The following is a 922,746-nucleotide window of genomic DNA, read 5'->3' as shown; positions in this document are numbered from 1 at the left end:
GATCGCCGACACCGCCACCCTGGTCGCCGACTCGGCGGCCACGATCCGGGGGCACCTCGACGCGTTCGTGAAGACGGCGCCGGCCGCCGCCACCGGCACCCGTACCGCCTCCGACACCCTGGACGACGTCCACGAGCGCCGCTGCGAGAAGGCCGTCGTGCCCGATGCGGCCTGTGCGGACCTGAAGAAGGCGAAGGACGCGGCGGCGGAGGCGGCCACGCTCGCGGAGGACGTCGACACCGTGGTGAAGAACTACGACGGTGACATGAAGGCCTTCGACAAGGACCTGCGGAACCTGGAGAAGCAGGCGCGCGCCCTCGCGAAGGCGGCGCCCACCCTCTCCACCGACCTCGACAACGCCGTCGCCAAGATCGACGCGCTCGACAAGGGCGCCGCGAAGGTCGCCAAGGGGGCGAAGACGTTGCACACCGGCCTCGGCACGGCCAGGACCGGCGCGGAGCACCTCGACACCGGCGTCGGCGATCTGAAGACGGGCGCGGTCGACCTCAAGGGCGGCATGTACAAGCTGGCCGACGGCTCCGGCAAGCTCGCGGGCGGTCTGCACGAGGGGGCCGAGCGGATCCCCGACTACGACGAGCGGGACCGCGACCAGCGCACCGAAGTGATGGCCGATCCCGTGCAGTTGGCCACCAGGGACCTGCACAAGGCGCCCAACTACGGCACCGGCTTCGCCCCGTACTTCATCCCGCTCTCCCTGTGGGTGGGCGCGATGGTGGCGTACATGCTGATCCAGCCGCTCAACCGGCGGGCCCTCGCGGCGGGTGCCTCGGCGTGGCGGATCGCGCTGGCGGGCTGGCTGCCGGTTGCGGCGCTGGGTGTGCTGCAGACGGTCGCGCTGATGGCGGTGCTGCACTGGGCGGTCGGCCTGCAGATGGCGCGGGCGGCCGGGACGGTGGGCTTCCTGTTCCTGGTGACGGCGTGCTTCGCGGCGATCGTGCAGTGGCTCAACGCGCGCTTCGGGGCTGCGGGCCGGATCCTCGTCCTCGCCTTCCTGATGCTCCAGTTGACGTCCGCGGGCGGTACTTATCCCGTGCAGACCAGCCCCGACTTCTTCAACGCGGTGCACCCCTTCCTGCCGATGAGCCATGTCGTGGACGCCCTCAGGCGGTTGATCACGGGCGGCGGTCTGGGCCCGGTGTGGCAGGCGTGCGCGGTGCTGGTGGCCTTCACCGTCGGCGCCCTCGCGCTGACCGCGCTGTCGGCCCGCCGCAAGCAGGTGTGGACCCTGGACCGGCTGCACCCGGAGTTGAGTCTGTGACACCGCACCGCAATGTTCCCCGGCACGGCATTGTTCCCGCGCACGGCACGGTTCCTGTGACAATCAGGGCCATGGAAAGCAGCAACGCCCCCGGCGGCGCAGGCGGGGGCCGCCGCGAGGCGACCCGGCAGAAACTCTACGAAGCGGCCGTCACCCTCATCGCGGAGCAGGGGTTCTCCGCCACCACGGTGGACGAGATCGCCGAGCGCGCCGGAGTCGCCAAGGGCACGGTCTACTACAACTTCGCGAGCAAGTCGGTCCTCTTCGAGGAACTGCTGCGGCACGGCGTGGAACTGCTCACCGCCTCCCTCCGCGAGGCGGCCGAGCGGACCGCGAAGGAAGGCGGCAGCAGGGTCGACGCCCTGGACGCGATGGTCCGGGCCGGGCTCGTCTTCATCGACCGCTACCCGTCCTTCACCCAGCTGTACGTGGCCGAGCTGTGGCGCACCAACCGGGCCTGGCAGTCCACGCTGATGGTGGTCCGACGGGAGGCGGTCGCCGTCGTCGAGGGGGTGCTCCGCGACGGCGTCGAGGGCGGCGAGCTGAGCGACGAGATCGACGTCGGCCTGACGGCGTCGGCCCTGGTCGGCATGGTCCTCGTGGCCGCGCTGGACTGGAAGGCCTTCCAGCCGGAGCGCTCCCTGGACGACGTCCACGCGGCGCTGTCCCGGCTGCTGCAGGGCCGCGTGAGCGGGAACGGCTGACCGGGCCGGAGCGAAAACGAGAGCGCCGGTCCGAACTGGCCGCGTCCCCCGCGGGCCACCTCGAACCGGCGCTTCCCTGTTCCCCCGTACTCCCCCGTGCCTCGCTCCCGCCGACTCGCGTCGACGGAAGGAGCGGTAAGAGCGCGAGAGCCGTTCCGCCGCCCCGTGTCGGCGGTACCGCGGCCGCGCCCCTTCCCGTGCCTCCACTCTCTCGTTCCCGCAGGTGGGAACCCATCCGTACGGGTACTCATCTCACCGGGTGAGTACGGGTACTCAGCCCTGCGCACTTCCCCCAGGCCCGCCCCCGCGCCCCGTCAGGGGCGCGGGGAACTGCGCGACAAGCCACGACCAACCCGCACCCGCCGAACGACCGCACTCCCCGAGCTCGACGGCGAACAAGCGATGTCGGCGGCGGCCGATAAGGTCGCTCACATGGCAAGAATCGCGGTGATCGGCGCCGGTCTCGGCGCGATGGCGGCCGCTGCCCGGCTGGCCGTCGCGGGCCACCGCGTGGTGGTGCACGAGAGCACGACGACCTACGGCGGCGCCGTGGGCCGTTTCGAGCGCGACGGCTTCGCGTTCGACACGGGACCGGGACTGCTGCCGCTCCCCGCCGTGCACCGCGATCTGTTCCTCAAGACCGGCAAGGAGCCACTGGAGAAGTGCGTCGACCTGGTCCAGGTCGACCCGGCGGCCCGGCACGTCTTCGCGGACGGCACCGACCTCCTGCTGCCGGGCACCTCCCGCGCGGGCGTGGTCGCCGTCCTGAACTCCGCGCTCGGCCCGGGCGCCGGCGACCTCTGGGGCGACTTCCTGGTGCGGGCCCGCGAGGCCTGGGACCGCACCCGGCGGCCCCTCCTGGAGGAGCCGCTGTGGTCCGACTGGAAGGTCCTGGCCGAGCGCGAACCGTACCCCTCGGTCCCCCACAGGCGGCTGCTGCGCACCCGCCGCGCCGCCACCCTCGCCGAGGTCGGCGCGTGGGAACTGCGCGATCCCCGGCTGACGGCGCTGCTGGAGAGCCACGCCCTCGCGTACGGCCTGGACCCGAGGAACGTCCCGGCGAGCGCGGCGGTTCTGCCCTACCTGGACCACGCCTTCGGGACCTGGTACGTCCGGGGCGGTCTGCGGGAGTTGGCGCGGGCACTGTACGAGCGGTGCCTGGCCCGCCGGGTCGAGTTCGTCTTCGGCGCCGAGGTCACCGGGATCGTCGAGAAGGACGGCCGGGCGGCCGGGGTGGAGTCGGCGGACGGCGCGGTGGCCGAGGCCGACTTCGTGGTCGCCGGGGTCGCGCCCGAGGTGCTGAGCCGCCTGGCGCGGCGGTCGGTCCTGCGGGATGCCGGCGAGGTGCAGGCCCAGCGCGGGGCGACGAGTCGGCTGACCGTGCTGCTGGCGCTGCGCGGGGGCCGGCCCGGGGGCGCGGCGCACCGGACGGTGGTGCACGCGGAGGATCGTGACGCCGAGCTGGACCTGCTCTTCGGTCCATCGCACGGGACGTTCGCCCGACCCACGGTGACGGTGCTGCGCCCCGACGATCCGGCACTGGTCCCGGACGCCGACCACGAGGCGGTCACGGTCACGTGCGCGGTCCCCGCCGGACCCGAGCGCAGCGGCGCGGAGTCGGAGGACTTCGAGGTGTCGGCCGAGCGGCTCGTCGACGCCGCCGAGCGCGCCGTCCCCGATCTGCGCAAGCGTCTGCTGTGGAGCGAGGTGCGCACCCCGGCCGACATCGCGCGGACGACCGGTGCGGAGGGGGGCGCGGTCCCGGCGCCGGCGCTCGCCGCGGCGGACGGGCGATGGCTGCACCCGTCCAACACCACCGCTCTGCCGGGCCTGTTCACCGTGGGCGGCTGGTCCCATCCCGGCGGCGGTCTTCCGCACGCCGGGATGTCGGGCGCGCTGGTGGCGGGACTGCTCGTCGAGGGACCGGACTTCCGCGGCTCCCAGTGAGGCTCACCGGGGCCGGAGCGGGGGCCGGACGGATCCTTCAGAAACGGTACTGCTGCTCGTCGTAGCCGTTCTGGCCGTTGCCGTTGCCGTTGCCCTGGTACGGGTACTGCTGGTCCGACGGGAGGTCCGAGCCGAACGGGTCGTCGGTGTTGCGCTGCTGGGGGACCCAGACGCCACCGGGCGGGGTCTCGCCGCCGTAGCCGCCGTTGCCGTACTGGTCCTGGCCGTAGCCCTGTTGCCCGTACCCCTGCTGCCCGTAGGACTGGTCGTAGGAGGCCGTGGCGTCGTACGTCTGGGTGCCGATGTACGGGTCGGAGTAGGCGGCGTACTGCTGCTGCGACGGGTCGTAGCCGTACTGCTGCTGGTCGTAGCCGTAGTAGGCGAAGGCCTCGTCCTGCGCGGCCTGGTCGGCGGTCGCCTGCCGCTGGCCGGTGGCGCCCGCGTAGGCGTTGTCGTCGCCGTAGATGCCGTAGGTGCTGGTGTCGTCCGGCATGGGTTCCGGGGAGTAGACGGGGGCCGGGGAGGGCGTGGACTGCGGGCGGACGAACACGTCGTCGTCGCGGTCGTCGAGCAGGTCGTCGCCCTGGGCGTAGGTTCCGGCGGCGGTGGTCTCCAGGTCCGTGACCTCCAGGGTCGGGTCCTGGCGGTCCGGTTCGCCGCGCCGGCGCTTCTTGGCCTTGGGCAGCCGGCCGCCGTCCTCGCCCTCGCCGGAGCGCGGGCGGACGGCCCAGCCGGCCTCGAAGCCGCGCCGGAACGACAGCGTCACGTACGTCTGCCCGACCGCGAAGGCGATCGCGCCCAGCCCGATGACGATCACGTTGGGGATGAGGACACCGAGGACGACACCGAGGAAGCCCGCGAAGGCGAGCAGACGCCAGCGCAGACGCGCCTTGTACTGCAGCAGCACCTCACCCAGCAGCCACAACGCGACGACGCCGAACGCGATGTAGAGGACCGCCCAGCCCATGTACGCCCCTCTCCCTGTAGCCGCTACGCAGTGTGTCGTACGCGAGTGCGACCGGTCTAGGCCCGTGGTGGATGGTGCAGGCCCAGGTTCTCGTGGATTTCCAGAGTCGCGGTGGAGTTGTTCAGGGTGATGAAGTGAAGTCCGGGGACTCCCTCGTCCAGCAGCCTCGCGCAGAACTCCGTGGCGAACTCGATGCCAATGGAGCGTACAGCGGCCGGATCGTCTTTGGCTGTGACGATCCGCTCTTTCAGGGCGTTCGGGATGGCGGCGTTGCTGAGTTTCGGCAACCGTTCCAACATCTTCACGCTGGTGACGGGCATGACCTCGGGAATCACGGGGGTTTCGCAGCCGGCCCTCGCGACCGCGTCCCTCAGACGCAGATACGAGTCGGGGTGGAAGAACATCTGCGTGATCGCGTAGTCGGCGCCCGCCCGGCACTTGTCGACGAAGCGCGCCACGTCGCTGTCCCAGTCCGGGGAGCGCGGGTGCATCTCCGGGAAGGCCGCCACGCCCACGCAGAAGTCGCCCGACTCCTTGATGAGGTGGACGAGTTCGGCGGCGTAGGTCAGACCCTGCGGGTGCGCGATCCACTCGCCCATCGGGTCACCGGGCGGGTCGCCCCGGACGGCGAGGATGTTGCGGATGCCGGCGTCCGCGTACTGGCCGATGATGTTCCGCAGTTCGGCGACGGAGTGGCTGACCGCGGTGAGATGGGCCACCGGCGTGAGGGTGGTGTCGGCGGCGATCTGCTCGGTCGCCTTCACCGTGCCGGCCCGGGTGGAACCGCCCGCTCCGTACGTCACGGAGACGAAGCTGGGCGCGACCGCCTCGATCCTGCGGAGGGCGTTCCAGAGGTTCCGCTCACCCTTCTCCGTCTTGGGTGCCCAGAACTCGAAGGAGTAGGTGGTTTTGCCCGTGGCGAGCATGTCACGCACGGTCCGTGCGCGGTCCGTGCGGGTCGAAGCGGTTCCTAGGGCCATACGGGCAGGTTAGTCAGGTCGGGGCCGTCCCCCAACCAGACCAGGTGCTTTTGCCCCCTTTGTCGACCTGGTGTCCACGCCTTGGACAGCCGTGGACCGCAGGCCACCGCGGGCGCGGCCGGCTAGAAGCGTCCTGAAGATCTTGAAAATGCGCCCGGCTTGCCCTACTTGATGGCGATTGATATTTACCGGCAATCCAGGGTGAGTCGGGCGGCCAGAGCAAGATCTTCAGCGGTCTCCTAGTGACCTGAGTCAGAGATTCTCTGGCAGTAGGTGGCGACTTTGTCGAGGATCTCGTCGGCGGTCTTCGTCCAGACGAAGGGGCGGGGGTTGTCGTTCCAACCGGCAATCCAGGACCGGATGTCGCGCTCGAGTGCCTGGACCGAGCGGTGGACACCGCGGCGGAGCTTCTTCGCTGTCAGCTCGCCGAACCATCGCTCCACCAGGTTCAGCCACGATGAGCCGGTGGGCGTGAAGTGCAGACGGAAACGGGGGTGTGCCACCAGCCACTTCTTGATCGCGGGTGTCTTGTGGGTGGCGTAGTTGTCCAGGATCAGATGCACCTCGAGGTCCGCAGGCACCTCCTTGTCGAGTTTGGCCAGGAACTTCTTGAACTCTGCGGCCCGGTGCCGGCGGTGCAGTGAACCGATCACCTTGCCGGTTGCCACCTCCAGTGCCGCAAAGAGCGTGGTGGTGCCGGCGCGGACGTAGTCGTGGCTGCGGCGTTCGGGCACCCCGGGCATCATCGGCAGCACCGGCTGTGAGCGGTCCAGGGCCTGGATCTGGGATTTCTCGTCCACGCACAGCACCAGTGCCTTCTCCGGCGGGTCGAGATACAGGCCCACCACGTCGCGGACCTTGTCGATGAACAGCGGATCCGTGGAGAGCTTGAACGTCTGCGAGCGGTGCGGGGCCAAGGCGAACGCCCGCCAGATCCGCGAGATCGCCGACTGCGACATGCCGGTGGCCGCGGCCATCGACCGGGTTGACCAGTGGGTGGCGTTGGCCGGCTTCTCCTCCAGGGTCTTGACGATCACCCGCTCGACATCGGCATCGGTGATCTTCCTCGGGACACCGGGCCTCGGCTCGTCGCACAGGCCGTCCAGGCCGTGGTCAAGGAACCGCCTTCGCCAGGTGCGGACCGTGTCCGGAGCGGCCTTCAGCCGTCGTGACACCTCCATGATCGAGTGCCCCTCGGCGCACTCCAGCACGATCCGGGATCGCTGAGCCAGAGCTTGCGCGGTCGACCGGCGACGCACCCACCCCTCAAGCACCTCACGCTGGGCATCGGTCAACGACAACGGCGGGATCTTCGGGCCAGGACGACTCATACCGAACCAACGACGAACCTCTGACTCAGGTCACTAGGCCCTGTCGTCACATTCCCGCCTGCCCCGCGACGCCATGCACGTGCTCTCGACGCACCGGGCACCGACCCGAGTACGTCCGGTACGCGGGTCAGTGCCCGGTGTGTCGAGAGCACGCTCCCCCGGTCTCGGCTGCGCTCGACCGGGAGGTACCCCCACGACGCCGCCAGGCCGCCCTCCGGGCGACGACGGGAATGTGACGACAGGACCTAGAGGGCACGCAGCCGCTTGGTGAACTCCGCCGCGGCGGCTCCCGGGTCGTCGGCCTCGGTGATCGCCCGGACGACCACCACCCGCCGGGCGCCCGCCTCGACGACCTCGTCGAGATTGCCGAGGTCGATACCGCCGATGGCGAACCAGGGGCGGTCGGTGGCAAGGGCGGCGGTGTACCGGACGAGGTCCAGGCCGGGGGCGTGACGGCCGGGCTTGGTGGGGGTGGGCCAGCAGGGGCCCGTACAGAAGTAGTCCACGCCCTCCTGGACGGCCGCGGCGGCGGCCTCCTCCTCGGCGTGGGTGGAACGGCCGATGAGCACGTCCGTGCCGAGGACGGCGCGGGCGGCCGGGACCGGGAGGTCGCCCTGGCCGAGGTGCAGCACGTCCGCGCCGATGGCGTGGGCGACGTCCGCGCGGTCGTTGACGGCGAGCAGCTTGCCGTGCCGACGGCAGGCGTCCGCGAAGACCTGGAGATGCTCCAGCTCCTCGGCGGCCTCCATGCCCTTGTCGCGGAGCTGCACGATGTCCACGCCGCCCGCGAGGACCGCGTCCAGGAACCGCGGGAGGTCGCCCTGGCGCTTGCGGGCGTCCGTGCAGAGGTAGAGCCGGGCGTCGGCGAGCTGTGCGGCGGCGTCGGGCATGGGTGCGTCCCCCGTTGGCGTGCGTGATCGGTGCGGCGTACGGGACGCGACCCTGGCGGGCCCCGTTCCCGTACGCCGTACAGGCGGCTCTGCTGCGAACTTCCGGGGGGTGTCCCCCGGAGTCTCCGGTCAGTCTGTGTGTCTGGTGCCTCAGGTGTTTCCGGTCAGACGGCGAGCGCCTGGGCGCGGCGCTTCACCTCCGTGCCGCGATTCTCGCTCAGGGCCTGGGCCGGGGTGCCGGGCAGGCTGGGGTCCGGAGTGAAGAGCCACTCCAGCATCTCTTCGTCGGTGAAGCCGTCGTCCCTCAGCAGGGTCAGGGTGCCGGTCAGGCCCTTGACCACCTTGTCTCCGTCGATGAAGGCGGCGGGGACGTGCAGTGCGCGGTTCTCACCACGGCGTACGGCGATGAGCTGGCCTTCCTTCACCAGCTGCCGCACGCGGGTCACCTCGACGTCCAGCATCTCTGCGATGTCGGGGAGGGTCAGCCACGCGGGGACGAGAGCATCGATCTTTGCGTCAATCTCGGTCACGTCTCCAAGACTGCCATCTGGGACTGACAGTGGGTAGCCGAGCCGCCTCCGGCCTACGCCGTCGCCGCCTTCAGCGGCCTCGCCGGGTCCCCCAGCAGCAGCGGGTCCATCGCTGTGCCCGCCTCGATCAGGCGGCGGCCCTGGGCCAGGTCGCGGGGGCGGCCCACGGCCAGCAGGGCGACCAGCCGGGTCTCCCGGAGCCAGCACACCGACCAGGCGGCTCCGGTCGGGTCGCCGCGCCGGACCATGGTGTCGGCGGAGGCGTGGTCCCCGGCGTACTGGACGAACCGGCCGAACTGCTCGGACCAGAAGTACGGGACGGGGTCGTAGGGCTCGGGGGTCTCGCCGACGATGTTGGCCGCGACCGTGCGGGGGCCCTGGAGGGCGTTGTCCCAGTGGTGGACGAGCAGGCGCCGGCCGTACCTGCCCGAGGGGAAGGAGGCGCAGTCGCCGACGGCGTAGACGTCCGGTGCGGAGGTGCGCAGATGGTCGTCGGCGACCACCTCGCCGTGGGCGCCGAGCTCGATGCCGGAGTCCTTCAGCCAGGCCGTGGCGGGGCGCGCGCCGATGCCGACGACAACCGCGCCCGCCGGGACCCGGGTGCCGTCGTCCAGGACCACCGTCCCGGGCTCGACGCGCGCCACGCGCGCGTGGGTGCGCAGGGTGGCGCCGCTGTCGGCGTACCAGGCGGTCATCGGGGCGGCCACCTCCGCGGGGAGCGCGCCCGCGAGCGGGCGGTCCGCCGCCTCGACGACCGTCACCGCGCAGCCCGCCTCGCGCGCGGCGGTGGCGAACTCCGCGCCGATCCAGCCCGCGCCCACGACCACGATGTCGTGCTGCCGTGCCAGCACGGGCCGCAGCCGCTCGGCGTCGTCCAGGGTGCGCAGCAGATGCACCCCGGGCACCCCCTCGGCACCCGGCAGCCGGACCGGTTCGGCGCCGGTCGCGACGACGAGGACGTCGTACGGGACGGGCCCGGAGGCCGTGTCGAGTTCGTGGTCGGCGGGGCGCAGGCCGGTGACCTCGCGGCCCAGCCGGAGGTCGATGCCGAGCGCCTCGAAGTCGACGTCGAAGGCGGAGCCCTCGGCGTTGCCGAGCAGGACGGCCTTGGAGAGCGGCGGCCGGTCGTACGGCTGGTGCGGCTCGGCGCCCAGGAGGGTCACGTCGCCGGTGAAACCCTGTTCCCGCAGGGCGACCGACGTCTGCACGCCCGCCATGCCCGCGCCCACCACGACGACGCGCCGCGCCGGTGATCCGCCCCTCAGCTGCGTCTGCTCGCTCACCCGATCACCATAGACAACTGATATTCGGTCAGTCAGGGGGTGGGATCCGACGGCTCGACCTGCTCCACCACGCTCGTCCCGCTGCCGGGCCGTGACTCCCACTGCCAGGTCTCCTCCAGCCGGACCCGCCCGTCGGGCAGTTCGACGACGAGGGACACGCAGTGCCCTGAGGCGGTGGTCCCGTCCGTCTTCAACTGCACGTAGCGGAAGTCCAGCCGGTCCCCCGCGCGCGTGCCCACGAGCCGGCCGCGCACGACGTCGCCGCCCGCGTAGTCGGCCCAGATCTCGCCGTCCTCCTCGTGGTACGTGAACCGGGTGCGGGTGCCCACCTGACCTGGGGCTTGGTCGGCGACGGGGGCGAGGACGAGACCGTCGAGCGAGCGGGCCATGGGCACGGGCTCCCTTACTGGGACGAACGGCGGGGGCTAGGGTGGGCCACCGTAGAGCACTCGCGGGAGCCCGGACGCACCGGGCTGAGAGGGAGGCTGGCGGCCTCCGACCGTACGAACCTGATCCGGGTCATGCCGGCGAAGGGAGGGGCTGGACGCCCATGTCGCGTACGCACACGTCAGACGTCCTCGTCGTGGGGGGCGGAATCATCGGTCTCGTCACGGCGTGGCGGTCCGCGCAGCGCGGGTTCGCCACGGCCGTCGTCGATCCCGAGCCCGGCGGCGGGGCCGCGCGGGTGGCGGCCGGGATGCTCGCCGCCGTGACCGAACTGCACTACGGCGAGCAGACGCTGCTGGGGCTCAACCTGGAGTCCGCGCGCCGCTATCCGGACTTCGCCGCCGAGCTGACCGAGGTCACCGGCCTCGACCTCGGCTACCGCCGCTCGGGCACCCTCGCCGTCGCGCTCGACGCCGACGACCGCGCGCATCTGCGCGAACTGCACGCCCTGCAACGCCGCTCGGGCCTCGACTCGGAGTGGCTGAGCGGACGGGAGTGCCGTCGCCTGGAACCGATGCTCGCGCCGGGCGTGCGCGGCGGACTGCGGGTCGACGGGGACCACCAGGTCGATCCGAGGCGGCTCTCCGCGGCCCTGGTGGCGGCCTGCGAACGCGCCGGGGTGGTGTTCCACCGGACCTGGGCCGAGGAGCTGTCGGTGGCCCGGGAGCGGGCCACGGGCGTCCGCACCGGCGCGGGCGACCGGCTGGACGCCGAGCACACCGTCCTCGCCGCGGGCAGCCTCAGCGGGCGGCTCGCCGGGGTCCCGGCCGAAGTGCGGCCGCCGGTGCGACCGGTGAAGGGGCAGGTGCTGCGGCTGACCGTCCCGAAGCCGTACGCGCCCTTCCTGAGCCGTACCGTGCGGGCCGTGGTGCGCGGCAGCCAGGTCTATCTGGTGCCGCGCGAGAACGGCGAACTCGTCGTCGGCGCGACCAGCGAGGAGCAGGGCTGGGACACGACGGTCACCGCGGGCGGGGTGTACGAACTGCTGCGGGACGCCCACGAACTCGTCCCCGGGATCACCGAACTGCCGCTCACCGAGACCCGCGCGGGACTGCGCCCCGCCTCCCCCGACAATGCCCCGCTCCTCGGCCCGAGCGGGCTGGACGGCCTGCTCCTCGCGACGGGCCACTACCGCAACGGCGTGCTTCTCACTCCGGTCACCGGGGACGTCCTGGCCGAGGTGCTGACCACCGGTGAACTGCCGGCCGAGGCGCGCGACTTCACCCCCCTGCGGTTCCGCGCCGGCGCGGCCCGCGAACTCCTGGAGCAGCCCGTATGAGCACCGCCGGAACCGTGACCGTGTCCGTCAACGGGGAGCGGCGGCAGATCGCCCCCGGCACGGCCCTCGACGCGATCGTGCGGACGCTCACTCCGTCAGTCTCCGGTGTCGCCGCCGCTCTCAACGAAACCGTCGTCCCGCGCGCGCGGTGGACGACCACCGCCCTCGCCGAGGGGGACCGCGTCGAGGTCCTCACCGCCGTCCAAGGAGGCTGATCCCATGGCAGACGACCCCTTCGTCCTCGGCGGTACGACCTACGCGTCCCGCCTGATCATGGGCACCGGCGGAGCGAGCGGCCTGGACGTCCTGGAGCGCGCGCTGGTGGCCTCCGGCACGGAGCTGACCACGGTCGCGATGCGCCGGGTGAACGCCGACGTGCACGGCTCGGTGCTGTCGGTGCTCGACCGGCTCGGCATCCGGGTGCTGCCCAACACGGCCGGCTGCTTCACGGCGGGCGAGGCCGTGCTGACGGCCCGTCTCGCGCGCGAGGCGCTCGGTACGTCCCTGGTCAAGCTGGAGGTCATCGCCGACGAGCACACCCTGCTGCCCGACCCGATCGAACTGCTCGACGCCGCCGAGACGCTCGTCGACGACGGTTTCACGGTGCTGCCGTACACGAACGACGATCCCGTGCTCGCGCGGAAGCTCCAGGACGTGGGCTGTGCCGCGATCATGCCGCTCGGGTCGCCCATCGGCTCCGGGCTCGGCATCCGCAACCCGCACAACTTCCAGCTGATCGTCGAGCACGCGCGCGTGCCGGTGATCCTGGACGCCGGCGCGGGGACGGCATCGGACGTCGCGCTCGCGATGGAGCTGGGGTGCGCGGGCGTCATGCTCGCCTCCGCCGTGACCCGGGCGCAGGAGCCGGTCCTGATGGCCGAGGGCATGCGGCACGCGGTGGAGGCCGGACGCCTGGCGTACCGGGCGGGCCGTATCCCCCGCCGTCACTTCGCGGAGGCCTCGTCCCCCGGCGAGGGACTGGCGCGGCTGGATCCGGAGCGCCCGGCGTTCTGAGGCGGAGCTCACGCCTCTCCACCCTCACTCGAACAGTCGAACGAGTTCCGGTCGAAGACCCGCTCGTCACAGCCCTCCGGTCTCGGTCACAGCTCTGCTGCAGTACGTCTCTCGGGTCCCGGGGCCCATGGGCCTGTCGGCGGCGGCTCGTACACTCACCTGCGTGGACACGACCCTTCAGGACCCGCTTGTCGGCCAGGTGCTCGACGGCCGGTATCGAGTCGAGGCGCGGATCGCGGTCGGCGGGATGGCCACGGTCTACAGGACCGTGGACACCCGCCTCGACCGCGTGCTCGCACTCAAGGTGATGCATCCGACGCTGGCCGCGGACCGGACGTTCGTCGAGCGCTTCATCCGGGAGGCGAAGTCGGTGGCCCGGCTCTCCCACCCGAACGTGGTGGGGGTCTACGACCAGGGCACCGACGGCTCGTACGTCTACCTCGCGATGGAGTACGTCGCCGGCTGCACCCTGCGCGACGTGCTGCGCGAGCGTGGGGCGCTGCAGCCCCGCGCCGCGCTGGACATCCTGGAGCCGGTGCTCGCCGCGCTGGGCGCCGCGCACCGCGCCGGGTTCGTGCACCGGGACATGAAGCCGGAGAACGTGCTGATAGGGGACGACGGCCGGGTCAAGGTCGCCGACTTCGGGCTCGTCCGGGCCGTGGACACCGTCACCAGCACGACCGGCGCCGTCCTCGGCACCGTCTCCTACCTCGCCCCCGAGCAGCTGGAGCACGGTACGACCGACACCCGTGTCGACGTGTACGCGTGCGGCGTGATGCTCTACGAGATGCTGACCGGCGGCAAGCCGCACGCCGGGGAGTCCCCCGCACAGGTGCTCTACCACGCGCTCCACGACGACGTGCCGCCCCCGTCGGCCACGGTGCCGGGGCTGCCCTACGACCTGGACGCGCTGGTCGCCTCGGCGACCGCCCGCAATCCGGAGCTGCGACCGTACGACGCCGTGGCGTTGCTTGCGCAGACCCTGGAGGCGCGGGCCGCGCTGAGCGCCGAGCAGCTGGACGCGGTGCCGCCGCAGGCGATAGCCGACGGCCACGACACCGCGGAGGACCGGACGAGCGTGATCCCGCGTTCCCTGTCCGTGTCGCGGTCGGTGGGACTCGATCCCGACGAGCGGTTGCACCGCACCAGCCGGTTCGACGCGCCTCCGCCGCCCCGGCGCACCCGCGCCTCCGCCGCGCCCCGGCGCGGGCTGTGGGCGGTCGTCGTCGCCGTGATGCTCGTCCTGGGCGTGGGCGGCGGCGTCTGGTACATCAACTCGGGTCAGTTCACGCAGGTCCCGGCCGTGTTGCAGCAGAGCGAGGCGGACGCAACGAAGCGGCTGGAGGGCGCCGGGCTGGGCGTCGACGTCGAGCGGGCGTTCAGTGACACCGTCAAGCGCGGCAGGGTGATCGGCACCGACCCGGCGCCCGGCGAGCGGATCCGGGACAACGACACGGTGACGGTGACGATCTCCAAGGGTCCGCAGACCGTGAAGGTGCCGGATCTCCAGGGTTATCGGCTGGATGTCGCGAAGACCAAACTGAAGGACGCCGGGCTCGAACCCGGCGTGGTGACACAGGAGTTCAGCGACGAGGTCATCAGGGGGCAGGTGATCAGCACCCAGCCGGGGACGGGCACCGAGATCTCGTCCGGCGCGGCGGTCAGGATCGTGGTCAGCCGGGGCGCCCCGGTGGAGGTGCCCGACGTGTCGGGCTCGTCGGTCGCGGACGCCACCGCCGAGCTGGAGCAGGCGGGCCTGAAGGTGAAGTTCGCCTCCGGGCGGGTCAACTCCGAGTTCGACAAGGGGCTCGTGGCCGAGCAGGCCCCCGGGGTGGGCAAGCAGGTCGGCCAGGGCGACACCGTCACCCTGACGCTCTCCAAGGGGCCCGTGATGGTCGAGGTCCCCGACGTCGTGGGCGACAGCGTCGACGAGGCGACCCAGCGGCTCGAGGACGCCGGTTTCGAGGTCGAGGAGGACCGGGGGCTCCTCGGGCTCTTCGGCGACGAGGTCAGGAGCCAGTCCGTGGACGGCGGGGACACGGCGCCCAAGGGCTCGACCATCACCATCGAGATCCGCTGACGGACCGGCCCGGCCGTCGCCTCGAACCGGCGGCCGGGCACCTCGGACCGCATGACACCCTGGTGCGGTGAGCACTCAGCAGTCCCCCGGCCTCCCGGCCCCCACCCCCGGGCTCCCCGGCACCGCCACCGGCCTCCACGGCACCGCCACCGGTCCGTCCAGAACCACCCCCGGTCCCGTGGGCCCTTCCCGCAACCCCGTCGGCGGCCATGTGCCCGTCGCCGGGGGCCTGAACTCCGTCGGGCTGACCTACGCCCGTGATCTGAAGGCCGAGACCGTCCAGGTCTTCGTCGCCAACCCGCGCGGCTGGGCGACCCCGGCCGGCAACCCACGACAGGACGAGGAGTTCCGCGCGGCCTGCGCCGAGGAGTCGATCCCCGCCTACGTCCACGCGCCGTACCTGATCAACTTCGGTTCGCACACCGAAGCGACGGCGGAGAAGTCCGTGGAGTCGATGCGGCACTCGCTGCGCCGGGGCCGGGAGATCGGCGCGCTCGGGGTGGTCGTGCACACGGGCAGCGCGACCGGCGGACGGGACCGGTCGGTGGCGCTCAAGCAGGTACGGGAGTATCTGCTGCCGCTGCTGGACGAGTTGACCCACGACGACGACCCGTATCTGCTGCTGGAGTCGACGGCCGGCCAGGGAGCCTCGCTCTGTTCCCGCACCTGGGACTTCGGGCCGTACTTCGAGGCCCTGGACGCCCACCCGAAGCTGGGGGTCTGTCTGGACACCTGCCACATCTTCGCCGCGGGCCACGACCTGACCGGGCCCGACGGCATGCACCGGACGCTGGACCTGCTGGTGGACACGGTCGGCGAGGGCCGGCTGAAGCTGATCCACGCCAATGACTCCAAGGACGTGGTCGGCGCCCACAAGGACCGCCACGAGAACATCGGCTCCGGACACATCGGCGAGGACCCGTTCCGCGCCCTGATGACCCATCCCGCCACGGAAGGCGTCCCGCTGATCATCGAGACGCCGGGCGGCAAGGAGGGCCACGCGGCGGACGTGGAACGCCTGAAGAAGCTCAGGGACGGCTGACGCCGACCGGGACGGTCCGAGCGATCCGGGGAAGGCCGAGGCACCTCGTCGACGTCAGAGCTCGGGGCCGTCCCCCGGTTCCTCCTGGTAGGAGTAGCGCTGCTCCTGCCAGGGGTCGCCGAGGTTGTGGTAGCCGCGTTCCTCCCAGAAGCCGCGGCGGTCGGCGGTCATGTACTCGATGCCGCGGACCCACTTGGGCCCCTTCCAGGCATACAGGTGGGGGACGACGAGGCGGAGGGGGAAACCGTGCTCGGCCGTCAGGAGTTCGCCGTCCTTGTGGGTGGCGAAGATCGTGCGGTCGTCGGCGAAGTCGGCGAGGCGGAGGTTGGAGCTGAAGCCGTACTCCGCCCACACCATCACATGGGTGACCTCGGCGGCGGGCGGCGCGGTGTCCAGGATCGTCCGGGCCGGGATGCCGCCCCATTCGGCGCCGACCATGCTGAACTTCGTCACGCAGTGCAGATCGGCCACGACCGACGCGTACGGCAGGGCGGTGAACTCGTCGTGGGTCCAGGAGTGCTTCTCGCCGTCGGCGGTGGCGCCGAAGACCCGGAAGTCCCAGCGCTCCGGACGGAACTTGGGGACGGGCCCGTAATGGGTGACCGGCCAGCCGCGCTGGAGCCGCTGTCCCGGCGGAAGCTGCGACGACGCGGCGTTCTCAGATGCGCGATCTCCTGATTCGCGTTCCACCGGCTGACCCATGACTCCATCCTGACAGACCCCGAGTGGTGCACATGACCAGGGCCCGCCCGACCCGGACATTTAGAACTAAGGCTGCACTTACTTACTAAGCTTGCACTTACTGGACGATCTTCGACAGCGGTGCAATCATCGCGGCGCAACCTCCCAGTTCCCCGCTTGGAAGGAGCCTCTGCGATGCAGGGCGACCCCGAGGTCATCGAATTCCTCAACGAGCAGCTGACCGCGGAGCTCACCGCGATCAACCAGTACTTCCTGCACGCGAAGATGCAGGAGAACTTCGGCTGGACGAAGCTCGCGAAGTACACGCGTCACGAGTCGTTCGACGAGATGAAGCACGCGGAGGTGCTCACCGACCGGATCCTGTTCCTGGACGGGCTGCCGAACTACCAGCGGCTGTTCCATGTCCGGGTGGGCCAGACGGTCAAGGAGATGTTCGAGGCCGACCGGCAGATCGAGGTCGAGGCCATCGACCGCCTCAAGCGCGGCATCGAGGTGATGCGCAACAAGGGCGACATCACCTCGGCGAACATCTTCGAGTCGATCCTCGAGGACGAGGAGCACCACATCGACTACCTGGACACCCAGCTGGAACTGCTGGAGAAGCTCGGTGAGGCGCTCTACATCGCGCAGCTGATCGAACAGCCCGAGAGCTGAGCCGGGCGGCAGCCCGGGAACCGGGTCAGGCCGCTTCCTCGAGCTCGGAGAAGACCGACTCGCCCTGGTCGGCCGACTCACGGCGCAGGCACGCGCCCCGGCCGAGGATCGCCTGGATCCGCCGGACGCAGGAGCCGCAGTCCGTGCCCGCCTTGCAGGCGGACGCTATCTGGCGAGGGGTGCAGGCGCCGTCCGCCGCATGCTTCTTGACCTGCTGCTCGGTGACGCCGAAGCAACTGCAGACGAACACGCGGTTCACCTCCCGCCGGGATCGATAGAGGGCGCCGTCCCGATGATCGGTGAGGCTAACCTAACCTTACCCGGCGGACAGGAACCGCAAAAGTGGAGTGGGGCGCGGATCGTATGTGATCCGCGCCCCACGTCATGCCCTGTCACGCACCCGTAACAGGCGCACCCACTGTTGATCTCCTACTAGTCCCGGTACAGCTCCGCGACCAGGAACGCCAGGTCCAGCGACTGGCTGCGGTTGAGCCGGGGGTCGCACGCGGTCTCGTAGCGCTGGTGCAGGTCGTCGACGAAGATCTCGTCGCCGCCGCCCACGCACTCGGTGACGTCGTCGCCGGTGAGCTCCACGTGGATGCCGCCCGGGTGGGTGCCCAGACCCTTGTGGACCTCGAAGAAGCCCTTGACCTCGTCGAGCACGTCGTCGAAGCGGCGGGTCTTGTGGCCGGAGGCGGCCTCGAAGGTGTTGCCGTGCATCGGGTCGGTCACCCAGGCCACGGTGGCGCCGGACGCGGTGACCTTCTCGACCAGCTCGGGCAGCTTGTCGCGGACCTTGTCCGCGCCCATGCGCACGATGAAGGTGAGGCGGCCGGGCTCGCGGTCCGGGTCGAGGCGCTCGATGTACTGCAGCGCCTCCTCGGCCGTGGTCGTCGGGCCGAGCTTGATCCCGATCGGGTTGCGGATCTTCGAGGCGAACTCGATGTGCGCGTGGTCCAGCTGCCGGGTGCGCTCACCGATCCACACCATGTGCGCCGAGACGTCGTAGAGCCGACCGGTGCGCGAGTCCACGCGGGTCAGCGCCGACTCGTAGTCGAGCAGCAGCGCCTCGTGCGAGGAGAAGAACTCGACGGTGCGGAACTCCTCCGGGTCGGCCCCGCAGGCGTGCATGAAGTTCAGCGCGTTGTCGATCTCCCGGGCGAGCTGCTCGTAGCGCTGGCCGGACGGGGACGACTTCACGAAGTCCTGGTTCCAGGCGTGCACCTGGCGCAGGTCGGCGTAGCCGCCGGTGGTGAAGGCGCGCACCAGGTTGAGCGTGGAGGCGGAGGCGTTGTACATCCGCTTCAGGCGCTCGGGGTCCGGGACGCGGGCGGCCTCGTTGAAGTCGAAGCCGTTGACGGAGTCGCCGCGGTAGGTCGGCAGGGTCACGCCGTCGCGGGTCTCGGTGCCCTTGGAGCGGGGCTTGGAGTACTGTCCGGCGATGCGGCCGACCTTCACGACCGGCACGGAGGCCGCGTACGTGAGGACGGCGCCCATCTGGAGCAGTGTCTTCAGCTTGTTGCGGATGTGGTCGGCCGACACGGCGTCGAAGGCCTCGGCGCAGTCGCCGCCCTGGAGGAGGAACGCCTCTCCCTTGGCGACGGACGCCATCCGGGCGCGCAGCTGGTCGCACTCGCCCGCGAAGACGAGCGGCGGATACGACTCGAGCTCCGCAACGACTGCGCGCAGAGCCTCGGTGTCGGGGTACTCGGGCTGCTGCGCCGCGGGCAGGTCTCGCCAGGTGTTGCCAGCGCTCGCGCTGGACTTAGCGTTCACGGTCACGACGTCCACATTACGGGGTCATGTCGGGCGTCCATCCCCTTGCTCATCAAGTGAGACGGACCCCGCTCGATCTGAGCGGGGTCCGCGGGCGCCTCAGTGGAGGTCCATGACCGCCCACGGACCCCGCTCGATCTGAGCGGGGTCCGCGGGCGCCTCAGTGGAGGTCCATGACCGCCGGGTCGTCGAAGCCGACGGCGAAGACCGTGCGCAGGGAGAGGTTGGCCTCGCCCTGGTAGCCGTCGCAGGCGTTGCGCCGCTCGTCGGCCTCCTCGACGGCCTTGAACTCGTGCGGGAAGCTCGCCCGCAGGGCGGTGCCGGCGCAGATGTGTTCGGTGAGTCCCCACAGCTCGTCCACGCGTGCCGTGCCGAGCCTCGGCCAGTGGCTCAGCGCCTGCGGTGTGCCGACCGCCCAGTTGCCGCTCGCGTGGGGCCGTCCGCCGACCGTGACGTTGCAGGCCGTCGGGGCGCGGGTGTCGCCGGCCCAGGTGCGGGAGAACACGGCGGGCTGGAGGGCGCAGCCCTTGTGGAAGGCGAAGTTCAGCAGCCCGGTGTCGCCGGTCCAGGTCATGCCGCCCTGCAGGCCGACGTAGCGGGTCGCGGCGTACGCGTCGTGGATCACCGTTCTGCCGCCGGACATGTTCAGCAGCCCCGGATATGTGGAGGCGCTGGTCGGATTGAGCTGGTAGCGCACGATCCGGGCGCCCGCGACACCGCCGTACCACTCGCCGGCGACCAGCTTGTACGGGCCGCCGCCGGTCTTGTCGAGGGAGAGCCACGAGTAGCAGAGCGAGTCGGGGTCGGGGGCCCCGTCGACGGCGCCGCTGTCGCAGCCGCCGGAGGGCGGCGGGGAGGCCTGCTTGTAGTAGTGGGTCTGCGGCAGGACGTACGGAAGGCCGCAGGCGCTCGACCGGCCGGAGACGCCGTCGATGCCGTACGTGTTGAGACCGGATCCGTAGGTGTCGACCTTACTCAGCTTGTTGACGTCGAAGACGCGGATGCCGCCGGTGGTGTCGGTGACGTAGAGGTGGTTGGCGTACCAGACGATGCCACCGCCGTGGCCGGTGACGAACTTGAAGTTCTGGCCTCCCGAGGTCGGCTCGACGAGCAGGACGTGGCGGTACTTGAGCGTGGCGCGGTCGATGAGGGAGAGCCTGAGCAGGTTGTTGGTGCGGCACTTGTCGGCCGCCTCGACCGTGCCCGCGAGGTCGGTCCGGAAGGTCTTGTAGTGCCAGGCGACCGCCGTGACGCTCCTGCCCTGGATCGCGCCGTCGGCCCCGTCGGCGGTGCCGGTCGTGCTCATGCCCTGGGGCCACCAGCGGGGGGTGGTGTCGTCGCCGAGCGCGGAGGACCAGCACCAGGCGACCTTGCGGTCCACCGGCGGCAGCGCCTTGGTCTCGTCGCCGGCGCAGGCGCGCATCGAGCCCAGGTTCATACCGGGATCGGGCGCTCCGGCGGAGTCCGTCGTGTACTCGGTGGTGACGACGTCGTCGAGGTCGGCGTCGGCCAGCCGGTCGGCGAGGGTGGTGGCGGCCGCCGCGGTGCTCGTGTCGGTCATCCTGAACAGGTCGCCGGTGAGCGTCAGCCGGGTCGTGGTCGGCGCGTCCGCGGCCGTAGCGGGGTGTCCGGTCAGCCCGGCGAGCAAGGCGGCCGTCGCCGTCACGAGGGCCAGAAGTCGCGTTCTCGGTATGTGGGGCACGCGTGATCCTGAGCCGACCACCAGGTGTCGATCACGTGAGTTCCCGGGGTTTCTCCGGTAGGGTGCGGCGCATGTTCGCGCACTCGACCCAGAACTGGTGGTGGACCGCTCATCCGGCGGCCCACTGACTGCGCGTACGCAAGACTTCGCGAAGGCCGCCCGAGGGGCGGCCTTCGGTGTTTCCAGGGCCTGGCCGCTCCTCCCTGATCACGATCACGATCACCTCAACGACGGTGATCCCCAGGGAAGAGGAACCCATGGACCTGACCCGGCTCCTGTCCGACGACCGCCCGTTCGCCCTGCTGCGACGCCGCACCCCCGGTCTGCACGACCGCGACACGGTGGAGCTGCTGATCGGCTCGGTGACGACGTACGAGCGTCTCGCCGACCTCCCCGACGAGGGGCTGGCCCTCGTCCCCTTCCGGCAGATCCGTGAGCGCGGTTTCGACGTCCGCGACGACGGGACGCCGCTGTCGGTGCTGGTGCCGCAGGAGTCGTACGAACTGCCGCTGGAGCAGGCCCTCGCGGAGCTGCCCGCGCATGACGTCCGGGTCGAGGGCGGTGGCTTCGACGTGGGCGACGAGGAGTACGCGGAGATCGTCGGCCGGGTGCTGCGCGAGGAGATCGGACGCGGCGAGGGCGCCAACTTCGTGATCCGGCGGACCTACGAGGGCACGGTCCCCGGCTTCGGCCGCGCCGACGCGCTCGCACTGTTCCGGCGGTTGCTGGAGGGCGAGCGGGGGGCGTACTGGACGTTCGTGGTGCACACCGGGGAGCGCACGCTCGTGGGTGCCAGCCCCGAGGTGCATGTGCGGATGTCCGGCGGGACGGTGGTGATGAACCCGATCAGCGGGACGTACCGCTATCCGGCCGGAGGCCCCACCCCGGAGGATCTGCTGGCCTTCCTCGGCGACGGCAAGGAGATCGAGGAGCTGTCGATGGTCGTCGACGAGGAGCTCAAGATGATGTGCACGGTCGGCGACATGGGCGGGGTCGTGATCGGACCCCGGCTGAAGGAGATGGCGCACCTGGCGCACACCGAGTACGAGCTGCGCGGGCGGTCCTCACTGGACGTGCGGGAGGTGCTGCGGGAGACGATGTTCGCCGCGACGGTCACCGGCTCGCCGGTGCAGAACGCCTGCCGTGTGATCGAGCGGTACGAGCCCCTCGGGCGGGACGGTGTCGGGCGCGGGTACTACGCCGGGGCGCTGGCGCTGCTGGAGCGTGACGCGGGCGGCGCGCAGACCCTGGACTCGCCGATCCTGATCCGTACGGCCGACATCGCGGCGGACGGGCGGCTGAAGGTGCCGGTCGGGGCCACGCTCGTCCGGGGGTCGGACCCCGCGGGCGAGGTCGCCGAGACCCATGCGAAGGCGGCGGGGGTGCTGGCGGCGCTGGGGGTGCGGCCCGGGCGGCCGGAGCGGGAGCGGGTGCTGCCGGGACTGGCCGAGGACCCCCGGGTGCGGGCCGCGCTGGACGGGCGGCGGGCCTCGCTGGCCCCGTTCTGGCTGCGGATGCGGGAGCGGACAGGTGAGCTGACCGGGCACGCTCTCGTCGTCGACGCCGAGGACACCTTCACGGCGATGCTCGCGCACCTGCTGCGGTCGTCGGGGCTGGAGGTGACGGTACGGCGGTACGACGAGCCGGGGCTGCGGGAGGGGGTGCTCGCGCACGAGGGCGTGGTGGTGCTGGGGCCCGGTCCCGGGGACCCGTCGGACGGGGACGACCCCAAGATGCGGTTCCTGCGGTCGCTGACCGCCGAAGTGTTGCGGGGGCACCGGTACGGGGTGCTCGGGGTGTGTCTCGGGCACGAGCTGATCGCGGCGGAGCTGGGCCTGGGGATCGTACGGAAGGAGGTGCCGTACCAGGGGGCCCAGACGGAGATCGATCTGTTCGGGCGGGCCGAGACCGTGGGGTTCTACAACAGCTTCGTGGCCCGGTGCGACGACGAGACCGCCGGGGAGCTGGCGGCGCGGGGGGTCGAGGTCAGCCGTGGTGGAGGCGGGGAGGTGCACGCGCTGCGGGGGGCCGGGTTCGCGGGGGTGCAGTTCCATCCGGAGTCGGTGCTGACGCTGGACGGAGTGAGTGTGGTGCGGGAGCTGGTGGCGGGGGTTCTGTCGCTGCGGGCGGTTTAGGGCCGGGGAGTGGGTGGGTCTGGGGGTGCGTTGTCGGGTGCGGGTGGGTGGGGGCTGGTCGCGCAGTTCCCCGCGCCCCTGAAAAGCAGGGGCTGCGCCCCGTGCTTTTCGGCCTGAAGGGCCGTAGGCCCTCAGGGGCGCCGGAAACCGCGCGAGAAGCCCCCACCCACCCGCACCCGCCGACGACACACGCACCCCCGACCCATTAGGCGCCCTCCGACACCCTCCGACGCCTTCAGCCGAAGAAGACGCCGACCTCCTCGTACAGCTCCGGGTCGACCGTCTTCAGGCGGGCCGTCGCGTCGGCGATCGGGACGCGGACGATGTCGGTGCCACGGAGGGCGACCATCTTGCCGAAGTCACGGTCGCGCACGGCGTCGATCGCGTGGAGGCCGAAGCGCGTAGCGAGCCACCGGTCGAACGCCGAGGGCGTCCCGCCGCGCTGGACGTGGCCCAGGACGGTCGTGCGGGCCTCCTTGCCCGTCCGCCTCTCGATCTCCTTGGCCAGCCACTCGCCCACACCGGAGAGACGGACGTGGCCGAAGGAGTCGAGCGAGCCGTCCTTGAGGACCATCTCGCCGTCCTTCGGCATGGCCCCCTCCGCGACGACCACGATGGGCGCGTACGAGGCCTTGAAGCGGGACGTCACCCAGGCGCACACCTTGTCGACGTCGAAGCGCTGCTCGGGGATGAGGATGACGTTGGCGCCGCCCGCGAGACCGGAGTGGATGGCGATCCAGCCGGCGTGACGGCCCATCACCTCCACCACCAGGACGCGCATGTGCGACTCGGCGGTGGTGTGGAGGCGGTCGATCGCCTCCGTGGCGATGCCGACCGCCGTGTCGAAGCCGAAGGTGTAGTCCGTGGCGGAGAGGTCGTTGTCGATCGTCTTCGGGACGCCCACGCACGGCACGCCGTACTCGTCCGACAGCCGCGCGGCCACCCCGAGCGTGTCCTCACCGCCGATCGCGATGAGCGCCTCGACGTCCTGCTTGACGAGGTTCTCCTTGATCCGGCGAATGCCGTTCTCCTCCTTGAGCGGGTTGGTGCGCGAGGAGCCGAGGATCGTGCCGCCGCGGGGCAGGATGCCGCGCACGGCGGGGATGTCGAGGCGGACGGTGTCGTTCTCCAGTGGTCCCCGCCAGCCGTCCCGGAAGCCGACGAAGTCGTAGCCGTACTCCTGCACGCCCTTGCGGACGACGCCCCGGATGACGGCGTTGAGCCCGGGGCAGTCGCCGCCTCCGGTCAGTACTCCGACGCGCATGGAAATGTCCCTTCGCCGCGGTTGCCTGGTGAGGGTCACGCTAATAGTGATCCAGGTCACTTCGGCATGCACGAGAAGGCAATTTCGGCGAATTACGGCCGATTGAGGGGGAGTTGATCGCAGTTGATCAAATCGCCATCACTCTATGGGGTGATTCGAGGCGTTTACTCGTCGTCGAGACCACGCTCTATGGCATAGCGGACCAGCTCCACCCGGTTGTGGAGTTGGAGCTTGCCGAGGGTGTTCTGGACGTGGTTCTGGACCGTGCGGTGCGAGATGACGAGGCGCTCGGCGATCTGCTTGTAGCTCAGCCCCTTGGCGACAAGCCGCAGCACCTCCGTCTCACGGTCGGTGAGTTGCGGGGCCTTCGGCTCGTCGGCGCCCGGCGCGGGAGCGGGTTCGGAGGCGAGGCGGCGGTACTCGCCGAGCACCAGGCCCGCCAGGCCGGGGGTGAAGACGGGGTCGCCGGCGGCGGTGCGGCGTACGGCGTCGATCAGCTCCTCCGTGGACGCCGACTTCAGCAGATAGCCGGTCGCGCCGGACTTCACCGCCTCCAGGACGTCCGCGTGCTCCCCGCTCGCGGACAGCACGAGGACACGCAGAGCGGGGTTGGCCCCCACGAGTTCCTTGCAGACCTGCACACCCGGCTTCGCGGGCAGGTTCAGGTCCAGGACGAGGACGTCCGGTGCGGCGGCGTGGGCGCGCCGGACCGCCTGCTCGCCGTCGCCCGCCGTCGCCACCACGTCGAAGCCCGACTCGGACAGGTCACGGGCGACGGCATCGCGCCACATGGGGTGGTCGTCGACGACCATGACCCTGATCGGGCCGCCACCGCCGCCGCCTCCGCCGGGTCGCGCCGTTCCGTCGGCCGCCCTGACGCCGCCGCCCAGGCTCGCCGGGCTTTCCACGCCCGCCACGCTCGCCGCGCTTTCGAGGTTCTCCGTCACCGCTTCTCCGCCTTCCCCCGCACGCCCTTCGGCCCCTCTGCGGCCTTGGGTACCTTCAGTTCGACTTCCGTGCCCTGGCCCGGGACCGAGATCAGCTCGGCCGTGCCGCCGATGTCGCGCAGCCGCCCCCGGATGGAGAGGGCCACCCCGAGCCGCCCCTCACCCTCGGCCTGGGCGAGCCGCCCCTCGGGGATGCCGGGGCCGTCGTCCCGTACCGTCACGATGATCTCGTCCGGCCAGTCCTCGACCAGGATCCACGCCCGGGCCCCGTCGCCCGCGTGCGCGCGTACATTGTCCAGGGCGGCGCCGACCGCCGCCGCCAGCTCCCGCGCCGCCGCCGGAGCGAGCGGCACCGAGCCGCCGGGCTCGGAGAAGGTGACCTTCGCGCCGGCGTAGGGGGCGAGCAGGGCCCGTAGGTCCACGGGATCCCCGGCGCCGTCGGACGGGTCCGGTGCGTCCACCGCGCGTACGAGGGCTCCCTGGGCCGCGTCCTCCGAGACCCGGGAGACGGGGACCAGACCGCCGGAGACGAGAGTGCGCAGCGCGACCTCCTGCTCGCCCGCCATCCGGCCCAGTTCGGCCGCCTCGCCGCCGAGGGCGGTGCCGCGCCGCTGGACCATGGCGAGCACCTGGAGCACGCTGTCGTGGATGTCCCGGGCCAGACGCTCCCGTTCACGGGTGGCGGCCTCGATCTCCAGGGCTCGGGCGAGGGTGCGCTCGGAGGCCCGGGCGACCTCGACGACGTAGCCGATGGCGATGGAGGCCACCCAGACCAGCAGGACGTTGTGGATGGTGTCGCGGGTGGGGGCGCCCCGGTGGATCAGATTGGCGACGGCGACGAGCGTGGAGGCGAAGGCCGCCCAGCGCCAGCCGCCCTTGATGGCGAAGGCCAGTACGGCGCCGGCGGTCCATATCGACGGCAGCGTGGGGCCGCCGGCCTCGATCCGCGCGGTGGAGTCGGCGAGCCGGGTGAGCAGGATGCCGGTGATCGCGATGGTGAGGTCGGCCGCGAGGAACCGCTTGGTGCAGCTGGCGGCGCCCGCGACCTTGGGCAGGGTCACCAGCGTCCAGCCGGCCAGCACCGCGAAGTAGGCGACGGCCAGCCAGGGGCGCTCGAACCTGTCGTACGCGCTGATGAACAGCCCGACGGCGTAGATCATCGTCAGGACCCGGTAGCCGGTCAGAGCACGCCACAGCGGCTGCTCCACCGACATCGCCATGACCCGCTCGAGCTTCGGCACGTCCCCCACCCCCTGCTGACTCGCCCCCGGACACCCCGGCCCACGCGTCCGGAACGCGACCGTACCCGGGAACCCGGCGGTCACGAAGCCGGGCGGTCCTCTCCCGCGCCGTCCTTGTCCGCGCGGGCCTTCTCGGCCTGTTCCCTCAGCTCCTTGGCGGCCTGTTCCTTCTCGGCCTTGGCGAGGGCGGCCCGGGCGGCCTTGTCGGCCTCCTTCTCGGCCTTGGCCGCGTCCGCGATCTGCCGTTTGGCGGCGGTCGCGTACATGTCGACGTACTCCTGGCCGGAGAGCTTCATGATCTCGTACATGACCTCGTCGGTCAGCGCCCGCAGGACGAAGCGGTCGTGCTCCATGCCTTGGTAGCGGCTGAAGTCGAGGGGCTTGCCGATGCGGATGCCGGGGCGCATGACCTTGGGCAGGACCTTGCCCGGGGGCTGGATCTTCTCCGTGTCGATCATGGCGACGGGGATGACCGGCGCACCGGTGGCGAGGGCCACCCGGGCCAGGCCGCCGGGCTTGCCCCGGTAGAGCCGGCCGTCGGGCGAGCGGGTGCCCTCGGGGTAGATGCCGAAGAGTTCGCCGCTCTCGATGACCTGTATGCCGCTCCTGATCGCGGCCTCACCTGCGCCGCGCGCGCCCGAGCGGTCCACCGGGAGCTGGCCGACGCCCTTGAAGAAGGCGGCGGTCAGCTTGCCCTTGACGCCGGGAGTGGTGAAGTACTCGGCCTTCGCGATGAACGTGACCTTGCGGTCCAGGACAGCGGGGAGGAAGAACGAGTCCGAGAAGGAGAGGTGGTTGCTCGCGAGGATCGCGGCGCCCTCGGCCGGAATGTTCTCCAGGCCCTCCACCCAGGGCCTGAAGGTGACCTTGAGCGGTCCCCCGATAGCGACCTTCATCGCGCCGTACAACAACCGAGTGCCTCTCTGTGATCCGTGGATGAGACCTTAACCCGGACGCCCGGACAGGAGTCCGACAGGTCCGCCCGGTGTCGAGCGAAGCCCCTGGTCGGTGTCAGTGCGGTCGCGTACGGTGAACCACATCCGGACTTTCACACCCTTCTCATGAACAGGAGACCGAACCGTGCCGGTCCTTCCCGGAGCCGAGCCGTACCACCACGAGGGCGGGGAGGTCGGAGTCCTCCTCTGCCACGGATTCACCGGGTCACCGCAGTCCATGCGTCCCTGGGCGGAGTATCTCGCCGAGCGTGGGCTGACCGTCGCGCTGCCCCTGCTGCCGGGCCACGGCACTCGCTGGGAGGACCTGCGCCCGACGGGCTGGCAGGACTGGTACGCGGAGGTGGACCGTGAGCTGCGGACCCTGCGTGAGCGCTGTACCCGGGTCTTCGTGGCGGGGCTGTCCATGGGCGGCGCCCTGGCGCTGCGGCTGGCCGCGAAGCACGGGGACGCGGTCGCCGGCGTGATGGTCGTCAACCCGGCGAACAAGGTGCACGGCCCGGCCGCGCACGCCCTCCCCCTGCTCCGGCACTTCGTCCCCACCACGAAGGGGATCACCAGCGACATCGCCAAGGAGGGCGTCGAGGAGCTGGGGTACAGCCATGTGCCGCTGCACGCGGCACACTCCCTGCGCAATTTCCTGCGCCTCGTCGACGGGGAACTGCCCCAGGTCACCCAGCCGTTGCTGCTGCTGCACAGCCCACGGGACCATGTGGTGCCGCCCGTCGACTCCGAGCGTGTCCTCGGCCGGGTGTCGTCGACGGACGTCACGGAGATCCTGCTGGAACAGAGCCACCACGTCGCGACGTTGGACCACGACGCGGACCGGATCTTCGAGGAGAGCCACGCGTTCGTCACCCGGCTGGTGAAGGGCCCCGACGGACCGGGCGCGACGGAGTCCGAGGCGGCGGACGTGAAGAAGTCCGACGCGGAATCCGTACAGCAGTCTGATTCGGGGTCCGTGGAGCAGATCGGTCCGGGATCCTTGGAGCAGAGGGAAGGGACGGCCACTGGTGGCTGAGCACGACTCCGAGCGTGAGCCGGAGGAGCAGGGAGCGCCCCTGGGCGCCTCCCCCGGTGACTCACGGGGGGACTCCTCGGGCGGCTCCGCGGGCGGCACGGCCGGAGGCGCCGGGGGCGCCCCGTCCGGCGATGCGCCGAGCGAGGAGCAGCACGCCGGCGAGGAGCAGCACGTGCCGTTCGACGAGGACGCCGCCTGGCGGGCCATCGTCGCAGGGTTCGGCGAGGAGCCGCCGGACCCGCCGGGTGCCAAGCCGTTCCGGTCCGTGGAGGACCTGGCCCTGCTGGAGGCCGAGCCGGAGGACTCCGCGGACAAGGCTCCCGACGGCGCCGCGGGCCCCTCGGCCCCCAGGCCGCTCGGCAGCTCGGTCGCGTTCGCCCCCGGTGTCGGGGCGGGCCCGCGCGACTACAGCGTGCCCGACCCGGTCGGCGAGGACACGGGCGAGGAGGACTCCGAGGACGACGAGGACGGCGAGGGCCACTTCGTGCCGCCCGAGCCGCCCCCACTGCCGGAGGCCGACGCGACCGCCAAGTTCGCCTGGCTGGGCGTGATCGGCGGTCCGGTCCTGCTGCTGCTCGCGGTACTGCTCGGCTGGGACATGACCTGGTGGCTCACCACCCTGGGCATCGGCGGCTTCCTCGGCGGCTTCGCCACGCTGGTGATGCGGATGAAGAGCGACGACGAGGACGACGACGATCCGGGCCGGGGCGCGGTCGTCTGACCCCACCATCGCCGACGTCATGTCGCGCACGAGGGCCCGCCCGGGAACGTTCCGGGCGGGCCCTCGCCGTCGCCGCGGCGTCGCGGGGCAGGCGGGAATTCGACGACAGGGCCTAGGAGACCGCTGAAGATCTTGCTCTGGCCGCCCGACTCACCCTGGATTGCCGGTAAATGTCAATCGCCATCAAGTAGGGCAAGCCGGGCGCATTTTCAAGATCTTCAGGACGCTTCTAGGCCTCGGCGGGGACTCTGAGGGCGGCCAGGACCGGCAGGTGGTCCGTGGCCGCCCTCAGGTCGTCGTCGGTGACGCCGGGGAGGTCTACGGGGACGCCGCAGCCGAGGACCTCGATGCCGGACGTGGCCAGGATCGCGTCGATGCGCTGGTGGGGGTCGGTGGGGGTGGAGGTGTACTCGCCGCCCCACGGGGTGGTGGTCCAGCAGTCCTGGAGCTCGTCGGCGAGGCGGCGGAACGTGCGGCCGTGCGGGCGCTCGTTGAGGTCGCCGCCCGCGACCGCGTGCTGCACGCCCATGCCGGCGAGGTGGTCCAGGAGCATGCCGCCCTGCTCGTACCGCTCGTCCTGGTGGAGGGAGAGGTGGCAGGACAGGACGCCGAGACGGGCGCGACCGAAGCGGACCACCGCCGTGGCGAAGCCGCGTCGGTGCAGGCCCGGGGTGAGGGGCAGGAGGACGTCCTCGGTGTGCTCGACCGTGGCGCGCAGGCCGCACAGCAGCGCGGGCCCTGAGGCGGTGGCCCCGCCGGAGAGGGTGACCAGGCCGGAGGCGGCGGCGAGCCTGGCGAGCTTCTTGCGCCAGCGGAAGAACCGGGGGGCTTCCTGGATCAGGACCAGGTCGGGGGCGCAGGCGGTGATCACTCGGGCGAGGGCGTCCGTGTCGTCACGCATGGAGCGGATGTTGTAGCTGAGGACCCGGATGATTGCCGAACCGTCGGAGTCGGTGCGGGAGTTGGGCAGCGGGGTGGTCGCCATATGGATCAAGATACGCCCAGGAGCTCGGGGCATTTGTCCGTTTGCGACTACAGGTGGGTCGTGGTTTTTCGCGCGGTGCCCCGCGCCCCTGAAGGGCGCGGGGTCCGCTGACCGGCGTCTACATGATCGGGTCGGGTTCTCTCGCCAGGTCCGCCGCGCCCACCAGGCCCGCCTCGTTGCCCAGTTGGGCGGCGATGACGTCGGCGACCGGGCGCCAGTTGCCGCCCACGAGCCAGCGCTTGTACGACTTGCGGATGGGGTCGAGGACCAGTTCGCCCTCGTCCGACAGGCCGCCGCCGACGATGAAGGCGGAGGGGTCGAAGAGGGAGGCGAGGTCGGCGAGGCCGGCGCCGGCCCAGCGGGCGAGTTCGCGGTAGGAGTCGACCGCGACGGGGTCGCCCTGGCGGGCGGCCATGGAGATGTGCTTGCCCTCGATGCCGTCGGGGGTGCCGTCGCCGAGGCCGAGGAGGAGCTCCGCGTTCTCCGGGGTGGCGTTGGCGCGCTGCTTGGCGTACCGGACGAGGGCGCGGCCGGAGGCGTACTGCTCCCAGCAGCCCTGGCTGCCGCAGCCGCAGAGCAGACCGTCGGGGACCATCCGGATGTGACCGAACTCGGCGGCCACGCCGTAGTGCCCGCGGCGCAGCTTGTTGCCGATGATGATGCCGCCGCCGAGACCGGTGCCGAGGGTGATGCAGATGACGTTGCGGTGGCCCTTGCCCGCGCCGAACTTGTACTCGCCCCAGGCGGCGGCGTTGGCGTCATTCTCCACGACGACCGGCAGGCCCACGCGGGCCTCGACCTTCTCCTTGAGCGGCTCGTTGCGCCAGTCGATGTTGGGGGCGAAGTAGACCTGCGACCGCTGCCGGTTGACGTAACCGGCCGCGCCGATGCCGACACCGACGATCTCGTGTCCGGCTCGCGCGCCCTCGACGGCGGCGGCGATGGCGTCCACGATCCCCTCGGGCGTGCCCGGGGTCGGCACCTTGTGGGTCGAGAGGATGTTGCCTTCCTCGTCGACCACACCGGCCGCGATCTTGGTACCGCCGATGTCGACGCCGATGGTGAGTCCCATGAATCCCTCAGTTTCGGTCGAGCCCCGCTACGGCCAACCGTACCCGAGGCCCTGCCCCGGGACTCCCGACGTCCGCCCGGCGGACGGGCCCGCCGTCAGTCCAGGTCGATGCGCTCGCCGGGGCCCTGGTCGTCCCCCTGGTCACGGCCTCCCTGGTGGCCGGTGTCCCGGTTGGTCCAGCGGCGCTCCTGGGCCTCGACGGCGGAGCGGTACGCGGCGAGGAGTTCACCGCCCGCGGCGGCGAGATGGTCGAAGACGTCCGGGTTGCGTTCGATGACGGGTTCGACGGCGGCCTTGGCCTGACGGACGACCTGGTTGACCATCTGCTGCGCCGCGCCGCCGGCGACGGCGCCGAGCAACGGCGACTGCAGTCCGGACAGCTTGTCCGCGACGGTGTCGACCAGCTTGCGCAGTTCCTCGGCGGCCGAGCCCGGGGGCGGCCCGTACTGAGCGCGGCGGCGGGCCTTCTCCGCGTTCAGGTCCTCCTCGCACGCCGTCGCCCAGGCGTCGGCGTCGGTGGCGCGGGCACGGTCGCTCTCGCGCGCCTGCTCGGCCGTCCGCGCCTCGTCGGCCGCGTCCCTGCGTGCGGCCGCGTCCTCGCCGGCGGCGTCGGACGTGGGGCGCTCTTCGCTCATGGCGGGCTCCTGCCTACGGTTCGTACCTTCGACGTTACCCGAACGGGCGTATACGGTTCACCGGGTCCGGGGCCACAACCGCGGGTCCGGCGCGAATCGGATGCTCAGCCGGCCGTCGCGCAGGGCCGCGCCGCCGACCGTGCAGCGACGCAGTGCCGACGGCAGCGGAACGATACGGCGGAACTGGCCCGCCGTGACGACCAACTCGTCGCCGCGCCGGATGAGATCCAGCTCGTCCCGTATCGCGCCGGGCAGCGGGATGTGCCACACCAGCACGCCCTCGGCCCCGAGGTTGTCGGTGACGGGCCAGGTGACCCGGGCGGGAGCGTCACCCGTACCGGGGACGCCCAGAGCGGCGAGGTCGTCGAGGCCGCGGGGGTCGCGTCCGAGGTGGGCCACTCCCTGTACGGGGCGGGTCCCGCCCTGCTCCCCCCACTCCTCCAACGCCTTGCGCTGCTGCGCGACGAGGCCGGCGAGCCAGGTGTCGTGGGTGCCCTGGGGAAGGACCCGGTTGGCGATCAGCAGGTCGACGGGGAGGGCCCGTAGGGCGAATCCGACGCCCGCGAGGCGCGTGTGGTCGGCGCCCGCCGGACCGGGCTCCGCAACCAGACGCACGCTGGTGCCAGGGTCCTCGACGATCGCGGCGACGGCGGCCAGTTCGACGTCCCAGCGGGCGGCCGTCTCGTACAGCCACTCGGCGGGCATCGGCACCCCGGCGAGACGGCCGAGGACCGGCCGCAGCGCCCGGGCCGCCTGCCGTTCCGGCGGGAGCAGCCGGCGCAGATACCGCCGCAGTTCCTCCGGGAGGCCGAGCAGGGCGAGGGCCTGCGGGGCGGGGGGCAGGTCGACGACGAGCAGGTCGTACGCCTCCGACAGTGCGGCGTCGCGCAGCGCCCGGAGCAGGGCGAGTTCCTCGGCGCCGGGCAGGGGCGTGAGTTCCTCGGCGTCCAGGCGTCCCGCGCCCAGCAGGTCGAGGACGGACGCGGCGCGCTCCTGGAACGCGACGAGGTCCTCCCGGAAGCCGGCCGCGGCGTCGGGGCGCCAGGCGGTGAGGTGCGGCGCGACGCGCACGGGCTCCGGGCCCGTGGCCGTGCCGAGGGCCGCGCCCAGCCCGTCCGTGCGGTCGGCGCTCAGGACCAGCGTGCGGGTGCCCGCGCGGGCCGCGTCCAGCGCCGTGGCCGCGGCGACCGTCGTACGGCCGCTGCCGCCTTGCCCGGTGATCAGGATGGTGCGCATGGGGGTGAACGGTAGCCCAGCGGCGGGCTGTCCCTCGCCGCGTCGGCACCCGGCACCCGGGCTGAGCGGGGGCGGGAGGCGCTCACCGGCGCTGACAGGGTGCCGCCTGCGCCACCCTCCCCCCTCTCGGCTTCGCTCGAGCGGGAGGTGCCCCCATCGCCCCAGCGGCACGACTGCCCGCAGCTGGGACGGGCGGGGGACGGAGCGAGGGGGAAGAGGGCGAAGCCCGATTCCCCACGGGCGCGGGGAACTGCGCGACCAGCCACGAACGACCCGCGGTCGCGCCCCCAGCCCAGCCCACCGACCCCGTGGGCGCACGACGGCACCCTCCACCACCAAGACGAGTCGGGCGGGTGGGTGGGTGGGCAAAAAAGGGCTACGCCCCCGACTCCACCCGCTTCTTCAGGCCCGCCAGCGCCCGGTCGATGATGACCTTCTCCGCCTTGCGCTTGATCATGCCGAGCATGGGGATCTTGACGTCCACGGTGAGCTGGTAGGTCACCTCGGTCACCGAGTCGCTCACCGGCTTGAGGATGTAGGACCCGTCGAGGGAGCGGAGCATCTGGGACTTGACCAGCGTCCAGGACACCTCGTTCGCCCCGGTCCAGGTGTACCCCAGCGTCTGGTCGTCCTTGATCGCGCCGGCATCCATGACCAGCCGGACCTGCTCGGCCCGCCCCTGGTCGTCCGTCCGGAGGACCTCCGCCTCCTTCACCTCACCCGTCCAGTCCGGGTAGCGGGCGAAGTCGGCGATCACTGCCATGACATCGGCGGCCGAGGCCTCGATCGTGATGCTCGAACTGGTGAATTCCGCCATCGCCGTGGCTCCTCCAGAGACGGTCCGGTGAGGGAGGTGGGTGCGCACGTATGTGCAGCGTGAAGGCTACCGCGCGCCCGCCGAACCCTCGCCACCCCACCCGGCGTTCACCACTCCAACGCCCACGGCTTCCCGCTGCTCGCGAAATGCCCCACGTTGACGCACTCCGTCGCCCCGATCCGCATCCGCCGGGCCAGCGGCTGGTGGACGTGCCCGAACAGCGCGTACCGGGGACGGGTCCTGCGGATCGCCTCCAGCAGTGCCCGGCTCCCCCGCTCGAAGCGGCGTGCCACCGTGTCGTAGACCAGTTCGGGCACCTCCGGCGGGATGTGGGTGCAGAGCACGTCCACCTCGCCCACCGCCTCGATCTTGGCCGCGTACTCCTCGTCGCTGATCTCGTACGGCGTCCGCATGGGTGTGCGCAGGCCGCCGCCCACGAAGCCGAAGACCCGGCCGCCGATCTCCACCCGTTCGCCGTCGAGGACGGTCGTCCCCGGTCCCGCGTACTCCGGCCACAGTCGCGGCATGTCGACATTGCCGTAGGTCGCGTACGTCGGGGCGGGGAAGGCCGCGAACAGTTCGGCGTACTGCTTGCGCACGGCCTTCTCGATCACGGCGGAGCGGTCCTCGCCCACGCCCGCCCAGAGCCGGACCCCCAGTTCGCGCGCCTCCTCGAACCGCCGGGCGGTACGCAGTTCGACGAGCCGGGACGCGTTCTCGGCGCCGAAGAGGTCGGGGAAGATGCCGCGGGAGTGGTCGGCGTAGTCGAGGAAGAGGACCAGGTCGCCCAGGCACACCAAGGCGTCGGCGCCCTCACCCGCTCCGGCCAGATCGTGCGCGTTGCCGTGCACGTCGCTGACCACGTGAATGCGCGTTCTGCCGTTACCGTCCGGTGTGCGTGCCATGACGATCAAGCGTAGGCGCGTGCGGCATACGTGAACAGAGCCGGTCGCACGTGCGGTTACTGGCCAGTCAGCAAGTGAGGGGATTATTCTTCCCGGGGAGAGCCCCCAATGTGTGACGCGGAGAACATCTCACCGGACCCCCCTCGCGGAGAGGCCATACCGACGGGTAACGTCCGGGCAGTCCAGTTGTGCTCAGGTTTTCAACCAGTAAGGCCCAAGGAACCACGTGGGGCCTGAGCGCTCGCCCAGCCTTGGACCGCACCGTCGCAGCAACACAGAGTCGTGGCGCCGGCGCCCTATGAGGAGCAGCAGTCTTGCGCGAGTTCAGCCTTCCGGCTTTGTACGAGGTCCCGACGGACGGCAATCTGACCGACATCGTCCGCAGAAACGCCGCGCAGCATCCCGATGTCGTCGTCATCGCCCGCAAGGTGGGCGGCGCCTGGCAGGACGTGAACGCGGTCCAGTTCCTCGCCGAGGTGCGGACGGCCGCGAAGGGGCTGATCGCCTCCGGCGTCCAGCCCGGCGACCGGGTCGGGCTGATGTCCCGTACCCGGTACGAGTGGACCCTGCTCGACTTCGCCATCTGGACGGCCGGCGCGGTCACCGTCCCGGTGTACGAGACCAGTTCGCCGGAACAGGTGCAGTGGATCCTCGCCGACTCGGGCGCGACTGCCATGATCGTGGAGCTGGACGCGCACACGGCCGCCGTCGAGTCGGTGCGCGACTCGCTGCCGGCGCTCAAGCACGTCTGGCAGATCGAGGGCGGCGGGGTGGAGGAGCTGGGCCGCCTCGGCCAGGACGTCACCGACGCGGCCGTCGACGAGCGCAGCTCGCTGGCGAAGGCGGACGACCCGGCGACCATCGTCTACACCTCGGGCACCACGGGCCGCCCGAAGGGGTGCGTGCTCACCCACCGCAGCTTCTTCGCCGAGTGCGGGAACGTGGTGGAGCGGCTGCGACCCCTGTTCCGTACGGGCGAGTGCTCGGTCCTGCTCTTCCTCCCGCTCGCGCACGTCTTCGGGCGGCTGGTGCAGGTCGCGCCCATGATGGCGCCGATCAAGCTGGGCACCGTACCGGACATCAAGAACCTCACCGACGAGCTGGCCTCCTTCCGGCCGACGCTGATCCTCGGTGTGCCGCGGGTGTTCGAGAAGGTCTACAACTCGGCGCGGGCCAAGGCGCAGGCCGACGGCAAGGGCAAGATCTTCGACAAGGCCGCGGACACGGCGATCGCGTACAGCAGGGCGCTGGACTCGGCGTCGGGCCCGGCCCTCGGTCTGAAGATCAAGCACAAGGTGTTCGACAAGCTCGTCTACAGCAAGTTGCGCGCGGTGCTCGGCGGCAAGGGCGAGTTCGCGATCTCGGGCGGCGCTCCGCTGGGCGAGCGTCTGGGCCACTTCTTCCGGGGCATCGGCTTCACGGTCCTGGAGGGCTACGGCCTCACCGAGTCCTGCGCGGCGACCGCGTTCAACCCCTGGGACCGGCAGAAGATCGGAACGGTCGGGCAGCCGCTGCCGGGCTCCGTCATCCGGATCGCGGACGACGGGGAGGTGCTGCTGCACGGCGAGCACCTGTTCAAGGAGTACTGGAACAACCCGGGCGCGACCGAGGAGGCGCTGGCCGACGGCTGGTTCCACACCGGTGACATCGGCACCCTGGACGAGGACGGCTACCTCAGCATCACCGGCCGCAAGAAGGAGATCATCGTCACGGCGGGCGGCAAGAACGTCGCCCCGGCCGTGATCGAGGACCGTATCCGCGCCCACGCGCTGGTCGCGGAGTGCATGGTGGTGGGTGACGGGCGGCCGTTCGTGGGCGCGCTGGTCACCATCGACGAGGAGTTCCTGGGCCGTTGGGCCGCCGAGCACGGCAAGCCGGCGGGCTCCACCGCGGCGTCGCTGGGCGCGGACGCCGATCTGAACGCGGCCGTTCAGGCCGCGATCGACGACGGCAACGCCGCGGTGTCGAAGGCGGAATCGGTGCGGAAGTTCCGCATTCTGTCCTCACAGTTCACGGAGGAGTCGGGCCACCTGACGCCGTCCCTGAAGCTCAAGCGCAACGTGGTGGCGAAGGACTACGCGGACGAGATCGAGGCGATCTACCAGAAGTAGCAACGCATACCGGCCGTACGGGCCGGTCGGCTCATGGCGCGGTGTCCTCCACGAGGACCCGCGCCATCGTGCGTTCGGCGAGCGCGGTGATCGTGACGAACGGGTTCACCCCGATCGAGCCGGGAACCAGCGAGCCGTCGGTGACGTACAGCTTCGAGTACCCCTTCACCCTTCCGTAGCCGTCGGTCGCCTTCCCCAGCACACAGCCGCCCAGCGGGTGGTACGTGAAGTCGTCGGCGAACACCTTGCTGGGCGAGCCGAACAGGTCGTACCGGTACATCGTGGAGTTGGCGGAGTTGATCCGGTCGAAGAGCTTCTTGGCCATGGACGAGGAGACCGCGCTCTGGGCGGCGCTCCAACCGAGTTTCGCCGTGTCGCCTGCGGCGTCGTAGGTGAAGGAGGCGCGTTCGGTGTTCTTGGTGATCGCCAGATAGAGGCTGACCCAGTGTTCGAGGCCGGTGGGCAGGGGGGCGATCTCGGCGAAGACGGGGTTGGCGGTGTTGGCCCAGTCGTCGATGCCCATGACCGGCATCGTCGACTGGTTCGCCCCGACCGTGTCCCACAGGTGGTTGGCCCGGCCTAGCATCACATTGCCGTTGGGGCCCCAGCCGGCGCCGACGCTCGCGTCCAGGGCGGGGAGGGTGTTCCTGGCCCGTGCGCGGACGAGGAGTTCGGTGGTGCCGACGCTGCCGGCGCCGAGGAACAGGTAGGTGCAGCCGTACTCCTTGGTCTCGACGACCGCGCCCGTGCCGTCGATGCGGTCGACGGTGACGACGTACGTGCCGTCGCTCAGTCGGCGGATGCCCCGGGCCCGTTCCAGGGTGTGGATGGTGACGTTGCCGGTGCCGAGGGCGGCGGCCAGGTACGTCTTGTCGAGGCTCTTCTTGCCGTGGTTGTTGCCGTAGATGACCTCCCCCGCGAGAGCCGACTTGGTCGCGGTGCCCGCCGCCTCGCGCTGCATGTAGCCGAAGTCGTAGACGCTGGGCACGAAGGTGGTCTTCAGGCCGGTCTTCGCCGCGTGGGCCCGGGAGATCCGGCTGAAGCGGTACCACTCCGTGGACTCGAACCAGGCGGGGTCGACGGTGTTGACGCCGAGCATGGCGCGGGCGCGCGGGAAGTACGTGCCGTACATCTCGGCGGTGTCGACGGTCGGGAACTGCTCGGCGAAGTACGACTGGAGGGGAGTGACGGCCATGCTGCCGTTGACCAGGGAGCCACCGCCGACGCCGCGGCCGAGGAAGACCGACATGTTGGCGTAGCGCACCCGGTCCAGCACCCCTGGATACAGGCTGATGTCCTTGTTGACGACGTCCAGCCAGAGGAACGTGGCGAGCGGGGCCTCGGTGCGGGTCTTGAACCACATCGACCGCCCGTCCGGTTCCCTGGTGGAACAGAAGATCTTGCCGTCGGAGCCGGGGGTGGTCCAGGCCTTGCCCATCTCCAGGACGAGGGTGCGGATACCGGCCTGGCCGAGGCGGAGGGCGGCCACGGCGGCGCCGTAGCCGGAGCCGATGACGATCGCCGGGGCGTTGTCGACGGCGTCGGGCTCGGCCGCCCGGGCGGACTGGAGGCCGATGCGGGTGAGGCCGAGGGTGGCCGCGCTCTGGAGCGCGGCCATACCAAGGATGTGACGTCTCGTCAGCTGACGTTGCATCAGTTTTGCTGTCATGTGCGCAGCATGTGCGGATTATTCGGCTCCGGCTAGGGGGTTGGCCGGTTTTGGGACGCCATCCGGGGTGCCGCCTGTGCATCATGGCCGGCTGCGGGTCTGCTGTGGCTGGTCGCGCAGTTCCCCGCGCCCCTGGGTCGGCTGACCTACAACAACGCCTTCAAGTGTTCCGCCAACAGATCCCAGCGCCATTTCTCCTCCACCCACTCCCGTCCCCGCTGCCCCATGCGGGCCCGGAGTTCCGGGTCGCCGAGGAGGGTGGTGACGCGCTCCGCGGCCTCCGTCGGGGAACCGCCCCGTACGACCCAGCCCGTCTCGCCGTCGAGCACGGCGTCGGGGGCGCCGCCGGAGTCGCCCGCGACGACGGGGAGGCCGGTGGCCGAGGCCTCCAGATAGACGATGCCGAGGCCCTCCACGTCCAGGCCGCCCCGGCGGGTGCGGCACGGCATGGCGAAGACGTCGCCGGCGCCGTAGTGGGCGGGCAGCTCGGACCAGGGGACGGCGCCGGTGAAGCGGACGGACCCGGCGACCCCGGTCTCCCGGGCGAGCCGGCGCAGCTCCTTCTCGTACGGTCCGCCGCCGACGATCAGCAGCACCGCCTCGGGCTCCGCGGCGAGGATGCCGGGCATCGCGCGGATCAGCGTGTCCTGCCCCTTGCGCGGCACGAGCCGGGAGACACAGACGACGACCGGGCGGTCCGTGAGGCCCAGCCGGGCGCGGACCTCCGCGCCGCCGGAGCCCGGGTGGAAGGTCTTCTCGTCGACCCCGGGCGGCAGCTGGACCATCCGTCCGGCCGCCTGCGCGGTGAGGGCCGTGGCGATCCGGGAGCGGGTGTACTCGCCCAGGTAGGTGATCGTGTCCGTGCCCTCGCCGATCCGCCGCAGCAGTTGCCGGGCGGCGGGCAGCTGCGCCCAGCCCGCCTCGTGGCCGTGCGTGGTGGCCACCAGCCGCTCGGCGCCCGCCCTGCGCAGCGCGGGGGCCATCAGGCCGAGGGGGGCCGCCGCGCCGAACCACACCGACGTGCAGCCGTGCTCGCGCAGCAGCGAGACCGCCCGGCGGGTGACGGCGGGCGTCGGCAACAGCATGGTCGTCCGGTCGCGTACGACGGTGAAGGGCTGCTCGGCGTCGAAAGCGGCCGTCGCCTCGGCGCCCTCGCGGCCGCGCTTCCACGTCGACGCGTAGACGACGAGGCGCTCGGGGTCCAGCCGCAGCGCCATGTTGTGCAGGAACGCCTGGATGCCGCCGGGCCGGGGCGGGAAGTCGTTGGTCACGATCAGGGTCTTGTGCATCGCCGCCGACCCTACCGAACGGGCCCGGACGCGCCGCCGCCAGGCACATCCCCACGGCCCGGGGCGGTCTCCGCCCACCAGGGCCCACCAGGGCCCGCCGGGCCCGGCCGGGCTTCACGGCCGTCTCACAGCCCGGCGGGGGATCATGTCCCTCACCGACGAACCGGTGCGCGGACGACAGGGACAGGGACTCACGTGGTGCGGATGGACATGACGGGCTCTCGACGGCTCCCGGTCGGGCTGCTCACACTCTGGGGCGCGACCCGGCTGCTCCTGCTGCTGTTCGTCTTCAAGGTGTTCGTGTTTCCCGGGCCGGACGTCACCGGCGACGTCTCGGTGATCTACCAGGGCTGGTACGAGACCCTGCGCACGGGCACGTATCCGCACAACGACGTCACCTGGCAGTACCCGCCCGCCGCCGCCCTCGCGATCCTCTCCCCCGCGCTGCTGCCCTTCCTGGACTACGCGTCGGCCTTCTTCGTCCTCGCCTTCCTCGCCGACCTGGCGGTCCTCGCCCTGCTCCTCCACGCGGGCGCGCGTCCCGGCAGGAGCCGGCGCGGCGCCCGGGTGTGGGTGGTGGGCCTGCCCCTGCTCGGTCCGACCGCGTACGCCCGGTACGACGTGATGGTGACGGCGGTGGCGGTCGCGGCCCTCCTGGCCGGCAGCCGCCATCCGCGCGCGATGGGGGCGCTGACGGCCTTCGCGGCCCTGCTCAAGGTGTGGCCGGCGCTGCTGCTCCTGGGTGCCCGTCGCCGTGCCGCATGGGTCTGGGCGGCGGCCACCGGCCTCACGCTGGCGGCCGGCCTGGCCCTGGCCATGCCCGGCGCCTTCGCCTTCCTGACCTTCCAGCGCGACCGGGGCACCGAGGTGGAGTCGTTGGGCGCCCTGGTCTTCCATGTGGCCCGGCAGTTCGGCTGGGACGGGGAGGTGCTGCTCAACTACGGCTCGGTGGAGTTCCTCGGCCCGCACGTCGACGTCGTCAGCGATGCGGCCCTGCTGCTCAGCGGGGTGGCGTTCGCGTGGCTGTTGCTGTGGCGGGTGCGGGCTCGGCGGTTCGCGCCGCACACGCTCGCGGACGCGGCGTTCGTGGGGGTGCTGATGTTCACGGCCACGAGTCGGGTGATCAGCCCGCAGTACATGGTGTGGCTGGTGGGGCTGGCCGCCGCCTGTCTCTGCTTCCGGGCGAGCCGTATGGGGCTGCCGGGGGGCATGGTCCTGGTGGCGTCCTTCGTGACCGTGCTGGAGTTCCCGATCTGGTTCGGCCATGTCGTGGCGAGCGACTGGCTGGGGGTGACGCTCCTGTTCGTCCGCAACGGGCTGCTGATCCTGGCTGCGGTGCGCTCCGCGTGCGTGCTGTGGCAGGACACGGTGCGCGGGGCTGCCCCTGAGCCCCACCCGGGCCGGGCCACTCGTACGAGGGAGCCGCTGAGTTCCTGAGCGTTGGTCGGGGTGCGGAAGGTTCGTTGTCGGGTGCGGGTGGGTGGGGACTGGTCGCGCAGTTCCCCGCGCCCCTAAAGGAACAGGCCCCTGCGGGCCTGGAAGAGACGCCGCGGGATGAAAGGCACGGGGCGCAGCCCGTGCTTCTCAGGGGCGCGGGGAACTGCGCGAGAAGCCCCACCGGACCCGCACCCGGCAACGCGCCCCCCCAACCGCCCTCCCCCACCCCTCACCCTCCCCCCAGCTGCGCCCGCGCATACTCCCTCCACTCCCCTGTGAACCCCTCCACCGTCGTCCCCAGCACCTCCTCCAGCGCCCCCTCCACCGCCCCCTCCCGCTCCCCATGCGCACCCACCGCCCGGTAGAACTCGTCCAACCGCATCTCACCCCACCGGTCGGCGATCAGACGGCACGCCAGCCACCCGCTCTCGTAGGCCTGCGCGAGCTTCCCGGAGTCGTCGGCGAAGCCGAAGTCCTCGTCGGCGGGGAGCGCCGCAGGCAACCGCCCCTCCCCCGCCGCCCGCTGCAGCTCGGGCGCCACATCGGACGCCGCGCGCCCCGTGCCCCGGTAGCCGACCCAGTCCGCATAGCCCTCGGAGAGCCACAGCGGCGTCGCGGCGTTGGTGTGGGCGCGCGTGGCGACATGGGTCGTCTCGTGGGTGAGGACGACCTGCTTGCCGAAGTCACCGAGGACCGCGTACGCGTCGGGATTGACCACGATCCGGTCCGCCGGCGCCTTCGCCGAACCTCCCGATTCCGCGGTGGTGACCGCCGCGATCCCCCGGTACCCGGCCGCGGGCGCCCCCAACAGCCCCGCCATCTCGTCCAGCGACTCCGGTACGACGACCACGACCCGCCGCGCCCAGTCCTCCCCCCACGCCTCCGTCACGGCGGGCACGGCCCGGTCCGCCAGCGCCGCGTACCCCCGCAGGGCGTCCGCCGACCGCCCGACCCCCAGCACGAGGCTCCGCTCCCCGCGTACCGCGACGATCCGCCCCTGTTCCCAGAGCTGTTCGGTGCCCTTCCTCGAGGGCTCGTCGGCGGCCACCCGCCACGCCCCGTCGTCGTCCCGGACGAGGGTCAGGGTCCGTACGGCGGTGACGGGCGACTCGTCGTAGCCGCGGATCCGGTAGCGCAGGGCCGCCTCGGCGGTGGCCCGGTCGCCGGAGCGGCCGAAGGAGTTGAGGTCGTAGGACCACGAGGACAGCGGAAGGCGCCGGAGGTTGGCGAACTCGGCTGCCCCGGTGGCCAGTTGACCGGCGACTGGGGAGGTCGGCGCCTCGGTGGCTCGGTAGGCCGCGCCGTCCCGTTCCAGGACCGCCGTGGCCCGCCGGTCGAGCATCCGCTCGACGTCGGCGCGGGCGGCGTCGGGTTCCGCGTCGCCGCCGCAGCCGACGAGGACGGCGAGGGCGAGGGCGACCGCCGAGGGAACGCCTCCGCGTCCCGGGAGCCCGTGCCGGACCCCCGACCCGGACCGGGAACGCGTCGCGCGCCTTCGACCAGCCACGTTCCCGATCGTACGGGGACCCAGGCGCCGTACGGCAGGGTCGGCCGGTCCCGCCGGCCCGGGTACGGCGGCGGGGGCGACTGCCGTCGCGACGTGCGGCTCCCGGCCGCCGTCGCCCCAGGGCGGCCGGGGACCGGAGCGGCGCTCAGGGGCGTGTGACCGAGGCGATCGGCATCATGCCGACGGGGTCGTAGCGGACCGGGGCGCCCGGGTAGGGGGCGTGGATGACCTGCCCGTTGCCGACGTACATGCCGACATGGCTGGCGTCGGGCCGGTAGGTGACCAGGTCGCCGGGCCGGGCCTGGGAGAGCGGGACCTGGGTGCCGGCGTACCGCTGGGCCTGCGAGGTGCGCGGCAGGCCGACGCCCGCCTGGCCGTACGACCAGACCATGAGCCCGGAGCAGTCGAAGCCGTCGGGACCGGCGGCCCCCCACACGTACGGCTTGCCGAGGGCCGAGCGGGCCGCGGCGACGGCGGCGGCCGCGCGGCCGTTGGGGGCGACGGCGCCGGCGGGGCCGGGCATGTCGGTGCGGCCCGAGGCGGTGGAGCGGGAGGCGCGTTCGTACTCGGCGCGCTCCTCGTCCGGGAGGGAGTTGAGCAGCTGCCGGGCGGCCGCGAGCTTGCCCTCCACGGTCCGCTTGTGCTGGGCGACGGCCTTGCGGCTCTTCTCCAGCTCGGTCAGCTTGCCGCCGGCCTCCGCGCGGTTCTGGTCGAGCTCGCGCATGGCCTGCTGGAGGTCGTGGAGTTCGCCCGCCTGCTGGGCGCTGATGCGGTCCAGGGCGGACGCCCGGTCGAGGTAGTCGTCGGGGTTCTCGGAGAACAGCAGGGCGATCGAGGGGCCGAGGACGCCGGAGCGGTACTGGGCCCCGGCGAGCGAACCCAGCGCCTCCCGCATGGTGTTGATGCGGTCCTGCTGCCGGGCGATCGAGTCCTGTGCGGTGCCGACCTGCTCACGCAGCTCGTCGGCGCGCTCGTCGGCCTTGTTGTACGCCTCGGTGGCTTTCTCGGCCTCCTCGTACAACCGGTCCACTTCGGCGCGGGTGGTGTCGTGCGGCGCGGCGGCGGCCTGCTGGACGGGGATGGCGCCGAGGGCGGCGGCAGCGGCGGACAGCGCACCGAGGGCGGCGGCAGCGCCCCGGTCGAATCCGGACGGTACAAGGCGACTGTGGGACACCACGGGAAGCCGCACTCCCTTCGACGGTGGACAGGGCACTCCCCGGGCCGGAAGTCGCCCCGCGGAGGGGTTCGCTCACGGCGGGTGAGGGAAGCGCGGCCGACAGTAGCCGCGTGACGGTCTCCCAGCCAAAGACCTCCGCGGCAACGCAGCGTGACGTCCGGCCTGGGGCCCAGGTCACCGGCGGGGGAAGGGGTCAGCACGAGGTGCGGGAATTCGCCCGTTCGGGCGGCTCTGTGTCCTGATCTTGAAGCAGAACGGGGCCGACCGTCACGTTGTGTGACGGTCGGCCCCGTTCGAGGCGGAGCGGGTGTCAGCCGACGACGCGGACACCGAACTGGAAGCTGCCGATGGTGCCCATCGACTCGTAGCGGACGACCTTGCCCGGGTAGGGGGCGTGCAGGACCATGCCGTTGCCCGCGTAGAGGCCGACGTGTCCGAGGTCGTTGAAGAACACCAGGTCGCCCGGCGTGAGCTGGTCGCGGCCGATCTTCGTGCCGTCGTTCTGCTGCGTGTACGTGGTCCGGCTGATCGAGACACCGGCCTGGGCGTAGGCCCACTGGGTCAGCCCGGAGCAGTCGTAGGAGTTGGGGCCGCTGCCACCGGAGACGTACGGCTTGCCGACCTGGGTGTCGGCGGCGGCGAGGGCGGCGGCGCCGTAGCTGGAGGCGGGCGCCTCGTTGCCGAGTTCGACGCGGTCCCCGGCGTCGCGGCTGGCGCGGGTCTCCTGCTCGTCCAGGGCGGCCTTCTCCTCGGCCGTCAGGGTGTTGAGGAGCTTCTGCGCGGCGGCCAGCTTGCTCTGGACTTCCTTCTTCTTGTCCGCCAGGGTCTCGCGGGTGTCCGCGAGGTCCTCCAGCTTCTCCGTGGCCTCCTGGCGCTGCTGCGCGAGCGTGCGCTGCTTCTCCTGGATCTTCTTGAGTGCCTCGACCTGCTGACCGGTCAGCTGGTCGAGCGTGGCGGCCTTGTCCAGGTAGTCGTCCGGGTCGGCGGAGAGGAAGAGCTGGATCGAGGAGTCGATGCCACCCGAGCGGTACTGGGCGCTGGCCGCCAGGCCTATGCCCTCACGGAGCTCGTTGAGCTCCTCCTGCCCCTTGGCGACGTTGTCCTGGATCGTGGAGATCTCTTTTTCGAGCTTCTCCTGCTTCTCCTCGGCTCCGTTGAGCTTGTCGGTGGCCCGCCCGGCATCCTCGTAGAGCTTGTGGACCTTGGCCTGGACGTCGTCCTTGCTCGGCTTCTCGCCGGGGGCGGCGTTGGCGGCCTGCGAGGTCAGGGCCACGGCAGCGGCGGCAGCGGTGGTGAGCACGGTCACACGCGTACGGCTCGGCTGCTTGGGTCGACGGTGGGACGCCACGGTAGGTGAACTCCTTCATGTGAGCGACCGACCGGCGGGGACTCCGGCGACGATCACCCGTTCAGAGGTTTGAGCCCAGACCCTAGTGACCCAACGGTGATCACTTCAAATCCCCCACAGGAAAAATCCCGCCCCAGGGCGCACAATTTACACTCAACACACACCCCGTAGCGCTCGGTTGACGCTACGTTGCGCAACAGTTCCGTCAATTCGGTCATAGCGCCCGTACGTTGCGCTTGGGGCGCACGGCATCGAATGGTCAGGAAAGGCGCTTGAGGAGCACCGCGGAGGCGACCGGCCGGGCCCCCGCCTTGGCGATCCCGTCGGCCACCTCGCGGTCGGTGGAGACGACGATGACCGGCCGGCCGGGGGGTTCGGCGCGCACCAACTGGCGGATCAACTCGTCGGCGGTGACACCCGGTTTGGAGAACAGCACCCGCACGCCGCGCGGCGGCGCGAGCAGCACCGGCGCGGCCAGCTCAGCCCCGTCGAAGACACAGGTCACCTCGGCTCCGGTCTGCGCGGCGAGCTGGGAGAGCTGGCCGAGGAGCCGCAGCCGCTGCTTCTCCAGCGGCATCTGCGGATAGCCGGTCTTGGTGACGTTGTAGCCGTCGACGACGAGGTGCGCCTGCGGCAGCGCCAGCAACTGGTCCAGGATCGCCGGGTCGTTCTCCGACAGCGCGCGGGCGGCGATGTCCTTCGGGGTCATCCGGCCCGGCTCGACCGCGTCGACGGTCTCGGCGGGCCGTACGGAGACCGGGGGCAGCGCCAGTTCACGCCTGAGGCCCTGGGCCGCGTCCAGCACGGTGTCCAGCAGCAGCCGTACCCGCATGTCCTCGACGCTGCGGCCCTCGCGGGCGGCCCGCCGGGTGGCCTCCAGGGCGGCCTCCGCCTCGCCGAGCCGGGCCTTGAGCCGCCGGGTCTCGCTCTCGGCTGCCGACACCTGGGCGTGGCTCTCGGCGCGCAGGGTCTCCATCTCGGCGTGCAGCTTGCGCAGGGCGGCCTCGCCGCGCTTGACGTCGCTGAGGGCGGCCCGGAGCTTGCGGTGCAGCGAGTCGGCGTCCTTCTTGGCCGATTCCAGCTCCGCGCGCAGCCGTTCCGTCTCGGTCCTCGTGTGGCCGCGGGCCTCGGCGAGCTGCTCGCGCAGCCGCTCCAGCTCGGCCCGACTCTCCTCGTCGGCGCGCTCGGCGTCGGCCCGCAGCGCCTCCTCACCAGCGGCGGCGACCAGCTTCACCCAGCCCGTGGGGCGCAGCACATAGGCCGCGGCCGCCACGTCCAACGGATCCGCGGCCGGGGGCGGCGCGCCCGTGTCGAGGGCGCCGGCCAGCTCCGGATGGGCCTCCCGGAACCGCTCCCCGATCCGCTGTCTGAAGAGCGTGTCGCTCTCCACGGCGGCCGCCATGGCGTTCCCGGCGAACTTGACCCGGCGGTTCGGGGCGAACCGGGCGTACTGTCTGAGCTGGGCGGGCAGTTCGGCGACGGTCAGTCCGCCGAACCCGTCGGAGACGATCTGCACGACGCGCTTGCGGACGCCCTCGGGCAGCGGACGGTCGAGCACCTCAGCGGCGCCGTCGCCCGGCCCCCCGCCTGAGCTCTCCACCATCCGTCACACCCCATCTCTTCGCGGGGCCGTCCCCCGCTCCCGGCGTCGCCGGGGCGGGGGGACCCCCATCCTCAGGAGCCGGCGCCCGGCCTGTCGACGAGTTCCACCTGGTCCACGGCGTTGCACCAGCGGCAACGGACCGACTCGATGGTCTCACTGACCACGTTGCGCTCCTCGACCTCGGGCTTCCCGGCGAGATCGAGGTGAACGTACTCGACGACCTTCGACGAGCGGGTCACGTCGAACCTCGTGAGGTTGCCACAGAGCGTGCAGCGCCAGCGGGTGGTGTCCGTCGGCAGGGGAACCGTCATCGTGGCTGCTCTTCCTTCTTCCGTCTCCGTGTAGCACCGGCGTCCCGGTGCGTGTGGCTCGTAACCCTACGGCCTGACCGGTCCTGGACGCCTGTTCGCCTGCGGTGGCGCCGCGGATTGCCCGCGGGGGCGGGGCCGATCGCCGCCGGCGGCGAGGCGGTCTGTGCGGGTGGGTCCCGTTACGTCATGCTCTGCTCATGATCGGCAAGTGGAGCACCTCGGCCGCCCGGGCCGTACGAAACGAGTCGGCGCCGGTGACGTACGGGCTGATCGCCGTGTGCTGTGCGCTCTTCCTGATCGGACCGGCGGCGGGCCTCAACCCCGTGTACGGCACCGGGGACGAGCTGCTCGCCGCGCAGCGGGCGTACTTCCGGCGCTGGGGTGTCGTCCCGGTCGAGCTGTTCCACGGCACCGGGCGCGCGGCGCTCACGCCCCTCACGGCGCTCTTCGTCCACGGCAGCTGGCTGCATCTCCTCGGCAACATGCTCTTCCTCTTCGTCTTCGGGGCGATGGCCGAGGAGCGCATGGGCCATGTGGAGTTCGCCCTCTTCTACGTGGGCTGCGGCTATGTCGCGCTGGTGGCGTACGCGGTGGCGCACGCCGGGTCCCCGCAGTCGCTGGTCGGCGCGTCGGGGGCGATCTCCGCGGTCCTCGGCGCGTTTCTGTTCCTGTTCCCCAGGGCGCGGGTGACGAGCCTCCTGCCCTTCCTCTTCTTTCTTCCGCTGCGGTTCCCGGCGTGGGTCACCCTGCCGTTCTGGGTGAGCCTGCAGTGGCTGGCCGCGGGCCGGCAGACCTCGGGGCCGGGGGTCGCCTATCTGGCACACCTGGTGGGGTTCGGACTGGGGTTCGCCTACGCGTGGGGGCGCTACGGGCGTGGGGCTAGAGTGAAAGCGCCCGTGGATGTTCCGTCGGACGTCCCAGCTCCGGCCCCCGAGGGAGAGAAACAGCCGTGATCACCGCGATCGTGCTCATCAAGACCAGCGTGGACCGGATCCCGGAGATCGCGGAGTCGATCGCCGCCCTCGAATCCGTGAGCGAGGTGTTCTCGGTGACCGGTACCTACGACCTGGTCGCCATGGTCCGGGTGAAGGCCCACGACGACCTGGCCGATGTGATCCCCGGGTCCATCAGCAAGATCCCGGGTGTGCTGGGCACCGACACGCATGTGGCGTTCCGGACGTATTCGCAGCACGACCTGGAGGCCGCGTTCGCCATCGGTCTGGACGGCTGAGCACCCGCGGAGCCGCCCCGAGACGCCCACTCAACGTGCTGTGCGGCGAGCGGGGTGTGGCCCGGGTCTTCGGCTCGCAGAAGGGGTCGACGCCGGAGCAGGCCGAGGAGCCGTCCGCGGGCTGCCCACGGCTCTGGAGAGCTGGGCGTACGCCCTGGCCCGCGACCTGCCCGACGCCGATGGCGGGATCGATCTCCGGCACGGCCCCGGCACCGGTGCCTCCGGCGGTCCCGGGGTCGGACTGGCCGCCCTGGGCGCCCGCGCCGAACTGATCATCACCGCCGAGGTCGCCCGGCGTGCCAAGCTGCACGGCCGCCCGGTCCTCGCCCTCGCCCTCGCCCTCGCGGAGGCCGTACTCCGCGCGAGCGAACTCCTCGCCGACGCCACGGAACGGGCCCTGCGGATGATCGTCCTGGGCGCACGGGTGACGGCGGGCGACCGGACGGCCGACCTTCAGACGGCCGGAACGCAACGCCCGTCCTCTGTACGGTAGTTCCACTGCGCGCCGTCCAGTACGAGCTCCTTCACCGCGCCCAGGAACCGCTCCACGTGCTCGTCGGGGGTGCCCGCGCCGAAGCTCACCCGGATCGCGTTCAGGGAGCGCTCGCCGGGCGCGGCCTCTGGGGCGCCGCACTCGCCCTGGGTCTGCGGGTCGCTGCCGAGGAGGGTACGGACGAGGGGGTGGGCGCAGAAGAGGCCGTCGCGTACGCCGATGCCGTACTCGGCGGAGAGGGCGGCGGCGAAGTGGGAGCTGTTCCAGCCCTCGACGACGAAGGAGATGACGCCGACGCGCGGGGCGTCGTCCCCGAAGAGCGAGAGGATCCGCACCTCGGGCACCTCGGCGAGCCCGGCGCGCACGGTGTCGATCAGGTGCCGCTCACGGGCGACCAGGGTGTCGAACCCGGCCTCGGTGAGCGCCTTGCAGGCGGAGGCGATGGAATAGGCGCCGATGACGTTGGGCGAACCGGCCTCGTGCCGGGCGGCGGTCTCGTGCCACTCGACGTCCACACCGCCGTCGGTGCGCCGGGTCACCTTGCGGCTGGCGCCGCCGCCCGCGAGGTACGGGTCCGCCGCGCGCAACCAGTCGGCGCGGCCGGCGAGGACCCCCGAACCGAAGGGCGCGTACAGCTTGTGGCCGGAGAAGGCGACCCAGTCCACGTCCAACTCCTGCACGGAGAGGGGGTGGTGGGGGGCCAGCTGGGCGGCGTCGAGGACGATCCGCGCGCCGTGCGCGTGCGCGGCGGCGGCCAGCTCCCGCACCGGCCAGATCTCACCGGTGACGTTGGAGGCGCCGGTGACGCAGACCAGCGCGGGCCCGTGCGGGTCGCGGTCGGCGAGGGCGGCGTCCAGGGTGGCGACGGCCTCCCTCGGCGTGCGGGGCGCGTCCAGGTAGGTGACCCGCGCGTTCCGCCAGGGCAGCAGCGAGGCGTGGTGCTCGGTCTCGAAGACGAAGACCTGGCAGTCGGCGGGGAGCGCCTGGGCCAGCAGGTTCAGCGATTCCGTCGTCGAACGGGTGAAGATCAGCTGGTCGTCGGCGCGGCAGTCGAGGAACTCCGCGACGGTCCTGCGGGCGTTCTCGAAGAGGTCGGTCGACAGCTGGGAGAGGTAGCCGGCGCCGCGGTGGACGCTGCCGTAGTAGGGCGCGTACGCCACCACGTCGTCCCAGACGCGTTGCAGGGCCGGGGCGCTGGCCGCGTAGTCGAGCGCGGCGTAGGTGACCTCGCCGCCGGTGACGAGCGGGACGGTGACATCCCGGCCCAGAACGGGCAGTGGGGCACAAACGGACTGGTCGGCGGCAAGGATGGAGACAGACATGGGGGTACTCCCGTGAGGAGGCATGCCGAAAGAAGGCATACGGAGGAAGAGAAGAAGAGAAAGGGGTGCGCGGAGGCGGGGCTCGGCGGCCCTATCGCATTCGCTTGCTCACGGGAGACTCCCTCGAAACCGCGCTTGCCGTAGACCTCGCTGCCTACGACCCGGTCTTCACCCGGGGCACCCCGCCACGGACGGAGGGTTGCCGGACAGCCAGCCGGGGCTATGGGCTGTCACTCATGACCTGAATCAGAACCTACGTGAGGTGATCGTCGCGCCGCAACTCGTGTCCGGATGGCGCGATGGGGCGCCTCATGACTCGGGGGTGCGGATTCGTCGGCGGGTGCGGGTCGGTGGGGCTTCTCGCGCAGTTCCCCGCGCCCCTGAAAAGCCGGGGCTGCGCCCCGTGCTTTTCATCGAGCCACGCCGCTTCCAGACCCGCAGCCCCGCCGCTTTCAGGCCCGCAGGGCCTGGTCTTTCAGGGGCGCGGGGAACTGCGCGACCAGCACCCACCCACCCGCACCCGACCGACTACCTGTTCGTGGCGGCAACCCACCGCTCGAGGACCCGCCGCGCCGACCCGGAATCGATCGACTCCGCCGCCTTCTCCATCCCGCCCCGCAACTGCTCCGCCAGCGGCCCGGACGTCGGCTCCAACGCCACCAGCGCCGCAGCCGAGTTCAGCAGCACCGCATCCCGCACGGGCCCCGTCTCCCCGGCCAGCAACCGCCGCGCGACATCCGCGTTGTAGGACGCGTCGGCCCCCCGCAGCGCCTCCACCGGTACCAGCTCCAACCCCACGTCACGCGGGTCGAAGCCCTCCTCGGTCACCTTGCCGTCCCGCACGACCCATACCCGCGACGTCGCCGTGGTCGTCAGCTCGTCCAGCCCGTCGTCCCCGCGGAAGACCAGCGAGGAGTTGCCGCGCTCGGCGAAGACACCGGCCATGATCGGCGCCATCCGGGGGTCGGCCACACCGACCGCCTGGGCCCGCACCTTCGCCGGATTGGCCAGCGGACCGAGCGCGTTGAAGACGGTCCTGATGCCCAACTGCCCCCGCGTGGCGGCCACATGGCGCAGCGCCGGATGGAACTTCACCGCGAAGCAGAAGGTGATCCCGGCCTCCTCGGCGACCTCGGCGACCCGCTGCGGCGTCAGCTCCAGATTGACGCCCAGTTTCTCCAGCACGTCGGACGCCCCGGACGCCGACGACGCGGCCCGGTTGCCGTGCTTGACGACCTTCGCGCCCGTACCGGCGACGACGATCGACGACATCGTGGAGATGTTGACCGTCTTGGCACCGTCCCCGCCCGTACCGACGATGTCGACGGTCCTCCCGGACACCTCGATCACCTTGGCGTGCTCGTACAGCGCCTCGACGAGACCGGTGATCTCCTCGACGGTCTCCCCCTTGGCCCGCAGCGCGACCACGAACCCGGCGATCTGCGCGTCCGTCGCCTCACCGCGCATGATCTGGTCCATCGCCCAGAACGTGGCACCGGCGTCCTGGTCGTGCCCGGACAGCAGCGCGTTCAGCACGGCGGGCCAGGAACGGCCCGCCGCGGTGTCGCCTCCAGCGGGGGTCACAGCGCTCATAGCCGCTCCTGGGTGTCGTAGCCGCGGGCAGGGGGTGCCACGCGGACCGCGAAATCACTGATACGCCCACCCTATCCAGGTCGGGGCACGGCGAAGGGCCCCCGTCCGAAGATCGGACGGGGGCCCTTCGACCGTGTGTGGCGAAGCGAAGCGATCAGTGGTGGCCGTGGCCGCTCGTGATCTCCTTGTACTCCTCGACGGTGGGCTTGGCGATCTGGCTGTCCTCGCCGTAGTAGCCCCGGTTCAGCTTGACGCGGACCTTCTCCAGGCGCGACACCTTGCGGGCGACACCGTTCTCGTCGACCGCGGGACCGAGCTCGGCCGGCTTGTACTGCTCGTGCGCCGTGAGCGTGTGCAGCTGCTCCTGGCTGAGCGGCTCGTGGACCTCGATGAACTCACCGTGCGGCAGGCGCTTGATGATGCCGGTCTCGCGACCGTGCAGGATCTTGTCCTTGTCGCGGCGCTGCAGGCCGAGGCAGATGCGCTTGGTGATGATGAACGCGAGGACCGGGGCCACGAAGAACGCGATCCGGACGAACCAGGTGATGGCGTTGATCGACAGGTGGAAGTGGGTCGCCCAGAGGTCGTTTCCACCACCGATCAGCAGGACCATGTACCAGGTGATCCAGGCGACACCGAAACCGGTCCGTGTCGGCGCGTTGCGCGGGCGGTCCAGGATGTGGTGCTCACGCTTGTCGCCGGTGACCCAGGACTCGATGAAGGGGTAGACCGCGATCGCGGCCAGCACCAGCGGGAAGATGACCAGCGGAATGAACACGCCCAGGACGAGCGTGTGACCCCAGAAGTTGATCTCCCAGCCCGGCATGACACGGATCAGACCCTCGGAGAAGCCCATGTACCAGTCGGGCTGGGCGCCGGTCGACACCTGGTCCGGACGGTAGGGGCCGATGCTCCAGATCGGGTTGATCGTGGCGATCGCCGAGATGGCCGCGATGACACCGAAGACCAGGAAGAAGAAACCGCCGGCCTTCGCCATGTACACAGGGAGCAGCGGCATGCCGACGACGTTGTTGTTCGTCTTTCCGGGGCCCGCGAACTGGGTGTGCTTGTGGTAGAAGACCAGGATCAGGTGAGCCACCACGAGGCCGAGCATGATGCCCGGCAGCAGCAGGATGTGGACCGAGTAGAAGCGGGCCACGAAGTCGCCGCCGGGGAACTCCCCGCCGAAGAGGAAGAACGACAGGTACGTGCCGACGATCGGCACGGACAGGACAGCGCCCTCCATGAAGCGGACACCGGTGCCGGAAAGCAGGTCGTCCGGGAGCGAGTAACCGGTGAAGCCGGTGAACATGCCGAGGACGAACAGCAGGAAGCCGAACAGCCAGTTGACCTCACGCGGCTTGCGGAACGCGCCCGTGAAGAACACACGCATCATGTGCACGAACATGCCGGCGAGGAAGATCAGAGCCGCCCAGTGGTGGATCTGCCGGATCAGCAGACCACCGCGCACCTCGAAGGAGATGTGCATGGTCGAGTTGAACGCCTCGGACATCAGCTGGCCCTGCAGCGGGACGTAGCTGCCGTGGTACTCCACCTCGTTCATCGACGGGTGGAAGAACAGGGTCAGGTACACACCCGTGAGGATGATGATGATGAAGCTGTACAGGCAGATCTCGCCCAACATGAACGACCAGTGGTCGGGGAAGATCTTGCGCATGTTGGCCTTGGCCAGGGAGTAGATCCCGAGCCTGCCGTCGGCCCAGTCAGCGACGCGCTCGCCGGCCGGTGCCTTGCCGCGCGGGTCGCGCGCTTCGGTGCTGGTCGTGGTGCTCATCCGCGCTCCCAGAAGGCAGGGCCGACGGGCTCGTCGAAGTCGCTCACGGCTTCGAGGTAGCCGTCTTCACCGACGGTGATGTGCAGCTGCGGCAGGGCGTGCCCCGCAGGACCGAAGATCACTCGGGCGCCATCGGCGAGGTCGAAGGTGGACTGGTGGCAGGGGCAGAGGGCGTGGTGCGTCTGCTGCTCGTACAGGGAGATCGGGCACCCCACGTGGGTACAGATCTTCGAGTACGCGAGGATGCCCTCGTGCGACCACTCCAGTGACTGCTTGTCCTTGATGTCGTTCGGCTGGATCCGAACGATCATCAGGGCGTCCTTGGCGATGTTCTTCTGGAAGTCGTGGTCGTGCTCGTCCAGGCCTTCCGGCATGGCGAAGGTCAGCGACCCGACCGCGACGTCGGAGGGACGCAGCGGCTCCATGGTGTTCATGTTGATGAGCTTCTTGCCCTTGGCCCACTGGGTGTGCCGCAGCTTGGTGCCCGGCAGCGGACCGAGGTCGCGCAGCAGGACGACGCCGGAGAGCGGGAACAGGGCCAGCGCGCCGAACATCGTGTTGCGGATCAGCTTGCGCCGGCCGAGCGCGGACTCCTTGGCACCCTGCTTGAAGTCGGCCAACACCTTGGCCTTGACCTCGGGGGCGGCCTCGATCGGGTGACGCTCGTCGGCGATCTCCACGTCCGACATCAGCGTGCGGGCCCAGTGGACCGCGCCCGCTCCGATGCAGAACAGGGCCAGCCCGAGGGTGAGCCCCAGCGCGAAGTTCAGCGCGCTGATGTGCCCGATCGGCCAGACGTAGATCGCCTTGTCGACGGGGATCGCCACGTAGGACGCGATGAAGCCGACAGTCGACAGCATCGACACCGTGAACAGCAGGGCGACCGTGCGCTCGGACCGCTTGGCGGCCCGCTCGTCGATGTCCTGGACCCGGTGCTGGTGGGGCGGCAGGCCCGGGTCCGCGAAGGGGTTCTCCTCGTCCGCGACCGCGACCGCGCCATGCGCGTCGTCCTGCTCTACGGGCAGGTTCTCTTCTGGAATCTTTTGGCTACTCATGACTTCTTGGCCTTTGCGGTCCGAGCGGCGACCCACACGGCGACGGCGATCAGCGAGCCGAGCCCGAACACCCAGCCGAAGAGGCCTTCGCTGACCGGGCCGAGCCCGCCGAGGCTGAGGCCACCGGGCTCCACGGTGTCGTCGCTGTTGACCGCGTCGAGGTACGCGATGATGTCCTTCTTGTTCTCCTCCGACAGCGTGGTGTCGGGGAAGGACGGCATGTTCTGCGGGCCCGTCTGCATGGCCTCGTAGATGTGCTTCGGGTCGACACCCTCAAGGGACGGCGCGTACTTGCCCTCGGACAGCGCACCACCCTTGCCGGTGAAGTTGTGGCACTGAGCGCAGTTGGTCCGGAAGAGTTCGCCGCCCTCGGCGATGTCCGCGCCCTCGGGGTCGTACTCGTTCTCGGTCGGGATCTCCGGGCCGGCGCCCAGGGAGGCGATGTACGCCGCGAGCTGGTCGATCTCGGCCTGCGAGTAGACGACCGGCTTCTTCGGGACCTGCGCGCCCGGCTGCTGGGCCGGCATACGGCCGGTGCCCACCTGGAAGTCGACGGCCGCCGCGCCCACACCCACGAGGCTGGGACCGTCGGAGGTGCCCTGACCGCCAGTGCCGTGGCAACTCGCGCAGCCGACGGCGTAGAGCTTCTTGCCCTCCTCGATGGTGAGGGTCTGCGCGGTTTCTTCGGCCACCGCCTTGTCCGCGGGCGCGAAGGCGGTGTACAGCCCCGCGCAGGCCGCCAGCGCGATGGTTAGGACGACGAGCGCCGCCAGCGGATGGCGTCGTCGTGCGGAGAGCTTTTTCACGGATTACCCCGGTGTCAGGATCTTCTGCGTCGGTGCTTCTGGAAGGGTCGTTCTCGGTGCGAGGCGGGCGCGTCAGTCGCCCGGCCCGGCCGCCGATCTACTTGATCATGTAGATCGTGGCGAAGAGGCCGATCCAGACGACATCGACGAAGTGCCAGTAGTAGGACACGACGATGGCCGCGGTCGCCTGCTCGTGGGTGAACCTCTTGGCCGCGTAGGTGCGTCCGAGGACCAGCAGGAAGGCGATGAGACCGCCCGTCACGTGCAGGCCGTGGAAGCCGGTGGTCAGGTAGAAGACCGAGCCGTACGGGTCGGACGAGAGCGACAGGCCCTCGTGCTTGACCAGCTCGGTGTACTCGAAGACCTGACCGCCGATGAAGATCGCACCCATCACGAACGTGACGATGAACCACATCCGGAGCTTCTTCACATCCCCGCGCTCGGCGGCGAACACGCCGAGCTGGCAGGTGAGGGAGGAGAGCACCAGGATCGTGGTGTTCGTCGCCGAGAACGGGAAGTTCAGGGTGTCGGCCTTCTCCGACCAGAACTCCGGACCGGTCACCGATCGCAGGGTGAAGTACATCGCGAAGAGGGCCGCGAAGAACATCAGCTCGGAACTCAACCAGATGATGGTTCCGACGCTGGTGAGGTTCGGCCGGTTGACCGACGGGTGCGCGTGCCCGGTTTCTACTGTCGTTGCTGTCGCCACGACCGACATTATGTCGGTCGCTTATCCCGCCCTCACTCCGGGGGGTGCCGTTCGGAGTGTTGCTCCCTTCCGTACCGGTGCTGACGTGGGGTTCGAGGGAGTAGCATCCGCGCATCGGGCCCTGTCCTTAAGACGCTGACGTCACGGAGGAACAATGCAGCCGACCGCCACGGTGCTGGTCTACAGCGACGACTCCAACACCCGGGAGCAGGTGCGGCTCGCGACCGGGCGCCGCCCCGCTCCGGACGTGCCGGCCGTGGAGTTCATCGAGTGTGCGACCCCCGCCGCCGTCATCAAGGAGCTGGACAGGGGCGGGATCGACGTCTGTGTCCTCGACGGCGAGGCCGTGCCCATGGGGGGCATGGGGGTCTGCCGGCAGATCAAGGACGAGATCTTCGAGTGCCCGCCGGCGCTGGTGCTCATCGGGCGGCCGCAGGATGCGTGGCTCGCCACGTGGAGCCGGGCGGACGCGGCGGTGACCCTGCCGGTGGAGCCGGTGGAGTTCGCGGCGGCGCTGGCCTCCCTGCTCCGCAGCCGGCAGGCGCTGAGCGCCTAGATCTCGCCTACACGGACTCGGGCCTCAGGCGAGCCTGCACCTGAGGCCCGGGGACTTCCTCCGTGCCGCCCACCAGGGCGCTGCCCTCGCGCCAGTTCTTCCAGTCGAGGTTCCAGTCGCCTGCCCGCCGGCGCTGGTGCTCATCGGGCGGCCGCAGGATGCGTGGCTCGCCACGTGGAGCCGGGCGGACGCGGCGGTGACCCTGCCGGTGGAGCCGGTGGAGTTCGCGGCGGCGCTGGCCTCCCTGCTCCGCAGCCGGCAGGCGCTGAGCGCCTAGATCTCGCCTACACGGACTCGGGCCTCAGGCGAGCCTGCACCTGAGGCCCGGGGACTTCCTCCGTGCCGCCCACCAGGGCGCTGCCCTCGCGCCAGTTCTTCCAGTCGAGGTTCCAGTCGCCGTAGCCGTTGCCGAAGGGGGCCATGGTGTCACCGGCGGAGTTGACGACCTCGACGATGTCGCCCTCGTTGATGGTGTCGTAGAACCACTGGGCGTTGTCCATGCTCATGCCGGTGCAGCCGTGGCTGACGTTGGCGTATCCCTGGGAGCCGGTGGACCAGGGGGCGGCGTGGACGTACTCACCGCTGTTGGTGACCCTGACGGAGTGGTGCACGGTCAGGTCGTAGAAGTCGGACGCGCCTATGCTGGCGCTGGTCATGCGAACGGTGCCTTCCTTGGCCAGCACCACCTTGACGCCGTTGCGGGTGTCGTAGCCGGGCATGCCGGTGGTGACCGGTATCCGCTTGACGACCTCGTCGTTCTTGTAGACGGTCATCTGGTGCGCGGCGGCGTCCGTCACGGCGACTATCTTGGCGCCGGTGGTCAGCTGGATCGGCTCGGCCTTCCCGCCCCAGAGCCGGTCGCCTATCTTCAGGCCCTCCAGGTTGCTGTGCACCCGGATCGTGGCCTCGGCCGGCCAGTACTCCTTGGGCCGGTAGTGCAGCTTCTTGTCGTCCACCCAGTGCCAGGCGCCCTCCGCGGCGGGCGTGGAGTCCACCTTGAGCGCCCGTTCGACGACGGACCGGGCGGCCTTGTCCTTGACCGGCCGACTGAGCTCGGCGGTGACGGGCTGGCCGACGCCGTACCGGCCCTCCTTCGGTCCGAAGGTGACGTTCAGGCGCTTCTTGGTGAGCGGGCGGCCGGTGTCGAAGGCGACGGTCTCACGGCCGGGGGCGCCGTCCTCGTCCTCGGTGCTCACGTGGACCGTGTAGCGGGCGTTGGCGGCGAGCGGTGACGTGGAGCGCCAGCGACCCCCGTCCTCGGAGAGTTCGCCCGCCACATAGCGTCCAGCGGCGTCCACGGCGGTGACGTCGGTGATGCGTCCCTCGTCCTTGGCGGTGACTTCCAGCGGCTTGTCCGGGTCGGCCTTCTCGCCGTCGCCGGAGGGGGTGTTGAAGGAGACGTGGTCGGCCGCGTCGTACGGCGTGCCCGAGAGGGGGTGGCCACCGGAACCGCAGGCGCTGACGCCCGCTCCCAGGGAGACCACCAGCAGGGCGCCGCTGACGACCGTGCGGTTACGGGGTGAGGTGTTCATGGGTTCAACGTAGGAACGCCCGGCGGGCGTGGCGCGTCGGGTGAGCCGAGTGGGCTACGCGCGGCGTGGCGAAAGGGGGAAGCCCGGACCTCCACTCGGAGTGTCCGGGCTTCCGTGCGCGCGGTGCGTGCTACAGGCGCGTGCTACTGGTTCTGGTTCTCGCCGCGGTAGTACTCGAAGACCCAGCCCCACAGGCCGATCAGGATGATCGGGGTGGAGAAGTACAGCAGCCACCAGCCGAAGACGACGCCCATGAAGGCGAGCGCGCCGCCCACGCCGAGGGCGAGGGGCTGCCAGCTGTGCGGGCTGAAGAAGCCCAGCTCACCGGCGTCGTCCGCAACGTCGGCCTCCTTGTCGTCCTGCGCGCCCACGTCGACCCGCCGGGCCGTGAAGGCCAGGTAGTAGCCGACCATGATGCACAGGCCGAAGGCCAGGAAGAGCGCCGTGGTGCCGGCCGGCTCCTTCGACCACACGCCATAGACGATCGCCATGGCGAGGACGAAGACGCTCAGCCAGATGAACATCTTGCCTTGGACCTTCACTTGCCGGCCTCCTTGCCGCTGGCAGCGAGCTCGCCTGCCGCCGGGCCGCCGTGCGCGAGCTGTTCGAGCGCGGCGATCTCCGGGTGGTGCAGGTCGAACGCCGGGGATTCACTGCGGATCCGCGGCAGGGTGAGGAAGTTGTGCCGCGGCGGCGGGCAGGAGGTCGCCCACTCCAGGGAGCGGCCGTAGCCCCACGGGTCGTCCACGCCGACGGGCTTGCCGTACTTGGCGGTCTTCCACACGTTGTAGAGGAACGGCAGGATCGACAGACCGAGCACGAACGAGGCGATCGTGGAGATCGTGTTGAGCGCGGTGAAGCCGTCGGCCGCGAGGTAGTCCGCGTACCGGCGCGGCATGCCCTCGGCGCCCAGCCAGTGCTGGACGAGGAAGGTGCCGTGGAAGCCGATGAACAGCGTCCAGAAGGTGATCTTGCCGAGACGCTCGTCGAGCATCTTGCCCGTCATCTTCGGCCACCAGAAGTGGAAGCCGGAGAACATCGCGAACACCACGGTGCCGAAGACGACGTAGTGGAAGTGCGCCACCACGAAGTACGAGTCGGAGACGTGGAAGTCCATCGGGGGCGAGGCCAGGATGACACCGGTCAGACCACCGAAGGTGAAGGTGATCAGGAAGCCGGTCGCCCAGAGCATCGGTGTCTCGAAGGACAGCGAGCCCTTCCACATCGTTCCGATCCAGTTGAAGAACTTCACGCCGGTCGGTACGGCGATGAGGAACGTCATGAAGGAGAAGAACGGAAGGAGCACGCCACCGGTGACGTACATGTGGTGTGCCCACACCGTGACCGAGAGGCCGGCGATCGCGATGGTCGCGCCGATCAGGCCCATGTAGCCGAACATCGGCTTGCGGGAGAAGACCGGGATGACCTCGGAGATGATGCCGAAGAACGGCAGGGCGATGATGTACACCTCTGGATGGCCGAAGAACCAGAAGAGGTGTTGCCAGAGCAGCGCGCCGCCGTTGGCCGGGTCGAAGATGTGCGCGCCGAACTTGCGGTCCGCCTCCAGGGCGAACAGCGCGGCCGCGAGGACCGGGAAGGCGAGCAGGACCAGGACACCGGTCAGCAGCACGTTCCAGGTGAAGATCGGCATGCGGAACATCGTCATGCCGGGCGCGCGCATACAGATGATCGTGGTGATGAAGTTGACCGAGCCGAGGATCGTGCCGAAGCCGGAGAAGGCCAGACCCATGATCCACATGTCGGCGCCGATGCCCGGGCTGCGGACCGCGTCCGACAGCGGGCTGTAGGCGAACCAGCCGAAGTCGGCCGCGCCCTGCGGGGTGAGGAAGCCACCGACCGCGATGAGCGAGCCGAAGAGGTACAGCCAGTACGCGAACATGTTCAGCCGCGGGAACGCCACGTCGGGCGCGCCGATCTGCAGCGGCATGATCCAGTTGGCGAATCCGGCGAACAGCGGCGTCGCGAACATCAGCAGCATGATCGTGCCGTGCATCGTGAACGCCTGGTTGAACTGCTCGTTCGACATGATCTGCGTACCCGGGCGGGCGAGCTCGGCGCGCATGAAGAGCGCCATGACGCCGCCGATGCAGAAGAACGCGAACGACGTGACCAGGTACAGGGTGCCGATGGTCTTGTGGTCGGTGGTGGTCAGCCACTTGACCACCACGTTGCCGGGCTGCTTGCGCCGGACGGGCAGCTCGTCCTCGTACGAGCCCTCGTCTGCGGCGGTGCCCTGGGGTTCGTTGACGATGCTCACAGCTGGTTCACCTCCCGGTCCTTCTCGTGCTGCGTCTGCTCGATGCCCGCCGGGACATAACCGGTCTGGCCCTTCTCGGCCAGCTCCTTCAGGTGCTGCTCGTACCGCTCCTGGGAGACGACCTTCACGTTGAAGAGCATCCGGGAGTGGTCGACGCCACACAGTTCGGCGCACTTGCCGAGGAAGGTGCCCTCCTGATTGGGCGTCACCTGGAACACGTTGGTGTGGCCCGGGATGACGTCCTGCTTCATCAGGAACGGCACGACCCAGAAGGAGTGGATGACGTCACGCGAGGTCAGCACGAAGCGGACCGTCTTGCCCTCGGGCAGCCACAGGGTGGGGCCGGGGTTGCCGGTCTGCGGGTTCTTGTCGCCGGGGATGCCGCAGGTGTAGACGCCGCCCGCGTTGTCCGGGAACTGGTTCTTCCACTTGGTGGGAACCGCTGCCAGGTTCTCGTCGGTCTTCGCATCGCCGGTGGAGCCTTCGACGTTCTCGATGTAGTTGAAGCACCAGCTCCACTGGAAGCCGACCACGTTGACCGTGAGGTCGGGCTTCTTCGACGTGTCGAGGAGCTTCGACTCGTCGCGGGCGGTGAAGTAGAAGAGCACCGAGACGATGATCAGCGGGACGACCGTGTACAGCGCCTCGATGGGCATGTTGTACCGGGTCTGTGGGGGAACTTCGACCTTGGTGCGGCTGCGCCGGTGGAAGAAAGCACTCCACAGGATCAGGCCCCACACCAGCACGCCCGTGGCGAGCGCGGCCGCCCACGACCCCTGCCACAGGGAGAGGATCCGCGGAGCCTCTTCCGTGGTCGGGGTGGGCATACCCAGGCGGGGGAAGTCCTCCCATGTGCAACCGGTTGCGGTTGCCAGGACCAGGCCTGCGGTCATTGCCTGCAGCAGCTTCCGCCGCATCGGGCGCCGCGGCGAGCGGTCGGAGCCGTTGGGACTCACGTAGCGCCTTCCCGAGAGTCTCGCCCGCGCGGTATGGCTGCGGCCTTCTCGCTGGTCGGTCGCCGCCCTGCGACGGGCAGGGGTTTGGATGTTTATGCGGACCAAACCCTACTGGACGCGTTTTGGGGTCGCGCGGGGAGGGGGGCCCAACACTCCGCGGGTCATGCCGAGCGCCTAATAGCTCGGGGGTTCGGGTGATTTGGCGGGTGCGCGCGCGTTGTGGCCGTTCGCGCAGTTCCCCACGCCCCTTTGCTGCCGGCCCGAGGCTTTAGCGTTGGGGTGTGGCCTACTTCGACTCCGCTTCCTCCGCTCCCCTTCATCCCGTCGCCCGGCAGGCGTTGCAGGCCTCGCTGGACGAAGGGTGGGCCGATCCCGCGCGGTTGTACCGGGAGGGGCGGCGGGCCCGGCTGTTGCTCGACGCCGCCCGGGAGGCCGCGGCCGAGGCGGTCGGATGCCGGGCGGACGAACTGACCTTCACCTCGTCGGGGACCCGGGCAGTGCACTCGGGGATCGCGGGGGTGCTGGCCGGGCGGCGACGGGTGGGCCGCCACCTGATCGTGTCGTCGGTCGAACACTCTTCGGTGCTGCACACGGCGGAGGCGCACGAGGCCGACGGCGGGACGGTCACCCGGGTGGCGGTGGCCCGCACGGGGTCGGTCGCCGTGTCCTCCTACGCCGAAGCCCTGCGCCCTGACACGGCGCTCGCGTGTCTGCAGTCGGCAAACCACGAGGTGGGAACCGAGCAGCCGGTGGCCGAGGTGGCGGAGGTCTGCCGGGCGGCGGGCGTGCCGCTGCTGGTGGACGCGGCGCAGTCGCTCGGATGGGGGCGGGTGAACGGGGACTGGTCGGTGTTGACCGCCAGTGCCCACAAATGGGGCGGACCCTCCGGAGTCGGGCTGCTCGTCGTCCGCAAGGGGGTGCGGTTCGTGGCGCATGGGCCCGCCGACGAGCGGGAGTCGGGGCGGGCGGCGGGCTTCGAGAACATCCCGGCGATCGTGGCGGCCGCCGCGTCGCTGCGGGCCGTACGGGCCGAGGCCGACGAGGAGGCCGTGCGGCTGCGGGAGTTGACGGAACGGATTCGGGCGCGGGTGCCGTCGCTGGTGCCGGACGTGGAGGTGGTGGGCGACCCGGGGCGCCGGCTGCCGGGGATCGTCACCTTCTCCTGTCTCTATGTCGACGGGGAGACATTGCTGCACGAGCTGGACCGCGAGGGCTTCTCCGTCTCCTCCGGGTCCTCCTGTACGAGCAGCACGCTGACGCCGAGCCATGTGCTGCGCGCCATGGGGGTGCTGAGCGAGGGGAACGTCCGGGTGTCGCTGCCGGCCGGGGCGGCGGCCGAGGACGTCGAGCGGTTCCTGTCGGTGCTGCCGGGGACGGTCGCGACGGTACGGGAGAAGCTGGGGGCGCCGGTGACCAGCACCGTCACGGCCGTCCAGGAGGACACCCTTGTCGTGGACGCCCTCGGCAAGCGGTGCCCGATCCCCGTCATCGAGCTGGCCAAGGCGATCGGGGACATCCCCGTCGGCGGCACCGTCCGCGTCCTGTCGGACGACGAGGCGGCCCGCCTGGACATCCCGGCGTGGTGCGAGATGCGGGGCCAGGAGTATGTGGGCGAGGAGCCGGTGGAGCGGGGGGCGGCGTACGTGGTGCGCCGGGTGAGCTGACGAACGCCCCGCGCCCCTGCGGATGAGGCCGCAGGCCTCTCTTCAGGGGCGCGGGGCTGTGTCTTATACGCGGCTCCGCCGCGTGGGCGCGACCAGCCACATCGGACCCGCGGCCGACAACGCGCCGACCACGGCAACCCGGTGGTCGCCCCGGCCCACCTCAGCTCAGGTGCTTCTTCACCTCCGCCGCCGCCTCGTCCCCGTAAGCCTTCTCGAAGCGGTCCATGAAGTGCGCCCGGCGCAACGCGTACTCCTGCGTACCCACCGTCTCGATGACCAGCGTGGCGAGCATGCAGCCCACCTGCGCCGCCCGCTCCAGCGAGACATCCCAGGCCAGGCCCGAGAGGAACCCCGCACGGAACGCGTCCCCGACACCCGTGGGCTCGGCCTTGCGCTCCTCCTCGGGGCAGCCGACCTCGATGGGGTCCTCGCCGTCCCGCTCGACGCGGACACCGCGCGAGCCGAGCGTGGTCACCCGGTGGCCCACCTTCGCCAGGATCTCCGCGTCCGACCAGCCGGTCTTCGACTCGATGAGGCCCTTCTCGTACTCGTTGGAGAAGAGGTACGTGGCGCCGTCCAGCAGTATCCGGATCTCGTCGCCGTCCATGCGGGCGATCTGCTGGGAGAAGTCCGCGGCGAACGGGATGTTCCGGGAGCGGCACTCCTCGGTGTGGCGGAGCATCGCCTCCGGGTCGTCCGCGCCGATCAGGACGAGGTCGAGGCCACCGACCCGGTCGGCGACGGTCTTGAGCTCGATGAGGCGGGCCTCGCTCATCGCGCCGGTGTAGAAGGAGCCGATCTGGTTGTGGTCGGCGTCCGTGGTGCACACGAAGCGGGCCGTGTGCAGCGTTTCGGAGATGCGCACGGAGGCCGTGTCCACCCCGTGCCGGTCGAGCCACGCGCGGTACTCGTCGAAGTCGGCGCCCGCCGCGCCGACCAGGATCGGCCGCGTGCCGAGCTGTCCCATGCCGAACGCGATGTTCGCGCCGACACCGCCTCGACGTACGTCGAGCTGGTCGACGAGGAAGGAGAGGGAGACCGTGTGCAGCTGATCCGCGACGAGTTGGTCGGCGAAGCGGCCCGGGAAGGTCATCAGATGGTCGGTGGCGATGGAGCCGGAGACTGCGATACGCACGGCGAGGACACACTCCTGCGAAGGGAGAGGGGATTGACAGTTCACGCTACCGGGTCGTCCAGCCGACCCGAAGCAGGCAAAACTCCCGATAGTAGGTCTTTCTTCGTGAGGTTTCCGGTGCGTACGGTGCCGTTATGACGAACCCCAAGATCCACGGCACCGTTCCGTCCGACCTCGACGGCGACCTCGCGGCGCTGCGTGGCGACTGCGCCAGGATGGTTCCGCACTGGGCGGCCCCCGCCAAGGTCATTACGGCCCCGGTGTCTCCTTCGCTCATTCACGGGGTGAGGGTGCCGGTGACGTCAGCGCGGCTGGTGGACGCGATGCCGGTGTACGGCGACTGAGGGAACCATCGGCTCCTCCGCCGCGTCCCATCGCTGTCCCCCGTATAGGGGAGGCGGTGTACGACCTGCCGAAGGAGCGATGCGGTGAACCCCGAGCGACCCGACAACCCCGAGAACCCGGACGAGGGCCCCGAGCCCGACGCCCCGGAGGAACTCGGGGCTGCGGGCGCGCCCGGGAAGACCGCGAAGCCGGAGAACCCGGAGAACCCGGAGAACCCGGAGAACCCGGAGAAGCCGGAGAAGCCGGAGGGGACCAAGCAGGCCGAAGGGACCGAGAAGGCCGAGAAGGCCGAGGGGACCGAGGAGGCTACCGATGCGGTGTCGGCCCCCGCTTCGGATGCCAGTCCGGCTTCCACCGCAGCCCCGGCTTCAGCTTCCGCTCCGGCTTCCGCCTCCCATACGGCCCCCGATACGGATGCCGGTCCGGCTTCGGCTCCGAATCCCGCCGCCGCGCACAGTGACCCCGGCACCCGCCCGCGGCCCCCGCGTTCGCGGCTGGTCGTCGCCTCCGTCGCGGCCGCCGTGTTGGTGATCGGTGGTGGCGGGGCACTCCTCGCCTCGTCCTCCTCCGGCGGGTCCGGCGGTGCCGATGGGCGCTCCGGCTCGCCCGGCAGTGACGGCACTCCCCCGCCCCTCGCGCTCGACGGGTACACCGGCGACGGTTCGAACGGCATCGCGCCCGGTGAACCCGACCCCAACGGGGTGACCTATCGCGCGGACGGCGACCTGCCCGAGGGGCCCGGCTCCGCCGCCGTCCACGTGGTCAAAGGCGAGGTGACGGCCGCGGAGGTCGCGCGGCTGGCGAAGGCCCTCGGGATGGCGGGCAAGCCGACCGCCGAGGGTGAGGCCTGGCAGGTGGGGGCGGCCGGGGACGGTTCGGGACCGGTGCTGCGGGTGAACAAGCAGGCGCCGGGGACCTGGACCTTCAACCGGTACACGCCGGGCACCGACAACTGCCAGAAGGTCGACGTCTGCACCTCGGGCACCGTCGAGGGCGGGGGCCCAGTGAGCGAGGCGGTCGCCAGGAAGGCGGCGGCACCCGTGCTCAAGGCCGTCGGCCAGGACGACGCCAAGCTCGACGCCGGTCAGCTGATGGGCGCCGTACGGGTGGTGAACGCCGATCCCGAGGTGGGTGGGCTGCCCACGTACGGCTGGTCGACCGGTGTCCAGGTCGGCGCCGACGGTCAGGTGGTCGGCGGCAGCGGCAACCTGAAGTCGCCGGTGAAGAGCGACACGTACCCCGTCGTGGACGCGGAACGGACGCTGGAGCTGTTGAACGGCTCGGGCCAGGGCGTCGGCGCCGAGCGCGGCGGCATCGGCGGCTGCACCGGCCCCGTACCGCTGGAGGGCGAGAACGGGACGGCCGGGGAGAAGGGGACGGTCGCCGCCGACGAGACGCCGTGCGAGCGGATGACCGAGCTGCCGAAGCCGGAGCCGGTCACCGTCGAGAACGCGGTGTTCGGGCTCGCGTCGCATCCGGTGGACGGTCGCCCGGCGCTGGTGCCGTCGTGGATGTTCGAGGTGCGACCGGCGGGTGCCGGGGACAGCTACACCGTGACGCATCCGGCGGTCGACCCGAAGTATCTGGCCTCCCCCGAGCCGCGCTCGGAGCCGACCGAGCGGCCCGGCGAGCCGGGTGACACCCCGCCGACCGGCTCGGACTCGCACGACGTGAAGGTGCAGGGCTACACGGTCGACGGGAACGAGCTGACCGTGTCCTTCTGGGGTGGCGTCTGCAGCGACTACTCGGCCTCGGCGAGCGAGGAGTCGGGCGAGGTGAGGGTCACCGTGACCGACACCCCGTGGGAGGGCAAGGTCTGCATCATGATCGCCAAGGTGGTGGAGCGGACGGTGCCGCTGGAGAAGCCGCTGGGCGACCGGAAGGTGGTCGGGTCGGACGGCAGGGAGATCCCCGAGGGCGGGATCGCGGAGTCGCAGCCCCGGTAGGCAGCCCCGGTGGCCCCGTCGGCCGCGGACGACGAAGGCGGCGACCCCCTCGGAGGGGGTCGCCGCCTTCTCGTACCGACTGGCGCGTGTGGCGCGCCACCGCGCGGGCGGGGTTCAGCTGAAGGAGTCGCCGCAGGCGCAGGAACCCGTCGCGTTCGGGTTGTCGATGGTGAAGCCCTGCTTCTCGATGGTGTCGACGAAGTCGATGGTGGCGCCGCCCAGGTACGGGGCGCTCATGCGGTCGGTGACGACCTTCACACCGTCGAAGTCCTTCTCCACGTCGCCGTCGAGCGAGCGCTCGTCGAAGAAGAGCTGGTAGCGCAGGCCGGAGCAGCCGCCGGGCTGGACGGCGACGCGCAGCGCCAGGTCGTCCCGGCCTTCCTGGTCGAGCAGGGCCTTGACCTTGGCCGCGGCGGCGTCGGTCACGATGATGCCGTCGGTGACGGTGCCGGTCTCGTCCGATACGGACATCTACATCTCTCCCGGGTTGTACGGAGACTGCTTGCCGACGATTGCAACCGCCGGGGTCCCGGATTCATTCCGGGGCGCGCGGATTCGTTCGTGTCTCTCTTCATGCTCGCACATGGCCGCCGGAGTGGGCACGAGCCGCTGACGGCCGTGGACAACGCCACGCCGGGATTCATGTCACATCGACGCTATGGGCATCGTCAAAGTGACGTGAAGCGGTTATGATAGATAGCGTCAATTCGACGAAAAGGATAGCCCGAATGTCCCGCCGACCCTCCCCCGGGCGGCGAGCCGCAGAACAGAAAGGGTGCGTGTCGTGACCACCGCCCAGACCCAGGAGCTCGACGTACAGCCGACGCCCCTCGCCCTGCTGCTGCTCGGCCGCGAGGCCGACCCGAGGAGCGAGCGCGGTGTCGAGTGCCCGGGCGACCTTCCCTCCCCGTCCGACCCCGACCTGGTGGAGCGCGCCCGCGCGGCCAAGGAGAAGCTCGGGGACAAGGTCTTCGTGCTCGGCCACCACTACCAGCGCGACGAGGTCATCCAGTTCGCGGACGTCACGGGCGACTCCTTCAAGCTGGCCCGCGACGCGGCGGCCCGCCCCGAGGCCGAGTACATCGTGTTCTGCGGTGTGCACTTCATGGCCGAGTCCGCGGACATCCTCACCGGCGACGACCAGAAGGTCGTGCTGCCGGACCTGGCCGCCGGGTGCTCGATGGCCGACATGGCCACCGCCGAGCAGGTCGCCGAGTGCTGGGACGTGCTGACCGAGGCCGGCATAGCCGAGCAGGTCGTGCCCGTCTCGTACATGAACTCCTCCGCCGACATCAAGGCCTTCACCGGCAAGCACGGCGGCACGATCTGCACCTCGTCGAACGCGAAGCGGGCCCTGGACTGGGCCTTCGAGCAGGGTGAGAAGGTCCTCTTCCTGCCGGACCAGCACCTGGGGCGCAACACCGCCGTGCGGGACATGGGCATGTCGCTCGACGACTGCGTCCTCTACAACCCGCACAAGCCGAACGGCGGCCTCACGGTCCAGCAGCTGCGCGACGCGAAGATGATCCTGTGGCGGGGGCACTGCTCGGTGCACGGCCGCTTCAGCCTGCAGTCCGTGAACGACGTACGGGAGCGGATCCCGGGCGTCAACGTGCTGGTCCACCCCGAGTGCAAGCACGAGGTCGTGGCGGCGGCGGACTACGTCGGGTCGACCGAGTACATCATCAAGGCGCTGGAGGCCGCGCCCGCCGGTTCCAAGTGGGCGATCGGCACCGAGCTGAACCTGGTGCGGCGGCTGGCGAACCGTTTCGCGCCCGAGGGCAAGGAGATCGTGTTCCTCGACCGCACGGTCTGCTTCTGCTCGACGATGAACCGCATCGACCTCCCCCACCTGGTGTGGACCCTGGAGTCCCTCGCCGAGGGCACCCTCGTCAACCGCATCGAGGTCGACAAGGAGACGGAGGCGTTCGCCAAGCTGGCGCTGGAGCGGATGCTGGCGCTGCCGTAACCCTTCTCCGGCGCCTGCGTACCGCGCCTTCGGCACCTCCTCGTGGGCCTCGGCCCCGCGCTCACCCCGACACGGGCTCCCGGTCGGGGTGAGCGGGGTCGAGGGAGAAGAGGGTGCCGTCCGGGACGGCCACGGCCACCGTTCCCTCGTGGGGCAGTGCCCACGGCTCGCCCTGGACGGACGAGATGGGCGTGGCGCGGGGCAGCGTCTCCCAGAGCAGGGTGCCCTTGAGCCTGTCGAGGGCCGCGACCCTTCCGGTGGCGCTGGCCAGGTAGAAGGTCTCCGAGGACGCGTCGTACCCGGGCGCGCCCGGACGTTCCAGGCTGGTCCTGGTCCGCCACAGCACCTCGCCCGTGTGCGGTGACACGCCGGTCACCTGGCCGCCGGACCGGACGAACACCAGCACGCCGCCCACCAGGGCCGCTCGGCCCCGCCCGTCCTCGCCCTGCTTCGTCATCACCCTGGACCCGGTCCCCAGATCCAGGAGCATGATCGTCTCGTACATCGGGTCGCCGCCGCGGGTCGCGTCGGTGTAGTCGGTGGCGTCCACGACCAGGACCAGATCCCCCTGCTTGACGCCGAGGAGTTCGCTGTCCAGCGGCACCTTCACGGTCCTGGCCGAACCGTCGGCGCGGTCCACGACCAGGACCCGGGATTCCGAGTTCGCCGCCTTGGCGTCCCGGGCCACCGGCCGGCAGTGCGCGTACGTGCCCGCTCCGGCCGTGGTGAACGTGCAGTGGTGGCCGGCGGGCATCGGCAGGGACCAGCGCTCGGCCCCGGTGCGCGGGGACCGCGCCGCGACCGTCACCCCGTCGGGTTCGGGGGTGAGGACGAGGTCCCCGGTCAGGGTCGTGTCGATGTCGGAGATGTCCACCCGCCGGGTCCACAGCTGCTCGCCGGTGCCCGCGTCGAGGGCGACGACATCGACCGGGTCCACCACGGGTTCGCCGCTGAAGACGGTCTGCTGCACGAGGACCGTGCCGTCCCTGACACCGAGGACCGAGGCGTAGTACCGGTCCTGCTCGGTGGTCGCCGGCGCGATGTCCGCGCGCCAGACCGTCCTGCCCGTACGGCCGTCGACGCGGACCGGGAGGGCTCCCGCGCCGCCGCAGTAGACGTCGCCGCCGTGCACCTGGCAGGAGGGAGCGCCACCTACGCCGCCGTCGCCCGAGGGCAACGGTCGGCGTGCGCCCGCCGCGGCCTTCGCGAACACCGTCGTCTGCCAGGGCTTCCAGGCGCCGGGCGGTGGCGTCCAGCGGGAGGTCGGGGTCGGCGCGGGAGCCGCCGTGTCCGTCGTGTCCGCGCGGCCCGGCCCCAGCAGGTAGGCGGTCAGCCCGAGGACCAGCGCGCCGACGGTACCGGTCGCGGCGAGCAGGGGACGGAGACGGCGCCGGCGGGCGGGGGGCGGCTCCGGATCCGGGCCCATCTCCAGGTGGAACTCCGTGGCGGCAGCCGCGACCTCCTCGCGCCGGGGCACCACCGGCTGGGACCCCGGCTCCGGCTCCGGCAGGGCGGCCTCGAACTCCCGTGCCAGTTCGTCGAGTCCGGGGCGGTCGGCGGCCTCCTTGGCCAGGCAGCGTTCCAGCGCGGCCCGCAGGGGCGGGTCCACCCCGTCCAGCACGGGTTCGTCGTGGATCACCCGGTAGGCCGTCAGATAGGGGCTGTCCGCGTCGAAGGGGCCCCGGCCGGTGGCGGCGTAGACCAGCAGGGTGCCCAGCGAGAACACGTCCGAGGCGGGGCCCGCCGTGCGGGCGTCGGTGAGCTGTTCCGGGGACATGAACGGCGGGGTGCCGATCATCTGGCCGGTCTCGGTCAGGGCGAGGTTCTCCGCCGCGCGCGAGATACCGAAGTCGATCACCCGGGGACCGTCGTCCGCCATCAGCACATTGGCCGGCTTCAGGTCCCGGTGCACCACACCGGCCCGGTGGATCTCCCGCAGCGCCTCCACCAGCCCCAGGGCCAGGACGCGCAGCTCGGTGCCGTCGAGCGGGCCGTGGTCGCGGATACGCTGGGCGAGCGAGCGGCCGGGCACGTACTGGGTGGCCATCCAGGGGCGCTCCGCCTCCGGGTCGGCGTCGACGACCGCCGCGGTGAAGGCGCCGCTGACCTTGCGGACGGCCTCGATCTCCTGGCGGAACCGGCTGCGGAACACGGCGTCCTGCGCGTACTGGGCGTGCACCACCTTCACGGCGACCTCGCGCCCGGAGCGGGATCTCGCCCGGTAGACGACACCCATTCCGCCGGTGCCGAGCCGGTCGACCACCTTGTACCCGCCGACCGATCCGGGGTCGTCGCTGCGCAGCGGCACGCCCTGGTCCCTCCCCCCGCCAAGCTGCCCGAGTAGCCGTTCGAGGCACAGGATACGTAAGGGCGACGCGCGACGGCCGGGTCGCGGAACCATGTGGTTCCACGACCCGGCCGCCCGGGACCTTCGGGGGTTGCCAACTGCTTGTCGGGAAGTGCGCACGAGGGCGAATTGGCTCGATCGTGTGATGGTCGGCTTCCGGGCTTGCAACAGTGTGGGCTGTTCGGGCTACGGTGACCGGGCGATCTGGGACGCCGGGTACGGTGCCGGCGTGCGGGGCCCCCGCTCCACCGGAGTGATGGTTCGGGGCCTCCCCGTCGCCTCTGGCCGTACCCATCTGGCCAGGTCGTGAGGGAACTGGCCTCCCGGGCCCGGACCACGCACAGGATGCGTGTCGCCGCCCCGGGGCTGAGTACGCCGGGGACCAGTACGCCCAAGACCGTTCGGGGCGTGCGGCTGAGCGGGCTCACTCCTGCTCAGTCCCCAGGAACGGTGTCAGACCCCGGCGGGTTCCGGCTTGCCCGCCTCCGAGTCCGAGTCCGGCTCCGGCTTCGTCGGCTCGGACGGGGTGCCGGACCGCTTCAGGGCCTTCTTCTTCGCCCGGCGCTCCTTGCGGATCTCGATCATCGTGTAGAGGGTCGGGACCAGCAGGAGCGTCAGCAGCGTCGACGTGATCAGACCGCCGATGACGACCACGGCCAGCGGCTGGGCGATGAAGCCGCCCTCACCGGTGATGCCGAGGGCCATGGGCAGCAGCGCGAAGATCGTCGCCAGTGCCGTCATCAGGATCGGGCGCAGGCGGTGACGGCCGCCCTCGATGACCGCCTCGACCGTGCCGTAGCCCTGGCGGCGGTACTGGTTGATCAGGTCGATCAGGACGATCGCGTTGGTCACCACGATGCCGATCAGCATCAGCATGCCGATCATCGCGGGGACACCCATCGGCGTGCCGGTGACGATCAGCAGGCCGATCGCGCCGGTGGCCGCGAACGGGATCGAGACCAGCAGGATCAGCGGCTGGACCAGGGACCGGAAGGTCGCCACCAGCAGCATGAAGACGATCGCGATGGCCGCGAGCATCGCCAGGCCGAGGGAGGCGAACGCCTCGTCCTGGTCCTCGGAGACGCCGCCGATGGAGGCGGTGGCGCCCTCGGGCAGGTCGAGCGCGTTCAGCTTGGTGGTGAGGTCGGTGCTGACCGCGCCGGTGTTGTCGCCCTTGGGCTTCGCCGTGATCGTCGCGGCCCGCTGGCCGTCGATGCGGGTCATGGAGACCGGGCCGTCCACCAGCTTCACGTCGGCGATGTCGCCGAGCTTCACCGCGCCCAGCGGCAGGTCCCGCAGCTCCTTCAGGGTCTCGGCGGGCTTCGCCGACTTGATGACGACGTCCCGCTCGGTGTCGTCGAGGATGGCCCGGCCGCTGGTCGTACCGCGCACGGCCTGGGTGACGGCAGCGCCGAGGGTCTGGTCGTCGAAGCCCGCGGCGGCGGCCTTGTCGGTGGCCTTCACCGAGATGCGCGGCACGCTCTGCGCCAGGTCACTGGTGACGTCGGTGACGTTGTCCATGGTGGAGACGGCGTCACGGACCTGCTCGGCGGCCTTGCGCAGGACCTCGGCGTCGGCGGCCTTGACGACCACGCTCAGGTCCTGGCTGCCGAAGGCGTCGCCGACCGCGACGGTCGTCGTACCGACGCCGGAGAGCCCGGCGAGGCCCTTCTCAATGGTGTCCTGGACGCCGGCGGCGTCGGCCGAGTCGTCCAGCATGACGCTGTACGAGGCCTGGTTGGTGTCGGTGCCCCCGCCGAACGCGGCCATGAAGCCGGACGAGCCGACGGTGACCTGGTAGTCCTTGACGCCCTCGGTGTCGGCGAGCAGCTTCTCGACCTTCTTCGTCTGCTCGTCGGTCGCCGTGAGACTGGTGCCGGGCTTCAACTCCTGCTTGAGGCTGAGGACTTCCTGGTCGCCGGGGTCGAAGAAGTTCGTCTTGAGCAGCGGTGCCATGCCGAACGTGCCGATGAGGACGACGGCCGCGACGGCCAGGCTGGTCAGCCGGCGGCGGGTGGCGAAGCGCAGGACGGGGACGTAGAGGCGCTGGAGGCGGCTCTTCGCCTCCTTCTCCTCAGCCTTGCGGCGTGCCTCGTCGGCGTCCTCGGGTGTGCCCTTCGGCGCGCGCAGGAACCAGTACGACAGCACCGGGACCACAGTCAGCGAGACCAGGAGGGAGGCCAGCAGGGCCGCCGTCACGGTCAGCGAGAAGCTGCCGAACAGCTCGCCGACCATGCCGCCGGTGAGGCCGATGGGGAGGAAGACGGCGACCGTCGTCAGGGTGGAGGAGGTGACCGCGCCGGCGACCTCGCGGACCGCCTTGAGGATGGCCTCCTCGCGCTCCTCGCCGTAGCCGAGGTGCCGCTTGATGTTCTCCAGCACCACGATCGAGTCGTCGACGACGCGGCCGATGGCGATGGTCAGCGCGCCGAGGGTGAGCATGTTCAGGGAGAGGTCACGGGTCCACAGCACGATCAGCGCCAGGACCACCGACAGCGGGATGGAGACCGCGGTGACGAGGGTCGAGCGGACCGACGCCAGGAAGACCAGGATGACCAGGACCGCGAAGAGCAGACCGAGGGCGCCCTCGGTGGTCAGCCCGTCGATGGACTTGGAGACCGCCGGGCCCTGGTCGCTGACCACGGTGACGGTGGCGCCGGAGCCCAGGTCACGGCGCATGTCCGGCAGCTTCTCCTCGACGGCCTCGGAGATCGCGACCGCGCTGCCGTTACGGTCCATGGTGACCATGACCGCCAGGCTCGGCTCACCGTTCGTCCGGGTGATGGAGTCGGCCTTGGCCTGCTCCTCCTCGACCGCGGCGACGTCGGCGAGACGTACGGGCTTCTTGGCGCCCTCGCCGCGCACCATCAGGTTCTCGATCTGCTCCAGCGAGGTGTAGCCGCCGCCGACCTGGACGGTGCGGTTGGCGCCGTCCTCGTCGAAGGAGCCCGCGGGGACGGTGACGCCGCCCGCCTGGAGGGCCTGGGCGAGGGCCATCGTGGTCAGGCCCGCCTTCGCCAGCTTCGCGTCGTCGGGGGTGACGGTGACCTGGAGGTCCCGTACGCCGTCGACGGTGACCTGGCCGACGCCGTCGATGCCCTCCAGCGTGGGCACGACGGTCCGGTCCAGCTCGTCGGCGAGGGCCTGCTGGTCCTGGTCCGCGGAGACGGCGAGGACGACGGTCGGGATGTCGTCCGTGGAGCCAGCGATCACCTGCGGGTCGACGGCGTCCGGCAGCTGCGCCCGGACCCGGTTGACGGCCTGCTGGACGTCGGCGACGAGTTGCTCGGTGCCGGGGCCGTAGTCGAAGGACGCCATGATCAGGGCGTTGCCCTCACTGGCGGTGGAGGTCACGCCCGTGATGCCGTCGACGGCTTCGAGGCTGTCCTCGATGGGCTCGACGACCTGCTTCTCGACCACGTCCGGGGAGGCGCCCTGGTAGGGAGCGAGCACGGACACCACGGGCAGTTCGATGGTGGGCAGGAGCTGCTGTTTGAGCTGGGGTATCGCGATCGCTCCGAAGACGAGCGCGATGATCGACATCAGACCGACGAGGGCCCGTTGTGCGAGGCTGAACCGGGACAGCCAGGACATGGGTCAGTGTCTCTCTTCTGTGGCGTGAGCGGGTGACGAACGCCCCTGCCACATGCGGCTGTTGCCCCCCATGTGTCGCTCGTGTGAAGCGATGGTGAGCGCTCACCTCATACCCTGGGCCACGGAAGCGCCCGTTCCCTCGCTCCCCAGGGCCATTTCCATACGCCGCGCATACTCCGAGTGGAGTAGTCCCCGGCGGCCCTCAGTCCACCCTCGGTCGTACCAGGCCCGACTCGTACGCGAAGACCACCAGCTGCGCGCGGTCCCGGGCGCCCAGCTTCGCCATGGCCCGGTTGACGTGTGTCTTCACGGTCAGCGGGCTCACCTCCAGCCGCTCGGCGATCTCGTCGTTGGAGAGCCCGGCGGCGACCTGGACGAGTACCTCCCGCTCGCGACCGGTCAGGGTGGCGAGCCGTTCCGAGCGGGCGGCGCCCCCGCCCTCGCCGCCGGCCGAGTCGTCGGGCTGGGCGAGGAAGCGGGCGATCAGACCCTTGGTGGCGGTGGGCGACAGCAGCGCCTCTCCGCCGGCGGCCACCCGGATCGCGTTCAGCAGCTCGTCGGGCTCGGAGCCCTTGCCGAGGAAGCCGGAGGCGCCGGCGCGCAGCGACTGCACGACGTAGTCGTCGACCTCGAAGGTGGTGAGGATGACGACGCGGACCTGGGCGAGCGCCGGGTCGGCGCTGATCATGCGGGTGGCGGCCAGCCCGTCCGTGCCGGGCATCCGGATGTCCATCAGCACGACGTCCGCCCGCTCCTCCTTCGCGAGCCGCACCGCCTCCGCCCCGTCCGAGGCCTCCCCGACGACCTCCATGTCCGGCTCCGAGTCGACGAGCACCCGGAAGGCGCTGCGCAGCAGGGCCTGGTCGTCGGCGAGCAGGACACGGATCGTCATACGGGGTCCCCCGGGGCGCTGGTCACGGTCGTACGGCCGCCGCCTCGACCGTGCGGCTCACGGTCGTACGTCTTCCGCGGTGGTCGTTCGGGTCTTGAGCGGCAGGATCGCATGGACCCGGAAGCCGCCGCCGTAGCGGGGGCCGGTGGTGAGGGTGCCGCCGAGCGCGGCGACGCGTTCGCGCATACCGAGCAGGCCGTGCCCGCCGCCCTCGGGGTTCTCGGGATTCGTGTCGCCCGCCGCGGTCCGTCCGGTGCCGTTGTCGAGGACGGTGATCTCCACGTCCGGGCCGACGCGTACGACGCTGACCTCGGCCTTCGCCGCCTCACCGGCGTGCTTGTGCACATTGGTGAGCGCCTCCTGGATGACGCGGTACGCAGCCAGGTCGACGGCGGCCGGGAGGCTCACCCCCTCGTCGGCGCGGACCACCTCCACCGCGAGGCCGGCGCTGTGGAAGGTGCCGACGAGTTCGTCGAGCCGGACCAGGCCCGGGGCGGGTTCGGTGGGTGCCTCGGGGTCGCCGGACTGGCGCAGCAGCCCGACCGTGGCGCGGAGTTCGCCCAGCGCGGAGCGGCTGGCCTCACGGACGTGGGCGAGGGCCTCCTTGGCCTGGTCGGGCCGCTTGTCCATGACGTGCGCGGCGACTCCGGCCTGCACATTGACCAGGGCGATGTGGTGGGCGACGACATCGTGCAAGTCGCGGGCGATCCGCAGCCGCTCCTCGGCGACCCGGCGGCGGGCCTCCTCCTCGCGGGTGCGCTCCGCCCGTTCGGCGCGCTCCCTGATGGCGTGCACGAAGGCGCGGCGGCTGCGGACCGCGTCCCCGGCGGTGGCGGCCATGCCGGTCCAGGCGAAGATGCCGATGTTCTCCTGGGCATACCAGGGCAGCGGGCCGACGAGCATGGCCGTGCCCGTCAGCACGGTCATCGTGAGCAGGCCGACGCGCCAGGTGGTGGGGCGGTCGGTGGTGGAGGCGACCGTGTAGAGGGCGATGACGGCGGACATCGCCACGGGGGCACGGGGGTCGCCGGTCACCAGTTCGGCGAGGGTGAGCGCGCAGGTCGCGGCCAGGACGGCCATGGGGGTGCGGCGGCGGGCGACGAGGACGGCGGCGGCCGGCACCATGAGCGCGAGGCTGAGCGCGTCGGGGGTGCGGGCGCCCCACTTGTCGCCGTGGTCGGCGTTGGGGTCCACGAAGGAGCCGGCGACCATCGCGACGAGGACGCCCGCGGCGAGGGCGGCGTCCAGCGCGAGGGGGTGCGCCGTCAGCCAGGTCCTGGCTCGCTGGAGGGTGCTCACGGTTGATTACGGTACGGGGCGGTTGTGGGGGGCGGAACTGGTGGTGGCGGTACCTGTGGGGCTGGGCAGAGGTTTCCCGCCCCCCGCCGCCCCCACCCGTCCCGTCACCAGGGGCGCTGCCCCTTCGACCCCGAAACCGTGCGTTGTCGGGTGCGGGTCCGGTGGGGGCCGTCGCGCAGTTCCCCGCGCCCCTGCTTTTCAGGCTCCTCACCCCGGGATCAGGCCGTCGTCGCTCAGCATCTGCTTGACCTCCTCCAGTGTCGCGTCCGGCGACGGGAGGATCAGTTCCGAAGGTTCCAGGGAGTCGTCGGGCAGGGGGGTGCCCAGTTCGCGGACCTTGTCCAGGAGGGCGTGGAGGGTATGGCGGAAGCCCGGGCCGTCGCCGACCTCCATCTCCGCCAGGAGGACGTCGTCCAGCTTGTTCAGTTCGGCGAAGTGGACGTCGTCCAGCCTCACCTGCCCCTCCCCCATGATCCGAACGATCATGTCGCCCTCCTCCGGGACGGGAGTCGCCTTACTTGTCGAAGCGCGGGGTGTCCTGGCGCTGGGACTGCTGCTGCGGCGCCGACTGGCCGGTGCCGCCCTCGATGGCCTGCTGCTGCGCGGACGGGCCGCCCGCCAGCTCCGCCTTCATACGCTGGAGCTCCAGCTCGACGTCCGTACCACCGGAGAGGCGGTCCAGCTCGGCCTGGATGTCGTCCTTGTGCATCCCGGACGGGTCGTCGAGCGCGCCGGAGGCCAGCAGTTCGTCGATGGCACCGGCCCGGGCCTGGAGCTGGGCCGTCTTGTCCTCGGCGCGCTGGATGGCGAGACCGACGTCGCCCATCTCCTCGGAGATGCCGGAGAACGCCTCGCCGATCCTGGTCTGGGCCTGGGCGGCGGTGTACGTGGCCTTGATCGTCTCCTTCTTGGTGCGGAACGCGTCGACCTTGGCCTGCAGGCGCTGCGCGGCCAGGGTGAGCTTCTCCTCCTCGCCCTGGAGCGTGGAGTGCTGCGTCTCCAGGTCCGTCACCTGCTGCTGGAGCGCGGCACGGCGCGAGAGCGCCTCGCGGGCCAGGTCCTCTCGGCCGAGCGCGAGCGCCTTGCGGCCCTGGTCCTCCAGCTTCGAGGACTGGGACTGGAGCTGGTTGAGCTGGAGCTCCAGGCGCTTGCGGGAGGTGGCGACGTCGGCCACGCCCCGGCGCACCTTCTGGAGCAGCTCCAGCTGCTTCTGATACGAGTAATCAAGGGTCTCGCGCGGGTCCTCGGCCCGGTCAAGGGCCTTGTTCGCCTTCGCGCGGAAGATCATCCCCATACGCTTCATGACACCGCTCATGGGCTTCGCGCGCCCCCTTCTGACGGACTCCAGCTCACAGGTCTGCGACAGAACCCACAGTACGGGCCCTGCATCCATTACCGCACTGTTCGGGGACGGATGCGGTCATCCCCAAGGACGACTGTGTGCGGCACCGCTCCGGCGTAGGGAGTAGGTGGCTCCCGGGGTTGCGTACGGGCCGCTCCCCGAAATACCTCAGCTCCGCTACGGGCGAACCGTCACCGCGCTCCCCCTTTTCCGAACTGTCGCCCCAGCTCTGTCTCCAGTACGGACGCCGGGTGTTGCCGGATCGTTCCCCACTCGGCTGGGGTCCATGCCCCGGCACCCCGTACCCTTGGGTTTTGTGTTCCGTAGCCGCGCCAAGAGCGAGAAGGAATCGGTCGCCGACAAGGCGCTGGTGACCGACTCCAAGCAGACCCGTGACCCGCAGGCCCCCAAGGGGCGCCCCACTCCGAAACGGAGTGTGGCCCAGGGGCAGCGCCGAAGCGTCGCCAATACGCCGACGACGCGCAAGGAGGCCGCCAAGCGCTCCCGCGACGAGCGCCGTGCCGCGATGGAGAAGCAGCGCCAGGCGCTGGCCACCGGTGACGAGCGCTATCTGCCGGCGCGGGACAAGGGCCCGGTCCGCCGGTTCGCCCGTGACTACGTGGACTCTCGGTTCCACATCGCGGAGTTCTTCCTGCCGCTGGCCGTGATCATCCTCGTGCTGAGCATGGTGCAGGTGCCGTCGCTGCAGAACATCGCGCTCCTGCTGTGGCTCTTCGTGATCGTGCTGATCGTGGTCGACTCGATCAGCCTCGGGTTCCGTCTGAAGAAGCAGCTGCGCGAGCGCTTCCCCGACGCGAACACCAAGGGCGCCGTGGCCTACGCCCTCATGCGCACGCTCCAGATGCGTCGCCTCCGGCTGCCCAAGCCGCAGGTCAAGCGCGGAGAGCGGCCCTGAGCACCACCCCTTTCTCACAAGGTGCCGCGCAGGCATGGCTGGACCGACTGGGCACCCTGCGTGAGGTCGTGCGACAGGAGCTGGTCTCGCGCCAGGTCGACGAGCAGATAGCGGGACGATTCCCGGTCGGGCAGCGGCTCCGGGTGCTCGACGTGGGCATGGGGCAGGGCACGCAGGCGCTGCGGCTGGCCCGGGCCGGACACGCGGTGACCGGCATCGAGCGCGAGTCGAAGCTGATCGCCGTGGCCCGGGAGGCGGTCGCCGCCGAGCCCGAGGGCATCCGAGGGCGGATGCGGATCGTCGAGGGCGACGGCCGGGACACGGGTGTGCACTTCCTGCCGGGCAGCTTCGACGTGGTGCTCTGTCACGGGGTGCTGATGTACGTCGAGGAGCCCGACGCCCTGCTGGCCGGGCTGGCGCGGATGCTGGCGCCGGGTGGGCTGCTGTCGCTGCTCGTCCGCAACGGGGACGCGCTCGCGATGCGGGCGGGGCTCGCCGGGGACTGGGCCGGGGCGCTGGCCGCGTTCGACACCACCGCGTACCGGAACCGGCTCGGGCTGGATGTGCGGGCGGATCGGTTGGAGACCTTGACGGACGCGCTCGCGGGGATCGGGGCGCCGTTGCACGCCTGGTACGGGGTGCGGGTGTTCACTGACCTCGCCGCGGACGACGCGGGACTGCCCGACGGGCAGGGGGACCTCGATGCGCTCCTCGCGGCGGAGGAGCGGGCCGGGCGGACGGATCCTTATCGCCAGGTGGCGGCGTTGCTGCACCTGTGCGGCGTGCGGGGCTGAGCCTTCTCGCCCCCGGCGCCCCTACCCGTCCCATCCTCAAGGGCCGCGCCCCTTCGACCCCCATCTGCCGGTCCGGTGGGGGCTGGTCGCGCAGTTCCCCGCGCCCCTTGAGGGCCTTCGGCCGCTCAAGGGCGAAAAGCACGGGGCGCAGCCCCTGCTTTTCAGGGGCTCGGGGAACTGCGCGAGAAGCCTCACCGGGCCCGCACCCGTGCACGAACCACACCCCCCGCCCCCCTTACACGGGGATCGGGGCGGAGCCCCGCACAGGACCCCGCCCCACCCGCGGAGCGCTACGCGTCCTGCGCGTGCAGGCTCATCGGCCCGTAGATCTCCGTCGTGTCCTCGAAGAGACGGACCTGGTCGGCGCCACCCTCCAGCAGCGCTTTCCAGTGCTCGCCGATCCACGACTCGGCATCCCCCTGGGTCGTGAACTCCTCGGGCTGGACCGCGGGCTGGACCTCCGTCCCGTCGGCCTTCTCGAACCGCCACGTCCATGCCGCCATGTGAGCCTCCGTAAGTACCGGCCCGGCACCGCACCCGGCACCGAGCAAGATCCGGTTCCCCCTGAGCCTAGGGCCTGTCCGTCGGATCATGTCCCAGACGCGGGGTCCGGCACGCACGTCTGCCGCGTGTCGTCGGTCTCCGCCACTCTCGGCTTCGTTCGAGCGGGAGGGGCCCCCATCGCTCCGCGTCGACTACCTCCTCCGCCTTGCAGCCGCACGCACCGGACCACGCTCACCGGCGGTCATGAGGCGCCACGGCCCCCTGTGACCTGATCCGACGGGCAGACCCTGGTCGGACGCGCAAGATCTGCGAGTACTCATCGGGACGCGGGAAAATCGCCTACGTGGAACTGACATTGCTCGGCACCGGCGCCCCCGCGGGGCTGCCCCGCCCCGACTGTCCGTGTGCGGTGTGCGCGACCGCGCTCGGTGTGGCCGCGCGCGGGGCGACCGCGCTGCTCGTGGACGGCACACTGCTGCTCGACCTCACTCCGGGCGCCGCCCTCGCGGCCGCGCGCGCCGGGCGCACGCTCACCGGAGTGCGGCAGGTCCTGCTGTCGCACCCGCACGACGGGCCCGCCGTGGAGGTGCCGACGGGGTTGCCGCAACCCGTGCGGGTGCCGGACGGGCGGGAGCTGGCGCTGCTGAGCGGACACCGGGTGCGGGCACGGGCCCTGGACTCGCCCGGGACCGGGTACGCGGTGACCGGTCCGGGCGGCCAGCGGCTGCTGTATCTGCCGCCGGGGGCCGCGCCCGCCGGTGTGGAGGAGCCGTCGGAGCCGTACGACATGGTGCTCCTCGACGTGCTGGGGCGGCCGGACGCGCTGGCCCGGCTGCGGGCGGCGGGGGCGGTGGGCCCGACGACCGATGTCGTGGCCGTGCACATCGACCACGACGTGCCGGCGGACGGCGAGTTGCCGCGCCGGCTCGCGGCGGCGGGCGCGCGCACCGTGCCGGACGGGACGACGCTGGTGGTGGGCGCCTACGAGGACGTCCCCGATGTGCCGCGGCGCACGCTGGTGCTCGGCGGGGCGCGGTCCGGGAAGTCGGTGGAGGCCGAGCGGCGGCTGGAGGCGTTCCCGGACGTCCTGTACGTGGCCACCGGCGGACTGCGGGGCGGTGACGGGGAGTGGGCCGAGCGGGTCGCCGCGCACCGCGAGCGGCGGCCCGGTTCCTGGCGCACGGTCGAGACCTGCGACCTCGTCCCGCTGCTGAAGGACGACGACGGGGCGCCGCTGCTCCTCGACTGTCTCTCGCTGTGGCTGACGGACGCCATGGACGCGGTGGGGGCGTGGGACGACGCGGAGTGGGCCGGGGGCGGGGAGCGCGCACTCCGGGCGCGTGTCACCGAGCTCACCGAGGCCGTGCGGCACACGCGCCGCACACTGGTCGCCGTCTCCAACGAGGTCGGCTCCGGCATCGTCCCCGCCACCGCTTCCGGCCGCCGCTACCGCGATGAACTCGGCCGTCTGAACGCGGCCTTCGCGCAGGAGTGCGAACACGTGCTGCTGGTGGTGGCGGGGCGGGCGCTGCCGCTACGGGGCTGAGGGATCCGCCCGTTCGACCATCGGCGCCCGGGGGGCTGCGGGGGCGGCCGGCGGTGTGGCGCGGCGCGCGAGGATGCGGTGCGCGCGGGGCGGGAGGGGGGTGCACGGGCGGGCCGTGAGGACCTCGAAGCCCAGGGAGCGCAGTTCGGCGAGCAGGTTGCGCAGGGGCACGAGGTGCAGGGGGCGGGGGCGGTCGCACGGCTTCCACAGGCGTCGGTTCCTGGCGGGCAGCGGCCCCAACGGGCGGGCCGGATCCGGGACTTCGAGCAGCAGCAGGCCGCCGGGGCGCAGCACGGCGCGGGCGGCACGGAGCTCCTCGCGGGGATCGGCGGTGTGTTCGAGGTGGTGGAGCATGCTCACCACGTCGTAGCGGGCGCGCAGTAGCGTGGTGATCTCGGGGTCGGTGAGCAGGCCCCGGTACGCCTCCTCCACGCGCCCCGCCTCCCAGGCCCGGTCGACGCGCGGGGTCGGGTCGAGACCGTCGAAGGAGGTGTACGGGTGGATCGCATGCGCGGTCTCCGGGAAGTGGCCGTGTCCGGTGCCGACGTCGAGCCAGCTCTCCGGTTCGGGATACCTCAGCAGCGCGCGGGCGGCACCCCGCAGGTGCCGGCGGCGGCGCCGCCCGAGGGGGTGCGTGCCGAACTCGTCCTCGGCGGCGTGCTGGTGGTACCGCAGCAGCAGCCCGTCCGTCGTGAGCCGGGGGTTCTGGAAGGCGTGCGCGCAGTCCCGGCACTCGTCCACCACGAACGTGCCCGGCGTACGCCGCCGCCCCTCCGGCGCGCGCAACCGCGTACGCAACTGCCGCGAGCCGCACCAGGGGCAGTCCTCCCGGCGCGGTTCGTGGAAGGGGTCGACTCCCGGCGCGAGTGGGCCGGGCTCCGGCCGCGGGGTGGGGGACATGGCGGCTCCTGTGGGCGACGTAGAGACATTCGCCCCAAAAAGGTACGTACGTGAGCCCCGTTCCCGGTGCAATGACGTGCCGTTGGCGCGGTGGGACGTACATGCGTCGCGGGGTCATGGTGTGGCGCGGTCGTGTTCGATCCCTGCCGGTACTGTTCGGCGAATGAGCTCGCTTAATCTCGACGACTTCACCGATCTGATCGAGCGCCCCGACGGTGGGGTGCGCCGCGACGCCGAGGCGCGTCGGGAGAGGCAGATCGTGCCGCCCGGGGCGCTGGGCCGCCTCGACGAACTGGGTGAGTGGCTGGCGGCGGCGCAGTCGGCCGTGCCGGTGCGGCCGATCGAACGGCCCCGGGTGCTGCTGTTCGCGGGCGACCACGGGATCGCCGAACTCGGCGTCTCCGCGCGGGCCGCGGGCACGGCGGTGGAGCTGGTGCGGGGCGTCCTGGACGGCAGCAGCCCGGTGGCGGTGCTGGCCCGGCAGCTCGACGTACCCGTCCGTGTGGTGGACCTCGCGCTGGACTGCGACCCGGAGGCGTTGCCCGTCGAGGTCGTACGGCATCGGGTGCGGCGCGGGTCCGGGCGTATCGACGTCGAGGACGCGCTGACGGCTCAGGAGGCGGAGGCCGCGTTCCGGGTGGGCGTCGCCCTCGCGGACGAGGAGGCGGACTCCGGGACCGACCTCGTCGTCCTCGGTGATGTGAGTGTCGGGGGAACCACGGCGGCGGCGGTCCTCGTCGCCGGGCTGTGCGGGACCGATGCGTCGGTCGTGACCGGGCGCGGTGGGCGGGCGATCGACGATCTGGCGTGGATGCGCAAGTGCGCGGCCGTACGGGACTCCCTGCGGCGGGCCCGGCCGGTGCTCGGGGACCAGTTGCAGTTGCTGGCGACCGTGGGTGGGGCGGATCTCGCCGCCATGACCGGGTTCCTGCTGCAGAGCGCGGTGCGCAAGACGCCGGTGATCCTGGACGGGGTGGTGTCGGCGGCGTGCGCGCTGGTCGCCCAGCGGGTCGCGTTCCGGGCGCCGGACTGGTGGCTGGCCGGGCAGGGCAGCGGGGAGCCGGCGCAGGCCAAGGCGCTGGACCGGATGGCGATCGAGCCGCTGCTCGACCACGGGGTGAAGGTCGGCGAGGGGGCGGGCGCGCTGCTGGCGCTGCCTCTGGTGCGGGCGGCGGCGGTGTTGGCGGCGGAGCTGCCTGAGCGGGAGGCCGGCGGGGTGGTGGGGCCGGGGAAGGCCGAGGAGAAGAACGTCGCGGAGGAGTACGACGCGACGTAGGTGGCCTCGGGGGTTGCGTTGTCGGGTGCGGGTGCGTGGGGCTTCTCGCGCAGTTCCCCGCGCCCCTGAAAAGCAGGGGCTGCGCCCCGTGCTCTTCAGGCCCGCCGCCGGTCGCCCTTCAGGACCGCGGAGACCTGATCATTTAGGGGCGCGGGGAACTGCGCGAGAAGCCCCGCCGGAGCCGCACCCGACAACGCACCCCACAGGAACCCGACGAGATCAGCATCACTCCGACCCCGCTCAACTTCACACTCCCCCGTCCTGTCTTCTGACGGCGTGAGGGTGAAGCAGACGCGTACGGGCAGGGCCACCCGCTGGGCCCGCGCAGAGTGGGGGCTCCTGTACGCCGCCGTGCGCCCGCCCCTGGCCCGCCGTCGGCTGCGCGCGATCTGGATGACGGTCACGGCCGTCTGTCTCGCGGCCGTCGTCCACGTCACGCACCAGCAGTCCTGGGGCTACCGGTTCGTCGAGAACGTCGGCGCCGTACGGGCGGAGGACCCGCTCTGGACGGCCCTGGCGCGCACCCCGCTCTCCCTGTTCGTACCGGCGCTGGACCTGCCGGTGTGGGGCGCGCTGGCGCAGATCCTGATCGTGTTCGGTATCGCGGAGATCTGTCTGGGACGGCTGCGGACCCTCGCGGTCGCGTACCTGGCCACGCTGGCCGGCACGTTGTACGCGCGCGTGGGCGTCGCGCTCGGTCCGGACGTCCCCCTATTGGGGCTGCCCGCGTCGGACGCGCAGGTCGTGGACACCGGCCCGTCGGCGGCCGTGGTCGGGCTCGCCGTGTACGCGGGCTGGCGGTACCGGGCGTATGTCACGGCGGGCACGGTGGTCGTGGCGATGGCAGTCGAGGTGCTGGTGAAGGAGAACCTCGCGGGCAAGGAGCATCTGGCGGCCATCGCGGCGGTCCTGGTGGTCTGCGCGGCGCAGGCAGTCCGTCAGTGGCGCTCGGGGGTCGCGTCCGGGGTGCCGCCGATCCAGTCCTGAAAGCGGCGGCTGGGGCCCGCCCAGCGGCGGTCGTGGCGGTAGGCGCGCTTCCAGGCGCGGGCGCGGGCGCGCGGTCTGCGGCGGTAGAAGCGGCGGGCCCAGGCGGATGTGGGGCGGGCCAGCCGGACGGCTCCGACGACGGCGACGATCGGGATGATCACGCCGAAGATGGCGGTGCGGGCCTTGCCCTTGGCGAGGGCGATCAGGGCGACGAGGAAGTTCGTCCCCATGCTGACCATGACGGCTCCCCGGTCCTGGAGTTCCTCCTCGCTGAGGTCGTTGACGCCGAAGGGCAGGAAGCCGACCAGCATCAGCCCCACCAGGGCGGCCGTCAGCACGACCATCTCGACGCTCTTGCGGCCGGCCTCGCTCCAGTACACGTCGTCGAGGTGCAGGATCAGCGCGAACTCGTCCAGCACCAGACCCGCGCCCATGCCGAACAGCACGGCGGAGATCAGCGCGCCGAGACCGTGCCCGTCGCTGGCCACCGCGCCGAAGCCGCCGGCGATGGTGAGGAGGACTCCGGGGACGACGTGGTGGATGTGGACGCCACCGCTGCCGCTGATGTTGCGGAACGGCCCCTTGCCGGCGCGGATGAGCCGGGTGACGACCCGGGTGATCAGGAACGTCAGGATGAACGCGGCGAGCGCGAACAGCAGCGGCAGTTTGCCCGGCTCGATGACGTTCCGCTCCCACCAGTAACCCATATGCGAACTCTATCCAGTACTGCTCCCGGGCGCCGCCGAGCCGGTCCACCGCGACGGGTAGCCTGCGCCGGTGTCCACGACCCCCGAGCCCCCTGCCCCGTCCCGTCCGACGCCCGCCGACGGCCTGCGGTTCGCCTTCGGCACCCTCACTGTGCTGCCGGTGACCGTGCGCCGCTGGGACCGTGAGGCGGCGCGCGCCGGGATGCTGTGCGCGCCCGTCGCCGGGCTGGTCGTCGGCCTGGGCGCGGCCCTGCTCGGCGGCCTTCTGCTGTTCCTGGGGGCCGGGCCGCTGCTCGCCGCCGTGGCCTCCGTCGCCGTACCGGCCGCCCTCACCCGGGGCCTGCACCTGGACGGGCTCGCCGACACCGCCGACGGCCTCGGCAGCGGCAGGCCCGCCGAGGACGCCCTGCGGATCATGAAGCAGTCGGACATCGGGCCGTTCGGTGTCGTCACCCTCGTCCTCGTCCTGCTGGCCCAGGTCGCCGCGCTCACCGAGGCGTACGGCGAGTCCTGGGCGCTGGGCGCGCTCGCGGCGGTGGTCGGCGCGACCGCCGCCCGGCTGGCCCTGACCCTGGCCGCGCGGGCCGGGGTGCCCGCCGCCCGGCCGGAGGGGCTGGGGGCGGCGGTGGCCGGGGTGGTGCCGGTGCGCGGCGCGCTGCTCGTGGCCGCGTTGACCGGGTGCGTGGCGGCGGGCACGGGCGCGTTGCTCGGGCCGTACGACATCGGCCGTACGGTCCTCGCGGTCGTCCTCGCCTGTGCGGCCGCCGAGGTGCTCCTGCGGCACTGCGTCCGGCGGTTCGGGGGCGTCACCGGTGATGTGTTCGGCGGTCTCGCGGAGACGGCGACGACGGCGGCGCTGGTGGTCTTCACCCTCGGCTGAGCTCCCTGCCCCTCCTGCCAGGGGTCAGCAGGCCTTCCGCCACACCCCCAGCTCCCACTTCTTCAGCAGCGAGCTCAGCTCCAAGCGGCGGGCCTCGGGGCAGAAGTCGCCCGTCTCCATCTCGTACTCGACGTGGAAGACGGCCTTGTCCGCCTCGATGAACGGGGTGAGGTCCTCGCACTCCTCGAACTGGGCGCACTGTTCGTTGACCGCGAAGTCGAAGTCGTCGACGAGTTCGGGTATCTGGTCGAGGTCGTTCTTCAAGCCGACCGCGAGGCCCCGTTCATGGGCGAGACGGGCGACGAGGCGGTTGTAGCGGAGCTGGTCGGCGGCCGTGAGGGGGAAGCTGGTGTCGTTGCGGTAGCCGTCCATGTTGTCGGGCTCGACCGCGTCGAAGCCCTTCTCCGCGCACATGTCGATACGGGCGGCCATCAGCGGTTCGAGGACGTCGGTGGCGCGGATGTCGAGCCAGCGTTCGCCCTCCCAGCCGTTGCCCTTGCCTATCACCGCCTTCGGGAAGTCGCCGGCGTCCGGACGCCAGTCCTCCCAGGCCCCGGTGGAGAGGTAGCAGATGACCTTGCGGCCGTCGTCGTGCAGCTCGGCGACGGTGTCGGCCGACTGGTCGAAGCCGTCGATGTCGTACACGGGGACGTCGACGGAGGTGTCCAGGCGCCCGCTGAGCTGCCACTGCCACTCGGTGCCCGGCTCCGGTCGCCAGCGGGCGGTCTCGCCCGTCGCCCGTCCGGTGCCGGGCCGGTCGTCGGAGGCGCTCGTGCACCCCGCCATCAGCAGGAGGAGGGGCAGCAGGGCGCTGCGGGCGAGGACGCGACTCATCGTGGGGGCTCCAAGGCGTGCGGCAACGTACCGTTGCTGAGACCGTAGTCGGGTCTCAGCGCTCCGGGCATTTCGGCCCGGAAGGCCCGTCTCATCACCAGAGCGTCAGGGGCTCGGCATGAGTACGGTCTCTCGTTTCTGTCTGCCGCTGGTGCGGCAGGGTTGTGCCACCTGCCCGCCCCGTACCGGCCTTGCGGCGGGTACGGGGTGGTGCGGGTCTTCTGGTCGGCTCCACGAGGCTTCGGCACCGCCGGGGCGGTGTCCTGGTCTCCGGCCACTCCGGTACCAGTTACTGCGGAAGATCGCAGAGACGGCCGGAGCGGGCTCAGCGACCAGCCACGTTCCGGACGGCGCCTGGCGGGCCGGAACGGGCATCTTCCCGTCCCTCACCCATCGAGACGTGACGTCGATGCCCGGCGGCACCCCGTGCACCAGATGGCACACCGCGCCCCGAGCCCTCCGCGGTTGAGGGCGAGGGTGTCGGCGCCGGCGCCCCGGACGGCTGCGGCGAGCCGTCGTTGGTGCTCGAACTCGCTTGGTTCGGAGGCCACTTGGTCGATGCTGTGCACCATGTTCGCCCTTTCCCCGAGAAGTTCCCCCGGGGCCGGACTGAACGGCCGCACCGAGGGGAAGCTGTGGAAACGATGCAGACCGATGAGATGAGTTGATCACTCACCGGCGGGACGAGTCTCACCCAGGTCAGGCCACACGAGGGCACGAAAATGACCATGAAGCCACATAGGGGTGAACGCCCGCAGGGATGATCGAAATCGGGCTCCGACGCTACGCGCGAAGACGGTCGCCACCACGCGCGAGGACCATGGACGCGCGCCCCGCGCAGCCGCGATAAGGGATCCCCCTATCCCTCAGCCATGGGGATCTCCCTGCACGTCCGGGAGGCAAAGTCGGGGAGGCTGGTCGCAGCGGACGCCATACGAACGGCGCGGCGCAACCGGCCGACGCTCCAGGTCCGATGGGCCGAACAAGGGCCTAGGCTCGTTCCCGGCACGTCGACCCATCCGTTCGGCCACCGAAACTCAATCGGAAGCGAGATTTCACCACCGTGACTGCTCTCACTCTCAGCACCGCCACCGCGTCGGGCCTCCGGGTCGACGCGCTCGTGGTCGGTGTCGCGAAGGGCCCTGCATCCCGGTCCGGGGACCTGGTCGTAGCGCCGGGTGCCGAGGCCGTGGACCAGGCGTACGACGGCAAGCTGGCCGGCCTCCTGGAGACCCTCGGCGCCGCGGGCGCCGAGGGCGAGGTGACCAAGCTGCCCGCGCCGTCCGGCTTCAAGGCTCCGCTCGTGGTGGCGGTGGGCCTGGGCACGGTGCCCGAGAAGGACGGCTCGTTCGACGCGGAGACGCTGCGCCGCGCGGCCGGTGCCGCGGCCCGTGCCCTGACCGGCACGAAGAAGGCCGCGTTCGCGCTGCCCGTGGTCGACGCCGCCGCCGTGGCCGCCGTCGCCGAGGGTGCGCTGCTCGGCGCGTACTCCTTCGACGCCTACAAGGAACAGGGCAAGGACGCGAAGGCGAAGAACGGCAAGGCGCCGCTCGCCGATGTCGTCCTGCTCGGCGCGAAGCCTCGCGACAAGGCCCACAAGGCGGCCGTCGAGCGCGCGGTCGCGGTGACCGAGGAGCTGAACCGCGCCCGCGACCTCATCAACACCCCGCCGAACGACCTCGACCCCGAGGCCTTCGCCGCCGTCGCGCAGACCGCGGCCAAGGAGCACGGCATCAAGGTGACCGTCCTCGACGAGAAGGCGCTCGCCAAGGGCGGCTACGGCGGCATTCTCGGCGTCGGCGCCGGCTCGGCTGCCACGCCCCGGCTGGTGCAGCTGTCGTACACCAGCTCCAAGGCGAAGAAGCACCTGGCGTTCGTCGGCAAGGGCATCACGTACGACTCGGGCGGTATCTCGCTCAAGCCCGCCGGGCACAACGAGACGATGAAGTGCGACATGAGCGGTGCCGCCGCCGTGTTCGCCGCGGTCGTCGCCGCCGCCCGGCTCAAGCTGGAGGTCAACGTCACGGGCTGGCTCGCCCTCGCCGAGAACATGCCGTCCGGCTCCGCCACCCGCCCGGGTGACGTGCTGCGCATGTACAGCGGCAAGACGGTGGAGGTGCTGAACACCGACGCCGAGGGCCGCCTGGTCCTGGCCGACGCGCTCGCCAAGGCGTCCGAGGACAAGCCGGACGCGATCGTCGACGTGGCGACGCTGACCGGGGCGATGATGCTGGCGCTGGGCAACCGGACCTTCGGGATCATGGCCAACGACGACGCGTTCCGCTCCGCGGTGCACGAGGCCGCCGAGGAGTCCGGCGAGCCGGCGTGGCCGATGCCGCTGCCGGACCACCTGCGCAAGGGCATGGACTCGCCGACCGCCGACATCGCGAACATGGGCGAGCGGTACGGCGGCGGCCTGGTCGCCGGGCTGTTCCTGAGGGAGTTCGTGGGCGAGGGCATCACCTGGGCGCACCTGGACATCGCGGGGCCGGCGTTCAACGAGGGCGGGCCGTTCGGGTACACGCCGAAGGGCGGGACCGGGACCGCCGTGCGGACGCTGGTGCGGCTGGCCGAGCGGGCCGCCTCCGGCGACCTGGGGTGATGTCCGCCTAGGAGCTCGATCCGGTCGGCAGTACGGCGAGTGCGGGGGCGTGGGGGCTGGTCGCGCAGTTCCCCGCGCCCCTGAAGGGCGCGCTGCCCCACTCCTCCTTCTCAAGTGAGCGTGTGGTGTCTCACACCCCGGCCCGGCGTCTCGTTCGCCCGCGACAAGTGCGAAGATGGGGCTCGGCAGGACAGGGCCCCCACCACAGGGCCGAAGAAGAGCGGCCGGACACCAGCCGCCGCGCGGGTCTCGGACGACCGGCGTACGGCGCACATGCATGGAGGACGTGACGTGGCGAACGACGCCAGCACCGTTTTCGACCTAGTGATCCTCGGCGGTGGTAGCGGTGGTTACGCCGCGGCCCTGCGCGGGGCTCAGCTGGGCCTGGACGTCGCCCTGATCGAGAAGGACAAGGTCGGCGGCACCTGCCTGCACCGGGGATGCATTCCCACGAAGGCCCTGCTCCACGCGGGCGAGATCGCCGACCAGGCCCGCGAGAGCGAGCAGTTCGGTGTGAAGGCCACCTTCGAGGGCATCGACATCGCCGGTGTGCACAAGTACAAGGACGGCGTGATCTCCGGCCTCTACAAGGGTCTGCAGGGTCTCGTCGCCTCCCGCAAGGTCACCTACATCGAGGGTGAGGGCCGTCTGTCCTCCCCGACCTCCGTCGATGTGAACGGCCGCCGCGTCCAGGGCCGTCACGTCCTGCTGGCGACCGGCTCCGTGCCGAAGTCGCTGCCGGGCCTGGAGATCGACGGCAACCGCATCATCTCCTCGGACCACGCTCTCGTCCTGGACCGCGTGCCCAAGTCCGCGATCATCCTGGGCGGCGGCGTCATCGGCGTCGAGTTCGCCTCCGCGTGGAAGTCCTTCGGCTCCGAGGTCACCGTCATCGAGGGCCTGAAGCACCTCGTCCCGGTCGAGGACGAGAACAGCTCGAAGCTTCTTGAGCGCGCCTTCCGCAAGCGCGGCATCAAGTTCAACCTGGGCACCTTCTTCTCGAAGGCCGAGTACACCCAGGACGGTGTCAAGGTCACCCTCGCCGACGGCAAGGAGTTCGAGGCCGAGGTCCTGCTCGTCGCCGTCGGCCGTGGCCCGGTCTCCGCCGGTCTCGGCTACGAGGAGCAGGGCGTCGCCATGGACCGCGGCTATGTCCTGGTCGACGAGTACATGCGCACGAACGTCCCGACCATCTCCGCCGTCGGTGACCTGGTCCCGACGCTCCAGCTCGCGCACGTCGGCTTCGCCGAGGGCATCCTGGTGGCGGAGCGTCTGGCCGGCCTGAAGACCGTTCCGATCGACTACGACGGTGTCCCCCGGGTGACGTACTGCCACCCCGAGGTCGCCTCCGTCGGCATCACCGAGGCCAAGGCCAAGGAGATCTACGGTGCGGACAAGGTCGTCGCTCTGAAGTACAACCTCGCGGGCAACGGCAAGAGCAAGATCCTGAACACCTCGGGCGAGATCAAGCTCGTCCAGGTCAAGGACGGTGCCGTGGTCGGCGTCCACATGGTCGGCGACCGCATGGGCGAGCAGGTGGGCGAGGCCCAGCTGATCTACAACTGGGAAGCCCTCCCCGCGGAGGTCGCCCAGCTGATCCACGCCCACCCGACGCAGAGCGAGGCGCTCGGCGAGGCCCACCTGGCTCTCGCGGGCAAGCCGCTGCACTCGCACGACTGACCCCTCGGTCGACGAAGCGACGATCCAGACTTCCGCAATCGTTAAGGAGCAACAGAAACCATGGCGGTTTCCGTAACCCTTCCGGCGCTCGGCGAGAGCGTCACCGAGGGCACTGTCACCCGCTGGCTGAAGGCCGAGGGTGAGCGCGTAGAGGCCGACGAGCCGCTGCTCGAGGTCTCGACCGACAAGGTCGACACCGAGATCCCCTCCCCCGCCGCAGGCATCCTCGCCTCCATCAAGGTCGCCGAGGACGAGACCGTCGAGGTCGGCGCCGAGCTGGCGCTGATCGACGACGGCACGGGCGCGCCCGCCGCCGTCCCCGCTCCGGCCGCCGAGGAGGCCCCGGCGCCGGCCCCCGAGCCCGCCGCGGCCCAGCCCTCCACCGAGCAGGAGGCCCCCGCTCCGGCCCCGACCGCCGAGGCGGCCACCGGCGGCGGCTCCGCCGAGGGCACCGACGTGGTCCTCCCGGCGCTCGGCGAGTCCGTCACCGAGGGCACCGTCACCCGCTGGCTGAAGGAGGTCGGCGACTCCGTCGAGGCCGACGAGCCGCTGCTCGAGGTCTCCACGGACAAGGTCGACACCGAGATCCCGGCGCCCACCTCCGGCGTGCTGCTGGAGATCACGGTCGCCGAGGACGAGACCGCCGAGGTCGGCGCCAAGCTGGCCGTCATCGGCGCCCCTGGTGCCGCTCCGGCGGCTGCCCCGGCCCCGGCACCGGCACCCGCCGCCGCTGCCCCGGCGCCGGCCGCCCCGGCGCCCGCCCCCGCCGCTCCGGCTCCGGCACCCGCGCCGGCCGCCCCGGCACCGGCACCCGCCGCCGCTGCTCCGGCCGCTCCGGCTCCCGCCCCGGCCCCGGCAGCCGCCCCGGCGGCGCCTGCGTCCGCCGCCACCAAGGCCACCGACGAGGGCGCCTACGTCACCCCGCTGGTGCGCAAGCTCGCCGCCGAGAACGGTGTCGACCTGGGCTCCGTCAAGGGCACCGGCGTCGGCGGTCGTATCCGCAAGCAGGACGTCATCACCGCCGCCGAGGCCGCGAAGGCCGCCGCTGCCCCGGCTCCGGCCGCCGCAGCCCCGGTCGCCGCCGCGAAGAAGGCGCCCTCCCTGGAGGCGTCCCCCCTCCGTGGCCAGACCGTCAAGATGCCGCGCATCCGCAAGGTCATCGGCGACAACATGGTCAAGGCGCTGCACGAGCAGGCGCAGCTGTCGTCGGTCGTCGAGGTCGATGTCACGCGTCTGATGAAGCTGCGCGCCCGCGCGAAGGACTCCTTCGCGGCGCGCGAGGGCGTCAAGCTCTCCCCGATGCCGTTCTTCGTCAAGGCCGCCGCCCAGGCGCTGAAGGCGCACGCGCCCATCAACGCCAAGATCAACGAGGCCGAGGGCACGATCACCTACTTCGACACCGAGAACATCGGTATCGCGGTGGACTCCGAGAAGGGCCTGATGACCCCGGTCATCAAGCACGCCGGTGACCTCAACATCGCCGGTATCGCCAAGGCCACGGCGGAGCTGGCCGGCAAGGTCCGCGCCAACAAGATCACGCCCGACGAGCTGTCCGGCGCGACCTTCACGATCTCCAACACGGGTTCGCGCGGCGCGCTCTTCGACACGATCATCGTGCCGCCGGGCCAGGTCGCGATCCTCGGCATCGGTGCCACGGTCAAGCGCCCGGCCGTCCTGGAGACGGAGGAGGGCACGGTCATCGCCGTCCGCGACATGACCTACCTGACCCTCTCCTACGACCACCGTCTGGTCGACGGCGCCGACGCTGCCCGTTACCTGACGGCCGTCAAGGCGATCCTGGAGGCGGGCGAGTTCGAGGTCGAGCTCGGTCTGTAGCCCCTGGGTGCACGCGTGACGACGGTGCCCCGTCCGGAGTTCTCCGGGCGGGGCACCGCTGTGTTCGCGCCGCGCCCCTGACGAGGCCCTTGAGCCTGGCCGGTACGGGTCTTTACAAATCGGTCCTCGGTGGGACCGTGTAAGTCTCGTCTCACCTGCGCGAAAGCACCCCCGTGAGCCTCTCCCTCGAACGGCCACGGCTTTATTGTCTAGAGGTCAACGCCCTTGGGGCTCTGTCCCCCGCCGAAGGAGCCCGCATGACCACCGCGCCCGTCGTCCACTCGCTGCGCGAACAGATCCGCGAGCACATCGTGGAGGGGATCGTGAGCGGACGGTGGAAGCCGGGTGAGCGGATCGTGGAGCGGCGGATCGCGACGGAGCTGGAGGTCAGCCAGACTCCCGTGCGGGAGGCACTGCGCGAGCTGGAGTCGCTGCGGTTGATCGAATCCGCGCCGAACAAGGGCGTCCGGGTGCGGAACCTGACGGCGGCCGACCTGGAGGAGAGCTACCCGGTGCGGGCGGGCCTGGAGGCGATCGCGGCGGAGCTGGCGGCGGAGCGGCTGGCGGAGGACTGCTCGGCGCTGGAGCCGCACGTGGCCGCGCTGTACGAGGCCGACCGGAACGCCGACGGTACGTCCCAGGTGCGGCACACGGTGGCGTTCCACCGCGAGCTGGTGCGGGCGGCGGGCAACTCGGTGCTGCTGCACACGTGGGAGGGGCTCGGGATCGAGGTCTTCACGGCGCTGTCGATCCGGTGGCTGGGGACGGTCCAGCAGTCGTACGCCGAGGAGCACGAGGAGTTGGTGGCCGCGTTCCGTCGCCGGGATCCGCGGATCGCGGACCTGGTCAAGGCCCACGTGTTGGGCTGCGCCCCGCACACGGACGACGATCCGGCGTAGCGGTGGGGTGCGCTATCGGCTGCGGGTGAGTGGGGGCTGGTCGCGCAGTTCCCCGCGCCCCTTGGTCACCCGGGCTCACCCCATGCTTTCAAGGGGTGCGGGGATCTGCGCGAGAAGCCCTACGCACCCGCAGCCGCCAACGCGCCGCAACCCACCCACCCCCTGAGCGAACCCCCGCTCAAACGCCGCCCCACCTGCACAAACCCGGGATCACCAAGGCACCCGGTGTCGTTGCCGAAGGCACCCCGTGCCGACTTTCTCGTGATCAAGATATTTTGCCCGCAACCCTTTGATCGATCATCGATCAGCGGGTTACAGTCGCCGACGGGCTTCCACCGAAGCCCCAGCCCTGTCCTGCCAAAGACCAAGGGCACCCCCGAACCCTTACCGATGAGGGAACCCCCTTCGACTGAGGAAGGCGGCGCAATGACCGACTCCCACGCCATCCAGCCGAGCGCGCTCGACCAGCTCCCCGACCGCGACCCGGAGGAGACCGCCGAATGGCAGGCCTCGCTGGACGCCGTCACCAAGGCGGCCGGCCCGCACCGCGCGGCCTACCTGATGCGCCGCACCCTGGAGCGTGCGGAGGGCAACGGCATCGCGCTGCCCAAGCTGCTCGAGACGGACTACGTCAACACCATCCCCACCGCCGCCGAGCCGGGCATCCCCGGTGACGAGGCGATGGAGCGCCGTATCACCGCGTGGAACCGCTGGAACGCGGCCGCGATGGTCACCCGTGGCTCCAAGTACGGCGTCGGCGGCCACATCGCCACCTTCGCCTCCGCCGCCTGGCTCTACGAGACGGGCTTCAACCACTTCTTCAAGGGCAAGGAGGCCGATGGCTCGGGCGACCAGCTCTACATCCAGGGCCACGCCTCCCCCGGTATCTACGCCCGCGCCTTCCTCGACGGCCGGCTGAACGAGTCCCACCTGGACAACTTCCGCCGTGAGTCGGGCGGCGAGGGCCTCCCGTCGTACCCGCACCCGCGCCGGCTGCCCTGGCTGTGGGAGTTCCCGACGGTGAGCATGGGCCTCGGCCCGCTCTCCGCCATCTACCAGGCGCGCTTCAACCGCTATCTCACCAGCCGCGGCGTCAAGGACGTCTCGAACTCCCACGTCTGGGCGTTCCTCGGCGACGGCGAGATGGACGAGCCCGAGTCCACGGCGGCCCTCGCCCTGGCCTCCCGTGAGGGCCTGGACAACCTCACCTTCGTCATCAACTGCAACCTGCAGCGCCTCGACGGCCCGGTCCGCGCGAACTTCAAGATCGTGCAGGAGCTGGAGGCCCAGTTCCGCGGCGCCGGCTGGAACGTCGTCAAGACGCTCTGGGGCTCGGCCTGGGACGAGCTGTTCCAGCTGGACACCACCGGCGCGCTCGTACGCCGTCTGCGCGAGGTCCCCGACGCCCAGGTGCAGACTTACCAGACCCGTGACGCCGCCTACATCCGCCAGGACTTCTTCGGCAAGGACCCGGCGCTCGTCGAGATGGCGAAGCTGCTGAGCGACGACAAGATCCTGGAGTGCTTCCACCTCTCGCGCGGCGGTCACGAGGCGCGCAAGGTGTACGCCGCCTACAAGGCCGCCGTCGAGTTCGAGGGCGCGCCGACCGTCATCCTGGCGCAGACCGTCAAGGGCTTCACCCTCGGCGAGGGCTTCGCGTCGAAGAACGCCAACCACCAGATGAAGAAGCTGTCGACGGACGAGTTCAAGCAGATGCGTGATCTGCTCGAACTCCCCATCAAGGACAGCGACTTCGTCGACGGTGTCGTACCCTACGGCCACCCGGGCGCCGACTCCCCCGAAGTCCGCTACCTCCAGGAGCGCCGCGCGGCCCTCGGCGGCCCGGCGCCCGCCCGCCGTACGCACGCCCTGGCGCCCCTCCCGGCCGCCGCCGACAAGACCTTCGCCTCCTTCGACAAGGGCTCAGGCTCACAGAACGTGGCGACGACCATGGCCTTCGTCCGGCTCGTCAAGGACCTGGTCCGCGACAAGCAGACCGGCCGCCGCTGGGTGCCCATCGTCCCCGACGAGGCCCGCACCTTCGGTATGGAGTCGCTCTTCCCGTCCCTCGGGATCTACTCCCCCAAGGGCCAGACGTACGAGCCGGTCGACCGTGACCAGCTGATGTACTACAAGGAGGCCAAGGACGGACAGATCCTCAATGAGGGGATCACCGAGGCCGGTTCCATGGCCGACTTCATCGCCGCTTCGACGTCGTACGCGACGCACGGCGAGGCGATGATCCCGTTCTACATCTTCTACTCGATGTTCGGCTGGCAGCGGACCGCCGACCAGATGTGGCAGCTCGGCGACCAGCTCGGCCGCGGCTTCCTCGTCGGCGCGACGGCCGGCCGCACGACCCTGACGGGCGAGGGCCTGCAGCACGCCGACGGCCACTCCCCGGTGATCGCGGCGACCAACCCGGCGGCGCTGACGTACGACCCGGCGTTCGCCTACGAGGTCGCGGCGATCGTCAAGGACGGTCTGCGACGGATGTACGGCGAGGCCCGGCCGGGCGAGGACCCGAACGTCTTCTACTACCTGACCGTCTACAACGAGCCGCTGCCGCAGCCCGCGAAGCCGGCCGTGGCGGGCGTGGACGAGGGCATCGTCAAGGGCCTGTACCGCTTCAACACGGCCGAGTCGGCGGGGCTCTCCCCGGTGGCGAACGCGCCGCGCCTGCAGCTGCTCGGCTCCGGTACGGCGATCCACTGGGCCCTGGAGGCGCAGAAGCTGCTCGCGGAGGAGTGGGGGGTGGCGGCCGACGTCTGGTCCGCGACGTCCTGGAGCGAGCTGCGGCGGGACGCGCTGGAGGCCGACGCGGCGCTGCTGCGCGGGGAGGAGCGGGTGCCGTTCCTGCGGCAGGCGCTGCAGGGGGCCGAGGGGCCGGTGCTGGCCGTCTCGGACTACATGCGGCAGGTCCCGGACCAGATCGCACAGTGGGTGGAGCAGGACTACTCGTCGCTCGGGGCGGACGGGTTCGGCATCTCCGACACCCGGGAGGCCGCGCGGCGCCACTTCGGCGTCGACGCCCAGTCCGTCGTCGTCGCGGCGCTCGCGCAACTCGCGCGGCGTGGTGAGGTGAAGGCGACGGCAGTCAAGGAAGCCCGGGAGCGGTACGGGCTGTAGGGGCGGCGCCTCACAGCTCGGGGGCGCGGGTTCGTCGGCGAGTGCCGCCCGGTGGGGGTTGCTCGCGCAGTTCCCCGCGCCCCTGAAGGATGAAGAGCACGGGGCGCGGCCCCTGCTTTTCAGGGGCGCGGGGAACTGCGCGAGAAGCCCCCACGCACCCGCACCCGCACCCGCACCCGCACCCGAACAGCGCACCCGACAACACACCCCCTTTTGTCACCCCGGCCCGGCATCATGGCCCCATGCGTGCTGCCCGGCTGATCAAGATGGTGTTGCTGCTTCAGTCCCGGCCCTCCATGACCGCCGCCGAACTCGCGCGGGAACTGGAGGTGTCGGAGCGGACGGTGACCAGGGACGCCCAGGCGCTGTCGGAGGCGGGCGTCCCGGTCTACGCGGACCGGGGCCGGGCCGGCGGATACCGGCTGATCGGCGGGTACCGGACGCGGCTGACGGGGCTGGCCCGCACGGAGGCCGAGGCGTTGTTCCTCAGCGGTGTGCCGGGCGCGCTGCGGGAGATGGGCCTGGAGGACGCCGCCTCCGCCGCCCGGCTGAAGGTGTCGGCCGCACTCCTCCCCTCCCTCCGCGACGCCTCCCGCACGGCCTCCCAGCGGTTCCACCTCGACGCACCGAGCTGGTTCAAGGAGCCGAAGACCCCCGAGCTGCTGCCCACCGTGGCGGACGCGGTCTGGGACGACCGCCGGATCGTCGCGCGGTACCGCAAGGGGCACACCGAGGTCGAGCGCGGCCTGGAACCGTACGGTCTCGTGCTCAAGGCCGGCGTCTGGTACCTGTGCGCCAGGGTCCCCGACGCGGGCGCCCCTTCCGGCCCGGGCACCCGGCCGGGTCCGGGGGTCTTCCGTACCTACCGCATCGACCGCTTCACCGGCGTCGACACCGGCGACGACCGCTTCACCCGTGACGAGGAGTTCGATCTCCCGGCCCACTGGGACGAGCAGGCGGAACGATTCGCCCGGTCGATCCTGCGCGCCGAGGTCGTCGTACGGCTGTCGGCGGAGGGGGTGCGGAGGCTGCCGTACGTCGTGGACCCCGTGTCGGCCCGGGACGCGCTGAGTGCCGTGGCCGACGCCCCCGACGAGCACGGCCGGGTGACCGTCGCCCTCCGCGTGGAGTCGGAGGAGGTGGCGCACACCCAGCTCACCGCGCTCGGAGCGGAGGTCGAGGTGCTGGCTCCCGAGGGGCTGCGAGAGCGCTTCGCGGAGGACGCGCGCCGGCTCGCCGGGCTGTACGAGGCATTGTGAGGCAAGAAAGGGTCGTTCTCCACGTGCGTCCCACCCTCCCAGGCACGATGCTGGACCAGTGATGGACGAGACGGAGTTCTGGGAGTTGGTGGACACGGCCCGGGAGGACGCCGAGGGCGATCCCGAGGACCAGGCCGACCTGCTCGTGGAACGGCTCGGCCTGCTGGACCCGGAGGCGGTGCTGGACTTCGCCCGGCACTTCGAGTCCCGCTACAACCGCGCCTACACCTGGGACCTTTGGGCCGCCGCCACGGTGCTGCTGGGCGGTGCCAGTGACGACGCGTTCGACTACTTCCGGTGCTGGCTGATCGGCCAGGGCCGGGAGGTCTTCGAGGGGGCGGTGCACGACCCGGACGCGCTCGCCGATCTGCTGGACGACTTCGACGAGGAGATCGACGGGGACGGCGAGGAGCTGGGGTACGCCGCGGACGAGGCGTACGAGCAGCTCACCGGTGTGGTCGCCCCGGACCTCGGCATCCCGCCCCCGCCCGGCGAACCCGAGGGCACGCCGCTCGACTTCGAGGACGAGTCCGCACTCGCGGAACGCCTCCCCAAGCTCTGGGAGCGTTTCCGGGCGTAGGTCGCGGCACCGGGGAACGGCGGGTTCAGGCGCGCAGGCCTCGGTTCGTCGGGCGCGGCAGGTAGACGTGCTGCTCGGTGGTGTACGGCCCGCCGTGGTGGCGCCGCTCCTTGCCCGGGGCCGGGTGTGCGGGGGCCGAGGCCCCGTGCAGGGGCGCCGAGTTGGCGCGCTCCAGCGCGGACGCGGTGACGGCGGACGGGCCGAGCACGACGACGGCGGTCGCGCAGGCCACCGTCCACGGGCTCCGCAGGGCCGAGGACCAGGACGTCCTCGGCGCGCGGGACGTGTGCTTCGTACGGCTCTGCTTCGTACGGCTGCTGATCATTTTCCCCACCTCCGGTCGGCGTGACACGACGAAGGTAGGGCGCGGATCTTGGAGAACTCTGTGAGCCGGCGGCGCGCTGTCTGTGAACGGTGAACGGATGAACGGTCGTGCGGGCTAGGCCCTGTCGTCACTTTCCCGTCGTCGCCCGAAGGGCGGCCTGGCGGCGTCGTGGGAGTACCTCCCGGTCGAGCGCAGCCGAGACCGGGGGAGCGTGCTCTCGACACACCGGACACTGACCCGCGTACCGGACGTACTCGGGTCGGTGCCCGGTGTGTCGAGAGCGCGTGCATGGCGTCGCGGGGCAGGCGGGAATGTGACGACAGGGCCTAGTAGTGCTTGGTCAGGTCGGTATCGGTTCTGGCATGTTGCGGTGACAGGTGGGGCAGGCGCCGGTCCAGACCGCGAGGAGTAGCTGCAGTTCGCGGGCGACCTGGTAGAGGCTCAGGCCGGCGCCGTCTCTTTTGGGGACCGGGTGATGCGCTGAAGGGTGCAAAAGGCGTGTGCGACGGAGACGAGGGTGACGTGGTGGTGCCAGCCTCGCCAGGTGCGGCCTTCGAAGTGGGCCAGGCCCAGGGTCTGCTTCATCTCGCGGTAGTCGTGCTCGATGCGCCAGCGTAGTTTCGCGGTGCGCACGAGGGTGGCCAGCGCCGTGTCGGCGGGAAGGTTGGACAGCCAGAACTGGACGGGTTCGGGCTGGTCGGCGGGCCATTCGGCCAGCAGCCAGCAGACGGGCAGTTCCGGGCCGTCGCAGGCTTTGCGGATCTCGCGTCCGGCGGGCCGCACGCGCAGGGCCACGAAGCGGGAGTACATGCGCTTGACGCCGCTGCGGCCGCTGCCCGGGCGGGAGCCTTCCCGCCACTGCACCGGCCGGGCTGTCTGCTTGCCGGCCTCGATGACCAGCTTCTTCACCGTCCTGGCCGCCTCGGGATAAACCGGCTGGGGCCGAGGGCCGCGACCGCCGTAGGGCGGGGTATGCGGCCGTGCCGTTTCCGGGTGGGCGGTGGTCGTGGTGGAGATGCCGACCGCGTAGCCGAGCCCGCGTTCTTCCAGGCCCAGCCGGAAGGCTGCGGTATCGCCGTAACCGCCGTCGGCGACGACGATCGGGACGTCGATGCCCCACGACCTGGTCTCGTCGATCATGTCCAGGGCCAGCTGCCACTTCTCGACGTGTCCGACGTCGGTGGGGATGCCGCACGTGGTGCGGCGGGCCACCTTGCCCGGATCGGCCTTGGACGAGGCGGGATCCCAGCTCTCGGGCAGGAACAGACGCCAGTCGACAGCAGCCGACGCGTCGTCGGAGGCCAGGTGCAGGGACACCCCGGCCTGACAGTTGGTGACCTTGCCCGCGGTGCCGGTGTACTGCCGGGCCACACACGCCGAGGCGTCCCCGTCCTTGAGGAAGCCTGTGTCATCCACGATCAGCGCGGTCGGCTTGACCACCTGCTGCATCCGCCAGGCCAGGCGGGCGCGGACATGCGCCGCGTCCCACGGGCTGGTGGTGATGAAGTTCGCCAGGGCCTGCCGGTTGCCGTCCTCGCCCAGGCGGGCGGCCATCGGTTCCACCGACTTGCGCCGCCCGTCCAGCAGCAGGCCCCGCAGATAGACCGTTCCCCACCGGCGTTGATCCGCCCGCGCGAACGGCTCGAACATCTCTGCCGCGAAGTCCTCCAGATCACACCGGACCGCGGCAAGCTCCCCACCCATCACAACAGGTCAACGGAACAAGCGATCAAACGGACACGCCACCGGCGAGTGAACCTGACCAAGCACTACTAGGAGCGGCCCTGGAGGCGGGCCGCCTGTTCGCGGATCGCGGGCAGGCGCTCGGCGAGGGCCGCGCCGGGGCAGCTGGTCATGAAGCCGTCGCTGTGGCCCGCGAGGGTGGGCAGCAGGACGGTGGTGCCGGCGGCGTAGCGGCTGAGGCTGTTGCTGGACGTGAGCCGGACGCTGCCCCGGGGGTCGCTGTCGGAGAGGCCCAGTTTCCAGGCGGCGAGCGCGGCGATCGCGTCGGTCATGGCCTGCGGGACGGGCACCCCGGCGGTGAAGGTGCCGAGGGCGGCGATCCCGGTGGTGCGGTGGTTGAAGCCCTGGGTGTGGGCGCCGGTGACGGCCCGGTCGACGCCGCCCGCGCGGCCCTCGTAGATGGTGCCGCAGCGGTCGACGAGGAAGTTGTAGCCGATGTCGTCCCAGTGCTTGGCACCGGTCTGGCCGGTGTAGAGGCCGCGGATGATGCGGGGTGCGTCGGCGCAGTCGTACCCGTTCGGGGAGTCCGTGTGGTGGATGAAGACGGCGGCGACCTCGTCGTCGTAGCGAGCGGGCGGCTGGGTGGGCGCGTCCTTCTCCAGCCAGCGGGACCTGGGCACGATGGGGGGCCGGGGCGCCTGGTGCGGCAGCGCGGGCCGGGTCGTGGCGGGCCCGTCGGCGCGCTCGTCCGTACGGTCCGCGCCGATCGCGAACAGCACCAGGGCGAGCACGGCCGCGAGCCCCGGCAGACAGGCCAGCAGCAGGAGGACCGGCCGGGGCAGGTCCACCCGCTCCCGGGCCAGGCGCATACGCTCCCGCATCCGGCGCATACTCTCCCGGGCCGGGCGCCTGCGGCCGTGGGACCGGCGCGGCCGCTGCCGGGCCGGGTCCGGGGCGCGCGGCGTCCGTGTGCGGCGGCGCCACACGCGCGGCAGCCGCCGTATTCGCGCCCCCCGCGACATCCGGAACACACGCATGGCCCCACAGTCACCCGGATGCGCGCCGGCCGCGATGTGGAGTGGGCCACCCGGGGGAAGCGGAAGGAACCAACGGCGTGGTCCGGGGCGTTTTTACTATTCGGGGCGGAGACGGCGCGCCGATGGCCGGTTCGCGAGGGCCCCCGGGGTGCCGCGCGGGCGGAGCTGATCACTGTCCCTGTGCCGCGCGTACTACAGGGTCCCTAGAGAGAGGCGGTCGCAGTGGACGTGCTCGACATCCTGCTGATGCTGGTGATCCTGGCCTACGCGGCGTCCGGTTACCGTCGCGGCCTGGTCGCGGGATGTGTGTCCCTCGCCGGTTTCGTGGGCGGCGCGGCGATAGGCGTCTGGGTGCTGCCCTGGATGATGGAGCTGGTGGAGGCGGGCACCCCGGCGGCGACGATCACGGCGGTGCTGACGGTTCTGGTGCCGGGCGTGATCGGGCACGAGCTGGCGGGCCGGCTGGCGCTGCGGTTGCGGCGGGAGATCGACCGCAGTCCGCTGCGGGTGGCCGACGGCGTCGGCGGGGCCGCGGCCAACACGGTCGCCGTGCTGATCGTGGCCTGGGTGGCCGCGAGCATCCTCGCGGCCTCCTCGTCGGCGGTGGTGACCAACTCGATCCGGAACTCCGTGCTGCTCGGCGCCGTGCAGGACACCATGCCGGAGACCACCCCGGCCTGGTTCTCCAACGCCACCTCCGCGCTCACCGAGGCGGGCTTCCCGCAGGTCTTCAACCCCTTCGAGAACGAGGCGACGGCCGAGGTCGCCAAGCCCTCCGGCGACAGCGTCACCCCGGCCGCGACCGACGCGGCCAAGCGCAGCACGGTGAAGATCGAGGGCGTCGCGGGCACCCAGGGCCGCGAGGGCAGCGGCTTCGTGTTCGCCACTGAGCGGGTGATGACCAACGCCCACGTGGTGGCCGGCATCGACGAGCCGACCGTGCGGGTGGGGGGCGTGGGCAAGGCGTACGAGGCGAAGGTGGTGCTGTTCGATTCGGACAAGGACGTGGCGGTGCTGTACGTCCCGGGTCTGAAGGCCCCGCTGCTGCGCTTCGACGACAGTGCCGGGCGCGGTGACGCGGCGGTGGTGGCCGGGTATCCGGAGGACGGCGGTCTGGACCTCCAGGCGGCCACGGTCGCCAGCCGTATCGACGCCACCGGCCGGAACATCTACAACACCGACTCGGTGACCCGCGACATCTACTCCATCCGTTCCACCGTCCGTCCGGGCAACTCCGGCGGCCCCCTCCTCACCACCGACGGCAAGGTCTTCGGCGTCGTCTTCGCCCGCTCCACCTCGGACGCGGAGACGGGTTACGTGCTCACCGTGGACGAGGTCGCCCCCGACGCGGAGCGGGCCGCGAACGCAACGGCCCCGGTGGACACGGGTGACCTCGTGACCTCGTGACGGCGTACGCCTCAGAGGCGACGGCCCATCACCACGTCGTCCACATAGGCCCCGTCGATCAGGAACTCCTCCGGCAGCACGCCCTCCACGACGAAGCCCTCGGACTCGTAGAGCTTCCTGGCGGGCGTGTTGTGGCCGAGGACGCGCAGGGTGAGCCGTCGTGCGCCGCGCCGCCGGGCCTCGTCCTGCGCGGCGCGCAGCAGGGCGCGGGCGACGCCCGAGCCGCGTGCCTCGTCCGCGACGGCGAGACCCTGGATCTGGCGGACGTGCGCGTGACAGGCGAGGTTGGAGGGCAGGGCGAGGCGGACGTAGCCGACGACTGCGCCGCCGATCTCGGCCACCAGGTGGTCGTGGGGGCCGTACCGCTCGTTGAAGAACGGCTCGTACGGCTGCGTGGGCCGTTCCTGGACGGAGTGCAGCGTGGACCAGGTCTCGCGGTCGAGGCGACCGAGCATGTCCTCGTCGTCCGAGGTCGCCAGGCGTATGTGCGGAACGGGCATGGCGGCCACTGTACGGCGGGCAACCGGCCGTCGGGCGGCAGGTTCGGGCTGGTTCGCGTGCCCGGGCCGCCGTTCGCTCCGCCCGCCGGGCAGGATGGTGGGCATGACCCTTGAATCACCCGTTCCGCCCGGTTCTCGTATCGCGATCGCCGGTGCGTCCGGCCTGATCGGTTCGGCGCTGGCCCGTTCCCTGACCGAGGACGGCTACGAGGTGCTCCGGCTCGTGCGACGGGAGCCCCGGGCGCGCGGCGAGGTGCGCTGGGACCCGGACGCGGGACGGGTCGACCGGGCGGGGCTCACGGGGTGCGCGGCCGTCGTCAACCTCGCCGGCGCGGGGGTGGCGTCCCGCCGCTGGACGGACGCGTACAAGGCGACGATCCGCGAGAGCCGGGTGCGCGGCACCCGGACGCTCGCCGAGGCCGCCGCCACGCTCGACACCCCGCCGAGCGTGTTCGTGAACGGCAGCGCGATCGGGTTCTACGGCTACACCGGTGACCGGGTGGTGGACGAGTCGGCGGAGCCGGGGTCGGAGTTCCTGTCCGCGTTGTGCGTGGAGTGGGAGGGGGCGGCCGGGGTCGCGCGGGAGGCCGGGATCCGTACGGCGTTCGCCCGTACAGGGCTGGTGGTGGCGCGGGGCGGGGGTGCGTGGGGTCCGCTGTTCCCGCTGTTCAAGGCCGGGTTGGGCGGGCGGATGGGGGACGGCCGCCAGTACTGGAGCTTCATCTCCCTGCACGACGAGGTCGCGGCGCTGCGGCATCTGCTGTTCACGCCGTCTCTGTCCGGGCCGTTCAACCTGACGGCGCCGACCCCGCGTACCAACCGTGAGATCACGGCGGCGATGGGGCGTGTGCTGCACCGGCCCACCCTGTTCACGGTGCCCGCGCCCGCGCTGCGGCTCGCGCTCGGGGGTGTCGCCGGTGACGTCCTGGGCAGCACGCGGGCGGTTCCCTCGCGGTTGCTGGAGTCGGGGTTCACGTTCAGGTATCCGGAGATCGAGGACGCGATTCGAGCTGCGCTCGGCTGACCGGGGGGGTTCGTTGTCGGTATGGAGCGTTATCGGGTGCGGGTGCGTGGGGCTTCTCGCGCAGTTCCCCGCGTCCCTGAAAAGCAGGGGCTGTGCCCCATGCTTTTCAGGCCCGTAGGCCCGTAGGCCCGTAGGCCCGTAGGGCCTTCAGGGGCGCGGGGAACTGCGCGAGAAGCCCCACCGGGCCCGCGGTCGCCGACGAACCCGCACCCCCCGAACGCCCGGCGCACACGCACCCCGCCCATGCCCCCGTGCGAGGTCACACGCTCCTTCCCCGGGACCGGGCCCCGCCTTCACTCTCGTGCCGAACTCAGGTATTTCAGATGGGTGTTGGGGGCATAACGTCCCCGCAGCCGCGCGACCTCGGGAGGGGCACGTGCTTGAGTCGGTGCACCAGTCGGCGTACCAGGCGGACACGGAGAACCTGGACGTCATCGTCGTAGGAGCCGGCGTGGCCGGCCTCGCTGCGGCCGGACATCTGACCAGGGCGGGCCTCAGGACCCTCGTCCTGGAGGCCGCCCCCGCCGTCGGCGGCCGTATGTCCACCGAGAAGATCGACGGCTTCCGCCTCGACCGGACGACGCATCTGCTCTCCACGTCGTACCCGGAACTGCGCCGCACCCCGGGCTTGGACACCCTGGCCCTGCGCCCGTTCGCCCCCGGCGTCCTGCTGCACTCCGACGGACGTCATCGGCGGGCCGGCGCCACCCCCGTCCTGCGAAGCGCGAGGGGCGCACTCACGGCCGCGCGCGCCCTCGCAAGCGCCCCTAGGCTCCCCCGGAACCAGGGCCGTCCCCAGGCCCGTTCCACGGGCACCCGGCCCGGTCGGCTGGGCGCTCCCGCCGATCAGTCGCGGCTGGCCATGGCCCTGGCCCGGCTCGCCGCGACCGCGCCCGAACGGCTGCTCACCCGGGCGGAGGTCCCGGCCTCCCAGGCGCTGGCGACCCGGGGTTTCCCGCCCCGGACGATCGACGGCTTCGTCCGTCCCCTGCTGACCGCGCTGCTCGCCGACCCGACGCTGGCGACCTCCAGCCGCTGCGCCGACCTGGCCCTGCACACCTACGCGACCGGCCGGCTCTGCGTCCCGGAGGGCGGCGCCGACACCCTGCCGGAACTCCTCGCGGCCGCGCTGCCGCCGGGTTCGGTCCGTACCGGAGTACGGGTGACCGCCATGAGCACGACCTCGGTGACCACGGCGGACCACGGTGAACTCGGCTGCCGGGCCGTGGTCCTGGCCACGGACGCCCGGTCCGCCGCCGCGCTGCTCCCCGGTCTGCGCGTGCCGGGGTTCCACCCGGTGACGGTCCTGCACCACGCCACGGACGAGCCTCCGTTGACCGAACCGGCGCTGCTCCTCGACGCCGACCGCAGCGGGCCCGTCTCGCACACGGCGGTGATCAGCCAGGTCGACCCGAGCCGGGCACCGGCGGGCCGCACCCTGATCACCTCGACGGTTCTCGGCACGCCCCCGGACGCCGCGCACCTCGACGCCACGGTCCGCGCCCAACTCGCTCGTCTCTACCGCACGTCCACGACCCGCTGGGAACTGCTGGCCGCCTACCACGTCCCCGAGGCGGTCCCCGCAATGCCCGCGCCGCACGACCTGCGCCGCCCGGTGCGTCTCCTCGCCGGCCTCTACGTCTGCGGCGACCACCGTGACACCAGCACCGTCCAGGGCGCCCTCCACTCCGCCCGCCGGGCCGCCCACGCGGTCCTGACCGACCTGGACGCCCACCCGACGTTCCTGGAGGAGCCATTGGAAACAGCCGCGTGAACGGCTTGGGGGCGCCCGGAGTTGTTCCGGGCGCCCCCTACCGTGTGCCGCACGCCTACATCAGCGCCGCCACCTTGTCCCGGTAGCCCCGCACGGGGGCCGCGTCCCGGTACGGCTCCAGTCGGCGTTCGAAGTCGCGGACGTACTCCACGGCCCTGACCGACCGCATCTCGGCTGCCTGTCCCGCGGCCTCCGCGCCGAGCTGGCAGGCCTGGTCGAGTTCGCCGAGGCCGAGGCGGGCGGAGGCGAGGACGACACGGGAGAAGAGGCGGCTGCGGGCGTACGCGGGTGCCCGCAACTGCAGTGAGCGTTCCGCGTGTTGGGCGGCCGCCCGGTACTGCTGGAGGTCGCGGTGGCTGTGCCCGAACTCGTCGGCGAGCTGCGCCTCGTCGAAGAACCTTGCCCAGTACGGGACTTCGTCCCCGGGGCGGGCCGTCTCCAGGGCGCGTTCGGCGCGGACCAGGGCGGCCGTGGAGGCCCGCACCTCGCCCAGTACCGCGTGCCCGCGCGCCTCGACGGAGTGCAGCAGCGACTGCACCACCGGCGGCACGGCGGACCCGACGCCCTGCTGGGCGACGCGCGCGAGCTGCACGGCCTCCCGACCGTGCCCCAGGTAGACCGCCTGACGGCTCATCGTGACCAGCACGTACGCCCCGTACGCCCGGTCCCCCGCCGCCTGCGCCAGCCTGAGCGCCTGCACGAAGTACCGCTGGGCGAGCCCGTGCGCGCCGATGTCGTACGAGGTCCAGCCGGCCAGCCGGGTCAGGTCGGCGGCGGCCGCGAACAGCCGTCGGCCGATCTGTTCGCCGTAGGCGCCGCGCAGCATGGGCTCGGCCTCGTGCTCCAGGTAGCGCACGAGGGCCTGGCGGGCGTGGCCGCCGCCGTACGCGTCGTCGAGGGCGCGGAACAGCTCCCCCACCGAGCGGAGGGCGGCGATGTCCCCGCCGGTGACCTTCTGGCCGGGGCCGCGCTCGGTCTGGCTGCGCTGCCGGGGGACGGCCGGACGGCCCTGCGGGGGGACCCGGGTGGCTGCCGGGTCACCGCGTCCCACCCGGTCGTCGGCCCGCCCGATCAGCCAGTCGCGGCTGGGTACGACGAGTCCGGCGGGGGTGAAGGCGATCTTGCGGAGTTCGGCGTGGCTGCCGGAGTCCTTGCGCCACAGGCCGCCGACGATGTCGATGGCCTCCTCGGGGGTGGCGGCGAACTCCAGGCCCGCGTAGACGGGGGCACAAGCGTCCAGGCCGAGGTCCTGGGCGGTGAGCCGGCGGCCGAGGCGGCGGGTGAACACCTCGGCGATGAGTGCGGGAGTCGTCCCCCGGGGCTGCTGACCGCGCAGCCAGCGGGTGACGGACGTCTTGTCGTATCTGAGGTCGAGGCCGTGTTCGAGACCGAGCTGGTCCACACGGCGCGCTAGTCCCGCGTTCGAGAACCCCGCTTCTGCGATGAGGGCGGCGAGCTGGCGGTTGGGGGTGCGCTGCGCGGGTCGTTCCGTCATCTGCGGTGCGGTCTCCTGCCTTCCGGGTGTCGGCGGGGTTTCCCGGATTGCCTGGTGAGAAGCCTTTTGCGGCCTGGTGAACGGCGCGAATGTAGCGGAGAGTAAGCGCCCGATCGCACACTTCCGCATCCATTCATCCGATCGTGTGAGGATTTGCCGCACGGCTGACGCGGGTGGCCTCCGACACGCGCCGGCTGGGCTCCTCGTACGCCCGGCGGCCGCGCCGTACGACGAGCGTCGGCCCGCACTCCCGCGCCGCGTACGACGGCCGTCGGTCCCCGGCGCGCACGCGTACGGCGGCTCCGTCGGTGCCGGAGGCCGCTCGAACAGTGCGCGAGCCCGCGGTCGTACAGTGGCTTGGGCGCGTCACGCGCCTGACAGAGCCACAGGGCTATCGCGGTGCCGCCGTCCCGGCGGCATCGCCGAGGGAGGCGCTTGCCGTGAGTGGGTTGCGGTTCGTCCGCATGGGGTTCGGCACGGAGGCCGTCGAGTACCAGGAGGCCTGGGACGAGCAGCGCCGGGTGCACGCGGCGCGGTTCGCGGACGAGGTCCCCGACACCGTGCTGCTCCTGGAGCACCCGCCGGTCTACACGGCCGGGCGGCGCACGGCCGACAACGAGCGCCCCCTCGACGGCACCCCCGTGATCGACGTCGACCGCGGCGGCAAGATCACCTGGCACGGCCCCGGTCAGCTGGTGGGCTACCCGATCCAGAAGCTGCCCCGCCCGGTCGACGTGGTGGCACACGTACGGCGCCTGGAGGAGGCCCTCATCCGTACGTGCGCGGAGTTCGGCGTCGAGACCACCCGGGTCGAGGGCCGCAGCGGTGTGTGGGTGCTGGGCGATCCGGTCGAGCAGCGGCTCGGCGGGCTGTCGCTGGACCTCGACCCCCGGATGACCGACGACGAGTTCGATCCCCGGATGAACGGGCCGGAGTACGCGCCGTCCAACGCGGGCCAGCGGCGTGAGGACCGCAAGATCGCGGCGATCGGGATCCGGGTCGCGAAGGGGGTCACCATGCACGGCTTCGCGCTGAACGTGAACCCGGACAACAAGTGGTTCGACCGGATCATCCCGTGCGGGATCCGTGACGCGGGGGTCGCCTCTCTCGCGGCCGAACTGGGCCGCGACATCACGATCGCCGAGGTGTTGCCGGTGGCCGAGCGCCACCTTCGGGATGTGCTGGAGCACGCGGATCTGAAGCCGCGGGTGGTGGAGCGGGCGTCGGCGTAGTCCGCGTCAGGGGGCGGGAGGTTCGGTCCGTTGGCGGGTGCGGGCAGCTGGGGGCTTCCCGCGCAGTTCCCCGCGCCCCTGAAAAAGCGGGCTGCGCCCTGCATTTTCGGGCCGAAAAGCACGGGGCGAAGCCCCTGCTTTCAGGGGCCCGGGGAACTGCGCGACCGGCCCCCACCGGACCCGCGCACACCCACCCACCCCGAGCGGAGCGCGACGGCGAGGGAATGGCGCCGCGAAGCCGAAGGTTGACCACCCCGGGGACCGAGAACCGTACGGGCGTACCCTGGTGGACGCCGAAGAATCGAAGCACAGGGAGCCGATGTGTCCGCAGTCGCACCCGACGGACGCAAGATGCTGCGCCTGGAGGTCCGCAACAGCCAGACCCCCATCGAGCGCAAGCCCGAGTGGATCAAGACCCGGGCGAAAATGGGCCCCGAGTACACGAAGATGCAGAGCCTCGTGAAGAGCGAGGGCCTGCACACCGTCTGCCAGGAAGCCGGATGCCCCAACATCTATGAGTGCTGGGAGGACCGCGAGGCCACCTTCCTCATCGGCGGCGACCAGTGCACCCGGCGCTGCGACTTCTGCCAGATCGACACCGGCAAGCCCGAGGCGCTGGACCGCGACGAACCCCGTCGCGTCGGCGAGTCCGTGGTCACCATGGACCTGAACTACGCCACCATCACCGGCGTCGCCCGCGACGACCTGGAGGACGGCGGCGCCTGGCTGTACGCCGAGACCGTGCGCCAGATCCACGAGCAGACCGCGCACCGCGCGGACGGCCGGACCAAGGTCGAACTGCTGGCGCCCGACTTCAACGCCGTCCCGGAGCTGCTGCAGGAGGTCTTCGCCTCCCGCCCCGAGGTGTTCGCGCACAACGTCGAGACGGTCCCCCGGATCTTCAAGCGCATCCGCCCCGGCTTCCGCTACGAGCGCTCCCTGAAGGTCATCACCGAGGCCCGTGACTACGGTCTGGTCACGAAGTCGAACCTGATCCTCGGCATGGGCGAGACCCGCGAGGAGGTCAGCGAGGCGCTCAAGCAGCTGCACGACGCGGGCTGCGAGCTGGTGACCATCACGCAGTACCTGCGCCCGAGCGTCCGGCACCACCCCGTGGAGCGCTGGGTCAAGCCGCAGGAGTTCGTCGAGCTGAAGCAGGAGGCCGACGAGATCGGCTTCTCCGGGGTGATGTCCGGACCGCTGGTCCGCTCCTCGTACCGCGCCGGCCGCCTGTACCAGATGGCCGTCGAGAAGCGGGGTTCCTACGTCGCTTCGCAGGCCGTCTGACCCTTACGCCAAATGGCACGGAGTGCCAGCCGATTCGTGTGAATCTGAGCACAAGAGGCTACTCGTCGGTAATGGCCGATTGACCGCGGTCCTGACCGTCCTCGCAGATGAGGGCAGCGTCAGGGCCGCGTCGGGGTTTAAAAGCCGCGTATCAAGGCTTCACTGGCGTTTGACCGGTCGGTCACGCCCTGGTAACACCAATCAGTGACCCTGGTTTCACGCCCGGTACAGGGTCCTAGCCAGAGCAGCCATTCCGAGGGGACCTCCCATGCAGGCCGCACCCGTTCGCGCCACAGCGATCCCGTCGTTCACCGTTGCACTCCGTGCCGTCGAGTCGCTGCTCATGAGCAGCGGCCAGCGCACCGCCCGTCGCAACGCCTGGACCTCCGTCCTGGAGGACCGCCGCCGCGCCAAGGACCGTGTCGAGACCGAGCGTGTCCTCGAAGCGGTCGTAGCCTCGCGCACCTCGTAACACCGCACGACGAAACACCGCTCCGCATGCACGCCGCACCACACCGGCACCGCCGCCGCCCGGCGCCGCTTCCCCAGCGCAGCCGCCGGTCTCCGGTCCCCACCGGCACCGCCGTCGTCCTCGCTTCCCCGGACACGTAGACTTCGTGCCATGGCGAGGAAGGAACCCGCAGCGGACGCTGCGAACCCCGGGCGACTCAAGCAGATCGCTCTCACGTACAAGATGACCCGCAGGGCCGACAAGAAGATCGGTCTTGTACTCGCGGCTGTCGGAATCATCACCTTCGGTGTCTTCCTCGCGATCGGTTTCTTGATCGGTCACCCCATCTATCTCGGCATCCTGGGCCTCCTGCTCGCCTTCCTCGCGACGGCGATCGTGTTCGGACGGCGTGCCGAGCGGGCCGCGTTCGGGCAGATGGAAGGCCAGCCGGGTGCCGCGGCGGCGGTCCTGGACAACGTGGGCCGTGGCTGGACCACGACGCCCGCGGTGGCGATGAACCGCAGCCAGGACGTGGTGCACCGGGCCGTCGGCAAGGCCGGCATCGTCCTGGTCGCCGAGGGCAACCCGAACCGGGTGAAGAGCCTGCTGGCCTCCGAGAAGCGGAAGATGGCCCGCATCGTGGCGGACGTCCCCGTGCACGACCTGGTCGTGGGCACGGGCGAGGGCCAGACCGAGCTGAAGAAGCTCCGCACGACCATGCTCAAGCTGCCGCGCGTCCTCTCCGGCCCCCAGGTGACCGCGACCAACGACCGGCTGCGCGCCATGGGCGACCTGATGAGCAACATGCCGCTCCCCAAGGGCCCGATGCCCAAGGGCATGCGCATGCCGAAGGGCGGTCCGAAGGCCCGCTGACGACCCGAGTACGTCGGTACGACGATGGGGGCGCCCGGATCACTCCGGGCGCCCCCATCGTCGTACTCGGCTCGGGAGCCTCAGATCCGGACCTCGACCGTGCGCGCCAGCCGGTCGTGCAGGCCGCGGCCGTCGCGGTCCCAGACCAGGGCGGGGATGGCGAGGCAGAGCAGGGCCGAGCGGACGGCGGCGCGCCAGGGGCTCACCGTGCCGGTGTCCTGGGAGACGACGCGGAGGCCGAAGAGGCGCTTACCGGGGGTGAAGCCGACCGTGCCCAGGGTGAGGACGTGCAGCAGGAAGAAGATGAGCAGGGCCCAGTTGCTGGTGGCCTGGTCGTAGCCGTCGGTGATCAGGCCGTATGCGATCAAGAGGCAGAGGCCCCAGTCGACGGCGAGTGCGCCGAGACGGCGGCCCGGGCGGGCGATGGAGCCGGGCCCCTCCTCCGGCAGACCGAGCTGTTGGCCCCTGTATCCGAAGTCGACTCCGGCCGCCTCCGCGGCTTCGCGGGGGCCGGAGAGCCACGATCCGATTGCTTGCCTCTTGTCCACCCGACCACGGTACTGCGACCGTTCTGCCATACGGACAGGTGGGGTGCGGGGCGGGATGTCCGGTTAACTTGTGCGAAACAAATGGGTCACGCACGAGAAATCACCCGTCCCTAGTGTCGAGAACAGCGTGTGCCACCGCACTGGCCGCACGAACGAACTACCACCCCGGCAGGAGACGTCGGGAGTAGGAGGAGCTGGATGTTCCAGAACGCCGACGAGGCCAAGAAGTTCATCGCGGACGAGGACGTCAAGTTCGTCGACGTCCGTTTCTGCGACCTGCCGGGTGTGATGCAGCACTTCACGATCCCGGCCACGGCCTTCGACCCGGCCGAGGAGCTCGCGTTCGACGGCTCCTCGATCCGCGGCTTCCAGGCCATCCACGAGTCCGACATGGCGCTCCGCGCCGACCTGTCCACCGCGCGCGTCGACCCGTTCCGCCGCGACAAGACGGTCAACATCAACTTCTTCATCCACGACCCGATCACGGGCGAGCAGTACTCCCGTGACCCGCGGAACGTGGCGAAGAAGGCCGAGGCGTACCTCGCGTCCACCGGTATCGCCGACACCGCGTACTTCGGCCCCGAGGCCGAGTTCTACGTCTTCGACAGTGTGCGCTTCAAGACCTCGGAGAACGAGTCCTTCTACCACATCGACTCCGAGGCGGGCGCCTGGAACACCGGTGCGCTGGAGGACAACCGCGGGTACAAGGTCCGCTACAAGGGCGGCTACTTCCCGACCCCGCCGGTCGACCACTTCGCCGACCTGCGCGCGGAGATCTCGCTGGAGCTGGCCAAGTCCGGCCTCCAGGTCGAGCGCCAGCACCACGAGGTGGGCACCGCCGGCCAGGCCGAGATCAACTACAAGTTCAACACGCTGCTCGCCGCGGCCGACGACCTCCAGCTCTTCAAGTACATCGTGAAGAACGTGGCCTGGCGCAACGGCAAGACCGCGACCTTCATGCCGAAGCCGATCTTCGGTGACAACGGCTCGGGCATGCACGTCCACCAGTCGCTGTGGTCGGGCGGCTCCCCGCTCTTCTACGACGAGGCCGGTTACGCGGGCCTGTCGGACACCGCCCGCTACTACATCGGCGGCATCCTCAAGCACGCCCCGTCGCTGCTGGCCTTCACCAACCCGACGGTGAACTCGTACCACCGTCTGGTCCCGGGCTTCGAGGCCCCGGTGAACCTGGTCTACTCGCAGCGCAACCGCTCCGCGGCCATGCGTATCCCGATCACGGGTTCGAACCCGAAGGCCAAGCGCGTCGAGTTCCGCGCGCCCGACTCCTCCGGCAACCCGTACCTCGCCTTCTCGGCCCTGCTGCTCGCGGGCCTCGACGGCATCAAGAACAAGATCGAGCCGGCCGAGCCGATCGACAAGGACCTCTACGAGCTCGCCCCCGAGGAGCACGCGGGCGTCCCGCAGGTCCCGACCTCGCTCCCGGCCGTCCTCGACTCGCTGGAGCGCGACCACGAGTTCCTCCTCCAGGGCGACGTCTTCACGCCGGACCTGATCGAGACGTGGATCGACTACAAGCGCGCCAACGAGATCGCCCCGCTGCAGCTGCGCCCGCACCCGCACGAGTTCGAGCTGTACTTCGACGTGTGATCGGCGCATGATCGACGCGTAGTCCGTACGTCTTCACGGCGGCGCCCCCGTTCCCGTTTCCCGGGACGGGGGCGTCGTCGTTTTCGTTTCTCGCCGACGGGGCGTCGTCGTATGGTTCTTGTACGACTGTTCGAGAGGTCGAGAGAGACGACGGGGAGACACGGGGATGCGCGAACAGGACGACGAGCGGGAGTTCGACATCAAGTGGGCGGACGGCGCCGAGCACAAGGAGCCCTCCGCGCGGGCCCGGATGCTCGCGGCCCGCTGGAAGGAGAACCCGCCCGCGCCCCAGCCCTTCCGCGCCGACCCGGGGCCGCGGGAGCCGCGCCGGTCGTCCTGGGTGTCGACGCTGATCGTCTTCGGGTGCGTGGCAGGGCTGATCGCCCTCATCGGGTACGTCAACTATCGGTCTTCGTACTGAGCCTTTGCCCTGCTGAGGGCCGATCACGACCACCGCATGACCGCTTCGTGGGATGCGCGGGCGCACAATGGAAGCGGAACGAGCTGCTGCCTGAGTGTGGGGTGGTACGGATGTCTGAGCGGTTCCGGAGTGATCCTCGGTTGGCCCTGCGGATGACGGTCACGTTGTTCCTGCTCGGGTTGCTGTACGTCGTGTTCGTGGCCGTGCTGATCGTGCTGCTGAAGTCCTGGGTGCTGGTCGTGGTGATCGCCGCCGGGCTGCTGGGGGCGCAGTACTGGTACTCCGACCGGGTCGCCCTGTACGCGATGCGCGGGCGGATCGTGGAGGCGGAGGAGTACCCGCTGCTGCACGGGGTCGTGGACCGGCTGTGCGCGGTGGCGGACGTGCCGAAGCCGCGGGTCGCGGTGGCCGATATGGACATGCCGAACGCCTTCGCGACCGGGCGGAACGCCGATCACGCCGTGGTGTGCGTGACGACCGGGCTGCTGCGGCGGCTGGAGCCGGACGAGCTGGAGGGCGTGCTCGCGCACGAGCTGTCGCATGTGGCCCATCGCGATGTCGCCGTCATGACGGTCGCGTCGTTCCTCGGGGTGATCGCCGGGCTCGTCGTCCGGGCCGCGTTCTACTCGCACATGTTCGGCGGACGGCGGGACCAGAACACCGCCGTGGTCTTCAGTGTGATCATGGGCGTCTCCGCCGCCGTGTACGTCCTGAGTTTCCTGCTGATCCGGGTGCTGTCCCGCTATCGCGAACTGGCCGCCGACCGGGCCGGCGCGCTCCTCACCGGGCAGCCCTCGGCGCTCGCCTCCGCCCTCACCAAGGTCACCGGTGACATCGCGCGCATCCCCACCCGGGACCTGCGCACCTCGCAGGCCTTCAACGCGTTCTACTTCACCCCCGCGCTCGGCGACCACCCCCATCTGGCCCGCTTCTTCGCCACCCACCCGCCGCTGGAGCAGCGGCTCGATCAACTGGCCCGGATCTCGGCGGAGTTGGATGCCGCTGCCCGGCCGGGTTCCGGTGGGTCCGTGGAGCCCGGGAAGGCGGGCTGAGCGGGCATGGGGCTGCTGGACATCCTCCTCGGCCGTACGAAGCCGGTCGCACCCGACCTGGACCGGCTCTTCGCCCTCCCCTCGGCCGCCGTCGCGCTGGAGGCCGCCGCCTCCCTCACCCCGACCGGCACGGGCGCGGTGTGCTTCGCGACGGTCGAGGGCGCGGCCTTCGACGGCGTACGCCGGGAGGTGCGGGCCCTGCTCGACGCGGACGCGGGGCGGACCGGGCCGCCGGTCGGGATCGAGCGGGACGAGTACGGCTACTCGTGGCTCGTCTCCCGGCGGGATCCGCGGGACCTGCCCGCGCTGGTGAGCGACCTGCACGCGGTCAACAGCGCCTTGGAGGGCGGTGGGTTCGGGCCGCAGCTGCTGTGCTCGGTCGTCGGGTTCCGGCGTCAGGGCGCGGGCGGGGACGCCAATGCGTCCTCCGGTGCGGATGCCAGTGACGGTGACGGTGACGGTGACGGTGTGCGGCTCGGGATCGTCTATCTCTACAAGCGCGGGACGTTCTATCCGTTCGCTCCGCTGCCCGGTGGCGGGCAGCGGCGGGACAACGCGCTGGAGCTACGGGTCCGGGCCGTGCTCGGGGAGGAGTTGCGGATCGAGCCCGAGCTGAGTCGGTGGTTCCCGATCTGGGGCGCCCCGGGGCTGTGACCCCGACCCCGGGGACGCCGTCACTTGTTGCTCTTGTCGCGCTCCTGCCGACGGGTCTCGAAAGGCCGTTCACGGCGGTAGCGGCGCTCCCACTTCGCCTGCTGGTCACGGCGATCGCGGTACGCGCGGTAGGAGGAGGGCTGGGCCGCGCCGCCGCCCGCCGGGGGCCCGGCGAGGACGTCGCCGAGCCACCCCCCGTGCGGCCGTAACGGACGTACAGGTAGAGCAGGGCGACAGCGGCCAGCCAGAGGACTTGGTTGGAGAAACCCATGACGACCAGGACCACGGTCGCCGACAGGATCAAGGTGCCCATGACGGGCCTCCTCGGGGCGTGGCGTGGGTGATGACTAGTGGCCCCGGGGCCGGAAAGTGGCGCCCGTCGTGCACGGGCCCGGTGTTCCGGGGGCCTTCGCTCCGCCGTTCCAGGATGCTCGTGCGACGGGTGCGGGGGCATCCCATGTATCGGCGATCTGCGGGGGCCCTCGGGGATACTGGCTCCATGGCGTTCGATGATTTCGATGATCAGGAATGGGCGGCGACCCGTGAGTGGGTGGCCAAGCAGCTCCCCGAGGGCCGCGCCGTACGGAACTGGACCGATCTGCGCGGAGGTTGGACGTCGCGGATGCGCCGGCTGACCCTCGACGACGGGACGGATCTGGTCCTGCGGTCGTTCGTGAAACCGTTCTTCCGGCAGCACGCGCCGGGGCTGTTGAGCCGCGAGGCCGAGATACTCACCCTGCTCGCCCCGTACGACGACATCCCCACACCCGTCCTGCACGCCGTCGACCCGACGGCCGACCTCACCGACCACCCCTCGCTGTTGATGTCCCTGCTGCCGGGGTCCGTGCGGGTGGCGGAGGACGCCGACCTGGAGGAGCGGCTGGACCTGCTCGCCGGACAGCTCGTCCGGATCCACGCGGTCGTGCCCGACGAACGGCCTCGCACCTACCAGGCCTGGACCTCGCCCGACCGGGCCACCACGCCCGGGGGCCCGCTGTGGGAACGGGCCGTGGACGTGATCCGGCGGGAGGCTCCCGCGTACGAGGGGTGTTTCCTGCACCGGGACTTCCATCCGGGGAACGTGCTGTTCACGGGTGCGGGCGCGGGCGGGCACGGGGAACTGCGGATCGGCGGGGTCGTGGACTGGGTGGAGACCTCGTGGGGGCCGGCGGATCTGGATGTGGCGCACTGCTCGACGACCGTGGCGTTGTTGTACGGCGCCGAGTACGGGCTGGGGTTCCGTGCGCGGTACGAGGCGCGCGGTGGGCGCCGGCTGTCCCAGGACCGGGACCACCTGTACTGGCTGCTGCTGGACGCCCTCGGGTACGCGCCCGACGCGGAGAAGCTGGCGAGGCCCTGGCGGGAGCTGGGCCGGACGGATCTGACGCCGGAGGTGCTGGCGACGCGGCTGGAGGCGTATGTGGGCGGGGTGCTGGAGCGGTACGCGTAGGGAAGGGGCCGGGGAGGGGCCGTGTCACACGGCCGTGCGGGGCTACGGGCCGCGTCTCGCGGTCGTGCGGGGCCTTCGGTGGGCCGGGATTGTCAGTGGGGTCCGGCAGGATGGCCGGCATGGGTGACGTACGGCGGTACATCGTGGTGGGCGAGCGGCGCGTGCGGTTGGGGCTGCGGCAGCGGTTGGCCGGATCGGTGCGGTCGGCGGGTCCCGAAGAGGTCGCCGACACGCTCGTCGCACTGCACGGATCGGATCCCGCGACCGTGTTCCTGGCCGTGGGCGCACGGCTCGCCGACGCCACGCGGACGGTGACCGAGACCGAGCGGGCGCTCTACACGGACCGGACGCTCGTCCGGATGCACGGCATGCGGCACACCGTCTTCGTGTTCCCCACGGAGCTGACCCCCGTGGTGCACGCCTCGACCGGTCTCACGGTCGCCGCACGGGAGAGGGCCGCGCTGCTGAAGGACATGGCGGCGGCCGGGGCCCCCGACGCGGCCTGGCTGAAGGACGTCCAGGAGTCGGCGCTGACCGCGCTGGCCCGCCGGGGCCAGGCCACGGCGTCCGAACTCGCCGAGGACGAGCCGAGGTTGCGGGAGCGGTTCGTGTATGCGGCGGGCAAGAGCTACGAGGGGACGCACACCGTCTCGACCCGGCTGCTCAGGGTGCTGGGCGTGGAGGGCAGGGTCGTCCGGGGACGGCCGCTCGGCTCCTGGACGTCGAGCCAGTTCCGTTGGGCCCTGGCCCCCGCGCACCCCGAGCTGGATGTGGCCGAGGCCCAGGCGGTCCTGCTGGGCCGGTGGTTGGCGGCCTGCGGCCCGGCGACGGAGGCGGATCTCAAGTGGTGGACGGGGTGGCGTGTCACCGAGGTGCGGCGGGCGCTGGCGGCGATCGGGGCGCGGGCCGTGACGCTGGACGAGGGCACGGGGTTCGTGACCGCCGATGACGAGGAGCCGGTCCCCGACTCCGGCGAGCCGTGGGCCGCGCTGCTCCCGGCGCTCGACCCGACGGCCATGGGGTGGCGCGAACGCGACTGGTACCTCGACCCCGGGATGCGGTCCGCCCTCTTCGACTACAGCGGCAACGTCGGCCCGACGGTGTGGTGGAACGGCCGGGTGGTGGGCGGGTGGGCCCAGCGGGCGGACGGGGAGGTCGTGTGGCGGTTGCTGGACAAGGACGGGGTGGGGCGGGAGGCCGAGGAGAGGATCCACGAGGAGGCTGCGCGGCTCGCGGGGTGGTTGGGTGACACCCGGGCCACGCCTCGGTTCCGGACGCCCTTGGAGAAGGAGCTGGTGGGCGGCGCGTGATGGGGTGCCGGGCGCCTGATGACTCGGGGGTGCGTGTTTCGTCGGCGGGGGTGCCGGGCGCCTGATGACTCAGGAACGCCTGATTCGTCGACGGGGGCGGGTGATTCGTGGTTGCTCGCACAGTTCCCCGCGCCCCTGAAAAGCAGGGGCTGCGCCCCGTGCTTTTCAGCCCTGCCCCGGCCGTCTTCTCTCAGCCGGCCCCGGCCGACGCTTCCAGGCCCGCAGGGCCTGGTCTTTCAGGGGCGCAGGGAACTGCGCGAGACGCCCCGCCGGCCCGCGGGCGAAAGACCGACCCGAGCGCCGGGTGCCCTCGGAGAGAGGCGCACCCGGCACCACGACTCACTTGTCGGGGCACTCCTTCCAGGCCAGGTGATAGATCGTGCTGATGTCCCCGTCCGTCGAGTCCATCGTCATGAAGCTCGTGCTGCCCGCCGGCGACGTCCCCCGGTTGACCCGCAGCTCCGTGTTGATGTTGAAGTTCCGCTCGACACCACAGGGCGCCCACACCAGTTGGGCCCAGTCGGTCTCGTCCGTGGCCTGCCAGTTGTCCTCGTAGGGGCCGTTGAACGTGTGGGTCCGGGACGCCGTGTCGGGGGACCCCTGGAAGTAGTACGAGGCCTTCTCCACCCCGCTCGCGCCGCGCTGGAGCGAGGCGAAGCCGCGGTAGTCGACGCTGGCGATGGCGTAGGTGAAGCCACCGGGCACATGGACGATCAGGTTGAGCTGGCAGTTCTTGCGGAACGCGGTGGACGGCGCGCCGCCGCCCACCTGGGCCAGGTAGTCGCTGTAGGTCACCGTGAACGCCGTGTTGTCCGGTGCGACGGCGACCGCGGCCGTGCCCTGGGGACAGCCGGAGCCGTTCACCGTGGCGACCTTGATGACGATCTTGTCCGGGGGCGGGTCCTCGAAGGGGGACTCGGCCTGCGCGGGTAGCGCACTGGCGAAGAGAGCGGCTACGGCGCCGCCCAGGAGGAGACCACGAACCATGGGGGGTTCTCCGATCATAGGCATGCACATGCCAAGAGACATGCGCGAGAACCCCGCGATCCTTGAAGCAGCAACATGTGAAGCAGCTGTGAAGACCGAGGGGCGACCGCATCGTATGGACCCCGGACGGGCAGGACTAGGGCGATCTCCGGCCAACCCTGGCGGCCGGAGATCGCCCCTTTTCGCTCAGCCTCAGCGGCTGTAGCGCATCAGGGCCCGCACCATGTGGCACGTGGTGTCCGACGGCGGGTGCACCCCGATGACCTCCGCCGTGCTCCGGATCGTCTCGTTGCGCGCCTGGTTCGGCATGTAGACGCCGGAGTCGAGCAGGGCGATCGCGAGGCGCATGGCCTTCAGGCGCCGGTTGTGGGTGATGTACCAATCGCGCGGCCGGCCCGGCGGCAGCGTGTGCTTCACCACCGGCTCGTAGGGCAGGTCGAGCAGAACGGGGTGCTGGACGGTGGACTGGGTGGGCAGCGGCTTCGACTTCAGTGCGGCAGCGGGCAAGACATCCTCCTGTCGCGGTCTGGGCGCCGCCGGAGATCCCCCGTCGGCAACCCTCGAACACTGCTTCTATTTTACTACCCCCCACTGACAATCGCCCCTGGCCAGAAGGGATCTGACGGGTCCTGTGACAGGGGTGAGACACGGGTTCGCGGGCCCCGTTGGCTACGGTGGTCGGCATGGAGATCTGGATCAATCCGGCCTGTTCCAAGTGCCGTCGCGCGATCAGCCTGCTCGACGCCGAGGGCGCGGACTACACCGTCCGCCGCTATCTGGAGGACGTCCCGAGCGAGGACGAGATCCGTGCCGTACTCGACCAGCTCGGGCTCGAACCGTGGGACATCACCCGTACCCAGGAGGCCGCCGCCAAGGAACTCGGCCTCAAGGAGTGGGCCCGGGACGCCGAGACGCGCGACCGATGGGTCAAGGCGCTCGCCGAGCACCCCAAGCTCATCCAGCGGCCGATCATCACCGCGGACGACGGCACCGCGGTGGTGGCCCGCACGGACGACGCGGTACGGGACGCTCTGTCCAGTTGACTTGCTCCTCGGTCTCGCGGTTCCGGCAGCCGGGCTCTCAACCGTCGTGTGACGTGCGTTACTTGAGAGTTCGCTGTGACCGTTGAGTAGCTTCGTTCGGGATCTCGTACATAGCGGCGTACTCGTCCGATCCGGTGACCCGACGACGGTCCACCGGGAACAGGAGGCGCGCATGTCGCGTAGGAGAACGCTCAGCACGAAGAAGAAGGTCGCCCTGTTCGTGACCGCGGCGGCGGTGGCGGGAGGCGGGGCCTTCGCCATGGCGGCCACGTCGAACGCGGCGCAGTCCGCGGCGGATTCCAGTGTCTGCCGGGGGCTGGCCACCGCCCTCGGCAACAACGAGCGGTTCATCGCGGACCAGAAGGCGAACCCCGACGCCCAGTCGGCGGCCCGGATCGCCAACCGCGAGGCGGTCATCGCCCAGATCAAGGTCCAGCAGGGCGCGTCGGACTGCGTCGTCGGGGAGTCGGCTCAGGGCTCCCAGGCCGCGCAGCCCGCACAGCCGTCCGCGCCGGCCGCGGAGACCGGGGGGTCGGCTCAGGACCCCCAGGGCGACGAGGCCGCGGGCAACGCCGGCGGTGCGGACGCAGGGGACACGGGGAACGCCGGGGCCGGCGAGCAGGTCTGCAACGGCTCCACCGTCACTCTCTCCGGCGAGGGCGGCGCCCCGGCCGCCTCCAGCAACGAGTTCCCGGCGGGCACGAAGCTGCGGGTGACCAACCTGGACAACAACAAGTCCACCACCGTGGAGGTCACCTCCGTCTCCGGCAGTTGTGTGCTGCTGAACAACGCGGCCTTCGAACAGGTCCGGGAACCCGGCAAGTTCCTGATCCGCCGCGCGCTGATCGAGAAGGTGGGGTGACCCGGGACCGGACCGGCGGGGCGGACCCGCTCGTTACGGTGACGTGAAGGGCAGGCGATCGTCGTCCGGGGTGGCCGGGCACCGCGCGCAGCGGCGCCCGGCCACCCGCGCGTGCACGAACAGCGCGTCCACCGGGACCTGCCGGGTCCGGGCCGGCCGGGCGCGCCAGGGCGTGAATCGCGCCACAGAGTCACCAGGTAACACGGGGTTCACATTCGAGCAATGATCGGGAAATCGCAGGTTGACAGGCTGCCCGGCATCAGCGCGGCGTTTCAGTGCCGCAGCGCCGCAGCACCCGCACATGCGCCTAGTGACCCACCCCGAAGGATGTGTCCCGTGACCTTCAAGGCTGAGTACATCTGGATCGACGGCACCGAGCCGACGGCCAAGCTCCGCTCCAAGACCAAGATCATCGCGGGTGAGCCCGCCGGTCTGGACGCGCTGCCGATCTGGGGCTTCGACGGGTCCTCCACCAACCAGGCCGAGGGGCACTCCTCGGACCGTGTGCTCCAGCCGGTCTTCACCTGCCCGGACCCGATCCGCGGCGGCGACGATGTCCTCGTGCTCTGCGAGGTCCTCAACATCGACATGACGCCGCACGAGTCCAACACCCGTGCCGCGCTGCGTGAGGTCGCCGAGAAGTTCGCCGCGCAGGAGCCGATCTTCGGCATCGAGCAGGAGTACACGTTCTTCCAGGACGGCACCCCGCTCGGCTTCCCCAAGGGCGGCTTCCCGGCCCCGCAGGGCGGCTACTACTGCGGTGTCGGCGCCGACGAGATCTTCGGCCGTGACATCGTCGAGGCCCACCTGGAGAACTGCCTGACCGCCGGTCTCGGCATCTCCGGCATCAACGCCGAGGTCATGCCCGGCCAGTGGGAGTTCCAGGTCGGTCCGCTGGCGCCGCTGGACGTCGCCGACCAGCTGTGGGTGGCCCGTTGGCTGCTCTACCGCACCGCCGAGGACTTCGACGTCGCGGCCACCCTCGACCCCAAGCCGGCCAAGGGTGACTGGAACGGCGCCGGTGCGCACACCAACTTCTCCACGAAGGCGATGCGCGAGGGCTACGACGCGATCATCACCGCGTGCGAGTCGCTGGGCGAGGGCTCGAAGCCGCTCGACCACGTCAAGAACTACGGCGCCGGCATCGACGACCGTCTGACCGGTCTGCACGAGACCGCCCCGTGGAACGAGTACTCCTACGGCGTCTCCAACCGCGGTGCCTCGGTCCGTATCCCGTGGCAGGTCGAGAAGGACGGCAAGGGCTACATCGAGGACCGCCGTCCGAACGCCAACGTCGACCCGTACGTCGTGACGCGCCTGATCGTCGACACCTGCTGCACCGCGCTCGACAAGGCCGGCCAGGTCTGATCCACCCCGCTGCTCCTGGAGGGCGCCCACCGTCACGGTGGGCGCCCTCCGGCGTTGTCGGTGGGGCGTGCGACCGTGGGGACATGAGGCGTCCAAGCAGTGAGAGGAGGCTCCTGCGACGGGCGTGTGTCTGCTTCAATGGGGCCATGGCCAGCTTCCAGAACCGACGTGCGACGGGTCGCCATGACCTCGAGCCCTTCTGGCCTTCCCGTCAGCACCACGACTTCGACCGGGTGTGTTGCCGCGCGATGAACGCGCCGGCTCTCTAAAGCCGTACACCCCGGCCTTCGGTCGGCGCGGAACGACGTACGCCCCTCGGCGGGTCCCGACCACGAACTCGGTCGCCGAGGTCTCCCGGACGAACTTCTCGTGCGAAAGAGCTGACCTCTCATGGCGAACACCCGTTCTCTGTCGACCGCCACCCCGCTGACCGCCGCGCCGGGCTCCGCCCCCGTGGCCGTCCCCTCCCCCGGGCCCGCACCACGCCACCGGCTGCGTGCCGTGGGCCGGGACGAGGTCGTGGACCTCACCGACTTCCTGCCGCCGGGCGCCACCTGGCTGCCCGCGCCCCAGCACACCCTGCCCGCGCTGCCGGGCCGGCCGCCGATGGTCGGCTACCTGGTGCTGGTGCCGGCCGACCGGCAGCCGCCGCTACTGCCGTTCGCGGTCGCGGACGACACCGCTTCGGCCTCCGCCTCCGCTTCCGTCGAGGTCGGGGACGAACTCGTCCACGTCGACACCGCGCAGCGCACCGCGCGCGTCGACGGGCGGCCGCTCGACCTCACCTACCTGGAGTTCGAACTCCTCGCCCATCTGGTCGCGCACCCCCACCGGGTGCACACCCGGGACCAGTTGGTCACCACGGTCTGGGGCTACGGGCATGTGGGCGACGGACGGACCGTCGACGTCCACATCGCCCGGCTGCGCCGCAAGCTCGGCGCGGAGTTCCGCCAGGCGATCCAGACGGTCCGACGGGTCGGGTACAAGTACACGCCGCCGCTGGGCCGTTGACGGCGGGTCTGCGCCTCGGGGCCCGATGGGTCTCCTGAGCGTGGATCTCCCGAGAGCGGATCTTCTGAGAGCAGATTTCCGTGCCATGGCGGCTGCCCTGCGGGCAGAGTTCGGCGGTATGAGACTTCTGATGCTGGGAGGTACGGAGTTCGTGGGCCGCGCCGTCGTGGAGTCGGCGCTGGCCCGCGGCTGGGAGGTGACCGTCTTCCACCGGGGACGGCACGCACCTCCGGCCGGGGTGCGGTCGTTGCTGGGCGACCGCACCGCACCGGACGGGCTCGCGGCGCTCGTCGAGGCCTCCACCGCCGGTTCCGGCTCCGGCGGGGGCGGGTGGGATGTCGTCGTCGACACATGGTCGGCGGCGCCGCGAGCCGTCCGGGACACCGCGCGGCTGCTGGCCGACGTGGCCGAGCGGTATGTGTACGTGTCGAGTTGCTCGGTGTACGCCTGGCCCCCGGCCGCCGGCTACGACGAGGCGGCGCCCGTGGTGGAGGGCGCGTCGGCCGACGCGGGGCAGACGGACTACGCCCGCGACAAGCGGGGCGGCGAGCTCGCCGCGGTCGAGGCGTTCGGTGCCGACCGGTCGCTCCTGGTGCGCTGCGGGCTGATCCTCGGGCCGTACGAGAACATCGGCCGGTTGCCCTGGTGGCTCAACCGGGTCGCCCGGGGCGGCCCGGTCCTGGCGCCCGGTCCCCAGGACCTCCCCCTGCAGTACGTCGACGTCCGCGATCTCGCCGACTGGATGCTCGACGCGGCGGAGCAGAGGTTGAGCGGCCCCTACAACCTGGCCGGTCCCCCGGGCGCGGCCACCATGGGCGCGCTGCTCGACGCCTGCGTACGGGCGACCGGCGGACCGGCCGAACTCCGTTGGACCGCACCGGAGTTGATCCTCGACGCTGGGATAGCGCCGTGGACGGGACTGCCGGTGTGGGTGTCCGAGGGGAGCGACCTGCACGACGCGCTGCACCGGGCGGACGTGTCACGGGCCATGCGGGACGGACTGCGCTGCCGGGACGTGACGGAGACCGTGCGGGACACCTGGGAGTGGCTGACGGGGCTCGGCGGGGTCGCCCCGCACCGGCCCGACCGGCCTCCGGTGGGTCTGGACCCGGCGGTGGAGGCGAGGGTGCTGGGTCTCTAGGAGCGGGTGCGGTTCGGCGGCAGAACGGGCAATCGGCTCGCGGGCGGCGGTTCTCGCGTATCTTGACCAGGGCCGCCGAAACGATCCCTTCACGGACCCCGCCAGGGGACTTCACCGCGCACACCGCGTAGACGGGCGACAACTCCTGGTATTTCGTGGGGTGTTGAAACCACTTTGTCCCACGGATCTCTCAGCAATTTCTGAGTCGTCTGAACACTCCTGGGACTCGCCGCGTATGTGATGGAGCCGCTTCACTCCTGTCGGGCGCCTCGATGCCCCGCAAGGAAGTCAGAGGAGTTCCATGGGACGCAACACACGCAAACGACGTTCGCCGCTGGCCGTCCGGGCCATCGCCGCATCCGCGGCGCTCGCGGTCGCGGGCGGCGGCCTGGTCTGGGCGAACTTCTACGCCTCAGCGGGCGAGTCGAAGTCCGGGCAGAACAGCACGCTGGCCTCCGCTCAGGTGGCCACGATCGACTGCCCGGACGTCGGTCAGAAGCTGACGAACGTGCCCGAGAGGGCACGCAAGGGCGTCGCCAAGGAGCTGGCGCTGCTGGACCAGCAGATCACCGAGGCCTACAAGCGTCTCGCTGACACGCGCCAGGCCCAGGCGGGAGACGCCGGCTTCGTCAACAACGCCATCATCGGCCCGCTCAAGTCCAAGCGAGTGGCCACCCTCGACCGGATCGGCATCAACATCCGGAACGCGGGCGGGCAGGCTCCGCAGGGCATGGACCAGCTCGCCGGCTGCAAGGGCGTCGCCGACCCGAACCAGACCAACGCGGGTGGCGGCCAGGGCCAGGGCGGCAACAACGGCGGCCAGGGCCAGAACCAGGGCGGCGACGGTCAGAACCAGGGCGGTGACGGCCAGGGTCAGAACCAGGGCGGTGACGGCCAGGGCCAGGGCCCGGTCGCCAACGGTCCGGTCGCGGCCGACTTCCAGGACATCACCCAGGTCCAGCCGAACGGCGGCCCGAAGGGTGTGAACGGAAACGGTCTCGCCGCGAACGGCAACGGCGGTTCGACGGGCAGCTTCACCACCAGCTGTGGCACCAACTCGAACGACAACCACAACTCGGACAACATCATCGTGGCTCCGGGTGTCGACAACGGCGCGCAGCACACGCACGACTACGTCGGCAACCAGAACAACAACGCCTTCACCAGCGACCAGCAGTTCCTCCAGGCCGGCACCAGCTGCCAGAACCAGGGCGACAAGTCGTCGTACTACTGGCCGGTGCTGCGTCTGCAGGACGGTACGCAGGAGTTCGACGCGAACGACCTCGGTGGCGGCGCGGAAGGCAACATCGGCAAGATCCTCGAGGCCAGCCAGGCGGAGCTGAAGTTCGTCGGCAACAAGAAGGGCAATGTCGTCGCGATGCCGCAGGCCCTGCGCATCATCACCGGTGACGCCAAGGCCTTCAACAACGGCCTCGCCAACGCCAACACCAACTGGAGCTGCACCGGCTTCGAGGACCGGCAGCTGACGGACAAGTACCCGATCTGCCCCGAGGGCAGCTCCGTGGTACGGACGTCCTTCTTCCAGAGCTGCTGGGACGGCCAGAACATCGACAGCGCGAACCACCGCACCCACGTGGACTTCGTCGAGGCGGACGGCAGCTGTCCCAACGGTTTCCAGGCCATCCCCCAGCTCCAGGCCCGTCTGGTCTACGACGTTCCGGCCCCGCAGATCCAGAACGGACAGGTCGTGAACCCGTTCGCGGTGGACGGCTTCCCGACCGAGCTGCACAAGGCGATCACCGACCACAACGACTTCATCAACTTCTTCGACGAGAACACGATGAAGCAGATGGTCGACTGCATCAACAGCGGTCAGGACTGCCAGTAGTCCTGAACCGGTCACCAGTCACCTGAAGCGGTGATGAGGAAGCCGGCGGTGGATCCATCACCGCCGGCTTTCGTCGTCCCCCGGGGCCGCGGGCCCGCGCGGTCAGCCCTCGTGACTGCCGCTCTTGTTGTGGCTGCCACCGGGGTTCATGTGCTCGGACCCCTCCTGCAGCTCCCCGCCGAGCGTGCCCTGCAGCCCGGAGACCGTCGTCTCCTTCCCGATGGCGACCCACTTGCGGCCGACGAGGTAGTAGCCGCCGTAGTCCTTGGCAGCCGCGAGCCACTCAGCCTGGCCGCGATCGGTGGCGAAGGTCGCGAGGACGAACTTGTCATCGAACTCGCCGTCGCTGTTCTTGCAGACTGCCTGGCGGATCGTGTCCTCGTCCGTCTGCATGTCCGGCTTGCAGCCCACCTCGCCCGCGATGTGCTCCAGCGTCCCGGTCGCCGTCTTCGGCACGGCGGCCTCGGTGTCGTCGCCCGAGCCGCAGCCGGTCAGCAGCAGCAGAGCGGCGACCGTGCCGGCCGCGCTCCCCGCAAGGCTCTTCCTCGTCAAACTCATCCGTACCTCCGCGTCCATTCCGGCGACGTGAACTCGCCAGCTCCGTGCGCACCGTTGTTCACGGACGGTCGCCCAGTTAGCGTGCCGCCACTGTCGACACAGGGGGCACACAGACATGAACAGTCCGTCGCGACGCACGGTGCTGGGCTCGGCCGGTGTCATCGGCCTCGGAACCTACCTGCCGTGGTCGGCCCCGGCCCACGCCGCAGGGAGCCCCGGCGAGGGCCCCGTCTTCGATACGGCTCCCGCGCGCTCCGCGCTCAATCGGCTGCTGCCCGGCCACGCCGGACAGTTCCGGCTCAGTCTGCTCGACCGCAGCGGCACCGTCGACCGCTTCCGGGTCACGGGCACCACCGGAAGCATCCGGGTCCGGGCCACGACTCCCGCCACGCTGCTCATGGGCGTCCACTGGTACCTCAAGTACGTCTGCGGGGCGCACCTCGCCTGGAACGGCAGCCGGCTCGACCTTCCCAAGCGCCTCCCCGCACCCGCCCGCCCCCTGGAGAGATCCACCGCGCTCCCCCACCGCTTCGCGCTCAACGACACCAACGACGGCTACACCGCCCCGTACGCGGACTGGTCGTACTGGGAGCACCAGATCGACCTGCTGGCGGCGCACGGCTGCAACGAGGTGCTGGTCATCTCGGGGATGGAGGCCGTCTACCACCGGCTGCTGAAGGACTTCGGCTACTCCGACGAGGAGTCCCGGGCCTGGCTGCCCGCGCCCTCGCACCAGCCCTGGTGGCTGCTGCAGAACCTCTCCGGCTACGGCGGCCCCCTCTCCCCCGAGCTGATCGCCCGCCGGGCGGCCCTCGGCCGGCGGATCACCGACCGGCTGCACGAACTGGGCATGTCGCCGGTGCTGCCCGGCTACTACGGGCACGTGCCCAAGGAGTTCGTGGCACGCAACGGCGGTGACGCGCACGTCGTCCCGCAGGGCATCTGGCACGGCTTCGAACGCCCCGACTGGCTCGACCCGCGCACGGACACCTTCGCCCGGGTCGCCGCCTCCTTCTACAGGCATCTGGAGGACGTGTACGGGGAGGCGTCCCACTTCAAGATGGACCTCCTGCACGAGGGCGGCACGGCCGGCGACGTGCCGGTGCCGGACGCCGCACAGGGCGTGGAGAAGGCCCTCCAGAAGGCCCACCCCGGCGCCACCTGGGTGATCCTCGGCTGGCAGGAGAACCCGCTGCCCGCACTCCTGGACGCCATCGACCGGTCGAAGATGCTGATCGTGGACGGCGTCTCCGACCGCTACACCAGCGTCACGAACCGCGAACGCGACTGGGGCGGCACCCCGTACTGCTTCGGCACGATCCCCAACTTCGGCGGCCGTACGACCATCGGGGCCCGCGCCCACCTGTGGAACGACAAGTTCTTCGCCTGGCGGGACAAGGCGGGCAGCGCGCTGGTGGGTACGGCGTTCATGCCGGAGGCCACCGATCGCGACCCCGCGGCCTTCGAACTCTTCTCCGAACTGGCCTGGACGCCGAAGAAGATCGACCGGGCGGCCTGGTTCTCCTCGTACGCCGACTTCCGCTACGGCGGCCGCGACGCGAACGCCCGCAGGGCGTGGCAGGCGCTGCACGACACCGCCTACCAGCAGCGGGCCGTGGAGCGCAGCGACCCGCACGACTCCCTGTTCTGCGCCCGCCCCGACCTGGCCGCGGACCGGGCCGCCGAGTACGCGCCGAGGACCCTGACGTACGACCCGGGCCGCTTCGACGCGGCCCTCGCCGGGCTGCTGGGCGTCGCGGACGTGCTGCGCCGCAACCCGGCGTACCGGTACGACGTGGTGGACGTGGCCCGGCAGGCGCTCGCGCACCGCAGCCGTCAGTATCTGCCCCAGCTGCGGGCGGCCTACCGACGGGGCGACCTGGCGACCTTCCGTGCGCTGTCCACGCTCTGGCTGCGGCTGATGCGGCTGTCGGACGAGGTCACGGGGACGAACACGGCGTTCCTGCTCGGTCCGTGGGTGAACGACGCGCGGCTGATGGCCACGAACGACGCCGAGCGGGCGGAGTTCGAGCGGACGGCGAAGGTGCTGATCACGGTGTGGGGCGGGCGGGCCACGTCCGACACGGGGAATCTGCACGAGTACGGCAACCGGGAGTGGAACGGTCTCATGGCCGACTTCTACGTGCCGCGCTGGCAGAAGTGGCTGGACTCGCTGGAGGACGCGCTCGTCACGGGGACCTCTCCGGCGGCCGTGGACTGGTTCGCGTTCGAGGAGCCGTGGACACGGGAGCGCAAGGACTATCCGGCGCGGCCGGTGGGGGACGCGTACCGGGCGGCGGTGCGGGTGCGGGACGTGCTGGCGCGGGCGCCGTACCAGGGGTCGCTGACCGTCACGGCCGAGCCGCCGGTGCTGCCGCCTGGCGGGAGCGCGCGGCTGTCGGCGGTCCTGCGCAACGTCAACGGGCTGCGGGCGACCGGGCGGGTGGACTTCGCCCTCGGCGGTTTCGCCGGGACGGCCGAGCCGGAGGGTCCGACATCGTTGGCGAGCGTCGCTGCGGCGGGCTCGGGGACGGTGCGCTGGCGCGCGGACGCGCCGGACGTTCCGCTCGACCGGCCGTTGCGGCCGCTGCCGTACACGGTCACGGCGAAGTACGGGCCGCGCGGCGAGAAGCGGGTCGAGGGGCGCTTCGACGGAACGCTCTTCGAGGCGGGCCCGCTGGCCGCCGGGTGGCGGACATACACCAACAACGGGGCTGTCTTCGGGCAGTTGGGCAGCCGCTTCGGGATCGACGGGGGCGGGGCGGACCTGTGGCGGGGGACGACGGAGTTCGGGTCCGTCTACCGGGCGGGGGCCCTGCGCGACGGTACGTCCGTCACGCTCCGGGTCGACTCCCAGGCGGCGACCGGGAACTGGGCGCGGGCGGGGATCGTGGTGCGCAACAGTCTCGGTACGGCGAGGGCGGCGGGGTTCCTGAATCTGGCGGTCACTCCGGCGAACGGGGTGGTGCTGTCGTACGACAGCACGGGGGACGGGACGCTCGACACGTATCGGCGGATCACGGGGGTGAAAGCACCGGTGTTGTTGCGGCTGCGGCGGACGGGGGTGGGGGCGTACACGGGGGAATGTTCGGTCGATGACGGGGTGAGCTGGCGGGTGGTGGCTTCGGTGGGGGTGCCGGGGGCGGTGGTCCGGGGGCAGGATGTGGGGATCTTCATGAGTGCGACGAACGGGGGGAGCGGGGTTCGGGGGTTGGTCGAGTTCAGTGGGTGGTCGCTCACCTGACCTTTTCTCGCCCCCGCCTCCCCTACCCGTCCCATCCCAGGGGCTGCGCCCCTTTGACCCCCATCCGCGGGTCCGGTGGGGGCTGGTCGCGCAGTTCCCCGCGCCCCTTGAGGGCCTACGGCCGCTCAGGGGCGAAAAGCACGGGCGAAGCCCCTGCTTTTCAGGGGCGCGGGGAACTGCGCGACCAGCCCCACTCACCCGCACCCCGCCCACGAGACACGCACCTCCACCCCCCTGGGCGCACCGGCCGACCCCAGTGGAGCGGTGTGGTGACCATCGGACCATTCCGCTCGTTCTGTTGAACGTGCAGTCACAGGATGTCGCCCCGCGCCCCACAGCTTCCCGCGCTCAGGAGTCGGTCGTGGACGTCGAGCAGGCGGAGGCCGCGCTCGTCGAGCACTATCCGCGTCTGGTGCGGCTCGCCTACCTGACGTTGCCGTCGAGCCTGGGCCGGAACCGTCGTGTGCTGACGGCGCACGCGCTGACGCAGCGGGCGCTGCCGAGGGGGCGCGCGTCGGCCTCCCTTATCCCGGCCCAGGCGACGGGCACGGGAACCGTGGCGGGGCGGGAGCGCAATCCGGGGTACGCCTATGTCCGGCTCCAGGTGGTCCGCACCGCCCTGGAGGCCGGACTCCCGCTGCGGCGCAGGGCGTGGCCGAAGCGGTCCCAGTTGCCCCCGCTGCTCCCGCGCGTGTGGGGGCTGCGGCTCTTCCCCCGCTCGGGCGGCGCCGACGAACTGGCCCTGGACCAGCGGCTGTCGGCGCTCTCCGGACCGGCTCGGGCCGCCTATGTCCTGCGGGGCCTGGAGAGGCTCCCGGACCCGGCGGTCCGCACGCTCCTGGAAGAGGCCGGGGTCGGTGATCCGGCGGCCGCGCTGCGGGAGGCCGACTCGGTGCCGACGCAGCAGCAGGCACTGCTCCTCTCCCCCGAGTACGACCCCTGTTCGCTGCACGCCCGCCCCACCGATCTGGTGCGCCGCCGCCAGCACACGAAGGCCGCGCTGGCCGCGACGGCCGCCGTGGCGGTGTGCGGGGCGTTCCTCGGCCTGCCCGGGGACGGGTGGGGCCCGGACGGCGCGGCGGCACCGTCGTACGCGCGCAACCCAGCGGCCCAGGCGGCCCTGGATCCGGGCAGGTTGACGACGGCGACGGCCACGGCGTGGCGGGCGACGGGGCGAGCCGACTTCACCACCTGGCCCGCGCGCGGCGATCTCGTCAAGGACAAGGCCCTGTTGCGGCGGGCGCTCGCCGTGTGGGCCCGGCCCGGTGAGTCCGTGCAGGTCGCGGTCACCCTCGGCACGCAGGCCGGTCCCCCGCCCGGCCCGCCGCAGCTGCTGTACGCGGGCGAGGTCGACAACCTCCGGGTCGTCCTGCTCCACGACGGCCTGCGGATCGCCCGGTACGCGGAGCCCCTCGACGATCCGGGCATGGCGGCCCTGGACCTGACCCGGGTGGACGGGGCGACCGGCGCCGGCGCGAGCGCCCTGGTGCTGGGCCGGGTCGACGGCAACGTCCGCTATCTGACGGCGCCTTGGGTGCGCGAGGCGGCCGTACGGGAACTGGCGAAGGCCGACGGCGGGGTGCGGAGGCTGGCGCTGGCGAAGGACGGGACGACGGCTCCGTTCGCGAGTCCGGCGGTGCGTGCCGGGAAGTGCGAGTCGTGGGACGTGCTTCAGCTGACCGATGCCGAGGGAGGTACGCGGCTGCTGAGCGATCTGGCCGAGGTGATTCCCGCGCATCTCACCGTCGGCCGGCCGTCCCGCGCGCCCGCCCGTGACGCGTCCGCCGCTCCCGAGGTCTGGGCGCCCTTCGCCTGTTCCCTCGCCGCCGTGCGGTCGCAGGGGGTGCGGAGCGTCAACGCCTGGCGGTTCGCGCGCCAGCCGTTGCCCGACGGCAGTGGCACGGCCGACTGGGTGTGCACCCGCGCCGAGACCTGGCGGGGCGCGGGCACCCGGGCGATGACGCAGTTCGTCACCCCGGCCGGCGCGTATGTCACGGCCGCCGCCGACGAGGTGCCCGTCTGCGGGCCGGCCGACCCCCATGTCCTCGCCGGCGGCCCGTGGAAGTCCGCGGCCGGTGTCTCCTATCTGCTGGCCGCCGGGAGCAGGGACACCGTCTCCGTGGAACTGGGCGGCGGGGCGAGCGGATCGGCGCAGGGCAACCTTCTCGCCGTAGCGGTCGAGGAGGGCGCGCGGGCGGAGTTGACGGGCACGCTGGCGAACGGCCGGAAGATCAGCACGCTTCAGCCCGCCCGGACCCAGTGAGGCGAGGCCGGTCGGCGACAGACCGGTGACCGGATGGGTCGAACGCCTATACGCTATCCAGCCGATGAACGGCTGGAATCGATCGGTAAGGTGTTCGTATGCGAACCGGTGTGCGCCGCAGGATGGGTGTGGAGGAGCGGCGGCAGCAGTTGATCGGGGTCGCCCTCGAACTGTTCAGCCGGCGCTCGCCCGACGAGGTCTCCATCGACGAGATAGCCTCGGCGGCGGGTATCTCCCGTCCACTCGTCTACCACTACTTCCCCGGCAAACTCAGCCTGTACGAGGCCGCGTTGAAGCGTGCCTCCGACGATCTCGCGAACCGTTTCGTGGAACCCCGGGAAGGTCCGCTCGGCGCCCGGCTGCTCCGTGTCACGCACCGGTTCTTCGACTTCGTCGACGAACACGGCCCCGGGTTCTCGGCCCTGATGCGGGGTGGCCCGGCCGTCGGCTCGTCCCGTACCAACGCCCTCGTCGACGGCGTACGGCAGGCCGCCTATGTCCAGATCCTTTCGCATCTGGACGTCGACGCCCCGCCGGCCCGGCTCGAACTCGTCATCCGCTCCTGGATCTCGCTGGCCGAGTCCACGGCCCTCATCTGGCTGGACGGCCGCCGTATCCCGAGACAGGAACTGGAGATCCAACTCGTCCACGGCTTCGCGGCCCTGGCGGCCGTGAGCGCGGCGCAGGACGCGGAGATGGCGGACCTGCTCCGCGGCATGCTCGCGAACGAGCCGCACGACGGCCCGTTCAGCGACCTCGCGGGCCGCCTGGTGGCTCTGGCCCGCGGCTGATCCTCCCCTAGACGTCGAACTTCCGGTACGACGGATCGAGGTCCCGTACCTCCGCCGACGCGTGGAACGCCAACCCCTCCCCCACCTTCACGTGCTCCCGCAGCAGTTCCAGCACGTTCTCCGCCAGCGTCACCTTGGTCTCGTCGGTCCGGCCCGCGAGCAGCCCGAGCGTGACGTGGACGATCGCGTGACCGTCGGTGTCGGGCCCGACGACCGTGTCCTCGGTGGCCCGGAACTGCGTCTTGCAGGCCGCCGGCTTCGCAGCGGCCGTCCGCACGACCTCGTCGTGCAGGGCCTTGGCGAACGCGGGCCGGTCGAAGCCCTCGGAGAGGACGGCGGAGTAGTCAACAGTGATCTGCGGCATGAGGGTCACCCTAACCGCAGCCGTAACGCCAGCATCGCGATGTCGTCCTCCCGGTCCTGGCCGAAGCAGTGCAGCAGGGTGTCGCACAGCGCGACCGTCCCGGTCGGCGCGTCCGCGGCGGCGGCCCGCAGTTGCTCCAGGGAGAGCGACAGGTCGATGCCCCGGGTCTCGACGAGCCCGTCCGTGACCATGAGCAGCCGGTCCGTCGGCCACAGCACCGTCTCCGTGGGCTCGGGCCGTTCGAGGCCGAGCCCGAGGAGGGGGCCAGCGGCCTTCACATAGGCGGCCTCGCCGGAGTCACGGACGATCAACGGCGGGATGTGGCCCGCGTTGGCGATCCGCACCCGCTCGCTGCCCGGATCGACGAGGGTCAGACAGACCGTGGCGGTCACGTCCGGGTGGTAGTGCTGGAGCATCCGGTCGAGCCGGTGGGCGAGCGCCGCCGGGTCGGACTGCTCCACGCAGTAGGCGCGCAGGGCGTGCCGGATCTCCACCATCACGGTGGCCGCTTCCAGGGAGTGCCCCACGACGTCGCCGACAGCGGTGAGGACGCCGCCTGGAGTGGACAGTGCCGCGTAGAAGTCGCCGCCGATCTCGGTCTGCCGGGAGGCCGGCACGTACCGGACGACGACTTCCAGGCCGGGGAACTCGGGCACCCGCTTGGGCAGGAAGCTGTGCTGGAGGGTGAGCGCGACATGGCGCTCGACCTGGTACATGAGCAGGGGTTGCGCGGCCAGCGCGGTGGCCTGGGCGAGGCGGGCGACCAGGCCCGTGGTGTCGGAGGCCGTGCCCCGGGTGCTGTGCACGGGTGTGGCGACGCAGACGAGCGTACCGCTCTCGGTGCGGGCGAGGGCGAGACGGGCGTCCTCGGTGACGCCGGGCCGGAAGAACCCGGCGGGCCACAGGGGCGCGGGGACGACCGTGTCGTGCGGGCGGGGGTCGCCGTCGGTGACGCGGCGGATGAGCCGGGCCACGGCGTCGTGCGCGCCGGCGTCGGGGAGGGTGGTGCGGGCGCGGGCCCGGGAGGTGCCGCTGTAGAGGTGGCCGTCCTCCCCGAGCACGAACACGGCGGCGGGCGACCGGGTGAGCCGGGCGGCTCCCTCGGCGGCGGCCCCGGCCAACTCCTCCAGGGTGCGGGCGGCCTGGACGTCGACGATGGTCTCGGAGAGCAGCGTGAGCCGTCGTACGAGGGCCTCGGCGCCGGTGCGCATCCGGGCGCCGCGGACGGCGGCGCGGACGACCGCCTGGATCTCCTCCGGTTCGGCGGGGACCGTCAGATAGGCCTCGCCGCCCGCGTCCAGGCCCCGGCAGCGGTCGCTGGGGGCGACGGCCGCGGCGAAGAAGTGCACGACGGGCAGGGCGGCCGTCGGGGACTGTGCCTTGAGCCGGCGGCAGAGTTCGAACCCGCTCATGTCGGGGAGGCCGACGTCGACGAGGGCCACGTCCGGCAGGACGCCCGAGCGCAGCCGCACGTCGAGCTCGGTGAGGGCCTCACCGGCGCTGGCGACGGGGACGACACTGTGTCCGGCTCTGCGCAGCACCGCACCCATCGCGTACCGGCTGGCGGCGGCGTCGTCGACCACCAGGACCGTGGTGCTTGCTTCGTCGGCCATCAGGCTCATGAGGCTCTCGTCGTCGCCGGCGCACGGATGGTGCGGACCGGATCCTCGCTCCGGCCGCACCACCCAAGCTAGCGTCCTACCGGCCGGATCGTGCGAAGACCGCCACGGTCCGTCCCGGAACGACGAAGGTCCCCGATTCCGCTTCGTACGACGCCGTACGGACGATAGGGTCCGCCCCGGACGCCTGCGCCTGGTGCAGCGCGTACGCCGTCCCGGCCAGGTCGTCCACGGTCTGCTTCCGCTCCTCGGGGGTGGCGTTGAAGACGACGACGAGGTCACCGAGTTCCATGGTGATCACGCCCGGGGTCTCGTCCTTCCCCGACAGCGGGAACGACAGCTTCGACTGGACCTGTCCGGTCGTGTCGAGGGAGAAGACGTCCTCCGTCGTACGGATCCTCAGCAGGTCGCGGTAGGCGGCCGAGGCGCCCTCGATCTGCTCGCAGCCGACCTTCACCATGCTCAACAGGGGCTTGGCGTAGGGCCACTTGGACTGGTTGTCGGCCGCGAGGGGCAGGCCACGGCCGAAGCCGTTGCCGTCCCGGCAGTCCCAGTGGATCGCGTTGAACCAGTCGCCGCTGTCGTAGGAGTTGCGGTCCAGGGACTTGGACCGCAACAGGTCGGTGCCCGCCTGGGAGAGTGCCGGGCCCTGCGAGAGGACGGCCGTCGCCATCGCGAGGACCTGCATACGGGCCCGGTGGGCGGCGTTCGTCGAGGCCGGCAGCTTGAAGGCGAGCGCGTCGAACAGCGACTCGTTGTCGTGCGCGTCGACGTAGGCGAGGGCGTCGCCGGGGGCGTCCGCGTATCCGGCGGGGGCCCCGTTGTAGTCGACCTCGGAGCCCTTGACCTCCTTGCCGTCGGTGTCGGTGAACCGGTAGTTCGCGAGGTTGCCGCTCAGGCCGACCTTGATGAGGTCCTGGTAGTGCAGCAGCCGGGCCTTCTGCTCGGCCGGGGTGCCGTTGTCCTCGGAGGAGTTGGGCTCGGTGTGCAGACCGGAGGCGAAGCCCTGGACGCCCGGGTCCTCGTCGAAGGGGCCGCCGCCGCGCACGGCGTCACGGGCCCGGTCGGAGAAGGTGGCGATGCCCGTCCCCGCCATGTTCTTCTGGGTGGCCTGGACGAAGCGGGCGTCGTCGGCGACCTCGCCGAAGTTCCAGCCCTCGCCGTAGAGGATGATCCGCTTCCCGTCGACGCCGTCCTTCTCGATCGTGAGCGCGTCGAGGGCCTTGCGCACCGCCAGGATGTTGGCCTTCGGGTGGTGCCCCATCAGGTCGAAGCGGAACCCGTCGACCTTGTACTCCTTGGCCCAGGTGACCATGGAGTCGACGACCAGCTTGCCCATCATGGTGTTCTCGGGCGCGGTGTTGGCGCAGCAGGTGGAGGTGGCGACCGAACCGTCGGCGAGGAGCCGGTGGTAGTAGCCGGGGACGACCTTGTCGAGGACGCTCTTGTCGGCCTGGCCGCTGGCGGGGGTGTGGTTGTAGACGACGTCCAGCACGACCCCGAGGCCGTCGTCGTTGAGGGCCCGCACCATCCTCCGGAACTCGACCGTGCGCCGTGTCCCGTCCGGGTCGGTGGCGTACGAGCCCTCCGGGACGGTGTAGTGGTACGGGTCGTAGCCCCAGTTGAACGCGTCCTTGGCCGCGACCTTCGCCACGCACTCCTGCTGCTTGTCGGAGTCGGCGGCGTAGGAGCCGAGGTCGCAGTCGACGGTCGCCTGGTCGGCCTTCCTCTCGGGGATGGTGGCGATGTCGGCGACGGGCAGCAGGTGCACGTACGACGTCCCGGCCTTCGCCAGTTCCCGCAGGTGCTTGGAGCCGGTGCTGCCCTTGTCGGTGAAGGCGAGGTAGGTGCCCTTGTCCTTCGCGGGCACGGTGCCGTCGCCGATCGAGAAGTCCCGGACGTGCAGCTCCTGGATCTGCGCGCCCTTCAGCGGTACGGCCTTCGGCTTGGTGTACGACGACCAGCCGCTCGGCGCCAGGGAACTGTCCGCCAGGTCGACGACGAGGCTGCGCTCGGAGTCGGCGGTCAGGGCTACGGAGTACGGGTCGGTGACCTTGTTGGTGACGAGCTCGCGGACGCTGGGCGCCCACACCTTCACGACGTACCGGTAGGGCTTGTTCTTCCAGGACCTCTCCCCCGTGACGGACCAGACGCCGGTGGTGTCGTCCCGCTTCATGGGGAGGGTCCTCCCGTCGAGTTCGAGCTGCACCGACTGTGCCGTGGGGGCCCAGACGGCGAGCGTCGGACGGCCCTTGCGGAACGTCGGGCCGAGGTCGGCGGCCGATCCGTCGTAGAGGTCGTCGAGCACGCCGGCGATCTGGACGCCCGTCGCCGCGAGCACGGCGCCGTTGGCCGCGCGCTGGGAGGCGACCAGCTGGCCGCGCAGGGCCGCACGGACCCGGTCGCGGTCGCGCGGGTCGACGGTCCACGCGGTGTACGCCTTCAGGTGCGGGAACTTCGCCTTCTGGGCGTCGGTCAGGGCCGACCTGTTCAGCCGCAGCCATCGCTCGTCGGAGCTGGTGAGGGCGCCGTCCTTCGCCGTGATCGAGCCGGAGCGCGAGTACAGCAGCTGGGTGGAGGCAGCGGTGTCGTTGCCGTTCCAGGCGAGAGTGTCGCGGTCGATCCAGATCGCCTTGGAGGTGGTGAGGTCGAGGGCGGCGGCGGAACCGGCCGGCTGCGGGAGCAGGTACTTCTCCTGACCGTTCAGCAGCCACACCTCGTGTCCGTCGGTCCTGAGGTCGAGTGCCTGGTCGGTGGGGAGGTCCTTCTCGTCGCCCTTGTGGATGATGTAACTGAGGCTGGTGGCCCCGTCGGTGAGGGGCACCTCGAAGACGGCGCCGTAGGCGTCGGTCCGCACCGGCTCCAGGGGCTTGGCCCAGTCCGTGGGGTGCGCGGCGCCGGACCAGACGTGCAGGCCCCAGCCGTCGTAGTCGCCGTCGGCGCGGTGGTAGTGGAGGACGGCCTCGGTCTTGTCCTGCTCGGGGTAGTCGCCGGCCGGCTTCTCGGTCCGCACGGCCTCCTTGCCCTGCTCGACCCAGATCTCGCCCGTCCTCGTCACGTCGATCGAGCGGTCGGCGGAGACGTCCTTGGTGCCGTCCTTGTCGATGACGAGGTAGTTGACGCTGGTGGCACCGGGCTTGAGCTTGACGTACGCGAAGGCGCCGTACGCGTCCCGCCCGATGAAGTCATGCCCGTCGGGCCAGGTGGTCCCCTCGCCCTCGGCGATGTCGCCCCAGGCGTACAGCCGCCAGTCGGTGTAGTCGCCGTCGGCGCGCTTGTAGTGGACGATCGCGTGGTCGCGCGAGGAGGCGGTGGGGACCTCGGGAGCGGGTGGGGTGCCCGTGGTGGAGGTCGCGGTGGCGCTCGCCGTACGTCCGGTTCGGTCGATCACCACTGCTTTGTACCGCAATGCGGTGCCGGTCGGAACGTCCTCGCCGAGGGTCTGGGTGACCTTGTAGGGGGCGTGGTCGGCGGAACCCAGCGTCTTCCACTTGCCGTTGCCGACCTGGGCGGCGAAGACGACCCGGTTGAGCTGTCCGCCGTCCACGTCCGCGCCGATCTCGACCGTGCCGGTGGCGCCGGTGGCGGGGGCGTCGAGCGTGAGGGACGGCTTGGTGGCGGGCTTCGCGAGGGAACGGGCGGCCTTGAGGACGATCGCCGAGCGGGCCGGGACGGTGACGGTGACCTTCTTGTCCGCGGCGCTCGTCACCTTGCCGTCGGTGCCGTGGACGCCCTTGAAGGGCATGCGTGCCGAACCGGTCGCGAAGGTGGCCGACTCGGCCTCGGCCGCGTTGTTGAAGGCGACGACGTACTCGGTGCCGGTCGCGGCGTCCGTCCGCGAGAAGGCGTACACGCCGGCCCCGTCGGCCGCGTAGCGCTCGGTCTGGACGCCGTCGGCGAGGGCCGGGTGGGCCTTGCGGAGCCCCGCGAGCGCGCTGATCTGCCGGTAGAGCGGCGCACCTGTGTCGTACGCGTCCTCGGCGTGCGTGCGGTCCGTGCCGAGCAGGTCGTCGTCCAGGTAGTCGGCGGTCTTCGAGGCGAACATCGTCTGGCGGGCGTCCTTGTCGCCGCCCGCGCCGGTGAAGCCCTGCTCGTCGCCGTAGTAGACGACGGGGTTGCCCCGGCTGAGGAACATCAGCTCGTTGGCGAGCCTGTCCTTGGCGAGCAGTTCGGTGTCGGACGCCTCGGGGTCGTCCTGCTTCAGGAAGGTCCCGATGCGGCCCATGTCATGGTTGCCGAGGAACGTGACCTGCTCGTAGGCATTGGCCTTGTCGGTCGTGTACTTGTAGTCGTCCCCGAAGACCGACGCCAGCTTCTTCGCGCTGCCGCCCTGGGAGGCGTACGACCGTGCCGCGTCCTGGAAGGGGAAGTCGAGTGTGGAGTCGAGGCGGCCCTGGGTGACGTACGGGGAGGTCACGGCGGTGTCGGCGGAGTAGACCTCGCCGAACATGAAGAAGTCGTCGCGGCCCTTCTTCGCGGCGTACGCGTCGAGCGCGGTGGCCCACTGCGTCCAGAACTCCATGTTCACGTGCTTCACGGTGTCGATCCGGAAGCCGTCGATGTCGAAGTCCCGCACCCACTTCTCGTAGATCTTCTCCATCCCGGAGACGACCTCGGGGCGTTCGGTCCACAGGTCGTCCAGCCCGACGAAGTCGCCGTACGTGGCGGACTCGCCGGCCCAGGTGGAGTCGCCCCGGTTGTGGTACATCGTCGGGTCGTTCAGCCAGGAGGGGACCTTGGTCTTCTTCTCGGCGGCCGGGACGACGGGGGTGCGGGGGAAGGAGTGCCGGTCGACGGACGGGAAGTTCTTCCTGCCGTCCGCGTAGTCCGCGTCGTCGAAGGGCTTCCCGTCCTCGGTCAGGTAGGGGAAGGCGCCCTTGGAGAGGTAGTCGTAGGATTTCTCGTCGTAGTCGACGACGTCGGCGGTGTGGTTGGTGATGACGTCGAAGAAGACCTTCATGCCCTTGGCGTGCGCCTTGGAGATCAGGGTCTGAAGGTCCTTGTTGGTGCCGAAGTGCGGGTCGACCTGGGTGAAGTCCGTGATCCAGTAACCGTGGTAGCCGGCGGAGGCGTCGGCCCCCGTCCCCTGCACGGGCCGGTTCTTGAAGATCGGGGCCATCCAGATGGAGGTGGTGCCGAGGCCCTTGATGTAGTCGAGCTTCTTGGTCAGGCCCTTGAGGTCACCGCCCTGGTAGAAGCCCTTGTCGGTGGGGTCGTAGCCGGTGGCGAGGCGCGAACCGGTCAGCCCGCCCTTGTCGTTCGCCCTGTCCCCATTGGCGAAACGATCCGGCAGGACGAAGTAGAACTGCTCGCGGGTGAGGTCGTGACGTGCGGCGCTCTTCGCCAGCTTCGCGTCGGACGGGGGTGCGGGCGGTGTGGCGGCCCCGGCGGCCAGGGGCTGGACGAGCGCCGCGGTCAGCGCGGTCACGGTGACCGCGCCGACCACGGCGGTCCGTCCGGCGCGGGTTGTTCGGCGCCTCGACGGCGTCGGCCATCTCGGTATCACAGATGGGCTCCTTGCGATGACGGCTCTGGTGGGTCCGACCGTTCCTAAAGACCGAGCGGGAGTGAGTCCTGTTGCCAGGTCTCATGCTCGGCCGAACGCCCCGGACGGTGTTGGGCGTTCTGGTTGCCCGCGTTCGCTCCGCGTCCGGGCGGCACGGATCGTGTCCGTGGTCCGGGGATGCGGGGGCGGGTTTCCTCACGCCCGGGAACACCTGGTCGGGCCTGGACGGTCCGATGCCCCACCACATCTCTCCGGTGCCGTGGGGGCGGTGCCGTCCGTCGCCGGACCGGGTGTTGCTGGGCGCGCCTTCCGATCGCCACGGCAGCAGCCTCATGGCGAGTGGTCTTACGTGTCGTGGTGGTGAGGGACTTCTGCCAGTGCTGAGCGCCCCACTTCGAGGTGTAGGCCGGGTCAACCGCGATGACGGCGACCCCCGTGGCGTCGGCCATCGAGGCCAGCCGGGCGCGGAGTCTGCCGGTGGGCATGCCGGAGACAAGCTGCCGGAAACGTGTGCGGCGGCCGTGCTTCTCCCGGGTCTTCTCGGCGGTGAAGTCCAGGTCCTCGACCGCGATCGCCTTCACACCGCAGGCGCGGGCCCAGTGCAGGAGGCGGGTCAGGGCGTGGCGGACCTGGGCGTCACGGTGCTGGGCGGTGCCGGTCAGATCGTAGGAGAAGCGGCGCGGGCTGCCGGTCGGGTTGCCGTGAGTGTCCAGGCGCCAGGCGGCCAGGTGGTCGGCGTTCATGTCGACACCGATCACCCCGTGGGCGAGCGCGGCCTCGATCGGGAGGGTGGGGGTGGGTGGGATCTGCCAGGACGCGGTCAGGTACCAGCGGCCACGGCCGGTGTCCAGGTGGACGCGGTAGGCGATGGCCCGATCGGCTACGACGCGGTCCGCCCAGTCACCGTCCCGGTGCGCGAACGCGACCCGGCCGGTGAGGACGTACCGTCCGTGCGGGGCGTTCGCCAGATACACGAGCGGCGCGGGCAGTTTGATACTGACCTCGCCCTCGGGGCTGATGCGGATGGTCTCGTTGCCGTAGCGCTTGCCGGACTCCCCGTCCGCCTGGCAGAACCAGCGCTCCGCCTCCCACCGCCCACGCCACGCGGACTCCGTCAGCCCGGCCTCCTCCAGATGGCGCCGGGTACGGGCCAGGCGCTTGCCGCCCCGCACCACGTGCACGATCCCGGCCTCCCGGTCGGCCCTCGCGACAGTCAGCCGGTCCCGCAGCACCCGCAGCCGCCGCGACTTCGCATGCCACTCCCGTCGCGACCGGTAACCCCCCGGCGCCTTCCGCGTCCCCTTCTGCCCGACCGGCAGCGCCAGCCGGGCTTCGATCGTGCGGATCCCCGCTTCCAGATTCTGGATGTGCGCGAGCTGGCAGCGACGGGCGAGCGCCCACTGGTCGTGCGTGGCCTTGGTGATACTGCCCGCCCACCGCGACGACGACAGCGGCGTCAGCTCCCGCTTACGCACCGCCCACGCCTGCCCGGAATGCTCCAGACCGTCCCAGCAGCGCGCCTTGAGATCCTTCGAGGCCAGCGACCCCCGATGCCCGCCCACCAGACGCAGCACCTTCTCATCACCCGACGTCAGCTGCTTCAGACGCGTGCGGACAGCCACACCGGACGGCCCGGACGCGACGAACGGCGCCGCAATGCTCCGCAGCTCACCCACCCCGCCACCTCCGCCAGGCCCGACTCGAATACACCGTCGCCCTGGAAACGAGCACCACCCATGAAGGTCACGCATTCGATGAGAGAACGTCAGTTCTCCACCGAAAACCGGCATCACAAGCCAGGTGTGCGGCTCGACACAGGCCATCCACACTCACCCCCGCTCACCCGAACACTCTTGAACCACTCCAACGCCAGCAGTTCCAAACCCCGCGCGACCGTATCGCCGCCCGAAAGCGTTTCAGCAAGAGGCTTGAAAGTAACGGTAATTACTTACAGGACCGTCAGCAGCTGCTCTTGCCCGTGTAGATCGCGAGGGCCGTGTTGGAGCCGAGGGTCGCGGCGAGCCGGCCGGAGCTGTTCACGGTCACGGTCGTGTTGTTCTGCACGTTGCAGTAGGTGCCCGCCGCGAGGGAGGTCTGGTACGTGCGACTGAGGCTGCCCGACTCGTGGTTGATGGCCACGAAGCCCTTGCCGCCGCGGCCGAAGGCGATCGCGTCGCCCCCGTTGTCCCACCAGTCGGTGACGGCCTCGCCGCGGGTGGCGTTGCGGAAGGGGACCATGCGCATGATCTCCGGCCAGGCGTGCTGGCACTTCCAGCCGCTCTGCCAACAGGCGCTGACGGCACCGCCGTTGGGCGGTCCGGCGTCGTGGTCGGTGAACTCGTAGCCGGAGTTGATGTCGGGCGCGCCGTACGGGTAGGCCAGCATGAAGACGTTGGCCAGGGTGTAGTTGGCGTTGTCCTTGTAGCTGAGGGTGGAGCCGTTGCGCTCGGTGTCGTGGTTGTCGACGAAGACCCCGGCGACCGAGCTGTTCATGTACCCCCAGCCCTCGCCGTAGTTCTTCAGGTAGGCGAGGTTCTCGTTGTTGAAGACCCGCTTGAGGTCGAAGGCGTACCGGAACTCCTGGACGTCCCCGTTGCCGGTGTACTCGCTCGGCTGGACGGCCTCCCCGGAACCGTAGATGGCCTCCTGCTTCCAGTACACGGACGGGTTGTTCAGCCGTGACTTGATGTTGGCCAGGTCGGCGGCGGGGATGTGCTTGGCGGCGTCGATCCGGAAGCCGTCGACGCCGTAGCCGAGCAGGCTGTTCATGTACCCGGCGATGGCCGACCGGACGTACTCCTCACCGGTGTCGAGGTCGGCGAGCCCGACGAGCTCGCAGTTCTGGACGTTGGCGCGGTTGGAGTAGTCACTGATGGTGGCGGTGCAGTCGTCGAAGTCGAACGACGAGTACAGGCCGGGATAGGTGTACTTCGAGTACGACGAGCCGCCGGTGCCGGTGCCGCTCCCCGCCGACATGTGGTTGACGACCGCGTCGACGACGACCTTGACGCCGGCCGCGTGACACGTGTCGATCATGTTCTTGAAGGCGGTGGCGTCCCCGAGCCGCCCGGCGATCCGGTAGCTGACGGGCTGGTACGACGTCCACCACTGCGAGCCCTGTATGTGCTCGGCGGGCGGCGAGACCTGGACGTAGCCGTACCCGTTGGGGCCGAGGGTGTTGGTGCACTCCTTGGCGACGGAGGCGAAGTTCCACTCGAACAGGACGGCGGTGACGTCCTTGGTGCCGGGCGGAGAGGCGTACGCGCTCCCGGCGGGCATCGCGAGCGCGATCGACGCGCCGGCCGCGAGAGCGAGCGCGCCGGAGAGGGTTCTGCTGGCCATGTGTGGGGTCCTTCTCCGTTGAAGGGGTCCGAAGATCGACTGAAGGGGCCCTGAGGATCGGCAGGGACTGGGGACCCGAGACGATCCACGCAAGATTCGTTGCCGCTTCTTGCTGCAAGATGACTGAAAACTTTCAACCGAGAGGAAAGTACGAGCCCACTCGGCGGACGGTCAACCCTCCGGACACACCTTCTTCACGCGCGCGAAATCTCTTCACGGGGCGGGGTGTTGGAGCGAGGCCTTGAATGAAACGGGGGCTTCGAAGGGCACAGCGACGAGGTCGGCTCGAATGCTGAGGGTTCCTGTCCTGTCTCGGATAAGTCCGGGCATCATGCCGCGTTGACCTGCGGTGCCCGGACTTGACTGAGACGGGATTCGTCGGCGTGTCTCACTCAAGCCTGGGCAGAGAGCCGCGTTCTCGCAGTCCGGCGGGTTGTGCTCGCCGGGGCCGTGGTGGGCTCAGGCTTCGAGAGCGGCCGGGTCGAAGCCGGCCGCGGTCAGGACGTCGGAGGCGACTCCGCGGCCGACCTGGGCGAGGCCGATCAGCAGGTCGTCGCAGTCGATGTGGTCGGAGCCGTTCCGTTGAGAGCGCGCCTCGGCGATGGCGATGGCCTTGCGGGAATAGGGCGTCCAGGCGATGCGCTGGGCCGCCTGGGAAGCTCCCATGCTCAGCCTGGTGCCGACGGATCGGTGGACCGTTTTCGGCGAGAGCCCGGCGGCTTGCAGGAGGCGGGTGGCGCTGTTGTCCTCCGCGGTCAGTCCCCAGAGCAGGTGCTCGGTGCCGATGTAGTTGTTGCGGTGGTGCACCGCCGCTTCCTTGACGTGGACCATCGCCTGTCGGAGGTCGTCGGTCATTGTGTCGGGGCTGTAGCGCTTGTGCGGCGCATGGAAACGCTGCTGGACCGCCTGCCGGGTCACGCCCAGGGCGGTGCCGATGTCGGTCCATGAGGAGCCGTGCATCCGGCAGTGCTCGACGTAGTCTTCCACCAGATCGTCTGCCAGCGCCTGCATCTGGCCTGCAAGTTGGGCGGCGACGGTCAGCAGAGCGAGCCAGTCGGGCTGCTCTTGTCCGCTGGTGCTGCGGTGTGCGGTGTCGCAGCGTCGGTCAACTTCCGCGATGAGATCGTCCAGGTCCGGGAGAGCCATGAGGCAAGTACGCCTTGACAATTTAGAATTGTCAAGGCGTACTTGCCTCGCGCTGATGGTCGGCGACGATCACCCCCTGAACTCGGCAGCTTCTATGGATCGCTCGATGCACAGCTCACTTGCCCGGAGATCTCCGAGACTGCCCGGACATCACAGAGGCAGGACAGTTCGGCGCGCATCAGCGATGAGCCGGTGTGCGTCGGCTCCGTGCACGGCCGACTCGCGAAGCGTCCGCCACGTGCGGAGGTACAGGGCGATCGGGTCGGCGTCGTCGATCCACAGTTCCGCGTGCCATGTCTCGACCATGACGAGGCGATCGTCATGGATCCAGAACCCGCCCGTGGGCGGGATCTTCAGCGATGCGGTCAGGGGGATGATCCCAAGGGCAACGGTGTCCAGCCCGACCAGTCCGGCAAGACGATCGAGTTGCGCGGCGAGAACGGCGGGCGGGCAGATGAGCGCCCGGAGCGCGGTCTCGCCGATCAGGATGTTGAACCGCTTGGTCCCGTCGTACAGCAGTTCCTGCCGCCTCAAACGAGCACGCACGGCGTCCTCGGTATCACGGGGCGAGCGCTGGAGTTCGGCATACCGGGTGAAGACCGACCTCGCGTAGTCAGCCGTCTGGAGAATGCCGGGCACGGTGACGCTCTCGAAGCCGTGTACGACAGCCGAGCGCTCGTACTCAGCGGCGATGGCCTGCTGAACAGGCTGGTGCCCGGCAGCGAGCCGGCGGCGCCACGAGCGGATATGCGACTCGAACCCCTTGAGCCGGGCGAGAAGTTCTCCGTACGCGTCGGGGTGACCGGTCGCGTCAGCCCAGGCTTGGAGATCTTCGGGGGTCGCTGTCTGCTTCCCGTTCTCCAGCTTCGAGATCTTGGGTTGTGACCAGCCCAGGAGCAGGGCGAGGCGGGCGCCGGTCAGACGCCCGTCCCGCGCGGACATACGCAGCTCACGCAGCCGCACCCCGAGCGCTTCGCGTGCCTGCTGGTAGTCCGTTGTCACCGATGGCCGCCCGCACTTCTAGCTGGTGGCCGCTGCGAGTCGCCGGAACGGGACGGCGTGATGCCAGGCGGCATCTCGCAGCATCGAGTACCGGATCACTTCGGACGGCTCGGTGGTCAGCTCCACGTCAGTCAGCTCGTCCGCTTCGGTGAAGTTGAGCCGGGCGACAAGCCGGGAGTCGAAGATCCAGAAGTCCTCGTTACCGAGCCGCAACCGCTCGGCCTCCGCACGGCGCAGGATCCGGATGTCCTCACCGAGTTCGGTGTTCCGCACGGCGTTGATCATGAGGTAGCGCTGCCCCTCTGTGGGCGGTTCGTCAAGCAGTCGAACGCGGCCAACGGTCTTCCCGGCCGCCGTCTGGCGCCTGATCGTCTCGCAGTACCAGGAGCGCATGTCCCAGTCGACGCGACCCTCGTCGAGGTACTGCCTGTAAGTCTCGGTGGCCTCGTCGGACGCGTAACGGCGCCTGGTCTCCACCCTCCAGGCGGTGTGCTCGAAGTTCTCGAACAGCCGGTTGAAGGCCGCGAGATCGATAACGCGGGCCCGCCTCGTCGCGTCCTTGGGCGCCCAGTCGGTGATCAGCTCACGAGGTACGACAATGGCGACCTCACCGGGCCCGAGGTGGTGGAGCTGGGCAACGTCCCCAGGGTCGGTCAGCAGTGGACCATGCACGATCACTTCACCGGTGCCGGCGTCCTCGTGGATCGACGGGCAGCCGGTATCTCCGCTGCCGGTGCCGTTGAAGCGGATGTTGCGCGCCATGCGCCTCCCTCATCCGGTCCTGCTCGGTGCACTGATCTTGCCGCCGTGTGTCAGCTCCGGCTATGGACCGCCGGGCACCTCACGGGAATCATTGCTTATATGTCGTAACTACCCACGAATATCGGTGAATATCTGCCATCGGCTCATCGGCCCCTCCGCAAGGCTCATTTCATGGTCACAGCACAGGAGCCGGGCACCACCGCCGCTGAAGCGGTCGAGGTGCTACGTGAAGCACTGACGGCGGCAGGCATCGTTCTGCCGTCCCCGGGGGCGGACCTGGCGTCGCCCGGACTGAACCTGATCACCCTCGGTCGCGTCCGCGCAGGCGTCGCGCTGCGGCTGGCCGATGCCATCCGGTGGGGACGCTCATGAACGGCTACACCCCGGGGATCGGCGATCTGGTCTACGACGAGGTATCGCATCGGATTGGCGAGGTGATGGGACAGACGGGGCCGTACTGGCAGCTGCGGCCTGTCGGTGGCGGGCGGGAATGGGACGCACGGGCCACCCTCCGGCCAGCCACGGCGGCGGAGAAGTTGTCGGCGGGCGTGGCACTGGCCAACGCCCAGAGCCGAGGCAAGGTCGCCGTGAGCGCGGTGGACGGCCAGCAGGAGGACGCTTCCGGGAGCACAAGGCTCCTCCGAGCCGTCACGAAGGATGCGAGGTTGCTCCGGATCGACGAGGCGGCGTACGACATGGCGGCGTATCAGCGGCTGCTGGAGCACGGACAGTCGTGTCCGGAGTGCGCGGAGGGAGTGTGCCCCGAGGCCCGCGCCCTGTGGAGGACGGTCAAGCGACGAGAGCCGTAGGCGCCCGGGGCACGGAGTGCGTCCGGTGACGCGACACGGCACAGGACTCCGGCGTGTGCCGAGACGGGGCGTTCCTGCCCGTCGACGGTTCTGTTGGCGCCGGAGCTGCATCGTTCGGCGGGCTCAGGCCACCGTCGGCCCGTCACCGTGGCGTTCGTGGATTCGCTTCACCTGCCTGGCCCAGAACATGAACTTCTCGTCGGCCGACGCGCTCATGGGGAGTAGTCGCAGTTCCTTGGCCAATTGATAGAACCCGGAGCCCGCGTTGTTGGCGCCCAGGTAGTTGACCAGGGCCGAGAGCATGAGTGGTGGGTCCGAAGGGGCGATCTCCTGGTCTCGCTCCACGATCAATCCGAGCAGATGCCCCATCGCGGCCCGCTCGTCGGCACGGTCGAAGTCGAAAGGACGACAGCCTGTCCGCCTGGCGAGGGTCACGTTCAGCTCGGTGTACGAGGTCAGCCTTCCCAGCTTCGCCCGTTCGACGAGAAAATCGTGCCCGACGTCTGCCAGCTCCGCCCATTCACTGTCCGCGCGACCGTATCCAGACATCCCGCCCCCTGCGTCGAGTCGATCCGTGAGCGAGAACGTACGGGGTCGGAAGCCGGTCAAGGCCCGTCCGCCGAGCATCCGCACAAGAACTTGCCCCGACAGCTCTACAGGTGGTCACGGCCAGCCGAAGATCTGTTCGTGCGTGACGACGGCTTCGGGCCGTGGGAGGTGGTGTCCCTGACCTGCACCCGCTCCTGGTTCAGCGACCGTGCCACATGGCGGAGGTATATGGACGCTGGTCGACTTCGGGACGGCCGACGGACAGGTGTGGGACTGGGACCCCCACGCATGCTGCACGGACCGCGCCCTGGCGCCGCTTGGACGGTCCCTGGACCAGTTGCTCTTCGACTGATCGCGCGCGGCGGCATGGCCGAGGGGATCGCCCGTCATGACGGATTCGGTGGAGTCGCGTTGTCGGGCGTAGTCGGAAGGCTCGCCACCCGGCCGACAGGGGGTGGCGAGCTCAAGTCCCGTCGGACGGGACCGCGTCTCCTCGAACGGTCCGTCAGCCGGTCGTCCACCACACCGTCGTGTCGCCCGGCAGCTTCGCCTCGTCGTCGGCCACCGTCACCTCGCCGCTCGCGACCAGGACCCGGCCGTACGCGGGGATGCGGACCGCCTCGCCCGTGGTGTTGGCGACGCACACGAAGTCGCCCCGGCGGAAGGCCAGGACGCCGCCGGGGGCCTTCAGCCACTCCACCGAGTCGCCCGCGCCGAGGCCGGGCTGTTCACGGCGGACGGACAGGGCCGTGCGGTACAGCTCCAGGGTCGACTCCGCGACGCCCGTCTGCGCCTCGACGCTCAGGTCGGCCCATACGGCGGGCTGCGGCAGCCAGGAGCCGCCGGTGCCGAAGCCGTACGAGGAGCCGGCGCGGGTCCACGGGATCGGCACCCGGCAGCCGTCGCGGAAGCCGTCCTGGCCGGCGCCCCGGAAGTACGCGGGGTCCTGGCGGACCTCGTCCGGCAGGTCGACGACGTCGGGGAGGCCGAGTTCCTCGCCCTGGTAGACGTAGGCCGAGCCGGGCAGGGCCAGCATCAGGAGCGAGGCGGCGCGGGCGCGGCGCAGGCCCAGCGCTCGGTCGCCCGCGAGGCGGATCTGCGTGCCGAGGCCCGGTTCGTTGGCGAAGCGGGTGGCGTGGCGGGTCACGTCGTGGTTCGACAGCACCCACGTCGCGGGGGCGTTCACCGGACGCATCGCGTCCAGCGTGCGGTCGATGACGACCTTCAGCTCGGCCGCGTCCCAGTCGGTGCCCAGGTACTGGAAGTTGAAGGCCTGGTGGAGCTCGTCCGGCCGGACGTAGTTGGCGGTGCGTTCGACGGTCGGGGTCCAGGCCTCCGCGACGAAGATGCGGTCCCCCGCGTACTCGTCCAGCACCAGGCGCCATTCGCGGTAGATCGCGTGGACGCCGTCCTGGTCGAAGAAGGGCATGACATCGTTGCCCAGCAGCTTCAGCTGGTCGTGGGCGCCGAGGTCCGGGAGGCCGTCCGCCTTGACCAGGCCGTGGGCGACGTCGATACGGAAGCCGTCGACGCCCATGTCCAGCCAGAAGCGGAGGATGGAGCGGAACTCGTCGCCGACCGCCGGGTGGTCCCAGTTGAAGTCGGGCTGCTCCGGGGCGAAGAGGTGCAGGTACCACTCGCCGGGGGTGCCGTCCGGTTCCGTCACCCGCGTCCACGCCGGGCCGCCGAAGATGGACTCCCAGTCGTTGGGCGGGAATTCACCGTCCGCGCCCTTGCCGGGGCGGAAGTGGTAGCGGTCGCGCAGCGGCGAACCGGGACCCTCCGCCACCGCCCGCTTGAACCACTCGTGCTGGTCGGAGGAGTGGTTCGGGACCAGGTCGACGATGATGCGCAGGCCGAGCCCGTGGGCGTCGCGGATCAGGGCGTCCGCGTCGAGCAGCGATCCGAACATCGGGTCCACCGCACGGTAGTCGGCGACGTCGTAGCCGGCGTCGGCCTGCGGGGAGGCGTAGAACGGGCTGAGCCACACGGCGTCGATGCCGAGGTCGCGCAGGTACGGGAGTCGGGAACGTACGCCCTCCAGGTCGCCCATGCCGTCGCCGTTGCTGTCGGCGAAGCTGCGCGGATAGACCTGGTAGATCACCGCGTCGCGCCACCAGTCCCTGCGCGGGGCGGTGGCGACGTCGGAGGTCGGGGCCGGGTCGGCGGCGGAGTGCTGCTGGCTCATGGCGTCCTTGCTACGTAACGGGTTCATCGGTTCGGAAGATCAGAAGCAGCTGTGGGGGCGGGGGACAGAGGCGGCCACGATGCCGGCGGGGTCGGATGGACACCGTGGCCGCCACCCGCGCCCCGAAGGGGCGCGGGGAACTGCGCGACCAGCCACGACGAGAGCCGCAGAGGAACGACGGCCCCTCGCGGCGAGGCCGGGCGGTCAGCCCTTGGTGCCGCCCGCGGTCAGTCCCGTCACCAGGTTCTTCTGCACGAGGTAGAAGAACGCGGAGACGGGGATCGCGACCAGCACGGCGGTGGCCGCCATCAGGTTGCGCTGGGCGTCGTGTTCGCTGACGAAGCTCTGCAGACCGACGGCGAAGGTGTACTTCGTGTCGGACAGCATGAACGTCGAGGCGAAGGCGACCTCCCCGAACGCGGTGATGAAGCTGTAGAACGCGGCGACCGCGAGGCCCGGCTTGGCGAGCGGCAGGATCAGCCGTGCGAAGGTGCCGAAGGGGGTGAGCCCGTCGACGCGTCCCGCCTCGTCGATCTCGAAGGGTATCGTGTCGAAGTAGCCCTTGAGCAGCCAGGCGCAGTAGGGCACGGCCGTCGAGCAGTAGACGAGGACGAGGCCGAGGTAGCTGTCGACGAGCCGCAGTTCCGAGAGGATCTCGTACATCGGCACCATCAGGACGGCCACCGGGAACATCTGCGTGACCAGGAGCACCCACATGAACTTCCGGTAGCCCGGGAAGCGCATGCGGGAGACGGCGTAACCGGTGGTCGCCGCGATCAGCACCCCGAGGACGGTGGTGCCGAGCGAGACGACGAGGGTGCTGATCAGCCAGTCGAAGAACGGTGTCTCCTGAAGCACGTGCGAGTAGTTGGCAAAGGTCATTTTGCCGAAGATGCGCCCGGGATGCAGGTAATCGTCCTTGTCCGGTCCGAGGGACAGGAAGACCAGCCAGGCGATCGGGAAGAGTGCGGCCAGGCTCGCGACGATGAGGATCGCGTGGGAGGCGAGGGAGCCGGCGCGGCTGTTCTCGCCGCGTCGGCGGCTCCGGGGCGCCGAGGGGGCCGGCGCGGTCGGCCGGTCCGCGGCGGCCGTGGCCGTGCCGGTCGTCGTGGGCGTCGTGGTGCTCATGGGGGCTCCTGCCTCAGATCGCGAGCTGCTGCTCATCGCGGTTCAGCCAGCGGCGGTAGACGGAGGTGAAGACGATCAGGATGGCCAGCAGCAGGATGCCGTAGGCCGCCGACTGCGCGAAGTCACGCGGTTGCTGCCCGAAGCCGAGGTAGTAGGCCCAGGTCACGAGGATCTGCGCCTCGGGCGCGGTGTCGCCGAACAGCAGGAAGATGACGGCGAACTGGTTGAACGTCCAGATGACGCCGAGGAGTACGACGGTGGAGCTGACCGAGCGCAGGCCCGGCAGGGTGACGTAGCGGAAGCGCTGCCAGGCGCTCGCGCCGTCCATCTCCGCCGCCTCGTACAGCGAGGAGTCGATGGACTGCAGGCCGCCGAGCAGCGAGACCATCATGAACGGCACACCGCACCAGGTGTTGACCATGATCGCGGCGAACCGCTGCCAGAAGGTGTCCTCCAGCCACAGCGGTGCCGGCAGGTGCAGTGCTTCGAGGCCGGCGTTGATCACACCGCCGTCGGCGAGCATGAACCGCCAGCCGAAGACGGTGACGAAGGTCGGCACGGCCCATGGCAGGACCAGGATCAGCCGGTAGAAGGTGCGGCCGCGCAGCTTCTGGTTGAGCAACAGCGCGAGGCCGAGGCCGATGAAGTAGTGCAGGGCGACGCAGAGCGCCGTCCAGACGATCGTCCAGATGAAGTGCGACCAGAAGCGGTCGTACGACGTCGGGCCCCAGAGGATGTCGGCGTAGTTGTCGAAGCCGATGAACTCGTAGGTGGCCTCGATGTGGTTGGCGCCGATCGTGCGCGCCGAGTTGAGGCTGTTGGCGTTGGTGAGGGTGAGGTAGAGCCCGCGCGCCAGCGGATACAGCACCAGGACGCCGAGCACGACGACCACGGGGGCGATCATCGCGTACGCGTACCAGTACCGCTGGTACGACTGCTTCAGGCGCGACAGCGGGCCCGGGCGCCCGCCCGGTTCACCTCGGCGTTGGCCGGTCGCTCGGTCGATGGCGACTGTCATCGTTCGACACCTTCTGGAAGATCACTGGAAGATCGGGGGCCGGGCTGCCCGGGGACCGGGCCGGTGGCCGCCGCCTCCGTCTCCCGGCCGCGGCCGGGAGGGTGGGACACGGCGGCCACCCGGGATCACTTGCTGTAGTCCGGGACCAGCTTGGCGATCGCGGTCTCCGCGTTGCCCAGGCCCTTGTCCAGGGACTCCTTGCCGCCGGCGATCGCGAGCAGCTCGGTCTCCAGCGGACCCCACAGGGAGCTGTACTCGGGCAGCTCGGGGCGCGGCTGGGCGGCGGCGAGCACGGTCTGGTAGCCGGCGATGCCCGGGTCACCCTTCACCTCGGCGGTGTAGGCGTCGTCGCGCGTGGGCAGCGTGGAGTTCTTCAGGGCGATGGTCTCCTGGGACTTCGCCGAGGTCATGAAGTTGACGAACTTCAGCGACGCCTCCTGGTGCGCCTTGTCCGAGCCGGCGTAGACCGAGAGGTTGTGGCCGCCGGTCGGGGCGCCCGCCTTGCCGGTGGAGCCGGCCGGGACGGTGGCGATGCCCAGGTTGGCCTTGTCCTTGAAGGCCGAGCCCTTGTAGAAGTTCGTGATCTCCCACGGGCCCTGGATGATCGAGGCGACCTTGCCGTTGACGAAGGCGTCCTGGATGTGGGCGTAGGCGTCGGCGGTGGTGTCCGCCTTGTGCAGGCCCTTGCCGTCGAAGAGGTCCAGCCAGGTGCCGTACGCCTTCTTGGCCTCGGCGGAGTTCACGGTGATCTTCTTCTGCGCGACGTCGACGGTGTCGGTGCCCTCGCCGTAGAGGAAGGACTGGGCGTAGTAGGCCTGGGTGGAGCCCCAGTAGCCGTCGACGCCGGTCTTGTCCTTGACGGTGGCGGCGGCCTTCTTCAGGTCGTCCCAGCTCTTCGGGGCCTCGGTGATGCCGGCCTTCTCGAAGAGCTCCTTGTTGTAGACCAGCGCCAGGGTGTCGGTGACGAACGGGACGCCGTAGGTCTTGCCGTCGTACTGGGCCTGCTTGATCAGGCTGGGCTGGAACTTGTCCTGGTCCTTGAGGGCCTCGGTGCCGTCCAGCGGCAGGAAGAAGCCCTTCTTGGCGAAGGCGGGCGTCCAGCCGACCTCGGAGCGCAGGATGTCCGGCGCGCCCGTGGCGCCGGCGGCGGTGTCGAACTTGTTCTGCGCCTGATCGAAGGGCACGTTGACGTACTTGACCTTGATGTTCTTGTTGGCGGCCTCGAACTCCTTGACCAAGGCCTTGTACGTCGGCGCCTCATTGGTGGCGTTGGAGGTGTCCCACCAGGTGATGGTGACCGGACCGTCGGCCGATTCGCCGCTGTCGCTTCCGCCGCAGGCCGTCGCCGTGAGGGCGATCGACGCCACCAGCGCGGTGGCCGCTATGCCACGCCGCATGAGATCTCCTTGAGGGTGAAAGCCCGTGTACCGGGCAGAGGGCCCCGTCTGCCGCTCCTGCCGGGTTCCGGCCGCGCCGTCGCCGCCGCCGGGCGAGGCCGAACGTAACAGCGTTGTAAGCGCGACGAAAGACCTTGCTGCAAAAAATTGCAACCACGGGGGATGGTTATCGGCCCGTAACCTGCACTCGACTTGGCCGAAACCTGCCATCAGAGCCGCTCAGCGGGGGTTCAAGGAGCTGTGCAAGACTCTGCAAGCTCTTGCCACCACTGGCCAGGGCGGCCATCATCACCCTGTCAGCGCCTTGCGAAGTCCACCCCTTCCGCACACGGGCGCCCCCACGGACACCGACCAGAATCACGAGGGACCGCGATGACGCAGCAGCCCGCGCCGGGCCGCATCCCCGCCCGCCCCCGACGCCGGGCCGGTGGGCAAGCGCAGGTCCGGCCGGTACAGTCCAGTGCTGTGACCACACGGCTTGCCGATATCGCAGCCCAGGCGGGGGTCAGCGAGGCGACTGTCAGCCGCGTCCTGAACGGGAAGCCGGGCGTCGCCGCGACCACTCGCCAGTCCGTTCTGGCCGCCCTCGACGTGCTGGGCTACGAGCGGCCGGTCCGGCTCCGGCAGCGCAGCGCGGGCCTGGTGGGCCTCATAACCCCGGAGCTGGAGAACCCCATATTCCCGGCCCTGGCGCAGGTCATCGGCCAGGCGCTGACCCGGCAGGGGTACACCCCGGTGCTCGCCACCCAGACCCCCGGCGGATCGACGGAGGACGAGCTGACGGAGATGCTGGTCGACCGGGGGGTCGCCGGCATCATCTTCGTCTCCGGTCTGCACGCCGACACCTCCGCCGACATGCAGCGTTACGAGCAGCTGCGCGCCCAGGGCGTGCCGTTCGTCCTCGTCGACGGTTTCTCACCGAAGGTGCAGGCCCCCTTCATCTCGCCGGACGACCGGGCGGCGATGTCCCTCGCGGTGACGCACCTGGTCTCGCTCGGTCACACCCGGATAGGTCTGGCGCTGGGTCCGAAGCGGTTCGTGCCGGTGCAGCGCAAGATCGAGGGTTTCGTCCGCACGATGCAGGACCAGCTGGGGCTCCAGGCGGCAACCGTCGAGTCCGAACTCGTCCAGCACTCCCTCTACACGCTGGAGGGCGGCCAGGCCGCGGCCATGGCGCTCATCGACCGCGACTGCACGGCGGTGGTGTGCGCGAGCGACATGATGGCGCTCGGCGCGATCCGGGCGGCCCGGCAGCGGGGGCTGGAGGTCCCGGACGACATCTCGGTCGTCGGCTTCGACGACTCCCCCCTGATCGCCTTCACCGACCCACCGCTGACGACCGTCCGCAAGCCGGTGCCGGCGATGGGACAGGCGGCGGTGCGAACGTTGCTGGAGGAGATCGGGGGGACTCCGGCGCCGCACAGCGAATTCGTGTTCATGCCGGAACTGGTGGTGCGGGGGTCGACCGCCTCGGCGCCTGGGGACCGCTCTCGTACCTGAGGCGGAGATATGGGGGAACGATGCGGTACGTACGGAGGACAAGGCCCTCGGCGCTACCCCGACGAACGTGCGTGACGAACCCGACCAGAGGATGATCGGTGGGGTACCGGATTTCTGGCAGACTCTGTGCCCATGGGTGAAACGACCGTGACGACACTCGAGGAAGGCCGGGAGCAGGCCGCTCCGCGGTCCGTCACGGGCGCGCCGGAGCAGCAGAGGTTCCTGCACCGGCTGCGGGTCCCGCGCAGGCCGCGTCTGTGGTTCGAGATCCTGCTGATCGCGGTGAGTTACTGGACGTACTCCCTGATCCGCAACGCGGTCCCGGAGCAGAAGACGCAGGCGCTGAAGAACGCCGACTGGATCTGGAAGGTGGAGCACCACCTCGGGATCGCGGTCGAGGAGACGATCAACCACTCCGTGAACTCGGTGACATGGCTGATCGTCGGCATGAACTACTACTACGCGACCCTGCACTTCATCGTCACGCTCGGTGTCCTCGTGTGGATCTACCGTAGTCATCCGGGCCGTTACGCGGCGACACGTCTGGTCCTCTTCGCGACCACCGCGGTGGCCCTGGTGGGCTACTACCTCTACCCGCTGGCCCCGCCCAGGCTGATGACCAACGAGCACTTCATCGACACGGTCGTCGTCCACCAGACCTGGGGCTCCATGGCCTCGGGCGACCTGAAGAACATGTCCAACCAGTACGCGGCGATGCCGTCCATGCACATCGGCTGGTCGCTGTGGTGCGGGCTGACGATCTTCGCGCTGGCGTCGGTGCCGTGGGTGCGGGTACTGGGCCTGCTCTACCCCACGCTGACACTCGTCGTCATCGTCGCCACCGCCAACCACTTCTGGCTGGACGCGGTCGGCGGCATGCTCTGCCTGGCCTTCGGCTACGGCGTGGCCCGCGCCTGGTACGGCACCCTGCCGTACGCGCTGCCGCGCCAGGTGACGGGGGGCATCCGGGAACCGGAACTGGAACCGGTCAAGGCGTAGGCCCGGCCGGGGCGCCGGCGGCTTCCCGCAGGGACTGACGAAGGGTGCGCGGAGCGGGCCGAAGGGTGCGCGGAGCGGGCTGTGCGTTGTCGGGTGCGGCCCGGTGGGGGCTGGTCGCGCAGTTCCCCGCGCCCCTTGAGGGCCTACGGCCACTCAGGGGCGAAAAGCAGGGGGCGCAGCCCTGCTTTTCAGGGGCGCGGGGAACTGCGCGAGAAGCCCCACCGGGCCGCACCCGACAACGCACCCCGCCGACCACACACCCCGCCGGCCCGCAGCGCGTCACCCCGCGTCGGCCGTGTCGAGCGACCGGACCAGCACGGCCACACCAGCGGGCATCCCGACGACATAGCCGACCACGAGCCCGAAGCCTTGGCCGGTGGTCGCGGGGAGGGCCCAGTTCGTCGCGGCGGCCACCGTCAGGGCCACCGTCGCGAGCGTCAGGAACGCGGTACCGCTCGGCCGCGGGCCCGAACGAGGCCATACCGATCAACGCCGCGACGAGAGCGGGATCGGGCAGCCACCCGAAGAACCACCCCACCAGCGTGGCGACCCTGGCGACGGCGAGACCGGCGAGTTCCAGGTACACGGTGTTGACCACCGGCTCGGACGCCACCACCGCCCCCCAAGAGGGACGCCCCACGGCCCCACCGCTGCCGCCCTCAGGATCCCTTCTTCACCCACACGCGCAGACTAGCCGTGGTCAGGGTGGATGCGGCCGGTCCGGACGGTGGCACCGATCCCCCGGTCCGGGCTATGGCGCCGGCCGCCGGCCGCCGGTCCAGAGGATGACACCGATCAGCCCACCCGGGCTGCGGCACCGACCCGCCCACCCGGCCAGCGGCATCGACCCGCCGACCCGGACGAGGGCACGGACCCATCGCTCCGGATGGTGGCCCCGAACCGCCGGTCCGGACGGTGACACCGACGCACGGGACCCTCGAATGACACCGATCGGCCCCGCCCGGCCAGCGGCACCGACGGCACCGACCCGCCGACCCGGACGAGGGCGCCGGGCTGCGGCACCGACCCCGGCCCGGACGGCAGGATCGGCCCGCCCCGGCCCGGCTCGTCCCACGGCCCCGTCGTCCTCCCTCGAGAACGCCGACGCCCGGGCCGCCCCCCGGCCGGCCGGCGCTTCTCGCAGGTACTGCGGCTAGGCTCGTGCCCGTACGGTCTTGATCGGCGGAGTCGGGCGATCGGGTGGGCGGACGTGTGGACGAGCGGGCTTGATCCGACGGGAGGCCTGGGATGACGGCGCCGGGGCGCAGGAGCAGTACGTACTCGCGACTGCTGCGGCACGGTTTCACCGATGCCGGCGCCGCCGAGCGGCTGCTGGAGAGCGAGGAGCTGTCGGCCGTACGGAGCGACCCGGTCCTGCTGGACGCGCTCGGGGCGACCGCCGACCCCGACCTCGCCCTGCTGGGCCTCGTACGACTGCTGGAGGCGCAGCCGGACCGTACGGCCCGGCGGGCGGTGCTGGACACGTTGATAGCGGCCAAGCCGCTGCGGGACCGGCTGCTGGGGGTGCTCGGCGCGTCCGCCGCGCTCGGTGACCATCTGGCCCGGCACGCGCAGGACTGGCAGGCGCTCGTGACGTACGAGCCACGGGATCTGCACCCGGGCGTCGAGGAATTCGAACGGGGGCTCGCGGAGGCCACCGACCCCGTCTCCCTGCGGGTCGCCTACCGCCGCTGCCTGCTCTCCATCGCCGCCCGCGACGTCTGCGGTACGACGGACGTCGCCCAGACCGCCGCCGAGCTGGCCGACCTCGCCACCGCCACGCTGCGCGCCGCCCTCGCGATCGCCCGCGCCGCCGCACCCGAGGACGCGGAGCTGTGCCGGCTCGCGGTGATCGCCATGGGCAAGTGCGGCGGCCACGAACTCAACTACGTCTCCGACGTCGATGTCATCTTCGTCGGGGAGACGGCGGACGGGGCGGACGAGCAGAAGGCGATCCGGGCCGCCACCCGGCTCGCCTCGCACATGATGCGGGTCTGCTCCGAGACGACCGTCGAGGGCAGCATCTGGCCGGTCGACGCCAACCTACGGCCGGAGGGGCGCAACGGCCCGCTCGTCAGGACGCTCAGCAGCCATCTGGCTTACTACCAGCGGTGGGCGAAGACCTGGGAGTTCCAGGCGCTGCTCAAGGCCCGGCCGATCGCGGGGGACCTCGAACTGGGCGAGGCGTACGTCGCCGCGCTCGAACCGCTCGTCTGGAAGGCGGCCGAGCGGGAGAACTTCGTCACCGACGTGCAGCGCATGCGGCGCCGGGTGGTGGAGAACATCCCGGCCGCCGAGGTCGACCGGCAACTCAAGCTGGGGCCGGGCGGGTTGCGGGACGTCGAGTTCGCCGTCCAGATGCTCCAGCTGGTGCACGGGCGCGGGGACACATCCCTGCGCAGCGGGACCACCCTCGACGCGCTGGGCGCGCTGGCCGCCGGCGGATACGTGGGGCGGGCGGACGCGGCCCAACTCGACGCGGCCTACCGCTTCCTGCGCTCCATGGAACACCGCATCCAGCTCTACCGGCTGCGCCGCACCCACCTCGTCCCCGAGGGCGACGACGACCTGCGGCGGATCGGCCGTTCCCTCGGCCTGCGCACCGATCCGATCGCCGAGCTGAACCGCGAGTGGCGGCGCCACGCGGCCGTCGTACGACGGCTGCACGAGAAGCTCTTCTACCGGCCGCTCCTCGACGCCGTCGCCCAACTCGCCCCCGGCGAGATCAGGTTGAGCGCCGACGCGGCCCGCGAACGCCTCGTCGCCCTCGGCTACGCCGACCCGGCCTCGGCCCTGCGCCACCTGGAGGCCCTGGCCTCCGGCGTCTCCCGCAAGGCGGCCATCCAACGCACGCTGCTGCCCGTGCTGTTGGGGTGGTTCGCCGACTCCGCCGACCCGGACGCCGGCCTGCTCAACTTCCGCAAGGTCTCCGACGCGCTCGGCCGAACCCCCTGGTACCTCCGGCTGTTGCGGGACGAGGGCGCGGCGGCGGAGAACCTGGCGCGCGTGCTGTCCGCGGGGCGCCTGGCACCCGACCTGCTCCTGCGCGCCCCCGAGGCGGTCTCGCTGCTCGGTGACGGGGACGGGGTCGCCGGTGGCGCCGGCGGTCTCGAAGCCCGTGAGCGCGCGCACCTGGAGCAGGAGATCCTCGCCGCCGTGGGCCGGGCCGACGGCGCCCAGCAGGGCGTCACGGCCGCGCGTGGCGTCCGCCGCCGGGAACTGTTCCGTACGGCCGCCATGGACATCGTCGGCTCCTACGGCACCGAGTCGACGCCGGCGACCGCCGACCAGGGTGCCCTCGTGGACCTCGTCGGCGGCGCGGTCTCCGACCTCACGGCCGCGACCCTCGCGGGCACCCTGCGGGCCGTGGTCCGCGAGGGCTGGGGCGACACGCTCCCCACCCGTTTCGCGGTGATCGGCATGGGCCGCTTCGGCGGTCACGAACTGGGCTACGGCTCCGACGCCGACGTCCTGTTCGTCCACGAGCCGCGCGAGGGCGCCGACGAACAGGAGGCGGCCCTCGCCGCGAACGCGGTCGTCTCCGAGATGCACCGCCTGCTCCAGCTCCCGAGCGCCGACCCGCCGCTCCTCATCGACGCGGACCTGCGCCCCGAGGGCAAGACCGGCCCGCTCGTACGGACGCTGAAGTCGTACGAGGCCTACTACCGCCGGTGGTCGCTGGTGTGGGAGTCGCAGGCGCTGCTGCGCGCCGAACCGGTCGCCGGGGACGCGGAGCTGGGCCGCCGCTTCATGGACCTCGTCGATCCGCTGCGCTACCCGGCGGACGGACTCGGCGAAGACGCCGTGCGCGAGATCCGGCGTCTCAAGGCCCGCATGGAGTCGGAGCGGATGCCGCGCGGTGCCGATCCGACCCTCCACACCAAACTCGGCCGCGGCGGCCTCTCCGACGTCGAGTGGACCGTCCAGCTCCTCCAACTCCAGCACGGCCACCGCGAGTCGGGCCTGCGCACGACCCGCACCCGTGCGGCCCTGGCCGCCGCCCGCGAGGCCGGCCTGGTGAGCGCCGGGGACGCGGCCATACTGGACGAGGCCTGGGTCCTGGCCACCCGCGTCCGCAACGCGGTGATGCTCGTACGGGGCCGCGCGGGCGACACGTTCCCCTCCCACGGCCGCGAACTCGCCGCCGTGGGAAGGTACTTGGGGTACGGCCCCGGCCATGTGGGCGACATGCTCGACGACTATCGCCGCATCACACGACGGGCTCGGGCGGTGGTGGACGAGCTGTTCTACGGGGGGTGAGCCCCGCCGGAGGAGCACGGGCTTCGTGGCCGTGGGCGGCACGACGGCACCCCGGTTGCGGCGGGCTTTCGGTTCTCGGTGGCGCCCGGCGCGGTTTTCGGCTTCGGTAGGGGGAGCCGTGCCTCCGGACGCGATGGCGGTACGGCCCAGGCGAAAAGTCGAAGGCGACTTGGAGGACGAGGGATGCAGTACACGCTCGAAGTGATTCCGCTGCCGGTGAGCGACATCGACCGGGCCCGGGACTTCTACCGGGACAAGGTCGGTTTCCACGTCGACATCGACCAGGAGGTCATGCCGGGCATGCGCATCGTCCAGCTGACTCCCCCGGGCTCCGGCTGTTCGATCGCCCTCGGCGACGCCATCTGGGACATGGCCCAGGGCGAGACCACGCCGGCCCCCGGCTCCTACCAGGGCCTGCAGCTCTGCGTCGCCGACATCAAGGCCGCCCACGCCGAGCTCCGCGAACGCGGCCTCGACGTCTCCGATCCCGTCCAGTACACCCCCGACGACGGCGCCACCTTCATGTACTTCAAGGACCCGGACGGCAACGGCTGGTCGATCCAGGAGTACCGGCGCAGGGCCACGGAGCCGCTGCACCAGGTGCTGGCGGAGCTGGCGGAACGGCAGTAGTCCGGCCGCGGCCGCCGGGCCGGGATATTCGCTCGCGGCCGCCAACCGGCGCCTGGCAGGGTGCCGGGCATGGCTTCCCCGTACGAGATCCGTGCCGACTACGACGCCCGCACGATCGTGGTGTACCAGGCGTACGCACCCGCGATCGCCGACGCGTCGCTGGGGGCGGGCCGGTTCGTCGAGCCGTTCTCGTTCCGCCGGATGACGTGGATCAAGCCGTCGTTCCTGTGGCTGATGCACCGCAGCAACTGGGCCGGCAAGTCCGGCCAGGAGCGGGTGCTCGCGGTCCGGATCACCCGCGAGGGGTGGGAGGAGGCGCTGTCACGGGCGGTGCTGACGACGGCGGACCCGGCGGCGGTGGCCCGGGCCGCCGTCCATGTCCAGTGGGACCCGGAGCGCTCGGCGCGTGGGGCCGCGCTGAACCACTACAGCATCCAGGTCGGCATCGGCCGCCATCTGATCCGGACCTTCACCGACGAGTGGGTCGTCGGCCTCACGGACCTCACCCCGCGGGTCCACAGAGCCGCGGCCCTGGTGCGGTCCGGACAGACCGCGAAGGCCCAGCGTCTGTTCCCCGCCGAGCGCGTCTATCCACTGCCCCCGGCGCTGGAGGGCCTGCGCACTACGCGCAGAGCCCCGGCGCGACGCGACGACGGCCTTCGCGGTCGGCAGCCTTCGCGGTCGACGACCTTAGCGGTGTGCATCGCCGTGTGCATCGCGGGGGGGGGCGTCCGCCGGCCGTACTGTCGGATCCGTCACCGAGGAGGACTCCTGATGCGCAGCGTGACCTATTCGATGAACATCTCCCTGGACGGCTACATCGTCGGGCCGGACGGCAGCTTCGACTGGTCGGGGCCCGAACCGGAGGTCTTCCGCTTCTGGATCGACGAGATCCGGGACGTCGGCGTCCACCTGATGGGACGGCGGCTGTACGAGACGATGCTGTACTGGGAGACCGCCGACCAGGACCCCGCGCTCGGCGACGCGGAGCGCGAATGGATCGCGCTCTGGAACCCGCTCCCCAAGGTGGTCTTCTCCACGACGCTGTCGGCGGTGGAGGGCCAGGCCCGCCTGGCCTCCGGCGGTGTGGCGGAGGAGATCGAGCGGCTGCGGGCCGAGCCGGGCGAGGGCGACATCGCGATCGGCGGCGCGACACTCGCCGCCCAGGCCGCCGAGGCGGGCCTGATCGACGAGTACCGGGCCATCGTCTACCCGGTGCTGGTCGGCGGCGGCATCCCCTTCTTCCCCCGGGACGAACGCCAGGTGGACCTGGAACTCGTCGAGACCCGCCCCCTCGCCGCGAAGGTCGTCTACCTCCGCCACCGCGTGCTCCGCTAGCCGGTGCGTCCCACGGCAAGGGGCCGACGGTCCATGACCGTCGGCCCCACGTGCCGTCACAGCGGGAAACCCGCCCTGACCTGCCCTTACAGCACCGGCAGGTTCTTCCGCAGCTCGAACGCGGTCACCTCGGAGCGGTACTCCTCCCACTCCTGGCGCTTGTTGCGCAGGAAGTGGTGCTCCCCTGGAGTGGCCTCGCAAGAGCGGCATTCTCCTAGCCTGGATGGACGGTGGCACGGTTGTTGGCAGTCGTCGTTGGTCGCTGTGGGCCGCTCTTCGACGGCCCACAGACGGCCCAGCCTCTCGCAGCGTTGCAAGCCCTTCCCACCCAGCACGACGCATGCCGCGACAGGCTCCAACAACCAAATTCTTTATCCATCATTCTCGAGATTCATCAATAGGACACGCGCCAATTCACCAACGGCAGAATTACCCTCGTCACCCACAAGGGATCGCAGAAGGATCTGCACTTGCTCTTCACGCATCCATCTCCGCACTAGACCCTTAAGCGCCGCAACTCGAACATTTTCATCTTTCTCTTTTGCGCAAACCTGACTCTCCACAAAAGATCGAGCTTCAGGCATTTCTGAAAAATGAGCGATTCCATCAATTGCGGCGATACGAACTTCCGCTGCAGGGTCATCCATCGCTTGAGTAAGTGCAGCATACGCGGTCGCGTCACTCCGCCAATTCACCGCAAGCAAATACATTAGATATGCCCTGACGTATTCATCAGATTCATTCGTTGCCCCATCAACCAAGAGGCGCAGCATCTCTTCATCGGTACGGGATTCGGCAAGAACTTCCCAGCAGGCCAGTCGAACGTTCGAATCTTTGTCGCTAACAGCAAGGAGTCGCACAAAAGAAAGTGCCTTTGAGTTGTCGGGCACCTCAGAGGCTAGAATGCGCATAGCCATATCACGAACTTCGTCTGATTCGTCCAGCTCCACCATGCGCCAGGCTATGGAATAATCGAATTCACTAGGCCACAAGTTGGCATAATAACCAAGCGCAACGGCGCGAATTTCAGCACATTCGTCTTGAAGAGCATGCTCGCGAATTAGGGTCAAAACATCTGAGTCCTTGATCCAATTATCACATATGGCCCTGAAGGCCACAGCTCGAACAATTTCATCGGAATCCTCAAGGAAATAACTTCTGAGCTGAGAATATAGTGAGGAATCTATTGGGCTCAGGTTCACGATTCCTCGTAGAGCAGCTCCCCGAACTTCAGATTCCGCGTCTGACTGGAGATGTTCTAGTAGGGTGGCAAGAGCCTGCGAATCGACCCTACCGAGGAGGACCAGAGCCCTCACTCGAACCTCTACGTCCTCGTCGCTTTTAGCGCGACTCTTCAGGAACGACGCGGTTTGCTCTGAGGCCGGTCGGATCTTGGCAAGGACCCGCAGTGCTTCAGCCCGCACATCGGCACTGTTATCCGCAATTGCTCTTTCACACAGAAAGGCAGCAGTATCGAGTCCAGAGGCCCCTTCACCAGGGAGAGATTCCAATGCAGACGCGCGAACGAGATGGGACTCATCTTCAGAAGCAATTTTCCGCAGCATCTCTACTACGGTCACATCCACGGGATACCCCTCACCGAGCCTCTCCACAGCCACTGAACGAACAGTCGGAGATTCACTCTCGACGGCGAGAGTACGCAGGGCAGTCGATTCTTCGGGTTGCATCAAGGAAACCAACATGCGCGCCGCGATCCGATCGAGAGAGTTACTAACAGCGTATTCATCATCCTCAAAGCGGAGCACTGCATGACGAGATGAATGCCAGTCGATGAAAGGATTCCGGCCCGCCCAATTCGGCCCCAAAGAAGTCAGAACGGGGAGGATTTTGCTGATTCCCTCATCAGGGTAAATGTAGGGCAAATTCAAGGCAGCGTGCATTTCGAAGGCGCTAACAACGCGCCGTATCACTGCTCGGCTTTGCTGAGCGACCTGCCCGAGACGACGAATCTCCCCCAAGAAATGGATGCATAGCGTCAAGGGGTCCCATGTTTCGCTAATCTTGTAGGTCACAGCGACTGGAACCTTGTCAAGAATCGCATCTAGAGCAGCGGCAGAGAAACGTTCGTCAACCAACCCGACAAGAAGAAGAAGCACCTCCCGCCAAGACGAATCCTGCCACCTTCGAGCAAATATCCCCTCTAGAAGATCTTCCTCAGATAGTGCACGCTGAACGTTGAACCGATACGCGATGTCTGCTGCAGCCAAGTACTCCAGAAAAGTCCGGTGAACAAACCCATACACTTCACCCCCAAAACGACTCAGGATAAAGTTGCGCTCCCTAAATTGCTGCAGCATGATTCGAGCTGCCGCTGTGGCCCGATCCGCCGGCAGGTCATAGCGACCCTGCAAATACATCTGGAAAGTTTCTATAAGATCGGGCCCAGCTATATGGTTCCCTGCAATCCCCCCATGGCCTTCTTGCATCCTGCGAGCAACCAACCTCAGCAATTCATGCTTATCTTCAGAACCTAGGTAGGGGAGGTGCTCCTCTACCCTGCGGTCCTTTAGATACTTACTCGGATCCCAGTGCTCGACGAGTACGGCTACCGCATGTTCGTAAACAGTCCGGCGGTCTCTGGGGAGTTCCCTACGGCGTCCAATAATTGCAAGGATCGTCAAGGTGAGTGGGTTTCCAGCGAGTTCGCGCACACTTGGTGAATCAGTTATCGCTGAAGTAACGCGCTGGGCCAGTTTGCGAGCCTGCTGCAGATCACTCGGGCAGGAATTAGTAAACCACTTGTGCGCGAACTTTCTAATCTGATCATTGCTTAGATCCTGCAGCATATAGTGAGAGAACCCTGCTGCATCGAGAGTAGCCCTCTGGTAGCCAATTCTCCTGGATGTTACCGTGATGCGAATATGAGGATACTTCTCAGCGAAAGCCGCAATTCGTTGTGTGACACCTCCTCGCACCTCTGGCTCAAAGATCTCGTCCAGCCCATCAAAGAACAGCCAAAGCTTCTCCGCTTGGCTCCCCGTAAGGTATGAGCCAAGCAAATCGCTTGGCAGGGACAGCCCCTCGGTCTCCTGAAGGTGTGCCAGGAAGGACTCGAACGTCTCTTTACGCCAGTCAGCTTCCGCATAGCTCCGCAACTCAATGATTAGCGGCAAGTACGAGTTTAGATCTGGCAGCAGCGTGTCAGAAGTCGTCAATGCAAGCGCAATATATCGAGCCAATGTGGACTTGCCAGCGCCTGGGTCGCCTAGTAGAACCATTCGTTGTGCCGCATCACTCGTCAGCACTTTCATGATAGGTAGCTGAGGTGCCTTCAGGTAGGCTTGGCGGATCCTCTCCAAGGCTTCTCTATCTACGCCTGGCGGTAGAGCGAGTGAGTGAATTTCCGAGCCCGCAGACAGTCGTTGCAGAAGCTCACGGGGAAGTTCAATAGGCGGCGGGTCTGCGCGGACGGACTGAGGAATGAAGACCTCGCGCAACTCAATAGTGGGATGCTCGTCCTGATCTTGGAGCGGCGTCAATACTTCCAGATCCAGACGCCCATAGCGCTGCTTCAGCCTACTGGCATACTGCTCACGGGCTGAAGCAATCCTATCCGGGTCCGCCTGAGGAGATACTGGTTTCTCCGGCGACTGCTGATAGATAGTGACCGGCCCACCAACGTTCTGGATAAGCGTCACGTCCCGCCCGGCTTGAGCTCCGTCTGCAGATATCTGCGAGACATCACCAACCGCAGGTCGTGCCACCTGTCGAGGAGGGGCTTCTGCGGGTAGGTTCTTTCTCTTTCGCAGCCAAGTAAACAATTGTCACGGTCCTGAGATCGGAGTAGGGCCGCTAGGAGAAGTTGGCGGCTCCCCGAGGTGCACAGACCCGCCCACGCCGTCCACTTGATTTATGTCACCGCCTACACGGGCGTTCTGAGCCGTCTGCCCTTCAGTAGGTGTCGGCTGACCTGGGGATGCGATCGAAGGCCCGGATCGGTTCGCTGGAGGCACGGCAGAAGGTGTTGGATTGCGCGAGATAACGACGTCTCCGCCGACGTTGCGTATCAGATGCACGGATCCCCCGGCTGTGGCGGAGTCAGCCGACTGCCGCCCCCGAGCCCTCGGCGAGGCAGGGACAAAGCCTGCTCCACCGATCAAGATCCCGAAAGCCGTGAGGAACAAGCTGAGAATGCTGCTCCATTGATCCGCTCGCTCAAGCCCCTGCAGCCAGAGAAAGACACCAATGCCTCCCAGAGCCAGGAAGCCCCCGCAAGTCACCAAAATCGCGCGCCTCATCCTCGCATGATGTCCCAACGGAGGCGCTCTGCGTGAGCGTTCTGGCAAAGTAACCGGGCACAAGTGGCATCTGCTGGGTCACAGGCAGACTCAAGCCGCCGGCTCCGAGCAGACCGTGGGAAGCTTGAGTCACATGGCGAGAGCCTAGGAAGGGGAGCGTGTGTCTCAGCAGGTCAGCCCTCGGGGAACCTTTCTGAAGATCGCAGAAGCGGTGAAGGCTCAAATCGAGTCCGATCCGTCGCTGACGGAGCTTCCGTCAGCCGCAGACCTCATGCGCGATCACGGAGTCTCGCGCGGTGTCGCACTCCGCGTGTTCGGCGTGCTTCAGAAGGACGGGATCGCTGAGCCAGTACCCGGCGGCCGGTGGCGTGTGGTGCGCGAAGGTCAACCTGAGGATCGCCGACCTCTCGCCGACCGCATCGCGGCCATCATCGCGGATGACGGCCTTGAGGTGGGGGCAGAGTTCCCGAGCGCGTCGGCGTTGAGCACGAGGTTCGACGTATCGCGCCCCACAGTGAGCAAGGCTCTAGACAAGTTGGAGGCGGCCGGGTGGCTGTCGGAGGGAAGACAGGGGAAGGTGCGAACGGTGCGCGCCGTACCGAGTCGGGAGGGACAGGCCCAGCAGTGAGCAATACAGGACTGCCAGAGTGGGCCTATCCCCTCGCAGAGTCACTGCTCGCTGAGCCGCTGCCGCGCCGATGGAAGCACTCCCTGGGAGTCGCAGAGCGAGCGCGAAGCATCGCGGCCGCGCTGGGCCCGGACGCTGAGCTACTGGAAGCTGCGGCCGTGCTCCATGACATCGGCTATGCGCCGGACCTGGCCAAGACCGGCTTTCACCCGCTGGACGGCGCCCGGTATCTCCGCGACGTGGAGCAGGCAGACGAGAGGGTCGTACGGCTGGTCGCGCACCACTCGTGTGCGTGGATGGAAGCCGAAGCGCGAGGGCTTCGCGATGAGCTGGAGAGCGAGTTCCCGCGCGAGACCCCCGAACTCATTGACGCGCTCTGCTTCTGCGACATGAACACCACGCCGGACGGCACCCCGACGAATCCCGTGGACCGGGTGAACGAGATCGCCGGGCGGTACGGGCCCGACAGTCTCATTGGCACGTTCATCCGCCGCGCCGAGCCTGAGATCTTGGCCAGCACGGCTCGAGTCCTCGGTCGGCTCGCCGCCACCAAGCTTCAGCCGACGTAGGGCGCCGTTCGCGTCCGGTCCATCGCATGCTCGATCCTGAGCCGCATGGTGGGGTGGATGTCGTAGTCGGACAGGTCCGTTGGGTCGACCCAGCGGACCTGTGTCGTCTCGTTGCTCGTACGGACGTCGCCGCCGACCGGACGGGCGCGGAAGCACATGCTGAACTGCTGTCGCACCTCGCCGTCGTCGTACTGAAGCACATGCGCGGGGTCGGTGTAGATCCCGCATAGCTCGATGACTTCCACCTTGATGCCGGTCTCTTCCCAGACCTCCCGCACCACGGTGTCGCTGATGAACTCGCCCGCGTCGTGCCCCCCGCCGGGAAGCGCCCAACGCCCGTTGTCGGACCGCTTGATCAGGAGCACCTGTCCCGCAGCGTTCTGCACGAAGGCCACGACGGACGGAACGACCGAGTTGGCCGGCGGGGCGTCGGGGTTGTGGAAGTGGTCGATGCGACCCATGCTCAGGCTCCCTTGAAGTCGTCTTCTGTCGCCTGGCGCGCGCCTCCCCAGGTCTGTTCGATGCTATTCGCATAGGTATCGAACAACCCGCCGCCCGGCAGTCGCCGCAGGTGAAGAACGGGAGCCATGTACGCCGCGACGCCGTAGACGTGGGTGTTCACCAGGATCTCGTCATCCGCGCGGTACAGGGAGTTGTAGAGGGTCGCCTGATGCAGCCGGAACCGTATCTCGGGATGACTCTCGAAGAGCGGCCGGTAGTTGATCAGGGCGTTGCGAACCTTGCCGTCCATGAATCCGTGGCCCTCATCAATGCCGCGCTGCTTCACCGCTGAGCAATCAGGGTCCCCCAGCAGGATGCGCACCTGCGTCTGCCCCATGTTTCCCCCCAACTCCACCTTCTTGCGGAGCAGGGCAAGGAACTGCGGGTCCTCGGACAGGAACAGTCCCGAGTACACAAGGACATCGAGGTACTTCTCTGCGCGTCCGTACATCTCGCGCCAGAGCCCGGCCGGGACCATGTGACGGTGCGGATAGACGTTGACGATCTCCGCTTTGCTGAGATCTGCAGCGCTGTCGACGGCACGGTTGTCGTCCCACAGGGTCGTCACGTCCACCTTGAGCACCGACGCCGCCGCGTACTGATGCCTCCGGTACGGCACCTTCCCCTGCGTGATCCAGCGTTCGACCGTCTTCGGGTTCACCTCGATCTTCTCAGCAAGGTCGTGCACCGACAGACCGCGAGCCAACAGGGCCGACCGCAAACGCTCGTTGGACATCTTCACCCCCGGCGGGACTTCTAGGGACTTCTTGAAGGTATCCAGAACTACTTGAGCTGTCCACGGATGGGGTGACCAACTCCCCTGACCTGGGCCGATTCTGATTGTGCGCCAAGAAGTCCGGGCGCAAAGCCAAGAAGTCCCGTCGGCTGACTTGACGGGCAACCCATGCAGTACCTGTAATACAGGTACTGCATCACGCGAGACCAGTGAGCGGCCTCCAAGGCCGTTCCCTTGCAGAGGGCGGGGACGCTGCAATCCCGCTAAAGGCCAGGTGGAACAGGGTTCCGGCCCGTACTGGCGAGGTGGCCCGGTGACCGCGAGCAACGGCCGGCGTGTGGGGACGTGATCCCCCTTGCAGTGCTTCATCCCTGTTGATCTCGACTGAGAGGACCCCGGTGTACCGACGACCTCTGTGGGCACCGCCGCGATGGAGCGGCCGGCGGCGCCCGCACGACATTCCCGGTCCGCTCTCCTCCTGGCATCGCAGCGCCTAGCGCTGCGGCCGGCTGCCTCTCCCGCCCGTCCGACCGCGCTTGGCGTGCTGGTCGTACGGACGGGAGCGCAGGGAGCCGGATCGTCCGACTTCAAACGGCGGGCGGCCCCGGTGCTGGAACACCGGGGCCGCTGTTCGGGCCGTTCCACCCTGTGAGAGGAACCACGACCCATGAAGCACATCGGTGCTGTTCAGACGGCCGTTACCCGCGACGAATTCGACGGCGGTCCGACGGCCGCTGAGCTGGACGCGATCGAGCGGGAGCTCCCGCTGATCGAGGCGGAAGTCGAGTTGCTGGACGTACAGATCAGCCTGCTGGACCAGCCGGTCACCACGCTGGACGGCCGCCGTCTGCGCCGGGCCCGGCGCAAGGTGCTCGCCGCCCGCCGCGACCTCACCAACCAGGCCGTGGCCGGGACGGCGGTGGCCGCGTGAGCGAGACCCTGACCCTGGACGACCTGATCGTCCCGCTGCGCACGCTGCGGCTACTGGTGACCGACTTCGGGCACCTGCCGGCGCCGACCGTGCGCGTCTCTCCGATCTACCCCGACCGGCTGGAGCTCTCGCTCCACTCCGGTCTGCCCGACTTCGAGGCATGGCGCGAAGCCCTGGGCCTCCCGGCCGACGGCGTCACCTGCCACGTGCAGGGCGACGGCCAGACCCGCGTGCTGCGCACAGTCGTCGCCTACGCGGGCGCCGAACTGGAACTCGTCGGCTACGGCGACGTTGACGCCCCGGTCCTGGTGGAAGCGGGTGCGGCATGACCGCCGTGGAGGCCCGGCTGGCGACCGCGCACGCCGAGGTGAAGGCGGAGATCGCGCGGACCGATACCAAGACCGGTCTGTTGCTGGCGTTCATCGGTGCGGTGCTGGCCGGCGCGTGGACCGTGGCCAAGGACGCGCCTGTGACGGTTGCTGTCTGTGTGGTGGGCGGCATGGGCATGAGCCTGCTCGTCGCGGCGGCGGGTCTGCTGCTGCGGGCGGTGCGCCCGAACCTCGGTGGCCCCCGCCCGCTGGGCTTCCCGCTGTGGGCGACGCTCACGCCCGAGGAGATCGGCTCGGTGCTGGCCGAGGACCGGTGCGCGCAGGACATCGCGAACCTGTCCCGTATCGCGGTCGCCAAGTTCACGAACCTGAAGCGCGCGGTCGACCTGACCTGCGCCGGCGGCACGCTGCTCATCCTTGCTGGGCTGTGCGCGGCGGGGGGTGCGGCGTGAACCGGACCGGGAAGACACTGCTGGTGCTGGCCCTGGTCGCGGTGGTCGTCATGGCGTTTCGGGTGTCGTGGAACGCGCTGCGGGACGTGGCCCGTGTGGTCGGTGCGGATGCGACCGCAGCGACCTTGTACCCGTTCGTGGTCGACGGCCTGATGGCGCTCGCCCTGGTCGCCACGCTGGTGCTGACCGACCAGCGGGACAAGGCGTTCGCGCTGCGGGTGCTGGCCGTCTACACCCTCGCCTCACTCGTCCTCAACTACGTCCACGGACTCGTGCCCGAGCTCCACGGCAAAGCCGTGGACTGGGGACGGCTGGCCGACTGGGACCCCGCGAACTGGGCCCTGGTACTGCTGGCCACCTCCCTCCCGGTCGGGTCGATCTACTTCGGTTCCGACCTGGTGGCCAAGGTGCTGCACCACCAGCCCACCGCCGCCGTGCGGGCGCCGGACGGGAAGCGTGCGGATGAATCCGCACACCTTCCGCACACCCCCGCCGACACCCCGCACGCCCTCCCCGACACCACCCCCACCGACATCCGTCTGGACGCTGCTCCGGCCGTATCGGCGCAGATGGAAGACCGTGCGGATGCCGTGCGGACGGACGATCCGCACACCCCGCACACCGCCCGCACGGCGGAGCTGAGTGCGGAGGAGGAAGCCGCACGGCAGGCTCAGTTCGAGGATGCGGAGCTGGAGCGTGTGCGGCAGGACGCACGCCGTACGTACGCCGAATCCGTACAGGCCGCACGCCCCCTGTCCGCCCGTGCGCTGGGTGAGGCGTACGGCATGAGCGAGTCGTGGGCACGTAAGCAGATCCTCGCCGTCCGCGACGCCGACGAGGCCGACCGGCCGCACCTGGTCGCCGTGGGCGGTCAGTAGTGCCGACCGCCTACAGCAAGTGCTTCGACCCGACCGGGGCCCGCTACGGCATCCCCACCTACCCGTGGCGGATGGCCCCGGACGGCTACGCCACCCGCCGCCAACTGCGGGCCCTGGGCCTGCGTCCGGGCGGTCAGAGCGTGGCCGCTCAGGTGATGCGCTACAACCGGCGCGCCGGAGGCCCCCGCGTCTCCTACCTCTACCGGATCGACCTGGCCCGGCCGGTGCGTCCGATGACCTCGCGGAAGTGGGGCGCGCTCGCGCTGGCCATGCTCGCCCGCCGCACCTGCCACAAGTGCCAGGTCATCTACAGCTACTGCCTGCCGACCTCGCTGGGCATGTGCGTGCTCTGCGCCTACCCCGATGAACAGCGCGCCGCCTGAACACCACGACTGAGCAGGGGAGTTCACGAGTGAAAGACCCACGTCACCGCATCCTCACCACCGGCGCGGTCGCCGTCAGCGCGGCCCTGTCCGCCGCGATCGGCATGCGGCTGTCCGCCTACGGCGTGCCGCTGTCGCTGCTGGTCGCGTGCACCGCTTCGGGCCTGGCCACGTTCTCCAGCCTGCTGTTCCGGCTGATCGAGGCGTGGTCGACGACCACCCACCGCTGCACGCGCCCCGGCTGCGACTTCCGGGTGAGCCTCACCCGCCCCACCCCCGCGGACAGTCGGCGCTGGCAGGAGATCGCCGCCCACCACCCGCACCGCACCTGACCTGCCGCATTCGGCGGGCCCGGCCACAACTTCCTACGGTCCCGGCCGGGCCCTACTCCCGCAAAAGGAGTGCTCTCAGCATGACGGAACTCAGCACCGAGCCGGTAGCCGTTCAGCCGGTACCGGCCACCCCGCCCCCGCCGCCCGACACCCCGCCCACCCCGGCACCGGTGGTTGAGGAGGTGGAACACACGCCCGGCGGCTGGCCGATCGTGCCGCTGGCCCTGTCCGGGGCGAACAGCACGGTTGGCACCGTCGCCGCCGCCTCCCTGGTCGGCGGGCCCATCGCCGCGATGGTGGCCGCGACCGGCATGGTCGTCCTCGGCACCGTCGCCGCCGCCCGCTCCCGCACCCCCAACCCCCGCCGCGACGCCCGCCGGGCCGCCGCCCGCACGGCCGGCCGCAACGCCGCCGCCCGCAGCGCGGGTCTGCGCAGCACCGGCACCGGTACCCGCGGTGCGGGTGGTCGTTCGGCCGGTGCTCGTGCCGGTGGCACTGGTGGCCGGTCAGGCAAGGCTCCCGGCCAGCACCGTCGCCCCACCGGCCCTGCCGCTGGTCATGCCAGCACGGCGACCGGCGGGAAGACTCGCAGCAAGACCGGCACCAACCCCGCCAAGCGCATGCCCGGCGACGCATCGAAGGCTGCGGGCAAGGCGGTGGGGCAGGTCAAGGCGCTGCGCGCCGCGCAGAAGGCTGCCGCTGGCTCGCGTGCGGGGCAGCGGGCGCAGACCACCACCGCCCGGCGCGCGGTCGCAGACGCCCGCCGCAACGCCAAAGCCGCCGCCGGTAGGTCCGGTTCGGCCAAACGGGCGGGGCTGACCGGGCGACTGATGGGCGGCGCAGCGAGGAAGGCGCGGGCCGCGCGGGATACGGCGGTCGCCAAGCAGCGGGCCCAGCGTGACGCGAAGACCGGCGCCGCCGTGAAGGCGCAGCGTGCTGCCGTGCGTAAGGCGCCGGCTCGCAAGGCCGCACGGCAGGCGCTGCGCCGGTCGGCGGCCCGGTTCCAGGGCCGCCGGCTGCTCGCCGCGCTGCTCGCCTTCCCCGTCGGTCTGCTTGGACTGATCACCACGCCGATCGGCCGCAGGTTCGGCATCGGGTGGTTGATGCACCCCGGTCGTCGGCTGTATCGGCGGATGGTCGATGCGGCTGCCGAGCAGGCCGCGGAGCGCGACGAGAACACCCGCAAGACCCTCCGCGAGCAGGAAGCCGCCGCCGACGCCGAAGCCACCGAGGACGGCACCGGCGGGATCGCCGACAGCGTCGAGCGGCCGGCCGCGAATGTTCCGACCCCTGCAACATCCCAGGTCAGTGAAGGAGAGAACGTGTCGATCAACACCGGTTTCAAGTTCGAGGACCACGCCATGGACATGTGTGCCGCCGCCAACACGTATGAGCCGGATGGCTGCATGGAGATCCTGGCCATGGTCGAGGGACTCCCCACCGCGCTGACGTTCGTGGCCGACGTGATGAAGATCCTCGCGGAGCGTTCCGACTCGGAGTTCCCGCTGGAGAAGGAAGTCGCGGACGGCTTCAACGACATCTTCGGCGCCCTGATGAGCGCGGTCGCGGTCGCGGAGGACATGGGGCCGCTGTTCCGGCAGGCGCACGAGCAGGACATCGCCCGGCACGAGGACCCCCGCAACGGACCCGAGGCTGAGAAGGGCTGGAACGTCTGAGATGAGCAGCACCGCCACCGCAAAGAAGCAGCACGTCAGCAGTGGGCCGGTGCTGGACTGGGCGGCCGGTCACGGACCCGTGACCGGCGCTCTGTCCGCCACCACCGGAGCTTTCGCCGTCGCCACCACCGGCGCCGCCACCGCCATGCCGCCCGGCTGGGCGCTGGCCGTCGGCGCCGCCGGCGCCCTGGGCCACACCGTCGCCGGTCTGCGGGTGCGCAACGCCGGCCGCACCCTGGCCACCCGCGCCGCCTCCTGGCTCGTCGGCGCCGGATGGACCACGTGGGTCATGACCCACGGCCCCCTCACCTGGGCCGCCCTCGGATCCCTCGCCACCATCGGCGTCGGCATCGGGGCCGCCTCCCGCTCCGCCGCCCTCTACGAGGAAGCCGGCGAGGAGGAAGCGCTCGCCATCGAACAGCGGCAGATCATGACCGAACTGTCTGCGGAGCGGCGCGAGATCGCCGCCGAATGGATCGAGCGGATCCAGCGGATCTGCCACATCAGCGTGCGGGTGCTGGGTGTGGAGAAGTGGGAGACCGGGGCCGGGTACTCCCTCGACCTCGAACCCCAGGGCGGCATCACCTACGACCGCATCGCCCAGCACTCCGTGGCGCTGTCGGCGGATGCCCAGCTGCCGCACGGCTGCACAGCAACCGCGGGGCCCGGTGTCCACCAGGGCCGCACCATCCTGGACGTCACCACCGTCAACGTCCTCAAGGACGACTGCCCCTACCCCGACGACTACGGGCCGCTGTCCGTCCTCACCGGTCTGCCGTGGGGGGTGCGGACCAACGGCGAGACGGTGGCCGCCTACCTGCGGGAACAGTGCGCGCTGGTCGTCGGGCCGACCGGGTCGGGCAAGACGAACATGGTGCACACGATCCTGGCCGGGTTCGCCCGCGCCGAGGACGTCCTGACCTGGGTCATCGACCTCAACGCCGGCAGTGCCGGACTGCCCTGGGTCCTGCCCGCGTTGAAGGGGGAGATCGAGGGGGAGGACGGCAAGCCGGTGCGGCCCGGTATCGACTGGCTCGCCGGCACCCACGAGGAAGCCCTCACCATGCTCGACGCGGCCCTCGCGGTCGGGCTGCACCGCAAGAAGGCGTACCAGGATCTGCTGGCCAGGGCGAACACCGACCTGTTGCCGGTGAGCGCGAAGATTCCGCAGATTCTGCTGGTGATCGACGAGGGTGCCGAGATCCTGGTGAGCACCGACCGGCAGATGAAGGAACTGGCGAAGAAGATCCTGGAAGTCATCCGGATGCTGCGCGCCATGGGCGTGCGCACCGTGCTGACCGCGCTCGGGGCCACCGGAAGCGTGCTGGGGAACCTGATGATCCGCCGGGAAGGCAAGGTGCGCGTCGCCCTCACGGGTGGTGAGACCGAGGGCATGGACCTGGGCAAGCTGTTCCCCGGACGCAGGGGTCTGCGGGTGGAGCAGGCCCCGTACAAGGGGGCCGGGTTCATGGGGACGCCGGAGTCTCCGGCGGCGCTGTTCAAGGCGTGGCGGATCCTGCCCAACCAGATCCGGGAGATCACCGCCGCCACCTCCGAACGGCACCCCCGACTCGACGAGGTCTCCGCCAAGGCGGCAGGGCCCGCCTACGCCCGCCGGTGGGACACCGGCCGCACCGCGTGGATGCTCGACCACACCCCCGACGAGGACCACGCCAACCAGTCCTCGGGGTCCGCGTCGGCGCCGGGTCTGCGGCTGTCTGCGCTCACCGGGCGGGAGGCGGAGCAGGTCTCGCCGGAAGACGAGATGCTCGCTCGCTTCCGCGCGGAGATCGACGCGCAGTTCGCCACCGCCCCCGACCCGAACACCCCCACGACCGAGGAGCCGTCGGCTCCGTCGGGTGGGTTGAATCTGTCGGCGCTGCGGGGCGAGCAGGACAGCCCCGCGCAACAGGCCGCGCTCGCCGCGCTGCTCGCCGCCGGCCGCACGGGCACCGGAGCATCCGCGATCGCCCGCGCGCTCGCCGACACCTACGGCACGACCCGTCAGACGGTCGTCGGCTGGCTGAAAACGTGGATGCGGGACGGCACCTGCGTCCGCGTCGGAGAGGGCACCAAAGCCCGCTACGTCCACCGCACCCACGTCACCGACGACTGACCGCTTGTCGCTTGTCGCCCCCGGCTCCCCGCATGCCTCTCAGCGAGTCTGTGGGGCCCGGAAACGGCTTGTGAGCTGGGAGGCGACAAGCGACAAGACAAGACAAGCGACAAGCCAGACGACAAGCACGCGACAAGAGAGACGACAAGCCACGCGACAAGCAACCCATCCATCCGCACGGGCCCGCGCCACCTTTCGGCGCGGGCCCGTGGCACGCCCCGAGGGAGCCTGAAATGAGCCAGCACACCCCGCCCGGCCAGATGGCCCCGCACGTCCCCGCCGACGACTACCGCCGCGCTCAGGCGACCGGACAGCCGGTCGTCATCGTCGTCCCGACCACCGCGCCCGGTGTCCCGTGGCGGCGCCTGCTCATCCCGTTCGCCATCGCCGGCGCGACCGTCGCGGGCGGGTGGGGACTGGTCGCCGCGCTCTGCTTCCTGCTGGACGCCGCCGCCCACACCGCCACCGTCATCGCCGCCGCGGCCGGGCCCATCGGGATCGGTGGGATCACGCTGCGTCTCGCCCGCTCCAAGAACACCTAGCTACGCCAAGGGCGGCCCCCATCGTCTCGCCAAAGCCGCGGGGCCGCCCTTGCCAACCAGTCCGCAACAGACCTGTTGGAGGTCTCCAGCATGACCCAATCCGCCGACATCCGGCGAGCCTTACCGGTGGGAGCTCCCGCCGTGGGCCGAATGCGGTTCTACCTGACCACCCACAAGCGGCACTGGCTGCGCCTGACCGACGTGCCGCTGTTCCTGAAGTCCGAGCACTGGGATCGCGCCGTCAAGTGGGACGAAGCCCGCGGCCCCTACGCCGTCGACTCCGGCGGCTTCATGGAGCTCAAGGACAAAGGCACCTGGACCCGCCCGCCGGGCAAGTACGTGCAGGATCTGCGCCGCATCTGGGAACACGTCGGCCCCTACGACTGGGCCGCCCCACAGGACTGGATGTGCGAGGAAGCCATCATCAAGGGCGGCTGGTTCGGCGGACAGTACTTCGTCGGCACCCACCTCAGCGTGGAAGAACACCAGCGCCGCACCGTCGCGAACTTCCTCGAACTGCGCTCCCTCGCCCCTGACCTGCGGATCGCACCCGTCCTCCAGGGCCGCAGCATCCCCCAGTACGAGCACTGCGTGGAGCTGTACGAGAAAGCCGGCGTCGACCTGCGTGCCGAGCCGGTCGTTGGCCTGGGTTCGGTGTGCCGCCTGCAGTCCACCCGCGAGGGCGCCGCGATCGTCACCGCCATGGCCACCCACGGCTTCAACCTCCACGGCTTCGGCTTCAAGACCCTCGGCCTGGAACGCGTCGGCCACCTCCTCGCCTCCGCCGACTCCGCCGCCTGGAGCTCCCACGCCCGCCACCGGCCCCCGCTGCCCGGCCACACCCACAAGAACTGCGCCAACTGCATCGACTACGCCCTCGGCTGGCGCGAGCGCGTCATCAACGTCATCCCCACCCACCAGCAGATGCTGCTGACCGACCGGAGCGCAGCATGAACGACCATCTTCGTACCGCACTCGACCTGGCCGTCTCCCGGATTCCCGTGCTGCCGCTGCGGGTGGGCAAGGTCCCGTTCGGCAACTGCCGCCGCTGCCAGGACAACGCCTGCGGCGGCCGGCCGAACATGAAGACCCCCGGACCGTGCACCTGCCCCCGACCCTGCCACGGCTGGGCAGCCGCGACCACCGACCCGGACGTCGTCAACTCCGGTCTCTGGCGTTGGGCTTGGCTGCGCGCGTGCGCGGTCGCCTATCACCCGGGCGGGGCGGGGCTGACGGTCGTGGACCTGGACAACGCCGACGCGATCATCTGGGCCCGCGAGAACCTGCCCGCCACACAGACCGTGACCACCACCCGGGGCGAGCACTGGCTCTACCTCGGCCGGATGCAGTCCGCGAACGCCGTCCGCCCCGGCGTGGACATCAAGTCCACCATGGCCTACGCCCGCTGGCTGGGCTTCGGCACCGGAACCATGGCCGACCTCCCGGACGCCGTGCGCGCGCTGGCCGTGGACAAGCCCGCCACGTTCCGGCCGGCGCCGCCCACCGTCACCGCGCCCGCACCGGCCGGGGGCGGGCAGTGCCCGCACCGCACGCCCGCCTACCTCGACCGGGGGATCGCGATGGCGGAGCAGCGCATCACTGCGGCTTCCGGCGCGGTGCACGCGACCGTCTACCGCACGTTCCTCGCGGTGCTGTCCAGGCACGGCCGGTGCGGCTGCCTCACCGAGGCGCACACCGCGCGGCTGTTCACCGCCGCGCAGGCCAAGGGCGAGTCGCCCCGGCACTGCACCGACGCGTGGACGAACGCCCTGAACACGTTGGGACTGAGCCATGTCTGAGGACGACAAGACTCCCGCCCGCGAGATCATCGCGGCCTACGCGCAAGCGCACTTCCGGTACTTTCGCACCGCCGAAGGGACCGTGTACGCGCAGAAGAACGGCCACCCCGTCGCTCGCCCGATCCGCTCCCAGGGCACCACCGGCAGCCACCGCCAGGAACTCATGGTCGGCCTCTACAGGGACGGGCGCGGCGCGTTCAACGGCTCGGCCCTCAAAGAGGCGTTGGACCTGATCGAAGCACTGGCCCTGTCCGAGGACGTCCAGTCCGTCCACATCCGCGTCGCTCCGGGATTCGACGGGGCGACGTGGCTGGACCTGGGCCGCGACGACGGCAAGTCCGTCCGTATCCACCCCACCGGATGGGACATCCTCACGCCCGACCCGCGCGAAGTGTGCTGGCGGCGCACGCAGCTCACCGGGGAACTGCCGCTGCCGGCCAAGGACACGGGCGGCAAGGGCATCGACCTGCTGATGCGGCTGTGCAACTTCGCCAATGCCGAGACAGAGTGCCTGGCCATCGTGTGGCTGATCGGCTGTCTCGGTCCGTCGGTGCCCGTGCCCGCGCCGTTCCTCACCGGCCCGCAGGGCGCGGGCAAGTCCACCGGCGGCCGGATGCTCGTGCGGATCATCGAGGGAATGAGCGGTGACCTGCGCCGGGCGCCGAAGGATGAGGAGAACCTGGTCGCAGCGGTGGCGGCTGGGTGGGTCACCGCGCTGGACAACCTCTCCCACGTCACGCCGGATCTGTCGGACGCGATGTGCTGCATTGTGACCGGGGTCGAGAGCGTCAAGCGTGCGCTGTTCACCGACGGGGACGTCTTCCGTGTCGGCTACCGCCGGCCCCTGCTGCTGACCGGTATCGACGTCGGTGTCATCCGGCCCGACCTCGCGGACCGACTTCTGCCGCTGCGGTTGGAGCGGCCCCGCGTCAGGCGTACCGAGGCGGAACTGTGGGCGGACTACGCGGAAACCCTCCCTGTCGTGCTCGGCTCGCTCCTGGACCTCACGGTCAAGGTCCGCGCCGCCGAGGCAGAGACTCCGACCGACCTGCGGATGGCGGACTTCGCGCACCTGTGTGCGCAGTTCGACGCGGCGACCGGCCTGGGAGCTCTCCGCGCCTACCGGGCCAGCCTGGACGACCTCAACGACGACGTGATCGAGGGCGACCTGTTGGCGCAGACCGTCCTCCAGCACGCCGAGACCATCGAGCCGGGCGGGGCGCAGCGGATGACGTCCACTGAGTGGCTGGCCTGCCTCAGTCGCCTCTACAGCGGCGACGACTGCCGTCCCCTGCCCAAGGGGTGGCCGACGACCGGCAAGGTCCTCTCCGACCGGCTCAAGCGCCTCCAGCCGACGCTGGCCGCCCGGCGCGTCCTCGTCGATGCGGGCCGCACCAGCACGGGCCGCTACCTCGAAATGACCCGCACACTCCCCCCGGCCCGACACGAGCAGGCAAGGGCATTCTGACCGCGATCCGCAGGCACAAGCGAACAGCAAGAGGAGCACGTGCTCCTCTTGCTGTTCGGCGGACGCCGCCTCAAGGTCGCGCCGCGCAGCGGCTCCTTCTTCACGCTCTGAGGCGCACCGCACTACAACAGGCAGCCCCTTCTTTGTCCTAAGAAGGAAGACGCTGCGTCATGCGCGTCATACGAGCCGGGAAACGGCCGCTGACCTGCAACGAAAGGTATGACGCAGACGGCTGGCTCTGCGTCATCCTGCGTCACCTGCGTCATTGGATGACGCACCCCATGACGCCGGGATGACGCACGCCCTAGCCGATGCGACGGGCAAAACCACTGGCCAGAGCCCTACGTGACGCTCATGACGCCATGACGCAGAAATCCACACCTCGGACAGGACCGCCGATTCAACACCCTCGCCCGCGCACGGAGGACACGCCATGAGCACCGCACGTGAACAGCCGGACCCGCGCGCCACGCTCCGCGGCGGGTTGCCGGACCGCTACCTCACCGCCGACGACATCGCCGAAATCTTCGAGGTACCCAAAGAGACCGTCTACCAGTGGCGCAAGAAGCGCATGGGACCGCCCGGATTCCGCATCGGCAAGTACATCCGCTACGACCCCGCCGACGTCCTCGCCCACGTCGCCGAACGCAAACGCTCCGACCAGTACGCCGCCTAACCGACACCCACGGCAGACAGCAGGGAGAGCCGCTACCAGCGGCTCTCCCTGCTGCATGTGTGAGAGGACCGCCGCCACATGGCAGGCCACATCCAAGACCGCTGGTTCAAAACCGAGACCAACCCCGACGGCAAGACCGCCCGCGTCAAGAGCGACCGCCACGGAAGCGGCCTGCGCTACCGGGCCCGGTACATCGGCCCCGACGGAACCGAGAAGTCCAAGAGCTTCCCCGACGGACAGAAGCGCCTCGCCGAGAAGTGGCTCACCAACATCGAGGCCGACATGTCGCGCGGCCAATACGTCGACCCCGCCGCCAGTCGCGTGACCTTTCGGCAGTACGCGGAAAAGTGGCTGAGCACGCAGACCACCGCCATGACCACTCGGGAGTCCGTCCAATCCTCCCTCAGGGGTCACGCAATCCCTTACCTCGGACCGCGCCCACTCGGCTCCTTCAAGCCGGAACACATCCGGGACTGGCTGAGCAACCTGGAGTCCGCGGTACCCGCGTCGTCGTACCGGCGCGTGATCTACAACAACGTCTCGACGGTCCTCAACGCCGCTGTCGACGACGGTCACCTGTCGAAGAATCCGTGCCACGCGCAATCTGTTCGTCCCCCGGCACCCGGGACCGGCCGCATTGTGCCGTGGGATGCCGAGCGCGCCTTCGCCATACGTGCGGCCCTCCCAGAGCGCTTCCGCGCGACGGTCGATGTCGGCGGCGGATGCGGCCTGCGACAGGGCGAGATCTTCGGCCTGCCTGTCGAAGCGGTCGGGTTCGACACTGGATGGCTGCACATCGCCAATCAGGTGAAGGTGGCCAGAGGCCATCTCGTGTTCGCCCCGCCCAAGCGAGAAAAAGAGCGCGATGTCCCCCTGCCGGACCGCGTAGCGCAGATCCTCAAGCAGCACATGGAGGACTTCCCGCCGGTCGACGTCACCTTGCCCTGGCTGCGGCCAGATGGTCCGCCTGTCACGAAGCGGCTCGTGTTCACCCGCCTCGACGGGGCCGGCGCAGTCCGACGGACCGACTTCAATCTTCGGGCGTGGAAACCTGCGCTCGTCGCCGCTGGCGTCATCCCCGCGCCCAAGCCTGGCGAGCGTCACCAGGCCGCCCGCGAGCACGGCATGCACGCCCTCAGGCACTTCTACGCATCCGTTCTGCTGGACGCCGGAGAGAACGTCAAAGCACTCAGCGCCTACCTCGGACACAACGACCCAGGGTTCACGCTTCGCGTCTACACGCATCTCATGCCGAGCAGCGACGCGCGGGCCCGCAACGCCGTGGACAGCCTGTATGACGGCACCGTTCCGGGGCCGGACGGCCCACAGACGGCCCAGGACCAGTGAGACGCCGTGGGGCCGACGGTCCATGACCGTCGGCCCCACGTGCCGTCACAGCGGGAAACCCGCCCTGACCTGCGCCTACAGCACCGGCAGGTTCTTCCGCAGCTCGAACGCGGTGACCTCGCTGCGGTACTCCTCCCACTCCTGGCGCTTGTTGCGCAGGAAGAAGTCGAAGACGTGTTCGCCGAGGGTCTCGGCGACGAGGTCGCTGCGTTCCATGAGGGAGAGCGCCTCGCCGAGGTTCTGCGGGAGGGGCTCGATGCCCATGGCGCGGCGCTCGGCGTCCGAGAGGGCCCAGACGTCGTCCTCGGCGCCGGGCGGCAGCTCGTAGCCCTCCTCGATGCCCTTGAGGCCGGCGGCCAGGAGCATGGCGTAGGCCAGGTAGGGGTTCGCGCCGGAGTCCAGGGAGCGGACCTCGACCCGGGCCGAGCCCGTCTTGCCGGGCTTGTACATGGGGACGCGGACCAGGGCGGAGCGGTTGTTGTGGCCCCAGCAGATGTACGAGGGGGCCTCGCCGCCGGCCCCGGCGGTGCGCTCGGTGCCGCCCCAGATCCGCTTGTAGGAGTTGACCCACTGGTTGGTCACGGCGGCGATCTCGGCGGCGTGCTTCAGCAGGCCGGCGATGAAGGAGCGGCCGACCTTGGAGAGCTGGTACTCCGCGCCGGACTCGTAGAACGCGTTCCGGTCGCCCTCGAAGAGGGAGAGGTGGGTGTGCATACCCGAGCCCGGGTGCTCGGAGAACGGCTTGGGCATGAAGGTCGCCTGGACGCCCTGCTCCAGGGCCACCTGCTTCATGACCAGGCGGAACGTCATGATGTTGTCGGCCGTGGAGAGCGCGTCCGCGTAGCGCAGGTCGATCTCCTGCTGGCCGGGGGCGCCCTCGTGGTGGGAGAACTCGACCGAGATGCCCATGGACTCCAGCATGGTGATCGCCTGGCGGCGGAAGTCCATGCCGACGTTCTGCGGGGTGTGGTCGAAGTACCCGGAGTTGTCGGCGGGGGTCGGGCGGGAGCCGTCCGTCGGCTTGTCCTTCAGCAGGAAGAACTCGATCTCCGGGTGGGTGTAGAAGGTGAAGCCCAGGTCGGAGGTCTTGGCCAGGGCCCGCTTCAGCACGTACCGGGGGTCCGCGAAGGACGGGGAGCCGTCCGGCATGAGGATGTCGCAGAACATCCGGGCGGTGCCCGGAGCCTCCGCGCGCCACGGCAGGACCTGGAAGGTCGACGGGTCCGGCTTGGCGATCATGTCGGATTCGTATACGCGTGCGAAGCCCTCGATGGCCGAGCCGTCGAAGCCGATGCCCTCGTCAAACGCCTGTTCCAGCTCGGCGGGGGCCACGGCCACGGACTTCAGGAAGCCCAGCACGTCCGTGAACCACAGGCGTACGAAACGGATGTCGCGCTCCTCCAACGTACGGAGCACGAACTCCTGCTGCTTGTCCATCTTCCGCTTCCACCCATTCCTTGCTGGTCAGGCCGCCTTGCTCCCGAGCCACGGGAGGCGGTCGGGCACCTGAGCATCCCACCACAACACCATTTCGTGCGCGTTGCGCACCTTGATCCACCGAGCGGCCTCCGGTCGAACGCCCGGCGTACGGCAGGTGTACCGCTCGCGCCGCAGCTCAACCGCTCTGCCGCCCATCTTGCCTGCTCGCGCCGACATCCGTAACGCCCGAGTGGGCCGACATCCGCCGGACGCCCGTCACGCGTGCCCCGAAAACCGCGCGGCATCCGTGGCCGGCGGGCAGCATGGGAGACGGGATCCCTCGTTTACGAGAGGGAGCGGATCAAATTACGATCAGTCGATCCGACCGTCCCATCCGACCCATCCCCCACTAAGGACACATCCCATGGCCGCCAAGACCAACAGCAGCGGGGACCGCAAGGCGCGCATCGAGGCGATGCGCCGTGCCGAGCGTTCCCGTGAGCGCCGGAACCGGATCCTCACGATCGGCGCCAGCGTGCTGATAGTCGCCGGCCTCGTCGTGGGCGGGACGGTCCTGATCCGCTCGCAGTCCGACGACAACGGCAGCGACAGCGTGGCCGGTGACTCCAAGTCGACCGGCAAGTGGGAGACCGGCTCGGACGGCGTGAAGACCTGGAGCACCAAGCTCGCCCAGAACCACGTCACCAAGACCGTGAAGTACCCGATGAAGCCCCCGGTGGGCGGCGACCACAACCCGGTCTGGCAGAACTGCAACGGCGACGTCTACGACAAGGCCATCAAGAACGAGAACGCCGTGCACTCGCTGGAGCACGGCGCGGTCTGGGTGACGTACAACAGCAAGGCCTCCGAGGCCGACGTCAAGGCGCTCGCGGAGAAGGTCAAGAAGACCCCGTACACGCTGATGAGCCCGGTCGAGGACCAGAAGGACCCGATCATGCTCAGCGCGTGGGGCCACCAGCGCACGGTGACCGGAGCGAAGGACCCGAACGTCGACAAGTTCTTCGAGACCTACGTCCAGGGCCAGCAGACGCCCGAGCCGGGTGCCGCCTGCACCAACGGCGTCTCCTGACGGCCGGCGACCGGCGAGTGACGAGCGACGACCTACGAGTGAGTGACGACAGCGGGCCTGGCACAGTGGGAAGCATGAAGCACATCGGTTGGATCGCCTCCGGGGCCGCGGCGGCACTCGTCGCGGCCGGGGCGATCACGTACGCAGTCGCCGACGGTGACGACTCCGGGCTGAAGGCCCCCTCCGCCGACTCCGCCGACGCGGGGTTCGCCCGGGACATGGCCGTCCACCACCAGCAGGCCGTGGAGATGTCGTACATCGTGCGCGACCGGACGGACGACGAGGAGGTCCGGCGGCTCGCCTACGACATCGCGCAGACGCAGGCCAACCAGCGCGGCATGATGATCGGCTGGCTCGATCTGTGGGGCCTGCCGAAGGTGTCGTCCGAGCAGCCGATGGCCTGGATGGGCATGGGCGACATGGCCTCCGGCGAGGACGGCTCGCTGATGCCCGGGATGGCGACCGACGCCGAGATGGAGAAGCTCGGCAAGCTGAACGGCAAGCAGGCCGAGGTCTTCTTCCTCCAGTTGATGACCGACCACCACAAGGGCGGCGTCCACATGGCGGAGGGCTGTGTCTCCAAGTGCACCGTCGATGTCGAGAAGAAGCTCGCCCAGGGCATGGTGAACGCCCAGGAGTCCGAGATCTCCTTGATGACCGGCATGCTCAAGGAGCGGGGCGCCGCGCCGCGCTCCTGACGGCCCATCCGTGCAGCTGCGGTGGTGGGGCGCCCGCGAACGTGGGGCGCCCCACACCCCATTGCGTCGCTCTGACGATTACACTGGCCGCGTGCCTCAACTTCGTCTCGCTTTGAATCAGATCGACTCGACCGTCGGCGATCTCGCCGGAAACGCCGAGGCGGTGGTCCGCTGGACCCGGCACTCAGCCGAGCAGGGAGCGCATCTGGTGGCGTTCCCGGAGATGGTGCTGACCGGGTACCCCGTCGAGGACCTGGCGTTGCGCCAGTCCTTCGTGGAGGCGTCCCGTGCCGCGCTGAAGGCGCTGGCCGCGCGGCTCGCCGACGAGGGCTTCGGGGAACTGCCGGTGATCGTCGGCTACCTCGACCGTTCCGAGTCCGCCGCGCCGAAGTACGGCCAGCCGGCCGGGGCGCCCCGGAACGCGGGCGCGGTGCTGCACCGGGGCGAGGTGGCGCTCACCTACGCCAAGCACCACCTCCCCAACTACGGCGTCTTCGACGAGTTCCGCTACTTCGTGCCCGGCGACACCATGCCGGTGCTGCGGCTGCACGGCGTCGACATCGCCCTCGCCATCTGCGAGGACCTCTGGCAGGACGGCGGCCGCGTCCCGGCCGCCCGGTCCGCCGGGGCCGGGCTGCTGCTCTCCATCAACGCCTCGCCGTACGAGCGCGACAAGGACGACACCCGGCTCGAACTGGTGCGCAAGCGCGCCCAGGAGGCCGGCTGCACGACCGCGTACCTGGCGATGATCGGCGGCCAGGACGAGCTGGTCTTCGACGGTGACTCGATCGTCGTCGACCGGCACGGCGAAGTGGTCGCACGGGCGCCGCAGTTCGCGGAGGGCTGTGTGGTCCTGGACCTGGACCTTCCGGCGGCCGCCGCCGAACCCGTGACAGGGGTCGTCGACGACGGGCTGCGCATCGACCGGCTCGTCCTCTCCGAGGAGCCGCTGCCCGCGTACGAGCCGGAGCTGACCGGCGGGTACGCGGAGCGCCTCGACGACGACGAGGAGGTGTACTCGGCGCTGGTGGTGGGCCTGCGGGCGTACGCTGCGAAGAACGGCTTCTCGTCGGTCCTGATCGGGCTCTCCGGCGGTATCGACTCGGCGCTCGTCGCGGCGATCGCGTGCGACGCGCTGGGCGCGCAGAACGTGTACGGCGTGTCCATGCCGTCGAAGTACTCCTCGGACCACTCCAAGGGTGACGCGGCGGAGCTGGCGAGGCGGACGGGCCTGAACTTCCGCACGGTCCCGATCGAGCCGATGTTCGATGCCTACATGGCGTCGACCGAGCTGACGGGCCTGGCCGAGGAGAACCTCCAGTCGCGCCTGCGCGGCACGCTGCTGATGGCGATCTCCAACCAGGAGGGCCACATCGTGCTCGCGCCCGGCAACAAGTCGGAGCTGGCAGTGGGGTACTCGACTCTCTACGGCGACTCGGTGGGCGCGTACGGCCCCATCAAGGACGTGTACAAGACGTCGATCTTCCGCCTCGCCGAGTGGCGCAACCGGGCGGCCGCGGAGCGGGGCCAGACCCCGCCGATCCCGGAGAACTCCATCTCCAAGCCCCCGAGCGCGGAACTGCGCCCCGGGCAGGTCGACACGGACTCCCTCCCGGACTACCCGGTCCTGGACGCGATCCTCGCGCTGTACGTCGACCGCGACCAGGGCGCCGACGCGATCGTCGCCGCCGGTTTCGACCGGGAGCTGGTCACCAAGACCCTCCGCATGGTCGACACTGCGGAGTACAAGCGGCGCCAGTACCCGCCGGGCACGAAGATCTCCCCGAAGGGCTTCGGCAAGGACCGCCGGCTGCCGATCACGAACCGGTGGCGCGAGGGGGCGTAGACACCGGGGTTCCGGGCCCCGAGGCGCCGGGGCGAGGCCTGAGGGCGGGCCCCTCAGGCCTCCGGCTCCGTCAAGAATTCAGGTCCCTCAGGCCTCCGGGTCCCTCAGGCCGACGCAGTCGAAGGCCCAGAAGACCTCCGAGTAGACGAAGGTGCCCGTCATCCACGGCTCGTGCGCGGACAGACGGGCGACCTGGAACGCGGCTTCGGGGATGCGCAGCGATGGCGGACGGAAGCCCGCCGCGACGGCGCCCTCGAAGCCGCGCGCGCCGTAGTAGTGCGGTGCCCCCTCCAGGAAGACCAGCGGCACGCCCCGGCCGTCCGCCGCCGCGAGGGCGTGCGCGACGAGCCGGGTGCCGATGCCCTGACGCTGGAACTCGGGGAGCACGCCCAGCGGCGACAGGGGGAGGACGTCCATGATCCGCCGCGGGGCGTCCAGGCGCGCCGCGCTCAGCAGCACGTGCCCGACGACCCGGTCGTCCACGGTGGCGACGAACGACATCGGCGCCACCGAGGCCTCCGCGACGCGCAACGCCTCCACGAGCCCGGGAATCCGCTCACCGTCACCGAACGCGCGCGCATGCACCTCACGCACGTCCCGGTGATCGCCTACAGCCTCCCGCCGGATCATCAGCCTCTCGCCCCGGGAAGCCGGCCGTACATGTCCGGTCGTGTCGTGTGCCGTCATGGTCGTGAGGGTGGACCGGGAGCGGCTCGGGGGCGAGGCGTCTACGCACTCACCCGTGCGCTTCAGACCCGTACGGTCTCCGGCTCCCCCGGCACATGGGACGCCACCACGCGGCCGCGTCCTGGGGCGGGGGTGGGCGTGCGGAGGGTGTCGACGGCGTAGGCCGCCGCCGCTACCGCCAGGCCGATCAGTGCGAGAGCCGCGCCCGCGCTCGCCGGGGCCGTGGTGCCGAGGCCGGCGGTCAGGGTGAGGCCGCCGATCCAGGCGCCGCCCGCGTTGGCGAGGTTGAAGGCGGCCTGGTTGGCGGAGGAGGCGAGGGAGGGGGCGCCGGCGGCCTTCTCCATGACCATCAGCTGGAGGGGCGAGCCGGTGGCGAAGGCGGCGACGCCGAGGAGGACGACGGCCAGTGCGGCGCTCCACTGCGCGGACATGAGCACCGGGAAGAGGGCCAGCACGAGGATCAGGGACGCGAGGCCGCCGAAGAGGGTGCCGCGCAGGGAGTGGTCGGCGAGGCGGCCGCCGGCCAGGTTTCCGATGGTCGCCCCCACACCGAACAGCGCGAGCAGCATGGTCACGCTGGTCTCGGCGTACCCGGCGGAGTCCGTGAGCATCGGCGTGATGTAGCTGTAGGCGGAGAAGAGGGCACCGAAGCCGGCGACGGTCGTGCCGAGGGCGAGCCAGACGGGCAGGGAGCGCAGGGCGCCCAGTTCGCCGCGCAGGCCGGCGGAGGGGGCCTCCGTGCGGTCGTCCGGCAGCAGGAGCGCGAGGGAGGCGATGGCGGCCAGGCCGATCGCGCTCACGCCGAGGAAGGTGATCCGCCAGCCGAAGTGCTGGCCGACGAGGGTCGCGGCGGGGACGCCGGCGACGTTGGCGATCGTCAGGCCCAGGAACATCAGCGAGACCGAGCGTGCCTTGCGCTCCGGCGCCACGAGGCCGGTCGCGACGACCGCGCCGACGCCGAAGAAGGCACCGTGCGGCAGACCGCTGAGGAAGCGGGCGGCGAGCAGCCAGTGCTCGTCGGGGGCGAGGGCGGAGAGCGCGTTACCGGCGACGAAGAGGAGCATCAGCCCGATCAGGACCTTGCGGCGGGGCAGCCGGGCGGTGGCCGCCGCGAGCAGCGGGGCGCCGATGACGACACCGAGCGCGTACGCCGAGACGAGGTGGCCGGCGGCGGGGATCGAGATGCCGAGGTCGGCGGCGACCTCGGGGAGGAGACCCATGATGACGAACTCGGTCGTGCCGATTCCGAAGGCGCCTACGGCGAGAGCGAGCAGGGCCAAGGGCATGGCGGAGAGACCTTTCGAAGGGTGCGGTAGGACAAGGGGAAGGAAAGGAAGGAATCGGTTCCGTTCCATCGTATGTTCACTGACGGAACAAACTCCAGCCAGACGTGTATTCCCCTGTCCCGCCCGCTCGCCCCACCTGCGCCGTCAGTCTCCGGGCGTGTCGATCGTCACCCGTGCCGCCACCGGCAGATGGTCGCTGCCGGTCTCCGGCAGGGTCCAGGACGCCTTCGGCTCCATGCCCCGGACCATGATCTGGTCGATACGGGCCATCGGGAACGACGCCGGCCAGCTGAAGCCGAAGCCGTTGCCCGCGGCGCCCTGGGTGGAGCGCATCTGGGCGGTGACGGCGTTCAGGGCGCGGTCGTTCATGGTGCCGTTGAGGTCGCCGAGGAGGACGACCTGCTGGATCGGCTCGTCGGCGATGGCCTCGCCGAGGGCGTTGGCGCTCTTGTCGCGCTGGCGGGCGGTGAACCCGGCCTCCAGCTTCACCCGCACCGAGGGGAGATGGGCGACGTAGACGGCGACCGGCCCGTCCGGTGCCGCAACCGTCGAGCGCATCGCGCGCTCCCAACCGAGCTTGATGTCGACGGGCTTGGTGTCGCTCATCCGGTACTTGCTCCACAGGCCGACCGTGCCGACGACCTCGTGGTAGGGGTACGTCGCCGCGAGCGCCTTCTCGTACACCGGCACCGCGTTCTCGGTGAGTTCCTCCAGCGCCACCACGTCCGCGCCGGAGGCGGCCACCTCGCCGGCCGTGCCGGACGGGTCGGCGTTGTCCGCGTTGACGTTGTGGGTGACGACGGCGAGGTCACCGCCGGTGCCGGTCTTGCTGGTGACCAGTCCGCCGAAGGTGTTCAGCCAGACGACCGTGGGCACCAGGAGCGCGACGAGCGCGGTGGCCGATTTGCGGACCAGGGCGAGGATCAGCAGCAGCGGGATCGCGAGACCGAACCAGGGCAGGAACGTCTCGGTCAGACTCCCCAGGTTGCCCACGGTGTTGGGGACCTGGGCGTGCAACACCATCACCAGGGCGACGAGAACAGCGAGGACCGCGAGGACGATGCCGCGCCGCCAGATCCGCCGGTCTCCTCTCCACTCGCCGAAGAGGCGGCCGAACAGGCGCCGGAACCGGGATTGTTCGCGGCCCTGACCCGTGCCGCCGCCGCCCGTCTCCGTCATGTACGCCTGCGCCATACCGTCGCCTCACTGCCTGCCGTGCACTTCTACCCCCCGCGCTCTGAAGACCCTAGGGGATGATTACCTTCGCTCCCGCCGTCACCGGGCGGCCGTACGGGCACAAGGACGCACAACCCGCTGTTCGGAGTTCCGAACCGGTGGACAGGGCCCGACGTCTGTAACGAAACGCGCACATCGATGTGACTCACTTCGCAGCCGGACGCAGCCCTTCGAGCACCGTGTCGACGATGTCCTCCGCAAGGCTCTCGGGGAGCGGGGCGTCCGGGCGCATGACGGTGCGGACCAGCATGGGGCCGAAGACGAGGTCGCCGACGAGGTCGATGTCGACGTCGGGGCGGAGTTCGCCGTTGTCCCGGCCCCGGCGCAGGACGTCGGCGAGGGCCTGGCGGCGGGGGGCGACGACGTCCGCGTGGTAGGCGTCCCAGATCTTGGGGCTGCTCTTCATCTGGGCGATGACGTTGTGCAGGATCGCCGAGGGCCGGTTGAGCAGGCCTCGCCTGCGTGCCGCATCCAGGAAGACGACCAGGTCGTCGCGCATCGAGGTGCCGGGCAACACCGGGTCCGGGGGTTCGGCGGCGCGCAGTACGTCGACGAAGAGGGCCTCCTTGCCGCTCCAGCGGCGGTAGATGGTCGCCTTGCCCACGCCGGCGGTGCGGGCCACCCGCTCGATCGACAACTCGGCGAGCGGCACGCCCTCTTCGAGGAGCTTCATCACGCCCTCGACGATGGACCGCTCCACGGCCTCGCTGCGGGGCCGTCCGCGTACGGGGCTCCCGTCCCGGACCCGCCCCTCGTCGGCGTGGCTCTCGGCGAGGCTCAAGGTCGACTCCGTCTCTCGTGTGCTGGTTCGGTCCGCTCGTGGGCCGATGTGGCTCACTCGCGCGCCGGTTCGACCCGGTCGCGCGCCGGTCCGATTGTCCGTCAGTGGTCGGCGGCCACCAACTCCGTCTCCTCCTTGCCCTCTTGGCCGCCTCGCGGCCGTCCCGGCAGGAACACCGCCATGGCCACCGCGCCGAGCAGGGCGACTCCGGCCCCGCACAGGGCGGTCACGTGCATGGCGTGCAGGAACGCGTCGTGGGCCGGGGTGACCAGGGCCTCGCCCCGTTCTCCGAGCCGGGCGGCGAGAGCGAGGGTGGCCTCGATGGACTCGGCGGCGGCGTGCGGGGCGCCGGCGGGCAGTTCGTCCTCGATGCCGCCGCGGTAGGCGGTGGAGAGCACCGAGCCGAGGACGGCGATGCCGAGCGCGCCGCCGACCTGGCGGAAGGTGTTGCTGAGCGCGGACGCGGAGCCGGCCTTCTCGCGTGGCAGGGCCTGCATGATGACGACGCTGAGCGGGGTCATCACATGGGCCATGCCGACGCCCATGAGGAAGAAGACCACTTCGAGGATCCAGATCGGGGTGTCCGCGTCCAGCACGGCGAACGCGGCCAGCATCGCGGCGATCAGCGTCATGCCCGCCGTGCACACCGCGCTGTTGCCGAACCGGTCGACGGCGAGGCGTGCGCGGGGCGCGAAGACGAGCTGCGCGACGGCCAGCGGGAGCATCAGCAGACCGGTCTGGAGCGGGGAGTAGCCGCGTACGGTCTGGGTGTAGAAGACGGAGAAGAAGGTCACGCCCATCAGCGCGAAGAAGACCACGCCGATGACGCCGATGGCGGTCGAGAAGACCTTGTTCCTGAAGAACGACATGTCGATGGACGGGTGGTCGCTGCGCTTCTCGTAGACGACGAAGGCGGCGAGGACCGCGAGGCCGGCCGCGCTGGTCGCGAGGACCGTGACGTCGGTGAAGTCGGCGAGCTGACCGCCGCGGATGATGCCGTAGACCAGCAGGACGAGACCGACGACGGAGAGCAGGACGCCGATCGGGTCGATCCGGCCGGGGTCCGGGTCGCGCGAGTCGGGGACCAGCCAGAGCATCAGGCCGAGGGCGAGGACGACGATCGGCACGTTGATCAGGAAGACCGAGCCCCACCAGAAGTGGTCCAGCAGGAGGCCACCGGTGATCGGGCCGATGGCGATGGCGAGGCCCACGCCGCCCGCCCAGATGCCGATGGCCTTCGGCTGCTCGTCGCGCTCGAAGACGTTCATCAGGACGGCGAGGGTGGCGGGCATCACGAAGGCGGCGCCGAGGCCCATCACCGCGCGGAAGGCGATCAGCTCGCCAGGGGAGCCCGACAGGGCGGCCAGCGCCGAGCCGACGCCGAAGACGACGAGTCCGCCGAGCAGCACCTTCTTGCGGCCGAGGCGGTCGCCGAGGAGACCGGCGGAGAACAGCAGCCCCGCGAAGACCAGCGTGTAGGCGTTGATCGCCCACTCCAGCTCGCTCTGGGTGGCGCCCAGCCCGGTGGGAGCCGGGGTGGAGATCGTCTTGATGGCGACGTTGAGGATCGAGTTGTCGAGCACCACGATCAGCAGGCTCAGCATCAGTACACCGAGGATCACCCAGCGGCGCCGGTGCACGGCCGCCGGTATGCGGGAGTCAGGGACTGCGGTAGTCATGTCGTCGACTCTAGACCTATTTCGATACGGGACCGTCTCGTATCGAAAATCTTGTACCCGGCTCCCGCGTGCCGCCATGCGGCCGCACCTGTGCCTGAACGGTCACATGTACCCGCCCTAGCCCTCCCCCGTCCTAGGTGCCACCATGGATGTGGTCCGGGGACGCCGTCAGGGTGCCTCGAGATGACATGAAGGAGCTGGAGCGATGACGCAGCTTTCGGCTGCCCAGACGAAGCCCTCCGACGGCAGCAAGGCGCTGTACGGAGGCAAGGGCACACGCCGTATCACCGTCCGGGACATCGCCCTCGCCAAGGAGCGCGGCGAGAAGTGGCCCATGCTCACCGCCTACGACGCGATGACCGCGTCCGTCTTCGACGAGGCCGGCATCCCCGTGATGCTCGTCGGCGACTCGGCGGGCAACTGCCACCTGGGGTACGAGTCGACCGTGCCCGTCACCCTCGACGAGATGACCATGCTGTCCGCGGCCGTCGTACGGGGCACCAGCCGCGCCCTGATCGTGGGCGACCTGCCCTTCGGCTCCTACCAGGAGGGCCCGGTGCAGGCGCTGCGCTCGGCGACCCGACTGGTCAAGGAGGCCGGCGTCGGCGCGGTCAAGCTGGAGGGCGGCGAGCGCTCGCACCGCCAGATCGAGCTGCTGGTCGAGTCGGGCATCCCCGTGATGGCCCACATCGGCCTCACGCCGCAGTCCGTCAACGCGATGGGCTACCGCGTGCAGGGGCGCGGCGAGGAGGCCGCGCAGCAGTTGCTGCGCGACGCCAAGGCCGTCCAGGACGCGGGCGCGTTCGCGGTCGTCCTGGAGCTGGTCCCGGCGGAGCTGGCGGCGGAGGTCACTCGGGTGCTCCACATCCCGACGGTGGGCATCGGCGCGGGTGCCGAGACCGACGCGCAGGTGCTCGTGTGGACCGACATGCTCGGGCTGACGGGTGGACGGGTGCCGAAGTTCGTCAAGAAGTACGCGGACCTCCGGACGGTCATGGGCGACGCGGCGAAGGCGTTCGCGGAGGACGTCGTGGGTGGGACGTTCCCGCTGGAGGAGCACTCCGTCCACTAGGCCGGAGACTTCACTGAGCCATAGCGGTACGACTGCGGCCCGCCGATCTTCCCCCGTCGGCGGGCCGCGGCTCTGTTTTGGGCCGGGGCGCCCAGTGGGGTGAGGGTGCGGGTTCCTTGTCGGGTGCGGGTGAGTGGGGGCCGTTCGCGCAGTTCCCCGCGCCCCTGAAAAGCAGGGGCTGCGCCCCGTGCTTTTCCCAGGCCCGCAGGGCCTGGGCTTTCAGGGGCGCGGGGAACTGCGCGAGAAGCCCCACCGGAGCCGCACCCGACAACGCACCCCTCGCCCCCATCCCCCATGTCGGCGACCTGTCGGTGGTTTGTCGGTGAGGGCTGGGACCGTCGTCCTCATGACACGAATCGACAAGAACGCCAGCGGCGCGAAGGGCGCTGTCGCCGTGCGGGGGCTGGTCAAGCACTACGGGGAGACCAGGGCGCTGGACGGTGTCGACCTGGATGTGCGGGAGGGCACGGTGATGGGCGTGCTCGGCCCGAACGGGGCGGGCAAGACCACGCTCGTACGGTGCCTGTCCACGCTGATCACGCCGGACGCGGGACAGGCGACCGTGGCCGGGTACGACGTCGTACGGCAGCCGCGCCAGCTGCGTCGGGTGATCGGCCTGACCGGCCAGTACGCCTCCGTGGACGAGAAGCTGTCCGGCTTCGAGAACCTGTACATGATCGGCCGCCTGCTCGACCTGCCCCGCAAGGAGGCCAAGAGCCGCGCGACCGGTCTGCTGGAGCGGTTCTCGCTGACCGAGGCCGCCGGACGCCCGGCGGGGACGTACTCCGGCGGTATGCGACGGCGGCTCGACCTGGCCGCGTCCATGATCGGCAGCCCGGCCGTGCTGTACCTGGACGAGCCGACGACCGGTCTGGACCCGCACACCCGCAACGAGGTGTGGGCCGAGGTGAAGCGGATGGTCGGTGACGGTGTGACCGTGCTGCTGACCACCCAGTACATGGAGGAGGCCGAGCAGCTGGCCTCCGAGCTGACCGTGATCGACCGGGGCAAGGTGATCGCGGGCGGCCGGATCGAGGAGCTGAAGGCGCAGGTCGGCGGGCGTACGCTCCGGGTCCGGACGGCCGACCCGGTGCACCTGCGTCCGCTGGCCGAGGAGCTGGACGGCCTGGGGATCACCGGGCTCGCCACCACCACCGTGGACACCGAGACCGGCACCCTCCACGTGCCGATCCTCAGCGACGAGCAGCTGACCGCCGTCGTCGGCGTGATCACCGCGCGCGGCGTCACCATCGCCTCGATCAGCACCGAACTGCCCAGCCTGGACGAGGTGTTCCTGTCGCTCACCGGTCACAGTGCCAGTGCGCTCCAGGACGCCGCCACGTCCCCCGCCCATGAAGGAGTCGCCGTATGAGCGCCGCCACCACCGTCCCCACGACCGGTGAGATCGTCGAGACCGACGGCCGAATCGGACCGCGGGCGCACGCCCGGCACACCGGCGCGCTCGTCCGGCGCAATCTGCTGTGGATCCGGCAGGACCCCGAATCGATGTTCGACGCGGTGCTCCTGCCGATCATCCTCACACTGCTGTTCGTGTACGTCTTCGGCGGGTCCATCGGCCAGTCCCTTGGCGGCGGCCAGGACGCGTATGTGCAGTACGTGGTGCCCGGTCTGATGGCGATGCTGGGCATGAACATCGCCATGGGGGTCGGTACCGGTTTCAACGAGGACTTCCAGAGAGGGATCATGGACCGTTTCCGGTCCCTGCCGATCGGCCGTTCCTCCGTCCTCCTCGCGAAGATCGGCGTCGAGCTGATGCGGATGCTCGTCGCCACGGCGATCCTGATGGCCGTCGCGACCCTCGTGGGCTTCCGCGTGGCCGACTGGGCCGGGCTGCTGACCGCCGTCGGTCTGGCCGTCGTCTTCGGCTCCTCCGTGATGTGGATCTTCCTCGTGCTGGGCGTGACCCTCAAGAACGCCCAGTCCGTGCAAGGGATGGGCATGATGGTGCTGATGCCCCTGCAGTTCGGCTCGTCGATCTTCGCGCCCACGCAGACGATGCCCGGCTGGCTGCGGGCCTTCACCGACTACAACCCGCTGTCCGCCCTCGCGGACGCGGCGCGCGGCCTGATGGTGGGCGGCCCCGTCGCCCACGGCCTGTGGGTGACGCTGGCCTGGTCCGCGGTACTGACGCTGGTGATGGCGCCGATCGCGATCCACAAGTTCCGTACGAAGAGCTGACGAACGTCACGCGAGGCGAGGCTCAGATCAGGGCGGCGGCCTCCTCCAGCGTGAGGGCGCCGCCCTCGGTGTACGCCGTCTCGTACGCCAGGTCGTCGAGGACCGCCCGGACACCGGACTCGGCCAGGGCGCGGTTCTCGGCCTCCGTCGGGCTGGGTTCGCGGCCGGTCGGCTGCAGCGCGTCGGCGGCGCCCAGGAGCCGCGCCGCGTCACGGGCGCGGACACCACCGTCCAGGCCCACGAAAGCGAGGGCGGCGACGACGAGATGCTGGGCGGGCAGGTGCGGCGCGATCATCCGGCTCATCGGGTCGCCGATCTGCTCCATCGCCTGACGCATCAGGTCCAGGGACGCGGCGTGGCGTCCGTCCAGCGTCTCCAGCCATGCCTCGACGCCGAGCACGAACCCGGAGAACACCACGAAGTTGATGGCGGCGAAGGACTCGCGCAACCGTCGCATCTCCTCCCGCGCCTCGCTCGTGCGTCCTGTGCGGGCAAGTTGGATCACCAGGAAGAGACGGGCCGCTGCGGCGGCTTCGTCGGCGGTGTCCTGCCCGTCGGCCAGCACGTCACGCAGCATGCGCTCGCCCCGCTCGGTGTCACCGCACTCCAGGAGCAGTCCGCCGAGCCGTGCGCCGAGGACGCCCTGCTGGGCACGGACGCCGAGCCGTTCCGCGTACTCGATGGCCCGCTCGAAGTCCGCTGCGGCACCCGCGTAGTCGCCCTTGCGCTCCCGGGCCTCGCCACGCGCCGAGAGCGCTTCCGCGGCGCCCCACGCGTCCTGGACCCGCTCGAAGATCTCCAGGGCTTCGTCGGCGTCGTGCGTGGCGTCGCCGACCCAGTCGGTCCGGTTGGCGAGGATGCCGGCCCGCGTCTGCAAGGCCTGGCCCAATTCCCAGGTGTAGCCGAACTCCCGGCAGCCGCGGACGGTCGCGTCGCTGAGCTCGCGGGTGCGGTCCATGTCACCGGACAGCAGTACGGCGTAGAACCACAGGTAGCCCGGGTAGCGGCAGGTCTGCGGCTGACCGGGGCGGTAGGTCTCACCGATGACGCGCAGTCTCTCCTTGGCCTGCGGGGTCTCCCAGGCGGTCAACTCCATGTCCATACAGGCCATATGGACGAGATGCACTCCGCGCCGGGCCTCTTCGAGCAGTTCGGGACACATGGGCGGCGGGTTGTCGGTGCAGCGTTCGAGCAGGTCGGGGACGTGGCGTGCGGGCGCGGTGAAGGGGTTCGGGCCGAGTGCCCTGACCTCGGTGGACCAGTGGCGGGCCTCCAGTCGCAGGTCGCGTATCTGCCAGTACCAGCACAGCGAGAGGGTCAGACAGAGTGCCTCCTGCTCGTCCCGCTCGGCGACGGCGCGCCTGAGCGCGGTACGGATGTTCTCGTACTCCAGCTCCAGCAGCTCGATCGCGCCCCGCTGGCCGGAGCCGCGCAGCAACGGGTCGGTGACGCGGGCGAGTTCGCGGTAGTACGTGAGGTGCGCGCGCTCGGCGGCTGGGCGGGTGCCCGTCTCGTCGAGCCGTTCACCGGCGTACTCGACGACGGTCTCCAGGAGGCGGTAACGCATCTCGCCGCCGGAGCCGCCGGAGCTCCCGGAGCCGTCGGTGGCGGCAGAAGGGGCGGCCACGACAAGCGACTTGTCCACGAGGGAGCCGAGTGCCTCCAGTGCGGCGGGACCGCAGACGGCCTCGGCGGCGGCCAGGTCGCAGCCGCCGGCGAACACCGACAGCCGCCGCAGGACGTCCCGTTCGTCCTCGTCGAGGAGCTCCCAGGACCAGTCGACGACCGCGCGCAGGGTCTGCTGCCGGGGTAGCACGGTACGGCTGCCGGAAGTGAGCAGCCGGAAGCGGTCGTCGAGACGGTCGGCGATCTGGCGGGGCGTCAGCATCCGCAGCCGGGCCGCCGCCAGCTCGATCGCGAGCGGCAGGCCGTCGAGGCGCCGGCAGATCTCGGCGGCGGCCTCCGGGTCGGCGTCGACGGTGAAGCCGGGCCGGGCGGCCGCTCCCCGGTCGGCGAGCAGGCGCAGCGCGTGGGGCTGCGTCAGCGGTTCCACCGGGCGCAGCAACTCCCCCGGTACGCCGAGGGGTTCACGGCTGGTGGCCAGGACGGTCAGCCCCGGACACCGTCGGAGGAGCTGGTCGACGAGGTGGGCGGCGGCGTCCACGACGTGTTCGCAGTTGTCGAGGATCAGCAGCATGCGACGGCCGGCGCAGTGCTCGGTGAGGCGGACCAGGGGGTCGTCCTGGCGGTCCGCCGCGACGCGCATCTCCTCGGCGCCGGCGCCCCTCAGGACGGTCTCGCGGGCACCGAGGGCGGTCAGGACGGCCTCCGGGACGTTCGCGGGGTCGTCGACGGGGGCGAGTTCGGCGAGCCAGACGCCGTCCGGCAGGGCTGGGGCGAGCGCCTCGCCGGCCTCCTGGGAGAGGCGGGTCTTGCCCGCGCCGCCGGGGCCGAGGAGGGTCACGAGGCGGCTGGTGGTGAGGTCGTCGCGGATCGTGTCTATGTCGGTGTCCCGGCCGACGAAGGAGGTGAGGCGGGCGCGGAGGTTGCCCGGGGGGCGGGTGGGGTGGGGGGACTGGGCCCGATTTTCGCCCCCGCCGCCCCTACCCGTCCCATCCCCAGGGGCGCTGCCCCTTCGACCCCGAGGCGGTGCGTTGTCGGGTGCTGGTTCGTGGGGGTTCTCGCGCAGTTCCCCGCGCTCCTGACGGGGCACTGGTTGGTCGGATCTCAGGAGTTCCGCGTGGAGTTTGCGCAGGGCGGGGCCGGGGGTCGTGCCCAGGCGGTCGGCCAGGAGGCGGCGTACCCGTTCGTAAGCGGCCAGGGCCTGCGCCGTGCGGCCGGTGTCGCGGAGGGCGCGCAGGCGCAGGGCCTGCAGGGGTTCGTCGAGGGGGTGGATGTCGCAGAGGGCGGTGAGGTCGGGGAGGGCGGTGTCGGGGCGGCCCAGGGCCAGGGCGGCGGTGAGGCGGATGCGCTGGGCGTCGAGGCGGCGGGTCTCCCAGCGGGCCGCCTCGGCGGCGCGGTCGGGGAGGTCGGCGAGGGGCGGGCCCTGCCAGAGGGCGAGCGCGTCGTCGAGGACGTCGGCGGCCTTGGCCGGGTCGCCGCCGGCGAGCGCGCGGACGCCCTCGTCCGTGAGGCGCTCGAAGCGGTGCAGGTCGACGTCGTCCCGGGTGGCCGTGAGCCGGTAGCCGCCGTTCACCGAGGCGACCGCTTCCGGGCCGAGCGCCCTGCGCAGCCGGCCGACCAGCGCCTGCAGTGCGCCGGGCGCGTCGGCGGGCGGATCGTCGGACCACACCTCGTCGACGAGGAGGGCCGCGGGCACCGTACGTCCCGGCCGCAGCGCGAGCACGGTCAGCAGGGCACGCAGACGTGCGCCCCCGACGGGGACGGGGGTGCCGTCGGACTGCAGGGCCTGGGTGGTGCCGAGGATGCGGTAGCGCACGGGGCCATTCTCACTCGCCCCCCGGTATTGACGAACTCACTTTTGACGCACCCCAGGGAAGCGAGGGCTGACGTGTGAAACTCTCAGCTCCTTAGATACAAACACGCTAGCTTGGCCTGCATGGAGAGATCACCTAGAGCACTCATCACCGTCCGACTGACCGTCCGAACCGAGTCGACCACCAGCCCCGAGCGGCAGATCGAAGAGTGCAGGTCCTATTGCGAGGCGCGCGGCTGGGAGGTCGCGGGCATCGCCAGAGATCTCCCCGTCTCCGCCACCGCCGTTCCACCATGGCAACGGCCGGAGCTGTCCCGCTGGCTCGACGAACGCGCCCCCGAATTCGACGTCATCGTCTTCTGGCGACTCGACCGGTTCGTTCGCCGGGTTGGTGACCTTCACAAGATGATCGAGTGGGCGAGGACCCACGGCGGAAAGGGCCTCGTATCCGCCACCGAACCGTTCGACCTCACGAGTCCGACCGGCAGGGCGACAGCCGCCATGATCGCCACCTTCGCCCAGATGGAAGCGCAGGCCGGGGCCGAGCGAGTCGCATCTGCGCGTGCGCGCCTGCTCATCTCCACACGGTGGGGCGGGAGTTCGCCGCCCTTCGGTTACAGGACGTACGCGAGAGACGGGGCCCGTTACCTGGAGATCAATCCCGAGACGGCGGCTGTCGTACGGGAGGCCGCTCGGCGCGTCATCGGCGGCGAATCCGTCAACGCCGTCTGCCGAGACTTCGAGGCACGAGGGGTACCGGCGCCTGCGGACACGTACCAGCGCAACAAGTCGGGGAAGGATTTCATCTGGTACCCGCGCACACTGAAGGGGATCCTCACCTCGCCCACACTGCTCGGCTGGAAGACACGGAGCGAAGTCGTGCCCGGCAGGAAGTACAGGAAACGTGTACTGGTTCGCGATCAGGAGGGCGACCCGGTGCGCGTGGCCGAAGGAGTGCTGGAGCAAGAGACGTTCGACCGTCTGCAGAGCGCCCTGGCCGCTGCAGCCTCACCGTCGAGCCGCCGTCCCGTGACACCCCGGACCCCGCTCCTCGGTGTGATCAAGTGCGGCGGGTGCGGCAAGAACCTTCGACTCCACACCACCAGGAAGCGACGCAAGGACGGTACGTACCGGATCACCGAGAAGATCCGCTGCCTCTCGCGCGTCGGCTCCCCGGCGTGCCCCGGCTATGTGTTCGTGCCCGCCGACGACATCGTCACGCCGATCCTGGGCATGCTGGTCGAGGCGGCCGGGCACACACCCGTCGTCCGCCGTGAATACGTCCCGCGAACCAGGACCAGCAGTGAGACCGACCCGCCGCCCCATGCCGTCGACGAGGATCACTGGCAGTTCGTGCCACTCGGTTCAACCTTCGCCGAGCGGTGGCTGAGCATGGAGATCGCGGATGTCGGTGAGGACCTGGTCCGTGCCGGCATCACGATCAGATGCCATCCCCGAGAACGCGGCGGTCACGTTGCCGAGATTCCCGGAGACTTCCAGCAGCGCCTTGCCAGGTTCCTGGAGTGAGCCGGGGTCCCACGGCGGGTGATCAGGTGCCGAAGGGAGAATCGCCTCGGGAGAGCAGCCGCCTCTCAGGACGTTGTCCTCGTGTTCACCATCGCAGTCGATTCTCCTCGCCCATGCGGGCGGCCGTCTCTCAGGAGCCCTGACACATGACCCTCACCTCTCGCGCCAGCGACCACCGGATCAGCCCGGTCTTCCTAGGGATCGTCGCCGTCATGGCGGTCACCGGGTGGGCGGTGTGGACAGGCTTCGCGTCAGGTCCGGGGCTCGCCGTCTTTCTCTTCGTCACCTCGGCCTGGGTGGTCTCCCTCTGCCTGCACGAGTACGCGCACGCCCGTACCGCGCTGCACGGGGGCGACATCACCGTGGGCACGAAAGGCTACTTGAGCCTCAATCCACTCGCCTACACACACGCCCTGCTCAGCATCGTGCTGCCCGTCGTCTTCGTGATCATGGGCGGGATCGGTCTGCCCGGTGGTGCCGTGTTCATCGAGCGGGGCCGGATCCAGGGCCGCTGGAAGCACAGTCTGATCTCTGCGGCGGGACCGCTGACGAACGTGCTGTTCGCGGCCGTCTGCACCGCACCCTTCTGGCTGGGCGTCACCGACGGCGTGCCGAGGGCCTTCCTCTTCGCCCTCGCCTTCCTGGCGATGCTCCAGGTCACGGCGGCGATCCTGAACTTCCTGCCGGTGCCCGGCCTGGACGGCTACGGCGTCATCGAGCCCTGGCTGTCGTACAAGATCCGTCGCCAGGTGGAGCCGCTGGCGCCCTTCGGGCTGCTGCTGGTCTTCGCGGTGCTGTGGATCCCGGCGGTGAACGGCGTGTTCTGGGACGTGATCGACGCGTTCATGCGGGGCCTCGGCATCGAGGACCAGCTCTCCGACTGCGGCTACTGGCTCTACCGCTTCTGGCGCGAGGACAGCGACATCTGCCTCACCGGGATGTGACGGCCTCGCGCCCCTGCCTGGCCTTGCGGACGTAGTACCAGGTCATGTTGGACGACAGCCCTGCCATCAGCACCCACACCACACCCAGCCAGCTGCCCCGGCTGAAGGAGACCACGGCCGCGGTGATCGCGAGGAGACAGACGACGAGCGCGTAGAGGGCGAGGCGCCGGGCCGGGTCGGGAGGGAGCAAGAGGGGCATGGGGGTCGGCTCCTGGGAAGGCGGTCGGACGAGGTGGTGCGCCGTCCAGTGTCCCCCATGCACCGGGGCCCGCGTGCGGCGGCTACACGTCCGTGAGGCGGATGCCCGCGTGGGCCTTGTACCGGCGGTTCACGGAGATCAGGTTGGCGACCAGCGACTCGACCTGGTGGGCGTTGCGCAGCCGGCCGGCGAAGATGCCGCGCATCCCGGGGATGCGGCCGGCCAGCGCCTGCACGATCTCGACGTCGGCACGCTCCTCGCCGAGCACCATCACATCGGTGTCGATCTCCTCGATCTCCGGGTCCTCCAGGAGGACGGCGGAGAGGTGGTGGAAGGCGGCGGTGACCCGCGAGTCCGGCAGCAGGGCGGCGGCCTGCTCGGCGGCGCTGCCCTCCTCCGGCTTCAGCGCGTAGGCGCCCTTCTTGTCGAAGCCGAGCGGGTTGACGCAGTCGACGACGAGCTTGCCGGCCAGTTCCTCGCGCAGCGATTCGAGGGTCTTGCCGTGGCCGTCCCAGGGCACCGCGACGATCACGATGTCGCTGCGGCGCGCGGTCTCGGCGTTGTCGGCGCCCTCGACGCCGTGCCCGAGTTCCTCGGCGACGCCCTGGGCGCGGTCGGCGGCCCGGGAGCCGATGATCACCTTCTGGCCGGCCTTGGCGAGACGGTAGGCGAGGCCCTTGCCCTGCGGACCGGTGCCGCCGAGCACGCCGACGACGAGCCCCGAGACATCCGGCAGGTCCCAGGGGTCCTTGGCAGGGGCCTTCACGGGGGTCTGCGCTGCGGACTGCTGTGCACTGTCAGTAGAGGTCATGGGCCGACTTTACGTGCGGGTCCGGCGTGGACGACGGTCAGGTGAGCGCGGTCAGGGGGATCCGGCGGAACGTGATCGTCTCGTACGCGCTGAAGTCGCCCGTCTCGTAGAGCAGTCCGACGGTGTCCCGGTCGGCGCGTACGAGATCGGAGTACGCGGCGGGCAGCCCGTCGACGGTGTGGACGGAACGCCAGGTGACGCCGCCGTCGTCGCTGGCGCGGACGGTCATCAGGGCGCGGAAGCCGGGGTCGGCGGGGCCGGAGTGGAGGAGCAGGTCGGGGTCGCTGAGCTGGAGGACGCTGCCCTCGACGACCGGGCCGACGATGCCCGCCTGCGGCCGGAACGGCTTGACCAGGCTCTCGCCGCCGTCCGTGGAGTGGGCGTCGGCGCGGGTGCCGGGGGACGGAGAGTCGTTGCGGGTGTTGAAGTAGACCCGGCCGTCGGGGAGTTCGGCGGCGGTGGTCTCGTTGACGTTGATGTATCCGTCGATGTTGTCGTCGACGTATCCGATGCGCCAGCCGGCGCCCGCGTCGTCGCTCAGCAGGCAGTGTCCGCCGTTGTACCTGCCCTCCGTGCCGTTGTCCGCGCCGGTGGGCGGGAGGGAGTGGTTGGCGGGGACGACGACACGGCCGGTGGTGAGTTGGAGCGCGTGGCCGGGGGTGGTGGCGTACCACCGCCACTCGGGCTTCTTGGTCTGCCGGGTGATCTCCCTGGGGTCGGACCATGTCCGTCCCTCGTCGTCGCTGTGCTGCACCCAGACCCGACGGCCGTCCGCCGCGCTCACCTCGCCGCGCCGGATGGCGTCCTCCGTGGCGTGCGCGGCGTTGCGGACGTGGACCAGCAGGATCCGGCCGGTGTCGAGGACGACGGGGGCGGGGTTGCCGGCGAGGTCGTCGCCGTTGCCGGCGGCGACCTGGAGCGGGCCCCAGGTCCGGCCGCCGTCCGTCGACCGCTTCACCACGATGTCGATGTTCCCGAAGTCCTCCCGTCCGCCGACCCGTCCCTCGCAGAAGGCGAGCAGGGCGCCGGAGGGGGTGGCGACGACCGCCGGGATCCGGAAGCTGGCATAGCCTTCGCGGCCGGCCCGGAAGGGGACGCTGGACTGGGGCGTGGGGGTCATGAGGGGCTCCTGGGGTGGGGGGCGGCTCGTGGCGTGGTGGTGCGGTGCGCCCGTGGCGGTCGCTGTTCGGCCTGCGTGCCCGGCTCGGGCCAATTCGGGGTGAACACCGGGTCACGAGTGTCCGGTTGCGGCAGGATGCGGGCGCATGGATGCCGTACGGGTCGCGTTGCTGCGTGAGGTGCTCGCCGGGGCGGAGTGGCTGGGGGCCACGCGGCGGTTCGCGGGGGCGCTGCGGGGATCCGTGGTGTCGTACGGCGGTGGGCTGCTGCTCGTCGGTACGGCCGAGTACGAGCCGTGGCATCTCGCGGCGCATCTGGTCGACGAGGCGGCCTGGTCCGGCACGCCGGAACTCGCCCCGACGCTCGTACGGCACTCCGCGCGGCCCTCGGACCCCGCGCACCTGGCGGTGGGGCTCGGCCGGGTGTCGGCGGCGCGGCGGGGCGAGACCCTGCTGGTGGTCGCGCCGTCCGCGCCGGGGACCGCTCTGCTGGAGCGGGTGCACGACGCGCGGCGGGCCGGGGCGACGGTGCTGTCGCTGAACACCGGCGACCGGGATCTCGACGCGCTGGCCCACGAGGCGTTGGCGGCGCCCGCCGAGCCGGTCGTCGACCTGGACACCGTGCAGCACCTGGTGAGCGCGGCCGCCGGGGAGGACGCGGTGCCGGAGCCGAGGGGGCGGCGCCGCTTCCGTGAGCGCCTCTCCCGTCTCACCGACCGGCTGACGTCACCGCCTCCCACCCACTGGTGACGCCGGTCGCCACTCCCGCCTCCCCCGCCTCGGTCATCCCTGTTTCAACGAAACTTCACTCCTGTGTAGGAAGCGTGAGCAGAGTGTGATTGAATCGCGCCATCTCGGCCAGGTGGCTTGTTTCAGCCTCTTGGCCCCTGCGCCCCGCCCTCGGCAGAACGGGGGTGTCGTCCGCGCCCTCACGCGCACCGGACCGAGGCGCATCTCATGTACGCCAGGGGAGGGCCCTACATGAACGCCACCGTCTCCAACTTCCATTTCGGCGCCACGACCCCGGTCGCCGCGTACCTCATGGCGTGCCTCGGGGCGGCGCTCGGGCTGCGGTGCGCGACCCGGTCGCTGCGACGCCCGCACCGCAGAGCCGGGTGGCTGACCCTGGGGGCCGTATCGATCGGCTGCGGCATCTGGACCATGCACTTCATCGCCATGATCGGCTTCAATGTCCAGGGCGCGCTCGTCAACTACGACATGTCGAAGACACTGCTCAGCCTCGCCGTCGCCATCGGCGTCGTCGCGGTCGGCGTGTTCCTCGTCGGCTACCGGGGCGGCTCCGTGCCGACCCTGGCGACGGCCGGCACGATCACCGGGCTCGGTGTCGCGGCCATGCACTACCTCGGCATGGCCGCCGTGCACACCAACGGCACCCTCCACTACGACATCCCGACGGTGATCCTGTCCGTCGTGATCGCCGTCCTGGCCGCCACAGCCGCCCTGTGGGCCGCCGTCTCCATCCACACGCTGTGGGCCAGCATCGGGGCGAGCATGGTCATGGGTGTGGCCGTGACCGGGATGCACTACACGGGCATGGCCTCGGTCTCCGTCCACCTGACGGGCCGGTCCGACGTCTCACAGTCCTCCGCCGACCTGCTGTCGTTCCTCCTGGCCATGCTCGCCGGCCCGCTCGTCGTCCTCCTGGTCGCCGCCGTCATCGTGATGTTCGACCCCGACATGGTGCTCGGCGACGCAGAGTGGGAGAACGCGGCTCGCGCGCCCCGCGAGGGCGGCGCCGGCACCCCCGAACCCCACCGGGCCCCGCACGACGGCAGGACCTCCGCCCCCGCCGAGTGGTGAGGCGAGTGGGGAGGGGGGCCGCGGGATCAGGCGTCGGGCCCCGGGGACGGGGTGTCGTGCCAGCGCGGGTCCGTCTCCCACTCCTCGTTGCGCTCCCGGGCCGTCTCCATGGCCCGGGTGGCGTCCTGACGGGAGGCATAGGGACCCATGCGGTCCTTGCCGGGGCAGTCGGGGCCCTCCTCGACCTTCTTGTGCTCCAGGCAGTAGAACCACTCACCGGGCTTGCCGGCCGTACGCCGTTTGAACAGGGGCATGAGCTGAGTTCCCTTCGCCAGTCCTCACCGACATGGTCCCCCACCACCGCTGGTTAAACTCGCTGGCATGTCTGGCCAGTCGCTGCTCGCACCGGGGAAGCTCTCCCCCGCCCGCCCCGTACCGGGGAACATCCGCCGTCCCGAGTACGTGGGCAAGCCCGCCCCGACTCCGTACACCGGGCCGGAGGTGCAGACCCCGGAGACGATCGAGGCGATGCGGATCGCCGGCCGGATCGCGGCCCGGGCGATGGCCGAGGCCGCCAAGCACATCGCCCCCGGGGTCACCACGGACGAGCTGGACCGGGTGGCGCACGAGTACATGTGCGACCACGGGGCCTATCCCTCGACGCTCGGCTACCGCGGCTTCCCCAAGTCGCTGTGCACCTCGGTCAACGAGGTCATCTGCCACGGCATCCCCGACTCGACCGTGCTGCACGACGGCGACATCGTGAACCTGGACGTGACGGCGTACATCGGCGGCGTCCACGGCGACAACAACGCCACCTACCTGGTCGGCGAGGTCGACGAGGAGTCGAAACTGCTCGTCGAGCGGACCCGGGAGTCGCTCGCCCGTGCCATCAAGGCCGTCAAGCCGGGACGGCAGATCAACATCATCGGGCGCGTCATCGAGTCCTACGCGAAGCGGTTCGGGTACGGGGTCGTGCGCGACTTCACCGGGCACGGGATCAACTCGTCGTTCCACTCCGGGCTGATCGTCCCGCACTACGACTCCCCGCACGCCACCACCCTGATCCAGACCGGGATGACCTTCACCATCGAGCCGATGCTGACGCTCGGGTCGTACGACTACGACATGTGGGACGACGGCTGGACGGTCGTGACGAAGGACCGCAAGCGGACCGCGCAGTTCGAGCACACGCTGGTGGTCACGGAGACCGGCGCGGAGATCCTCACGCTGCCGTAGAGCCACCGGACCCAGCTCCGCTGCGGCGGCCCCGCCCCCGCTTCGCCCTGCCACAACCCGCCGTCGGCCTCCCGCCGTGCGGCGGGTTCTCTCTTGCGCGGATTCCATGTGGAGGTGGCGGGGATCCGGGGTAGCGTTTTTACCGACAGGGAGTCGGGAACCTGTTGACTTAGGTAAGCCTAACCACAGAAACTGGCAACAGGTTCGCGCTCATCCCCATCGGCACCGGAGGCCTCCATGAACGCGTCGGTCACATCGGACACGGCGTTCTCCACGCTCATCCGCACCGCCTCGCACGAGCAGCACACCGAGGCGGAGAGCACGACGTTCATGGCCGACATGCTGGGCGGCAAACTCGGTGTCGAGGCGTACACGCGCTACACCGAGCAGCTGTGGTTCGTGTACGAGGCGCTGGAGAGCGCCGCCCCCGGGCTGGCCCACGACCCGGTCGCGGGACCGTTCGTGCAGCCCGAGCTGATGCGGCTGGGCGCGCTGGAGCGGGACCTGGAGCATCTGCGCGGCCCCGGCTGGCGGTCGACGCTCACGGCGCTGCCGGCGACCGAGGAGTACGCGGCACGGGTCGCGGAGTGCGCGCGCACCTGGGCCGGCGGGTATGTGGCCCACCACTACACGCGGTATCTCGGGGACCTGTCGGGTGGGCAGATCATCCGGGACCGGGCCGAGAAGACGTGGGGCTTCGCCAAGAAGGGCGACGGGGTGCGGTTCTACGTCTTCGAGGAGATCACCAACCCGGCCGCGTTCAAGCGGGGGTACCGGGAACTGCTGGACCAGGTGCCGGCCGATGAGCTGGAGAAGCAGCGGATCGTGGGTGAGTGCAAGCGGGCGTTCGCGCTCAACACCGCGGTCTTTCTTGCCTTGGGTGACGAGTTTCCGTTGAGTGCGTGAGCGCTGCGCCCGCTGGGGCGGGGGTGTGGGGGTCGTGGGATCAGTGCGGGTGCGTGGGGGCTGATCGCCCTGTTCCCCGCGCCCCTGACGGGCACGGGATGCCGCCCCCTGTTCCGTAGGCGCCCTCAGCGTTCCAGGAACACCCTGCCGCCGACCTCGACCCAGCCGTGCGGCTGCGGGGCCGTGAGGAGTTGGGAGCCGGTGCCCTGGGTGATGTTCAGGGCTCGGCCGAGGTGGGCGGTGAGTTGGAGGGCCGCCGCGCCGGTGGCCTCGTCCTCGTCGATGCCGTCGTCTCGGCCGGGGAAGGCGCGGGCGCGGATGCGGCCGGCGGCCTCGTCCTCCCAGGCCCAGGCATAGATCCACTCGCCGGGCGGCGGGACGCGTAGGTCGTCGACCTCGGCGGCGGAGGCGTACTGGCGGAAGGTGCGGGGCGGGGCCCACTCCGGCTGGGCCTCGATCCAGCTGAACTCGCCGTCCAGCCGGGCGCCCACGAGACCGGCCTGGGTGACCAGTTCGGGCGCGTCGAGCAGCCAGGCCGCGCCCACGCAGGGGTGTCCGGCGAAGGGCAGGCGCTGCGAGGGGGTGTAGATGTCGATGACACCGCGCTCGGGGTCGTCCACGAACACGGTCTCGCTGAAGCCGAGTTTGGCGGCGAACTCCTGGCGCTCGGCGCGGTCGGGCATGACGGAGCCCTCACGGACGACGCCCAGTTCGTTGCCGTATCCGCCGCGGGGTCCGCAGAACACCCGCAGCACATCGAAGTCGGTCACCCCCGCATTGAAACATCAACCGGGCCCCGGGTCGTACCAGGTCACCGCACCGCCGCCGACCCGACCGGCAGCCCCGAACCCACCCATGAGAGGACCACGTGACCTTACTGAGCAAGCCGGTTGATCCGGAGAGAGCCGACGACACCGACGACATTGACGACTCGGGCGGGGCCACAGGGGCCGACGGGGTCGGCGTCGGCGGGCCCCTCTTCTGCTGACCGTCGGTCTCGTCGTCGCGCTGTTCGTTCTGGTGCCGGTCGCCGGTGGGCTCGGGGCCTATCCCATCCCGACCGGTGACGTGATCTCCTCGGTCGCCCATCGGATCGGGCTCGGCGGGGCGGAGCTGGCACGCGTGCCCGAGTCGGTGCTGTGGAACGTCCGGTTCCCGAGGATCGTGCTGGCGTTGCTGATCGGCGCGTCGCTCGGGTGCGCGGGGGCGCTGATGCAGGGCGTCTTCGGGAACCCCCTCGCGGAGCCGAGTGTCATCGGGGTCTCGCTGGGCGCGGCGGTGGGCGCGGTCGCGGCGATCGCGTTCGGGATCACGTTCCTCGGGAACTGGACGGTCTCGGTCCTCGCGTTCGTCGCCGGGCTGATCACCGTGTTCGTGGTGTACGCGATGTCGCGGTCGGGGGGCCGGACCGAGGTCGTGACGCTGATCCTCACCGGTATCGCGGTGAACGCGTTCGCCGGCGCCACGATCGGGCTGTTCATCTTCCTCGCGGAGGACACGGCGGCCGTCAACCAGATCACGTTCTGGCAGTTGGGCTCGCTCGCGCAGTCGACGTGGCCGAAGGTGCTGGCCGTGCTGCCGTGCGCGGTGATCGGGCTGGCCGTGGCACCGTTCCACGCCCGCAAGCTGGATATGCTCGCGCTCGGTGAGCGGCCGGCACGGCATCTCGGGGTGGACGTGGAGCGGCTGCGGGTCGTGCTGATCCTGGTCGTCGCGCTGCTGACCGCCGCCGCCGTGAGCGTGTCGGGCGTCATCGGGTTCGTGGGGCTCGTCGTGCCGCATCTGCTGCGGATGGCGGCGGGGCCGGGGCACCGGTTCCTGATCCCGGGCAGCGCGCTCGCCGGGGCGGTCGTCCTGCTGGCGGCGGACCTCGCGGCCCGCACGATCGTCCAGCCGGCGGAGCTGCCCCTGGGCGTCCTCACCGCCCTGATCGGCAGCCCGTTCTTCTTCTGGCTGCTCCGCAGGACCCGTCGCAAGCAGGGAGGCTGGGCATGAGGGCGACATCGGGCGCGGAGGCTCTACGTCGGCTCCTCCAGGGACGTTTCGGCCCGGGGGCGCCCACTCCCCCGCCCCCGTCCCGCCCCGGTGACGTCCTCGCCGAGGCCGACGGTGTCACCGTCCGCCTCGGGGCGCGCGAGGTCCTGCGCGGCGTGTCCGTCGCGGCCCGCGCGGGAGAGGTGCTCGCGCTGGTCGGGCCCAACGGCGCGGGGAAGTCGACGCTGCTGGGCGCGCTGGCGGCGGACCTGCCGGTGGCCGGTGGGGTCGTACGGGTGCACGGGCGGCCGGTGCGTGAGTGGTCGGCGCTCGAACTTGCCCTGCGCCGGGCCGTGTTGCCGCAGTCCGCCGCCCTGTCGTTCCCGTTCACCGTGGCGGAGGTCGTCCGCATGGGGCGGGCCCCCTGGGCGCGGCAGCCCGGCGGGGTCGGCGAGGAGGACTCCGACGACGTGGCCGTGGCGGAGGCGATGGGGGTGACCGAGGTCGCCGGGTTCGCGGCGCGGCCCTTCTCCGCGCTGAGCGGCGGCGAGCGCGCCCGGGTGACGCTGGCGCGGGTGCTCGCGCAGCGGGCGCCGCTGCTGATGCTGGACGAGCCGACGGCCGCGCTGGACCTCCGGCACCAGGAGTTGGTGCTGCGGGTGTGCCGGGAGCGGGCGGGGGCCGGGGACGCGGTGGTCGTCGTCCTGCACGACCTCGGACTGGCGGCGGCGTACGCGGACCGGGTGGCCGTGCTGCGTGACGGGCGGATCGCGGCGGACGGGCCGCCGGCCGACGTCTTCGAGGAGGGCCTGCTGTCGGAGGTGTACCGGCAGCCGGTGGAGGTGTTCCCGCATCCGCGGACCGGTGATGTCCTGATCACACCGAAACGGGGTTCCCTGCCGCTCGCCGGGGAGCGCACGAGGGCGGTTTAGCTCGACCGTGCGATGGTCGGCTTCCGGGCCAGCACTGGCAGAAACCCCTCACCACCACCAGCCGCACCACCACCCGCCACGACGCTGCTGCCGTGGCGATCGGAAGGCGCGCCCAGCAACACCCGATCCGGCGACGGACGGCACCGCCCCCACAGCACCGGAGAGATGCGGTGGGGCATCGGACCGTCCAGGCCCGACCAGGTGTTCCCGGGCGTGAGGAAACCCGCCCCCGCATCCCCGGACCACGGACACGATCCGTGCCGCCCGGACGCGGAGCGAACGCGGGCAACCAGAACGCCCAACACCGTCCGGGGCGTTCGGCCGAGCATGAGACCTGGCAACAGGACTCACTCCCGCTCAGCCCCTGGGAACGGTTCATCCCGGTGCAGCGCGATCTGGCCACGGACGCGCTCAGCGTCGGACCGGACCTCGCGAAGTTCTTCACCTGGACCGGCGGCATGCTGGTCGTGGTCGTGGTCGCGGCCAGCGTCCTCGCGTACGGCTTCCACGACCTCCAGGAGGCCGACTTCGTGCCCGGCCTGACCGACACGGCGTTCGACATCACCGGGACGATCCCGCCGGACAGCTGGTACGGCACCCTCCTGAAGGGTGTGTTCAACTTCCAGCCCGACCCGACGGTCCTCCAAGTCACGGTCTGGGTCCTCTATCCGGTCCCGACGCTCGCGCTGTTCCTGGCCCCGGTAGGGTTCGCCTCCGGGAAGGGGAAGGTGAAGATTCCTGATGAGCAGGGTGCGCGGGGTTCGGAGCCCACTGAGGCTTCGTGAGGTTCGTCCGGTTCGCACGGTCGGGAGGTTCCTCGGGCTTCGTCTCCGGGGCGGGCTTCGTCGCCGGGGCGGGCTTCGCGCGTACGGGCGTGGCGCGCTGGTGACCACGGCGGTGACCGCGCTGTCGTTGACGGCGAGCGGGTGCGTGGTGGTCCGGGGCGACCTGGAGATCCTTCCCGCCGCGACCCGGGCGGAGGCGGAGCGCGCGCTGCAGGACTTCACCACCGCGTACAACAAGGCGGACCAGGCCAACGACCAGTCCCAGGACGCCTCCCGGGTCACCGGCGCGCTCGCCGACATCGACGGCGGCAAGCTCCGTTCGGGCGCGAAGCTCAACCCGGGCGGCAACCCGAACCATGTGCCGCTGAAGCTGGCCGACGTCACGTACACGATCCCGGAGAAGGCGGCGTGGCCGCGCTGGTTCGTCGTCGACGCCACCGCCAACAAGGGCAACGCGACGGACCGCTGGCTGTTCGTCTTCACCCGGGACGGGCTGACCGATCTGTGGGAGGTCTCCTTCCTCACGATCGTGCCGGCCGCCGACATGCCCGAGTTCAAGAAGGACGAGGACGGCTACGCCCAGGTGGTGCAGCCCGACGACGCCGAACTCTCCGTGGAGCCCGCGCAGTTGCCCGACCGGTACGTGACGTACCTGGAGGAGGACAGCGCGCTCTTCGCGGACGGGCCGTACACCTCCGAGGAGCGCGCGCGGCGCCGGCGGAACGCGGAGAAGCCGGGCCTGGCGCGGCAGTACATCGACGAGGCCCTCACCAACGGTGACTACGCGCCGGTGGGACTGCGCACCACGGACGGCGGGGCGCTGGTCTTCTTCACCACCCGCACCTACCAGAAACAGACCGCCGCGCCCGGGGTGAGCATCCCCGTCAACGACGCGGCCGTGCGCGCCCTGATGACGGGCGAGCCGAAGCAGTCCCTGACCCTGGAGTTCGTGTACAACCAGGCAGTGCTCGACCCGGCGAAGACGGAGTCCGACCAGCAGGTGCGGGTCGTGAGCCAGGTGGGCGGACTGACGGGCGCCAAGGGCGAGTGACCGCCGGGGTGCGGTGGCGCCCGGCCGGGGGCGGAGTTCAGCCGTGGCGGACCGGGTCAGCCGCGGGAGGGCCAGGCCGCGTTCGTGTGGTCCGGCTGCTCGCCCACATGGCGTGAGCAGGCGTCGGTGAGGATCTCCAGCAGGCTCAGCGGGTCCGGCAACGGGTGCTCGGGGCCGCGTACCCAGTGGACGCCGAGGTCACCGGGGAGCCGGGCCGGCGGGACGAGAACGTAGGACCCGCGGCAGTGCCAGCGCAGGCCCGGGTGCTCGTCCATGGTCTCGGGGTGGCAGTCCAGCTCGCAGGGCCACCACTCGTCCTCGTCCTCGGGCGTACCCCGGGTGAGGGTGAAGAACAAGAGCCGTCCGTCGTCGGACTCGGACTCGAACTCCGCGACGGGGCCCACCTCGATCCCGGCGGCGAGCAGCCGCTCCAGGGCTTCGCGTCCGGCGGCGAGCGGGACGTCCAGCACGTCGTGGACCATGCCCGTCGCGGTGATGAAGTTGGCCTGCGGCTGGTGCCGGGCCCAGCGCTCGATCTGGCCGCGGTCGGTGGTGGACTGCGTCTGCCAGGCGAACGACACCGGGTGCCGGGCGGGGGTGGGACAGCCGACGCGGTCGCACGAACACCGATAGCCCGAGGGGTACGCGGCGGGCGCGAGCGGGAGTCCGGCGGAGGCCGCGGCGAGCAGCAGCTCCTCACGGCCGGTGTCGTCGGCGGCCGGGTCGAGCGGGCGGCCGGTACGACGGGCACGCAGCCACTCGGAGAACCTGCCCTGCCGACCGGTCCGGCCGCCGAACGTCGCGCTCATCTATCGCCTCGCCTCGCTGTGGTGCGGACAGCATGTCCCCATGGTCCCACCATCCTGCGCCGCGGGTGGCCGGAGCCCACATCCGGGGTACGTGGGGCGATGCCGGAGCGCGGACAGGGATGGCGGGTTATCCCGTGCTTTGAGGTGATTTACCGGCCACGCTCCGGTCCCGCTCGATCGACACCGGGTCGCCTTGGTCACACCCGCACGGGGTCGTCGGCTCAGCGGGGCGCGAGGCCGTGCAGGGCGTACTCGACGAGGGCGTCCGTGTACGCGTAGGAGATGGGGCCCGTGTGCTGCAGCCAGCGCTGGGCGAGCGGGGAGACGAAGAGCTCCAGGGCGATCCGCGGGTCGATGTCGGGGCGCACGGCGCCCTGTTCCTGGGCCGCGCGCAGGCGCTTCACATACAACTGGAGCTGGGGTTCGAGCAGTTTGCCGACGAACTCGACGCCGAGTTCCCGGTTGACCACCCCCTCGGCGGCCAGGGCGCGGGAGGGGACCTCGAACTTGGGGTCGAGGAGTTCGTCGACGGTCGCGCGCAGGACGGCCTTGAGGTCGGCTTCGAGGTCCCCGGTGTCCGGGATCTCGTACTCGGTGTGCTCGCCGATCACCTCGGGCCGGGCGGCCGCCTCCGCCGCCTGGTTGCTCAGATCGAGGAACGCCTCCAGCAGGACCTCCGCCTTCGAGGACCACCACCGGTAGATCGTCTGCTTGCCGACGCCGGCGCGGGCGGCGATGCCCTCGATGGTCGTCTTCTGGTAGCCGACCTCACCGACGAGGGCGAGGGCGGCGTCGTAGATGGCGCGACGCGACTTCTCGCTGCGCCGGGCGGAATCAGGGGCGGTCTTCTTGGCCATGACGCGAATTTATCAGGTTGACAAGACGATGCGTCTCGCCGCATGGTGGTGAACATCGACGAGACGCATCGTCTCGCCACTGGAAGGGAGACCGTCATGACCCGAGGTGGAGCAGGAAACATGCTGGGAGTGGGCGGCGCCCGCCGGCACCTGGGCCGCGAGGCCCTGCGCGGCGGCCCCGCGGGCGGCCGCGTCGGCGGTGGCCTCGACCCCCAGGCCCAGAAGCGGGAACTGCTGCGCAAGCTGCAGGAGAAACGGCAGGAAGGACGGGCGGCCACGGCTACGGACGGTACGGCGGCGGACCGTACGGCCGGCGAGTCGTCGTGAACCGGCCGGGGGCCGCGGGCTTCAGCGGTCCCCGAGGCGGTGGTGGTGGAGCTGGACCACCCGGAGGGCGAGTCCTTCCGGGCTGGTCAGCCGCAGTGCGGGGCGACCGGCGTCCGCCGACGACGAGACCCGGCCATGGACTCGGGCCGCGACGGCCTCCAAGTCTTCGACGCCGACCATGACCTCCCACTGCGGCGCGTCGCCCACGACGAAGTCGGCGCGGGCGAACGTCGTGCCGGTCACCACCCGGTAGAACTCCCTTGCCCTGTCCGGCTGTTGACAGGTCAGAACCATGCGCTGCGGGGTGCCGGGGGCACGCGGCGGGAACTCCCATCCGCGGAACCGGTACGGCTGCCAGAAGGAGACGGCCGCACCCACCGGGTCCACCAGCGTGGCCATGCGCCCCTGGTCACCGGCGTCGAACGGCGGGACCACGAGTCGTGCGCCGGCGGCCACCGCCATGGCCGCACGACGGTCGACGACGTCGACCGTCAGGTAGGAGGCGATGTGGGGCGGGGTCTCCGGCGGGTAGACGGGATTCGCCAGGTCGCTCACCCCGCCGATGAGATGACCGTCCGCCGTGGTGATCTTCGTGGACCGGCGCCAGTCCTCCTCGTCCACGGCGAGGTGCCAGCCCAGAGCGGCGGCGAGGAAGGCGGTGGTGCCGGCCAGGTCACGGGTCTTGAGGTCCATCCAGCAGAAGCCGCCGGGGGAAGCAGGGTGGGCGGTCATCCGGCCGGCTCCGATGCGGTCGACTCCGATCCGGTCGACTCCGTTGCGGTCGACTCCGTTGCGGTCGACTCCGATCCGGCCAACTCCAGCATGCCGACCGTCTGCCCCCCGCTGGTCTCCCCCGTCGTGCGGAAGCCGAGGCCGAGGTAGAAGCGCTCCGGGCCGTCGGGGCCGGGGTGCCAGGTGACGTGGACGCGGTCTCCGCCTCGGCGGCGGATCTCGGCGGCCACGGACTCGACGGCGAAGCGGCCGTACCCCCTCCCCTGCTCGTCGGCGGCGATGTTGAGCCGCCAGAGCCCGGAGCGGATGTCGGTGCCCGAGCCGTCGCCCTTCCAGTCGATGTCGAGGAAGGCCATCAGGAAGCCGACGGCGCGGTCGTCGTCCATGATGAGCCGGGGCCAGGCGACCCCGGGGTGGACGTACGCCTCCGCCAGAGACTGCACGACCGGCTCCACCAGGTGTTCCTGGTCGGGGCGGACGCGTACGGCGAGCGCGGCGTCGAGGTTGGCGGGGGATATCTCGGCCAGGTGCGGGGTGGTGGACATGATCGAAGACATAGCCGGAGGCCGCGGGGGCGGCGCAACTGCTTTTCGATCGCGGCGCCCCGGCGGCGGGCCTCAGGACACCTGGTCGTCGTCGCCCACGGCCGGTGGCCAGGCATCGCCCCAGTCCGCGTCGCGGGCCGCACGGTAGAGGAGGCCGTGGCGTTTGGTGACGGTGGTGCGGCTGAGGGACGGCTCGGTCTCGCAGAGGTCGAGGAGGACCTGGCCCTTGCGGATCTGGGGCCTGCGGACGACGCGAGAGGGGGCCGGTGCCGGCGGGAAACGGGTGGCGGCGACGTAGCTGAACTTCTCGTCCTCGTAGGGCAGGGAGCCGCCCTTGACCTGACGGTGCAGGGAGGAGCGGCTGACCCGGGCCGAGAAGTGGCACCAGTCCTCGCCGGGGACGATGGGGCAGGCGGCGCTGTGCGGGCAGGGCGCGGCGATGTGGAAACCGGCGGCGATCAGCCGGTCGCGGGCCTCGATGACCCGGGCGTAGCCGTCGGGGGTGCCGGGCTCGATGATCACGACGGCCCGGGCGGCGGTCGCGGCCGCCTCGACGACGGCCGTGCGGTCGGACGCGGTCAGCTCGCCCAGGACGTAGGAGACGGTGACCAGGTCGGTGTCCTCGATGGTGAGCGCCGAGCCGATGCGGGAGCGCCGCCACTCGGCGGTCTTCAGTTCCGGGTTCGCCGCGGCGATCTCCCGCCCGAGCGCGAGCGCCGGTTCCGCCCAGTCGAGCACGGTGACCGGCCGTGCGCCCTCCCAGGTCGCGTTCACCGCCCAGGTCGCCGCGCCCGTGCCCCCGCCGACGTCCACATGACCGCCGGGCGCCCACCCGGGCACCGCCGCGGCGAACTCCTCCAGCGCCGAGCACACCGCCTCGAACGTCGCCGGCATCCGGTACGCCGCGTACGCGACGACGTCCGAGCGGTCCCGCAGCACGGGCGCGTCCGTCGGCGTGCGCCCCCGGTAGTTCGCGATCAGCCGCTCGACCGCCTGCGTGGCCGACCTCGGCGGCAACCCGTCGAGCAGGCCGGCGAGGGCGGTGCGGAGGGCGTCGGCCGAGGAGGACGGCGAGGAGGGGGCGGAGGCGGGGACGTTCACGGGGTGATTCTACGAGGGGCCGCGAGCCCACCGGGCGCCTCGGCGCCGGCCCTCACCCGCCTCCTCCGTGCCCCTCTGCCCGCGAGGTCCGCCCCGTCACATCCCCCGTACCGCGCGGGCCAGGTGGGTGCCCGCTGTCGCGCGGGTTTTGTTGATGGGGGCGTGGCGGCGGGGGTGGACCGCGTTGGTGAGGAGGATGAGGAAGGTGTCCGTCGCCCGGTCCAGGACCAGGGACGTGCCCGTGAAGCCGGTGTGGCCCGCCGCTCCCCTGCCCGCCAGTTCGCCCATGAACCAGGGCTGGTCGAGGGCGAAGCCGAGGCCCGGTGGGGTCAGCATCAGCTCGACGAAGTCGGGGCCGAGTATGCGGGCGGGGCCGTAGGAGCCGCCGGCGAGCAGGGTGCGGCAGAAGACGGCGAGGTCACGGGCGGTGGAGAAGAGACCCGCGTGACCGGCGACCCCGCCGAGGGACCAGGCGTTCTCGTCGTGCACCCGGCCGCGGATCATGCCCCGCTCCGCCTTCGCCCAGGGCAGGCGCTGGTCCTCCGTCGCCGCGGCGGCCGGGCAGGGGCCGAAGGTCGTCGACGCCATGCCCAGGGGGTGGGTGATGCCGTCGCGGATCAGCACGTCGAGGGTCCGGCCGGTGAGGCGTTCCAGGACGTGTTGGAGGAGCAGGAGGTTCAGGTCGGAATAGAGGTGGGTCGTGCCCGGGGTCGCCGTCGGGGCCTCCGCGCGGAGCATCGCCAGGCGGGCGGTCGGCGACGGGCAGTCGTACAGCGGGAGTTCGGGGCGCAGCCCGGAGGTGTGGGTGAGGAGGTGGCGGACGGTGAGGCCGTGCGCGGCGGCCCCCGTGAAGTCGGGGAGGTACGCCGCCACCTTCGCGTCGATGCCGAGGGTGCCGCGCTCCAGCTGTTGGACGGCGGCCACGGCGGTGAAGAGCTTGGTGAGGGAGGCCAGGTCGAAGGGGGTGTCGGGCCGCGCCGGGACCCGGGAGTCGGGCGGCAGCTCCACTCCGGCCTCGGCGCGCTCGTCGTAGGCCTCGTAGCGGACGGCCCAGCCCGCGGCCTCCTCGACGGCCACGACGGGGCCGCGTCCGGCGAGGACGACGGCGGCGGGGGCCCGGGGGTTGTCGCCCTCCGTCAGCGCGCGCACCTCTCGTGTGAGATGGCGCAGTTCCTCCGGGTCGAGTCCGGCCCGTTCCGGGGTGTCCGTGCGCAGTCTCGGCGCGCTCAGCTCTCCGCTCCCTCCACCGTCGAACCCGTCGTGCCCTTCGAGCCCTTCGAAGTACCCACCGTCGTACGCCTGTTCCAAGGACGGCACAGTGCCACGAAGCAGACCGCGGCCACCAGTGTCGCGGCCACCTGGACGACGGCCATGGGGACGGCCGTGTCCTCGCCGGCGACGCCGACCAGGGGGGACGCTATCGCGCCGATCAGGAAGGACGAGGTACCCAGCAGGGCCGACGCGGAGCCCGCGGCGTGGCGTACCCGCATCAGGGCGAGGGCCTGGGTGTTGGGCAGGGTGACGCCCATCGCGGACATCAGCACGAACAGGGCCACCGCCGTCGGCGCGAGGCCGACCTCGCCGAAGACGCCCAGGGACATCAGCAGCAGCGCGGTCGCGGACACGGCGACGACGGACAGGCCCACCGCGAACACCTTGTCCAGGCTGACCCGGCCGACCAGGATCTTGCCGTTGATCTGGCCGACGACGACCAGGCCGACGGAGTTGACGCCGAAGAGCAGGCTGAAGGTCTGCGGGGAGGCGCCGTAGATCTCCTGGATCACGAACGGGGAGGCGCTGATGTACGCGAAGAGGGCGGCGAAGGCGAAGCCGCCGGCGAGCGTGTAGCCCATGAAGACCCGGTCGGTGAGCAGGCCGCGCATGGCGTGCAGGGTCTCGCCGATGCCGCCGCCGTAGCGTTCGGCGGGGGTGAGCGTCTCGGGGAGCTTCGCCCAGACGATCGCGAGCAGGGCGATGCCGATGGCGGTGAGGACGACGAAGACGCCCCGCCAGTCGGTGACGCGGAGGACCTGACCGCCGATCAGCGGGGCGACGACCGGGGCCACTCCGGAGATGAGCATCAGCGTCGAGAAGAACCGGGCCATCGCGTCGCCGTCGTACAGGTCGCGGACGACCGCCCGCGCGATCACGATCCCGGCGGAGCCGGCGAGGCCCTGCACCAGGCGGAAGGCGATGAGGGTCTCGATGGTGGGGGCGAGGGCGCAGAGCGCGGTGGCGACGATGTAGACGGCGAGGCCGAGCAGGAGGGGGCGTCTGCGGCCCCAGCGGTCGCTCATCGGACCGATCAGCAGCTGGCCGAGCGCCATACCGGCGAGGCAGGCGGTGAGGGTGAGTTGGACGGTGGTGGCGGGGGCGTGCAGGGAGGTGGTGACCTCCGGCAGGGCCGGGAGGTACATGTCCATCGCGAGGGGCGGGGTGGCGGTGAGCCCGCCGAGGATGAGGGTGACGAGGAGACCGGTGCGGCGGAGGCCGGCGCCGCGGAGGGCGGTGGAGGCCGGGGCGGTGGAGGCCAGGGCGGTGGGGCTCGGCTTCGGCTGCGACTGGGGCCTCGGGTGCGACTGGGGCTGCGGCTGTTCCGGCGAGCCGGGCCGCCCTGGCGACCCTGGCCGTCCCGCCGGTCCCGGTCGTTCTGCCGGTCCCGGGCGTCCCGCCCGGTGTTCCGCCCCCGTGCCCGGCCCCGCGTGCTCGTCCGTCGGCGCCGCCGTGTTCGACTCGGCCGGTGCCGAGCCCGGTATGTGCCCCTCGGGCATGTGCCCCTCCCTCTGCGTTCGCTCCGCCACCTATGCTCTCAGCTCGTACGACGTGGGCGGGGTCACATCCCGTCCCGGGGCCGAGGACAGGGGTGGCGATGTCGAACGACGGACGTGTGCGGTGGGGAATCCTGGCTACCGGAGGGATCGCCGCGGCCTTCACGGCCGACCTCGTCGACCTGCCGGACGCCGAGGTCGTGGCGGTGGCCTCACGCAGCGAGGATTCCGCGAAGGCCTTCGCGGAACGGTTCGGGATACCGAGGGCGTACGGCGACTGGCGCGCGCTCGCCGAGGACACGGACGTGGACGTGGTGTACGTCGCCACACCGCACTCGGCGCACCGCACGGCGGCCGGAATGTGCCTGGAGGCCGGGCGGAACGTGCTGTGCGAGAAGCCGTTCACGCTGAACGTGCGCGAGGCGGAGGAACTGGTCGCGCTGGCGCGGGAGCGCGGGCGGTTCCTGATGGAGGCCATGTGGACGTACTGCAACCCGGTGGTGCGCCGGCTCGCGGCGATGGTGCGGGACGGCGCGATCGGTGAGGTGCGGACGGTGCACGCCGACTTCGGCATCCTCGGACCCCTCGCGTCGTCGCATCGGCTGCGGGACCCGGCGCAGGGCGGGGGCGCGCTGCTCGACCTGGGTGTGTACCCGGTGTCCTTCGCGCACCTGCTGCTCGGGGAGCCCTCGGAGATCATGGCGAAGGCGGTGCTCTCCGAGGACGGCATCGATCTCCAGACGGGCGCCCTGCTCTCCTGGGAGAACGGCGCCCTTGCCTCGCTGCACTGCTCCATCGTCGGCGGTACCGCCACCAGCGCGTCGGTCACCGGCTCCGAGGGCCGGATCGACGTCCCGGACGGCTTCTTCTTCGCGGACCGTTTCGTCCTGCACCGCGAAGGACGCGACCCGCAGACCTTCGCGGCGGACCCGGCCGACGGCCCCCGCAACAGCTTCCGGCACGAGGCCCGGGAGGTCATGCGGGCCCTGCGGGCCGGCGAGACCGAGTCCCCGCTCGTCCCCCTCGACGGCACCCTCGCCGTGATGCGCACCCTGGACGCCATCCGCGACCGTATCGGGGTGCGCTATCCCGGCGAGGCCGACTGCCGGGGCGACGCGCTGGTCACTACACCGGCGTGAGCCCCGCGGCTACGCCGGAGTGAGCCCCGGCGTGCCCGCCTCCACCGCGAAGGACGCCACCGTGGAGATGCCGGCCCCGGGCGTCGTCACGTAGGGCACGGCCTTGAAGTCGGCGCGGGCGGCCTCGCGGTCGAGGGCGACCGTGAGGTACCCCCGTCGGCCGTGGTAGAAGCGCATGTGGGGGTTGGCGGTCATGTAGGTGTCCCAGTTCGCGGGCTTGTCGGTGCCATTGCCGCCGCTGCTGATCGAGGTGGCGACGAGCTCCGTGCCGACGGTGCGGGACGAGCGGTCGTCGAAGTCGCGCTTGATGTCGAAGGCGTAGCCGACGTGGACGTCACCGGTGAGGACCATCAGGTTCTCCACTCCGGCGGCCTCCGCGCCGGCGAGGAGGCGTTCGCGGGAGGCCCGGTAACCGTCCCAGGCGTCCATCGCCACCCGGTAGACGTCGCCCACGGCGTTGCGGCGCTGGGAGAAGGTGACCTGCTGCGGGACGACGTTCCAGACGGCGTCGGACCGGTCCCAGCCGTCCAGGAGCCAGCGCTCCTGCGTGGCGCCGGTCATCGTGCGGGCGGGGTCGGCGGACTCCGGGCCCGGGATCTGCCAGCCGTCGCCCTGCGCCTGGTTGGAGCGGTACTGGCGGGTGTCGAGTATGTCGAACTGTGCGAGGCGGCCCCACCGGAAGCGGCGGTAGAGCCGCATGTCGGGCCCGTCGGGGCGCTGGGGGCGGCGCAGCGGCTGGTTCTCCCAGTACGCGCGGTAGGCGGCGGCGCGGCGCAGCAGGAACTCCTCGGAGGGCTCGCCGCCGTCGGGGTGCTCGCCGGCGTAGTTGTTCTCGGTCTCGTGATCGTCCCAGGTGACCACGAAGGGGTGCGCGGCGTGGGCGGCCCGCTGGTCGGGGTCGGTCTTGTGGAGGGCGTACCGCAGCCGGTAGTCCTCCAGGGTGACCGTCTCGTGGTTGAAGACGTCGGGCAGGACGCGGTCGGTGTAGTTGCGGGCGCCGCCGACGGAGTTCACGGCGTATTCGTAGAGATAGTCGCCGAGGTGGAGGACGACATCGATGTCCTCCTCCGCGAGGTGCCGGTAGGCGGTGTAGTAGCCCTGGTCGTAGCGCTGGCAGGAGACGGCCGCGAAGGTGAGCCCGGTGGCGCCGGTCAGGTGGCCGCGGCCGGGGGCGGTGCGGGTGCGGCCGGTCTCGCTGATCCACGCGCCGGCGCGGAAGCGGTAGTGGTAGACGCGCCCGGGGGCGAGGTGGCCGACCTCCACGTGGACGGTGTGGTGGAACTCGGGGTGGGCGGTGACGGTGCCACGTCTGACGATGCGTCGGAATCTCTGGTCGAGGGCCAACTCCCATTGCACGGGGATGCGTTGATCGGACAGACCGCCGTCCGGCTGGTACGGGGCCGGGGCGAGCCGGGTCCACAGGAGCACGGAGTCGGCCAGCGGGTCGCCGGAGGCCACGCCGAGGGTGAAGGGGTCCTCGGTGATCTGCGCGGGATCCAGCGAGGCGGCGGCCGCGGCGCCCGCCGCGGGGAGGTTGGTGGCGAAGGCGAGCGCGGCGGCGGCACCCGTGACGGTGAGGAAGCGGCGGCGGTCGAAGTGACGTGCGGCGGCGCGGAGTTCGGCCGCGTGCGACGAACGGGGCCGGGTCGGCCCCTGGGGGTACTGGGTGTTCCGGGCGTTCGGGCTGCTGTTCTGGGCTGTGGGTGTCATCTGGCCCTCGTCTGAAGGTAGTTGTCTTTTCGGCATTGGAGTGGCCAGGTTCGACGATCTTCTGTCACGTACACAACACTCAGATGGCGGACGGATGAGTTCCGGATGGCGGACCCCGCCTGCGCGGCCGGGCGCACTCCCCTCCCTTACGCTGCGAGGCCATGAACGCTATGCGAACCAAGATCGCGATCGTGACGGGCGCGGGCTCCGGCATCGGCCGCGCCGCGGCCGTGGAACTGCTGCGCACCGGCTGGTCGGTGGCGCTCGCGGGCCGCCGCGAGGACAAGCTCGCCGAGACCGCGGCCGAGGCGGGCGCCACGGCGGACACCGGCGCGGGCGGGGCCGGGGGCGCGGGCACCGCCGCGCGTGCCGGCGCCCCGGAGGCGCTGTGCGTCCGTACGGACGTCTCGCGCCCCGGTGACGTGGACGCGCTCCTCGCGGCCGTGCGCGACCGGTTCGGACGGCTGGACCTGCTGTTCAACAACGCGGGCACGTTCGGGCCGGGCGGGGTGCCGGTGGAGGAGCTGGACTACGCGGCCTGGCGGCACGTCGTGGACACCAACCTCAACGGGGCGTTCCTGTGCGCGCAGGCGGCGTACCGGCAGATGAAGGAGCAGGACCCGCAGGGCGGGCGGATCATCAACAACGGCTCCATCTCCGCGCACACCCCCCGCCCGCACTCCGTCGCGTACACCGCGACCAAGCACGCCCTGACCGGCCTCACCAAGTCGCTCTCGCTGGACGGGCGGCCGTACGGCATCGCGGTCGGCCAGATCGACATCGGCAACGCGGCGACGGACATGACCGAGCGCATGCCGGCCGGCGTCCTCCAGGCGAACGGGCAGCTCGCCCCGGAGCCGGTGATGGACGTGGCCGACGTGGCCCGGACCGTGCGACACATGGCGGAGCTGCCGCTGGAGGCGAATGTGCAGTTCGCGACGGTGATGGCGACGGCGATGCCGTACGTGGGGCGGGGCTGAGAGAGGCGACGCGAGGCCCGAGACACTCGTCCACGGCTCAACTTACACAAACGGAAGCTGATGCTCCGGTCCATAAGAGCACGTGACAGTCATATGCTCAGGACGCGTCTCCACGAGAGCTTCACACTTGGAGGCGGCGGCTTCCGTGGCCAACCCGAGGGGGAGGTGGCAGCCGTTCCGCGGTCCGGAAGGGGGCGGACCTCGCGTGGGACCGCGAGGTGAGCACCGGAGCACGGAGCGGCTGCCCACACGTCCGGGCCGTGGCGCCCGGGGGCGCGGCGGTCATCCTGGACCTGGAGCCGCGCAGGGCGCGGTGCAGGGCCAGGCCACTGGCCGCCCGGCGTGCCAGGGCCTCATCCGCCGTGGCACGCGTCGTCGTCAGTCGGCGGCGGTCCGGATCGCCGCCCGCTCGGGGCCGATGCCCGCTGCCCGGCCCTCCCGTACCGCGTGCGGAGCGCCGGGCGGGCCTGGCCCGGCGCCGAGCGATTCGGGCACCGGCTCTCACCTCCCCAGGAGCCGGTCGATCTCCGTCACCTGGGCCGCGGTGAGCGGGCCCTTCGCGAGGGCGCCCGCGTTCTCCTCGGCCTGGGCGACCGAGCGGAAGCCGGGGATGGGCACGGTCCGGGGGCTGCGGGCCCAGATCCAGGCGAGGGCCCCCTGCGCGAGCGTGCGCCCCTCGCTCGTGAGGACCTCGCGCAGTGCCTCGACCCGGCCGAGCCACTCCGGGTCCGCGCCGCCGTCCGCGCTGAAGCCGGGCAGCCAGGCCGGCGGCGTACTGCGGATGTCACCGGCCTCCAGGGCACGCCCACCGGTGTGCTTGCCGGTGAGCAGACCCATGGCCAGGGGGCTGCGGTTGATGCTCGCGAGCTCGAACCGCTCGCACAGGGCCAGGAGTTCGGGCGCGTCCTGGAGGATGTTCAGGCGGTGCTGCACGGCCGCGCAGTGCGGCCCCTCCGCGAACACGGCCGCGCGGTCCGGGTCGTCGGTGCTCCAGGCGTACGCCCGGATCAGACCCTCCCGCACGAACTCCTCACAGCTGTCGCGGAGTTCGGCGGCCCGCTCGGGTTCGGCGTCGGAGAGGTGCAGCTGATACAGGTCGACGTGGTCGGTGCCGAGACGGTCGAGGGACGCGGTGAGGGCCCGGCGGGCGTGGGCCGGGGTGTCGTCCTGGCCGGTGCGGGTGCGGGTGGCCTCGTCGAAGAGGTTGCCCCACTTGGTGGCCACGACGACGTCCGCGCGGCGCCTGCCGAGGGCCCGGCCGAGGACGCGCTCGCTGTGGCCCGCGCCGTAGGTGTCGGCCGTGTCGAAGAAGGTGACACCGAGGTCGAGGGCGCGGCGGACCGCCCGTACGGACTCCTCGTCGTCGACCTTGCCCCAGCCCAGCGGCTGCCCGTCGGTGTCCTGCCACTCACCGCCGATCGCCCAACAGCCGAAGCCGAGGGCGCTGACCTGGATACCGCTGCGACCGAGCGAGCGGGTGTGGGTGTGGGGCTGCGGGTGCGTTTCGGCGGTCGTGCTCGTGTGCGAGGTCGCGCTCGTGTGCGAGGTCGTCTCCATGCCCAGGGACGTTAGAAGTTGGAGTGCACACGAACGCAAGGCCCCAATGCCCTCGACCGTGCGGTCCCTCCAGGACGTTACGCCTGGCCCGTCTCGAACCGGCTGATCCTGCCGTCCTCCGACACCGTGAAGCGCCACGCGGTGCGCATCTCGCCCCAGGTGTCGTTGCGGTAGTTGGCGACCAGCGCCCGGCCGCCCGCGGATTCGCGCTGGACCTCGATGTGGCCGTGGGAGGAGAAGATCTCCCGGTCGGTCCAGTCCGCGAGGTCGCGGTCGGAGCCGTCGTCCGACATCGTCGCGTCCTCCGTGAGGAGCGCGAAGAAGGCGTCCTCGTCATGGGCGTTCACCGCGGCGACGAAGGCCCGGACGGCCGGGTCGCTGAGTTTGGCGGGTGCGATCGTCATGGCGGCCAGCCTCACACCGTTCCCGGGGGCGCGCCACCGGAGGCGCACGGCGGATCCGGGGCCACCCGAACGGCGGCCCGCACGGGTCGGGCGGGTGTGGTCGGTGCGACGGTGGATACGCGGGAGGGGACCCTACGTACCGGCTGCCCGGGAGTGCTCATGACCTCATTCGACCGACGTGATCTGGGACTGCTGCTCCTGCGGCTGAGCACGGGTGGTGTGCTCGCCGCGCACGGGACGCAGAAGCTGTTCGGCTGGTTCGGCGGACACGGCATCGAGGGCACCGGCGCCTTCATGGAGTCCGTCGGGTACGCGCCCGGCAAGGCGAGCGCCACCGCCGCCGGCCTCGCCGAGACGGGCGGCGGCGCGCTGCTCGCGCTGGGGCTCGCGACGCCCGCGGCCGGTGCGGCCGCGGCGGGCGCGATGGGCGGCGCGGCCGCGATCCACACGCCCAACGGGTTCTTCAACACCGAGGGCGGTTACGAGTACGCCGCGACCCTGGGCCTGGCCGCCGCGGGCCTCGCCGTCGCCGGGCCCGGTCGGCTCTCCCTGGACCACGCGCTCCGCCATGTCGTCGACCGGGGCTGGATGGTCCCGGCGGCGCTCGCCGGCACGGCCGCGGTCACCGCGGTGGTCGTGGGCCTGCGCAACCAGCGGGTGCGCAAGGAGAAGGAGGGCGAGCAGGAGGCGCTGTTCGAAGAGTGACCTCGGCTGTCAGAGGGGCGTGACAAGCTGCGGCCATGAGCGAGCATCCCCGGCATCCCCACGCCCCCGACGACCTCTGGCGGTCCGTCACCCGCCTGTACGCCTGGCTGGAGGCGGACCAGCCCTACGGCGGCCAAGAGGGCCTGCTGCTGCGGATGTTGAAGCTCCAGGAGGAGGTCGGCGAGGTCGCGCAGGCGGTGATCGGCGCGACCGGGCAGAACCCGCGCAAGGGCACCACCCACACCTGGGACGACGTCCAGTCGGAGCTGTGCGACGTCGTCATCACGGCTCTGGTGGCGCTGCGCACCCTGACCCCGGACGCCCGCGCGGTCTTCGACGCCCATCTGGCCGGGGTCACCGCACGCTCGCTGGGCCCCCGCCATGGCTGACAACGCGTTCTGGATCGCCGCGCTCACCGCCGCCACGGCCGTGCTGGCGAGCTGGGTGACGAGCCGGGGGACCGCGCGGGCGGCACGCATCCAGGCGGACACGACGGCGGGCGCGCAACGGGTGGAGCGGCTGCGGCAGGCGCGGCGGACGGCGTACGCCGGGTTCATCGAGCAGGCGCAGCGGCTGAACGACGTGCACTGGAAGGTGTCCGACGTGGTCCGGGGCGCCGAGGGCGGGCTCGACCCGGAGCAGGTGGAGGAGCTGCGGCGGCTGCGTGAGCAGCAGCGGGACGAGTACGCCACGCTGCGCAATCTCACCTGGATCGTCTCGCTGGAGGGGCCCGAGGAGGTCGCCGACCTCGCCAACGCCGTCCGGCGGACGACGAACCCCTTCCACAAGGCGATCGAGGCGATGATCGAGGGCGACACCGGTGCCGTGGCGCGCTTCGACGCCTGCTACACGCCGTTCTGGGACGCGCTGAAGGTCTTCATCAGGGCCTCCCGCGACACCCTGCACACCATGTAGGCGCACCAGGTGGGCCGACGGTACGTCCTCCCCCTGCCGTCCCCCGGTCATACCCCGGGGTGACCCGGCGACGGTGTCGTACTGCGTTCTGAGTACCCGCGATTGTCGGCAGCCGCACGACGACGGGACAGGGGCCGCGACGGGAGTCTTGGCTGACATCCGAGACCTCTGACGTGGAGACCTGCGACCCATGGCAACCTTCCTTCATCGGCTGGGCCGGCTGGCCTTCCGCAAACGCTGGTACGTCATAGTGATGTGGCTGGCGGTACTGGGCGCCGTCGGTGTCGGCGCCCTCAAGGCCCCGGGAGCCTCCGACGAGGAGTTCTCCATGCCGGGCATCGAGTCCCAGAAGGCGTTCGACCTGATGGAACAGCGCTTCCCGGGGGTCACCGCGGACGGCGCCACCGCCCGGGTCGTGTTCGTCGCCCCGAGCGGCGAGAAGGTCACCGGCGCCGAGAACAAGAAGGCCGTCGAGGAGACGGTGGCGGATCTGGCCGACGGTTCCCAGGTCGCGAGCGCCGTCGACCCCTTCCGGGCGGGGGCGGTCAGCAAGGACGGCACCACGGCGTACGCGACGGTCACGTACAAGGTGACCGCGAACGACCTCACCGACGCGAGCAGGACCCACCTGGAGGGCGCGCTCCACGCGGCGCAGGACTCGGGGCTGACCGTCGAGGCCGGCGGGACCGCGATGGACGAGCAGGGCGGCGCGGGCGGCGCGGCCGAGGTGATCGGTGTCGCCATCGCCTCCGTCGTGCTGCTGGTCACCTTCGGGTCGCTGGCCGCCGCCGGACTGCCGCTGCTGACCGCGCTGGTCGGCGTCGCCTTCAGCATGGCCTCGGTCCTCGCCCTGTCCGAGGCGTTCGGCCTGTCCACCACGACGGGCACCCTCGCGATGATGCTGGGCCTCGCGGTCGGCATCGACTACGCCCTGTTCGTCGTCTCCCGCTACCGCGAGGAGCGCGCCAAGGGCCGTTCGCCCGAGGAGGCGACCGCCCTCGCCACCGGCACCGCCGGGTCGGCGGTCGTGTTCGCCGGACTCACCGTCGTCATCGCGCTGGCCGGACTGTCCGTGGTCGGCATCCCGATGCTGACCAAGATGGGGCTGGCCGCGGCGGGCGCCGTCGTCGTGGCCGTGCTGATCGCGCTGACCCTGGTGCCGGCCGTCCTCGGCTGCTGGCCGAACGCGGTGCTGGCCCGCAAGGCGCGCAGGAGCGGCCGGATCGAGGAGAGCCCCGCGGACAACGGCGGCACCCGCTGGTCGCGGTTCGTGCTGCGCCGTCCGCTCCCCGTGCTGGTCCTCGGCGTCGTCGGCCTCGGCGCGCTCGCCGTCCCGATGACCGACCTCCAGCTGGGCATGCCCGGCGACGAGGCCAAGTCGACCTCGACCACCGAGCGCCGGGCCTACGACGCGCTCGCCGAGGGTTTCGGGCCCGGCTTCAACGGGCCGCTGACGATCGTCGTGGACGCCGAGGGGACCGACGACGCCAAGGGTGCCGCCGACACGATCATGAAGGAGATCGGCGCCACCGAGGGGGTCGTGTCCGTCTCCCCCGCGCGCTTCAACGAGGCCGGTGACACGGCCGTCTTCTCGGCGGTGCCCGCCACCGCGCCGACCGACGAGAAGACCAAGGACCTGGTGACCACCATCCGCGACGAGCGGCCCGGCCTGGAGTCCGAGACGGGCGCCACGTTCGAGGTCACCGGCACCACCGCGCTGAACATCGACATCTCCGACAAGGTGCAGTCCGCGCTGGTCCCGTATCTGCTGGTCGTGGTCGGCCTGGCGGTCATCCTGCTGCTGGTCGTCTTCCGCTCCCTGCTGGTCCCGCTCAAGGCGGCCGCCGGCTTCCTGCTGTCGGTGCTCGCCTCGCTCGGTGTGGTCGTCCTGGTCTTCCAGCAGGGCCACGGCGCGGAGCTCCTGGGCGTGGAGCAGACCGGCCCGATCATGAGCCTGATGCCGATCTTCCTGGTGGGCATCGTGTTCGGTCTGGCGATGGACTACGAGGTGTTCCTGGTCTCCCGGATGCGCGAGGCGTACGTCCACGGCGACCGGGCCGACGAGGCGATCACCAGTGGCTTCCGGCACAGCGCCCGGGTGGTCGCGGCCGCCGCCCTGATCATGATCGCGGTGTTCGCCGGGTTCATCGGCGAGAGCGACTCCATGATCAAGATGATCGGGTTCGGGCTGGCCTCCGCGGTCCTGTTCGACGCGTTCGTCGTACGGATGGCGATCGTGCCGGCCGTGCTGGCGTTGCTCGGTGACAGGGCGTGGTGGCTGCCGAAGTGGCTGGACCGTGCGCTGCCGCACGTCGATGTGGAGGGTGAGGCGCTGACCCGCCGCGCCGACACGGAGCTGCCCGCCCCGGCCGACACGGCTGAGCTGGAAGTGACCCGCGCCTGATCCGACCGCCCCACCCCCACGGGGGGCCGTCCGTGGCGAAGGACACGGGAGGCCCTCGGGGGCGTTCCCGCCGAAGTCGACGACCATCGAGGGGGACACCACCATGGTCCCCGCCCACCGACCGGAGCCCCGATGACCACTCTGCGGAGTCCCGATGAGCACCACCCTGCGGAGTCCCCGATGAGCACCGTTCGGCCGGAGCCCCCGACGGGCACTGTTCGGCCGGAGCCCCGATGAGCACCGCCCTGGAGCGGCACACCGCGGACCGTCTGGGGGACTTCTACGGCCGTTACGCCCACCTCGTCGACCTGGTCCTGGCCCTCGCGCTGATGGGCTGCGCCACCCTCGGCAGCGCGCTCACCCTGCCCGGCGCCGAACCGCCGGACCAGGACAGGGTCGGGGTGGCCCTCATGGGTGTGTCCTGCCTCGCGCTGCTCAAGCACCGCACCCACCCGCGCGCCGCCCTCGTCGTGACCGCTATCTGCACGACGGTCGCCGTCGCCCTCGGCTATCTGCTCACCCCCCTGCTGCTCGCCCCGCTCATGGCGGCGCTCTACTGGCTGGCCACGCTCACCGACCGCAGAACCACCCGCGTCTACGGCTGCACCACCATCGTGGTGATGAACGTCGCGGCCGTGTTCGCCGACTCCATGGAGCACCTCTCGCTGGTGCTCAGGACGATCGGTCCCATCTTCTGGCTGCTGCTCCCCCTGGCCGCCGGCCGGGGCACGCTGGTGCGGCGGGCCTATCTGAAGTCGGTGCAGGCCCGCGCCGAGCACGCCGAACGCACCCGGGAGGAGGAGGCACGGCTCAGGGTCACCGAGGAACGGATGCGCATCGCCCGGGATCTGCACGACGTGGTCGCCCACCACCTGGCCCTCGCCAACGCCCAGGCGGGAACCGCCGCGCACCTCACCCGTACCGACCCCGAGCAGGCCCACCGCATCCTCACCGAGCTGACGGCCACCACGTCGGCGGCGCTGCGCGAGCTGAAGGGCACGGTCGGGGTGCTGCGCCGGCCCGACGACCCCGAGGCGCCGCTGGCCCCCACCCCCGGTCTCCACCAACTCCCCGAGCTGACGGCGGCCTGCGAGTCCGCCGGTCTCACGGTCACCGTCACCACGGACGGCGTCCCGGGGCCGCTGGACCCCGGTGTGGACCTGACGGCGTACAGGATCGTGCAGGAGGCCCTCACCAACGTCAGCAAGCACGCCGCCGTGGACGCGGCACGAGTCCGCCTCGTGTACGAGGAGGCGCACCTGACGATCACGGTCACCGACGACGGCACACCGCGCCCGCGGGGCACGTCACCGCGGGGCACGTCCGAGCCCGGCCGTGGTTTCGGCCTCATCGGCATGCGGGAGCGGGCCCAGTCCGTCGGGGGCTGTCTGAGCGCGGGTCACCGCCCCGAGGGTGGCTTCGAGGTCACCACCGACCTGCCACTACGGCCGTACCCCTCTCGCGCCACAGCCCCGGTGCCGGCCCCGGCCCCTGAACAGCGGAACTAGCCGCCCACGAGCAGTGGAAGAAACGCAACGCCCATGACCATTCGCGTCCTGCTCGCCGACGACCAGGCCCTGCTGCGGGCCACCTTCCGGATCCTCATCGACTCCTGCCCGGACCTGGAGGTGGTCGCCGAGGCCACCGACGGCCGGGAGGCGGTCGACCTGGTCCGGGTGCACCGCCCCGACGTGGTCCTCATGGACATCCGGATGCCCGGCACGGACGGGCTCACCGCGACCGCCGTGATCTGCGCCGACGAGGAGCTGGCCGACACCCGTGTCCTGATCCTCACGACGTTCGAGATCGACGAGTACGTGGCCCAGGCGCTGCGCTCCGGCGCCAGCGGCTTCCTCGGCAAGGACGTCACCGCCGACGCGCTCCTCGACGGCATCCGCACGGTGGCCGCCGGCGACACGCTGCTCTCCCCCGCCGCCACCCGGACCCTCATCACGCGTTTCCTCGCCACCCCCACCCCCGGCAACCGGCTCGCCGCCCCCGACCGGCTGACCATCCTGACCACGCGTGAGCGGGAGGTCATGTCCCTGGCGGCCGAGGGCCACTCCAACGACGAGATCGCCGAGAAGCTGTATGTGAGCCCGCTGACGGTACGGACCCATGTCCACCGGGCGATGACGAAACTGGGTGCCCGCGACCGGGCCCAACTGGTCGTGATGGCGTACCAGTCGGGCCTGGTGCGGGTCACCCCGCCGGAGTGAACCTCGTTCTTTACTCGGCTAGCGCATGCCTGACCACTCCTTCTACTCCTGCTACTCCTTGTAGAACGTGGCGTCCTGACGGTCGAGGGTCGTGCTGACCGGCTGGGTGTGGAGCAGGTTGTTGTAGTGGCGGATGTAGCGGCCGGGGAAGTTGAACGACTCGTACGAGACCCCGGCCGCGGTGTCGGCGAGGCCGGCCCGCTGGAAGAAGGACGCGTCCGCGTCGAACAGGGCCGTGCCGTCGTCCTTCTCCACCCAGAGCTCGTTGTTCTTGTGGCGGAGGTAGTAGCCGGGGAAGTTCGCCGACTCCAGCGAGACCGTGCCGCTGCCCGTCAGCCCGGTGACGATCCGGAACTGCGAGTCGGCGAGGTTGGTGACGTCGCTCTCCAGCTTGGCGCGGTACTCCCAGTGCCGGATGAACTTGCCCGGGAAGTTGAACGAGGAGAGCCGGACCGGCGTCGCGCCGTCGGCGACGGGGATGCCGAAGTTGGGCGTGCCGTCGGCGTTCCAGTACAGCTTCTGGTAGCGGGTACGGCGGTTGGGGTCGTTGAGCGGGTCGCCGCTGATGTCCTTGTAGTTGCGGTCGTGGTAGACGAGGATGTCGGACTTTCCGTCCTCGGACGTGGTGAAGGTGTTGTGGCCGGGGCCGTACTGGCCGGTGTTTGCGTTGCTCTTGAAGACCGGCGTGGAGGTCTTCGCCCAGGACGCCGGGTTCATGAGGTCGGCCGTGTCGGAGGCGGTCAGCAGTCCCAGGCAGTAGTTGGCGTCGGTGGCGCTGGCCGAGTAGGCCATGAAGACCTTGCCGTTCCGCTGGATGACGGCCGGGCCCTCGTTCACCCGGTGACCGACGGTCTCCCAGGAGTACTCCGGCTTGGAGATCATCACCGGACTGCCGCTGATGGTCCAGGGGTTGGACATCCTCGCCAGGTACAGGTTGGTGCCGGTGCCCACCGCCGGGTCGTTCTGCGCCCAGCTGAGGTAGCGGGTGCCGCCCACCGTGAAGGTGGTGGCGTCCAGCGAGAACGTGTCCAGCGGAAGGGCGATCCGGCCCTTCTCGGTCCAGGTGCCGGTGATCGGGTTGGCCGCGCTGGTCTCCAGGACGTACGGCCGGATCTTCCAGATGTCGTTCGAGGCACCGGCCGCGAAGTACACGTACCACTTGCCGTCGATGAAGTGGATCTCCGGCGCCCAGATGTGGGCGCCCATCTCACCGCTGGCGTGCTTGGTCCAGATCGTGGTCTCCGTGGCCGTGGCGAGGCCCTGGAGGGTGGTGGACCGGCGCATCACGATCTTGTCGTACGCGGGGACGGTGGCCGTGAAGTAGTAGTAGCCGTCGGTGTGCTTGTAGATGTGCGGGTCGGCCCGCTGCTCGGCTATCGGGTTGGTGAAGGTGACGGCCGGGGACGCCGGGGCGGCGGCCTGGGCGGGGGTGGTCACGGTGGTGAGCACGGCGAGCGCGGCTGCGGCGGCCACCAGAACCCGTCTGACGAGTCGTCTCATGTCTTGTTCGCGGCCCTTCGAGGTCAAGGATGTGGGAATCAGGCGGTCGTGGGGACAAGCCGCCACTGCTGGCAGTTGTTGTCGAGCCAGGACCACTGGCGTACGTCGGTGCCGTTGGCGGTGCCGCAGTCGGCGACGTCCATGACCTTGCCGGTGGAGGCGTTGACGATCCGGACGTAGTCGCCGCCGAGGTAGACCAGGCGGTACTTCTGGCAGTTGTTGTTCAGCCAGGACCACTGCCGGATGTCGGTGCCGTCGGCGCTCGCACAGTCGGCGACGTCGGCGACCTTGCCGGTGGCGACGTTCACCAGGCGGCTGGTGTCGTCGGCGCGGTCCTCGATCCGCCACTTCTGGTTGGCCCCGCCGTTGCAGGTCCACTGGAAGATGTTGGTCCCGTCGGCCGTGTTGCCGCCGTTGACGTCCAGGCACTTGCCGCTGTTGCGGTTGACGATGGTGTACGCGGTCGGGGTCGTCGCGGTCTCACCGGAGGGCCCGGCGATGGTGGTCCCGAGGGCGACGGGGGTGCCGAAGTTCGGGGTGCCGTCGGCGTTCCAGGTGAACTTCTGGGCGCGGGTCGTACGGCCGTTGTCGCAGCCGTCGCTCGCGGCGTCGTTGGCGTGGTAGACGATCCAGTTCTCGGTGCCGTCGGGCGAGGTGAAGAACCCGTTGTGGCCCGGCGCGTAGACCCCGGCCGCGTCGTTGCGCTGGAAGACGGGCGTCTGCTTCTTCGTCCAGGAGGAGGCGAGCAGCGGGTCGGACCCGGTCAGCTCCAGCTGCCCGAGCTTGTAGTCGGGGCCCCAGCAGGCGCTGGCGGAGTAGATGAGGAAGGTGCGCCCGTTGCGGTAGAGCGGCTCGGGGCCCTCGTTGACCTCGCCGCTCTGCGTCTCCCAGCTCAGGGTCGGGCTGGAGATGACGGTGAAGGTGGAGCTCGCGAGGGTGTACGGGTTGCTGAGCGGCGCGATGACGAGGCTCTGCTTGCTGCCGCTCGCCGAACCGCTGCCGACCAGGTACAGCTTGTCGTCGTGCTTGAGCACGCTGACGTCGATCAGCCAGCCGTTGGGGTTGAGGTTGGCACCGGTGAGGGTGTTCTTGAAGGTGTACGGCCCCATCGGGTCGGACCCGGCGCTCTCCAGGACGTGGGTGCGCTGGTCGTCGCAGCAGGCGGAGCCGCGCGGCCCGGCGGAGTAGTAGAGGTACCACTTGCCGTCGAAGAAGTGGATCTCCGGGGCCCACATGTTCCAGTTGCGGGTGGAGGTGCTGTCCGACCACACCTGCACGCTGGGCGCGGTGCTCAACCCCGCCAGCGTGGGTGACTTGCGCATGGTCAGCTCACCGGTGAACGAGGTCGTCACCAGGTAGTAGTTGCCGTTGTAGTACTCCAGCCACGGGTCGGCGCCCTTCTGCGACTTGACCGGGTTGGTGTACGGCCTGCCGTCGGCCGCTGCGGCGGGCGAGGCCGGCTGGACGGCGAGGAGTGACGCGAACAGGGCCAGCAGGGCGGCACCCAGCGTCACCCCGTGACGGACTTGAATGCGGAACACGGCAAGTCCCTTCGGGGGCGGCTCTCGGGGAGGGGATCAAGAGGCAGATTGTTCGATATTGCGAACGTTGTGCGTAACTTCGGCCAGAAGGTAAAGGTGAGGCAGGAGGGGCGTCAATGGATGCGACACGATTTGATGCCGAGGCGGCCGTCGGAATAGATCCCGAAGGCGGCCGGGTTGGCGATGGCATGGCGAAACAGAACCTGGGTCGACACGGCATCTGGAGCATCGGACTGCGAACGGAGGATCCCGCTCGACACGGTGAAGTCGCAGAAGCGGCGGCCGAGTTGGAGGAACTCGGCTTCGGCGCAATCTGGCTGGGCGGCAGCACGTCGGTCGACCACGCCGCCCCCCTGGTCGAGGCCACGTCCCGAATCACCGTCGCCACCGGCATCCAGAGCATCTGGCAGCACGAGGCCGCCGAAACGGCCGCGCGCTTCCGGGAGCTGGACGCCGCCCACCCCGGCCGCTTCCTCCTCGGCCTGGGCGTGAGCCACGCGAAGCTCGCGGAGCAGTACCGGCGCCCGTACGCCGCGATGGTCGCCTACCTGGACGCCCTGGACGCGGCTGGGGTCCCCGCCGACCGTCGGGTGCTGGCCGCGCTGGGCCCGCGCATGCTCCGCCTCTCCCGGGACCGGGCGGCCGGCTCACACCCGTACCTGGTGACCCCGGAACACACGGCCGAGGCGCGCGAGACGCTGGGCACGGGCGCTCTCCTGGCCCCCGAACTGAAGGTGATCCTGGAGCCCGACGCGGACCGCGCCCGGTCCGTCGCCCGCGCCCACCTCGCCTTCTACCTAGGGCTGCCGAACTACACGAACACCTTCCTCCGTCTCGGCTTCACCGAACCCGACCTCGCGGACGGGGGCAGCGACCGCCTGATCGACGCGGTGTACGCATGGGGTGACGATGATCGAATCCGGGCACGGGTGGACGAGTTCCACGCGGCCGGCGCGGACCATGTGGCTCTCCAGGTGCTCGACGGGCGGGAGGGCGACGCGCTGCCGAGGAAGGAGTGGGGGCGGTTGGCGGAGGTGGTGGGGTTGGTGGGGTGAGGGGCGCGGGCGCAACGGGGCGGCTCACCCGAGCCGACCGGAAACGCCGTGGGCGGCTCGGCTCAGGCCGAGCCGCCCACGTACGCCTGGAGCGAGCGACGCTCGCCGGTCAGCCCCCGACGTACCAGGTGAAACCGCCATTGGACGCGGCCACGGCGATCAGCACCGCGAAGATGACCAGGTCCACGACGCCGAGGGCGATGCCGGCCCTGGCGACGCCACCGCCGCCCTTCACCCCCGCCTGCCGCAGGCCTACGACACCCAGCACGATGGCCAGCGGGCCGAGGATCACGTTGAAGAAGAAGATACCGATGATTCCGCAGACAAGGCTGGCGATGGCACAGCCCGTTGGTGCGTGATCGGGAAGTGAAGAAGAAGAATCGCCGTAACTCGTCATCACATTCCCCTGATATAGGCGTACTTGATGATGGAGCCCCACGTCTCGGCGCACGTCGCGCCCGTGCTTTCCGGCAATCCGAGTGCCCCCGCACACCGGCTCTACTCCACCGCGGCGACGCCTGGGCCGCGGACCCGTTGCGAGGATCGGTCTGCACACAGGGCTCTGCCCGCGAATTACGACTGCGGCGACCGAATCGGCCGACCCAGCCGAACCAGCTATGGCTGGACTCCGCCGACCCTCTCGAACGAGGCATCCCCTTCAATGATCGGGATTTCCAGTTCGCCGCTCAACGCCGACCACAGAAAATCCGTGAACGACATATCCAGCCGAGCCCACTCCCCCATTTCCACAACCACCGACCAACCATCCCCTCTTTTCGCCGGAGGCTGGATGAACACGTGATTACCCGAGATCGAGCGACATACCGGAAGGCATCCACCGCGGGCTGGATAGATCGCAAACGGATAGAGCTCAGGATAACTGCTGGAGAGGTCTCCAAACGCCTGAGAGGCCTGCTCCCACAACGATTCGAGCCTCAATCCCTCTTCTCCTCCCGCCGCTCGCGGGTGAAAGAGGTAGAGCTGATCATTGATACAGCCCGGCCCGTAAGCCGTCACGAACTCCTTGTAATCCTGAGGAAGCTGCTCCGCCAGGCCTGCTTCCAGAGCTCGCCAGTCACGGCTGATGTCTCCGTTGACCTGCGGCTGCCCCAGGAATTCACGGAACCGAGAGAGTTCCACCGGACGACCTTTACTCGTCAGTCGTCGAACGACAGGTTCACGTAGGGGTCAGGTTCCCCGGTCCAGGGGTTCAGCCCCTCGTCGAGGAGTCGTTGTTCCTGACCGACGCTGACGAACCTCGGTGTCGAGTTCCCCCACAGGGTCGTATCGCTCAGTGGGCACTCGTCGAAGTCACGAGAGAAGAGCCCACAGAGAAATCCACTCATGCCCCGGTCGTACTCGGCCCACCGAGGGGACGATTTCTGGCGCCGCCAGACGACAACCGGCCAGCGGTCCGGATCTTCGTGCTCCGTCTTCCAGCAGACGATGTCCGCTGCCACGGTCAACCCCCAGGCCAGGAGAGGAGCAGAACCCTCATCCCACAGGCCCGCCGCATTGCGTGTCTCCCCTGCCATGCCACCTTCCACGGACCGGTCCGGCGTGTTCGGCACCAGGATCGAGAAGGAGTCGTCGATGGCTCCCGCTCCGTAGTGCGACATGAAAGCCATGTAGTCCGAGGGAAAACCCCGCCCCCAGGCCGTTCGGAGCGCAGCCCAGTCGACCCCTTGGTCCTCACCCAGATCGGCCGGCATGACGGCCAGGAGGCGGGCCATATCGTCGCCGGAAAATGAAGTCATGGCATCGATCCAATCGGCTGGGGCACACCGTTGTGTGTCACGAGACCCAGGTTTCTCCATTGCTGTCGCGACGGACTGTAGAGCGAGTTCGGCACGACCGTGTCGAAGTCGATTCCTGGCGCCCCATTCTTATACACGCCCGAGGCAGCGATCTGGAATGCCACCGGAACAGTCCGCGCACCATCATACTTGGGTGTAACAGAGTAACGCACGACCTGTCCACTCTCGATCGCCCTGTTCGTCCGCGATTCGAAGTTGTACATGTTGTGCTCAAGCCGCCCGTCACCCCGCACCCAGGTGTTCGCCTGCCGGGAGCAGGTGGATAGATTCCTGAGGTCGGTTCCCGAACCACCCAGGTCTCTGCCAAGCAAATGGCAGTTGTTGATCGCTTCTCTGGGGACCAGACCGAGGTGACGAGCGAAGCGGCCAGCCCATTCATACCCCGGTGGCCGGATATCACGGCTCACGTCGCTACCTGGGTTGCTCTCCAGATAGGCGGTGTCAAGGCAGGCCTCGACACCGCTGGCCCGGTTGCCGTACGCAGACTCAGCCTCGCCGTATTCCACCCAACCGCGACCACTCCGTCGACAGTCCTGGGCGTCATCACCAGTGCTGTCACGGCCCTGTGAGGGCGCCCCGTCAAGGGCTTCCTGCAGCTCGGGGGTGTACTCCTCGTCGCCGTCGAAGGTCGCCGCGATGACCGCTCTCTGGTCCACCACGACAGCGCGCTGCAGCGCCTGCTGCTTGACGCGTCCCACGTCGACCCTCGGTCTGGGCACCGGCCGAGTAGGAGCCGTCGTCGGGTTCTTGCCGCGGTTCGGGTTCTGCGGGGTCGGGGGCTTCGGGGGTCGAGTGTTTGCGGTACCACGTGAGGAGCCCGTGCCACGGGTCGCGCCGGTGCCCCTGTACGAGGTGGTCGAGCAACCGTAGGTGCATCCGCGGTAGGAGTTGCCGGTTCCCGTCGAGCGTCCCGTGACGGGCCTCCTCGTGGAGAACCGTCGGTCCAGGCGCGCCATCTCCTGGGCGTTCTTGCGGGCCTGGGCCCGGCTGATCCCCAAGTTGCGCTTTGTGCTTCCGGGCGTACTCCTACGGCCGGACCTTCGGTCGGGTATGTGCCTCTTCGGTGCGGCGTCGCCGTACCTGGTGCCCGGCCCGGATCCGCGCCGGAGGCCGCCCACACCCATCCGTCCGCTTCCGCCACCGCACGCGCACGCGTGTCCGGTCGGGTCCGTTCCGTTGACCGGGTCGTCGTTGGCGTATCCGTACCGGTTGCCCTGGGCCGATGGCACGGGATCGAGCTGCCAGGTGTCCCGGGAACCGAAGGAGCCCGTACCCGGCTGGTACCAGCGGGCCGCCATGTTGACGTCACCCGACGTCGGGTCGGTGTAACCGGACTGGTAGCCGACTGAGGGCGTCGTCCCGTTGGTGGCGATCTCCACGCCGAAGGGGTCGTAGGCCGTGGAGCCGTTGACCGTCTTGCCGTCAGCAGCAAGGCCCGCGACGAGGTCGGTGTGCTGGTCGGTGAGAGCCCACAGTCCGGTGGTGCCGGTCGAGGCGGAGAGCAGGGTGCCCTCCGGTGTGCGGTTGTACTTGCTGTCGCCGTCGGTGGCCAGGTCGCCCGAGCCTCCGTCGTAGGCGAAGGTCGTCGAACCCCGCGTCTGGATGCGGTCCAGCGAGTCGTAGGAGTACGCGACCCCGCTGTCGGTCGTCTTCCGTTCGAAGGCGTCGAAGGTCAGCGACCGCTTAGTGCCGGTGCCGCTGTTCACCGCGGAGAGCGTGCCGCGCGGGGTGTACGTGAAGGACTTCGTCCCGTCCGTCAGTTGGCGGTTGCGGTCGTCGAACGTCGCGCTGACGGAGCCGGACTTGGTGCGGTTGCCGGCGTCGTCCCACTCGTATGTCGTCGTGCTGCCGCCGTGGGCCCAGGAGGTCAGGCGCCCGGCGTCGTCGTAGCCGTAGGTGTTGGTGGTGGCTCCGGCGGTACCCGTGGTCTTCTTGGTCTTCACCTGATCGTCGAGGTCGTAGGTGTAGTCCGTCGACGCGATGCCGCCCGTGCCGTCGGGAAGGGTGACCTTGTCCCCGGTGAGGCGGCCGAGGTCGTCATAGCTGTACGTACGGCGCGTCGACTCCGTCCAGGCCGTGGAACCGTCCGGCTTGACCGCGTAGCGCTCCAGCTTCGGCCGGCCGGCGGCGTCGAAGTCGTACCAGATGTCGTTGCCGGTGAGGGAGTCCCAGACCCAGTCGAGCCGTCCGGCGCTGTCGTATCCGTAGTCGGTGCTGCCCGCAGCGGTCTTGCGGTGCGTCATGTTGCCGTCGAGGTCGTACGTGTACTCGGAGACGCCGCCCGCACCGGCCGCGGTCAGGAGCTGACCCCGGTCGTTGTAGGTGTACGTGTTCCGAGTCGCGCCGCCGGCGACGCCGACGACGGTGAGCCGGCCGGCCAGGTCGTACTCCAGGGTGCGGGCGGTGGTGGCCGCCTCCGCGCCGGAGCCGGTCTCGCCGATCAGCCTGCCCAGGCCGTCATAGGTGCTCTCGCGCTTCACACCGCCCGGGAGCAGCTCGGTCACCGGCTGCCCCGCGCGGTCGTAGACGGTGGTCCAGGTACGGTCCGCCGCGTCCGGGGTGGCCGTCGTGACGGGTTCGATCGTGGACTGCGGCAGACCCCAGCTGTTGAAGGTGTAGACCGTGGTGTTGCTCCGGCCGTCCGTGAAGCGGGTGCGGTTGCCCGCGGCGTCGTAGCCGAAGGTGGTGGTGAGGGACTTGGTGGAGGTGACCGGCTCCAGCTGCTCGGTCATCCGGCCGAGGGCGTCGTACTTGAACGTCGTGCGGACCTTCTTCTCCGCCGAGATCAGAGCCGTGCGGTTGCCGTCGGCGTCGTACTCCTGACCGACGGTGCGCAGGGCTGTGGTACCGGTGCCGTAGTCGGTCGTCGCGGTGACGTCGTCGAGTGCGTTGTACGCGGTCACCGTCCTTCGCCCGGTGGCGTCGACGAACTCGGTCTGGCGACCGAGGCCGTCGTAGGCGAACCGCGCGGTGCCCACCGCGTCGGTCACCGACATGGTCTCTCCGGCGGGGTTGTACGTGGACGAGGTGATCCGGCCGGCAGGAGTCCGCGACAGCGTCTGGTTGCCCGCGTCGTCCCATGTGTAGTGGCTGGTCAGGTTCTGCACGCTCGGGTAGCGCTCGACGACCGTCGAGGTCAGCTGGCGGCCGAGTTCGTCGTACGTCGCCTCGGCGCGGGCTCCGGTCGGGTCCGTCGCCGACAGTTGGAGGCCGGTGGGTGTCCAGGTGAACCTGGATATTCCTCCGCCGTCGTCGGCCGTGACCGGACCGACCTGGATCTCTGAGCTGCCGCCGTCGAGGAGCGCGCCGACCGGGTCGGCTGGCGGGTCGGTCCTGTCGATCACCCTGCCCAGCTGGTCATACCCGTAGCTGGTGACCCGGCCCAGCGGGTCGGTGAGGGATTCCTGGAGTCCGAGCGGGGTGTAAGTGGTGCGAAGCGTGGCCGTGAGCTCGGTACCTCCGGGCGGGGTGTAGCCGGGCAGGGTCACCGCGGTCGTACGGCCGAGCCTGTCCGTCTCCGTACGGGTCACCTGGCCCCGGGTGTCCTTGACCCGGGTGACGTCGCCGAAGGTGTTGTAGCCGGTGCGGGTGACCGGCTGCACCGCCGTGGCGGAACCGCCGTTCTCCTCGGCCTGGACCTGCGGTGCCGTCTCCTGGACGAGGCGCCCCAGCTCGTCGTACCGGTAGGTGGTGGTGTGGGCCGCGGCGGTCGCACCCGGCTCGTTGCCGCGCGGGGCGACCGAGGTCAGTTCCAGTCCACGCCGGTCGTAGGTGTGGGTCGTGGTGTGGGTGCTCGTGCCGTCGGTGACCGTCTGCTTCTTCACGTTGCCCGCCGAGTCGTACTCGGACTTCGTGCTGAGCGTCTTGCCTCCGGTGATGGTCTGGGTCTCCTCCTTGACCCGGTCGTCGGCGTCATAGCTGTACGTGGCTGTGCGGTCCAGGCCCCCCCGGGTCGAGCACGCTGCGTTCGGTACGGCCCAGCGCGTCGACGGTGAACGTCTCGGTGGTCTTCCCGCCGCCGGTGACCTGTTTGATCAGGTTGCCCGCGGCGTCGTACGTGTTGCTCTCCAGCACGATGTCGCGCTTGCTCGCGTCGGACTGGGTGACCTGCCTGGCCGTGGTCGTGGCCGGCAGACCGTCGTCGTAGTAGGTGTACGCGGTGGTCGCGCCCATCGCGTCCGTGGTGGAGGCGAGACGGCCGGCTGGGTCGTAGGCGTTGGAGACCAGCACGAGGTCGCGAAGCGTCCCGGAGGGGTCTCCTCGCCAGTCGTCGAGGACCGTCTCGGAGTGCTGGCCTCGGGCGGTGTAGGAGTATGTGAAGTGGGAGTTCGCCGCGTCCGTCATGCCTTCGACACGGCCCAGTCCGTCGTGCTGGAAGCGGGTCGTGTTCGCCTCGGCGTCGGTGACGCTGTCGTTCAGGCCGTGTTCGTCGTAGTGGTAGGTCGTCACGCGCTCGGTGTCGCCACCTGTGGTGTCCTTGACGGTTTCGGACAGGACGTTGCCGTCCTCGTCGTAGGTGCGCTTGATCTGCGCGGTGTGGGTGGTGTCGGTGAGCTCGCTCTTGACCCCGGCGCCGGTCTCGGTGACGACATGGGAGGCCGTGTCGTAGGCGTAGGTCGTGGTCACGCCGTTCGGGTAGGTGTCGGAGACCTGGGTCTCGGAGATCTTCCGTCCCAGCCCGTCGTACGTGTGCTTGGTGACGAGCCCGGAAGGCGAGGTCACCTCGGCCAGGTCGCCGTTGGAGAAGTAGCGGTAGGCGGTGACGGCGCCGCCGGCGGTGGTCTCCTTGTCGACGAGCCCCGCCGGGACGGTGCCGCCGCCGACCGCGGCCTCGGTTCCGGCCGTGTACGTCGTCGACGAGGCGGTGCCGTCGGCGCGGACCGTGCTGGTGGGCAGGCCCAGGGAGTTGTAGGTGAACGAGGCGCGGTAGCGGTCGTCCTTGTGGTCCTTGGACCGCTGGTCGCGGACGGTCAACGGCTTGTCGTTGCGCAGGTCGAGCGGGTCGGCCTCGTTGACGTGGTACGAGCTGAACGAGGTCCAGCAGGAGTCGGCGTCCCGGCAGGTGGTGGTCGACACCGTGTTGCCGCGCTTGTCGTGCCCGGTGATCGTGGCGTGGCCGTTGGGGTCGGTGACGGTGTGCAGGTTGCCGCCGGTGTCATAGGCGTAGCCGGTGACCGCGCCGGTCGCGTCGGTCCGTGACAGCACCCGCTGGCCGCGCAGCGCGTCGTAGGTCGCCGAGCTGGTCTTCTGCTTCGGGTCGGTGACCTTCACCGTGCTGGTCAGCGTGGAGTCGGCGGGCTCGGCCTGCGCCCGGTAGTGGGCGGAGACCTGCTCGGCGGTGAGCGGGTGCCGGTAGAGGGCGACCTCGTCGAGGGTGCCCTGGTAGTGGTACGGGTCCGGGTCCACGCCCATCCAGCTCTCGCTGGCGTATCCGGCGCCCAGGTAGGCGTACGGGCGGGACTGGTCGGAGACCGCGCCGGTGATCGAGCCGACCTTGACGCCGTCCAGGTAGAGCGTCTGGGCGGTGGCGTCAGCGCTGAGCACCACGTGGTGCCACTGCCCGTCGGTCACGGCCTGGGCAGAAGTGAGGGGACCGGTCGCTCCGGTCACGCCGGCCCGGCGGAACTCGCCTCGCAGCTTGCCGGCCTCGTCGATGTTGAGGACCGGACGGAACGAGCCGGGGACCTGGTTGATCGGCGCGTCCTGGAAACCGAGCAGGACGCCGGTGGGCGTGGAGGTGTTGAACCACAGTTCCACGGCGAGTTCCGTGGTGCCCGCGAGGAGCGATCCGGGTAGTTCGGTGTAGGTCGTGCCGTCGGCGCTCAGCGCGCTGTTGCCGGACGGGCCGAAGATTCCGTCCACGTCGAGCCCGGTGTCCGCGGCGCTGGTGTCCGGGTGGAAGGTCGCGGTCGCGTCGGATCCGCCGAGTTCGCTGGCGAGCGCTGTCCCGGAGGCCTCACCGAGCCGCCAGTAGGCGGCCGGGGTGTCCGCGGTGGTCACGCCCTGGTACTGGGTGTCGCTACCGCTGGTGAGGTCCTTACGCGCCTGGAAGTGCGCGGCCGGGGCGGACGAACGCGAGGTGCTCGCCACCCAACTGCTCCCGGACAGGGTGAAGGGGACGATCGCCTTGTCGTAGAAGGCGACCTCGTCGATCTGCCCGGTGAAGTTGCGGTAGCCGCCGGCCTGACCGTCCCAGCCGGTCGAGGCGTAGCCACCGCCGATGAGGACGTGGGGGTGGCGCAGCGTCGGCACACCGTGCTGGTTGTACGCCTGCCGCCTGCCGTCCAGGTAGAGGGCCTGGGCCTGGGCGTTGCCGGTGAGGGTGACGTGGTGCCACTGGCCGTCGATGACGGTCTTCGTGGACAGCAGGCTGGTGGCGGCGGGGTCGAACTTGCCGCGCAGTTTGCCGTCGGCGTCGATCAGCAGCATGGGCCGCCAGCCGGTGGGGGTCTCGCCGAACTCGGCGTTCTGCATGGTGGCCAGCACACCGGGCTCGGTCGTCTTGAACCACAGCTCCACCGACATCGCCGTCGCGGTGCCGAGGGCCTCGGTGGGCACCTCCACGGCGCCGCTGCCGTCGAATTCGGCGGCCGTGTCGTCGCCGCTGGTGAAGATGCCGGGGCTGCCGGGGCGTGCGCCGTCCAGGTAGCTGCCGTTCAGCTCCTCGCCGAGCGGGCTGGCGGCCTCGGCTCCGCTGCGTTCACCGAGCCGCCAGTAGCCGGTGGCCCCACCGCCCTGGATCGTCCGCGCGTAGGAGGACGAGGCGTTGGAGTACGAGGGGGCCGAGACCGTCCACGTACCGCCGTTGGCGTCCGTGTGCTCCTTCAGCCGTCCGGAGCCGGAGTCGTACACAGCGGTGGCGTGTGTGCGGCCCGACGGCAGCGTGACCTTGGTGATCTGGCCGACGGAGGCGCGGGCCGCGTAGTGCTCGGCGATGGTCGCGGCGTTCAACGGGTGTGCGTAGAGGGCGACTTCGTCCAGCTGCCCGGCGAAGCGGTACTCGCCGGTGGCCACACCCATCCAGCTGGCGCTGGCGTATCCGGCGCCCAGGTAGGCGTAGTCGCGGGACTGGTCGGCCACTGCGCCCGCGATCGAGCCGACCTTCTTGCCGTCCAGGTACAGCGTCTGTCCGGTCGCGGAGGCGGTGAGCACGGCGTGGTGCCAGGCGCCGTCCGTGACGGCCGTGGTGGAGGTGATCGGTCCGGTGGCGCCGGTGACGCCGACCCTGCGGAACTCGCCACGCAGCTTGCCGGCCGCGTCGATGTTCAGGACCGGACGGTAGGAGGTGGGCTTGTCACCGAGTTCCTCATTCTGGAAGCCGACCAGGACGGCGGTGGCCTTGGTTGTTTTGAACCAGAGCTCGATCGTCGGGTACGCCGTCGACTGGAGGGTGTCCGAGGGCAGTTCGACTGCGGAGTCGGTGCCGTCGAAGCCGCCGGAGGTGTCGGTGGTGCCGGCGATCGCCGAGGCGCCGCCCAGCGTGACGTCCCGGTACGCGGCGTCGTTCAGGCCGGTGCGCGAGGGGGCGTCGCTGGCCGCCGTGGCGCCCTCGCTCTCGCCGAGCCGCCAGTAGGAGGTCGGGGAGGCGTCCAGGACACCACTTCGATAGACCGAACCGGTGTCGTACGCGTACTGGGTGCACTTGCTGGTCGAGGAGGGCGGGCACACCTTCGTCAGGCGATCGCCGTCATAGGAGTACGACCAGGCCAGACCGGGGGCCTCGGGGCCGACCACGCTCGTGGTCACGGTGTCGACGTGGTCGCCGGACCAGGTGAAGATCAGGGAGCGGCCGGAGAGTTCGTCGATGACCTTGATGACGGGACCGCCGGTCTCACTCTGGTGCTGGACCTTCTGACCGCGTCCCGCGGAGTCGACGATCCGGGAGAGCACGCCACCGGCCAGGAAGTGATAGACGCTGCCGGAACGTTCCCGCAGCTGCCACGCCCCACCCTGGTTCTGCAGAGTGAGCGAACCGCCTGCCGGGCCCGCGTAGGTGCCGTCGGCGTTCTTGCCGAACCTGACCTGCGAGCCGTCGGCGAGGGTCACCAGGACCATGCCGATCTCGGTCTCCTGGCGCAGCCGCATGTCCCAGGGGGTGGACCAGCCGGCGCCGAACGCGCCGTCCGAACGCGGGTCGAGGGAGTTGTAGGTACGGGTGACGGCCAGCTCCGGACCCACGGTGGTGATCGCCGCGTCCGTGGCGGCGGTGACGTAGTTGCCCGCGCGGGTACCGATCTCCTTACCGCTGTCCGCGCCGCCCAGATGACTGGTCACCGTCGGCTGCGGCACCTCGGTGCTGATCAGCGCGGCGCCCGGCCGGGCCGAGGTCTCGTCACCGTCGTACGCGTAGGCGTACCACGCGTAGGTCTTGCCCCAGGACAGCCACCCGGACGGCACCGTCCACTGCGTCTCGTCGCTGCGCGTGCCCTTCCTGCAGTTCTTGCGGAGGTCACTGCCCTCGACCTCGCACACCTCGAAGGTGTAGTGCAGCGTGGCCTTGGGATAGCCGTCGATGTCCTTGCCCTTGGCCCACAGGGTCGGGGTCAGGGTGTCGACGACCGCCCCGCTGCCGGGCGACGCGGCGGTCAGCTGCGGTGGGATGTTCACCGCGGAGAACTTGATGGCGGGGCCGGGAACACCGGCGGTGGTGAAGCGGCTGACTCCGTAGTCGGTCATCGTCCACTGCAGGGTGTATGTGGCGGGCGCCAGAGGTGCGATCTTCGCGTCCACGGTCACGCTCTCGCCGGGCGAGACCGCCTCCGGCATCTCCGTGTACGCGATCTTGTCGCTGTCCTCGATCTCCTTGCCCTTGGAGTCGTACAGGTTGTAGCGGAGCTTGTAGTCGCCACCCTTGGGCCAGGTCTCCTGCCCCTGGTTCTTGACGGTGAGCTTCTGCACGCCCTGGGAGGTGGCGGTCACCGGGGCCGTGAAGTCACCCATCGTGTAGGTGGCGCCGTACTTCGTCCAGGTCACGTCCAGGCTGGGCTTGCCGCTCGGGTAGTCGTCGGAACCGAACTGCTTCCACCCCTTGGAGTCGCTCGTGGACGCCTTCACGGCCAGGCCGTAGTTCTTCTTGCGGGCGTGAGTCCAGTCGTTGACCAGCTTGCGGCCGGCCGAACCGAGCTTGATGCTCTCCCAGGCCGGACCGCACGACCACGTCTCGGTGCCCGAGGGCCGCCAGCCGTGCGCGAAGCTCTTCGAGGCCAGCGACGAACCGGTGGACGGGCCGGGGTACTTGGTGGTCGTGGACTCCGACCAGTTCGAGGTGATGGGGTGGACCGTCACCGGGCGGGCGGTGCACGACTGCGACCAGGTGTTGTAGAGCGCGAGGTTGGTGTTGAGCACCCACGCGTTCTTCAGCGTGCTCTCCACACCGGTGAACCTCAGGAAGGCCGCGGCCTTGTGGCTGCCACCGTCGTACGTGCCCACCTTGAGCACACTGTCGCTGGAGAAGTTCTGGTTGTACGGCGACTGCACATAGGTCCCCGAGGTGGAGTCGAACGACTTGACCGACGGGTCGACCCGCACGGGAAAGACCCGCTCCGGATCCGACAGCCACGCCTCGTCCAGCTTCACGACCAGCACCTGCCGACCGCTCGCCTCGTCCAGGCTGAAGGTGACGCCGGAGGATATGGAGCCCTCGTTGGCGTCCTCGGCGAGGTTGGAGTCCTGCATCCACCCGGCGGGCATCCAGGCGCGCCCGTTGCCGTCGGCATCGACGAAGACCACGCTCCCGTGTTCGTCGATCCGCGCGGTCAGCCCCTGCAGCTCCAGGGGGAAGCGCCAAGTGGTGGGCGCGTCCGCGTCCTTGAGGACCAGCGTCTCCTTCACCGAGTCACTGCCGGAGATGAGCTCCAGGTCGGCGTCACGACGAACGTCCGGGTAGATGATGACACTGCCCTCGGCCTGCCCGACGGCAGCGCTCGCACCCTCGACGGCGTACCCGATGGACAGACCGTCACCGACCTGCATCCGCACCAAAGGGTCACCGTCGGCGGAGCCGGCGAACTCGATCGGCGTCTCGGTGGAACGGGTCTCCCAGTCCCCCTCCTCGGCGCTCATCGTCCTCGGGCCGGACTCCTCCTGGGGCACCAGCGTCGTGTCGACGTCCTTCCAGCTCCCGTCCTTCGCACGGAAGTTGACGGGCTCACTGTAGAAGCGCGTGGTGTAGGTGCCATCCTCGTTCAGGAACGTGCGCTCCCGCTCCTTGCGCTTGTCCTTGACCTCCTTGCTGTCCTCGTCATCGAAGCCATCGGCGGCGGGCGCGTCAGGCGCCGCCACCTCCTTCACCGATCCCGGCTCCGGCGGCTTCGACGTGGCGCGCAGCTCGGTCGTCCCCGACTGACCCTCGACCGGAAGCTCACCGCGTCCCCTGAGCGGCCCGTCGTTGCCGCCCTTGGCGGCCGCGTCCGTGGCTTCGGCGGAAGCCTTGTGACTGCGCCCGTCCGCGCTGCCCCACCTCTGGTCGGGGGCGCTTCCCGTGGAAGCTTCCCCGGAGCGGTCGGCTGCAAGGACAGCGCGCTCGGTTCCCGTCAGCACGGCCATCAGGAGAACCACAGAAACGACAAGCGGACGTGCCGGGCGCACGGGACCCCCCCACTCAATGATCAAAAATAGGAGGCTTTATAGACATGTCCACAGAGCGCGCACAAGGGGCTCATGCCGTATCGCAATGATGAAGTGATAATGAACACGTCATAATTGGCTGCTTATCAACTTGTAACGGGCCCTTGAGGCTTCTGTTTCTGCCCTCATGGCAACAGCCACTCACACTCCGGCAGGAGAGCACGCCACGTCGGCTCACCGAGCATCGAGCGGGCTCTGTCGAAGTCGACCAGTCAGCCAATCGCCCCGTCGAAGATCCGGGATGCGGCGACTACGCGACCGTGCCCGAACGAACCCACCTTGTCCTACCCGCGTGGGATCATGCCGCGCATGACCGACCGAGCACTGACACTGGAGATCCTCACGGACCGGGGATTCACGGGATTCGTCCCCTTCTCGGAACTGCCGGAGGCCGGGGTGCCCCTGGATGCCGGCATCTACGTCGTCGTGCGCCCCGATGTGTCCGCCCCGGAGTTCCTGCCCCTGAGTCCGGCTGGGCATTTCCAGGGCCGTGATCCCTCCGTTTCTCGCGACACATTGGCTGAGGCCTGGGCCGGTGGGGCCATGGTGCTGTACGTAGGCAAGGCGACCACCGGCAGAAGCGGTCGGCGCGGACTGCGGAAGCGGCTCGACGAGTACCGGCGTCACGGCGCCGGAGAAGCGGTGGGTCACTGGGGTGGGCGCTATGTCTGGCAGTTGGCGGACTCGGGCTCGTTGCTGGTCGGATGGCTGTCGACGCCGGAGCGGGACCCCGGCGACGCCGAAGCCCAGCTGATCGCCGAATTCATCGGGGTCCACGGCAAGCGGCCCTTCGCCAACCGGAACAGGGGCCGCCTGATCAAGTAGCTCCAGGGGGGACCAGCCAGGCCCGTCAGCGCGTTACACCCTGTATCGGCACTCCTCGCCCGGCCGCCCCGGCAAGACCGTACGGTCGGAGCTGCGCGTGCCGACCGGAGGCCACCCACCCTGCGGCCCCGGCCGGATGCGAGAATGCGGTCCCTGGGTGGGGAAGCGCTCGCTCCGGGCGGGCGCGAGCACCGCGTGAACGGGGGTAGCCATGGCGGTGGTCATGTGTCCACTGTGCAGCGACGACGAGGACATCGAGGTGGTGCGCACGCTCGACGGCGGACGTCGGCTCGTGAAGCACCGCTGCGGCTATGAATGGGAGCACAAGGAGCCCACCGTCCCGCAGAGGAACCTCCTTCGCTCCTTCGACGACCTCAAGGCCCGTTTCCCGAAAGCCGAGGACGTCGATCCCGAGCAGGTGGAGCGGGTGGCCCGGCTGAAAGAGCAGTACCTCGCCGACAAGCCGGACTTCGACCCCGACGTGGCGGCCTACTGGTCGAGGTACCAGCGGATCTTCTCCCCCGACGGGCTGTGGACGTGCGACCCCAGAGCCCTCAAGGACTTCGCCAACTCCGAGGTGGGAGCACGCCCCGGTAATCAGGCCACGTTCAACTCCGCGTGGAACGACATGGGCGATGCCGCGGCCGGGGAGTCGACCCGCAGGACGATCGAGTACCTCCTGCACGGACCCGACGACGTGCCGCTCGAAGACCGGCTCCAGCGCCTGCTGTCCGGCACCGAGCCGTTCGCCATGACCGGTTTCAAGGAGGCGCTCCTCACGAGGGTTCTCTGTGTGATGTACCCCGACCGGTTCCTGACGATCCTCAAGTACACGACGGAGGCCGGGGGCAAGCGCGAGGTCGCGCGACTGGTCTACGGACTGGAGCTGCCGACACCCGAGTCGGTGAACTGGACCCTCGGCCGGCTCATCCTCTGGAGCAATGATCTCCTGCATGCCCTCGTCGGCGAGGGTTTCGCCAACCAGCAGCACTCCGCGGCGTTTCTGTGGTGGGCCAAGGACCAGGTCGGCGGATTGCGGTAGGGGCGTCGGACTGCCCCCGCCTGTCCTGTGTCCGGCATCTTCGCTGTGACGGCTGTGACGTCTTCGGTCACGTCGGGACTCACTCGCCCCGCTGACGCTCCCGTCACTCGAACGAGTGGCGCCCCAACTCGCGCACGAACGGGCTGGGTTCGGAGGGGTTGGTAATTTCCCCAAAGGCTCTTGAGAACATCGCGCAGGACCGAGTCACGGGGTCCCGCGTCCCGGTGCCGACCTGGGCGAACAGCCGGCCACACGGCCGTACGACGCCCGTCTCGACCACCCGGGAATCCGCACGAAAGCGCACCCCTCCCCACCCGCCACCGGCGAGCGGCTCACGTCCCTCAGGGTCGCTCTTGGCCCTGCCGCGCGCGTGGGACAGACCCCACGGCTCACTACGATCCATCGACCCGAAAGCGGTCCGGTCGGTCGTACAGATGGCTGCTGCAGGGATCAACTCCGCTCTCCGAAAGGCCCCCTGGCCATGTCCCACCCCACACCCGCCCCCGGCCCTCCGCCACCGCCATCCTTCGGCCCGCCCCGCACTGCCTGGTGGCGAACCGGGCGGGCTCGCGTCGGCTTCGTCATGGCCGTACCGGTGCTCGGCGTCCTCAACGAGTTCCTCGGGATTCTCGCGCTGATCGTCGCGCTCTTCCTCCTGTGGTGGGGCAACGCCTGGCCGAAGGGGTGGAAGGTGACCGCGACCGTCGTGGCCGTACTCCTGCTCGGGGCGGTCCTGCCCCCGGCACCCCAGGACAGGACGTCGGACACAGTGGCGGAGGCGGACGTGAAGGCCCGGAACGCCGGAAGGCCCGCCACCTCCGCCCACCCAAGGGGTACGGCGGAGCAGGCGCAGGGGTCTGAGCCGACAACCGACCCGGAGATCCCGGACTTCCGCGGCCTGCGGCTCGACAAAGCGAAGAAGAGGGCACAGGCGGAGGGGTTCACCGTCGGCGACCACGACGCGTCCGACCAGGGCGACGGCATCTGGATGCGCTCCGACTGGACCGTCTGCTTCCAGGAGGCCGGCACATCACCGGGCGGCACGAGGACGATCGACTTCGGAGCCGTGCGCACCGGGACTCCCTGCCCCGCGCGGGACGGCGGCCCCATCCCCTGGCCGAGGATGCCACATCTGATCGGCGCGACGTGGACGGCAGCTCAGGAGAAGCTCGCCGCTCTCGATCCCTCGCCCGATCACGTGTACGCAGACACGATCTACGGAAACGACAGCCTCCCCGACGAGGGCGAGTACGACGAGTGGAAGGTGTGTGCGCACGATCCGGACCGAAGGGAACGGATCACCGACAGCACGTGGGTGAGGCTGTGGCTGTCCGCACCGGAGAACGACTGTCCTGCCCAGGCAGAGGAGGACAACGGATCCGCCCAGCTACCCGACCGCGATGACGACGGGGACCCGGACTATCACGACCCGTTCCCTGGTGACCAGAACCGCAACAGCACCTTCCCGGACGGCCTGACCGGAAGCTCGGGTGGCTCAGGTGGATCGTCGAGCGGCTCGTCCGGTGGAGGTGGCTGGGGCGGCTGCCGCTCCCGCTGGTGCTGAGCAGAAGGCGCGGCGGGCTGCTGGACCCCGCTCAAGCACCGTCCGCTGCGGACGCGGCTTTGACCACTGTGGTCGCGTAGACCGGGAGGCCTTCGCCTTTCCGTAGTACCGAAGCAGTCACAGGGACGGGGTAGCCTCAACCGTCCGGATCGAAGCAGCCTTGGCGGCTTTCCGATTCAGCCTTCGTACTGAAAGCGCGTCAGCTCGCCGAGCACCGAACGGGCGCTCTCGAAGTCGGCCAAGCGGGCCGCCACCGTGGCCACGGCGAGGCGTTCCGGAAGGGCGGCGGAGAACTTCAAGCCGCGTACGGCCCTGGGGTCCACGTCGGGCAGGACGAGGTTCTCGCCGACGTTCTCACGGGCCGTACGCCAGGCGGCCGGGCTGAGATTCTCGCGAAGGCGCAGCCAGCTGTCGGTGGGCCGTTGCAGGGGGTCGGTGACGGACTGCAGGGTGGCCGCCAGGGTGGCGTTTGCCCGGTAGCCGGCCCAGGTCCACCAACGGACATCGGAGCCCACGCGCGTGATCAACGTGCCGCCCGGGTGAACGGTGTCAGGTGCGTCGGTTTCGCGCTGTTCGGCGAGGCACGCCTCCGCCCGCCGGGTAAGGGAGACGGGCGGGCTCGCGCCCAGCAGCACCTCGCGCATGGCACGCGTCAACGCGTACGACAGTCCGGCGACGCCACCGTTCATCCACTTGGCGACTCCACCGCCGTCGGCCGGCTCGACGAAGGCGCGTTTGCGCAGCCAGTCGATGTAGGTGACCTGCCAGCTGCGTCCACCCAGGAGCAACCTCCGGGGGCCGGGGCGTTCCTCGGTGAGCACGCTCGGGTCGGTGCGACCGATCTCCGTGCGTCCGGACAGGACAGTGAACTGCGGAGGTGCGGTGAAGGAGGCGGTGAGTTCGATGAAGTGCCTTCTACCGAAGCGACGTTCCGCCTCGGGGCCGACGAACAGCATGCCGCCGTCGTTGTCGAGGAAGCCCTCTTCAGTCAGGAAGCGCAGGATCGGGGCAGCCGACTTGTCGAAGGGGGCGAGGCCGTTCCACTGTCGGTCCCACAGCCGGTCGCCGAGCTTGTGCTGTTGCAGGGTGACGGCGAGCAGTTGCTGGGCCACCAGGTGACGCGGTACCGGCGGAGGCTCGACCGGTTCGACCCAGCCCCGCGACCACAGCAGCAACAGGCCCGCCGCCTGCAGCAGTGTGTTCTTGTGGGTGGTGAGGAACAGACAGTTCCGCAAGGTCCCGGCACGTCGGCCGGTGCGGCCGATGCGCTGCAGGAACGAGGCTACGGAGGCCGGTGAGTCGATCTGGATCACGCGGTCCAGGTCACCGACGTCGATGCCGAGCTCAAGGGTCGACGTGGAGACGATGACGCAATCGCGTGCCTCGGCGAACGCTCGCTCGGAACGGGTGCGTTCATCGACGGAGAGCGAGGCGTGGGACAGGAAGACCGTCACCTCGCGGGCGCGGAGCGCCGCGCCCAGCTCCTCGACCTGGCGGCGCGAGTCGCAGAAGACGAGCCGCTTCTCCCCTCTGTGCAGCGCGGCAATGAGTTTGGCCGCGTTGTCGAGGGAGCCGACGTAGTCGAGTTCCACATCGCCCGCCGGCCTGTTGGACGGCTCTGGGCTCGCTTTGGCGCTGTGGCCGCTGCCGTCCGTGGTCGGCAGGTGCACTCCGGGGGCAACCACCTGACCAGTGCGACTGCGGACGCCGGCCCCTTGCAGCCAGTGCAGCAACTCGGCCGGGTTGCCGACAGTCGCCGAGAGCCCGACGCGCTGAATGGGCCGTCCGGTGACCCGCTCCAGCCGTTCCAGCACGGCGAGCAGGTGCCATCCCCGGTCATCGCCTGCGAACGCGTGCACTTCGTCGACGACGACGGCCCGCACGCTCCCCAACAGGCGTGCATGGTCGGTCTTCACGCCGATCAGCATCGCTTCGAGTGACTCGGGCGTGGTCAGCAGGATGTCCGGCGCCTCTGCCCGGATGCGCTGCCGTTGTGATTCCTTGGTGTCACCGTGCCAGAGCGCAGCCCGCCGTCCCAGCCACTGGGCATAGGAGTCGACACGGACGACCAGGTTGTTGAGAAGCGCCTTGAGCGGGCACAAGTACAGCACGGACGTACCGGTCCACCCCTGCTCGGCCATCGCCGACAGCAGAGGAAAACAGGCCGCCTCGGTCTTGCCTCCCGCCGTCGGAGCCAGGAGTACGGCGTCCTGTCCCTCCATGAGCGGTGTGATCGCCGCACGCTGCAGAGGGCGCAGGTCGGGCCAGCCGAGTGTGTTGACGATGTGATGCAGGACAACGGGATCGAGCCGCTCCAGCACATCGGCGTCCTCGCCACCCGAGCCTCTCCCCGCCGGAAGTCCCGCGTCCGCCGCCATCACAGCTCCAGGTCGATGTCGTCGGCCGACGCGGAGCCGCCGGCGACCGCGGCGGCGAGGTTTCGCTCCACATCGGTGAGTTCGCTGCCCGCGACCGTCAGCCGGTAGTGCTGCCGGGGATCGAAGTCGTCGAACTGGTCCACGCGGTCGAGCACGTCCCCGACGAGTTTCTTCAGGAACAACCGGGGAGCCACCCCGACCTTCCCGCCCAGCGCTCCGCCGACGGCCACCGCGAGGTCGGCGACGTAGGCGTCGTCGACGACCGTCCGCACGCGTTCAGGCATGGCCGCGGCATCGGCGTACAGGTCACGGATGGTGAGGCCGAGTCCGACCAGAGACTCCTGGTTGAACCCGGGGAGCCTGATCTGCACGGCCCGGGGGTTGTCGAAGCGCGGGTCGGTGGTGAAGTCCGTGGCGAGCCTCTGGGCGAGCGGTGCCAGGCGCTGCACGCCTTGCTGCCCGTCGTAGAAGGCGGGTGTGCCGGTGATGACGAGGTACAGGCCGGGGAAGCGGCCGGAGTGCACCTCGTCGATGAGCTGCCGCAGCGAGTTGAGCGCCTTGTCCCGGGCGTCCGACCGGACCCGCTGGAGCGTCTCCACCTCGTCGAGGACGACGAAGAGCCCGGTGTGCCCGGAGTCGCGCAGCACGGTGAGGAGGCCCTGCAGGAAACCGAGGGCACCGAAATGGTCGAGGTCGCCGCGCACCCCGGCGAACCTGCGGGCGGAGGCCGCCACATGCGGCTGGCCGCCGAGCCACGCCAGGACGGCCGAGGCGGTCGCCTCGTCCCCGTCCGCGAGGGCGGCCCGGTAGCCGCGCAACGCGGTGGCGAAGGACGGGGCGTGCCGGGACACCTCGGCGAGCCGCGCCACGAGCAGTTTCTCCACTTCGCCGGGCAGCTCCTCCTCGGTCGCGCCGGCTGCGAGGGCGTCCTCCTCCAGGGCGTAGAACCAGGCGTCGACCACGGGCCGCAGGGCGCTGGGCGGGAAGCTGGACGTGGTGAGCCTTTCGGTGAGCCGCCGGTAGACCGTCTCCAGCTTGTGCAGCGGCGTCTCGTTCTCCGAGATCTGGATCTCGGCCACGGCGAAGTTGCGGCGCTTGGCCCGCTCGCCCAGCCAGCGCGTGAAGAACGTCTTGCCGGACCCGTACTCACCCCGTACGGCCTTGAACACGGACCCCCCGGACGACACGGCGTCCAGCTCGGCGTCCAGGGCCGTCTCGAACCGGTCGAGGCCGGTCGCGAGCAGGTCGAGCCCGCTCTCGGGCACGGCTCCACGGCGCAGGGCGTCAATGACGGTACGGCGGCGGGCCGCGCTGACCTGGGCGGGGCGCTTGGATCCGGTGGTGCTCACGAGGACCAGTGTTCCATCTCCCTGTGCGCCGTGGCCTCGAGGAAGTTGTGTCCTACCCGGTTCGTGACTCTGTGGGCCCGCTGTCTCCCTCCTCATGGCCCCGTCCCTGAAACCTGATCCGGACGGCGCCCGCGGTCATCTCGTTGTTCGGTGAACCAGTTGACTGTCACCGGAAAGCGCTGATGAAATCACTCTCCGTACAGGCATCAGGGTGGGAAGTGGAGTCACATGGCGGCCCTCGACAACGTGAAGCTGAAGGACGTTCTGGCGGATGTCGCCTCGGGGTCCTTACAACTGCCCGACTTCCAGCGGAACTGGAAGTGGGACGACGACCGGATCCGGGCGATCATCGCGACGGTCACCCTCGACTACCCGCTGGGCGTCGTGATGACGCTGCAGACCGGCGGCGCCACCCGGTTCCGTTCGCGGACCCTCACCGGTGCGCGGCCGGACGGGGACCCGGCGGCCGACCTCCTGCTGCTGGACGGACAGCAGCGCCTCACCTCCCTCTTCCAGGCCCTGTGGCTCGACGCCCCGGTGGAGACGGCGGACTCCCGGAGCAAGCCCATCCAGCGGTGGTACTACGTCGACATCGCGAAGGCCGTCGGACCGTCCGCGGACCGTGACGAGGCCGTCGTGTCCGTCCCGGCCGACAAGGTGCTCAGGACGGACTTCAACCGCACCGTGGTGCTGGATCTGAGCAGCACCGAGGCCGAGTGCGCGGCCGGTCTCTTCCCGCTCCACTTCGTCTTCGACGCCCAGCGCGTGAACGAGTGGAAGAAGGCGTACATCAAGGCCGACGAGGACCGGAACTGGGACCTGTGGGGCCAGTTCGACGAAGCGGTCCTGCAACAGGTCCGCGCCTTCCAGGTCCCGATGATCCGCCTGGGCGCCTCCACCTCCATGGACGCCGTCTGCGCGGTGTTCGAGCGAGTCAACACGGGCGGCGTTCCCCTGAACGTGTTCGAACTGCTCACCGCGACGTACGCCGGGGACCGCGACTATGTGGACCAGACCGGGGACTACTACCAACTCCCCGAGGTGTGGCGGGAGATCAAGCAAGCGCTGGCGAGCAAGTACCCGGTCTTCGGCCGCGTCGACAGCGGTCTCGAGAACGGGCTGAGCAGCATCGACTTCCTGCAGGCCATCGCCTTGGTGCGCACCTGGGAGCGCAAGCAGGCGGGCCTCGGGGCCACGGTGTCCTGCAAGCGCCGCGATCTGCTCGACCTCCCCCTGGCCGACTTCGTCCGTCTGGCGCCCAAGCTCGCCGACGCGTTCGCGTGGGTTGGTGACTTCCTGGAACGGCAGTGCATCGTCCGCCCGGCCGACCTGCCGTACAAGACGCAGCTCGTCCCGCTCGCGGCCGTCCGCGCCATCCTCGACACGGCGATGGACGGTCTGGGGGCGGAGGAGAAGATCGAGCAGTGGTACTGGTGCGGGGTGCTCGGTGAGATGTACGGCGGCTCCACGGAGACGCGCTTCACCAAGGACGTCGAGCAGTTCGTCCCCTGGATCGCGCAGGATGAGAGGGCACCCGAGACGGTCACCGAGGCGTTCTTCTTCGCCGAGCGCCTCGACACCCTCACCACCCGCAACAGCGCCGCCTACAAGGGGATCTACGCCCTGCTGATCAGGCAGGGGGCGGTGGACTGGCACCACACGGACGCCCCGCTCAGCCCCGGCCGACTGGACGAGTACGGCGTGGACGTCCGGCAGATCTTCCCCAAGGCCTGGTTCCGGCGGGGCAACAGCCAGGGTCTGCCAACGAGTTCGATCGTGAACAAGACCCCCCTGTCGTACCGCGCGGCCATGGACATGACGGGGGCGCCGTCGTCGTACGTGTCAACGATGATCGCCGCGTCCGACACCCGTCCCGAGTGGTTCGACGATGTCCTGACCACCCACCTGATCGACCCGGACGCCTTGCGCGAGAACGACTACGAGCGCTTCTACCGCGACCGCTCCAAGCAGTTGCAGGACCTGGTGCACTCCGCCATGGGCAAGAAGACGATGCTCCGCGACCTGCCGGAGGACGACGCCCGATGACGACCAGGCCGCAGGAGCCGGACCTCGCCTCGCTCAAGGGCAGGACCGTGGCCGTGCAGGAGATCCTCGACCTGTTCCAGGTCAGGGTCCGAGATCACCGGACGGTGCACCGGATCTCGCAGGCCCTGACGGACGCCGGGCTGACCACACTGCCGGACTTCGCCGTCTGCGCACTGCGCACCACAGTCGACGTCGTGCCGCTGGCGGCCGTGCCCGCGCAGCGCACACCGGCCGACACGGACGACGAAACCGACGCGACGGACGAGGCCCTGCCCTCGCACGCCCTGCCCCAGCGGCTCCTGCTCGGCGACATCCCGTCCGCGCGGCGCGGCGTGGTGTCCGTGGGCCCTGGCACGCCCCTGTCCCAGACGACCTTTCTGATGCGCACGAAGGGCCTCTCCCAGATTCCGGTGACCACCGGCATGGCACAGGTCCACGGCGTGGTCACCTGGGGGGCCGTGGCCAAGATGTACGAGGCGGGGAAGGAGGCCACCCTCGACAACGCGATGGAGAAGGACTCGCTGCCCGTCGCCGACGCCCGGCAGGAGTTCTTCGCCGCCCTCCCTGTCATCCGCGAGCACGGCTATCTGCTCGTCCGCGGGGACGACGGCTGCCTCTCCGGCATCGTCACCGCCGCGGACGTCACGGACCGCTTCGAGGGGGCGGCACGTCCTTTCTTCATCGTGGGCGACATCGAGTCCCTGCTGCGCCGCTGCCTGGGCGCGGCTCTGGACACGGAGACCATCAAGGCGGTCCAGACGAACAAGAGACCGGAGCACCGCACCGGCCAGGTGTCGGACCTGATGTTCGGCGACTACCTGAGACTCCTGGACGGAGACCAGACGAGGCAGTCCTTCGCCGAACAGGCCGACCGCAACTGGGAGGCCCTGAAGTGGCCCAACATGCCCCGGGAGCAGTTCATCGGCCTGCTGAGGCGGGTGAAGGACATCCGTAACCGGATCGCCCACTTCGACGAGAAGCCCCTTCCGCCGGAAATGATCGACGAGCTGACGACCTTCGCGAAGGTTCTGAGGGCGTTCGCGTCATGAGGTAGCGAGCGACGCGGGAGGACCGCTCAGGGGTGTCTCGGGGCCAAGGCCCCGAGACACCCCGAGCCATGTCCTCAGCCGCCTCCGAGGGCGAACTGCTCTCGCAGCAGTGCCTCGTGGAGCCGCAGGGTACGGCCGTCCGGCAGGGTCTCCAGTACCTGCACGCCGTCGTAGTTGAGGAGTTGCCGCAGAACGGCGGCGAAACCGTCGCTCCGGGTGACGGGCATGCCGGCGCGCTGGGCGAGCGCGGTCACGGGCAGGGTGCCGCCCGCGTCGAGCAGGGCGGCGAGCGCCTTGTGGACCTGCTCCTGCTGCGGCTTGCGGGCGAGCCCCCCGAGCTGACCCTGGTACGTCTCCGAGCCGAGCAGGGCCGTCACCAGCGCCTCCGTCCGGGAGACGAGGGTCGGGGTGAGAAGGGAGTCGTCTCCTCCGGTGGTCAGCTCCACGTCGAAGAGCGCCTCGTGTGTGCGCGCGAGTTCCGCCTGCTTCTTCTGGGACTTCCCCGTCGGCTTCTTCGGCACGGCGGAAGTCGTCCCGACGAGCAGCTGAGTGGTGGCCTCACTCGGCAGCGGTGCCCTCCCCACCTCCTCGGGAGCCCACCACAGGGGCCGCTGGTCGCCCAGCTCCCGCCATTCCTTCGGCGGTTCCGCCCCGAACGGCAGGAAGGCGAGCACGGGGATGGTGAACTCGGCGAGCGAGGCCCCGCCGTGGTAGCCGGCCTTGAGGGCGGTGTAGCGGGAGTCGGCGTCCCACAGCGCCACGATGGACGCGCCGGGCTCGGGCCACACCACGCGCGGTCCGCTGAGGGCGATCTCCCGGTCGGCGAGGGGACCGCCGACGGGCAGGCGATGTCGGGCGGACGCGGGCTCGACAGCGGTGTCGACCTTCTTTCCGTGCCGGTCGACGACGTGGCCGTGGTCACTGGTGAGAACGACGGCCATGCCCTGGGCCGCCGCCACCCGCAGCAGGTCTCGCAGGCCGGGCACGTCGTCGACCCGCCAGGCCCCGTCGCCGAGCTTCTGTTCCTTGGCGAGACGGTCGTCGATGGCGTTGAGGACGACGGCGACATGCGTCCGGCCGTCGGTGAGCGCCTCCGTGAGCGCCGGGCCGAAGGTGTCGCCCGCGGTCTCGCCGCGCAGGTCGTCCTTGTGGAAGACGCCGGCCGGGGCACCGCCCCACAGCTTGAGCGTGGGGAAGAGCCGCTTCTCGTCGGCCTGGGTGCCCTTCATCAGCGTTCCCGCGAACAGTGAGGTGCGGGACACGGCCGTCACGGTGGGCAGGGCGGCGGCCATCGCCCGACGCTGTGGAGCGCCCTCGGGCAGGGGGTCGAACTCCGCCCAGGATGCGCGTAGTTCCTCGCCGAGTTCGTTCGCTATGGCCACACTCATGCCGTCGAGCACGAGCAGCAGTACCCGCCGTTCCACCCCGCGCCGGGCGACCTGTCCGACCACGCGGTCGAGGAAGGTCTCGACGGTGAGCATGCTGCCGGGCTGGGTGCCAGCCCGCGTCCAGGCGGAAAGAGAGCGCGCGAAGAACGCGTCGATCTGCCGCCGCCGGTCCCGGACTCGGGTGGCGAGGGTGTCGTAGGCGGCCTTGAGGACGGGGTCCGGGTCGCCGCCGGCTTCGATGTGCTCCAGAGCGAGGTCGGCCCAGCCGGTCTCGGTGACGTGCCGCTGTATGGCGTCGGCCACCGTAGGGCTCTCGGCGGGCGTGTCGGTCAGCAGCCAGCGGGCGAGGCGCTGTCCCATGCGGGCGCGTTCGATGCGGGCGGAGTCCTCCGGTTCGGCGGCGAGCCGGTGGTCCGCCAGGCGCCGTACGGCGTCCGCCACCGCGCCCCTGTCACCGGCTGCGAGCGCCCGTCCGACGGCCGTGAACCGTGCCTCGAGTCCACCGCGCAGGACGGGGCTCGCCGCGACGGCCTGTTCCGCACCGAACTGGCTCGCCAGCGCGCCCGCCCTGTCGAGCACGGTGCCGGACGTCCGGCGTGCCTCGCGGGCCTGGTCTCCGTCGCCGGTACGGTGTCCGGCTGCCAGCAGTGTCGTGACGTACTCCTCGGCAGCCCGGCCGAAGACGGTCACCAGGGCGTCGAGCTGTTCGCCGACCGCCGGGGGCTGGTCGCCGAAGTAGCGTTCGGCGCGGCCCCGGGCCTGGTACGTCTCGGGGGCGGGCTCGGCATGCTGCCACAGTGCCGCGCAGACGAGTCCGAATGCGGCGGCGTCCGCGCCCCGCTCGGCGTCCACGAGGGCGAGCAGGGCGCGTCCGGCGAGGCCGGCCTGGTCCTCCTCTCCGAGGAAGGCGGTCAGCCCGGTGCGCTCCGGGCCGCGCAGCCCGAGGAGTCGCTCGGGAGCACCGGGGCGGGTCGACCAGTGCAGCAGGGTCTGGGCGTCGAGCCGGTCGTCACCGGGGCGCCGTGCGCCGCCCTCGGTGTCGTAGCGGCCGAGGCGCAGGCGGCGCTGGGTGAGCGCGGTGAGCGCGTACTGGCGGGACAGCCAGCCGCCGGGCACGGGTGGCCAGCCGCCGGGCGGTGTGGCGTCGAGCAGGGCTTCGGCCGCCCAGTTGACGTCCTTGAGGCGCGGGTCGATCTGCCGGGCTCCGAACGCCTCCCGGACGACGTCCCAGCTGTCGACGGTGTCGATGCGCAGTTTGTGGACGCGCGCGAGGATCGCCGGGTCGAGTTCGTGCTGCTCCCGGTCGGTGAGGACGACCAGCACGGCCGGGCCGGGCCTGCGGCCCGCGAGGTGGTCGAGGACGAGTTCGTGGACGGCGAGCGGCGAGGGCGCCACCGCGACACCGGCCGTCCGCCCCTCGGCCCAGGCAGGTTCTGCGGGACCGTCCCACTGGGGCGCGGACCTCAGCAGCACGACCCGGCGCCTGCCCCCGCCGTCTCGTGTCAGGGAGGCGGCGAGGGACGACTGCGAGGACAGGTACTGGGTGACGGTCGCGGTGTTCAGCCGGACGGCGCCCGGAGCGACGGTGGCGGTGTCCGTCATTCGACGACCTTCCAGGTGATCTCGATGGTCGCGTCGGGGTGGCGGGCGACCAGTTCGGACAGCTCCGCCTGAAGGTCGGCGGCGGCCCGGGCCACGGTCGTACGGCGGCCACCGGACGTGCGCGCGGTGCCGCTGCCGGAGGAGGCCGGTGTGGGGTTCTCCTGCGGGGCGTACGGGATGCGCGGGTCGCTGGTCGGCGTGTCCAGGGACAGGTCGCCCGCCGTGGGCTGAGGCTGGACGACGGGTGCGGGCGGCTGGGCCGCGGCCTGGGTGCGCTTCACCAGGGCGACGACCTCGCGCTGCGTACGGGCCAGGGCGTCACGCAGGTCCGCGGTGCGCTGGTCGTCGCGGGCGACGTTGCGCAGCGAGTCGAGCAGGGCCGCGCCCTCGGGGCCGAGTCCCTTCGCGAGTTCGAGGGTGCTCCAGGGCGCTGAGGCGACGGCCTCCGCGACACCGCGGGCCTGCTTGATGGAGGTGCCGTACCGGTCGGCGCTGGTCTCGCCCAGGTCGAAGGCGGCGAGGGCCTCCACGGTCTTCTTCGCCCCGGCCGCGCCCTTGCCGGCCTCCGCCGTGAGGGCGTCCAGGAGTTCCAGGGAGCGCCGGGCGAGCGGGAGCCGCCCGGTGTCGGCGGTCTGGTCGAGGCCGAGGAAGGCGGCGTGGGCCTCCAGCTGGTGCACCAGGTCGGCCGTGTGGTCCCGGTGGGCGCGGGCGGCCTCGATGATCTGGCGGGCGAACTGGTTGACCATCCGGCCGCGCCGCAGGGCGGGGGCCTTCTGCCCGAAGACCGTCTCGAAGCGCTGCCGGGCCGTGTCCCAGTCCGACTCGGCGGGCAGCGGCTGGCTGCGCAGCGCGTCATGGTCCTTGATCGCGGACAGCTCGGGCGCGGGGTCGAGGACGGTGCCGACGCGCACCCACACCCGGTCGTCCATCTCGGCGAAGGCGGCGACGACGAGCCGGGCGAGGAAGTCGGGCAGGCCGCGCGGGTCGGGCTTGTCGGTCCAGTCGGTGAGCGTGATCAGGGACAGGTCCCCGGTGACGCCCTGGGAGCTGGCGAGCTGCCGGAAGTGGTCGGCCCAGTAGCGGGACAGCTCGAAGTACGCCTCCTTCTGCTGCCCGAGCCGCAGCGGCCCGGCGATCCGCTGCATGAGCCTGCGGTCGGCGGCCGGGACCTCCACCCGCCCGTCGCGCGCCTCGGCGGCGGCGCGGACGTGGGCGAACACCTTCTTGGTGTCGGCCGGCTTCACGGCGGTGCCGGTGGCGTCGGGATCGAGGTCGGGATGGGCCGGGTACTGGTGGGCGAGCAGCCTGCCCGCGACGTGCCGGATGCCGTCGTGCAGGCTCTGCCCGAAGGACAGGGTGAGACCGTCGACGTCGGGCAGCGCGACGAGGTGGTCGTCGAAGTCGGGGACGACGTCGGCGGCCTGCTTCTGGGCGAGTCCGTACGCCTGCTTGAAGGCGCCCTTGACCTGCTTGAGCAGTGCCTCGCGCTGGGTCTCCAGGAGACCCTTGGCGCGGCTGCGGTTGTCGGCGTTGAGGTGGCCGGCGTACTGGGTGTCGAAGCGGTGCTCGTCGGCGAGGGCCTTGTCGATGACGACGAGGCGCCGGAAGTCGGCGAAGCGCTGCGCCGACAGATGGGCCGGCAGCCAGGCGACCACACGGGACCGCTCGCCCTGCTGCCGCTCACGCAGCCGCCGGATGCGGTTGACGTCCTCGACCGGGCCCCACTCGCCCTCGTCGAAGGGGAGGTCTATGGCGATGCGCCAGCGGCCCTCCTCCTGCGGCATCAGGTCGTGGTCGGGCAGTTCGTCCTCGTCGGCGACGTTCCCGAAGACGATCTCGGCGGTGCGGGCGGTGCCGCGCCAGGTGAAGCTGAGCTGGTCGCTCAACTGGCCGTGTTCGACGCTCAGTTCCTCGGACAGCAGGCGGCGGGCGAGCGCGACCCGGTTGCCGGGGTTGTCGTTGACCTGGGCGTTGGCGATGACGGAGTCCACGTCGACGCCGGACAGCTCCAGCCGTACGCCGGGGTTGGCGTCGGTGCCGGTCTCCTTGATCTCGGGGAACCTGGCAGCCCACTCGGCGACCTTGTTCTTGATGATGCCGACCTCGGCACCCGGGATGGGAGCGAGGACCGACCCGTAGTTGAGCGCGCCGAGCCGACGGATGGTCAGCTCGGACAGCGCGGGCACGCTGGGCGCGAGTGCGGACAGCAGCAGCGTGCAGACGAGCCGGTTGTCGCCGACGAACATGCGGCAGCCGCCCAGCCGCTTCGGGTCGGTGAGGGACTCGGGCCGGTTGCGGTACTGCTCGACGTCGTCCTCGGTGATGTCGTACGAGCTGAGCAGGTAGGGGCGCAGCTTGGTCTTGTAGAGCTTGTCGGCGGCCTCGAAGACGACCTTCAGGCTGTCGGTGAACGGCTTGTCGCCGCCCTCCGCGATCACCGGGTAGAGGTCGCCGACGGGGACGAGCTGTCCGAGGCGGATCTCGTCGCGATGGTCGGCGAGAAGCTGCCCCATCAGCTTCAGACCGGTGCGGGAGCGCTGCAGCGCGGACGAGATGTGGACGAGGGTGTCCATGAATGCCGGCGAGAACGGGTACGTCAGCCGGAACGACTCCGCGTCCGCGCCGGTGGTGCCCTTCTCCGAGCCGAGCAGGGTGTCCCAGACCTGCGGTCCGACCCGCTTGGTCTGCTCGAAGGCGGCGTCGACCTGCTGGGCCGCCTCGTCGTTCTTGGGCTTGAGGAGGCGGGCGTGGGCGATCTGCGGGAGGTTGCGGTCCTCCAGGGTGATCTTGTCGAACCGGCCGGAGGCCAGGTTCAGGGTGTCCTGGATGGACGACTCGGCCGCGCCGGACACCTCCTCGCCGACCAGCTCGCGCAGGTCGCGCTGGCGGGCGATGAACGACACGACGGGGATGGCGCGGCGGGCGTCGCCGCCCTCCACGAAGTTCGTGATCTTGCTGGCCTCGCGGGCCACGAACTTCTGGTCGTGGATGAGGGTGGCCAGCCACAGGATCAGCTCGTCCATGAACAGGATCAGCCCGTCGTAGCCGAGCGACTTGGCGTGCTCGGCGATGACGGACAGACCGGCGTCCAGGGAGATGAAGCCGTGCTCGTCCTCGGCGGCGTTCCTCGTGAAGCCGGGGAGGAGGGTGGTGCCGGCGTCGTTGACCAGCTTGGCCCGCAGCTCGGCCGGTGCGGAGGGGTTGGTGAGGTTGAGCGCGGTGCCCGCCTCGTGGTTCTCCTCGGCGGCGAGCGCGGTGTCCAGGAGCTGCGGGGTCCAGGCGAAGCCCTCGCCCCACTCGTCCTCGTCATCGTCGCCCACGCCGGTGCCGAGCCCCCGGATGACGGCCTCGTCGCCCATGTTGGCGCGCATGGCGCGGATGTCCGCGAAGAGGGAGTCGGTCCGGTAGACCTGCGGGGTCGGGGCCTCCGGGTGCAGCTTCTTGACGTGGTGCACGTACCCGCCGAGGACGCGCTGCTCCAGGGCCTTCGCGCCGAGCATGTGGTACGGCACGAGCAGGAACCTCTTGCCGTCCGTGCTCAGCCACTCGTGCTTGGTCAGCACCGGGTCGAACTCGGTGCGGGAGCGGGCGGCCGGGTCACCGCTGAGCAGTGCGTACAGCACGGCCATGAAGTGCGACTTACCGGAACCGAACGAGCCGTGCAGATACGCCGCCTTGGAACGGTGCCCGTCCAGCGCGGACTTGATGAGGGCCAGCGCCTCGTCGAAGTTCTCCAGCAGCCGCTCGGTGACGACGTAGTCCTTGAGCGCGTGCCGGGCGCCCTCGGGTGTCGTCGCCTCGGCGAGGGACAGCACGAAGTCCGAGGTGGAGATGGACTCCTTGATGTCGATGACATCGCGGAGGAGGGGCGGCTGCTGGGCCATTACCGGTCACGCTCTCCATCTGGCGGCTTCCGCCGCCGCTTGTACTCGATCGTGCGGGATGTCTGTCGCTGGCTGGCTGCCCGATCAGGCTCTCGGTATGGTCGACGGTATGGCAACCAAGAAGTACACCGTGACGCTTCCCGAGGAGCTCGCCGAGGCCATCCGGGCCGAGGTCGGCCCCGGCGGGTTCAGCCGCTATGTCACGCAGGCCATAGAGCGCCGACGGGAGCAGGAGCGGCTGCACGAGGCCGTGCAGTGGTGGGAGTCCGAGTACGGGGAGATCGCCGAGGCGGAACTGGCCGAGGTCGAGGCCGAGCATCGCGACCTGGAGCGGCAGCACGCCGAGCGGACCCGCGCCCGCGAGGTACGTGAGCAGCCGCACAAGCACAAGCGAGATGCCGCATGACCGGAAACCGGGTCTACGTACTCGACAGCGAAGGACTTTCGCGGTGGGTGCGCGGGGAGCGTCGCATGGGCGCCTACCTGAGGCACGCCGACGATGCCGGCATCCCGGTCGTCACCACCTCGATGACGCTCATCGAGGCTTACGACCCCACCCGCTCCCACCCCAAGTGGCACTGGGCTCTCTCCAAGATCCGTGTCGAGCCGGTGACGGAGGAAATCGGCAAGGAAGCCACCGGCCTTCTCAAGGAGACGGGTCTGCACGGCCACAAGTACGCCATCGACGCGGCCCTCGCCGCCGTCGCCCTGCGGCAGCCCGGCCCGGTCACCGTGTTCACGTCGGACGAGGACGACCTGCGCAGGCTGTGCGCCGACCGCGTGGTCGTCGTGAAGCTCTGAGCCGAGCACGTCCCGTCCCCCTTCGCACGTCGTTTCCTTCCGTTGCCGCCCTCCTCCCCCGTACCAGCCCGGGGGACACCGGCTCGACCCACGTGGTGCGGCTTCGCCACCCCGGTCCGAGGGCGTCCACGGGTGCAGATCGTAGGGGGAAATCCGGAAACACGGGTAGGCGGTGACAAGTGCGACATGCCAATCCTACGGTCGTCCGAACGCCGAACGCCGAACGCCGAACGCCGAGCACCGCCCTGCTCCCGGCGGAGGCCGACGCCGTGAGGACCCGCTCCGGGCCCTGCCGCTCACCCTCCGCAGGAGCCTCTGTCGACACGGAAGAACCGGCCACTGCCCCAGCGGCACAGCCTGACCCCGACGACGATGCCCGCGATGGTGACCAAGGCGGGCAGGTAACCACTGGCGACCTGAATGAGGGGGATCGCGGGGCATCCACCGGAGATCGCCCAGCCGATGCCGAACAGGACCGCGCCCGGGACGACGCCTGCGTGGAGGCGCCCCGCCCCCCGGCGCACCCGCAGCAGGGCGAACACGCTCGCGATGATCACGATGGCGCCGAAGACGGCGAGGAGCATCCGCGAGTCCTGGAAGGTGAGCATGCGGTTCAGCTCGGCGTAGTCACCGAACCCGATACGGGTCACGGTGAAGCCGAGAGCGAGCCCCGTGAGGAGGTTGGCGAGCAGGACTCCGCCACGGCTACGCATCAGATCACCTTCCACAGGAGGAACGACACCGCGACGGCGGTACCGAAGAACGTGGCCGTCGCGACGAGACTGACGGGGCTGAGCCGACCGCAGCCGTTGAGCCCGTGCCCCGAAACGCAGCCACCGGCCAGCCGGGTGCCGAAGCCGACCAGCACGCCTCCCACGAAGAGCAGGGCGACCATGGCGACCGGGTTGCCGGTCACCAGATGCCGGTAGCCCGCGCCCATGTCGGAGCGGACGTGGAACTGCCCGGAGGTGACGGCGGCGATCAGTCCGCCCACGAAGATCGAGACCAACAGGACGGCCTGGGTGACCAGCGGAGCGGGACGCGGGTGCGCGCCTCGGCGGCGTCCGTCCCTGGCCGGTGCGTCGGACGGCTCCGGGGACGCGGCGGGCACGGGCTGGGCGGCCACGGGCCCGGCCGGCACGGGCGCGGCGGGCACGGTGCCGAAGTGTTCGGCGGTGGCCGCACCGAGAGCGGCGACAAGAGCTCGTTCGTCGGTGAACTCCGCCTCCTTCCGCTCCAGTTCGGCTTCACGCCGCCAGTGCAGCACTCGCTCCCACGCCCCCGACACCCCGAAGGGCCGGTCGGCGGCGAGGGTGTAGCCGATGGTCAGTACGGCGAGTCCGACAGCACCCGCCCACCAGGGCCAGTAAGCGGTCATGCGTTGCCTTTCATCCACTCGGCCAACCGGGCCCACCAGCCCCGTTCGGGCTCGTCGGGGGCCGCGGACGGCTGTTCGGCGGGGCCAGGACCGCGCCTCTCGGAAGCGGTGGGCGCGGGACTCGGCGCCAGATATCGGGCGTGCCGTCCGTTGGGCAGCAGGGTGATCGGCACCCGCTCACCGGTGAGTGACACCTGGTAGCGCGCACAACCGCGCCAGTTGTCCTCGTTGTCGCAGTAGTAGGTGCGCCAGCCCGCCAGGCTCTGGTTGAGATGGGGGAAGAGAGGACACGTCGAAGCATGTAAGCAACCCACAGCGTGATCCAATCACCATCCCAACCAACCGACAAGCGCGGCCAGTTGAAGGATCATGCGCCGTCTTCACACGGTGGGCCTCACGGCGCGTGCGCCCAGTCCCGGACGAACTCGTCCGGCTCACTCCGGCAACCCGGGCATGGCGCGGGGGCGTCGGCGGGTGACGTGACGACGCGCGAGCCCGCACACTGCCACACTGCGCGCGCGGCGGACTGCCCCGACGCAGGCGATGACGGGTTCGCGGCGCCTGCGCACTTCGTCCTCCTCGCGCACCGTCCGTACGACCCGCTCCCGTCCCGCCGTGAGCACCACGGCCGCCATCGCCCTGACCGGTGGCGTCCAACAGTTGCCGGCTCGCGACCGTGAAGGGTCACTGTCCGAGGTCCGCCACGCGTCAGGCGGTCTCCCAGGCGGAGAGGTGGCCACCGGTCCGGTGCAGGCCGACCGACAGTCGCGTCCCGACGGCCAGGGCGTCGGCCGGAGCCGACGACGTGCAGCGTGCCGACCGCGCCGGGCGCAAGTGACCCATCCCTGCGGCAAAGACTTCGGCGTTGCAGCTCGCAGTGCGTCGATGCGATGATCGCGCGCATGTCCGATCATGGGGGAGGCGGTGGAGCGGCGGAGGGTACGCGCCGGTCCAGAATCTACGACTACCTGGAGCCGACCGCCCCGGCGGGGCCGGCCGAGGCCACTCCCCCACCCCCTCCTGAACGCGTTCCGGATGCCGCTCCTGAGCGGCCTGCCACGGACCAGGCCGCCATCCACCACCGCCGTCGGCGGCGCGAAGCCGCCGCTCTGCTCGGTGAGTTCCGGCGTACGGCGGTCCTGGTGCCCCTGTCAGCTGACGGCGACCCGCTCACCGGGGAATTCGGCGGTATCCGCTGGATCTATGCCTTCTCGGACGAGCCCTCCCTGGCACGATTCACCATCGCAAGGGGCGAAGGAGCGCGGGAGTGGACGTACGACCGTGTCCTGGGCGCCCGGCTGCTGGACGTGGCGATCCCGGCGATGCCGGTGCCGTACGGAGTGGCGCTGGACGTAGGCAGCGAGGGTCAGGGCGCGCTGTTCCCGCCGGTCATGGGAATCGTGCCGGACGCGGCGGCACTGGACGCGGACGTGGACGCAGGCGCGAACGACATGAACGGGATCGCCCCGAACGGGGAGGAGTTGACTCGATGAACGACGGTGGAGGTGGCGGGGGCGGCGGAGGCGAGGGCAAGGACCTTCAGGTGGAGGGCCTGTCCCTGATCACCGAGGGCATCAACCTGGCCCTGTCGGAGCTCCGCGAACTCGGCATGGTCGGCGAGGCGAGCGTGGGCCGCGGCTTCTCGGACCTGGCCCTGTCCGGCCTGGAGTTGGGACACGGCGGACTGACGTCGGCGCTCGACACCTTCTGCGAACGCTGGGAGTGGGGAGTCCGTGCGCTGATCCTGGAGGGCAGCAGGTTCGCGGACGCGGTGGGTCTGGCTGCGGGGACGTTCCACGAGACCGAGCAGTACATCGACGGCACCTTCAAGATCGCGGCGAACTCCGTGATGGGCAACCCGCACCTCACCGAGGACCAGGTCACCCGGATGTCCTGGGGCGAGATCGGCGACAACCACATGTTCGCCACCTCCGACTGGAGCGCGGAGTCCTGGGAGCGGGCCCAGGAGAACACCGATCAGGCCTGGAACGACGCGCAGCGTGACGTGCTGACGTCCCCCGTCCTCCAGAACGGGCCGGTCGACCCGCAGGAGTCGATGGGCATGACCGACCAGCGGTACGAGGCGTGGCTGGACCAGCGGTACGGCCCCTCGCGCGAGGAGCGTGAACAGGCGGCCCAGTCCGGGGCGGACGAGAACCAGCGAGGCGGGGACGCGGGCTGATGGGCGGCTGGATCCCGGACGGCGTGGGCGACAAGCTCAAGGGCGCCGCCAACACGGTCGTCGGCAAGGCCGAAGAGGTGTACGACGACGGCAAGAAGCTCCTCGGCGAAGGCATCGACGCGGGCACCGACTACGCCGGTGAGCGTTTGGAGGACATGGGCCTCCGGGGCGTCGCGGACAAGGTGGAGGACTGGGGCGACGGCACCGCGTCCGCCCTGGGCGCCACCCCCGGCGAACAGCAGCTCGGGCAGACCGAGCAGGCCAACGAACTGATCCACGGGAATGTCGGCCGCATCCAGGAGAGCGCCAAGCACCTCAAGGACTTCCACACGGCCTTCGACAAGGTCGGCGACGGCATGCGCAAGCTGGACTCCTCCCACTGGAAGGGCCAGGCCGCCGACACCTTCCGCGAGAAGTTCGCCATGCACCCCAAGAAGTGGCTGCACGCGGCGGACGCCTGCGACAAGGCCGCGAAAGCGCTCGACGCGTACGCGGACACGGTCAAGTGGGCCCAGGGTCAGGCCCAGGACGCCATCGACGCCTACAAGGCGGGGATGAAGGCGTCCAAGGCGGCGGTGGAGGCGTACAACACCAAGGTCGACGCCTACAACGCGAAGGTGAAGGCCGGTGAGGACCCCGGCCCCAAGCCGGCCGAGTTCAGCGACCCGGGCAAGGCGGACATCGCCCGCGCCCACGAACTCCTCAGGGAGGCCCGCCGCCAGCGCAACGAGGCCGCCCGCTCCGCCACCGCCTCGGTCAAGGCGGCCCTGGAGCACGCCCCCGCCGAACTGCCGCCCGCCCTCAAGCTCGCCGCCAACTTCGTCGACCAGGGTGCGTCATCGGCCGTGGAACTCACCCATGTCGTCGGAGGTGTGGTCAAGGGCGGCGCGGGCATCATCAACTTCGGCCGCGGCATGAACGCGCTCGACCCGTACAACCTCGCCCACCCCGCCGAGTACTACCAGAACGTCAACATGACGCTCGCGGGGCTCACCTCGACGGTCGCCCATCCCGACCGGGCCCTCAAGGACGCCTGGCAGTCCGCCAAGAAGGACCCGTCCGAATTCGGGGGCCGCGTCGTCCTCGACCTCCTCGGAACCAAGGGGGCGGGGGCAGCGCGCGGGGCGGTGACGGGCGGCATCAAAGGCACGCTCAGACACACCGCCGAGGACGTGCTCAAGACGGGAGAGAAGCCGAATCTTTCGGCGCGAGAGAGGGTCAGCGACGGTCCCGGCCGGGACTCGCGTCAGCCCGACGCGGTGGAGTCGCGGGGCTCCGACCCGATCGACTTCGCCACCGGCCGGATGTACCTCCCCCAGACAGACGTGAGCCTGCCCGGCGCCCTTCCTCTGGTGTTCAGGCGCCGCGTCGAGTCGGGCTACCACCTGGGCAAGTGGTTCGGCCCGTCCTGGTCCTCCACCGTCGACCAACGCCTGGAGATCGACTCCGAGGGCGTCATCTTCATCACCGAGGACGGCCTGCTCCTCAGCTATCCCCACCCCGCGCCGGGCGCCCCGACCCTCCCGAGCCACGGCCCCCGCTGGCCCCTGGCCCGCGAGGACGGCGGCTACACGGTCACCGACCCCGCTACGCGCCGCACCTGGCACTTCACCGACCGCCGGGACGATCTCGCCGTCCTCGAACAGATCGACGACCGCAACGGCAACTGGCTCACGTTCGAGTACGACACCGAAGGCACCCCGCTCGGCATCGTCTCCAGCGCCGGATACGACGTCCGCGTCACCACGGAGGCCGACCGGGTCACCGCCCTCCACCTGGCCTCGACCGGTCAGGAACTGAAGCGCTACGGCTACACGGACGGCAACCTCACCGAGGTCGTCAACTCCTCCGGCCTCCCCCTCCGCTTCACCTACGACGAGGCCGGCCGCGTCACCTCCTGGACGGACACCAACGACCGCGCCTACTCGTACGAGTACGACGACCAGGACCGCTGTATCGCCGAGGGCGGCACGGACGGCCACATGACCCTGCGCGTCTCGTACGACGACACGGACCCCGACACGGGCCTGCGCGTCACGACCACCACGACCGGCGAGGGCCACACCCGCCGCTTCGTCATCAACGAGGCGTGGCAGGTGGTCGCCGACGTCGACCCCCTGGACGCGGTCACCCGCTACGAACGGGACCGCTACAACCGCCTGCTGTCCCTGACGGACCCCCTGGGCCACACGACCACGTTCCGCTACGACGAGTCCGGCAACCCCACGGTCGTCACACGCCCGGACGGCCGCGAGACGAGGGCCGAGTACAACGACCTCGGCCTGCCGACACGGGTGGTCAACCCGGACGGCACGGTGACCCGCCAGACGTACGACGAACGCGGCAACCGCACCTCGGTGACCGCCCCCACAGGCCTCACCACCCGCTTCACCTACGACGACACGGGCCGCCTGACCGCCGTCACCGACCCCCTCGGCCACACGACGACCGTCCGGTGCGACCCCGCCGGTCTCCCTCTGGAGATCACCGACCCGCTCGGCGCGGTCACCCGCTACGAACGTGACCCCTTCGGCAGACCCGTCACCCTCACGGACCCGACGGGTGCGGTGACCCGGCTGGAGTGGACGGTGGAAGGCCGCCTCGCCCGCCGCACGGCCGCCGACGGCACCACGGAGTCGTGGACGTACGACGGTGAGGGCAACTGCACCACCCACACCGACCCGATGGGCGGCGTCTCCCACTTCGAGTACACCCACTTCGACCTGCTGACGGCCCGCACGGGCCCGGACGGCGTACGCCACGAGTTCGCGTACGACCTGGAGCTGCGGCTGACGAAGGTCACCAACCCGCAGGGTCTGACCTGGAGTTACGAGTACGACCCGGCGGGCTCGCTGATCGCCGAGACGGACTTCGACGACCGCACCCTCACCTACGCACACGACGCGGCGGGCCGCCTGACGTCCCGCACGAACGCCCTCGGCCAGGTGGTGTCGTTCGAACGCAACGCCCTGGGCCGGCTGCTCCGCAAGAACGCGGGGGGCGACGTCACGACGTACGCGTACGACATGACGGACCAACTCGCCCAGGCGACGGGCCCGGACGGTACGACGCTGACGATCCTGCGCGACCGCTTCGGCCGGGTGCGCTCGGAGACGGTCGACGGCCGCGAACTGACGTACACGTATGACGATCTGGGCCGTCGAACAGGCCGCACGACGCCGACCGGCGTGACGACGACCTGGACGTACGACGCGGCGGGCCGCCGCACGGGGATGACAGCCGCGGGCCACACCATCGACTTCACCTACGACGAGGCCGGCCGCGAACTGACCCGCCGGATCGGCGAGACGGTCACCCTGGCGCACACATTCGACCCCGTGGGCCGCCTGACCACCCAGTCGGTCACGGACGCATCCGGCCGCCCGATCCAACACCGCGGGTACACCTACCGCGCCGACGGCAACCTCACCGGCATCGACGACCGACTCTCCGGTACCCGCCGCTTCGACCTCGACGCGGCAGGCCGAGTGACGGCCGTCCACGCGGCCAACTGGACCGAGACATACGCCTACGACGAGGCTGGCAACCAGACCTCGGCGTCCTGGCCGTCGGACCACCCCGGTCAGGAGGCCACCGGCCTCCGCGCCTACACAGGCACCCGCATCACCCGCGCGGGAGGCGTCCGCTACGAACACGACGCGTTGGGCCGCATCACCCTGCGCCAGAAGACCCGCCTGTCCCGCAAACCGGACACCTGGCGGTACGAGTGGGATGCCGAGGACCGCCTGACGTCCGTGACGACCCCGGACGGCACGCGCTGGCGGTACACCTATGACCCGCTGGGCCGCCGTACGGCGAAACTCCGCTTGGCGGACGACGGCGAAACGGTGGTCGAGCACGTCGTCTTCACCTGGGACGGCACCACCCTCTGCGAACAGACCACCACATCCACGGCCCTGCCCGACCCGGTCACCCTCACCTGGGACCACCAGGGCCTACGCCCCATCACCCAGACCGAACGAATAACGGCGGCGGACGCTCCCCAAGAGGAGATCGACTCCCGCTTCTTCGCCATCGTCACGGACCTGGTGGGCACGCCAAGCGAACTCGTAGACGAGGAGGGCGAGATCGCGTGGCGGACCCGCAGCACGCTGTGGGGCACAACGGCCTGGGCGGCCGACAGCACCGCCTACACCCCTCTCCGCTTCCCCGGCCAGTACTTCGATCCGGAGACGGGCCTTCACTACAACTACTTCCGGCATTACAACCCGGAAACCGCCCGCTACCTCACAAGCGACCCCCTCGGACTGGCCCCTGCACCCAATCCCGACATATACGTCGATAATCCTGTCATCTCAACCGATCATCTCGGGCTCGCGCCCGATTACCCCAATGCACATCTCGCCGACCTGCCAATTCACTCCCTTCTCGACAGATTCTACGTTCGAGCCGATGAGCTACTAGAGAATCGAATAGCAAGCCATCCACTCACAGAGGCTCAAATGTTTGGCGGCGATACAGTCGGCCATGGGGGAGTCAGAAATCTTCCAAACGAAGACTTGATTCGCTTCGGCGGCCCTCAGGGCGATGATCCAATTAGTGGATTCCGAGACTGGTCCTCCAGTGATTCAATCCAATATCCTGGATCACAGATACACATAACGGGCGGCCACCACCGAACTGCGGAGATTGTACGGAGAATAGGAACAGGAGAGATGGATCCGAGCATCCTGATAGAATTTGCCATCCGGAGGTAAGCACATGGAACGGGTTCGACTGGGCGGCCCCCATGCCCTGATTGCAGAAATTATCCACGGCGATTCCGAGCAGCACGACCGAAATTGGGTTTGCATAAGGACTGAAAGCCCAACCAGTGCAGCCTGGATCAACTGCTGGTCCCAGTCGCCGGGCCAACAGGCCGAGCAAGGAATACAGAACCTACTGAGAGAACTGGCAGGAGTTTCTGACAACTGCGTCTCCATTGGCCCGCTTGGCCCTGTCCTCGGCGAACACCTATTCTTCCCCGGCTGGCAGTCATGGGGCCCCGGAACCCCTCTCCCTCTACAGGGACTGAAATTGGATGAGTAAAGGCGTCACGTCACCGAAATGGAGCCTCGATGGACTATTCGAAAGATCGAGAGTATCGATACGTAGGACCTGAAGAGCTTAATATTTGCTCAATCCCCGCAGGGGCCTCCATTTCCACGCTCCGCGAGCTGGATTCGTGGATCACCAGTAACTCACGGGACGAGCAGTGTGAGCCGTTCACCTATGTGGTCCACAGAGTCGGTGGTCTTGGACTGGCTCCCCGCCGGAGCGAGCACGTTGCGTGCGCAGGGGGGAAGCCGGTTCTCGGCGCAGGAGAGGTAACCTTTGGGAGATCGAACGGCAAGTGGGAGGTCCGCAGAGTAAACAATCTCTCCACCGGCTACTGTCCGGACGTCACCTCTTGGTCGCCAGTGAGGAAGTCCTTCAGAAGGATCAACATTCGCCACCCGGATAATTTCACAGAGACCTTCACATTCCGGCGTTGTCCCGCATGCCTCGAAACCAATCTTGTGAAGGATTCTTACTTCATTTGTGTCTTCTGCGGAACCAACCTTCCTCAACAGTGGAATATTGACACCTGTAGAGGGTCGAACTGACCGCATGGAAATGACTCGAACGGTCAAGTATCGCTTGCGCAGCCATATCGGCGGACTGGCGGCCGACCTCACAGCACATGCACGACCTTCCACCGAATCAGACCCCCCGGACGTGCAGATCCACGGCAACGTACGCCTAGCCATGCCATCCGGTGGACTGCACTGGAAAGATCTCGCATGGCTGTCCTTCGGCGTCGCTTTCAACGCACCGGAGTTGACCAAGAGATTTCCTCGCGGAATCACCATCCAAGTCATCTCGATCGAAGCGCCGTTGAGCGACTACCGCTCCGAAGTTTCGGCGCTGGCAATGAACCTCTGGCTGCGTGAAGAGTTCAAGCTTCCCTTCAACGACGTCGGCGCTGAATTCAATACATCGTCCGGAGATTACGAATTCAGATGGGGCCACGAAGGAGACCCCTTCTCCGACTCTTTGATTGAGCCGCAATAACTGGAGGATATGATCTGCTGGGCGCCGGCCGAAGCAGTCGACTGTCCAGGACCGCACCGCCTCCAACGCTCTCACCAAATTCGAAGACCCGCCCACCACCCAAGACGGAAGGTATTCAGGCCTCTCTGCTGACGGTTTGAATGGATTTCACATGTCGACCCGAAGTACGCATGCGATGCAAGTACTCAGCAGGTTTGGAGAACTCTCCTGGTTTTCTCTGCCTGCGGAGAAAAACCCTGTTTATGGATACCCACAGGTACCGTATATGGGGTGGCGCTACACATCTGCCCAAGAAGACGTCGCACGCCTCATCGAAGATGCCGTAGGAGCACTGCCAACAGAAATCGAATGGACACTCGACAGGACAAGAGGAAATTGGCTCCTGGTTCCAACCCGGATTCTGCGCGAATCACATGGGCTCGACAGCCCGGCATTCACCAACGTTGTCCACTCCGTAAACACCCAGGACCACGAATTTTGTTTCAGGGCGCTATCGGATCTCGACCTCATCCTCCAGCACCTGCAGCAGGTCCCGATCCCGAAAGAATGACGTCGCTACCGCACTGGCCCACCCCCTGGGCATCATGGAAAGCCAACGGGAGAGATCATCGAGAGCCCGGGATATGCGTGCGATGGCTGAAGAAATCAAGATCCGCGTCGAAAAAGGTGGCCGGGAGAACCAATGGAAGATAGTGGTCGAAGGGGAGGGCCCATGGACTCTTCGCCTCGAATCACCCAACAGGGTTGAGTCGACGGCGAGCGGCGACAACATCTTTGAAGCTTTGCGATCCATGCGAAGAGAACTCTCGTCAAGAAACATCTTGCTCTGCTGCAACGGAGCACGCGTTAACGTGAGACCTTCAGGCCTCTCTGCATCACACGGCGCGTGGATGGTTTACGTTCTCCACATGTGGCGCCCTTCAACAGTTCGAGATCTGGTTCCCGTCTTCGGATACGCCCCGCCCCACAAAATCGGCACCGTGGAAGAGCAGGATGCCTACTGGGAACGCCACCTCAAGAACAGAATGAATTGGCTTAACTTCATCAACCCGCTTTGGTGGATCTATTTTTTCACAAGTTCCTGGGGGAAGCCCAAGAGGCACGATTTCTGAGCTTGACATCCGACTCGGGACCCAAACGCCGGATTCGATGCGCTTGATGAGCGTGGTGAGGGAATCCACGACTCCTTCGCCCAAGAGATCGTCTCCCTGGCCCGCCCCAGGTGTCCGGTGCTCCAGCAGGTTCTCGCGGTTCGCGGTGACCAGCGAGGCAGGAGGACGAACGAGCCCTCACGCCCACAGATCACCGCCCCCGGCGGCGATGACGAGAACACCCGTCGCATCGGGCGCCCTTCGGCACTCGGGGGTGCGTTTGCGGCATCAAGGCTGAGGTTCCTCCAGCTCGACTTCGGTGACCTCTGCGCCGTGCTGTTCAGCACGGGGTGTGGGGAAAGGCGCCTGGTCTTCCACGACTTCCCCTTCCATCACCCGGCCCGACGGTTGCGCCAGCGGCAGGCCGGCGAGGTGCCTCTTCAGCCTCTTGGCCATGGGTAGGTAGGTAGCGAGGGTGAGCCCGCCGGAGACAGCGGCCCCTACGAGGGGGATGGCCTTCGAGACGGTCGTCGCGAAGGACTGCGTCGTCATCCTGACACCGAGGTAGCCCGCCACTCTCTTCACCATCGGGTAGACGACACCATGGGTGAGTGCCTTCTGCGGCAGCTTCTTGGCGACCTGCTCCGCCATCATCCCGGCGACCTTCCCCACCGCGACGTTCGCTGACTTGGTACCGAACATCACGCCGAAGAACAGCGTGAGCACTCCCTTGGTGGCGTCATCGACGTCATCACCCTCGTCGGAGAACAGATCGGGCCAGCTGTAGAGGTAGGCGAGTTTCTGCGCGATGCGCAGCATGTGGCCGACGTACTGTGCCGTGTCGGCGGGCACCGTAGCGGGAAGGGCCATGATGCCGGGAATCCCGGCAGCCGCGGAGAGTGCACTGACCTTCGCCGTCTCATAGCGGATGGAGTCGTTGGCCACCCTGTCGAGAACCTCGCCAGGGATGCCCGCCGCGGCGGGGGTCTCCTCTACCGCCCGGCGGATGTCGTCCTCGGAGCAGCGGCGAGACAGCGCACTTCGGAGATACGCCTCCCTGTTGATGCGCACTCCCGGAAGCTTCGCTGCCGCCAGCAACAGCGCGAAGAAACGCGACTCGGGGTTCTCGACCTCTTTACCCTGCTTCATGGCAAGAACGTACAGTAGCTCCGCATCCCAAGGGTTCAACTCTGCAAGTCCGTTGAAGCCTCATCTTGTGAGTGACGCTGACGCGTGGGCCGACTTCCCTCGCGATGTCGATCGACTCCCGGGAAGGCGACCTCCGCCGGGAGTCGGCCGTCTCACAAGGGTCCCTCAGGGAACGACTCCGCGTACGAGTAGCGTCCCGATGTGTCCAGGGTGAGGAGCGTCAAGGACCCGCGCGTCGGCTGTGGCGAATCCGGCCCGCGTGAGCAGGCGCTCCCACACAGCCGGGCGATAGCTGTAGCGGTAGGTGAACATCGCTTTTCCGGCGAAGCCTCCCTTGTACATGCCCTGTGGCCCGTACGCACCCGGAATGGCCGGCGGCTGCGAGAACACGAAGACGCCGCCGGGCCGGAGCCTTCGGCGGACCAGGGGGAAGAGACGGCCCGGGTCGGTGAACCAGGCGGCTCCGAAGATCGAGTAGACGGCGTCGTACCCGCCCTCGTGATCGCTCAGGTACTCCAGCACCTCGGAGCACACGAACTCCGCTCCGGTGCCTGCCCACTTCGTGGTGGTCTTCTCGACCATGACGGGAGACAGGTCCACGCCGCGAGCGGCGATGCCGCGCTCAGCGAGGTGGGCCAGGGCGCGGCCGGTGCCACAGCCGATCTCCAGGACGGAACGCGGGTTGCCCAGCAGCTCCGGGCCAGGTCCGTGACCGGCGTATTGGGTCCAGCAGAAACTCGGCTCCGCGTCGTCCTTGAAGGCGGAAGCGGCGAAAGTGTCCCACAGCTCCGTCTCAGCGGCGATGTCGTGTTGTGCGGGCAAGTCGATTCCTCTTCACAGGGGCTGGCCCCTGTCCTCCGGGGCCGAGGGCAGGGGCCAGGGTAGGGCCGCTCAGTGGCTGTCGGGGACCTTGTTGTCGCACGGCGAGCAGTCCGTGCCGTCGACCGCCCACAGCTCCTCGTCGATGTCGAAGTCGATGGACTTCAGGAAGTCCGCTGTGCGCAGGCACAGACCGTCACGGCGGCGCTGGATGAACGGGGCGTGGTGCTTGTAGCGGCCCTCGTTGTACGCGTCGCAGAGGGCCCACCACACAGGTGGGGGCCGGCCGACGGCCGGGCGGCGCACCGAGTCCGGCCCGCCGCGCCCCGGCCCCCGGCAGTACAACCCCTCGGCGCCCGGGGATGGACTCCTCTCAGGCTGTGATGACCTGCTGGGCGAGCAGCAGCGCCAGCGGTCCCCCCTGAAGCAGGAAGCGTCCCTCGGTGGCGGCCCGGATCGCGTCAGGCATCGGCCACCACATGAGCTTGAAACTCTCTTCACTGGGCGTGAGCTGCTGCGGGCCGCAGGTGAGGCCCTCTGCCAGGAAGAGGTGGATTCGGGCAGTGGAGTTGAGGGTGATGGCGTACGAGCCGAGGGCCTGCCAGGTCTGGGCGGTGACGCCGGCTTCCTCGCGCAGCTCGCGCCGCGCGCACTCTTCCGGTGTCTCGCCGTCCTCCCGGCGTCCTCCGGGCAGGAACACGTACTCGCCGCCGTGCTGGGGGAACTCGGCGGTCAGGACGGCGACCGTGCCGTCCGCGTCTCGGGCCACGATGACGGAGGCGTCGCGCACGGCCCCTCGTCGGGATGTGTCGCTCATGGCCGGGGAGCGTAGCCACCTACGCTGACAGCCAGGCCGCGAACGGCACGTTCAGCACGGTCGGGTGAGCGATGCCACGGCCGTGGTAGCCGTCCTCGCCGAAGGCGTCACCGTGGTCGGCGCACATGATGATCAGCCATCTCTTCCTGCCGGTGAGCCCGTCGACCAGGCGGCCGAGGTGTTCGTCCGCGTAGGCGAGTGCGGCGGCCTGGGACTGCCAGGAGTCGCCACTGTCGCCGATGTAGTGGCCGTGGGGGACGTGGGTGGCGGAGACGTTGACGAACAGGAACAGCGGCCGGTTGGCGTACTGCTCGGCGACGGTCAGGGCACGGTCGACCTGGTGGCGGGTGGAGTCGGGCTCCGGGGAGCAGAACTCGGGCCGCCAGTGGTCCTCGTCGAACATGTCGGGCAGCACCGACCCGAGCGGTGTCTCCCGCGAGAAGTAGGTCACGCCGCCGATGCACACGGTGCGGTAGTCGTGCTGGGCAAGCCCGGTGAGGAGGTTCGACGCGTCGAAGACGAACGTGCCCGCGTCGACCGTCTTGACCGCGGGCGGGCGGCACTCCCACAGCCGCGGCGGCTGTACGGGCTGCGGGAGCTTGGGCAGGAAACCGGAGAAGAACGCGATGTGCGCGGGGAGGGTGAACGTGCCAGGGGTGCGGCGTTCCTCCCACGCCCCGCCCGGCAGGATCTTCGCCAGACGCGGGGTCTGCCCGGCGTGCAGGGCCGCACGGGCGACGTCATAGCGCAGGGAGTCCAGGGTGACGAACAGGATGCTGGTGCCGCTTCGGATGACCTCGGCAGCGTCGATCACAGTGCCTCCACCAGATCTCGACGTTCGGTGATGCGGCCCTTGGCCTGCTCGTTCACCGGGAGGGGGACACGGTCAGAGGCGATCATCTGCCGCACTCTGGCGAGGCCGGTCTCCTCGGTGTCGTCTGGCCGTCCGCGTCGTAGAGGCGGATCGTGACGGTCCGCCGCCCACCGCCGTCGGTCGTGGTCAGCAGGGCGCCGGGGACGCCCCCGAGTTGTTTCATGGCGTGCAGGAGCTGGGCTTCGTCGGCCGTGCCGAGGCTGGAGACCTGGCAGCCGAAGTGCTCGGCGTTGATGGCCCCGCGGCAGAACCGCTGGTGGAACTCGGCCGTCGTGGGGTGGCTGTCGTGGGCCACGGCCATCTGCCGAGCCCGGCTGATCACGACGAAGCAGGCGGCGACCCACCAGGCGACGCCCTCGTGGATCTCGTCCGGGAACGCGCCGGCGACGCGGCCGTCACGGATGACGGCGTCGGTGTCGATCGGGTTGAGCACGCCTGCCCTCCAGGTGCTTGACGATGATGTCGGCCAGGTCGTCCGGGCTGCGGCCGTCGGTGGGGAGAACGACCATGCTCGGATCGGTCTCGGCGACGGACTGGAAGTTCTCCCGGAGCCGGGCAAGGCGGCCAGGGACGTCGTACAGGTCGGTGTCGTCCTGCTTCACGTCCGTCTTGGTGCTCATCCGCTCCTTCAACGAGTTGTCGGAACTGATGAGGTAGAAGGTGACGTCCGGCGCCACCAGGTAGGGCAGGAACGGGGCGATCAGCTCGCGCACCTGATCCAGGCCCACTTGGTTGACAGCGGCGTGGCAGGCCATGACCGAGGAGGCGTACCGGTCCGCGACCACCGGCCCCCTGCAAAGGTGCTGCCGTACGGCGTCGGAGACGTGCAGGAGATTTGCTCGCTGCTCGCCCAAGATTGCGGGAGTTTTCTCCTGAACCCTGCCCGGCTCTGTAGTGCCTGGCAGGCCCCCCGACCATGCTGAGGGGGTCAACACCCCGAGGAAGGGAGAGCGTCCATGGTTCGTCGGTTGCGCTTCACCGGCACGGACAGCAAGGTCGACGGTTGCCCCGCCCTGCACACGGACGAAGGCACCGGCGAGATCATCGTTCAGGGCACGCCCGTCACCGACCCCGAAGACCTCGCACAGCTCCGGCACTTCGGAGTCGACGAGGCAGCGGTGGCCGTGCCGCGCGAACTGCTTGTGAACTGGGGGCCGAAGGAGATGGAGCGAGTGCCGGAACTCGTGGACCGGGCCACCTTCCGCCGCCTGTTCGAGACCTTCGAGCACACCGCCTGGCGGCTGGAGACGCGGCGCGGTTACGCGTCGGACCGCCAGGACCCCGACTTCCAGGCGTTCCTGGCCACCGGCTCGGCACCCTGCGACCCCGACGAACCCTGGTTCCTCAATATCAAGGCCCAGACGGACGCCGGAAAGACAGTCGGCCGTGTACGTGTCGCCGACAACCCGCCCACCACGGAACAGCTGTTCCTGCTCGACTACGCCCGGCACAACGCCACCTTCGGCGAGGACATCCGGTACCTGTGGCGCGAGGACGCCGCGCGGGCCGGCCTGCCCGGCGAGGACTTCTGGATCTTCGATTCACGGCTGGTCGCCCTGCTGCACTTCGATGACGAGGACAACCTGCTCGACATCGAGCTGATCACCGAACCGGCTGAGGTCGTGCGGTACGCCATCGCGCGCGACGCCGCGATGCACCACGCGATCCCGCGCGAGCAGTTCGCCGCACAGGTGGCCACCACCGAATAGCACGTGACCGGTGAGCACCGACTACCAGCAGGCACGGGCGGCGTTGGGGGCGCGGCTGCGCGAACTCCGTTTCACGTGCCCCGGTGGTCGGCTCACCGGTCAGCAGCTCGCGCAGCGGCTCGGCTGGCCGGGCTCCAAGGTCAGCAAGCTGGAGAACGGCAAGCAGACGGCCACCCCCGAGGACCTGCGGGCGTGGGCCGACGCGACCGGGCAGCCGGGGGTGTACCCCGAACTCGCTGCCCGGCTGGCCGGGTTCGAGTCGCACATCAGGTCATGGCGTCGAGCGCTGGCGACCGGCTTCAAGCCCCTTCACGAGGGGCTGAGTGCCGAGATCGACCGCACCAGGGACATGTGGATCTGGGAAGAGTCGGTGATCGCCGGATTACTGCAGACCCCGGAGTACGCCCGGCACGTCATCCAGCGGTATGCGGAGCTGCTGGACGGACCCGGCGACATCGAGGCAGCCGTCCGTTCCCGGGTGCAGCGCCAGGAATGGCTGTACCGGTCCGGCCGCACGCTGCACGTGTTGATATGGGAGGCCGCGCTCCGGTCGCTGATCTGCCCGCCCTCGGTACTGGCGAGCCAACTCGACCGCCTCAACGGCATGATCGGTATGGACACGGTCGAGCTGGGTGTCATCCCCTTCACCGCGTCCGTCAAGATCGTGCCTGCCAACGGCTTCTGGGTGCTCGACGACCGGCTGGTCGTCGCCGAGGACTGGCACGCCGAACTGTGGCTGGACGACGCCGACAACATCACCCTGTACAAGAAGGTCTGGAAGACCCTCAGCGAGTCGGCGGTGCACGGGGCCGACGCCCATAACCTCATCAACTCGGCCCGCCGAGCACTGAATGCGCGTTGACGAGGTTGTGCGCAGGGCCCCTGGGCAAGCACCCGCCTGCCCAGGGGCCCTGCGCCTGTCAGAGTGCTGCGAACTCTACGAACGCGGTCCACGCCGTGGGGTCTACGGCAAGTGCGGTGCGGGTTGTGTCCTTTGAGTCGCGGACGTGGACGGTGCCCATCCCGGCCGCAACCTCAACACACTGGCCGCCGTCACCGGCACTGTAGCTGCTTTTGAACCATTTCAGGCCATCAGCGTCCGGCCCGGCCTTGTCCCCGCTCATCTCTCTCCCAGCAACTTCTCGATCAACGCCAGCGATTCTGTCGGAGTGTGGGCCTGCGCGCGAAGGATCCCGTACGAACGCTCAAGTTCTCGCACCTTCAGACGTTCCGTGTGGACACGGCTGTCGCTTTGTACCTCCGTGTACGCCATCCTGCGCCCATCCTTGGTCTCCATCAAGGTGAACGGGCCAGCGAGTCCCGCATGTTCCTGACGGGACAGCGGCATCACCTGGATCACGATGGTGCGCTTCTCCGCAGTCAGCCTGAGGTGCTCCAACTGGCCTCGCCAGACAGCCACCCCGCCGAGCGGCCGGAGCAGTACAGCCTCCTCGATCACAAAACTCAGATGGGGCGCCGGACGTCGAGAGAAGATCTCCTGCCGAGCCAGTCGCGCGGCCACCCTCTGCTCGATCAGCGCCTCGTCCAGAAGTGGCTGCCACATGGCAAACACCGCTCGCGCGTACTCCTCGGTCTGCAAGAGACCATTGACCAACTGAGTGTCGTACACATGAAGCTCAACCGCTTCGGACTCCAACTTGGCCGCGTCCCGGAAGAACGCCGGGTACTGAGCCCGAGCCACCTCCTCCTTGCTCGCACTCAACACGCCATCAGCCGCCAGCACTTCATCAGCGCGGTCGATGAACTTCGGCGGCGGGATACGTCTCGCCTGCTCGAACGACGCGATTGTCGAGGCCGAGTACCCGGTCAGCGAGCCGAGCGCCGCGCGGTCCATTCCCGCCCGCTCCCGGAACAGCTTCAACTGCCTCCCGAACACGCACAGCATGCCCGTTCCGACCTCGTACTCCGGCTGCTGAACCTCGTCGTCCACGCCGCAGCTCCTCTCGTACCACCGCCCGGTCGGCCAACTCGGGGCCCGGGAACCGGTCACGCCCACCACCACGTACAAGCGCACCGCCCGCGTGTACAGCCCGTACCCGTCAGCGCATCGCCCCTGGTCAAGCTACGCAGAGTCCGCGACCGTCTACCCCATGAAGTCAGCAACTCCCCCGAACGGGCATATGCCACGACGCCTCGCACCCGAACGCGAGTTCACCATGCGCTTCACCTCAACGCCACGCGGCGCCCGTCTCGCCCGCCGACTCGTCTCACACCGCCTGGACGACTGGGGCCACCCCTACACCACCCCGACCAACGGGACGCTCAGCCCGCACAGTACGAGCGTGGCTGCCTGCCCTGCGGCCGGAGCGGGAGGCCGGCTCGTTACGCGACTACGCACGGCACTACCCACGTCTGGATACGGCGCACCGAGAACGGAACGCCCCGGCCGTTTCCGCATACGGGAGGGCGCCCCGATCCGTAGTACCGTTTCGATTGGTAGAACGCGCCGTCACGAGAACCGGAGCCCAGCATGCCGGCGACAGGAGAGACCGAACGCGCCCCCAACGTCGGGAAGGCCGTATGGGAAGGGGCCGGCGAACGCGCCAAGAGCGAGGGGCTGCCTCTCATCTGGGTCATGAGCCGAGCCCTCACCGACTACGCCTCCGGAACCCTCCCCCTGCCCCACACCACCACCGGCCCGGAGGCCGGACCCCGCCGCGGCCGGACCGTCTTCGCAAGCGACATCATATGGAACGAAGCCGACAAGCGCCGCTCAAGGGACAAAGTCCGTTCGATGTCCGCGCTCTGCGAGATCCTTCTGAGCGCCTACGCCCGAGGTGAGATCCACCCGTACGCCCGCATGGTCACCACTGCCCAGCGTGACGGACTCAAGCAGACCACACCCACCCCCGCAGCCGCCTGACGGACGCCGTCGCCGCAAAGGAACACCCCTCATGACCACGCTCACCGACACACCGGCGGGGCCGCTCATCCCCATGCCGGACAAAAGCCCCGCCGCCCTCCGGGTCGCCGTCGCCCGTCTCAGTCCCGAGGCCCTGCCCAAGTTCGACGCGCACTGGGCCGAAGCCATGAACCAGGCACGCGACGAGTTCAGCCTCCTGCCCGGCCGCCACTTCGTCGATCACTGGTGGGCATGGGTCGCTGTCCAGCGGTGGCCCGAACGAGCCGCCCGCTTCCACGCATGCGAACACATCGTCGCCACCAGCGACGACAAGGACGCCCGCCGCGCCGCCTCCGCCGAACTCGGCCGCATCCTCGCCGACGCGGAGGCCGACGCCGCGTGAGTGACTGGACCTGGGAGTACAACCCCGACGCCGAACACGTCGTCGGCGACCTCCCCGAGGCCTACAGGCGAGACGTCGAAGACTTCGCCCGCCGCATCGCCGAAGCTGTCGGCGTCCGCCGCATCGGCCACCCTTTCGACATCCAGGAATCCGCCTCCGGCGTCAAGACGCACGCCGAAGGACCCGTCATGGTCTGGTACCAGGAGGACTACCGCGACGATGTCGTACTGATCCTCCGCGTACAGCACTACCTGGCCCCCGCCACGGACCCGAACGGCGAGGGCTGACGGGCTCGCACCGCGTATGCGCCCCCGCTCCAGGGTTGGAGCGGGGGCGCCTACGCGTGACGGGAGTGCGCGCGGAGTCCCCCGTCGATCACGCCACGGGTGAAGCTGGCCTACCCGTACGGCCACAACGCTGAGGCGGGCCTGTCGCGCCCGTCGGCGGTCCGGCCCCTGTCAGAGCGCCGCGAACTCTACGAACGCGGTCCACGTCGTGGGGGCCACGGCGAGGGCGGGGCGGGTTGTGTCCTTTGAGTCGCGGACGTGGACGCTGGCGAGGGAGGCGGCTACTTCGACACACTGGCCGCCCTCAGCGCCGCTGTAGCTGCTCTTGACCCAGACAAGCGCACGCGCGGGACCGCGCTTTGTTTCAGCGTTCATCTCTCTCCCAACAGCTTCTCGATGAAGGCCAGGGACTCACTCGGGGTGAGGGCCTGCGCTCGGATAATCCCATAGCGTGCGGACAGTGCATGGACCGCATCTCGCTCGGTGACCAGCGTGCTCCGACCTTGAGCCTCCATGTAGCCGACCTGCTGGCCCTGCCTTGGCATCAGCAAGGTGAACGCGCCATCCACACCAGCATGGTCCTCACGGTCGAGCGGCATTACCTGAAGCTCGACGTTCCGCTTCTGGCCGAGCAAGAGGAGCTGCTCAAGCTGTCCGCGCCACACCTGCTCACCGCCGAGCGGCCGCCGCACAACCGCCTCCTCCATGACGAAGCTCAGCAACGGAGCGGGCCACCTGTCGAAGATCCCCTGTCGTATGAGCCGCGCAGCAACGCGCTGCTCGATGGTCGCCTCGTCCAGCAGTGGACGCCGCATCCCCAGCAGAGCCCGCGTGTACTCCTCTGTCTGCAACAGGCCGTTGACCACGTGGGTCTCGTACACGTAGAGCTCCACCGCCTCGGCCTCCAACTTGGCGGCGTCCCGGAAGAACGCCGGGTACTGAGCCCGAGCCACCTCCTCCTTGCTGGCGCTCAACACCCCACCCGCATCCAGCACTTCATCAACCCGGTCGATGAACTTCGGCGGCGGGATACGTCTCGCCTGCTCGAACGACGCGATTGTCGAGGCCGAGTACCCGGTCAGCGAGCCGAGCGCCGCGCGGTCCATTCCCGCCCGCTCCCGGAACAGCTTCAACTGCCTCCCGAACACGCACAGCATGCCCGTTCCGACCTCGTACTCCGGCTGCTGAACCTCGTCGTCCACGCCGCAGCTCCTCTCGTACCACCGCCCGGTCGGCCAACTCGGGGCCCGGGAACCGGTCACGCCCACCACCACGTACAAGCGCACCGCCCGCGTGTACAGCCCGTACCCGTCAGCGCATCACTCCTGGTCAAAGCTACGCAGAGTCCGCGACCGTCTACCCCATGAAGTCAGCAACTCCCCCGAACGGGCATATGCCACGGCACCTCGCACCCGAACGCGAGTTCACCATGCGCTTCACCTCAACACCGCGCGGTGCCCGCCTCGCCCGCCGACTCGTCTCACACCGCCTGGACGACTGGGGCCACCCCTACACCACCCACGTCAACGAAACACTCACCCTCATCACGGCGGAACTCTCCGCCAACGCCGTACGCCACGGCCATGTCCCCGGCCGGGACTTCCACCTTCACCTCGTCCTGGGCGAGGGCATCGTCCGGGTCGAGGTGACCGACACCCGCGCCGAGAAGCAGCCTCCGTCCAGCGCTCCGGTGACCGACTCGCTGTCCGAGTCGGGCCGGGGCCTGCTCCTCGTCGCCGCCCTTTCGGACGACTGGGGCGTCACCCCTCGCCATGCCGCCCCGGGAAAAACCGTGTGGGCGGAGCTGCGCGTGCAGCAAGAGGGCCACCCGCGCACGCACCGGGTGGCCCCTGAACCGACGGACGTCGAACTACTCCTGGCTACGGCTTCGCTGCTGCGCGACGACCTCGGGTCGCGGCCGGAGGACGCCAGGCACGGAGGTCGTCGTCGGTGAGGCCGTGCTCGCCCTGCTTCTGCTGGCGGTAGCCAGCGAAGAAGTCGGCCGGGGAGCCGCTGTAGAGCATGTCGAACTCGTTGTGCCATTGGGACAGCCACGGCTGGAGTTCCAGCAAGCCGGCGAGGAAGGGCGTGATCTCCTCGGTGGACAGTGCGGTGTTGGTGAAGTAGGTGGCGAGGGCCTGCGCCTGCTCGCGGTGGTCCCAGCCGGCCCACCCATACAGCTCGGGGGTGGCGGCGTTGGCCTGCCCGTAGGAGATGAACCGCTCCTTGGGCACGTCGAGCTTGCCGCGCGCCCTCCAGTAGGAGGAGCGGAGGAAGTCGGCCGAGGTGTACTTCGGCGGTACGGGGATGGAGTCCCGGATCTTCCGCTTGGCGGGCTCGTCGGGAGCGGCGTCCTCCTTGCGCTGGAGGTCCCACACCTCTTCCCAGTCGGTGCGCTTCTTCAGCCCGGAGGGCTTGTAACGCAGGGCGGAGAGGAACGGCACGTGCTCGTCGCTGATCAGCTCGGCGACGACCTTCGCTAGTTCCTTGCGTGGCGCGTAGAGCTTTGCGACGGAGACGAAGTCCTCGTCACGGGAGAGTGCGTCGGTGAGGCGGGCCAGGGTGAGGATGGTTGGCTGACCGTTCTCGTCGAACCAGTGGTCGCGGTTCTCCATACGGTCGAGCAGCCAGGAGCGGAGGGCCTTCTCCTGGAGCGCGTCCCAACCTTCAGTGGCCCAGCGGCGCTTGTACTCGGGTCGCTCGACCATACCGATGGCACGGTTCGACTCAATGACGTCGATGCGCTTCTGGACGATCTCGCGGTAGGGGGCGGGCCAGTGAGCGGGGATCTCGGTGACGGGCACAAAATTGTGGTTGTGATGTGCAAACCACGACGTGTTGACCTCACCGCGTTCCACCTTGCGGGCCAGTACGATAGCGAAAGCTCGTTCAGCAGGGGCAAGTACAGGAATATTCTCAACGGGCGCAGTGATCTCCTGGTCGAGGAGACCGTAGAGAGCGTAGACCTGCCAGTCGAGTTCTTCTTGGGCGGCAACCATACGGCCGCGGATAGTCTCCCACTTCTCCCGACCTTCCCTCAATGAAGCCGCACTGGGTACACCCCCTGACACAATCACGGAGGGGCTAGTCGCAGCCAGCGCCGAAGAAAGGCCATCCAGGGCAGCCCCAGGTTCTGAGGGCGCCTCAACGGGAATAGGAAACTCCTCCAGCTTGGTTGCCGTGAACTCGAATCGGTGCTCCCACGGCTCATCGGCGCCTGCCACGTCCGCACCAGGGCGCCCCTTGTCGTGACTGACCTGCCTCAGCCAGAATCCGGCGGTGGAGCTATTGAGCAGCCCGAGCAATCGCTGGTACCCCTCTTCACTCACCCCCTCCCGCAACTTGATCACCGGGGCAGTTCGAATGAAGCCGCTTCGGTCACGACGCAGAGTGAACTGATTGTGTGTGGCAACAAACGAAAAGGCGATCAGAAAGGGGGACCAGTAACGTCTGCGGTTGAAACTGGAAAACTCGAACCATGTCAGCCCCTGCTCCTCTTGAGTTCCAGAGAGGGCCCTGCGCCGCCGAAGAAGCACACGATTGCACCAGAGAAGCCGCTCAGTCGCATCATCAATTTGCGCGGTCTGTGTGGCGTCGTCATAGGGGAACAAAGTGCCAGTGCCCTCTTGTACACCCCACTCCCTGACGGATGCACCCCCATAGAACGATCGGATAGACCTGGACGGGACGCCCAACCGCCGTGCGGCAGTCGCCCCGATCATGTAGGCGTCATCTTCTCGGGTTACGGCACAGAACCCAACACTCTCTGCTTCGGAAGAGAGTTTAGCCACCTGCGCACTCTCAATTTGAGCGTTCAACTCCAGACCGCCGTCAGTCAAGATCCACGGCTGGCGCGCGAAGTACCGCATTCGATCAAGGTCGTCCACGGATACCCACTGGCTTACTGATCCTGGCTTGTCGATCTGTTCAACGATCGCCTGCCAAACCAATCCCTCTTCGGCGTTCTCCGGCGCAGACGGCTCCCCTTGCACGCTGCGGACCGTACGAATCGTCGTTGACCGGCCACTCCCGGCACGGCGCTTGCCAACCAGAATGACCGTGGGCGTGCCGTGCCCGGGGATGTAGGCGCCAGAGGTATCAATGACCTCGGTGAGCTCGACTTCGTGGGCGAAGTAGTTCTCGATGAGCTTGGTGCCGAACTCCCGCTTCATGAATGAATTCGCGGTGATCTGTCCGACCAATCCGTACCCATTACCGTCGGCCTGCCCCCTCTTCGCCAACTCATAGAACCGCTGAGCAAACGGCACCGACAGCGCATACTGCATGGCACACGCGTCGTACAGATCCTTGTACAACGCATTAAGCTGCTTGTCCTTCACGGTGATGTAGGGCGGATTTCCCACGACCACGTGGTACCGACCTTGCTGCAGAATCCCGGAATGCTCATGCACGTCCTCCGTGGCGTACGCGAACCTAGCCAGCTCGTCCGTCTCCTGCCCCTCCAGTCCGTCGAACAGCCCCAGTTGCCGAGCCTTGATAAGCGAGTCCCCCACCGCCAGATGTACCGGCCACTCGTACTTCGCCGCCTCCCCCAGCGTCCGCACCCCACTAGCCGCCATAGCCGCAACCAGCAACCGGAACCGCGCAATAGCCACCGCAAACGGGTTGATGTCCACCCCATGCACAGAGTCCAGCGCAGCCCGCACCCGCTCATGCACATCACGCCCCGGCTGCCCCTCCCCCCAAAGCCGCACCAGGCGCCGAAACGCCCCCAGCACAAAGTGCCCCGACCCGCACGTAGGGTCGATCATCTTCAGTTCCTCGTACCCGAACTCCCGAACCGCAGGGTTCATCGTCCGGTCGAGGATGAACTCCTCCACGAACTCCGGCGTCTGGAGCAGCGCGTACGTCTTCCGCGCGGCCTCGCTCAGGTCCTGGTACAGGTCGCCCAGGAACCGCGTGTCCCACCCCTCCGTACCGTCCTCGTTCAGCGGGTCGGTGAAGTCGTGAACGAGGACGCCCGCCTCGTCCCTCCCCCGCCAGAACTCGACCAGCTCCCGCGCACCGTCATGCGACAGCGGAACCTGGTACAGCGGGTTGTGCCGCTTGTCGAAAAGCAGCCGTCCCGCCTGCCCCTGCCCCAGTTCCTCGAACGCCTTCTCCAGCCACCCCCGGTACGTCGGATCCTCGTCCGACTCCACGTACGCGTCGTACCGAGACTCCGCCAGCTCCCGCCGGTCACCGTCCGGCCCCGTCAGGTACGGCTCCGGGATCAGCCGGTTGTCCTCGCAGAACCGTACGAAGACCGTCCCCAGCACCCACGCCACCGCGACCTGCGTGACCCGCTCGTCCAGCCACGAGGTCCACGTCGCCGCCGTACGCCCCAGCTTGCGCGCCTGGTCGTACTCGGCCCTCAGCCGCGCACCGACCTCCCCCAGCGCCTTCACCTGTCGCCCGAGGTCGGTCTCGACCGCCTTGACCTGCTGCTTCAGGTCGTTCAACAGAGCCTTGCGGTCGATCACTTGACGTCTCCCTCGACACCACTGGCACTTGCACCCGCACTTGCCACGCCCTCGCCGGACCCCCGATGAGCGTTGCCCACCCACGTGTCCGGAAGCTGAATCCACTCCCCCAGGCCGGCCTGATACGGCACGGCCACCTGCCCGAGCCGGGGCTCACGCGACGGGTCGGCCTGCGGGACCAGGAGCCACAGCCCCCGCCCGCCCCGCCGGGCCGCCGACGCCAGCCGGTCCAGGACGCCCATCGCGTCGTACCGCGCGAACACCCCGGCCTCCGTCAGCAGCACAGGACCGGCAGGGCCAACAGAACCGGCCCCGCCCCCACCCCCGTCGCCCAGCAGCTCCGCCACCCGGGGCTCCACCGCGCCCCACGCCGTCCGCACGTACTCCGCGAACTTCACGGCACCCTTCGACCCCGGCTCGGCGGCGTCCGCCTTGAGCAGGGTCTCCCAGGTCGGCTTCGTACCCGGCGTGACCTGCGCGTGTAGCGCCTCCAGGAACAACTCCGTCACCGACACCGCGCCCGCGCCCAGCCGCTCCGCGCCCAGCTCCCGTACCGCGTCCCGTACCAACTGCTGCCGTACGGTCAGCACCCGGTACCCGTCCCGGCGGGCCGACGCGAGCAGCCGTTCCTCCGCGCGTACCGCGCCCGCGAGCTGCGGGTCGTCGGCGTACCGCGTCACCGCGCCCGCACGCGTCGACTGGCGCCACGCGCCCGTCGTGAGGTAGCTGGACGCGTCGTCCACCCGCGTCGGCAGGTAGCGCAGCGTGCCCGTGTCCTCGCGTGTGTTCAGCGACAGTTCGAAGCCCGCGTCGCGCAGGGCCTTGGTGAGCGGGCCGCCGGTCGGCAGTTCGTGGGAGGCGCCGCTCCGGCCGTCGACCACGACCAGCTCGGGGAAGCGGGCGCGCACCCGCTCGTGCACGTCCTCGCCCGTCAGGCCGGGTTGCCGCCCCTCCGGTACGCCCGGAATCCAGCGGACGAGCCCCGCCTGCGTGAGCCGCAGCGCCCGGACCAGCGGCAGGTCGCGCGGGTAGATCTCCAGACGCGGAGTGGCCGCGGCGTTCACGGAGGCCGCTGCCGCCAGCTCGACCATGCGCCGCTCGTCCCAGTTCACCGCGCCCGGCGGCACCGTCAGCGCGCCCAGCTCGGCCAGGACCGTCGCCGCCGTCGGCAGGGTGTCCAGCTTGGTCAGCCGGTCCGCCGTACGGCCGAGACGGGTCGCGTACTCCAGCAGGCCCGGTGCGGTCGGAGTGTCCGGGCCGTCGTCCTCCCGTACGTCGAGGGCGAGCAGGCCGGCGCCCAGGGACTCGTCCGTCGCCTTGCGGTTCGGCTGGTGCTGGAACTCGGCCTCCTGCGGGACCAGTTGCTCCACCTCGACCACGGCCCGTACGGCCGCCAGCGCCATCGCGCGCCGCTGCTCACGCCCCGCGAGATGCGTGCCGCGCCGGACCGCCAGGGCGTCCGCGATCTCCACCGCCGAGGCGACCCGCCCCATGCTCACCAGCAGGTCGATGATCTCCTCGCGCAGCGCCTGGACGGCGGGCTCCGCCTTCCAGCGCTTGCGCTCGTCCTTGAGTATCTGCGGGATACGGCCCTGGCTCAGCCCGAGAGCCTCCGCGACGTCCTTCTGCTTCGGCCAGACGCCGATGTCCGGCAGGACGCCGTGCTCGTCGGGCAGGCGCAGCAACAGCCGTACCATCTCCGCCTTGTTGCGGTTGGAGCCGTTGTTGTTGACGGCGGGTACGAAGACGGTGGCGAGGGTGTCGAGGCTGACCGAGCGCAGTGTGCGGGCGGGCAGCGCACCCGCCGACTCGCCCGTCGCGAGGTGGCCGACCAGGGCCGACTCGGCGGCCGTGAGCTGCTCCAGCTCCTCCTTGGCCTCCGCGCGGCCCTTCGGCGTGAGCGGCGAGACGGGGATCTCGCGCAGCCGCTCGCCCCACTCGCGCTGCCGCTGCTGGACCTCGTTGCGGGTCTTGGCGCCCAGGCCGGGGGCGTTGACGAGCTTGCGGCGGCTGTAGTCGAGGAGTTCGCCGACGGTCGTGATGCCCAGGCCGTACAGGAACGACTGGGCGGCGAGCGTGAGGCCGGAGACGGTCAGCGGGGTGTCCCGGGTGACCTCGGCGGCGAGCCGGTCGCGCTGCTGCTCGGCGCTCTCGGGTTCGGCGTCCGCGATCCCCGCCGCGGCGGCGCCCTGTGCGGGCAGGCCCTCCCCGGTGGTCGTGGGCGCCGGGGCCGACGCGCGGGCGCGGTGGCTGGACGGGACCGTCTGCGAGGCGTCGAGGAAGACCTTGCGCCAGGCGTCCCGCATCGGCTTCAGCTCGGGGTACCGCTGGGCCGCGTCGCGGTGCAGGGCCTTCTGGAAGAAGGCGACGAGGCCGTCCCGTACGGCCGGGTCGAAGGCTTCGGCCGCGATGGTCGGGTACGGCCAGTCCTTCGCCTCGGTCATGCGGGGCAGGACGCTGCCGTCGCCCCACTTGGGCAGCTCGCCGGAGGCCATCTGGTGCAGGGTGACGGCGACGGCGTACCGCTCGGCGTGCGAGTCGTACGAGCCGCGGGTGATGACGTCGACGAAGGGGTCGAGGTAGCCGTCGGTGCCCGCGTCGGTGCTCTTCGCCGGGTAGCCGGCGAGGGAGAAGTCGATGAGGACGAGTTCGCGGGTGCGGTTGGGGCGGATGCGGATGGCGATGTTGTCGGGCTTGATGTCGCGGTGCCAGACGCCCTCGCCCTCCAGGAAGTCGACGGCGCCGAAGAGGTAGTCGCCGTACGCCTCCAGCTGGTCGACCTGGAGGCGGCCGTTCTCGCGGAGCTGGCGGGCGACGGTCTCCTCGCGGCGGCGCGGGCGGGACCCGGCCTCGCCGCCCTGCCCGGTGTCGTCGCGTTCGTCGCCGACGTACTCCAGTGCCAGGACCGTACGGCCGCCGATGTGCAGCGGCTCGGGTTCGACGAGGCGGATGATGCCGGAGTGGGGGCGCAGGCGGCCCATGGCCTCGGCCTCGCGGGCGAGGATCTCGCCCCGGTTGTCGGAGAGGGCGACCTTGAGCACGGCCAGCGGGCGGGTCTTGCGGGCCTCGGCCTGGAGGTCGCGGACGAGGAAGGCGCGGCTGGTGGAGCCGGTGCCGAGGCGGCGGCGGATCGCCCACCGGCCGGCCAGCACGTCACCGGCTACGGCCTCCAGCGGGTCCTTGTCGGCGGGGGTCCCGTCCTCCTCGCCGGGCGCCTCCGTGGCGGTGGCCGCCGAGGCGGGGGCGGTGAGGGAGTCCTCGACGACCTCCAGCAGCTCCAGGAACTCGTCCACGCTGGACAGGCGCTGGCCGGGGCGGTAGGCGGTGGCGGCCTGGACCAGCTCGTCCACGTCCTCCGACAGTCCGTCCACGAGGGAGCTGGGGCGCAGGCCCTCCCCCGCCTCCAGGCGGGCCAGCAGCTCGGCCTGGCCGGCGGCCGGGGCCTTGCCGGTGACCAGGAGGTAGGTGAGGACGCCGAGCCCGTACACGTCGAGGTGGACCGGGTCGGGGTTGAGGGCGGTCAGCTCGGGGGCGAGGTAGGCGTCGGCGTCGTCGGCCAGGTGCATCGCGGACAGGGCGGTCGGCGCGAAGCGGGTCATGCCCTGGCCCTGCGAGGAGTCACCGCTGCGCTGGGTGGCGATCTGCCAGTCGGAGATCTGCAGCTCCGGAGTCAGCCAGGCGGCCTCCTCGCCGACGGCCCGGCCCTTGCGGCCGCGCGGGCGGGGGACGACGTGCACGGAGCGGGCGGCGAGCGCCCGGTGGTGGATGCGGCTGGCGTGCGCGGAGCGCATCGTCTCGGCGAGCTGGCGGACCAGCGCCATCCGGCCGAGGATGTCCAGCTTCTCGCCGTACTGGACCAGGTACTCGTCCAGCTTCAACGTGTCCGGGTGGTAGTCGAAGATCAGCGCGGGGCCGGCCGCATGCCCGGAGGGGAAGTACTGCTTGAGCTGGACGGCGCCCGGGTGCTTGAAGCGGCCCAGCACCGCGGCCTCGCGGCGGGCGGCGTTCTCGACGGACTGGCGCAGGGAGGCGTCGGAGCCGCGCTCGCTGAGGTAGATGCGGACGCGGGCGGCCTCGGGCAGGTCGCTGTGGCGGGCGAGGTAGTCCGCCCAGGTGGGCCCGGAGTCGAAGGACTTCCGCTGCAGCTCGTACGGGCCGACCTTGTACTGCGCGTCGCTCTTGCGGATGCCGATGCTCTTGAGGGCCGCCTCGATCTCGCGCGAGCCGATCGCCGTGACGCGGCGCCGCTCGTCACGCGGGGGTGCCTTGAGCATCTCGACCAGCTGGTGGACGGTGTAGACGCCGTTCTGGTCGTGGGCGGGCAGCCGTACGCGCAGGCCGTTGTCGGTGAAGCAGACGGCCTCGGCGACCCAGACCCGCTTGTGGCCGGGCAGCGCGAGCAGGCCGGCCAGTTCCTTGGCCTTGCGGTTGACCAGGTGCAGCGGGTTGCCGTGCGTACGGCGGCGGCCGCCGGGCGTGGTCTGCACCCAGGTGCCGTTCTCGGAGGTGACCGAGCCGTGCCAGTCCTTCAGCTCGATCATGCAGACGCCGCCGGGGGCCACGACGAGCAGGTCGACCTCGCGGACGTGGCCGGTGTTCGCGGTGAAGGTGAAGTTCGACCAGGCACGCCAGGGGTCGGAGTCCGGGAGCTTCTCCCGGATCGCCTCCAGGCCGCGGCGTTCGTGATCGAACTCGGACTCGGTGACCGTGACCCACCGGCCTTCCCGCATGCCTGTTCCCCGCTCGTCGTGTCCTGCAAGGGCCGCCGTTCCCCATAGTCAGACCCAGGGTCCAAATCCTAGTGGCCAGCCGTGCCGCGAAAAGAGACGGTGAAGGACGGGAGTACGGGACCTTCCGCCTTTATCACCCGAATTCGGCGACTTGCGGCGTGCGGACCACCCGCATTCTGGAGCCTCACCCATCCCCTCGGGTGGACATGCGCAGAATCCGCACAGCCGAGGCCATCGCGATCTACGCTGTCCGCCCGTCCGACGCCATCGCGTCCGGCGCCATCGCGTCCGGTGTCCGGACCGGACGCAGGAGCGTCCGAAATCGATCTGCTTCAACTGGCGCGTGCACTAACGTGGTTACCCGCTGCGCACCTTCCCGGAGGGTACGTCGGCGGTGTTCCAGGTGCCGATCCTCGGCGATGAGCGACGAGTGGTCTCCATCGCGTGCCTCACGCGGTGTGACTGCGGATGCCCGGTAGGGCGATCCCTGCCATTCCCAGCTCACGCTCTGGAGTGGAACCCGATGAACCCCGTTGAGTACAACCTTGCACGTCGTGACCGGATTCGTCAGATTCTGGTCGACGTCACGGTGGGAGTCATCACCAATCTGCTGGTGACGGCCCTTCTCGTGGTAGCGCGCCTGGTCTTCTGACCGGCAGGTGGCGGGCCCGGGAGCCCGCCACTCCACCTGTCGGGCCGCCGTTTCAGAAAAGACGCAGCTCTCCGGGCGGAGTGTCCTTCTTCCGACGCCGCCTACGGCGGCGGCTTCCTCGAGCGGGACGTGGCAGATGCGGCTGTCGCGCCTGCTCCGGCAGATTCTCCCAGGTGGGGCGCAGACCGTGGATCTGGACGTCGCCGACCAGCCCCTTCAGGTAGTCCCGGGTTTCCTCGTCAGTGGAGTAGAGCACGGTCGCCCGGCTCGCCCGGGTCATCAGCACGTGGTAGGCGTGCCGGACGAGGCGGGCGAACTCGTCGTCGTCCACGCTCTTCGGCTTCACCTTGGGATCGAACGACCCGGGAACGTCCACTCGCTTGACGCCCGCTTCCTTGTCCGCCGTCTCCTTGCCCCGGCGGAACACCCAGCGATCGCCCCGGCGGACCATGTCCTCGCCCATGATCACGCCGCACCAGTCCCACTCCAGGCCCTGCGCGGTGTACACACAACCGATCTGGCCGAGGCCGTTCTCGTGCACGGACCAGATCTTGGACGGGGGGACGGTCTTGTTCTCGCAGAAGGACTCACTGTCCGCGTTCCACGGCCGGTGCCAGTCGCCGATCCGGACGTCGGGTTCGAGCCGCTTCTCCTTGCCCAGGGGTTTCGTCCAGGGCCAGCAGTATCCGGCGACCATGCGCGCGGACGCTCCCGCCGCTGCCTCGGAACGGATGATCCGTTCGAGTTCCTCCGGGGTGTCGACGACCTCGACGTGCATCAGGCCGTCCGGGGTCCACGGCTCCGGCTCCGCGCCGGACACCCCCAGCGCGCCGCGCACCCAGCGGATGTAGGCGTCGCTGCCGCCGCACCGGAACTGTTCCCGCAGGCTGCTACGACGCAGGACGGCGCCGTAACGCCGTGCCGCGTCCTCCACGAGAGCGACGGTGCCGACCTCCTGCGGGCGCACGGACTGCCCCTCGTCGAGGAAGAACACGGTCAACCGGGAGGCGTCGAGGAGTTCGTCCACCTGGGGCTTGGTGCCCCAGTCCTCGGGTTTCCAGAAGCGGTTGGTGGAGCGGTCGCGCAGACGGTGTGCCTCGTCGCAGATCAGCACGTCCAACGGCGGGTCGGGCGGGGTGACGAAGTTGCTGAAGTAGGTGAACGCCTCCTTGAACTCCCGGTCGCCGAAGCCGACGTGCTCCTGGAGGGCGCCGTTGAAGGCCCTGCTACCGCTCGCGTACTTGACCGTATGGCCGTCCGCCTCCAGTTCGGCCTTGAGTTGGAGACCGATGGCGCTCTTGCCCGTACCGGCACCACCGGTGACGAGGAACACCACGCGACGCTCGTCGGGGACGAGGGCGGGCCGCCGGGGATCGGGTAGCACCTTGGCGGCGGTGCCGAGTATCTGGTCGGCGACCTTCTTCTGTCGGCCACGCAGGGTGAAGACCGTGTCCTCGCCGCTGGAGCGGATCATGGCGTCGAGCAACGGGGTGTTGCGCAGGCCCATGCTCCGTAACAGGATCTCGGCCGCCGAGTCGGCACCGTCGGCGGCGAAGCTGCTCCGCAGATCCGACAGCAGTTGGGGGCGGCGGTCGCTGGTGTAGACACGGGCGTAGGAACCGGTCGGCGCGTCCACGCCGACCAGGGGGAGCACTGCGGCGTCGGTGGCGTTGTGCAGATAGGCGAAGCCGCCGCACTCGTAGTCCAGCCCGTGCAGCGGTCCTCTGGCGCTCGTGAACGCCTCGTAGTACTCGCGCAGTTGCAGCGCCGGATGCTTCTTCCTCCCCATACCGGGCACATGCACCAGCTCCGCGGTCGCCCGCTCCACCCGGGTGACCGTCGACCAGCGCTTCAGTTCGACGAGTTGGACGGACAGGCCGTTCTCCTCGGGATGGTGGCCCACGAGGACGACGTCGATGAGCCGCGGGTCCCCGGCCCGGTCGGTCTCGTCGAGCGTGGCCGCGCATTCGACGACCATCTCGACGTTCCCACGGTCGGCGGCGACCAGGTCCTCGGCGAGATGCACCAGGCTCTCCGCCCAGGCGGAACGTTCAGTCAACGAGGCGTCGGTGTTGAGGAAGTGCTTCCACCTCGCGGCGAGGTGGGGCACCATACGGCGCCTCGAGTTCAGGTTCAGCAGATCCCGCGCCGCCAGTTTCAGCAGGAGCATGGACACGAGGTGGATCCCCCAGGGCACGAGTGACTCGTGCGGATGGGGGCATGTCCACGTGGGAAGCCCGTCGGGCCGCAATGACGCCTGGGATCTTAGAGAAGTGATCGTCTCCCCCGGCGCATATGACACGTCGGTCGGCTGGAAGCACAGCCTTCATGGCCGGATACAACGTGCTCACCGACGCTGAAGGGGCTCCTCGAACGCCGCAGGTCGTGACTCCGATCGGCCGGACACCAGTTCCCGGAGCTTGTCCCGGGTCTCCGGGTCGGTCGAGTAGACGATCGTGCCGACCATGCCCCGCGTCAGCAGGACCTTGTACGTGTTCCGGATGAGACGGTCCACGTCGGCGTCCGATGTGGACTTCTTGAACACCGGGTCCTTGGACGCGGTGCGGTCGGTGATCCAACGGTCACCCCGCCAGACGAGGTCCGGGCCGATGATGACGCCGGACCAGTCGTACTCGAAGCCCTGGGCCGTGTAGACGCAGCCGATCTGTCCGAAGCCCGCGGGGTCGGTGGCCCACAGCGCGGACGGCGGCGCACCGGAGACCGACCGGTCGCCGCGCAGGTTCCATGGCCGGGCCCAGCCCCCGATGACGACGTCGAGAGGCAGGGGATCGCCGGGCTTGGGCTCGGGGGACCACCGCCAGCAGTAGCCGGCGGACATCCGGGCACCGTACTTCTCGGCGCGGCGGGCGTCGAGGAACGCCTCCAACTCCTCGGGGCTCTCCGCGAGCAGCAGTTGCATACGGTCGTCGGGCTCCCACACGACCGGCCCGCCGGGCTCGAGGCCGAGGAGCCGCACCACCCAGCGCAGGTAGGCGTCACTGCCCCCGCAGCGGAACTGGCTGTCCAGGGGCACGACACGGCAGACGATGTCCCGTCTGGCCGCGGCCGCACGGATGTCGTCCACGGTACCCATCTCACCGGGCCGCACCACTTGATGTTCGTCGAGGAAGAAGACCGGTACGCGTGCGACGTCGATGAGTTCGTCGATCTGTGCCCGGCCGGTCCGCAGTGCCGCGCGGGTGTAGCGGTTGGCGGACGTCTCCCGGATGCGGTGCGCCTCGTCACAGATCAGAGCATCCAGGCTGTTCTTCTCCGTGGTCATGAAGCTGTTGAAGTACTTGAAGAGATCCTGGACCTCACGTTTCCGGGAGCCGGCCACCTTGCGCATGGTCTTGGTGAACGACTGCGAGCCGGTCGCGTGGACCGCGGCCACGCCCCTCCGGTAGAGCTCGCCGAGCAGTTGGAGCGCGATCACGCTCTTCCCGGTACCGGGGCCGCCGGTGACGATGACGACTTCCTTGCGGTCGGCTCGCTTCGCCCTCTCCACCGCGTTGAGCACCATGCGGTAGGCGACCTGCTGCTCGTCGAGAAGCACGAACTGCTGACGCTCGCGTACTTCCTCGGCGGCCACGGCCATCAGCTGCTTCGACGGCACCGTGGCACCCGAGAGCAGTTCGTCCGCGGCCCGTGCGCCCGAACGCTCGTCGCTCAGCCTCGAACGAAGGTGGTCGAGGAATTCACCACGGCGTTGCCCCGTGAAGAGCAGCCCGCGGCCGTCGCACTCGATGTCCCGCAGACCGGCCACGTCGAACTCCGTGGCGTTGTGCAGGAACGCCACTCCGCTGATCCGATGTCCGTGTTCGGCCACCGCTCCGTTGAAGTTGACCAGGTAGTCGCAGTAGCGCCGCACCTGCTCGACGGGGTTGAGGACCGGGTGGCTGTAACGCTCCACGTGACACAGGGTGGGATCGTCCTCGTGGGGCAGGACCTGGCTCCACTGTTTCAGCTCCACCACGACGTACGACGGCTCGCCCGTGACCGGGTGCACTCCCGCGAGGACGACGTCGGCGCGCTTGCTGTTCAGCGGGAGCGCGTACTCCAGCATGACCTCGACATCGCCCAGGCCGGCGTCGTTGAGCGCGGCGGCCAGCACGGGGATGCTGCGCTCCCAGGAACGCACCTCCGAGGTGCCTGGCCGATAGCCGTGCAGGTGCACGAACTGCTCGGTGAGGTGCAGGAACAGCGAACCGTCGAGTGCCATGACGGCGACCGTTTTCGCGGACGCGCGGAACAGCAAGGACTTCCCCCAGGCAGCACGAAATGACTCGTGCGGGTGGGGGCATGTCCTTCGAGACTCCACCGGGGTGGAGCGGAAGCCCGTCGGGCCGCGTTGACGTTGTGCCTGAGGGTACCTGGCGGTACTGGCAGTCGTGCTGTCGGTCGCGGCGGCAGCAGAAGCCCTACCTGGTCTCCCCTGCCACGGCCCGGATATCCACCGACGATGCGCTGGGGTGGACCCGGACCCCGTGCCGGTTTGCCGTTTCTGGTGCCACCCGGTGAACGTGGCCCGTGGAAATGTGAGGCTGCAGAAGAGTCAGGACTATTCACGCGGGGAGCCGCGCGGTGCGCTCAAACAGCTGCCGCCTCCTTCGCCTCTTCACCCCCCGGTTCGGCCCCGACCCCCGCCATACCGCGCCTCACTTCCCGAAGGGAGACCTGTCGTTCCTCGACGCCGTCCCGGCCATCGGCGCCAAGTTCGACGCACCGTCCGCGCTCGGCCCCAGCGGCGGCCCCACCGGTGCGACGGGCGACTACGGTCGAACCCTGTACCTCTCGTTCTCCCAGCAGCGCCTCCACGCCCTCACCGACGCCTCACCATGCGGCAGGGCCCCCTGCCGACCGGCGCTGCACACAGGTGCTCGACCTCACTTTCCCGAGGCGTGCGCCTGCTCCCACGACCGTGACGGCCGGTGCCGACATGCGCCTGGTTCGCCGAGGAGGAGCGCGACGGGCTGGTCTTCCGCTGCGCGAGGGTGCCCTTTCGGCGCGTCTCCCTCGCTCTCCCGGACGGCTTCCGCTTCCAGGAGAACTTCGTCGCACCGGACAGACCCTGACGACCCGCTCGCGCGCGCCCGCAGCAACACGATGGTCCAAGAGCGCCGAGATCGACTCTGCGCACAGTCGTACGATGCTTGGCCTCGCTGTCCTGCCATGTGTGAGCCGACCGCAGCCGGTGCCGTCCCCAGCGGGACCCGGCACCGGTGTCCTCCCGGGATCTGAGCCAGGACAGGCCCAGATCCTCGGGGGCGGGGTTCATCCGGCGGTCAGGGTGGTCCACTTCTGGTTGGAGCCGCCGTTGCAGTCCCACAGCACGAGCTGTGTGCCGTTGGTCGTGGAGGAGCCCGGAACGTCGAGGCAGCGGCCGGAGGCGGGGTTGCGGTAGCCGCCGTTGTGTGGCTGCCAGACCTGGTTGGCGCCGCCGTGGCAGGCCCAGAGCTGCACCTTGGTGCCGTTGGCGGTGGCCCCGCCGGCGGCGTCGAGGCACTTGCCCAGGGAGCGCAGGGTGCCGTCGGTGTAGGCGGACCAGTACTGGTTGGCACTGTCCCCGCAGCTCCACGTCTGAACGGCGGTCCCGTCGGCGGTGTTGGCGCCGTTGACGTCCATGCACTTGCCGGCGATGCCGGACTGCACACGGGAGGGCGCGGGGGCGGGGTTCTTCAGCCACCCGGCGCTGTCCGCGGCCTGAACGCCGCGGTGGAAGGCGTCGGCCATCTTCTGGTAGCCCGAGTCGTTGGGATGCAGGGGGTCGGCCAGGTCGGCCGTGGTCAGACTGCTCATGTCGACGAATGCGACGTGTTTGCCCGCCCCCTGTGCCTCGCTGACGATGTGGCGGATGGCCTGGTTGTACGTGCCCCGCCACTGCTCCTCCGAGCTGCTGGTGGACACGACCAGGGAGGCGACGAGGACGGTTGCGTCGGGGACGTCGGCGGTGATCCGGTTGACCAGCGACCTCAGCCGGGCGATGGCGCTGTCGACCTCGGAGGCCCCTTGGAGGTCGTTGGTGCCGATGTGCAGCGTCACGACGTTGGGCCGGTAGCGGGTCAGTGAGGCGTCGGCGAGTGCGGCGATCTGGTCGATCCGGTATCCGGAGTGGCCTTCGTTGTCGGGATCGGACATCGAGCCGTTCCGTACCGTGCCGACGAAGTCCAGCGGATGTCCGTCCGCCGCAAGCTGGTTCCACAGCGGACTCCGGTAGCCGTTGCCCGTGCTGCTTCCCACACCCCAGGTGATCGAGTCGCCCAACGGCATGACCCGCAGAGGCGTGTCGGAGGCGGCGGAGGCAGGGGTCACACCTGCCGCTGTGCCCCCGAGCGCGGTGGCGACAAGCGTGATCAGGGGTAGAATCCAAGACTTTCTCATGCGGTTTCCTCTGTTCTGCGAGTGATTGCTCAATCAGCGGGGCTGATCGCCGCCCGTCCGTACCAGGGCGTGATGCGTGACGACGCCTCTCTCGGCTTCCGGCTCTCCGAACACGTGCAGCCGGCCCATCCAGGGCGGGGCGTTTGAGGTGGGGTGGCGAGGACCACGCCGATGCCGCCTGCCTGCATCAGCTCCTTGGGCCTGCCCAGCCAGCCGAACTCCCGTGCGCCTGGGTGAGGTTCGCGCTTCGCCCAGGTCGGGTATCAGGCGGGCTCCCCGTACTGCACTCCGCGTCCATTGGTGGAGACGTAGACCCGGCCGTACACGCGCGGGTCACCGGTGATGGCGGCTCCGGTCCAGCCCCACTGGTGCTGGTCGTCGTTGATCCGCGTCCAGGTCTTGGCCTCGTCGTCGGAGCGGTAGATGGCGTTGAAGCTCTCGACGGCGCCGACCATGTAGATCGCCGGGTAGGAAGCGCCCCTGGCGGCCTTGCCGAAGCCCAGGGTGTGTGCGGCGTGGCAGCTGCTGACCTTGGCGAAGGTCACGCCTGCGTCGGTCGAGCGGTACAGCCCGTTCGCCTTGAGGCTGAGCCACAGGTCGCCGGTGCGGCCCGGAGCAGCCGTCAGCTGGAACTCGCTGTCGCCCGTGCTCAGGCCGGTGGCCCGCGCGGTGAAGGTCCGGCCGCTGTCGGTGCTGGCGAACACCGTGCCGGTCGTGGTGTCGAAGGCGTAGAAGCGGGTCGGGTCGACGGGGTCCGCGATCGGGGCGGCGCTCTTCGGGAAGGAGGCGACCTCGGACCAGGTGGCGCCGTTGTCGGCAGAGCGGTATCCGGGGTTCGCCGTGCCGAAGGACCACAGCAGCACGCTGCCGTCGGCGTTGGTGGCGATCGGCCCCGGCGCGTCCTTGGCGACGGCGGGCTGCGCCTCGAAGGGTGCCCAGGTCTTGCCGCCGTCGTTCGAGCAGGCGCCGTTGCCGTCGTTGCCCCAGCCCGCCCGGACCACATACGACGGCTTGGCCGCGGCCAGCGACAGGCCGGTGGAGGTGCCGAACACCGGGTTCGACGCCATGCCGCGCGACGGCGACGCCGTGAGCCGCTCGTGGTACATCACACCGATGTCCCCGGACCCGCTGAGCAGGTGCGCCTCACCGGTCGGCGGCGAGACCAGCTGGCGGATGGACGCCTCCTCCAGGCCGCGGATCTGCGGGGCCCAGTTCTTGAGGTCGCGGGTGCCGTAGATGGTCGCGCCGGTGCCGTGGACGACATGCTTGGAGTCGTACGGGTCGAGGGCGAGGGCCTGGATCCACCAGCCGAACTTGACCTTGTCCCCGCCCCACTTGAGGTAGGGGGTCTCGGAGACGTCGAAGACGGCCCTGTCCTTCAGGGACGTCCAGGTGCGGCCGCCGTTCGTGGATCGGAAGACGGTGTCGATCTCGGCCCACCGGTTGTTCGTGGAGACGACGAGCGTGCCGGGGCGGCGGGCGTCGACTGCGACTCCGCCGTAGCCGAAGGAGTCGGTCGACCCGTCCGTCGCGGTGCCGCCCGGCTTCACCGGGGTGACCTCGGTCCACTTGCCGTTGACGGTACGCAGTTTGTGCACGCTGCCGTCCGACTGGCCGTTGGGCCCAGGCGCGTCGGCGTACGTCACATACAGCTCACGCGTGTGCCTGTCGTAGGCGGCGCGGATCGGCACCTTGGCCGCGGTGCCGGTGGGCTGCCCGGGGACGGCCTCCCAGGTCGTGCCGTCGGAGGTGCGGTACAGGTTGGGCCGGCCGGCGGTGCCGTCGGAGTCGCCCCAGCCTGCGTAGACGGTGCGCCCCCCGGCGACGAGGAGCGTGACGCCCTGGCCGGTGGCGCTGGGGGCCGCCGGGAAGCCCACGGCCTGCCAACTGGCGCCCCGGTCGGTCGACTTGAGCAGCCCGTCATGCCGGGTACCCAGCCACAAGGTGTCACTGTCCCGCGGATCGACGAGCAACCGCTCCCCCGCACCCCGCCCGTCCTCGTTGCCGCCCAGTCTCACGGTCAGGTCGGTGCGCTTCCAGGTGGCACCGCGGTCCTCGGACCGCAGCACGGCCCCGTTACCGGCCCAGGTCTGGGTGTACGCGCCGAGGGTCAGGTACAGCCGGTTCGGGTGGGCCGGGTCGACGGCCATCGCCTCGACGCCGAGCAGGTTCCAGTCGTCCCAGCCGAGGTGATCGGTCAGCGGGATCCAGCGGTCGGTACGGTCGTCCCAGCGGTAGGCGCCGCCGATGTCCGTGCGGGCGTAGGCGAGACCGCGGCAGGACGGGTGGAAGAGGATGCCGGTGACGAATCCGGTGCCGCCCTGGACGGCGTTGCGCCAGCGGTAGGTGGGGGCGGCAGTCTCGGCGTCGTTACCGTCGGCATGCGCACGTCCCTGGAGGACCGGCAGGGTGGCGATCGCGGCGGTGGCAGCGGTCCCGGCGAGCACAGCTCTTCTTCCCAGATGGAACGTGCGCATGACATACCTCTTTCTTGTGCAGGACAAAGGGGAAGGTGACGCCCTCAGGGCGCGGGGCGGTATCTCTGTGCGGCTGCGCCGCGTGGGCGCGAACAGCCACAACGAAGCCACGGACAGGCGACCGACGGCTCTACGGCGCGGGCCGGGGCAAGGGCGTCACCCCTTGATCGCCCCGGTGAGCATGCCCTTCTCGAAGTGCCGCTGGACGAACGGGGAGGCGACCGCGACGGGGATCAGGGCGAGGACCAGGACGGCCGTCTGCAGGCCCGGCGCGGAGAGTTCGCCGGTATGGACCGCCTGCTGGAGGCCCCCTCGGGGCCTCGGCGTTCTAGTTGAAGATCAGGAGCAGGACGGTGACGGGCAGGGTCATCAGGATGAGCGTGCGGTCGCGGCGCAGCCGGATCCGCCAGGGCACCTTGCCCGCCTTGCCGGCCTTGCTCGTCCTGCGCGGCACCCGGTCCTTCGCCGCCGCGGCGGCGACCGCGGCTCTCCGTTCCTCGACGGCGGCGGGGGGACGTGTCCCGTCGGGCCTGCTCCCGGCCGTGAGAGACATCAGTCGCCACTGCCGTTCTTGTCGAGGAGCTCCTCGTACCAGTCGCGCAGCTTGTCGCTGCCGGAGGACTTCCAGGTGGAGATGGCGGCCTGCACGTCGGACAGCTTCTTGTGGCCCCGCACGTATTCGAGCTCCAGCTGCTCGAACTGGCTCCGGAGATTGGCGTAGCGGCTGGGCTCGACGATGGTCATGCCGTACGTGGACGTCTTCTTCATGAAGGCACCCATCCGCTACTGCCACTCGACCTGCTTGCGGGCCACGTCCGGGAAGTCCGGGTGGGCGACGTAGGGAGCCGGCGCCGCCGGCGACGACCAGGCGTTGATCACCTCGGAGTTGCCCCGGTCGTTCTTGACCGGGCCGCCGTCCTTGACCGTGTAGTGGGTGCCCTCGACGCCGTAGTGGACGAGCATCCGCTCCTTGGTGCCGTGGGGCGCTGCCGCGAAGTCGGCGGCGGCCAGCGCGTTCTCGATCGTCTCCTTGGAGGCGCCCTTGTGGATCAGCGACCAGAGGTCGGCGGGCCGGGCCGCCCACAGCGGTCGGATCGCCGCCGTCGGCACCGAAGTGATCCATGGCATCGATCTGGAACTCCGGGTTGGACTGGGCCTGTTCTGCGGTCTTGGTGTACCAGGCGGACATGTCGCTGTTGAAGACCAGGACCTCTCCGGCGGTGAACCGCCGGCTTACGTCGCCGGAACGCGCCTTGTTGTCGGGATGGACCACCCCGGCGTCGAACAGCTTGCCGACGCACGCCAGGGCCTTGGGGAACGCGGGCTCCTCGATGCGGTAGGTCAGCCTGCCGTCGCCCCCGATGTTCCAGCCGAGCGTCCCGGCCGGGCGGACGGCTGAGATGGCCTGCGAACTCCAGCTCATGTCACCGCAGGCGTACACCTTCGCCTTGGCGCCGGTGACGTCCTTGGCCCAGCTGAGTAACCAAGGAGGGACGGCGCCGAGTTTCTCGCCGTAGGTGTTGCCGTCCTGGTTCTGCCAGGTGACCTTGGTGCCCGCCGCGGCGTCCAGCACCGTGCAGTAGGGGTTTCCGGGCTTCGGCGGGGCACCCCGGAACGGGGACATGATCTTGAAGGGGGCGCCGGTGCCGAGCTTGTCCGGCACCGATGTGGCGAGGGCCGCGAGATCGACCTTGCCGGTGCGGCCGGCCGCCGAGCCGTTGCCGTCCGACCCACCGCAAGCGGTGAGCAGCGGCATCCCACCAGCCACGGCTGGGGCGGCGACCGCCGTGGAGGCGAGGAGGCTTCTCCGGCTCGGCACTGAGGACATGGAGGCGACGTTCGGCGTCATTGCGTCAACCCTTCATGGCGCACCCGGACACCCGGCGGTGGGCCGTCGGCTGCGGTGGCGTGACTTGAACCAGCTGACCTGAAAGCGGACATCCCATCACTGTCGACGCAGTATCAGTCGAAGCGCTTCGATGCTCTGCGAGGTTAAGTGAAGGCCCATGGGCACACAAGGGTCGCTTCAAAGATTCCTCCGAGGCACTGGAGGAGATCCTTCATGTTCTCCACTTGATGAAGGGTGTAGATCTCTTGACGCTCTCCCGGCGCCCTGACATGCATCGAAGCGCTTCGAAAGCAATCTCCGCTCCACCTCAGGCGAATCCCACATGTCTGCACGCACGACGCACACACCACCGCCGTTCCGCGATCACAGCCGACGTTCGCGAAGCGCATCGACGACTTTCCGGCGCGGCTCACCCTCGACGAAAGGATGGGATGCCTGCATCCGTTCACGCCCGCGGTCGGGCACCTGGGCATCGCGGCCTTGCACACAGGCCAGGAGGCCCCGCATCGCGTCGCCTGGATGGGCCAGGCCACCGTTCTCGCCCAGACGGTCGGCCTCGGTACGACCGGGAACACCGATCTCGTACGGTGTGCCGGCGAGGCCGTCTCCACGGAGACCCGCGCGATGCGTGCCCGCGACGACCGGGGGGCCTGAAGCTCAGGCCCCCGGAGACACCCTCGGTCGGCCTCTTCGTGGGTGACGGTCCGGTACTGCTGTCGGCCTGCTGCTCGGCGGCGCCCCCCTGAGTGGGGGAACCGCCTGCTATGCCCAGCACTTTGCCACTGTTGCGGTTCACCAGCTCGTAGTAGCCGTCCCCGGTGGGCTTCAGCTGCCGGCGGGGCGGCGAGTGTGGACGGTGGCCGCGGGTTCGCGTGCTGGTTTCCGATGTGTTTCATGAGGTTTGCGCGAGGCATTGACACCCGCACGGTCAGCTCCTACTTTTCCTTCACGCGAACCGGTTCGACGCCGGTAGCGAGCATTACTCCCACCTCTGCCTCTAACCGGTCCCCCTCTCCTCTGGAAGCATCGAACCGGTTCGATGAAGGAGTTCCGTGAACATCGGTGAAATTGCCAGACGGGCCGGTGTCTCGCGCAGCACCGTCTCCTATGCGCTGAGTGGCAAGCGTCGGGTGTCGGACGACACCCGGGAGAAGATCCAGCGGGTCATCGACGATTTGGGCTACCGGCCCAACGCGAGTGCACGTGCCCTGGCCAACGGCCGGACCAGCACCATCGCTCTCGTCTTCCCTCCAGCCGGGGAGCACTACACCGGGATGCAGCTCGACTTCATCGGCAGTGTGGTCGAAGCCGCGGCGGCGTACGACTACGACGTGCTGCTCTCCCCGAGCGGCGTGGACAGCGACCGCTCGTTCCAGCGACTGCTGGGGGAACGGCGGGTCGACGGCGCGATCCTGATGGAGATCAGGCTCCAGGACGACCGGGTCGACCACCTCCTTGCCGAGAGTTTTCCCGCCGTCTGCATCGGCCGCACCTCGCGGCCGGAGAGTGGCTGGTGGGTGGGCCTGGACCACACGGCGCTGGCGGCGGCCTGTGTCCACCACCTCGCGGACCTGGGCCACGACAGGGTCGCCTTCGTCAACCGGCCCGAGCGGCTGCTGCGCACCGGGTACGAGTCCGCGCACCGGGGGCTGGACGGCTTCACCAAGGCCGCCGCGGAGCGTGGGCTCACCGTCCGCACGTACAACTGTGAGGACGACGCACCGTCGGGTCAGGCCTGCCTGGAGCGGATCCTGTACGACGATCCCGACACCACGGCCCTCGTCACGTTGAACGAGGCCGCGCTCGGAGGTCTCTACCGGGGCCTGGCCCATGCGGGCCGCCATGTGCCGCGCGACTTCTCCATCACCGGTGTCGTGGCCGCCCGGTGGGCCGAGACGGTGACCCCGCAGCTCACGGCGGCCGACGTGCCATCGGCGCAGATGGGGCACCTGGCCGTCGACCTGCTCGTCGAGCGGCTCGACCACCCTGACGCGCCACCTCGCCACCAACTGCTCGCCCCGCCGATCTCGCTCCGCGCCAGCACCGGGCCCGCAGGCCCCCGCCCTCCGGGGGACACGCGCGGGATCCCAGGCACCGACTCGACCGCCTGACAGGCCGCCCTCCGCATCCCCTGTGGATCGGGAGCCCTGCTCCTCCCCCTCCTTCACCTCCCGTCCCGTCACCGTTCAACCGGCCGCTCCGCGACTCCGCCGCGCTGTTCAGCCTGCCCTGCTCTGCCATCCGTCCACCTCCCCTGGCATGCCCATGCCTGACACATACAAGGAACGCCCGATGAACAGATCCACCAGACACCGTCTCACCGCCACCGCCATGACCGTCGTCGCCCTCACCACCGTCACCACCGCATGCTCCTCCGGCGATGGCACCACGTCCGCGAAGGCGACAGACGGCGGCAGCTACACCATCTGGGACCCCTACCCGCAGTTCGCCAAGGACTCGGACTGGGTGAAGCTGCTGGACGGCTGCGGCAGCAAGGCCGGGGTCGAGGTCAAGCGAACGGCCTTCGACACGAGCGACCTGACGAACAAGGCGCTGCTGGCCGCTCAGCAGGACAACTCCCCGGACATGCTCATCCTCGACAACCCGGTGGTGTCGACGCTCGCCGAGGCGGGTGTGCTCACCACGACCGACGAGAACAAGGTGGACACCTCGAAGGTGGACCCCAACCTCCTCGCGGCCGGTCAGTCGGGCGGGAAGACCTACGGCACGCCCATCGGCGCGAACACCCTCGCGCTGTACTACAACAAGGACGTCCTCAAGGCCGCGGGCGTGGACATCGCCTCGGTCAAGGACTGGAAGTCCCTGACCGCGGCGCTGGCGAAGGTCAAGAAGGCGGGGAAGAAGGGCATCACCTTCTCCGCGATCGGCACGGAGGAGGGCAGCTTCCAGTTCCTGCCGTGGTTCTGGGGCTCGGGCGCGAAGCTGACCGAACTCGACTCCGCCCAGGGTGTGGCGGCCGTGTCCTTGTGGAGCGACTGGTTGAAGAAGGGCTACGCGCCCAACTCGGTCATCAACAACACGCAGACCACCAGTTGGCAGGAGTTCGCGAGCGGCGACTATGCCTTCGCCGAGAACGGCACCTGGCAGCTGGCCAATGCCGAGAAGGCCGGCTTTGGCTACGGCGTCCTGCCCATCCCCGGCGCGGACGGAGGAAACGCCGCTGCCCCGACGGGCGGTGAGTTCGTCACCGTCCCGGTCCAGAGCGACACCGGCCGCTACGCCACCTCGCAGAAGCTGGTCTCCTGCCTGACCAGCACCGAGAACCTGTACGCCACCGACACCACCCTGTCCTACGTGGCCCCCACCAGCGAGGTGCAGGACAAGCAGGTGGCGGAGAACGCCGAACTGAAGCCCTGGGTCGAGGCGGTCAAGGCGGCCAAGGGACGCACCAGCGACGACCTGGGCACCAAGTACCCGAAGATCTCGGAGCAGTTGTGGAAGGCGGTCCAGTCCGCCCTCAGCGGTTCCAAGTCGCCGAAGGACGCGCTGACCGCGGCGCAGGCCGCCGTCAAGTAAACCGTCAGCCAACCGCGATCCGGGGCTCCTTGATGAAGCACACGACACACCTGCCGGACCGCCGAGCGGTGCGTGATGGGAACGGGGCGGCGGCCGCAGCCGCCCCGCCCCCGGCCCGTACCGCGAACCGGCGCCGCCGTCCCGCTTCCCAGCTGGGGGTCCCCCCGGGCGAAGCCTGGGGGAGGGCCGCTTGGGCGTTCCTCGCCCCGGTCACCGTCTACCTCGTCCTCTTCTACGCCTATCCGCTCTACCGCAACCTCGACCTGAGCCTGCGCAACTACACCGTCCGCTCCTTCGTCCAGGGCAACGCGCCGTTCACCGGACTGGACAACTACCAGAAGGTCTTCGACGACCCGACCTTCGGTCCGGCACTCACGCACACGGTGGTGTTCACCGTCGTGTGCCTGGTCTTCCAGTACGCCATCGGCCTGGCCCTCGCGGTCTTCTTCCACCAGCACTTCCGGTTGTCGGTGACCTTGCGGGCCCTGTTCCTGGTGCCGTGGCTGCTGCCACTCATCGTGTCGGCCTCCACCTGGTCATGGATGCTCAACAGCGACTCCGGTGTCGTCAACGCGGCTCTGCATGCCGTCGGCGTCGGTCCGGTGAACTGGCTGACCTCACCGGAGTGGTCGCTGACGTCGGTGATCATCGCGAACATCTGGATCGGTGTCCCGTTCAACCTGGTCGTCCTCCACAGCGGCCTCCAGTCCATCCCGCACAGCCTCTACGAAGCGGCCGCCCTCGACGGCGCGAGCGCCTGGCGACGTTTCTGGAGCATCACCTTCCCCCTGCTGCGCCCCGTGTCCGCGATCACCCTGCTGCTGGGGCTGGTCTACACGCTCAAGGTCTTCGACATCATCTGGATCATGACCAAGGGCGGCCCGGCCGACTCGTCCACCACCTTCGCCACCTGGTCCTACCAGCTCGGCTTCGGCAACCTGCTGCCCGCCTTCGGCCCCGGCGCGGCCGTCGGCAACCTGCTCGTCGCCGCCGCCCTGGTCTTCGGTCTGGTGTACCTGAAGGTCCAGCGAAAGCAGTACGCCTCATGACCAGCCTCCGGACCACCCCGGCCACACGCCGCCCGAGACGCGGACGGACCACCTGGTGGAAGACGGCAACGGGCCTGATGTTCACCGCCGTCATGCTCTTCCCGGTCTACTGGATGCTCAACGTGTCCTTCACCCGCGACCAGGACATGCGCAAGTCACCGCCCGACATCTTCCCCGTCCACGGCACCCTGGACGGCTACCGCGCCGTCTTCGAGCAGCAGTTGCCCTATCTCGGCACCAGCCTGGTCATCGGGCTGGGCACGGTCGTACTGACCGTGGCGCTGGCAGCGCCCGCCGGATACGCGCTGGCGAAACTGCGCCCACGCGGCGGGGGAGTCCTCGGTTTCCTCTTCCTGGTGGCCCAGATGATCCCCGGCATCATCATGGCGATGGGCTTCTACGCCATCTACCTCCAGCTCGGCCTGCTCCAGTCCGTGCCCGGCCTGATCGTCGCCGACTCCACCCTGGCCGTCCCCTTCGCCGTCCTCATCTTCACCGCGTTCATGTCCGGCATCCCCGGCGAACTGCTCCAGGCCGCGCAGATGGACGGAGCCGGGCCGTGGCGCACCTTCCGGTCCGTGGTGCTGCCGATGAGCCGCAACGCGGTCGTCACCGTGTCGCTGTTCGCGTTCCTGTGGTCATGGTCCGACTTCGTCTTCGCCAGCACCCTCGCCAATGGCGGCGCCCACGAGCCGATCACGCTCGGCATCTACCAGTACATCGGCAACAACAACCAGGAGTGGAACGCCATCATGGCCACCGCCGTCGTCGCCTCGCTGCCGGCCACGGTGATCCTCGTCCTCGCCCAGCGCTACGTCGCCGCCGGCGTGACGGCCGGAGCCGTCAAGGACTGACCACCTCACGACCACCGCCGGTGACCCCTGCTGAAGAAACGAGTACCACGTGATGACCGCCGCCCGATCCGGCCCGGCCTTCTCCCTGCACGACATCCCGTTCAGCGCGCACGGCTCCTGGTTCGGCATCTCGCCCGTGCTCGCGGAGGAGACACGTGCCGAGGACCTCCACCTCGTCTCGCACCAGAACGGCATGCACGCCGTCCTGCGCTTCACGCCCCTCGACGCGATGACGGGCGAGCGCGCGTGGACCCGCGTCGAGGCGACTCCGGGCCTGCTCAGCTGGACCGGTGAGCAAGGGCGCATCCGCCTCGCCTACGCCTCACCGGAGACCGTCCGCCTGCGCGGCGAAGGACTGGGCCTGCGCATCAACGCGGCCGCCGACACGCTGACCCCCTTCACGGGCACCTACTTCTACCGCGACCCGGTGGACGGGGCGTACCTGTTCACCTCGTACGAGACCGGGCGCCGCTACCGGGTCACCGTGCTGTCGGGCACGGTCGCAGAGGTGTCCGGAAGCCAGACCCTCGGTACCGGCGAACGAGGCGTCGCCGTCACCGCGGCTCCCGGCGGAGTCTGGGAAGCGGCCATCGAGGAACTGGACAGCGCACGCCTGCCCTACACCTCCTCGGAGACGTTCGACACCATCGTGGCGACCGCGGAGCATGCCTTCACCGCCTTCGCCGACGCGGTCGCCCCCTGGCGCTCGTCCGGCACCCCGGCCGCCGAACTCGCCGCGTACGTCCTGTGGTCGGCAACCGTCCGCCCGGCGGCCCTCGTCACCAGACCCGCGGTGCTGATGTCCAAGCACTGGATGGACAAGGTCTGGAGCTGGGACCACTGTTTCAACGCCCTCGCCCTGGCACCCGGGGCCCCCGCCCTGGCCTGGGACCAGTTCTCCCTGCCTTTCGACCACCAGGACAAGACCGGCGCCCTGCCCGACTCGGTGACCCACTCCGAGGTCCTCTACAACTTCGTCAAACCGCCCATCCACGGCTGGACCCTTTCCCACCTGCGCAGACGTCTCCCCGAGCCCCTCAGTCGGACTGAACTCGCCGAGATCTACGGCAGATTGGCACGGTGGGCGGAATTCTGGCTCACCGCCCGCCGCGCACCGGGCGCCACCCTGCCCCACTACCAGCACGGCAACGACAGCGGCTGGGACAACGCCACCACCTTCGATCCCGAGCGCGTGGTTGTCACCGCCGACCTGGCCGCCTTCCTCGTCCTTCAGCTCCGCGAACTGTCCGTCCTGGCCAACGAGCTGGGCCTTGCCGACGAGGCCCGCCGCTGGACCGTCACGGCCGAGGCCACCCAGGCCGCGATGCTCGACGAGCTGTGGACGGGGGAGCGGTTCGTGGCACGTGGCGTGGACAGCGCGCAGACCTGGGAGAGCTCCAGTCTGCTGGACCTGATGCCGATGGCACTGGGCGAGCACCTGCCCGAGCACATCGGCAAAGCCCTGGCCGCCCGGATCGAGACCCACCTGACCCCGCACGGCCTGGCCACCGAACTGCCCACCTCACCCCACTACCTCGCCGATGGCTACTGGCGCGGCCCCATTTGGGCCCCCGCCACCGTCCTCATCGAGGACGGCCTACGCCGAGCCGGCCACCACCGCCTCGCCGACGAGATCAGCGCCCGCTTCCGCGCCCTGTGCGAAACCCACGGCTTCGCCGAGAACTTCGACGCCCTCACCGGCACGGGCCTGCGCGACCGCGCCTACACCTGGACCGCCAGCAGCTACCTCCTGCTGGCGGAGGCGCACGCACACCGAGACAGCCGCTGACCGGCCGTCTCCCCACAGCCCCGGGGACGTTCCAACCCCGGTCCTCCTCCCCGCTCACGTAGGAGCCGCAGCATGAAATCTCGCTGGACACTTCCCAGCCCCGCAACCCGCGCCGGACGCCGAGCGACCTCGTCCGTAGCCGTCCTCCTGGCTGCCCTGGCCGCGACTCTGGTGCCTGCCGGCCCGTCGCAGGCCGCGGACACCAGCGTCACCGTCGATTTCGCGACCGCCAAAGGCGCCCCCAGCTACCGCGCCTCGGGCATGATCTACGGGCTGTCTCCCGACGGGTCGCTGCCGCCGGACCACTTCTTCAAAGACATCAAGTGGCACTTGATGCGGGCCGGCGGTGCGCAGCTCAACGGTGGCGGCTACGCCACCAGCCTCGCCGACTACCAGACCCGCTGGAAGGCCACCCTCGCCCAGTACAAGCGCACCGTCGCCCTCGGCGGCACGTTCGTCATCCTGCCGCACGACCTGTGGGGCGCCGACGGCACCACCAGCCAGCCCTTCCCCGGCGACAACGGCAACTGGACGCAGTTCGACAACTTCGTCAACCAGCTCATCTCCGACGTCAAGGCCAACAACATGACGGTCCAGTGGGACCTGTGGAACGAGCCGGACCTGAGCGGCTTCTGGGACCGGTCCCAGAGCCAGTACCTGCAGATGTGGTCGCGGTTCCACGCCGCCGTGCGGGCCGACCTCCCCGGGCAGCTCATCGTCGGCCCCAGCACGGCGAACCCGCCCAACTCTTCCAACACCTGGTGGACCACCTACCTGAACCACATCAAGGCCAACAACGTCGCCCCCGACATCTACAGCTGGCACGCCATCCCACACGACCCCGTCCAGGCCGTCAGCAACGCCAACTCGGTCCTCGCCGCCGCGGGCCTGACCAACACCCGCCCCTACCAGATCAACGAGTACGCCGGGCGTGAGCAGCAGAACCCCGGTGGCGGCGGCTGGTTCATCAGCCGCCTGGAGCGGGCCGGCGCCGACGGCATGCGCGCCAACTGGGGATGGGGCCCCAACCTGCACGACTACGCGGCCAACCTGCTCACCAAGAACAGCTCCGGCCAGTACCTGCCGCTCGGCGAGTGGTTCCTGTACCGGTACTACGGCTCCCAGACCGGCAACATCGTCAACCTCACGCCCGGTACGAACACCGACGGGCTGGCGACCAAGGACAACACCGCGCGCAACGCGAAGATCCAGCTGGGCAACAACGGCAACACCGGCAACGTCACCGTCAACCTCAACCGCCTCGACACCACCTCCGTGGTGGAGAACAGCCGGGTCCGCGCGATCGTCCAGCGCATACCGAACAACAGCGGAGACGCGGTGACGGGTCCGGTGACGGTCTCCGACCAGACCCTGACCGTCAGCGGCAACTCGTCCTCGGTGAACGTGCCGTGGACGGACGCCGCGGACGGCTACACCGTCACGCTGCTGCCGCCGTCGAACACCACCGTCTCCACCGTCGCGGTGGTACAGCACAGCGGTCAGTGCCTGGACGACACCGACCTCAGCACCGCCGACGCCACGCAGTACCAGCAGTACCACTGCGAGGGCGGCTACCAGCAAATGCTCGACTTCAAGCCGGTCGCCGGACGGGCGAACACCTACACCATCGTGAACGAGCACAGTGGTAAGTGCCTGGACGTCTCGGGCGCTTCCACGGCCGACGGTGCCGCCGTCATCCAGTGGACCTGCAGCGGCAGCACGAACCAGATGTTCACCCTCAACCCCGTCACCGCGCTCGGCAACAGCAAGGACTACCAGCTGGCCGCCGTCCACAGCGGCAAGTGCGTCGACGTCAGCGGGATCTCGACCGACCCCCGCGCGAAGATCCACCAGTGGCCCTGCGACCCTGCGACCGACCTGACCTGGAAGAAGAACCAGATCTGGCGCCTGCAGGGCATGAGCTGACCCGCGTTTCTTCCATGGGGTCTCCCAGCACCGGCAGGAGCCCCCATGGGCTGCCGTCTCCCTGTTCCCGGACAGCCGCCTGAGCTTCGCAGGCCTCCTGCCAGGCGAAGCTCCCTGTGAACAGCGATCGGGGGCGGGCACCCCTTACGGGGGCCCGCCCCCTCCGTCGCTCCCGGGAAAGCCTGCCTCGGGCCTGGCAGCACCTCCCGCCGCGGAGGTCGGTGATCCGGGCGGCAGCCGCCAGTACGCGGTCTTCGCCGTGAAGGTGGTGCTGCTGCTCGCCCGGGGCTTGCGCGCGGCCCGCGCCGCCGGTCGCACGTAAGGCTCCGCCTTGAAGGCCGGCATCGTGGCGCATTGCGCGGGCTTGTCGTCGTGGTGGCCAACGCCCTCATCAAACCGGTCGGCGGGGGCGTCACCGAAGCCTGTCGGATGTTCCGCCTCCGGACGGCACCGAAGGATTCTGCGTATGACACAGACAAAGCCGCCGCAGGAGACATCGGCTCCGCAGGAGCACTCGCCTCCACGGCCACCGCGGCCTCGTCCGAGTCCGCCGGGCAGGTCTCGGGCGGCCCCTCGATCAGGTTCTCACTGAGCGAGAAGAGAAGAACAGCATTTCGATCGCCTCCAACGAGGCGTTCACGGGCTGGTCCAAGACGTTCACCGATCCGCGGCTCTGTGCGGCGATCGTGGACCGGCTCACCTTCAACCCCACCCTCATCGAGACCGGCACCGAGTCCTACCGCCTGGCCCGCACCAAGGCCAACAGGACCAAGTGAGCAGGCCGAGGCGCCGGCGACGAACGGGTCCGCATGATCCACGTGTCGCGCTGTCGGCGCGGTGGACAGCCTCTGCGGGTGACGAACGAGGACGTGCTGCAGGATCATGCTCACCGGCAGGTCGTGCGGATCGGTGACACCGTCCGCCGACCCGTCCAGCCCTGGACCGAAACGGTGCACGCACTGCTGAGCCATCTCGAAGCAGTGGGCTTCCCCTACGCTCCGCGGCCCTTGGGGATCGACGAGGAAGGCCGCGAGGTCCTCAGCTATATCGACGGAGAGTCGGGGCCGCCGGGGTGGACCAAAGTCGTGGAAGACGACGGCTTGACCGCCTTCGCCCGGCTGCTGCGCGAGTACCACGACGCAACCGCGGGCTTCACCCCGCCCGACAACGCCGCCTGGGCCGTCGGCGCGACGGAGTCCACTGACGGTGAGGTGATCTGCCACGGCGACTTCGGCCCATGGAACGTGATCTGGCGGGGACAGCAGCCGGTGGGCCTCATCGACTTCGACTTCGCTCGCCCGGCAGCACGCCTGCACGACATCGCCTATGCACTGCAGTACGTGGCACCGTTCAGGGACGACACCGAGTGCACCCGTTGGCTCCGCTATCCGCAACCGCCCGACCGCCGTCGACGCCTGCAGCGGTTCTGCACCGCCTACGGCCTCCTCCCCACCGCCGACATCGTCGACGCCGTCATCCGCGAGCAGCGGGAAAACGCCGAACGAGTACGCCGGCTGGCCGATGCCGGGCACGAACCCCAGGCAACCTGGGCAGCCGATGGCTACCTGCAGGACCTCGAAGACAAGTTGGCATGGAGCCAAGCCCACCGACACCTGTTTGAGTAACGCCTCACCTTTCCACTGCCCACCCGCAACCGAGCATCCCGGCACCGCCATGGGTGGTCCCAAATCAAACCGCCTACAGGAGCCGCATCACGACGCCTGATCTTCACCAATCACCCACAAATTGGGGCCTGCTGGAGTCGCCCTCGCGGGGCCGAAGGTGGACGCCCTAGCCAGGCGAAGGCCAGTTCCGCGGCGATGTCCCGGGACGTGGTGGTGCGGGTGGCCATGGCGTCACTCCTCTCCTCCTCCGCCCTCGATCAGATGGAAGACGCGGTCGTAGGCGGGCAGATCCGGCTGTGCGACCTCCGCTGCCGCGGCGACGGACCCGCTCCGGTGGTACGGGTGCCGCATCACGGTGGCGGCATCGGCGTGGTCAGGGTCGGTCAGCGTCTGGTGGCGAGCCCAGCAGCGCGCATGCTCGGCGACCAGGCGGCCGTCCAGATGAGCCCGCAAGGAGTGCCGACCTCCCAGGGACATCCAGCAGCCCCGCCACCAACCTCGCCTACAGGTGGTTCTGGGAAGAGTCTCCACACGCTCAGCCTGGTCCCCGGCAACCGTTCCGCCTGAGGGACGATGGTGGACATGCAGGCCGAGCACAACCATCTGCGCTCTGCATCAGACCTGCTCAACCACCCCAAACCAATATCATTTCTGGGACTTACAGCTCCGTCCGAGGGACATTCGAGGGACGTTTTGCCGCCTGACGTGGCAAGCCCGCGAAAGATCGGAAAGGGCCTCCGACGCAGGTCAGAGGCCCTTTCCAAGGCAAAGCCGCAGGTGGCGGCAGACGAGTCGGGCTGTACGCCAGGGAAAGTCATCGCAGCGCTACGACCTGCGCAAACATGTAGTGAAATCGCTTCTGTGGCTACCTAGACGGCTACGTAAGAAGAATCCCAGCCCATTGGAGCGGTCCGGGGCTGAGGCCACTGAGCGGTCGCCGCGCAGGTTCCAGGGCCGAGCCCACTCACCGATGACGACGTCCAGCGCGAGTGGGTCACCGGGCTTGGGTTCCGGAGACCAACGCCAGCAGTAACCTGCGGAGATACGGGCGCCGTAGCCCTGTGCCCGACGGGCTTCGAGGAACGCCTCCATCTCACGCGGGCTGTCGGCGACCAGCAGTTGCATGCGGTCATCGGGTTCCCAGACCGTTGGCCCGCCGGATTCGAGGCCGAGGAGCCGGACGACCCAGCGCAGGTACGCGTCGCTGCCGCCGCAACGGAACTGACTGTCCAGGGGAACGACATGGCACGGGATATTCCGCTTTGCCGCCGCAGCCTTGATCTCGGCCACGGTGCCCATCTCACCCGGCCTCACCACCTGGTGCTCGTCGAGGAGGAAGACGGGCACGTGCGAGACATCGATGAGTTCGTCGATCTGCGCCCGGCCGGTCCGGTGCTCGGCACGCGTATAGCGATTGGCCGAGGTCTCCCGGATCCGATGGGCCTCGTCGCAGATCAGGACGTCCAGGCTGTTCTTCTCGGCGGTCATGAAGCTGTTGAAGTACTTGAACAGGTCCTGCACCTCCCGCTTGCGGGAACCGGCGACCTTCCTCATCGTCTTGGTGAACGACTGTGAGCCGGTGGCGTGCAGGGCCGGCATCCCGCGCCGGTACAGCTCGCCGAGCAGTTGGAGGGCGATCACACTCTTTCCGGTGCCCGGGCCACCGGTGACGACGACAACTTCCTTGCGGTCGGCACGCTTGGCCTTCTCCACCGCGTTGAGCACCGTGCGGTAGGCGACCTGCTGCTCGTCGAGGAGCACGAACTGTTGCCGTTCGCGTACCTCTTCAGCGGCCACGGACATCAACTGTCTCGACGGAACCGTGGCGCCCGAGAGCAATTCGTCCGCAGCCCTTGCGCCTGAATGCTTGTCGCTCAGCCTCGAACGGAGGTGATCGAGGAATTCACCGCGGCGTTGCCCTGTGAAGAGCAGCCCGCGGCCGTCGCGCTCGATTTCCCGCAGACCAGCCACGTCGAACTCCGTGGTGTTGTGCAGGAACGCCACTCCGCTGATCCGGTGTCCGTGTTCGGCCACCGCTCCGTTGAAGTTGACCAGGTAGTCGCAGTAGCGCCGCACCTGTTCGATGGGGTTGAGGACTGGGTGGCTGTAGCGCTCGATGTGACACAGCGTGGGATCGTCCTCGTGGGGCAGGACGTGGCTCCACTGCTTCAGTTCCACCACGACGTACGACGACTCCCCGGTACTGGGGTGCACTCCTGCGAGGACGACATCTGCACGCTTGCTGTTCAGCGGAAGCGCGTACTCCAGCATGACCTCAACGTCGCCCAGGCCGGCGTCGTTGAGTGCGCCGGCCAGGACGGGGATGCTCCGTTCCCAGGAACGCGCCTCCGAGCCCCTGGGCTGATAGCCGTGCATGTGGACGAACTGGTCGGTGAGGTGCAGGAACAGCGAACCGTCGAGTGCCATGACGGCGACCGTTTTCGCGGACGCGCGGAACAGCAAGAACTTCCCCCAGGCAGCACGAAGAGACTCGTGCGGGTGGGGGCATGTCCTTCGAGACTCCACCGTGGTGGAGCGGAAGCCCGTCGGGCCGCGTTGACGACGTGCTTGAGGGTACCTGGCAGTTCTCAGGCTCGTGTCGGTGGTCGCCGGTGGCTACGGCGGGGATGATGACGTCGCGTTAGTCGCCCTGGACGGTTTCGAGGTTCTTGACGAAGAAACCGTCGAGTCGGCCTTCCGTGAAGTGGTGTTCGAGGTCAGGGCGGGCTGCCCTCGCCTTCTGAAGAAGACGCAGTGGCCGAGCGCGGCCGGAAGAGAAAAGGAGCGCTCCCACCGAACACTCTTCGGATGGCCCGAAACGGATATGCCCGACGGCCGGAATAGGTGCCCCCCCCTGGGACCGTTGGGATTGAGCGCGCCGGGACCGCCATGGCTACCCTCAAATCTTTGCTGGCTCCTGCGGAGGATTCGGTGCTCAATCAACCGGATCACCGCCCTCGCTCAAGCAGTCCTCACTCTCCATCCGACTACCGCAGACGGATGACGAAAGGGCCTCAGTAGAAGACTTTTTCATTCCCATTGGGCGCCTTCCGGGAATTACCCATAGGCTCGACCGCTACTTGCCGGTGTACTCGGTGAGGACGAGGAGGTTGCCCTCGCTGTCGGTACCGACTACCTGGGTGTAGCCGGGGAACCGTGAGATGCCGGCTTTCCCTTCGTTGATGGATGGGATTTCCGGAAAGCGTGAGCCTTCGCTGCGCATCCACTCATAAGTCCTCCTGGCGGAATGCACCCAAAAACTCACGTACCCGCTCGGCACGCCGCTGCGGGGGAGGCCGTCCTGGTCGGGGTCGGCGGTGTAGATGCCGAAGACTGATTCCGTACGGCTCCACCATCCTCGCCAGCCGTCGTCCTGGTAAGGCGACCCCCAGTCAAGAGTTTTACGGTAGAAGCGTTCGGCGGCTTTCAGCGAGGTCACCGGGTAGCCGGTGTAGTCGAGTTGTCTGGCCATGGCCTGAGAATTCTCGTCGGCAGTGGCGGGGGCAATGATGGTGATCAACGGTCTGTTGTCGGCGTCCAGGAGATGGGTGACCAAGGCGGTGTCTCGGAAGGGTTGCGGCCCCGTACCTGTCAGTCGCATCGTGTGCGTGACCACGGATCGCCGTCCGGCTCGCTGAACATGCAGGTTGTCTGCATGCAGTTCGGCGCTGAGGCCACGCGGGGAGCGGTCATAAGAACGCCAGTAGTAGGCATCGAGGGTGTGAGGCAGTTCCTGCCCGTCCTCCAGACCCCGCACGGCCGTACGGGTGCTGTCGAGCCATCGCCCGTTCCTGCCGTACAGGGTGCCGAGCGTGTGGGCGTCGGTGTGCAGCCATGCCTTGGCGATGCGCTTGGCCATGGCAGCCGCGGCGCCGGTCTCAGTGAAACCGCTCAGTTCGCCGGGTGCCGGGCCGTCAGTTGCGTAGTGGCGCTGAGCCAACACGAAGGGATTCGCCGATGAGCTGTCCAGGCCGATGGCGTACCGGTCAGGCCCCTTCTTGAGGAGTTCGGCGTCCGTGCCGTCGACGAACCGCACGCCGCGCCGGGCGAGCCGGTCCCGTTCTGCTGCCACGTCCCCGACATAGGTGACACCCCAGCCGTTGGGCAGCCCGGCAGCGAGGCGGGCACGCCCGCCCAGACGGTCGGCGTCGAGCACGAACTGCCCTCCTGGCATCTGGAAGCGCGCCGAATCGTCACCGACATGGAACGGCGCTCCGAGGAGCGGCGTATAGAACCGCACGGCCCGGCCCAGGTCGCGGACGGGGTAGACGAAGTCGAAACTGAAGACGTCTTGGCCCGGCTTCTGACGTTCCAAGTCGTAGTTCAGATCCCATACATCGGTGTGGTGGGCGATGCGCCACATCCCGCGGTGCTTCTTGAAGGTCTGCAAGACGAGGCCTTGGTCGTCGTAGGACCAGCGGGCATTGGTCGACGCGACCTCGAGCCAGTACAGAGCCGTCGCATGATCGCCCGTCTCGTCCACCCATAGTTCGACCCGCCGAGGGGTGAAGCGAGCGCTGATGGCCCCGTCCACTCTTTCGTAGGCCTCCCATTCCCGGGGAAGCGCTGCGGACACCGCCTTGGAGCCCCGCTGCGGCCGTCCCAGGCGGGAACTCGCACGGACGTGATCTGGATCGAAAAGCTCCAGGTATCCGCCGGCATCGAGTTTCCGGTAGCGCCGCCAGGACAGGGCGATGACTTTCAGCAGCGCATCCCGCTCAGACGGCGGGCCATCACACACCACGACGTCGTCCCCCGAGCACGAAACTGCCTCGCGGCTCCCACCAGTCACCCACGACTGCCTCAAGCCGTATGCCGCCACGCCCCCCGCTGCGACTGCTGCCGCGCCTGCAAGCATGTTCCGGCGTGTGAGGCTCTTGCTTTGACGCACTTTCGATTCCTTACTTACGACGGGTTTCCGCATCGATGCGGACGTTCTGCTACAGCTGGGGGAACTGGCAGCTCTGGGTCTGCTTGCGACCGGGGCATGTACATCTGGGACGTCGCGCAACCCGGCACTGAGGGGGCCTTCCACCTCGTTGCCGTCGATGAGGTAGTCGGTGACGCTCCCCAACCGGTCGCCATCGTCCGAGCCTCGGCTACCCGCGGCCAGGGCGGTGATCGGTCCTCTTTGACACCGTGGATACGGGATGCGCCGACCGACCGGCGCGCCGCCCCATGCATCGCTGTGAACCGTTCCGGGTTCCGTAGAGAGCTCAGATGTTGGGCGTGACCTGGGGTTTCGTGGTGCTGAGGTAGTGGTTTGCTTCGTACTCGACGGGCGGGATGTGCCCTATCTCACCGTGGAGTCGACTGTGGTTGTACCAGTCGACCCACTCGGCGGTGGCGAGCTCGACCTGGGAGAGCGTTCGCCACGGCCGCTGGGGCTTGATCAACTCGGTTTTGTAGAGTCCGATCGTCGATTCCATCAGGGCGTTGTCCAGGGCGTCCCCGACCGAGCCGATGCTCGCCGCGATGCCGGCGGCATCCAGATGGTCGGCCAGCTTGAACGACGTGTATTGCGACCCGGCGTCCGAGTGATGTATCAACTCGCCTCGAATGTGGGGGCGTTGGTCGCGGTCGCGTTGCCACAAGGCCATCTCCAGCGCGTCCAGGACGAGCCGGGTCTCCTTCGTGGTGGCGGCCGACCAGCCGACGATGCGGCGCGAGAAGGTGTCCACGACGAAGGCGACGTAGACGACGCCGGTCCAGGTCGCCACGTGGGTGAAGTCTGCGACCCAGCAGCGGTTCGGTGCGTCGGCGACGAAGTCGCGGTCGACCAGGTCCGGTGCCCTGGGTGCGATGGGGTCGGGGATCGTGGTGATCACCTTCTTGCCGCGGACGGCGCCGGTGATGCCGAGTTCGCGCATGAGGCGTTCGACGGTGCAGCGGGCCACGGAATGGCCTTGTCGGTTCAGGTGGCGCCAGATCTTTCTGGCACCGTAGACACGGTAGTTGGTGTCGTACGCCTCCTTGATCAGGGGCTTCAGTTCGGTGTCGCGGACGGTGCGGGCCGCGGGGGCGTCCTGGCGTTTGCGGTGTGCGTAGTAGGTGGAGGGGGCGATCTTGCAGTCGTGGTCGGTGAGGACCCGGCAGATCGGCTCGACGCCGCCGAAGCGGCCCTTGTGCTCGTCGATGAACGCTACGAGCGTGTGTGTGGCCGGTCGAGCTCGGCCGCGAAGAAAGACGCTGCTGCCTTGAGGATGTCGTTCGCCCTCTTCAGCTCAGCGTTCTCCTTCCTCAGCCGCTTCAGCTCCGCCGACTCATCCGTCGTCGTGCCCGGCCGGGCGCCGGCGTCGATCTGGTCCTGCCGCACCCACTTACGCAGCGTCTCGGTCGTGCCGATGCCGAGTTTCGACGCGACGGCTTTCATCGCGGACCACTCGGTGTCGTACTCCGGCCGCACCTCGGCGACCATGCGGACAGCTCGCTTGCGCAGCTCAAGCGGGTACTGGGAAGGGCGTGCCATGACTCGATCCTCTCAAATGATCGAGTCCCTACCGAACCCGGAACGGTTCACTGGTCTAAGCAGCTAGCGATCTGGTAGGAGCTTCAACGACCAGGACGTCCTGCCCTGGGGTCGACCAAAGTGGGGTGGTTCCGCTGTTCCTGACCAATGACGACCACCCCCAGTGGGGCTGGCGGGGCCGACGCGGCGAGGGTGCCGACGCCGTCCCCCGCAGGCTGATGCGGCCGCGGGAATGAGGAGAAGCGGCGTGTCTCGGTCTTGACCGCACAGCGGGGCGGTGCTTCCAGGCAATGGATGGCACCTCCTCGGCAGTACGATGTTGACGCCTCAAAGAATAAATTGAAACATCAATGTGTCAATAGAGGCACGGGAAGTTCTCTCGGATGCGCACAGACGCCACACTGGTACTGGACTCAGCGATCGCGGTGCTCGCCAAAGACAGGGGGGCGTCGATGCAGGCGATCGCCGCGCGCGCGGGCATCAGTCGCGCGACCTTGGTTCGCCTGTTCCCCACCCGTCAGCATCTGCTAGAGGCGATGGCCGGGAAGATCTTGGACGACTGCGAGCAGGCCCTCTCCCGGGCGGAGGTCGAAACCGCCCCCATGGAACAGGTTCTGGCTGCACTGGTGAGCGATTACGCCTCATTCGCCCAGTTGTGGAACTTTGTCTACGTCGAGCCGGACGTCCTAGGCGTGCCAGAGGCCAGCGCCCGGGCCGATGCCGTCTTCGACCGAACGGTCTCCATTGTTGAACGTGGTCAGACGTCTGGGCTGCTACGCAAGGACATGCCGGCCACGTGGCTGGCCTCGACCTACTGTGGCCTGGCCGAGACAGCATGGGAACTGGCACTCGAAGGGCACATGGGCCCCCGACAAGCCCCAGACTTCATTACCACCATCCTGCTGCACGGCGCGGCTGGCTGATGTCACTGAGGCGAGGGTGGACCGAGGGGGCCGAGTCAAAGGGAGGCGGCTTCTCGTCTCACGCAGACCAGGGCGCGGAGTCAGTTCCGGTCCCGAAAATTCGTGCGCGGGCTTGATCGCCACCGGATGGCCGGATCGATAGGGCGAGTCGGGGCAGCCGGTGACAACGCAGCCATGGAGTCCTTCTTCAGCCTGCTGCAGAAGAACGTCCTCGACCGCCGGAGCTGGACCACCCGCAAGGAACTGCGGATGGCGATCGTGACCTGGATCGAGCGGACCTATCACCGCCGCCGCAGACAAGCCTCACTCGGCCGGCTGACCCCCGTCGAATTCGAGACCGTCATGACCACGCCGGCCCTCCAGGCCGCGTGACTGACGCAGGTCAGAGGCCCTTTCCAAGGCAAAGCCGCAGGTGGCGGCAGACGAGTCGGGCTGTACGCCGGGTTCTGTTCCACTCAGGGAGCGATCACGCTCTGACCTGCATGTTTGTGGATATCCGGCGGCTGGTTCAGCCCTCTGGGACTTCTCAGGGACTTTTGGCCGAGTCCGTGAACCAGGCCTCGATGGCGGACAGTCCCCGCGCGCCGGCCTGCGGCATGAAGTGCGTGTACGTCCGGAGCGTGAACGCTGGGTCGGAGTGCCCCATCCACTTCGCGAGCGAGACGATCGACTCACCGGCTTCGAGCATCACCGAGGCGTACGTATGGCGCAAGACGTGGAAGCCGTGCTCGCGGCTGGGCTCCCAGACGCGCGACGGTTTCTCCCCCGGCTGTCGCTTGGGCAGCGGCGGAATGACTCCCGCAGCCGCGAGCGCGGGCTTCCACGCCTTGGTGTTCCAGGTTGTGCGGTTGATCGCGCCGCGCCGCCCGGTATAGGCAAGCAGCCGGACCGTCACCTTGCGCCGGTCCTCGCGCGCGAGGTCGGGTTCCTCGGGGTCGAGCCACGGCAGGGTGACGTCGATCGGTTCGAAGCGTTCCTGGTGCGTGAGGAGCCGCTTCGCGAGCACCTTCGGCAGAGGCACGTCGCGTTCCTTGCCGCCTTTGGGTGGGCCGAAGTACAGCTGCGACTTGTACATGAGGATCTGCCGCTCTATGTGCACGAAGTCGCCATGGATGTCACCCGGGCTGAAGCCGAACACCTCACCCTGCCGGAGTCCGCATCCGACGCCGAGGTCGAGCATGATCCGGTAGCGGTCGGCCAGTGCCTCCCGTACGGCGTCGACACGATCCTGCTCCCAGGCGCGAGCCTTGCGCTCCGGCTTCTTCGGCGGCTTGATCGAGCTGTTGCCCTTGCACGGGTTGCGGTAGAGCCGCTTGTCCTCGACCGCGGCCTGCATGATCGCCTTGAGGTACACCCACGCGACATAGGCCGTGCTCGACGCCACCGCCCTCTGCACGTCGGCCGACCACTTGCGCAGCTCCGCGACGCCGATGTCCCTGAGCGCCAGGTCTCCGAGCTGCGGCAGCACCTGCCCCCAGATCCGGTGCCTCATGCTTTCCAGCGTCTGAGCCGGATGCACCTGGGACGGCCACCAGTGCTTCTCGACGTACTCGCGAAGGCTGATCGCACCGTCCCGCGCGTCGACGAAATCCCCTCGACGTGTGTCGGTCTGTGCCTCGGCCAGCCACGCCTTGGCGTCCGCCACCGTGTCGAACGAACGGTCACGGACGCCCGGTATCCCCTTGACGCGGTAACGCGTGCACTTACCCCAAAGCGCAGTACGTTCACGCTTGCCCGTCTCCTTGTTCGGCCGCTTCTTGAGCCACCGGTCCTCGATGTAACCCGCCATGCGCATCTTCTCCTCGGCCTGGGCGCGGTTCTCTCGGCGCGACCTGCGCCGCGATCAGACACACAGACGATCTCCGTGTGCATGAAATTCCGAGTGCTGCTGAACTCTTCCGACCCGTTTTCCCAGGTCAGGCAGCCCGGCGACGCTCACGCTGCCGCGGGGCCCTGTTCAGCGGGTCGAGGGCCGGGTTCGACCGCGAGTCCGCCTGCTGCTGTTCGCTGAGCCACGCATCGAGCAGGTCCCGGCGGTACATGACCCTCCCGCCGGGCCCCATCCGGAAGCTGGGCGGCCCTTGTCGGCGATGGCGCCAGACGTAGAGGGTGTTCACCGAGATACCCATGTATTGCGCAGCGTTCTGAACGTTCAGGAACGCAGCCTTCACGGCGGGCTTGGACTGGTTGCGCATCGTGTGTCTCCGAGGTAAGGGCTGCCGAAGCAGCGGGTGTTACGCCCTCCCGCCTTCCGTATGGTGAAGACGTTCACCCTGCGGATAGAGGCTGGCGAGCAGGCTCAGAATCCGGAGAATCAGCGATTTGGTGCAGCCGTCCCGGCGTGATAGAGCGAGTAGACATTCATCCAGCGTCGCGCTGTCCCGTCTCGAGCGCTTTGCCACTGCGGGCTCTACTGGCGAACGCGTCCCAGGCCCGGTTACTTGAGCGGCCCAAGGTGAGCGGCCCGTCTGGTTCAAACTGTTGGCCGGGGCCTGCAGCCCTCCCCTTCTCGGTCCTCCTGAGGTTCCCCACGCCGGAAGTCGACCTCATGGTGTCCAGAGGGGGGCCGAACGAGGGTCCGGAGGAACTGACAACAGGGATGACACACCCCCGGGGACGCCGAGCTTCGCCAGAGCCCAGTTGAGCGAGACTGCCTCGGCATCGCACATGCGGGCGATTGTCAATGGCCTTGAAGTTCTCCCCGTAGGCGGCCAGGCTCGTCTGCTCGGGCAAGACGATCCTCCGGGAATCACGATGGTCTCGCGGACCCTGTCGAGGGGCAGTCCGCGCTGGAAGCCCTGTCCGGCGCTCGACGGGGCGCGTCCTCGTCCGGCGGGAGAGGCAGGCGTTCGGTGGGCTGCGTTCGAGACGACGATTCCAGCGACGTGGGTGTACTCCTTCAGAACGGGTCCAAGCAGGTCCGCGAGCGCGTCGGTCTTCGCAGCGAGCGTCATGTCGGCGAAGGGCGTAGGGAAGTGGAAGAAACCGCCCCTCGTGCCTTCCGGTTTGGGAATTCCTTCTGAGTAGCGACCCCGGCAGCATGATCAAGACAACGTGTTAATGATCTGCAAGCCCTTAGCCAGCTGCGTTATGGACCGTCACCCTTCCGCCAATTCACGCAAAATCGCCGATGAGCCACGCGAGTTGACGAGTACAACTGGGCGCATCCCCCGCTTAGCAGTGATGAAGTCAGTGGCGGCATGCTTTGCCGATGCCGTCACCACGACAAAAACGTCAGCATTGGCTGCCTGTGCGGCAAGTTTGCTGCTGCCGTCGTGTTCGGCGCTCGTCTCGATGTCGATCTTGGGTACCAGGATGCGCAGTATCTGTGCAGCCCGGGTGGTGGCCGACTCGGTCAGGGAGTACAGCACCACCTTTGAGTCCTGCAGGTAGCGGTACGGCGCTCCAGGGTCGGCGTCCTGTACCTGGTCGGCAAGCAAGTCTTCCGGGACGCCGACTCCCAGTTCGCCGGCTATGAGCTTGATGGCCTCAATGCCGGTTGGGTCCAGGGCCGTCTTAAACGGCCTCACCAATTTGGTGGTCTTGTAGAAGAAATCAACAGTGGCAGGGCTCGTTGCCGCTGCCGCTGTAGCTGTCGCCGTCTGCAGTATGTCGATCGCCCACGTCGTGGTCACAGCTGAGACGTTTGCGGAGACGATGAGATCGGTCCACTCGAGCGCCGAGGCGAACACCGCGGAGGCGGGGTTGGCAGACAGCAGATAGTCCAGCAAGGCTTGGGTCTGCACCCGAACGCCGGCCGAGTTCTTGCCGCTGAGCGCGAGACCGGCGAGGACACGTTCACTGAGTTCGGCCGCTCCGTCTTCAGTGAAGATGTCGCGGTGCGCTGCCATGAACTGGCCCCCGAGCTCACCGAGTTTGCCGAGTGTCTCGTCGGAGGCGTCGTGAAGCCATGCTGTCAGCGCACTGCTGCTCAGCGGCGTCCAGCCGTCAGTGATTTCGGGGCCGGCAGCCAGCGCTGCGCCGCCATGGTCCCCGTCCAGAGCATCCAGCCAGGTGCGCCAGTCCGGGTGTGGTCCGTCCTGGGTGAACTGCTCCAGCCAGGCAAGATCATCGCGCAGGCGTGCACTCGCTCCCTCGATCAAGTCGTGCAGGTGATGCGTGGAGATGTACTCAAGTGCCAACGTTGCTTGCTGCGGTGACTGCAGGTCGCGTGCACAGGTCAAGAGCAGGTATGCCGCGTGGAGGCTCGGTTCGAGCGTCAGTACGAGTTCGATGGCTGCCTGAAGTTCACCCCGGGCCATCATCCCGGTCGCGCGCTCGAGGGGTGATTCGCTCGGGGCGCCGGGCTGATCCAGGAGGGCGGGTGGCTCCGACGGGGCCGTGAGCTGAGGGGTTTGTTCCCGGTGCAGGTGCAGCACATTGCGCAGGTGGGCGGGGAGGCCGGGTTCGATCGTGCCGGCTTCGTCGAGGAGTCGGTTGAGTGTGTCGTCTCCCGCGTCTCCTTGGACCGCGATGAGGAACTCCACGACAGCCTGCGCCCGACTCGTTGTCGGTGTGCCCGAGAACAGCGGCCGCAATGCCGCGGGGAGCGCGGCAACGGCACCGAGTAGTTCCTCCTCTTTGCCTGCTGCGTCGTGCGGGGCGAACCATCTGGCGTAGACCGCCTGCTGGATCACTTGAGTGACGCTCAAGGGGCGACGCATGGCGAGGACGTGGTCGAGATCCCGGTCCCCGAGAACGGCCTTCCAGTCCTCGAGTCCAGCGAACAACCGCAGTCGCAGGAAGGCCAGGTTCGACCGGTCGAGATCGGCGGTCGCCTCAAGTTCGCGCAGGCAGGCCAAGGCGACCGTACGGTCGCGGGCAGCGATGGCGTGTCCGAGGTCGTCGAGGACCTCGACGGTAGTTCGGGGGGCGTCGAACTCCGAGGGCGGCCGACCGTTGAGGAGTTTACTGAGAACCAGCAGGGCGTCGCGTACCTGGCCTCGCGCGCGTTTCCAATCCTCCGAATCCGCTGTCGGGCGGGGCAGCACCTCAAAGCGTAGTGGCTTGACAGTTGCCTTTGCCAGTGCGGCATCGAACGGATCAGCCGGGTTGAGGGCACCACGGTGGCGGGGCAGGTCGCTGAAAGTGGGGCCGATCCAGCTGTCGAGGATGGCGAGTGTCTCGCGTTGCTGGCGTGCGGTGGGCGCAAAGCCGTACCACCACAGACGGCCGCCGGAGCTTCGCGGCAGGAATCCGATCTGGCGCTGCTGGATGCCTGCCATGAAGTTCTCGAGGATGAGTTGCAGGTTCGGTTCTACCCGTGTGGGCGTGATGTCGTTGCCTGGACCGAAGAATTCCTTGAAGTCGATGCTCATGGCAATTGGTACCTGTTCTGGTATTCGACCCAGGCGCGGGCGATCTGGTCGGGGTCGGATACGACGGTGACGCCTTCCTGGTTCACTTTCTGGCCGAAGAAGGTGAAGTTCATCGAGCCGTGAACGTGGAATCTATCGCTCACCATGCCTTTGTCGTGCAGTGTGTTCCGGATGAGTAGGGTCGGCCGTGGCCCCACCGGGGCGAGGTCGTTGAGGCGTTGTCCTGTGATGGCGTTGCGTGGATCGTCGCGCATGATCACTCGGACGTCCGAGCCACGGCGGGCGAGTTCGATGAGTACTTCCGTCAGCCGGATGGGCCGGGCCGGCAAGGCGGGGAGCACGCTCTTGAACTGTCCGGCTGCATTGTCGATGACGGCAATGTCGGAAATCCACGGGGACAGTACCCACAGGCGACTTGACGGAGCCAGCAACTCGGCCACCAGAAGGTTCTGCAGCAGATCGGTGAGCTGTCGGGTCTCGCCGGCCCCGACGGTGGTGATCCTTCTCATGCGGACACCTCGGCAAGTTCGAGGGTGGCCACGACGCTGCCCTCGGAGCGGTGGTCGATCTCGACGACTCGTGGGAACACCTGGAGGAAGTCCGTTTCGATGGCGCGGATCGACAGATCCACCAGCATGCCCGCCAAAACGGTTACGTCCTCGGGGAGTGCGATGAGTTGGGCGGATCCCTGTTGGGCCAGGCGTGTGCGCACCAGGTTGTCCGCGTCGGGATCTGTCACACTGATGAGGTCGTCTGTGGACGTGAACAGCCCCCGAAGCAGATCGGGTGCAGCCGGCCAATTGTCGAAGTAGGGGTTCCACGACTGCAGAGCTCCGGAGCGTATGGCCCATCCGCGTGGCCACAGTGCGCTTTGGATGGCGTCGATACGTTGGCGGTCTGAGGAGTTCGCGGACAGGTTCAGTCCGGCGTCCAAGTCGTACCTATGACGCATCAGATAAGCCCAGGTACGCGGCGAGATTTCAAGGCCCAGACGCTGCTCTTGGATCTCCCACTCGTCGATAAGGGTGTGAAGTGCCTGGTCCGTCTGTGCGGTCGATCCGGGCCGGAGCAGGCGGTTTGCCAGGCTCGAGACGACAGCCTGTTCCGCACCATGGATGCCTGAGGCGCGCAACTGCGCCCGTATGCGGTCGAGGTTTTTCACACGGTCTGCCTGCGTCGCCGAACTTCGGTACTGCGCAACGAGGTCGAGCCAGTCGCTGCGCTCAGTGGTGTAGCGCACGATCCGCCGCATGTGCGCGTCGACCAGTTCGCTGGTGGAGGGCTGGACGGCTCTCATGATCAGCCGCAGGAACCGCCGCGGATCGGGGCGGACGCGCGTTGCCAGCGCTTCGATGATTCCGCCGCCGCCGATCGAGGCTTCGGTGAGCCAGACCTGGCCGCGGCGCCATGTGCCGTCGGCAGCGTAGCCGGGCTCTACGTCGACGATGATGCCTTCAGGGTCGTGCTCGGGACAGATCTCCCGGGCGGCCCACAGGGCCGCCTGTCCAAGCGTGGCGAGGACACGCTGGCGCAGCCAGGCCTGGAACTGTGCAGGATCAGGGTTCCAGACCTGATCCGTAAGGTGGTCCAAGCGGGCGACGATGTCTTTGTCGGCGAGGAGTTGGCGCAGTCGCTCACCCACTCGACCGAGTGTGGCGGACTCGCTCTCCTCGACGTCCGAACTGCGGAACATTGCCCTCAGGGTGTCCGTCAGTCGGTCAGCGAAGGTGTCCCGCACCGTCTCGTAGGCGTGGGGAAGCGGCGTGCCGTCGGTCACGGCGGACATCAGCAGCATGCACTCGATGGTCTGGTGCAGCCATTCCAACTGGAACTTGTTCATCTGTTCCAGCAGTTCGGGGTCATTCGTCAAAACGTGCTGGAACCAGGCGCTGCGCAGGGCTGGGTCGAGGTCTCCCGGTGGAGTAATCACGTCTGGCACCGTGATGGTCAGGCGCAGGCCGTCCACGTCGTAGGTGGCTCCGAGACCGACCCGCTCGTCATCGAGCGAGAACTGTGCTTTGACGCGGGCTTCGCCGCCCCGGGCAAAGACCAAACTGGCCTCGCTCTGGACTGCAAGACGGCGGACCTCGACGTGGGCGTTTTGAGCGTGAAGGAAGAAGCGCGCTTCACCGATGAGGCCGCCGATGGGGTCCGACAGGGGAAGGCGGGCGACCAGGCCGAGGCCCCTCTCCAGGAACTGGGATCGCCAGACCAGGGCCGCGTTGGAAGCATCCTTGAGTTCTGGCGGTGCGAGTTGGAGTTCCACCCTGTCGGGACGGACGATCGGGATGGGGGTGGGGACTCCGCTGACTTCGACGGTGGCCGTCTCCTCCCGGTGGTGCGCCTGGAGGACAGGGGCGAGATCCATGACGGTCTCACGCTCCCCGTAGGGAATGGGGATCCAGTGCCGGTGCTCGAGGTTGCGGGTGGCGAAGCGCCGTGACACCCGTCCAGGTGCGTATTCGCGCAGCATCTGAGCCAGGCCCATCGCCTGGAGTTCAGGCTCCTTCTCCCACGGCTGCTGCGGGGGTATGACCACGTACCCTTCGGGAAGTGCGAGTTCGCTGAAGAGGTTCTCGGGGAAGAAGTCGGGCAGCGGGTTTCTGCCCATCATGTCCTTACCCTTGACGTACGTGTGGTCCTCGGCAATGGCCCACTCGTTGTCCAGTCGTCGTGCCAGGGTGGGCACGGCCGCCATTATGAGGGGGCGAGGGGGGTGCCACAGGATCTCGGCGGCCAACTCCTCCGGGACCTGGAGTGCGCCTTCGATCCACAGACGGAGGCTGCGCTGGCGGCCGGGGTCGCGCAGCAGGTCGCGCAGAATGGCGACGGCAGTCTGCTGAACCTTGCGGTTGTCCGGGTAGTCCGGATCGGCGAGATCCTTCAAGTCCCGCCACAGCTTTGCGTACTGGTGAACGGGTTGCAGTTGTTCTGCCAGCCAGTCAAGCATCGCCAGGGTGGCTTGTATGCGGAGGACCGCGCGGTTGCGGATGGGAAGCACCAGTTCGGGCAGGACGGGATCGAACAGTGCATCCCAAGCCTCGTAGGTGGCACGGTCACGCCCGTAGTCGGAGAGCACAACTACGGTGTACGGGCGCATGCGGCGGCTTCGGCCGGCTCGGCCCTTGCGCTGCAGGAATGCGGCGACGCCGCGGGGCGCCTTGTGCTGCAGCACGGCACCGACGTCTGGATCGTCGAAGCCGACCTCGAGCGAGGCCGTTGCGACGACGAGTTGGGAGGCTGTGTCGACTCCTGCGTCCTGCGAGGTGGTCCGGCTCACGTTCAGGCCCGGGCGGCCGAGTGCGTGGCCCAGTTTCACCGGCAGGTCCCAGACCTGGCCGGCGCGCCGCTGGTCGGTGAGGCCGTCTTGGCCGGGACGGCGCATGGATGCCAGGGGGTCTTTGAACTGCTGGGTACGGGGGCTGCGGTAGCGCTGGCCTTCCGCGTCGAGGAGGTAGAAGAAGAGCCGGTTGGTGACATCGAGGTCATCGGTGAAGACGAACGCCTTGGTGCCCAGAAGTCCCTGGGATGTGCGCTCTGCCGGGTGGTCGAGGACGCGCGGGAGGAGCATCGCTGTCTGGATGGTGGTGGACAGCACGGAGGCGCCGCTGGTCGGGTCGCTGCGCACTGCGACCATGTATTCGGCGCCCTCGTACTCCATTTCGTCTGCGCCCGGTTCGATGTTGGTGACGAGTCCATCGTCAACGCCCGTCAGATCGGCCATGTGGCGAACGGCGTTCGACAGCGTCGCGGACAAGCCGACGAAGGTGACCGGACTGCGCAGAGAGTGGTGCCAGCGCCGCAGGACGAGGGCTGCCTGGGCGCCGGTGGTGCCGCTGTAGGTGTGGATCTCGTCGAGCAGCATCAAGCGGGGTTTCTTGGCCGCGCCGACACCGAGCAGTTTGCCCAGCGACAGGTCGGACAGACCGCGGTTGAGCATCTCGGTGGTGGTGAACAGCACGTCCGGAGGCCGCTGGCTCATCCGCTGCCGGGTCAGGACCAGCACGGAGTCGTCGAACACGCGCGTGCAGGTGCCGCAGGTCAGGCGTTCCGTTCTGGTCCTGGCGTCCTGCTCGGACCAAAACAGTGTTCCCCCGCACACGGTGTATCCGTTGCCGGGACAGGTGAAGTGAGGGCACTGAAAGCCTTCAGCCCGCTTCGTCCATGCGGAGTAGGAGGCTGTCAGGCTTTTCATGCTGGTCGGGGTGTCCTTGTTGAGCACCCCGATGGTCATGGGCCGGCCGTTGGTCTTCGTCCACAGGTGGTCGAGTCGCCGGGCGTTCGCAAAAGCGGTGTTGAGTTGGTCCTTGAGGAGTTCATTGCGCGGGTAGACGGCCAGCGCGCGCGTCCATGCCGACTTGTCCTTGAGTCCCGTCAGGTAGGCGAAGGCCGGCAGGTAGAAGGCGAGTGTCTTGCCGCTTCCCGTGCCGGCACCCACGACTGTGGCGGTGGTGATGTTGGACTGCAGGGCCGTGAAGATCTGACGGCTGGCGCGGACCTGGAACCCGCTGAGGTCGGCGTGTTTGGGCCCTCGCCGGGTCATGGCATCGATGACCTGGCGGTAGAGGTCGTGGAGCGCATCGGTGCCGTCGATGACTGCGTGTCTGGCCTGGTCGCGCCGGGGGTAGGCACGGGGGCGCCGTGCGTAGCGGAAGTCCGAGACGAGAGCGGCACCTTGGCGCCAGGCCGTCGCCGGGTCGCCGGAGGGGAAGATCTGGCGCAGTCGGGCCAGCAGACGCAGCGTCTCGCCGTTACGGGTACGCCACCGTGACGGCGTGACCGAATCATCACGGATGATCAGGCCCTTGTCCTCGAGGTCCTCGATTGCCTCTTGGGCGGTGTCGAGTTCGCCGCACTTCATGAGGATGTCATCGATATGGGTGTGGAGTTCGTCGTCGGTGAATCCGCCGTCGACAACGCCCCAGGACAGCAGGGGGTCCTCATGTGCTTCGAGAACGTCGAGGATTTCACTCTCGGTTTCAGGAGTCACCGCAGCCTCACCCAGAAGCGGTCCAGGATTCCCAGCCTTGACAGCCCGGCAAGAACCTCGGGGGTAAAGGAGTTCAAGGGCGCCCCGGCTGCTTCCTGGGCACCGGTGATCACTCGGGCGAGGACCGGGTCAACGAGTTCGGAGATCTGCTTGCCGCATGCCTGGAGGCTCTCCAGCGCCGCGGCCAGCCTGGCGACGTCGCCCAACTCGGGGACGGCGCGGTTTTTCAGGACATTGAGCACGCCATGCGCCTTCTCGATCTTGATGCGGATCTCCTCCACGTCGATTCCGCTCTTGCCCAGCGTAGCGACGAGATCCTCATTGATCACCGGTACTTCACGGTTGCGTTCAGCAGTCCATGCCTGCTCGACGGACCCGCGGAGTCCCTTCACGAAACCATCGGCTGCTTTGACTTGCGCCTTCAGTGCTTGCGATGGGGTATCGGCGTCCTGACCGGGCAGCGATTCAGCGAGCGCGTGCAGGGCCGCGGCCAGTTGGGCGGCCTGCGGAGCGAGGTCTGCGTCCAAGGCTGCGTGGGCTGCGCGCAGTGCAGCCACGCCCTTTCTGAGGCGCTGGATCGTCGCAATGAGAGTCTCAACGCTCTCGGCCTGCCCAGCCAGCTCGCCGGTACGCCGCTTGATCTTGTCCTCGTCGTGGGCAGCGACTGCTGCCACACGCAGACGCTGAACTTGTTCGACGAGCGTCATACGTCCCCCTCGGGTCCGGCCACGTCCATGACCTCACGGCTCAAGGTCTCCAGCCCGGTAACGAGCCTCTCGAGGGTCTCGTCGTACTCACGGCGAGCTTCCGAGGCAGGTCCGGCCTGGAGCTTTTGCTCCAGTACCTTCACGGCGTCCAGCGCAGGGTCGAGCCAGGCTCGGATGCGCAGGGCCGGCCCTTCATCCAAAGTCACCAGGCGCAGGCGCTGATCGGCGGTGAGGGTGGGCCAGGCGTCAAGGCCCTCACTCAGGTCCCTCACCTTCTTCAGATCACCGGCTTTCACCGACTTCGCCGCGCCCTGGAGGGCGGGCGCGTTGATCGAGTTGGCTGACTGGCCAAGCGACGCCAGGTCGGAGAGCAGGGTGGTCAGGGCATGGGCCACCTCGGCGACGTCACCGCCGAGATCGCTCACGTCGGGTACCAGCCGTCGGGTTTCGTCGAGCAGCGGATCCAGCGTGGTGACGCGCTTCTCGATACCGTCCGCCAAGTTCCTGATCTGCTCGGGGACATGCTCAGGCCAGGGCGCAGCAGCCGCGTCATCGCGCACTACCCGCACAAGGCGCGGCAGATCAACGGCCAGCGGCTTGCCGGTGCCTTGGCGGTAGGACGTCAAGCGGAGCAGCCGCCGCTGAAGGAGGTTTCGATCCGCCTTCGGGTCAGCGTTGGCGAAGCGGTCCTGCAGTCGTCGCGTGTAGGGCCGTTGCGTGGCATCGGCCAGCCTCGGCGGGCTGGCGAAGAGCGCCTTAACCCGGCTGAGTGCGTCGCTCTTGTACGAGTCGGCGATCCCCAGGGCCCTGCTGACGGACAGAAGGGCGTGCGCAAGCCGGGCCAGTTCGGCGTCGTCACCTTGCGGAGGAAGGAGGAAAGCGGACACGCTGTCCGCCCATTCCTGGACCTTGTTCACGCACAGGCTCTGCAGTGCATCGCCCTGTTCCACGTTCTCCCAGGACTCCTTCGCGTTCACCCAGGCGAGGGCACGAAGAACGCGGACGTCCTCCACATTGCGGTGGTCGATCGAGATCAGCGCGGTCTGCAGGCCACTGCCGTCCAGCGCGATCGAGGTGTTCGCATCAAAGCTCGGCGCGAGTTCCGCCCTTCCCTTGGTCCAGTCTCCGCTGTCGCCTCCGTATCCGTCTTCGAGTCCCAGACAGCCGATGACGGCAGTGTGCACGATCTTCCGGAGTTCGTTGCGGTGGCTCTGAAGAAGCTTGCCGCTGTTGTGCCATTCGTCGACCGCCTGGACCAAAGGCGGCTTCGAAGCCGCCGGGGACGGGGGCGGCGGGGGAGGCGGGTCCGCCACAACGGATGCCTGACGCGTTTTATCCACGGGCAGGCTGGGCTTCTGCCGTGACGACTGATGCGGGAGAGTCTGCTGCTCTGTAGTGAGGTCAGGCAGGGGCGGGACGGCGAATGCTTCGTGGATCGCCGGGTGAAGGTTCTGCGGTCCGTGGCCTGTCCCCCAAAAGCGGACCATCCGGACGCGGCGCTCGGAGAGTGCGGGGTCACCTGGCGTGCGCAGCCGGACGTGGTCCTCGACGTTGTCGAGGATGTCCAGCGCGCCGATGTGGAAGTCGTTCTCGAATCCGGCGCTGGGAAAACGGCCTTCGTCGAGTTCGGTCTGGTCACGGTGGAGGACGGGGCGCAGGACGCGGGTCAGCACGTCGCGCGCGACAAAGGCATCACCCTTGGACTGGCTGCGGATGGCCCGGTCGAGTGCCGTCCTGCTGAACGGGAACAGACCGACGCCTTCAACCTCCCCGAACGCCTGGTGGCACTTGTCCCGGACGGGGCATTGCAGACAGTGGTTGGGCTCCGGGCGTTCGTCCGTGCGGTGCCTGTCGATCTCTTTGGAGCCGACGCGTACCGCGTTTAGGTACCGGGCGGCGAACCCTGCGGGGTCGAACGGGGCTGTCTTGTCCGCGGGGAGTTCGAGATCGAAGACCTTGTAGGTCCGCGTGTACACCGTCTCCGGCATCTGGTTGACGAAGTAACCAGTGGTGACGGCCATGACGACACGCATCGGGCACAGGGCAAGCGTCTCGGTGGGCAGCAAAGTGATCGCGTCGATAAGACCGCCCTGGATGCCTTGGAAGATCGAAAAGTCCTCGATCAGGAGGAGGAGTTCCAGCCCCTGCTTGTGCAGGTCGAGGCGTAGTTCGACGAGGAGTTGCTTGAGGTCGTCTCCCCCGATTCCGAAGACCTCGCTGACCGCCGGTCCGAGTTGCTCGTTGAGCATCTTCGCTGCCAGGTCCCGCAGGGGAGCATCGCTGGCGAGTGCGCTGGCGACACTGGCAGCGTCGGCGCCGGCCTTGCTGACATCATCGACCGAAAGGTCCAGGTCTGCTGCGCTGAAACCGAACGCGTCCTCCTTGTCCTCCGAACCCTTGCCGGAGAGCTTTTCCCGGACCAGACGCGCGATGGGACCGTTGTCGGCGAGCAATCGCCTGCGGAAGACGGGGTCGCCCAGCAGGGCGGGCAGGCCCTCCGCAGAAGCAAGGAAGGCGCGGAGATCGTTCTCCTCGGGCGTGCCGTCTTTATCTGCTCCGCGGGTCTCGACCAGGACAGCCAACTCGTTGCGCAGGCGAAGCTGTGCTGTGGTTTCGTCCGCGGCAGCATCCGAAGCAGCGGCAACCTTGGCACGCAACTCCTCGGCGCGTTCGCTGGTGGCGTGTTCCAGGATGAGTTCGAGGATCCCGCGCAGCGACATGCGGTGTTTGGGGACAAAGATCAGCCGCGTCGCGTCGTTGGGCTTCAGGTTGATGCGAAGCCAGCGGATCAGGTGCGACTTCCCTGTGCCCGACTTCCCGAGGATGGGGATGATGGGCTGGTCCGCTGGCAGTTCCTCGACGGCGCGCCGCAGGCTGTGCTCGTCGACGACGGTGCCGCCTATCGCGCTGTCCACCTGGTCGCGCAGGAGGATCGGGATCGAGCTGTGCGTGGCGAGGAACACCCCGTTAGAAGTGCTCTCTGCCTCAACCGGAATGATGGCCGGGGCCTCGCGGGCCTCCCAGCAGGCGGCAGGAAGAGTGCCCCGCCAAGTCATCGCTTTCCTCCTTGAACCAGCGTGACGTGCGTTTGACGTTGGCTGTCGAATCGCGACAGCCGAATGCCGTCGGCGTCCGGCAGGGTGTCGAAGACAAGCCGGCCGCGGTCCTGCAGGATGCGCAGTGCCTGACCTACCGAACTGTCGGCGCAATCTTGCGCGATGCCCGGGTCAGGGTCTCCGTCGGGAAGGGACGCCACGAGGGAGGCGCGGACCAGACCGCCATGCAGCACAGGCAGTTTGGTCGCCAGCTGGCCCAGGAAGTCACCGATGGGCACCTGTCCGGCAGGCAGTTCGTCCAAGACGTCGTTGATCGCCACGACGGGGAGGGGCACAAGTCCCGATCTGGCTTGCACAAGCGAAGGCGCCGTGAGGCCAAGTGCCGGTCCCCATCGGGTGACTGCACCCCATCGCGTGTCGTTGGTGATGCCCCAGGTGTCATTGTCCAGGTCCGGGAACTGCGCCTGCTGGAGGGCCTGAACGCCGCTGGTCCACGCCAGGGGACGCCCGAGCGCATCCTGCGCAAGGAACCACGACATCGCCCTCAGCAGATCACGCGCCCCACCGGTGAGGCTCTCCCCCGGGCCCGTCTGCCACGGGTCACCGTCGCGGTCCAGATCGAGGGCATGCCTTTGAAGCGCGCGGCGGAACGCCACAGGCGACAGTGTGCCTCCCCGGACAGCGACGCTGTCGCTCACGGTGATCACACCGTCCGTGTCACTGCAGAGCATCCCGATCGACCGGAAGGTGTAGAGGGTGTGCGCGACGCCTTCAAAAGAGGAGCTGTCCTCGTTCAGGCCCGGCGGTCTGAACGCCTCGATCAGCTCTTCCTCGGTCCAGGCCCGTCGGGATCCGGTGAGGAAGTTGATGATGGCGCGGCCAAGGGCCGGAAGGCTTCGCGGGGGGTTCAAGACAGCCATCAGAGTCTCCTGAGGAAGTCGTCAATGGTCCAGTGAGGGCTGCGGATGCTCTTGATGAGTGCATCTGGATAGGCCGGGTCGGGCATGTCTTCCGGGACGACTACGACGCGAAGTGGTCCACTGGTGGGGGCGAGCCATGAGATGGGCGGCGTCTCCCCGTGGTCCATCAGGATCAGACTCGGCACCGAAAGGCGCGCAGGTACCCCGCCGGTCCGCAGGGGGTCCACGGCAACCATGCCCTCGTCGGCGAACCGCGAGGCCGTACGGATGGCCGGGAGCCCGAGCAGCGAGGCCGAGGCGGCAATGCCGCGTACGCCGTTGGTGACGCATGACTGGATGAGGTTACTCAGGGCTGTTCTGAGACGTCCGTTGGGGTAGGTGACCACGATGCTGCGGTGGCCGGCGGCCAGGTTCGCCAGGGCGGTGCTGGGGCTTCTGCCGAGGTCGGGCATGAGCGCTTCCCCGACGAGCGGGCGCGCGGTGTGCAAAACGGGCTGGTGCACGTGGGCCTCTGCGGGGCATCCGGAGCACGCGGGCGCCACGTTCTGGCTGGCCCGCATCGCACCTACGTCCGTGTAGGTGTACTCCTCGCTCAGTACGCGTCCCCAGCATTCTCTTCTTGCCAGCAGGCGGGTGATGCGCGCCGTTGAGGCGGCTTCGGCGTTCTTGATATCCGCGCGGGTCCGCTGCAAGGCAGCCTCGAGGGTTTGCCGGTCCAGGTTGGCCACGTGCGATCTGAGCCGTACAGGAACGTGGCTTACGAAGGCAGTCCACTCCTTGCTGAACCGTGCTCGCCACGCCTGCTCGGACTCGCCGGGTATGCGTTCGACTACCGGCGGGTCCGGCCTCTCGATGGTGATGAGGTTGGCGCGTTCCATGAGGACGAGCGTGTTGCGGTTCCACAGTTGGTTGGCGTCCGAGGGCTCTTCGCCGTGCCCGGGTACGACTGTGGTGTCCAGGATCAGGCCCTTGCCCTCCTGCGGCGGAGGGAGGCAGTGATCGCGCATGGCTTCCCATCGGTTCCACGCCTTGGTGTTCCCGATCACGGTCGCGTTTTCGACTTGCTGGCCTTCGGCCGCGTCAGGCACGGCAGGAAGCCAGACCGACAGCGCCGCGTGGCCGTCGCGTCCCGCGCGGCCGACTTCTTGGTAGAAGCGGTCGACCGAAGCCGGGACGCACGCATGCACCACGGTACGTACATCGCTCTGGTCTACCCCCAGACCGAAGGCGCTGGTGCCGACCACGATGTCGGTCGTGGTCGGCCCGTCGTCGCCGGACCATCCATGCATGATGTCAAGACGCTCGGCAGAACCGAGGTCTCCGTGGAAAACGGCGGTGCGAGCAAACCCGGCGGCCCGCAGACGCTCAGCGATGATCCTGGCGGGCTCCTTCTTAGTGGTGTAGATGATCGCCGGCCGCGGGAGGTGGTGCATCGCTTCAATGAGGCGTTCGATCCGGACGCCGGAAAACGTGGTGGCGCCCAGGAAGTACCGCAGTTCGGAGCGCAGGAACGTCGACCCGACGAACAGTGACTCGGCGCTGCCTGCGAAGAGTTGATCGTTGAGTTGGAGGCTGGGCGCCGACAGCGTTGCGGACAAAAGTGTGACACGCGGCGGGGGGTGCCCGGCCCCGGTGGCGAGTTCTCGCAGTTCGCCCACGAGCGAGGCGACGATCTGGAACTCGGGACGAAAGCTCAAGCCCCACAGGCGCACCAAGTGCGCCTCGTCGATGACCAGGTTGGTGAGTTGGCCGGACGTCGCAAGGGTGCGCAGCGTCGCGGTGAATCCGCGTACGAGGGCTTCGGGTGACGTGAGAAGGATCCGCTGAGTTCCCTCGCGCAGGCGTTCCTTGATGGCTGCGCGTTCCTCGCTGAGGCGGCCACTGTGATAGGCCAATTCGCGAGGGAGCACGGACGTCGGGAAACGTTTGCGCAGGTGGCGTTCCTGGTCGAGCGCCAAGGCGATGGTGGGCAGCACCACGATGGTGGTTCCGCGTGCACGAAGCAGCCCAGGGGCCAGACCGACGAGAGATTTGCCCGTGCCGGTGGGCAGGACGACATGCAGGGTGGAGGCCGGATCGGCCAAGCAGGCCGTCCGAACTGCGCTGGCTTGGCTGCGTGAGCGGTAGCGGTCGATGTCGGGAGCGATCGCGTGCAGGGCTGGATCGACTGGCACCGGGCTGTTCGGGCGAGCGCTGGTCTCCACCGTCGTGTTGTCGGTGCCTACGAACGGCCCGGGGCTTGCGCAGGCGAGATCGATCCAGCGGGGGTCGCCGTGGAGCCAGTCAGGCGTCCAGGCGTCGCCGAGCCGCACGGTGTGCCGTGTGGCGCCGAACCGTTCGACACGCAGGTGCGCTCGCTTGAGCGCCTGCAGGTCGATTCCGCGTTCGTGGAGGTTGATCTCCAGTTCGTGGTGGCGCTGGCCCGTCACGCCCGCTTGATGGCGAAGCATCTGAGCCAGCAGAGCGGCAATGTCGCCGCTGAGGGCGGGCCCGGCAAGGCCGGAGCGCCAGGCGTCGGCGAAGCGCCGATGGGGGCCAGTGAGCTGATCCGCCGATGCCTCCCTTCCCAAAACAATGCGCTGAACGATGTCAAGTTGAGCGGTCACGCGCGACCGTCCTGCTCCAGGCTGCGGCCCGAGATCACGACCACACCGGTGCTGTCCAGGCGGAGCGAAGGCGTTTGGAGCGCTGTCATCAACTCCTGCCCCGCCAGCGCTTCCGTTTCCACTTCTTCCTCCAGTTCAGCGCGCTCGTTTCCCTCTGACCGCGCGGCACGCAGTCGCAACTGCCGTAGTCGGGTGGCTATATCGGTCTCGGCGAGGGCCAGGGCCCGTGTGCGGGTCTCGCTTACGGCGTCGTCGTTGTGGGCCAGGTGCTGAGCACTGTGCTCAGCAGCACGCCAGCGCGCCCCCCATTGGCTGGCCGGAATGAGTTCGTATGCGTGTTTGATGCGCTCTGAGTTGAGTGCGTAGTCGCCTCCAAGCTGCCCGGGTGCGGGCTTTGCATAGCGCGCCTGCAGGGCGTCGAGATGGCGCTCGTCGGTGATCGGTGTGCCGTCTGCGTCTGTCCACACAGTCACGATGAGCGGCGGGAAAAGCGCGTCGGCCCGGCGTCGCAGCGACGGCAGGTCCACCAGGTCGCTACTCCAGGCTGCAGCCAACTGGTCGAGTAGGTCGCTTTCCGGGCTGGCCTGCAGCGGTTGCGCTTCGACGGCGTAGTCGAAGCGGTAGGCGAAGCGCTCTGCGTAGGGCCAGGCGGGGATCCACCGCCACATGCCGAAGGCTCTCCCCCGGTCGTCGTTCCACAGGAAGTCGGACACGGCATCGATGAACTGATCGCCGTAGCGGTAGAGGCGGACGTCTTCGTGCTCGACGGCCACTTTGCGCACGAAGGTGCCGCGGTGTCCTGCAAGCGGCACAAAGTCACGCTGCAGTCTCGCAGCGGGTACCAGCGGGATTTGAACCTGTCCGGCGGTCGGCCGGCTGACGGGTTCGTAGCTGCCGATCGCATGGGCGGGGTCGCCGGCGGGTGCGAACCGAAGGTTCCCCGCCTCCCGCCGCGCGGACAGCAGCGCATCTGTAACGTCGGCAAACGAGGCTGCCTCGCTCTCCGAGGCCATCATCCGGCCGTACACGGAGCGCTCATCAGCAGGTGCTTCGATGCTGTCCAGAGCGTCCTGTTCCTGTACGCGCTTGACCTCGTCCTCGAGCATGGTGCGGACCGTGCGGATGGCCTCGGGTGCCACCTCAACACCGTGCTCGAACAGCATGTCCCAGGCAGTGTCTGTGGCGGCGTCCACCGCGTGCTGCAGGCTGGCTACGGACTTGTCGAAGACGGCGAACCCTTCGCTGAGGATGCGCATCCACGCTGCAGCAAACGAATGCGTGTCGTCCGTCTCCGCCACCCAGTAAGAGCGCCAGGCGCCGCCTTCGCGATGCGCGTCCCAGCGGTCGCATCGGCCGATACGCTGCTCGAGACGGTTTGCCCCGGGCGGCAGGCCCACGTGTATGAGGAGATCGGCGAACTGGAGGTTTCGTCCTTCTTCCGCTGAGTGGTCAGCAACGAGGACGGCTGCCGTCCGGCTCTGCTCAAAAGTCCGCACCGCCTGCTCGGACACTGCGGGCGAGTCGCTCGCCAGGTGCTGGTAGACAGTCTCCGGAAGCAGTTCCCTGAATGCGCCGGCCAACTCCCCTGCCAGTTGCGGTGTCGGGCAGAAGACGACCACCCGTTCACGTGTTTTGAACAGATAGGTCAGTGCATCGGCCAGCGGGCGTGCGATGTCGCGGCGGCGGCTGACGAACCGCAGGTCGCTCTCGATGCGGTCGAGCGCTTCCTGCTCGCCTTGTGCGGCTGCCGCCCGAGACTGCGTCCACGCGCGCAGGGCATCCGGGTCCAAAGACAACGCGACTGCCGTCGCGAAGGCGGACGCTGCCTCTCGGCGGGCTTCCCTGTCGAACTCACAAGCAGCAAGAGCCTCCTGGCGCCAGTTGTCCAGGAGGGAGGCAAGGCCGGCAAACGCGGACGAGGGAAGAACAACCTGCTGGGGGCGCAAACGCCCGGTGACCCTGTACGACTCGTGCAGCGCAGCGGTACGGCGGGTACGCAGCATCCGCCGGTGGACCCGGTACACCTCGGAGACATAGGTGCGCAGCGAGCCGATCGCGCCGGCCAGTGCATGCCGGTCCGGTCCTCCGACTGCCTGCCTGACCTCACTGATCAAGGCGGCGACTTCAGCGTCTTCAGGAAACGTGGCACCGATCTCAGTGAGGCGCTTGTTCAGCAGAACGCCAGGAAAGTGGGGCTGGAGTCCAAGGAACAGTCGGCCCAGCCCCGAACGCGCCTCCATACGCTGGCGCAGGTCCTCGGCCGTCGTATCCCGGTAGACGGCTGGGTCGAGCAGTTTGAGCATGGCCAGGAAGGCGCGTTCGTTGTGCAGCGCCGGCGTCGCCGACAGCAGCAGCAGGCGCGGGCTGGCTGTGGCAACCTCAGCAAGGCGCGCGTAGCGGCTGGACAGTTCGGGCTGCTCGCTGTACGCGAGGCGGGCCAGATTGTGCGCCTCGTCGACCACGACGAGATCAGCCGGTTCCCACGTGTCGGGTGCGTCATCGCGGGAGTACACGATGCGGGCGCCCGGGAAGTCACCCGTGCGGAACTTGCCCGACAGTTCGCGGCGCCACTGCTCCACGAGGAACGGCGGGAGAATCAGCTGCACGGTGAGGTCGGACTGGTCCAGCAGGAGTTCCCGGATGATAAGGCCGGCCTCGATCGTCTTGCCGAGACCGACTTCATCTGCTAGGAGGTAGCGCTGCACCGGGTCCTGCAGCACGCGCCACACGGTCTCCACCTGGTGCTCATACAACTCGATACCACTCGAGAGTGCTCCGCGCATACCATGGGCCGCCGAACGCTGCGTCAGGGTGCTCTGCAGGAAGGGGCGCCGCATGTCGGCCAGCAGAGGCGATTCCATCAGTCCGGCGCCGGCAAAGCCGACGGGGTCGGTCAGCGGCTGTGCCCAGCGGACATACAGGTCCTCTTCAGGGAGGTATCCCTCCCAGTTGCGCGCCCGCACGTAGATGTCCCGCTGAGCCGTGGTCTCGATGACACGCCCTGAACGCCACGTGGCGCCCTTCAGCCAGAACACCCGCATCTCTGGGGTCAGGGTGAGCCGCCCGAGCCCCTCCCTGGGGACGGTGTGACGACGGCGCTCACCCGCATGCTGTCCGGGGGTGTCGAAGTACTCAAGGACCAGGCCATCGCCGTCCTTGCCTACGAGTTTCCCGGCCCCGAGCATGTTGGCACTGGATACCAACAGGTCGCCCCGGCGCAGCGACAGGCCGCGGGAGGTATCGCTGCTGAGCATCGGACGGCTCACCTTCGGCGTGCGGGGCCGGGCCGGCGCCGCCTTGCCCGCGCCGCCGTCGATGGCCCGTGATCCACGGCACGCCGGGAACCGCGAACAGCCCCAGAAGCAGTTGCCTGCGTTAGGTCCCCGCGATGCGAATTGCATGACCATTTTGGCGCCGCACCGAGGGCACGCGGCAGGTTCGTCCGTCATGCCGCAGCCCCTTCCCGGTCGGCGATGCAGAGCGACAGTACCGGCAGGTAAGCTCGACCCCAGAGGCTCAGGGTGCTGCCTGCGGACCGCGACGGCAGGGCCGTTGAGCACGGGCCGACCCTGCCGTGCAGCCTGCCGCCTGACGCGGCACACAATGGCGCCTCCGGGCACAGCGGCATGCGGCGGCTCTGCACCGCCAATCCCCCATAGAAAACCGCGTGCCGCCACCGCCTCAGATATTCCGCCATCACCTCAAAGCGGATGAATATGACCTTCTCCCCCTCGGGCATTGCGTCGCACTCGCACGCCGAACAGCTGGCAAAGCGGATGAAATCCCCCACCCTCAGCCCCGACATTGCACTTCCTTCACAAGATGCTCACATCCAGCCGGTTGAAGCGTAAACCGCACCACCGACAACGCCCCCGCCAGGTGGACAATCTTGGGCGATCACGATTCGTCGACGCTAGGTCACCGCACCGAAGCCGCAACCCGGGCGGCCCGTCACCACTCCGTCCGGCACCGTCCTGCCGCCGCCCCACCACCCTTCCACGCCACCCCGCCGGGACACCGGGTATGGGATCACAATAAAGATGATCATTTAGCTTCATAACCCATGCAGTCGGTCCGGTCAAGACCGAGCACAAGCGATCAGTACCTGACGCTGCGGGAACACCGCGATGCCCGCGGTGCCAGGACGCTGCAGGCGCTGCGGGCCGAGGAGGAGACCTAACCTGCCCCGCCTGACGGGACCGGAAGGAGAAGGAGCGGCGCAGGACCTGCCGCACGGATAGATGCAAGCGTGGCGAGACGAGGTGTCAACCGGCCGGCGGCTACGTTCGAGTGACCCCGCTGCCCGTCATCGGGTTGACGACTGTTACCGAGTACTGCCGCAGGTTCATCAACACCAGCAACCAGGGCCTCGGTCCCGCGAGCGGCCCGGGCCGACACTCACCGGGGTCAGTCGGCATCCTCATGGGCTGGTGTACGACGGTGGAGCGCCGGCGGCAGCACCGCACGTGCAGCCGGCTGCTGCAGCCCTGAAAACGGATTTGCCCGCCACCGGATGCCGGCGGCGGGCGAATTGCCGTCATTCGCGGTGCCCCGGAGCTGGGGCACCGCGAACGGTCAGGTCAGCTGTGTACGGCGCGAACCAGTAGGTCGGTCAGGAGGCGGACGTCGTTGGGGGTGTTCTGCAGGCCGTTCCAGCGGCGCTGCTCGCCGTCGGCGAAGCGCCACATGCCGGAGGTCCAGGCGGTGATCGGCATCAGGCCCAGGACGGCGTTGCGCACTGCGTCGCAGTCGACGTCTTCGGCAGGCAGGCCGTCGGTGAGGCTGTCCATAACGAAGCCCATGGCCTGGATGCCGGCGCCGTGGGTGAGGCGGGACTGGCGAGGCGGGAGTTTCCAGGCGTCGCTGAAGGTGTCCTTGACGATGGTCCAGAAGGAGCGCAGGTGCAGCAGCATGCGGTCGACGTCGCCGGAGCCGTCTTCGGGGTTGCGGTACTGGTAGAGAGCGCCCTCGAAGAGGCTGTGCTCCAGCATGCGGAGAACGGCAGTGTCTTTGATGTTGCCGTCGGGTGAGGTGGGGCTGGCGATGCGGCCGTAGAAGGGGCCGTGGCCGTCAGTGTTGAGGCGGGTCATCAACTGGGCGGGCAGGCGCTTGCGGGCATAGGTGGGCGGGAGGTGGCCGCTGGTCTCGGGCAGAAGTTCGTGGATGAGGCCCTTGGGTAGCGGCTTGGTGGAGTTGACCAGGATGAACTGGGAGCGCTGATCGTCGTGGTTGTCGGCGATGAACCCGACGGCGGCGACGGGGAATTCGACCAGGTCAGCGTCGCGGATGGCGGCGCTGCGCTGCTGGCCGTCGACGATCAGGGCGGGCTTGTCCTCATCGGTAAGGGACTCGTCGACAGGGATCACCAACTCGCCGGGGACGGAATAGTCGACGCCGGCGGCCCGCCGCGCCCCACTCTCGAACCTGACGCTTTCGTCGAAGGCCAGGACCAGGGCGTTCGGGAGCATGGCGTTGTCGGACTCGAGGTAGCGGCGGATGCCGCGGATGTGGCTGAGGACCTCGGGGCGCTGGTAGCCCTGGAGGTTGCTGTCGCCGTCGCGGCGCACACGGGAGACCGCGGCGAAGCTGTGAAGTTTCTTGCCGTCGACGGCGAAGCAGTAGATCTTTCTGTCGCCCTGGCGGATCTCGAGCGCCGGGAGCCTGAGTTCGTATCGGTCGGCCATTGCATCTCCAGACATGTCAAAAGAAGAAAAGTGGGGGGTCACCCGAAGGTGAGGGAGCGCATTTTGGCCTCGAGCACGGTCAGATTGTGGAATCCTCGGCGCTTGTTCCGCTCGGTTCCCCGGAATATTGCGATCTCGATGCCATGTTTCTTGCACAGGGCGCAGGGGCAGGTGCGCCAGGGCGCGCCGCTGAGGGTGCGTTCGTAGTATGCGAGATAGCTCTTCTTCTTCGGGTCGAGGACGAGTGACTCGTAGGCGGCGAGGGCGCCCAGCACTTCTTCGAGCGAGTTCTCTCCGCGGTCGAATTCCCGCAGTGCGCGCAGGCAGGCCCGTTCCGCGGTGATGGCCTGGGCCTGGGAGACGCTTCCGGACAGGATGAGGCGTTTGAGTGCGGGGTTAGCGTCGACTTGGGGGACTCTGATGGCGGTGTAGGCGCCGGTGGCGGTGTGGTAGTTGTTGCGATCGTCCATGAAGGCCTGGCGGAAGGCGGAGGTGCTGTCGAAGCTGGTCACGCCGTGGCGGGCGAACTCCTCCATGCTGTCGACGCGGTTGATGCCGAGCAGGTGTAGTTCGGTGTCGTGGTTGCGTACTTCGTCGATGGCTCGCAGGCAGGCCAGGATCTCGTGGGACTTGAGGGGGACCATGCCGCCGAGGGCGATACGCCCGTATCCCATTTTCTGCAGTTGCGCGACGGAGTGGGCGTAGCTGTCGGGTCCCCATCCCTGGGCGGCGCCAACGGGTTCGAAACTGGCGCCGTGCTTTTTGGCCGTGGCGAGAAAGTTCTCGGCGAGTTCCAGGGAGATCTGTTGGCGTTCCACCCACGCCGCTTCAGGTTCCGTGTCGGATTCTTGAGGGATGTAGCCGAAGATGATGTGGTCGATGCTGATGCCGGCGTCGAATCCGCATCGGCCGTAGAAGTCAAGGACTTCGTCGACATCGTACGGGGGGCGTTCTTCGTCAATGTAGTTGAAGGCGCCACAGTCGCCGATGGTGGAGCAGGTGTCGGGGAGGCGGAAGAAGTTCCGCACACCCAGGCGGTAGAGCCGCTCGCGTTGTGGGGCGGAGTATTTCCCTGCACCCTTCATGGATCCGTCGACAACCGCCTTGCTGACGAGGATCCCGTCATACGGGATCGGCGTCACGGCCTGGTGGGCGTAGACGTCATCGCGCTGACGGACTCGGTAGGGCGAGTACTCGTCGTTGACGAAGTCATAGGTGGGGCTCACCAGGTCCTGACTGTCAGGGAAATAGAATTTCACGCGGCTTTTGCCTTTTCCTGCACATAGATACGGAGGAGGTAGTTCGACAGGGTGCTGATGTGGCGGGGGTTGTTCTGGAGTTCGTTCCAGGGGGTGTTCAGGTCGGGCCAGCGTCCCTGGGTCCAGCGGCAGTGCGGGGCGATCAGGGCGAGTTCGGCCCGCGCCAACGCCACAGCATGGGGTGAAGCGGGGTCGATGGCCATCATGACGCGGTCCATCAGGCGTCCCATGGAGCGGATGCCGACGCCGTGCATCAGCCGACTCCTGGTCGCCGGCAGCCCCCATGCGTCGGGGAAGGTGTCCCGCACCGCGGTCCAGTAGACGACGAGAATCTGACGGATGGTGGCCGTGTCGACCGTACCGTTGGACAGATTCTTGTAGGGAAAGAAGGCGCCTGACGGAGAGTTGAGGGATTCCTGGATCGCCATGGTGAGGCTGTTGTCCGTGACAACGGCGTCCGTCTTCTGCTCGGCCGTGGTGGACGGGCGGCGCACCAGGCCTCGAAAGGGTGAGTCCTTGTCGTGGTTGAGAGCCTCGACCAGCACGGCGGGGAGTTTGCGGGCGGAGAGCTTGGTCGGCAGCAAGGTGCCGACTTCCGGGAGGAGTTCGGTGACGAGGTTGGTGGGGAGCGGGGAGACCGTGTTCACCCGCAGAAACTGGTCGCGCTGGGTTTCCAGGTCTTCGGCAACGAAGCCGGCGATGGTCACGGCCAGGCGGGTGTTGCGGGTGCGGGCCAGGGCGAGGCTGCGCTGCTGGCCGTCGACGATCCAGGCCGGCCGCGGGGCATCGGGGGCGTCAGGCAGAGGGATTTCCAGCGTGCCCGAGGTGCACAGGCCGTCGCTGCTGCCCGGGCCCGGGCTGGACTTGAACCGCACGCTCGAGGGCAGCGCCATAATCAGCCCGTTGGGAAACAGGACCTCCTCGCCGTCGAGGTACTCGAGGATCTGCTTTACGTGCTGCTTCTTCTCGGGACGTTGATAGCCGATCAGTTTGCCGGCCTCGTCCCTCGAGATGCGTGCCACGTCGGCGACCTGGTGGACCTCTTCTGCTGCCAGGGTGAACACGTACAAGGGGATCGTGGGGTGCTGCTCGATCCGCAGGGCCCGGCGTTTAAGCACAAGGGAGGTCATCGAGGGCCAATCGTCGCTGTGTACAGGTTGGCGAAGCGCTTTTGTTCACAGGCCATTCCCTGGTCTCGCAGCAGGCGCAGCAGGCGGGTGCGGGAGTAGCCGGGGTGGCTGTCCTTCGACTGTTCGATGAAGTCGATCACGGCTTCGTCCGTCATCGGCCGGCGCTCGTAGCGTTCGGGGCGGGCGACCTGGGCGACCCAGTCTTCCCAACGCTGCCGTGCGCTGGGGGTGATGAGGTGGCCGGGCGTGCAGTGCTCGAGCCAGGAGGCCGCCATGCGGACGTTCAAGCTGGTGCGGGTGCCGCCCAGGGCGTGGCGCAGGGCGGCGTTGGCCGGCACGCGCACGATGCCGTCCAGATCGCCGGCGCCCCCAACCAGCACCACCTCGGCTCCCGTGGTCGCCAGCGCGGCAAGGTCGCGGTGCATGGCCCCTGCGTAGGTCTCGGACAGCACCACCAGCGCCCGGCCGGCAGCGGCTGCGATCTGGGGCAGTTGGCAACTGGCGTCCATGCGTTGCAGACGATCCCACCAGTCAGTGGCCTGCACGCTGGAGGAAGCCACGGAATCTGCGTGTCGGGGCAGGAAAGTCGCCGCGTAAGAGGGCGCAAGGCTGGAGACTGGCCGCAGGCCCAGACCGGCCGAGGCCACGTAGAGGCGGGGAACAAAACCAGCCCGAGATGCGGCTTTTGTGAGGACTTGGGCGCGCCGCCACTGGTCCCCCTGATACAGGTCCCCTAGCGCGATGCGCGGCCCTGGCACGGCGTGAAGGCGGCGGGCCCATTCCGCGGCCCGCTCCTCGAGGCCCGTCGCGGGCAGGGCGCGGGCCTGCAGAGCGGCCTCGGGGGGTGAGGCCTTCCGGTCCGTGCACGTAACCACGATGGGCAACTCGTTCACTGCGGTTCGACCTCTAGCTTCCGTAACTCGTATCTTGTTGTGGTTACTGTAGCCGGTAGTTAAGACGGTAGGCTGCACCTGTCTCAACGGAGGCAACTGGACTTCAGATTAGGGAGTGACAGCATGGACCGTCCCGCGATCGTGTTGCTGAGCGGCGGCCTGGACTCGACCACGGCGCTGGCCATCGCCAAGGACCAGGGATTCACTCCCTACGCGCTCAGCTTCCGCTACGGGCAGCGGCACTCCATCGAGTTGGAGGCGGCCCAGCGGGTCGCCAAGGCCCAGGGCGTGGCCCGGCACGTCATCGCCGACATCGATCTGCGGGTCTTCGGCGGCTCTGCTCTGACGGCCGACATCGAGGTACCCAAGCACGAGTCGCTCGCGGACGTGGAAGAGGCGGGGGTGCCGATCACCTACGTGCCGGCCCGCAATACTATCTTTTTGTCCTTCGCGCTCGCGTTCGCCGAGACGGTCGGCGCCAGCGACATTTTCACCGGGGTCACGGCTGTGGACTACAGCGGCTACCCCGACTGCCGCCCCGAGTACATGGAGGCGTTCGCCACCATGGCCAACCTGGCGACCAAGGCCGGCGTCGAGGGCACATCCAAGATCACGCTGCGCTCCCCCCTGATCGCGCTCTCCAAGGCCGACATCGTCCGCGAGGGTCTGCGCCTGGGCGTGGACTACTCCCTGACCTCCTCCTGCTATGACCCCGACGAGCAGGGCCGGGCCTGCGGCAAGTGCGACACCTGCCTGCTACGCCTGAAGGGCTTCGCCGAAGCTGGCGTCAGCGACCCCGTCCGATACCAGAGCGCCTGAGCATGACCTACCTGATCAAGGAAATCTTCTACACGCTGCAGGGCGAAGGCGGCCATACCGGCCGCCCGGCGGTGTTTTGCCGGTTTTCCCGCTGCAACCTGTGGACCGGCCGGGAACAAGATCGCGCCCGCGCTATTTGCCAGTTCTGCGACACCGATTTCGTGGGCACCGACGGCGAAGGCGGCGGCCGCTTTCGCACCGCGGAGGAGCTGGCCGATGCCGTCGAGGCCGCCTGGCCCACCACCGACCAAGCGCACCGGTTCGTGGTGTGCACCGGCGGAGAACCCCTGCTGCAGTTGGACGAGGCCGCCATCGAGGCCCTGCACGGCCGCGGGTTCGAGATCGCGGTGGAAACCAACGGCACCCGGCCCGCTCCCCGCGGTATCGACTGGCTGTGTGTGAGTCCGAAGATCGGCTCCACCCTGGCCCTCACCAGCGGCGACGAACTCAAACTGGTCTACCCCCAGGCCGGCGGCGACCCCGCCCAGTTCGAGCACCTCGACTTTCACCACTTCCGCCTGCAGCCGCTGGATGACGCCGACCGCGAGGCCCACACCCGTGCTGTCGTCGAGTACTGCATGAAGAACCCGCGCTGGACGCTCTCCCTCCAGACGCACAAGTATCTGGGAATTCAGTAATGGAAATCTTCCGCGAGTTCACCTTCGAAGCGGCCCACCGCCTGCCGCGCGTGCCCGAGGGCCACAAGTGCGCCCGCCTGCACGGCCACTCCTACAAGGTCACCGTGCACGTAGAGGCACCCGTCGATCCGGAGGCGGGCTGGGTGATGGACTTCGGAGACATCAAACAGGCTTTTAAGCCCATTGATACACAACTCGACCATTACTACCTGAACGACATCGAAGGCCTCGACAACCCCACCAGCGAGAACCTGGCCCGCTGGATCTGGGACCGGATGATCGCTGAACTCCCCGCACTGTCGGCAATCACCGTGCGCGAGACCTGCACCTCCGGTTGCACCTACCGAGGCGAGTAGCGGCATGCACGACATCCAAAACGAGGCCGACTCCCGCAACATCACCATCGACGAAGTAGGGATCAGCGGCTTGCGCTATCCCGTCACGTTCGATGACGGTCACACGCGCCAGCATGGCATCGCCGACATCAGCGTCACCGTCGGCCTGCAGGCCGACCGACGCGGCACCCACATGAGCCGCATGATCGCCATGGTGCATGAGGAAGTGGCCACCCTCGCCCCGCAGGACTTGCCCATCGCGCTCAAACGAGGGCTCGCCCTGCTTGAAGCCCCCACCCTGGCCATGACACTGTCCCTGCCCATCGCCACGACCGTGACCGCGCCCGCCAGTAAGCGGCAGTCGTGGCAAACCCACGACGTCACCATCACCGGCCGCATCACCGCCGACACCTGCACCGTCGCCACCACGGTGACCACCGACGTCACCAGCCTGTGCCCGTGCTCCAAGGCCATCTCCGACTACGGTGCCCACAACCAGCGCAGCGAGGTCACCCTCACGGTGACCGGGACCACCGACGCGCCCTACCCCTTGGCGATCCACGAAATCGTCGACCTGCTGCGCAGCGTCGGCTCCGCCCCTGTCCTCCCCCTCATCAAGCGGCCCGACGAACGCGTCGTCACGATGCAGGCCTACGACCATCCCGTCTTCGTCGAAGACATCATCCGCGACATAAGCCTTGCATGCCGCGAAAAGGGCCTGAAACACGCGATCCGTGCGAAGAATCTGGAAAGCATTCACAGCCACGATGCCATCGCCAGCTTGACCTACATCGACTGAAGCCCCGCACACGCCCTTGGCCGGGAAGGGGATGCCATCCCCTTCCCTACGCTGTGCCTGCGGCGGAGGTGTGCACGGCTCCGCCCGAGCCCGCGGGAGGCGTGGACGCAGACGTCCCCTCGCTCTGACTCGTTCTGCAAAGACGGCGACTACTGGGCACGGCCTGCTCCCGGAGTACCGCGAGGATCCCCGGGTTCGCGGAAACATGGCCAACGACGCCTACTGTCGGCGTACACGTGAACGTCCCCACCCGCGTACGGATGAAAAGGGACAGTTGCTGATGCGTTGAGGCCTGCTGCTCGGCACTCTGTGCTTGGTCGGTGAGAGGCGGCGGTGGGAGGTCGACGGTGGTCCTGGATCCGCATCGATGGTTGGAACTGCGGCGTTTCCGGAGTCTGCTGGAGTCCGGGGCGATCAGCCTGTCGGAGGTGGCCCGGGAGACCGGGCTGGACCGGAAGACGGTCCGCAAGTATCTGTCGGCACCGGGTCCGGCGACCCCGCCGCGCCGGTCGCCGAACGGGCGGTCGAAGGCGAGGGTGATCGACGAGTTCGCGCCACTGGTCGACTCGATGCTGCGGGCCGAGATCCTGATGAAAGCCGCGGTGATTCACGGGCGGCTGACCGCGGAGTACGGGTTCACCGGCAACTACCAGCGTGTCAAGCTCTACGTTCAAGAAGCCCGGCCTCGCATCGCCGAGGAACTCGGCATCACGCCGAAGGAACTTGCCGGTATGCACCGCCGCTTCGAGGTCATCCCCGGCGCCCAGGCCCAGGTCGGCTGGGGCGACGAGGGCAAGATCCTCGCCCACATGGGCATCCCGAAGGTCTACTCCTTCCACATGACGCTGTCGTACTCGCGCGACCCGTTCTGCTGCTTCACCACCAGCCAGGACCTCCAGACGTTCTTCGACTGCCACCGTCGCGCGTTCGCCCACTTCGGCGGCGTCCCGATGACGATCGTCTACGACCGGACCAAGACCGTCGTCCGCCGCCACGTTGCCCCGGGCGAGGCGGTCCCGCTGCATCCGGAAGCAGTCGGTTTCGCGGGCCACTACGACTTCGACATCGACGTCCTGGCCGCTTACCGGCCCACCGGCAAGGGCCGGGTCGAGCGGCAGGTCCTCATCGTCCGCGACCACGTCCTTACCGGCCGGTCCTTCTCCTCCATCGAGGAGATGGACGCCGCCTTCGCCACCTGGGTGCCGCAGCGACGAGCTCAGGCCCACAGGACTCACCAGCAGATCATCGGCGAGCGGGCCGCCCGCGACCACATGGCCCTCAAACCGCTGCCGGAGACTCCCTATCTGGTGGCCGAACGGCATCTGCGGCCGGTCGGCAAGGACTGCCTGGTCGCCTTCGGCGGCAACCTCTACTCGGTGCCCGCCCGCAAGGTCCGCCCGCGCCAGCTGGTCGAGATCAGGGCCACGAAATCGCAGGTCATGCTGCACTCCACCATCGCGGACACTGCTGGACAGACGCTGCTGGCCACCCACCCGCGGGCGATCGGCCGTGGGGCCCGCGTCGTCGAAGAGGCCCACTGGGACGGTCTGCCCACCGGCAAGGGACGCCGCACCACCACAGGCGATGTCCTGCCACGGCCTCGCCATGAGCGCCCTCTCGGCGAGGAGACCGGACCTCTGCAGGCCCTGCTGAGCCGGGCCGCAGCCACCCGCGTCGAGGTCGGCCGCCGTCCGCTGTCGGTCTATGACGAGCTGACCGGCACCCGTCCCTTCACCACCCGTCCGAGCACGAGGGAAACGTCTTGAGTGAGCTGGTCTCCACCCGCATCCGCAACACGGCCGGCAAGCTCGGCCTGCCTCACCTGGCCGAAACGATCAACGAGTACACGCGGCGGGCCGACGAGGGAAAGATGGGCTACCTCGACTTCCTCGACCTGGTCCTGTCCGAGGAACTCGCCGTCCGTGACGACCGCCGATTCCGCCAGGGACTGCGGCTCTCCCGGCTGCCGCACCACAAGACGCTCGACGAGTACGACTTCGCCTTCCAGCCCGAACTCGACCCGCGCAAGGTCAAGGACCTCGCCACCCTCTCGTTCGTCGACGGCAAGGCGAACGCCGCCCTGCTCGGGCCGCCCGGGGTCGGCAAGACCCACATCGCCGTCGCTCTCGCGGTCGCGGCCTGCCGGGCCGGCTACTCGATCTACTTCACCAGCCTCGACGACATGGTCCGCAACCTCAAAACCGCCGAGGCTGCCGGGCGGTTGACGAACAAGCTCGGCACCTACCTGCGGCCCAGCGTTCTCGTCGTCGATGAGGTCGGCTACCAGCCCCTCGAACGCGCGGAGGCGAACCTGGTCTTCCAGGTCATCTCCAAGCGCTACGAAAAGGGCTCGATCATCCTGACCTCGAACAAGACCTTCAGCGAATGGGGACAGGTCTTCGGCGACGAGGTCCTCGCCACCGCCATCCTCGACCGACTCCTCCATCACTGCGAAGTGATCTCCATCAACGGCCCCAGCTACCGGCTCAAGAACCGCCTCAAGGCCATCGAGCATGACACAGACGTGGCGTGATCAGGCACTTCGCGCTCCAGACCGAACTGGCTGGAGCGCGACAGCCAGAATGAGGGTGTGTTCAGACACGAGTTGCCGGAGCCACCGGCCGATGCCCGGCTTGACCGATACCGCCGAGCTGCCGCACATCTCATGGACGGAGACGAACAGGTCGGCGTGCTCGTGATCCGAGTGACCACCTGGTGGTGGAGAGAAGGGCCCTTCTGGCGGAGGCGGTGGGGCAATCCGCGAGAGCTTCCCGAGTGGGCGTTGTCCTGCGTCGCCCCAACCCAGCAGCTGCCCAACTTCGACGACGGGATCATCTCGGCCGACGAGCTCGACGAGGAGCTCGCCGACTGGTCAGAGGGGATCTTCCGACTGCGGGGCCAGCAGTTCAGCCTCGCCTGGCTTGGCGAAGAAGAAGCCGACGCCGCCCACCAGGAGCACGGCTGGACGATCGACTGATCATCCCTGCCTCACCGCGACGGAACTGGGGACGTTCATCCGTACGCAGCTGGGGAGGAAAGTCCGTACGCCGACACCTACCAGGACCGCAGGCTCTCCGAGGCCGGTTGGACCGTACTACGGTTCTGGGGATCCGACTTGATCGGGAACCTCCCCGCGTGCACCGAGCGTCTGCACACGGCCATCGCAGGGCGCTTGAAGTAGGTACCGCCTCCCACATTCCACTGGTATTTTCACTCACCCCTGCTGTCAGGAGCACGAAGCTCCCGACGAGGCATCATGCACAGGTACCCACTGTGGAATACCCACCGGCTGGTTTCGATTGCTCCTCCTGCAGTGATCGTGCGAGGGGGACGCTGGTGACCGACCTGAAGCTGTTCCGGCTGGATGCCGATGGCCGGGACGTCGAACTGCGGGGCTCGACGGTGGCGCTGGAAGTGGAGCTTCAGCGTCGGATCGAGGCGGGCATGGAGTCGATGCTCGGCATCCGCTTCTTGGCATCGGAGTACCCAACGGGGCCGTGGCACCGGGGCCGGATCGACTCGCTCGGCTTGGACGAGAACGGCACACCTGCGCTGATCGAGTACAAGAAAGGCGCTGACAGCGGTGTCCTGTCCCAGGCGGTCTCCTACCTGTCGTGGTTGGATTCCGCGCGTCACGAGTTCGAGGCACTGGTCAAGGAGAAGCTGGGCTCCGAGGCCGCCGAGTCGATCGACTGGCGGAACCCTCGGATGGTATGTATCGCCGCTGGCTTCTCGCACCGCGACCGAGTCGCGGTGCACCGTCTGCGCGAGCGGGTCGACCTGGTGCGGTACCGCGTCTTCGAGGGTGGGCTGCTGAGCCTGCTGCTGATCGAGTCCACTCCCGGATCCACGAGACCGGTCTCGGATCGTCGCCAGAGCCGCGAGCGGGAGGTCACGGCTGGCGCCGTCGGCGAAGGCGGGAAGACATCCGCTCAGGCAACTGCCACCGCGGGTGCGGTTCCCGCCTGCCTGCAGGACCTGTACGCCGAGCTGGACGAGGCCCTCACCGCCTGGGGCGAGGTCGAGGTGGCTCAGCTTCGGCACTACATCGCCTACCGCCGGATGGTGAACGTCGCCTCCGTCATCTTCCGACCGAAGCACGAGGCGATCCTGGTCTACCTCAAGGTCGACCCGGACACGGTCGAGTTGGAGGAGGGCTTCTCGCGCGACATGCGCGGTATCGGCCACCTGGGGACCGGCGACCTGGAGGTGCGTGTCGCCTCGGCAGCCGACCTGGAGAAGGCCGGGCCGCTGATCCGGCGGGCGTTCGAGGCGGCCTGAGGCAAGAGGAAGGGCGGCTGGTGCGTCGGTTTCTCGATGCACCAGCCGCCCTCATCCGTCTGCGGTCCGTCGGCCCCGGGCCTGTCGCTCTCACGCTCATGCCTCCGGTCCTGCCAGGGCGAAGTCGTCCTGGGTCAGCTCCGCGCGGAGCCTCGCCTCGGCGACGTCGGCGTAATGCGCGGAGAGCTCGACCCCCACGAACTGCCGGCCCTCGCGCAAAGCGGCGACGCCTGTGGAGCCGCTGCCGGTGAAGGGATCGAGGACGGTGCCGCCTTCGGGGCAGATCTGCACGAGCTGCTGCATGATCTCGACCGGCTTCTGGGTGATGTGGACGCGGTCCTTGCGGGGCTGGGAGGCGATGAAGTGGCCGGGCAGGTAGAGGTCCCGGTCCTTTTCGAGGCTGCCCTTGACGCCCCAGACGATGAACTCGGCCGACTGCTTGAACCCGCCCTTGCGGGGCCGGCTGGCGGGCTTGATCCAGGGGATCGTGCCGCTCCAGGTCCAGCCCGCCATCTGCAGGGCGTCGGTTGTGGTGGGCTCCTGGCGCCAGTCGGAGAAGACCATGGCGACGGAGTGCTCGGTCGCGGCCCGGTACGCCTCGGTGAGCAGTGCGGTCAGCCAGCTTCGATAGCTCCGCTGGTCGCGGTTCTCGCCGGGGAAGTTCTGCAGGTCGTGGGCCGATCCGGCCGTGACGTACTTGGCTCGGGCGGTGCGGCCGGTGCGGTCCGAGCTGGTGCGTCCGCCGGAGTTGTACGGGGGATCGGTGATGACGGCGTTGACGCTCTCGTCCGGGAGGGTCTTCAGCACGGTGAGGGCGTCGCCTCGGTGCAGCGTGTAGCTCATGTGCGGGGCCTCTTTCAGGGCACGGCGGGACTGGGCCAGCTCCGGAGGGCGGTCAACAGCACGCGGTCGGAGCGGGGTTGCGCCGGAGGTTAGCCGCGATTTCCGGCCGCTCCTAACGAGCCGGTGCCGTGGTTCGGGCCCGGTTCGGCGGTCGTTTGGTGCGGCCGGAATCTCGGTCTACTGTCTCGCCACGTCACCGAGGCGGGGTCCGGCTCCACCCCCGCTGACCTGTGCCGATCTGTGCTTCCGCGTCCAAAAACGCGGAGCGGAAGGCACGTTGACTCCCCGTTCCCGAAGCCGTGAGGAGACCCGGTGCACCGCCTGAGATTACGAGCGCGGCTGGCTGCCGCGCATGACCTGAAACCGGCGTCCGGGAGCTACCAACTCCCCTGACCCGGGCCCGCCCTGAGAGGCGGATGCACATCGGCGCGGTGCCGGCGGCTTTGCACGAGAAGTCGGCACCGCGCCTCCTACGAACCGAGGAGCCGCTGCGATGCAGCACGCCCTGATACGCCCACGCCCTGACCCAACACCGTTGCCTGGCCGGGTTCTCCGCGCCGGCGAACGGCGGCGGCGATGAAGAAGACCACCGGAGCGGTCGTCGGTCTCTTCGCCTCCGGTCCGCTCCTGCTGGCCGTTCCGGTCCTCGCCGTCGGGGCCGGGACTGCTACGGCCTCCTGCTCGACCGGCGGTACACAGGCTGTGGATACCTCGGCCGTTGCCGCTCAGGTGAAGGCGATCCTGAACGGCGGGGGCAAGGGCACGGTCTCCGTGCCGGGCCTGGCCGACCCGGCCGAGCAGATCCCCAACGCCAAGACCATCCAGGCCACCGGCGTCGCGATGAACATCCCGGCCCGGGGCCAGATCGTGGCCCTGGCGACCGCCCTGCAGGAGAGCGGCCTGCGGAACCTGACCTACGGCGACCGCGACTCACTGGGCTTGTTCCAGCAGCGGCCGTCGCAGGGCTGGGGCACCGCGAACGAGATCCTCGACCCGGTGCACGCCTCGACGAAGTTCTACGAGGCGTTGGAAAAGGTCTCGGGCTGGCAGTCCCTGTCCGTCACCCAGGCTGCCCAGGCGGTGCAGAGGTCCGGTTTCCCCGAGGCTTACGCGAAGTGGGAGCCCTTGGCCACCGCCTTGCAGCAGGCGATCGAGCCGCTGCTGTCGAAGGCCGGCGGCACGTCGCCGAGCCCTTCGCCGTCCGGCTCGGACAGCACGGCCACTGCTGCGTCGAGTACCGCGGGCGGCTGTACGGCCGGCGGGGACGGCACCGGCTTCGGAACCATCCCGCCCGGCGCGGTGCCGACCGGATACAAGATCCCGGCAGACGCTCCGCCGAAGGTCCAGACGGCGATCCGCTGGGCGCTCGGCCAGCTCGGCACCCCGTACCAGTGGGGCGGGAGCTGCACCGACTCCCACGGGAGCGACCCCATGGGCCGCTGCGACTGCTCCTCGTTGATGCAGCAGGCGTACAGGGCCGCCGGGGTCACCCTCACGCGGACGACGTACACGCAGGTCAAGGAGGGCAAGCCGGTATCGGTCGACGCTCTCCGGCCCGGTGACCTCGTCTTCACCGAAGGGACTGCCAAAGTCCCGGAACACGTCGGGATGGTCGTCGGCCAAGGCCTGATCGTGCACGCCCCGCGCACCGGGGACGTGGTCCGCCTCGCGACCCTCGCGTCCTGGAAGCCGCAGATTCTCGCGGCCCGCCGAGTCGTCTGACCGGCGCTTCTCCCTCTCCCCCTCCTGCACTGGCGCTTCGCCCCCTCGGGCCTTGGCGTGCACTAAATCAAACTGGAGTTCACAACTATGTACCTCGTCGACACGGTCGTCCAGCTCGCCTACGACCCCGGGATCAAGCCGAACGAGGGCGGGCTGCCGGGTCTGTCGGTCCTCAAGCAGGTGATGGGCTCGATCAACCTCTTCGGGATCATCGCCGTGGTCGGCGCGCTCGCCGTCAGTGCGGGCGTGTGGGCCTGGGGCCACCACTCCGGCGGCCACCAGGCCGAGGCCAACGGCAAGAAGGGCGTGCTGGTCAGCGCTGGCGCGGCCCTCCTGCTGGGTGCCGCGAACGGCGTGGTGGCGTTCTTCAGCACGCTGGGGAGCCAGGTCCGCTGATGTCTTCCCGCTCCACGAACCCCGGCGGCGCTTCTCGCGTGCGCCGCCGGGCGCTGCTCGGCACCGCTGTCCTGGCGGTGCTCGTCGCCCTCGCCGGCCTGGCCGCCTACCTCACCCGCGACGGCAGGACCTCATCCAAAGCTCCCGCACCACAGGTGAGTTCGGCTTCCCCCTCCGCCCCGACCGCTTCTGCTTCCGCCTCGTCACGACCGCACGGCAGCCGCGGCGAACTCCCCGTTCCCCCGTCCACGCACGACCCGATCGCCTTCGGCAAGGCGGCAGCCGCGGCGCTGTGGTCCTACGACACCCGCGCCTACTCCCAGCGCGAGCTGCTGGCTGCCCTGCGCGGGTGGCTGACCAGCGAGAGGAAGTACGCCGACACCGCCTCGGTCGACGCGCTCGTCCCCTCACGCGTGCTGTGGAAGGAGATGGCCGCCAACGGCCAGTTCGCCACCGCCAAGGTGAACGAGGCGCACTTCCCCGACTCGTTCACCCAGGCCCTCCAAGCGGACCCCGGGGCGATCACCACCGCGTACGTCTACGCCGTGTCGGTCTCCGGCAAACAGTCGATCGCCTGGAAGGGCTCGTCGCACGGCGGCGCCGAGAACCGCGTCACCACCCTCGCGGTCCAGTGCCGCCCCTCCCAGCCCTGCGCCCTGGCCGGTGTCCTGTCGGCCGTCGCTCCCTGACCCCCAACCCAGAAAGGAGGTACCTCCATGGGAGTCTGCGACTTTCCGCTGATGGACAAGGTCTGCGGCGCCGTCGACTTCGCCACCAACCCCGCCGGGACCGTCACCGACGGCATCGGGGCGTGGATCGCGAAGTCAGCTGGTGAGCTGGCCGCCAGTGCGGCCGATCTCGCCGCCAGGGCCGTCAACGAGACCACTGCCATCGATCTCAACGCCGGTTGGTTCCGGGACAACTACGAGCTGCTGTTGCCCATCGGTCTCGCCTTGACCGTCGGCACGTTCTGCATCCAGTTGATGCTCGCGGCCTGGCGACGGGACGAACGCGCACTCGCCCAAGCCGCGATCGGCACGATGACCGGCGTCCTCTTCTCCTTCTGCGCCGTCGCCTTCACCTCCGTCGCCATCACGGTGGTCGACGCCCTGTCCGCCGGCCTGTTCCAAGCGGCCAACAGCTCGGTGGACGACGCGATCCGCCGCGTCATCAAGGTCAACCAGTTGGGGCCGATGTACGCCCTCGGCTGGACCATCCCATCCCTGGTCGCCTTCGGCTGCGCGATCGGCGCGTTCATGTACTGGGGCGTGATGGTCGCCCGCAAGGTCGGTGTCCTGATCATGGTCGCCCTCGCCGTCTTCGCCGGAGCCGGTGGTGGCTGGGAGGTCGCCAAGCGCTGGCGGCGGGGGTGGATCGAGGCCACCGCCACCCTGGTCGTGTCGAAACTGCTGATGACCGTGGTCTTCCTGATCGGCGTCTCGGCCATGGGCAAGTCCGACGCCACGGACGGCATGGCCGCCCTCTCCGACGCGATGGCCGGCATCGTCGTGATGGTCCTGGTCCTGCTCTGCCCGTACGCCACCTACAAGTTCGTCCACTGGGCGAGTGACGGCGGCGGACACGACGACCTGCACCGTACCGGCGTCGCCGGCATGGCGGTCGCCGCAGGCGCGGCGAAGACCGCGGGCAGCCTCGCGATGCAGGCCGGCACCGGCACTCCTGCTCCGCAGGGGCCGAGCAAGGTCCCCGGCGCGGGCAGCGACGGTGTCGCCTCCGGCATCAACCCCACCGGCGGCAACCTGAGCAAGGAGGGCATCGACGCCGGACCCCCGAAGCCGCAGACCCGCTTCCGGTACGGCGAGGACCCGAACGCCTCCGGCGACAAGGGCCGCGCCCTGATCCAGCGCCCCGGTATCCCTGCGCTGATCACACGGCCTGCCGACAGCGAAGCAGGAGGCTCCGAGGGCGCTCCCTCCGCCCCTCAGCCCGCTGGCGCGTCAATTCCGGGCGGCAGCTTGACCCGCGTAGGTGCCGTTCCGCCCGGCGGTCCCGCCGCATCGCCGCCGCCCTCCACCGGTCCGTCGGCGACCGGCTCCCCGACTCCGACGAGCTGGGTCTACCCCGACCAGCCGCCATCAGGGTCCTGACCCACACCACCACCCGGGGGCGGGCTGCTTCCCTCCAGCCCGCCCCCTTCCCCTCGAACACCCCGAAAAAGAGTCCGGTCATGACCTCCAGAAGAGCGCGCCGCGCCTTCCGCCCCTTTCCGCCCGCTTTCACCGTCTGGAACCGCCATGTCTGACAACCCCCAGGCCGAAGCCACCACGGCCACCGTGAAGTTCCCGCACCGCAGCAGGCGCGGCATCCTGCTCGGCCTGACCGCCCCGCAGCTGATCGTCGTGAGTCTCACCGGCCTGCTCCTGCTCGCCGTGATCCTCGCCCATGGCGTGGTCGGCGCTCTCGAACTCATCCCTCTGTGGGCCGCCATCGCCCTGCTCGTCTTCGTCCGCCACCGAGGCCGGGCCCTGGCCGACTGGGCGCCGATCGTCACCCGGTACGCGCTCCGCCGACTGCGGGGCCAGTTGATCTGGCTCGTCCGCCCCTCCCGCCGCCCGGTCCGCGAAGGACTCCTCCACCTGCCCGGTACCGCCGCCAGCCTGCGCGTGGTCACCGCACCCGACCGCCGGTACGGCGCGGTCCACAACCCCCACACCGGCACGCTGACCGCCGTCGTCAAGGTGTCCTCCCGCGCCTACGCGCTGCTCGACCCGGGCACCCAGAACGCCAACGTCAACGGCTGGGGCCGTGCCCTCGCCGCACTGGCCCGCACCGGCCAGGTCGCCCGGATCCAGGTGATCGAGCGCACCGTGCCGGACTCCGGCGACGCCCTCCGCCGGTACTGGGAGGAGCACGGCCGGCCCGATGCCCCGGTGGCCGGGCAGGTCTACAGCGAGCTGATCCAGAGCGCTGGCCCGGCCGCTGCTCCGCACGAGGCGTACGTCGCGGTTTCGCTGGACGCCAAGGCCGCGCGACGCCTGATCAACCGGGCCGGTGGTGGTCTGACCGGGTCCTTCAGCGTCCTGGCGCAGTTGACCTCGACATTCGACCAGGCCGCGCGCACCGCCGGACTCAACCCCACCGGCTGGCTCACCGCCCGCGAGATCGCGGCAGTCGTACGAACGGCGTACGACCCCAAGGCCCTTTCCTCACTGGACCGTTGGTCCTCTTCCGGGCGCCCCGAGGCCGACGCAGCCGCGGCCGGCCCGGTCGTGGTCGTCGAGAAGTCGGACCACATCGCGACCGACTCCGCCGTCCACTGCACGTACTGGGTGGAGAACTGGCCCCGCACCGAGACGTCGGCGGGCTTCCTGCACCAGCTGCTGTTCACCGCCGGGGTGAGGCGGGCCCTGTCGCTGTCGTACGAGCCGAAGGGGCTGGACGCCGCACTGCGTGATGTCCAGCGCAAGAAGGCCAGCGTTATCGCGGACGCCGCCGAGCGGGCGCGGCGCGGTCAAGTCGACTCCGAGGCGGACTCCATCGAGTACCAGGACATCAAGTCCCGGGAGCGGCAGCTCATCGCCGGCCACGCGGATGTCGCCCTGACCGGTCTGCTGACCGTCTCGGCCGACTCCGAGGAGGAGCTTCGTTCCGCCTGCGCGGTCGTGGAGACCGCGGCGGTCGGTGCCCAGCTCGACCTCCGGCCGCTGACCTGGCAGCAGGCCGAGGCGTTCACCGCCGCCGCCGTGCCGCTGGCCCTCGCCGTCTGATGTCGGCCTTCCTCCTTTCCGAAAGAGCACCGCCATGTCCCGCACCGCCAGCCCGACCGCGCAGGACTTCGTGCCCTTCGCCACCGCCGCGCTCGACTTCCACCGCGCGCTCAATGTGCCAGGCGGTCCTCTCGTCACCACCCGCGCCGAACTGGACGCCCTGCACGCCCACCTTGTCTCGCTGTACGGCCTGCTCGACGCCCACGCCACCCGCACGGGCCGGCTCACACCGATCGAGGGCGACCAGCTGAGCGCCGCCCGCACCCGGGTCTGGCAGGCCGCCGACCACGTCCACGCCGCCTACCACGCGGCCCCCCGGCCCGGCTCCGGCGAGGTGCCCGACCGTGAGGCGTGCCAGGCCGGCCTGCCGGAAGGCGCACCAGAGCTGACCATCTGCCAGCGCCACCAGCGCACCGCTCACCTGGTCCGACGCCGTACCACCCCGGCCGACCTCCACGCCCCGTTCACCGGGCTCGTCCGCCACTGACCCTGCCTCCCGTCTGGAGAATCGTTCATGCCCCGTACCCGCGCCAGCGCCTCCCCCTTGTTCGTCCCCCGCAAGGCGTCGCGGGCCGAGCAGCGCGCCGCCCGCGCCGGTTTCGCCGAGGCCCGGCGCCAGGCCCGCCTCGCCGGAGCCCCGCCCAAGCGCCGCGGCGAGGAGACCTTCGACCCGGAGCTGCGGCCGACCTACCCGCCGTCCGGACGCCCCGGCTCCTCCTCGGCACGCGGCGGCAAGCTCAGCCTGCCCGCCCACCGGATGACCACCGCCACCGTGTCCGGGGCGTATCCCTTCCTCGCCGAGGGCGGACTGGGCGCGGAGGGCATCTTCATCGGCCGCGACGTCCACGCGGAGGCCGCGTTCTGCTACGACCCGTTCTCGCTGTACAGCAGCGGCCGGATCGAGGGCTTCACCAATCCCAACGCGGTCCTGGCCGGGATCATCGGCATGGGCAAGTCCGCGCTGGCCAAGTCCATCGCCACCCGGGCGATCGCCCACGGTTACCGGGTCTACGTGCCCTGCGATCCCAAGGGTGAGTGGACGGCCGTCGCGCAGGCTCTCGGCGGCTACAGCATCGCCTTGGGCCCGGGGCTTCCGGGCAGGCTGAACCCCCTGGATGCCCCGGCCCGGCCCGCCTCGGTGAGCGAGGACGACTGGTCGACCGAGGTCCGCAAGCGCCGTCTCCTTCTCCTGGCCGGCCTCGCGCGCACCGTGCTGAAGCGCGATCTCCAGCCGATGGAACACACGGCTCTCGACCTCGCGCTGGACCTGGTCGTCACGGAAGCCGAGGCAGGCGGCACCGTGCCCCTGCTCGGCGAGATCGCGCACACCCTCGGCTCACCCGAGCACCTTGACCGGGCTCTCGGCGACCAGACCGGGCGCATGGGGCCCGCCGCGCAGGACCTCGCGCATGCCCTGCGCCGTCTCGTCCACGGCGACCTGAGCGGCATGTTCGACGCTCCCTCCACCGTGGCCTTCGACCCGACCACCCCGATGCTGTCCATCGACCTCTCCCGCCTCGGCGGCTCGGGCGACGACACCGCGCTGGTCCTCGCGATGACCTGCGCGAGCGCCTGGATGGAGTCCGCGCTCGCCGACCCGGACGGCGGCCGACGCTGGGTGATCTACGACGAGGCATGGCGCGTGATGCGGCACGTCGGCCTGCTGGAGCGCATGCAGAGCCAGTGGAAGCTCAGCCGCGGGCTCGGCATCGCCAACCTGATGGTCATCCACCGCCTCAGCGACCTGCTGAGCGCGGGCGACGCCGGCTCACGCGGCCGGGTACTGGCCGAGGGCCTCCTCGCCGACTGCAGCACCCGCATCATCTACCGCCAGGAACCCGACCAGCTCGCCGCCGCCGCGTCGCTACTCGGCCTGACTGGTATCGAAACCCAGGCCGTGTCCGCCCTGACCAAGGGCCGTGGCCTGTGGAAAGTCGCAGGTCGGAGCTTCATCACGCAGCACATCCTGCATCCGGCCGAGCGCGAACTGTTCGACACGGACGCCCGGATGCATGCAGACCCCCGCGAGTTCACCGCAACTGACGGATCTTCCGTTCCTGGACCGGGCAGGGAGGCGCGGCAGTGAGCCCCCATGGGGTCTCGGGTTCCCGGTCCGGGCTCGTCCCCGGTCTCCGGTTCGGTGCGGTCGAGGACGCCGCCCCGCTCCAGCACCACCCAACGACCGCCCCGGCCACGAGTCCGGACGGCGGCTCACCGGCAACTGACGGGAACGACCGCCTCGCCGCAGCCCGGACCGAGGAGTTCACCGACCTGTTCCGCGAGGCCGTCACGGAGGACTTCGGCGCGGTGGCCCGCCTGCACCAGATGCTCGAAACCGCCTCCGAGTGGTGTCGCGTCCACGGTGCCCGAAGCAGCGCGTCCGAGTTGGACGCCATCGCCTCCCGGTTGACCGACCTCGGCGAGGAACTGCATCTCGTCGCGGAGAACGTCGACCACGAAATCCGGTCCCGGGCGCACCGAGCGGCAGCAGCAGCCCGTCTCTCGCCAGCGGCGTCAGCCCGGGGAACTTCCCCCGGCCAGCGAAACGACGCTCCGGCTCCGGTCCCACCATCCGTCACGCGCTCGCTGCCGCGTTCGCGGTGAGGAACCCGTACAGAAACGAGTAACGACCATGCCTACCTCTCCCGACTCCTCCGCCACCCCTGATCACCAGCCGCAACATGCCGACGAACAGGCGGCATGGCGGGCGCGTGTCCAGGCCCTGGCCTGCGCCGCCTACGGCATCAGGCAGGCTTCGGACCAGTGGGACGCGGTCTCCGACTCGTACTGCGACGAGGACGGCTGGCCCGTCGACGAGACCGGCTACGCCGACGGCAAGGTGGCCCGGGACGCCGCCGCCTGGGAGCACGTCGAGACCTTCCTGACCCACGGCCCCGAAGTCCTCGCCGGTGTCCGGGCCGCCGCGCAACCGGCCGACTACATGGACGGCCCGATCAGCGCCGACCTGCTGCGCCTGCGGGGGATCGACTCCGTACTGGAGCGAGCAGGCGAGATCCGCCACGAGTGGGATCAGGTCATCGCACTCATGGAGGGGTCGATGCCCGGGTCGCGGGAGCTCTACGAGGAACGAGCCCGCGAGATCCGCAACTCCGAAGGCTGGCACTACGCCGACGAACTCAGCTTCAGCGGAGCGGCGTTGGCCAGGGCTGCCGATCACCTGACCGACCGGATCGGCGATGACCAGTCCGCGCACACCTGGCGTGTCCAGGCGGCCCTGGCCCGATCCGCTACCGGCCAGCACGGTACCTCCGCCGCTTCGCCGCCCGCCTCGGCGGCGTCCGACCCCCCTGTCGCGCGGCGCTCGCGCTGAAGCCTCTAGCACCGACGTCCGGCGAGGCCAAACCGTCCGATCGCCGGATCCTCGACGAACGCCACCACCCTCACAGTCCCCCCGGCTGCGGCTTCCCGCCGCCGTCGACCGCTGGGGACGGCCGGCTACGGAGAAGCCCACATGCGCCCCGATCAGACCCTGGTCACCCTCCAGCGGGAGGGCACACGCATCACGGCGCGCACCAGCGAACCCTTCATCCAGGAAGCCACCGCTGGCACGCCGGAGCATGACCACCCGTACAGCCACCTGACCACGCCCCTTCGGCAGCGCGGACTGTCCTGCACCGTCGAGTACGGCCTCAGCGACCACATCGTCCACGCCGAACTTCCCGACGGCAGCGCCCTGATCATCTCTCCGCCCCAGGAACCACCCACCGACCACCCACCCGGATACCCGGAGAGCTGGTTGGTGACCCGCGGGCATCCCGACGACTCCACTCTCCACGAAGTGATCTACGACTCGGAGCCCGACGGTCCCCACGCCCGACACAGCGGCAGCATCCCCCACCTGCTCGACGCCATCGGCACCCGCCTGGACCAGCTCGGCCTGCCGCCCCGACCGGAACCACGGCGACCCGCCCACGAGAGCGGCGCCGACGCGGTGCTCCACCGTGCGGGCTTCGTCCCCGTCGTGCTGTTCCGCGAGCGCTTCCACCGGCTGCCCTCCGCCATGACCGACCCGGTCGAGCAGCGACAGATGGTGACCCAAGCCGTCGACATGCTCCAGGCCGAAGGCTTCGACGTCTCGTGCGATCCCAGCCTGCTCGACCCCAGCCTGCCGCCCCCTGACCATCAGGGGCCCAGCCTCGGCGACCGGCTCGGCCACCTGACCCAGTCCATCCAGTCGGCGGCGCACACGGGCGAAGTCGTCGCCGCGCTGAGCGAGCTGACCGCTCCCGACGACGGCGTTCTGCAACGCGTCGTGGAGTCCCTCAACACTACGGCCGACTGGTGGGAAGACCTGGGCGAACCCTCCGATCCCCACTACGCGAACCGGCTGCGCTACATCGCCCAGAAGCTCGACGCCTACGCGTTGGACATTCGGTCCATGCGCGGCGTGCTGGCCGACCGGCACACCGACCACCCCGGCATGCTCCAGGCCCCGGTGAACCAGGTCGCCCCGGAGGAACCGGCGGCGTCCCGGGTCGCCGCCGCTCTCGCGGTCTCGCCGACCGCACGGCGCACGACCCCAGCCGCGCTGCCGTCAGCTTCAGCCGCACCTCCCTCCTTGCCTCCTGCCCGGCCCTCGTCCGCGCCTGGTCGCTGACCGCCGCCCAGCTTGGAGCCCGCCATGTCCCGCACCAGCAGAACCGTCCCCGCCCTCGACCGCCCCACTCCCCCTGCGCCCATCGGATGGATCCGCCATGCCCACCCCCGAGCACGACCCGCTTCCCGACATCGCGGTCGGCCGCCACCCCGACTTCGGCATCGTCGCCGCCAACCCCAAGCAACTGGCGGCAAGCACCTGGATGTTGAAGGGATTCGACTTCCACCCCGTTCCCGACCACCCCAACCTGTACGCGCTGGCCGACCAGCAGAATGATGGGCAGGGCCGCACCACCCGGGCCGTCGCGCTACTGCGCAAGGCCGGCTACCGGGTCGACGTGGACGCCGCGTTCGACCCCTCGCTGACCTCCGGGCCAACGCCCGCCCCCGACCGGCCCCCGCGCGTCGAGCCGGACGTCGCGTTCGCCGAGCACCCGCAGCTCGGCGTGGTCGCCGCCACCGCCGACGGTTCCTCCGCTCTCGGCGGCCCGCTCATCCTGGAAGAGCACGGCTGGCGACACATCCCAGGCCTGGACATCTACACGCTGCCCATCACCACGCACCGCAGCGAGGCGCTCGGCAAGGTCGCCACCGCCACGCTGGCGATGCACCGGGCCGACCTCCAGGTGGCCGTGCAGCCCCTCCTCGCCCAGGACATTGCCGCACGCCACTCACCCGCGCCCACGACGGCGGCGCACCATCAGCACGTCCAGGGCTTCACCACTCACAGGTTCCCCATCAACGCCGCCGCGCTCGCCGCCAGTCCCGCCCGCGCCGGCCTGCTGGGTAAGGCGCCGGTCCCCACGCCCGCCGCCTCCGTCCCGGCTTTCCGCCCGGTGGACCCGCGCGTGGCGTTCTCCCGCACCCGCTGACACCCAACACGCACCCGAAAGGAAAAGCTCCCATGGCCGTGAAACCCATATGACACATCGACTTCTCGTGCGGGCACAGCGCCGCCCGTGACCTGTCCGACCGGGCGGCCGACCGCCGCGCGGGTTTCGCCGAGCGGCTCGCCAAGCAGGCGCGCACCGAACGCTTGGCCGCCCAGCACGACGAGATCCAGCGCTTCTGAGGTTTTCGCTTCGGGGTGACGTGGCCGGTATGGGTGGGTGCAGCCCGGTGCCATGAGGTATTCCGATGGGGACCTAACCGCGGTGGAGCGGGCCCAGCGGGAGCGGATGCGGTTCCAGGCCGCTGAGATGTTCATGGCCGGTATAAAGCCGCCGCAGATCGCGCGGGCGTTTCGGGTAGTCTTTGGCGTTTCCGATGGATCGTCAGGATAATGGGCCGACCGACAACCGAGCTCCGGGGGACGTGCAGTGGCAGCGGCAGGACAGAAGCGACTGTTGCACGACGCGGTGGTCGTCGTCCCTGGCATCATGGGCAGCGAGCTGGTCGATACGGCGACTGGCAAGGTGGTCTGGGGTGCGCCCCACCTCTTCCGGTACACGGCCCGGATGCAGCTCGACCGGTTCAGGTCGTTGGCCCTGACCGACGACGAACGTGCCGGGCGCACTGGGCGGATCAGGCCGGGGGGACTGCTCTCCGTCCACGAGTGGTTCCCTAACCTTGGCGGGATCGAGCCATACAGCAAGCTCGTCGGGGATCTCCGGGCCAATGCTGTCCATCCCCATGCGGTGGCGACCTTCGCCTATGACTGGCGGCTGTCGATCCGTCACAACGGGGCCATGCTTGCCGAGTTCGCGAACCGTCACCTCGCGGCATGGCGTGCCCATCCCGAGCACGGCAGGCACATGGTGAGCGCAGGAGAAGACCGGCCCGGGCAACTCCTCTTCGTCGCACACTCGATGGGCGGGCTGCTGGTCCGTGAGGTGTTCGCGACGCCGGGGGCGGCGGACGAGGTGGCCGGCGTGCTCACTGCGGGCACTCCCTTCGCCGGCTCCGTGAAGGCAGCGGTCGTCCTCAGCACCGGCCGGAACGGCGCCCCGTGGCTTCCCCGCGAGGAACTGCGCGGGATCGGCCGGACCATGCCGGGGCTGTACGACCTCCTGCCCGGCTACCGGTGTCTGTGGGACGGCGACGAGACCAGGCGTCTGGCGGCTGCGGACATCGTGGCGATCGGCGGCGACCCGGACTTGGCGGCCGACACGCTGTCCTGGCAACAGCAGCTGGCAGGCGTTCAGCTTCGTGACCACAGTCTGGTGGTCGGTGTCCGGCAGCCCACGCCCGCCAGCATGCACAGCGATTCCGGAGAAGCCGTCGCTTCCGAGGAACTGCCGAGGCGGAAGGACGGAATGCCGTTGCAGCATCCGGACGGTAGCCCGATGCGCCAGGTCCTGGGCGGCGACGGCACCGTCTGCACCGCCGCCGCACAGCACGGCGAGGCCCGCGAGATCCCCGTTGCGCGCAAGCACGGAACGCTGATGTCCGGCAATCTGGTGCGCAACATGGCGGTGTCCGCGCTCAGTCGCATCCGCGGAGTGGAAGAGCTCGGCGACATCCTCGGCGACGGCAAGTTCGGCCTCGATGCGCCCGAGGCTGTCAGGCTCGGCGAGGCGTTTACCATCCGGCTGGCAGGCACCTCGAACCCCGCTGCCGTGAACTGCACGGTGGAAGAGGTGACGGGATCCCGCGCCACCGTCCGCGCCGAGCTCCGCCGCGACTGCGAGAACGCGGACACCCTCTCCGCCGCATGCGCCCTGACGCAGCCCGGCCTCTACCGCATTGAGGTCTCCGGAGGCACCGAACCCGTCTCGCACTTCGTCATGGCCGCGGCGGCGGACGCCTGACCCATGCCCGGTACACAACCCGGCGCCGACGACGGCGACGCGTACACCGCCGCAGTCGGCACGATGCTCGGCAGCGGGTACGGCGAGGACCACGTGGCGGAGATGTCGATCTTCGCCATCCCCGTCGACACCTTCAACGGCAGACTGGTGAAGGACGTCGCCGCCACCGCGGAGGCTGCCCGCATCACAGAGCTGCTGGGTCAGGTGGGCGCGGTCGCCCGCCCGTGGGAACGGACGGTGCCGACCGACCTGACCGCCATCGATGACCTGCTAGCCGACTGGGCCGCAGGGGGCGGCGCCAGGACCTCGGCGCTGCTCTGGATCGGCCACGGCAGATCGCTCGGGCAGCGGGCCGAACTGCTCGTTCCGGCTCGGGCGGACAGCGAGCGGGACGCCGGATTCGTCCCGCAGAGCCTGGCCCGGCACCTCGACGACGAGTATCTGTCCCGGGAGGGCCGGCACTGGGCGCTGGTCATGGTGGAGGCCTGCGGCGCCGCCGGCTTCATGGACCAGGTGGAGGGTGAGCTCCGCTGGCTGCAACGGACCACGGGCAGGGACTTCGGCGCCCTGCTGATCGGGTCCGGAGAGAACCACGGCCCGGGACACCTCGGGACCCTGTACACCGAACTCGATCGCGTCCTGGCCGGCTACACCGACCACGACGCCGATATCCGACCGGCGGACCTCGCCGCCCGGCTCGACGGCAGCCAGGGGCTGATCGTCAAGCCGATCGGTATCGGCCGCTGCCTGCCGCTGCGCCGGCGCCCCGTGCGGCCGCTGCCGGTCACTGCCACGGTCGAGGACTACCAGCGCCTCCACCGCCTGCTCGACGCATCGGACGACAGCGCGCTCGCCCATTTCCTGCACAAGGGAGTGTGCAGTGGGTCCGCCGAGCTGTCCTGGGGATTCACCGGCCGCACCGCCGACCGGGAAGCAGTCGCCGCGTGGCTCGCCGACACCGCAGCACCGGACATCCTCGCCGTCACCGGCGACCCCGGCGTCGGCAAGTCAGCGTTCCTCGGCAACCTGCTGATGCACGCGCATCTGGAGATCGGCAAGGAACTGGAGACAGCGGGTTTCGGCGAAAGGCTCCAGCAAGGACTCGGACTGCCGCCGTTCGACGCGGTCCTGCACCTCGCCGGAGCCGATCCCCACGAGGTGATCGAACGGCTCGCCACCGTGTTCAGCACCCCGGACACCCTCGTGTCCGGGCTCTCCGCCGAGAGCCGCCTCATCGCACTCGAAGCCGCACTGCGCAAGCGCGGACCGGTGCACGTCCTCGCCGACGCCCTCGATGAAGCGGACGAGCCGCTGCTCGTCGCCGACCTGCTGCGCGAGCTGGCCCAGCTGCCCGGCGTCCGGCTGATCGTCGGCACCCGCCCCGACGCAGCACCGTCAGCACCGGGAGCAGCACCGGGGCGGACGCTGCTCGACGCACTCGGCGAGGGAACCGGGCAGGCGCGGGCGCACCGACTGGCAGGAGATCCGGCAGCGGCCCGCAGCTATGTCGCGGCGAGCCTGCAGGAGCTCGGGAATCCGGAGGCCGTGGCGTCCGTCGCGGAGACCGCGGCGGAACGCGTCGCGGACGGGTCCTGGCAGTTCCTTCAGACGGCGCTCGTCGTCCAGGAGATCGAGCACCGACCCGAGCTGCTCACCCCCAGCCTTCGCCCGGACCTCGATCGGCTGCTGACCCAGGACGGGCGCGGACTCCTGGACAGTGCGCTCGCGCGCATCACCGACGAATTCCCCGCCGCGGAACACCTACTCGCGGCCCTCGCCCACACCCGCGGCCGCGGCGTGCCACGCGCGGACCAGGTGTGGGCCACCATCGCCGGGGCATTCGCCCCGGACGGCGCCGCCCCCGCCGACACCGACATCACCCGCCTGCTCGACCGCGCCGCCGCCTACGTCCTGCTCGACGGTGACGAACGGCAGACCGTGCACCGGCTCGTCCACCGCACGTTCGCCGATGCGCTCAGGGCACAGTCCGGGGCCGGCCGCAGGGTCGCCGTCGTCCGCGCCCTGACCGAACTCGTCGAGCACGGCGCCGAGTTGTCCGACAGCCCGGCCAACGGCTACCTCGCACGCCATCTCTCCGGCCACGCCGCCGCCGCGGGACTCGCAGGCTGGCGCGAACTGGCGGCGTCCACGCGCGCCCTGGACGAGACGGCGCTACCCGATCTCGGCCGGGACGTCCTCGCGGCCCGCCTGACGCTTCCTGCGGGAGGCCTCGCCGAGAACCTCCCCCCGGAAGTGCTGGGCAGCCTGACCGCGGCCCCGCTGATCCGCGCCGCCCGGCCCGCCGACCGACCGGGACTGCGCCAGCTGGGTGCGCTGCGTACCACCGGTCGGCTGCCCCAGGCAGGTCCCGGGGCGTCGTGGTGGGTGAGCTGGGGGCTGCTGCGTCGCCACGCCCCGCACCTGACCCTCGGCGGGCACACTCGGCCGGTCCGCGCCCTGGCCTCCTGGAACGAAGGCAGCCCCAGGTTCGTCAGTGGGGCGGAGGACGGCTCGGTCATGGTCTGGGATCCGTGGTTCAGCCACGCTCCAATCGCGGTCGTACCAGGTCCGCCCCGCGCGGGACTGACGGCGCTGGCCGCCCTCCCCCCGACCGACAACGGCCGAGGGCCGCTGGTGGCCGTCGCCCACGGCAATCAGACCGTTCGCGTGTGGGATGTCTCCGCCGGACCGCAGAAGGTCGCCGAGTTCGACACGCCGACCTTCGTGACGGGCATGGCCGTCGCGCCGGGTGGGAGCGGGCGGTTGACGCTGGTCGGGCCGCAGCGCTACGTCGCCGTGGTCGACCTCGACGAGCAGGCGCCGCGCCCCCACCCTGCCCAGCCCTACGGCAACCCGCACACCGTCGTCGCGGTCGACGCGCGGCGCGTGGTCACCAGCACCGACACCCACCTCGTCCTCTGGGACGTCACGGGGGAGAAGCCGAGACGGGTGGCGAAGGTACCCACGGCCGACTCGCAGGTTTCGCTCACCCTGCTGCCCGGTGCCGGGCGGCCGGCACGTCTGGCCGGCGCCGACACGGCGAACGGCGCGCGCCAAGTGACCTTCTGGACCGTCGACGGGGACGACCGCTTGGTGCACGACGACGCTCCCATGGCCACCGGAGCGGCCGACCTGGTCACCCTCGCCGGTATCGCTGGCCCCGGCGACACCCCGCGGCTGCTGACCGCGACCAGGGACGGCGTCCTCCGGCTGTGGGACCTCACCACCCGCAGCAGCATCACCGAGATCCGTGCCGACGGACCCGTCGGCGGGGCCCGACTCGCCACCGTCGCCGGACCACCCGGCCTCGCGGAGGCCACCGCCCTCCCGGTCACGGCCAGCTCGCTGGACACCCGGATCCGGGTCTGGGACCCGACGCCCCACGAGGCGGCCGGCCTTCCCGTCGGAACCGCGGGCGGGCAACGCGTCACCCGCATGCTCGCCGCCGACGGCGAAGAACTGATCACGGTCCGCTGGGACGACGGCACGGAACGGACCTTCGCCGCCGCCGACGGAGCCGAGCGTCGGACCGACGGCGCCAGGCCCGCGCCGCTGCCCCCATGGGACGTCGGCCTGCCGGACAACCTGGGGGCACCCGTACGGGACCGGGCGGCACTCGACCGCGGGCGGACCGCCGTGGCGGTCGAGGACGGAGTGGTGGTGCTGGAGACGGCGCCGAACGAGCGGCAGGCATGAGGGGAGTCAGTTTCCGGATGGTGGCATTCGACGGCGCGAGCCCTCAGGAGATCATTGACAAGCTGTTCGTGGGGAAGGACGCGCCCTACGGCCCGTACGAGTGCGTCAAGACGCCCGAACCGATCGGCGACCGCATGCTGTGGGCCACGCTCCAGCGCCCCGGGGACGAGTCCGACCTCTTCGACGCCTTCCTGTTCGGCAACATCTTCGGCGTGGCAGGCGAGCTCTGGGAGCACGAGGTCCGCAACCTCCTGCGCCTCCAAGCGATCGGACACCCCGCGCTGCCGGAGATCGTCGACGGGGGACTCGACGCCGGACTCGGCGTCGCCTTCACCATGACGCGCCAGATCGGCACCCGGCTGAGCGAAGCCTGGGTCCGGGACGACTTCCCGCAATGGGTCAGGGACAACCGCAGCCTCGCCTTCGAGCAGTACAGCCTCCTCGTCGACGCGCTCAGCCAGTTGCACGGAGCCCGGATCCTGCACCGGAACCTGACTCCCGGCGCAATCACCATCCGCCAGAACGGCGATGGCCGGTACGCCTTCGCCCTCGGACGGTTCGAGATGAGCGCGCTGCTCGGCAACCTGGTCAGGACCCTGTACGCGCCGTCGAGGAACGACGAGTACCGCACCCTAATGAACGCGCTCTACCTGGAGCAGCCCGCCGGCATCGAACGCGCCCATCACCTGGCCTACCTCGCGCCTGAGACATGGCCGTCGCTCTTCGATGAGGTGCCCGAGCCCCGACGCGACTGGAGCAGCACGGACGTCTTCGGCCTCGGCGTCTTTGGCTGGGAACTGTTCTGCGGGTCGCTCGCCGAAACACTTCCGGAGTCGTACACGGCGGTCTCCACCGCCGGTCCGGGCGAGTTGCTCGGTGTCCTGGAGACCCTGCACACGAAGATGCGCCAGCATCTGCAGACCCAGTCCGGCCGGGGCATCCCCCGGGAACTGGTCCGGGTCCTACTCGGGATGCTCGACCCGGAGCCCGGCGCGAGGCGCTCCTCGTTCGAAGTGGCCCGCTCGTTGGAGGAGCACTGGGGGTCGATCTGCGGTCTATGGGAGGACATCGACCCCGAACGGCAGCCGTACCTGGTCGCATTCATGCCGGCCGAGTCCGTTGACACCGTGTACCGACAGCGCCAGTGGATCGCCCACAGCCCCGAGGAACCCACCGGACGCGACGAGCTCCGGGAATTCCTCAAGTGGGAGTTGCGACAGGCCGAACTGGTGTGGTCCCCGGGCGGCGCGAAGGGCTTCGTCTCCGGGCGCGAGGAGCGCCTGCAACAGGCCGAGTGGGCGCTGATCGGCGAACAGGCCGTCTGGTTCTGCGCGTTCCTCTACGACGAGACGCTCTCCGGGCAGATCCAGACCCGGCACACCCGCACACTGGTCATCAAGTACCTGGTCGACCGACGATTCGCCCAGGAGATCCTGGCGGCCCGGCCGCGACGCCGGATCGGCAGGATAGATCTCGTCGCGTACCGCGCCCGGCAGGATCTCAGCGCCCACTTCGAGGGCCGCCCCGACTGGATGCCGCTGACTGAGGCCGTGAAGGCCGGCCGGGCCGCTCACGACCCCAGGAACCAGCAGTTGCTGAGGTCCATGGAGTTCATGCTCGACTACCAGGGCGTCATGCAACGGGCCCGGCAGTACCCGTACACCAGAGTCGCGGAGGGCAGCAGCGGCAGCACCCACATCCTGCAGATCGATCGTGACCGCGACCCCGAGTACCGGCACAGCAACCCCTTGCTGACCGCCTTCGCGGCCGATCCCCGGCGGCGCCCGGCACTCGGCGACTTCGCGGCCTCCCTCCTGGCCGAGCAAGCGGAGAAGCACGGCGAGGTCGCCCTCGACGTGGTGGCCGGGGAGGGCACCCCGTACTTCGGCCGCGACCGGGTGCACGTCACCCTGGTCGGCCGCAAGGACGCAGACACCGTGGAGGTGCGTGCCTCCGACGCGCGGCGGCTTCCGCCCGTCGGCTGGCTGCGGCCCGCGCAGGACCGGGGCACGGCGATCCAGTTCAGCCGGATGGCGCGCGGCGTGGAGGCGATGCGGCAGAAACCGGGGCTGATGCGCGCCCTGCACTCGCCCTCGTCGATCACCATCAACCGGGGCCAGTGGCACCCGGATGATTCCGACGAGCGCCCGCAACTGACGGACAAGGCCCGGAAGATCATCGGAAGGATGCTGGAGACCCACCCCTTCTTCGCCCTCCAGGGCCCGCCCGGCACCGGCAAGACGACCGTCGCGACCCGCGCCGTCCAGCGCTACCTGCGGGCCGAGCCCGGGGCACGGGTCCTGGTGAGCGCGCAGTCGAACGGTGCGCTCGACCACCTCGGGCTGCGGCTCACCGAACAGCTGCGGACCGAACTCGACGAACGGCGAGTACTGCTGCTACGGGAAATCCCGGACTCGCGGGGATTGGACAGCCTGCCGCCGGCCCTCCAGCCGTACACGCTGACGCGACTCTCCGAGAGTCTCAGGGACGACATCCGCCAAGCCGCCCAGCGAATGGCGGCCCTCGGCCCGGGCGGGGCGGGCATCGGCCGGGCGGAGCTAAGGCTCGCCCAGGAGTGGGCAGACCTGGTCGACAACAACCTGCTGGAGGTCTCCGACAGGATCAAGGCCGGTGCCAACATCGTCCTCGCGACCTGCTCGATCGCCGGCACGCTCAGCGAGGAGATCCGAGACGCCTCCGACATCTTCGACTGGGTGCTCATCGAGGAGGCGGCCAAGGCCTGGCCCACCGAGATCATCATGCCGCTGGTGCTCGGCGTGCGGTGGACGCTCATCGGCGACCACCGCCAGCTCGGCCCGCACCGGGCCACCGACGTGCGCAACTTCCTCGAGACGCTACGGAAGAGCGGCAATGTACAGGTCGCCCGCCACGTCGAGATGGCCGAGAGCTACCTCGCCCACCTCGAGCTGTTCGGGACGCTCTTCAAGGAGGACGAGCAGCAGCATCGACCCGGCTCGCCCCTGGACAAGCTCGAGCAGCAGTTCCGTATGCACCCCGACATCGCCGAACCCGTGGCGCGGGCCTTCTACCAGCAACGCGGCGAGGACGGCGAGGTGAAGTACGACCCGACAGGCCTGCCCGAGACCTTCCTCGTCACCCCGCTCACCGGATACGCCAAGCGCCACGAGCTGACCACACCTCCGTACATCGCGGGCAGCCCCCTGGTCTGGCTCGACACCTCGCACCGCCGTGACTGCACCGACAAGCCGTACTGGAGGAACGACGGCGAGGCGAAGCTGGTCACCGAGCTCGTGGAGCAGCTCGCCGACACCGCCGACAGCGACTCCCTGGACCTTGCCGTGCTTACCCCGTACAGCCAACAGGTGCGCGTCCTAGGGCAGTTCGGAAACCTGCGGAATCGCGTGCACACGGTTCACTCGTTCCAGGGACAGGAGGCGGACCTGGTGATCGTCTCACTAGTCCGCTCCACCGTGCAGGGCCCGGACGTCCGCCACAACGTCGGGCACGTGGCGCAGGCCGAACTCGTCAACGTCCTGCTGTCCAGGGCCCGCAAACTGCTCGTCGTGGTCGGCGACCTGCCCCACTTCGAGGAGCACGGCGGCGAGGCCTGGAAGCACGTCACCACGGTCTTCCGCCGCATCGGAAAGATCAGGGACGCCGTGCAGGAGCCGCTCGGATGATTGTCACCATTGCTGTCCCCGTCCGCGCCGTCACCCTCACCCTGGTGCTCGGTCCCGAGCACGGCGCAACCACCCTGGAGGGACTGGCCGCCCGGGCCGTCGCCGCCGACCGTCGGACGGTCGCCGACCTTGCCGACCTGTTCACCCTGCCCCACCGGGTGATGCTCGACGTCGTGCACGGTCTGTGGACCAAAGGCTACGTCTCGGTGGACTTCTCCGAGGGCCGACTCGAACTCACCGACACCGCGAGGGACCTGATCGCCCAGGGCTCTGCCCTCGCGAGCGCGGGAGTCCAGCAGGAACAGCGGAAATTCGTCTACGAGCCGATCACCGGCAGCGTGTTCACCTACGCCTCGTCCCTGTCGTCCCCGCCCGCCGGAGCCATCGAGGTCCCGGTCCGCCAAGGCATCGGCACCGACGACCTGCCGCGCGGCGAACTGCTGCGCGCCGTGCGCTCGGTCATCCGGTACGACCGCCGCAGCCGCGGCCTCCGCCAGAACGTCCTCGACGTCTCCTTCGGCAACCCGCTGCTCAGCACCGACGGCTCGATGCGCTGGCTGTCCGTGCGCGGCACCGTGCACAGCGACTTCGACACAGGGCGTCTCTCCGTCGAGATCTCCGACGACTCCGAATGGAACCAGCAGGCCAGGGACCGGTTTCGGAACGAGATCGCGGTCCTTGCCGAACAGGACCCGCCCCACCCCTTCATCGACAGGCTCCGGGGCAAGGCCGAGCCTAGTCGTCCGGCCCGTACCGACCTCGCCTACCTCGGCAGCCGACTCACCCGGCTCGCGGACGCAGCAGCGGCCACATCGGCGACCAAGCTGAAGCTGGCCCACGAGGAACTCCAGACTGCCGCCCGCAGACTCGGCGAACGCATCGACTATCTGGCCGGGTTCCGGGCTGCGGCCGAACCGGTCTCGGTCGGCGAAGGAGTCCGTTGGACCAGGTCCGACCTCATCCGATCGGCCCACCACCAGATCGTCATCGCCGCCCCGACCATCGAGTACGGGCAACTCAAGGAGATCCTGCCGGACCTCGAGGACGCCCTCGAACGGGGAGTCACCGTCGTGCTCCTGTGGGGCACCGCGGTGAACGCAGCCCTCCCCGACAAGGTGGCCAACGCGCTCCACGACCTCAAGATCCGGTACGGCGACCAGATGATCTTCGGCGACCGCAGTGCCCGCATCCGAGCCAGCCTGATGGTCCAAGACGACGAACAGGCCTGCATCGGCTCCCGCAGCCTGCTGACCGGCGACCCCGGCGGCTGCGTGCTCGTCCAACGCGCCGAGGGCGCCGCCGAACCCGCACGGTGCGTCGTGGACCTGCTCATCTGGGCACGCCGGTTCTTCCCGCACTGGCAGACCGGCCGCCGGATCGCGTTCCGGCCGGAAGACCTCGGCCGGAACACCGGCACCGAGCCGGCCCCCGCGCCGGTCGCCCGCGGCCTGCCCGAGCTTCCCGAGGAAGCCACCCGGGACAGCGCAGCCGCCCGGATCCGCTGGGCCGCGGACTGGCGAGACACCGCCACGCGGCTAACCAATGCGATCGAGGGCCTCCACACCGGAGTTCCAGTGGTCCTGATGGCCGAGGACGCCGAATACCAGTCCTTGATCCACCAGGCGCTCCACTCCGACGCCCGCCGAATCGCCGTCACGGACGACGACGCCGAGCACGAAGCCTGCGGCGATGCCCTCGGACGCCACCTGCAGGCACAGCTCGACGACGGCGCGACCGTGCACCTCTTCCACCCGGTACCGGCCGGCCCCGCCACCTCCGAAGCCTTCGAGCAACTCACCGCCGCCGTCCGCCGCACAAGGACACTGCGCCACGGCAGGGCGACTACACGGTCGGTGGTGTGCGACCGGGCGGTCGTCGTCGGCAGCTGCTCACCGCTCGTCCGCCGATCCCACCGGACGGACGCCGACATGCTCAGCGGACACGTCGGCCTGCAGATCCTCAGCGCGGACTTCGCTGCCCGCCACACCCATGAACTCGGCATTGCCGACTGGTACGGCGCACCGGCCGAGGACGCGCCGACAGCACCGGCCCAAGCGGCGGAGGACCGCGCCTGGGCGGACCTGGAGGAACTCCTGCAGGCCCCGGAGTCATGGGTCGAACTGCGCGGACAGGCCGTCAGGACGCTCCTCTCCCGGTCCCAGGAAGAACCGCAATGGCAGCGCTGGGCGAACTGGCTGGTCGAGGACGCCTGGCGCCGCCACGCCTTCGTGGAAGCCCACCTGCTCGCGCCGCTGACGGCGGGCACGGGCCCGGTGTCGCCCGAGCTGAGCACCGTCGCCGTGCCGGTCGAATACGGCCCGACGGGAGATTCGCTCTACTACGCGGCGCTCGGCCTCCCCGCTCGGCGCGAGGAGCGGGCCGTGGGCCTGGCCGGGGCCATCGCCGAACTCCTGCTGTGGGGCGGCCCGGCGGGCGCGGACGTCTACGCGGAGCTGTCGGCGAATGCCACTGAGGTCCCCCTGCCCGCCGTCTGGCGCGAACTCGGCGAAAGAGCCGTCGCCTACCACGAGGCCACCGGACGGGCACTGCCGCTGCGACAGCTGGCCTCGGAAGCCGAACGCACCCGGCGCGCCGAGCAGGTCGCCCAGGCCCGGCACGTACTGGCGCAGCGCGTCGAGGACTTCCGCCCCGCCCGGCAGACCTTCGCCTTCCGCGGCGGCTACTACCTGCACGATCAGCTGTTCGCCGCGGACGGGCTGATGACCCGCATCCAGGCAGTTGCCGGAGCCCCAGGCCCGGGCACCGCCGACGCGTACGCGGAACTCGGGTCGGCCCTACCGCCCGGCCCGGACATCCTCCTGTACCTCGACGAGATCGTCGCCGATGGCCACCACCCCGCGATCCAGTGGACCAACTACAACCTGATGCGCTACGCGGATCGGGCCGGCGGCATCGTCGACAACGCCCGCGAGGTCGTCGCGCTCATGGAGGAACTCGCCACGACCCCGGACAGCAGCGCAGACACCGACGGTCACCATCACGAGGTCACCCGGCTCATCCGCGAGCGCTGGGACGAGCTGTTCCGGGAGGCGGAGGCCCTGGGCCCGTTGCACGCACAGCCCGCCCTCGCCCTGCTGCACCGCCTGCGCCCGCTGAATCGCGCCGCGGGAGTCGAATGAGAGAGCGGAGCCGGCCCATCGGAGTCATCAAGCGGAACGCGTCGCACGAAGCGGCGGCAGATCGACACAGGAGACAACATGAGCATGCCGCTGCGTGACCTGCTCACCGACTGGCCCGACCGATTCCGGCACCAGGCCGTTCTGGTCGCACTCGCGGCGGACACGGATCCCGACCCCAGGCAGTTGGCCATGGCCCTGCTCGACACCTACCACAGCCCGGCCACCCCGACCGAGGTGTACCACTGCCTTCTCGAGGCCGGCGAGTTCGAGCTTGCCAACGGCATGCTGACGGACTGCCGTGAGCTCCGCGACGGCGCCGCCCGCTTCCGGCAGGCACTCGGCAGCGCCCGCGCGGCGGCCGACGAAGCGGTGCGGTTGAAGGTCGGTGAACTGCAGCGGCGGGCCGAGGACGCGGACATCGCGCCGCCCCCCGGACTGGACATTGACGAGCTCAGAGAACGCGCGCGCCTCCGCACCGCCCCCGTCGCGACTCGGCTGGCGCAGTACGAGAAGATCCTGGACCAAGACATCGCGACCGCCGTCGACGCACTGCGTGGGAGCACCGGTGCCGACGAGCGGAGCCCTGCCCAGACCGCCTACTTGAACGACCTCCTCACCGCCGGCCAGCTGAGGGTCGCCCGCGCCGTACTGGAACGGGAGCCGCCCGGTGCGCTGCTGCCGGAGGCGGTTCCGCAACTCCCGCCATGGCGCGCGGCGTTCGACCCCGAGGTGGTCCGGCAGGTCCTGGTGGACCCAAGCGCCCCGCGGGTGGCGGAGTACCAGCGGTGGGAGCCCACCGACCCAGCTGCCCGAGCGCTGCTGGACGCTTACGACGACCTGATGTCCGAGATGGGCTGCACCCGGCAGGCAGTGGTCGCGTTCACCTCTGCGCTAGGCCGCTTCCTCGGGACAGGCGACCAGCTCGCGCCGGTCACCGCCCGCTCGGACGGCGCCGGATTCATGACCTCCTTCGACGGGCTCTTCGCTGAGGACCCGCTGCGCCACTTCCACGAAACTGGCCGTGTCGACCTGTTCGTCGCGGCACCGAACAGCCCGGGCCTGCCGAGCGACCTCGCCGGGCTGCAGCAGTGCGTCGCGGTCGGACGTGGCCTCGAGCCCTCGGGATACCTCGGCGGAGAACCCTGCGCCGTGCTGTCCACCCGCGACCTGCTGCGGCTGCTTCCCCTCACCGCACACCGGCCCATCGCGATGCTCCGTCTGCTGGCCAGGCAGTGGCCGCTGGCCGTCCTCGCCGGCCGGAGCCCCAAGGATCTCGATCGGCTACTGGGCAGCGGCGAGACCCGGTGGCAGCGCCTCCGCTGGATTGTCGACCTCGCGGGCCTCGGCGACGCCGTAGTCGTCGACGAAATGGAGTCGGCGACCGGCTTCGACACCGGCCTGCTGCACACCATGCTGCACCGGGTCGCGCCCGGCCAGCCCCGGACCGCCCTGCTCCCGGGCGGCCGCTTCGCCTCGTGGCAGGGCGACACCGACCTGGTGCGCGCGATGGAGGAGCACCTGGCGGGCCGCTGCCAGGACGAGGCCGCCCTGGCCACTCTGTGGGCGGCGCTGTACGTCGCGGAACCCGACGGCCGCGTTCGCATGGACGACGTTCGAGCGGTGGCCGCCATGGTGGCCACTGGGAAGGACACCGCAACCGCAGTGGCCGCCGGAGCGGCCGCACTGGCCGCCGACGGATTCCTCCGCCCGGACGGCGAGGACGACCTCCGGCTGCTGCCCCAGGCGAAGGTCCTCGGCATGCTCGCCCAGCGCGCCGAGGAACGGCTGACCCGTGCCATCGCGCGCCTTCCCGTCGCGACGGCCGCCGAACCCGCGGACGCGCAGTCGGCCCTGCTCGCGCAGCTCACCGGCTGGCACATCAACCGGCACCGCCTCGCCCCCGACTTCGCTGCCTACCAGTCCCTGACCGGAGCGGACTTCACGGACCGCGACGAACTGCTCTCCACCGCCCGCCGGGTGCTCGCCCAGACGGAGGCCGGAGACCGGCTCGCGCCTGACGGAACCTCACTGCTGGACCAGGTGCTCAGGGAACTGGCGGCCGAACTGAGCGCGGCCCACGCGCAGGTGGAGGTCGACATCCGCTGCCCTGCCGACGCGCACGCCGCCCTCTCTGCGGACGCCCTGCGAGTGGTCTTCTACGAAATCCTGGAGAACGCGGCCGAATCCGTGTCCTCCACCGGCGGCGGAACCGTACAGGTCATCGTCCAGATCGACGAACCCGACCTCGTCGTCGATGTCCTCGACAGCGGGGAGGGACTCGTAGGACAGTTCCAGGACCGCCCCACCCTGGTGTTCCGGAAGGGACGCACGACCAAGGGACCCGACCGGGGGCACGGGCTGCACCAGGTACGCAGCATCCTGGCCGACGTGGCCGAGGGCCCCGCCGAAATCACCCTCGGACCCGCAGGAGACGCACACCCGACCCTGCGGGGAGTGCATGTACACCTCGACCTTCCCCAACCCGCAGACAGGGCCGACCGGTGACGCCGACGCTCGGCCGCGTTGCTCGCGCCTGGGGATTCGCCCTCGTCACGTAGCGGGTCGGCCGGTCCTGCGGTGGAGGGGAGGTGCGGGTGGGGAAGGAAATGTGGTTCGTTCTCGTGTTCCGTGTCGATCCGGAGCCGCGCCGTTCGACGTAGCACTCCAGTGACAGTTCTTTGTTTGTCCTGGTCAGCGGCCTGGTGAGGGTGGGTGTAACCTGGGCCGCTGCGGGGCTGGAGGCGGTCTCGCGGGGATGCCACGCGAAGGTGTGCCCGCGCCGCATGTGGCGGTCGCCCTGTGGACAGCTCACCGGTGTGCAGAATGATCGCCCACGGAAGCCTGGGACCGGGAACTGAATGAACTGCTCCGGATGGAGCTGCAACCGGGCCACCCTTGCATGCACCCGGAGCGACATCCTCAACGTCGGGCATAGCTACTCACCCATCACTTTGAAGGGTATCTTCTGCGAGCCCCCGCCCGTCGCATCAACGCTGACACGGTTACCGATATCGGTGACGGCGCCACTCACACCGCCACCGGCAGGGGCATTGCGTGATCGCGAGTCGTCCAGTTCGGATGGCGTCCCCCCGAGTGGTGTAACAGCGATCACCGCGAAAGTGCAGGTCGGAGGCCAGATTCTGGCACCCGCCGACCGGACAGACCTGACGCTACGTCAGTTGGTCCCGCCTGCGGCACGGCGCTGCCGACCTTGACGCGACCTTCTCCGAGGCCAAGGCCATGGGCTCCGCGCCAGCCGCCTCGGCCAGGCCCCCTCACCTGATGGCCAGTCAGGTCGGCAAGAGTGTCGTGCAGGCTGATTGAGCACGTAACCTGCATCTTCGCCGTGATCGCTGCTACACCACATTGCGGGACACGACCCCAGTTCGCGGCTCTCGCGCATGGCGTGACGTCGTGACCGGTTTATGGATGGGTGGTTGGAGGAGCAGAGCACCGGGCACATCGCGTCCCAGCGGCTCACCTGGCACTGCGCGATCCGCAACACCACCGGCGTGGAACTCGACGACGACTGGTTCGAGCTGACGCGCGAGGTCCTCAACGCCACCGGCATCGAGCCGGACGACGACCCGGCCGCCTGCCGGTGGGCCGCCCTGCGCTACCAGGCCAACGGACTCGACATCGTCGCCAACGTCCCCCGCCAGGACGGCCGCTGGGCCCGGCTGCACAACGACGTACCTCGCGCACTCAACCTGCGCGGACTCCTCCTACGACCAAGGCCTCGACGAGCCGCAGTGAGCTCAGGCGTCTACCACCCATCTCCGGCCGGGCCAAATCGCGGATTCCGCGGATCCTCTCTCCCCGACGGCCCGACCACCCGGGCTCCCGTTCACCACTCCCCTTCGAGGTAGACGCCGTGATCGCCCACCTGCAGCGTGCCAGCCATACCGTCGGCCTCCTTGAGTACCTGTACGGGCCAGGCGAGCGCGGCAACCACACCAACCCCCGTCTGATCGCGGGGGACGGCCACGGTGCCCCGATCGAGATGCTCGCCCAGACCGACGCACCGGCGTACCTGGCCCACGCCCTCGACGCACCCGTCGAGCGCCTCGGGACCCGAGCTCCCGAGCGGCCAGTGTGGGTCTGCTCGGTCCGCTCCGATCCCCGGCACCCCGACCCGACCGACGCGCAGTGGGCCGACGTGGCCCGCCGGATCGTGGCGGCCACCGGCATCGCGCCGGAGGGCGATCCGGACGCCTGCCGGTGGATCGCCGTGCGCAACCAAGCACGGCAAGTGCACGTCGTGGCCACCCTCGCCCGCGAGGACGGCAGCCTCCACCTACCGCGACGCCTTCCGTCTCCAGACCGAGTGCCACCGCATCGCCAGCGAACTCGGCCACCTGCCCCCGACCCCGCGCCCGACACCCCGCGCCCAGGAGAACCACGTGTCTGCCCCCTACATCACCATCAGCGCAGAGCCCAGCGGCAGCGTCTCGGCGAAGGGCGCCAGCGACGACCTGTCCGCCACGTTCCTCAAGCACGCCGGTTTCCAGCAGATCGAGGACTGGTACGGCCGCCGCCACCGCCTGGCGACCACCACCCCGCAGGCTGAGCGCGTCGCCATCGCCTCCCACGCAGCCGAGATGCTCCGCGCCGCCCGGTACAGCGTCGATCTGGACCCCGACCTCGACACGAGCCGGTCGACCAGCCCGGCCAACCCTCTCGGGCCCTACACCGCCGGAGCCGAAGTCCTCCGGCTGACCGACCAGATCAGGGCCGCCGAGAACGGTGCAGGCCTTGCCCAGGCGGTCGATCACCTCCTTCATCCTGAGCACGGCGTCCTGGAACGCCTCCGGGAAGCTCTGGAGACGGCAGGCGAACAGATCACCGACCTCGACGACGAGGCGTACGCGCTCGCCGACCGGTTCGGCTTCGCCGCGGAGTTCGTCAGCGCGGCGCAATCAGAACTCGTCGGAGCGGGACGCGAACTGCACCGTGTCAACGACTCGCGGCAGGACCACGCCGGGGCGCAGACACAGTCCCCAGCCCCGCCCGACGCACGAAGTGCGGCTCTCGCCACGTCGCCCGCGGCGGAGAGGGCCAAGGCGTCTTCGGCGCTCGGGACTCCGTCTCCGGAGGGCGGTACCGCCGTGGGTGCGCCGCAGGTCGCCAGCCCTCGAACCCGTTAGACCGGCCAAGGTCCGAGGGATCTGTCCAACCCACCCGGCACCGACCCGACACCCCGCCCAAGGAGGAACAGTGCCCGAGTTCTACCCGAGCATCGGCGAGGCCGTAGGCGCCGAGATGCAGCACAACATCCGGCTTGCCTACGGCGGCAAGGCGTCCGGCCCCGACGCGTCCCTGCAGGCCCGACGCCTGCCGCACCCGTCGGTCGACCCGTACTCCGTCCCGGGGATGATCGCCCGGATCACGGAGACAGCAACTCCCCATGAGATCGCCGGAATCATCGAGAGGGTCAACGGAGCGCTCGGGGCCCTGCCCCAGCTGACCGAACTCGTGGCCGCAGCGGCCGACTGGACCCGAGCCCGTCTGACCTTCGAGAACCCGCACCACAACCCGGCCTTCGAGACGTGGACACGGCTGGCCGCCGCCACCCGCATGCTGCGGGACGTCCAGGAGGAGCTGGAGGTCGCCGAGGACATGATCGCCGCGTGCCCTGTGCAACTCAGCGACCCCAGGTACCGCGACGAGGTGCCCGCCCTGCGGACCAGGGAGCCGCTCAGCGATGTCGTCGGCAACGACGCGGTCGCGGACAACGAGCCGCCCGCCTCCCGGAACCCGGAAGCGGACCGACGCCGAGCCGCCCGTGCTTCCTCCCCACACGTCGGCGCTCAGCGGACCGCGCCCTCCGTCGGCGCGGCATCCGAACCACCCACCAGCGCCCTACCGCCCCGGCCGCCACGCACCCGATGACCTCGGCTTGACCCCCAACTGCCGTCCCCTGCCCCGACAGGAGCTGCCCGATGACCACCAGAAGAGCGCCGCGCGCCCCGCCCCGCCTTGTCCGCTCTCCCTCCTTGGACCCGCCATGTCCGCACCACGTACCAGCGCGCCCTCGACCACCACCGGCTCCGACGCGCTCCTTTACCTCCTGTTCGGCGTCCTCGGCGTCGGCATCGCCTTCGGTTCCCTCGCCTGGCTGACCGGCAACCTCACCAACTCTCTCGTCGGCACCGGCCCCTGGGCCCCGTTCGAGGCCACCAACGCGCTGTTGCACCCCAACGTGCTGTGGCCGCACCTGAGCCCCACCGCTCTGCTGGTCGGCGCGCGGCTCGTTCCCGGGCTGCTCTCCGTCTGCCTCACCGTCACCGGCCTGGTTGTGTGGCTGCGGCTGCGCGGCGGTGCGAAGAACGGCCTCGCCCGCAGGCGGGATCTCGCCCCTCTGATGAACAAGGAGATCGCCGCCAAGGCGAAGAGCCTGCGGCCGAGCCTGTCCGGCCTCGAACCGAAGGAGGTCGCTCCCGCGGACCGCGGGATCCTCGTCGGCACGCACTCCCCGGGCCGGGCCGAGGTCCGCGCCTCCTGGGAGGACGTGATCGTCGCGATCATGGCCCCGCGCTCCGGCAAGACGTCCGGGCTGGCGATCCCCGCGATCCTCGCCGCTCCCGGCCCGGTACTGCTCACCTCGAACAAGGCGGCGAACGACGCCTTCACCGCGACAGTGGACGCCCGCGCCGAGGTCGGCACGATCTGGACGCTCGACCCGCAGCAGATCGCCCACCACCCGCGCGAGATGTGGTGGGACATCCTGGCTGACGCCCGCGACCTGGCCGGGGCGAAACGTTTGGCCGGGCACTTCGTCGCCGCCAGCGTCGACGAGTCCAGCGGCGCCGACTTCTGGTCCACCGCCGCGAGCAACACTCTGGGCGCGCTGTTCCTGGCCGCCGCCAGCCACCGGCGCCCGATCACCGATGTCCTGGCCTGGCTCGCCTCCCCAGCTGACCGCACTCCGGTGGACCTGCTCACCGATGCCGGCCACGAGGCGGTCGCCGCCCAGCTCCAGGGCACCGTCAGCGGGGCCACGGAAACGCGGGACGGCATCTACGAGACCGCGCGGCAGTACGCGAGCTGCCTGCTCGACCCGGACATCGCCGCCTGGGTCACACCCGACAAGCGCCTTCCCGAGTTCAAGCCCTCCGCGTTCGCCACCTCCCGCGACACGCTGTACCTGCTCAGCAAGGACGGCGGCGGCTCGGCATCGGCGATCATCGCGGCGGCGGCCGACGCGGTGATGCGCGCGGCCGTGGTCGTCGCCGAGCGCTCCGGCGGGCGGCTCGACCCGCCCGCCCTGTGCGTCCTCGACGAGGCCGCCAACGTGTGCAAGATCTCCGATCTCCCCGACCTGTACAGCCACCTGGGCTCACGGGGCGTGATCCCGATGACGATCCTGCAGTCCTACCGGCAGGGCCAGCGCTGCTGGGGCGAGGCCGGCATGGACGCACTCTGGAGCGCCGCCACGGTCAAGATCGTCGGCTCCGGCATCGACGACATCGACTTCGCCGACAAGCTGAGCCGCGCGATCGGGGAGCACGAGGTACGGACCGTCTCCGTCTCCCACTCCGACAGCGGCAAGTCGACGTCCGTGTCCATGCGCACCGAGCGGATCCTCGCCCCCGACGCGATCCGTGCGCTGCCCAAGGGCAAGGCACTCCTGCTGGCCACCGGCCTACGCATCGCGCTGCTCGACCTCAAGCCCTGGTACAAGGAGCCGTCAGCGAAGACCATCGCGCCTGCCTCCGCCGCCGCCACGGCCACCATCACCGACCGCGCACTCGCGAAGGCGACCAACTCCGGCCTCGGGCGTGCGGCATGAGCGGGGTCTGGGACGTCCCCGCCGCCGAACGCGTCGCCGCCCTGCGGCGCGAAGCAGCCCACCACCCCGAGTCCGGAGCGCGGGAACTGTCGGATCTGGAACTCCTCAACCGGGCCTACGAGTCCGTCGTCCGCGACCGGATCGACACCCACGACGCCTACATGCGCTTGCTCACCGATCTACGCCACCACGACGACCACGTCCGCGCCGGGGCCGTGGCCGGCTTCCGCCCCCAGATCGACCGCATCGCCCGCCACGTCGTCAACGAACACCTCAAGCCCTACTGGCGATTGGTCCACCGCGTCGAACACCTGCCGGAACGGCTCTCCGCCAGGGACATCGAATCGCTGCGGTCCCAGGCGGCGTCGGTGCGGCACTGGCTACGCCAGGACGGGCCCGCCGAGGACCGGCTCGACCCCGGCGACGCCCGGGAACACCTCAGCGCCCTGCGCACCGTCCTCGCCGCGCTCAAGGGACGCCGGGACGTCTCCACGGACGACGCGCTGCGGCTCATGGACGCGGCTCTCAACGACGGACCGCTGCTCGACCTGTTCGAGGTCGGCACACCCGAACCGCTGCCCGAGCCCGCCCCACCCGCCTTCGTCGGACCCGGCTGGACAGTCCACGCCCACATGTGGACCTACCAGCCGGCACCCGACGACGGCTTCGTCACCGCCGTCCGGCTCGGCGACGAATGGCGTATCGACCTGTGGTCCCCCGCCGGCCCCCTCCTCGCAAGCGGCACCGCACCCGAGAACGACGTCGCCGCCCTCGCCGAAGCCCTCGTCGCCCGGGCGCCAGCCTGGACCGCGGACCGCTCCGACTACGCCTGGCGCCGCTTCACCGACACCGCCAACGCCCTCCAGCACACCGACGACACCTCCCCACGAGTCCGAGCCGCCACCACACGGACCACGACACCCCACCGCCCCACACAGCACACCCCACCGCCCGCCACGTCGTCCCTCCCGGCGTCCGCGCAGACGGCTCTCGACCGCGGCCGTCGCCGCTGACGGAGGCCACGCCGCTACTCGGCCCGGCGTATCCGCACCGCAGTCGCCGGCCTCTGGACCAGGCACCGATCGACCGGGGCACCGCCCACACGAGTGGTCCGGACGTCAGGGCGACATCTCCGACGCGCTCACGGACGCCGAACCGGAGAACGGCCATCCGGACGGCTTCCCGCCTGGTCCTGCCGCTCCGGCACCCCCGTCCGGGCCGACGTCGACCTCACGGCCTGCCCCTCCCCTCTACCTGCTCAGGAGTCCCCTCATGTCCTCGCGCACTCCGTCCCCTCCTCCGACGCGTTCCGAACGCCTCGCCCGGTCACCGGTCGTCCGACGCGGTGGCCAGTGGTGGCTCGTCACCGGTTCCGAATCGATCCTCGCCACAGACCCGACGTTCACCACCGAGCTGGACCGCTTCGCCGACGCGATGACCGCCGCCGACCAGGCCGTCGCCGATCTCCACTCGCAGCAGGACGACCCGCCGACTCCCCGCCCCGGGCGGCGGCGATGAACCCGCTGCTGAGTGCCGAGCAGGCGGTGCTCGGCGCGGTGCTGCTCGACCCCGGCCAGCTCGCGCACCTGGACTGGCTCGCGCCCGATCACTTCTACCGGCCCATCCACCAGGCGCTGTTCGCCGCCTTGCGCAAGCTCCGGACCGAGAACCATCCCGCCGTGGCGACCGGAGGACGTGTGCCGCTGTCCTGGGTGACGGACGCCGTCGCGGAGGCCGGCAACCATGTCCGGGGGCTGACGGTGGTGTATCCCCACACCCTGATCTCGGCCTGCCCGCGGCCCGAGCACGCCCCGGTGTACGGCCGGATGGTGCTGGAGGGAGCGATCCACCGCAGCGTGACCGCGCACGCGATCCGCCTTCACCAGGCAGCCCGCGCCGGCGCCCTCCAGGGTGAGGTGGAAGGGGCGCTGCACCATGCGGACGTCCTGGCCGGGGTGCTCGAAGACCTCGCGCGCCGCTGGGGGTCCGAACCGCGCCCGGCCGCCCCGACGACACCGCCGCCCACAGCTCCCGTCGCGCCGCCGTCGGTACGAGCGGAACAGGTCGCCGAGGACGAGCAGATCCTGCTGGCGGTCCTGGTCGAGCGGCCGAAGGCGATGGACGAAGTCGTCGGCTGGCTGCGACCCGGCGACTTCGCCGACCCCGCCCACGGCCAGCTCTACCGCTGCCTGGGAGCGCTGCACCACCGCAGCGAACCCATCGACCGGATCACCGTGCTGTGGGAAGCCCAGCGGCGCGGTCTGCTCGCCGACGGCACGCTGACCACCGAACAGCTCACCGCCATCTACGACGGCGTCGGCCCCGGCAGCGCCGAGTGGCTCGGCGAGCAGATCATGCGTTCCTCCGTCGCCCGTACGGCCGCCGCCTCCGCCCGCGCCATCCGCGCCCTGGCCGAGAACGAGACCCTGGCCCCCGGACGGCTCATCAGCCACGCCCTGCACGCGCTCGGGCCGCTCGACGAAGTGCGCGCCCGCTGGCAGACCGCGAACGGCGCTCCGGCGCCGCCCCCCGCGCCGCCGACCGAGGGGCCCCCGAAGGCGCAGGTCCACGCCGCCCTCGCCCGCAGCACGGCGCGACCGGCCGCACGGCCCTCGGAATGCCCAGGCTCTGCCTCCACATCATCAGCCGCACGACCGCCCTCGCGCACCCACGGCTGAGCCGTCCTCCGTCCTCGCCCACTCACCAACCGACCCAGCCCATCCGACTGTCCCCACCTTGGAACTCCCCATGGACAACACCCCACTCTCCGACGCCCTGGCCCTGCGCTCCACGGCCTCCGCCTTCGACGCCCAGCGCGGCAAGCTGCCGGTGCCGGGAGACCCCCACCGCTCACCCGATGTCGTCGCCGTCGCCCGCCAGATCTCCGAGCTCGGAAAGCTGGTCACCGATCTGGGCGACGAGGTCCTCTTCCGTGCCGCCGACCAGGACCAGGCGCCCCACACCGCTCGCGTGATCACTAACTTCGCCGCCGCCGTCGAGCCCGCGGGCGAAGCGGCTTCCGCCCTGGGAGCGGTGGCCCACCAACTTGCCTTCCTGAACCAGACCGAGAGTCTGCGCGACCAGCCCGACGCCAAGGATGCCCGGGAGGCAGCGGTACGGGTGATGGAGGAAGCACTCGCCACCGCCGGTGCGGCACTGCACGACGGGGCCAACTCCCTGTACGCCGCATCGGCAACGGTCTCTCCCCCGTCGGCGCGGCTCCAGGCTGCCCGCAGCCGGTCCGCGACCACCGCGCGTTCTTCGGGTTCGCCGCCGCCCAACGTCGCCACGGCGGTGGCGGCCCCCTCGGACCGAATCGCACGTGGCCGGTGACATGGAACCCACCACCACGCGAACGCCGTTGATCGGCTCGCTCTGCTCGGGTTACGGCGGTCTGGACCTCGGGGTCCAGACCGCGCTCGGCGGCACCGTGGCCTGGCACGCCGAGATCAACCCCGACGCAGCGCGCATCCTGGCCCGGCACTGGCCCGGCGTGCCCAATCTGCGGGACATCACCGCCGTCGACTGGGCCGATGTGCCTCGGGTGTGTGTCCTGACGGCCGGCTTCCCCTGTCAAAGACGTCTCCGTCGCCGGCCGCCGGGCCGGACTCAACCCCCACACCCGCTCGGGGCTGTGGCTGCACGTCGCCCGTGCGGTCGAAGCCCTCCGCCCCTGCTTGGTGGTGATCGAGAATGTCCGAGGTCTCCTCACCTCGCCCGCCGGTTCCCCTGGCGACGTGGAATTCTGCCCGTGGTGTCTGGGAGACGACCCAACCCAGCCTCCTGTGCGGGCACTTGGTGCCGTACTCGGCTCCCTGGCCGATATCCGGTACGACGCGAGGTGGCTCGTGCTTCGTGCCTCCGACGTCGGAGCCCCCCATCGTCGCGAGCGGACCTTCCTCACCGCCTGGCCCGCCGAGCACCCTGCTCAAGACCCCGACGAGCAACATCGGCAAGAACGGCGGCTCCCAGCACCCGTCGAAGAGGAAGAGCGGCGGCCACGGCCCGAACCTGGCCGACGAGGTGGAGTGGCTGCTGCCCACGCCGAAGGCGTCGGACGGGATCAAGGGCTCGCCGAACCAGCGGCACGGCAACGGGGACATGACGCTGCCGAGCGCGGCAGCGTCGCTGCTGCCCACCCCGAGGGCGAGCGACACCGGCACCCCGGGCCGCCGTCCGGGCAAGGGCTGGCGCCCGCCCCTGTCGGCCGTGGTCCTGCCGCTGTGGGCGGAGGCGGCCCCGGAAGCGGAGGTAACGACGGGCGATGGGGAGCGTACGCCTCCGCCATCGCCCGATGGGAGAACCTCACCCGCCCCGCGCCGGCGCCCACCGACGCTGCCGGACGTCTGCGCGCCGACTTCGTGGAGTGGATGCAGGGCTTGGCCCCCGGCTGGGTGACCGCCACTCCGGGACTCGGCCGACCGGCTCAGCTCACCGCGCTCGGCAACGGCGTGGTCCCCCAACAGGCCGCCCGCGCAGTGCAGTTGCTGGCACCTCCCTTCCCAGGCTGCCTCCGCTGCACCGCGCCGTAGCGCCCCATTACCCGGTTTCCCCGGCCACACCAAATCGCGGAATCTCCGCATCCTCTTGCCCATGCCGACCCGCGAAGGGAGCACCGCCGTGACCTCCAGAAGAGCGCGCCGCACTTCGCCCCCGCCCTGCTCGCTCACTCCCTTGGATCCGCTATGTCCGACCCCAGCAAGGCCACCCCCGAGCCCGAGCCGTTCCGCGTTCCCGACGGCGATCTCGACGATCTCGCCAGCACCCTCGCCAAGACCATGGCGGAGGTACGCCAGCACGGCGTCATCCTCGACCGCCTCGGCTCCGAGCCCGTCTCCACCCCTCAGCCCACCGCAGACGCCTCCACCGCAGGCGCTGCCGGCGCCGACAAGGCCGCCGCCCCGGCCTCGGTGTTCATCCTCGCCCTGGGCGGCGAGGCGTACGCCGTCGAGCTGGCCGCGCTCAGCGACTGGGTGAACCACCTGTTCCTGCCCGTCTACGGACGGGAGATCAGCACTACCCGGCCGTGGTGCGACCAGTGGCACGAGCACCCCGAGGCCGTTGCCCGGCTGCACGCGCTCTGGCTCGCGTGGCAGCAGCTCACTGACGCCGAGGCCGGCCTTACGGGTCCCTCAACGTGGCACCGCGACCACCTTGACCAGGCCCTGGTTCATCTCCGAGCCCCCGACGGCCCCTTCGCCGCATGCACGACGAGCCCGACCCGGCCCAACCACCGCGTACTGGCCACCCCGGCTCCCGAGCTGACGGGAGCCACACCGTGACCACCGGACTCGACTTCCGCCTCGCCGACTTCGAGCCTGCCGACGCCGCCTCCGAACTCGTCGAGAGCAGCATCTGGGCCGGAGACCTGACCGTACTGGCCGAGCACCACACCACCCCGGAGGGGACGCACAGCTACCTCGTCGCCCACGACGGGTCGGCGGCCTGGGGCGTCCCCGGCGAACCACAGCTCGTCGCCATCAAGATCACGCGGGACCTACGCGAGCGCACGTTCACCTTCGAGACCGCGAACCACGCCGGTCTGGCCTTCGCCCAGAACTGGCTGATCGAGCGTGGCTGCCCGCCCGAGCGGATCGCCCAGGCCGGCGGGGACTCCATGAAGCCTGCCGACGATCTCACCCTCTGGGTCGAGCAGCAGATCCGGGAGTCAGGCTCTCGCTACGAGGTCCTCGACAGCTGGACCTCGGACTTCGCCGCGTGCGAGACGTGGACGTTGACCCGTGACTCCAGCGCCGCTCAGGCACCGATTCGCGTCTTCCTCGAAGAGGGGAACCCCGACGCCCACACGTACACGATGCGCGAGGGCGCCTTCGCCGACGAGGCCGCCGCCCGGCACTGGCTGGAAGACCGCAGCAGTCCGCTGCCCCAGCCGCCGGACTACCGCGGTGAGGCCGCCGCCCGGCTGACCCGCGCCGCCCTCACCCGGTCATCGGGTGCCTCCGCGGTCCCGAAAGCCGGCCTCGACACGGGCAACGCGCCGTCGGCAGGAACGGGTCAGCGCCCGAACCCTCGGAGGCCGATGTGAGCCGCGCCCGCTTCGCCTTCGCCGCCCACCCGGACGCCATCGCGGACCTGCGCCAACTCCCCGACGAAATCCGCGACCTGGCACTGCTGGAACTGCAGAACCTGGTCCACGGCAGCGACGACTGCCTGCCGCTGACCGGCCGCCTCGCGGGCTTCCACAAGGTGTACGTCGACCCGGCCGTCTCCTACCGGATGGTCATCCAGTTCCGCCCGGCCCCACCCACCTCGACCCACAAACGCGAGATCTACCTCGTCGCGGCCGGTGCCCGGGAGGACTACGCGGTCTACCGCACGGCCCAGCTCCGCACCAACCGCACCGGCCCCAACCGGCACGAGGGCACCGACGCGGCGGCCGAGGCCCGAGTCCAGGCGGCCCGGTCCCGATCCCCCCACGCGATCGACCCCACCGCGTCCCTCCCGGCCACCGCGCCGGCGGCAGCCAACCCCGCCGCCCCGGCCGCTTCCCGAAAGGCCACCATCCGATGACCGCCGACCGTGCGTCCCTCGACCGCACCGAACTGGCCGGGCTGCTCACCGACGCCGCGCGGAGCGTTTCGGAGGTCCTCACGACCGAAATCCCCACCTCCGCCGGCCGCTCCTACCTGCATCCCGTCCTCGGCGCGCTTTCCGCCGGTCCCCGGGTGGTCCGCGAACTGAACGACCGGCTCGAAGAGTTCGTCGTCGAGGAGCCGCTGCCTTCCACCCCCGCCGGTCTGTTCACCCTGGCGTCCTACGCTTCCGCGCTCGGCTGGCTCACCGAGTCCCTCGCCGAGCTGACCGCCTCCGTGGACCAGATCTGCACGCGCGTCGGCATCACCGCCGAGCCGCCGGACCCGGCCTTCGTCGCACCCTCGCTGGCGGAGCAGGACGAGGAGTTCGACTTCGCGTTTAGCGCGCTGGAGTTGGCCGCCGTCCGCACAGCCGCCGAGGCTGCCGACCTCAGCCCCGGCGACTACGTCGAGGTGCTCTCCCGGTCCCTGCTCGCCGCCTCCCGGATCACCGACGCCTGCATGGAGATCTCCAGCGGCCTCCTCGAAGACGCCGCGTACGTCCTCGGCGAGGCAACCGACCATGTCCGAATCGGCGAGGGCCCCGACAGCCTGCCCACTCTGGTGCGCTCCCTGCTCGCCCGAATGGACGCTGCCGAATGAACCCCCATGACATGGCGAAGCGGCCCGGCGCGCACCTGGTCGCCGAGGAGTTCTGCGTCGAGGACCCCTTGGCGCTGAGGGACGGCCATCCACCCCGCGAACCGCGTTCCCCCGCCGGCACGACCGCCAAGCCCTCCCGCTCCCGCTGAAATCCCCAGAAGGAAGACCCCCATGTCCACCGTGATCTACACCCGCCACCTGGTCGAGCACCGGTACGGCCGCCCGCTGGAGGACCTCCGGCGCGACGGCGCGCACGACGGCTCGGGCGATCCCGTTCTGCCGATCGTGCTGCGGCGGCTCGGTGGTCTGGCCGAGACGAACGCCCATGCCCGTGCCGCCCGCCGCAATCTCGACGCGGTCTGGCAGCGCTGCCGCTCCGGCGAACACGCCCTCGACGACCTCGTGCTGCGGTACGCGGCCGAAGTCGTGGACCTCGAACGCCAGGAGCAGTCGGAAGCCGAGGCGGTCTGGGACCTGCTGGACGTCCGCCTCCTCCTGGACCAGCCTGCCGCCCGCCGGCCTTCGACCGCCCGGCGAACCGGCCCCGCGCCGGGCGATGAGGACCTCATGGCCGTAGCCCGCCAGGTCGCCGCCCGTCTGCCCCGGCTCAACCGCGAAGCCCTGCGCCAGGGCCTGCGCGCCCGCGGCGTCCACGTCAGCAACCGCCGCCTCGGCACGGTGCTCCAGCGTCTCCGCGCCGAACGCGACCTTCACTGATCCGCACCCCGCCGATCGATTCACCCTTCGCCATAACGGAGTTACCGCCATGTCCACCCCCGCACAACCCGCAACCTCCCAGATCGGCTTCGTCGACGCCCAGCGCGTCGAGAAGGCACTGTCCCTGATAGCGCCGAAGTGGACCACCTGGTCGGCACAGACCCTGGCCCAGCAGGGCGGCCCCATGCGTGTGCGTGATGTCGCCGCCCGCCTCCCCTTCGTCAGCGAGCAGTTCGTCGGCAAGCGGCTGGCCCAGATGCACGATGACGGGCTGGTGATCCGAGCCGGTGATCGCCACGGTGCCCCGTACCAGCTCAGTGGGTTCGGCAACGCCCTGTCCTCAGTACACCGGGCACAGTCCGACTGGTCCCACGCGCACCTGCCGCTCGGCAAGGTGGCCGGTGCCGAGCGCGTCGAGGACGCCGTGCGCCGGCTGCACCTTCGCTACTCGACCGCCGTGATCCAGGTCCTCGACGCGGGCGGGCCCAGGCGGTTCGTCCACATCGCCCAACAGGCAGGACTGGACAACAGCTTCACCCGGCAGCGTCTGATCCGGCTTCAGCTCGACGGCCTAGTCACCCGCACCGGACCGCGCCACGGCGATCCGTACGTCCTGACCGCAGCCGGACGGGGCACTGGGCCCGGTCTACGCAGCCATCGAGCACTGGAGCAACCCCGTCGCCGCACCACGTCCCGCCCCTGTCCGGGTCGCGGCGGCCACCCGCACCCACACGGGCATCCCGCCGGGGTCGGACGGCATCCGTACCTCAGCGGCCCTGCGGCGGAGCACCGCCGCGCCCCGCTCCCTGTTCAGCCACGCCCCGCAGCCACAACCGCGGGTACCGGTGGCCGTGGCCGCTCAGTCGGCCTCCTCCCGGGGCCGGTGATCCGGGTGGCACTGAGAGCCAGCCGCTTCACGCCGTTGCCACGGCGCCCCCGTGCAGTCCAGCCGTTCGTTCCTCTGCGCACGTAGGCGCGTTCCCCTCCTACACCTCGGAGTCTCGACCGTGAACACCCAGCCCTACGACCAGCATCCCTATCAAGAGGTACTGGTCAGCCCCATGTACCTGGCCGGCTCCAACGGGACCGGGGACGCTGGCTTCGCCCCTGTCAGTCACTGGCCGCACCACTATCTCGACGAGGGCCCCTGCCAGCTCCTCGTCACCTCGCCCGACCAGCGAATACGGATCGGCTGGTTCGGCGACGACTTCGAACTGTGGAAGATCACCGCCGCCGAGGACGCCGTCTCTGCACCCCGCTGGACGGCAACCTTCAACCACGTCACCCCGGCCGAGATCGTCGCCGGGCTCACCAGCGCTCTGGCCCGCGACTACGCCGAAGCCGAGGCCACCGAAGGCAACGCGCGCTTCTTGACGAGCCCGTCGTTGTACTGGGCTGGTGCCGTCCAGCCGCTGACCAATGCCGGCTGGACCCGCGACGGGGCGGCCGAGCGCGGCACTGTCGAGATCATCGCCCCCGACGGACAAGCGGGCGTTCTGATCGACAACCGCCTCTCTGACTGGGACGACGAAACCGTCAGGCTGTGGGCCGGTCCTCCGGGTTGGGGCACGCGCGCGGAAGCGGTCTTCACAGCCCGCACCCCGACCCACCTGATCGCGGCGACCGCAGCCGCCATGTCGGACTCAGCCCCGGCGATTCGTGAGCGGCACCAGATCAACCGCAAGGTGGAGCACCTGGTCACACTGGCCCCGGTCGGCCAAGCCGCCGATCCTCAGATCTCTCGTGCTCCGACCCCACTCGACGTGCGCCGCACCGCTGTCGCCCAGGCCGTCCACCGCGCCGCACGCGCCCCGCAGACAGCAGCCGACCTCCGCGTGGTGGCCGCTCGCAGTCGCACCGCGACTTCGACACAGAATCTGTCGGGCAACCTCGCACACGCAGCCGCGGCCAGGCCGCCGGCCAGCCCGTCGGCCCCACGGCACAGCCGCTGACTCCCGCCCCCAGCCCCTCCGAGACGTCGCCTCTGACCGAAGCAGCACCTCCGAATACCGGGAGTTCCGCCATGCCCGACGCCACCGCACTCGACCAGGCCGACGCGATGATCGAGAAAGCCTGGGGCCGCCCCATCGAGGCGCTGGAAACCCTCGCGGTCCGCCGCCCCGTCGAGGATCCGCTCCTGCGCTCGGCGATGCATATCCGTTCGAGCCTCGTCGTCTCGAACAACGCGGTCGCCGTCCACCAGGACCGCCTGCACGCCCTCACCCAGCCCGGTCATGTGTCGGCCTTCCACGACCTGGAGCGGATCACCAGCTCGGCGGTGGACCTGCGCGTCGCGCAGGCCGAGAGCCGCATAGCCCTGCAGGCGATCAGCCACGTGATCGAGGCCCGCGAAGCCGCCGTGACCACGGACCGGGCACCGTCGCTCAGCCTGGCCCAGGCCGCTGTCGCCCGCTCCGCGCACACGCCGCGTGCCCTGGGCCAACCACCGGACCAGCCCGCCCCGTCGGCCGCTGTCCGCCCCACGGTGGCCACGACCGGGCCCGGAAGGTAACCGGTCAGCGGGAGTCTTCGTCGCGATGGGCCACGCCGAACCGGGAGTCCATCGCGCGGGCCAGCTCCACCAACGTCAGCTCGACGCGCCGCCCGTCCGCGATCCGACGCTCCACCACGGCTTCCCCGCCACGCTGCCTCCGCGCCTGGATGCCCACGGCCCACTGCCCGTCGGCCACCATCGCTATGTCGCCCACCGTCCACGGCCGCCCGGCGCCACGGATCTTGCGCTCCAGCCCGGCACCGTCCCAGTGTCTGCTCGACTCCGCCATGACCTGCCCCTTCTGCTCTGTACGGCCCCGCGCCGCAATCCGGTTACGACAACCGGACGCGCCGATCCATTCCCCGGCCCGCAGGCCTCCTCCCCCCTCGGCGGCCAGTTCGCCCACGGCAGACCCCACCTTCCCCGAAACGACTACGTACTTCGGCACACCGCATGTCAACGTACGGACGTCGGGAAAACCCGCAGGTCAACGAAGGGACGCCCACTCGTGAACGCCTCCAGCACCCTCCTGCCAGCCGTCGTCCGCCCCGCCGTGGAGGAACGCGCCTGGCTCTCCAGCGACCACTGTGCGAGCCCGGTACTCGAACTGCTCGGCGGGCTCGGCTGGGCGATCGTCGACACCCCGGAGGCCAACGTGCACTGCACCAGCCCGGACGGTCGGGTGTACGTCGGCTGGCTCCCCGAGGACACCGCCGCCTGGAAGCGCGGCATCGTCTGGCAGGTCCGGGTCTGCCCCTCCGACGCCGAGCCCTGGATCCAGGAGTTCGGCCCCGATACCCCCTCCGAGGCCGTGGCCGGTTTCCTCGCCGCGCTCATCGCAAGCCGCTGAGCCACCCAGCAGCCGGTCTTGCGCGACCAACTCTGCTTCGACACCCCTGACGCTCTATCACCACACCGCTTCACCCTCGATCCCGGAGGCTCCCCGTTGCCCCAGCACCTGACCGTCGGCCACTTGCTCCGCCAACTTCAGAACCTCGACCCCGACCTGCCGATCCGCCTGGCCGTCAACCCCGACTGGCCCTTTGCCCACTACCTCGGCACCGACGTCGTCGTGGGCGACGGCATGGCGTTCATCGCCGAAGACGGCCAAGAGGGCTACCTCCCGGCATCGGTCCGCAACGCCCTCGCCTGGGCCTGACCCGCCGTACGGACCTGTCCAGGAGGCCCCGATCTCACCGCAACCCCACCCTTCCACCGCCTACCCGCTGCACACCCTCGCCGTGCGGCCCATGCCGCTGGGAGTGCGCGGCGCACTGGTCCAGCGCGTCTCCGCCCTCCCGGAGGGACCGCTCGACGTCTCCTGGCTCCCGGCGGGCACCACCGAACTCCCGCTCGGCCGTATCCGCCTGCACTGGGAGCCTGCCTCCCACGCGGGCTGGGACGTCACCGCCCACCTCGGCCTGGCCACCACCGAGGTCCTCCTCGCCTCCTGGCCCGCCGCCCCCGACGGCTGGCCGCGCCTGGTCCGCCCCACCGTCCACGAGGTGACTGGCCTGTGCGCCGCCCTCGCCGTCGCCACCAGCGCCCTGGACCTCTCCAACCGCCTCGCCGAGGTCTGACCGCCATCCGCAGAAGGCCGCCCCCGCCCACGGCAGGGGCGGCCTCCGCCGTACACCCGTCCAGAGGGTACGTACGCTCATCACCGGCGAGCGAGTAGACAGGACGGCCAACGACCAACGGCCTGGGGGTATCCGGAGGTGCCGCCCCCTGGGCATCCGCGCCCGGGCAGCCCGCAGCCGCAAGAGCCGGTGCAGTCTGCCGGAGCCCGACGTCAACAGCGTGCCCGACCGGCTGCGCTGGAGGCACGCCACCTTCCTGGACTGGCAGCCGGCCAACCGGGGTTCCACAGCAACCTGCACGGCACCGCCCGGCCCGACGGCATGGCATCCGGCTGACCGGCAGCCGATCCCACCCATAGGCTGCGGCCATGACGACCGACTCGCCGATGCCGTCCCCGCCGTTCCCCTCGCCAGACAGCGCCGTGCTCCGGCTGATTGTCGGCAACGCCATCGCGTCGGTCCGCAGCGGCGAAGCCTCGGTGGAGGAGGCGATCCTCCACGCAGCCGTCCACGGCTGGTACGAGGGCCATGTCCAGGGCGAGGACGAGTGCCCTGGCTGCGACTTCCGAGGCCGGCTTCCCAAGCACAGCAACCGCAGCTGAGGGCAGCCAACTAGTGTGGGTGGAAGCTGGGATTGATGTGGTTGCATCCCCGTCCACTATTTCCACTTCGTGGAGCGAGAGGATTGACTGGTGACCGACTATCAATGCGGGTCTTGCTCCTACGGGAGCAACGACCGCGATCAGCTTCAACAGCACTCGCACCAGACGGGCCACGTCGGCATCCGCGAGAAGAACGGCATTCTCGAGGAGGACGGCATCGAAACCGCCGAGGTCGCTGACGCTGTGGAAGAGGCCGAGCCACCCGAAGGCAAGTCCGGCAAAGGCAGGGTCGCGGCTGAGGTCTGCCTCGGCTTCCTAGCTGCCACCGCTATTGGGGTGCTCACCTGGAAGAACAAGGAACTGAGGTCTATGGCTGGCGGACTGCTGGTTGAGCTGGCGGAATCGGTGGCGGAGAACGAGTACCTGAAGTCGGCCAGCGGCGCCGGGACAACGCTCAATAGCTTTCGCGGGCGCTGAGGGTGGACACTGAATCAAGCTGCCTGAACCGGCACTGGATTCCGGGGCCCGCAGCTCGCCAAGCGTTCGCGCCACTCACCGCACCAGCATGGTCGACTTCGGGTTCTGTTCCACTCTGAGCGCGTAGCTGATTGGAGACCACCAAGCTGGGAATCGCGTGCCTCCGCCGTGGTTTGGCGCAGGGTTCGCGGCGGCGACCGCAAGGCTTCCTACAGCGATCGACACGTTGCCCGCCGGACAGTGTGAGGTTGCAGTGAGGGCAGTCGCCGACTGACACGGCAACGGGCCGGGAAGCCTCTCGTCCGTCGGACTCTCACCCCGTCAGCCCGCCGAGCGCTGCCGTCACGGCCGTGGCCAACATCAGCGTCGCGGCGAACGCGGCGGCTGCCCTGCCTACAGCCGCCGGATACGATGCCCCGTCCCGGCGGGCCAGATACCCGGCACCTATTCCGGCCAGCACTCCGAACAGCACCGCCAGCGCACAGCCGACCAGCACCATGAACACCTGCACAGACATAGCCCGTCGCTCCTTCACAATTTGTGGTTGACGAGTCGAATCTGGTGCACCAGATGTCCGTCATGGGCCGCGCGAACAATGACGGACAACGACCGACACCCAGCACAGCGCATCGCGAGGGGAAGCGAATGACCGACGACCAGCCGGAGGCGCAGGAGTTCGATGGCCGGGAATCGGCGCTTGCCGAACTACGTGACCGTCTCGATGCGGCCCGGGCCAAGGCCCAATGCGACCAGACGCAACTGGCCAAGCGAGCAAGCCTTGCGCGCTCGACTGTCAACCGGGCCCTGAGCCACACCGCGCCCGCCCCCAGCGTGAACACCATCACCGCTCTGGCACAGGCATTACGACTCGATCCAGACCCACTGCTCGCACTGCTGCGGACAGCCCGGAGCACGCCGTCTCCTGAGGTCCTCGGGGACTGTGAAGCTGACGGTGTCCCAGGACGCCCGATCGCGGAATGCGACCCGCTGGAACTCGAAGTCCATCCGGCAGCCGCCCCAGCTACGCCACGGGCCTCACATCCGAAGCGCGCAGGTCTACCGACGTACGTGCCCAGGCCGCACGACGATCGCCTTGCTGAGATCGTCCGCGAGGCGAAGGCCGGCCAGAGCCGCATGGCCGTCCTTGTCGGCACCTCCTCCACGGGGAAGACGAGAGCGTGCTGGGAGGCCATTCAGCCCCTTGCAGAGGAAGGCTGGCTGCTATGGCACCCCTTCGACCCCACCCGTGCCGAAGCCGCCCTCGCCGGACTGCAGCGCATCGGTCCCCGAACCGTGATCTGGCTCAACGAGGCCCAGCATTACCTCGGGGCCCGTCAAGGCTCAGGGGAACGTCTCGCCGCTGCACTCACCACGCTCCTCCAAGACCCTACCCGCGGCCCCATCTTGATCCTGGGCACGCTGTGGCCTGACTACGTCGACGCCTACACCGCCCTCCCGAGGCCCGACGCGGAGGACACACATCCTCAAGTCAGGGCGCTATTGAGCCACCGGCGACTCGATGTCCCGGACCGGTTTGACGCTGCCACGCTGGACAAGGCCCGGACGGCCGCGGTGAACGACGACCTGCTGCTTCAGGCGCTGGAGCGCGCGCCCGAGGGCTGCGTGACGCAGGACCTCGCCGGGGGTCCCGAGCTTGTCCACCGGTACAACTCGATAGCCCCGGCGGCCCGCGCCGTCGTGACCGCCGCCATGGACGCGCGCCGCCTCGGCATCGGCCTGCACATCCCCCACGACTTTCTTGCCGACGCGGTGGAGGGCTACCTCACCGACGCCCAGTACGACCTGCTCCCCGACAACTGGTTCGAACAAGCCTTGGCCGACGCAAACCAGTTGGTACGCGGCAACCTCGCCGCGCTGCGTCGCGTCCGCCCTCGACCGTCACGTCGGCTCGGTCTCGCCGAGGCGCCCACCCCAGACAGCACGTGCCCTGTGTATCGGCTCGCCGACTACTTGGAGCAGCACGGCCGTACCACACGACGCATGCAGTGCCCACCTGAGTCGTTCTGGCACGCAGCGTGGGTGCACATGGACAATCACGAAGACCTCGCCCGGCTGGCCGAGGCGGCTCTGGCTCGCTACCGGCTGCGCTGGGCCTTTCTTCTGCACCAACGCTCTGGCTGCTACCGCGACCTGGGCGAGGACTGCGTGGGTAAGTTCGTCGTGGCTCAACTGACGGGCGCGGCTGCTGAGGCCGTCGTAACGTGGGCCGCTGAAGAAGGGGAGACGTGGGCCATGCTCCATCTGGCGCGGGTTAGCTGGCGTGACAACGACCTGGAAACAGCCGAGGTCTATGCCCGACGCGCGGCCGATGCCGACGACCCCGAAGGCCTGTACTACCTGGGGCACATCCGGGAAGACGCAGGCGACCGTGAAGGGGCCAACGAGCTTATCTGCCAGGCAGCCGATCACGGACACGAACAGGCGCTCCTACTCCTTGCTGACGCCTTCCGCTCGGAGGGAGACACGGCCAACGAGATGGACGCTGTCCGTGAAGCGGCCGAGCAAGGCAGCCTCGCAGGCCTTGGGCGCTTCCTCACACTGCTACAAGAGGAAAGCGATGAGGAGCAGTTTGCGCAGGTCGGATGGCAGGTCGCTGTCGCGTGCGGCCTTCCTGGGATGCTCTACTACGCAGGCGTGCGGCGGGATGCCGACCGCACCAGTGCGCCTGAGGACCTGGTCCACCGCACCGTCGGTTGGCCAGGTCCCGTCACGCTCACCCGGATCGCTGAGGAGATGTACCACCGAGGGGACAAGACCGCAGCCGACGGCTTTGCTCTTGAGGCTACGGCGGCGGGGGAGGCAGAGGCGTGGGGCGAACTCGTCGATCTCCGCCTCGAGACAGGAGATGTCGCGGAAGCAGAGATATTCGCAAGGAAAGCGGCTGCAGCAGGCGACACGCTTGCCCTGCTCTTGGTAGCCGGGGCCCACGAGGAAGCAGGCAATCCCGCAGAAGCCGAGGCCTTGGCGCAGGAGGCAGCCGCCGCAGGAGACACCGACGGCTTGCTGACCCTGGCGGAGTTCCGGATGAACGCCGGAGACGCGGCAGGAGCCGAGGCGCTGGCCCTGCAAGCAGGCCGTCTGGGCAATGCCGAGGCGCTGCTGTGGGTCGCCGAGCAAAGCGAGAAATCGGGAGACATCAACGGCGCCGAGAAGTACGCGCGTCAAGCCGCTGACGGCGGAGTCTTTACCAACCCAGGTTACTCAGACGTGACATATGGCGAATGGCTGCCTGCCCAGGTAGCCGCACAATGGCCTTACGGCCTCGACCCGGACGGCACGCCCTCCCCTGCCTGGCACCTGTCCAGGTGACACCGACTCTCTCTCAATTCCAATCATCCTTGCCGGGCTGCCTGCGCTGTACCCACTCCAGGGGATCTTCGCGGGCGAGGGGCTGGTCTCTGTTGTATGGGGGACATCCTGCTCATTACCCCAGGTAGGTGCCGGCGAATGCGCCGTCGAAACCGAGTGCGATCAGGCCCTGTTCGACGCTGGGGTAGGTCGTGTCTTCCGGGATGGCGATCATGGCGTCGAAGTCGGCACGGCTGATCTCGGGCTCGAGCCACTGGTTGCCGCAGCGGCAGCGGACCCAGACGTTGCGGCCGTGGTTGATGAGCAGCCAGTCGCGCCGGGCCCTGCAGGCCGAGCACAGCACGGGGATGCCGCGCAGGGACAGCTCCGGCGGGTGGCTGAGGCAGCGGGTTGCGCCGGGTCCGCTGGGCGACTGTGTCTCGTATTGGAGTTGCGCCAGCGGATCGTTTCCGGCGGGGGCGGGGGGCAACTCTACGTGGTGGTCGGTCGTTCTGAGCACGAGCGTCATCTCCCGGTCGCGGGGCCTTCTCTTCATCCGTAACAGCCGGTGGAATCGGTTGTCCAGGGGTTTCGCACAGTCGGCGGGCCGGTGGCGGGCCTGCTGGTCAGCGGCGCGGCGGGCGGTTGCGCGGGTCCGGTGCGGTGGGCCTCGGCGAGGCCGGGGGCGCGGTCCGGACGCTGGCCGGGTTGGCGGGAGGCGTGGCGCGACCGGTGCCGACCTGCGGGCGTCGAGTGGCTTCGCCCGGGTGGGCGGGGAGCTGGGCGAGGCGGCGCAGTCGCCAGACCAGGACGTCGTTCACGTCCTCGGCCGTGTCGAGTTCGCGCATGGCGATGGCCTCCTGCAGGAGGGCCTTCGGGTCGTGGCCTGCCTGCTCGGCCTGAGCCAGGGTGGCGGCCAGGGCGTCGTTCTTCGTGCTCGTGCCGGGGCGGGTGCGGTTCCCGGGCAGGGCGGCGCGGATGGTGGTCTCGTAGGCGCGGCGCTGGGCTTCGGGCAAGGCTCGGCCCTGGTCGCGCAGGGCCTGCATGGGTGCGGCGGCGGCCTGGCGGTAGGCGGCTCGAAGGTGCTCGGCGGTCTGACGGGAGGCTTCGGCCTGCTGGGCGTGACCGCGTGCGGAGTGCCAGCGTGCTGCGGCCAGCGCCACCAGGACCAGGGTGGAGACGAGCATGGCGGTGGTGCCGCCGTCTTCTCCTCGGCCGAGCGCGCCTCCGGCCTGGATGATGCCCCGAGCCGCCGAGCGGATCGCCCGGGTGTCGGCGCGTTCGGCTCGGACGTGGCTGCGGGTGGCACGTTCGAAGGAGCGAGCGGCGGCGCCAAGTTCGGCGCGGGTGGCGGCCGGGGAGGTCTGGGCGACCGCGTCCAGGAGTTCGCCGACTCCGACGAGTTGGGCTGCGGCATCGTCGTCGTCGCTGTCCAGGAGGATCGCGGCGCGCTCGGCGACCCCGGTCGCGGTGCGTCGCCCCCGTGCGGGCGGCGACCAGTCCGACCGGACGCTGTCGGCTTCCGGCAGCAGCGGGCCCGTCTCGGGGGTTCCGTCGGCGAGGCGGCGCTGGATCTTCGGATAGGAGAGGTCGGGGGCCAGGGTCGAGCCTGCGAACCAGACCGGCTCACGGTCGCGGTTGCGGTCTCCGGGCAGCGCGACCGTGTAGCCGAGGACGTCCCCGGAGGGGGCGTGTCGGAGCTTGACGCGCAGGCCGGCTTCGCGAAGGCGGGTGAAGAACTCGGCTTCGCTGGCGGCTCCGGCGACGGCCTGGCGGACGGCTTCGCGCAGCGTCTCGCGCGGTGTCTCGGGTCGGCCGGTCCGCTCGGCTTTGAAGCGCTCGGCGCTGGTGGGTTTCTTGGCTCCGGTGCCGTCGCCGGGCTTGAGCCGACGCAGGCCCATCTCCTGTTCGATGCGACGGCATTCGGCCTGGGCCTTCTTGAAGTCGTAGTTCATCCTCGGCCGGCGCAGGTCGCCTCGGACCATGGTGGCCAGGATGTGGATGTGGTCGTCGGCGTGGCGCACCGCGACCCAGCGGCAGCCGTCAGGATCGCCCTCGGGGGCGAGGTTGACCGCGTGGACCAGGCGGCGGGCGACGGTGTTCCACTCGTCGTCGGTCAGGGTCCGGTCGCCGGGGTCGGTACGGACCGAGCAGTGCCAGACGTGTTGGGCCGGGGCCTTGTCGCCGGCCTGCTTTACCCGCAGGTCCAGGGCGGCGGCGAGCCGGGCCAGGGTGGCCTTGGGGTCGGGGTCGGGGCTCGTGTCGCGACCGGGGTCGGGGGCGAAGCCGTCCCAACTGCCGACGAGGTGGGGGTCTGTGTGCTCGTCGCGCTTGCCGGGGCCGTACAGATAGACGAGCAGGCCGTGGGTGCGCGAGCCGCGTCGGATTTTGGGGACCATCAGAGGCGCTTCTTCACCAGGGTGTCGGCCGTGTCGTCCACGCGGGTCAGGACGCGGTTCACGGTAGTCAGGGCGCGGTCGAGTTCGCCGGGGAGGGGCTGTCCTCCGGCGTTGTAGACGAAGGCGATCTGGTTGATGTTGTTGCCGACACGGGAGATGGCGGTGCGCAGGGCGGCCAGCTCGTCGATGGCGGCGTCGAGCTGTTCGTTGGTGTGCACGATGGTCGATCCGCGGGCGACGGCGAGGCCGGCGGCGGCGAGGAAACGGGCGACGGTGACGGCGCGCTGCTTGGCGGCAGCGGTGATCTCGGTCTTCTCGGTGTCGGACAGGCGGGTGGTCGTCTTGTGGGTGCGCTGGCTCGGGTTGCGGGTGCGGCGGCGCGGCTTGCGGTCGGGGAACGCAGGTTGGCTCGGGCTCTGCTGCTCGCGCGGGGCGCGGTCGTCTGCTTCTCCTCCCACGACGGGCGCCCCCTGGTGCCGGGAGTCCGGCTGGTCCCCGCGCGCCCTCGCTCGGGGACCAGCCGGACTTCCTCCGCTCCCCTGGGCGGGGGCAAGTGCATACGACGGGCCGTAGGACCGTCGTATGCGACAACTTGCTCCGCCTGAAGCCGAGTTGGGGTCACGCTGCGGTCCGGACGTGGTGGCCGCCGGGTCGTTGGCGGTCACCGGCCCGTCTCCGCGTCCTGCTGACGGATGTCGCGGACGATGTCCTCGATCCAGTCCATGGCCAGGACCGGGTGGTGCAGGGTCCAGGGGCGGCTGTGTGGGCACCGTTGCACGGTCCAGGTGTTGTCGGGACCGGATTCGGCGCAGTGGAGGTGGCCGCGCTGGTGCAGGACGGTCAGCCAGGTGTCCACCTCGGCGGGTGTCGCGGGTTTCGTGCGCATGGCAGTGCTCTCCGGTTCACGGGAGGACGTTGTGGGGCGGGCTGTCCGGGGCGGGTGACCGGCCGAGGTGTCCGGCTCGGTCACCGCCCCATGGGGTGTGCGGTCAGTTCCGGGGGGCGGTGACCGACTGGCCGTGCTGCTGGCGCAGCTGGACCATCAGGGCGGTCAGCGTGTCGCTGGAGAGCGGGATCTGCTGACCGCGGATCGCCTGGGCGACCACCTTGCGGGTCAGTTTGTCCTCGGCCCTGACCGCTGACCGGGCGATCTCCAGCAGCTCCTCGGTGTCCGGGTCAGGTCGCCGGCCACCGGTTGCCCGGGGAGTGCCGTCAGTGACCGGTGGCGGAGTGACCGGCCGGTCAGTCGCCGACGGGAGGTTGTCCGGGTGGCCGTTGACCGGCTCGGTGACGGTCTGTCGGTCACTGACCGCCGGGGTGGTGTCCGGCTGTCCGCCCAGGTCAGCAGCCTTGGGCTCCCTGTCGCGATGGCTGCTGTCCGGGATGCCGCTGTCCGCCGGGGCGCTGTCCCCGGTCAGTGTCCAGGTAACCAGGGTCTGCTTGTCCAGGGACGGGCGGGGCCGGTCGGTCAGGGCGGTGGCCGGCTGTCCGGCGCTGACCTGACCGGGCGACTGCTGCCGACGGCCGACCCGGTCAGTCCGAGTGACCGGGAGACGCTCGGGCTGACCGGGGTGACCGAGCTGACCGAGGCCATCACGGTCACTTCGGTCGCTGGCCTTGACCGGCCCCCGGGCGATGAGGATGTACAGGTGCACCGCTCCGGCCAGGGCCAGCGGGGCGATGGTGGACAGCACCGCGACCACCGTGTCTCCAAGCCGCAGCCCGGTGGCCGAGGTGTTCTCTTCGTTGAGCCTGACCGCGTGCAACGCGTTGGCCCAGATGCTGGCGGCGGTGGCCGTGCCGAAGAGCGTCCAGACGTAGAGCCGGGCGCGCAGCGGTGCGTCGCGCAGGACCAGCAGGGCGCGGATGCCGTACGCGATGAACCCGTCAATCACCAGGGGGAAGAGGTAGGTCAGCAGCCCCCGGACGTGGATGGCGACGGCCATCTGCTGCAGGGCGTCGTACGACAGGGCGCATCCCGCACCACCGAGGGCGATGACGACCGCGCGGTCCCACCCGGTGACATGCGCCGTGCTCGGCGCGCTCGCGATGGTCACGCCGCCGTCCCGAAGTCGTCGCGGCCCAGCTGCTTGCCGTCGGTCTCAGGGGGTGGGGTGTTCTGCGTGGTCTGCTCCAGGTCTCGGTTGCGCAGGGCTCGGCGGGTTTCGCGGTAGAGCTTCTGGGCGTGCTCCTCGCTGATCTTCAGGAGCCAGGCCAGGCGTTGTTCGGTGAGGCCGTGGCGAAAGGCAGCACGGACGACCGCTCGGCGCTCGGCCTTGGTGAGGTGGACGTCGCGCCCGGCGACGGTGGCGTTGACCCGGCTGTAGTCGAGTCGGCTGGCGATGTTCTCGTGCAGCGGACCGCGCTCCTCCTCGGTCATCCCGCCCCGTATGCCGTGGGTGTCGCCGCCTTCCAGGGCGGCGTCCAGGCAGGTGCGGCGGACCGGGCACTGGCCGCACAGCGACTTCGCTGCGGCGATCTTGGCGGTCTCGTCGGGCTCGGGGAAGAACATGTCGGGGTCCACCGGGTTGTACTCGGTGCTCTGGCAGACGGCCTGGTCCTGCCAGGTGTGGTCACCGAGCGACCGGTGGCGGGCAGGGCTGATCGTCGTGGTGGTCATGCGGGTTGCTCCGATCGCTCTCCGCGCGCAGGGGCGTCAGCGGAGGGGTGCGCTGGGTCGGGAGGTGCATGGGGCGACGCGCTGGAGGCGCGGCCCGGCGGTACGGCCGGCGGTGGGTCAGGCGGCGGGGCGGTGGCGTCTGCGGTCGACCGGCTCGAACTCGACCCGGGTGGTCATCTGCGCGAGTCGGGAGGTGACGCGGTCGCCGAGGTGGGCCCGGAGGTCCTTGATCGCCAGGTTGGTGGTGATCAGCGTCGGGAGCATGTGGTTGTACCGGCGGTTGATCAGCCGGTACGTCACTTCCTCGACCCACTCGGACGCCTTGGCCGCGCCGAGGTCGTCGATGATCAGCAGCGGGCACCGGCTGACGTCCGCCAGCTCCCGCTCGCTGTCCACCCCGGGGCGAGGGCGCAGGTCGGCGTACAGGTCGGCGGCCGTGGTCGCGCGCCACCGCACGCCCACCCCGGTCTGCACCAGCCGTCGGACCGCCCCGTACGCCTGGTGTGTCTTGCCCGCGCCGACCACCCCGGCCATCAGCAGACTCGGGCCGGTGGTGACCTGCCGCCGGGCTCCCAGGCTGGGTGCGACGGCCTGGTGGGCGACGTCCCGGACCCAGTCCAGGACCTGCGGATGGTCGGCGACCGCGCCCTGGTAGCGCGGGGGCATCGCGGCCAGCAGGGCGTCCAGCGGGGAGAAGGACTCGGGCTCGTCGACCAGAGCGGCGACGGCTGCCGGGTCGATGTTGCGGGCGGCCAGGATCCGGGCCATCCGGTCCAGGGTGCCTGCGCCGCCGAGCGTCTGCGGGTCGCGGGTACGGGTGCGCATCACAGCTCCTCGGCGTAGGCGGCGGCAGCGTCGACCGGGTTGGTCCACGCCTGGTGAGCGGGCACGTTAGGCCGGTTTCCCGGCCGCGCCAAACCGGCCGCTCGTGCGTTCATGGCGTCGTTGACCAGGCTCGGCAGGCGGCTGGGGTGGCCCTGGATCTCCGCGAAGCGCCGCAGTCCGGCGCGGACGTGCTCCGGGGCGATGCCCTCGCCGAGGAGCTTCTTGGCGATGCGGCCGAGGTGTCCGATCACGTCGCTGGGCGGTCGCTCGTCGCACGCGGCGACGTACTCGCCGATCAGGTCGTTGGCCGAGACGGTGGCGGCGGGCGCTGTGCGCCCCGTAGGGAATGAAGATCCAGGATCCAAGATCCTTGATCCAGGCGCCGAGCCCTCTCCGACGCTTCGGGGAGGCTTCGGGGAGCCCCCGGCGAATGCCTCCCGACCTGCGGCTTTCTCGTCACTGCGATCAGGGGTGCCGTCGAGGCCGACCAAGGGGTCCTGCCGGGCGGCCGGGGTCCCGCTCCGGGGCATGGGAGGCGTCGGAGCGGACTGCGCGGGCAGATCGAGGGTTCGGGGAGCGTTCGGCGAAGTCTCGGCGAGTCCTCGGGGAGGGGTGGGCCACGCTTCGGGGTGCCGAGTGCAGGTCCCCTTGCAAGGACCGCACCGGGCCCCCGCGTGGTGCTGCGGGCAGGAGGGCAGTCGGGACTGGCTGGGCTTGTCGATCTTCTGGTGCTCGGACCACGTCACGACATGGAGGTAGCGGCGACCGTCGCAGCCGGTGTACCTGCACAGCAGGCCGGCGTCGGCAAGCTGCTGGAGGTCGTCCTCGACGTGGACCGACGTGTGCTCGGCCCGCAGGGGCCAGAGCAGCCCCGCGATGATCGCGGCGTTGTCGCGATGTCGGCCGTGGTCGTCCGCCTGGGTGAGGAGGCCGAAGAACGTCCGCTCCGCCTCGACGCTCACCTCGGCGAGCGACTCGGAGAAGAACGCCTCCGGCTTGATGGTCCGGATCCGTGCCATGTCAGCGGCCCCGACCGACGAGATCGCTGCGGGTGAGGGTCGCGGTGATGAGGTCGAGGGTGTGAGGGCGGGTCCAGTTCGCGTCCGGCCAGACCCGCATGATCCAGCGTGCCGCGACCCTGGCGGTCGTCCGGCTCAGCTCGACCGTTACCCCGCCCGCGTCCTTGGCGACGGTGTGCGGGTGAGGCCACTTCTGCGCGGGGGCGGTGAGGCTGACGCGGATGGTGGCCGCCCCGGGGATCATGTCGGCGAGCTGGGCCGCGAGGCGGTGCTGGCGGGCCGTATCCGGGCATGCCAGGGTGCCGCTCGGCGTGGCGAGCATGCGATACTCCGTTGTTCGTAGGAGCGCGGTGTGGCGGTTCTCGTGCAAAAGCCCCGCTGCCCGCGAGATGTGAATCGGCGCCCCTCGGGGTGCCCGCCCGGCGTCCAGGAGTTGGTAGCTCCCGGGCGCCGGTGTAGTTCCGGGCTTATCCGGCCCGGTCGGTCTGCCCGTCTCGTATACGTGTCTCCTTCTTACCGTCGCCCCCCAGGCGGGCTGCCCGGCGAGCGACGACGAACATATGCGCAGGTCGCGCCAAGATCCAGCCTTATCCGGAGGCATCACGGAGAGACCGAAGGCGAAGATCGAGTAAGCGTGCGAAGCCCCCCGTTTTTCGCTAGGCTGAAGCTATTCCGACTCAACAAAAAAGTCAACGCGCCGATATTCCTTCGGTTTGACGAAAAACGAGGATGAGATGTCTGCTCGTCACTTCGACCGACACCGTGTGCGCACGGTGCGGCGAGCTGCCGAGATCTCGCAGGCCGAGGTGGCTGCGGCCCTCGGCGTGGCCGACTCGACGGTCGCCGGCTGGGAATCCGGGGATGCGATCCCCGATGCGGAGAAGTTGCCCGCGCTGGCCCGCGTCCTCAACCGAGAACTGAACGACCTGTTCCCGCGTACCGGACTGCCCGATCTGACGGACCTGCGGTGCGATGCCGGCTACTACCAGTACGAGACGGCAGCGCTGATCGGCACCAAGAGCGCCGGGCCGGTGGCGGGAGCCGAACGCGGCGAGCGGCGACTCAAGGACAAGTACGTTCCGGACCTGGCGGCGGCATACCGGGTGAGCGAGGAAGAGCTCCGGCGGGCAGAGGCCCGTTCAATCGCCAAGGCTCAGGAGACCCGAGGAGGCCAATCCGCCGAGGATGCGGGGATCGTCCCGGCCTCTGCGGGGGCGCCCGGCACGCTGAGCGAGAAGATCACTTTGATCCTGGAGCGCTCGTACCCCGGGCAGCAGGGGCCGCCGACGGACTCGGAGATCGCCGACGCCGTCAATTCTCATGCCGGGTCGAAGGTCATCACCTGGGAGGGTGTCCGGGATCTCCGGATCGGCGGCGCGGAAATGGCTTCGCCCGTCGTTCTTGAGGGCTTGGCCGCCTTCTTCGGCGTGTCCCCGATGTACTTTCAGCCGGACGACGCCGTGGCCCGTCAGGTCTACGAGGGCCTCCGGCTCCTGTCAGCGTCGAGGAGCGGGGCCGTGGGCCGGGTCAGAGGTCGGGGGACGGGCACCCAGGGTTTGCCAGCGAACGTCATGGAATTCGTCAACGACCTGGTCACGGAGCTGGAGCAGAGAGAACCGGAGGCGAACGAGTAGCGCCCTGTCCGGGACTCCGAAGAGCCCCGGACGTGCTGTCACCTACGGCTGTGCGGTCGTCTCGCGCGGCTCGTGCCGCTGCCCTGCGGCCACCACCGTCCGGACCGCCTTCAACGCGGTGAGATCCTCAAGGGGATCTCCGTCGACCACCAGCAGGTCCGCCCGGAACCCGTGAGCGATTCGCCCCGTCGTATCGCCCAGCCCCAGCGCGCCAGCTGCGTCGGCGGTCGCCATATCGAGGATCTTGCTGTTCGGCAGACCCAGGTGCGCGTAGAACGCCAGGGCAGGCACCAGTCCGTCGAACCCTGCGCGCTGGACTCCGGCGTCGGTTCCGGCGATGAGCTTGGCGCCGGCCTCGGCCATCTGCCGTACGAGGTCGAACATGGCAGCCGCGCGCTCCTCGCCGAAGAAGCGGGGGAGCATCTGCCAGTGAGGACTGACGGCCGGGCAGACTGCGATGTCCCGGTCGATGATCTGCTTCAGGACGTCCTGACGCAGGTCGAAGCCGTCGTTCGTCATCCACGTGCAGTGCTCGATCGTGTCGACACCTGCTTCCACGGCCGCGGCAATGCCGTCCGTACCGTGAGCGTGGGCTGCCACCGGCACGCCGGCCTGATGGGCCTCGTCCACCAAGGCCTGAAGTTCCTCCGGGGTGAACTGGCTCTGCCAGCTCTTCGGCCCGTCCTTGGTCAGACCGCCTCCTGTGACCATTGCCTTGATCACTCCGGCACCCGCCGTGACGTTGCGCCGTACGAGGTCGCGGACCTCGGCGACGCCGGAGACCTCGCCCCCGAGGAAGTGGCAGTGCCCGCCGGGTGGGGTCGCGGGCGTGCCCGCCGAGACGATCCGCGGGCCCGGAGTAATGCCGCGGGCGATCTCCTCGTCCAGGCGGAGGGCGAGGCCGTTGCGATCGCCGAGGTCCCGGGTCGTCGTCACCCCACTGTGCAGGAGCTGCTCCGCACGGCGCCGCATGTCCGTCAGCAGGGTGTCGTCGCTGGACTCGTGGAGCGTGGCCACGGGGTCCGCGCCTCCGTCGAACGCGAGGTGGACATGCGCGTCGATAAGACCAGGCACGATCGTGCCCTCGGGGAACGCGAGGCGCACCACGTCCTGACCTGCCTGCTCAGCGACCTGCGCGCGCGGCCCCACCGCCGTGATCGAATCACCCTCGACGAGAATGGCACCGTCGTCCAGGTACGTCCCGGAGCCGACGAGGACTCGGCCTGCGGTGATGAGCATCTGGTCTCTCCTTGATCTTCGTTGGTCAGGCGGACAGGCGCAGTGCGTCCGACACGGCGATCAGTTGGCGGACGTCTGCTTCCCGGTCGGCCTCCTTGGGCACCGCCAGCGGTACCGCCGGACGAGGCACAAGGGCTCCCTTTCCGATCGTGTCCACAGCGTGCCGAAGGCGGTCCGCCAGCACGGCCGGGGGCAGATCGAGCACTTCGATGCCCTCCGACGCGTCGGCCAGGTGCGGGCTGACATCGACCAGTCCGTCACGGCACTCCACTATCCGTCGGTGGTAGCGGCGGTGCACGCCGCGCGCCCGCCACCGGTCCCACAGCCCGGACGAAGCGGGCCGCAGCACGTTCTCGGGATATGCCTCGGCGAGCAGCTGCCACAGCGGAGCCAGCCGACGGTGGTCACGACGGCGCCGCATCCAGAGCCGCGCCGACGTCACCCTCGAGCGGGCCCCCGGATAGGTGACGCCCACGAAGAAGAGCAGGATGGACACCACGAGCAGGAACGCGACACCTGCCATGAGCGGCTGTGGCACGGTCCCGCCGCTCCACCGGATGGCGACGAAGACCGCTCGGACAGCGCAGGCCACCGCCATCGTGCTGAGGCCGACGGCGGCCATCCACAGACCCGTGGCGTGCGGTCGCCGTGACATGCGGGCATAGCGTCGGGTCCAGCGGCCGGCGGCGCCGAGGGCGTACATGAGGTACAGGCCGGCGCCGCCGTAGAAGAAGGCGATCTGCGGAATCGTCATGTCCGCCGTGCTGAAGGAGCCGGCGAACACGTTGTGCGGGACCGACAGCGCGGCGACCGTGATCGCCACTGCCACGGCTGCCACAAGGAGGGCTTCCCGCCTGGCGCGGAGCCGACCGGCCTGCCCGTCAGCCGAGTACAGGTAGAAGCACATCAGGAAGTAGACCGTCAGCAGAAGCAGCACGTTCTGCACCAGCTTCGCGGTGCCGTGCCCGGCCACGGTGTCGACGCCCGAGGCACCGCCAGGCATGGCCAGGGGATACGACAGCGCCGCGCTCAGCAGGCACAACGTGACGGAACGAAGCGGCGCGTCATGAGGCGCTCGCGACCACTGGTACAACTTCCACACAACGGCGACCGCGAGGCCCAGGAGGATCACTTCGGTCACGGGTCACAGCCACCCTCGCCGGTCACCCAGCGCCGCCTGAACCCGTCGAACGGAGGGATCCTCGGAGAGCGGGGTGACGTGATCAAGCACCGACGACCACTCCAGGATGATCGTGGCCGCGAGTTCGACAGCGCACTCTTCCCCGTCGTCGTACGAACACCGGCGGGCCACACGCCGGATCAGGGCGGGATCAAGCACCGGGATCATCGTGGCCCAGCCTTCGACGAAGTCGTCCGGAGCTTCCTGCCCCTCCTCGACCGGCTCGTCCTCGGCCACGATGATGTGGAACGCTTCGTGCAGGATGATGTGGTCCTGATGCAGGGGGGTCGTTTCCTGCTGGTAGAGGACCACGTCCATCTGCGGCATGTCGACCCACAGCCCCGATGGTCCGGGTTTCTCCAGTGGGAAAGGCCGCAGGACAATCGGGCGCCCACGCCTCTCGCCGAGCGCCCGGCACAACTCCTTCACGTCCAGCGGCGGCTGTATGCCGAGACTCTGAAGCTCTCGCCGTAGTCGGCGGTGCAGGTCTCGCTCCACCGTTCGCTTCGGAGCGGTACGCCACCGTCCCAACCGCCTGCGGCTCACTCCCTCCTCCGCAGGAGCCTTGGGCTGAGCTGCGTCGCGGTCACTTCTTCCAGGCCACATCGGTGATCCCTCCGTACCAGCCGTGGATGACTCCGAGACGGAGCCGGGCGACGGCCGCGCCGTTTCTACGATGTCCAGTCCCCGCTGCACCACGCAGCCGAGGTGCTCCGGGGAGCGAGAGCAGTACGCGGCCCTTGCCGCGAACACCCCGATCCTTGGACCACACGAGTGCGCGCCCAAGATTCACCTGGTGCCGAACGTCGCTAGCGTGAACAGTCGATGACACATCGCAAAGCGTCCGCAGCAGGCTTTGGGAACAGCATCGGAGACTACGCGAAGCCCACACCAAGACCTGACTGAAAAGCACCCCTCAACTGCGACCCAACAAATCGCACCAAAATAACGCACACGGCTGTAGATCATGCTTTTGAACTGGCAGTTCTCAGGGATGACGCGCCCACGCCAAGTGCACCGGGAGGCCTCAGGTTCGTTACCAATCCGAGATATTTTCACTGCTTACAAATCGGCCATTTAGTAATGGAAGGCAGTGAAATTCCCAGTCCACGCAGCAGACGACGAGATGTGGCCATGGCCACTTTCGGCCAGTCGGGACGTGATTCGCGATTACGCTTCCAGCCATGCGCACCGAGATGCAGAGCCAGGAAAATGGCTACGTGGAGTTCTGGAGCGAGTACCATCTGTGCACCCTGACGACGCTCCGGCCTGATGGCCGCCCCCACGTCGTGCCGGTTGGAGTCACCGTGGACGTCGACGCCGGTATCGCTCGGGTTATCACCCGCAAATCAAGCAGGAAAGTCGCCAACGTTCAGGCAGCGCTCCCCGGCAAGGCACGCGTCGCCGTCTGCCAAGTGGACGGAGGACGCTGGGCAACGCTGGAGGGCACGGCCGAAGTCCGCACGCACCCAGCCGCAGTAGAGGATGCTGTGGCGCGCTACGGGAAGCGGTACGGGCGGACGCCTTCTCCGGATCCGGAGCGCGTGGTGGTCGAGATCACGATCGACCGGGCCATGGGGCAGGTGAGCTCCTCCCAACCGGGGAACGCCAGAGCTGCCGCCTAGTTCTGCCGCATGCTCCAACCCATCTCCTCACCTGCAGGTCAGAGTCCCTTCACGACCATGCACGAGCGCGCCCGTGCCCCGATGCGGGACACGGGCTGCCGTGTGTCAATGCCTGGCGTCTACGCGTCGATGCCGTTGGCTGCGTTCAGGATCTCGACGCTCTCGGGGTCCTTCGGCGCCGAGCGTCGGTACTGGGGGTGGCCGAGGTCCATCTGGAGCGCCGCGTGGAGCGGAGCGGGGTATCGGGTCCGGTCTGACCAGGAGATGGCCTGGTGGCTGAGCCGGGCCGCGGCGACGGCCAGGATTTCCCGGTCGTAGCCTTTCCGCGTGTACATGGGGGTGATCTCGCGCGTGGTCATGCTGTACCACGGCGAGTTCAGCTCGTTCTCCCTGCGCTCATCGGCGTTCTTCGACGCCTTGCCCGGGTCGGCACGCCAGCGGGTCTTCCACTGTCCGTGGCGCTTCTTGCCGTAGTTGCGGGGCACGGTGAACAGGAACCAGGGGTGGCCTTCAGGCCGGTCTTCCGGGTAATACAGGTCGCTTGAGGTCTTGAGGGTGACGGTCTTGCCGTTCTTCTGTTTCTCGGTGACGGAGACCAGTCGCGGCATCTCTGCTTGCATGCAGTTCATCCGAAGGATGCTGACGGGGTTCCAGGAAAGAGGAAGCCCGGTTCCGGGAAGCCACAGGCGAGGGTCGTCGGTGTCCTTGCTGAGGCCCTGCTTCTTGTTCTGGAGGCCAGGCCATACGCGGCGGCATGCGTGGCCGTCGATCATCAGGGCATACGGGAGTCCGTCGAGTTCGTCGTGAAGGTTTTTGAGAGCCTCTTGGACGTCTTCGCCAGCCTGTGCCCAGCGCTGGAAATCGCTGTCCCCGTCCTCCGTGTGAAGGGGGTAGTTGGCGGCGTGGAAGTTGCTCTGCGCCAAGGCGTAGTGCTCCCACTCCGGGTGGATGTTGCTCCAGCCGAGCATGCGCCAGGGGCCGCCGGGTTCCCGGGAGGGGATGATCGCGCTGGCGCAGATGATCCTCTTTGGCTCTCCCTTGAACCTGCGATCGGTGGCCTGCTTGCGGATGTGGATACCGACGAACGCCATGCGGGGCAGCGGGTAGGGGTCGTCGTCAGGGTAAAGGGCTCGCTCGAAGCGGTCGTCCACGACTCCGCACGACCGGTAGAGATCCAGCAGGCCCATGTAGACGCGGTGGTCCTCAAAGGCCTTCTTGGGCCTCTTGACGATGCTGAAGGTCTTGGTGAAGGGGTCGTACACGCGGCCGACGAGGAACTGGGACGGCGCCGTGACCTTGGCCAGTTCGCGCACGACCTGGTGCTTGGCGTCGCTTTCCTCAAGGGCCTTCTTCACGTCGGCGGGCTTCATTCCCTCGTGCTCTTCGCCTCGCACGGGGATCTCAGTCTCGCACCAGGCGGCGAGAAGAACGCCGGGCTCCGCGAACCGGCTGGTGATCTTTTCTGTGTCCGAGGCCCGCTGGGTAGCGGGACCGTGTGCCAGAAGCTCCTCGGCGTTGCAGAAGACGACCTCGAAGCCAGGCGCGAGGGGGACGGATTCACCCTCGATGGGGTCGAGTTCGTCCGGGTCGAGGCCGTAGGGGTGGGCCAGGCCGTGGATCATCCGCATCCGGGTCTCGTCCCGGTACCACAAGCACAGGATGCGCAGGGTCTTGTACCCGGCCGTCTCGATTGAGCGACGGATGCTCTCGGGCGAGGGCTTGCCGACGAGATCGACGTACTCGCCGCTCTCCTTCTTCCGCGTCTTGTCCCTGCCCTCGGCGGAGGTGGCCGGCTCATGGGCTCGCTTGCCGAAGATGTTCCCCTTCGACTTCAGCTCAAGGGCGGACACCTTGTCACCAAGAGCACGACCGATGTGCTCCTGGAGCAGCGCCAGGTGGTGGGTGCCTGCGCCGGTGCCGACGGCGAAGGAGTCCGTCTTCGGCATCGTGGGCCGGATCGTTCCGGGCGGTGGCGTCAGGATGTCGATCCTTTTGCCGTTCTCGTCCCTGGCGTTGAGCAGGCTTCGCTCGTGGGTGACGCGTTCCTCGATGGCGTTGAGCGAGGTCCTGTCGGCGTCCATCTTCGCCAGGATCTCCAACGCGTGCCTGTTCGTCTGACGCAGGCCACGTCCGTCTAACGACAGGGAGAGCAGCGGCCGGTCCTTCCCCTGGTCCACCAGGACGGTGCTGGAGTGGATCACGGTGTTGTTGACACGGCGGATGTGCGCGTTCAGGTTCAGGACGGGGTTGGGTTCGGCCGTGTAGGTGGCCATCTTGACCGACAGGCGGGAGAGCGCGTACTGGACCTGTGCCCGGGTGGGGTTCTCAGGCCGGGCCTTGACCGCATCACCGAGGTCCACCGGGTGGGCAAGACCGGCGAAGACCGGACCGATGGGGTTGTCCCAGGCGATCAGGTCACCGTTGCTGACAGGTCGGTAGTCCAACGATGCGACGTTCCCTGAGGGCTGCCAGTCGACGGTCCTGTGCTTGGTCTCACCGTTCTTCCCCTCGTACTCCTCAAGGACCGGCTCCATCTCCCGGTCCTGGAACGACACGGAAGCCAGCTTCTTGGCGATGTGCCACCTCACCGCCTCGTAGGCCCAGCTGTCGGGGCTGGCGGGCTTGCCGTCGTCCTTGGGCAGGATGTTGTCGGCGAGACTCAGGCGTTGGGGAGTGGTCTCCGCGATGCGCTTGGCCAGGTCGGGGACATCCCTCAAAGGGATCTCGTCCACAGGAACCTTGCGGACGACTCCTTCCAGGTAGGCGAAGACATCCCTGAGGATCTCGGGCTTCACGGGGTTGAGCGTCACCATGAACGCCAGGTTCTTGTCCAGGTAGACGTAGCCGTCAGTGATCTGCTGGAGAACGGTGACGGCGATGGAGTACGGAACGAGAAACGGGTCGGATTCCTGTTCGTTCTTGATCCATTTGCTGTTCTGCGCGGCTGTACCCCTCAGTTCCCTCCACGCCCTGCGTGTAGGCGAGTGGTAGTCCCCGAAGTCCCAGACCATGGCAGTCATGCCGTCCAGGAGTTCCCTGGTGCACCTGATCGAGGTGGTGCGCGCGGTGAGATCCCGCTGGTTGTTGCTTCGCCCCATTGGGCGTTACCTCGTCTTTCTGGTCTTTCTCCCCGGGCAGAGGGAAGCGGTCGCAACTCCGTCTCGAAAAGGCGGAGACTGGCAGTGGGTGGTTCAAATCATGTCGCGGTCGAGTCCCGCATAGGTCAGGAATGCCTGAAGCGCTTGACCGTAGAGCTCGTTCATGATCTCGCGCTGCTCCGGATTCCAGTCGGCGTAGATCTGTTTGATGATCGTGGCCAGGTCCGAACTGAACTTCTTGTCGTGGATGGAGTGGTCCACGATGTGGAGGGTCATGTCGGTCTCGCCGCGGCGGGCTCGGCCGGCGAGTTGGATGAGCAGCACGAGCATGCCTGCCACGAGTTCCTTGCGGAGGTCGTGGTCCATGTTGGAGAACCGGGCCGGCGAACGAAGGATCTTGGAGAGCTGCTTCCACGAGGCTTCGCTGGCCTTCCGCAGGACTGGAAGCGGCTCATCACTGCCCTCTATGGGAAGGGCGTTGACTCCAGCGGCGTTGACGCTCGCATGCATCCAGTCGGTGTCCTCGATGCTGAGGACGGGCCGGACGCACAGGTAAATGTCGCGGACCGCCGAGCGGGTACCGACCACGATGTTCAGGCCTCGCCCGATGACTGCGAGCGGGGCGATCAGGATCTCACCGCGGTCGGGGAACTCCTTCAGCTCCTCCCGGACCATCCTGTCCACGTGGGCGGGGAGATGCTCCTCGTAGTTCTGCTTCTCCGGTTTCTTCACCAGCAGGCAGACCCGATGGTTCAGGCCGTCTGCCTGTGCCACCCCCGAGGCGAGGTAGGCGGCCTGCTCGTAGGAGTTGACAGCGAGGATGACGCGGGCTCGTTCCGGTTCCTGTTTCTCCAGGCGGGCGAGGCTCTTGGCGAGTTGCTGCTCGTACAGGCCCCTGCCGAGGTCGCGCAGAGCGTTGGGTTTCAGTTCGGGCGGGAGTCCTCCGATTCTCATGGCGTCGCCGTTGCGGCCTCGAACCGGGGTGGGGACGGTGACGATGGACTCGGGGCGGGTGTCGGGCAGCCACCAGCGCACGGGGGCATGGATGTGCTCCTGTACGGCCTGAGGAAGGTAGGCGGTCGCGGACAGGCCCATGACCGGTCGCTGCACTCCGGCGGTCAGCAGGGCGGTGAGGCCGCCGAGTTCGGAGACAAAGGTGTGCGGATCGCCACCGAAGGAACGGGAGAGGAGTTCCGCCTCCTTCTCCTTGTTGTCCATTCCCTTCACCTGGTAGCCGTGGATGGACCGGCCCAGCATCGCCAGGGGGTAGAGGGTGGCGACCGTACTGCTGCGCATGGTTTCGAGGATCTTGCGGACTGACCCGAGGTCCAGGTAACGCAGGGTCTGTGCCCGCTCGCGCAGACTGTCCAGCGCAGCGTCGAGTTCCCGGAGCACAGTACGAGTGACCAGTAGGTTCACCACCGCTGACCGCTTGTACGCATCCGGCACGATGCCTGCCAGGAGCTTACGCATCTCCTCGCGCGTGTCGGTGAGATGGTCTTGGCCCCGCTGGGCGGTAAGCACTGTCAGGGCTGTCTGGACGGCCTCCCAGTCGGCTCCCTCGGGGAGTTCGGTCTCCTCATAAAACTCGGACTCATGCCGGTGGGCGGGCATGACCTCTTCGAGAAGGGCGAAGAGGTCCGGGGGGATGTCCTCGCCGGCCGTCTGGTCGGGGAAGAGGAGCTGGAGGATTTCGCGGTCCCGGGAACGGGCCAGGCGCCAGCCGGTGTTGTCGCGGCTGGCTCCGTCGGGGTTGTCCGTCTCGTTGCCCGGGTTCAGCTTCAACCCGCTGCCGGAGCAGAGCCACAGCAGCAGCATCTCGGCCATCAGGCGGGCGTGGCTGACCGGAGACACCAGGTCCATCTCGTGGACGATGGGAAGGTTCTTGGCGTCCTGGTCGATCTCCCGAAGAGCGGTCGTCCGCTTCCGGGACGCCAAGGTGATCTCCGAGGTGCAGCGGCTGACGGCGGCCGTCTGGAAGGCGTCGATCTCGTCGATCAGCATCACGTCGCAGACCCGCAGCGTCATCTCCAGCACGCTCATGCCCCTCGTACCGCGCGCCTTGCCACGGAACTCCTGCCCGTCCAGCACGACGCCGATGCGGGTCCGGCCTTCCAGCAGGTTCGCGTGGTTGGTGACGATCACGGCCGCGTCGGCGGCCTGGTAGAACTGCTGGAACTTGCCGCACACCGGGGCGAAGGAGCAGGTGTGCCGGGTGGATCCGGTGACGGCGGAGGTCAGCGACGTGCAGTTCTCCTCGCCGTACGGGTACAGGTTCGGTGGGTCCATGAGGGCCCGCTGCGCGCAGCCGGCCGACAGGAGCCCGATGTCGGTCCTGGCACGACGATCCCACTGGTCGATCTGGGTGGAGGGGCTGAGGGCCGCGTAGTCCATGGCCCGTCGGTGCATGCTCGTCGGCGACATCAGAGGAGTGCAGTGAGCGGGCTCGGGGAGATGTCTCTCCCTGTGCAGGTAGGCCAGGTCGTTGTTGATGTCCCAGGCCATGTCGAGGGTTGCGCGGACGTCGGTGACCGCCAGGGCGATACGGACGTCGTTGAGCGCCGCCCAGGACGCCATGACCCGCACCAGGACCGTCTTGCCGCTTCCCGTCGGGGCGTTGAGGACCTGGAGGTCCCCCGAGGACAGGTCGAGTTCCGTCAGCGCGCCGTCGGTGGTCTTCATGCCCTTGAAGAAGCGCTTCAGGGTCTTGTGGAGGTAGGCGACGCTCTTGTTCCGGCCGCTGAGGATCTTGGCAACCTTCAGGAGTTCCTTCACCGTCGGTGCCACACGGTCGCGCTGCGGACGGGTCCTCACCTGTGGCAGAGCCTCGTGACCGGGCGCTTCAAGGAAGCCGGGGGTCTCCTGGATGTGGATGTCACGGCTGGTCGTGCCGTGCTCCTTGCCCAGGTAGGCGGTTCTCGTCCTGTGCGTGCCGGGACCGACGAACGCCTGCGCCTTGGGGCGCTTGCCGAAGGTGAAGAAGGGGCCGACAACACGCCGCGCATAGTCGAGGCAGTTCCCTCCCACCCGGGGAATCACGGCGTCGGCCGTTTCGGGTTCCCTGGTCGGCAGTCGCAGCGAACCACCTGTCCTGTCGGCCGTGTCGGCATCGGGAGCGAAGGCTCCGAGCAACGCGAGGGCCGCCGACTTGAGCTTCTTCGGGTCCGTCCACTCCGGCGACATCAGGACCATCACCTGACGGATGACGTTCCTCTCGGCCACCGGCAGGCCCGCCCATTCCGACCACGCCCGCGGCTTGCGGTGGGCGAAGAAGGAAGCCTCTTCGAAACCGGCCAGCACCCGGCCCTCGTCGTCCTTACGCGGAAAGTAGTGCGCCGCCAGTGCGAGTGCCCCCGCCAGACCGGCTTCCCGCCCTGTCATCTCCCCGCTCACACCCGGCCCTCCTTGACTCCCGTGATGACCATCTCGACGTAGTCGGTGGCGGTCATCGCCGCCTTCATCCCGTACGTGCGGCACACCATGTCGAGTTGGGCCACCTGCTCCTGGCGGTGGTCAGGCACGACCAGGTAATCCGCTCCTCCTCGGTCGCCACCGTCCATGTGGAGTTTGCTGACCAGATGGTTCACCCACGTGTAGTCCTTGAAGTCGGCGGGGAACGCCGGCTTCCCGCTGTTCGGGTGGGTGATCCAGTGATCGCACTGGTCTCCGTTGGGCCACAGGTGTGACGTCCAAGCCGTGCCCTCAAGGTCCGCTGAGACAGCCCGGTGAAGAGCCAGTTCGGGGAGGCCGGGGACCACGGTGTAGCGCCACACCGGCCGCACCAACGCCACGTACTCCTCGACGGGCTTGGCCTCCGGCACCTGCGGTAGAGCCCCGGTCCACAGTGCCGCGAAGCGTCCGGACGGGACTCTGCACCCAAACGTCGGGCTCAGGGTGGGTGCCGACTTCTTCCGAGCGGTCACGACGAACTCGTAGGACGCGCCGGTCTCCTCGTGCCAGGGATACAGGCACCGCACCCTGCCCTGGATGCGTGCACCAGAACGAGTGGCTGCCACCTTCATCGGCCACTGGCAGGCGGGACAAGGCCACCACCAACCGTTGTACTGCGCGTACTGGGAGATCGGCTTGTAGAAGTCGTTCGCCCGGGACGGCAGCTTGAGGTCGGGGAGACCGCCCTTCAGGACCGTCGGGTTCTCCACCAGCGTGGTGCGGTGCCTCTCGTAGAAGGGGCCTTTGATCGCGCTGAAGACGGCTTCCTGGCTGTACTCGTCATCCAGCTTGGGTTTCGTCACCTGGCCGCTGAACTTGCCGACCTTCTGCGCGGCCCGCATGACGCGCTGGGCTTCGTGCCGGAAGTCGAACCCGTCCTCGGTGGCGACCCCCTCACTGTCCATCAACCGCACGCCGGCGAGAGCCTGAGTGTCGATCCAGTCAGGCAGCAGCCCCTCCAGGGAGCCTGCCCGGTCACCGGTGAGCCTCCCCAGCAGTTCCTCGAAGCGGATCAGATGCCCGGGGCCGCACGCCGCCATCAGGATCCCGTGGGCCTCGATGAGCCGGTCCAGACGCTTCGGGCCGTCCAGCTCCTCGCTGGCCATCGCGTGCTCACACACGGCGAACGCCTTGACGATTTCCAGCAGGGCATGTGTCTGCTGAATGCCTGTCGTGTCATCAGCTTGCTTCACGAGCCGGAACCCTACGACAGGGCACTGACAGTGGCCCTTCCCCCGAAGACCTTAATCGAAAACACCTTCGAGCCCCTGGGTGTCGATACCGGGATACAGGGCACGGTAGGCGTCGAGGTGGTCGGTGATGTGGCGCCGACCGGAGTCGGTGAGAAGCCACCGGTATGGCCCGTGGGCCACTCCGTCCGGATGCCGAAGGACGATGAAGCCCCTGCTCGGGGTACGCCCGTCGGGGCTCTGCCCCACCGCGAGGTAGTGCGGTCCACGTCCGGCGAGACTGCCGTCCACTCCCTGCACCCCGGCGCGTGCGACACGGACCATGATCTTCCACAACCACGGCGACAGGAGCGGCGCGGGCGGTCCCGCTTCGCGGGAGACACCGAGCGCCACGCGGGTCACCGCCCTGCCACGCCGGGTCATCTCAACCCTGGTGCGTGGCACGTCCCCTAGTCCGTCGAGATGCACCCGGTCCCGGTACACGCGGATCAGGCCGCGTCGCTCCAGAGCAGCCACGGAAGATCCGGCTCCCGGATCATGCACCCCGGCCTCGCGCAGCCGCTCCTGAATGCGGGTGTAGCCGACAACGTCGGACGGGACGGAGAGGGCAAGCGTCATACGCCGCCACTCGACTGCCGGCTGGCGCCGTGCTCCCACGTAGCGGTTCTGCCGCTGCTCCTCCTCGGCCTCTTGGTCCTGATGGAAGATGCAGGTCAGGTAGGTGCGCTGCCGGTCGTTGAGACCCTGCCAGGCGGTCATCGATTCCTCGGACGGCCTTCGTGCCTGCCGCGCGGGAAGTACCGGGAGGGGGTCGTCCGGGCGGCTGCGGTGCCAGGCGTCCATCACCACCCGGACGGGAACCCCGTAGACCTGGGCCAATATGCGCGCCACCTGCCCCAGGGTTTCGGGAGAGCGCCACATCCAGCCGCGTACGTGCCGGCCGCGTTCCAGGTCCCGGATCTTCTCCGCGCTGAGATGCAGACCCTGTGCGCCCCGCTTGCGCCGCAGAACTGAGGCGGCCTCTTCCGTGCTGATGCCCGCGACGCGGCGCAGGTCCGCGAGGGTCTCGGTGCCTGGCTCGTTGCCCGTCAACTCCCGAGCATCACAGCGCAACACCTCCAGCAGCCGTCCGAAAGCCCGATCGCCAACGGCCCGTGCTCCCGTCTCCCAGTGGCGCACGGCACGTGACGTGACACCGACGGCCGCAGCGAGCTCCTCCACGCTCATGTCCCTGAACAGTCGCTGGCGTACCAGGGCCTGGGGAGAGATTGACTGCGCCATGCCCCTAGCAAATCTCAGTGAACAGTTCACTGCAACTGTCTTCTCGTCCGGGCCGCCAACGGCGCCGCGGCACTGTGTGCTCGAAGACGTATGCGCCCGCCGTCGGCCAACCCGATCTCGCGGAACTCCCTATCCGCACCGCCTGCTCAGAACAGGGCAGACTGATTTGGCTCGACGTGCTGGTCGGAGTTGGTCGGGGCGGGTACGCGCCCGGTGCGCTCGTTCTGCAGATCCCACAGTTCGCGGAACAAGCCTTCCTTCTGGGCCAGCAGCTCCTCGGGGGTGCCGTGCTGGATGACGCGGCCTTTGTCCAGAACGACGATGCGGTCGGCGATGGTCACGTTGGTGAGTCTGTGGGTGACCAGGACGACCGCGCGGTCGGCGGCAAGCCGACGCAGCCCGGTGAAGATGCGGTGCTCGGCCCTTGGGTCGAGGGCGGCGGTCGGTTCGTCCAGGACGAGCAGTCCGGCCGGCCGATGGAAGGCGCGGGCGAGCGCGATCCTCTGCCACTGTCCGCCGGACAGCTCCTGCCCACCCCACCATTCCTTGGCCAGCAGGGTGTTCAGCCCGCTGCGCAACCCGTCGATGACTTCGTCGGCGCCTGCGGCATGCGCCGCAGCGAGCACCGCGGCGTCCCCTTCCTCGGTGGCCTGGCCGAGGGTGATGTTCTCCCGCGCCGACAGGGGCCAGTTCGCGTAGGACTGCGGTACGACGGCGACACGCTCCCAGGTGGCGTGCGCGTCCAGGTCCCTGGTGTCGGTTCCGTCCCAGGAGACGGCTCCTTGATCGGGCAGGTACAGAGCCGAAAGGATCTTGCTGAGGGTGGTCTTGCCGGAGCCGTTTTCGCCCACCAGCGCGATGACTTCGCCGCGCCGGACCTCCAAAGAGACGTCGTCGAGGGCGGGACGGTCGGCGCTCGGGTACTGGAAGGTAATGTTCTCGGCGCATACGACGGTTGGGGCGGCCGGCGCCTGAGGGCCACGGTCGATGCGATGCCCGCCGGCTTCGTCGATGAAGTCCGCCCAGTCGTCCAAGTACATTCCGGTACGGAAGAGTTGGGCCCCGTAGCCGACGACCCCGTCCAGTCCCGCGCTGACGCGGCCCAATGCGAGGAACGCGGTGCCGAGGGCGGCGACCGAGATCTGCCCGGCGGACACCAGCAGCGCCAGGGCCACCCACACCACCGCGTGGGCGAGACCTCCCGCAGCCCCACCCACCAGGGAGATCCTGGCCGAGCGCCAGGTGGCCTGGTCGGTGGTCCTGTCGATCCGCGCCCCGGCCGTGCGGTACTTGTCGAGCAGGAACGGTGCCATGGTGCCGGAGCGGACCTGGTCGGCGATCTGCTTGTCGACCAGGTACCAGCGCAGCATGCCCAGCAGCCGCCGGTCCTTGGTCGTGGCGAGCGAGGCGATGTAACTGATGCGCGCCGCACGTACGCTGGCCACGCCCTTCGGCAGGGCCGCCAGGAGGAGCAGCGGCAGAAGGATCGGGTGCACAGCGGTCAGGACAAACGCTGAGGCGATCAGCGATGCCGATGCGGCGAGGATGTACTGGGCTTGGGTGAGGAGGTCCCTGGAGACTTCCACTCCCCGGTCGGCCGCATCCCAGCGGTCGTTGTATCCAGGGTTGTCGTACGCGGCGAGTTCCGCCTTGGTCGCCGCGTCGAGGAGCTCGAGTTCGGCCTCCCGGGCGATACGCGGGGCCAGCCGGGCCGACAGCGCGGTGGAGGCAATACCCAGCAGGGCGCGCAGACCGATGGCCCCCGACAGGACGACAAGGGAAGGTACGGCGGAGCGGAGCTGGTCGCCGCTGATGTGCTGCGAGGCGATCAGCGGCTTGATCACCCCGGTGGTGGCCATCAGCCCAAACGCTTCAAGTACCCCCGAGAGGAGTTGCACGCACAGCAGGGCGATGACTGCGGCGCGGTCGACCTGCCAGCCCAGTGCGAGGGACCGGCGGATCAGTTGGGGCAGACGCCGGGCCATCGCACGGGTCGTGATCGCGTTGGCGGCCTCGATACGGCGGTCGCCGGGGATGACGAACTTCAGTTCCTCATCCGAGACCTCCGCCTCGTCGGTCGGCGCGGTTGTCGCGGTGGGCTTCGGGATGGTTGTCATCGGCTCCGGCCCTCCGCCGAAACGCGGTGCCCGGCCAGGGAGGTCGTACGGAATCCCAGCGGATCACGCTGTTCGCGGATGAGTGCAAGGTGCAGACCGGTCGCGGTTTGATACGCCAAGACGTCCCCCTGTATGCCGTGTGTGGTTGAGGCTGTCGCTCGTCAGCCGTTTCGTTCAGCGCAGTCGGAAGGTGCTGGATAGTCAGGACGTGTCTCCGTTCGCCTCAAGGCCAGTGAGCTCGTCTTCGATGCCCTCAAGGTCACTGAGCAGGCGGCGGATGGTGATCTGACGCTCGCGCCAGTGCCGCTTCAGATCCGCCTCCGCTTCCCCCGGCAGGTCGTACTCGGCGGTCGTGGCGCCGTAGAAGCTGAACAGCATGTACAGCAGCGCGATCCGGGCGCATGCCCGCACCTCCCGCATCGGGAGGCTGGGGTGCTCCGAGCGGTAGGCCCTGGCCATCGCCAGTGCGCAAGCGGCCCAATCAGTGCTGGTGGCGACGGTGCGCGGGTCGAACGCCGCCCGCCCCAACTCCCAGGCCGGCATAGCGCTGGCGCAGCGGAAGTCGATGACGCCGGTGACAGCGTCGGCGAGGGTGATCAGGTTGGTGCGGCTGAGATCCGCATGCAGTGCCTGTTCCGCCAGCCTCTCGGGCAGATGTTCCCGCAACAGGTGGACGTGGGCCCGCAGGTCCCCACGCCGCTGGTCGAGGTCAACGCGTAGGTGGTCGAGACGGTCGTGGCCTTGGCGCGTGGCTCTGGCCATCACGGCGTCGCACTTCGCTACGGCGTCCTCGACGGGCTCGGTCCGCCAGCGGGTCTGCTGCACCCGCTTCGGCAGCGGGTACGCGGCGAGCACACGGTGCATGCGTCCCATGACGACGCCGATGTGCTCGGCGAGGGGGACCGTCATCGCCGAGGGGTTCACCCGTCCGGGAGCCTCGTCGACCACGGCCCATGCGCTGCCTCCCGCGATGGTGACCAGGTTGTCGTGGGTGTCGGGCCACACCCGCGGAACGGGGAGCTTCGCGGCCCGGCAGTATTCCGACATGTCCCACGCGTTGCGCGCCTCGTCCAGGTCGGCCATCAAGGGGTACTGCTTGACGTACAGCCGCAGCCCGTCGTCCGTCAGGACTCGCCGGTTGATGGTGTCCGTACCCATGTGCACCGGTTCGACGATGTCGGCGACCAGCCCGTACCGGTCTTCCAGCACGTCAGCGGTCAACGTCTCGCCCCAGCCTGCTTCGTCCACAAAGATCACAGGCCTTCGCGTGCAGAGGCACAGTGGGCGGTGAGGACGGTGAAGGCATCGCGACGATCGCCGAACAGGTGCGGAGCCGCGGACGTTCGAGCGAAGACGTTCACGTACGCCACCCGCCCCACACCCTCTTGCGGGTCTCCAGGCGAAGGTTCTCCAGCATGATGTGCGCCTCGTCGACCAGGCCGCCGTCGCGGTGCTTGATCCCCCAGTTCAGCGAGTCCAGAGCATCCAGTGCCCCGTAGGCCCGGCATGCGACGAGTTCCTCCGTGGTGAGGGGCCGACCGTATCCGTGGTGGAAGGCGGCGTTGAGGTCCGGGCGGTGGTGCAGGATCCGGTAGCGCAGTCGGCTCAGGTCCCGGTAGGCGGCGGGCAGAAGCTCGGCCCTTTCGAAGTCGATGATCCGCAGACGCTGTTCGGTCTCGTCCCACATCCAGTTTTTGGGCATGTAGTCGCCGTGCTGGGATACCTGGGGCAGGCTCGGAGGGACTTCCTCGGCGAGCGTGCGCACGATCGCGAGGTCGTACTCCGGCACGTACGCCGCCGTACGGTCCAGCAGTTGGGCGACCGCCTCGTCCCACGCCTCCTCCGTCGCTGCCGGCGTCGGCTCGTCGGCTGCCGCGGTGTGGAACCGGGCGAGCAGTTCGCCCGCCTGCTCGTAGGCCGCCCGTTCCTGCTCGGCCGGCAGGCGCAGGGTGTCGAGACCGCGTCCGGGCACGGCGGTGATCAAGGCGGTGCGCGTCTGCGTGTCCGAGGCGACCAGCTCGGGTGCACGGCCGGCGCCCAGCGCCACGGTCCACTTCTGGTACGCGGTCACCTCGCGGTGGTGGAGCTTCGCGCCCGCGTGGAGCTTCCCGAACCACCTCTCGCCGTCAGGCCCGTTGACCTCCCAGACGGAAGGCCGGATGTCGCCGGGCCTGGGGTGCTCGGCGACCACCGTGTACGTGTCGGTCACCGACTCCACCAGGTGGTGGAGTGCGCTGGACATGTCGGTCACGGTGCGCCCTTCCGCTCGCCGAGCCCTCCGACCGCGAAACGATGGGTGACGGGTCGGATGCACTCAGTGTCCTGTTGTGGGTGGGTAGCTTGCCAGGGGGCACTGACAGTGCGGCCTGAGCTGGTCATCTGGGGGTGGGAACGCGGAGGACGGTCCCGGAGGCCATCTCGGTCAGGGACTCATCGAGCACCTCACAGCTCCAGCCGAGCGTCACGAGGTGCGGGTCGTTCTCGGCCTTGACGCGCTCCCGCAGGGCCCTGGCCCGCGCCAGCGCGCTGTCACGGCTGATGCGGGCCCGGTCCGCGAACTCCTGTGACGTCGCACCGATCGCGACCATCCGCCACGTCTCGATCTCCGTTTCCGAGAAGACCTCCGGGGAGGCGGCCGTCTCGGGACGCTGGAGTTGCCCGGTGACGAAGCAGGCGTGGACGACGGCAGCCCTGCCTCTCACGCCAAGCTTCTGTCCGCAGTGCTTCAGCTGCACGTTGATCGTGCCGACGCTGATGGACAGCTCGGAGGCGATCGCGTTGGTGCTCTCGCCGTCCGCGACCTTCCGGACAATCCGAAGCTGTGCGGGTGTCAGCGGAAGCGTCGCCGGCGGGCGGGTCGGTCGGGCGTTCACAGCTGTAGATCCTTTCTGGGAGACGGGGCGGGCTTGTCAGGCGCGGGTCAGCCATCGCCGCCGCTCGGCATCGGTGACCGTCCGCAGGTCGTGGTCGAGTTCCAGGCGGGCGAGCCGGGCGCGATGCTCTATGACGTCATCGCCGAACGCCGCACGCGCGAAGGCACTGTTCTCGAAGGACGACAGGGCATCGGTGAGCGTGGCGGGCAGAGGGGCGCCGCCTGTGCGGTAGGCGTTGCCCATCTCTTCTGCTTCGAGGGGCAGCCGGCGTTCGATGCCGTGGTCCATGGCCGCCAGGACCGCGGACAGGGCCAGGTACGGGTTGGCGTCGGCGCCCGGTACCCGGATCTCCAGATGGAGTCCTTCACCGCGGCCGACGACGCGGACGGCACACGTACGGTTGTCCCGTCCCCAGCTGACAGTGGTCGGGGCGAACGAGCCAGGTGTGAACCGCTTGTAGGAGTTGACGTTCGGCGCGTAGAACGGGCCCAGCTCCGGCAGGCCGGCGAGCAGGCCGGCGATCGCGTACCTTCCGGTCGGGGAAGGCTCGAACTCATCATCAGGGGCGTGGAGTTGGCTGAGGTTCTTCGACCACAGCGACACATGCAGATGCATGCCGTTGGCCCGGCCGGTCTCGGGGGCGGCCATGAACGTCGGTGTCAGTCGGGCCCGTTGGCCCAGGGCTCGTACGGCGTGCTTGAACAGCAGGTGCTGGTCGCAGGCAGCCAGTGCGGGCCCGTAGGGGAAGGTCACCTCGACCTGGCCGGGGCCCGCCTCGGTTTTGATCGCCTCGACGGGCATGCCAGCCCCGGCGAGCGCGCGGTGCAGGCGGCGGAAGAACCGGTCGGAGACTGGATCGTGGTCGAGGGAGTAGTCCAAGTTCTCCGTCGATAGGGGCTGCAGGGCTTGGTATCCGGCCTGCTCAGCATCCATGTAGGTGCCCTTGTAGAGGACGAACTCGGTCTCGATCCCCGTCTTGGCGTGCAGGCCGTGCCGGGCCAACCGAGTCAGCTGATGCTGCAGGATCTGGCGGGGCGCGATACCGATGGGGGTGCCGCACTCGTGTACGGCGTGGCCGAGCACGACGACGGTGCGCGGCATCCACGGCACGATACGCAGGGTCGCCAGGTCCGGCCGCACCGTCAGGTCCTGATAGCCGGTCTCCCACGAGGTCAGTTCAAAGCCGTCCGCCGGGCTCATGTCGACGTCGGTCGCCAGGATGTAGGCGCACACCTCGGCGCCGTGATGCGCGACGCGCTGGAGGAAGTGACCGGCGTCGTACCGCTTGCCCTTCAACCTTCCCTGTAGATCGGGGACGGCGAGCAGCACCGTGTCGATGGCGCCCGACTTGACGAGGTTCCGCAGGTCGGACAGGGCGAAGGCTTTCTCGGAGCGCTCGCCGTGCTCGGGGACGGACGCGGCAGCCAGGCGTGCCACGGTGCCGTTGCCGCTCGTGGTTCTCGTCATCAGACGACCTCGTTTTCGTACGTGGCCGCCGAGCGGTCGAAGTTCTGGGCCGGCACTTCGTACGAGCTGCCCTGCTTCCGCCACCACGCCCATGCCAGCGCGAGGACGACGAGCAGAGCGATCGGCGCGTAGTTGAAGGTCTCCACGGACACCAGGCCGCCGTCGGCGGGGCGCGTCTGCGGCAGACAGAACAGCACCGTCACGAACACCACCCAGACAACGGCGATCGTGCCGACGGCCACGCCCCAGTTGCCGAGGTTCCAAGGGCCGGGCCGGAAACGATCTCGGTTCTTGACGCGCAGGTAGATCGGGATCGCGTACGCCGGGGTGATGCCGACCACGTTGATACTGGTGATCGCCGCGTACGCGACCGGGCTGTACAGGCTCGGCAGGGCCAGCACGGCGGCGCACACGACCGCCAGCAGCACGGCCATACGCGGAGTGCCGGTACGGCGATCGACCTGCCGCCACAGGTGCGAGCCCGGCAGCGCCCCGTCACGCGAGAACGCGAACACCATCCGGCTGGCCGCGGCGGTCTCGGCATTGCCACAGCACAACTGCGCGATGATCACCACCAGGAGCAGTGCCTTCGCCCCCGCCACGCCCAGGGCATCCAGGAAGATCTGGGCCGGTGGCACCCCCGTCGCCGTGCCCACGGTGCCCGCGTAGTCCTGGATCGCGAACGTGAGCCCGGCCAGCAGGACGAACCCGGCCAGCCACGACCAGCCGATCGCATGGATAATCCCGCGGGACGCGGACACCTGGGCGTCGGTGGTCTCCTCCGACAGGTGCGCGGAAGCGTCGTAACCGCAGAACGTGTACTGGGCCAGCAGCAGACCGAGCACCGCCGCGTAGAGGGGGCTCCAGCCGGTGTTGTTGACGAACTCGCCGAACACGAAGTCCGAGGACTGGTGGTGGGAGGGGACAATCGCCAGAGCGCCGACGATCACAGTGACGCCGCCGAGGTGCCACCAGACGCTGATGCTGTTGAGGATGCTGACCAGCCGGACCCCGAGCAGGTTCAGGGCCAGGTGCAGAGCAAGGATGCACAGGAAGATCACCATGATCTTGCCCGGCGTTGGCACGAATCCCCACTGCAGGTTGAACAGGGCGCCCGCGAACAGCGCGGCCCCATAGTCGATGCCGGCGATCGCCCCGAGCAGGCCCAGCAGGTTCAGCCAGCCCGTGTACCAGCCCCACTTCCGCCCGCCGAGCTGCTCCGCCTGGTAGTACAAGGCCCCCGAGGTCGGATAGGCCGAGGTCACCTCGGCCAGCGCGGCACCGATGAACATCACCATCGCGCCCACCACGACCCAGCCCCACAACATCACCGACGGACCGCCGGTGTTCAGGCCGAATCCGTACAGGGTCATGCAGCCGGACAGAACGCTGATGACGCTGAACGAGATCGCGAAATTCCCGAACGGACCCATCCGCCGGGTCAGTACCGGCTCGTAGCCAAGCTCCCGCAAGTACGCGTCGTCGGACTTACGAAACGACGCGCGATGACTGGCGCCCACACGAGACACAGGACCACCTCCATAAACTCAGTAAAAACAAGGCAGGGCAGGTTCATGCCAATCCGGGTTGGACGGGCACCCATCAGGGATGCGGTCCGGCACGCTGCCCGTGAGAGCGGGCGTAAGAGAAGGACTCGGCACGTGCTCGGAGCAGCAGAGCCTCTCCCGGGTCCGGACCGGTGACACCCTCGTGTACTGAGACCCACGGCTCCCGAGCCGCGTACGGACCCATCGCTGCGAACACTTCGGCCGCCTCCAGATACTGGCTCCCTGCCCACAACGCATATGCGAGACAGTTCAGATCGGCGACCGAACACAGTTCAGCGGGAATCTTGCGGAACCACTCGTAAAAGGCGCTCAGTGTGTAGCCGAGCGTCGAGTCCTGTGCCCACTGCTGACGCCACAACGGTTCAGCCCGGGATCGACGTCGCTGCTCGATCTGCGCGTACGCGGGCAGAAGCAGCAGCGGCGATCCCACTGGCCGCTGCGACGCCACCCATCTTGCGAAGTCGAAAACCGCGGCCAAGGAAGCACCCCCGGGTCCTTCAACGTCGAGCAGAAACTGCAGCACCCGGTGATAGGCCTCACGGTTGTACGGATCTCGCTGGTTGACCTCGTACAGCAAGCTCCACGGACCGTGCGGCAGCATGGGCTCGGCCGGCACGATGCGATGCTCGGAACGGACCTGTCGGGTGTCGATCTGCGCCAACGTCACGAGGCACACCCAAGGCAGGGGGTCGTACGGTGCACGGTTGGCGGCGAGCAGTGACTCACGTCTCGCCTTGGCCTCGAACTCCCAAGCATGGACGTGCTGTTGGCGATGCGCACGCAACGCGCGCTCGACGGCCACGCGCGCGCTCATCAGTTGCGCGTCGTAGCTGCCGGGCTCTTCGCTCAACCACACGCTGACCACGTCCGACCGAGCGGCAGCAACGGCCAACATTTGAGTACGCGACGTCCGCAGCGCCCAGTGAGTACCCGTGTCCAGCAGCAGCTTCTTGGCCGTTCGCCAGCGGCCCGCCTCAAGTTCCTCCAGAGCCACCCGCAGGGCATCGTCGTGACCAGCCGGGTGATACACAAGAGGCATCAAGAGCCCTCAAATCGCAAATGGTCACACCTCGAAGACCGGAAACCGCCGCCAATACTCGCCTCAAGGACGCGTGCAGCGCGATACAACCTGCGTTTTCGGTTAGGGGTCAATGTCATCAGAGAGCCTCGGGAGAATGAGGGAGGAACGGCACTCAATGGAAGAGGTTTGAGCCTTCAGCGCAACGCGGATTCGATGCGCGACCACAGAACGGGCCGACCTCAAAAACTAATCTGGCTGATCATCTCGGCAATTCCGGTGACGAAACGACTGATACTCGGGGCCATCGACGTACTCGCCAGGAAGAATCCGAACAGACTGCACACGATGGCGTGCGCTGCATTCAGTCCACTCTTCTTGACGAAAATGAAGACGAGAATGCCCAGGAGCACGACGGCGGAGATGCTAATGGCCACCGCACACCACCCAACGGCAGGGCGTTCCTGCCAGATAAGGTTCATGAGGTCGACCGTGGGGGGACAGCAGCGGGCTCGAGGACAGCGCTGTTCGTGTGGCGGAGGACAACGTGGACTCCGGGGGGGGGATCAACGACAGGTTCACGTTCCCCGTAGCGCGATGAGCATCAGGTAGACCGAATGATCACGCTCTCGGTTGGTTCGTCTCTACATCGCGCTGCGGGATCCCCACACTGGCGGCAAAACGTCCCACGTACACATTCCCAGGGTGATATCACTTGCGTGATTGCGGCTCCACCAGGGGTAATTGGGGCTGCAGTCGCTCACCACGGGGAGGCATGACGTGCGTCAGCAGTCGCTGCGAAACTGCGACCGTTGCGGCGGCCAGCTGAGCAGCTACAACACCGACACCCTCTGCTTCGCATGCGCTCGCTATCGGGTCCTAGAACAACACACCCCTCTTGTGCCGGAATACGTTTGGTTCGACCCAGACGTCCGCAGCGCGCTCGCCGCATGGGACTTCGGCCAAGCCAGCCGCCTCGTCCGCGAGAAGGCCGGCCTCCGGCAAGACGACATGGCCCAACTCACCGGCCTGAGCCAGGCGTTCCTGTCCATGCTGGAGGCAGGCGGCCGCCGCCTCACCAACATCGACAAAATCGTCGAGTTCCTGACGGGCCTGGACGTGCCTTCTGAACTCGTCCCACTCCCCCTTCCTCGGACCACAGCCCAAGCGTCGCAACCGTCCCCGCCCCAGTTCGCTGGTGACGCTGATCCGATCCTGCCCTGGACCACGGCCCGTATGGTGGCAGCACTGGAGACTGCGGTAGGAGGTAGCGCGATGGACCGTCGACGATTCCTCACCGCGAGCGGCATAGCGCTCACGGCCTTCGTGAATCAGTGGGACGCAGCCGAAGCCGAACCTCTTTACCGCGCGGCCGGGGGAAGCCGTCTCTCTCCCAGTCTGCTCAACGGACTCCAACGGACCACGGACAGCCTGCGGACCATGGACGCGAGCGATGGCAGTGGCACCCTCACCGCGCTGGGCGATAAGCACCTTCAGTTCCTCCAGCACCTCGTGGAGCAAACTTCGTACGACGAGGTGAGTGGACGGCAGCTCGCAGCGATCATCGCCGACACCGCCACCCAGGTGGGTTGGTTCGTCTTCGACTCCGGCCAACATGACCAGACGCTCGGGTACCTGTATGCCGCGCTCCGCGCGGCCAAGGCCTCGGGAGACATCCGACTCGGCGCCGGCGCCTTGTCCTACATCGCCATCCATGGCTACTCCACCGGAGCGCCGCATCACGCCGTCACAGCAGCACAACGAGCCCGGGAAAAGGTCAAGAATCTCGGCGTACCCGCCCTCGAAGCGATGCTGCTGACCCGGCAGGCCCGCGGCCACGCGAAACTCGGCGAGCGGCAAGCGGCCCTCGCCGCACTCGGACGAGCCGCCGAGCTCTGTGCTCAAGGACGCTCAGAGCACGATCCCCAGTGGCTGTACTGGATCAACGAGGGCGAGATCCAAGGACAGGCAGGCAGCTGCTATCTCGACCTCGGCGACCCCCGCAATGCCGTCGACAGCTTCACGAGGGCCCGGGAGGCACTCAACCCAGCGGACCACCGCACCAGGGGCCTGTTCCTCTCCCGCGCCGCAACCGCCCACGTCGAGCAGGGCGACATCGAAGCCGGCTGCGCCACGGCACACGAGGTCCTCGACCTCGCCGAGAAGCTTCAGTCGGCACGGTTCGACAGCCACGTCACGAGCATGATCCAACAACTCCAGCCCGTCGCCCACAGCCCGTACGCTCAGGACGTACTGGAGCGACGCGCCGCTGTGACGGCAGGAGGGAGCCGAACTTGACCAACGCCAGGCAGATCCTCGTTCTGTGGGACATCGACCGCACTCTGCTGTACGTCGGTGACATCGACCGGCAGGTGTACCGGGAGACCTTCGCCGAGATCGTCGGCCGCCCCGCGGAACGCCTTCCGGCCCGCGGCACCGGTGTCACCATGCCCCTAGCCATTCGATCCCTGCTCCTGGACAACGGCGTCCCCGAGGCAGACGTCCCCGGCCTGGTGCCGCGCATGGTGGAACTCCTGCCGCGGCGCCTCGCCGCACACACCGACGATCTGCGAGAGCAAGGCGTCCTCCTGCCTGGCGCCGTGGACGCCCTCAAAGCCGTGCACGCACTACCGGGCTGCGTTCCTACCGTCGTCACGGGAAACCTCAAGCCCAACGCGCTGCTGAAGCTCGAAGCCTTCCACCTCGACGAGTTCCTTGACACGGAAATCGGCGGATACTCCTCGGACGACGACCACCGCCCGGCTCTCGTCTCCGTCGCACAGGAGCGAGCCCAGGCCAAGTACGGAACCACCGCCTTCAGCCGCTCCAACACGGTCATCATCGGAGATTCCCTCGAAGACGTCCGTACTGGGCTTGAGGGTGGCGCTCCTGTGATTGGAGTCGCGTCCGGCAAGACCACTGCCGACGAACTCTCCACAGCCGGAGCCGACGTGGTCCTCGACAGTCTCGAAAACGTCCCACGGCTCCTGGACGCGATCGCCAGAACGGCCCTCGGCCGCGCCTGATCGCGGCTGCCCGCCAGCGCGCCTCAACTGCCCCTATTACATGAGTGATACCGGCATGCGCGCACCCCGCCTACGCTGTCGGGCGCGGACGAGAAACGGGGGTGCGATGCCAAGGCACGCTCGCGTATGCGCTGACTGCGGATGCCGCTTAAGCCAGTACAACGATGAGGACCGGTGTTCCGCGTGCGCGCGCGGCAGGCGTCTCGACACCCGCCTTCAGCCCCGCGTTCCAGACGCCGTCTGGCAGCATCCGGAAGTCCAGTCCGCCATCGCTGCCTGGGACTTCGGGCGGGCCAGCCGTCTCATCCGCGAGCGGGCAAAGCTCCGCCAGGGCGACATGGCCCACATGACGGGGCTCAGCCAGGGGTTCCTGTCCATGCTCGAAGCAGGAGCCCGCCGGCTGACGAACCTCGACAAGGTCGCGAGGTTCCTCAACGGCATCGAGACACCCGACGCCTTGCTCCCCCCACCGTTCCGTGAGCATCACGCAGCCCTTACGCCACTGCCGTTGCCGCACGCGGGACCACCCGCCGTCGATCTCCAGCTCGCAACCGGCGAGCAGGTAACAGACCTCCACGAGCTCGCGACACAAGCTGCGGCCCAGTCACTGCAGTTCGCGGAAGTGACCACGAAGAGCAACGTGAGCGACGTCGAGCTTGAGGGGCTGGAATCCAGGATCACCCGGATCGCGACGGACTACGTCCATGCTCCGCTGTACCCCCTCTTCCACGACCTGCTGACGACGAGAGACCAACTCTTCTCGCTGCTGAGCGGCCACCAACCCCCGCGCCAAACCCGCGAGCTGTACCTCCTCGCCGGCACGAGTTGCCTGCTCCTCGCCCACGCGTCACAGAATCTCGGCGACCAGGACTCCGCTGTCGCCCAACTCCAGACGGCCGGGACCCTCGCCGAGCATGCCGACCACGACGATCTCCGGGCATGGGTCAAGGGCACTGCGGCACTGATCGCAGAGTGGTCGACGCACCGGCACACCGCCCTCGAGTACACACAGCAGGCGATCCGATTCGCCCCCGTCGGCGAGACCCGGGTCAGAACCGCGGCGATCGGGGCCAGGGCCGCGGCACGCGTCGGAGACCGGAACACGGCCCTGGCAGCGCTCAAGGAACTTGAGCATGCCCGCGAGCAGCAGACAGACCCCAACGGACTCACCAGATTCGGGGGGTTGCTCACTTTCCCGGAAGCCAAGCAGGAGTACTACATCGGCGGAACGTACGCTCTCCTCGGCGAACACGAGAGGGCCGAGCAGCACGCTGCCGCCGCGATCGATCTGTACGAGATGGGCCCGAAGGAACAGCGGTCGTACGGTGACGAAGCACTGGCACGCCTCGACATCGTCACAGCGCGCATCACCGCTGGGGAGATCGAGGGAGCCGGCGAGCAACTCCAGCCCATCCTGGAGCTGCCGGTCGACCGCCGTATCCGACAGCTCGGCGACGCCGTGCAGGGAGTAGCTAGGCTTCTTGAAGAACCACGGTTCGCCCGGAGCCGGGTTGGTCGCGAGCTCGCCGACGCCACTCGCGGCTATCAGGTGATCGACACGAGAGCGAAGGCCCTCACCTCATGACAATGACGGTCTCTCCCGAGTCCGCCGCCCGCAAGGCCTGCCAGGCGTCAGGTCTGACAGACCGCTCCCTCGTCTCGCTTCACCACCACGCCACTTCCGTGTTCCTTCTTGCCACGGAAGGCGTTGTGGTGCGCGTCAGTCCCGCCTCACAGCAGCAACGCCTCGCGACCGCTGTCTCCCTGACGCGCTGGCTCGTCGCGAACGACTTCCCGGCGACAGAGCCTGTGGATGTACCCCAGCCTGTGGCATACGACCCATATGTCGTCACGTTCTGGCGTCACTACCCGCAACCTGAACACGGCGCACCTCCGCCCGGGCGGTTGGGCGATCTGCTGAGAACGCTGCATTCCCTACCGTCCCCGCCGGTGTCCCTGCCGCGGCACCAACCGCTTGCCTCACTCAAGACCACCGTGGAAGCCAGTACCTACCTGGCGTCGAACGAACGGGCGTGGCTCATGGAGCGCAGGCAGGAACTCCTCCACGCATACGAACAGCTGGATTTTCCCTTGGGGCACGGGCACATCCACGGCGACGCGTATCCGGGCAACACGCTCTGGGACGGCGAGGACGTCAGGCTCGGAGACTGGGACGAGGCGGCATTCGGCCCGCGAGAGATCGACTTGGCCAATACGTTCCAAGGAGTCCGCTTCGGGCGAAGCGTCGGACAACTGGATGATTTCAGCGAACGGTACGGCTACGACATCCGGCAGTGGTCTGGTCAATCGGTTCTCTGTGAAATCCGAGACCTTCACACACTCGGGTCCTTCATTCGACGTGCGGATCAAGGAGATACTGCTGCTGCCCAGCAGTTGTCGTATCGCATAGAGACGCTCAGAAACATGGATGCCCAAGCTCAATGGGGTGCCGCCTGAAAGAGCACAGAACTCTCGAAGGTCAGGCACCAATTCACGGAGCATTCATCGTGGCCACCATACCGACGATCTCGCGTGCGCAGCCCCACGACAGCGTGACGCCGCTTCCGCCGTGTCCGTAGTTGTGAAGCACGGTGATCCTTTTTCCGTGGTTCTCTGCCTCGACGCGCACTTCGGGACGAGTCGGCCTGGCCCCCACTCGGTGGGCGATGACGGGTGCTTTCGCCAGTTCCGGCCTGATCGAAGCACAGCGGTCCACAATGGCTCGAGCAGCTTTGGCATCGTCCTGCAGACCCGCCTCACCGTCGAGCGCGGTTCCGCCAAGTACCACGGTGTCGCCGTGCGGGTAGATGCAGAGGAGATCGGAAGACAGACCCGTGTCTTCGGAGAAGAACTCCGTGATGCCGGGGTTCTCCACGACCACGTGCTGACCCCGGATCGGTCGGACATCAAGGTCTCCAGCGAGATCCCCGCCTCGCAGACCGGCACAGTTAACGATCACGGAAGCATCTTCGACTTCGTCCAGTGAACAGACCGTCGCGTGCTGCACCGTCCCTCCTGCCTTCCTGAAGCGGCGGAGCAGGTACTCCAGGTAGACCGGCATATCGATGAGAGGCACTGTGAACCGGTAGCCGCTTGCGAAACCGGTGGGCAACTCGTCCGGTTCGCACATGCGGAAGTCGGGCAGCATCGTGCTCCACTCAGGCGCTGGCGTGGAATTGCGAGCCGCCTCGATCCCGCTGACCATGCGCACGCCGGTCGTGGGGTCGCCTGCGAGGCTTCGGAATTCGCTGAGCGAGGTGAGACTCCACTCGCGTACTCGTGCCCACGGTTCGACCAGGTACGGCCCCCACATCGCCCCAGCAGCGAGGGACGTAGGGCCGGGGACCTCCGCCGCCATCAGGCGTACGGACAACCCGGCTTCGAGGAGGGCAACACCTGTGGTCAGGCCAGAGACGCCCCCACCGACAACAGCGATTCTCGCGCCCACAGACATAGATCGACCGTAGCCTGCCGCCAGGTGCGGGCCCATCTGAGGCGGGGTGGACCGACGCTCAGGCCCGTTCCGCCTCTTCCGGTACGAGTCGGCTCGTGAAGCCGTCGCTACGCAACCGTTCGAAAGCCGCCGCCACGTCGTCGGGAATCTCCTGCTCGATCATGAACCCTTGTTGCGGGTACACCATGAGCCGCTGCTGGGCCCCCACCAGCATGTCGATGACCAGACGGGCATCCTGGATCGAATCGACGTACTCGGAGAGCGCCATGGGTGTGGAGGCGCTCACCCACTCGACATCCGGCCAGAGCTTTCGCGCCGTCGCGTAGGCCCGTCGCTCCTCGTACGGCTTGCTGACCAGCAGGACCGACGAGACGGGAACACGCAGTGCTTCGAGCAGAGCGCGGGAGAAGCGGATGTTCTGGCCCGTGTTCCGGGCCTTCGGTTCGACGATGATGGCGCTCTCAGGAACTCCGAGCGCCACCGCACGGTCCCTGTAGTGTTCGGCCTCACCTCGGGGCATCCGCTCACGCGTCGTACGGCTCGTTGCTCCGGTGAAGACGATGAGCGGCGCCATGCCACGGTGGTAGAGGTCCGCGGTCGTGTCGGCCACTCCCAGGTCGTGGCTGCCGAGTCCGATCGCCACGGAGCAAGGTCGCAGCTCGTGACCCATCTGCTGGAAGTCCCACAGCCGCCGGGCATCCGCCCATGCCTGCGTTGAGATCACTTGCTCTCGCCCTCCATGTTCGCCGAGGACCTGCTCCCCGCCGTTGCCCTCCGATGGGATCAGCCTACGTTCCAGATAACAGGCGCCCTCAGATGACGGTTCTCCTGTCCCGCGCGCTCACGCCGTGTGAAACTCGATCGGGCAGGCTGAGGGGAGCACGTCAATGCGGGGAATGACCGACCATCTTCCGTTCGGCAAGCGAGTCCGGTTCTACCGGAAACGCCGGGGCCTGAGCCAGCGGCAGCTCGGCGAACTTCTGGGACGCTCCGAGGACTGGGTGTACCGGATCGAGTCCGACCGCATACCGGTGAACAACGTGAAGATGCTCGCGGACCTGGCACACGCTCTGCGAGTGCACGTTGAGGATCTTCAGGGCACGCCGACGCTCTTGGACGACCGCGGTCGTCACGCGGCCAGCATCCCGGCGATACGCACCGCACTCATGCAGTCGCGACGGCTGGCGGGCTCGCTGTACGACGGCCGTGAAACCGTGCGCCTCGAACGTCTCTCCTTCGCAGTTGACGAAGCCTGGCGGCTCTTTCAGAATTGCCAGTTCGCACGCCTTGGAGAGTGCTTGCCCGGACTACTCGCGGACGCCCGGCTGGCCACACAGGAGCGCACAGCTGGCGCCGAACACGTCGAAGCACTCCGGTTGTTCGCACTGACCTGCCACGTGGCGGCGGTACTTCTACGAAAGCTGGGTGAGACCAACCTGGCCTGGACCGCTGTAGACCAAGGCGACATGGCGGCCGCAGAGTCGGAAGACCCCGCCACAATGCTCGCTCTGCGGCGAGGTGTCGCGCATGTTCAACTCGGCGCCGGCATGCCGGCAGAGGCAGTGAACGTCACCCTCGACGCGGCAGACGACCTCGAACCCGGTTGGTGGCGCTCCACGCCGGCTTCTCTCTCCTTGTACGGGACCCTGTTCCTCAACGGAGCCGTCGCAGCGGCCCGGATGCGGAACCGGGCGCTGGCAGATCACATGATGGGGAAGGCCCAAGAAGCAGCGGACCTGCTCGGCGGCGACTCCAACGCGATGTGGACCTCCTTCGGTCCCGGCAACGTAGAGATCCACCGGCTGGCGCTCGCCCTGGAATTCGAGGACGTCCAACTGGCCGTGGACGTAGCGCCGAGAGCCAGAGCGGCAGGATTGCCGGTAGAGCGACGAGGGCGGGCCCGACTGGATGTTGCCCGTGCCTATGCTGAGGCAGGGCGGACAGATGAGGCGATAGACCATCTCAAGCACGCCTACCGAACCGCTCCCGAGCAGATCAAGGCACACGAGTTCGCTCGGGACCTAGCTCGTCGGCTCCACAAGCGATCCCGCCGTCAGGATGTCCAGGACCTGGGCATGCGGCTCGGCGCGATCAGGTAGAGCCCGCTGTAGAGAGGTTCGTTGGCAGACCCGGAAAATTCCTCCGGGTCCGCCTCCCCATCGGCTCCTACGGTCGTTGCGACCAAGCCACTTGTACGGGGAAGCATCGGAGTGCCTGTGATCTATCGGCCGGATGATGGAGTCGGCCCCAAGAGCAGCAGTGCGGTGGTGCTCCGCTGGAGTCGCCATCCGCGCTGCGTCGGCCTTGCGCGTCGTGAACTCCGTAAAGTGCTTGGCGGTTGGGGCCTCGCAAGTATTGAAGACTCAGCTGTCCTCGTTCTCGCGGAGCTCTTAACCGACGCGGTACGCCACGGCAGTGTGCACCCGGGCGCAGAGATCGAGACGCGGTATCTGCGAGTACGAAGCGGCCTGCGAATCGAGGTGTCGGACACAGTCCACGAATTCCGCCAGTTGACGGCAAGTTCCTCGGAGCCAGACAGAGATCCCCGACTACGGCTCATAGACGCACTGGCCGACCGGTGGAAGATGAACGACACTTTCACGATCGGCACATCGGCGTGGGCAGAGCTCGACTTCCCGTCACAGACTGGTGCCCCCGATGTCGAATGATGCCGGCCATCGCTTTCCGCTCGCCTTAGCAGTTGACGAGGACACCCGCAGGATCCCGATACGCGCAGGCGCAACGGCGGTCGAGACGAGGGGCCGGGAGAGCAGCCCTTCGCCCTCATCCGCGACGGACACCGCTGAGCGGCATGCACGCCTGTGTCGATGGTGTCGACGACCTCTGAGCCGATACAACAACGAACCGTACTGCAGCGCTTGTTCGCGACACGTATCAGCTACCCCTTCGCCACCGCCCCAGGTGGTACCAGAGGTTTGGAAGCAAGTGGACGTCCGGGAAGCTCTCTGGGCCCGTGACTTTGGCCGAGTGTGCCACCTTGTGCGAATCGGCAGCTCACTACGCCAGAGTGATATGGCAGAGCTCACGGGTCTGAGCCAAGCCTTCCTGTCCATGCTGGAGTCAGGAGTACGAAGACTCACCAACATCGACAAGATCGTCGAACTGCTCGCAGGACTCAACACTCCGGCGGAACTCACAGGCCCCATGCTCCAACCGTCGACAGCGGAAGGCCGACCGTGCGGCCCATCACTCACAGGGAAGAAAGCGGGATGGCCAGCGTGACGCTCGGCCGGGTAGACCACTCCCAGCGACATCGAGATGGTGCTGTTCGCGTAGAAGGGAAGAAGGGCCTTTTGGTCACTTGCGTGGCCATGCCCGTCGGAAGGCGGCGCAGTTGGCTATTGTGCCCGGCACCCGAGGGTTCAAAAGAGATCGGCGAAGATAGTTGATAAGCCCGTTTGCCAGTTCGCACCGCCTTACGGCTCGCCGAGCCAGGCATCGATACCTTGCAAACCCCGTGTGAGGGACCTGGTCGGGCGCCCCGGACGACTGGATCGAAGCGCGGGGAGTGCGTGTCAGCGTCGAAGGATTGCAACTTAGCGTACTCACGTGATCCCGCGAATATCACCGCCGTGATATCACCCCCGAGATGTGCTCGCCCCGCGAATGCGGAGCACCCTCATCAGGGGCCCGAACTTCAGGCCTGCACAGCACGACGTTCAGATCCGAAATGCGCCGCGCCAGCGACAGGAGATGAGTGCCATGCCGACACCACGACGAAACAAGAACGATCACCTGCTCTACGCCGACGTCGTCGATTCCAAGCAGAAGGCCGGAGTCTGGATGGGCGAGCGTGACGCCTTCCAGGCCAAGCAGGCCGAGATCCTGGAAGCGGTGAAGGATCAAGCGGACTGGGTCCCGGTCGAGAACGCCATCCTGGTGGTCAGCACCGAGCCCGCCGGCATCACGATCATCGCCCCGAACCCGACCCTCCCCGGCGTGATCGTCCTCGCCGACGGAGGCTCGCCGGAGGCCTCAGCACAGCTGCAAGCCGCCGGCGAGGAGCTCGTCCGCAAGGTCATGGCCGAGCGTGGCATCCTCGAAGAGGAAGCCGCGTAACACAGGTGGTCACCTCACAGCTCCTGTGGGGGAAGTACATCCAGTACGTCCGGGATGGCGAGGGCGCCCTCCTCGACCCGGTCACGCTGGACAGTGTGTACCTCGACCGCGGGGAGGTCACCGACCTCTCCGCGGTTCCCCCGACCGCGACCCACAAAGCTCTCGCCGAGCTCGGCTTCACGCCCGACAGCCCTCGCGCTGATCAGCGTGAAGCACTCCATAACCGGCTCCACCAACTCGACCTGGATCCCGTCCCCGTACGGATCAGCGGCCTGCGCGTCGTCCTTACCGACGCCTGCAACATGAAGTGCAGCTACTGCTTCGTCGAGACCAACACCGGCAAGCCGGACATGACCGAGCAGGAAATCGCCGACGGCCTGACCTACCTCTTCGAGACGAACGCCGGTCGCGACGAGGTAGCCATCCAGTGGTTCGGCGGCGAACCGACGACCCGGTTCGACCTGATGCAGCATGGGGACACCCTCGCGGACTCTCTCGCCGCGCAGTACGACGTCAAACGGGTCCGCCGAACAGTCGTCACCAACGGGGCCCGCATCACCGACGCCATGATCGAGCACTTCGCCCGGTACGAGTACGGCGTCGGGATCTCAATCGACGGACCACCCGCCATCAACGCCGAGCACCGGCGGCTCCTGGGCGGGCAACCGGCCGACGGCCGGATTCGGCGCAACGTCCGCCGGCTCCTCGACGCAGGCGGCATCCACGTGGGCTGCAACCTCACCCCCACACCCGCGAACATCGGCCGCCTGGCCGAAACCGTCACCTGGATCATCGACGACCTCGGGTTGAAGTTCATCTACGCCAACACCCCGATACCCACCAGCGGACGCTGGACGGTCAAGGGCAGGGAGCTGGCCAGGGAGCTGTACCAAGCACGCCTCGTCGCCCTCGGGCGTGGCGGGATGATGTTCTCCGTCCTCGACCGGGCATTCCAGGCCCTCGACCGGCGCCGCCCCATGCTCTTCGACCACATCCAGAGCGACCGGACCCTGAACGTCGCCCTGCTGCCCGGCAACCGAGTCAGCCTCTGCGACATCAACTTCACCGCACCCTCCTTCCTGCACACCCTCGACGAACTGCGTGCGGACCCGAACCTGCTGGGCGGCATCGCCAAGCACGTCGCCCCCATCCCCGAGTGTGGCCAGTGCCCGGCTCTGGCGATCTGCGGGGGCCCCTCACGCAACGAACAACTCCTCATCGGCGGTGACCGGCCGGACCCACAGATGTGCGATTTCTACACGAGCACCGTGGAGATCGCCGTATGGGACAGCACGGGGGTGCAGTGAACACCGTCACCCACCCCGAGAGCCCACCCGCACGAGCCCGGCAGCAGTTCCGTTCCGCGCTCATCAGCACCTCCGGCCACTGCAAGATCGCCTGCGGATTCTGCTTCCGAGCCGACCGGGCCCACGGCTTCCTCGGCATCGCCACCTACACCCGGGCACTGTCCCGGCTGAAGGAGACCGGCGTCGAGGCGATCTGCCTGACCGGCGGCGAACCCGCGCACCACCCCGAACTACGCCAGCTCGTACGGCTCGCTCACCAGTTCGGGATTCCCGTGTCGATCGTCACCTCGGCCCGAGACCCCGACGACGTCGACCGGTTGGCCGACATCGCGCGCCTGCTCGCGAACGTCACCGTGTCCGCCGACTCGGCTGGTGCCATGGAACTCGGGCGCACCACCCGGTCCGTGGCGTCGGCGATCACGACGCTCGAGCAGGTCCCCACGGCAGAGAGAGTTCTCCACCTCACGTACTGGAAACTCACAGCCCAGGAGTGCCACGACGTCTACGAGCGCGTCCACAAGTCAGGAGTCCAGATCCAGCTCAGCCCGGTGGCACTCGACGACTCGGCACGACAGCGCGTCGGCTTCACCTTCTACAACTACCTGGCCCAGCAGCGGGAGGACGCCGACCTTCTCGGACGCTACTTCCAGCTCACCCCGCGGTTCCAGGAGTACCTCACCGCCCTGCGAGCCATGCATCTGTACCCCGAGCGACGGCCCTCCTGCGCGTCCGCGACGCTGTACGTGTCCGCAAGCGGCGAGATCCGCCTCTGCCCCTACGGCAAAACGGGGGTGAGCGTCCGCGCGCCCCGCGCGGAGATCAGTCGCTTTCTCCACGCCGAACCGCAGGACCGGACCACCCCAGAGTGCGCGGCCATCTGCCGCGCCGACGACACCCCGTGAGTGGACGATGACGACCCCAGTCACCACACCAGAAGAGTTCATCGAACGGTGGCGGATCCCTCCCAACAAGCGCGTCAGCAACGTCCTCACCCCCACCGGCTTCAGCCTTCCGCCCGCCCTTCACGTCCTCGACGCCGTCCGGCGGGACGAGGAGGTGCGCTTCACCATCCTCGGAGACGAGGACTGGTCCGTACGCATGGACCGTACGTCGGCCTTCCGCACAGCCCCGGTCGAAGAAGTGGCCACGTGGACGTTCCGCCTCGTCCACTTCAACCTCACCCGCTTCTATGACGGACTCCTCAGCGGATTCCAAGAGCAGGTCATGGTCCCCTGGCGAACCCGGCTGTCGAGCTGGGGGTTCACGTGGCAACGGTGCGCGCCGCTGCTGTTCATCTCCACGGGCGGTGCCTCATCGACGTATCACAACGACAACTCGCACGGGCTCGTGTGGCAGGTCGAGGGCACGAAGACCTTCCACAGCTACAGGAACCCCGACAAGCACCTCACGGCCGAGGCCGCTGTGGCGGGCGAGACCACCGCAGAGGAACCGCCCGAACACGACCCGGCCGACCGCGAGTCCTTACGGATGGGGCCCGGTGACCGACTGTGGAGCCACGCCCTGACCCCGCACTGGGTAACCACCGAGTCCCCGCTCGCGATGAGCGTCACCCTCTCCCACGGCGGTCTGTGCCACCAAGGCCGCTTCGCTGACCGTGAACTGGCACTCCGCGCTTACTGGGACCAGCACCCCGACGAGGCGTGGAAGCTCGATCTGCGAAACGTTCGCTACTGACCAGGCCTGGGCCGCTGCACCCTCCAAAGGGTGCAGCGGCCCAGGCTCTTGGCGTGACTACGGGGTGAGCCGGTTCGGGCCACGGAACAGGAACGTGGCCTCCCGAATCGAGTCGAGGCCGAGCATCACCATCAGGACCCGCCCGAGCCCCATGCCCAGACCGCCGTGCGGCGGGCATCCGTACCGGAAGGCGTTCAGGTAGTCCTGCATCGGCTCGGTGCTCATCCCCTTCTCCGCAGCCTGCTTCAAGAGCACGTCGTAGCGGTGCTCACGCTGCGCACCGGTGGTGACCTCCAGCCCCTTCCACAGCAGGTCGAAGCTGAGCGTCACACCCGGGTCGTCCGTCGGCCGCATGTGGTAGAAGGGCCGGATGCTCGTCGGATAGTGGGTGACGAACACCCACTCATGCCCTGTCTGTTCCTTGATGTACGAGGCGATCCCACGCTCGCCCTCTGGGTCCAGGTCCTCTTTCACGCCGGCCGGGTCCCAGCCCTTGGCCCGCAGGATCTCCTGCGTCTCGGCCATCGTGATCCGCGGGAACGGCGTCGTCGGTACCGTCACTTCGACACCGAACGTCTCCTGGATCGCCTCACCGTGTGCATCGGCGACTTTGGCGATGGCATGCGCGAGCATCTGCTCCTCGAAGGCCATCACGTCCTCGACTCCGTTGATCCACGCCAACTCCACGTCCACACCAGTGAATTCCGTGGCGTGCCGGGAGGTGAAGGACGGCTCAGCGCGGAAGACGGGCCCGATCTCGAAGACCTTGTCGACACCCGCCGAGATCGCCATCTGCTTGAAGAACTGCGGCGACTGAGCCAGGTAGGCGGAGCGGTCGAAGTAGCCGAGCTTGAACACCTCAGCGCCTGACTCCGAGGCGGTGCCCATCAGCTTCGGAGTGTGCATCTCCGTGCACCCCTGCCGATAGGCGTACTCGCGCATCCCTTGCTCGAGTGTGGTCTGTACAGCGAAAAGCAGCTGCGCCTGGGGCCGGCGCCGCACGTCGAGGAACCGCCAGTCCAGGCGGTGTTCGAGTCCGGTCTGCTCGTCGATGGGAAGTGGAGTCTCTGCCCGGTTCAGCACCTCGACCGATTCGGGGATGATCTCCAGGCCACCGAGCTTCACGATCGGGTTGTCGACCACGCGACCGGTGATCCGGACTGCGGATTCCGGCGTCAGCCCCTCCAGCGCGGTCTCAACCTCGTCGCCTTCGCCGCCGCGTTTGTGAGTGACCTGCACCATGCCGGTGTGGTCGCGCACGACGACGAACTGCATCTTGCGTTGCAGGCGGAGCGTGTTCACCCAGCCCGACACAGAAACGGTCTGCCCGACATGTTCTCGCAGGCCAGACACCAGTACACGGCTAGTCATGTGGATCATCGCAGCCCTCCAAGGGGCGTCGTCATGATCCCTTGGGGGCGCGGACGAGAAGGGTACTCGCGGTGCCACCGCGCCTTTACCGCAGCTCAGAGAGCCACGGCCTCATTCATGCCCGATGACGGGGGCCGGCCGGCGGGGCATTGGGCCTTCAACGAGGCCGTTCCTCCCCGCGCTCAGGAGGGTCTTCACCTTGGGACGCAAGACCGCCTTCCCAGCTACCGGCGGCTCTCTCTGCTCGCGTGATCCCGCGGCTACTCGTCTCCTTCAACGCGTTGCTGCTGAGCATAGCGGGGTGGGCAGGGATGCGACAGCAAGATCGTGCCAACGAGCGGCCTGTCGGAGCGGCGTGCGGCCGTAATGACGGTCAGCCGCCATCCAGAACTTCAGAGTCCCCTGTCCCAAGGCGTCGTCACGTATCAGATCCGGACGCCCTCAACGAGATACCCGGCAGGCCACTCTCTCTCCGCAGAGCCGACTACGCGAGAGGATTCGCCTCCATTTCATCATCGTATTTCTTGGGTGATATCACGGCGGTGATTTTTGGTCGACGCGATCGTGTTTTACGCTGCTTTGGCCAGGTCTTCGCATCGATTCGGCCCACGCAAAGAATAGAAGAATTTTCGTCGACTGCTTTCGCGATAGAGAGTCCATGCATTCACGAGCAATCGACGCATGTGAACACCAGTCACGAGATATCGTCCCGTTTCCCACCGACCCTGCACGAGTAACTCAGGGAAAGGAACTCCTTCAATGGAAGGAATATCCACGCCCGGAATTTCGGTCGAGGTCGTCTCAACTCTGCCATCGAAAGCACCCGACCGCAGCATCAAGCACGTCTTCAAAACGTCAGACATGGCTACCTTCGAAGCCGTGCAACTCTGGGAGGGAGAGCACCAAGCCTATTCTGTGTGCATGTCGGCCCAGGCGGGTTGCAGGTATGGCTGCGCACATTGCGCTACCACCTTCGCACGGACTCCCTTCGTTCGAAATCTGCACGCGGAAGAGATTGCCTCTGCAGTAGGGCAGCTGAAGCAACAGGTAGGTCCTCAGCAAGGCCCCCTCATCTGGGTCGACTTCGCTGGAGTCGGTGACGCTGCCGCCAACTGGAACCACGTCACCACCGCCGCGAAAACGATCGTCGACCAGAGAATGGCTCGACAGGTGAAGGTAACCAGCATCGCCCCGCAGGCCTGGGTGCGAAATCTCCTGAAGCCCAATTCCTGGCTGCCGGATCGCCTCATGTTCTCGCTGCACGGCGCCAACGCCGCTCAGCGCAGGGTGGTCATCCCCCGAGCGGACGACCCTTCGACCGTCTTGCCACTGTGGGCAGCTGTTGCTGAAATGCGCCCGGTGGTGCTGAACTACGTTCTCTGCGAGCACAACACGCGGCCCGATGACGAAGCAGCGCTGACCGAGCTGCTCGCTCCCTACGCCGGGCGCTTTCTCATACTGAGGCTCTCCAGCTTCAATCCCGTGCACGGCAGCCCGCTGCTCCCAAGCGCGAGGGAAGAGGAATTCATCGCCGCTCTCTCCCGAGATTTGACCGGCTGGACGGTGTCCCACCACTTGTCTGCTGGCAGGGAGACGGCCGCTGCGTGCGGGCAACTTCGGGCCGAAATCCTGGATCTCGCTCCGCCGACCAAACGCCCAGGCATCTGACGACGACACACGAGCACTTGGGCGAACTCCCCAGCAGCCACACCCAGGCCTGCCGTAGCCGGCCCTGGTGAAGAGCTGCCCTGTCCTCCGACCTCCCCGTAGCCGGAGGACAGGGCCTCACCACGGCATGCGTCAGGATGCTTCTGGCTCAACGTTGCGGGACGGCGCTGCCAGGAAACCGCCCGGGATCCACTCCCGCAGAACCTCGGGTACCGCCACGGTGCCGTCGGCCTGCTGATGTTGCTCAAGAAGCGCAGGCACGAGACGGCTCGTGGCCAGGCCGTAGGCGTTCAGCGTGTGTACGAACGCCTACCGACCCGACCGGGGCCGGTAGCAGATGTTGCCGCGCCGGGCCTGGTAGTCGCCGGCGTTCGACACCGGGCTGGCCTCGGCATACATCCCGATGCTGGGCAATCACACCTCTGGAGGCCAGCGTGTAGAAGACCGGCCGCCGACCCTCCACACGCTTCGCCGTCGCCTTGTGAGGCAGAGACGGCATGGTGAATCTCGCTGGCGGCCACGTGGCCGTTGGCCTCACGCTTGCGGAATGCCGATCGTCATCACCCCGAGGCCGCCGTACCACTCCACTGCCGCACGCCCCCAGTGGAACGACCTGCCCCAGCGTGTCCGCGAACTCATCGCCCGACGACTCGGGGGCAGCGTGGCCGCCCGACCGAGTGCCGGAAGCGGCTTCACCCAAGGCTTCGCCAGCGTGATCACCGGAACAGGCGGCACCCAGTTCGTCAAAGCCGTCAACAGCGCAGACTCTGCACACATCGCCGACTGCTACCGGCGAGAAGCCAAGGTCAACCGGGCCCTGCCCCAGGCGGTACCAGCGCCTCGACACCGGTGGAGTGAGGAACTGGATGGATGGGTGATCCTCGGGTTCGACGCCGTTGAAAGCGGCCGTATGCCCAGCTCGCCGTGGAGGACCCACGAGCTCGCAACCAGCCTCGACGCATACGCGACCGCAGCCGAGGCACTGTCCACACCACCCGCTGCATTCCAGCAGGTCGGCCTGAAACCACTCGGCGAAGATGGTGACTTCGACGACTGGCGGCTGCTTGCCGCCGGCACCACAAGCGCCACAGTCCTCCCCACATGGGTCCCGACAGGCCGACTGGACACCCTGGCCGAGCTGGAATCCCGGTGGCGGCAGGCCGTCGCTGGCGACGCAGTCCTCCACCACGACCTCCGCCAAGACAATATCCTCGTCGACGCCAATGGCAGTGCGTGGATCTGCGACTGGAACTGGCCTTGCCTTGGCGCTAGTTGGTTCGACCTCGTACTCCTCCTGGCCACAGCACACGCTGATGGCCACGACGCCACCACTGTGTTCAGGAAACACCCCACAGCTCGCGGAGTCGACAGCGATCAACTCGATGCCGCTCTGGCCGCGCTCTCGGGCTTCTTCCTGGTCTCCGGCGCACAACCCCCAGCCGATTGGTCGCCGCACCTGCGTCAGCACCAAACATGGTGCGGAGAGGTCACGCTGCGATGGCTGGCGGCCCGGCGCAAGTGGCTGCTATGACCCCACCAACTGATCAACCTGGCACACCAATCGGCTGACGAAAGCGGGGGTCGAGTCAGCACCAGAGCCCATCCCACTGCCGCCCATGCCGAACACGGCCGACGACGTGCTCCCGGAGGACGATTGACGGCAGCAGATGGTGCCCGATCTTGTTGAAATGGCCTCACGCGACAGCCGCATATGGGACCTGCGGCCACGTGGTTCCGCGAGTTTTGTTCCCGAAGAGGGGTTCTTCGATTCATGCCGGGTATCACGGTTGCGATGTGCACAGGGAATGGCGGGAAGTATCGTACAGCCCAAGAGCATCTTGCGCCTTGGGGTGTTGAAGTGGAACAGGTGGCTTTGGAGCTGGATGAGATCCAGACCACGTCAGTTGCGAAAATCGCGGAGCACAAGGCCCGGCAGGCTTACGCGGCTCTCGGACAGCCGTTGTTCGTCGAGGATTCAGGCTTCTATATTGAGGAGCTCGGTGGTTGGCCGGGACCGATGGTGAAACAGGCTCTGGAGGCTTTCGGCCCCGCCGGATTCACCCATCTCGCGGACCTCACTGAGAAGCGGACCTGCCGTTTCGCGAGTGCCGCGGTCTACGCGGACGCCGACGGCGAGTTGCACACCTTCGCGGACGACACCCGCGAGCCGGGAACGATCGCGATGGCACCAGATCGTGGGCACGGTTCACGATCCTGGTCCGATCTGTGGTCAATCTTCGTGCCGAAAGGAGCCACCGCGACACTGGCCGCTTTGCCGGAGGCTGAGCAGAACCGCGTGTTCGCCGAGTGGGGAAAGCGCTCGGTCGTCGCAGCCCTGGGCAAGTGGCTGGCACAGTCACAGCGGCATTACTGAGGTGATATCACTTCAGGGATAGAGAGCCAGGCTGCCTGTGGTCCATGGTGGACGTCCGCCGCCTGCCGGGCTCTTACTGGATTTCCCGGTTGCTCTGCCGGGCTGCTTGGTGAAGTCGGCGAGCGATCCATCCACTTGCGAGATCGCGTTGACACACTAGCTTCTGCCCACCGAGAGGTCCCAGCTATGTCGCGCCTGTTCGAAGAATCGCCCTACGCCTTTACCGTCCCGCCCCTGGTTGAGGCGGTGCCGGCTGCACGAGACAGAATTGTGAGCCGTGCAAGGCGGCTCGGGCTGGCCCTGAACGAGGAGCTGGCCCAAGACTTGAAGTTGCTCACCGGAGAACTGGTCGCGAACTCGGTCATGCACACGCGGGCCGCGTGCGTTGTGTCCGTACGGTGGACCGGACAGCGGCTCCGCGTGGAAGTCACCGACGTCGACCCCACTACGGTGCGTCTGTCTCAAGCTCGGTCCGCGGACGAGAATGGGCGCGGTCTCTTCCTCGTCTCAGCGTTGGCAACGGAGTGGGGATCACACCCCTGTGCGGCGGGGAAGAAGACCTGGTTCGAGCTGACGGTTCCCACGTCCGTGGAGGACACCAAAACCGGGATGCCCTCACACGATGAAGCACCTGCTGACCGCGCGGTCTTCAACCGCGCGGTAGACACCCACTCCGCCGTAACAGAACCCGCGCCAATCGCCAGTGCATGTACACGAGTCGAGGACCAAGCGGCTTGAGCTGCTTCGAACCAGGCAGAAGTGGTCAGCCAGCGAGTTCCTCGACAGCCGCATCGACCCGGGCCAGGATGCGATCCTTGCCGAGGACCTCCAGGGACTCGAAGAGCGGGAGGCCGACCGTGCAGCCCATTACGGCGACGCGTACCAGGGCTTGGGCCTTGCCCAGCTTCAGGCTGTGCTCCTCGCCGGCGGCCAGCACCAGCTCCTTGAGGGACTCGGGGCTGGTCCAGTCGGCCGCCCCTAACTTGGCGCGGGCCGTGGTCAGGAGAGCCACCGGATCGCCCTTCATCGCACGCCACCGATCACGGTGGACGCTCGCATGAAGTCGGTAGTACACCGTCTCACGCCGCCCCTCGTCGGGCACACCGTCGTGGTTGCCGACGTTATGGGCGAGCAGCACGCCGCCCGCGCTACCGAGACCTGTGACTCTGCACTTCAGACGGCGAGTTGAGCATTGGTGTGCGACTGGGCTCGCACACTACTGACTTCGGCTCGTCAGGGTGAATGTGGATCGTCGAGGGCCAGGCCGGTGCCTGCTATGAAGCCGTCGAGGATGCCGGACCGGTACTGAAGGCGCTTGAGCCGGTTGCGTACGAGGGCTTCGAGTCGGTCCAAGGCGACGACCGCGAGGTTGGCCAGGCTGCGCTTGACGTGCGCCCACACCCACTCCACGGGGTTGAGGTCGGGAGAGTACGCGGGCAGCAGGAACACCGTCAGCCACTCACGCTCGGCGATCAGCTCACGCATGGCGCGGGAGACGTGGGTGTTCAGCCGGTCCCACACCAGCACGATCGGCGCCTTGACGAGCTGGTGGACGCCGTCGATCAGCGCGATGAAGTCGCGCTCGCCCATGCTGCGGCGCTTGCCCTTGCCCGCGCGGTGGGTGCGCAGGCGATGGCACAGCCGGGTGCGGAAGCCGGGCCGCATGGCGATCAGCCCGGCCACGGACAGCCGTCCCGAGCGGCGGCCGCTGACGGTCACGACCGGGGTGTGGCCGCGCCGGCCCCAGGTGCGTCCCCTGGGCGGCCGGCGGGTGAAGCCTGCCTCGTCCTCGAAGCAGATGTAGCCCCCACAGGCCGCCCGGGCTCTTTTACCTCCGTCCAGGTCGCCTCCTTCCACGCGGTGACGGCCTGCTCGTCGCGTTCGGCGACCCGCCGTGCGGGGACCTGCGGGCTGAAGCCGAGCCGGTGCATCAGCCGCGTGGCACCCGAGACGCTGTAGGAAATGTGAAACTTCCTGCCGATCAGCGTGGCCACCCTCGCCGCGGTCCACACCTGATCCTCCGTCCAGCCATGCGCGGCCGGACCCTGCTCCAGATATCCGGCGAGCATCTCCAGACAACGCGGCGACAGGCGACACCGGCCCCCACCCGGTCCTCGCGAAAGCAGCTCGTCGACACCGCCTCGCCGCCACAACTGCTGCCACTGATAAGCCGACTTCAGACTCACACGCAGCTGCCGGGCTACCTCGGGCGGCTTGACCTGCTGAGCGAACAGCTCCGCCGCCTGTATCCGCACCGCTTCCCGGCGCCGCCGTGCTGCAGGCGTCAGCCCGCCCCCATCCGCGTATCTCACACACCACGGACTACCGACAACGCCACACCCACATCAGCAGGTTCAGCAAACATCACCCTAACGAGCCGAGATCAGTAATGCCCCCTCCCGCTGACGTTGCGGCGGTGCCAGAGTGGGTGGCATGGGCAAACGCCGTAAGAACGGCCCGCTCGGGCCTGGGTCGGGAACGCCGCCATCCTGTGCCGTGGCTCCGGGACAGGACAAGGCCTTGTTCGCCCGCGACGAGCTGGCCAATCGGCTCATCCGGGAGCTTGCGGACTGGCGCACCTGGGAGGCATACCGCGAGCGGTATCTGTGGGACGAGTACAACGACGGCATCACCGATCCTGACCCGTGCGAGTTGCGCCTGGTCGACCTCGTCGTGCCCACTCCCCTGGAGCACCCCTTCGTGGCTGCGCTGCTGCAGGAACTCGGTGTGTACGCCGCCGAATACGCCACAGGAGAACAGGCTGCTGTGAAGGCAGTGGCGGTGTACGACTCCTGGGCACCGCAGCAGCCGAAGCGGGTTGTCCGCATCCATGGCGGCTGGTGGAGCCTGATCACGCGGTACCCGCGCGCCGGCCTTAACGAAGTCGGGCCTGCGGTTGTGCTTATGGACGGCATCATCGACGCGCACGACATCAGTCCCGCACCGGCCCTGCCCGGATATCTAGAGACGATCATGGCTGCCGCTCCGGACCAAGGCCGCCCCGTTCCGGATGAGCCGGACGCCTGGTTCACGTGACGGCCCAGCGTGGTCGGCCGGTGCTCGGAGCCGCATGAACGGGCCGTGCTCAACCTGCCAACTCGCCGAATGAAGCGCTCAGCCACACTACCTGTGTCGGCTCGCTGAGCTCGATCTTCGGATAGGGGCCAGGTTCATCTCCTCGATCTGAGCCAGGGCGTCCTCGCCGCGTTCAGCGAGGTACTGCCCGAAACGCAGTTGGGTGCCCGGCCAGACCGACAGGTTCCCCCGGTGCCGCCGGCCGTGATCGGTGAGCCATTTGCCGGTCAACAGCGAGAACACCCCCGACTTCCGTCCGGTTCACCCGGCGTCAGGCCGTCGACGTGTGGCCCACCCGGCCGAGGCGGCCAGGGCGGGATCGTGGTGGCCACCTGCGCGAAATCGGGGTCCTGGACAGACAGATCCGTACGCAGTAGCTGGCAGGCGAGCTTCCCGGTGTCCATCTCCCAGCAGAAGTCGAGCTACCCATGGCGCTCAGCCCCGCCCCGCAACCTGATCTCGCTTCTGATTGCGCCTCAACCAGGCCAGGCCATAGGCAGAATGGGCCGATGGACGCTGGACTGGCCGCACTGCTCGGCGCCGCCGTAGGCTCACTTGCCACCCTCGGCTCCGCGATGGTCACCGGGCGCGCGGCGGCGCGCTCGCAGCTCGCCCAGTGGCGCCGGCAGCACCGCCGGGACGCTTACGCGAACTACCTCGGCGCGGTGTACGACCGTGATGTCGCCCTGGACGCAGTGCGCGACGCGCTGCGGGCGGACCGGCCGGATCTGCGGGACGTCGACGAGAAGATGGAGCGCTTCGCAGCCCAGGTCCGCACCGTCCACCGAGCCGCTGAGCTCGTCATCCTCGAGGGTCCGCCTTCCGTGGTGGATGCGCTGTACGGTGTGGTCCACGCGGCGGACGACCTCGCCGAGGTCATGCGACGGATGGTGCGTGATGCCCACGCGGAAGACACCTCCCGCAAGGCCGCGAACACTGCGCTCGCCGCCGAGCGGGAGCACCTGCTGTACCAGGCCGTGAAGGGCCTCCGAGCAGCGGCCGCCGACATCCTCGGCAATAGCCGGATACGCGTCTACTAGTCGCGCTCCTGGGCGCACCGGAGGTTCGCCAAGGGGGGTCGTTCAGTGCTGTGACCTGCTGCGCCGCTCGGTGCGGGCTGATCAGTGGAGTCGAAGACCAAAAACAGCCACTCATCGCGTAGCGACGCCGTATACGCCCTCGACGGGGCGGCACTGCCTGCACACTCAACAAACATGCTGGGCATCATCACCAGGCTTCGGCTGTCGGCCCGTTACGCGACCACGCTGCTGCGGGCGCTGCTCGTGCTTACCCACACCGAAGTCGCACGCCCTTGGGAGCAAACAACCGCCCGCGACCAGTACCAGTATGAGATCGCTGACTCGCACCAGCCCCAATGACCTGCGGGTTCGAAGTTGGAGGAGGCTTATTCCTCATCAGGCCGATTCACCCCACTCCAGAAGCGGCCTTGAGGTGGGTGGTGAGATCTTGGAGCGTGGTCCATGCGTCGGCCTCGGTTCCGTCCCCCAGGAGGTAGTGCAGGGCGGGGTGCCTGTGCGTGCCGAGTTGTCGCGGGCGCAGGGCGAGGGGTGGTCGTCGGGCGTGGGTGAGGCCGATGGCGTTGACGTCTCGGGCGCCGAGGGTGAAGGACACCGGGATGGGCGGGGCCTCCAGACGCGGGGTCAGCGTCAGGTCCGCGCGGGCTGCTCGGAGCGTGGTGAGCATCGACACCAGGCCGTGCTCGTCGACCAGTGCGGCTGCAAGGGATTCGACGGCGTCCAGAGGGACGTCCGCAGCGGAGGTGTATCCGAGGGTGAGCGTGATGTCCTGGGCGACGCTGGCCTTCGTACGCGCTGTGCGGAGTGTGGCGATGGACGGATGATCCGCTGCGCCGATCGCGACAAGATGAGTCGGAGCAGGCGACCGGTCGCGGGCCAGATCCGTCAACTGGCGCGGTGACCAGGGCAGGTTGACCGGCTCCGACGTACTCCACCCCAACGGCGCCGAGCCCGTCAGATGGCGCCAGGCGGTCTCCAGACCGCGGCCGAGGACCAGGTCGGCGGTGGGGGCGTGGAGCGTGCGGAACGTGAGGGTCAGCTGGCGTTCCGGGGTGGGCTCGGTGTGGCGGGTGAACGCGTCGGCGACCGTGGTGCCGGTCGGGAGAAATGTGCCCTGCTGCCAGGCGAGGGGGACACCGGACAGGCCGTCGTAGTAACCGCCGGCCGGGTCCTGGACCACCCACCGGTTGGGGGCGCCCCGCAGCGCCGTGCGCAGGGGGAGAGTGAGCCGGGCTTGGGGCGGGGTGACCAGGTGCAGGGCTCGGCTGGTGGCGCTCGTGGTGCGGAGTACTTCGGAGAGCCAGGTGGTGAAGGCGAGGACGGGGCGGTCGGAGATGACGACCGCCGTGGAGTCGGTCAGGACGTCGACCGAGGGAACGGTGGGAGCGGAGGGGGCGACGACCTCCTGTGCGTCATCGGCCGACTGGTCCTGCGGGATGGCCACCACGCGTGTCGTACCTGCGGCGCGTGGCCACACTGTCCCGCCGAGCAGCGTGGTCAGGCGTCCGCACAACGATTCAGCGAGAGCTTCTGCTTCGGGTACCGAGGTCGAGGCGCGCGTCTCGGTCCACCAGTACGGCGGCGGGGGCGCTGACACATCGGGGCCGAGGAGGCGTTCCGCTTCGCCGGGTATGTGGACCAGGAGCGGCGACTCGACGGAGACCAGCGGACGGCCAACGCTTGTGCACAGTTGAAGGACGCCGCCGTCACCGGTGGAGGTCAGCCCCAGGTCGAGGCCGCCTGCTGAGAGGCCGGCGATCAAGGAGCGGGTGTCCGGCATCTTCGGGGTGAGGGCTATGACGTCTTTGGTCACGTCGGGAACTCGCCCACCCAGGAGCGTTCGAGGAGGTGCTTGGGCAGGTACGCGGATTCGACGTCGACCGGGATGTCCGCGTCGAACGCCATGCAGGCGACGGCCAATGGGGCCAGAGCCACCAGGCCTTCGCTGCTCTTTGACCGTGTCTCGTTGTCGGTCCAGTACTCGCGATGCCAGGTGAGTGCTTCCGCCAGAGCCGTGTTGAACGGCTCCGGCTCCTGCCGCTGGTAGCGGTGGAAGATCTCCAGCGGCGGGTAGAGGATTTTCAGCATCAGTTCGGCACTGGCGATGTGGGGGGCTTCGGGGTCCGTCCCATCAATCGCGGCGGCCAGGGTGTTCCAGGTTTCCGGGCGGCCGAACCAGGCGTTCTGCAGGGTCTCCACCCAGGCGTAGATGTACTCGTCGAACTCCACACCTGATGCGCGCAGGAATGAGACGGGTACACGGGCGAGTTGGTCGAGACGCTCGTTCTCCCGGCAGATCACCGCCAAGTAGTACGTGGTGAGCCAGTTGCCGGCGTGCAGATACTCCTGCGGGCCGGTTGCCGGAAGGTTCTTGATCTCACCTTTTCCTCCGATACGGCATGGGACAGGGCCTTCCGCAGCCGCTCCAGAGATGAACAGGCCCGATCCGACCTGCATCGCGGTGACCCAGGTCTCCCACGTCGAAAATTCCTCACCCGAGGGATCCGTCAGGCAGTTCCATTTGGCGACAGTCAGTGAATAGTCCAAGGCATCGAAGCGATCGAACTCTGACGTTTCGAGTTCAGCAAGTGCTTCGTCGTTGCTTTGGACGATCGGCGCCATGGCTTCGGCCACGTTGTCCACGGGGAAGTCGTGACGGGAAATATGGATGACCACGCCCCTCCCTTTCTCAGTTGATTTTCATGTGTTCGATCACGACGCCAGCATAGAGGGTGCCGTCCGGCTCCTGGACCTTGACCAGGACGTACTGCAACTTCCTGTCCTTCAGCGCCTGTCTGAACTCTCGCGCGAGTTCGGCGTCCCGACCGCCACGTTTCGTCATCTCGCCCAGGATGGTCCGCAGGTACAGATACGTTCCCTGCTTCACTCGCATACCGGCCGCCCCGCCGTCGTCGCCGACGTGCGGTCGCCCAGGATCCTCGGGGTCGGCTCGTCCCTGTCGCCATTGGAGATCGTTTCCCGGCGCCTTGTCCTCAACGATCAGGATCTTGTCGTCCTCAAGCCTGTATGCGCCGTCGAACATGTGGGCCCCGGTGGGCGTCTTGGGGAGGTCGATCTCCTGAGCGTCCGGGAACTCCCGTCGAACGGCGTGGAGCCTGGAGGCGTCCTCACCCAGCTTCTCGGAGATCTTGCTGTTCGGAGGCACGTCTCCGAGCTGTTTTCCATAGGCCTTTTGAGCAGCGGCAAGGGCCTCGCGGTTCGATGTCGAGGGCGTCTCGTGGAAGGCCTTCTGCGCGTTCATGAGGTCCATATAGGCGCGACGGTCAGCGGTCCTTCTGTCGAGCCTCGGAAGAACGTCGTCGGGGGCGGTACTCCGCGGCAGCGGCTTCGCACCGAACCGGGTTTCGGACGGACCACTCGGCAGGTCGTGCTTGGCCACGAAGCGCCCTTGCGCATCCTTCGCGAGCTGGGGAAGTTCGACGCCGTCCACCAGTCCGATATGGGGTCTCCTGCGTCCGAGGGTGTCGTAGTGCTTCTTGCGCCACTCCGGGTCTTCGTTGGCCCTCCGGACATGCTCGTCCTGAATGGCCTTGCGCTCGGCAGGAGTCAGCTTCCGCTGTCCTTCGTCACGGGAGCCGTCGCCGTCCGCCCGATCCGCCCGATGCTCATCGGGCCCTGCCGACCGTGTGGCGCGGTCATGCGGCCCGCCATGTCCAGGTCCGGAACCGGTTGGGGTCCCCCTGCCCGTTCCTGGACCGTCTCCCGAACCATGCCCGACACCGTTGCCCGGAGCGCGCTCGCCCGTCCGGCCCACGTCGGCGACGGAATTCGTCCCCGCGTGAGCACCGACGAGTTCTGGCTCCTGGGTTCCTGTCACCGGGGCGCGAGACGTGGAGTCGTCCCCGGCGCGGGCGGCGGCCGACGGCTCGGCCTTGGCCTGGGAGGCGTGCTGGTGAAGGGTGCCGTCGGCGTTGAGCAGGTGGCCCTTGTCGGTGAGGTAGACGACCCTTCCGGTCGCGTCGTCGACGTACGGGATCGCGTTGTCGGGAACCTTGGGCGACCGGAGGGCATCGCCTCGCTCGAGCAGGTCCAGTGTTGCCCCGGAGTCCAGTCTCTTCAATGTGCTGAAGGCGTCACCGACTTTGACGTAGGCGAACTTGCCCGCCTTGCCGACATACGTGAACGGGTCGACGGCCCGGCCGACCTTGCCCACGACCGACACGGCACGAGCCGCAGCTCCGGTCCGGCCGGCGCCGGTTGCCGCCGCGCCCGCCCCTTCGGTGCCCAGCAGGCCCAGGACGTTGAAGCTGACGGCGCCGGCCGCGCGGGCCGGGTTGCTCTCCCACGTGTCCCAGGCGACGAATCCCTTGACGGTCTGCTTGTAGGTGGTGCGGGAATCGCGCAGCCACGAGGGGAGTTTGTCGTCGGGCACCAGCCACCAGGTGCCGAGGGTGGCGCTGGTCAGGAAGGAGGCAGTGCCGAGCTTGGCCAGGCCCGTCCACGCCTCGCCCGCCGCGTCCGAGCCGTCCGCGCCGAACAGGGTGCCCACGCCATGGACCGTGCCCATCACACCGTCGGTCCAGAAACCGTCCCAGACCTGCCCGGACGTGTGCGTGAACCAGTCCCAGCCCTCGTACTCCTGCTCGACAGCCGCGCCCCACGGGGTCTCCCCGGCGTGATCGAGGTCCTCGGCGCGATAGCCGTACATGTTCTCGCCGTGCGAACCGTCATCGACGGTGAGCGTGGTGCCGCCGACGAGGGCGGTGATCTTGTTGTGGCAGGCGCGTTCAGCGGCCTGGAAGGCGGCGACTGTCTGGTTTACCTCGCGCCATAAGCCATTGTTGGTGTCGACCTTGTCTTTGTCCTTGCGCCAGTCGTCGTCCCCCGCGACCGAGTCCACGAACGTCCGCGCGTCCGCCTTCAGGGTGGCCAACTTCTCCACCAGCGGCCTGACTTCGACACCATACTCATCCAACGCGCCAGCGACCTTCTCCAGATCGTCCGCGAACGCGTCCGCCTTCGCCTTCACCGGCTGCGTGGAGGAGAACAGGTCATGGGCCTCCGGGGCACGGTAGAAGGCCGACAACCCCTGGAAGGCGGTGTGCAGATCCGCGCCCGAAGCCCGGAACTGACCCGCGTTCGCGTACAGCAACATCACGTCGATGCCAAGGGTGGACAGATCCCCGAGGAACTGCGGTATCCCCGACGGGTCGATCAGCTTCGCCTCGTCCGCCATCACTGACCCTTGGCCGGCGAATCGACCCCAGGCAGCTCGACCTTCGGTTCCTTGGCCGCTTCACGCTGTGCGTTGGCCGCCAGAGTCAGGTCGCCCTCGACGTAGTGCCCGGTGGCCTCCGCAGCCCCGCTCAGCGACTTGGACGCCCGCTCGGCGATATAGAGCAGGTCACGGCTCCACTGCTGCAGAAACTCCCCCAGCGCCGCGCCCACCACGCCAACGGTGCTGGTGTAGGGCCCGTACTGACTGGTGATCATCCCCGCCGCCGAGGCGGCCTCGTCCAGGTTGCCCTGCATCGCCGAACCCGCCTCCGACAGGTTCTTCCCATGCGTACCCGACGTCTCCAGAACACCGCGCACCCCGACCGGGTCTATGTCCCACCCCGTCACACCGCTCTCCCAACCCCCGTACACGCCAAGAGCCACCCGATACAGAGCGTCAGCCCCTGCCGCCGCACCGACTGTCCCGACAAGACGAACGTCTCATCGATCATCGAACATGCTCTCGCGTACGCCACTGCGGACACAACATCGTGCTGCGGCATGAGGCTGGAACCAGTCACTTCACACGGCGAGAACGGGCGCCTGCTCGCCCCCCTTCAACCGAAGCGTCGCCACTACTTCGCCGACATCACGTTGTCTACACAGCGCCCCACCGTGCTCGCTTCGCCGCAAAAGCCGCGCAGTGTACCGCCGAGCAGCCAGTTCTGAGGCAAGTGCCGCCCGAACGGAGAGGCAGGTGCCTGACCTTGGCGAGGCTGGGTGACCACGAGGACCGAAGCAGCAGAACAGCCGTGCATTCGACAGTCGCGCCCACAGGCCAACGTCTCTGCCCCAGCCTTTCTGCAACAAGGAGAGAAGCGTGAGCATCATCGCAACAACAGCTACTGAGAGCGACGAGGACTTCCCCGCCCGGGCCCTCCAACTTGCCGACGCCCCCTCGATGCCCCCGACCGAGGCAAGCCTCGAGCCCAGTGACCGGCAGCCGTGCACTGTCCACCCAGACTGGTGCACAGAAACCGGCAACCACTACGACCACTTCGGAACCCTGCACACCGTCAAGGGCAATGACGGCCGGGAGCTGCTGAATGCGCACCTTCTGGATCTGTCTGGTTCGAAGCCGATCATCGGTCTGGCCGACACGGACACGACTGCGGCCGAGGCCCGCGTCAAGGCGACGGAGCTTCGCAGGTTCGCCGACGAGCTCGAGACCCTCGCGGACAAGGTGGAGGTCTCCGCCAGCCACGAGCCATCGGGCACTCCGCAGATGACCGCCTGCCCCGCCGGCGTCTCGTTCTGCGAGGAAACCCCAGGGACCACGAGGACCCGCGCGAACACCTCCACCACGGCCCGCTAATCGCCATGGGTGCTCACCGCCCTTACGCCTGTCAGCGCAGGGACGGCATCATGGCGTTCCAATTGTCCCAGGTAGACGACGAAACGCCCGGCCTGGACTTCGTGGCCGGCGGCGACTGGCCGACGCTCGACCTCGGAGAGGTCGACGAACTGATCAGCGACACGAGCGCGCACCTGGCGAAGCTCCGGGCCGCACGTACGCAGCTCGCGTGCCTGGTATCCGGGCGGACCGGCGAGACGGCCGCAGCGCTTGACCGCACCTGGATGTACGACGACAGATACGGCACCCGGCACACCGTCACCTGCCCGTCCTGGTGCACGACGGACCACACCTTTGAAATGAAGGGCAGGCCCCACCCGGCCGACGTACACCACCAGATGTACGGCGCTGTGGCCTCTGCCGAATACACCGAGGCCTACGAGGAGTACGAGTCCTGGCAGGTGCTCTGCGCACACCTCGCCGTAAGTCCGGACTCGACAGTCAGCCCGGCCTACCGAGTCCCGCACGTACTGGTCGAAGTAGCCGCCGACATGTACACCCGCCCGATGGGTCCGGACCAGCTGGCCGAGTTCATCGAAACGGTGGCCGGGCAGCTGGACGAGCTTCGCGCCATGCACCCTCGGCTCACCGCAGCCCGCGCCGAATGGGCCGCGCGGAACGACACGACGGCCGACGCCGAGGCCGCGTAACCCCGCCGGGCCAGGACCGCCACGATGCCCGCGGCTCCAGCGCCATGCTCCAACAGCTGTCGCGAACACCCAGCTCAGAGGCGTCGCCCGCCCCTCCGCTCCAGGGACTTTTCAGGGACTTTCAGCTCTGTCCGAGGGACTTCCGAGGGACTTTTTGCCGCCTAACACGGCAAGCTCCTGAAAGATCGGAAAGGGCCTCCGTCGCAGATCAGAGGCCCTTTCGCAGGCAAAGCCGCAGGTGGCGGCAGACGAGTCGGGCTGTACGCCGGGTTCTGTCGCCCGGCTGCCTCGCGGCGGCCGGGGAGACGGCCATCCATCTAGGGCCGGCGTTGCCGCCAGCCTCGTGCGGTCTACCCGCGGACTCGGGCGGGCAGCCCTCGAACGTCCGCGCAGGGCCGCTTTTCACGGCGGCCCCTCTTGACCTTGCTCCGGGTGGGGTTTACCTAGCTGCCCAGGTCACCCTGGGCACTGGTGGTCTCTTACACCACCGTTTCACCCTTACCGTGGACCGAGGTCCCCGGCGGTTTGTTTTCTGTGGCACTGTCCCGCGGGTCACCCCGGGTGGCCGTTAGCCACCACCCTGCCCTGTGGAGCCCGGACGTTCCTCGGGAAGCCCCCTAGGGGGACTCCACGCGGCCGTCCGCCCGGCTCGTCTGCCGTGTGGACCATGCTACCCGGCGGCCGCCACCCCTCGATGCCGGTGACGCCGACGACGCCGTCGCCAGGAACGAGCCCGCCAGGATCAGGGCGAAGGACGACAGGATCGCCGGGGTCAGCCGCTCGTCCAGGAACACGGCTCCCGCCGCCACCGCCACCGCCGGGTTGACGTACGTGAAGACCGTCGCCCTCGTCGGGCCCACCTCTCGGATCAGTTCCAGGAAGGCGACGAAGGCGAGGGCTGTGCAAATCACGCCCAGGGCCGCCAGGGAGATCAGGGCCGGGGAGGAGGGGAAAGTCGACGGGCGGGTGAGGGTCGCCGCGGGGGCGTAGACCAGCGCCGACAGGAGTAGGACCGGGGCTATCAGTTGGAGTGTGGGGACCTGCTTCAGGTGGCGGGCCATGATCAAGGGGGCCGTCGCGTAGCCGATCACCGTGATCAGGACCTCGGTGAGGGAGAGGACGTTTCCGCCGGTCAGGTGGGGGACGGTGAGGATCCCCACGCCTCCCAGACCCAGGGCCAGGCCCGTCATGCGGCGGGCTCCCAGGTGTTCCGTGTCGCCGAAGAAGCGGGCCAGGAGCACGCTCACGATCGGGACGCCCGCGATCAGGAGGCCGGCCGTGGAGCTGGAGAGGTGGCGTTCGGCGTCGGTCAGGGTCCACCACGGGCCGATGACCTCGATCACGGCGAACGCGAGCATCGGGCGCCAGTGCTGTCGGACCACGCGGGTCAGGTTCCCCTGGCGGATCGCGAAGGGGAGCAGGAGGGCCGCACCCAGGGCACAGCGTACGAAGACGACCATGGACGGGGAGACCTCGTCCACAGCTACTTTGATCATCAGGTAGGGGATGCCCCAGAGGACTCCCATCAGGGAGAAGAGGAACCAGCCGCGTGCAGTCATGGGGGAAGTTTCGGGCAGGTCAGCGGCGTCGGTCTTGAACGCTGTTGCGGTACGCCGCCGGGGTCACTCCCAGCACCTTCCTGAACCAGCGCGTCATGTGCGCCTGGTCCGCGAAGCCCACCTGGACCGCCGCTTCCGCCGGGCGGGCGCCCGCCTCCAGCAGGGCCCGGGCCCGCGCCACCCGGTGCTGGGCCAGCCACGCGTACGGCGGCATGCCCATCGTCGTACGGAAGGCGCGGAGGAGTTGGTAGCGGGAGAGGCCCAGGTCGGTGGCGAGGTCGGCGAGGGAGGGGGGAGCAACCAGCTCATCGGCGAGGCGGTCGCGTACGGCGAGGGAGATCGAGTCGGCGCCGGGGAGTCTGTCGGAGGTGAGGCGGGACGTCGAGTGGCGGCGGGCCAGGGCCGTGAGCAGCCAGGGCAGGCGGGACTCGGTCTCCAGCGGGTCGGGGCAGGTGCTCAGCTCGGCGTGGGCATTGCTCAGGGCGGCGGCGAGCTCGGGGTCGTGGAGGAGGGGGTCGCGGAAGTGCGGGGTGCCGCCGAGGATGCCGTCGGTGAGCAGGGCGGGGGCCGGGTAGAGGGCGCGGTAGGCGTAGGTGCCGAAGGCCGACTCGCCGGTGTGGACCTCGCCGGGGGCCAGGACGACGATCGAGCCCTCCCCCACCGTCAGGGCGCCGCCCCGGTAGTCGATGTACGAGGCGCCCCGGACACAGATGCCGATGCTGAATTCCTCGTGGGTGTGCGGGGCGTAGCGGTGGCGGTCGAAGCGGGCGGTCAGGAGGTCCAGGGGGCGGTCGGGACGGCCGAGGGTCGCACGGGTCCATCGGGTCTCACCACGTGTGCTCACCTCTGCCCCCGCTCCACTCCGCCTCGCCCCGCCCCGCCCGGTCCTTCAGGCTACGCCCGGCGGGGCAGGAGGAAGGGGTCAGAGGAGTCAGAGGAAGTCAGCGGACGTCAGAGGAAGTCCGAGGTCTCCAGGTCGAAGGCGAACGGTTCGGGGAGGGTGAGCGGCTTGCCGAAGGGGACGGTGCAGCGTTGGCGGTAGTCGTCGTCTCGGGGGTCGCTGAGGAGTGTCGCCTCGGACGTGTCGCGGTCGATGAGCAGGTAGAACGGGATGCCGCCACGGGCGTAGCAGCGGCGCTTGACCTCGCGGTCGGCTTTGGGTCGGGTGGAGGTCACCTCCAGCACCATGGCGACTCCCTGGCAGGGCATCCAGGGGTCGGCACCCCGGTAAAGGCGCAGTACCTGGGGCGCGAACGTGCCATCAGGAATCACATGCTCCTCCGGACAGCCCTCCGTCCTCCCGAGCTTCAGCCCCTTGTTCCCGCTGAAATCCATGTCGGTCCGGGAGCGCCTGATCACCTGCTTCATGATCAGATTGATGTAGTCCTCGTGATCCCCGTCTGGCGGCGGCGTCACAACGATCTCCCCCTCGACAAGCTCAGCCCGGAATCCCTCCGGGGTGTCCAGGGCGAGAAAGCCCTCCAGCAGGACGTCTTCCTGCGAGAGCGGCTCGTGGGCCATGGCACTCATGTCACGCCCCTCCTTCTTCGGTCGCTCGCCAGACTGGGACATCGGCTGATCACCTGGCCCTGAGATCGGGAACCGTTCCCTCGATCGTGGCACATGATCCCGGTCACTGTCCGTCGCCGGGCCCGACGCTTGACCCTGCCGCAGCGTCAACGTTTCTACTGGTCGTATGCGGATCGGAGAACTCGCCGCGGCCGTCGGGGTCACCCCGCGTGCCGTGCGGCACTACCACCATCTCGGACTGTTGCCGGAGCCGGAGCGGCGGGCCAACGGGTATCGGGACTACACCTTGCGGCACGCGGTCGTGCTCGCGCGGATCCGGCGGCTGACGGAGCTGGGGCTCGGGCTGGCCGAGGTACGGGATGTGCTCGCGGACGACGCCGGGCGTGAACTCGTCGAGGTGCTCGGTGAGTTGGACGAGGATCTGGCCCGTCAGGAGGAGGAGATCCGGAAGCGGCGGGGGCGGTTGCGCGTGCTGGTGGAGGACGCGCGTGCCGGGCGGCTGCCGGCCGAGGGGCCCGTTTCCGCTGAACTCGCAGCGTTGTTCGGCAAGTTCGGGTCCGCGCCGCACTCCCCGATGGCCGCCAAGGACCGGGAGGTGTTCGCCCTCCTGGAGACGTCCGCCACGCCCGAGGCTCGCGCAGAGCTGCTCGCCTCGCTGGAGAGCATGATGTCGGCCCCGGGCGCGGTGGAGCGGGTGCACGAGGCGTACGCGCTGCTCGACGCGCTGCTCGACGCCGAGCCCGACGACCCCCGGGTCGCGGAGGCCGCCCACGTCCTCGCCGGCCTCATCCCGCAGGAGATGGTCCCGCAGGACACCGGCATCGATCTCGACGACAGCGGTGGCACCGGCAACGGGACCGGCACCGGCAGCTTCCTTCGTGCCTTCTACGCCGATTTCGCCCCGGCCCAGGCGGAGGCCATCCGCCGCACGCTCCGGATACTGAGGGAGGACCGCCCATGAGGTCGATCGAGAGGATGTACAGGGTCGCGCGCTCTCTCGTGCGTCATGAACTTCTGCTTCTGGCCAGCCTGTTGCGCTGGGTGGCTCGGCGGCCGCACGGGGTCGGGGCGGAGGGTGCGCGGGCCTTCGGGTACGCGCGGGGGCAGGGAGCCATGATGTTCGGGTTCGGCTTCGTGTGTGTCGTCGAGACCGTGACCATGTCCGTCCTGCTGCGGGACTTTCCGCTCGTGCACTCCGCCTTCCTCGTCCTCGACCTCTATACGATCCTCATCGTCGCCGGGCTGCACGCCGCCTCCGTCACCCGCCCGCACGTCCTCACCAACACGACCCTGCGGCTGCGCCGCTTCGCCACCGTGGATCTGCGCGTCCCGCTGAGCACCATCGCCTCCGTCCGCCGCGAGTTGCGTACGACGCACGAGAAACAGGACGGCGAGCTCAACATGGAGGTCGGGTCGCAGACGACCGTCACCATCGAGCTGGTCGAACCCGTGGCCTACTTGACGTTCTTCGGCCGCCGCAGGGAAGTGCGCCTGGTGCGCTTCCACGCCGACGATTGCGATCACCTCGTAAGCCGGATCATGGATGCGCGGCTCGCGCCGGACCCCTGGCTTTCTTGAGCCCCGCCCCCCACCCCGTACGCTGTCGCGGAGCCCCGAGAACAAGGAGTACCCGTGCTCGTCCTGCTGCCCCCGTCCGAAGGCAAGGCACCCTCCTCGGGTGGCGCTCCCCTGAAGCTGGAGGGGCTTTCGCTGCCCACGCTCACGGGGGCACGGGAGGCGGTCGTCGGTGAGCTGGTGGAGTTGTGCTCCGGCGACGAGGACAAGGCACGTGAGGTGCTCGGGCTGAGCGAGGGGCTGCGCGGGGAGGTCGCCAAGAACGCGGAGCTGCTGACGGCGGGGACGCGGCCGGCCGGGCAGGTCTACACGGGCGTGCTGTACGACGCCCTCGGCCTGGCCACTCTGGAGACCGCCGCGAAGCAACGGGCGGCGCGTTCGCTGCTGGTCTTCTCGGGGCTGTGGGGCGCGGTCCGGGTGACGGACCGGATCCCCTCCTACCGCTGCTCGATGGGCGTGAAGCTGCCCGGCCTCGGAGCGCTCGGCGCGCACTGGCGTACGCCGATGGCGACGGCGCTGCCCGAGGCCGCCGGTGACGGGCTCGTCCTCGACCTGCGGTCCTCGGCGTACACGGCCGCGTGGAAGCCGAAGGGCGACGTGGCCGGGCGGACCGCGACCGTGCGCGTGCTGCACGCGCCCACGCGCAAGGTGGTCAGCCACTTCAACAAAGCGACCAAGGGCCGCATCGTACGGAGCCTGCTGTCCGCCGGGATCGCCCCCGAGGGCCCGGCGGAGCTGGTGGAGGCGCTGCGGGATCTCGGGTACGTGGTGGAGGTGGAGCCGCCGGCCGGTGCCGGGAAGGCGTGGACGTTGGATGTGCTGGTGGACGAGGTTCACTGAGGCCCCCCAGGTCGTTGCAGCATGCGCAATGGTCGTTGTGCATGCTGTTCCGCACGGGCAGGATGACGGCATGTCCTCATCGCCCCAGCCGTCGTCGCATGCCTCTCCGTCCTCGCGCGGCTCCGTCCTCGACCTGGCGCCCGTTCTGCCCGTGGTCGTAGTCGACGACCCCGCCGACGCGGTGCCGCTCGCGCGGGCGCTGGTCGCGGGCGGGTTGCCCGCGATCGAGGTGACCCTGCGGACGCCGGGCGCGCTGGATGCCGTACGGGCCATCTCGGCGGAGGTTCCGGGGGCGGTGGTGGGAGTGGGTACCGTCATCACGCCCACGCAGGTGAGCGAATCCGTCGCGGCGGGCGCGCGTTTCCTGGTCAGCCCGGGGTGGACGGAGAAGCTGCTGCGGGCGATGCGGGAGTCGGGGGTGCCGTTCCTGCCCGGGGTGTCGACCGCGTCGGAGGTCGTGGCGCTCCTGGAACGCGGGGTGCGGGAGATGAAGTTCTTCCCGGCCGACGCGGCGGGCGGTACGGCCTACCTGAAGTCGCTCGCCGGGCCGCTGCCGCAGGCGCGGTTCTGTCCGACCGGTGGGGTCGGGCCGGGCAACGCGCCGGAGTACCTCGCCCTCCCCAACGTCGGTTGTGTAGGCGGTACGTGGATGTTGCCGGCCGATGCGTTGGCCGCGCGGGACTGGGCGCGGATCGAGGGGCTGGCGCGGGAGGCGGCGGGGCTCCGGGACCGCCCGCCCGCCGCGGATCCTTCAGCGCAGATGTGACGTGTCGTTGAGGAGGCGGAGGCTGGCGTTGCCGTCGGCGTAGTACGCCAGGGCCGACAGGGACGCCGCCGAGAGTTCCATGCGGAACAGCGACTCCGGGGGTGCGCCGAGAGCCAGACGTACGAGGGTCTTGATCGGGGTGACGTGCGTGACGAGCAGGACCGTACGGCCCCGGTGCGTCGCGATCAGCTCGTCGCGGGTGGCAGCGACGCGGTGGGCGACGGCCTCGAAGCTCTCGCCGCCGCCGGTGGGTTCGGCGTCCGGGGAGGCCAGCCAGGCGTTCATGTCGTCCGGGTAGCGCTCCCGCACCTCGCCGAAGCTCAGGCCCTCCCACGCGCCGAAGTCCGTCTCGCGCAGCCCGTCCTCGACAGTGACCCGCAGTCCCAGCCGGGCCGCGACGATCGCCGCTGTCTCCCGGCAGCGGGCCAGCGGCGACGACACGACTTCTTGGATGGTGCCGCGGGCGGCTAGGGCCGCGGCGACCCGCTCGGCCTGGTACCGGCCGACCTCGGAGAGGGACGGATCCGAACCACCGCTCCCCGAGAACCGCTTCTGGGGGGTGAGGGGCGTCTCGCCGTGGCGCAACAGCACGAAGGTGGCGGGGGTGCCGAGATCGGGGGTGGCGGAGGCGACGTTCCTGGCAGCGCGGAGGTCGGCGGCGGTCTTGGCGGCCTCGGCGGCACGTGGGTCGGCGGCGGTCCGGGCGGCCCTTGGGTCGGCGGCCTGCCGATCGGCGACGCGTGGATCGGCGACGGGCTCAGCGGCACGCAGGTCGGCTGCAGGCGCGGCAGCGGTGCCGGTGGCGGCACCGCTGCCGGTGGCCGCACTGCTGCCGGTGGCGGCACCGCTGCCGGTGGCCGCACTGCTGCCGGTGGCGGCACCGCTGCCGGTGGCCGCACTGCTGCCGGTGGCCGCACTGCTGTCAGCACTGGTGCCGGAGGCGGCGCTGGTGCCGTTCTTGGCCGCGCCCGCGTTCCTGTCCGCCGCCCCGCCCCGGCCCTCCGCCAGCGCCGCCCTCGCCCTCGCCGCGCCCGCCGTCGCGTCCCCGGGCGGGCCCGACGGCTCGGGGACGGCAGCTGCCGCGGCGGACCGGGCCGCGCGTGTGTCCAGGTCCGCCGTGGACGCGGCGGCCGACCATTGTTCGCCCCGCTTGCCCGCGTCCATCGCCTCGTTGGCCAGGCGGTCTGCGTGCTTGTTCTGCTCGCGCGGGATCCACTCGTACGTCACGCGGCCGGGCGGGAGGACCCGCGCGGCCTCGGCGGCCAGCGGCTTCATGTCGGGGTGCTTGATCTTCCAGCGGCCCGACATCTGCTCGACGACGAGCTTGGAGTCCATCCGGACCCGGACGGCGGCCGCCGGGTCCAGCTCGTACGCCGCCTTCAGGCCTGCGATGAGCCCGCGGTACTCGGCGACGTTGTTCGTGGCCACCCCGATGTACTCGGCGGCCTCCACCAGCGTCTCGCCCGTCACCGCGTCGAGGACGACCGAGCCGTAGCCCGCGGGCCCCGGGTTGCCCCGGGAACCGCCGTCCGCCTCGACGATGAACTCCCGCATGCCGAAAGCCCTTTGCCGCTCCTGTGCCGCTCCCGGTCCTAGAGGCCCGACTCGGACGTACGGACCAGGATGCGGCCGCAGTTCTCGCAGCGGACGACCGTGTCGGCGGCGGCCTTGCGGACGTCGTTGAAGTCGGTGATCGACAGCTCCTGGCGGCAGCCCTGGCAGGTGCGCTGGTACAGCTTGGCCGCGCCGATGCCGCCCTGCTGGTCGCGCAGCTTGTCATAGAGCTTGAGGAGGTCCGCGGGGACGGACGCCGCGATGACCTCGCGCTCCTTCGTCACCGTCGCCACCTCCCCGTCGATCTCCTCGAACGCGGCGTCCCGACGGGCGGTCGCGTCGTCGACCTTCCCCTGCACGGCACCGACCCGCTCGGTCAGCTCGGCGACCCGCTCCTGCACGGACTCCCGGCGCTCCATGACCTCCAGGACGATGTCCTCCAGGTCGCCCTGCCGCTTGGCGAGCGAGGCGATCTCCCGCTGCAGGTTCTCCAGGTCCTTCGGGGAGGTGATCGCGCCCGAGTCCAGTCGCTGCTGGTCGCGGGCGGCGCGTTGGCGCACCTGGTCCACGTCCTGCTCGGCCTTGGTCTGCTCGCGGGCGGTGTCGCTCTCCTCGGTCTGCGCGGCCACGAGCAGGTCGCGCAGCTGGGTGTGGTCCTTCGTCAGCGATTCGATCTCGGCGTGCTCGGGCAGCGACCTGCGCTTGTGCGCGAGCTGCTGGAGGCGTACGTCCAGGGCCTGGACGTCGAGGAGTCGGATCTGGTCGGCGGGCGCGGCGTTCAGTTGGGGGCTCCCAGTGTTTCGGTGGCGGTGGAGGACGCCGCGTGGGCGGTCCAGGGGTCGGTGACCGTCTGGGAGACGTGGACGCGCAGGTCCCATCCCTCCCGGTCGGAGATCTCGTCGAGCTGGGCGGCGGCCAGCTCGCACCAGGGCCATTCGGTGGCCCAGTGCGCGGCATCGAGCAGCGCGAGAGGCGCGTGGGCGGCTTCCGTGGCACGAGCGACGGCCTCGGAGGCCGGGTGGTGGCGCAGGTCCGCGGTGAGGAAGGCGTCGACACCGGCCGCGCGTACGTCGTCGAAGAGGCTGTCGCCGGAGCCGCCGCTGACGGCGACCGTGCGGACGAGCGCCTCGGGGTCGCCGGCCACCCGGATGCCCTGCGCGGTGGCGGGCAGCCGCTCGGCGGCCCGCGCGGCCAGTTCCCGCACGGTCAACGGGTGGTCCAGCTCGCAGACCCGGCCGAGACCACGGCGCCCCGCGGGGTCGGCGGGGTCCGGCACGAGAGGGCGTACGACCCTGAGGTCCAGCGCGCCGGCGAGGGCGTCGCTGACGCCCGGGTCGGCGGTGTCGGCGTTGGTGTGGGCGACGTGCAGCGCGATGTCGTGCTTGATGAGGGTGTGCACGACGCGGCCCTTGAACGTGGAGGCCGCGACCGTCGTCGTACCGCGCAGATAGAGGGGGTGGTGGGTCACCAGCAGGTCGGCGCCCAGCTTCACCGCTTCCTCGACGATCTCCTGGACCGGGTCGACGGCGAACAGGACGCGGCCGATCTCCTGGGCGGGGTCGCCGCAGACCGTGCCGACCGCGTCCCACCCCTCGGCCCTCTCGGGCGGCCAGAGGGCGTCGAGCGCGGCGATGACTTCAGACAGACGGGGCACGCACAAAGGCTACCTGCACTCCTGCTCTCCCCTACCGGCCACGGGTCACTTGACCAGCCGCCCCTCGGCGAGCACATCCGTCGCCGTTCCCTCAGGCGAATCACCGGACGAACACCCTTATGTGTGAAGGGGGCGCGGGTTGTCCCACGTCTGTGCGTACGAAAACTAGCTTTGTCGCCGGAGGTGATCGAAAGATGACGGCCTGTACACCCCCCTCCCCCACCACGGGCCACGGGAACGACGTGGCACGGGAGAACGACGCGGCACGGGAGAACGACGCGCGGATCGCCGGCCAGGAGAGCGGAGAGCGGGCAGAGAGCGGCCGCGACAGCAGTGGAGGCCACCACAGCAGCGGCAGCGGGTGCGACACCGGAGGCGGCGGGCCGAGCGGCCACCGGTACGACCGCAGAGGCGGCGGCCCGGGGGAAGGCGGTGGGGGCGTCGAGCCCGCGCCGCCCGGTTGTGTGATCACCGCCGACGGGACGTACGCGGCGCGGCTCGCACTCGACGGCGAGTCCTGGTTCCCCGAGCGCTGGACCCTCGACGGCCACGAGCCGTACGCCGTCCCCCTGCCGGGCAACCAGCCGGAGGAGCCCGGCACCGAGGTGCTCCCCCTCACCGACGGCCGGGTCCTCATCCACCGGGTGGCCGCCGATCTGCACCTGTTCTCGCTCCTCTATCCCACCGGACCCGGCACGGGGGAACTCCCACTCGGCGCGGTCGAATGCGCCGACCCGGCGACCCGGGTGCGGCTCCTGCCGCCCTCGCCGTGCGGGGAGCGTGCGTACGCTCTCGCCCTGGGCCGGAGTGCGACGGCCGTGTGGCTGGTGGCAGGCGGAACGTTCGGCCCGGAGCTGCTGGCACAGGTGCCGGGCCGGTGCTCGGGCGGCGTCTGGCTGGACGGGGCGGGCCGGTTGCTCGCCCTGGACCAGGAGTCGGGCGGTCGGACGAAGTCGGTGGTCGTCGATCTGGAGCAGGGCGGCGCGGTCTCGCCGCTGTTGCAGATCGCGGACGACAGCGACGACCGGGTGCTGCTCGCCGATCCCGACAGCGGACTGCTCCTCATCCGCTCGGACGCGCCCTCCCCGGGTCAGCACCGGCTCGGCTGGGGGGTGTTGGGCAGCACGCTGCCGGTCCGTTTCCCGGAGTGCCTGCGGGTGCCGGGGGGCCATCGGATCACCCCCTTCGCCATCCAGCCGGGGCAGATCCTCACCCCCGAGAGCTGCGCGGTGGCGTTGCGCGTCGACGGCCCGCGCGGCAGCTGGGTCGGCGTCTGGCGCCCGGCCGCCCGCCGGATCCTCCATCTGCCCGCCCCCGAGGGCTGGTTGGTGGGGGCCGGGCTGTGGAGTCGGGAGGGCGTACTCCAACTCCCGTACACGACAGGGGTGGTGCGGTGCGGGGTCGCCCGGGTGGGGGTGCCTTGGGGGGAAGAGCCGGAGGAGGCCCGGGACGAGTCCCGGGAGGGGGAGGGGGTGTCGCCGTCCGGTCGCGGGTCGGCGGGCGCGGGGCTGTCGGGGGCCGGGGCGCCGGGGGCCGGAGGGACAGGGGGCGGAGAGGCAGGCACCGAAGCGTCGGGCACCGTGCCCCTCGACACACGGGTCGATACGCGGGTCGACACACGGGTCGATACGCGGGCGCGCGGCGCAGAGTTGGGCGGCGCGCAGTCGGCCGGTGCGGAACCTTCCGTGCCTGTCGTCGCCCGGCCCGTGCCGTTGCAGCAGGCGCCGTTGGAGGGGCGAGTGCCCGAGGAGGTGACCGTCGGGTGAAGGTCATGTGGGGGCAGCGCGCCAAGTGGGCGCGACGCGGGCGACACGCGCTCGGGCGGCTTCGGGGCGAGCGGGGCCGCCCGTTAAAATCACCCGCCGATAAGAAGATCATTCGACGGGGAACACTTCCAATGAGCGACGTGCACACAACCCAGCCGCCCACTGCCGACCCCCACGAGGCGGAAGGCCATGGCAGGCACCGGGGCCAGATCTCGGCCCACGAGGCCGAGAAGGCGAGCCCTCGCGGACGCCACCGCAAGCCGGCCGAACACACGGAGACGACGACGTCCGCCTGAACGGCGACGGCTCCCTCCTGGTCACCTCCGGAGAAACGTCAATTCGGCACCGGAAGCGACCTCACGATGGCACCGGCCCCGCCCGTCACCCACGGGCGGGGTCAGTCCTTTTGCTCTCCGCGCGTCTACGGGGCCCAGGTGCGTGTCTCTACGGGGCCCCCGGTCCGTGCCGCAGCCCCAGCACCTCCGCCGCCGCGAACGTCTCGCCCTCCGGCCGGGCCATGTAGTACGGCGTCAGCAGGCCGTCCAGCTCGTCGTACGTGAACGCGTCCTGCTTGGTGTCGAACTTGGCCTGGACGCGCGGGCGTTCGATGATCGCCACCATGCCGCCGTGGACGACGAGCAGCTGGCCGTTCACCTGCGCGGCGGCCGGCGAGGCGAGGTAGCCCACGAGGGGGGCGACGTGTTCGGGGGCGAGCGGGTCGAGGCCGGTGTCGGTGCCGCCGGGCGCCCCCGGCAGGCCCGCGAAGACATCCTCGGTCATCCGGGTGCGGGCGCGCGGGCAGATGACGTTCGCGGTGACGCCGTACTTGGCGAGCGCGAGTGCCGTGGAGGTGGTCAGCCCGACGATGCCGCCCTTCGCGGCGGCGTAGTTGGGCTGCCCGGCCGACCCGGCGAGGAACGCCTCGGAGGAGGTGTTCACCACCCGCCCGTAGACCCGTCCCCCGCCCTCGCCCGACTTCGCCCGCGCCCGCCAGTGGGCGGAGGCGAACCGGATCGTGTTGAAGTGGCCCTTGAGGTGCACCCGGACGACCGAGTCCCACTCGTCCTCGGACATCGAGAAGACCATCCGGTCGCGCAGGATGCCCGCGTTGTTGACGAGGATGTCGAGTCTGCCGAACTCGGTGATGGCCAACTCGACCAGCTCTCGGGCCTGTTCGTGGTCGGAGACGTCACCGATGTGCGCCACCGCCCGACCGCCGGCCGCACGGATCGACGCCGCGACCTCCTCGGCGGGCCCGGTGGACACCTCACCGGAACCGTCCCGTCCCGGGCGGCCGTAGTCGTTGACGACCACGGCCGCGCCCAGGCGGGCCAGTTCCAGCGCCTCGGCCCGGCCGAGTCCACGCCCCGCGCCGGTGACGATCGCGGACAGTCCTTCAAGGGGCAGTGCCACTGCCGAGTCCCTTCCGCCGAAGCCGATTCACTCGCGAGCCGGGCATGTGCCGGGCCGATCGAAGTCCCGTTGCCCGGCTCCGCGACCGACCCGCCACACTCCGGAACCGTCAGATCTCGATACAGGTGCGGAGCGCCACGCCCGTCCGCATCTGGTCCAGCGCCTCGTTGATGTCGGAGAGGGGCACCCGGTGGGTGATCAGCCCCGCGAGGTCGATGCGGCCGGCGCGCCAGAGGGCGATGGCCCGCTCGTAGGAGCGCAGGACGTCTCCGCCGCCGTACATGGAGGGCAGGATCCGCTTCTCGTCGAAGAACAGCTCGAACATGCTGAGCTGGAGGAAGTCGTCCAGCGCGCCCGCGCCCACCACGACAAGGGTGCCGCCGCGCCGGGTGGCCTCGTACGCCGTGCGGGCGGTGGCCGAACGTCCGACGACCTCGAAGACGTAGTCGAAGCCCTCGCCGCCCGTGACGGACTGCTTGGTGTCGGCCAGCTCGTCCGGCGAGATCGCCTTGGTTGCCCCGAACTTGAGCGCCGCCTCACGTCGTGGGACCACGGGGTCGACGGCGACGATCTCGGCCGCGCCCTTGAGCCGGGCACCCTGGATCGCCGAGATGCCGACGCCGCCGCAACCGATGACCGCGACCGACGAACCGGCCTCCACGTCAGCGGTGTTGAGGGCGGCGCCGAGCCCGGTGGTGACGCCGCAGCCGATGAGGGCGGCGATGTCGAAGGGCACGTCGTCCGGTATCGGCACGGCACAGCCCGCGTCGACCACGACCTCCTCCGCGAACGTGCCGGTGCCCGCGAAGCCGAAGACGTCCCCGGCGGGCCGCTTGAAGTTGGGCGTGCCGGCGTTGAGGAATCCGGCGAGGCAGAGGTGGGTCTGGCCGCGCTTGCAGGCAGGACAGGTGCCGCAGGCCGGGAGCCAGCACACGACGACGCGGTCGCCGGGCTTCAAGTGGCTCACGCCTTCCCCGACTTCGACTATCTCGCCGGCACCCTCGTGCCCGGGGACGAACGGTCCGGGCTGCGGCAGCACCCCGGCCATGGCGGACAGGTCGGAGTGGCACAGCCCGGTGGCCCGCACCCGGATCCTCACCCTGCCCGGCCCGAAACCCACCGCCTCGACGTCGTCGAGCACGTCCAGTTTGTCCTGGCCGATCTCGTGCAGTACGGCTGCGCGCATGGTGCAGCTCCCCTCGGAAATATCAGAAGTACCCGTGATCCGCTGATTCGCCGCTCATGCGTGGTAGGCCGTCTCGACGAGCGTGTCCGCGAGGACCGGGGCGTCGTCCCGCTCGACGGCGGTCACCGTCACCCGCACCGCGTGGTCGTCCGGCTGCCACATCCGGATGCGGAGGGTCTCGCCCGGGAAGACGACGCCCGCGAAACGCGTCCCGTACGAGCGGACCCGGCCGACGTCCCCGCCGAGGACCGTGTCGACCACGGCCTTCAGGGTCATCCCGTAGGTGCACAGCCCGTGCAGGATCGGCCGGTCGAACCCGGCGCGCCCCGCGAACTCCGGGTCGGCGTGGAGCGGGTTCCAGTCGCCGGAGAGACGGTAGAGCAGCGCCTGGTCCTCGCGGACGGTGCGCTCCACCTCCTTGTCGGGTGCGGTCGTGGGCGGTTCCTGGCGGGCGGACGGGCCACGGTCGCCGCCCCAGCCACCCTCTCCGCGGACGAAGATCTGCGCCTCGTTGACCCACAGCGGGCCCTCGGCGTCGGCGACCTCGGTCCGCATCACGAGGACGGCCGCCTTGCCCTTGTCGTACACCGCCGCCACGCGGGAGGTCGCCGTGGCCCGCCCCTCGACCGGGATCGGCCGTCGGAGTTCGACGCGCTGGCCGCCGTGCAGGACCTTGGCGAGGTCGACGTCGACACCGGGTGCGTTCAGGCCTCCGATCACGTCCGGTGAGCCGGCGCCCGCGACGGTCGCGAAGCTCGGCAGGACGTGCAACCGCGACTCCAGCGTGTAGCGCAGTTCGTCGGGGTCGGTCGCGGGGGTGCCGGCGCCGATCCCGAGGTGGTAGAGCAGGACGTCCTTCCGCGTCCACGCGATCTCAGCGGAACGGGGGTCTGCCGCGAGCGCCTTGGCTGCGTCGATGGGCATGGGGCTCCTGGGCGGTCCGGGGCGGGTGGCGTGGGCTGAGGAACCTCGGTACGACCGTCCGCACCAGCGGCCGCACCGAGGTCGTCACGGCCGACCCGGAACCCGCCCACCTAGAACGCGTTCCAGTCCGGCGACCCTCTGTATAGCCCAGCCTCGTGCACATGTGAAGCCTCCTGACAGTACGTCAGATCCGGGCATCAGGGAGGGACAGTAGGTCACCGGGTCGGCCGCCCACTGCGCCACTTCCGCCGACTGGCACTCGGCCCCGCCGGCGCCGGCGCCACGAACCAGCTCGCCCGCCGCCCGACACCCCGCCCCCGACGAGGTGCCCTCCCTGACGGCACGTCACTTTCCCATGGGCAGGTCAAGCTTTCGTTAGTCACTCGAAACAACGGAATAGTTGCCCAGGCACACGAGGTTCGGGTGGCATACACCCTCGCCCGGCCAGGAGGCCCCGCTCCATGACACAGCCGCACACACCGCCGACCCCCGAGGCCCCCACCACAGACGCCGGCCGAGCGATCGTCCCGGTGCTGGCCTTCGCGGGAATCGTGGTCGCGGTGATGCAGACCCTGCTGGTCCCGGTGATCAAGGATCTCCCGCAACTGCTGGACACCTCGCCCAGCAACGCGACCTGGGTCCTGACCTCGACCCTCCTCTCCGGTGCCGTGGCCACGCCGATCATGGGCCGTCTCGGCGACCTCTACGGCAAGCGCCGGATGCTGATCGTCAGCCTGGCCGTGATGGTGGTCGGGGCGCTGATCAGCGGTTTCACCAGTGCGCTCGTGCCGATGATCGTCGGCCGTGCCTTGCAGGGCTTCGCCATGGGCGCGATCCCGCTGGGCATCGGGCTGATGCGCGACGAGCTCCCCCGCGAACGCCTCGGCTCCGCCATGGCCCTGATGAGCTCGTCCATCGGTGTCGGCGGCGGACTCGCGCTGCCGCTGGCCGCCGCGGTCGCCCAGACCACCGACTGGCACGTCCTCTTCTTCGGCGCCGCCGGCCTCGGTCTGCTCTCCATCGTCCTCACCCTGATCGCCGTACCGGAGACCACGACGCGCGCGGCGGGCACCTTCGACCATCTCGGCGCCCTCGGCCTCTCCCTCGGTCTGGTCCTCTTCCTCCTGCCGATCACCAAGGGCAGCGACTGGGGCTGGACCTCCGCGACGACGCTCGGGATGTTCGCCGCGTCGGCCGTGGTCCTGCTGCTCTGGGGTGTCCTGGAGCTGCGTGTCACGGCGCCGCTGGTGGATCTGCGGACCACCGTCCGCCGTGAGGTCCTGCTCACCAACCTCGCCTCGATCATGGTCGGTGTCTCCTTCTTCGTCGTCTCCCTGGTCCTGCCGCAGCTCCTCCAGCTGCCCTCCGCCACCGGTTACGGGCTCGGGCAGTCGATGATCGTCGCGGGTCTGTGCGTGGCCCCGCTCGGGCTGACGATGATGTTCACGGCGCCGGTCTACGCCCGGATCTCCGCCAAGTACGGACCCAAGACCACCCTCATCCTGGGCCTGCTGATCATCGCTGTCGGCTACGGGGCCGGGCTCGGCCTGATGAGCGCCGCGTGGCAGACCGTGGTGGTGTCGGTGGTGCTGGGCGCGGGCATCGGGCTCGCCTACTCCTCGCTCCCGGCGCTGATCGTCGGAGCGGTCGATCCGTCCGAGACGGGGGCGGCCAACGGACTCAACACGCTCATGCGCTCCGTCGGTACGTCCGTGTCGAGCGCCGTCATCGGCATGGTGCTGGCGAACACCGCGAACGAGGTGGGTGGGGCCGAGATCCCCACGATGCACGGTTTCCGCCTGTCCTTCCTCATCGCCACGGCCGCGGTCGGGGTCGGGCTGGTGCTGGCCCTGTTCCTCCCCGGCCGCCGCCCCGCGCTGACCCTTCATGCGAGCGGGGATGCCGGCAAGACCGGGGCGGGCGACGTGGTCGCCGGGGAGGGCCGGGTGGTGGTCGCCTCCCGATAGGCATCCATGGGGCCGGGTGTTCGGCTGCGGGTCCGGTGGGGGCTGGTCGCGCAGTTCCCCGCGCCCCTAGGAGACCAGGCCCCTGCGGGCCTGAAAAGCACGGGGCACAGCCCCTGCTTTCAGGGGCGCGGGGAACTGCGCGAGAAGCCCCACCGGGCCCGCAGCCGAACACCCGGCCTCACCCGGAGCGCACCGCGTGGCAGCATGGGGCGCCCCCGCTCGTACGACCATCACACGGAGGACCCATGTCCGCGGCACCGCATCCGCACCCGGCCCCGCCGGCACCCGCGCCCGCGCCGGAGGTTCTCGGCGCCTTCGAGGGGGCCAAGGGGTTCATGCCGGTGGCGGAAGGGCTCGCGCTGTACGCCGCGGCCGTCGAGGCGGGCCGGCTGGGGCTGCCGCTGCTGGAGGTGGGGACGTACTGCGGCCGGTCCACGATCCTGCTGGCCGACGCCGCACGTGAGGCCGGGGTCACCGCGATCACGGTCGACCACCACCGGGGCAGTGAGGAGCAGCAGCCGGGCTGGGAGTACCACGACGAGTCCACCGTCGACCCCGAGGTGGGCCGCATGGACACTCTCCCCACCTTCCGCCGCACCCTCCACCGCGCGGGCCTGGAGGGCCACGTCGTCGCGGTCGTCGGCCGTTCCCCGCAGGTCGCCGCGTTCTGGGGCACCCCCCTGGCCTTCGTGTTCATCGACGGCGGCCACACCGACGAGCACGCCACCGCCGACTACGAGGGCTGGGCCCCGCACATCGCCCCGGACGGCCTCCTCGTCATCCACGACGTCTTCCCCGACCCCGAGGACGAGTTCACCGGCCAGGCCCCGTACCGCGTCTACCTCCGCGCCCTGGCCTCCGGCGCCTTCACCGAGGTCTCCGCCACGGACTCCCTGCGGGTGCTGCGCCGGACGGGCACCGACATCTGAGCCGCGGTTCCGGGCCCCGCCACGCCACGTCCATACCGTCCCGGGCCCCGCTACGCCACGTCTATGCCGTAGTCCTGCACCAGTTCCTCCAGACCGCCCCCGTACCCCTTGCCGCCCACGACGAAGTCCCAGTCGCCGTTGGCGCGGCGGCGGAAGGAGCCGAGCGTCAGGGCCGTTTCGGCGGCGCGGCCGTCGGAGACGTCCAGGCGGCCCTGTTCGGCGCGGGAGGGGTCCAGGAGGCGGATGCCGGCGTCGGTGAAGCCGGAGAGGTCGGCGTCGGGGTTCACGGCCGGGTCGATCGCGGCGACCAGGACCAGACGGTCCGCCGTCGCGGGCAGCGCGTCGAAGAAGACCTGGATCGCGGCCTTGTCGGGGGCGGTCGGCGGGACGGCGCGGACCGTGCCGTCGGGGGTGCGGAGGTTGTTGTAGAAGACGAAGTGGTCGTCGCTCAGGACGCGGTTGCCGTGGCAGACGAGCGCGCAGACGTCCAACGCGACGCCGCCCGTCCAGTACATGCCGAGCACGCTGTAGCCCCCGGGCGGAGCGTCCGGGGCGGGGCCCGCGTCCGGCGAGGTCCGCTGGGCGGGCAGCCTGGGGTCCGTCGTGGGCAGCACCACCGTCGGATCGGCCGTCGGCAGCACCACGGTGAGGTCGGCCGAGGGCATCACCACCGTGGCGGCGGTCGCTGACACCGGCGTGGGGCGCTCACCGGGGCCCAGGCGCCCCCGCAGCCCGTGCCGGTGCAGCAGGTCGACGAGTTCGCGGCCCGAGATCAGCTCCAGCGGCTTGCCGTTGGCGAAGGTGTGGGAGCCGGGGCCGAACTTGGACGTGGTCACCAGGACACCCTTGTTGGCGCCGGCGTCCTGGACCGTGCCGTAGAGGTCACGGACGGCGCTCGGCGGGACGGTGTTGCGGTAGCGCTTGACCTGGACGACGATCTTGCCGCCGCGGATCGGGGTCGGGTCGAGGGCGTCGACGTCCACCCCGCCGTCGCCCGAGCGCTGGGTGGTGACGGCCTGCATCCCCATGGCCCGGAACAGCTCCGCGACCAGCGCCTCGAAGGCGAGGGGGTCCATCTCCAGGAGGTCCGGCTCGTCCTCGCCGCCGTGGACGACGACGCCGTCGCCCACGTCGTCGGGCCGGCGTCCGGGGCGGACGGCGGTGCGCTGGTCCGGTCGCGCGGACAGCCGGCCCCTGAGGCCGTCCGTCAGACAGTCGACGGCGCTCACCTGTTCCAGGTGCAGGTCGGCGAAGACCGGCCGGGGCACCGTGACGGTCACCAGGAAGAGCTCGGCGCGGCGCCCGGTCACCGGGTCGTGGTCGTCCACGAACCCGTTCAGGACGACCGACTCCAGCGCGCCGAACTCGTCGGCGGCGAACAGGTCGTGCAGCACCAGGAGGGTGCACTGGGCGAGGACGTCACGGTAGAGGGCCCGCCGCTGGGTGACCGGGCGGGGGCGTTCCTTGTCCTGGTCGACGCTCGGCATGTAGACGACGCTCTTCGTCTCGGGGACGACGTCGTACCTGGGCAGTTCCCAGTCCAGGACCAGTTGCCGTGCCGCCGGGTCGTAGGCGGCGCGGACTCCGCGGGGAAAGCCCTCGGGCCAGGCGGACGAGGCGTAGAGGGCGGCGGAGAAGTAGTCGACGGCGGCTTCCGGGTCGCCTTCGCGCAGTGCGCTCGCCATCTGGGCGAGCCCGGCGTTGTGCCGCCGGATCTCCGTCCGCTGTCCTTCCGCCCACTGCTCGTACTGCCGCTGGTACTGGGCCAGTTGGTGCTGCCTCTGGGCCTCGGCGGCCTGGGCCGCATGCCAGTCGTGCTCGAACCGGGCACGCGCCTCGGCCTGCGCCTGGGCGCGTCGCTGGGCGGACCAACCGCCCTGCGCCTGGTAGTGGTTGGGGTCCGGCATGGGGACGGGCTGCCCGAGCGGCCCCGGGGAGAACGGCTCCAGGCGTTCGGAACGGGTGAGGGACGCGGCCCTGAACGCCGGGGCCCGGCAGCCCGCGACCAACAGCCCTTCCAACGTCCTTACCCAGGTGTCCAGTTCCTCCGTACGCCGCCGCGCCTCCGCCTCGCGCTGCTGCCGGTACGCCACCTGCTGCTCGCGCTGGCTGCGGGCCACCTCCCGCTGGTACGCGCGTTGTCGCCGCTCGTACTCGCGCTGCTGCCGGGCCCGCTCCTCCGACTGACGCTGCTGCTGGCGTTGTGCCTCGGCCCAGATGCCGGCCAACCCGTTGGAGCGACGACTCATGCGCTACAGGCCCTCCCACCGGGGCCCCCGACCGCACGACCAGGCCCCGCCCCCACAACCAGACGTAACCGCACGACTTTATCCCGCGACGGGGCGTCCGCCTACCGGTACCGCTACCGCTCTCGCTGGTCAGCCGCTCGTCGGTCGTAGGGCCTGCCCGGTGGGGGACCCGCCCGCAGGGCCTGCCCGCAGGACGGCTTCCGCCCGTCTAACCCATGTACCGGACCAGCAGATAGACGGCGGCTGCCACGACGACCACCACCGCGGCGACCGCCGCGCGGTAGGCCCGGGTGGGGAGGGGGCGGGGCGGCGTGGGCGGCGGAGTGCCCTGGCGCGGTGCGTGGGCGCCGCCGGCAGGGCTGCCGGAGATCAGGGGGGCCGGTAGGGGGCCGACGATCGGTGCCACGGGCGGCTGCCAGTTCGTCTCGTCTCCGGTGCCGGTCCCCCATGGCTGGAGCCGGCCCGTGGCCAGACGGCGCCAGCGGTTGCCGGAGGAGTCGGTGAACTCGACGGAGCAGAGCAGGGGCGAGGGCGGTGAACCGGTGGCCGACGTCATCGGGAGACCGACGGTGAGCCGGCCGCCTGCCGGAAGGATCTCCCGGCCGTCGAGGCGTTCGCCGTCGTAGTGGACGGCGACCTGGACGAGCGGCTGGTTGCTGGTGTTGACCGCTTCGAGGTGCCACCGTGCGTACCCGTCCGCGAGCACCGAGCGGCTGCTGCCCATGGTGACGTGCAGCAGCGACGACTGGATCAACTTCTCCCGCTGGTCCGCCTCGCGTTCCCGGTCCTCGATGCGGCGCTCCCGCTCGGCCAGCCGGACGGCCTGACGGACGTTGTGACGGTGCCCGGCGATGCTGACGACAAGCGCCGAAGCCCCTACCACGGCCCCGAGGACCGCGATCACCACCTCGATCATCCCCGTACTCTGACCTGTCGACGGCCGACGGGTCCAGCCGGCGCCGCCGAGCCCGGCGCGATGCCGCCCGGGGTGGCCCGCCCGTGCGCCACCCGACCCGTAAGGTGGCAGGCGTGTCGTACGTAGGCCCGGACTTCGATCCGCCCCAGCCCCGCCGTTCCGCCCTTGGCCGTCCGCTGACCGTGGCGGTGGCCGCGGTCGTGGTCGGGGCGGTGGCCGGGTGGGGGGTCTGGCAGGTCACCGGGGGCTCCGGAGGCGGGGACGGCGGGTCGGACAGCGCGAAGGTGCCGCAGACGCGGTCGGCGACCACTCCCCCGGCGAGCGGCGATCCCACCGCGTCCGCCGACGCCGGCGACGGTGACGGGGGCAAGGAGGGCGACGACGCCGAGAAGGCGAGCCCCTCCGGTTCCGCCTCCGCGCCGGCCGCGACGGGGCCCCTGAAGGGCAAGGTCGTCGTCATCGACCCGGGCCACAACCCCGGCAACTTCCAGCACACCGCCGAGATCAACCGCAAGGTGGACATCGGGACGCACGCGAAGGAGTGCGACACGACGGGGACGACCACCAACGACGGTTACCCGGAGGCCGAGTTCACGCTGGACGTCTCCCGTCGGCTGCGCACGCTCCTCCAGCAGCAGGGCGCCACGGTGAAGTTCACGCAGGACGACGACCGCGCGTGGGGTCCGTGCATCGACGAGCGGGCGCGGATCGGCAACGCGGCGAAGGCGGACGCGGCGGTGTCGATCCACGCGGACGGCTCCGGGTCCGGCAACCGCGGCTTCCACGTCATCCTGCCGGGCACGGCGGACGAGGGCGCCGCGGACACCCGGCCCATCGTCGCCCCGTCACGCGATCTCGGCGAGCGCATCGCGGGCTACTTCGTCCGCGCCACCGGCAGCGCCCCCTCCAACTACGTCGGCGACGGCACCGGCCTGGTCACCCGCACCGACCTCGGCGGCCTCAACCTCTCCACGGTCCCGAAGGTGTTCATCGAGTGCGGCAACATGCGCGACAGCAAGGACGCGTCCCTGCTCACCAGCGGCGCCTGGCGACAGAAGGCGGCCCGGGGAATCTCGGACGGCATCACGAGCTTCCTGAAAAATTGAACAACTTTCCTTTTCGGTAAAACAGATGGGACTGCGGACGTCGAGCGGAAGTACCCGGAATGACGTGCGCGCGGTCTCAATCTGTCAACGGTTCCCCCCGAGTTCATCGAGTGCGCGGGGATACGCGATATCCATGACGGGGCGCCGCTGACCAGCGGTGCCTGGCGGACAGGAAGCGCGCGGGGGAACCTCTGAGGGAATCGTGAGTTTTCTGCGCGGGTAGGGGGCGGGTCGTGATCGTCGCGTTGATCCCGGCGGACACCCACGTCGGTCGGACGATAAGGTCGTCCCTACGATGAGGGGCCACCCCCGCGCTTCCCACCACGGCCTGACGGCGACATGGTGTCGGCGACGCCTCCACCGATGACGAGACGACTGACGAAGGACCTGAAGTGAATATCCGCTCCCTCACCAGAGGCGACGGCGTCGTGATCGGAGCAGCGGTGTTGCTGTTCATCGCGTCGTTCCTCGACACGTTCGACGGCTCCGGCGACGACATCCCCAATGCCTGGGACAACCTCGGCTTGGTGATGAGCATGTACGTGGGCGGCATCATCGGCGCGGTGTTGATCGTCATCGCCCGTGCGCTGCCGCAGCCGCCCAAGGTCGTCGGTCTCGACCTGGGCCAGCTCGGGGTGGCCCTGACGATCTTCGCCGCGTGGACCTCGTTCTGGTCGATCATCGACCCGCTGGGCGCGATGGAGGAGTTCTTCGGCAGCTTCGGCGGCTCGGAGCCCGAGTCCGGCGCCGGTCTCATCCTCGGTCTGATCGCCGCGCTGCTCCTGGCCGCCGCCGCCGTCGCCACCCCCCTCGTCCCCGCTCTCAAGGCCGCCCTGGTCGGCGCCCCGCGGCCGGCCGCCCCGCAGCCGTACGGCGCGCAGCCGCCCGGTGGTTACGGGTACCCGGGCGCCGGTGCGCCGGGTCCCTTCGGTGCCGGTCAGCCGCAGCCCGGGCAGCCGGGCCCGGCAGCGCCGTTCGGTGGCGCTCCCCAGCAGGCGGCGGCGCCGCAGCCGCCGGCCAGTGACTTCTCGCCGTTCTGGTTCGCGGTGCCGGTGGCCCGTCCGCTGTTCGCGGAGGACGGTTCGCAGTCGACGATCGCCGAACTGGCGCCGGGCACCTGGTACCTGGCGGTGGAGCAGCGCGGCGCCAACCTGGTCGCCCAGACGCAGGACGGCCGTCGTGGTGTCCTCCAGGACACCAGCGGCATCCAGCGCGGCTGACCCTTACGCGATCCACCTCGCCGTACGACGGCCTGACGGCCCCTCGCTCTTCCGGGCGGGGGGCCGTTGCCGTACAGTCGCCTCCCGCCCCGTACAGCTGACGCACCGTCAGGAGGCAGGCGTATGCGGCTCGGTCTGGCACTCGGCTACTGGGGGCGCGGCCCCTCGGCGGACCATGTCCCGCTCGCCCAGGAGGCGGAGCGGCTCGGGTACGACTCGGTGTGGACCGCCGAGTCGTGGGGCTCGGACGCCTTCACACCGCTCACCTGGATCGCGGCGCGGACGTCCAGGATCAAGCTGGGCACGGCGGTCGCGCAGATGGCCGCCCGGTCGCCGACCACCACCGCGATGCACGCCCTGACCCTGGACCATCTCTCCGGTGGCCGGGCCATGCTGGGGCTCGGGCTCTCCGGGCCTCAGGTCGTCGAGGGCTGGTACGGGCGGCCGTTCCCGAGATCGCCGCTCACCGCGACCAGGGAGTACGTCGACGTCGTTCGCCAAGTACTCAGGCGCGAGGCTCCTGTTGAGCTCGACGGGCGCTATCACCCCCTACCCTACGACGGGCCGGACGGTACCGGCATCGGCAAGGCGCTGAAGTCCATCACCCACCCGCTGCGGGCCGGTCTCCCCGTCCTGCTCGGCGCGGAGGGACCGAAGAACATCGCGCAGACGGCCCGGATCGCGGACGGCTGGCTGCCGTTGTACTGGTCGCCGTCACGGACCGAGGTCTACGAGGCCTCGCTGACCGACGCGCCCGAGGGCTTCCTCGTCGCTCCCATGGCACGGGCGAGGGTCTGCGACGACGTCGCCGAGGGGCTGTTGCCGGTGAAGGCCATGCTCGGCTTCTACATCGGCGGGATGGGGCACGCCCGGCGCAACTTCCATGCCGACCTCATGGCCCGCATGGGGTACGAGGAGGAGGCCCGGCGCATCCAGCGGCTCTTCCTCGACGGGCGGCGCGAGGAGGCCGTGCTCGCCGTGCCGGACGCGTTCGCGGACGAGATCTCGCTGGTCGGGCCGCGCGAACGGATCGCGGAACGGCTGGAGTCGTGGCGCAAGGGACCGGTGACGGACCTGCTGGTGCTGGCCCCCGATCCGCACACGCTGCGGGTGCTGGCGGAGCTCAACTCCTAGGCGATCGGGGGGCGTCGAGGGGGCTCGCGACAGCGGGCGAGGTTTGGCCGGGGGATGACGGGCAACCCGTCAGGCATGTCTCGATATAGCGGTTCCAATCAGGCGGGCCGGGTCATCGCGATAGTCGCCGATGTCATGGCGTTCATCCTCGGCCTGTGGATCCTGATGTACCTGCTGGGCGCGAACGGCACGAACGACTTCGTGCAGTTCGTCCATGACGCGGCCCGCTGGCTCGCCGGCTGGTCGCACGACCTGTTCACGTTCGACGAGCAGTGGGCCAGGGTGGTGGCCGGGTACGGCCTGGCGGCCGTCGTGTACCTGTTCGTGGGGCACGCCATCGCCAATCGCATGCACCGCCATTGAGCGGGTTCGGGTACGCGGGAGGCTGACAAGCAGGGGGCGCAGCCCCCGCTTGTCAGGGGCGCGGGGAACTGCGCGAGAAGCCCCACGCACCCGCACCCGACGACGCGCCCCTCACTTCAGCAGCACTCCGCGTCCAGCCCGGAGGGCAACCGCTCCCCTCCGAACACCGCGCACGTCGCCTCGTCGCCCCCGAGCGCGGCCACGGCCAGCAGCAGTGAACCCGCGGTCCAGGAGGTGAGTTCCTCGGGCCAGACCGCCCCGTCCTCGAAGACGTACCCCGTCCAGTACAGGCCGGAGTCGGGGTCGCGGAGGTGCTGGAGGGACTGGAGTATCTCCAGGGCGCGGTCGGACTCGCCCATCGCCCAGAGCGCCAGGGCGAGTTCGGCCGACTCGCCGCCGGTCACCCAGGGGTTGGGGACCACGCAGCGGACACCGAAGCCGGGGACGACGAAACGGTCCCACCCCTCCTCGATGCGGGACTTGGCCTCGGCGCCGGTGAGCGCGCCGCCGAGCACCGGGTAGTACCAGTCCATCGAGTAGCGGTCCTTGTCGAGGAACCGCTCGGGGTGCCGGCGTATCGCGTGGCGCAGGGCACCCACCGCCAACTCCCAGTCGGGTTGCGGCTCCTCGCGCTGCTCGGCGATCGCGAGGGCGCAGCGCAGCGCGTGGTGGATGGATGAACTGCCCGTCAACAGGGCGTCGTTCACCGGTGTGCCGTCGTCCTCGCGCTTCCAGCCGATCTGCCCGCCGGGCTGCTGGAGCCGCAGGACGCACTCGATCGCCGCGTAGACGGCGGGCCACATGCGGTCGAGGAAGGTGTCGTCGCCGGTGGCCAGGTAGTGGTGCCAGACACCGACGGCGATGTAGGCGACGAAGTTGGTCTCGCGGCCCCGGTCGGTGACGTCGTGGGCGTCGCCGTCGGCGTACGCGGCGTACCAGGAGCCGTCCTCGTTCTGGTGCCGGCGCAGCCACTCGTAGGCGCGCTCGGCGGCCTCGTGCTCACCGGCGGCGTCCAGGGCCATGGCCGCCTCGGTGTGGTCCCACGGGTCGAGGTGGTGTCCGCGGAACCACGGGATGGCGCCGTCCGCGCGCTGCACCGCGAGGACGCCCCGCACGGTGGCGGCGGCCTCCTCCGCGGTGAGGACCCCGGGCAGGACCAGGTGTTCTGTCCGGGGCGTCGTCACTTGGCGGCCGCCCCGGCCTCGGTGCCGGCTTCGGCCTCGGTCCCGGCTTCCCCGGCGATCCGGGGCAGGTGCGGCTTGGTCGCGTAGGCCACGAAACTCTTGCCGATCAGGGGGTTGAGGGCCTGCTCGGCGACCCGCGTCGCCAGCGGCTTCTTCATGATGTCCCAGACCAGCAGCTTGTGGTACGCCTTCACCGGCAGCGCCTTGTCGTTGTCGACGCCGAACGCGCACTTCAGCCACCAGTAGGGCGAGTGCAGGGCGTGGGCGTGGTGGGTGCCGTACGGCTTGAGGCCCGCCTCGCGGATCTTGGCCAGCAGCTCGTCCGCCTTGTAGATGCGGATGTGACCGCCCTCGACCTCGTGGTACGCGTCCGAGAGCGCCCAGCAGACCTTCTCGGGGCCGTAGCGCGGCACGGTGACGGCTATGCGGCCGCCGGGCTTGAGCACCCGGACCATCTCGGCGAGGACGCCCTTGTCGTCGGGGATGTGCTCCATCACCTCGGAGATGATGACGACGTCGAAGGACTCGTCGGGGAAGGGCAGCGCGAGGGCGTCGCCCTCCATCGCGGTGGCGGTGGCGCCCTCGGGGGCCTCGCCCGCCTCCTTCATCGCCGCGAACCACTTGGCGACCTCGCGGATCTCCTCGGCGTTCTGGTCCAGGGCCACGACCTGGGCGCCTCGCCGGTAGCACTCGAAGGCGTGCCGGCCCGCTCCACAGCCGAGATCCAGGACCCGGTCCCCCGGGGCGAGCGGGAACCGGGAGAAGTCGACGGTCAGCACGTGGCCCTGCTTTCGCGGTTGGCGCTTTCGCGGTGTGTTTCTGCTGCTTCTTCGACGGCCTCGACGCCGTCGACGGCTGCGGCGGCTCCGGCGGCCGAGACGCCCTTGCGGGCGATCGCCTCGCGGTAGTGGGCGACCGTGCCCTCGGCGGCCTTGGCCCAGGTGAACCGCCGCAGTACGCGCTCGCGCCCCGCGCGGCCGAGCCGCTGCCGCAGGCCGGGGTCGCCGAGGAGGCGGCCGAGCGCGGTGGCCAGGGCACCCGGATCGCCCGGCGGAACCGCGAGGCAGGTCTCGCCGTCGGGTCCGGCGACCTCCGGTATGGCTCCGCCGGTGGTGGCGACCAGGGGCGTACCGGTGGCCATGGCCTCGGCGGCGGGCAGCGAGAACCCTTCGTACAGCGAGGGCACGCAGGCGACCTCGGCCGAGCGGACCAGGTCGACCAGTTCGGCGTCGGAGATGCCCTTGACGAAGTCGACAGCGCCTTCGAGGCCGTACCGTTCGATCGCCTGGGCGACCGGGCCCTCGGTGGGCCGCTTGCCGACGACGACCAGATGGGCGGCGGTGTACTCGGTGCGCACCTTGGCGAGCGCCTCCACGAGGAAGACGAGCCCCTTGAGCGGCACGTCGGCGCTGGAGGTGGTGACGATCCGGCCGGGCACCTGCGGCACTTCGGGATTCGGCGAGAAGAGGTCGGTGTCGGCGCCGATGTGCACGACGTGCATCCGGTCGTCGCGCACGCCGAGGTGGTCGACGATCTCCTGACGGGAGGTGCCGGAGACGGTGAGCACGGACGGCAGACGGCGCGCGACCCGCTTCTGCATACGGGTGAACGCGTACCAGCGGCGCACCGACATCCGCCGCTGCCGGCCCTCGGCCGCGTCGAGCTCCAACTGCCGGTCGACGGTGATGGGGTGGTGGATGGTGGTGACGAGCGGGGCCCCCACGTCCCCCAGCAGCCCGTACCCGAGGGTCTGGTTGTCGTGGACGACGTCGAACTCGCCGCGCCGGGCGCGCAGATGGCGGCGGGCGCGGAGCGAGAAGGTCAGTGGCTCGGGGAAACCGCCGGTCCACATCGTCGCCACTTCGAGGGCGTCGATCCAGTCGCGGTACTCGTCCCGCTTCGGGGTGCGGAAGGGGTCGGGCTGGCGGTAGAGGTCGAGGCTGGGCAGCTCGGTGAGGGAGATCCGGCCCGGTCCGTCGTCGGGGACGGCGTCCTCGTCGAGCACGGGGTAGGGCTGGGAGCCGATCACCTCGACGCGGTGACCGAGCCGGGCCAGCTCGCGTGAGAGGTGCCGTACGTAGACGCCCTGGCCCCCGCAGAACGGGTTCCCTTTATAGGTGAGGAGCGCGATGTCGAGCGGTCGCCCGCCGTCGGCGGCAAGGTCACGTCGGGACCCCGCCCGACTGGCCTCAGCGGTCACTCCTGGCCCCCTTCTCACTGCGATTTCCCGTGAGATTACGACGAGACGGTAATCTAGAACAAGTTTCAGAGTTGATCGTTCAAGAGGCTCTGAATCTACCGGCTGGTAGAACCGCTGTGAGAGATGGATCAGGTGATTCACGCCACGGCACACGCCCTGGCATGCTCTGTGATCGCATATCCTCACCGACCGTCACGACCGCCACGGAACGAGAACCATGCCTGCGGAAGCCAAGGTGGAGACCAAGCTGGAGGCGAAGGTGGAGGCGAAGATGGATGCCGGCACCGCGCGACCGGACTCGCCGCCCCTCACGGAGCGCCAGGAGGCACGCCGGCGCCGCATCCTGCACACGAGCGCCCAGTTGGCCAGCCGGGGCGGCTTCGACGCCGTGCAGATGCGCGAGGTCGCGGAGTCCTCACAGGTCGCCCTGGGGACCCTCTACCGCTACTTCCCCTCCAAGATCCATCTGCTGGTCGCCACCATGCAGGATCAGCTGGAGCACATGCACGGCACACTCCGCAAGAAGCCCCCGACCGGCGAGACGGCCGCCGAGCGCGTCGCCGAGACCCTGATGCGGGCCTTCCGGGCCCTGCAGCGCGAGCCCCACCTCGCCGACGCGATGGTGCGCGCCCTCACCTTCGCCGACCGCAGCGTCAGCCCCGAGGTCGACCAGGTCTCCCACCAGACCACCGCGATCATCCTCGACGCCATGGGGCTGGACGACCCGACCGCCGAGCAGCTCTCCGCCGTCCGCGTCATCGAGCACACCTGGCACTCGGCCCTCATCACCTGGCTCTCCGGCCGCGCGTCCATCGCCCAGGTGAAGATCGACATCGAAACGGTCTGCCGCCTGATCGACCTGACGGCCCCGAGAACAAGCAGCAAATAGAGCACACGGAAAGACCTACGAGACGGGTTCCCTGCGCCGGCATTACCCGGATCAGGTGCTGGGGTCGCCTTCCGGCCCTGTCCTGCTGCCTTCCGGCCTCTCAGCCCGACCGTCGACGTCGGCATCGGCGGATCTGCTACCTCGCGCCCATGTCGGCTACTCCGGTCGGCTCCCTCACTCGTCTCGTAGGCTGATTTCCACTTTAGAACTCTCATACGAGAATGCAACCCCTCATATGGGATTTTTTACCCGCAGAGCATGATCTTCGGCATCGCCCCTAGCCCATGATCTCCAGCCCGCTCCAGCTCCGCCCGATCGCCTTCTCGCCCGCCCACCGGTCCAGCAGCCGTCTCGCGTCCTCCTCCGGGGCCGCGAGGCGCACGCGCTGGGCGCCGGTGCGGGTCGGGGTCGCCTCCTTGTGGAGCGTGCCCTCGCTGCAGCAGGCGCAGTGCACGGTGACGCTGTCGGCGGTCTCCGCACCGAAGTCGTGGTCGCCGAAGAGAGCGAGGAGGGCCGCCAGGTCGGCGCTCTCGCCGACCGCGACCGTCACTTCGAGGGTGGGCAGGTCGGACCCCTCGAAGAGCAGCAGCTCGTCGAAGACGGGGAAGGTCGAGCCGTCGACGACGCGTTCGCCGTTGGGCTGGCCGTCGTGCAGGACGATCTCGCCGTAGCGGCGGCCGCCCGTCACGGGGACGTTCACCACGCGGCCGCGCGTCGGGCACAGCCGCTCGATCCACACCACCTCGTGCCGACCGTCGGTGTCCAGGCGCACACAGGCGTGACCGAAGCGGCCCTCGATCTCGCCCTCGCCGTCCGGGACCTGGATGCCGAAACCGGCCCAGGCGTCGCGCGCGACCGCCCAGTCGCGGCGGATCGTCGCCGCGATGCCGAGGTTCCAGAACGCGGGGTCGCCCTCGCCGCGTGGCGCGCGGGCGGCGGCCTGGACGCCCAGCTCGAAGGCCTTGTCCCAGTGGCACAGGAACTTGTGGCCGAGCGCGGCGTCGTACCACCACGCCGCGCTCGGCTTCTCGTCCGGGAAATGGGCGAGCACCTGTTCGTAGAGGTCGGCGGCGCGCTGCCACTCCTCGGCGTCCCAGGCCGCGTACGCCTGCTCGATCAGCCTCTTGGCCTCGGCCTTCCGCACTTCTTCCCGCCCCGCGTGTGTGTTCGTTCGTGTGCCGACCGCAGAGCGTAGGCCCCTACTCCTCCGGCGGGAACACCGGCTCCCCGCTCCCGAGCAGGGCGATGGAGATCGCCTCCACCGGGCACCCCTCCGCCGCCTTCAGGACGCGTTCGTGGGCGTCGGTCTCCGGTTCGGCGGGGTGGGACTGCATGGCGGAGTCGAGGCGGAAGGAGTCCGGGGCGAGGTGGACGCACTGGGCCGAGCCGATGCAGAGGGACCGGTCGACCTCCACGTGCCAGCGGTCGCCCATCATCCGACGCCCTTGCCCGCCGTGACGCCGGCGGGCGGCTCGTAGCCGGGCGGCAGGTGGATCATCTTGTGCTCCAGGTACTCGCCGTAGCCCTCGGGGCCGAACTCGCGCCCCAGGCCGGAGTTCTTGTAGCCACCGAAGGGGCCGAGCATGTCGAGGCTGAAGGTGTTGACGGAGTAGGTGCCCGTGCGGACCTGCCGCGCGATGTCGATGCCGCGTTCGTCGTCGGCGGTCCAGACGCTGCCGCTGAGCCCGTAGTCGGAGTCGTTGGCGATACGGACGGCCTCGGCCTCGTCGCCGTAGGGCAGGAGGCAGATGACCGGGCCGAAGATCTCCTCCCGGGCGATGCGCATGGAGTTGTCGACGTCGCCGAAGAGGGTCGGTTCGACGTACCAGCCGCGCTCCAGGTCCGCCGGACGGCCGCCGCCGGTGAGGATCTTGGCGCCCTCCTCCTGGCCGATGCGGATGTAGTCGAGGCTGCGGCGCTGCTGGCGGGCGGCGACGAGCGGGCCGAGTTCGGTGGCCGGGTCCAGGGGGTCGCCGACCTTCAGCGCGGAGGCGTAGGCGGCGAAGGCCTCGGCGAACTCGTCGTAGCGGGTACGCGGGACGAGGATGCGGGTCTGGGCCACGCAGGCCTGACCGTTGATCATCCAGGCGAAGGGGGCGATGCCGTTCACGGCGGTCTGCGTGTCGGCGTCGGGGAGGATCACGGCCGCCGACTTGCCGCCCAGCTCCAGGGTGACGCGGGTGAGGTTGCGGGCGGCGACCTCCATGACGCGTTTGCCGGCGGCGACCGAGCCGGTGAAGGAGACCTTGTCGACGCCCGGGTGCCCGACCAGGTACTCGCTGACCTCACGGTCGGCGGGAAGGATGGAGAGCACCCCCTCGGGCAGGCCGGCCTCGGCGGCGATCTCCGCCAACAGGTAGGCGTCCAGAGGGGTTTCGGGGGACACCTTCAGGATCGCCGGGCAGCCGGCGAGCAGGGCGGGGGCGAGTTTGGCGGCGGCGGTGAACTGCGGCACGTTCCAGGGGACGACCGCCGCGACCACACCGACCGGCTCGCGCCGGACCAGGATCTGACCGAGGACGCCGCCGCGCCGCTCCTCGTACGTGAAGTCGCGGGCCGTGGTGATCGCCGCGTCCCACGCCATCATCGACGCGAGGGCCTGCACCATCACGCTGGAGGTGAACGGGGTGCCGTTCTCGGAGCTGATGATCCGGGCGAACTCCTCGTGGCGCACGGCGAAGGCGTCCTTGATCCGGGTGACGACCTCGATCCGCTCGTCGAGGGTCGTCCGGGGCCAGGGGCCGTGGTCGAAGGCGTGGCGCGCGGTGGCCACGGCGCGGTCGACGTCCGCGCGCGAGGCGTGCGGGACGCGGCCGATGACCTCCTCCGTGTGCGGCGAGACCACCTCGATGACGTCCGTGCCCAGGGGGTCGGTCAGCTCCCCGCCGATGAACAGCTGTCCGTGTTCCACGAGTTCGGTCATGGCCGTTGCCTCCCGGAGCCACTTCTCTGACATACCGTCAGTTTCGAATAGGGAACTGATACCAGTTCCAGGAGAAGGAGTCCATGTCGCGAGCGGGCCGGTACGGACACCCGCGCGTTTTCACGCCCATCCCCGATGGAACTCGTTCTAGTTATAGTGGGCCCATGACACAGGTGACCGATCACGGCGGAGGCGTACGGTCCATCGAGGTCCCCATCCCGGACAACCCGCTCGGCCACACCCTCGTGTACGTCGTCGACACCGACCGGGGGCCCGTCCTCGTCGACACCGGCTGGGACGACCCGGCGTCCTGGGACAGGCTCGCGGCGGGCCTGAGCGCGTGCGGCACATCGGTCGCGGAGATCCACGGGGTCGTGATCACGCACCACCACCCCGACCACCACGGCCTCTCGGGGGCGGTGCGCGAGGCGTCCGGGGCGTGGATCGCGATGCACGCGGCGGACACGGCGATCGTCCGGCGCACGCGCGGGACCGGCCCGGAGCGCTGGTACTCCTACATGACGGACAAGCTCACGGCGGCCGGCGCGCCCGAGGAGCACCTCGCGCCCCTGCGGGCCCCGCGCCGCCCGCGCGCGCTGCCCGGGTTCTCCCCCGCGCTCCCCGACCGCGAGATCGTGCCCGGCGAACTCCTCGACCTCCCCGGCCGCCGCGTCCGCGCGATCTGGACGCCGGGCCACACACCCGGACACGTCTGCCTCCACCTGGAGGAGGCGCACCCCGCCCAACTCCCGGGCCAGGGGCGCCTGTTCTCCGGCGATCACCTCCTGCCCGAGATCAGCCCGCACATCGGCCTCTACGAGGACCCGGACGACGACACCGTCACCGACCCCCTCGGCGACTACCTCGACTCGCTGGAACGCGTCGGCCGCCTGGGCGCCGCCGAGATCCTGCCCGCGCATCAGTACGCCTTCACCGACGCGGCCGCGCGCGTACGGGAGTTGCTGGCCCACCACGAGTTGCGGCTCACCGACCTGCTCGCCCTGCTCTCCGCCCCCCTCACCGCGTGGCAGCTCGCCGAACGCATGGAGTGGAACCGCCCCTGGCCCCAGATCCCCTTCGGCTCGCGCAACATCGCGGTCTCAGAGGCGGAGGCCCATGTGCGGCGGCTGGTGAAGCTGGGCAGGGCGGAGGCGGTGGCGGGGACGGATCCGGTGCGGTACGTGGCGGTGTGAGGCCTCCGGCGGTGTGAGGCCTCCGGCGGTATGGGGCTTCCACTCAGGCCGCCGTCGCCGGATCCGCGAGCCCGCGGATCAACTCCTCGGCCGGTCCCATGAGTTCGTTCTCATGCACGGACATCGTCGGGTTGGCCGTCCGGCGTCGCCTCGCCTCGGCCAGCCCGTCCTCCGTCAAGCCGGAAACGCCCTCGGACCGGTTCGCGAGGAGGGAGACGAGGATGGCGTGGGCCAGGTGGGCGCGCGGGTCGGCCTCGTCGACGGCTACCTGCGCGAGGATCATCGCCGAGACACCCCAGTCGAGGCCGGGCGGCCCCTCCTCGGTGTTGTTCCAGTCGATGACCTGCGGACCGCACGGCGTGAGAAGGACGTTCTCCGGGTGGAGGTCCAGGTGAAGGACGCTGGAGGCGGGGCGATGCCGGGGCGGAAGGGCGTGGAGGGTCCGCAGGAGGCGGGCCAGGGTGGCTCCGACCTCCGCCGGGGCGATGCGGCCGCCGGCGCAGGCCTCCAGCAGGGTCGGCCCGGACAGCCGCTCCAGCACCATCTCCGTACGGTTCGCCGAGCGGACGCGCGGGACGGGGTAACCATGGCTCCGCACGTGCTCCATGACCTCGGCCTCGGCCGCCGCGTCACCCGACCCGTCCCGGTAGCGCCGCAGTACCCAGGGACCGTCGCGTCCGGATTGTCTGTCGGCTCCGTCACGGTCGGCGGGGCCGCCGGGGGCGACGGTCCCGGTGTCCCCGGCGAGGCCGCCGGGACCGTGCGGTCCGGACTCGCCCTCGTCGGCGTGGAGTTCGTACACGTCGGCCGTGCGGCCCGCGCCCAGCAGTCTCCCCGTACGCATGGCCCGAACCTATCGCGGCCCACGAACGGCCCTCAGGATCCTGGCTACCGGCAGGTAGAGTGACCGCGTCGTCATCACACCCGTACAGGGGGAAGCCGGTGCAAATCCGGCACTGACCCGCAACCGTGAGCCGCCCGCGACAGGGTGGCAAGTCGGACTGCCCTGGAGGGAATCGTGACCGGCTCGCGTCACCGGCGGCCCGCCGGTGCACGGCACCGTCGAGGAATACGGAGCCGAGCCGCCCGGCGCTCCGCCGTGCCGCCCGGCTCCCCGTCAGGGAGAGGCAGCCGCCGATCATGAATGTCCGCCGCAGCGCCGCGGTCGTCGCCGTACTGGTCGCCACAGCCGGGCTCGGCACCGGGACCGGTACCGGTTTCGCGTCGGCCGCCTTCGCCGCCGACACGGCGTCCGAGGCGTCCACCGCTCCCTCCGCCTCGCCCTCCCAGGCGATCCCCACCGGACTGTACGGATACACCGACCCCACGTACGACGGCGTATGGCGGCAGTCCCTCGCCCTGCTCGCCCTGGACACCGTGGGTGAGAAGCCCGGTGCCGGGGCCGTGGAGTGGCTGGTCGGGCAGCAGTGCGCGAGCGGGGCGTTCGCGGCGTACCGCGCCGACGCGACCGCGCGGTGCGACGCCGAGACGGCCGTCGACACCAACAGCACGGCCGCCGCGATACAGGCACTCGCCGCGGTCGGCGAGCAGGACGCCGAGGCCGGCCGGGCGGTGCGGTGGCTGAAGGACAACCAGAACGAGGACGGCGGCTGGGGCTACACACCGGGCGGGCCCAGCGACGCGAACTCGACGTCCGTCGTGATCGGCGCGCTGGCCGCCGCCGGTGACGCCCCGGAGAAGCAGCAGAAGGACGGCAACTCCCCCTACGACGCCCTGCGTTCCCTCGCCCTCCCCTGCGGCGACGGGGAGACGGGCGACAAGAACGGCGCCGAGGACGGCGGCGCCTTCGCCTACCAGCCCGACAAGAAGGGCGGTCTCGCCGCGAACGCCGACGCCACGGCCGCCGCGGTGCTCGGCAGCCTCGGCGAGGGGTTCGTGGTCGAGGCTGGCGGCGGCACGGGGAAGGACAAGGACAACGGCACGGACAAGGGCCAGGGGAAGGGCAAGGGGTCGTTCGGCGCCTGCGTCCCGGGGGACTCCCCGGAGGAGCTCGCGCACAACGGGGCCGTCCACCTGTCCGGTGCCCTCACCGCCGACGGCTATCTGAAGTCCTCCCTCGCGGGTGCGGAGGACCAGCCCGACCACGGCACCACCACCGACGCGGTCGTGGCGCTCGCCGCCGCCGGGAACCTGGCCGCCACCGACAAGCCGCTCGCCTGGCTGCGGAAGAACTACGGGGTGTGGGCGGCCAAGGCAGGGCCCGCAGCGTACGCCCAGCTCGTGCTCGCGGCGCACGCCTCCGGTGGTGACCCGCGTGACTTCGGCGGTGCCGATCTCGTCGCCCAGCTCAAGGACACCGGCCCGGCCGGTGAGGGGAGCGACTACTCCTCGGTGCCGTACGACGACACGACCGCCGGGGACGAGGCCGGCGACGGCCTCGGAGCGGGCGCCTGGTGGGCGATCGGACTCGGGCTGGTCGTGGTCGCCGCCACCGCCGGGTTCGTGTTGGTGAGGGCCGGCCGGAAGCGGCCGCAGGCATGACCGGGCGTCGCAGGGGAGCCGCACGGGGTTCGGCTGCCGTGACGCCGGGCGGCGCGCTGTCGCCGGTGCTCGTGTCGCTCGGCGCTCTGCTGCTCCTGCTGGGGAGTTCGGGGCCCGCCCACGCGGCCGCGTACCGGTACTGGTCCTTCTGGGAGCGGGACGGTTCCGCCTGGGCGTACGCCACCCAGGGGCCGTCGACCGCGCGGCCGGCGGACGGGGAGGTCCAGGGCTTCCGGTTCGCCGTGAGCCGGGACTCGTCGGACGCGGTCCAGCCGCGTGGCGCCGCCGACTTCGCCTCGATCTGCGGGGACACGGCAGCGCGGGGCGGGGAGAAGCGGGTCGCGCTGGTCATCGACTTCGGTACGGCCGCCGACGCGCCGGAGGGCGAGACACCTCCGAAGGCGCGTACGGCCTGTGCGCGGGTGCCGGACGACGCGACCACGGCCGAGGCGTTGGCGTCCGTCGCCAAGCCCCTCCGGTACGACACGAACGCGCTGCTCTGCGCGATCGGGGGATATCCGGTGCGGGGCTGCGGCGAGGCGGTCGACTCCGGTGCCGACACCGGCACCGACTCCGGTGCCGAGTCCGCGTCCACGTCCCCGTCCGCGTCCGGCTCCGACGGTCGTGCCGATGACCCGAGTTCGTCGGCCGACGGTGCCACCCAGGAGGGCGAGGGGCCGTCCGTCGGGCTGTTCGTGGGCGTGGGAGCGGTCGCCGTGCTGGGAGGCGCGGCGGTGTGGCGGGCGCGGCGGCGGGGATAGGGCGGCGCGGTGCGAGGGTTCAACACAGGGCGCCCGGATTCGGGGGCGGCCGGGCGCAGGGTGCGCGAGTCGGCGGTACGAGGTGGCGGGGTCGGGGTGCATCCCCTCGCCTGGTGGGTCTGGGCCCTCGGGCTCGGCACCGCCGCGTCGCGCACCACCAACCCCCTGCTCCTCGCCCTGCTCATCGCGGTGGCCGGATACGTCGTGGCCACGCACCGGACCGACGCCCCCTGGGCCCGCTCGTACACCGCGTTCGTGAAGCTCGGGCTGGTGGTGCTGGGCGTCCGGCTCGGGTTCGCCGTCGTGCTGGGGTCGCCCGTCCCCGGGACGCACGCCCTGGTCACGCTCCCCGAAGCGCCGCTTCCCGCCTGGGCGCAGGGGATCCGGCTGGGCGGCCGGGTCACGGCGGAGGGCGTCCTGTTCGCGCTGTACGACGGGTTGCGGCTGGCCACCTTGTTGATCTGCGTCGGTGCCGCCAACGCCCTGGCCAACCCGGCCCGCCTCCTCAAGTCCCTCCCCGGCGCCCTGTACGAGGCCGGGGTGGCCGTGGTGGTGGCGATGACGTTCGCCCCGCATCTGGTGGCGGACGTACAGCGGTTGCGGGCCGCGCGGCGGCTGCGGGGCCGGCCGGACCGGGGCGTACGGGGGCTGCTGCACGTCGGACTCCCGGTGCTGGAGGGCGCGTTGGAGCGGTCGGTGGCACTCGCTGCCGCGATGGACTCGCGCGGCTACGGCCGGACCGCCGAGGTCCCGGCACCCGTCCGCCGTACGACCGCCGCGCTCACCCTCGGTGGACTGCTCGGCGTCTGCGCGGGAACGTACGGCGTGCTGACCGCCGAGGGCGGCGGCTACGGCCTCCCCGTGCTGCTCGCGGGAGTGGCCGCCGCGCTGGCGGGACTGCGGCTGGGCGGCCGTCGCTCGCCGCGCACCCGCTACCGGCCCGACGCATGGGGGGTGCGGGCGTGGCTGGTGGCCGGGTCCGGGGTGGCCGTCGCCGCGCTGCTGATCGTCTGCGCCGCGTACGACCCCGCTGCCCTGCACCCCACCGTCGTCCCGCTCACCTCCCCCGACCTGCCCCTCCTGCCCGCCGCCGCGATCCTGCTGGGCCTGCTGCCCGCGTTCGCCGTCCCCGCGCCGACCGCCGCCCCGTCCGAGGAGGAAACCTCGTGATCCGCTTCGAGGATGTGTCCGTGACGTACGAGGGCGCGGCCGAACCCACCGTCCGGGGCCTGGACTTCGAGGTCCCGGAGGGTGAACTCGTGCTGCTCGTGGGGCCGTCGGGGGTGGGCAAGTCGACCGTGCTGGGGGCGGTGAGCGGGCTCGTGCCGCACTTCACCGGGGGCACCCTGAGCGGCCGGGTGACGGTGGCGGGGCGGGACACCCGTACCCACAAGCCGCGTGAACTCGCCGACGTGGTCGGCACGGTGGGCCAGGATCCGCTGTCGCACTTCGTGACGGACACGGTCGAGGACGAACTCGCCTACGGGATGGAGTCGTTGGGGCTCGCCCCGGACGTCATGCGGCGCCGGGTGGAGGAGACGCTCGACCTGCTGGGTCTCGCCGACCTCCGGGACCGCCCCATCGCCACGCTCTCCGGCGGCCAGCGTCAGCGCGTCGCGATCGGCTCCGTCCTCACCCCGCACCCCCGCGTCCTGGTCCTGGACGAGCCGACCTCCGCCCTGGACCCGGCCGCCGCCGAGGAGGTCCTGGCCGTGCTCCAGCGGCTCGTCCACGACCTGGGCACGACCGTGTTCATGGCCGAGCACCGCCTGGAACGCGTCGTCCAGTACGCCGACCGGGTCGCCCTCCTCCCGGCCCCGGGAGCCCCGCCGGTCCTGGGCACGCCGGCCGAGGTGATGGCGGTCTCGCCCGTGTACCCACCGGTGGTGGACCTGGGCCGCCTGGCCGGCTGGTCCCCCCTCCCCCTGACAGTCCGGGACGCCCGCCGCCGCGCGGAACCACTCCGAGAAACCCTCGCCCTCAAGGGGCGCGGGGAACTGCGCGATCAACCACGACTCACCCGCACCCCGCACACAACAGAAGCCCCCGAGCTCTCCCCGCCCCCACGATCCCCCTTCCTGCGGCGCCTCCTGGGCAAGCGCTCCCCCCTTCGCGCCCCCTCGTCCCCCACCGCTCCGGCGACGGTCACGGCCCTCGATGTCCACCGCGGTCGCGTCCACGCCCTCACCCACGTCTCCCTCACCGTCACCCCCGGCGAGACGATCGCCCTCATGGGCCGCAACGGCGCCGGCAAGTCCACCCTGCTGTCCGCGCTGGTCGGCCTGGTGGAGCCGACTGCCGGTTCGGTCCGGGTGAGCGGCCTGGTCCCCCACCGCACGGCGCCCCAGGATCTCGTACGCCGCGTGGGCCTCGTACCGCAGGAACCCCGTGACCTGCTGTACACGGACACGGTCGCGGCGGAGTGCGCGGCGGCGGACCGGGACGCGGGGGCCGCCCCGGGCACGTGCCGGGCCCTGGCCTCCGAGCTGCTGCCCGGGATCGCCGACGACACGCACCCGCGCGACCTGTCGGAGGGACAGCGGCTGGCCCTCGCGCTGGCGGTGGTCCTCACGGCCCGCCCGCCGCTGCTCCTGCTCGACGAACCGACCCGGGGCCTCGACTACGCGGCCAAGGCACGTCTGATCGCGCTGCTGCGCGGCCTCGCGGCCGACGGGCACGCCATCGTCCTGGCCACGCACGACGTGGAGCTGGCCGCCGAGCTGGCCCACCGCGTGCTGATCCTCGCGGACGGGGAGGTCGTGGCCGACGGGCCGACCGCCGAGGTGGTCGTCGGCTCCCCCTCCTTCGCCCCGCAGGTCACGAAGATCCTCGCCCCGCAGCCCTGGCTGACCACGGCCCAGGTACGACGCGCCCTGCGAGCGGCGCCCCCGGAGCCGGCCACCCCGGAGGAGCTCTCATGAGCAGCCCCTCGCGCGCCCGCCCCGTCCCGCTCTCCCCCCGTACCGTCGCCGCCCTCCTCCTCGTCAGCCTGGTCGGGGCCGCGGCCTTCGGCTGGCCCTTCTTCGCGGACCCCGGTTCGCAGGTGACCGCCCACGCGCAGGACGCGCCCTGGTTGTTCGCCGGGCTGCTGGTGCTGCTGGTCGGGGTCGTCGGCGCGACGCTCTCCGAGGCGGGGCTCGGGGCGAAGGCGGTGGCGATGCTCGGGGTGCTCGCGGCGGTCGGCGCGGCGCTGCGCCCCATCGGGGCCGGAACCGCCGGGATCGAGCCGATGTTCTTCCTCATGGTGCTCAGCGGCCGAGTCCTCGGCCCGGGCTTCGGCTTCACCCTCGGCGCGGTGACGATGTTCTCGTCCGCGCTGCTCACCGGGGGTGTGGGCCCGTGGATGCCGTTCCAGATGCTGGCGATGGGCTGGTTCGCGATGGGTGCCGGGCTGCTGCCGGGCGCCCATCGCCTGCGCGGCCGCGCCGAACTCGTCCTGCTCGCCGGGTACGGCTTCGTCGCCGCCTTCGCGTACGGCACGGTCATGAACCTCTACGGCTGGCCCTTCATCGACACCCTGGCCTCGACCATCGCCTACGACGCGGACGCGGCCCCGGCCGCCAACCTCACGCGTTTCCTCGCATACTGCCTGGCCACCTCACTCGGCTGGGACCTGGGCCGCGCGGTCGTCACCGCCGTGCTGACCCTCACTCTCGGCGCCGCCGTCCTCAAGGCGCTGCGCCGGGCCACCCGCAGGGCCGCGTTCGAGAGCGCGGTCACATTCGCCCCGCCCGCCCGGTGACGCTCGGGCGAGGCACCGTTCACCGTCCGTCGCGCGAGCCGTGAAGCACCCCACAGGACCCAGGTCACATACGAACCGGGCTCGTAGATCGAAGTGTTTGGCATGCACACGGCCTTACGGGCGCTGACCTGGGCTTTGAGAGCCACGTCACAGAGGGGGCCTTCGGCGCGGATACGACTACAACTAGCAAAAGGGGTCATTGCAGACGCCCGCTCCGGCTGTTTCTCTGGATGAGTCGCAACGGCGCCGACGTGCCCACCCGGGCCTCGGCGCCGACGTACGCCCCCACCGCACCTCATGTGGTGAAGGCATGCCCGCGACGACCATGACCCCGAAGAAAAGGATCCCCGTGACCCGCTCCGCTCTCCGCCGCATCGCCTCCCCGAAGAAGGCCCTCGCCGGTGCCACCCTGGCCGTCGCCGCCACCGGTGCCCTGCTCGCCGCCGCGCCCGCCCAGGCCGCGTCGGAGGCCTCCCAGGCCCAGGCTGTCGCGAAGAAGATGATCGGGAACTCGGCCCAGTACAAGTGCTTCTCCAACATCGTCGACCACGAGAGCGACTGGGACGTCAACGCGACCAACGCGTCCTCCGGTGCCTACGGCCTGGTCCAGGCGCTCCCTGGCTCCAAGATGGCCTCCGCCGGCTCCGACTGGAAGACCAACGCCGCCACCCAGATCAAGTGGGGCGTGGACTACATGAAGGACCGCTACGGCAGCCCGTGCGGCGCATGGAACTTCTGGCAGGCCAACCACTGGTACTGATCCGGCACCACCGGCGCGACCGAGCGCCGGCACGGACCGAAGGCGGCGGCCCCCGATCCCCGGGGCCGCCGTCTTCGTCGCGTTCCGGGGGCCGACCGACCCGCTCCTCTACCCGCACGCCCCGCCCGACTCCTGGTCCGGCAGGTACAGCGCCCTCTCCTGCCGGGTGAGGTCACGGTGGACGGCTCGGCAGAGGTGGTCGATCGCCTCGGCGGGCAGGGGCAGGTCGACGTCCCACAGACGGATACGGTCGCGGTGGTCACCGACCGCGAGGGTGCGACCGTCGGGACTGAACGCGAGCCTCGCCGCGCCACCGTCGGGGAAGGTCTCCCGGGCGTACCGGGTGGCGGTGTCCCACAGCCGTACCGTGCCGCCCCCGGCCGTGGCGAGCGTGCGGCCGTCGGGACTGAACGCGAGCGTGACCGGGCCCTGGGTGAGGCTGACGGTCAGCGTGGCGTCGAGGTCTCCGCTGCCGGTGTCCCACAGCCGTACCGTGCCGTCGGCCTCGGCGGAGGCGAGAGTGCGGCCGTCCGGGCTGAAGGCCATCGACTCCACCTGCCGGAACATCATGGCCGGGTTGTCGCGCGCCCCCTCGGGCGGAGCGCTGCCGGCCGGTTCCGTGAGCGTGCGGCGGACGCGTCCGGTATCGGGATCGCGCAGCCGGATCTGCGCCTTCCGGCCCCCGGTGGTGGCGAAGACCTCGCCCGTGGGGCTGAACGCCAGCGCCGAGCCCTCCTCGGCCTTGGGGAGTTCGGCGCGGGGGCGCCCGGTGCGGGGGTCGTAGAGGTGGAGGCCGTCGCCCACCGTCACCAGCGTGCGGCCGTCCGGGCTGAAGACCATCGCGTTGACGAAGTGGTCGGGGAGGGTGATCCGCGGTCGGCGGGTGCGGACGTCCCACAGCTGGGCCCGGATGCCGGAGGTGAGGGCGAGCGTCCGGCCGTCGGGGCTGAAGACGACCTCCCCGACGTGGGTCAGGCCGTCGTCGAGCACGGCGCGCGTACGGCGGGTACCCGTGTCCCAGAGCCGTACCGTGCTGCGCATGTCCCTGGGGTCGTCGGACCTCGTGCTGCTGCTGGTGACCAGGGTGTCGCCGTCGGGGCTGAAGGACATCGACCGCAGATCGTCGCCGGGGACGTCCAGCGTGGCCCGGGGGCGGTTCGTGCCCGCCTTCCACAGCCGGATCGCGACGTCACCGCCGCCGCCACCGCCGAAGGTGTCGGCCTGGTTGCCCGCGGCCAGTTCGGTGCCGTCGGGATCGAACGCCACCGACATGACGGGGCTGGTGTGACCGGTGAGGGTGGTGCCGGCACGGCCGGTGGCGAGGTCCCAGAGGCGTACGGTGCCGTCGTAGCTGCCGGCGGCCAGGGTTTTGCCGTCCGGGGCGAACGCCATGGACTCGACCCTGCTGCTGGCGCTGGTGAGGGTGGTCCGCTGCTCGCCGTCGGCCACGTCCCACAGATGGACGGTGCCGTCCTCGGTGCCGGTGGCCAGGGTCTTCCCTGCCGAGTCGAAGGCCAGTGAACTGACCACGCCGGTACCGCTCTTGAGGGTGTGGAGCACCTTCCCGGTCTCCAGGTCCCACAGTTGGGCGGTGTGGTCCCTGGTGCTGGTGGCGAGGGTGCGTCCGTCGGGGCTGAACGCGACCGCCATCTCCAGCCCGGTGGGGCCCTTGAGGGTGGTCACGACCCGGCCGTCGGCCACGTCCAGCACCTGCCCGCCCTCGGCGACGGCGAGCGCGCGACCGGCGCGGTCGAAACCGACCGCCGCCATGTTGTCGTCGTCGGGGTCGCGCAGGGCGACCGCGTCCCGTACGCGTCCGGTGTCCAGGTCCCACAGCCGCGCGTCGTCGTTGTGGCTGGTGGCGAGGGTCCGGCCGTCCGGGGCGAAGGCCACGGTGCGGACGAGATCGGGGTCGTCCGCGTCCGCACGGCCGGTGAGCACCGTGTTCGTCCGTCCGGTCCTGGTGTCCCACAGCCGTACCGTGCCGTCAAAGGCGCCGCTGGCGAGGGTCTTCCCGTCGGGGCTGTAGACCAGCGCGGACACGGTCTCGGTGTGTCCGGTCAGCCGGCGTTCGAGGGGGACGGCAGCGGCGGCGTACAGGCTCCGGGTGGCCTCGCGGGTGGGGCTCGTCCGGTACGCCTTGATGGCCAGCAGTGACGCGAGGTCGGTGTCGCTGTCCAGCAGGGCGGCGGACTGTGCGGCCAACTGGCGGGAGAGACCGTCGCGTTGGGCGTCCAGGGCGCTCTGGCGCTGCCAGTAGGCGACAGCGGTGGCGGTCAGGGCGAGGGCGAGCAGGCCGGCCAGGGAGGTGACGAGGACGCGCAACCGGCGGGTGGTGCGGGCCTTGGCGCGCTCCTCCTGCTCCAGCGCGCCGAGACCGGCCGCGAGGAAGGCGGCCTCCTGATCGGTCAGGTCGTCGGTGTGGCCCGGCCCCCCCGAAGTACTCCCGCGCCCTGGCGAGCCGGCTCCCCCGGTACAGCGCGCCCGCGTCACGGCCCAGCTCCTCCCAGGACCGGGCCGCCTCGGTCAGGTGCCGGTGGGCGCGCAGCCGGTCACGGTCCTCCTCGATCCAGCCGCGCAGCCGGGGCCAGGCGGTGATGAGCGCCTCGTGCGCGAGGTCCACGGTCGGGCCGTCGAGGGTGAGGAGGCGGGCCCGGGTGAGCGCCTCCAGGACCCGGGCGACCTCCTCCCGTCCGGTGCCCGTGGTCTCCAACTCGGCCCGTTCGGCGGGCCGGCGGGTGTCGGGGGTGCCGTCACCGGGCGAGATGAGCCGCAGCAGCACCCGGCGGGCGGTGGCCGCCTCGCTGTCGGTGAACCGGCTGTGGACGTCCTCGGCGGTCTTGGCGATCGCGCCGTCCAGGCCGCCGGCCGCCTCGTAGCCGGCGAGGGTGAGGGCCTTGCCCCGGCGGCGCCGCCAGGTCTCCAGCAGGACGTGCGACAGCAGGGGCAGCCCGCCGGGTGCGTCGGTGATCTCCTCGACGAGCCGGGTGGTCAGCGCCCGCTCCACGGTGAGTCCGGCGGCCGCGGCCGGCTTGACGACGACCTCGCGCAGTTCGGCCGGACTCATGGGCCCGGCCAGCAGGTTGGCGTCCCCGAGCGCCTCGGCCAGCGCGCGATGCTCGGCGCACCGGCCGTAGAAGTCCGCGCGCACGGCCAGCAGCACCCGCAGCCCACTGTCCGGTTCACGTGCGGTGAGCAACAGGTCGATGAACCGCGCGCGTTCGACCGGGTCGTGACAGAGGGTGAACACCTCCTCGAACTGATCGACCACGACGAGCGTGTCACCACGTCCGGGACCGACACCGGTACGGCCGGGGGCGGAGCCGACGCCGGTACGGCCGGGGGCGGAGGCACGGCCGGGGCCGGAGCCGGGGCCAGAGCTGAAGCCGGAGCCGGAGCCGGAGCCGGAGGCACGGCCGGGGCCGGAGCGGAGGCCGGAATCGGAGCCGGAGCGGAGGCCAGGCCCAGAGCCGAGGTCAGACCTGGAACCGGTGCCACCGCCGACGCCAGAGCCAGAGCCGAGGTCAGACCTGGAACCGGTGCCACCGCCGGCCCGTTTGCCACTACCGCTGTCGCCCCCGCCGCTGTCGCCGGTGTCGCCGCCCGTACCCCCTCCACCCCCGGTCGTCTCCCGCAGCAGTTCATAGGTTCGGGACAGTTGGTCGCCGGGGGTCAGGATGCGGATCGCGGACGGCCGTAGGGCCAGGTCCTCGGACTCCCTCAGGACCGGGATCAGGCCGGCGCGCAGCAGGGAGGACTTGCCGATGCCGGAGGGGCCGAAGACCGCCGCGAACCGCCGTCGGCGCATCAGGTCCACGAGGTCGGCGGTGAGGCGGTCCCGGCCGAAGAAGAGGCCGCTGTCCCCGGTCTCGAACCGGGCGAGCCCCCGGTACGGCGGCTCCGCCGCCGTCTCGTCGGCGTCCGGGTCGAAGGCCGCGGCCTCCTCGACCGCCTGCTGCCACCGGGCCTCCCACTCCGCCGGATCGCCCCCGCAGGCCCGTACGAAGGCCAGGGCCACCGGCAGCGTGGGCAACTGCTCGCCGCCCGCGGCCTGGGAGAGGGTGGTGATCGAGTAGCCCGCCCGTTCGGCCATCGCCCGGTAGGTGAGGCCGCCCGCCTCGGTCCGCAGTTTGCGCAACTCGAACGCGAACCGTTGCACCGGCCCGGCCCCCGGATCGACCGGCACCTCACGACGACCCGCCACCGCGCTGTTCCCCTCCCACCACACCCACACCGTCCGCCACCAACGTACGCATCCGGCCGCCCAAGCGGCGAGATCGCGTCCGGCCATTGTTTGGCAGCCTCGACCCCCCTGCCTAACAATGCGCGACCCGGTGAAATCAAGGGTGTGGGCGGAACGGGGGCCGCGCACGACGGGGGAACGGGCGGTTCGACCGGCCGCCACGGGGGAGTACGGCGGCACGGGGGACTTGCCGCCACGGGGGAAGGCCCTGCTGGTCGCGGGACGACCAGCAGGGCCCTTTTCCCTGCTCCCCCTCTTCCTCCTCCCCGCCCGTCAGAGCCGCTGGATGATCGTCCCGGTCGCCAGCCCGCCGCCGGCGCACATCGTCACCAGCGCGAACTCCTTGTCCGTACGCTCCAGCTCGTGCAGCGCGGTCGTGATGAGCCGTGCCCCGGTCGCGCCCACCGGGTGGCCGAGGGCGATGGCGCCGCCGTTGACGTTCACCTTCTCCAGGTCCTGGTCGAAGACCCGCGCCCAGCTCAACACCACCGACGCGAAGGCCTCGTTGATCTCCACCAGGTCGATGTCCTTCAGCGACATCCCGGCCTTCCCCAGCACGGCCTTGGTCGCGTCGATCGGCCCGTCGAGGTGGAAGTGGGGGTCGGAGCCGACCAGCGCCTGGGCGACGATCCGTGCCCTCGGTCGGAGCTTCAGCGCCCGCGCCATCCGCTTGGACGCCCACATGATCGCCGCCGCGCCGTCGCTGATCTGGGAGGAGTTGCCGGCCGTGTGGACCGCCGTCGGCATGATCGGCTTCAGCCGGGCCAGCACCTCCGCCGAGGTGTCGCGCAGCCCCTCGTCGTGGTCGACGAGCCGCCACATGCCCTGCCCGGCACCCTGTTCCGCCTCGGTCGTCGGCACCTGGACGGCGAACGTCTCCTTCTTGAACCGCTCCTCGGCCCACGCGACGGCGGCCCGCTCCTGGGACCGCAGGCCCAGCGCGTCCACGTCCTCTCGGCTGAGCCCCCGGTGCCGGGCGATCCGTTCGGCGGCCTCGAACTGGTTCGGCAGGTCGACGTTCCACTCCTCCGGGAACGGCTTGCCCGGCCCGTGCTTGGACCCCGACCCGAGCGGCACCCGGGACATGGCCTCGACCCCGCAGCTGATCCCGACGTCGATGACGCCGGCCGCGACCATGTTGGCCACCATGTGCGAGGCCTGCTGCGAGGAGCCGCACTGACAGTCGACGGTGGTCGCGGCCGTCTCGTACGGCAGGCCCATGGTCAGCCAGGCCGTGCGCGCGGGGTTCATGGACTGTTCGCCGGCGTGGGTCACGGTGCCGCCGACGATCTGCTCGACGCAGTCGGCGGGGATGCCGGTGCGGCCGAGGAGTTCACGGTAGGTCTCGCCCAGCAGATAGGCGGGGTGCAGGTTGGCGAGCGCGCCGCCGCGCCTGCCGATGGGGGTGCGTACGGCTTCGACGATCACGGGTTCCGCGGCCATGGGGAATCCTCTCGACGGTTACCCGCGCGGCGCGGGGCGTCCCGGCCCGACCCGCCACGCAGAACTAGTACGCGTTCTAGTTCTCTTCAGCAGTCTGCGGAGGGCCACTCCGACACCGCAAGGGTCGTGCGGCAATTGGCCGCCGATTGACGAGCCCGCACCCCTTGCCAGTTCTAGAACCCGTTACTACCGTCACCGCAATTCCTTATATCTGATGCTCCGTCAGGAGTTGCCGATGCCCTGTCCAGCGCTGCCCGACGGGTTCGACCTCACCGACCCCGACCTCCTGCACCACCGTGTCCCCCTCCCGGAGTTCGCCGAACTGCGCCGCACGGAACCGGTCCACTGGATCCCGCAGGCACCCGGCATCGCGGGCTTCGCGGACGAGGGCTACTGGGCCGTCACCCGGCACGCGGACGTCAAGTACGTCTCCACGCACCCGGAGTTGTTCTCCTCGACCGTCAACACCGCGATCATCCGCTTCAACGAGCACATCGAGCGCGACGCCATCGACGCCCAGCGGCTGATCCTGCTGAACATGGACCCGCCGGAGCACACCCGGGTCCGCCAGATCGTGCAGCGCGTGTTCACTCCGAGGGCGATCCGCGCGCTGGAGGACAACCTGCGCCACCGGGCCCTCACCATCGCCCGCGAGGCCGCCGCCCGTCCGGGCCCCTTCGACTTCGTCACCGAGGTCGCCTGCGAACTACCCCTCCAGGCCATCGCCGAGCTGATCGGCATCCCTCAGGAGGACCGCATCCGGATCTTCGAGTGGTCGAACCGGATGATCTCCTACGACGACCCGGAGTACGCCATCACCGAGGAGGTCGGCCAGCAGTCGGCGATGGAACTCATCGCCTACGCCATGAACATGGCCGCCGACCGCAAGCAGTGCCCGGCGAAGGACATCGTCACCACCCTGGTGGCCGCCGAGGACGAGGGGAACCTCGCCTCCGACGAGTTCGGCTTCTTCGTGCTGATGCTGGCCGTCGCGGGCAACGAGACGACCCGCAACGCCATCACCCACGGCATGCACGCCTTCCTCACCCACCCCGACCAGTGGGAGCTGTACAAGCGCGAGCGCCCCGCGACGGCCGCCGAGGAGATCGTCCGCTGGGCCGCCCCGGTCAACGCCTTCCAGCGCACCGCCACCCAGGACGTGGAACTCGGCGGCAAGCTCATTCGGAAGGGCGACCGCGTCGGCATCTTCTACGCCTCCGCCAACCACGACCCGGACGTCTTCGAGAACCCCGACGCCTTCGACATCACCCGCGACCCCAACCCCCACCTGGGCTTCGGCGGCGGAGGCCCCCACTTCTGCCTGGGCAAGTCCCTCGCGGTCCTGGAGATCGACCTCATCTTCAACGCGATCGCCGACGCGATGCCGGGTCTCCGCCTGGCCGGCGATCCCGACCGCCTGCGCTCCGCCTGGATCAACGGGGTGAAGCACCTCCAGGTGACCACGGGCTGACCCCACCCATCCCCCAGCACTCGGGCCGACGGCCTCCCGGCGCCGTCGGCCCGTCCGGCCGGAGGCAGGGGCCGCGCCCCCTACGCCCCGCCCCTGTCTCCGCCGTCTTCGGTCGTTCGTCCGCCCTCTCCGGCCGCTCCCCCGCCGTCGTGCCGGACGACCGTCGCGAGTCTGTCCGCCGTCTTCGGTTGCTCGCGCAGTTCCCCGCGCCCCTTTCGGGGCGCGGTGGTGCGCGGTCCCGTCAGGAGGTACGTCAGACCGAAGCCCGCACCCACCACCGCCGCCCCGCCCACCGCGTCCAGCACCCAGTGGTTGCCCGTCGCCACGATCGCCAGAACCGTGAAGAAGGGGTGCATCAGGCCGAGGACCTTCATCCACACCCTGGGGGCGACGATCGCGATCGTGAGGCCGCACCACAGGGACCAGCCGAAGTGCAGGGACGGCATCGCCGCGTACTGGTTGGCGACTTCGGTCAGTCTGCCGTAGTCCGGGCGGGAGAAGTCCTGGACGCCGTGGATGGTGTCGATGATGCCGAGGCCGGGCATCAGCCGCGGCGGCGCCAGGGGGTAGAGGAAGAAACCGACGAGCGCGAGGACCGTGGTGAAGCCGATGGCTGTGCGGGCCCAGCGGTAGTCGGCGGGGCGGCGCCAGTAGAGGAGGCCGAGGACGGTCAGCGGGACCACGAAGTGGAACGAGGTGTAGTAGAAGTCGAAGAAGACCCGCAGCCAGCCGATCCCGACGACCGTGTGGTTGAACCAGTGCTCGACGTCGAGGAACAGGGCCTCCTCGACGGAGAGAATCTGCCGGGCGTGCTCCTCGGCCGAGGCCCGGCTGCCGGTGGCCTCCAGCCGCGTGCGCTGGTAGGCCGCGTACACGACGCGGATCAGCAGCAGTTCGAGGAGCAGGTTCGGCCGGGTGGCCACCCGGCGCAGCAGCGGCGCCCGGCGGGGACGGGTCTGCGCCTTCGGGGCGTACTCCGTGGGCACGGGGGCCCGGTAGTACTCCGAGGTGCGGGACAGGAACGGCACGACGAGCGCGGCGGCGAGCGCGGCCAGCAGCACGACGTTGTCGCGGGCCGGGTACAGGACGTCCACGTTCGGGACCATCATCTTCGCCGGCAGGGTCATCACCAGGACGACGGCGACCGGCCACACGTAGCGCGAGGACTGCTTGGTGCCGACCCGGCCGACGGCCGCGAGCAGCACCCACAGCAGCTGGTGCTTCCAGGACGTCGGGGAGACGGCGACCACGACACAGCCGGTGATCGCGACGGCGAGCAGCAGCTGCCCGTCGCGGGCGTAGTGGACGGCCCGCCGCATGCCGAACACGGCGACGGCGGCGGCCAGCGCGAAGAAGACGACGATCTCCAGCGGGCCCGTGAGGCCCAGCCGGAGCAGCGCGCCGTGCAGGGACTGGTTGGCGAGGTCGTCCGCCCGGCCGCCGAGGCCGACGCCCCCGAGATGGTGCACCCAGTAGGTGAACGAGTCGTGCGGCATCGCGGCCCAGGCCAGCGCGGTGGCCCCGGCGAACGTGATCCCGGTGCTCGCGGCGGCCCGTCCGCGGCCGGTGAACCACAGCAGCGGCACGAACAGCAGCACGGTCGGCTGGAAGGCCGCGGCGAGCCCTATGAAGGCGCCGCTGGTCCGCTCGCCCCGCACCGCGAAGCAGCCCGCGAGGACGAGCAGCACGGGGATGATGCTGGTCTGGCCCAGGTAGAGGGTGTTGCGCACCGGCAGCGACAGCATCAGCAGGGTGACCGCGACGGGGGCCGCGAGCAGTGCCGTACGGCGGGTGACGGGCTGGGGCAGGGCGCGGGCTGCGACCAGACCGAGGGCGACGACCAGCAGGAGGGTGCCGAAGGTCCAGCCCCAGCCGAGGGCCTGTTCGGCCGTCCGGGTGAGGGGCTTGAGGACGAGGCCGCCGAAGGGGGTGCCGGTGAAGCGCGTCGAGTCGTACAGCGAGCCGTTCACGTGGAGGACTCCGCTGGGCCCGACCCAGGTCTCCAGGTCGGTGAGCCGCTCGCCCTTGGGGGTGTGGAGCACGACCGCGATCTGACGTACCGCCAGGACGCCGGCGACCAGCCACAGCACGGCCCGCAGGGCCCCCAGGCGCGCCGCCGCCGCACCGGTTCCCACGGCTCCGCCCGGTCTGCTCTGCTCCGTCGCCACGCGCTGTCGTCCTCCCGCCCCGTCGGCCGTCCCACCGAAAAGGCTCGCACTGTCCCGACGGTGAGACGCGGGCAACCCCGACTTCACCTGAGAGTCGCCCTCGCTTGTCCGGATGACGATAGTGCGCGTGGGGCCGTCGTCCCGCTCAAGGGCACGGCGGGGATCACGGATGCGCATCGCGGGCACGGTGGTGACAGACCACTGACAAACACCTGGAACCATGGGCCCGAGCGGTACGGCAGGTCAGCGGGGCAGTGGAAAGGCACGGGGGATGAAGGGTTTCGTACGGGGGCGCGCGCGTCCGGTACTGAGGGCGCGTGAGGGGCGCGGGATACGCGGACGGCTTGTGGTGGTCGTGCTGGCGCTGCTGGGGCTCCAGTTGGCCTCGCTCGTGGCACCGGCGTACGCCTGCGGCTGCGGTGCGATGGTGCCGGACGACCAGCGGAGTGTGTACGTGAGCCGCGAGCGGTCCGTGGTGCGCTGGGACGGCCGCGAGGAGCAGATCGTGATGAGTCTGACGGTCTCCGGCGACGCCCGGACGGCCGCGTGGATCATGCCGGTGCCGAACCGGGCGACGGTGGAGCTGGGCGACGCGGCCCTCTTCGACCAGCTCGACAAGGAGACCGCGCCCGTGTACGAGCGGCGTGAGTACTTCTGGCCGCGCTCGGACGACTGGCCCTTCGACATGTTCGAGGGCGACGGCGCGGGGGACGCGGCGGCCGGGGGCCCGCGGTCCCCGGTGGACGTCGTCGGCCGCGAGCGGCTCGGCCCGTTCGACGTGGCGCGGCTGACCGCGACCGACTCCGGAGCGCTCGGCGACTGGCTGGACGGGAACGGCTTCCGGCTCCCGGACCGCCTGGACACGGCGCTGGAGCCGTACGTCCGGCAGAAGTGGGAGTACGTGGCGATCCGGCTCGCGCCGGAGGACTCGGCCGGCGGCACCCCGCTGTCCGGCACCCTCGACCCGCTGCACCTCACCTTCGCCAGCGACGAACTGGTCTATCCGATGCGGCTGTCACGGCTGGCCGACACACCGCAGGCGCTCGGCCTGTACGTGCTCGCCGAGCACCGGATGGAGCCGAGCTCGGCGATCGGCGGAGACGAGCCGGAGGTGACGTTCGCCGGCCGGCTCGGCGCGCCGGTGGGCACCCTCGGCGACCTGGCCGCGGGCGGCACGGGCTTCCTCACCGCCGTCGAGCAGGACTTCCCGCGGCCGGAGCGGATCTCCGGCGACCACACGCTGCGGCGGGCCGCGGCCGACGACACCTATCGAGAGGTCATCCACGTGGACGAGATGTGGACCGTATGGGGCATCCCCGGCTGGCTGCTGTCCTTCGGCATCGGCATGGCCGTGCTGGCGGTCAAGGCGGTCGCCGTCGCGATCGTGCTCAAGCGCAACGCCAAGCGACAGCTGCCGCCCGTGCCGCCGCCGGGCGCCTTCATGCCGCCGGGCGCGTACCCTCCGGGGGCCTACCCGCCGGGCGCGCACATGCCGCCGGGCGCGCCGACGCCGCCCGGCGCTCCGGTGCCTCCCGGGGCCGGTCCGGCGCCCGCACCGGAGGCCGCAGCCGACCCCAAGTCCGCGCCGAACGGCTGACACACCTCCGGGAACCGCTGACAGGGAGCCCACACCGCGCCTATATTCATTAGCGCACCTACTTAGCTGCTCTAAGTAAGTACCCTGATGGAAGGCGCGGGAGGCACAGCTTCATGAGCGAGTCACGGACCTGGGACGACGTGGACGCCTACTTCTCCACCCACCTCGCCCCGAACGACGAGGCCCTGGCGGCGGCGCTGCGCGACAACGAGGCGGCCGGGCTCCCGGCCATCGACGTCGCCGCGGGCCAGGGTAAGTTCCTCCACCTCCTCGCCCTGATCCAGGGCGCCCGGCGCATCCTGGAGATCGGCACCCTCGGCGGCTACAGCACCATCTGGCTGGCCCGCGCGCTGCCCGCCGACGGCCGGCTGATCTCCCTGGAGTACAGCGCCCGGCACGCGGAGGTCGCGTGCCGCAACATCGCGCGCGCCGGGCTCGACCACCTCGTCGAGGTCCGGGTCGGCCCTGCCCTGGAGTCGCTGCCCAAGCTGACCGACGAGAACCCCGAACCCTTCGACCTGGTCTTCATCGACGCGGACAAGGCCAACAACCCGCACTACGTGGAGTGGGCCCTGAAGCTCACCCGGGCCGGCAGCGTCATCGTCGTCGACAACGTCGTACGCGGCGGCCGGGTCGCCGACGCCGGCAGCACCGAGCCGGACGTCCGCGGCACCCGCGCCGCCATCGAACTCATCGCCACGCACCCGAAGTTGTCCGGCACCGCGCTGCAGACCGTGGGCAGCAAGGGGTACGACGGCTTCGCCCTGGCCCGGGTGACCGACTGACGCCGTCGAGGGGAGCGGGCCCCGTCAGCCCTCGTGGTAGAAGCCCACGTTGACGCTGCGGGGAGCCGTGCGGTCGTGGATGACGAGTTCGCCGGAGCTGCCGTGCGGCAGCTTCGCCGTGCCGCCGTACGGCAGCGGCGAGGGCTGATGGCCCTGCAGGGTCAGCCGCACCTCGGAGGACGGGTCGGCGTGCGAGCCGCGCAGCCACGTGACCTGCCAGGTCCCGTCGGGGCCGCACAGGAACTCCAGGTGCACACGGGAGACGAAGAGCCAGTCGTCCGGTGTCGCGAGCCGGCACACCGCCCGATCGCGGCCCACCCGGAGCACGCCGCCCGGCTCGCTGGGCGCGTCGGCCATCTGCATGCCGGCCGTCGCCCCGGCGTCCGCCTCGGAGACCGAGGCCATGGTGAGTTCGAGCACGTACCGCTCCTAACGGGTCAAACTCCGATTGTCGCTGCGCACGGCACGTTTGGCACGCCGCCGCCGCATGATAAATCGCCGGATCGTCCTGTTGTGCGGGCTCCGGCACAATGGACGCATGACCGAGCGAAAGCCCCCCGGTGTCAGCTTCGAGTCGTTCGTCGACAAACAGATCCGCGACGCCGAGGCGCGCGGCGACTTCAAGAGCCTCCCCGGCGTCGGCCGGCCGCTGGAGGGCGACGACACCACGTACGACGAACTGTGGTGGATCAAACGGAAGATGGCCCGCGAGGGCCTGTCGGTCCTGCCCCCGACGCTGGCCCTGCGCAAGGAGGCCGAGGACGCGCTCGCGACGGCCGCCGAGGCCCCTTCCGAACGCGTCGTCCGCAAGATCGTCACCGAGATCAACTCCAAGATCCGCGACATGATGTTCAAGCCCCCACCGGGACCCCCGCTCGGCCTGAAGCCCTACGACGTGGAAGAGGTCGTACGGCAGTGGCGTGAGCGCCGAGAGGGACGGCAGCGCCAGGAGGGGTGAGCCCGCCGCCCGGCCGCCCGGCACCGGTGCGGCCGACCCGGTCCCCTGACGACCCCGGCGTCCCTATGGCGCCCCGCGCAGAAGACCGCGCCCCGGGGCACGACCCGGGGCGCGGTCTCGTCAAGTGCCGGTGTCGCTGTCGCGGTCAGAGGCGCAGCAGCCGTTCGGTCAGCTCGCGGTAGTCGCGCAGAGCGAGGCGGAGCTGTTCGGTGTCGGTGGCGCGGTCGTCGGCGCCGGTCTCCCAGGTGTTGCGGAGGGTACGGCGCCGCTGGGTCATCGCGTCGGTGAAGCGGGCGGTGACCTCCTCCAGGACGTGGTCGGCCTCCTCGACGGCGGAGCGGGGCTCGTCGACGAACCCACCGACCGCGTGCTGCAGCCGCAGCGTCAGCTTGTCGCTCTCGTCATGGGGCAGCAGGGGGGACCCGGCGGACCTGGAGCCGTTCCCGCCGGGGGCCCTGGTGGGGCCCTCGCCGCGGCCCGGCCCGGGGGTGTCCGCGCCCCGAACCCCGGCGGGCTCGTCGCGGACGCCCATCGTCCTGTGCTCGGTACGGCCGCCGGTGCGGCCGTCCGCGGTGTCGTGGCCGGCCACCAGCGGAGCCCCGGTGCCGCCCGTCGCCGAGTCGGCCGCGTCCGCCGCGCGGCTGCCCGGAGGGATGCCGCTCGCCCGCGTACCGTCCCGCCTCGCGTCGGCCTCGCGCGTGTCACGCGGACCGCGTTCGCGGATGCCCTCGCCCCTCGTCATGTCGTCGGTCATCCCCCTCAACTTCCTTTCGCGTGGCGCCTGGCCGGCGCCCATGGCAGATGGGACCGGTGACGGCCGTCGGCGGCCGCACCGTCGCGCACGTCGCGTCGCGCGGAGCCGTCGCGGTGGGCGCGGCCCGCGTGTCCGGCCGAGGCGTCGCGGTCCGCCCGCGCGTCCCGGCGGCTCGGCGTCACCAGGTCCTCGAACAGGGCCCGGGCCTCGATCATGGCCTCGCGCAGGTCCTCGGTGCCGGTACCGGGGTCGACACCGTTGCCGTCGAACGCTCCCGTGCGGCCCTGGGCGGTGTCGCCGGTGGTGTGCGCCGCGAGGTGCACCCGGCGGTAGCCGTGCACATGGTGGGCGTGGTGGACGGAGAGCGCCTCCAGCTGGGTCTCGTAGCGGTTCCCGTCCGGGAAGCCGCGAGCCTCGGCCACCTCGGAGATCAGCCGGTCCGCCTCGGCGACCGCCTCACGGGGCGAGTCGACGAAGCGCTCCTGGGCGGCGGCCCAGCGCGACTCGTACCGTTCGCGCTCGGCGCTCGGCAGCGGCCGCTTCTCCAGCGAGCCGTGCCGCTTGACCCGCTCCGCGAGTTCCCGGGCGGCGGCCCGCTCGTCACCGTCGTGGCGGGCCACGGTCCGGTCGTACTCGGGGCCGAAGCGCCGCTTCAGCGAGCCGCCGCCACCCGCGCCCCTACGGGCGCGCAGCGTCAGGACGGCGGCCACGACAACCACGAGCGCCACGATCACGATCAAAGCGATGATCAATCCTGTGGACATGAATGCCTTCCAGAGTCCTCGGCCCGGGCGTCTCGCCCCGTCGGGCCGTTTCGCACCGGGTTGCCCGAACCCGTTCGTTCAAACGGCAAGCGCGTGCGCGCGGGACGACTGCGGGACGACCGCGTGACACCCGGGGCGGCGGCGTAAATCGTTTGCGAGGCGCCCCGCCCCGCTCCCGACAATGACCGCCATGACCCGTTCGACACCCCCGTCGGTTCCGCAGCCCCCCACGCCCCGCACACCCCTCACCTCCGGCACGCCGGCTCCGGAACGCTGGTCCGTGGCCGCCGAGCCCCACGACTCCCCCGTGGCCGCGTCCCTCTGGCGCGCGTACTACACGGAGGTCAGCGACCGCTGGTACCGGCTCCACGAAGGGCGTGCCACGGACCCGGACGAACTGGAGCGGGAGGTCACGGCGGACACCGGGGAGTACCTCGCACCGCCGGGCGGACTCCTGCTGGTGGCACGGTACGAGGGCGAGCCCGTCGGCACGGCGGGGGTGCGGTTGGCGGACGCCACGACCGCCGAGCTGAAGCGGGTGTACCTACGGCCGCGGGCCCGGGGCCGGGGCGGCGCCGCGCTGCTCGTGACGGCGGCCGAGGACGCGGCCCGCGCGCTGGGCGCCGAACGGATGGTGCTCGACACCCGGAACGACCTGGTGGAGGCCCGCGCGCTGTACGCCCGGCTCGGCTACGCGGAGAGCGCCCCGCACAACGACCACGCGTACGCGGACCACTGGTTCACGAAGGCACTGACGGAGACGTCGAAGCCGTGGGCGGCGCGGGAGGTGTCGGCGGTGTCCCCGAGCCCCGCCCGCCGGCCGGCCGGCGGGTGATCGCCCCTGCGGAGTGCGGGCGTTCCTCGTCGGAGCCGCACAGCTCGGCGTTGAGTTCCTCGACGAGCCGGACGAGGTCGGTGGGGCGGTCGCGGCCCCACCAGTCGCCGAGGAACTCGGCGAGGGAGTCCTCGCGCGCCTTGGCGAGCCGGTCTGCGGCCTCATGGCCGGCGTCGGTGAGGACGAGGTCGATGCCGTCGCGACGGGCGAGACGGCACTCCTCGACCTGCCGGGTCGCGGCCATGATCACATCGAGCGGGACGGTGCTGCGCTCGGCGAGGACGGCGGGCTCGGCCCAGCCGTAGCGCCGGATCCGCAGCAGCAGCCAGCTCGTCGCGGGCAGCAGGTCGTAACCGGCCCGAGCGGTGATCTTCCGGTAGATCTCGCGGCGGCCCTCTCGAGAACCGAGCACCGACAGCGCCCGGCACACCTCGTCGTACGACGACCGCTCGACCGGGTTGCTGGCGAGCGTCTCCGTGGCGTCCGGCGCCGTCACGGACGCCCGCAGCCGGTCCTCACGCAGGAACCAGGCGAGGGCGAAGCCGAGCAGCGCGACCGGGGCCGCGTAGACGAAAACGTCGGTGATGGAGGAGGCGTACGCGTCGAGGACGGGCGGGCGCAGCGCGGCGGGGAGGTCGGCGATCTCGCGGGGGTCGGCCTTCAGTCCCTCCACGGTGACGCCGGCGGGCAGCGCGGCCCCGTCGAGCGCATCGGTGAGCTTGTCGCCGAGGTGGCCGGCGAAGACCGTACCGAAGACGGCTACGCCGAACGAGGCGCCGATGGACCGGAAGAAGGTGGCGCCGGAGGTGGCGACGCCGAGGTCCTCGTAGGAGACGGCGTTCTGCACGATGAGGACGAGGACCTGCATGACGAGACCGAGCCCGGCCCCGAAGACGAAGAGGTACGCGCTCATCTCGCCGTCGCCGCTGTCGGCGTCCAGTTGATGCAGGAGCAGCAGGCCCAGCGTGGTGACGGCCGTCCCGGCGAGCGGGAACACCTTCCAGCGGCCCGTACGGCTGACGATCTGCCCGGAGACCGTCGAGGACAGCAGCAGCCCGAACACCATCGGCAGCATGTGCACACCGGACATGGTCGGCGAGACACCGTGCACGACCTGCAGGAACGTCGGCAGATAGGTCATCGCCCCGAACATCGCGAAGCCGACGACGAAGCTGATGACGGCGGACAGGGTGAAGGTGCGGACGCGGAACAGCTTGAGCGGCAGGACGGGTTCGGAGGCCCGCCGTTCGACGGCCACGAAGACGACGACCAGCAGCACGGCCAGCACGGAGAGGCCGATGATCTGCGGCGAGTTCCAGTCCCAGGTGGTGCCGCCGAGGGAGGCGACCAGGACCAGACAGGTGGCCACGGAGGCGATCAGGAAGGTCCCGAGGTAGTCGATGACGTGCCGTTCGGAGCGGCGCGGGATGCGCAGCACGGCGGCGATGACGACCAACGCGACCGCTCCGACGGGCAGGTTGACGTAGAACACCCAACGCCAGCTCAGATGCTCGGTGAACAGCCCGCCCAGCAGCGGCCCGAGCACGCTCGTCGCGCCGAAGACCGCGCCGAACAGCCCCTGGTAGCGCCCGCGTTCGCGCGGTGGGACGAGGTCCCCGACGATCGCCATCGACAGCACCATCAACCCGCCGCCGCCGAGGCCCTGAAGCGCCCGGAATCCGATCAACTGGGGCATGTCCTGGGCCGCTCCGCACAGCGCCGACCCGATGAGAAAAATCACGATCGCCGTCTGGAACAGCCGCTTCCTGCCGTACTGGTCGCCCAGCTTCCCCCACAGCGGGGTCGCCGCCGTCGCGGCCAGCATGTACGCCGTGACCACCCACGACAGGTGTTCCAGCCCGCCGAGGTCGCTCACGATCGTCGGCAGCGCCGTCGACACGATCGTCTGGTCCAGCGCGGCCAGCAGCATGCCCAGCAGCAGGGCCCCGATGGAGACCATCACCCCGCCGGGCACCCGCTCCGACGTGGGGACGCCGTGGCCACGGGGTCCGGACGGGGGTGTGCGGCCGGCGGCGCCGGTGGGGACGCCGGTGGAGGCGGGCCCGTGCGAGGCCCCCTTCGTGGGCCCGTGCGCGGGCTCGTGAGGGCCCGGCTCGTGGCTGATGTCGTCGGTCATGCAGACCTCCTGAGGACCCGAGGGCCTCGTACAGCGCCCTCAGTCTCCTCTCCTTCTTCCTCTTCCTCCATGTCCGTTCCCATGGTGGTCGGTGTGACCGGTTATGGCCTGTCGAGGCTTTTCCGGAACCCGCGATTCCCGAAGTGTTCGGGAGATTCCGTGTCGACCCTTTGCCTAAACTCTGGAGTCTTCACGGGGAGGAACGACACGTGAGTGAACCGACCAGTCACATATGCCCGGAGTGCTTCACACCCCGGGCCTCGGACGGCACGCCGTCCTGCGCGTGCGCCCGCCGCGCGTCCGAGGCCCTGCTCAAGACCCGTACGGCCGAGGCGGCGGCCGCAGAGGACTTCGACCCCCTCCGGATACGGCCTTACGTGGAGCTGGGTGACGAGACCGACGTCCCCCGCGGCACCGCGCGGCACTACGGAACTGCAGGAGCCGCCGAAGCCCCCGGGCCGGCCCCCGACCGCACACCGACGACCACGATGCCGCTGACCACGGCGCCGACGACCGCGATGCCCTTGACCACGACGCCGCCAGCCACGACGACGATGAGCACGGCGACGTCGGCCGGGCGCGCCCGGGGCCGGCGCCGCCGCCGTGCGGGGCTGATGGTGGCCATCGCCGGGACGGCCGCCGCCGGGGTGATGGCCGCCGCCGGATTCGCGAGCGGGCTGTTCTCGTACGAGGCACCCGAGCGGGACCGTGCGCTACCGGACGACTGGCGGGCGAGCGTGCCGGACACGTCGCCCGACGGGGAGGCGTCGCCGGTGGAGCCGTCCGGGGAGCGCGGCGCCGACGCCGGGGGTGGGGTGCCCGTGCCCGCACCGTCGAGCGGCGGCGCGGGGTCGCCGAGCCCCTCCAAGAGCCCGTCGCCCTCTCCGTCGCCCTCGGAGCCGTCCGGCTCGCCGTCGCCGTCCGTGTCGCCGAGCCCCGAAGAGAGCGGGCCGAGCGCGGGCGCCTCCACCGGCTCCTCGGCCGCCGACGCGAACGAGGCGGACGACAGCCGGCTGAGGGGCCCGAAGACACTGCGCGCAGGCGACGACGACCCCGAGGTCACCGAACTCCAGCTCCGACTGCGTCAGTTGGGCCTCTACATCGGTGACATCGACCAGAACTTCGACGACCAGCTCGAACAGGCCGTCATCGTCTACCAGAACACCCGAGGCATCACGAAGGACAAGGAGGAGCCGGGCGTCTACGGCCTGGTGACCCGGAAGCGTCTGGAGTCGGAGACGAAGAAGCCGTGACGCAGCATGGGAACGCGGAACGGCTGTAGCACCGCTACGAGATCAAGGACTGTCGGCGCAGGCTCCGGATCGAAGGGACGTCGACCGGCGCCCGGTCGCGAAGGCTCTTCTCGGCTACGCCGCCCGAGGCTGATGACGCGTCGGCTCGGTACCGGGCACCTCAGATTTACCTCAAGCCTCAGAAGCCTCGTGATTCGCTGGACTAGCGTCCCTGTCCGTAAGCACTGGCCCAGTCATTGCTCATGCGGCTGGCCGGCGATCCCCTGGCCCCGAAGAGGCACACCGCAGATGAAGCACCGGATGAAGAGCCGTTCCAGGAAGACCGTGATCATTGCGGCGGCGGGCACCAGTGTGCTGGCCCTGACCGTGCCGATCACGGCGTTGGCGACCACCACCGAGCCCGGTTCGAAGACAGCCGGATCGCATTGCACCGTCGATGTATCCGGCGGTCCCGTGCAATGTTTCCCGACTTATCGGGCGGCCATCGCGGCAGCCACCGACGGCCGGGTCAAGGACGCTCCGCTGGACGTCCGCACAGCCGTCGCCAACCCGGCCTTCCGGAAGAAGATCGACGTCGCGGGCACCGCCGCCGAGTTGCGGGCCGATGCGGAGCCGACCGCGGAGTCTTCCGTCGTCATCGGCACCGAGTACCTGGACGCGAACCACACGGGCAAGTCCATGAGTTTCACCGCCGAGAGCAAGTGCACCCCCGACGGGCCGGGCTTTCAGGTCGACCAGGTGCCCGCCGCGTTCAACGACGCCATCAGCTCGTACCAGACCTTCAACGACTGCCAGGCCCGGCACTTCGCCGACCCCGGGCTGAAGGGCGACTCCACCAGCTGGCAGATCGGCGCTCAGCTCTCGGTCGGGGATGGTGTGGACAATCTGACCAGCTCCATCCAGTGGAGCTACGCGGAGTCGCCGACCGCCGCCCAGCTCTTCGCGGACTGCGACGAGAAGATCGCCACCTGCAAGTTCGAGCACAAGGGTGACGTCACCTACAGCTACGGCGGGGTCCACGAGGTGGCCCGCGCGTACAACTGCACCAGCATCGAGCAGCAGAAGAAGATGAGCTGGTGGGACACGACCGGCGGCAAGAACTCGCTCAGCGTCGAGCTGGGAGCCAGCTACAAGATCGGAAATGCCCTGGTCGGCGGGGAGTACAGCCTCAGCTTCAAGACCACTTACGGACACGAGTGGACCTGGGAGAGCAGGGTCTCCGACGAGACGGACCTCACCGTCCCGGCCGGGGAGGTCGGCTGGGTCAACCGGAACACCAAGATGCAGACCGCGGGGGGTGAGTACACGGTGACGTACAAGGACCGCAAATGGGGCCACTACATCTGGTACGTCCGTGACTTCGTCGCCACCGGTCCCGTCCCGCAGGAGATGGGTGTCGTCGACTGGGTCTCCCGCCCCATGACGGCGGCGGAAAAAGCCGACCACTGCAAGGACGCCTCCGCCGTGGTCACCGCCACTCCGAAGAAGGCCACGGCCGCATCCACCAAGAGCCTGCCCAGCACCGCTCACATCCTGTCCGGCCCGCGTTGATCCGAACGCCTGACCCCTGCGGCCGCCGGACCCGCTCCGACGTGAAGTCAGGATTCCGAGCCCGACGGGGGTGAACGTGTCCAGGTAGGGTTCCTCGACGCCGACCAATCGGACGCCGTGCAGTTCAGTTCGCGGATGATCAGCACGGCTTCAAGTGCACCCTGACGAGTGAGGCGCGAGAGCCCATCCGCGAAATGCCCGGCGATGTCCCAGCCCTTCGCCGTGATCAGGGCTTCACACTTGGTGCGCTGGGCTTCGGGGCTCGCCTTGCCGTCGTCCTCGCGTTGCTTACTCTGGCGGATGCAGCTGACGGCTCGCACGTCGTCCAGGTCAGGGCGCCACTCGGGCGCCCGCTTACTCAGAGGTGTCATGTGCCTAGCGTGGTAAAGATCAATGTCCTCACGGTTCCGGCCGAGCAGCGCGAGACGCTGGAGAAGCGGTTCGCCTCCCGCGCCGGGGTGGTCGAGAACTCCGACGGCTTCGAGTGGTTCGAGCTGCTGCGCCCCGTCGACGGGACCGACAACTACCTCGTCTACACCCGCTGGCGCGACGAGGCCGCGTTCCAGGCATGGATGGAGGGCCCCATGAAGCAGGCCCACCAGGGCGGCGGCGACCGCCCCAGGCCCGCCGCCTCCGACTCCTCCGTCTGGACCTTCGAGGTCCTCCAGCAGACGGGCCCGAAGACCGACTCCTGACCCCTGCACACGTACGCCCCCGCCCATGCCACCGCACGCGGGCGGGGGCCGCTGCCCCCCGCATCGGCGCTCAGGGCGCCTCGATGTAGGGCAGGGGGATGCCGTTGGCCTCCAGGGCCGTGCCGTAGCGGGCCAACAGCTCGTCGAGGTGGGCGAGGACGAGGGCCGCGGCCTCCCGCGCCTCGCCGATGTCCCCCTGGTCGCAGGCTGCCACGATCCCTGCGACGTCGGCACGGACGATCGACAGGGAATCGCCCTGGATCAGTACGCCCGGAAACCTGCGCGGGGGCAGACGCACCACCGCGTCGTTACCCGGATCCGTGAACAGCTCGGCCTCTATGCGTTCCATCCGGTCATCCAACCGCAACGCGACGGCACCCTCCTGCGTACGCAACCCGCCAAGCGCGTTCGGCGCCCCGAAGTACCCACCTTTTTGTGGGTACTTGGCGGCCGGTCGATGTCCGACGATCCTTGTGGTGAGGGAGCGGCCGACGGGGCGCGCGCCACTTGAGCAGGGACGGAAGACGAGAAGATGACGTGATGGGTGAGGCCTACGGCGACGACGTCGCCGACGGTGACGCTCCGGTGAGCGTCTCCAGACGCCGGTGCCCCCAGTCCGACAAGGGCCCGAGCGCCTCGGAGAGTTCACGGCCGAACAGGGTCAGCGAGTAGACGGTCTTCAGCGGCAGCACATCGTGCACCTCCCGGTGCACGAGCCCGTCCGTCTCCATCTCGCGAAGCGCCTGTGTCAGCACCTTCTCGCTGAGCCCCGGCAGCAGCCGGCGCAGCTCACCCGGTCGGTGCGGGCCGGATTCCAGCAGCCAGAGCAACGACGGCTTCCACTTCCCCTCGATCACGGCGATCGCCGCGGTCACCCCGCACACCTCCGTGTCCTGGGCACGCCTGCGCCTCATTTCCGCTCCCCCGTTCCCCTCAGTCGCGATCCGACCAATTCACTCATTTTCCACAGGAGTTACCGAGTCATGCCCGCACACACCGAACAGCACACGGCGACCACCGCCGCCCTCACCACCGCCGTTTCCGGCACGACCGGCGACAGCACCCCCGCTCCCGCCGTCACCGTACTGGGCCTCGGCCCGATGGGCCGGGCCCTCGCCGGTGCGTTCCTCGACGCCAAGGTGCGGACCACGGTCTGGAACCGTACGCCGGGCCGCGACGGGGAGTTGGTGGCGCGCGGCGCGATCGGCGCCGGCTCGGCCGAGGAGGCGGTGGCCGCGAGCCCGGTGACCGTCGTCTGCGTGGTCAACTACGACGCCTCTGACGCGATCCTGCGCACCCCGGCGGTCACCGAGGCCCTCAAGGGCCGCACGGTGGTCAATCTGTCCGCCGACACCCCGCACCGGGCCCGGGACACCGCCGCGTGGGCTGCCGAGCACGGCATCGGCTACCTGGACGGGGCGATCATGACGCCGACGCCGGCCATCGGCACCCCGGACGGTGTGTACATCTACAGCGGCCCCGAGGACCTCCACCGCGCGCACCGGCCCGTGCTGGACGCGCTGGGCGGCTCCCACACCCATCTGGGCGAGGACATCGGCCGGGCGGCCACGTACGACGTCGCGCTGCTCGATCTCTTCTGGACCTCGATCGCCGGTTACACCCATGCCCTGGCTCTGGCCCGGGCCGAGGGTGTCAGCGCGCGGGAACTGACGCCGTTCGCCCAGGGGATCGCCGCGATCCTGCCGCCGCTCTTCGAGGAGAGCGCGCAGGAGGTCGACAGCGGCCGGCACTCCGGCGAGGGCAACCCGCTCACGTCGGCGTTGTCGACCATGACCCACGTCATCGAGGTCTCCGAGTCCCACGGCATCGACGCGAGCGTCATGCGGTCGGCCGAGGGCTTCGTCCGCCGCGCCATCGCGCAGGGCCACGGCACGGACGGCCTCACTCGCCTGACGGAGGTACTCGACCTCCAGCACTGACACGACGCCCCTCGACCGGCCCGGAGGCCAGACGCCGATCCCGGGCCGGTCGAGGACCTCGCCCTGCCACGAGCCCCGCCCGACCGCCGATCTCGACGCACCATGAGCCTCGACCCACCGCGAGACCCGGTACCGATCTCAACCCACCGCGAGACCCCGTACCGATCTCAACCCACCCTGAGCCGGATCGGCCCGCCGTCCCCCGTGACCTCGACCCGTACCGCGGTCAAGTCCGGCACCACGACGTCCGGTCCATGGGGGCGGGCCCGCTCGCCGATGCCCACGACCCGCATCCCCGCGGCGCGCCCGGCCCGGATCCCCGCCTCGGAGTCCTCGAACACGACGCAGTCCTCGGGCGCGACGCCCAGTTCGGCGGCGCCCTTCAGAAAGCCCTCGGGGTCCGGCTTGCTCGCCCCGACGGACTCGGCGGTGACGCGCACGTCCGGCAGCGTCAGCCCGGCCGCGCCCATCCGGGCCGTGGACAGCGCGACGTTCGCCGAGGTCACGAGGGCGTGCGGCACACCGCCGGCGACGAGGGAGGCGAGGAACACGGGCGCGCCGGGTATCGGGACGACGCCGTCCACGTCGGCGGTCTCCTCGGCGAGCATCCGCGCATTGTCCGCGAGGTTCTCCTCCAGGGGCCGGTCCGGCAGCAGGACGGCCATCGTGGCGTACCCCTGGCGGCCGTGGACGACGTTCATGATGTCGGCGCCGTCCAGCCCGTTCCGCTCGGCCCAGCGACGCCAGACGCGTTCCACGGCGGCGTCCGAATTGACGAGGGTGCCGTCCATGTCCAGCAGGAGGGCGCGGGCGGTCAGCACGGTCGTGGCCGTCATCAGCAGCTCCAAGACGCGGAGAAGAGGGGGCCACGGGCGGGGTCGCACCCGGCGAGGCGGCCCGGAGGGAACAAGGCGGCCCCGCCCACCGGTCAGGGAATGCGGGCGGGAGCCACTTTGTTTCTCTACGGTACAAAACTATCCCGGCGCCCGCCACCCCTTCACCCGTACGGCTCACTCATCCCGCCACGGCCTCCCACAGACTCCACACACCGAGCCCCAGCATCAGCACGGCGGCGATCCGTGTGATCAGTGTCAGCGGCACCCGCTTCATCAGCGCCCTGCCGCCGACGATGCCGAGTCCGGCCACGGCCCACAGCGCGAGGACGGCCCCGAGCCCCACAGAGAGCGGGTCGTCGTACCGGGCCGCGAGGTTCGCCGTCATGATCTGGGTGAGGTCGCCGAACTCGGCGACCAGGATGAGCATGAAGCCGGCGCCCGAGACCTTCCAGAAGCTCTGGTCCTCGGGCCGGCGGATCTCCTCCTCGTCCTCGTCCTTCTTCATCAGCAGCACCGCCGCGCCACCGAGGAAGAGCACGCCCGTGAGCGCGTGCACGATCTGCTGCGGCAGCAGCGTGAGGACACTGCCGGCGGCCACGGCGAGCGCGACGTGCACGGCGAACGCGGCGGCGACTCCGGCGAAGACGTACGAGGCGCGGTAGCGCGTGCCGAGGACGAGTCCGGCGAGGGCGGTCTTGTCGGGGAGTTCGGCGAGAAAGACGACGCCGAAGACGAGCGCCGTGACACTGAAGCTGATCAAGGTTCCTCAATCGGTCGGGCCGCCCCACCGAGAGAAATCATCCGCTGTCGCGACACCTCGGCACGGCAGCACACGGTCGGCCCGTGCCGGGCGGCACGGACGGTGCACTGCTTGCCGAAGGTCTCGCTGGCGCGGTCCCGGTCATCGGGACCCGCCTCCGGGCGCCGGCTCAGACGAGCTGAGCAGTATGTCGACGGTCCGGCGAAGAGCTACTCCCCTTCTGCGGGGTCCATGGTACGCGCGGGGCGCGTCACGGCTCGGGGGCGGGGGCGGATCGGCGGCTGCGGCCCTGAAAGGCGCCGGGGCCGGGGGAGGAAAAGCGGGGCGCGGCCCCTGCTTTCAGGGGCCGCGGGGAACTGCGCGAGAAGCCCCACGCACCCGCACCCGCCGACGCACCCGCCGACGCACGCGCCGACGCACGCGCACCCCCGAGTCATCAGGCGCCCGGCCACAACCACGCCCGCACCCCTTGTCGTGTCATGCGCACGTCATTAAGTTCTCACCCGACGCACATCCGCCGGTAACACCACGACGCGACCCTTCAAGCGCTCGCATCGCTCACTCCCCAACACCCCCGGCTCCACAAGGAGTTCACATGCGCAGGTTCTACGCGCGTCGACGAGTCAGCATACTCGCGGCGCTCAGCGGATTGATAGCCTCCGCCGCGCTCTTCACCGCCCCCACCGCCTCCGCCGCCCTCCCCACCCCCGTCAGCGCCGCCACCGCCCGCTCCTACCTCGCCACCCTCACCGTGGCGACCGAGGACCGCACCGGCTACAACCGGGACCTGTTCAAACACTGGATCACCATCAGCGGCACCTGCAACACCCGCGAGACGGTCCTCAAGCGCGACGGCACGAACGTCGTCACCGACTCCGCCTGCGCCTCCACCAGCGGCAGCTGGTACTCCCCGTACGACGGCGCCACCTGGACACTCGCCTCCGACCTGGACATCGACCACCTCGTGCCGCTGGCCGAGGCCTGGGACTCCGGTGCCGACAGCTGGAGCAGCGCCACCCGTCAGGCCTTCGCCAACGACCTCACCCGCCCGCAGCTCATCGCGGTCACCGACAACGTGAACCAGGCGAAGGGCGACCAGGACCCCGCCACCTGGATGCCGTCGCGCACGGCCTACCGCTGCACCTACGTCCGCGCCTGGGTCCAGGTGAAGTACTACTACGACCTCTCGGTCGACTCCGCCGAGAAGAGCGCTCTGACCAGCTACCTGGCGAACTGCTGACACGCACGCGAGAAAGTGGTCCGGAACCTCCCCTTTCCCCTCCGTCGTTCCGTACCGTACGGGGCGACGGAGGAAGGTGATCGCTCATGACGGGGCTGCGTCTGGGACCACTGCTGAGATATGTGGACGGCTCGTCCGCAACCGTCTGGGTCGAGGCGAGCCGGCCCTGCGTCGCCGAGGTCCGCTGCGCCGGCGGCGGGGGCGGCGAGGCCCGCACCTTCCAGATCGCCGGCCACCACTACGCGCTGATCCCGGTGACAGGACTCGCGCCGGGCACGGTCTCGGCGTACGAGGTGCTCCTCGACGGCACGCCCGTGTGGCCCCTGCCGGACTCCGCGCACCCGCCCTCCGAGATCCGCACCCCCGCCGAGGGCGACACCGTCCGGGTCGCCTTCGGCTCCTGCCGCTGGGCCGCCCCGCCCGGCGGGGAGCCGGACCCGGTGGGGCCGGACGCCCTCGACACGCTGGCCGCCCGCCTGGCCGCCGAACCGGGCGCGGAGCGCCCCGACGTCCTGCTGCTCCTCGGCGACCAGGTGTACGCGGACGAGACCTCCGACGCCACCCGCCGCTGGCTCGCCGCCCGCCGCGACCTCGCGGACCCGCCGGGCGACCAGGTGGCGGACTACGAGGAGTACACCCACCTCTACTACGAGTCCTGGCTCGACCCCGAGATCCGCTGGCTGCTCTCCACCGTCCCCAGCTGCATGATCTTCGACGACCACGACGTCATCGACGACTGGAACACCAGCGAGGCGTGGCTCGCCGACATGAGGGCCACGCCCTGGTGGCGCGAGCGCATCCTGAGCGGCCTGATGTCGTACTGGGTCCACCAGCACCTCGGCAACCTCTCCCCCGCCGAGCTGGCCACCGACCCGGTCCACGCCGCCGTACGCGCCACCCCGGACGGCACGGACGCGCTGCGCGCCCACGCCGCCGAGGCCGACCGGGACCCGGCCTCGGTCCGCTGGAGCTACCGGCGGGACTTCGGCCGCGTACGGGTGCTGATGCTCGACTCCCGGGCGGCGCGGGTGCTCGACGAGGGCAACCGCTCGATGCTGAACCCCGGCGAGGCGCGATGGCTGCGGGACCAGGCGCTGGACGCGCGCGGCTCGTACGACCATCTCCTCATCGGCACCTCGCTGCCCTGGCTCCTGCCTCACCTCGTGCATGACGCCGAGTCCTGGAGCGCCGCGCTCTGCCGGGGCGAACGCGGGGACCGCTGGGCCCGGTTCGGGGAGAAGCTGCGCCGGGGCGCCGATCTGGAGCACTGGGCGGCCTTCCCCGCCTCCTTCGAGGCCCTGACCCGGCTGATCGCCGAGACGGGCGGCGGCGCCGACGCCCCGGCGACCGTCCTGGTGCTCTCCGGGGACGTGCACCACGCGTACATCGCCGAACCCGCGTGGCCCGAGGGCGGGTCGGGAGGGGCCCGGGGCCCCGACGCCCGGGTGCTCCAGCTCACCTGCTCCCCCGTGCACAACTCCATCCCGCTCTCCATAAAGCTCGGCTTCCGCTTCGGCTGGAGCGGGACGGGGCGGGCGCTCGGCCGGTGGTTCGGGCGGCACGGGCGGGGCGAGCGGCCCTCCATCGACTGGCGCAAGGCGGGCGGCCCGTGGTTCGGCAACCACCTCATGACGCTGACCCTGCACGGCCGTTCGGCGCGTCTGCGACTGGACCGCGCTCGGGTCCGGCGGGGCGGCAAGGCGCACCTCGAAACGGCGTCCGAGTCGGTACTCACCCCCTAATCCACCTATTGCGCACGGTTGTTGCCCCTGTTGTCCGAGATGCTCGTGAGGCATCCCACACCCGGCGCCCCGATGAGCCGCAAGGCCCTGTTCCCGTCGCGTACGACGGCATGATGAGGCGGACCGTCCGCTTACCGGCGGGCGGACCGCCGCACCGCGCCCCACGATGCGCCCCACACGCACGGGAGTTACCCCTTTGTCCGAACGGCCAGGGATCAGTGACATCGGCATCGCCCTCGTCGGAGCCGGCCCGCGCGGCACCAGCGTCCTGGAACGCCTCTGCGCCTCCGCCCCCGAGCTGCTCCGCCCCGGCACCCGTCTGACCGTCCATGTCGTCGACCCCGCCCCGCCGGGTCCCGGGCAGGTCTGGCGCACCGACCAGTCCCCCCACTTGCTGATGAACACCGTGGCGTCCCAGGTCACGCTCTTCACCGACGACAGCGTGGACTGCTCGGGCCCGATACGCCGGGGCCCGAGCCTGTACGAGTGGGCGAGCGGAGGAGCCGGAGCGCCGGGCGGGACCGGGGAGCCAGACGGGTCGGAGCCAAGGGGGCCGGAGCCGGACAGGCCGGAGCCGGACAGGCCGGAGCCGGACAGGCCGGAGCCGGACAGGTCGGGGCCGGCCGGGTTGGGGCCGGACGACTATCCGACGCGGGCCCAGTACGGCCGCTACTTGGAGTGGGTCTTCGCCGAGGTGGTGCGCGGCGCGCCGCCCGGCATCCGTGTCGAGGTCCACGGCACCCGCGCGGTCCGCCTCGACGAGGCCCCCGACGGCGGCCAGCGGCTCACGCTCGCCACCGGCCGCGTCCTCACCGGTCTCGCCGCCGTGGTCCTCACCCAGGGCCACCTCCCCACCCGACCGGACCGGGCCGAACGGGACCGGGCCGAGTACGCCGCCCGCCACGGCCTGCGCCACTTCCCGCCCGCCAACCCGGCCGACCTCGACCTCTCCTCGGTCGCTGCCGGCGAACCCGTCCTCCTGCGCGGTCTGGGCCTCAACTTCTTCGACCACATGGCCCTGTTGACGACCGGGCGGGGCGGTCGCTTCGTATACGACCCGGCGACGAACGGCCTGCGGTACGAACCGTCCGGCCGAGAGCCCCGTCTGTACGCAGGCTCCCGGCGGGGCGTCCCGTACCAGGCGCGCGGCGACAACGCGAAGGGGCCTTACGGCCGCCACACCCCGCTCGTGCTGACGCCCGAGGTCATCGCGGCGTTCCGCAAACGCGCCGACTCCGGCGAGGCACCGGACTTCCTGACGGAGATATGGCCCCTGGTCGCGAAGGAGGTGGAAACGGTCTACTACGAGACCTTGCGCGGCACTCCGGCGTACGGGCCGCCCCCCGTGCCCTCCCGCGATCTCTTCGGCGGAGCCGCCCCCTTCCGTGGCCGTTTCCTCGCCGCGCCCCACCGCTCCCCCCAAGAGGCCGCCGTACTGGACGAGTTCGGGATCGCGGAGGCGGACCGGTGGTCGTGGGAGAGGGTGTCGCGGCCGTACGCGGGGCGGGAGTTCACGAGCCCTGCGGACTGGCGGGGCTGGCTGCTGGAGTACCTGCGGGAGGACGCCGCACAGGCCGCCCTCGGGAACGTCGAGGGCCCGGTGAAGGCCGCGCTGGACGTGCTCCGGGACCTGCGCAACGAACTGCGGCTGATCGTGGACCACGGCGGACTGGCGGGCGCGTCACGCCGGGAGCACCTGGACCGCTGGTACACACCCCTGAACGCGTTCCTGTCGATCGGCCCGCCCCGCAGCCGCATCGAGGAGATGTCCGCGCTGATCGAGGCGGGCGTCCTGACCGTGCTGGGCCCACGGCTGGAGGTGCGCCCGGAGGACGGCGCCTGGCGGGCGCACTCGCCCGACGTGCCGGGGTCGGCCGTCCGCGTGACGACGGTCGTCGAGGCGCGCCTCCCGGAGCCGGACCTGCGCAGGACCGCCGACGAGTTGCTCGCCGGCCTGCTGGCGACAGGAGCCTGCCGTCCGCACCGGGTGGACGGCTACGAGACGGGAGGGCTGGACGTCACACCTCGGCCGTATCACCTGATAGACCGTCAAAATATGGTTCACACAAGGCGGTTCGCGTTCGGCGTGCCGACGGAAGGCGTGCACTGGGTCACGGCGGCAGGGGCCCGACCAGGAGTGGATTCGGTCACGCTTTCGGATGCGGACGCCGTGGCGCGAGCGGCTCTACGTGCGACGACACCCGCGCGAACCCCCCAAGCGCAGGTAAAGAGCTGGCCAGATGTTGAACTTGCAAGCATCGATTAGGCCTGCCTAACGTTAATGACTCACCGGTAAGAACCGTCCCCACTGGTCCCACGAGGACCGGGTCACTACCGAAGGAGTCCCCCACCATGACCGGACGCCTCAACAGCGCCCAGCCATACGCCCTCGGTCTCTTCCGCATCGTCGTCGGCCTGCTCTTCGCCAGCCACGGCGCCAAATCGCTCTTCGGCATCCTCGGCGGCGCGGACGGACAGGGCGGCGCCGCCGCCGCCGGCACCTGGCCCGGCTGGTACGCGGCTGTCATCCAACTCGTCGGCGGCACCCTGGTACTTCTCGGTCTCGGCACCCGCGTCGCGGCGTTCGTCGCCTCGGGCTCCATGGCCTACGCGTACTTCAAGGTCCACCAGCCCGAGGCCCTGTGGCCGCTCGAGAACGGCGGCGAGCTCGCGGCCTTCTTCTGCTGGGCCCTGTTCCTGCTGGTCTTCACCGGCTCCGGAGCGCTAGGCCTGGACCAGCTCTTCTCCAAGCGCCAGGCCGCGTCCGCGGACAGGACCGCCACGAACAAGGCCACCGTGACGGCCTGACGGCCTGACACACACCGGCGGCCGGCCGCCGCTCTCCTCCTCCCCCGGGCCTCTCCGACAGTCTGAATGAACGTGGCATGACGGACACATGAGCCCCTGTGAGCCGTCTGTCATACCCGGGGCGTACGCTGTTCGGCTGTCACGGGTCGCCGTGACGCCGGGGGAAATCAGGAGAGTGCTCGGTGCTTGAGAGTCTGGGTTGGCTGGCCGCCGGCCCATGGATCTACGCCGTGGTGGGCGCGTCCATCGTGCTGGACGTGTTCCTCCCGGTCCTCCCGAGCGGCGTCCTCGTCGTCGCGGTGGCCACGGCAGCCGCGGCGGAGACGGCGGCCGGCGCGATGGCCCGCGAGGTCCCCGACATCCTGGTGCTGATGCTCTCGGCGGCGACCGCGTCCGTGCTCGGTGACCTGGTCGCCTACCGGCTGGCCTGGCGGGGCAGCGCACGCCTCGACCGCGCCATCGCCCGCTCCCGCCGTCTGACCACCGCGCAGGAACGTCTCGGCGCCGCGCTCGTCCGTGGTGGCGGGCTCCTCGTCGTCGTCGCCCGCTTCGCCCCCGCCGGCCGCTCGGTCGTCTCCCTCGGCGCCGGCGCCGCGCGCCACCGCGCCCGCGACTTCCTCCCCTGGTCCGCCCTCGCGGGCATCGCCTGGGCCGCCTACAGCGTCGCCCTCGGCTACTTCGGCGCCCAGTGGCTCGGCCCCACCTGGCTCGCGACGGCGGTGTCCCTGGCCGCACTCTTCGGCGCGGGCGCGGCAGCGGCATACGTCATGCGCCGCCCCGGCCGACCGGCCCCGTAATCAACGCTGGTGCCACAAATGCCCTGCGAGGTCGGTCTTGGATCCGCATCGCTGGTTTGAGGGTGCGGTGTTTGCGTGGCTCACACTCGGTCATTCCTCCACGGCTGTGTCGCCGTAGCGCCGCGCGACCTCGTGGAACGCCTCCTTGGGTCTGCACGCGCCGTTCCCGGTCACCGCCACGAGTCCGAAGCCGGCCTTGTCGAGGTCGTGACGAGGATCGTCGTGATGCTCGAAGTCGGGCATGGCGAAGGTGAACACGAAGCAGCCGTGCACGCCCTCCGCGTCGTACTGGTCGATGAGTTCACCGAGGTAGCGGGCCTGGACGGCCTCGTCGCGGGGGTGGTCGCCGCGGATGCGCGGGGGTACGGCGAACCAGTTGACGATCCAGAAGGAACCGGCTCCTCGTTGATCGGCTCCGGTGAAGGCCCCGCACCCGAACTCGGTGATGACCACGGGCTTGTCGTGGTCGCGAACCAGGCCGCGCAGGCGGTCTGTGTAGGTGGCGTGGTTGCGTCGGGAGCGGTAGAGGCTGACGCCGACCAGGTCGAACAGCGACCAGTCGACGTGTTCCCACCCGGCCGCGGAGTAGGTGACCGGCCCGCCGAAGCGGCGCCGCGCGGTGGTCACGGCGGTGGTGAGCAGCTGGTGGAGCCGTTGGTCGATCCTGCGCCGCAGCAGGCGGTGGAAACGCACGATGAATTTCAGGCGCAGGAACGACCGAGGTCCGGGGGCGATTCCGGGCATGGTGTGGGAGAACTCGCCGCCCACCAGGAGCGTCACCCGGTCCGGGTGTTCCCGGCGAAGTCCTTCGGCCGCCTGGGCGACGGCGTCCAGGTGCTCCAGCAGTTTCGGCTGAGGCAGCTCGGGAACGTTGGGCCGAATGTAGACGCCGAGACCGGTCTCAAGGGCGATGCGGGCGGTATCGATCAACCGCCTCCCGTCGCCTCCGATGAGCATCACTGTGGTGCAGTGCAGGTCCCGGGCGATGACCTCCAGGTCCCGCCGTACGTCATCGGTGCTCGCCTCGCCGACCAGGTAGGAGATGCCGCGGACGGTCAGCATGCGCCCGGCTCCTGTCGACGCAGACGGTGGGCGGCCATGAGGAGAAGGACGGCGACACCACCGAGCATCGCGGCGTTGACCGCGTACTTCACCGTGTAATCCACGTTGGCGCCGAGCGGTTCGACCAGGAAGGACAACCCGGCACGGACGACGAGAGCACTGCCCGCGACGGCCAGTACGTGCCGACGGCCCCAGCCCCGGCGGCGCGACCAGCGCAACAACAACCAGCCCAGTACGACCATCGCGACGACGTTCACCGCCACCCCCGCCCAGGTCGCAGGCAGCAGCTGACTGGCACACCAAGCGACCCCTGTGACACCGCCGACCAGCCACCACGACGGCGCCTTCGCAGACGGCTGGGTCCTCGCAGGCCGGACGGTGAACGCGGCGGCGACCAGGGCAGCGGCGACCACTGCGGCGCCGATCAGCTGCGCCGGGTCGGCGGTGGAGTCCGCCGCTGTGTCGTTGAAGATCAGAGCGGCACTCAGCGCCCACAGCAGCACCATGACGCCGACGCCGACCGGGCCCAGCCACCGCCGGGTCGCGATGCGCGGGACGCAGGATTCGACCACCGCGATCGGAGCGGCGAAACTCCAGATCACATGCCCCCCGACATAGTTCAGCAAGCTCGCCGCATCGACCCCCAGGCCCGGGATGAGAGTGACCAGCTCCTCGGTCGCCCAGTCGGGGCCATCCGCGTCGACCTCATTGTCGAACAGACTCTGGTCGATCAAGCCGGCCTGGATCACCCCGAAGGCCGCGCTCAACAGCAGGATCGTCGGCCAGCCGCGACCGGTGCGCCGAGTGATCTCGCGGATGAGCACCGCGACGGTTCCGTAGAGCGGCGCGAGGATGAGCAGGCCCGCCAGCAGCTCCAGCGGTCGACCCGTGCTTTCGCCGTAGCCGATGAGGTACTCCGCGCTGATCGGGGACAGCACCAGCAGGCCCGCCACGGCGGCCCAGCGGTGTCGAAACCGCGGCAGTGCGGCAGGGGTGGACAGTGCGGGCATGAGAATCCTCTGCGTGGTTGTTCAGCGGTCCGGGTCGACGTCGGTCCGGTCGACACTAGAGAGACCGCCGACGGTCGGGCATCCGTCTTCCGTCCAGGAGCGCACGACTTTCGTCCACAAGTGCGCGGCCCCCGTCCATGCGCGGCTGACGCCCCCTCATGCCTGAACCCATGGAGATCTCACACAGGCGCGAGCCCTGGCCTGGTGGCGTGCTCGAAGAGCGGGACGAGTTCGTCCGCCCCACCACGAGAACATGCGGGCTTCGAAGCCGATATCACCGCGCCGCTCTTAAGCGGGTCGCAGCATTTCCGCACGCCCGGACAGCAGTGGGCGGTCAACTTCCGGGTGCGCGATTTCGATGCCACGGCGGCCCAACTACGGAGCGCGGGCGTCCAGGCCGATGTCCATGAGCAGGACTACTCCAATGGCCGGGTCGCCGAACTCAGCGACCCTGGGGGCACCCCGATCCAACTCGGACTGAGCTCCGGTCTCATATCCGGACACTCACTCCGGCGCCGGGCCAAACGCCCGGATCAGGTGGGAGCCCGTACACCGCTTCCCAGGACGCAACCACCTGCGGCCACTCAGGGACGAAGAGCACGGGGCGCAGCCCCTGCTTTTCAGGGGCGCGGGGAACTGCGCGAGACGCCCCCACCGGACGGACGCCTGGGGGTCAAAGGGGCGCAGCCCCTTGCGAGGACGGGACGGGTAGGGGCGGCGGGGGCGAAGAACTACCCGGCCCGCCGCGCGGCTCCCCGCACCTCCAACCCGGCCAACAACTCAGCCGTGGCCTCCGCGATCACCTCCACCGCTCGGTCGAAAACCTCACGATTGTGCGCGGCGGGCGCGCGGAACCCGGACACCTTCCGGACGTACTGCAGGGCGGCAGCCCTGATGTCGTCCTCGGTGGCCTCTTCGGGAAGGACGGGCGGTCGAAGCGTCTTGATACTGCGGCACATGCCCCCAGTCTCCCGCGAACCCCCGCCCAACCCCAGCCCCGCGAAGACAGCAGGTCACCGGGGGCCTTCCCCCAAACCCAAGCGAATCCTTGGGCATCAGCAAGTTCCTCCGAGGATTGACTGCACCCTCCCCCTTTGTGATCATCACCGAAGCCGGCTCGACCCACCCGGCGGAAACGAGGGGACGATGACGAACGAACGGCTCACGGTGGCGGTACTGGGCCCCGGAGGCGTGGGCGGACTGCTGGCCGCCCTGCTGGCCCGCGCCGGCCACCGCGTGATCTGCCTGGCCGGCGAACGGACCGCCGAGACCCTGGAGAAGGACGGCATCCAGGTCAGGCGCGGCCGCTTCGGCGACTTCACCGCCCGCGTCGAGACCGCGCCCGAACTCCGCGAACAGGTCGACGCGGCCCTGATCACGGTCAAGCACACCACCCTGGCGGCCTCCCTGGACCGCCTCCCGGCCGCCTCCCTGACCCCCGACACCCTGGTCGTACCGTTCCTGAACGGCGTGGAACACCCGGCACACCTCCGCGCCCACTACGGCGACGCCGTGGCCGTCGCCCCCGCCACCATCCGCGTCGAGTCGACCCGCGTCGCCCCGGGCGTCATCGAACACGGCAGCCCGTTCGCGGAGGTCGACCTGACCGGCGACGGCGTCCCGCGCGCCCGCCTCAACTCCCTTGCCGGGGCCCTGGAATGGGCGGGCGTGAGCACCCGCGTCCTCCCGGACGAGACGGCCGTACTGTGGGCGAAGATGTCCTTCCTGGCCCCGTTCGCCCTGCTCACGACCCGCCACGCCCTGCCTCTCGGCGAGATCCGCACCCGCCACCGCGAGGAGCTGACCGCCCTGGTCGAGGAGACGGCCGCGGTCGCCACGGCGGCCGGCGCCCCCGTCGACCCGGCCGAGACCCTCCGCCGCTACGACGCCTTCCCGCCCGCCACCAGATCGTCCATGCAACGCGACGCGGAGACCGGCCGCCCTCTCGAACTGGACGCGATCGGCGGCGCGTTGCTCCGTACGGCCGAACGTCACGGTGTACCGGTGCCGGTGGCCACGGAGGTGGTGGCGGACCTACGGGCGACGGAGGAGCGACGCACGGCCGGGTGACCCCGACCGGCGAACCACTGTACGGGCGAAGCCCCAGCCGGAACCCGGCCGGATCGCCACCTCACCCCTCCACCGCCCGCACCCCACCCCCCACCCGTACCGCGTGCCGCGCCACCGTGTCGGCGAAGGCGCGGGCCGGTGGTGACAGGGCGTCCCAGCGCCGTACGGCCCATCCGACGGTGAGCGGGGGCAGGTCGGGGACCGGGACGAAGCGGAGCCCGGGGTGGCCTGGGCCCGTCCAGCCCGGGAGCGCGGGGACCACGGCGTGGCCGACGCCGAGCTCGGCGAGCAGGATGGCGGTGTCCCAGTCGGCGACCCCGGCCCCGGAGGAGCTGACGGAGATGCCCAACTCCCGGTAGGCGGCGCCGAGATGGGCGTAGGAGGTGGAGTTCTCCGGCAGCCCGATCAGCCGCATCCCGTCCAGCTCGCGGCCCTCCACCCGCTCCCGCCCGGCGAGTTCGTCGTCGGCCCGCACGGCGAGCACCCAGGGCAGTTCCGCCACGGCCCGCTGTTCGATGCCCCGGACGGCGGGCCCCAGGGTCAGCCAGGAGAGGTCGAGGTCCCGGGACGGGTCGGCCAGCGCGTCACAGCACCCGGCGCTCGACCGCACGGTCTGGAACTCCAGGCCCACATCCGGGTACGAGCGCCGGAAATCGACGATGCCCTGCGTCATGAAGTGCCGCACGGTCGTGCCGCCGGTGGCGATCCGTACGACGCCGCCGTCACCGCGCACCATCTCGGCCAGCCGACGCAGCGCCAGGTCGAGCCCGGTGATGCCCTCGGCCGCCGCCTCCTGGAGGACCCGGCCGGCCCGGGTGGGCACGACCCCTCGGGCCTGCCGCTCCACCAGACCGACCCCGACCTCCCGCTCCAGCCGCCGCACGTGCTGGCTCACCGCCGACTGGGTGCACCCCAGCTCCCGGGCCACCGCGCTGAGGCTTCCGGCCCGGCAGACGGCGACGAAGACACGGAGATCATCGAGGGTCATGACGAGGAAGATACCCAAGGTCGAGCTTGGGTATAGGGGACCCGCCCCTCCTGAATCCCTCCTGAATCTCTCCCTCCGGAAAATGCCCGAAGGAACTCGCATCCCAAATTCGAACAGGCGTACCATTGCCGTGTGGCCAAGACCTATGACTTCCCAGACGACCTTCTCGCCGGTCAGGAGGAGCTGCATCAGGTCCGGGCCGAGCTCCTGGCACTGCTGAAGCGGCTGCCCTGGTCGGTCGAGCCCCTGGACGGTTTCAGCGACGACAACGGCTGGCGCAAGGTCGAACGCCCCGCCTCCCCAGGCTGGACGCCCGACGAGCAGGCCGAGGTCGAGAAGCTCCGCGAGCGCGAGCGGGAACTGGCGGTCTTCGTCAGCTGCCACCGCTTCTGGTCGGAGGTCGCCACGGAGGAGAGGGTCGAGGCCCGCACCCACCTCAAGCACGCACGGCACTCCTGAGGCACCCGGGCCCCGGAAAACACGAGGACCCCGGCCGCTGACGGCAGGGGTCCTCGTCTCGGTGGGCATGGACGGTTTCGAACCGCCGACATCCTGCTTGTAAGGCAGGCGCTCTACCCCTGAGCTACACGCCCGAGTACGAGTCGACAGCCTACATTGCCCGAGGGCGTGCCCAGCAAACCCATATCGAGGCCGTCCCTGGGGCTAGCCCCACCCCTCATCCGGGAGTGACCCGGATCCCCTCGAACTCCCTTGCTCCGTACGGTCGAAGGACATCCGAGGACCAGCCCAGGGGAGATCGTCATGACACGCACCGCACGCACCGAACGCACCGCACGCCCGGCTCGTACGGCTCGTACGGCTCGTACGGCTCGCGCGGCTCGCCGGTCCCGTGCGGGCGCGGGGGCGGTCGCCGGTCTCGCCGTCGTGCTCATGGCGTCCGTCGCCGGGTGCGGGGCGGACGCCGGGGAGGACCGGGACCCGGAGCACCGGAGCTTCGCCCTGGCGGGCCGGACGCTGACAGTCGACTCGGACGACTCCGCGCTCGAACTGGTCGCGGCGGACGTGGACGAGGTGGAGGTGACCCGGTGGTTCGAGGGGCGGGTCATGGTCGGCGGCAAGCCCCGGGTGACCTGGGAGATGGAGGACGACCGGCTGGAGCTGCGGCTGAAGTGCGACGGCCTGGTCGCCGACTGTGCGGCAAGGCACCGGATCGAGGTTCCGCGCGGGGTCGCGGTCGCCGTGCGCAGCGACGACGGGAGTGTGACCGCGAAGGGGTTCGCCGAGCCGCTGGAGGTCCGGTCGGCCGACGGTGCCGTGCGGGTCGGCGACACCTCCGGGCCGTTGGAGCTGCACACCGACGACGCCTCCGTGCAGGCGCTCGGGGTCGCGTCGCGGAGCGTCAGGGTGAGCACACAGAACGGTTCGGTCAAGCTCGAACTCGGGGTCGTACCGGACCTGGTGGAGTCCCGCAGCGACGACGGTTCGATCAGCATCGGGCTGCCGCGGGACACGTCGTACCGGATCGAGACCGGGAGCGACGACGGTTCCGTGGACGTCTCGGTGCCCCGTGACGAGGGCAGCTCCCATGTGGTGACCGCCCACACCCAGGACGGTTCGGTGACGGTCCGCACTGTCGACTGACGGGCGACCGTCAACCTCGAACCGCTCGGCCCGTGTTTTCGTCCTTGACCGGTGGGAGAATGGCACCGGTCAGGGTGGATGACAGCACGGGAGAGGGAAGTGACGGCGACACCGGCAGAGCCGTACACACCGTTTGTGCCGAGCGCACAACAACCGTTCCTGGGGACTGAGCATGAGTGAGTCCGCCCAGCCGCACGCCCCGAACGGTCTTGGGCGTACTGGTCCCCGGCGTACTCAGCCCCGGGGCGGCGACACGCATCCTGTACGTGGTCCGATCCCGGGAGGCCGGTTCCCTCACGACCTGGCCAGGTGGGTACGGACAGAGGGCGACGGAGAGGCCCCTGACCTTCTCTCCGGAGGAAAGGGGGCTCCGCACGCCGGCTCCGTTCCCGGTGTCCCAGATCGCCCGCTCACCGTGGCCCGAACAGCCCACACCGCCGCAAGCCCGGAAGCCGATCACCACACGATCGAGCTAATCCACCCTCGTACGCACTCCCCGGCAAGCAGTTGGCAACCCCGGAGCGGTGCACCACGACCGGCCGCCGACCCGGCCCCCGATGCGGCCACCGACCCCGCACCCCCACCAGCGGCACCCCACGACGGGCCCCCGCCACGGCCGGTGGCCCCCGCCACGTCGCATCCGACGAGCGGCCCCGCGCCGCGCCGGGCGAACAGCGGCGCCGCGCGGCAGCCCCAGAGCCCCTCGCCCCGGCCCCCGAGAGGCCGGCGGCGGTCGGCCGTCCGCGACGGTGCCGTGCTGCTCGCCCTTCCCCTCGTCGCCCTCGTCGTACTGCCCGCGGCGTTCGCCGGAGGCGGGACGCGGCGGTGGTTCGGGGGGCGGGCCGAGGGACAGCGGGCGGAGGCGCAGGCGGCGAAGGACGCCGCGGCGGCCGCGTTCTACGAGCTGGACACCGCGCAGCGGGATCTGCGGATCTCCATAGAGACGATCACAGCGGTGGACGACTCCCCGGGCGCCCGTCGCGCGGCCGAGGGCTTCGAGGCGCTGGGGCGGCGGATCGACGAGGTCAGCCACCAGTACATCAACGCCGTCGACGCCCATGACCTGGACCGCGACGACCTGGAGGCGTCCGCGGCTGCCCGGGCCCGCACCGAGCTGACGACCGCGAGGACCGAGCTGGACCGGGTCAAGCAGGAGCTGGACCGGTTCGCCCAGGGGCTCGGGCCACTGCTCGACAAGGCCGAGACCCAGCTGGCCCGGCTGGCCCCGGCGGTGGAGCGCGCCCGGCAGGGCCTGCTCGCCGCCTCCAACGCGTTGGACACCGCACGGGGCTCGGGGCTGAAGGCCGACGATCTCGCCGCCCGCCTCGCGGCCCTCGCCCCCGAGCTGACCAAGCTCAACCAGGGAGCAGGGCAGCACGGCGTCCGGGAGACGCTGGAGCGGGCCGACCGGGTCGTGCGCGAAGCGGAGGCGGTGCGCGCGGAGGCCGAGCGGCTGCCGGAGAGGGCCGCCGAGATCGACCACCGGCTCGTGTCGCTGCGTACCCGCGCGGAGGCGCTGGGCACCCGGGCCGAGCAGGTGCCGCAGGTGCTGAGCGAGCTGCGGCGGCGGTTCGTGGCGGCCTGCTGGCAGGACCTCCAGCAGGTGCCGGACCAGGCCGCGCGGGACGTGGAGCAGGCCCAGCTGAAGCTGCGCGAGGCGCGGGCCGCGCGGGACGCCCAGCGCTGGCCGGACGCGACCTCGCTGCTGTCGACCGTGAGGGCGCTGCTGAACCACACCGACGAGGCGGTCTCGGCCGCCGGGGACCGGCTGCGGCGGCTGAACGCCGTGCAGAAGGACTCCCAGCAGGAGATCGAACGGACCCGGTTCGCGATCCGGGACGCGCAGCGGCTGGCCATGGCCGGGCGGTCGACGCCCGATCCGCGGCACGCGCGCCCGCTGGACGACTCCGTGGCACGTCTGGACCGGGCGATCGCCACGCTGGAGGGACGGCACCCGGACTACTGGCACTTCCTGACCGAGACCGAGGCCGTGCGGCAGGCGGTGGCGCGGGTCGTGGACCAGATCCGCAAGGAGCGCGGCGCGGGCGCGACCTGAGACGCACGCCCCCGCCCACCCCTGCCGGGACCGGGACCCGGCCCGGGACCGCGGGGCACCCGGTTGCCCGGCGGAGCCGCCCGGCGGATGCTGAAGGGGTACGCAGGCCTCCGCGCACGCCCGATGGGAGGCGGACATGGCCACGCACGCCACGCACACACTGCGTCCGGGCAAGGGCCGGCACGCGGGTTCCCGGCGGCGGATCAGGATCGACGAGCACCTGCCCGTCGACCACCGCCTCAGCAGGGTCTACCGGATCGGGGCGGGCCTGATGGGCCTGTTCCTGCTCGTCTTCGGCATCCTGGGGCTCATCGACAAGGTGGGCTGGTTCGACACGGGCGGCGACGAGGTCGTGGGGCTGAGCACCAACGGCACGCTGAGCGTCCTGTCGATCGCCGTGGGGCTGCTGCTGCTCGTCGGCATGGTGATCGGCGGCAACTTCGCCTCCACGCTGAACATGACCCTGGGCGTCCTGTTCATCCTGAGCGGCTTCGCGAACATGGCCCTGCTGGACACCGACTCCAACTTCCTGGCGTTCCGCATCCAGAACGTCCTGTTCAGCTTCGTCGTCGGGATTCTGCTGATGACGTTCGGGATGTACGGCAGGGTCGGCACGGCGTTGCCGCACGACAATCCGTACTGGCGGGCCCGCCACCCTGAGGAGGCGGAGCGCGAGACGCGGCGCAAGGCCGGCGCGGGGATGGCGAAGCTGGAACGGGCCGACGCCCTCCCCGATGCCGCGGCGGAGACCGGATCGGACTCGGACACGGACGGGAAGGGCGCCGGCTGAGGCACCGTGAGGGCTGGGCTCAGGTGCGGTACGCGTAGTAGTTCGCGCCCGGGTACGAGGCGATGATGCTCGCGACCGAACGGCGGTAGGTGTCCGCGTCGTGGTACGTCAGGTACGGGACACCGCTGGCGCTGCGGTAGGTCGTCATCATGGAGTGGTCCTTGGACCCGTCCCTGTTGAAGTCGACCTGGAGCACGTCGCCGATGTCCATCTGGTAGACGTTGGCGAGCGGGGTGGTCCGCTTGGCGGTCTGGGTGAACCAGGACCACTCGTTCACGCCGATCCAGGCGTCCGCGGTGCCGTTGGAGGCGTAGTACCAGGTGTCGTACTCCTCCGGCGTGACCGTGGAGATCTGCTTCCAGCCACCCGCCAGGAGTCCCTGGCTGAGGTAGTTGGTGCAGTCGCCGCCGAGCGAGTTGTACTTGCGGTACGCCGGGTTGTAGTTCTTCCAGTACTGCTCGGTGTACGTCGCCATCGCCCTGTAGTTGTAGGCGCCGCCCGTGAGCGTCTTCGGCTTGGGGGCGGGGTTGCGCGTCGTGGCCGCCTTGGGCGCGCTGATGATGGCCATCGGCGTACGGCTGAGCTTGGCGTCCGCGGTCGCGGCGGCGGGCTCGTTGATCCGCGGGGCGCCACCGTCCGTGGAGCGCATCGCGGTGAGCTGCCAGGTGCCGTTCGCCTGGGCGGTGAAGGTGAGCACGTGGTGCGCGTCGAAGCCCGTGGAGGCGGGCTCGTCGCCGCGTATCTTCTTGTACTTCAGGGTCGTGGTCTCGGTGACCTTGACCGTGGCCTTCTTGCCCTTGACCTTGGCGCTGTCGACGGTGACCTTCGTGTCGGCCGACGTGTAGGCCTCGCCCAGGGACGCCAGGCGGGACCTGGTGTCCTTCAGGGCGGACAGCTTGCCGTCCTCGGCCTTCTTCTGGCCGGCGGACAGCTTGACGCCGCCGGTCGGCTTCAGCGACTTGCGCGCGGCCTTGCTGCCGAGCAGCACGGCCGTACGGTCGGTGAGCACGTTGTCCGCGACGCGACCGAAGGCGTCCTTGGTCGCCTTCGTGACCTTGGGCGTCGACGCGGCGGCGTTGGCCGCGGCGACGGGCAGCAGCGCGGAGGCCACGACGGCCGCCGCGAGGGTCGAGCCTGCGAGGCTCAACATCCTTGATCTCACTGGGAATCTCCTTGACCCCGAGTTGGTCGTACCCGGGCTCGAATCTTTACATGACCTCCTCAAGCAAAGTGAGGCCGGGGGGTGTAACAAGTGAGCAACACGGGTATCTGTGGGGCTATTTCACGACCGATGCCCAGTCGGCCGGTGCCTGGGCCGGGTCGAGTCCGCGCAGGTTCGCCAGGGTCTCCGGCGACTGGACGTCCATCCAGTCGGCGAGTTCGTCGAAGGACACGCACTTCACGTCCTTCTTCACGCACACGGTCTTGATGACCTCGTCCACCGCGTTCATGTAGATGCCGCCGTTCCACTGCTCGAAGTGGTTGCCGATGAACAGGGGCGCCCGGCTGCCGTAGTACACGCGGTTGAAGCCGGCCATGTAGGTGTCGATGGTCTCCTGCTGCCAGGTCGGGTACATGGCCGGATCACCGTCGGTCTTGCCCTCGGACTGGTTGTAGAGGAAGTTGAAGTCCATCGACAGGGCCTGGTACTCGTCGTTGTACGGGAGCATCTGCAGCGGGAAGTCCCAGATGCCGTTCTTCTTGCCCGGCCACACCTGGAAGGCGCCCGGAGAGCTGGCGTCGTAGCGGTAGCCGAAGTCCTTGACGGCCTTGACGAGGCTCTCCTGACCCTCCAGACAGGGCGCGCGGCCGCCCTTGACGGCGTCGACGGTGAAGGGCAGCGGGTCGAGATCGGTGGCGCCGGTGTTGGTCTTCCAGTTGGCGAGGAAGGAGTTGAACTCCTTGATCTCCTGCTTCCACTCCGCGACGCTCCAGTCGCCGCCGCCCTTCTTCCCGCAGAAGTGGCCGTTGAAGTGGGTGCCTATCTCGTTGCCCTCCTTCCACGCCTCGCCGAGCTCCGCCAGGGTGGTGCGGATGTGCTCGTCGGTGGGGTAGCTGATCGCGGCGGCGCCCTTGTCGTGCTGCGGCGGGTCGTAGAGGTCCCGCTTCTCCTTGGGCAGCAGATAGATGCCGGTGAGGAAGAACGTCATGTGGGCGTCGTACTTCTTCGCCATCTCGCGGTAGTGATCGAAGAGGTTGTCGTCGCCCGCCAGCGCGCCGTCCCAGGAGAAGACGACGAACTGCGGCGGCTTCTCGCCCTTCTTGAGCGGCACGGCCTTCAACCGGCCCTTCTGCGGGCCGGTGTAGGAGGTGGAGCCGTCACCGATGACCTTGGTCTTGCCGTCCCAGACGGGTTCCTTCCTGGTGGTCCCCTTGTCGCTGCCGCCGCCGGCCGACGAAGCGGTCGGCGCGGTGTCGGCCGACCGGTTCAGCACCAGGTAGCCGCCGACCAGGGAGGCCACCACGAGGAGCGCCGCCACCGTCAGGAACTGCGGACGGGTGGTGCGGCGCTGCGGGCGCGCCTTGCGACGGCGGCCCTTGTGCGGCTTGCTGCCAGACTTCATGTACGGCTCATTCTGCGAGGGTGGCGGGTGCGGGTGCTCATCGGTGGTCAGCCGATCCTCATCGCACTGGACCAGATGTCGTAGGGGACCCCGGCGTTGGGTGTTCCGGCGATCCCGTCGAGCGGCAGCGGCTCCAGGCTCTTGGCCAGGTCGATGCGGTAGACGACGACGGCGGTCGATACCTCGTCGGCCGTTCCGACGTACCAGGCGGCCTTGTCGTCCTGGGTGGTCCCGCCCTTGGCGGCCACTTCGAAGGAGGCGGCACCGGGCGAGTTGGGGTGGGCGGCGCGGTAGGCGTCGGTGAGCGCCGAGGTGACCTCGGCGGCCACCTTGCCGCTCATCGCGCGCTTCGGCTTCGGGTTGTCCAGGGTGACCTTGGACCCGTTGTGGGTCACCTTCCGCACGGAGTACGGCTCGGTGTGCTTGCCCAGCGCGGCGAAGGTGCTGTAGCCGCTGGCCATACGGATCGCGCTGGGTGTGGCGCTGCCCACGGACAGCGCCGGCACCTGTGCGCCGAAGCTGGAGGAGAGCAGTCCGGCCGCCTCGGCGGTGCTTCGCACCTTTGCCAGACCGGTGTCCATGCCGAGCTGCATGAACGGGGTGTTCACCGACCGGGCGAGCGCGTCGTGCAGGGTGATCGGGCCCCAGGACTTCTTGCCGTCGTTGCGGGCGGAGACCTGGTCGCCGCCCCGGTCCCAGTAGGGCCCCTCGGGGGTGGTCACCGGCACGCCGTCGTTGCCGTCGTAGATCGTCTGCGGGGTGACAGGTGTAGCCCCGCCGCCGCGCTCCTTGACGACACCGTGTTCCAGCCCCGCCGCGTAGACGAAGGGGAGGAAGGCCGAGCCGGCCGGGACGGTGGTCGCGTTCGACTCGTTGAATCCCTGTCTGCGGTGGTCGGGGCCGCCGTAGACGGCGAGGATCCGGCCGTCGGCGGCGACCGAGGAGGCGCCGAAGTGCGCGGTCCGCGCCTGCTTCGGGTTGTCCTCGCGGACTTCCTTGCGGGCCTTGGTGACGGCGTCGGTCAGCTCGTTCTGCCGGTCCTTGTCGAAGGTCGTGTAGATCTGGTAGCCACCCCGGTCGAACTCCTGATCGCTGAGGTTCGCCGCCTTCTTCGCGTACTGGGAGGCCAGCTGCACCAGGTAGTCGCTCTGCTTGCCGGTGTCGTACTGGCTCGACTGTTCGATCGGCTCGGGGAACTTCGTGTACTTGGCGCGCTCGGCCTTGGACAGCTTGCCGATGTCCACCATCCGGTCCAGGATCCACTCCCAGCGATCGACCGCCCGTTCCCGGTTGGCCTTGCTCAGGGTGGGGTCGTAGAGGCCCGCGCCCTTGAGGAGGGAGGCGAGGACCGCGGCCTCGCTGACGTTCAGCTCGCTGACGTCCTTGGCGTAGTACGCCTGGGCGGCCCGCTGGATGCCGTAGGTGCCGCGGCCGAACCAGCTGGTGTTGAGGTAGCCCTCCAGGATCTCGTCCTTGCTCATCTGGTTGTCGAGCTTGAGGGCGAGCAACGCCTCGTCGAACTTGCGGCCGAGCGAGCGGTCCTGGGTCAGGTAGACGTTCTTGACGTACTGCTGGGTGATGGTCGAGCCACCCTGGGTGTCGCCCTCGCCGACGGTGCGCACCAGGGCGCGGGTGATGCCGCTCACGGAGATGCCGGGGTCGGAGTAGAAGCTCGCGTTCTCCGCCGCGAGGACCGCCCAGCGCACGTCCTGGGGGACGTCCTTCAGGGGCATCGCCTGCCGTCGCACCCAGCCGGTACGGGCCATGGGGGTGCCGTCGGACCAGAAGTACACGTTGTCCTGCTGGGTGGCGAAGGTGTTGAGGTCCTCCGGTATGTCCGTGGCGGCGTAGGCGACGGTCAGGAACATGCCGCTGATGCCCACGGCCAGCCCGGCGGCCCCCAGCGACTGCCGCCAGGACGGCACCCAGCGACGCCAGTCGGCACGGCCCGGACGGGGGTACTGCGGGCGCATCCGGCGGGCGAAGGGAGCGAACGGGGCCAGTCGCGCGCCGGCGACCGCGGTGAATCTGGCCAGAACCGACGGCCTGGGCGCCTTGCGTCTGCCGCGTCTGCCCGACGCCGACGGCTCCTGCGGGAGGTCGAACGTACCCGGCTCCAGCACCCGCAGCTGCATGGTCTCGTCCGCCGGGGCCGGCGGGAGCTTCAGCTGCATGGTGAGGTCGGACTCCTCCGGCACCCCCTCCTGCTGCCCCTTCCCCTTCCCCCGGCTAGCCACGGCGGGCCCCCGTACGCGGACGGCCCGAGCGGTGCCCAGCAACGATTCGGCGGTGCGCGGCAACCTTCCGCCCGCGCACGGCGACTATCCGACCGGGAGACGTGTCTCCCGATCGACCAAGGACAGCGGTCATGACTGTCCCCCCCCTCCCCACTTGGCACCGCCGCGCGGATGGTCACGGCCGCCACATCCGCGGCAGTGAGCCCCTTGTTCCCCCGGCCTCCCGGTCTCCACACGGCGACCACAAATTATCAGTCACTTTCACAAACGCTTCTGTCGGTAGCGTGAAATTTTGGCCACTGTGACCGACCAGGCAGAACGCGGCGCCCTTGCCGCCTCCCGAACGCCGGTTAGCCTGACCCCATGCCTCGCTACGAGTACCGCTGCCGGACCTGCGGCGACACCTTCGAACTGAGCCGCCCGATGGCCGAGTCCTCCGCCCCCGCGGACTGCCCCGAGGGCCACTCCGACACGGTCAAACTGCTGTCGACGGTCGCCGTCGGAGGGTCGGCCGCCGCGTCCGCCCCGGCGCCCCGGGCGGGCGGTGGTGGTGGCAGGTGCTGCGGTGGCGGCTGCTGCGGTTGATCAACACACCTCGATCAACGGACCCCGCCCCCCGAACGTTCACGCACCCCTCAGGCTCCCTTCAGCTTCGTTCGCCTAGCGTGCCCCCATGACAGCCATGCAAGCGGAGTCGATGAGCGGCGCGCCCCTGTGGATCATCGGTCTGATGGATCTGCTGGGGGCGCCGGGCGCGGGCCTCGCCGTGGCGCTGGAGAACCTCTTCCCACCGATCCCCAGCGAGGTCATCCTCCCCCTCGCCGGCTTCGCCGCGAGCACCGGGCAGATGAACCTCTTCGCCGCCCTGCTGTGGACCACCGCGGGCTCCGTGGTCGGCGCCCTCGCCCTCTACGGCGTCGGCGCCCTCATCGGCCGCGACCGCACGATCGCCATCGCCGCGAAGCTGCCCCTGGTCAAGGTATCGGACATCGAGAAGACGGAAGCCTGGTTCCTCAAACACGGCACCAAGGCGATCTTCTTCGGCCGGATGATCCCGGTCTTCCGCAGCCTCATCTCGGTCCCGGCCGGCGTGGAACGCATGCCCCTGCCCGTCTTCACCCTGCTGACCACTCTGGGCAGCGCCATCTGGAACACGATCTTCGTCCTGGCCGGCTACTTCCTGGGCGCCAACTGGACAGAGGTCACGGCGATCGTCTCGACGTACTCGAAGATCGTGCTGGGGGCGGCAGCCATAGCGGTTCTGGCATTCACACTGGCCCGCTTCCTGAAAAAGGACCGCGGCAGCCAGGGTCAAGGGGCGCGGGGCGCTGACACATGCGGCTCCGCCGCGCGGGCGCGACAAGCCACAGAGCACCCGCGGCCCGAAACGCACAGCACCCCCACCCCCTGACCGGCACAGTCACCCCCCGGAGGTCACCGCTCCCGACAGGCCCGCAAGAACTCCCGAAGAATCCGCTCCCCGGCCAACACCCCCCGCTCGGGCAGCGCACTCACCCCCGGCCCCAAGAACCCCGCCTCGGCCAGCTCCCCGTGCCCGGGCCGCCAGGCCCGATCCGCCGCGAGCAACAGATCCTCGTCGAGCAGGGAGTCCCCCGCGGCCAAGGTCAACTCGACCCCCGTCCGCCGAGCGACCTCCCTCATCGCCGCCGACTTGGTGAGCGGCTTCGGCACGGCGTAGAGCTTGCGCCCCTGCAGCGAGACGGTCCACCCGCGGTTCTCGGCCCAGACCGCGAGGTCCTTCACCCACTCCTCGGGGAGCAGCTCACGCTCGACGACGAGATAGACGAACAGCTCCTCCGCGACACGGTGCTTGCGCACCCACGCCGGGTGCGCCGTGGTCTCCAGGTGGTCCCGCACCTCGGCGAGCGGCGCGCACTCGTCCGCGAGCCGGGCGGTGACCCGCGTGTGCCAGTCGAGGTCCGTGGCCCCGTCCACCAGCAGGTGTCCGCCGTTGGCGCAGATCGCGTACGTCGGCTCCGGGCCCGGCAGATTGATCCGCTGGTACTGCTTGCGCGTCCGGGTCGTGGTCGGCACGAACACCGCCGTGTCGCCCAGCTCGGCCAGCAGCCCCGCGGCTGTCTCCGTCATGTACGACAGCGGCCTGCTCTCGTGAACCTCGACGGTGAGCAGCCGGGGCGCCCGCGCGTCCGGCATGGTCAGCGCGAGCGCGGCGGACGAGTAGATGAGCGTACGGTCGAGATCGCTCGCGACGAGAACCCTGGGGCCCGGCATCAGACCGCCACCGCCTTGCCGTCGGCGCCGGTGGCGCCCCGCGTGAACTTCGGGTGGATCAACCCCACGCATGTGTACGGCAGTTCGGCCACCTCTTCCACCGGTACCCCTCTCTGGTCGGCGAGCAGACGTACGTGGTCGAGGTCCGCGCCCGCCCCGGCCCGCGCGAGGATCTTCCACGGTACCCGGCGCAGCAGCACCCGAGTGGTCTCGCCGACACCGGGCTTGACCAGGTTGACGTCGTGGATCCCGTACTCCTCGCTGATCCGCTCGACGGCGGCCCAGCCCTCCCAGGTGGGAGTGCGGTCGGCGGCGAGCAGTTCCTTGGTCCGGACGTCGACCGCGTCCTCGACCTCCGGGAAGCGGGCGGTTATGGCGTCCAGGAAGTCCACCGACACATCGACGCCGGCCAGCTCCCGGTAGAACTTGGCACCGTGGAAGTCGTCGGGCCCGACGAGGTCCGCACGCAGCACGGTCCGTGAGATCAGCCCGGAGACGGTGGAGTTGAGGCAGGCGGAGGGGATCAGGAAGTCCTCCCGCGTGCCGTAGGTCCGCACGCACGAGCCCGGGTCGGCGAGGACGGCGATCTCGGGGTCGAACCCGGTGATGACGTCGGACGCCTCGAACTCCTCGATGGCGGCGGCGAGTTCCCGGGTGATCGCGCCCTTGCCGGTCCAGCCGTCGACGAACACGACGTCGGCGGGGTCGTGACGGTCGGCGAGCCAGCGCAGCGCGTTGGCGTCGATACCGCGGCCCCGCACGATGGACACGGCGTAGTGCGGCACCTCGATGTCGTGGCGGTGCCGCGCCCATCGCCGCATCAGCACGCCCACGGGCGTCCCGGCACGGGCCAGCGACACCAGGACGGGCGGCGCCGACCGCTCGGCCAGCACGGTCTCGGTGACCACGCCCACGGCGACGGCGATGCGTTCGGCGGACGTGTCGAGCGCGCTGTGGAAGAGGGCCTGGTACTGCTCGCTCGGCTGGTACTCGACCGGCAGGGACTCGGCGTAGTGCGCGCCCCCGCTCTGGATGGCCTCCTCCCGCTCCTCGGTGGGCGCCTCCAGCGTCACGTCGGAGAGGTCTTGCAGCAGCCAGCCCACCTCGTCGGCGGCGTAGGAGGAGAAGTCGGGGCCGCGGAGGGGCTCGGGGAGCATGGCTGGCCTTTCGGGGAAGTGCGGGGTCGGGGGCGCCGGCACGGTCGGCGGGACGTACGACGGGACCACGGCGAGGAGTACGCCGGGCACGTGGGCGGCGAGGGTGGCCAGCAGGCCGGCGTCGGCGTGCAGTGCGGCCGTGTCCGCGACCGAGTCGACGACCGCGACCACCGCGTCGAAGCCGCCGCCGGCCACGTTGTAGGCGTACCGCTCCCCCGGCCCGTCCGCCGGGTCGTCGTGGGCCGGGAAGACAAGGCGGCTGCGTATCGCGTAGCCGGGGTCGTCGACGGCGAGGACGGGCGACCGCGTGGTGGTGGAGAACCGTATCTCCAGCCCTTCCGCGGCCGACTTCTCCAGCTCCCGGGCGAGCGCCAGCGGGGCGTACATCAGCTCCTCGAAACCGAGCACGAGCACCCGGCGGGCCCCCGGCGGCAGCGCCTCGGCGAGGCGCGCGGCCATCGCGGGCAACGCGCTCTTCAGCCGTGCCCGATGCGCAGGGGTGAAGCCGTGCCGCCCCCCGTCGGGCACGCCGACGGGCCAGCCCAGCTCGACCCGCGTGACCCCGGCCGCCGTAGCCCCAGCCGTGGCGACGCCCGTGCCCGTGCCCACGCCCGCAGCCGGACCGGCATCCGTGCTCGCGGCCGCCGCGCCTTCGTACATCGCCACGAGCGCCTGTCCCTTCTCCAGCACCCCCTCCGGCAGCCGCACGGTCCCCTTCGCCGCGGTCACCAGGTCGACGCGCGCCCCGATCTCCCGGGCGAACGCGGCCAGCCGCCCCTGGTCGGCGGCCGACCGCATGTCGACCAGTGCCACCACGACGTACCTCTCCCGCGGATACCGCTCGTGCAGCGCGCGGATGGTGTTGAGGACCGTGTTCCCGGTGGAGAACTCGTCGTCGACGAGCACCAGCGGCCCCGGCCCCGCGAGCAGCGCGGGGTCCTCCGGCAGCAGCAGGTGCGAGGTCGCGTGGGAGTGGGACTCCTCGAAGCCCCCGGCCTGGGCGACCCCCTCGACGGGACGCCGGGTGGAGTGGAGGTAGGGCGCCTCGCCCACCCCGTCCGCGACGGAGTGCCCGAGCCCGGTGGCGGTCTCGGCGTACCCGAGGACGACCGCGGCCCGCGCCCCGTCCTCCCCAAGCAGCTGCCGCACCCGGCGGCCGAGCGCGAACCCGTGCCCGTGGACGACGGCCGGGGACTGCGGCACATGCTTGCCGAGGACGTTCGACACCAGCAGATGCGCCCGCTTGGGATTGCGCCGCAAAGCGAGCCCCAGGAGCCCGGTCAGCTCCTCGTTTCCGACCAGTTCGACGCCGAGCCGTTCACGGACCCAGGCCCCGGACCAGACTCCGCCACGGGCCCCGGTCGTGTCGTTCGCTGCGTTGTTCATCGATTCCTTAGTCGGTACGGCGATCGGTACGGCCCGTGGATGGCCGGGCGAGTGCGGCGGTCAGTCGGGCAGGCCCGCGGCCAGCAGGTCCACGAACCCGATGTCCTCGTTGGCGACACCGAACACCTCGGCGCGCTGCAGAACCCTTTCCGCCCAGGCGCGGTGCGGCTTGACCTCGTTCATCTTGTTCCGGGAGGCCGAGCGCAGGACACCGCCCCCGTGGCGGTCGGGCCGCACGATGTCCTGGGCGTCGCCGTACTCCTCGTGGCTGACCACGGACAGCGCGTGCACCGGCAGCACGTGCGAGGGATGGATGCAGGTCTTGCCGAGCAGCCCGTTGGCCTGGTCGAGGGAGATCTCGCGCAGCAGACCGTCCAGCGCGTGCTCGATGAGCGACTCGCGCAGTTCCCCGGCCCGGTTCGCCAGGAAGGGGCTGGTGCGCAGCTGCGGCTTGAACATCCGCTCCTGGACCCGGAAGTACTCCCACACCGGCCCGGTCACCGTGAACCCGGTGCCGTCGGCGCGGCCGAGCACGTTCACCACGTCGGCGATCACGGAGGCGACGATCTGGACGTCGTACGCGGTCATGTCCGGTGCCCGGCGCAGCGCGTAGGAGGAGCAGAAGTCGGTGACGCCCAGACGCAGCGCGAGGACGCGGTCGCGGTACTTGTCGACGGTGTGGGCGATGCCCTGGAGCGCCTCTACGCGCGTCTCCCGGTACATCAGCTCGGGCGATTCGAGGACCGGCATCCCGAACAGCCGCCGTCCGCTCGCGGCCTCGGCGGCGGTGAGCGCCTCCAGGAAGGCCACGCCCCGTTCCTCGGTGAACTTGGGGAACACGAAACCGGACAGCAGCCGCACGGCCGGGCCGAACCGCCTGACCAGGTCGGGTATCTGCTCGGGGAGGCGGACCCTGATGAAGAGCAGCGGAAGCTCGACGTCCGGCCGGTCGGCGAGGTCGGTGAGGTCGGTGAACTGCCGGACGAGGTTCTCCTCGGCGCCCACGACCTCGGCGTCGTCGATGGAGTCCTCCAGGCAGAGCACCATGGAGACCACACCGCGACCGGCCTGCTTGACGATGTCGTCGGCGAGCCGCTCCCGGGTCGCCGGGCTGTAGAGCGTGGCACCGAGCGCGGCGGCGAGCACCCGGGCCGGGGAGTCGGCGTCGAAGACGCCGGGCTCCCGGTGGAAGAGACGCCGCCGCTCCTCAGGGGCTATGTGCCCGAAATGACGCATGTGGTTCCCCCGCGCTTGCTCGGCATCCGGTCACGATCGTGGCCGGTAATAGTACGTACAAATGTGTGACATCAGTTCCCGGCCGGCGTGAAGTTCTGGTAACCCGGCGGTGTCGGGCGCTGAACGTTCTCATCGGCGGTTCGCCGCCCCCGCGTTGTCGTGATCAGGACCGAGAGGGCAGGATGACCGCATGACGCACGCGATGCTGAAGGGGTCGAACGTCCCCGTAGAAGCCACGGCGGTCCGCGCCGTGCTGCGCTGGGCGCCGGGGCAGGACGCCCCGGACGTCGACGCCTCGGCGCTGCTCCTCGGCCCCGACGGCCGCGTACGGTCCGACGAGGACTTCGTCTTCTACAACCAACCACGCCACCCCTCGGGCAAGGTGTGGCGACTCGGCAAAAAGCGTGTGGCCGAGGGCCTCACCGACACCATCCAGACCGATCTGGCCGGTGTCGAGTCCGCCGTCGGCCAGATTCTCCTCGTGGCCTCCGCCGACGACGCCTCCGGGCAACCCGTCGCCTTCGGCCGCGTACGGTCCCTGCGCATTCTGCTGTACGACGCCACCGTCGCGGACGCCGAACCTCTGGCGTATTTCGACATCAAGCCGGAGACCGGCGACGAGACCGCCCTGATCTGCGGCGAGCTCTACCGCCGGGGCGGCGGCTGGAAGTTCCGCGCCCTGGGCGAGGGCTACACCAACGGCCTCCAGGGCCTCGCCATGGACTTCGGCATCTCGGTCGACGAGTCGGAGGCGGCGGCCGCGACGGCCGACGAGGCCGCCACGACCCAGACCCCGGCCCCGGAGATCTCGGCCCCGCTGCCCCCTGAGCAGCCCCCGACGGGCGTTCCGTCCCAGCCCGCGTACGGCTACCCCCCGGCGGCCCCGACCCAGCAGTCGAGCTACGGCTACCCCCACCCGCAGCCGACCCCCGCCACCACCAACGGCCCTGCCTACGGCTACCCGCAGCCCACGGCGGCGGCCCCGGACCCGAACTTCCGGCTCCCCCCGCAGGGCCCGCAGTTCATCGGCCGCTGAGGGGCCCCAGGGGGCGCGTCAGCGCCCGCAAGGGGCGCGGGGAACCGCTCAGGGCCCGTGTCAGCGCTCCGCCTTGGTCTTGTAGCCCCGCCCCCACTGCAGCCCCCACCCGTACAACCGGTCGAGCTCGGCCTGGAAGCCGTAGACGAACTTCACCTCCCGGCGGACGGTGATCTCGCCCTTGACGTTCTCGATCATCACCACCGCACAGGACCGGGCCTGCGGATGCCGCTCGTCCAGGCCTATCTCGATCCGCGGCCCGTTGCTCGGGTACAGCGTCACGATCGCGTGCGTACGGTCGAAGGCCGGCGTCTGGTCGTAGATGTAGACGAAGACCAGCATCCGCTTGAACTGGTCCCGGTGGTCCAGGTTGATGTACATCGTCTCGCCGGACCCGGAGCCGAACCGGTCGTCCCCGCTCAGCCGCATGTACGGCGCCTCGTTGATGTCGCCGAGGAAGCCGCCCAGCGGCTGGACGACCCCCTTGGTCCCGTCGGCCAGTTCGTAGAGGCAGCCGAGGTCCAGGTCGACGTTCACCATGCTCTGGCTGTGCGCCTGCACCTCCTCCGGCTTGAGCGCCTTGAAGGGGTGCCGCAGCACGCTCTGCCGCTTGGGCGCGCCGATGTCGGAGGTCCGCATCCGCCAGGACAGGTTGACCCGCAGATGGCCGGCGGCCGCGTTCTGCTTGGAGAGGGACACCTTCTGGTGCCGCTTGGTCAGCTCGATCGCGTTGGTCGCCGCGTTGCCCGCGTCGAACTCCGAGGCCCGCCCGCGCCACAGGTTGTCCAGAAAACTCATGCCCGCCCCACACCTGCCGTGTCGTCGCGTCAACCACCGACGGGGCGGCCGACGAGGACGCATCCTCGTCGGCCGCCCCGCTCAGAGCCTGCCCTCACCACACGGGTGATCACACCCCGGAGGAGACCTCCGCCTTGTCGGCGGCGTCAGCTTTTCCCTCTTCGGCCACCAGCGCCTTGTTGCGGCGGACGGAGGACCAGAAGGACCAGCCGATCAGGAGGACACCGATGAGACCGGTGATGATCTCGTTGATCTCGTACTGGATGGTGATGAGGAGGATCGCGGCGAGGGCGCCGATCGCGTAGTGCGCGCCGTGCTCCAGGTACACGTAGTCGTCGAGGGTGCCCTGGCGGACCAGGTACACGGTCAGCGACCGGACGTACATCGCGCCGACACCGAGGCCCAGTGCCATCAGGACGATGTCGTTGGTGATGGCGAAGGCGCCGATGACGCCGTCGAAGGAGAAGGACGCGTCCAGGACCTCCAGGTAGAGGAAGAGGAAGAACGCGGCCTTGCCCGCGAGGGCGACGGCCGAACGTGGCTTGCCGCTGCGGGCGGCCGCTTCCTCCTCCTCGTGCTCGCGCTCCTCGTCCTCCTCCAGCTTGTTCTCGAAGTAGCCCGAGAGTCCGCCGACGACGAGGTAGGTGATGAGGCCCGCGAGGCCGGAGATCAGGACCGTCTGTGCCTTGTCGACATGGGCGCCGCCGTGCTGGTGGGCGTTGGTCGCGAAGGTCATCGACGTGATCAGCAGGACGATCATGGCGATGCAGGCCGACAGCATGTCGATCTTGCCGAGCTTGGACAGCGGGCGCTCCAGCCAGGCGAGCCACTGGTACTCCCGCTCCTCGAAGATGAAGTCGAGGAAGATCATCAGCAGGAACATGCCGCCGAAGGCCGCGATCGACGGGTGGGCGTCGGTCACCAGCTGCTGGTACTGGTCCTTGTCGGTCAGCGCCAGGTCGACGGCCTCGATCGGCCCCAGTTTGGCGCTGACGGCGACGATCACGACGGGGAAGACCAGCCGCATGCCGAAGACGGCGATCAGGATGCCGATGGTGAGGAAGATCTTCTGCCAGAAGGCATTCATCTTCTTCAGGATCCCGGCGTTGACCACCGCGTTGTCGAACGACAGCGAGATCTCCAGGATGCACAGGATCGCGACGAGCCCGAGCGCCGTCCATCCGTCATAGAGAACAGCTGCTACCAAGCCGAGCGCGGTGACCGCGAACGACCAGCCGAAGGTTTTCAGAACCACTGGCTACCCAATCGTGTGTGTACGGGGTTCCCCCGCGCCGCGCGCGGCTTTGCGAAACTTTGAACCCGAAGTCTAGTCGGGCACCCCTCGCACCCCACACGGCCCCGGCTTTTGCGCATATAGCGCTACGAGACGTTCACCCCGAAGTCGAGGGCGATGCCCCGCAGGCCGGACGCGTACCCCTGTCCCACCGCGCGGAACTTCCACTCGCCGCCATAGCGGTAGACCTCACCGAAGATCATCGCGGTCTCGGTGGAGGCGTCCTCGGAGAGGTCGTAGCGGGCGAGTTCCTGGCCGTCGGCCTGGTTGACCACACGGATGAAGGCGTTGCTGACCTGCCCGAAGGCCTGGCCGCGGTTCTCGGCGTCATGAATGGAGACCGGAAAGACGATCTTGTCGACGGCGGCCGGCACCCGGGAGAGGTCGATGATCAGCGACTCGTCGTCGCCGTCCCCCTCGCCGGTGAGGTTGTCGCCGGTGTGCTCGACCGAGCCGTCCGGGCTCTTGAGGTTGTTGTAGAAGACGAACCACTCGTCCCCCAGCACCCGGCCGCCCTGGCACAGCAGCGCGCTGGCGTCGAGGTCGAAGGGGGCTCCGGTGGTGGTCCGGACGTCCCAGCCGAGCCCGACCAACACTTGTGTGAGGTTCGGCGCGGCCTTGGAGAGGGAGACATTGCCTCCCTTGGCGAGTGTGACGCCCATGGTGCTGGTCCTCCCCGATTTTCGAGCTGCAGTTGCTCAACTGTTCAGTTGTTCCGTACGCGGGCCCACCCGGGCCCGCGTACGAGCGCGTCCGGCGCCGCGGTCGGTGTCGACAGCGGCGCCGGACGCGGTGAGTCTGTGGCGCACGGGGGTCTTCCCCCGTGACTCAGACGTTCACACCGAAGTCCTGGGCGATACCGCGCAGGCCCGAGGCGTAGCCCTGGCCGATGGCGCGGAACTTCCACTCGGCGCCGTGCCGGTAGAGCTCACCGAAGACCATGGCGGTCTCGGTGGAGGCGTCCTCGGAGAGGTCGTAGCGGGCGATCTCCGCCTCGCCCGCCTGGTTCACCACGCGGATGAAGGCGTTGCGGACCTGACCGAAGGACTGCTGACGGTTCTCGGCGTCGTAGATCGAGACCGGGAAGACGATCTTCTCGATCTCGGCCGGGACGGTCGCGAGGTTGACCTTGATCTGCTCGTCGTCGCCCTCGCCCTCACCGGTGAGGTTGTCGCCGGTGTGCTCGACCGAGCCGTCCGGGCTCTTCAGGTTGTTGAAGAAGATGAAGTTGGCGTCGCTGCTGACCTTGCCCGACGCGTCCAGCAGCAGGGCACTGGCGTCCAGGTCGAAGTCGGTGCCGGTCGTGGTGCGGATGTCCCACCCCAGCCCGATGATGACCGCGGTCAGGCCCGGCGCCTCCTTGGTCAGCGATACGTTGCCGCCCTTGCTGAGGCTGACTCCCACGAAGTCCTCCGTTTGGTTTCAGGGGCGGGGAGCCCCTGCGTTGCATTGGTGTCGGATCAACGTGTCGATCCTAGTGACGGGTTCCCGTTCCCCGCAGGGTGTGGAACCGAAGAATCACAGGGTGTCGAGGGCCGCGAGGTACTCGTTCAGGTCGCGGGCGTCCGGCAGGGCGTTGACGACCGACCAGCGGACGAGGCCCTCCTTGTCGACGATGAACGTGCCGCGCACCGCGCAGCCCTTGTCCGCGTCGAAGACGCCGTACGCCCGGGAGACCTCGCCGTGCGGCCAGAAGTCCGACAGCAGCGGGTACTCCAGGCTCTCCTGCTCGGCGAAGACCCGCAGAGTGTGGATGGAGTCGTTCGACACGGCCAGCAGCTGCACGTCGTCGTTGACGAACTTCGGCAGGTTGTCCCGCAGCTCGCACAGCTCGCCCGTGCACACCCCGGTGAACGCGAAGGGGTAGAAGAGCACCACCACGTTCTTCTCGCCCCGGAAGTCCGAGAGCCGCACGGTGGCACCGTGATTGTCCTTGAGCTCGAAGTCGGGGGCCTTGTCACCGACCTGGATCGCCATGATCTACCTGAGTCCCTTCATGGACTGTTCGAGTGACCCAGCCTACGCACGGGAAACGACGCGCCCCTGGAGGGGTGGCCCCGAAGGGGCCCGCCTCCAGGGGCGCGGGGAACTGCGCGACAACCCACGACGAACGCGGCCGCCGTCGAGCAGCTCGTCCCGAGCTCTCAGGCGAACCTGCCGAGCCGAAGCGGCAGCGTTTACCTCTTGCCGGACTTCGCCGCCTTCGGCGTGACCAGCCGACTGCCACTCCAGTCCTTGCCCACGCTGACACTCTTCGACGCGGACAACCCCGCAGTCGTCGCGGCCTCCGAAATGTCGCTGGGCTCCACATAGCCGTCCCGCCCGGTCTTGGGCGTCAGCAGCAGGATCGAGCCACCTTCCTCGATGTACGTGGTGGCGTCCACCAGCACATCCGTCAGGTCGCCGTCGTCGTCTCGGAACCACAGCACGACGGCATCGGCCACGTCGTCGTAGTCCTCGTCGACGAGCTCACTGCCTACGACTTCCTCGATGGACTCGCGGAGCTCCTGGTCGACATCGTCGTCGTAGCCGATCTCCTGGACCACCTGCTCGGGCTGGAACCCCAGCCTCGCGGCAGGGTTCGTCCGCTCCTCCGCGTGGTCCGCGGTCGCGCTCACGGGTTGCCTCCTGATCATGTTCGGGTGGGGTCGCCCCCTGGGGAATCAGCCACGCGCGTGCGCGAAGCATTGGCCGTAGTCCACACGGGCGGGGCGGATCGCGCAAGTACCCAGCCTTGGAGACCGCCGAAACGGTGACGATCCGGGCCGTGTCACCGCAACTCTCTACGCGGATTCACAGCTTCACGTGACGCACGCCACACCGTTCTGCCCTTTTTGCGCATTCAGCAACCATCCGGGGGTACGAGCATCGAATACCTTTACTACCTTTGTCGAGCCGGTGACCGCCCTGGTTACCTCTCGGTAGAGATGACGTTTGCGTTCCCGAGGTACACGATGGGGGGCGGTGCAGGCACCTAGAGAACCCCCAGAAGAACCCCTGTGGAACCCCCAGAAGAACCATTGAAGAGCGGCCCTCTGACAGCTAAGGAACAGCGTGGCTTCCGGATCCGATCGCAATCCGATCATCATTGGCGGCCTTCCGAGTCAGGTCCCTGACTTCGATCCCGAGGAGACCCAGGAGTGGCTCGACTCGCTCGACGCCGCCGTGGACGAGCGCGGCCGTGAGCGCGCGCGCTACCTGATGCTCCGGCTCATCGAGCGGGCCCGCGAGAAGCGCGTGGCCGTGCCCGAGATGCGCAGCACGGACTACGTCAACACCATCCCGACCAAGGCCGAACCGTTCTTCCCCGGCAACGAGGAGATCGAGCGGAAGATCCTCAACGCGACCCGCTGGAACGCCGCCGTGATGGTCTCGCGCGCTCAGCGGCCCGGGATCGGCGTCGGTGGTCACATCGCGACCTTCGCGTCCTCCGCCTCCCTCTACGACGTGGGCTTCAACCACTTCTTCCGCGGCAAGGACGAGGGCGACGGCGGCGACCAGATCTTCTTCCAGGGCCATGCCTCCCCCGGCATCTACGCCCGCGCCTATCTGCTGGACCGGCTCGACGACCAGCAGCTCGACGCGTTCCGCCAGGAGAAGTCCAAGGCGCCGTACGGCCTGTCCAGCTACCCGCACCCGCGCCTGATGCCGGACTTCTGGGAGTTCCCGACCGTGTCCATGGGCCTCGGCCCGCTGGGCGCGATCTTCCAGGCGCGGATGAACCGTTACATGGAGGCGCGCGGGATCGCGGACACCTCCAAGTCGCACGTCTGGGCGTTCCTCGGCGACGGCGAGATGGACGAGCCGGAGTCGCTCGGCCAGCTCACCCTGGCCGCGCGCGAGGGCCTCGACAACCTGACGTTCGTCGTGAACTGCAACCTCCAGCGCCTCGACGGCCCGGTGCGCGGCAACGGCAAGGTCATCCAGGAACTGGAGTCGGTCTTCCGGGGCGCCGGCTGGAACGTGATCAAGCTGGTCTGGGACCGCTCCTGGGACCCGCTGCTCGCGCAGGACCGCGACGGCGTGCTGGTCAACCGGATGAACACCACGCCGGACGGCCAGTACCAGACGTACGCCACGGAGACCGGGGCGTACATCCGCGACCACTTCTTCGGTGACGACCACCGGCTGCGCGCGATGGTCGAGAACATGACCGACGACCAGATCCTGCACCTTGGGCGCGGCGGTCACGACCACCGCAAGATCTACGCGGCGTACAAGGCGGCGTACGAGCACAAGGGCCAGCCTACGGTCATCCTGGCGAAGACCGTCAAGGGCTGGACCCTGGGCCCGAACTTCGAGGGCCGCAACGCCACGCACCAGATGAAGAAGCTGACGGTCGACGACCTCAAGCGCTTCCGCGACCGGCTGCACCTGCCGATCTCCGACAAGGAGCTGGAGAGCGGCGCCCCGCCGTACTACCACCCCGGGCGGGACTCCGAGGAGATCCAGTACATGCACGACCGCCGCAAGGGGCTCGGCGGGTACGTCCCGACGCGCGTCGTGCGGGCGAAGCCGCTGGCACTGCCGGAGGAGAAGACGTACGCGAGTGTGAAGAAGGGCTCCGGCCAGCAGTCGATCGCCACCACCATGGCGTTCGTCCGACTGCTGAAGGACCTCATGCGGGACAAGGAGATCGGCAAGCGGTTCGTACTGATCGCTCCCGACGAGTACCGCACCTTCGGTATGGACTCGTTCTTCCCGAGCGCGAAGATCTACAACCCGCTGGGCCAGCAGTACGAGGCTGTGGACCGCGATCTGCTGCTCGCGTACAAGGAGTCCCCGACCGGGCAGATGCTGCACGACGGCATCTCGGAGGCGGGCTGCACTGCCTCGCTGATCGCCGCCGGTTCGGCGTACGCCACGCACGGCGAACCGCTCATCCCGGTCTACGTCTTCTACTCGATGTTCGGTTTCCAGCGCACCGGTGACCAGTTCTGGCAGATGTCCGACCAGCTGGCCCGTGGTTTCGTCCTGGGCGCGACCGCCGGCCGTACGACCCTGACCGGCGAGGGTCTGCAGCACGCGGACGGGCACTCGCAGCTGCTGGCGTCCACCAACCCGGGCTGTGTCGCCTACGACCCGGCGTTCGGGTACGAGATCGCGCACATCGTGAAGGACGGTCTGCGCCGGATGTACGGCGAGACCGCGGACGGCAAGCCGGGCGAGGACGTCTTCTACTACCTCACCGTCTACAACGAGCCGATCCAGCACCCGGCCGAGCCGGCGGACGTGGACGTCGAGGGCATCCTCAAGGGCATCCACCGCTACCGGGCGGGCGAGGCGGGCTCGATCCCCGCGCAGATCATCGCCTCCGGTGTCGCGGTGCCGTGGGCCGTCGAGGCGCAGGCGATCCTCGCCGCCGACTGGAACGTGAAGGCGGACGTCTGGTCGGCGACCTCCTGGAACGAGCTGCGGCGCGAGGCGGTCGAGGTGGAGCGGCACAACCTGCTGCATCCCGAGGAGGAGCAGCAGGTCCCGTACGTGACGCGGAAGCTGAGCGGCGCCGAGGGGCCGTTCGTGGCCGTCTCCGACTGGATGCGGTCGGTGCCGGACCAGATCTCGCGCTGGGTGCCGGGCACGTACCAGTCGCTGGGCGCGGACGGCTTCGGCTTCGCGGACACCCGGGGTGCGGCCCGGCGCTTCTTCCACATCGACGCGCAGTCGATCGTGGTCGCCGTGCTGACCGAGCTGGCGCGTGAGGGCAAGGTCGACCGCTCGGTGCTGAAGCAGGCCATCGACCGCTACCAGCTGCTCGACGTGGCGGCGGCGGACCCGGGGGCCGCGGGCGGCGACGCCTAGCATCCGGCCTGGATGTCAAGGGGTGGTGAACCGGTGGGTTCACCACCCCTTCACGTTTCCTACGATGCCGACATGAAGCAGCGATCGGTCTCGGCACAGCTCCTTTGGGAACAGCACACCCAGCGTCCGCTCTTCGGTCTGGCCCTGGTGTTCGCCGTCGCGTACGCCGTGCCGATCGTCCGGCCGGACGCGAGCGCGGACGTGCGGTGGTGGTGCGACGTCGCCGAGTGGGGGGTGTGGGGCGCGTTCGCGCTCGACTACGTCATCCGGCTCCTCCTCGCCGAGCGGCGGTGGGAGTTCGTCCGGACACGGTGGCTGGACCTGGCGGCCGTGGTGCTGCCCGTCATCCAGCCGCTGCGGCTGCTGCGGCTGGTGGCGACGCTGCTGCTGGTCGGGCAGCGGGCGCGGATGGCGTCGCAGATAAAGCTCACGACGTACGTCGGCGGGGCGGTCCTCGGGCTGCTGATGTTCGGCTCGCTGGCGGTGCTGTCCGTGGAGCGGGACGCGCCGGGCGGGAACATCGACACGCTGGACGACGCGGTGTGGTGGTCGTTCACGACGATGACGACCGTGGGGTACGGGGACCACGCGCCGACGACCGGACTGGGGCGGGTGCTGGCGGTCGGGCTGATGCTGTCCGGGATCGCGCTGCTGGGTGTGGTGACCGCGAACATCGCGGCGTGGTTCATAGCGCGGTTCGAGAAGGACGACGCGGAGGAGCGGCGGCAGACGGCCGCGATAGCGGAACTTGCCGAGGAGGTTCGGCTGTTGCGGGCAGAGGTGGCGTCGTTGAAGGGGGTGCCGGAGGGAGGCGGGTGAGGGTGGGGTGGGGTGCGTTGTCGGGTGCGGCTGGGTGGGGCTTCTCGCGCAGTTCCCCGCGCCCCTGAAAAAGCGGGGCTGCGCCCCTGCTGTTTCACGGCCCGCAGGGGGCCGTGTCTTTTGGGGGCGCGGGGCACTGCGCGAGAAGCCCCACCGGGCCGCACGCTCAGACGAGACCCGTTCCCGGCCCCGTCACACCCGCGAGCCAGATGATCGCCAGGATCGTGTCGATCGCACCCAGAACGACCGCGATGATCGCGGGGACGGGGCGGGCGCCGGACCAGGTGCGGTTCATGGCCAGCCAGCCGCAGAGGACCGCCACGGGTCCCAGGACGATGCTCAGGACGAAGAATCCGGCGACCGCGCAGATGACTCCGATGATCCCGAGGGTCGCGCGATCCGGCCCGGTCCGTGACCACGTCCGGCCACGTGAGCGGGGGTGCCTGCGCGTACCGTGTCCGAAGCCCGCCATAGTCGACAACTCCCTGAACCTCGCGGTCAGTTCGAGTACGAGATGGCGAGTACCCCGGCGGAGTGGTTGAAACCAGGGAGAGTTGACGGAGCCGTCTGCGCGCGCTGCCCCCCTCCGGCAGCGCGCCGCAGACCCCCGGGTCGCTCCGCGGTCGAACGACCAGGCCGTGCGGAGGACTTGACCCACTGTGACCTGCGGCGCGCACCGGGTGGAAGCGATCTTCAGCGTTGTCACCCTGATAGGCGAACGCGGGCGGAAACCCGCGCGTGAAGCAGTGGCGAAGCTGTTAGATGTGCGCCGCTCCGGCACCCGCCTCGGCGTTCGCGCCGCGCTTGGTCAGGAACGCCACGAGGACGGCGACCGCGGCCACCCCGGCGGCGACCAGGGACGCCAGGCTCATGCCGGAGATGAACGTGTCGTGCGCGACCGTGGTGATCTTCGCGGCGATCTCCGCCGGCGTGCCCTCGGCGACGGGGGCCGCGCCCTGCTGGACCGCCTGCTTGGCCTGGGCGAGCTGCGCCTCGTCGAGCGGCGGGAGCCCCGCGTCCTTCCAGTTGCCCGCGAAGTCGCTGTCCACCTTGGACGTCATCACGGCGCCCAGTACGGCCGTACCGAGGCTGCCGCCGATCTGCATCGCGGCCTGCTGGAGACCGCCGGCGACACCGGACAGCTCCAGGGGCGCGTTGCCGACGATGACCTCGGTGGCGCCGACCATCACCGGGGCGAGGCCGAGTCCGAGGAGGGCGAACCAGAGGGACATCACGACGCTGCCCGTGTCCGTCTCCAGGGTCGACATGCCGTACATGGCGATCGCGGTGCAGGCCATACCGCCGGCCAGCGGGATACGCGGTCCCGCCTTGGTGATCAGGGCGCCGGCCAGGGGCGAGCCGACGATCATCATGCCGGTGAGCGGGAGCAGGTGCAGACCCGCGTCGATGGGGCTCATGCCGTGCACGTTCTGGAGGTAGAACGTCACGAAGAACAGGCCGCCCATGAAGGCGATGGCCATCAGGACCATCAGGACGACACCCGCCGAGAGCGGTACGGAACGGAAGAGGGCCAGCGGGATGAGCGGCTCCTTCACCTTCGTCTCCCAGAGGGCGAAGAGGGCGAAGCCGACGACCGAGACGACCAGGAAGGTCCAGGTCTGCGCGTCGCCCCAGCCCCACTCCGGGGCCTTGATGAGCGCCCAGACCAGGCAGAACATCGCTCCGGACAGCAGGGCGATGCCCAGCACGTCGAAGGAGCGCGGGGCGTTCTCGGCGCGGTGGTCCAGCAGGATCCAGGTACCCAGGGCCACGGCGAGGACGCCGACCGGGACGTTGATCCAGAACACCGACTGCCAGCTGACGTTCTCCACCAGGAAGCCGCCGAGGATCGGGCCGCCCGCGGTGGAGGCGCCGATGACCATGCCCCAGATGCCGATCGCCATGTTCAGCTTCTCGGCGGGGAACGTGGCGCGCAGCAGGCCGAGCGCGGCGGGCATCAGCAGCGCGCCGAACAGGCCCTGGAAGACACGGAAGGTCACCACGAAGGCGACCGAGTTCGACAGGCCGATGGCCCCGGAGGCGGCGGCGAAGCCGACCACGCCTATGAGGAACGTCTGGCGGTGGCCGAAGCGGTCGCCCAGCTTGCCCGCGGTGATGAGCGTGACGGCGAGGGCGAGGAAGTACGCGTTGGTGATCCACTGGACGTCGGCCCAGGTGGCACCCAGATCCTTCGCGATGGCCGGGTTGGCGATCGCCACGATGGTGCCGTCGAGGGCGACCATCATGACGCCGACGGCCACGGTGAGGAGGGTGAACCAGGGATGGCCGCGCAGGCCCCGGCCCTGGTTCGTCGTCGGGTCCGACGGGACGTCTGGCGTCTTGTCCCCCGGTCCCGTCTTGTCGACAGTGGTCTGACTAGTCATGCGCGCGAGACTAATGACAGCCACTGACAGTTGACAAACCAATTCACAAGTCGGTAACTGTCACGTCACTCGCCGCAGGGGCGGGTGGAGACGAGGGTTCATGGACACTGCGACGGCGACGGCGGACGAGCGGCCCGGGCTGCGCGAGCGGAAGAAGCAGCGCACCCATGACGCGCTGCTGCGGGCGGCTCTGGAGCTGTTCACCACGCGGGGGTACGAGGCGACGACGGTCGACGAGATCGCCGAGGCCGTCAATGTGTCGCAGCGCACCTTCTTCCGCTACTTCGCGGGCAAGGAGGAGGCCGCGCTCGCGGTCGTGAGCCTCACCCACGAGCACTTCCTGGCGGCCGTGCGCGCCCGGCCCGCGCACGAGGCCCCGCTGGAGGCGATGCGCAACGCCGTCCTGGAGGGCTGGGACGCCTTCGGCGCGGCCGTCGGCCAGGTCGTCCCGCTCGACCTCCACCTGCGCGCGTACGGCATGGTCGAGTCGACGCCCGCGCTGCTGGCCGCGCATCTGCGCAGGGCGGACGAGGTGGGGCGGCAGATCGAGCGGATCATCGCCGAGCGCGAGGGACTGGACGTGGAGACCGACCCCCGGCCGCGCGTGGCGGTGGCGGTGTTCGCCGGTGTCATGCGCGTCACAGAGCGGCTGTGGGCGCTGGGCGGCGACCTCAGCATGGAGGCGATGCGCGAGCTGACCACCGCACACCTGGACGCCCTGCGCCCCTCGTTGGCCGAAAAGTGGCGCACTGACTGAAATACGCCAGTACGGGCATCAACGGGACCTTCTCTGCGCACCGTACGGAACGGGCGTGATCGAAACGTGATCCCCCTCACTCGGTTAACGCGAGACCCTTCCGTTCTCTTAGTGTGTCCTTTCAGTGACTTCCTTCGACTCCTCCCCGCAACTGAACGTCTGGCGCGCACTCCTGGCGCTGGCCGTGGTTTTCGTGATGCTGGCGACCACCGGCTGGACCGCGATCCGCAGCCACCGAGAGAAGTCGCCGCTCCAGGCGTCGCTCTCCGCGTGGCAGAGCGGACACCTCGACGGCCGTGAACTGCCGGACGCCGAATCGTCCCCGCACCGCCTGGCGGCCTTCTTCGCCTCGCTCACCGCGCCCCAGCGCACCCGGCTCGCCCACCGCTATCCACTCGCCGTCGGCAACATGAACGGCGCACCCGTGGAACTGCGGTACCGGGCCAACCGCATCGCGCTGAAACAGCAGAGCCGGCACGAACGGGAACGCACGCACGACAAGCGGCTCTCCGAGATCGGCCGGCACGAGGCCGGCCGCCGGATGCACCGCTTCGACATGCTGGCCGTGAAGAAACGGCACATCCTTGCGTTCGACCCCGAGGGCAACGGCCGGGTCGCCGAGGTCTTCGGCGACCTCGACAAGGCCGAGCGCGTCTCCGTCGTCGTCCCCGGCGTCGACACCAACGTGATCAACTTCCAGCGCACCAACCGCCGGTACTCCGCCCCCGTCGGCATGGCCGAGTCGCTCTACGACGCGGAGCGCGCGGCGAGCCGCGGGACGCGTACGGCCGTCATCGCCTGGGCCGACTACACCGCGCCCGACGGCCTGGGCCTGGACTCGGCGACCGCGCTGCGGGCCGAACAGGGCTCGGTCCGGCTGAACGCGCTGGTGCGGAGCCTGCCCGGCGGCTCCACCGTCGCGCTGGTGTGCCACAGCTACGGCTCCGTGGTGTGCGGGGTCGCCGCGCGCTCACTGCCGTCACGAGTCACCGACATCGCGGTCGCGGGCAGCCCCGGCATGCGCGCCGAGTCGGTCGGGCAACTGCGGACGGCGGCCCGGGTGTGGGCCATGCGGGACGCCGACGACTGGGTCCAGGACGTGCCCTACCTGGAGGTCGGCGGGCTCGGCCACGGCGCCGACCCGGTCTCCACGGAGTTCGGGGCGCGCATCCTGTCGGCGGCCGACGCCCAGGGACACAGCGGCTATTTCGAGCCGGGCACCGAGAGCCTGCACAACTTCGCCGAGATCGGCATCGGCGCGTACGAGTCGGTGCGGTGTGCGCCGGAGAACGACGCGTGTCTGACAGGTCTGTCCGACAGCGCTGCGGCCTGACGCGCGTAGAAGGGGGTAAAAGTGCGGTTCGCCTCGGTCGGGACTTCCCCGCGTCGCCCGCATACGATGAGCCGCATGGGTGACGTACTGGCCGGATTTCAAGCCGCCTGGGAGTTCGAGTCCGACTCCGTCCTCATCCGCTTCGAACGGGGGATTCGTACGCCGAAGCTCTTCCAGGCCCTCGGTGAACGGCGCATCCCCCTGGAGGCGATCGCGGGGGTCTCACTGACACCCGGGAAGCGGGGCACCGTCGTCCTGCGTGCCGTGCCGCGGCCGGGCGCCGATCCGCTGATGGAGGCGGCGGCGGACCAGCTCAAGGAGGGCTCCGACCCGTACCGGCTGGTGCTGCCGGCCGAGCGGGAGACACTCGCGGAGTACTACGCCGACGAGCTGCGGTCCCGGTTGACCGAGACCGGGCCGACGGAACGGTTCCTGGTGGCCGCGCCCGAGGCGCCGTTGCAGTTCAAGGCGTACGACGGGAAGGCGTCGTTCGACGGGCGCTCGGTGTCGTTCCGGTGGTTCTGGACGGGGGCGTCGTCGGCGAAGTGGAAGGCCGGGGACCAGAGTTTTCCGGTGAGTGCGCTCGGTGGGGTCGAGTGGCGGTCGCCGGAGCTCTTCGAGGGGTACCTGCGGTTGCTGCGGCGGGAGGCCGCCGGGGAACGTCCGGCTCAGCCGGACCATGATCCGGCCTCGGTCGTGTTCGGGCTGGGGTACGGACCGGTGCACGAGTCGTTGCCGTTCGCCGCCGCGGTCCTGGCCGCGGTGCGCTCCGCGGGGGGTGCGGGGGTGGCCCCCGCTTCGGTCGAGGCGGGGCCTCGGCGGGATCCGGCCGACATCGCCGACCGGATCCGGCACCTGGGGGAGTTGCACGAGGCGGGGCTGGTCACTGACGAGGAGTTCAGTGTGAAGAAGGCGGAGTTGTTGGCGGAGCTTTAGCCGATCGCCGTTCGTGGGGAGCTCCGTTCTGCACTGACGGTGCGTCGTGGCTTGTCGCGCAGCTCCCCGCGCCCCTATGGGCGCGCTGCCCTACTCCCTGCCCGCGGAAGTGAAGCGCATGTCCGCGTAGCGGTTGCCTGCCACCTTCGCCGCTATCGGTTCCAGGAGGGTCATGTCCTCCTCGCCCAGGACGATCCTCGTCGCCGCCGCGTTCTCCTCCACCCTTGCCGGCTTGCGGGTGCCCGGGATCGGGACGACCGGGAGGCCGTGCACCGCCGACTGCTGGTGGACCCAGGCCAGGGCTGTCTGGCCGAGGGTGGCGTCATGGGCGGCGGCGACCTCGCGGATCGGGGTCAGGAGGGCCGCGTTGGCCTCGGCGTTCTCGCCGGTGAAGCGCGGCTGCTGGCGGCGGAAGTCGTCGGCGGTGAGGTCCTCCGCCTTGGCGAAGGACCCGGTGAGGAAGCCCCGGCCGAGCGGGGAGTAGGCGACCAGGGTGACGCCCAGCTCGCGGGCCGTGGGGACCACGTTCGCCTCGATGTCACGGCTGAACAGCGACCACTCGGACTGGAGCGCGGCGATGGGGTGCACGGCGTGGGCGGTGCGCAGCTCGGCGGCCGTGACCTCGCTCAGGCCCAGCTGCTTGACCTTGCCCTCGCGGACCAGCTCGGCCATCACGCCGACCGTCTCCTCGATGGGCACGCCCACGTCGCGCCGGTGCATGTAGTAGAGGTCGATCACGTCGACGTCGAGACGGCGCAGGCTTCCCTCGACGGACTCCCGGATGTGGGCGGCGTCGTTGCGGATGATCCGTTTCGTCGGGTCGTCGGGGTCGATCGCCAGACCGAACTTGGTGGCGACGACGACCTCGTCACGGTGTGCCTTGAAGAACGGGGAGAGGAACCGCTCGTTCTCCCCGGCGCCGTACGCGTGAGCCGTGTCGTAGAGCGTGACGCCCAGTTCCAGCGCGCGCTCCAGGGTGGCCCGGGACTCCGCCGCGTCCGAGGGGCCGTACGCGAAGCTCATGCCCATGCAGCCGAGGCCCTGGACGCCCACCTCGGGGCCGCCCGCACCCAGCCGTGCCGTCGCGATCGTGCCGTTCGTCCCGCCGTCCGTCATGAGGCCCTCTCCGACGCCGGGGCGCGCCCGGCGTCAGCGTAGAAGTTGATCTTGCGGTCGAGCACGTTCAGGGTGTCCTGGAGCTCTGCGATCCGGGACAGGACGTCGTCCCGGGTCGACTTGAGCAGGTCGAAGCGCTCGGTGTAGGTGTGGTCGCCCTCGCGCACCAGCTCGGCGTAGCGGACCATGTCGGCCACCGGCATCCCGGTGAGCCGGAGCTTGCCCACGAGGTCGAGCCAGTCGAGGTCGCGGTTGCGGTAGCGGCGCTGGCCGGTGTGGGAGCGGTCGATGTGCGGCATCAGCCCGATCCGCTCGTACCAGCGCAGGGTGTGCGCCGTCAGCCCGGTGAGGTCGACCACCTCGCTGATCGTGTATCTGTCCTGCCCGTCCGGCCGACGCGGCTTGAGCGGCGGACCGGCGCAACTGTCGGTACCGGCAGCACCGTCGGCACTCGTCGTACTCGTGGTCTCCATCACCGTCATGACCACCACGCTAAAACCCTGGAGTGCGCTCGAAGCAAGCGAATCCGGTGAGAAAACACCGGGACATGACGTCGACCCGCTGGCTAGCGTGCGGACATGGGTCTCGTACGACGTGCCACGGCCGGGGACGCGGTCGAAGTGCTCCGGCTGCGCCAGGTGATGATCGACTCGATGGCGCCCCCGGGAGCGGGCGGTCCCACCGACTGGCACACGGAGTCCCTGCCGGTCCTGCGCCGCCGACTCGACGGTGCAGACAGGGAGTTCGCGGCCTTCGTCGTCGACCATCCGGAGCGCCCGGACGCGCTGGCGGCGCTGGTGGTGGGGACGGTCGACTACCGGATCGGGAAGCCCGGCAACCCGCTCGGCGCGGTCGGCCACGTCTTCAGCGTGGCCACCGATCCGGACTGCCGGCGCCGGGGTTACGCGCGCGCCTGTATGGAGGCCCTCGTCGAGTGGTTCCGCGAGGCCGGCGCCGGACACGTCCATCTGACGGCCTCCGCCGAGGCCGAGCCCCTGTACGCGTCGATGGGGTTCCGGCGCAGGCCCGACCCTCTGATGCAGCTGAACCTATGAGCCGCTTAGGCTCGTGGGCATGTCACTGCAGAGCCTCGCCCTGATCGAGAACTGGCCGGTTCCCACCGCCGCCGCCGCTGTCGTGCGGGCGGACGGCACCGTCCTCGGGACCCATGGGCCCCTCGGCCACCGCTTTCCGCTGGCCTCGGTCACCAAGCCGCTCGCCGCGTACGCCGTGCTGGTCGCGTACGAGGAGGGGGCGGTCGAGCTGGACGAGCCGGCGGGCCCGGCGGGGTCCACCGTGCGGCATCTGCTGGCACACACCTCCGGGCTGGCCTTCGACGAACACCGGGTGACGGGCCCGCCCGGGGGGCGGCGGCTGTACTCCAACGCCGGGTTCGAGGTGCTCGGGGACCATGTGGCCAAGGCGGCGGACATCCCGTTCGCGGAGTACGCGCGGCAGGCGGTGCTGGAACCGCTGGGCATGACGTCCACCACGCTCGACGGCTCCCCGGCGAAGGACGGCGTGTCGACCGTCGAGGACCTGGTGCGGTTCGCCGCCGAGGTACAGGCGCCCCGGCTGCTGGACCCGCGTACGGTCGCGGCGGCGATGACCGTGCAGTACCCGGGCACGAAGGGCGTCCTGCCGGGCTACGGGCACCAGAACCCCAACGACTGGGGGCTCGGCTTCGAGATCCGGGACTCCAAGGCGCCGCACTGGACGGGCACGTCGTCGTCGCCGGGGACCTTCGGGCACTTCGGCCAGTCGGGAACGTTCCTGTGGATCGACCCCGTCGCCGGGGTGGCGTGCGTCGCGTTGACGGACCGGGCGTTCGGGCCGTGGGCGGTCGAGGCGTGGACCCCGTTCACGGACGCGGTGCTCGCGGAGGTCGGGAAGGGGGCCTGATGCGCGAAGGAAGCGGCAACGGAGGAACCACCACCGAGAACTGACGGCCCGTCACCCGCCGAGCTCCCACACCAGCATCTCCGCCGGGGCGGCGACCGCGACCAGCTCCAGCCCCTTCTCGTCCGCGGCCCGCACCGCGTCCCCGGGCTCCAGCTCGTGCGGTCCGAAGCGCACCGAGCCCCGGACGACGTGCACGTACACCCGCGCCGCGTCCGGCACCGCGGTCCGCTCCCCCGCCGTGCCCAGCCGCCGGACATGCAGCATGGCCCCGGCCTCGGGGACGGCGTACGGGGTGGAGTCGGCGATGCCGCGCACGATCTCGTACGCGGGGTCGCCGCCCGGGTCCAGCGGGGCCAGCCACATCTGCACGAAGGTCAGCGGCGCGGAGCCGTCGTTGCGCTCGACGTGCCGTACGCCGCCCGCCGAGCTCAGCCGCTGGACGTCACCGGGGCGCACGACCGTCTCGTGGCCCGTGGTGTCGCGGTGCGTCAGCTCGCCCTCGACGACCCAGGTGACGATCTCGGTGTGGCTGTGCGGATGCTCGTCGAACCCGGCGCCGGGTGCGAGCTGCTCTTCGTTGCAGGCGATGACCGCGCCGAACCGCAGGTTGTCCGGGTCGTAGTGCGCCCCGAAGGAGAAGGCGTGCAGCGAGGCGATCCCGGCCTCCGGGTCCCCGCCGGGGTAGCGCGTGCCGGCGCGCCGTAGATCCATCACGGTTCCCAAGGTAGCGCCGACCGGCACCACCCGGCCTGGGCCCCACCACCCAGCCCCGGCCGGCACCACTCAGCCCGTCCGGCGTTTGAGGACGAGGCCGTTCAGGCCGATACGCGGGGGCGGAAGCCCCCGACGGGACGCACCCCCGGTGCAGACTCACCCCCGGCCCACACCCCTCCGGCGCAGGCAAGCGCAGCGATAAGGCAGTCTTGTCCCGTGCCCGAACCCGAAACCAGCAAGTCCGCAACCGCGCCGTACGCCCATCCGCACTCCGCGACGCTGAGGCGGCTGGAGAAGTCGTCCGGAAGCCTCGCCGCGCAGGCCATCACGCGGATGGACGAGACGTTGCCCTGGTACCGGGCGATGCCACCGGAGAACCGGTCGTGGATCGGGCTGGTCGCCCAGGCCGGTATCGCCGCCTTCACCGAGTGGTTCCGGCGTCCGGACGCCCCGCAGGCCATCTCGACGGACGTCTTCGGGACCGCGCCGCGTGAACTGACCCGGGCGATCACGCTCCGGCAGACCGTGGAGATGGTGCGCACGACCATCGAGGTCATGGAGTCCGCCATCGACGAGGTCGCCGCCCCCGGCGACGAGAGCGTGCTCCGCGAGGCCCTGCTCGTCTACGCGCGGGAGATCGCCTTCGCCACCGCGCAGGTGTACGCGCAGGCCGCCGAGGCCCGCGGCGCCTGGGACGCCCGGCTGGAGTCCCTGGTGGTGAACGCGGTGCTCAGCGGCGAGGCCGACGAGGGCGCCGTGAGCAGGGCTGCCGCGCTCGGCTGGAACTCCCCCGACCATGTCTGCGTGGTCCTCGGCACCGCCCCGGACGGGGACAGCGAGCTGACCGTGGAGGCCATCCGGCGCGCCGCACGGCACGCCAAGCTCCAGGTGCTCACCGGGGTGCTGGGCGACCGCCTCGTGGTGATCGCCGGCGGGAACAACGACCCGCTGCAGGTGGCGAAGTCGCTGATCGGACCGTACGCGGCGGGGCCCGTGGTGGCCGGGCCGATCGTGCCCGACCTGCTGGCCGCGACCCGGTCCGCGCAGGCCGCCGCCGCCGGACTCAAGGCATGCTCGGCGTGGCAGGACGCGCCGCGCCCCGTTCTGGCGGACGATCTGCTTCCGGAGCGCGCGATCGCCGGTGATCCCAGTGCGCGCGAGCAACTGGTGGAGGAGATCTACAGACCGCTTGAGGAAGCCGGCTCGGCTCTCTTGGAAACGCTCAGTGTCTACCTCGAACAAGCCTCGAGCCTCGAGGGCGCGGCCCGGATGCTGTTCGTCCACCCCAACACCGTGCGCTACCGGCTCCGACGTGTGACTGACGTCACCGGTTGGTCGCCCTCCGATGTACGCTCGGCCTTCACCCTGAGGATCGCGCTGATCCTGGGGCGTCTGGTGGATGGGGATCCCCAGCTCTAGGGTTTTGTCGGAGGGCTACAAAACCCCCTCGTGTTCTTCGTCCCTGTCCTCACGGGCGGCCTGAGCCGTCCCCAAGAGAGAGTGTGAGAGTGCTCGTACTCGTCGCTCCCGGCCAGGGCGCCCAGACGCCCGGCTTCCTGACTCCTTGGCTCGACCTCCCCGGTGCCGCCGACCGCCTCGGCGCGTGGTCGGACGCCATCGGGCTGGACCTCGCCCACTACGGCACCGAGGCCGACGCCGACGCGATCCGCGACACCGCCGTGGCCCAGCCGCTGCTCGTGGCGGCCGGACTGCTGTCCGCCGCCGCCCTGGGCGACGTGACGCCCGGCGCGGTCGCCGGCCACAGCGTGGGCGAGATCACCGCCGCCGCGTTCGCTGGTGTCCTCGACGACACGGCCGCGCTGACCCTCGTCCGCAAGCGGGGCCTGGCCATGGCCGAGGCCGCCGCGATCACCGAGACCGGGATGTCGGCGCTGCTCGGCGGCGACCCCGAGGTGACGATCCCGCACCTGGAGAGGCTGGGCCTGACCCCGGCCAACGTGAACGGCGCGGGCCAGATCGTCGCCGCCGGCACCCTGGAGCAGCTCGCCGTACTGACGGCCGAGAAGCCCGAGGGCGTCCGTCGTGTGGTGCCCCTGAAGGTCGCAGGCGCCTTCCACACGCACCACATGGCCCCCGCCGTGGACAGCCTCGCCAAGGCCGCCGAGGAGATCGCCCCCGGGGACCCGAAGCTCACCTATGTCTCCAACAAGGACGGGCAGGCCGTCGCCACCGGCGCCGAGGTGCTCTCCCGTCTCGTCGGACAGGTCGCCAACCCGGTCCGCTGGGACCTGTGCATGGAGACCTTCCAGGAGCTGGGCGTGACCGCGCTCGTCGAGGTGTGCCCCGGCGGCACGCTCACCGGACTCGCCAAGCGGGCGCTGCCGGGTGTGGCGACGGTGGCGCTGAAGACACCGGACGACCTCGACGCCGCTCGCGCGCTCATCGCCGAGCACCAGAACTAGGAGCCCCGGAGCTATGTCGAAGATCAGGCCTGGCAAAGGCGCTCCGTACGCGCGCATCCTCGGCGTGGGTGGCTACCGCCCGGTCCGGGTGGTGCCCAACGACGTGATCCTGGAGAAGATCGACTCGTCCGACGAGTGGATCCGCTCCCGCTCCGGCATCGAGACCCGGCACTGGGCGAACGACGAGGAGACCGTCGCCGCCATGTCCGTCGAGGCGTCCGGCAAGGCGATCGCCGACGCCGGGATCTCCGCCGAGCAGATCGGCGCGGTCGTTGTCTCGACCGTGTCGCACTTCAGCCAGACCCCGGCCGTCGCCACCGAGATCGCCGACAAGCTGGGCACGGCCAAGGCCGCCGCCTTCGACATCTCGGCCGGCTGCGCGGGCTTCGGCTACGGCCTCACCCTCGCCAAGGGCATGATCGTCGAGGGTTCGGCCGAGTACGTCCTCGTCATCGGGGTCGAGCGGCTGTCCGACCTGACCGACCTGGAGGACCGGGCCACGGCCTTCCTCTTCGGTGACGGCGCCGGCGCGGTCGTCGTCGGTCCCTCCCAGGAGCCGCACATCGGCCCGACGGTGTGGGGTTCCGAGGGCGACAAGGCCGGAACGATCAAGCAGACGGTCCCGTGGAACGAGTACCGGATCGGTGACCTCGAGAAGCTCCCGCTCGACAGCGAGGGCAACGTCAAGTTCCCCGCGATCACGCAGGAGGGCCAGGCGGTGTTCCGCTGGGCCGTGTTCGAGATGGCGAAGGTCGCGCAGCAGGCGCTGGACGCGGCCGGGATCACCTCGGACGACCTGGACGTCTTCATTCCGCACCAGGCCAACGAGCGGATCATCGACTCGATGGTGAAGACACTCAAGCTGCCGGAGCACGTCACGGTCGCGCGTGACGTGCGTACCACCGGCAACACCTCGGCCGCCTCGATCCCGCTCGCGATGGAGCGGCTCCTGGCGACCGGCGAGGCGAAGAGCGGCGACACCGCGCTCGTCATCGGCTTCGGGGCGGGTCTCGTGTACGCCGCGACGGTCGTTACCCTCCCCTAGGCACCCGCGCCGGATCTTGTGGTCCGGCGCGGGAACAGCACAACCTGCCGCTGACGCGGCGGGCCGCCCCACCCTCTCGAAACAGTCTGAAATCTACGAAGGAGCGCCTGACATGGCCGCCACCCAGGAAGAGATCGTCGCCGGTCTCGCCGACATCGTGAACGAGATCGCCGGCATCCCGGTCGAGGACGTCCAGCTGGACAAGTCCTTCACCGACGACCTGGACGTCGACTCGCTGTCCATGGTCGAGGTCGTCGTCGCCGCCGAAGAGCGCTTCGACGTCAAGATCCCGGACGACGACGTCAAGAACCTCAAGACGGTCGGCGACGCGACCGAGTACATCCTCAAGCACCAGGGCTGATCCGGCGGATCGGGTCCGGCCCGATCCTCCGCGGAGCAGTCCGTTTGCCCCGCCACCCGGCGGTGGCGCCGCTGAATCCTCGTAACCGTTGGAGAACATTCCCGTGAGCTCGACCAATCGCACCGTGGTCGTCACCGGTATCGGCGCAACCACACCGCTGGGTGGCGACGCGACTTCCACCTGGGAGGGGCTGGTCGCCGGCAAGTCCGGTGTCGGTCCCCTGGAGCAGGAGTGGGCCGCCGACCAGGCGGTCCGCATCGCCGCGCAGATCGCCGTGGAGCCGACCGAGGTCATCCCCCGGCCTCAGGCCCGTCGGCTGGACCGCTCGGCGCAGTTCGCGCTGATCGCGGCCAAGGAGGCGTGGGCCGACGCCGGTTACTCGGAGACCTCGGCCGACGACGGCACCGTCGACGCGGACCGCGTCGGCGCGGTCATCGCCTCCGGCATCGGTGGTGTGACGACCCTGCTGGACCAGTACGACGTGCTGAAGGAGAAGGGCGTACGCCGTGTCTCCCCGCACACCGTGCCGATGCTGATGCCCAACGGCCCGTCGGCCAACGTCGGTCTGTACGTCGGCGCGCGCGCCGGTGTGCACACCCCGGTCTCCGCCTGCGCGTCGGGCGCCGAGGCCATCGGCTACGCCATCGAGATGATCCGCACCGGCCGCGCCGACGTCGTGATCGCCGGTGGTACCGAGGCCGCCATCCACCCGCTGCCGATCGCCGCGTTCGGCAACATGATGGCGATGTCCAAGAACAACGAGGACCCGCAGGGCGCGTCCCGTCCGTACGACACCGGCCGTGACGGCTTCGTCCTCGGCGAGGGCGCCGGTGTCGTGGTCCTGGAGTCGGCGGAGCACGCGGCGGCGCGGGGTGCCCGGGTCTACGCCGAGGCCGTGGGCCAGGGCATCTCCGCCGACGGCCACGACATCGTGCAGCCGGAGCCGGAGGGGCGGGGCATCGCCCACGCCCTGCAGAACCTGCTGGACAGCACCGACCTGGACCCGGCGGAGATCGTGCACGTCAACGCGCACGGGACGTCGACGCCGGCCGGTGACATCGCGGAGCTGAAGGCGCTGCGGAAGGTGTTCGGTGACGACACCGACCACTTCGCGGTGTCGGCGACGAAGTCGATGACCGGGCATCTGCTGGGCGGCGCCGGTGGTGTCGAGACGGTGGCGACGGTGCTCGCGCTGTACCACCGGGTGGCTCCGCCGACGATCAATGTGAACGACCTGGACCCCGAGGCGGAGGCGAACGCCGACATCGTGCGGGGCGAGGCTCGCAAGCTGCCGGTGGAGGGCCGCATCGCCGCCCTCAACGACTCGTTCGGGTTCGGTGGGCACAACGTGGTGCTGGCGTTCCGGACGGTTTGATCGTTCGCTGACGCGCGTGTGGCCCGGGTCCCTTTCAGGGATTCGGGCCACACGTCGTTGTGTCGTGCGTTGTCGGCCGGGTGCGGGTCGGTGGGGCTTCTCGCGCCCGCGCGGCGGATCCGCATATCGAAAACAGCCCCGCGCCCCCAAAAGCAAAGGACCCGCGGGCCCCCGGCGCTGGGAAGGGTTACACCACCTGGTGGAGCCAGCGGACCGGGGCGCCCTCGCCTGCGTATCTGAACGGCTCCAACTCGTCGTCCCAGGGCTTGCCCAGGAGCTTGGAGAGGTCGGCCTCCAGGTCGGTCTCGCCTCGTTGGCTTCGGAGCAGCGCCGCGCGCAGGCGGTCCTCGGGGATGAGGATGTCGCCGTGGATGCCGGTGACGGCGTGGAAGATGCCGAGGTCGGGGGTGCAGCTGTAGCGCTCGCCCTCGGCGGTGGCGCAGGGCTCGGCGGTGACCTCGAAGCGCAGCAGGTGCCAGCCGCGCAGTGCGGACGCCAGCTTGGAGGCGGTGCCTGCCTGGCCCTGCCAGGAGAACTCGGAGCGCCAGGTGCCCGGGGCGGCCGGCTGGCGGATCCAGTCGAGGTTCACGCGGGTCCCGAGGACACCGGCGACGGCCCACTCGACGTGCGGGCACAGCGCACGCGGCGCCGAGTGCACGTACAGAACTCCACGTGTCGTCACCGGGGCCTCCACAGAGCAGGGCATCTTGTCGTTCTGACGGAACGGCAGTGGCAGGGCGGCCACGTGGCGAGGCTACCGTGCGGCGGGGCAAGGAGTGTGACGTACCGTCGGAGCCGACGCCAGGACGCGGCGCTGTTTCACCCGGGGGGACGCGTGTGCGGTACGGAACAGTTGCACCTTTCTCCGCACCTTTCACCGCGGCGTTCTCGTCGGTCTCCCGTGTCGGGAACTCCCGTGCGTTGTGATGGGTGGGAACTTGCACGTGCAGGACCGACGAGGGGACCAGGGCATGCGGAAGCGACGCCACCGATCGAGGGCGGTGTGGGGCGCGGTCTCGGTCGTGGTCCTGCTGGCCGTGACCGGGTGCGACGCCACCGGTGGCGACTCCCCCGGCCCCGAGAGGACGGGCCCGCGTGCCGCCGCGTCGCCCACGCCCACACCCGCCTGGGACAGCACCCCCGAGTCGCTGGTCGCCGTGGGGGATTCCATCACCCGGGGCTTCGACGCGTGCAAGGTCCTCTCCGACTGCCCCGAGGTGTCCTGGGCGACCGGCACCGACGTCTCCGTCGACAGTCTCGCCGTACGGCTGCTGGGGCGCTCCGGCGCGCTGGAGCGAAGCTGGAACTACGCGATCACCGGGGCCCGGATGGCCGACCTGCCGAACCAGATCGCCCGGGCGGTGACCCGTGAGCCCGAGCTGGTCACGGTGATGGTCGGCGCGAACGACGCGTGCCGCGCGACCGTCGACGCCATGACGCCGGTGGCCGACTTCCGCGCGGACTTCGAGGACTCGATGGCGACGCTTCGGGACGCCCTGCCCAAGGCGCAGGTGTTCGTGGCGAGCGTGCCGGATCTGAAGCGGCTGTGGTCCGAGGGCCGTACCAGCCAGGTCGGCAAGCAGGTGTGGAAGCTGGGCATCTGCCCGTCGATGCTGGCCGACCCGGACGCCCTCACCACGGCGGCCGGGCAGCGGCGCGACGCCGTCCAGGACCGGGTGGAGGCGTACAACGACGTGCTGCGCGAGGTCTGCGCGAAGGACCGCCACTGCCGGTACGACGGGGACGCCGTCTTCGACTACCGCTTCGGGCGGGCCCAGCTCAGCCAGTGGGACTGGTTCCATCCGAGCGTGGACGGGCAGGCGCGGCTGGCGGAGATCGCGTACCGCATCGTCAGCGCCAAGGAGTCGTGACCTAGGGTCTCGCTCATGAGCGAACCATTCGGCACACTTCCCGACGGCACGGCCGTGCGTCGGTGGACGCTGGAGCGGGGCGGGACGCGGGTGCGCGTGCTGACGTACGGCGGGATCGTGCAGTCCGTCGAGATTCCCGACCGGGACGGGCGGACCGCCGACGTGGTGCTGGGGTTCGCCGGCATCGACGGGTACCTGCGCCATCAAGGGCCGTTCTTCGGGGCGCTCATCGGCCGGTACGCCAACCGGATCGCCGGCGGGCGGTTCACCCTCGACGGGCGGACGTACGAGCTGGTGCGCAACAATCCGCCGAACTCCTTGCACGGCGGTCCGCTCGGCTTCGACAAGCGGGTGTGGGAGGCGGAGGGCGTCGCGGGCGGGGCCGGGGTGCGGCTGTCGCGGGTGAGCCCGGACGGTGAGGAGGGGTTCCCCGGGCGGCTGGAGGTCTCCGCCACGTACACGCTGGCGGAGGACGGGCGCGCGCTGCGGATCGCGTACGAGGCGGTCACGGACGCGCCGACCGTGGTGAACCTGACCAATCACTCGTACTGGAACCTGGCCGGGGCGACGTCGGGGCCTGCCGGTGGGCACGAGCTGCGGATCGACGCGTCGCGGGTGACGCCGGTCGACGCGGACCTGATTCCGGCCGGCGAGCCGACGGACGTCGAGGGGACCCGGTTCGACTTCCGGGTGGCGCGGAAGGTGGGGAGCGGGTACGACCACAACTTCGTGCTCGACAAGGGGGTCACGGAGGGCGCCGAGCCCGTCGCCGAGCTGTGGGAGCCGGGGTCGGGGCGGGTGTTGGGCGTGGCGACGACCGAGCCGGGGATGCAGCTCTACACGGCGGATCGTCTGGAGGGGCCGTTCGGGCCCGGAGACGGGATCGCGCTGGAGACCCAGCACTTTCCCGACTCGCCGAACCGGCCGCGGTTCCCGAGTACGGAGTTGCGGCCGGGCGGCGTCCATCGGTCGGAGACGGTTTACGGGTTCGGGGTGCGTGCGTAGGTGGGTCGGGCGCGGGTGAGTCCCTATGCCTCGACCGTCACCGTGATGCGGCGGTCGGCGATCGAGCGGCCCGCTGCCACCTCGTACGAACCCTCCACGTACACCCACGCGTTGGTGTTCTCGTCCCAGATCTCGAAGGCGCGGCGCGGGAGTTCGATGACGGCTTCCGCCGTCTCGCCCGGGGCCGCCTCCACCGTCGCGAAGCCCGCCAGCCAGCGGGTCGGGCGGTTCTCGTCCGGGGTCGTGGGGGCCAGGTAGAGCTGGATGGTCTCCCGGCCCTCGCGGGTGCCCGAGTTGCGTACCCTCACCGTGGCCGTCGTGCCGTTGACGTCGAGGGACTCGTACGTCCAGTCGGTGTAGCCGAGGCCGTGGCCGAAGGGGTATGTGGGGGTCCTGTTCTCCTGGTCCCAGGCCCGGTATCCGATGAAGACGCCCTCGTCGTAGGTGAGTTCGCCGGACGTGGGGGTGACCTGGGTGACGGGGGCCTCGGACAGGTCGCCCCAGGTGGTGGGGAGGCGGCCGCCGGGCTCGTGGGTGCCGGTGAGGACGTCGGCGAGGGCGGCGCCGCCCTCCTGGCCGGGGAACCAGGTGAGGAGGACGGCGGCCACCTCGTCGCGCCACGGGAGCTGCACCGGGGAGCCCGCGTTGACGACCACGACCGTGGCGGGGTTGGCGGCGGCCACCGCGCGGACCAGGTCGTCCTGGCGGCCGGGCAGGCGGAGGTCCGTGCGGTCGAAGCCCTCGGACTCGACGCGCTCGGTGGTGGCGACCACGACGACGGCCGTGTCGGCGGCGCGGGCGGCACGGGCGGCCTCGGCGATCAGGTCGTCGGGGTCACGCTGGGGGTCCCGGTGGCAGAGCGAGAAGGCGAGCATCGTGCTGGGGGCGTCGGGGGCGAGCTCCACGACATGGGTGAGGGAGACCCGCACCGGGGTGCCCTCGGTCAGGCCTACCTGGGCCAGGGGGACGGGAGCGCCGAAGAACGACACGAAGGGGTCGTCGGTGTCGGTGGTCTGGACGCCGTCGAAGTGGGTGGTGCCGTCGACGGTGAGGGTGTAGGCGCCGAGGCCCTTGATGCCGAAGGTGTGCGTGCCGGTCTCGCGGGGGGTGAAGGTGCCGGTGACCTCGACGGTGTGCAGGGTGGTGTGGGTGACGCCGTCCGGGAGGTCCGAACCCGTCCACTGGATGTGGCCGTTGGGCGCGGAGCGGGTGCCGATGACCGTGCCGGAGACGTCGCGGCAGACGGCCTGGAGGGTGAACCCCTTGTCGGCGACGGCCAGTTCCTCGTTGGGGTCCGCGCCCACGGAGTACGTCAGCGCACCCTCGGGGAGGGCCGCGGTGAGGCCGTCGAGCGGGGAGACGATGCGGGAGGGGAAGACGGTGGCCGAGCCACCGCCGAGGACGCGGGCGTCGCGGGCCGCGGCGCCGCTGAGGGCGACCGTCGAACCGGGCGCGAGGGGGAGGGCCGCCTGAGCGTCCGGTCGGCCGGCCGGTGCGTCGTTGCGGACGAGGACGAAGGAGCGGCGGGCGATCTCGCGGGTGAGGGCCTCGCCGTCGACGGGGGCGGGGGGTTCGGTGACCACCGGGTCGGCGCCTTCCAGGATGCCGACGCGGGCGGCCAGACGCAGAACGCGGCGGACCGCCTCGTCGAGTGCGGCCTCCGTGACCTCGCCGGCGCGGACGGCGGCGGCCAGGGGCTCGCCGTAGACGGTCCTCGGGCCGGGCATGGCGACGTCGAGGCCGCCGGTGAGGGCGTCGGTCGTCGAGCGGGCGGCCGTCCAGTCGGAGACGTTGAAGCCGTCGAAGCCCCACTCGCCGCGCAGGACCTCGTTCACGAGGTGGCGGTGCTCGGTCATGGTGGTGCCGTTGACCTGGTTGTAGGCGGTCATGATGCCCCAGGGGTGGGCGCCCGCCACGATCGCCTCGAACGGGGCCAGGTACAGCTCGCGCAGGGCGCGTTCGGAGACCAGGTTGTCCACCGTGAAGCGGTCGGTCTCGGCGTCGTTGGCGACGAAGTGCTTGACCGTGGTGCCGACGCCGCCGGACTGCACGCCCGTCACATAGCCCGAGCCGATCTCGCCGGTGAGGTACGGGTCCTCGCTGTACGCCTCGAAGTGGCGGCCGCCCAGCGGTGAGCGGTGCAGGTTGACCGTGGGGGCGAGCAGGACGTGGACGCCCTTGCGCCGGGCCTCCTGGGCCAGCAACACCCCGGCACGGCGGGCGAGTTCGGGGTCCCAGGTGGCGGCCAGGGCGGTCGGGGAGGGCAGCGCGACGGACGGGTCCTCGGCGGTCCAGCGCATTCCCCGGACGCCGATGGGGCCGTCGGACATGACCAGCGAGGGCAGGCCGATCTCGGGCAGCGCGGGCAGGGTCCACATGTCCTGGCCGGAGAGGAGCCTCGCCTTGGCGTCCAGGTCCAGCCTGGCGAGGGCCTTCTCCACGGCCGCTTCGCGGGCCTCGTCGGCCGGGGTGGGGCGGGTGCCCGGGGTTGCCGCCATCGCGGTGCCTCCTCTTCGAGTCACGTTCTCCGTCTCCGCCATCGTGCACGCACCACCTGTAGATCGGTAGGTTTCGTTATACTGCCGTTACATTCACTACGGTCCGGCGGGCTCGGATGCCGTACGGTGACGGCATGAGCGGCACCAGGGGAACCCGGAGCGTCAGGGGTGAGGAGCGGCGCGCGGAGATCGTGCTGGCGGCGCTGGAGGTGATCGCCGAGCGCGGTTACCGGGGCGCGAGCATGGCCGCGGTCGCCGAGCGCGTCGGGCTCACCCAGCAGGGGCTGCTGCACTACTTCCCCACCAAGGAGGCGCTGCTCGTCGCCGTCCTGCGGGAGCGGGACCGGTGGGACGCCGTGCCCGACAGCCCGCTGCGCCTCGATCTGCTGGGCTCCCTGGTCGAGTACAACGCCATGCGGCCCGGGATCGTGCAGACCTTCTCCGCGCTGCTCGGCGAGAGCGTCACCGAGGGGCATCCCGCGCGCGAGTTCTTCACCGAGCGGTACGGGCGGGTGCGGGGCTCCATGGCCGAGGTGCTGCGCGCCGAGTACGGCGACCGCCTCCCGAGCGGGCTCACTCCGGAGCGCGCGGCGCCGCTGCTGGTGGCCGTGATGGACGGCCTGCAGTACCAGTGGCTGCTGGACCCGGGCACGGTGGACATGCCGGGGGCGTTCCGGGACTTCCTGGCGCTGCTGGGCGAGGACGCCGACCGAGCCGATTGAGGTGCCCGGTCCGCCGGGCGTGGCGTGCGCCCCTTCCGTCACGCGATACTTCCGCCGTCCGGAGCGACACCCCCACGGCACCGAACAGCGACGGAAGGACCCGAACTCCTGTGATCTCCCTACTGACTTACCGGCGGGCACGCGGAGCGACGACAGTGCTGGCGGCCCTGCTCGCCGGGCTGAGCGCCCCCGCCTCCGCCTCCGCCTCGCCCTCGACGCCGGCAGCGGTCTCCGCTGCCGCGGCCCCCACCGTCGAGGAGCTGCGGCTCGACCGGGCCGTGCCCCAGGAGATCCTGCGGCGGTCCGGATTCGACACCGTGGCACCGGAGTTCGCGCGGGCCCTGGACGGGGCGCGGTCGTACACGCAGGCCGAGCGGATCGTCGCACGGCAGGGCGAACGGCTGTGGACCCGCGCCGTGGACCGGGCCCAGGGGCGGGGTCCGGCGGGCGGTGATCTGAGCCGGGACGACGACCGGCCGCTGTACTGGGCGCGGCTCGGCATGACACGGGAAGTACGCGGCTGGGAGCCGTCGTTCGAGCTGAGTGACAGTCGCAGGGCGCGGCTGCTGGACACGTTGGAGAGGACTTCGCGCGGACAGGACTCCCTGCGCTTTCCGCACGGCGGCAAGGGGGTGAAGCGGGTTCTCGTCACCGGATTCGATCCCTTCACGCTGGACCGGGACGTCCGCATCTCCAACCCGTCCGGGGCGACGGCGCTCGCCCTCGACGGGACGGTGATCCGGACCGCCGAAGGGCTCGCCCGCGTCGAGACGGCCGTCTTCCCCGTCCGCTGGCAGGACTTCGCGGACGGCACCGTCGAGCGCACGCTCGGGAGCCGGTTGCCCCGCGTGGATCTCTTCGCGACCGTCAGCCAGGGCCGGGTGGGCCGTTTCGACATCGAGCGGACCAACGGGGCGTGGCGCGGCGGCTTCGGTGACAACGACAACATCGGCGTGACCGGGACCGTCCCGGTGACCGACCCCGCCACCCAGCCCCAGTGGACCTCCACGACCCTGCCGTACGCGGACATCGTCGCCGCGCAGACCGGACGCTTCCCCGTCTACGACAACACGAGCGTGACCGAGATACCGGCCGGCGGCACGGCGGCGGTCGTCCGCCCGAACGGGCCGACGCCGGGCTCGACCGCGCGGGCCGGGGGCGGCGGCGACTACCTCTCCAACGAGATCGCCTACCGGGCGACGCTCCTGCGCGACCGGCTGGGGCTCGGCTCCTCGCTGCCGGGCGGGCATGTGCACACGCCCGTCCTGCAGTTCGGAACCGGCAACACCGACCCGGCGACCGGGACGGTGACCGATCCCGACTTCGTGCGGAACCGGGTGGACATCGTGGCCCAGGTGCGGGAGATCGTGCGGGTGGCCCTGGAGGCCTCGGTGGATTCCGGGGCGGGTACCTCGGCCGACGCTTCCGTCAGTGCGACGGGGCGAACGCGAGGCTGATGCCGAGGCCGGCCAGGACGGAGCCGATGGCCTTGTTCAGGATCTTCTGGCCGCGCAGCATCACGGCACGCATCCGGTCGTGCGAGAAGAACACGGCGACGACGCCGAACCACAGCAGGTGGGCGAGGGCCATGAACAGGCCGTAGCCCGCCTGCTGGACCAGCGGTGTGCCAGGGCTGACGACCTGGGCGAACGTCGAGACGACGAAGAGGGTCGTCTTGGGGTTGAGGACGTTCGTCAGGAAGCCGGAGCGCAGGGCGGCGAGCGGGGTCACGGCCACGGTCGGCTGTGCCAGGTCCACGGTGACCTCGTCGCGGGTGCGGAAGGTGCGGACGCCGATGTAGACGAGGTAGGCCGCGCCGACCAGCTTGATCACCGTGAACAGGAAGGTGGAGGAGGCGATCAGCAGGCCCACGCCGAGCATCGTGTATGTGACGTGCACGAGGACGCCGGCCGCGACGCCGGTCGCGGAGAGCAGGCCGGTCGTACGGCCGTAGAGGTAGCTGTTGCGGATGACCATGGCGAAGTCGGCGCCGGGGGCGATGACCGCGAGGACGGTGATGACGGCGACGGCGAGGATCTCGTTCACGCGCCGACCTCCGGCTTGCGGAACGCGGGCGGGGTGGCGGGGTGGTGGGCGGTGGGGACGCGGTTGCGTTCGTCCTCGCCGGTCGTCTCCTCGCCCAGCAGGTCACGGGCCATGAGGGTGGCGCCCGCGACCGCGCCCGGCATCAGGAACACGGCGACGAACGGCACCACGAAGGCGAGGCCCAGCGGGGTGCCGAAGCCCCAGATGAGGGTCTTGCGGGAGCGCAGGAGGGTGAGACGGTCGCGGAGTTCGACGCCGCGGCGCTGGAGGGCGACGGCGGTCAGCTCCTCGGTGAGGAAGAAGCCGGTGACGAAGAAGCCGATCACCGGGACCACCGTCTGGCCGATGAACGGGACGAAGCCGAGGGCGAAGAGCAGGATCGCCCAGACCAGCGCCCGCAGGAGGACCCGGAGGCTGTCCCGGGCCGAGATCCACAGCTCCCGCCACAGCGGCAGGTCGGACTCCGGGGCGGTGCCGTCCGGTGAGACGTCCCGGTCGACCTTCTCCGAGAGGTTCTCGTAGAAGGGCTGGCCGATGAGGAGGGTCACGGCGGTGAAGGTGATGACCGCGAGGGCCAGGGCCAGGGCGAACACGACGGCCGTGAGAAAGCCGCGGAAGAGGCCCGGCCAGGGGCTGGACCAGTCGTCCGCGAAGGGCGTGGCCCAGGTGACGAAGTCGGGGCCCCAGACGGCGAGGGCCACCAGGGCGGCTATGTAGAGGACCAGGGTGATGAGGCCCGGGATCAGGCCGAAGCCGTACTGCTTCCCGTGCCTGGCCACCCAGCGTTGGCCCTGGACGAGGTACTGGAAACCCACCCCTAGATCGCGCATGGGCCGAACTTTACCGAGGAGTGGTGAGGGGGCCTTCCCTGGGAGCGTGCGTGCGGGTAGTGCGTGGCTGGTCGCGCCCGCGCGGCGGAGCCGCATATCAATACAGCCCCGCGCCCCTTACGGGGCGAAGGCGCCCTCTGTCGTGAAGGCCAGCTCCGCGAAGCGTTCTCCGATCAGGTGGTGGGTCTCCGCGTCCGGATGCAGGTCGTCCGGGAGGGGGAGCGTGGTGGCGTCCTGCTCGCCGTAGAGCGTGAGGCCGTCGAGGTAGTGGAGGTGGGGGTCCTCGGGGGTGCGGTGGGCCACGATCGCCGCGAGTTCGTCGCGGATGACGCGGAGGGTGAGCCTGCCGGGGGTGAGGTCCTCCGGGTCGCCCATGGGGCGGAAGCGGAGGCGGCCCTCGGCGAGGCCGGTGAGGTCGGGGGCGCTGGGGCCGGGGGTGTCCTCGTGGATGGGGCAGAGGATCGGGGAGACGACGAGGAGCGGGGCGGTGGGGTGGCCCTCGCGGATCGTGTCGAGGAAGCCGTGCACGGCCGGGGTGAAGGCGCGCAGCCGCATCACGTCGTGGTTGACGAGGTTGATGCCGATCTTGACGCTGATCAGGTCGGCCGGGGTGTCCCGGATGGCGCGGGCGACGAAGGGGTCGAGGAGGGCGCTGCCGCCGAAGCCGAGGTTGACGAGTTCGACTCCGGCCAGCCGGGCGGCGTGCGCGGGCCAGATGCCGATGGGGCTCGCGGCGTCGGAGCCGTGGCTGATGGAGCTGCCGTGATGCAGCCAGACCCGGCGGTCCGGGTCGGGGGCGGGCTCGACGGGGGCGTCGGTGCGCAGGGCGACGAGTTCGGTGGTCTCGTTGTGCGGGAGCCAGATCTCGACCGTCTTGAGGCCGTCGGGGAGGTCGGAGAAGGCCACCGTGCCGGGCCGGCCCGGCCGGTGTTCCGCCGTACCGGTGGTCATGTCGAGGGTCAGGGTGTTGCCGTCCGGCACACTCCCCCGGGCCGTGGGACGGCCGTCGACGACCAGGTCGTACAGGCCGTCCGGGCGCGGTGGGGCGCCCACATAGGTCCGCTTGGTGCGCAGGGCGTCGAGTTCGACGGCGGTGGCGCGGGTGCGGAAGACCAGGCGCACGCCGGAGGGCTGGGACTCGACCATGGCCAGCTGCGGGTCGGCGCACTGGGCGCGGGCCCGGGCCGGCAACCGGTGCGGCAGGACGCCGTGTTCGGTGCGTTCCAGCTCCAGGGCGCCGCGCAGGAGGTCGGCGGTGATGGGGGTGGTGATCCAGGGGGAGGTCATGGCGCAACCTGACGATCGGCGGGGGGAGGGTGGGTTCGGCGGTGGTCGGCGGCGGGGCGCCCTCAGGGCGGCCGTTGCCGGCGGCGGGCTCGCGGAGGTCAACCGGGCGGCGGTGGCGGCCAGTTGCGCAGCAGGGCGTCGAGGGCGTCCAGGACGCGTTCCCAGCTCTCCTGCGAGTCGGGGGCGCTGTGACTGAAACCGCCGGCCGCCTCCAGGCTGACGTAGCCGTGGAAGACGCTGCCGAGGAGTCGGACGGCGTGCGTCTGGTCCGGCTCGGTGAGGTCGTAGCCGCGCAGGATCGCCCTGGTCATCTGTGCGTGGCGGCCGCCGGCGCTCGCCGCGGCCACCTCGGGGTCCAGTCGGAGTTGTGCCGCCGCGTACCGGCCGGGGTGCGCGCGGGCGTAGTCGCGGTACACGTCGCCCAGGGCCGCCAGCGCGTCCTTCCCGGCCCGGCCGGCGAGTGCGGTGGCGCCCCGGTCGGCCATCTCCTCCAGGGCGAGGAGCGCGATCCGGGTCCTGAGGTCCTGGGAGTTGCGTACGTGCGAGTACAGGCTCGCGACCTTCACGTCGAAGCGGCGGGCCAACTCCGAGACGGTCACCTCGTCGAAGCCGATCTCGTCGGCCAACTCGGCGCCCGCCAGGGCGAGACGTTCCGGGCTGAGCCCCGCGCGTGCCATGCCCTGGCCCCGTCCTTCCGTTCCGTTCGGCGGTGACGATTATGCAGTTTCCTAAATGTTTTAGGCAAGTTGAGATGCTCCCTAGGTTACGACGGTTTCCTGAGTGCCTGTGTCGTCTGTGCCCTCTTGTTGCCCGGGAGTCGAACATGTAGACCACCTGTGGTCGACCGGCCCGTGGCCGGCCGTTCGTCGTCACCCGCACCGGCACGTCGTAGGAACCGCTCCAGAAGGAACCCCACTCCAGGAGGTTGCGTGCGTCCGCCGAGACCCGGCCCGAGATCCGCACTGTTCAGCGTCGCCGCCGTCACCGTCACCGCAGGATCCCTGCTCGTCGCCCCGCATCCCGCGGGCGCCGACCCCAAGCCGCCGGTCCGCGAGGGCTCGGCCCTGCCGCGGGGCGCCGCCCAGGCCCCGGCGAGCGCGACCCGGCTGGCCCTGACCCAACCCGTCGCCGACCTCGCCGACACGGCCGGTTCCAGCCGCGGTTACCCCCGTGAGCAGGTCCTCTCCCCCGACCCGGAGAACCCCGCCGACAAGTCCCTCAAGCTGGGGCTCACCCCGTACCACGCCATCGCCCCGAAGCTGAACGCCCTCCAGCGGCTCGGTGACCGGGTGAGCGTGGAGATCGCGGGCCGGTCGGCCGGCGGCCACCGGCTCTACCTCGTCACCGTGACCGCCCCCGAGACCGCGCGGCAGGCCCGCGACCAGGCGCGGATGCGTGAACTCATCGAGTCGGCGCCCCGGTCGGCCGCCAGGAGCCCGGAGATCAGGAAGACGTACAAGGCGCCCGTCTTCTTCAACAACAACATCCACGGCAACGAGTGGGAGGGCACCGACGCGTCCCTGAAGCTCATCGAGCGGCTGGCGACCGCGACCGACGCCAGGACGAAGGACCTGCTCGCCCACTCCCGGCTGTACTTCAACCTCACCGCCAACCCGGACGGCCGGATCGCGGGCACGCGCGCCAACGCGGTCGGCTTCGACATGAACCGGGACTTCGTCACCGCCTCGCAGCCCGAGGTGCGGGCGATGCGGCGGATCCAGATCGACAAGCAGCCCGTCGTCATGCTCGACGTGCACGGGTACGTCAACGGCACGCTCATCGAGCCGACCACTCCCCCGCACGGCGAGAACTACGAGTACGACCTCTTCCTGAAGAACGCCTACGCGAACGCGCTCCGCATGGAGTCCGCCGTCAACGGCCTCGGCCACACCCCCGCCAAGGACGGCGTCGACCCGGCCCAGATCCCGTTCCGCGACTCGGAGGAGGGGTGGGACGACTGGCCGCCGATCTTCACCCCGCAGTACGCGGCCTTCCACGGCGCGGTCGCCGCGCACACCGTGGAGATCCCGCTCCAGGTGAACAACGCGGCCTACGAGTCGCTGCCGGTCGAGGAACTCCGCCGCCGGTCCGCGATCAACGTCGACGTGGCGGGCGCGGCGCTGCGCGCGACCCTCGACTTCGTACGGGAGAGGCGGACTTCGCTGGTCGCCGACCAGATCGAGGTGTTCCGGCGCGGTGCGGCGGGCGCCGCCCAGGTCCCGGTCTCGGCGGAGACCGTCCCCGGCGTGCCCGGCATCGGCCCCGAGGACGTCTACACGACCGACTTCCCGCGCGCCTATGTCGTCCCCGCGGGCGGCGGGCAGCGCTCCGCCACGGCCGCCGCGCGACTCGTCGACCACCTGCTCGCCAACGACGTCCGGGTGACCCGCGCGATCCGCGCCTTCCGGCTCGACGGCCGGTCGTACACGAAGGGGTCGTACGTCGTCGACCTGCGTCAGCCCAAGCGCGGCATGGCCAATGTGCTGCTCGCCGACGGCACCGACATCAGCGGCAAGGTCTCGGCGATGTACGACATCTCCGGCTGGAGCCTGGGGCGGCTGTGGGGCGCCACCGTGGTGGCGGCGCACAGCGGTCGTCCGTCCGCCGTGCCGGACCGGCCGGTGACGTTCGCCGCCCGCGTGGGTCAGGTCGCGCCGCGGGGCGACCTGCGCCTCCGGCTCGACTCCCCGCAGGAGATCGCCGCCCTCAACTCCCTTCTCAAGGACGGTGTTTCGGTACGCCGGGCGGCCGACGGCAGCGCGCTCGTGCCGTCCTCGGCGCGGCGGAAGGCCCAGGCGCTCGCCCGGTCCCACGACGTGGTCTTCGCGGCGGCCAAGGGCGCGTCGAAGGGCACGCCCCTGCGTCCGGTCCGGGTGGCTGCCGCCGTCACGGCGGGCGAGTTGTTCGCGCTGCGCGAGATGAACTTCGACGTGGTCCCGGTGTCGACGGCCGTCCTCAACGCGGGCTTCGACTGGTCCCGGGCCGACGTGCTGTTCGTGTCGTCGGGGCTGTCGTACGGCGCTCTGAACGAGTCCGCCCGTACGGCCCTCACCGGCTTCCTCTCCACGCACGGGCTGGTCGGCCGGGGCGCGGCCGGCTCGGCGCTCGCCACGGCCACCGGGCGGCTGAAGGTCACGGCGGTCCAGGGCAACGGGGACGCCAACGGCCTGGTGCGCGTGGTGAACACGGGCGGCGCGGTGACCGGCGGGGCGCCGGACCACAGCTTCGTCTACGCGCCCGTGTGGTTCACCGGGCTGGGCGCCGGGGTGCGGGTCGAGCAGTCGTACGGCGGTGGGAACCCGCTGGTGTCCGGGCACTGGCGGCCGTCGGAGGACGGATCCGGCGGCCCGGCGGCAGCGGCGGGCCGGGCGTCCGTGGTCAGCGGACCGCACGCGGTCCTGTTCGGTACCGAACCACTGTTCCGCGCCCACCCGAAGGGGGAATTCCCGCAGGTGGGCCGGGCGTTGCTGACGGTGAGCCGGTAGCGGGTGTCACGGTGAGTCAGTAGCGGGCGTCAAGGAAACGGGAGCGTGCATGACCGAGGGAAACCGGACGGCCGCCGACCACGGCACGACAGCGGTCACGGCCGAAGTGCACGGCACGGTCGCCGACGGCTTCGAGGCGGTGCGCGAGGAGTTCGCCGCGTTCGTGTCCGGTGAACGGGGCGACTACGAGGGCCAGTTGACCGCGTACGTGCACGGGCGTCGGGTCGTCGACCTGTGGGCGGGTCCCGCGGAGGAGGCGGCGACGGGCGGCGACACACTGCACGGCGTGTTCTCCTCCACCAAGGGCGCCGCCCATCTGGTCGTCGCGCTCCTCGTCCAGGACGGGGTGCTGGAGCTGGACCGCGAAGTCGCCCACTACTGGCCGGAGTTCGCGGCCGAGGGCAAGGGGGCGGTGACCCTGCGGGAGCTGATCTCGCACCGGGCGGGGCTCGTCGGCACCGATGCCGGGTTCACCCTGGAGGAGCTGGCGGACGACCGTGTGATCGCCGAGCGCCTCGCCGGGCAGCGCCCGTACTGGCGTCCCGGGGCCGCCTTCGGCTACCACGCGCTGGTCATCGGGGCACTCACCGGCGAGGTCGTACGGCGGGCGACGGGCCGCACGCTCCAGGAGGTGTACGAGGAGCGGGTCCGTGCCCCCTACGGCCTCGATCTCTTCCTGGGGCTGCCGGCCGAGCACGAGCCCCGCTTCCGGACCGTCCTGCCGATGACGCCGACGCCCGCGCAGCAGGCCGAGCTGGACGCCGTGCCGCAGGGCCCGCACACACTGGCGTCGATCGCGTTCAACAACCAGGTGCCGGAGCCGGGTGAGCTGACGGACTTCCCCAACGCACGGATCGTGCGGGCGAGCGGGCAGTCGTCGGCGGGCGGTGTCGGCTCGGCACGGGGGCTCGCCGGGATGTACGCGGCGGCCATCAGCTCGGTGGACGGCCGCCCGCCGCTGCTGAAGCCCGACACGGTCGCCGAGATCGGCCAGGTCCACTCCTTCGGCCACGACCTCGTCGCCCGCGCCCCGAAGGCGTTCGGGCTCGGCTTCCAGGCCACCGCCGAGCTGGTCCACCCGTTCCTCGGCGCGGGCACCTTCGGCCACAGCGGGGCCGGCGGCTCCCAGGCCTTCGCCGACCCCCGCAGCGGCCTCGCCTACGGCTACACCCGCCGCCGCATGGCCTTCCCGGGCGGGGCGGCGCCGGAGAACGCGGGACTGGTACGGGCGGTGCACACGGCGGCCCTGGCGCTCTGATCCCCGCCGAACCGGCGGGGCCGCACACGACGGAGTCCGCACCCCACGTCCAGGGGTGCGGACTCCGCGCTGTGCAACGACCGTGGACGGGCGGCCGTCACGGGGCGGGGACTCAGAGCTTGACGATCATCTTGCCCGTGTTGTCGCCGCGCAGGACGCCGAGGAAGGCCTCCAGGTTGTTCTCGATGCCCTCGACGACCGTCTCGCGGTACTTGAGCTCGCCCGAGGCGACCCAGGGGCCGACCTCCTGGACGAACTGCGACTGGAGGTCGTAGTGGTCGCCGACGAGGACGCCCTCGACGCGCAGGCGGTTCTGCAGGATCTTGACCATGTTGCGCGGGCCGGGGGTCGGCTCCGTCGAGTTGTACTGGGAGATCATGCCGCAGATCACGGCCCGGCCACGCAGGTTGAGCGCGCCGATCGCGGCCTCCAGGTGCTCGCCGCCGACGTTGTCGAAGTAGACGTCGATGCCGTCGGGGGCCGCCTCCTTGAGCTGCTCCCACACGGGGCCGTTCTTGTAGTTGAAGGCGGCGTCGAAGCCGTACTCCTCCACCAGCAGCTTGACCTTCTCGTCGGAGCCGGCCGAGCCGATGACGCGGGAGGCGCCCTTGAGCCTGGCGATCTGGCCGACCTGGCTGCCGACGGCACCGGCGGCGCCGGAGACGAAGACCGCGTCGCCCTCCTTGAAGGCGCCGACCCGCAGCAGACCCGCGTAGGCGGTCAGGCCGGTCATCCCGAGGACGCCGAGGTAGGTGGAGAGCGGCGCGGCGTCCGGGTCGACCTTCACGGCCTGCTTGGCGTCGAAGGTGGCGTACTCGCGCCAGCCGCCGAAGTGCAGCACGTGGTCGCCCACGGCGATGCCGTCGGCCGCCGAGGCGACGACCTCGCCGACCGCACCGCCCTGCATGACCTTGCCCAGCTCGAACGGGGCGACGTAGGACTTCGCGTCGCTCATGCGGCCACGCATGTACGGGTCCACGGAGAGGTACGTGTTCCGTACGAGGACCTCACCCGCGCCGGGCTGCCGGATCTCCGCCTCGACCAGGGCGAAGTCCTCGTCCTTCGGCCAGCCGACGGGGCGGCTCAGCAGGTGCCATTCACGGCTGGTGGCGGGGAGGGCGGGGGTGTCGGACATGGGGGTCGGCCTTTCTGCGCTGCGAGGGGCATGCCGTGGTGCGTACATACCGTGCGGTTACTTCAGCATCTGAAACAACCATGCTCCTGAATATTTCATGTTGTCAAGTAAAGGGGTACTCTCGGAGCCATGCCCACGCAGAGGACGACCCCCCGCATCGACCCGTTGACCATGGAGGTCGTCGAACTCATCGGCGCGGTGGTGGCCCGCTACCACGAGGAGTACGAGGACGCCGCCGCCGAACACAGCCTCACCGGCGCCCAGGCCCGTCTCCTCGGCCTCCTTTCCCTGGAGCCGCTGCCCATGCGTCGCCTCGCCCAGAAACTGCGCTGCGAGCCGTCGAACGTGACCGGCATCGTGGACCGCCTGGAGACGCGGGGCCTGGTGGAGCGCCGCCCCGACCCCAATGACCGCCGGGTGAAACTGGCGGCCGCCACCGCCGAGGGCCGCCGGGTGGCAGGCAGCCTCCGGAACTCCCTGGACTTCGCCCGCGAGCCACTGGCAGGCCTGAGCTCCACCGAGCGGGAGACGCTGCGGGAGCTGTTGCGGCGGATGCTCGGGGCGTAGGTGCAGCGGTCGGGCGTCCGTCCTACGCTGAGCAGGGGGGTCTTTGCTGGAGGTCGGGATGGCCAACGGGAAAGGCCTGCACGGTGCTGACGGTGCGGACGGCACGAAAGGGCCCCGCGACGGCGTCGCCGCAGTCGTTCTCCTGTGGATCGCTTCACACGTACTCCGGCGCGGACCCGCACCGGACCGGGAAAAGCCCTCTCATCACCTCCCCCGCTCCTCCGAGGAGATGTTCCGGGGGCACAGAACGGCCTGGCGTGAGCGGGCCGTCGCCCACATCCTCTCCCTCGAACAGCAGGCGGCCCGGGAGAGGTGCCGAGTCGTCCAGGACCCGACCGAGCAGTGTCAGCGGGAGAAGACACTGGACGGGATCGCACGGCAACTCGACGAAGCGCGCCATGCCGTCTCCGCGCGGCGCCGTCTCTTCACCGGAGCCGCGCCCCTGGAGCGAACCTGGGCCAATGTGCGCGCGACCGACGTGATGCTGCTCAACCTGTGTTCGGAGCAGGAGTTGATCGGCCGCAGTGCCGATGTGCTGAGCCACGTCGAGCAGCACCTCCGCCCGAACGACCCGCTGCGGGTGAAGGTGGCCGAGGCCGTCGGACGCGTGGAGGCGGGGGAACGACTGCCGGGCGACCGTGAACTGCTCGTCTCCGCCCTGAGCGCCTCCTACGAGGCGCTGGACGGCGAGTTCAGCAGGGTGCGCAGCCTCAGCATCATCCTGCGGGTCGCCATCGGCCGGTCATCGCCGGCCAGTCACCGCCGGCCGGTCACCATCGGCCAGTCACGTCGCCCGTCGCCCACCAGTCGGTCACGTCGGCCGCCGTCGGTCGGCCGCCGTCGGTCGGCCGCCGTCGGTCGGCCGCCGTCGGTCGGCCGCCATCAGCCCGTCACCCATCAGTCGATCACCGGCCGGTCGTTCCCGTTCGTGCGGGCGCGCTCGACGTCAGGCGCACCACCACAGGAACTTCTCGCAGGTCTCCGACGGCGACGGCTCGGGGGTCGGGTCGTCGGGGGTGGGGCCGGTGGTGGGTTTCGTCGTCGGGTCGGGGGCGGCCGTGGCGGCCGGGCCGGTGGGGGACGCGGGGCGGGAGCCCCCGGTCGCGGACTGGCCCTCGCGTTCCTTCTCCTGCTCGGCCTCGTCGTTGCCCTTGTCGTCCTTCTTCTCCGACTCGGAGGCGGACGGGGAGGCCGACTTGGAGGGCGAGGCGGACGGGGAGGCGTCCTCGCCGGAGCCGTCGGCCGTGTCGTCCCGCTCGGCCGACCCGCCGTCGGGAGAGGCCGAGGAACCGCCCGCGGACTCGTCGTCGGCCGCGCTGGTCGCCTTACCGGAGCCGGGGGCCTCGATACCCAGCTCCGCCAGGCTCAGCGCCCCGACGGCCAGCAGCAGCCCGGAGCCGATCAGCAGGACGCGCTTGCGGCGGCGCCGGTGGGCGGCGGCCTTGCGGTCGCGGCGGTTGGAGCGGGTCCCCGACGCGCGCTCCCGGCCGGCCCGGCGGCGCGAGGTGCGGGGGCCGGGCTCGCCCTCGGGCACCGGGGAGGTCTCCTCGGCCTCCTCGGCGTGTGCGTCGGCGTCGTCCGCGTACGCGGGTAGCTCTTCGACGGGGGTGCCGCAGCCCGGGCAGGCGAGGGCGCCGTTGAGGTGCCGTCGGCACGGGTGGCAGTAGTCCATGACGCGGGAAGACTAGATTCCGCACTGGGGCCGTTCCTAGAGGCTCCTGTGAAGGTTGTGTGCGGAACTGGCCTTTCCGGTTTGCCCAGTTGAGGTCAAGCCCGACTATTCGCCCCGATGTCGGCGCACGCCGAGCGGTCCGCCGCACGCCGGGTGCGACGGACCAGGGGAGCCGAGGGACGGGAACTGCTCGGTTCAGGTCTGTTTCCGGGCCGTCATGGCCCGCTGGATCAGGATGAACGCGCAGAGCAGCACACCGGTGGCGATCTTCGTCCACCAGGAACTGAGGGTGCCCTCGAACTGGATGATGCTCTTGATCAGGCCCAGCACCAGGACGCCGAAGAGGGTGCCGATGACATAGCCGGAGCCGCCGGTCAGCAGGGTGCCGCCGATGACCACCGCGGCGATGGCGTCGAGTTCCATGCCGACGGCGTGCAGCGGGTCACCGGACTGGATGTACAGCATGAACAGCAGGCCGGCCAGGGCCGAGCAGAAGCCGCTCACCGTGTAGACGGCGATCTTGGTGCCGCCGAGCGGGAGCCCCATCAGCAGCGCCGACTGCTCGTTGCCGCCGATGGCGTACACCCGGCGTCCGAAGCGGGTGTAGTGCAGGACGTAGAAGGCGGCGCCGAGGACGGCCAGGGCCACGAGGGCGCCGATCGACAGGTCCCCGAGTCCCAGCGGCACCCGGGTCTGGGCCAGGCTGCTCACCGTGGAGTCGCTGATGGAGATGGACTCCTTGCTGATGACCAGGCACAGGCCCCGGAAGAGGAAGAGCCCGGCGAGAGTCACGATGAACGGCTGGATCTCGAAGTTGTGGATCACATAGCCCATGAGGAAGCCGCCGAACGCGCCCACGCCGAGGGCGAGCGGGACGACCACGATCAGGGGCAGGCCCTGACGCTCCACCAGCCAGGCGGTGAACATGGTGGTGAAGCCGATCAGCGAGCCCACGGACAGGTCGATGCCGCCGGACATGATGACGAAGGTGGCGCCGACGGCGGCGACCAGCAGGTAGCCGTTGTCGATGAACAGGTTGAGGAACACCTGCGGTTCGGCGAACCCGTAGTTCTGGTACCGGCTCAGGCCGGTGATGTACATCGCGAGGAACAGGGCGGCCGTGACCAGGACCGGCAGCCGCCGGTCACCGAGCAGGCGGGTGATCGCGGACGTCTGGGACGCCGTCCCGCCCTCCGGGGCCGTACGCGTCTTGGTGGTCGCGCTCATCGCGACACCTCCATCTTCGGGGCGGCGTCGGCCGGGGTGGCGGGCTCCGCCGGGGCGGTGGGCTTCCCGCGCCCCTTGGCGCCGAAGACCTTGGCCCGGAACTTCGGGGACTGCAGCAGGCAGACGACGATGACGACGGCGGCCTTGAAGACCAGGTTGGTCTGGGTCGGCACGCCGATGGTGTAGATCGTGGTGGTCAGGGTCTGGATGACCAGGGCGCCGATCACGGTGCCGCCGATCGAGAACCGGCCGCCGAGCAGCGAGGTGCCGCCGATGACCACCGCGAGGATCGCGTCCAGCTCGATCCACAGGCCGGCGTTGTTGCCGTCCGCGGCCGAGGTGTTGGAACTGATCATCAGGCCCGCGATGCCCGCGCACAGGGCGCAGAACATATAGACCATGATCTTGATGCGCCGGGACCGGATGCCCACCAGGCGGCTGGCCTCGGCGTTGCCGCCGACCGACTCGACGAGCAGACCGAGCGCGGTCTTGCGGGTCAGCGCCACCGTGACGGCGACGACCGCGGCCACCACGAAGATGGAGAAGGGCAGCGTCAGCCAGTAGCCGCCGCCGATCAGCTTGTACGGCTCGCTGTTGATGGTGATGATCTTGCCATCGGTGATCAGCTGGGCGACACCGCGTCCGGCGACCATGATGATGAGGGTCGCGATGATCGGCTGGATGCCCATCCGGGCGACCAGGAAGCCGTTCCACAGACCGCACAGGACCGCGGCCACCAGGCCGATGCCCATGGCGAGGAAGACCCCGGCCAGCGCGTTCTGGTCGGCCTGGTCACTGATGTACGAGCAGGTCAGGGCGCCGGTGATGGCGACGACCGCGCCGACGGAGAGGTCGATGCCGCCGGTGGCGATGACCAGGGTCATGCCGACCGCGACCAGGATCAGCGGCGAGCCGAACAGCACGATCGAGACGAGGCTGCCGTAGAGGTGGCCGTCCGTCATCCTGATCGCGAAGAAGTCGGGGGTGAAGGGGACGTTGACGAGGAGCAGGGCCACCAGGACCGCCACCGGCCAGAACAGATGGTGGTGTGTCAGCGCCCGCCAGCGGGAGGTGGTGGCTGCGGATGGGGTGCTCACTGGTGTTCTCCGCTCGCGATGGTCTCCAGGATCTTGCTGGTGGTGATCTCCGGCCCGTTGGTGAGCCGGGCCACCAGCTTGCGGTCGCGCAGGACGCCGATGGTGTGGCTGAGGCGCAGGACCTCCTCCAGCTCGGCCGCGATGTAGAGGACGGACATGCCGTCCTCGGAGAGGGAGACGACCAGCTTCTGGATCTCCGCCTTCGCGCCGATGTCGATGCCGCGCGTGGGCTCGTCCAGGATGAGCAGCTTCGGCTGGGTGATCAGCCAGCGGGCGAGCAGCACCTTCTGCTGGTTGCCGCCGCTGAGCTGGCCGACCCGGGCCTCCGGGTTGGCGGGGCGGATGTCCAGCGCCTTGATGTACTTGGCGACCAGTTCGTCGCGCTGTCCGGCCGGGATGGGCCGGGTCCAGCCGCGGGACGCCTGGAGGGCCAGGATGATGTTCTCCCGGACCGTCAGATCGGGGACCAGTCCCTCGGTCTTGCGGTTCTCCGAGCAGAACGCGACCCCGGCGCCGATGGCGTCGTTCGGGGCGCTCATCGAGACCTGCCGGCCGTCCACGGTGACCTTGCCGCTGTCGGGCTGGTCGGCGCCGAAGAGCAGCCGGGCGAGTTCGGTGCGGCCCGAGCCGAGCAGACCGGCGAGGCCGACGACCTCGCCCTTCTTGATCTCCAGGTCGAAGGGGGCGATGCCGCCGGTCCGGCCGAGGCCCTCGGCATCGACGAGGGTCTCGCCGACATCGGAGCGCAGCTGGTGCTCGTGGAGCTCCTCCAGCTGGTCCAGGGCCTTGCCGATCATCAGCTCGATCAGCCCGACCTGGTCAAGGTCGGCCACCATGTGCTCGCCGACCAGGGTGCCGTTGCGCAGCACCGTCATCCGGTCGCAGATCTCGTAGATCTGGTCCAGGAAGTGCGAGACGAAGAGGATGGCGACGCCCTCGTCCCGCAGCCGTCGCATCAGACGGAACAGTTCGAGGACCTCGTCGCGGTCGAGGCTGGAGGTGGGCTCGTCCAGGACCAGCACCTTGGTGCCGGAGCCCTCGCCGTCGCTGTCGCCGTGGCCCACCGACCGTACGATCGCGACCAGTTGCTGCACGGCCAGCGGGTACGAGGACAGCGGGGCCGTCACGTCGATGTCGAGGCCGAGGCGGTCGACCATGTCCGCGGCGTCCTTGCGCAGCTGCTTCCACTGGATGCGGCCCGCGCGGGTGGGTTCACGTCCGATGAAGATGTTCTCCGCCACCGAGAGGTTGGGGCAGAGGTTGACCTCCTGGTAGACCGTGCTGATGCCGGCCTGCTGGGCCTCCAGCGGGCTGCCGATCCGCACGGACTCGCCGTCGAGGGTGATGGTGCCGCCGTCCAGGGAGTGGACCCCCGTCAGCACCTTGATGAGGGTGGACTTCCCGGCACCGTTCTCGCCCATCAGGGCGTGGATCTCGCCGGGGAAGAGCCGGAAGTCGACGCCCGACAGAGCCCGTACCCCCGGAAACTCCTTGACTATGCCCGTCATCTCCAGGACGGGCCGCGGCTCTGCCATGAGCAGCGCTCCTCTTGACATGGGTTCAGGCCCGCGGGGAGCCTCCGGGACCGGGGCGAACCCGGGTCCCCTGGAGGCTCCCTGCCGGTGCGGGAGGGTCAGTACTTACGGGTGGGGAGCGCGTCCTTGGCCTGGTCCTGCAGGAAGTCGCTCTCCTCGGTCTTGATCCAGCGCTCGACCTTCTCGCCGTCGTGGACCTTCTGCACGACCTCCATCAGCTGGGGGCCGAGCAGCGGGTTGCACTCGACGATCGCGTTGATCTTGCCTTCGGACATCGCGATGAAGCCGTCCTTCACACCGTCGACCGTGACGATGAGGATGTCCTTGCCGGGCTTCTTGCCGGCCGCCTCGATGGCCTGGATGGCACCGAGGCCCATGTCGTCGTTGTGCGCGTAGAGGACGTTGATGTCCGGGTTGGACTGCAGGAAGGCCGCCATGACCTGCTTGCCGCCGGCACGGGTGAAGTCGCCGGTCTGGCTGACGACGATCTCCCAGTCGTCCTTGTGCTCGGCGTCCATGATCTCCTTGAAGCCCTTGGCGCGCTCGATCGCCGGGGCGGCACCGGTGGTGCCCTCCAGCTGGGCGATCTTGACCTTGCCCTTGTGGCCCGCCTTCTCCAGGACCTTCTCCAGGATCTTGGCGGCGCGGCGGCCCTCGTCGGTGAAGTCGGAGCCCACCAGGGTGACGAACAGGGACTCGTCGCTCTCGACGGAGCGGTCGGTCAGGACGACGGGGATCTTCGCGGCCTGGGCCTCCTTGAGGATGGCGTCCCAGCCGGTGACGACCACCGGCGAGAAGGCGATGACGTCGACCTTCTGCGCGATGTAGCTGCGGATCGCGGAGATCTGGTTCTCCTGCTTCTGCTGCGCGTCGGAGAACTTGAGGTTGTAGCCCGCCTCCTTGGCCGCCGACTTCACGGAGTCGGTGTTGGCGCTGCGCCAGCCGCTCTCGGAACCGACCTGGGAGAAGCCGAGGGTGATCTTCTTGCCGCCGCCGGAACCGGAGTTGCCGCCGGAGCCCTCGTCCTCCTTGGCACAGGCCGCCAGGGTGCCCGCCGCCGCCACACCGATCGCCGCGGTCAGGAAGTTCCGTCTGTTGAGCATGTTTCTTCTCCTTTGAAGAGCCGGTCCGAGGACGGACCGTTGGTACTCAGGGGCCGGCCGCACCGCGTCCAACCTGTCGATCATTGTTCGAAATGTCGGCCATACTGAGGGGTGAATGACATTCGTTTGTTCGGGTGCCGCGTCAGCCCGGAGCGGTCCCCGCCAGGGGGACGTACGGGAAGGTGCTGGCGCGGACGACGAGCTGGGGTTCGATGGCGACCCGGGAGACGGAGGAGGCCCGCCCCTCGATGAGGTCCAGCAGGAGCGCGATGCTCCGCTGCCCCACCGTGGCGAAGTCCTGTCGGACGGTGGTGAGCGGCGGGGCGAAGAACTCCGACTCCGGGATGTCGTCGAAGCCGACCACCGCCACGTCCTGGGGGGTCCGTACGCCCGCCTCGCGCAGGGCTCGCAACACCCCCAGCGCCATCTGGTCGTTGGCGACGAAGACGGCGGTCAGACCGCGACCCACCCAGCCGGCCAGTTCCTGGCCCGCCCGGTAGCCCGAGAGCGGACTCCAGTCCCCCCGCAGCGGCTGCGGCGGTTCGACGCCGGCCTCCTCCAGGGTGGCCCGCCAGCCGGCGGTCCGGTCGGCGGCCTCCTGCCAGTACTCGGGTCCGGCGAGGTGCCAGACCTTGCGGTGACCGGCGGCGAGCAGATGGCCGGTGGCCAGCCGCGCGCCCAGGTGCTGGTCGACGTTGACGCTGGGGATCTCCGCGCCGGAGCCGGTGCCCACGGCCACCACCGGGAAGGGGTGGCGCAGTTCGCTGAGGGCGGCGACCGCCGAGCGCTGCGGGGCGAGGGCGATCACTCCCTCCACCCCGCCCTCGCTGAGACGGTCCAGGGCCTCGGACAGCGCCTCCACGGTCAGCTCCCGCAGACTGACCGTCGAGACGAGGTACCCCTCGGCCCGTGCCGCCTCCTCCAGCGCGAACAGGGTGCTGGCCGGACCGTAGAGCGTGGTGTTGGAGGCGACCACGCCCAGGGTCTGGGTGCGCCTGGTCGCCAGGGCCCGAGCGGAGAAGTTGCGGCGGTAGCCCATCTCCTCGATCGCGCGGAGCACCTTGGCCCGGGTCTCGTCCCGCACGTTGGGGTGGTCCCCCAGCACTCGGGAGACGGTCTGGTGGGAGACCCCGGCCTGGCGGGCGACGTCGGCCATGGTGGGCGGTCGCAGCTGCGAGGAAGTCACGGCCGCACCTCCTTGGCGGTCGTCTGCCGATAAGACCCGTCGTGCGGAAGCGCGCTCCCGTGCCGCCGGTTTCATACCGGAATTCCGGAACGCCCGAAGACATCCGGGGGGAAGGCGAGTTGACGCGAGTCCGACACGACGCTCGTACCTCCTTGGATGTTGCCGGGCGATGAATGGTGCGTTGCGGAGGTCATTGTGAGCGCTAACAATTCCTGGCGGTCAAGAGGGCTGCAGCAGAGAAGGCGGTCACGTTTGCGTAACGCGACGGGCGGCACGGGTCACGACGACGGCGACCGGAGGCACTCATCGGCCGCGCAACAGGCTTTTGGCCCGAACATGTTGACGCGAGCCACCTCGCGGCCCCGCGTCGGCCTCGACGTTCGACGCGACCTCCCTGGCAGGGGCCGCGTTCCGGCCCGGCGGCGGGCCCGTCGCGAGCCAAACCCGGCGCCCCCGGCACGGCCGGAACTCGCCGCACGGCGCCCAACCCACCCTGGACGCAACGGACATCACGCCCGCCACCAGGGGCTCTTGGACATCCACGCCCCCGTCAAGGACACCGCTCACATCCGTGCGCCGCGCGCCGCGTTCACTCGCGCCCGAATCACCACGTACCGTTCCCGGGACGCGGGCCGCGCGGGCCGCCTTGGACCGTTGTGTGTTCGACCCATTGACACTCCGACCGGGTCGTCCTTACTGTCGCGACCAGCATTTCGAACGAGCGACGAAATTTCGAACAGACTACAGAGGGCAGGGAGTACCGTGCGCATCACGGGAATCAGCACGCACGTGGTCGGGACGCCGTGGCGAAACCTGACCTACGTCCTCGTGCACACCGACGAGGGTCTCACCGGCGTCGGCGAGACCCGCATGCTGGGCCACACCGACGCGCTGCTCGGCTATCTGCACGAGGCGAAGACCAACCACATTCTCGGCTCCGACCCGTTCGCTGTCGAGGATCTGGTCAAGCGGATGAAGTACGGCGACTACGGGCGCGCCGGCGAGATCGTGATGTCCGGTATCGCCGTCATCGAGATGGCCTGCTGGGACATCAAGGGCAAGGCCCTCGGCGTGCCGGTCTGGCAGCTACTGGGCGGCAAGGTCACCGACAAGGTCAAGGCGTACGCCAACGGCTGGTACACCACCGAGCGCACGCCCGAGGCGTACCACAAGGCGGCGCGCGGGGTGATGGAGCGCGGGTACAAGGCGCTCAAGATCGACCCCTTCGGGACCGGCCACTTCGAGCTGGACCACCAGCAGAGCCTGTACGCCGTCTCGCTGATCGAGGCCGTGCGCGACGCCATCGGGCCGGACGCCGAGCTGATGCTGGAGATGCACGGCCGGTTCTCGCCCTCGACCGCCGTGCGGCTCGCCAAGGACCTGGCGCCCTTCAAGCCCGCGTGGCTGGAGGAGCCGGTGCCGCCGGAGAACCTGAAGGCGCTGGAGAAGGTGGCCGCCAAGGTCGACATGCCGGTGGCCACGGGTGAGCGCATCCACGACCGGATCGAGTTCCGGGAGCTCTTCGAGAGCCAGGCCGTGGACATCATCCAGCCGGACGTCGGCCACATCGGCGGCATCTGGGAGACCCGCAAGCTGGCCGCGACCGCCGAGACCCACTACACGCTGGTCGCGCCGCACAACGTGGGCGGCCCGGTGCTGACGGCGGCCTCCCTCCAGGTCGGCTTCACCTCCCCGAACTTCAAGATCCTTGAGCACTTCAACGACTTCGCGGACGCGGACATCAAGAAGGTCGTCTCGGGCGCCCCGGAGGTCGTGGACGGCTACTTCCACCTCTCCGACAAGCCCGGCCTCGGGGTCGAGCTGGACGTGGACGCGGCGGCGGAGTTCCCGCAGCAGCAGGCCCGCTTCGACCTGTGGGCCGAGGGCTGGGAGCAGCGCAAGCCCAAGGGGACCAAGTGAGTTCCTCCCCCGACGCGGCAGCCGCCGTCGTCATCGAGGCGCCGGGCGAGCACCGTCTCGTCCCGCACGAGGCCAGGCCGCCGGAGGCCGGCGAGGCCCTGGTCCGGGTGCACGCCTCCGGGATCTGCGGCAGCGACCGTGAGGTCTTCCAGGGCAACCGGCCGGAGGGGTACGTCCGCTACCCGCTCACCCCGGGCCACGAGTGGTCCGGCACGGTCGTCGAGGTCGGCGCCGGGGTTCCTTCAACTCTTGTAGGATGCAAGGTAGTTGGCGAGGGTTTCCGCAACTGCCAGGTGTGCGACCGCTGCCACGCGGGCGAGACCACGCTGTGCTCGGCGGGGTACGAGGAGACCGGGTTCACCCAGCCCGGCGCGATGGCCACGACGCTCACCCTGCCCGCCCGTCTGCTGCACGTCCTGCCTGACGACGCGGATCTGACGGCGGCGGCGCTGCTGGAGCCGGCCGCGTGCATCGCGGCCGCCGCGCTCAAGGCGAACGCCGTTCCGGGTGAGCGGGTCGCCGTGGTGGGGACCGGGACGCTCGGGATGTTCGCCGTTCAGTTCTTGAAGGCGGCCTCGCCCGCCGAGCTGCTCGTCGTGGGCACCCGGCCGGACCGCGCGGAGCTGTCGAAGCGCTTCGGCGCCACCGACTTCCGCACCAAGGATCAGGAGTTGCCGGGCGACTTCGACGTGGTCATCGAGACCGCCGGGTCGGCGGACGCGGCGCGCACGGCCGCCGCCCTGCTGCGGCGCGGCGGCCGGCTGGTCCTGACGGGCATCCCGGCGCCGGGCGCCGACGGGCTCGACCCGACGGACCTCGTCGTACGGCAGCTGGAGGTGCACACGGTGTTCGGCGCGGCGCCGGACGCGTGGGCGCACACGGTGCGGGTCTTCGGGGCCGGGCTGCTGGACCCGCTGCCGCTCGTCACGCACGAGCTTCCGCTGGCGGAGTTCTCGCAGGCCATCGAGTTGGTGGGGTCCGGAGACCCGACGGTGGGCAAGGTCCTACTGCGGCCATGACACACCCCTGAGCCGTACGCCGGTACGGGGTCCCTGACGACTGCGTACCGGCGTACACCCAAGTTTTGTGCACCAAGAGCCGCGAACCTCGTCCGAAATACCGAACATGAAGGACAGCTTGTGACCGACACCACCGCTCCGGCCCCGCGCCGACCCGGCGAGCAGGCCCTCGCCGCGCTCGGGCTCGACGCACCCGCCCTCCACCCGTCCGACGCCTCACCGCACACCTTCCCCGGTGGCGGCCGCTGGCGCACCGAGGTGCCCTCCGTGGAGGGGCCGGAGGCGCTCGCCGTGGTCCTCAAGGAGGCGTCGCGGCTCGACGTCCCGATCCACCGGATCAGCCAGGGCAGCGGTGTGTGGATGCTCACCGACGCCGAGATCACCGAGATGGTGGAGGCGACGGCCGAGCGCGACATCGAGCTCTGCCTGTTCACCGGCCCGCGCGGCACCTGGGACATCGGCGGCTCCACCCGCACCGACTCCAAGGGCGGCGGTCTGCGCGCCCGGGGCCACGACGCGGTCGCCGGCTGTGTGGAGGACGCCGTGCGCGCGACCGAGCTGGGCGTGAAGTGCCTGCTCGTCGCCGACGAGGGCGTGTTGTGGACGCTGCACAGGGCGCGGCTGGCGGGGATCCTGCCGGCCGACACGACGTTCAAGGTATCGGCGCTGATCGGACCGGTGAACCCGACCGCGTACGCCGTGTACGAGAACCTCGGCGGCGACTCGATCAACGTGCCGAGCGACCTCACGCTCGACCACCTCACGGAGATCCGGCGGGTGTCCGCCGCCCCCATGGACATGTACATCGAGGCGCCCGACGACCTCGGCGGCTATGTCCGGATGTACGAGGTCGCCGAGCTGATCCGGCGCGGCGCGCCGATCTATCTGAAGTTCGGCCTGTCGAAGGCCCCCGGGATCTACCCCTACGGGCACCACATGCGGGACCTCACACTGTCCACGGCCAAGGAACGCGTACGGCGCGGCCGACTGGCCCTGGATCTGCTCGCACGGCACGGAGCGGACGGCGACATGGCGCCGCTCGGCTCCCGACTGCCGGGCGAACTGAAGCGGTTCGGAACTCCCTCATAACGAACCGGACAACTGTCTTCACAGAAGAAGACGCAGTCACACAGAATCCCCCACGTCTTCTCTGGCAGCTTTCGGCTCATGAAGCGCCGACCTTGCCAGAACGATCCAGGCCTTCAAGACATCAAGGATGATGATCATGCGCACTCGCCGAGCCGCACTCGCCGCCATAGCCTCCGCCGCCTCGCTGGCCCTCACCCTCTCCGCCTGTGGCCAGAGCGGCGAGGGCGGCAGCAAGGAGGAGGGCGGCAGCACCGAGGGCGCCACCATCGGCATCTCGATGCCGACCAAGTCCTCCGAGCGCTGGATCGCCGACGGCGACAACGTGGTCAAGGACCTCAAGTCCAAGGGCTACAAGACCCAGCTGGTCTTCGGCGAGGACGACCCCGCCAAGCAGGTCTCCCAGATCGAGAACATGATCACGCAGGGCGTGAAGGCCCTGATCGTCGCCGCGATCGACAACAAGTCGATGAACAACGTGCTCCAGCAGGCCAAGGACGCCGACATCCCGGTCATCTCCTACGACCGGCTGATCCTCGGCACCGAGAACGTCGACTACTACGCCTCCTTCGACAACGAGAAGGTCGGCGAGCTCCAGGGCGACTACATCGTCTCGAAGCTCGGCCTCAAGGACGGCTCCAAGAAGGGCCCGTTCAACATCGAGCTCTTCGCCGGCTCCAACGACGACAACAACACCCGCTACTTCTTCAACGGCGCGATGAACGTCCTCAAGCCGTACATCGACAAGAAGCAGCTGGTCGTGAAGTCCGGCGAGACCGACATCACCAAGGTCACCACGCTGCGCTGGGACGGCGCCACCGCCCAGCGCCGCATGGACGACATCCTCACCAAGGACTACAAGAGCGGCAAGGTCGACGCCGTCCTCTCGCCGTACGACGGCATCTCCATCGGCATCCTCTCCGCGCTGAAGTCCGACGGCTACGGCTCCAAGGACAAGCCGCTGCCGATCGTCACCGGCCAGGACGCCGAGGTCGCCTCGGTGAAGTCGATCATCGCGGACGAGCAGTCGATGACCGTCTACAAGGACACCCGCGAGCTCGCCAAGGTCGCCTCGAACATGGTCGACGCGCTGCTGAACGACAAGAAGCCCGAGACCAACGACACCGAGACCTACGACAACGGGTCCAAGGTCGTCCCGGCCTACCTGCTTGAGCCGGTCGCCGTCGACAAGACCAACTACCAGAAGGTCGTCGTCGACTCCGGCTACATCAAGGCCGGCGACCTCAAGTAACCGCCGGCACCAACGGATTGGAAGGCACGACCATGGCGGGACCCGTCCTGGAAATGCGCTCGATCGTCAAGACCTTTCCCGGCGTCAAAGCGCTGTCGGACGTCACCCTGACCGTCCGCCAGGGCGAGGTCCACGCCATCTGCGGTGAGAACGGCGCCGGAAAGTCCACCTTGATGAAGGTGCTCTCCGGCGTCCATCCGCACGGCAGCTACGAGGGCGAGATCCTCTTCGAGGGAGAGGTCTGCGAGTTCAAGGACATCCGCGCGAGCGAGCAGCGCGGCATCGTCATCATCCACCAGGAGCTGGCGCTGTCGCCGTACCTCTCCCTGGCGGAGAACATCTTCCTCGGCAACGAGCACGCCAAGGGCGGGTTCATCGACTGGCGGGAGACCCTGCGGCACGCGAGCCAACTGCTGCGCAGGGTCGGTCTCGACGACCACCCGGAGACCCGGGTCGCCGACATCGGTGTGGGAAAGCAGCAGCTGGTGGAGATCGCCAAGGCGCTGTCCAAGAAGGTGAAACTGCTCATCCTGGACGAGCCGACCGCCGCCCTGAACGACGAGGACAGCGGCAAACTCCTCGACCTCATCCTGGAGTTGAAGAAGCAGGGCATCACCTCGATCATCATCTCCCACAAGCTCAACGAGATCCGCAAGGTCGCCGACTCGGTGACGATCATCCGCGACGGGAAGTCGATCGAGACCCTCGACGTCAAGGCCGAGGAGACCACCGAGGACCGGATCATCAGCGGCATGGTGGGCCGCGACCTCGACAACCGCTTCCCCGAGCGCACCCCGCACGAGCCGGAGGTGGGCGCGGCACCCGCCCTGGAGATCCGCGACTGGACCGTGCTCCACCCCATCGACCAGCAGCGCAAGGTCGTCGACGATGTGTCGATCAGCGTGCGGCGCGGGGAGATCGTCGGGATCGCGGGCCTCATGGGCGCCGGTCGCACGGAGCTCGCGATGAGCGTCTTCGGCCGGACCTACGGCCGCTACGCGGGCGGCACGGTCCTCAAGGACGGCACCGAGATCCGTACGAAGTCGGTCGCCGAGGCGGTCAAGCACGGCATCGCGTACGTGACCGAGGACCGCAAGCACTACGGCCTCAACCTGATCGACACGATCAACCGGAACATCTCGCTGACCGCCCTGAACAAGGTCGCCAAGCGGGGCGTCGTCGACGAGCACGAGGAACGCCAGGTCGCCGAGCGCTACCGCAAGACCATGAACATCAAGGCCCCGACGGTGTTCGAGCCGGTGGGCAAGCTGTCCGGCGGCAACCAGCAGAAGGTCGTCCTCAGCAAGTGGATCTTCGCCGGTCCGGACGTGCTGATCCTGGACGAGCCGACGCGTGGCATCGACGTCGGCGCCAAGTACGAGATCTACACGGTGATCGACAAGCTGGCCGCCGAGGGCAAGGCGGTCGTCTTCATCTCCTCCGAGCTGCCGGAGCTCCTCGGGATGTGCGACCGCATCTACACGATGGCCGCGGGGCGGCTGACAGGCGAGTTCTCGCGTGCCGAGGCCACGCAGGAATCGCTGATGCGCCAGATGACGAAGGACAAAGAGGTAACCCGATGAGCACGGATGTGACCGCCAAGAGCCCGGCCCCGGCGCCGCCGGGCGGCACCGGATCGGCCACGGGCGGCGGCCTGTTGCAGCTGATGCTGGACGGTATGCGCCGCAACATGCGGCAGTACGGCATGCTGATCGCCCTCGGCCTGATCGTCGCCTTCTTCGCGATCCTGACCGACGGCGACCTGCTGCTGCCGCGCAACGTCTCCAACCTGGTCCTGCAGAACAGCTACATCCTGATCCTCGCGATCGGCATGATGCTGGTGATCGTCGCGGGCCACATCGACCTGTCGGTCGGTTCGCTCACGGCCTTCGTGGGCGCCTTCGCGGCGGTGCTGACGGTGCAGCACGACATACCGTGGCCGCTCGCCGTGGTGCTCTGTCTGATGGCGGGCGCGGCCGCGGGCGCGGCACAAGGGTTCTTCATCGCGTATCTCGGCATACCGTCGTTCATCGTGACCCTCGCCGGCATGCTCGTCTTCCGCGGTGTCACAGAGATCCTGCTGGAGGGCCAGACCCTTGGCCCGTTCCCCGACGGCCTGCAGAAGATGGGCAACGGCTTCCTGCCCGAGGCCGGTCCCGCGACCAACTACCACAACATCACCCTGCTGCTGGGCTTCACTCTGATCGCCTTCGTGGTCATCCAGGAGGTGCGTGACCGCAAGCGCCAGCAGGAGTTCGCCCTCGACGTGACGCCGCGCAACATCTTCCTGCTCAAGCTGGTCGCCATCTCGGCCGCGCTGCTCACCGTCACCATGCTGCTGGCCAGCTACAAGGGCGCGCCGATCATCCTGCTGGTGCTGGGCGCGCTGGTCGTCGGCTACGGCTACCTGATGCGCAACGCGGTCTTCGGCCGGCACATCTACGCGATCGGCGGCAACCTGCCGGCCGCGAAGCTCTCCGGTGTGAAGGACAGGAAGGTCACGTTCCTGGTCTTCGTCAACATGGGCGTGCTCGCGGCCCTGGCCGGTCTGGCGATCGCCGCCCGGCTCAACGCGGCCTCGCCGAAGGCGGGTCTGAGCTACGAGCTGGAAGCCATCGCCTCGGCGTTCATCGGCGGCGCGTCCATGAGCGGTGGTGTCGGCACCGTCCTCGGCGCGATCATCGGTGGTCTCGTCCTCGGCGTGCTGAACAACGGTATGAACCTTCTCAGCGTCGGCACCGACTGGCAGCAGGTCATCAAGGGCCTGGCCCTGCTGGCGGCCGTCGGCTTCGACGTGTGGAACAAGCGCAAGAGCGGTTCCTGACACACCGGAAGGGGGGCCTCGCCGAAAGGCGGGGCCCCTTTTTTCGTGACCATGGAAGAAGAACAGGGAAGTGGGGCGTCACCCGTGAAGGAAGTCTTCGGCAAGCTCGCCGACGGGACCGAGATCCACCGCTGGTCGCTGGAGAACGGCGGCACGAGGCTGAAGGTCCTGTCGTACGGCGGGATCGTGCAGTCGTTGGAGGTCCCGGACGCCGAGGGCCGGTACGCGAACGTCTCCCTCGGGTTCGGCACCGTCGAGGAGTACGTCGCCGACTCCCCGTACTTCGGAGCGCTGATCGGCCGGTACGGCAACCGTCTCGGCGAGGGTCGCTTCACGCTGGACGGCACGACGTACGAGCTGTCCGTCAACGACGGCGCCAACAGCCTGCACGGGGGCGCGGGGGGCTTCGACAAGGTCGTGTGGGAGGTCGAGCCGTTCGAGCGGGACTCGGAGGTCGGGCTGTACCTGACCCACACGAGCGCCGACGGGGACATGGGCTACCCGGGCACGCTCGACGTGAGGGTGACGTACACGCTCACCGCGCGGGGCGAGTGGCGTATCGACTACGAGGCCAGCACCGACCGGGCCACGGTCGTCAACCTCACCCACCACGTGTACTGGAACCTCGCGGGCGAGGGCAGCGGCTCGGTCGGCGACCACCGGCTGACCATCGCCGCCGGTCGCTACACCCCCGTCGACCCCGGTCTGATCCCCCTCGGTGAGCCGGCCGGGGTCGCGGGCACCCCCTTCGACTTCCGCACGGGCAAGACGATCGCCGAGGACCTCCGCGCGGCCGACCCCCAGCTGCTGTACGCCAAGGGCTTCGACCACAACTGGGTGCTCGACAAGGGAGTCACGGCGGAGCCGGAGTGGGCCGCCACCCTCACCGACCCGGCGTCCGGCCGCACCCTGACGGTCTCCACGACCGAGCCGGGGCTGCAGTTCTACTCCGGGAACTTCCTCGACGGCACGCTCGTCGGACCCTCCGGGAGGATCTACCGGCAAGGGGACGCACTGTGCCTGGAGACCCAGCACTTCCCCGACTCGCCGAACAAGCCCTCGTACCCGTCGACCGTGCTGCGGCCCGGGGAGACCTACCGGTCGACGACCGTGCACGCGTTTTCGTGACGCGAACATGACGCAGAATCTTCGGTAAGATCTTCACAGCGCGCTCACAATTTCCCACGGGACTCTCAGTGGTTGAACAGCGCCACCCCAGCACGCGTATGTAGGGGCGGCCCGTGCTCCCCCGCGCGGGCCGCCCTTAGTCGTCGGGCCCGGTCGTCCCCAACGGGTCCGCCCCCTACGGAGGTTCCATGGCCGACAACGTCACCTCGTTGTTCCGCAGCACTGCGGCGCACAGCCCCTCGATGGCTGCGCTGACACGTGAGGGCGGCGACGGGGTGGGTCCGGTGGACTTCTGTATCCCCTGCAACCCCTACTTCCCCACCCCGGCCATGTTCGACGACATGGCCGGCAAGCTGCGTGACATCATCACGTACTACCCGAGCAGCGCCGACACCATCACGGCCGAACTGTGCAACCTGCTCCAACTGCCGCCGCAGTGCGTGGCGATGGGCAACGGCTCGACCGAACTCATCACCTGGATCGACCACCTGCTCGTCCGGGAGTCCCTCGCCGTCCCCGTCCCCACCTTCGGCCGCTGGACCGACCAGCCCATGGAGACCGGCAAGCGGGTCGACATGTTCCCGCTCCAGGAGTCCAGCGGTTTCGCCCTCGACCTCGCGCAGTACGCCGAGTTCATCCGGGCCCGCGGCACCAGGGTCGCCGTCATCTGCAACCCCAACAACCCCGACGGCGGCTTCCTCCACCGGCACGCGCTCGTGCAGTTCATGGACGCGATGGCCGACCTGGACCTGATCGTCATCGACGAGTCCTTCCTGGAGTTCGCCGACGCCGAGTCCGAGCCGTCCACGGTCCAGGACGCGGTCATGCGGCCCAACGTGGTCGTGCTGCGCAGCCTCGGCAAGAACTTCGGCCTGCACGGCATCCGCTTCGGCTACCTGGTCGCCAACCCGGCGCTCGCCGGGAAGATCCGCTCGATGCTGCCGAAGTGGAACCTCAACGCCTTCGCCGAGCACGTGGTGTTCATGCTGAAGAACCACGGCGCCGAATACATGGAGAGCCTGCACCAGGTCCGCCGGGACCGGCTGGACATGGCCCGCCAGCTCTCCGCCCTCCCCGGGCTGACGGTCTACCCGTCGCAGGGGAACTTCCTCTTCGTGCGTCTGCCCGTGGGCGCCGAGGGCACCGTGGTCCGCGACCGGCTGCTCACCGAGCACCGGATCCTGGTCCGCGAGTGCGGCAACAAGGTCGGCTCGTCCAGTCGCTTCCTGCGACTCGTGGTCCGGCCCCAGGTCGACGTGCGTCGCCTGGTGTCCGGCCTGGAGTCGGTTCTCTACGGGTCCAGGAGGGGAGCCGCCGTACCTGAGCTGAGCACCGGGACCAGCTACAGCTCGGGTACGGCGGCCGTGGACCGGCTGATGGGCGAGACCAGCGGGACCGGCATGCAGAACCTCGCCGCGCAGGCGATGAGCATGCCGACCCCGGCCCCCGCGTCCTCCATGCAGTTCGCGTCCCCGGCGCCCGCACCCGCACCCGCGCCGGCGCCGGCCCCGATGCCCGCCGCCGCCTCCCCGCAGTTCCCGTCCCCGGCACCCGCCCCCATGCAGTTCCCGGCCCCGGCCCCGGTGCCCGCGCCGGCTCCCATGCCGACGCCGGTGCCCATGCAGGCCCCGATGCCCGCCGCACCGGGGGCCGCCATGCCGGCCCCCGGGCTCCAGCCCGTCGCCCAGACCGGTATGCCGGGTCTCGCGACCGGCGCTCAGGGCCGCCGCGCCATGGGCGCGGCCCAGGGCCTCACCGCCGCCCAGGTACGCGGCCGCACCCAGCCGGAGCCCCTGGAGGAGCCGCAGGGGTGGCCGACGGCGGGAGCGGTGTACAACCAGGTGGGGTGAGGCTCGGCCCTCCCGGACGGACCGATCGATCGATCGCACCGGCAGACGCCCCCGACAGGCCCCGCACGGGCTCCTGTCGGGGGCGTCTGCCGGTCTACCGCCCCGCCGGGTGAGTGAACGGCGGGACCGCCGATTCCGTACTTCCTGTCGCCGGTGGGTCATCTCGGGCAGTTCGCCGCTCTCCGTCACACCGTCGGAATCAAAACGCAACGCCCACGGGCCCGTACGCACCGGCACACACCATACGATCAAGCCCGATCACAACTCCTGTACTCGCAAGTCTGCTGTACTCGCGCGTCTCCTGTACTCGCGCGTCTCGGACACGGCTGGAAGCCGGACGGAAGCTGGAAGTGGGTGGACCGTGCGCCACAACGCCCGGACGATCGTGGCGGTCACGGCCGCACTGGGACTCGCAGCCGGACTGTCCGGCTGCGGCGGCGACGCGGACGCGGAGTCGGGGACGGTGTCCCTGACGGTCGTCGCGACCAACTACGGCGACAGCGTCCGCAAGAACTCCGAGGGCTACTGGGACCGGGTGGCACTCGCATTCGGCGCCGAGCACCCGGGCATCGAGGTGAACGTCCAGGTCCACGACCCGGACGTGGTCGACGAGAAGGTCGCGGAACTCGTCGAGCGGGGCGAGGCACCGGACATCGTGCAGACGGACAGCTACTCCGAGTACGCCGCGCGCGACCTCCTCTACAGCGCCGACGAGGTGCTGTCGGTCCCGGTCCAGGCGTCCTTCGTACGGAGCCTTGCGAACGCCGGGGAGATGGACCGCGCCCAGTACGGCATGCCCTTCACCGCGAGCACCCGGCTGCTCTACTACAACAAGGACCTGTTCGCGGCGGCGGGCCTGGAGCCGCCGACGACGTGGGACGAACTCGTCGCCGACACACGGGTGTTGAAGGCGCGGGGCGTGAAGTACCCGATCGCCGTGCCGCTCGGCCCGGAGGAGGCGGAGGCCGAGACGCTGACGTGGCTGCTGGCCGGCGAGGGCGGCTACACCGACTCCACCAACCGCTACGACATCGCGTCCGCCGCCAATGTGGCGACGCTGACCTGGCTGAAGGAGAACCTGATCGGCGAGGGCCTCACCGGACCGGTCCCGCCCGGCGAGCTGAACCGGTCCGAGGCGGTCGACGCGTTCCTCACCGGTGAGGCGGCCATGGTCAACGCGCCGCTGTCGCTGATCCGCCAGATCGACGACTCCTCCGACTCCGTGCCCTACGGCGCCGTACCACTGCCGAGCCGCGACGGCGACAGCACGCCGACGATGGGCACCGCGGACTGGGTCGTCGCCTTCCGCAACGACGACCACCGGGCCGCCATCGGCGAGTTCCTCGACTTCCTCTACTCCGACAAGTACGTGACCGAGCAGGCCGCCCAGTACGAACTGCTGCCCGTCACCACGTCCGCCGCCGACGCGATGCGCTCCGACAAGGCCCACAAGCCCCTGTGGAACGGCCTGGACACCCTGCAGAACCTCCGCCTCTACCCCGTCGCCGAGACCAACTGGTCCGAGGTGGTCACGGAGATCCGCCGCCGCATCGGCAAGGCGGTGACCCCGGACGGGAACCCCCAAGAGGTGCTGGAGTCGATCGCGAAGACGGCGCGGTAGGAGGGCCGGTACGGCACTGGCGGTTGTCCTGGCGCGGAGAGGCGCCTCGGAGCCGTGGCACAGTGCGGAGAGCGCGGGGAAGCTGGCGATCCGCGTGCGCGTTGCACTGTCGCATGAGCCTGCGATTCTCGCTGATGGGTCCGGTACGAGCATGGCGCGACGAGGAGGAGATCGAGCTGGGACCGCGCCAACAGCGTTCGGTGCTCGCGGCGTTGCTGCTGAACAACGGCGTCCGGCTGAGCAACGACCAGCTGATCGGCATGGTCTGGGACGACCCGACACCGAGCGCGGTCATGGCGTTGCGGACGTACGTGTACAAGATCCGCAAGGCGCTTCCGGAGTTGGACCTGAGGACCAGGGACGGCGGGTACACGGCCCGCGCGGAGATCGTCGACGGCTGCGACGGCGAACCCCTGGAGGGCCTGCGGAGTGCCTACTTCGACGCGCAGCGGGTGCGGCTCGGCGACCACCGGCTCAAAGCGCGTGAGGACTGCCTGGAACGCGAGTTCGACGTGCTTCAGCTACAGGCTCATGTCTCCGCCTTCCCCCTCAGGGAGCGTCCCCGCGCCCTCCTGATGCGCGCGCTCTACCTGGAGGGCAGGCAGGGCGAGGCACTCGACCACTTCCACCGGGCACGCGCTCTCCTCCGCGAGGAGCTCGGTCTCGAACCGGGTCCTGAGCTGCGCACGGTCCACGCGCAGATCCTCAGCGGCGACCTCACCCCGCCGCACAGGCCGGAGCAGCTTCCGCCGGACCTGATCGACTTCACCGGCCGCGCCGAGGAGATCGCGCAGGCACTGCGGACGCTGCCGGGCACCGTGGGCATCACCGGTATGCGGGGCAGCGGCAGGACCGTGCTGGCCACCCGGATCGGCCATCTCGTGAAGGGCCGCTTCCCGGACGGGCAGATCTTCGTCAGGGGCGGGGACGTCGCCGGTGAGCTGTTGCGGGCGGTCGGTGTGGAGCACCCCGTCGGCGACAAGGCCACGCTGTGGCGGGAGAAGGCGCGCGGCAAGCGGTTCCTCGTCGTGGTCGACGACGTCCGGGACGCGGCTTCCGTGCGCGATCTGGCCACGCCCGGCTCGGCGATGATCCTCACGAGCGTCCGCCGGCTGCACGAACTGCCTGGGGTGAGCTGGGTGCAGATCGCCGGGCTGAGCGGGCAGGAGGCGCGGGAGTTCTTCCGCAGGACCATCGGACCGGCGCGCGCGGACGCGGAACCCGAGCACGTCGAGGTACTGCTGGAACATCTCTCGCGGCTGCCGGCCCCGATCAGGGTGGTCGGCGGCAGGCTAGGCTCGCGCCCCCACTGGACGGTCGAGATGTTTCTGCTGCAGATGCGGCGGGAGGGCAAGTCCGCCGACGCGCTACCGTCCGACTGCACCGCGATGCTGGCCCCGATGATCGCGGCCGATCAGGATCTCACCGATCCCGAACGGCACCTGCTCAGCTGTTTCGCGCGCCAGGACACCGAGGTGATCGACTGCCACGAGGCGGCACGGATGTCCGGGTCCGACCCCGGTGAGATCGAGCGGGTGCTGGAGTCGCTCGCGGGGGTCCACCTCATCGAGCCGTTCGTGCTCGGCCGCTACCGGTTGCCGCGGTTCGTGCGCTTCTACTTCGCGTACTTCGCGCTGAGTACACCGGCGCCGGTCGGCTGAGGGGCGAGTGAGGGGCGAGGCGAGGCGCAGCACGTCGAGACCGGGCCGCTTCCTTCCGCACGCCCTGACCAGTCGGTATATACGGAATTTATGCGCCGACGATCCTGCGGGGCCACGTTTGCAGACATGTCAACCAAGGAATTTCAGGGCAAGAAGGCACTCGTCACCGGCGCCACCTCGGGCATCGGCCGCGCGATCGCGGTCAAGCTCGCGGAGGCGGGTGCCACCGTCTATGTGACCGGGCGCAGAGCTGAACTCGGCAAGGAGACCGTCGAGCTGATCGAGCAGGCGGGCGGCACGGGCCACTTCCTCGTCGCGGACGTCGCGAACCTCGACGAGGTCCGCAGGCTCGCCGCGGAGGTCGGCGAGGTGGACGTGCTCGTGAACAACGCGGGCATCTTCCCGTCCTCGCCGACCCCCGAGCAGTCGCTCCACGACTACGAGCAGATATTCGACGTCAACGTCCGCGCGACCTACTTCCTGACGGCCGCGCTCGTGCCGGCCATGGTGGCGAGGAAGAAGGGTGCGATCGTCAACGTGTCGTCGATCGCCGGGCAGATCGGCACCGCCGTGGGCTCCGTGTACAACGCCTCCAAGGCCGCGATGGACGCACTGACCCGATCGTGGGCCGTCGAGTTCGGTGCGGCGGGCGTACGCGTCAACTCCGTGGCACCCGGTCCGATCCGTACCGACATGGCCGTCGACACGGTGGGCGAGATGTTCGAGGCGTTCAGCCAGAGCACGCCGCTCACCCGGGCCGGCGAGCCCGAGGAGATCGCCGAGGCGGTGGCGTTCCTGGCCTCCGACAGGGCCGCCTACATCACCGGTGCGGTGCTCCTCGCCGACGGCGGCTACATCGCGACCTGAGGCGTCGACCAGGCCGCCACCCTGGCCGTCGGCGCCGCCACCACGCCTGAAGCCCCCACCAGCGCGGCGGCCACGGGGAACACCACCCCCGTGGCCGCCGCGGCCGTCTGCACCCTCACGAAGGAGATGACCGAAGGCCCCCTCTACTGATCGACAGACGGAAACCGATCAACCGAGGCCGGGCGAATTCGATCACCATCCGATCGAATTCATACGGTTGCGACCAGGCGCGATGTCCTCTCGATCCGCTGGGTACTCATCGGGCGAGCACGGCTAGCGTGGGCGATGTGCGGCAGTTCGCCTTTGACTCCCGGCGCCCCGTGCCCGTACCCATCGACACCCATCGAGAGGAGGCGGCCGTGATGCCGGGCGGGGAGAGAAGCGGCGGAGCCCTCACGACCGGCGGAGCGGGCGGCGAGGCCCCCGCCCTTCCTCGCGCGACGCTGCTACTGAAACGCCACTTCACCGGAGAGAACCTGCCCCAGGTGCGGGCCCAGGTCGAGGACACGGCCGCGGCGGCGGGCCTGGGCGGCGTACGGCTCGGTGAGTTCACGCTCGCGGTCAGCGAGATCGCGGCCAACGCGGTCGAGCACGCCGGCGGTCAAGGCCGCCTCGAACTGCGCCTGCTCCCGCACGAGTTGGAGTGCCGCATCACCGACGACGGCCCCGGCTTCACCCCCGCCATCCCGGAACTCCCCGGCCTCACCGGCACCTGCCCCGGCCGCGGCCTCTGGCTCGCCCACCTGGTCACCGACCGCCTGACGGTGACGACGGACAGGGCGGGGGCGGAGGCGGGCACGGGCACGGGCACGGAAGTGACGCTGGCGATGCGGTTGGGGTAGAGCAACGATCCCGATGCCGAGCTAGGATCCAGAACTTTCCCCGAACACACTCGGGAACTGCGGCACCAGTCGTCCGCCCACCTGGTCTCCCTCGGCGCTGGCAAGCCGTTCGCAGCGGCCTCCGCGATGCTGGAGAGACTGCCATGGAACCGTGGCGAGTTGGCCGCGTCTGCCCCAACTCGGTTCGCCTGAGCGTCAGTTCGCCCGGCCGGTCGGCATCGCCGTCCAGGCTGGGGTGGAGTCCTTCGTGATACGTTCCTGTCGCCGTGCACTGCTGCGAACTGAGGAGGTGAGACCGATCAACGCTTTGACAGGTCGGGCCTCCCTCCCTCGCATGGCCTAGGGAGTTGCCCGCAGAGGCATCCCGAAAGGCATGAATCGCTATGCGCTTCATCTCTGAGACGTCGTCCGACGGCGTCCGCGAACAGCTCTTCACCCTCGGCGATATTCCTGGCGTGTTGTGGACGCCGGAAGAGGCCGTCGCCCCTCGTCCGCTCGTCTTGATAGGACACGGTGGCGGTCAGCACAAGAAGGCCCCTGACATCCTGGCTCGTGCACGCCGCTTCGTGACCGGCGGCGGTTTCGCGGTCGTGGCGGTCGACGTTCCCGCTCACGGCGACCGGCCGAAGGTCGAGGAGTACGACCGGATCGCGTCTGAGAACCAGGCTCGCGTGGCAGCCGGTGAAGAATTGGCCCCGCTGATCGCCGGCTTCCAGGCGCTCGTGGCCCGCCAGACCGTGCCGGAATGGCGGGCGGTCCTGGACGCGGTTCAGCAACTCGAGCACGTAGGCGCCGGCCCGGTGGGCTACTGGGGAGTCTCGCTGGGATGCGGACTCGGTGTTCCGTTCGTCGCTGCCGAAACGCGGGTCCGCGCGGCGGTACTGGGCCTCGGCGGGGCGCCGGCGTCGGCCGAGGTCGCCGCACGGATCACCGTTCCGGTGGAGTTCTTGATGCAGTGGGACGATGAGCGGGTGCCGCGAGCTCAGAGCTTGGCGCTGTTCGACGCCTTGGCGTCGGCCGAGAAGACATTGCACGCCAGCCCCGGCAAGCACGGGGAACTCCCGGCATCCGAGCTGGAGAGCGGCTTGAAATTCTTCGCCCGACACCTCGGCTGAGTCCACGGCCCGCCACGCGCCGATCGGAACCGGATCCCGATCGGCGCGTCTGCTGCGAAGCATCCGCAGAGGCGCCGGGTCAGTGGTGTGCACCGGCGGCGAGGCCTTGGTGACGCCCGGTCAGGCCGGCAGCACGCGTTTGCGTAGGCGTTCGAATCCTGCCACGGCCGAACAGCATCTCCCGGACCGGCGGGGCAGCCTGCCCTACGGTCGACTCCAGCGGATCCTGCCGGCACGGCGCGCTTCTCGGCCCACACCCGTCCCCGCGACTGAGCATCCGATATGTATGTCGCTGACCCCTACATCACTTTGCTCCGGATATCGTGCATGCGCCGACACGCCCGACCTCCGGTGAGCTCGGCGCGAGGATGGAGGAACCCGTGGTCCGAGCGGACGGTCGCCCTGGTCCTCCGGGCCCGAGGACCTGAATGAGAATCCTCGACTCCGCGGGACGCACCCGTCGAGTGCGGCTGCTGACGCCGCTGGCCCACCGCGACTTCCGGATTCTCTGGATCGGAATGAGTGTCTCGCTGCTGGGCGACGGAGTGCTGCTCGTCACGCTCGCATGGCAGGTCTACACGCTCTCCGGCAGCCCCAGCGCGATGTCCGTCGTCGGCGTGGCCCTGGCCCTCCCGCAGATCGCGCTCGTGCTGGTGGGCGGAGTCGTCAGTGACCGCTGCGACCGTCGCAAGGTGATGATCTCCAGCGATCTGGTCCGTGGTGCGTGCCTGGCGACGCTGGCGGTCCTCGCGCTGACCGGTGGCCTGCGACTGTGGCAGGTGATCTGCGTGGTCGCGGTGTACGGCGCGGCATCCGGGTTCTTCCCGCCGGCGTTCGACGCCACTGTGCCCACTCTCGTTCCCAGGTCGGAGCTGGTGGGCGCCAATGCCCTTGATCAGTTCGTCCGGCCGACAGCCGTGCAGATCGGCGGCACCGCCCTCGGCGGCGGGCTCGTCGCGGGAGTGGGTCCCGGCTGGGCCTTCGGGTTCGACGCCCTCACCTTCGCCTTCTCCGCCGTGTGTCTGGCCTGTCTCCGTCCTCTGCCCCCCGACGTCGACCAGGAGCGGGCCTCGCTGTGGAAGGACCTGCGCGCAGGCCTGAGCTTTGTCCGGGCCAACGCCTGGCTCTGGGCTACCTTCATGTCGGCCACCTTCGCCTACCTGCTCTTCCTCGGCCCGACCGAGGTCCTGTTGCCGTACATGGTCAAACACGTGTTGCACGGGTCGGCGACGGAGCTGGGGCTGGTGCTCACCAGCGGCGGTGTGAGTGCCATCCTCGCTGCGGTGATCGTAGGGCAGGCAGGACTGCCCGGTCGGTTCATCACCTTCATGTACTGGACCTGGAGCTTCGCTACCCTGGGGGTCGCCGGATACGGCCTCGCCACCAGCAGCTGGCAGCTCGCCCTCACCTGCGCCGTGGTCAACGGGCTGGAGACGGCCGGGATCGTCGCCTGGGCCACGGCGAAGCAGCGACTGGTACCCGCCGCGCTGCTGGGCCGCGTGTCCAGCGTCGACTGGTTCGTCTCACTCGCGCTCCTGCCTCTCTCGTACGCCCTTGCGGCTCCCGTCGCCGCGGCCGTCGGAGTGCGCGCCACCTTTGTCGGCGCCGGTGTCATCGGCGCGGTGGTCACCCTGGCCTTCCTCTATCTGCCGGGCGTACGTGCCGTGGAACGTGACCGCGGCCGCGACCAGGAGAGGGACCCCTCATGAACGGAAGGCGCCGGGGCTCGGATGCGGCCTGCCGGCGTCGATCCTAGAATTGTCACCGTGACATCAAGAGGTTACGGCGATGTCCCCTCATGGCCAGGCTGATCGAGGACTACGCCATCATCGGCGACCTGCAGACGGCGGCCCTCGTCGGCCGGGACGGGTCGGTGGACTGGCTGTGTCTTCCCCGTTTCGACTCGCCCGCCTGTTTCGCGGCACTGCTCGGTACGCGGGACAACGGGTACTGGCGGCTCGCCCCCGCAGGGGCGGGAACCTGCAATCGCAGGGCGTACCGGGGAGACACCCTGGTGCTGGACTCCTTCTGGGAAGCCGTCTCGGGTGCCGTGAAGGTCACGGACTTCATGCCGCCGCGCACCGGTTCGCCCTGCCTGGTGCGACGCGTCGAAGGCCTCGCGGGAACGGTCCACATGCGAGGAGAGCTGAGACTGCGTTTCCACCACGGGCGGGTGGTGCCGTGGACGCGCGCCACCGAGACGTACACCATCGCGGTGGCCGGCCCCGACTCCGTATGGCTGGGCGCCGATCAGCAGGTGCGTGTCCACACGGAAGGCGACCGCACGTTCTTCGACTTCCGCGTCTCCGCGGGCGAGCACCTGGCCCTGATGCTCATCTGGTCGCCTTCCCATCTGCCCATGCCCGGCCGGGGTGACCCGCATGCCGCGCTGCGCGGCACCATCGACTTCTGGGAGGACTGGACGGCCAAGTGCCGTTACCGGGGGCCCTGGCGCGAGGCGGTGGTGCGCTCCCTGATCACGCTCAAGGCGCTCACCTACGCGCCCACGGGCGGTATCGTCGCGGCGCCGACGACCTCCCTGCCGGAATGTGTCGGAGGTGAACGCAACTGGGACTACCGGTTCTGCTGGCTCCGCGACTCCACCCTCACCCTGTCCTGTCTGCTGCGCAGCGGGTTCCGGGACGAGGCGGTGGCGTGGCTGGCCTGGCTGCTGCGGAGCATCGCGGGCGATCCGGCGGATCTGCAGGCGCTCTACGGCTTGGCCGGACAACGCCGGCTCCAGGAGTCGGAGGCCGTGTGGCTGCCCGGATACCAGGGCTCACAACCTGTCCGTTTCGGCAACGCGGCCGTGAACCAGCTCCAGTTGGACGTCTACGGCGAAGTGCTGGACACTCTCCATCTCGCGCTGCGCGCGGGCATCCCCATCCAGCACCACATGTGGAGCCTGGTGAACTCGCTGCTGAGCTACCTCGGTGAGCACTGGCGTGAGCCCGACGAGGGCGTGTGGGAGGTACGCGGGCCCAGGCGTCATTTCGTCTATTCGAAGGTGATGGCCTGGGTCGCCGCCGACCGCGCTGTGCGCATGGCGCTCATGCTGAAGAGAGACGGTTCGGTGGGACGCTGGCGGGACATGCGCCGTGCGGTGCACCAAGAGGTGTGCCGGGAGGGTTGGGACGACCGACAGCAAACGTTCGTGCAGTCCTACGGCTCCCGGGCGCTGGACGCCTCGGCCCTGCTGATCCCGAAGCTCGGCTTTCTCCCCGCGCACGACGAGAGGGTGCTGGGGACCGTGGAGGCGATCAGGTCACTGGAGGACCACGGGTTCCTCCGCCGGTACGCCCACATCCGGCAGGGGATGCACGGCGTGGACGGGCTGCACGGGCCCGAGGGGACGTTCGTCGCGTGTTCGCTGTGGTTCGCCGACGCGCTCGCCGCGACCGGTCGTCCCCAGGAGGCGTGCGAGAGGTTCGAGAGGGTCCTCGACATCCGCAACGACGTGGGTCTGCTGTCCGAGCAGTGGGACCCGGAGCGCCGCCGGCAGCTCGGGAACACTCCTCAGGCGTTCAGTCACATCGCCCTGGTCGACAGCGCTTTCAGTCTGGGGAAGTCACTGGACTCTCCGGGTGGCGCGTCGGTGAGCACGCGGTACCGCGCTCCGTGGGAGGTGACTGCCGAGTTCTGACGGCTCGCATCAGGACCATGCCGGTGTCTCCGTAGTCGGGCAGGCTGGGGTCCGCGTCGATGCGGGTGAGCGTGAGCCGCTCGGTGTGGGGGGCGAAGACCCGGTGCACGACCGCCCGGTCCACCGGGCAGCCCGGCCAGCGCGACGTCACCCCTATGCGGTAACTCGGCATGTTCTCCATGAAGGAGGCGACGAGATGACCGCCCGGACGCACGGACATGGCGAAGGAGCGGCAGAACTCGGAGAACTCGTCCGGGTCCTCGGTGACGCTCTCGGCCACGAAGTTCATGGAGGCGAGGCCGTAGGTCCCGCGCGGGACGGATCGCGCGTCGCCGTGCACGATGTGCACCCGGGACAGCGCCTCGCTCAGCGCGGGCGGCAGCGCGGGGTCCAGCCGACGGCACAGCGCGTAGAACGCCTGCCAGCTCTCGTCGGGTCCGTCATCGAGCTGACGGGCCAGATAGGCGACGTTGCCGGCACCCAGCTCGACTGCTTCGATGCGGCGGCTGGCGGCGGCGGCCAGCATCAGTGGGTACAGGTTCGGCCCCGCACCGAATTCGAGGGAACGGTCGATGGACCGCGGGGCGAACTGCCGGTAGAAGCCCGAGTGGTGTCTGATCACGGCGGCATCGCAGGGATGGAGCTCGCGGTAGTTCTCGGCCAGGTACTCCTGGACCGGCCAGGTGTCCCAGTCCACGTCCCGGGTGCGGGTCGGTCGCCGACGCCGGGCGGAGGGTGGGCCGCTCATGCGTGCCCCGCTGTCCCGGGCTGGAATTCGAACCGCTCGGTCAGGGCGGTCAGCGCGTCGTTGAGCCGGCCGATGTCCTCGTCGGTGTTCAGCGCCGTCACCTGGATACGGAACCCGACACGGTGGCGGGGAACAAGGGGATACGCCGCCAGCGTGACATAGATGCCCCTGTCCCAGAGGAAGAGCGCGACCGCGTCGATGTCGGAGGGGTGGGCGAGCGGGAGCTCGATGATGGGCAGCCCGGAGACGTTGGGGGTGGCGAGGCCCAGCCGGTGCACATGGTTCAGGACGAGGGCCGTCTTGCGGTGGAGGTCGGCGCGAATGGCGTCCCCGCGCCGTTCGTTGACCTCGAAACCGGCCAGCACCGTGGCGAGGGAGGCGGTCGGTGAAGGCCCGGAGTAGAGATACGGCGCGGCGGCGACCTTGAGATGTTCCTTGAGCCAGGTGGGCAGGGCGACGAAGGCGAGGAGCGAGGAGTACGCCTTGGAGAAGCCGCCGACGAGAACGATGTCGTCGTAGGTCTCGCCGAGATGGCGCACGATGCCGTTTCCGCGCGATCCGTAGGGGGACGTCTCATCGGGGCCGCGTTCGCCGATGATGCCGAATCCGTGCGCGTCGTCGACGTAGAGTGTCGCGCCGAAGTCCCGGCACAGCCCGGCGATCTCGCCCAGGTCGGGCATGTTTCCCGTCATGCTGTTGACGCCGTCCAGGCACACCAGTCGGGCGGACTTCGGCGGCACGGCCCGCAGCAGGTCCCTGAGCTGGTCGGGTCGGTCGGCACGGAACCGCCGCATGGTCGCGCCCTGTCCACGGGCGGCCAGGCAGCCGTCGTACACCGTGCGGTGTGCCTCCGCCTCGACGAAGACGTGCCCGTCCTCCCCGGCCAGGGCGGGGATCACCGACGCGTGGATCAGGGTGATCGTGGGGAGGACCAGGGTGTCCGGTGCGCCGAGGAGTTCTGTGAGCCTCTCCTCGATCTGCGGGTAGAGCTGCGGGCTGCCGATCATCCGTGACCAGCTGGGGTGGGTGCCCCATTTCCTCACCTGCGGCTCGATCGACGCCATGATCTCCGGGTCGAAGTCGAAGCCCAGGTAGTTGCAGGACGCGAAATCGGTGAGCCAACGGTCACCGCAGCGAATCCGTCGTCCGTCGACCTCGTCCAGGACCGCGTCGCTCATGGGGCTGATCTGGCGGAGGCGTTCGAGGTCTCCCCATCTCGGATCGTGCCGTACGCCTCGTGCTTCCGAGGGCACGCCTTGTGCTTCCGAGGGCACGCCTTGTGCTTCCGAGGGCACGCCTTGTGCTTCCGAGGGCGCTTCGCGCATTCTTTCCTCATTCCCGTTCCCCCTGGGGGCGGCCTGCGGAGACTTCCGGCCGACGGCCCGAGATCCGGGCGGAAGGCCGCTCGGACGCTGCGGCGCCCTTCGGGCCGTCCTGTCGACCAGACCGGCGGTCCGGTGCTGTGTCCGGCCGAGCAGCAGCGCCTCCGCCTGGTCCGCCGTCATCGGGCGGGCGAACAGATAGCCCTGCCCGAAACGGCAGCCCATGGCGGCCAGCAACTCGCTCTGTTCCAGATCCTCGATGCCTTCGGCTGTGACCTGGAGGCCGAGCGTGTCGGCGATGCGGACGATCCCGTCGACGAGTGCCACCTGCTGGGTGTCCACGCCTATGTCGTCGATGAAGGATTTGTCGATCTTGAGTACATCGATCGGGAATTCCCTGAGATAACTCAGTGACGAGAATCCCGTGCCGAAGTCGTCGATCGCAATACTGACGCCGAGGTCTTTCAGAACCCTCATGACGCCCTGCATCTGTTCGTCCCTGCGCATCAGGACGCTTTCGGTCAGTTCCAGCACCACCGAGCCCGGCGCCAGACCACCGCTGTCCAGTGCGCGACCCACCTCGTCCAGGAATCCCGGGTCCCGGAACTGGCGTGCTGAGACATTGACGTTGACGCAGAGCGGGACCGGCCGGGGCACCGCCCGCTGCCACCGGGTGAGGTCCGCCGTGGCACGCTCCAGTACCCAGGCACCGAGCGGCATGATGTGTCCGGTTTCCTCGGCGAGCCTGATGAACTCGTGCGGTGGTACCAGACCCCGCTGCGGATGCGGCCAACGGACCAGCGCCTCGAAGCCGACGACCTGGCCGTCGCGGAGGTCGACGATGGGCTGGTAGCGCAGGGTGAAACTCTCCTCCGAGACCGCGGTGTCCAGGCTGGCCTGGAGTTCGTGACGTTCCAGCATGGCGGCGTGGAGGGCCGGCTGGTATCTGCGCCACTGCCGCTTCCCCGCGGACTTGGCCTCGTAGAGGGCGAGGTCGGCGTGTCCGAGCAGATCCTCCGCGCCCGCGCTGTCGAGTGCGGTGGCTATGCCCACGCTGGCCGACACGCTGACGACGCCGTCGGACAGCCGGAACGACTGGTTGAGACTCTGGATGACCTGGCTGGCCAGCACCTCCGCGTCGAGCGGTTCCTTCGCCCCCTCCATCAGCACCGCGAACTCGTCGCCGCCCAGGCGGGCCGCGGTGTCGCTGCGCCGCAGCGTCGAGGCGAGCCGCTCCCCCACCGCGGCCAGGAGTTCGTCCCCCACCGTGTGGCCCAACGTGTCATTGACGACCTTGAAGTCGTCCAGGTCGATGAAGAGAACGCAGGCGATGGTCGACTCCCGGCGGGCACGCGTCAGTGCCCGCTCTATACGCTCCAGGAGAAGCATGCGGTTGGGCAGGCCGGTCAGCGAGTCGTGGAACGCGTGGCGCGTGAGTTCGCGCTCCAGCTGACGCTGATCGGTCACGTCCCGCAGTGTGAGGACGAGTCCGTGGACTGTCTGCTCCTCACGCAGGTTGCTGCACCGGGCCTCGACGTCGATGCGCCGTCCGTCGAGGCTCAGCACCCTCCAGTCCTCGTGCATGTCCTGGTCACCCGTGGCCCGCATGTCCGCCAGCGCCCGGCATGCCGACTCCCGGTCCTGCGGATCGACCAGCGCGGTGAACGTCGTGCCGAGGAGGCTGTCGTGTCCGAACATGCCGTCGGCCGACGGGCTCGCGTACCGGACGGCGTTGTCGTCGTCCAGGATGAGGATCACGTCCGAGGCGTTGTGCACCAGCGTGCGGAAGTACGCTTCGCCGTTGCGGCGGTTCACCTCCTGGCTCAGTCCCACCCGCTCCATCGCCAGCGCCGCCTGGGAGGCCAGGATCTCGAGCGAACTCCACAGCTCCATCAGTTTGTCCTCGGGGCCTGCCACGAACAGGGCTCCGACGAGAGGATCCCCGGTCACCCGGTCCGGCAGGGCGAGGGGGCACAGCAGAGCGCTGTGCACGTCGTCCAGATCGCCGACCACGCGCCGTTCGAGTGCCCCGAGTGGCACCAGCCGGGTCTCGTGACCGCTGAGCCCGAAGAGCAGGTCGGGTCCGGCGCCGTCGGCTCGGCTGACCCTCCAGTTCAGCGCCTGGGCCTGCGTGCGCACGGCGTACAGCCCCGTGTCCCCCTCCACGGCCAGCAGGACCGTCCGGTGCGGTGCGCCGGGCCCGAACAGCGCGTTCACCGCCTTCTCGACGGAGTCGGCCACCTCGCGCGGCCTGACCGCCGTCAGCAGTGCGGCGGAGGCGACGCGCAGGCCACGTTCCCTGGCCAGGGCCTGGCGGTGGACTCCCACCACGCCCGCGAGCCGCAGAATGACAAGGAGGAACAGGGCGGTGGAGAACACGGCGATGACGCCCGCGTCACTGACCTCGCCGCGCAGGGCCTGATAGAGCAGAACACCGGGCGCGACGAGCGAGGCGACCGCGAGCAACGTGAGTCGGTGCTTGGGCGGGGACTCGGGCGAACCGCGCTGGGGCACCTGCTCGGTCAGGTCACGCATGGACGGATGGAGCGCGGCGAGACCCCACGCGGTGAAGAACACCACCCATCCCAGGTCCATGGGGGTACCGACCTGCCAGGTGCCCTTCAGCTGCAGCAGGCCGTAGAGCACGTCGGACGCGAGGATGCCCAGGGTTCCCAGGGTGAGCAGCAGCACACTGGGCGTGATGGCGACTCCCGAGGCGAGCAGACGGGCGAGCACCATCAGCATCACCACGTCGCCGAGCGGATAGGCGATCGAGATCGCGCGCTGTATCCAGGACATTCCCTCCGCCTGGCTCAGCGGCCCGATCAGGTTGACCCAGAGGAGGACGGCCAGACCGGCGGTGAGAATCAGCGCGTCCAGCAGGCTCGGCAGGTCCCTTCCCGGCCATCGGTAGTGGACGAAACCGATGAGCCCCGCCGCGAACAGAGGATAGGTGGACAGGTAGAAGGCGTCCGCCACCGAGGGGAAGGGGTTGTTCTGGTCGAAGAAGCTGTTGAGGACGTTGTACACGGTGTCGCCCGCGGTGAAGGCGAGGTTCGCGGCGGCGAGCGCCAGCCACGGCCAGCGACGGGCCGGTCGGTTGAGGTGAAGGCCCACCATGATGGCGGCGACACCGGCGAGCCCGATGAGGGCCCAGATGGTCGTACGCCGACTCGGGTAGGTCAGGTACAGAACCGTGAGCGGGACCACGAGTGAGAGATAGCAAGCCGTCAACCGGTGGAACCGCGTCAAGGAAACCGCCTCCTCACGCGGGCGGGGACAGGCAGGCGGGTCTCCTCCGCCCGCCGCGGGCGGAGGAGACCGCAGGCGGCTGGCCAGGGGACTCGCCGAGAGGCACCCGTGGCGCCCTGGCAGTCGCTGCAACCCTGGTTCGAGACTAGGCACGCCAGGCCCGGTGCGCATGCCGGGAGGCCCGTGGCGCATCGTGGTGCCCGCCCGTCGGGGCGCTCATGACGCCGGGCCGTCGGCGCGGCTCGACCCGTCCCTCTCCCTCACGGCGGCTCCGATCGGCATGGTCGTCCCCAGCGCCTCACCGAAGTAGTCCTGGCCGCCCGTATCGGTCCCGAACAGCGAGCGCAGGTCGAGGCCCTTCTCCGCCACGGGGTCGCACCCGGGCACCAACAGTGTGGCGTCGCCCGCCTTCTCGACGACCGGCGTTTTCCCGCCCCGGAAGCAGGGGTCGGCCTCGAAGCCCGTCTTCCGGCCGTCCGTCATCTCCTGACCGGTTGCGGAACGCCACTCGGCGAGGCCGGAGTAGGTCATGCCGGCCCATCGCACGGTCGGGCGGCCGGAGGTGGCGTAGTAGTCGTTCCCCTGCCACAGGACCCGTCCGGCCGGGAAGGCCGCGTCGGTCATGACGAGCAGTGAACCGTCCGTGACCAGGAGATTGTTACGGAAAGTGACGTCACGCGCACCGGCGAGCAGCCGGACCACGGGACCGGGCCGCACCGTGTCCGTCATCACCACGGTGTTGTTGTACACCTGAAGCCTGTTGATCGACCTTCCGTGTACATCGATGCCGCCTGTCTCCGGCCGTTTACGTCCGTCATTGCTGCTGATGTTGAAACGGAACACGTTCCCGTGATGGGCGTCGTTGTCCTTGCTCGTGTACGCGTGGAATCCGGGCCCGTCGTTACCGAATGCCAGGTTGTACTGAAGGGTCGAATCGGAAACGTTCGAGTCGAGGCCGAATCCCCCTCCGTCCACTCCTGACCCGGTGTGGTTGCGGTAACTGCGGTTGTGTTCCATGAGCAGGCCGGTGGAGTCGTAGCTCCAGATGCCGACCGGCCCCTCATGGGCTTCGGCGGAGGCGCGGCTCCCGTTGTCATGAGCGCTCGACCCCTGTATCCGCCCTCCCCTGACACTGCCGAGGATGATGCCGTTCCCGGTGTGCCGGTTGTGGGCCCGAGGGTCACCCGCGTTGTGGTGCGCCCGGACTCCCGAGACCACCACGTCCTCGTGGGCATACCCGGGGGTGCCGTCCGCGAGGGCCTGCGGGGCGTACGTCAGGAGCCCGATGTCCTTGTTGTCCCGTAGCACCGAGTCCTTGATCAGCACGTCTCGGAAACCGGTCAGCCAACTGACACTGCCGATCTCGATGCCGTTGCGGAAACCGGAGACCTCCACGCCGACGATCGACACATGCCGCAGCTTCCTGCCGTCGGGCCGGTCGTTGTAGACATGAACGCCTCCCTGACCTGTGTAGGCGCCGTGCCCGCCGACGATGGCCAGGTCCCGGATCTCCACCCCCGCGGTGTTGTGGACGCTGATGCCCGGCGTGTCGTGCGCGACGATCGTGGCCCGCCCGCCGCCGTAGCTGCCCACGACCACGGGCTCGTCCGCGCGGCCCGCCTCGCCCGCGCTCAGCATGAGCGAACCTTCGAAACGGGCACCTCCTCGCAGCAGCAGCCGGTCACCGGGTTCGAAGTCCCGTCCGTCGGCGCGCTTCAGCGACCGCCACGCACGGTCCGGGGAACGGCCGTCATTGTCGTCGTCGCCGTCCGGACTCACGTAGTAGGAGCGGTCCGGCGTGTAGTGCGGGGTGGCGACACAACCCGCGACGAATACGCCCGTGAGCGCGGCCGGCAGGGCCGCGAGGGCACACAGACGGCGTCCCCGGCGCCGTGCGGAACGGTTTCGCATCCCGATCAGCGCCCCACGGGCTCCCTGGCCGTTCGGCCCTCCGCAGTACCGTCGGCCCGCGACCTGAACCATCCCACGGTGTGCCGCAGCCCCTCCTCGATCGGCACCAGGGGGAACCAGCCGAGCCGGTGCTGCGCCCGGGTGATCACGGGACGCCGCCGAGCGGGGTCGTCCACGGGCAGCGGACAGAACTCCAGCCCCGATGACGACCCGGTCGCCTCCAGCACCAGGTCCGCGAGTTGGCGCACCGTCCGCTCGCTGGGATTGCCCAGGTTGAAGGGCCCGGGGAGATCCGAGTCGAGCATGGCGACCATGCCCCGGACCAGGTCGTCCACGTAGCAGAAACTCCGTGTCTGGCTTCCGTCCCCGTAGATGGTGAGCGGTTCGCCGTCCAGTGCCTGCCGGATGAAGGTGGACACCACACGGCCGTCGTGGGGGCGCATCCTCGGTCCGTACGTGTTGAAGATCCGCAGTATGCCGACGTTCGCGGCCAGACTGCGCCGGTACGCCGTGGACAGCGCTTCGGCGAACCGCTTGGCCTCGTCGTACACGCTGCGCGGCCCCACCGGATTGACGTTCCCCCAGTAGTCCTCCCGCTGGGGGTGGACCAGCGGGTCGCCGTACACCTCGCTGGTCGAGGCGAGGACGAAACGGGCGCGGTGACGGACGGCCAGCCGCAGGGCGTTCTCCGTCCCCCTGCTGCCCACGGCCAGCGTCGCCAGGGGACGGCGGTGGTAGTCGGGGGGCGAGGCGGGGCTGGCGAGGTGCGCCACGGCGTCGACCGGTCCCGGAATGTCGAGCGCGGCGGTGACGTCGGCGCGGATGAGCGTGAACCCTGGGCGTGCGCCCAGATGCGCGGTGTTCTGCGGGTCACCGGTCGAGTAGTCGTCCACGCACAGCACGCGGTCGCCTCTCTCCAACAGGGCCTCGCACAGGTGCGACCCGAGGAAGCCGGCACCGCCTGTGACCACCACATGCATGATTCCTCCTTGGGTTCGCGCCGTCAGGCGGCGTACGCGCCGTTGACCCGGGGACGACCGAGTGCGCTCAGCGTCCAGCCCGCCGACTGCCAGGACGCGGGGTCCAGGGTGTCCCGCGCGTCGAGGATCTTCCGATCGCGCACCACGGGACCCAGCTCGGTGGGGGAGATCTCGCGGTATTCGGGCCACGCCGTCAGATGCAGGACGAGATGCGCGTCCTCGCACGCCTTGGGCACGTCGTGGGTGTACTGCAGTTCGGGGAACCTGCGCCGGGCGTTGTAGATGGCTTCGGGGTCGTGCACCCGGACCTCGGCGCCCTCGCGCCGGATCGCCGACGCGACGGCCAGGGCGGGCGAGTCCCGCACGTCGTCGCTGTCGGGTTTGAAGGCCGCTCCCAGGACGGCGACGCGGCGGTCGGTGAAGGAGCCGCCGACCAGGTTCCGTGCCAGGTCGACGGTGCGCCGCCGCTGCCGGGTGTTGATCTCGTCGACCTGGTGGAGGAAGGCGATCGCGCTGCCGACGCCCAGCTCCTCGGCGCGCGCCGCGAAGGCTCGGATGTCCTTGGGGAAGCAGCTGCCGCCGAACCCGAGGCCGGGCTGCAGGAACCGGTGTCCGATGCGCGAGTCCTGGCCTACGGCCTCCGCCAGTGTCAGCACGTCGGCGCCCGTCGCGTCGCACACCTCGGCCATGGCGTTGATGAACGAGATCTTGGTGGCGAGGAAGGCGTTCGACGCCACCTTGACGAGTTCGGCGGTCGCGGGGTCGGTACTGAAGAAGGGGACACCGCTGACCAGCATGGGCTCGTAGATCTCCCGCAGGGCGGCCTCGGCGCGCTCCGACTCGACGCCCACGACGATCCGTTCGGGACATCTGGTGTCGGCCACGGCGAACCCCTCGCGCAGGAACTCGGGGTTCCAGGCGATCTCGCTGTGCGGTGCGACGTCCCGCAGCCGGGCGGCCAGGCGGGCGGTCGTACCGACGGGCACCGTGGACTTGCCGACGATCAGGCTGCCGGGCCGCAGACGCGGAGCCAGGCCCTCGAAGACGGCGTCGACGTGGCGGACGTCGGCCGCTTCACCACCGGGCACCTGCGGGGTCCCCACACACACGAAGTGCAGACGCGCGAACCGGGCGGCGTCGGCCGTGGAGGTGGAGAACCGCAGCTGTCCCGACCCGACGGTACGGGCGAGGAGTTCGTTCAGGCCCGGTTCGTAGACCGGCGCGTTGCCTTCGGTCAGGGCCGCGATCCGCTCTTCGTCGATGTCCACACCGAGAACCTCGTGGCCGATGTCCGCCATGCACGCGGCGTGGACCACTCCGACGTATCCGGTGCCGATGACTGTCATCCGCATGTCGTCGCTCCTTACTCCTTGATACGAGGCGCGGACGGGTCAGTCCGCGTAGCCGAGGGGATTGAGCTGCCGGAAACGCCACGCGTCCCGGCACATCGCGGCGAGGTCACGGGTCGGGCGCCAGCCCCATTCGTGGGCGACCTCGCCGGGATCGGCGACGAGCTCGCTGACGTCTCCCGGGCGGCGGTCCTCGACGGTGTACGGGATCTCCCTGCCGCAGGTCTCACCGAAGACGGCCAGCAGTTCCAGCACCGAAGTGCCCGCCCCGACACCGAGGTTGAACACCCGCATTCCGGGTGCGTCGTCGAGGTGCTCCAGCGCCACCCGATGCGCCTCGGCGACGTCCATGACATGGATGTAGTCGCGTACCCCCGTGCCGTCCCGGGTGGCGTAGTCGCCGCCGTACACGGTGACGCTCCCGCGCTCCCCGTCGGCGACCTGGGCCAGTCGGGGCATCAGGTTGATGTCGCCGCCGCGGGGGGACTCACCGAGCAGTCCGCTGGGATGTGCGCCCACGGGGTTGAAGTAGCGCAGGGACAGCACGCTGAACTCCGGGCGGAGCCGGCACACGTCGGCGAGTACCTGCTCGCATGCCCACTTGGAAGCGGCGTACGGGTTCGTGGGCCGAGCCGGGTCGTGTTCGCTGAGCGGCACCTTCCCGGTCTCGCCGTAGACGGAGCAGGACGAGGAGAACACCAGCTGGTGAACGCCGTGTTCGTCCATCGCGCGCAGCAGGGAGGTCGTACCGCCGATGTTGGTGTCGTAGTAGTCGATCGGCATCCGCATCGACTCGCCGACGGCCTTCTTCCCCGCGAAGTGCACCACCGCGTCCACGGAGTGGTGGTCCAACACGTCGGACAGCGCGCGTCTGTTGCGCAGATCCAGTCGGTAGACGGCGCTCAGATCACGGTCGGCGACCTTCTGCACACGGGAGAAGACCTGGGGCGAGCTGTTGGAGTAGTCGTCGACCACCACCAGCGCGTAGCCGTGGTCGAGCAGTTCGACACAGGTGTGGCTACCGATGAAGCCGGCTCCACCGGTGATCAGGATGGTTGACGGTGTCGGCACGGGCCTCTCCTTCGGGAACTCGTGCGGATGGTTGACCGCGGGCACGGCTCACCAACCGAGAACGGCGGCGGCGTAGGCCGGGAAGAACGTGATGGCCAGGGCGACAGGAACGACGGAGACGACGCTGACGAGCAGCGGTGTCCTGGCCGTGACGAGGGCGGCGCGGAAGCTGGTGCCCGCCGCACGGGACGTCTCGCGTACGTGCAACAGGGGCACGGCCAGAGCGACCACCCCGTAGCTCGCGGCGGCGAACAGCGTCAGGAAGACATAGCCCACCGCGGGACGCGTCAGCTCGCCGAACAGGGTGACGCCGGCGAGGGCCACCGTCAGGAAGGCGAACGGGAGCACCAGACGGGTCAGCAGGGGTTCGAGGCCGCTGCGTTGCTTGGGGGTGACCTTGAAGACCACCGGCCGCGGGCGTATCCGCTGGCGCACCGCTGCCAGCACGCCCCATACGACGTAGGGCCAGCGGGCGAGGACGAACAGGAACAACTCCCAGCTGACGACCGGGGCGTAGGTGGGGCGCAGCAGTGCGCGCCGCCGCATGAGGAGCATCGTCAGGAGGATCCAGACGGCCAGGAACCAGAAGTGGAGCAGGAAGTCGACGTAGTTGACGTTCATCCAGGGCAGCCCGGTGAGCACGGCGATCGGCGGCAGGCTCACTCCGGCGGAAACGGTCAGGGAGAGCAGCGGGTAGTAGCTCAGCGCGTACGCGAAACGCAGCCGCCGTGGGAACGGCATGCGGCCTATGTGGTGCGGGATGAGGGCGAAGAGCATCACGGTGAGGCTGCGTGACCACTGGTACTCCTGGGTGACCATGTCGGCGAAGGTGATCGGCCCGTCGCCGTGGGCCTCGGCGTCCATCGCGAACGCGCCGTGCCAGCCGGCCGAGTTGAGCAGCAGCGTCGTCGAGAAGTCCTCCGCCAGCTCGGGGCCTATGCCCCCGATGTCGCGCAGCGCGGTGGTACGGACCGCGTAGTGGGAGCCGATGCACATGGGTGCCAGCCCGTCGCAGTGGCCGAGTTGCACGGCTCCGTGCCAGACGGCCTCCCGGTGCAGCCGGCCCCGCGCGGACCAGGACTGTGGCGCGTTGACGTCGCAGACGCTCGGAGCGGCCACGTACCCGATGGCGGGGTCGGCGAACGGCCTCACCATCTCGGCCAGGTAGGTGGGGGCCGGAACGTGGTCGCAGTCGAGCTGGGAGACGACGTCGTAGTCGCGGTAGCCCCAGTGGTCGTAGAAGTAGGCGAGGTTGCCTTCCTTGCAGCGGGTACGCCGGGGCCAGGCGGTCCGGTGGTACGCGGCGACGCCTCGGCGGCTCGACACATGGATGTCATGGCGACGGCACCACTGGAGGATCTCCTCGGTCGGGTCCTCGTCGCACAGCCAGACGTCGTACGGGTGGGGGAAGATCTGCCGCGTCATGGCCTCGACCGTCCTGCGGACCGTGCGCCACTCCTCGGAGGGGGCACGGGTCACCACGAAGGCGACTGCCAGCGCGGGGATCGGCAGCGAGGGGTTCACCCGCTTCAACCGGTTGACCGTGATCATGAAGTACAAGGGGAGTGCCGTCAGGTACAGCAGCAGAACGCTGTTGACGATCAGGCCGGCCCATTCGACCCGGTGCTCCGGCCTCAGCCACCACATCCAGAACCAGACGAAAGCCAGGGCCCAGCTGATCGCCAGTCCGACGACGACTGCCTGGTCTTCGTGGGACAGCACGCGCACGAAGGTGTCGGGGCGTACGGACCGCGAAGGCGAGCGACCGCCGAAGACGGGGCCTTCCGCCGTGATCCGCGCGACCCGTCCGCCGGACAGGCGCCGGACCTGTTCCTCCAGCGGCGGCGTGGGCCCGTCATCGCGGATGCCACTGCCTTCACCGCTGTCGCTGGAGACAGCGAGGCGCCTGTCAGCCATGAGAACGCTCCGTGTTCGGTCGCGTTGCCGGGGGCGGCTCGTGCCGCCCGCTTCCGGTCGGGGTCGGCTTGTGCCGTGCTGGGCCTACGGCCGCGGCTTCGGCCGCGGGGGCCGGGGACTGGCGCAAATCGACGAGTGCGTATCAACCGCTATACGCGTACTTCGTATGTTTACGACGTATATGTACACCTTGCCCCGGGAGGCACGTATGGTCAAGGGGTCAAGACGCTCGTCCCGCCGTTGGAGGCGAGGCATGGCCAGGGAATCGGGGCAGGGCGCCGGCCGACGCGCCGGCGATCGAGGCCGCTACGGGCGACTGAACCGGGAGCGTGTCCTCGCCACCGCTCTGGAAGTGGTCGATCGTGAGGGGCTCGGGGCACTGAGCATGCGTCGGCTGGGCGCCGAGCTGGGCGTCGAGGCCATGGCGCTGTACCGGTACGCGGCGGGCAAGGAAGACCTGCTGGACGGCCTGGTCGAGGCGCTGTACCTGGAGCTGGAGGCGGTGCTGGCCGACGAAGCCGGGGCACCGTCCGCGAACGCCTCACGTCCCTCTGCCGCGTGGCGCGCGGAACTCCACCGCATCGCCCGCGCCACCTATTCGGTCGCCCTGCACCACCCCCACGCCGTGCCGCTGCTGGCGACCCGGATGCTGGCCGTCCCCCTCGCGCGCCGACCGGCGGCCGTGCTGCGGGACCACGAGCGGGTCCTGACCCTGCTGCGACAGGGGGGTCTGGAGGACGCCGCCGCCGCGAAAGCCCACCGGGCGTACACCGCGTGGCTGCTCGGCTACGTCTTCGTCGAACTCCGGGCCATGGTGGACGCTCCCGACGAGTCCGATCCGGCGTTCCGGCTCGGCCTGCACCGGATGCCGCCCCAGGAATTTCCCCGGCTCCGCGCGGCCGCCGCCGACCTTGCCGAGCGACAGGGCGCGGAAGGGCTCGCCACGGGCCTGGACGCCTTGCTCGACCGCTGCGTTCCGGACGGCGACGACTCCCCCACCGCCGAGGCCGGGGGCGACGGCTCCTCCACCGCCGAGACCGGGCCCGGCGACGGTCCGTCGCGGTGAACGCGGCTACCTAGCCGTACCGCGTCGCGGTACGGCCCTCTCGCCGGGACACCCGAAAGGGCCTCAACCGGCTTGCGCCCCCGGGCCAGCCGGGGCCGCCCTCCCCTTGACTCACCGCGCTCGGCAGCAGCGTCAGCGACGGTGCCGAGGCGACGATCACCGTCGTGGTGGACAGCGCCTGGCCACGAGGGGTCGCAGCGGCCGGTTCGGCAACGCGGCGCGCGTTCCCCCGCCAACGAAGCCTCCGCGAGAACGATGGCTCGGGCTGGGATGGTCGAGGAAGGCCGGATCCGTGAGCACATCCGTAAGGGCGGGGTGTGGCGTGACTCCAGCGTCCACGCGATGCTCGATCACGAGTGGGTCACTCGGATGCCGAGCTCTTGATGAAGATCGGCCGCGTCCAGCAGAGAGGGTGCTCGTGAAGACTTCGGGGGCGTCACTGTTGTCCAGGGCCTTGTCCCCGAACGTGTCCGCGAGCGTGAGATTCAGGGAGGGCCTATGGAGCCATCGGAGCTCCGCCGCGCGGCTGAGGTGGGACGGGCGACCGCTTCGGGCCTGGGCCTTCAGGTCGACGAGGTGGTCGTCGTCCACGACTCGGACCGCGTCGCGCTGCGCCTGACTCCTTGCGATGTGCTGGTTCGGATCGCGCCTGTGGGGCATCTGGCCGATTCCGAGTTCGAAGTGGAGGTTGCTCGCCGTCTCACCGAAACCGGGGCTCCGGTGGCGGAGCTTGAGCCACGGGTCGAGCCACGGGTCCACGTGCGTGATGCCTTCGCCATCTCGCTCTGGACCTACTACGAACCGGTGGGACCGGAGATCGCTTCTGCCGACTACGCAGACGCGTTCCTGCGGCATCATGCCGCCCTGCGCCGGATCGCTCTGGACGCACCGCATGTCACCGATCGAGTCGCCGCGGCTCTCAGAGAGGTGAACGACCGGGAGCGTTCCCCCGACCTGCCCGATTCCGGCCGGGAACTCCTCAGCGACACACTCAGTGGGCTGAGCACCGCCATCAGCGTCGAGAAGGCCGGCGAACAGCTACTGCACGGCGAGCCTCATCCGGGCAACCTCCTCAACACGAGGCGAGGCCCGCTTTTCGTGGACCTCGCCACGTGTTGCCGTGGGCCGGTCGAGTTCGACCTCGCCCACGCGCCCGAGGACGTGGCACAGCACTGCCCAGGGGCCGACCACAGCCTGATCAACCGGTGCCGCGCCCTGAACTGGGCGATGTTCTCGGCCTGGCGATGGCGCCGAGACGACCAGATGCCCGACCGGGGCCACTGGAGAGGGGAGGGGCTCAGCCGGCTTCGCGCCGCACTCGATCGCTGCGAACCGGGCTGAACTCAGGACAGCACCCAGAGGCTCCACTGTCCTCTCTCCCCTGTCCTCATTCCTCCTGATCGGCCGCATGAGTCCCCGCCGACCAGGCGTTATCGACGGGACGCCAGCTCCTCGTCGTGGCTCGTCACGCCGTCCCCCACCTCCCCGAGGGGCACGGGAGTGGTCGCCGCCCTCTCCTTCAGGTGCTCCCGGATCGAGTACGTCAGAGCCACCGCCCAGAGGGCGTACACGGCGAGGTAGACCACCGCGCTCACCGCCCCCGGCGCCGCGATCCAGTCGCTCTTCAGCAGCGTGCGGACATTGGTGGCGATGATGACGCCGCCCACCGCCGAACCCAGCACCCTCGGCGGGACCAGGCGGACCAGCCACGCGGCGATGGGGGCGGCGATCAGGCCGCCGAGGAGGAAGGCGGCGACCCACGCCCAGTCCAGGCCCTGGGAGCCGAGGGAGTAGAGGAAGCCCAGACTCGCGGAGACCGCCACGAGGAACTCGCTGGTGTCGATGGAGCCGATGACCTTGCGGGGTTCCATACGGCCGCCGGCCAGCAGCGCCGGTGTGCCCACCGGGCCCCAGCCGCCCCCGCCGGTCGCGTCGAGGAAGCCGGCGACCAGGCCCAGCGGGGACAGGAACCGCTTGCGCAGGGGTTGGCCGAGGCGTTCCTCGGGCAGGCCGCGCAGGGTGAAGCGGGACAGGACGTAGAGGCCGAGCCCGAGGAGGATCAGCGACATCACGGGGCCGGCGACCTCGGTCGACAGCGAGGAGAGGACCGTCGCCCCGAGGAACGCGCCCACCGCGCCCGGTACGCCGATCCTGGCGACGACCTTCCAGTCCACGTTCCCGAACCGCCAGTGCGAGGCACCCGACATCAGGGTCGTGCCGATCTCGGCGAGGTGCACCGTGGCCGAGGCGGCGGCCGGGTTGGTGCCCATGGCGAGCAGCAGCGTCGTCGAGGTCACGCCGTAGGCCATGCCCAGGCTGCCGTCCACGAGCTGCGCGCCCAGACCCGCCAGCGCGAGCAGTACCAGCGTCCGCATTCGTCCTTCGTCCCGTCTTCCGCCGCCGCTGTTTCCTGGTTTTCCCACCGGTTAAGTAGGGATATGCCGAACGGCAACGGTACGAGATCAAGCTGAGGAAAGACTGAGTAGGAGATAACGATCCTGTGCACGGGGACGGAGACAGGGCCTAGGGCCCTAAGGGTTCTCCCAGGCCGCCGGCTCCGCCGCCAGCTCCTTCACCGGCTCGGGCAGCGCGTCGGCCGCGATGTCGGCGACCGTGACGCCCTCCAGGATGCGGCGGACGTTGGCCCGCAGCGCGATCCACAGCGGCAGCAGCGGCTCGGCGGAGCCGGTGTAGGTCAGGCCCGTGGGCCGTTCGCCGCGCACCGACACGATGGGGCCGTCCACCGCCCTGATGACATCGGCGACAGTGATCGAGGCGGCGTCCCTGGCGAGCCGGTAACCGCCGCTGCCACCGCGCCGACTGGTGACCACGCCGCCCCGCCTCAGGTCCCCGAGGATGCCCTCCAGGAACTTGTGCGGAATCTCCTGCACGGTCGCGATGACTTCCGCCTTCACCGGACCGCTGTCCTGCCGTACGGCGACTTCCAGTACCGCGCGTACGGCGTAATCCGCCCGTGCCGAGATCCTCATGGCCAACATTGTCGGCCACACGGACGCCATGACGGTCCCGCACGCTCCCGCGCCCCGCGGAGGGGGCGCGGGACCGGGTACGTTCTCTCAGCCGAGCCGGATCACGTTCCACGACAGCGGTTCGAGGACCGCGCTGAGCACGCCGTCCCGGAGTGACGCCCCCTCACCCGCGTGCGGGGCGACCCGCTCGGGCTCCGCCAGCGTGTTCCGCGCGTCCGGATCCGCGTCGGCCAGCACGCTGTGCTCGACGACCCGGGTCAAGTCCAGCCCGTTCAGGGCGACTTCCACCGGCAGCGCCGCCGTACGGCCCCGGTTGACCGCGAACACGGTCACCGATCCGTCCTCGGCCCGCACCGCCGTCGCGTGCAGCAGATCCGCCTCGCCGTACTTCTTCGTCTCGTACGTCGGCGAGTCCACCCGTACGTCGAGCACCTCGCCCCGCCCGTGCCGGGAGGCCTGGGCGAAGGGGAAGAACGTCGTCTGCCGCCAGGCCGGTCCGCCCGGCTCGGTCATGATCGGGGCAATGACGTTGACGAGTTGGGCGAGGCAGGCGACGGTGACCCGGTCGGCGTGCCGGAGGAGGGCGATGAGGAGGGAGCCGAAGACGACCGCGTCGGTGACGCTGTAGTTGTCCTCCAGCAGGCGGGGGGCCACCGCCCAGTCCCGTGCGCCGGAGTTCTCGATCGCGTGCCACTCCGAGATGTACCAGACGTTCCATTCGTCGAAGGAGAGGTTGATCTTCTTCTTGGACTTGAGCTTCGCACCCACGTGGTCGGCGGTGGCGACCACGTTCTCGATGAAGGACTCCATGTCGACCGCGGAGGCCAGGAAGGAGTCGATGTCTCCGTTCTCGGGCTGGTAGTAGGCGTGCAGGGAGATGTGGTCGACGAGGTCGTACGTCTCCGTCAGGACCGTCGCCTCCCACTCGGCGAACGTCGGCATGGACTGGCTGGAGGAGCCGCAGGCGACGAGTTCGACGTTCGGGTCGATCTGGCGCATCGCGCGGGCCGTCTCGGCGGCGATACGGCCGTACTCCGTCGCCGTCTTGTGGCCGGTCTGCCAGGGGCCGTCCATCTCGTTGCCGAGGCACCACAGCTTGATGCCGAAGGGGTCCTTGTCGCCGTGGGCGGCGCGGAGGTCGGAGAGGGCGGTGCCGGCGGGGTGGTTGGCGTACTCCTGGAGTTCGAGGGCCTCGGCGACACCGCGGGTGCCGAGGTTGAGGGCCATCATCGGCTCCGCCTGGGGCCCGACCTTCTTCAGGAAGGCGATGTACTCGGAGAGGCCGAAACGGTTGGTCTCGGTGGAGCGCCAGGCGAGGTCGAGGCGGGTGGGGCGGTCCTCGGCGGGGCCGACGGAGTCCTCCCACTTGTAGCCGGAGACGAAGTTGCCGCCGGGGTAGCGGATCGTGGTGACGCCGAGTTCGCGGACCAGGTCCAGGACGTCGGTGCGCAGGCCCGCCTCGTCGGCGGTGGGGTGGTCCGGTTCGAAGATGCCGGTGTAGACGCAGCGGCCGAGGTGTTCGACGAAGGAGCCGAAGAGGCGGGGGTTGACCTCGCCGACCTTGAAAGCGGGGTCGAGGGTGAAGCGGGCGGTGCGGGTCATCGAGGGCGGCCCCTTCGGCGTTCGGTATTACGGATGGTGATCGTTGAGCCGAACGGGACGCTATGGTCGAAGGAGGGGCAAGTCAATGGGGCGTGGCGGCTGCGCCGGGCCGGGCGGGGTGGCGGCGCCAGGGGCTTCACGGTCTGTCCGCCGGGTGGGCCCCGCGGCTCACCGTCTGCCGGGTGCGAGCGGGTGCGAGCGGCGCCTCACCGACTGCCGGGGACGCCCGTCGGGCGGGTGAGGGTGGTTCGTGGTTGCCCGCGCAGTTCCCCGCGCCCCTGACGGGGCGTCCCTGCGGACAGTCCAACCATCGTTTCGTCGAAATTCAACGATCGTTGGAAGTTCATGGTGCCGACGGTCGGGGCCACGTAGGGTCGGCGCGTGCCTTCGCTGCCCGATGCCCTTGCCGAGACCCTGACCCGACTCGACGTCCGCATCGCGGAGACCGGTGCCGACCGGGGCCGGCTGCTCGACGCGGCGGCCCTGGCGGAGCGTACGGCCCTCGGCGAGGACGAGGTGCGGGTCCTGCTCGACGGGGGCGCGCGGGAGGCGGACCGGGTCGACGACCGGGTGCGTCGGCGGGTGCGGGCGGTGCACGAGGCGTACGTCGCGCGGAGCGGGAAGCGGGCCGGGGAGGTCGGCAGAGAGGTCGCGGAGCGGCTCTCGATCAGTCCCGAGTGGGCCCGCCAGCTGCTGCTCGGCAGAAAGATGCCGAACGTGCCCGATCTGACCGAACTCGCGGAGTTCTTCGGTATCGAGGAGGGCGTCCGATTCTTCACCGACCCGGCGGCGACCGTGCTGAACCGGGAACTCGGCCGTGTCCTGGCGGGACTTGAGGAGGACGGGGACGGGGACAGGGCCGACGACGGGCCGTTGGTCGATTTCGCCACCCGGCACGGGGTCGTCACGCTCGCGCTGCGCGGACAACGGCTCACCCGTCGCCAGCAGGAGGCACTCGCCGTCATGCTCGAAGGGCTGCTCGGCATCGACGACGAGGAGGCCCGGCGATGAGCCGTGGCGAGCGCACCGGGGCCGGTGGGCTGCGCGGAGTCCTCGGCAGGGTGCGGGGTGCGCTGGTGCCGTCGCGGTCCACCGCCGAGATGCGGAAGCTGACGGCCGGACTCAGCAAGGCGGTGCGGGGCAGGCTCGACACACCCGTCGGCGTACGGGAGTTGGGCGCGGCGCTGTGTGCGGAGATGAGCGCGCGGCGCGGCGGGCGGCCGGTGCAACTGCGGTTCGAGCGGTTCCCGGACGGGATCGGGGTGACCGGACTGTGGATGGAGTTCCCCGACTTCGACCTGGTGATCGTCGAGGAACGGGCCGAGGCCGTGCAGCAACTGGTCATCCTGGGGCATGAGTTGTGGCACATGCACGCTGGCCACTGCCATCACCATCTGCCTGGTACGGACGCCACGGCACTCGCGTCGGCGGAGCCGGGCAGGCCGGGCGGGACGGGTGGACCGGGCAGGCCGGGTGGACCGGGCGGGACGGGCGAACACACGTCCGCCTTGCCTCCGCTCTCCCCCGAGTTGTCGGCCGCCCTCGGGCAGGGCGGCACTCCCATCGCGGCCCGCAACGGCTCGCACGAGTCGGACGAGCAGGAGGCCGAGGACTTCGGCCACCGCCTGGCGACCGCCTTCCGTTCCTGGGTGGACACCGGGCCGAGCGGATCGGCCGGGGCCGACGACCCCGTCGGGCGGGCCATCCAGGCGTCCCTCGGCTATCGCCGGCACGGGAGATGAGGGGGACGGCCGTGCCCGCGACGACGACCGGGGCCCTCCACTCCACCGGCCCCGCCGACTTCTTCGGCGAGCTGTACATCTCGTTCTGGATCCCCACGGCCGTCCTGACCGCCGCCCTGGTGATCAAACTGCCCAGCATCGTCAAGCTCTGGCGGGACTCGCTGCTGCGCGCGGTCGGCGGACTGCTACTGCTCGCCTGCTGCGTGTTCGTGTTCGCGGTGCCCTCGGTCATCGCCTGGACCAACCGGGTCGTGGGCGTGCCGAACGTCGCCGCGCCCTGGGTGTACTCCCTGATCACCGCGTTCTGCGCATGCTGCCTGCTGATGATCGTCGCCTGGCGCAACGGCCCCGCCGACCGTTCCCCGGCGACCCGTCGGCTCATGCGGTGGGTGGTCGCCGTCTACGCGGCGGTGATCGTCGTCCTGTGGGCGCTGTTCGCGCTGGCGGACGTCCCCCGCGAGCGGCTGCGCGACCTGGACACGTACTACGCCACCACGCCCTTCATGCGCGAGGAGATCCTGCTCTATCTCGTCGCGCACACGGCGGCCTGTCTGATCACCTACCGGCTGATCCGGAACTGGGTCCGCGCGGAGAGCCTGGACGTGTGGCTGCGCGGCGGTCTGCAGGCGCTCGCCCTGGGCTGCGCGCTCAACCTGGTCTTCGACGCCGCGAAGCTCACGGCGGTGGTCGCCCGCTGGACAGGGCACGACCTGGACTGGCTGAGCACGGACGTGGCGCCGCCGGCCGCCGCACTGGCGGCCATCTGCATAGCGGTGGGCTTCATCCTGCCGCACAGCGGTCAGTATCTGCAGGACCGCTGGCGGGTGCGCACGAGCCATCGGCGGCTGCGGCCGCTGTATCTGCTGACCCGGACCGTCGACGACTCCCGCGTCCCCTTCGCGCTGCGCGCCACACCGGAGTTGCGGCTCACCCGCCGGGAGACGTTCATCCGGGACGCCCTGCTCCGGCTCACCCGTCACCTCGACGAGGATCTGCGGCGCCGCGCGTACGGCGCCGCGCTGGACCTCGGGCACGAAGCCGGCCGGGCGAAGGCCCTCGCCGCCGCCGTGGCGATCCAGGACGCGGTGGCGACGCGGCGGAGGTCGCCGGAGAACGGCGTGACGGCCACGCTCGTCGCGGGCCCTCTGGTCTTCCCCGGCCTCGGCACAGGCACAGGTGCGGGTTCGGGTTCGGCCGGGGGTTCAGGCGAGGGCTCGGGGGCGGGTTTGGGTTCGGGTTTGGGTTCGGGTGATCCGGCGGGGGCGCCCGGGCGGGCGGTCTTCCCCGAGTTCACGGTCTCCTCCGATCCCACCGATCTGCTCAAGGACATCGAGGCCGTGTCGCTGGCACTGCGCGAGCAGGCCGAGATCGAGGCGGTACGGGCACGCGCCGCCGCCTCCCCGGCGAAGAGCGGCGCACCCGCGCGGGAGTGAGTGCCGGACCCTCCCCCGGCATCATGTCCGGTACCTCCGGATCATGTCCGGTACCTCCGGCCGGCCGTCGAACAGTGGCGGACGATGCCGTTCGCCGGAGGCATGTCCCCGGTTGACCGACCGGCCCGCTGGTCCCGGGGCCCCGGCCCGTGGGCTCAGCCGGCGAACGGAGGCTGGGCGAGGCCCTTGCCCGCTCCCGGGACCACCAGCAGGGAGCCCGAGAGGGGGTGCGGGGTGTCCGTCCCCGTACGGGCCGTGGTGATGTAGAGATCGGTGAGGTCGGGGCCGGCGAAGGCACAGGCCGTGGGGCGGGGGGTGGGCAGGGTGATGACGCGGTCGAGGGTTCCGGCCGGGGTGTAGCGGCGGACCGCGCTCCCTTCCCAGAGGGCGACCCAGACACAGCCCTCGGCGTCGACGGTGAGGCCGTCGGGGAAGCCGCCGCCGTCCTCGATGGTGACGAACGGGCGCCGGTCGACGGGCAGGCGAACGCCGTCCCCGGTCTCCGCGTAGTCGAAGACGTCGATCCGGCGGGTCGGCGAGTCGATGTAGTACATGAGCCGGCCGTCCGGGCTCCAGCCCGTGCCGTTGCTCACGGCGACGTCGTCGAGGACGGTCGTGGTGAGGCCCTCGGCGGTGAAGCGGGCCAGGGTGCCGCCCCCTGGGGCCTCGTCGTAGCGCATGGTGCCGGCGAAGAGGGAGCCGTCGGGGGCGACGGCGGCGTCGTTGGCGCGACGGCCGGGAACCGGCTCGTGGTGCAGCCACCGGAAGGTGCCGTCGGGGTCGGTCAGGCCGACGCCGTCCCGCAGGTTCAGCACGAGGCCGCCGCCGGCGCGGGGCTTGACCGCGCCGATGTGCTGCTCGGTGACGAGGACCGAGCGGCGGCCGGAGGCCGGGTCGTAGGTGTGGACCCGGGAGCCGAGGATGTCGATCCAGATCAGGCGCTGGGCGGCGGGGTCCCAGGTGGGGCCCTCACCGAGGGCCGCGTACTCGCGGACCGCGACCTCGTACCCCGAGTGACTCGTGTGACCCGTGGGGGCGCTCATGCCACGCTCCGGTGGCCGAGGCGCTCGGACAGTTCCGCGGCACCCTTGGCGGCGAGCTGCTCCAGCTCGATCCGGCGCTCCTCGCTCCAGCGGATCATGGGGACGGAGATGGAGAGCGCGGCGACGACCTTGCCGGCGCGGTCGCGCACCGGCGCGGCGACACAGGAGACGTCCGGGTTGGACTCGCGGTTCTCCACGGCGAGACCCCGCTCACGGATCCGGGCCAGGGCCTCGCGCAGAGCGGCCGGGTCGGTGATGCTGTTGGGGGTCATGGCGACCAGGTCGGCGTCGTCCGGGATCCGGGCGGACAGCTCGACCTCGGGAAGGGAGGCGAGAAGCATCTTGCCGACGGAGGTGCAGTGCGCCGGGAGGCGGCGGCCCGCGGCGGAGACCATGCGGACGGCGTGCGTGGAGTCGACCTTGGCGATGTAGATGACGTCGGTGTACTCCAGGATCGCCACGTGCACCGTCTCGTCGCAGGTCTCGGCGACGGACCGGGCCACCTGCTGGCCCTCGGCGGCGAGGTCCAGCTGCTCGGCGTAGCGGCTGCCGAGCTGGTACGGGCGGACGCCGAGGCGGTAGCGGCCGGGCTGGCCCTGCACCTGGACGATGTAGCCGCGGGCGGCGAGCGTGGTGACCAGCTCGTGCACGGTGGTGCGGGGCAGTTGAAGTCTGCGCACGATGTCGGGGGCGGACAGTGTGCCGTCCCCGTCCAGGAAGAGCTCCAATATGTCGAGCGCCCGGGTCACGGCAGGTACGAGGCGTCCCACGGCCGGCCCCCTTCCTCTGTCAGTCGGTTACGTCTGCGGCGGTGTTCGAAATTTCAACGGTCGATCGGCATGACGAACACAGGCTAGTCATAGTGCGTTGACCGGGCAATAACCACGAACGATCGAGCGAGGGGGGAGGGGCCGGGGGGTGCGTTGTCGGGTGCGGGCGCGTGGGGGCTGCTCGCGCAGTTCCCCCCGCCCCTGAAAGACAGAAAAGCATGGGCGCAGCCCCTGCTTTTCAGGGGCGCGGGGAACTGCGCGAGAAGCCCCACCGGAGCCGCGCCCGCCCACCGAACCCGCACCCCCGAGCTGTCAGGCGCCCCCGGTCACCTCCGCCCGCGCGGATCCCCCAGCTCCCCCCGCAACCGCTGCGCCCGAAGCACCAGCTCCAACTCGAAGCGGCGATCGGGATCATCGATCTCGTCACCCCAGAGCTCACGTATCTGGCGAAGGCGATACCGCACGGTTTGCGGATGCACACCCAGTCGTGTCGCAATCTCCGGCGCTCCGCCCCGGGTCTCCAGCCACGCCAGCAACGTCTCCGCAAGCCGGCGGCCGTGCGTGGGACCGCAGTGCGCCAGCGGCGCCAGGCATCGCAGCGCAAGGTCGTCGATCAGCTCCTCGGGCTGGAGGAGGACGAGGGCCTCGGTGTGCTCGGTGCAGTGCAGCACCTCCCCGCCGGGCAGCAGTCGGCGTTCCATCAACCGCACCGCCGCCTCCGCCCAGCGCAGCGACTTCGCGGCGTCGGCCAGCGGCACCGGCGGGCCGATCGCGCCGGACCAGCCGGTCAGCGCGCGGTGCAGCAGCTCGGGGCGGCCGGCCGCGTCCGGTTCGGGGACGACCATACGGGGCTGCTCGTACTCCATGTCGAGCAGGACGCTCTGGCCGACGGCGGGCGCCATGGCCTCGCGGGCCGGGCGTAACAGGACGCCGACCGCGACCTTCTCCGGGAGGGTCCAGCCGATCCGGGCCGCGCGTTCGGCGAGCGCGTCGGCCGGGTCGCCCCGATGGTGCTCGGCGAGCAGCAACTCCATCAACCGGCGTTGCAGTCGCAGCCGCTCGCCCGCCTGCCGGGCCGCCGCCTCCGCGTAACCGCGCACCGACTGGTCCACCAGACCGTCCAGATACTCGTACCCGGCGTCGACGAGCTCGTACATCGCGGGCGGCGGGATCTGTACGCGCTGGCCGATCTCCGCGAAGCGGCGCCAGGCGAGGCGTACGCCGAGGCGGTAGATCGCCTGGAGCGAGTCGAGGCTGCGGCCGTTGAGGCCCTCGCCGCGCCCGAACTCCTGGAAGACACCGGGAGGGACGCGCGGGCGGCCCTCGGCGGTCTCCAGGTGCTGCACGAAGACCTCGATCGCGCGGCGGATGCCGATGAGGGCCATCGGTTCGCCGGAGTCGTCGAGGACGACGGGCAGGTGCGGGTACTCGCGGCGGATCTCGCCCAGGATCTCCTCGGCGAGGGCGGGCGCCTCGGCCATGGCGATCGCGGCGAACTCGCGCACCTGGAGCCGCGGTACGTCGTGCCAGGCGGAGCGGACTGTGACGGTTCCCGGGGTTCCGGTCACCCCTCAGCGCTCCCGACCGGCGTTCTCGTAGGTGATGAGCGGCGTGTTCGGCTGGTCCGGCGTCGCGTCGAGCAGCGCGACGACACCGAGCGCGGCCCCCACGGCGAGAGCGGCGGCGGCCGCCATGGTCAGCACGGCGGCGAGCAGTCTGGACATCGCAGGGTGAGCCTCTCGGTCGACAGGTCGTCCCCACCCAGGGCACCCCGCACGCGCACGTCGACGGGACCGACGGGCGGTCCCCCGGCCGACACCCCGTCCAGGCCGTCGGCTCCGGCCCAGTGTCAGCAATGCATTGACACTGCGTCAAGACTCCGCCTACGGTTCCCGGCCCATACGCAACCCGTCGGTAGCACGATGCGCAGCCCCTGCCCCGCCCCCTGCTCCGCCCTCTCCGCACGCGCACGTTCCCCGGGCGTGGCCTCCGCCCCGCGCCTGCCCGAGCCGCACCTCCCAACGCCAACTGGAGTGCCCGGATGCGCCGTACAGCCTCACCGTTGTCCCTGGCCCTGCTGGGCCTCGGCACCTTCCTGCTGGTGCTCGCGCCGCTGCTCGCGTGGTACGTGCAGCCACGGGCCGCCGTGAATCCGATCGACATCGACACGACCGCCGTCTACACCGGCACGGGCAGCGTCTTCGACGTGGAGCGGGTGAAGACCGTGCCGGACCAGAAGATCACCGTGACCCAGCGGGTACGCGGCGATGTGGCCGAAAGTGAGCGCAGCGGGGCCGCGGTGTGGGACGTGATCACCTCGGTCGACACCGACCAGTCGCTGCCGGCGGCCGACCCGCACGACGCGCTGGACTTCACCCCGCACCGCTGGGTCAGCGACCGGAAGACCAACCGGCCGGTGCACTGCTGCGACGAGAAGCCGTACATCGAGGGCGAGGCGTACCTGAAGTTCCCCTTCGACGTGCAGGAGCGCTCCTACCGCTGGTGGGACAACACGCTCGGCGCGACGGTGACGCTCCACTACGAGGGCCGGAAGAAGATCCAGGGCTACGAGGGGCTGCGCTTCACCGCGAAGGTTCCGGCCACCCGGACCGGCACCCGCCTCGTCCCCGGCGCCCTCGTCGACGAACCGAGCCGGCCGCAGGTGCTCGCCGAGGAGTGGTACGCCAACCACGGTCTCGAACTCGTCGTCGACCAGAGCACGGGCCGTGTGCTCTACGCGCAGACCGGGCCGCGCCGGACCCTGCGGGCACCCGGCGGCGACGAGGACGCGGCGGTGCTGCTCGACAGCCGGAAGCTCGCGTTCACCCCGGCGACGCAGAAGTTCGCGGTGGAGCAGGCGGAGAAGGACAGCGGACTGCTGCGACTGGTCGGGCGGACGGTGCCGATCGGTGCCGCTGTGCTCGGTTTCGTCCTCGCCGCGACGGGTGCCGTTCTGGTCGTACGCGGCAGGCGGCGCCCTGATACGCCCGAGTCGTCCCAGGATCCGATCACGATATGACAGGGCGTCAGTTCAATAAACCCCGGAAATTGTCACGCCGGTGAGTAGCAGCTTCGTACCGCTGGGCGAAAACTGTCCACCCACCCGAGCACAGCCCACCCACATCCCGCATACAAGCAACATCTCGCCTACAAGCCCCGCCCCGCGTACGAGCGACGTCCGCCATCTCCACCGGACAAGAGACCCGCCCGACCCGCCCGACCCATCCGGCCCCCCGCCCACCGGAACATCCCCCACAGCGAACGTCCTTCTCCCCGCTGAGTTCCGCACCCCGAGACGAGTTGGAGCACCCATGCCCCAGCACGTGCCGTTCTCGCTGGTCGAGGTGTTTCCGCGCCTGGACCAGCACCGTTCGGCAGGCTCCCCACAGCCGCGCCGGATCGTCTTTCTCGCCCGCCGTGACCTCGGTAATCCAGCGGCGGGGGGCTCCGAGCTCCTCGTCGACCGGCTCGCCGACGGACTGACCCGACTCGGCCACCAGGTCACCCTGTTGTGCGGCGGCCCCGCGGCCTACCGCGACTACCGGGTCGTCTCCGCCGGCGGTGACCTGAGCCACCATCTGCGCGCCAAGTCGACCTTCGCCCGTCAGGTCGGCGACTGCGACCTCCTCGTCGAGGTCTGCAACGGCATGCCCTACCTCGCGCCGCTCTGGCACCAAGGCCCCACGATGTGCCTGGTCAACCATGTGCACACGGATCTGTGGAAGCAGCGGTTCGGCGGCCCGCTGGCGCCCGCCGCCCGGCTCGGCCGAAGACTCGAACACTGGTCGCTGACGGCCGCGCAACGCCGGAACCTGCTGGTCGCCGTCTCCTCGTCCACGGCCACCGCGCTCCGCTCGATCGGGGTGGAGCGGGAGCGGATACGGGTCGTGCACAACGGCGTCGAGGAACCCGGGCCGCGTGCCGACCGCTCGCCCGAACCGCTGTTCGTGGCGGTGGGCAGGCTGGTCGAGTACAAGCGGATCGACCTGCTGCTGCGGCTGTGGGAACGGGTGCGGCCGGTCACGGGCGGACGGCTCGTGATCGTCGGCGACGGGCCCGAGCGGGCACGGCTGGAGGCGATGGCCGGGGCCGGTGTCGAGTTCGCCGGGCATGTCACCGAGGAGGAGAAGCACCGGCTGCTGTGCGCGGCCTGGCTGCTGCTGCATCCGTCGTCGGTGGAGGGGTGGGGGCTGGTCGTCACGGAGGCCGCCGTGCGGGAGACCCCCTCGGTCGCCTTCGACGTGCCCGGGCTGCGGGACTCCGTGGTGGACGGGGAGACCGGGGTGCTCGCCCGGGGGGAGTCGTCGTTCGCGGCGGCCTGGTGCGCGTTGGCGCTGTCGACCGATCGGCGGGTGCTGATGGGGAAGGCGGCGCGGGAGCGCGCCGCGCACTTTCGGTGGGATCGCACGGTGCGGCAGTTTCGTGCCGTGGCTGCGGAGGCGGTGCGGGGTTGGTCTCCTTGAGCGCCAAAGGGGGTGCCTCGACCGGCCGTCGGCGGCTGCGGGTTGTCCGTGGCTGGTCGCGCCCACGCGGCGGAGCCGCACCTGTCACAGCCCCGCGCCCCTTGAGTACCGGTGGTCACAAGGATCCCTCGCTACGCCGCTCCCTCACCCTCTTTCGGGCCTTCATGCGCGAGCAGGACGATCCCGAGTGCTGCTACTCCCTGCTCGCCCGGGATGCCGTCGATCAGGTGGAGGCGTACGGCGGGAGGGCCGTCGACGGGCTCACCGTGGTCGATGTCGGCGGTGGGAGCGGGTACTTCACCGAGGAGTTCCGAAGGCGCGGCGCGCAGGCGTATCTCTTCGAACCGGATCTGCGGGAGTTGGGGACGAAGCCGCCCGACGGGGCCGTCGTCGCCGACGGGTATCTGCTGCCGCTGGCCGACGGGGTCGCGGACGTCACCTTCACCTCCAACGTGCTGGAGCACGTCGCCGATCCGCCGACCTTCATCAGCGAGCTCGTCCGGGTCACCCGGCCCGGCGGGCTGATCTACGTGTCGTTCACGAACTGGCTGTCCCCATGGGGCGGTCACGAGTGGGCGCCCTGGCACTACCTGGGGGCGGAGCGGGCGCGGGCCCGCTATCGGCGCCGTACGGGTAAGGACGCCAAGCACACCCTCGGCGAGAACCTCTTCGCCGTGCACATCGGACGCACTCTGCGGCAGGTGCGCGGCCGGGACGACGTGACGGTCGTGTCGGCGCGCTCCCGCTACTGGCCGTTCCTCGCGGAGACCGTCGTGAAGGCGCCGGGCCTGCGTGAGTTCGCCACCTGGAACCTCCTCCTCATCCTCCGGCGGTGTCCACCATGACGAGCACGGTCCAGGCTCCACCTCCCGCGCCGGTACGGCCGCCGGGCACGACCGAGGGACCCCCTCCCGGGGGACCTCGGTCACGGCGCTGGCTGCTGGGGTTCTGGGCCGTGGTGTTCGTGCTGCTGGTCGCGGCGCAGCCGGGGCGGCAGACCTTCGACACCAAGCTCGGGGTCACCACCGATCCCTGGCAGTTCGTCTCCGACCTGGGCCAGTTGTGGCACGACCGGGGCGGGTTCGGCGGCATCCAGGACCAGTACGTCGGCTATCTGTGGCCGATGCTGCCGTACTACGGGCTCACCGATCTGGTCGGCCTGCCGGTGTGGCTGGCGGAGCGGCTGTGGTTGTCGCTCATCGTGTCGGTGGCCTTCTGGGGTGCGCTGCGGTTGGCCGAGCGGCTGGGGGTGGGGAGTTCCGCGTCCCGGCTGCTCGCCGCCTCCGCCTATGCGCTGTGGCCGGTGTTCACCACCGTCGTGGGATCGACCTCGGCCGCCGCGCTGCCCGGGGCTTTCCTGCCGTGGGTGCTGCTGCCGCTGACGGACGAGCGGTACAGCGCACGGGTGGCGGCCCTGCGGTCGGCGCTGGTCATCCCCTTCATGGGCGGCGTCAACGCCTCGGCGACCCTGGCCTCGCTGCTGCCCGTCGGCCTGTATCTGCTCACCCGGACACCGGGGCCCAGACAGCGCGGACTCATCGCCTGGTGGGTGCCGGGGGTGATCCTGGCGACCGCGTGGTGGGTGGTGCCGCTGCTGCTGCTCGGCTTCTACGGGGAGAACTTCCTTCCGTACGTGGAGAGTTCGCAGACCACGACGGCCACGATGTCCGCCACCGAGGCGCTGCGGGGCGCCGGGAACTGGGTGGCGTATCTGAACTTCGGTGAGCCCTGGCTGCCGGCCGGCTGGTCCGTCGCCGCCTCCGTGCTGGTGATCCTGTCGTCGGCGCTGGCGGCCGGGCTGGGTCTGGCCGGGCTCGCGCGGCGGGACATGCCGGAGCGGCGGTGGCTGGTGCTGACCGTGCTGGTGGTCGCGCTGGTCACGCTCGCCGGGTACGGCGGCGCCTTCGGGGCGCCGTTCCACGGGGTGGTCCAGGACTGGCTGAACGGGGGCCTCGCGCCGTTCCGGAACATCTACAAGTTCCAGACCGGGCTGGCGCTGGCGCTGGTGCTGGGGCTCGCGCACCTGGTGGGGGTGGCCGCGCAGGCGCGCGGGGCCCGCCCGGTGCGGGGGCGCCGGTTCGCACCGCTGATCGCCACCGTGCTCGTCGTGCCCGGGCTGCTGTGGCCGTACCTCAACGGGACTGTGCTTCAACCCGGTTCGTTCCGAGAACTGCCCAAGTACTGGCAGGCGACGGCCGATTGGCTGGAAAAGTACTCACCGGACTCGCGGGCGCTGGTCGTGCCGGCCACCGCGCACGGCATCCACACCTGGGGCACCACCGTCGACCAGCCCCTGGACGTCCTCGCGGAGTCCCGCTGGGCGCAGCGCGACTACGTGCCGTTCGGCACCCCCGGCAACCGGCGCGCGATGGACGCCGTCGAGCAGGCCCTGCTGACGGGTGCCGAAGTGCCGGGCCTCGCCGACTACTTGAGCCGGGCCGGACTGTACTACGTCGTCGTCCGCAACGACCTGGACCCCGACCAGATCGGTGCCGTACCGACCACGACCGTGAAGCGGACCCTGGAGCAGTCGGGGTACGAGCGGGTCACCGGGCTCGGGCCGGTCATGACCGGCGGGCGGATCGCCGAGGGCACCCCGCTCCAGGTCGAGGGACTGTACGCGCGGCAGCGGGCCGTGGAGATCTACCGGCCCGCCCAGGAGGTGCCGCGTCCCGGGCAGGCCGGGCTGAAGGCGATCGCGGACACGGCTGTCGTCTCCGGTGGCCCCGAGTCGCTGTTGCCGCTGGCCGCCGACCCGGAGCTGCGCGACCGGGCCACCGTGCTGACCGGCGACAACCATCCCGGTCTCGGCACCCCGGCCGTCCAGGTGGTCGGGGACGGGCTGCGCCGGGCGGACACCCGGTTCGGCCTGGTCAACGCCAACACGTCGTACACGTACACGGCGAACGAGCGGAACCCGAGCGGGAGCGTGCAGGACGCCGGTGAGCCGCCGAAGCAGATCCTGCCGGTGTCCGGGCTCGACCATCAGACGGTGGCCGAGCTGCGCGGCGCCAAGGCCGTGACCGCCTCGACCAGCGGCAACTGGCTGTTCCACCTGCCGCAGTACGACCCGGTGAACGCCTTCGACGGCGACCGGGAGACCGCCTGGGCGGAGGGCGCGGCCGGTTCGGCGAACGGGCAGTGGCTGCGGATCGACTTCGACGGCGGCCAGGACATCCCGGAGACGTTCGAGGTGACACCGCTGCCGCAGGACGGGGTGCGGTCGGCGCCGACGCGGATCAAGGTGGAGACCGAGCGGGGCTCGCGCTCCACGAACCTCCAGCCGGACGGCTCCACGCAGACCGTCAACGCCCGCCCCGGCGAGACACGTTGGCTGAAGATCACGATTCTCGACTCGGCGGAGCGGCACACCGGTCTGGTCGGCGCGGGCTTCGCCGAGGTCGACATCCCGGGCGTCAAGGTCACCCGCATGCTGCGGCTGCCGACCGACGCCCAGGACCCCGAGGGCACGGCCGCCTCCGCCGAGGTGGTCTCGCTCCAGCGGGCCGCCGACCCGACCGGCCTCTCTCCCACGGGCACCGAGCCCGGCCTGCACCGCACCTTCGCCACCGGCACGGCGGGGACGTACGAGCTGAAGGCGACGGCCGTGCCCGTGCCGGGCGACGAGCTGGACAAGCTGCTGTACGAGGTCGCCCCCGACCAGCAGACCCGGATGACGGCGACCGCCGACTCCACCGCCTCGCTCGGGGCCGGACTGTCGCCCCGCAACCTGACCGACGGCGACCTGACCACGGCGTGGATCGCGGGCGACGAGCCGACGATCCATCTGAGCTGGAAGGACAAGTGGCCGGTCGGCTCGCTCGTCCTGGCCCCGGCGGGCGGGCTGTCGGCCCGGCCCACCCAGGTCGAGATCAGCTCCCCGGACGGCGCGGTCGTCGCCGGGGTCGACGAGAACGGCTGGGTGCGCTTCGACCCGATCAACACCGACCGGCTCGACATCACCGTCACCGAGACGGCCCCGATGACCGTCCACAACCCCGTCGCCGACGACGACCTGCAACTCCCGGTCGGGCTCACGGAGGCGTACGTCCCGGCCCTCGACCAGTACCGCACACCGCAGCCCGCCCCGACCCGGGACTTCGAGCTGCCGTGCGGCGAGGGTCCGACGGTCGAGGTCGACGGGACCCTGTACGAGACGAGCGCGCGGGGGACCGTACGGGACCTGGTGGAGCGCCGGCCGATCGACCTGACGCTCTGCCAGAACGGGCGCGCGGGCGGCGGGTTGGAGCTGGACGCCGCCGACCGGCACACCTTCGAGTCCGAGGACACGGGCGCGCTGGCCGTCACGACCGTCACGCTCACCCGTGGGACGGTCACCGAACCAGCCGCCTCAGGACGGGAGTTGGGCATACGCGACTGGCTCGGCGACCGCCGCACGGTCACCGTCGGCGACGGCGCGGCCTCCTACCTGACGACGTACGAGAACTTCAACGACGGCTGGAAGGCCACGCTGAACGGCCGCGAGCTGACCCCGGTCAGGCTCGACGGCTGGCAGCAGGGCTGGCGCGTCCCCGGCGGCGCGGGCGGCACGGTCAAGCTGTCGTACGAGCCGTCCGTGACGTACGAGGCGGGGCTGATCGGGGCGGGCGTCGGCCTCGCGGCCCTCGTCGGGCTGGCCCTCTGGCGCAGGCGGGAGCCCAACCCCGACGCGCCGCAGCCGACGCCGCCGGGCCCCGGCCTCTGGCTCGGCACGGTCGCGCTCACCCTCGTCGGCATCGTCATCGCCGGCTTCTTCGCCCTCCTCGTCCCGCTGCTGGCCCTCCTCGCCTGGAAACGGCACACCCTGCTCGTGCCGATCGCCTTCCTGGCGCTGGCGGGTGCGGGGATCGTCGCCGCGTTCGGGGCGGGCGAGCCGGTCGCGGCCGACACGGGCGCGTTCGGCCCGATGGCCCAACTCCTTGCCCTCATCGGCCTGTTCGCGGCGCTGGTGAGTGTGGGCGCGGATGTCGCGACCGCGCCGGAACGGCCCGGCTCCACGCGGGAGTTCGAGCGTCCGCCGGGGGCGGAGGCGGCGACGGAGCCGTTGCCGCAGCGGCGGCGCGTGGGCAGGACGCTGAACGGCGGGCCGGGCGGCGAAGGGGGCGGCGCGGGAAGCGAAAGCGGAGGCGGCGGATCGGTCGCGAGCCCGACGATCTCGGCGCGCGGGCCCGGCGCCCCGCAAGGAGACCCCGACACCCCGACCCGCCGCATCCCCCTCACCAAGCCGAAGTCCAGGGCGACTGAGCCGGAGGACGAGGGCGGTACGGGAAGGGGGGAACCGGGATGACGGCGCTGGACCGGCCCGCGCGGGACGAGGCCGCACCGGGGCCCGTGCGGATCCCCTTCCCGGTGGTGGACGAGGTGTCCCGCCACTGCTTGCAGGAGGAGGAGCCCGAGACCGTCCACATCGAGGTCCACCTGCCCGGCCGGCTCGACCCCGACCGTCTGCGCACCGCCTTCACGGCGGCGCTCCAGCGGCACCCCCGGATCCTCATGCGCGAGGCTCCGGGGCGCTGGTACCGCCGCCGCTACGAGTGGGAGCTGACGCGGGAGCCGGAGGTGGAGGTGGTGACCTTCCTGCCGGCCGGGCCGCACGCGCTGCGGGACGCGCGGACGAGGGCGCTGATCGAAGCGCCCCCGCTGACGCTGTCCCCACCGATCCGCCTGGAGGTGGTGGAGGGCGCGGGCCCGGCGGTGGGCAGCGAGGCCTCGGACGCGGTGGGCCTACCACCGACCAGCCGAACCACGTCTTCCCTAACTGCGGGCAGTCGTGCCGCCACCTCCCCCTCCCCGTCTTCCGTAGCTGCGGGCAATCGTGCCGTTGGGGCGTTGGGGGTCCCCCCGCTCGAGCGCAGCCGAGAGTGGGGGAGGGCGGGCGCAGCGGCACCTCGCACCGCCGAGCAGCGGACCCCACCCCCGGCCGACCCCACCCCCGGGCACCCGAAAACCACCGGCACCGACACCGCCCCCACACCCACCCGCCCCAAAACCCCCGGCACCGTCCTCTTCCTCACCATCAACCACACCGCCCTGGACGGCCCCGCCTGCCTCCGTATCCTCGCCACCGCCGCGCAGCTCTACGGCGGGCAGGACAACGCCCCCACCGCCCCACCCGTCCGCCCCACCCCCGCCCAGGACGAACCACCCCAGGCCGAGACGACGACCCCCTCCAACTGGACCCGCCCCGCCCGCGTCGCCCCCGGCACCCCCGAGCCCTCCCCCGGCAACGGCCTGCTCGTCACCGAGCTGCCCGTCCCCCGCCGCCCGAAGTCCGCCCCCTACACCGTGAACGACCAGCTCATGGTCACCACGGCCCTGATGCTCGCCCACTGGAACCGGGAGCACGGCGCCCACCCCCGCCCCCTCCGCATCACGATGCCGGTGGACGACCGCCCCAGGGACACGGACATGCCGATAGGCAACGGCACCCGCCTGGTCGAAGTCCCCTTCTCGCCGACGGAGTTGAGCCAGAACCACACCCCCCTCACCACGCTCCTGCGCCGCACGGCGGACCGCACCCGCGCCCTGAAATCGCTCCCCCGCCCCCAACTGGGCCACGGGGCCTCACTGTTGACGGCCCCGGTGGTCCCCGTGTCCTGGCGCGCCGCCGTCACCAGGGGCCTGCGCCGGGCCGCCGCGCCCTGGACGTCGACCACCCTGCTCAGCAACATCGGCCGCGTCCCGTACGCGCTGGACTTCGGCGAGGAGGCGGGCCGCGCCCACGCCGTCTGGTTCTCCGCCCCCGCCCGTATGCCCCGCGGCCTCACCGTCACGACCGCCTCTACGGCGGGCCGCCTGCACCTGGCCCTGCGCTGGTCCCGGGCCCTGCTCAGCCACGGCGACGGCGCCCACCTCCGCGACCTCTTCGAGCACTACCTGCACGCGACGGAAGAGGACATCGAGTGATGCCGACCACCTCACCCACCCCCACGACAACACCGCCCCGCGTCAGAGGACTTCGCGACTTCTACGAGGACCCCTCCGTCCCGGTCGCCTCCGGCACCCCCCGCAGCTTCGCCCAGGCCCGCATGCTGGCGGCCGCCCTGGGCCCGGCGGCCCGCACCGGCCCCCGCACGATCCTCGACATCGGCTGCGGCGACGGCACGGCCGCGGCCACCGCCGCGCCCCTCCTCCCGGGTCACCGCATCATCGGCGTCGACTGGTCCCAGGACGCCCTCCGCCGCGCCCGCACCCGCGTCCCGTACGCGATCCGCGGCGAACTGGCCGACGGCGGCCTGCCGTTGCGGTCGGAGTCCGCCGACGCCGTCCTGTTCAGCGAGGTCATCGAGCACCTCGTCGACCCGGACGCGGCCCTCGACGAGATCCGCCGCGTCCTGCGACCGGGCGGCCATCTGATGCTGTCGACCCCCAACCTGGCCGCCTGGTACAACCGCGCCCTGCTGCTCGCGGGCGTCCAGCCGGTGTTCTCCGAGGTGAGCCTGCGCGGCATCCACGGCCGCCCGGGGACGGAGGTCGTGGGCCATCTTCGGCTCTACACCGCCCGCGCGCTACGGGAGTTCGTGGCCGCGTCCGGCTTCGAGGTCGTCCGGCTGCGCGGGGCGCCCTTCCACGGCGTACCGCGTCCGCTGCGTCCACTGGACCGGCTGGCCTGCGCGGCCCCCTCGGCGGCGTCGATCCTGCTGCTGCACGCGCGGAGGACATAGGCGATGTGGTGGGGAGTGGCCGCGGCCCTGTTGGCGAACGCGCTGTACAGCACGGGATTCGTCCTGGAGAAACGGGCCCTCACCGCGATGCCCCAGGTGACGGTCCGGGAGCCGTTCAAACTGTTGCGTCTTGTCGTCGGCAGCCCGCTGTGGATCGCGGGCTCCCTGTCGCTGGCCGCCGGGTTCGCCGCCCAGCTCGTGGTCTACCGGACACTACCGATCGCCGCCGCCCAGGGCATCTTCGTCTCGGGCCTGGTGCTGCTGGTCCTGCTGTCGGCGCGGCTGCTCGGGGAGGAGACGAGCGGCCGGGAGCGGTACGCCCTCGGGGCCATCCTCGCCGCCCTGCTGATGGTGGTGCTGTCCCTGGACGAGGGCACCGACACGGTCAGCCGCGAGGCGCCGTACGCACTGGTCCTCACGATCTGTCTGCCCGCGCTGGCGGCGGGGGTCGGGCTGTACCGGTCCGCCGAGCGGCGCGCCCGGCACCGGCACCGGCTGCCGACCACGGGCGTCGAGTACGGCGTGGCCGTGGGCCTGCTGTACGGCGTCAGCTCGCTCGCGATCAAGGGCGTGTCGAGCCATCTGACGACCAGTGCTCTCGGCGAGGCGGTCGTCGGCCTGCTGCGCTCCCCGTACCCGTACCTCCTGCTGTTCACCGGCGCGTTCGGTCTGGTGCTGTCGCAGGCCGCGCTCCAGCGCTGCCGGGCCTCGCTGATCGTGCCGGTCTGCACGACGGTGACCTGTCTGTTCACGGCCGTGCTCGGCACGCTGTCGTTCGGCGAGTCGCTGCCCGACGATCCGCTGCGGCTGACGCTGCGGCTCTCGGGCACGGTACTGGCGGTCGGTGTGCTGCTCAGCATGCCCAAGCACGACAGTCCCCCGCCGACCTCCCCATCCCCCGCACCCGCCAAGGAGTTGACCCCGCCTTGAACCCCGACGACCCGTTGCTCCAGATCCTGGCGTGCCCGCTGGACAAGGGGCCGCTGCATCTGGTGGTCCACGAGGAGGAGCGCCCCGGCGGCTCCGCTGCCGACGCCGACGCCGCCTCCGGGGCGCCGGAGTCGCTCTACAACCCCCGGCTGCACCGCCGTTACCCGATCGTCGACGGCATTCCGCAGCTGCTGCCGTCGTCGGGCGAGCAGGTGACGGAGGACGAACACGAGGCATTGCTCCGAAAGTTGAACTCATGACCACACTCGCCGCGCGGCTCGCGCCGCTCCTGCCGGACCCGCTGGTCGCCGCGACCGCCCGGCTCGTGTACCCGCGCTTCGAGCCGGAGCTGGCCCGGCTCGACGAGCTGTGCCCGCCGGGGTGCGGCACGGCCGTGGACGTGGGCGGCTGGTACGGCCCCTGGACGCGCCGACTGGCGGCACGCGCCGGGCGGGTGGTGACCGTCGAGCCGGTGCCCCGGCTGGCCCGGCTGCTCGTCTCGTCGGCCCCCGCCAACGTCCGGGTCGTCCAGGCCGCCGCCTCGGACCGGCCGGGCACGGCCCGGCTCTGGCTGCCGCCGGGCGACGACGGGGGGCGCGGGGTGTCGTCGCTGGTCCGCCGGGACATCCACGGCCGTGCGCTGGACGTCCGCTGTGTGACCATCGACGGTCTCGGTCTGACCGACGTCGGCTTCGTCAAGATCGACGTCGACGGCAACGAACTGGCCGTCCTGCGCGGCGCGTCCGGCCTCCTCGTCCGCGACCGCCCGGCGCTCTTCGTCGAGCTGGAGTGCCGTATCCAGCCGATCGCCCCGGTCGTCGACCTGCTCGCGGGCCTCGGCTACGCCGGCTGGGTCCTGCCCGCGAAGACCTGGCGGCGGCTGGACCCGGCCGCCCTGGAGGCCCACCAGGCGCGTACGTCGCACATGGCGTCCAAGGGGCTGCTCCGTCGGGTCCTGCCGTTCTCCGGGCCCCGCTACGTCAACTCGGTGCTGTTCCTGCCGGACGGGCGCCGCCCGGGTGAGCCGCGCGCCGCGTCCGGTGCCGTACGCGACCATGGAGGGCATGTCCTCCGCGAAGCGCCCCGGGCCGGATAGGCCCTCCGGTCCGTTCACCCCGCTCGACTTCCAGCTCGTGCTGCTGCGCCGGATGGCCGACCACAATCCGGGGCTCGTCGAGGACGCCCGGCGCGAGCTGGGCGTCTCGATCAGCGAGATGCGTGAGGCGAACCGACGGTGGCAGGCCATGGCGCGCTCGCCCCGGGCCCGGGGGTCGGCGTCGCGGTACCGGTCGGTGCTGGGCACGCCCGAGTCCGTGACCGGGCGCCGCATCGGGGACCTGGAGTGCGAGGCGTGGCTGTGGCCGGTGCCGCTGTGGGACGACCTCCGGTTCGAGGTGCTGCTGGCGCCGAACGGGGCAGTGTGGAACGAGTGGCTGGTGCGCGCGCCCGGGGCGGCCGGGCCCGAGCCGCGCGCCATGGAGGATCTGGTGCCGTGGTCCTGCACGGTGGACGAGGTGGCACGGGCGTTCGCGCCGGCCCGGCCGATGGAGGGGACGGCGCCCACGCGGTGGGGGTTGCGGTTCGTCGCGCCGGACCGGGACGGGGTGCGGCGGGAGTGTGTCGCGGAGTTCACGTGGGGGTTGTTGCAGAGGGTGGCCTAAGCAGAAAACACCCGGTCACCGCCGGTCGGGTGGCGCCCACTCTCGATCGAACTTCACTCCGACCCGCCCCGAAATCATCCCAAGCAGAAGATTGGCGATCATCCGGCCGTCGGGGGCGCCGACGGGCCTACTGTCCGTGCAGAGTCCTGATCCTCACGGGAAAGATCCTCACGGGAAGGTGCCCCCATGACGAGCCAGCACCCCGCGGAGCGAACCGTGCCCGTCGAGCGGCTGCGGCTGGGGGATCACGCCTGTATGGGGCCGAGGGACCCCGAGGGGGCCGACGAGTCACCGTGGAAGGTCTTCACCGCGTACACCCGGACGAGTCTGGCGCGCGGCGAGAAGGTCCTGCTGGTCATGGACCCCGACGATCTGAGCGACGACGAGGTGGTCGCACTGCTGGACCGGGGCAGCGGGCAGGTGGCGGCGGCGCGGGACGGCGGCCAGCTGTCGCTCAGGCGCAACACGGACATCTACGTGCCCGACGGCCGTTTCCAGGAGCGGCGCACGATCGACACCTACGCCGCCGAGGTCGACCGCGCCTGCGACGAGGGCTGGGCGGGGCTGCGGATCACCGCCGACATGAGCTGGGCGCCCCGGGTCAACCTCGGCCACGACCGGCTGCTCGACTACGAGGCCTCGGTGGCGCCGCTCTTCGCGGACCCGCTGTTCACGGCGATCTGCTGGTACGACCGCCGGCGCTTCGACGACGAGCTGACCTCCCGCGTCGGCAAGGTCCATCCGCTGCGGGTCATGGAACGCCTGGACTCCCTGGACGTCACCGGCACAGCGGACGGCGGTCGGATGGCCGGCACCGCCGAGCTGAGCACCCGCAGCGAGTTCGTCGAGGCGCTGCGCGAGGCGCTGGAACACCGTGACGACTCGGGGCCCAGCCACTTCGTCCTCGACCTCCGCGACCTCTGCTTCATGGAGGCCCACTGCGCCTGGCAACTGATCAGTCTCGCCGCCTCGCTCCCGGCCGGCAGCGAGGTCACCGTGCGCTGCGGGGAACTGCTGGGGCTGGTGCTGGAGCAACTGGGCGCCGACGAGGTGCCCCAGCTGCTGGTCCGCGTGGAGGGCGAAGGGGACGAGGAGGACGCCGGGTGAGCGGGGGGCTGCGACTGCGGATGGAGTTTCGTGGTCCCGAACTCCCCCTGGTGCGCGCCCTGGTGGAGGAGGCGTCCCTGCGCGCCCGTCTCCCGGCCTCCGTCAGAGGCGCCTTCGGGCAGGCCGCGGTGGAGTTCGCCACGGACGCCGCCGCCCGGGGCGCCGACCCGAGAGTCGTCGAACTCCGCTCAGGCGATGGTGAGTTGCTCTGCGAAGTGACGTACGGCGGTGCCGTCCCCCCGCCGGGACGGCCCGAGGGGCACGGCCCGGGCCTCGCGGAGTCGCTGATCGCCGGTATCGGCGCTCCCGCCCGGATCGACGTCCGCGGCACGCCCCACGGCACCACGGTCACCCTGTCCGCCCCGCTCCCCGGCCCGCTGTCGGATCCGCCGCCCGGCCCGCTGCCCGCTCCGTCGCCCGACCCGATGCGTACGCCGCCCGCTACAGCCCCGCCCGCGCGCTGAACCAGGCCGCCACCTGACTGCGGTTGTGGAACCCCAGCTTCACCAGGATGCGTTCGACATGGCCCTCGGCGGTACGGCGGGCGATGACGAGGTGGTCGGCGATCTGCTTGTTGGTGCGGCCCTGGGCGACGAGGGCCGCGACCTGCAGTTCACGGCGGGTCAGCGGAACCGGGTCGACGACGGGGGCGGTGACGGGGGCCGAGGCCTTCGCCGACGCCAGGGCGCGGGCCGGGCCCCCGGCCGTGAGGGTGCCCTCCCGGGGGCCCGAGGAGGAGCCCCGGGCGTTCCGGCGTACGGCGGACGCCTCCCCCGTACGCGGACCGGAACCCGAGCCGTCCAGCCCGTCGTCCGCGCTCGGCCCGAAGGCCGCGCCGTCACGCCGTCCGCCCGTGCGGGAGGCCGGACCGGCGCCGTCCCGTCGTCCGCCCCTCCGCGCGGCGGCCGGGCTCTCCTCCGGCTCGCCCAGGGCGTAGGCCACCGCCTGCTCGGGTGTGAGACGGCTGCCCCGGCGGTGGGCCAGGGCGTAGGCGTGGTCGCCGAGGGCGCGGCGGGCGTGGTGTTCGGCGGCGCGGGCGCGGCCGGGCTGGAGGGCCTCCACGGGGTTGCCGCCGATGTCGTGCCAGATCCGGTCGACTGCACCGCGCAGCACGCCGGCCCGCTCGGCATCCCCCGCCAGCGCCTCGGCGGCGGCGAGCAGATCGAGTGTGCGGGCGAGGCTCTGGTGCTGGCTCACGGTGTACGGCAGCCGCAGACAGGCGCGGGCGTGTTCGGCGGCCCGGTCGTACTGCCCGGCCGACCAGTGCGCGAGGGCGAGGGTGCGCAGCGCCCAGGAGCGGGCCCACTGTTCCCCGTGCGCCTCGCAGAGGGCGACGGCCTCGGCGCACAGCGGGATCGCCTCACCGGCGCGGCCCCGGCTGACGAGGGTGCAGGCCAGTTCGACGCGGGTGAGGACGACGAAGGCGGTGGAGGCGCGGGCCCGGCCCGGGGCGAGGGCGCAGGCCGGCACGGGCGGGGGCGCGGGCACCGGGAGTTCCGCGTCGGCGTCGGCCGCGGCCCGCACCGGATCGAGGCCGGCCAGGACGGCGGCGGAGCGGCTGTGCACCAGGGACGTCAGGGCGCCCGCCCACATGGCGCGGGTCAGGGCCACATCGGGCCGGGCACCGGCGCGCAGCGCCCCGTCCATCCAGTGCCGTCCCTCGCCCCAGATGCCGCCCGCGACCCAGTGGAACCACAGCCGGGCGGCGAGCCGCAGCCCGTGCTGCGCCTCGCCGGGGGTGGTGAGGCAGAAGTCCAGGGCGGCCCGGAAGTTGTCCTGGTCGATCCGGATGCGTTCGGTGATCTCCGTCTGGTCGGGGCCGAACCACGCCTGCTCGTACTCGGCTCCGAGACGCGCGAAGTGGTCCCGGTGCCGTCGCCGGGTCTCGGTCGCCTCGCCCAGGCCGTGCAGTTTCTCCAGCCCGTAGTCGCGCAGCGACACCAGCAGCCGGTAGCGGACCTGACCGGCGTGCTCCTCCCGGACGAGGACGGACTTGTCGACGAGCCCGGCGACGGCGTCCAGGACCGCGCACGGGGCGATCCGCTCCCCGCTCCTGCCGTCCTTCCCGGTCCCGACGTCCTTCCCGGCGCAGACGGCCTCGGCGGCGGCCAGGTCGAAGCCACCGACGAACACCGACAGCCACGCCCACACCAACTGCTCCTGCGGGGTGCACAGTTCGTGGCTCCAGTCGACGGCGGAGCGCAGGGTGCGATGGCGGGGCGCGGAGGTCGGGCTGCCACAGGTCAGGAGCTGGTAGCGGTCGTCGAGGCGTTCGACGAGCTGGTCCACGCCGAGGGCGCGCACCCGGACCGCCGCCAGTTCGATGGCGAGCGGCAACCCGTCGAGGCGGCGGCAGAGCCGGGCCACGGCCTGCTGGTTCGCCTCGCCGACGGTGAAGCCGGGGACGACGGCCGCCGCCCGGTCGGCGAACAGCCGCAGCGCGGGGAAGGACTCCGCCGCCGACGAACTCGCCGCCGAACCCGTGGACGGGCTCAGCTCCTCCGGCGCGGGCGCGGGCAGCGGCGGCACCTCGAACAGCTGCTCCCCGGCCAGCCCGAGCCGGTGCCTGCTGGTGGCGAGGATCCGTACGCCCTCGGTGCCCGCCAGCACCGTCCCCGCGAGGACCGCGCAACTGCGCAGCAGATGCTCGCAGTTGTCGAGGACGATCAATAACCGTCGCTCGCGCAGGTGGTCGACGAGGATCTCCAGCGGGGGCCGCACGGTCTCGTTGCGGACGCCGAGCGCGTCGTTGACGGCGTGCGGGACGAACGCCTCGTCGCTGAGCGCGGCCAGCGGCACGAGCCACACGCCGTCCGGGAAGGCCCGTGCGACCTGTCCCGCCACATGCCCGGCGAGCCGGGTCTTGCCCACCCCGCCGGGTCCCGTCAGCGTCAGCAGTCTGCCCGCCGACAACAGCCGCCTGACATCGGCCGCCTCGTCCCGTCGCCCCACGAAGCTCGTCAGCTCCGCCGGGAAACCGGAAGGGCGCCGCGACTCCGATCCGCCCACGATGCTGGTCACGCCCTCAGTTGTGGTTCCCGTACGCGCTGTTGTAACCCCGAAGGGTAGGCAGCGGGCACGGGCGGGACGCACGCTTCATGGATTTCCCGCCTCTTCGGGTGAGGGGGCTCGCGGGTGGGCGGGCCGCGGGTCAGGCGGTGGCGGTAGCGGCGGCGGCCAGGATCGCGTCCACGGTCCGGGGCAGCGAGTCCGGGTGCAGCCACAGGAAGAGGTTGGGCTCGACGAGCTCCAACTCCATCACGCACGGCTGCCCGTCGGCCCCGGTGACCAGGTCGACCCGCGCGTAGAGCAGCTCGGGCCGGTCCGGTACGGCGGCCAACGCCCGCTCGGCGACGGCGAGTTCGGCACCAGTCGGGGTCCAGGGCACCAGGTCGGGGTGGGCGGTCTTCTCGGCGTCGTACGCCATGTCGGGCGCGAGCACCGCGCCCTTGCGGCTGGCGTGCAGGAGCCGGCCGCCGAAGAACTGCAGGGCCCGCTCGCCCTCGGTGTCGATGCCGGCCACGAACGGCTGCACCATCGCGGTGAGCCCCTCGCCGTGCATCCGCTCGACATGTGCCGCGGCGGTCTCCCGCTGGTCGGGGGTGTAGCGGGCGGCGTACCGGGCGCCCGCGCCGGAGGTGGGCTTCACGACGTACGGGTGGGCCTCGGGCAGCCGCAGGGGGTCGCCGGGTGCGAGGTAGTCCGTGGGCACGACCGGCACCCCGGCCCGCGCGAGATCGCCGATGTACCGCTTGTCGGTGTTCCAGCGCACGACCTCGGCCGGGTTGGCGAGCCGGGTGGCCTCGCCGGTCTTCTCCGCCCAGGCCACGAACTCGGCCGCGCGCCAGCTGTAGTCCCAGGTGGACCGGATGACGACCAGGTCGTGTGCGGCCCAGTCGACCGCCGGATCGTCCCAGTGCACGGACACCGCGTCGGACCCGGCCGCCCGCAGCGCCTCCACCAGCACCGGCAGATCCCGGTCGTGGTTGATCCTGGGCCCGGGATCGTAGGTGGCGAGGGCTATACGGGGAGCGGCTGTGCGGGCCACGGGAACTCCGATCTCGTATGTCCAAGGCTGCGCCCCGACGAGGGGCCCGGAAGGCGGATGTCCGCCGAGGCTAACAACCTCGGACGCCATGAGGGGAACGGGTTTCCGCGGCCCCGTCCACGCCCCGATCGCAAGACCTGCTGGTCGTGTTCCCGGGGCCCCGCGGAGCCCTACGGCGGCTCACCGCGTCGCGGGGCGGGTCACGGCACCGCCGGGCCCGTGATGAGGCGGCCGTCGCGGTCGTACGGCCAGACGTTGGGGACGCAGCCCTTCATGCCCTTGATCTGCTGCATCATCGCCGGAGCGGGCTTGCCCTTGCCGGGGCACGTGACGTGGCCGTGGTCGAGGAAGTGGCCGACCTCGTGGTTGATGATCAGGGCGCGGTAGGCCTTGACGTCGTCGGCGTAGACGGGGGTCGCCAGCTCCCAGCGCTCCAGGTTCACCATGACGTCGTCACCGGCCCGGCAGTTGTACTCGCCCCGGGTGTTCAGCCCGGCCCGGCCGCAGACGTCGTCGACGGTGCCCGGGGTCGCGACCTTGACGACGAAGTCGGCGGGACCGTCGGAGACCCGCTTGAAGGCCGATTTTCCGTCGGCGGTCCAGCCGCGCGGGTCGGCGAGGACGGCCTCCACCTCCTCGGCGACGGCGGCGGCCGACAGCGACAGCCCCTTCTCTATGTCGACCCGGTAGCGCAGCGGCGTCCCCTTCCCCACCTTGCCGCTGCCCCCGGACGCCGTGGTGAACGTGCCGGGCCCGGTCCTGGGGATGGTGATCGACCCCGAGCCGCTGGGGGAGGGCGCCCCGGAGGCGCTCGGTGCGGAACTCGACGAGGAACTCGGGGACGAGCCCGGAGAGGAACTGGGCGAGGAGCTGGGCGAGGAGGGTCTTCCGGAGGGAGGTCCGTCCGCCTGGGCGCTCGGCCCGGACGAGCGCCCCGGGCGCTCGTCCGAGGACTCGGCGGACGCGCTGCCGCCGCGCTCGCCCGCCGACTCGCCCGTCCCGCCGTTCATCCACCCCACCGCGGCGAACCCGGCGACACCGACGACCGCCACCGCCCCGAGACCGCTCCACAGAGGCGCCCTCGCTCGCGACGCGGGAGCCTTACGCCGCCGGCGGCTACGGGTCCGACTGTGGCCGCGGCCGCGAGAACGTGGTGCCTTGTGCGCGCTCATGTTCCTTCAGAGCGTGATCGGTATGTGATCGGATGCGGCCGACTCGGTCACGAAAAGATAACGGATGATCGACTGGGCTCCGTACCACCGCTTGACCTTCACCTTCGGTGAAGCCCCAGCATCGATCGCGGAACGAGGAACGCCAGGACCGACGGGACCGACGGGACCGACGGGACCGACGGGACCGACGGGACCTGCGGGACCGACAGGGGGGAAGCATGCGGATGCTGACGATCGGGGCCTTCGCCAAGGCGTGCCGGCTGTCACCGAAGGCACTGCGGCTCTACGACGAACTGGAGCTGCTGCGGCCCGCCCGGGTCGACCCCGACACCGGCTACCGCTACTACGCAGCCGAGCAGTTGGAGCAGGCCCGGCTGGTGGCCTGGCTCCGTCGGCTCGGGATGCCGCTGGCCCGCATCCGTACGGTGTGCGCGCTGGAGCCGGGCCCCGCGGCCCGGGAGATCCGGGCGTACTGGGCCGGGGTCGAGGCCGAGACGGCGACCCGACGCGACCTGGCGGCCTTCCTCGTGGACCACCTCACCCACACGTCCGAGGAGGACACCGCGATGCTCGAACTCCGTTACGCCGCCCTTTCCGACACCGGCCTCGTCCGCGCCGCCAACCAGGACACCGCCTACGCCGGCACCCGCGTCCTCGCCGTCGCCGACGGTTTCGGCCCCGCCGGGGCGCCCGCGAGCACGGCCGCCGTGGAGGCACTGAAGACCCTGGACCGCGAGACCCTCCCGGCGGGCAGTGTGCTGAACCTGCTGGAGGACGCGGTACAAGGCGCGAGCGACGCCGTACGGGACCTCGCGGGGACCGGGGACGACGGCACGACCCTGACGGCGATGCTCTGGACCGGCTCGCAGCTCGCCCTCGTCCACATCGGCGACTCACGCGCGTATCTGCTGCGCGACGGCGAACTGTTCCGGATCACCCACGACCACACGGTCGTCCAGTCGATGATCGACGAGGGTCGGCTCACCCCGGAGGAGGCCACCGCACACCCCCAACCCGCCCTGCTCCTGAAGGCGTTGACCAACGGCGAGGCCACCGCCATACCCGACCTGCGCCTCCACGACGCCCACCCCGGCGACCGCTACCTCCTGTGCTCCGACGGCCTCTCCTCGGTCGTCCCCGACCCGGCCATCCGGCACACCCTGTCCTCGACCGCCGACCCCGACACCGCCGTACGCGCCCTCGTCACCGAGGCGAACGAGGCGGGCGGCCCCGACAACGTGAGCTGTGTGGTGGCGGACGTGGTGGGCCGACCGACCGGAGAGCGGTAAGGGACCGGGAGGGCCAAGGTGAACGACCCGGCACGCCTCAGTTCGAGGAGGGGTACCAGCGGTTCGCGGCCACGAGGCGGGTGGCGTGGCGCTGGCGGGTCTTGTAGTCGAGTTGGCGGCGGATCTCGCCGAATCCGGCGTCGGCGATGCGTCGGGCGAGGCGCCGGTTGCGGAGCGTGCCGGCGACGTTGAGGCCTTCGACCACGACGGTGCCGTACTCGGCCGCCACGCTGGTGGTGAGCTGGTGCAGGGCGTCTTCGCGGAGGTTCGCCACCCGGTGATGCTCGGTGATGTCCCGTACGAGGCCGTCAGCGGTCTCGGTGGGGTCGAGGACGACCAGGCGCCGCCCCGACGCCGACAGCACGGCTTCGAGGTGCTCGACGCCGAACCGGGCCAGCCGGTCGCGGTGCTCGACCACGATCACCGCGGCCTGCGGGTCGGACAGCACCCGGTGCAGCTTGCGCCGCCGCCCGTTCAGCCCCGAACCGACCTCGGTCACGACTTCAGCGACCGGCAGGCCAAGCCCGTTCGCCCCGTCCACCACCCGTGACGCCTGCCGGTCCAAGTCGGCTTTCTGGTCGGCTGACGAGACACGACAGTACGCCACCACCCGCCCAGAGACCGCGGAGACAGCCGGAGCGGGCTCGGCGACCAGCCACGTCCCGGACGGCGCTGGGTGACGGGAACGGGCATCTTGCCGTCCTTCACCCATCGCCAGGCGTCTGGTAACTCACGCCCTGCTACCGCGCCCACTCCGAAAGCTTCACAAGATCAAGATTTCCGGGACGTACGACTAGAAGTGACCACGAATGACTAGAAAATCCGTAGCAGCTTTCACCCCCCTTCTCCACCAACGGCGCCCTGGTCTCCTGGCCGCCACACCGGACATCGACCGCGAGCGCTATCTTCCGACTGCTGATGATCTACGGAGGGATCGTGGTGGCCGTGGTACCCGCCGTGGTGTGGCTGGTGCTGGTGGTCCCGGGATTCGGGTAACCCCATCGGGGAGCCCCGTCGATCGGGGCGCCCAAGGGCAGTGCGGTACCTCGAACGGCGAGGACCGAGACGACGACCCCGCCCACGAGCAGGGCGACGACCAAGGAGTGCAGAACGTGTCCTCTCTCTTCCCGGCCCTCACCGGCGAAGCCCGAACCCCCGACCACCCCGCCCTGCGCTTCGGTGAGCGCTCCCTGACGTACGCGGAACTCTCGGCCGTGACCGACGCGCTCGGCGCCCGGATCCGCGACGCGGGCCGCGTGGCCGTCTGGGCGACACCGACGCTGGAGACGGCGGTGGGCGTCGTGGCCGCGCTACGGGCCGGCGTCCCCGCCGTACCGCTCAACCCGAAGTCGGGCCAGAGCGAGCTGGGACACATCCTGAAGGACAGCGCCCCCGCTCTGATCCTCACCGCTCCGGACGCCGAACTCCCGCCCGCGCTGGCCGACTTGGAGCGTGTGGACGTCGACGTACGGGGCCGCTCGACCTCGCACCCGGCGCGCACGGAGGAACCGGCTCCCACGGCCCCCGCCCTCATCGTCTACACCTCCGGAACCACCGGCCCGCCGAAGGGCGCCGTCATCCCCCGCCGCGCCATCGCGACCACCCTGGACGCCCTGGCCGACGCCTGGCAGTGGACTGCCGACGACGTACTGGTCCACGCCCTGCCCCTCTTCCACGTCCACGGCCTGATCCTGGGCATCCTGGGCCCGCTGCGGCGCGGCGGCGCGGTCCGCCACCTCGGCAGGTTCGACACGGGTGCCGTCGCGCAGGAGCTGTCGTCGGGCGCGACGATGCTGTTCGGCGTCCCGACGATGTACCACCGCATCGCCGAGACCCTCCCCACCGACCCGGACCTGGCGAAGGCACTCGGCCGCGCCCGCCTCCTCGTCTCCGGCTCGGCCGCGCTGCCGGTGCACGACCACGAGCGGATCGCGGCGGCGACCGGCCGCCGGGTCATCGAGCGGTACGGCATGACGGAGACGCTCATGAACACCAGCGTCCGGGCCGACGGCGAACCCCGCGCCGGCACGGTCGGAGTCCCGTTGCCCGGCGTGGAGTTGAGGCTGGTCGAGGAGGACGGGACGCCCCTCACCGCGTACGACGGCGAGTCGGTCGGCGAGATCCAGGTGCGCGGTCCGAACCTGTTCACCGAGTACCTCAACCGGCCCGACGCCACCGCCGCCGCGTTCACCGCCGACGGCTGGTTCCGCACCGGTGACATGGCCGTCCGCGACCCCGACGGCTACGTCCGCATCGTCGGCCGGAAGGCCACCGACCTCATCAAGAGCGGCGGCTACAAGATCGGCGCGGGCGAGATCGAGAACGCGCTCCTGGAACACCCGGGCGTCCGGGAGGCGGCCGTCACCGGCGCACCGGACCCCGACCTCGGCGAGCGCGTGGTCGCCTGGATCGTCCCGCAGGACCCCCAATCCCTGCCCCCGGCGGCGGAGTTGGCGACCCATGTAGCCACCCTCCTCTCCCCCCACAAGCGCCCCCGCACCGTTCACTACCTCACCTCCCTCCCTCGCAACGACATGGGCAAGATCATGAAGCGCGCACTGAAGCCGGCCGAGTGAACCGCTGTGTGAACCGCTGTGTGAACCGTGTGAACCGCTGCGTGAAGAAGAACGGATGAGTGCACAGATGAACAGCCGAAGCCACTCGGCCCGAGACGCCATCGCCCTCCTGACGGACGACTTCGCTCAACTCCCCTCCCCGCACGGGGTCGCAGCCCCCGACGGCCCCCTCGGCTGGCCCGGTTACGACGCCTCCCGTGCCCGCGCCGCCGAGCGCACCGGGGAGGAGGAGTCGGTGGTGTGGGGGCGGGCGGCCGTCGGAACCGCACAAGCGGTCCTGATCTCCTTCGAGTTCGGCTTCCTCGGCGGCTCCCTCGGCGAACGCACCGGCGACCGCCTGGAAGCGGCCCACGTGTATGCCCGCGAGCACCGTCTCCCGGTCGTCTCCCTGATCGCGACCGGTGGCAGCCGTATGCAGGAGGGCATGCGCGCTCTCACCCAACTCCAGCGTGTGGCACGCCAGTCGGCGCTGACGGGCGAGGCGGGGCTGCCGCAGATCGCGGTCCTCCGCGATCCCACGACGGGCGGCGGCTGGGCCGCCCTCGGCGCCGCTGCCGACATCGTCCTGGCCCTCCCGGACGCCCAGGTGGGCTTCGCCGGTTCCCGCGTCCGCCCCCCGGACGCGGACCCGACGGCGTACACGGCGGAGGCCCAGCTCGCGGCGGGCTCGATCGACGCGGTGGTCCCCCCGACCGACCTGCGCGACACGCTGTCCCTCTGGCTGACCCTCCTGACCACCCCGTCCACAGAACCAGCGCCCCCACCCCCCGCCCTCCCACCCGACGGCCTCCCACCGAACGCCGCCCCTCACGAGGACCGCAGGCCCTCGAAGGGCGCGGGGAACGGCGCGCCCAGCCCCCACGAACCGACAGCCGCCAGGCAACCGAACCCCCCACCCCAACAGGCGCCCCTCCCCGCCCTCCCCACCACAGGCTGGGACGCCGTACAACGCGCCCGCTCCCCCCACCGCCCCCGAGCCGAGGCCTATCTGGACGCCTACTTCACCCGCCGCGCCCCCCTGCGAGGGGACCGCGCCGGCGGCACCGACCCCGGCATGCTGTGCGGCTTCGGCGAACACGAGGGCCGGACCGTCGCCTACGCGGCCCAGTGCGGTACCCCGACCCGCCCGGCGGGCTACCGCACCGCCGCCCGCCTCATCCGCCTCGCCGACCGCCTCGGCATCCCCGTCCTGACCCTGATCGACACCCCCGGCGCCGCGAACGACGCCGACGCCGAACGCGAGGGCGCGGGCCCCGCCATCGCCGCCCTCTTCACCACCGTCGCCACCGCCCGCACCCCCGTCACCACCCTCCTCATCGGCGAGGGCGGCTCCGGCGGCGCCCTCGCCCTAGCCGCCCCCACCGACACCTGGGCCACCCCCGACTCCTACTTCTCGGTGATCGCCCCGGAACTGGCGGCCGCGATCCTCAAACGCCCGGGGGACCAGGTGCGGGCCACGGCCGACGAACTCCGCCTACGACCGCAGGACCTGGTGGAACTCGGCGTCGTACGCGGAACAGTCACCCCCGCGACGACACCCGCGACAACCACAGCGACAACACCCGCACCCGACTGACGCGAAGAGGCGCGGCCGTCCCACCCCGCCGAACCACCCGTCCAGCCGCACCCCCACCCGGCCCACCCCAACAGGCACCCCACCCCCGCCCCCCGCACGATGCAAAGGGAACCCGGAACCGCCGACCGGCGGCGGTCCGTACGGTCCGTGCTCGGGAGGATCCGCAATGACCGCGATGACCGCCAGTCTGGAGCAGCTGCGCCGCTGCCACTTCGGCGTCGACCTCGGGGCCGCGCGGACCCGGGTGTATGTGAAGGGGGCGGGCCTGGTCGTGGACCAGCCGAGCGTCGCCGCCGTGAACACCCGGACGGGCGCGCTGATCGCGGTCGGGGAGTTCGCGGAGAAGATGACGGGCCGTACGCCCGACTACATCCGGGTCGTCCGGCCCGTCTCCGGCGGTACGGTCGTCGACATCGAGATGGCCCAGCGGATGCTGCGCCAGCTGCTGGGCGACCGGGTCCGCCGCAATCTGCGCCGCAAGCCCGTGCTGCGAGCCGCCGCCTGCACCCCGCACGGCGCGGGCCCGCTCGCCCAACGCGCCACGGTCGAGACCCTGGTGGGCCTCGGCGCCCGCCGGGTGGAACTGGTGGACACCCTCATCGCGGCGGCGGTCGGCTGCGGTCTGCCGGTGGAGCAGCCCGAGGCCACCATGATCATGGTGTGTGGTGCGGGGGCCACCGAACTCGCCGTCCTCTCCCTCGGCTCGGTCGTCAGCGCGGTACGCATCCCCGTCGGCGGCGAGACCATCGACCACGCGATCGTGCAGCACCTGCGTCTGCGCCACGAACTGACACTGCCGAGCCAGTCCGTACGGCCGCTCCAGCTGGCCCTCTCCGGCAACGGCCTCACCCCGCACGGCCCCACCTCCACCGAGATCCACGGCCTGGACGTGGCGACGGGGCTGGCCCGTTCCGTCCAGGTGGACACCGCGGCCGTACGGGACGCCATCCAGACCCCCCTCACCGCCGTGGTCGACGGCATCGGCAAGGTGCTCCGCGACTGCCCGCCCGACCTGGTGGCCGACCTCGCCGACCGGGGCATCATGATGGTCGGCGGCAGCGCCCTGCTCCCCGGCTTCGACCAGATGCTGCGCCACGCCACCGGCATGCCGGTCCACATCGCCGAACGCCCCGACGTCTGCGCCGCGCTCGGTGTCGGCGCCATGCTCGACGGCCGGATCGAACCCATCAGCCTGGACCCGGTGGGCGACTGACCGACGCGCCCCGGCCGCCGCACCCCCACCGGACCGCATCGCACCGCATCGCACCGCACTGGGACCGGACCGCCCCCCGCGCCGGAGGCCGCCCCGCCCCTCCCCCAGCCCTCCCTCGCCCCTCCTCCTACGAACAGTTCTCCGAACATGCCCACGAGCGGCAGCACCCGGGGCACACGAGGGCGGTCGGCACCACGTCGGTCACCCGATCGTCGCCCCCGTGAGCCCGTGACGCCCCCACCGAACGCCCGTACGTGTCGTTCTCGCCGAAGTTCCCCGCCGCTAGGGTTACTTGGAGGAACACGGCCAGGGAGGTGAGTGCGCGGATGCCAGGGCCCGTGACCCGGATCGGTATCACCGGACACCGGGAGATCCCGGAGGCCGCCCTGTCCGCCGTCCGCTCGGGCATCCGGGCGGAGTTACGCGGCCGCCCCTCCACCACCCGGGCCCTCAGCAGTCTCGCCGCCGGCGCCGATCAGCTCTTCGCGGAGATCGCCCTGGAGAGCGGACTCCAGCTCACGGCCGTGATCCCCGGCATGGACTACGAGACCCACCTCGGCGACGACCAGGTCCGCGGCGCCTACCGCCGCCTCCTCAAGTGCTGCACCGAACGCGAGCAACTGCCGTACGAGCGCACCCACGAGGAGGCGTACTACGCGGCCGGCCGCTACATCGTCGACCACACCGACCGCATGATCGCCGTCTGGGACGGCGCCCCGGCCCGCGGCCTGGGCGGCACGGCCGACATCGTCGACTACGCACGCCTCACGGGCGTCCCGGTGACGGTCCTGTGGAGCCCGGGCGTGCTCCGCGCCTGACCCCCCGCCCGGCCGGCGTACGCCGCCCCGTCAGGACCCGAACCGCACCAGCCAGTCCGTGTGCTGCGGCGACACCAGCCGCTCCGCCTCCGCGACCGCGTCGGCCCACCCGTCCTCGCTGACGGTCGTGATCATGGTGACGCGGTGCGTGTCCAGGTCCTGTTCCACCAGCTTGTGGGCGTACGTCAGCGGGCGGTGTCGTCGCACCTCCTGCCAGGCGACGCCGGCCGCGGCGGCGGCACTGAGGACACCGGTCGGGTCCAACCGGCTGCCGATCACCCCGGTGGCCCGCGCGACGGCGGTGGCCAGGGCCAGCGCGGTCAGGGTGGTGGTGACGCCCGACCAGCGCACGGACGCCTGGTGCGCCTCTCCGGCCTTGCCGCGATACCAGTCCAGCTGTTGCAGGACCCGGTCACGGAGATAGATGTCGCGCCGGGTGGCGAACGCCTTGGCGCGCACCGTACGCATCATCGGCGTGATCTGCCCGAGTCCGAGTTCGGTGACGCTCTCGCGCGGGTCCTGCCACCCGACCTTGCGCAGCTCGCTGAGCCGTAGTTCCAGCCGTTCGGCGAACAGCGCCTCGGGGTTGACGAGCCGGGAGTGGAAGGGCCCGCCGTGCACCATGAACTGCCAGGCCAGCGACTTGACCACCTCGGCCGCCGCCCTGTGCGCCTGCCACTGTGCCCGCGCCCGCCGACGGGACACATAGAAGCCGATCACTATCGTCAGGGCGTACAGCACGGCCGCGACGGCCGAGGGCACCCGGCTCCCGACCCGCTCGGCCAGCGAAGCGGTCGCGGTCGCGAGCAGCAGGACGACCAGTTGCATCCGGACGACCTTGAAGCTTTCACCCTGATGGGTCACCGCCTTCTCATCGCACACCTGGAACAACGGGGACAGATCACGATCACTCACCGTAGTGCTGGGGCCGGGCGTCACAGCCATGCAGACCTCATACGGATACCGGGAAGCCGACGGAACGGTCATGCTCTCGTCAATCTTGAATTCGCGCCAGGCCGCCTGTCGGAGAACACGGTCGGGCGCAGGCGCCCTTTACCGTCGGAGGCGTGCGTGGTAAAGGGCGTGCATGATAGAACCATGCCCTACAGTGTCGTCCGAACCTCAATGACCAGGCCCTTGCCACGGGATCTCGTCGGCCAGGGGCTGATGACGCATTGGTCTCCTGAGGAGGACGAAAAATCCATGAACGTTCCGGGCACGAAGCCGATCCGCCGACCGGGCGCGACTCGACCGGCTACCAAGCGGACGGCCACACTCGCGACGATCGACACGCGTGAGCCCCGCGTCCAGCGGTTCACCGGTCGTGTGACCGAGGTTCGCGAGTCGCGCCCCGCAGGAGCGGGCGAGTTCAACTCGTCCATCTGACTCCCGAGCACGACATCCGAGACCCCAACCTTCTTGATCAACAAGGGCGTTGGGGTCTCGCGCCGCCTCCACGGGGGCGCGTCGGCGCGTACACTTCCGGAAAGTGACGGACTTCCGCGGCCAGCGACCGATCCAGCAACTGGTCCTCAAGGTGCACAGCCGCTGCGACCTGGCATGCGACCACTGCTATGTGTACGAACACGCCGACCAGAGCTGGCGTGGGCGGCCGGTGGTGATCGCCGAGGAGACTCTCGGCCAAGTGGCTCGCCGCCTCGCCGAATACGCGGTCGAGAGCGACCTGGAATCCGTCGTCGTGATTCTGCACGGTGGAGAACCGCTTCTCGCGGGACCGGCCCGGCTACGGCACATGTGCGCGGAACTCACCCGCGTATTGGCTCCGGTCACGACATTGGACCTGCGCATTCATACGAATGGCGTACAGCTGAACAAGCGGCATCTGGAAGTGTTCCGGGAATTCGGTGTGAAGGTCGGAATTTCACTCGACGGTGATCGGGTGGCCAACGATCGGCATCGACTGGACCGCCGAGGTCGCAGCAGCTACGACCGGGTGTTGCGGGCGATCGGGCTCCTCCGCCTGCCGGAGTACCGGGACCTGTTCCAGGGCTTGCTGTGCACGGTGGACGTGGCCAACGACCCGGTCGCGGTGCACGACGCCCTGACCGCCCTGGAACCGCCCCGCGTCGACTACCTCCTCCCCCATTCGACGTGGGACAGCCCTCCCCCCGGACACGGCAGGGGAACGCCCTACGCCGACTGGCTGCTGAAGGTCTTCGACCGCTGGGAGGAGCAGGGGCGCCCCATGCCGGTCAGAACCTTCGAGTCGGTGCTCAGCACCCTGCGCGGCGGCCCCAGCCTGACCGAGGCGCTGGGCCTCGCCCCGTCCGACCTGGCGGTGATCGAGACCGACGGCACCTTCGAGCAGGCCGACAGTCTCAAGACCGCCTACGAGGGCGCACCCGCCACCGGCTACGACGTCTTCCGGCACGGCTTCGCGGAGTTCGCCGAGCACCCCGGCGTCCGGGCCCGTCAGCTCGGCATCGCAGGCGTCAGCGAGACCTGCCGCCGCTGCCCGGTCGTCACGTCCTGCGGCGGCGGCCTCTACGCCCACCGGTACAGCGGCGAGCGAGGCTTCGACAACCCCTCCGTGTTCTGCTCCGACCTGCGGGGCCTGGTCGAGGGCGTCGCCGAGCGGATCACCGAGCGCGCACTGCACCCGGCGGTCACAGACACCGGCAGCCTCCGGCTGGCCCAACTGGAGCTCAACCGGAGTCTGTTGGCCCGCGTGAACGCCGAGCTGTCCGGTCACCCCGACTGGGTCGCGACCTGGGACCTGCTGGTCGAGCTGGACTCCGACGCCGTCACCGCGCCCCACCTCGACACCGTTCTCGCCCACCCGTATCTGCGTACCGCGCTGCTGCGCGCCCTGGAGGGGCACGCCGACCTCGCGCGGCTGGCGGCGTCCGCCTCGGCGGCGGCCGTGCTCGCGGCGAGGGAAGCCGCCCTCACCTGGTGGCAGCAGGACCGGGACCTGTACCTCCCGACCCTCGGGACCCTGCGCCTCTCGGCACCCGGACGAGTCGAGTGCGCGATCACGGCGGACGGCCTCCAGGTGACCGGAAGAGGCCAGGACGGCGGCGAACTGCACGTCGAATGGCGCCCGTTGAAGTCGCTGAAGCCCACTGCCGGTCCGGCGCTCCTCATCGACGACGCCGACCCGTACCGCGACTGCTACCCGGCACCGGTCGCGGCCCCGCTGAACCCCAGCGACCTGGAGCTCTTCGCCAAACGGCTGCGCGCCGCGTTCGACGCGCCGGACGCACACGATCCGAGCCCACGGCCGGGCCCGGACGCCTCCCTCTGCACCACGATCACCCCCCTCGTGGCAGGCGCGGGCCTGCTGCCGGGAACGGGCACCCCGGGCGCCCTGGGGGTGGCCGTCGACTTCGAGCCCGAGGAACTGGCCCGCGAACTCCCCCTGTTGCTGCGGCGGTCCAGGCTCGCCGCCCTGCGGCAGGTCGCGGACCTGAACGTGCCCGGCACCGGCGCCGGACGGCTCCTCGACGAGGCGAGCGAGGCCATCGGCCGGGCCACCGTGTCGACCGACCGGGCCGCCCGCACCGAGGAACTGCTCCACGCCCGACACACCCTGGACCGGCTCGGCGCCCTGCCCGATGCCCAACTCACCGAGAGTGGAGTTCACTTGGCAGAGGAACTACGAAGAGAATGGGTGACGCTGCATGGCTGACGCCACTCGACCGCAGGGCCTGGCGGCCCGTCTCCGCGACGACCTGGCCGAGTGGGGCGTCCGCCCCGGAGGCGTCCTGATGGTGCACTCCTCACTGAGCGGCACCGGCCTCGCCCCCGTCGCCGTACGCGACGCGCTGCTGAGCGCCCTGGGCCCCGACGGCACACTGGTCGTCCCCGCCTTCACCCCGGAGAACTCCGACACCTCCCGCGAGTACCAGGCGTTCACGGAGGGCATGTCCGAGCGGGAGAAGGCCGAGTTCCGGGCGGGGATGCTGCCGTTCGAGAAGGACGCCACGCCCTGTCCGTCCATGGGCGCACTCGCCGAGTGCGTGCGGAGCACAGCGGGGGCCGTGCGCAGCGCCCACCCCCAGACCTCCTTCGCCGCCCTCGGCCCGCGCGCGGCGGAACTCCTCGCCGACCACGATCCGACCTGCCATCTCGGCGAACGGTCCCCGATGGCCACGCTCTACGCGGCCGACGCCCAGATCCTCCTGCTGCGCGTGGGGTTCGAGGTGTGCACCGCGTTCCACCTCGCCGAGTACCGGACCAGCCCGCCCCCGTCGACGCGGACGTACCGCTGTGTGCTGGAGGAGAAGGGCAACTGGTTCGAGTACGAGGATCTCGCCCTGTTCGACGGGGACTTCGGGGAGATCGGGACGCAGCTGCCGCGTGAGCTGTTCAGGGTGCGGGAATGGGCGGGGAAGCCCGTCCTCGTCCTCGACATGCGGGCCGCTGTCGACACCGCAGCTCTGCTCATGTCCGGATATCGCTGACAAATGACGTGAAACAAGCCATGCGGTCACGGGGGTGGTCGGGCACATTGTTGGTTCCGGCCAGATGACTCTCCGGCGGGGGAACAGAGGGCATCGACAGGCGGGGGGCGCGTGAACAGACATGTACGAGGGCGAGGCACACCGGACAACCGGCCCTACTTCTTTCTGAGCTATGCCCACACTCCGTCCGGCCCCGACAGCGGGGACCCGGACCACTGGGTGTACACGCTCTACAAGGACCTGTGCGCCGACATCCTGGCCATCACCGATCTGCCGGCGGGCACGCCCCCGGGCTTCATGGACCGGGAGATGCGCTCGGGAGAGGGCTGGCCCGTCCGGCTCAGCGACAACCTGGCGCACTGCCGGGTGTTCGTACCGCTGTACTCCCCGCGGTACTTCAGCAGCGAGGCCTGCGGCCGGGAGTGGTTCGCCTTCAGCGACCGCATACGTCAGGCCAGGGACGCCGGGGCCGGCGACATCCCGGCGATCGTGCCGGTGCTGTGGAGTCGCGTCGGCATGGACCGGCTGCCCGAGTCCGTGCGCCACCTCCAGGTGGAGCGGAACGTGTTCGGGGAGCGCTATCTGGACCACGGGATCTACGGGTTGATCAAACTCAAGCGGCTGCGGGACGAGTACGACGAGACGGTGTTCACGCTCGCCCAGCGCATCGTGCAGGTCGCCGAGGAGTCGCCGCTGCCGTCGAGCACCCCGAGACCCTTCGAGTCCACGCCGAGCGCCTTCGCTCCGCCGGGCGACGGGCCCCGCCGTATCCATCTGACCGTGGCGGCACCCGCCCGCCATCTGGTCCCGGAGTCCCGGAAGAACGGCCGCTACGGCGAGAGTTCCCTGCAGTGGAACCCCTACGGCGACGAGACTCCCCGGCCCATCGCCACACTGGCGGAGGAACTGATCCGGTCGCTGGACTACCGGATCACCGTGTCCGACTTCGACAACGAGGATCCGACCACCGACGAGCCGGCGGCCGGCGGATCCGACGAACACCCCGGGGCCGAGGAGCCCGAGCCCGGCCACCCGGCGATCCTGCTGGTCGACTGCTGGGCGGTCCTCGACGAGGACCGGCGGCGCAGGCTCAAGGCGTTCGACGCCAACGCCCGCCCCTGGGTCGGCGCGATCGTCCCCTGGAACCACAACGACGAGGAGTGTCACGGCGCGGAAGGACGACAGGTCAAGGCGAAGCTGGAACGCACCCTCCCCCTGATCCTGGAGCGGGGGCGCCGGACCGACTGCCGGATCGCGGCCAACGGCGTGCCCTCGCTCCAGGTGTTCGCCGACGTGCTGCCGGCTCTGGCGGCGCACACGACCCGGCAGTACCTCAGGCACGCGCAGGCGCATCCGCCCGAGGGCCCACAGTTGCCACAACCCCGTCTCATGGGCCCCACCTACCCGCAGCAGCCCGCCGCGGGTTCCGATCACGGAGGAGAAGCATGACGGCCGGGGAGCGTGGACGGATCATCACCTTCTATTCGTACAAAGGTGGTACGGGCCGCACGATGGCCCTGGCCAACACGGCGTGGATCCTCGCCGCGAACGGCAAACGGGTCCTGACGGTCGACTGGGACCTGGAGGCCCCGGGTCTGCACCGCTTCTTCGAGCCGTTCCTGGACCCCAACGTGCTCGCCGCCACCTCGGGCGTGATCGACATCATCACCGAGTACTGCTGGGCCGCGACCACCGGCGCGCCCCGGTCCGGGCCCTGGCACCGGGAGTACGCCCGTGTCGAGGACCACGCCATCTCGCTCGCGCCCGAGCGCCTCAACCTGGCTTTCCCGAAAGGCGGTTCGCTCGACTTCCTGTCGGCCGGGCGGCAGAACCGCGAGTACTCGGCGACCGTGTCGTCCTTCGAATGGGACAACTTCTACGAGCGGCTGGGCGGGGGCCTGTTCCTGGACACGCTCCGCGAGGACATGAAGGCGTCCTACGACTACGTCCTCATCGACAGCCGGACGGGGCTGTCCGACAACGCGGACATCTGCACCATCCAGATGCCCGACGTGCTGGTCGACTGCTTCACCCTCAGCGGCCAGGCGCTGGACGGCGCGGCCGCCGTGGCGCACAGCGCCGAGAAGGGGTACCGCAAGCGGTGGATCCGGGTGCTGCCCGTCCCGATGCGGGTCGACGAGGCCGAGAAGGAGAAGGCCGACGCGGGACGGGCCCTGGCCCGGCTGAAGTTCGAGGGACTACCCAAAGGGGCCGACCGTCAGGATCTGGCACCCGAGGAACTGAACGCGTACTGGGGCAAGGTCGAGATCCCCTACCGCCCTTACTACGCCTACGAGGAGACCCTCGCGACCGTCGGCGACAAGAGCGGCAACGCGAACTCGCTGCTGTCCGCCTTCGAACGGCTGACCTCGGTGCTCTCCGACGACGAGGTCACCACACTGCCGCCCGTACCGGAACAGGCGCGGCTGCGCTGCCTGGAGGCGTTCACCCGGCAGTTGCCGCAGACGCAGGCCGTGGAGGTCCTGGTGGTCCACGCGGCGGAGAACCGTATGTGGGCCGAGTGGGTGGAGGGCGTGCTCAAGCGGTCCGGATGCCGCGTCACTCTGCACGACGTGGCCCTCGGCCCTCCGGAGCCCCCGGCCCCGGACACCCGCGTCCTGCTGCTGCTGTCGCACGCCTTCGACAAGTCCCGGCACGCGGGCAGAGTCCGTCAGGCCCTCACCACTGCCGCGCCGAACGCCACGACCACCCTGCCGGCCCTGGCCCGCGTCGAGGAGGTCCGGCCGACCGGCGCCTACACCGAGGTGGTGGACCTGCACCGGCTCGGCGAGGCGGACGGCGCCGACGGACTCCACGAGATCCTGCGGCTGCGGGCCGAGCCCGGGGCCCCCGCCGGGGCGGACCCGAGGTTCCCGGGCCGGGCACCCGACATCTGGGACGCGCCCCAGCGCAACACCACCTTCACCGGCCGGAGCGTGATCCTCGACCAGCTCCGTGAACAGCTCCGCGGCGGCATCTCCGTCGTACTGCCGCGTCCCCAGGCTCTCTTCGGGCTCGGCGGTGTCGGCAAGACCCAGGTGGCGCTGGAGTACGTGCACCGCTTCATGGCCGATTACGACCTGGTGTGGTGGGTCTCCGCCGAGCACATCGACAACGTGGTGGCCTCGCTCGCCGAACTCGGTTCCCGGATCGGCGCCCCCGGTGGCGAGGACATGGCGCTGGCCTGCCAGGAGGCCGTACGCATGCTGGGCCGGGGGGTGCCCACCCAGCGCTGGCTGCTGGTCTTCGACAACGCGGACACCCCCGAGGAGCTCACCCGCTTCTTCCCCACGGGCGGCGGCGGGCACATCCTCGTCACCTCCCGGAACCAGGCCTGGGCGCAGCAGGGCGCGTCACTGCCCGTCGACGTGTTCCTCCGCCAGGAGAGTGTGGAGCACCTCTCCCTGCGGGCCCCCGGCCTCAGCCCCGAGGAGGCCGACCGGGTGGCGGAGGCCGTGGGCGATCTCCCGCTCGCCGTGGAACAGGCGGCGGCCTGGCTCGCCGAGACGGCCACTCCGGTCGAGGAGTACCTCGGCGAGCTCGCCGAACAGACCACCCATGTGCTCGACCTCAACCAGCCCCCCGACTACCCCACTACGGTGGCCGCGACCTGGAACATCTCCATCGCCCGGCTGAAGGAACGTTCTCCTGCCTCGGTGCGGCTGCTGCAGCTGTGCGCGTTCATGGCACCCGAGCCGATATCCACCCGTTTGCTCAACGGCAAGGAGATGCGGGACGAACTGCGCAAGGTGGACCCTGCCTTCCAGGAGACCCTGATGGTGGGCCGGGCCATCAGCGAGATCGCCCGGCTCGCCCTCGCCAAGGTCGACCAGGTCAACAACACCGTGCAGATCCACCGGCTGGTGCAGGCGGTCATCCGCTCCCAGCTCTCCGAGGACGAGCAGCGGCACGCCCGGCACGTCGTCCACACCGTGCTCGCGGGCGCCCGGCCCGACGACGACGAACCCACGGACAATCCCGAGGACTGGCCGCGGTTCGAGGCGATCTGGCCTCATCTGCGCGCCTCGGACATCCGTAACTGCGTGGAGGCGGAGCCCCGTCGGCTCCTCATCGACCGCGTCCGGTACATGTGGAAGCGCGGGGACTTCCCCGGTGCCCAGCGGCTCGCCGACGATCTGCTGACACATTGGAAGCCTGAACTGGGCGAGAACCACCGGCAGTACCTGTATCTGCGCTGCCAGCTCGCCAACGTGCTCCGCTCGCAGGGGCGTTATGTCGAGGCCGAGGAGATCGACCGGGATCTGCTGGACCGTCAGCGCCGGGTGCTGGGGCCCTCGGACGCGCACACGTACATCACCACGTCGTCCCTCGCCAGCGACTACGCGGCCCTGGGCGAGTACAGCAAGGCGGAGAAGCTGGCCCGCGAGGCACGGGAGGGCTTCAGCCGTACCTTCTACCCCTCGCACCCCCGGACACTGAGCGCGGCGAACAACCTGGCGCTGGCCCTGCGCATGGTCGGGCGCTACGACGACGCCCGGGACATCGACCAGGACACCTACTTCCGCCGCAAGGACGTGCTCGGCCCCGACCACCCCTACACCCTGTCGTCGGCCTCCAGTCTCGGCCGGGACCTGCGCGAGGTGGGCCACTACACCGAGTCGGTCACCCTGCTGTCGGGGGCGTACGAGGCGCACAAGCGGGTGCTCGGCAAGGACTTCCCCGGCACGCTCAGCTGCGCGAAGTCGCTGGCCGTGTCGCTGAGGCGGGCGGGCGTGTTCAAGGACGCGCACCGTCTGACGCAGGCGACCCGGGACCAGTACCACGCGCAGTACGACGCGCACACCCCCGACTCACTCGCCTGCGACCTGAATCTGGCGGCCGACCTGTACGCCGCCGACAAGCGGGAGGAGGCGCGCCGGATCGCGCTGGAGGCGCTGGCCGAGTACCGCAAGGTGCCGGGTGAGGAGCATCCGTACACCCAGGCCGCGCTGAACAACCTGGGTGTCTACCACTGGGGCTGCGGCGACGCGGAGGAGGCGGAGAAGGTGTTCCTGCGGGTGATGCTCCGCATGGTCGAGGTGCTGGGCGACCACCATCCCCACACGCTCTTCTGCCGCACCAACTACGCCAACGTGCTGGCCGAGCAGGGCCGCGCGGAGGAGGCGTGGGTGCTGGAGGAGCCCTCCCGTGAGGCCTTGTCGGAGGTGCTCGGTGAACACCATCCGGAGGCCCTGGCCGTGGTCGCCAACTCCACGCTGACGCTGCGCGCGCTGGGTCGGGTGACGGAGGCGGACCGGCTGCGCGAGCAGGTCTTAGCCGAACTGGCCAAGCTCAGGAGGCAGTTGGGCGAAGGCAGCGGTGTCACCCAGTTGGTGGCACAGGGCCGGCGGGTCTACCGCGACCTGGAACCACTGGCGGTGTGACGGCCCCGTGCACGGGGCCGCGCGCAGGTCAGACCGGCGGGGCCAGGGACAGCAGCATGCCCCGCTGGAGCCAGCTGAGGACCTCCGGCAGGGCGCGGAGCGAGGCGAAATGGGCGGCGGCGGGTTCGAGGACGGCGGTGGCGCGGGGGATGCGGTCGGCCAGCCAGGAGGAGTGGGCGGCCGGGGAGAAGACGTCCTTCGCGCCGTACCAGAACAGCACCGGCACCCGTATCTCGCCGGGCTCGAACCCCCAGGGGGAGGTCAGCGCGAGGGCGTCGTCGATCCATCCGTAGGGTGAAGTCCGCACCGCTTCCTGGTAGTTGCGCAGCAGCATCGCCCGGATGCCGTTGTCGGAGACGATCAGCCGGTCCTCGTCGGTGAGGTCGTCGCGCAGTTGCTCCAGCAGCCGCGCGGGATCGGAGCGGATCGCGGCGGAGCGCGGGATCAGCCGGGCGGTGAAGCCCTGGGGGTCGGTGTGCGCGGAATGGAACTCATGGACGTTGGAGGGGGCCATGCCGGCGTACCAGTCGAGTCCGGCGGCGTCCTGCGGCGCCAACGTCACCAGCGCCGCAGCCCGCGTCACCCGGTGCGGCAGCAGTGCCGCGCAGGCCAGGGCGTGCGGGGCGCCGCCGGAGCGGCCCACCACGGCGAAGCGGTCCACGCCCAGCGCGTCGGCGACGACGGTCACGTCCTCGACGGCGTCGACGACCCGGCGGCCGGGTCTGCGGTCGGATCCCCCGTACCCCGGGCGGTCGTAGCTGATGAGCCGGGTGCCCCGCTGGTAGAGGAACATCGGCCGCGGCCGGGGGCCGACCCGGCTGCCGGGCATGCCGTGGAACAGGAAGACGGGCCGCCCGGCCGGATCCCCCGAAGTCTCGACCCTCAGCAACCGCCCGTCGGGCGCCCGGACATGGGTCGGTGCCCGTGCCAGGTCATACACAGCGCTCCCCCTCCCTCGGCCCGTGGGCCGAGAACACGCTGCCGGAAGATTTCCCGGCCGCCCACCCCACGAAACGAACCGCGCCGGCGCTCCTCTCCCCCGGGGACGGGCACGCGTGCCTGCGGCTCGCACCCCACAAGCACCATGCCCGACGCGTGTCTTGACTTCACCATGCCTTCACGTCAGATTCGAGGCTCCGCACACAGCCCGGGGCTTACGGGAGCGTTGCCGCCGGGGGATCAGCACCGCCACCCGTCCCTTCGCGAGGCTGGAGCGTCCCGCATGTCCATGAGCGCGGATCCTGAGAGACGAACGGGGGCCGAGGCGGGCCCGAGTCGGCGGCGGGTGCTGGGGACGGCCGCGGGCGCGGGGGCCGCGCTCGCCGCGGGCGGTGGGCTCGCGGGGACCGCCGTCGCCGCCGCACCGCCCCTGCTCGGCACCTACGACGTGGTCGTCGTCGGTTCCGGCGCGGCCGGGATGACCGCCGCGCTCACGGCGGCGAAGCAGGGGCTGAGTTGTGTCGTCGTGGAGAAGGCGCCGACGTTCGGCGGCTCGGCGGCGCGCTCGGGCGCCGGGATCTGGCTGCCGAACAACAGCGTGATCAAGGCGGCGGGGGTGCCGGACACCCCGGCCAAGGCGGCGCAGTACCTCGCGGCCGTCGTCGGGGACGACGTGCCCGCCGACCGGCAGAAGGCGTTCCTCGACCACGGGCCCGCGATGCTGTCGTTCGTCATGGCGAACAGCCCGCTGAGGTTCCGCTGGATGGAGGGGTACAGCGACTACTACCCCGAGCTGCCGGGCGGGCTGCCGAACGGGCGGTCCATCGAACCGGACCAGTTCGACGGCAATCTGCTGGGGGCCGAGCTGGCGCGGCTGAATCCCGCCTATCTGGCCACCCCCGCCGGAATGGTGGTGTTCAGCGCCGACTACAAGTGGCTGGCGCTGACCGCCGTGAGCGCGAAGGGGCTGGCCGTCGCCACCGAGTGCCTCGCCCGGGGCACGAAGGCCGCCCTGCTCGGGCAGAAGCCGCTCACCATGGGGCAGGCGCTGGCGGGCGGGCTGCGGGCCGGGCTGCTCGGCGCCGGCGTCCCCGTGTGGCTCGACACCCCGCTGACCGACCTGTACACGGAGAGCGGGGCCGTGAAGGGAGTGGTCGTCAGCAGGAACGGCTCCCCCGGGCTCGTCCGCGCCCGCCGCGGCGTCATCGTCGGCTCCGGCGGCTTCGAGCACAACGCGGCCATGCGGGCGCAGTACCAGGAGCAACCCGTCGGGACACAGTGGACGGTGGGGGCCAAGGAGAACACCGGCGACGGGATACGGGCCGGTCAGCGCGCCGGTGCCGAGGTCGCGCTGATGGACGACGCCTGGTGGGGACCGGCCGTCGACACTCCGGGCCAGGCGTGGTTCTGTCTCGCCGAACGCACGCTGCCCGGCGGGCTGTTGGTCAACGGGTCCGGTGCGCGGTTCGTCAACGAGGCGGGCCCGTACAGCGATGTCGTCCACACGATGTACGAGAAGGACACCTCGTCCGCCTCCCACATCCCGGCCTGGCTGATCGTCGACCAGAACTACCGCAACCGGTACCTGTTCAAGGACATCGCGCCGACCTTCCCGTTCCCCGGCGAGTGGTACGACGCCGGGGCCGTCCACAAGGCGTGGACGCTCGACGCGCTGGCCGGCGCGATCGGCGTACCGGCCGCCGCCCTCCGCTCCACCGTCGACCGCTTCAACTCCCTTGCCCGGCAAGGGGACGACACGGACTTCGGGCGCGGCGACAGCGTGTACGACCACTACTACACGGACCCGTCCGTGCGCCCCAACTCCTGCCTGGCACCTCTGTGGTTGCCGCCCTACTACGCCCTGCGCATCGTCCCGGGCGACCTCGGCACCAAGGGCGGACTGCTCACCGACGCCCGCGCCCGTGTTCTGCGCCCGGACGGCACGGTGATCGCCGGCCTCTACGCGGCGGGCAACGCCAGCGCGGCCGTGATGGGCCGCAGTTACGCGGGCGCCGGGTCGACGATCGGGCCGGCGATGACCTTCGGCTACGTGGCCGCGCTGGACATCGCCGGGAAGCTGTAGCCGCGCACACGACAGGGCCTAGCCGAGGGCGGCGTCGAGCCTGAGGTCGATCCACGGGATCGTGTCGCCGTCCAGCAGATAGCGCTCGGTCTCCACGAAACCGTGGTCGAGCGCGAACCGCAGGCCGTCCTCGTTCGATGCCAGGACGCAGGTCTCGATCGCCCGCGCGCCCAGTTCCCGCGCCCGCCGCACGGCCCGCCCGTACAGCTGCTCGCCGAACCCCCGGCGCCGGTGTTCGGCGAGCACGCGCGCGATCACCGTGGCCGTGGCGCCGTCCCCCTCGGGCGGACGGACGGTGGAGTTGCCGACGAGGACGCTGTCGACGTACGCGAGTTCGAGGTGGTTGCGTACGGCGCGCTCGCGGACGTCGTCGAGGGAGAGGAGATGGGCCGGGATGATCGTGTTGTGCACGTGCCGCCAGGCTTCGAGTTCCTCGTCCCCGGCCGCACCGTCCACGCGCTTGATGTCGAGGTCGGTCACGGGGTCAGCCTAGACAGAGCCCTGGGGTTGGGGACATCGGCTTTGTTCGCCCAGGTCGACTTCGCCCAGATCGACTTCGCCCGCTCTCCGCCTGCTCGTCGAGGAGTGCGTACGCGCGTACCGGGAAGGTACCCATGCCCTCGACCGCCGGGGGCGCGGCGTGGAAACGGAAGCCCTGCGGGGGCAGCTGCTCCGGGCCCCGCAGGTGTTCGACGACGGGGACGCCGGCGGCGAGGAGGCCGGTGTGAGCGGGGCGGGTGCCGTCGTCGGTGTCGTCGATGTTGAGGGTGTCCATCCCGAGGTCACTCCGCGCCACGCCCACACCGCCCTGGAGTTCCCGACCTCGCTGGCCCTGGTGCGGGCGGGCCTCGGCGCGGCCGTGCTCCCCACCCTCGCCCTCACCGACGCCCCTCCCGCGACCGTGGCCCTGCCCATGGTCCCGGTTGCGGGCCACCGCCGCATCGCCGCCGTCCGGCCCGCGTCCCCCTCCGGCCCGCGGCCCCGGACCTCGGCCGTGGTCGAGGCCCTCCGCCGGTCGGCCGAGAACTTGGGGCTCACACCCGCGCCGTGACGGGTGCCCCGGTCGGCCCCGCGCGCCCCTTGCGAAAGCCGCGCCCCTCCCGACCCCACACCCGCTTCGGGTACCGCCGCCCGGACAGCTCGGCAACGGCCGTGAGCGAGACGCCTAGTGGGTCGACCCGGCGCGCTCCCGTACGCTCGCCGTCCCGGCCTCGCGCTCGGCCGGCTCGGCGTCCTTCTTGGCGAACCCCCACCGGCCAGGCAGGACCGCGAGGACGATCAGCGTTCCGGCGGCCATGATGATGCCGCCGACGAGACTGGTCTGGGCGACGCCGTGGGCGAACGCCTGGTGGACGGCGTCCACGAGGGCCTGGGCCTGCTGAGGACCCACGGACGGTTCCTGGGCGATGCGCTCGGCGACGGCCAGGCCACCACCCACCGAGTCCTTGGCCGTCTCCATCGTCTCGGCCGGGAGCCGGTTGCCGACCAGGTCGGTCAGCTCGTCCCGGTAGGCCGTGCCCAGCATCGAGCCAAGCACCGCGATACCGAGCGCACCGCCGAGCTCCAGCGCGGTGTCGTTGGCACCGCCGCCGACCCCCAGCTCGGACTCGGGGAAGGAGTCCATGATCGTGTCGGTCGCCGGGGAGACGCTCAGCCCGATCGCGAAACCCAGCATCATCATCGGCGCCAGGAAGTCGCCGTACGTCGAACCCTTGTCGATCTGGGTCAGCAGGAACACCCCCGCCGTGCCGATGACCATGCCGGTCACGACCATCGCCTTCACGCCCAGCCTCGGGGTCAGCCTCCCGGTCACCATGGCCCCGAGGAACACCGCCCCGGCCAGCGGCAGCAGCCGTACACCCGTCGCGAGCGCGTCGTAGCCGAGGACGAACTGCAGGAATTGGGTCGAGTAGTAGATCGCGCCGAACGTACCGAAGAAGAAGAACAGCACCGCGAGCATCGAGCCGCTGAAGGGCCGCAGCGTGAACTTGCGGACGTCCAGCATCGGGTGCGGGTGCCGCAGCTCCCAGGCGACGAACGCGGCCAGGCCGACACCGGCGACCACGGCCGCGGTGACGGGGCCGGCGCCCCAGCCGAAGTGCGGGCCCTCGATGGCCGCGTAGACCAGGGAACCGACGGAGACGATCGACAGGAGACCACCGACGTAGTCGATCCGGCCCATGCCCTCCGCCTTCGACGGCGGCACCAGGGCGAGCGCGCCGACGACGGCGACGACGGCGATCGGCACGTTGATCAGGAAGGTCGAGCCCCAGGCGTGGTCCTCCAGCAGCCAGCCGGCGACCAGCGGTCCGACGGCTATCGCCAGGCCGGAGGTCGCGGTCCAGGCGGTGATGGCCTTGACGCGCTCGCTCCGGGGGAAGGTCGCGACCAGCAGGGACAGCGTGGCCGGCATCACCACCGCGGCACCTACGCCCATGATCGCGCGGGCCGCGATGACCAGCGAGGTCTCGTCGACCATGCTCCCCATCACCGAACCACCCGCGAAGATCAGCAGCCCCAGGACCAGCGCGCCGCGCCGGCTGTACTTGTCGCCGATCGAGCCCAGCACCAGCATCAGCGCCGCATACGGGACGGTGTAGCCGTCGACGACCCACTGCAGATCGCTGCTGCTCAGGCCCAGGTCGGTGGTCATGTCGGGGGCGGCGACGATCAGCGACGTGTTCGCCATCACCACGATCAGCAGGCTCAGGCACAGCACGAGCAGCGCCCACCAGCGGCGTGTGTACGGACCGGTCATCCGCTCCACGGGGGTGTTCGCGAGGAAGGGCATCGGAAGCTCCTAAGAGGACGGGACGACGAGCGGAAGGACCTTAATTGCTCATCGATGTGCAGACTAGTTTGTTGCCCGCCGATGTGCAAATATTGTGTCGCCCCCTCCTCCCACCCGCTCCCGAGGTACCGCTGTGACCACCCGCCCAGCACCGCCGCCATCGGTACCGGCATCGGTACCGATACACCCCCGTGCTCACGCCCCGGCCCGGGCTCCCGCCGCTCAGCGCCGTGACGCGCGCGCCACCCGCGCCCGGATCCTTGAGGCCGCCCGGCGTGAACTGGCCCGCGACCCCGACAGCCGCCTGGAGGACATCGCCGCTGCCGCCGGTGTGGCCCGACGCACCGTGTACGTCCACTTCGCCGGCCGCGCCGCGCTCGTGGAGGGCCTGGCCTCCGAGGCCGCGGAGGCGATCCGGCTCGCGGTCACGGGCACCTCCGCGGCGACCGCCGACGCCGCCGCCGACCTCGCGCGATGCGTCCTCACGATGTGGCCCGTCGGCGACCGCTACCGCACCCTCATCCGGCTGGCCCGCGGCCACGACCTCCTCCCCGCCCGCGCCGACGAACTGCTGGCCCCCGCCCGCGACTTGATCACGGCGGTCCTCACCCACGGCGGTCGACAGGGCGTGTTCCAGACGACCGTCCCGCCCGCCCCGCTCGGCCGAGCCGTCGAGTCCCAGCTGCTGACCCTGCTCGACTGCGTGAGCCGCGGCATCTGGTCCGACGACGGCACCGGCGCCGCCACCGCCGCCCTGATCGCCGCCGGAGTCGCCCCCGACACCGCCGCCGCGAAGGTCGCCCACGTACGCGGGACCGGGTCGCCCCCGAGCCCCTTCTGAAACCCTGGGCCCGCGCCCTACTCGCACACCTCGGGTCTACCGGGCCGTTGCGCAGGTCCACGGCTCCACGGCTTCCCCGCGCTCGCGCCGCGGAACATCCCGGAAGGCCTGCGACCGCGCTCGGTCACCACCCACGGAGAACGGCTCACCGCACACTTCTCCGGCAGGTCGGTCACGTTACGCCGGGCCGGCCCGAGCCGACGGTAGGCCGGATCAGCCCTCGTAGGCCGGGTCAGACCTCGTCGGCCGGGCCCGCGCGCATCGCCGACGCGACCTCTCGACCACGACGCTCGCCCGCTTCTCCGGCACACCGGCCGCGATGAGGGTGGCCGTGGCGATGCCGTGCCCGTCGCCCTCCAGCGCCCCGGTGTTGACGGCCTTCACGAGAGCGACATGCATCGCCTCCAGCCCGGCGCTCTGCACGGCGGGCGGCAGCTGGGAGTGGAGCCCGCGCTCCAGGATCCCGGTGGCGGCCTCACGGGCCGGCGCGAGCACTTCGGCGACGCGTTCGGAGCCGAGGTCCCGCCGACGAGTGCCAGCAGCATCCGGTAACGGTCGCCCACGGGCCGCATCCGGAACGCGAACCGCGCCGGCGCCCGCTCGGCCGATTCCGCTGACTCCTCCGCCCCCGCCGCCACCCGGTGCTCGTGGTCCCACCGGGCCACGACGACCTGACCATCGCTCGTCCACCCGGGCGTGGACATCCACCTCTCGACCGACACGGACGCTGACACGGACACGGACACGGAAGATCATCTACGGATCAGACCCGACTCCCCCGCCCGTACGCCCGCTTGGAAGCGTGAGGGCGCGTCGAGGCTGATGAGCAGCTCCGCCACCCGGCGGCGGTAGGTGCGCAGCGACATGTCGATACGGGCCGACGACCTGTTCACCCGCGCCGCGCCGGCCAGGGTCGGATCGGCCGCGGAACAGAAGGTCTCCCGCTTGGTGTGGCTGTCCTCGTTCGGCGTCGGCGACACCTACGGGTCCGCGAGGGCCGTACAGAAGATCACGTACAGCACCTTCCTCCGCAACGTCTACGCGAACAAGGCGTTCCCCGAGAAGGCGATCCGCTCCAGCGGCCTGGACTGGACCCTGGTCCACCCGACGATGCTGGCCAAGGGCCCCTACCTCGTCGGCGAGCGGCTCCCGATGAAGGGCACCCGGCGATCAGCCGCGCCGACGTCGCCGACTTCCTGCACAAGGCGGCCCACGACCCCGCCTGGATCCACCGCGACGCCGCCATCTCGGACTGAACACCCTCGCCCCCTCAAGCCGCAAGTGGCCCCGACCAGGGGGCATTTCGTGAGATCTACGGGCGAGCGGGACCAGGCTCTGGCAGGCACCCTCCACTGCCCACTGAGGCCACCAGCTACAACGGGTCACAACATGGCCACACAGGGGTTGCCTCACCCCCGCCACGCGCATGATGCTGCCTCATAACCGCATCACAGGGAGCCCCATGCGCCGCACCGCAACCGTCCTGATCGCCGCCAGCCTGCTCCTCGTCGCCTGCGGCACCAGCGACGACACGACCGCCTCGACCCCCAGCAGCACCGCCCCCACGGGGGACGAGGCACGCTACGACGAGATCTGGAACGCCCGGAGCCCCGGGATGCAGGCAACCGTGTGCAAGCTGCTGGTGGCGGACGACCCGAAGGGCGCGGGCGATCTGCTGCGCGAAACCCTCGACGACTCGTCGGTGGACCTGGACGCGCTGACAGCGTACATAGACGACAAGAAGTGCTGAGAAGAGGCGGCCGCACGCTTCGGCGCCCGCGCCCCCGACATGTGTGACGGCCCGTCGGCTGACCGACGGGCGTCACACATGACTCGGCGATCCCTTCCTTCGGTGCGATCGCAGGGCAACGGATCAAGGCGGCGCTGACCGGCTCCGCGAAGCCGGGCCCGTACAGCTCCTACCACCGGGGCACCGGCCGCACCGATGTCGCCCGTGCGACGGAACAGACCGTCGTCGTCGAGCAGGGCCCGCTCGACTTCGGCCTGCGGCCGTGGCCGCACCACAACGACCAGCCGGTGACGAAGGAGATCACCTACCGCAACCTCGGCTCGGAGCCGGTTGTTCTCGACCTGTCCGCCGAGGCCGGCGGGGTGGACGGCAAGCCGGCCGCCGAGGGCATGTCCACGGTGGCGGAGCGACGGCTGACCGTCCCCGCGGGCCGTGAGGCGAGCACCACGGTGACCGCCGACACCCGCGTCGGCGAGACCGACGGCTCGTTCGGGGGCGCGGTGAGCGCGGTCGCGTCGGACGGCCGGATCTCGGTGCGCACCGCCATCGGTGTGGAGCGCGAGGTCGAGTCGTACAACCTCACAGTCACGTTCACCGGCGACGACGGACGGCCACAGGCGGTTGGGCGGCGGTCGACGGCCGGGACAGCAACTACTACGCGGAGCTGGCCGACGCCAAGGACGGTGAGGTCACCGTGCGCCTGCCCAAAGGCGGCTACGGGCTCACCGGGATCATCGGCGGCGACGAGACCAGGGCCCCCGCGTCCCTGCTGCTGGCACCGGCAATCCGCCTGACCAAGGACACCACGGTCGTGATCGACGCCCGCCAGGCCAAGCCCACCCGGATCACCGTCCCCGATGCGACGGCCGAGAACACCTACGCCCATCTCATCCTCGGCTACACCCGCACCGACCGGAGCACCATCCCACCGTTCCTCTTCGACTTCCCCGGGTTCGACAGTTTCAGGGTCGGACACCTCGGCCCCGAAGCCGCGCCGGAAGAGGCATACGCCCAGTACGCCGGCTTCTGGCAGCGCCGGACCGATGGCGAGCTCCCCGTGCACTACCGCCTGGCGTGCAACCGTACTGGTGATCTGGCCGGATTCACCGACGACATCGCAGCCAAGGAACTGGCCCGGATCGACCTCTCGGTCGGCGAGCCCGGAAGGGACACGACCGCGCAACTCGCCGCAGCACCCGAGCCCCCGCTCGGCGGCCCGGCGATCGACTTCAGCACCCCCACCGCCCTCGAACTGCCGCTGCGGACCACCGAATACGTCCTCGGCAACGGGGTCCGATGGCTGTACTCCGTACACCCGGGTCAGTCGGTGAGCAGCCTTTTGGGCGGGTACAAGGCATACACGGCGGGCAAGCGCTACACCGAGCGGTTCAACGTCGGCGTCTTCGGCCCGGCGCTGCCGAAGGGCCAGGACGAGCCGCGGTGGGGCAGCCCCGGCGCGGCGCGCAGCGGGAACACGATGCTCGCCTACCTGCCGGTGTTCGGCGATGGAGCCGGCCACGTCGGCATCGGCCCGGTCATCAGCGAGGAGACCTCCCTCCACGCCGACGGCAAGGAGATCACCCCAGACTCGCGCGATGGGAACGGCATCCTCCACTACACCCTCCCCGAGCAGCACAGCTGGTACGAACTGAACGTCGACGTCACCCGGGACCCCGAGCTGTTTCCCGTCAGCACCCGCGTACGGGCGCAGTGGACGTTCCGATCCGCGCGCACTTCCGAGGGCAGCTGGACCCGGCTGCCGCTCTCCGCGGTCCGCTTCTCGCCCCGACTGTCGCCGACCGGCACGGCGAAGGCAGGTGTCGGAAGCAATCCAGGGGGTGGATAGGCAAGATCCACCAGTTGAATGGCGTAGGGGCTAGGCGCCAGGGAGCAACTAGCCCCATAGTCGTGCAAGTCCTGACGCCCCTCTCGTTCCTCCGGGCGTCTCCCTGCAGTGCACTGGCGCTCTGCCGCCCGCACGGAGGCCTTACGTGCCCGATTTCACCTCCCCACCCGTTCCCACCGGCGGCTTCGCCGTCCGGAACACCGAGCCCATGCCCGATTCCGGGGGCGGTCTGCGCTTGGCGCTCCTGATGAGCGGGAGTTGTCTGCCGGTCATGGCCGGGGTGCTGCTCGCTCCTTTGCTGCCGGAGTTGCAGGAGCTGTTCAGGACGGTGCCGGACGCGGACGCACTGGTCCCGTTGATCCTGACGCTCCCCGCCCTCACGCTCGCCCTGGTCGCCCCCCTCGCGGGTCTCCTGCTCGACCGCCTGGGACGCAGGGTTCCGCTGGTCGTCGCGACCGTCCTGTACGCGCTGTTCGGCACCGCTCCGCTGTGGCTGGACTCGCTCGGCGCCATCGTGGCCAGCCGTGCCCTCCTCGGTGTCGCCGAGGCCTTCATCATGACCTCCTGCACGACACTGATCGGCGACTACTACGCGGGCCGGGCACGCGACCGCTACCTGGCCCTGCAGACGGTGTGCGCCACCATCTCCGCCACCGCGTTCTTCATACTCGGCCGCGCGATGGGCGCCTCGGACTGGCGCGCCCCGTTCCAGCTCTACGCCGTCGGGCTGCTCCTCGCCCCCGCGATGGCCGCTTTCCTGTCCAAGCCCGGGCCGGGCGCCCCCATGGACGAGGCGCTCACCGTCCGGCCTCGACCTTCCTCGGCCGGCCGGCTGGCCGGCATCTGCCTGCTCTCGGTGTTCGGTGGCATCGTCTTCTACGCCGTCCCGGCCGAAACGGCCTACCTGATGAGCGGCCTGGGCGTACAGTCCAGCGCCCTCATCGGCATGGTCACCGCAATCGCCAGCACCGCCACGGTCATCGGCTCCGTCATCTTCGCCTCGACCATGGGCCGGCCGGAGCGCAGACTGCCCGCGATCTTCGCCCTGTGCGCAGCAGGGTTCGTGCTGATCAGCCTGGCCGACAACGTGGCGGTTCTGATCTTCGGCACCTTCCTGAACTGCATCGGCACCGGCTTTCTGCTGCCTACGCTGCTCACCTGGGCCATGTCAAGGCTGGAATACCGCAACCGCGGCCGGGGCAGCGGACTGTGGATCGGGTCGTTCTTCCTCGGGCAGTTCCTCTGCCCGCTCTCCCTGCTCGCCCTCGAGTCCGCCACCGGCCACCTCACGACGGCCATCGGCGCCCTCGGCCTCGCCTCCGCGCTCGTGGCGGCCGGACTGCTGCCCCTCCTCCGTAGGACGAGCCCGCAGGAGCCCCTGCAAGCGTGAGCCGGGCCGGGCCATCCGCTTCCCGGCTCAGCACCGTGCGGCACATCACTGACTCCTCGCCACGACCGACCTGCCGCCCATCACCCTGCGGGACCTGATGAAGGAGACCCTGCGGCACTCCACCATCACGCTGACCTCGGACACGTACACGAGCCTGCTCCCTGAGCCGGACCATGAGATCACCGACAGCTGCCGGAGCGTCGACCGCGCCGGAACGACCGCTGCGGCAAGGACCGCGACAAGGGCTCGTCACGCGAGAAGAACTCCCGGCTCAGCCGCGCCGCTTCATCCGTGTTCGCCCAGACGACCGCCGGCTCCTCGTCGAGCACGTACGACAGATCGCCCTCGGTGGGGAGCAGCCGGTCGCCGCCGTCCTTGCCGGATTCCCGTCCGCCTCGGCCAGACGAGGTTCAGTCCGGTAGGGCGACCATGCAACGTGCCTTGCCGTTCCGGGTTCGGGTGCGCGTGAGACCACGCCGGCCGACATGCAGCTTCCCGGCCAGCCGGCCCGACGCGTGGGTAGCCCGAATCAAGGACTTCCCGGCGTTGAAGGCGCGGACCACGCGGTACGCCTGGCCGCCGACTCGACAGGCTGCTCGAGGACGTCACCGATGCCTGCTCCTTCGCGGCCGGCACCGCCGCCCTGACCTGCTCCGTCCGCGACGCCAACCCGCCCTGCCCGGACAAACGGTGCTGGATGCGAATATCCGCCCCAGTCCCACTCGAGCAGAGGAGCCGGGAACAGCCCTTCGTCGAAGCGGGCAGCGGATTCTGTCCGTTGGGCCAACGTAACCGCTCCCCTCTCCTGAAGAGACGCTTCCGCAGGCCACAGTCCTGCACTGGTGGGGCGGGTGGGACTCGAACCTATCCGGGTGACGCTCCTCACCTGCAGTTTTCCTGGCGAAGCCGACTTATCGGCCCGCTTCTCTCCTGCCGGGCCCGCCCTCCGTCACTATCAGTAACGGCGGCAACCTGTTGTCTCCACACCGGCAAAGGCAAACGCGTTCTCGACGGCACCCTGCTGCCCTCCCTGGCCGGGTTCCCGGCCAGGGAGGGCGCGTGCGGGCGGTCTGCCTGACGGACAGCTGCGGTGAGCTGCGGGTTCGTCACTTCCAGATGGACCCCAGCTGCCACGCCTTCAGCTGGTCGAGGGTGGCGGTGCCGCCCTCGGCGAAGACCTCGACGCCGGTACTGGAGGGGTCGGGGAGGATCTGGTCGGTGATCACGGCTTCGCCGTTGCCGCCGAAGACCTCGACGGAGGACGCGTCGACGAGGACGCGCAGCTTCACCTTCCCCTTCTTGGGCTTGAGTGGCGCGGTCTCGACGCCGGTGGAGAAGAGGTTGTGGAAGTCCACGGCCCCGGAGCGGGAGCGGTCCACGTACAGCTCGCGTGTCGTGGCGTCGTAGCCGATGACGGTCTCCTCGCCGCTCGCGCCGGTGCGGACCTTGAGGCCGAAGCGGTCGGCGTCCTTGAGGGAGAACGTGGCCTCGATGTCGAGGGCCTGCCCGTTGGCCGTGCGGCTGAGCAGGCGCTTGGAGGTGTTCTTGACGGTGACGCCGGAGGCCGTGGCCGGGCGCCTGTTGCGGAGGGACTCCAGGTTGCCTACCGGCTTGCTGGTCAGTCGGATCCTGCCGTCGATCGTGCGCAGGGCCATCTCCCGGGGGATGCTCTGTGCGCCGCGCCAGGGGGTGGTGGGGACGGAGCCTGCGTAGTCCCAGTTGTCCATCCAGCCGATCATGTAGCGCTTGCCGCCCGGGGCGTTCTCCCAGGACACGGCCGCGTAGTAGTCCTTGCCGTAGTCCGTCCAGTCGGCCCGTTGCAGGACGGACTTGGCCGGCTTGTCGGCGGTGGTGAACTGGTCGACCATGACGTGGCCCCAGCCGCCGGTGTTCATGTCGACGACCTGGATGCGTGCCTGCTTGCCGGCGTAGGGGCGCAGGTCGAAGGAGGCCCAGTCGAGGGTCTCGCTGTCGGTGCCGGTGGCGCTGCGGACGACCTCGCCGTCGACGATCAGGTTGACGGAGGTCTCCGTGGAGACGCGTGGGGCGGCGGTGTCGGAGAGCACGATGTGGTCGACGTTGAGGTGGCCCCAGCCGCCGGTGTTGTCGTCGACGATCCTGATCCGCGCCGTCTTGCCCGCGAGGTCGCCGACGTCCCAGGAGGCCCAGTTGAGCGCTTCGGCGTCCTTTCCGGTGGCGCTGCGGACGACCTGGCCGTCCACGAGGAGTTCGATCGCGGTGGGGTTGGCGGAGCCGGCCGGGTGGTTGCCGCCGCCGATGAGGAAGTTGACGTACTTCTTGTCGAGGGTGAACTCGGGCGAGGTGAGGGTGCCGGTGGTGGAGTCCCCGTTCAGGAACGTGTTCACTAGCCCGCCGCCCAGGAAGCCGGAGACCTGGCCCTGGTCGGGGAGGGTGCCGGCGGCCGGTGCGGTGCCGAAGGCGTCCCCGGTCGCCGTCCAGTCGCCGTACGCGCCGCCCTCGAAGTCGGCCAGGACCGTACCCGCGGGCGGCGACGCGCCGAGAACGGTTCCGGCTTCGTGCGGATGCCGCCCGCCACCGATCTTGAAGTTCAGGTAGGGGCTGTCGACGGTGAAGGAGGGCGAGGTGAGGGTGCCGGTGCCGCCGTCAGCGCCGTGGAAGCTGTTGGCGAGACCCTTGCCCTCGAAGCCGGTGACGGCCCCCTGCCAGTCGACGGATCCGGTGGCCGGTCCCTGTCCGAAGGCGGTTCCGGTCGTCGTCCAGTCACCGAAGCCCGCGCCCTCGAAGCCCTGCAGCACGGTGCCGTTGGGCGGGGTGTAGGTGCCCTTGTCCTCGGCGGTGAACTTCTTGCCGTCGAAGTCGCCGATGAAGTACTGCGAGCCCGAACCGCCCGCGATGCCCCCGGGGTTGAGGTTCACGACCAGGACCCACTTGATGTTCTTCTTGTCGCCGTCGACGGCGAGGGGGAACAGGTCGGGGCACTCCCACACGCCGCCGGTCGCGCCAGTGGGGCCGAACTCGCTGAGCAGGTTCCAGTCCTTGAGGTTCTTCGACGAGTAGAACTGCACCTTGTGCTCTTCGGACAGCGAGACCGTCATGAGCCAGCTCCGGGTCGGCGCGTACCACTGGACCTTCGGGTCGCGGAAGTTGCGGGAGCCGATGTCGATGACGGGATTGCCCTGGTACTTGGTCCAGGTGCGGCCGCGGTCGGTGCTGTAGGCGAGCGACTGGGCCTGTTTGCCGCCGTCCTTGTAGGCGCTGGTGTAGATCGCCACCATGGGCGGGTTCTGCTTCGTGCCGAAGCCGGTGGTGTTGTCCCGGTCGACGACCGCGCCGCCGGAGAACACCATCTCCTCGTCGTCGTGCGACAGGGCGAGCGGCAGCTCCTCCCAGTGCACGAGGTCCTTGCTCACCGCGTGCCCCCAGGACATGTCGCCCCAGGAGCTGCCGTTCGGGTTGTACTGGTAGAAGAGGTGGTACTCGCCCTTGTAGTAGACCAATCCGTTGGGGTCGTTCATCCAGTTCTTCTCCGGAGTGAAGTGAAACTGGGGTCTGTGGGGCTCGGTGTACGGCGGAGTGTCGGCGGCGGCGACGGCCTGGGGGGCGAGCGGGGCCGCCGACAGGGCGCAGACGGTCGCCACCGCCGCCATCAGCCGCATGCGGGCATGCCGGGATACGCGTGCAGAGCTCATGGTGACTCCTAGTCCCGCGGACCGTCCGCGCAGCGGTGACTGCGGCCCTGGCGCGGGCGGATCGAAATGTGACATTCCAGCGACGGCGACGTCCACGCAGCCGACCGGATGTCATCGTTGACTTATGTCATCGATGACAGCGAGTGTCCGATTATGAAGCGCCATCCGGCCAGTGCGTCAACGGTTCTGACGTGATTGCTCCGATACGGGCCCGCGCTTCCGGGGCGCCGCCGGCGCCCCGCGAACTGGGCCCGAGCGGCGAGGAGGGGTGCCTCTCCGGTCGCAAACATGCAGGTCAGAGCCCATCACGTCGGGTGCCGGTCCGTCGCCTTCCGTGGCATCGGCGAGGCCGAGACCGGTCGGCGAAGCGATTTGTTTCCGATGTGTTGACCCGTCGGGCCTCTCGGTGCTTCACTTCCGGAACCGGTACCGAAACCGGTTCCGGAACCGCTTCCGGTACCGGTTCCGAGGGTCGCTGTACGATCGGCCCTTCGGTGCGGGAGGACGTCTTCCGCCTCTACCGTGAGAGAAGGGAGGTGACATGGGAGTCACTATCGCCGACGTGGCCACGCGGGCCGGAGTGAGCAAGACGACGGTCTCGCGGGTGCTGAACGGCAAGGGCGAGATCAACGAGAACACCGTCTTGAGGGTCCGCCAGGCGATCTCGGACCTGGGCTATGTGCCGAGCGCCGGGGCCGTGGGGCTCGCCCGCGGCACGACGCAGATGATCGGCATGCTGGTCCCTGACATGGCCTGGGCCTGGGCCGGCATCGTGCAGGCGGTCGTCGAGACGCTGGAGACCGAGGGCTTCGGTCTGCGCATGCTGACCTGGAACCGCGGTGAGGAGTCACTGCGCAGACTGGGGCTGCAGGTCGCCGCCAAGTCGTTCGACGGTCTGCTGGTGATAGAGCCCGAGGGAGCCCTGGGGTACATCACGGAACTGCACGAAGCAGGGCTGCCTATGGTGCTGATAGACGACCGCTTCCACCGGCCTGGCTTCCCTTACGTGGCCACCACCAACAGGGAGGGCGGTGAACAGGCGGCACGCCATCTGCTGGACATCGGCCGTCGTCGCCCTCTGGTGGTGACGGGCCCCGAGGGGTTCGGCTGTACCGAGGAACGGCTGGGCGGCTTTGTCGACGTCTACGCGCAGGCCGGGATCGAGCTCGACCGGCGCAGCATCGTCTGCGGCGACTTCCTGTTCGACACCAGCCGGGCCGCGGTCGCGAAAGCGATCGAGGACGGTGTGGAGTTCGACGCGGTCTTCGGGCACAACGACCCCTCGGCGGCGGGTGTGCTCGCGGCCCTGAACGAGGCCGGCCTGCGTGTTCCGCGGGACGTGGCCGTGGTGGGGTTCGACGACGTCGAGATCGCGTCGTACACCTATCCGGCGCTGACCACCATCCGCCAGCCGATGCGGGAGATGGGGGAGGCGGCGGCCCGTCTGCTGCTGGACCACGTACGCAGATCCCCGGAAGCCGCCACCTCGCGCATCATCCCCACCAGCCTTGTGGTGCGTGGCTCGACCTTAGGGCCGAGCGCGAACTGACGCGCCTCACCGCGATGCGCCCCGAACGTCGGCGCTTCGTGGCCGGGCGGTGTGTCGTCCCCGCGTGACACACCGCCCCTGTCTTCCTGACACCGCGGCGGACCTTCTCCACCTCACCTTCCTCACAACTCCCGGCGGCTGCGCCTGCGTTCACGCTGCACCGCGCGCCTCCGCACCCTCCTTCTCGCGCGTTCCTGATCCGGGACACCGATCGATGCGCCGGGCACACCCCGCCCGGCCGCCACCCCACTGCGCGTCGGACTCTCCAGTCGCGATCCGCGTCGTGCGTCCGACCGTGCGTGCCTCTCTCTCACACCCGGCCCCACTTACGGGCCGACCCGGCCGAGCACCCGTGCCCTCCCGCTCTCCGCTGCTCGCCGGCCCACCCGCTTCCGTATCGCTCACTGGCAAGGAGCCGCACCCATGCGTATATCGACCCGTCACGCTGTCAGAACCGTCCAGGTCCTGTCCGTCACCGTCACGGCAGCCCTGGTGGCCACCGGCTGTGGCCGGAGCGAGGACTCCGGCCCCGGCAACGACGCACCCGCGAAGCTCGGTGCCGGAAAGGCCAAGGGCACGGTGGTCATGTGGTCCCTGGGCGACCCCGACGACAACCTGAAGAACCTGGCCAAGAAGTTCGAGCAGGAGAACCCGGACGCCACCGTCAAGATCACCGCGGTCCCGTGGAGCGCCGCCCACGACAAGCTGACCACCGCGGTCGCCGGCGGCAACACCCCGGACCTCTCCATGGTCGGCAGCACCTGGATGCCCGAGATGGCCGCCATGAACGCCTTCCAGGCCACACCGTCGTCGATCAAGTCGTCCGACTTCTACCCCGGCCAGTGGGACACCACCAAGTACAAGGACACCTCCTACGGCGTCCCGTTCAGCGCCGACACCACGGTCGTCTACTACCGGACCGACATCATCGAGAAGGCCGGCATCAAGGGCGCCCCGGCCGCCGACCGGGAGGGATACCTCAAGGACCTCAAGGCCATCCAGGCCACCGCCGGCAAGAAGAACCCCAAGCTGCGCCACGCCACCGGACTGGTGATGGGCTTCAACTCCTGGATCTTCTGGCTGCCGATGGTCTGGCAGCAGGGCGGTGACATCTACGACGCCAAGACCGGGGAGTTCACCTTCGAGACGCCCGAGGTCGCCAAGGCGCTGGAGTACTGGGCGAGCGTCCCGAAGCAGGGGCTGGCACCGACCGACAGGTCCGACAACGTCCAGGGATTCAGGGACGGGCTGCTCGCCACCTACCAGGAGGCCGCGTGGGCCGGTGGCAGCTTCCACAAGGACGCCCCCGAGCTGGACGGCAAGTGGAAGACCATGCCGGTGCCGTACACCAAGCAGCCCGCCGGGTTCGCCGGCGGCACCGACCTCGCGGTGTTCAAGGACGCCAAGAACCCCGACGCGGCATGGAAGTTCGCCCAGTTCCTGACCGAGCCCGCCAACCTCGCGGCCTACGCCAAGGTCACCGGCAGCCTGCCCCCCGCGCCCCGGGCGTGGACGGAGGGGAAGCTGACCGAGGACGAGAACATGAAGGCGTTCGAGGAGCAGCTCAAGGTCAGCAGGCCGCAGCCCGCCATCACGACCTGGCAGCAGATCGCCGACGCCATCGACGGCGAACTGGAGAAGCTGGCCCTCGGCAAGGCCACCGTCGCCGAGGTGCAGAAGGCGCTGCAGTCCAAGGCCACCAGCATCGGCACGGGCCGCTGAGCGCCGCAGATGAGGACCCCTCGTACGGACGGATGACATCCATGTCCACGAAAACGCTCCCCGATCGGGGCGACACCCACAAGCAGAGCACGGCAGGACCGGAACGGAGTGCCGGTCGCCGGAACTCCGGGCTCCGGAGCCCGGCGCGCGGCAGGCAGGCCCGGGCCGCCTGGATCCTCGCCGCCCCGTTCCTCGCGCTGTTCGCGGTCTTCATGCTGGTGCCGGTGGTCTGGTCGCTGCTGATGAGCCTGACCGACACCAAGAGCGCCGACCTGCGCACCCCGCTGAACGTGTCGTTCACCGGAATCGACACCTACGTGCGGCTCTTCCAGGACGACCAGTTCTTCACGGCCCTGCGCAACACGGGCGTGTTCGTCCTGGTGGCCCTGCCGCTGACGCTGGCCGCCGGGCTCGCCGCGGCCGTCGCTCTCGACCGGGGCATCCGCCGCTTCCGGGCCGTCTTCCGCGTCGGCTTCTACCTGCCGGTGATCACCAGCATCGTGGCCGTCGCCGTGGTGTGGAAGACGCTCCTGGAACCGCGGGCGGGTCTGGTGAACCTCGTGCTGGGCTGGTTCGGGATCGACGGTCCGGCCTGGCTGGCGGACACCCGCTTCGCCCTGCCCGTCATGATCGTGATGGCGGTGTGGCGCAACCTGGGCACGGTCATGATCATCATGCTGGCAGGTCTGCAGTCCGTGCCGCAGTCGTTGATGGAGGCGGCCGAACTCGACGGCGCCGGGCCCTGGCAGCGGTTCTGGCGGGTCACCTTCCCGCTCCTGCGTCCGGCGCTGCTGCTGACCGCCGTCACCACCGGCATCGGCTATCTGCAGTTCTTCGACGAGCCGTTCGTGATGACGGGCGGCGGTCCGCTGGACTCCACCTTGTCGGCCACGTTGTACGCCTACAACCAGTTCGGCAACGGCAACTACGACATGGCGTCGGCGGCCAGCTACGTCATCTTCGTCCTCATCGTGGCGCTGACCGTGCTGCAGTTCCGCGTTCTGCGATCCGTGGATTAAGGACTGATGCCCCATGAGCACCCTCGCCACCCTGCCGGCGGCAACCCCGGACACGGAGCGCACCCTGAGGCACCGCCGCGTCCGACAGACCTGGGGCCGGCCCTGGCTGTACCTGCCGCTCGCCGGCGCCCTCCTGCTGATGATCGCGCCGTTCCTGTGGATGCTGTCCGGCTCCTTCAAGCCCGAGGCCGACATCCGCCGAGTACCGCCGGTCCTGGTCCCGACGGCGCCCACGACCGCCAACTACGGTGAACTGTTCAGCACGCTCGACTTCACGAGCATGTTCGCCAACTCCGTGATCGTCGCCCTCGCCGTCACCGCGGGCAACCTGATCTTCTGCTCGATGCTCGGATACGCCCTGGCCAAGCTGGAGTTCCGCGGACAGCGCGCGGTCTTCCTCCTGGTCATGGGGACGCTCATGATCCCCGGCCTGGTCACCTTCGTACCGCTGTACGTGCTGGTGTCCAACATGCAGCTGACCGGGTCCCTGATCGGGCTGGTCCTGCCGTTCCTCGCCGGACCCTTCGGGGTGTTCCTGATGCGGCAGTTCATCTCCACCCTGCCCGACGAACTCATCGACGCCGCGCGGGTGGACGGCTGCCGCGAACTGGCCATCTTCGCGAAGATCATCCTTCCGCTGACCAAGCCGGCCCTCGCCACCCTCGGGATCATCACCTTCCTCGGCTCCTGGAACAACTTCCTGTGGCCCCTGGTCGTGGCCCAGAACGAGAGCCAGTACACCCTTCCCGTCGGCCTCGCCCTGGCCAGCAGCGGACAGTCCTTCACCCGCTTCGGCATCCTCCTCGCCGGCGCTGTGGTCGTGCTGCTGCCGGTGATGCTCGTCTTCCTCCTCTTCCAGCGCCAGTTCGTGGCCGGCATCGCCACCACCGGCCTGAAGTGACCTCCCGGCGCCCCGCCGCCGGACATCGACTCTCCGCCCCTCACCACTCATCACTGGGAGAACAACGTGGGACAGCCGGTCCGCACCGCCGTGTACCTGGACCCGGAAGCGACCGTGGAAGCGAGAACCGAGGACCTGCTGTCACGGATGACCCTTCCGGAGAAGGTCGGGCAGCTGCTGATGCTCGACGCGCAACACGGGGACCTGGAAGGCATCGTCTCGGCAAAGCTGTCCGGATCGGTCCTGCACGTGTCACCCGACCTGATGACGCAGGCCATGGAACTGGCCCGGCGGACACGGCTCGGCATTCCGCTGCTGACAGCTGACGACGGCATCCACGGGCACTCGTTCTGGCCGGGCGCGACGATCTTTCCGACCCAGCTGGCCATGGCCTGCGCCTGGGACCCCGCCCTGCTCCACCGCGTGGCCCGGGCGGCCGCGACCGAGATCGCGGCGACCGGGATCCACGGGACGTTCTCCCCCGTGCTGTGCATCACCCGGGACCTGCGCTGGGGCCGGATCAACGAGACGTTCGGCGAGGACCCGTACCTGATCGGTGAACTCGGGGCGGCGATGGTGCGCGGCTACCAGGGCGAGGGCCTCGGCGACCCGACCGCCGTGCTGGCGTACGCCAAGCACTTCGCCGGCTACTCCGAGACCCTGGGCGGGCGCGACGCGAGCGAGGCCGATCTCAGCCCGCGCAAGCTGCGCTCATGGTTCCTGCCTCCGTTCGAGCAGGCGGCCCGGGCGGGCTGCCGGGCCTTCATGCTCGGCTACCAGTCGATCGACGGGGTGCCCATCACCGCGAACGAGTGGCTGATCAACGATGTGCTCAAGGGCGAATGGGGCTTCAGCGGCACGCTGGTGACCGACTGGGACAACGTCGGCCGGATGGTCTACGACCAGCGGACCTGCGCCGACTACGCCGAGGCTGCGGCCGTCGCCGTCAACGCCGGCAACGACCTGATCATGGCCACCCCCGGCTTCTTCGAGGGCGCGCAGGAGGCGGTCGCCCGCGGCCTGGTCGAGGAGAAGCAGATCGACGACGCGGTACGGCGGGTGCTGCGGCTGAAGTTCGAGCTCGGACTCTTCGAGGACCCGCGCGTTCCCGACCCCGAGCGGCAGGCGCAGGTGATCGGCTGCCGCGCCCACGCCGACCTCAACCTCGAGACCGCCCGACGCTCCCTCGTACTGCTGCGCAACGACGGCACCCTGCCCCTCGAAGGAGGGCTGACCTCGGACGGAACCGGCCGCGCCGTGAGCCGGGGTACCGAGCGGACGATCGCGGTCATCGGCCCCAACGCCGACAGCACCGAAGCCATGCTCGGCGACTGGGCGGGCGCCACCGGCCAGGTCCCGTGGATGCCCGACGGCCATCCACGGGAGTCGGTGGAGACGGTCCTCGACGGCCTTCGCGCCGTCGCGCCCACCGGCTGGACCATCACGCACGCCCGCGGAGCCGACATCGCGAGCCCCCACCAGGACACCGGGTGGACCGTCGGCCCCGACGGCCAACCACAGCCGGACGTCTTCACCCCCGCCCCCGTCGACCAGGCACAACTCGGGCAGGCCATCGCCGCCGCAGAGGCCGCCGACTATGCCGTCGTGGTCGTCGGGGACACCATCGACCTCACCGGAGAGGTGCGCTCCACCGCCACGCTCGACCTCCAGGGAGGCCAGATCGCCCTGATGGACGCGGTCGCCACCACCGGCACACCCATGATCGTCGTACTCGCCCAGTCCAAGCCGAGCACCCTCCCGGACTCGGCACTGAACGCGGCCGCGCTCATCGAGGCGTTCAACCCGGGCATGCGCGGCGGCCGCGCCGTCGCCGAACTCCTCCTCGGACTCATCGAACCCAGCGGTCGGCTCCCCGTCTCCTTCGCGCGCCACGTCGGACAGCAGCCCGTCTTCTACAACCAGGTGCGAGGCCAGCACGGCAGCCGCTACGCCGATCTCACGCAGGACCCCCTGTTCGCGTTCGGCGAGGGCCTCACCTACACCACCGTCACCTACTCTGACCTCGTCGTGCACGACCCGGACATCCCCGCCGACGGCGCCGTCACCGCGACCGTACGACTCACCAACAGCGGCAGCCGTCCGGCCCTGGAGACGGTCCAGGCGTACATCAGCGACCTGACCACCAGCGTCACCTGGGCCGAGCAGGAACTGAAGGCGTTCACCCAGGTCGAGATCCCTCCAGGCGAAAGCCTGGACGCCACCGTCAGCATCCCCGCCGCGCAGTGCTCCCTCGTCACCGCCGACAACCGCCGCGTGGTCGAGCCGGGCGAGTTCGCGCTCCGCGTCGGGCCCAGCTCACGACGGGAGCAGCAGCTGAGCGCACGATTCCGCATCCGGGCCTGACGACATCCGAATCTGACAGCATCCGGACCTGACCGCGCCCCGCCCACAAGGCCCTGCGCGGGCTCGAAGACCCCCGCCCCGCCGACCCAGCCGCCCCGCCGCATCGAGGGCCGGCGGGGCGGGTCCAGCAAGACCGAAAGGCACGCGTGTGTCCACCACACCCAGCGATCCGCACCGCCCCGTGGCGCACCTGCGCCCGCCCCACCACTGGATCAACGACCCCAACGGCCTGGTCTTCCACGACGGCCACTACCACGTCAGCTACCAGTACAACCCCTACGGAGCGACCCACGCGAACCTGCACTGGGGCCACTTCCGCAGCCCCGACCTGCTGACCTGGGAGCCGCTGCCGATCGCCCTGTCCCCGACCCCGGGCGGCCCGGACGCCGACGGCTGCTTCTCCGGCAACGCCGTCTCCGACGGCGAACGGCTGGTGGCCTTCTACTCCGCGCACCGCGAGGACCGCTCCTTCCAGCACCAGCCGGTCACCTCCGCCATCTCCGACGACAGCGGCCGCACCTTCACCCCGCGGGGCGAACTACTCATCCCCGAGCTGCCCGAGGGCTGCACCATGTACCGCGACCCCTACGTCTGGCAGGACGGCGACCGCTGGCGGATGCTGGTCGGCGCCGCCCTCGCCGACGGCCGCGCCGCCGCCCTCCTGTACGACTCACCCGACCTGGAGACCTGGACCTGTCGAGGGCCCTTCGCGGCCCGCCGCCCGGAGCCCGTCGGCGACACCGCCCTGCACTCCGGCGAGGGCTGGGAATGCCCCCAGTACCTCCCGGCGGCGGACGGGCCCGGCGCCCTCATTTTCGGCACGTGGACCGAACCCACCGGCCCGCTGAGCGTCGCAGCCCTGATCGGCGAAGAACACGACGGCCGCTTCGAGGCGGGACCGGCGGTACCCGCCGACCACGGCCCCGACTGCTACGCACCGGCCCTGCTGCGCGCACCGGGCGGCCGGTGGCTGCTGTGGGCCTGGTCATGGGAGGCCCGCGACGAAGCCTGGGCCCTCGCGGACGGATGGGCCGGTGTGCTCACGCTGCCCCGCGAGATCCACGTCGACGACGACGGCACCCTGCGCCAGCAGCCCGCCGCCGAACTGCTCGCGCTGCGCGGCCGACACACCATCCACGCCACAGGAGCGACGGACGGCCCGTGGCCGGTGAACCTCGGCACCGTGGGCCGCGCCTTCGACCTGACGACACGTCTGGAGCCGACGGGAAACGCCGGCCTACGGCTGGTCACCACCCCGGACGGCTCCGAGTACCTCGACATCCTCCTCGACACCGACGCGGGTGACCTGGTCGTCGACCGTGACCACGCCTCACTGGACAGCAGAGCCCGCGGCGGTTCCTACCGGATGCCCTGCCCGGCGGACCAACCCGTCGACCTGCGCGTGGTCGTCGACCACTCCATCGCCGAAATCTTCCTGATCACCACCGGCCAGGTCCTCACCCTGCGCTTCTACCCCACAGGGCAGAGCCCCTGGCGACTGCGGGCCCGCACCGCACCGGGGACGCGCCTCGGCTTCGCGGTCGACGCCTGGGAACTGCACCCGCTCGTGATCAAGGAACCGAGTACCAGCGCCGCACAGTCGGCGCCGACGTCGCCGTAGCACCGATTCCGACCGGTCGATCCCCCACCTCGGCACTGTGTCCCACCCCCTCACCCAAGTACAGAACAAGCTGGTCCGAAGGAGGATCTTCCATGAGCTCGTACGGTCTCGGACGACGCCGGTTCCTGGCCACCGCGGTCGGCGTCGCCGCCGCGTGGACCCAGGTTTCCGGGAATGCCCTAGCCGCCCCGCGGCTGAAGCAGGCCCCACGTGACAATTCCGTCCGTGTGTGGCTGACGGACGTATCGGCCGACAAGTGGGTCGCCGGCCAGGACGATGTGCTGTTCAAGGCGAGGAAAGCGGCCAACCCGCTGACGATCAAGATCGACGACAGCGTCAAGTACCAGAAGGTCCACGGCTTCGGCGCGGCCATGACCGACTCCTCCGCCTGGCTCATCGACAAGCTGTCCCCTGCCGAGCGGGCCAAGCTGATGAAGAAGCTGTTCGATCCCTCGAAGGGAATCGGCCTCAGCCTCCTCCGCTCCCCGATGGGCGCCACGGACTTCAACGCGTCCGGCAGCTACTCCTACGACGACATGCCCGCCGGCCAGACGGACCCGACGCTGGCCAACTTCTCCATCAAGCATGACGTCCCGTACATCATCCCGGCCCTGCGGCAGGCCCTCTCCCTCAACCCGTCCCTCAAGGTCATGGCCAACCCCTGGAGCCCACCAGGCTGGATGAAGACCTCCGACTCCATGATCGGCGGCACCCTCAAGGGCGAGTACGTCTCCGCCCTGGCCGACTACTTCGTCAAGTTCGTCCAGGCCTACGACGAAGCCGGCGTGCCCATCTCCTACATCTCCCCGCAGAACGAACCCATGGGCACCCCCACCTGGCCCGGAATGTTCCTGTCCGCGTACCAGGAAGCCGAACTGATCAAGAAGGTCGGCAAGGCGTTCGAGGCCAACGGAATCTCCACGAAGATCCTCGCCTGGGACCACAACTGGGACGTGCCCTCGTACCCCGAGACGATCTTCAGTGACCCCGCCGCCTCCCGGTACACCGCCGGAACCGGGTGGCACATCTACAGCGGCGACCCGACCTACCAGACGCTGGTCCACAACGACTACCCGAGCAAGGAAACGTTCATCACGGAAGCCACCGGGGGCGTGTGGCAGGACAGCGACCAGACGGCGTTCACCGAGGCGCTGGGTACGTGGATCATCAACGGCACGCGCAACTGGGCGAACGGCGTGATGCTGTGGAACATCGCCCTCGACCCCGACCGGGGCCCGCTCAACAGCGACACGGCCGGCATCCCCATGCTGCGGGGCCTGCTCACGATCGACCCGGCCGACGGGCGGGTGTCCTACAACGTCGACTACCACGCCCTCGCTCACGCGAGCAGGTTCGTCAGGCCCGGAGCACGCCGGATCTACTCGAACACCTTCGGGGAAGGCAGCATAGAGAACGTCGCGTTCCAGAACCCGGACGGATCGAAGGTCCTGATCGCGCACAACTCGGGAAAGACGTCGAAGACCTTCAGCGTCGCGGACGGGACACACTCGTTCGACTACACCCTGAACGCCGGAGACGCCGTCACCTTCACCTACTCCGGGCCGGCGCGGAGCGGCAGCACCCCCGCAGCGGCCAAGGTCCCGGACCCGACACGCGACTTCGCGTTCAAGTCGGAGTCCGGTCCGGTCACCGTCACCTACGACCCGGCACTGCTGCCCCACCACAACTCCATCCGCACCGGAAACAAGCTGATCACGTACTCCCTGCCGATCGGAGCCTCAGTCCGCACGACCGGAAGGGCACTGAGCCGTACCAAGTGGACGGCCACGGCTTCCGCGCAGCCGGACTGGGGCAGGGCCGCGAACGCGATAGACGGCGACATCAACACCAAATGGAGCCTCGGGCACGGGACGACGAGCGGTGACTGGTTCCAGATCGACCTGGGGAGCCCCACGAGCTTCAACAAGATCGTCTTCGACACCGGCGTGAACAACTCGTTCGACTACGTCACGAAGTATCAGATCTACGTGTCGGACGACGGAGCCGAGTGGGGCAGCGCGATCGCGAGCGGCAGCGGGGGAATCGGGAAGATATCCGTCGCGCTGCCGACCCGTACGGCACGGTACATCCGCATCGTCAGCACCGCGGCCTCCGGCTTCTGGTGGGCCATCGGCGACATCGAGGTGTACGGGGCCCCGCGCGGAACCGGCTCCATCACGGCTCCGACAGCGGTGGCGAACGGCCTGCAGTCGAAGAGCTGGACCAGCAAGCAGGGGGACCAGGTCACCGTGGTCTTCAACGGGAGCGCTGACAGCAAGAGTTTCAAGATGTCCACCGACGGCTCGTACACCTATGAGCTGCCGGGTGGTACCTCGGCGATGTTCACGACCAAGAAGCTCTCGAGCTTCCCGTCGCCGGCCTTCAGCGAGCTGAAGCCGGAACGGGGCATAGCACGCTCCAAGTTCACGATTCACGGTTCCGGCTTCGGTGACTCGCAGGGGCTGGGCACGGTGTACTTCGGATCGGGCTATGCCGAGATAGACACGTGGTCGGACACGAGCATCAGCGCCTACGTACCGAAGGGACTTCCAGCGGGGAAGGTCACGGTTTCCGTGAAGGGAGCCACCGGAGCGGATGCCGGCGGCTCATCGTTCGACGTCATCGACCTGGGCCCCGCGCTGCCGCGCACGGGCTGGACCGCGACGGCTTCGGACGCCAGCCAGTGGGACGCGCCCGGCAACATGCTGGACGGTGATTCCGGCAACCGCTACAGCTCCGGAACCGGGCAGTACGACGGCCTCTGGATCCATGTGGACATGGGGCAGGCGCAGACCTTCGACAAGGTCGTCCTGGACGTCGGCGGAAGCATCGACGACTACGCGCGAAGCGCGGACGTGTACGTCTCGGAGGACGGAACCGACTGGACCAAGGTCTCCTCCGTGACGGACGGCCAGCGCGTCCAGGTGGTCTCCTTCCCCACGCGGACGGCTCGCCACATCAAGGTCGTCAACACCGCTGATGTCGCGAGTAACTGGTGGTCCATCGCGGAATTCAACGTCTACAACTGACCGAGCCCACGGTAGACGGCGTCTACGACTGACGGCGTCGAAACCGGGCGCTCCTTGCCCTTGCTGCTGGGCGGAGAGCGTGCGGCATGCCGGGTACGCGAGGAAGGGCCGGCTCGAGAGAGACCTTCTCTCGAGCCGGCCCTCCCGGTGATGCGGCTCCTTGTAGCTTCCCAATCCCCGCTCGGGGTGCCATCAGACCTGCTCGACGGATCTCCCCACCCGTTCCGGTCCTGTCCTGGGACGAGACTCCCCTGGCGAGGGGGCCCGATAGTCCGTCAGGGCCCGGGTGGTGGGTAGTTGCACATGCCGTAGCGGCATGTGGTGTCGTCGAGGGCACCACAGCACGAAAGGCCCTGTCTGCGATGTACCCCTCCGTCACACCTCCCCGTGAGGTCAGGATCGGCGATGCCGCCGCCTTCGCCGGAACCACCCCGCGTGCCATTCGTCACTACCACCAGATCGGTCTGCTGCCGGAGCCCGGGCGAGGCGGAGACGGACGCCGCCGCTACGGCTACGACGACATGATCCGCCTGCTGTGGATCCGCAAGATGTCCGAGGCCGGCATCAGCCTGGACGACATGCGGGCCGCCTTCGACGAAGCCCGGGACGTTGAGGACGTCCTGGGCCGACTGGAGGAGACCCTGGCCGCCCAGGAGGCCGACATCAAGCGTCAGCGCGCGGCAGTCCAGCGCCTGCGAGCCGTGGGCAGCCCCCTGGGCCTGCTCTCCCCGTTGGTCACGGACCGGCTCAGCCACCTGCCCTCTGGCGCACTGCGCCCCTCCGACCTGGACACCCTGCTGGTCACGGAACGGATCTTCGGGCCGCTGGGCGCCGCGATTCAGGCCAGTGTGTTCATCACCCTGGCGACCCATCCCGGCCTACGGGCCGAGGCAGACCGCCTCGACGCGGCCGACGCCGCCCTCGATGACACCGTCGACCCCCACGACCCGCAGGTCGAGGAACTCGCCGCCCGGCACTGCGCCCACCACAAGGCCCTGGAACAGGCCATGACAGCGGCCGGACTGGACGAGGCCGAGGAGAAACTCTTCGAGATCTACGACGCCGGGGCGAGCGGCGAGGACGACACCCGGATGAGTGCCTTCGAAGCGGTCACCAAGATGCCTCATGGCTTCTCCGCGGCCCGGACGCGGTGCATCGAACTCACGGGCCGGCTCCTTTACGGGGACCTCTCCGCAGGCAGCTGATCGCTGGTGTGGCCGTGCGTGAGGATCCCGGATCGGCCACCGACACGAAGCCGGTGTCTCGGCGTCTCGACACGGCCGCGAACAAGGGGTCTCGAACCCGCGCTCAACGGATTGGCCTACCAACGAGATGATGCTCCACCCCATGTCCCGGGTAGAGCATCATTCCTGACTTCGAGAAGCGAGTTGCAGACCGGACTGCGGGCAGACCTGGGTCGCGACGTTTCGATCGGATCAGCCGAGGACGTAGCTCTGATCACCGAAGTCGGCGACGATCTTCAACTTGCCGCCGAGCGCCTTGACGTAGGCGGCGAGGGTATCGACCTCGCTGCGCTCCAACTGGCCCTTAGTGAAGGCGAAATCCTCGGCCAGGTCTCCCCAGGCGACGGCCTGCGGGGCCTTGAGGTGATCAGTCATCGCGCCCCGTCCTTTCCATCGATTCGCTTCAGATGCTCCGCGTATGCCTGCTCCGCCTGCGGCACCGCGACGCTGTACCAGCCGGACCAGTTGCCCGCCTTGTCGCCGCCGACCAGAGTCACGGCCTGCCGGTCCGGGTCGAACACGAACAGCAACCGCACTTCCGTGGTCCCTGCCGAGCCGGGTCGAAGCTCCTTGAGGTTCGACAGCACCGAGCCCTTGATCGTGTCCACCAGAGGCCTACCCAGCGCGGGACCTTCTTCTTGAAGGGCAGTGACAGCCTGGCTGACCTGAATCAGAGTGTCACGGTCAGTGCGGCGCAGGCCGTGAGGCCAGGACAGAGCCGGCTCGACCACGACAATCTTCCAAGCCATGCACACGCCCCATTTGCAATTTATTACACTGGCGGCATACACCATTGACGTCATAATGGCAGATGTGAGGCCATGCTAGCCCGGTCGGGTTGGCCGACCCTCGGGTCTTGTACCGGGAGCCGGCGCGGATGCGACCGCCGTCCACTGAGTCAGGAAAGCCGGAATGGTTACAGTTGCAGCAGCCCAGGTGATGGGCCACTGCCATCGTCAGCGTCATTGACGGCCAGCTCCAGCACAGCTCCCGGCGCAGCTACCCGGGCCGGTGCAGATACCTCTTGCCCGGTCACAGCCCTCGACGCCCGCGCAACCCCCTCGACCTGCCGACTCCCTGAGACACCAGGTCTGCCCGGCCGCGCAGCACGGAACACCGCCATGATGGACGCCCTCATGGACCTCCACCCATGACCATCGCCGACCTGTTCGGCATCCACCCCAAGACAGCCGAACGCTGGGCCACCCTCGTCGGCGGGACCGGCCCGAATGTTTGGCCGCGCGACGGGCCGCACCGCAGGGCTAGGCAGTGGAGCAGGGCATTTGTTCCGAGTCTGATCGTTGCAGAGGCCCTAACAGAAGTTGTTGGTCATATGAATTTCTGGCGGCATCGGCCAACTGGCTTTGTTCACGAGAAGCGACAGCAGATATTCACCATTTCCGGAGGCGGTCACGAGGGCTGCAGCGTTCGAATTGTTCACGAGCTGCGGCAGCGCCATTGCCGATCCTCAGCGGCGGTACGCGGCTGTCGCGATCTCGATGAATGATCGGGTCAACGGGTTGGTGTCTCCTTCGTTGCACACCGCCACCACTCGGCTCGGCGCCATGTCGATCAGCGGCACCACGGTGAACTCCGCGGGCAGGTCGTGTCCGAGCGGGGCCAGGCCGACCGTGCCGTTCCACAGCACGGCCTGCAGGCATTCCTGGACGGCGCGCACCACTGGTCCCTCCCGCGGCCTGCCACCGTTCCAGTACGACTGCCAGATGGGGTCTGTGCCCTGCGGGAACTGGAACCACCGGCGGTCGCGCAGCTCGGCCAGCCGCAGCTCATCGCGGTGGGCCAGCGGATCGTCGGCGCGCAGGACCACGCCGACCGGATCGGTCCGCAGCGCACGCACCGTCAGGGCGGTCTCGTCGAACGGTGCCCGGGTGAGGGCGACGTCGACCAGTCCAGCGCGCAGTCCGCACGTCGGGTCAGTCAGATCGGTGTCGCGGATGCGGATGTCGACTCCGGGGTGGTTTCGGCGGTAGGCCGCGGCCAGCCTGGCCACTCCCGGGTCGGTGCCGTCGCCCAAGATGCCGACGGTGATAGTCGCGACGCCGGCTGCTGCGCTCACACGTACCCGGACGCGGTCGGCGTGGTCGAGTAGGGCTCGCGCCTCGTCGAGCAGCACCGCGCCCACTGGAGTGAGCGTGACGCCGGTGGTCGAGCGGGCGAAGAGCAGGACCCCGACCTCGGCTTCCAACTGCTTGATCGCCCGGCTCAGCGGCGGCTGACTCATATGCAGTCGGGTAGCGGCCCGGCCGAAGTGGAGTTCCTCGGCGACCGCCACGAAGTAGCGCAAGGTCCGTAGCTCCACGCTGCAACGATACCCATGAGGTATCGGCTCTGCTGAATGGGTCTTGGACACCGGTGGGGTCCCGGCGGTGCACTCGTGACCATGACCGAAAAAGCGAAGACCAGCGAGCCGCAGGCCGACCCCGCCGTATCGGTGGTGGGTCCCCACGACGGCGAGACGATCGTTCTGGGCGCCACGCGCATGCGCGTTCTGGAGGACGGCAGCCACACCGGGCACCGCCTCGCGATCGCCGAGTCCGTCCTCGCCCCGCACACGCAGGGCCCGCCGCAGCACCGCCATGGTCAACACGACGAGGGCTTCTATGTCCTCTCCGGCACCGTGCGGTTCACCGTCGGGGACAAGGACTACGACGCCGCCGCGGGGACGCTCGTCATGGTTCCGCCCGGCACCCCGCACACCTTCGCCAACCTGACCGACCAACCCGCCGTCATGCTCAGTACATTCACACCCGACCTGTATGTGCAGTACTTCCGAGACCTTCATGAGGTGCTCGCATCCGGGCAGCCGCTGACGCCACAGGCCAACATCGACACAATGAGCCGCTACGCAACACAGCCCGCGACCGACCTCGCCTGAAGTCGGCGGGACGGAACGGCCCGGCAGCCCTCCTTTCGGCCTCTGGGGCCGTGGCGCTCCCGCCTTTCGCCTCCGAACCCCTCGGACGAAGGACCGGCCGTCTCCAGGGGCTTCCCTGGCACTCGACGCAATCGACAGGACCCCGCGAACCGGGGCCCCGTGAACGGAAACCATGAACATCGCCTACTGGCTCGTCGCGGGACTGCTCGCGCTCTTCTACTTCTACGCAGGCACGCTGAAGGTGATCCGCAGCCGCGATCAACTCCGACCGATGATGGCTTGGGTCGACCGTACTCCCCTGCCCGCCCTCAGGGCGCTGGGGGCGGTCGAAATACTCGGCGCGGCCGGTCTGGTCCTGCCACCGCTGACCGGTACCGCTCCTTGGCTGGCGTCAGCCGCAGCCATCGGCTTCCTACTTCTGCAGACCGGTGCGATCGCCGTTCACCTGACTGGAGAAGACCGCCGGATCACACTCAATGTCGCACTCACCGCCACCGCGGCCGTGACCGTCTGGTTGGCCACCAGGCCGTGACCGTGGCTCAGTCCTCGACCGGCGGAGGCGACTGCTCGGCCAGCCGCCTCACGGCCGCCGTCACTTCTCATGAACATCGAACACGCCGCCGTCCACGCGCTGCGCGGTGAGGCGCACACCTGCTGTCGAAACTCGTGAACGAAGCCAGCCAACAGATCACTCGCGATGGCGGTCCGCGTAAGATCATCGCCCGAGGGGTGGTGGCATGGCCATGAGGAACTACCGGTGGCGCGTGGCGATCACGGCGGCACTGCTGCTGGCCGGCTGCGGCGGTGGCGCGGAGAGCGACAGCTGGAACGGCAAGGCGGTGGCGCTCACGAAGGAACAAGTACGGGAGACGTTGCCGGATGGCGGGGCCATGAAGCGTTGGAAGGAGTCGGCTCGGCCCACGACCGTTGAAATGGACAAGCTCAACTACCGTTCGGAGGCCTGCCCAATCAAGGGCAACGCGGGCTGCGAGAACTCCCGCTTCTTCGGCGGCTCGACTTTCCGGCGCAACGACAACGCCGCCAGCGTCACCTTTCTGATCATCGCCTACGACAGCGAACAGGCTGCCCGTAAGGCGTACGACGTGCTCTGGGACGGCTACTACGGCAAGAAGGCGGGACAGCGGGCCAAGACGTTCAGCCTCGGCCCGATCGGTGACGAGCGTGACGCCCGGTTCGGTTCCGCTGGATACTTCGGTGAGCCCGGCGCCGTGACCCAGACCCGGGTCGGCACGACGCTGCTGTGGACGCTGGCGGGTTCCATGGACAAAGACAAGGACGGCGTCAACGAGCACAGTGTCCGGGACCTAGCCACGGTGCTCGCCAAGCGGGCCCGACAGGCCCAGAACGGGGACGCGCCTTCCGCCGCGCTCGAGGGCTGACCGGGCGGCCACGCCGGGACCCGCCCCGCTTCTGGAGAGCAGAGGAGCTAATCCACCCGAACTTGGTCCCGCTGCACGAGCTCTTGACGGTCCTAACAGACGCATCCCGTGCACGGGTCAGATCCCCTGCGTTGTGGGCCTTCTCCGCCTCGGCCGCCAGTTCCTGAGCAACCGCCAGGTCCAGGCCTCGAACCCGCTACCGGAAGGACTGCCGATGCGCCCCGTAGACATCGATCACCGAGGCCAGAAACAACACACGTGCTCCTGCTTCCGGAGATCAGGCTCGTACGTCTCGCTGCTGGACCTCTTTGAGGACTCCGGCCACCGTCACGAAGTCATTGTCCATATGAAGGACGGTGTGCCCATGGTGCACAGATGTCGCACACACCAACAGGTCGATCGCTCCCGCCGCTCGATGCTGGCCCCTCTGGGTCAGTTTGCTCAAAGAGCTTGGGGGAGCGTGCCGGGCGCAGCGGGGCTGGGGACACCTCCCACGCCTTTAGGGCAGTGGGGGAGGGAGTTTGCCGACAGCCCCTAGAACGCCACGAACCACAGCAGGGCGAGAGCCCCCGCCCTGGCCGCCGTCATCAGCATGTTGCTGCGCTTGTGCCCCAGCCAGAGCAGGAGCACCGCGGCGGCGACATCGAGCACCCGCACCTCACCGTTGAACACGAGCAGCACCCCGAGAATCGCCAACGCCACCCACCTGGGTCCCCCTCCCCCGGCCTGCCGGTCTCCCTCCCCGAGGGCTGCCCACGCGAAGAGATCGACATCCCCCGAACCCCCTCGATCCGGGCGTACTCGGAGCGTGCGCGTGGCCTCAGTACCAGACGGAGAACGTGGCGTCGGCTCTGCCGGTGGCGGTGGAGATCGGGTCGATGCGCAGTTGGTAGGCATAGTGGCGGATGTAGCGGTCCGGGTGGCTGTGGGAGCGGAACGACGACCAGGACGGGTCGGCTAGCCCGGCGGTCCTGTGGAAGGTGGCGTCCTGGGCGAACCTCGTGGTCCCGTCGTTGGCGTCCAGCCGCAGCTGGTAGAAGGCGTGCCGCAGATAGCGGGTCGGCTGGTTGAGGGACTGGAAGGAGACGCCGGAGGGGTCGGCCAGCCCCGGCACCAGCTTCCATTGCGAGTCGGTGTAGGGGTCGAACGGGTACGGGTCGATGCGGCCGAGGGAATCGACCTGCCGCCAGTATCGGTCCGGGAAGTTGTAGGACTTCAGCCGGTTCCAGGCAGGCTTTCCCCACTTGGCGATCATGTTGTCGTACACCGTCTGGGGGATCGCCTTGATGTCGGCGTGTTTGGAGTTCAGCGGCTGGGTGTAGACGCGCCGGTCGGTGGCGGTCCAGGTGCCGGTGGAGAGGTCGTTGGTCTGCCAGGTGTAGAAGAGCGCGTTGGCGTCGCCCCACAGGTACCAGGTGCCGGAGGCCTCGGCGAGGATCGGGCCCTCGATGCCTCCCTGCGGCGCCAGGCCCGAGGTGAACTGGGTGAAGCTGCCGGGGGCGAGGGAGGTGGACCTCGCACCCACCAGGCTGTTGCGGCCCTTGTAGTACAGGTAGTTGACGCCGTTCACGCCCTTGGCCAGGGTGGCGTCGATGATGTCGTAGCCCGGGTCGAAGAAGACCTGTGGTGCCGTCACCGTCTGGAAGTCCGTGGTGTAGTTCACCATGATCACGTTGTGTCCGCTGCTGTTGACGGCCGAGTAGGTGAGGGCGTACTGGCCGCGGGAGGGGTCCCAGAAGGCTTCGGGCGCCCAGGTGTGGGTGGCCATGTCGTGCAGTTTCAGCAGACGGTAGTTGTCGAAGGAGCGCAGGTCGGCGGAGTCCCAGACGTGGATGTACGGGGTCTTCTTGGTCCAGTCGGTGCCCTTCAGATTGGTTGCCATGACGACGAAGGTGCCGTCCTGCTTGGGCAGGATGAAGGGGTCGCGCAGACCGCCGTCGCCCGCGGTCGGGGTCACGACGGGGTTGTTCTGGTTCAGCGGCATCCACTGCAGCGCGTCGGTGCTGACCGCGAGGTGCAGGCCGTAGTCCGTGCCGAGGTTTCTCGGTGACTGGGTGAAGTAGGCCATGACGAACGGGGAGGTCGTCGCGGCGCTCGCGGACCGGCTGCCGAGGGTCAGCACGCCGGTGGTGGACAGCGGCACGGCCGCGGCCATGCCGAGGAAGAGCCGGCGCGACGGGAGGGGTGTTGCACTCATCTGGCGCCTCCGGGGCGTAGGAAAGGTGCGGGCGGATCCAGGACCTGTGGGCGGCCCCGGCCTGGAGCCGCCCACAGGTTCGATCCCTCGCCAGCTCCAGGGAGCCGCGGTCAGCCAACTGGTGCCTGGGCCCACGCTCTCGTGTCGTCCTAGGCCTTGGTGCCGCCATGAGGGCCGTGCGGACGCTGGGAGGTGGGGTGATGACGCATCCGTGCGGGCGCCGCCCTGGCGGCGCCCGCGCTCCTGGCGATCCGGGTCAGTTCGTCACACGGAAGGTGGCGTCACTGCGGGCTGTCGCGGTGGTGATCGGGTCGAGGCGCAGTTGGTAGGCGTAGTGGCGGATGTAACGGTCGGGGAAGTTGTACGACTGGAACGACGACCAGGTGGAGTCGGCGAGGCCGGCGACCTTGCGGAAGGTGGCGTCCGCGGCGAACTGGCTGCTGCCGTCGTTGAGGACGAGTTGGAAGTCGTACCTGGCGTGGCGCAGGAAGTAGCCGGGGTAGTTCACCGATTCGAAGGAGACGGTGCCGGTGCCCGCCAGGCCGGGCCTGATCCGGAACTGGGAGTCCTCGACGGGGCTGACGTTCGGGTCGATGCGCACGTCGAAGTCGATCTGGCGCACGTACCGATCCTGGAAGTTGTACGACTGGACCCGCTGAGCCGGGGTGTTGGGCCAGCGGGCGAGCACGCGGCTCTCCTCGGCGGCCGTGAGGGTCATGATCGCGCCGTGGCGCTTGGCGGTGCCGCCCATGTCGTAGCTGGTCGTCGGCTGCAGCCGGTAGGTGCTGACGTCGGATGGGTCGGTCGTCAGGATCGGCCGGTACTCGCGTACGCCCTGCGCGTTGTTGTGGTCGATGTAGAGGGCCCACTCGTCGCGGTCCCTGAACTTCATCCAGACCGGGCCCTCGACCACGTTGCCGGTGAGGCCGATGCTGGAGAGGTTGCCGAGGTTCGTCCACGTCCCGAGGATCGAGTTGCTGCCCTCGACGTTGTTCTGGCCGTCGCCGGAGACCCTCAGGTAGCGGTAGGGGCCGGTACCCGCGGGCACCTCGGTCATCTGGGTGTCGACGACCGGGGTGCTGCCGGGCGGGTCGATCCAGATCTGCGGGGTGGTGATGGTGCGGAAGTCCTTGGTGCGGGCGGAGTAGATGCGGTACTTGAAGATGCCGTTCACCGAGGCGTTCGTCGCCCAGTACAGGACGTAGTCGCTGGTCTCGGGGTTCCAGATCGCCTCCGGCGCCCACGCGTTCTTTCCGCCGGGGATCAGTCCGGCGGCGCCGAGCAGCCACGGCTTCGACCAGGTCACCAGGTCGGTCGACTCCCACACCACGAAGTTGGGGCTGCCGTCCTGGTAGGTCGAGCCGCAGCGGACGCACAGGTCGGTCGCGATGATCCAGTACTTGCTGCCGTCGGGAGAGCGCACCAGTGCGGGGTCGCGCACTCCCTTCGTGCCGATCTTTGAGTTGAGGATCGGCGCTCCGCCGTTGAGGTCGTTCCAGTGCAGGCCGTCCGTGCTGTGCGCGAGGTACAGCATCTGACCGGTCGCGGAGTCGCCGGTGAAGTGCACCATCAGGTAGCCGGGGTCGGCGGCGACCGCCCGCTGGGGTGTGGTGAGGGCTTGGCCCGTGAAGAGGAGGCAGACGGCGAGCAATATCACCGTCAGCCTGGCGCGGAGCGCAGACATCGGATCTCCTGTCGGGTACGGGTGCCACCGCCGGGCGAAGGGGGAGCGAGGTGGCGGGGGGAACTTGGTCTCGGAGTGGGCGGGACAGGACCCGGACACCGCGTGGGCCGGAACGGGGGGATCCGAACGACGGTGTTTCACCGCTTCACCCAGGGCGCCGTGGTGACGGCGGGACAGGGCGCGCGAGCACGTGCGTCCGCCCAGGTAGGGCGGTTGCGGCACGGGCCGGCTGTCTGGGCTTCTCAGCGCCCGTGAAGGCGTTTCAGGTGGGCGGCGCTTCGGCCGGAAGTCTGCATGAGCAACTCACTGTCCAATCAGGCACGTTGAGCGATATATCGAACACTGTTCGCGAAATCGGGCAGAGGCTAAATCTGGAAAAGAGAGCGCGTCAATGCATCCGACACATCCGATTAACCGAACGCATGAATGAGCGATCCGGCACTCACCCGGCCCCCTGGGCGTGGCGCGCGACGGGAGACGCGACGCGGCACGTCCGATCACGACCGACGGGCGGCATGTCGTACCTCGCGGCCACGGCCCGGTGGCGCTTGAGACACGGTTGATCACGCATTCGACCGCATGCCGCTGTTTGTAGTCGGTCGTCGAGCATCGGTTGCCGACCGCCTCGGGAGCCGCGCCAGGTCTCCAGCTTCCGAGCCCCGGTCCCGCGGATGGCGGCTGGGGTCCGGTAGCCGGTCAGCAGGATCAGCGGGCCGTTACAGGATCAGCGGGCCGTTATTCGTGAGGTCCAGAGCCCGGCTCAGGGAGGGGAAGGTGCTGGTGAGGTGAGTGTGGAGCCGGTTGATCAAGCGGGCGGGTCGTCGGCGAGGTCGCGGCGACGACCGGTGTGGACCTTGATCTCGGGCCCCTTTCATCATCGGCCGCAAGGGTTGCAAGTCCCGGCAGATGCGGGCCTGGTCGGCGATGACTGCGGCGTCCTTGGCGTCGGTGTTGTCTTCACCTCGGTAGCCCTTGGAAGCGCGACTGAGGACTCGGCCGGGGATGCAGAGCGTGTGCTATCCGTGGTCGAGCAGCAGATCGATCAGCAGAGCGCGCCGCCGTCGGCCAGGTGGATGCCCTAGAAGGGGACCTCCAGAAGGAGCCGCGCGGCGGGATCTTCGTCGAGCCGGCCGACTACGGCCTCGTACGCTTCCGCGGCGGACTGGCCGACACAATCCATCTCGCGGTCGAGCAGGGGCGGAAGCCCTTGCCTGTCGTGGTCACGGCCGGGCAGCGGGGCGACTCCCCGCAGTTCGAGCCGATCCTGGAAGCCATCCAGGTTCCCCAGGCGGGGATCAGCAGCCCGCGCAAGCACCCGGATCGGGTCCGGGCCGACAAGGCGTGCGACTTGTCGCGGCGCGTGGCCTGGGTGCGTGTGGCAGTAGTGCGTGCGTGTGACGGTAGCGGGTGGTCGGCGGCGTTCGGGATATCGGTTTCGTTCGCCCCATTGACGGCGTCCCTGAGCCGCCTTTACGTTTCGTCCGCATCTCCGACCATTGTTCGCAGTTTCGAACGCGATTCGGCGCGGTCCACCTCGGCGGCGACTCCCCCCGTACCGTCAACGCCTCCACCGGCAAGGTCATGGACATCGCCAACCGCGGCACACCACCGTGTCCGACGTACGCCGGTGGAGCTGGCTCAGCACCAACTGTCGGCCGTGGCAGCTCGTCCCCACGCCCGTCTGATCCCGAAGGGCCGCAACAGAACATGAGACACCTCGCCAGACGGGTCCTGGTGGCCGCGGCGGCCGCGCTCGCCGTGCTCACCACCATGACCACCCCCGCCCAGGCCGCCGCACCCGCCTCCCCCGCCGTCACCTTCACCAACCCGATCGCGCTCCAGCGCGCCGACCCGCATATCTTCAAGCACACCGACGGCTACTACTACTTCACCGCCACGGTCCCCGCGTACGACAAAATCGTCATGCGCCGGTCCACCACCCTCCAGGGCCTCGCCACGGCCACCGAGACCACGATCTGGACCAAGCACGCCACCGGTGAGATGGGCGCCCACATCTGGGCCCCGGAGATCCACTTCATCGACGGCAAGTGGTACATCTACTTCACGGCCGGCTGGTCCAACGACATCTGGCGGATCCGCCCCTACGTCCTGGAGACCAGCGCCGCCAACCCGATCACCGGCACCTGGACCGAGAAGGGCAGGATCAGCCTGCCCATGGACACCTTTTCCCTGGACGCCACCACCTTCACCCACAACGGCGCCCGCTACCTCAGCTGGGCCCAGGAAGACCCGGCGCTCGGCCGCGGCACCAACCTGTACCTGGCGAAGATGTCCAGCCCCTGGACCATCAGCGGCAGCCCGGTCATGATCTCCAAGCCCGAGTACGCCTGGGAGAAGGTCAACGCCACTGTCAACGAGGGCCCGGCCGTCATCCAGAAGAACGGCAAGGTCTTCATGACCTACTCGGCCAGCGCCACCAACGCCAACTACTGCCTCGGCCTGCTCACCGCCGACGCCACCGCCGACCTGATGAACCCGGCTTCCTGGAGCAAGACCCCCACACCGGTCTTCAAGAGCAACGACAAGACCAGCCAGTACGGCCCCGGCCACAACTCCTTCACGGTCTCCGAGGACGGCAAGTCGGACATCCTCGTCTACCACGACCGCAACTACAAGGACATCGTCGGCGACGCGCTCAAGGACCCCAACCGCCGCACCCGCTACCAGAAGATCTACTGGAACGCCGACGGCACCCCCAACTTCGGCATCCCCGTCGCCGACGGGGTCACACCCGTCCGCTTCTCCTCGTACAACTACCCGGACAGGTTCATCCGGCACTGGGAGTTCCGGGCCAGGACCGAGGCCAACGTCACCAACCTCGCCGACTCGCAGTTCCGCGTCGTCCCCGGCCTGGCCGGCAACGACACCGTCTCCCTCGAATCGGCCAACTTCCCCGGCTACTACCTGCGCCACAAGAACAACGAGGTGTGGGTGGAGAAGGACGACGGCACCACCCTGTTCGACAACGACGCCTCGTTCCACGAGCGGGCCGGTCTCGCCGACTCCGCAGCCGGTGTGTCGTACGAGTCGTACAACTTCCCCGGCCGGTACATCCGGCACTACAACAACCTGCTCTACACCCAGCCGGTGACCACCACGCTCGGCCGGCAGGACGCCACCTTCTACAAGGAGTAGGACCGGCCGGACGCGACCCTGAAGGCCGCGGCAGCGGACAAAAGCGGGACTGGACGCCCCCCTTTCAGGGCCCGCATGTTCACGGAGTCGATCGCGCGGCGCGACCAGTCCAGATCTCCGCGCGAACCCAGCTCGTCGAGGATGAGGCGGTGCAGCTTCGCCCAGACACGGGCGGCGGTCCACTCAGTGAAGCGCCGGTGCGCGGTCGGCCCCGACGGGCCGAAGACCGGCGGCAGCTGTCGCCAGGTGCAGCCTGTCGTGGCCACGAAGATGATCGCGGCCAGCACCTCGCGCGATCCCATCACCTGGGCGGCGATCACCCTGATGACCCGCTGTCCCACCCGCAGTACCGCACTCGGCCGGGCAGCCTGACCGCGACGGGCCAGGTATGCGCCGCACCACGGCGTCGAGTTCCCCCAGATCGCGCTCAGGCATCGGTCGCCCCGGGACCCAGCCGACGACATCCTCGGCGACGACGCGTTCTGCTCCTCCCGCCGCGCAAGCTTCGCGTCGGCCGAGGAAACGGGCGAGACCTTGACCTCGCGGGATGAGGTCATATCAGCGTCCCAGGGGGCTTCACGGTCACACGCCGCGCAGGAGGATGTACGACGGCAGTGGCAGCCACAGGGCGTCCTGCGCTTTTTCAAGATCACCCCGAAGGGACACCAGCCCCTTCGTCGCCCGTGCGGTGCGTTCTTCCGAAATCGTCCTCAGGAGCGCTCACCTGCATAAATGATCAAAGGAGTACGGCCGCTGGGCCTGGCCTGATGGCCCATCTGTCCGTATGTGGGTTGCAGTCCTGACGGTCCGTCGGTTTCCTCATGAGTGGAGCACACCAGGACGCCGCGCACTCCGGCCGGCCACTGCTTCTCGGAGGAACTTCATGCGTATCAAGTGGGCAGGCGCCGGCATCGGCATCGGTTTCGTTCTCGGTATTGTCGGCCTCTCGAGCCCGGCCGCGGCAGCCGCGAACGGCCCCACCGGTGATCCGAGCATGCACATCAGCCCGCGCCACGCCGCCCCGGGCTCCACCGTCACAGTCAGCACCAGAGCCTGTGGCTCGGAGACCTATGGGAAGGGCGAGTCTGAGGCAGGAGGCAAGTTTCACCTCCTGCCAGGAGACCGGGAGGGTGTACTGACCGGCGAATTCAAGGTCCCGGGCGGCACCGAGGCCGGCGGTTACACCGTCACCCTGAAGTGCCCGCCGCGCGTCAAGATCACGGGCACATACTGGGTCGGCGCCGGTAACCCCAGCGGCGCGGTCGACGCTGGTTTCGGGGCGGCGAACGACAAGGGCACGCAACTTGCCCTCGGCGCGGTGCTGCTCGCCGGAGCCGCCGCCGGCGGCGTGATCAAGATGCGCCGCTCCCCGACCGGTGCCCGCGTTTGACGCTCTGCCCTGCCGGCCCAGCTCCCATGCCCGTGTCCGGGGGCTGGGGGGATCATCGCGAAGCGGAGGCTCCACAGCGATGGAATCGAGGTACGAGCCCTGCGGCCCTTCCCCCTCGTCCACCCCGTCCACCAAATTTCTCGCCTACGCTCTACTGGCGGGCATGGTGCTGGTGATCACGGCGCTCCGGGGCGAACGGCCTCCGCAACCTTCGGCCGCGCAGTCCTTCTCCTCCTCCGCGCCACCCGGGAACAGCAGCACCGCCTCGACCCGGTATCCCTCTGTGCCGCCCCTGCCCCCGTCGGCTCCAGTCCGGCTGCGCATTCCCGCCATCGGCGTGAATGCCCCAATGACGGAACTGAGCCTCAACGACACAGGAGCACTGCGCCCACCAGCGGCCAATATGCCCGGCTTTGCCGGGTGGTATGGCGCCGGTACACCTCCTGGCTCAGTCGGCACAGCCGTCACTGCGGGACACGTGGACACCCCGCAAGGCCCCGGGGTCTTCCACCGCCTCGGAGAACTAGCCAAGGGCGACACCATCGAGATCATCAGGTCAGACCGGCGCACAGCCGTCTTCACGGTCGACGCTGTAGAGCTCTACGACAAGAAGGCGTTTCCGGATGAGAAGGTCTACGGCAGTTCCCACCGGCCCGAACTGCGCGTCATCACCTGTGGGGGGCCATACGCCGAAGAAACCGGCTACCAGGGAAATGTCGTGGTCTTTGCGACGCTGACCGCGGCGTAGAACGATGGCATGCCGCTGAGCAGGCCGAGGTTCGTCCTCGCCTGCCTCCGACTCCGGGAACGCCTTCGCGTTGAGCTCGCGCATCGCGCGGGTCTGCCGCCGCACCGCTTGGGCGTGCTCGGTATCGCACGGGTGCAGGATGCGCAGGTCAGCGGTCATCATGCGGCGGCCGACCGGGCGGGTGCAGTCGTCGACGAACGCCTGCAGGATCTGTTCGTCCAGGCCGGGCCAGTGAGGTCGGCTGCGCAGGTCGTAGGAGAGGTGGCGGCTTGTCAGGCGTGGTCGTGGAGAGTGACTTGGCAGCCGTCGGGGTCGGCAAAGGTGAATCCCGGTGGCTGCCGACAAGAAGGTCAGCAAGGGCACCCGTCGCAGGTACGAAGGCCACATCCGCCACCGCCTTCGCCCCCGCAGCGGACCCGGGCTCGGCCTGACCGGACGGACGGGCCTGGGAACCTGCCGCGACCGTCCGTGATCGCGGTGTGGAAGGACTGGAACCGCCGACAACCGCGCCGGTCCGGCCCGCAGGCTCCTGACGGCCTCGGTCCGGGCCGGCCCCGGTCGCGGAAGGCCACTCGGCGCATTCTTCTTGCCGCTCCGGCACCAGAAGACCAGCTGCCCAAAGGGCCTGCCGTCCGAAGACGCAACGATCGCGAGGCCACCGGAGGGAAGCGTGGCTGACGTCTGGATCCTGAGGCAGGGCGAGAACGTACGCAAGGGCGAGAGGACAGCCAGGCTGATCCGTGCGGACGCCATCACATGTGTCACCACAACCATCGGTACCCAGGTCGTGGTGACGGACATGGTGTCGCGGGAAACCGTGGTGGTGGCCGACTGACAGGACGGCGTACACCGCGGCGGGCCTCCCCTGCCACCCAACTTCCACATCGCGCTGATGGCCAGGCTCGGTGAACTACGCAAGCAGCAGCGACCACCTCTCAGCACAGAGGAGGCCTGGCCTCGGTCGGCACTGGCCGGCGTTTGCAGGACAGGTACAAGGCAGCTACTTCCGATTCCCTGCGTCCCATCAGCGTCCCGGCATCCGCCCTCGCCCACCGATCAGACCATCGGCTCCAGCCCTCGAGAGCAAGCGCACGGGGCATACCCGCAGGTCAACGAAGCACCCAAGTGCGGACACCACATCGCCGTTGAACTCGCGAGCAGCGGATTCAGTCCGTTCGCCCAAAGCCCTGAATCCGCCAGCCCGCTGAGACGTTTCCCCAGGTCACAGACCTGCACGGTGGGGCGGGTGGGACTCGAACCCACGGCCGACGGATTATGAGTCCTTCGGGGATCTTGGCGATCCTTGCCGATCAACGCTCTTCTTTGACGTTTTTCCGTGGTCAGACGCGCTGCATGTCGCCACGTCATCGGGAGCGGTGGGCCGGATATGGGCGATGAGCAGGACCGCGTCGTCGTCGGCCTGCCCTACGCCGCCGGATCTTCCCGCTGTGCGCGGCCTGAGCGGTCGACTCGGCGAAGTCCGGCTCTCCCTGCGTCGCTTGCGGGCGACAGGGACGCCCGAGGCAGCATTCGTGTTCCTGCGTCGGGTCACCCGGTGGGGCGCGCTCCAGACGACCATACGTGGCGGGATACTTCCCCCATGAGCCCTTCCCCTGCCGCGCCGATGCCGGGACGCAGGGGCGCGCACTTTCGCGTGCTCGTCGTCTGCACGGGAAATCTGCACCGCTCCCCACTGGCCGAGCGCCTGCTGACGGCCCGGCTCGCCGCGTCTCCAGGAACATCGGGGAGTTTCCGGGTGAGCAGCGCCGGCACCGCAGCCATGGCTGGAACGCCCATGGACCCGACGGCGGCAACCCTCCTCGTCGAGTTGGGCGGGGATCCCCGCGGCGCGCTCGCCCGCCGGCTGACCGCAGCACTGGTGGAGGACGCCGACCTGGTGCTGGGTGCTGCCACGGAGCACCGCGAGGCGGCCGTGCGACTGTCTCCGCTGTGGGCCTTGCAGCGGGCCTTCACCTTGCGTGAGTTCGGCCGGTTGCTGAGGCCGGAGGACGCCGCGGGTGCGACGGACCCTGTCGAGCGAGCCTCAGCGCTGGTCAGGGGCGCCGCAGCCCGGCGTGGAACTGACGGCAACGGTGCGGACGACGATGACGTGGCTGATCCCTACGGTGCCCCCATGCGGGTGGCCCGGGAGACCGCGGCACGCATCGCCGAGTCGGTGGAACGGATCGCCGCGGCTGTACTGGGCCTTCCCCATGACGGTGAGCACCTCACGCTCGAATCCCGAGCCTGAGGGATCCCCGGGGCGGCAAGGCGACTGGGTGCCAAGAGCGAGGAACAAGCCGAGCGGTCAGTCACCACACGCCGGGTAGGGCCGCACCGTGGCCCGCAAGGGCCGCACCATCGGCTGACGCAGTAGCGACGGGGGACGGCTTGAGGGCTTCTCCAGCAGGCGCAACTCCAGGGAGCGGGTGGAACCTGCGGGCAGCTCCAGGTCAAGGGTGTAGACAGGGTGACCGTGCTCGGCAGCTTGGTTCACCATGACCGGTCGGCCGTCCAGAGCCGCCTTGGCCAGTCTCGCCCCCTTACTCGCGTAGTACGAAACCAGCAGACGGTTGTCGCCGGGCCGTGTCCGGTAGGAAGGGGCATCCACTCGCTGGGTGACATACAGGGGGAGTCCCGAGGCCGGTGCTCTGTTGGTGAGGTCCACGGTCACGGTGACCTCACGACCGGCCGCGACACACCGGCCAGGAGCCCACTCCAGACGCCGGTCCAGGTAGTAGTCCAGCTTGGTGCCGGCCGCGTTGTTGACGACCAGTCCGGCGAACGGGTCGGCGGTGTCGGGCAGGGTACCGCCGAACGGGCGTCGCCGGATTTCACGCTGCTCAGAAGGGTGGGCGCTCCACATCTTGACCCGTCCCGACCTCAGCTGCCCGTTGAGGGCGGCGAACAACGCGGGCTGTCGCGGCGGATCGTTCGCGACCCCCAGCAGCCTCTCCGCGACGGCGCGAGCCACGTTGAGGAAGAAAGCCTTGCGTTCCCGAGTGTCCGGGTAGGCCGCGTAGCTGCTGCGCTCGGTGAGATCCACGACATTGGCGGCGGTGACCGCGGTGCCGTCGGGCAGACGGGCGGGGCCGGATGCGGTGAGCAGCCCTGCCAGAGCACCGGGATCGAGGGCGAAGGCTCCGTCCGCCTTCTGACCTGTGTGATCCTCCCATGCGGCCGTCCAGATGCGGGCGGCGTACGGGAAGTGCGGGCTGAGGTTGGAGTTGACCCAGGTACTAGTGGGGGCGTTGTGCCCGTGCGACGCAGCGTACTCGTCGCCCAGGTCGACTGCCGCGACGGCGTCCGCCATCTCGGTGTCGTTGCCGAAGTATTCGAACGCCAGACGGCCCCGGTCCGCGCGGAGGACCGCGAACGCTCCGGGCAGCCCGCCGGTGCCACGCGCCTCGGCCGTGTTCTCGAACACCACCACATACCGCCGTGGGCTCCGCGCTCCCAGCATGGACGGCAGCACGCGCGCCGCCGCGGCGGCGTCGCCCGTGGCAGGGACGATGCGGTCGAGTTTCCGGGCAAGCTGGGCTCGGGCGCGGTCGACGGCGGGCAGCCAGGTATCGCTGGGCAACTCGTCGACCTCGCGACGCACATCGGAGGCGCTGCGCGAGGCCTGGTCGAGAGCCGGAGCGGCGCGGCGGAGCGCGGGGAGGCTCAGGTGACCACCGTCTCTTGCCGTGTCGGCGGTGAGTCGGGTGGCGGTGTCCGCCAGCGGGGAGATCACCTCGCGGGTCAACCGCTCAGCCGCCTCCGCGGCCCCGCGCACGGTGCGGACGGGACCACCGAGGACAGGCACGTGCGCGGCCGAGTACCAGGCCGGACCGGTGGTGAGACCGTGTGCTCGCGCAGCATGCGCGGCTGCTGCGCGCACGGCGGCGTCGGGCTTCTGCTTCACCGGTACGCCACTTCCCGTGGCCCCGTCCGCGAGGGGACCTGCTGCGATCTGTTGCCGCAGCGAGTTCAAGGCCTGTTGAGAGGCCAGCAGCTCGTCATGGGCGAGCAGGCCGGTGACGGCGATCCACCCGGCGCCGGCCAGAGGCAGGCCCGTGAGGGCGGCCACGAGCAGCCCGGCACGACGGTGACGGACCCATCGGACCAGGCTGTCGGCATTGTACGGTTCGGTGGACTTCCTGAGGCGCGGCATTCGCATGCTGCAGGCCGGCTCAGCCCTGTTCGGTGCGAGAGTGACGGCGCCGTACGACCGTGACCGCCTTGACGGCGATGGCGGCCAGCCCGGCAGCCCCACCCACCAGCGCCCAGTTCGTACCCGACCCGGTACCCGCCGGCACCGTGCCGCCACTCACGTGACTGGTCGCGTCGTAGCCGGCCAGAGCCTGCTGACTCGTCGTCCCGACGGAGCCGGGCTGCTCCCCGGCGGCACCGGTCCTCAGGGCGAGGGTCTTTCCGTTGCCGGCGACCTTGACGGTGCCGGGCCAACCTTCGGCGCCGCCCTCCAAGGGGAGGCTCGCCCCGTCCGCGCTACCCTCCCAAGGGCCGTGCCCGTTCCCGTACTCATTCCCGGCCCCGTTCTTCGCGGTCACCGTCAGGGGCGCGGAGACGCTTCCCGACTCCTCGCCGGTGAGCGTGAACAGGTAGGGCCCGGGAGGAGTCTTCTTGGGCACCTGGAAGCACCCGGACACCGTGCCCATCGCGTTGGCCTGGTAGGTCGCGTCCCGCCCCTTGCACTTGTCCCCGCCGCCTTCACCGTCCCCGCTGCGGGACGATCCGCTGAGGGCGGTCGAGAACTGCGGGACGAGCGCTGCGGTGACCACCTCACCAGGCTCGAACCCCTCTGCGACGAAGTAGATCACTCCACCCGCGGGCACCGTGGCAGTGCTCAACTCGGGCGGGTAGGGCTGGTAGACACTCGTGGGCGCGTCGGCATACGCGGCCTGCGCGGTCGCCAGCGGTACGACGGCAACGAAAGTGGCGGCTGTGGCAGCCAGGGCGGCCCGCCAAGGCGAGGACTTGATCATCTTGTACCAATCTCCCAGCTGATCTCATGTCCGGATGGCGGCGCCGCCAACAGATACCAATATCCTTCTATATATCCATATTCACTCCTGAATTGGCGCGAGACGCCTCAAGTTCCCCCCAATGGCTCACTCCCGAGATCCACGCGGCCACATCGGCCGCGGGGGCGGCTCGGCACCGACGGTGTCAGTACGCACCGTCACCGCGCAGTACGACAGGCAGCGTCCTCGCAAGGATGACCAGGTCCTTCCGGATCGACCAGGTGTCGACGTATTCCAGGTCCAGGCGCAGCGCGTCCTCCCATGCGAGGTCGGACCGGCCGCTGATCTGCCACAAGCCGGTGAGCCCCGGCCGGACCAGCAGGCGACGCCGCGCCTCCCCGGTGAAGTCCGAGTCCTCGACCGGCAACGGCCGAGGGCCGACCAACGACATGTGCCCCATCAGCACGTTGAGCAGTTGCGGCAGCTCGTCCAGGGAGTAGCGACGCAGCCAACGCCCCACAGGGGTGACACGGGGGTCCTCGCGAATCTTGAACAGCCGCCCGTCGGCTTCGTTTCGGTCGGCCAGCGCCACCCGCAATCCCTCGGAGCCGACCTGCATGGTGCGCAGCTTGAGGAGCTTGAACTCCTTGCCGCACCAGCCCGTGCGCCGCTGACGGAACAGTGCGGGCCCCGGAGTGTCTGCCCTCACGGCGACGACGGCCGCGAGGAGCACCGGCGCCGCCAACACGAGCAGCGCTACGGCCCCCACCATGTCGATGGTCCGTTTGGCCGCCCGCCCCGCCCGTCGCCGCAGGCGGCACACGTTTGACCAGCGGCGAGCCGTCTCCGCAGTGGGTGCCGACATTCCGCGCCCCTTCTCCTGGTGCGACAGACGAGTGAAAGGTGCTCCACCGCGAGGTGTTTCCACGCACTTGCCGTCACATTTAGCTCACGCCTGGCCAATAAATAGAAACACGGCATATGCCTGATTTTCGACAATGACACTGCGGGTTGCCCCGTCCACCAGCTCGGGCAGGGCCTACCGAGAGGACCTCCATGCGAGCGGTAGTGACGGGTGGCGCCGGGTTCGTCGGCTCCCACCTGTGTGAGCGACTGCTCCACGCGGGCCACGACGTGGTCTGCGTGGACAACTTCATGACATCCAGCGCCGACAACATCGAACATCTCATGGGCGAGCGACACTTCCAGTTCTGCCGCTGGGACGTCACTCAGGGGCTGGAGGTGCCGGGGCCGGTGGACGCTGTCCTCCACCTGGCCTCGCCCGCCTCACCCGCGGACTACCTGAGACTGCCCCTGGAGACACTCCGGGTGGGCTCGGCCGGAACCTGGCACGCTCTGGACCTTGCCGCCGCGAAGCATGCTCGGTTCCTGCTGACCTCCACCTCCGAGTCGTACGGCGACCCCCTGATCCACCCGCAGCCAGAGGACTACTGGGGCCATGTCAACCCGGTCGGTCCGCGGTCGGTGTACGACGAAGCGAAACGCTTCGGCGAGGCACTGACCATGGCGTACCGCAGGAGCCGCGGCGTCGACGCCAAGATCGTGCGCATCTTCAACACCTTCGGCCCGCGGATGCGCCTGGACGACGGTCGGGCCATCCCCACCTTCATTCACCAGGCGCTGCGCGGAGAGCCGATCACCGTCACCGGCGACGGGAGTCAGACCCGATCCCTGTGTTATGTCGACGATGTGGTCGACGGGTTGATGCGGATGCTCGCCAGCAGCCACGGAGGGCCGGTCAACCTGGGCAATCCACACGAGCTCTCCATGCTCGAACTGGCCCAGTGGATCAGCAAACTCACCCGGTCCAGCTCCGAGGTCACACTGGTCCCCCGTCCCGAGGACGATCCGGAAAAGCGGCGCCCGGACATCACCTTGGCCCGCGACCTCCTGGGTTGGGAGCCCACGACCCCGGTGGAGCGCGGCCTGTGCGACACCATCACCGACTTCCGACGCCGTCTGCCCTTCTCCGAGTTCGCCGAGCGCGACAACCGACCCGCCGCACTCCCGCTGAGCACCGAAGCCGCTTCCTCATGACCGCCCCACCAAGCTCACGAACGACAGGACCGACGTCGCCCGCTCCCGTGGTCGAGTGCCTGGGGGTGCCCATCACCGCGCACACCCGCGAGAGCGCGGCCCGCCACGTCGTGCGCCTCGCCCATCGGATCCACGCGGCACGCCATGGGGACACCGGCGGACCGGACGCCCACGGTGTCCCTCTTGGCAGCGATGTCCATCTGTCCAACGCGTACACGCTCGCCCTCGCGGACCGGGACCCCGAGCTGCACGGCATTCTGCGCTCGGCCTCTCTCAACCTCCCCGACGGACAGCCGGTCGTATGGGCCAACCAACTGCTCCACCGTGGTGCCACCCTGCCGAGCACTCGCGTCTACGGCCCCGACCTCCTGCTGGACGTCTTCGCCCTCACCCAGCACACCGAACTGAACCACTACCTGCTGGGCTCCACGCCCCAGGTGCTGGACGCGCTGCACCGGGAACTGCGACAGCGTTGTCCGGGGACACGGATCGTCGGCACCAGTTCCCCACCCTTCCGGCCGTTGTCCCCCCAGGAACTGCGCCAACAGGTGGAGGACATTCGTTCCGTCGCAGCGGACATCGTCTGGGTGGGACTCGGCACCCCCAAGCAGGACCGCTGGGCCGCCGACCTGTGTGCCGCACTTCCCGTGGTGGCCGTGGCCGTGGGCGCCGCCTTCGACTTCATCGCCGGCGCCAAGCGGCAGGCACCGCCCTGGATGCAGCGCAACGGAATGGAATGGCTCTTCCGTCTGGGATGCGAGCCACGCCGGCTGTGGCGGCGGTACCTGTTCGGCAACGCGCGTTTCGTTCGGGGCGTGGTACGCCAAGCGAGCCGCCCCCTGCGCACCGCCGACAGTGCGGTGCGCCCCGCGGCCGATGGCCTGAATTCGGGCCAACTCGTCGGCCAAGTCCAAAAGACTCCCCCGTGAGGTTCCTAGGGTACGGCCATGACGATCACTCCGGCGAAACCGTCGATGCGGGAGCTGCGAGAGCGTGAGCACCGAATCGGGCATGACTACGCAAAGGGCTACCCGCATATCCGCCACCACCTCCGGGCCGAGGGTCCGCGCGGACATCCCGCAACCTACCGAGTGGCGCTGGTACACAGCTTCTACTCCTCGCTCCAGCCCAGCGGCGAGAACACCGTCGTGCTCGACCAGGCGGAGGCGCTGCGCGTCGCCGGGCACGAGGTGACCATCGTCGCCGCGCATACCGACGTGTTGCAGGCTGAGCCGGGGTACACCCTGCGGGCTGCGATCCGAGTCGCCACCGGCCACGGTCGGTCGCCCCTGGCGGAACTGGAGCGACTGGCCCCTGATGTCGTTCACGTACATAACCTCTTCCCCAACTTCGGCACCAGCTGGCTGGAGCGCTGGCCTGGCGCCCTCGTCGCCACGGTGCACAACTACCGTCCGGCCTGCGCGGCCGGAACGCTCTTCCGTGACGGGAGGATGTGCACCGCATGTCCCGACGGAGAGCGGTGGGCGGGACTGCGGCACGGTTGCTACCGGAGCGCGCGCAGAGCGACGTTGCCCCTTGCGTGGGCCGGGAGAAGAGGTCCGGCAGCCCATCCCGTACTGCGTCGGGCCAACCGGCTGGTGGTGCTCTCCGAGTACAGCCGCGCCTTCTACCTTCGCTTCGGGCTGCCGGCGGAGAAATTCGCTCTGGTACCGAATTTCGTCAACGGCGCACGAGCCGTGCGCTCCCAGGACGCCTTGGAAGAACCGGGAGCGGGCAGCCGCTGGGTCTTTGCGGGCCGGCTGAGCGAGGAGAAGGGCATCATTCCGCTACTGGAACACTGGCCAGCGAGCGAACGGCTGGACGTGATCGGATCCGGACCGTTGGAGGTGGCTTGCCGGGAAGCCCTGCCCAAGGGTGGTCGAATCCTCGGCGCGCTCCCGCGTGAGCAGCTCCTGGACCGACTGCCCCACTACACGGGGCTGATCTTCCCAAGTGTCTGCCCCGAAATGGCACCTGTCATCTACCAGGAGGCCATGGCCGCGGGGGTGCCGGTGCTTGCCCTGAGCGGGTCAGCCGCGGCAGACAGTGTGCTTCGTGACGGTACGGGCGCGGTCTACCGGGGCGCCGACGATCTACCGCACGCGCTCGCAGCGGCTCGCGACCTCTTTCCCGCACTGCGTGAGCACTGCCGGGAAGTGCACACCGAGCGGTACGCCGCAGCGTCGTGGACAGTCGCCATGGCTGCCGTCTACGAGAGCGCGGTGCAGCAGGCCGCACATCGCCGGGCCCGAGGTGCCGGCACCCCCTCGTCGCACTGACGCTGCGGCCTGGGCCCCACTCCGGCTCTCTTGACCGGCACCCGCCATCCGAGCGTGTCTCAGCGTGTCAGTATGCGGACGACAGGCTCGTCAAGAATATTGGGCGCGGGCTCATCTCCGGTTATCGAGCCGCTTTCCAAGCGGGCATGGACAAGGAGAACCCATTGACGATCGGACGACCCACGATCGACATTCTCACGCCGAGTATGAACTATCGCCAATATATCGAGGACGCGGTGGTATCGGTCGCACGTCAGCGCTACCCCGGCCTCAGACACATCGTGCAGGACGGGGCGTCCACTGACGGATCGGCACAACTGCTGGAGGATCTTTCGCGACGGCACCCCCAGTTGGATCACAGGAGCATCCCCGATCGCGGACAATCCGACGCAATGAACCGGGCTGCGGCCCGTGCCACGTCGGACTGGCTCGGCTGGCTCAACGCCGACGAATTCTATCTCCCGGACGCCGTCGCGGTGGTAGCCGACGTGATCGCCGCCGAACCGGAAACCGATGTGGTCTTCGGGGACTGCGTATTCGTGGATGCGCATGGCCGGTACCTGAGGCTCCTCCCCGCACACCGTTTCTCGCACTTCACCTTGAGTAAGTACGGTTGCTTCATTCCGTCCTGCGCCACTTTCGTGCGCCGTCACCGCTTGACGCAGACGTCTTGGGACCCACGGCTGCGCAGGGTCATGGACTGGAATCTGTGGCTCTCCCTTGCGGCCGACGGAGCACGTTTTCGTTACCTGCCCCGCCCGTTGGCGGCATATCGGGTGCATGACGCTCAAGTCACGCAACAACCCGCCGAGAGGTACCAGGCCGAGTTCGATCTCATGTCGTCGGTACACGGCCTTCCCAGAACAGCGCTAGCGCGACGCACCTCCCGTCTTGTGGGCATGTCGGTGCACGCAGCCCAGAAGGTGGCGAGCCATGGATACACCAGGCAGCTGCGGGCCAATCGGTTGGCCCGGAGCAAAGATCTTCGCTGGTGGTTGAACGAAAGTGCCCTGCGTTGCGCCAAACAGCTGGTGGACGTTCGGGCTTCCTCTTGAGAGGAAACCGAAATTCCCACTGCGACCGAAAAGAAGAGGGTCCTGCATGATGCGTTCAGGCTGGAGCGGCTATGAAGCAAAGTTCATCGACGAGGAACGGGTGGAACGTTACAATCGCCAGTACGACGAGGGTAGCTACGACGACCATGTCTGGCGTCTTGAAAGGCCTGTCCTGCTGGACGTGCTTCGGCGTGAGCGGGCACGTCGCGGATGCCTCAGGGTTCTCGACTTCGCCTGTGGAACCGGCCGCATTCTGCGAGGACTGGAAGGTGTGGCGGACGAGCTGACGGGCGTTGACATCTCGGCGGAGATGGCCAAGCACGCGGCAGAGGCCAGCCCCGAAGCACTCATCAGGACCGGCTGCGTACTCACCGAGAACCTGCTGGCAGGCCCGTACGATGCCGTCACTGTCTTTCGTTTTCTTCTGAATGCGCCTGAAGAGGTCAGGGTACCTGTTCTCCGCAAGATCAGGCAGCACATGGAGCCAGGTGCTCTCCTCATCCTGAACAACCATGGGCACTGTCCCAGTCTGCGGTCCATCGCCGTTCGCGTGCCCAAGAGCAGGCCGGAGCGCCCGAACGAGTTGCGACACAGGGACATCATCGAGCTTCTGCACGCATCCGGATTCCGGGTCGAATCCCGCCGTGGCTTCTCGGCCTTCCCTCCCGTCCTGCACCGGAATCTGCCTGCTGCGGCTCTGAGAAGGGCCGATGCGGTCGCATGCAGGCCGCCTCTGCAGAGGATCGCTGGAGGACTGATGGTCGAGCAGCTCTACGTGTCGAGAGCTGTGAGATGACGATGGCGGACGTTTCGCAGTTCACCTGGCAGCGCGGGCTGTTGCGCGCCGGTCCACTGGGCCGGCGCATCGAGTTGCGGAGCACGGGCGGACGACACGGCACGGCAGCCGCGCGCACCATCGATCGGCCCTTGCGACCTGTCGGCCGTGCGGCCGCCCTCTTCGACCAGCTCGTGATGCGCATGCGGATCGGGCCCAAGGTCGACAATCCGCTGGCCTTCGCGGACACCCTCCTCCACGCGTTGCCCGAGGACGTCGACGGCATGGCCTTCATGCACTCGTCCACGCCGGGAAGATGCGTTGCCGCCCTCTCTGCTTCTGGCCGCCCTCGCTACGTGCTCAAGGTTGGCAACGGCGATGACCGGCGTCTCCAGAACGAAGGGGAAGTTCTCACAGAAATCCCCTCGATGGGGCTTCCGTTCAAGGTCCCCGAACTCCTCTTCGCGGACTTCGTGGGGGACCACTTCGTAGTGATGAGTCGGGCCTGGTCGAACTGCCGCCAGGCGGGACTGCTCTCCCGCGACGAGCTGCTGGGCATCACCGCGGCACTCGGCAGACCGGACAGCGGCACGTGCTCGTTGGGGCACGGCGACTTGGCGCCCTGGAACATCCTCAGAACTCCCCAGGGGCTGGGCATCGTCGACTGGGAGTGCGCGTCACTGACCCAGCGTCCCTTGCGGGACGTCATTCACTACCTCGTCCAGGCGGGTGGACATCTCCGATGGATCAAGGCGAGGGCTGTGGTTCGTGAACTGATTGAGCCGCAGGGGACCTTGGCGCAGCTTGCCACGCGAATCGGCTGCCCTCAGCCAGAGGTCGACCAAGCACTCCGGTCCTATTTCGCTTCGGCCCCCGCGGCGAGCGTCCGACGGGTAGGCGCATTCCGCGACCACGTCGCCTCGAAGCTGGGCCTCAAGGTCACCTGACTCCACGCGCCCGCGGAACACCCGTGTGAACGCCCGAGAAGACAGTCAACGGCTCCGCCGAGGCGTCGGGACGGCGTTCCGATGCCAGCACTACGCCGCCCTGCCACGACGACTGAAGACCCTGCGATGACAGGGGACGGTCACACACAGAAAGTGGGCACCGGCGGAGGCGAGCACAGGTCCTGCGGGTCCCATGAAGTAGGCCAGCGGAATCGACACCGCCAGGTTGACAACGGCCATGAGGGATGCACGCACAGCCTGGAAGCGGAGACCTGCCGGATCCGAGAACCACATCGCCACGGGGTAGTTCACCGCGTGGGTGAGGAGCAAGGCGGAAAAGGCAGCCATCAGCCCCGGCCCGACGGCAGCACGGTCGTGCAGCATCCAATTCGCCACGGTCGGGCCGGCCGTCACCAGCAGGACACTGATCGCTAGGCCGCCCGCGGTGAAATACGCAGTGAGTTGAAGCAGTTGGCGACGCGGTGCCTGCGGGGAGGTACGACGATGCCTACTGAACATTCGCCACAGCGGCAGCGCCGCCGCTGCAACGAGCGCGGAGGCAGGAGCGTAGAGCTGGGCTCCCGCCGAATAGACGGCCACGGCGACGGGGTGCGCAACGCTGCTGAGGACAAGGCGATCCGCCCCATAGGCGACGGCGGAGGTCACCTTGATCACAGCCATCGGTCCTGCAAGTTGCATGATTCGGGTGCCTGGGGAGCGACGAAGCGGAAAGAGCACGACACGGAGCAAGCGCAGGCTCAGCATGCGGCCAGCCAGCAACAGGCTGGCCGCTCCGGCGGCACACTGTCCGACAAGCACAGATGCGACGAAGACCGCAGGGGGCGCGTTATACGCGGCTCCGAGCAGTACGACGGTCAATGCGAGCACCGTGCCGGCTCCTTGCAGCAGCACGGCGAAGTGATAGCGGCCCAGGCCCGCCAGCACCGATCCGCCCAGGCTGAGAGGCAGGCTGCAGCCGAACAGCACGGCAACGACGGCGATGCAGGAGGCGACATCCGCTCCGGACGCGCTGTCGAGCAGTGAGTCGGTCGCTCCCGAGACGGCCGTCAGGACTCCGCATACGGCAATGGCTGAGCCCGCGCACAGAAGCGTCCGGGCGCCCGCGGTGATGGTGCGGAGCATGTGTTCACGGTCACGGCTGGAGAAGGCGTCAATCACGGCGGCTCCGACCCCGAGGTCACAGACCGCGAGCAGCGTCGGCAACGTACTGACCAGGGCGACGAGCGCATAGCCGGCAATACCGAGAGTCTCGACCACACTGCGCGCCGACAGCAGTGTGGCGGCTCCCCCCAGAACGAGCACAACGGCCTTTGCGGTTAACGATCTCAGGACGACCTGTAGGGAGGCCCTGGATCCGACTGCGGACACGTCGGGGGCCTCGGTCTCCGAGCTTTCACGGGGCGATGAGCTCATCGATGTCACTTCCTCTGGCCGGTCACCGCTGACGCACAGCCCGCGCAGTCGGCTCCATGGGGAGGGAAGGAGCCGACTCGGCCACCGCTGCCAGGGATCCGGCGCCCTCCGGAGGGGCTCCGATGAGGCGCCGCCCTCGGTATGGGACTGACGGGGCCACGTGAGCTGTTCTCGCCGAGGAGCGTCGCCGCTGATGGCGGCGAGCCAGGAGTACTCCCCCGGCCCAGAAGAAGGGGACTGCGCCGAACGGAGACTCCAGCACAACCCCCAGCATCGCAATGACGAACAGGGACATCACCACGAGCACACACATGAAGGTGAGTTCGTCCGGCTGATGCCGTGCCCACAGCTCCCTGATCGCGGCGGCGAGGACTGTGGCCAGAAGCGCAGCGATCACGGTCAGTCCGAGGAGACCGAGCCGCGCAAAAGCGGTCAGGAGGTAGTTGTGCGGGGAACGTACCCTCTGGTAGGTCTGCGAACCGAGCGTCAGATCGGCATCCGCGTCCTTCAGGAAGTCAGGTCCGAAGCCGACACCGATCATTACCCGGGCCGGTTCGGCGAGCGTGAATCTGATGACCCTTTCCCACGCCACCTTCCTTGCGTTCGAGGTCCCTTCGGCACTGACGGCGAGCGTCTGCGAGGCTGCTGTCCGGTCCACAGTCGCGATCAGGCGCTGAGCGGCCGGGCTGCTCGGAAGCAGCGCGATCAGCAGAATCACCGCCGACACACCGAGAGCCACCGTGCGAACCGAAGCCCCGGCGTTCCTGTTGGTACCGCCGGCCATGGCGGCCACGACGCAGATTCCGCAGGCAAGCAGACCTGCTCTGGAGTGCATGGTGAGAGCCAGAGCCACTGAGGCTCCGGCCAGCGATGCACTCATCCAGGTCCCCTCCTTGCGGCGGAACCGAAGGATCGACACTCCCGCCAGGATGCCGAGCAACGCTGTGTCGAGATCCGATCTCACTTCCAGGATCGGACCGCTCCAGGACTCGCTGAGCGCCGATGAGAGGTCGGGCACCAGAACCACGCACGCCACCCAGCACAAGTGGATCACCAGTGCACCGTGGACAAGCCGGGCCGTCCGCCGCCGGTCGGGCTCACCCGCAAGGAGATATCCCCTTGCCGAGAGGTAGGCGACGGCCACATAGACGAAAGGCGCCGCGTCGCGTGCGATCAGTAGCGCCTCCCCCTCGGACGGGATGACGCGAACCAGCGTGGCGAGAACCACCAGTCCGACCAGGACACCGGGCCCCTGGTTGCTACCCGAGTGGTGCTTGACCAGGAGGCGGGAACACACCGTGTGCAGAACGGCGGCAGCCAGCAGTACGTCGGTGATGTAGACGGGACCAGCCTCGATATGGGATACCCAGCGTCCCCCGGCCAGGAGCGTAATGACGGCCATAGTGCCTGCGATGGCATGATGTGTACGGCGGGAAGCCAGTGAGAATGGCCGACTCGCAGGAAGGGTTTGGGCCGCTGAGGCATTCGCCTCCTCGGCGTCGACGGGAGCCGCCCCGACAGTCACGCTCACTCCCTACCGGTTGCGGCTCTGCCGGGTGCTCTGCTGAGCGGTGCGAGCCAGCACCGCAAGCCAGCATGACCAGTACCCCTGGTGCCGTCGGCGGCCCGGTGTGCAGCGACTGCGCTCACCGGCTGCACGCACGGCACAGTGGCACACTGTCGTCCATGCTTCGCACCGCATCCAGCGCTGCCATCCTGTCGGCGAGGGTTGGAGCCGCCAGCAGTACGCAGCCGCGACGTGCGCCGGTTTCCTCGCCCGATGGACAGTTCGGCCAGAAGACCTTGTACTCCCCGACCGCATGGCCCAGGTATTCAACTGACAGTTGTGTCTCCGCGTATGTGTCGAACCCATAGCCGGGGTCATCGGGAACCTTGAAGTCGTCGATCAGGATCAGCGAGTCCGTCCAACTGTCGGTGATGACGGCCACCTCTTCTCGGAGGGGCAGATCATCTTCCCAGTGGGCGTCGAGATAGAAGAGAACGCGGGACTTCGGGAACGAGGAGTCCTCACGAAGTCCCTGGAGCGCCTTCCTGGAGTCCGACTTGATCACTCTGATGTCCGAGACGTTCCGGAAGCGTCGAGCTGCCAGACGAGCGAAGGCAGGCTCTTTCTCCACCGTGTACACGGGACGTCCGGAGACGTGCCACAGGAATTGCGTGGTGGCACCGCGGTACGTTCCGGATTCGAAGACGGCCTGTGGCTGGAGCTCCCGAAGCAGGGAGCGGAACATCTCCTGACGGAAGCGCTGCCCGTTCAGGGCCGGCCATGCCGGGTAGAGCCATGGGTGCATCCTGCGAATTCCCGTAATCGGCTTGCGGATGAATCCCAGCAGAGGGACGGTGGTCGTTCGGGTCGTCTGCTCGCTCTGGTGGATTGCCATGGGATGCGCTACTCCCTCGCTCATTCTCTGCGTCATGGGCTGCGGACCGATTGGTCTGGGGTGTGGGACTCACCCGGGTTCGGAGAAGGGCTGAAACCGTCACTTCCTCGCAACCAGCGATTGGGGAAGCCCGGCGAAGCGTTCGATCCAGATGCGGGAGGCGGGGAAATAGGACCGAATCTCAGTCACCGACAGAAGCTCGACTTCCTGAACCTGACGGAGCGCTTGCGCGCGTCCGGCGCGGGGGACGTCGCCGGTAGTGGCCGCCGGCGTGTTCAAGGACGGAGTTCGAGTAAACGAGGTCGAGTCGCTCGGCCGACAAGGGGGCCGGCAGGAGAGGATCGCACGCGTCTCCCGCAACCGGGATGACGCCGGGCTCTGCCTGCCAGGCGGTGTGCGGGTCGAGATTCACCATCACCACATGCGCCGGCCGGACGGGTTCGCTGCGCCATGAAGCCGGGGTCCCGCCGAGATCCGGAACGCGCGTCTCGGCCAGCTCGGGAAAGCAACGCAGCAGTTCGTGCCGCTGTTTGGCGCGAGCCGAGTGGGCGAAGGATCCGGGTCTCGAGGGGTCGGCGATCCCCGTCCTGAGCATGCTGCTTCCTCGCTGGCCGCGTCCCCATGTGGCGGTGCCCCTCACACTGGGTTCCTCTCTCCGGCAGTACCGGGGACGGGCGCATCGTGGCAGAGCCGTTCCATCCGCAGCATCGGGGCGGGCGCGGGCAGGCTGTCCAGCGCGGAAGGCACAGGTTCATGCGCCGCGATTTCGGCATCGACCATGAGACGGGCCAGCTCAGGGGCGCGGACTGTCGGGCGCCATCCGAGGACCCGCTCGGCTTTCGTGGCATCACCGACCAGGTCGTCGACCTCGGTGGGCCTCAGATAGCGGTCATCGAAACGGACGTGGTCGCGCCAGTCGAGACCGACATGGGCGAAGCAGTGTTCGACGAAGTCGCGCACGCTGTGGCTGGCGCCGGTGGCGACCACATAGTCATCCGGTTGCGCCTGTTGCAGCATCAGCCACATCGCCTCGACGTACTCGGCCGCGTACCCCCAGTCCCGTCGGGCGTCGAGATTGCCGAGGTAGACGACGTCCTGCAGGCCCGCCTTGATACGTGCGGCGGCCATGGCCACCTTGCGCGTGACGAAGGTGGGGCCGCGGCGAGGGGACTCGTGGTTGAACAGGATGCCGTTGACCGCGTACATCCCGTACGCCTCACGGTAGTTGCGGGTCGCCCAGTAGGCGTAGACCTTGGCGACACCGTAGGGAGAGCGAGGGTGGAAGGGCGTGTCCTCGTGCTGAGGCGGCGGGGAGGCGCCGAACATCTCCGAGCTGGAGGCCTGGTAGAAACGGCAGGGAAGGCCCGTCGTCCTGATGGCCTCCAGCAACCGCGTCGTTCCGAGCGCAGTGCAGTCACCCGTGTACTCGGGTTCGTCGAAGGACACCCGTACATGCGACTGGGCGGCCAGATGGTAGACCTCGTCCGGCTGTAGCCGTTCCAGCAGCCCCGCCATCCTGGTTCCGTCCGTCAAGTCGCCGTAGTGCAGGAAGAGGCGCGCCTCGGGATCGTGCGGGTCCCGGTAGAGGTGGTCGATGCGTTGCGTGTTGAAGGTCGAGGCGCGACGGACGATTCCGTGCACCTCATAGCCCTTCTGCAGCAGCAGCTCCGCGAGGTAGGAGCCGTCCTGGCCGGTAATGCCGGTGATGAGCGCTTTCTTGACAGTCACTTGCACTCCTTGCCGAGGGATGACGCAGATGATCGGATCACGCAGCAGCCGGATTCGCCAATTCGCCGGGATAGCGCTTATTGCCATCTTTGTCCACCTCAAGGCATATACCTCTCATTTGTTCATTGGTGTCGTACGGTAAGGGCGGCACTCACTTGATCCGATCAGGGACGGACGTCTTGGACCTGCGCGACTACCTACGAGTCCTCTCTCGCCGCTGGCGTGCCATCACTGTGCTGGCCCTGCTCGGAACGGCGGTCGGTGCACTCATCACCTACACGGCGAACCCCGAGTACCGGGCCACCGCGAAGCTCTTCGTGTCCGTGCGGGAGGGGTCCGACACCCTCCAGCTCGCACAAGGAAATGTCTTCACCCAGGCTCGGGTCCGGTCGTACGCGGAGGTGGCGGCGAGTCCTCTGGTGTCCCGGCACGTCGTGGAGGCCCTGGATCTCGACATGACGCCGCATCAACTGAGCCGTCGCATCAGCGCGACCACGCAGCCTGACACGGTGCTGCTCCGGCTCACCGTCACGGACACCCGGCCGGAGCGGGCTGCCCGCATCAGCAACGCTGTGGCCAAGCGCTTCGCAGAGGTGGTCCGCGGCCTTGAGCGCCCGGAGGACGCGAGGACGTCCCCGGTGCGGCTGAGCATCACCCAACCGGCCTCCGTGCCCTCCGCTCCCTCTTCCCCGCGCCCGGCGGTGAACCTCGCCATCGGGCTGATGGCCGGGCTGGCCCTCGGGGCCGGATTCGCCGTGGCCAGGGAGTCGATGGATCGCTCGGTACGCGGCCTTCAGAGTCTCACCGAGCTCCTGGCCGGGTTCGGCGGCCCTCCCGTGCTCGGGAGCGTCGCGCACGACCCGCGGACCACCCGCCATCCCGTGGCATTGCTAGACGACTTGCACGGACTGCGCGCCGAGGGCTTCCGGCAGCTGCGCACCAGTCTGCGGTTTGTGGACGTGGACCAGCCGCCGAAGGTGATCGCGGTAACCAGCCCGCTGCCTCGTGAGGGGAAGACCAGTGTCGCGATCAACCTGGCCGCGGCGCTGGCCGAGACCGGTGCCTCGGTGTGCCTGGTCGACGCCGACCTGCGCCGGCCTTCCACGGCCCGCGTCCTGGGGCTGGTGCGGGACGCCGGGTTGACCACCGTGCTGATCGGCCAGGCCGAGGTGCACCAAGTGCTGCAGTCCGGGGGCTCCTTCTCGGTGCTGACCAGTGGCTCGGTGCCGCCCAATCCCACCGAGCTGCTGGGCAGCGACCAGTTGAAGGCCGTGCTGCGCGACCTCGCCGAGAAGTTCGACCATGTCGTGGTGGACACCGCGCCGGTGCTGCCGGTGGCGGACGCATCCGTGATCGCCACCGTCGTGGACGGCTACCTGGTGGTGGTGCGGGCTTCACGCACCAGCCGCGACCAGGTCGGCGCAGCTCTTCGCACACTGCAGCAGGTCGGTGCTTCCGTGCTCGGTACGGTCCTGAACATGACGTCGTCGAAGGAGGAGGGCAGCACGTATGGCTATGCGTACGAATACCGGCCGCAGCACCGGACAGCCGGCCTATTCTCCAAGCGACGCGGCAGCGGGCACATGCCGCCCGCCGGTGGCGCTCCGGCCCTGCCGACTCCAGGCGGAGAGCAGGATGCCCAGGCCACGGGCACGCAGGAGGCACTCGACGGCGAGCCTCACGCCATGACCGCCGACCGGAGCGCTCAGCGGTGAGCTCCCCCGCCTCAGCACCGTGCGGGTACGCTCACCGCCCCCTCGACCGCTCCGCGCGCGTATTCGTGGCCGGAAGCCGTGGACTCGTCGGTTCCGCGGTGTGCCGGCATCTGGAGCGGGAGGGCTTCACCGACGTGGTCGGCCCCGGCTCCGCCCAACTGGACCTGCGCGAGCGCCGTGCCGTCCTCGACTGGTTCGCGGCCACCCGGCCGGATGTGGTGGTGCTGGCCGCCGCCCGGGTGGGCGGGATCAAAGCGAATGCCACCCGTCCCACGGAGTTCCTCTCCGACAACCTGCGTATCCAGGTCAACGTGCTGGACGCGGCCCTGGAACAGGGGGTGGAGCGGTTGCTGTTCCTGGGCTCCAGCTGCGTCTATCCGAAATTCGCCGACCAGCCCATTCGAGAGGAGGCGTTGCTGACCGGTGCCTTGGAGCCGACCAACGACGCCTACGCCATCGCCAAGATCGCCGGGCTCCTGCACGTGCAGGCCGTGCGGCGGCAGCACGGTCTCCCCTGGATTTCCGCCATGCCGACCAACCTTTACGGCCCCGGCGACAACTTTCATCCCGAGCACTCCCATGTCCTGGCATCACTGATCCGGCGCTTCCACGAGGCCCGAACGGCAGGGGCACGGCAAGTGGTGAACTGGGGTACCGGAACACCTCGCCGGGAGTTCCTGCACGTGGATGATCTGGCTCGGGCATGCCTGTACCTGCTGGAGCACTACGACGCGGACGGATCGGTGAATGTCGGCACCGGCACGGACCTGACGATCCGGGAGGCCGCCGAACTGGTGGCAGAGGTCGTCGGCTACCAGGGGGCCATCGAGTGGGACGCGGCCCTGCCGGACGGCACCCCACGCAAGGTCCTTGACGTCTCCCGGATCACCACTCTGGGATGGGCCCCGCGTATCGGCCTGCGGGAGGGGATCGCCGAAGCGTACGCCTGGTACGTGGAACACCGAGCGTCCGCCGCCCTGTGACACTCCGCGCCGCTCCGCGCACGAACTCGGCACCGCACGGCCACGGCGCTGCCGGGAGGACCATCTCATGCGGTGCTGATCGACCAGTGCGAGTGCACGCTCGGCGTAGTCGGATCGCGGTGAGCACACCGTCGCTCACCTCCTACGAATACGAAGGATCCAGAGCCGTACGGCGTAGACGGCACCTCGCGCACTGCATAGGCGGGGCGGTGGCAGCACTTCTTTGTCGCGGGCAGCGCTGCTGCCTACTACGCCAACACCGGCCAGGCAGCGCCACGGCCCCGCGCTGAGTCTGGCACATCGTTCACGCTCCCCGGCACGGACAGCAACGCCCAGGACCCAGAGCCGAGCACACCCGCCGAGCACCGCACGGACGTCACGACCGACACAGCCCCGGGTTCGACGTACTTCGCTGGTTCTGTGGTTCGTCACGGCGACCCGACAGGCGCCCCGCCGCCTCCGGAGTCCTCGAAGCGCACACGCCCAGCTGGCTGGCGACCGGTCGTAGCTCCGGACCCTGGTGGGGGAGCAGCAGGGTGTTCGGGCTTACGCCGAGTGCCGCAACGAGGGCGGTCAGGTCGTCGACGTCGACACGCCGGACGTTCTTCGGCGGCTCAGCGCCGGCCGATCACCATAACCGCGACAGTAACTGCCCATGCGCAGGACGGCCCCTGGCACACAGCCGGAGGCCCTCTCGCCTTCTGCTCCCGCCAGGCCGCGCCCGAACCGGGCGGCTGGACCGTGAACGTGGCGGGTTCCCGCTTCGGGTGAGCATCGGGCGAGCAAGCAATCTTGAAGGACGCAAGAAGGCCCCCGCAGGAGCAAGGGCCTTGACGTTTCCGCTGGTCACTGAAAAGGCGCTCGGCTGGGGTTACTCAGCCGAGCGCCTTGCATCGGCGGCGTTGAGTTCAGCGGTGACATGGGCGCGGGCCGGCCGGCGTTCCCGGACCGGGGCCTTCGCGGTGATGGTGCTCGCCGCGTGGCGGGCCGCGTCCGTGGAGGGCGGCAGGTCAGTCCGACGCGCGTGCGTGCGACTCCCGGTCACTACTTCTGGCGAGCGTCTCGGGACGCAGAGCGCGCCGGAGTTCGTCGGCGGCGAGCAGTTCCCGTGCCAGGACCACGTCGGCCACGGGCAGGTTTCTGTCCAGTGCCTCCTGTGCGACGGCACTGGCCTGCGCGTAGCCGATGACGGGGCTGAGGGCGGTGACGATCCCGATGGTGTTGAGCACGACCGCGCGCAGGTGCTCGCGATTGGCGGTGATGCCGTTCACGCAGCGGTCGGCCAGCGTCAGGCATCCGGCCTCCAGCTGACCGAGACTTTCGAACAGGCAGTGGGCGATGACCGGTTCGAAGGCGTTGAGCTGGAGCTGGCCCGCTTCAGCGGCCATGGTGATGGTGATGTCATTGCCGATGGCCTTGAAGGCGATCTGGTTGACGACCTCGGGGATCACCGGGTTGACCTTGCCGGGCATGATGCTGGAGCCGGCCTGTACGGCGGGGAGGTTGATCTCGCCGAGGCCTGCGCGGGGCCCGGAGGACAGCAGACGCAGGTCGTTGCAGGTCTTGGAGAGCTTGACGGCGATGCGCTTGAGCACCCCGGAGAGCTGGACGAACGCTCCGGCGTCCTGGGTGGCCTCCACCAGGTCGGCGGCGGTGGACAGGGGCACGCCGGTGATGGTGCTGAGGTGTGCGCAGGCCAGTGCCGCGTAGCGGGGGTGGGAGTTGAGGCCGGTACCGATGGCCGTACCTCCGAGGTTGATCTCCCGGATCAGGGTGGTCGCCTCGGCCAGGCGCTGTTCGTCCTCGGCCAGCATCACCGCGTACGCGCCGAACTCCTGGCCGAGGGTCATGGGTATCGCGTCCTGGAGTTGCGTGCGGCCGGTCTTGACGACGTCGGCGAACTCGTCGGCCTTGGCCCGGAAGGCTTGCCGCAGGGTGGCCATGGCCTGTTGGAGACGGTGAGTGCCTGCCTGCAGGGCCACCTTGACCGCCGTCGGGTATGCGTCGTTGGTGCTCTGCCCGGCGTTCACGTCGTCGAGGGGGTGCAGGTGGTGGTAGTCGCCGCGGTTGTGACCGAGAAGTTCCAGGGCCCTGTTGGCTATGACCTCGTTCGCGTTCATGTTGGTGGAGGTGCCCGCGCCACCCTGGATGACGTCCACGACGAACTGGTCGTGGAGCTCGCCGGAGCGGATCTCCTCGCAGGCGGCGACGATGGCCTCGGCCTTGTCGGCGTCCAGGAGCCCCAGGTCGCGGTTGGCCAGCGCCGCCGCCTGCTTGACGGCCGCCAGCCCGTTGACCAGGTCGCCGTGGGTGGAGATACGGGTGCCGGTGATGGGGAAGTTGTGCACCGCCCGGAGGGTGTGGATGCCGAAGTAGGCGTATCGGGGCACCGGAAGGTCGCCGAGGAGGTCGTGTTCGTAGCGGAACTGCTCGTCCATGAAGGGTTGTACTCCTGATCTGGGCGGATCACCGCTGGTCCTGCCACCGGCTTCGGGACAGGCCGGCTTCGGGACAGGCCTGTGGCGTGGCGGCTGAGTCGGGACCCGCGCCCCGTGGCCCGGTGGGCTGCGGTGGGTCCCGGGATTCCGCGCCCGCGCCGGTGTCAGAGCTGTTTGGCGAGCGCGCTGTCCACGGCAGCGGACGGCGGTGCGGCCGTGCCCTTGCCGGGCTCGCGCGTCACCTTTCTGCCCTTGCTGACCCGCCGCTGCAGCCAGTGCGCCAACGCGTCGAGCGCCGTGTTGATCGCGATGAATGTCGCCGCGACGAGCAGGGCAGCCGGGATCACGTTGGAGAAGTTGGCGGCGATGCCGTTCAGGCCACGGTCGACGAGTTCGTCGTAGCCGACGATGAATCCCAGGGCAGAGTCCTTCAGCAGGACGACGAACTGGCTGACGATGGCCGGCATCATGGCCACGATCGCCTGGGGCATCAGGACGAACACCATCGTCTGGCCCTTGCTCATGCCAAGCGCCCGTGCGGCCTCCGCCTGTCCCTTGGGAAGGCTGTTCACTCCGGCCCGGAGCGTCTCCGCGATGACCGACCCGTTGTAGAGGGTGAGGCCGAGGACCACGGCGGCGAACGGGGAGATGGTCGTTCCGGTGATCGCGAAGGAGCCGAAGAACGCGCAGAAGATGAGCAGCAGGAGGGGAACGGCCCGGAAGAACTCGACGACCGCTGCGGCGGGCACACGGATCCAAGCGTGTTCGGACATCCGAGCCGTCGCGAAGACCAGCCCGAAGGCGCCCGCGAGCACGATCCCCAGCCCTGCGGCCTTGAGAGTGCCTTCCAGGCCCGGCAGGATGAACGTCGTCCAGACGTCGGCGCGCAGCAGGGGCTGCCATTTCTCCGCCGCCCACTGGTCACGCTCGTCGAACCGCGCGTACACCACGTATCCGAGCCAGCCGAAGACGACGGTGATCACCGCCGCCAGCACCCGGTTGCGGATGATTCCCCGGCGGCCGGGGACCTCGTACAGATTCGAGTAGCCGCTCATCGGGCCACCGCCAGGCGACGCGAGAGCCAGCCGAACAGCAGGCCGGTCGGCAGGCACAGCACCACGAAGCCCGCCGCGAAGCCGAGGAAGATCTGGATCACTTGGTCGCCGTAGATTTCGATCATCTCCCGCATCCGGACGGAGGCTTCCGCCACCCCTGCCACGAGGGCGACGGTGGTGTTCTTGGTCAGCGCGATCAGAATGCTTCCGAGCGGCGGGATCACCGCCCGGAACGCCTGGGGCAGAACGACGGAGCCCAGAGTCCGACCGAACCCGAGCCCCACCGCCCGGGCCGCCTCCGCCTGCCCGACGGGGACGGTGTTGATGCCCGACCGCAGGGCCTCGCACACGAACGCCGACGTGTACGCGGTCAGGCCGAGGACGGCGAGCCAGTAGTTGTTGACGCTGATCTGTGCGGAGAACTCCACACCGAGATTGGCGCCCACGCCCAGGCTGGTGAACAGCAGGACCAGGGTGAGCGGGGTGTTGCGGGCCACCGTCACGTAGACCTGGGAGGCGGTGCGCAGCACCGGGAGGGGCGAGACGCGCATCCCCGTCAGTACGGTGCCGAGCACGAGTGAGCCGAGCGCGCTGACGGCGGTGAGCCGCAGGGTCATCCAGAACGCGGCGAGGATCGTCTCTCGCTCGGTGAACAGTGCGTCCATCAGTACCTTCAATCGGGGCGGGGCCGGGCGGTGCGGGTGAACCTGCTGCCCGGCGGCCCGCGGTTCGGCGTCGTCGTCAGTACCGCTCGAGGCGCGGGACAGTGAATCCGGAGGCGGGGAGGTTGGCGTTGAGCGCATCCCTCCAGGAGCCGTCGGAAGCCATCTTGGCCAGTGCGTCGTTGACGGCCTCCCGGCCCTTCTTGTCGTCCTTCTTCAGCCCGATGCCGTAGTTCTCCTCGCTGAAGGGCGAGTCGAGCACCCTCAACTCGCTGGGGTGCTGGGCCGCGTAGCCGTAGAGGATGGAGTTGTCGGTGGTGACCGCGTCCAACTGGCCGCTGAGCACCCGGTCCACGCATGCGGAGTAGGTCCGTTCCTCCTGGAGCTGCACCTCCTCGGCGTACTTGTCCTTGATCAGCTGCGCGGAGGTCGAGCCCGCGACCGAGCACAGCTTCTTGCCGTTGAGCGACTGCGGACCGGTGATGTCCTTGTTGCTCTTGCGGACCAGCAGGTCCTGGCCGGCGACCAGGTAGGGCCCGGCGAAGGAGACCTTCTGCTTGCGGGCGTCGTTGATGGAGTAGGTGGCGACGACCATGTCGACCTGGCCCTGCTGGAGGAACGCCTCCCTGTTGGCCGACACGGCCTCCTTGAAGGTGATGTCCTTCTCGTCGACTCCGAGCTCCTTGGCGATGTACTTGGCGACGTCGATGTCGAAGCCGGTGAAGGTCCCGTTCGGGGTGCGCAGGCCGAGCCCGGGCTGATCGGCCTTCACGCCGATGACGAGCTTCTTGTCCTTCGCGGCCCGGTCGACGACGGACGATCCGGTGTCGTCGCCGCCGTTTCCGCAGGCGCCGACGCTCAGTACGACGATCACGGCGGTGAGAGCGACGCTGATCAGTCTCTTGGACATGCTGAATCCTTCGATGGCAGACGGGAAGAGGTTCTGGATGTGCGGGTGCGCCCGGTCCTTGGACGGCCGGCGGGTCCAGGTGTCAGTGGGTGAGGATCTTGGCGAGGAACGACTGGGCGCGTTCGCTGCGCGGGTGGTCGAAGAACTCGTGGGGGGTGTTCTCCTCGACGATCTGGCCGTCGGCCATGAACACGACGCGATCGGCGGCCCGGCGGGCGAAGCCCATCTCGTGCGTCACCACGACCATCGTCATGCCGTCCCGGGCGAGGGCCGTCATCACGTCCAGTACCTCGTTGACCATCTCGGGGTCGAGGGCGGAGGTCGGCTCGTCGAAGAGGATCACCTTCGGGTCCATGGCCAGGGCCCGGGCGATGGCCACCCGCTGCTGCTGTCCTCCGGACAGCTGGGCCGGGTACTTGTGGGCCTGGGCCCCGATACCGACCCGGTCGAGGAGTTCGTGGGCGCGCTGCTCGGCGGCCCTCCGGTTCTGCTTCAGCACCTTGACCGGGGCGAGAATGACGTTGTCCAGGACGGTCTTGTGGGCGAAGAGGTTGAAGCTCTGGAAGACCATGCCGACCTCGGCGCGCAGTCGTGCGAGCTGCCTGCCTTCGGAGGGCAACGGCGTTCCGTCGACGGTGATGGTGCCGGAATCGATCGTCTCCAGCCGGTTGATGGTGCGGCAGAGCGTGGACTTGCCGGACCCGGAGGGACCGATCAGCACGACGACCTCACCGCGGCTCACGGCCAGGTCGATGTCCTTCAGCACATGCAGGTGCCCGTAGTGCTTGTTGACCTTGTCGAGCACCACCAGGTGGGTACCCGGCACCGCCCGCTGATGCGTCGCGGACATAACCTCGGTCATGGGAACACGTCCCTCCCTTCCTCGGATTCGCCGGCCGCAGTGCCGTTCTCGGCGGCGATGGCGTCACCGTAGGAGGAGCGCACTGCCGCGAAGGGCTTGTGCGCTTTGTGCTCAGCGGGACGGTGAGGAAATGGGGGGTGAGGAGGGGGACAGGGACGGCTTGGCCGTCTTCGCGGACACGTTCATCACGCCGATGGTGTCCCGGAATGCCTCGTCCCATCGGCCGTCGCTCACGTACTGCTGGATCAGCCCGTTGAGATAGTCGTGGAACTGGGTGTCGCCCCGGCGCACACCGATGGCGTACGGCTCCCTGCCGAACGGCCTGCCGACGAGTCGGACCGTGTCCGGATACTGGCTCATCAGGCCCAGCAGGATGGACTCGTCCGTGCTGATCGCGTCGATCCGCCCGTCGACCAGCGCCGACATGCACTCACTGTAGGTGTCGACGATCACCAGTCGGGCGCGCGAGACCTCGCCCCGCAACCGCTGCGCGGACGTGGAGCCCGCTGCCGTGCACACCTCCCGGCCGGCGAGGTCGGCGAGGTCACGGATGCCCCGTTCATCGCTGCGGACCAGCACGTCCTGCCTGGAGTAGTAGTACGGGTCGGTGAAGTCCACCAGCTTGCGGCGCTCTTCGCTGATCGAGTACGTCGCCACCACGATGTCCACGACACCACGGCGGAGGAAGTCCTCGCGGTTGCGCGGCATGGTCTCGATGAACCGGATGCTGCCCTCGCTGCCGGTGAGGTCCTTCGCCACCATGCGGGCGATCTCCGCGTCGAATCCGGTGATCCGCCCGGTCGAGGGATCTTTGAACCCGAAGAGCGGATGGTCGAACTTGATGCCGACGGTGAACACGCTCCGGTCCTCGATGCGGGCCATGGTCGAGCCCTCGGGGAACCGTGGCCCGGAGTCCGGCCCTGGTAGGCCGCAGGCGCCGAGCACCAGACAGGTCAGCGCGGCCAGTATCGAGCGGCGGGAGGTCATGAATCGCAGAAGCGGTAGCGGTGCTGCGGCCGCCCCGACGACCCGTAGCGCAGGTTCGCCACGACGTCCCCCCGGTCGGTGAGGTACTCGAGATAACGCCTGGCGGTGGCCCTGCTGATACCGACCGCCTCGGCGGTCTCGTGCGCCGACAGGTCCCGTCCCGCGGCGGCCAGCGCGTCGAGCACCACCTGCTCGGTGGCGGGCGAGATTCCGGTGGGACGGACCACCGCGTCGAGGTGCAGGGAACGGAAGACGCGGTCGATCGCGCGCTGCTCCACCATCTGGCCGCTGGCCGACAGATGGGCCGACGCTGCCGCGTATCTGAGGAGGGTCTGCTCCACGGTGCCCGTCCGGGCGGGCTTGATCAGGTAGTAGAGGGCGCCGCGCTGCATCGCCGCCTGTACGGCGGCGGACTCCCTCCTGCCCGAGATCACGATGACGTCCGTGGGCGGGTAGTCGGGACGCCGAAGCTGGTGGGCCACGTCCAGGCCGGGTATGTCGGGCAGGTGCAGATCAAGGAGCACCAGGCGCGGTGCGAACCGGCGCGTGGCGGCCAGCGCCTCGCGTCCGGTGTGGGCGACGGCCACGACCCGGAACCCGGAGATCCGATTGACCTGCGCCCGTAGGGCAGTGGTGACGACAGGGTCGTCGTCCACAATGAGAAGGGTTATCTCCTTCGACGCCATCGCCACGCTCCTCGTTTCGGCGACCGTCCAGACGACCCCATAGATTCCCAATCAACGCGGTGTCCCTCGGCATTTTGTGCATTGTGCTCACCGCATATGTCTCTTTCAACCGCTCAACCTACTATTTTTCCTTCCGGCAACCACTCTGTACTGCGGCGGCATCTCGATGACTCGTCTGTTCACTTGGAGGTGAGCGCACTGGGAGGGCGACTCTCCAGGACCGGACGGCGTTTCCGGTGGTCACCGCGCCGCGGTGACAGCGACCGGGGATGGTTGTTCGCGGTGGCCGCGCTGTGGGCCCTGCTCGGCTTGCTGCCGCTCGGGCTGCTGACCTCGACGAGCGTGACGCTGTCCGACCAGGCTGTCCGCAGCGAGGTTCGGGACCGGGTGGAGACGACCGCCGCGGTGAGCCGGGTGGTCGTGGAGCAGCAGATGGGCACGCTGAGGCAGCTCGTCAGCGCCTACGCCCAGCGGCCCGAGATACGCTCCTTGGTCACCTCGGGCAACCGGGCGGACGCGGCCGGTCTGCCCGACGCGCTGGCGGAACTGGCCCGGATGCGGCCCGGGATCAGCGGAGTGATCATGGCCGCGCCCGACGGCCGGCTGATCGACGCCCAGCCCTCGCTCAAGCTGTTCCAGGACGTCAGCGGAACTGACTGGTACCGCGCGGTGCGCAACGACATGCAGCCGTACGTGTCGCAGGCGTACACCCCCACCATGCGGGGCGTCTCCCGTGCCGTGGCCGTCGCGGCGCCGATCCCGGGCGAGGACGGCCATGAACTGATGGGCATCCTGACCGCCGTCTATAGCCTGGACGCGATCCAGGCGTACGCTTCGGAGGCCGCCGAGGCGCAAGGGATCCGGTTGCTGATCACGGACCGGGCCGGGGTTCTGGTGGCGGACCCGGCGGGCCGGCTGTTCGCACTCACCTCCCTGCGGGAGGACGCGCGGGTGGACGCGGCACTGGCAGGCCGCAGGGTTTTCACCAACTGGCGCGGTTACGAGGGGCCGGTGCTCTCGGCCTCCGAGCCCATCCCCGGCATCGGCTGGACGGTCACCGCCGAGGTGCCCGCCGCCGAGGCACTGGCCTCCGCGGCGCATCTGCGCAACCGGGTGCTGTTCATAGCCGCCCTGCTCACCGCCTTGATCCTGGCCGGGCTCGGCTTCCAGATCCACACCAGTCGTAGCCGTCGACGGGCGCAACGGACCCTGGCGCGGTACGCGGACGCGCTCGCCACGGCGCGGGACGAGGCGGTGTGGGCCTCGGCCGCCAAGTCCGAGTTCTTGGCCAAGGTCAGCCACGAGATCCGCACACCGATCAACGGCGTACTGGGTATGAACACCCTCCTCCTCGACACCCGCATGGACGACGAGCAGCGGCACTACGCGAGCACCGTGCAGGAATCCGCACAGAACCTGCTCCGCCTGCTGGACGACTTCCTCGATCTGTCGAAGGTCGAGGCGGGCCATCTGAGGATCGAGAAGGTGGCCTTCGACCTGCCCCGGCTGTGCGACGAGGTCGTGGCCCTGTTCGCCCCGCACGCCTACCGGCAGGGGCTGTGGCTGGCGCTCCACCTGGCCGAGGACCTCCCTCAGCACGTGGTCGGCGATCCCGTCCGGCTCCGGCAGGTGCTGAGCAACATCCTCGGCAACGCCATGAAGTTCACCGTCCAGGGCGGGATCGACCTGGAGGTCACCCTGGAACCCGACCGCGATCAAGGTGGCCCGTCCACCGTTGACCCGGCGACCTTGCGGTTCACCGTCCGCGACACCGGCATCGGCGTCGGCCCCGAGGATCGGGACCGGGTCTTCGAGACCTTCCGTCGGCTCGACTCCCCCATCACTCGCCGCACCGGCGGCAGCGGACTGGGGCTTGCCATCAGCCGGCAGCTGGTCGAGCTCATGGGCGGCAGGATCGGGCTGGACAGCGTGAAGGGCGTCGGCAGCCGTTTCTGGGTGACGCTGCCCATGGACGTCCTCGCCCGGACCGCCCCCGCCCACGAGGAACTGAACGGTCGCCGCGTCCTCATCGCCGACGCGGACGAGGAGAACCGGGAGCTGGCGCGCCGCATTCTGTCCGGAGCCGGTCTGGTGGTGGAAGAGACGGCGGACGCTGCCGCAGCCACAGCCGCACTGCGGGCCGCGGCAGCCGATCAGTCGCCGTTCGACCTGGCCGTCATCGATCTCCACATGTCACTCGCCGGAAACGGCACGCGTCCGGCCCGGCCTGATGACGGCGAGAACGGGTCGCTCGCCGACGCCGTCCTCGCCGATCCCGCGCTCCACGCGACCAACGTCATCGTGCTGATCACTCCGGGACGCACCGGTGCCGCATGGCCTGCCGCTTCCCGGACCAAGGACCGGATCGTCCAGTCGGTGACCCTGCCACTGAGCCGGCGCCGTCTGCTGGCGGCGGCGCAGAACGCGCTCGGCACGGCGGGAGCCCCCGAGCCCCCGGCGCTGCTTCCCCACCAGTACGACGGCGGAGCACAAGATCATGTCGGCGTCGCGGCACGCCCGGTCCGTGTCCTCGTCGTCGAGGACGACGACGTCAGTTCCCAGGTCGCACGGCTCGTCCTGCAGAAAGCGGGCCACCATGTCGACGTGGTCGACGACGGGCAACGTGCGGTTCGAGCCGTGCTCCGCGACCGGTACGACCTCGTCCTCATGGACTGCCAACTGCCGGGACTCGACGGCCTCGCCGCGACGGCCGAGATCAGGCGGCGCCGGGCCGGATCCGAGCGCGTCCCGATCATCGCCATGACGGCGGCGGCCATGCCGGACGACCGGACCCGGTGCATCGAGGCAGGCATGGACGACCACCTCACCAAACCGGTGGACTGGACGCAGGTGCTCACCCGCATCGCCGTCTGGACGGCGGCGGAACCGCCCACCGAATCCGTAGCACCGAACACCTCGTACATACCGGCGGAGCTCGACGGCCTGTCCGCCGACGACATCGCGGACATCGCGGACGCGTTCGCGGCCTCGACCCCCGAGGTCCTCAACCGGCTGCGGGAGGCGCTGGAGACCGGGGACTTCGATACGGCGCGCCTGTTGGCGCACCGTCTCAAAGGCAGTTGCGCGACCGTGGGAGCCACCCGCGCGGCGGAACTCTGCCAGGACCTCGAGGCCGCTGCCGACGCGCGGCGGCCGTGGACGGCTCGTGACGACGCTCCGCTCCCCGCGGTCCTGACGCGGTTGGCGGACGAGATGCGCCGGGCCACGCAGGAGTTGCGCAGTCGCTGCTGAAGATTGGTGTCCGCCCGCCGACGCCCAACCAACCCTGGATCGAGGGGGCGTGCCGGCATCTGGCGAAGGACCGGATGGACATCAGCGGTGCCCGCTGGGCCTGGCCGGGGCCGAGAGTGTCTCAGGCTCCGCACGGTGAGCAGCAACGGCGACTTCGAGGAGTACTGGAAGTATCACCCGCAGCGCGAGCACCTGCGGGTCAGGCCATCCGTTACCGCGACAGCCTCGCACTCGTGGCCTGATCACCGTCCCTCAAACAGAGATCTCTACACGTCTGCCACCGCAGGCCGTCCTCGGCGAGATCCTCGCCGGCGTCCACAAGATCAGGGGTCAAGGCTCGTCGAGGTCGAGACCGTGTTGCTGGACCACGTCGGGTACGTCGGCCACCCAAGCGGGAGATCGCCATCCCCCACCGGCACCGTGCCACCGCAGGTCCGCCGCTGATCGGCATCACGGGACAATCGCGGACACGACGGCACCGACTCTTTTCGCACGCTCGCGCCGACTCCGCACCCTCCGGGATGCCGCCGCAGCGCCGTTGCATCCATGCGTCTCCCCCGCGGGAAGTCACGGCCCGCTACCGGCGTCTGCGCGCACTCGAAGAAGCCCGTGAACTGGCGGCCGACGGCGCTCTCGACATGAATCTGCTGTTGGACAAGCGCGCGTACCGTCCCATGAGCACGGGCTCGGCAACCGAGGACCGCGTCACCGGAGCGGACGAGTGACCGTCGCCGACTACCTCATCGACACCTCCGCCCTCGCCCGCGTCCTGCTCCGCCGGAACACGGCCGAATGGGACGACAGGATCGGCGCCGGCCTCGTCGCGATCTGCGACCTCACCGAACTGGAAGTCCTCTACTCGGCTCGTTCGACCACAGACCGCGCCCGCCTGAAGGCGGCACTCGATGCCCACTACATCGGCTGCCCCATGCCGGACGGCGTCTACCGCCGCTCCCGCATCGTCCAGGAACAACTGACCGCCAAGGGAGAACACCGTAGCGCGGGCCCCGTCGACCTCCTGGTGGCCGCAGCCGCGGAAGAGGCGGGACTCACCCTCCTCCACTACGACCGCGACTTCGAAACCGTCGCCCGCACGACAGGGCAGCCGGTCCGCACGATCGACCTCAGACAGTAGAGCTCGCGCGGTGCCGACGGGCACCGCGCTTCTGACCGACCCGGCCGCCCGGCGGTCAGTCCGCGGCGGCCTGGGCCGTCTCCCGACACCCAGAGGTCACCTGGCGACACCACTTCCGGATCCTCGTGTCCAGCCAGCGTCCAGAATCCGGCGTCCAGACGCTCGCACAGCCCGCCCGAGACGCCATCCTCCAGCCACAGGCCTATACGTCTGCGCAGGTCTGAGTGATCCCAACGCACTCTGAAGGCCGCGGAGTTGAACTCACGAGCAGCGGATTCAGCCCCGTGGTTCGGCGTTCCGCCCGACTGTCCTCGCCGACGGTCTCGGAGGCGTCCACCGACTCACTGTCGATGACTCCCGCACTAGGCTGGGCTCGGCGCCTCGGCCTGAGCGTTCCCTCGCCGTGCGGCGCAGGCGTTCGTAGGACAGGGGCGGAGACGACAGTGATGCACCGGACGACGGGCTATGCCCGGCAGCCTGACCTGCGTCCTCAATTCGTCCTCACGGCCGCCGCACGGAAGATCGCCCGCGCGGCAGGCCCGGGAGACACTGTTCCCGTCACTCGCCCGAAAGGGGCGTGCGGTGGCCCCGGGATGCGCGGAAGACCCGATGGAGACCCGATGGAACGACGCCAGCTGGAATACTTCATCGCCGTGGTCGAGCACGGCGGATTCACAGCCGCGGCCGTCGCGCTCCATGTCGCGCAGCCCTCGCTGTCGCATGCGATCCGTTCCCTGGAGCGCGAATTCGGAGGAAGCCTGTTTCACCGTCTCCCGCAGGGTGTCGCCCTCACGGCGGCGGGTGAGGCGCTGGTCCGGCCGGCCCAGCAGGTCCTGCGCGACCTGTCCACGGCCAGTTCCCTGGTCCGGGAGGTCCTCGGGCTCAGCGGCGGCCGACTCGACATCGTTTCGCAGACGACCCTTTCCGTCGACCCCCTGGCCGACATGCTGGGGCGCTTCCACCGCGCGCATCCGAAGGTCTCCGTGCGCGTGGTCGACCCGGAGCGGGGTCCTGCCGTGGCGCAGATGGTCGCGGCCGGGCAGTGCGAACTCGGGCTGGTGGACGCCTCGGTGACCACGGGGGACCTGAACGGGATCGACCTGCCGGAGCAGGAGATGCACATCGTGCTGCCCGCGGATCACCCGCATCGTGCGGGCGACACCATCACCTCGCGTGAGCTGGCCGCACTGGACCTGATCGTGACACCGCCGGGCACCGAGACCCGGGCGGCGGTGGACGACGTGTGCACCGCGCTGGGCGTCGCACCGCGGATCGCGGTGGAGACCGCGCACCGCGCGATGATCGTGCCGCTGGTCCTCTCCGGCGTCGGCGCCGCCCTGCTGCCTGCCTCCATGGCCCGGGACGCCGCGCTGCGCGGGGCCCGGATGCTGTCCCACAGTCCGCGGCTGCTGCGTCACGGGCGGCTGGTCTGGCGGTCGGGCCCGCTGTCCCCCGCCGCCCAGGCGTTCGTGGACCTGGCCTCCTCACCCGCCGAGAACTGAAATCCCCTGCGGGTATAGAAATTTTCTATCGCCCTCATTCAAAACCGGTTCGCTCAAATCCAAGGCCTCTTGTTGACCGGTCTCGGCCGCGACTGACACTTTGACTGCGTCGCAGGCCAGGGCGCTACGGGCCGCTGAGTCCGGCTGCATTACACCCGTGATTCGGCCGCGACAAGAGGGTGTGACATTTTCCCGCCGGGCACCGAATCGGAGAAATACATGACTGGGTTCGACGCCGGACGGCACATACTTCCGCGGCCCGACACCCGCCGGCCGCTGACGACCGCGATGGACGTCCACGACCAGGAGACCGCCTTCACCCCCATCGGCCCGGTCCCTCCGCCCGAGGGCGCACCGAACGTGGTGATCGTGCTCGTGGACGACCTCGGGTTCGGCACCTCCAGCGCGTTCGGCGGACCGTGCGAGATGCCGGCCGCGGACCGGCTCGCGGCGGGCGGGCTGCGCTACACCCGCTTTCACGTGACCGCCCTGTGCTCGCCGACCCGGCAGGCCCTGCTGACCGGGCGCAACCACCACTCGGTCGGCATGGGCGGCACCACCGAGATGACCACCGCGGCCCCCGGCTACAACGGGTTCAGGCCGCGCAGCGCGGCGACGATGGCCCAGATCCTGCAGGGCAACGGCTACAGCACGGCCGCCTTCGGCAAATGGCACCAGACCCCGCCGCGGGAGATCAGCGCGGTCGGGCCGTTCGACCGCTGGCCCACCGGTGAGGGATTCGACACCTTCTACGGGTTCATGGGCGCCGAGATGAACCACTGGTACCCGCTGCTGTACCAGGGCACCACCCCCATCGAGCCGGACCGCCGCCCCGAGGACGGCTACCACCTGTCCGAGGACCTCGTCGACCACGCCATCGACTGGGTGCGCACCCAGCGCACGCTGACCCCGGACCGGCCGTTCTTCACCTACCTCGCGCTGGGTGCCGCACACGCGCCGCTGCACGTCGACCGCGCCTGGCAGGAGAAGTACCGCGGACGGTTCGACCACGGCTGGGACCGCCAGCGCGAGCTGACCTTGCGGTGCCAGAGGGAACTCGGCGTCGTACCCCCGGAGACGGAACTCGCGCGCTGGGCCGAGGGCGTTCCCCACTGGGACGAACTCACTGACAACCAGCGCCGGCTGTCGGCGAGGTTCATGGAGACGTTCGCCGCCTTCACCGAGCACGCCGACGCACAGGTCGGCAGGTTCGTCGACGCGCTGGCGGAACTCGGCGCGCTGGACAACACCCTTTTCCTCTACATCCTCGGCGACAACGGCGCATCGGGCGAGGGCGGCATCGAGGGGACGATCGTCGAGCACCGGCTGGGGCACGGCGTGGTGGACGACCCGGACGAGATGATCGGCCACATCGACGAGATCGGCGGCCCGCTCAGCTACCCGATCGCCCCGGCGGGATGGGCGCTGGCGCTGAACACCCCCTACCAGTGGACCAAGCAGGTCGCCTCGCACTTCGGCGGCACCCGGGACGGCATGATCCTGCACTGGCCGCGCGGGGTTGCCGAGCGCGGGGGGCTGCGTCACCAGTTCTCGCATGTGATCGACGTCCTGCCGACGATCCTGGACTGCGTGGGTATCCCGGCGCCGTTCAGCGTGGACGGGGTGCCGCAGCAGCCCATCGAGGGCACGAGCATGCAGCGCACGCTCGCCGACCCCGAGGCGCCCGAGCACCGCCGTACCCAGTACTTCGAGATGTGCGGCAACCGGGGCATTTACCACGACGGCTGGATGGCGGTCACCCGGCACGGCATCCCCTGGGAGATGGTGCCGGACAAGGGCCGGAGGTTCGCCGACGACGTCTGGGAGCTGTACGACCTCGGCACCGACTGGAGCCAGGCGCACGACCTCGCCGCCGAACACCCCCAGAAGCTGCGCCGGCTGCAGGACCTGTTCCTGATCGAGGCGGCGAAGTACCAGGTCTTCCCCCTGGACGACCGGGTCACCGAGCGGGAGAACCCGGCCGTGGCCGGCCGTATCGATCTGCTCGGCGACCGCACCTCCGTCACCTACCGCGCGGGGATGCGGCGGTTCACCGAGGAGACCACCCTCAACGTCAAGAACCGCTCGCACAGCATCACGGCCGACGTCGAGCTGCCGGAGACAGCGGCCGAGGGCGTGATCATCGCTCAGGGCGGCCGGTTCGGCGGTTGGTCCCTGTACTTCACCGAGGGCAGGCCCGCCTATGCCTACAACTACTTCGGCATGAGCCTGTACACCGTGCGCGGCGGCGAGCCGCTGGCGCCGGGACGGCACGAGATCCGGCTCCGGTTCGACTACGACGGCGGAGGACTCGGCAAGGGCGGCACGGCCGTACTCCTGGTGGATGGGGAGAAGCTCGCGACCGGACGGATCGAGCTGACCATCCCGTACTACTTCTCCTTCGACGAGACACTCGACGTCGGGGTGGACCTGAGCACACCGGTGACAGACGACTACCCGGTACTCGACAACGAGTTCACGGGGACCATCCACACGGTGCGCATCGATCTGGACGACGCCCGGAGCACCGAGTCGTCCGAGTTCGACGGCGGACTACACCGGCGCGTCATGGGGGCACAGTGAACTGCTGCGCGCCGTCCGGCGGCCGGAACGCGGACCGGGCGGCGCCCCCGCCGTCCGCCGTCCGCCGGGCAACATCCGAAGGCATGGTGGCCGTCCCCGCCTGCCAGTTCCTCATGGGCAGCCAGGACGCGCTCTCCTACCCGGCCGACGGGGAAGGCCCGGTGCGCACGGTGGACGTCGACGCCTTCTGGATCGACGCCTGCACGGTGTCCAACGCCCGGTTCGCGCGCTTCGCCGCCGACACCGGCTACCGCACCTCCGCCGAGCGCATCGGCTGGTCGTTCGTCTTCGCCGGGCTGCTCCCGGACGACTTCCCGCCCACCCGAGCAGTGGCGGCCGCGCCCTGGTGGCGACAGGTCGAGGGCGCCGACTGGCGCCATCCCGACGGGCCGCACTCCACCTGGGAGGACCGGGCGGATCATCCGGTCGTCCACGTCGACTGGGACGACGCCCGCGCCTACTGCGCCTGGGCCGGCAAACGCCTGCCCACCGAGGCGGAATGGGAACGCGCCGCCCGAGGAGGGCTGCACGCGAAGGTGTTCCCGTGGGGCGACGAGTTCGAGCCGGGCGGCCGTCCCCGGATGAACGTGTGGCAGGGCGACTTCCCGAACCGGCACCCGACGGCCGACGGCTGGTACGGCACCTGTCCGGTCGACGCCTACGAGCCCAACGGCTTCGGTCTGTACAACGTCACCGGCAACGTCTGGGAGTGGTGCGAGGACCCGTTCCTCCCCTCCCCCGGCGCTGGGCAGCGCGTCGCCAAGGGCGGCTCCTACCTCTGCCACGCCTCCTACTGCCGCCGCTACCGGGTCGCCGCGCGGCAGGGCCTCTTCCCTGACTCGGCCACCGGCAACCTGGGTTTCCGGTGCGCCCTGGACATGACGTGACCCCTTTCGACTCCCTCACTCGGACAACGGCGCGATACACCCGGTGCACCACAAGGAGCAGGATCATGGCGAAGCGAGCAAGGCAGTGGCGTTCCGGCGCGGCGGGGATGGCCGTACTCGGTCTCACCCTGACCGCCTGCGGCGGGGCGAAGATCGGCGACGACTCCGCCGCGGCGGACGGGGGCCCCGGCAAGTGCGGCACCTTCAACCTCGCGGTCAACCCGTGGGTGGGCTACGAGGCGAACGCGGCGGTCGTCGCCCATGTCGCGGAGAGGGAACTCGGCTGCAAGATCGTCAAGAAGGACCTGAAGGCGGAGATCGGCTGGCAGGGGTTCGAGACGGGCGAGGTCGACGCCATCCTGGAGAACTGGGGCCACGACGACCTGAAGAAGAAATACATCACGGAGCAGAAGACCGCCATCAACCTCGGCCCGACCGGCAACAAGGGAATCATCGGCTGGTACATCCCCCCGTGGATCGCGGAGAAGTACCCGGACATCACCGACTGGAAGAACCTCAACAAGTACGCGTCGAAGTTCAAGACCTCCGAATCGGGCAGCAAGGGCCAGCTCCTCGACGGCGACCCGTCGTACCAGACCAACGACGAATCCCTGGTGAAGAACCTGAAGCTGGACTTCAAGGTGGTGTACGCGGGCAGCGAGACCGCGCTCATCCAGGCCTTCCGGGACGCCGAGCAGAACAAGAAGTGGGTGATCGGCTACTTCTACGAGCCGCAGTGGTTCTTCTCGGAGGTGCCGCTGGTCCACATCGACCTGCCCAAGCACACGGCAGGCTGCGACGCGGACCCGGCGAAGGTCGCCTGCGACTATCCCGTGTTCGACCTCGACAAGATCGTCAGCACCCGGTTCGCGAAGTCCGGCAGCCCGGCCTACGACCTGGTGAAGAACTTCACGTGGACCAACGACGACCAGAACACCGTCGCCAGGTACATCGCGCTCGACAAGATGACCCCCGAGGCGGCGGCGAAGAAGTGGGTCGAGGCGAACCCCGACAAGGTCAAGGCCTGGCTCGGCTAGGGCCGGTCGGAAGTAGTGGCCCCGTCCCTCCCCTGGGTGTCCCCGCCGTACGGGTGTGGACACCCCGGGGAAGGTCAGTGTTCGAAGTACCAGGTGACGCACGGCTCTGCGGGACCCCGTTCACCGTTGGTCACGCGGACCGGATGAGAGATCCATCCGTGGCCGCGTCCTCGCTGTGCGCCGCGACACCACCATCGGCGATGACCTGCGTCAGTGGCTCAAGCGCAAGAAGAGGCTGGCTCGTACAACCCACCAGGCGTACAAGGAGCACATCGACCTGTACCTCCAGCCTCAACCTGGCCACATCAAGCGGCGTGACTTGAAGCTGCGCCACATCGAGGCCATGTACGACGCGATCGAGCGGGAGAACGCTGAGCGGCTCATCCATCAAGCCAAGGTGGCCGAACTGGAGGAAGCCCGCGACGCCGCCTACAGGGCCGGGGTACAGGCCTCAGGGAAGAAGGAAGAGCGCCGTGTCACACGCCGCGTGTACCTGGATGCGAACGCCGCCCTCCGCGAAGGCCGCAAGGGCAAGAGGAAGATCACCAGTGCCGCGACGATGCACCGCATCAACGCCACCCTCAGCTCGTTCCTCGGGAGCGGGATCAAGCGGGGCGAGTACTCGACCAACTGGGCCGCTCTCGTCGAGCTCCCCGCGGCCAAGCGCGCCAAGCCGTTGGTACGGACTCCGGAACGGGTCGAAGAATGGAAGCGGACAGGTGAGAAGCCTGGTCCGGTCATGGTCTGGGCTCCGGAGCAGACCGGCGCGTTCCTCGACTTCGTGAGCGACGACCGACTGTATGCACTCTGGCACACCTTCATCTTCCTGGGATACGGCTCCCCGTTCTCCTGGGTGAAGACCAGGTTCGAATCAACCCACGCCTTCTCGCCGGACCACTGCTCGCGCTCTTGTGCCTGCTTCGCCTCACCGCGCCGTCACCCAGACTGGATCAGTCGGCGGTTCAAGCGCCTGGTGGGAATCCACGATCTCGATGGTGCCGCGGTCCCAGCAGGAAGATCACGGACTGGGCAAGCAGCCCCTGCCCGAGGATGACGGCGAGGCCATGCAGAGCGGCGCCGAGGCCGAAGACGGGGGCCAGACGAGGGACTGCGTCCCGCCACGTGACCCTCGGCCTCAATTCTGCCTCGTGATCACGAAACCATGATCGCGAAGGGCCGCCAAGATCATTGCCGGCCGCAACCTCGCAGCAGGTTGCGGCCGACGCTCGTTGTGGCCTTGACGTGCGGGGAACGCGATCAGGCCCAGGGGCCGACCGTTGTGAAGGAACTGTCGGCGCGGAAGGTGGCGTTGTCCTGGAAGGGGTCGACGCGCAGCTCGTAGTTGTAGTGGCGGAGGTAGCGGCCGGGGTAGTTGTACGACTCCAGGCCGACCGAGCCGGTGGCCGAACCCGGCCGGGCGCAGTAGGTGGCGTCCTTGTTGAAGAGCGCCGTGCCGTTGCTCGCATCGAAGCGGATGCGGAGGTCCTTGTGGCGCAGGTAGCGACCGGACGCGTCACGGAACGAGTAGCAACTGCCGTCGGCCAGGCCGGGGACGACGGTGAAGGTGGCGCTCTGCTTGACCGCCGTGGTGCTGGAGGACGTCACCGGGTCGAGGTAGCCGAGGCTGTCCGACCGCACGACGGCGTAGCGGCCGGGGAAGTTGACCGACCGGAGCGAGCGGCTGGTGTTGGTCGGCAGGGTGGTGCCGCCGGAGACCGGGTCGATGCTGCCCAGGGTGGGGACGACCTTCTTGATCAGGCCGTCGGCGTCGAACTCCATCCTGTCGATGGTGGTTTCGCGGTGGGTGCCGTCACCGCCGGGGATGGCGAAGCGGTGGTAGGCGATGTACCAGTCGTCGGTGCCCGGCACCTGCACCACGGAGTGGTGGCCGGGGCCCTTTATCCCGAGCGAGAGGTCCTTCTCCAGGATCACGCCCCGCTTGGTCCAGGGGCCGGTGGGCGAGGAGCCTGTGGCGTAGGCCACGCGGTAGTTCTCGTCGCGGGTGTCGTTCTCCGACCACATGAAGTAGTAGGTGCCCTTGCGCTTGACGACGAAGGAGCCCTCTCTGTAGCCGCTGGGGGTGATGTTGGTGACCTTCGAGGCGTCGAAGGAGACCATGTCGTCGTTCAGGGGGACGACGTACGCCTGGCCGTTGGCCCAGTAGAGGTACGACTGGCCGTTGTCGTCGGTGAAGACCGCCGGGTCGATCATCTGGCCCGAGTAGGCGCCGCGGGCGATCAACGGCTTGCCCAGGGGGTCCGTGAACGAGCCGGTGGGCGAGTCGGAGACCGCGACACCGATGTTCCCGTCGGCGGAGTAGTAGAAGTAGTACTTCCCGTTCTTCGAGGTCATCGTCGGGGCCCAGGCCCGGCTGTTGGTCCAGCTGATGTCAGGACCGAGGTCGAGGATGACGCCGTGGTCCTGCCAGTGGACCAGGTCCTTGGAGGAGTACGCCTTGAACTGCGTACCGCTCCAGTTCGCGAAGCCGTCGGTGGTCGGGTAGATGTAGTAGGTGTCGCCGAACCGGACGATGTTCGGGTCGGCGGTGAGCCCGGGGAGGACCGGACTCTTCATGATCAGCGCATCGACCGTCCAGGTGCGCTTGGCGCCGTCGGAGCCGGTCACCTCGTACGTCACGGGCCTGGTGAAGTCGCGCGGGGTGCCGGAGGCGGGGCTGATGGACGCGCCCTGGACGAGGGTGAACTGCGGGGCGAGCGCGGTGAGGTCCGTGCCCTCCTTGACGGGCAGCGTGATCCTGCTGTTGGCGTCGTCGATAAGGGCGGCGATCTTCAGCGCGGGGTGGTTGGCCGCGGAGATGCCCGTGGTGTTCCCGCTCAGTTCGAGGACCTCGCCGGGCGCCAGCGCGCGGTTGTAGACCCGGAAGTCACGCATCCTGCCCTTGAAGAGCTTGTCAGCGCTGTAGAGCGACCTGCCGATGTGGTTGGCCGTGGTGATACCGGACCCGATGGAACCGGGGGTGACGGTGACCGACGTGTTGCGGGCCACCTCCACGCCGTTCTGGTAGAGGACGCCCGTGGTGCCGGTCTGGGTGTAGGTGATGTGTTTCCAGACCGAGCGCGGCAACGCGGCGGAGGTCCGGGTGTTCTGCTCGGTGGAGAAGCTCCCGGACGCGATGGCGGTCCGGAACGAGTCGCCGGTGGTGAACAGGTACCCGTTGCCACTTCCGTTGCTGGTGTTGCCGAAGCCGTAGAGGAAGTACGGCGTGGCCTGGGCGGGGTCGATCTGCACGTCCATCGAGACGGTGATCGAGTTCATGCCGCTCATGATGTTGTCCGGCACCTTGATGTAGGTGTCGGAGCCGTTGAACGTCAGCCCTTCCCCCGAACCCGACCAGCCCGCTGCGCCGTTGACGGTTCCGTTGCGGCCGTTGCCCGAGGCGTCCACTGCCACGGTGCCCGAGGTGGCGTCGAGTTTGTACCAGAGGGCCAGACCGTCGGTGATCTCCGCCGCCTGGGCCGGGACCGCCGGGCCGGCGACGCCGACCAGAAGCGAGACGGCGGCGGCCACGGCTGCCAGAGCGGCGGGCCGGGCTCTCCGGCGGCCCTGAGGTCTCACGCTGTGCATGGGTTCACATCCCGTGATGAAGACATGCCTGAGGAGGGGGCCCCGAGACCTCGGCCGAGGTGCTGACGTGCCGCCCGTATGACATCGCGCTGCGTGAGTTTGAAGTGAACCGCGAGTCAACGTCAATACTTACGAACAACGTCCGGCATGTCGAACAACTCCTTTCAGGGGCAAGGCCGTTCAGCGTCAGGCCCAGGGCGCCACGACGACGAAGGAGCGGCTGGCCCGGTACGCGGCCGTGTTCTGCGACTGGTCGAGCCACAGCTGGAGGTTGTCCCGGTGGCGGAGGTAGCGGCCGGGGTAGTTGTACGACTCCAGGGAGATCGAACCGGCCGTGGAACCGGAACGGGGGCAGAAGGTGGCGTCCTTCCGGAAGATGGCGGATCCGTCGTCGGTGTCCAGCCGGATACGGAAGGCGTAGTGCCGCAGATACCGGCCCGTGATGTCCCTGAGCGAGTAGCAGCGGGGGTCAGCCAGGCCAGGAACGAAGGTGAAGACGGCCGCCTGCCGGGTGGCCGCGGAACTGGTGGCGCCGACCGGGGCCAGGATGCCGAGTCGGCCGGACTGACTCACGTAGTCGCCGGGGTTGTCGACCGACCGCAGGGCATGCTGCCCCGAAAACCGCGCCTCAGCCGTCGTCGCCGGGGCTGCCGTCGGTGTCGATTTCGGCGTCGGGGTCGATTTCGGCGTCGGGGTCGGTGTGGGTGAGGCGGACGCTCTCGGGGACGGCGGCACGGACGAGACGGCGGGCGACAGCGGGGCCGCGACGGCGGGCCGTGGGGCCGTCTCGTGTGATCCCGTGATGGTGTACCAGGCCGCTGCGGCAGCCGCGAGCGTGACGGCACCTGCAGCTGCCGTAGCTGCGGGCTTGGCGGCCAGCCTCCCGATCGTCCGCGCCGCACGGCTAGCACCGCTCGCCGTACGCGCGCCCGAGCCCGCGCCAGTGCCCACCCCCGAGCCCGAGCCCGCGCCCGCGCTTGCGCTTGCGCTTGCGCTTGCGCTTGCGCCGACGGTCGCCCCGACCGATTCCGCCCCCAGCGCCCTGGCCAGCACCAGGCCGGCCAGGCCGACCGGCACCGGCACCAGCGCGAGGCCGGCCAGCAGCCCCTCCGCCGGTATCAGGTCGGACGAGCTCAACAGGCACTGCGGACAGTCGCGGACATGGCGTGCCAACCGCTTGCGCCACAGCCCGGACGGCCGCCCGTCCCACGAGGCGAGCACGACGGCCAGGACCGGACAGCACGGCGAGGCCGTCACGGCTCGTACGACGGTGCGCGCCGTCTCCAGCCGCTCCTTGACCCGCTGGATTCGGACCGCCGCGTGCTGCGGTGTGAGGCCGCAGGCCGCCGAGAGCTCACCGCGGGTCAGCTCACCGGCGCTCTCCATCCACCACAGCGCGAGCACCTCGCGTTCCTCGTCCTCCAGCCAGCGGGCCGCCTCCACCGCTTCACGCCGCTGGCCCGACAGCGCGAGCCGAAGAATCGCCAGGTCGGAGAAGTCGGCGTGCACGCATGTTTCGTGGGCGCTCTCTTCCAGAGGTTCCGCAGTGAGCCAGGTGCGCCCTCTGCGCCACCGGTCACGGATCTGTCGCACGGTGATGGCGACGAGCCAGGACCGGAACCGATCCGGTTGCTCCAGTCCGGGCAACCCGTCCAGGACCCGCACCATCGTCTCCTGGACCACGTCGTCGACGTCACTGTGCCCGTCCAGCGCCCGCCCGACGATGTTGTACACCAACGGCAGACAGTCCCGTATCAGCTGTTCCGAGGCCTGCCGGTCCCCGGCCCGCGCCGCCACGACGACGGCGACGTCCGGCCGTTCTTGCGTGTCCTGCGAGCGCACCTCGCCCCACCCGTCCCGTCGCCTTGCCGATGTGTCGAGGGCGACAGTGTGCCAGGAGTCAATCCGAGGATTCGCGTGGACCGCTTATCAGGTGCCGCCCCGCGCCTTGGTCCGTGCCGCGTTTTCCGTTATGCGCGACGCGCCGGCGCGTCTCCTGTACGTACGACCCCGCACCGAGGACAGAGGGAGGCAACGCTGCTTCTACTGCTTCACCCCTCTTGACACCCGCATTTACCCCGCTCTAACTTTTGGCCGAATTGACGAACGATGTCCGGCATATCGAACAAAGCGCCTGTTCGCCGGACCTTTTCGGCTTGCCTCCGCTTTCGCTCCGCGACATGGAACAAGGATGTCTCTGTCATGAGCATTGCTCCCGCCGCTGTCGGCGTGGAACAGATCGTCCGCCGGCCGTTCGCCACGGCGACAGCGCTCGCCGCCCTCGCCGGCGGCGCGACGGCCGGGACGGGGGCGGCCGCTCCAGTCGCGCAGGCAGCCACTACCGCGCTCCCGAACCCCCTCGACAGTTCCGCCGCCACAGGCATCAGCTCAGTACCCCTGCCCCTTTCGGCACGACCAGCAGGTTGCGCGGGTCGAGACCGACGGCTGTCACCGGCTCAGTGCGCACCCCGTTTCCACCCCCGTCCCGGCACCCGTAGATAGACAGGCATGCACATGTCAAGGCTGCTCACCCGGCTCGCGGCGATATTCGTCGCCGTCGGCCTCTTCTTCACCTCCCAATCCCTGGCCACACCTCAGCGGGCGGCCGCTGCCGACCCTGGCTATCTGATGCTGCACTTCACCGGGGAGGGGTCGACCGGTCAGCAGATGTACCTCTCGCACAGTACGGACGGCCTGCACTGGAACGACCTCAACGACGGAGCGTCGATCCTGCGCTCCACGGTCGGCACGCGCGGGGTGCGTGACCCCGCACTGGTCCGCTCCCCGGCCGGTGACAAGTACTGGATCATCGCGACCGACCTGTGCTGGGGCTGCGGCTCGACCGTGGACGGCTCCATCAACAACGGCAGCCGCAGCATCGTCGTCTGGGAGTCGACGGATCTGGTCAACTGGTCGCAGCCGTGGCTGCTGAACGTCGCCGGCGCGATCCCCGACGGGCGCAACGCCTGGGCACCGGAGGCGATCTGGAACCCCGCCACCAACGACTACGTCCTGTACTGGGCGACGAACGTGCCCCTCGACGGCAAGACGAAGCACCGCATCTTCTACGCCCGCACCAGCGACTTCCGCACCATCACCACCCCGCAGACCTACATCGACCGCCCCGGCACCCAGGAACTCATCGACACCCAGATCGTCGAGATGCCGGCCGGCGTCGGCAACTACCGCTACGTACGCGCCTCCGGCGACGGCCAGATCACCCTCGAAGGAAGCAACTCGATCCTCGGGACCTGGACGCACCTCGGCAACCTCTCCGGCATCGGCCTGACCGGCGCCCAGGTCGAGGGCCCGATGTGGATGAAGTTCCGCGACCGCAACGAGTGGACCCTCTACCTCGACCAGTACGCCTCCCGCGGCGGATACATGCCGGTCACAACGGCCGACCCCTCCGCCGTCGGCACCTACGAGCTCCCGGCGTCGGGCAGCTACAACCTGGGCGTCAACAAGAAGCGCCACGGCTCGATCCTGAACCTCACGGCCGCCGAGGAGAGCCGCGTGCTCGCCCGCTGGCCCAGCACCCCGGCCAAGCGGCTCCAGTCGTACAACTTCCAGGACCGCTACGTGCGCCACGCCAACTACGACGTCCGCATCGACCAGAACGTCAGCACCAGCCCGGACTCCCAGTTCCGGATCAGGCCCGGCCTGACGGGCTCCGGCACCGTCTCCTTCGAGTCGGTGAACTTCCCCGGCTACTTCCTGCGGCACTCCAACTACGACTTCCAGCTGGTCCGCAACGACGGCACCGCCCAGTTCGCCGCCGACGCCACCTTCAACCAGGTCGCCGGCCTCGCCGACTCCACCTGGTCCTCCTTCCAGTCCTACAACCACCCCGACCGCTACATCCGCCACTACGCCTACCAACTGAAGCTCGACCCGATCACCACCGCGACAGCACGCGGCGACGCCACCTTCCGCGTGACGAACTGATCCTGGAACCAACAGGGATGCCGCATCCCGCGGTGCGGCATCGCCCTGGCGCAGGCCGAGTCGGTGGCGACCGCCAGGGCGAGCCCCGCACACGGCCGCCACCCGAGCACGAAGCGGGGCTCTGCCAGGCGACGGGCCGACGATCCGGCCCAACCGCGGCCAGAGCACCCGAGCACCAGCGACAAACCTCAAGCTCTCAAGAACGAGACGCATCAGCCCTCGCCACGCAAATCGAGGCACCCGCAGAAGGACAGGTTTCGCACATGCGCATACTTCTCTCCCGGCTGGCGGCGATACTGGTCGCCGCCTGCCTGCTCTTCACCTCACAGGCGCTGGCCGCACCCGAGCGGGCCGCCGCCGCCGACCCCGGCTACCTGATGACACACTTCATCGGGGAAGGCTCCAACGGCCAGCAGATCTACTTCTCATACAGCACGGACGGCCTGAACTGGACCGATCTCAACGGCGGCGGCATAGCCCTCCGCTCCACGGTCGGCACGAAGGGGGTGCGCGACCCCGCACTGGTGCGGTCCCCGAACGGTGACAAGTACTGGATCATCGCGACCGACCTGTGCATCAGCTGCGGGCAGAACTGGGAGGCCGCCGTGTACAACGGCAGCCGCAACCTCGTGGTGTGGGAGTCCACGGACCTGATCAACTGGTCGGAGCCGTGGCTGCTCAACGTCGCCGGCGCGATCCCCGACGGACGCAACGCCTGGGCCGCGGAAGCGCAGTGGGACCCGGCCACCAACAACTACGTCCTGTACTGGGCGACGAACAAGCCCGTCGACGGCGTGAAGAAGCATCGCATCTACTACGCCCACACCAGCGACTTCCGCACCATCACCACCCCGCAGACCTACATCGAGCGGCCCGGCATGCAGGAGATCATCGACACCCAGATCGTCGAGATGCCGGCCGGCGTCGGCAACTACCGCTACGTGCGGGCCTCCGGCGACGGCCAGATCACCCTCGAAGGAAGCAACTCGATCCTGGGGACGTGGACCAACCTCGGCAACCTCTCCGGCATCGGCCTGACCGGCGCCCAGGTCGAGGGCCCGATGTGGATGAAGTTCCGCGACCGCAACGAGTGGGCGCTCTACCTCGACCAGTACTCCTCCGGACGCGGTTACATGCCGGTCACGACGACCAGCCCCTCCGCCCCCAGCACCTACCAGATTCCGGCGTCGGGAACCTACAACCTGGGCGTCAACAAGAAGCGCCACGGCTCGATCCTGAACCTCACGGCCGCCGAGGAGTCCCGCGTGCTCGCCCGCTGGACCGACATCCCGGCCAAGCGGCTGCAGTCGTTCAACTTCCAGGACCGGTACGTGCGGCACGCCGGCTTCGACGTGCGCATCGACCAGAACATCACCGGCCCCGACGCCCAGTTCCGGATCAGGCCCGGACTGGCGGGCTCCGGCACCGTCTCCTTCGAGTCGGTGAACTACCGCGGGTACTTCCTGCGGCACTCCAACTACGACTTCCAGCTGGTCCGCAACGACGGCACCGCCCAGTTCGCCGCCGACGCCACCTTCAACCAGGTCGCCGGCCTCGCCGACTCCACCTGGTCCTCCTTCCAGTCCTACAACCACCCCGACCGCTACATCCGCCACTACGCCTACCAACTGAAGCTCGACCCGATCACCACCGCGACAGGACGCGCCGACGCCACCTTCCGTGTGACGAACTGACCCGACCTCGACAGGGATGCCGGCGCTCTCCTTGAGGCGCCGGCATCCCCTTCCTTTGCTCCCGTGCCCTCCGCATGAAACCCGGGAAGGAAGTACCGTGATCCTCCGCCATCTCAGGTTGTGGTTGACCGGGGCCGTGGCCCTGCTCACGGCGCTGGCCTGCGCACAGGGCCCCGCCTCCGCGGTGGACGGCCGCCCCTACACGAACCCGCTCAAGTCGGTGAAGGGCGCCGATCCCTGGCTGGAGTACTACGACGGCAACTACTACCTCGTCACGACGACGTTCACCGGCGTCCTGGGCATGCGCAAGTCGCCCACCCTCGCCGGCCTCGCCACCGCTCCCAGCGTGCAGATCTGGTCGGACACCACCCCCACCCGCAACTCCAACATCTGGGCCCCGGAGATCCACTTCTCCGACGGCCACTGGTACCTGTACTACAGCGCCGGGCAGAGCGGCACTCCGTGCTGCGGGGCGAGCGGCACGCAGCGCACGCATGTCCTGGAGAGCGCGGGAACGGACCCGATGGGCCCCTACACGTACAAGTCCATGATCACCGGCCCCAACCTCTACCCGACCAACTGGCTGATCGACGCGAGCGTCCTGCAGGTGAACGGTCGGACGTACATGGTCGGCAGCGGAAGAACGAACAGCAGCACGCCACCCAGCCTGGTCATCGCCCCGATGACCAACCCGTACACCGTCAGCGGGAACTGGAGTGTCATCTCCACGCCGACCCTCAGCTGGGAATCCATGGGGGCAGCCATCAACGAAGGCCCGGAAGCTCTGCAGCGTGACGGCCGCATCTTCCTCATCTACTCCGCGAGCGGCTGCGACACCCCCAACTACCAGCTCGGCCAGCTGGAACTGACCGGTGCCGACCCCCTGAACCCCGCCGCGTGGACGAAGAAACCGACACCGGTCTTCAGCCGCAATGACGCGGTCGACGTCTACGGCCCCGGGCACAACGGATTCTTCACCTCGCCCGACGGCACCGAGAACTGGATCGTCTACCACGCCAACGACTCCACCACCGACCGCTGCGGCAACGAACGCACGACCAGGGCCCAGAAGTTCACCTGGAACGCGGACGGTACGCCCAACCTCGGCACGCCGGTGGCGCTCGGTACGACGTCGGCGGGCCCCTCCGGGGAGACGGGGGCCACACCGACCGCGTACACGCTTGTGAACCGCAACAGCGGCAAGTGCCTGGACGTCTCGGGCGGCAACACCGCCGACGGCACCAACATCCTCCAGTGGACCTGCAACGGCGGCGCCAACCAGAAGTGGCGGATCGAGGACCTGGGCAACGACACCAACCGGCTGGTGAACGTCGCGACCGGCAAGGTCATGGACACCGCGAACTGCGGCACGGCCGACGGCACGGACATCCGGCAGTGGTCCTGGCTGAACAACAACTGCCAGAAGTTCCGCCTGGTGTACACGGCCACAGGTGACTACGTACGGATAGTGAACGAGAACAGCGGCAAGGTCGCCGACGTCGCCAACTGCGGCACCGCCGACGGAACCGACGTACGCCAGTGGACCTGGCTGAACAACAACTGCCAGCAGTGGCGGCTGGTGCCGACCACCTGACCGCCGTCAGCGTCCACTGGATCTCGATCTACCGACCTGCCGAGGACGGCCGTACACGCCGAAGAGACCGGCGGCGACACCGAGCAAGGATCATCGCAGACGCCGTGCTGCCTCTGTCCCGGATCATCGGCCCCATCCATCGGCCGGCCCGGCAGAGGTCGCCGGCAGCCGTCGGGTGACGGAAAAGAAAGCATCTGCTCTGCCCCACCGCATGCGCGGGCAGAAGAAGCGGTTCCCCGGCTCGGACCTAGCCGATATATAAACGATCCGGTATCGCGATATACACGGTCGTCGGGCGGAGGAGGGCATCATGAGTCGCACGGTCATCGATCTCGACGACGAGGCGCTGGAGGAAGCAGCCAAGGAACTCGGCACCACCACCAAGCGCGACACCATCAACACCGCTCTGCGGGAGGTCACGGCCCGCTACCGGCGCCTGCGCGCACTCGAAGAGGCCCGCGAACTGGCGGCCGACGGCGCCCTGGACATGGATCTGCTGCTGGACAAGCGCGCCTACCGCCCCACGAGCGCGGGCTCGGCAACCGACAACCGCGACGGCGGAGCGGACGAGTGACCATCGCCGACTACCTCATCGACACCTCCGCCCTCGCCCGCGTCCTGCTCCGCCAGAACACGGCCGAATGGGACGACAGGATCGGCGCGGGCCTCGTCGCGATCTGCGACCTGACCGAGCTGGAAGTCCTGTACTCGGCCCGTTCGGCGGCGGACCGCGCCCGCTTGAAGGCGGCGCTCGACGCCCACTATGCCTGGTGCCCCATGCCCGACGGCGTCTACCGCCGCTCCCGAATCGTCCAGGAACAACTGACTGCCAAAGGGGAGCACCACAGCGCAGGCCCCATCGATCTCCTGGTGGCCGCCGCCGCGGAAGAGGCGAGACTCACCCTGCTCCACTACGACCGCGACTTCGAAACCATCGCCCGCACGACAGGGCAGCCGGTCCGCACGATCGACCTCAGACAGTAGAGCCCGCCCGCTATGCAGGTCAGCCAACCTCGATGGCGCGGATGCCGGCTACCCAGCAGGTACTCGTCGACACAAGGGGCGTCGCTGATCAACCACCCAGGTGGCGCAGTGCTCGTTCGGCGGCATGGGCGCCGCACATTCCGTGTGCGCCGGGGCCGGGTGGGGTGGCCGCGGAACACAGGTAGTGGCCGGGGACCCCGGTGTCGTAGGGCTGCAGCGTGGGGCGTGGGCCGAGTACGAGCTGGGGGATGTCTTTGGCACCGGTCATGATGTCGCCGCCGACGTAGTTGGGGTTGTACTCGGCGAAGCCGGGCGTGGTGCGTACCGCGGTGCCGATGATCCGGTCGCGGAAGCCGGGTGCGAATCGCTCGATCTGCGCGATGATCGCCGCGGTCGCGTCACCGGTGTAGCCGTTCGGGACATGGGCGTAGGACCACACGGGGTGGACGTCGCCGACGGACCGCGACGGGTCGGCCAGGTACTGCTGCCCGACCAGGACGAACGGCCTCTCGGGCATCCGTCCGGCATGGATCGCCCGCTCGGTGGCCGCGATCTCGGCGTACGTGCCGCCGACGTGCACGGTCCCGGCCCGCCGCGCCGACTCGGCCTGCCACGGGACTCCGCCCTCGACGGCGAAGTCGACCTTGAACGCGCCCGGGCCGTGGCGGTAGCGCCGGTAGGCGCGGGCGATCCGTGTCGGCAGCAGTTCGCCGAGGATGTCTGCCAGGGCCGTGGGCGCCACGTCCCATACGGTCGCGTCCGCGGGCGGAAGCTGGGCGACCGACCGCACGCGTACCCCCGTCTCGATCTTCCCGCCGAGGTCGAGCAGAAGTGCCGCCATGGCGTCGGTGATGCGGCGTGAGCCTCCCTCGGCCACCGCCCAGCCGTGGCAGTGGCCCGCGGTGAGGATGCCCAGCCCGATGCTCGCGCTGAGCGGCCGCTCCAGTGGGTGGAAAGCGTGCGCGGCGACTCCGCCCCACAGTGCCCTGGCCTCTTCGGTCCTGAAGGCCTTCGCCAGCAGCGACGCGGGGGCGAGTGCCGGTATGCCGAAGCGGGCGAGGCGGACAGGATGCCGGGGAAGGCGCATGAGCGGGCCCATGATGTCGTCGGCGAGGGCGTCGTACGCCTCTGAGGGCCCCTCGAACAGTCGGCGCCAGGCCCGTCCGTCGGCGCCGAGACCGGCGGCGGTCTCGGTCACCGAACGGTGCAGCACCCCGGCCGAGCCGCCGTCCTGCGGATGTACGCAGTCGATCTCCGGCCACGCCCACCGCAACCCGTAGTGGTCGAGGCCGAGCTCGTTCAGGAACGACGAGCCGACGGCCATGGGGTGGACGGCCGAGCAGTGGTCGTGCAGCAGACCGGGCACGATCGCCTCACCGGAGCGGGTGCCGCCGCCGATCTGGTCGGCCGCCTCCAGCACCGTGACCTGTACGCCTGCCCGGGCCAGGACGACGGCCGCGGCCAGACCGTTGGGTCCGGCGCCCACCACGGTCGCTGTGCTCATGTGGCTCTGCCTTTCCGGAAGGTGTTCTGTCCTTGCCCTACGGTGCCAGTCCCTCCGTGACACGAGTGCATGCCGCCGATGCCGTGGGCGTCTCTTCGCGGGTGAAGGTGACGTTCAGCGGGATCGGGCCGTTCGGCAGCCATGGTTGTTCCTTCACCGCGTCGGCGACCTTCCATGTGCCCCGCTCGATCACACCGAGGGCGGCGTCGATCACCTGATAGCTCTGAGTTCCGCGGTGGATGGGCTGTGACTCGACCCAGACGACGATCCACTCTCCGGGAGCGAATCCGATCCGGGCCTGCACGGCGTCGATGAGGTCGATGTTGTGCAGATGGCCGTCGCCGAAGTTGAATCCGATCAGCGAGTTGCAGCCGAACTCCGCCTCGCGCACGGTCCGTCGGTCGAGATCGGGGAGGTTCTTCAGCAGCACCGAGAACAGGCCACGGCCCTGGCTGTGCATGGATCGCCAGGCGATCGTCTGCTGCATGGTGATCTCGGCGACGGCCGGTGGGTACCCCATCGCCTGGAGCTGGTCGACCTGGTTTTTCGTCGGGCGGTGCGGCAGCGAGTTCAGCTTCTCCTCCGCGCCGGGCGCGAATACCCACAGTGCGGAGGCCCAGTTGCCCGCGTACTGCCGCATCGAAGGCAGGAACGACACCAGGTCGGGGCGCAGGTTGCCGAGGACCGGGAAGAACAGCAGTCCGGCTGCGAGGGCGGCGGCCAGCCAAGGAGAGGACATGTCGCCGACGCCGTAGCCGTCCAGGGCCGGGAAACCGAGGAACAGGAAGACGGTGAGGTAGGCGAACAGCAGGTTCCACTCCAGCGGCACGGCCAGCGGAAACGTGGAGACGATGAAGAAGTGGAAGACGACCATCAGCACCACCGCGGCGAGCGTGAGGCGGTGGTTCGTGGAGAACAGCAGCACCAGCGGGGTGACGATCTCCACGGTCGAACCGCCGACGTGTGCCATGAAGGTCGCGACCTTCGACGGGCGGATGTCCCGGGGGAAGTCGCGATAGTGCAGCCGCTTGACCCATTTCGCCGGGACGCACGGACTGTTGGAGACCATCGGTGATACGACATTGGTGAAGTGCCGCCCGAACTTCGACACCCCGGCGCCGACCCAGACCGCGCAGATCAGCAGCTTGGCCGCGATGATCATGTCGGTGAACGGCAGTACGGCGAAGAACAGCAACGCCGGCAGATACTGCTCACCCCGGGCGGCCAGGAAGATCGTCTTGTCCCGCAGGCCGTTCAGCACATACAGGACGATCGGCACCACCAGCAGGGCCGGGCGCACCAGCCCGGAGGTGTTGTGTGGCAGTGCCTCGGTGAGCGAGGCGCTCGGAGTGCCGGGCATCAGGACGGCCGACAGCAGGGACCCCAGGAAGGCCAGATAGAGAAGGACGTCGCCGACCGTGCGGCGGTCCCCGCGCGTGAACGGCACCCGCTTCCACGGCCGCAGCCGGATGGTGCCCGGCCTGGCCCAGAACAGGATCCCGCCGGTCATCGGCTTGAACTTGCCGGCGATCGGGCCCCAGGAGCCCGCGACACCGACGGCTTCCAGGAACACCGTCCAGAGCACCAGCTTCTGGTAGACGACCGGTTCGTCCCACCAGTGTGTGACGTCCCAGAAGGGGCCAGTGCCCGAGGTCCAGGTCGCCAAGGCCGTACCGCAGAGGACATAGAGGACGAGGACTTTGACGACGTAGGTCGCCGGAATCATCTTCGGTGTGCCGAAGCCGTATTCCACCCAGTGCAGGGACAGCGTCTTCAGCCGCTCCCGAAGCGGTTTATCCAGAAATGCATCTTGCTCGACGGGAGGAAAGTCGCCCGTTTTGAAGCCCATTGCCGCCACCTTTCCCTGCGGATTCTCATTCCCTGTTCTCAGGTGCTTTTCGGGCGCACCGGACCGCACCCGCGAGAATGCACGGGTGAACTGAGGGGTGATTTCTACGAGTTCGACATCGACGCGCGGAGGCGTCGTTTGTCGATCTTTCCCACCGGATTCCTCGGCAGCGCCTCGGTGACAGTGACCGCCACCGGCACCTTGATCCGGGCCAGCGAGCCGCGGCAGTGTTCGACAAGGTCGTCGGCGGTGAGCGTCGCTCCCGGCAGGAGTACGACGTGCGCGACCGGGACCTCGCCCAGCGTCGGATCGGGTGCCCCGACCACTGCCGCCTCCAGCACCGCCGGATGGGTGTGCAGGACGTTCTCGATCTCCTTGGGGTAGATGTTCTCCCCGCCTCGGATGATCATGTCCTTGATCCGGTCGACCAGGACGAGATAGCCGTCGCTGTCGAAGCGCCCGACGTCGCCGGTGTGCAGCCAGCCGTCGATGACGGTCCTGGCGGTCTCTTCCGGCAGCCCGAGGTAGCCGCGCATGACGTTCGGGCCCCGGACCACGACCTCGCCCTCCGCCCCGGCGTCCAGCAGGTTGCGCTCGCCGTCCATCACCGCGACCGTCTGTCCGGGCAGTGGCAGCCCGACCGTGCCGGGTTTGCGCAGGCCGGCCGGGGGGTTCAGCGTCGAGGCGCAGGTGCCCTCGGAGAGTCCGTACCCCTCGACGACCGGCACTCCGTACCGCTGCTCGAACCGGGCGATCAGCTCTGCGGGCATCGGTGCCGCACCGCAGATGGCGCGGCGCAGCGAGGAGGTGTCGGGCCGCACGTCGTCTGCCAGCGCGACCAGCATCGCGTAGATCGCCGGCACTGCGGAGAAATAGGTGGGCCGGGCGCGTTCGACCGAGGCGAAGAAGGTCGAGGCGCTGAAGCGTCCGGCAATCGTCGTGCACCCGCCCGCCAGCAGCGGCGACAGCACGCTCACCACGATCCCGTTGACATGGAACAGCGGCAGGACCAGGAGACTGTGGTCGCTGTCGTTCAAACCGACACCGTCGATGATCATCCGGCACATCGCGGCGATGTTGGCATGGTCGAGCATCACGCCCTTCGGGCGGCCCGTGGTCCCGCTCGTGTAGATGATCAGGGCGAGGGAGCCGGACGTGAGCGGGACCGCGTCCGCCGGGTCCGCGTCGTCCCCGGGCTCCGCGTACGGCACCTCGGACACGTCGAGCGTCCCGACAGGGCGGGAAGCGTTGTCGGATATCACCGCCTTCGCTCCGGAATCCTCGATCTGATGGCGTGCCTCGGCGTCGGTAAGTCCCGGATTCACGGGTGTGACCGCGGCGCCGAGATTCCAGGCCGCGAACATGAGGACGACGAGCTCCAGGCGATTAGGCAGAATCAGCGCCACCACGTCACCCGCACCGATCCCTCGTGTGCGCAAAAATTTCGTCGCGGCCCGCACGCGAGCGAGAAATGCCCGGTTGTTCAGCTGTTCATGATCGTCCGCAATGCAGGGTCCTGTGGGATTCCGGGCGGCCCTGGCATCCGGCAGTTCGGCGATGTGCTGCACGTTTCCTCACCGTTGAGTCGACCGTGACGGAGGTAGTGAGGAAAAGGTAGGAACGGCGCACCCGGCCGGCCATGGGCCGTCGCCCCAGCTCGGAAGGGCGGCTTTGTGCCGCCGTCACAAAGGCACGGGGTGCTGGGTACCGGGCGGGCCGGAATGACGAAGGCGAACATGGCGACGAGTCCTGTCGCGGACCCCGGACTTCCGGTTACCGTCAGCCATGAGCACCGACATGGACGGGACCGTGCGGGATGTCGCCAAGTACATCCAGGCCGATCTGGAGAGCCTCACCACCGAGATGACCTCGATGTTCGTCCACGTCATCCCCGAGTTCCGGCACGACGACGCGGTACGGCGACTCATGGTCGCCAGCACCGCGTCGAACCTGGCGGCCATCCTCGACATGCTGAGGCTGAGCATCTCGTTCGACGACATCACCGTGCCGCCGGCCGCCGCGGAGTACGCACGCCGTTTCGCCCAGCACGACCTGTCGCTGGAGGCACTGCTGCGCGCCTACCGCCTCGGCGAACACATGTTCGTGCAGTGGGTCATGACCTATCTGCGCCGCCTGGAGCTTTCCACCGACGAGGCGCTGGCCACGACCAGCCGGATCGCGCTCCTGGTCAACAGCTACATCGACCAGGTCATCGAGGGCCTGATCGACATCTACGAGAACGAACGCAGACGGTGGGACACCCGCTCGGATGCCGCCCGCGCCGCTCAGGTCCGCGCCGTGCTCGACACGGAAGGGCTCGACCTGGTCTCGGCCGAGAAGATGCTCTCGACCTCGCTGCGCGGATGGCATCTGGCCGCCATCATCTGGGCCGAGCCCGGTACATCCGCCCCGGCCGCGGCCGGGCTCCGGGCAAGCGCGGCGATACTGGGCGCGGCCACCGGCAAGGCCCCACTGACGATCTCCGCGGACGAACAGACATGCTGGGCGTGGATCTCCTCCGCCGGAAAGCCCGTCCTCGACGTCCACCGGCTCGAAGAGGAACTTGGCAGACACCCGGCCCTCCGCGTCGCCGTCGGCGACCCGTCTCCCGGACTCGACGGATTCCGGCAGACGTTCCGTGACGCGCAGCGTGCCCGCGACGTCGCCGCCACCGGGGCCGCCCCCGGTCGTGCGCTCTTCCTTCATGCCCAGGTCGGGCTGGCCGGGCTCCTCGTCGACCATCTCACCGATGTCAGAGCCTGGGCCGGACGCGTGCTCGGTGACCTCATGCGCGACGACGAGGCCACAGTCCGCCTGCGCGAAACCGTGCAGGTCTTCCTCGACGCACGAGGCAGCTTCACCGACGCCGCCGCAAGGATGCACGTCCACAAGAACACCGTCCACTACCGCGTGCGCAAGGCCGAGGAGATGCTCGGCCACCCTCTCACCGAACACCGCCTGGACATCGAGGTGGCGCTCCTGGCCTGCGCGCAGCTCGGGCTCACGTACACGCGGGGCGCATGACCGCACGATCAGCGGGCGGGCAGCCGGATCAGGGGCTCGATCCAGCTACCCACAGCTACCCGACCGAGCGCATGGGGCCGGGACCGCCCCCGAAGCAAGGTCCTCCGCGCGCACGAGCAGGCCAAGCAAGCGTTCGCCCGGCTCGACGCCGAGGAGCCGGGGCGGGCCGAGGACGAAGTGCGGAAGATCGAGAGCGCAATCGAGAGCCTCAAACAAGCAGGTCCACCTGTCCAGCCCCGTGCGAAGGCCGGGGCGAACCGGTCGGGCAACCACCCCGATGGGACAGTGGTTGTCAGGGGCGGACGCGACACCGACGTGCGCTGGTGGACCTGGGCCGACTACCGGGCCAACGCCACCCTGGCCACCACACTCACCACGATCGCCGATCCCCTCCAGAGGCCAACGGACACGTGCATCCGCCTTCGCGAGGACGCGACATCCGGAGAATGGAGGAAGGCCGTTTCGGAGGCCGCCGGTCAGCTGTGCCTTCCCGCAGTGGATGCGCGTGCGCTGAACGGCCTCAAGTTCAGCGCGGCACTGCCGACCCGGCTCGCGGAGTCGGCCTTGCCGCACGACTCACGGCTCTGGACGGTGCGGTGGCTGCGCTCAGAGGACAGACCAGGTTCACAGCTCTGGGGCAATGACTTGGGGCGTCGATCATCGAGAGGCCTGCAGACCGACAGCGTGAACTGGCTCCAGGAGATCAGACTCGTGCGTCTCGCTGCTGGACTTCCTTGAGAACTCCGGCCACCGTCGCGAAGTCGTTGTCCACGTGGAGAACAGTGTGCCCATGGTGCACAGCTGTCGCACACACCAACAGATCGATCTCCCCAGCCGCCCGATGCTGGCCTTGCTGGGTCAGTTTGTACTGGGCGGTGTCGACCCAACGCCAGGCGTTCTTCGGTACCGGAGAGAGCAAGCAGAGCGCGTCCAGTTCCTCTGCGAGCTCATCCCGATGGGACGGGCTGGTCGCCGAGTAGAGAAATTCGGCACGTGTCGGCTCGCAGAGGTGGAACCCCGGCAGCGATGTGTCCCTCCCAGGGCCGCAATGCGCCTGGGGTGCGAAACAGGTGCCACAGAGCCGAGGTGTCCACCAGATACGTGATCACTCGAAGGCCTCGCGTCGCGCACGCTTCTCCGCGTCATGCGCCGCCGCGGCCTGCTCGAACTCTCCACGCTCACCCCGCGCGACCAGCTTCTCCGCAGCCTCAAGCCGCTTGATCCGCGCCACGTAGTCCCGCAGGGCCGCGTTGACGGTCTCCTTCTTCGTCGTGACGCCCATGAGCCGCATGGCCTCGGCCAGCGCCTCGTCGTCGAGATCAATCTGCGTGACGGACATCGGACACCTCCAGCATCCACCAGCGACTCGACCGCGCCCGCGCGATGCTGCTGGGGCCGGATACGACGCTCAGAGCGTCAGCAGCATCGCGCTGCACGTCGGTTACAAGGATGCGTCCCACTTCTCCCGGGCGTTCATAGTCCCGCTTCGCGACCAGCCCCACCGCCTACCGAAGGAGGGCTGTGAGGACACCTTCAGGAAAGCCCTGAGCCGATCGCAGCCGGGGCGTACGCCCGCAACGGCCACAGCATGTCGTCGAGTGTCGGTGGGACCGAGGGCTTCTCCGGCAGCCGATGGACTTGATCATGGTCCTCGTTACCAGCGGGGCTATGACCGCGCGGCACGCCGCCGGGGCGGTCGGCGGAAGGGGCACGGTGCAGGACGGTTCGTGAACCACCGCCGCTCCCGCACCTACAGGAACAGCTCACCGTCGAACTTCGTCGAGGAGCTCACCCCATGGCCGGTGGCCGTGGAACAGCGTGTCGAGGAAGTGGACCGCACGCCCAGGACTTGACGGCACACGAAGAGCGGCCGGACCGCGTCCGGGTGGGCCGGCTGTGGGTTCCTTCCGCAGGGGGCAGGGATGGACAGGCGGGCCCCCGACGTCCCCGTGACCGTACGTCATCCGGACCGGATCGTGTCATCGGGCAACGGCGGTTCCCCGACCTCCTCGGGAGTGTCACACGGCGTGCTCGTGGTACCGGTGGACCGGTTGCGTGGGTGGGATCCGTAGCCGAAGGCGGCTACTGCCGGGGAGGTGATCGCGGTGGTGAGCAGTGCCATCAGTACCAGCATCGTGAACAGCTCCCGGCTGATGACACCGAGGTCCAGGCCGACGGTGAGCACGATGAGTTCCGTCAGGCCGCGACAGTTCATCAGCGCGCCAAGGGCCAGTGCCTGGCGCCAGGGGAGCCCGCTCAGCCGGGCTGCCGCGGCGGCACCTCCCCATTTTCCGGCCAAGGCCACGATGAGGATTGCGCCGAGCCACAACCACTGTGCCGGATCCGCCGCGAGGACTCCCACGTCGGCATGCAGACCGGCCACCAGGAAGAACAGTGGCAGCAGCAGCGGAACGACGACCGACCGCAGTGCTCCCACGGCCTTTTCGACCGTTTCGGACCCGCGCGGGGTGACGACGCCGAACGTGAAGGCGCCGAAGAGCGCGTGGACACCGATCATGTCGGTGACGACCGAGGAAAGGCACATGCCGCAGAACAGCCATACCAGGACGACCGGTGCGGGCCGCGACCGCAGCGCCTTCTCCAGCAGGGGCCGCACGAGCCGCAGCATCACCGCGGCGTACAGCAGCACCAGCGCCGCGGCTGTCAGAGAGTCGAGCGGTGTGCCACCGCGGCTGACTGCGACCACGAGGGCCAGCAAGCACCACGCGGTGATGTCGTCCACCGCGGCACAGGCCATGGCGAGGCTGCCCAGCGGGGACTGGTAGAGCCCGCGGTCGGTGAGGATCCGCGCCAGTACGGGGAAGGCGGTGATGCTCATGGCGACCGCGACGAACAGCGTGAAGGTACTCCGCTCGACGCCTTCGGGCGCCAGTGGGCCGTACAGGGCCAGGCCGAGGGAGCCGCCCAGCAACAGGGGCACCAGGATGCCGGCCTGGCTGACCGCGACCGCCGCGCGGCCATGGCCGCGCAAGTGCCGAAGGTCGAGGGTGAGTCCGGTGAGGAACATGAAGGTGAGCAGGCCTACTTGACCCAGGACCTCGATGTGGTTCAGGACGGTGGGCGGGAGGAGGTAGCTCTGCGCGTCCGACCGCTCTCCGCCGAGCAGCGAGGGGCCGATCAGGACACCGACGGCGATCTCGCCCACCACCGGGGGCTGCCCCAGCCGGCGTGCTGCCGCGCCGCCCGCACGGCAGACCGCGATGGCGAGCGGCAGGGCGAGCAGCAGGCGGGGCATCACCTCGGCGACGGTCACGATTCTCCCTTCCTTGGCGGGGCGCGCACCGCAGGTCGACGGTCCGGCGGCCGGTGTCACCCTCGGTCCGGAGCCATGGGACAAGCGTGGCCGGCAGCGGTTGCGCCGGAGCAGTTGACCACCCGCTTGTCCTGAGTGCGGGACCCCGATGTCCGCAGGGGCGCGGACCGCCGAGCAGCGCCTCCTCGTCGTGGCTATCGATCGCCCTTCGTGGTGGAGAGCGTCGTGGGCGTCTTGCGCCGCCCGCCGCGGAGCAGATGCAGCCCCTTCAGCCGCGCGGTGTCGGCCGCGTCCAGTGCGTAGCAGGCGAGAAACAGCGTCGCGAGTAGGGGAGCTCGTAGCTTGAGCACCAGCAGGAACCGTTGGGAGGCAGTCAACGGCAATGCGTTGACCCACGACCGTGCCCACGGCTTGCGCAGCTTTCTCGGGGCCACGAAGTCCGGCCCGGAGACTTCCACGCGTGCCGAGTCCGTCTTTCCGAGCAGCCGCCACATGCTCGGCAGGCAACGGGTCAGCGACAACTGGCAGAACACTGTCGGGCCGGTGATGCCGTGCTCGATCCGCCATCGGGCCCGTTCGCCGAGCTTGGTCTGGAAGCGTTCCAGGCGACGTCGGACCGCCTGCTCCGGCAGCCAGTGCCACGGCTGTCCCTTGGAATAGAACAGGTGGGTTTCGCAGAACTTTCGTGCTCTCCGGCCGGCCGCGTCCTCTTTGGACGGGTCGCCGCCGGTCGCCGCGAGCCAGTTCGTCCAGCGGTACCGGGCGGTCCCGGTCGACCAGATGACCGCCCAGTCGAGCAGGTGCGACAGCAGGAAGAAGCGAGGGTCAGCGATGACGCCGGTGTACTTCTCCCGGACGAAGTTCCTGATGATCAGCCAGTCCTCGAAGGTGGCCTTGTTGACCCGGTCGATGTAGCCGGTGTCGAGGCTGGTGTGTCTGACGTCCTTCTCGATGATGTTCGAGACGTGCCACATCGTCTGGAAGGACTGGCCCAGTCCCTGGCTGTAGTAGGCGTCGATGATCGACGACGAGTCGCCGATCAGCGCGTACCGCTTCGGGTGCACGAAGGTGTCCGTCACATGCTGCACGTTCCGGTACATGCGGAATTCGAGCAGGTTGTCCTCGCTGAGCACCCCGTCGAAGACGGGATATCCGGCCAGTGCCGCGAAGAACTGTTCCCGGGGGCTGCCCCCCTTCGGCAGCTTCCTCTGGTCGTAGGTGATGCCGACACTCACGCGGCCTCCCGCGAGCCGGATCACCCAGATCCAGTGGCCGTCGCCCCACAGGTGCAGGGTGAACAGGTCTCTGCGAGTGGAGGTGCCGTCCTCGGTGTTGTACCGCCACACCGGTTCGAACATCTCGTCCGTGATGCCCGAGAACTGTCCCCACAGGGCCGTGGTCTGGAAACCGTCGTTGAGCACCCGCGATTCGGCGCGGTGGCCGAGCTTGGTCGCCAGCATCCGGCTCCGGCCGGAGCAGTCGATGACCCAGCGGGCCTGGACACTGCCCTGTGTGTTCGCGGTGTGGTCAGTCCAGGTCACCAGGTGCGCGTCGGTGTCGCTCCCGGCGATCTCGACATCGGTGACCCGCGCCGTGTCGAGGAAGCGGATGTTGGGTTTGGAGTGCACGGACTTGCGCAGGAGGTCTTCCGTGTCGGGCCGGCATATCTGCTGGTCCACCGCCAACGCGCGGAAGGCCAGCTTGTTCTTGGCCTGTTTGTACAGGTAGTGGTCACGGTGGTCGTCGGACATCTCCTGGAGCGTGAACTCCGACATGGCGGCGACGACCCACTCCGACTTGGGGCGGAACTCCCGTTCTCCCTCGACGCCGTAGGTGAACCAGACGCCCAGCTTGACGAAGCACTGGTCGTTGAGGAAGTCGTCGAGCTCGCCGATCACGCGGGGAACTCCGGTGGAGACCAGGAACGACTCGCCCACCTTGTAGCTGCGCTTCTGGTTCACCACGTCATCGATGACGGTGACGTTCATCCCTCGTTTGGCCAAGCTCAGCGCGGCCAGCAAACCCACCATGCCCGCGCCCACGACCACGACATCCGTCTGGGACCCCGTTGTTCTCGGTTCCAGGTCGACATTACTGTCCATGTGATGCCCTCCTCATCCCCGGCCGTTGCGGGCGGCGTCGAGCACGCTGCGGGCATAGCGGTCCAGCGCACCGCCCTCGCGCAGGAACAGTCGGGGAGCGACCAGTTCGCACTCCAGCAGTTGCAGGCCGCCCTGCGGCGTGGGCAGGGTGTCGATACGTGCGTACCGCAACTGCTCGAACCATGAGCACAGCAGACCGTGCAGTTCCTCGGCCCAGGCGACATGGGCAGGGTCTGCGTCGACGCGGGTGTTGACCCCGCCGAAGGACTCGTGCGCGACCCAGCCGTTCTCCGCGACCGACTTTCCGATCGCATGGCTGAACTGTCCGCCTATGAACACGAAGGACGTCTCGCCACGCGTGGTGATCTCGTCCACGAAGGGCTGCACGCTCACCGTCGTCATCGCGGTCAGTTCGGCGAACCGGCGCTCGGCGGAGCTCACGGCTGCCGCGTCCGATTGATCGGGCAGCGTGAAGTGCGGATGGTCGGCGGTGGGGTCGGGATCCTCGACCGGGCTTTCGACCCGGGTCACCCGGAAAGCGTTCCAGCCCCGGGCTGACAGCGTGGGCTTGACCACGGCGCGTCGCCACCCGGTCCGGTCCAGGATGGCGCTGAGCGTGGTCGCCGTTCCCCGGCGCACCCACTCGGTCGGCACAACGGGCACGCCGGCGTCGACGAGTCGGGGAAGGTAGTCGAACTTGTCCAGCCCTCTGGCCACCAGTCCCGGGGGGTTGACCACCGGCAGGCCCCCGGGAACGTTCGCCTTCACCTGGGCGCAGAGAGCTTCAATGCGCGGGATCAGGTCCGGCTCCAGGTGGAAATAGCGCAGCATACGCAGGCTCAGCAGGTCGATGCTGTCCCAGTCGACACGGTCCGCCTCGGCGAGCTTGACGACCTCCACATCCGTGTCGTGCCGGGCGAACGCGGCCTCGACGTCTGACAGATCGTCATGGGGAACCGTGAGGCAGAGGTATGCGATTCGGCGTCGTCGAGTCATGAGATGCCCTGCGCCTTCCTGACGGGCCGTCGGCAGTGCACGCATCCCCTGAATGCCGCGAGGGCGAGCAGGGGGGTGACGGGGACGATCGTGGTGAGCGCGCGACGGAGGTCGCGTCCGGGTCTGGGACTCATCCGTACTCCCGTGGTGTGGGCCTGACTGCCGTGGTCCGCGTCGCTCGCGCTTCCGCGGCGGTCGGCTCTGTGCGGGCTGGTCCTGTGCCGCCCGAGGGTCGGGACGGCACGCGTAGGTGGTGGAGTGGGCTGTGTGGACCGCCGTCGTGGGGACGTCGCGGGCCCCCGTGGCTGACCGAGCGGCACTGTGGCCGGACGGTGGGAAAGCAACCCCATCGAAATAGATACTTGTGAGTCACTACAGCCTCGGATGCGAGGGAGTGTGGCACGGTCCGGTGGGCTTGAGGAAGGGGCAGTCGCAAAGAATTCGAGGTCGGCGAGGCAGAACTCCGGATTGGCGGTTGTTGTGGTGCCCGAGTGGCATCCCGAGTGTTGCCTCTGGTCGCGATAGCTAACTAAGCTCGCTCTAAAGTTTCTGGCGGAGGAGAGAAGATGGACGAAACGTCGGAGTCGGGCACAGTGCGGTGTCCCGAGCCCAGCGTCCAGGACTGCCTCGACGATGCGCGCTCATCGGATGCCCTCAGCGGGTCTCCTCTGCAGCGCCTGAACGACACGGTGAACTGCTCGACCATCGCCGACGCGATGGACGTCCTCGACCGTGACGGCGGAGTGACCGGACTGCGCAGGCTGACCGGCGAGGGAGTGGTCGTGGGACCCGCTTTCACGTTGCGCTACGAGGTCGTGACCCCGGATTCCCCGGGCACTCTCGGCGACTTCGTCGACGACGTGCCCGCCGGGGCGGTCATCGTGATCGACAATGCTGGCCGCGACTGGTGCTCTGTGTGGGGCGACCTGGTCAGTACGGTCGCCCATGCCCGCGGTGTCGCGGGAACGGTGATCGACGGAGCCTGCCGTGATGTCGCGGGCAGCTCCGGGATCGGCTACTCGATCTGGGCGGCGAGCACGTGCGTCAAGTCCGGGCGCGGCCGGGTCAGGCTGGCTGCCGTGCAGGAGCCGGTCATGGTCAGGGGAGTCAAGGTTCACCCGGGTGACTGGGTGTGTGCGGACGAGTCGGGAATCGTGGTCGTCCCGGCCAAGATGGCCGACGCCGTCGCCACCGAGATCCGCCGGATCAACGACATGGAGGAGCGGGTGCTCGCCGCGGTGCGGGCGGGCGCGCCGTTGTCCGAGGCCCGGGCCGCCAACGGCTACCTCAGCCTCGGTGCCCCCACGAAAGGAGATATGGCATGACAGTGGAAGCGGTGGTCACGGCGGACCGGCGATCCCAGCTCCTGGCCTTGCGAGAGACCTGGCCGCACGTGCACACGCTGATCGACGAGGAGCGGGCCTTCGGCTTCGAGGCCGACGAGGACCGCGATGACTTCGGTACCGCGCAGCAGGGAGGCAGGGGCGAAAGTTACGTCGCTGCCCAGCAGGCCCGCCCGGAGGCGCGGATCACGGGCATCCGGGGACTCATGAACCTGGTGGTCGGCCCTGCGGCCGGGGATCGGCCGGTGGTACTGGATCTGCTGGGCGGCGACGGGCTGCTCCACCGGGTCTGCCTCGGTCTCGACATGCCCGACACGACGATCGTGACCTGTGACGCGTCCTCGTTCATGGTCGCCAGCGCGTGGGCAACGGGCGTTCCGGCCGTCCGGCAGCGCGCCCAGCAGCAGGTGTTCCGCTCGGGAAGCGTCGACGGTGTGCTTCTCGCCTACGGCAGCCACCACGTCCCGGAGCCGGAGCGACAGGCCGTGGCCGACGAGGCGTGGCGGGTGCTGCGGCCCGGGGGCCGGTTCGTGCTGCACGACTTTGCTGAAGGGTCGCCCATGGCGATCTGGTTCCAGGACGTCGTGGACAAGCAGTCCGCGACCGGCCATCGCTACGCGCACTTCACCGCCGACTGGATGCGTGAGTGTCTCGCGCGCTCCGGTTTCCGCGGTGTGACGACGGACTGGATGTTCGATCCGATCGTGGTGACCGGGACGTCAGAGCAGGGCGCACAGGCCGCACTCGGTCAGTACCTGCTGCAGATGTACGGGTTGGACAAGCTGGTGCGGGCTCATGGAGAGCAGGGCGCAGCAACGGCGGCGTTCGAACTCGCCCTCGAGATATTCCGTTGGGACACGTCCACGGCTTTCGACGGCATGGGAGGCGCCGTCCGCGAGTGCGTCGTCGAGCGTCTCGGCCCCTCGACGTGGCAGTGCGTTCTGCCCCGTTTCGCCTTGGTCGCCGTCGGGGAGAAGCCGGAGCCGTGACACCTCCCCCGTGATCGTGGACACCCGGGGACCGGGATGTCTGAGCCCAGAGGAAGCAGTGTCAGTTGGAAGCAGCGTCGATGGCTTCCGGGTACGCCAGCTCATCCACGGCCCCACCGAGAACGACCTGCGCGTCACCCCAGCCGGAGAACTCCTCGTCCTGGCCCTGCCGATGGACGGCCCCGGCGCCCCACGCCGGAGGTCCTCGACGGCGCCGGCCTCACCGAGGACGAGATCGCGGTCACTGTTGAACGCGGCACCGATCACCGGCCGCTACTGCGGCGTCCGCCCCGTCGGCAGTGGCCCCGGCCTGGCCATCATCGTTGTACCCAAAGCATGCCTGCTGCCTCAGCGCGGTCGTGTCCCGCTTCGTGGTGTAGGCGACCTTGCTCGACGCGTTCCGGTAAGCCGCGCGTCGGCCGCCCCATGGGCACGGCTCCCGGGTCGCGCAGCGGCTGACCTGCCGTCAGCGCCATGCGCGGCCCTGAAGCACGCCGCTGCGGCGATGACCTGCGGATTCCGGCGCCTTGATCCGCCTACACCACCTGGCGGGACACCACCCTCAGCGCAGGCTTTGGCTGCCGAGTCACGCCCGCCGCAGGGGTCTGTGCGCCCGATGACCTGCCGAAGCTGCGGGCAGTCGGCCACACATCCAGGTGGGGCTGCTCGGCGTCGGCCGGTCGGGACAGCACAACCTCCGCCCGAGGAAGCGGCAGCACCGATTCGCCTTCGGAGTACTCGAACGCCCAGCCCTGGTCCACAGCGAGGTCAAGGACCGCCTGCCAGTCCTCCACCGACGCATCAGGAACGAACGCGTCCCGCCGCGTTCCCATGTCGACCGGGTCGAAGAACCACTTGACGTCATCCCACAGCAGATCAGCCACCCCGTCATCCTGCCTTCCCCACTGCCCTTCCCTGACCCGATCTCCTTGACGAGCCCTATGACAGCGCCCCCCCCAGGGCCGTTTTCTGTTGGGGCCGTTTCCTTGGGCGCCTACGCGCAGGGCCACAGACCCAGACGGTTGCTGCATCGAACGCCCTGAGGCACGCGCAGACGACTCGTCGGAGAACAGTCTCCGGGGTACTTCCCCGGTACCCCCGGCCTCAGGATGGCCTCAATAACATTGCACTGTCGCAGCAGAGCCGACCAGAACAGGTCTCATCAGCCACCCGTCAAGGTGCATACGTGCAGGTCAGAAGAACATCAGCCGCCGCAGACCAACCTGGCGCCACACTCGCGAGCAGCGGATTCAGTCCGTTCAGGCGAAGTTGACGCTCAGAGACCCAAGAGTGAACGTTTCCGCAGGTCAGGGCCCTGCACTGGTGGGGCGGGTGGGACTCGAACCCACGGCCGACGGATTATGAGTCCTTCGAGGATCTCGGCGGTCCTTGCCGATCAACGTCTGCTCACGACGTTCTTGCTGGTCAGACAGGGCCCACCGTGTCTACTGCCCTCCGTCTTTGCCGGTCTGTTCCTATCCTTGCGTCCCAACTGCGTCCCGACACCCCCCAGACGGCCAGGAACACCGGGCTGTCGGGCGAACACTCCACCTCTGAGGCGGTTTTCCAACCGGTCCGCGGCGGACTGCCGTTCCCATCACCACCGGCAGCGGGGGGGGCGCGGGACTCGCTGCGCACGCCCTGCGAGCAGGATCGGCTTCGAGTGAATGAATGACCGGCGACCTCACGTCACCGGGCTTCGGGTATTGCGTGGCCTACGACGCCTCGTGGTCACCATGGTCTTGTGAGGGGTGCTCGCATCACCAGTCAATCTTTCGGCGCGACATCGGTGCAATAGAGGTCCTTGCCCGGCAGGCGGCCGGTGGTCAGGAAGTCGACGGTCGCCCTGTCGGCGCAGGCGGAGCCCTCGTCGTAGACGTAGTGCCCGCCGTTGTCCACGCCGACGAAGGCCGAACTGCCACCGAGGGCCTTGTGCAGCCCTGTGCCGCCCTCCCACGGAGTGGCGTTGTCCCGGCGGTTCTGGAGGATCAGGGTGTTGCGCGGGCCTTCGTCGGTCACGGTGACGGGCCGCTCGGCCGGCTTCTTCCAGTAGGCGCACGCCCAGATGTTGGCCGGCATTCCAGCGGTGAGGGGCCACGCCTTGCGGTCGGCAGCGGTGCGGGTGGCGTAGCCGTCGGTGTCGTGGGGCCATTCGGCGTCGCCGCAGAGGAGAGCCAGGAACATGGTGGCCTGATTGTCCTCGGGGACGCCCGGCGCCTGCGGGGTGTCGGCGAGGATCTGCTGGAGAACCGCGTCGTCGGCGTCGGTGGCGCTGCCGTCGGCCAGGTCGGCGGAGGCTTTCCAGAAACGGGCCAGCGGTGCAAGCGTGTCGTTGTGCAGGAGCATGCCGTAGGTGACGTTCCGGAGCAGCGGTCCGTCCAACGACATCGACATGCCGGGCACCGAGACGGGCTCACGGTCGAGACGCTCGGCGAGGGCGAGGTAGCTCTGGGTCACCTGCCTGACGCTGTTGCCCAGCCCGAGGGCGCCGTCCTGGGCCGCAGCGACAGCGGCGGCATCAGGGAACCGGTCGGCCATGCCCTTGCCCCAGCGGTCCGCCACTTCGTCGGCCCACACCTTGGTGGGGTCGACGTTGCCTTCCAGGACCATCCGGTCGGTCCGGTCCGGGAACAGGGACCTGTAGACGGCGCCGAGGTAGGTACCGTAGGACTGGCCCCAGTAGGAGATCCTCCGCTCTCCGAGCGCCTGGCGAACGCGGTCCATGTCGCGGGCCGTGTTGGCGGTGTTGAAGTACTGCAGCTGGGCGCCCGCCGTGTCGGCGCACGTCTTGGCATCGGCCCTGGCGCGGGCCACGTTCTTGGTGATCGAGCCGTCCGCGGCGGGATAGGGGAAGAGCCCGGACACGCTGGGGTCCTTCAAACCGCAGCTCTGCGGCGTGCTGTGCTCGACGCCGCGCGGGTCGAAGCCGACTAGGTCGTAGCGGCCCAGCACGGACTTCGGCAGCATGGCCGCCATCGTTGCGGGCATGGAGAGACCGCCCAGGGCCGGCCCGCCGGGATTCAGCAGCAGGACGCCGCGCCGCTTCCCGGGTTCGGCGGTGGCCAGGCGCGAGACCGCCACCTCGATCTTCGTGCCGTTTGGATCACCGTAGTTCAACGGGACCTTCAGCGTCCCGCAGGTCAGACGAGAGTTTCGGGTCGTTCCCGGGGCCGGCTCCGGGCATGTGCCCCAGTCGATCCCTGCGTGGTCCGCGCTCTGCCCGGCGACCTGGGCCCGCGGCGTGTCCGCGGTGTTCCCGTCGCATGCGGCCAGCCCGGTTCCGGCCAGCGTCGACACGGCCACGGCCACGGCGAAACGGCGGCCACCGGGAAATGCGGACTTCCCGGACCTGCGCGTCATCCTCATGATGTCGGCCTCCTGCTGTTCGGCACGGTCGGGCCGTCGGCCCGACCGCTGCGTTGACAGTCACGGAGTCAACAGGCGGCCGCCGGTGCCCCGCGTCACCCCTGGGTGGACACATCAGGTAGCTCGCTCAGGGGACAACGCTTCTGAAGACAACGCCGTGACGGTCTCCCACCTGCCGAACCGGACCGTCAGGCTCTTCCCCCGCGCCCCGTCACGCCCGCCCGGTACGCCAGAACCACCGCTTGGACGCGGTCGCGGAGGTTCAGTTTGGTGAGGATGCGGGAGACGTAGGTCTTCACGGTCTCGGGGCTGATGACCAGTTCGGTGGCTATCTCGGCGTTGGACAGCCCCTCGCTGATGAGGAGGAGGACCTCGTACTCGCGGGGGGCGAGGACCTTGAGGCGGTCGCGTTCGGGGGACGCGAAGACGGCGGAGGGACGCACCCGTTCGGCGAAGCGGCCGATCAGAGCGCGGGTGACCGCGGGGGCCAGGAGGGAGTCTCCCCGAGCAACAGTGCGTACCGCGTTGACCAGTTCGTCCGGTGCGGCGTCCTTCAGCATGAAACCGCTGGCACCGGCGCGGAGGGCCTCGTACACGTACTCGTCGACGTTGAAGGTGGTGACGACCAGGATCTTCACGGGACTGAGGGAACCGGGACCGGCCAGGTGGCCGGTGGCCGCGATTCCGTCGAGCAGGGGCATGCGGATGTCCATGACGACGACGTCCGGCTTCAGTTCCTCCGTACTCCGGATCGCAGCTCGGCCGTCCACCGCCTCCCCCACGACCTCCATGTCGGGCTGCGCGGACAGGATCGTGACGAAGCCCGCGCGCACGAGAGCCTGGTCCTCACAGACCAGCACCCGGATCGCGGAGGACAGAACACTCACACAGCACCTCCCGTGGGGACACGCGCGTACACACGGAACCCACCCTCCGGGCGGGGCCCTGACGCGAACTCCCCGCCCAGCATCTCCACCCTTTCCCTCAGCCCGACCAGACCCCGGCCTCCCGGGACGTGGGGGCCAGTGTCGCGCGGGGCCGCAACCTCGCATGTGCCGTCGGCCGTGCCGGCGGTGGTGACCTCGACGTCGGTCCATCCGGGGGTGTGCGCGAGCCGTACAAGCGTTCGTCTGCCCGCAGCGTACTTCACGGCGTTCGTCAGGGATTCCTGCACGACGCGATACACCGTGAGATGGGCCCCTATGGCCATGTCCGGCTGCTCTCCGTCCTCGACCAGCTCGACCGGCTGACCGCTCGCTCGCGCCTGCTCCACCAGGTCGGGCACCCGGCCCGGCATCGGCGTCCGGGACGCTGAATCGCCGGTCGCCTCCAGCACGCCGAGCAGGAACCGGAGTTCGGCCAGCGCGCGGCGGCCGGTACCGTTGATGGCGACGAGGGCCTCGCCCACACGGCCCGGCGACTCGGCGACGTACTGCGCCGCGCCGGCCTGCACCACCATCGCGGTCACATGGTGGGTCACCACGTCGTGCAACTCCCGTGCCATGCGGCTGCGTTCCGCGGCAACGGCCGCCCGCGCGGACAGGAGCCGACGCTCAGCCTCGTGCCCCCGCCGCTCGCGGACCAAGACACCCAGGGCCCACATCGCCGCCAGGGCCATGTAGTAGACCAGATAGTCGGTCAAGCCGTTGGGCGATCCCAACGTGTGCAGGACGACGCAGAGGACCACGTATCCGCCCGTCGCCGCCAGTGGTACGACCCGCCGCAGACGTTCCTGGTGAGCCCCCACCGAGTACAGCGCGACGTACAGGCCGAGGCTGGCGAAGGTCGGCGGACAGCCGAGGGACTCGTGGACCGCGAACGAGGTCCCCGCCACCGCGAGACAGAGAGCCGGCCACCGGGTGCGCACCGCGAGCGGGAGGGCCTGCCCCAGGGTCAGCAGGACACTCGCCACGGACGCGTCCCGGGCGGGAAGAGCACCGAACTGCGCCCCGATCCGCGACAACGGCGCCACGAACGACAGCACAGTGACGATGAACGCGAACACCCGGTCCCTGGTGGCGGGGGCGCGTGATTCCCACCATCGCGTCAGCAGGCGGGGCCGGGCGGTTGCGGCGGGAACCGGGCTCGCGCATGCGAGGACCGCCGGGGTGGGGGTTGCGGAGCCCGATGGCTCACGGACTGCTTGGTCTTCCACCGTCCTCCATGATTCCGCGGGTCCGGCTCCGAGCGGATTGCGGACCCGGCCACGGCCCGGGAGTCGACTCTTTCGGTTCGCCCGTCCGGCGTCCGCAGCACACGGTACGGCAGGTGCACAGCATCACTCTGCTCGGCCCGGTCGTCGCCGACCACAGCAGCCGGACCAAGGCCGGTTCACCACGCCCTCGCGGCGACCGTCCAGGATCGAGCTGATGCAGAGTCCCCGGGTGACCTCGGTCGCCGCCCGGCCCGAGGAAGCCACGAGCGTGATCGCGTCCCGCTTGAACTCCTTGGTGTACTGCTTCGTGTACTTGCTTCCCACCTGGCACTGCTTCCTCTGGAACCTCAAGATCCCAGTCCTCAGGTGTCCGCCCCGACTCCGTGGACCATCGAACCCGCAGCCCGCAGAGGCTGACCACCGGGAAAGACATGTGGAGAGCCGGATGCGGTGAAAGTCGCAGGTCCGGTTCGGGCCGGCGGCTCGGGGAAACGGAACAGCGGCGACGCAGTCACCGCGCCCCGAGCCGACCGCACAGCTTCAATCTGCTGGCTTCGCCTCGCTCCGGACAAGAAACTGCACGGCCAGGGGCTCGGCACACGCCTCCTGACACAGGCACTCCAGAGCTGGTCGCAGTAGCGTCACAGAGGGCGGCAGGGCGCCTCGTGGTCGTGGATGCCATCGACGACCGTGGGGCCGAGTTCTGCCGAGCCCACGGCTTCAAAGACATGCGGGGGATCGCAGACGATCGCCCGCAACGCCTCTACCGCCCCATCGCCGACATCGTCGCCGACGTCACGTGGTCGTGTCCCGCAACGTGGTGTAGCAGCGATCATGGCGATGATACAGGTCACGTGGTCAATCAGCCTGCACGGCACCCTTGCCGACCTGACTGGCCATCAGGCGAGGGGCCTGGCCGAGGCGGCCGGCGCGGAGCCCATGGCCTTCCGCCTCGGAGAAGGTCGCGTCAAGGTCGACAGCGCCGTCCCACAGGCGCAACCAACTGACGTAGCGTCAGGTCTGTCCGGTCGGCGGGTGCCAGAATCTGGCCCACGACCTGCACTTTCGCGGTGATCACTGTTACACCACTCGGCGGGACGCCACCCGTCACGTGATGGCACAGGCAACAGCAACCAGAAGCCTCCGCCAGGCGCCGGCGAAGACTTCGAGCACTTCTGAGGAGCCATGGCAGCAGCGCCCCGTGGCCCCAGCACCGAACCCGCCGCCCACAGCCGGGGCAGCGTAGGCGAAGGGCCCCCGGTAGCCGCTTCTGACTACCTGCGTCCCATCAGCGTCCCAACTTCGACGTCCAATCGCTCGCACAACGCACGTGCGGCAGCCCGCCCCGGCAACGAATTGATACGCCTGCGCAGGTCAGAGCGTTTGCAACCGACGCTGGCTGAAGGCAGGTTGAACCCGCGAGCAGCGGATTCAGTCCGTTGACCCGAAGTCCTGAATCCGCAACTCCAGAAGAGACGTTTCCGCAGGTCACAGACCTGCATGGTGGGGCGGGTGGGACTCGAACCCACGGCCGACGGATTATGAGTCCTTTGAGGATCTTGGCGGCCCTTGCCGATCAGTGTCGATTCAAGGCGTTCTTGCAGGTGAGGCGCGTGCACCTGTGTCGGCCTTGGGCAGTCCTTGTCGGTTGGTTCCTGTCCTTGTGGTCCCTACGTGGTCCCTGCCGCTCCTTGAGAGACCTACCCGACACGGAATCCTGGTTGTCGCTCCGGCTCGGCAGACGCGGTTGCACCATGGCGCAGCGGATTTCCCTTCCACCGTGCAGAGGCTCCGCTCCGCGCTCGGGGTGAAGCCTCCGTGGCCGTTGTCGGAGGCCAGCGCGTGACTCCCACCGACACGGCGCTGACATGGCGCGCCTGGACCTCCCGGGGTGCATGCCTCCTTCCCCGTCGGATGGCCCGTCACCGAAGCGGTCCGGCAATCGAGACGCCGACCCGCCCCGAGCCCATCGGACCCGATGCGCCGCGTCGGTCGGGCGGCCGTGGCTTTTCCCTACCCCGTCACCTCCGTCGACTGCCTGCACGACATGGTCGACCCGATCGGCGCCGCCACCCACACGCCGACGGGTCTCGGCCCGGACGGAACCTGGTTGATCGTCGAGCTCCAGGCCACGACGGGTCGAGTTCAACCTCGTGTACAACCAGTTCCTCTGCCCATGCCCCCTGCATGCCTGCGTGCCTTGCCCCGACTCCACCCAGCCGGGGGCCAGAACCGAGATTTTCAGCAGCCTTCAAGGCCACGTGGCCTGCCTTCCGTCAACCGACGCGTTTGATCGGCGGGCAGTGCCACCGCGCGTCGACGACCTCGGGGCGCGGGAGGTACATGCGCAGCGCGACGTACCAGATGCCCTGCTGCGGCGTGGGCAGCCAGTTGGACTCCCGCTCGGACCCCGGTGAGTCCGACTGCAGGTAGAGATGCAAGCCCCCGTCATCGTCCATGACGAGCCCCGGGGTGCGGTCTCCGATGGAGTACCTGTTGATCGGATTCGGGATCAGGTTCCGTTCCTCGTCGTAGGCGGTCAGCGACCAGAACGCGTCGACCGGAGGCAGCATCCCCGCCTCGTAGTGCAACTCGTAGCGGCCGGTGGCCAGCGTCTCACCGGCGCCGTCGGTAAAGGCCGCCATATAGACCGCTTCCTCGGGATCGTTGATGGCGATCCCCACCAGGGACTGCTCCGCGGCCCGCCTGAGGAAGTCGTCCCCGAAGTGCCCGATCTGCGGGGGAGGATACCGCCAGCCGTTGATCAGCTCGCCCCACTGGCCGCTGAGTATCTGCTGTTCGAGCATGGGCACGGCGGTGGCGGCGGCCCGGATCAGGCCCTCCTTCACCGGCTCCGGTTGTGCCTCGACATCCAGCCCCGGGCCGATGCCGATCTCCGCGAACTGCCGGAGCAGGACATCGTGGTGCCTCGGGAGGGGATTCTCGGCCAGCACCGCGTTGAGTGTCTTCCACGGACCGAGCGGATCCTTGGCAGGGTCGACCGGTACCGGTACGTCGCGGCGTTCCGGGAGCGTGGCGCCCTCCTTGCCGAACAGATGGAGAGGCGTCAGCCGGTACTGCTGCTGCAGCGCGTGGACGGCCGGGAGGTCGTCCACGCCCTCGACGAGGGTCCGCCCGACCACCAGGACCCACGGGGTGGGGGCGGTCGCCGTGCGACGCACGCCCTCCGGGAGGTCCCCGCTCCAGCCCGGGCCGATGAGGGCGAAGTCACCGGCCTCCGATCCGGTCGCCCGCATGCCCACGTAGTCGTAGTTGTCGGAGGTGAAGGCGACCAGTTCGAAGGTGAAGTAGCGGTCGCCCATGTCCGGGTGCGAGAGAATGAGGGGTTCCTCGCGCAGGTCCACCCACGCCCAGGAGTACAGCGTGTCGTTGTTGGGGGACACGCCCTCCCGATCCGAGGCGTCCCAGACCCTGGTCGCATGCCAGAAGTGGTTGACGGCGGCGTAGGGCGTCGTTTCCGTCTCGGGCTTCTGGGTCACCCAACGGTGGCGGAGCTCGGCGTTGTAGATGTAGGGGAAGCCGTAGATGAAGGCCTGCTCTCCCAGCGTGTACGCGTACTCGCGGCGCCAGTCGTCCACCCGGCCGGTCAGCGTCGGCTTCACCGATCGCCATGCCACGGGCAGTGCCCGCGTCACCTTCCTGGCGCGGTCGATGGTGTCCCGCGGGTGACGTACGGCCGCCGCAGTGGCCTTTCCGGTGGAGGCCGCCGCCTGGCCGATGCCGGCTGCCGCCGCGGCAAGATCGTGGCGCAGACGTCGCCCGGGATGGTTGCTGTCGGCTGAGGATGCCATCACCGCGTTCCTCTCCTGAGACTGACCAGCACAGCCTGCAGCCACCACGCGAACTCAGCACGCGAACTGGGGAAACCGGCGACCGTCGACGACGTGCTTCCCGGCTCCTCCCGGTGCGCCACGCGGCGGCGTCTGCGCCATGCTTGGTGGGGTTACCGGGCCGGGTGCTCCCACACGCACCCGCTCTTCGAGTACATCAGCGCGTCCCTACCCCGGCAACCTGGCTCGCAGGTCACGACGGTCCCCCTCCGTCACTCAGCGCGTTCACGGCGTCGGTCACCGTCGGGTGGAGGCGATCCGGGCTGAGGGTCGCGTGCAGGGGGTGCCGGGACAGCGAGCGCGTGGGGCCGGCCCGGACCCGAGCCACATGGAGCTCGACTCCCTGATGGTCGAGGTCCGCGGCGAGGTCCGCCAGGGTGTCCAGGACGGGCAGGCCGAGCCGGTAGCTCGCCGTCAGGTCCACCACGACGGCGCGTGGCGGGCGGTCGGCTGCCGCTACCAGCTCCTTCACGGCCGTGCGGACGCGATTGACGTTGCCGAAGAAGAGCGCCCCGTCCGGCCGTGCCACGAGGATTCCCGGTGCGGCCACGGCTCGTGGGTGCTCCCGCAGGTCGCCCCACACGCCGGTGCCGGGCAGCAGCCCCAGGGCCGCCACACGCGGGGTGCTGGAATAGGCGATGAACAGCAGCAGCGACATCAGTACCGCGAGCAGCAGCCCGGGCAGCAGATCGAAGACCAGAACACCGATCAGGGCGGTCAGAGCGATCCAGAGGCTGGGCCGGTCGTGCGTGGCGTAGCGGCGCATTTCCCCGACACGCAGGAAACCCTTCACGGCCACGATCACGATCGCCCCGAGCACCGCATCGGGCAGCGAGGTGAACAACGAGGTCAGGAAGGCCCCGGTGAACAGCACCAGCACTGCCGCGACCAGGGAGACCATCGGGCTGCGGCCGCCCGCGCCCTCGGCGGCGGCGCTGCGCGACGCGCTGCCGGAGACGACGAAGCCGCGGAAGAAGCCCACCGCGAGGTTGACCGCGCCCACCGCGACCATCTCGCGGTCGGCCTTCACCTCGTCGCCGTGGAGGCGGGCGAAGCGGCCGGCGATGCTGTAGGACTCGGCGAAGACGACCAGCGCCACCCCGAGCGAGCCGCCGACGAGCTCGGCCCAGTCGGCGGACGTGATATCGGGCAGGTGAGGGACCGGCACAGCCGCCGGGATCCTGCCCACCGTCTCCACGCCGTGGGCGTGCAGGTTCAAGGCCTGGGAGAAGATCAGGCCGGCGGCCAGCACGATCAGCGAGGCCGGCAGCCGCGGCAGGAGGCGCTCCAGCAGCAGCAGCGAGGCCACGGCGGCTACGCCGACGGTGATCGTGGTCCACGACCAGTCGCCCGCCTGGCTCAGCAGCTTCGCCAGGCGCTGGAAGAAGTCGCCCTCCCCGCTGGAGACACCGAGGATCTTCCCCGTCTGCCGCACCATGATCGTCAACGCCATGCCGAAGAGGAAGCCGACCAGGGCTGGCTCCGCCAGAAAGTTGGTCAGGAACCCGAGCCGGGCCGCTCCGACTGCCACCAGCGCCGCGCCCACGATCACCGCCAGCGCCGCTGACAACCCGACGACGGCGCCCGGGTCACTGCTGACGCCTTTGACTGTGGACGCCGACAGCACGGCCGCGGCCGACGTCGCCCCCACGATCAGAAAGCGCGAACCCCCCAGCAGCGCGTAACCCGCGAGAGCGATCGGAGCAGCGTAGAACGCGTTCTGCGGAGGGACTCCGGCGATCTCCGCGTACGCCACCGACTCCGGCACGATCAACGCCCACACCGTCAGGCCGGCCAGTACGTCACCGCGCAGCGACTCCCGCCGGTAGCCGCGTACCCAGTCGGCCACCGGCAAGGCGGAGAAGCGGCGTCGGCCGGTCAGCCGACGCGGGTGACCGGCGGGCACTGCCAGCGCGCGTCGATGACTTCGGGGCGTGGGAGGTACATGCGCAGCGCGACGAACCAGATGCCCTCTTGCGGTGTGGGCAGCCAGTTGTTCTCCCGGTCGGAGCCCGGTGAGTAGGGCTGCAGATGGAGGGTCAGGCTGCCGTCCGGCTCGGTGACCAGTCCGCGGGTGCGGTCTCCGACGGAGTAGCGGTCGATCGGGTTGGCGATCAGGTTCCTGGTTTCGTCATAGGCGGTCAGGGACCAGAAAGCGTCGACGGGGGGCAGCGACCCGGCCCCGAAGCGGATCTCATAACGGCCCGTCGACAGCTTCTCGCCCTCCGCGTCGTCGAAGGCGACGAGGTACACCGTCTCCTCAAGATCGTTCGCGGCGACACCGAACAGGGCCTGCTCCGCGGCCCGCTTGACGAAGTCGTCGCCGAAATGACCCATCTCCGGCGGCGGGTAACGCCAGCCGTTGATCAGTTTGGCCCAGTCTCCGCTGAGCAGTTGCTCCTGCAGCATGGGCAGGCCGGCAGCGGCGGCGGCGATCAGGCCCTGCTGGACGGATTCGGGCTGCTCCTGCACATCGAGGCCGGCGCCCACACCGATCTCCGCGAACTGCCTGAGCAGGATCTCATGGCGCTCCGGAGGAGGGTTCTCGGCCAGCATCGCGTTCAGCGTCTTCCACGGCGCGAGCTGATCATGCTCCTGATCGACGGGCTCCAGCACGTCACGGCGCTCCGGCACGGCGGCGCCCTGCTTTCCGAACAGGTGGAGCGGCCTCAGCCGGTACCGGTCCTGCAGCGCGTGCACAGCGGGCAGATCGTGCTCACCGTCGACCAGGGTGCGGCCGAGCACCAGGATCCACGGGCTGGGGGCGGTCGCCGTACGACGCACTCCTGCAGGGAGTTCTCCCTCCCATCCCGGACCCACGAGGGCGAAGTCGCCGGCGTGCGGCCCCGTGGCACGCCGACCGACGTAGTCGTAGTTGTCCGAGGTGATGGCGACGAGTTCGAAGGTGAAGTAGCGGTCGCCCATCTCCGGGTGCGAGAGGATGACGGGCTCCGTGCTCAGGTCGACCCAGGCGCACGAGTAGAGGGTGTCGTTGTTGGGCGCCAGACCTTCCTGGTCGGAGGCGTCGAAGAGCGTCCGGGCATGCCAGAAGTGGTCGACGGCGGAGTGCATCCTCATCTTCGGGTCGGCCTGCTCTGTCACCCACCCGTGGCGCAGCTGGGCGTTGTAGATGTAGGGGAAGCCGTAGACGAAGGCCTGCTCCCCCAGTGTGTAGGCGTATTCGCGACGCCAGTCGCTGACCGATTGCGGCGCGGAGCTCGAACCTGCGGAAGCCATCACCGCGCTCCTCTCTGTGACTCAGCGGGACGCGTTACGGCCGCCCTCGGGCCAGGCCGCACGAGGCACTGCCGGCTCTTCGTGGGGGACGGCCACCAGAACCCGCCGTACCGCATCGGATACAAAGCAGGACGATTCATGCGATGTGGGCCTCCTTCGAGTAGATCACCGCAGCCACAGCCCGGCAACAGCACGTCATCGCGGCCGGATCCGTCCGGCAGCTTCGCGGCCTTCGGCGTCGGCGTCGGCGGACCGGGCAGCACAAGCGGCGTCCTAGGGTGATCCGGGCTGCCTCGCCCCCTCGGTCGAACTCCTCAAGCTGCGCCGTCAGTTCCGCGATACTTCCCCGGTGGCTTCGGCCTGCGTGGCGATCTCGCTCTCCCGCTCCTCCAGGTGCGGCGGCACCGCGCCAGGGTCAGTTCGCCGCCGCTCATGCGCCGCGTGGGGCGGGAGTGGCGGTGGCGGTGGCTGTGGCGGTGACGGTGACGGTGACGGTCAGCACCCTGGCCGTCCGGTCGCTCATGGCCCCACCCTCGACTCCGCCGAAGCGGTCCGGCGCTCCTGGTCGCGTACGAACAGCCCTTCTGCTCCGACCAGGTGTCGAGCCGCGTGCGTCGGCCCGGGGAGGACGGACCAGAGCGGTGGCTTGGTTACGGTCGGGGGGCGAACGGTCGGCACCGGCCGACGTACGGGAGGTGCTGCTGTGTCGGCTGCGGAACCGCGATCCATGGTCGCGCTCCTCCCGATCATCTCGGGGCTCTCCCTCGCTTTCACGATCACGGCCGTCGACCCGCTGGTCCTCAGCCTGAACATGCCGCAGGTCAGCCGGGCGCTCGACGTGCCGCCCGACGTCATCGGATTCCTGGGAGGCGCTGCGACGCTGGTCATGGCCGCCGCCGTGCTCGCCGTGGGCAGTCTCGGGGACACCTTCGGCCTCAAGCGGCTGCTGACACTGGGGCTGGTCGGCGACATCATCGTCAACCTGCTCTCCGCGATCTCCCCCGGCTACACGTTCCTGCTGGTGACGCGCCTCCTCGACGGCCTGACGCTGGCCGCGATCCTGGGCGTGTCGATGGCTCTGCTCAAGGTGTCGGTACCGCCGGAGAGACGGCCGGCGACCATCGGCATCTTCATGGCCATCGACATGGTGCTGTGCGGGGTGACCCCCGCGATCGGGGGCTGGGTGGTGGAGGCCGTCGGCTGGCGTTGGCTGTTCCTTCTCGCCCCGCTGCTGTCGCTGATCGCGCTCGGGCTGACGGCCCGTTACGTCACCGAGCCCCCCGTCCTGAAGCGCCGCGGAGTCGACGTCGTCGGTGTCAGCCTGGTCGGCGTCGCCCTGTTGACCCTCGTCCACGGCGTCGCCGAAGCGGAGAACGGGATCTCCCAGCTCCAGGCCTGGCTGCCGCTGGTGATCAGTGCGGTCGCCTGCGTGCTGTTCGTGCTCCGTGAACGCCGGACAGCGGAACCGGTCCTGGACCTGTCACTGTTCCGCAGCGGCCCGTTCGCCGTGGCCGCGCTGGCCAGCCTGACGCTCAACTTCCTCGTCGCGGGCTTCAGTTTCGCCCTCGGGCAGTTCGGCAGTGTGATCCTCGCGCTGTCCCCGCGCACGATCGGCCTGCTGTTCCTGCCCGGCACACTGGTGATCGCAGTCGCCGTCATCCTCGCCGGGCGCCTGATCGGGAAGTACACCCCCCGGCCGGTCCTCATCACCGGCCTGCTGGTGATGGCCGCGGGCGGGCTGCTGATGGCGGCCACCGCCACGCCCACGATGGCACTGTGGATCGTCGTACTGGCCACCTGGCTCACCAACCTCGGCTCGCTGGTGACCTCCTCCGCGGTGGCCGAGACCATCCTCTCGCACGCCCCGCCCGGAAAGTCCGGCGCCGTGGCCTCCGTCCAGCCGGCGTTCGGAATGACCGGCTACGCGCTCGGCCCCGCCGTCTACCTCCTGCTTCTCAACCTCTTCTTTCAGCGGCAGTGGCTCAACGACGCCGACGCGCGCGGGATTTCCGTCGCCGAGGCCGACCAGGCCGTGGACGCGACACGAAGCGCGATGGCGCGAAGTCCGGGCACCGCCGGATACGACCCGAACCTGCTCCGGCAGTCCGGACTGGACCTCGGGCTGGACTTCACCAACGGCCTGCGACTCACCATGCTGGTCGTGAGCCTCCTGCCGCTCGCCCTGGCTGTGGCGGCGTACCTGCTCATGCCCCGCCGGACTCGGACCGCACAGTAGGAGGCGTCCGGGTCACCAGGCGTCAGGTCACCAGGCGTCAGGACATCAGCCCGTCAGGCGTCAAGCGTCAAGCGTCAGGCGGGGCACGTGGGAGCGAGCCGAGCTTCGGCGCGCGGTCCGCTTCTGCTCGGCGCCACACACGTCCACACTGTGCCCGCCACGGGGCGTCACGTCACGGTGCACGCGTGCGACGTCTACGAGGTCAAGGACAACAAGATCAAGGAAGGCCGCGCCTATCTGGACACCGGCGCCATCATGAGCCAGCTGGGTCTGACCGAGCAGCTGCAGGGCTGACCGGAAGAAGCCCCAACGAGGGTCCACGACCGGGGCGACGGGGGCTTCGGCCCGCATGGCCACCTCCGCCTCGCACCGCAGTCGCCGGTCCGCCTCACTGCCCGTACCGGGACCCGTGTGCCGGATCTCCGCGCGGGACGTGGCCAGCCGGAGTTCCCGGGGCACCCGGTTCGGCCTCGGACTTCTCGGGGCGCGGCTCGCACACGGCGTCGGCCTGGACGTCGCCGGGACAGAGCCGACCGCACTCGACGTACTCGGCCCGCGCGGTGGCGGCCCGCGGTCTTGCGCGGGGACCGGCCCGGCGAACTGGTCAGCCTTGCGCCGCACACGCTGCTCGACGCACGCCCGGCACGGCTCGCTGGGTGTCGACCACGAACCCGTCTTCGCAGGACGGGACCGGGTAGCACGGGGTGGGGGCGATCTCAGCTCCAGGATGGTGCCGATCGGAGAACGCGGCCCCCGCCGCACAGCTCGGGTTCGAAGCCGTACGCCGTCCGCCAGCGGGCGATCCGCTCGGCGAGCCGGTCGACGCTGCTGGGGTCGAGGGCGGCGAGGACCGCCGGACGGTTCCGCTTCGGGATGTGTCCATACGGCCGCAGCGAGAGCAGGACCGGCGGGAAACAGCCTCGACGGGCACGGACGGCGGCGGCCGGCTCTGGGGTCAGCTTTCGGCCCCACCCCGCTGGGTGGGAACGCCGGTACTGCGGAGCGGCTGAACAAGGAGATCCGCCGCCGCACCGACGTGGTGAGGATCTTCCACCCCCGCGCCGCCCTGATCCGCCTGGTAGGCGCGGTCCTGGCGGATCAGAACGTACCTGTGCCGCCTCCGCTGCATGCCCAGTACTCGACCAGCCGTGCCACGGGTGGCAGCCCCATGCCCGCGCAGCAGGTGAAAGAGAAAACGATCAGCGCCAGGGCCCCGCCAGCGCGGGCACGTCAGCGCCGCCTTGGTCCCTGTCTGGTCCCTGAACCTTCGTTCCGAGCTCGAAAGCAGCCGCCCCGGAAGCCGGTGACAACCTTGACCACCCACTCCGCCGCAGGTCAGATGGGGTCGAAACCTTCCGAGCGGCGCGACGTGCGCGCGGTTCCAACGACGCGCGCAGCGGATTCTTTCCGTTGAGGCGGAGTTGACGCTCCAACACCTCACGAGGAACGTTTCCGCAGGTCATACGACGTTAAAGGTGGGGCGGGTGGGACTCGAACCCACGGCCGACGGATTATGAGTCCTTTGAGGATCTTGGCGATCCTTGCCGATCAACGCCCATCCATGACGTTTTCACAGGTCAGATACGGTTATCCGAGTTGGGGCTAGTCAGCCCTTGTCAGTCTGTTCCTGTCCTTGCGGCCTCAACTCGGCCTCAATGAGGCCCAGCAGGATCGTGCTCCAGAGATGGAGGACGATCCTGCCAGCTCATGGACGGGGGCTGAACCCGCGCGCAGCGGAGTCCCTTACCGATGCGCATGAGTCCCGGCTTCCCGGCTTGCCGCTATGCCCCGCCGCGCCGTGGTGGCGCAGCGGGACGCGATCCGCCGCCGTGATCGCCGTCCGCCGGGGCGCCCACTGCGTGCACCAGGCGGAGGTGGGTGACGGGCCGACGTAGAAGCAGTTGCTGTACCGGGTGGTCAGTGTGAGGCCGTCCGAGACGTTGACCTGCAGGGCCACGCCATGCGCTGCCGGGAAGCGGGTGTTGTTGGCGAGTCGCGGAGTCACCTGCGCGAGCTTCCCCGATGCCAGTCCGCTCACGCCCGTCTCCTGCCCGGGCGCCGACAGGGCGGGACCGCCGACGGTCATCCGGGTGGTGCCGGTGATCATGGGCGCGTTGTCGGCGGTCGCCGTGTAGGTCACCGTGCCGCCGTCGCCCGGCTCGACGCCGTCCCGAGGAGGACCAGCGGGTCGTAGCTCTCGCCGTCGCCGTTCTGGAGATCGCCGTACTCGCAGGTGTAGACCGGGCCCTCGGCCTCGCGCATGCGGTGGTCCCCGAGCCGGGCGACGCCCTCCAGGCCCGACGCGTCCACGACCACCCGCACATTGCGGGCTGGTGCCTTCCTTGTCCGGCTCGACGAAGACAGGCACGTGGAAGCCGTTGTTCGAGGCTTCGGCTCCCTCGTCCGCGTTGTACATGACGAAGGTCTTCTCGGTCTCGAAGCGCATCACGACGCGGTCCGTGCCGTCGGCGGCGGCTGTCCCGCCGATGCGAACACCGCCGCAAGGGATGCCAGGAGTCCAGGTATTCGTCTCCGTGAAGGCATCCCGGCACTATGCCACTCGTGGTCCAGTCCGGCACGACCAGCCTTGCCGAAAGCCGAGGACAGGTGGTTGCGGACCGTGGACTCCGGCACGCACAGCCGCGCCGCGATGTCGGGGGACGAGTTCTTCCGTGTACGGGCCGGCCGATCTCAGATCTGGGCGCCGACGCCCGACAAGGTGCCTTCGACCACGTCGCGGAGCTGTGACCGGGCGGTGATGCCCAGTTTGGGGAACACCCGGTAGAGGTGGGAGCCAACCGTGCGCGGCGAGAGGAAGAGTTTCTCTCCGATCTCGCGGTTCGTCAGGCCGCGGGCCGCGAGCTGGACGATCTGCTGCTGCTGGGGGCTGAGTTCGGTGAAGGCGCTGGGCACTACGCTGCCAGCGGCCTCGATGCCGGCAGCTCGCAGTTCTGCCTTCGCCCGCTCGATCCACGGCCGCGCGCCGAGCCGTTGGTAAGTGTCGAGTGCCGCGGTCAGCAGCGGGCGGGCCTCGGCGATGCGACGTTGCCTCCTGAGCCACTCACCGTAGTCCAGCCGCGTCTGTGCCCGCTCGAACGGCCACTGCTCACCCGCGTCGTCCGCCAGTGCCGCCCGGAAGTACGGTTCCGTGTGCTCCGGTTCAGCGAGCAGGGCGCGGCCTCGGTCTAGCAATGCGGTGATCCGTGCCGAGGCGCGCGTACCCAGACGCCGCGCCGACCGCTCCAGCAGTTCGGCGGCGTCCTCCTGCCTTCCTCGGCGGACGGCCGCCGCGGCGAGTTCGGCCAGGACGATGTAGGAGACGTGATAGTGCACCGGATCGCCGTCGTTGGTGAAGGCGGAGCGGAACTGCGTGTACGCGGTGTCGTAGTCGCCCTCGGCCACTGCCGCCAGGCCCAGGGCACGACGTGCGAAGACCGCGACGGAGCGGCTTTCCAGCGGGTCGACAAGGACCAGCGCCTGCTCGGCCCGGTGTCGCACGTCGGTCGCCTCGCCCAGCAGCGCGAGCACCGTCGCGTCGAGCGCCTGCGCACACGCCTCGGCGTGGTCCAGCGCGGCCATTGACGCCACCACCGAGATCTCGGCGGCCACCGAGCGGGCCTCGGCCCACCGGCCCTGCTCCAGATAGGCCCAGCCGACGACGCATCCCAGACCGTCCGGCAGCGAGCCACGGGCCTGCCACCGGTCGGACGCCTCATCGAAGGTCCTGGCGGCCAAGGCGGTCTCGTCCAGGATCCAGGCCACGATGGCCAGCGCGGTCAGAGCGCCGGCGTCGTCCTTGGCCTCGACGATCAGTGCGGGCAGCGCCGGGGCGAGAGAGGCTCCCGCGCCGCTGGGGTCGGAGACGGCCAGTACCCAGGCACGCAGGGCGCCCCTGGCGGTGGAGTCCGGCAGGGCGGTGAGCAGGTCCTCGATCTGTTGTTGCTGGGACTCTTCGCCCGAGTAGTAGCGGACCACCGCGGCCGCGGCGAGCGCGTCCAGCCCGCGAGGCGAGCGGGCGGCTGCCGCCTCGTCCGCGATGCGTGTCAGCAGGGCGAAGGCCGCCGCATGGTGCCGACGCAGGGTCATGAGCTGCCCGGCGGCCAGCGAGGCCCTGCTGATCAGCGCGGGGTCGTCACTCTGCTTGCGGACCTCGGCGGCCAAACGTTCCACCCAGCCGAGTTGACCGGTGAAGACGGCCATGACGGCGGCCTCGGTCAGCAGCCGCGCCTGGTCCGCGCGGTGCGAGCTCAACTGCGCGGCGCGCTCCAGAGCGGCGGCATAGCCGCCCCGGCGCCGCGCTCGGTCGGCCGTCTGCTGCAGGGCGGCCGACACGTCTTCATCGGGACGCGTAGTCGCAGCGGCGAGGTGCCAGACCCGGCGGTCGGGCTCCTCGCTCAGCAGCTCCGCGAGAGCGAGATGTGCTTGCCTGCGTTCCTCGAAGGACGCGCCATGGTAGATGGCCGAGCGGATGAGCGGGTGGCGGAAGGAGATCCGGGTGCCGTCCTGGCGCACGAGACGGGCCCGCTCCGCGGGTGCCCACGCCTTGTCGTCGGCCTCGGGAAGGCCCCGAGATGCCGTCGGCGCGTCCGTCGCATCAGCGGCCGCGAGCAACAGCAGGAGATAGCGAGTTGCTTCCGGCAGGAACTCCGCGTGCTCCGCGAAGATCCGCTCCAATCGCTCGGTGACCGGTAGTGGGCCCTCCACGCCGCTGCCGTCGGGCTGCCGGGTCGCGGTGGCGCGGGCGAGTTCGACCAGGGCCAACGGATTTCCGGCCGCCTCCTGCAGGATTCGCATGCGGGTCCGGCCGGTGGGTGGTGTCGGCTGTTGGTCGAGCAGCCGGTTCGCCGCGTCGCTGCTCAGCGGACCGATATCGAGGCGCTCGTATCCCTTTGTCGAAGCCGGGCAACGCAGCCGCGGCGCGCACACCCACCAGCAGTGTGACGGGTTCGCTGTCCATGCGCCGGGCCACGAAGGAGAGAACGTCCAGCGATGCGCGATCGATCCACTGGGCGTCATCGACCACCAGGAGCAGCGGTGCCGGTTCCGCCAGGTCCGAGAGCAAGGTGAGAACCGCCAGACCGACGAGCATGCCATCGGGGGCCTCGGTGCGTTCGTCCAGCCCCAGGACGGTCCGGAGCGCGGAGTGCTGCGGCGGCGGCAGGCCGTCCAGGTCGCCGAGCACCGGGCGGAGCATCCGATGGAGACCCGCGAATCCGAGGTGCGCCTCGGACTCGCTGCCGACCGCTCGCAGCACCCGCCTCCCCTCGCGCCGGGCGTGGTCGGCCACGAAGTCGAGCAGTACGCTCTTGCCGACACCGGGGTCGCCCGTGAGGATCAACACCTCGCTGTGGGACCGGTCGGCAGCGACCCGCCGCATGATTTCCGCGGTCTCGGTTTCCCGGCCCACCATCGGCAGTTCAAGACCGCGTGCCGGGCCCTGGTTCCCCTGAGCCCTTCCACCACTTTCCACGGATGCTCCAGGAATTGAGACTGCTCAGATACTAGCCTCCCCGTTTCCCTTGGGTTTGGCGGCTGGCGAGGCGGAATCGCGAAAGTGCCTTCCTGACCTGGGATGGTGATCAGACGGATGGCTTCGACGCCGTCCATGCCGGGCATCCGGATGTCCATCACCACTACGTCGGGGGTGAGTTCCCCGGTCAGCCGGACCGCTTCGGTGTCGTTTCCGGCTCCGCCCACGACCTGGACGTCCGCGGTGTCGGTGATGACCATCTGGTGCGCCGCCCCCGGGTGGCCGCGGCGATGTTGAGCGAGGCCACACCAGCTCGGAGCCGTGCCGGACGCTCAACGTGGAAGCCCTCTTTCTACGCCCGCCTTGTTCGTCGACGAACAAGGACCGGAATTCGTGCCAGAGCCCCCGGAGTCAGGCACATAACCACTCTTCGAGATGCGTGGCAACGAGGCCGATGGTTCACAAGACGCTGGGCGAGGTCGTCTGCTCGCCGGGCCCCGCGGGGAACAGGGGCCCGGCCGTCGCCGCCGATCCCGCCTGCGTCGCCAGTGAGGCTCAGGAATGCGCGGGTGCGCCGCCCCGAGCTTCGACGACCGCTCCCGTGACGTAACCAGAGCGAGGGGATGCCAGAAAAGCGACCACCTCGGCGATCTCACGAGGATCGGCGGCGCGGCCGAGGGCTGTAGTCGTTCTGCCGAGCGTGTCGGCCAGGTCGGCTCCGCGTGCCTGCATACCTCGGGTACGGGTCGGGCCCGCGGCCACAGCATTGACGCGTACGCCCGAGGGGCCCAGTTCGTCGGCCCATACACGCGTCAGGTAGTCGAGGGCGACCTTCGAGGAAACGTAGACCCCACCACCGCGCACAGGAGTGGACACGGCACCGGTGGTGATGTTGATGACCACTCCGAAGCCACGCTTGGCCATCGCGGGCGCCAACGCAGCGACGAGCAGCATCGGTGCGCGGGTGTTGACAGCCATGTGGAGATCAAACGCTTCGGCAGTGGCTTCGAGCATCGGCCCGAACTGAAAGACGCCCGCGTTGTTCACCAGCACGTCGACCGGTCCGGCCGCCTCAGCCAGCTTGTGTACGGCATCCGGGTCGGCCAGGTCCGCAGCGACGAACCGAGCGGTTCCGCCGGCCGCGCTAATCTCTTCCACCACCGAGGATCCCCGTTCGGCAGCGCGGCCATGCACGACGACGGCTGCTCCGAGTTCCGCGAGTGTGCTCGCGACAGCCCGGCCGATGCCGGCAGTGGCGCCGGTGATAAGGGCGGTCTTACCCTTCAACTCAAGGGACATGAATAATCCTCCTGTACTGCTGCGGATCGAGAAGTCGGTGGAATGGCGGGCGTGCGCTTGCCGCGCGCCCCACCTCGTCGGGGAGGGCATCGGCCCTCGGGAAGAGAGCCCAGCCCCGCCGGCGGCAGAGCGAGGGCGACGGGCAGTCGGCACGGCAACACCTCTGAGAGGCGTGCAGCCGGCGGAGTTCGTTGCGCGGTCGCCTGCGGAACCGGGCGTGGACTCAGAGAGCGGACTTCAGCTGCTCACGGTGGTCGATCAGCCAGTCCTCGAGCGTCCGAAGTCGCGGGTTGAGCGTCCGGACCAAGTCGAGATCGCGGTTGCCGACGAACGTCACGGCGGCCTCGGTGAAGAACTGGAACATGTTGCCGAGCTCCTCGGCCTCCGGGAATCCGGCGTTGCGCATCTGGTCGTGGGTCATCGGCCGGTAGGCGACCGGCTCGCCGAGCACCTTGGCGAAAAGCTCGGCCAGTTGACCGCCGGTGGCGTGAGTGCCGGCCAGCCCCACCGTGCGGCCGACGAACCGGGCTCCGGCCCGGAAGATGCCGTGAGCGGTACGACCGATGTCCTCGGCGGCCACGAGCGCCATAGTGCTGTCTCCCATCGGCAGGGAGAGCACCGCCTGACCGTCCGCCCCGCGACGCGGGCTCAGCCCGGCGAGGACAAACATCTCGTAGAAGAACGATGTCTCCAGGAAGGTTGTCGGCACACCCAACGCGGTGAAGTGGGCGTTTGCTTCGTTCTTGGCGTCGAGGTGCGGCACCTTGTAGCCGTCTTCGAGGGTCGGGACATCGCTGCCGAGGAACGCGAAGTGCGGACGCGTGTCCTCCAGCGTCGACCACACGACGTGCTTGAGCCCGGCGGCCTTGGCCGCACGCGCCGCATTGCTGACCTGGTCCAGCTCCCTCCGTGCACGGCTGCGAGCCGCTTCCTGCTCGGAAGTGAGCTGCTCACGGTAGTTGGTGACGACGAACGCGCCGTAAGCGCCGTTGAACGCGGCACGCAGGCTCGCCTCGTCATCGAGATCCACCCGGACCACCTCGGCACCGCGCGCGGCGAACTCCTTGGCCTTCGCCGAGTCCGGATTTCGGGTGAGAGCCCGTACGGTGAAGGGCCCGTTCCAGTCGCCCAGGACGGCGCGCACCAGGCCGCCTCCCTGCGAGCCGGTCGCCCCCACCACTGCGATGATCTTCTTATCGGTCATGACTTGCTTACCCTTCTCAAAATTTGGATTGACAGAAACGACAGAAAAGACAGATAGAGCAGCCCGGACCCCGGATATCAAGAATTTGGACGGGTCGGGCAACCGCTCGATCGATGCTGGATCAATAGCCGACGGCGAGCCAAGCGCGACGAATTCTCGGGGTGTCGATCTCGTCGGCGAAAGCGATGGCATAGTCCTCCACTCCGAGCACGGAGTGCCCTTCTTCATCGGTGACCTGTGCAGTGGCGCTCGTACGGTAGGAACCCGTGCGCACGCCCGGTCGGTGAGGGCCGAAATCTGCCGCCGGGACGAGACAGAACCAATCGATACCTTCAGGCGCCGCATCGAGTACGCCCAGCGTTCGCGCGTGCACCTCGACACGCGGAAGCAGCCAGGCGGGGAATCCAGGGGTGTCGACCTGCCGCGGCCCGCCCTCGAACAGCGGGAGCACCGCCGAGCCGCCGACCACTCCGAGGCGCGCCCCGGTCTCCCCGGCGCGTCGGAGAAGAGCCGCCACGCCCGTATCGAGTCCGCCGCCGTCGGCGATGGCCGGAAGCGCCGAAACAAGGACATCCGCACCGGCGGCTACCTCCTCGAGGAAGGCAGGGTCATGCACGCTGCCGACGCTTTGGGTGACGCCCTCCGGAATACCGGTTTTGAGGCGCCGCGAGACGGCGGTCACTTCATGTCCGCGCACGGTGAACTCCCGCACCAAAGCGCTGCCGACGAAACCGGTGCCGCATACGACGATTCTCATTCTTGCCTCAACTCACTGCTCGGTAGTCAATCAGAGATGTGACTACGGACCGACATCCCACTCAATAAGGGGAATGGATCACGGACAACTTCACGGGAGCAGAATCTGCCTGTGAACGTCGCCGCTCGAACAATGCGACTGAGGCATACAAAATCCAGCGCACAGCTACATGTGTTCAGCACGGTTCCTCAGAGGAACCGTGCTGAACTATCCTGCGATCAGCCCATAACGAGGTCAATAAGGCACATTCGCGTGCCCGGTTTCATGGAGGTAACCGTGAACGCCCGCCAAAGCCCCGCCGACACCGAGGTGTGCGACGTCCGTGAAGCACTGGATCTGGTGGCCGACAAGTGGTCCCTCTACGTCGTGTCCAACCTGAACGACGGACCTCGCCGCTTCAACGAACTCAAACGGGCTGTCCAGGGGGTCAGCCAGCGCATGCTGACCGTCACCCTGCGGCGCCTCGAACGAGACGGCATCCTCACCCGCACCGTCCACGAGGTCATGCCGCCCCACGTCACCTACCGGCTCACCCCCCTCGGCACCAGCCTGCTCCACGCAGCCGCTCCTCTCATCGCATGGAGCAGCGACCACCTCGCCGAAATCGCATCCGCCCGTGCGGAGCACGACCGAAGCCAAGGCCTCGAGTCGCCGACGGTGGGCGCTCGAAGCTGACACTCAACGGAGCCCGCTTCGAACGCGGCGTGCTCGTCGAACGATCCGACGGGCACGCCGCCTAGCCTGCCGCCGGCGGAGCCGGTCAGGGTCCTGTCCGGCGGATCATGGCCGACGAACGCTGCGAGCGCGTCGCTTCAGTGCTGAGTGCGCCGTGAATGGTGTGTGCCCGTTCTCGGTTCTGCCGGTTGTGTGTCTTGTTCAGCTCTGCGGACTCAGTCCCGCCACGGCCAGCCGGAACAGCCGGTCCGCCTGGGCGGCGGGGTCGGGGTGGTGTTCCGTGGCCAGGGCGATGCCGACGACCAGCGTGATCAGGTCGGCGACAGTGACGCCTGTCGCCAGCGCGTCGTCCTGCACTGCGCGGCGCAGCAGTGGACCTGCCGCCTCTTCCAGTGCCGCCGAGCAGCTGTTCTCGTGCACCGGGCCGTCGTAGGCCAGTGCGGCCGCCAGCCCCCGGGCGGAGACGGAGTAGGCGACGACGTCATCGAGCCATTCCAGGAGCGCGTTCCGGCTGTCGCCCTTGCCGGTCAGCTCATGGGCGCGGACGCACAGGGCCTCGATCCGTTTCCGGGAGACTGCTTCCAACAGTGCGCGGCGCGTGGGGAAGTGTCGGCGCACGGTTGCTGAGCCGACCCCCGCGGTGCGGGCGATCTGTTCCAGGGAGGCGTCGGCGCCATGGGCAGCGACCTCCTCCTCGGCCACGGCGAGGATGCGCGTGTAGTTGCGTCGGGCGTCCGCACGCTGATGCTCGGGCATGGCATCACCTCCAGGATTGATAAGTGGCGGGCCCCGCCGTATCGTAGCGGAGCATAAACGGCGTGGCTCGCCGTTTAATCGGCGAGCAACCCGAGGAAGCGCCATGTCCACAGATCCCGCACCCGTCCTGGTCACCGGCGCTACCGGCAGGCAGGGCGGAGCCACCGCCCGCGCACTGCTCGCGGCGGGCGTTCCCGTCCGCGCCCTGATGCGCGACGCAGGCACCGACCGGGCCAAGGCCGTCGAGGCATTCGGCGCCGAACTGGTCACCGGTGACCTTCACGACCGCGATTCCGTGATCCGGGCCGCCGAGGGCGTCTGCGCCGTCTTCTCCGTGCAGATGCCCGCCGTCACCGCGGAAGGCTTCGATTTCGAAGGGGAGGTGGCCCAGGGCGCCAACCTCATCGAGGGCGCGAAGGCCGCCGGAGTGCCGCAGTTCGTGCACACATCCGTCACCGGCGCCGGCCAGCACACCGAAACTCCCGGTTGGGCCGAAGGCCGCTGGGCTTCGATGGAACCCACCCTGGGCGCCAAGAGCGCGATCCAGGACCAGGTCCGCGCGGCCGGATTCCCGCACTGGACGCTCCTCAAGCCGGGCTTCTTCATGGAGAACTTCCTCCCGTCCATGGCGTTCCTGTTCCCACGTGGCATCGAGGGCGGCCTGGTGAGCGTTCTGAACCCTGAGACGCGGCTGTCCCTGGTCGCGGTGGACGACATCGGCAGGGCAGCCGCTGCGGCCATCACCGGGCCGGAGCGATTCGGCGGGGTCGAACTGGAGTTGGCGAGCGACTACCTGTCGATGACGGAGATCGCCGAGGTTCTCTCCCGCGCCCTGGGCACGCAACTGTCCGCGCCGGACATGACCGAGGAGGAGGCCCTCGCCGCCGGAATGCCGGCGATGGGCGCCACCCACGAGTGGCTGAACGTGGCCGGCCAGCCAGCCCGCCCGCAGTACGCGAGGGACCTCGGCATCCCACTCACCAGCTTCGAGGAATGGGCGCAGGCGCACATGCGGCCCACCGCCTGACCCGGCCCCGGGTCTCGCCTGGTCCGTCAGGAGGGCTAGTGTCCTGAGTCGAGAACTCGCTGCGTAAGTCGGGGGCTGGTTCGGCATGATGGCCGGGTGGCGAGGACGGGACGGCCGAAGGCCGAGCTGGTGCTGACCGATGACGAGCGCGAGACGTTGACACGTTGGGCGAGACGCCGGACGTCCTCCCAGGCGCTGGCTCTGCGGTGCCGGATTGTGCTGGAGAGTGCAACGGGCGCTTCCAACAAGGACGTTGCGGCCCGGCTGGGCGTGGAGGCGCATACGGTGAGCCGGTGGCGGGCCCGGTTCGTGCAGGACCGGCTGGAGGGCCTGACCGACGAGCCGCGTCCGGGCGGCCCCAGGAAGATCACCGACGAGCAGGTCGAGGAAGTGGTCGTCAAGACGCTGGAGGCCACGCCTAAGGACGCCACGCATTGGTCGACGCGGTCGATGGCCAGGGAAGTGGGGCTGTCGCACCTCGCCGGGGCGGTCGTCACCGCCGATGCTCTCCACGCACAGCACGCCCACGCCGCCTACCTGCGCAAACGCTGCGCCCACCACCTTCTCACGATCAAGAACAACCAGCGCAGTCAGGCCCGCCGACTCCACCGGCTGCCTTGGAAAGAGGTCCCGGTGATCCACCGTGACGACGCCCGCGGCCACGGCCGCCACGAACAGCGCCTGGTACAGGTCGTCACCGTCGACGGCCTGCTCTTCCCGCACGCCCGCCAGGTCCTGCGCATCCAGCGCAGACGCCGCCTGTACGGGGCGAAGAAATGGTCCAGCGAGACCGTCTACGCCATCACCGACCTACCCGCCGAACAGGCATCCGCCGCCGAGATCGCCGCCTGGGCCCGCGGGCACTGGACCGTGGAGAACACCGTCCACTGGGTGCGTGATGTCGTCTTCGGCGAAGACAAGTCCCAGATCAGGACCCGCAAACTGTCCTCGGTGATCTCCGACATCTTCGGGGTCTCCGGCCGCGCCATGCTCGAAGCCCTGACCGCGGGCGAACGCAGCCCCAGGGCCCTGGCCGACCTGGCACACGGCACCATCAAGGCCAGCCCTCAGGCCCTTCAAGAGGCACTGGCGGGCGGATTCGAGGAACACCACGCGTTCATGCTGCGGATGCTGCTGGACACCGTCGACCACCTCACCCTGCAGATCGACAAGCTCACCGCCCGCATCACCACCCGTCTGGCCGACCTGTCCACAACCCCCGACGACAGGGGCGGTGACAGGGACGACGACCGGCCCGGTCAGGGCATGCTGATGCCGCTGACCGACGTCGAGCGCCTGGACGAGATCCCCGGCGTGGGACCGGCCACCGCCCAGGTCATCCTCGCCGAGATCGGCACCGACATGAGCGTGTTCCCCACCGCCGACCGCCTGGCCTCCTGGGCCCGCCTGTCCCCACGCACCTTCCAGTCCGGCCCCAAAAACACCTCCGGACCCGCGGGCAAAGGCAACTCCTGGCTGCGCGGAGCACTCGGCGAAGCCGCCGTCTCCGCCGCCCGCACCGACACCTTCCCCGGCGCCCGCTACCGCCGCATCGTCAAACGCCGAGGCCACCTCAAAGCCCTGGTCGCCGTCGCACGCTCCATCCTGGTCACGGTCTGGCACCTTATGAACGACCCCACCGCCCGCTACCGCGACCTCGGCTCCGACTGGCACACCAAGAACCTCGATCCCGCCCGCAAGACCCGCGACCTCGTCCGTCAGCTCACCGCCCTCGGCCACGACGTCACCCTCACCCCGGCAGGCGCCTGACACACGACCGCACCGCCCCTCAACCCCGGCGGCACAGCTCCAGGGGCTACCTCGCCATGCCCGTCGAACCCTCGAGTTTTCCGGTCAGGTGCCGTGCGGCGTCTCGCCCTTACTGGGGCCTTCTCGATCCTTCTCGGTCCTTCCGTTCCCCCGGCGTTCCCCTTGGTTCCCCGGAAGGCCCCGCACGGAGCAGCTGCGCCAGCCGCCAGCCGTACTTTCGCTGGCAGGAGCGGAGGATACGAACCTTGGAGCTACGCACGTCCATTGAGGCGACAAGGGCTTCACGTCCCCTGCACCCGGGGCGGAGCATGTGACCGTTATCGCAGGTCAGCCGCGTAGTGGCAGTGTAGTGCAGCAGCCCTGGCCTATCGCTCATCCTCCGGAGCACCGACCTGGAAGATCCACTGCGCCGGAGCCCGGCATCAGCGTTGACGCCCAGGCCGTGCAGCCCTCGACCATCCCGGGCCGCACCGGCTGCAGCACTTCCTGTTCCGGGGAGTGGAAATACGACCTGGTGCGCATCCGGACGATCCCGGGCAGCGTGTACTGCCCACTGTGCCCCTGACGTTCCGCCGCCCCTGGGACGGGTCAGGTGACGAGGCCGTGGCGGTAGGCGTAGACGACTGCCTGGACGCGGTCGCGGAGGCCGAGTTTGGTGAGGATGCGGGACACGAAGGTTTTGACGGTCTCCTGGCTTATTACGAGCGTGCCGGCGATTTCGCTGTTGGAGAGCCCGTCCGCGATGAGGCGGAGGACCTCCATTTCGCGGGGGGTCAGCGGAATGTCGTGCGGGGTGCCTTCGGCGGGGCGGATCCGGGCGGCGTACCTGCCCACGAGCCGGCGCGTCACCTCGGGGGCCAGCAGCGCCGCGCCCGTCGCCACGGTCCGGATGCCGTGCAGGAGTTGGGCCGGTGGCGCGTCCTTGAGCAGGAAGCCGCTGGCCCCCGCGCGCAGCGCCTCGTAGACGTACTCGTCCAGGTTGAACGTCGTCACCACGAGCACCTTGACGGGATGCGGCACCCCGGCACCGGCCAGCAGTCGGGTGGCCTCGATGCCGTCGAGCACCGGCATGCGTACGTCCATCACCACGACGTCCGGGTGCAGCCGGCCCACGAGGTCGACCGCGGCCTGACCGTCGCCGCACTCGCCCGCCACCTCGAGGTCGGGCTGGGCGTCGATGATCGTCACCAGTCCGGTGCGGATCAGTATCTGGTCGTCGCAGACCAGGACCCGGATCGGCGTGGTCACGACGGGCTCCCCGCAGGTATTCGTGCCTGGACGACGAAGCCGCCGTCCGTCTCCGCGCGTGCGCTGAAGTCGCCGCCGAGGACGTCGACCCGTTCGCGCAGGCCGGCGAGGCCCCGCCCGCTGCCGCCGGGGGACGCGGCCCGCGAGCTGGAACCGTCTGTGCTGACCTCCACGGTGATCTCCTTCGTGCCGTGGTGCACCTGGACCGAAGTGCGGCTGCCGTGAGCGTACTTGAGGGCGTTGGTCAGGGCTTCCTGTACGACCCGGTAGGCCACGAGGTCGGCGCTGCCGGTCGACTCGGACTGCGTGCCCTCCTCGGTGAACTCCACCGGCTGCCCGGCCCGGCGCGTCTGCTCGACGAGCGTGAGCAGCCTGCCGACGGGCGGTGTCCTTGCCTCGGCGTGGTGGTCGGGGTTGAGCAGGTCGAGCAGGTGCCGCAGGTCGGTGATGGCCCGCCGGCCGGTGTCGGTGACGGCGGTCAGCGCCTGGTCGAGGCGGTCGGGCGCGGCGGTGAGATAGCGGGCCGCCTCCGCCTGCACGACCATCGCCGTCACGTGGTGAGTGACCACGTCGTGCAACTCGCGGGCGATACGGGTGCGTTCGGCGGCGCGCGTGTCCTCGGCGACCCGGCGGCGGCGTTCGGCCTCCGCGGCCCGGGCGGAGCGCAGCCACGCCCCGGCGCCCCAGCCAAGGGTCAGTACCAGGTAGAAGGTCACGAACCCGCTCACGGGCTCGCCCGAGCCGAGCCGGGAGAGCGCGAGGGCCAGCGGTACGTACGCCGCGGAGAACAGCAGCACGGTGGCGCGTCGATGCCGTTCCAGATGCAGTCCCGTGCTCACCAGCGCGACCAGCAGGGCGGTGCCCGCGACCAGGTGGTAACCGCGCAGCTGGTCGGCTGCGAAGCCGAGCGACACCAGGGCGAGGCAGCCGGCCGGCCACCGCCGGCGCACGGCGAGCGGGAGGCATTCGAGGACAAGGGTCATGGCGGCGCCCGCGTCGAAGGCGCGGTCCGGCACGCCGCCGAGCTGTGTCCCGTGTCGTTGGAACGCCGGCAGGAGTGATACGGCGAGGAGAAGCAGCCCGAGTGGGAGGTCCTGGACCGTGACGTCGAATCGTCGCCAGACGTCCGGGACCCGCCGAAGAGCGATCACCGGGAAACTGTAGCGGTCGCGTCAATCCGGGCGGCCTTCCGGCGGCGGGGCACCAGATGGCCGCGTCGTCGGGCCAGCCGCATGTATGCGATCGTCGCCAGCACGCAGAACAGCAGCGCGTACACGCTTGCCTCCGGGCCGAAGTGGCCGCCGGTGAGCAGCTGCGGGCCCGACGTTGTGGCGTCCAGCAGGCCCTGCTTGGTGCCGTTGCCCGAGACCTCGGTGCTGAAGAGGCCGGACTCGGCGAAGTTCCAGCCGAAGTGCAGGCCGATCGGCACCCACAGGCTGCGCGTGGCCACGTACGCTGCGCCGAGCATGCCGCCGGCCTCGATCGCGATGGCAAGGGCGCCCCAGAGACTGGCGTCCGGGTTGAACAGGTGCGCCAGGCCGAACAGCACACCGGTCAGTGTCAGCGCGACCCACGTGCCGACGCGGTCCTCCACGATCCGGAACAGGACGCCGCGGAAGAGCAGTTCCTCCGTGACAGCGGCGGCGGCCATGAACCCGACCAGCCCCACCGCGCCGCTCACCGACCCCAGACCACGGACCTCGTAGTCCCCGAGCCAGGCGAGGTTCACCATGACGGCCCCGAACAACGCCGCACCGATCAGCGCGCCTCGACCGAACGCGGCCCTGGCTCCCTCCCGGGCCACCTCCGTGGCCGGGCGGCGCTCGGTCCGCCGTACCACCCACCCGTAGACACGCACGGCGAGCACCGCGGTCAGAACGCCCAAGACCAGCGTGAGCCACGCGTTCCCCTGCACCGCGGCAACAACCTGACCGCCGATGAACGCGACCGCCGCAACGGCCGCGAACTGCCAGACCAGCCTCATGGAAAATCCCTCCGCCAGATCCGCGGCCGGAGCGCCGCGGCTGCCCTGAACGCTAGGGATTCGGCGGCCCGAGATCGTCACCACACAGTGGACACCTGCGCGTAGCTCGCACGGGGGACAGACCCCACGGCCGAAACTAAGTCTTCTGTTTCGACCGAGCTTTCAACCTGGTGCTGGCGTGGGCCGATCTGCCAGGGCAACCCTTCCCTGTGTGCGGCGGTCTCACTGGGTGTTGTGCTCAGCAGGGTGGCCTCTGGCGCTCCGTACGTACCTCTGCTGTCGATGCTCGTCATCCCGGCCGGACAGGTCGGCTTCCTGTTCTTCACCACCCTGCTCACCCAGCAGGTGCTGGGCTTCACCCCGATCCAGACCGGCCTTGCTCTGGTGCCCTTTACGCTCGGCCTGGTCGCCACCAACCAGCTCACCCCTCGGCTGCTGCCGCGACTTGGTGAGCGCGTCATCGGGAGCGCGGGTCTTACAGGGCTGGTGCTGGGTATCGCCTGGATGGCCCTCGTGGCCGCCGACGCCGACGCGAACACGTCGATCGCCACGGTGCTGCTGCCCTCGATCCTGCTCGGTGCGGGCGCCGGCGCCACCTTCGCCCCCGTCACAGCCATGATCATGCACCAGGCCCCAGCCGAGCACATCAGCGCCGCCGCCAGCCTCAACCAGGGCCTGCAGCAACTTGGCGGCGGCATGGGCCTGGCCGTCCTGACCAGCGTGCTGTCCGCCACCGGCGGCCTGGACAACGGCCTGGGCACGACGCTGCTCGCCAACGCCGCCTTCCCCCTGGTCGGCCTGCTCCTGTTCGGCCTCTGGGCGCGCCGCATCCCCGCCCCCGACACCACCTCCGCATGATCACCCCTGACCGACCAGACCTGGAGAGCCCCGATGAGTGACACCGACCCACGGTACGAAGCCGCATTCTGGGATCAGCGCTACAACCACCCCAACCCACTGTGGAGCGGGCAGCCCAACCCCGCTCTTGTCGAGGAAGCGACCGCGCTCGCGCCCGGGACGACGCTGGAGGCGGGATGCGGTGAGGGCGCCGACGCCATCTGGCTGGCCCAGGCGGGCTGGCACGTCACCGGCACCGACTTCTCCGCTCAGGCCCTCGCCCGCGCAGCCGAACACACCCCGACCGCGCTGGCCAGCCATCTCACCTGGCAGCAGGCCGACATCCGCACCTGGACGCCCGACAACGGTGCGCCCCGCTGCGACCTGGTCACCGCCTCCTTCCTCCACTTCCCCTCCCCGCTGCGACGCGCTGTCTTCGCCGCCCTCGCCTCCCGGGTCGCCCACGAAGGACACCTGGTGATCATCGGCCACCACCCCAGCGACCTGGACACCGCCATGCCTCGCCCGCCAGGGGCATTTCAAAGTCCCGGTGATCGTATGAGTCCGCAGGTCGCGGCGGTGCGAGGAGTACGGGCCGGGCCGTCACGAACGCATCGAAGCTCCGGTTGAACGGGGTGACCCTCCCAGCTGGACGAGGCGTTCCTCGTCCAGTTCGTGCAGCGCCGCCTCCTAGACGCCCGGGCCGGCCCGCAGGTCTTCTCCGAAACATGATCCCCGCCACATCGGCCGCGCGACAAACAGAACAGCGGTTCTGTATAGTGCCCCACAAGCAGAACCGTGATTCTTTTTGCAGGAGGTGTGGTGCCTCGACTCACCGACGCACGCAAGGAACTCCGGCGCGCCCAGATCACCGAGGCCGCCGTACGCTGCTTCAGCCGCAACGGCCTGGAGCGGACCTCGATCGCCGACATCACGGCCGAGTCCGGCCTGTCGACGGGCTCGATCTACGCCCACTATCGCAACAAGGCCGAGCTGGTTCAGGCCTCGGCCCACGCGGTGCTCGCCAAGCGCGCGGAGGTCCTCGGCGAGTACGCCGGGAGCGACACCCCGCCCGACCCCGACGAACTGCTCGCCCGCCTGATCGCCGGCATCGACCCGGTCGAAGCCCGGGTCGGCGTGCAGACCTGGGGCGAGGCGACCAACAACCCGGCCATCCACGGCATCGTCGTCGACACGATCGACCGGATGCGCGCGATGGTGCACGACAGCGTCACCGCCTGGCTGGTCAAGGTCGAACACCTCGAGTCGGCCGAGGCTCAGGAGCGCGCCACCCCGATCGCCCACCGGGTGCAGAGCCTCTACCTGGCCCAACTGCTGTATACCGCCCTGCAGTCACCGGCCCAGGAGACCGCGCCATGACCACCCTGACCGCTCCGTTCGCCGGCCGCACTGTCGCCCGGGTCGGCTACGGCGCCCTCCAGCTCGAACGCCTACACCGCGACCGCGGCGCGGCCGTCGCACTGCTGCGCCGCGCGGTCGAGCTGGGCGTCGACCACGTGGACACCGCCCAGTTCTACGGCTTCGGGTTCGCCAACCAGGTCATCCGCGAGACGCTGCGCCCCGAGGACGGCGTCCTGGTCGTCACCAAGGTCGGCGCCGACCCCGACCCGGGCGGGCCGATGCCGCTGCGTCTCGCGCAGCGGCCCGAACAGCTGCGCGCCAGTGTCGAGGACAACCTGCGCGCCCTCGGCGTGGACCGGCTCCCCGTGGTCAACCTCCGCCGCCTCGACTCCGGCCCCGGCCTGCGCCCGCACGGCGACCAGGTGGTCGACCTCGACGACCAGCTCGACGTGATGACCGCGCTGCGCGAAGAGGGCAAGATCGGCGCGATCGGCCTGAGCTGCGTCACCTTCGACGGCCTTCGCCGCGCCCTGCCGGCCGGCATCGCCTGTGTGCAGAACGCGTACAGCATCGTCGCCCGCGACGACGAGGACATGCTGCGGCTGTGCGCGGCAGAGGGCATCGCCTGGGTGCCGTTCTTCCCCCTCGGCGGGTCCTTCCCGGGCCTGCCCAAGGCGAGCGACGAACCGGTGGTGCATGCCGTCGCCGAATCCCTGGGCGTCACGCCCTCCCAGGTCGGCCTTGCCTGGCTGCTGCACCGCGCGCCGAACGTGCTGCTCATCCCCGGCACCGCCGACCCCGCCCACCTCCAGGCCAACACGGCGGCCGGCTCGATCACGTTCGACGCCGCCACCCTGGCCGCCCTCGACGCCATCGAGTCCCGCTCCGCCGAAGTCCCCATCGGCTGACCGGCATCCCCGAAAACAAGGACTGAATCGTGAAAACCATCATCCACCGCGACCACGGCGGCCCCGACGTTCTCCAGCTCGTCGACCGTGACCTGCCCGTACCCGGCCCCGGCGAGGTTCGCGTCCGGATCGCCGTGTCCGGGATCAACCCGACGGACCTGCAGGCCCGTTCCGGCCCCGCTCGCACCAAGCAGTTCTCCGAGGTCACCCCGCACCTGGACGGCGCCGGTGTGATCGACGCCGTCGGCGCGGGCGTCGACCGCGGCCGGGTCGGCCAGCGGGTCTGGCTGTACCTCGCTGCCGCCGGGCGGCCCACCGGCACCGCTGCCGAGTACACCGTCGTACCGGGCGAGCTGGCCGTGCCACTGCCCGACGAGGCCGGCTTCGACGTCGGCGCCGCGCTCGGTGTCCCCGCGATGACCGCACACCGCGCGCTCACCGTCGCCGAGGACGGCCCGCGCCGACTGCGGCCCGGGGCGCTGGACGGCGCGGTCGTGCTCGCCGCGGGCGGGGCCGGAGCGGTCGGGCACGCCTTGATCCAGCTCGCCCGCTGGGCCGGCGCCACCGTGATCAGCACCGTCAGCGGACCGGAGAAGGCCCGGCTGGCCGCTGCCGCCGGCGCCCACCACGTGGTCGACTACCGCGAGGGGGATCCGGCCGCCGAGATCCGCGGGATCGCCCCGGACGGCGTCGACCTCGTCGCCGAGGTGGCGCTCGGCGCGAACCTCGCACTGGACCTGGCCGTGCTGCGGGCGCGCGGCACCATCGCCACCTACGCCAACGAGGGCGGTCGGCCGGTCGAACTGGACGTGACGCGCCATCTGGTGCTCAACACGCGCCTCCAGTTCCTGGTGCTCTACACGGCCGGTCCGCAGGTGCGCGCCGCGGCCGCCGAGGACGTCGCCGCCGCGCTCCGCGACGGCGCCCTCCCGGTCGGCGAGGAACACGGCCTGCCGCTGACCCGCTTCCCGCTCCACCGCACCGCCGACGCGCACCGCGCAGTGGAGAGCGGCACAGTCGGCAAGGTCGTGGTGGACATCACGTCCTGACGCCACAGTGCGCCCCACCTCCCCGTGACGGCAGATCCCGCCCCGGACCGGCGCTGTCAGCCAGCGGCGGCCTCGGCAGCGTGAAGTGCGTCCAGGAGCGCGGTCTGTTGCTTGGTCAGCTTCCCTTTGGTGCGGGGCCTTCGCCTGCTTGCGCAGCCACACGCCGGGCCGGAAGGACGGGTCGTCGCCCAGGCCAGTGCGGTTGACCGGGCCGGTGACGGTGCTGCCGGCGGCGAGGTAGCCGAGCATCCGGCGGTAGGAGCGGTTCCAGTCGGAGTCCAGGCACCACAGCGGGTCCATGGCGGTGAGCTCGGCGTCCAGGCCGCGGTCGAGCTCGTCGGCCTTGCGCTGGCAGGTTCACTGCAAAGTCCCAGTGATCGTGTGAGTCCGCAGGTCGCGGCGGTGCGAGGAGTACGGGCCGAGCCGTCACGAACGCATCGAAGCTCCGGTTGAACGGGGTGACCTTCCTAAGTCACCTCGCACCACCGGAGCTTCGATGTGTCGCCAGTCTGCCACCGTCTGCCTGATCAAGTCGCCCGCTGTGGAAGGCGTGGCGGGATTGTCGCTGGTCGAGCGGCTGCGGGTGCTGCCGGATCCGCGTCGGCGTCGAGGGGTGCGTCACCCGTTCGTGGCGGTCCTGCTGGTTGCCGCCTCGGCGGTGGTCGCCGGCGCGCGTTCGTATGCGGCCATCGGCCAGTGGTCCGCGAACGCTCCGCAGCACACTCTGTCCCGCCTGGGCGCTCGGGTGGTGGGGGTGTTGGGCGTGCGCGTCGCTCCGAGTGCCGCCGCGATCCGGCGGGTTATCAGCCTGGTCTGCCCCGGTGGCCTGGCCGACCTGACCGGAGCCGATCCAGCGGGATCGGACTCGGTGGCCGTCGACGGCAAGGCCGCACGCGGCTCCCGGCACAACAACACGCCTGCCGCCCACCTGCTGGCCGCGATGACCGGCGACGGCCGTACCGTCACCCAGCTACGGGTCCCGACAAGACCAACGAAATCACCTGCTTCGCCGTGCTACTGGCGCCCTTCGACCTGGCCGGGGTTACCGTCACCGCCGACGCCTTATGCCGACATCGGCATAAGGCATCTTATGCAGACCTGTGGGTTATGCCGATCTGCTGTCCGGTGGCGGGGCTGGCAGCGGCGTCCCCGGACAGCAGGTCGGCATAGTCACAGTGCTTCGAGGAATGCCATGACGGTGTCGGATGGGCGGTAGCGTCCTGGTGCGGTGTCCAGCGGCGCGGTGCGGGCGCGTGCCTGTTCCTTGAGGGCAAGATCGGCGTGTAACGGTGGAGTCGGGTATTGGAAGTGTCCGAATGCCTGGCGGATCACGTGTTGCGGAGCTCGATTCGTGCCTCTCCCGGGGCTCTGGCGAGGATCTCGTCGACGGTCTGGGTGGGGGTCTGTTCGGAGGTGTCGATCCAGAGTCCGCGGCGAGGTGTCTCCTGCCGCAGAGCGTGATCGAGGGGGCCGATGGTCCACGCGTCGTAGGCGGTCTTGGATCTGGCGGTGTCGCGTGCGGCGATGGCGTCCGGGTGTGGGGTGAGGGCGATCACGTGGAGAGGGCGGCTGCGGATCTGCGCGATCATCCTGGCAAGGTGTTCTCCGAGGATGACGTCCTGGGCGACCACGGTGAAGCCGGTCTCGAAGTAGCTGTCGATGGTCTGTGCGGTCAGCTGATGACGCAGCCGGAGTTGTCGTACTGCTTCCTCGGACGGGTCGGCAGTCATCTCGGCTCGGCCGTTGATCACCATGCGCCGGAACAGATCTCCGCGCACGTGCACTGACCTCGGGAGCCGCTCGGCCAGCAGTTGGGCGATCGTCGATTTGCCCGCCGCGGGGATTCCGGTGATGAGGTAGATCTCCTGGCTCGTGGTCGGTCCGGTAGCCGTGGGCTGCTTGCGGTTCGCAGGTTGGTCGGTAGTGGTCGGGATCATGGGGCCGGATGCTCCTTGGTTCGTTGGCTCACATCAGCGGCGTAGGCAGCCCAGTCTCCGGCGGCGGCTCGCTGCCATTTGACGGCGACGGTGATGTCGATGCCGAGGGTGCGGGCGAGGACCGCGGCGGGCAGCTCGGTGGCGAGCTGGAAGAGTGCGGTCGAGCGGGCTTCCGCCAGCCGGATGCCGAGTTTGCGGAGTCGTTCGCCCATGGCCCAGGCGCTGATCGGGCGGCCGGGCTGGCCTCCGGGGAAGAGCCAGGGTGAGTCTGTTCGGGCGAGGACGGCATGGCTGTGGCGGACCGCGACTTGTTGGAGGGCGAGTTCAGCAACGGGTGCCGGAAGTTCGACCGGGACGGCGCCGAGGCGGATGCGGACGGCTGCGTCGGTCTCCTCGATGTGGTCGACGGTGAGCCGGGAGATCGCCGCGGGCCACTGGGCATAGAGGAGCAACAGCAGGCCGGCGAGGCGGTCTTCGGGCTTGAGGGTGTCGTCGTGCAGCAGGCGTCGGGCGGTGGCCCAGCGGGCTTCGTTGTCCATCGCCTGGGAGGGGCCGTTCCATCGCTCGGCCGGGAAGCTGAGATCCCGGGCGATCTTCTGGGCGAGGGCCCAGCGCACGAAGTGGCCTGCCTCCTGGCGAAGGCGGACGTCGTCGCTGGTCATCCAGCGTTCGAGGTCGGTCTGTCGGCAGGCGGCAAGGGTCAGGTTCTGGTCCTCGAGCCAGTTCAGGAGATAGACGGCCGCCCGCAGATGTTGTCGCGCGACCGTGAGCTGATAGTGCGTGATCTCTTTTCCGCGGCTGCGACGGCGAAGCCGGCGCAGGAGGTGCCACGTCGCGTACCGGTGCAGGACTTTCCGTCCCTCGGCCGTCGTATGGGAGGCGACGAGGTTCTTCACGTGCCGTTCGAGACGGACCATTTGCTCGTCCCGACTGGGTAGGACGCCGGTGGCGACGAGAACACTGCGGATGTGTTCGACGACCTTGTCTTCAGGCAGTTCGTCCAGGGCCTCGTGGGTGAGGGGACGGCGGCCGGAGCCGAGATCGGACAGGACCGTGGAGACAATGCCCTTGGAAAGCCAGCGCATCGCGGTGCCGGCCCGTTCAGCGCTGGCCAGGGCGTCGTGGAGGGGCTGCAGCTTCGGGGGTATAGAGCCGGTGCCGTCGCTGAGGATCTCGTGGAGCCGATGCTTGAGTGTGCAGCGAGGGCACGGACCCGGCGCGTGCAGCCGCTCGGCTTGTTTGCAGGTCGGACATGGACGCCAGAGTTCAGCGTCCGGTGTGGTGCAGGGGCCGCAGATGGGGGCGTCGGCGGTGCCGGAGTGAATGCCACGCATTCGTCCGCAGACAGTGCAGTGAGCTTGGCGCCTGTCACAGCCGCCGCAGCGGGGCAGGCCGGTGAGCTTCGAGAGCATGCAGGGTGCGGTGCGGCCGCAGATCGAGCAGAGCAGTTCGGGCAAGGGACGGCAGTTCGGACAGATCGGCCCGTTTGCGGTGCGGGAGTTGACCATGCGTGACTCGCCGCAGACGATGCAGGTCTCCAGGTTCGCCGGGTCCCTGACCAGGCAGCTCGGACACAGCGGGCGCCCCTCGGCGTCGCGGGTGGCCGGCTCGCGCCGGGCACCACAGCGTACGCATTCTTCGAAGCGGGACTTGGCGATGCAGTTGCGGCAGACCCGCTGCCCGTCCAGCGGCTTGTCGATGTGGACCACCCGGCGGCAGCGAGGGCAGGCGGGCCGGACGATCCCGGCGACACCAGCCTCGTGCAGCAGGTCAATGAACTTCAGGATGGCGCGCTGCGGTGCAAGATGTCCCTCCCCGGTCAGCAGGCGCGGGTTGTCCTCCAGGGCCCAGACCACTCGCTGGCGATAGTGGGGACGGTGGGGTGCCGTCCGGCGGAGGGCCTCGGCGACCGCGTCACGGTCGGCGCCCGGGGCGATCGTGGTGATCAGTTCGTGGACGACGGTGACGGGATCACGGTCGTCGTGGTCGGGACACATCGAGCAGCGGGGCAGGCCCTTGCGGTCCCGGAAGCCGACGCGTCGGATGTTGCCGCAGGTGGTGCACTCGGCCCTCTCCTGACCGCAGACTGAGCAGTACCAGTCCTGGCCCTTGCGGTGCAGGGTTCGCAGCTTCTTGCCGCACTCGGCGCAGACCGGCGGTGCGATCGCCGATGCCCCGGCCTTGCGGAGCTCGATGAGCAGATCGCCGACGGCCCGGGGCGCCGGAGAGCGGCCGTCGGTCAGGACGGCAGGCCGTATCGCCAGGTTCTTGGCCACGTTCCGCGACTTCGCGCGGCCGCCCGCGACCGAGGTGACCACGGTCCGGATGGTCTCGCTGTCGAGATCGTTCTCGACGTCGGCGACGAGGTCGGTGATCAGGCCGATCGGGTCGGTGACGGCGCGATCGAGCTGGTCCGCTGTGGTCATGACCGGTCAACGCCCCTGATCCGGGCCCGCTTTGGCCGCAGCCCGCCAAGTCCCTCCGTATTGGGTGCCGAGCCGCCGGAGGCTGCCTTCTTCGGCTTCTTCACGGCGCCCGCCGCCGCGATGGGCTCGATGAGGTCGTCCATGGTGCAGTCGAGGATGTCGAGCAGGGCCATGAGGATCTTCAGGCTCAGTCGCTCCGGTCGCTCGACGACGAGCCGGTAGACCTGGCTCGACGACAGGCTGATAGCGCGTTCGGCGAGCGGAGGGATGAGGTCGGTGGTAGAGAACATCCCGCGGTCCGCCATGACTTTGCGCAGGTGCCAGTGGTAATCGAGCTTGGCGGCCATCGCCGGGATCCCTCCTGTCAGGCCCCGGCGAACGCCGGAGCCAGTGCCTTGTGCAGGGAAGTGTTCATGAAGTCGTCGCTGACGTGCGTGTAGATGGCCAGGGAGCTGTCGCACTCATGGCCGACCTGCTGCTGGATGAACCGGCGGTCGACTCCGTCCTCGGTCAGATGCGTGACGTAAGAATGCCGGATTGAGTGGGGAGTTAGATCTTTTGGGATCTTTAGGGCGTCCCGGTATGCCTCGAACCGGTCGTTGATGGAGCCGGGCTGGAGACGGCCCCCGCGCTCGGTGATCCACAGAGCCGGGTGATCAGGGAATCCGAATCGCGGCCGGACGTTCTCGACATAGTCGGCGACCGCCTCGACGGCCCAGTCCATCACCGACAGCACGTTCCGCCGCCGCGGCGGCTGGCCCTTCTTCGCCTTGCCGTAGCGGACGTTGAGCGTGCCGTACCGGCCGAACTGCCGGGCCTGCGGATTGCGTCCGAAGTCGACCACATCGAGCTTGGAAGTCTCGGTCCGGCGAAGCCCCCACCCGTAGATGACCTTGAAGAGGGTGGCATCCCGGTAGGCGGCGAGAGCACCCTTGCGCTTGGCCTTCACGGCGCGTGCGACCTGGTCGTCGGCATAGTCGAGGAACCGCTGCAGCTCTTCCCTTGTGAACGGCCGTGCCTCCGGCTCGCCCTCGTAATCCTGCAGGTGAGGGAGGGTATTCCACTCGTGACAGATCGCCACCGGATAAGTGCCGAATGCTTCTTCACATGCCGGACCCCAGCCGTATCGGGCGTCGATGAGAAACTCGCTGAACAGGCGGACGTCACCCTGGTAGCTGCGGATCGTGGACGGCGCCAGATGCTTCTCGCTCGTCAGAGATGCCGACCACTCGTCCAGGTGGGCCGGCGTCCACTGCCACGGGTACTCGTTCGCGAACTCCAGAAACCGGCGGATCAGCCGTTCCCTCGGGTCGATCGTCTCGTCCTTCAGCCCTCGCGACTTCTGCTGAGCCCGCCAGCCCCTCAGCATCGCGTCGAACATCGCGTCCTCCGGACGCAACTGGACCACGCCGGAGACAAGCTCCAGATGAGCCGACCCCGCCAGGGCCGCCATGCGCTGATGCACCACTCCAGACCATCCCTTCTGGAGAGCAGATCATGCATCAGAAGGGATCATCTCGGCAACACACCTGTTCAGGCTGCCAGTTCGTACAGGGTACGGAGTCCTTCCGTCTCCCGCCGTGACCACGCGACCTGCGGCTTCTCGCCCGCCTGATGCAATTCCCGAGGGTTTATGTAAATCTGGGTGGTGGCGACGCTCTCGTGGCCCAGCCAGAGGGCGATGACGGTGCTGTCGACGCCAGCCGCGAGCAGGCGCATCGCTGAACCGCCCCGGGTTCGGTGGAGATCTCAGATCGTGGTGATGACCTGGGGTTTCTTCAGTTCGGTGTAGTAGTTGGCTTCGTATTCGACGGGTGGGATATGGCCTATCTCACCGTGGAGTCGGCGGTGGTTGTACCAGTCGATCCACTCGGCGGTGGCCAACTCGACCTGGGAGAGCGTCTTCCAGGGCCGCTGAGGCTTGATCAACTCGGTTTTGAACAGGCAATGCCGCGGAGTTAAGCCGTCCCGCATCACGTCAAGTTGATCAGCTTCCGGTCCAAGGCGACCATGAAGAACGGGACTTCTGCTACAGAGGTGAAGCCGACCAAGGTCTTCACTACTCCGAGCGGAGGTCCCGTTGCCCGACCAGTCTGCCACCACGACGGTGACTCGCAGCATCACCGTCGCCTCGGGCCTCTTCGCGCCCGGACATCTGGGGGAGCTCACGCAGCTTCTTCCCTTCGAACTGATCGACGACGTGCTGGAACACACCAGGGCGGTGCAGCGCAGGTTGCGCCTCATCCCCTCCCGCGTGGGGGTGTACTTCGTCCTGGCGATGTGCCTCTTCCCGGAAGCCGGATACCTGCGCGTCTGGAGCAGCCTGACTGCCGGGGTGCGTACCCTGGCCTCGAAGGTCCCTTCGGAGAAGGCACTTCGCGAGGTACGCCGCCGTCTGGGGACGGCTCCGTTCCAGGAGCTGTTCGAGACGGTGGCCGGCCCGCTCGCCCGCCCTTCGATGCCCGGAGTGAGTTACCGGCGATGGCGCACGGTCGCCTTCGACGGATGCAGCTCGCTGCAGGCTTCCGACACCGTCCGGGTCCGTGGGGTGCTGGGAAAGACCCGCCGCCACCGAGGTGTGGAGGGGTACCCGCACGTCCGACTGATGGCTCTGTGCGAGACCGGCACCCGCGGTCTACTTGGGGCCGTGTTCGGGCCGACGAGCACGGGTGAACCCGGATACGCCAGACGTCTGCTGCCACTGCTGGACGCAAGCATGCTGTTGCTCACCGACCGGAACTTCTCCGGCGACGAGTTCCTGAACGAGGCCGCCGACACCGGCGCCCAGCTCCTGGCACGGCTCACCTACCGCCGTCGTCCGGCTGTGATCTCCGTACTGCCGGACGGTTCCTACCTGACCCGACTGCGCGGCCGCACCTTCCGGATCATCGAGGCCGAGGTGACGGCGAACTGCGCCGACGGGAGCCGCGCCACGGACCGATACCGCCTGGCGACGACGCTCCTGGACCACCGGACCGATCCGGCCGACCGGCTGGTCGCGCTCTACCACGAGCGATGGGAGATCGAACTGTCCTTCCTTGCGCTCAAGGACACGCTGTTTGCCGGCCGGGTTCTGCGCTCGGGCGACCCGGTGGGCTTGCAGCAGGAGCTGTGGGCTCTGCTGGTCGTCTACCAGAGCCTTCGTCGTGCCATGGTGGACGCCGTCGAGTTCCGGCCGGGCACAGACCCAGACCGCGCCAGCTTCACCGTTGCCCTCCGCGCGGCGGCAGAACAGGTGATCACCGCGCGGGCGGTTCTCGAACCCGCCGACGGAAACGGCGGCATCGCGCAGGCCGTACTCGATGCTCTGCTGCCGCCGCGTCGGGCACGCACCAGCGCCCGGCTCGTAAAATGCCCGATCTCGCAGTACACCGTGGTCTCCCAGGAACGTCCCAGGAAGAGCCAGCTGATCACTTCCATGCACATTGCCGTCCACCGGCGTGACAAGACCGAGCCCGATGACCTGGGCTTCAGGGAGCGCACCCTCCGTCTCCTGCGCACTGATCCAGGACGAGCGTGGCGCACTGTCGAGATCAGCAAGGCCCTCGGCATCACGGTGAGGGCGAAGTACCGCAGTCTGTGCACGCAGATCAACCAGTGGGCCGAGCAGACCATGCTGATCCGGGAAGGACGAGGGAGATACCGGATCGCCCCCGAATGGCTCGCCCCTGCTGACTGAAACTGATCAACTTGACGTGATGCGGGACGGCTTAACTCCGCGGCATTGTTTGAACAGGCCGATCGTGGACTCCATCAGGGCGTTGTCGTACGCGTCACCGACGGATCCGATACTCGCGGCGATGCCGGCGGCGTCCAGGTGCTCGGCGAGGCGGAAGCTCGTGTACTGCGACCCGGCGTCCGAATGATGTATCAACTCGCCTGGCTGGATAGGGCGTTGGTCCCGGTCGCGCTGCCAGATCGCCATCTCCAGGGCGTCCAGCACGAACACCGTCTCCTTCACCGTGGCGGCCGACCAGCCCACGATCCGGCGCGAGAAGGTGTCCACGACGAATGCGACGTAGACGACGCCGGCGAAGGTCTTCACGTGCGTGAAGTCGGCTACCCAGCAGCGGTTCGGGGCGCCGGCGACGAAGTCGCGGTCGACAAGGTCGGGAGCCCGCTCAGCCTGCCCGCCGGAGATCGTGGTGATGACGCGTTTGCCGCGCACTGCGCCCTGGATACCGAGCTCGCGCATCAGGCGCTCGACGGTGCAGCGGGCCACCGCATGCCCCTGCCGGTTCAGCTCGCGCCAGATCTTCCTGGCTCCGTAGACACGGTAGTTGGACGTGTAGACCTCGTGGATCCTCTCCTTGAGCTCCTCGTCGCGCACGGAACGTGCTGAGGGAGTTTCGAGGCGTTTCTTATGGGCGTAGTACGTGGAAGGGGCGATCTGGCAGTCGTGTGCGGTGAGCGTTCTGCAGATCGGCTCGACCCCGCCGAAGCGGTCCCGGTGCTCGTCGATGAACGCTACGAGCGTGTGTGTGGCCGGTCGAGCTCGGCCGCGAAGAAACTCGCCGCGGCCTTCAGGATCTCGTTCGCCCGCTTCAGCTCGGCGTTCTCCTTCTTCAATGCCTTGAGCTGGGCGGACTCCTCCGTCGTCATCCCTGGACGCTGCCCCGCGTCAATCTCGTACTGCTTCACCCAGTTCCGCAGCGTCTCACGGGAACCGATGTCGAGCTTGTCCGCCACCGCCTGCAGGGCGGCTGTCTCGTTCGGATAGTCGTCGCGCACTTCGGCGACCATGCGCACCGCGCGACGGCGCAGCTCAAGCGGGTAACGGGAGGGTCGTGCCATGACTCAATCCTTTCACGGAATCGAGTCTCTACCTGACACGGGGCGGTTCACCTCCTGGTCACTCAACAGACCGCCAGCGCGACCGATCCTGTCTCCGCGGACTACATCTACAGGCGCTTCGATCGCGCCGGTCTGACTCTGCGCGCAGTTCGCGCCGACAGAATCCTGGACGAGGCCCGCGAGACCGAAGATCCCGTCCACCTCGTCCGTATCTTCGGAATCTCCATCACCACTGCCATGAAGTACATCCACGCTGCCCATCCCCACCGCGCCGGCCCTGTTCCTCACTGAGACTCCGCCAAGTTCGTTTCCGCAGTTCAGTGGGGCTGGTGTGATGCGCGGTGAGGTCCTCACGCTGACAGGTGGCGTGATCGTTAGCACGAGATCGTCCGGCGCGGGCGTTCTCGCGGGTTCTGGTGTGAGGTTCGGGGCTGCCGCGTAGGTTCCGCGTCGGGAGGGATGTTCATGACAGACGTGCTGACGTGGACGATCGGGCGGCGGCTTGAGCTGGCGAAACGTGCTGAGCTCCTGCGTAAGGAGCTGGGCGAACTCGAGCTGGAGGTGGCCCGGTTGGAGGCCGCCGAGGTGGTGTTCGGGCAGTGGGCCGAGGCCACCGACGGTGGACGGCGGCCGTCGGGCATCGTGTCGCCGGAGCCGGAGCCGGAGCCGGAGCCGGAGCCGGAGCCGGAGCCGGTCGCTGTGACGGTGGGCCCGGGCGCGGGCGGGATGCGGGTGGTCCCCGATCGTGTCGAGGGGATGGGGCTTCAGGCCCTGACCTCGGAATACCGTCGGATCATGGAGATCGTGGCCGGGTCGGACGGTCCGGTGATGGCCAAGGACGTTGCCGTCGGACTGGGCCGGGAGACGACGCCGGGGAAGATCGAGCCGGTCCGGGGTCAGCTGCGCAAACTCTCCGACCGGGGCTGGCTCGTCCGCACCGCATCGGGCCGCTACCGGCCATGCTGACCAGCGGTGTTGGCGGCCGGACGGGCCGATTCCGGCCGTAACGCGAGGGCCCCCGGCGGGAGTTGGTTGATGTGTGACGAAAAACCAGCCCGCCGAGGGCGCTCAGGATGTTGTCTACCAGGTCCGCCTCCCGCTGTCGAAGCGGACCATCGATCTCGTCGCCGGCCTGATACGCCGGCGCCGCAACCGGATGCGCTCTGTCTGGCGCAAGGCCGAACCCGGTAAGCAGGCCGTCATCGTGCTCGCCGTCCTGCGTCACGACCAGCGCCTGGCCGACATGGCCGGCGGCAACGGTGTCGGGGAGTCCACCGTCCGCCGCTGGGTGAAGGAAGTCGTCAAGCTGCTGGCCGCCCGCGCCCCACGCCTGGACCGCGCGCTGAAGAAGATCGCCCGCAGCGGCGGGGTCGTGGTCCTCCTCGACGGCACCCTGATCCGCACCCACCGCCGCACTGGGAAGGACGACAGGAAGAACTGTTGAGTCGGCACGGAGCGCGGTGCTGGTGTTGCCACCGGTCCGTTTCTCCGTGCCGCTCGCCGAACCCGGCGTGCGGCTCTCACCGCACCGGGCTCTCCACGGTCTCTGCCGTTCAAGCGTGGTTGAGTGTCCAGGGGCTGGGGATCGTGTTGCCCCGGTATCGGTAGCGGGTGACCGCAATCGAGACCATGGGGAACAGTTCGATCCCGTCCGCCGAGAGCTTGTGCCACCGGCCGTTGTGGTCGGTGAAGCGCCGACGGACGTCCTTCCACCTCCAGCGATGCAGCACCATCCACCAGCTGGTCACCCGTCGCCATACGAACTGGTCCAGGGCTTTCAGCGTGGTCTTGCATACCGCGTGCTTGAAGTAGTTGACCCAGCCGCGCAGAATCGAGTTGATCCTCTTCAGCACGGTCCCCGGGTCCTGCTGCGACGTTCTGTTCGTCAGGGCACGGATCTTGTCCTTCAGCTGCCGGATGGGCCTCTTGGCGATGAAGGTGTAGACGTACCACTTGTTCGATCCTCGCTTGCGGCGCCACTGGATGTGGAACCCAAGGAAGTCGAACCCGTCCGACATGTGCACGATCCGAGTCTTGGCCGGTGACAGCCTCAGCCCGAGAGGGTGCAGTACGTCGGCGATGTCCTCGCGCAGGCAGGCGACGTCGTCACGGCTGCCGTCGACCAGGACGACGAAGTCGTCCGCGTAGCGGACGATGCGCCAGTTCGCGCGGCCGTGAAGACGATGGTGCGCCCGCCTGCCTCTGGTGGACATCCTCCCGCCCGGCTCCCACGGCTCCATCACGTGCTCGTCGAGCGCGGACAGGGCAATGTTCGCCAGCAGCGGGGAGAGGATGCCGCCCTGCGGGGTGCCGGTGAAGGTCTCCTCGCGGCCGCCGCCCTCCGTGAGGACGCCGGCCTTGAGAAACGCCTTGACCAGCCGCAGCACGCGCTTGTCCTTGACTCTCGCGCGCACCCGGTCCATCAGGGCCGTGTGGTCGATGGAGTCGAAGCACGCCTCGATATCCGCATCCAGCACCCAGCGATAGCCGCTGGTGCCGTAGCGGTGGATCTCGGCGATCGCGTCGTGTGCGCGCCGCATGGGCCGGAAACCGTAGGAGACCGGCAGGAAGTCGGCCTCGAAGATCGGCTCGAACACCAGCTTGAGGGCTGCCTGGACCACCCGGTCGGAGACGGTCGGGATGCCGAGCTTGCGCACCTTCCCGCTTCCGCCGGGCTTGGGGATCTTGCGTTCGCGCACCGGCAGCGGGCGGAATTCACCCGTCTTCAGTACGCGTTGCAGGTCCTCAAGGTAGCCCGGGAGGCCGAGTTCCCGCTCGACGTTGACGACTGTGAGGCCGTCGACGCCCGGGGTGCGGGCTCCCTGGTTGCCCGCGACCCGTTCGAACGCCACGAGCAGCGTCGCCGGGTCGCATACGAGGTTGAACAGATCGTCGAACCTGCGGCCATGGTCAGCCGCCGCCCAACGGTGAAGCTTGGTCTGCATCCCCGATACTCGCTGGTGAGACCCCAACGGGGCCTCGGGAGCACCACTGTTCAGTGGTGCGTCTTTCGGCATTGCAGCCTCCTTCCCTTCTCGAAACCGCTGCCGCCCTTCCCCATGTGCCGGGCTCTCCCCGGCTCGGAGTACTACGGCGGCTCCGCCCCGTCCCGGCCCGATCGGCCGACGATGGACCCAGCCCTCCGCCCGAACTGGACGCGCGGCAGGAGGGCGGAACCGGGACGGTTCCCGTGTTCGCTCGCTGTTCGATCGTCGGAGTAGGAGCCCGGCTATACCCCCGCGGCCTCGCCACGGCTACCCCGCAGCACTTCACCGTGGCCTCCCCGCGCGACCGAAATAGACCACCCAGGAAGTTCCCCGCCAGCCGAATATCCAGCAGGGACGCACCGCATCCAGCCGTCATCCACCAGGTTCGAGCTGGCGTGCCTTAAGGAGGCGTAGACGCCGGTTCCTCGCGTACTCCTCTCCGTCTCGCTTGCCGGACCCGCACCATCTGGCAGTACTGGCACGTCCCGGCTTTGTCGGGGCTGCTTCCCGCCCTCCCCGGCACCTCCCGGTTCAGGCTGCCCCCAGCTTCAACCGCCCTGCTGCGACAGGGCGATGGTGGCGGTCTTTCACCTCCACTCGAACAACGAGCGCCTCACGGCGCACACTCGGGCAAGCACAAGGCCCATGGCCTGCTGTTTCTCGCACTGACCGACGAGAAGGGCAACCTGATCTGGATCTCCGCAGCCAAGCCCGGCCGGTCCAGCGAGATCACCACCGCCCGCCACAACAAGATCACCGAACACCTGCGGGAAGCCGGCCTCGGCGCCCTGGCCGACCTCGGCTTCGTCGGCCTCGACGACAAACCCGACGACGACCCGGTGATCATCACCGGCCGCAAGGCCACCCGCAACCACAAGCTGACCGCCGCCGAGAAGGAAGCGAACCGCCTGGTCAGCCGCGAACGCGCCGCCAACGAACACGGCTTCGCGAACCTCAAGAACTGGCGGATCCTGACCAAGCTCCGCACCGACACCCGGCAGGCCACCACGCTCCTGCGGGCCCTGCTCGTCCTGGCGAACAGCGAAGTACAGCGCTGACGGAGCGGGCGGATGATCTCGCCCCGACGATCATGCCACCTGTCAGCGTGAGGACCTCACCAACGCATCACACCAGCCCCACTGAACTGCGGAAACGAACTTGGCGGAGGCTCACTGAGGCAGACGGCCGCCCCCGGGAAGCACGTGCACCCCCAAATAGCGTCATTCCAGGACCCTGACCTGCCTTCACGATGGCAGCTCAGTGTTGAGTCTCTCGGCAGGCACTCGCTCGATGCGGATCCAGCCCCTCCAGCCCCGCTCCTCCAGGATCGCCCGGAGTCGCTCGGCGACCGGTGAGGAGTTGGCCGTGGTTGAGTCCAGCAGGTCGACGAACTGGTCGTCGATGCCGTCGTCGGCACCCACCTCGCCGGCCTCCTCAGCGCGAATCATCAGGCGCTCCATGATGTCGGCGACCTCGACGATCCGCGGGTCGTCGGCCGGCCAGTCGAGTGCCCCGCTGAGAAGGCTGTAGAGCTTCACCATGTCGGGGTCGTCCAGCTCCTCGTGCTTCTTGGCGATCACGGAGTCGATCGAGTGCGGCACCTGGGCGGCGATCATGATCCAGGCGTCCCGCTCCATCTCGATGTACCGCTCCTCAACGCCGAGACCGCGCAGCCGGTCGAGGTAGTCCACGACGCTCTGCGGAAGCGCCAGGTGCTCTCCGGCGGCGAGCCTGGCGAGTCGGCTGCGAGTGTCCTGCAGCCGCCGGATCTCGGCGCGCAGGGCCTTGTCGATCTCCTGGACGCCGCCGGCGAAGTCCTCCGGGCCGGCGTCAAGGAGTTCCTGTACCCGGGCCAGCGGCACGCCGGCGTCTGCGAGGGTGCGGATCCGGATCAGTCGCACGACCGCGGCAGCGTCGTAGGTCCGGTATCCGGACCGGTCGCGCTCGGGCTCTGGCAGCAACCCGATCCGGTGGTAGTGGCGTACCGCCCGCACCGTCACCCCGGCGTACGACGCAAGCTGGCTGATGGTGAGCATGGGTCTCAGACTGCCTCAGGCGATCTTCCGGCGATAGGCGGCCATCGCGAAGATGTACGCCACGACGAGGATGCCGACGCACCACGCGAGGGCGGTCCAGATGTCGTCACCGACCGGCTGCTGGGCGAACAGGTTGCGGATCGTGTTGACGATCGACGTCACCGGCTGATGTTCGGCGAACCAGCGCACCGGGCCGGGCATCGTCTTGGTGGGCACAAACGCAGAGCTGACGAACGGCAGGAAGATGAGCGGGTAGGCGAACGCGCCCGCTCCCTCGACCGAGGACGCGGAGAGCCCGGGGATCACGGCGAGCCAGGTCAGCGCCAGGGTGAACAGGAGCAGGATGCCGGTGACCGCGAGCCATGCTGACACTCCTGCCCCTGAGCGGAAGCCCATGAGCACAGCGACGCCCACGACGAGTACAAGAGCGATCAGGTTGGCGACCAGAGAGGTGACGACGTGGGCCCACAGCACACCCGAGCGCGCGATCGGCATGGACTGGAATCGTTCGAAGATCCCGCTTTTCACGTCGGTGAACAGCCGGTACGCGGTGTAGGAGATGCCTGAGGCGATGGTCATGAGCAGGATGCCGGGCAGCATGTAGTTCACGTACGAGACCGACCCGGTATCGATGGCGCCGCCGAACACGTAGACGAACATCAGCATCATGGCGACCGGCGTGATGGCGGTCGTGATGATGGTGTCCATGCTGCGTGTGACGTGGCGCAGGGTCCGCCCCGTGAGCGCGGCGGTGTCGCTGAAGAAGTACTCGGTCATCGTTGTCCCCCGGTTGTCGTGCTGGTGGCGGCGCTCTTGTCGCCACTGCCGATGACCGCGAGGAAGATCTCCTCCAGAGTCGGCTGCTTCTCGACGTACTCGACCTTGGCGGGCGGGAAGAGCTGCTTGAGCTCGGCGAGGGTGCCGTTCACGATGATCCGGCCCTGGTGGAGGATCGCGATCCGGTCGGCCAGCTGTTCGGCCTCGTCCAGGTACTGCGTGGTGAGCAGCACCGTCGTTCCGTGGCCGGCGAGCTCCTTGACCGCATCCCACACCTCGATGCGCGCCTCGGGGTCGAGTCCGGCCGTCGGCTCGTCCAGGAAAATCACCGGCGAATTCCCGATGAGGCTCATCGCAATGTCCAGCCGGCGGCGCATCCCACCCGAATACGTGGACACTCGCCGCGCGCCTGCCTCGCTCAGCGAGAAACGCCTCAGCAGGTCATCCGCAGTCGCGCCAGGGTCCTTGAGGTGGCGCAGCCTGGCGACCAGGGCGAGGTTCTCCCGACCGCTGAGGATCTCGTCGACGGCCGCGAACTGCCCGGTGAGACTGCTGGACTCCCGAACGTTCGCCGCTTGCGTGGCGACGTCGAAGCCATTGACGCTCGCCGCCCCCGCGTCGGCATTCAGGAGCGTGGCGAGGATCCTCACGGTCGTGGTCTTGCCCGCCCCGTTGGAACCGAGCAGGGCGAAGATGCTGCCCGGCACCACGTCGAAGTCCACACCGCGCAGCACTTCGAGCTTCCCGTACGACTTCTTCAGACCCTGCACGCGAATCGCCGGACCGGCGATCGATTGGGCTGCCATGGTCATCTGCCTCCTTCGCGGAGCTGTTCCAGGCGACTGCGCGGAAGCTCCTCCCGGAAGGATGGAGGGTTGACCCAGCGTCAAGGTCAAGCCCGTTCCGACCACGGCACTCAGATCGCCGACCGGGCAGACACACCGCAGCGATGACGGGCTGCTCGACCCGAGCTCGTTCGGCCGTGAACCCGCCATACTCATAGCTGTCGGTGAACCACTCACGCGTCGGTTGCTGCGACTCACCGGCCAGAAATCGACGAACCCGCCTGCTTCGCCCGGCGGTCACGTCGACCCCGGTGAGACGAGCCGCGCCGCTGCCGCCCGCGAGCTCGCCGAAGAGGCCGGCGTGCACGCGGCCCCCGAGGAACTGACCCAGCTCGGCGTGTTCGACGCCCCCGGCCGGGACCCGCGCGGCAGGTACGTCACCGTCGCCTACCAGCTGACCGTCATCCCCGGAACGATCACCGAGGCCGGAGACGACGCGACCCGCGCCGAGTGGTGGCCCCTGAACGCCCTGCCCCAGCTGGCATTCGACCACGCCAACATCATCGCCGCCGCCCTCACCAAGACGGAGCGCTGACCCATGGCCGACAACCCCGACATCCGGTTCGCGGACTTCACCACCGGCGAGAAGCTGCGCGTCATCGCCCTGACCGCGCGCATGGCCAAAAGGGGCGCCGGCGGTGACGGCGTCGACATCAGCGACCTGCAGCGGCGCGTCGAGCGGATCGAGAACCAGGCGCTCAGGCGCAAGAAGAAATAGCCACGCCCCGGGGACGGCGTCCAACCGCCAAGCCGTCGCCGCCCCCGGGCCTCCAGCCCCTCCGCAGAGAGACGGAACCGCCAGCATGACCGACACCATCAGGCGCATCAACGGGCACGCCGAACCGGCCGTGTCCCTCCTCAAGTTCGCCCCCGAACCGGAGCCCACCGACCCCCTAGAGGCCGACGTCGTCGAAGCCGTCGACCGCCCGGACAACCCGCTCGCCGACTGGCTCACCGTCCCCGACGCACCGATCCTGCCCGTCTGGGCCCGCTCCGCAGCGTCCATCAAGGCCAACACGGCGGCATTCTGCCGACTGTCCTGGTGGCACAGCCGCTACCACCTGCTCCGCGTCCCCAAGTACACGTTCCGGCTCGGCGGGCTGGCCACCAAAGGCGCGTGGCGGGGCGCCCGCGGCCTGTGGCCGACCCTCGCCGCCCAGGACCAGACAGCGGCCGTAAAGGCGCTGAGGGCGAAGTGCAAGGCCAAGCCCGAGGACGTCGACCTTGCCGTCCGGTACGCGCTGCTGCACCGGGAGCGCACCAAGTCCCGCCGCTGGCGGTGGGGTGCCGCCGCCGTCGCCGTCACCGCCGCCGCGGCCGGGTTCGCGCTGGCCGACCCGCTGCTACAGACAGCCATGGCCGCCGCCGTCATCGTGCCGCTGGCCTACCTCGGCCGTGGCGAGGACGTGCAGCTCCTCGACAACCCCACCCCGCCCCTGAAGGTGGACATGTCCGCGCAGCAGCTCAACGACGCCCTGCGCGCATCCGGGCTGCTCAAACAGGGCAAGGGCGACGACGAAGGACCGCGCAGCACCTGCGTCATGGGCCCCGTGAGGGACGGGCGAGGCTGGTCCGTCATCTTCGACCTGCCCAAGGGCGGCGGGAAGACCGCAGCCGACGTCCTCGCCAAGCGGACCGCGATCGCCGCCGAGCTCGGTGTCGACGAGATCCAGGTCATTGCCTCCCGCGTCCGCGCGGCGGCCGGCGGCAACGCGGGCCGGGTGTCGATGTGGGTCGCAGACGATGACCCGTATCTCGGGGACCCGAACCCGTCACCGCTGGTCAAGTCTGAGACGTTCACCGTGTGGGACCCGATCCCGTTCGGGCAGGACGCCCGCGGCAACCGCATCACCGTCCCCATCATGTGGCAGTCCCTGTTCTTCGGCGGCCTCCCCCGGCGGGGCAAGACGTTCACTCAGCGACTCATGACCGCCGCCGGCCTCCTCGACGCCTACGTCCGGCACTACGTCGCCGACGGCAAGGGCGGAGCCGACTGGATGCCCATGAAGGCCGTCGCCCACCGGCTCGTCATGGGTGCCGAGGATGACGCCGTCGAAGCGCTGAAGGCGATGCTGAAGGAACTGCTCGCGGAGATGGAGCGCCGGTTCGTGCTGCTCCGCGGACTCCCGGTGTCGGTGTGCCCGGAGGGCAAGCTGACCCCAGCCATCGTCGAGAAGTACAACCTGCCGGTCATCTTCGTCACGATCGACGAACTGCAGGAGTACTTCACCGCCATGGACAAGGACGACCGCGACCAGGTCATCAACGACCTGTGCCGGATTGCTCGCCGCGGGCCGGCCGCCGGGTTCATCAGCAACTTCGCCTCGCAGCGGCCCGACGCCGAGTCGGTACCCACCAAGCTGCGGGAGATCATCACCCTCAGGTACTGCACCCAGGTCGTCGACCAGACGTCCTCCGACATGGTGCTGGGCAAGGGCAAGGCCGCCCAGGGTGCTGACGCATCCGTGCTGTCCGAGGACCACCACGGTACAGGCGTCCTGGTCACCGGCCCTGCCTCGTTCGTGACCGTGCGCGCCGACTTCCTCGACGGGCCCGCGTTCGCCGAACTCTGCCAGCGCGGCCGTGCCCTGCGCGTCAAGCACGGCCAGCTCACCGGCGACGCCGTCGGCGACGTCAGCGCGGCCGCCGACCAGGCCGGCGTCACCATCGCCCCCGTGCTGTCCGACTGCCTCGACGTGATGCGGCACGCCGACCGTATGCACACCGTCGTCCTCCTCGACCGGCTCGTGAATGTCGACGAGGACCGCTACGGCGACTTCGACGCCGAGCGCCTGGCCGCCGAGCTGGAAGCCGCCGGCGTCGACCGCACCACGAAGCAGGTGAAGGTCGACGGGAAGAACCTCGCCGGCTACCGCAGGGCCGACCTTGAGGCCGCCGTGCCCGCCGAACTCCTCCTCGCCGCACGACAGGTAGAGGCCGCCCCCTCTACAGACCCGTCTACGGACACGGCCGTCGAGGACAGCGGGCAGGGCGCCTGATGTAGAGGGGGCCCGCTACCCCGGTAGTGACCTTGGTAGTGGCCCCCCACCTGTAAAGTAATGCCCGTAGAGGGGTGCAGGCCAACCCCCGAGGATGGGTTCCTCGGGGGCCTTTTCGTAGGCCCGAACGCTACGACTCGCACCCCACGCCGTCGCCGTCCCGGTCCAGGTGCCGCCCATACCCCGGCTCCCCGGCGTACACAGGTGCTGCCCCAGCAGCTCGCGCCTCGTCGCAGTTCTCGTAGTACACGTCCGCAGTCGTCGGATCCGCAGGCTCAGGCTCAACTGGTTCCGGCTCCGCAGGTTCCTGGTCCACAGTCTCAGTGATCGTTTCCTCTGGGACAGGAACTGCCGTGGCTGTCACCGTGGCCGTCTCCGTCACGGCCGGCCTCGTCGACGGCACACCAGGCGGGGAAGTCGTCGGCGAAACGCTCGACGGCGAGGGCGACTCTGGCGTCTCCTCCTCTCCAACCCCACACGACGAGAGAACCGCCCCCAGGGCAAGGAAGATCACGAGAAGGCCGATGACCACACTAACGATGCGCCCCAGCCACCCCATCGCCGCCCACCGCCGCCGAGCCCACCACGCAGGCCCTCGACCCCGTCGCCCGTCAGTGCCAGCCATAGCCACCACCACCGCCGTACCAAACAGCCACTGGCAATCAGTGCACCACGGCCCCGAGCACCCCGCACGTTGCACACTGGCGGCATGGAGTCGCTCATCATCCGGCCCGGCCACCTCACCGCCCACCAGACCGCGCAACTGCTCGGCATCACCCTCGGCGGCGTCCGCAAACTCGTCCAACACGGCCGCCTCACCCGCTCCGGCGGCACCGACCGGCAACCCTGGTACGCCGTCCCAGACGTCACCGCCCTCGCCGCCGAACGCCCCACCCGCAACGCCGCTTGACCGCAGGTCAGCCCCGTGTCACGATCCCGGTGTACAACTGTGCCCTCAACCGGCACCACAGACGCACGACGAAGCCCCGACTCGGTCCCCCCGGTCGGGGCTTCGTCGTGTCACAGCACAGTCACATCGACTTCACGTCGTCCTCACATGCCGCATGATGACCCCTCAGCAACAAAACGCCCAGGGGGGACCATGCGCACCCGAACCATCGCAGCAGCACTCGCCGCTGCAGCCCTGCTCACGCTCACCGCCTGCGAGGGCACCAGCGACAGCAGCTCCAGCAAGCCGGACACCACCGCCGAGGCCACCAGCAGTCAGACGAAACAGGACACCAGCCCCACCGAGACTGAAACGGACGCGCCCGCCACCGAGGCCGGCGCCGACGAGGCCGAGCCGGAGACCAGCGAGGTGCCCGACGTCGTCGGCATGAACCACGGCGAGGCGCAGAGCCTGCTGCGCAGCAAAGGCTTCATGGTCAACGAAGAGGACGCGTCGTCCGAGGGCCGCTGGGTCCTCGACAACAGCAACTGGAAGGTCTGCCGCCAGGACCCGGCGCCCGGCGCCACGGACGCCCTCCGCGTCGCCATCTACTCCGTCAAGCTCGACGAGTCCTGCTGACCATCCACAGGCGCACGACAGAGCCCCCGGTGACCTGAACCCGGGGGCTTTGTCGTGCCCGGCACAGGAGGGAAACCATGCAGCGCTCCGCCGTCATCGAGACGGAGATCCGCGACCTTCCCCCCGAAGACGGCTGGCGCGTCGTCGAGAAGACCGGCCGCGCGAGCGTCACATGCCCATGCGGCCTCAGCACCGGCCTCGTCGCAGCCACGGACGCACTGCGCACACTGCAGGAGCACATGGGGCACGGCCAGGGGCGCACAGCGCTCGCCATGGTCTGATGCCCCGTAAGGCCATGCAGGTCTGCCCCACACCAGGCTGCCCCACCCTCACCCCCGGGGGCCGCTGCGAGGCATGCCAGGGCAGGGCGCAGCGTGCGCGCCCCACAGCAGCGTCCAAGGGCTATGACGCGCGCTGGGCACGCACACGATCCGAGTACCTGAGAGCGCATCCGTACTGCGAGTGCGACGAGTGCGAGGCCATGCCCGCACTGCTACGTCCCAGAGCTACGGAGGTCAACCACCGTGACGGACTCGGGCCCCTCGGACCACGTGGCCACGACTGGATCAACCTGCAAGCCATGACCAAGGCTCACCACTCTCGCGAGACAGCGAAGCACCAGCCCGGAGGCTGGAACGACCGCCCAGAGTGACCAAATGGCATCGTTGCAGGTCAGAAGCCTGAGAGATTACAAAAGCCCAGGTCAGAGGCTTGCCAGGGGGTGGGGGGTGACCCCTGGCCAGTAGGGGGCCCAGAACGCCGGGGAGGGCTCCGGGGGGTCCGTCGGGTTCAGAAGGTCAGGATCGTCACGCAAGGTGACGGTGCCCAGTGCTGCGCAAGGCAGCGTGGAGGAGTGATCACCAATGCCCAAGGGTGGAGCCCGCGTTGTCTCCGGCCCGCCGCCGGACCCTCGCTCACTGCGGCAGTCCAGGCCGATGAACGCCGCCGGCTGGTCGACGCTCCCCGCAGAGGGCCGTCCCGGTCCGGCTCCGGAGTGGCCGCTGGTCACGCAGACCGATCGGGAGATCGTGCTGTGGGATGACCTGTGGTCCCGCCCGCAGGCCGTGGCGTGGGAGGCCCTGGACCAGCGCTACGAAGTCGCGATGTTCGTGCGGAAGCTGGCCGAGGCGGAGTTGCCGAAGGCGTCGGTCGAGCTGCAGAAGGTCGTCCGCCAGTACCTGGATTCGCTGGGCCTGTCCGTGCAGGGCATGCTCCGCAACCGGTGGAGGATCGCTCCGGCCGTCGAGGAGGAGCAGCCGGAGGAGCCGGTGGAGGCGCCTCGGAGGCCGAGCGCGCGTGACCGCTTGAGGGTCGTGCCCCGTGGCGAAGGCGCCTGACCTCGACGGCTTCGTCGTCGACTTCCCCACCCTGTGGATCGTCCCGGACTGGATCGAACGCCACTGCCCGGTGCCCGACGGCTTCCGGGCCGGCGAAGACCTGGAGCTGTACCCGTGGCAGCTGTGGTGCACGGTCAACCACTACCGCGTGAAGCCGACGGCGACCTTCGGGCAGCTGGCGCCGGCGTTCCACAACCGGCGCTCGCAGGTGGTGGCACCGCAGAAGACCGGCAAGGGCCCATGGTCGGCGACCATCGTCCTGGCCGAGGCCGCGGGCCCGGTCGTCTTCAACGGGTGGGCCCGCGGCGGCGAACGGTACCGGTGCGCGGATCACGGCTGCTCGTGCGGCTGGTGGTACGAGTACGAGGCGGGCGACCCGATGGGGACGCCGTGGCCGACCCCGCTGATTCAGCTGATGGCGACCTCCGAGTCGCAGGTCGACAACGTCTACCGGCCGCTGCAGTCGATGGTGAAGAAGGGCCCGCTGAAGGAACTGATGCGGGTGGGCGAGGAGTTCACGCGGGTCGGCGAGGACGGGAAGATCGAGACGGTCACCTCGTCGGCTCTGTCTCGTCTGGGCAACCCGATCATCTTCGCGATGCAGGACGAGTCCGGGCTGTACACGACGGCGAACAAGCTGCGGAAGGCGGCGGAGACGCAGCGTCGTGGTGCGGCGGGCATGGGTGGCCGGTCGATGGAGACGACGAACGGGTGGGATCCGTCGGAGGACTCGGTGGCGCAGACGACGTCCCAGGCCAAGGCGCGGGACATCTTCAAGTACCACCCGCAGGCCCCGAAGGCTCTGTCCTACGGCAACAAGCGGGACCGCCGGAAGATCCACACGGTGGTGTACGCGGGCTCAGCGCACGTCGACCTCGACGCCATCGAGGCCGAGGCCGCCGAGATCATGGAGAAGGACCCGGCGCAGGCCGAACGGTTCTTCGGCAACCGGTGCGTGGCCGGTTCGGCGGGCTGGCTGGACGGCACGAAGTGGGCGGCGAAGGCCAGGCCGCGCAGGGTGCGGCCGATGACGCGGATCGTCCTCGGGTTCGACGGCTCGGACATGGACGACTGGACGGCGATCCGCGCCGAGACGATGGACGGCTACCAGTTCACCCCGTTGTACGGGTCGAACGACGAGCCGACCATCTGGAACCCGGCCGACTACGGGGGCCAGGTCCCGCGCGCGGAGGTCCGCGCGGCAATGGACCAGCTGATGAACCGCTACGACGTGGTCCGGCTGTACGCCGACCCGCCGTACTGGGACACCGAGGTCGATGAGTGGGTGGATCTGTACGGCGAGGAGCGGGTGATCTGCTGGTACACGCGCCGCATGGTGCAGATGCATGCGGCGGCCGAGCGGCTGAAGACGGACGTGCTGAAGCGGAACACCGCCGACGGGCAGCGGGCGGCGGCGTTCACGCACGACGGCTGTGAGCTGACGCAGTCGCACATCGAGAACGCCCGCCAGGCCGAGCGGCCTTCCGGGCTGTACGTGCTCCGCAAGGCGAGCCCCGTCCAGAAGATCGACATTGCGGTGTCGTCGGTGCTCGCGCACGAGGCGCTCGGTGACGTGATCGCGGCGGGCCTGGCGGAGCAGGAAGTGTCCTACTACTACGGCTCGTGAAGGGGGGCGTTCTATGGCCACCCTGGGCGAGGCGCTGCAACTGGTGTCCCTGCTGGAGTCGGAGCTGATCCGCCGGCAGACGGAGATCGACCAGAACAACGACTACTACCGGGGCAAGCAGCCGCTGAAGTTCGCATCCGACGACTTCGCCAAGTTCCACGGGGCCGCTACAAGGACTTCAGCGACAACTGGGTGCAAGTCGTGGCCGATTCACCGGTCGAGCGGCTGACCGTGACCGGCTTCCAGGCCGCCGGCGAGATGAAGGCCGACGCGGACCTGTGGGAGGTCTGGCAGGTCAACGGCCTCGACGGCGACTCCCAGCTCGGCTTCCTGGGGGCGGTCAACAGCGCGCGGTCGTTCGTGCTGGTGTGGGGCGACCCCGACAACGAGGACACCCCGGTCGTCACGTTCGAGGACGCCGCGCAGTGCATCGTGGCCTACGAGCCCGGCTCGCGCGTGAAGCGGCGGGCAGGGCTGAAGCGGTGGCAGGACGGCAACTGCGACTACGCCACTCTCTACCTGCCCGGCCAGCTGTGGAAGTTCGAGCGGCCGCTGCTCAAGCAGAGCAAGTCCCCACAGATGGCGGACGTCGACGAGGCGATGCGGCTGTGGGTGCCGCCCGGGGCCGAGGGGCGGATGCAGTCGTGGCAGCCGCGCGATGAGGAGCGCCTCGGCGAGCCGAACCCTCAGGACAACCCGATGGGGCTGGTGCCGCTGGTGGAGCTGCCGAACAAACCGATGCTGGTGGGCGATCCGATCTCGGACGTCACGGGCGTGGTCGCGATGCAGGACGCGATCAATCTCGTGTGGGCGCAGCTGTTCACCGCCTCCGACTACGCGTCGTTCCCGCAGCGCGTTGTCCTCGGCGCCGAGCGGCCGATGATCCCAAAGCTCAACAGCGCGGGTGAGATCGTCGGCAAACAGCCCGTGGATCTGGCGAAGTTCGCCGTCGACCGGGTCGCGTGGATCACCGGCAAGGACGCCAAGATCGCCGAGTGGCAGGCGGCGAACCTCGCCGCGTACACGCAGATCATTGAGGTCGCCGTGGGCCACCTCGCCGCGCAGACCCGCACCCCGCAGCACTACCTCATCGGCAAGATGGCCAACCTGTCCGGCGACGCGCTGCTGGCCGCCGAGACCGGCCTGGTGAAGCGGGTCGACGAGAAAAAGTTGTGGTTCGGCCAGGCCCTGCGCGAGGTCGCCCGCCTGATCTACCTCGCGCGCGGCGAGGACTCGAAGGCGAAGGCGATGCGGGCGGGCGCGGTGCTGTGGGCCGACTCGGAGTCCCGCTCCTACGCGCAGCTCGCGGACGCCCTGGTGAAGCTGAAGGACATCGGCTTCCCCTTCGAGTGGCTGGCCCTGCGCTACGGGCTCACGCCGACGGAGGTCGCGAACGTGGTCGCGATGCGCGAGCGGGAGGCCGAGATGGACCCGATCGCCGCCGCCACCCAGGTGCTCGCCCAGCGCGGCCCCCGCGACGTTGAGGACGAGGACGTCGCCGAGGACGAGGACGCGGAGGAAGGGGCGCTCGTATGACGGTCCCGCCCGAGGCGCAGGCGCATCAGGCCGACCGTGCCGTCCAGGCCGCGGTGACGGCGGCCGCGGTGCGCGCGGTCTGGGGCTCCGTCGATCCGGAAAACCTCGAAGCGTCCTGGCTGACGCAGGCCGCCGTGGCCGCCGAGCTGATCCGCGCCGGCCAGCTCGCCGCCGCCTCGATGGCCGAGGCCTGGCTCACCCAGGAGACCGGCCCCGGCGAGGGCGCCGTCAACCCCGAGACGGCCGTCGCCGCCGCCGGTGACCTGACCGGGCCGCTGCTGTATCCGCTGCTGATCGCCCTCAACCGGCTACGCCGCGGGTTCTCGGTGGCAATGTCGATCCTGTCGGGGGCCGCGTTCCTGGAGATGGTCACCCGCTCCCTGGTCGCGGACGCCGGACGGATCGCCGACATTGCCGGGATGATCGCCCGCCCGCGCGTCGTGTCCTACGTGCGCGTGGTGCACCTGCCCGCGTGCGCGCGCTGCATCATCCTCGCGGGCAACGAGTACAGCCTGAGCGACGGATTCCTGCGGCACCCGCGCTGCGACTGCACGCTCGCCCCGCGCCGCCCCAGCGACACCTGGGAACTGGCCTCCCCCGGGGACCTGTTCGCAGAGATGACCGCCGCCCAGCAGCGTCGCGCGTTCGGCGAGGCCGGCGCGAAGGCCATCACCGAGGGCGCCGACATCGGGCAAGTCGTCAACGCCCGCCGGGGCATGACGACCGTCACCCGCTACCGGCGCACCGTCCAGGCCACCACCGAGGGCACCACCCGGCGCGGCTTCTACGCCTCCCGCCGGAAGAAGTTCGAGAAGGTCCCCGGCTCGAAGTACGCGCGCGCGAAGACGCCACGGCTGATGCCCGAGGAGATCTACCGCCTGGCCGACGACCGCGAGCACGCCATCCGGCTGCTCAAGCGGTACGCCTACATCGTCTGACCGGACGCAACGCCCGGCAGGTCCACCCGCAACGGGAGACATCATGCACGCACCCCTGCCCGTACACCCGCTCACCGGCCTCACGGCCGTCGGCTGGCGCAAGGCCCGCCCCGGCGAGGACGACGAGCGGTACCCGATCTGGCCCATCGTCGGCGGCGCCGAAGACGAAGACGACGACCAGGACGACGACGGCACCGGCGACGGTGACGACGACGGCCAGGACGAAGGCGCCGACGACAGTGAGGCCGGGGACGGCGGGGGCGGCAACGACGAGGACGAGGACGACGCGGACCCCGAAGGCGCCGACCAGCTCGGCGACAAGGGCAAGCGCGCCCTGGCCTCCATGAAGGGCAAGTGGCGCAAGGAGCGGGACCAGCGCCGTGACCTCGAACGCCAACTGGCGCAGAAGGGCCAAGGTGGCGATGACGACGCCGTGGCCAAGGCGACCGCGGCCGCAACGGCTGCGGCGAACACCCGCATCGTGAAGGCCGAGATCAGGGCGGCCGCCGCGAAGAAGCTCGCAGACCCGCGCGACGCGCTCAGGTTCCTCGACCTCGAACAGTTCGAGGTCGACGCGGACGAGATCGCCGAAGCGATCGAAGACCTGATCAAGTCCAAGCCCTACCTGGCCGCCGCACCGGCAAGGCCCAGGTTCCAGGGCACCGGCGACGGAGGGGCAGCGCGCAAGGCGGGCCGTCCGAAGCAGCTCACCGAGCGCGACCTGAAGAACATGTCCGCCGAACAGATCGTCAAGGCCCAGGACGAGGGCAAGCTCGACGACCTTCTCAGCGGCTGACCATAGGAGGGCCCCGTGTCCATCAACAACTTCAAGCCGCAGATCTGGAGCGCCCGGCTCCTGGTCGCGTGGCGCAAGTCCCTCGTCTACGGCGGGCCCATGGTGGTCAACCGGGACTACGAGGGCGACATCGCCGAGTCCGGCGACGTCGTCAAGATCACCTCCATCAGTGACCCGACGATCTCGGACTACGTGCCGAACTCGACGGTCATCACCCCGGAGGAGCTGACCGACGCTCAGCGCAACCTCGTCATCGACCAGTCGAAGTACTGGGCGTTCAAGGTCGACGACGTCGACAAGCGGCAGGCCAAGGGCAACGTCATGCCCGAGGCCATGAGCCGCGCGGCCTACCGGCTGCGCGACGTCGCCGACCAGTACGTCGCCGGCCTCTACACCGGGGTCGCCGCGGGCAACAACCTCGGCACGATCTCGGTGGTCGCGGCCACGCCGACGGACGCCTACGACGACGTGCTGATCCCGCTGAAGGTCACCCTCGACGACGGCGACGTGCCCACCGAGGGCCGCTACTGCGTGGTCCCGCCCTGGTTCACCGGGCGCCTGCTGCGCGATGACCGGTTCGTGCGCGCCGACGCCTCCGGCACCACCGACGCGCTGCGCAACGGGTTCGTCGGCCGGGCGGCGGGCTTCAACATCGTGCAGTCGAACAACACCCCGAACCCCACCGGTGACGACAACGTCATCCAGGCCGGGGTCAACGCGGCGATCAGCTTCGCGGAGCAGATCAACAAGACCGAGGCCTACCGGCCGGAGTCGTCGTTCTCGGACGCCGTCAAGGGCCTGGCGCTGTACGGGGCGAAGCTCGTGCGCCCCGACGGCATCGCCATCGCCACCGCCTCCCAGACCTGAGGAAGGGGAACCACCTGCCATGGCAACCACCCAGGTGCCCTACAGCAATCTCGTCGCGAACAGCAGCCTGGCGCAGCCCGCCGGGACGACGCTGGTCGCGGCGCCGACCAACGACATGCAGATCTCCGACGCCGTGCCGGAGTACACGGTGCTGCGGGTGTCGAACACCGACGACGACACCGACCTCGACATCACGGTGAAGGCCGGGGACAACCCGCCGGCGCTCGCCGCCGGGCAGGGCGACCTGGTCGTCACCGTCGCGTTCGGCACGACCCGGTTCATCGGGCCGTTCGAGTCGGGCCGGTTCATCCAGCCGGACGGCTCGATGATGATCGAGTCGGAGACGACGACCGGCACGATCACCGCCCTGCGTATCCCGCGGAGCGTGTGATGGCGGGAGCAGAGGAGTTCACGGAACAGGAGCTGGCGGCCGCGCTGCAGCTCCTGCGCAGCCGCCGCAGCGCGGCCGCCCGGGCGCGGCCCCCGGTCAAGGACGAGGGGAGTCGTCGGCGTCGAGTACGCCGACGCGGTCGTCGCCGTCGCCGTCGGTTTCGGTGTAGGTGACGAAGCGCATGACTACTTTCCGGGCTGCTGGTGTTCCGGAGCCGCCTGGAGTTCCGACGACATGCTGGCAATGAAGCCCCATGCTTCCGGCGGGGTGCCGGGCAGGGGGCGCCCGGCGTCGGCGAGCCGGGCGAGGACTGTTTCGGCCGAGGCGTCCGCCCGTGCGAGCAGGGCCGGAAGGTCGGTGCCGGTGAGGAGGCCGTCGCGCTTGGCGAAGCGGCCGGCGACCAGGACGTGGCGGACGTCGGCGGGGGTGGTCTGGAAGACGAGGGTGCCGGCCGGGTCGAGCTGCGGGTGCTGGGACATGCCGGGGCCGCCGGTCACGATGATGTCGGCCTGCTTGCCGGGGGTGAGGCTGCCGATGCGGTGATCGAGTCCGATCGCCTCGGCCGCGTTGACGGTGGTCCATGCCAGTGCCTCCTGCGCGGTGACGGTCACCGTCGTGGGGTCCCCGCCGGCGAGGTTGAGGTCCTCGGTGTCGGCCCAGCGTTGAAAGGCCAGACCCATGCGGGTCTGGGTGAACAGGTCGCCGGTGTTGAGGGAGACGACGTCGCAGGACAGAGTCGGTTTGATGCCGTGCCGGCGGGCGGCTGCGAAGGCGGGGCGGCCCATGCCCATGTTGAGTTCGGTCTCCACCGAGATCGACAGCTTGGCGCCGTGGTCGGCCAGCAGGCGCCACTCCTCGTCGGTGAGGGTGTTGCAGTGCACATGGACCTGGTCCGGTCCGAGCAGGCCCGCCGCAGCGAATTCGCGCACGCCGCTCGGCAGTGACCACACGCAGCCGGTGTGCGTGACGATCAGCGCGTCGTGTTCGCGGGCAGCGGCGATCTCGGCGCGGGTGGTGTCGAACGGCCGCGTGCCGTACTCGGTGAGTGCCACCCCGAGGGTCAGCAGCGCGTCCCGGCTCGGGAAGTGGGTGTCGGCGACGCGCCGGAAGTCCGCTAGGCGCAAGGCGTGATCGGTAAAGTGCGGCGGCTGGAGCGGGTTCGACTCGAAGAAGCCGTAGCCGAACACCGCGCGGATCCCCGCGTCCCGCAGCCCGGTGATCGCGGCGTCGGCGTGCTCGGGCGTGTTGTTGCAGTGCGAAAAGTCCAGGATCGTGGTGACGCCGGAATTCAGGGCGTCCAGGGCGCCGAGGTGATTGCCCAGGTGGACGTCCTCGGCGAGGTAGGCCGGTGAGACGCCGAGCCGGATGCCGAACAGGTAGTCCGCCAGGGTCCAGTCGGCACACAGGGCGCGCAGCTGCGTCTGCCAGGTGTGCCGGTGGGTGTCGATCATGCCGGGTGCCACGATGTGTCCCGTGACGTCCACCGTCTCCGCCTCCTCGACGGAGAGGTCCGGTGCCACCGCGGCGATCACACCGTCCTCGATCAGCACGTCGCCGCGGGACAGGTTCCCCAGACGCGGATCCATGGTGAGGACGGTGCCGCCGCGCAGCACAACGCGATGCCGAGCCATGATGATGACTCCTTCGTCATCCGAGCCACAGAGGCATTGCCTCCCGTGGACTCACCTCACCAGAGGAGGAAGCCGGGGATCATCAGCCGAAATGGTTGTGGACCGGCCGTAACCGAGGTGTTGACGGCTCGGTCTCCTCTGACGTAAACGGAAGCACCGGCAGCGCGGGCCGTACGGAGCGGGAGGCACGGAGGCACAGGCATGGACATCCGGGCGCTCCGCTACGCGGTGACACTGGCGGAGGAACTGCACTTCGGCAGGGCGGCGCAGCGGCACTACATCAGCCCCCAGCCCTTCGGCCGCCACATCCAGCGGCTGGAACGGGAACTGGGCACCCAGCTCTTCGAACGCACCAGCCGCCGGGTGACCCTCACCCCTGAGGGCGAGCGGCTGATCGCCGAGGCCCGGACTCTGCTCGACACCGTGGACTCCCTCACCAAACACCACCACCGCCGCCGCGCCACCGACGAAAAGCTCCTCACGCTGGGAGTCTTGGGATTCGGACTCGCCGAACGCTGGACGGACCTGACTGCGGCGGTGCACGGCCACGATCCCGGGATCGCATTCTCCTACGCCGAACTGGACCTGGCCGATCAGTACGAAGCGGTCCGCAGCCACCGGGTCGACGTGGGCATCGTCCAGTACGTCGGCCCCGTCGACGGGCTCGTCTTCGAGCACGCCCTGACCATGCCCCGGGTCGTGGTCGTCCCCGCCCGCTCCCCTCTCGCCGACGCCGACCGTCTGACCGAGGCCGACCTCGGTGACAGCCCGTGGCTGCCTACCGCCCTCGCTCATCCCGCGCTCGAAGCGTGGTCCGGCCCCGCCGCCGACGGATCCCACAGCCGTGGCGCCCTGCGCCACCCGGCCGCCATACCAGGAGCCGTAGCGACAACCGGCTGCATAGCCCTGCACGCCGAAGCCGCCGGACGCTTCTACCCACACCCGGACGTCCGGTTCGTCCCGCTCGACGGACCGCCCGTGGAGATCGCCGTCGCCACCCGCGCAACCGACGACCGCCACGCCATCGCCGCCGTCCGCCACGCCACGCGCCTTCTCGACAGGGTTCCGTGAGTCAGCCAGGGGAATCCGCGGTGGTGTTCCGCCGGCGCATCCCGGCGCGGGCTTTCGGCGCTGCCGCTCGCCTCGCTGGCGCCACAAGCGAAGAACAGGCGGTCGCGCCTTCCATGGTCTGCCTGCCGCCCGCTCAAAGAGTCCGGCGATGTCCACCGGCGCATTGGCGGAGTCCCTTGAAGGTCGTCTGCAGCCCTGCACGAGGTGAGTCGAACGATGTCGTCGAGGGCCCCGGTGGCCCGATGGCGATCGCTTGTGTGTTCCCAGCGCCGGCCGTCGCGAAGCGTTGCGCGGCCCGTGGGGACCTCGTGGTGCCGCCTGCGAACGGCGACGTGTCGCTAGTCCCACGGCAGCCCCGGAGTGATCGACCTTCCGTTGTCCGTTCCTGATCCCTGTGTCCCATCAGCGTCCCAACTCGGGAGCTCACCAGCCGGACAAACAGCCCGCCATGTATGCACGAACCCATGGACTCACCCATCGGTGCAGGTCAGTGACTCAGGGCGGCTTCGCCGCCCGCCGTGGGGCGGGTAAATGGGCGCAACAAACACCCCGTAGCCCTTGATCAACACCGCGCCGCGGGGTGGCAGCGCAGGAGGCGAGGTCAGCTACCTGCGGTTTTGCCCGCGCCGGACAGTATTTACGCGTCAGAAGGGTGCCAACCATCGCACAGAGAACCGTCGTTGAAGTCGCGAGCAGCGGATTCAGTCCGTTGGCCCAAAGTCCTGAATCCGCGCGCCCGCTGAGACGTTTCCGCAGGTCACAGCCCTGCGCTGGTGGGGCGGGTGGGACTCGAACCCACGGCCGACGGATTATGAGTCCGTTGGGGATCTTGGCGGTCCTTGCGTTTCTTCACTCATTTTTGGCGTTTTTGCAGGTCAGGGCTGTGAACCTCTGCTGGTCCTTCGCAGCCCTTGTCAGTCTGTGCCTGTCCTTGTGGCCTCAACGCGGCCTCAATGAGGCCCTCGGCGCCCGGAACGAAGGCAAGGGCGGACGGTCACTCCTCGCGAGCGGGCCTCGAACCCTGTCCGCAGCGGATCGCCCTTCCAACGCGCAGAGGCTCCGCCCCCGGGTCGGGGCGGAGCCTCTGTAGCCGTTTCAGCAGGCCAACGTCTTCGGTGCTGGTTATCGCTCAGCGACGACCTACCTGTGATGTCCGCAGGTCAGGAGGTACCGGTCGCAGCGGAACGTTTACCGGAGGGTGCCTGCCGGACCAAGAGCGGCTGAACCAAGTTCGGGCTGACTGCGGGTCACAGCGTCAGGTCCGCACGTCGCGTTGCTGGACCTCCTTGAGCACCCCGGCGACCGTTGCGAAGTCGTTGTCCACATGGAGCACGGTGCGCCCGTGATGCACCGCGGTCGCGCACAGCAGCAAATCAATCGCCCCAGCCGCCCGATGCTGACCTTGTTGCGTGAGCTTGTACTGGGCGGTCTCGACCCAGCGCCAGGCGGTCTTCGGAACCGGCGAGAGCAGGCAGAGAGCGTCCAACTCCTCAGCAAGCTCGTCCCGGTGAGCCGGACTGATCGCCGAGTAGAGAAACTCCGTTCGCGTCGGCTCGCAGATGTGGAACACCCCGGCAGCGATGTGCCCCTCCCAGGGCCGCAACGCACCCGGGATGCGGAACAAGTGCCACAGAGCAGAGGTGTCCAACAGGTACGTGATCATTCGAAGGCCGCTCGCCGCACACGCTTCTGCGCGTCACGCGCCGACGACGCCTGCTCGAACTCACCCCGCGCGCCCCGCGCAGCCAGCTTCTCCGCGGCCTCAAGCCGCTTGATCCGCGCCACGTAGTCCCGCAGAGCCGCGTTGACGGTCTCCTTCTTCGTCGTGGCACCCATGAGCCGCATGGCTTCCGCGAGCGCCTCGTCATCGAGATCAATCTGGGTCACCGACATCGGACACCTCCAGCATCCACGATGTACATGCCTACGATACAGCACCAACATAGGCGATCACGCTTCGGGCGGAACCGGTGGGACGGCCGGGGTCATCGAGCTCACAGTGGCGGAGGTTCGGCGACTCCTGGCAGCTTGTCGGCCCCGGCCCCCGCACCTGCGCGGGCACCGGGGCCGATGCCACGCGATGAACTGGTCGAACGGGCGTCGGCGACGCCAAGCAGTCGCCCGGCGCTGCCATTACCAGCGGCGACGGCACACGTTCGAGGGGCGGCCTCCCTAAGACCACCTCTCACCACTCCATGACCCGCTACACTCCAGCCGTCCAGCGAAAGGCGCAGGTCAGACAGCGAAATCCTGCTGGAGTACTAGTAGTGCTTGGTCAGGTGGGCTGTGCTGGTGCGTGTCCTTCGGGTCCGGTGTGGCGTTGAAGGGGGTGTGACTCCGGACGAGATGGCTGCGGTGCGTGGTGAGTTGGAGGCGTTCGCGGAGGAGGTGTTCGAGCCGTTCGCGCGCAGGGACCAGCGCCGGTGGGGGCAGGTCTACCTGCGGGGGCTGCTGACCGACGGCAAGCGCAAGTCGGTCGAGCCGATGGCCGCCCGGCTCGGGGCTGACGGCAACCGTCAGGCGCTGGCCAACTTCATCACCACCAGCCCCTGGGACGCGGCGCATGTCCGGGCCCAGCTGGCCTGGCGGATGGAGGCGGCCATCGGGCCCAGGGCCGTGGTCTTCGACGACACCGGGTTCCTGAAGGACGGGACCGCCTCGGCGTGTGTGTCGCGGCAGTACACCGGCACCGCCGGCAAGGTCACCAACTGCCAGGCGGGCGTCTCACTCCACCTCGCCTGCGACCATGCCTCGGTGGCGGTCAACTGGCGGCTGTAGCCCCCCGGGTTGTGCACGATCACGTTCATCCGGGTGGCCGCGTTGATCAGGGAGACCAGGCAGACCAGGGCACCGACCTGGTCGTCGTCGTAGTGCCCCCGCACCTCGGCCCAGGTCTCGTCGGACACGCCGTGGTCGCCGAGCCGGGGCCTTCCTCGGCGAGCGCCGGCGCGGCCCGCTCGGCCTCGGTGAACCCGGTGCTATGCCGCCAGGCGGCGACCAGGTTGAGCCGGAGCGCGGTTTCACCGGCGGCTGCGGCCTCCTTGGTGTTGACGTCGACGCAGAACCCGCAGCCGTTGATCTGGCCGACCCGCAGCTCCACCAGTTCCCGCAGGGCCTTCGGCAGCTCCGCGGTGCGGGTGACCCCGGCCCCGGCGCCGAACCCACCCCCCGCCCTCCTCCCTGGTCACCTCCGAGGTGCGGATGCCCTTCGTTCACGCGGGATCGTCGCGCCAGTCCACGGCGTGCGCGGCGACGCGGTCGGGCGGCAGCCGTACCAAGAGTTGCTTGCCGGTTGCCGGTTGCCGGTTGCCGTCCTGTGGGTGGTCAGTCGCTCCACTCGGGGTTCCTGCCGCTGGCGCCGAGCGCACGGTGGAAGGCGGGCGCGTCGAAGGCGACGGGTACGGGTGGGCCGAAACTGCCGTTGGCCCGGGCCTGGTCGGCGATCTGCTCGACCACGCCGAGGGCGACCTCGGCGGTCTCCTCGCCGACAGAGAAGGTCTGGCCGGTGGCGCGGGCCAGATCCCAGCCGTGCAGGGCGAGCTCCTCCAGGGTGATCGTGGCCGCGAAGGCGGCCGGCATCTCTCCCGGTCCGAATTCGGTCGTGCCCTCGTAGGCCGCAGGGTCGACCCAGGCCGAGGCCGCCAGCTCAGCGGCCTCGGCGACGGCAGCGGGAGACATCGACAGGGCGTCGCCCTCGCCGGCCTGTGGTTCTTTGCGGGCGGCGCGTGCGGACGACATCAGGGTTGTTCCCAGGTGGTCGAGGAGTTCGTGGACGGTGAACTTCTCGCACGGGGTGCGGTCGCCGAGCTGGTCGCCGCGGACGGCGGTCGCCGTGGCGGCGACCGCGGCGGCGCATTCCCGGATGGCGGGGTGCAGGGTGCTGTGCTGGGTGTTCATGAGTCTCTCCGTGAGATGAGTCATCGGATGGGTCGGTAGCGTCAGCCGGGGAGGTCGGCCGGGGTCAGCCGGTGAAGAAGGGCGCCGGTTTACCCGTCTCGGCGTAGGCCTTGAGCTGGGTGAACTTCGTCGCCCAGCCGTAGGTGAAGTCCCGATAGGCTCGTCGACGGCCGGGAAGCCGCTGTGCGTGAAGCGCAGCGTGACGTCGCCGTCAGGTCGGGTGAGGACCTCGTAGGTCTGGGTGGTGTCCGTCCAGGGGCCGTTCTCACCGGCCAGGACGAGCCGCTTGCCGGGCTCGGCCTCGGTGACCCGCAGTCGCCACGGTTCCGGCACTCCCGGGAAGCTCAGCTCGTGCCGGCCGCCCACGCCCTGGGCGGCGGTGGCGGTCGTGGTGAACCAGCCGTGGATGCCTTCGGTCGTGGAAATCGCCGCGTACACGGTGTCCGGGTCGGCCTCGATGTGCAGCCGCATCGCGATGTCCGCCATGACGTGTGCTCCTCACCTCTGCCTCGGCGCATTCTTTAGCCATGACTAAAATGACATGCCTTCGGCGGCAAATTCAAGTGGCGGCTAAAATGATGTTCATGGATGCGGTACAGGCGGTCGCCGAGCCCAGGCGGCGCGAGATCCTGCGCCTGGTCTGGGACACAGAGCTGTCCGCGGGCGAGATCGCGGAGCGTTTCGACGTCACCTTCGGGGCGGTCTCCCAGCACCTCAAGGTGCTCAGGGACTCCGGCCTGGTCAAGCTGCGCCAGGACGGCAAGAAACGCTTCTACCGGGCCGACCGCGAGGCCATGGGACCACTCGCCGACTATCTTCAGTCCATGTGGGCCGCCAAGCTCGACGCCCTCGCCGCACTGGCGGAGGCGGCCGAGCGGGCCGACGGAGCCGAACCGCCCGAGAACTCCTGAAGGGCCAGATCGTGAGCACAACAGGCGCAGTGACGGTCGAACGGCGCATCGCCGCACGGCCCGAGACGGTGTTCTCCTTCTTCGCCGACCGGGACAGGTGGCTGTCCTGGATGGGCAAAGACGGCGAGTTCAGCTTCGAGCCCGGGGGCTCCTACCGGACGAACGTCAACCGCGATCACGTCGCCGAGGGCCGCTTCGTCGAGATCGACCCACCCAAGCGGCTGGTCTTCACCTGGGGCTGGGCCGAGGACGACGAGATGCCCGTGCCGCCCGGTTCGACGACGGTGGAGATCACCCTGGAACCGGTCGACGGCGGCACTCTGCTGCGCCTGGTCCATCGCGGCCTGCCCACCCCGGAGGCGCGCGCCGCGCACGAGGAGGGCTGGGCCCATTACGTGGACCGCCTCGCGACCGTAGCGGCGGGCAGCGACCCCGGGCCCGATATCTGGATGTGATCCCTGCGCCACATCCACCGGGCCGTGCACCAGCCGAGTCCGGCGTACCCACGATGGGGAGCCTGTATAACCATCGTGCTTGGCCGAAACGCTCACCGACACCGCCTCAGCGAGGACGACCTCGCCCTGTTCCTCCCTCCCCGCCACCAGCCCGAAGAAGCTTGCGACACCTGGCACGCCGCCAGCGCGCGTCTCGTCGTCACCCCCGGCTCACGCGGCGCACTCGCCTCCCTCGACGGGCTCCGCGCCACCGTCCCGGCCCCGGCCGTTGACGTCGTCGACACCGTCGGCGCCTGGACTCCTTCACCGCGGGCCTGCTGCACCGTCTCGCCGCCCTCGGACACCTCGGCGGCCGACTCGATGGGCTGAGCTTCGAAGACGTCACCGACGGCTGCCCGTTCGCCGCTCGCGTCGCTGCCCTGACCTGTTCCGTCACGGGTGCGAACCCGCCCCGGCGGGCGAAACGGAGGCCGACAGCGAGCGGCTCCTGCCACACGCCTGAACGTGGCATGCCCGTTCCCGCGGACCGTGGGTGCGGAACGGGCACCGAGCAGGAGCCAGCTCAGAGCGGTCTTCTCGGGACGAGCAGCAAGGTGTTCCACTCCCCACGCCACTGAGGGTTTCCGCCGCGCCGACGCGCCCCCACCTGCGGAGGGCAACTCAGCAGAATCTGCTCGCATTGATAGATCTTGCGCCAAACGGCATTTCGCCGCAGCCCCGCTGGAGACGTCGGGCCCAGCAAGCTTTGCTGCTGCCCGTGCCAACCGATTCCCCGCGGCCTCAATCCGGCCTTGTCGGCGGTCTCTGAACCTGGGTTCTGGATCACTTTCCGTGCTGGAGCCACGGAGGGTTACCACGACCGCGATCATGGACGGCCTCACGCCGCGAGGAGGACGCGTTTGCGGAGCAGGTCGAAGTTGGCGCGGCCGAACATCTGCCGCTTGAGCATCTTGATCTTGTTGTTATGGCCTTCGACTGCGCCAGAGCTGTAGGGCAGGCTGAGCCCGGCGACGACGGCGTCGAGGTCCTGGCCGAGGCCGGTGACGAAGGCATGCAGGGCGGGCAGGTCATCGGCCTGGACACACTCGATCCATTGGTCCAGCTGCTTTCCTTGGCGGTTGTTCATCAACTCGGCGAAGGAACGTACGTGTTCGGCGGTGCGGCCGAGTTCGGGGCAGCGGGCGAGGATCGCCTTGAGCCGCTGGACCTGGTCGCTGTCGAGGCGGTCGGGGCGGCGGGTGATCCAGCTGGTCACGTCTCGCACGGACGGGTGCTTGCGGGGCGGATCGTCGTGCGGGAACGCTTCACGGAGCTGCTGCACGTACCTCTTCACGACGCTCTCGCCGCCGGGGTAGCCGCGCTCACGCAGTTCCTCGAACAGACGGCGGGCGACGGTGCAGCCCTCGGCCCACCGCTGATGCAGATAAGGCTTGTAGGGATCGAGGATGCTGCTGCGGCCGGTCCACTGTCCTACCAGCAGTTCGTCCGCGGTGGCCGCGCGGGCCAGGCGGCGCACGGTGTTGCGGGCCAGGCCGAGCCGGCGAGCGATCGGCCGGAGGCCGAGCCCGTCGTCGAGCAGGGCGTGGACGGCTGTGTGCTGTTCGCGGACCCGGTCCGACAGGCGGCCGGAGTGTCGCGGTTCGCCTGAGGGACGCGGCGGGAACCCCGTGGTGTTCACGGGTGTGTTGGTGCGGACCGGGCTGGTCTCCTCTGGCTCGCGCAGCAGGGCGCGGTGCTGGATGACCGTCTTCTCGACGGCCTCGACGAGGTTTTTCCAGATGTGCCACCGGTCCGCGACGTGGACCGCGTCCGGGGCGCCGAGCCGTCCGGCCTCGGCGTATGCGGTCGACCGGTCACGGCAGATCACCTCGACGCCGGGGTGGTCGGCGAGCCAGGCGGACACCGTGGCCGTGGTGCGGTCGGGCAGCAGATCAACCGGGCGGCGGGTGTCGATGTCCACCAGGATCGTGCCGTAATTGTGTCCCTTGCGCAGGGCGAACTCGTCCACTCCGAGCACCCGCGGCGTGTGCACCTCGGGCTCCGGGAGGCGGCGTATCAGCCGCAGGAGAGTCGACCGGCTCGCCCGGACCGCGAGTGTGTCCGCCAGGCGGGCGCCGGCCCGGCCCGCCAGCATCACGGCCACCCGTTGCAGCACCGTCTGCAGCCCGGTGCTTCGCCTCCCGTACCGGAAGGTCAGCCCTTCGACCTGCTCTGCGAACGTGGCCTGCGTGCAGGCGCGTTCACGGCAGCGGAACCGCCGGACCTGTAACTCGATCACCACAGGACGCCCGGCGACCGCGGTGTCGGTGAGGCGGCGTACGTATCGGCTGTGCACCCGGCCCGACGTCGTCCCGCAGGCATGACACGCGGCCTGCTCTGCCGACGCACGGGCCCGCACGAGCACCAACTCGCCATCCACTACTGCCTTTTCGATCACAACGCCTTCGGCCTTGTGGAACCACAGGCCCTGGAGGAACACATCACCCACGGCCGTCCATGATCGCGGTCGTGGTAACCCTCCGTGGCTCCAGCACGGAAAGTGATCCAGAACCACGGTTCAAGGAACGGCGACACCCGCCTTCCACCCGCCGTCCGTGGCCCTCATTTCACCCGTTGCCGACAGAGCACGGCACGGCCGAACGACTTCGTCGTCGTTGCGGGGCGTCGCTGCTGATCACTGGACTGGGCGGGGAGGACCCGGCACCGGCAGGAGGTCCGTCCGGCGAAGTCGTCGGCGCCACGCGTCTGACACGCAGGCCCACGGGCCTGCGGATACGTCAGGCGGCGGCACCTCACTGCTACCGCGCGTGCGGCCGAGCCCGCTTCCCGCTCCTCCGCCACCGCATCCTCCTGACATAGCTCCCCCGCATAGCGGTGAGGTCGGGGCCCTCGGCGGTGGCACATCCGCGGCGAGTAACCCAATGGTGCCCGTCTTCCCCCTCGGGAAGGGGAGGACGGGCGCCATACGTCATTCAGGAGGGTGCGGCCTCAGCTGCAGGACCGGTAGTTGTAACCGGCCTTCCGCCAAGCGCCGTCACCGTCGATGAACTCGTAGTTGCCGTCCGGAAGGCGCCTCATGGTGACGCCGCCGGCCACGCCGACGTAGCGCAGATTCAGGGTTTGGCCGGCGTCGGTACTACCACTCAGGTAGGCAATGTACCCGCCCGCCCAGGTGAAGGTGTACTCGCCGACCGAGCCGTCGACCTTCAGGGTGGCACCCCAGTCCTCGTTCTCGGATCGCTGCCAGGCGATGGTCGCGTTGTAGGTCTTGGTGCCGAAGACCCCGTCGATGTCGGAAAGGGAGGTGAGCTTGCCGTCCGCGTGCAGGATCGCCTGCCACAGGCATGTGGCGTTGGATGACGCGTGAGTGCTCCTCTGCAGGATGCCCTCGTCGTCCCAGTCGTCTGTGTACGGGCCAGTCCCGTAGACGTAGGCGCGCCCGCTGTAGGTTCCGCTCGCGGCAGCAGGTGAGGCCGTCACCATGGTGGCGGTCAGCATCGCCGCTGCGGCAGCCAGGACAGCCGCGGCTCGCCTGGGTTTGGATGAATTCGTCGACATGAACGACTTCCCTTCGAGTGATCGCCCGGAGTCGGTGATCGGTAGGTGACCCGTTCCACCGTGGTGCCGGAGATGGCTTGTCCGAGAGGGTTGGGGGCATCGGACAAACAACATCGGACAAAAACCGGCGACCACACGGCGGCGGCATGGCGAGGCGACGGGGGACGGAGCTACTCCCCGACTTCCACCGACACCCACCGATCTCTGCCGACCTGCATCGATGTGTCGAACTTGTGTACCGAATGCGGGCGTTGGCCCTAGCATGACCGCGGCCCTCCTAGATCACGCCGTCCGCTTCCGGGATCTCAGGCCGGGTCCTGGCGAAGGCATCCAGTGCCGTCCGACCCGGACGCCAGGTACGACGTGCGCGGGGGGTATGTGGTGGGGCGTCCGGAAAAGCCGCTGGATCCGGAAGCCGGCCCGGTCCAGCGCCTTGCGTGGCAGCTGCGCCGGTTGCGGGAGAGGGCAGGCAGTCCGAGCTATCGCGCCCTGGCCCAGCGGGCGCACTACTCGGCGAGCACGCTGGCGGAGGCCGCCAAGGGTGACCGGCTTGCCTCGCTGGCGGTGACCTTGGCCTACGTCGAGGCGTGCGGGGGCGACCAGGCCGAATGGCAGGCGCGGTGGGAGGCGGTGGCCGCCGAGGCGGACACGGCGGCCGCGTCGGAGCCTGTGCCGGACGAGGAGCGCTGCCCCTATCAGGGGCTGGCGCCGTTCCAGAGCGAGCAGGCGGAGTGGTTCTTCGGCCGTTCCCGGCTGGTCGACCGACTGCTGGAGCGGGTCGAGCGGCTGCCGCTCATCGGGGTCTTCGGGGCGTCGGGGAGCGGGAAGTCCTCACTCCTGCGCGCGGGGCTGCTGGGGACGATCGCAGGAGACGGTCAGCCGGAAGGACGGTGGCGGACCCTGCTGATGACCCCCACCGAGCATCCGCTGGAGGCGTTGTCCGACCAGGTGGCGAAGTTGTCCGGCCAGGATGTCCATGGTGTGCGGGAGGAACTGCGCAGCGATCCGGCCGCTCTGGACATCGCGATCCGTGGCGCCCTGGTCACCGGTCCGCCGGAGACCAGGGCACTGCTGGTCGTGGACCAGTTCGAGGAACTGTTCACGCTCTGCGCCGACCGGGACGAACGCCGCCGGTTCATCGCCGCGCTGCTGGACGCCACGCACGGCCCGCACCGCCGCACCACCGTGGTGCTCGGCGTGCGCGCCGACTTCCTCACCCGGTTCGCCCAGCATCCCGATCTTCTGGACGCGTTGGGAGAGGAGGCGATGCTCCTCGTCGGGCCGGCGTCCCCCACCGAACTGCGGGAGATCGTCATCAGGCCGGCCGCCCAGGCGGGGTGGGGCGTGGAACCGGACATGCTGGCTACCGTGCTCGCTGACGCAGCCGAGGAGCCGGGCGCGCTGCCGCTGGTCTCGCACGCGCTGCTGGAAACCTGGCAGCGGCGAGAGGGAGCGACCCTCACCCTGTCCGCGTACCAGGCGAGCGGCGGTGTGCGCGGAGCGATCGCCCAGACCGCCGACCGCGTCTACGGCGAACTCACCGTGGAGCAACGGCAGGCAGCTCGAAGGATCTTCCTCAGACTCTCCGCGCTGGGCGACGGTACCGGGGACTCCCGGCGGCCCATCGCCCGCAGCGAACTGGACGGTGTCGTCGAGGAGCCGGGGGCCGCCGAGATCCTGGGCCGCCTGGCCGCGGCACGCCTGATCGTTCTTGGCGAGGACACGGTGGAGATGGCCCACGAGGCGCTGATCCGGGCCTGGCCACGGCTGCACCGATGGCTCACCGACGACCGGACGAACCTCATCGTCCACCGACGGCTCACCGAGGCCGCCCACGCCTGGGAGTCACTGGACAGGGACGCCGGTGCCCTTTACCGGGGTGCTCAGTTGCTCGCCGCGCGTGACTGGGCCAGAGACCATTCCCGGGAGCTGAACCAGCTCGAGGACGCCTTCCTTCGGACCAGCAGTGCTCAGGAAGCCGCCGAGCAGGACAGCGCCCGGCGTCATGCCCGACTCCTCAAACGCCTTGTCGTGGGCATCTCGGTACTTCTCGTGCTCGCCGTGCTGGGCGGAGGGCTGGCCGTACGACAGCGGCAGGACGCCCGCCGCCTGCAACTGCAGGCACTCGCGGGCGAATTGTCCCTGCAAGCGCGGTCTCTCCTGGCCACCGATCCTGACCTCGCAGGACTTCTGGCCATCGAAGCGGACCGCCTGCACCCGGACGCCGAAACCCGGGGAAGCGTCCTGAGCGCCGCGGCAGCGCCACGGCGCACGGAACTCAACGTCAGCGGTCCCGCGGTGTACGCCGTCGCTTTCAGCCCGGACCACAGGCTGCTCGCCTCCTCGAACGGCGACGGCACGATCGGTCTGTGGGACCCGGAGCGCGGCACCCGGATCGCGTCGCTGCGAGGACACACCGGCCGGCCCATGAAGGTGGCTTTCAGCGGCGACGGAGAGCGTCTCGCGTCGACCGCGACAGACGGGACCTCTGGGTCGCTCATCGTCTGGGACGTCCGGACACGCCGGCCTGTGACCACCCTCGCTGAGGACCCGATCAGCTCCGGCATGGCCTTCAGCACCGACGGCAACAAGATCGCGATCGGGGTCGGGGACGGCGACATCGCCCTGCACGACCTGTCCGCCGGCACTCGCCGTCTTCTTCGCGGACAAGGGCATGGGTCCGCGGTCGGGTCGCTGAGCTTCAGCCATGACGGCGAACTCCTGGTGTCTGCGGACGGAACGCGGGACCCGGTCGTCTGGTCCGTGAAAACAGGCAGACAAATTGCCTCGCTGCCCTCCGAACACGTCATCCAGGTCGCCTTCGCCTCCTCAGGGCACACGCTCGCCGCAGCCGCCGACGACCAGGGGGTGTACCTGTGGAACCTCGACGGAGAGGAGCCGACCGCACTGCCGCGGCTGCCTCTGCCGGACTCGTTCGGATGGACCATCTCCGCTCCCGCCGGGGACAGGCTGGCCGTGGCCGACGAGAACGGCACCGTCACCATATGGGACCTGCGGCATCGCAGGTCCGTCCACACCTACCAGGACAGAGGCCGCACAGAGACGGTTTCGGTTGCCCTCAGCCGTGACGGCGCGATGCTTGCCTCTGCGGGATTCAACGGGTCCATCGTGCTGCATGATCTGCGCGACACCCCGTTCAGCGGATTCGACGCGCAGGTCAAGGACGTCAAGGTCAGCCCGGACGGGGACGTGATCGCCTCGGCCGGCGGCGACAAGTCGGTCCGCCTCTGGGACGCCCGGGGGAAGCAACTCGCCACCCTGGGCGGGCACCCTGACCAGGTCCAGGCCGTCGCGTTCAGCTCCGATGGACGCCTGCTGGCCTCGGTGACCCGGAACAACATCGTCACTCTCTGGGATGTCCAACGTGGACGGCGCGCGGCCAAACCATTCCCGACCCAGGGCGTCGGCGCCTCCACCGACATCGCCTTCGCTCCCGGCCGCGGCTCTCGTCTTCTCGCGGCTGCCACACTCGGCCTGTTCGTCTGGGACGTCCGCGAACCGGCATCACCGTCCCGAAGGACATCGGCGTATCCGCCCCGTCTCACCACCTCGCTCGTCTTCACCCCCGACGGCCGTCACCTGGTAGCGGCCAGCACGGGGGGCTACCTCAACGCGTGGAATGCCACCACGGGCGAGTTCCTCACCAGGGACGACACCGGGCAGGGTGCCGTGCAGGACGTCGCCGTCAGCCCTGACGGCAAGCTGCTCGCCACCGCCGGTGACAGCCGGACGATCAAGCTGTGGAGTGCCTCGGACCGCAGGGAGCTCGCCGTGCTCAGTGGACACACCGCCCCCGTACAGGTCATCACGTTCAGCCGGGACGGCCGTACCCTCGCCTCAGCCGGTGACGACCACTCGGTCATTGTGTGGGACATCGCCACCCGGCGCCCCCGCGCCACCCTGACCGGTCACAGCGCCAGAATCCGCGGACTCGCCTTCACACCTGAGGGAGCCCTGGTCTCCGGCGGCGAGGACGGCAAGATCATCCAATGGCCCCTGGATGTGCAGGACGTCAAGGACCGACTCTGCATGGCAGCCGGCCGCAGTCTCACCCGGCACGAGTGGGCAACCTACCTCCCTTCCCTTTCTTACCGGCCGACCTGCCGTCCGTGATCGCGGCGCTGACAGCACTACGCGGCCGCTGCCCCCGTTGAGTGGGTGGGTAACCCCGGACAACCCACGCTCCCGAGAAGGAGGACACGGGCGCCTTGGTGTGGAAGGGCGTCCGGGAACACAACGGCTGGCTCTGGTTCGGCGCCCGCGTGATCGCCCTCTGCCTCCACGGTGTGGCGGCCACCTTCCAGTCCGACGACAAACTTCGGGCGCATCCTCGCCGCCTACGGCGGGATCTTCGTGGCCGGGTCACTCGCCTGGGGCATGGTTGCCGACGGCTACCGCCCCGATCGCTACGCCGTCATCGGCGCTCTCGTCTGCTGACGGGCATGGCCGTGATCTTGTACGCGCCCCACAGCCACTGACCCGCTCCACGCCGAACTCTGGACGACGTCGCAGTGGAGGAGGACGCCTTCCGGTACTTCCCCGGTACCTCCGGCCTCAGGATGGCCTCAACACACAGCCCTGCCGCTGCCGAGCCGGCCAGAACACGTCTCACCGACCACGCGTCCGCGCACATCCATGCAGGTCAGCAGAGCATCAGCCAACGCAGACCAACCTGGCACCAAACTCGCGCGCAGCGGATTCAGTCCGTTCAGGCAAAGTTGACGCTCAGACAACCAAAAATGAACGTTTCCGCAGGTCACAGCCCTGCACTGGTGGGGCGGGTGGGACTCGAACCCACGGCCGACGGATTATGAGTCCGCTGCTCTAACCGGCTGAGCTACCGCCCCGTACGGCGTGTCGCGTACATGTGTGCGCGCCGTCTGCCGCAGCATAGCCGCTCATACGATCTCCTGCTTCGGATGGTCGGCCTTCGCATGCGCTTCTTGACCTTGAAGACCTCGGCGCGCCGCACACGGTTCCCCCCCGAACATGAAAAAGGACCCCCACGGGGTCCTCCCTCACTGCTCTCCCGACTGGACTCGAACCAGTAACCTGCCGGTTAACAGCCGGCTGCTCTGCCAATTGAGCTACGGAAGATCGAAGCTCCCCCGACTGGACTCGAACCAGTAACCTGCCGGTTAACAGCCGGCTGCTCTGCCAATTGAGCTACGGAGGATTGCCTCGCTGCATCGAACGTACCTCCCTGGGTATTCGCCAGGGGGCGTGCGCTCGCTGCGACACATACATTAGCGCAAGCAGGGGGGTGCTCCGCCAATCGGTATCCCCTGTGCCCGTCGCCCGCGCAGGGCACGCAAGGGACCGACGCAGACGTAAGGGAAGGGTGGTCGCCATGCGCTATCGGCTCACGTTCTTTGCCGGACTGGCCCTGGGGTACGTGCTCGGCACGAAGGCCGGTCGCGAACGCTACGAACAGTTGAAGAAGTCCGCCCGGCAGGTCGCACAGAACCCCGCCGTACGGAACACCGCCGAGTCGGCCGCCCAGCAGGGGCGGGTCTACGCGGGCAAGGCGTACCACGTGGTCAGCGAGAAGGTCGGCGACCGCATGCCCGATCTGGTCGCCGAGCGGGTTCGCTCCCTGCGGGAGCGCAACGCCAACGGCTCGGCCGGAGACGACTGGGGCACCAGCAATACCTAGAGACCACATCGCGCCGACCGGAGCAACGCGCGGCGCCCCCACCCCTTCCCGTGCGGCAGAATTTCCGCCATGGGGATAGTCGCCGGGCTGGACAGTTCGCCCGATTTTACGCGCATTGTCGTCTGTGACTCGGACACAGGGGCCGTGCTCAGGCAGGGGTATGCCCCGCACCCGTTGGAGCCGGCGGAGAGCGGGGGGCGCCCCGCCGACGTCGACCCGCAGGCCTGGCTGCTGTCCCTGGGAGAGGCGGCCGGCGGCGGGCTGCTGGAGGGCGTGCAGGCGATCGGGGTCTCGTCCCAGCAGAACGGGCTGATCGCGCTGGACGCGCAGGGCAACACCGTGCGTCCGGCGATGGTCGGCGGCGACAAGCGGACCCAGGTCGCGGCGGCCGACCTCGTCGACGCGCTCGGCGGGCGAGGGGCGTGGGCGGAGGCCGTCGGCTGTGTGCCGGGGGCCGCGCAGCCGGTGACCAAGCTGCGCTGGATGAGCCGTACGGAACCGGACGCCGCGATGCGGACGGCCGTACTGCTCCAGGCGCACGACTGGCTGGTCTGGCAGTTGCTCGGGCGGCCGGTCAGGAGGACCACGGACCGGGGCGGGGCGTCCGGGACCGGGTACTGGAACGCGGCGACCGGGCAGTACCGCACGGACCTCGTGGAGATGGCGCTCGGGCATCAGGTGATGCTTCCCGAGGTGCTGGGCCCCTCGGACGCCGCCGGTACGACGCCGGAGGGGCTCCTCATCTCCGCCGGCACCGGCGAGACCATGGCCGCCGCGTTCGGGCTCGGTATCGGCCTCGGTGACGCGGTGGTGTCGCTGGGGGCCTCCGGGTCCGTCATGGCCGTACACACCCAGGCGCTCGTCGACTCCTCCGGGATGATCACCTCGCTGGCCGACGCGACCGGGATGCATCTGCCGGTCGTCACCACGCTCAACGCCGTACGGACCCTGCGCGGGGCCACCGAACTGCTGGGCGTGGCCGATCTGGAGGCGCTGTCCGACCTGGCGATGAAGTCCACCCCCGGGTCGCACGGGCTGGTCATGCTGCCCTATCTGGAGGGCGAGCGGACGCCGAACCTGCCGCACACGGCGGGGACGCTGGCCGGGCTGCGGCGGGAGTCGATGAAGCCGGAGCACTTCGCGCGGGCCGCCTTCGAGGGCATGCTGTGCGGGCTCGCGGACGCGCTGGACGTGCTGCGGGGCCGGGGCGTGGACGTACGGCGGATCTTCCTGCTGGGTGCGGCGGCGGAGTTGCCGGCCGTGCAGGCGGCGGCGCCGGCGCTCTTCGGGGTGCCGGTGGTGGTGCCGCAGCCGGCCGACTACGCGGCGGTGGGCGCGGCGCGGCAGGCCGCGTGGGCGCTCGGGGTCTCGCAGGGGGCGCTCGATCCGCGTACGCCTCCGATGTGGCCGGGGGCGGCGGCGCAGGTGCTGGAGCCAGGTGACGAACTGGCGGTGGGGCAGGCGGTTCGGCAGCAGTACGTGGCGGTTCGGGAGCAGACCCACCCCGGGGCGTTCCGTGCCTGATGAGGTGCCCGAGCGGGGCGCCTGATGGGGCTCCTGCCGGTTCCCGATGGGATTGCCTTGCCGGTTCCGATGGGGTGCCTGCCGGTTCCGATGGGGTGCCTGCCGGTTCCGATGGGGTGCCTGCCGGTTCCGATGGGGTGCCTGCCGGTCGAGGACGCGCGGCGCGGGTCAGCTGCGAGATTCGGCCAGGGGACCTTCACCGTCGGGTTAATTCGGTTGAGGTAACGCGGGTGGAGTGTTCGACGATGGGGGGTGGTGCGTCCCGAACCCCGTCCTCGACTCCGAGAGATCTCGCGTGCTCATACGATTGCTGAGAAGTCATCTCCGTCCCTACCGGACACCGATCACCCTGCTGGTGCTGCTGCAGTTCGTGCAGACGTGCGCCACGCTCTACCTGCCCACGCTGAACGCGGACATCATCGACGAGGGCGTGGTGAAGGGCGACACGGGTTACATCCTGTCCTTCGGCGCGCTGATGGTCGGTATCTCGCTGGTGCAGGTCGTCTGCAACATCGGGGCCGTGTACTACGGCGCCCGCACCGCGTCGGCGGTCGGCCGGGACATCCGGGCCGCCGTGTTCGACCGGGTGCAGTCGTTCTCGGCGCGTGAGGTCGGTCACTTCGGGGCCCCGTCGCTGATCACGCGGACGACGAACGACGTCCAGCAGGTGCAGATGCTGGTGCTCATGACGTTCACGCTGGTGGTGTCGGCGCCGATCATGTGTGTCGGCGGCATCGTGCTGGCGCTCGGGCTGGACGTGCCGCTGTCGGGAGTGCTCCTGGCGGTCGTACCGGTGCTCGGGATCTCCGTCAGCCTGATCGTGCGCCGACTGCGCCCCCTGTTCCGCACCATGCAGGAGCGGTTGGACACCGTGAACCGGGTGCTGCGGGAGCAGATCACCGGCAACCGGGTGATCCGGGCCTTCGTGCGGGACGACTACGAGAAGGAGCGGTTCCGGAAGGCGAACGTCGAACTGACGGACGTGTCGCTGGGCACCGGGCGGATGCTCGCGCTGCTGTTCCCGATCGTCATGACGGTCATCAACTTCTCGTCGATCGCGGTGGTGTGGTTCGGAGCCCACCGGATCGACACCGGGGGCATGGAGATCGGCGCGCTCACGGCCTTCCTCGCCTATCTGATGCAGATCGTCATGGCTGTGATGATGGCCACCTTCATGTTCATGATGATGCCGCGCGCCGAGGTGTGCGCCGAGCGCATCCAGGAGGTGCTGGAGACCGACACGAGCGTGGTGCCGCCGGTCGAGCCCGTACGGGAGCTGCGGCGTCACGGGTTCCTGGAGGTCCGGGGTGCGGGGTTCCGCTATCCGGGTGCCGAGGAGCCGGTGCTCAGGTCGATCGAGGTCGTGGCCCGGCCGGGTGAGACGACCGCGGTCATCGGGTCCACCGGCAGCGGCAAGTCGACGCTGCTCGGGCTGGTGCCCCGGCTGTTCGACGTCACCGAGGGCGAGGTCCTGGTGGATGGCGTCGACGTACGGGCGCTCGACCCGAAACTGCTGGCCAGGACGGTGAGTCTGGTGCCGCAGAAGCCGTATCTGTTCTCCGGGACCGTGGCGACGAATCTGCGGTACGGCAATCCGGACGCCACCGACGAGGAGTTGTGGCACGCGCTGGAGGTGGCGCAGGCCAAGGAATTCGTCGAACGACTGGAGAACGGGCTGGACTCCCCCGTTGCGCAGGGCGGGACCAATGTGTCCGGCGGCCAGCGGCAGCGGCTCGCGATCGCGCGGACGCTGGTGCAGCGGCCGGAGATCTATCTGTTCGACGACTCCTTCTCCGCGCTCGACTACGCGACCGACGCCGCGCTGCGGGCCGCGCTGGCGCGGGAGACCGCCGACGCGACCGTGGTGATCGTGGCCCAGCGGGTGGCGACCATCCGGGACGCCGACCGGATCGTCGTCCTCGACGAGGGCCGCGTGGTCGGAGCCGGACGCCACCACGAGCTGATGGCGGAGAACGAGACCTACCGGGAGATCGTCCTCTCCCAGCTCACGGAAGCGGAGGCAGCCTGATGGCCGGGCCGTTGGCACGGATGGCGGGGGCCGGGGCCCCCGATCAGCACTCCATGGACTTCAAGGGGTCCGGGAAACGGCTGCTCGCGCAGTTCAGGCCCGAGCGGTTCACGATGTACGCGATGGTCCTGTGCGCGGTGATCAGCGTCGGACTGTCCGTGCTGGGGCCGTGGATCCTCGGCAAGGCGACCGACCTGGTGTTCGCGGGTGTCGTCGGGCGGGAGATGCCGGCGGGCGCGACCAAGGCCGAGGTCCTGGAGTCCATGCGGGAGCGCGGGGACGGCGCGATCGCCGACATGCTGTCGGGCACGGACTTCACACCGGGCAAGGGCATCGATTTCGAGGCCGTCGGCACAGTTCTTCTGGTTGCCCTCGGCATCTTCCTGGTCGCGGGGCTGCTGATGGCGGTGGCCACGCGGCTCTCCAACCGAGCGATCAACCGGACCGTCTACCACATGCGCGAACAGCTCCAGGCGAAGCTGTCGCGGCTGCCGCTGTCGTACTTCGACAAGCGGCAGCGCGGTGAGGTGCTGAGCCGGGCGACCAACGACATCGACAACATCGGGCAGACGCTGCAACAGTCGATGGGCCAGCTGATCAACTCACTGCTCACCATCATCGGCGTGCTGGCGATGATGTTCTGGGTGTCGCCGCTGCTGGCGCTGGTCGCGCTGGTGACCGTGCCGGTGTCGTTCCTGGTGGCCACGCGGGTCGGCAAGCGGTCGCAGCCGCACTTCGTCGCGCAGTGGCGGGTGACGGGCAGGCTCAACGCCCACATCGAGGAGATGTACACCGGGCACACGCTGGTGAAGGTGTTCGGGCGTCAGGAGGAGTCGGCGCAGCAGTTCGCCGAGGAGAACGAGCGGCTGTACGAGGCCGGGTTCAAGGCCCAGTTCAACAGCGGCATCATGCAGCCGCTGATGTTGTTCGTGTCGAACATCAACTATGTGCTCGTCGCCGTGGTGGGCGGGCTGCGGGTCGCGACCGGTGCGCTGTCGATCGGTGACGTGCAGGCCTTCATCCAGTACTCGCGGCAGTTCTCGATGCCGCTGACGCAGGTGGCGTCCATGGCCAACCTCGTGCAGTCGGGGGTCGCCTCCGCCGAGCGGATCTTCGAACTGCTCGACGCGGAGGAGCAGGAGGCCGACGCGGTGCCCGGGGTGCGGCCCGAGGAGCTGCGGGGGCGGGTGGCGCTGGAGGGGGTGTCCTTCCGGTACGAGGCCGACAAGCCGCTGATCGAGGATCTGTCGCTGGTCGTCGAGCCGGGGCACACGGTGGCGATCGTGGGGCCGACGGGCGCGGGCAAGACCACGCTGGTGAACCTGTTGATGCGGTTCTACGAGGTCACGGGCGGGCGGATCACGCTCGACGGGGTCGATGTCGCGTCCATGTCGCGGGACGAACTGCGCGACGGGATAGGAATGGTGCTCCAGGACACCTGGCTGTTCGGCGGGACCATCGCGGAGAACATCGCGTATGGGGCGTCCGCGTCGCGGAAGGTGACGCGGGGTGAGGTCGAGGAGGCGGCTCGGGCGGCGCACGCGGATCGGTTCATCCGGACGCTGCCGGACGGGTACGACACCGTGATCGACGACGAGGGGACCGGGGTGAGCGCCGGTGAGAAGCAGCTCATCACGATCGCTCGGGCGTTCCTGTCGGATCCGGTGATCCTGGTGCTGGACGAGGCGACGTCCTCGGTGGACACGCGGACCGAGGTGTTGATCCAGAAGGCGATGGCGAAGCTGGCGCACGGGCGGACGTCGTTCGTGATCGCGCATCGGCTGTCGACGGTTCGGGACGCGGACACGATTCTGGTGATGGAGAACGGTTCCATCGTGGAGCAGGGGGCGCACGAGGAGTTGCTGGCCGCGGGTGGGGCGTATGCGCGGCTGTATCGGGCCCAGTTCGCGGAGGCGGTGGCCGAGGTGGACTGAGGGGGTGGGGTGAGGGGGGTGCGTTGTCGGGTGCGGGTGGGTGGGGGCTTCTCGCGCAGTTCCTCGCGCCCCTAAAAGACACCGGCCCCTGCGGGCCCGTGAAAGAGCAGGGGCGCAGCCCCGCTTCTTCAGGGGCGCGGGGAACTGCGTGAGAAGCCCCCACCGGACCCTCACCCGACAATGCACCCCTCAGTCCAAGTAGCCCCTCAGCTGGTCAGCGAAAGCGTGGTCCCTGAGTTTGTTCAGGGTCTTGGACTCGATCTGCCGGATGCGTTCCCGGGTCACGCCGAAGATGCGGCCTATCTCCTCCAGCGTGCGAGGGCGGCCGTCGGCGAGGCCGTAGCGGAGTTGGACCACCTTGCGTTCGCGTTCGCCGAGGGTGGAGAGGACCGCCTCCAGGTGTTCGCGCAGCAACAGGAACGCGGCCGACTCCACGGGGCTCGCCGCGTCGCCGTCCTCGATGAGGTCGCCCAGGGCAACGTCGTCCTCCTCGCCGACCGGGGCGTGGAGGGAGACCGGTTCCTGGGCGAGGCGGAGGACCTCGCTGACGCGTTCGGGGGCGAGGTCGAGGTGTGCGGCCACCTCCTCCGGCGTGGGCTCGTAGCCCCGCTCCTGCAGCATGCGGCGCTGGACTCGGACGACCCGGTTGATCAGCTCGACCACGTGGACCGGGACCCGGATGGTGCGGGCCTGGTCGGCCAGCGCGCGGGACATGGCCTGGCGGATCCACCAGGTCGCGTAGGTCGAGAACTTGTAGCCGCGCGCGTAGTCGAACTTCTCGACGGCCCGGATGAGGCCCAGGTTTCCTTCCTGCACCAGGTCCAGCATGGTCAGGCCGCGGCCGACGTACCGCTTCGCCACGGAGACGACGAGCCGCAGGTTCGCCTCGATCAGGCGACGCTTGGCCATGCGGCCCATGACGACCAGCTTGTCGAGGTCGAGGGCCAGCTCGGTGTCGAGGTCGCGGGCGTTGCCGAGTCGCTCCTCGGCGAAGAGGCCGGCCTCGACGCGGCGGGCCAGCTCCACTTCCTCCGCTGCCGTCAGGAGGGGGATGCGGCCGATCTCGCGCAGGTACTGGCGGAAGAGGTCGGAGGACGGGCCGCTGGTGTCCGCGCGGGCGCGCGGCGGTTCCACGGGCTCGGGCTCCGGGGGGTCTGCCCTCTCCAGGGCCTCGACCACAGCGGCGGGCGGTTCGTCCAGGTCGGGCGGGCCGTCCGGGACCGCCTCGGGGTGGTGCGCGGCGCGGCTCTGGGCGGGCACCGCGGTGATGACATCGGTCTCCTCGGCCGGCTCCGAGCCGTCGGTACCGATGGTCGTACTGGCCGTACTGGTGTCGTTCTGTATGAGGGTCTGGGTCTGCACGGGGGCGACCTCCAGGAATGTCGCTGCCAGGGCGTACGACAGCGGTACGTCTGGGATGACGCGGGCGGCCTCGCCGCCGTCCATCCCGTACTCATCGAGCGGAACCGCGGGGATCTCGGACCCATGGGGGACGGGTCGGCCGCGCTCCGAGGACTCAGGCACCGCAACCCAGTGTGGAGTACGACACACAGCCGCCACGAGGGGCGTGCGGTGACTTTTTGCGTCCGGGCCGTGACCGCACGGTTACCGTGCTGCACGAGTGCGCTGCTGGGCGGGCCGCAAACAGCTTGAAGGCCGTACGGAGCGGGGTGGCTCCGGCGCGGATTGGCATGTGCTGCGGGGACGTGCGCGGCCGGGGGCGCGAACCGTCGCGGGGTCAGAGCGCCTCCGCGCCCCGCTCCCGCAATGCCTGGTCGTACTGCTGGAGGACCCACAACTCGTTCTGGACGGCGGCCAGCTGGGCCGGGTCGCCCTGGGCGGCCGCCCTCGCCAGGCTGCCCTGGACGTCGCGCACCCGGCGTTCGACGGCCCGGCGACGCACGGTGACCAGTTGTGCGCCCGCGTAGACGTCGTCGACCGTCTTGCGCATGATCGCCTCGACCGCCAGCTCGGTCACCATGGCCCGCACCGTGTCGTCCGGCGCGGCCTCGCGGACGCGGACCAGGTACTCCTGCGGGTCCTCTGCGCCGTACTCCACGCCGCCCGCTTCGATGATCGCCTCACGGACGGCCGCGTAGGGGGCGGCGGTGAACTCGTCGACGCCGTACGCGTCGAACGCGGGGGCGACCAACTCAGGGCGCTGGAGGGCGAGTTTGAGGAGTTCGCGCTCGGTGGCGAAAACCGGGTTGCGGAGGGTGAGGGCGGGGCCGGACGGGGGCCGGGAAGTGGACTCGTACGGCTGGGCGGTGCGCTGGGCGGAGGGGGCGGGGCCCTGGCCGCCCCGGTCGCGGGCCCAGCGGGCCAGCTGGGCGACGCGCTTGACGACGAACTGGGTGTCGAGGATGCCGAGCATGCCGGCGAGTTCCACGGCGACCTCGTGCTGGGCGCCGCTGTTCTTGATGCGGGCCACGATCGGCGCGGCCTCGTCGAGGGCGGCGGCCCGCCCGGCGGGGGTCTCCAGGTCGTAGCGGGCGACGATCTGGCGGAGGGCGAACTCGAAGAGCGGGGTACGGGGTTCGGTCAGCTCGACCACCGCGTCATCGCCCTTCGCGAGGCGCAGTTCGCAGGGGTCCATGCCGTCGGGGGCGATCGCGATGTAGGTCTCGGCGGCGAACTTCTGGTCGTCCTCGAAGGCGCGCAGGGCCGCCTTCTGGCCGGCCGCGTCGCCGTCGAACGTGAAGATCACACGCGCCGAGCCGTTGTCCATCAGCAGCCGGCGGAGGATCTTGATGTGATCGCCGCCGAAGGCCGTGCCGCAGGTGGCGATGGCCGTGGTGACGCCGGCGAGGTGGCAGGCCATGACGTCGGTGTAGCCCTCGACGACGACGGCCCGGCTGGCCTTGGCGATGTCCTTCTTGGCGAGGTCGATGCCGTAGAGGACCTGGGACTTGCGGTAGATCGCGGTGTCGGGGGTGTTGAGGTACTTCGGGCCGTTGTCCGCCTCGTAGAGCTTGCGGGCGCCGAAGCCGACCACGTCTCCACCGATGTCGCGGATGGGCCACATCAGGCGGCCCCGGAAGCGGTCGATCGGGCCCCGGCGGCCCTCCTGGGAAAGGCCGGACAGGAACAGTTCCTTGTCGGTGAAGCCCTTGCCGCGCAGGAAGCGGGTGAGGTGGTCCCAGCCCTGGGGGCTGTAGCCGACGCCGAAGTGGACGGCGGCGGCCTGGTCGAAGCCGCGCTCGGCGAGGAAGATCCGGCCGGTGTCGGCCTCGGGGCTGGTGGCGAGCTGTTCCGCGTACCACTCGGCGGCGATCTTGTGGGCCTCGACCAGGCGGATCCGTTCGCCGCGTTGGTGGGACGGGTTGTACCCGCCCTCCTCGTACCTGAGGGTGATGCCGGCCTGGCCGGCCAGGCGCTCGACGGCCTCCGAGAAGGACAGGTGGTCGACCTTCATCACGAATGTGATGGTGTCGCCGCCCTCCTGGCAGCCGAAGCAGTGGAAGAGGCCCTTGCTCGGGCTGACCTGGAAGGACGGCGACTTCTCGTCGTGGAACGGGCAGAGGCCCTTGAGGTTCCCGCCGCCCGCGTTGCGCAGCTGGAGGTACTCGGACACCACGGCGTCGATCGGGACCGCGTCCCGTACCGCCTTCACGTCCTCGTCGTTGATCCGTCCTGCCACGCGGAGATTCTACGGTGGTCCACTGACAACCATGGGGCACGGGCGGCGCCCCTTGAGGGGCGCGGGGAACTGCGCGAGCAACCACATACCACCCGCACGCCCTCGCGCCCCAGCCCCGCCGATGCCTAGGCGACCAGACTCTCCAACGGCACCTGGGGATTCGCGAGCGCGTCCACATCGACCCGCTCCCGGGACCGGATCAGCTTCTGGATCGGCTCAGTGACATCCCACACGTTCACGTTCATCCCGGCCAGTACCCGCCCCTCCTTCACCCAGAACGCGATGAACTCCCGCTTGCCCGCATCCCCTCGGATCAGCACCTGGTCGTACGATCCGGGCGGTGCCCACCCCGAGTACTCCATGCCCAGGTCGTACTGGTCGGAGAAGAAATAGGGCACCCGGTCGTAGGTGACGTCCTTGCCGAGCATCGAGCGGGCTGCGGCCGGCCCGCCGTTGAGCGCGTTGGCCCAGTGCTCCACCCGCAGCCGGGTGTCGAACAGGGCGTGCGGGAAGGAGACGACGTCACCGGCGGCGTAGATGGAAGGGTCGGATGTACGCAGCCCCACGTCGACCACGATGCCCCCGCCGTGCGCACGGCCGGCGATCTCCAGCCCCGCCGCCTCGGCGAGACCCACGCGCGGACCCGCGCCGATGGCCGCGAGGACGTCGTGCGCCGGGTGCTCCTCCCCCGTGTCCGTGCGGGCCGCCAGGACCATCCCGTCCTGGCCGACGATCTCCGTGAGCCTCGCACCGAAGTGGAAGCGGACGCCGTGCTCGCGGTGCAGCTCGGCGAAGAGGTTGCCCAGCTCGGGGCCGAGGACGCCGTGCAGGGGCGTCGGCTCCGGCTCGACGACGGTGACCTCCGCGCCGTACTCGCGGGCCGCCGCCGCCACCTCCAGGCCGATCCAGCCGGCGCCGGCGACCACGAGGTGGCCGTTGTCCCGGCCGAGGGCGGCGAGGACGCCCTTGAGGCGCTCGGCGTGGGCGAGACGGCGCAGATGGTGGACACCCGCGAGATCGGTGCCCGGGATGTCCAGGCGGCGGGGCTCGGCGCCGGTCGCGAGCAGCAGTTTGTCGTAGTGGACGAGGGTGCCGTCGTCACCGAAGCGAACGGTCCTCGCCGTACGGTCGATCGCGTCGACGGTCTGGCCGAGGTGGAGTTCGATGTCGTTGCTCGCGTACCAGGACGGCTCGTGGACGAAGACGGTGTCGCGCTCCTCCTTGCCGAGCAGATAGCCCTTGGAGAGCGGCGGACGCTCGTAGGGGTGGTCGCGTTCGTCGCAGATCAGTATCACGCGGCCGGTGAAGCCCTCCGCTCGGAGCGTCTCGGCCGCTTTCGCGCCGGCGAGACCACCTCCGACGATGACGAATGTCTGATCCGCGTCGACCACTTGATGCCTCCTCTTAAGGGTGCGTCCACATGCGAGCGTCCCGCACGGAGCGTGATGCGGGAAGGGGTAGTGACCCGATCAGGCCACGCAGGGTCACGTTTTCGTCACTTCCGCCCCGTCAGTCTCGCGTGCAGCGCGCGGGCGGAGGTGTCGGTGAGGGAAGCGATCTGGTCGACGATCACCCGCTTGCGGGCGCGGTCGTCCGGGGCCGAGTCGAACAGCGCACGGAACTGGGGTTCGAGCCCCTCCGGCGCCCGGGCGGTGAGCGCCTCGGCGAGTTCGGCTACGACGATCCGCTGGTCGGCGCGGAGCCGTTCCTGCTCGGCCCGCTGCATCACATAGCGGTCGGCGACCGCCTTCAGCACGGCGCACTCCAGCCGCGTCTCGCGCGGGACGACCAGTTCGGCGGCGTACCGGGTGAGGGGGCCGCCTCCGTACGCCTGCCGGGTGGCGCCCTCGGCGGCGAGGCAGAACCGGCCGATGAGCTGGCTGGTGGCGTCCTTCAACCGGGCCTGGGCGACGGCCGTCCCGTCGTAGCCGTGGGGCCACCACTCCTGGTCGAGGAGGCGGTCGAGGGCGGCGGCGAGTTCGGCCGGGTCGGTGTCCGCGGGGACGTACCGGCCGCGGGCGACCTCGAAGACCGCTCGGCGTTCGGGCTCCGCGTGCAGACAGCCCGGATCGATGTGGCCCGCGTGCAGGCCGTCCTCGACGTCGTGCACGGAATACGCCACGTCGTCGGACCAGTCCATGACCTGGGCCTCGAAGGTCGTGCTCGTGCCGGGGGCGTCCTTGCGGACCCAGTCGAAGACGGGCCGGTCGTCGTCGTACACGCCGAACTTGGGCGACTTGGGGTCGGTGGGGTGACCGCCGCGCGGCCAGGGGTACTTGGTGGCGGCGTCCAGGGCGGCGCGGGTGAGGTTGAGGCCGACGCTGACGAGGTCGCCGGACTCCGAGGACCCTACGAAGCGCTTGGGCTCGATGCGGGTCAGCAGGCGCAGGGACTGGGCGTTGCCCTCGAAACCGCCGCAGTCCTCGGCGAATTCGTTGAGTGCCTGTTCGCCGTTGTGACCGAAAGGGGGGTGGCCGAGGTCGTGCGAGAGACAGGCGGCCTCCACGAGGTCGGGGTCGCAGCCGAGGGCGGCGCCCAGCTCGCGACCCACCTGGGCACACTCCAGGGAGTGGGTGAGGCGGGTGCGGGGGCTGGCGTCCCAGACGTGGGTGCGGGTGCCGGGGGTGACGACCTGGGTCTTGCCGGCGAGTCTGCGCAGGGCCGCGGAGTGCAGCACGCGGGCGCGGTCGCGCTGGAAGGCGGTGCGGCCGGGACGTTTGTCGGGCTCCGGGGCGTAGCGCTCCACGGAGGGCGGGTCGTAGTCGGCCGGGGTGTCATGGCTCGCGGGGGTGTCGTGGGTGGGGGGTGTTGTGCCTTCCATGATTCGACAGTACGGGGCGGGTGTGACAAAAGGGTGCCTACTCGTCTGCCGGGTCCTGCCGTTTGGCGGGTACGGGTCGGTCGTGGCTGGTCGCACCCACGCGGCGGAGCCGCACATTCGACACAGCCCCGCGCCCCTGGAGGGGCGCTGTTGCGGGTCGGGAGTTTCGCGAGGCCCCTATGCCGACGCCAGGGCTCGTTCCACCGTTGTGCCGGGGGTGCTCAGTGCCTCGTCGTAGCGGTGCAGGACCAGGGTGGCCATGGACGGGTGGACTCCTAGGGGGGCCGCGGCGATCCAGGGGGCCGCCGCCGCGCATTCCGTCGCGAAGCGGCCCGGGGCCGTGAAGTAGGACGCCACCGCCACGTGGGTGTGGCCCGCGGCGGTGAGGGTGCGGACGGCCTCGGGGACGGTGGGGGACGCCGCGGAGGCGTAGGCGGGGAGGACCGGGACGCCCAGGCGGTCGGCGAGGAGGCGGGCCGTGCGGCCGGTGTCCAGGGCGGCCTCGGGGTCACGGGAGCCGGCGGCGGCGAGGACGACCGCGCTTCCCCGGCGCCGGGCCGCGCTCATACGGGTGCGCCAGCCGGCCTCGACGAGGCGGGCGTGCAGGGCGTCGACGAGGAGGGGGTGCGGGCCGAGGGGGGTGGCCAGGCGGGTGCGGGCCTCGGCGGCCGCGGCCATCTCCGGGATGTCCTGCTTGACGTGGTAGCCGCGGCTGAGGAGGAGGGGGACGAGGACGGCTTCCCGGTCGCCGAGGGCGGCGAGGGTGTCGGGGAGCAGGGGCTCGTTCAGCTCGATGTGGCCGAGGTGCACGGCGAGGCCGGGGCGCTGCTCGCGGACGTGCTCCATGAGGGTGCGAACGGTCGCCAGGGCGCGCGGGTCACGGCTGCCGTGCGCGACCAGGACGAGCGCCGGTGGGGCGGGGCGCCGGGTGCCGTCGCGGGAGACGCGGCTGAGCTGCGTGGCCAACTGGTCACTGATCAGGTTCATGATGTGCGCCGTACTGTCGAGGTCCGCGTTCGACTTGCTCGTCGTCGCCGTCATGCACCGATGGTGCCGGGAGGACGTTGCCTCCCCGTTGCGCGGTGGTGACGGGTGTTTTCCGGCACTTCACCGCGCGCGGTACGGGCGTGTGAACCTCCGCGACCTGGCCTTTTCACACGTTCGGGTGAAGCTTGTCACGCTGAGCGGTGAACCGGATCTCCGTGACTGACGTCTTCGTTGGTCGAGTGGGCGGGATCGGGGGCGGGATCGGGGGCGGGATCGGACGGGCTCGCCGGAAACAAGCAGGACACATGAGCGGATCCGAGGGGACGGGGGCGCAGTGAGGCGTATCGGGCGGATCGTGCGCGTCGTTCGGCTGCCGCGTACGCGGGCGGGGCGGCGGCGGGCCGTGCAGGCGGTGATGCTGCTGTGCGTGCTGGCACTGCTGCCCTCGACCTGGATGTACACGGCGGCCGCCGACCGGCTGCGGACCACGGCCGACGCGCCGCACACCGAGGTCGCGGTCGTGTTCGGCGCCGGGCTCTGGCGGGGCGAGCCGTCCCCGTATCTCGCGCGCCGGCTGGATGCGGCGGCCGAGCTGTACCGGTCGGGCCGGATCAAGGTGGTCCTGGTCACCGGGGACAACAGCCGCGTGGAGTACGACGAGCCGGACGCGATGCGCGGCTATCTCACCGAGCACGGCGTGCCGGACGACCGGATCGTCAGCGACTACGCCGGGTTCGACACCTGGGACTCCTGCGTCCGCGCCAAGAAGATCTTCGGTGTGGACCGGGCGGTGCTCGTCAGCCAGGGCTTCCACATACGCCGGGCGGTCGCGCTGTGCGAGGAGGCGGGTGTCGAGTCGTACGGCGTCGGTGTGCAGGACCGGCACGACGGAACCTGGTACTACGGGGCCACCCGGGAGCTGTTCGCGGCGGGCAAGGCCTCCCTGGACGCCCTGTTCGAGCCGGACCCCCGCTTCCTCGGACCGGAGGAAACGGGGGTCGAGAAGGCGCTCGCGTCGGCGGGGCGGGGGCCCTCGGAGGGGCAGTAGAGGGTGCGAAGAGGGCCCTGTGCGGGCCGTCGAAGCCTCCCCCTGGCGCACCCTCAGTGCTTGATGCTGCCCCACCAGCCCTGGTCCACCGCGCAGCCCCACTGCCTGTCGGCGGCGGTCTTGCCGCGGACGGTGAAGCGAACCTCGTAGGGCTTCTTGCTGTTGGTCATGTAGGCGCTGATGCGCAGACCGGTGGTGCCCTTCTTCTTCAGTGTCCTGGTGCGGACGGTGGCTACCTTCGAGGTGCGCTTGGTGATCTTGCTGCCCTTGGTGGGCGTGGCGTAGGTGAAGGTCAGGTTGACGGGCTTGCTGACGGTCAGGCTGACGTCCTTGAAGCTCGCGGTCTTGCTCTTGTTCCTGAGAGCGAAGTAGAGGCCGCCCTGCACCCGGTTCTTCGCGTCCAGGGTGAAGCTCTTGGGCGAACGGAGTTCGATCGGGCAGCCGGCGGCCCGGGGCGCGGCCGAGGCGGCTCCGGCGAGGCCGAGCTGAGTGGCGGTCAGGGCGCCGACGGCACCCAGGGCGGCGGCGGTGGTGCGCATACGGTCACGTGGTTGTCCTCTTCCCCCGGTGGCCCGCGCGCGGGCCGGGTGACAGGTCATGCGCCACACGGGGCTCGCGGCACGACCCCCGTGTCCGTGGCGCCCGTAGTTCTTAGCACGCGGGGCCCGAGCGGATGGACGGAAAGCGGCGATGTGACCACATACGGTGACGGAATCGCGACATCCGGCGGCGCTCTTCCTCACGCCGGGCCCGACGCCGCCGGGAGGTCCCCGTGCCGGTCGCGTAACGAGGGGCGTCCCGGCGCGTAACACGTGCGACGCACGCTGAGCGGTATGCCGAACTCCGCGACGCCCACCCACTGCCCGTACTGCGCCCTGCAGTGCGGGATGAACCTGACGCCCGGTGCGGACGGGACCGAAGGGGTCGTAGTGGTCACGGAGCGCGCGGACTTCCCGGTGAACCGGGGAGCACTGTGCGGCAAGGGTCGTACGGCCCCGGCTGTGCTCTCGTCCCGGGTCAGGCTGACCAGTCCCTTGGTCAGAAGGGCGGGCAACCTGGAACCCGCCTCCTGGGACGAGGCACTCGACCGGATCGCCGAGGGACTCACCCGCACGCGTACGGAACATGGCCCGGACGCGTGCGGAGTGTTCGGCGGCGGCGGGCTGACGAACGAGAAGGCTTATCTGCTCGGCAAGTTCGCGCGGATCGTCCTCGGCACCTCGCAGATCGACTACAACGGCCGCTTCTGCATGTCCTCGGCCGCGGCCGCCGGGACGAAGGCTTTCGGCCTGGACCGCGGGCTGCCGTTCCCGCTGGAGGACATCCCGAGGACGGGGTGTGTCGTCCTCGTCGGGTCCAACCTCGCAGAGACCATGCCGCCGGCGCTGCGCTATCTCACCGGGCTGAAGGAGAACGGCGGCAAGCTGATCGTCATCGATCCGCGCCGCACGCGTACGGCCGAGCAGGCCGATCTGCACCTGTCGCCGCGCCCCGGCACCGATCTCGCCCTCGCGCTCGGGCTGCTGCATCTGATCGTGGCCGAGGGGCGGGTGGACGAGGAGTACATCCGCGAGCGGACCAGCGGCTGGGAAGAGGCACGGGCCGCCGCCATGGCGCACTGGCCGGAGTACGTGGAGCGGATCACGGGGGTGCCCGTTCCCCAACTCCGCGAAGCGGTACGGCTGTTCTGCGAGCCCGAGCATGCGATGGTGCTCACCGCGCGCGGGCCCGAGCAGCAGTCCAAGGGCACGGACACGGTCGGCGCGTGGATCAACCTCACGCTGGCCACGGGGCGGGCCGGGCGGCCGCTGTCCGGCTACGGCTGCCTCACCGGGCAGGGCAACGGGCAAGGCGGGCGCGAGCACGGCCAGAAGGCCGATCAGCTCCCGGGTTACCGCAAGCTGGTCGACCCCGAGGCGCGGCGGCACGTCGCCGAGGTCTGGGGCGTGGACCCCGACAGCCTGCCCGGGCCGGGACGCAGCGCGTACGAGCTGCTGGACGCGCTCGGCGGTGACATCAAGTCGCTGCTGCTGATGGGCTCCAATCCGGTGGTGTCGGCGCCGCGCGCCGCGCACATCGAGGAGCGGATCAGGTCGCTGGACTTCCTCGCGGTGTGCGATGTCGTGCTGTCGGAGACGGCGGCGCTGGCGGACGTGGTGCTGCCGGTGACGCAGTGGGCCGAGGAGACCGGCACGACGACCAATCTGGAGGGCCGGGTGCTGCTGCGGCGGCGCGCGATCACGCCGCCCGAGGGGGTCCGCAGCGACCTGGAGGTCATGCACGAGCTGGCCGACCGGCTGGGTGTCGAGAAGGGGTTCTCGACCGACGCCGAGGAGGTCTTCGAGGAGCTGCGCCGGGCGAGCGCGGGCGGGCTCGCCGACTACTCGGGCATCACCTACCGCCGACTGGCCGAGGAGAACGGGGTGTTCTGGCCCTGCCCGGCGCCGGTGACGGTGGTGGAGGCGGCGTCGAGTGCCGAGGCGCGCCCTGCGCCGGGCGGCGGGACGGACTCGGCGACGGGCAGTGGAGCAAGCCCAGCCGCGGGCGCCGAGGCGGAGCAGGCGACGGGCAGTGGAGCAAGCCCAGCCGCGGGCGCCGAGGCGGAGCAGGCGACGGGCAGTGGAGCAAGCCCAGCCGCGGGCGCCGAGGCGGAGCGGGTTGCGGGTGGGGGTGGAAGTCCCGTGGAGTCCGCCGAGGTGCATCCCGGGACGCCGCGGCTCTTTCTCGACCGGTTCGCCACCGAGGACGGCCGGGCCCGGTTCGTGCCCGTCTCGCACCGGGCGTCGGCCGAGGAACCGGACGCCGAGTACCCGGTGCTGCTCACCACCGGACGCGTGGTCGCCCAGTACCAGTCGGGCGCCCAGACCCGGCGGGTCGACGAGCTCAACTCCGCCGCGCCCGGGCCCTTCGTGGAACTGCACCCCCGGCTGGCCGAGCGGCTCGGCGCGGCGGAGGGCGACCCGGTGGCCGTGATCTCCCGCCGGGGCCGGGCCGTCGCTCCGGCGCGCATCACGACCACCATCCGCCCGGACACGGTCTTCATGCCGTTCCACTGGCCGGGCGAGGGCCGCGCCAACACCCTCACCAACCCCGCCCTCGACCCCACCTCTCGCATGCCGGAGTTCAAGACGTGCGCGGTGCGGTTGGAGACGGTGGGGAAGTAGGGGCGGCGGGCGGCGGGGCCGGGGCACGCTCCCGAGATGGACCGGCGCGCGGACAGCCCGCCCCGACTCGCGGAGCAGCTCGTACGTCGGGCTGCGGGTGCATGCGGCCGGGGGCAGGCCATTGGGGCGACCGCGAGTCGGCCCGCGCGGCTGTACAGGCCCGTGAGTCGGTCGCGGGCCGGCCCCGTGAACCGGCCGCGAGATGGGGCAGGGTCAGCCGCGAGTCAGCCCGTGCGGTTGACGGTCGGCCGGTCCTCGGGGCAGGGCGTGGTCGGTACGGTTTTCGCGTCCTCCGCGTACTTCGCTGTCTCCTCGGCCGTGAACTCCTTGGGCTCCGCGAAGCCCAGGCCGACGACGGCGACCGCTTCGTGTGGTCGTCCGGGGCGAAGAGGGGCAGCGTGACCGACCCCCGTTCACCACGGCAGCAGGCAGGTTGCGCGCGGCGACGAGCACGAACCGCTCGACGAACTCGGCCAGCCACAGCCCGACTTCGGGACGGGCGTGCTTCAGGACGGTCTCGCTCCGTGCCACGGCATTCCTATGGGACTCCCCCTGCTCGCCTTATCGGTGCTGATGTCGCTGTGATGATCTGCATCGACACCTCGCCTGCTTGAACGTTCATGCTTTCGGATACGTAGATCCTGTGTGGTTGACCCGCCGCTTCGCACACGATGGGGACAGCGGACGCACAGCTCGCCGTGAACACTTGGGAGCCCAGCCGACCCGGGGGATCACATGTCGCAGCACGACAGTCACCAGTGGACCGACGCGTTCCCGTGGAGCCTCTCCTACCGTTGGGGCCACTCCGCGCTGACCGCCGACTTCGACCTCAGCGGAGAGACTCCCCGGCTGCTGCGCGTCCGTCGCCCCGACGACCCCGCGCCCGGCCCCAAGGAGACCAAGGCCGCCACCTCGCCGCCCCTGGTCGACCTGGTCCTGCTCGGCGACGGCACCGGCTGGGCCAGACCCCGCTTCACCGGCACGGCGATCGGCGCCCGTCTGAAGTACCGTGCCCATCACTCCACTTGCGATCCCGGGCCCGGCAACTCGGCTGCGGAGCACGGTGATTCGGCAGATGGTTCGGCTGGTGGTTCGGCCGACCGCGTGCGGTGGCATCGGCTGGCCTTCGAACTCCACGACTCGGCGACCGGGTTGACCACCTTCGTGGAATACGCCTCACCGGACGGCATCTCCGTACTGCGCTCCCGCGTCCGGCTGCGCAACGACGGCTCCGGGTCGGTCACCGTACGCTCCCTCGGCAGCCTGCTCCTCGGCGGACTCCCCTCCCCCGACGACCTGTCCGTCCTCCGCGCGCGCAACGACTGGCTCGCGGAGTGCCGTTGGTACACCGAGCCGCTGCGGAACTCCGTCCCCGACGTCAACCACGAGGTGCACGGCGGCACCGGGCACGCGGCGGCCCGGCTCGCCGGACGCGGCAGCTGGCCCACGGACGGGCATCTCGCGATGGGCGCACTCCAGCACCGTACGGACGACCGTTGCTGGCTGTGGCAGATCGAGTCGGCGTCCAGCTGGGTCTGGGAGGCCGGCGAGTCGGCGGGGCAGACATATCTGGCCCTCGGCGGCCCCACCCACGACGAACATCGGTGGCGCCAAGTCCTGCCGCCCGGCGCCGAGTTCACCACCGAGTGGGCCGCCCTCGCCCTCGGCGCCCGCTTCGACGGCGCCTTGGCCGCGCTGACCTCCTACCGCCGCGTCGTACGCCGCCCGCACCCGGACCACACCCGACTGCCAGTGATCTTCAACGACTACATGAACACCCTCATGGGCGACCCGACCACCGAGAAACTGCTCCCGCTGATCGACGCGGCGGCGGAGGCGGGCGCGGAGTACTTCTGCGTGGACGCCGGGTGGTACGACGACGCAGAGAGTGGAGAGGCCGGGCGGAGCGGACAGAGCGGCGAGGGTGGTGGTTCGCCCGGGGGCTGGTGGGACAGTGTGGGGGCCTGGTTGCCGTCGGTCCGACGGTTCCCCGGCGACCGTGGCATCCGGGGCGTGCTCGACCGGATCCGGGAGCGCGGCATGGTGCCGGGGCTGTGGCTGGAGCCCGAGGTCGTCGGGGTCCGCAGTCCACTCGCCGCCGGTCTGCCCGCCGAGGCCTTCCTCCGGCACGAGGACGGCACCCGGGTCACCGAACAGGGCCGGCACCAGCTGGACCTGACCCACCCGGCGGCCCGCGCCCATCTGGACGGGACGGTCGACCGTCTCGTCGACGAGTGGGGCGTCGGCTATCTCAAACTCGACTACAACATCACCACCTCCGCACCGGCCCACCTCGCCCACTCCCGGGCCTGGCTCGCCTGGCTGTCCTCGGTCCTGGACCGTCACCCCGGCCTGGTCATCGAGAACTGCGCCTCGGGCGGTATGCGCATGGACGGCGCCTCCCTCGCGGTGGCACAGCTCCAGTCCACCTCCGACCAGCAGGATCCCCTGCGCTGTCCGCCCATCGCCGCCTCCGCCCCCACCGCCGTGCCGCCGGAGCAGGGCGCCGTCTGGGCGTACCCGCAACCGTCCTGCACGGACGAGGAGATCGCCTTCACGCTCGGTTCCGCGCTCCTCGGCCGGGTCCATCTCTCCGGCCACCTGGACCGCATGACAGAACGTCAGCTCGGGCTGGTGCGTGACGCCTTGGACGCGTACAAGGCGATCCGGGGCGATCTGCGCACCGCCCTGCCGTTCTGGCCCCTGGGCCTGCCGGGCTGGTCGGACGACTGGGTCGCGCTGGGTCTGAGGCCGCCGGTGCCGGACGCGGGTCCGGTGTACGTGACGGTCTGGCGCCGGGGAGGGGACACCGCACGATGCTTCACGCCACCTGGCGGGGGCGCGGGGGACGTACGGGTGGAGGTCCTGCATCCGAGGGCGACGACGGCCACGGCTCGGTGGCACGGCGCCGAGCTGCGGGTGAGCCTGCCGGAGGCGCCCTCGGTCGTTTTGCTGAGGCTGACCCCGGTGAGGAGCTAACCTCGCAGACGCCAGTCCCCGCTCTCGATCAGCTTTCCCCTGGCCCTGAGTCGGGCCGCGACGGTCGGGGCGGCGACGTAGACCCAGACCCGTACGACCGTGCCGTCGGCGAGGACGGCCGGGCGCTCCACCCGCTCGTAGAGGTTCGTGGGGGCGCCCGGAGCGTACTCCTCCAACTGGTCCAGGACGCGGAGCAGTTCGGCGTAGTCCTCGGGGAGGGCCGTGACGACCTCACCGCTCACCTCGCCCACTCCCCCGTGACGTTCCCCGATCCCGGTCGCGTTCTCGGTTTCGGTCCCGGTCGCGTTCTCGGTTTCGGTCGCGCTCCCGGCTCCGGCTCCGGTTCCGGTCACGGTCCCGTGCGCGGCGCCGTCGCCGAGGCTCTCGACCGCGTACGGGTAGCCGGGGCCGTCGTAGAGCGCCATGCCGCGCATCCAGGCCGGTTCCTCCGCGACGGTGCGGCCGCGCAGGAAGAGGTCGTGGTTGGGCTCGCCGGGGCGGAGGGTGCCGTAGACGAATATGGGGAGCACCGTTCTCGTCTCTCCTCTCCAATCCAAGGGGATCGGGACTTTGTGTGAGGTGCCTGGGGCCGCGGGGCGCGGGCGGATGTGTCGTCGGCCGGTGCAGGCTTCAGCGTCGCTCGCGCCACCACCGGGTGAGGATCTCGGCCTTCAGGTCGAACTCCCGGTCCAGGAAGGACGTCGGGGTGCGCAGCGTGGCGCGGCGGCCGTCGGTGGTGTGGACGGTGATCTGCCGTACGCCGAGGACGCGACGGACCTCCAGGCTCCGGATGCCGGTCCAGGGGATCCGGCGCGTCCGCAGGCCGCGCGCCACGAGGGCGTCCTCGGCGAGGGTCACCTCGTCGCCCCGGCGCAGGACCGCGACGACCACGGTGGCGGTTAACACCCCCGAGACGCACTGTCGCAGCGTGTCGCCGCCCATGGGATCGGAGGTCAGGGCTAGGGCGACATACAGCAGTGCCGTCCCGCCCAGGAGCCCCAGTGCGACGGGCAGTACGGACTGGAGCAGGCCCGATCTGTACGTGATCGTTTCCACGCGTCTCCGAGTCTCCGAGTCAGGGGGCGGGTCGGTGGGCCAGGTCAGCGCGTGGGGGTGAGGGCGTCGGCGTATGCGTTGGGTGGGCGGGGGACCTTCTTGACTGTGTCGGCGTCGACAGCAGCCTCGGCGGAGCCCGTGCCGAGGGCGCCGGAGGAGTGCCAGGTGCCGGTGAGGGTGACCCAGGTGTCGGCGGGCGGGGGCGGGGTGCCGTGGACGCGCACCTTCACGAACTGGGCGTCGGCTGCGCAGCAACTGAAGATGGCGCGGGTCAGGTACCAGGTGGTCGTCGTCCCGTCGTCCCCGCTGTCCCCGCCGCCCCCGGCCGACGTGTCCTTGTCAGGGGTGACGAAGCCCGTCATCTCGACGGTCCGGCCGTCGATGGCCCGGTCTCGGTCCTGCTGCACCCGGCGGGTGAAGTCGGTGAGGGTGATCGGGAGCGGTGAGGTCTTCGGCAGCGGGTCGAAGTCGTCCTGGTCCGTGACCGTCACCGCCTTGGGCGCCTCCCGGGACGCGGTGTACGCGCCGATGGCCGGCGGGGCGTAGAAGAGCAGGCTCAGCGCGGGAAGGAGCAGGAGCCAGGCAACGCGGGGCGGGGTGGAGTGGTCGTGGCCGTGACCGTCGGGGGCGGTGCCTGCGCCGGTGTCGGCGGTGTCGGTTTCGGCGGTGTCGGCGGTGTCGGTGTCGGCTTGCCGTGCGTCTTGTGCTCGCGGTCTCCACAGCGACCATGCCTCCGCCGTGCCCAGGACGAGGAGCAGTGCGCCCGAGGCCACGAGGAGGGGGTGCATGCCCTGCTTGACGTATCTCAGGTAGTCGTCGGTGACGAGGGTCGCGTGCAGGAGGCCGAGGCCGCTGAGGAGCAGCAGGAGCGCCTGGAGGGGTCGTTTCACAGGAGTACGGCTCCGATCAGCACGCTGCACAGGATCGCGACGACGACCGTCGCGGCGGAGAAGCGGACCGCGAAGGCCCGGCCGAAGGTGCCCGTCTGCAGGGCGATCAGCTTCAGGTCGACCATGGGGCCGACCACCATGAAGGTCAACCGCGCGGTGGGCGAGAAGCCGGTGAGCGACGCGGCGACGAAGGCGTCCGCCTCGGAGCACACCGAGAGGAGGATGGCGAGCGCTGCGAGGAACAGCACCGACAGCCACGGCGAGTCGGCGAAGGTGTCGAGCACGGTGCGCGGGACGAGCACATTGAACGTGGCCGCCGCCATCGCGCCGACGACGAGGAAGCCGCCCGCGTGCAGGAAGTCGTGCTGGAAGCCGGTACGGAACTCGTTCCAGCGGCTCTGCCCGGGCCGGTGCCCGGTGTGCCGCGCGACCGGCTTGAGCCACTCCGCGCGCCCCAGCCAGAGCCACAGCCAGCCCATCGCGGCGGCGGTGACGAGGGAGGCGAGCAGCCGGGCCAGCACCATCGCGGGGCTGCCGGGGAAGGCGATGGCCGTGGCGGTCAGGACGATCGGATTGATGGCCGGGGCGGAGAGGAGGAACGCGAAGGCCGCTGCCGGGTCGACGCCCCGACGGATCAGGCTCTGCGCGACCGGCACCGAGGCGCACTCGCAGCCCGGCAGCACGACCCCGGCGGCGCCGGCGACCGGGACCGCGAGCGCCGGCCTTTTCGGCAGCACCCGGGTGAACACGCGCGCCGGGACGAAGGCGTTGATGGCGCCGGACAGGGCGGTCCCGAGCAGCAGGAACGGCAGCGCCTGCACGGTGATGGAGAGGCACACGGTCCGCCACGCCTGAACCGCCGGCTCCTCCATCCACCGCCCCACCACGACCAGCACGACACCGGGGACGAGGGCCGCGCCGAGGAGCAGCAGGGGCCAGTGACGGGGCCAGGGGGTCTCGGGGGTCTCGGGGGTCTCCGGACGCTCGGGGTGTTCGGGGTGTTCGGAGCCCTCGGAGTGTGGGGAGGTGGCGGCGCTCAGGTGTGCGCCGGTGTCGGTGTCATCGGCCTCCGCCCCAGCGAAGGCCGCTTCCGCGGTGGTGCTGTTCGAGGTTCTGCTCGCGGCCTCGGTCACGGTCTCTCCCCCAGCCCTGTCCGGCCGGCCGGTTCTGCTGTCGTCTGCATGTGCCCACTCCGAATATCCGGACGATCGGATCGAACATAGCGGGCGCTCCGGACCGACGCGTCAGACCCCACCCAGCAGAGAAGCCAGACCGTCGTCGAGCGCCGGTTCCAGGTCCTCGCCGCCGAGCGCGACGACGGCGTACGAGCGGTGCAGGAAGCGGCGGAGCGAGGAGGTGTCGAAACGGATCATGGCCATGCCGTGCGGGGAGTGGAGTTCCACGACGGTGTGCGCCGAGCCGCAGGGCCAGAGGTGCACGTCGCCGATACCGGCCGGGCCGGTCAGCCCCTCCGCGAGGAGCGTGCGGGCGAACGCCCACGTCACGTCGGCGCCATCGGCGGAGGAGCCGGAGGGGAAGTCGATGTGCACGGCGAAGGGGTCGTCGGGGGTGTAGCGCAGGGTGGTGCGTACCGGGATCTCGTCGTAGTCCGGGGTGATCAGGCGGGCGCGGGCGCACTGTTCGAGGGCGGGGGGCGTCGGGCGGGCGGGCCGGGCGGGGGGCATGGGCGGTCTCCAGTTCGGGCGCTTCAGGTAGGTCGTCAGGTATGGCGGCACTGCGGAAGCCGCGGATGCTTCAGCGGCTGCGGCTACTTCGGATGCTCGGTTGTTGTGGGTTCATGCGTTCGTCAGATGCTTCTTCGGGTCACACGCCCTGTCGACCGCGCCGAGCCCCCATGTATTACGCCGCTTTCGAAGTTACCCACTGTGACGCGTGTCACTTTGGGTGATTACTTGAGTTTTTTGTCATCTCCACATACAAAATCGTCGTCATTCCATCCACAGGCGACTGGAGAGCGTTTCCCGCCATGACCGACGGCCTGTCCGGGTCCGCGACCGCCGCGTACACCCGCATCTACGAGGAACAGCATCCGCGCCTGGTCGCGTACGCGCGCTCCCTCACCCGGAACTCCTGGACCGCCGAGGACCTCGTCGCCGAGGCGCACTTCCGCGTGTGGCGGCGGCTCTCCGGAGGGCACGAGATCGACAACGTGCCCGCGTATCTGATGACGACGGTGCGGCATCTCGCGGCGGCCGTGGGCTCCACCGCGACGCGGGAGACACCACTGGATCCGACGGCTCCCGAACGGGCCGAGGCCGACGTCCGGGTGGCCGACGCCACCGACCCCGCCGAACAGGTCTCCTCCGTCGATCTGTTGGTGCGGGTGCTGGGCCAGCTGCCGGAGCGGTGGGTGCAGGCGTTGTGGCTGGCCGAGGCGGAGGGCCAGCCGCTGGAGACGGTCGGGCAGCGCATCGGCGCGAAGCAGGGCGCGACGGCGGTGCTGCTGCACCGGGCGCGCGAGGGGATGCGCCAGGCGTTCCTGCGCGAGCAGCCCGGTGCGCCGATCGATCCGGCGTGCCAGGTGCGTTGGGGGCGCATGCCGGCGTATGTGCGCGGTACGGCGACCGCGCGGCAGTCCGAGCAACTGCTCAGCCATGTGGACGCGTGCGACGACTGCCGGGCGCGGCTCGCCGTGCTGATGCGCACGAACGACCGGCTGCCCGCGTTCGTCGGTCCCGCCCTGCTGGTCTTCGTCGTAGGAGGAGGTGGGGGCAAGCTGCTGATGGCCCTCACGGGTGGCTCCGCCGGTACGGCCGCGGTGCTCGGCTCCGCGGGTGGGCACGGGGGTGGCCAGGTGCTGCACGCCGTGCGGCAGGCGGCGGGTGGCGCGGGTGGGGTGAAGGTGCCCGCCGTCGCGGCGGTCGGTGCGGCTGCGGCTGCCGCCGCGGTCGTGGCCGGCATCGTGCTCGGGCCCCTCGACTCGGGGGCGGGGCCCGAGCGGCGGGTGCCGGTCGCGCAGGCGCCCGCGCCGCATCGGCCCGAGGTGGCGTCTCCCGATGTCGTCGAGCACCGGGGAGCGGTGACGGATGTGGTGGTCTCGCCTCGTGGGGAGGGTGCGGGTGGCGGCCGTGGGGGCGTGGGCCCCGGTGAGGAGGGGGGCGGGCTGGGGGTACGGGCGCCTGAATCGCCGGGGGGTGAGGGATCCGAGAGCGAGGAGCCGGGAGTTGACGGGCCTGGGGGCGAGGAGCCGGGAGTTGAGGAACCGAGGGGCGAGGAGCCGGCTGGGTCTGGGGTGGAGCCGCCTGTAGAGGAAGCCCCACCCGTGGTCGAACCCCCCACCGAGGAAGCCCCGCCCGCAGTGGAACCGCCCGCGGAGGAGGCCCCACCCGTAGTGGAACCCCCTGCCGAGGAAGCCCCACCCGTGGTCGAACCCCCCACCGAGGAAGCCCCACCCGTCCAGGAGCCCGTCGAGCCGTCGCCGGAGGATCCGGAAGGTGGGGGTGGGGGGCCTGGAGGCGGTTGTTGATGGTGAGGGGGTGGCGGTGGGGCACGTGGATTTCTCGCCCCCGCCGCCCCCACCCGTCCCACCCCCAGGGGCTGCGCCCTTTCTACCTCCCCCGGGCGCCTATCGTTCGTCCGCGGGTCGACTGGGGGTCCTCGCGCAGTTCCCCGCGCCCCTTTCGGGGCGCGGGCCGTCCTCCCGGTCCACGCGCCTCCCTGGTAGCGCTCGGGGTTCTCGCGCCGTTTCCCGCGCTCCTCAACCCCCGTACGGTCGCCTCTCCTTCGCCTCGCGTAGTGCGTGGCCCCACCAGGAGAGGTGGTCCAGCATCGTCCGGGCCGCCGCGTTCGGGGGGGTCGGCTCGTGGAGGCCGCCGGTGTCGTCGAAGGCGGCGTGGGCGTTGTGGAAGGAGACCGTGTCCCGGATCGTGGTCGCGTGGAGTTCCGCGAAGACCTGGCGCAGGTGCTCCGCCGCGCGCAGACCTCCTGAGACACCGCCGTAGGAGACCAGGGCCACCGGCTTGGCCTGCCATTCCTCGTAGTGCCAGTCGATGAGGTTCTTCAGGGCCGCCGGGTACGAGTGGTTGTACTCGGGCGTCACGACGATGAACGCCTCCGCCTCCGCCAGCTTCGGGGTGATCTCGGCCAGTCGTGCCGCCGCCTCGGCGGTCGGCGCGAACGTCGTCGGCAGGTCGGCCTCGGCTACGTCGACCACGTCGACCTCGAAGCCGCCGTGCTCCCGGACCCGGCTCAGCAGCCAGTCGGCGATCACCGACCCGAAGCGGCCGGTGCGGTTGCTGCCGATGACCAGCGTCACCCTCACCGGCGTGGCGGAGAAGGGAACAGGAGCCGGGGCGGGAGGGGGAGTAGGAGCGGGCGCGCGTGCGGAGGTGGGAGCCGGGGCGGAATCCGGGTGGGTGGTGTGCGTCGCGGTCTTCATGGGGCTCAGCGTGATACCTCAACGTTGCTTGAGGTCAAGCGGTGCCGGATCGCGCGGGATCTCGCGGGTTTCCCGTCCCCGGCAGACGGCTCCGCGTCCCCGCCCCCAATCACCCGTTCACACCCCCACCGGCCGCCCGGCGCGTTCCTTTTCTCCGCGCCCGCCGCGCGCACCCCCATGACCTGCCCAAACATCCGCCGGTCCGCCTTTCCCCGCCCACCCCCTGACACCCATTCACCTCATTTCTGACAGTCCGTCAGCAAGCGCGCGGAGCGGAGAGCCACTTACCTCGGAAGGGAACGGAGGACTCTAGGAGGAGGCAGCACGATGCGACGTACCGCCCGGCCGCTGGCCACGACCGCGCTCGCCCTCGCCTTCGCGGCCCTCACCGGCACACCCGCGTACGGTGATGCGGGCACCGGGCGGCTCGAACTGTCCCCCACCGGTGTCGTCCCCGGCGACGAGGTCACCGTCCGCACGGCGGCCTGCGGTGCGGACGGTACCGCCACGGGGGACGCCAGCGCGGTCGGCGCCGGCTCCTTCTCGCTCAGCCCGGGCGCGGGGCAGGGGCGGCTCGCCGGCAGGTTCGAGGTGCCGCCGAGCGCGCAGCCAGGGACGTACGAGATCGTCGCGACCTGTGCGGACGGGGTCTCCCGGGTCACCGGCGACCTGGTCGTCTCGCTCACCGGCACGCGGACCGGACAGCCGGCGTATCCGAGGGGAAGTGTGAAGACGGGGGTCGGTGGCGCACTCGGTCCCGATCCCGTGCAGACCGCGGCGGGTGTGGCGGCCCTGGCCGTCGCCGCCGCGGGCGGTACCTGGCTCCTGCATCGCCGGGCGAGAGGCGACGGGTTCTGACGGACACCCTCCGCCGTCCGTCCGCCGGTACCGCCGTCCCCTCCTCCCCTCCGGGTCCGACGCCCCTCGACCCGGAGGGGAGGAACAAGGGGCACCAGCTTGCGGCGCGCCCGAGGGGGTGCCCGTCGGCCCATGAGGAGGTTGAGGAGGTTTCTGTGCGTCGGCTCGCCAATGCCGTCATAGCCGGGGTCACCGTGGTGGCCCTCTGTTCGGGCGCGTGGTTGCTGCGCAGCGGGACCGCGTCGCACGCGCCGCCGCAGCCGTCGGCCGCGCAGGCCCACAGCCGGTCGAGCGGTTCGTCGGGCACGTCGAGCGGGTGGGGGGACGACGGGTCCGCGGCCGCCGCGCTGCCGGCCTCCCCGCCCGTCCGGATCCGCGTCCCCTCCCTCCGCGTCGACGCGCCGCTCATGGGGCTCGGCCTGACGCCGACCGGCAGCCTCGACGTCCCGCCCGCCGAGAGGAAGAACCTGGCGGGCTGGTACGAGGCCGGTACGACACCGGGTGAGCGCGGCACCGCGATCGTCGCCGGGCACGTGGACAACGCCGACGGGGCCGCCGTGTTCTACCGCCTCGGCGCGCTGCGGCGGGGCGCCACCATCGAGGTGGACCGGTGGGACGGCGGGACCGCCCTGTTCACGGTGGACGCCGTGGAGGTGTACGACGCGCGCGACTTCCCCGACGAGAAGGTGTACGGGGCCGCGCCGAGGCCCGAGCTGCGGGTCATCACCTGCGGCGGCGGATACTCACGGGCGACCGGCTACCGGGGGAACGTGGTCGTCTTCGCCCACCTCACCGGCAGCCGCGTCGCCTCCCTCACCGGCAGCCGCGACAGCAACCGCGCCGACTGATCACCGGCGCCCGCCCCCTGCGCGTCGGCCTGTCACGCCACCCACTGCTCGTACCCCATCTTCGCCACCAGGGTGAACACGACCGTCAGCAGGACGACACGGACGAAACCGCTGCCCCTCTTCAGGGCGGTGTGGGCGCCCACGGTCCCGCCGACGAGGTTGAAGACCGCCATCAGGGCCGCCAGTTGCCAGTACACCGTGCCCTTCCAGGCGAAGGTGGCGAGGGCACCCGCGTTGGTACAGCAGTTGACGATCTTGGCGGTGGCGGAGGCGCTGACCAGGTCGAGGTGGAGGACGGCGGTCAGGGCGAGGACCAGGAACGTGCCGGTGCCGGGGCCGACGAGGCCGTCGTAGAAACCGATGCCGACACCCGCGAGGCCGATCGCGGCGAGGACGCGGCGCGCGGAGACCGGGCCGGTGCCGGGGGCCGTGCCGAAGGAGGGGCGCAGGATCACGAAGGCGCCCACGGCGAGCAGGACCACCATGACGACGGGCTTCAGGACGTCGGTGCTCATGCCGGCGGCCACGAAGGCGCCGGCCGTCGAGCCCGCGAGCGCCGCGAGGCCGATGCGTACGGCGGTCTTCACGTCCACGGGGGTGCGCCGGGCGTACGTCAGCGCGGCGCCCGTGGTCCCGACGATGGCGACGGCCTTGTTGGTGCCCAGCGCGTACTGCGCGGCCGAGGCGCCGTTCGGCAGGCCGAGGAGAAGGGCGGGGAGGAGCAGGAGACCGCCGCCACCGACCACGGCGTCGATCCAGCCGGCCGCGAGGGCGGCCACGCACAGGACGACGACCGTGGTCAGCGATATGTCAGGCATGATCGGGACCCTATGCGGCAGGATGGGTGTGTCGTCCATCGACCTGAGGATCTTCTGAGGTCGGGTTCCCTGGATTGTTTCGCCGCGCCCCCTCGACCCCGCGCCACGTGACCTACGACACCGCCCGACGTGACCTACGGCACCGCGGCCCGGGGCGTCCGCGCCGGCCCGCGCCCCGGCCCGTCCTCCCGTATACGCCCGCACGACCCTCGTATCACCAGGTCAGCGCGGTGATCCCGGGTGTCCTCACACCCCACCCGGGCCTTTCGGAAACCCCTCACACACCGCTCGGGGCCATGGGGAGGGCAGCGTTCCTCATGGGAAACAGATGCGATGCGGTCGGGTAACACCGGCACCGCACGCTCAAGGACATGACCTCGAACGAGCGTGTGGTGGTGATCGGCTCCGGCCTCGCGGGTGTACGTCTCGCCCGGCGGCTGGGAGAGCTCGGCATGCCCGCCACGCTGGTGGGCGAGGAGGAGCACACACCCTACAACCGGGTGCTGCTCGCCGAGGTGCTGGCCGGACGGTACGCGCCCGAGGTCATCGCGTTGCCCGCCCCCGCCGAGCTGACGCGCGGCCGGGTGGTCCGTATCGACCGCGAGATGCGAGCCGTACATCTCGCGGACGGTGCGGAGATCGCGTACGACAGGCTGGTCCTCGCGACCGGTTCCAACCCGGTGCTGCCGCCGCTGCGCGGCCTCTGGGACCCGGAGCGCCACGAGTTCCCCGACGGGGTGCACGCCTTCCGGACCATGGACGACTGTCTGGGGCTTTCGAAGGCGGTCCGGCCGGGTGTGCGCGCCGTCGTCATCGGAGGCGGGCTCCTCGGGGTCTCCGCCTCCCGCGCGCTCGCCCTGCGCGGCGCGCAGGTGGTTCTCGCCCAGCAGGGCGAGCGCCTGATGGAGCGTCAGCTCGACCCGTCCGCATCGAAGTTGGTCCGCCGACACCTCACCGACCTCGGTGTCGAGGTGCACACCGAGACGCGCGTACGCGCCGTGCGCAGCGTCGGCGGGACCGTACGGTCGGTCTCGATGGCCGACGGATACGCCCTCGACGCGGACCTCGTGGTCATCGCCTGCGGGGTCCACCCCCGAGTGGGACTCGCCCAGGAGGCGGGGCTCGCGGTGCACAAGGGCGTCATCGTCGACGAGGAGCTGCGCAGCTCCGACCCTCGCATCCATGCCATCGGCGACTGCGCCCAGTTCGAGGGCACGGTGTACGGGCTCGCCACCCCGGCGCTCGAACAGGCCGATGTCCTGGCCGAGTTGCTCGCGGGGAACGCCGGTTCCCCGGCCGCCCGGTACACCGGCACCCGCGCCCTGACCCGGCTGACGCTCGCCGGAGCGGACTTCCTCGACCTCGCCGCGTTCGGCGAGCCCGAGCCCCTGCCCGGTGACGACGTGATCCAGCTGGCCGACGCCACACGCGGCACGTACCGCAAGGTCGTCGTCCGCGACGACCGCCTGGTCGGTGGAGTGCTCGTCGGCGAACTCGGCACCGTGGGCGCGCTCGCCCGCGCCTGGGAGGGAGCGGAGCCGCTCCCCGGAGACGGCGCTCCCCTGCTCCACCTGCTCACCAACGATGGAGGCTCCTGAATGTCCGCCACCCTGGGGGCCACCCCCACGATCGTGCTCGTCGGCCACGGCATGGTCGGCCAGCGCTTCCTCGAAGCGCTCGCCGAGCGCGGCCTGACCGCCACGCACCGCGTGGTCGTGCTCTGCGAGGAGCCGCGCCCGGCGTACGACCGGGTGGCGCTCACCTCGTACTTCGCGGGCAAGACGCCCGAGGACCTGTCGATGACCGACATGGAGTTCATCGAGACGCACGGCATCGAGCTGCTCGTCGGCGACCCGGCCGAGACGATCGACCGTGAGGCGAAGAAGGTCACCGCACGCTCCGGGCAGGTCTTCGAGTACGACATCCTGGTACTCGCCACCGGTTCGTTCCCGTTCGTGCCGCCGGTCCCGGGCAAGGACGCCACGGGCTGCTTCGTCTACCGCACGATCGAGGACCTGCTCGCGATCGAGGAGTACGCGAAGACGGCCGAGACCGGTGCCGTGGTCGGCGGTGGTCTGCTCGGGCTGGAGGCGGCCGGTGCGCTGAAGGGTCTCGGACTCACCTCGCACATCGTGGAGTTCGCGCCCCGGCTGATGCCGGTGCAGGTGGACGACGGCGGTGGCGCCGCGCTGCTGCGCACCATCCAGGACATGGGTCTGTCGGTTCACACCGGTGTGGGCACGCAGGAGATCGTCGTCGACGATTCCGGCGCGGTCACGGGCATGAAGCTGTCCGACGGCTCCGAACTCGCCACCGACCTGGTGGTGTTCTCCGCCGGTGTCCGCCCCCGCGACCAGCTGGCCCGGGACTGCGGTCTGACGGTCGGCGAGCGCGGCGGCATCACCGTCGACGAGCAGTGCCGGACCGTGAACGACCCGCACGTGTTCGCGATCGGCGAGTGCGCGCTGGCCTCCGACGGGCGGGTGTACGGCCTGGTGGGCCCCGGTTACGAGCAGGCCGAGACGGCCGCCGCGACCATCGCCGCCGACGAGGCCGCCTTCACCGGCGCCGACCTGTCCACCAAGCTGAAGCTCCTCGGCGTCGACGTGGCCTCCTTCGGTGACGCGCACGGCGCGACCGCCGACTGCCTGGACGTCGTGTACTCCGACTCCCGCTCCGGCATCTACAAGAAGCTGGTCATCGGCCGGGACGGCGAGTTGCTCGGCGGCATCCTGGTCGGTGACGCGGAGGCGTACGGCACGCTGAAGGCCTTCACCGGATCCGTCCCGCCGGTCTCGCCCGAGTCGCTGGTCCTCCCGGCGGGTTCCGGCGGCGGCGCCCAGCTCGGCCCGTCCGCGCTGCCGGACGACGCGATCATCTGCTCCTGCCACAACGTGTCCAAGGGCGCGATCCGGGGCGCGGTCACCGACCACCGGTGCACGACCGTCCCCGAGGTCAAGAAGTGCACCAAGGCCGGTACGGGCTGCGGCAGTTGCGTCAAGGTCCTCGGCCAGCTCGTCACCGCCGAGCTGGAGGCCAGTGGCGTCGTCGTCGACAAGGGCCTGTGCGGCTGCTTCTCGCAGACCCGCGAGGAGCTGTACGAGATCGTCCTCGCCCTGCGCATCAACACCTACCAGGATCTGCTGGACCGGTACGGCCGCGACGAGGCCAGGGGCGGCGACGGCTGCGAGATCTGCAAGCCGGCCGTCGGCTCGATCATCGCCTCACTCGCCCCGACCATCGGCGCCAGCGGCTACGTCCTGGACGGTGAGCAGGCCGCGCTCCAGGACAGCAACGACCACTTCCTGGCCAACCTGCAGAAGAACGGCTCGTACTCGGTCGTCCCGCGCATCCCCGGCGGTGAGATCACCCCCGAGGGCCTGATCGTGATCGGTGAGATCGCCCGCGACTTCGGTCTCTACACGAAGATCACGGGAGGTCAGCGGATCGACATGTTCGGCGCCCGCGTCGAGCAACTGCCCGTCATCTGGACCCGTTTGGTGGACGCCGGCTTCGAGTCGGGCCACGCCTACGGCAAGTCGCTGCGCACGGTGAAGTCCTGCGTCGGCCAGACGTGGTGCCGCTACGGCGTCCAGGACTCGGTCCGCATGGCGATCGACCTGGAGCTGCGCTACCGGGGACTCAGGTCCCCCCACAAGCTGAAGTCGGCGGTCTCGGGCTGTGCCCGCGAGTGCGCGGAGGCTCAGTCGAAGGACTTCGGCGTCATCGCGACGTCGAACGGCTGGAACCTCTACGTCGGCGGCAACGGCGGCGCCACCCCGCGCCACGCGGACCTGCTGGCCCAGGATCTCTCCGATGCCGAACTGATCAGGCTGATCGACCGGTTCCTGATGTTCTACATCCGCACCGCCGACCGCCTGGAGCGCACCTCGACGTGGCTGGAGCGGATCCCCGGCGGCCTGGACCACGTCCGGGACGTGGTCGTGGAGGACTCCCTCGGCATCTGCGAGGAGCTGGAGTCCCTGATGGCGGACCACGTCTCGCACTACGCCGACGAGTGGGCCGCCACCATCAACGACCCCGAGAAGCTCGCCCGGTTCGTGTCCTTCGTCAACGCCCCGGACACCCCGGACCCGGTCGTCGGCTTCGTCCCCGAGCGCGACCAGATCAAGCCCGACCTGCCCCTGCTGTCCATCGGCCTGCGGCCCGCCGATGTCCTGGAAGGAAGCGCCCGATGACCCTCGCCCCCGAGAAGATCGACGTCAAGGTCCAACTGCGGCTGGCAGACGGCTGGTTCACGGTCTGCGACCTGGCCCTGCTGATCCCGGGCCGCGGTGTGGCCGCCCTGCTCCCCGACGGCAACCAGGCCGCGCTGTTCCTCGACCGCGCGGGCAAGCTGTACGCCATCGACAACCGCGACCCCTTCGGCGGCGCCGCCGTCCTCTCCCGGGGCCTCACCGGCAGCCACCGGGGCCGCCCCTTCGTGGCCTCCCCGCTCCTGAAGCAGCGCTTCGACCTGGAGACCGGGCAGTGCCTGGACGACGAGGCCGTACGGATCACGGCGTACGAGGTGCGGGCCGCGTAGCACCCCACGGGCGGGTCGCCCGTCCGACCTGGCATCGGCGCGTGGCGCGCGGACGACCGTACGAGGGTACGGACGCCCGCGCGCCGCGCGCGTCGTCGCACGGAACGCCGGCCCCACCTGGCGGGCGCCCTCGGCGCGGCCCTGTGCGCCGCCCCGCTGGGCCGGGGCTGGGTACAGCGGGGGGGCGGCCGTGGCGGCAGTCAGGTCTTCAGCTCGTCGTACGTGACGTCGGTGAGGTGTTCGGAGGCGGTCCAGAGGCGTTCGCTCGCCCGGTCGTCCACGGTCCAGGGGGCCCGCGAGGACGGGGACGGGGCGCCGCGCCACATGGCGAACGACGGACCGATGAAGGAGTCGGGGCGCACGGCGGGGGCGGTCGCGGCGTAGAGGGTGGACAGGGCGCCGTCTTCGGCCGACTGGGCGAAGAAGCGGTTGCCGACCCGCATGAAGCGTTCGACACCCTTGCGGCCCTCGGCGCTGGGGCCGGCCGTCTGGAGGTTGGTCGACGCGTAACCGGGGTGCGCGGCCGCGGCGACGACCTCCGAGCCGCCGGCCGCCAGGCGCCGGGCCAGCTCGTGGGTGAACAGCAGGTTGGCGGTCTTGGAGCGGCCATAGGCGAGCCAACGCCCGTACTTACGCTCGCTGTTGAGGTCGTCGATGTCGATGTTCGCCCGTAGGTGCATCATGCTGGAGACGGTCACGACACGGGCGCCCGGCGTGGCGAGGAGGGTCGGCAGGAGCAGGCCGGTGAGGGCGAAGTGACCGAGGTGGTTGGTCCCGAACTGCGTCTCGAAGCCATCGGCCGTACGGCTCCGCGCCACGGCCATCACACCCGCGTTGTTGACGAGCAGATCCAGTCGGTCGCTCGCCTGCGCGTAGGCTTCCGCGAACTCCCGCACGGAGCCGAGGTCGCCGAGGTCGAGCCGCATCAACTCGACGCTGCCGTCCGGCACTTCGGAGCTCATCCGCTCCAGGGCGACGGCGCCGCGCTCCGCGCTGCGACAGGCGAGGACGACATGCGCGCCGCGGCGGGCGAGCTCCCTGGCGGCGGCGTATCCGATACCGCTGTTGGCACCGGTGACGACGGCGGAACGGCCACGCTGATCGGGCATGTCACGCACGCTCCAGCTGGTCATGACGCCGCCTTCCCGAGGGCTCCTGGGCGGTTTCCAGCGTAGACCGGGTGGGGGTGTTGCGGGAGGTGTGGCGACCGCGGTCCGGTGAGGCGGGGCGCGCAGTTCCCCGCGCCCCCGAAAGCCCGCGCCCCGCGCCCCCGAAAGCCCGGGCCCTGCGGGCCAGGGAGCCCACCGCCCTGAGGGCCGCGGGCCGGGACGAAAGGCGAAGCCGGGCGCAGCCCCGGCTTCGCCTTTCAGGGGCGCGGGGAACTGCGCGGCCCGCCCCCACCGGACCCGCACCCGCACCCCAGGCGCCCTCTCCCCTCACTCCCCCCAATCGCGCCCCCGGCGCAACAACGACGGCCGCTCCTCCGACACCCCCGGCATCGGCCGGGTGTCGAGATAGAACCACTCGGCGTCGGGCCCCGGCCCACCCCCGGCCCGGGCGCCGGCCCCGGCCCCGGTCGGCATCGGCCGCCCGGTGCCACCCACCGCCGCCGTACCGACCGTCGCGTAGTCCCACACCTGCGTCGACACCGGCTCCGGCTCCCGCTCCGGCTCCGCCGCCCCCGTGAACGCCGGCTCCTCCGCCACCGCCCCCTTCGGCTCGGCCGCCGCAGGCGACTTCGTGAGGTCCGGCATCAGCAGTTCCACCCGCAGCCCCGCCCCCCGCTGCTGCGCCACGAACTCCTCGATCTGGCTGCGGCAGGCATGGTCGAGGTGGGTCACCCCGAGCAGGTCCAGCCGGATGCGCGGCTTGCCGGAGGCGGCCGCGCCCTCCAGCGCGTCGATCAGCTTCGGCAGCCGCAGGAACGTCGCGTTGCCCGCCATGACGACCTTCGCCGTGTCGTCCTCGATGTGCTGCCGGATGACGGTCTGCGACATCCGCAGCGCGGCCAGCACCACCCCCGCGGCAAGCCCGAAGAGCACCCCTTCGAGCAGCGCGGTCGCCGTGATGACCAGCGTGGTCAGCGTCATCACCGCGAACTCGCCCCGGTCCTGCCGCCACATCTTCGGGAACTGCTCCGGCGCGAACAGCTTCCACCCGCTGTGCACGAGGACACCCGCCAGCACCGAGATCGGGATCAGCGCCAGCACCTGCGGCAGCAGCAGCGCGAAGGCGAGCAGCCAGAGGCCGTGCAGCGTACGGGAGAGACGGGTCTTGGCGCCGGCCTGCACGTTCGCCGAGCTGCGCGCGACGACCGCCGTGATGGGCAGCGCGCCGAGGATGCCGGCGACGGTGTTGCCCGCGCCCTGGGCGATGAGCTCGGTGTTGTACCGGGTGCGCGGACCGTCGTGCATCCGGTCCACGGCGGCGGCGGTGAACAGACTCTCCGCCGACGCGATCACGGTGAAGGTGAGGATCGCCGTGATGACCCCGGCACTGGCCAGCCCGGACAACTGTTCCGGCCCCGGCACGTCCACGGACGCCAGCAGATTGCCGACCTGGAGCGTCTTCACCTCGACGCCCGGCAACGAGGCGACCGCGATACCGATCCCGACGGCCACGAGCGCGGCCGGGATCTTCCTGACCGGCCCCGGCACCTGCTTCCACACGAAGCTCAGCACGATCGTGACGATCCCGAGTCCGGCCGCGATCAGCGTCTGCGGGTTCGTCACGGTGTCGGCGATCAGTCCGGGGACGCCCGCCATGTTGTCCAAGGGGGTGCCCGGCGCCTTGGAGTCGGACATGGGGTACAGCTGGCTGAACATCAGCGGCAGTCCGATGCCGGCGAGCATGCCCTGCACGACGGCGATGGAGATCGCCTGGAACATCCGGCCCAGTTTCACCAGGCCCAGCACGATCTGGAGGATGCCGGAGAAGAGGACGATCACGCCGAGCATCGCGACGCCGAACTCCATGGCCGTCTCCGCGACGAGCGCCGCGAGCCCGGCCGCCGGGCCGCTGACCTGGAGGGTGCTGCCCCTCACCGCGCCGACCACCAGACCGCCGATCACCCCCGAGATGATGCCCAGTTCGGCCGGTACGCCGGAGGCCACGGCCACTCCGATGCAGAGCGGCAGCGCGACCAGGAAGACGACGAGGGACGCGGTGATCTCCGTACCGAAGTCGATGCGCCCGGCGGAGGCTCCGGCGCGGGAGCGCTTGGGCCCGGAGGGCGGACCGTCCGGATCCGGGTCGTCCCGGCCCGCATCGACCCGACGACCCGCATCCTCCCGGCCCGGATCCTCCCGACCCGGATGCTCCCGACCCAGGGTCTCGGTGGCGGTCCGCTCCGGGAAGTCCGGGGCGTACGGGGGCGGGTCGGGTACGTATCCGGGTAACCCGGGTCCACCGTTTCGGCCGTTCCGGTGGGACCGGTGGGACCGGTGAGCGCCGCCGCCCGCCGCGTGCCGGCGTCCGTGCGCCCCGCTCATGAGCCGTGCACCTGGAAGTCGCCGTCCGCGTCGAGTTCGTGCACCTTGCCGGTGTCGACCTCGTAGTACCAGCCGTGCAACCGCAAGCGTCCGGCGTCGAGTTGCTGCCTGGCGACCGGGTAGTCCCGCAGGACGGCCAGCTGGTTGCGGATGTTGAGCTGGACGACCTCACGCAGGGCGGGATCCTCGGACGAGGCACTGTCCCTGCCGATGCTGTCACTGCTGGTGTTGTCACTGCCGGTGGCATCCCCCAGGACCGGTTCGAGCGCGGGCCTGGCGTAGTCGAGCCAGGCGTCCACCCGGGGCAGCCCGGACAGGTCCGCGCCGTACTTCAGTGCGCCCATCGCACCGCAGTGGGAATGACCACACACCACGATGTCCTGAACGTCGAGCACCTCCAGCGCGTACTCGATGGTGGCGGCCTCGCCGGAGGCGGCCCCGTACGCGTCGTGCGGCGGCACGATGTTGCCCGCATTTCGCAGCTCGAATATCTCGCCGGGCCGCGCCCCGGTGATCAGCGCGGGAATCACCCGCGAATCCGAGCAGGTAATGAACAGCGCCTCGGGAAATTGCCCGACGGCGAGTTTTCGGTATTCGTCGCTCTCGAAGTCGACCCGCCGTTTGAACGACCGGGCGCGATCCAGCAACGCCTTCATCGTGCCTCCCTGTACTGGTTCCTAGCTGTTCCAGCCTGCTCTGAACTGTCCTGACCTGTCCTGACCTGCCTTGACGACCGTAGAGGGGCGATGACCAGAGGAAGGTTAAGCGAACACTAAAACGACGCCAGATTTTCCACAGATTTCAGCCAGGCAGCCCTCCGCCGCAGGTCGGGCGACCGAATACAAGCGGTTTCTGAGGGTCATTTCACAATGCTCTGGATTCCCTGCACAGAGCTGTTCGTTCTCTTGTAGCGTGGCGCCCCACAGCACGGCTCTCGTGTTGTCCCGACTTTCTGGAGAGACAGGCGGCCATGGGCGTACGAGTGCTGCTCATCGAGGACGACGAGACGATCGCCGAACCGCTCGCCGACGGGCTGCGGCACTTCGGCCTGACGGTCCACCACGTGGCCACCGGAGCGGACGGGTTGAGAGGTCCGCACGGCGATGTCGTCCTGCTGGACCTCGGCCTGCCCGACATGGACGGCATCGACGTCTGCCGCGGGATCCGCCGGACCTCCGACGTCCCCGTCATCATCCTCAGCGCGCGCGGCGAGGAGGCCGACCGTGTGCTGGGCCTGGAACTCGGCGCCGACGACTACCTGGCGAAACCATTCAGCATCCGGGAACTGGTCGCCCGGATACGGGCGGTGTCGCGCCGCCACCAGCGCCCGGGCGGCGGAGCGACGGGCGGGGGCGCGGGCGGGACCGTGGGCGGCGAGGTGGTGGCCGGCGTCGTGGTGGCCGAGGCGGGCGTCGGGAGGCCGGCCGGGGCCGAGGACTTGGCCGGGGTCGGGCCCGGCATCGGGCCCGGGCGAGGGGCCGGGCGAGGGGCCGGGCGAGGGGCCGGGCGAGGGGCCGGGCCCGACGGAGCGGCCGATTTCGAGTCCGTGGCCGGGAGTTCGGCGTACGGCGGCTGGTCGGCGCCCGCACCGGAGCCCGCGGCGCACGGGGAGTCGGCGGCCGGAGCCGGCTTCGGGGACAGGCGCCGGGCCGGGAGCCGTTTCGGGGCCGACAACGACTTCGCGTCGGCCGGGGACTTCGAAGCCGAGGACCCGTATCGGGCAGGAGCAACAGGCGCGGTCCGAGCCCCAGGTGGAGCCGGAGACTCAGGTGGAGCCGGAGGAGTCGGCGGAGCCAGAGGGGTGAGCGGAATCGGAACCGGTGGAGCGGACGGCATCCGAGGAGCTGGTGGCCTCGAAGGAGCGGGCGGCTTCGAAGGAGCGGGTGGCGTCGGTGAAGGCGGTGGCGCCGAGTACGACTGGTCGGCCCCGTACGAGACGCCGGCGCACGGGACGCCCACGTACGCCGACCCGCCGCAGAACGCGCCCACCGTCGGGAGCCCCGCGCCCGGCGCTTCCGCCATGGGCGGCCCTGCGTACCGCACTCCGGCGTACGGCAGCCCGGTCCACGAGCCCCCGGCCTTCGAGCCCTACGAGCCCCCCATGTACGAGCAGGCGCCGCCCGCACCCCGCGCCCCTTCCGGCGGCGCGGCGGCCGACGTCGGTTCGGCCCCGCCGCCCGGTCCGCTCGTCGTGGACCGGCGGACCCGGCAGGTGTGGGTGGGCGAGGTCCCGGTCGCGCTGACGCCCAAGGAGTTCGAACTGCTGGCGCTGCTCACCGAGGACCCCGGCGCGGTCTACTCCCGGCAGCAGATCCTCAACCGCGTCTGGGACGACCACTACCAGGGTCCGACCAAGACACTGGACGTCCATGTCGCCACCCTGCGGCGCAAGTTGGGCGACCCGGCGTGGATCCAGACCCTGCGCGGTGTGGGCTTCCGGCTCGCCGTACGCGCTCCGGGGCCGGGCCAGGCGCACGGCGGCGGACGCGGACCGGGGACGAGGTCCGCGACGGAGTCGAGGGCGGGCACGGGGAGGCATCGCACGCCCGAGGCCAGGGCGTCATGACCCGACGTCTGCTGCTGAGTTACCTCAGTCTCGCCGCCCTGGTCCTGCTCGGCCTGGAGATCCCGCTGGGCTTCGTCTACTCCCGGGCGGAGCGCGAGCGGATCGTCAACTCGGCCAACGACGAGGCCGAGTCGGTGGCCGCGTTCGCCGCGCTGTCGCTCGCCGCCCACCGCCCGGGCGAACTCGCCGAACGGGCCAGGCACTGCGCCCAGCGCATCGGCGGGAAGGTCGTCATCGTCGACGCGGACGGTGAACTGCTGGCCTCCTCCCACTCCTTGTCCGCCGAGGAGAAGCGGTCCCTCGCCTCCCTCCCCGAGATCTCCGCCGCGCTGCGGGGGCGCGCCACCACGGACGTACGGACCACGACGACGGGCGGTGTCCACTACCTGTCCGTGGCGGCCCCGGTGGGTCACGCGACCGCGGACACCGACTCCGACAGGGACACGGGCTCCGACACGACCCCCGACCTCGACCCCGACTCCGACTCCGGCTCCGGCTCCGGCTCCGGCTCCGGCTCGGGAGACGACGCGGGCCCGGAGAGCGACTCGGGTATCGCCTCGGTGTCGTACGCGCGGCCCGTCTCGGAGCCCGGTCGGGAAACGGGCGCGTCGGCGCAGGGGGCCGTGCGCATCACGCTCCCGACCACCATGGTGCACGCCCGCGTGTTCGCGGTCTGGCTGCTGCTGGCGCTCGCCGGACTCGCCGTGCTCACCGGCGTCGCCGCCGTGGCGTTCACGTTCGCGCGCTGGACGGGGCGCCCCATCCGGCAGTTGGAGGAGGCCACGCACCGGCTGGCCGAGGGCGGTACGGCGACGAGCGTGGTGGTCACCTCGGGCCCGCCGGAGGTACGGAGTCTGGCGGCGGCCTTCAACACGACCGCGGCCCGCCTCGAGCATCTGCTGGCCTCCCAGCGGGCGTTCGCCGGTGAGGCCTCGCACCAGCTGAAGACCCCGCTCGCGGCCCTGCGGCTACGGCTGGAGAACCTGGAGCCGGACATAGCCCGGCGCGCCCGGCCGAGCCTCGACGCCGCCGTCACCGAGACCGACCGGCTGGCCCGGATGGTCGAGGGGCTGCTGGCGATGGCCCGTCTGGAGGAGTCGGCGGCCATTCCGGCACCGGTCGACCTGGGGGCTATCTGCGCGGAACGGCACCGTACGTGGGGGCCGTTGTTCGAACGCGAGAGGGTCTCCCTGGTCCTCTTCGCGGGTGCGGTGGGGCCGGTGACGGCCGTTCCCGGAGCCGTGGAGCAGATCCTCGACAACCTCCTCTCCAACGCCCTGCGCGCCTCCCCGGCGGGCAGCACGGTCACCATGGAGCTACGGCTCCTCGTCCCGGCCCGCAGGGCACTGCGCGACGCCCGGCCCCACTGGGTCGATCTGCACGTCACCGACGAGGGTCCCGGTATGACGGCGGAGCAGCGCGCCCGCGCGTTCGACCGCTTCTGGCGCGCCCCCGGCGCGCCCAAGGGCGGCACCGGGCTCGGCCTCTCCCTGGTCCAGCGGCTCGCCCACGCCAGTGGTGGTGAGGTGACGCTGCGGGAGGCGGCCACGGGCGGCCTTGACGCGGTCGTCCGCCTGCCGTCGGCCGAGCCGCCGGGACCGGTCCACAGCCACGGCCACGGGTTCGGAGGACGTCCCGGGCATCGACGTCGCGAGGCACCGCCGCTACCGGCCTGAGCGAAGGCCACGCAGCAGCCGGGAACCCGTCCCCGGACACCCGGCCGCACGAACTCGCGGACCGCGGACGGCGGACCGCGGACGGCGGAGTCTCGTACGCGTACTCGCGGAGCCGCGACGTCATGTGTTGTCCATGCACCGTCAACTCCGCTCCTCTAGGTTCCATCAGCGCGCAACCCCGCCGCCGACCGTGCGGCGGGCCGGTCAAGGCATCCCTTGGAGCGACTGTGGAACGTCGTACTCTCCTGCGCGCGGCCGTACTCGGCGGCACGTCGACCGTCCTCGGCGGCACCCTGTGGCGCGGCGCCGCGTACGCCGCGCCCGCCCAGCCCGGTCCCGGCCCCTACGGGGCGCTCGGCTCGCCGGACGCCAACGGCATCCGGCTGCCGAGCGGGTTCACGAGCCGGGTGATCGCCCGGTCCGGCCAGACGGTCCCCGGGACGTCGTACACCTGGCACAAC

755 protein-coding genes, 4 tRNA genes, 1 other RNA gene, 35 pseudogenes and 3 riboswitches (2 of these 798 running past the window's edge) are annotated in these 922,746 nt (G+C 69.8%); of the genes and pseudogenes, 420 read left to right on the top strand and 375 right to left on the bottom strand.

What is annotated here, in order from left to right:
* The 3 genes from P8T65_RS35250 to P8T65_RS35240 all read left to right on the top strand — a co-directional run.
* Window positions 1-1,279, top strand: partial view of a YhgE/Pip domain-containing protein gene (locus tag P8T65_RS35250; RefSeq protein ID WP_316729202.1) — the 3' portion only. Its footprint begins 806 nt before the window's first position; 1,279 of the gene's 2,085 nt are visible here — the last part of the coding sequence; the start codon falls outside the window, past its left edge; it ends in the stop codon at window positions 1,277-1,279.
* A gap of 71 nt (window positions 1,280-1,350) precedes the next feature.
* Entirely contained in the window at window positions 1,351-1,983 is a 633-nt protein-coding gene (locus tag P8T65_RS35245; protein WP_316729201.1) for a TetR/AcrR family transcriptional regulator, read from the top strand.
* Window positions 1,984-2,415: 432 nt separating this feature from the next.
* Complete coding sequence (locus P8T65_RS35240; protein ID WP_316729200.1) at window positions 2,416-3,930, top strand: NAD(P)/FAD-dependent oxidoreductase; 1,515 nt, start codon at window positions 2,416-2,418, stop codon at window positions 3,928-3,930.
* 37 nt (window positions 3,931-3,967) lie between these two features.
* On the opposite strand, the gene P8T65_RS35235 is transcribed toward P8T65_RS35240, so the two are convergent.
* From P8T65_RS35235 to P8T65_RS35205, 7 genes are all read right to left on the bottom strand, one after another.
* Complete coding sequence (locus P8T65_RS35235; protein WP_316729199.1) at window positions 3,968-4,897, bottom strand: hypothetical protein; 930 nt, start codon at window positions 4,895-4,897, stop codon at window positions 3,968-3,970.
* Between the two features lie 56 nt (window positions 4,898-4,953).
* Entirely contained in the window at window positions 4,954-5,877 is a 924-nt protein-coding gene (gene metF, locus P8T65_RS35230; RefSeq protein ID WP_316729198.1) for a methylenetetrahydrofolate reductase [NAD(P)H], read from the bottom strand.
* 239 nt (window positions 5,878-6,116) lie between these two features.
* On the bottom strand, window positions 6,117-7,208 hold the full coding sequence (locus P8T65_RS35225) for an IS630 family transposase (protein WP_316725954.1): 1,092 nt from the start codon (window positions 7,206-7,208) through the stop codon (window positions 6,117-6,119).
* A gap of 245 nt (window positions 7,209-7,453) precedes the next feature.
* A complete protein-coding gene (gene thiE / locus P8T65_RS35220; RefSeq protein ID WP_215454674.1) occupies window positions 7,454-8,098 on the bottom strand; it encodes a thiamine phosphate synthase in 645 nt (214 codons plus the stop codon).
* A 164-nt stretch (window positions 8,099-8,262) separates the two neighbouring features.
* Window positions 8,263-8,628, bottom strand: a complete 366-nt coding sequence (locus P8T65_RS35215) for an Rv2175c family DNA-binding protein (protein WP_190208348.1) — start codon at window positions 8,626-8,628, stop codon at window positions 8,263-8,265.
* A gap of 53 nt (window positions 8,629-8,681) precedes the next feature.
* Window positions 8,682-9,911, bottom strand: a complete 1,230-nt coding sequence (locus P8T65_RS35210) for an FAD-dependent oxidoreductase (RefSeq protein WP_316729197.1) — start codon at window positions 9,909-9,911, stop codon at window positions 8,682-8,684.
* A gap of 32 nt (window positions 9,912-9,943) precedes the next feature.
* A complete protein-coding gene (locus P8T65_RS35205) occupies window positions 9,944-10,300 on the bottom strand; it encodes a hypothetical protein (protein WP_316729196.1) in 357 nt (118 codons plus the stop codon).
* 52 nt (window positions 10,301-10,352) lie between these two features.
* Window positions 10,353-10,464: riboswitch (TPP riboswitch) on the top strand.
* On the opposite strand from P8T65_RS35205, the gene thiO reads away from it, so the two are divergent.
* From thiO to P8T65_RS35180, 5 genes are all read left to right on the top strand, one after another.
* The gene (gene thiO, locus P8T65_RS35200; RefSeq protein WP_316729195.1) at window positions 10,462-11,637 is read left to right on the top strand and encodes a glycine oxidase ThiO; all 1,176 of its coding nucleotides are present in this window, start codon (window positions 10,462-10,464) and stop codon (window positions 11,635-11,637) included. Its footprint overlaps the riboswitch before it by 3 nt.
* A gap of 14 nt (window positions 11,638-11,651) precedes the next feature.
* Window positions 11,652-11,852 (top strand): sulfur carrier protein ThiS, encoded by a 201-nt coding sequence (gene thiS, locus P8T65_RS35195; protein WP_184898624.1) that lies wholly within the window; start codon window positions 11,652-11,654, stop codon window positions 11,850-11,852.
* Between the two features lie 4 nt (window positions 11,853-11,856).
* Window positions 11,857-12,651 carry a thiazole synthase gene (locus tag P8T65_RS35190; RefSeq protein ID WP_316729194.1) on the top strand — a complete coding sequence of 265 codons (795 nt, stop codon included), beginning with the start codon at window positions 11,857-11,859 and terminating at the stop codon, window positions 12,649-12,651.
* 163 nt (window positions 12,652-12,814) lie between these two features.
* Window positions 12,815-14,731, top strand: a complete 1,917-nt coding sequence (gene pknB, locus P8T65_RS35185) for a Stk1 family PASTA domain-containing Ser/Thr kinase (protein WP_316729193.1) — start codon at window positions 12,815-12,817, stop codon at window positions 14,729-14,731.
* A gap of 178 nt (window positions 14,732-14,909) precedes the next feature.
* A complete protein-coding gene (locus P8T65_RS35180) occupies window positions 14,910-15,773 on the top strand; it encodes a deoxyribonuclease IV (protein ID WP_316731827.1) in 864 nt (287 codons plus the stop codon).
* A gap of 54 nt (window positions 15,774-15,827) precedes the next feature.
* Here P8T65_RS35180 and P8T65_RS35175 read toward each other — a convergent pair whose 3' ends face one another.
* Window positions 15,828-16,475: a sulfite oxidase-like oxidoreductase gene (locus tag P8T65_RS35175; RefSeq protein ID WP_316729192.1), complete on the bottom strand. Its 648-nt coding sequence runs from the start codon at window positions 16,473-16,475 to the stop codon at window positions 15,828-15,830.
* A gap of 174 nt (window positions 16,476-16,649) precedes the next feature.
* Between P8T65_RS35175 and bfr the strand changes: the two genes are divergently transcribed.
* On the top strand, window positions 16,650-17,129 hold the full coding sequence (gene bfr / locus P8T65_RS35170; RefSeq protein ID WP_220649409.1) for a bacterioferritin: 480 nt from the start codon (window positions 16,650-16,652) through the stop codon (window positions 17,127-17,129).
* A gap of 25 nt (window positions 17,130-17,154) precedes the next feature.
* On the opposite strand, the gene P8T65_RS35165 is transcribed toward bfr, so the two are convergent.
* The 3 genes from P8T65_RS35165 to P8T65_RS35155 all read right to left on the bottom strand — a co-directional run bounded on the left by P8T65_RS35165 (window position 17,155) and on the right by P8T65_RS35155 (window position 20,607).
* Complete coding sequence (locus P8T65_RS35165) at window positions 17,155-17,379, bottom strand: (2Fe-2S)-binding protein (RefSeq protein WP_316729191.1); 225 nt, start codon at window positions 17,377-17,379, stop codon at window positions 17,155-17,157.
* A 182-nt stretch (window positions 17,380-17,561) separates the two neighbouring features.
* Window positions 17,562-18,911, bottom strand: a complete 1,350-nt coding sequence (locus P8T65_RS35160) for a class II 3-deoxy-7-phosphoheptulonate synthase (protein ID WP_184895149.1) — start codon at window positions 18,909-18,911, stop codon at window positions 17,562-17,564.
* A 154-nt stretch (window positions 18,912-19,065) separates the two neighbouring features.
* On the bottom strand, window positions 19,066-20,607 hold the full coding sequence (locus P8T65_RS35155; RefSeq protein ID WP_316729190.1) for a hypothetical protein: 1,542 nt from the start codon (window positions 20,605-20,607) through the stop codon (window positions 19,066-19,068).
* Window positions 20,608-20,678: 71 nt separating this feature from the next.
* On the opposite strand from P8T65_RS35155, the gene P8T65_RS47455 reads away from it, so the two are divergent.
* Window positions 20,679-20,735: a trp operon leader peptide gene (locus P8T65_RS47455; RefSeq protein ID WP_071528813.1), complete on the top strand. Its 57-nt coding sequence runs from the start codon at window positions 20,679-20,681 to the stop codon at window positions 20,733-20,735.
* A gap of 129 nt (window positions 20,736-20,864) precedes the next feature.
* Entirely contained in the window at window positions 20,865-22,742 is a 1,878-nt protein-coding gene (locus P8T65_RS35150; protein ID WP_316729189.1) for an anthranilate synthase family protein, read from the top strand.
* 235 nt (window positions 22,743-22,977) lie between these two features.
* On the opposite strand, the gene P8T65_RS35145 is transcribed toward P8T65_RS35150, so the two are convergent.
* The 4 genes from P8T65_RS35145 to P8T65_RS35130 all read right to left on the bottom strand — a co-directional run bounded on the left by P8T65_RS35145 (window position 22,978) and on the right by P8T65_RS35130 (window position 27,090).
* Entirely contained in the window at window positions 22,978-24,006 is a 1,029-nt protein-coding gene (locus P8T65_RS35145; RefSeq protein ID WP_316729188.1) for a 6-phosphofructokinase, read from the bottom strand.
* A 164-nt stretch (window positions 24,007-24,170) separates the two neighbouring features.
* Window positions 24,171-24,818 carry a response regulator gene (locus tag P8T65_RS35140; protein WP_184898620.1) on the bottom strand — a complete coding sequence of 216 codons (648 nt, stop codon included), beginning with the start codon at window positions 24,816-24,818 and terminating at the stop codon, window positions 24,171-24,173.
* A gap of 131 nt (window positions 24,819-24,949) precedes the next feature.
* Window positions 24,950-26,194, bottom strand: a complete 1,245-nt coding sequence (gene macS, locus P8T65_RS35135) for a MacS family sensor histidine kinase (protein WP_316729187.1) — start codon at window positions 26,192-26,194, stop codon at window positions 24,950-24,952.
* A gap of 80 nt (window positions 26,195-26,274) precedes the next feature.
* Window positions 26,275-27,090, bottom strand: coding sequence for a 1-acyl-sn-glycerol-3-phosphate acyltransferase (locus P8T65_RS35130; RefSeq protein WP_230212192.1), 816 nt, complete (start codon window positions 27,088-27,090; stop codon window positions 26,275-26,277).
* 184 nt (window positions 27,091-27,274) lie between these two features.
* On the opposite strand from P8T65_RS35130, the gene P8T65_RS35125 reads away from it, so the two are divergent.
* Both P8T65_RS35125 and P8T65_RS35120 read left to right on the top strand, forming a co-directional pair.
* Window positions 27,275-28,168: an alpha/beta fold hydrolase gene (locus tag P8T65_RS35125; protein ID WP_316729186.1), complete on the top strand. Its 894-nt coding sequence runs from the start codon at window positions 27,275-27,277 to the stop codon at window positions 28,166-28,168.
* On the top strand, window positions 28,161-28,889 hold the full coding sequence (locus tag P8T65_RS35120; protein WP_399101486.1) for a hypothetical protein: 729 nt from the start codon (window positions 28,161-28,163) through the stop codon (window positions 28,887-28,889). The genes P8T65_RS35125 and P8T65_RS35120 overlap by 8 nt, the downstream gene beginning before the upstream one ends.
* 229 nt (window positions 28,890-29,118) lie before the next feature.
* Here P8T65_RS35120 and P8T65_RS35115 read toward each other — a convergent pair whose 3' ends face one another.
* From P8T65_RS35115 to P8T65_RS35090, 6 genes are all read right to left on the bottom strand, one after another.
* The gene (locus P8T65_RS35115) at window positions 29,119-29,874 is read right to left on the bottom strand and encodes an endonuclease/exonuclease/phosphatase family protein (RefSeq protein WP_316729185.1); all 756 of its coding nucleotides are present in this window, start codon (window positions 29,872-29,874) and stop codon (window positions 29,119-29,121) included.
* A 118-nt stretch (window positions 29,875-29,992) separates the two neighbouring features.
* A complete protein-coding gene (locus P8T65_RS35110; protein WP_215454713.1) occupies window positions 29,993-30,946 on the bottom strand; it encodes an ROK family glucokinase in 954 nt (317 codons plus the stop codon).
* Between the two features lie 95 nt (window positions 30,947-31,041).
* Window positions 31,042-31,581 carry a DUF5304 domain-containing protein gene (locus tag P8T65_RS35105; protein ID WP_316729184.1) on the bottom strand — a complete coding sequence of 180 codons (540 nt, stop codon included), beginning with the start codon at window positions 31,579-31,581 and terminating at the stop codon, window positions 31,042-31,044.
* A 57-nt stretch (window positions 31,582-31,638) separates the two neighbouring features.
* On the bottom strand, window positions 31,639-32,817 hold the full coding sequence (locus P8T65_RS35100; RefSeq protein WP_316729183.1) for an ArsA-related P-loop ATPase: 1,179 nt from the start codon (window positions 32,815-32,817) through the stop codon (window positions 31,639-31,641).
* Window positions 32,818-33,193: 376 nt separating this feature from the next.
* Window positions 33,194-33,634 carry an SRPBCC family protein gene (locus P8T65_RS35095; RefSeq protein WP_215454718.1) on the bottom strand — a complete coding sequence of 147 codons (441 nt, stop codon included), beginning with the start codon at window positions 33,632-33,634 and terminating at the stop codon, window positions 33,194-33,196.
* A 107-nt stretch (window positions 33,635-33,741) separates the two neighbouring features.
* Window positions 33,742-34,497, bottom strand: coding sequence for a metallophosphoesterase (locus P8T65_RS35090; protein ID WP_316731825.1), 756 nt, complete (start codon window positions 34,495-34,497; stop codon window positions 33,742-33,744).
* A gap of 356 nt (window positions 34,498-34,853) precedes the next feature.
* On the opposite strand from P8T65_RS35090, the gene P8T65_RS35085 reads away from it, so the two are divergent.
* Entirely contained in the window at window positions 34,854-36,650 is a 1,797-nt protein-coding gene (locus tag P8T65_RS35085; protein WP_316729182.1) for an AMP-dependent synthetase/ligase, read from the top strand.
* Window positions 36,651-36,681: 31 nt separating this feature from the next.
* Here P8T65_RS35085 and P8T65_RS35080 read toward each other — a convergent pair whose 3' ends face one another.
* Together P8T65_RS35080 and P8T65_RS35075 are read right to left on the bottom strand one after the other, a co-directional pair.
* A complete protein-coding gene (locus tag P8T65_RS35080; RefSeq protein ID WP_316729181.1) occupies window positions 36,682-38,268 on the bottom strand; it encodes a GMC oxidoreductase in 1,587 nt (528 codons plus the stop codon).
* Window positions 38,269-38,465: 197 nt separating this feature from the next.
* Entirely contained in the window at window positions 38,466-39,608 is a 1,143-nt protein-coding gene (locus P8T65_RS35075; RefSeq protein WP_316729180.1) for a glycosyltransferase family 4 protein, read from the bottom strand.
* Between the two features lie 204 nt (window positions 39,609-39,812).
* On the opposite strand from P8T65_RS35075, the gene P8T65_RS35070 reads away from it, so the two are divergent.
* Window positions 39,813-41,045, top strand: a complete 1,233-nt coding sequence (locus tag P8T65_RS35070; protein WP_316729179.1) for a glycosyltransferase 87 family protein — start codon at window positions 39,813-39,815, stop codon at window positions 41,043-41,045.
* Between the two features lie 229 nt (window positions 41,046-41,274).
* Here P8T65_RS35070 and P8T65_RS35065 read toward each other — a convergent pair whose 3' ends face one another.
* The 5 genes from P8T65_RS35065 to P8T65_RS35045 form a co-directional block, all read right to left on the bottom strand.
* A complete protein-coding gene (locus P8T65_RS35065; protein WP_316729178.1) occupies window positions 41,275-42,552 on the bottom strand; it encodes a hypothetical protein in 1,278 nt (425 codons plus the stop codon).
* A gap of 145 nt (window positions 42,553-42,697) precedes the next feature.
* Window positions 42,698-43,729: an NlpC/P60 family protein gene (locus tag P8T65_RS35060; protein WP_316729177.1), complete on the bottom strand. Its 1,032-nt coding sequence runs from the start codon at window positions 43,727-43,729 to the stop codon at window positions 42,698-42,700.
* Window positions 43,730-44,039: 310 nt separating this feature from the next.
* Window positions 44,040-45,077, bottom strand: a complete 1,038-nt coding sequence (locus tag P8T65_RS35055) for an NlpC/P60 family protein (protein WP_316729176.1) — start codon at window positions 45,075-45,077, stop codon at window positions 44,040-44,042.
* Window positions 45,078-45,336: 259 nt separating this feature from the next.
* Complete coding sequence (locus P8T65_RS35050; protein ID WP_184895112.1) at window positions 45,337-46,680, bottom strand: NYN domain-containing protein; 1,344 nt, start codon at window positions 46,678-46,680, stop codon at window positions 45,337-45,339.
* 71 nt (window positions 46,681-46,751) lie between these two features.
* A complete protein-coding gene (locus P8T65_RS35045) occupies window positions 46,752-46,991 on the bottom strand; it encodes a hypothetical protein (protein WP_033528168.1) in 240 nt (79 codons plus the stop codon).
* A gap of 197 nt (window positions 46,992-47,188) precedes the next feature.
* On the opposite strand from P8T65_RS35045, the gene P8T65_RS35040 reads away from it, so the two are divergent.
* From P8T65_RS35040 to P8T65_RS35030, 3 genes and pseudogenes are all read left to right on the top strand, one after another.
* Complete coding sequence (locus P8T65_RS35040; RefSeq protein ID WP_316729175.1) at window positions 47,189-47,944, top strand: rhomboid family intramembrane serine protease; 756 nt, start codon at window positions 47,189-47,191, stop codon at window positions 47,942-47,944.
* Window positions 47,941-48,222 (top strand): Lrp/AsnC family transcriptional regulator, encoded by a 282-nt coding sequence (locus P8T65_RS35035; RefSeq protein ID WP_033528170.1) that lies wholly within the window; start codon window positions 47,941-47,943, stop codon window positions 48,220-48,222. Before P8T65_RS35040 ends, P8T65_RS35035 begins: the two co-directional genes overlap by 4 nt.
* A pseudogene (locus tag P8T65_RS35030) lies at window positions 48,186-48,715 on the top strand (glycerate kinase); the annotation flags it as partial. The gene P8T65_RS35035 and the pseudogene P8T65_RS35030, both read left to right, overlap by 37 nt.
* On the opposite strand, the gene P8T65_RS35025 reads toward P8T65_RS35030, so the two are convergent.
* The 6 genes from P8T65_RS35025 to P8T65_RS35000 form a co-directional block, all read right to left on the bottom strand.
* Window positions 48,676-50,037: an aminotransferase class V-fold PLP-dependent enzyme gene (locus P8T65_RS35025; protein WP_316729174.1), complete on the bottom strand. Its 1,362-nt coding sequence runs from the start codon at window positions 50,035-50,037 to the stop codon at window positions 48,676-48,678. The pseudogene P8T65_RS35030 and the gene P8T65_RS35025 overlap by 40 nt on opposite strands.
* Before the next feature lie 126 nt (window positions 50,038-50,163).
* Window positions 50,164-50,279, bottom strand: a riboswitch (SAM riboswitch).
* Window positions 50,280-50,565: 286 nt separating this feature from the next.
* Entirely contained in the window at window positions 50,566-51,630 is a 1,065-nt protein-coding gene (gene trpD / locus P8T65_RS35020) for an anthranilate phosphoribosyltransferase (protein ID WP_316729173.1), read from the bottom strand.
* Window positions 51,631-51,784: 154 nt separating this feature from the next.
* On the bottom strand, window positions 51,785-53,425 hold the full coding sequence (locus P8T65_RS35015; RefSeq protein ID WP_316729172.1) for a cytochrome bc complex cytochrome b subunit: 1,641 nt from the start codon (window positions 53,423-53,425) through the stop codon (window positions 51,785-51,787).
* Window positions 53,422-54,480, bottom strand: coding sequence for a Rieske 2Fe-2S domain-containing protein (locus P8T65_RS35010; protein WP_316729171.1), 1,059 nt, complete (start codon window positions 54,478-54,480; stop codon window positions 53,422-53,424). The genes P8T65_RS35015 and P8T65_RS35010 overlap by 4 nt, the downstream gene beginning before the upstream one ends.
* Entirely contained in the window at window positions 54,477-55,286 is an 810-nt protein-coding gene (locus P8T65_RS35005) for a c-type cytochrome (protein WP_220649383.1), read from the bottom strand. The genes P8T65_RS35010 and P8T65_RS35005 overlap by 4 nt, the downstream gene beginning before the upstream one ends.
* Window positions 55,287-55,383: 97 nt before the next feature.
* A complete protein-coding gene (locus P8T65_RS35000) occupies window positions 55,384-56,004 on the bottom strand; it encodes a heme-copper oxidase subunit III (RefSeq protein WP_033528179.1) in 621 nt (206 codons plus the stop codon).
* A 145-nt stretch (window positions 56,005-56,149) separates the two neighbouring features.
* Between P8T65_RS35000 and P8T65_RS34995 the strand changes: the two genes are divergently transcribed.
* A complete protein-coding gene (locus tag P8T65_RS34995) occupies window positions 56,150-56,551 on the top strand; it encodes a hypothetical protein (protein ID WP_184895104.1) in 402 nt (133 codons plus the stop codon).
* A gap of 136 nt (window positions 56,552-56,687) precedes the next feature.
* Window positions 56,688-56,828, top strand: a complete 141-nt coding sequence (locus P8T65_RS34990) for a hypothetical protein (RefSeq protein WP_316729170.1) — start codon at window positions 56,688-56,690, stop codon at window positions 56,826-56,828.
* A 7-nt stretch (window positions 56,829-56,835) separates the two neighbouring features.
* Here P8T65_RS34990 and P8T65_RS34985 read toward each other — a convergent pair whose 3' ends face one another.
* From P8T65_RS34985 to coxB, 4 genes are all read right to left on the bottom strand, one after another.
* A complete protein-coding gene (locus P8T65_RS34985) occupies window positions 56,836-58,083 on the bottom strand; it encodes an Ig-like domain-containing protein (RefSeq protein WP_316729169.1) in 1,248 nt (415 codons plus the stop codon).
* Between the two features lie 143 nt (window positions 58,084-58,226).
* The gene (locus tag P8T65_RS34980; protein ID WP_033528182.1) at window positions 58,227-58,625 is read right to left on the bottom strand and encodes a cytochrome c oxidase subunit 4; all 399 of its coding nucleotides are present in this window, start codon (window positions 58,623-58,625) and stop codon (window positions 58,227-58,229) included.
* On the bottom strand, window positions 58,622-60,361 hold the full coding sequence (gene ctaD, locus P8T65_RS34975; RefSeq protein ID WP_230212150.1) for a cytochrome c oxidase subunit I: 1,740 nt from the start codon (window positions 60,359-60,361) through the stop codon (window positions 58,622-58,624). Before ctaD ends, P8T65_RS34980 begins: the two co-directional genes overlap by 4 nt.
* Window positions 60,358-61,317, bottom strand: a complete 960-nt coding sequence (coxB, locus tag P8T65_RS34970; RefSeq protein ID WP_316729168.1) for a cytochrome c oxidase subunit II — start codon at window positions 61,315-61,317, stop codon at window positions 60,358-60,360. Before coxB ends, ctaD begins: the two co-directional genes overlap by 4 nt.
* Before the next feature lie 281 nt (window positions 61,318-61,598).
* Here coxB and P8T65_RS34965 point away from each other — a divergent pair, with 281 nt between their 5' ends.
* On the top strand, window positions 61,599-62,981 hold the full coding sequence (locus tag P8T65_RS34965; RefSeq protein WP_316729167.1) for an aminotransferase class V-fold PLP-dependent enzyme: 1,383 nt from the start codon (window positions 61,599-61,601) through the stop codon (window positions 62,979-62,981).
* Window positions 62,982-63,141: 160 nt separating this feature from the next.
* On the opposite strand, the gene P8T65_RS34960 is transcribed toward P8T65_RS34965, so the two are convergent.
* A complete protein-coding gene (locus tag P8T65_RS34960) occupies window positions 63,142-64,116 on the bottom strand; it encodes a carbohydrate kinase family protein (RefSeq protein ID WP_316729166.1) in 975 nt (324 codons plus the stop codon).
* 134 nt (window positions 64,117-64,250) lie between these two features.
* Here P8T65_RS34960 and P8T65_RS34955 point away from each other — a divergent pair, with 134 nt between their 5' ends.
* Window positions 64,251-64,460, top strand: a complete 210-nt coding sequence (locus P8T65_RS34955; protein WP_316729165.1) for a hypothetical protein — start codon at window positions 64,251-64,253, stop codon at window positions 64,458-64,460.
* Between the two features lie 84 nt (window positions 64,461-64,544).
* Window positions 64,545-66,407, top strand: coding sequence for a hypothetical protein (locus P8T65_RS34950; RefSeq protein WP_316729164.1), 1,863 nt, complete (start codon window positions 64,545-64,547; stop codon window positions 66,405-66,407).
* Window positions 66,408-66,521: 114 nt separating this feature from the next.
* Here P8T65_RS34950 and P8T65_RS34945 read toward each other — a convergent pair whose 3' ends face one another.
* Window positions 66,522-66,878 carry an iron-sulfur cluster assembly accessory protein gene (locus tag P8T65_RS34945; RefSeq protein WP_059080740.1) on the bottom strand — a complete coding sequence of 119 codons (357 nt, stop codon included), beginning with the start codon at window positions 66,876-66,878 and terminating at the stop codon, window positions 66,522-66,524.
* Between the two features lie 313 nt (window positions 66,879-67,191).
* Between P8T65_RS34945 and nadA the strand changes: the two genes are divergently transcribed.
* Entirely contained in the window at window positions 67,192-68,376 is a 1,185-nt protein-coding gene (gene nadA / locus P8T65_RS34940; protein ID WP_184895094.1) for a quinolinate synthase NadA, read from the top strand.
* A gap of 61 nt (window positions 68,377-68,437) precedes the next feature.
* On the opposite strand, the gene P8T65_RS34935 is transcribed toward nadA, so the two are convergent.
* The 6 genes from P8T65_RS34935 to P8T65_RS34910 form a co-directional block, all read right to left on the bottom strand.
* A complete protein-coding gene (locus P8T65_RS34935) occupies window positions 68,438-70,684 on the bottom strand; it encodes a protein kinase domain-containing protein (RefSeq protein ID WP_316729163.1) in 2,247 nt (748 codons plus the stop codon).
* 492 nt (window positions 70,685-71,176) lie between these two features.
* Window positions 71,177-74,317 carry an efflux RND transporter permease subunit gene (locus tag P8T65_RS34930; RefSeq protein WP_316729162.1) on the bottom strand — a complete coding sequence of 1,047 codons (3,141 nt, stop codon included), beginning with the start codon at window positions 74,315-74,317 and terminating at the stop codon, window positions 71,177-71,179.
* Window positions 74,318-74,519: 202 nt separating this feature from the next.
* Window positions 74,520-75,209 carry a response regulator gene (locus tag P8T65_RS34925; RefSeq protein WP_184895090.1) on the bottom strand — a complete coding sequence of 230 codons (690 nt, stop codon included), beginning with the start codon at window positions 75,207-75,209 and terminating at the stop codon, window positions 74,520-74,522.
* A 57-nt stretch (window positions 75,210-75,266) separates the two neighbouring features.
* Window positions 75,267-76,508, bottom strand: coding sequence for a sensor histidine kinase (locus P8T65_RS34920; protein ID WP_316729161.1), 1,242 nt, complete (start codon window positions 76,506-76,508; stop codon window positions 75,267-75,269).
* A 207-nt stretch (window positions 76,509-76,715) separates the two neighbouring features.
* Window positions 76,716-76,994, bottom strand: a complete 279-nt coding sequence (locus P8T65_RS34915) for a PspA-associated protein PspAA (protein WP_045555382.1) — start codon at window positions 76,992-76,994, stop codon at window positions 76,716-76,718.
* Window positions 76,995-77,022: 28 nt separating this feature from the next.
* Entirely contained in the window at window positions 77,023-77,823 is an 801-nt protein-coding gene (locus P8T65_RS34910; RefSeq protein ID WP_060884980.1) for a PspA/IM30 family protein, read from the bottom strand.
* 313 nt (window positions 77,824-78,136) lie between these two features.
* Here P8T65_RS34910 and P8T65_RS34905 point away from each other — a divergent pair, with 313 nt between their 5' ends.
* Both P8T65_RS34905 and P8T65_RS34900 read left to right on the top strand, forming a co-directional pair.
* Window positions 78,137-78,766 (top strand): DUF3043 domain-containing protein, encoded by a 630-nt coding sequence (locus P8T65_RS34905; RefSeq protein WP_230212140.1) that lies wholly within the window; start codon window positions 78,137-78,139, stop codon window positions 78,764-78,766.
* Window positions 78,767-78,846: 80 nt separating this feature from the next.
* Window positions 78,847-79,560, top strand: a complete 714-nt coding sequence (locus tag P8T65_RS34900; RefSeq protein ID WP_215457735.1) for a bifunctional 2-polyprenyl-6-hydroxyphenol methylase/3-demethylubiquinol 3-O-methyltransferase UbiG — start codon at window positions 78,847-78,849, stop codon at window positions 79,558-79,560.
* Window positions 79,561-79,850: 290 nt separating this feature from the next.
* Here the strand turns inward: P8T65_RS34900 and P8T65_RS34895 are convergent, their stop codons facing one another.
* Window positions 79,851-80,063 carry a hypothetical protein gene (locus P8T65_RS34895; protein WP_033528198.1) on the bottom strand — a complete coding sequence of 71 codons (213 nt, stop codon included), beginning with the start codon at window positions 80,061-80,063 and terminating at the stop codon, window positions 79,851-79,853.
* 344 nt (window positions 80,064-80,407) lie between these two features.
* Between P8T65_RS34895 and P8T65_RS34890 the strand changes: the two genes are divergently transcribed.
* On the top strand, window positions 80,408-81,610 hold the full coding sequence (locus P8T65_RS34890; protein WP_316729160.1) for a bifunctional adenosylcobinamide kinase/adenosylcobinamide-phosphate guanylyltransferase: 1,203 nt from the start codon (window positions 80,408-80,410) through the stop codon (window positions 81,608-81,610).
* On the opposite strand, the gene P8T65_RS34885 is transcribed toward P8T65_RS34890, so the two are convergent.
* Window positions 81,599-82,510, bottom strand: coding sequence for a class I SAM-dependent methyltransferase (locus P8T65_RS34885; RefSeq protein WP_316729159.1), 912 nt, complete (start codon window positions 82,508-82,510; stop codon window positions 81,599-81,601). The two genes, P8T65_RS34890 and P8T65_RS34885, sit on opposite strands and share 12 nt — an antisense overlap.
* A 163-nt stretch (window positions 82,511-82,673) precedes the next feature.
* Between P8T65_RS34885 and cobT the strand changes: the two genes are divergently transcribed.
* Window positions 82,674-83,786, top strand: a complete 1,113-nt coding sequence (cobT, locus tag P8T65_RS34880; protein ID WP_316729158.1) for a nicotinate-nucleotide--dimethylbenzimidazole phosphoribosyltransferase — start codon at window positions 82,674-82,676, stop codon at window positions 83,784-83,786.
* A 282-nt stretch (window positions 83,787-84,068) separates the two neighbouring features.
* Window positions 84,069-84,773 carry a hypothetical protein gene (locus P8T65_RS34875; protein ID WP_316729157.1) on the top strand — a complete coding sequence of 235 codons (705 nt, stop codon included), beginning with the start codon at window positions 84,069-84,071 and terminating at the stop codon, window positions 84,771-84,773.
* Here the strand turns inward: P8T65_RS34875 and P8T65_RS34870 are convergent.
* Window positions 84,725-85,480, bottom strand: a complete 756-nt coding sequence (locus P8T65_RS34870; protein ID WP_316729156.1) for a hypothetical protein — start codon at window positions 85,478-85,480, stop codon at window positions 84,725-84,727. The genes P8T65_RS34875 and P8T65_RS34870 overlap by 49 nt on opposite strands.
* A gap of 70 nt (window positions 85,481-85,550) precedes the next feature.
* Between P8T65_RS34870 and P8T65_RS34865 the strand changes: the two genes are divergently transcribed.
* A complete protein-coding gene (locus P8T65_RS34865) occupies window positions 85,551-86,360 on the top strand; it encodes an adenosylcobinamide-GDP ribazoletransferase (RefSeq protein ID WP_316729155.1) in 810 nt (269 codons plus the stop codon).
* Window positions 86,361-86,384: 24 nt separating this feature from the next.
* Here P8T65_RS34865 and P8T65_RS34860 read toward each other — a convergent pair whose 3' ends face one another.
* Window positions 86,385-87,194 (bottom strand): endo alpha-1,4 polygalactosaminidase, encoded by an 810-nt coding sequence (locus tag P8T65_RS34860; RefSeq protein WP_316729154.1) that lies wholly within the window; start codon window positions 87,192-87,194, stop codon window positions 86,385-86,387.
* Between the two features lie 1,063 nt (window positions 87,195-88,257).
* Between P8T65_RS34860 and P8T65_RS34855 the strand changes: the two genes are divergently transcribed.
* The 7 genes from P8T65_RS34855 (at window position 88,258) to P8T65_RS34825 (ending at window position 99,179) form a co-directional block, all read left to right on the top strand.
* Window positions 88,258-89,796 carry a leucyl aminopeptidase gene (locus tag P8T65_RS34855; protein ID WP_316729153.1) on the top strand — a complete coding sequence of 513 codons (1,539 nt, stop codon included), beginning with the start codon at window positions 88,258-88,260 and terminating at the stop codon, window positions 89,794-89,796.
* 291 nt (window positions 89,797-90,087) lie between these two features.
* Window positions 90,088-91,476, top strand: a complete 1,389-nt coding sequence (gene lpdA, locus P8T65_RS34850; RefSeq protein WP_184895068.1) for a dihydrolipoyl dehydrogenase — start codon at window positions 90,088-90,090, stop codon at window positions 91,474-91,476.
* A gap of 60 nt (window positions 91,477-91,536) precedes the next feature.
* Window positions 91,537-93,312, top strand: coding sequence for a 2-oxoglutarate dehydrogenase, E2 component, dihydrolipoamide succinyltransferase (sucB, locus tag P8T65_RS34845; protein WP_316729152.1), 1,776 nt, complete (start codon window positions 91,537-91,539; stop codon window positions 93,310-93,312).
* Window positions 93,313-93,569: 257 nt separating this feature from the next.
* A complete protein-coding gene (locus P8T65_RS34840; RefSeq protein WP_184895064.1) occupies window positions 93,570-94,211 on the top strand; it encodes a GntR family transcriptional regulator in 642 nt (213 codons plus the stop codon).
* 426 nt (window positions 94,212-94,637) lie between these two features.
* On the top strand, window positions 94,638-97,340 hold the full coding sequence (gene aceE, locus P8T65_RS34835; protein ID WP_316729151.1) for a pyruvate dehydrogenase (acetyl-transferring), homodimeric type: 2,703 nt from the start codon (window positions 94,638-94,640) through the stop codon (window positions 97,338-97,340).
* A gap of 242 nt (window positions 97,341-97,582) precedes the next feature.
* Window positions 97,583-98,599: a WYL domain-containing protein gene (locus tag P8T65_RS34830; protein ID WP_316729150.1), complete on the top strand. Its 1,017-nt coding sequence runs from the start codon at window positions 97,583-97,585 to the stop codon at window positions 98,597-98,599.
* 61 nt (window positions 98,600-98,660) lie between these two features.
* Entirely contained in the window at window positions 98,661-99,179 is a 519-nt protein-coding gene (locus P8T65_RS34825; protein ID WP_184898610.1) for a DUF4240 domain-containing protein, read from the top strand.
* A gap of 25 nt (window positions 99,180-99,204) precedes the next feature.
* Here P8T65_RS34825 and P8T65_RS34820 read toward each other — a convergent pair whose 3' ends face one another.
* From P8T65_RS34820 to P8T65_RS34810, 3 genes are all read right to left on the bottom strand, one after another.
* On the bottom strand, window positions 99,205-99,504 hold the full coding sequence (locus P8T65_RS34820; RefSeq protein ID WP_316729149.1) for a hypothetical protein: 300 nt from the start codon (window positions 99,502-99,504) through the stop codon (window positions 99,205-99,207).
* Between the two features lie 441 nt (window positions 99,505-99,945).
* Window positions 99,946-101,208 carry an IS701 family transposase gene (locus P8T65_RS34815; RefSeq protein ID WP_198655123.1) on the bottom strand — a complete coding sequence of 421 codons (1,263 nt, stop codon included), beginning with the start codon at window positions 101,206-101,208 and terminating at the stop codon, window positions 99,946-99,948.
* Window positions 101,209-101,276: 68 nt separating this feature from the next.
* Entirely contained in the window at window positions 101,277-102,068 is a 792-nt protein-coding gene (locus P8T65_RS34810; RefSeq protein ID WP_316729148.1) for a peptidoglycan recognition protein, read from the bottom strand.
* Between the two features lie 378 nt (window positions 102,069-102,446).
* Here P8T65_RS34810 and P8T65_RS34805 point away from each other — a divergent pair, with 378 nt between their 5' ends.
* Window positions 102,447-103,631: a MarP family serine protease gene (locus P8T65_RS34805; RefSeq protein WP_316729147.1), complete on the top strand. Its 1,185-nt coding sequence runs from the start codon at window positions 102,447-102,449 to the stop codon at window positions 103,629-103,631.
* Window positions 103,632-103,642: 11 nt separating this feature from the next.
* On the opposite strand, the gene P8T65_RS34800 is transcribed toward P8T65_RS34805, so the two are convergent.
* Window positions 103,643-104,131: a GNAT family N-acetyltransferase gene (locus P8T65_RS34800; RefSeq protein ID WP_316729146.1), complete on the bottom strand. Its 489-nt coding sequence runs from the start codon at window positions 104,129-104,131 to the stop codon at window positions 103,643-103,645.
* Between the two features lie 103 nt (window positions 104,132-104,234).
* Here P8T65_RS34800 and P8T65_RS34795 point away from each other — a divergent pair, with 103 nt between their 5' ends.
* Complete coding sequence (locus tag P8T65_RS34795; RefSeq protein ID WP_316729145.1) at window positions 104,235-105,155, top strand: TIGR01777 family oxidoreductase; 921 nt, start codon at window positions 104,235-104,237, stop codon at window positions 105,153-105,155.
* A 376-nt stretch (window positions 105,156-105,531) separates the two neighbouring features.
* On the top strand, window positions 105,532-106,929 hold the full coding sequence (locus P8T65_RS34790; RefSeq protein ID WP_316729144.1) for an NAD(P)/FAD-dependent oxidoreductase: 1,398 nt from the start codon (window positions 105,532-105,534) through the stop codon (window positions 106,927-106,929).
* Window positions 106,930-106,984: 55 nt separating this feature from the next.
* On the opposite strand, the gene P8T65_RS34785 is transcribed toward P8T65_RS34790, so the two are convergent.
* On the bottom strand, window positions 106,985-108,424 hold the full coding sequence (locus P8T65_RS34785) for a regulator (protein ID WP_316729143.1): 1,440 nt from the start codon (window positions 108,422-108,424) through the stop codon (window positions 106,985-106,987).
* Window positions 108,425-108,864: 440 nt separating this feature from the next.
* On the opposite strand from P8T65_RS34785, the gene lipB reads away from it, so the two are divergent.
* The 4 genes from lipB (at window position 108,865) to P8T65_RS34765 (ending at window position 112,267) form a co-directional block, all read left to right on the top strand.
* Window positions 108,865-109,656, top strand: coding sequence for a lipoyl(octanoyl) transferase LipB (gene lipB / locus P8T65_RS34780; protein ID WP_230212125.1), 792 nt, complete (start codon window positions 108,865-108,867; stop codon window positions 109,654-109,656).
* 321 nt (window positions 109,657-109,977) lie between these two features.
* The gene (gene lipA, locus P8T65_RS34775) at window positions 109,978-110,943 is read left to right on the top strand and encodes a lipoyl synthase (RefSeq protein ID WP_184895049.1); all 966 of its coding nucleotides are present in this window, start codon (window positions 109,978-109,980) and stop codon (window positions 110,941-110,943) included.
* Window positions 110,944-111,211: 268 nt separating this feature from the next.
* A complete protein-coding gene (locus P8T65_RS34770) occupies window positions 111,212-111,415 on the top strand; it encodes a hypothetical protein (protein ID WP_184895048.1) in 204 nt (67 codons plus the stop codon).
* A 150-nt stretch (window positions 111,416-111,565) separates the two neighbouring features.
* Window positions 111,566-112,267 carry a DUF4191 domain-containing protein gene (locus tag P8T65_RS34765; RefSeq protein WP_316729142.1) on the top strand — a complete coding sequence of 234 codons (702 nt, stop codon included), beginning with the start codon at window positions 111,566-111,568 and terminating at the stop codon, window positions 112,265-112,267.
* Window positions 112,268-112,347: 80 nt separating this feature from the next.
* Here the strand turns inward: P8T65_RS34765 and P8T65_RS34760 are convergent, their stop codons facing one another.
* Window positions 112,348-112,815, bottom strand: coding sequence for an RDD family protein (locus P8T65_RS34760; RefSeq protein WP_316729141.1), 468 nt, complete (start codon window positions 112,813-112,815; stop codon window positions 112,348-112,350).
* A gap of 198 nt (window positions 112,816-113,013) precedes the next feature.
* Between P8T65_RS34760 and glnA the strand changes: the two genes are divergently transcribed.
* The 4 genes from glnA to P8T65_RS34740 all read left to right on the top strand — a co-directional run bounded on the left by glnA (window position 113,014) and on the right by P8T65_RS34740 (window position 116,550).
* Entirely contained in the window at window positions 113,014-114,423 is a 1,410-nt protein-coding gene (gene glnA / locus P8T65_RS34755) for a type I glutamate--ammonia ligase (RefSeq protein ID WP_184895044.1), read from the top strand.
* A gap of 166 nt (window positions 114,424-114,589) precedes the next feature.
* Window positions 114,590-114,844, top strand: a complete 255-nt coding sequence (locus P8T65_RS34750; RefSeq protein ID WP_316729140.1) for a hypothetical protein — start codon at window positions 114,590-114,592, stop codon at window positions 114,842-114,844.
* 110 nt (window positions 114,845-114,954) lie between these two features.
* Complete coding sequence (htpX, locus tag P8T65_RS34745) at window positions 114,955-115,896, top strand: zinc metalloprotease HtpX (protein ID WP_316729139.1); 942 nt, start codon at window positions 114,955-114,957, stop codon at window positions 115,894-115,896.
* 6 nt (window positions 115,897-115,902) lie between these two features.
* A complete protein-coding gene (locus P8T65_RS34740) occupies window positions 115,903-116,550 on the top strand; it encodes a PspA-associated protein PspAB (RefSeq protein ID WP_316729138.1) in 648 nt (215 codons plus the stop codon).
* 20 nt (window positions 116,551-116,570) lie between these two features.
* On the opposite strand, the pseudogene P8T65_RS34735 reads toward P8T65_RS34740, so the two are convergent.
* A pseudogene (locus P8T65_RS34735) lies at window positions 116,571-116,863 on the bottom strand (hypothetical protein).
* A 186-nt stretch (window positions 116,864-117,049) separates the two neighbouring features.
* Here P8T65_RS34735 and P8T65_RS34730 point away from each other — a divergent pair.
* Both P8T65_RS34730 and P8T65_RS34725 read left to right on the top strand, forming a co-directional pair.
* Entirely contained in the window at window positions 117,050-118,000 is a 951-nt protein-coding gene (locus P8T65_RS34730) for an aminoglycoside phosphotransferase family protein (RefSeq protein ID WP_316729137.1), read from the top strand.
* 119 nt (window positions 118,001-118,119) lie between these two features.
* Window positions 118,120-119,310, top strand: a complete 1,191-nt coding sequence (locus P8T65_RS34725) for a winged helix DNA-binding domain-containing protein (protein WP_316729136.1) — start codon at window positions 118,120-118,122, stop codon at window positions 119,308-119,310.
* 339 nt (window positions 119,311-119,649) lie between these two features.
* Here the strand turns inward: P8T65_RS34725 and P8T65_RS34720 are convergent, their stop codons facing one another.
* Window positions 119,650-120,297: a DUF4360 domain-containing protein gene (locus P8T65_RS34720; protein WP_316729135.1), complete on the bottom strand. Its 648-nt coding sequence runs from the start codon at window positions 120,295-120,297 to the stop codon at window positions 119,650-119,652.
* A gap of 192 nt (window positions 120,298-120,489) precedes the next feature.
* Window positions 120,490-120,804 carry a hypothetical protein gene (locus P8T65_RS34715; protein WP_215454855.1) on the bottom strand — a complete coding sequence of 105 codons (315 nt, stop codon included), beginning with the start codon at window positions 120,802-120,804 and terminating at the stop codon, window positions 120,490-120,492.
* A 176-nt stretch (window positions 120,805-120,980) separates the two neighbouring features.
* Here P8T65_RS34715 and P8T65_RS34710 point away from each other — a divergent pair, with 176 nt between their 5' ends.
* The 6 genes from P8T65_RS34710 (at window position 120,981) to P8T65_RS34685 (ending at window position 127,571) form a co-directional block, all read left to right on the top strand.
* Window positions 120,981-121,340 carry an arsenate reductase family protein gene (locus P8T65_RS34710; protein ID WP_316729134.1) on the top strand — a complete coding sequence of 120 codons (360 nt, stop codon included), beginning with the start codon at window positions 120,981-120,983 and terminating at the stop codon, window positions 121,338-121,340.
* A 172-nt stretch (window positions 121,341-121,512) separates the two neighbouring features.
* The gene (locus P8T65_RS34705) at window positions 121,513-122,202 is read left to right on the top strand and encodes a hypothetical protein (protein ID WP_316729133.1); all 690 of its coding nucleotides are present in this window, start codon (window positions 121,513-121,515) and stop codon (window positions 122,200-122,202) included.
* Between the two features lie 336 nt (window positions 122,203-122,538).
* Window positions 122,539-123,570 carry a glutamine synthetase gene (glnII, locus tag P8T65_RS34700; RefSeq protein WP_215454860.1) on the top strand — a complete coding sequence of 344 codons (1,032 nt, stop codon included), beginning with the start codon at window positions 122,539-122,541 and terminating at the stop codon, window positions 123,568-123,570.
* A gap of 390 nt (window positions 123,571-123,960) precedes the next feature.
* A complete protein-coding gene (locus P8T65_RS34695; RefSeq protein WP_316729132.1) occupies window positions 123,961-124,581 on the top strand; it encodes a winged helix-turn-helix domain-containing protein in 621 nt (206 codons plus the stop codon).
* Between the two features lie 118 nt (window positions 124,582-124,699).
* Complete coding sequence (locus P8T65_RS34690) at window positions 124,700-125,722, top strand: NAD-dependent epimerase/dehydratase family protein (protein ID WP_316729131.1); 1,023 nt, start codon at window positions 124,700-124,702, stop codon at window positions 125,720-125,722.
* A 301-nt stretch (window positions 125,723-126,023) separates the two neighbouring features.
* On the top strand, window positions 126,024-127,571 hold the full coding sequence (locus P8T65_RS34685) for a DUF1996 domain-containing protein (protein WP_316729130.1): 1,548 nt from the start codon (window positions 126,024-126,026) through the stop codon (window positions 127,569-127,571).
* A gap of 102 nt (window positions 127,572-127,673) precedes the next feature.
* Here P8T65_RS34685 and P8T65_RS34680 read toward each other — a convergent pair whose 3' ends face one another.
* Window positions 127,674-128,129, bottom strand: coding sequence for a hypothetical protein (locus P8T65_RS34680; protein ID WP_316729129.1), 456 nt, complete (start codon window positions 128,127-128,129; stop codon window positions 127,674-127,676).
* 115 nt (window positions 128,130-128,244) lie between these two features.
* On the opposite strand from P8T65_RS34680, the gene P8T65_RS34675 reads away from it, so the two are divergent.
* From P8T65_RS34675 to P8T65_RS34665, 3 genes are all read left to right on the top strand, one after another.
* A complete protein-coding gene (locus tag P8T65_RS34675) occupies window positions 128,245-131,373 on the top strand; it encodes an alpha-N-acetylglucosaminidase (RefSeq protein WP_316729128.1) in 3,129 nt (1,042 codons plus the stop codon).
* A 304-nt stretch (window positions 131,374-131,677) separates the two neighbouring features.
* Window positions 131,678-133,636, top strand: a complete 1,959-nt coding sequence (locus P8T65_RS34670) for a hypothetical protein (protein WP_316731823.1) — start codon at window positions 131,678-131,680, stop codon at window positions 133,634-133,636.
* A 98-nt stretch (window positions 133,637-133,734) separates the two neighbouring features.
* On the top strand, window positions 133,735-134,427 hold the full coding sequence (locus P8T65_RS34665) for a TetR/AcrR family transcriptional regulator (protein ID WP_316729127.1): 693 nt from the start codon (window positions 133,735-133,737) through the stop codon (window positions 134,425-134,427).
* Between the two features lie 7 nt (window positions 134,428-134,434).
* Here P8T65_RS34665 and P8T65_RS34660 read toward each other — a convergent pair whose 3' ends face one another.
* The 8 genes and pseudogenes from P8T65_RS34660 to P8T65_RS34625 all read right to left on the bottom strand — a co-directional run bounded on the left by P8T65_RS34660 (window position 134,435) and on the right by P8T65_RS34625 (window position 148,168).
* Window positions 134,435-134,791 carry a 5-carboxymethyl-2-hydroxymuconate Delta-isomerase gene (locus P8T65_RS34660; protein WP_316729126.1) on the bottom strand — a complete coding sequence of 119 codons (357 nt, stop codon included), beginning with the start codon at window positions 134,789-134,791 and terminating at the stop codon, window positions 134,435-134,437.
* 5 nt (window positions 134,792-134,796) lie between these two features.
* Window positions 134,797-136,404: a fused response regulator/phosphatase gene (locus tag P8T65_RS34655; RefSeq protein WP_316731821.1), complete on the bottom strand. Its 1,608-nt coding sequence runs from the start codon at window positions 136,402-136,404 to the stop codon at window positions 134,797-134,799.
* Window positions 136,405-136,489: 85 nt separating this feature from the next.
* Window positions 136,490-141,916: a pullulanase-type alpha-1,6-glucosidase gene (pulA, locus tag P8T65_RS34650; RefSeq protein ID WP_316729125.1), complete on the bottom strand. Its 5,427-nt coding sequence runs from the start codon at window positions 141,914-141,916 to the stop codon at window positions 136,490-136,492.
* Window positions 141,917-141,960: 44 nt separating this feature from the next.
* A pseudogene (locus P8T65_RS34645) lies at window positions 141,961-143,592 on the bottom strand (IS200/IS605 family accessory protein TnpB-related protein).
* Between the two features lie 283 nt (window positions 143,593-143,875).
* Complete coding sequence (locus P8T65_RS34640; protein WP_316729124.1) at window positions 143,876-145,258, bottom strand: alpha-amylase family protein; 1,383 nt, start codon at window positions 145,256-145,258, stop codon at window positions 143,876-143,878.
* 459 nt (window positions 145,259-145,717) lie between these two features.
* A complete protein-coding gene (locus tag P8T65_RS34635) occupies window positions 145,718-146,404 on the bottom strand; it encodes a Clp protease N-terminal domain-containing protein (protein ID WP_316729123.1) in 687 nt (228 codons plus the stop codon).
* Window positions 146,405-146,554: 150 nt separating this feature from the next.
* A complete protein-coding gene (locus tag P8T65_RS34630) occupies window positions 146,555-147,406 on the bottom strand; it encodes a helix-turn-helix transcriptional regulator (protein WP_316729122.1) in 852 nt (283 codons plus the stop codon).
* An 18-nt stretch (window positions 147,407-147,424) separates the two neighbouring features.
* The gene (locus P8T65_RS34625; protein ID WP_316729121.1) at window positions 147,425-148,168 is read right to left on the bottom strand and encodes a DUF6879 family protein; all 744 of its coding nucleotides are present in this window, start codon (window positions 148,166-148,168) and stop codon (window positions 147,425-147,427) included.
* Between the two features lie 171 nt (window positions 148,169-148,339).
* On the opposite strand from P8T65_RS34625, the gene P8T65_RS34620 reads away from it, so the two are divergent.
* Entirely contained in the window at window positions 148,340-148,540 is a 201-nt protein-coding gene (locus P8T65_RS34620; RefSeq protein WP_316729120.1) for a hypothetical protein, read from the top strand.
* Window positions 148,537-148,977, top strand: a complete 441-nt coding sequence (locus tag P8T65_RS34615) for a hypothetical protein (RefSeq protein ID WP_316729119.1) — start codon at window positions 148,537-148,539, stop codon at window positions 148,975-148,977. The genes P8T65_RS34620 and P8T65_RS34615 overlap by 4 nt, the downstream gene beginning before the upstream one ends.
* A 123-nt stretch (window positions 148,978-149,100) precedes the next feature.
* Here P8T65_RS34615 and P8T65_RS34610 read toward each other — a convergent pair whose 3' ends face one another.
* The 5 genes from P8T65_RS34610 to P8T65_RS34590 form a co-directional block, all read right to left on the bottom strand.
* A complete protein-coding gene (locus tag P8T65_RS34610; protein WP_316729118.1) occupies window positions 149,101-149,526 on the bottom strand; it encodes a hypothetical protein in 426 nt (141 codons plus the stop codon).
* A 505-nt stretch (window positions 149,527-150,031) separates the two neighbouring features.
* Entirely contained in the window at window positions 150,032-151,714 is a 1,683-nt protein-coding gene (locus P8T65_RS34605; protein ID WP_316729117.1) for a glycoside hydrolase family 13 protein, read from the bottom strand.
* A 204-nt stretch (window positions 151,715-151,918) separates the two neighbouring features.
* The gene (locus tag P8T65_RS34600; protein ID WP_316729116.1) at window positions 151,919-152,842 is read right to left on the bottom strand and encodes an ABC transporter permease subunit; all 924 of its coding nucleotides are present in this window, start codon (window positions 152,840-152,842) and stop codon (window positions 151,919-151,921) included.
* Window positions 152,843-152,855: 13 nt separating this feature from the next.
* Window positions 152,856-153,860, bottom strand: coding sequence for a sugar ABC transporter permease (locus P8T65_RS34595; RefSeq protein ID WP_316729115.1), 1,005 nt, complete (start codon window positions 153,858-153,860; stop codon window positions 152,856-152,858).
* Between the two features lie 125 nt (window positions 153,861-153,985).
* Window positions 153,986-155,257: an extracellular solute-binding protein gene (locus P8T65_RS34590; RefSeq protein ID WP_316729114.1), complete on the bottom strand. Its 1,272-nt coding sequence runs from the start codon at window positions 155,255-155,257 to the stop codon at window positions 153,986-153,988.
* A gap of 465 nt (window positions 155,258-155,722) precedes the next feature.
* Between P8T65_RS34590 and P8T65_RS34585 the strand changes: the two genes are divergently transcribed.
* Window positions 155,723-156,757, top strand: coding sequence for a LacI family DNA-binding transcriptional regulator (locus P8T65_RS34585; protein WP_316729113.1), 1,035 nt, complete (start codon window positions 155,723-155,725; stop codon window positions 156,755-156,757).
* A 132-nt stretch (window positions 156,758-156,889) separates the two neighbouring features.
* Window positions 156,890-157,756, top strand: a complete 867-nt coding sequence (locus P8T65_RS34580) for a phosphatase PAP2 family protein (RefSeq protein WP_316729112.1) — start codon at window positions 156,890-156,892, stop codon at window positions 157,754-157,756.
* 279 nt (window positions 157,757-158,035) lie between these two features.
* Here P8T65_RS34580 and P8T65_RS34575 read toward each other — a convergent pair whose 3' ends face one another.
* On the bottom strand, window positions 158,036-158,182 hold the full coding sequence (locus tag P8T65_RS34575) for a hypothetical protein (protein WP_316729111.1): 147 nt from the start codon (window positions 158,180-158,182) through the stop codon (window positions 158,036-158,038).
* Window positions 158,183-159,004: 822 nt separating this feature from the next.
* Between P8T65_RS34575 and P8T65_RS34570 the strand changes: the two genes are divergently transcribed.
* From P8T65_RS34570 to P8T65_RS34555, 4 genes and pseudogenes are all read left to right on the top strand, one after another.
* Window positions 159,005-162,016 (top strand): bifunctional [glutamine synthetase] adenylyltransferase/[glutamine synthetase]-adenylyl-L-tyrosine phosphorylase, encoded by a 3,012-nt coding sequence (locus P8T65_RS34570; protein WP_316729110.1) that lies wholly within the window; start codon window positions 159,005-159,007, stop codon window positions 162,014-162,016.
* A 183-nt stretch (window positions 162,017-162,199) separates the two neighbouring features.
* Entirely contained in the window at window positions 162,200-162,646 is a 447-nt protein-coding gene (locus P8T65_RS34565; RefSeq protein ID WP_184894936.1) for a VOC family protein, read from the top strand.
* Between the two features lie 69 nt (window positions 162,647-162,715).
* Window positions 162,716-163,255 (top strand): annotated as a pseudogene (locus P8T65_RS34560) (DUF4291 domain-containing protein); the annotation flags it as partial.
* 165 nt (window positions 163,256-163,420) lie between these two features.
* The gene (locus tag P8T65_RS34555; RefSeq protein ID WP_316731820.1) at window positions 163,421-163,984 is read left to right on the top strand and encodes a dihydrofolate reductase family protein; all 564 of its coding nucleotides are present in this window, start codon (window positions 163,421-163,423) and stop codon (window positions 163,982-163,984) included.
* 371 nt (window positions 163,985-164,355) lie between these two features.
* Here the strand turns inward: P8T65_RS34555 and P8T65_RS34550 are convergent, their stop codons facing one another.
* The gene (locus P8T65_RS34550) at window positions 164,356-167,709 is read right to left on the bottom strand and encodes a HEAT repeat domain-containing protein (protein ID WP_316729109.1); all 3,354 of its coding nucleotides are present in this window, start codon (window positions 167,707-167,709) and stop codon (window positions 164,356-164,358) included.
* Between the two features lie 694 nt (window positions 167,710-168,403).
* Here P8T65_RS34550 and P8T65_RS34545 point away from each other — a divergent pair.
* Window positions 168,404-168,871 (top strand): GntR family transcriptional regulator, encoded by a 468-nt coding sequence (locus P8T65_RS34545; protein ID WP_316729108.1) that lies wholly within the window; start codon window positions 168,404-168,406, stop codon window positions 168,869-168,871.
* Window positions 168,868-169,440: an HD domain-containing protein gene (locus P8T65_RS34540; RefSeq protein ID WP_316729107.1), complete on the top strand. Its 573-nt coding sequence runs from the start codon at window positions 168,868-168,870 to the stop codon at window positions 169,438-169,440. The genes P8T65_RS34545 and P8T65_RS34540 overlap by 4 nt, the downstream gene beginning before the upstream one ends.
* Here the strand turns inward: P8T65_RS34540 and P8T65_RS34535 are convergent.
* On the bottom strand, window positions 169,428-169,901 hold the full coding sequence (locus tag P8T65_RS34535; protein ID WP_316729106.1) for an NUDIX domain-containing protein: 474 nt from the start codon (window positions 169,899-169,901) through the stop codon (window positions 169,428-169,430). The two genes, P8T65_RS34540 and P8T65_RS34535, sit on opposite strands and share 13 nt — an antisense overlap.
* Window positions 169,902-169,903: 2 nt before the next feature.
* Complete coding sequence (locus tag P8T65_RS34530; RefSeq protein WP_316731819.1) at window positions 169,904-170,677, bottom strand: helix-turn-helix transcriptional regulator; 774 nt, start codon at window positions 170,675-170,677, stop codon at window positions 169,904-169,906.
* Window positions 170,678-171,344: 667 nt separating this feature from the next.
* Here P8T65_RS34530 and P8T65_RS34525 point away from each other — a divergent pair.
* The 14 genes from P8T65_RS34525 to P8T65_RS34460 all read left to right on the top strand — a co-directional run bounded on the left by P8T65_RS34525 (window position 171,345) and on the right by P8T65_RS34460 (window position 183,606).
* Window positions 171,345-171,608, top strand: a complete 264-nt coding sequence (locus P8T65_RS34525; RefSeq protein ID WP_316729105.1) for a DUF6284 family protein — start codon at window positions 171,345-171,347, stop codon at window positions 171,606-171,608.
* Complete coding sequence (locus P8T65_RS34520) at window positions 171,605-171,937, top strand: hypothetical protein (protein WP_316729104.1); 333 nt, start codon at window positions 171,605-171,607, stop codon at window positions 171,935-171,937. Before P8T65_RS34525 ends, P8T65_RS34520 begins: the two co-directional genes overlap by 4 nt.
* Complete coding sequence (locus P8T65_RS34515; protein WP_316729103.1) at window positions 171,934-172,389, top strand: Pycsar system effector family protein; 456 nt, start codon at window positions 171,934-171,936, stop codon at window positions 172,387-172,389. Before P8T65_RS34520 ends, P8T65_RS34515 begins: the two co-directional genes overlap by 4 nt.
* Complete coding sequence (locus P8T65_RS34510; protein ID WP_316729102.1) at window positions 172,386-173,267, top strand: DUF2637 domain-containing protein; 882 nt, start codon at window positions 172,386-172,388, stop codon at window positions 173,265-173,267. Before P8T65_RS34515 ends, P8T65_RS34510 begins: the two co-directional genes overlap by 4 nt.
* Window positions 173,267-173,650 carry an RRQRL motif-containing zinc-binding protein gene (locus P8T65_RS34505; RefSeq protein WP_316729101.1) on the top strand — a complete coding sequence of 128 codons (384 nt, stop codon included), beginning with the start codon at window positions 173,267-173,269 and terminating at the stop codon, window positions 173,648-173,650. The genes P8T65_RS34510 and P8T65_RS34505 overlap by 1 nt, the downstream gene beginning before the upstream one ends.
* A gap of 29 nt (window positions 173,651-173,679) precedes the next feature.
* Window positions 173,680-173,982 (top strand): hypothetical protein, encoded by a 303-nt coding sequence (locus P8T65_RS34500; protein WP_316729100.1) that lies wholly within the window; start codon window positions 173,680-173,682, stop codon window positions 173,980-173,982.
* 80 nt (window positions 173,983-174,062) lie between these two features.
* Window positions 174,063-175,658: a hypothetical protein gene (locus P8T65_RS34495; RefSeq protein ID WP_316729099.1), complete on the top strand. Its 1,596-nt coding sequence runs from the start codon at window positions 174,063-174,065 to the stop codon at window positions 175,656-175,658.
* A 1-nt stretch (window position 175,659) separates the two neighbouring features.
* Window positions 175,660-177,774, top strand: coding sequence for a hypothetical protein (locus tag P8T65_RS34490; RefSeq protein WP_316729098.1), 2,115 nt, complete (start codon window positions 175,660-175,662; stop codon window positions 177,772-177,774).
* A gap of 233 nt (window positions 177,775-178,007) precedes the next feature.
* Window positions 178,008-178,316 carry a hypothetical protein gene (locus P8T65_RS34485; RefSeq protein ID WP_316729097.1) on the top strand — a complete coding sequence of 103 codons (309 nt, stop codon included), beginning with the start codon at window positions 178,008-178,010 and terminating at the stop codon, window positions 178,314-178,316.
* Between the two features lie 150 nt (window positions 178,317-178,466).
* Window positions 178,467-179,270 carry a hypothetical protein gene (locus P8T65_RS34480; RefSeq protein WP_316729096.1) on the top strand — a complete coding sequence of 268 codons (804 nt, stop codon included), beginning with the start codon at window positions 178,467-178,469 and terminating at the stop codon, window positions 179,268-179,270.
* Window positions 179,267-180,115 (top strand): bifunctional DNA primase/polymerase, encoded by an 849-nt coding sequence (locus P8T65_RS34475; protein WP_316729095.1) that lies wholly within the window; start codon window positions 179,267-179,269, stop codon window positions 180,113-180,115. The genes P8T65_RS34480 and P8T65_RS34475 overlap by 4 nt, the downstream gene beginning before the upstream one ends.
* Window positions 180,108-181,583, top strand: a complete 1,476-nt coding sequence (locus P8T65_RS34470; protein ID WP_316729094.1) for an ATP-binding protein — start codon at window positions 180,108-180,110, stop codon at window positions 181,581-181,583. The genes P8T65_RS34475 and P8T65_RS34470 overlap by 8 nt, the downstream gene beginning before the upstream one ends.
* Window positions 181,584-182,016: 433 nt before the next feature.
* The gene (locus P8T65_RS34465; RefSeq protein WP_316729093.1) at window positions 182,017-182,259 is read left to right on the top strand and encodes a helix-turn-helix domain-containing protein; all 243 of its coding nucleotides are present in this window, start codon (window positions 182,017-182,019) and stop codon (window positions 182,257-182,259) included.
* A gap of 78 nt (window positions 182,260-182,337) precedes the next feature.
* Entirely contained in the window at window positions 182,338-183,606 is a 1,269-nt protein-coding gene (locus tag P8T65_RS34460) for a site-specific integrase (protein ID WP_316729092.1), read from the top strand.
* Window positions 183,607-183,681: 75 nt separating this feature from the next.
* On the opposite strand, the gene P8T65_RS34455 is transcribed toward P8T65_RS34460, so the two are convergent.
* A complete protein-coding gene (locus tag P8T65_RS34455) occupies window positions 183,682-185,043 on the bottom strand; it encodes a glutamine synthetase family protein (RefSeq protein WP_060886099.1) in 1,362 nt (453 codons plus the stop codon).
* A gap of 406 nt (window positions 185,044-185,449) precedes the next feature.
* On the opposite strand from P8T65_RS34455, the gene P8T65_RS34450 reads away from it, so the two are divergent.
* From P8T65_RS34450 to P8T65_RS34440, 3 genes are all read left to right on the top strand, one after another.
* Window positions 185,450-186,115, top strand: a complete 666-nt coding sequence (locus P8T65_RS34450; protein WP_316729091.1) for a DUF3105 domain-containing protein — start codon at window positions 185,450-185,452, stop codon at window positions 186,113-186,115.
* Between the two features lie 74 nt (window positions 186,116-186,189).
* A complete protein-coding gene (locus tag P8T65_RS34445; RefSeq protein ID WP_316729090.1) occupies window positions 186,190-186,813 on the top strand; it encodes a DUF305 domain-containing protein in 624 nt (207 codons plus the stop codon).
* 91 nt (window positions 186,814-186,904) lie between these two features.
* The gene (locus P8T65_RS34440) at window positions 186,905-188,659 is read left to right on the top strand and encodes an NAD+ synthase (RefSeq protein ID WP_316729089.1); all 1,755 of its coding nucleotides are present in this window, start codon (window positions 186,905-186,907) and stop codon (window positions 188,657-188,659) included.
* Window positions 188,660-188,746: 87 nt separating this feature from the next.
* On the opposite strand, the gene P8T65_RS34435 is transcribed toward P8T65_RS34440, so the two are convergent.
* From P8T65_RS34435 to P8T65_RS34415, 5 genes are all read right to left on the bottom strand, one after another.
* On the bottom strand, window positions 188,747-189,289 hold the full coding sequence (locus tag P8T65_RS34435) for an N-acetyltransferase (protein WP_316731818.1): 543 nt from the start codon (window positions 189,287-189,289) through the stop codon (window positions 188,747-188,749).
* Window positions 189,290-189,408: 119 nt separating this feature from the next.
* Window positions 189,409-190,632 carry an MFS transporter gene (locus P8T65_RS34430; RefSeq protein ID WP_316729088.1) on the bottom strand — a complete coding sequence of 408 codons (1,224 nt, stop codon included), beginning with the start codon at window positions 190,630-190,632 and terminating at the stop codon, window positions 189,409-189,411.
* Window positions 190,633-190,776: 144 nt separating this feature from the next.
* Window positions 190,777-191,826, bottom strand: a complete 1,050-nt coding sequence (locus tag P8T65_RS34425) for an endonuclease/exonuclease/phosphatase family protein (RefSeq protein ID WP_316729087.1) — start codon at window positions 191,824-191,826, stop codon at window positions 190,777-190,779.
* Between the two features lie 187 nt (window positions 191,827-192,013).
* Window positions 192,014-192,649: a TetR/AcrR family transcriptional regulator gene (locus tag P8T65_RS34420; RefSeq protein WP_316729086.1), complete on the bottom strand. Its 636-nt coding sequence runs from the start codon at window positions 192,647-192,649 to the stop codon at window positions 192,014-192,016.
* Window positions 192,650-192,750: 101 nt separating this feature from the next.
* Window positions 192,751-194,328, bottom strand: coding sequence for an MFS transporter (locus P8T65_RS34415; protein ID WP_316729085.1), 1,578 nt, complete (start codon window positions 194,326-194,328; stop codon window positions 192,751-192,753).
* Between the two features lie 205 nt (window positions 194,329-194,533).
* On the opposite strand from P8T65_RS34415, the gene panB reads away from it, so the two are divergent.
* The 3 genes from panB (at window position 194,534) to P8T65_RS34400 (ending at window position 197,599) form a co-directional block, all read left to right on the top strand.
* Entirely contained in the window at window positions 194,534-195,400 is an 867-nt protein-coding gene (gene panB, locus P8T65_RS34410; RefSeq protein WP_045562832.1) for a 3-methyl-2-oxobutanoate hydroxymethyltransferase, read from the top strand.
* Window positions 195,401-195,746: 346 nt separating this feature from the next.
* Complete coding sequence (locus P8T65_RS34405; RefSeq protein WP_316729084.1) at window positions 195,747-196,772, top strand: ATP-binding cassette domain-containing protein; 1,026 nt, start codon at window positions 195,747-195,749, stop codon at window positions 196,770-196,772.
* Entirely contained in the window at window positions 196,769-197,599 is an 831-nt protein-coding gene (locus P8T65_RS34400; RefSeq protein ID WP_316729083.1) for an ABC transporter permease, read from the top strand. Before P8T65_RS34405 ends, P8T65_RS34400 begins: the two co-directional genes overlap by 4 nt.
* A 22-nt stretch (window positions 197,600-197,621) precedes the next feature.
* Here the strand turns inward: P8T65_RS34400 and P8T65_RS34395 are convergent, their stop codons facing one another.
* Window positions 197,622-201,038, bottom strand: a complete 3,417-nt coding sequence (locus P8T65_RS34395) for a BTAD domain-containing putative transcriptional regulator (protein WP_316729082.1) — start codon at window positions 201,036-201,038, stop codon at window positions 197,622-197,624.
* Window positions 201,039-201,158: 120 nt separating this feature from the next.
* On the opposite strand from P8T65_RS34395, the gene P8T65_RS34390 reads away from it, so the two are divergent.
* Together P8T65_RS34390 and P8T65_RS34385 are read left to right on the top strand one after the other, a co-directional pair.
* Window positions 201,159-202,562, top strand: a complete 1,404-nt coding sequence (locus P8T65_RS34390) for a recombinase family protein (RefSeq protein WP_316729081.1) — start codon at window positions 201,159-201,161, stop codon at window positions 202,560-202,562.
* A gap of 146 nt (window positions 202,563-202,708) precedes the next feature.
* Window positions 202,709-203,506, top strand: coding sequence for a site-2 protease family protein (locus tag P8T65_RS34385; RefSeq protein WP_316729080.1), 798 nt, complete (start codon window positions 202,709-202,711; stop codon window positions 203,504-203,506).
* On the opposite strand, the gene P8T65_RS34380 is transcribed toward P8T65_RS34385, so the two are convergent.
* From P8T65_RS34380 to P8T65_RS34370, 3 genes are all read right to left on the bottom strand, one after another.
* Window positions 203,493-203,705 (bottom strand): hypothetical protein, encoded by a 213-nt coding sequence (locus P8T65_RS34380; protein ID WP_316729079.1) that lies wholly within the window; start codon window positions 203,703-203,705, stop codon window positions 203,493-203,495. The genes P8T65_RS34385 and P8T65_RS34380 overlap by 14 nt on opposite strands.
* 82 nt (window positions 203,706-203,787) lie before the next feature.
* Window positions 203,788-204,516: an NADPH-dependent F420 reductase gene (gene npdG, locus P8T65_RS34375; protein WP_316729078.1), complete on the bottom strand. Its 729-nt coding sequence runs from the start codon at window positions 204,514-204,516 to the stop codon at window positions 203,788-203,790.
* Between the two features lie 37 nt (window positions 204,517-204,553).
* Window positions 204,554-205,636 carry a sialidase family protein gene (locus P8T65_RS34370; protein ID WP_316729077.1) on the bottom strand — a complete coding sequence of 361 codons (1,083 nt, stop codon included), beginning with the start codon at window positions 205,634-205,636 and terminating at the stop codon, window positions 204,554-204,556.
* A 145-nt stretch (window positions 205,637-205,781) separates the two neighbouring features.
* On the opposite strand from P8T65_RS34370, the gene P8T65_RS34365 reads away from it, so the two are divergent.
* Entirely contained in the window at window positions 205,782-206,384 is a 603-nt protein-coding gene (locus tag P8T65_RS34365; RefSeq protein ID WP_316729076.1) for a hypothetical protein, read from the top strand.
* 231 nt (window positions 206,385-206,615) lie between these two features.
* Window positions 206,616-207,455: an MHYT domain-containing protein gene (locus P8T65_RS34360; protein ID WP_316729075.1), complete on the top strand. Its 840-nt coding sequence runs from the start codon at window positions 206,616-206,618 to the stop codon at window positions 207,453-207,455.
* 26 nt (window positions 207,456-207,481) lie between these two features.
* Here the strand turns inward: P8T65_RS34360 and P8T65_RS34355 are convergent, their stop codons facing one another.
* Window positions 207,482-207,709: a hypothetical protein gene (locus P8T65_RS34355; RefSeq protein ID WP_184894890.1), complete on the bottom strand. Its 228-nt coding sequence runs from the start codon at window positions 207,707-207,709 to the stop codon at window positions 207,482-207,484.
* A 67-nt stretch (window positions 207,710-207,776) separates the two neighbouring features.
* On the opposite strand from P8T65_RS34355, the gene map reads away from it, so the two are divergent.
* Both map and P8T65_RS34345 read left to right on the top strand, forming a co-directional pair.
* A complete protein-coding gene (gene map / locus P8T65_RS34350) occupies window positions 207,777-208,634 on the top strand; it encodes a type I methionyl aminopeptidase (RefSeq protein WP_184894888.1) in 858 nt (285 codons plus the stop codon).
* A 237-nt stretch (window positions 208,635-208,871) separates the two neighbouring features.
* Complete coding sequence (locus P8T65_RS34345; protein ID WP_184894886.1) at window positions 208,872-209,540, top strand: heme oxygenase (biliverdin-producing); 669 nt, start codon at window positions 208,872-208,874, stop codon at window positions 209,538-209,540.
* Between the two features lie 125 nt (window positions 209,541-209,665).
* On the opposite strand, the gene P8T65_RS34340 is transcribed toward P8T65_RS34345, so the two are convergent.
* Window positions 209,666-210,310, bottom strand: coding sequence for a PhzF family phenazine biosynthesis protein (locus P8T65_RS34340; protein WP_316729074.1), 645 nt, complete (start codon window positions 210,308-210,310; stop codon window positions 209,666-209,668).
* A gap of 211 nt (window positions 210,311-210,521) precedes the next feature.
* On the opposite strand from P8T65_RS34340, the gene P8T65_RS34335 reads away from it, so the two are divergent.
* The 5 genes and pseudogenes from P8T65_RS34335 to P8T65_RS34315 all read left to right on the top strand — a co-directional run bounded on the left by P8T65_RS34335 (window position 210,522) and on the right by P8T65_RS34315 (window position 214,282).
* Window positions 210,522-211,535, top strand: a complete 1,014-nt coding sequence (locus P8T65_RS34335) for an iron ABC transporter permease (protein ID WP_316731817.1) — start codon at window positions 210,522-210,524, stop codon at window positions 211,533-211,535.
* Entirely contained in the window at window positions 211,532-212,446 is a 915-nt protein-coding gene (locus P8T65_RS34330) for a heme ABC transporter ATP-binding protein (RefSeq protein ID WP_316729073.1), read from the top strand. The genes P8T65_RS34335 and P8T65_RS34330 overlap by 4 nt, the downstream gene beginning before the upstream one ends.
* A gap of 17 nt (window positions 212,447-212,463) precedes the next feature.
* A pseudogene (locus tag P8T65_RS34325) lies at window positions 212,464-212,808 on the top strand (IS200/IS605 family accessory protein TnpB-related protein); the annotation flags it as partial.
* A gap of 63 nt (window positions 212,809-212,871) precedes the next feature.
* A pseudogene (locus P8T65_RS34320) lies at window positions 212,872-213,231 on the top strand (FTR1 family protein); the annotation flags it as partial.
* A complete protein-coding gene (locus P8T65_RS34315; protein WP_316729072.1) occupies window positions 213,188-214,282 on the top strand; it encodes a hypothetical protein in 1,095 nt (364 codons plus the stop codon). The pseudogene P8T65_RS34320 and the gene P8T65_RS34315, both read left to right, overlap by 44 nt.
* A gap of 56 nt (window positions 214,283-214,338) precedes the next feature.
* Here P8T65_RS34315 and P8T65_RS34310 read toward each other — a convergent pair whose 3' ends face one another.
* Window positions 214,339-215,091 carry a bifunctional DNA primase/polymerase gene (locus P8T65_RS34310; RefSeq protein ID WP_316729071.1) on the bottom strand — a complete coding sequence of 251 codons (753 nt, stop codon included), beginning with the start codon at window positions 215,089-215,091 and terminating at the stop codon, window positions 214,339-214,341.
* 221 nt (window positions 215,092-215,312) lie between these two features.
* Window positions 215,313-215,948 carry a TetR/AcrR family transcriptional regulator gene (locus P8T65_RS34305; protein ID WP_316729070.1) on the bottom strand — a complete coding sequence of 212 codons (636 nt, stop codon included), beginning with the start codon at window positions 215,946-215,948 and terminating at the stop codon, window positions 215,313-215,315.
* A 96-nt stretch (window positions 215,949-216,044) separates the two neighbouring features.
* Here P8T65_RS34305 and P8T65_RS34300 point away from each other — a divergent pair, with 96 nt between their 5' ends.
* Window positions 216,045-216,275, top strand: a complete 231-nt coding sequence (locus P8T65_RS34300) for a DUF6243 family protein (protein WP_316729069.1) — start codon at window positions 216,045-216,047, stop codon at window positions 216,273-216,275.
* A 21-nt stretch (window positions 216,276-216,296) separates the two neighbouring features.
* Here P8T65_RS34300 and P8T65_RS34295 read toward each other — a convergent pair whose 3' ends face one another.
* The 5 genes from P8T65_RS34295 to P8T65_RS34275 all read right to left on the bottom strand — a co-directional run bounded on the left by P8T65_RS34295 (window position 216,297) and on the right by P8T65_RS34275 (window position 221,424).
* Entirely contained in the window at window positions 216,297-217,007 is a 711-nt protein-coding gene (locus P8T65_RS34295; RefSeq protein ID WP_316729068.1) for a VOC family protein, read from the bottom strand.
* A complete protein-coding gene (locus P8T65_RS34290; RefSeq protein WP_316729067.1) occupies window positions 217,004-217,552 on the bottom strand; it encodes a GNAT family N-acetyltransferase in 549 nt (182 codons plus the stop codon). Before P8T65_RS34290 ends, P8T65_RS34295 begins: the two co-directional genes overlap by 4 nt.
* A gap of 72 nt (window positions 217,553-217,624) precedes the next feature.
* The gene (locus P8T65_RS34285; RefSeq protein WP_316729066.1) at window positions 217,625-218,653 is read right to left on the bottom strand and encodes a small ribosomal subunit Rsm22 family protein; all 1,029 of its coding nucleotides are present in this window, start codon (window positions 218,651-218,653) and stop codon (window positions 217,625-217,627) included.
* A 96-nt stretch (window positions 218,654-218,749) separates the two neighbouring features.
* Window positions 218,750-219,970, bottom strand: a complete 1,221-nt coding sequence (locus tag P8T65_RS34280) for a serine hydrolase domain-containing protein (RefSeq protein WP_399101373.1) — start codon at window positions 219,968-219,970, stop codon at window positions 218,750-218,752.
* Window positions 219,880-221,424 carry a Bcr/CflA family efflux MFS transporter gene (locus P8T65_RS34275; RefSeq protein WP_316729065.1) on the bottom strand — a complete coding sequence of 515 codons (1,545 nt, stop codon included), beginning with the start codon at window positions 221,422-221,424 and terminating at the stop codon, window positions 219,880-219,882. Before P8T65_RS34275 ends, P8T65_RS34280 begins: the two co-directional genes overlap by 91 nt.
* Window positions 221,425-221,522: 98 nt before the next feature.
* On the opposite strand from P8T65_RS34275, the gene P8T65_RS34270 reads away from it, so the two are divergent.
* A complete protein-coding gene (locus P8T65_RS34270) occupies window positions 221,523-222,560 on the top strand; it encodes a Gfo/Idh/MocA family oxidoreductase (protein WP_316729064.1) in 1,038 nt (345 codons plus the stop codon).
* Between the two features lie 9 nt (window positions 222,561-222,569).
* Here P8T65_RS34270 and P8T65_RS34265 read toward each other — a convergent pair whose 3' ends face one another.
* Window positions 222,570-224,270, bottom strand: a complete 1,701-nt coding sequence (locus P8T65_RS34265; protein ID WP_316729063.1) for an alkaline phosphatase D family protein — start codon at window positions 224,268-224,270, stop codon at window positions 222,570-222,572.
* A gap of 161 nt (window positions 224,271-224,431) precedes the next feature.
* Between P8T65_RS34265 and P8T65_RS34260 the strand changes: the two genes are divergently transcribed.
* Entirely contained in the window at window positions 224,432-225,250 is an 819-nt protein-coding gene (locus tag P8T65_RS34260; RefSeq protein WP_316729062.1) for an SDR family oxidoreductase, read from the top strand.
* Between the two features lie 501 nt (window positions 225,251-225,751).
* Here P8T65_RS34260 and P8T65_RS34255 read toward each other — a convergent pair.
* Together P8T65_RS34255 and P8T65_RS34250 are read right to left on the bottom strand one after the other, a co-directional pair.
* Window positions 225,752-226,807, bottom strand: a complete 1,056-nt coding sequence (locus P8T65_RS34255) for an aldo/keto reductase (protein WP_316729061.1) — start codon at window positions 226,805-226,807, stop codon at window positions 225,752-225,754.
* Between the two features lie 77 nt (window positions 226,808-226,884).
* Window positions 226,885-227,211, bottom strand: a complete 327-nt coding sequence (locus P8T65_RS34250) for a nuclear transport factor 2 family protein (protein WP_184894851.1) — start codon at window positions 227,209-227,211, stop codon at window positions 226,885-226,887.
* A gap of 159 nt (window positions 227,212-227,370) precedes the next feature.
* Here P8T65_RS34250 and P8T65_RS34245 point away from each other — a divergent pair, with 159 nt between their 5' ends.
* The 6 genes from P8T65_RS34245 (at window position 227,371) to P8T65_RS34220 (ending at window position 233,454) form a co-directional block, all read left to right on the top strand.
* Window positions 227,371-227,916 (top strand): DoxX family protein, encoded by a 546-nt coding sequence (locus P8T65_RS34245; RefSeq protein ID WP_316729060.1) that lies wholly within the window; start codon window positions 227,371-227,373, stop codon window positions 227,914-227,916.
* 35 nt (window positions 227,917-227,951) lie between these two features.
* Window positions 227,952-228,305 (top strand): MazG-like family protein, encoded by a 354-nt coding sequence (locus P8T65_RS34240; protein ID WP_316729059.1) that lies wholly within the window; start codon window positions 227,952-227,954, stop codon window positions 228,303-228,305.
* Window positions 228,298-228,831, top strand: a complete 534-nt coding sequence (locus tag P8T65_RS34235; RefSeq protein ID WP_316729058.1) for a hypothetical protein — start codon at window positions 228,298-228,300, stop codon at window positions 228,829-228,831. The genes P8T65_RS34240 and P8T65_RS34235 overlap by 8 nt, the downstream gene beginning before the upstream one ends.
* 190 nt (window positions 228,832-229,021) lie before the next feature.
* Entirely contained in the window at window positions 229,022-231,235 is a 2,214-nt protein-coding gene (locus P8T65_RS34230) for an MMPL family transporter (protein ID WP_316729057.1), read from the top strand.
* Window positions 231,236-231,468: 233 nt separating this feature from the next.
* Window positions 231,469-232,743: a sensor histidine kinase gene (locus tag P8T65_RS34225; RefSeq protein WP_316729056.1), complete on the top strand. Its 1,275-nt coding sequence runs from the start codon at window positions 231,469-231,471 to the stop codon at window positions 232,741-232,743.
* 33 nt (window positions 232,744-232,776) lie between these two features.
* A complete protein-coding gene (locus P8T65_RS34220; RefSeq protein ID WP_316729055.1) occupies window positions 232,777-233,454 on the top strand; it encodes a response regulator transcription factor in 678 nt (225 codons plus the stop codon).
* A gap of 51 nt (window positions 233,455-233,505) precedes the next feature.
* On the opposite strand, the gene P8T65_RS34215 is transcribed toward P8T65_RS34220, so the two are convergent.
* Together P8T65_RS34215 and P8T65_RS34210 are read right to left on the bottom strand one after the other, a co-directional pair.
* Window positions 233,506-234,954 carry a family 43 glycosylhydrolase gene (locus P8T65_RS34215; protein WP_316729054.1) on the bottom strand — a complete coding sequence of 483 codons (1,449 nt, stop codon included), beginning with the start codon at window positions 234,952-234,954 and terminating at the stop codon, window positions 233,506-233,508.
* A 38-nt stretch (window positions 234,955-234,992) separates the two neighbouring features.
* Window positions 234,993-236,495, bottom strand: a complete 1,503-nt coding sequence (locus P8T65_RS34210) for a family 43 glycosylhydrolase (RefSeq protein ID WP_316729053.1) — start codon at window positions 236,493-236,495, stop codon at window positions 234,993-234,995.
* Window positions 236,496-236,683: 188 nt separating this feature from the next.
* On the opposite strand from P8T65_RS34210, the gene P8T65_RS34205 reads away from it, so the two are divergent.
* The gene (locus P8T65_RS34205) at window positions 236,684-237,550 is read left to right on the top strand and encodes an LLM class F420-dependent oxidoreductase (protein WP_316729052.1); all 867 of its coding nucleotides are present in this window, start codon (window positions 236,684-236,686) and stop codon (window positions 237,548-237,550) included.
* A 109-nt stretch (window positions 237,551-237,659) separates the two neighbouring features.
* On the opposite strand, the gene P8T65_RS34200 is transcribed toward P8T65_RS34205, so the two are convergent.
* The 5 genes from P8T65_RS34200 to P8T65_RS34180 form a co-directional block, all read right to left on the bottom strand.
* Window positions 237,660-237,947, bottom strand: a complete 288-nt coding sequence (locus P8T65_RS34200) for a DUF4190 domain-containing protein (protein ID WP_316729051.1) — start codon at window positions 237,945-237,947, stop codon at window positions 237,660-237,662.
* A 218-nt stretch (window positions 237,948-238,165) separates the two neighbouring features.
* Window positions 238,166-238,690, bottom strand: a complete 525-nt coding sequence (locus P8T65_RS34195) for an SMI1/KNR4 family protein (RefSeq protein WP_316729050.1) — start codon at window positions 238,688-238,690, stop codon at window positions 238,166-238,168.
* A 17-nt stretch (window positions 238,691-238,707) separates the two neighbouring features.
* The gene (locus tag P8T65_RS34190) at window positions 238,708-239,307 is read right to left on the bottom strand and encodes a hypothetical protein (protein WP_316729049.1); all 600 of its coding nucleotides are present in this window, start codon (window positions 239,305-239,307) and stop codon (window positions 238,708-238,710) included.
* Window positions 239,304-243,191, bottom strand: coding sequence for an RHS repeat-associated core domain-containing protein (locus P8T65_RS34185; RefSeq protein ID WP_316729048.1), 3,888 nt, complete (start codon window positions 243,189-243,191; stop codon window positions 239,304-239,306). The genes P8T65_RS34190 and P8T65_RS34185 overlap by 4 nt, the downstream gene beginning before the upstream one ends.
* A gap of 88 nt (window positions 243,192-243,279) precedes the next feature.
* Window positions 243,280-249,912 carry a LamG-like jellyroll fold domain-containing protein gene (locus tag P8T65_RS34180; protein ID WP_316729047.1) on the bottom strand — a complete coding sequence of 2,211 codons (6,633 nt, stop codon included), beginning with the start codon at window positions 249,910-249,912 and terminating at the stop codon, window positions 243,280-243,282.
* Between the two features lie 390 nt (window positions 249,913-250,302).
* Between P8T65_RS34180 and P8T65_RS34175 the strand changes: the two genes are divergently transcribed.
* From P8T65_RS34175 to P8T65_RS34165, 3 genes are all read left to right on the top strand, one after another.
* Window positions 250,303-250,818: a hypothetical protein gene (locus P8T65_RS34175; protein WP_316729046.1), complete on the top strand. Its 516-nt coding sequence runs from the start codon at window positions 250,303-250,305 to the stop codon at window positions 250,816-250,818.
* Between the two features lie 211 nt (window positions 250,819-251,029).
* Window positions 251,030-251,860: a hypothetical protein gene (locus P8T65_RS34170; RefSeq protein WP_316729045.1), complete on the top strand. Its 831-nt coding sequence runs from the start codon at window positions 251,030-251,032 to the stop codon at window positions 251,858-251,860.
* Window positions 251,861-252,443: 583 nt separating this feature from the next.
* Complete coding sequence (locus tag P8T65_RS34165) at window positions 252,444-253,424, top strand: hypothetical protein (protein WP_316729044.1); 981 nt, start codon at window positions 252,444-252,446, stop codon at window positions 253,422-253,424.
* Between the two features lie 176 nt (window positions 253,425-253,600).
* Here P8T65_RS34165 and P8T65_RS34160 read toward each other — a convergent pair whose 3' ends face one another.
* Entirely contained in the window at window positions 253,601-255,802 is a 2,202-nt protein-coding gene (locus tag P8T65_RS34160) for a DEAD/DEAH box helicase (RefSeq protein WP_316729043.1), read from the bottom strand.
* Entirely contained in the window at window positions 255,802-257,151 is a 1,350-nt protein-coding gene (brxD, locus tag P8T65_RS34155) for a BREX system ATP-binding protein BrxD (protein WP_230212049.1), read from the bottom strand. Before brxD ends, P8T65_RS34160 begins: the two co-directional genes overlap by 1 nt.
* Window positions 257,152-257,379: 228 nt before the next feature.
* On the opposite strand from brxD, the gene P8T65_RS34150 reads away from it, so the two are divergent.
* Together P8T65_RS34150 and P8T65_RS34145 are read left to right on the top strand one after the other, a co-directional pair.
* A complete protein-coding gene (locus tag P8T65_RS34150; protein ID WP_316729042.1) occupies window positions 257,380-259,197 on the top strand; it encodes a DUF262 domain-containing protein in 1,818 nt (605 codons plus the stop codon).
* Window positions 259,194-260,246, top strand: coding sequence for a CBS domain-containing protein (locus tag P8T65_RS34145; RefSeq protein WP_316729041.1), 1,053 nt, complete (start codon window positions 259,194-259,196; stop codon window positions 260,244-260,246). Before P8T65_RS34150 ends, P8T65_RS34145 begins: the two co-directional genes overlap by 4 nt.
* 74 nt (window positions 260,247-260,320) lie before the next feature.
* Here the strand turns inward: P8T65_RS34145 and pglZ are convergent, their stop codons facing one another.
* The gene (gene pglZ, locus P8T65_RS34140; protein WP_316729040.1) at window positions 260,321-263,236 is read right to left on the bottom strand and encodes a BREX-2 system phosphatase PglZ; all 2,916 of its coding nucleotides are present in this window, start codon (window positions 263,234-263,236) and stop codon (window positions 260,321-260,323) included.
* On the bottom strand, window positions 263,233-267,120 hold the full coding sequence (locus tag P8T65_RS34135; RefSeq protein WP_316729039.1) for a phage resistance protein: 3,888 nt from the start codon (window positions 267,118-267,120) through the stop codon (window positions 263,233-263,235). Before P8T65_RS34135 ends, pglZ begins: the two co-directional genes overlap by 4 nt.
* Before the next feature lie 109 nt (window positions 267,121-267,229).
* Here P8T65_RS34135 and P8T65_RS34130 point away from each other — a divergent pair, with 109 nt between their 5' ends.
* Window positions 267,230-267,526 carry a hypothetical protein gene (locus P8T65_RS34130; protein ID WP_316729038.1) on the top strand — a complete coding sequence of 99 codons (297 nt, stop codon included), beginning with the start codon at window positions 267,230-267,232 and terminating at the stop codon, window positions 267,524-267,526.
* Complete coding sequence (locus P8T65_RS34125; protein ID WP_316729037.1) at window positions 267,523-267,921, top strand: hypothetical protein; 399 nt, start codon at window positions 267,523-267,525, stop codon at window positions 267,919-267,921. Before P8T65_RS34130 ends, P8T65_RS34125 begins: the two co-directional genes overlap by 4 nt.
* Before the next feature lie 296 nt (window positions 267,922-268,217).
* On the opposite strand, the gene P8T65_RS34120 is transcribed toward P8T65_RS34125, so the two are convergent.
* Genes P8T65_RS34120 through P8T65_RS34110 form a run of 3 tightly spaced genes read right to left on the bottom strand, consistent with a single transcriptional unit; the run spans window position 268,218 to window position 269,613 of the window.
* Window positions 268,218-268,634 (bottom strand): YeeE/YedE thiosulfate transporter family protein, encoded by a 417-nt coding sequence (locus tag P8T65_RS34120; RefSeq protein WP_316729036.1) that lies wholly within the window; start codon window positions 268,632-268,634, stop codon window positions 268,218-268,220.
* Window positions 268,634-269,299: a YeeE/YedE thiosulfate transporter family protein gene (locus tag P8T65_RS34115; protein ID WP_316729035.1), complete on the bottom strand. Its 666-nt coding sequence runs from the start codon at window positions 269,297-269,299 to the stop codon at window positions 268,634-268,636. Before P8T65_RS34115 ends, P8T65_RS34120 begins: the two co-directional genes overlap by 1 nt.
* On the bottom strand, window positions 269,296-269,613 hold the full coding sequence (locus tag P8T65_RS34110) for a hypothetical protein (RefSeq protein WP_316729034.1): 318 nt from the start codon (window positions 269,611-269,613) through the stop codon (window positions 269,296-269,298). Before P8T65_RS34110 ends, P8T65_RS34115 begins: the two co-directional genes overlap by 4 nt.
* A gap of 588 nt (window positions 269,614-270,201) precedes the next feature.
* On the opposite strand from P8T65_RS34110, the gene P8T65_RS34105 reads away from it, so the two are divergent.
* The 6 genes from P8T65_RS34105 (at window position 270,202) to P8T65_RS34080 (ending at window position 278,647) form a co-directional block, all read left to right on the top strand.
* Window positions 270,202-270,792 (top strand): hypothetical protein, encoded by a 591-nt coding sequence (locus P8T65_RS34105; RefSeq protein WP_316729033.1) that lies wholly within the window; start codon window positions 270,202-270,204, stop codon window positions 270,790-270,792.
* Window positions 270,789-271,481 carry a hypothetical protein gene (locus tag P8T65_RS34100; protein ID WP_316729032.1) on the top strand — a complete coding sequence of 231 codons (693 nt, stop codon included), beginning with the start codon at window positions 270,789-270,791 and terminating at the stop codon, window positions 271,479-271,481. Before P8T65_RS34105 ends, P8T65_RS34100 begins: the two co-directional genes overlap by 4 nt.
* Entirely contained in the window at window positions 271,481-276,199 is a 4,719-nt protein-coding gene (locus P8T65_RS34095) for a putative T7SS-secreted protein (protein ID WP_316729031.1), read from the top strand. Before P8T65_RS34100 ends, P8T65_RS34095 begins: the two co-directional genes overlap by 1 nt.
* An 892-nt stretch (window positions 276,200-277,091) precedes the next feature.
* Window positions 277,092-277,535 carry a hypothetical protein gene (locus P8T65_RS34090; protein WP_316729030.1) on the top strand — a complete coding sequence of 148 codons (444 nt, stop codon included), beginning with the start codon at window positions 277,092-277,094 and terminating at the stop codon, window positions 277,533-277,535.
* Between the two features lie 151 nt (window positions 277,536-277,686).
* Entirely contained in the window at window positions 277,687-278,085 is a 399-nt protein-coding gene (locus P8T65_RS34085) for a hypothetical protein (protein ID WP_316729029.1), read from the top strand.
* An 82-nt stretch (window positions 278,086-278,167) separates the two neighbouring features.
* Window positions 278,168-278,647, top strand: coding sequence for a hypothetical protein (locus P8T65_RS34080; RefSeq protein WP_316729028.1), 480 nt, complete (start codon window positions 278,168-278,170; stop codon window positions 278,645-278,647).
* Window positions 278,648-278,914: 267 nt separating this feature from the next.
* On the opposite strand, the gene P8T65_RS34075 is transcribed toward P8T65_RS34080, so the two are convergent.
* The 7 genes and pseudogenes from P8T65_RS34075 to P8T65_RS34045 all read right to left on the bottom strand — a co-directional run bounded on the left by P8T65_RS34075 (window position 278,915) and on the right by P8T65_RS34045 (window position 283,139).
* Window positions 278,915-279,775 carry a hypothetical protein gene (locus tag P8T65_RS34075; RefSeq protein WP_316729027.1) on the bottom strand — a complete coding sequence of 287 codons (861 nt, stop codon included), beginning with the start codon at window positions 279,773-279,775 and terminating at the stop codon, window positions 278,915-278,917.
* A gap of 165 nt (window positions 279,776-279,940) precedes the next feature.
* Window positions 279,941-280,597, bottom strand: coding sequence for a class I SAM-dependent methyltransferase (locus P8T65_RS34070; RefSeq protein WP_316729026.1), 657 nt, complete (start codon window positions 280,595-280,597; stop codon window positions 279,941-279,943).
* A gap of 69 nt (window positions 280,598-280,666) precedes the next feature.
* A pseudogene (locus P8T65_RS34065) lies at window positions 280,667-280,870 on the bottom strand (hypothetical protein); the annotation flags it as partial.
* Window positions 280,871-280,967: 97 nt separating this feature from the next.
* Window positions 280,968-281,411, bottom strand: a complete 444-nt coding sequence (locus tag P8T65_RS34060) for an NUDIX hydrolase (protein ID WP_316729025.1) — start codon at window positions 281,409-281,411, stop codon at window positions 280,968-280,970.
* Window positions 281,412-281,430: 19 nt separating this feature from the next.
* A complete protein-coding gene (locus P8T65_RS34055; RefSeq protein WP_316729024.1) occupies window positions 281,431-282,225 on the bottom strand; it encodes an STM4013/SEN3800 family hydrolase in 795 nt (264 codons plus the stop codon).
* An 82-nt stretch (window positions 282,226-282,307) separates the two neighbouring features.
* Window positions 282,308-282,718, bottom strand: coding sequence for a hypothetical protein (locus P8T65_RS34050; RefSeq protein WP_316729023.1), 411 nt, complete (start codon window positions 282,716-282,718; stop codon window positions 282,308-282,310).
* Window positions 282,681-283,139, bottom strand: coding sequence for a thymidylate kinase (locus P8T65_RS34045; protein ID WP_316729022.1), 459 nt, complete (start codon window positions 283,137-283,139; stop codon window positions 282,681-282,683). Before P8T65_RS34045 ends, P8T65_RS34050 begins: the two co-directional genes overlap by 38 nt.
* Window positions 283,140-283,241: 102 nt before the next feature.
* Between P8T65_RS34045 and P8T65_RS34040 the strand changes: the two genes are divergently transcribed.
* Both P8T65_RS34040 and P8T65_RS34035 read left to right on the top strand, forming a co-directional pair.
* Window positions 283,242-283,994, top strand: coding sequence for a DUF6879 family protein (locus P8T65_RS34040; RefSeq protein WP_316729021.1), 753 nt, complete (start codon window positions 283,242-283,244; stop codon window positions 283,992-283,994).
* A 10-nt stretch (window positions 283,995-284,004) separates the two neighbouring features.
* Window positions 284,005-284,856, top strand: coding sequence for a helix-turn-helix transcriptional regulator (locus tag P8T65_RS34035; RefSeq protein WP_316729020.1), 852 nt, complete (start codon window positions 284,005-284,007; stop codon window positions 284,854-284,856).
* A gap of 58 nt (window positions 284,857-284,914) precedes the next feature.
* Here the strand turns inward: P8T65_RS34035 and P8T65_RS34030 are convergent, their stop codons facing one another.
* Entirely contained in the window at window positions 284,915-285,118 is a 204-nt protein-coding gene (locus tag P8T65_RS34030; protein WP_316729019.1) for a DUF397 domain-containing protein, read from the bottom strand.
* Complete coding sequence (locus tag P8T65_RS34025) at window positions 285,115-285,945, bottom strand: helix-turn-helix transcriptional regulator (RefSeq protein WP_316729018.1); 831 nt, start codon at window positions 285,943-285,945, stop codon at window positions 285,115-285,117. The genes P8T65_RS34030 and P8T65_RS34025 overlap by 4 nt, the downstream gene beginning before the upstream one ends.
* Before the next feature lie 226 nt (window positions 285,946-286,171).
* On the opposite strand from P8T65_RS34025, the pseudogene P8T65_RS47450 reads away from it, so the two are divergent.
* The 4 genes and pseudogenes from P8T65_RS47450 to P8T65_RS34005 form a co-directional block, all read left to right on the top strand.
* Window positions 286,172-286,282 (top strand): annotated as a pseudogene (locus P8T65_RS47450) (ATP-binding protein); the annotation flags it as partial.
* Window positions 286,283-286,485: 203 nt separating this feature from the next.
* Window positions 286,486-286,878, top strand: a complete 393-nt coding sequence (locus P8T65_RS34015) for a hypothetical protein (RefSeq protein WP_316731973.1) — start codon at window positions 286,486-286,488, stop codon at window positions 286,876-286,878.
* Window positions 286,879-286,909: 31 nt separating this feature from the next.
* On the top strand, window positions 286,910-287,260 hold the full coding sequence (locus tag P8T65_RS34010; protein ID WP_316729017.1) for a DUF6247 family protein: 351 nt from the start codon (window positions 286,910-286,912) through the stop codon (window positions 287,258-287,260).
* Window positions 287,257-287,547 carry a hypothetical protein gene (locus P8T65_RS34005; RefSeq protein ID WP_316729016.1) on the top strand — a complete coding sequence of 97 codons (291 nt, stop codon included), beginning with the start codon at window positions 287,257-287,259 and terminating at the stop codon, window positions 287,545-287,547. The genes P8T65_RS34010 and P8T65_RS34005 overlap by 4 nt, the downstream gene beginning before the upstream one ends.
* A 171-nt stretch (window positions 287,548-287,718) precedes the next feature.
* Here P8T65_RS34005 and P8T65_RS34000 read toward each other — a convergent pair whose 3' ends face one another.
* Window positions 287,719-287,922 (bottom strand): DUF397 domain-containing protein, encoded by a 204-nt coding sequence (locus P8T65_RS34000; protein WP_316729015.1) that lies wholly within the window; start codon window positions 287,920-287,922, stop codon window positions 287,719-287,721.
* The gene (locus P8T65_RS33995; RefSeq protein WP_316729014.1) at window positions 287,919-288,749 is read right to left on the bottom strand and encodes a helix-turn-helix transcriptional regulator; all 831 of its coding nucleotides are present in this window, start codon (window positions 288,747-288,749) and stop codon (window positions 287,919-287,921) included. Before P8T65_RS33995 ends, P8T65_RS34000 begins: the two co-directional genes overlap by 4 nt.
* A 161-nt stretch (window positions 288,750-288,910) precedes the next feature.
* Between P8T65_RS33995 and P8T65_RS33990 the strand changes: the two genes are divergently transcribed.
* Window positions 288,911-289,501 (top strand): ATP-binding protein, encoded by a 591-nt coding sequence (locus P8T65_RS33990; RefSeq protein WP_316729013.1) that lies wholly within the window; start codon window positions 288,911-288,913, stop codon window positions 289,499-289,501.
* Here the strand turns inward: P8T65_RS33990 and pglX are convergent.
* Window positions 289,428-293,030 carry a BREX-2 system adenine-specific DNA-methyltransferase PglX gene (pglX, locus tag P8T65_RS33985; protein ID WP_316729012.1) on the bottom strand — a complete coding sequence of 1,201 codons (3,603 nt, stop codon included), beginning with the start codon at window positions 293,028-293,030 and terminating at the stop codon, window positions 289,428-289,430. The genes P8T65_RS33990 and pglX overlap by 74 nt on opposite strands.
* Window positions 293,027-297,760 carry a BREX system serine/threonine kinase PglW gene (pglW, locus tag P8T65_RS33980; protein WP_316729011.1) on the bottom strand — a complete coding sequence of 1,578 codons (4,734 nt, stop codon included), beginning with the start codon at window positions 297,758-297,760 and terminating at the stop codon, window positions 293,027-293,029. The genes pglX and pglW overlap by 4 nt, the downstream gene beginning before the upstream one ends.
* Before the next feature lie 523 nt (window positions 297,761-298,283).
* On the opposite strand from pglW, the gene P8T65_RS33975 reads away from it, so the two are divergent.
* Entirely contained in the window at window positions 298,284-298,412 is a 129-nt protein-coding gene (locus tag P8T65_RS33975) for a DUF6408 family protein (protein WP_230212034.1), read from the top strand.
* Window positions 298,413-298,464: 52 nt separating this feature from the next.
* Here the strand turns inward: P8T65_RS33975 and P8T65_RS33970 are convergent, their stop codons facing one another.
* Together P8T65_RS33970 and P8T65_RS33965 are read right to left on the bottom strand one after the other, a co-directional pair.
* Window positions 298,465-300,582 (bottom strand): DUF2075 domain-containing protein, encoded by a 2,118-nt coding sequence (locus P8T65_RS33970; RefSeq protein WP_316731815.1) that lies wholly within the window; start codon window positions 300,580-300,582, stop codon window positions 298,465-298,467.
* 177 nt (window positions 300,583-300,759) lie between these two features.
* Window positions 300,760-302,670, bottom strand: coding sequence for a DUF2075 domain-containing protein (locus P8T65_RS33965; RefSeq protein WP_316729010.1), 1,911 nt, complete (start codon window positions 302,668-302,670; stop codon window positions 300,760-300,762).
* 673 nt (window positions 302,671-303,343) lie between these two features.
* Here P8T65_RS33965 and P8T65_RS33960 point away from each other — a divergent pair.
* Window positions 303,344-303,487 carry a hypothetical protein gene (locus P8T65_RS33960; RefSeq protein WP_316729009.1) on the top strand — a complete coding sequence of 48 codons (144 nt, stop codon included), beginning with the start codon at window positions 303,344-303,346 and terminating at the stop codon, window positions 303,485-303,487.
* A gap of 199 nt (window positions 303,488-303,686) precedes the next feature.
* Here P8T65_RS33960 and P8T65_RS33955 read toward each other — a convergent pair whose 3' ends face one another.
* The 6 genes and pseudogenes from P8T65_RS33955 to P8T65_RS33930 form a co-directional block, all read right to left on the bottom strand.
* Window positions 303,687-304,793, bottom strand: coding sequence for a ricin-type beta-trefoil lectin domain protein (locus tag P8T65_RS33955; RefSeq protein WP_316729008.1), 1,107 nt, complete (start codon window positions 304,791-304,793; stop codon window positions 303,687-303,689).
* Window positions 304,794-304,822: 29 nt separating this feature from the next.
* Window positions 304,823-305,002 carry a hypothetical protein gene (locus P8T65_RS33950; RefSeq protein ID WP_316731814.1) on the bottom strand — a complete coding sequence of 60 codons (180 nt, stop codon included), beginning with the start codon at window positions 305,000-305,002 and terminating at the stop codon, window positions 304,823-304,825.
* Between the two features lie 54 nt (window positions 305,003-305,056).
* Entirely contained in the window at window positions 305,057-307,270 is a 2,214-nt protein-coding gene (locus P8T65_RS33945) for a 1,4-beta-glucanase (RefSeq protein ID WP_316729007.1), read from the bottom strand.
* A 156-nt stretch (window positions 307,271-307,426) separates the two neighbouring features.
* A pseudogene (locus P8T65_RS33940) lies at window positions 307,427-307,579 on the bottom strand (carbohydrate ABC transporter permease); the annotation flags it as partial.
* 22 nt (window positions 307,580-307,601) lie between these two features.
* Window positions 307,602-307,823: pseudogene (locus tag P8T65_RS33935) on the bottom strand (sugar ABC transporter permease); the annotation flags it as partial.
* Window positions 307,823-309,119: pseudogene (locus tag P8T65_RS33930) on the bottom strand (hypothetical protein). The pseudogenes P8T65_RS33930 and P8T65_RS33935, both read right to left, overlap by 1 nt.
* Before the next feature lie 322 nt (window positions 309,120-309,441).
* On the opposite strand from P8T65_RS33930, the pseudogene P8T65_RS33925 reads away from it, so the two are divergent.
* From P8T65_RS33925 to P8T65_RS33880, 9 genes and pseudogenes are all read left to right on the top strand, one after another.
* A pseudogene (locus tag P8T65_RS33925) lies at window positions 309,442-309,764 on the top strand (sugar hydrolase); the annotation flags it as partial.
* A 407-nt stretch (window positions 309,765-310,171) separates the two neighbouring features.
* The gene (locus P8T65_RS33915; protein WP_316729006.1) at window positions 310,172-311,230 is read left to right on the top strand and encodes a LacI family DNA-binding transcriptional regulator; all 1,059 of its coding nucleotides are present in this window, start codon (window positions 310,172-310,174) and stop codon (window positions 311,228-311,230) included.
* Window positions 311,231-311,411: 181 nt separating this feature from the next.
* On the top strand, window positions 311,412-312,656 hold the full coding sequence (locus P8T65_RS33910) for an extracellular solute-binding protein (protein ID WP_316729005.1): 1,245 nt from the start codon (window positions 311,412-311,414) through the stop codon (window positions 312,654-312,656).
* A 32-nt stretch (window positions 312,657-312,688) separates the two neighbouring features.
* Complete coding sequence (locus P8T65_RS33905) at window positions 312,689-313,705, top strand: sugar ABC transporter permease (protein WP_316729004.1); 1,017 nt, start codon at window positions 312,689-312,691, stop codon at window positions 313,703-313,705.
* Window positions 313,702-314,559, top strand: coding sequence for a carbohydrate ABC transporter permease (locus P8T65_RS33900; RefSeq protein ID WP_316729003.1), 858 nt, complete (start codon window positions 313,702-313,704; stop codon window positions 314,557-314,559). Before P8T65_RS33905 ends, P8T65_RS33900 begins: the two co-directional genes overlap by 4 nt.
* 52 nt (window positions 314,560-314,611) lie before the next feature.
* Window positions 314,612-316,348 carry an MGH1-like glycoside hydrolase domain-containing protein gene (locus P8T65_RS33895; RefSeq protein WP_316729002.1) on the top strand — a complete coding sequence of 579 codons (1,737 nt, stop codon included), beginning with the start codon at window positions 314,612-314,614 and terminating at the stop codon, window positions 316,346-316,348.
* Window positions 316,349-316,420: 72 nt separating this feature from the next.
* Window positions 316,421-318,274 (top strand): RICIN domain-containing protein, encoded by a 1,854-nt coding sequence (locus tag P8T65_RS33890; RefSeq protein WP_316729001.1) that lies wholly within the window; start codon window positions 316,421-316,423, stop codon window positions 318,272-318,274.
* A gap of 572 nt (window positions 318,275-318,846) precedes the next feature.
* Window positions 318,847-319,050 (top strand): annotated as a pseudogene (locus P8T65_RS33885) (ATP-binding protein); the annotation flags it as partial.
* A 78-nt stretch (window positions 319,051-319,128) separates the two neighbouring features.
* Window positions 319,129-319,899, top strand: a complete 771-nt coding sequence (locus tag P8T65_RS33880; protein ID WP_316729000.1) for an aminoglycoside phosphotransferase family protein — start codon at window positions 319,129-319,131, stop codon at window positions 319,897-319,899.
* A gap of 231 nt (window positions 319,900-320,130) precedes the next feature.
* Here the strand turns inward: P8T65_RS33880 and P8T65_RS33875 are convergent, their stop codons facing one another.
* From P8T65_RS33875 to P8T65_RS33860, 4 genes and pseudogenes are all read right to left on the bottom strand, one after another.
* The gene (locus P8T65_RS33875) at window positions 320,131-320,352 is read right to left on the bottom strand and encodes a Mu transposase domain-containing protein (protein WP_316731972.1); all 222 of its coding nucleotides are present in this window, start codon (window positions 320,350-320,352) and stop codon (window positions 320,131-320,133) included.
* Between the two features lie 459 nt (window positions 320,353-320,811).
* Window positions 320,812-322,362 (bottom strand): annotated as a pseudogene (locus tag P8T65_RS33870) (DNA/RNA helicase domain-containing protein); the annotation flags it as partial.
* A gap of 613 nt (window positions 322,363-322,975) precedes the next feature.
* Complete coding sequence (locus tag P8T65_RS33865; RefSeq protein WP_316728999.1) at window positions 322,976-324,643, bottom strand: hypothetical protein; 1,668 nt, start codon at window positions 324,641-324,643, stop codon at window positions 322,976-322,978.
* Window positions 324,644-325,115: 472 nt separating this feature from the next.
* Window positions 325,116-326,368, bottom strand: a protein-coding gene (locus tag P8T65_RS33860; RefSeq protein WP_399099893.1) for an IS3 family transposase whose coding sequence is annotated in 2 segments (ribosomal slippage) — window positions 325,116-326,095 and window positions 326,095-326,368 — 1,254 coding nt in all. Because the reading frame shifts where the segments join, the coding sequence is not laid out codon by codon here.
* A gap of 383 nt (window positions 326,369-326,751) precedes the next feature.
* Here P8T65_RS33860 and P8T65_RS33855 point away from each other — a divergent pair.
* On the top strand, window positions 326,752-327,291 hold the full coding sequence (locus P8T65_RS33855; protein WP_316728998.1) for a TetR/AcrR family transcriptional regulator: 540 nt from the start codon (window positions 326,752-326,754) through the stop codon (window positions 327,289-327,291).
* Window positions 327,292-327,369: 78 nt separating this feature from the next.
* Window positions 327,370-327,663: pseudogene (locus tag P8T65_RS33850) on the top strand (integrase core domain-containing protein); the annotation flags it as partial.
* A 154-nt stretch (window positions 327,664-327,817) separates the two neighbouring features.
* Here the strand turns inward: P8T65_RS33850 and P8T65_RS33845 are convergent.
* The 14 genes from P8T65_RS33845 to P8T65_RS33780 form a co-directional block, all read right to left on the bottom strand.
* Window positions 327,818-329,080 (bottom strand): site-specific integrase, encoded by a 1,263-nt coding sequence (locus tag P8T65_RS33845; RefSeq protein WP_316728997.1) that lies wholly within the window; start codon window positions 329,078-329,080, stop codon window positions 327,818-327,820.
* 127 nt (window positions 329,081-329,207) lie between these two features.
* Window positions 329,208-329,486 carry a helix-turn-helix domain-containing protein gene (locus P8T65_RS33840; protein WP_316728996.1) on the bottom strand — a complete coding sequence of 93 codons (279 nt, stop codon included), beginning with the start codon at window positions 329,484-329,486 and terminating at the stop codon, window positions 329,208-329,210.
* Window positions 329,487-330,389: 903 nt separating this feature from the next.
* On the bottom strand, window positions 330,390-332,609 hold the full coding sequence (gene dpdD, locus P8T65_RS33835; RefSeq protein ID WP_316728995.1) for a protein DpdD: 2,220 nt from the start codon (window positions 332,607-332,609) through the stop codon (window positions 330,390-330,392).
* A complete protein-coding gene (gene dpdK / locus P8T65_RS33830) occupies window positions 332,606-333,118 on the bottom strand; it encodes a phospholipase D-like domain-containing protein DpdK (RefSeq protein WP_316728994.1) in 513 nt (170 codons plus the stop codon). The genes dpdD and dpdK overlap by 4 nt, the downstream gene beginning before the upstream one ends.
* Window positions 333,115-337,599: a protein DpdJ gene (gene dpdJ, locus P8T65_RS33825; RefSeq protein ID WP_316728993.1), complete on the bottom strand. Its 4,485-nt coding sequence runs from the start codon at window positions 337,597-337,599 to the stop codon at window positions 333,115-333,117. The genes dpdK and dpdJ overlap by 4 nt, the downstream gene beginning before the upstream one ends.
* Window positions 337,596-338,306, bottom strand: coding sequence for a hypothetical protein (locus tag P8T65_RS33820; RefSeq protein ID WP_316728992.1), 711 nt, complete (start codon window positions 338,304-338,306; stop codon window positions 337,596-337,598). Before P8T65_RS33820 ends, dpdJ begins: the two co-directional genes overlap by 4 nt.
* Window positions 338,303-341,362 carry a protein DpdH gene (gene dpdH / locus P8T65_RS33815; protein WP_316728991.1) on the bottom strand — a complete coding sequence of 1,020 codons (3,060 nt, stop codon included), beginning with the start codon at window positions 341,360-341,362 and terminating at the stop codon, window positions 338,303-338,305. Before dpdH ends, P8T65_RS33820 begins: the two co-directional genes overlap by 4 nt.
* Window positions 341,359-342,282, bottom strand: coding sequence for a protein DpdG (gene dpdG, locus P8T65_RS33810; RefSeq protein WP_316728990.1), 924 nt, complete (start codon window positions 342,280-342,282; stop codon window positions 341,359-341,361). The genes dpdH and dpdG overlap by 4 nt, the downstream gene beginning before the upstream one ends.
* Window positions 342,282-344,888 carry a protein DpdF gene (gene dpdF, locus P8T65_RS33805; RefSeq protein ID WP_316728989.1) on the bottom strand — a complete coding sequence of 869 codons (2,607 nt, stop codon included), beginning with the start codon at window positions 344,886-344,888 and terminating at the stop codon, window positions 342,282-342,284. The genes dpdG and dpdF overlap by 1 nt, the downstream gene beginning before the upstream one ends.
* A complete protein-coding gene (gene dpdE, locus P8T65_RS33800) occupies window positions 344,885-348,142 on the bottom strand; it encodes a protein DpdE (RefSeq protein WP_316728988.1) in 3,258 nt (1,085 codons plus the stop codon). Before dpdE ends, dpdF begins: the two co-directional genes overlap by 4 nt.
* Before the next feature lie 1,326 nt (window positions 348,143-349,468).
* Window positions 349,469-350,572, bottom strand: coding sequence for a DGQHR domain-containing protein DpdB (dbpB, locus tag P8T65_RS33795; RefSeq protein ID WP_316728987.1), 1,104 nt, complete (start codon window positions 350,570-350,572; stop codon window positions 349,469-349,471).
* 38 nt (window positions 350,573-350,610) lie between these two features.
* Window positions 350,611-351,831, bottom strand: coding sequence for a tRNA-guanine transglycosylase DpdA (gene dpdA / locus P8T65_RS33790; RefSeq protein ID WP_316728986.1), 1,221 nt, complete (start codon window positions 351,829-351,831; stop codon window positions 350,611-350,613).
* A complete protein-coding gene (gene dbpB / locus P8T65_RS33785) occupies window positions 351,828-352,961 on the bottom strand; it encodes a DGQHR domain-containing protein DpdB (protein WP_316728985.1) in 1,134 nt (377 codons plus the stop codon). Before dbpB (P8T65_RS33785) ends, dpdA begins: the two co-directional genes overlap by 4 nt.
* Window positions 352,958-353,521: a hypothetical protein gene (locus tag P8T65_RS33780; protein ID WP_316728984.1), complete on the bottom strand. Its 564-nt coding sequence runs from the start codon at window positions 353,519-353,521 to the stop codon at window positions 352,958-352,960. Before P8T65_RS33780 ends, dbpB (P8T65_RS33785) begins: the two co-directional genes overlap by 4 nt.
* Window positions 353,522-353,977: 456 nt before the next feature.
* On the opposite strand from P8T65_RS33780, the gene queC reads away from it, so the two are divergent.
* The 8 genes from queC (at window position 353,978) to P8T65_RS33740 (ending at window position 360,726) form a co-directional block, all read left to right on the top strand.
* Window positions 353,978-354,673: a 7-cyano-7-deazaguanine synthase QueC gene (gene queC / locus P8T65_RS33775; RefSeq protein ID WP_316728983.1), complete on the top strand. Its 696-nt coding sequence runs from the start codon at window positions 353,978-353,980 to the stop codon at window positions 354,671-354,673.
* Between the two features lie 2 nt (window positions 354,674-354,675).
* On the top strand, window positions 354,676-355,311 hold the full coding sequence (queE, locus tag P8T65_RS33770) for a 7-carboxy-7-deazaguanine synthase (RefSeq protein ID WP_316728982.1): 636 nt from the start codon (window positions 354,676-354,678) through the stop codon (window positions 355,309-355,311).
* A complete protein-coding gene (gene queD, locus P8T65_RS33765; protein WP_316728981.1) occupies window positions 355,311-355,667 on the top strand; it encodes a 6-carboxytetrahydropterin synthase QueD in 357 nt (118 codons plus the stop codon). The genes queE and queD overlap by 1 nt, the downstream gene beginning before the upstream one ends.
* 4 nt (window positions 355,668-355,671) lie before the next feature.
* Window positions 355,672-356,445: a GTP cyclohydrolase I FolE2 gene (locus tag P8T65_RS33760; RefSeq protein WP_316728980.1), complete on the top strand. Its 774-nt coding sequence runs from the start codon at window positions 355,672-355,674 to the stop codon at window positions 356,443-356,445.
* A gap of 347 nt (window positions 356,446-356,792) precedes the next feature.
* On the top strand, window positions 356,793-358,211 hold the full coding sequence (gene istA, locus P8T65_RS33755; protein WP_316728979.1) for an IS21 family transposase: 1,419 nt from the start codon (window positions 356,793-356,795) through the stop codon (window positions 358,209-358,211).
* Window positions 358,208-358,978, top strand: a complete 771-nt coding sequence (gene istB, locus P8T65_RS33750; protein WP_316728978.1) for an IS21-like element helper ATPase IstB — start codon at window positions 358,208-358,210, stop codon at window positions 358,976-358,978. Before istA ends, istB begins: the two co-directional genes overlap by 4 nt.
* Before the next feature lie 132 nt (window positions 358,979-359,110).
* A complete protein-coding gene (locus P8T65_RS33745; protein WP_316728977.1) occupies window positions 359,111-359,422 on the top strand; it encodes a hypothetical protein in 312 nt (103 codons plus the stop codon).
* A gap of 359 nt (window positions 359,423-359,781) precedes the next feature.
* Window positions 359,782-360,726: a DUF5655 domain-containing protein gene (locus tag P8T65_RS33740; protein ID WP_316728976.1), complete on the top strand. Its 945-nt coding sequence runs from the start codon at window positions 359,782-359,784 to the stop codon at window positions 360,724-360,726.
* Between the two features lie 96 nt (window positions 360,727-360,822).
* On the opposite strand, the gene P8T65_RS33735 is transcribed toward P8T65_RS33740, so the two are convergent.
* Window positions 360,823-361,569, bottom strand: a complete 747-nt coding sequence (locus tag P8T65_RS33735) for a site-specific DNA-methyltransferase (RefSeq protein ID WP_316728975.1) — start codon at window positions 361,567-361,569, stop codon at window positions 360,823-360,825.
* Between the two features lie 576 nt (window positions 361,570-362,145).
* Here P8T65_RS33735 and P8T65_RS33730 point away from each other — a divergent pair.
* From P8T65_RS33730 to P8T65_RS33650, 17 genes are all read left to right on the top strand, one after another.
* Complete coding sequence (locus tag P8T65_RS33730) at window positions 362,146-363,291, top strand: C40 family peptidase (RefSeq protein ID WP_316728974.1); 1,146 nt, start codon at window positions 362,146-362,148, stop codon at window positions 363,289-363,291.
* 87 nt (window positions 363,292-363,378) lie between these two features.
* Complete coding sequence (locus tag P8T65_RS33725) at window positions 363,379-363,687, top strand: DUF6112 family protein (RefSeq protein WP_067020063.1); 309 nt, start codon at window positions 363,379-363,381, stop codon at window positions 363,685-363,687.
* A complete protein-coding gene (locus P8T65_RS33720) occupies window positions 363,687-364,376 on the top strand; it encodes a hypothetical protein (RefSeq protein ID WP_316728973.1) in 690 nt (229 codons plus the stop codon). Before P8T65_RS33725 ends, P8T65_RS33720 begins: the two co-directional genes overlap by 1 nt.
* Before the next feature lie 27 nt (window positions 364,377-364,403).
* Window positions 364,404-365,795, top strand: coding sequence for an ATP-binding protein (locus P8T65_RS33715; RefSeq protein ID WP_316728972.1), 1,392 nt, complete (start codon window positions 364,404-364,406; stop codon window positions 365,793-365,795).
* Between the two features lie 147 nt (window positions 365,796-365,942).
* A complete protein-coding gene (locus P8T65_RS33710; protein ID WP_316728971.1) occupies window positions 365,943-367,415 on the top strand; it encodes an SCO6880 family protein in 1,473 nt (490 codons plus the stop codon).
* Between the two features lie 34 nt (window positions 367,416-367,449).
* Window positions 367,450-367,902: a DUF6238 family protein gene (locus P8T65_RS33705; protein ID WP_316728970.1), complete on the top strand. Its 453-nt coding sequence runs from the start codon at window positions 367,450-367,452 to the stop codon at window positions 367,900-367,902.
* 27 nt (window positions 367,903-367,929) lie between these two features.
* Window positions 367,930-369,501: an ATP-binding protein gene (locus P8T65_RS33700; protein ID WP_316728969.1), complete on the top strand. Its 1,572-nt coding sequence runs from the start codon at window positions 367,930-367,932 to the stop codon at window positions 369,499-369,501.
* Window positions 369,498-370,019 (top strand): hypothetical protein, encoded by a 522-nt coding sequence (locus tag P8T65_RS33695; protein WP_316728968.1) that lies wholly within the window; start codon window positions 369,498-369,500, stop codon window positions 370,017-370,019. Before P8T65_RS33700 ends, P8T65_RS33695 begins: the two co-directional genes overlap by 4 nt.
* 28 nt (window positions 370,020-370,047) lie before the next feature.
* On the top strand, window positions 370,048-370,746 hold the full coding sequence (locus tag P8T65_RS33690; RefSeq protein WP_316728967.1) for a hypothetical protein: 699 nt from the start codon (window positions 370,048-370,050) through the stop codon (window positions 370,744-370,746).
* A gap of 141 nt (window positions 370,747-370,887) precedes the next feature.
* Window positions 370,888-372,033: a hypothetical protein gene (locus tag P8T65_RS33685; protein ID WP_316728966.1), complete on the top strand. Its 1,146-nt coding sequence runs from the start codon at window positions 370,888-370,890 to the stop codon at window positions 372,031-372,033.
* A gap of 97 nt (window positions 372,034-372,130) precedes the next feature.
* A complete protein-coding gene (locus P8T65_RS33680) occupies window positions 372,131-372,904 on the top strand; it encodes a hypothetical protein (protein WP_316728965.1) in 774 nt (257 codons plus the stop codon).
* A gap of 474 nt (window positions 372,905-373,378) precedes the next feature.
* Window positions 373,379-374,782, top strand: a complete 1,404-nt coding sequence (locus tag P8T65_RS33675) for a lipase/acyltransferase domain-containing protein (RefSeq protein ID WP_316728964.1) — start codon at window positions 373,379-373,381, stop codon at window positions 374,780-374,782.
* 3 nt (window positions 374,783-374,785) lie between these two features.
* A complete protein-coding gene (locus P8T65_RS33670) occupies window positions 374,786-378,478 on the top strand; it encodes an AAA family ATPase (RefSeq protein WP_316728963.1) in 3,693 nt (1,230 codons plus the stop codon).
* Window positions 378,479-378,495: 17 nt separating this feature from the next.
* On the top strand, window positions 378,496-382,140 hold the full coding sequence (locus P8T65_RS33665; RefSeq protein ID WP_316728962.1) for an AAA domain-containing protein: 3,645 nt from the start codon (window positions 378,496-378,498) through the stop codon (window positions 382,138-382,140).
* Window positions 382,137-385,280 carry a TrmB family transcriptional regulator sugar-binding domain-containing protein gene (locus P8T65_RS33660; RefSeq protein ID WP_316728961.1) on the top strand — a complete coding sequence of 1,048 codons (3,144 nt, stop codon included), beginning with the start codon at window positions 382,137-382,139 and terminating at the stop codon, window positions 385,278-385,280. The genes P8T65_RS33665 and P8T65_RS33660 overlap by 4 nt, the downstream gene beginning before the upstream one ends.
* A 78-nt stretch (window positions 385,281-385,358) precedes the next feature.
* The gene (locus tag P8T65_RS33655) at window positions 385,359-387,785 is read left to right on the top strand and encodes an ATP-binding protein (RefSeq protein WP_316728960.1); all 2,427 of its coding nucleotides are present in this window, start codon (window positions 385,359-385,361) and stop codon (window positions 387,783-387,785) included.
* 932 nt (window positions 387,786-388,717) lie between these two features.
* Complete coding sequence (locus tag P8T65_RS33650; RefSeq protein ID WP_316728959.1) at window positions 388,718-389,149, top strand: hypothetical protein; 432 nt, start codon at window positions 388,718-388,720, stop codon at window positions 389,147-389,149.
* On the opposite strand, the gene P8T65_RS33645 is transcribed toward P8T65_RS33650, so the two are convergent.
* A complete protein-coding gene (locus P8T65_RS33645) occupies window positions 389,128-389,577 on the bottom strand; it encodes a hypothetical protein (protein ID WP_316728958.1) in 450 nt (149 codons plus the stop codon). The genes P8T65_RS33650 and P8T65_RS33645 overlap by 22 nt on opposite strands.
* Window positions 389,578-389,683: 106 nt before the next feature.
* On the opposite strand from P8T65_RS33645, the gene P8T65_RS33640 reads away from it, so the two are divergent.
* The 18 genes and pseudogenes from P8T65_RS33640 to P8T65_RS33550 all read left to right on the top strand — a co-directional run bounded on the left by P8T65_RS33640 (window position 389,684) and on the right by P8T65_RS33550 (window position 403,497).
* Window positions 389,684-390,427: a hypothetical protein gene (locus tag P8T65_RS33640; RefSeq protein ID WP_316728957.1), complete on the top strand. Its 744-nt coding sequence runs from the start codon at window positions 389,684-389,686 to the stop codon at window positions 390,425-390,427.
* A 70-nt stretch (window positions 390,428-390,497) separates the two neighbouring features.
* On the top strand, window positions 390,498-391,172 hold the full coding sequence (locus P8T65_RS33635; protein ID WP_316728956.1) for a hypothetical protein: 675 nt from the start codon (window positions 390,498-390,500) through the stop codon (window positions 391,170-391,172).
* Between the two features lie 115 nt (window positions 391,173-391,287).
* Window positions 391,288-393,072, top strand: coding sequence for a TraM recognition domain-containing protein (locus tag P8T65_RS33630; protein WP_316728955.1), 1,785 nt, complete (start codon window positions 391,288-391,290; stop codon window positions 393,070-393,072).
* A complete protein-coding gene (locus P8T65_RS33625) occupies window positions 393,069-394,085 on the top strand; it encodes a hypothetical protein (RefSeq protein ID WP_316728954.1) in 1,017 nt (338 codons plus the stop codon). The genes P8T65_RS33630 and P8T65_RS33625 overlap by 4 nt, the downstream gene beginning before the upstream one ends.
* 259 nt (window positions 394,086-394,344) lie before the next feature.
* Window positions 394,345-394,590: a hypothetical protein gene (locus P8T65_RS33620; RefSeq protein WP_316728953.1), complete on the top strand. Its 246-nt coding sequence runs from the start codon at window positions 394,345-394,347 to the stop codon at window positions 394,588-394,590.
* On the top strand, window positions 394,587-395,750 hold the full coding sequence (locus P8T65_RS33615) for a DnaB-like helicase N-terminal domain-containing protein (RefSeq protein ID WP_316728952.1): 1,164 nt from the start codon (window positions 394,587-394,589) through the stop codon (window positions 395,748-395,750). The genes P8T65_RS33620 and P8T65_RS33615 overlap by 4 nt, the downstream gene beginning before the upstream one ends.
* A gap of 70 nt (window positions 395,751-395,820) precedes the next feature.
* Window positions 395,821-396,405, top strand: a complete 585-nt coding sequence (locus P8T65_RS33610) for a hypothetical protein (RefSeq protein WP_316728951.1) — start codon at window positions 395,821-395,823, stop codon at window positions 396,403-396,405.
* 1 nt (window position 396,406) lies between these two features.
* A pseudogene (locus P8T65_RS33605) lies at window positions 396,407-396,589 on the top strand (DNA methyltransferase); the annotation flags it as partial.
* A 115-nt stretch (window positions 396,590-396,704) separates the two neighbouring features.
* On the top strand, window positions 396,705-397,604 hold the full coding sequence (locus tag P8T65_RS47445; RefSeq protein WP_399103317.1) for a DNA cytosine methyltransferase: 900 nt from the start codon (window positions 396,705-396,707) through the stop codon (window positions 397,602-397,604).
* A gap of 153 nt (window positions 397,605-397,757) precedes the next feature.
* Complete coding sequence (locus tag P8T65_RS33590; protein ID WP_316728949.1) at window positions 397,758-398,354, top strand: DUF4913 domain-containing protein; 597 nt, start codon at window positions 397,758-397,760, stop codon at window positions 398,352-398,354.
* Window positions 398,351-399,118, top strand: a complete 768-nt coding sequence (locus tag P8T65_RS33585; RefSeq protein ID WP_316728948.1) for a glycosyl hydrolase — start codon at window positions 398,351-398,353, stop codon at window positions 399,116-399,118. Before P8T65_RS33590 ends, P8T65_RS33585 begins: the two co-directional genes overlap by 4 nt.
* Window positions 399,115-399,603, top strand: a complete 489-nt coding sequence (locus tag P8T65_RS33580; protein WP_316728947.1) for a hypothetical protein — start codon at window positions 399,115-399,117, stop codon at window positions 399,601-399,603. Before P8T65_RS33585 ends, P8T65_RS33580 begins: the two co-directional genes overlap by 4 nt.
* The gene (locus P8T65_RS33575; RefSeq protein ID WP_316728946.1) at window positions 399,600-400,268 is read left to right on the top strand and encodes a hypothetical protein; all 669 of its coding nucleotides are present in this window, start codon (window positions 399,600-399,602) and stop codon (window positions 400,266-400,268) included. Before P8T65_RS33580 ends, P8T65_RS33575 begins: the two co-directional genes overlap by 4 nt.
* Window positions 400,265-400,417 carry a hypothetical protein gene (locus P8T65_RS33570; RefSeq protein WP_316728945.1) on the top strand — a complete coding sequence of 51 codons (153 nt, stop codon included), beginning with the start codon at window positions 400,265-400,267 and terminating at the stop codon, window positions 400,415-400,417. Before P8T65_RS33575 ends, P8T65_RS33570 begins: the two co-directional genes overlap by 4 nt.
* A 22-nt stretch (window positions 400,418-400,439) precedes the next feature.
* Window positions 400,440-400,985, top strand: coding sequence for a hypothetical protein (locus P8T65_RS33565; protein ID WP_316728944.1), 546 nt, complete (start codon window positions 400,440-400,442; stop codon window positions 400,983-400,985).
* A 49-nt stretch (window positions 400,986-401,034) separates the two neighbouring features.
* On the top strand, window positions 401,035-401,958 hold the full coding sequence (locus P8T65_RS33560) for a winged helix-turn-helix transcriptional regulator (RefSeq protein WP_316728943.1): 924 nt from the start codon (window positions 401,035-401,037) through the stop codon (window positions 401,956-401,958).
* An 88-nt stretch (window positions 401,959-402,046) separates the two neighbouring features.
* The gene (locus P8T65_RS33555) at window positions 402,047-402,937 is read left to right on the top strand and encodes a DUF317 domain-containing protein (RefSeq protein ID WP_399103314.1); all 891 of its coding nucleotides are present in this window, start codon (window positions 402,047-402,049) and stop codon (window positions 402,935-402,937) included.
* 71 nt (window positions 402,938-403,008) lie between these two features.
* Window positions 403,009-403,497, top strand: a complete 489-nt coding sequence (locus P8T65_RS33550) for a hypothetical protein (RefSeq protein ID WP_316728941.1) — start codon at window positions 403,009-403,011, stop codon at window positions 403,495-403,497.
* Between the two features lie 4 nt (window positions 403,498-403,501).
* On the opposite strand, the gene P8T65_RS33545 is transcribed toward P8T65_RS33550, so the two are convergent.
* Window positions 403,502-403,768 (bottom strand): hypothetical protein, encoded by a 267-nt coding sequence (locus tag P8T65_RS33545; protein WP_046915978.1) that lies wholly within the window; start codon window positions 403,766-403,768, stop codon window positions 403,502-403,504.
* A 219-nt stretch (window positions 403,769-403,987) separates the two neighbouring features.
* On the opposite strand from P8T65_RS33545, the gene P8T65_RS33540 reads away from it, so the two are divergent.
* The 5 genes from P8T65_RS33540 (at window position 403,988) to P8T65_RS33520 (ending at window position 406,138) form a co-directional block, all read left to right on the top strand.
* On the top strand, window positions 403,988-404,329 hold the full coding sequence (locus P8T65_RS33540; RefSeq protein WP_316728940.1) for a DUF317 domain-containing protein: 342 nt from the start codon (window positions 403,988-403,990) through the stop codon (window positions 404,327-404,329).
* A gap of 18 nt (window positions 404,330-404,347) precedes the next feature.
* Window positions 404,348-404,638: a hypothetical protein gene (locus tag P8T65_RS33535; protein ID WP_399101277.1), complete on the top strand. Its 291-nt coding sequence runs from the start codon at window positions 404,348-404,350 to the stop codon at window positions 404,636-404,638.
* Between the two features lie 91 nt (window positions 404,639-404,729).
* Window positions 404,730-405,059, top strand: coding sequence for an esterase (locus P8T65_RS33530; protein ID WP_316728939.1), 330 nt, complete (start codon window positions 404,730-404,732; stop codon window positions 405,057-405,059).
* Window positions 405,060-405,427: 368 nt separating this feature from the next.
* Window positions 405,428-405,661, top strand: a complete 234-nt coding sequence (locus tag P8T65_RS33525; protein ID WP_316728938.1) for a hypothetical protein — start codon at window positions 405,428-405,430, stop codon at window positions 405,659-405,661.
* Between the two features lie 90 nt (window positions 405,662-405,751).
* On the top strand, window positions 405,752-406,138 hold the full coding sequence (locus P8T65_RS33520; RefSeq protein ID WP_316728937.1) for a hypothetical protein: 387 nt from the start codon (window positions 405,752-405,754) through the stop codon (window positions 406,136-406,138).
* Window positions 406,139-406,451: 313 nt separating this feature from the next.
* Here the strand turns inward: P8T65_RS33520 and P8T65_RS33515 are convergent, their stop codons facing one another.
* Complete coding sequence (locus P8T65_RS33515; protein ID WP_316728936.1) at window positions 406,452-406,655, bottom strand: hypothetical protein; 204 nt, start codon at window positions 406,653-406,655, stop codon at window positions 406,452-406,454.
* A 128-nt stretch (window positions 406,656-406,783) separates the two neighbouring features.
* Between P8T65_RS33515 and P8T65_RS33510 the strand changes: the two genes are divergently transcribed.
* Window positions 406,784-409,468, top strand: a complete 2,685-nt coding sequence (locus P8T65_RS33510) for a helix-turn-helix transcriptional regulator (RefSeq protein WP_316728935.1) — start codon at window positions 406,784-406,786, stop codon at window positions 409,466-409,468.
* A gap of 115 nt (window positions 409,469-409,583) precedes the next feature.
* Here P8T65_RS33510 and P8T65_RS33505 read toward each other — a convergent pair whose 3' ends face one another.
* From P8T65_RS33505 to P8T65_RS33465, 9 genes are all read right to left on the bottom strand, one after another.
* Window positions 409,584-409,976: a hypothetical protein gene (locus tag P8T65_RS33505; protein WP_316728934.1), complete on the bottom strand. Its 393-nt coding sequence runs from the start codon at window positions 409,974-409,976 to the stop codon at window positions 409,584-409,586.
* 97 nt (window positions 409,977-410,073) lie between these two features.
* Window positions 410,074-411,846, bottom strand: a complete 1,773-nt coding sequence (locus P8T65_RS33500; protein ID WP_316728933.1) for a relaxase/mobilization nuclease domain-containing protein — start codon at window positions 411,844-411,846, stop codon at window positions 410,074-410,076.
* Window positions 411,846-412,304 (bottom strand): plasmid mobilization protein, encoded by a 459-nt coding sequence (locus P8T65_RS33495; protein WP_316728932.1) that lies wholly within the window; start codon window positions 412,302-412,304, stop codon window positions 411,846-411,848. Before P8T65_RS33495 ends, P8T65_RS33500 begins: the two co-directional genes overlap by 1 nt.
* 203 nt (window positions 412,305-412,507) lie before the next feature.
* Window positions 412,508-412,732 (bottom strand): hypothetical protein, encoded by a 225-nt coding sequence (locus P8T65_RS33490; RefSeq protein WP_316728931.1) that lies wholly within the window; start codon window positions 412,730-412,732, stop codon window positions 412,508-412,510.
* Window positions 412,733-412,835: 103 nt separating this feature from the next.
* A complete protein-coding gene (locus tag P8T65_RS33485; RefSeq protein WP_316728930.1) occupies window positions 412,836-413,903 on the bottom strand; it encodes a DUF2637 domain-containing protein in 1,068 nt (355 codons plus the stop codon).
* Window positions 413,900-414,466, bottom strand: coding sequence for a WhiB family transcriptional regulator (locus tag P8T65_RS33480; RefSeq protein WP_316728929.1), 567 nt, complete (start codon window positions 414,464-414,466; stop codon window positions 413,900-413,902). Before P8T65_RS33480 ends, P8T65_RS33485 begins: the two co-directional genes overlap by 4 nt.
* A 117-nt stretch (window positions 414,467-414,583) precedes the next feature.
* On the bottom strand, window positions 414,584-415,291 hold the full coding sequence (locus tag P8T65_RS33475) for an ATP-binding protein (RefSeq protein ID WP_316728928.1): 708 nt from the start codon (window positions 415,289-415,291) through the stop codon (window positions 414,584-414,586).
* Window positions 415,291-416,310 carry a hypothetical protein gene (locus tag P8T65_RS33470; protein WP_316728927.1) on the bottom strand — a complete coding sequence of 340 codons (1,020 nt, stop codon included), beginning with the start codon at window positions 416,308-416,310 and terminating at the stop codon, window positions 415,291-415,293. The genes P8T65_RS33475 and P8T65_RS33470 overlap by 1 nt, the downstream gene beginning before the upstream one ends.
* A 1-nt stretch (window position 416,311) precedes the next feature.
* Complete coding sequence (locus tag P8T65_RS33465; protein WP_316728926.1) at window positions 416,312-416,632, bottom strand: transcriptional regulator; 321 nt, start codon at window positions 416,630-416,632, stop codon at window positions 416,312-416,314.
* Window positions 416,633-417,044: 412 nt separating this feature from the next.
* On the opposite strand from P8T65_RS33465, the gene P8T65_RS33460 reads away from it, so the two are divergent.
* Window positions 417,045-417,944, top strand: a complete 900-nt coding sequence (locus tag P8T65_RS33460) for a helix-turn-helix transcriptional regulator (protein ID WP_316728925.1) — start codon at window positions 417,045-417,047, stop codon at window positions 417,942-417,944.
* Window positions 417,945-417,986: 42 nt separating this feature from the next.
* Here P8T65_RS33460 and P8T65_RS33455 read toward each other — a convergent pair whose 3' ends face one another.
* From P8T65_RS33455 to P8T65_RS33445, 3 genes are read right to left on the bottom strand one after another with little or no spacing between them, the layout of a single operon-like run.
* Entirely contained in the window at window positions 417,987-419,183 is a 1,197-nt protein-coding gene (locus P8T65_RS33455) for an amidohydrolase family protein (RefSeq protein WP_316728924.1), read from the bottom strand.
* A 25-nt stretch (window positions 419,184-419,208) separates the two neighbouring features.
* Complete coding sequence (locus P8T65_RS33450) at window positions 419,209-420,324, bottom strand: MAB_1171c family putative transporter (RefSeq protein WP_316728923.1); 1,116 nt, start codon at window positions 420,322-420,324, stop codon at window positions 419,209-419,211.
* Between the two features lie 3 nt (window positions 420,325-420,327).
* A complete protein-coding gene (locus P8T65_RS33445) occupies window positions 420,328-420,792 on the bottom strand; it encodes a hypothetical protein (RefSeq protein ID WP_316731813.1) in 465 nt (154 codons plus the stop codon).
* 755 nt (window positions 420,793-421,547) lie between these two features.
* Between P8T65_RS33445 and P8T65_RS33440 the strand changes: the two genes are divergently transcribed.
* Window positions 421,548-421,988: a TIGR03618 family F420-dependent PPOX class oxidoreductase gene (locus P8T65_RS33440; RefSeq protein WP_316728922.1), complete on the top strand. Its 441-nt coding sequence runs from the start codon at window positions 421,548-421,550 to the stop codon at window positions 421,986-421,988.
* Window positions 421,989-422,107: 119 nt separating this feature from the next.
* On the opposite strand, the gene P8T65_RS33435 is transcribed toward P8T65_RS33440, so the two are convergent.
* The 12 genes from P8T65_RS33435 to P8T65_RS33380 all read right to left on the bottom strand — a co-directional run bounded on the left by P8T65_RS33435 (window position 422,108) and on the right by P8T65_RS33380 (window position 440,487).
* Window positions 422,108-425,086, bottom strand: coding sequence for an RNaseH domain-containing protein (locus tag P8T65_RS33435; RefSeq protein WP_316728921.1), 2,979 nt, complete (start codon window positions 425,084-425,086; stop codon window positions 422,108-422,110).
* Window positions 425,087-425,179: 93 nt separating this feature from the next.
* On the bottom strand, window positions 425,180-428,479 hold the full coding sequence (locus P8T65_RS33430) for a hypothetical protein (RefSeq protein WP_316728920.1): 3,300 nt from the start codon (window positions 428,477-428,479) through the stop codon (window positions 425,180-425,182).
* Entirely contained in the window at window positions 428,476-429,729 is a 1,254-nt protein-coding gene (locus tag P8T65_RS33425; protein WP_233443424.1) for a hypothetical protein, read from the bottom strand. Before P8T65_RS33425 ends, P8T65_RS33430 begins: the two co-directional genes overlap by 4 nt.
* 51 nt (window positions 429,730-429,780) lie before the next feature.
* Window positions 429,781-431,007: an XRE family transcriptional regulator gene (locus P8T65_RS33420; RefSeq protein ID WP_316728919.1), complete on the bottom strand. Its 1,227-nt coding sequence runs from the start codon at window positions 431,005-431,007 to the stop codon at window positions 429,781-429,783.
* Between the two features lie 146 nt (window positions 431,008-431,153).
* Window positions 431,154-433,124 carry an ABC transporter ATP-binding protein gene (locus tag P8T65_RS33415; protein ID WP_316728918.1) on the bottom strand — a complete coding sequence of 657 codons (1,971 nt, stop codon included), beginning with the start codon at window positions 433,122-433,124 and terminating at the stop codon, window positions 431,154-431,156.
* A gap of 201 nt (window positions 433,125-433,325) precedes the next feature.
* Complete coding sequence (locus P8T65_RS33410) at window positions 433,326-434,381, bottom strand: phosphotransferase (RefSeq protein ID WP_316728917.1); 1,056 nt, start codon at window positions 434,379-434,381, stop codon at window positions 433,326-433,328.
* 100 nt (window positions 434,382-434,481) lie between these two features.
* Window positions 434,482-435,366, bottom strand: a complete 885-nt coding sequence (locus tag P8T65_RS33405) for an aminoglycoside phosphotransferase family protein (RefSeq protein WP_316728916.1) — start codon at window positions 435,364-435,366, stop codon at window positions 434,482-434,484.
* A gap of 133 nt (window positions 435,367-435,499) precedes the next feature.
* Window positions 435,500-435,997: a helix-turn-helix transcriptional regulator gene (locus tag P8T65_RS33400; protein WP_316728915.1), complete on the bottom strand. Its 498-nt coding sequence runs from the start codon at window positions 435,995-435,997 to the stop codon at window positions 435,500-435,502.
* Between the two features lie 36 nt (window positions 435,998-436,033).
* On the bottom strand, window positions 436,034-437,464 hold the full coding sequence (locus P8T65_RS33395) for a glutamine synthetase family protein (protein WP_316728913.1): 1,431 nt from the start codon (window positions 437,462-437,464) through the stop codon (window positions 436,034-436,036).
* A complete protein-coding gene (locus P8T65_RS33390; protein ID WP_399101255.1) occupies window positions 437,464-438,993 on the bottom strand; it encodes an amino acid permease in 1,530 nt (509 codons plus the stop codon). Before P8T65_RS33390 ends, P8T65_RS33395 begins: the two co-directional genes overlap by 1 nt.
* Before the next feature lie 73 nt (window positions 438,994-439,066).
* Complete coding sequence (locus P8T65_RS33385; RefSeq protein WP_316728912.1) at window positions 439,067-440,026, bottom strand: hypothetical protein; 960 nt, start codon at window positions 440,024-440,026, stop codon at window positions 439,067-439,069.
* A gap of 266 nt (window positions 440,027-440,292) precedes the next feature.
* Complete coding sequence (locus P8T65_RS33380; RefSeq protein ID WP_046914004.1) at window positions 440,293-440,487, bottom strand: hypothetical protein; 195 nt, start codon at window positions 440,485-440,487, stop codon at window positions 440,293-440,295.
* Between the two features lie 343 nt (window positions 440,488-440,830).
* Here P8T65_RS33380 and P8T65_RS33375 point away from each other — a divergent pair, with 343 nt between their 5' ends.
* Genes P8T65_RS33375 through P8T65_RS33360 form a run of 4 tightly spaced genes read left to right on the top strand, consistent with a single transcriptional unit; the run spans window position 440,831 to window position 445,533 of the window.
* Complete coding sequence (locus tag P8T65_RS33375) at window positions 440,831-442,348, top strand: helix-turn-helix domain-containing protein (protein ID WP_316728911.1); 1,518 nt, start codon at window positions 440,831-440,833, stop codon at window positions 442,346-442,348.
* Entirely contained in the window at window positions 442,345-443,076 is a 732-nt protein-coding gene (locus P8T65_RS33370; protein ID WP_078907244.1) for an HAD family hydrolase, read from the top strand. Before P8T65_RS33375 ends, P8T65_RS33370 begins: the two co-directional genes overlap by 4 nt.
* Window positions 443,077-443,131: 55 nt before the next feature.
* The gene (locus P8T65_RS33365; RefSeq protein ID WP_399103310.1) at window positions 443,132-444,661 is read left to right on the top strand and encodes a helix-turn-helix domain-containing protein; all 1,530 of its coding nucleotides are present in this window, start codon (window positions 443,132-443,134) and stop codon (window positions 444,659-444,661) included.
* The gene (locus P8T65_RS33360; protein WP_099964110.1) at window positions 444,658-445,533 is read left to right on the top strand and encodes a phosphotransferase family protein; all 876 of its coding nucleotides are present in this window, start codon (window positions 444,658-444,660) and stop codon (window positions 445,531-445,533) included. Before P8T65_RS33365 ends, P8T65_RS33360 begins: the two co-directional genes overlap by 4 nt.
* A gap of 34 nt (window positions 445,534-445,567) precedes the next feature.
* On the opposite strand, the gene P8T65_RS33355 is transcribed toward P8T65_RS33360, so the two are convergent.
* The gene (locus P8T65_RS33355; protein WP_316728910.1) at window positions 445,568-446,530 is read right to left on the bottom strand and encodes an FAD-dependent oxidoreductase; all 963 of its coding nucleotides are present in this window, start codon (window positions 446,528-446,530) and stop codon (window positions 445,568-445,570) included.
* A gap of 58 nt (window positions 446,531-446,588) precedes the next feature.
* Window positions 446,589-447,254, bottom strand: a complete 666-nt coding sequence (locus tag P8T65_RS33350; protein ID WP_099964112.1) for a YdcF family protein — start codon at window positions 447,252-447,254, stop codon at window positions 446,589-446,591.
* 172 nt (window positions 447,255-447,426) lie between these two features.
* Here P8T65_RS33350 and P8T65_RS33345 point away from each other — a divergent pair, with 172 nt between their 5' ends.
* From P8T65_RS33345 to P8T65_RS33320, 6 genes are all read left to right on the top strand, one after another.
* Window positions 447,427-448,629, top strand: coding sequence for a helix-turn-helix transcriptional regulator (locus tag P8T65_RS33345; protein WP_316728906.1), 1,203 nt, complete (start codon window positions 447,427-447,429; stop codon window positions 448,627-448,629).
* Between the two features lie 559 nt (window positions 448,630-449,188).
* Complete coding sequence (locus P8T65_RS33340; protein ID WP_316728904.1) at window positions 449,189-449,773, top strand: helix-turn-helix transcriptional regulator; 585 nt, start codon at window positions 449,189-449,191, stop codon at window positions 449,771-449,773.
* Window positions 449,774-450,253: 480 nt separating this feature from the next.
* Window positions 450,254-450,610: a hypothetical protein gene (locus P8T65_RS33335; RefSeq protein ID WP_046913998.1), complete on the top strand. Its 357-nt coding sequence runs from the start codon at window positions 450,254-450,256 to the stop codon at window positions 450,608-450,610.
* 5 nt (window positions 450,611-450,615) lie between these two features.
* Window positions 450,616-451,917 (top strand): radical SAM protein, encoded by a 1,302-nt coding sequence (locus tag P8T65_RS33330; RefSeq protein ID WP_237310485.1) that lies wholly within the window; start codon window positions 450,616-450,618, stop codon window positions 451,915-451,917.
* Window positions 451,893-452,819 (top strand): radical SAM protein, encoded by a 927-nt coding sequence (locus P8T65_RS33325; RefSeq protein WP_316728902.1) that lies wholly within the window; start codon window positions 451,893-451,895, stop codon window positions 452,817-452,819. Before P8T65_RS33330 ends, P8T65_RS33325 begins: the two co-directional genes overlap by 25 nt.
* Before the next feature lie 7 nt (window positions 452,820-452,826).
* Window positions 452,827-453,612, top strand: a complete 786-nt coding sequence (locus P8T65_RS33320) for a hypothetical protein (protein ID WP_316728901.1) — start codon at window positions 452,827-452,829, stop codon at window positions 453,610-453,612.
* A 57-nt stretch (window positions 453,613-453,669) separates the two neighbouring features.
* Here the strand turns inward: P8T65_RS33320 and aspS are convergent, their stop codons facing one another.
* On the bottom strand, window positions 453,670-454,992 hold the full coding sequence (aspS, locus tag P8T65_RS33315; RefSeq protein ID WP_237310482.1) for an aspartate--tRNA(Asn) ligase: 1,323 nt from the start codon (window positions 454,990-454,992) through the stop codon (window positions 453,670-453,672).
* 750 nt (window positions 454,993-455,742) lie between these two features.
* Here aspS and P8T65_RS33310 point away from each other — a divergent pair.
* From P8T65_RS33310 to P8T65_RS47440, 4 genes are all read left to right on the top strand, one after another.
* Window positions 455,743-456,651 carry a hypothetical protein gene (locus P8T65_RS33310; protein ID WP_159026105.1) on the top strand — a complete coding sequence of 303 codons (909 nt, stop codon included), beginning with the start codon at window positions 455,743-455,745 and terminating at the stop codon, window positions 456,649-456,651.
* A gap of 547 nt (window positions 456,652-457,198) precedes the next feature.
* A complete protein-coding gene (locus P8T65_RS33305) occupies window positions 457,199-458,182 on the top strand; it encodes a phosphotransferase (protein ID WP_316728900.1) in 984 nt (327 codons plus the stop codon).
* Window positions 458,183-458,422: 240 nt separating this feature from the next.
* Window positions 458,423-459,025: a non-canonical purine NTP pyrophosphatase gene (locus P8T65_RS33300; RefSeq protein WP_316728899.1), complete on the top strand. Its 603-nt coding sequence runs from the start codon at window positions 458,423-458,425 to the stop codon at window positions 459,023-459,025.
* Between the two features lie 186 nt (window positions 459,026-459,211).
* Window positions 459,212-459,763 (top strand): ATP-binding protein, encoded by a 552-nt coding sequence (locus tag P8T65_RS47440; protein ID WP_399101239.1) that lies wholly within the window; start codon window positions 459,212-459,214, stop codon window positions 459,761-459,763.
* Window positions 459,764-459,788: 25 nt separating this feature from the next.
* Here the strand turns inward: P8T65_RS47440 and P8T65_RS33295 are convergent.
* The 3 genes and pseudogenes from P8T65_RS33295 to P8T65_RS33285 form a co-directional block, all read right to left on the bottom strand.
* Window positions 459,789-460,058 (bottom strand): annotated as a pseudogene (locus P8T65_RS33295) (glutamate--tRNA ligase); the annotation flags it as partial.
* Between the two features lie 200 nt (window positions 460,059-460,258).
* Window positions 460,259-460,825 carry a transposase gene (locus tag P8T65_RS33290; RefSeq protein ID WP_316731811.1) on the bottom strand — a complete coding sequence of 189 codons (567 nt, stop codon included), beginning with the start codon at window positions 460,823-460,825 and terminating at the stop codon, window positions 460,259-460,261.
* On the bottom strand, window positions 460,741-461,280 hold the full coding sequence (locus P8T65_RS33285; RefSeq protein WP_316728898.1) for a winged helix-turn-helix domain-containing protein: 540 nt from the start codon (window positions 461,278-461,280) through the stop codon (window positions 460,741-460,743). Before P8T65_RS33285 ends, P8T65_RS33290 begins: the two co-directional genes overlap by 85 nt.
* Before the next feature lie 265 nt (window positions 461,281-461,545).
* Between P8T65_RS33285 and P8T65_RS33280 the strand changes: the two genes are divergently transcribed.
* The 3 genes from P8T65_RS33280 (at window position 461,546) to P8T65_RS33270 (ending at window position 463,479) form a co-directional block, all read left to right on the top strand.
* A complete protein-coding gene (locus tag P8T65_RS33280; protein WP_316728897.1) occupies window positions 461,546-462,061 on the top strand; it encodes a hypothetical protein in 516 nt (171 codons plus the stop codon).
* A 548-nt stretch (window positions 462,062-462,609) separates the two neighbouring features.
* Window positions 462,610-463,140 carry a proline dehydrogenase gene (locus P8T65_RS33275; RefSeq protein WP_316728896.1) on the top strand — a complete coding sequence of 177 codons (531 nt, stop codon included), beginning with the start codon at window positions 462,610-462,612 and terminating at the stop codon, window positions 463,138-463,140.
* Window positions 463,141-463,314: 174 nt separating this feature from the next.
* The gene (locus tag P8T65_RS33270; RefSeq protein WP_159026104.1) at window positions 463,315-463,479 is read left to right on the top strand and encodes a hypothetical protein; all 165 of its coding nucleotides are present in this window, start codon (window positions 463,315-463,317) and stop codon (window positions 463,477-463,479) included.
* Window positions 463,480-463,525: 46 nt separating this feature from the next.
* Here P8T65_RS33270 and P8T65_RS33265 read toward each other — a convergent pair whose 3' ends face one another.
* From P8T65_RS33265 to P8T65_RS33250, 4 genes are read right to left on the bottom strand one after another with little or no spacing between them, the layout of a single operon-like run.
* Window positions 463,526-464,950, bottom strand: coding sequence for a DUF6177 family protein (locus P8T65_RS33265; RefSeq protein WP_316728895.1), 1,425 nt, complete (start codon window positions 464,948-464,950; stop codon window positions 463,526-463,528).
* Window positions 464,947-465,813 carry an immunity 49 family protein gene (locus P8T65_RS33260; protein ID WP_316728894.1) on the bottom strand — a complete coding sequence of 289 codons (867 nt, stop codon included), beginning with the start codon at window positions 465,811-465,813 and terminating at the stop codon, window positions 464,947-464,949. The genes P8T65_RS33265 and P8T65_RS33260 overlap by 4 nt, the downstream gene beginning before the upstream one ends.
* A 13-nt stretch (window positions 465,814-465,826) precedes the next feature.
* On the bottom strand, window positions 465,827-468,334 hold the full coding sequence (locus P8T65_RS33255) for a hypothetical protein (RefSeq protein WP_316728893.1): 2,508 nt from the start codon (window positions 468,332-468,334) through the stop codon (window positions 465,827-465,829).
* Window positions 468,334-468,723, bottom strand: a complete 390-nt coding sequence (locus tag P8T65_RS33250) for a DUF6507 family protein (protein ID WP_316728892.1) — start codon at window positions 468,721-468,723, stop codon at window positions 468,334-468,336. The genes P8T65_RS33255 and P8T65_RS33250 overlap by 1 nt, the downstream gene beginning before the upstream one ends.
* 472 nt (window positions 468,724-469,195) lie before the next feature.
* On the opposite strand from P8T65_RS33250, the gene P8T65_RS33245 reads away from it, so the two are divergent.
* On the top strand, window positions 469,196-469,690 hold the full coding sequence (locus P8T65_RS33245) for a hypothetical protein (RefSeq protein WP_316728891.1): 495 nt from the start codon (window positions 469,196-469,198) through the stop codon (window positions 469,688-469,690).
* Between the two features lie 50 nt (window positions 469,691-469,740).
* Window positions 469,741-470,379 carry a DUF6907 domain-containing protein gene (locus P8T65_RS33240; RefSeq protein ID WP_316728890.1) on the top strand — a complete coding sequence of 213 codons (639 nt, stop codon included), beginning with the start codon at window positions 469,741-469,743 and terminating at the stop codon, window positions 470,377-470,379.
* Between the two features lie 245 nt (window positions 470,380-470,624).
* Here P8T65_RS33240 and rnpB read toward each other — a convergent pair.
* The 4 genes and pseudogenes from rnpB to P8T65_RS33225 all read right to left on the bottom strand — a co-directional run bounded on the left by rnpB (window position 470,625) and on the right by P8T65_RS33225 (window position 473,459).
* Window positions 470,625-471,031, bottom strand: an RNA gene (rnpB, locus tag P8T65_RS33235) — RNase P RNA component class A.
* Window positions 471,032-471,158: 127 nt separating this feature from the next.
* Window positions 471,159-471,875 (bottom strand): annotated as a pseudogene (locus tag P8T65_RS47435) (DMT family transporter); the annotation flags it as partial.
* An 82-nt stretch (window positions 471,876-471,957) separates the two neighbouring features.
* The gene (locus P8T65_RS33230; RefSeq protein ID WP_316728888.1) at window positions 471,958-472,782 is read right to left on the bottom strand and encodes an AraC family transcriptional regulator; all 825 of its coding nucleotides are present in this window, start codon (window positions 472,780-472,782) and stop codon (window positions 471,958-471,960) included.
* A 107-nt stretch (window positions 472,783-472,889) separates the two neighbouring features.
* The gene (locus P8T65_RS33225) at window positions 472,890-473,459 is read right to left on the bottom strand and encodes a Uma2 family endonuclease (protein ID WP_316731810.1); all 570 of its coding nucleotides are present in this window, start codon (window positions 473,457-473,459) and stop codon (window positions 472,890-472,892) included.
* 175 nt (window positions 473,460-473,634) lie between these two features.
* On the opposite strand from P8T65_RS33225, the gene P8T65_RS33220 reads away from it, so the two are divergent.
* From P8T65_RS33220 to eda, 4 genes are all read left to right on the top strand, one after another.
* A complete protein-coding gene (locus P8T65_RS33220) occupies window positions 473,635-474,429 on the top strand; it encodes a MerR family transcriptional regulator (RefSeq protein ID WP_316728887.1) in 795 nt (264 codons plus the stop codon).
* Window positions 474,426-475,046, top strand: coding sequence for a hypothetical protein (locus P8T65_RS33215; RefSeq protein WP_316728886.1), 621 nt, complete (start codon window positions 474,426-474,428; stop codon window positions 475,044-475,046). The genes P8T65_RS33220 and P8T65_RS33215 overlap by 4 nt, the downstream gene beginning before the upstream one ends.
* 54 nt (window positions 475,047-475,100) lie before the next feature.
* Window positions 475,101-475,883, top strand: a complete 783-nt coding sequence (gene yaaA / locus P8T65_RS33210; RefSeq protein ID WP_316728885.1) for a peroxide stress protein YaaA — start codon at window positions 475,101-475,103, stop codon at window positions 475,881-475,883.
* A 70-nt stretch (window positions 475,884-475,953) separates the two neighbouring features.
* Window positions 475,954-476,649, top strand: coding sequence for a bifunctional 4-hydroxy-2-oxoglutarate aldolase/2-dehydro-3-deoxy-phosphogluconate aldolase (eda, locus tag P8T65_RS33205; protein ID WP_316728884.1), 696 nt, complete (start codon window positions 475,954-475,956; stop codon window positions 476,647-476,649).
* Here eda and P8T65_RS33200 read toward each other — a convergent pair.
* From P8T65_RS33200 to P8T65_RS33190, 3 genes are read right to left on the bottom strand one after another with little or no spacing between them, the layout of a single operon-like run.
* Entirely contained in the window at window positions 476,635-478,203 is a 1,569-nt protein-coding gene (locus P8T65_RS33200; protein ID WP_316728882.1) for a bifunctional RNase H/acid phosphatase, read from the bottom strand. The two genes, eda and P8T65_RS33200, sit on opposite strands and share 15 nt — an antisense overlap.
* Window positions 478,204-478,241: 38 nt before the next feature.
* On the bottom strand, window positions 478,242-478,985 hold the full coding sequence (locus P8T65_RS33195) for a zinc ribbon domain-containing protein (protein WP_184898592.1): 744 nt from the start codon (window positions 478,983-478,985) through the stop codon (window positions 478,242-478,244).
* On the bottom strand, window positions 478,982-479,857 hold the full coding sequence (locus P8T65_RS33190; protein WP_316728880.1) for a Nif3-like dinuclear metal center hexameric protein: 876 nt from the start codon (window positions 479,855-479,857) through the stop codon (window positions 478,982-478,984). The genes P8T65_RS33195 and P8T65_RS33190 overlap by 4 nt, the downstream gene beginning before the upstream one ends.
* 194 nt (window positions 479,858-480,051) lie before the next feature.
* On the opposite strand from P8T65_RS33190, the gene P8T65_RS33185 reads away from it, so the two are divergent.
* Together P8T65_RS33185 and P8T65_RS33180 are read left to right on the top strand one after the other, a co-directional pair.
* Window positions 480,052-481,623, top strand: a complete 1,572-nt coding sequence (locus P8T65_RS33185) for a hypothetical protein (RefSeq protein ID WP_316728878.1) — start codon at window positions 480,052-480,054, stop codon at window positions 481,621-481,623.
* A 131-nt stretch (window positions 481,624-481,754) separates the two neighbouring features.
* The gene (locus P8T65_RS33180) at window positions 481,755-481,919 is read left to right on the top strand and encodes a hypothetical protein (protein WP_230212024.1); all 165 of its coding nucleotides are present in this window, start codon (window positions 481,755-481,757) and stop codon (window positions 481,917-481,919) included.
* 148 nt (window positions 481,920-482,067) lie between these two features.
* Here the strand turns inward: P8T65_RS33180 and P8T65_RS33175 are convergent, their stop codons facing one another.
* From P8T65_RS33175 to P8T65_RS33165, 3 genes are all read right to left on the bottom strand, one after another.
* Window positions 482,068-483,036 (bottom strand): 3-oxoacyl-ACP reductase, encoded by a 969-nt coding sequence (locus tag P8T65_RS33175; RefSeq protein ID WP_316728876.1) that lies wholly within the window; start codon window positions 483,034-483,036, stop codon window positions 482,068-482,070.
* A 109-nt stretch (window positions 483,037-483,145) separates the two neighbouring features.
* Window positions 483,146-484,222, bottom strand: coding sequence for a Zn-dependent alcohol dehydrogenase (locus P8T65_RS33170; protein ID WP_316728875.1), 1,077 nt, complete (start codon window positions 484,220-484,222; stop codon window positions 483,146-483,148).
* Between the two features lie 54 nt (window positions 484,223-484,276).
* Window positions 484,277-485,146 (bottom strand): MaoC/PaaZ C-terminal domain-containing protein, encoded by an 870-nt coding sequence (locus tag P8T65_RS33165; protein WP_316728874.1) that lies wholly within the window; start codon window positions 485,144-485,146, stop codon window positions 484,277-484,279.
* Between the two features lie 461 nt (window positions 485,147-485,607).
* Here P8T65_RS33165 and P8T65_RS33160 point away from each other — a divergent pair, with 461 nt between their 5' ends.
* Complete coding sequence (locus P8T65_RS33160) at window positions 485,608-487,113, top strand: MFS transporter (protein WP_316728873.1); 1,506 nt, start codon at window positions 485,608-485,610, stop codon at window positions 487,111-487,113.
* 245 nt (window positions 487,114-487,358) lie between these two features.
* Entirely contained in the window at window positions 487,359-488,042 is a 684-nt protein-coding gene (locus P8T65_RS33155; RefSeq protein WP_316728872.1) for a class I SAM-dependent methyltransferase, read from the top strand.
* A 50-nt stretch (window positions 488,043-488,092) separates the two neighbouring features.
* Here the strand turns inward: P8T65_RS33155 and P8T65_RS33150 are convergent, their stop codons facing one another.
* Together P8T65_RS33150 and P8T65_RS33145 are read right to left on the bottom strand one after the other, a co-directional pair.
* Window positions 488,093-490,291 (bottom strand): restriction endonuclease, encoded by a 2,199-nt coding sequence (locus P8T65_RS33150; RefSeq protein ID WP_316728871.1) that lies wholly within the window; start codon window positions 490,289-490,291, stop codon window positions 488,093-488,095.
* Window positions 490,292-490,499: 208 nt separating this feature from the next.
* The gene (locus P8T65_RS33145; RefSeq protein ID WP_316728870.1) at window positions 490,500-491,207 is read right to left on the bottom strand and encodes a hypothetical protein; all 708 of its coding nucleotides are present in this window, start codon (window positions 491,205-491,207) and stop codon (window positions 490,500-490,502) included.
* Window positions 491,208-491,320: 113 nt separating this feature from the next.
* Here P8T65_RS33145 and P8T65_RS33140 point away from each other — a divergent pair, with 113 nt between their 5' ends.
* From P8T65_RS33140 to P8T65_RS33120, 4 genes are all read left to right on the top strand, one after another.
* Complete coding sequence (locus P8T65_RS33140) at window positions 491,321-492,313, top strand: N-acetylmuramoyl-L-alanine amidase (RefSeq protein WP_316728869.1); 993 nt, start codon at window positions 491,321-491,323, stop codon at window positions 492,311-492,313.
* Window positions 492,314-492,705: 392 nt separating this feature from the next.
* Entirely contained in the window at window positions 492,706-493,533 is an 828-nt protein-coding gene (locus P8T65_RS33130; protein ID WP_316728868.1) for a DUF5336 domain-containing protein, read from the top strand.
* 123 nt (window positions 493,534-493,656) lie between these two features.
* Complete coding sequence (locus P8T65_RS33125) at window positions 493,657-494,667, top strand: LLM class F420-dependent oxidoreductase (protein WP_316728867.1); 1,011 nt, start codon at window positions 493,657-493,659, stop codon at window positions 494,665-494,667.
* 75 nt (window positions 494,668-494,742) lie between these two features.
* Window positions 494,743-495,030 (top strand): hypothetical protein, encoded by a 288-nt coding sequence (locus P8T65_RS33120; protein WP_184894776.1) that lies wholly within the window; start codon window positions 494,743-494,745, stop codon window positions 495,028-495,030.
* A gap of 116 nt (window positions 495,031-495,146) precedes the next feature.
* Here the strand turns inward: P8T65_RS33120 and P8T65_RS33115 are convergent, their stop codons facing one another.
* The 3 genes from P8T65_RS33115 to P8T65_RS33105 are packed head-to-tail and all read right to left on the bottom strand — an operon-like array spanning window position 495,147 to window position 498,414.
* Window positions 495,147-496,214 (bottom strand): prenyltransferase/squalene oxidase repeat-containing protein, encoded by a 1,068-nt coding sequence (locus P8T65_RS33115; RefSeq protein ID WP_316728866.1) that lies wholly within the window; start codon window positions 496,212-496,214, stop codon window positions 495,147-495,149.
* Window positions 496,211-496,993, bottom strand: a complete 783-nt coding sequence (locus tag P8T65_RS33110; RefSeq protein ID WP_316728865.1) for a class I SAM-dependent methyltransferase — start codon at window positions 496,991-496,993, stop codon at window positions 496,211-496,213. Before P8T65_RS33110 ends, P8T65_RS33115 begins: the two co-directional genes overlap by 4 nt.
* Entirely contained in the window at window positions 496,987-498,414 is a 1,428-nt protein-coding gene (locus P8T65_RS33105) for a glycosyltransferase family 4 protein (protein ID WP_316728863.1), read from the bottom strand. Before P8T65_RS33105 ends, P8T65_RS33110 begins: the two co-directional genes overlap by 7 nt.
* A 217-nt stretch (window positions 498,415-498,631) precedes the next feature.
* On the opposite strand from P8T65_RS33105, the gene P8T65_RS33100 reads away from it, so the two are divergent.
* Window positions 498,632-499,303, top strand: coding sequence for a TetR family transcriptional regulator (locus tag P8T65_RS33100; RefSeq protein WP_316728862.1), 672 nt, complete (start codon window positions 498,632-498,634; stop codon window positions 499,301-499,303).
* Between the two features lie 277 nt (window positions 499,304-499,580).
* On the opposite strand, the gene P8T65_RS33095 is transcribed toward P8T65_RS33100, so the two are convergent.
* The 3 genes from P8T65_RS33095 to P8T65_RS33085 are packed head-to-tail and all read right to left on the bottom strand — an operon-like array spanning window position 499,581 to window position 502,226.
* Window positions 499,581-500,447, bottom strand: coding sequence for a tetratricopeptide repeat protein (locus P8T65_RS33095; protein ID WP_316728861.1), 867 nt, complete (start codon window positions 500,445-500,447; stop codon window positions 499,581-499,583).
* A 55-nt stretch (window positions 500,448-500,502) separates the two neighbouring features.
* Complete coding sequence (locus P8T65_RS33090) at window positions 500,503-500,736, bottom strand: ferredoxin (RefSeq protein ID WP_184898588.1); 234 nt, start codon at window positions 500,734-500,736, stop codon at window positions 500,503-500,505.
* Window positions 500,736-502,226, bottom strand: coding sequence for an aldehyde dehydrogenase (locus P8T65_RS33085; RefSeq protein WP_316728859.1), 1,491 nt, complete (start codon window positions 502,224-502,226; stop codon window positions 500,736-500,738). The genes P8T65_RS33090 and P8T65_RS33085 overlap by 1 nt, the downstream gene beginning before the upstream one ends.
* 164 nt (window positions 502,227-502,390) lie before the next feature.
* On the opposite strand from P8T65_RS33085, the gene P8T65_RS33080 reads away from it, so the two are divergent.
* The gene (locus tag P8T65_RS33080; RefSeq protein WP_316728858.1) at window positions 502,391-503,419 is read left to right on the top strand and encodes an MBL fold metallo-hydrolase; all 1,029 of its coding nucleotides are present in this window, start codon (window positions 502,391-502,393) and stop codon (window positions 503,417-503,419) included.
* A gap of 43 nt (window positions 503,420-503,462) precedes the next feature.
* Here P8T65_RS33080 and P8T65_RS33075 read toward each other — a convergent pair whose 3' ends face one another.
* A complete protein-coding gene (locus P8T65_RS33075; protein ID WP_316728857.1) occupies window positions 503,463-504,263 on the bottom strand; it encodes a phosphotransferase in 801 nt (266 codons plus the stop codon).
* A gap of 86 nt (window positions 504,264-504,349) precedes the next feature.
* Window positions 504,350-504,426: riboswitch (cobalamin riboswitch) on the top strand.
* A 133-nt stretch (window positions 504,427-504,559) separates the two neighbouring features.
* Here P8T65_RS33075 and P8T65_RS33070 point away from each other — a divergent pair.
* From P8T65_RS33070 to P8T65_RS33045, 6 genes are all read left to right on the top strand, one after another.
* Window positions 504,560-505,921: a prenyltransferase/squalene oxidase repeat-containing protein gene (locus P8T65_RS33070; RefSeq protein WP_316728856.1), complete on the top strand. Its 1,362-nt coding sequence runs from the start codon at window positions 504,560-504,562 to the stop codon at window positions 505,919-505,921.
* Entirely contained in the window at window positions 505,918-506,682 is a 765-nt protein-coding gene (locus P8T65_RS33065; RefSeq protein WP_316728855.1) for an SCO2322 family protein, read from the top strand. Before P8T65_RS33070 ends, P8T65_RS33065 begins: the two co-directional genes overlap by 4 nt.
* 96 nt (window positions 506,683-506,778) lie before the next feature.
* Window positions 506,779-507,852, top strand: a complete 1,074-nt coding sequence (locus tag P8T65_RS33060; protein ID WP_316728853.1) for a CbiQ family ECF transporter T component — start codon at window positions 506,779-506,781, stop codon at window positions 507,850-507,852.
* Window positions 507,849-509,603: an ATP-binding cassette domain-containing protein gene (locus P8T65_RS33055; RefSeq protein ID WP_316728852.1), complete on the top strand. Its 1,755-nt coding sequence runs from the start codon at window positions 507,849-507,851 to the stop codon at window positions 509,601-509,603. Before P8T65_RS33060 ends, P8T65_RS33055 begins: the two co-directional genes overlap by 4 nt.
* Window positions 509,600-510,424: an ECF transporter S component gene (locus tag P8T65_RS33050; protein WP_316728851.1), complete on the top strand. Its 825-nt coding sequence runs from the start codon at window positions 509,600-509,602 to the stop codon at window positions 510,422-510,424. The genes P8T65_RS33055 and P8T65_RS33050 overlap by 4 nt, the downstream gene beginning before the upstream one ends.
* A gap of 310 nt (window positions 510,425-510,734) precedes the next feature.
* Entirely contained in the window at window positions 510,735-511,184 is a 450-nt protein-coding gene (locus P8T65_RS33045) for a transglycosylase SLT domain-containing protein (RefSeq protein WP_184894750.1), read from the top strand.
* A gap of 108 nt (window positions 511,185-511,292) precedes the next feature.
* Here P8T65_RS33045 and P8T65_RS47430 read toward each other — a convergent pair whose 3' ends face one another.
* The 3 genes from P8T65_RS47430 to P8T65_RS33035 form a co-directional block, all read right to left on the bottom strand.
* Window positions 511,293-513,077, bottom strand: a complete 1,785-nt coding sequence (locus tag P8T65_RS47430) for a WD40 repeat domain-containing protein (RefSeq protein ID WP_399103305.1) — start codon at window positions 513,075-513,077, stop codon at window positions 511,293-511,295.
* A gap of 94 nt (window positions 513,078-513,171) precedes the next feature.
* A complete protein-coding gene (locus tag P8T65_RS47425; RefSeq protein WP_399103303.1) occupies window positions 513,172-515,388 on the bottom strand; it encodes a helix-turn-helix domain-containing protein in 2,217 nt (738 codons plus the stop codon).
* 312 nt (window positions 515,389-515,700) lie between these two features.
* A complete protein-coding gene (locus P8T65_RS33035) occupies window positions 515,701-516,870 on the bottom strand; it encodes a steroid 3-ketoacyl-CoA thiolase (protein ID WP_316728850.1) in 1,170 nt (389 codons plus the stop codon).
* A 235-nt stretch (window positions 516,871-517,105) separates the two neighbouring features.
* Here P8T65_RS33035 and P8T65_RS33030 point away from each other — a divergent pair, with 235 nt between their 5' ends.
* Window positions 517,106-518,341: a cytochrome P450 gene (locus P8T65_RS33030; RefSeq protein WP_316728849.1), complete on the top strand. Its 1,236-nt coding sequence runs from the start codon at window positions 517,106-517,108 to the stop codon at window positions 518,339-518,341.
* A gap of 80 nt (window positions 518,342-518,421) precedes the next feature.
* Here P8T65_RS33030 and P8T65_RS33025 read toward each other — a convergent pair whose 3' ends face one another.
* On the bottom strand, window positions 518,422-520,509 hold the full coding sequence (locus tag P8T65_RS33025; protein WP_316728848.1) for a bifunctional glycosyltransferase 87/phosphatase PAP2 family protein: 2,088 nt from the start codon (window positions 520,507-520,509) through the stop codon (window positions 518,422-518,424).
* A 271-nt stretch (window positions 520,510-520,780) separates the two neighbouring features.
* Between P8T65_RS33025 and P8T65_RS33020 the strand changes: the two genes are divergently transcribed.
* Window positions 520,781-522,106 (top strand): DUF2330 domain-containing protein, encoded by a 1,326-nt coding sequence (locus P8T65_RS33020; RefSeq protein WP_316728847.1) that lies wholly within the window; start codon window positions 520,781-520,783, stop codon window positions 522,104-522,106.
* 113 nt (window positions 522,107-522,219) lie between these two features.
* Complete coding sequence (locus P8T65_RS33015) at window positions 522,220-522,891, top strand: O-methyltransferase (protein ID WP_316728846.1); 672 nt, start codon at window positions 522,220-522,222, stop codon at window positions 522,889-522,891.
* 24 nt (window positions 522,892-522,915) lie between these two features.
* Here the strand turns inward: P8T65_RS33015 and P8T65_RS33010 are convergent, their stop codons facing one another.
* A complete protein-coding gene (locus tag P8T65_RS33010; RefSeq protein WP_215455150.1) occupies window positions 522,916-523,311 on the bottom strand; it encodes a hypothetical protein in 396 nt (131 codons plus the stop codon).
* Window positions 523,312-523,429: 118 nt separating this feature from the next.
* Here P8T65_RS33010 and P8T65_RS33005 point away from each other — a divergent pair, with 118 nt between their 5' ends.
* Window positions 523,430-523,849, top strand: coding sequence for a DUF1992 domain-containing protein (locus P8T65_RS33005; RefSeq protein ID WP_316728845.1), 420 nt, complete (start codon window positions 523,430-523,432; stop codon window positions 523,847-523,849).
* Window positions 523,850-523,994: 145 nt separating this feature from the next.
* On the opposite strand, the gene P8T65_RS33000 is transcribed toward P8T65_RS33005, so the two are convergent.
* Together P8T65_RS33000 and P8T65_RS32995 are read right to left on the bottom strand one after the other, a co-directional pair.
* Window positions 523,995-524,603 carry a hypothetical protein gene (locus P8T65_RS33000; protein ID WP_316728844.1) on the bottom strand — a complete coding sequence of 203 codons (609 nt, stop codon included), beginning with the start codon at window positions 524,601-524,603 and terminating at the stop codon, window positions 523,995-523,997.
* Window positions 524,604-524,608: 5 nt separating this feature from the next.
* On the bottom strand, window positions 524,609-525,367 hold the full coding sequence (locus tag P8T65_RS32995; protein ID WP_316728843.1) for a hypothetical protein: 759 nt from the start codon (window positions 525,365-525,367) through the stop codon (window positions 524,609-524,611).
* Window positions 525,368-525,548: 181 nt separating this feature from the next.
* Between P8T65_RS32995 and P8T65_RS32990 the strand changes: the two genes are divergently transcribed.
* Window positions 525,549-526,202 carry a GNAT family N-acetyltransferase gene (locus tag P8T65_RS32990; RefSeq protein WP_399101196.1) on the top strand — a complete coding sequence of 218 codons (654 nt, stop codon included), beginning with the start codon at window positions 525,549-525,551 and terminating at the stop codon, window positions 526,200-526,202.
* Here the strand turns inward: P8T65_RS32990 and P8T65_RS32985 are convergent.
* Entirely contained in the window at window positions 526,108-528,339 is a 2,232-nt protein-coding gene (locus P8T65_RS32985) for an MDR family MFS transporter (RefSeq protein ID WP_399101193.1), read from the bottom strand. The two genes, P8T65_RS32990 and P8T65_RS32985, sit on opposite strands and share 95 nt — an antisense overlap.
* Before the next feature lie 209 nt (window positions 528,340-528,548).
* Between P8T65_RS32985 and P8T65_RS32980 the strand changes: the two genes are divergently transcribed.
* Together P8T65_RS32980 and P8T65_RS32975 are read left to right on the top strand one after the other, a co-directional pair.
* Complete coding sequence (locus tag P8T65_RS32980) at window positions 528,549-529,592, top strand: peptidoglycan-binding protein (RefSeq protein WP_316728841.1); 1,044 nt, start codon at window positions 528,549-528,551, stop codon at window positions 529,590-529,592.
* Between the two features lie 300 nt (window positions 529,593-529,892).
* Window positions 529,893-531,143 (top strand): hypothetical protein, encoded by a 1,251-nt coding sequence (locus tag P8T65_RS32975; protein ID WP_316728840.1) that lies wholly within the window; start codon window positions 529,893-529,895, stop codon window positions 531,141-531,143.
* A gap of 47 nt (window positions 531,144-531,190) precedes the next feature.
* On the opposite strand, the gene P8T65_RS32970 is transcribed toward P8T65_RS32975, so the two are convergent.
* The gene (locus P8T65_RS32970; protein WP_316728839.1) at window positions 531,191-531,514 is read right to left on the bottom strand and encodes a hypothetical protein; all 324 of its coding nucleotides are present in this window, start codon (window positions 531,512-531,514) and stop codon (window positions 531,191-531,193) included.
* On the opposite strand from P8T65_RS32970, the gene P8T65_RS32965 reads away from it, so the two are divergent.
* Window positions 531,515-531,838, top strand: a complete 324-nt coding sequence (locus tag P8T65_RS32965; RefSeq protein WP_184894724.1) for an antibiotic biosynthesis monooxygenase — start codon at window positions 531,515-531,517, stop codon at window positions 531,836-531,838.
* A gap of 70 nt (window positions 531,839-531,908) precedes the next feature.
* Here the strand turns inward: P8T65_RS32965 and P8T65_RS32960 are convergent, their stop codons facing one another.
* Together P8T65_RS32960 and P8T65_RS32955 are read right to left on the bottom strand one after the other, a co-directional pair.
* On the bottom strand, window positions 531,909-532,187 hold the full coding sequence (locus P8T65_RS32960) for a DUF6959 family protein (protein ID WP_316728838.1): 279 nt from the start codon (window positions 532,185-532,187) through the stop codon (window positions 531,909-531,911).
* A gap of 202 nt (window positions 532,188-532,389) precedes the next feature.
* Complete coding sequence (locus tag P8T65_RS32955; protein ID WP_316728837.1) at window positions 532,390-532,752, bottom strand: helix-turn-helix domain-containing protein; 363 nt, start codon at window positions 532,750-532,752, stop codon at window positions 532,390-532,392.
* 69 nt (window positions 532,753-532,821) lie between these two features.
* Here P8T65_RS32955 and P8T65_RS32950 point away from each other — a divergent pair, with 69 nt between their 5' ends.
* A complete protein-coding gene (locus P8T65_RS32950; RefSeq protein WP_316728836.1) occupies window positions 532,822-533,778 on the top strand; it encodes an NAD(P)-binding domain-containing protein in 957 nt (318 codons plus the stop codon).
* 167 nt (window positions 533,779-533,945) lie between these two features.
* Here P8T65_RS32950 and P8T65_RS32945 read toward each other — a convergent pair whose 3' ends face one another.
* Window positions 533,946-534,614, bottom strand: coding sequence for an HAD family hydrolase (locus P8T65_RS32945; RefSeq protein WP_316728835.1), 669 nt, complete (start codon window positions 534,612-534,614; stop codon window positions 533,946-533,948).
* Window positions 534,615-534,792: 178 nt separating this feature from the next.
* Window positions 534,793-535,374: a TMEM165/GDT1 family protein gene (locus tag P8T65_RS32940; RefSeq protein ID WP_316728834.1), complete on the bottom strand. Its 582-nt coding sequence runs from the start codon at window positions 535,372-535,374 to the stop codon at window positions 534,793-534,795.
* A 595-nt stretch (window positions 535,375-535,969) separates the two neighbouring features.
* Between P8T65_RS32940 and P8T65_RS32935 the strand changes: the two genes are divergently transcribed.
* The 5 genes from P8T65_RS32935 (at window position 535,970) to P8T65_RS32915 (ending at window position 541,961) form a co-directional block, all read left to right on the top strand.
* A complete protein-coding gene (locus P8T65_RS32935; RefSeq protein WP_316728833.1) occupies window positions 535,970-536,614 on the top strand; it encodes an HNH endonuclease family protein in 645 nt (214 codons plus the stop codon).
* A gap of 86 nt (window positions 536,615-536,700) precedes the next feature.
* Window positions 536,701-538,356: an alkaline phosphatase D family protein gene (locus P8T65_RS32930; RefSeq protein WP_316728832.1), complete on the top strand. Its 1,656-nt coding sequence runs from the start codon at window positions 536,701-536,703 to the stop codon at window positions 538,354-538,356.
* Between the two features lie 166 nt (window positions 538,357-538,522).
* Window positions 538,523-540,622 (top strand): FAD/NAD(P)-binding protein, encoded by a 2,100-nt coding sequence (locus P8T65_RS32925; protein ID WP_399101182.1) that lies wholly within the window; start codon window positions 538,523-538,525, stop codon window positions 540,620-540,622.
* Between the two features lie 86 nt (window positions 540,623-540,708).
* On the top strand, window positions 540,709-541,164 hold the full coding sequence (locus P8T65_RS32920) for a DoxX family protein (protein WP_316728830.1): 456 nt from the start codon (window positions 540,709-540,711) through the stop codon (window positions 541,162-541,164).
* Window positions 541,165-541,346: 182 nt separating this feature from the next.
* On the top strand, window positions 541,347-541,961 hold the full coding sequence (locus P8T65_RS32915) for a VTT domain-containing protein (protein WP_316728829.1): 615 nt from the start codon (window positions 541,347-541,349) through the stop codon (window positions 541,959-541,961).
* Window positions 541,962-542,051: 90 nt separating this feature from the next.
* Here the strand turns inward: P8T65_RS32915 and P8T65_RS32910 are convergent, their stop codons facing one another.
* The 3 genes from P8T65_RS32910 to P8T65_RS32900 form a co-directional block, all read right to left on the bottom strand.
* Window positions 542,052-543,023 carry a glycoside hydrolase family 113 gene (locus tag P8T65_RS32910; RefSeq protein ID WP_316728828.1) on the bottom strand — a complete coding sequence of 324 codons (972 nt, stop codon included), beginning with the start codon at window positions 543,021-543,023 and terminating at the stop codon, window positions 542,052-542,054.
* Window positions 543,017-544,033 (bottom strand): hypothetical protein, encoded by a 1,017-nt coding sequence (locus P8T65_RS32905; RefSeq protein WP_316728826.1) that lies wholly within the window; start codon window positions 544,031-544,033, stop codon window positions 543,017-543,019. The genes P8T65_RS32910 and P8T65_RS32905 overlap by 7 nt, the downstream gene beginning before the upstream one ends.
* Before the next feature lie 731 nt (window positions 544,034-544,764).
* On the bottom strand, window positions 544,765-544,992 hold the full coding sequence (locus P8T65_RS32900) for a DUF2277 domain-containing protein (RefSeq protein ID WP_215455168.1): 228 nt from the start codon (window positions 544,990-544,992) through the stop codon (window positions 544,765-544,767).
* Between the two features lie 187 nt (window positions 544,993-545,179).
* On the opposite strand from P8T65_RS32900, the gene P8T65_RS32895 reads away from it, so the two are divergent.
* Window positions 545,180-546,103, top strand: coding sequence for a 2-dehydropantoate 2-reductase (locus P8T65_RS32895; RefSeq protein ID WP_316728825.1), 924 nt, complete (start codon window positions 545,180-545,182; stop codon window positions 546,101-546,103).
* Window positions 546,104-546,164: 61 nt separating this feature from the next.
* On the opposite strand, the gene P8T65_RS32890 is transcribed toward P8T65_RS32895, so the two are convergent.
* Window positions 546,165-547,091, bottom strand: a complete 927-nt coding sequence (locus P8T65_RS32890; RefSeq protein ID WP_316728824.1) for a LysR family transcriptional regulator — start codon at window positions 547,089-547,091, stop codon at window positions 546,165-546,167.
* Between the two features lie 132 nt (window positions 547,092-547,223).
* Here P8T65_RS32890 and P8T65_RS32885 point away from each other — a divergent pair, with 132 nt between their 5' ends.
* Complete coding sequence (locus tag P8T65_RS32885) at window positions 547,224-547,550, top strand: hypothetical protein (RefSeq protein WP_316728823.1); 327 nt, start codon at window positions 547,224-547,226, stop codon at window positions 547,548-547,550.
* A 62-nt stretch (window positions 547,551-547,612) separates the two neighbouring features.
* On the opposite strand, the gene P8T65_RS32880 is transcribed toward P8T65_RS32885, so the two are convergent.
* Window positions 547,613-547,684: transfer RNA gene (locus tag P8T65_RS32880), tRNA-Val, on the bottom strand.
* A 169-nt stretch (window positions 547,685-547,853) separates the two neighbouring features.
* On the opposite strand from P8T65_RS32880, the gene P8T65_RS32875 reads away from it, so the two are divergent.
* From P8T65_RS32875 to P8T65_RS32865, 3 genes are all read left to right on the top strand, one after another.
* Entirely contained in the window at window positions 547,854-548,693 is an 840-nt protein-coding gene (locus P8T65_RS32875; RefSeq protein WP_316728821.1) for a DUF4097 family beta strand repeat-containing protein, read from the top strand.
* A gap of 754 nt (window positions 548,694-549,447) precedes the next feature.
* A complete protein-coding gene (locus P8T65_RS32870) occupies window positions 549,448-550,749 on the top strand; it encodes a hypothetical protein (RefSeq protein ID WP_316728820.1) in 1,302 nt (433 codons plus the stop codon).
* Window positions 550,750-550,885: 136 nt separating this feature from the next.
* Window positions 550,886-551,539, top strand: coding sequence for a DUF4383 domain-containing protein (locus P8T65_RS32865; protein WP_316728819.1), 654 nt, complete (start codon window positions 550,886-550,888; stop codon window positions 551,537-551,539).
* Window positions 551,540-551,558: 19 nt separating this feature from the next.
* On the opposite strand, the gene P8T65_RS32860 is transcribed toward P8T65_RS32865, so the two are convergent.
* The 3 genes from P8T65_RS32860 to P8T65_RS32850 all read right to left on the bottom strand — a co-directional run bounded on the left by P8T65_RS32860 (window position 551,559) and on the right by P8T65_RS32850 (window position 556,277).
* Complete coding sequence (locus tag P8T65_RS32860) at window positions 551,559-552,689, bottom strand: amidase domain-containing protein (RefSeq protein ID WP_316728818.1); 1,131 nt, start codon at window positions 552,687-552,689, stop codon at window positions 551,559-551,561.
* A gap of 127 nt (window positions 552,690-552,816) precedes the next feature.
* Window positions 552,817-554,103: a hypothetical protein gene (locus P8T65_RS32855; protein WP_316728816.1), complete on the bottom strand. Its 1,287-nt coding sequence runs from the start codon at window positions 554,101-554,103 to the stop codon at window positions 552,817-552,819.
* A 47-nt stretch (window positions 554,104-554,150) separates the two neighbouring features.
* A complete protein-coding gene (locus P8T65_RS32850) occupies window positions 554,151-556,277 on the bottom strand; it encodes a transglycosylase domain-containing protein (RefSeq protein ID WP_316731808.1) in 2,127 nt (708 codons plus the stop codon).
* Between the two features lie 426 nt (window positions 556,278-556,703).
* Between P8T65_RS32850 and P8T65_RS32845 the strand changes: the two genes are divergently transcribed.
* Window positions 556,704-556,925 carry a zinc ribbon domain-containing protein gene (locus P8T65_RS32845; protein WP_316728815.1) on the top strand — a complete coding sequence of 74 codons (222 nt, stop codon included), beginning with the start codon at window positions 556,704-556,706 and terminating at the stop codon, window positions 556,923-556,925.
* Between the two features lie 97 nt (window positions 556,926-557,022).
* Window positions 557,023-557,751, top strand: coding sequence for a DedA family protein (locus tag P8T65_RS32840; protein ID WP_399103298.1), 729 nt, complete (start codon window positions 557,023-557,025; stop codon window positions 557,749-557,751).
* A gap of 23 nt (window positions 557,752-557,774) precedes the next feature.
* Here the strand turns inward: P8T65_RS32840 and P8T65_RS32835 are convergent, their stop codons facing one another.
* Genes P8T65_RS32835 through P8T65_RS32825 form a run of 3 tightly spaced genes read right to left on the bottom strand, consistent with a single transcriptional unit; the run spans window position 557,775 to window position 562,372 of the window.
* Window positions 557,775-558,593, bottom strand: coding sequence for an HAD family hydrolase (locus tag P8T65_RS32835; RefSeq protein WP_316728812.1), 819 nt, complete (start codon window positions 558,591-558,593; stop codon window positions 557,775-557,777).
* Window positions 558,593-561,136: a phosphoribosyltransferase gene (locus P8T65_RS32830; RefSeq protein WP_316728810.1), complete on the bottom strand. Its 2,544-nt coding sequence runs from the start codon at window positions 561,134-561,136 to the stop codon at window positions 558,593-558,595. The genes P8T65_RS32835 and P8T65_RS32830 overlap by 1 nt, the downstream gene beginning before the upstream one ends.
* Window positions 561,137-561,196: 60 nt before the next feature.
* The gene (locus P8T65_RS32825) at window positions 561,197-562,372 is read right to left on the bottom strand and encodes an HpcH/HpaI aldolase/citrate lyase family protein (protein WP_316728809.1); all 1,176 of its coding nucleotides are present in this window, start codon (window positions 562,370-562,372) and stop codon (window positions 561,197-561,199) included.
* A 190-nt stretch (window positions 562,373-562,562) separates the two neighbouring features.
* Here P8T65_RS32825 and P8T65_RS32820 point away from each other — a divergent pair, with 190 nt between their 5' ends.
* Window positions 562,563-563,408: a TerD family protein gene (locus P8T65_RS32820; protein ID WP_316728808.1), complete on the top strand. Its 846-nt coding sequence runs from the start codon at window positions 562,563-562,565 to the stop codon at window positions 563,406-563,408.
* 60 nt (window positions 563,409-563,468) lie between these two features.
* Here P8T65_RS32820 and P8T65_RS32815 read toward each other — a convergent pair whose 3' ends face one another.
* The 6 genes from P8T65_RS32815 to P8T65_RS32790 form a co-directional block, all read right to left on the bottom strand.
* Complete coding sequence (locus P8T65_RS32815; RefSeq protein ID WP_184894673.1) at window positions 563,469-564,206, bottom strand: Tellurium resistance; 738 nt, start codon at window positions 564,204-564,206, stop codon at window positions 563,469-563,471.
* Window positions 564,207-564,315: 109 nt separating this feature from the next.
* Window positions 564,316-565,461, bottom strand: a complete 1,146-nt coding sequence (locus P8T65_RS32810) for a DUF475 domain-containing protein (protein ID WP_316728807.1) — start codon at window positions 565,459-565,461, stop codon at window positions 564,316-564,318.
* A gap of 125 nt (window positions 565,462-565,586) precedes the next feature.
* The gene (locus P8T65_RS32805; RefSeq protein WP_184894669.1) at window positions 565,587-566,162 is read right to left on the bottom strand and encodes a TerD family protein; all 576 of its coding nucleotides are present in this window, start codon (window positions 566,160-566,162) and stop codon (window positions 565,587-565,589) included.
* Between the two features lie 166 nt (window positions 566,163-566,328).
* Window positions 566,329-566,904: a calcium homeostasis/redox stress adaptation protein gene (locus P8T65_RS32800; RefSeq protein WP_005478762.1), complete on the bottom strand. Its 576-nt coding sequence runs from the start codon at window positions 566,902-566,904 to the stop codon at window positions 566,329-566,331.
* A gap of 114 nt (window positions 566,905-567,018) precedes the next feature.
* On the bottom strand, window positions 567,019-567,477 hold the full coding sequence (locus tag P8T65_RS32795; protein WP_184894666.1) for a peroxiredoxin: 459 nt from the start codon (window positions 567,475-567,477) through the stop codon (window positions 567,019-567,021).
* Window positions 567,478-567,677: 200 nt separating this feature from the next.
* On the bottom strand, window positions 567,678-568,118 hold the full coding sequence (locus P8T65_RS32790) for a DUF3052 domain-containing protein (RefSeq protein WP_033527287.1): 441 nt from the start codon (window positions 568,116-568,118) through the stop codon (window positions 567,678-567,680).
* Window positions 568,119-568,554: 436 nt separating this feature from the next.
* On the opposite strand from P8T65_RS32790, the gene aceE (P8T65_RS32785) reads away from it, so the two are divergent.
* Window positions 568,555-571,302 carry a pyruvate dehydrogenase (acetyl-transferring), homodimeric type gene (aceE, locus tag P8T65_RS32785; protein ID WP_316728802.1) on the top strand — a complete coding sequence of 916 codons (2,748 nt, stop codon included), beginning with the start codon at window positions 568,555-568,557 and terminating at the stop codon, window positions 571,300-571,302.
* Window positions 571,303-571,374: 72 nt separating this feature from the next.
* A complete protein-coding gene (locus P8T65_RS32780; protein ID WP_316728800.1) occupies window positions 571,375-572,121 on the top strand; it encodes an ion channel in 747 nt (248 codons plus the stop codon).
* A gap of 166 nt (window positions 572,122-572,287) precedes the next feature.
* Here the strand turns inward: P8T65_RS32780 and P8T65_RS32775 are convergent, their stop codons facing one another.
* Window positions 572,288-572,593: a small hydrophobic protein gene (locus tag P8T65_RS32775; protein ID WP_316728799.1), complete on the bottom strand. Its 306-nt coding sequence runs from the start codon at window positions 572,591-572,593 to the stop codon at window positions 572,288-572,290.
* A gap of 286 nt (window positions 572,594-572,879) precedes the next feature.
* Complete coding sequence (locus P8T65_RS32770; protein WP_316728798.1) at window positions 572,880-574,505, bottom strand: MFS transporter; 1,626 nt, start codon at window positions 574,503-574,505, stop codon at window positions 572,880-572,882.
* A 100-nt stretch (window positions 574,506-574,605) separates the two neighbouring features.
* Here P8T65_RS32770 and P8T65_RS32765 point away from each other — a divergent pair, with 100 nt between their 5' ends.
* From P8T65_RS32765 to P8T65_RS32755, 3 genes are all read left to right on the top strand, one after another.
* A complete protein-coding gene (locus P8T65_RS32765) occupies window positions 574,606-575,262 on the top strand; it encodes a TetR family transcriptional regulator (RefSeq protein WP_316728797.1) in 657 nt (218 codons plus the stop codon).
* A gap of 124 nt (window positions 575,263-575,386) precedes the next feature.
* The gene (locus P8T65_RS32760; RefSeq protein ID WP_316728796.1) at window positions 575,387-576,595 is read left to right on the top strand and encodes an alpha/beta hydrolase; all 1,209 of its coding nucleotides are present in this window, start codon (window positions 575,387-575,389) and stop codon (window positions 576,593-576,595) included.
* Between the two features lie 75 nt (window positions 576,596-576,670).
* Window positions 576,671-577,531, top strand: coding sequence for a DUF4429 domain-containing protein (locus tag P8T65_RS32755; protein ID WP_316728795.1), 861 nt, complete (start codon window positions 576,671-576,673; stop codon window positions 577,529-577,531).
* A gap of 90 nt (window positions 577,532-577,621) precedes the next feature.
* On the opposite strand, the gene P8T65_RS32750 is transcribed toward P8T65_RS32755, so the two are convergent.
* Window positions 577,622-578,647: an aldo/keto reductase gene (locus P8T65_RS32750; protein ID WP_316728794.1), complete on the bottom strand. Its 1,026-nt coding sequence runs from the start codon at window positions 578,645-578,647 to the stop codon at window positions 577,622-577,624.
* Window positions 578,644-579,129, bottom strand: coding sequence for a MerR family transcriptional regulator (locus P8T65_RS32745; RefSeq protein ID WP_316728793.1), 486 nt, complete (start codon window positions 579,127-579,129; stop codon window positions 578,644-578,646). Before P8T65_RS32745 ends, P8T65_RS32750 begins: the two co-directional genes overlap by 4 nt.
* Before the next feature lie 96 nt (window positions 579,130-579,225).
* Here P8T65_RS32745 and P8T65_RS32740 point away from each other — a divergent pair, with 96 nt between their 5' ends.
* Together P8T65_RS32740 and P8T65_RS32735 are read left to right on the top strand one after the other, a co-directional pair.
* Window positions 579,226-579,702 carry a GNAT family N-acetyltransferase gene (locus tag P8T65_RS32740; protein WP_316728792.1) on the top strand — a complete coding sequence of 159 codons (477 nt, stop codon included), beginning with the start codon at window positions 579,226-579,228 and terminating at the stop codon, window positions 579,700-579,702.
* Between the two features lie 19 nt (window positions 579,703-579,721).
* The gene (locus P8T65_RS32735; RefSeq protein WP_316728791.1) at window positions 579,722-580,549 is read left to right on the top strand and encodes a serine hydrolase domain-containing protein; all 828 of its coding nucleotides are present in this window, start codon (window positions 579,722-579,724) and stop codon (window positions 580,547-580,549) included.
* A gap of 51 nt (window positions 580,550-580,600) precedes the next feature.
* Here P8T65_RS32735 and P8T65_RS32730 read toward each other — a convergent pair whose 3' ends face one another.
* On the bottom strand, window positions 580,601-581,260 hold the full coding sequence (locus tag P8T65_RS32730; RefSeq protein WP_316731807.1) for a pirin family protein: 660 nt from the start codon (window positions 581,258-581,260) through the stop codon (window positions 580,601-580,603).
* Window positions 581,261-581,479: 219 nt separating this feature from the next.
* Here P8T65_RS32730 and fasR point away from each other — a divergent pair, with 219 nt between their 5' ends.
* From fasR to fabF, 5 genes are all read left to right on the top strand, one after another.
* Window positions 581,480-582,682 carry a fatty acid biosynthesis transcriptional regulator FasR gene (gene fasR / locus P8T65_RS32725; protein ID WP_316728790.1) on the top strand — a complete coding sequence of 401 codons (1,203 nt, stop codon included), beginning with the start codon at window positions 581,480-581,482 and terminating at the stop codon, window positions 582,680-582,682.
* A gap of 89 nt (window positions 582,683-582,771) precedes the next feature.
* Window positions 582,772-583,686 (top strand): ACP S-malonyltransferase, encoded by a 915-nt coding sequence (locus P8T65_RS32720; RefSeq protein ID WP_184894641.1) that lies wholly within the window; start codon window positions 582,772-582,774, stop codon window positions 583,684-583,686.
* A 13-nt stretch (window positions 583,687-583,699) separates the two neighbouring features.
* Window positions 583,700-584,731: a ketoacyl-ACP synthase III gene (locus P8T65_RS32715; RefSeq protein ID WP_316728789.1), complete on the top strand. Its 1,032-nt coding sequence runs from the start codon at window positions 583,700-583,702 to the stop codon at window positions 584,729-584,731.
* Window positions 584,732-584,843: 112 nt separating this feature from the next.
* Window positions 584,844-585,092: an acyl carrier protein gene (locus tag P8T65_RS32710; RefSeq protein ID WP_152775753.1), complete on the top strand. Its 249-nt coding sequence runs from the start codon at window positions 584,844-584,846 to the stop codon at window positions 585,090-585,092.
* A gap of 103 nt (window positions 585,093-585,195) precedes the next feature.
* Window positions 585,196-586,467, top strand: a complete 1,272-nt coding sequence (fabF, locus tag P8T65_RS32705) for a beta-ketoacyl-ACP synthase II (protein ID WP_184894639.1) — start codon at window positions 585,196-585,198, stop codon at window positions 586,465-586,467.
* Window positions 586,468-586,654: 187 nt separating this feature from the next.
* Here the strand turns inward: fabF and P8T65_RS32700 are convergent, their stop codons facing one another.
* Complete coding sequence (locus P8T65_RS32700) at window positions 586,655-587,149, bottom strand: DUF3145 domain-containing protein (protein WP_152168417.1); 495 nt, start codon at window positions 587,147-587,149, stop codon at window positions 586,655-586,657.
* 289 nt (window positions 587,150-587,438) lie between these two features.
* Here P8T65_RS32700 and P8T65_RS32695 point away from each other — a divergent pair, with 289 nt between their 5' ends.
* Together P8T65_RS32695 and P8T65_RS32690 are read left to right on the top strand one after the other, a co-directional pair.
* The gene (locus P8T65_RS32695) at window positions 587,439-588,338 is read left to right on the top strand and encodes an SGNH/GDSL hydrolase family protein (RefSeq protein WP_316728788.1); all 900 of its coding nucleotides are present in this window, start codon (window positions 587,439-587,441) and stop codon (window positions 588,336-588,338) included.
* Window positions 588,339-588,353: 15 nt separating this feature from the next.
* Window positions 588,354-589,343 carry an aldose epimerase family protein gene (locus P8T65_RS32690; RefSeq protein ID WP_316728787.1) on the top strand — a complete coding sequence of 330 codons (990 nt, stop codon included), beginning with the start codon at window positions 588,354-588,356 and terminating at the stop codon, window positions 589,341-589,343.
* A 23-nt stretch (window positions 589,344-589,366) separates the two neighbouring features.
* Here P8T65_RS32690 and P8T65_RS32685 read toward each other — a convergent pair whose 3' ends face one another.
* On the bottom strand, window positions 589,367-591,841 hold the full coding sequence (locus P8T65_RS32685; protein WP_316728786.1) for a glycoside hydrolase family 3 C-terminal domain-containing protein: 2,475 nt from the start codon (window positions 591,839-591,841) through the stop codon (window positions 589,367-589,369).
* Between the two features lie 116 nt (window positions 591,842-591,957).
* Here P8T65_RS32685 and P8T65_RS32680 point away from each other — a divergent pair, with 116 nt between their 5' ends.
* Window positions 591,958-592,563, top strand: a complete 606-nt coding sequence (locus P8T65_RS32680; protein ID WP_316728785.1) for a TetR/AcrR family transcriptional regulator — start codon at window positions 591,958-591,960, stop codon at window positions 592,561-592,563.
* A 110-nt stretch (window positions 592,564-592,673) separates the two neighbouring features.
* Window positions 592,674-594,020 carry a pyroglutamyl peptidase gene (locus P8T65_RS32675; protein ID WP_316728784.1) on the top strand — a complete coding sequence of 449 codons (1,347 nt, stop codon included), beginning with the start codon at window positions 592,674-592,676 and terminating at the stop codon, window positions 594,018-594,020.
* Here the strand turns inward: P8T65_RS32675 and P8T65_RS32670 are convergent.
* The 4 genes from P8T65_RS32670 to P8T65_RS32655 form a co-directional block, all read right to left on the bottom strand.
* Entirely contained in the window at window positions 593,992-594,609 is a 618-nt protein-coding gene (locus P8T65_RS32670) for a LysE family transporter (protein ID WP_316728783.1), read from the bottom strand. The genes P8T65_RS32675 and P8T65_RS32670 overlap by 29 nt on opposite strands.
* Window positions 594,606-595,439, bottom strand: coding sequence for an EI24 domain-containing protein (locus P8T65_RS32665; RefSeq protein ID WP_316728782.1), 834 nt, complete (start codon window positions 595,437-595,439; stop codon window positions 594,606-594,608). The genes P8T65_RS32670 and P8T65_RS32665 overlap by 4 nt, the downstream gene beginning before the upstream one ends.
* Before the next feature lie 117 nt (window positions 595,440-595,556).
* A complete protein-coding gene (locus P8T65_RS32660) occupies window positions 595,557-596,726 on the bottom strand; it encodes a GDSL-type esterase/lipase family protein (protein WP_316728781.1) in 1,170 nt (389 codons plus the stop codon).
* A gap of 98 nt (window positions 596,727-596,824) precedes the next feature.
* Window positions 596,825-597,403, bottom strand: coding sequence for a WHG domain-containing protein (locus P8T65_RS32655; RefSeq protein WP_316728780.1), 579 nt, complete (start codon window positions 597,401-597,403; stop codon window positions 596,825-596,827).
* Window positions 597,404-597,655: 252 nt separating this feature from the next.
* Here P8T65_RS32655 and P8T65_RS32650 point away from each other — a divergent pair, with 252 nt between their 5' ends.
* Together P8T65_RS32650 and P8T65_RS32645 are read left to right on the top strand one after the other, a co-directional pair.
* Complete coding sequence (locus tag P8T65_RS32650) at window positions 597,656-600,211, top strand: M14 family zinc carboxypeptidase (protein WP_316728779.1); 2,556 nt, start codon at window positions 597,656-597,658, stop codon at window positions 600,209-600,211.
* Between the two features lie 49 nt (window positions 600,212-600,260).
* On the top strand, window positions 600,261-601,469 hold the full coding sequence (locus P8T65_RS32645) for a serine hydrolase domain-containing protein (protein WP_316728778.1): 1,209 nt from the start codon (window positions 600,261-600,263) through the stop codon (window positions 601,467-601,469).
* A gap of 112 nt (window positions 601,470-601,581) precedes the next feature.
* On the opposite strand, the gene P8T65_RS32640 is transcribed toward P8T65_RS32645, so the two are convergent.
* Entirely contained in the window at window positions 601,582-602,604 is a 1,023-nt protein-coding gene (locus P8T65_RS32640) for an NADP-dependent oxidoreductase (protein WP_316728777.1), read from the bottom strand.
* A 129-nt stretch (window positions 602,605-602,733) separates the two neighbouring features.
* On the opposite strand from P8T65_RS32640, the gene P8T65_RS32635 reads away from it, so the two are divergent.
* Window positions 602,734-603,171: a MarR family transcriptional regulator gene (locus tag P8T65_RS32635; RefSeq protein ID WP_316728776.1), complete on the top strand. Its 438-nt coding sequence runs from the start codon at window positions 602,734-602,736 to the stop codon at window positions 603,169-603,171.
* Between the two features lie 946 nt (window positions 603,172-604,117).
* On the opposite strand, the gene P8T65_RS32630 is transcribed toward P8T65_RS32635, so the two are convergent.
* From P8T65_RS32630 to P8T65_RS32605, 6 genes are all read right to left on the bottom strand, one after another.
* Complete coding sequence (locus tag P8T65_RS32630; RefSeq protein ID WP_316728775.1) at window positions 604,118-604,843, bottom strand: hypothetical protein; 726 nt, start codon at window positions 604,841-604,843, stop codon at window positions 604,118-604,120.
* Between the two features lie 195 nt (window positions 604,844-605,038).
* On the bottom strand, window positions 605,039-606,070 hold the full coding sequence (gene yjfF / locus P8T65_RS32625; protein WP_184894610.1) for a galactofuranose ABC transporter, permease protein YjfF: 1,032 nt from the start codon (window positions 606,068-606,070) through the stop codon (window positions 605,039-605,041).
* Complete coding sequence (locus P8T65_RS32620; protein ID WP_316728774.1) at window positions 606,067-607,167, bottom strand: ABC transporter permease; 1,101 nt, start codon at window positions 607,165-607,167, stop codon at window positions 606,067-606,069. Before P8T65_RS32620 ends, yjfF begins: the two co-directional genes overlap by 4 nt.
* The gene (locus tag P8T65_RS32615; RefSeq protein ID WP_316728773.1) at window positions 607,164-608,702 is read right to left on the bottom strand and encodes a sugar ABC transporter ATP-binding protein; all 1,539 of its coding nucleotides are present in this window, start codon (window positions 608,700-608,702) and stop codon (window positions 607,164-607,166) included. Before P8T65_RS32615 ends, P8T65_RS32620 begins: the two co-directional genes overlap by 4 nt.
* 98 nt (window positions 608,703-608,800) lie before the next feature.
* On the bottom strand, window positions 608,801-609,805 hold the full coding sequence (locus tag P8T65_RS32610) for an ABC transporter substrate-binding protein (RefSeq protein WP_184894604.1): 1,005 nt from the start codon (window positions 609,803-609,805) through the stop codon (window positions 608,801-608,803).
* Window positions 609,806-609,947: 142 nt separating this feature from the next.
* A complete protein-coding gene (locus P8T65_RS32605) occupies window positions 609,948-610,991 on the bottom strand; it encodes a LacI family DNA-binding transcriptional regulator (RefSeq protein ID WP_230211938.1) in 1,044 nt (347 codons plus the stop codon).
* A gap of 762 nt (window positions 610,992-611,753) precedes the next feature.
* Here P8T65_RS32605 and P8T65_RS32600 point away from each other — a divergent pair.
* From P8T65_RS32600 to P8T65_RS32550, 11 genes are all read left to right on the top strand, one after another.
* The gene (locus P8T65_RS32600; protein WP_184894600.1) at window positions 611,754-612,911 is read left to right on the top strand and encodes a mandelate racemase/muconate lactonizing enzyme family protein; all 1,158 of its coding nucleotides are present in this window, start codon (window positions 611,754-611,756) and stop codon (window positions 612,909-612,911) included.
* Window positions 612,908-613,930, top strand: coding sequence for an alcohol dehydrogenase catalytic domain-containing protein (locus P8T65_RS32595; RefSeq protein ID WP_316728772.1), 1,023 nt, complete (start codon window positions 612,908-612,910; stop codon window positions 613,928-613,930). Before P8T65_RS32600 ends, P8T65_RS32595 begins: the two co-directional genes overlap by 4 nt.
* A 120-nt stretch (window positions 613,931-614,050) precedes the next feature.
* On the top strand, window positions 614,051-615,019 hold the full coding sequence (locus P8T65_RS32590) for a hypothetical protein (protein ID WP_316728771.1): 969 nt from the start codon (window positions 614,051-614,053) through the stop codon (window positions 615,017-615,019).
* A 136-nt stretch (window positions 615,020-615,155) separates the two neighbouring features.
* Window positions 615,156-616,268, top strand: coding sequence for a multiple monosaccharide ABC transporter substrate-binding protein (chvE, locus tag P8T65_RS32585; RefSeq protein ID WP_316728770.1), 1,113 nt, complete (start codon window positions 615,156-615,158; stop codon window positions 616,266-616,268).
* 32 nt (window positions 616,269-616,300) lie between these two features.
* Complete coding sequence (gene mmsA / locus P8T65_RS32580) at window positions 616,301-617,851, top strand: multiple monosaccharide ABC transporter ATP-binding protein (RefSeq protein WP_230211934.1); 1,551 nt, start codon at window positions 616,301-616,303, stop codon at window positions 617,849-617,851.
* The gene (gene mmsB / locus P8T65_RS32575) at window positions 617,848-619,092 is read left to right on the top strand and encodes a multiple monosaccharide ABC transporter permease (RefSeq protein WP_316728769.1); all 1,245 of its coding nucleotides are present in this window, start codon (window positions 617,848-617,850) and stop codon (window positions 619,090-619,092) included. Before mmsA ends, mmsB begins: the two co-directional genes overlap by 4 nt.
* Before the next feature lie 51 nt (window positions 619,093-619,143).
* The gene (locus tag P8T65_RS32570) at window positions 619,144-620,220 is read left to right on the top strand and encodes an aldose epimerase family protein (protein ID WP_316731806.1); all 1,077 of its coding nucleotides are present in this window, start codon (window positions 619,144-619,146) and stop codon (window positions 620,218-620,220) included.
* A gap of 188 nt (window positions 620,221-620,408) precedes the next feature.
* Window positions 620,409-622,070, top strand: coding sequence for a histidinol-phosphate transaminase (locus P8T65_RS32565; protein WP_316728768.1), 1,662 nt, complete (start codon window positions 620,409-620,411; stop codon window positions 622,068-622,070).
* 361 nt (window positions 622,071-622,431) lie between these two features.
* Window positions 622,432-623,691 carry an extracellular solute-binding protein gene (locus P8T65_RS32560; protein WP_316728767.1) on the top strand — a complete coding sequence of 420 codons (1,260 nt, stop codon included), beginning with the start codon at window positions 622,432-622,434 and terminating at the stop codon, window positions 623,689-623,691.
* Window positions 623,692-623,804: 113 nt separating this feature from the next.
* Window positions 623,805-625,352, top strand: coding sequence for a BTAD domain-containing putative transcriptional regulator (locus P8T65_RS32555; protein ID WP_316728766.1), 1,548 nt, complete (start codon window positions 623,805-623,807; stop codon window positions 625,350-625,352).
* A gap of 126 nt (window positions 625,353-625,478) precedes the next feature.
* Window positions 625,479-626,219, top strand: a complete 741-nt coding sequence (locus P8T65_RS32550; RefSeq protein ID WP_316728765.1) for an SDR family oxidoreductase — start codon at window positions 625,479-625,481, stop codon at window positions 626,217-626,219.
* Here P8T65_RS32550 and P8T65_RS32545 read toward each other — a convergent pair.
* Entirely contained in the window at window positions 626,204-626,338 is a 135-nt protein-coding gene (locus tag P8T65_RS32545; RefSeq protein WP_316728763.1) for a hypothetical protein, read from the bottom strand. The two genes, P8T65_RS32550 and P8T65_RS32545, sit on opposite strands and share 16 nt — an antisense overlap.
* Window positions 626,339-626,539: 201 nt before the next feature.
* Here P8T65_RS32545 and P8T65_RS32540 point away from each other — a divergent pair, with 201 nt between their 5' ends.
* The 4 genes from P8T65_RS32540 to P8T65_RS32525 all read left to right on the top strand — a co-directional run bounded on the left by P8T65_RS32540 (window position 626,540) and on the right by P8T65_RS32525 (window position 631,819).
* Window positions 626,540-627,061: an ATP-binding protein gene (locus P8T65_RS32540; RefSeq protein WP_316728762.1), complete on the top strand. Its 522-nt coding sequence runs from the start codon at window positions 626,540-626,542 to the stop codon at window positions 627,059-627,061.
* A gap of 383 nt (window positions 627,062-627,444) precedes the next feature.
* Complete coding sequence (locus tag P8T65_RS32535) at window positions 627,445-628,176, top strand: alpha/beta hydrolase (protein ID WP_316728761.1); 732 nt, start codon at window positions 627,445-627,447, stop codon at window positions 628,174-628,176.
* Window positions 628,177-628,604: 428 nt separating this feature from the next.
* On the top strand, window positions 628,605-629,885 hold the full coding sequence (locus P8T65_RS32530; protein WP_316728760.1) for an MFS transporter: 1,281 nt from the start codon (window positions 628,605-628,607) through the stop codon (window positions 629,883-629,885).
* 89 nt (window positions 629,886-629,974) lie between these two features.
* On the top strand, window positions 629,975-631,819 hold the full coding sequence (locus P8T65_RS32525) for a glycoside hydrolase family 15 protein (RefSeq protein WP_316728759.1): 1,845 nt from the start codon (window positions 629,975-629,977) through the stop codon (window positions 631,817-631,819).
* On the opposite strand, the gene P8T65_RS32520 is transcribed toward P8T65_RS32525, so the two are convergent.
* From P8T65_RS32520 to P8T65_RS32490, 7 genes are all read right to left on the bottom strand, one after another.
* Complete coding sequence (locus P8T65_RS32520) at window positions 631,731-632,567, bottom strand: class I SAM-dependent methyltransferase (RefSeq protein WP_316728758.1); 837 nt, start codon at window positions 632,565-632,567, stop codon at window positions 631,731-631,733. The two genes, P8T65_RS32525 and P8T65_RS32520, sit on opposite strands and share 89 nt — an antisense overlap.
* Window positions 632,564-637,141 (bottom strand): aminotransferase class I/II-fold pyridoxal phosphate-dependent enzyme, encoded by a 4,578-nt coding sequence (locus P8T65_RS32515; protein ID WP_316728757.1) that lies wholly within the window; start codon window positions 637,139-637,141, stop codon window positions 632,564-632,566. The genes P8T65_RS32520 and P8T65_RS32515 overlap by 4 nt, the downstream gene beginning before the upstream one ends.
* Before the next feature lie 216 nt (window positions 637,142-637,357).
* On the bottom strand, window positions 637,358-639,052 hold the full coding sequence (locus P8T65_RS32510; RefSeq protein WP_316728756.1) for a right-handed parallel beta-helix repeat-containing protein: 1,695 nt from the start codon (window positions 639,050-639,052) through the stop codon (window positions 637,358-637,360).
* 5 nt (window positions 639,053-639,057) lie between these two features.
* The gene (locus P8T65_RS32505; protein WP_316728755.1) at window positions 639,058-640,032 is read right to left on the bottom strand and encodes a UDP-glucuronic acid decarboxylase family protein; all 975 of its coding nucleotides are present in this window, start codon (window positions 640,030-640,032) and stop codon (window positions 639,058-639,060) included.
* A 23-nt stretch (window positions 640,033-640,055) separates the two neighbouring features.
* Window positions 640,056-641,384: a UDP-glucose/GDP-mannose dehydrogenase family protein gene (locus P8T65_RS32500; RefSeq protein WP_316728754.1), complete on the bottom strand. Its 1,329-nt coding sequence runs from the start codon at window positions 641,382-641,384 to the stop codon at window positions 640,056-640,058.
* Between the two features lie 39 nt (window positions 641,385-641,423).
* Window positions 641,424-642,452 (bottom strand): UDP-glucose 4-epimerase GalE, encoded by a 1,029-nt coding sequence (galE, locus tag P8T65_RS32495; RefSeq protein ID WP_316728753.1) that lies wholly within the window; start codon window positions 642,450-642,452, stop codon window positions 641,424-641,426.
* Window positions 642,453-642,500: 48 nt separating this feature from the next.
* Window positions 642,501-644,369, bottom strand: coding sequence for a glycosyltransferase family 2 protein (locus tag P8T65_RS32490; RefSeq protein ID WP_316728752.1), 1,869 nt, complete (start codon window positions 644,367-644,369; stop codon window positions 642,501-642,503).
* 253 nt (window positions 644,370-644,622) lie between these two features.
* Between P8T65_RS32490 and P8T65_RS32485 the strand changes: the two genes are divergently transcribed.
* The 3 genes and pseudogenes from P8T65_RS32485 to P8T65_RS32475 all read left to right on the top strand — a co-directional run bounded on the left by P8T65_RS32485 (window position 644,623) and on the right by P8T65_RS32475 (window position 646,776).
* On the top strand, window positions 644,623-645,435 hold the full coding sequence (locus P8T65_RS32485; RefSeq protein ID WP_316728751.1) for a TetR/AcrR family transcriptional regulator: 813 nt from the start codon (window positions 644,623-644,625) through the stop codon (window positions 645,433-645,435).
* Between the two features lie 216 nt (window positions 645,436-645,651).
* Window positions 645,652-645,819: pseudogene (locus tag P8T65_RS32480) on the top strand (GNAT family N-acetyltransferase); the annotation flags it as partial.
* A gap of 114 nt (window positions 645,820-645,933) precedes the next feature.
* Window positions 645,934-646,776, top strand: a complete 843-nt coding sequence (locus P8T65_RS32475) for a phosphotransferase (RefSeq protein ID WP_316728750.1) — start codon at window positions 645,934-645,936, stop codon at window positions 646,774-646,776.
* Between the two features lie 89 nt (window positions 646,777-646,865).
* Here P8T65_RS32475 and P8T65_RS32470 read toward each other — a convergent pair whose 3' ends face one another.
* The 3 genes from P8T65_RS32470 to P8T65_RS32460 all read right to left on the bottom strand — a co-directional run bounded on the left by P8T65_RS32470 (window position 646,866) and on the right by P8T65_RS32460 (window position 650,027).
* Window positions 646,866-647,810 (bottom strand): sulfite exporter TauE/SafE family protein, encoded by a 945-nt coding sequence (locus tag P8T65_RS32470; protein WP_316728749.1) that lies wholly within the window; start codon window positions 647,808-647,810, stop codon window positions 646,866-646,868.
* Window positions 647,811-647,966: 156 nt separating this feature from the next.
* Entirely contained in the window at window positions 647,967-648,425 is a 459-nt protein-coding gene (locus P8T65_RS32465) for an Rrf2 family transcriptional regulator (RefSeq protein ID WP_220649112.1), read from the bottom strand.
* Window positions 648,426-648,512: 87 nt separating this feature from the next.
* Window positions 648,513-650,027, bottom strand: coding sequence for an alpha-N-arabinofuranosidase (locus tag P8T65_RS32460; protein ID WP_316728748.1), 1,515 nt, complete (start codon window positions 650,025-650,027; stop codon window positions 648,513-648,515).
* Window positions 650,028-650,408: 381 nt separating this feature from the next.
* Here P8T65_RS32460 and P8T65_RS32455 point away from each other — a divergent pair, with 381 nt between their 5' ends.
* Genes P8T65_RS32455 through P8T65_RS32445 form a run of 3 tightly spaced genes read left to right on the top strand, consistent with a single transcriptional unit; the run spans window position 650,409 to window position 653,202 of the window.
* Window positions 650,409-651,038 (top strand): transcriptional regulator, encoded by a 630-nt coding sequence (locus P8T65_RS32455; protein WP_316728747.1) that lies wholly within the window; start codon window positions 650,409-650,411, stop codon window positions 651,036-651,038.
* Entirely contained in the window at window positions 651,035-651,769 is a 735-nt protein-coding gene (locus tag P8T65_RS32450; protein ID WP_316728746.1) for a toxin-antitoxin system, toxin component, read from the top strand. The genes P8T65_RS32455 and P8T65_RS32450 overlap by 4 nt, the downstream gene beginning before the upstream one ends.
* Window positions 651,766-653,202 (top strand): MAB_1171c family putative transporter, encoded by a 1,437-nt coding sequence (locus tag P8T65_RS32445; protein ID WP_316728745.1) that lies wholly within the window; start codon window positions 651,766-651,768, stop codon window positions 653,200-653,202. The genes P8T65_RS32450 and P8T65_RS32445 overlap by 4 nt, the downstream gene beginning before the upstream one ends.
* Before the next feature lie 155 nt (window positions 653,203-653,357).
* Here P8T65_RS32445 and P8T65_RS32440 read toward each other — a convergent pair whose 3' ends face one another.
* From P8T65_RS32440 to P8T65_RS32425, 4 genes are all read right to left on the bottom strand, one after another.
* Complete coding sequence (locus tag P8T65_RS32440; protein ID WP_316728744.1) at window positions 653,358-654,245, bottom strand: SMP-30/gluconolactonase/LRE family protein; 888 nt, start codon at window positions 654,243-654,245, stop codon at window positions 653,358-653,360.
* Window positions 654,242-655,015, bottom strand: coding sequence for an IclR family transcriptional regulator (locus P8T65_RS32435; RefSeq protein ID WP_316728743.1), 774 nt, complete (start codon window positions 655,013-655,015; stop codon window positions 654,242-654,244). The genes P8T65_RS32440 and P8T65_RS32435 overlap by 4 nt, the downstream gene beginning before the upstream one ends.
* A gap of 326 nt (window positions 655,016-655,341) precedes the next feature.
* The gene (locus P8T65_RS32430; protein WP_316728742.1) at window positions 655,342-656,583 is read right to left on the bottom strand and encodes a helix-turn-helix domain-containing protein; all 1,242 of its coding nucleotides are present in this window, start codon (window positions 656,581-656,583) and stop codon (window positions 655,342-655,344) included.
* Window positions 656,584-656,586: 3 nt separating this feature from the next.
* On the bottom strand, window positions 656,587-656,739 hold the full coding sequence (locus tag P8T65_RS32425) for a hypothetical protein (RefSeq protein ID WP_184894552.1): 153 nt from the start codon (window positions 656,737-656,739) through the stop codon (window positions 656,587-656,589).
* Window positions 656,740-657,056: 317 nt separating this feature from the next.
* On the opposite strand from P8T65_RS32425, the gene P8T65_RS32420 reads away from it, so the two are divergent.
* From P8T65_RS32420 to P8T65_RS32365, 12 genes are all read left to right on the top strand, one after another.
* Window positions 657,057-658,034 (top strand): DUF3068 domain-containing protein, encoded by a 978-nt coding sequence (locus tag P8T65_RS32420; protein ID WP_316728741.1) that lies wholly within the window; start codon window positions 657,057-657,059, stop codon window positions 658,032-658,034.
* 292 nt (window positions 658,035-658,326) lie between these two features.
* On the top strand, window positions 658,327-659,478 hold the full coding sequence (locus P8T65_RS32415) for a glycosyltransferase family 4 protein (protein WP_316728740.1): 1,152 nt from the start codon (window positions 658,327-658,329) through the stop codon (window positions 659,476-659,478).
* 164 nt (window positions 659,479-659,642) lie between these two features.
* Window positions 659,643-660,323: a class I SAM-dependent methyltransferase gene (locus P8T65_RS32410; protein WP_316728739.1), complete on the top strand. Its 681-nt coding sequence runs from the start codon at window positions 659,643-659,645 to the stop codon at window positions 660,321-660,323.
* Complete coding sequence (locus P8T65_RS32405) at window positions 660,320-664,765, top strand: alpha-(1->3)-arabinofuranosyltransferase (protein WP_316731805.1); 4,446 nt, start codon at window positions 660,320-660,322, stop codon at window positions 664,763-664,765. Before P8T65_RS32410 ends, P8T65_RS32405 begins: the two co-directional genes overlap by 4 nt.
* Window positions 664,762-666,384: a condensation protein gene (locus tag P8T65_RS32400; protein ID WP_316728738.1), complete on the top strand. Its 1,623-nt coding sequence runs from the start codon at window positions 664,762-664,764 to the stop codon at window positions 666,382-666,384. The genes P8T65_RS32405 and P8T65_RS32400 overlap by 4 nt, the downstream gene beginning before the upstream one ends.
* Entirely contained in the window at window positions 666,384-667,142 is a 759-nt protein-coding gene (locus tag P8T65_RS32395; protein WP_316728737.1) for a class I SAM-dependent methyltransferase, read from the top strand. Before P8T65_RS32400 ends, P8T65_RS32395 begins: the two co-directional genes overlap by 1 nt.
* A 15-nt stretch (window positions 667,143-667,157) precedes the next feature.
* Window positions 667,158-668,072 carry a hypothetical protein gene (locus tag P8T65_RS32390; protein ID WP_316731804.1) on the top strand — a complete coding sequence of 305 codons (915 nt, stop codon included), beginning with the start codon at window positions 667,158-667,160 and terminating at the stop codon, window positions 668,070-668,072.
* Window positions 668,069-668,332, top strand: coding sequence for a Trm112 family protein (locus tag P8T65_RS32385; RefSeq protein WP_316728736.1), 264 nt, complete (start codon window positions 668,069-668,071; stop codon window positions 668,330-668,332). The genes P8T65_RS32390 and P8T65_RS32385 overlap by 4 nt, the downstream gene beginning before the upstream one ends.
* On the top strand, window positions 668,329-669,168 hold the full coding sequence (locus P8T65_RS32380; protein ID WP_316728735.1) for an FkbM family methyltransferase: 840 nt from the start codon (window positions 668,329-668,331) through the stop codon (window positions 669,166-669,168). The genes P8T65_RS32385 and P8T65_RS32380 overlap by 4 nt, the downstream gene beginning before the upstream one ends.
* The gene (locus P8T65_RS32375; RefSeq protein WP_399101108.1) at window positions 669,128-669,733 is read left to right on the top strand and encodes a hypothetical protein; all 606 of its coding nucleotides are present in this window, start codon (window positions 669,128-669,130) and stop codon (window positions 669,731-669,733) included. The genes P8T65_RS32380 and P8T65_RS32375 overlap by 41 nt, the downstream gene beginning before the upstream one ends.
* Window positions 669,734-669,919: 186 nt before the next feature.
* Window positions 669,920-670,840 (top strand): MEDS domain-containing protein, encoded by a 921-nt coding sequence (locus P8T65_RS32370; RefSeq protein ID WP_316728733.1) that lies wholly within the window; start codon window positions 669,920-669,922, stop codon window positions 670,838-670,840.
* Complete coding sequence (locus P8T65_RS32365) at window positions 670,837-671,304, top strand: ATP-binding protein (protein ID WP_316728732.1); 468 nt, start codon at window positions 670,837-670,839, stop codon at window positions 671,302-671,304. The genes P8T65_RS32370 and P8T65_RS32365 overlap by 4 nt, the downstream gene beginning before the upstream one ends.
* Here P8T65_RS32365 and P8T65_RS32360 read toward each other — a convergent pair.
* The 3 genes from P8T65_RS32360 to P8T65_RS32350 all read right to left on the bottom strand — a co-directional run bounded on the left by P8T65_RS32360 (window position 671,282) and on the right by P8T65_RS32350 (window position 675,940).
* The gene (locus P8T65_RS32360; RefSeq protein ID WP_316728731.1) at window positions 671,282-673,861 is read right to left on the bottom strand and encodes a LuxR C-terminal-related transcriptional regulator; all 2,580 of its coding nucleotides are present in this window, start codon (window positions 673,859-673,861) and stop codon (window positions 671,282-671,284) included. The two genes, P8T65_RS32365 and P8T65_RS32360, sit on opposite strands and share 23 nt — an antisense overlap.
* 130 nt (window positions 673,862-673,991) lie before the next feature.
* Window positions 673,992-674,888: a hypothetical protein gene (locus tag P8T65_RS32355; RefSeq protein WP_316728730.1), complete on the bottom strand. Its 897-nt coding sequence runs from the start codon at window positions 674,886-674,888 to the stop codon at window positions 673,992-673,994.
* Between the two features lie 200 nt (window positions 674,889-675,088).
* Complete coding sequence (locus tag P8T65_RS32350) at window positions 675,089-675,940, bottom strand: DUF3152 domain-containing protein (RefSeq protein ID WP_316728729.1); 852 nt, start codon at window positions 675,938-675,940, stop codon at window positions 675,089-675,091.
* A gap of 338 nt (window positions 675,941-676,278) precedes the next feature.
* On the opposite strand from P8T65_RS32350, the gene P8T65_RS32345 reads away from it, so the two are divergent.
* Window positions 676,279-677,349, top strand: coding sequence for a MerR family transcriptional regulator (locus P8T65_RS32345; RefSeq protein WP_316728728.1), 1,071 nt, complete (start codon window positions 676,279-676,281; stop codon window positions 677,347-677,349).
* A gap of 37 nt (window positions 677,350-677,386) precedes the next feature.
* Here P8T65_RS32345 and P8T65_RS32340 read toward each other — a convergent pair whose 3' ends face one another.
* The gene (locus P8T65_RS32340; protein WP_316728727.1) at window positions 677,387-678,061 is read right to left on the bottom strand and encodes an IS607 family transposase; all 675 of its coding nucleotides are present in this window, start codon (window positions 678,059-678,061) and stop codon (window positions 677,387-677,389) included.
* Window positions 678,062-678,461: 400 nt separating this feature from the next.
* Here P8T65_RS32340 and P8T65_RS32335 point away from each other — a divergent pair, with 400 nt between their 5' ends.
* From P8T65_RS32335 to P8T65_RS32320, 4 genes are all read left to right on the top strand, one after another.
* Window positions 678,462-679,925, top strand: coding sequence for an acyl-CoA synthetase (locus P8T65_RS32335; protein ID WP_316728726.1), 1,464 nt, complete (start codon window positions 678,462-678,464; stop codon window positions 679,923-679,925).
* A 55-nt stretch (window positions 679,926-679,980) separates the two neighbouring features.
* Window positions 679,981-681,501: a carboxyl transferase domain-containing protein gene (locus tag P8T65_RS32330; protein WP_316728725.1), complete on the top strand. Its 1,521-nt coding sequence runs from the start codon at window positions 679,981-679,983 to the stop codon at window positions 681,499-681,501.
* A gap of 175 nt (window positions 681,502-681,676) precedes the next feature.
* Window positions 681,677-682,714: a rod shape-determining protein gene (locus P8T65_RS32325; RefSeq protein WP_316731803.1), complete on the top strand. Its 1,038-nt coding sequence runs from the start codon at window positions 681,677-681,679 to the stop codon at window positions 682,712-682,714.
* 326 nt (window positions 682,715-683,040) lie between these two features.
* Entirely contained in the window at window positions 683,041-683,532 is a 492-nt protein-coding gene (locus P8T65_RS32320) for a hypothetical protein (protein WP_316728724.1), read from the top strand.
* A 30-nt stretch (window positions 683,533-683,562) separates the two neighbouring features.
* Here P8T65_RS32320 and P8T65_RS32315 read toward each other — a convergent pair whose 3' ends face one another.
* Window positions 683,563-684,477, bottom strand: a complete 915-nt coding sequence (locus P8T65_RS32315) for a DUF4231 domain-containing protein (RefSeq protein WP_316728723.1) — start codon at window positions 684,475-684,477, stop codon at window positions 683,563-683,565.
* 544 nt (window positions 684,478-685,021) lie between these two features.
* On the opposite strand from P8T65_RS32315, the gene fxsBH reads away from it, so the two are divergent.
* The 4 genes from fxsBH (at window position 685,022) to fxsT (ending at window position 693,343) form a co-directional block, all read left to right on the top strand.
* Window positions 685,022-687,184, top strand: a complete 2,163-nt coding sequence (fxsBH, locus tag P8T65_RS32310; RefSeq protein ID WP_316728722.1) for a radical SAM/SPASM protein FxsBH, inactivated beta-hydroxylase extension form — start codon at window positions 685,022-685,024, stop codon at window positions 687,182-687,184.
* Window positions 687,177-687,959, top strand: a complete 783-nt coding sequence (locus tag P8T65_RS32305; protein ID WP_316728721.1) for an AAC(3) family N-acetyltransferase — start codon at window positions 687,177-687,179, stop codon at window positions 687,957-687,959. Before fxsBH ends, P8T65_RS32305 begins: the two co-directional genes overlap by 8 nt.
* A 111-nt stretch (window positions 687,960-688,070) precedes the next feature.
* Complete coding sequence (locus tag P8T65_RS32300; protein WP_316728720.1) at window positions 688,071-689,408, top strand: TIR-like protein FxsC; 1,338 nt, start codon at window positions 688,071-688,073, stop codon at window positions 689,406-689,408.
* Window positions 689,405-693,343 carry an FxSxx-COOH system tetratricopeptide repeat protein gene (gene fxsT, locus P8T65_RS32295; RefSeq protein WP_316728719.1) on the top strand — a complete coding sequence of 1,313 codons (3,939 nt, stop codon included), beginning with the start codon at window positions 689,405-689,407 and terminating at the stop codon, window positions 693,341-693,343. Before P8T65_RS32300 ends, fxsT begins: the two co-directional genes overlap by 4 nt.
* Window positions 693,344-693,371: 28 nt before the next feature.
* Here fxsT and P8T65_RS32290 read toward each other — a convergent pair whose 3' ends face one another.
* Window positions 693,372-694,283, bottom strand: a complete 912-nt coding sequence (locus tag P8T65_RS32290) for an alpha/beta fold hydrolase (RefSeq protein WP_316728718.1) — start codon at window positions 694,281-694,283, stop codon at window positions 693,372-693,374.
* A gap of 288 nt (window positions 694,284-694,571) precedes the next feature.
* Between P8T65_RS32290 and kstD the strand changes: the two genes are divergently transcribed.
* Window positions 694,572-696,365 (top strand): 3-oxosteroid 1-dehydrogenase, encoded by a 1,794-nt coding sequence (gene kstD / locus P8T65_RS32285; protein ID WP_316728717.1) that lies wholly within the window; start codon window positions 694,572-694,574, stop codon window positions 696,363-696,365.
* Between the two features lie 18 nt (window positions 696,366-696,383).
* On the opposite strand, the gene P8T65_RS32280 is transcribed toward kstD, so the two are convergent.
* A complete protein-coding gene (locus P8T65_RS32280) occupies window positions 696,384-696,845 on the bottom strand; it encodes a GNAT family N-acetyltransferase (RefSeq protein WP_316728716.1) in 462 nt (153 codons plus the stop codon).
* Window positions 696,846-697,005: 160 nt separating this feature from the next.
* Here P8T65_RS32280 and P8T65_RS32275 point away from each other — a divergent pair, with 160 nt between their 5' ends.
* The gene (locus P8T65_RS32275) at window positions 697,006-697,416 is read left to right on the top strand and encodes a LysR substrate-binding domain-containing protein (protein WP_316728715.1); all 411 of its coding nucleotides are present in this window, start codon (window positions 697,006-697,008) and stop codon (window positions 697,414-697,416) included.
* A gap of 114 nt (window positions 697,417-697,530) precedes the next feature.
* Here the strand turns inward: P8T65_RS32275 and P8T65_RS32270 are convergent, their stop codons facing one another.
* On the bottom strand, window positions 697,531-699,156 hold the full coding sequence (locus tag P8T65_RS32270) for an MFS transporter (protein ID WP_316728714.1): 1,626 nt from the start codon (window positions 699,154-699,156) through the stop codon (window positions 697,531-697,533).
* Window positions 699,157-699,289: 133 nt separating this feature from the next.
* Here P8T65_RS32270 and P8T65_RS32265 point away from each other — a divergent pair, with 133 nt between their 5' ends.
* On the top strand, window positions 699,290-699,997 hold the full coding sequence (locus P8T65_RS32265; RefSeq protein WP_316728713.1) for a helix-turn-helix domain-containing protein: 708 nt from the start codon (window positions 699,290-699,292) through the stop codon (window positions 699,995-699,997).
* A 213-nt stretch (window positions 699,998-700,210) separates the two neighbouring features.
* Here P8T65_RS32265 and P8T65_RS32260 read toward each other — a convergent pair.
* Window positions 700,211-700,629, bottom strand: a pseudogene (locus P8T65_RS32260) (hypothetical protein); the annotation flags it as partial.
* A 120-nt stretch (window positions 700,630-700,749) separates the two neighbouring features.
* A pseudogene (locus P8T65_RS32255) lies at window positions 700,750-700,872 on the bottom strand (DNA-binding response regulator); the annotation flags it as partial.
* Between P8T65_RS32255 and P8T65_RS32250 the strand changes: the two are divergent.
* From P8T65_RS32250 to P8T65_RS32230, 5 genes are all read left to right on the top strand, one after another.
* Window positions 700,862-701,440, top strand: coding sequence for an NAD(P)H-binding protein (locus tag P8T65_RS32250; protein WP_316728712.1), 579 nt, complete (start codon window positions 700,862-700,864; stop codon window positions 701,438-701,440). The pseudogene P8T65_RS32255 and the gene P8T65_RS32250 sit on opposite strands and share 11 nt — an antisense overlap.
* A 19-nt stretch (window positions 701,441-701,459) precedes the next feature.
* The gene (locus tag P8T65_RS32245; protein WP_316728711.1) at window positions 701,460-701,747 is read left to right on the top strand and encodes a hypothetical protein; all 288 of its coding nucleotides are present in this window, start codon (window positions 701,460-701,462) and stop codon (window positions 701,745-701,747) included.
* A 287-nt stretch (window positions 701,748-702,034) separates the two neighbouring features.
* Complete coding sequence (locus P8T65_RS32240; RefSeq protein ID WP_316728710.1) at window positions 702,035-702,541, top strand: hypothetical protein; 507 nt, start codon at window positions 702,035-702,037, stop codon at window positions 702,539-702,541.
* Window positions 702,442-703,593: a hypothetical protein gene (locus tag P8T65_RS32235; protein ID WP_316728709.1), complete on the top strand. Its 1,152-nt coding sequence runs from the start codon at window positions 702,442-702,444 to the stop codon at window positions 703,591-703,593. Before P8T65_RS32240 ends, P8T65_RS32235 begins: the two co-directional genes overlap by 100 nt.
* Before the next feature lie 145 nt (window positions 703,594-703,738).
* On the top strand, window positions 703,739-704,983 hold the full coding sequence (locus P8T65_RS32230; RefSeq protein ID WP_316728708.1) for an MFS transporter: 1,245 nt from the start codon (window positions 703,739-703,741) through the stop codon (window positions 704,981-704,983).
* A 1,106-nt stretch (window positions 704,984-706,089) separates the two neighbouring features.
* Here P8T65_RS32230 and P8T65_RS32225 read toward each other — a convergent pair.
* Window positions 706,090-708,654, bottom strand: coding sequence for a GH32 C-terminal domain-containing protein (locus tag P8T65_RS32225; RefSeq protein ID WP_316728707.1), 2,565 nt, complete (start codon window positions 708,652-708,654; stop codon window positions 706,090-706,092).
* Window positions 708,655-709,195: 541 nt separating this feature from the next.
* On the opposite strand from P8T65_RS32225, the gene P8T65_RS32220 reads away from it, so the two are divergent.
* The 8 genes from P8T65_RS32220 to P8T65_RS32185 all read left to right on the top strand — a co-directional run bounded on the left by P8T65_RS32220 (window position 709,196) and on the right by P8T65_RS32185 (window position 722,064).
* Window positions 709,196-710,203 (top strand): LacI family DNA-binding transcriptional regulator, encoded by a 1,008-nt coding sequence (locus tag P8T65_RS32220; RefSeq protein WP_316728706.1) that lies wholly within the window; start codon window positions 709,196-709,198, stop codon window positions 710,201-710,203.
* Window positions 710,204-710,626: 423 nt separating this feature from the next.
* The gene (locus tag P8T65_RS32215) at window positions 710,627-711,925 is read left to right on the top strand and encodes an extracellular solute-binding protein (RefSeq protein WP_316728705.1); all 1,299 of its coding nucleotides are present in this window, start codon (window positions 710,627-710,629) and stop codon (window positions 711,923-711,925) included.
* A 41-nt stretch (window positions 711,926-711,966) separates the two neighbouring features.
* Window positions 711,967-712,944, top strand: coding sequence for a sugar ABC transporter permease (locus tag P8T65_RS32210; protein ID WP_316728704.1), 978 nt, complete (start codon window positions 711,967-711,969; stop codon window positions 712,942-712,944).
* A 13-nt stretch (window positions 712,945-712,957) separates the two neighbouring features.
* The gene (locus P8T65_RS32205) at window positions 712,958-713,845 is read left to right on the top strand and encodes a carbohydrate ABC transporter permease (RefSeq protein WP_316728701.1); all 888 of its coding nucleotides are present in this window, start codon (window positions 712,958-712,960) and stop codon (window positions 713,843-713,845) included.
* Between the two features lie 66 nt (window positions 713,846-713,911).
* Complete coding sequence (locus P8T65_RS32200; RefSeq protein ID WP_316728700.1) at window positions 713,912-716,209, top strand: glycoside hydrolase family 3 N-terminal domain-containing protein; 2,298 nt, start codon at window positions 713,912-713,914, stop codon at window positions 716,207-716,209.
* 148 nt (window positions 716,210-716,357) lie between these two features.
* A complete protein-coding gene (locus tag P8T65_RS32195; protein WP_316728699.1) occupies window positions 716,358-717,830 on the top strand; it encodes a glycoside hydrolase family 32 protein in 1,473 nt (490 codons plus the stop codon).
* 92 nt (window positions 717,831-717,922) lie between these two features.
* The gene (locus P8T65_RS32190) at window positions 717,923-720,859 is read left to right on the top strand and encodes a discoidin domain-containing protein (RefSeq protein ID WP_316728698.1); all 2,937 of its coding nucleotides are present in this window, start codon (window positions 717,923-717,925) and stop codon (window positions 720,857-720,859) included.
* A 362-nt stretch (window positions 720,860-721,221) separates the two neighbouring features.
* Entirely contained in the window at window positions 721,222-722,064 is an 843-nt protein-coding gene (locus tag P8T65_RS32185; protein WP_316728697.1) for a MerR family transcriptional regulator, read from the top strand.
* A gap of 231 nt (window positions 722,065-722,295) precedes the next feature.
* Here P8T65_RS32185 and P8T65_RS32180 read toward each other — a convergent pair whose 3' ends face one another.
* From P8T65_RS32180 to P8T65_RS32165, 4 genes are all read right to left on the bottom strand, one after another.
* Entirely contained in the window at window positions 722,296-722,478 is a 183-nt protein-coding gene (locus P8T65_RS32180) for a hypothetical protein (RefSeq protein WP_316728696.1), read from the bottom strand.
* Entirely contained in the window at window positions 722,475-722,852 is a 378-nt protein-coding gene (locus tag P8T65_RS32175; protein ID WP_316728695.1) for a type II toxin-antitoxin system RelE/ParE family toxin, read from the bottom strand. Before P8T65_RS32175 ends, P8T65_RS32180 begins: the two co-directional genes overlap by 4 nt.
* Window positions 722,853-723,415: 563 nt before the next feature.
* Window positions 723,416-723,562, bottom strand: coding sequence for a hypothetical protein (locus P8T65_RS32170; RefSeq protein WP_316728694.1), 147 nt, complete (start codon window positions 723,560-723,562; stop codon window positions 723,416-723,418).
* Between the two features lie 9 nt (window positions 723,563-723,571).
* The gene (locus P8T65_RS32165; protein ID WP_316728693.1) at window positions 723,572-724,423 is read right to left on the bottom strand and encodes a LysR substrate-binding domain-containing protein; all 852 of its coding nucleotides are present in this window, start codon (window positions 724,421-724,423) and stop codon (window positions 723,572-723,574) included.
* Between the two features lie 81 nt (window positions 724,424-724,504).
* Here P8T65_RS32165 and P8T65_RS32160 point away from each other — a divergent pair, with 81 nt between their 5' ends.
* The 3 genes from P8T65_RS32160 to P8T65_RS32150 all read left to right on the top strand — a co-directional run bounded on the left by P8T65_RS32160 (window position 724,505) and on the right by P8T65_RS32150 (window position 726,399).
* Window positions 724,505-724,999, top strand: a complete 495-nt coding sequence (locus P8T65_RS32160) for a cupin domain-containing protein (RefSeq protein ID WP_316728692.1) — start codon at window positions 724,505-724,507, stop codon at window positions 724,997-724,999.
* 172 nt (window positions 725,000-725,171) lie between these two features.
* Window positions 725,172-725,531 (top strand): DoxX family protein, encoded by a 360-nt coding sequence (locus P8T65_RS32155; RefSeq protein WP_316728691.1) that lies wholly within the window; start codon window positions 725,172-725,174, stop codon window positions 725,529-725,531.
* 205 nt (window positions 725,532-725,736) lie between these two features.
* Window positions 725,737-726,399 (top strand): hypothetical protein, encoded by a 663-nt coding sequence (locus tag P8T65_RS32150; protein WP_316728690.1) that lies wholly within the window; start codon window positions 725,737-725,739, stop codon window positions 726,397-726,399.
* 277 nt (window positions 726,400-726,676) lie between these two features.
* Here P8T65_RS32150 and P8T65_RS32145 read toward each other — a convergent pair.
* The 5 genes and pseudogenes from P8T65_RS32145 to P8T65_RS47420 form a co-directional block, all read right to left on the bottom strand.
* Window positions 726,677-726,841: pseudogene (locus P8T65_RS32145) on the bottom strand (VapC toxin family PIN domain ribonuclease); the annotation flags it as partial.
* Window positions 726,842-726,933: 92 nt separating this feature from the next.
* Complete coding sequence (locus tag P8T65_RS32140) at window positions 726,934-727,095, bottom strand: hypothetical protein (RefSeq protein ID WP_316731971.1); 162 nt, start codon at window positions 727,093-727,095, stop codon at window positions 726,934-726,936.
* Window positions 727,096-727,219: 124 nt separating this feature from the next.
* Window positions 727,220-728,596, bottom strand: coding sequence for a glycoside hydrolase family 43 protein (locus P8T65_RS32135; protein ID WP_316728689.1), 1,377 nt, complete (start codon window positions 728,594-728,596; stop codon window positions 727,220-727,222).
* A 256-nt stretch (window positions 728,597-728,852) separates the two neighbouring features.
* On the bottom strand, window positions 728,853-730,280 hold the full coding sequence (locus tag P8T65_RS32130) for a glycoside hydrolase family 43 protein (protein ID WP_316728688.1): 1,428 nt from the start codon (window positions 730,278-730,280) through the stop codon (window positions 728,853-728,855).
* A 716-nt stretch (window positions 730,281-730,996) separates the two neighbouring features.
* Window positions 730,997-731,284 carry a transposase gene (locus P8T65_RS47420; RefSeq protein ID WP_399103291.1) on the bottom strand — a complete coding sequence of 96 codons (288 nt, stop codon included), beginning with the start codon at window positions 731,282-731,284 and terminating at the stop codon, window positions 730,997-730,999.
* 703 nt (window positions 731,285-731,987) lie between these two features.
* Between P8T65_RS47420 and P8T65_RS32125 the strand changes: the two genes are divergently transcribed.
* A complete protein-coding gene (locus P8T65_RS32125) occupies window positions 731,988-733,436 on the top strand; it encodes a family 43 glycosylhydrolase (protein ID WP_316728687.1) in 1,449 nt (482 codons plus the stop codon).
* Window positions 733,437-733,495: 59 nt separating this feature from the next.
* Here P8T65_RS32125 and P8T65_RS32120 read toward each other — a convergent pair.
* Window positions 733,496-733,735 (bottom strand): annotated as a pseudogene (locus P8T65_RS32120) (transposase); the annotation flags it as partial.
* Window positions 733,736-734,319: 584 nt separating this feature from the next.
* Here P8T65_RS32120 and P8T65_RS32115 point away from each other — a divergent pair.
* From P8T65_RS32115 to P8T65_RS32095, 4 genes are all read left to right on the top strand, one after another.
* Window positions 734,320-734,826, top strand: coding sequence for a sortase (locus tag P8T65_RS32115; RefSeq protein WP_316728686.1), 507 nt, complete (start codon window positions 734,320-734,322; stop codon window positions 734,824-734,826).
* Window positions 734,827-734,989: 163 nt separating this feature from the next.
* A complete protein-coding gene (locus P8T65_RS32110; protein WP_316728685.1) occupies window positions 734,990-735,574 on the top strand; it encodes a class F sortase in 585 nt (194 codons plus the stop codon).
* Window positions 735,575-736,244: 670 nt separating this feature from the next.
* Entirely contained in the window at window positions 736,245-736,409 is a 165-nt protein-coding gene (locus P8T65_RS32100; protein WP_316728684.1) for a hypothetical protein, read from the top strand.
* 765 nt (window positions 736,410-737,174) lie between these two features.
* Entirely contained in the window at window positions 737,175-737,825 is a 651-nt protein-coding gene (locus P8T65_RS32095; RefSeq protein WP_316728683.1) for a low molecular weight phosphatase family protein, read from the top strand.
* 57 nt (window positions 737,826-737,882) lie between these two features.
* Here the strand turns inward: P8T65_RS32095 and P8T65_RS32090 are convergent, their stop codons facing one another.
* The 3 genes from P8T65_RS32090 to P8T65_RS32080 all read right to left on the bottom strand — a co-directional run bounded on the left by P8T65_RS32090 (window position 737,883) and on the right by P8T65_RS32080 (window position 741,406).
* Window positions 737,883-739,730: a DUF4012 domain-containing protein gene (locus P8T65_RS32090; RefSeq protein WP_316728682.1), complete on the bottom strand. Its 1,848-nt coding sequence runs from the start codon at window positions 739,728-739,730 to the stop codon at window positions 737,883-737,885.
* Between the two features lie 19 nt (window positions 739,731-739,749).
* Window positions 739,750-740,562: a hypothetical protein gene (locus tag P8T65_RS32085; RefSeq protein ID WP_316728681.1), complete on the bottom strand. Its 813-nt coding sequence runs from the start codon at window positions 740,560-740,562 to the stop codon at window positions 739,750-739,752.
* Between the two features lie 184 nt (window positions 740,563-740,746).
* On the bottom strand, window positions 740,747-741,406 hold the full coding sequence (locus P8T65_RS32080) for a sugar transferase (protein WP_316728680.1): 660 nt from the start codon (window positions 741,404-741,406) through the stop codon (window positions 740,747-740,749).
* A 191-nt stretch (window positions 741,407-741,597) separates the two neighbouring features.
* Between P8T65_RS32080 and P8T65_RS32075 the strand changes: the two genes are divergently transcribed.
* The 6 genes from P8T65_RS32075 (at window position 741,598) to P8T65_RS32050 (ending at window position 747,655) form a co-directional block, all read left to right on the top strand.
* A complete protein-coding gene (locus P8T65_RS32075; RefSeq protein WP_316728679.1) occupies window positions 741,598-742,599 on the top strand; it encodes a UDP-glucuronic acid decarboxylase family protein in 1,002 nt (333 codons plus the stop codon).
* A gap of 65 nt (window positions 742,600-742,664) precedes the next feature.
* Window positions 742,665-743,528, top strand: coding sequence for a WecB/TagA/CpsF family glycosyltransferase (locus P8T65_RS32070; RefSeq protein ID WP_316728678.1), 864 nt, complete (start codon window positions 742,665-742,667; stop codon window positions 743,526-743,528).
* Window positions 743,529-743,546: 18 nt separating this feature from the next.
* Window positions 743,547-744,878 (top strand): glycosyltransferase family 4 protein, encoded by a 1,332-nt coding sequence (locus tag P8T65_RS32065; protein ID WP_316728677.1) that lies wholly within the window; start codon window positions 743,547-743,549, stop codon window positions 744,876-744,878.
* A gap of 146 nt (window positions 744,879-745,024) precedes the next feature.
* Window positions 745,025-745,933 (top strand): glycosyltransferase family 2 protein, encoded by a 909-nt coding sequence (locus tag P8T65_RS32060; RefSeq protein WP_316728675.1) that lies wholly within the window; start codon window positions 745,025-745,027, stop codon window positions 745,931-745,933.
* Window positions 745,934-745,979: 46 nt separating this feature from the next.
* Window positions 745,980-746,729 (top strand): class I SAM-dependent methyltransferase, encoded by a 750-nt coding sequence (locus P8T65_RS32055; RefSeq protein ID WP_316728674.1) that lies wholly within the window; start codon window positions 745,980-745,982, stop codon window positions 746,727-746,729.
* Window positions 746,726-747,655 carry a phosphotransferase gene (locus P8T65_RS32050; protein ID WP_316728673.1) on the top strand — a complete coding sequence of 310 codons (930 nt, stop codon included), beginning with the start codon at window positions 746,726-746,728 and terminating at the stop codon, window positions 747,653-747,655. Before P8T65_RS32055 ends, P8T65_RS32050 begins: the two co-directional genes overlap by 4 nt.
* 90 nt (window positions 747,656-747,745) lie before the next feature.
* On the opposite strand, the gene P8T65_RS32045 is transcribed toward P8T65_RS32050, so the two are convergent.
* From P8T65_RS32045 to gmd, 4 genes are all read right to left on the bottom strand, one after another.
* Window positions 747,746-749,089 carry a hypothetical protein gene (locus tag P8T65_RS32045; protein WP_316728672.1) on the bottom strand — a complete coding sequence of 448 codons (1,344 nt, stop codon included), beginning with the start codon at window positions 749,087-749,089 and terminating at the stop codon, window positions 747,746-747,748.
* Window positions 749,090-749,111: 22 nt separating this feature from the next.
* A complete protein-coding gene (locus tag P8T65_RS32040) occupies window positions 749,112-750,491 on the bottom strand; it encodes an O-antigen ligase family protein (RefSeq protein WP_316728670.1) in 1,380 nt (459 codons plus the stop codon).
* A 244-nt stretch (window positions 750,492-750,735) separates the two neighbouring features.
* The gene (locus P8T65_RS32035) at window positions 750,736-751,491 is read right to left on the bottom strand and encodes a hypothetical protein (RefSeq protein ID WP_316728669.1); all 756 of its coding nucleotides are present in this window, start codon (window positions 751,489-751,491) and stop codon (window positions 750,736-750,738) included.
* Between the two features lie 636 nt (window positions 751,492-752,127).
* Window positions 752,128-753,219: a GDP-mannose 4,6-dehydratase gene (gene gmd, locus P8T65_RS32030; protein WP_316728668.1), complete on the bottom strand. Its 1,092-nt coding sequence runs from the start codon at window positions 753,217-753,219 to the stop codon at window positions 752,128-752,130.
* 179 nt (window positions 753,220-753,398) lie between these two features.
* Between gmd and P8T65_RS32025 the strand changes: the two genes are divergently transcribed.
* Both P8T65_RS32025 and P8T65_RS32020 read left to right on the top strand, forming a co-directional pair.
* Complete coding sequence (locus P8T65_RS32025; RefSeq protein WP_316728667.1) at window positions 753,399-754,934, top strand: polysaccharide biosynthesis tyrosine autokinase; 1,536 nt, start codon at window positions 753,399-753,401, stop codon at window positions 754,932-754,934.
* Window positions 754,931-755,917, top strand: coding sequence for a GDP-L-fucose synthase (locus P8T65_RS32020; RefSeq protein ID WP_316728666.1), 987 nt, complete (start codon window positions 754,931-754,933; stop codon window positions 755,915-755,917). The genes P8T65_RS32025 and P8T65_RS32020 overlap by 4 nt, the downstream gene beginning before the upstream one ends.
* 1,010 nt (window positions 755,918-756,927) lie before the next feature.
* On the opposite strand, the gene P8T65_RS32015 is transcribed toward P8T65_RS32020, so the two are convergent.
* The 7 genes from P8T65_RS32015 to P8T65_RS31985 all read right to left on the bottom strand — a co-directional run bounded on the left by P8T65_RS32015 (window position 756,928) and on the right by P8T65_RS31985 (window position 763,517).
* A complete protein-coding gene (locus P8T65_RS32015) occupies window positions 756,928-758,355 on the bottom strand; it encodes an aspartate ammonia-lyase (RefSeq protein WP_316728665.1) in 1,428 nt (475 codons plus the stop codon).
* 164 nt (window positions 758,356-758,519) lie between these two features.
* Window positions 758,520-759,410 (bottom strand): amino acid ABC transporter permease, encoded by an 891-nt coding sequence (locus P8T65_RS32010; RefSeq protein WP_316728663.1) that lies wholly within the window; start codon window positions 759,408-759,410, stop codon window positions 758,520-758,522.
* Window positions 759,407-760,075, bottom strand: coding sequence for an amino acid ABC transporter permease (locus tag P8T65_RS32005; protein WP_316728662.1), 669 nt, complete (start codon window positions 760,073-760,075; stop codon window positions 759,407-759,409). Before P8T65_RS32005 ends, P8T65_RS32010 begins: the two co-directional genes overlap by 4 nt.
* Window positions 760,076-760,151: 76 nt before the next feature.
* Complete coding sequence (locus P8T65_RS32000) at window positions 760,152-760,982, bottom strand: glutamate ABC transporter substrate-binding protein (protein WP_316728661.1); 831 nt, start codon at window positions 760,980-760,982, stop codon at window positions 760,152-760,154.
* Between the two features lie 82 nt (window positions 760,983-761,064).
* The gene (locus P8T65_RS31995) at window positions 761,065-761,844 is read right to left on the bottom strand and encodes an amino acid ABC transporter ATP-binding protein (protein ID WP_316728660.1); all 780 of its coding nucleotides are present in this window, start codon (window positions 761,842-761,844) and stop codon (window positions 761,065-761,067) included.
* A gap of 111 nt (window positions 761,845-761,955) precedes the next feature.
* Complete coding sequence (locus P8T65_RS31990; protein ID WP_316728659.1) at window positions 761,956-762,831, bottom strand: glutamate ABC transporter substrate-binding protein; 876 nt, start codon at window positions 762,829-762,831, stop codon at window positions 761,956-761,958.
* Window positions 762,828-763,517: a response regulator gene (locus P8T65_RS31985; protein WP_316728658.1), complete on the bottom strand. Its 690-nt coding sequence runs from the start codon at window positions 763,515-763,517 to the stop codon at window positions 762,828-762,830. The genes P8T65_RS31990 and P8T65_RS31985 overlap by 4 nt, the downstream gene beginning before the upstream one ends.
* A 282-nt stretch (window positions 763,518-763,799) precedes the next feature.
* Here P8T65_RS31985 and P8T65_RS31980 point away from each other — a divergent pair, with 282 nt between their 5' ends.
* The 8 genes from P8T65_RS31980 (at window position 763,800) to P8T65_RS31945 (ending at window position 774,967) form a co-directional block, all read left to right on the top strand.
* Entirely contained in the window at window positions 763,800-766,769 is a 2,970-nt protein-coding gene (locus P8T65_RS31980; protein WP_316728657.1) for a response regulator, read from the top strand.
* 521 nt (window positions 766,770-767,290) lie between these two features.
* Window positions 767,291-767,494 (top strand): hypothetical protein, encoded by a 204-nt coding sequence (locus P8T65_RS31975; RefSeq protein ID WP_316728656.1) that lies wholly within the window; start codon window positions 767,291-767,293, stop codon window positions 767,492-767,494.
* A complete protein-coding gene (locus P8T65_RS31970; RefSeq protein ID WP_316728655.1) occupies window positions 767,491-767,904 on the top strand; it encodes a PIN domain nuclease in 414 nt (137 codons plus the stop codon). The genes P8T65_RS31975 and P8T65_RS31970 overlap by 4 nt, the downstream gene beginning before the upstream one ends.
* A 620-nt stretch (window positions 767,905-768,524) precedes the next feature.
* Complete coding sequence (locus tag P8T65_RS31965) at window positions 768,525-769,406, top strand: LysR family transcriptional regulator (RefSeq protein WP_316728654.1); 882 nt, start codon at window positions 768,525-768,527, stop codon at window positions 769,404-769,406.
* A gap of 219 nt (window positions 769,407-769,625) precedes the next feature.
* Window positions 769,626-771,989 carry an arylsulfatase gene (locus tag P8T65_RS31960; protein ID WP_316728653.1) on the top strand — a complete coding sequence of 788 codons (2,364 nt, stop codon included), beginning with the start codon at window positions 769,626-769,628 and terminating at the stop codon, window positions 771,987-771,989.
* Window positions 771,990-772,072: 83 nt separating this feature from the next.
* On the top strand, window positions 772,073-772,876 hold the full coding sequence (locus P8T65_RS31955) for a formylglycine-generating enzyme family protein (protein ID WP_316728652.1): 804 nt from the start codon (window positions 772,073-772,075) through the stop codon (window positions 772,874-772,876).
* 65 nt (window positions 772,877-772,941) lie between these two features.
* Entirely contained in the window at window positions 772,942-773,913 is a 972-nt protein-coding gene (locus P8T65_RS31950) for an ABC transporter substrate-binding protein (RefSeq protein WP_316728651.1), read from the top strand.
* A 175-nt stretch (window positions 773,914-774,088) separates the two neighbouring features.
* Complete coding sequence (locus P8T65_RS31945; protein WP_316728650.1) at window positions 774,089-774,967, top strand: hypothetical protein; 879 nt, start codon at window positions 774,089-774,091, stop codon at window positions 774,965-774,967.
* Between the two features lie 203 nt (window positions 774,968-775,170).
* On the opposite strand, the gene P8T65_RS31940 is transcribed toward P8T65_RS31945, so the two are convergent.
* Window positions 775,171-777,489: a family 43 glycosylhydrolase gene (locus P8T65_RS31940; protein WP_399103288.1), complete on the bottom strand. Its 2,319-nt coding sequence runs from the start codon at window positions 777,487-777,489 to the stop codon at window positions 775,171-775,173.
* Window positions 777,490-777,684: 195 nt separating this feature from the next.
* Window positions 777,685-779,340: a sigma-70 family RNA polymerase sigma factor gene (locus P8T65_RS31935; RefSeq protein WP_316728648.1), complete on the bottom strand. Its 1,656-nt coding sequence runs from the start codon at window positions 779,338-779,340 to the stop codon at window positions 777,685-777,687.
* A gap of 672 nt (window positions 779,341-780,012) precedes the next feature.
* On the opposite strand from P8T65_RS31935, the gene P8T65_RS31930 reads away from it, so the two are divergent.
* The 5 genes from P8T65_RS31930 (at window position 780,013) to P8T65_RS31910 (ending at window position 785,718) form a co-directional block, all read left to right on the top strand.
* Window positions 780,013-781,446, top strand: a complete 1,434-nt coding sequence (locus P8T65_RS31930) for a glycoside hydrolase family 43 protein (RefSeq protein ID WP_316731802.1) — start codon at window positions 780,013-780,015, stop codon at window positions 781,444-781,446.
* Window positions 781,447-781,709: 263 nt separating this feature from the next.
* The gene (locus P8T65_RS31925; protein WP_316728647.1) at window positions 781,710-783,140 is read left to right on the top strand and encodes a glycoside hydrolase family 43 protein; all 1,431 of its coding nucleotides are present in this window, start codon (window positions 781,710-781,712) and stop codon (window positions 783,138-783,140) included.
* Between the two features lie 97 nt (window positions 783,141-783,237).
* Window positions 783,238-784,734, top strand: a complete 1,497-nt coding sequence (locus P8T65_RS31920; protein ID WP_399101048.1) for a family 43 glycosylhydrolase — start codon at window positions 783,238-783,240, stop codon at window positions 784,732-784,734.
* Window positions 784,735-785,044: 310 nt separating this feature from the next.
* Window positions 785,045-785,308, top strand: a complete 264-nt coding sequence (locus tag P8T65_RS31915; protein WP_316728646.1) for a type II toxin-antitoxin system VapB family antitoxin — start codon at window positions 785,045-785,047, stop codon at window positions 785,306-785,308.
* On the top strand, window positions 785,305-785,718 hold the full coding sequence (locus tag P8T65_RS31910) for a PIN domain nuclease (protein WP_316728645.1): 414 nt from the start codon (window positions 785,305-785,307) through the stop codon (window positions 785,716-785,718). Before P8T65_RS31915 ends, P8T65_RS31910 begins: the two co-directional genes overlap by 4 nt.
* 88 nt (window positions 785,719-785,806) lie before the next feature.
* Here the strand turns inward: P8T65_RS31910 and P8T65_RS31905 are convergent, their stop codons facing one another.
* The 3 genes from P8T65_RS31905 to P8T65_RS31895 all read right to left on the bottom strand — a co-directional run bounded on the left by P8T65_RS31905 (window position 785,807) and on the right by P8T65_RS31895 (window position 790,639).
* Complete coding sequence (locus tag P8T65_RS31905) at window positions 785,807-787,222, bottom strand: NAD(P)/FAD-dependent oxidoreductase (protein WP_316728644.1); 1,416 nt, start codon at window positions 787,220-787,222, stop codon at window positions 785,807-785,809.
* Window positions 787,223-787,259: 37 nt separating this feature from the next.
* On the bottom strand, window positions 787,260-789,071 hold the full coding sequence (locus P8T65_RS31900) for a DUF3556 domain-containing protein (protein ID WP_316728643.1): 1,812 nt from the start codon (window positions 789,069-789,071) through the stop codon (window positions 787,260-787,262).
* A 104-nt stretch (window positions 789,072-789,175) separates the two neighbouring features.
* Window positions 789,176-790,639, bottom strand: coding sequence for an AMP-binding protein (locus tag P8T65_RS31895; RefSeq protein ID WP_316728642.1), 1,464 nt, complete (start codon window positions 790,637-790,639; stop codon window positions 789,176-789,178).
* Window positions 790,640-790,856: 217 nt separating this feature from the next.
* On the opposite strand from P8T65_RS31895, the gene P8T65_RS31890 reads away from it, so the two are divergent.
* Window positions 790,857-792,095 carry a helix-turn-helix domain-containing protein gene (locus P8T65_RS31890; RefSeq protein ID WP_316728641.1) on the top strand — a complete coding sequence of 413 codons (1,239 nt, stop codon included), beginning with the start codon at window positions 790,857-790,859 and terminating at the stop codon, window positions 792,093-792,095.
* 703 nt (window positions 792,096-792,798) lie between these two features.
* Here P8T65_RS31890 and P8T65_RS31885 read toward each other — a convergent pair.
* Both P8T65_RS31885 and P8T65_RS31880 read right to left on the bottom strand, forming a co-directional pair.
* Window positions 792,799-793,204, bottom strand: a pseudogene (locus P8T65_RS31885) (PIN domain nuclease).
* Complete coding sequence (locus P8T65_RS31880) at window positions 793,201-793,434, bottom strand: type II toxin-antitoxin system VapB family antitoxin (RefSeq protein WP_316728640.1); 234 nt, start codon at window positions 793,432-793,434, stop codon at window positions 793,201-793,203. The pseudogene P8T65_RS31885 and the gene P8T65_RS31880 overlap by 4 nt, the downstream one beginning before the upstream one ends.
* 388 nt (window positions 793,435-793,822) lie before the next feature.
* On the opposite strand from P8T65_RS31880, the gene P8T65_RS31875 reads away from it, so the two are divergent.
* Window positions 793,823-793,948: a hypothetical protein gene (locus P8T65_RS31875; RefSeq protein ID WP_316728639.1), complete on the top strand. Its 126-nt coding sequence runs from the start codon at window positions 793,823-793,825 to the stop codon at window positions 793,946-793,948.
* Window positions 793,949-794,055: 107 nt separating this feature from the next.
* Here P8T65_RS31875 and P8T65_RS31870 read toward each other — a convergent pair whose 3' ends face one another.
* From P8T65_RS31870 to P8T65_RS31860, 3 genes are all read right to left on the bottom strand, one after another.
* Window positions 794,056-795,369 carry a cation:proton antiporter gene (locus P8T65_RS31870; RefSeq protein WP_316728638.1) on the bottom strand — a complete coding sequence of 438 codons (1,314 nt, stop codon included), beginning with the start codon at window positions 795,367-795,369 and terminating at the stop codon, window positions 794,056-794,058.
* A 194-nt stretch (window positions 795,370-795,563) separates the two neighbouring features.
* Window positions 795,564-797,471: an FAD-dependent oxidoreductase gene (locus P8T65_RS31865; RefSeq protein ID WP_316728637.1), complete on the bottom strand. Its 1,908-nt coding sequence runs from the start codon at window positions 797,469-797,471 to the stop codon at window positions 795,564-795,566.
* 12 nt (window positions 797,472-797,483) lie between these two features.
* Window positions 797,484-798,467, bottom strand: a complete 984-nt coding sequence (locus tag P8T65_RS31860) for a hypothetical protein (protein ID WP_316728636.1) — start codon at window positions 798,465-798,467, stop codon at window positions 797,484-797,486.
* A gap of 566 nt (window positions 798,468-799,033) precedes the next feature.
* Between P8T65_RS31860 and P8T65_RS31855 the strand changes: the two genes are divergently transcribed.
* Both P8T65_RS31855 and P8T65_RS31850 read left to right on the top strand, forming a co-directional pair.
* Window positions 799,034-799,792 carry an RraA family protein gene (locus P8T65_RS31855; protein WP_316728635.1) on the top strand — a complete coding sequence of 253 codons (759 nt, stop codon included), beginning with the start codon at window positions 799,034-799,036 and terminating at the stop codon, window positions 799,790-799,792.
* Window positions 799,789-800,799, top strand: a complete 1,011-nt coding sequence (locus P8T65_RS31850; RefSeq protein ID WP_316728634.1) for a methyltransferase domain-containing protein — start codon at window positions 799,789-799,791, stop codon at window positions 800,797-800,799. Before P8T65_RS31855 ends, P8T65_RS31850 begins: the two co-directional genes overlap by 4 nt.
* 635 nt (window positions 800,800-801,434) lie before the next feature.
* On the opposite strand, the pseudogene P8T65_RS31845 reads toward P8T65_RS31850, so the two are convergent.
* The 8 genes and pseudogenes from P8T65_RS31845 to P8T65_RS31810 all read right to left on the bottom strand — a co-directional run.
* Window positions 801,435-801,683, bottom strand: a pseudogene (locus P8T65_RS31845) (hypothetical protein); the annotation flags it as partial.
* An 883-nt stretch (window positions 801,684-802,566) separates the two neighbouring features.
* Window positions 802,567-804,165 (bottom strand): alpha/beta hydrolase, encoded by a 1,599-nt coding sequence (locus tag P8T65_RS31840; RefSeq protein ID WP_316728633.1) that lies wholly within the window; start codon window positions 804,163-804,165, stop codon window positions 802,567-802,569.
* Window positions 804,166-804,353: 188 nt separating this feature from the next.
* Window positions 804,354-805,043, bottom strand: coding sequence for a response regulator transcription factor (locus P8T65_RS31835; protein WP_316731800.1), 690 nt, complete (start codon window positions 805,041-805,043; stop codon window positions 804,354-804,356).
* A 5-nt stretch (window positions 805,044-805,048) separates the two neighbouring features.
* On the bottom strand, window positions 805,049-806,170 hold the full coding sequence (locus P8T65_RS31830; protein WP_316728632.1) for a histidine kinase: 1,122 nt from the start codon (window positions 806,168-806,170) through the stop codon (window positions 805,049-805,051).
* Between the two features lie 273 nt (window positions 806,171-806,443).
* Window positions 806,444-806,644: a hypothetical protein gene (locus tag P8T65_RS31825; RefSeq protein ID WP_316728631.1), complete on the bottom strand. Its 201-nt coding sequence runs from the start codon at window positions 806,642-806,644 to the stop codon at window positions 806,444-806,446.
* A 1,952-nt stretch (window positions 806,645-808,596) separates the two neighbouring features.
* Window positions 808,597-810,132 carry a DUF1254 domain-containing protein gene (locus P8T65_RS31820; RefSeq protein WP_316728630.1) on the bottom strand — a complete coding sequence of 512 codons (1,536 nt, stop codon included), beginning with the start codon at window positions 810,130-810,132 and terminating at the stop codon, window positions 808,597-808,599.
* Between the two features lie 232 nt (window positions 810,133-810,364).
* Entirely contained in the window at window positions 810,365-812,077 is a 1,713-nt protein-coding gene (locus tag P8T65_RS31815) for a SulP family inorganic anion transporter (RefSeq protein ID WP_316728629.1), read from the bottom strand.
* Window positions 812,050-813,408 carry a DUF1254 domain-containing protein gene (locus P8T65_RS31810; protein ID WP_316728628.1) on the bottom strand — a complete coding sequence of 453 codons (1,359 nt, stop codon included), beginning with the start codon at window positions 813,406-813,408 and terminating at the stop codon, window positions 812,050-812,052. The genes P8T65_RS31815 and P8T65_RS31810 overlap by 28 nt, the downstream gene beginning before the upstream one ends.
* Before the next feature lie 703 nt (window positions 813,409-814,111).
* Between P8T65_RS31810 and P8T65_RS31805 the strand changes: the two genes are divergently transcribed.
* The 3 genes and pseudogenes from P8T65_RS31805 to P8T65_RS31795 all read left to right on the top strand — a co-directional run.
* Entirely contained in the window at window positions 814,112-815,644 is a 1,533-nt protein-coding gene (locus P8T65_RS31805) for an MFS transporter (RefSeq protein ID WP_316728627.1), read from the top strand.
* A gap of 150 nt (window positions 815,645-815,794) precedes the next feature.
* Window positions 815,795-815,938 carry an ester cyclase gene (locus tag P8T65_RS31800; protein ID WP_316728626.1) on the top strand — a complete coding sequence of 48 codons (144 nt, stop codon included), beginning with the start codon at window positions 815,795-815,797 and terminating at the stop codon, window positions 815,936-815,938.
* Between the two features lie 706 nt (window positions 815,939-816,644).
* A pseudogene (locus P8T65_RS31795) lies at window positions 816,645-816,749 on the top strand (transposase); the annotation flags it as partial.
* A 600-nt stretch (window positions 816,750-817,349) separates the two neighbouring features.
* Here P8T65_RS31795 and P8T65_RS31790 read toward each other — a convergent pair.
* From P8T65_RS31790 to P8T65_RS31760, 7 genes and pseudogenes are all read right to left on the bottom strand, one after another.
* On the bottom strand, window positions 817,350-817,784 hold the full coding sequence (locus P8T65_RS31790; RefSeq protein ID WP_316728625.1) for a hypothetical protein: 435 nt from the start codon (window positions 817,782-817,784) through the stop codon (window positions 817,350-817,352).
* Complete coding sequence (locus P8T65_RS31785; protein ID WP_316728624.1) at window positions 817,781-817,954, bottom strand: hypothetical protein; 174 nt, start codon at window positions 817,952-817,954, stop codon at window positions 817,781-817,783. Before P8T65_RS31785 ends, P8T65_RS31790 begins: the two co-directional genes overlap by 4 nt.
* 381 nt (window positions 817,955-818,335) lie before the next feature.
* A pseudogene (locus tag P8T65_RS31780) lies at window positions 818,336-821,054 on the bottom strand (AAA family ATPase).
* 164 nt (window positions 821,055-821,218) lie between these two features.
* A pseudogene (locus P8T65_RS31775) lies at window positions 821,219-821,374 on the bottom strand (response regulator); the annotation flags it as partial.
* 295 nt (window positions 821,375-821,669) lie between these two features.
* Window positions 821,670-822,413, bottom strand: coding sequence for an SDR family oxidoreductase (locus P8T65_RS31770; RefSeq protein WP_316728623.1), 744 nt, complete (start codon window positions 822,411-822,413; stop codon window positions 821,670-821,672).
* A 223-nt stretch (window positions 822,414-822,636) separates the two neighbouring features.
* A complete protein-coding gene (locus P8T65_RS31765; RefSeq protein ID WP_316728622.1) occupies window positions 822,637-823,809 on the bottom strand; it encodes an NmrA/HSCARG family protein in 1,173 nt (390 codons plus the stop codon).
* The gene (locus P8T65_RS31760; protein WP_316728621.1) at window positions 823,739-824,374 is read right to left on the bottom strand and encodes an NAD(P)H-binding protein; all 636 of its coding nucleotides are present in this window, start codon (window positions 824,372-824,374) and stop codon (window positions 823,739-823,741) included. The genes P8T65_RS31765 and P8T65_RS31760 overlap by 71 nt, the downstream gene beginning before the upstream one ends.
* 264 nt (window positions 824,375-824,638) lie before the next feature.
* On the opposite strand from P8T65_RS31760, the gene P8T65_RS31755 reads away from it, so the two are divergent.
* A complete protein-coding gene (locus tag P8T65_RS31755; RefSeq protein WP_399101027.1) occupies window positions 824,639-825,049 on the top strand; it encodes a winged helix-turn-helix transcriptional regulator in 411 nt (136 codons plus the stop codon).
* Window positions 825,050-825,250: 201 nt separating this feature from the next.
* On the opposite strand, the gene P8T65_RS31750 is transcribed toward P8T65_RS31755, so the two are convergent.
* The gene (locus tag P8T65_RS31750; RefSeq protein WP_316728619.1) at window positions 825,251-825,805 is read right to left on the bottom strand and encodes a helix-turn-helix domain-containing protein; all 555 of its coding nucleotides are present in this window, start codon (window positions 825,803-825,805) and stop codon (window positions 825,251-825,253) included.
* A gap of 103 nt (window positions 825,806-825,908) precedes the next feature.
* On the opposite strand from P8T65_RS31750, the gene P8T65_RS31745 reads away from it, so the two are divergent.
* The 3 genes and pseudogenes from P8T65_RS31745 to P8T65_RS31735 all read left to right on the top strand — a co-directional run bounded on the left by P8T65_RS31745 (window position 825,909) and on the right by P8T65_RS31735 (window position 828,602).
* Entirely contained in the window at window positions 825,909-826,832 is a 924-nt protein-coding gene (locus tag P8T65_RS31745; protein ID WP_316728618.1) for an NmrA family NAD(P)-binding protein, read from the top strand.
* A gap of 96 nt (window positions 826,833-826,928) precedes the next feature.
* A pseudogene (locus P8T65_RS31740) lies at window positions 826,929-827,825 on the top strand (ISAs1 family transposase); the annotation flags it as partial.
* On the top strand, window positions 827,820-828,602 hold the full coding sequence (locus P8T65_RS31735) for a transposase (RefSeq protein ID WP_316731799.1): 783 nt from the start codon (window positions 827,820-827,822) through the stop codon (window positions 828,600-828,602). The pseudogene P8T65_RS31740 and the gene P8T65_RS31735, both read left to right, overlap by 6 nt.
* A gap of 588 nt (window positions 828,603-829,190) precedes the next feature.
* Here P8T65_RS31735 and P8T65_RS31730 read toward each other — a convergent pair.
* Genes P8T65_RS31730 through P8T65_RS31720 form a run of 3 tightly spaced genes read right to left on the bottom strand, consistent with a single transcriptional unit; the run spans window position 829,191 to window position 831,834 of the window.
* On the bottom strand, window positions 829,191-829,850 hold the full coding sequence (locus tag P8T65_RS31730; protein WP_316728617.1) for a response regulator transcription factor: 660 nt from the start codon (window positions 829,848-829,850) through the stop codon (window positions 829,191-829,193).
* A complete protein-coding gene (locus tag P8T65_RS31725; RefSeq protein WP_316728616.1) occupies window positions 829,847-831,001 on the bottom strand; it encodes a histidine kinase in 1,155 nt (384 codons plus the stop codon). The genes P8T65_RS31730 and P8T65_RS31725 overlap by 4 nt, the downstream gene beginning before the upstream one ends.
* Entirely contained in the window at window positions 830,998-831,834 is an 837-nt protein-coding gene (locus P8T65_RS31720; protein ID WP_316728615.1) for a CPBP family intramembrane glutamic endopeptidase, read from the bottom strand. Before P8T65_RS31720 ends, P8T65_RS31725 begins: the two co-directional genes overlap by 4 nt.
* 246 nt (window positions 831,835-832,080) lie before the next feature.
* On the opposite strand from P8T65_RS31720, the gene P8T65_RS31715 reads away from it, so the two are divergent.
* The 6 genes from P8T65_RS31715 to P8T65_RS31690 all read left to right on the top strand — a co-directional run bounded on the left by P8T65_RS31715 (window position 832,081) and on the right by P8T65_RS31690 (window position 837,206).
* Window positions 832,081-832,692, top strand: a complete 612-nt coding sequence (locus tag P8T65_RS31715) for an MFS transporter (RefSeq protein WP_316728613.1) — start codon at window positions 832,081-832,083, stop codon at window positions 832,690-832,692.
* Between the two features lie 33 nt (window positions 832,693-832,725).
* A complete protein-coding gene (locus P8T65_RS31710) occupies window positions 832,726-833,301 on the top strand; it encodes a class I SAM-dependent methyltransferase (protein ID WP_316728612.1) in 576 nt (191 codons plus the stop codon).
* 192 nt (window positions 833,302-833,493) lie between these two features.
* Window positions 833,494-834,051 (top strand): TetR family transcriptional regulator, encoded by a 558-nt coding sequence (locus P8T65_RS31705; RefSeq protein WP_316728611.1) that lies wholly within the window; start codon window positions 833,494-833,496, stop codon window positions 834,049-834,051.
* Entirely contained in the window at window positions 834,048-834,941 is an 894-nt protein-coding gene (locus tag P8T65_RS31700) for an aldo/keto reductase (RefSeq protein WP_316728610.1), read from the top strand. The genes P8T65_RS31705 and P8T65_RS31700 overlap by 4 nt, the downstream gene beginning before the upstream one ends.
* 29 nt (window positions 834,942-834,970) lie before the next feature.
* Complete coding sequence (locus P8T65_RS31695) at window positions 834,971-835,990, top strand: NADPH:quinone reductase (protein WP_316728608.1); 1,020 nt, start codon at window positions 834,971-834,973, stop codon at window positions 835,988-835,990.
* Window positions 835,991-836,486: 496 nt separating this feature from the next.
* Window positions 836,487-837,206: a transposase family protein gene (locus P8T65_RS31690; RefSeq protein ID WP_316728606.1), complete on the top strand. Its 720-nt coding sequence runs from the start codon at window positions 836,487-836,489 to the stop codon at window positions 837,204-837,206.
* 112 nt (window positions 837,207-837,318) lie between these two features.
* On the opposite strand, the gene P8T65_RS31685 is transcribed toward P8T65_RS31690, so the two are convergent.
* The 6 genes and pseudogenes from P8T65_RS31685 to P8T65_RS31660 all read right to left on the bottom strand — a co-directional run bounded on the left by P8T65_RS31685 (window position 837,319) and on the right by P8T65_RS31660 (window position 842,327).
* Window positions 837,319-837,927: an AAA family ATPase gene (locus P8T65_RS31685; protein WP_316723388.1), complete on the bottom strand. Its 609-nt coding sequence runs from the start codon at window positions 837,925-837,927 to the stop codon at window positions 837,319-837,321.
* Window positions 837,924-840,353 carry a site-specific integrase gene (locus P8T65_RS31680; protein ID WP_316723387.1) on the bottom strand — a complete coding sequence of 810 codons (2,430 nt, stop codon included), beginning with the start codon at window positions 840,351-840,353 and terminating at the stop codon, window positions 837,924-837,926. The genes P8T65_RS31685 and P8T65_RS31680 overlap by 4 nt, the downstream gene beginning before the upstream one ends.
* A complete protein-coding gene (locus P8T65_RS31675; protein ID WP_316723386.1) occupies window positions 840,350-840,700 on the bottom strand; it encodes a helix-turn-helix transcriptional regulator in 351 nt (116 codons plus the stop codon). Before P8T65_RS31675 ends, P8T65_RS31680 begins: the two co-directional genes overlap by 4 nt.
* Window positions 840,701-840,717: 17 nt before the next feature.
* Entirely contained in the window at window positions 840,718-841,821 is a 1,104-nt protein-coding gene (locus P8T65_RS31670) for a tyrosine-type recombinase/integrase (protein ID WP_316728604.1), read from the bottom strand.
* 65 nt (window positions 841,822-841,886) lie between these two features.
* Window positions 841,887-842,084 (bottom strand): annotated as a pseudogene (locus P8T65_RS31665) (hypothetical protein); the annotation flags it as partial.
* Window positions 842,085-842,102: 18 nt separating this feature from the next.
* Window positions 842,103-842,327 (bottom strand): IS3 family transposase, encoded by a 225-nt coding sequence (locus P8T65_RS31660; RefSeq protein ID WP_316728602.1) that lies wholly within the window; start codon window positions 842,325-842,327, stop codon window positions 842,103-842,105.
* Between the two features lie 106 nt (window positions 842,328-842,433).
* On the opposite strand from P8T65_RS31660, the gene P8T65_RS31655 reads away from it, so the two are divergent.
* Complete coding sequence (locus tag P8T65_RS31655) at window positions 842,434-844,032, top strand: IS4 family transposase (RefSeq protein ID WP_316728600.1); 1,599 nt, start codon at window positions 842,434-842,436, stop codon at window positions 844,030-844,032.
* A gap of 6 nt (window positions 844,033-844,038) precedes the next feature.
* On the opposite strand, the gene P8T65_RS31650 is transcribed toward P8T65_RS31655, so the two are convergent.
* Together P8T65_RS31650 and P8T65_RS31645 are read right to left on the bottom strand one after the other, a co-directional pair.
* On the bottom strand, window positions 844,039-844,815 hold the full coding sequence (locus P8T65_RS31650) for an IS3 family transposase (protein WP_316731798.1): 777 nt from the start codon (window positions 844,813-844,815) through the stop codon (window positions 844,039-844,041).
* Window positions 844,816-844,820: 5 nt separating this feature from the next.
* Window positions 844,821-845,147, bottom strand: coding sequence for a transposase (locus P8T65_RS31645; RefSeq protein WP_316728598.1), 327 nt, complete (start codon window positions 845,145-845,147; stop codon window positions 844,821-844,823).
* A gap of 465 nt (window positions 845,148-845,612) precedes the next feature.
* Between P8T65_RS31645 and P8T65_RS31640 the strand changes: the two genes are divergently transcribed.
* A complete protein-coding gene (locus P8T65_RS31640; protein WP_316728597.1) occupies window positions 845,613-846,113 on the top strand; it encodes a hypothetical protein in 501 nt (166 codons plus the stop codon).
* Between the two features lie 73 nt (window positions 846,114-846,186).
* Window positions 846,187-846,591, top strand: a complete 405-nt coding sequence (locus P8T65_RS31635; RefSeq protein WP_316723968.1) for a hypothetical protein — start codon at window positions 846,187-846,189, stop codon at window positions 846,589-846,591.
* A gap of 109 nt (window positions 846,592-846,700) precedes the next feature.
* Here P8T65_RS31635 and ltrA read toward each other — a convergent pair whose 3' ends face one another.
* Entirely contained in the window at window positions 846,701-848,164 is a 1,464-nt protein-coding gene (gene ltrA, locus P8T65_RS31630) for a group II intron reverse transcriptase/maturase (RefSeq protein ID WP_316723494.1), read from the bottom strand.
* A gap of 461 nt (window positions 848,165-848,625) precedes the next feature.
* Here ltrA and P8T65_RS31625 point away from each other — a divergent pair, with 461 nt between their 5' ends.
* On the top strand, window positions 848,626-849,192 hold the full coding sequence (locus P8T65_RS31625) for a transposase family protein (RefSeq protein ID WP_316723967.1): 567 nt from the start codon (window positions 848,626-848,628) through the stop codon (window positions 849,190-849,192).
* A gap of 186 nt (window positions 849,193-849,378) precedes the next feature.
* On the opposite strand, the gene P8T65_RS31620 is transcribed toward P8T65_RS31625, so the two are convergent.
* The 3 genes from P8T65_RS31620 to P8T65_RS31610 are packed head-to-tail and all read right to left on the bottom strand — an operon-like array spanning window position 849,379 to window position 851,753.
* Window positions 849,379-850,170, bottom strand: coding sequence for a MerR family transcriptional regulator (locus P8T65_RS31620; protein ID WP_316728595.1), 792 nt, complete (start codon window positions 850,168-850,170; stop codon window positions 849,379-849,381).
* A 15-nt stretch (window positions 850,171-850,185) separates the two neighbouring features.
* A complete protein-coding gene (locus P8T65_RS31615) occupies window positions 850,186-850,947 on the bottom strand; it encodes an ABC transporter permease (protein WP_316728593.1) in 762 nt (253 codons plus the stop codon).
* Window positions 850,944-851,753, bottom strand: coding sequence for an ATP-binding cassette domain-containing protein (locus tag P8T65_RS31610; protein WP_316728591.1), 810 nt, complete (start codon window positions 851,751-851,753; stop codon window positions 850,944-850,946). The genes P8T65_RS31615 and P8T65_RS31610 overlap by 4 nt, the downstream gene beginning before the upstream one ends.
* A gap of 223 nt (window positions 851,754-851,976) precedes the next feature.
* Here P8T65_RS31610 and P8T65_RS31605 point away from each other — a divergent pair, with 223 nt between their 5' ends.
* The 3 genes from P8T65_RS31605 to P8T65_RS31595 all read left to right on the top strand — a co-directional run bounded on the left by P8T65_RS31605 (window position 851,977) and on the right by P8T65_RS31595 (window position 854,791).
* Window positions 851,977-852,327, top strand: coding sequence for an NUDIX domain-containing protein (locus P8T65_RS31605; protein ID WP_316728590.1), 351 nt, complete (start codon window positions 851,977-851,979; stop codon window positions 852,325-852,327).
* Window positions 852,328-852,330: 3 nt separating this feature from the next.
* A complete protein-coding gene (locus tag P8T65_RS31600; protein ID WP_316728588.1) occupies window positions 852,331-852,510 on the top strand; it encodes a DUF6257 family protein in 180 nt (59 codons plus the stop codon).
* Window positions 852,511-852,595: 85 nt separating this feature from the next.
* Complete coding sequence (locus P8T65_RS31595) at window positions 852,596-854,791, top strand: FtsK/SpoIIIE domain-containing protein (protein WP_316728586.1); 2,196 nt, start codon at window positions 852,596-852,598, stop codon at window positions 854,789-854,791.
* Window positions 854,792-854,921: 130 nt separating this feature from the next.
* On the opposite strand, the gene P8T65_RS31590 is transcribed toward P8T65_RS31595, so the two are convergent.
* Window positions 854,922-855,350: an excalibur calcium-binding domain-containing protein gene (locus tag P8T65_RS31590; RefSeq protein ID WP_316728584.1), complete on the bottom strand. Its 429-nt coding sequence runs from the start codon at window positions 855,348-855,350 to the stop codon at window positions 854,922-854,924.
* A 150-nt stretch (window positions 855,351-855,500) separates the two neighbouring features.
* Here P8T65_RS31590 and P8T65_RS31585 point away from each other — a divergent pair, with 150 nt between their 5' ends.
* The 11 genes from P8T65_RS31585 (at window position 855,501) to P8T65_RS31535 (ending at window position 863,811) form a co-directional block, all read left to right on the top strand.
* A complete protein-coding gene (locus tag P8T65_RS31585; RefSeq protein ID WP_316728583.1) occupies window positions 855,501-855,701 on the top strand; it encodes a hypothetical protein in 201 nt (66 codons plus the stop codon).
* Window positions 855,702-855,893: 192 nt separating this feature from the next.
* Complete coding sequence (locus P8T65_RS31580; RefSeq protein ID WP_316728582.1) at window positions 855,894-856,319, top strand: PASTA domain-containing protein; 426 nt, start codon at window positions 855,894-855,896, stop codon at window positions 856,317-856,319.
* 77 nt (window positions 856,320-856,396) lie between these two features.
* The gene (locus tag P8T65_RS31575; protein ID WP_316728581.1) at window positions 856,397-856,600 is read left to right on the top strand and encodes a hypothetical protein; all 204 of its coding nucleotides are present in this window, start codon (window positions 856,397-856,399) and stop codon (window positions 856,598-856,600) included.
* Between the two features lie 582 nt (window positions 856,601-857,182).
* Complete coding sequence (locus tag P8T65_RS31570) at window positions 857,183-857,656, top strand: hypothetical protein (RefSeq protein WP_316728580.1); 474 nt, start codon at window positions 857,183-857,185, stop codon at window positions 857,654-857,656.
* A complete protein-coding gene (locus P8T65_RS31565; RefSeq protein WP_316728579.1) occupies window positions 857,640-859,283 on the top strand; it encodes a hypothetical protein in 1,644 nt (547 codons plus the stop codon). Before P8T65_RS31570 ends, P8T65_RS31565 begins: the two co-directional genes overlap by 17 nt.
* 13 nt (window positions 859,284-859,296) lie before the next feature.
* Entirely contained in the window at window positions 859,297-859,512 is a 216-nt protein-coding gene (locus P8T65_RS31560; protein ID WP_316728578.1) for a hypothetical protein, read from the top strand.
* Window positions 859,485-860,819 carry a phage portal protein gene (locus P8T65_RS31555; RefSeq protein WP_316728576.1) on the top strand — a complete coding sequence of 445 codons (1,335 nt, stop codon included), beginning with the start codon at window positions 859,485-859,487 and terminating at the stop codon, window positions 860,817-860,819. Before P8T65_RS31560 ends, P8T65_RS31555 begins: the two co-directional genes overlap by 28 nt.
* Window positions 860,816-861,757: a hypothetical protein gene (locus tag P8T65_RS31550; RefSeq protein WP_316728575.1), complete on the top strand. Its 942-nt coding sequence runs from the start codon at window positions 860,816-860,818 to the stop codon at window positions 861,755-861,757. Before P8T65_RS31555 ends, P8T65_RS31550 begins: the two co-directional genes overlap by 4 nt.
* Window positions 861,758-861,800: 43 nt before the next feature.
* Window positions 861,801-862,553, top strand: coding sequence for a hypothetical protein (locus tag P8T65_RS31545; protein WP_316728574.1), 753 nt, complete (start codon window positions 861,801-861,803; stop codon window positions 862,551-862,553).
* A 15-nt stretch (window positions 862,554-862,568) separates the two neighbouring features.
* Window positions 862,569-863,420, top strand: coding sequence for a P22 phage major capsid protein family protein (locus P8T65_RS31540; protein WP_316728572.1), 852 nt, complete (start codon window positions 862,569-862,571; stop codon window positions 863,418-863,420).
* 19 nt (window positions 863,421-863,439) lie between these two features.
* Window positions 863,440-863,811 carry a hypothetical protein gene (locus tag P8T65_RS31535; RefSeq protein ID WP_316728570.1) on the top strand — a complete coding sequence of 124 codons (372 nt, stop codon included), beginning with the start codon at window positions 863,440-863,442 and terminating at the stop codon, window positions 863,809-863,811.
* A gap of 185 nt (window positions 863,812-863,996) precedes the next feature.
* On the opposite strand, the gene P8T65_RS31530 is transcribed toward P8T65_RS31535, so the two are convergent.
* Window positions 863,997-865,442, bottom strand: a complete 1,446-nt coding sequence (locus tag P8T65_RS31530; protein ID WP_316728569.1) for an amidohydrolase family protein — start codon at window positions 865,440-865,442, stop codon at window positions 863,997-863,999.
* A gap of 201 nt (window positions 865,443-865,643) precedes the next feature.
* Here P8T65_RS31530 and P8T65_RS31525 point away from each other — a divergent pair, with 201 nt between their 5' ends.
* On the top strand, window positions 865,644-866,513 hold the full coding sequence (locus P8T65_RS31525) for a LysR family transcriptional regulator (RefSeq protein WP_316728568.1): 870 nt from the start codon (window positions 865,644-865,646) through the stop codon (window positions 866,511-866,513).
* 1,255 nt (window positions 866,514-867,768) lie between these two features.
* Here P8T65_RS31525 and P8T65_RS31520 read toward each other — a convergent pair.
* Together P8T65_RS31520 and P8T65_RS31515 are read right to left on the bottom strand one after the other, a co-directional pair.
* The gene (locus P8T65_RS31520; RefSeq protein WP_316728567.1) at window positions 867,769-868,176 is read right to left on the bottom strand and encodes a PIN domain nuclease; all 408 of its coding nucleotides are present in this window, start codon (window positions 868,174-868,176) and stop codon (window positions 867,769-867,771) included.
* Window positions 868,173-868,406 carry a type II toxin-antitoxin system VapB family antitoxin gene (locus tag P8T65_RS31515; protein WP_316728566.1) on the bottom strand — a complete coding sequence of 78 codons (234 nt, stop codon included), beginning with the start codon at window positions 868,404-868,406 and terminating at the stop codon, window positions 868,173-868,175. Before P8T65_RS31515 ends, P8T65_RS31520 begins: the two co-directional genes overlap by 4 nt.
* Before the next feature lie 453 nt (window positions 868,407-868,859).
* Between P8T65_RS31515 and P8T65_RS31510 the strand changes: the two are divergent.
* Window positions 868,860-869,288: pseudogene (locus P8T65_RS31510) on the top strand (transposase); the annotation flags it as partial.
* Between the two features lie 2 nt (window positions 869,289-869,290).
* Here P8T65_RS31510 and P8T65_RS31505 read toward each other — a convergent pair.
* Window positions 869,291-869,667 (bottom strand): annotated as a pseudogene (locus tag P8T65_RS31505) (carboxymuconolactone decarboxylase family protein); the annotation flags it as partial.
* 170 nt (window positions 869,668-869,837) lie between these two features.
* Window positions 869,838-870,896 (bottom strand): TIGR03086 family metal-binding protein, encoded by a 1,059-nt coding sequence (locus tag P8T65_RS31500; RefSeq protein ID WP_316728565.1) that lies wholly within the window; start codon window positions 870,894-870,896, stop codon window positions 869,838-869,840.
* Between the two features lie 98 nt (window positions 870,897-870,994).
* On the opposite strand from P8T65_RS31500, the gene P8T65_RS31495 reads away from it, so the two are divergent.
* The 3 genes and pseudogenes from P8T65_RS31495 to P8T65_RS31485 form a co-directional block, all read left to right on the top strand.
* Window positions 870,995-871,321, top strand: a complete 327-nt coding sequence (locus P8T65_RS31495) for a metalloregulator ArsR/SmtB family transcription factor (protein ID WP_316728563.1) — start codon at window positions 870,995-870,997, stop codon at window positions 871,319-871,321.
* A gap of 11 nt (window positions 871,322-871,332) precedes the next feature.
* A complete protein-coding gene (locus P8T65_RS31490; protein ID WP_316728561.1) occupies window positions 871,333-871,776 on the top strand; it encodes an SRPBCC domain-containing protein in 444 nt (147 codons plus the stop codon).
* Window positions 871,777-871,878: 102 nt separating this feature from the next.
* Window positions 871,879-872,228, top strand: a pseudogene (locus P8T65_RS31485) (PfkB family carbohydrate kinase); the annotation flags it as partial.
* Window positions 872,229-872,653: 425 nt separating this feature from the next.
* Here the strand turns inward: P8T65_RS31485 and P8T65_RS31480 are convergent.
* Both P8T65_RS31480 and P8T65_RS31475 read right to left on the bottom strand, forming a co-directional pair.
* Window positions 872,654-874,264 (bottom strand): ISL3 family transposase, encoded by a 1,611-nt coding sequence (locus P8T65_RS31480; RefSeq protein WP_316727264.1) that lies wholly within the window; start codon window positions 874,262-874,264, stop codon window positions 872,654-872,656.
* 500 nt (window positions 874,265-874,764) lie between these two features.
* Window positions 874,765-875,334, bottom strand: a complete 570-nt coding sequence (locus P8T65_RS31475) for a peptidoglycan-binding protein (protein ID WP_316728559.1) — start codon at window positions 875,332-875,334, stop codon at window positions 874,765-874,767.
* 381 nt (window positions 875,335-875,715) lie between these two features.
* Here P8T65_RS31475 and P8T65_RS31470 point away from each other — a divergent pair, with 381 nt between their 5' ends.
* Together P8T65_RS31470 and P8T65_RS31465 are read left to right on the top strand one after the other, a co-directional pair.
* Entirely contained in the window at window positions 875,716-879,468 is a 3,753-nt protein-coding gene (locus tag P8T65_RS31470) for a helix-turn-helix domain-containing protein (protein ID WP_316728557.1), read from the top strand.
* Between the two features lie 95 nt (window positions 879,469-879,563).
* Window positions 879,564-879,833, top strand: a pseudogene (locus P8T65_RS31465) (YnfA family protein); the annotation flags it as partial.
* Between the two features lie 292 nt (window positions 879,834-880,125).
* On the opposite strand, the gene P8T65_RS31460 reads toward P8T65_RS31465, so the two are convergent.
* The 3 genes from P8T65_RS31460 to P8T65_RS31450 all read right to left on the bottom strand — a co-directional run bounded on the left by P8T65_RS31460 (window position 880,126) and on the right by P8T65_RS31450 (window position 880,531).
* Window positions 880,126-880,202, bottom strand: a tRNA-Ile gene (locus tag P8T65_RS31460).
* Between the two features lie 177 nt (window positions 880,203-880,379).
* Window positions 880,380-880,452 (bottom strand) — tRNA-Asn (locus P8T65_RS31455).
* A 6-nt stretch (window positions 880,453-880,458) separates the two neighbouring features.
* Window positions 880,459-880,531 (bottom strand) — tRNA-Asn (locus P8T65_RS31450).
* Window positions 880,532-880,705: 174 nt separating this feature from the next.
* On the opposite strand from P8T65_RS31450, the gene P8T65_RS31445 reads away from it, so the two are divergent.
* The 4 genes from P8T65_RS31445 (at window position 880,706) to P8T65_RS31430 (ending at window position 886,498) form a co-directional block, all read left to right on the top strand.
* Window positions 880,706-881,011, top strand: coding sequence for a hypothetical protein (locus P8T65_RS31445; RefSeq protein ID WP_045557412.1), 306 nt, complete (start codon window positions 880,706-880,708; stop codon window positions 881,009-881,011).
* Between the two features lie 69 nt (window positions 881,012-881,080).
* Complete coding sequence (locus P8T65_RS31440; protein WP_316728556.1) at window positions 881,081-882,535, top strand: FGGY family carbohydrate kinase; 1,455 nt, start codon at window positions 881,081-881,083, stop codon at window positions 882,533-882,535.
* A 295-nt stretch (window positions 882,536-882,830) separates the two neighbouring features.
* On the top strand, window positions 882,831-884,564 hold the full coding sequence (locus tag P8T65_RS31435) for an ABC transporter ATP-binding protein (protein WP_316728554.1): 1,734 nt from the start codon (window positions 882,831-882,833) through the stop codon (window positions 884,562-884,564).
* Entirely contained in the window at window positions 884,564-886,498 is a 1,935-nt protein-coding gene (locus P8T65_RS31430; protein WP_316728553.1) for an ABC transporter ATP-binding protein, read from the top strand. The genes P8T65_RS31435 and P8T65_RS31430 overlap by 1 nt, the downstream gene beginning before the upstream one ends.
* 189 nt (window positions 886,499-886,687) lie before the next feature.
* Here P8T65_RS31430 and P8T65_RS31425 read toward each other — a convergent pair whose 3' ends face one another.
* From P8T65_RS31425 to P8T65_RS31405, 5 genes are all read right to left on the bottom strand, one after another.
* Window positions 886,688-888,022 carry an RNA polymerase sigma factor gene (locus P8T65_RS31425; RefSeq protein ID WP_316728552.1) on the bottom strand — a complete coding sequence of 445 codons (1,335 nt, stop codon included), beginning with the start codon at window positions 888,020-888,022 and terminating at the stop codon, window positions 886,688-886,690.
* 214 nt (window positions 888,023-888,236) lie between these two features.
* Entirely contained in the window at window positions 888,237-890,138 is a 1,902-nt protein-coding gene (gene dnaG / locus P8T65_RS31420) for a DNA primase (protein WP_316728550.1), read from the bottom strand.
* A 125-nt stretch (window positions 890,139-890,263) separates the two neighbouring features.
* Window positions 890,264-891,529: an FAD-dependent oxidoreductase gene (locus P8T65_RS31415; protein WP_316728548.1), complete on the bottom strand. Its 1,266-nt coding sequence runs from the start codon at window positions 891,527-891,529 to the stop codon at window positions 890,264-890,266.
* Window positions 891,530-891,633: 104 nt separating this feature from the next.
* Window positions 891,634-892,959, bottom strand: a complete 1,326-nt coding sequence (locus tag P8T65_RS31410; protein ID WP_316728546.1) for a deoxyguanosinetriphosphate triphosphohydrolase — start codon at window positions 892,957-892,959, stop codon at window positions 891,634-891,636.
* A 177-nt stretch (window positions 892,960-893,136) separates the two neighbouring features.
* The gene (locus P8T65_RS31405) at window positions 893,137-894,000 is read right to left on the bottom strand and encodes a sirohydrochlorin chelatase (protein WP_316728545.1); all 864 of its coding nucleotides are present in this window, start codon (window positions 893,998-894,000) and stop codon (window positions 893,137-893,139) included.
* Window positions 894,001-894,361: 361 nt separating this feature from the next.
* Between P8T65_RS31405 and P8T65_RS31400 the strand changes: the two genes are divergently transcribed.
* Entirely contained in the window at window positions 894,362-894,994 is a 633-nt protein-coding gene (locus P8T65_RS31400; RefSeq protein ID WP_399103283.1) for a vancomycin high temperature exclusion protein, read from the top strand.
* Between the two features lie 53 nt (window positions 894,995-895,047).
* On the opposite strand, the gene P8T65_RS31395 is transcribed toward P8T65_RS31400, so the two are convergent.
* Window positions 895,048-895,533 (bottom strand): hypothetical protein, encoded by a 486-nt coding sequence (locus tag P8T65_RS31395; RefSeq protein ID WP_316728543.1) that lies wholly within the window; start codon window positions 895,531-895,533, stop codon window positions 895,048-895,050.
* Window positions 895,534-895,827: 294 nt separating this feature from the next.
* Between P8T65_RS31395 and P8T65_RS31390 the strand changes: the two genes are divergently transcribed.
* Both P8T65_RS31390 and P8T65_RS31385 read left to right on the top strand, forming a co-directional pair.
* Window positions 895,828-898,158, top strand: coding sequence for a molybdopterin-dependent oxidoreductase (locus tag P8T65_RS31390; RefSeq protein WP_316728542.1), 2,331 nt, complete (start codon window positions 895,828-895,830; stop codon window positions 898,156-898,158).
* Between the two features lie 735 nt (window positions 898,159-898,893).
* Window positions 898,894-901,137 (top strand): alpha-galactosidase, encoded by a 2,244-nt coding sequence (locus P8T65_RS31385; protein WP_316728541.1) that lies wholly within the window; start codon window positions 898,894-898,896, stop codon window positions 901,135-901,137.
* Here P8T65_RS31385 and P8T65_RS31380 read toward each other — a convergent pair.
* The 5 genes from P8T65_RS31380 to P8T65_RS31360 all read right to left on the bottom strand — a co-directional run bounded on the left by P8T65_RS31380 (window position 901,134) and on the right by P8T65_RS31360 (window position 904,768).
* Window positions 901,134-901,667, bottom strand: a complete 534-nt coding sequence (locus tag P8T65_RS31380) for a gamma-glutamylcyclotransferase family protein (protein ID WP_316728540.1) — start codon at window positions 901,665-901,667, stop codon at window positions 901,134-901,136. The genes P8T65_RS31385 and P8T65_RS31380 overlap by 4 nt on opposite strands.
* Window positions 901,668-901,767: 100 nt before the next feature.
* Window positions 901,768-902,193, bottom strand: a complete 426-nt coding sequence (locus tag P8T65_RS31375; protein ID WP_316728538.1) for a hypothetical protein — start codon at window positions 902,191-902,193, stop codon at window positions 901,768-901,770.
* A gap of 44 nt (window positions 902,194-902,237) precedes the next feature.
* Entirely contained in the window at window positions 902,238-903,083 is an 846-nt protein-coding gene (locus P8T65_RS31370; protein ID WP_316728537.1) for a TIGR03943 family putative permease subunit, read from the bottom strand.
* Window positions 903,080-904,216 (bottom strand): permease, encoded by a 1,137-nt coding sequence (locus P8T65_RS31365; RefSeq protein ID WP_316728535.1) that lies wholly within the window; start codon window positions 904,214-904,216, stop codon window positions 903,080-903,082. The genes P8T65_RS31370 and P8T65_RS31365 overlap by 4 nt, the downstream gene beginning before the upstream one ends.
* Window positions 904,217-904,327: 111 nt before the next feature.
* Window positions 904,328-904,768 (bottom strand): SsgA family sporulation/cell division regulator, encoded by a 441-nt coding sequence (locus tag P8T65_RS31360; RefSeq protein ID WP_316728534.1) that lies wholly within the window; start codon window positions 904,766-904,768, stop codon window positions 904,328-904,330.
* 302 nt (window positions 904,769-905,070) lie between these two features.
* Here P8T65_RS31360 and P8T65_RS31355 point away from each other — a divergent pair, with 302 nt between their 5' ends.
* Window positions 905,071-906,570, top strand: a complete 1,500-nt coding sequence (locus P8T65_RS31355) for a sigma-70 family RNA polymerase sigma factor (protein WP_316728532.1) — start codon at window positions 905,071-905,073, stop codon at window positions 906,568-906,570.
* 231 nt (window positions 906,571-906,801) lie between these two features.
* On the opposite strand, the gene P8T65_RS31350 is transcribed toward P8T65_RS31355, so the two are convergent.
* Window positions 906,802-907,482: an NAD(P)H-dependent oxidoreductase gene (locus P8T65_RS31350; protein WP_316728531.1), complete on the bottom strand. Its 681-nt coding sequence runs from the start codon at window positions 907,480-907,482 to the stop codon at window positions 906,802-906,804.
* A 327-nt stretch (window positions 907,483-907,809) separates the two neighbouring features.
* Between P8T65_RS31350 and P8T65_RS31345 the strand changes: the two genes are divergently transcribed.
* Complete coding sequence (locus tag P8T65_RS31345; protein ID WP_316728530.1) at window positions 907,810-908,340, top strand: hypothetical protein; 531 nt, start codon at window positions 907,810-907,812, stop codon at window positions 908,338-908,340.
* 155 nt (window positions 908,341-908,495) lie between these two features.
* On the top strand, window positions 908,496-909,188 hold the full coding sequence (locus P8T65_RS31340) for a class F sortase (protein WP_316728529.1): 693 nt from the start codon (window positions 908,496-908,498) through the stop codon (window positions 909,186-909,188).
* A 32-nt stretch (window positions 909,189-909,220) separates the two neighbouring features.
* On the opposite strand, the gene P8T65_RS31335 is transcribed toward P8T65_RS31340, so the two are convergent.
* Window positions 909,221-910,006: a TSUP family transporter gene (locus P8T65_RS31335; protein ID WP_316728527.1), complete on the bottom strand. Its 786-nt coding sequence runs from the start codon at window positions 910,004-910,006 to the stop codon at window positions 909,221-909,223.
* A gap of 371 nt (window positions 910,007-910,377) precedes the next feature.
* On the opposite strand from P8T65_RS31335, the gene P8T65_RS31330 reads away from it, so the two are divergent.
* From P8T65_RS31330 to nirD, 3 genes are read left to right on the top strand one after another with little or no spacing between them, the layout of a single operon-like run.
* Window positions 910,378-911,604 carry an FAD-dependent oxidoreductase gene (locus P8T65_RS31330; RefSeq protein WP_316728526.1) on the top strand — a complete coding sequence of 409 codons (1,227 nt, stop codon included), beginning with the start codon at window positions 910,378-910,380 and terminating at the stop codon, window positions 911,602-911,604.
* A complete protein-coding gene (nirB, locus tag P8T65_RS31325) occupies window positions 911,605-914,205 on the top strand; it encodes a nitrite reductase large subunit NirB (RefSeq protein WP_316728524.1) in 2,601 nt (866 codons plus the stop codon).
* Window positions 914,202-914,552 carry a nitrite reductase small subunit NirD gene (gene nirD / locus P8T65_RS31320; RefSeq protein WP_316728521.1) on the top strand — a complete coding sequence of 117 codons (351 nt, stop codon included), beginning with the start codon at window positions 914,202-914,204 and terminating at the stop codon, window positions 914,550-914,552. The genes nirB and nirD overlap by 4 nt, the downstream gene beginning before the upstream one ends.
* Window positions 914,553-914,752: 200 nt before the next feature.
* Here the strand turns inward: nirD and P8T65_RS31310 are convergent, their stop codons facing one another.
* The 3 genes from P8T65_RS31310 to P8T65_RS31300 form a co-directional block, all read right to left on the bottom strand.
* Entirely contained in the window at window positions 914,753-915,685 is a 933-nt protein-coding gene (locus P8T65_RS31310) for an oxidoreductase (RefSeq protein ID WP_316728519.1), read from the bottom strand.
* 303 nt (window positions 915,686-915,988) lie between these two features.
* Window positions 915,989-918,043, bottom strand: coding sequence for a SulP family inorganic anion transporter (locus P8T65_RS31305; protein ID WP_316728518.1), 2,055 nt, complete (start codon window positions 918,041-918,043; stop codon window positions 915,989-915,991).
* Window positions 918,040-918,699 (bottom strand): carbonic anhydrase, encoded by a 660-nt coding sequence (locus P8T65_RS31300; RefSeq protein WP_316728516.1) that lies wholly within the window; start codon window positions 918,697-918,699, stop codon window positions 918,040-918,042. Before P8T65_RS31300 ends, P8T65_RS31305 begins: the two co-directional genes overlap by 4 nt.
* 314 nt (window positions 918,700-919,013) lie before the next feature.
* On the opposite strand from P8T65_RS31300, the pseudogene P8T65_RS31295 reads away from it, so the two are divergent.
* The 4 genes and pseudogenes from P8T65_RS31295 to P8T65_RS31280 form a co-directional block, all read left to right on the top strand.
* Window positions 919,014-919,382, top strand: a pseudogene (locus tag P8T65_RS31295) (response regulator transcription factor); the annotation flags it as partial.
* A 681-nt stretch (window positions 919,383-920,063) separates the two neighbouring features.
* The gene (locus P8T65_RS31290) at window positions 920,064-920,609 is read left to right on the top strand and encodes a winged helix-turn-helix domain-containing protein (protein WP_399103280.1); all 546 of its coding nucleotides are present in this window, start codon (window positions 920,064-920,066) and stop codon (window positions 920,607-920,609) included.
* Window positions 920,606-922,285, top strand: a complete 1,680-nt coding sequence (locus tag P8T65_RS31285) for a HAMP domain-containing sensor histidine kinase (RefSeq protein ID WP_316728514.1) — start codon at window positions 920,606-920,608, stop codon at window positions 922,283-922,285. Before P8T65_RS31290 ends, P8T65_RS31285 begins: the two co-directional genes overlap by 4 nt.
* 227 nt (window positions 922,286-922,512) lie before the next feature.
* Window positions 922,513-922,746: the beginning of an alkaline phosphatase PhoX gene (locus P8T65_RS31280; RefSeq protein WP_316728512.1), read on the top strand. Its footprint extends 927 nt past the window's final position; only the first 234 of its 1,161 coding nucleotides appear in the window; it begins with the start codon at window positions 922,513-922,515; its stop codon lies off the right edge, out of view.

Source organism: Streptomyces sp. 11x1 (assembly GCF_032598905.1).
Lineage (GTDB): Bacteria > Actinomycetota > Actinomycetes > Streptomycetales > Streptomycetaceae > Streptomyces.
Note: the sequence above shows the minus strand (reverse complement) of the source record. Positions and strands in the feature narration are given on the sequence as shown.

Excerpts from the sequence above, each read along its gene's own strand:
- chvE (WP_316728770.1), top strand. The coding sequence starts at position 615,156 with ATGCGCACTCGCCGAGCCGCACTCGCCGCCATAGCCTCCGCCGCCTCG.
- P8T65_RS32930 (WP_316728832.1), top strand. The coding sequence starts at position 536,701 with ATGACGGGGCTGCGTCTGGGACCACTGCTGAGATATGTGGACGGCTCG.
- P8T65_RS33725 (WP_067020063.1), top strand. The coding sequence starts at position 363,379 with ATGTACCTCGTCGACACGGTCGTCCAGCTCGCCTACGACCCCGGGATC.
- P8T65_RS34860 (WP_316729154.1), bottom strand. The coding sequence starts at position 87,194 with ATGAGTCGCGTCCTCGCCCGCAGCGCCCTGCTGCCCCTCCTCCTGCTG.
- P8T65_RS32485 (WP_316728751.1), top strand. The coding sequence starts at position 644,623 with ATGGCCAGGGAATCGGGGCAGGGCGCCGGCCGACGCGCCGGCGATCGA.
- P8T65_RS31760 (WP_316728621.1), bottom strand. The coding sequence starts at position 824,374 with ATGAGAATCGTCGTATGCGGCACCGGTTTCGTCGGCAGCGCTTTGGTG.
- P8T65_RS31685 (WP_316723388.1), bottom strand. The coding sequence starts at position 837,927 with ATGATCCCGACCACTACCGACCAACCTGCGAACCGCAAGCAGCCCACG.
- P8T65_RS31580 (WP_316728582.1), top strand. The coding sequence starts at position 855,894 with ATGCGCACCCGAACCATCGCAGCAGCACTCGCCGCTGCAGCCCTGCTC.
- P8T65_RS34080 (WP_316729028.1), top strand. The coding sequence starts at position 278,168 with ATGGCTGAAGAAATCAAGATCCGCGTCGAAAAAGGTGGCCGGGAGAAC.
- P8T65_RS34655 (WP_316731821.1), bottom strand. The coding sequence starts at position 136,404 with ATGGCCGACGAAGCAAGCACCACGGTCCTGGTGGTCGACGACGCCGCC.
- P8T65_RS34660 (WP_316729126.1), bottom strand. The coding sequence starts at position 134,791 with ATGCCGCAGATCACTGTTGACTACTCCGCCGTCCTCTCCGAGGGCTTC.
- sucB (WP_316729152.1), top strand. The coding sequence starts at position 91,537 with ATGGCGGTTTCCGTAACCCTTCCGGCGCTCGGCGAGAGCGTCACCGAG.
- P8T65_RS32990 (WP_399101196.1), top strand. The coding sequence starts at position 525,549 with ATGACCGCCATGACCCGTTCGACACCCCCGTCGGTTCCGCAGCCCCCC.
- P8T65_RS31765 (WP_316728622.1), bottom strand. The coding sequence starts at position 823,809 with ATGCCATCGCTTTCGCCGACGAGATCGACACCCCGAGAATTCGTCGCG.
- P8T65_RS32820 (WP_316728808.1), top strand. The coding sequence starts at position 562,563 with ATGACGCACGCGATGCTGAAGGGGTCGAACGTCCCCGTAGAAGCCACG.
- P8T65_RS34450 (WP_316729091.1), top strand. The coding sequence starts at position 185,450 with ATGGCCGCCAAGACCAACAGCAGCGGGGACCGCAAGGCGCGCATCGAG.
- P8T65_RS35225 (WP_316725954.1), bottom strand. The coding sequence starts at position 7,208 with ATGAGTCGTCCTGGCCCGAAGATCCCGCCGTTGTCGTTGACCGATGCC.
- P8T65_RS34740 (WP_316729138.1), top strand. The coding sequence starts at position 115,903 with ATGGGGCTGCTGGACATCCTCCTCGGCCGTACGAAGCCGGTCGCACCC.
- P8T65_RS33015 (WP_316728846.1), top strand. The coding sequence starts at position 522,220 with ATGAGCGAGTCACGGACCTGGGACGACGTGGACGCCTACTTCTCCACC.
- P8T65_RS34555 (WP_316731820.1), top strand. The coding sequence starts at position 163,421 with ATGCGCAGCGTGACCTATTCGATGAACATCTCCCTGGACGGCTACATC.
- P8T65_RS32065 (WP_316728677.1), top strand. The coding sequence starts at position 743,547 with ATGACGATCACTCCGGCGAAACCGTCGATGCGGGAGCTGCGAGAGCGT.
- P8T65_RS32660 (WP_316728781.1), bottom strand. The coding sequence starts at position 596,726 with ATGACCTCCCCCTGGATCACCACCCCCATCACCGCCGACCTCCTGCGC.
- P8T65_RS32085 (WP_316728681.1), bottom strand. The coding sequence starts at position 740,562 with ATGATCAAGTCCTCGCCTTGGCGGGCCGCCCTGGCTGCCACAGCCGCC.
- P8T65_RS33080 (WP_316728858.1), top strand. The coding sequence starts at position 502,391 with ATGACACAGGTGACCGATCACGGCGGAGGCGTACGGTCCATCGAGGTC.
- P8T65_RS33435 (WP_316728921.1), bottom strand. The coding sequence starts at position 425,086 with ATGGGGCGAAGCAACAACCAGCGGGATCTCACCGCGCGCACCACCTCG.
- P8T65_RS32850 (WP_316731808.1), bottom strand. The coding sequence starts at position 556,277 with ATGCAGCTGAAGCTCCCGCCGGCCCCGGCGGACGAGACCATGCAGCTG.
- P8T65_RS33305 (WP_316728900.1), top strand. The coding sequence starts at position 457,199 with ATGCCGATCGTCATCACCCCGAGGCCGCCGTACCACTCCACTGCCGCA.
- htpX (WP_316729139.1), top strand. The coding sequence starts at position 114,955 with ATGTCTGAGCGGTTCCGGAGTGATCCTCGGTTGGCCCTGCGGATGACG.
- P8T65_RS33710 (WP_316728971.1), top strand. The coding sequence starts at position 365,943 with ATGTCTGACAACCCCCAGGCCGAAGCCACCACGGCCACCGTGAAGTTC.
- P8T65_RS34170 (WP_316729045.1), top strand. The coding sequence starts at position 251,030 with ATGGCGGTGGTCATGTGTCCACTGTGCAGCGACGACGAGGACATCGAG.
- P8T65_RS34260 (WP_316729062.1), top strand. The coding sequence starts at position 224,432 with ATGAACGCTATGCGAACCAAGATCGCGATCGTGACGGGCGCGGGCTCC.
- P8T65_RS34305 (WP_316729070.1), bottom strand. The coding sequence starts at position 215,948 with ATGGCCAAGAAGACCGCCCCTGATTCCGCCCGGCGCAGCGAGAAGTCG.
- P8T65_RS33820 (WP_316728992.1), bottom strand. The coding sequence starts at position 338,306 with ATGACGCTCGTCGAACAAGTTCAGCGTCTGCGTGTGGCAGCAGTCGCT.
- P8T65_RS31700 (WP_316728610.1), top strand. The coding sequence starts at position 834,048 with ATGACCACCCTGACCGCTCCGTTCGCCGGCCGCACTGTCGCCCGGGTC.
- P8T65_RS32565 (WP_316728768.1), top strand. The coding sequence starts at position 620,409 with ATGGCCGACAACGTCACCTCGTTGTTCCGCAGCACTGCGGCGCACAGC.
- P8T65_RS31810 (WP_316728628.1), bottom strand. The coding sequence starts at position 813,408 with ATGGCTTCCGCAGGTTCGAGCTCCGCGCCGCAATCGGTCAGCGACTGG.
- P8T65_RS34750 (WP_316729140.1), top strand. The coding sequence starts at position 114,590 with ATGCGCGAACAGGACGACGAGCGGGAGTTCGACATCAAGTGGGCGGAC.
- P8T65_RS34120 (WP_316729036.1), bottom strand. The coding sequence starts at position 268,634 with ATGCGTAGCCGTGGCGGAGTCCTGCTCGCCAACCTCCTCACGGGGCTC.
- P8T65_RS34985 (WP_316729169.1), bottom strand. The coding sequence starts at position 58,083 with ATGAACACCTCACCCCGTAACCGCACGGTCGTCAGCGGCGCCCTGCTG.
- queD (WP_316728981.1), top strand. The coding sequence starts at position 355,311 with ATGGAAATCTTCCGCGAGTTCACCTTCGAAGCGGCCCACCGCCTGCCG.
- P8T65_RS33395 (WP_316728913.1), bottom strand. The coding sequence starts at position 437,464 with ATGACGAGAACCACGAGCGGCAACGGCACCGTGGCACGCCTGGCTGCC.
- P8T65_RS34565 (WP_184894936.1), top strand. The coding sequence starts at position 162,200 with ATGCAGTACACGCTCGAAGTGATTCCGCTGCCGGTGAGCGACATCGAC.
- P8T65_RS31330 (WP_316728526.1), top strand. The coding sequence starts at position 910,378 with ATGACCTCGAACGAGCGTGTGGTGGTGATCGGCTCCGGCCTCGCGGGT.
- P8T65_RS33300 (WP_316728899.1), top strand. The coding sequence starts at position 458,423 with ATGCCGGGTATCACGGTTGCGATGTGCACAGGGAATGGCGGGAAGTAT.
- P8T65_RS34225 (WP_316729056.1), top strand. The coding sequence starts at position 231,469 with ATGAGCACCGCCCTGGAGCGGCACACCGCGGACCGTCTGGGGGACTTC.
- P8T65_RS31960 (WP_316728653.1), top strand. The coding sequence starts at position 769,626 with ATGACTGGGTTCGACGCCGGACGGCACATACTTCCGCGGCCCGACACC.
- P8T65_RS35075 (WP_316729180.1), bottom strand. The coding sequence starts at position 39,608 with ATGCACAAGACCCTGATCGTGACCAACGACTTCCCGCCCCGGCCCGGC.
- P8T65_RS33910 (WP_316729005.1), top strand. The coding sequence starts at position 311,412 with ATGAACAGATCCACCAGACACCGTCTCACCGCCACCGCCATGACCGTC.
- P8T65_RS32715 (WP_316728789.1), top strand. The coding sequence starts at position 583,700 with ATGTCGAAGATCAGGCCTGGCAAAGGCGCTCCGTACGCGCGCATCCTC.
- P8T65_RS34485 (WP_316729097.1), top strand. The coding sequence starts at position 178,008 with ATGAGCCAGCACACCCCGCCCGGCCAGATGGCCCCGCACGTCCCCGCC.
- P8T65_RS34455 (WP_060886099.1), bottom strand. The coding sequence starts at position 185,043 with ATGGACAAGCAGCAGGAGTTCGTGCTCCGTACGTTGGAGGAGCGCGAC.
- P8T65_RS34295 (WP_316729068.1), bottom strand. The coding sequence starts at position 217,007 with ATGACCGCCCACCCTGCTTCCCCCGGCGGCTTCTGCTGGATGGACCTC.
- P8T65_RS35100 (WP_316729183.1), bottom strand. The coding sequence starts at position 32,817 with ATGCGCACCATCCTGATCACCGGGCAAGGCGGCAGCGGCCGTACGACG.
- P8T65_RS33680 (WP_316728965.1), top strand. The coding sequence starts at position 372,131 with ATGCCCACCCCCGAGCACGACCCGCTTCCCGACATCGCGGTCGGCCGC.
- P8T65_RS34160 (WP_316729043.1), bottom strand. The coding sequence starts at position 255,802 with ATGGCGGCGGACGCGGGACTTCCGGCGGGGAGAGGCTCGGGTGGCGAG.
- P8T65_RS34765 (WP_316729142.1), top strand. The coding sequence starts at position 111,566 with ATGGCGAGGAAGGAACCCGCAGCGGACGCTGCGAACCCCGGGCGACTC.
- P8T65_RS33155 (WP_316728872.1), top strand. The coding sequence starts at position 487,359 with ATGTCCGCGGCACCGCATCCGCACCCGGCCCCGCCGGCACCCGCGCCC.
- P8T65_RS33000 (WP_316728844.1), bottom strand. The coding sequence starts at position 524,603 with ATGACCGACGACATGACGAGGGGCGAGGGCATCCGCGAACGCGGTCCG.
- dpdE (WP_316728988.1), bottom strand. The coding sequence starts at position 348,142 with ATGCTCAGCAGCGATACCTCCCGCGGCCTGTCGCTGCGCCGGGGCGAC.
- P8T65_RS32135 (WP_316728689.1), bottom strand. The coding sequence starts at position 728,596 with ATGAGTGCAACACCCCTCCCGTCGCGCCGGCTCTTCCTCGGCATGGCC.
- P8T65_RS32400 (WP_316728738.1), top strand. The coding sequence starts at position 664,762 with ATGACGGCGCTGGACCGGCCCGCGCGGGACGAGGCCGCACCGGGGCCC.
- P8T65_RS34130 (WP_316729038.1), top strand. The coding sequence starts at position 267,230 with ATGGCAACCAAGAAGTACACCGTGACGCTTCCCGAGGAGCTCGCCGAG.
- P8T65_RS34175 (WP_316729046.1), top strand. The coding sequence starts at position 250,303 with ATGACCGACCGAGCACTGACACTGGAGATCCTCACGGACCGGGGATTC.
- P8T65_RS33365 (WP_399103310.1), top strand. The coding sequence starts at position 443,132 with ATGCGCGCACCCCGCCTACGCTGTCGGGCGCGGACGAGAAACGGGGGT.
- P8T65_RS31915 (WP_316728646.1), top strand. The coding sequence starts at position 785,045 with ATGAGTCGCACGGTCATCGATCTCGACGACGAGGCGCTGGAGGAAGCA.
- P8T65_RS33900 (WP_316729003.1), top strand. The coding sequence starts at position 313,702 with ATGACCAGCCTCCGGACCACCCCGGCCACACGCCGCCCGAGACGCGGA.
- P8T65_RS32960 (WP_316728838.1), bottom strand. The coding sequence starts at position 532,187 with ATGGAACGCATAGAGGCCGAGCTGTTCACGGATCCGGGTAACGACGCG.
- P8T65_RS35150 (WP_316729189.1), top strand. The coding sequence starts at position 20,865 with ATGGACCTGACCCGGCTCCTGTCCGACGACCGCCCGTTCGCCCTGCTG.
- trpD (WP_316729173.1), bottom strand. The coding sequence starts at position 51,630 with ATGAGCGCTGTGACCCCCGCTGGAGGCGACACCGCGGCGGGCCGTTCC.
- P8T65_RS32210 (WP_316728704.1), top strand. The coding sequence starts at position 711,967 with ATGTCCACGAAAACGCTCCCCGATCGGGGCGACACCCACAAGCAGAGC.
- P8T65_RS33525 (WP_316728938.1), top strand. The coding sequence starts at position 405,428 with ATGACGACCGACTCGCCGATGCCGTCCCCGCCGTTCCCCTCGCCAGAC.
- P8T65_RS35245 (WP_316729201.1), top strand. The coding sequence starts at position 1,351 with ATGGAAAGCAGCAACGCCCCCGGCGGCGCAGGCGGGGGCCGCCGCGAG.
- P8T65_RS32830 (WP_316728810.1), bottom strand. The coding sequence starts at position 561,136 with ATGAACAACGCAGCGAACGACACGACCGGGGCCCGTGGCGGAGTCTGG.
- P8T65_RS35115 (WP_316729185.1), bottom strand. The coding sequence starts at position 29,874 with ATGGCGACCACCCCGCTGCCCAACTCCCGCACCGACTCCGACGGTTCG.
- P8T65_RS32345 (WP_316728728.1), top strand. The coding sequence starts at position 676,279 with ATGCGGATGCTGACGATCGGGGCCTTCGCCAAGGCGTGCCGGCTGTCA.
- P8T65_RS32040 (WP_316728670.1), bottom strand. The coding sequence starts at position 750,491 with ATGGCCGTCATTACGCTCCTGGCCGGGGGACGCTGGGTATCCCATATC.
- P8T65_RS31995 (WP_316728660.1), bottom strand. The coding sequence starts at position 761,844 with ATGACCGAGGTTATGTCCGCGACGCATCAGCGGGCGGTGCCGGGTACC.
- P8T65_RS32075 (WP_316728679.1), top strand. The coding sequence starts at position 741,598 with ATGCGAGCGGTAGTGACGGGTGGCGCCGGGTTCGTCGGCTCCCACCTG.
- P8T65_RS34270 (WP_316729064.1), top strand. The coding sequence starts at position 221,523 with ATGTCGAACGACGGACGTGTGCGGTGGGGAATCCTGGCTACCGGAGGG.
- P8T65_RS31285 (WP_316728514.1), top strand. The coding sequence starts at position 920,606 with ATGACCCGACGTCTGCTGCTGAGTTACCTCAGTCTCGCCGCCCTGGTC.
- P8T65_RS33270 (WP_159026104.1), top strand. The coding sequence starts at position 463,315 with ATGCTGGGCATCATCACCAGGCTTCGGCTGTCGGCCCGTTACGCGACC.
- P8T65_RS33415 (WP_316728918.1), bottom strand. The coding sequence starts at position 433,124 with ATGACAACCATCCCGAAGCCCACCGCGACAACCGCGCCGACCGACGAG.
- P8T65_RS32010 (WP_316728663.1), bottom strand. The coding sequence starts at position 759,410 with ATGAGCGGCTACTCGAATCTGTACGAGGTCCCCGGCCGCCGGGGAATC.
- P8T65_RS33120 (WP_184894776.1), top strand. The coding sequence starts at position 494,743 with ATGTCTCGATATAGCGGTTCCAATCAGGCGGGCCGGGTCATCGCGATA.
- P8T65_RS33890 (WP_316729001.1), top strand. The coding sequence starts at position 316,421 with ATGAAATCTCGCTGGACACTTCCCAGCCCCGCAACCCGCGCCGGACGC.
- P8T65_RS33225 (WP_316731810.1), bottom strand. The coding sequence starts at position 473,459 with ATGGCCCACGAGCCGCTCTCGCAGGAAGACGTCCTGCTGGAGGGCTTT.
- P8T65_RS34605 (WP_316729117.1), bottom strand. The coding sequence starts at position 151,714 with ATGAGCCAGCAGCACTCCGCCGCCGACCCGGCCCCGACCTCCGACGTC.
- P8T65_RS35140 (WP_184898620.1), bottom strand. The coding sequence starts at position 24,818 with ATGGTCGTCGACGACCACCCCATGTGGCGCGATGCCGTCGCCCGTGAC.
- P8T65_RS31745 (WP_316728618.1), top strand. The coding sequence starts at position 825,909 with ATGTCCACAGATCCCGCACCCGTCCTGGTCACCGGCGCTACCGGCAGG.
- P8T65_RS31905 (WP_316728644.1), bottom strand. The coding sequence starts at position 787,222 with ATGAGCACAGCGACCGTGGTGGGCGCCGGACCCAACGGTCTGGCCGCG.
- P8T65_RS31750 (WP_316728619.1), bottom strand. The coding sequence starts at position 825,805 with ATGCCCGAGCATCAGCGTGCGGACGCCCGACGCAACTACACGCGCATC.
- P8T65_RS34635 (WP_316729123.1), bottom strand. The coding sequence starts at position 146,404 with ATGGCTCTCCCGGACCTGGACGATCTCATCGCGGAAGTTGACCGACGC.
- P8T65_RS32375 (WP_399101108.1), top strand. The coding sequence starts at position 669,128 with ATGGAGGGCATGTCCTCCGCGAAGCGCCCCGGGCCGGATAGGCCCTCC.
- P8T65_RS32090 (WP_316728682.1), bottom strand. The coding sequence starts at position 739,730 with ATGCCGCGCCTCAGGAAGTCCACCGAACCGTACAATGCCGACAGCCTG.
- P8T65_RS32250 (WP_316728712.1), top strand. The coding sequence starts at position 700,862 with ATGTCGATACGGGCCGACGACCTGTTCACCCGCGCCGCGCCGGCCAGG.
- P8T65_RS33945 (WP_316729007.1), bottom strand. The coding sequence starts at position 307,270 with ATGCGCACGTTCCATCTGGGAAGAAGAGCTGTGCTCGCCGGGACCGCT.
- P8T65_RS34925 (WP_184895090.1), bottom strand. The coding sequence starts at position 75,209 with ATGACGATCCGTGTCCTGCTCGCCGACGACCAGGCCCTGCTGCGCAGC.
- P8T65_RS32970 (WP_316728839.1), bottom strand. The coding sequence starts at position 531,514 with ATGACACCTCTGAGTAAGCGGGCGCCCGAGTGGCGCCCTGACCTGGAC.
- P8T65_RS34460 (WP_316729092.1), top strand. The coding sequence starts at position 182,338 with ATGGCAGGCCACATCCAAGACCGCTGGTTCAAAACCGAGACCAACCCC.
- P8T65_RS34125 (WP_316729037.1), top strand. The coding sequence starts at position 267,523 with ATGACCGGAAACCGGGTCTACGTACTCGACAGCGAAGGACTTTCGCGG.
- P8T65_RS33200 (WP_316728882.1), bottom strand. The coding sequence starts at position 478,203 with ATGCGGGAGTTCATCGTCGAGGCGGACGGCGGTTCCCGGGGCAACCCG.
- P8T65_RS33845 (WP_316728997.1), bottom strand. The coding sequence starts at position 329,080 with ATGGCGGGTTACATCGAGGACCGGTGGCTCAAGAAGCGGCCGAACAAG.
- P8T65_RS33475 (WP_316728928.1), bottom strand. The coding sequence starts at position 415,291 with ATGCGCACCCGTACCCGCGACCCGCAGACGCTCGGCGGCGCAGGCACC.
- P8T65_RS31640 (WP_316728597.1), top strand. The coding sequence starts at position 845,613 with ATGACAGACGTGCTGACGTGGACGATCGGGCGGCGGCTTGAGCTGGCG.
- P8T65_RS35070 (WP_316729179.1), top strand. The coding sequence starts at position 39,813 with ATGGACATGACGGGCTCTCGACGGCTCCCGGTCGGGCTGCTCACACTC.
- P8T65_RS32780 (WP_316728800.1), top strand. The coding sequence starts at position 571,375 with ATGAAGCAGCGATCGGTCTCGGCACAGCTCCTTTGGGAACAGCACACC.
- P8T65_RS34995 (WP_184895104.1), top strand. The coding sequence starts at position 56,150 with ATGCAGCCGACCGCCACGGTGCTGGTCTACAGCGACGACTCCAACACC.
- npdG (WP_316729078.1), bottom strand. The coding sequence starts at position 204,516 with ATGACCTCTACTGACAGTGCACAGCAGTCCGCAGCGCAGACCCCCGTG.
- P8T65_RS32710 (WP_152775753.1), top strand. The coding sequence starts at position 584,844 with ATGGCCGCCACCCAGGAAGAGATCGTCGCCGGTCTCGCCGACATCGTG.
- P8T65_RS31720 (WP_316728615.1), bottom strand. The coding sequence starts at position 831,834 with ATGAGGCTGGTCTGGCAGTTCGCGGCCGTTGCGGCGGTCGCGTTCATC.
- P8T65_RS32490 (WP_316728752.1), bottom strand. The coding sequence starts at position 644,369 with ATGGCTGACAGGCGCCTCGCTGTCTCCAGCGACAGCGGTGAAGGCAGT.
- P8T65_RS34595 (WP_316729115.1), bottom strand. The coding sequence starts at position 153,860 with ATGACAGTCGCCATCGACCGAGCGACCGGCCAACGCCGAGGTGAACCG.
- nirB (WP_316728524.1), top strand. The coding sequence starts at position 911,605 with ATGTCCGCCACCCTGGGGGCCACCCCCACGATCGTGCTCGTCGGCCAC.
- thiE (WP_215454674.1), bottom strand. The coding sequence starts at position 8,098 with ATGCCCGACGCCGCCGCACAGCTCGCCGACGCCCGGCTCTACCTCTGC.
- P8T65_RS34205 (WP_316729052.1), top strand. The coding sequence starts at position 236,684 with ATGGCGAAACAGAACCTGGGTCGACACGGCATCTGGAGCATCGGACTG.
- P8T65_RS33075 (WP_316728857.1), bottom strand. The coding sequence starts at position 504,263 with ATGCGTACGGGGAGACTGCTGGGCGCGGGCCGCACGGCCGACGTGTAC.
- P8T65_RS34105 (WP_316729033.1), top strand. The coding sequence starts at position 270,202 with ATGTCCGATCATGGGGGAGGCGGTGGAGCGGCGGAGGGTACGCGCCGG.
- P8T65_RS32775 (WP_316728799.1), bottom strand. The coding sequence starts at position 572,593 with ATGGCGGGCTTCGGACACGGTACGCGCAGGCACCCCCGCTCACGTGGC.
- P8T65_RS34415 (WP_316729085.1), bottom strand. The coding sequence starts at position 194,328 with ATGACTACCGCAGTCCCTGACTCCCGCATACCGGCGGCCGTGCACCGG.
- P8T65_RS32005 (WP_316728662.1), bottom strand. The coding sequence starts at position 760,075 with ATGGACGCACTGTTCACCGAGCGAGAGACGATCCTCGCCGCGTTCTGG.
- P8T65_RS33460 (WP_316728925.1), top strand. The coding sequence starts at position 417,045 with ATGTCTGCTCGTCACTTCGACCGACACCGTGTGCGCACGGTGCGGCGA.
- P8T65_RS32035 (WP_316728669.1), bottom strand. The coding sequence starts at position 751,491 with ATGGCAATCCACCAGAGCGAGCAGACGACCCGAACGACCACCGTCCCT.
- P8T65_RS34785 (WP_316729143.1), bottom strand. The coding sequence starts at position 108,424 with ATGACGGAACGACCCGCGCAGCGCACCCCCAACCGCCAGCTCGCCGCC.
- map (WP_184894888.1), top strand. The coding sequence starts at position 207,777 with ATGTCTGGCCAGTCGCTGCTCGCACCGGGGAAGCTCTCCCCCGCCCGC.
- P8T65_RS32470 (WP_316728749.1), bottom strand. The coding sequence starts at position 647,810 with ATGCGGACGCTGGTACTGCTCGCGCTGGCGGGTCTGGGCGCGCAGCTC.
- P8T65_RS33345 (WP_316728906.1), top strand. The coding sequence starts at position 447,427 with ATGACCGACCATCTTCCGTTCGGCAAGCGAGTCCGGTTCTACCGGAAA.
- queC (WP_316728983.1), top strand. The coding sequence starts at position 353,978 with ATGGACCGTCCCGCGATCGTGTTGCTGAGCGGCGGCCTGGACTCGACC.
- P8T65_RS34085 (WP_316729029.1), top strand. The coding sequence starts at position 277,687 with ATGTCGACCCGAAGTACGCATGCGATGCAAGTACTCAGCAGGTTTGGA.
- P8T65_RS32305 (WP_316728721.1), top strand. The coding sequence starts at position 687,177 with ATGGCTGACGCCACTCGACCGCAGGGCCTGGCGGCCCGTCTCCGCGAC.
- P8T65_RS32890 (WP_316728824.1), bottom strand. The coding sequence starts at position 547,091 with ATGACCCTCGATGATCTCCGTGTCTTCGTCGCCGTCTGCCGGGCCGGA.
- P8T65_RS31950 (WP_316728651.1), top strand. The coding sequence starts at position 772,942 with ATGGCGAAGCGAGCAAGGCAGTGGCGTTCCGGCGCGGCGGGGATGGCC.
- P8T65_RS31405 (WP_316728545.1), bottom strand. The coding sequence starts at position 894,000 with ATGACGGCGACGACGAGCAAGTCGAACGCGGACCTCGACAGTACGGCG.
- P8T65_RS32410 (WP_316728739.1), top strand. The coding sequence starts at position 659,643 with ATGCGCGAGCAGGACGATCCCGAGTGCTGCTACTCCCTGCTCGCCCGG.
- P8T65_RS32745 (WP_316728793.1), bottom strand. The coding sequence starts at position 579,129 with ATGACGGTGATGGAGACCACGAGTACGACGAGTGCCGACGGTGCTGCC.
- P8T65_RS32645 (WP_316728778.1), top strand. The coding sequence starts at position 600,261 with ATGACCGAGGGAAACCGGACGGCCGCCGACCACGGCACGACAGCGGTC.
- P8T65_RS34290 (WP_316729067.1), bottom strand. The coding sequence starts at position 217,552 with ATGTCCACCACCCCGCACCTGGCCGAGATATCCCCCGCCAACCTCGAC.
- P8T65_RS33275 (WP_316728896.1), top strand. The coding sequence starts at position 462,610 with ATGGACGCTGGACTGGCCGCACTGCTCGGCGCCGCCGTAGGCTCACTT.
- P8T65_RS33405 (WP_316728916.1), bottom strand. The coding sequence starts at position 435,366 with ATGTCCAGCGCACTCCACCACCTGGTGGAGTCGGTGACCGACACGTAC.
- P8T65_RS31475 (WP_316728559.1), bottom strand. The coding sequence starts at position 875,334 with ATGTCGACGAATTCATCCAAACCCAGGCGAGCCGCGGCTGTCCTGGCT.
- P8T65_RS34275 (WP_316729065.1), bottom strand. The coding sequence starts at position 221,424 with ATGCCCGAGGGGCACATACCGGGCTCGGCACCGGCCGAGTCGAACACG.
- P8T65_RS31545 (WP_316728574.1), top strand. The coding sequence starts at position 861,801 with ATGCACGCACCCCTGCCCGTACACCCGCTCACCGGCCTCACGGCCGTC.
- P8T65_RS34200 (WP_316729051.1), bottom strand. The coding sequence starts at position 237,947 with ATGACGAGTTACGGCGATTCTTCTTCTTCACTTCCCGATCACGCACCA.
- P8T65_RS31675 (WP_316723386.1), bottom strand. The coding sequence starts at position 840,700 with ATGGCCGCCAAGCTCGATTACCACTGGCACCTGCGCAAAGTCATGGCG.
- P8T65_RS32340 (WP_316728727.1), bottom strand. The coding sequence starts at position 678,061 with ATGGGTGAAGGACGGCAAGATGCCCGTTCCCGTCACCCAGCGCCGTCC.
- P8T65_RS33165 (WP_316728874.1), bottom strand. The coding sequence starts at position 485,146 with ATGCCCATCGACGCAGCCAAGGCGCTCGCGGCAGACCCCCGTTCCGCT.
- P8T65_RS32570 (WP_316731806.1), top strand. The coding sequence starts at position 619,144 with ATGGAAGAAGAACAGGGAAGTGGGGCGTCACCCGTGAAGGAAGTCTTC.
- P8T65_RS34115 (WP_316729035.1), bottom strand. The coding sequence starts at position 269,299 with ATGACCGCTTACTGGCCCTGGTGGGCGGGTGCTGTCGGACTCGCCGTA.
- P8T65_RS33255 (WP_316728893.1), bottom strand. The coding sequence starts at position 468,334 with ATGGCGGACGAGGCGAAGCTGATCGACCCGTCGGGGATACCGCAGTTC.
- P8T65_RS34600 (WP_316729116.1), bottom strand. The coding sequence starts at position 152,842 with ATGAGCACCACGACGCCCACGACGACCGGCACGGCCACGGCCGCCGCG.
- P8T65_RS34885 (WP_316729159.1), bottom strand. The coding sequence starts at position 82,510 with ATGTCCCCCACCCCGCGGCCGGAGCCCGGCCCACTCGCGCCGGGAGTC.
- P8T65_RS31310 (WP_316728519.1), bottom strand. The coding sequence starts at position 915,685 with ATGACCAGCTGGAGCGTGCGTGACATGCCCGATCAGCGTGGCCGTTCC.
- P8T65_RS32550 (WP_316728765.1), top strand. The coding sequence starts at position 625,479 with ATGTCAACCAAGGAATTTCAGGGCAAGAAGGCACTCGTCACCGGCGCC.
- P8T65_RS33970 (WP_316731815.1), bottom strand. The coding sequence starts at position 300,582 with ATGCTCCTGCTGAAACTGGCGGCGCGGGATCTGCTGAACCTGAACTCG.
- P8T65_RS35025 (WP_316729174.1), bottom strand. The coding sequence starts at position 50,037 with ATGTCTGTCTCCATCCTTGCCGCCGACCAGTCCGTTTGTGCCCCACTG.
- P8T65_RS34820 (WP_316729149.1), bottom strand. The coding sequence starts at position 99,504 with ATGATCAGCAGCCGTACGAAGCAGAGCCGTACGAAGCACACGTCCCGC.
- P8T65_RS34770 (WP_184895048.1), top strand. The coding sequence starts at position 111,212 with ATGCAGGCCGCACCCGTTCGCGCCACAGCGATCCCGTCGTTCACCGTT.
- P8T65_RS33505 (WP_316728934.1), bottom strand. The coding sequence starts at position 409,976 with ATGACGCTCGTGCTCAGAACGACCGACCACCACGTAGAGTTGCCCCCC.
- P8T65_RS31600 (WP_316728588.1), top strand. The coding sequence starts at position 852,331 with ATGGCCGACAACCCCGACATCCGGTTCGCGGACTTCACCACCGGCGAG.
- P8T65_RS34365 (WP_316729076.1), top strand. The coding sequence starts at position 205,782 with ATGGATGCCGTACGGGTCGCGTTGCTGCGTGAGGTGCTCGCCGGGGCG.
- P8T65_RS32420 (WP_316728741.1), top strand. The coding sequence starts at position 657,057 with ATGCGCCGTACAGCCTCACCGTTGTCCCTGGCCCTGCTGGGCCTCGGC.
- P8T65_RS31620 (WP_316728595.1), bottom strand. The coding sequence starts at position 850,170 with ATGCTCACCATCAGCCAGCTTGCGTCGTACGCCGGGGTGACGGTGCGG.
- P8T65_RS34400 (WP_316729083.1), top strand. The coding sequence starts at position 196,769 with ATGAGCGCCGCCACCACCGTCCCCACGACCGGTGAGATCGTCGAGACC.
- P8T65_RS32805 (WP_184894669.1), bottom strand. The coding sequence starts at position 566,162 with ATGGGCGTCACACTCGCCAAGGGAGGCAATGTCTCCCTCTCCAAGGCC.
- P8T65_RS31385 (WP_316728541.1), top strand. The coding sequence starts at position 898,894 with ATGTCGCAGCACGACAGTCACCAGTGGACCGACGCGTTCCCGTGGAGC.
- P8T65_RS34620 (WP_316729120.1), top strand. The coding sequence starts at position 148,340 with ATGGTCACAGCACAGGAGCCGGGCACCACCGCCGCTGAAGCGGTCGAG.
- P8T65_RS35040 (WP_316729175.1), top strand. The coding sequence starts at position 47,189 with ATGATCGGCAAGTGGAGCACCTCGGCCGCCCGGGCCGTACGAAACGAG.
- P8T65_RS31975 (WP_316728656.1), top strand. The coding sequence starts at position 767,291 with ATGCCGCCGCAGCGCCGTTGCATCCATGCGTCTCCCCCGCGGGAAGTC.
- P8T65_RS31345 (WP_316728530.1), top strand. The coding sequence starts at position 907,810 with ATGCGACGTACCGCCCGGCCGCTGGCCACGACCGCGCTCGCCCTCGCC.
- P8T65_RS31660 (WP_316728602.1), bottom strand. The coding sequence starts at position 842,327 with ATGCGGGACGGCTTAACTCCGCGGCATTGCCTGTTCAAAACCGAGTTG.
- P8T65_RS33730 (WP_316728974.1), top strand. The coding sequence starts at position 362,146 with ATGAAGAAGACCACCGGAGCGGTCGTCGGTCTCTTCGCCTCCGGTCCG.
- P8T65_RS31520 (WP_316728567.1), bottom strand. The coding sequence starts at position 868,176 with ATGATCACGTACCTGTTGGACACCTCTGCTCTGTGGCACTTGTTCCGC.
- P8T65_RS35205 (WP_316729196.1), bottom strand. The coding sequence starts at position 10,300 with ATGGCCCGCTCGCTCGACGGTCTCGTCCTCGCCCCCGTCGCCGACCAA.
- P8T65_RS33975 (WP_230212034.1), top strand. The coding sequence starts at position 298,284 with ATGAACCCCGTTGAGTACAACCTTGCACGTCGTGACCGGATTCGTCAG.
- P8T65_RS32095 (WP_316728683.1), top strand. The coding sequence starts at position 737,175 with ATGAGCCCTTCCCCTGCCGCGCCGATGCCGGGACGCAGGGGCGCGCAC.
- P8T65_RS32695 (WP_316728788.1), top strand. The coding sequence starts at position 587,439 with ATGCGGAAGCGACGCCACCGATCGAGGGCGGTGTGGGGCGCGGTCTCG.
- P8T65_RS33990 (WP_316729013.1), top strand. The coding sequence starts at position 288,911 with ATGAAGTCAGCAACTCCCCCGAACGGGCATATGCCACGGCACCTCGCA.
- P8T65_RS31500 (WP_316728565.1), bottom strand. The coding sequence starts at position 870,896 with ATGGCGGACATCGCGATGCGGCTGCACATCGAGGCCGACCCGGACACC.
- P8T65_RS33685 (WP_316728966.1), top strand. The coding sequence starts at position 370,888 with ATGCGCCCCGATCAGACCCTGGTCACCCTCCAGCGGGAGGGCACACGC.
- P8T65_RS35045 (WP_033528168.1), bottom strand. The coding sequence starts at position 46,991 with ATGACGGTTCCCCTGCCGACGGACACCACCCGCTGGCGCTGCACGCTC.
- P8T65_RS34930 (WP_316729162.1), bottom strand. The coding sequence starts at position 74,317 with ATGTCCTGGCTGTCCCGGTTCAGCCTCGCACAACGGGCCCTCGTCGGT.
- P8T65_RS47440 (WP_399101239.1), top strand. The coding sequence starts at position 459,212 with ATGTCGCGCCTGTTCGAAGAATCGCCCTACGCCTTTACCGTCCCGCCC.
- P8T65_RS32460 (WP_316728748.1), bottom strand. The coding sequence starts at position 650,027 with ATGACCCGCACCGCCCGCTTCACCCTCGACCCCGCTTTCAAGGTCGGC.
- P8T65_RS35190 (WP_316729194.1), top strand. The coding sequence starts at position 11,857 with ATGGCAGACGACCCCTTCGTCCTCGGCGGTACGACCTACGCGTCCCGC.
- P8T65_RS32955 (WP_316728837.1), bottom strand. The coding sequence starts at position 532,752 with ATGAGGCGCAGGCGTGCCCAGGACACGGAGGTGTGCGGGGTGACCGCG.
- dpdK (WP_316728994.1), bottom strand. The coding sequence starts at position 333,118 with ATGAGAAGGATCACCACCGTCGGGGCCGGCGAGACCCGACAGCTCACC.
- P8T65_RS34685 (WP_316729130.1), top strand. The coding sequence starts at position 126,024 with ATGGGACGCAACACACGCAAACGACGTTCGCCGCTGGCCGTCCGGGCC.
- P8T65_RS32520 (WP_316728758.1), bottom strand. The coding sequence starts at position 632,567 with ATGAGCGGCCCACCCTCCGCCCGGCGTCGGCGACCGACCCGCACCCGG.
- P8T65_RS35240 (WP_316729200.1), top strand. The coding sequence starts at position 2,416 with ATGGCAAGAATCGCGGTGATCGGCGCCGGTCTCGGCGCGATGGCGGCC.
- P8T65_RS34530 (WP_316731819.1), bottom strand. The coding sequence starts at position 170,677 with ATGTCCAACGAGCGTTTGCGGTCGGCCCTGTTGGCTCGCGGTCTGTCG.
- P8T65_RS33610 (WP_316728951.1), top strand. The coding sequence starts at position 395,821 with ATGGACAACACCCCACTCTCCGACGCCCTGGCCCTGCGCTCCACGGCC.
- P8T65_RS33325 (WP_316728902.1), top strand. The coding sequence starts at position 451,893 with ATGGGACAGCACGGGGGTGCAGTGAACACCGTCACCCACCCCGAGAGC.
- P8T65_RS31610 (WP_316728591.1), bottom strand. The coding sequence starts at position 851,753 with ATGGCAGCCCAATCGATCGCCGGTCCGGCGATTCGCGTGCAGGGTCTG.
- P8T65_RS34915 (WP_045555382.1), bottom strand. The coding sequence starts at position 76,994 with ATGATCGTTCGGATCATGGGGGAGGGGCAGGTGAGGCTGGACGACGTC.
- P8T65_RS32180 (WP_316728696.1), bottom strand. The coding sequence starts at position 722,478 with ATGACTGATCACCTCAAGGCCCCGCAGGCCGTCGCCTGGGGAGACCTG.
- P8T65_RS32170 (WP_316728694.1), bottom strand. The coding sequence starts at position 723,562 with ATGGCGCTGCCGCAGCTCGTGAACAATTCGAACGCTGCAGCCCTCGTG.
- bfr (WP_220649409.1), top strand. The coding sequence starts at position 16,650 with ATGCAGGGCGACCCCGAGGTCATCGAATTCCTCAACGAGCAGCTGACC.
- mmsB (WP_316728769.1), top strand. The coding sequence starts at position 617,848 with ATGAGCACGGATGTGACCGCCAAGAGCCCGGCCCCGGCGCCGCCGGGC.
- P8T65_RS31985 (WP_316728658.1), bottom strand. The coding sequence starts at position 763,517 with ATGGCGTCGAAGGAGATAACCCTTCTCATTGTGGACGACGACCCTGTC.
- P8T65_RS31400 (WP_399103283.1), top strand. The coding sequence starts at position 894,362 with ATGCTGCTGTGCGTGCTGGCACTGCTGCCCTCGACCTGGATGTACACG.
- P8T65_RS31575 (WP_316728581.1), top strand. The coding sequence starts at position 856,397 with ATGCAGCGCTCCGCCGTCATCGAGACGGAGATCCGCGACCTTCCCCCC.
- P8T65_RS35095 (WP_215454718.1), bottom strand. The coding sequence starts at position 33,634 with ATGGCGGAATTCACCAGTTCGAGCATCACGATCGAGGCCTCGGCCGCC.
- P8T65_RS32125 (WP_316728687.1), top strand. The coding sequence starts at position 731,988 with ATGAGACACCTCGCCAGACGGGTCCTGGTGGCCGCGGCGGCCGCGCTC.
- P8T65_RS31410 (WP_316728546.1), bottom strand. The coding sequence starts at position 892,959 with ATGGAAGGCACAACACCCCCCACCCACGACACCCCCGCGAGCCATGAC.
- P8T65_RS32615 (WP_316728773.1), bottom strand. The coding sequence starts at position 608,702 with ATGGCAGAGCCGCGGCCCGTCCTGGAGATGACGGGCATAGTCAAGGAG.
- P8T65_RS33700 (WP_316728969.1), top strand. The coding sequence starts at position 367,930 with ATGCCCCGTACCCGCGCCAGCGCCTCCCCCTTGTTCGTCCCCCGCAAG.
- P8T65_RS32995 (WP_316728843.1), bottom strand. The coding sequence starts at position 525,367 with ATGTCCACAGGATTGATCATCGCTTTGATCGTGATCGTGGCGCTCGTG.
- P8T65_RS32445 (WP_316728745.1), top strand. The coding sequence starts at position 651,766 with ATGAGGGGGACGGCCGTGCCCGCGACGACGACCGGGGCCCTCCACTCC.
- P8T65_RS32465 (WP_220649112.1), bottom strand. The coding sequence starts at position 648,425 with ATGAGGATCTCGGCACGGGCGGATTACGCCGTACGCGCGGTACTGGAA.
- P8T65_RS33310 (WP_159026105.1), top strand. The coding sequence starts at position 455,743 with ATGGAAGGAATATCCACGCCCGGAATTTCGGTCGAGGTCGTCTCAACT.
- P8T65_RS33575 (WP_316728946.1), top strand. The coding sequence starts at position 399,600 with ATGACCGCCGACCGTGCGTCCCTCGACCGCACCGAACTGGCCGGGCTG.
- P8T65_RS33470 (WP_316728927.1), bottom strand. The coding sequence starts at position 416,310 with ATGGCACGGATCCGGACCATCAAGCCGGAGGCGTTCTTCTCCGAGTCG.
- P8T65_RS33855 (WP_316728998.1), top strand. The coding sequence starts at position 326,752 with ATGCGCACAGACGCCACACTGGTACTGGACTCAGCGATCGCGGTGCTC.
- P8T65_RS33340 (WP_316728904.1), top strand. The coding sequence starts at position 449,189 with ATGTCGAATGATGCCGGCCATCGCTTTCCGCTCGCCTTAGCAGTTGAC.
- P8T65_RS34405 (WP_316729084.1), top strand. The coding sequence starts at position 195,747 with ATGACACGAATCGACAAGAACGCCAGCGGCGCGAAGGGCGCTGTCGCC.
- P8T65_RS32525 (WP_316728759.1), top strand. The coding sequence starts at position 629,975 with ATGGCCAGGCTGATCGAGGACTACGCCATCATCGGCGACCTGCAGACG.
- P8T65_RS32855 (WP_316728816.1), bottom strand. The coding sequence starts at position 554,103 with ATGAAGTCTGGCAGCAAGCCGCACAAGGGCCGCCGTCGCAAGGCGCGC.
- P8T65_RS34165 (WP_316729044.1), top strand. The coding sequence starts at position 252,444 with ATGGCCGTACCGGTGCTCGGCGTCCTCAACGAGTTCCTCGGGATTCTC.
- P8T65_RS31350 (WP_316728531.1), bottom strand. The coding sequence starts at position 907,482 with ATGAAGACCGCGACGCACACCACCCACCCGGATTCCGCCCCGGCTCCC.
- P8T65_RS32440 (WP_316728744.1), bottom strand. The coding sequence starts at position 654,245 with ATGAGCGCCCCCACGGGTCACACGAGTCACTCGGGGTACGAGGTCGCG.
- P8T65_RS31900 (WP_316728643.1), bottom strand. The coding sequence starts at position 789,071 with ATGGGCTTCAAAACGGGCGACTTTCCTCCCGTCGAGCAAGATGCATTT.
- P8T65_RS32185 (WP_316728697.1), top strand. The coding sequence starts at position 721,222 with ATGTACCCCTCCGTCACACCTCCCCGTGAGGTCAGGATCGGCGATGCC.
- P8T65_RS34495 (WP_316729099.1), top strand. The coding sequence starts at position 174,063 with ATGACGGAACTCAGCACCGAGCCGGTAGCCGTTCAGCCGGTACCGGCC.
- P8T65_RS32685 (WP_316728786.1), bottom strand. The coding sequence starts at position 591,841 with ATGGCGGCAACCCCGGGCACCCGCCCCACCCCGGCCGACGAGGCCCGC.
- P8T65_RS34490 (WP_316729098.1), top strand. The coding sequence starts at position 175,660 with ATGAGCAGCACCGCCACCGCAAAGAAGCAGCACGTCAGCAGTGGGCCG.
- P8T65_RS33545 (WP_046915978.1), bottom strand. The coding sequence starts at position 403,768 with ATGGCGGAGTCGAGCAGACACTGGGACGGTGCCGGGCTGGAGCGCAAG.
- aceE (WP_316729151.1), top strand. The coding sequence starts at position 94,638 with ATGACCGACTCCCACGCCATCCAGCCGAGCGCGCTCGACCAGCTCCCC.
- P8T65_RS33150 (WP_316728871.1), bottom strand. The coding sequence starts at position 490,291 with ATGAGTCGTCGCTCCAACGGGTTGGCCGGCATCTGGGCCGAGGCACAA.
- P8T65_RS33705 (WP_316728970.1), top strand. The coding sequence starts at position 367,450 with ATGTCCCGCACCGCCAGCCCGACCGCGCAGGACTTCGTGCCCTTCGCC.
- P8T65_RS32920 (WP_316728830.1), top strand. The coding sequence starts at position 540,709 with ATGACCGGACGCCTCAACAGCGCCCAGCCATACGCCCTCGGTCTCTTC.
- P8T65_RS33050 (WP_316728851.1), top strand. The coding sequence starts at position 509,600 with ATGAGCAGCCCCTCGCGCGCCCGCCCCGTCCCGCTCTCCCCCCGTACC.
- dpdD (WP_316728995.1), bottom strand. The coding sequence starts at position 332,609 with ATGAGCATCGACTTCAAGGAATTCTTCGGTCCAGGCAACGACATCACG.
- P8T65_RS34905 (WP_230212140.1), top strand. The coding sequence starts at position 78,137 with ATGCCCCGGCACCCCGTACCCTTGGGTTTTGTGTTCCGTAGCCGCGCC.
- P8T65_RS34870 (WP_316729156.1), bottom strand. The coding sequence starts at position 85,480 with ATGGGTTACTGGTGGGAGCGGAACGTCATCGAGCCGGGCAAACTGCCG.
- P8T65_RS33720 (WP_316728973.1), top strand. The coding sequence starts at position 363,687 with ATGTCTTCCCGCTCCACGAACCCCGGCGGCGCTTCTCGCGTGCGCCGC.
- P8T65_RS31990 (WP_316728659.1), bottom strand. The coding sequence starts at position 762,831 with ATGACCTCCCGCCGCTCGATACTGGCCGCGCTGACCTGTCTGGTGCTC.
- queE (WP_316728982.1), top strand. The coding sequence starts at position 354,676 with ATGACCTACCTGATCAAGGAAATCTTCTACACGCTGCAGGGCGAAGGC.
- P8T65_RS34840 (WP_184895064.1), top strand. The coding sequence starts at position 93,570 with ATGACCACCGCGCCCGTCGTCCACTCGCTGCGCGAACAGATCCGCGAG.
- glnA (WP_184895044.1), top strand. The coding sequence starts at position 113,014 with ATGTTCCAGAACGCCGACGAGGCCAAGAAGTTCATCGCGGACGAGGAC.
- P8T65_RS33045 (WP_184894750.1), top strand. The coding sequence starts at position 510,735 with ATGCCCGCGACGACCATGACCCCGAAGAAAAGGATCCCCGTGACCCGC.
- P8T65_RS34180 (WP_316729047.1), bottom strand. The coding sequence starts at position 249,912 with ATGGCCGTGCTGACGGGAACCGAGCGCGCTGTCCTTGCAGCCGACCGC.
- P8T65_RS34535 (WP_316729106.1), bottom strand. The coding sequence starts at position 169,901 with ATGGGTCGCATCGACCACTTCCACAACCCCGACGCCCCGCCGGCCAAC.
- P8T65_RS31445 (WP_045557412.1), top strand. The coding sequence starts at position 880,706 with ATGCGCTATCGGCTCACGTTCTTTGCCGGACTGGCCCTGGGGTACGTG.
- pglW (WP_316729011.1), bottom strand. The coding sequence starts at position 297,760 with ATGCGGGAAGGCCGGTGGGTCACGGTCACCGAGTCCGAGTTCGATCAC.
- P8T65_RS34040 (WP_316729021.1), top strand. The coding sequence starts at position 283,242 with ATGGTTCGTCGGTTGCGCTTCACCGGCACGGACAGCAAGGTCGACGGT.
- P8T65_RS32975 (WP_316728840.1), top strand. The coding sequence starts at position 529,893 with ATGAAGAGCCGTTCCAGGAAGACCGTGATCATTGCGGCGGCGGGCACC.
- aspS (WP_237310482.1), bottom strand. The coding sequence starts at position 454,992 with ATGATCCACATGACTAGCCGTGTACTGGTGTCTGGCCTGCGAGAACAT.
- P8T65_RS33515 (WP_316728936.1), bottom strand. The coding sequence starts at position 406,655 with ATGTCTGTGCAGGTGTTCATGGTGCTGGTCGGCTGTGCGCTGGCGGTG.
- P8T65_RS32245 (WP_316728711.1), top strand. The coding sequence starts at position 701,460 with ATGCGCCGCACCGCAACCGTCCTGATCGCCGCCAGCCTGCTCCTCGTC.
- P8T65_RS34075 (WP_316729027.1), bottom strand. The coding sequence starts at position 279,775 with ATGAAGCAGGGTAAAGAGGTCGAGAACCCCGAGTCGCGTTTCTTCGCG.
- P8T65_RS34910 (WP_060884980.1), bottom strand. The coding sequence starts at position 77,823 with ATGAGCGGTGTCATGAAGCGTATGGGGATGATCTTCCGCGCGAAGGCG.
- P8T65_RS34135 (WP_316729039.1), bottom strand. The coding sequence starts at position 267,120 with ATGGCCCAGCAGCCGCCCCTCCTCCGCGATGTCATCGACATCAAGGAG.
- P8T65_RS31440 (WP_316728556.1), top strand. The coding sequence starts at position 881,081 with ATGGGGATAGTCGCCGGGCTGGACAGTTCGCCCGATTTTACGCGCATT.
- P8T65_RS34220 (WP_316729055.1), top strand. The coding sequence starts at position 232,777 with ATGACCATTCGCGTCCTGCTCGCCGACGACCAGGCCCTGCTGCGGGCC.
- P8T65_RS33655 (WP_316728960.1), top strand. The coding sequence starts at position 385,359 with ATGAGCATGCCGCTGCGTGACCTGCTCACCGACTGGCCCGACCGATTC.
- P8T65_RS31735 (WP_316731799.1), top strand. The coding sequence starts at position 827,820 with ATGCTCGAAGCCCTGACCGCGGGCGAACGCAGCCCCAGGGCCCTGGCC.
- P8T65_RS31880 (WP_316728640.1), bottom strand. The coding sequence starts at position 793,434 with ATGTCCGTCACGCAGATTGATCTCGACGACGAGGCGCTGGCCGAGGCC.
- P8T65_RS33570 (WP_316728945.1), top strand. The coding sequence starts at position 400,265 with ATGAACCCCCATGACATGGCGAAGCGGCCCGGCGCGCACCTGGTCGCC.
- P8T65_RS33510 (WP_316728935.1), top strand. The coding sequence starts at position 406,784 with ATGACCGACGACCAGCCGGAGGCGCAGGAGTTCGATGGCCGGGAATCG.
- P8T65_RS31290 (WP_399103280.1), top strand. The coding sequence starts at position 920,064 with ATGGGCGGCCCTGCGTACCGCACTCCGGCGTACGGCAGCCCGGTCCAC.
- P8T65_RS33125 (WP_316728867.1), top strand. The coding sequence starts at position 493,657 with ATGCGGCTCGGTCTGGCACTCGGCTACTGGGGGCGCGGCCCCTCGGCG.
- P8T65_RS34945 (WP_059080740.1), bottom strand. The coding sequence starts at position 66,878 with ATGTCCGTATCGGACGAGACCGGCACCGTCACCGACGGCATCATCGTG.
- P8T65_RS34380 (WP_316729079.1), bottom strand. The coding sequence starts at position 203,705 with ATGCCCCTCTTGCTCCCTCCCGACCCGGCCCGGCGCCTCGCCCTCTAC.
- P8T65_RS34480 (WP_316729096.1), top strand. The coding sequence starts at position 178,467 with ATGCGGTTCTACCTGACCACCCACAAGCGGCACTGGCTGCGCCTGACC.
- P8T65_RS33455 (WP_316728924.1), bottom strand. The coding sequence starts at position 419,183 with ATGCTCATCACCGCAGGCCGAGTCCTCGTCGGCTCCGGGACGTACCTG.
- P8T65_RS33065 (WP_316728855.1), top strand. The coding sequence starts at position 505,918 with ATGACCGGGCGTCGCAGGGGAGCCGCACGGGGTTCGGCTGCCGTGACG.
- P8T65_RS33590 (WP_316728949.1), top strand. The coding sequence starts at position 397,758 with ATGTCCGACCCCAGCAAGGCCACCCCCGAGCCCGAGCCGTTCCGCGTT.
- P8T65_RS32935 (WP_316728833.1), top strand. The coding sequence starts at position 535,970 with ATGCGCAGGTTCTACGCGCGTCGACGAGTCAGCATACTCGCGGCGCTC.
- P8T65_RS31570 (WP_316728580.1), top strand. The coding sequence starts at position 857,183 with ATGCCCAAGGGTGGAGCCCGCGTTGTCTCCGGCCCGCCGCCGGACCCT.
- P8T65_RS34315 (WP_316729072.1), top strand. The coding sequence starts at position 213,188 with ATGAGCAGGGTGCGCGGGGTTCGGAGCCCACTGAGGCTTCGTGAGGTT.
- ltrA (WP_316723494.1), bottom strand. The coding sequence starts at position 848,164 with ATGCCGAAAGACGCACCACTGAACAGTGGTGCTCCCGAGGCCCCGTTG.
- P8T65_RS33085 (WP_316728859.1), bottom strand. The coding sequence starts at position 502,226 with ATGACCGAACTCGTGGAACACGGACAGCTGTTCATCGGCGGGGAGCTG.
- P8T65_RS33555 (WP_399103314.1), top strand. The coding sequence starts at position 402,047 with ATGTACCTGGCCGGCTCCAACGGGACCGGGGACGCTGGCTTCGCCCCT.
- P8T65_RS34675 (WP_316729128.1), top strand. The coding sequence starts at position 128,245 with ATGAACAGTCCGTCGCGACGCACGGTGCTGGGCTCGGCCGGTGTCATC.
- P8T65_RS34710 (WP_316729134.1), top strand. The coding sequence starts at position 120,981 with ATGGAGATCTGGATCAATCCGGCCTGTTCCAAGTGCCGTCGCGCGATC.
- P8T65_RS32320 (WP_316728724.1), top strand. The coding sequence starts at position 683,041 with ATGCCAGGGCCCGTGACCCGGATCGGTATCACCGGACACCGGGAGATC.
- P8T65_RS33615 (WP_316728952.1), top strand. The coding sequence starts at position 394,587 with ATGAACCCGCTGCTGAGTGCCGAGCAGGCGGTGCTCGGCGCGGTGCTG.
- P8T65_RS33440 (WP_316728922.1), top strand. The coding sequence starts at position 421,548 with ATGCGCACCGAGATGCAGAGCCAGGAAAATGGCTACGTGGAGTTCTGG.
- P8T65_RS31925 (WP_316728647.1), top strand. The coding sequence starts at position 781,710 with ATGCGCATACTTCTCTCCCGGCTGGCGGCGATACTGGTCGCCGCCTGC.
- P8T65_RS34370 (WP_316729077.1), bottom strand. The coding sequence starts at position 205,636 with ATGACCCCCACGCCCCAGTCCAGCGTCCCCTTCCGGGCCGGCCGCGAA.
- P8T65_RS33035 (WP_316728850.1), bottom strand. The coding sequence starts at position 516,870 with ATGGCCGCGGAACCCGTGATCGTCGAAGCCGTACGCACCCCCATCGGC.
- P8T65_RS33360 (WP_099964110.1), top strand. The coding sequence starts at position 444,658 with ATGACAATGACGGTCTCTCCCGAGTCCGCCGCCCGCAAGGCCTGCCAG.
- P8T65_RS33625 (WP_316728954.1), top strand. The coding sequence starts at position 393,069 with ATGAGCGGGGTCTGGGACGTCCCCGCCGCCGAACGCGTCGCCGCCCTG.
- P8T65_RS33500 (WP_316728933.1), bottom strand. The coding sequence starts at position 411,846 with ATGGTCCCCAAAATCCGACGCGGCTCGCGCACCCACGGCCTGCTCGTC.
- P8T65_RS32655 (WP_316728780.1), bottom strand. The coding sequence starts at position 597,403 with ATGGCACGCGCGGGGCTCAGCCCGGAACGTCTCGCCCTGGCGGGCGCC.
- P8T65_RS32225 (WP_316728707.1), bottom strand. The coding sequence starts at position 708,654 with ATGAGCTCTGCACGCGTATCCCGGCATGCCCGCATGCGGCTGATGGCG.
- P8T65_RS33745 (WP_316728977.1), top strand. The coding sequence starts at position 359,111 with ATGGACGGAGACGAACAGGTCGGCGTGCTCGTGATCCGAGTGACCACC.
- P8T65_RS31495 (WP_316728563.1), top strand. The coding sequence starts at position 870,995 with ATGGATGCGGTACAGGCGGTCGCCGAGCCCAGGCGGCGCGAGATCCTG.
- P8T65_RS32115 (WP_316728686.1), top strand. The coding sequence starts at position 734,320 with ATGCGTATCAAGTGGGCAGGCGCCGGCATCGGCATCGGTTTCGTTCTC.
- P8T65_RS34690 (WP_316729131.1), top strand. The coding sequence starts at position 124,700 with ATGAGACTTCTGATGCTGGGAGGTACGGAGTTCGTGGGCCGCGCCGTC.
- P8T65_RS32735 (WP_316728791.1), top strand. The coding sequence starts at position 579,722 with ATGTCACTGCAGAGCCTCGCCCTGATCGAGAACTGGCCGGTTCCCACC.
- P8T65_RS34345 (WP_184894886.1), top strand. The coding sequence starts at position 208,872 with ATGAACGCGTCGGTCACATCGGACACGGCGTTCTCCACGCTCATCCGC.
- P8T65_RS33070 (WP_316728856.1), top strand. The coding sequence starts at position 504,560 with ATGAATGTCCGCCGCAGCGCCGCGGTCGTCGCCGTACTGGTCGCCACA.
- P8T65_RS32215 (WP_316728705.1), top strand. The coding sequence starts at position 710,627 with ATGCGTATATCGACCCGTCACGCTGTCAGAACCGTCCAGGTCCTGTCC.
- P8T65_RS31840 (WP_316728633.1), bottom strand. The coding sequence starts at position 804,165 with ATGAGGATGACGCGCAGGTCCGGGAAGTCCGCATTTCCCGGTGGCCGC.
- P8T65_RS32840 (WP_399103298.1), top strand. The coding sequence starts at position 557,023 with ATGCAAGCGGAGTCGATGAGCGGCGCGCCCCTGTGGATCATCGGTCTG.
- P8T65_RS33090 (WP_184898588.1), bottom strand. The coding sequence starts at position 500,736 with ATGGGCGACCGCTGGCACGTGGAGGTCGACCGGTCCCTCTGCATCGGC.
- P8T65_RS32610 (WP_184894604.1), bottom strand. The coding sequence starts at position 609,805 with ATGCTCAACAGACGGAACTTCCTGACCGCGGCGATCGGTGTGGCGGCG.
- P8T65_RS31865 (WP_316728637.1), bottom strand. The coding sequence starts at position 797,471 with ATGGACAGTAATGTCGACCTGGAACCGAGAACAACGGGGTCCCAGACG.
- P8T65_RS34435 (WP_316731818.1), bottom strand. The coding sequence starts at position 189,289 with ATGATCCGGCGGGAGGCTGTAGGCGATCACCGGGACGTGCGTGAGGTG.
- P8T65_RS35080 (WP_316729181.1), bottom strand. The coding sequence starts at position 38,268 with ATGGCCGCGCTCCAGAGCGCGGCCACCCTCGGCCTCACCCGCATCGGC.
- P8T65_RS34795 (WP_316729145.1), top strand. The coding sequence starts at position 104,235 with ATGACCCTTGAATCACCCGTTCCGCCCGGTTCTCGTATCGCGATCGCC.
- P8T65_RS32325 (WP_316731803.1), top strand. The coding sequence starts at position 681,677 with ATGACCGCCAGTCTGGAGCAGCTGCGCCGCTGCCACTTCGGCGTCGAC.
- P8T65_RS35015 (WP_316729172.1), bottom strand. The coding sequence starts at position 53,425 with ATGAGCACCACGACCAGCACCGAAGCGCGCGACCCGCGCGGCAAGGCA.
- P8T65_RS34090 (WP_316729030.1), top strand. The coding sequence starts at position 277,092 with ATGGAAATGACTCGAACGGTCAAGTATCGCTTGCGCAGCCATATCGGC.
- P8T65_RS34695 (WP_316729132.1), top strand. The coding sequence starts at position 123,961 with ATGGCGAACACCCGTTCTCTGTCGACCGCCACCCCGCTGACCGCCGCG.
- P8T65_RS31590 (WP_316728584.1), bottom strand. The coding sequence starts at position 855,350 with ATGGGGTGGCTGGGGCGCATCGTTAGTGTGGTCATCGGCCTTCTCGTG.
- P8T65_RS31890 (WP_316728641.1), top strand. The coding sequence starts at position 790,857 with ATGAGCACCGACATGGACGGGACCGTGCGGGATGTCGCCAAGTACATC.
- P8T65_RS35175 (WP_316729192.1), bottom strand. The coding sequence starts at position 16,475 with ATGGGTCAGCCGGTGGAACGCGAATCAGGAGATCGCGCATCTGAGAAC.
- P8T65_RS33240 (WP_316728890.1), top strand. The coding sequence starts at position 469,741 with ATGGCGTTCCAATTGTCCCAGGTAGACGACGAAACGCCCGGCCTGGAC.
- P8T65_RS34725 (WP_316729136.1), top strand. The coding sequence starts at position 118,120 with ATGGGTGACGTACGGCGGTACATCGTGGTGGGCGAGCGGCGCGTGCGG.
- dpdG (WP_316728990.1), bottom strand. The coding sequence starts at position 342,282 with ATGGCTGTCTTGAACCCCCCGCGAAGCCTTCCGGCCCTTGGCCGCGCC.
- eda (WP_316728884.1), top strand. The coding sequence starts at position 475,954 with ATGTCCTCATCGCCCCAGCCGTCGTCGCATGCCTCTCCGTCCTCGCGC.
- P8T65_RS34470 (WP_316729094.1), top strand. The coding sequence starts at position 180,108 with ATGTCTGAGGACGACAAGACTCCCGCCCGCGAGATCATCGCGGCCTAC.
- P8T65_RS31585 (WP_316728583.1), top strand. The coding sequence starts at position 855,501 with ATGGAGTCGCTCATCATCCGGCCCGGCCACCTCACCGCCCACCAGACC.
- P8T65_RS34390 (WP_316729081.1), top strand. The coding sequence starts at position 201,159 with ATGGAGAGATCACCTAGAGCACTCATCACCGTCCGACTGACCGTCCGA.
- P8T65_RS32080 (WP_316728680.1), bottom strand. The coding sequence starts at position 741,406 with ATGTCGGCACCCACTGCGGAGACGGCTCGCCGCTGGTCAAACGTGTGC.
- P8T65_RS31525 (WP_316728568.1), top strand. The coding sequence starts at position 865,644 with ATGGACATCCGGGCGCTCCGCTACGCGGTGACACTGGCGGAGGAACTG.
- P8T65_RS32740 (WP_316728792.1), top strand. The coding sequence starts at position 579,226 with ATGGGTCTCGTACGACGTGCCACGGCCGGGGACGCGGTCGAAGTGCTC.
- P8T65_RS32860 (WP_316728818.1), bottom strand. The coding sequence starts at position 552,689 with ATGTTGAGCCTCGCAGGCTCGACCCTCGCGGCGGCCGTCGTGGCCTCC.
- P8T65_RS31860 (WP_316728636.1), bottom strand. The coding sequence starts at position 798,467 with ATGACTCGACGACGCCGAATCGCATACCTCTGCCTCACGGTTCCCCAT.
- P8T65_RS33490 (WP_316728931.1), bottom strand. The coding sequence starts at position 412,732 with ATGCGCACGAAACCCGCGACACCCGCCGAGGTGGACACCTGGCTGACC.
- P8T65_RS33560 (WP_316728943.1), top strand. The coding sequence starts at position 401,035 with ATGTCCACCCCCGCACAACCCGCAACCTCCCAGATCGGCTTCGTCGAC.
- P8T65_RS31360 (WP_316728534.1), bottom strand. The coding sequence starts at position 904,768 with ATGCCCCCCGCCCGGCCCGCCCGCCCGACGCCCCCCGCCCTCGAACAG.
- P8T65_RS34240 (WP_316729059.1), top strand. The coding sequence starts at position 227,952 with ATGAGCGAGCATCCCCGGCATCCCCACGCCCCCGACGACCTCTGGCGG.
- P8T65_RS34215 (WP_316729054.1), bottom strand. The coding sequence starts at position 234,954 with ATGAGACGACTCGTCAGACGGGTTCTGGTGGCCGCCGCAGCCGCGCTC.
- P8T65_RS32825 (WP_316728809.1), bottom strand. The coding sequence starts at position 562,372 with ATGCGTCATTTCGGGCACATAGCCCCTGAGGAGCGGCGGCGTCTCTTC.
- dbpB (WP_316728987.1), bottom strand. The coding sequence starts at position 350,572 with ATGGCCGACCGATACGAACTCAGGCTCCCGGCGCTCGAGATCCGCCAG.
- P8T65_RS33630 (WP_316728955.1), top strand. The coding sequence starts at position 391,288 with ATGTCCGCACCACGTACCAGCGCGCCCTCGACCACCACCGGCTCCGAC.
- P8T65_RS33760 (WP_316728980.1), top strand. The coding sequence starts at position 355,672 with ATGCACGACATCCAAAACGAGGCCGACTCCCGCAACATCACCATCGAC.
- P8T65_RS34800 (WP_316729146.1), bottom strand. The coding sequence starts at position 104,131 with ATGCCCGTTCCGCACATACGCCTGGCGACCTCGGACGACGAGGACATG.
- P8T65_RS34245 (WP_316729060.1), top strand. The coding sequence starts at position 227,371 with ATGACCTCATTCGACCGACGTGATCTGGGACTGCTGCTCCTGCGGCTG.
- P8T65_RS35145 (WP_316729188.1), bottom strand. The coding sequence starts at position 24,006 with ATGCGCGTCGGAGTACTGACCGGAGGCGGCGACTGCCCCGGGCTCAAC.
- P8T65_RS33665 (WP_316728962.1), top strand. The coding sequence starts at position 378,496 with ATGGTGGCATTCGACGGCGCGAGCCCTCAGGAGATCATTGACAAGCTG.
- P8T65_RS32475 (WP_316728750.1), top strand. The coding sequence starts at position 645,934 with ATGGAGCCATCGGAGCTCCGCCGCGCGGCTGAGGTGGGACGGGCGACC.
- P8T65_RS32895 (WP_316728825.1), top strand. The coding sequence starts at position 545,180 with ATGACGAACGAACGGCTCACGGTGGCGGTACTGGGCCCCGGAGGCGTG.
- P8T65_RS32665 (WP_316728782.1), bottom strand. The coding sequence starts at position 595,439 with ATGCGCGATCTAGGGGTGGGTTTCCAGTACCTCGTCCAGGGCCAACGC.
- P8T65_RS33530 (WP_316728939.1), top strand. The coding sequence starts at position 404,730 with ATGCCGCTGGGAGTGCGCGGCGCACTGGTCCAGCGCGTCTCCGCCCTC.
- P8T65_RS32395 (WP_316728737.1), top strand. The coding sequence starts at position 666,384 with ATGCCGACCACCTCACCCACCCCCACGACAACACCGCCCCGCGTCAGA.
- P8T65_RS34425 (WP_316729087.1), bottom strand. The coding sequence starts at position 191,826 with ATGGCGCAGGCGTACATGACGGAGACGGGCGGCGGCGGCACGGGTCAG.
- P8T65_RS33895 (WP_316729002.1), top strand. The coding sequence starts at position 314,612 with ATGACCGCCGCCCGATCCGGCCCGGCCTTCTCCCTGCACGACATCCCG.
- thiO (WP_316729195.1), top strand. The coding sequence starts at position 10,462 with ATGTCGCGTACGCACACGTCAGACGTCCTCGTCGTGGGGGGCGGAATC.
- P8T65_RS34720 (WP_316729135.1), bottom strand. The coding sequence starts at position 120,297 with ATGGTTCGTGGTCTCCTCCTGGGCGGCGCCGTAGCCGCTCTCTTCGCC.
- dpdH (WP_316728991.1), bottom strand. The coding sequence starts at position 341,362 with ATGACTTGGCGGGGCACTCTTCCTGCCGCCTGCTGGGAGGCCCGCGAG.
- P8T65_RS32835 (WP_316728812.1), bottom strand. The coding sequence starts at position 558,593 with ATGCCGGGCCCCAGGGTTCTCGTCGCGAGCGATCTCGACCGTACGCTC.
- P8T65_RS31560 (WP_316728578.1), top strand. The coding sequence starts at position 859,297 with ATGGCCACCCTGGGCGAGGCGCTGCAACTGGTGTCCCTGCTGGAGTCG.
- P8T65_RS34190 (WP_316729049.1), bottom strand. The coding sequence starts at position 239,307 with ATGACTTCATTTTCCGGCGACGATATGGCCCGCCTCCTGGCCGTCATG.
- P8T65_RS33180 (WP_230212024.1), top strand. The coding sequence starts at position 481,755 with ATGAGCGACGTGCACACAACCCAGCCGCCCACTGCCGACCCCCACGAG.
- P8T65_RS32555 (WP_316728766.1), top strand. The coding sequence starts at position 623,805 with ATGAGCCTGCGATTCTCGCTGATGGGTCCGGTACGAGCATGGCGCGAC.
- P8T65_RS34810 (WP_316729148.1), bottom strand. The coding sequence starts at position 102,068 with ATGCGGGAGCGTATGCGCCTGGCCCGGGAGCGGGTGGACCTGCCCCGG.
- P8T65_RS33465 (WP_316728926.1), bottom strand. The coding sequence starts at position 416,632 with ATGCTCGCCACGCCGAGCGGCACCCTGGCATGCCCGGATACGGCCCGC.
- P8T65_RS35130 (WP_230212192.1), bottom strand. The coding sequence starts at position 27,090 with ATGAAGGTCGCTATCGGGGGACCGCTCAAGGTCACCTTCAGGCCCTGG.
- P8T65_RS32905 (WP_316728826.1), bottom strand. The coding sequence starts at position 544,033 with ATGCCCGCACTGTCCACCCCTGCCGCACTGCCGCGGTTTCGACACCGC.
- P8T65_RS34625 (WP_316729121.1), bottom strand. The coding sequence starts at position 148,168 with ATGGCGCGCAACATCCGCTTCAACGGCACCGGCAGCGGAGATACCGGC.
- P8T65_RS33145 (WP_316728870.1), bottom strand. The coding sequence starts at position 491,207 with ATGATCGAGGTGGTGATCGCGGTCCTCGGGGCCGTGGTAGGGGCTTCG.
- P8T65_RS33170 (WP_316728875.1), bottom strand. The coding sequence starts at position 484,222 with ATGCGCGCAGCCGTACTGCACGAGATCGGCCAGGACAAACTGGACGTG.
- P8T65_RS32505 (WP_316728755.1), bottom strand. The coding sequence starts at position 640,032 with ATGCATGTGGTGGTCACAGGCGGTGCCGGCTTCCTCGGGTCGCACCTG.
- P8T65_RS31855 (WP_316728635.1), top strand. The coding sequence starts at position 799,034 with ATGGACGAAACGTCGGAGTCGGGCACAGTGCGGTGTCCCGAGCCCAGC.
- P8T65_RS31305 (WP_316728518.1), bottom strand. The coding sequence starts at position 918,043 with ATGAGCGGGGCGCACGGACGCCGGCACGCGGCGGGCGGCGGCGCTCAC.
- P8T65_RS34680 (WP_316729129.1), bottom strand. The coding sequence starts at position 128,129 with ATGAGTTTGACGAGGAAGAGCCTTGCGGGGAGCGCGGCCGGCACGGTC.
- P8T65_RS32635 (WP_316728776.1), top strand. The coding sequence starts at position 602,734 with ATGCCCACGCAGAGGACGACCCCCCGCATCGACCCGTTGACCATGGAG.
- P8T65_RS34360 (WP_316729075.1), top strand. The coding sequence starts at position 206,616 with ATGAACGCCACCGTCTCCAACTTCCATTTCGGCGCCACGACCCCGGTC.
- P8T65_RS31335 (WP_316728527.1), bottom strand. The coding sequence starts at position 910,006 with ATGCCTGACATATCGCTGACCACGGTCGTCGTCCTGTGCGTGGCCGCC.
- P8T65_RS32795 (WP_184894666.1), bottom strand. The coding sequence starts at position 567,477 with ATGGCGATCCAGGTCGGTGACAAGGCCCCCGACTTCGAGCTCAAGGAC.
- P8T65_RS33420 (WP_316728919.1), bottom strand. The coding sequence starts at position 431,007 with ATGGCGCAGTCAATCTCTCCCCAGGCCCTGGTACGCCAGCGACTGTTC.
- P8T65_RS32205 (WP_316728701.1), top strand. The coding sequence starts at position 712,958 with ATGAGCACCCTCGCCACCCTGCCGGCGGCAACCCCGGACACGGAGCGC.
- P8T65_RS34010 (WP_316729017.1), top strand. The coding sequence starts at position 286,910 with ATGACCACGCTCACCGACACACCGGCGGGGCCGCTCATCCCCATGCCG.
- P8T65_RS32950 (WP_316728836.1), top strand. The coding sequence starts at position 532,822 with ATGCCCGCACACACCGAACAGCACACGGCGACCACCGCCGCCCTCACC.
- P8T65_RS32045 (WP_316728672.1), bottom strand. The coding sequence starts at position 749,089 with ATGAGCTCATCGCCCCGTGAAAGCTCGGAGACCGAGGCCCCCGACGTG.
- P8T65_RS33220 (WP_316728887.1), top strand. The coding sequence starts at position 473,635 with ATGCGGATCGGAGAACTCGCCGCGGCCGTCGGGGTCACCCCGCGTGCC.
- P8T65_RS34310 (WP_316729071.1), bottom strand. The coding sequence starts at position 215,091 with ATGAGCGCGACGTTCGGCGGCCGGACCGGTCGGCAGGGCAGGTTCTCC.
- P8T65_RS32130 (WP_316728688.1), bottom strand. The coding sequence starts at position 730,280 with ATGTCTGCGCTCCGCGCCAGGCTGACGGTGATATTGCTCGCCGTCTGC.
- P8T65_RS32050 (WP_316728673.1), top strand. The coding sequence starts at position 746,726 with ATGACGATGGCGGACGTTTCGCAGTTCACCTGGCAGCGCGGGCTGTTG.
- P8T65_RS31550 (WP_316728575.1), top strand. The coding sequence starts at position 860,816 with ATGACGGTCCCGCCCGAGGCGCAGGCGCATCAGGCCGACCGTGCCGTC.
- P8T65_RS35050 (WP_184895112.1), bottom strand. The coding sequence starts at position 46,680 with ATGGTGGAGAGCTCAGGCGGGGGGCCGGGCGACGGCGCCGCTGAGGTG.
- P8T65_RS34475 (WP_316729095.1), top strand. The coding sequence starts at position 179,267 with ATGAACGACCATCTTCGTACCGCACTCGACCTGGCCGTCTCCCGGATT.
- P8T65_RS32845 (WP_316728815.1), top strand. The coding sequence starts at position 556,704 with ATGCCTCGCTACGAGTACCGCTGCCGGACCTGCGGCGACACCTTCGAA.
- nirD (WP_316728521.1), top strand. The coding sequence starts at position 914,202 with ATGACCCTCGCCCCCGAGAAGATCGACGTCAAGGTCCAACTGCGGCTG.
- P8T65_RS34515 (WP_316729103.1), top strand. The coding sequence starts at position 171,934 with ATGACCGCCGTGGAGGCCCGGCTGGCGACCGCGCACGCCGAGGTGAAG.
- P8T65_RS34060 (WP_316729025.1), bottom strand. The coding sequence starts at position 281,411 with ATGAGCGACACATCCCGACGAGGGGCCGTGCGCGACGCCTCCGTCATC.
- P8T65_RS31395 (WP_316728543.1), bottom strand. The coding sequence starts at position 895,533 with ATGCGCACCACCGCCGCCGCCCTGGGTGCCGTCGGCGCCCTGACCGCC.
- P8T65_RS32730 (WP_316731807.1), bottom strand. The coding sequence starts at position 581,260 with ATGGATCTACGGCGCGCCGGCACGCGCTACCCCGGCGGGGACCCGGAG.
- P8T65_RS32330 (WP_316728725.1), top strand. The coding sequence starts at position 679,981 with ATGAGTGCACAGATGAACAGCCGAAGCCACTCGGCCCGAGACGCCATC.
- P8T65_RS32060 (WP_316728675.1), top strand. The coding sequence starts at position 745,025 with ATGGACAAGGAGAACCCATTGACGATCGGACGACCCACGATCGACATT.
- P8T65_RS32270 (WP_316728714.1), bottom strand. The coding sequence starts at position 699,156 with ATGCCCTTCCTCGCGAACACCCCCGTGGAGCGGATGACCGGTCCGTAC.
- P8T65_RS32945 (WP_316728835.1), bottom strand. The coding sequence starts at position 534,614 with ATGACGGCCACGACCGTGCTGACCGCCCGCGCCCTCCTGCTGGACATG.
- P8T65_RS34825 (WP_184898610.1), top strand. The coding sequence starts at position 98,661 with ATGGACGAGACGGAGTTCTGGGAGTTGGTGGACACGGCCCGGGAGGAC.
- P8T65_RS32690 (WP_316728787.1), top strand. The coding sequence starts at position 588,354 with ATGAGCGAACCATTCGGCACACTTCCCGACGGCACGGCCGTGCGTCGG.
- P8T65_RS32510 (WP_316728756.1), bottom strand. The coding sequence starts at position 639,052 with ATGCGAAACCGTTCCGCACGGCGCCGGGGACGCCGTCTGTGTGCCCTC.
- fxsT (WP_316728719.1), top strand. The coding sequence starts at position 689,405 with ATGACGGCCGGGGAGCGTGGACGGATCATCACCTTCTATTCGTACAAA.
- P8T65_RS31535 (WP_316728570.1), top strand. The coding sequence starts at position 863,440 with ATGGCAACCACCCAGGTGCCCTACAGCAATCTCGTCGCGAACAGCAGC.
- P8T65_RS34615 (WP_316729119.1), top strand. The coding sequence starts at position 148,537 with ATGAACGGCTACACCCCGGGGATCGGCGATCTGGTCTACGACGAGGTA.
- dbpB (WP_316728985.1), bottom strand. The coding sequence starts at position 352,961 with ATGACCTCCCTTGTGCTTAAACGCCGGGCCCTGCGGATCGAGCAGCAC.
- P8T65_RS32765 (WP_316728797.1), top strand. The coding sequence starts at position 574,606 with ATGGACACTGCGACGGCGACGGCGGACGAGCGGCCCGGGCTGCGCGAG.
- P8T65_RS32900 (WP_215455168.1), bottom strand. The coding sequence starts at position 544,992 with ATGTGCCGCAGTATCAAGACGCTTCGACCGCCCGTCCTTCCCGAAGAG.
- P8T65_RS34830 (WP_316729150.1), top strand. The coding sequence starts at position 97,583 with ATGCGTGCTGCCCGGCTGATCAAGATGGTGTTGCTGCTTCAGTCCCGG.
- P8T65_RS31850 (WP_316728634.1), top strand. The coding sequence starts at position 799,789 with ATGACAGTGGAAGCGGTGGTCACGGCGGACCGGCGATCCCAGCTCCTG.
- P8T65_RS34640 (WP_316729124.1), bottom strand. The coding sequence starts at position 145,258 with ATGGCCAGCAGAACCCTCTCCGGCGCGCTCGCTCTCGCGGCCGGCGCG.
- P8T65_RS31755 (WP_399101027.1), top strand. The coding sequence starts at position 824,639 with ATGGAGGTAACCGTGAACGCCCGCCAAAGCCCCGCCGACACCGAGGTG.
- P8T65_RS32630 (WP_316728775.1), bottom strand. The coding sequence starts at position 604,843 with ATGGACTACTGCCACCCGTGCCGACGGCACCTCAACGGCGCCCTCGCC.
- P8T65_RS35010 (WP_316729171.1), bottom strand. The coding sequence starts at position 54,480 with ATGAGTAGCCAAAAGATTCCAGAAGAGAACCTGCCCGTAGAGCAGGAC.
- P8T65_RS31770 (WP_316728623.1), bottom strand. The coding sequence starts at position 822,413 with ATGTCCCTTGAGTTGAAGGGTAAGACCGCCCTTATCACCGGCGCCACT.
- P8T65_RS32160 (WP_316728692.1), top strand. The coding sequence starts at position 724,505 with ATGACCGAAAAAGCGAAGACCAGCGAGCCGCAGGCCGACCCCGCCGTA.
- P8T65_RS34525 (WP_316729105.1), top strand. The coding sequence starts at position 171,345 with ATGAAGCACATCGGTGCTGTTCAGACGGCCGTTACCCGCGACGAATTC.
- P8T65_RS34265 (WP_316729063.1), bottom strand. The coding sequence starts at position 224,270 with ATGACACCCACAGCCCAGAACAGCAGCCCGAACGCCCGGAACACCCAG.
- P8T65_RS34150 (WP_316729042.1), top strand. The coding sequence starts at position 257,380 with ATGGCGGCCCTCGACAACGTGAAGCTGAAGGACGTTCTGGCGGATGTC.
- P8T65_RS32865 (WP_316728819.1), top strand. The coding sequence starts at position 550,886 with ATGGCCACGCACGCCACGCACACACTGCGTCCGGGCAAGGGCCGGCAC.
- P8T65_RS34580 (WP_316729112.1), top strand. The coding sequence starts at position 156,890 with ATGGGTGAAACGACCGTGACGACACTCGAGGAAGGCCGGGAGCAGGCC.
- P8T65_RS34250 (WP_184894851.1), bottom strand. The coding sequence starts at position 227,211 with ATGACGATCGCACCCGCCAAACTCAGCGACCCGGCCGTCCGGGCCTTC.
- cobT (WP_316729158.1), top strand. The coding sequence starts at position 82,674 with ATGAGCTCGCTTAATCTCGACGACTTCACCGATCTGATCGAGCGCCCC.
- P8T65_RS33690 (WP_316728967.1), top strand. The coding sequence starts at position 370,048 with ATGCCTACCTCTCCCGACTCCTCCGCCACCCCTGATCACCAGCCGCAA.
- P8T65_RS34445 (WP_316729090.1), top strand. The coding sequence starts at position 186,190 with ATGAAGCACATCGGTTGGATCGCCTCCGGGGCCGCGGCGGCACTCGTC.
- P8T65_RS34145 (WP_316729041.1), top strand. The coding sequence starts at position 259,194 with ATGACGACCAGGCCGCAGGAGCCGGACCTCGCCTCGCTCAAGGGCAGG.
- P8T65_RS33735 (WP_316728975.1), bottom strand. The coding sequence starts at position 361,569 with ATGAGCTACACGCTGCACCGAGGCGACGCCCTCACCGTGCTGAAGACC.
- P8T65_RS33355 (WP_316728910.1), bottom strand. The coding sequence starts at position 446,530 with ATGTCTGTGGGCGCGAGAATCGCTGTTGTCGGTGGGGGCGTCTCTGGC.
- P8T65_RS31355 (WP_316728532.1), top strand. The coding sequence starts at position 905,071 with ATGACCGACGGCCTGTCCGGGTCCGCGACCGCCGCGTACACCCGCATC.
- P8T65_RS31430 (WP_316728553.1), top strand. The coding sequence starts at position 884,564 with ATGGCCGGGCCGTTGGCACGGATGGCGGGGGCCGGGGCCCCCGATCAG.
- P8T65_RS33480 (WP_316728929.1), bottom strand. The coding sequence starts at position 414,466 with ATGACCACCACGACGATCAGCCCTGCCCGCCACCGGTCGCTCGGTGAC.
- P8T65_RS32015 (WP_316728665.1), bottom strand. The coding sequence starts at position 758,355 with ATGGACGAGCAGTTCCGCTACGAACACGACCTCCTCGGCGACCTTCCG.
- P8T65_RS34015 (WP_316731973.1), top strand. The coding sequence starts at position 286,486 with ATGCCGGCGACAGGAGAGACCGAACGCGCCCCCAACGTCGGGAAGGCC.
- P8T65_RS35105 (WP_316729184.1), bottom strand. The coding sequence starts at position 31,581 with ATGAGCGAAGAGCGCCCCACGTCCGACGCCGCCGGCGAGGACGCGGCC.
- P8T65_RS32770 (WP_316728798.1), bottom strand. The coding sequence starts at position 574,505 with ATGACTAGTCAGACCACTGTCGACAAGACGGGACCGGGGGACAAGACG.
- P8T65_RS34705 (WP_316729133.1), top strand. The coding sequence starts at position 121,513 with ATGTCGCGTAGGAGAACGCTCAGCACGAAGAAGAAGGTCGCCCTGTTC.
- panB (WP_045562832.1), top strand. The coding sequence starts at position 194,534 with ATGACGCAGCTTTCGGCTGCCCAGACGAAGCCCTCCGACGGCAGCAAG.
- mmsA (WP_230211934.1), top strand. The coding sequence starts at position 616,301 with ATGGCGGGACCCGTCCTGGAAATGCGCTCGATCGTCAAGACCTTTCCC.
- P8T65_RS32220 (WP_316728706.1), top strand. The coding sequence starts at position 709,196 with ATGGGAGTCACTATCGCCGACGTGGCCACGCGGGCCGGAGTGAGCAAG.
- P8T65_RS32530 (WP_316728760.1), top strand. The coding sequence starts at position 628,605 with ATGAGAATCCTCGACTCCGCGGGACGCACCCGTCGAGTGCGGCTGCTG.
- P8T65_RS32910 (WP_316728828.1), bottom strand. The coding sequence starts at position 543,023 with ATGCTGACCGTCCGCGGCATCTCCTACCTGGTCGGCGAGGCGAGCACC.
- P8T65_RS32875 (WP_316728821.1), top strand. The coding sequence starts at position 547,854 with ATGACACGCACCGCACGCACCGAACGCACCGCACGCCCGGCTCGTACG.
- P8T65_RS33185 (WP_316728878.1), top strand. The coding sequence starts at position 480,052 with ATGACGGCCTGTACACCCCCCTCCCCCACCACGGGCCACGGGAACGAC.
- P8T65_RS31300 (WP_316728516.1), bottom strand. The coding sequence starts at position 918,699 with ATGAAGGCGTTGCTGGATCGCGCCCGGTCGTTCAAACGGCGGGTCGAC.
- P8T65_RS34095 (WP_316729031.1), top strand. The coding sequence starts at position 271,481 with ATGGGCGGCTGGATCCCGGACGGCGTGGGCGACAAGCTCAAGGGCGCC.
- yjfF (WP_184894610.1), bottom strand. The coding sequence starts at position 606,070 with ATGAGCGCGACCACCAAGACGCGTACGGCCCCGGAGGGCGGGACGGCG.
- P8T65_RS32380 (WP_316728735.1), top strand. The coding sequence starts at position 668,329 with ATGACCACACTCGCCGCGCGGCTCGCGCCGCTCCTGCCGGACCCGCTG.
- P8T65_RS32450 (WP_316728746.1), top strand. The coding sequence starts at position 651,035 with ATGAGCCGTGGCGAGCGCACCGGGGCCGGTGGGCTGCGCGGAGTCCTC.
- P8T65_RS33715 (WP_316728972.1), top strand. The coding sequence starts at position 364,404 with ATGGGAGTCTGCGACTTTCCGCTGATGGACAAGGTCTGCGGCGCCGTC.
- P8T65_RS34230 (WP_316729057.1), top strand. The coding sequence starts at position 229,022 with ATGGCAACCTTCCTTCATCGGCTGGGCCGGCTGGCCTTCCGCAAACGC.
- P8T65_RS34255 (WP_316729061.1), bottom strand. The coding sequence starts at position 226,807 with ATGGAGACGACCTCGCACACGAGCGCGACCTCGCACACGAGCACGACC.
- P8T65_RS32405 (WP_316731805.1), top strand. The coding sequence starts at position 660,320 with ATGACGAGCACGGTCCAGGCTCCACCTCCCGCGCCGGTACGGCCGCCG.
- P8T65_RS31680 (WP_316723387.1), bottom strand. The coding sequence starts at position 840,353 with ATGACCACAGCGGACCAGCTCGATCGCGCCGTCACCGACCCGATCGGC.
- P8T65_RS32175 (WP_316728695.1), bottom strand. The coding sequence starts at position 722,852 with ATGGCTTGGAAGATTGTCGTGGTCGAGCCGGCTCTGTCCTGGCCTCAC.
- P8T65_RS35000 (WP_033528179.1), bottom strand. The coding sequence starts at position 56,004 with ATGTCGGTCGTGGCGACAGCAACGACAGTAGAAACCGGGCACGCGCAC.
- P8T65_RS34355 (WP_184894890.1), bottom strand. The coding sequence starts at position 207,709 with ATGCCCCTGTTCAAACGGCGTACGGCCGGCAAGCCCGGTGAGTGGTTC.
- P8T65_RS31955 (WP_316728652.1), top strand. The coding sequence starts at position 772,073 with ATGGTGGCCGTCCCCGCCTGCCAGTTCCTCATGGGCAGCCAGGACGCG.
- P8T65_RS32985 (WP_399101193.1), bottom strand. The coding sequence starts at position 528,339 with ATGACCGACGACATCAGCCACGAGCCGGGCCCTCACGAGCCCGCGCAC.
- P8T65_RS33620 (WP_316728953.1), top strand. The coding sequence starts at position 394,345 with ATGTCCTCGCGCACTCCGTCCCCTCCTCCGACGCGTTCCGAACGCCTC.
- P8T65_RS31615 (WP_316728593.1), bottom strand. The coding sequence starts at position 850,947 with ATGACCGAGTACTTCTTCAGCGACACCGCCGCGCTCACGGGGCGGACC.
- P8T65_RS34430 (WP_316729088.1), bottom strand. The coding sequence starts at position 190,632 with ATGCCCTTGGCCCTGCTCGCTCTCGCCGTAGGCGCCTTCGGAATCGGC.
- P8T65_RS34100 (WP_316729032.1), top strand. The coding sequence starts at position 270,789 with ATGAACGACGGTGGAGGTGGCGGGGGCGGCGGAGGCGAGGGCAAGGAC.
- P8T65_RS33905 (WP_316729004.1), top strand. The coding sequence starts at position 312,689 with ATGAAGCACACGACACACCTGCCGGACCGCCGAGCGGTGCGTGATGGG.
- P8T65_RS31965 (WP_316728654.1), top strand. The coding sequence starts at position 768,525 with ATGGAACGACGCCAGCTGGAATACTTCATCGCCGTGGTCGAGCACGGC.
- P8T65_RS34570 (WP_316729110.1), top strand. The coding sequence starts at position 159,005 with ATGACGGCGCCGGGGCGCAGGAGCAGTACGTACTCGCGACTGCTGCGG.
- P8T65_RS33005 (WP_316728845.1), top strand. The coding sequence starts at position 523,430 with ATGACCGAGCGAAAGCCCCCCGGTGTCAGCTTCGAGTCGTTCGTCGAC.
- P8T65_RS34300 (WP_316729069.1), top strand. The coding sequence starts at position 216,045 with ATGACCCGAGGTGGAGCAGGAAACATGCTGGGAGTGGGCGGCGCCCGC.
- P8T65_RS32370 (WP_316728733.1), top strand. The coding sequence starts at position 669,920 with ATGACGAGCCAGCACCCCGCGGAGCGAACCGTGCCCGTCGAGCGGCTG.
- kstD (WP_316728717.1), top strand. The coding sequence starts at position 694,572 with ATGAGCGCGGATCCTGAGAGACGAACGGGGGCCGAGGCGGGCCCGAGT.
- P8T65_RS34235 (WP_316729058.1), top strand. The coding sequence starts at position 228,298 with ATGGCTGACAACGCGTTCTGGATCGCCGCGCTCACCGCCGCCACGGCC.
- P8T65_RS32000 (WP_316728661.1), bottom strand. The coding sequence starts at position 760,982 with ATGTCCAAGAGACTGATCAGCGTCGCTCTCACCGCCGTGATCGTCGTA.
- P8T65_RS32755 (WP_316728795.1), top strand. The coding sequence starts at position 576,671 with ATGGGTGACGTACTGGCCGGATTTCAAGCCGCCTGGGAGTTCGAGTCC.
- metF (WP_316729198.1), bottom strand. The coding sequence starts at position 5,877 with ATGGCCCTAGGAACCGCTTCGACCCGCACGGACCGCGCACGGACCGTG.
- P8T65_RS32150 (WP_316728690.1), top strand. The coding sequence starts at position 725,737 with ATGGCCATGAGGAACTACCGGTGGCGCGTGGCGATCACGGCGGCACTG.
- P8T65_RS32190 (WP_316728698.1), top strand. The coding sequence starts at position 717,923 with ATGAGCTCGTACGGTCTCGGACGACGCCGGTTCCTGGCCACCGCGGTC.
- P8T65_RS31710 (WP_316728612.1), top strand. The coding sequence starts at position 832,726 with ATGAGTGACACCGACCCACGGTACGAAGCCGCATTCTGGGATCAGCGC.
- P8T65_RS33020 (WP_316728847.1), top strand. The coding sequence starts at position 520,781 with ATGAAGGGTTTCGTACGGGGGCGCGCGCGTCCGGTACTGAGGGCGCGT.
- P8T65_RS31930 (WP_316731802.1), top strand. The coding sequence starts at position 780,013 with ATGTCAAGGCTGCTCACCCGGCTCGCGGCGATATTCGTCGCCGTCGGC.
- P8T65_RS33335 (WP_046913998.1), top strand. The coding sequence starts at position 450,254 with ATGCCGACACCACGACGAAACAAGAACGATCACCTGCTCTACGCCGAC.
- P8T65_RS34000 (WP_316729015.1), bottom strand. The coding sequence starts at position 287,922 with ATGAACGCTGAAACAAAGCGCGGTCCCGCGCGTGCGCTTGTCTGGGTC.
- P8T65_RS34895 (WP_033528198.1), bottom strand. The coding sequence starts at position 80,063 with ATGGCGGCATGGACGTGGCGGTTCGAGAAGGCCGACGGGACGGAGGTC.
- P8T65_RS34610 (WP_316729118.1), bottom strand. The coding sequence starts at position 149,526 with ATGTCTGGATACGGTCGCGCGGACAGTGAATGGGCGGAGCTGGCAGAC.
- P8T65_RS31515 (WP_316728566.1), bottom strand. The coding sequence starts at position 868,406 with ATGTCGGTGACCCAGATTGATCTCGATGACGAGGCGCTCGCGGAAGCC.
- P8T65_RS33320 (WP_316728901.1), top strand. The coding sequence starts at position 452,827 with ATGACGACCCCAGTCACCACACCAGAAGAGTTCATCGAACGGTGGCGG.
- P8T65_RS34385 (WP_316729080.1), top strand. The coding sequence starts at position 202,709 with ATGACCCTCACCTCTCGCGCCAGCGACCACCGGATCAGCCCGGTCTTC.
- P8T65_RS32500 (WP_316728754.1), bottom strand. The coding sequence starts at position 641,384 with ATGCGGATGACAGTCATCGGCACCGGATACGTCGGAGTGGTCCACGCC.
- P8T65_RS31820 (WP_316728630.1), bottom strand. The coding sequence starts at position 810,132 with ATGGCATCCTCAGCCGACAGCAACCATCCCGGGCGACGTCTGCGCCAC.
- P8T65_RS34955 (WP_316729165.1), top strand. The coding sequence starts at position 64,251 with ATGACGAACCCCAAGATCCACGGCACCGTTCCGTCCGACCTCGACGGC.
- P8T65_RS33955 (WP_316729008.1), bottom strand. The coding sequence starts at position 304,793 with ATGAGAAAGTCTTGGATTCTACCCCTGATCACGCTTGTCGCCACCGCG.
- P8T65_RS34330 (WP_316729073.1), top strand. The coding sequence starts at position 211,532 with ATGAGGGCGACATCGGGCGCGGAGGCTCTACGTCGGCTCCTCCAGGGA.
- P8T65_RS33030 (WP_316728849.1), top strand. The coding sequence starts at position 517,106 with ATGCCCTGTCCAGCGCTGCCCGACGGGTTCGACCTCACCGACCCCGAC.
- P8T65_RS33550 (WP_316728941.1), top strand. The coding sequence starts at position 403,009 with ATGCCCGACGCCACCGCACTCGACCAGGCCGACGCGATGATCGAGAAA.
- P8T65_RS32055 (WP_316728674.1), top strand. The coding sequence starts at position 745,980 with ATGATGCGTTCAGGCTGGAGCGGCTATGAAGCAAAGTTCATCGACGAG.
- P8T65_RS32925 (WP_399101182.1), top strand. The coding sequence starts at position 538,523 with ATGCGCCCCACACGCACGGGAGTTACCCCTTTGTCCGAACGGCCAGGG.
- P8T65_RS34815 (WP_198655123.1), bottom strand. The coding sequence starts at position 101,208 with ATGGGTGGGGAGCTTGCCGCGGTCCGGTGTGATCTGGAGGACTTCGCG.
- P8T65_RS35110 (WP_215454713.1), bottom strand. The coding sequence starts at position 30,946 with ATGGGACTCACCATCGGCGTCGACATCGGCGGTACCAAGATCGCGGCC.
- P8T65_RS32815 (WP_184894673.1), bottom strand. The coding sequence starts at position 564,206 with ATGAGTTTTCTGGACAACCTGTGGCGCGGGCGGGCCTCGGAGTTCGAC.
- P8T65_RS33840 (WP_316728996.1), bottom strand. The coding sequence starts at position 329,486 with ATGCGCAACCAGTCCAAGCCCGCCGTGAAGGCTGCGTTCCTGAACGTT.
- pglZ (WP_316729040.1), bottom strand. The coding sequence starts at position 263,236 with ATGACGGACACCGCCACCGTCGCTCCGGGCGCCGTCCGGCTGAACACC.
- P8T65_RS33670 (WP_316728963.1), top strand. The coding sequence starts at position 374,786 with ATGCCCGGTACACAACCCGGCGCCGACGACGGCGACGCGTACACCGCC.
- P8T65_RS34590 (WP_316729114.1), bottom strand. The coding sequence starts at position 155,257 with ATGCGGCGTGGCATAGCGGCCACCGCGCTGGTGGCGTCGATCGCCCTC.
- P8T65_RS32535 (WP_316728761.1), top strand. The coding sequence starts at position 627,445 with ATGCGCTTCATCTCTGAGACGTCGTCCGACGGCGTCCGCGAACAGCTC.
- P8T65_RS32640 (WP_316728777.1), bottom strand. The coding sequence starts at position 602,604 with ATGTCCGACACCCCCGCCCTCCCCGCCACCAGCCGTGAATGGCACCTG.
- P8T65_RS32425 (WP_184894552.1), bottom strand. The coding sequence starts at position 656,739 with ATGTCCAGACTGCTCGCCGCCGTGCTGACCATGGCGGCCGCCGCCGCT.
- P8T65_RS33215 (WP_316728886.1), top strand. The coding sequence starts at position 474,426 with ATGAGGTCGATCGAGAGGATGTACAGGGTCGCGCGCTCTCTCGTGCGT.
- P8T65_RS33660 (WP_316728961.1), top strand. The coding sequence starts at position 382,137 with ATGATTGTCACCATTGCTGTCCCCGTCCGCGCCGTCACCCTCACCCTG.
- P8T65_RS34465 (WP_316729093.1), top strand. The coding sequence starts at position 182,017 with ATGAGCACCGCACGTGAACAGCCGGACCCGCGCGCCACGCTCCGCGGC.
- P8T65_RS32750 (WP_316728794.1), bottom strand. The coding sequence starts at position 578,647 with ATGACGGACGGCGGGACGAACGGCACGATCGCGACGGCACGGCTGGGT.
- P8T65_RS32315 (WP_316728723.1), bottom strand. The coding sequence starts at position 684,477 with ATGGCTGTGACGCCCGGCCCCAGCACTACGGTGAGTGATCGTGATCTG.
- P8T65_RS34030 (WP_316729019.1), bottom strand. The coding sequence starts at position 285,118 with ATGAGCGGGGACAAGGCCGGGCCGGACGCTGATGGCCTGAAATGGTTC.
- P8T65_RS31645 (WP_316728598.1), bottom strand. The coding sequence starts at position 845,147 with ATGGCACGACCCTCCCGTTACCCGCTTGAGCTGCGCCGTCGCGCGGTG.
- P8T65_RS34665 (WP_316729127.1), top strand. The coding sequence starts at position 133,735 with ATGCGAACCGGTGTGCGCCGCAGGATGGGTGTGGAGGAGCGGCGGCAG.
- P8T65_RS34730 (WP_316729137.1), top strand. The coding sequence starts at position 117,050 with ATGGCGTTCGATGATTTCGATGATCAGGAATGGGCGGCGACCCGTGAG.
- P8T65_RS31530 (WP_316728569.1), bottom strand. The coding sequence starts at position 865,442 with ATGGCTCGGCATCGCGTTGTGCTGCGCGGCGGCACCGTCCTCACCATG.
- P8T65_RS35235 (WP_316729199.1), bottom strand. The coding sequence starts at position 4,897 with ATGGGCTGGGCGGTCCTCTACATCGCGTTCGGCGTCGTCGCGTTGTGG.
- P8T65_RS32110 (WP_316728685.1), top strand. The coding sequence starts at position 734,990 with ATGGTGCTGGTGATCACGGCGCTCCGGGGCGAACGGCCTCCGCAACCT.
- P8T65_RS32415 (WP_316728740.1), top strand. The coding sequence starts at position 658,327 with ATGCCCCAGCACGTGCCGTTCTCGCTGGTCGAGGTGTTTCCGCGCCTG.
- P8T65_RS33565 (WP_316728944.1), top strand. The coding sequence starts at position 400,440 with ATGTCCACCGTGATCTACACCCGCCACCTGGTCGAGCACCGGTACGGC.
- P8T65_RS33100 (WP_316728862.1), top strand. The coding sequence starts at position 498,632 with ATGCCTGCGGAAGCCAAGGTGGAGACCAAGCTGGAGGCGAAGGTGGAG.
- P8T65_RS32155 (WP_316728691.1), top strand. The coding sequence starts at position 725,172 with ATGAACATCGCCTACTGGCTCGTCGCGGGACTGCTCGCGCTCTTCTAC.
- P8T65_RS31595 (WP_316728586.1), top strand. The coding sequence starts at position 852,596 with ATGACCGACACCATCAGGCGCATCAACGGGCACGCCGAACCGGCCGTG.
- P8T65_RS31390 (WP_316728542.1), top strand. The coding sequence starts at position 895,828 with ATGCCGAACTCCGCGACGCCCACCCACTGCCCGTACTGCGCCCTGCAG.
- P8T65_RS31690 (WP_316728606.1), top strand. The coding sequence starts at position 836,487 with ATGTGTCGCCAGTCTGCCACCGTCTGCCTGATCAAGTCGCCCGCTGTG.
- P8T65_RS32680 (WP_316728785.1), top strand. The coding sequence starts at position 591,958 with ATGCCGTACGGTGACGGCATGAGCGGCACCAGGGGAACCCGGAGCGTC.
- P8T65_RS33160 (WP_316728873.1), top strand. The coding sequence starts at position 485,608 with ATGACACAGCCGCACACACCGCCGACCCCCGAGGCCCCCACCACAGAC.